Here is a 736,772-nt window from a genome sequence, read left to right as displayed (position 1 = left end):
GTGATGCTCCTGCAGGCCGCGACCCATCAGCAAGTTGAACTTCTGGTCAGTACCGCCCAGTTCGACGTCGGCCTTCAGCGCCACCGAGTCGTAGCCCTGCACCAGGGGATACAGGAACTCGTGGATGGCGATGGACTGCTGCGCGGCGTAGCGCTTGGCGAAGTCGTCACGCTCGAGCATGCGTGCCACCGTGTGCTGGCCGGCCAGGCGGATCATGCCGGCCGCGTCCATCTGTCCGAACCATTCGGAGTTGAAGCGCACTTCGGTGCGCTCGCGGTCCAGCACCTTGAACACCTGTTCCTCGTAGGTGCGCGCGTTGGCCAGCACGCCCTCGCGGGTCAACGGCTTGCGGGTGACGTTCTTGCCGGTCGGGTCGCCGATCATGCCGGTGAAGTCGCCGATCAGGAAGATGACTTGATGGCCCAGCTGCTGGAACTGGCGCATCTTGTTTAGCAGCACGGTATGACCGATGTGCAAATCCGGCGCGGTGGGATCGAAGCCAGCCTTGACGCGCAGCGGGCGGCCTGTGCGCAGGCGCGCTTCCAGTTCCTCGCGCTTGAGGATTTCGTCGGCGCCGCGGCCGATCAGGGCAAGAGACTCTTCAATCGTGGACAAAACGGAACTCCGGCGGATAAGCGTCCATGCAACATGAATGACGTTAAGTGTAGATTAACCGCGCGATGGCCGAAAACTCGTGTCGGCTCAATGGTTTGACGCGATGTTGCTCGGTGTTTATGGTAGCCGAGTTTTGAGCCCGCGCTTCGGGCTCACGAGGAAGCCTTGATGCAGCACAGCGAAAGCGATCAGAATCGCGCGCGTAAGCAGCGGTTCCAGCAACGTCTCCATGTCCTCCACGACACCGCGCTGCATCAGCGGCTGACCCAGCACCTCCCGGTCGGCCGCTGGACGCGCCGCCACTGGATCCACGCCAGCCTGTTCGCCACCATCGGTGCACTGGTGACCACGATCGTCCCCGGCTTCTCCAACGCCATCGACGTGCCGCTGCAGACCACCCACGCGACGCTCGCGCTGCCGTTGCCGCCGATCTCGCCGACGCAGCAGCAGGGCGTAGCCGGCGGCAGCTGGCAGGTGGTGCGCATCCAGCCCGGGCAGACCCTGGGCGCGGTATTCGAACAACTCGGCATCCCGGCCACTGTGATGCACCATGTGCTGGATCGCCCCGGCACCCGCGAGGCGTTGACCAGGCTGCGGCCCGGCGCCGAGATCGGCTTCGACCTGCCGGTGGCCGGCAGCCTGCGCGGGATCCGTTTCGACCGCGACGCCACCCACCGCGTGGAACTGTCCCTACTCGGCGACGACATCCACGAGAAGGTGACCCAGCGCGAGACCAGCACCCGCACGACGGTCGTCAGCGGCGAGATCAGCAGTTCGCTGTACGTGGCCGCGCGCAGGGCCGGGTTGTCGCCGTCGGCGATCGCCACGATGACCGACGAGATCTTCAAATACGACATCGACTTCGACAAGGACCTGCAGCCGGGCGATCGTTTCAGCGTGGTGATGGACGAGACCTGGCGCGAAGGCGAGCGGATCGACACCAGCAAGATCCTCGCCGCGACCTTCACCACCCGCGGCAAGACCTACAGCGGCTTCCGCTTCGAGCGCGGCGGCAAGCCGGCCGAATACTTCGACGTGAGCGGGCGACCGCTGAAAAAGAGCTTCATCCGCATGCCGGTGTCCTACAGCCGCATCAGTTCCACCTTCGGCGCGCGCAAGCATCCGGTGCTGGGCACCATGCGCATGCACAAGGGCATCGACTATGCGGCGCCGTCGGGCACACCGATCATGGCCGCCGGCGATGCGCGGGTGCAGTTCGTCGGCACCCAGCGCGGCTACGGCAACGTGGTGATCCTGGACCACGGCAAGGGCTACAGCACCCTGTACGGGCACATGTCGCGCTTCGGCGGCATCAAGGCCGGACAGCGCATCAACCAGGGCACGGTGATCGGCTTCGTCGGCATGACCGGCATGGCCACCGGCCCGCACCTGCACTACGAATTCCGCATCGACGGCGCGCAGCGCAACCCGGCGTCGGTGACGATGCCGCCGCCGACGCCGCTGGCCGGCGCGGAACTAGCCGCGTTCCGCGCGCAGACCTCGCCGGCGCTGGCGCGCATCCAGCGCGTGGAGAAGCTGATCTACGCCGATGCCGCACCGACGAAGAACGACGCAACGGCGAAGAAAAAAAGGGTCGTGGCCTCGGCCAGACCGGCGCACTCCAGCGACGCCGGCTGAGCCGCGCCGCGCTGCGGATGCCGCGGCGCGGATTGACGCGCCGCCATCCCTCGCCCACGCTGCGGCGCTGACCCCCGCCCGATGCCCTGCCATGCCCGATCCAACCACGCTCGACGACGAGGCCCTGTTCCTGGGCCTGATGTCCGGTACCAGCGCCGATGGCATCGACGCTGCCTTGGTGCGCTTCGGCGCGGATGGCCGGGCGCAGCTGCGCCTGGGTCGCAGCTATGCCTGGGCGCCGCGCCAGCGCGAGGTGCTGATCGCGCTGGGCGAAGGCGGCCAGATCAATTCGCTGGACACGTTGGGCCGGCTTGATGCGGAAGTGGCGATCGCCTTCGCCGAGGCCGCGCTGCATCTGCTCGAAGACGCCGGCGTCGCCCCTGCCGAGGTCCGCGCGATCGGCTCGCATGGGCAGACCGTGCGCCACCGACCGCTGGCCGACCCCGCCTTCACCTGGCAGTTGGGCGACGGCAATCGCATCGCCGAACTGACCGGCATCACCACGGTGTGCGATTTCCGCCGCCGCGACGTTGCCGCCGGCGGCCATGGCGCACCGCTGATGCCGGCCTTCCATGCGGCGATGCTCGGCGCCGCGCACGAAGACCGCGCAGTGCTGAATCTGGGCGGCATCGGCAATCTGACCCTGCTGCCGGCGCATGGCGACGTGCGCGGTTTCGACACCGGTCCAGCCAACGCGCTGCTCGACGCCTGGTGCCAGCGCCACCTGGGACAGCCCTACGACGCCGGCGGCGCCTTCGCCGCCAGCGGCCAGGTCGACGCCGGTCTGCTGCAGCGCTTGCTGGACGATCCCTGGTTCGCGCTGGGTCCGCCCAAGAGCACCGGGCGCGAGCAGTTCCACCTGCGTTGGGTCGATGCGCAGTTGCAGCCGGCCGCGCAGCCGGCCGCGGCGGTGCAGGCCACCTTGCTGGAGCTGAGCGCCGCCACCGTCGCCGACGCGCTGCTGGCGCAGCAGCCGGCGACCCGGCAACTGCTGGTCTGCGGCGGCGGCGTGCACAACCCGCTTTTGCTGGCGCGGGTGCTGGCGCGGCTGCCCGGCGTGCAGGTGCTGTCGACGCAGGCGCTGGGCCTGGACCCGGACTACGTGGAAGCGATGGGTTTCGCCTGGCTGGCGCGGCAGACCCTGGCCGGGCGGCCCGGCAACCTGCCTGCGGTCAGCGGCGCACGCGGGCCGCGCGTCCTCGGCGCGATCCATCTGGCCTGACCGCTGCAGCCCCCCCGGTGCCGGGCCGCGGGTGCCGGCGCGCGGCTCAGAAACCGGAGCCAGCAGGCAGTTCGCGCAAGGCAGCGATCGCTTCGGACAAGGCATCCACTTCCAGGTTTGCGAAGCCGCTGCGCACTTCGTGCTCGCTGGCGAACAAACTCTGCTCGATCAGGTTGAGCACGGTCTGGTGCTGGGTCCAGCCGCGGGCCACGGCGATGCGGCGGATCCGATCCACCAGGACGGGATCGATGTCGCGCAACAACAGGTCGGTCATACGCACTCCCGGGACATGCGGCGGCGCACCACGTGCGCCACGCCCATCATCCGCGACCGCTCGCAGGCTTTCAATCGGCCGGCGCCGCCGGTCGTTCGCGGATCCGCGGCCACAGCCAGGCCAGCAGCAGCAGAGTCGGGATCACCGTGAACGCGCTGAGCACAAAGAAGGTGCTGTAGGAGGTGGCCTCGACGATGTAGCCGGAGGCGCCGCCGACGAACTTTCCCGGCAGGTTGGCCAGCGACACTAGCAGCGCGTACTGGGTGGCGGTGAAGTTGCGATCGGTCAGCGACGACATGAACGCCACCAGCACGGTGCCGGCGAAGCCCTGGAACAGATTGTCGAAGCTGAGCGCGGCGTAGAACGACCAGAGCTGCCCTGGGTGCCTGGCCATCAACAGGAACGCCAGGTTGGACAGCGCCACGCCCAGCGCGGCGACGAACAGCATGCGCCGGAAGCCGAACGCGGCCACCGCCAGGCCGCCGGCGAAGGCGCCGACGATGCCCACCCAGACTCCGAACAGCTTGGAGACGGTCGCGATGTCGGCCTTGGTGAAGCCCGAATCCAGGTAGAACGGCCCGGACATCACCCCGATCACTTGGTCGGGGAACTTGAACAGGCCCACAAACAGCAGCAATCCCAGGCTCAGCGCGACGCCGTTGCTGGCGAAGAAGCTGGAGATCGGCTGCCAGAACGCACCGACGACGTCGATCTTGCGTACCACTGTGGCCACCGGCACCTCTGGCTCGCGGCACAGCAGCGTGGCGGCGATCGGCAGCAGCATCAGTCCGGCCATGACCAGGTAGGCCAGGGTCCAGTCGCCGAACTGGGCCAGGTACAGCGCGCCGGCGCCGGCCAGCATCAGACCGATGCGGTAGCCGAGGGTATACGTCGCGGCGAGCGCAGCCTGCGCCGATAGCGGCGCGATCTCGATCCGGTACGCATCCACCACCGAATCCTGGGTGGCGCCGGCGAACGAGGCGATGAGCACCCACAGTACCAGTCCGCCGATGCCCAGTTCCGGGCGCATCAACGCCAGCGCGGCCAAGCCGATCATGACCCCCAGCTGCGACACCAGCAGCCACGAGCGGCGCCGGCCGAGGAACGCGACCATCGGGAACGGGTAGCGGTCCAGCAGCGGCGCCCACAGGAACTTGAGCAGGTAGAAGAAGCTGGCCAGGCTGATCAGGCCGATGCTGCCCAGGTCCAGGCCGACGTCGCGCAGGCGCGTGGACAGGGTCTGCGAGGCGATCAGCAGGAACGGCAGGCCGCTGCCGAAGCCCAGCAGCGCCATCGTCGCCGCCGACGGCGTGGCGAAGGCGCGCTTGATGCCGGCCCACCCTTTGTAGGAGGCCGGCGTGGATGCGGTCGCGGTCATGCGCGGTAGTCCACCACGAACGGCGCATGGTCGGAGAAGCGCTGCGCGACATAGATCGCGCATTGCTGCAGGCGCTCGCGCAGCGACGGGGTGACCAACTGGTAGTCGATGCGCCAACCGACGTTGTTGGCGCGGGCGGCGCCGCGGTTGCTCCACCATGTGTAATCCTGGCCGTCCGGATGCAGCGCGCGGTAGGCGTCGACCCAGCCGCGGCCATTGCCCGGATCGGCGTCTTCGGCGCGATCGGCGCACAGGCCGTTGAGCCAGTCGCGCTCGGGCGGTAGGCAGCCGGAATTCTTCTGGTTGGACTTCCAGTTCCTGATGTCCAGCGCCGAGCGCACGATGTTCCAGTCGCCGCACAGCACGTAGTCGCGGCCGCTGCCCAGCCATTCCACCAGGATCGGCCGCAGCCAGTCCATGACCTGGAACTTGTAGCCCTGGCGCAGTTCGCCCGACGAGCCGGAGGGAATGTAGAACGAGACCACGCTCAGGTTGCCGAAGCGCGCCTCCAGGTAGCGGCCCTCTTCGTCGAACTCGGGCCAGCCCAGCGCGGTGCGCACCTCGTCGGGCTCGCGTTTGCTGTAGATGGCCACGCCGCTGTAGCCCTTCTTGGTGCTGGCGTCGCGGAACCAGGCGCGGTAGCCATCAGGCAGGAACGCCGGCCCGGCCAGTTGATGCTCCTGCGCCTTGGTTTCCTGCACGCACAGCACGTCGGCATGCTGGCTGGAGAACCATTCGAAGAAGCCCTTGGTGGCGGCCGAACGCAGGCCGTTGGCGTTGAAGCTGATGATGCGCATTGAACCACCCCGACTTTTCTTGGAGGCCGTTTGGTTTGAGTCAGGCCGCCTTGGCCTGAGCGGCTTGCTGCCGATGGTAAGCCGCTTGGGCTTCCGCTGGCCGGGCGTGCCCGATCGGCCCCAGCCGTGGTTTGCGGTTGAACCCGTGCACCCAGTCCAGCGTGGCCAGTTCCACCTGTTCGCGCTTGCGCCACGATCGGCGGTGGATCCCCTCGGCCTTGTACAGGCCATCGATCGTCTCGGCCAGCGCGGTGTGCCCCAAGGGCAGGCTTCGCGCTCATAGCAATCGCCCACGCGGCCCACCGACGGCTCGATCCCCGCCTCGGTCGGCCGCTCGCTGTCGCGGATGCTCACAGACTGCGAACCGCGGTCGCAGGGGTGGATCAGTACGCCCTCCCGCTGCCGCGCGTGCAGCGCCTGTTCCAGGGCGTCGAGTACGAGGTCCGTGGTCATCGAGCCCGACGCCTGCCAGCCCACGATCCGCCGCGCGGACACGTCGATCGCCAATGCCACGGACACCCTGCCCTGCCACGTCGAGACGTCGGTGAAGTCGCTGACCCACAGCGCGGTCGGCCTGGAACTGCCGGTTCCCCCGGTCCAGCGGACACGGCGGCGCCTTGTCGCTGTGCCTGGTCTTCACTGGCTTGCCACCGACCACACCACGCAGGCCCAGCCGGCGCATCCGCCGCGCCACCGTGCACCGCGCCATCTGCCGGCCTTCCCGCAGCAACTGCTTGCACACCTTGCGCACACCGTCGACCTGGCGATTCAGTCCGCCTGTGGGGCGCAGGCGCAAAGCGCCTGCGCAAACCCGGAGCCAAACAAAAGAAGAAAGGCCGATCAAAGATCGGCCTTTCTTCTTTTGTTTGGCTGCCCCGGATGGATTCGAACCACCGAATGCCTGAGTCAGAGTCAGGTGCCTTACCGCTTGGCGACGGGGCAATGTCGCGAACTGCAAGTATCGCACGCCTTCTGCGTGGGCACCAATGGTGGCTATGGGTGGACTCGAACCACCGACCCCAGCATTATGAGTGCTGTGCTCTAACCGGCTGAGCTACATAGCCTTGGTGAACCGCGGATTGTTATAGCAAATCGAACCGCTGTCAACGGATCTTTGCCGAGCTTGTGGGCCGGCCGCAGCCATGGCAGAGTCGGAGCCAGTAGATTTTTCAGGAGTCCGCATCGTGATCGATCCGGACGGCTATCGACCGAACGTGGGCATCGTGCTGATGCGACCGGACGGCCAGGTGTTCTGGGCACGTCGCGTGCGCCGGGACGGCTGGCAGTTCCCGCAAGGTGGCATGAATACCGACGAGACCCCGGTCGAGGCCATGTACCGCGAGTTGCGTGAAGAAACCGGGCTGTTGCCTGAGCATGTCGAAGTGCTCGGCGCGACTCCTGGCTGGCTGCGCTATCGGCTGCCCAACCGCGCCGTCCGCCGCAACGAACGCCAGGTGTGCATCGGCCAGAAGCAGGTCTGGTTCCTGCTGCAGATGCACTGCGACGAGAGCCAGCTGAACCTGGAGCTGACCGAGACCCCGGAGTTCGACCATTGGCGCTGGGTCGACTTCTGGTACCCGGTGGAGCATGTGGTGCTGTTCAAGCGCGGCGTCTATGCGCGTGCGCTGCGTCATCTGGCACCGCTGGCGCAGAACATCGCCGGGACCGGGATTCGCGCCATGCCGACCCTGGCACAGGAGGCATGGATGCCCGGCAACAACGCCGGCCACGAGCGTCCGCACAAGCGTCCGCGCAAGCGCGGCGGGCCCTGGGTGGTCCTTATTAGTAACGATTAACGCCTGGAATTGACAACCATTCTCGCTTTGGGTTGAATGGCGTCAGGCGCAGTCCGCGCCGCCCGCCGCCAACATCACCGTGTACGTCTGCATCTGCAATGGGGTCACCGATCGCCAGATCCGCGAAGCCGCCGCCGCCGGTTGCCGCACTGTGTCCGAGTTGGCCATGCGCACCGGCTGCGGCGCCACCTGCGGTTCCTGCCTGGACATGGCCGGCGATCTCCTGGACCGCGCGCTGTCGCGCGAGCTGCCGCTGCCGCTGCTGGGCGGATTGACCCGCGCCGCCTGAAACCACGACGCCGCGCGGATGTGCGGCGGGATGATCACGATTCGCGTTCCTTCATCGCTGTCCGCGATTCGCTAGAGTCTGCGCTTTCCGGTACTAGCGAGCAGTGCGATGAAGGGCGACAGCAAGGTCATCGAATTCCTCAACAAGGTTCTCTACAACGAACTGACCGCGATCAATCAGTACTTCCTGCACGCCAAGATGCTGAAGAACTGGGGGCTGAAGGAATTGGCCGAGCACGAGTACAAGGAATCGATCGACGAGATGAAGCACGCCGACAAGTTGGCGGACCGCATCCTGTTCCTCGAGGGGCTGCCCAACTTCCAGGCGCTGGGCAAGCTGCGCATCGGCGAAACCCCGAGGGAGATCCTCGAGTGCGACCTGGCCCTGGAGCAGGACGGCACCACTACCTTGCGCGACGGCATCGCCTACGCCGAATCGATCCAGGACTACGTCAGCCGCCAGCTGCTCGCCGACATCCTGGAGTCGGAGGAAGAACACATCGACTGGCTGGAAACCCAGCTCGATCTGATCGGCCGTATCGGCGAGCCGAACTACCTGCTGACCAAGCTCGAGGACTGAGCGTTGGCGCCGGCGCAGGGCACCGCCAGGTGCGGTCCGAGCAGCGGCTGCTGCAGCGGCATCCGTTGCTGAAGTGGCGGTTTCGGCCACGGAGGGCTCCCCGGTAGGACCGTCGCGGCTGATGGAGCCGCTCTTACAGGGCAGGGGATTGGGCTTGGGAGCGCGTGTGGGTGTGGCTGCTGCACTGGATGAGAGGCATCAGCCCGGTCCGCCGCAGTCGTGTCTGATGCGGCGCTTTCGCGCCCGAGGCGCCGCAGCCGCGGTTGCGGCGAGAACGCGCTACGACGCGGTGCGTTCGGCAGTGTCGCGCAAGGTGGTGCGGTAGCCGTTCAATGCCAGCCGCGCACGCGCGAATTCGGCGATCACCAGCGCCACCGCGGCGGCCGGACGCTCCAATTGGTGGGCGCGTACGCCGGCCTCGATGCGCAGGGCCGCCGCCGACAAGGCCAGCGCGCCGACGTTGGCGGCAGAGGACTTCAGCGTATGCGCGACCTCGCGCAGCGGCTTCAGTTGCGGAACCGCGGCGGCCTGCTCCAGGCGCTGGATCAGCTGCGGCGCATCGCTCAGGAACAGTTCGACGATCTGCGCGGTGGTCGCGCCGCCGGTGATCTCGCGCAATTCGTCGAGCACCGCGATGTCCAGCACCGGCGGCGGCATCGGCAACGGGTCGGCAACGCCAGCGGCAGGCGCAGGTAGGGCGGGCGCCGCCGGCGCCGGCGTGGTTTCTGCAGCCGCCGCGTCCGCAGGCATTGCGGCGGCGGCCGGCGCGGCAGCGGCGCCGCGCGGCGGCAGCCAGCGTCGCAGGCATTGCGCCAGGCGTTGGTGGCTGACCGGCTTGGACAGATAGTCGTCCATGCCGGCCTCCAAGCAGCGCTGGCGATCGCCGGCCATCGCATTGGCGGTCATCGCCACGATCGGCAGCCGCGGCCGCGCCGCCGCCGCCTCGGACTGGCGCCATTGGCGGGTGGCGGCATAGCCGTCCAGCACCGGCATCTGGCAGTCCATCAACACCAGGTCATAGGCCTGGGCCGAGAGCCGCGCCAATGCGGCGGCGCCGTCGGTGGCGATGTCGGCACGGTAGCCGAGCACGGCGAGCAGTTTCTGTGCGACCTGCAGGTTGACCGGGTTGTCCTCGACCAGCAGCAGGCGGTAGTCGGCAGGCGCCGAGGCTGCGCCGGCGGCCAGGTCCTCTTCCACCGCGGCGGCGGGCGCCGCGGCCGGCACTGGCACCGCGTCCGTGTCGCCTCCGGGGACGAAGGGGGGCGCCAGGGGAGGCGCCGCAGGCGCCAGCGCGAGCATTCCGCGCAGGTCCAGGTCCCCCGCCTGCCGCGACAGCAGCGCGCCGTAGGCACGGATTTCCTCCGGGATTTCCGCTTCGCCGTACAGCCAGAGCAGGCGCAGCCCGTGCGGTGCGGGCAACCGCATCACGGCGCGCTGCAGCACCCTGGCACTCTGGCGCAGGCCGTCGAGGTCGCCGATCAGGACATCGTAGGCCGGACGCGCGGGGTTGCCGGCACGCAGTCGCTCCAATGCTTCCTGGGTCGAGTCGACCTTGCTCAGCTGCACCCCCCAGTTCGGCAGCAGCAGCTTCAGGCGCTGGTACAGGCGCTGGTCGGCGCCGACCAGCAATGCGCGTAGCTGCGGCAGGCCGCCCTGCACCTGTGGCAGGTCGCCGATCACCTTCAGCAGCGGGATCTCGAACCAGAACGTGGCGCCCTGGCCGCTGCCGGATTCCACGCCGATGCGGCCACCCATCAGGTCGACGATGCGCTTGCAGATCGCTAGTCCCAGCCCGGTGCCGCCGTACAGGCGGGTGGTGGAGGCGTCGGCCTGGGTGAAGGAGCGGAACAGCCGTTGCTGCTGCTCGGCACTGATGCCGATGCCGGTGTCGCGCACCTCCAGACGCAGCAGGTGCTGTGCCGGGGTTTCGCCGAGGCGGCGCACGCGCAGCTCCACGCCGCCGCACGCGGTGAACTTGATCGCGTTGCCGATCAGGTTGCTCAGTACTTGCCGCAGCCGGACCGGGTCGCCGCGCACCGGCAGGCGCACCGCCGAATCCAACTCCAGCGCCAAGCGCAGGCCCTTGGCCTCGGCCGCGCGCTGCAGCATCTGCAGCACGTCGTCGAGCAGTTCGCGCAGGTTGAAGGTGATGATCTCCAGCTCCAGCCGGTTCGCTTCCAGCTTGGAGTAGTCGAGAACATCGTCGACGATGCGCAGCAGTTGCAGCGAGGAGGCGTTGGCCGTGCGCAGCATCTCGCGTTGATCCAGGTCGAGCTGGCCGCGCGCGATCAGCTCCAGCATCGGGATGATGCCGTTGAGCGGAGTGCGGATCTCGTGGCTCATCGTGGCCAGGAATTCGCCCTTGGCCATCGCCGCGGCCTCGGCCGCCTGCTTGGCCTGCACCAGTTCCCGTTCCAGCCGCTCGCGCAGGCGCACGTCGCGCTGCAGCGTCTCGCGTTCGGACTCGGCCAGCCCCGCGCGCGCCAGCGCCGCGTCCAATGCCGCGTCCTGCGCGCGTGCGCGCTGCCGCATGCGCGCGGCGGCGAACGCCGCCAGCAGCACGGCGGCGCCGATGCAGGCCGGTGCCAGCCGCCGCCATGGCGCCGGGGCCAGCTCCGGTACCGCCAGCAGCGCGCCGGCGAGCGCGATCGCCGCGCTCAGCGCGGCCAGCCATGGCAGGGGCCGGCGCCGGCGTGCGGGCATCGCTACAACACCGCGTTCTGGAAATCGAAGTTCAGCTCGTCGCCGACCGACTGCACCAGGTTGCCCTGAATGAAATCGACCCCGCCCATCCACATCGCGGCGGCGGCCTGTGCTTCCTCGATCTGCTGGCCGATGATCAGCAGCCCGGCGCGATGCGCCAGGTCGATCGCGGTGCGCAACTGGTCGCGCAGCCCGGCATCGGCATGCGCGCCGGCGAAGCGCGCGGACAGGCGCAGGTAGCCCAGCGGCAGCTGGCCAAACAGCGCCTCGGCTTCGGCCCCGGGTTCGAACTGGCTGAGGCAGAACTGCACGCCCAGCGGCATCAGTCGAGCGCAGAACTGCTGCAGCGTCACCGTGTGGATCAGCGCATCGTCCAGGCGCAGGTCGATCACCAGCGCGGTGCCGGCGACGCCGCGGCGGCCGATCGCCTCGACCAGCCAGTCGGCGAAGGCGCCGCGCGCCAGCGTGCGCGAGGACTGCGACACGAACAGACGCAGCGGCGGCGTCGCGTGCTGGTACAGGTGCAGCAGGCCGAGCGCATGGTCCAGCACCTGCTGGTCGAGGTCGGCGATGCGCCCGCCGGCTTCGGCCGCGGGCAGCACCTGCCCGGCCGACAGCAGTGTGCCGTCTCGCTGGCGCAGGCGCAGCAACACCTGGTACTGCGCGGTGTCGCCGCCGGCGACGGCGACGATCGGCTGGTAGGCCGGCTCCAGCTGGCCTTCGAACATCGCGATGCGGCCCAGGTCCTCTTCCTCGCGCGGCGGCGCGTACGCGGCCACGCCCTGCGGGTGCAGCCGCGCCTGCAATGCGGTGCGCTCGACCGCTTCCAGCGCGCTGCCGGCGTCCTCGAAGCCCTGTCCCAGGTCGGCGTAGCCGATCGCGCAGCGCAGGTGCACCGCCTCGTCCTCGCGCAGCGGGAAGGCGTGGCTGGCGAGGGCTTCGCGCAGCGCCTGCGCACGCTGCCGTAGCGCCTCCAGGCCGCTGTCCTGGGCCAGCAGCAGGAAGCTGTTGTCGTTGAGCCGTGCCAGCGGCTGCGGTGCGGTGACGCTGGCCAGGCGGCGCCCGGCGTGGGTCATCAGGCGTTCGAACGCGGCATAGCCGTAGCGCTCGCGCAGGCCCAGCGCGCTGGCGATCTCGATGAAGAACAGGCCGCCGCTGCGCGCGCGCAGCGCCTCGCCGAGCAGTTGCAACACGTGGGTACGGGTCGGCAGGCCGGTCTCGGGATTGTTCAGCGGCGGCGTGTCGCCCGCGCTCCGCTGCGCCTGCTGGCGCGCGCGGCGGATGCGGTTGGAAACCGCGGCGATCAGGTGCCGCGGCCGGATCGGCTTGGTCAGAAAATCGTCCGCGCCGCTGTCCAGCACATCGTACTGCAGTTCCGGATCCGGGTCGCCGGTCAGGAACACGATCGGCAGCAATCGGTGCTGCGGCTGCTGGCGGATCAGCGCGGTCAGGCGCATGCCGTCCAGGCCGGGCATGTGCAGGTCCATCAGGATCAAGTCGGGCCGGTATTCGGCGATCGCTTGCTGCACGCCGTCGCTCTGCATCTCCACCTGCGCCTGCATGCCGGCGCCGTGCAGCACGCTCTGCGCGAACAAGGCCTGCGAGCGGTCGTCCTCGACGATCAGGATGCGGTACGGCGCGTCCAGCGGCGGCGGCGCGGCGTCGCCGCTGGCGGTGCCCGGCCCGGCGGCGGGCGGCGCGTCGTCCGCCGCGCCGGACGCAAGCGCGGGCGCCGTCGGCGCGGTCATGTCGGGTGCTGCGTCGGCGGTCCAGCGCCGCCAGTAGTGCGGCGGCGGGGTCTCGGCACGGACGTTGCGCGGACGCGGTTCGTCGCGGCTGGAAAGCGGTGCGGTGTCTCTGGGGATCATCCTGTCTTTAATCCTACTTTTGCGCACGCAATTATGCGATGAAGTTCAGTAGGACAGGGCGCCATCGCGTTGCGGCCTGCCGGCGGGAGGTGCTAGCAGGCGGCGGACGCTGCGCCACAACGCGCGCCACACCCACCACACCAGCAACGCGCCCAGCGCGCTCGCTCCCAATAAGGCGATCAATGCCAGCCACGGATGCGCCAAGGCCAGCGCCAGCGTGGCGATCACCACCGAATCCTCGGCCAGCGAGGCGATCCAGTTGCTGACCGGTTCCGGCGAGGTGTTCAGCAAGGCGCGCGAACCGGCCTTCAGCACATGACTGGTGAGCGCGACGCCGGCGCCAGCGGCCAGCGCGCCGCCGCTCAGCTGGCCGTCCGGCGACAGCGTGGCCGCGGCCAGGAAGGCGCCGGCCGGGACCCGGGTCAGGGTCTGCAAGAAGTCCCAGACCGAATCCACGCCGGGAATCTTGTCGGCGCAGAACTCGGCCACGGCCAGCGCGCCGGAGGTGCCGAGCACCCAACACGACGCGGTCGCCTGCAGCGCCGGCGGCAGCTCCAGCCAGCCGAGCAGGCCGGCCATGCCGATCCCGAACACGGTCAGGTAGACGCGGATGCCCGCCAGCCAGGCCAGCAGGATGCCGATTACGAAGAGGTGGGCGTCGGTCATGGCAAGCGCTTCCGCATATGCGCGTATTGGCGGCCACTATCGGCCAAGCGTGCGGCGAAGGCCAGCGCGGGGCCGGCGCGTGCGCCGGGCGCTGGCGGCGGCTCGGTCCGGCGCCAGTCAGACGGGTGGCTTACACTAGCCGGCCGGCCGAACTCCGTGAGGATCGACGCCGCGGCCGCTTCGGTGGCGCGGCCTTGACGATGAACCGACCCATACCCCGATTCCAGATCGTGCCCAACGGCGCCGCGCCGCGCCGCGGACGCGGCCTGTGGCTGCTGATCGGCGCCGCCTGGCTGCTGTCGCTGGGCGCGGCCTGGGCGCTGGCCAGCCGCCAGGCCGCGCCGCAGCTGGGCGCGGTCAGCGCGCGGCTGCGCGAGTCCGAACGCCAGGTGCAGGCGCAGCAGCAGCAGATCGAGACGCTCAACCAGCGCCAGGCCACCCTGGCCCGCTCCGACCAGATCAGCCGCGCCGCCAACAACGAGGTGCAGAGTTCCCTGGCCGAACGCGACGAGGAGATCGCCGGGTTGCGCGCGGATGTGGCCTTCTACGAGCGCCTGGTCGGCGCGACCGGCCAGCGCAAGGGCCTGACCGTGCATTCGGTGGAGTTCTCGGCCGAAGCCGGCGGCACCTGGCACTACAACGTGGTGCTGACCCAGAACCTCAACCGCGGCGCGATCAGCCGGGGGCAGCTGCGCTTGGCGGTGGAAGGCGTGCGCGGAGGCAAGCTGGCCAGCGTGGGCTGGGACGAACTGCATCAGAAGAGCGGCGTGCCCGGCCAGGACTATTCGTTCCGTTACTTCCAGCAATTGCATGGCAGCGTGATCCTGCCCAAGGATTTCACCCCGCAACGGGTGCGAGTCTCGCTGTCGGGCGGCGGGGCGCCGGTCGCCCAGAGTTTCGATTGGACATTGGCCGGCAACGGCTAAAGGGGAATAGGCAGCATATGTTCGGAAGCAAGAACGGCCGCAGCAGCGGCCAGACCGTGGTCGATACTTTGATCGGCGCGCAGGTGGTGATCCGGGGCGACCTGGTGTTCAGCGGCGGCCTGTACGTGGAAGGGCGCATCCTGGGCAAGGTGCTGGCCGAGGACGGCGCGCCGGCGACGCTGACCCTGTCCGAGCACGGCAGCATCGAGGGCGAGGTACGTGCGCCGATCGTGGTCATCAACGGCCAGTTGATCGGCGACGTGCATGCCGCCGAGCGCGTGGAGCTGGCGCCGAAGGCGCGGGTGCAGGGCAACGTGCACTACCAGGTGGTGGAGATGAACGCCGGCGCGCAGCTGACCGGACGGCTGATCCACGCCGGCAGCCTGGCCGCCCTGGCCCCGCCGGAGCACCTGCACCAAGACCCGCAGGCCGAGCCGGCGCAGCGCGCGCTGACCCCCGCGGACGCTTGATTTGGGCGTCGGCCGCCCCCATTCTGTCGCCATGAGCACTCTCGTTTCCCTGCCCGGCCCCGCGCCCACGCCCGACTACCAGTCGCTGGAGCGGCCGCTCAACTTCACTCAGGCCGCTGCGGCCAAGGTGCGCGAGTTGATCGGCGAGGAAGGCAACGCGGCGCTGGCGTTGCGCGTGTACATCCAGGGCGGCGGTTGCTCCGGCTTCCAGTACGGCTTCGAGTTCGACGAGAACTGCGCCGAGGACGACCTGTCGGTGCGGACCGACGATGTGGCCCTGCTGGTCGACCCGCTGAGCCTGCAGTACCTGATGGGCGCGGAAGTGGACTACAGCGAGGGCCTGCACGGGGCGCAGTTCGTGATCCGCAATCCCAACGCCAAGACCACCTGCGGCTGCGGCAGCAGCTTCAGCGTGTAGACACGCTGCGGCTTGCCGGATGCGCGGTTTGCCTGGACCCTGCGCCGGATGTCCGACCTGACGCCCGCCCCCTTCGCCTTCGCCGGCGCTGCCATCGACCGCGCCGACGCGCTGCGCGACGATCGGGCGGCACTGCGCCGTGCCTGGACCGAGGCGCGCGTGCTGCTGGTCGATGCCGACGGCAATGCCCATGCCGATGCGGACGGCCATCCGTCGCCGCTGACCGGCGCGGCGCTGGGCGACGTCGTCGAGCAGGCGATCCTCCTTGGCCTGTATGGCGGCAGCGTCTGGTTCGCGCTGGCCGCGGCCGTGCTCGACGCGGACCTCGACCCGCCGCAACGCATGGACCTGCGCCGCGCCGCGAGCCAGTGGCCGGCCGCCGAGTCCGGCCTGTTCGCCTACGCCCGCGGCATGCTCCACTGGCAATCGCGCACCCGCTTCTGCGGCGTCTGCGGCGGCGCCGTCGTGTTTGGCCGGGGCGGCTTCCTCGGGCAGTGCACGCAATGCGCCAGCGAGCACTATCCGCGCGTGGACCCGGCGGTGATCGTCGCGGTCGGCGACGGCCGGCGGCTGCTGCTGGGCCGCCAGGCGAGCTGGCCGGCGCGGCGCTATTCGGTGATCGCCGGCTTCGTCGAGCCGGGCGAGTCGCTGGAGCAGACGGTGGCGCGCGAGGTGGCCGAGGAAGCCCGGGTGCGGGTGCGGCCCGGCAGCTGCCGCTATTTCGGCGCGCAGCCATGGCCGTTCCCCGGCGCGCTGATGCTCGGCTTCAGCGCGCTGGCCGAACCCGACGCGCCGCAGGTGGATGGCGAGCTGGAAGACGCACGCTGGTTCGAGCGCGACGAGGTCGGCGCCGCCCTGCAGCGTGCGGCGGCGCATGGCGACGGCGCCGACGACGGGCGCAGCCTGCGCCTGCCGCCGCACATCTCCATCGCGCGCGCGCTGATCGAGGACTGGCATCGCCGCGCCGGCGGTTGCGCGTAGAGCGCCGCGCCGGCGCGGCGGCGCAGCCACACATGGGCACACGCTTCAGAACCGGTCCCGGAGGATCTGCATGTTCACTACCCTGGTCGCTGTGATCGTTGCGCTGGTGCTGGGCCATGTCGCGCCCGGCATGGTGGCCTCGTTGCGCCGCTTCGACGCCTATGGCGACTGGCTGTCGTGGCTGGATGCGCGTGCCGGCGCGGGCAGCGGCTGGCGCGGCCGCTACGGCATCACGCTGGCGCTGCTGCCGGCGCTGTTGCTGGTCGGCCTGTTGCAGTGGCTGCTGGATGCGCCGCACCTGGGCCTGCTGACGCTGCTGTTCGGGGTGCTGGTGCTGGTCTTCAGCTGGGGACCGCGCGACCTGGACATCGACGTGGAAGCGGTGATCGAGGCCGACGACATCGCGGCGCGGCGCGGCGCGGTTGCGCAGCTGCAGGCCGATGGCGGGCCGCTGCGCGAGGACCCGGCAAGCCTGGTCGAGGCAGTGGCGTTCAGCGCGCTGCGGCGCTGGTTCGCGGTGCTGTTCTGGTTCCTGCTGCTGGGGCCGTTCGGCGCGCTCGGCTACCGCCTGTTGGCGCTGGCCGCAGTCGGCGCGTATGCGCCGCGGTTGCCGCTTGGCACCGCGCTCGGCGCGCGCACCGCGCTGGCGGCGCTGGAATGGCCGGTGGCACAGCTGATGACCTTCTCGCTGGCGCTGGTCGGCAATTTCGAGACCGTGTTCGGCGCCTGGCGCGCGACCGGCGGCCATCGCTGGCGGCTGGACACCGGCTTCCTCGGTCCGGTGGCCTGCGCCAGCGTGCGCGGCGAACTCGACGCCGAGGCGCACGATTACAGCGATGCCGGCATGGCGGTGCCGCTGATGCGGCGGCTGCCGGAGCTGCGCGATGCGATGAGCCAGATCTGGCGGATGCTGCTGTTGTGGCTGGGGGTGCTGGCGCTGCTGGTGATCGCTGGTTGGGTCGGCTGACGCAACCGGCGCGACCGTATGCCGCGTCCTAACCCGGCGCGAGCAGGGTGAAGGGGAACCACGGTAGGTTGCGCGCGATCCAGTAGCCCGGCAGCGCCAGCAGCCAGAAATTCGGCCGCGACACCACCGCGACCACCGGCGCGAACCATGCTGCGCGCCATCCGGCCTTCCACGCGACCAGGCACGGCAGCAGGGCCAGGCCCAGCATCGCCCCGGGATTCATCGCCAGGGCGCCGAGCGGGTCCAGGTGCAGCAGCGCGTGCAAGGCTCGGGTCATGCCGCAGCCGGGACAGTAGTAGCCGGTGAGCGCATGGAACAGGCACGGCGCGAACGGATTGTCCGCGGCGTTGGGATCGAACCGGTACAGCGCCACGCCGCCGGCCGCCGCGAGGGCGGTGGCGGCGCCGAGGCACGCCCGCTGTTGCCAGGCGCGCATGCGGTCAGTGCATCTGCTGCATCTGCTGCACGTACTCTATGTAGCGCTGCATGCCGCCGGTGGCGATCAAGCCGATGTTGATCAGCAGGCCGACGATGGCCAGCGCGGTGGTTACCCAGCACCAGGTCTTGGCGCTGTTGGAGGCGCGCCGCGCGCCTTCCAGGTCGCCCTGGTTGAGCAGCCCGTTGACCTTGCTGGAGAACACGATCGCGACGATGCCGGTGATGATCGATGGGCAGCACAGGCAGAAGCCGAGCACCGTGGCGATGATCGCCCAGGCCAGGTGATTGGGAATCGCGCCGGGCACGGGGGCGGGCGGGGGCGTGACGGGGCCGACGGTGCTCATGTGGATCTCCTTGGGTAGCTATGCGCTGGGCATGGGGCGAAGTCTAACGGTTGTGCCTGCGATCGGACATGCATCACCGCGCTCAACCGGGTGCCAGCGGGGTGAACGGATACCACGGCCGCTTGTTGCGCAATCCCGCGTGGCCGAGCAGCAGACCCGCGGCGGCTCGGCTAGGAGCTACAGCAGCGGCGCCGGCGGGCGCGGCCCGGCGGCATTGCGCACCATGACCACCGCCAGCAGCGGCAGGGCCGCGACCGGCAGCGGATTGCTCGCCAGGGCATGGGCCAGGTCCCGGTGCAGCAGCGCGTGCCGCCGCCGCCCGGGCAGTACAGGCCGGTGCGCGTAGGAACGGGCACGCCGGCGAGGGGTGCCGGGCAGCTCGGGGGCGACCCGGCGCAGCGCCAGCGCCGCCGCCATGCCGCTCAGCGCGGCAAGCGGCAGCCGCCAAGATGGACGCCGCTGCCGATGGCCGGAGAGTGCGGGCGCGCATGGCGTGTTCCCGGCGCTCAATCCACCCGAGGCGGCGCTTCCAGGCACCCTGGCGTTCAGGCCGCATCCCCGCGCAGCTGCCGCACCTGCGCTTCCAGCAGCTCGGCGCTGGCCTCGGCGGCCGCCACCGGCGCGCCGGCGATCACCTCCACGTGCGCGCGGAACCGGCGCGGCACGCGCATGCGCCGCAGCCGCGAATCGCGCTTGCTCCACATGCTGGTCCACATGTTGCGCAGCGCCATCGGCAGCACCGGCACCGCGCGGCGCTCGAGGATCTTCTCCATGCCGGACTTGAACGTGACGATGGCGCCGTCCTTGGTCAGCGCGCCCTCCGGGAAGATACACACCAGCTCGCCCTCGGCCAGCGCCGCGTCGATCTCGTCGAACGCGTGCTGCATCAGCGCCGGGTCCTCGCGCGCGCCGGCGATCGGGATCGCCTTGGCGGTGCGGAAGATCCAGCGCATCACCGGGATGTTGAAGATGCGGTAGTACATGACGAAGCGCACCGGGCGCGGGATCGCCGCGGCCAGCACCAGCGCGTCCATGTAACTGACGTGGTTGCACACGATCAGCGCTGCTCCCTCGTCGGGCACGTGCCGCTCGATGCCGTGCAGGCGCAGCCGGTACAGCGCGCGCACCATCACCCAGCTGAGGAAGCGCATCAGGAATTCGGGGACGATGCTGAAGATCCAGATCGCCACCACCGCGTTGGCGATGGCCAGCGCCAGGAACACCTGCGGAATGCTCAGCCCCGGCATCGGGATGCGCGTGCCGAACAGGGTCAGCTGCTGCATCTGCAGCGCGATGCCGACCATCGCGGCGATGACGATGAACATCGAGTTCTGGATGTTGAGCCCGGCGATGACGCGCGACAGTTCCGCCTTCGGCGTGCGGCTCTGGATCAGCGCGAACAACGGCACCACGAACAGGCCGGTGCACAGGCCGATGCCGACCAGGTCGAGCATGATCCGCCAGCTGCCGGCCTGGCGCACGAACTGGCCGATGTCCAGCCCGGCCTGCAGCGCGCCGCCGGGGCGTGCGAAATACAGGTCGAGCATGAACGCGCTGATGCCGAACGCGCCCAGCGGCACCAGGCCGATCTCCACGGTGCGCCCGGACAGCTTCTCGCACAGCAGCGAGCCGGTGCCGATGCCGATCGAGAACAGCGCCAGCGCGAAGATGTACAGGTCCTGCGCGCCACCGAGGTTGAGTTCGGCGTAGGTCGGCAGCTGCGCGGTGAGCACCGTGCCGACGAACCAGAACCAGGACACGCCGAGCACCGCGTTGCGCACCGCCAGCCGGCGCCGGGTCAGGCGCATGATCGCCAGCGACTCGGGCAGCGGGTTCCAGTTGATCTTCAGTTGCGGCGCGCCTGCGTCGACCCTGGGAATGGCGCGCGCGACCAAGTTGCCGGCGACCGCCAGCGCGATCACCGCGGTGGCCGCGGCGATCGGGCCGTGGCTGCCGGCGATCTGGAAGATCAGCCCGCCCAGGATCATGCCGCACAGGATCGAGATCGAGGTGCCCATCTCGACCAGGCCGTTGCCGCCGGTCAGTTCCTCCGGCTTCAGCACCGACGGCAGGATCGAGTACTTCACCGGGCCGAACAGCGTGGACTGCAGGCCGGTGCAGAACAGCGCGACCAGCAGCACCGCCATGTTCTCGGTCAAAAAGCCGACCGCGGCCAGCGACATGATCGCGATCTCCATCGTGGTGGTGATCACCACCAGCCGCGATTTCTCCAGCTTCTCGGCGATCTGCCCGGCCAGCGCGGAGAACAGGAAGTACGGCAGGATGAACAGCGCCGGCGCCAGGTTGGTGTACAGCGTGCGCTGTTCGGGGGTCACGCTCAGGTAGAACAACAGGCCGATGATCGCCTGCCGGTAGACGTTGTCGTTGAACGCGCCCAGCCCCTGGACCACGAAGAACGGCAGGAAGCGGCGCTGCTTCAGCAGGGCGAACTGACTATGGCCGGACATGCAGGCTCCTTTGCGAACGCGCGCAGCCTAGCAGGTTCGTTGCGGGCCGGACGGATGCCGCGTGTCCGCGGCACCGGCCTGGCCCGCCTCTGCGCCCGCATGCCGCTGCCGCAGCAGCGCGATGAGCGCGCGCGCGGCCGGGGTCGGGTCCGGCCGCCAGGTGGCGTAGGTCAGGAAGCGGAAGCGCTCGCGCAGCGCGATCACCGCCACGCCGTGCATCGCCGCGGCCATGGTCTGCGGCACGATCGCCAGGCCCAGGTCCTGGACCACCAGCTGGCGCTGCAGGTCGGCGTGGGTGACCTCGTACTGCAATCGTTGGCGCAGGCCGGCCTCGGCGAAGGCGCGGTCGATGATGCCGCGCACGCCGGCGCCGGCGGTCAGCCCGGCCATCGGCGCGTCCTCCAGTTCGTGCAGCGCCACCTCGGCGCGGGCGGCGAAGCGGTTGCCGCGCGCGGCGATCAGCGCCAGCGGTTCTTCGTGCAGCAGCAGGCGCTGTGCGGGCAGGACGACGTGCGGGCCGACCCCGACCAGGGCCACGTCCAGCCGGCCCTCGCCCAGTTCGAGCAGCAGCGCAGCGCTCATGCCGGTGCGCAGGTGCACGTCCACCGCGCTGTGCGCCTGGCCGAAGCGGCGCAGCAGGGCCGGCACCTGCACCGTGTTGAGCGAGGAGATCTGGCCGATGTGCAGGCGCCCGCGCACCGTGCCCAGCGCCTGCGCCATCTCCTCGTGCAGGCGTTCGGCCGCGCGCAGCGTGGCGCGGGCGTTGTGCAGGAACACCTCGCCGGCGGCGGTCGGCCGCACCTGCCGCGCGCCGCGCTCGAACAGGCGCGCGCCCAGCGCCTCTTCGGTCTTGGCGATCTGGTGGCTCAGCGCCGACTGCACCGTGTGGCAGCGGCGTGCGGCGGCGGTGAAGCTGCCTTCCTCGGCCACCGCGACGGCGAATTCGAGCTGGCGCAGGGTCAGCATGGGATCTCGAAAAAAGATGGATCGAGTGAAAACAATACATTGGAAAGATCGCTGACGCCGCCCCAGACTGACGCCCTTCCTGATCGCCCCGCAGTGGATTCCCCCATGCAAACCTCACCGCACCCCCCGATGCCGCGCGGCCTGGTGCTGCTGATGGCCGCCGCCACCGGCCTGGCGGTGGCCAGCAACTACTACGCGCAGCCGCTGCTGGAGGTGCTGGCGCAGACCTTCGCGATCGACGTGCGCAGCGCCGGCGCGGTGGTCACCACCGCGCAGCTGGCCTATGCCGCCGGCCTGCTGTTGCTGGTGCCGCTGGGCGACCGCTTCGAGCGCCGCAGCCTGATCGTCGGGCTGTACGCGCTCAGCGCGGTGGGCTTGCTGATCAGCGCGGCCTCGAACAGCTTCGCGCTGTTGCTGCTTGGCACCCTGGTCACAGGGCTCAGCTCGGTAGCCGCGCAGATCCTGGTGCCGTTCGCCGCCACCCTGGCCGCGCCGCACGAGCGCGGCCGGGTCATCGGCACGGTGATGAGCGGGCTGCTGCTGGGCATCCTGCTGGCGCGCACCGTGTCCGGGCTGCTGGCCGGCGCCGGCGGCTGGCATACCGTGTACTGGGTGGCGGCGGCGCTGATCCTGCTGGCGGCGGCGCTGCTGTGGAGCGCGCTGCCGCGGCATCCGGGCAATCCGCGGCTGTCGTACCCGCACCTGATCGGCTCGGTGCTGGCGCTGCTGCGCGACGAGCCGGTGCTGCGCGCGCGCGCGGTCCTGGGCGGGCTGATCTTCGCCGGCTTCAGCATGTTCTGGACCACGCTGGCGTTCCTGCTGTCCGGCCCGCACTACGGCTACGGCGCTGCGACGATCGGCCTGTTCGGACTGATCGGCGCCGCCGGCGCGTTCGCCGCCAACCTGTCGGGCAAGTTGTCCGACCGCGGCGCCGGGCACTGGGTGGGCTGGGGCGGGCTGGCCATGCTGCTGCTGGCGTGGCTGCTGCTGGCCGCCGCGCCGCATTCGCTGTGGTTGCTGATCGCCGGCGTGCTGCTGCTGGACGTGGCGGTGCAGGGCGTGCACATCGGCAACCAGAGCGTGATCTACCAACTGGATCCGAAGGCGCGCAACCGCATCACCTCGGCCTACGTCACCTGCTATTTCATCGGCGGCGCGATCGGCTCCAGCCTCGGCACCGCCGCCTACGCCTACGCCGGTTGGCGCGGGGTGGTGGTCGGCGGCGCGGCGCTGGCGGTGGCGGCGCTGCTGTGGATGGGCCTCAGCGTGCGAGCGGCAGCGCCGCCGGCGGCACTGGCGCCGACGCCGGAGCGGTGACCGCCTGCGCGGCGGCGCGCAGCTTGGGCAGCAGGCGCAGGGTCAGCGCCAGTTGGTTGCGCACCAGCCGCCGCTTGGCCTCGTCCACGCCGTCCTCCTGCTCCAGCGCATCGGCCAGCGCGGCCTCGGCCGTTTCGTCGGCCGGCGGCAGCGCGCGGCGCTGCGCCAGCGCGGCGGCGATCGCGCCCAGGGCGTCCTGCAGGCCGCCGCCGGCGCGGTCGATGGCCGGGTCGGCCTCGCCGGCCAGCGCGGCGCGGTGCGCGCCCAGCGCCGACAGGTACCCGAGCAAGGTGTTGGACAGCGCCAGGAAGCGGAAGCCCGCCTCCAGGTTGCGGCGGTAGCGGCCGGGCTCGCGCAGCATGTTGGACAGCGCCACCGACAATGCGGCGTCGGCGTTGTGCATGTCGCGCCGGGCGATGCGGTACGGCAGGTCGTCGCGCATGCCGCTGCGGTACTGCTCCAGCACCTGCGCCAGGTAGCGGGCGCAGCTGCTCAGCACCGTCGCCATCACCTGGTTGAGGCGGCGGCCCTGCCAGTCCGGCAGGATCAGGAACGAGGCGGCGGCGGCGATCGCGCAGCCGATCAGGGTGTCGACCAGACGCGGCCAGATCAGCACGAAGCCGTCGCCGAGCAGGTTGAAGCAGAACAGCGCCATCACCGTGATCGCCGCGGTCGCCAGCATGTAGCGGTCGGTGCGGGTAACGAAGAACAGCAGGGTGCCGAGCAGCGCGAACAGCAATTGCAGCTCGGTGCCGGGGAACAACTGCATCAGCGCCCAGCAGGCGCCCAGGCCGACCAGGGTGCCGGCGATGCGCTGCGCCAGGCGCAGCCGGGTGGCGCCGTAGTTGGGCCGGCACACGAAGGCAGTGGTGAGCATGATCCAGTAGCCGTTGCTGGTGTCGGCGAACTGCACGATGGCGTAGCCGAGCGCCAGCGCGATCGCCATGCGCAGGCCGTGCCGGAACAGCACCGAGCCGGGGGTGAGCTGCTGACCGATGCGCACCGCCATCTCGCGCAGGGTGTGCGGCGAGGAATCGCGCAGGCGGGTGTCGAGGGTGTCGCTGGTGGTGTCCGATTGCGCGGCGTCGGACAGCCGCCGCTCGATGCTCTGCAGATTGGTCACCAGCAGTTCCAGCGAACCGAGCAGGCGTGCCTGTTGCGGGTCGGCGCGGCCGTGCAGGAAGTCCAGCGACTGGCGCAGGTCGGTGGTGGCCTGCTGGGTCTGCTCGCCGTACTCGAACGGATGGCGCAGCCGGATCGCCTCGCCCAGCGCGGTGCAGGCCTGGCCCTGCAGCGCCAGCAGGCGCTGGCAGCGGTACAGCACGTCGCTGTGGAAAAACGCGTCGGTCAGCGCCTCGTAGGGATAGTGCGAGGAGCTGGCGCGCTCGTGGAAGTCCTGCGCCATGTAGTACAGGCGGAAATACAGGCCGGACTGCACGCCGGGGCGGCCGGAGCGGCCGAACCGGCTCATGATCGCGGTCTTGGCCGCATTCAATGCCGCCACCACCTGCGCGTTCTGCTCGGCCAGCGCCAGCCGCCGCGCGTGCAGATCGCTCTGCCGCACCGGCTCGAACAGTGCGGCCTTGAGCCGCAGGTAGCGGCCGAGTTCCAGGAACAGCCGCGCCAGCCGCTCGCGCACCGGCCGGTTGGCGAACAGGATGGTCCACAGGATCGACAGCAGGCCGTACCAGCTGGCGCCGAGCAGCAGCAGTGCGATGCCGTGCCAGGCCTCGCCGCCGACGTGGCCGACTTGGCCGCCATGGTCGATGCCGATCATCGCGTAGATCGCCAGCGCCACCGTGGCCTGGGCGATCGAGGCGTAGCGTTCGCCGAGCGCGCCGAGCAGGGTCATGGCGAAGGTGGACAGCGCCAGCCCGGCCACGAACGGCAGCGGATACGGGAACAGCAGCATGACCGCCGCGGCGGCAGCGGCGAAGCACAGCAGCGACAGCAGTACCGACTTGATCCGGCCCAGCCAGTTGTCGTCGGTCTCGGCGATGGCGCTGGCGATGGTGCCGAGGAAGATCGCCGGCAGCGCGGCCAGCTGCTGTTGCTGCCAGCACACGCCCATGGCCACGCTCAGGGCGATGAATACGCGCAGGCCGTAGCTGGCCTTCTCGTGGGCCCAGAGCTGGTTGAGGAAGCCTCGCAGGCGGGACATGTGGCAAACCGCGGCCGAAAGATCGATGCATTATCGCCGCTGGCGCGATCGAAGCGGTGAACGCCGCGGCCGTCGCCGAGCCCAGTGTTCTCGCCCAGCGCGGTCTCCGCGCCTGCCAGATTGCGCTGATGTTGGTATCCAGCCCCGCCGCCTGGGGCCAGGCGTCCGGCGTGCCGTCGCTGGCATAGTACGGCCATACCCAGCCACGCCCGACCGACAGCGCGAACGCGGCGAGGTCGCGCAGCGGATCGAGAGCAGCCTCGCGCAACGGCTGGCTGATCTCCAAGCGGGCGCTGTCCAGGGTGGCGGGGAACGCGCCGGACAGGCGGTCGAACGCGGCGCGGGCCTGCGCCACGTCGGAGCATCAGCAGCCGCGTGGAGCGTGCTGTCGGCGGCGACCAGCGGATCGGCGAAGGCCGATCGACGGCCTCGGCGATACCAGCCTGGTTGCGGGTCCGGGCGACGCGGGTGGCGCGCGCGGCTTGGCATTTCATCGATGTTCTTTTTTTTATAGCGTCCGCCGGCTTGGCAAGGCAAGTTGCTTATGCTCATTGAGCGTGATTCCGGCGATGCGCGGGTTGATTATCGCCGCGCTGTTGGCTTACGATCACATGAGCATGGCCCTCTCTCGTTGAAGTAAATATCCCCCGGCAAAGCCGGGGGCTTTAGAGATGTGAGCCGCTCAAAGCGGCTGCGGGAGCGCTACGCGCCTCCCTTGTTAGGGCCACCTGAAGGTGGCCGACTACCTCAGCAACTGCAATTGGTCCAAGCGCCGATCTTCCGCCTCTTGGTTCTGGATGTATGCCCCGATCAACCCTTCATCCCGACCTACCCTCGTAACGAAGTAACCTCGCGCCCAGAAGCTCTGCCCTACAAAGTTCCGCTTCCGCTCCACATACACCCGCGCTAGGTGGATGGCGCTCTTGCCCTTGATATAGCCCACCACCTGCGACACCGCCTACTTCGGCGGAATCTTCAACAGCATATGGACGTGATCTGGCATCAGATGGCCCTCCTCGACCCGGCTCTCCTTCTGCTCGGCCAATCGCCGGAACACCTCTCCTAGATGCTTCCTCAGACCCACATACAGTGTCTTACGGCGACACTTCGGTATGAACACAACGTGGTACAGACACTCCCACCTGGTGTGACTTAAGCTCTCAAACTCATCCATCTCGGTTTCTCCGTCTCGTGTGCTTGGCCGCTCACGTTGCGGAGTCTCCGGGATGGACTCCCGGATACGTCAAACTTCTACTGCCTCCCCGGCAGAGCCGGGGGAACTCTCAGGTTGGTTTAGTGTTAACAGGCCCTAGATGACGGTCAGGTTCGCGTACGCCATCACCAGCCACTTCGCGCCGACCTCGTCGAACTGCACCTGCACGCGCGCGTGCGCGCCGTTGCCTTCGTAGTCGATGACCACGCCGCCGCCGAACTTGGGGTGCTGCACGTTGGCGCCGAGCTTGATCGCAGGGGCTTCGATGGCGCTGTGGCCGACATGGCGCGGCGCGCCCAGCGAGGCGCGGCGCGAGACCTGTACCTTCGGCCGTACTTCGTGCAGCAGTTCGCGCGGGATCTCGCGCAGGAAGCGCGAGGGCACGTTGTCGTTGTCCTGGCCGTGGATGCGCCGCGACTCGGCATAGCTGAGCACCAGCTTGTGGCGCGCGCGGGTGATGCCGACGTAGGCCAGGCGCCGCTCCTCCTCCAGGCGCCCGCTCTCTTCCAGCGAACGCGCGCTGGGGAACAGGCCGTCTTCCATGCCGGCCAGGAACACCAGCGGGAACTCCAGGCCCTTGGCCGAGTGCAGCGTCATCAGTTGCACGCCGTCCTCGCCGGCCTGGGCCTGGCCTTCGCCGGCCTCCAGCGAGGCGTAGGCCAGGAACGCGACCAGTTCGGTCATCGCCTGGCGGCCCTCGTCGGCGTCCTCGTCGGCGTCGGCGCGGACGAAACGCGAGGCGACCGAGACCAATTCGTCGAGATTGTCGGTGCGCGATTCCGAATCCAGCCCGTCGCGGCTTTCCTTGCTCCAGTGCTCACGCAGCGCCGAGCGCGCCAGCACCTGGTCGATCTGCTCGGGGAGCGGCAGCCCGGCCGCTTCGGCGGCCAGCTGTTCGATCAGCCCCAGGAACTGCGCCAGCGCGTTGCGCGCGCGCGCGGCCAGGTCGCCGCCCGCTTGCGCGGCCTGCTGCGCCGCGGCCCACAGCGACAGCGACTGCGCGCGCGCCAGGCGCCGCACTTCGTCCAGGGTGCGGTCGCCGATGCCGCGCGCGGGGGTGTTCACCGCGCGCTCGAATGCCGCATCGTCGGCGCGGTTGGCGACCATGCGCAGGTAGGCCAGGGTGTCCTTGATCTCGGCGCGCTCGAAGAAACGCATGCCGCCGTAGACGCGGTACGGCACCTGCTCGGCGATCAGCGCTTCTTCGAACGCGCGCGACTGCGCGTTGCTGCGGTACAGCACCGCCGCCTCGCTGTAGCTGCCGCCGTCGCGCACCCATTGGCACACGCGATCGACCATGTGGCGCGCCTCGTCGATCTCGTTGTAGGCCGCGTACAGGTCGATCGGGTCGCCGTCGCCCGAATCGGTCCACAGCTGTTTGCCGATGCGGTCCGGGTTGTGCGCGATCACCGCGTTGGCGACATTGAGGATGTTGGCGCTGGAGCGGTAGTTCTGTTCCAGGCGGATGGTCTGCGCGTCCGGGAAGTCTTTCAGGAAGCGCTGCACGTTCTCGACCTTGGCGCCGCGCCAGCCGTAGATCGCCTGGTCGTCGTCGCCGACCACGAACACGCGCCCGCTGTCGCCGGCGAGCACGCGCACGAACGCGTACTGGATCGCGTTGGTGTCCTGGAACTCGTCGACCAGGATCTCGCCGAAGCGGTGGCGGTAGTGCGCCAGCAGCGCCGGGTTGTCGCGCAGCAGCTCGTGCGCGCGCAGCAGCAGCTCGGCGAAATCGACCAGGCCCGCCCGGTCGCAACGCTCCTGGTACAGCGCGTAGGCGCTGCGCAGGGTGCTGGTCCACACATCGCGCGGTTCGGGCTGGATGTGCTGCGCGCGCCGGCCCTCGTCCTTCTGCTGGTTGATCCACCACACGATCTGCTTGGGCGGGTACTTGCCCTCGTCCAGTTCCAACTGCTGCACCACCCGCTTGACCAGCCGCAGCTGGTCGTCCGAATCGAGCACCTGGAAGCTTTCCGGCAGTTTTGCGTCCTGCCAATGCAGGCGCAGCAGACGGTGCGCCAGGCCATGAAAGGTGCCGATCCACATGCCGCGGCTGCCGTTGCGCAGCTGCAGGTCGGTGCGGCGGCGCATCTCGCCGGCGGCCTTGTTGGTGAAGGTGACCGCGAAGATGCCGTGCGCCGGCACGCCGTGGACTTCGTTGAGCCAGGCGATGCGATGGGTGAGCACGCGCGTCTTGCCGGACCCGGCGCCGGCCAGGACCAGGTAATGGCCGGACGGCGCGGAGACGGCCTCGCGCTGGGCGGGGTTCAGATCATCGAGCAAATGGGAGACATCCACCCGGACATTTTACCGGTTGCGGCGGCGCATCGGCTGCGACCGGAGCGGCGGAATCGCGAAAAGCCGCGACTGCGCCGCGTTCACGGCGTTGGGAACAGCCGCTCGGCGACGAAATCCACGAGCGCGCGTAACTTCGGCGACAACTGCCGGCTGGACGGCCACAGCACGAAGAACTGGCCGCTATCACCCAGATAGCCGTCGAGCAGGCGCTGCAGGCGGCCATCGGCGAGCGCGTCGCGCGCCAGGAATTCGGGCATGCAGCCGATGCCCATGCCGCCGATCGCCGCGGCACGCAGCGCCTCCATGTTGTTGCAGGTCAACACCGCCGGCGGCAGCGGCGCCGTTTCGGACAAGGGCCACACGTGCAGCTTGCCGGTGGTGGGAAAGCGGAAGCGCACGGTGTCGTGCGCGGCCAGTTGCGCCGGCGCCTGCGGCACGCCACGGCGGCGCAGGTAGTCGGGCGCGGCGCAGATGCAGAAACGGAACGGTCCCAGGCGCCGCGACATCAGGCTGGAATCGGCCTGCGTGCCGCTGCGGATCACCGCATCCAGCCCGCGCTCGACCACGTCGACCAGGCGGTCGTCAAATTCCAGTTCTAATTCCACCTGCGGATAGCGCTGGCGGAATTCGGGCAGCAGCGGCAGCAGGAAGCGGTAGCCGATGGTCGGCAGGCCCACCCGCAGCAATCCGCGCGGCGCCTGCAGCGTCTGCGACAGCGCGCTCTCGGCCTCGCGCAGGTCCTCCAGCACACGCTGACACCGCTCGAAGAACAAGCGCCCTTCTGCGGTCAGCGCGATGCGGCGCGTGGTCCGCTGCAACAGGCGCACGCCCAGCTCGCGCTCCAGCGCGGCCACGCTCTTGCCCACCGCCGAGGCCGAGATGCCGAGCACGCGACCGGCACCGACGAAGCTCAGCTGCTCGGCGGCACGGACGAAGGCGACGATGCCGGTCAGACGATCCATGCGCGGATATTACGGAATTATTCTCCGGCATCTCTGGCGATCGCCGGTCTTTTTCGACCATTCCTGCCGCTTTATCTCTAGTGACGATCCCCACACCCGCCAACCGAGCCGTCCGCAATGACTCTCCGCACGTCCCAGCCTCTCCCGTCCACCCCGCCGGCACGACGCGGCGCCGCGCTCGCCGCAGTCTGCCTGGCGGCTTTGGCCTTGCCGTTGAACTTCTCCGGCGGCGCGGTCGCCACGCCGACGATCGGCGCTGCGCTCGGCGGCGACGCGCTGGCGCTGGCCTGGATCACCAATGCCTTCATGCTGAGCTTCGGCAGCTTGCTGCTCGCCGCCGGCGCGCTGGCCGACCGGCACGGACGCAAGCGCGTGTTCCTGGGCGGGCTTGGCCTGTTCGGCGCCGCGTCGCTGGGCGTCGGCCTGGCCGGCTCGGTGGCGGCGATCGACCTACTGCGCGCGCTGCAGGGCGTGGGCGCAGCCGCGGCGCTGGCCGCCGGCACCGCCGCGCTGGCGCAGCTGTACGACGGCGCGGCGCGGGCACGCGCGTTCAGCCTGCTCGGCACCACCTTCGGCACCGGCCTGGCGTTCGGCCCGCTGGCGGCCGGACTGCTGATCGAGCATCTGGGCTGGCACGCGATCTTCCTTGGGCTGGCCGCGCTGGCGGCACTGGCATGGGCTGTCGGCGCACGCTGCCTGGGCGAATCGCGCGATCCGGCGCCGGGACCGGCCGACCGCGCCGGCGCGCTGTGCTTCAGTGCGGCGCTGGCGGCATTCACCGCAGGCCTGATCCAGGGCCCGCACAGCGGCTGGCACAGCGCACCGACGCTGGGATTGCTGGGTGCCGCCCTGGCGCTGCTGATCGGCTTCGTGCGCATCGAGCGGCGCAGCCGGCGGCCGATGCTGGACCTGAGCCTGTTCCGCTACCGGCGCTTCGTCGGCGTGCAGTTGCTGCCGGTGGCCACCTGCTACAGCTACGTGGTGCTGCTGGTGTTGCTGCCGCTGCGGCTGATCGGGGTGGACGGCCAGGGCGCCAGCGAAGCCGGCCTGACCATGCTGGCGTTGTCGGCGCCGATGCTGCTGGTGCCGCGCCTGGCCGCCGCGCTGGCGCAGCGCATCGCCCCGGGCGCGCTGTCCGCGGCCGGGTTGGCAGTGGCCGCGGTCGGCCTGTGCTGGCTCAGCGCGCGTCCTCCGGCGCAGGCGCTGCCGGCCTTGTTGCTGATCGGCGCCGGCACCGCGTTGCCGTGGGGACTGATGGACGCGCTGTCGGTCAGCGTGGTGCCGAAGGAGCGTGCCGGCATGGCTGCCGGCATCTTCGGCACCCTGCGCGTGGCCGGCGAGGGCATCGCGCTGGCGAGCGTGGCCGGAGTGCTGGCCGGCCTGCTCCACGCGCGGCTGGCGGCACTGGCGCCGACCGCGGCCGGCGCGGTCGTCGCGGAGACCGCGCAACGCCTGGCCGCGGGCGATCTGGCGCAGGCGGTGCAGGCGGGCAGCGCCGCGTCCGTGGCGCAATTGCGGCACATCTACGCAGATGGCTTCGCGGTGCTGGCGCGGACGCTGGCGGCGATCACCGCGCTGTCGGCGCTCGCGATCTACGCGCTGCTCGGGCGCAACGCGCAGCGCGTTGCTGCTTCAGCGTAGGAGGCTTCGGCCACGACAGGCGTTCACGGTCGTGTCCGTCGCGGCTGACGCCGCTCCTGCACAGGGATCCCCGACGTCGCATCGCCATGGTGACGACAACCGCCCGGCGCGGTCTCAGCCTGCGTCGGCGCGCACCGGGAAGAGCTCGGACAGCAACGCCTGCGCCTGCTGCTGTGCCTGCACCCGCAGCTCCGGGATCGCCAGGCTTTCCCACAGGCTGCCGATGCGCAGGCTGCCGAGCACGCGCAGGCGCGGATCGGCCTGGCCGTCGGCGTCGAGCAGCGCGCCATCGGCCGCGGTGGCGATGCCGATGCCGTGTGGGCCGGGCGCGGCGTGGCCGCAACCCAGCAGCTGGTGCAACAGCGGGTTGCGCATGGTCTGCGCGCGCAGCTCCACGCCGGTGGCGTTGACCAGGTAGTGGGCGTCCAGCTGCAGCGCCAGGCCATCGGAACCGACCGCGTTGACCTGCACGCAGGCGCCGACCGGGAACACCGTGTCCAGCCGCGCGCGATGCACGCGCAGCTGGTCGGCCCGGCGCATCGCCTGCAGTCGTTCGAACACCGGCGCGGGGATACGGTGCCGGTGCACGTCCCAATAGCGCGCGGCGTGGCGCAGGAAGCGCCGCTGTTCGGTGGCCGACAGCGATTGCCACAGCGCCTGGCCCAGCGGCCGCACCCGCTCCATCGCGCTTTGCCAGGGCAGGCCGTGCGCCTGCGCCGTGGCCGCATGCCGGCGCAGCGCGCGCAAGCGCTGGCGCAGCGGCAGCGCCAACAATGGCTGCGGATCGAACTCGGCCTCGGCGTGGCCGACATGCTCGGCATGCGGCAGCGGCAGCACCGCGTGCCGCGAGATCACGTGCACCGGGCCGCGGTGTGCATTGGCGAGCAGGGTCAGCACGCTGTCGACCATGCTCAGGCCGGTGCCGACGATGCACACCGTGGCTTCGCGCCGGATCGCACGCAGCCGCTCGTAGTTCCAGGCGTCCACGCGCACGTGCGCGGGCAGACTGGCCCCGCCGCGTGCCGGCAGCGGGCGCAGGCTGTTGCCCAGCGCCAACACCGTCGCGCCAGCGCGCAGCGTCGCGCCGCCATGCAGCCGCAGCGTCTGGCCGCGCTCGGTGCGGTCCAGCGCCAGCACGCGGTCCTGCCGCCACTGCAGCCGTGCCGGGCTTGCGGCTTGCGCCTGCGTCAGGCGCGCGCGCAGGTAGCCGGCGTAGTGGCGGCGCTGCACGTAGGTCTGCGCCAGCGCGGCGCGGTCCAGCGCCGGATACAGCGCCTGCTGCTGCAGCCAGTCGAGGAAGTCGTCGGGCAACTCGGCGAAAGCGCTCATGCGTGCGGCCGCCACGTTCAGCAGGTGTTCCGCGCAGGGCGTGGCATAGGCCACGCCCTGCGCGAGCGCGGCCTGCGGCTCGATCAGCTGCAGCCGCAGCGCGCGCGTGGCCTGTCGCAGCAACTGCAGCGCGGCCAGCGTGCCGGCCGCGCCGCCGCCGACGATGGCGATATCGCAGTCGCAGTCGCCATCGGATGCGTTGGGCAAGGGTTCGCTCATGCCGGCAATTGTAAGGGATGCCTCCGCCGGCACCGCGCGCGGCTTAAGAACCATCGTTCATGTCGCGGCGAAGATCGCGCATGGCCGCGACATCATGCTGTCATGCCCGCGCGCTTTCACATCAATGCGTCGGCCAGGCGGGCGATGCCCTCGCGGCTGCGCCGCCATGCCGGCCGCCGGCGCCATGTCTGCAGCGACAGCACGCGGGCATCGGCCATGTAGTCCGCCTCGATCGCGCGCAGCCGCTGCACCACCTCGGCGCAGTAGCACAGCACACCGATCTCGGCATTCAGTGCGAAGGAGCGGATGTCCAGGTTGATCGAGCCGACCAGGGCGATGCCCTCGTCCACGCTCAGGTGCTTGGCATGCAGGAAGCACGGCCGGTACAGCGCGATCTTGACCCCGCTGCGCAGCAGTTCGTCGTAATACGCCTCCTGCGCCCAGGCGGTGAGCCGCTGGTTGCTGCTCTCCGACAGGATCAGTTGCACGTCCACGCCGGACAGCGCGGCGATGCGTAGCGCGCTGAGCGTGGCCTCGTCGGGGACGAAGTATGGCGTCACCATCACGATCCGCCGCCGCGCCAGGTGGATCAGTGCATTGACCGCATCGCGCGCGTTCTCGAACGGGTACGCCGGGCCGCTGGGCAGCAATTGCGTGGCGGTGTCGGCGCCGTGCACCACGGTGCCGGCCGCCACGCTCAGGCGCTGCCCGGTCTCGATGAACCAGTCGCTGGCGAACACCGCTTCCAGGTGTGCGACCACCGGCCCCTGTACCCGTGCCACCAGTTCGCGGTTGGGATGGCCGCGCACGAACCCGGCGGCGGCCAGGTTCTGCGAACCGATGTAGCCGACGCGGTTGTCGATCACCGCGATCTTGCGGTGATTGCGCAGGTCCATGCGCCCGCTGCTGCGCCAGCGCAGGCCGCCCGGCAGCAGCGCCTGCACCTCGACCCCGGCGGCGTACAGGCGCTTGCGGTAGCGGCGCAGCCCGCGCCGGCCGCCGCGCGCGTCGAGCAGCAGGCGGCAGCGTACGCCGCGCGCGGCGGCGCGCAGCAGCGCGGCCACGATCGCATCGCCGACCGCGTCGTCGAACATCAGGTAGTACAGCAGGTGCACGCGTTCGCCGGCCGCGTCGATGTCGCCGATCAGCGCCTGCAGTGAGACCGCATAGCGGTCGAGCAGCTCCACGGTGTTGCCATGGGTCGGCATGAAGTCGCCCTGGCGCTCGATCAGCGGCACCACTTCGGCGATCGCGGTATCGGCAGGCGGGCTCCAGCGCAGCGCGATCAGCGGCACCTGCTGTTCGCGGATCAGCTGCGAGGCCTGCGCCTGGCGCAGGATCCGCTGCCGCGACAGCCACGGATGCCCGAGCAGCAGATACAGCGGCAGTCCCAGCACCGGTACGAAGCCCACCAGCAGCAGCCAACTGCGCGCCGCCCCGGGCGTGGTACGCGCGGGAATCCACAACAACGCCACCAGCCGGATCAGCCAGTCCAGCGCCAGCAACCACGTGCCTTCCAACCAGAACGGCAGCATCGCGACCCTTCGCAAGCCAAGTCGCCCGATTCTGCGGGCTGCGTCGGCAAACGCAAGCGCCTCGGCGCACCGGCGCGGGAGGAGCGTCGAGCGCGAGAGAGCGGCGGGAGCGCGCCAGACACGCCAAACCCGCCTTGTGGCGGGTTTGGCGACGACCTCGAAGGACGATCCAGGCGATCAGGCGATCAGGCGATCACTTGATCTTGCCTTCCTTGTACAGCACGTGCTTACGCACGACCGGGTCGTACTTCATCATTTCCATCTTCCCCGGAGTGTTCTTCTTGTTCTTGTCCGTGGTGTAGAAATGGCCGGTGGCGGCCGAGGAAATCATACGGATCTTGTCACGCTTGCCTGCCATGATTGCTTGCTCCTCAGACCTTTTCGCCGCGCGCGCGCAGCTCAGCCAGAACCGAATCGATCCCGTTCTTGTCGATGGTGCGCAGCGCGTGCGCGGAAACCTTCAGCTTGACCCAGCGCTTCTCGCTGGCGACCCAGAAGCGGCGCTCGTGCAGGTTGGGCAGGAAGCGGCGACGGGTTCTGTTGTTGGCGTGGGAGACGTTGTTACCCGTCTGCACACGCTTGCCGGACACTTGGCATACGCGGGACATTACGCACCTCGATAAGTTGGGAAGTCCGGCGATGGATGGCCGGGCTCTTGCGGACGGATCCGCAATTGGTGTCGCCCATAGCCTGGGAGACGGCGGCCCCGGCAGCACTGGCTGCCACGCGACATTGGGAATCAAGCACTTACGCTGGAACAGGCCGATGCGACGTTCGCGCTTCCGCACCGCCGCCCGGGCGAACCAGGCACAGCGAGCCGCGCATTATGCAGGGCTTTCCCTTGCCTCGCAAGCACTTGCCGGCGCCGCCGCGCACCGCGGCGGGGCGACCGCCGGACAGGACGGCGGCCGAGCCGCCATCCTTCGGCGCATTCAAGGACAGGCGACGGCCCAGCCAGGTCCTGGCGCCGTCTCGAAAACACGCTGCGGCCATGGGCCAGACCCCGCGATGGATCCTGGATCATCCAAGGCGCCCTCCCGTCGCTGCGACGGCTATTCGGGCGCGGACGCGGCGGGCTTTCGGGCGGCGGCCCGATGCTGCTGCCTGCTCTCGGCGATGAACGCGCGCACCTGCTGCTGCAGCACCGGCAGCGGCACCGAGCCTTGCTTCAGCACCGCATCGTGGAAGGCCTTGATGTCGAAGTCCGCGCCCAGTTCGCGCTCGGCGTCGGCGCGCAGCTCGATGATGGCGATCTCGCCGAGCTTGTAGCTCAGCGCCTGCCCCGGCCAGGAGATGTAGCGGTCGACCTCGGTGCCGACCTCGTGCTCGCTGAGCGCGGTGCGCTCGCGCAGATAGGCCAGCGCCCGCTCGCGGCTCCAGCTTTTGTGGTGCACGCCGGTGTCGATCACCAGCCTGCAGGCGCGCCACATCTCATAGCTGAGCCGGCCGAAATCCTCGTACAGGGTCTGGTAGATGCCCATCTCCTTGCCCAGTTTCTCGGTGTACAGCGCCCAGCCCTCGCCGTAGGCGGAGATGTAGTTCCCGCGGCGGAACGCCGGCTGCGCGCCCTGCTCTTCGGCCAGCGCGCCCTGCAGCGAGTGGCCGGGCGAGGATTCGTGCAGGGTCAGCGCCGGCAGGTTGTACAGCGGGCGCGACGGCAGGTCGTAGGTGTTGAGCCAGTAGGTGCCCACGCCGCCGCGGCCGGCGGTCCAGAACGGCGCGATCTCCGGCGGCACCGGCACGATGGTGAAGCGTCCGCGTGGCAGTGTACCGATGAACTTGCCGACTTCCCCGTCCACCCGCTTGGCGATCCACGCAGCGCGGTCCAGCAATTCCTGCGGCGTCTTGACGTAGAACTGCGGGTCGCTGCGCAGGAACCGCAGGAACGCCGGGAAGGTCTGCTGCCCGGCCGGCGGCTTGAAGCCCACCTGCTGGATGATCGCGTCCATCTCCTTCTGGATCCGCGCCACTTCCTGCAGACCCAACTGGTGGATCTGCTCGGGGCGCATCTCCAGCGTGGTGTATTCGCGGATCTGCTGCTGGTAGTACACCTTGCCGTCGGGCAGCGCCTCGGCGGCCAGCGTGGTGCGCGCCTGCGGCACGTACTCTTGACGATAGAAGCGCAGCAGCCGTGCATAGGCCGGGATCACCTTGTCGCGGATCGCCGCCTGCGCCTGTTCGCGCAGCGCCTGCTGTTCGGCGGCAGGGATCTGTGCGGGCAGCTGCTTGAACGGCGCGTACAGCGCCGCGGCGGTGGGGTCCTTGAGTTCGGCGACGCCGGCGATCGAACCGTCGCGCCCTTCCAGCACCGCGCGCGGCACGCTGAAGCCGCGCGCGAGCCCGGCGCGCATGTTGTCGATCTGCTGCGCGAAATAGCGCGGCACGTCGTCGAGCCGTGCGATGTAGGCGCGGTACTCGGCCGGGGTGCGCAGCGTGCGGCGCGCCATGAAGCCCAGGTCCGACCAGAACGAGCTGTCGGAATTGAACGGCATCTCGTAGGCGCGCAAGCGCACCGCGGCGGCGAGGTTCTCGATCTGCGGGCGGTACACCGCCAGGTTGACCTGGTTGTCGGCCGACAACTGCGCCGGGTCGATCGCGTCCAGTTGGGCCAGCACGTCTTGCCAGACCTTCAACCGCGCGGCCTGCGCCGCCGTGCCGACATCGGGCAGCTGCGGGTTGTCGCCGCTGCTGTCGCTGTCCTCGTCGGCCTGCCCGAGTTGTGCCTGCCGCCATGCCCATTCCTTCTCGTAGATGGCCTGGAAGCGGGCGTCGGCGGCAGAAGCGGCGGCCGCAGGCGGCACAGCCGGCGATGCGGCCAGCGTTGGCGTGGACAGCGCCAGGGCCAGCAACAGGGAAGCGGCCAGCGGGGTCTTGGCGGTCGGCATGGGTGGCAACAGGCAGGTGGGAACGGGATCCCGATGATCGCACCCCGGCGGCGGCGCGGGGTGGGCCGGAAGTCCTGGCGCGATGCCGGCCGAAAGGTGGACACCGGCGGCAAGAGCAGGCGGCCCCTGCCTGCATCCCTCAAGCCGGAGCTGCCTCGAGCCCTGTGGGAGCGACTTCAGTGGCGACGAACGGGAGCAGAATGGCATGGCAACTCGTCCGAACGGCAACGTTCGCCTATCCCACAGATGGCACCGCCATACTGTCGACTCCCTGCGAACGCTTCTTCGCCGCATCCACCCAAACCGCATCCCAATACGGATACCCGCCAAGCCTGTCCACCAAGCCTGCACGCAACGGGTTGGCGACGATGTAGCGCGCACTGGGCAAGATGTCTCGCTCGTGGCGCAGCGCGTGGCCGTGAAAGCCCGGCATCCACACCGACCCGCCGCGGCCGCGCGCCAGATTCACCGCCCTGGCCACCCTGCCCTTGGCGTTTTGCATGACGGTGGACAGCGGACCGGCCCCATCGAGCAGGAGCAATCCGTGCCAGTGATCGGGCATCAATACCCAGCACAGCAACCGTGCGCAATCCCAGGTAGCGGGGTTGGAAAGACAGGCCGCGGCAGCCCAGGCGCAGCGCCAGTCCTCGAACAGACGCTGGCGGTCGCAGGTCACCGTGGTCACCAGATAGATGCGGCCGGCTTCGGTGCAACGCCCCGTCGTGCGCAGTGCGCGATAGCCTTTAGCAGGTTCCATATGCATGACACCAGCTTCGCGATGCCGGCATGGAGATGCTATCGGGGATCGTCTTGGCGTCGTGTCGGGAAATGCGCGAGACCGCGATGGCGGAAACTGCAAGGCGTCGGGACTGAAGTCCCTCCCACAACAAGCTCCACGCCAGGGCGCTTTCGTTTTTCCTCTAGTGTTATGAGTTCGAAGTTCGCAGACAAAACCTCTCGACGCTTGCGAGGATGTCGTCGGCGGTCTTGGACCAATTGAATGGCTTCGGGTCGGCGTTGTTGAGGTCGATGTGCTGGCCGATTGCCTTTTCGAGTTCTCGGGTGGAGCGGTGGGTGGCGCGGCGCATACAACGCTGGGTCAGCGTCGCGAACCAGCGCTCTACCTGGTTGAGCCGCGAGGCAGACGTCGGGGTGAAGTGGACGTGGAAGCGGGGATGACGGGTCAGCCAGTTCTTGATGGCATCCGTCTTATGGGTGCCGTAGTTGTCCATGACCAGGTGCACGTCGAGCACCGGAGGTACGTTGGCCTGGACGGTGCGCAAAAACTGCCGGAACTCGCTGCTGCGATGACGCCTGTGGGTCTGGCCGATGACGCGTCCGGTGGCCATGTCCAAGGCCGCGAACAACGTCGTCGTACCGTGCCGCTCGTCGTCATGGGTGCGCCGCTCGGGGATGCCAGGCGCCAAGGGCGGCATAGGCTGCGTGCGGTCGAGCGCCTGGATCTGGCTCTTCTCGTCCACGCAAAGCACCATCGCCCTCAGCGGCCGGTTCATGCAGAGGCCGACAATGTCGCCTACCTTGTCGACAAACATGGGATCGGTGGAGAGCTTGAAGGTCTCCTGGCGGCGCGGCTGCAATCGGAAGGCACGCCAGATGCGCGACACCACGGTCTGCGACAGCCCCATCGCGCGCGCCATGCTGCGCGTGCTCCAGTGCGTGGCGCCGACGGGGACGCTCTCCAGCGTCTTGGCGATCACGGCGTCGATGCGCGTGCGTCGATGGTTCTCGGAGCGCCCGACCGTGGGGCATCCAGCAGTGCCTCAAGTCGATGCTCAACCAAGCGCGCCCGCCACTTGCTGATCATCTGCGGCGTGACGCGCTGCCGTGCCGCGACGACCTTGTCGTCCAGCCCGTCAGCGCAGGCCAGTACGATCCGGGCGCGCTGCGCCAGCGCTTGCGCCGTCTTGCGGCGCAGTGTCAACGCCACCAGTTCCTCGCGCTGCGTCTCGGTCAAAACCAAAAGTGCCTTGGGTCGTCCGCTCATCGCTGCCGCGTCGAGTACGCCACGGACACAACGGACTTCAACGTCAAACAATAGTTCAACGAACTTCGAACTCATAACACTAGGGAAGGGGCGGTCTCAAGAATCAAGTGCAACACGTGATTTGAATGCCAGGATGTCCTTCTCCAAGGCCGCCGCCGGGGTCGCCCAGGCCAATGGCTGGCGCGGCCGTGCGTTCGTTCGCTTGGCCACGCGATCGAGGTACTCCTGACGGGCCTGCGACAGGTCCACCCCGTAGGGCAGGAACTGGCGCAGCAAGCCGTTGGTGTTCTCGTTGCTGCCGCGCTGCCACGGCGCATGCGGATCGGCGAACCGGACCTGGCTGTTCAACCGCTGCATCCGTTCCTCGTAGCAGGTCCGTTCCGCGGTCGTCGGTCGGGCTCTCACCCAGGAAGGCCGGCCGCTGCTTCATCTGCCGGGGAAACCCCTCGACCGCCGCCTGCGCCGTGCCACCGTCCATCCTGCACAGCACCACCAAGCGGGTCTTGCGTTCCACCAGTGCGCCCACGCATGAACGGTTGAACGCGCCTTCGATCAGGGCGCCCTCCCCATGCCCCGGCGCCAGGCGCCGCTCCACGGGGTCCGGGCCATGCACGATGCGCAGTTCCTCCGGCGCCCACGAGCGCACCGCCGCTGTCGTGCGCCTGCGACCTGGTGTGGGCTGGCCCCCTCTCCATGCATGGATCAGCGCCTTCTTCAGACCACCCCCCCCGCTGCGTGTCGATCGCCGCAGCGATCCTCTCGTGGCTGACCCGCTGGCTGGAAGCGTCCGGATGCCTGTCCCGCCGTGCGGCCGCGATCTGCTGTGGCGACCAGCGCTCGTACACCAGGCGCTCATCGACGCACGGGAACAACGACGAACCTTCCAGGGGCCGGCGAGGGCGCACGCAGCGCGAGCGGCGCGAGCGATAGGCCGCCGCCGCCGCGTGCGCACAGGACACCGGCCCTTGCAGACCACCGACCTGGCGGCTCGGCGTCGATGCACGGCGTCCCCACCGGCGACCGATCTTGCGCAAGCGCGTTCCTCGATCGCGCTCCACCTGCAGCACCGCGCGTTCCTCAACACGCAGATGACTGGACTGTTTGCCCAGCGCAACCTCCTGCGCTCTGTGAGGTGTTGCACTTCGGTGGTCGGCCCGCTCCTGGCTTGCGACCAGATACCCGGTCCGCCGCCAAGCGCAGCGGCATCAGCGGCTCAACCCGTTCCCAGACGTCATCCGTCACGACCCACGATTCGACGCGCTTAGCCAAGGTCCCGATCCGCCGCCGCGTTCTCTGCGGCTCGCATCAGAAGTTTAACAATTTACGGATAAGTTCTAGGCGCACAACGGGCTGGCGCCTTGTTCTTGCGCCATCGGCACGCGGATCATCAACAAGGCCGCTGTATCGCCTAGCAGCAGGTACGGCCACAACCGGTACGGCAGGAACAACAGCGTCGCCACCCGCAGTCCCGCCGGCAGGTACCATTGATCCACGGAGCAGCGCCAAGCCACGAGGAATGCGGCGCAGTAGGCCGCGCTCAGCAAGGCTCCCTTGGCGATGTGCTTTTGCAGCGGCCATTCGACCATCCGCGGCTCATGTCAGAACCACCGACTCTACGAGTCGTGCGCGCGGCGGGAATAGACATTTGGCCGCGCTAGACCAACGCGATTGACGCCCGGCACATCTGCAAGGCGTGGCGCCAGTCGTTTACTGCCGCCGGTTGCCTATGCGACAATCGGAAGCTGCGGGCCGTTAGCTCAGTTGGTTAGAGCAGAGGACTTAACGGGACGTTCCTGCCCCTGGCCGTTGGCTCAGGAATGGATCGTCCCAATGGGTTGCTCAAGGTAAGTTCACTCTGCCTTGAAGTAGAACTTCTCAAATTCGGTGAACGCTAAGGCGCTTCCAGTGCGCTATGCCAACGCCGAGCGAAGCCTTCCGCGAGGAAGGAACGTGTAGAGACTCGACGGGAAGGCCGAAAGGCAAGACAGAGTCCAGACCACGAACCGGAAACGGGCGGCGAAAGCCGAAGTGGCAAGCATAATCCTTTGGTCGTTGGTTCAAGTCCAACACGGCCCACCACCTACACAATGCTGTCCTTTTGTGACTCCATGGACGTTTGCGATGGTCCAAGTTTTGGTTCATCTCCCAACTGCGTGGAAGGCAGCGCGGATCTTGAGGAAGAAGTGGGCGTCATCGCGTTAGCCGTAGGCGATGGGCTTGATGACCTTGATCTTGTTGTGGATGCCTTCGAGCAAGCCGGTGTGCCTCGGCCAGCGTACCCGACGGAGGATGCCGCGCCAGTCGGGCCGCAGGCACCTGGCGAAGTGCATCAGGGCCGGGATCGCACTCTCCCGGGCGTGGCGTCGCCACTGCCTCCAGGCACGGCGCCAGGCCCAGGCCGTACTCGCGGCCGTCTTTGGCGATCACATGGAACAGGTCGTAGACCACGCGCGCGTTTGGGCGGTGCTGGCGCACTTCCATGTCCTAGGCGGCGTTCATGTCCATCGCCACCGCCTGGATGTCGGCACAGCGCTGGGGGCCTAGCAGTTCGAAGAAGGCTCTGACCTGGACCCGTGGGCGGCCCCGTCCCACCCACAGCACCGGCTTGCGCTCCACGTCCACCACGACGGTGGCGTAGCGATGGCCCTTGTGCACCGCGAACTGGTCCATCGCGATCGCGCGTACCCCGTCCAGCTCCAGCGGCCCCAGCGTGCGCTCCAGGGTCCTGAAAGCGTCGGCCACGGCCGAGCTTCAGTTGGTTGCCTAGACAACAGCAAGTCTGACCTGTCGGCCGTGTGCCTCTCCACTCAGTTGGGCGACGAACCCAAGTTTTTCGGGTCTTCGCGGATCGGTGTGGGTGCGAACGGGCGTTTTCGGGTAGCGGCGGCAGGACGCTGGCGATGATCGTGAGCCTGAGATCGTCCCGATCGCGGTCGCCATAGGCACTGTGCGGGATGACCCGGATCTTGTTGTTCAGGCCTTCTACCCGGCCGCGGCCGATCTTGTGATCGGGATGGCAGTAGGCGGCGATGCCGTCCCAGTGCCGCCCGATCCTCTTCACGAACCGCTGGGACGGCGCCAGCCGCTGCCGGCGCAGGCGCTGCTTGCAGGGCTCGAAGAAGGCCCGGGCACCGCGTTCGGTGCGATAGCTCCAGAGCTGGCCGAACGACGCCTTGAGCAAGGAGGCGGTGTTCAAGCGCTGGTCGGCGGCCAGCCGCTTTTCAGTGCCTGGCGGCCGTCCAGGGCCAGGTGCTGAGGGCAGGACGCCCTCCGGCACAGCGCAGAAAAGCGCTTGTTTCCAAGGACCAGGGCCAGTTCAACCCGGCAAAAGCACCCACACGAATCCACGATGAGCCAAAAAACATGAGGCCGCATCGCATGCCTCCACTTTCGCCGCGATGGACTGTGGCATGCGCGAACGCGCTGCGTGCGCCCGGCGACGCAGCAACAACCACGATCGCTAGCCGATCACCCGTTTGAACGGCGGCAGCGCATCGATGATGCGCTTGCCGTAGCGCTTGGTCAGCAAGCGCGAATCAAGAATGATGACCCGGCCGTGGTCGCTGGAACTGCGGATCAGGCGCCCGGCGAACTGGGTCAGCGTGCGCAGCGCGTGCGGAACCGCGATCAGGTTGAAGGCGTTGAGGCCGCGGCTTTCGAGCCACTCGCCGAGGGTGGCGGTCTGCGGATCGGTCGGTACCGCGAACGGCACCTGGGTGATGACCACGGTGGTGCAGGCCTCGCCCGGCAGGTCCAGGCCTTCGCCGAAGGAATTCAGGCCGAACAGCACCGAGCCTTCGCCGGCGCCGATGCGGCGCATGTGCTCGCCGATCATCTGCGACTTGGAACCCTCGCCCTGCACCAGCACCCGGTTGCGCTGCGCGATCGGCAACAGGTCGGCGACCTTGAGCATCTTCCAGCGCGAGGTGAACAGCACGATCGAACCCTTGCCCCAGTCCAGTTCCTTGACCAGGTAGCGCGCGACCTCGCGCGGATGGCCTTCGCGGTCGTCCGGCGCCACCGGGAATTTCGGCACGATCAGTTCGGCCTGGTTGGGCAGGTCGAACGGCGAGGACAGCGACACCATCTCGGCATGCGCCGGCAGGCCATTGTCGATCGCCAGCGCCTGGAAATCGCCGCCGCCGGTCAGCGTGGCCGAGGTCAGCACCGCCGAGTCCACTTCGCTCCACAGCAGCGCGCGCAGCACCTGCGCGGCCGACACCGGCGAGCAATGGCAGACCAAGTCGGCATCGTGCGAGGCGGTGATCCAGCGCGCCATCGGCGCCTGCCCGTCCTGGTCCTCGCGGCGCCAACCCAGCCACAGCGCGTACTGCTGCTCGACCATCTCCAGGGCCATACCCAAGCTGCGCTGCAGGCGCTCCTTGGCCGCATCCTCCTGCTTGGACTTGGCCACCAATTGATGCGCGGCTTGCACCCAGTTGAGCAGCGCGGCGGTGTCCTGCGCCTGCGCATCGATGAACGGCTTCCAGTCCTCCGGCAGGCGCCCGTTGGGCGCGCGCCACATCGGTTCCTCCTGGCCCGGCTCCGGCACCCAGGCGCGCTCGACCTCGGCGCGGAACGCCTTCAGCCCCTTGCTGACCTGGGTCGCCAGTTCGATCGCCTCGTTCGGCAGCTGATTGCCGATCGTGTCCTTGTCGGCCAGCCGATAGGCCGCGCCGACCAGCGCCTGCAGCCGACCGGTACGCCGCGCCATGTCGTCCAGCGCCAGGTTGGCCGCGCCCTGATCGATGGCGATGCCGGCGATGTGGTGGCCCTCGTCGAGCACCAGCAGCATGTCCGCCGGCGGCGCGATCAACGGCTGGCCGTTGTCGCTGTCGCCCAGCGCCAGCGCCGACAGCAACAGCGCGTGGTTGGTGACCACGATTTGCGCCTCGCGCACGTCGCTGCGCGCCTTCAGCACCGGGCACTGCACCGCGAACGAGCAGCGGCGCCCGGCACAGCCGGCGGCATTGGTGGTGATGCGCGCGCGCAGCGACGCCGGGATCGGCTCCAGCGCGGTATCCAGATCGCCGTTCCATGCCTTGTCGGCATAGGCCTTGGCCAGCGCGCGCGCCTGCTCGGCCTCGGCCGGGCTCAGCGGACGGTCGTACAGCGGCGCCTCGTCCTCGAACATGCTGTCCTGCGCGGCTTCGCCATGCAGCTCGGCGACGTTGCGCGCGCACAGGTAGCGGGTACGGCCCTTGGCCAGCGCCACCGTCGCCTCGATGCCGGTGGCCTTGAGGAAGGCGGGGATGTCGCGCTCCACCAGCTGCGATTGCAGCGCCACGGTACCGGTGCTGATCACCAGCTTCTTCTTGCTGGCCAGCGCGATCGGCACGCCGGCGGTGAGATAGCCTAGGCTCTTGCCGACGCCGGTCGGCGCCTCGGCCACGCCGACCCCGCCAGAGGTACCCAGCGCGCGCGACACCACGCCGATCATCTGGCTCTGCGCGCGGCGCACGCGGAAACCGGGGGTATTGGCCTGCAGCTTGGTGTAGGCGTCACGGATTGCCAGTTTCAACGGCTCGGTCAGCTGGCGCTGGGGCTTGTCGGCGGCGCGGGCCGCGGCCGCTGTGGCGTCATCGTTCATGCCGGCATTTTCTCATGTCCGGTCTCAGGAAACGAAACGCCGCCCGCGCCAGCGGATCGGGGCCGCGCGGCGGCCTGCTTGCGTGGCAATGTCAGGCGCAGGGCCTGCAGCAGTAGCGCCAGTCCTATCACAAGGAGGATATCCCGCAACAGATCGATCGCCGGGTCCGCCCACAGGTGCGCTTCGGGAGCGATGGCGTACAGCCGCAGCAATCCCATCGCCACTTCCAGCGCGCGCGGCAACAGCACGTTCGCCGTCAGCACGGCCAGCGCCCACAACGTCAGGCGGCGCGCGCGGCCGCCGGCGCTGCGCAGCACCAGCAGAAAGTCGAGCAGCAGGGACGCCGAACTTGCCAGCCAGGCCGATGCCGCCGGCCACCAGCGAAAACACCCTGAATTGGTCGCTGATCATCGCGCCGCCTGCGCGCGTGCCGCGCCGTGGCGCGGCGCTTCGGCCCGCGCCTGCCATCGAGGCGTTGCCGGATTGTGCGCTCGGTCGCAGCCGGGCCGATCCGACCTGCATGCCGCGCAGTGCGGCGCTACGCGGCCGGCGCAAGCATGGACATGCCGGTGCCATCTAGCGCGGCAAGGCCAGGCGCAAGGCCAGCACCACCAGCAGCATCGCCAGCGCATGCAGCAGGGTGAACGCCGCCTGCAGGATGCCGTACCACACCGCATAGCTCGAGAAGCTTCCGCCTTGCGCGATGACCCAGATCGGCAACAGCGAGGTCACCGTGCCGCACAGCCCGCCGAGCAGCAGCAGGCTCAATCCCCACAGGCCCAGCGTGCGGGCGCGGCCAGGGCGGCACGCGGCCAGCAGCACCAGGCCGGTACCGAGCACGATCAGGATCGGCAGCTGAAAGCCCACCGTGGTCAACAGCCGCATCACGAATCCATCGTCCATGGACATCTCCGTGGAGCTACGAAAAGAAGCGCCGGGGCGCCGGAGTCAGTCGGCGCTGACCAGCACCGCGTCTCGCGCGCGCAGCACAGCGTAGACCGGATCGGTGTCCGGGCGCACGCCGTGCCAGCGTTCGAAGCTCTCGGCCGCCTGCTCGACCAGCATGCCCAGGCCGTCCACGGTGTCGCGGCAGCGCGCCGCGCGCGCCCAGGCCAGGAACGGGATCGCGACCTCGCCATAGTTCAGGTCCACCGCCAGGGTCATGCTGTTGACCAGCGACAGCGGCAGCGAGAAACCCGCAGTGTCGTCGCGGCCGGCGGCGGTGGCGTTGACGATCAGTTCGAAGTCGCCCTGCTCGCGCAGGTCTTCCCAGTAGCGGGACACGGCGCGCGCCGGATCGCCCAGTGCATCTACCAGCGCATCGGCGCGCTCGGGCGAACGGTTGACGATCAGCAACTGCTGCACGCCAGCCTCCAGCAGCGCCGGCGCCACGCCGCGCGCGGCACCGCCGGCACCGAGCAGCAGCGCGCGGCGGCCGCGCAGATCCAGGCCGTTGCGTCCGGTCAGGTCTCGCACCAGGCCGGCGCCGTCGGTGTTGTCGCCGTGCCACTGCCCGTCCCGGAAACTGAGTGTATTGACCGCCCCGGCGCGCTGCGCCCGCTCGCTGTGGACCACGCTGAGCGCGTACGCGGCTTCCTTCAACGGCAGGGTCACGTTGGCGCCCACGCCGCCCGCGGCGGCAAACGCCGCCAGCGCCGCCGCCAAGCCGTCCGGCAAGGCGTCGATCGTGGCGTACTGCAGGGCGACGCCGGTCTGCTTGGCGAAGTCGGCATGGATGCGCGGCGACAGCGAGTGGGTGACGGGATGGCCGAACACGGCATAACGGGATGTGGGCATGGAACGCTCGTTGGTTGTTTTAGACTGGTCGCGACATCCGAAGGAATCCGACATGCGGCCCCCTGCCCTGCCGCTCGCGCTGGCCGCGAGTTTACTCTGCGCGCCGTCGGCGTTCGCGCTTTCCGAGTTCGGTATCGAGGGCATCATGGGAGTGGTCTCCACCAAGGCCGACGAGACCCGCGCCAGTGTTTCCGCGGACGAACAGCGTATCGTCTGGGCCAGCCCCGACCGTACCGGCGAGCCCGGCGGCGGCGACCTGTGCCAGGCTACACTGCGCGACGGACGCTGGGCCGACCCGCAGCCGTTGCCGGCGCCGCTCAACCCGCCAAGTGCCGAGACCGCCCCGTTCTTCAGCGCCGACGGGCACCGGCTGTACTTCGCCTCCGACCGGGCCGGCGGCCACGGCGGCAACGCCCTGTACCGCGCCGCGCTGCTGGCCGACAGCCGCTATGGCCCGCCACAGAACCTCGGCGCGGCGGTGAATTCGCGCGGCGGCGAGCGCGCGCCGACGCTGTCGCTGGACGCCACCCGGCTGCTGTTCGTCAGCGATGGCCACGGCGGTGCCAGCGGCCTGGACCTGTTCGTGGCGCGACTGCAAGGCCAGGTCTTCGGCCAGCGACAGGCGCTGGACGCGGTCAACAGCGCCGATGACGAAACCGATGCGGCCTGGCTGGGCGATGGCCGCGCGCTGCTGTTCGCGCGGGCGCGCAAGGTGCAAGGCACGCAGCTGTTGCTGGCACAGTGCGGCGACGGCCGCTACCTGCAGCCGCCGCCGCTGGCGCTGTCGTTCAACAGCGCCGACGGCGACACGCGCGGCGCGGTGCTGGACATGTCCAAGCCAACCGAACTGCTGCTCGACGGCAGCGCGCGCGCACCGAAGGCCGTCCAGCGCGACGCGTGCCGGATGAAGGCGCCGGTGGCGAGCGGCAGCGGCGATTGTGCGGGTGTGCGCTGATTGGCGATGACTTCGCTGCCGAAAAGTATGGTTGCCGAGGACCGGTTTGCCGCATCTCCGTATCCAATGCTGCCGGAACAGTCGCTGCAATGATCGCTGATGCATTTGGTCGCAGCTTCAGCCGCGACAAGCGCAGCGGTGGAAACAACGCGATCGGATGCGGTCCGGGCCAAGGAAAGGACTCCGTCCGAATCGTTCCAACCGTGCCAGACATCAGTACACATCGCGCCGATACCGCCCTTCGGCGCTGAGCGCATCCAGCGCCTCTTCGCCGAGGATCTCGCGCAAGGCCGCGTCCACGCCGCGGGCCATGCTGTCCAGGCTGCCGCAGACGTGGAGCGTGGCGCCACGCGCGAGCCAGGCGCGCACCTCGTCGGCGGCATCGCGCAGGCGATCCTGCACGTAGACCTTGCCTGGCTGGTCGCGCGAGAACGCCAGGTCCAGGCGCTGCAGGTGGCCGCTGTCCCGCCAGGCGCGCAGCTCCGCGCCGAACAGCGCGTCGTGCGCGGCGTTGCGTTCGCCGAACAGCAGCCAGTGGCCATGCACGCCGGCCTGCCTGGCTTCGCGCAGCAGGCTGCGCAGGCCGGCGATGCCGGTGCCGTTGCCGATCAACAGCAGCGGCGCATCGCCATGGCGGCGGAACCCGGGGTTGGCGCGCACCCGCGCCTGCACCGCCGTGCCTGGCGCTGCATGCAGGCACAACCAGCCCGAGCCCAGGCCGGCGCTGGCGTCGCTGCGCCGGGCCAGGCGCACCACCAGTTGCAACAGGCCGTCGGCCGGCACCGAGGCGATCGAGTATTCGCGCAGCGGCAGCTGCGGCAGCGCATCCAGCCAGGCCTGCAGCTCGGGCCCGGGCCCGAGCTGCGACAGCACGCGATCGGCCAGCGCCGCCTGCAGCGGCACCCGCGCGCCGCCGACGTGCACCGGCGTGTCGGCGGCCAGGCCATGCGCGACGAGCCAGGCCCGCACCGCGTCGGCGGCGTGGCAGGGTTGCACTTCCAGAATGTCGCCGGCCTGCCATCGCACCGGCGCCGGCGCGGCCAGGTCGATGCGCCACACCGGCGCGCCGGCACTGCCGGGATTGAGCAGCGCACGGGCCACTAGGCGCCACTCCAGCGACGGCGGCACCTCCAGCTCCGGCGCCGCCGCGGCCACGCCGGTGACCGCGGACAATTGCCGCTGCCACTGCGCCAGCGCCTGCGGATCGGCGTTGTCCACCTCCACCGACGGAAACAGCGCCTGCGCGCCCTGCGCGGCCAGCCACTGTTCCAGCCGGCGCGAGAAGCCACAGAAGCGCGCGTACTGGCGATCACCCAGCGCCAGCAGCGCATAGCCGAGCCCGGGCAGGGCCTGGATCTGGCGCAGCACTTTCTTCTCGAAGCCGCGCGCCGGGTCCGGCGCCTCGCCGTCGCCGAAGGTGCTGACCACGAACAGCGCACGCCGCACGCTGCCCAGCCGCGCCGCGTCCAACTGCGCCAACGACTGCACCTGCACCGGCACGCCGGCTGCCTGCAACTGGCCGGCGGCCTGCCAGGCCAGGCGTTCGGCGAATCCGCTCTGGCTGGCGAAGCCCACCAGCCACGGTTCGGCCGCGGCCGGCGCGACCGACCCCAGGCCGCGGCGCGCGCGGTGCAGCGCGCGCTTCTTGCGCCGCCGGTCCAGGTACAGCAGCCACCCGGTGACGAAGAACAGCGACATGCACAGGCTCGCCAGCATCACCACCACGCGCCCGGCCAGGCCGAAGAAACTGCCGCTGTGCAGGGCGAAGACGCTGCTCAGCAACTGCTGCGCCAGCGGCTGTTGCCGGTAGTCCTGGCGTACGGTGGCGCCGCTGTGCGGATCGATCTCCACGCTGTCGAAGGCACGACTGTGCACCGGATCCGGCGCCAGATAGCGCACGCTCAGCGGCTGGCCGGCGCGCCCGGGCAGGCGCACGTCCAGGTAGGCGCGGCGCACGCCGGGCAACGCGTCGAGCGTGGTCTGCAACCGCGCATAGTCCAGCGCCGGCGGCTTGCCGCCGCGGCCGCCGCCCTCGGCGTGCGCGCGCTCGCCGCCGAGCACCGTTTGCAGTCCGCGCCGGTACCAGTCGTAGGACCAGTACAGCCCGGTCAGCGCGATCAGCAGATAGAGCGCCAGACACCAGGTGCCGATCACCGAGTGCAGGCTCCACAGGAAACTGCGCCCCTGCCGCTTCCATTCCACCACCCACCACGCGCGCCAGCTCCACCACTGCCGCGGCCAGCGCAGGTACAGCCCGGACAGGCAGAAGAAGATCAGCGCGAGCGCGCAAGCGCCGGTGACTGCCTTGCCGCGCTTGCCGGACAGCAAGTTCCGATGCAGGTCCTCGGCGAACTCGAACAGCCCGGTCAGCCGCGGCTCCGGCATGGTCTGCCCGGTGTAGGGATCGAAATAGAGGCGCCCGCCGTCACGGCCGGCCAGACGCACGTGCGACGGGCGCGTGCCGGTGGGATCGATCAGCAAGCGCGTGGCGCGATGCGCGCCGCCCAGGTCCAGGCGCCGCGCCAGCTCGGCCAGCGGCAGCGGCGACTCGCCGGCGGCGTGGCGCGCGGCCGCTGCGGCCAGCGGCGGGTTGGCCCAGCGCACGATCTCGTCCTCGAAGGACAGCGTGGCACCGCTCAGCCCCATCACCGATAGCACCAGCCCGGCGCTGATGCCGAGCAGCCAGTGCAACTGGAACAGCAGCTTCTTGGTCACGGATCGGCAAGCCGGAAGACGGCTGCGCATTGTAGATCGGAATGCGTATCACACGCGTTAATCGACGCAACAGCGTCTACCTCCAGGCGTGATCGCCGGCGCCGTTGCCAGGCAGACGCCACCGGATGGTCATCGTTGCGACATCAACCCTGGCCGGTTTCTTCGGCCAGCCCCGGTCCGTTCCCGTCGATCGCCGCCGCGATGAAGGCCAACCCGATTGCGCTGACATTGCCGTAAGAGCCTGTTCAAAGTCTTTCCTGATTCCCCACCAGTCGCATCCCTTGATCCAGGCGTCTGCAAAGCTGCATCTGTCTGATCCACAACAGGCCGGCGCCATGGGGAGGAAAAAGCACCTGATCCGGTTCCAGGCGGGCCTGAGTCTGCCGGCGTTTCTGGAGCGCTACGGCCAGCAGGCGCCATGCCGACAGGCATTGTTCGCGCAACGATGGCCCCAGGGGCTGGTCTGCCCTGCCTGCGGGCATCGCCGTCATTGCCGCCGGCATGGCCGCGATGTGTTCCAGCGCCATCGCGGCAAGCACCCGACCTCGCCCCCCCCCCCCCCTGGCACGGTACTGGCCGACGCCAAACTGCCGCCGCGGACCTGATTCTTGGCCATGTCCCTGCTGCCTGTCCGAATTGTGCTGCCGCTTCAACCGGCCCTTGGACTTGGCCGCCATGGTGCGGCGATGGATCTTCGCGGCGGGGCCTACGCCACCGCTGCCGTATCCAAGGGTAGTGTTTGTTCAGAGGTTCCTTTAGCTTTTACCATTCCCGATCCCCCTCTCGATTCCCGGCCAACAATGACCCAGACCGCCCTGATCACCGGCGCCACCTCCGGTTTCGGCACCGCCGCTGTGCGCCGCTTCGTCGCTGCCGGCTGGCGCGTGATCGCCACCGGTCGCCGCGCCGAGCGCCTGCAGCCGCTGCTCGCCGAGTTCGGCGCCGAGCGCGTGCACGTGGCGGCGTTCGACATCCGCGACGCGGCCGCGCTCGATGCGATGCTGGCCGAGTTGCCGGAGGCGTTCCGCGGCATCGACCTGCTGGTCAACAACGCCGGCTTGGCGCAAGGTACCGCGCCGGCGCAGGCGGCGCTGCTGGACGACTGGCGCACGATGATCGACACCAACATCACCGCGCTGGCGACCCTGACCCATCGCCTGCTGCCGACGCTGATCCAGCGCCGCGGTGCGATCATCAACATCAGTTCGGTGGCCGCGCTGTACCCGTATCCGGGCGGCAATGCCTACGGCGGCACCAAGGCCTTCGTCAGCCAATTCTCGCTGGGCCTGCGTTCGGACCTGCACGGCACCGGCGTGCGCGTGACCGCGATCGAACCGGGCATGGCTGAGACCGAGTTCACCCTGGTCCGCACCCACGGCAACCAGGGCGCGTCGGACAAGCTGTACCACGGCGCGCAGCCGATGACCGCCGAGGACATCGCCGAGCAGATTTTCTGGGTCGCCACGCTGCCGCCGCACCTGAACGTCAATCGGCTGGAAATCATGCCGGTGACGCAGTCCTTCGCCGGCTTCCAGGTCGCGCGCCAGGACGCCTGATCGCAAAGGCCGGGAATGGGGAATGGCAGAAGCAGGCGGCGATGTGCTGCCCCTGCTGCAGGTCCCCAATCCGACGTCGGCGGTGCTCGCGCGACCGGGGCGGCACGTTCAACGACTGCCGGCCGGCAACCGGTCAAGGGGGCATGGGAGCAGTTGCTTTGCCCAATTGCCGTTTCCCGGTTCCCCACTCCCCGCCTTATTGCGCCTTGATCGCGATCGCCGGCACGCCGCTGCCGGTCAGCCTCTGCTTGGCCTCGGCCAGTTCGCTGGCGGTGCCGTATGGACCCATGCGCACGCGGTAGACGGTCTTGCGGCCGATCTGCACCGATTCCACGCGTGCCGACAGACCCAGCATCGCCAGTTTGGCCTTGGTCGACTCGGCGTCGCCGGAAGCGCCGAACGAACCGGCCTGCAGCATGTAGCGGGTGCTGTCCGGCGCTGTGGTCGCCGCCGCAGGCGCCACACCGGGCGTGGCCGGCGTCGTCATGGCCGGCGTGGCCGCTGCGGCCGCTGGGGTGCCGGGCACGCCCGCCGGCGCGGTTTCCGGCAACGGCGTCGGATTGGACGCCGCCGCCGTGGCGGCGGCCGCCTGCGGCGCGCGCGCCTGGCGGGCCGCTTCGGCGCGTGCGCTGGCCGCCAGTTCGGCATCGGACATCTGTACTTCCTTGCCGGGCAGCAAGGTGTAGAAATCGTACTGGGTCTGTGCGTTCTTCTTGGCTTCGGGCTTGGCGCTGCCGGTGGCCGCCGCCGGCCTGGGCAGTTCCGGCGCCGCGTCGGCGTCGGTGTCGGCCACCGGCGCCGGTTGCGCGTCGGGGTTGGCGCGCGGGCCGCCGACGCGCAGGAATCCGTCACCGTTCTTCTTGAACAGGCCAGGCGCCGCCATGAACACCACGGCCGCGATCGCCACGCCGGCGATCAGCCACACCCATCCGGGCGTGCCGTTGCCGCTATTGCGCCGCGCCTGCGTCTTACCGCGTCGTGCTGCCATTACCGCTTCTCCACTCACATCTTTTCCGGGGCAGAAACGCCCAGGAGGTTCAGGCCGTTCGCCAGGACTCGCTGCGCCGCCACCGCCAGGGTCAGTTTGGCGTTGCGTTCGCCCGCATCGTCCACCAGCACGGGGGTGCCGTGGTACCAGGTGTGGAATGCGGTCGCCAGTTCGCGCAGGTACTGCGCGATCAGGTGCGGCTCCAGGACATGCCCCGCATTCTCCACCACTTCCGGGTAGCGCGAGAGCTCCAGCATCAGGTCCAGCGAGGTCGCTTCGTTCAGCCGGTTCAGCTGGCTCAGCCCGTCGCCCTGGTCGTAGTCCAGCTGCTTCTCCTGTGCCTGGCGCAGCAAGCTGCAGACGCGGGCGTGCGCGTACTGCACATAGAACACCGGGTTGTCGTTGCTCTGCTGGCGCGCCAGGTCGATGTCGAAGATCAGCTGCGAATCGGGCTTGCGCGCGATCAGGAACCAGCGCGTGGCGTCGCGGCCGGCTTCCTCGATCAGGTCGCGCAGGGTCAGGTAGCTGCCGGCGCGCTTGGACAGTTTCACTTCGTCGCCGGCGCGCATCACCGTGACCATCTGGTGCAGCACGTATTCGGGCCAGCCCTTGGGGATGCCCAGGTCCAGTGCCTGCAACCCGGCGCGCACCCGCGCCAGCGAGCCGTGGTGGTCGGCGCCCAGTTCGGTGATCGCACGCACGTAGCCGCGCTGCCACTTGCTCAGGTGATAGGCCACGTCCGGCACGAAGTAGGTGTAGCTGCCGTCGGACTTGCGCATCACCCGGTCCTTGTCGTCGCCGAAATCGGTCGATTTCAGCCACAGCGCGCCACCCTCCTCGTAGGTGTGGCCGGACGCGACCAGCTTCTGCACCGCCTCCTCGACCTTGCCGTCGCGATACAGCGAGCTTTCCAGGAAGTAGATGTCGAAATCGACGCCGAACGCGGCCAAGTCGTGATTCTGCTCGTTGCGCAGATAGGCCACGGCGAAGCGGCGGATCGCCTCCAGGTCGTCCGCATCCCCGGCGCCGGTGACCAGATGGCCTTCCAGGTCCACCGAATCGCCGGCCAGGTAGGCAGTGGCCACGTCCTGGATGTAGTCGCCGCGATAGCCTTCCTCGGGCCAATCGGGGCTGCCCGGGGTCTTGCCCTGCGCGCGTGCCTGCACCGAGCGCGCCAGATTCTCGATCTGTCCGCCGCCGTCGTTGTAGTAGAACTCGCGCTTGGCGTTCCAGCCGTTGGCCTCGAGCAGCCGCGCCAGGCAGTCGCCGATCGCCGCGGCACGGCCGTGGCCCACGTGCAGCGGACCGGTCGGGTTGGCCGACACGTACTCCACGCCCACCGTGCTGCCGTTGCCGACCAGGCTGCGGCCGTAGTCCTCGCCCTGTTTGATCACCGCCAGCACTTCGCGCTGGTAGGCGCCGGGGCCGAGGTGGAAGTTGATGAAGCCGGGGCCGGCGATCTCGACCCGGGTCACGTCGTCGCTGGCCGGCAGCGCGGCGACCAGCTGCTGGGCCAGCGCGCGCGGATTGCCGCGCGCCGCCTTGGCCAGCAGCATCGCGGCGTTGGTGGCGAAGTCGCCATGTTCGCGGGTCTTGGGCCGTTCGACCACGAAGTCCGACGGCAGGGTATCGGCTGGCAGGGTGCCGTTGGCGCGCAAGGCTTCGATGCCTTGACCGATCAGGGCGCGGAGTTGGGATTTCACGTGTTGTCTGCTTGAAGCGCGGAACCGGCGATTTTACCCGACCCGTCGCTTCCCGGCCGGTGCCGGGTTCAGCCCGACCTCAGGCCGGCTGGCGGCGGCGGCATTCGGGATGGGCATTCGGGATTCGCACAGGCCCGGCGGCATCCATGGCCGCCACCGCCGGATCATGCCCAGCCGCGCGCCGCCATCGACACCGGCAAGCCGTCGCCGACGATGAAATGGTCCAGCAGGCGCACGTCCACCAGTCCCAGCGCCTGCTTCAGGCGATCGGTGACGGCGCGGTCGGCGGGCGAGGGCTCCGGATTCCCGGACGGGTGGTTGTGGCCGATGATCACCGCTGCCGCATTGTGCGCCAGCGCGCGCCGCACCACTTCGCGCGGATACACTTCGGCACTGTCGAGAGTGCCCTGGAACAGTTCCTCGAACGCCAGCGAGCGGTGCTTGGTGTCCAGGAACAGCACGGCGAACACCTCGTGCGGCCGTGCCCGCAACCGTTGCGAGAAGTAGCGGCCTGCCGCGTCCTGGTCGGTCAAGGTGGTGCCGCGTTCCAGGTCGGCCGCCAGGTGGCGTTGGCCCAGCTCCAGCGCGGCCGCCAGCTTGCACGCCCGTGCCGGACCCAGCCCCGGCAGGCCGATCAGGTCGCCGGGGGTGCGATCGAGCAGCGCGCGCAGCGGGCCGTGCCGCTGCAGCAGGTCGCGCGAGGTCCGCACCGCGTCGCTGCCGGGCAGGCCGGAGCCGAGGAAGATCGCCAGCAGTTCGGCATCGGAGAGGGCCCGGGCGCCGCGCGACAGCAGCTTTTCCCGGGGGCGTTCGTCGCAGGGCCAGTCGGATATGTGCATATCGCCAGATTGGCGGGCGATATGGCGCAACGGTATCAGGGCCGCCGAAGGCCATCGGGTAAGCTAATCGTCCTTGCATGGGTAGGACATTCCCGACGTGACCGGTACTTTCGAGGGCCCCCTGCAGGGGCGGCGTGTGTTGTTGTGCGTGGGCGGCGGGATCGCCGCCTACAAGACGCTGGAGCTGGTGCGGCGCCTGCGCGGCGCCGGCGCCGAGGTGCAGGTGGCGATGACCGCCGGCGCGCAGCGATTCGTGACGCCGCTGAGTTTCCAGGCGCTGTCTGCGCACCCGACCCGCACCAGCCTGTGGGACAGCGCCGCCGAGCAGGCGATGGGCCACCTGGAACTGGCGCGCTGGGCCGACCGCGTGGTGGTGGCGCCGGCCAGCGCCGACCTGCTGGCGCGGCTGGCCCATGGTCTGGCCGGCGATCTGGTGGCCACGCTGTGCCTGGCCACCACCGCGCCGCTGACCATCTGCCCGGCGATGAACCACCGTATGTGGCTGCATCCGGCCACCCAGGCCAATGTCGCCACGCTGCGCCAGCGCGGCGCCAGCGTGGTCGGGCCGAACGACGGCCCGCTGGCCGAGGGCGAGTCCGGGCCCGGGCGCCTGGCCGAGCCGGAGGACATCGTCGCGGCGCTGGCCGCCGGCCGCGCCGCGGCCACGCCTGTGCCCGTGGTGGCGGCGCCCGCGCCGGGCGGCGCCGGCGCGTTGCGCGGCCTGCGCCTGCTGATCAGTGCCGGCCCGACCTACGAAGACCTGGATCCGGTGCGCTACCTCGGCAACCGCAGCAGCGGCAAGATGGGCTACGCCCTGGCCGCCGCCGCCGCGCGGCAGGGCGCCGCGGTGGCGCTGGTCAGCGGCCCGGTGCACCTGCCCACGCCCGACGGCGTGCGCCGCATCGACGTGCGTTCGGCGGCGCAGATGCGCGAAGCGGTGCTCGGTGCGCTGCCGGCCGACATCTACATCGGCACCGCCGCGGTCGCCGATTACACGCCCAGGCAGGTTGCCGCGCAGAAGCTCAAGAAGAGCGGCGACGTGCTGACCCTGGAACTGGTGCGTACCCCGGACATCCTGGCCGAGGTCGCCGCCCAGACCCAGGCACTGAAGCTGGTGGTCGGCTTCGCCGCCGAGACCCACGACATCGAGCGCTACGCGCGTGGCAAACTCAACGACAAGCGCCTGGACCTGATCATCGCCAACCAGGTGGGGGTGGCCGGCAACGGCTTCGAGAGCGACGAGAACGCCGCCACCGCCTACTGGCAGGAGGGCGCGCGGAACTTCCCGGCCGTGTCCAAGGCACAACTGGCCGAACAATTGCTGGCCCTGATCGCGGAGAGACTGCAGGCATGACCACCCCGACGCCACACCCGCTGCAGGTCAAACTGCTCGACCCGCGCTTCGGCGACAGCTGGCCGCTGCCGGACTACGCCACCGAGGCCAGCGCCGGCCTCGACCTGCGCGCGGCCACCGAGGCGCCGCTGACCTTGGAACCGGGGGATACCGCGCTGATTCCCAGCGGGCTGGCCATCTACATCGCCGACCCGCAGCTGTGCGCGGTGATCCTGCCGCGCTCCGGGCTGGGCCATCGGCACGGCATCGTGCTCGGCAACGGCACCGGCCTGATCGACGCCGACTACCAGGGCCCGCTGCTGATCAGCGTCTGGAACCGCGGCCGCGAGCCGTTCAGCATCGCCCCCGGCGACCGCGTCGCGCAGCTGGTCGTGATGCCGGTCGTGCGCGTCGCCCTGCAGGTGGTGGATACTTTCGCCGACAGCGTCAGGGGAACGGGTGGATTCGGCCATACCGGAGTGCGCTGACGGGGGATCGTCTGCATGAGCGAGGCAACACAACGGCGGCCGGCGCCGGATGGTTTGCGCAAGGCGGTGCCGCTGCTGGCGCTGCTGGCCGTGCTGGCCACGTGGTTCGGCTGGAGCGGCGTGCGGCAATGGCGCGACGAGCACAGCGCGATCGCCCTGGAACAGGCGCGCGACGCCGCAGTGGCGCAGACCTCGCAGGCGCTGGCGGCGGCGACCCAGCGCTTCGCCGCGCAGCTGCGGCAGTCCGGGGTGCAGTCCGCCCTGGCGCGCGGCGACGCGGCGACGGCGGCGCAGGCGCTGCGTGAGGGCTGGAAGGATGCGGAAGACGCGCAAGTGCTGCCCGGCGACCTCGGTGCCGGCTATGCCGACGTGGACCGCTTCGGCTACGGCCGCCTGGCGCTGCTGGAAAAGGCGCTGCTGAGCGACGCCGTCGCCAGCGCGGTGGTGCGCGACGGCGGCGGGCCGCGGCTGGGACTGGCGGCGCCGGTGGCGCTGGACACCGGGGCGGGCGTCGCCTATCTGCGCCTGCCGCTGCGCGTCTTGACCGCGCCGGTGGCCCAGGCCGAGGTCCCGGCCAGCGGCTACCTGGCGCTGCGCCAGGGGAGCTACGACGTGATCGGTGCCGGCGACAACGGCCTGGCCGACCATGGCGACGCGCTGTCGCGCCCGGTCGGCGCGACCGGGCTGCGGATGGTCGCGGCGTTGCCCGATGCCGAGCTCGGCCCGTTCGGCCTGGGCGCGCTGCCGAGTCTGGTCGTCGCCGGCCTGCTCGGATTCCTGGCCCTGGCGGTGCTGATGGCCGCGCGCGGGCGCCTGCCGCGGCCGCGCCGCGCCGCGGTCGCCGTGCGCGCCGACGCGGAACCCACCCTGCGGCAGAGCCTGCAACACCAGGAACCGCCGCCGCGGCCGCCGCCGGAGGGCGAGGCCGCGCCGGCCAGACGGGTCACGGCACAGACGGTGCCGGCCGGCATCTTCCACGCTTACGACATCCGCGGCGTGGTCGGGCGCGACCTCAGTCCGCAGGTCGCCGCCCTGATCGGCCAGGCGATCGGCGCGGTGATGCAGGAGCAGGGGCTGACCGACGTGGTGGTCGGCCGCGACGGCCGCCTGTCCGGGCCGGAGCTGTCGGCGGGACTGATCGAGGGCCTGCGCCGCGCCGGCTGCCACGTCACCGACATCGGCCTGGCGCCGACGCCGCTGGTCTACTTCGCCAGCTTCCACCTGCGCGCCGGCAGCTGCTTGGCGGTGACCGGCAGCCACAACCCGCCGGACTACAACGGCTTCAAGATCGTGGTCGGCGGCCAGACGCTGTCCGGCGAGGCGATCGGCGACCTGTACGCGCGGATCAGCGAAGGCCGCCTGCCGACCGCGGCCGAACCGGGACGGCTGGAGCAGCGCGACGTCGGCGACGACTACATCCAGCGCATCGCCGACGACGTACAACTGGACCGCCCATTGAAGGTGGTGGCCGACGCCGGCAACGGCGCCGGCGGCGAACTGGCGCCGCGCTTGCTGCAGGCGATCGGCGCGGAGGTCATCCCGTTGTACTGCGACGTCGACGGCACCTTCCCCAACCATCACCCCGATCCCAGCGAGCCGCACAACCTGGAAGACCTGATCCAGACGGTGCAGCGCTTCGACGCCGACCTGGGCATCGCCTTCGACGGCGATGCCGACCGGCTCGGCGTGGTCAGCAAGGAAGGCACGGTGATCCGCCCCGATCGCCTGCTGATGCTGTTCGCCGCCGACGTGCTGCAGCGCAATCCCGGCGCGCTGGTGATCTACGACGTCAAATGCACCGGCAAACTGTCGGACTACGTGCTGCGCAACGGTGGCAGCCCGATGATGTGGAAGACCGGGCATTCGCTGATCAAGGCGAAGATGCGCGAGACCGACGCGGAACTGGCCGGGGAGATGAGCGGGCACTTCTTCTTCAAGGAGCGCTGGTACGGCTTCGACGACGGCCTGTACGCGGCGGCGCGGCTGCTGGAGATCCTGGCGCAGCGCCAGGAGAGCCCGTCGGCGATGCTGGCCGAGTTGCCCGACAGTGTGTCCACGCCCGAAATCAAGCTGCCCCTGGACGGGCAGGACGCGCATGCGCTGGTCGCGCAGCTGGTCGCTGCCGCGCAGCGGGAAGGCTCGCCGTTCGACGGCGCGCAACTGCTCACCCTCGACGGCCTGCGCGCCGACTTCGCCGATGGCTGGGGCCTGGTGCGCGCGTCCAACACCACGCCGGTGCTGGTGCTGCGGTTCGAGGCCGACACCGCGGCCGCGCTGGAGCGGATCAAGGATCTGTTCCGCCGCCAGTTGCAGGCGCTGCTGCCGGCGCTGGCGCCGGGGTTCTGATGCGCTCGCCGGCGCACTGCCGCACGCGGCGATCACCGCCGGTGCGCTGTCGCCAGTGCCCGGCTGGCATGCCCAATCCTGTGGTGGGGGGCTTTCAGCGCCGACTGTATCCGAGACCGGTAAGCATCTCGCTTCGTTGGGTGCGACGGAAGTCGCTCCTTAGCATCTGGACATAGAGTATCTGGACATGGCGTCTCTACGGCGTTGTGTCTTCCGACTGATCATCGCAGGAGGGGCGGGAAGTCCCGTCGCTCCTGAAGCTTCGAGCTTGTGCCGTAGATCGGCTCCCGCTCTACAGAAGGCAGAGGCGCCGGATCGCCGGCACCCGGCGCACATGCCGCCTTCGCGCTACGCGAACGCCTGGCTGCCGCGCATCACCGCCAGCACGTCGTGGCAGGCGCCCATGGTGTGGTAGTCGGTCTTGCCGGCCGGGCTCTTCTCGTCGCTGTAGCTGCGGTTGTCGCGGCTGAGGATGCGGAACCAGGCGCCGTAGCCGTGGTCGACCAGGTGTTCCCAGGAGTACGCCCACAGCCTGTCGTAGGCGGCGCGGTAGGATGCGTCGCCGGTCGCGGCCAGCAGCCGCGCGGCGGCGGCGATCGCCTCGGCCTGCACCCAGAAATACTTGTCGTCGTCGCAGAAGTAGGTCGGGCTCTTCGCCACATCGGGCACGCCGACCACCGGTTCGGCCTCGGTGCCGGAGGCGAAGCCGTAGACGATGCCGCCGTACTGCGCGTCCCAGCCGTGCGCCAGCGCGGTGTCGAACAGGTGCCGCGCGGTCGGCAGCAGCCACCCCGGCGCAGTGCCGGAAGCGGCCTGCAGGTGCCCGTGCAGCAGCACCAGCAGCTTCGACCATTCCACTTGGTGGCCGGGTTGGAAACCCCACGGGCGGAACAGATGCTTGGGATTGTCGCGGTTATAGTCCCAGTCCACCTGCCAATCGGCGTCGTAGTGCTCCCACACCAGGCCGCCGGCCAGCGCCGCCTGGCGGCGGGTGATGTGGTCGGCGAGCAGCAGCGCGCGCTGCACGTAGCGCGGTTCGGCGCTGGCCTCATAGGCGGCGATCAGCGCCTCGCACAGGTGCATGTTGGCGTTCTGCCCGCGGTAGTTGGAGAACTGCCAGTCCGGCGTGGCCTCGTCGCGGTACAGGCCGGCGGCGGCGTCCCAGTAGCGGGTTTCCAGCAGCTGCCAGGTCTCGTCCAGCCACGCGTCGGTGTCGATGCCGGCCTTCTTCGCGGTGGAATAGGCCACCAGCACGAACGCGGCGCCGTAGGCGTGCTGGGTGCGGTCCTCGGCGACGCCGTCGCGCAGGGTCCACACGTAGCCGCCGCTGGCGGCGTCGCGGTGCGCCTCGCGCAGGTAGCGCAGGCCGTGGCGCGCGGCGTCCAGGTACTCGGCGGCCAGCGGCGAATCGGCGAATTCGGCGGCCGCCATCGCGTAGTTGAAGACGAAGCGGGTGCTGCTGACCAGGTGGCGGTGGCCGGCGTCGTACACGCTGCCGTCGTCGCGGAAATAGTGGAAGAAGCCGCCGGCCGGATCGATCGCGCGCGGATGGTAGAAGGCCATGGTGTCGGCGATGTGCGCGCGCAGGACGGCGGCGTCGGCGAAGTCGGGCAGGGGCGTGGCGGGCAGGTTCATGCGGTCGAGGGGCGTCAGGTTGTGTGGGGGGAAGGGAAGAACGGCCGGAAGCGGGTGCGGTGCGGTGCGGCGCCGCGCCTTGACCGCGGATCAATGCCTCGCGCGCGCCACCGATGCGGCGCCCGGCAACGCGGCCGGCAAGTGGTTGGCCGACAGCCGCGAGCCGCGCAGGCCGTACCAGAGGATGTAGGCGTAGCACAGCAGCGGAATCACGAAGGCATGCTGGATGCCGATCACGTCGGCCAGCCCCCCCTGCGCCAGCGGCACGATCGCGCCGCCGACGATGCCCATGATCAGCAGGCTCGAGGCCTTGCCGGTCAGCGGGCCGAGGCGCTCGATGGACACGGTGAAGATGGTGGGGAACATGATCGAGTTGAACAGGCCGATCGCGATCACGCTCCACATCGCCACGTGGCCGCTGCTGATCATGGTGACGATCAGCAGCAGCGAAGCGACGCCGGCGAACGCGGCCAGCAGCCTGCGCGCCGGGATCACCTGCAGCAGCGCGGCGCCGGCGAAGCGGCCCACCATCGCGCCGCCCCAGTAGAATGCCAGGTAGCGGCTGGCGGTGGCCTCGCTCAGGCCGCCGGTGGTCGGGCCGGAGATGTAGTTGATCAGGAAGCTGCCGATCGACACTTCCGCACCCACGTACATGAAGATCGCGACCACGCCCCACCGCAGGTGCGACTGGCGCAGCGCGTCGCCGAAGCTGTGGTGCGACTCGACGCCGCTGCCGCTGTCCTCGCGCAGCGACGGGATGCGCATCACCAACACGAACACCGCCAGCAGCAGCAGGCCGCCGGCGAGCATCAGGTAGGGGACCTCCACCGAACGCGCCTGCTCGATGTGGTAGGCCGCCAGTTGCTCCGGGTTCAGCGCCGCCAGTTGGTCGGCGCCCAGCACTGCGGTGGCCAGGATCAGCGGACCGATCAGCAGCGGGAACACGGTGGTGCCCAGCGAGTTCAGCGCCTGCGCGAAGTTCAACCGGCTCGGCGCCTTGTCCGGGTCGCCGATCAGGCTGATGTACGGATTGGCCGCCACCTGCAGCAGGGTGATGCCGCTGGCCAGCACGAACAGCGCGGTCAGGAACAGCGGATACGACGGCAGCCGCGCGGCCGGATAGAACATCGCCGCGCCGATCGCCGCCGCCGCCAGGCCGATGACGATGCTGGCCTTGTAGCCGGCCCGCGCCACCACCGCCCCGGCCGGCAGCGACATCAGGAAGTACGCGCCGAAGAAGGTGAACTGGATCAGCATCGACTGCGCGTAGTTCATCTGGAATACCGCTTTCAGATGCGGGATCAGCACATCGTTGAGGCTGGTCAGGCCGCCCCAGGTGAAGAAGATCATGCTGACCACCGCGATGGCGGCGGTGTTGGACAGCGGACGACGGCTCATGCAGCGACTCCAGGGACGGGCGAGAGGGCGACGCGGCTGCTGGCACGCAGGCACAACCGGGCCGGGGCGATGGTAAGCGCAGGCAACGCCTGTCGCTGGCGCAATGCGTCCAGCACCAGCTGTGCGGCCTGCATGCCGCGTTCGCGCGGGGCGACGGCGATGGTGGACAGCGGAGGGGTGGCGACCGCGGCTTCGGGGATGTCGTCGAAGCCGATCAGCGCGTAGTCGTGGCCGGCGTGGCGGCCGCGCTCGGCCAGGCCGCTGGCCAGGCCGAGCGCGACCACGTCGTTGTAGCAGACCAGCGCGGTCGGCAGTGGCGCGCGCGCGCGCAGCGCGCCGGCCTGGCGCGCGGCGTCCAGCCGGGTCGGCGCGCATTCGATCAGCCAGGCCGGATCGGCGGCGATGCCGGCGGCGGCGAGCGCGTCGCGGTAGCCGGCGCGGCGCTCGGCGCAGGAACTGGACTGGCGACGCCCACCGAAGAACGCGATCGCCCGGTGTCCCTGCGCCAGCAGGTGCTCGGTGGCCAGGTGTGCGCCGCGGCGATTGTCCAGCGCCAGCAACGGCCAGTCGCCGTCCAGCGCACGGTTGAACAGCAGCACCGGCCGCTGCGCCCCCAGCAGTCGGCGCAGTTGCGCCGCATCGGTATTCTCGGTCGGCGCCAGGATCAGCGCCGCCGGCTGGTGCTCGATCAGCGAGGCGAGCACGGTCTGCTGGCGCTGCGGCGATTCGCCGGTGCTGCCCATCAACATCACGTAGCCGGCCTCGGCCAGCGCCGCGTCCACGCCGCCGGCGAATTCGGCGAAGAACGGATTGGCCAGGTCGTTGACCACCAGCGCCACCGCATTGGAGACGCGCCCGCGCAGGCCGGCCGCACCGCGGTGGTAGACGTAGCTCTGCCGCGCGATCTCCGCCGCCACCCGCGCGCGCGTGCCCGCATGCACCAGCGGGCTGTTGCGCAGCACCAGCGACACGGTCGCCCGCGACACGCCGCAGGCGGCGGCGATGTCGGAGACGGTGACGCGTTTGTCGGCAGGGGGCGGTGGCACGGCGATTAGACCGGTTTAAAAGGCCGCCCATCCTGCGCCGTTGTGATCCGCTACGCATTTTGCAGTGCAGCAATTCCGTTTCGGCTTTTGTGCTGTCCGTTGCGCCGGTGCGACCGGAGGAATGCGATGCGTAGCACCTGCACCAAGTGCGCCACCGCCGCACTACGGCTGCCGCGCTGTTGCCGGCGGCGAAGACACCCCCGGCAGGCCGCGGCCAGCCCCGGCGGGCGCGCGGGCGCCGCGGTGGGCCCGTTCATGGGCACCGGCAGCGCGGGCCACACCTATCCCGGCACCACGGTGCCGTTCGGCATGGTCCAGCTGAGCCCGGACACGCGCATCCAGCCGCGCAAGCAAGGATGCCGATGGCGGGGCTGCCGGCTACCGCTACGACGACCGCCGCCTGGTGGCTGCTCGCACACGCGTTTCTCCGGCACCGGCCATTCCGACCTGGGCGATATGCTGCTGATGCCGATCGGCGGCGCGGTGCGGCTCAGCGCGGCGATCCGGATACGCCCGGCAGCGGCGGCAGCTCGCGCTTGCGCCACGACGACGAACGCGCCGAGCCGGGGTACTCCGCGGCGACCCTGGACGACCACCATGTGCGCGCCGAGCTCACCGCCCGCGCCCGCGTACGCCGCCCCTCCTTCCCCAAGGGCCGGCCGGCGCACGTGCTGCTGGACCTGCGCACCAGCTGTACGACTACCCGGGCAAGATCAGCGGGTCGCGGCTGCGGCTGCGCGCCGACGGCACCGCCACCGGCTTCCGCGAACCGCTCGATCCCAGCGCCGGCGACGCCGGCAGCGACTACATCGAGGGCGACGCCTGGCAGTACTCCTGTACGTGCCGCAGCAGGAAGCGGCCGGCCTGGCCCGCGCGCACGGCGGCGAGGACAAGCTGCTGGCGCGGCTGGACCGGATGTTCGAGGCCAAGGTCGATCCCAAGGTGTTCGAGCACATGGAAGACATCGCCGGGCCGATCGGCTGGTCCGCGCACGGCGACGAGCCCAGCCACCACCTCGCCTGCCTGTACGCCTACGCCGGCCAGCCCTGGTGCACCAGGCACGGCTGCAGCAGATCATGCGCAGCCAGTACGCGGCGCGTCCCGACCACCTGGCCGGCAACGACGACCTGGGGCAGATGTCGGCCTGGTACGTGTCCACCGCGCTGGGCTGCTGCCGGCGCGCGCCGGCGCGGGCGCGTGAACGGGACGCATGGCGATGAGGCCAGGCGATGACGCCACGGCTCCGCGACCGTGACGGGCATGGTGATTAGCGCAAACGCGCGACGCCTGCATGCGCGGTGCCGGCCCGTGTCCGCCAGCCGCCGTATGCGCTTATTTAATGCCATGAACACATTTTATTGGCACCGGCTGTGGTCTCGTTCCCCCGTCGCATCGCAGCGAATCGGCCGCGGCGCCCGGCGCTGGAGCCGATGGCCGAGGCGGCGCATGGTGCAGGTGCATTCCATCTCCGTCTCGTGCGACGGCCGATCCGGGCTGCCGATGGCGATCGCTGCAGTCTGGATCGTGCACTCCTCAATTACGACGAACGGGATATCCGTATGCATGTCTGCCTGCTGTCCCCCTTGACCACCCACGACGCGGCCGCGCTGGAAGCGGCCATGGCCGCCGCGCACGCCAACGGCTGCGACCACGTGGTGTTGCCCAACCCGTTCGCGCAGGATCTGCAGGGGCGGCTGGCCGACCCTGCCGCCGACGATGCCGCCGGCGACGCGCAACTGCGGCAATGGCTGGCGCTGGCGCACAAGCACGAGCTGAAGCTGTTGGTCGACCTGCGCATCGACGAGATCGGCGGCGGCAGCCGCCTGCTGCAGGAGCATCCGCACTGGTTCCGCGCACGCACCACGGCGCTGCCGGATCCGCGCGCGCAGCGCGCCGCCGCGGAGATCGCCCAGGGCCGCTTCGCCTACGCCGAGGAAGGCGCCGGCCTGGCGCAGTGGTGGAGCGTGCGCCTGCGCGACTGGCTGCACGGCGGCCTGGCCGGGTTCCGCATCCTGCAGCCGCATCGCGTGCCCGCCAGATCGTGGCGCGCACTGATCGAGGGCGTGCAGGCGCAGGCGCCCTCGGCGCGTTTCCTGGCCTGGACCCCGGGCCTGGGACTGGAGGCGCTGCGTGGGCTGCACGGCGCCGGCTTCGACGCGGCGTTCTCGTCGCTGGCCTGGTGGGACGGGCACGGCAGCTGGTTCTTCGACGAGGACGTGGCGCTGCGCGGCCTGGCGCGTCGCGTCGTCGCCACCATCGACCCCGATGCGCCTTCCGACGCGCAACCGCCGCTGCAGCGCGCGCAACGCGCCCGGCTGGCGGCCGCCTTCGGCGAGGCATGGGCGATCGCCGCACCCATCGCAGTGCCGGCACCGGCCGACAGCGATGCCGATACCGACGCAGCGCCGACCATCCCGGTCGATGCCGCGCACGACCTGCGCCTGCGCCCACTGTTGCGCGACGGTGCCCTAACCGCGGTCGCGGTGGAGCCGCTCGGCGCCGCGCCATGGCTGGTACTGCTCAACAGCGACCGCGACCACCTGCTGCCGGTGCCGGGATCGGCGCTGCTGCGCCTGCTCGGCGACAGCGAATCCCTGCTCAGCGACCAGGGCGAGCCGATCCAGGGCGACCAGGGCGGCACCCTGGAAGCGGGCGAGGTGCGGGTCTACCGCAGCGTGCCGGCACGCCCGGCGCTGGCTGCTGCGCGTGCGCGCACGCCGGCCGAGGTCGCCGCCGGCGCGGCGCGGGTGTGCATCGAGGCGGTGACGCCGTCGGTGGACGACGGCCGCTTCCCGGTCAAGCGCACCGTCGGCGACCGCGTCTGCGTGGAAGCCGATGCGTTCTACGACGGCCACGACCGCATCGCGGTGGCGCTGCTGTGGCGGGCCGCCGATGCGCGCAGCTGGTCCAGCGCGCCGATGCGCGCGCTGGGCAACGACCGCTGGCGCGGCGAGTTCCCGCTGGAACGGCTGGGTCGCTACGAGTTCCGCATCGAGGCCTGGCGCGACCTCTTCGCCACCACCCACGCCGACCTGGAGAAGAAGCGCGGCGCCGGCACGTTGTTGCCGGTGGACGTGCAGGAAGCCCTGGTTCAGGTCGAGGCCGCGCGCGCGCGCAGCCGCGGCGCGCTGGGCGCGCGGCTGAAGGCGATCGTCGCGCGCATCGCGCGCAGCGACGATCCGGCCGCACGCGCCGAGATCCTGCTGGAACCGGGCACCGCCGAGGCCATGGCGCGCGCCGACGACAAGCCGTTCCGCACCGAATACCCGATGACCTTCCGCGTGGAGGCCGAGCGCCGCGCTGCGCATTTCGCCAGCTGGTACGAACTGTTCCCGCGTTCGCAGAGCGGCGATCCGACGCGCCACGGCAGCTTCGACGACGTGATCGCGCGCCTGCCGCACATCCGCGCGATGGGCTTCGACGTGCTGTACATGCCGCCGATCCATCCGATCGGCGAAAACAACCGCAAGGGCCGCAACAACGCGGTCAGCGCGCAACCGGGCGAACCCGGCAGCCCATACGCGATCGGCTCGGCCGCAGGCGGACACACCGACGTGCACGCCGAACTCGGCGGGCTGGAGGGCTTCCGCCGGCTGCGCGCCGCGGCCGCCGAACAGGGTCTGGAGCTGGCGCTGGATTTCGCGATCCAGTGCGCGCCGGACCATCCCTGGCTGCGCGAGCATCCGGACTGGTTCACCTGGCGCGCCGACGGCTCGATCCCCTACGCGGAGAATCCGCCGAAGAAGTACCAGGACATCGTCAACGTCGATTTCTACGCCAGCGGCGCGGTGCCCGCGCTGTGGAACGCGCTGCGCGACGCGGTGCTGTTCTGGGTCGCCGAGGGCGTGCGGCTGTTCCGCGTCGACAACCCGCACACCAAGCCGTTCCCGTTCTGGGAATGGCTGATCGCCGAGGTGCGCGGCCGCCATCCGCAGGTGGTGTTCCTGTCCGAGGCGTTCACCCGGCCCAAGCCGATGTACCGGCTGGCCAAGGTCGGTTTCTCGCAGTCCTACACCTATTTCACCTGGCGCGAGCACAAGGCCGAACTGCAGGCTTATGTCGAAGAACTCAACGCCGGCACGCCGCGCGAGTGCTTCCGCCCGCATTTCTTCGTCAACACCCCGGACATCAATCCGGTGTTCCTGCAGCAAAGCGGCCGTGGCGGCCATCTGATCCGCGCCGCGCTGGCGACCACGCTGTCTGGCCTGTGGGGCATGTACCAGGGCTTCGAACTGTGCCAGGCCACGCCGTTGGCGCCGGGCAAGGAGGAGTATCTGGATTCGGAGAAATACCAGCTGCGCGCCTGGCCCGAACGCGCGCCCGGCGACATCGTCGAGGAGATCACCCGGCTGAACCTGCTGCGGCGCCAGCATCCGGAACTGCAGTCGCACCTGGGCACGCGCTTCTACGTCGCGCACAACGACCAGGTGCTGTACTTCGGCAAGTTCCTCGACCAGGCGCACCTGGCGCGCAGCCGCAGTCTGGTGCTGGTGGCGATCAGCCTGGACCCGCACGCCGCGCAGGGCGCCCAGATCGAAGTGCCGCTGTGGGAACTGGGCCTGCCCGACCACGCCAGCGTCGCCGCCCGGGACCTGTGGGATGGCCATGAATTCGCCTGGCACGGCAAGCAGCAAACCATTCGCCTCGATCCGTCGCGGCCGTTTTCCCTATGGCGCATCCGCGCCGGAGCCACTCCATGAATGCTGCTGTTCCGTCGCCCGCCGACAGCGAGGCGCGTCCGCTCGCGCGCGACGCGCTCTGGTACAAGGACGCGATCATCTACCAGGTGCACGTGAAGTCGTTCTTCGATTCCAACGACGACGGCATCGGCGATTTTCCCGGGCTGATCTCCAAGCTCGACTACATCGCCGACCTCGGCGTGGACACCATCTGGCTGCTGCCGTTCTATCCCAGCCCGCGCCGCGACGATGGCTACGACATCGCCGAGTACATGGCGGTGCATCCGGACTACGGCAGCATCGCCGACTTCGAGCGGCTGGTGGCGCAGGCGCACGCGCGCGGCATCCGCGTCGTCACCGAATTGGTGATCAACCACACCTCCGACCAGCATCCTTGGTTCCAGCGCGCGCGCCAAGCGCCGGCCGGCTCGCCGGAGCGCGACTTCTACGTGTGGTCCGACAGCGACCAGGACTACGCCGGCACCCGCATCATCTTCTGCGATACCGAGAACGCCAACTGGACCTGGGACCCGGTGGCCGGCCAGTACTTCTGGCACCGCTTCTACTCGCACCAGCCGGACCTGAACTTCGACAACCCGGCGGTGCTGGAAGCGGTGCTGGAAGTGATGCGCTTCTGGCTGGACCTGGGTGTGGACGGACTGCGTCTGGACGCGGTGCCGTACCTGATCGAGCGTCCGGGCACCTCCAACGAGAACCTGCCCGAGACCCACGCGATCCTGCGCCGCATCCGCGCCACGTTGGACGCGGAGTATCCGGACCGCATGCTGCTGGCCGAGGCCAACATGTGGCCCGAGGACACCCAGCAATACTTCGGCGAGAACGCCGACGAATGCCACATGGCGTTCCACTTCCCGCTGATGCCGCGCATGTACATGGCCATCGCGCGCGAGGACCGCTTCCCGATCACCGACATCATGCGCCAGACCCCGGAAATCCCGCAGAGCTGCCAGTGGGCGATCTTCCTGCGCAACCACGACGAGCTGACCCTGGAGATGGTCACCGACTCGGAGCGCGACTACCTGTGGCAGACCTACGCCGCCGACCGCCGCGCGCGCATCAACCTGGGCATCCGCCGGCGCCTGGCGCCGCTGCTGGAGCGCGACCGCCGCCGCATCGAGCTGATGACCTCGCTGTTGCTGACCATGCCCGGCACGCCGGTGCTGTACTACGGCGACGAGATCGGCATGGGCGACAACATCCACCTCGGCGACCGCGACGGCGTGCGCACGCCGATGCAATGGTCGATCGACCGCAACGGCGGCTTCTCGCGCGCCGACCCCGCCGCGCTGGTGCTGCCGCCGATCATGGACCCGCTGTACGGCTTCCAGGCGGTCAACGTCGAGGCGCAGATGCGCGACCAGCATTCGCTGCTGACCTGGACCCGGCGCATCCTGTCGGTGCGCAAGCGCTACCGCGCCTTCGGCCGCGGCGCGTTGCGCTTCCTGTATCCGGGCAACCGCCGCCTGCTCGCCTACCTGCGCTGCCACGAGGACGAGACCGTGCTGTGCGTGGCCAACCTGTCGCACACGCTGCAGGCGGTGGAACTGGACCTGTCCGAATTCGAAGGCCGGGTGCCGGTGGACATCATCGGCGGCGGCAGCTTCCCGCCGATCGGGCGCCTGACCTATCTGCTCACCGTGCCGGCGTTCGGCTTCTACGCCTTCCAACTGGTCGGCAACGCCACCTTGCCGGACTGGCACGTGCCCGCGCCGATGCCGCTGCCCGACTACCAGACCCTGGTGCTGCGCGGCGCGGTCGATGCCGCCGCGCTGCTGCCGCACCTGGCCACGCTCGAGCGCGACGTGCTGCCGACCTGGCTGTCCACGCGGCGCTGGTTCGCGGCCAAGGATCGTGCGCTGCGCGGCGTGCGCATCGCCCGGCGCACGCCCCTGCCCGGCAGCGACGCGCTGACCCTGCTGGAGATCGAGGCGGAACTGGAGCACGGCGAACGCGAGCGCTACATCCTGCCGCTGGGCATCGTCTGGGACCGCGAGCAGCCCAGCGTACTGGCCGAGCAGCTGGCGCTGGCGCGGGTGCGGCATGGCCGCGAGGTCGGCTACCTGACCGACGGCTTCGCGCTGAAGTCGCTGACCCGTACCACGCTTGCCGCGTTGCGCGAGGGCACCGTGCTGGCGATCGACGGCGAGACCCATGCCGGCGCCGATGCCGCGCCCGAACAGATCCGTTTCTGCGCCGCGCCGGCGCTGGCCGCGGTGGAGATCACCGAGGACGCCGAGATCCGCTGGCTGTCGGCCGAGCAGAGCAACAGCTCGCTGATCGTCGGCGACAAGGCGGTGTTCAAGCTGCTGCGCCGCGTGTCCGCCGGCGCCAACCCCGAGATCGAGCTGGGCGCGCGGCTGACTGCGGTCGGCTACGCCAACGCCGCCCCGCTGTTCGGCCACGTGACCCGGGTCGACGCGCAGGGCGTGGAGACCACGCTGGCGCTGCTGCAGGGCTTCGTGCGCAACCAGGGCGATGCCTGGCGCTGGACCCTGGACCACCTGGCGCGCGGCGCCGAGGAATACGCGGCCGCGCAGGACGATGCCGCGCGGCACGAGAGCGTGGCCGGCTACGATGCCTTCGCCGAAGTGGTCGGGCGGCGCCTGGCGGAATTGCACGATGCGCTGGCCCAGCCCACCGGTGCCGCCGCATTCGCGCCGCAGCCGGTGGACGCGGCCGTGGCGCAACGGGTGGTCGCCGGCGTGGAGCAGCAGGTGCAGGCGACGTGGGACACGCTGGCCGCGCACCGCGGTGCTGGCGAGGACGGCGCCGAGCGCGCCGCGGTGGACGCCCTGCTGGCCGCACGCCCGCGCCTGGACGCGTGGTTGCGGCAAGCGCCGGCGTTGCTCGACGGCGCGCTGCTGACCCGCGTGCACGGCGATTTCCATCTCGGCCAGATCCTGGTCGCGTTCGACGACGTGGTGCTGATCGATTTCGAAGGCGAGCCGGCCAAGTCGCTGGCCGAACGCCGCGCCAAGGGCAGCCCCTTGCACGATGTGGCCGGCTTCCTGCGCTCGCTGGACTACGCCAGCGAAGTCTCCGCGCGCGGCGAGGAGGGCACCGCCGCACGCGTCGGCATCGGCCTGGACAGCGCGCGGGACGCGTTCCTGGCCGCCTTCCGCAGCCGCGCCAGCGCCGCTTTCCTGGCCGCCTACCGCACTGTGCTCGACGCCAGCCCGCATCCATGGGTGGCGCCGGCTGCGTTCGAGACCACCACCCTGTTGTTCCTGATCGAGAAGGCCAGCTATGAAATTCGCTACGAAGCCGCCAACCGTCCGGCCTGGATCATGGTGCCGATACAGGGACTGCTGCGCATACTCGAACGCTTTCCCGCGCCCGAGGAGGCGATTCGATGAGTGAGGTCGTCCACGTCTGGGACCAGGCGACGCTGCGCGCCTTCGCCAACGCCCGTCATGGCGATCCGTTCGCCGTGCTCGGCGCGCACCGCATCGACGACGCGCGCGTGCTGCGCACTCATCTCCCCGGTGCCGACGCCGTGGTCGCCGTGCTCGATGACGGCCGCGAGGTGCCGATGGAGCAAGGGCCGAGCGCCGGCTTCTTCGCCGCGCAGCTGCCTGACGAGGGCGACTACCGGCTGCGCATCCGCTGGCCCGGTGGCGAGCAGGAGACGCACGACGCCTACGCCTTCGGCCCGCAGCTCAGCGATTTCGACCTGCACCTGATCGGCGAAGGCCGCCACCTGCACCTGGCCGATGCGCTGGGCGCGAACGCGGTCGAGGTCGACGGCGTGCGCGGCACTCGCTTCGCGGTATGGGCGCCCAACGCCACCCGCGTGGCGGTGATCGGCGACTTCAACACCTGGGACGCGCGCCGCCACCCGATGCGCCTGCGCCACCAGGCCGGGGTGTGGGAGTTGTTCGTGCCCGGCGTCGGCCCCGGCGCGCACTACAAGTACGCGTTGCGCGGACCGCGCGGCGAAGACCTGCCAGCCAGGGCCGACCCGGTCGCGCGCCGCGCCGAACTGGCGCCCGGCACCGCCTCGATCGTGGCCGACCCTGCACCGTTCCATTGGCGCGACGATGCATGGATGGCCTCGCGCGCGCGCCGCCACGCGCCGCACGCGCCGCTGAGCGTGTACGAGATCCATGCCGGCTCGTGGATGCATGCCGACGACGGCAGCCTGCTCGACTGGGACGCGCTGGCCGACCGCCTGATCCCCTACGTCGCCGACATGGGCTTCACCCATATCGAACTGATGCCGGTCGCCGAACACCCGTTCGGCGGCTCCTGGGGCTACCAACCGCTGGGCCTGTTCGCGCCCACCGCGCGCTTCGGCTCGCCCGACGGCTTCGCCCGCTTCGTCGACCGCTGCCACCGCGAGGACATCGGCGTCATCGTCGATTGGGTGCCGGCGCATTTCCCCACCGACGCGCACGGCCTGGCCCATTTCGACGGCACCTCGCTGTACGAACACGCCGACCCGCGCGAAGGCTTCCACCGCGACTGGAACACGCTCATCTACAACCACGGCCGGCGCGAAGTCTCCGGCTTCCTGATCGCCAGCGCGCTGGAATTCCTGCAGCGCTACCACGTCGACGGCCTGCGCGTGGATGCGGTCGCCTCCATGCTGTACCGGGACTACAGCCGCAACGCCGGCGAGTGGGTGCCCAACATCCACGGCGGCCGCGAGAACTACGAGACCATCGCCTTCCTGCGCCGGCTCAACCAGGTCGTCGCCGAACAGGCGCCGGGCGCCATCACCATCGCCGAGGAATCCACCGCCTGGCCCGGCGTCACCGCCGACCTCGCGCACGGCGGCCTGGGCTTCGACTACAAGTGGAACATGGGCTGGATGCACGACAGCCTGCACTACATCGAGCTGGACCCGATCTACCGCCGCTACCACCACGGCGAGATGACCTTCAGCATGGTCTACGCGTATTCCGAGCGCTTCATGCTGCCGATCTCCCATGACGAAGTGGTGCACGGCAAGCGTTCCCTGCTCGGGCGCATGCCAGGCGACGACTGGCAGCGCTTCGCCAACCTGCGCGCCTACCTCGGCTACATGTACACCCACCCCGGGCGCAAACTGCTGTTCATGGGCTGCGAACTGGCCCAGCCGACCGAGTGGAACCACGACGCCGCGCTGCCCTGGCACCTGCTCGACGACCCGCGCCACCGCGGCGTCCAGCGCCTGGTCCGCGACCTCAACCGCCTGTACGCCGAACACCCCGCGCTGCACGCGCGCGACGACGCCCCCGACGGCTTCGCCTGGGTCATCGGCGACGACGCCGGCAACAGCCTGTTCGCCTACCTGCGCACCGCCCAGGGCAGCGACGCCCCGCTGCTGGTGGTGGCCAACCTCACCCCGCTGGTGCACCACGGCTACCGCATCGGCGTCCCCCGCGGCGGCCGCTGGCGCGAACTGCTGAACTCCGACGCCCAGATCTACGGCGGCAGCAATGTCGGCAACGGCGGGAGTGTGCTTGCCGAGAGCGTCGGTGCCCATGGCCACTCGGCCTCGCTGGTGCTGACGGTGCCGCCGTTGGGGGTGTTGGTGTTGGGGTTGGAAGATTGAGGGGAGGCAAAAGTGGACGAGCAAGAGGCGTCGGCGCGTTGCCTGAGAGCCTTTCGCCGCCGCCCACTCCGCAAAGTCGCTCGCCGCGTCTACCACGGCGGGGAGACCGCGCGCCGACGCCGACGCTAAACTCACGTCCGTCTCGGCGCCTTGCTCTGCATGCACGTCAGAGGCGCCAAGCCGGCGCCCATCGCATCGCCGCTCCGGATGCTTCCGGGCCTATAGCTCAACGGTTTCCGATCTCCGACGGTAAATCCAACAGGTCGGGACAACCGGGATTGCCCATGCCCCGCTACAAGCCGCAAGAGCGCAATGGCCTGTTTCTGGCGGTGGTGCTGTCCGAGCTGATCGTGCCGGGCAGCTTCGCCTTCGCACTGGACTACCTGGTCGATCACGAACGGGATTTGAGCGAAGTGGACGTCGCCTGACCCTGCGGTTCAGCGCGTCTGCGCCTGCAGATAGCCGTTCAGCCCCTGCGCGCGCAAGCGTTGCGCGCCGGGCAGGCGGTCGGCTGCCGCTGCGCCAGGCTCTCCAGGATCGCCACCACCCACCTCCACCTCCGGCAGCTGCGCGGCGTCGGCGAGCGTGCTGCGCTGCGCGATCGCCTCGAACAGCACCGCGTTGGCCTCGGTATAGTCGAGCGCCGCGGTGTCGCCATGGCGGGCGCGCCAGGCGGCGCTGTCCAGCACGCCGTTGCCGTGCGACTGGATCAGCCAGGTGGCGCGCCCGATCAGCTGCAGGTTGCCCGGCTGCACCGCGGTCCTGGTGTTGCCAACCACGCGCCCGAGCCTGGCCATCGCCGTGGTCGAATGCGCGTTGAGCAGCATCTTCAGCGCGGCGGTGCGGTTGAGCCCAAGCGGATCGGCCTGCGCCTGGGGCGCCGCGAGCAGCGGTCGTGCCTGCCGGCAACGCCTGCAGCACGTCGCCGCGCAGCGGCGCGGTCCCGACCGCGACTGCCACCGGTTCGACGCCGGCGTCGGCCGCTTCCTGCAGCCATTGCCGCTGCGCCGGCGACAGCGTCGCCTCGCCGAACAGCAGCAACGCGGCCAGGTCGCCGGTACGCGGCGCGTTCTGCGCCCGGTTGGCGGCGGAGAAGGCCAGGTCGTACAGCGCCTGCTGCTCGCTGCCGGCGCGTTACAGGCTGCGCCGCGCGGTGACGCGCAGCCACGGATCGTCGATACGCTGCTCGAACGCGGCGCGGTAGCGGTCGCCGCCCGCCTGCGCGGCCGCAGCTAGTACGGCGCCGATCAGCGCCGTGGTCTCGCCGCCTTCGGTGACCGCGAACACCAGCTCGCGCGCGCCGATGCCATGGTCCTGCAATTGCAGCTGCCGATCAGCGGCAGGTCCTCGAAGCCTTCCAGCGAGCTGATCGACGCGCGATCGACGCGTGATCGCCGCCGGTGATCGCGCCGCGCAGGCGCGCATCCAGTCCGGGCAGGCGCTGTTGCAGACGCGCCCAGGCCTGCGGCGCACGTTGCTGGGCGCGGCTGCGCAACGGCTGCTAAAGGCCGCTCTCCAGCGTCTCGGCAACGCGGCCGGTGGAGCCGGTGGCGTACACGTAGACGCGGTACCCGCCGCGCAGCGCGGTCTGCACCGCCTGCGATGGGTCCTGCAGCTGGCGCAGGCGCGCCGGGTCGTCGGCCAGCGCCTGCAATGCCTGGACGATGTCCTCGTCCACCGACAGCAGCGCGGCGCCGGTGTCGGCGGCGGCCGCGGCGCTCAGTTCGAAGGTGCGCCGATGGCGCTGTTCGGTGAGCAGCGTGTGCCGCTGGAACTGCTGTCGATGCTGCACGTAATCCTGCGCTTGCGGCGAGGCTTGCACGCCGAGCCGGGCGCCGGCCTGGAGCGGCGCGCAAATGCTCGACAGGCACAGGAGAAGCCGCATCGCCGCGCACCTGGAGCGCACGGGAGAGCGGCGGGTGGCGGGCATCGGACGGGCCCCTGCTGGGGAAGGCGACGGCGCGATCGGCTACGGCGCGTCCGGCTACGGCGCTGGGATCGGCTGCGGACGCGCCAGCGCCGGATGCGTCAACGCATGCAGGATGCGCAGGTCCTCGGCGTCGAACGCGGCGGCGTCGCTGCCGCGGTAATGATGGTGGAAGGCGCGCAGCGCGGCAGCGCGGTCGTCGATCGGATAGCCGATCAGCGCCAGCGCCTGCCACGGATCGAAGCCGGTCGGCGGCGGCAGCGTGTCGGCGGCGGGCCAGACGCCGAAGCCGGCGGCGGCCAGGCGTTTCCACGGGAACAGCGGGCCCGGATCGATCTTGCGCGTGGGCGCGAAGTCCTCGTGCCCGACCACCTGCGTGCGCGGGATGCGCAGCCGCATGCACAGGTCCTCGAGCAACAGCAGCAGGCTGTCGATCTGCGCCTGCGCGAACGGGGTCTTGCCGTCGTTGTCCAGTTCGATGCCGATCGAGGCGGAATTGATGTCGGTGATCGTGCCCCAGCGCCCGGCGCCGCCGTGCCAGGCGCGGCGCTCGTCGCCGACCAGTTGGTAGCGCTTACCGTCGCGGCCGATCAGGTAGTGCGCGCTGACCTTGCCCTTGCTGTTCTGCGAGCGCAGCATGTCCAGGCTCTGCTGCACGGAGTTCTGGGCGGTGTAGTGGATCACGATCAGGATCGGCCGGCGCAGGTTATGGTTCGGCGACGGCACCCATTCGGCCAGCGGATTGTGCGGCGGCGCGTGCGCGCAGGCGCCGAGCACGGCGGCGAGCGCCAGCGGCGCCAACCAGAGGATGCGAGGTGATGTGGGTGTGGGGAAGGGTCCGGTCATGGGGAAATCCTGGTCAGCTGAGTAGTAAGTTGCAATCGCATGGAAACGACGTTTGACCGATTCGAGGAACGCGTCAGTTCTTGCAGGAGGGGCTTCAGCCACGACGCTTTACCGGTAGGGCGTCGGGGCTGAAGCCCCTCCTGCACGAGCCACGGGCTCCAACCGGACATGGGTCCACGCGCACGAACTCCAGATCGGCATGGTCCTAGCCGAAATCCGCGTCGGAGTGGATATGCGCCAGGCGCAGCCAGCGCGCGCCATCGGCCGCGTGGGTGAAGTCCAGCCACGGCTCGGCATCGGCGCTGGGATCGTCCCAGTCCAGCAGCCAGCGCGCGCCGACCCGCACGAGACCTGTCCGCGCAACAGCGGTGACTTGCGCGCCGGCAAGCACAGCGCGCCGCACTGCGGGCGCAGCACGACCTCGCCGAACCAAGGATCGCGCCACACGCCCTGCCGGTCGCGCGACGCGGCCGCGGTCACCGGCACGCGTGCGGACGTGTCGGTCGCGCCGTGCACGGCGGCAGCAACCTGTACACGCTCGCGCTCGATCAGGCCGCAGAGTGCATCATGTCCAGCGCGGGCTCGGCGGGACGGGTCGGCGCTTCGCTCGGCATGGCGCGCATCGCGCTGCCGTCGCCGTTGCTGAGGACCGCGAAGCCACTGCGCCGATCCGGCGGCAGCGCCAGCGAGGAATGCATGCCCATCAAGCTGCCGGTGCGCGCGGCCGCCGCGAGCGCAGGCCGCGCCAGGCAGGCGGCGAGCAGCAGGCCGCATGCGCGCGGCGCCGGCGCCGGCGCCGCGCCGGGTCCGTGCACAGCGTGTGCCGCGTAGTCGCCTCGCCTCGCCTCGCACGCGCACCTCAGAAGGTGTAGGTGAAGTTGGCGTACAGCTGCCGCCCGATCGCGCTGTAGACGCGCGGGAAGTATGGCCACGCTGTGTAGGTGTCGTCGCGCGGATGGATCGTGTCGAACACGTTGAGCATGCTGATGCCGAGCGTGGCCTGGTCGGTGATCCGCTTGGCGACGTCCACATTCCAGACCACGTATGGCGCCACCCGCCCGGTCCCGGCGTAGTTGGGACGCGAGCCGTAGCGATAGCCGTACAGGCTGGTCGACCAGTCGCCGATGCTCCAGTTCAAACGCCAATTGCTGCGGGTGCGGAACGCCAGGTAATCGACGTCGTTCATCACGTCCACCGGCTTGGCCCCGGCGAACTGCGCCACCTCCATCTTCAGCACACGGGTATAGCCGGCCTGCACACCGAACGCGCCCCAGTCACCAAGGTCTAGGCTGTAGCGCAGGTTGGCGTCCACGCCGTCGGTGCGCATCAACGACTGGTTGATCGGGAAGGTCTCGAACGCGGTGATCCGGCCTTCGGCGGTGAGATCGGTGCCGGGGCTGCGGGTCACCGACTGGATGTAGAACTGGCATGCGGCCGACGCGGTATCGACCGCATTGCCGGCGCGGTCGCGGCCGAGCAGGCAGTTGGCGTTGTTCTCCAGCAAGGTCTCGCTGGAAATCGACTCGACCCGGCCCTCCAGCTCGATGCGGTAGTAGTCCGCGCTCAGCGACAGCCTCGGCAGCACGTCCCAGACGAGGCCCAGCGTGGTCGACCTGCCCTTCTCTTCCTCCAGCAGCGGATTGGACGACTGGGTGGAGAAGGTCTGGTACTCGTGCGCGGCCGAGCACGCGGCCGACAGCGGATCCAGGCCGTCGCGGCGGCACAGGTATTCGTCGGTGACGGTGGGATTGTTGGCGCTGGTGCCGGCATAGATCCACAGCAGGTCCGGCGCGCGGAAACTGGTGGCATGGCTGCCGCGCAGCAGCAGGCTGCCGAACGGTCGCCATTCCAGGCCGGCCTGCCAGGTGCTGGCGGCGTCGACCGCGGTGATGTCGTCGTACTTGTCGTAGCGCCCGGCCAGGGTGGCGCTGAGCCGGCTGAAGATCGGCACGCGCAGTTCCAGGCCGGCGGCGTAGCGGTCGCGCGGGCCGCCGCCCGGGGTCTGGGTCAGGTTGTAGATGCGCTCGCTGCCGGTGTAGTCCACGGTGATGCGCGGATCCGGATCCAGGTCGTACTTCTGCCGCGCCGCCTCCAGCACGGTGGCGACCTGCACCGCGCCAGCCGGCAGTTCGAACAGGTCGCCGCTGAACACGAACTGGGTCTGGTCGGTGCTGGACGCGCCGCGGCTCACCACCTCGGTGGTGAGCTGATCGTACAGCGCCGCACTGCCCGGCGCGAACAGCCTGTCGGCGTAGAACGCGCGGATCTCGGTGCCATCGGGCCGATAGCCCAGCAGCGGGCCCATGTAGTAGTCGCGCACCGCGTTGGTGAGGAAGCGCGGGCGCCGCGTGGTGATGTCGTAGCGCGACAGCGACACGCTCGCGTCCCAGTCGAAGCGGCCGTCCAACAGCTTGCCGCGCACGCCGGCATTGAGGTTCCAGGACTTCTCGTCGTACGCGATGTTCTTGATCCCGCCCACTTCCGACGGCAGGAAGATGCGCTGCGCGGTGACCAGGCCCAGGTCCGGGTCGTAGACGGTGAACGCGCCCTCGCCGATGTAGTAGTGGGTCTGGCTGGAGCTTTCGTCCTTGGCGCGATTGGCCAGCACCTGCGCGTAGCCGGCGACCGTGTCGCTGAAGTCGAAGCTGCCGGACAGGTAGGCGGAGGTCTTGCCGTAGCCGTTCTGCACCGAGCGGCCTTCGTAGTAGCCGAACGCGCCGCAGCGGTTGGGCGCGGGCAGGCTGTCGGCGGTCTTGTACGGCACGAACGCCGGGTTGGTCGCCGCGCAGGCCGCGGCCAGCGCGCTGGCCGAGGTCGACAGCGCGCCGCCGCTGGGCCACAGATAGGTGCTGCCGCGGCGCAGGTAGACGCCGGAGATCGAGACGTTGGGGCTGGACGGATCGGCCTTGTTGGCCGGATGGTCGTAGTACGAATCCATGAAGCCGCGCTGGCTGGCGACGATCGCCTCGCGGTCCAGCCGTTCGAACGCATAGGTCAGGCTCCAGCGGTCGCCGGTGCGCCCGCCGCTCCATTGCAACTGGCTGCTGTCGCCGCCGCCGCGGGTGGTGCCGCCGCCGCGCAGGCGCAGCGTGTGGCCGCTGAAATTGCGCTTGGTGATGATGTTGACCACGCCGGCCACCGCATCGGAGCCGTAGATCGCCGAGGCGCCGCCGCTCATCACCTCGATGCATTCCACCGCCGCGGCGGGAATGCTGCCCAGGCTCACCGCGGTGCCGTTGGCGCCGTAGGACTGCGGGTAGTCGGCCATGCGCTTGCCGTTGAGCAGGATCAGCTGATAGCCCGGCCCCAGGCCGCGCAGGTTGAGGTACTGGCCGTTGGGCGAGCTGCCGGTCTGGTCGCTTTCGTTGAAGGCGCTGCCGCTGAACTGGGTCAGCGTGCCGAGCGATTCCCACACCGTGCTGAAGCCCTGCTTCTGGATGTCCTGGGCGGTGATGACGGTCACCGGCGCCGGGCCCTCCACCTGCGCGCGCCCGATGCGCGAACCGGTGACGACGACCTTGTCCAGCTCATGCGTGGTGGTGGACGCATCCTGCGCCGCGGCGAGCGGCGGCTGCGACAACCCGGCCAGCAGCGCGAGCCCGAGGCGGGACGGGCGGACGGTGCAACGGGGACGATGGCTTCGGGCGGACACGCGGCTCTACTCCTGCAATCGACGACGCTTGATGACGCCGGCAACCAACCTGGGCATCCATACAGATTCTTTGGGCGCGTATGCCGAACAGCGGCGCCGCGACGTGCGCCCGCATTTCCAGACCGTCGATAGATTATTCTTGACGGTCAAAATAAAGAACAAGATTATTCTCAGACCGGCACGCCGCGTTCCGGCGCCTTTTCCACCGCCCGGGGTCCGATGAACACGATGCATGGCCTGTGCCTGCTGCTCGCCGCGGCGCTGAGCGGGCCCATCGCCGCGGCAAGCGCCACCGGCGAGAGACCGTTCCAGCCGCAAGCCGGCCAGCTGCACGCCGATTACTGGATCGCGCGCCTGCCCGATACGTCGCGTCCGTTGCTCGACGCGGCGCAGGTGCAGCGCTTCAATGCGCACCTGCTGCGCCACGGCGCCTCGATGCACGACCTGCAGGCGCTGCCCGACCGCTACACCGCCACGCAGGTGCGTGCACGGGTGCTGGCGCTGTCGGCGCCGCCGTCGCGCCCGCTCTACGACGCAAGCGACGCCGCGCTCGACGCCGCGCAACTGGCCGCTTTGCAGTCCGCGCTCGCCCTGGACGCGATTCCCGCGCAAGTGACGCCGCGCTACGCGCTGGTAGTGCGCCGCGCCGACCTGCGCACCTTTCCCACGCGGCAACGCGTGTTCAGCGGCCGCGACGACCACGACATCGACCGCTTCCAGGAATCGGCACTGTACCCCGGCACCGCGGTGGCGATCCTGCACGTCAGCCGCGACGGCCAGTGGTTGTTCGTGCTGGCGCCGAACTACGCGGCGTGGATCGAACGCGAGCGCGTGGCCGAAGGCGAACGCGCGGCGGTGCTGGGCTATGCGCAGCGCACGCCGCGGCTGGTGGTCACCGGCGCACGCGCGCTGACCGCGTTCACCCCGGAACTGCCGGCGGCCTCGCAACTGCCGCTGGACATGGGCAGCGCCCTGCCGCTGATCGAGGACTGGCCGCCGCAGCAGGCGGTCAACGGCCAGGCGCCGCTGGCCGCCTACGTGGTGCAGTTGCCGTTGCGCGACGCCGATGGCCGGCTGCGGCTGGCGCCGGCGCTGGTACCGCGCGGCGCCGACGTCGCCGCCGCGCCGCTGCCGGCGACGCCAGGCAACCTGCTGCGGCAGGCGTTCAAGTTCCTCGGCGAGCGCTACGGCTGGGGCAACGACTACGACGCGCGCGACTGCAGCGGCTTCGTCGCCGACGTCTACCGCAGCCTCGGCATCGTCCTGCCGCGCAATACCGGCGACCAGGCGCGCAGTCCCAGCCTTGCCGCCGTACCCTATTCCGCCGCTGCGCCGCCGGCGCAGCGGCGGCAGGCGCTGGCGCGGCTGCAGGTCGGCGACCTGGTCTACATCCCCGGCCACGTGATGATGGTGATCGGCCACGACCGCGGCCGCACCTGGGTGATCCACGACGTGTCCGGCGCCAGCTACCGCGACGCGTCGGGTCAGTTGCAGCGCGCGCCGCTCAACGGCGTGTCGGTGACGCCGCTGGAGCCGCTGCTGCTGAGCGACGGCACCCCCTTCATCGACCGCATCACCCGTATCCAGCGCATCCGTCCGATCGCCACCGAATGAAGATCACCGATATCCGGCTGGGCATGCTGCGCGTGCCGCTGAAGACGCCGTTCAAGACCGCGCTGCGCACCGTGGAAACGGTCGAGGACGTGGTGGTGCTGGTGCATACCGACAGCGGCCACATCGGCTATGGCGCAGCGCCTGCGACCGCGCCGATCACCGGCGATACCCATGGCTCGATCGTCGCGGCGATCGACGGTTTCATCAAGCCGCGCCTGGTCGGCGAGGACGTGGCCAATCTCAACCGGCTCAGCGGCCTGATCCAGGGCGCGCTGGAACGCAACGGCAGCGCCAAGGCCGCGGTGGAGATCGCGGTCTACGACCTGTGGGCGCAGCTGTACGGCGCGCCGCTGTACCAGATGCTCGGCGGCGGCGACCCGGTGATCACCACCGACATCACCATCAGCGTGGACGCCATCGACAAGATGGTGGCCGATGCGCTGTCGGCGCTCGGGCGCGGCTTCACTGCGCTGAAGATCAAGGTCGGCCAGGACCTCGGCCTGGACATCGAGCGGGTCAAGGCGATCCATGCCGCGGTCGAGGGCCGCGCGCTGCTGCGGCTGGACGCCAACCAGGGCTGGACGCCGAAGCAGGCGGTGTCCGCGGTGCGCACGCTGGAAGACGCCGGCGTGGCACTGGATCTGCTGGAGCAGCCGGTCAAGGCGTGGGACATCGACGGCCTGAAGTACGTGACCGAGCGGGTGAACACGCCGGTGATGGCCGACGAGAGCGTGTTCGCCCCGGCGCAGGCGTTCGACCTGATCCAGCGCCGCGCGGCGGACATCGTCAACATCAAGCTGATGAAGACCGGCAGCGTGTCGAATGCGATCCGCATCGCCGACATCGCGGCGCTGTACGGGGTGCAATGCATGATCGGCTGCATGCTCGAGTCGAGCATCGGCGTGGCGGCGGCGGTGCACCTGGCGGTGGCCAAGGCCGACATCATCACCAAGGTGGACCTGGACGGTCCGTCGCTGGGCCTGTTCGACCCGGTGGAGAGCGGGGTGATCTTCAACGACTCGCAAATCACCGTCACTGACGCGCCGGGGCTTGGCATCCGTGAGATTCGCGGCCTGGAGTTGCTGCCGCCGCGCGGGTAATCCATCTGTCCACAGCTACGTGCCAGGCTACCGCAGCGCGGTCGCTTCCATCGCAATCGTCGTTGCTGCTTAGACCCGTCACCACAGAGATCATTGCTGTTGCTGTTGCTGTTGCTGTTGCTGTTGCTGTTGCTGTTGCTGTTGCTGTTGCTGTTGCTGTTGCTGTTGCTGTTGCTGTTGCTGGTGCTGGTGCTGGTGCTGGTGCTGGTGCTGGTGCTGGTGCTGGTGCTGGTGCTGGTGCTGGTGCTGGTGCTGGTGCTGGTGCTGGTGCTGGTGCTGGTGCTGGTGCTGGTGCTGGTGCTGGTGCTGGTGCTGTTGCTGGTGCTGTTGCTGGTGCTCTGCTGTTGCTTTTGACTTACCGGAGTCCCTTCCGTAGCGGCGGATGGACGGGGAAAAACCCGAAGGGCGGCACACAGGGATGTGCGCCGTTCGCGGCAGGGGCAGGATGCCCATCAGCGCGAACTGAACGCTGCCATGCATGGCGGACTTTCGCCCTGCTGGAAGACAAGCAATCCGGGACCGCAGGTGAAGAGGACGGATGGGATCTGGGCACGCGGCCCGACGGCCTGCCGGAGTGGGCCGTGGTGGAGCGCCTGCTGCCTTCTGGTTGGCGCGCCGCGCCGCGGCCTGGCGATGAAAAGCAGGGGCGGCCGCAGCACCCGCGCGTCGGTGCTTTTGCGCATGTTGCCGATCCACCTGCTCCAGGGCGGCTCGCTGCGGGAAACGGCCCGACGCGCCGGGCAAGGTGGATTGGCCGATGTCTCGGACGTGGCCGTGCTCAAGCGCCTGCGCGGCAGCGGCCCGTGGTTGCGTTGGATGAGGCAGGCGATGATCGGGCGCCTGTCCGTGACGGCCAGGCCGGTGGCGGCGGGACGCGCCGTGAAGCGGGTCGACGCCGGTGTGGTCGGCGAGCCCGGGGCAACGGGCTCGACCTGGCGCCTGCACTCTGCCTTGGACCTGTCCCCCCTGCAGTGCGAGCAAGCCCGTGCGACTGCGCTCACATGGGCCAAGGCCCGGGGCACGTCGAGGTCGCGGCGGGCGACATCCCGATGGGGGATGGTGGTCCGGCGTACCGGTCGGGCATCGGCCACGTGCCCGATCATGGCGGCGATGTGGTGTTGCGCCTGAGCGCCATGGCGTTGGAGCACCCGGGCCCGACAGCAAGCCGCTGGACCGGCTGCCGCGCCTGCGGCGCTCGCCGGTGGGGCAGGCGCAGGGTTGGCTGGCGCAAGTGCGCGATGAACATGGCCGCATCCCGGTCCAGGTCTGCGCGCTGAAGACGTCGCCACGGCAGTGGCGCATCTGCGAAGAGAAGCTGCAGCGCACCGCCAAGCGCAAGGGATGCAAGCGGCGGGCCCGGACCATGGAGAGAGGGCCGGCGAGGTGGTCGTGGTCGCTCCATTGTGCGCTGAGTCGCCGCAACGTTTGCTGGAGTCGTCTCGGCATCGCTGGCAGATCGAACTGGCGTTCAAACGACTGAAGTGGCTCCTGCCGTTGGGGCATCCGAAGAAGACCGACCCGGAGGGTGCCAAGGCCTGGCTGCAGGGCGAGGCGTTCGTCTCGACCCTGATCGAAAGCGTGCTCGCGGTAGGCGAGCGTTCTCCCCCCTGGGGCCGCTTCCTGCCCCGTGCCGAAGACGCCACGACGATGCCGCCGGCGCGGGACCGCGCGGATGCGCCGCCTGCTGCTGCAGGTCATCGATCCGGTCCTGTCGCGACCGCATGGCCTGCGTGGCTGGAATGGGATTGCCGCCGATCTGCGCGAACGACCTGGACGCAGACAGTATCGGCAGCACGCGCTGTTCGATATTTTCAGTTGGCGCTTATGGGCGACAGCCCCGACTGGTTCCGAAGCCGGTAGGCATACCGGCCGCTCGTCGCGGTTGATGGCCCGAGGCCGCCCAGAGCCGCGCAGGTGAAGCCTGGCGTGCGACGCCGCTGCAGGCGCGCGCTCACGCCGCCTGCGGCAGGCGCAACACCCGCGGCGCCAAGGTCTGCAACACCTGACCGGTGTGCGCCAGCAACTGCAGCCGTCCCTGGTGATCCTCGCTCAGCGCGGTCAGGCTTTCGACCCAGTCGCCGTCGTTGGCGTAGACCAGGCCTTCGCGCTCGAACAAGCCGGCGCGGTGCACGTGACCGCAGACCACGCCGTCCAGGCCGCGGCGGCGCGCGTCGTCCAGCCCGGCGTCGACGAAGCGTTCGATGTAGCGTTCGGCGGCGCCGCTCTGCCGCTTGAGGTAGTCGGCCAGCGACCAGTAGCGCATGCCGAAACGGCGGCGCACGCGATTGGTCAGCTGGTTGCCGGTGAGGATGCGGTAGTACAGCCAGTCGCCGAACTTCTCCTGCAGGCCGCCGAACTGGGTCACCGCATCGTAGTCGTCGCCATGCACCACCAACAGGCGGCGCCCGTCGGCGGCCACGTGCACCGCGCGCCGGCGCACCTGCATCGCCGGCAGCGCCAGGCCGCAGAAGCGGCGGATCGGGCGGTCGTGGTTGCCGGGCACGTAGATCAGTTCGGTGCCGCCGCGCGCCAGCGCGTGCAGCGCGTCGACCACGCGCTGGTGCGCCGCGCCCCAGACCGCGCGGCGCTGCGCCATCCACCAGAAATCGACGATGTCGCCGACCATGTACAGCTGCCTGCAGTGCAGGCCGCCGAGGAAATCGGCCAGTTCGCGCGCATGGCAATGCGGCGCGCCGAGATGCACGTCGGAGACGAACACCGCGCGGCGCGGGGACAAGGTGCTCACCGGGTTCATGCCATTACCTCTGCTTCGCTGCGGGGCCCTTCCAGATAGCGCACGCGCTTCTTGCGGCGGATGCGCTGCAGATCCAGTTCGATCAGGCCATCGACCGTGTCGTTGAACGCCGGGTCGACGCCGAAGGCGAGAAAGCGCGCGCCGCCCGGCTCGCACAATTCGGTGTACTGCTTGTAGAGCATCGGCACCGCCGCGCCGAGCGCGTCCAGGTTGCCCTTGAGCACCTTGAACGCGGTCTCCGCGTCCAGCGCGTCGAAGGCCGGCGGCGCCTGCGGATAGTCGAACGGCCGCGCCGAGGCGGCCTCGCCCAGCGCATCGCCGTAGTAGCGCGCGTAGTAGGCCACGATCTGCTCGCGCGCCTGGCGCGGCAACGCCGCACTGATCGAGACCGCGCCAAACAGGTAGCGCACCTGCGGGTGGTCGCGCAGATAGGCGCCGATGCCCTGCCACAGGTAGTCGATGCTGCGGCTGCCCCAGTAATCGGGCACCACGAAGCTGCGCCCCAGCTCCATGCCGGCGGCGATGCGCGGCAGGATCGCCTCGCCATAGCAGAACAGCCCGGCGGTGTAGAAACCGGCCAGGCCGCGCTCGGCCAGCACCGGCGCGCCGCGGGCGACGCGGTAGGCGCCGGCCACGCGCGCGGCGGCGCCGTCCCACAGCACGATGTGCTCGTACCAGGTGTCGTAGTCGTCCAGGTCCAGGCGCCGGCCGGTGCCCTCGCCGACCGCGCGGAACGTCAGTTCGCGCAGGCGGCCGATCTCGCGCAACAGCGCCGAACCGGCGCGCAGCCGGCCGACCCGGATCTGCTTGCCGTCCACGGTCTGGCCCAGGCTGCGCAGCGCGGCGATCTCCGCCGCCAGCGCGGCCGGGTCCTGGGCGGCGACCAGCGCCTCCTCGGCCGGCGCGGCGCTGGCGCCGGCACGGCCCAGCGCATACAGCTCGCGGCGCAGGCCGCGCATCAGTTCGGGTTCCGACTGGTCCTGCGGCAGCGCGCGGGCGCGGCCCAGGCTCAGCGCGATGCGGCGCTCGCGGCGGGCGAACATCTCGCGCGCCAGCAGCGCGGTGCCGGCCGGCTTGAACAGCGCCGAGGCGCCGTAGAACAGCGCCGAGTTGCGCGCATGGATGCGCACCGGCAGCACCTGTGTGGCGGTGCGCAGCGCGAAGCGAATGAAGCCGCGGCGCCAGCGCCCGTCGGCCACCCCGCCCCAGCCCAGCCGCGACACTTCGCCGGCCGGGAACACGATCACGCATTGCTCCTGCGCCAGCGCCTGCTCGATCGCGCGCACGCTGGCCGGCGACGGCGCGCCGCCGAGGATGCGCACCGGCAGCAGCAACTCGCGCAGGCCCTCCAGCGCCCACAGAAAATCGTTGGCGACGATCTTCACGTCGCGCCGCACGCCGCCCACGCAATCCAGCAGCGCCAGCGCATCCAGCGCACCGGAGGGATGGTTGGCGACGATCAGCAGACGGCCGCGCGCCGGAATGCAGTCCGCGGCGATCGGCGCGACCGCGTAGCGCGCCTGCAGGAAATCCAGCCCGGCCTGGACCAGGGCGAAACCGCGCAGGTCGTGGCTGGCCTGCAGGAACGCGTCCAGCGCGTCCAGGCCCGACCATTTCTGCAAGCCGCGCAGCAGCGGCCGCACCAGCCGCGAGCGGCGACCGGCGAACCAATGCGGGTAGCGATCCTGCAGACGGCGTTCGAGTGCGAGCACGGCAAGCCCCCTTTGCTGACTGCGCACAGCTTCGGTGCCGGCGGCGACACCGATCTTGCAATATGACTACGGCAAGGTGACGCCGGCGCCCGGTTAACCTCGTCCAACGCCACCGGCGCACACGCTGCACGGCGCCGCGCGCCCGTGTATCATGCGCTTCCATCTTTTCATCCGAATACAAGGATATAGACGCGATGTCCAGCTATCTGTTCACTTCCGAGTCGGTCTCCGAAGGCCATCCGGACAAGATCGCCGATCAGATCTCCGATGCGGTGCTCGACGCGATCCTGACCCAGGACAAGCGCGCGCGCGTGGCCTGCGAGACGCTGGTCAAGACCGGCGTGGCGATCGTCGCCGGCGAGATCACCACCAGCGCCTGGATCGACCTGGAAGCGCTGACCCGCAAGGTGATCCTGGACATCGGCTACAACAGCTCCGAGGTCGGCTTCGACGGCGAGACCTGCGGCGTGCTCAACCTGATCGGCAAGCAGTCGCCGGACATCAACCAGGGCGTGGACCGCAAGAAGCCGGAGGAACAGGGCGCCGGCGACCAGGGCCTGATGTTCGGCTACGCCACCCGCGAGACCGACAGCTTCATGCCGGCGGCGATCCACCTGGCGCACCGCCTGGTCGAGCAGCAGGCCAAGATCCGCAAGAAGAAGAACTCGCCGCTGGCGTGGCTGCGCCCGGACGCCAAGAGCCAGGTCACCCTGCGCTACGAAGACGGCGTGGCCACCGCGATCGACGCGGTGGTGCTGTCCACCCAGCACGACCCGGACATCAAGCAGAAGCACCTGGTCGAAGCGGTGCGCGAGGAGATCCTCAAGCCGGTGCTGCCGGCCAAGTGGCTGCACAAGGGCACCAAGTTCCACATCAACCCGACCGGCAAGTTCGTGATCGGCGGGCCGGTCGGCGACTGCGGCCTGACCGGGCGCAAGATCATCGTCGACACCTACGGCGGCTGGGCGCGCCACGGCGGCGGTGCGTTCTCCGGCAAGGACCCGTCCAAGGTCGATCGTTCCGCGGCCTACGCGGCGCGCTACGTGGCCAAGAACGTGGTCGCCGCCGGCCTGGCCGACCGCTGCGAGGTGCAGGTCTCCTACGCCATCGGCGTGGCCGAGCCGACCTCGATCTCGGTCACCACCTTCGGCACCGGCAAGATCGCCGACGACAAGATCGAGACGCTGATCCGCAAGCACTTCGACCTGCGTCCGTTCGGCATCATCCAGATGCTCGACCTGATCCACCCGATGTACCAGCAGACCGCCTCGTACGGCCACTTCGGCCGCACCCCGAAGGCGTTCACCTACACCGACGGCAGCGGCGCCGAGCACCAGGCCACCGCGTTCTCGTGGGAGAAGACCGACCGCGCCGACGCGCTGCGCGCCGACGCCAAGCTGAAATAGGTCCGCGCACCAGCGCTGGCACGAAAACGGGTCGCATCGCGGCCCGTCTTCAGATCGTCTCGGTGCCTTTATCTATCACTATAGGAGCGGCTTCAGCCGCGACGAGCGGAGCACTCCAAATCGGCGCAGGGTGGCCTCAGCGCAGCAGGCGCTGCATGTGCAGCGCGATCGGCCGCGGCCGGTCAGTACCGGGCAGACCTGCGCCCCGGCGCCGGCCACCGCGCCGCCCGCCCCGACGCGGCACCTCCCTGGTATCGCCCTGGCCGTCGATGGCCATGCGCAGCGGCACGGTCGGGCACAGGCCCGGGGCGAGCAGATATGCCAAGGCACCACGTCGAACAGGGTCGGCGGGCGCTGGCCGGTCGGTGCCGCCCAGCGCGCCTGGCTGAAGGGAATGCTGCTGGCGGTCGCGTGGCCGATCGCCAGCGGGACGTCGCCGCGTCCGGCCTGCTGCAACAGCCACTGCGCAATCGCGCGCGCGGCCCGGTGTCGCCCCAGCCAGAGCGGGCGGCCGCGCATCGGCGATCAACGGCGTCGTCCAAGTCCTGTGTCCTGTGCACCGGCAGGACCTATCCCAGGCGCTGGACGACGGCAGCGGCATGACCTGCTGGCGACACGGCTACGCGATTGGCAGGCCAACGGTGTATGGCATCGCCTGCATCGGGTCTTGCCGACCGGACTGCGCCGGGCCAACAAACTGGACCTGAGCCGAGCCAGCCTGGACGCGGCCAGCGTGGCCTACCCCCCCCCCCCCCCCCGAGGGGACCTACACCGGGCGAACCCGACCGATCACGGCAAGCTCGGCGGCAAACGGCATCTGATCACCGACCGCAGCGGCGTTCCCCTGGGGGTTTGTGCGACCGGCGCCAAATGGCACGACTCGGTGGCGTTGGAGGCGTGGGGCGATGCCTTGCCGCCGATCGTCGGCAAGCCGGGACGCTGACCAGGCAAGCCGCATGCAGACAAGGCCGACGGCATCGACCGCTGCGCTACGCCCACCGCGCACAGGAAGGCGAGCGCCCGCCGGATTGCAAGGTCCTGCTACACGTCCCTTGCGGCGTTCTCCGGACGCCCGCTGCGCGTGCGCGTCTGGCATCAGCGCAGATTGGTCTTCATCAGGTCGATCACCTCGTCGCCGCGGCCGCTTATTACCGCTCGCAGCAGGTACAGGCCCATGCCCCTGGCCTGCTCCAGCTTGATCGCCGGCGGGATCACCAGTTCCTGAGTGCTCACACGCACGTCGATGAGCGCAGGCCCCGGATGTGCGAAAGCCTCGCGCAGCGCCGGCTCCAACTGCGCCGACTCGTTCACGCGCAGGCCGAAGATGCCCATCGCATTGCTCATTGCCGCGAAGTCCGGGTTGCTCAGGTCGGTGCCGCTGTCCAGGTAGCCGGCCGACTTCATCTCCATCGCCACGAAGCCGAGCGAGGCGTTGTTGTAGACCACCACCTTCACCGGCAGGCCCAGCTGCGCCAGGCTGATGAAGTCGCCCATCAGCATGCTGAAGCCGCCGTCGCCGGACAGCGAGATCACCTGCCGGCGCGGGAACTGCGCCTGCGCACCGAGCGCTTGCGGCATCGCATTGGCCATCGAGCCGTGATTAAACGAACCGAGCAGGCGGCGCTTGCCGTTCATGGTCAGGTAGCGCGCCGCCCACACCGTGGGGGTGCCGACGTCGCAGCTGAAGACCGCGTCGTCGTCGGCCAGCGCGTCGATCATCCGGGTCACGAACTGCGGGTGCAGCGGCTCGCCGGGCGCCGCCGCCACGGCCAGGTCGTCGAGCCCTTCGCGCGCCTTGCGATAGTGGGCCAGCGACTTGTCCAGGAACCGGCGCTGCTCGCGCCGCTGCAGCTTCGGCAGCAACGCGGCGATGGTCTCGCGCACGTCGGCGGCGATGCCCAGCTGCAGCGGCGTGCGCCGGCCCAGCGCGGCCGGATCGCGGTCGACCTGCACGATGGTCGCGTCCTTCGGATAGAACTGGCGGTACGGGAAGTCGGTGCCGAGCATCAGCAGCGTGTCGCAATCGAGCATGGCCTGGTAGCCGGAACTGAAGCCGATCAGGCCGGTCATGCCGACATCGAACGGGTTGTCCCATTCCACGTGCTCCTTGCCGCGCAGCGCGTGCACGATCGGCGCGCCGAGCAGGTCGGCCAGCGCCACCAGTTCGTCGTGCGCGCCGGCGCAGCCGCTGCCGCACAGTAGCGTGGTGGCCTCGCTCGCCTGCAGCAGTTCGACCAGGCGCTCCACATCGGCGTCGGCCGGCAGGATCCGTGGCGGCGCCAGCGCCGGCCAGGCCGTCGGGGTGCCCTTGGGCAGTTCCTGCAGCGCCACGTCGCCGGGGATCACCACCACCGCCACGCCCCGCTTCAGGATCGCGGTGCGCATGGCCCGGTGCAGCACTTCCGGCATCTGCGCCGGATTGCTGACCAGTTCCACGTAGTGGCTGCACTCGCGGAACAGTTCCTGCGGATGGGTTTCCTGGAAATAGCCCAGCCCGATCTCCGAGGAGGGGATGTGCGCGGCGATCGCCAGCACTGGCTGATGGCTGCGATGGCAGTCGAACAGGCCGTTGATCAGGTGCAGGTTGCCCGGGCCGCAGCTACCGGCACAGACCGCGAGCTTGCCGGTCAGCGCGGCCTCGGCGCCGGCGGCGAACGCGGCCACCTCCTCGTGGCGCACGTGCATCCACTCGATGCTGCCCATCTGCCGCAACGCATCGGTAAGCCCGTTGAGGCTGTCGCCGGTGACCCCCCAGATGCGTTCGACGCCTGCGCTTCCGAGGGTTTCGGCCAGATGCCGGGCGATGCTGATCTTCGACACGTGCGCTGATCCGCGGGAGGGGAGAGCGACACCATCCCATGGCCGGCGTAAGTCCTGCGTCACGGGCGCCGAGCGCAGCGCCTGCACGGCTGCGTGCATGGCCGCTTCCCCGGGGTTGCCAAACGCGTTGCGGCCATGCATGCCGGTACACGCCTTGCCGCCCGCGCCCAGCCGCGCGCTGCGGCCGCCTGGCGCGCGCGGATCTGCACCAGGCGCTTCGCGTCCTGCCGATTCAACACTGTTCCTCGGCCAGCGATCGGCGCGCGCGGCCACGGCCGGCCCGATCCGCAGCGCCCCGGTTCGGTGCGTTGCGCGGGCGACGACGTGCGCCAGCGTTCAGCCGGCCTGCTGCGCCGCTTGCTGGATCCGCCGCATCGGCCGCGGACGGCTCGGGAACGCATGCCGCACGATGCGCCACAGCACCTGTCCGAACTGGCGCGGCAGCGAGCCGGTGTTGTAGTGCTGGCCGTAGCGCGCGCAGATCTGCTTCACCTCCACCGCCAGCGCCGCGTAGCGGTTGGCCGGGATGTCCGGATAGAAGTGGTGCTCGATCTGGTGGCTCAGGTTGCCCGACAGCACGTTCAGCAGCTTGCCGCCAGCCAGGTTGGAGGAACCGCGCAACTGGCGCAGGTACCAGTGGCCGCGCGACTCGCCTTTGATCGACTCCTTGGGGAAGGTCTCGGCATCGGCGGTGAAGTGGCCGCAGAAGATGATCACGAAGGTCCAGATGCTGCGCAGCACGTTGGCGGCCAGGTTGCCCAGCAGCACGGTCAGGAAGAACGGGCCGGCCAGCGCCGGGAAGAGCACGTAGTCCTTCAGGATCTGCCGGCCCATCTTGCGCACGACCGGAGCGAAGCTGCGGCGCAGCTCGCCGCGCTTCATCTTGCCGGCGAACCAGCGGCCCAGGCGCAGGTCCTGGATCGCCACGCCCCATTCGAACAGCAGCGCGAACACCACCGCGATGAACGGCTGTGCCAGGTAGAACGGACGCCAGCGCTGCTCGGGGAAGATGCGCAGCAGGCCGTAGCCGATGTCGTCGTCCATGCCGCGCACGTTGGTGTAGGTGTGGTGCTTGAAGTTGTGCGTCTTGCGCCAGTTGTCGCCGGTGGCGACGATGTCCCACTCGTAGGTATTGCCGTCGAGCTGCGCATCGCCCATCCAGTCGTACTGGCCGTGCATCACGTTGTGGCCCAGCTCCATGTTCTCCAGGATCTTGGACAGCGTCAGCAGCGCCACGCCGGCGATCCACGCCGGCCACAGCACGCTGTGCACGAACGCGCCCAGGAACAGCAGCGCGCGCCCGGCCAGGCCGGTGTAGCGCACCGCCGCGACGATGCGGCGGATGTAGCGCGCGTCGGCCTCGCCCAGGGTGGCGACGGCGCGCGCGCGCAGCGCGTCGAGTTCGTCGCCGAAGGCTTGCAATTCGGCCGGGGTCAGTGCGCAGTTGCGGGGAGCGGCCATGGGGAAGTCCTTCAAAGGTCCAGGATCAGGTCGCTGCTGGCGCTGTTGATGCACAGCTTCAGCATCGAACCCGGTTCGGTGCCGTGCGCGCCGGTGAGCAGGTCGCGGGTCGCCCCGGACTGCTTGCCACAGGCGCAGCTGTTGCAGATGCCCATGCGGCAGCCGTGCTTGGGACGCAGGCCTTCGGCTTCCAGCGCGGCGAGCAGCGACTGCCCGCGCGGCAGCTGCAGCACCCGGCCGCTGCGCGCCAGGGTCACCGCGACCGTGCCGTGTGCGGCATCGGCCAGCAACGGCGCGCTGAATGCCTCGGCCTGGAAGCGCGCGACGCGGCCCTGCAGGCGCGCACGCGCGGCCTGCACGAAGCCGCCGGGGCCGCAGGCCAGCACCTGCGCCTGCTCCAACCCAGGCAGATGCGTCAGCGGCAGGGCGTCCACGCGCGATGCCGGCGCCGCGCCTTCGCCGGTGATCGCCAGTTGCAGGCGAAAACGCGGGTGCGCGGCGGCCAGCGCCTGCAGTTCGTCGACGAAGCACAGTTGCTCGCGGCGCCGCGCCCAATAGATCAGGTCCGCGTCGGCGGGCATACCGGCCGCGGCCAGCTGCCGCAGCAGCGCGCGCATCGGGGTGATGCCGCTGCCGGCGGCCAGCAGCAGCCAGCGTCCCTGCGGCGCGGCGGGCAGCACCATGTCGCCGAACGCCTGGCCCAGTTCGAAGGTCTCGCCGATCCGCGCCGCGCTGGCCAGGTACTGGCTGACGCGGCCGCCGTCGATCGCCTTGACCGTGATCGCCAGGCGCCCGCCCGGCAGCGGCGTGGGGCTGTAGCTGCGGCTCAGGCGGCGCCCGTCGATCTCCACGCCCAACTGCGCGTGCTGGCCGGCGCGCAGGCCGCGCCAGTGGCAGTTGGCCTTGAGGATCAGAGTCACCGCATCGCTGCTGGCGCGTTCGCGTTGCAGCAGCCGCGCGCGCGGGCGCTGCCAGGTCCACAGCGGATGGATGCGCGTGGACCAGAAATCGAACACCTCCGGCTGCACCCAGGCGCGCAGAGCGCGAGCGGTGGAGCGGGCGGAAGCGGGGCGACGGAGAGCGTTCATGCGTGCCACTATACAGGCGCAGATACATATGTCTATACAACTGTATATTTGGCGAAGGAGGTATGATCCGGCTCCTGCCTCGCCCAGCCCTCCATGACCGCCATGTCCCTGCTTCTGCCCGAGGACGCGCTGCCCGCGCGCAAGAGCGCGATCTCGCGCGAAGACCTGCTGGCGGCGGCGTTGAAGCTGATCGGGCCGCACCGCAGCGTGTCCACCCTGAGCCTGCGCGAGGTGACCCGCCAGGCCGGCATCGCGCCGAACAGCTTCTACCGCCAGTTCCGCGACATGGACGAACTGGCGGTGGCGCTGATCGACCTGGCCGGCAGTTCGCTGCGCACCATCATCGGCCAGGCGCGGCAGCGCGCCGCCGGCAGCCACCGCAGCGTCATCCTCGGTTCGGTGGAAACCTTCATGGAGCAGCTGCGCGCCGACGACAAGCTGCTGCACGTGCTGCTGCGCGAGGGCACGGTCGGCTCGGACGCGTTCAAGCGCGCGGTGGACCGCGAGCTGAACTACTTCGAGGAAGAGCTGCGCGTGGACCTGATCCGCTTGGCCGCGATCGACGACGCGCCGCTGCACGAGCCGGCGCTGGTGTCCAAGGCGATCACCCGGCTGGTGTTCGCGATGGGCGCCACCGCGATGGACCTGCCGCCGGAGAAGGACCCGGAGCTGATCCGGCAGATCAGCGCGATGCTGCGCATGATCATCCTCGGCTCGCGCACGATCGCCGCGCCCGCCTGAATTCGCGGCGCCGCGCCGCTGGCGGCGACGGCATCGCGCGGATCACGCTGCAGACCGGTTCGCGCTCCCCGGGCGCAGGCGACCGGCGTGCCCAGGCTCGACCAGGTACTGGGTGGAGGATTGCCCGAATTCTCGTTCAACTTCAACCTGACCGCCGGACCGATCGACTGCGGCAAGACCACGCTCGCGCACCACTGGCAGGCGGCCACGTTCCTGACCGGCGAGCACTTCATCGAGTCCGATCCCAATCAGGGGTTCACCGTGGCCGATGGGCCGACCCGGTTGCGCCAGAGCGTGCAGCGCACGGCCGATCCGCATCGCCGGGTCGATGCCGACGCTCTAGCGCCCGCCGAACTGGTGCGCATGCAACAGATCATCGAGTACGCGGTCGTGCACATGCACCGCCTGGTCGGCGATCCGCTCGGCCTGTCGCGGGTGCGCACCGGCAAACTGCGTCTGGTCGAACAAGCCATCGACCTGCGCGAGATCGTCCTGGAAGCGATCGATGCCTGCCGCCCGGCGATCAGCGCGCGCCTGCAGACCCGGGCGTTGCCCGCGCCGCCGGGGCCGCACACGCGACGACGACGCGGTCTTGGCCGGTTCTTTACGCACACGCAAGCTAAGGTGATCCACTTCCCCCGAAGCAGGATCATCACCATGCCGGCTCCGAACCATCCCCATCCTCCGTTCAAGCCGCAGCAGCAGTCGTTCCCAGGCCTGACCGAGAAGATGGACCCCAAGCCGGACCACGGCGAAGACAGCTACGTCGGCCACGGCCTGCTGCACGGCAAGCGCACGCTGATCACCGGCGGCGACAGCGGCATCGGCGCGGCGGTGGCCATCGCCTATGCGCGGGGTTCTACCCCGTTATCACGGACACTGACGAGAAGGCCGATGCGGCCGATGAGGAGTGTTCATGTCGAAGCGAAGAAAGTTCAGTGTGGAGTTCAAGCGTGGTGCGCTTGAACAAGCTAGCCAGCCGGGCGTCAGTTGTACACAGGTGGCTCGGGAGCTGGGTATCCGTGACAACCTGTTGACCCGCTGGAAGCGTGAGGCCACAAGCCGAGGCAACGGTGCCTTTGCTGGCGCGGGCACACCACGCGATGAGGAGCTGGTGCGTCTGAAGCGTGAACTGGCGCGGGTGAAGAAGGAACGGGATTTTTTGCGCGAAGCGGCGACGTTCTTTGCCAAGGGATCATCCTGAGGTATCAGGTGATCGAACGTTGCCGCCATGCGTTTCCGATCCGGCTGATGTGCCGTTGCCTGCGGGTGTCGGCCAGTGGTTATTACGGTTGGAGCCGGCGCTTGCCGAGTGCCCGCCAGCGCGAGAACGAGCGCCTATCATGCCGCATCCGTGAACTGCACGAGGATAGCCGGTGCACGCTAGGTGCTGGTCGAATGCACGAAGACCTGGCCGATGAAGGCCAGCGGGTCGGCTTGAACCGTGTGGCTCGGTTGATGGCCGTTGATGGCTTGCAAGGTTGGCCCGCCCGAAGCGTCGGGGGATGCGAGCCCGGCCGGCACTCACTCCGCCGGGCGTGCGCAACCGGCTGGAACGGGACTTCACCGCTCTGGAGCCGGATAGCAAATGGGTCACCGACATCACCGAGATCAAGACCGGGGAAGGCAAGCTCTATCTATGCGTTGTCTTGGACCTGTTCGACCATCGGGTGGTGGGCTGGTCCATGCATCATCGGCAAGATCGGCAGATGGTGATCCGGGCCGTGCAGACGGCTGTATGGCAGCGACAGGGCGACGAACCGGTGATCTTGCATTCGGATAGAGGCAGTCAGTTTCGAAGCGGTGACTATCAGACGTATTTGCTGACCAACACCCTGGTGTGCTCGATGAGCGCCGTGGGTCACTGCGCAGACAACGCCGCATGCGAGGGCTTCTTTGGCCTGCTCAAGCGCGAACGGATCTACCGCATGACCTATCCGACACTCGATGCGGCAAGAGCCGATGTGTTCCAATACATCGAGCGGCGCCACAACCCAAGGATGCGGCGAAGGATTGACAGAGAGGATTTGAAGTTTTCCACCCTTTCACGACCGGCCGTGATTTCGGGGTAGAACCCGATCCACGGTCCGTGGCTTGGTACGCTTGCGCGCCTGCTCCAGAATGGGGCGGATCTGCTCGAACCGCTCCCGGCTCATGTCACTCGGATACGTCTTTGTGCGCATCCGCAGAGTTTGCACTACCCGGGAAAGATCGTGAACAGGTTCTAAGACACAAGCGATTTCAGTTGCGACGGGCCTTCCCGATAAAGCCCCGTCGCGATTGAAGTCGCTCTCCCACAACCATTCCCCGCTGCCGAAGAAATGCCCTGCCGGGCACGGCTCAATGCAGCACCCGGAACCGCACCTGGGTCCAGGCGCCGTTATCGGCCAATGCGGTCAGGGTGTGCTCGCCGGCGTCGGCGAAATCGCGCTGGAAGTGGCGCACGCCCTCGGTGCGGGCGATCCAGCGCCCGTCCAGCAGCCAGTCCACCGGCGCGGTGGCGCCCAGTGCGCGTATCTGCAGGCGCACGCTGGCGCTGCCCGGCGCGCGCGCCAGGGTGGCGCGGTCGTTGAGCCCTTCGATGCGCAGCACCTCGTTGCCGCCGCGGCCGTCGTCGCGGCAGTCCGGCGCCAGCGCCGGCAATTGCCCGGCCTGGCGTTCGCTGGCATGCAGCCACGGCGTCAGCAACGCCGGCCAGCGCGCGATCTCGCGCTGCACCGCCGGGTGCTCGCGCGTGCAATCCGGCGACAGGCGCAGGCCGCTGCGCGCGTCCACCTGCAGCGTGTCGCGGCCGGCGCTCCACAGCCGTGCGTCGCGTTCGGCGAAGGTCGGCGGCACCGCGCCGTCCAGCGCGTAGGCGGAAAAGCGCCGCTGGCACAGCGCCGGCGGGGTCTGCGCGGCGGCAACGCCCAGCGGCCAGCACACGTCCAGCTGCTGCACGCTGCCGGGCCGTAGCCGCGGCGCGTTGTCGTCGCGCGCGCGCGGCAGGCTGTCGATGGTCTCCAACAGCAGCGGCAGCGCGGTCACCGCGCCGTACTGGCCGGGCAGCGGCGTGCCGTCCGGGCGCCCGACCCAGACGCCGACCGTGTAGCGGCGGGTGCTGCCGATCGCCCACGCATCGCGGTAGCCGTAGCTGGTGCCGGTCTTCCAGGCCACGCGCGGGCGGGTGCCGACGTCGAAGGTGCCGACGCCATAGCCGGGCCGCGGATTGGCCTCGAGGATCTCGCGCACGATCCAGGCCGCGCCGGGCGACATCAGCCGCCGCTCGATGCGCTTGTCGGTCGTGGTGTAGCGCACGTGCCCGGCGATGCCGTCGCGGTTCAGCGCGGCGAAGGCGCCGACCAGTTCTTCCAGTTGCGCGCTGGTGCCGCCGAGGATCAACGCCAGGTTCGGCGTACTGCCGCGCGGGAACTTCAGGCCGATCCCGGCATTGCCCAGGCGCGCGGCGAAGCGCGCCGGGCCGACCCGCTCGAGCAGGTCCACCGCCGGCACGTTCAGCGACAGGCGCAAGGCGCTGGCCGCGCCGACCGGGCCGTTGAACGCCTGGTCGAAGTTGCCCGGGCGGTAGTCGCCGAAGCTCTGCGGCGCGTCCACCAGCAGGCTCTCCGAATGGATCAGGCCATCGTCCAGGGCCATGCCGTACAGGAACGGCTTGAGCGTGGAGCCGGGCGAGCGCCAGGCCTGCACCATGTCCACGTCGCCGAGCCGCTTGCGGTCGCCGAACACCACCGAGCCGATGTAGGCGCGCGCCTGCAGGTCGCGGTTGTCGACCACCAGCAACGCCGCGGACGTGCGCTCGGGCAGCTGCGAGAAATACGCGCCGACCCGCTCCTCAAGGCTGCGCTGCAGGTCGGCGTCGATGCTGGAAACGATGCGCGCGGCGTGCGGCTGTTGCCGGCGCAGGCGCTCGGCCAGCAGCGCGGCATGCATCGGCGCCTGCAACGAGCGCGCCACCACCGGCTCGATGCGCGCGTCGTCCACCTGCGCGCGCGACCATATGTGCAGGTCGGCCATGCGCTCGAGCACCTTGTCGCGCGCGGCGCGCGCGGCCTCGGGATGTCGGTCCGGACGCAGCCGGCTCGGCGCCTGCGGCAGCACCGCCAGCAGCGCCGCCTCGGCCTGCGACAGGGCCGAGGCCGGCTTGCCCAGGTAGGCCCAGCTCGCCGCTTCCACGCCTTCGATGGTGCCGCCGTAGGGCGCGCGCTCCAGATACAGCTGCAGGATCTGGCGCTTGCTCAGGTGCGCTTCCAGTTGCAGCGCACGCAGCAGCTGCCGCAGCTTGCCCCACGGGCTGCGCGTGCCGGCGTTCTGCGGCGCCAGGATCCGCGCCACCTGCATGGTCAGGGTGGAACCGCCGGAGACGATGCGGCGCGAGAACAACCATTGCTTGCCGGCGCGCAGCAGCGCCCACGGATTGATCCCGGGATGCCGCCAGAACCAGCGGTCCTCGTAGTTCAACAGCGCTTGCAGGTACAGCGGCGAGACGCTCTGCGGCGTGGCCGGATAGCGCCATACGCCGTTGCCGTCGGCGAAGCCGCGCAGCGGGGTACCGTCGGCGGCCACCACCAGGGTGGAGCCGTCGCGCGATGCCGGCAGCGGCAGCGGGAACGCCAGATCCAGCAGCAGCATGGCCAGCAGCGCCACCGTGCCCCAGCGCAGCATGCCCAAATGCAGCCGGGGCAACAGGTGCGTCCAGCGTCGGGTGCGCCGCGCGGCGCGCGTGGCGGCGGTCTCGTCCTGCGGCATGCGGGCTCCCGATGGAAGCAACTATTTTGCCCGTTGCGGTGGCGTCGTGGCGAAGCGGCGAGCGTGTTTTCCCGAGGTGGCAAGCGTGTGGGAGCGGCTTCAAGGCGGTTCTGGGCCATCGGTCGCGACCGACCTTGCCGGCAAAGGCCCGTCGCGGCCGATGGCCCGAGGCCACCCGGAGCCGCTCCTACAGGGAGCGTGTAGGTTGGCGGGCGCGCTGCAGGGGCTTCCCACGACCCTGCCGATGCAGGTGCGGGCTTTCCTCAGCCGCCCAGGTACTGGCGCGGCGCGCGCTTGAGCCCGCACAGCAGACGGTAGGCGCTGGAGCCGCAGCGCGCGGCCAGGGTGTCGATGCGCGGCTGCGCGCCCCACAGCTGCACTTCGCTGCCGAGCCCGGCCCGCGGGTGCGCGGTCAGGTCCACGGTCAGCATGTCCATCGAGACCCGACCGATCAGTTCGCCGGGCGCCCCGTCGATCAGCACCGGCGTGCCGTTGGGCGCGAACTGCGGATAGCCGTCGGCGTAGCCGATCGCGACCACGCCGACCCGGGTCGGGCGCGGTGCGACGAAGCGCGCGCCGTAGCCGACCGGTTCGCCGGCGGCCAGCTCGCGCACCGCGATGATCCTGGACTGCAGGGTCATCACCGGCCGCAGTTGGCCAGGCAGGTCGGCGGCGGCGGCGAACGGATCGGCGCCGTACAACATCAATCCAGGACGTCCCCAGTCGCTGCGCAGCTGCGGCCAGCCCAGCAGCGCCGGCGAGTTGCACAGGCTGGTCTCCCCGGCCAGGCCGGCGCTGGCCTGCCGGAACACCTGGGCCTGTTCCAGGGTGCGGGCGCTGTCCAGTTCGTCGGCGCACGCGAAATGGCTCATCAGTACCAGTTGGGCGACCTGCGGCAGCGCACTCAGCCGGGCGTGCGCCGCACAAAACAGCGCCGGCGCCAGACCCAGCCGATGCATGCCGCTGTCCAGCTTCAGCCACAGGCACAGCGGCTGCGGCGCGGCATAGGCGGCGATCGCGTCCACCTGCCACGGCGAGGCCACCGCGCACCACAGCCGGTATTCGGCGATCAGCGGCAGTTCGTCGGCGTCGAAGAAACCTTCCAGCAGCAGGATCGGCGCGGCGATGCCGGCCTGGCGCAGTTCCAGCGCCTCCTCGATGCAGGCCACCGCAAAACCGTCGGCCTCGGCCTGCAGCGCGCGCGCGCAGGCTACCGCGCCGTGGCCGTAGGCATCGGCCTTGACCACCGCCAGCGCCTTGCCGCCACCCAGCTGCCGGGCCAGACGATAGTTGTGGCGCAACGCATCGAGATCGATCAGCGCACGGGCTGGACGCACAAACTGGCCTCGGCGACGGGCGCCGACGCGCCGCGCGAATAACGGAAGATGTCCAGGCCCTCGCCGCTGATCTGCGGCTGACGCGAGACGATCAGGTCGGCCAGGTAGCGACCGGAGCCGCAGGCCATGGTCCAGCCGAGCGTGCCATGGCCGGTGTTGAGGAACAGGTTGCGGTAGCCGGTGGCGCCGACCACCGGCGTGCCATCGGGGGTGGCCGGGCGCAGCCCGGTCCAGAATTCGGCGCGGGCCAGATCGCCGCCGCGCGGGTACAGATCGTTCACGACTTTTTCCAGGGTGGCGCGGCGCCGCGCCGGGCGCGACAGGTCGAAACCGGCCAATTCGGCGATGCCGCCGACGCGGATGCGCTGGTCGAACCGGGTGATGGCCACCTTGTAGGTTTCGTCGAGGATCGTGGACATCGGGGCCAGCGCCGCGTCGCGGATCGGCAAGGTCAGCGAATAGCCTTTCAACGGATACACCGGCAGGCGGATGCCCAGCGGCGCCAGCAACTGCGGAGAATAACTCCCCAGGGCGACCACGTAACGGTCGGCGCGCTCGAGGCCGCCGCCGCTGCGCACGCCGTCGATGCGGTCGCCATCGGCGAGCAGGCCCTCGATCGCCTCGCCGTAGCGGAACTGCACGCCGGCCGCGGCGGCCAGCGCGGCCAAGCGCTGGGTGAACAGGCGGCAGTCGCCGGTCTGGTCGTTGGGCAGGCGCAGCGCGCCGACCAACGTGGCCGGGGCGCTGGCCAGCGCCGGCTCGACCCGGACGATGCCGGCGCGGTCGAGCAGTTCGTAGGGCACGCCGTACGCGCGCAGCACTTCGATGTCCTTGGCCGCGCCGTCCAACTGCGCCTGGGTGCGGAACAGCTGGGTGGTGCCGAGCTGGCGCCCTTCGTATTCGATGCCGGTGTCGGCGCGCAACTGGTCCAGGCAATCGCGGCTGTATTCGGACAGCCGCACCATGCGCGCCTTGTTGACCGCATAGCGCTCGGCGGTGCAGTTGCGCAGCATCTGCGCCAGCCACAGGTACTGGTGGATGTCGGCGGTCGGGGCGACGGCCAGCGGCGCGTGCCGCTGGAACAGCCACTGCAGCGCCTTCAACGGCACGCCCGGCGCCGCCCACGGCGAGGCGTAGCCCGGCGACACCTGGCCGGCGTTGGCATAGCTGGTCTCCAGCCCGGCCGCGGGCTGGCGATCGATCACCGCGACGTCGCAGCCGGCGCGGGCCAGGTACCACGCCGTGGCCGTGCCGATCACACCGCTGCCGAGAACCAGAACCCGCATGCGCTCACCTCGTCGGATCAAATCCCTGGCTGGATGGCGCCACGGATGGGTTTAGGCGCAGTATATGCAGCACAACCCAGAATTTTCCCCTGATTTTCGCACGTCCTGCAGGCCAATGCCCTGTCCAAGTCTATCGAGACCTGCGCCATGGCCGCACGCCCCCGCGAACTGGACAAGATCGACCGCAAGATCCTGCGCATCCTGCAGCAGGACGGGCGCATCTCCTTCACCGAGCTCGGCGAGCGGGTCGGCCTGTCGACCACGCCGTGCACCGAACGGGTGCGCCGGCTGGAACGCGACGGCGCGATCACCGGCTACTACGCACGGCTGGACCCGCACTCTCTCAAGGCCAGCCTGCTGGTGTTCGTGGAGATCAGCCTGGCCTACAAGTCCGGCGGCATCTTCGAGGAATTCCGCCGCGCCGCGCTGAAACTGCCCAACGTGCTGGAATGCCACCTGGTCTCGGGCGACTTCGATTACCTGATCAAGGCAAGGATCAGCGAGATGGCCTCGTACCGCAAGCTGCTGGGCAGCACGCTGCTGACCCTGCCGCACGTGCGCGAATCCAAGAGCTACATCGTGATGGAAGAGGTGAAGGAAACGCTGAGCCTGCCGATCGCCGACTGACGCGGCCGCGGCGCACCGGGCGGCGTCGAAGCCGCAGGAGCGCACGCTGCCCCTGTGGCGCCGACCGGCGCGACGGGCGCGCTTATGCCAGCAACTTTTCCAGTTCGTCGCGCGGCGTGTGCGCGTGGTTCTTGGCCAGTTCCGACACTACCCGCTTCTGGACTTCCTTGTGCAGCAACGGCCGCAGCTGGCCCAGCGTCTGCGGGTCGGCGACCAGCACCAGGTGCTCGAAATCGCTGCGCAGCGCGCTCTGGTACAGGCGCTCGGCAAGCTGGCGGACGAAGCCGGCCTCGTCCATCGTCATCGGCCGGTCGCCGTCCTCGACGCCTTCGATCGGCGTGGGGGCCAGTACCTCGGTCTGCTCCAGCAGCAAGGTCTCGCCGGCCAGATTGGTGCGGAACAGGCGTGCGCTGGCGCGGTCGGCGACGACCACCAGGGTGTTGTCGGGAAGCTTGCTCATCGGTTCTCCTAGCGAAAGGGACGGCGCCGGCGCCGGCGGCGCCTGGGTCGGGGCAGTCTAGGAAGCGGTTCGTGAGGACCGCGGCCACGCAACGTTGGCCGCGCGTTCACGCCGCGCGGCCGCGCGGCGCCTACTCGTCGATGCGCTGGCCGTCGCCGCTGGGCACGGTGCTGTAATAGCGGCCGTTGCGGGTATCCAGCACGCGGTTGGGGCCGACCTGGACCGCGCCCGGCAGCAACTGCCCGCGTCGATCGTAGACCTTGGCCGGCACAGGCACCGCGCCCGGGGTCCCTGGAAGCGCGGCCGACGACGCGGTGTTGCCGGGCGCAGGTGCAGCAGGACGGGAGGGCCCCTGCTGCGCAATCGGCGCCGGCTGCGCACGCTGGCCCAGACTGCTGGGCAATGGCGAGGTCGTCGGCGCCGGCGCGGAGGCGGGTGCAGGCACCGGCTTCAGCGCGGTGGACTGGCGCGTGGCGGTGGGCGATTTCGGGGCGGCATCGAGGCTCTGCGCCGCAGCCAGACAGGGCATCAGCGCGCAGAGCGACAGCAACCACAGGCGGGGAAGCAACATGGCGGTTCCGCAATCCACTCGGGATCGCAGCCTAGCGCGCGGGGCCTGCGCGCGGGGTGAACGCGACGGCTTGATCGCGCACCTGCCGCCCTCATGTCCAACTGACTCTCTGCGCTGCGAAGAAGGCACCACTGCCATGAGCCGATTCGACCTCTCATCCCCCGCGTCCGCCGAACGCGAGCGCCTGATCGCCGGGCTCGACGGCGAGGAGCGCCGGGTGCTGCTGCAGCATGGCACCGAGGCGCCGTTCTGCGGCGTGTTCCTGGACAACAAGCTGGAGGGCGTCTACACCTGCCGGCTGTGCGGGCTGCCGCTGTTCCGTTCCGGCGCCAAGTTCGATTCGGGTACCGGCTGGCCCAGCTTCTTCGCACCCTACCACCCGGCCCACGTGCGCGAGATCCGCGATACCCGCTACGGCATGGTCCGCACCGAGATCGTCTGCGCGCGCTGCGACAGCCACCTCGGCCACGTGTTCCCGGACGGCCCGCCGCCCAGCGGCGAACGGCACTGCCTGAATTCGGTGTCGCTGCAGTTCACTGCGCAGGGCCAGGCGCTGCCGAACCCGCTGCGGCGCGACGGCGGCGACGCCGAACCCGCCTGACCGGTGCCGCGGCCTCGCCACGCGGAAACCAGCGCCACGCCACGTTGTCTACTGGTTCGTCCACGCCTGGCCGCGGCCGCCGCCAGGCGCCGCCGCAGCGGCGTTTGCACCTGTCTCCGGCCGCGCCGCGGCGCCGGCGCCGCGGCGGTACCGGCTTCAGAAAGCCACCGCCGGGCCGAAATGGAAGTATCCCCGCTCTCGGCTCGCAGGCTGTTCCCGCCATGCTCATCATTGTTGGCTTCCTCGTCGTCGTCGTCAGCGTCGTCGGCGGCTATGTGCTCTCGCACGGCAAGCTTGGTGCGCTGTGGCAGCCGTACGAGGTCGTCATCATCTGCGGCGCGGCGCTGGGCGCGTTCCTGGTCAGCACCCCCGGCAAGACGGTGAAGGAGACCCTGGCCGGCATCCTGGCCGTGTTCAAGGGCCCCAAGTACAAGGCCGAGGACTACAAGAACGTCCTGACGCTGATCTACGAACTGCTGAACAAGGCGCGGCGCGACGGCTTCATGGCACTGGAAGACCACGTCGAGAAGCCCACCGAGAGCGCGATCTTCGGCAACTACCCGAAGGTGCTGGCCGACCACCACCTGCTCGACTTCATGACCGACTGCCTGCGCCTGATGATCGGCAGCAACATCGAACCGCACGAGTTGGAGCCGCTGCTGGAGCTGGAACTGGAAAAGCATCACCACGAGGCGCTGGCGCCCTCGCATGCGCTGGCCAAGGTCTCCGACGGCCTGCCGGGCTTCGGCATCGTCGCCGCGGTGCTGGGCATCGTCATCACCATGGGCGCGATCGGCGGCCCGATCGAAGAGATCGGCCACCATGTCGCCGCCGCGCTGGTCGGGACCTTTCTCGGCATTTTGCTGGCCTACGGCTTCGTCGCCCCGCTGTCGGCGGCGATGGAAGCGCGCGCCGAGCAGGACAGCCGCATCTACGAATCGGTGAAGACCGCACTGCTGGCCTGCCTGCGCGGCTACAACCCGAAGATCGCGCTGGAATTCGCGCGCAAGACCCTGCCGTCGGACGTGCGCCCGGGCTTCTCCGAGTTCGAAACGCACCTGAAGACGGTCAAGTAGCGCCGTCATGCCCGAAGCCAAAGCCACCGTCGTCATCCGCCGGGTCAAGAAGGTCCAGGGCGGCGGCCACCATGGCGGCGCCTGGAAGGTGGCCTATGCCGACTTCGTGACCGCGATGATGGCGTTCTTTCTGGTGCTGTGGCTGGTCGCGGCGACCACCAAGGAACAGCGCGCGGCGATCTCCGAATACTTCCGCAATCCCAGCCCGCTGCAAGGCAAGAGCCCGGCGCCGAGTCCCGGCATGGCCGGCCCCGGCGGCGCCAGCACCTCGATGATCAAGCTCGGCGGCGCGGCGGACCCGCAGCGCGGCGACAACAAGGATCCGTTCGGCAGCAGGAGCATGAAGGGCGACGTGCAGAGCAAGACGGCCGAGCGCGAAAAGGAGAAGCAGCGCCTGGAGACGCTGATGCAGGAGCTGAAGCAAGCGATCGACAAGAGCCAGGCGCTGGAACCGTTCAAGGACCAGTTGCTGCTGGACCTGACTCCGGACGGCCTGCGCATCCAGATCGTGGACAAGGAGAACCGGCCGATGTTCGACATCGGCAGCGCGGTGCTCAAGCCCTACACCCGCAACATCCTGCACGAGCTGTCCGGCTTCATCAACGAAGCGCCCAACCACATCAGCATCACCGGCCACACCGATCTCACGCCCTACGGCAGCAAGAACGGCTACAGCAACTGGGAGCTGAGCGCGGACCGCGCCAACGCGGCGCGGCGCGAGCTGGTGGTCGGCGGCATGGGCGAGGAGAAGGTCTCGCGCGTGGTCGGCCTGTCCTCCTCGGTACTGTTCGACAAGCAGAACCCGGACAACCCGATCAACCGCCGCATCAGCATCGTGGTGATGACCAAGGACGCCGAGGACGCAGCGCTGACCAGCAGCGGCCATGCCGTGGCGCTGGGCGCGCCGCAGGCCGACGCCGACACCAAGGTGCCGTACCTGGGCGTGGCGGCGGCGGCCACGCCGGCGCCGGCGCCGGCCGCCATCCCGGTGGCCAAGGCCGCAGCCCCGGCGGCGAACGCGGCCACGCCGGCGGCCGTGCCGATCGTGGCGCCGCGCACCACCGCCCCGGAGGCCGCCGCCGACGCGGCACGCGAAGCGATCCGGGCGGCCAACGGCGCCGGCGCCGGCAAGCCGCGCGCGGCTGCGCCGGCGCCCACGTCATCGGCGGCGGTGGCCACGGGTCCGGCGCAACGCTAAGCCCCCCCCCCCCGCCCCCCCCGGCAAAGCCGGGGGCGTTAGATGTGTGAGCCGCTCAAAGCGGCTGGCGGGGGCGCTGTGCGCCTCCCCTGGAAGGGCCGCCTGAAGGCGGCGCCGGTTACCTCAATAGCTGCAACCGATCCAGTCGACGATCTTCTGCCTCTTGGTTCCGGATGTACGCCCTGATCACCGCTTCGTCCCGGCCTACCGTCGAAACGAAGTACCCTCCGGCACAGAAATTCTGCCCCACGAAGCTTTGCTTCCGCTCCCCGTATACCCGGGCAAAATGGATCGCGCTCTTGCCCCTTGATGTAACCCACTACCTGCGACACTGCGTACTTCGGCGGAATCTCCAGAAGCATATGGACGTGGTCGGGCATCGAATGCGGCGACGGCGACGGCCAGCGACAGCAATGTGCACCGCAGCGCCGGGAAGCGATGAGCGACTGCAGGATCTCCTGGTGGATATGGCGAATAGGCGGTGCAGCGACACCCGGCGCGGCAGGCGACGGTTCGGCGCACGCGCCGCGCCGGACGCAATGACTACACCTGTCGTCAGGTGAGCTTTGCCTGCAACATGTAGGCAAGCCTGCCGAAGGCCATGCCCGCTCGGCCCCGCTTACAATGGCGGCCACTCCGCGAGCGAGACGAACGTGTCCAAGCAATCCAAAGCCAAGCGCGACAAGCGCAAGAAGCAGCAACCCAAGCGCGGTTTCGTCCGGTTGGGCCGCGAGCAGCCCATCGCCAACCACGCCGTGCTGCAGGACGAGAGCGGCCGGGTGCTGGCCGCGATCGGCCTGCAGGGCAACGGATGGCTGCTGGCGGTCGGCGGCCAGACCATGGGCAACGCCGACGACCCGGTGCCGCTGCTGGCGATGCTCAAGCACCTGGCCAACACACAGGAGCAGGAAGGCAACACCATCACCCTGGACTACTCGCCGCAGCTGCAGCAGATGATCGACGACCTGGCCGCCGACGAAGGCAAGACCGCGGGCGAGTACCTGGACGCGCTGGTCGCCCAATTCGCCACGGACGATGACACCGGCGCCGCTGCCAGCGACGACGACAATGCCGGCGATACGCGCAAGGCCGACGCGGACGCCAGCGACAAGCCCGCGCAGGCCTGATCGGCGCGATGGCGGTGTACATCGACGATGCAGTGCATCCCTGGCGCGGTGAGCGCTGGGGCCACTTGCTCGCCGATACGCTCGACGAACTGCATGCGATGGCGGCGCGGCTGGGCATCCCCCGCCGCGCCTTCCAGAACAAGCCCAGCGGCGTGCACTACGACGTGCCCGCCGCCTTGCGCGACGAAGCGATCCGGCTGGGCGCGGTCCCGGTTTCCAGGCATACTGATCGCGACCTGATCAAGGCGCTGATCCGCCAGGCACGCGCGCAGGCGCGCGGCACGCCCGGCTGAGCGGGAACGGGTGGGGCCGGGGCGCAGGGGGCGCACGAGCGCCCGAGGGCGTGCCGGACCGACAGAACGGCGTCTCCTCGCCCGGCCGCAGGTCTGGCGAGCGATCGGATCGACCTGGGAGCCCGCACCGTGTCAGTCGTCGCATCGCCTTCCGACAATGTGCCCTTGCACGTCGCGGTCCTGGAGGACGACAGCGCCCTGCGCGAAGACATCCTGATTCCGGGGCTGCGCGAGTTCGGATTCGAGGCGCGCGGCGCCGGCAGCGCGGGCGCGCTGTACCGACTCATGCTGGAATGCCGCTTCGACATGATCGTGCTCGACCTCGGCCTTCCCGACGAGAGCGGCCTGAGCGTGGTCGCGCATCTGCGCACGCTGTTCAACGGCCTGGGCATCGTCGTGCTCACCGGCAACCTGCGCCGGTCCGACCACGTTCGCGCGCTGAGCGGTGGCGCCGACGCTTTCCTGCGCAAGCCGGCCGACGCGGAAATCCTGGCGCTGACGCTGCGCAACCTGGCGCGGCGGCTGCGCCCCGACGCTCCCGACGCTCCCGACGCGACGGCGGCCAAGCCGGGCTGGCGGCTGGAGTCCGACGGCTGGTGCCTGGTCGCGCCGGACAGCCGCATCGTCGTGCTGACCACGCTCGAACGCAGCCTGATGCGCTGCCTGGACGCGCGCCGCGGCCAGGCGGTCGGGCGTGAGGCGCTGATCTCGGCGCTGGACGCGGACGCCTGCGATTTCGACCTGCACCGGCTGGAGATGCTGGTCCACCGGCTGCGGCGCAAGGCGGCCAGGCTCAGCGCGCCGGAGGAGGCACCGTTCCCGCTGCTGTCCTCGCGCGGAATGGGCTACCTGTTTGCCGGATGATCCGACGTCGCGGCGGCGGGCAGGTGCAGGCGGATGACGGCGCCGCCGTCTGCACCGTTGCCGGCCTCCACGCGCCCGCCCGCCGCCGCGACGATGTCGTTGACCACCGACAGGCCCAGGCCGGTGCCCTTGCCAACCGGCTTGGTCGTGTAGAACGGCTCCAGGATGCGGGCCAGCAACGGCCCGGGGATCCCCGGACCGGTATCGGACAGCGCCAGCACCACGTGGCCGTCCCGCGATTCGCCGCGGATGCGGAACACGCCGCGGCCGTCCATCGCATCGCGCGCGTTGGCGGCGATGTTGAGCACCGCCAGCTCCAGGTCGTCGAGATCCATCTCCACCCATAGCGGAACGCCTGGCGCGATGCCTTCCAGCCTGATCTCGTGCCCGAACAGCTGCCCGAGCATCGGCTCGGCCTCGACGAGCGCCTTGCGCGCGTCGAACACGCTGGAAATACCAGGCTCGGCGCGGCCGAAGTTGAGGATCTTGCGGCTGACCGCCAGCGCGCGGCGCGAAGCCGTCTCGATGTTTTCCAGCGTCTTGACCAGTGGCGCCACACCGTAGTCCTTCAGCGAGTCGCGGCGCTGGGCGTAGCCGATGATGACGTTGATGATGTTGTCGAAATCGTGCACCACGCCGGAGGCCAGCCGCCCCAGCGCCTCCATCCTCTGCGCGTGCAGCAATTGCGCCTGGACGCGCTCGCGCTCGGCCATCTCGCGCACCAGGCGAAGGTTCACCTGCTCCAGTTCGCGCCTGCGCGCCTCCGATTCCACCAGGCTGTCGCGCAGCGCGGCGATGGTGCGATCCAGAACCAGGGTGAGCAGCAGATAGGCGCCGACCGCGCCCAGGGTCAGGCCGGCGTTGCCCCAGCCCGGGCGGGTCGCGACGTTCCAGAGCGCCTGGACGATCGAGGCCAGGACGCAGGTCGCCGCAAGCGCCAGGAACACCTGCCACAGGCGACGCCGTCCCAGCACCATGCCGGCCAGGGCCAGGGCGATCGCCGGCATCGGATCGGTCATCAGGCCGTAGATGTCCACTCTGGCGTAGGTCAGCAGCGTCCCGGCCAGGATCGCGGCGATGAACGCCCTGGTTGCGGCCGGACTGCGGCCGCACCGAATCAGCAGCACGCCGGCCAGCGCGCCCAGCGCAGCGAGCGCGTTGCCGCCCAGGGCGAAGGCCAGTTCAGGCCTGGCTAGCAATTCGTTCGGCCGCGCCACGTACAGGAAAAACGCAATGTCGCCCAGCACGTACAGCGCGATCGCGATCAGCAACGCCTGCAGGAAGGAGGCGTGCCGGCGATGGATCGGATCGTCGTTCCTGCTCGTCGCCAGCCAACGAAACGCGGACACGGATTTCATGACGGACGCGGTCGCGGGCCGGGATCATGGGAAATATCCGCATCCTCACATCCGGCGTGAGCGGATGCAATCGTTGTTTGGTGACACGCGGCAGCGCTGGCGACTAACGTGCCACACGCCCCTGCACACGGTCGACGAAACTCCCGGACGCCCCGGATTCGTCGCGCCCGGCGTGTGGCGGCCGCCCTCATTCCTACGCCAGGGACTTCCCAATGAACGAGACGCTTCACGGCATTCTCGAGCGGCTGCAGCGCCAGTACGCCGCCATGTCCGCTCCGCTCCACCGCCGGGCCGCAAACCGGCGCCTGCTGCATTGCGCGGTGCTGGCGGCGCTGACGCTGGCGAGCGGTGCCGCGTTCGCGCAGGCGGCCGACGCCGACGCCGACGCGGCCGGCGCCACCGCGGCCGACAGCGGCCAGGCAGAGGATGCGGCCGATACCGGCAAGCATTTCCAGATCGTCGGCGGGACCGACGCGACCGGTGATGTCGGCGCCTTCGCGGGCCAGCCCTACGCGATCGCGATCGGCGAGGCCAGCAATGCGCTCGGCGAAGGCGGGATCGCGCTCGGCGCCGGGGCCACGGTGACCGACACGTTCGCGCTGGCGGCAGGCTATGCGGCCAACGCCACCGCCAAGTCCGCCATGGCGGTGGGCGGCATCGCCACCGTGTTCGACTACGACGAGGCCGGCAACATCGTCGGCAGCCACCAGGAATCCACCGAGGCCACCGGCGTGGCCGCCACCGCGCTCGGCGGCGGCGCCAAGGCGACGCAAGCGCTGACCACCGCGGTCGGCACCGGCTCCGTGGCCAGCGGCGTGCAGGGCACCGCGCTCGGTTACCGCGCGCAGGCCACCCAGGACGGGACCACCGCGGCGGGCGGCCTGGCGCAGGCGACCGGCTACGTGTCGACGGCGCTGGGCTACACCGCGCGGGCCAGCGCCGACTTCGCCACGGCGGCGGGCTTCGGCGCGCGCGGCACCGCGGCCAGCACGGTGGCGATGGGCTACAACGCACTGGCCGGCGGCGTCGACAGCGTGGCGATCGGTGGAGTCAGCACCGCGGCCGCAAGCGCCGGCAACAGCGTCAGCATCGCCGCCGCCACCGGCGTCGGCGGCATCGCGCTCGGCGCCGGCGCGCAAAGCCAGTCCGACTACGCGATCGCGCTGGGCTACAACGCCAACGTGTTCCCGAACGCGCCGGGCAACACCGACGCGGTGGCGATCGGCCACAGTGCCGCCTCGTTCGGGGCCAACACGGTCGCGATCGGCGGCTATGCGGGAACTCTGGACGCCGACTCGGTGGCGATCGGCCACGGCGCCAAGACCCGTAACGTCAACAGCACGGCGCTCGGCAGCAACGCGTCCACCTCGACGTACCAGGGCAACAACACCGCGCTCGGCGCCGACACCCAGACCAACGGCGCCGATGCGACCGCGATCGGCTACGGCGCGCGGGTCGGCACCTGGGTCGACGATGCCTGGAACCGCTCCGCCGCCAACGCGGTGGCGCTGGGCGCGCATTCCTACGCCAAGCGCAGCAACACGGTCGCGGTCGGCGACGTGGACGCCGGGCTGACCCGGCAGATCACCAGCGTCGCCGCCGGGACCGAGGCCACCGACGCGGTCAATCTGGCGCAGCTGCGCGGCGTCGCCAGCGCCCTCGGCGCCGGCAGCTACCTGATCCAGGGCAAGGCCTACACCGACATCGGCCTGGGCATGAGCGCCATCGACGCGGCGCTGAACGTGTTCGACAGCCGCATCGGCCGCCTGCAGACCGGCTTCGCCGGCAACGGCGTGGCGGTCGGCGGCGGCCAGGCACCCGTCGTCGGCGCGGGCAGCAACGCCGTGGCGATCGGTTCGGCCGCCACCGCCAACGGCGAGAACGGGTTGGCCGTCGGCGCCAACGCGCTGGCCTACGGCCCGCAGGACACCGCGCTGGGCGCCAACGCCCGGGTCGCCGCCGACGGCAGTACCGCGGTCGGCGCCAACGCCCGCATCGCCGCCGCGGCCACCAACGCCGTCGCGCTCGGCGAGAGCGCCAGCGTCTCGGCCGCCTCCGGCACCGCCCTCGGCCAGGGCGCCAGCGTCACCGCCGACGACGCCGTGGCGCTCGGGCGCGGCGCGGTCGCCGACCGCGCCGGCAGCGTCTCCGTCGGCAGCGCCGGCAGCGAGCGCCAGATCACCCACGTCGCCGCCGCCAGCGCCGACACCGACGCCGCCAACCTCGCCCAGGTCAATGCCGGCGACAGCCGCACCCTGAGCGCGGCCAACCGCTACACCGACAGCAAGATCTCCGCGTTCGACGACAGCTTCACCCAATTGCGCGACGACACCGCGCGCCGCTTGCAGGGCATGGACCGCCGCCTCGAGCGCATGGGCGCGATGAGTTCGGCCATGCTCAACATGGCGGTCAACGCCGCCGGCAGCCAGAGTCCGCGCGGCCGCATCGCGGTCGGCAGCGGCTTCCAGGGCGGCGAGAAGGCGCTGTCGGTCGGCTACGCCAGAAAGATCGGCGAGCGCGGCTCGTTCAGCCTGGGCGGCGCCTTCAGCGGCAGCGAGCGCTCCGCCGGCGTCGGTTTCGGCGTGGACCTGTAGGCCTTGCCCGGCGCGCGGCGCCGTCCCTTCCCTCTGTTCGATCCCTCGCGAGACCTTTGCCATGAACACTGCTTCGCTGCCGACCGGGACCCTGCTGTTGAGCGCCATCCTCGCCACCGCCGCCTTCCAGGCCCATGCCGCGGACGCGGATCCCATGCTGCGCAAACCGCCGGCGGCCCGCACCGCCACCGTCCCGGGCACCAGCCGTCTGGTCGTCAAATACAACCGCGGCGTGCCTTCCGACGGCACCCGCGTAGCGATCCTGCGTTCGGCCGCGCGCCGCGCCGGCGTGATGCGGACCACGGCCGGCGCCGGCCGCTCGGCCCCGCTCGGCGCACGCGTGCTGCGCCGCACCGGGACCGGCGCCAGCCTGCTGGACGTGGCGCGCACCCTGAGCAGCGCCGAGCAGGCCACGCTGCTGGCCGAACTGCGCGCCGATCCGGACGTGCAGTACGCCGCCTTCGAGCGCATGCTGCGCCCGATCGACGACCTCCGCGGCGGCGTGGTCGAGGTGGCCGCGGCCACGGCCGACACGCGGCAGGCCGCCAGCGCTGCGGCGATCCCCAACGACAAGTTCTATGCTCAGCGCCAGTGGCACCTGCAGGGCGGCAGCGGGGGCATCCGCGCGCCCGGGGCCTGGGCCAGGTCCACCGGCAAGGGCGTGGTGGTCGCGGTGCTCGACACCGGGATCCTGCCCGACCATCCGGACCTGAAGAACAACGACCATCTGCTGCCGGGCTACGACTTCATCAGCAATCCGGTGGTCTCGCGCCGCGCCAGCGGCGCGCGCGTGCCGGGCGCGCTGGACTACGGCGACTGGACCGAGGACAACAACCCGTGCGGCCTGCCGGCGGAGGACAGCTCCTGGCACGGCACCCACACCGCCGGCACCATCGGCGAGCTGACCAACAACGCGATCGGCGGCGCCGGCGCGGCGTACGACGCGCAGATCCTGCCGATGCGCGTGCTCGGCCAGTGCGGCGGGTCCAGTTCCGACATCGCCGATGCGATCGTCTGGGCCTCCGGCGGCCACGTCGACGGCGTGCCGGACAACACCAACCCGGCCGAGGTCCTCAGCCTGAGCCTGGGCGCTCCGGGCACCTGCGACGACGAGATGCAGAGCGCGATCAATCAGGCGGTGGGCAACGGCAGCGTCGTGGTGATCGCGGCAGGCAACGATGCCACCAACGCGGCGCAGTTCAGCCCGGCGAGCTGCAAGAACGTCATCACCGTCGGCGCCACGCGCATCACCGGCGGCATCGCCTCCTACTCAAACTTCGGCGCGACCGTGGACCTGGCCGGTCCCGGCGGCGGCGGCGGCAGCGACACCGGCAACGGCGGCTGGGACGGCTTCGTGCTGTCCACCGGGTATACCGGCAAGACCACCCCTGGTTCCGGCGACTATGCCTACGTCGGCATGAGCGGCACCTCGATGGCCACGCCGCACGTGGCGGCGGTCGCCGCGCTGGTGCAGAGCGCGCTCGCCACGGCCGGCAAGAGCCCGCTGACGCCGGCGCAGATGGAGGACATGCTGCGCCGGACCGCACGTGCCTTCCCGGTCAGGCCACCGGCCTCCACCCCGATCGGCAGCGGCATCGTCGATGCCGAGGCGGCGGTCGCGTACGTGCAGGACAACTGCAACAGCGGCAGCTGCACCCCGGTCACCACCACGCTGACGAACCGGGTCGCGGCCGGCGGACAGAGCACCGGCGAAGGCGGTACGCTCATGTTCGCCTACACGGCCACCGCCGGCACCGCGCTGAACATCCTCAGCTACGGCGGCGGCGGCAATGTGGCGATGTACGTCAAGTACGGCGCCGAACCCAGCAGCAGCCGCTACGACCTGGTGTCGGCGCGGGTCGGCAGCGCGCAGACGCTGCGCGTGGCGGCGGCGAAAGCCGGCACCTACTACATCGCGCTGGTGGGCGGCAGCGGAGGCTATGGCAACGTCTCGGTGCTGGCGCGCCAGTAGCGCCTGCCGGTCCGGCCGGCCGGGAAGCGGCGCCGTGCGTCCCGGCGCGGGCCGGCATCCGGCCGCGACCGGCTCAGAACGGATCGCTGCCCGGGCGCAGGTCGATGCCCAGGATCGCCGCCAGCCGCTGCATGTCCTCGTCGTCGCGGCTCAGCGCCATCCAGCCGGCGCAGTCGCCGCCGCCGGTGTCCCAGCACCAGATGCTGTAGCCGTACTCGCGCAGGCGGTCGTAGGCCACCGCCAGCAGCGAGGCGGTGTCGTGGGCGCCGAGGAAGTCCTCGTCGTCGAGGTCGCCGCCCCAGTCGATGCGCAGGTTCCAGCGCGCGGCCAGTTCGTCGATCGCGCCGACCAGCGCTTCGGCGTCGGCGCCGCCCACGTAGAAGCCGGAGGTCCAGTCGATGGCGTCCTGCAGCGTCCGCAGCCAGTGGTCGCCCTCGTCCTCGGCCTCGCCCGCCGCTTCGCGGTAGGCGTCGAACTGGCGCAGCGCGGTTTCCTCGTCGCCGGGATTGATCAGCAGCAGCAGGTTCCAGATCAGTCCCTGCCGGGTGTCGGGATCGTCGTCGTCCGCGTCGCCGGGCAGGTCGTCGGGGTCGTCGTAGTCGGCGCTGTTGTCGGGCATGGCGGCGGATCGGTGCGGCGGGATGCGCAGTGTGCCGTGCCGGGCGAGGCGACGGAAGCGCGGCGGAATTCGTCGGCGACGCCGCCGCGGGCGTTTATCCTTCGCTCCCAGGAAGACGGCGCTGCCGCCCGCCGCCAAGCGAACCCACGACGATGCCCGACACCGCTCCCGATCACCTGCGATCAGCCAGCAGAACCCGTTCCACGACGCCGCGGCGCTCGCATGCGGCGTCGGCATCCGCTTCAACGGCGTGGAACGCGACAACGTGGACGAGTATTCGGTCAGCGCAGGCTGGATCCGCGTGCAGGTCGGCAAGGCCCGCGACCGCCGCGGCAATCCGACGACGATGACGGTCAACGGCAAGGTCCAAGCCTACTACCTGGAAACCGACTGAGCGCAGCGCCGCTGCCTTGCGCCTCCGGCTGGGCCGGCGCCGGCTCAGGACTTGAGCCGGTAGCCGCTGCGGAAGATCGCCCAGACCACGGCCAGGCACAGCGCCAGGAACACCACGGTCATGCTCGCGCTGACCGCGATGTGCACGTCGGCCTTGCCGAAGAACGCCCAGCGGAAGCCGCTGACCAGGTACACCACTGGATTGAACAGGCTGATCTTCTGCCACAGCGGCGGCAGCATGCCGATCGAGTAGAAACTGCCGCCGAGGAAGGTCAGCGGGGTGACCACCATCAGCGGGATCACCTGCAGCTTCTCGAAGCCGTCGGCCCAGATGCCGATGATGAAGCCGAACAGGCTGAAGGTCAGCGCGGTCAGCACCAGGAAGCCGAACATCCACAGCGGATGCGCGATCTGGTACGGCACGAACGCGCGCGCGGTGAGCAGGATCAACAGGCCCAGCAGCACCGACTTGCTGGCCGCCGCGCCGACGTAGCCGATCGCCACCTCCCACCACGCCACCGGCGCGGACAGCACCTCGTAGATGGTGCCGGCCCAGCGCGGCATGTAGATGCCGAAGGAGGCGTTGGAGATGCTCTCGTTGAGCAGCGACAGCATCACCAGCCCGGGGATGATGTAGGCGCCGTAGCCGATCCCGTCGATGGCGCCCATGCGCGAGCCGATCGCCGCGCCGAACACCACGAAGTACAGCGAGGTCGACAGCACCGGCGAGGCGATCGACTGGGTCAGGGTGCGGAAGGTGCGCGCCATCTCGAAACGGTAGATCGCCGCGATCGCATGCAGGTTCATGCGCGCGCCTCCGCGCCGGCGGCGGCTGGGCGCACGAGGTTGACGAAGATCTCTTCCAGCGAGCTTTCGCTGGAATGCAGGTCCTTGATCTCCACGCCGTGCTCCTCCAGTTGCCGCAGCAGGCGGCCGATGCCGGTTTGCTCGGCCTGCACGTCGTAGGTATAGGTCAGGGTGGCGCCGTCGGCGGACAGTTGCAGCGGCTGCGCTGCCAGCGCCGCGGGCAGTGCCGGCAGCGGCGCCTGCAGGGTCAGCGCCAGCTGCTTTTTGCCCAGCTTGCGCATCAGCGTGCGCTTGTCCTCCACCAGCACCAGTTCGCCGCGGGCGATCACGCCGACGCGGTCGGCCATGTCCTGCGCTTCCTCGATGTAGTGCGTGGTCAGGATGATGGTGGTGCCCTGCTCGCGCAGGCGCCGCACCATCTGCCACATGTCGTGGCGCAGCTCCACGTCCACGCCGGCGGTGGGTTCGTCCAGGAACAGGATGCTCGGCTCGTGCGCCAGCGCCTTGGCGATCAGCACGCGCCGCTTCATGCCGCCGGACAGCGTGGCTATCTTGCTGTCGCGCTTGTCCCACAGCGACAGCTCGCGCAGCACCTGCTCCAGGTAGGCCGGGTTCTTCGGCTTGCCGAACAGGCCGCGGCTGAAGCGCAGCGTCGCCCACACCGTCTCGAACGCATCGGTGGCCAGTTCCTGCGGCACCAGCCCGATCTTGGCGCGTGCGGCGCGGTAGTCGCGCACGATGTCGTGGCCATCGGCCAGCACCCGGCCGCTGCTGGGATTGACCAGGCCGCAGACCACGCCGATCAGCGTGGTCTTGCCTGCACCGTTGGGACCGAGCAGGGCGAAGATCTCGCCGCGCTGGATGTCCAGGTCGATGCCCTTCAGGGCCTGGAAGCCGCCGGCATAGGTCTTGGTGAGCTGTTGGATGGAAATGATCGGGGACACGCGGATTCCTTTGCGGGACTCGGGACTCGGGACTCGGGACTCGGGACTCGAAGAGCCTAGCAGCAGCGTCGTTGCGAGCATGGCACCGCCTCCGCCAGCCCGACCGGCATACGACCCCGCATATCCCTCGAGTCCCCAGTCCCGGCCCTCAACTCTTGCGCCGCGCCTCCAGCAAATCCAGGTTGCGGATCAGCCGGCGCGCGATCTCGTCGGAGATCTTGCGCTGACGGGTCAGCTTGAACAGCTCCTGGCGTTCGGCCTGCAGACCGGCATGGCGCAGCTGGCGCAACACATCGTCCAGCCGTCGCGCCTCCTCCGGGTCGCTCTCCATCGCCTCGCCATGGTCGAGGTGGCGCTGGTACAGGGCGCTTACCCGAGTCGCTGCCTCGTTGTAGAGATCGGCGTGTTCGCTGTCGTGCGCCAGCCGTTGGCGCAGTTTCTCCACCGCCGCCAGCGCCGCGCGCGAGGACTCGCGCCGCGCCAGGTCCTCCTCCAAACGGTCGCTGGGTTCCTCCGGCAGTTCCAGGCCGCGCAGCAGCCGCGGCAGCGCCACGCTGGCGACCAGCAGCGAGGTCACGATCACCGCGCTGGCCAGGAAGATCGCCAGGTCGCGCGCCGGGAACGCCGCGCCGGTGGGCAGGGCCAGCGGCAGGGTCAGCACGCCGGCCAGGGTGATCGCGCCGCGCACCCCGGCCAGCGACGTGGCCACGATGATCCGCCACGGCGGGCTGCGCCGGGCCTCGCCGCGGCGCCGCGCCTTGAGCAGGTTCCAGCGCAGCGACAGCCATACCCAGACGAAGCGCAGCAGCAACAGGCCAAGGTAGATCGCCAGCGCATACCCCAGCAGCCACCACGGATTGAGGTGCCCGGCTTCATCGATGTTGTGCACCGCGCCCTGCACGATCCCCGGCAACTGCTCGCCGAGCAGCACGAACATGATGCCGTTGAGGGTGAACTGAACCATGTCCCAGACCGCCGAGCGCTGCACGCGCATGCTGCCCGGGGCGCGGCCGCTCAGTTCCACGTAGCTCATGCTGATGCCGGCGGCGACCGCGGCGAGGATGCCGGAGGCGTCGATCGCCTCGGCCAGCAGGTAGGCGGCGAACGGCAGCAGCAGGTTGACCAGGATCGCCGCGCCGGGCTCCTCGCCGACCTGGCGCCAGATCCAGCGCTGCGCCAGGCTGGTGCCCACGGTGACCGCGACGCCGGCCGCGACGCCGACCAGCGCCACCCACAGGAAGGTCAGCGAGGCGTCGGCCAGCGAGAACATGCCGGTCATCACCGCGGCCACCGCGAACTGGAAGCAGACCAGGCCGGACGCGTCGTTGAGCAGCGACTCGCCTTCCAGGATGTGCATCAGGCGCTTGGGAATCGGCGCCCGCGACGCGATCGAGGACACCGCGACCGGATCGGTGGGCGAGACCACCGCGGCTAGCGCGAACGCCACCGCCAGCGGCATGGCCGGGATCATCCAGTGGATCAGGAAGCCGGCGCCGAGCACGGTGAACACCACCAGGCCCAGCGCCAGCTCCAGGATCGCGCCCTTGTCGCGGAACAGGCCCTGCTTGGGGATGCGCCAGCCATCCAGGAACAGCAGCGGCGGCAGGAACAGCAGGAAGAACAGTTCCGGCTCCAGCGTATAGCCCTTCTTGAACACCCCGGCGATGACCGCGCCGAGGCCGATCTGCACCAGCGGCAACGGCAGCGAGAACGGCAGCATTCGCACCAGATAACCGCTGGCCACCACCGCCAGCAGCATCGCCAACACCACTTCGATCGAATGCATCTTCTTCCGGACGCCAACGCCGCGCCGGCGCCGCATCATGAATGGGGGAAGCGGCAAGCAAAGCGCACCGCAGGCGCGATGTCCAGTAGCGCGAGCGCGCGGCGTTTATGCGCTGGCGCGGAACACCATGCGCGGTGCGCCGTTGTGGCGGAACCTGCGGGGCATGCGGCGGCGGACCGCCACGGGCGAACGCCGGGAGCCGCGAACGGCGGCGTGCAGCCTGGTGCCCTGCCACCGGTGGCCGCATGCCCCCTGCAGGCGCGCATCGCAGCGCGTTCGCGGGCGATCGGCGGCACGATCCCTACGCCCCGCCCTTATACTTTTTCCGGCCCCCGCAGAGTATCGATCCGCTACCCGCTCAGGCCCGAACCCAACGTGCCGTTGCCGTCGGAGACCCCATGCTTACCATCCAAGCCCTCAACAACTTCATCAGCGGCCAGGCGGCGAACGGCAGCGTGTCGCGGATCTGGCACCTGATCGGCGAGCATTTCGAACAGGCCCAGGCGACCCTGCCCACCGAACACGCGATGCAGCGGCGCGAGCTGTCGTTCCACGATCACGTCCGGCTGTTGGGATATCTGTGCCTGCTGCTCGAAGGCGTACCCGGCGACCTGGTGGAGATCGGCGTATGGAAGGGCAAGTCGCTGGCGCTGATGAACGAGGTCAGCAATCGCGAGCGCAGGGTGATCGGCCTGGATCCGTTCGCATTGCCGAACCAGTTCGAAGAATTCGACCACTACCGGCAACTCCTGCTGCCCAACGCGCTGTTCATCCGCGGCTTCTCGGAGTTCTGCGCCCAGCACTTCTACAACATGAAGCCGCAGGTCGCGCTGTTGCATATCGACGGCGGGCATACCGGGCGCAACGTGCTGCTGGATTTCCTGCTGCACTCGCCCAGCGTGGTGCCTGGCGGGTTCGTGGTGTTCGACGATTACGGCGACCACGAGCACTCCCCGGAAGTCGGCCCCGCGGTCAATCTTCTCAGAGCCACGGGCTGCTTCAATGGCTTCCATAGTCCTGGGCTGCGTGCATGGGTTCGAGAACAGCTACATGCTGCAGCGGCTGTGAGCCATCGGCCGGCGCCGTGGGCGCGATGGCCTTGGAACAACCATAGGCATCGCCAGGCGCGACGCCGCGATCAGCGGCGCTGTTCCGCATCCGCGCTGCACGGCGTTTCCGCGGCCATCGCCAGCGCGCGCAAGTCGTCGACGAAACCGCGGTAGGCTGCCTCGCCGGCCTGGTTCCCGCGCTGGCGCAGCAGCCACGACGGATGCACCGTGGCCATGGCGCGGGCGCCATCGACCAGCGTCCGCCACTGGCCGCGCTGCGCCATCAGCGCGAAGCCATTGCCCAGCACCGCGCGCGCCGCGGTCGCGCCCAGGCACAGCACGACGCGCGGGCGCACCCGCGCCAGCCCGGCGGCCAGCCAGAAGCGGCGGGCCGCGACCTGCGTGCGCTCGGGATTGCGGTGCAGCCGCACCTTGCCGCGCTGCTCGAAACGGAAATGCTTGACCGCATTGGTCACGTACAGCCCGGCGCGGGCGATGCCGAGCTCGTCCAGCGCACGATCGAACAGGCGCCCGGCCGGACCGACGAACGGCCGGTCCTCCTCGTCGCCGGGCTGCTCGCCCACCACCATCACCGCGGCGTCGTGCGGGCCCTCGCCGAACACGGTCTGCGTGGCCGGGCCACCGCACGCAGCGGCGGCAGTCGCGCGCGGCGGCGCGCAGCGCTTCGAGGCGATCGCGGCCGGCGGTGACGGCGCGGGAATAAGCCGGCGCAGCGGCTCCTGCACGCGCTCGGCCATCTCCCGCACGCGCTGCCCGGCATCGCGGATCAGGCCCGGCAGCAAGCGGGTTCCCGGCAGGTTCTTCCAGTACGTCTGCGGCATTTCCTGGCGCATCGGGATTGAGCCGCGCCGGATTGAAGATGTTGGCGTAGTAGGTCCGCCACAGCGCGTCCTGCGCATCCCCTCCCAGACCAGCGACGCCGACGCCGACGCCACCTGCGTACACCACGCCGCCCGCCACGCCTCCAGGCTCCACGCTGGCATCACCTCAGAAAGCGACTCGCGCCTACAGGCGCGAAAGCGCTTGATCTTGATCTTGCTTCAGCTGCTGCCTCCAGTTGCGGTTGCAGTCACCATCGCAACACCCCAGCCCCAACAGCACCACCCCATCGCGTCAATCAAACAACCCACCCTGTCCAGGCGCCGGCGCCAACTGCGCCCGCAACCACTGCGGATCGTCCAAGCGCCGCCGCGGATGATGATGATCCACCACACTGACGAACGGCAACACCTTCTTCATCGGCATGGGGATGGGACGGTCCAATGAATGGCGCTGCTTTTCTCGCCTATATCCAAAGGCGTCTGTGCCCGACCCTGTGCCCGGGCGACATCGTGGTCGCCGACAACCTGTCATGCCACGAAGCGGCCGGTGTCAGGGAAGCGATCGAAGCGCTCGGCGCCACCTTGCTCTACTTGCCACCGCATCCGCCCGCCCTCCATCCGATCGAGAAGATGTTCTCCAAGCGCAAGGCCCTTTTACGCAAAGACGCCAAGCGAACCGTGGATGCCTTGTGGACCGAGATCGGCACGCGACTGGATGTGTTGACGTCTCACCAATGCTCCAACGATTTCGCTTCATGCCGATACGTAAATAAATAAATCGAAAATCATCTAGTCGTCGTGCGGGACCGCCGGACTGGCGAGGATGCGCTGGTAGAAGGCCAGATCCAGCCAGCGCCCGAACTTGAAGCCGGCCTCGCGCACGGTGCCGGCGTGCACGAAGCCCAACTGCTCGTGCAGGGCGATGCTGCCGGCGTTGCTGGCGTCGATGCCACCCACCAGCACGTGCACGCCGCGCGCCTGCGCGGCCTCGACCAGCGCCAGCAGCAAGCGCCGGCCCAGACCCTTGCCGCGATGTTCGCAGTGCACGTAGACCGAATGCTCGACGCTGTACTTGAACGCCGGCCAGGCGCGGAAGGTGCCGTAGCTGGCGAAGCCGAGCAGGGTGCCGGCCGCGTCCTCGATCCCGATCACCGGGAAGCCGCCGGCGCGCTTGGTCGCGAACCAGCCCACCATGCTTTCGGGCGGGCGCGGCCGGTAATCGTAGAGGGCGGTCGAGCGGACGATGGCCTCGTTGAAGATCTCCAGGATCGCGGCGGCATGGCGCTGCTCGGTGCATTCGATGAGGCGCATGGGGGAGTCCTGGAAACCGGTTGCAGCGTAATGGAAACGAATCGGCCGCGGTTGCACATGCCCGGCGCCGCGCTGTTGCCGGCGCGCGCGGCCATGGCCGGGCGGGCGCACGCCCACGCTCGCCGGCGGCGCCGGCCGCGGCGGCGCACCATGCGTCGCATCGTCCCGATGCCCGTGGCGCCAAACCACGCGACAATGGCCGCCGCGGCGCAGCGTGCCGGCCGCGCTGCCGGCCGGCCTTGAAGTGGCGCGGCAGATCCCCCATCTGGAGTCGTGCATGAGCAGTCCCGCCCCCACCTCCGTGCATGCCTTCGGCGATCCCGCCGCGATCGGCAGCGAGCGCGCGGCCTCGGAGTTGCGCGCCGGCCGCCCGGTGGTCATCGCGGACCGCCATGGCCATGCGCGCGCGGTGATGGCGCTGGACAGCAGCACCGCACAGTCCTATCTGAGCTTCGTGCAGGCGGCGGCGCAACGGCACTACCTGTTCCTGACCCCCCCCCGGGCGCAGGTCCTGGGCCTGGCCGCGCCGCAGGGCGCACGCATCGCGCTCGCCGGCCTGTCCTACGACGCGCTGGCGGCGCTGGCCTATCTGCGCGACAGCCAGGCGCCGGCGCAATGGACCCCGGGCGATGCGCTCGATGCCGGCGCGGTGGAGATCGCGCGCCTGGGCCTGCTGCTGCCGGCGATGGTCGCGGTGGACCTGGGCGGCGACGCCAGCGCCTTCCAGGGTTGCCAGTCGCTGCAGCTGGAGGACCTGGAACACGGCTGCGCGATGGCCGCGGCCGGCGGCTACGAACTGGTGACCCGTACCCAGGTGCCGCTGCGCGACCTGGGCCCGAGCGAGTTCGTGGTGTTCCGCGGCGGCGTGGCGCAGCGCGACCAGGTCGCGATCGTGATCGGCCAGCCCGACCTGTCCGCCGCAGTGCCGGTGCGCGTGCACTCCTCCTGCCTCACCGGCGACCTGTTCGGCTCGCTCAAGTGCGACTGCGGCGACCAGTTGCGGCGTGGCCTGGCCAAGCTCAAGGAACTCGGCGGTGGCGTGCTGCTGTATCTGGACCAGGAGGGCCGCGGCACCGGCATCGCCACCAAGATGCGCGCCTATGGCTACCAGCACGACGGGCTCGACACCATCGACGCCGACGCGCAACTGGGGTTCGGCGCCGACGAGCGCCGCTACGGCAGCGCGGCGGCGATGCTGCGCGGACTCGGCATCCGGCGCGTGCGCCTGCTGACCAACAACCCGTCCAAGGCCGAGCGCCTGCGCGCCACCGGCATCGACGTGGTCGAGCGCATCCCGGTCACCGGCGCGATCACCGCCGAGAACGAGCGCTACCTGCGCACCAAGGCCGCCCGCGCCGGCCATGCGCTCGACGTGGACGCGCTGATTCACGCCGCGCGCTGACCGCCGCGGCGTCGCCGTCGGGCGTGGCGCCGATCGCGCCAGGCCCCGGCTCGGCCGTCGGCGGCGCACAGCGGGCGGCGCCCGCGTTACGATCGCAGCCCATGCGGCCCGCCGGCGCGCCCGCCCGCCCATCGTTCCGAGAGCCACCGTGACCGCAACGCCCTTCCCGGATCCCCCCACCGCCGAGCGCGGCGCCACGGCGCCGGCGGCGGCCGTCGACGCCACCGCGGTCGACACGGGAACAGCCGACTGCGCGCAGGACGGCTGGCAGCGACTGCCGGCGCGCGGCGCCTGGCTGGCCGCGTTCGGCAGCGGCTGCTTGCTCGGCATCGGCGTGCTGATCGGCGCGGCCATCGTCGGCGTCGCCCTGCGCAGCGGGCCGGCGCTGTCGTTCGGCGCCGCGTCCGCGGCGCTCGGCGCGTCCGGCGGGGCCTGGATGGCGTTCAAGCGCCATCGCCTGATCCGCTGGCGGCTCGACGCGCAGGGCCTGGCACTGCGCCGCGGGCGCTGGTGGCAGAGCGAAGTGCGCGTCCCGATCTCGCGCGTGCAGCACCTGGACCTGCGCCAGGGTCCGCTGGAGCGCGTCGTGCGCCTGTCCACGCTGGTCGTGCATACCGCCGGCACCCGGCTCAACGTGGTGGCGGTGCCGGGCCTGGACCAGGCCGACGCCGAACGCCTGCGCGAGCGCCTGGCGCATCAGCTCGACCACGACGACGACGCGCTGTGAGCGCGGCCCTGGACGAGGAGGGCGCGGTCCGCCGCCTGCATCCCTGGTCGTGGCTGTTCGTGCTGCTGCAGCACCTCAAGCAGTTCCTGCTGCCGCTGCTGGTGCTGGCGCTGTTCGGCGGTCGCGACGGCCGCAACGACCATGCCGACCAGTTGCTGATGCTGGCGGTGGGCAGCGCGCTGATCGCCGCCTCGCTGCTGCGTTACCTCACCTACCACTACCGGATCGGCCGCGACAGCCTGAGCATCCGCAGCGGCTGGCTGCGGCGCAGCCTGCGCGAGATCCCGTTTGCGCGCATCCACAACGTGGCGGTGCACCAGTCGTTGCTGCACCGCCTGTTCGGCGTGGCCGAGGTGCGCCTGGAGTCGGCCGGCGGGGCCAAGCCGGAAGCGGAGATGCGGGTGCTGCGGCTGGACCAGGCGCTGGCGCTGGAACGGCAGATCCGCCACCGCGCGCTGGCCGGGGCGGCACCCATGGACACCGCCCCGGCCAGCGACGTGCTGCTGGTGTTGCCCATCGCCGAGGTGCTGCGCCAGGGGCTGATCTCCAACCGCGGCATGGTGGTGGTGGTGGCCGCGTTCGGCGCCACCTACCAGTTGTTCCCCGATCGCATGGTCGCCAACGCGATCGAGCACTACGGGCGGCAGGTGTTCGGCTACGCCAGCCATCTGCAACTGGACTGGATGGCCGGCACGCTGACCCTGGCGCTGATGCTGGCGACACTGCTGCTGGGCATGCGCCTGCTGTCGGTGGCGCTGGCGCTGCTGCAGTACCACGGCTTCCGGCTGAGCGAGAGCGAGCGCCGCCTGACCGTGGAACGTGGCCTGCTGGCGCGATTGCGCAGCAGCGTGGCGCGGCGCCGCATCCAGGCCTGGACCCTGCACGAAGGCGTGCTGCACCGCCTGCTGCGCCGGCGCAGCCTGCACATCGACACCGCGGCGAGCGAATCGCAGGGCGAGCATGGCCGCGCGCTGAAGGCGCTGGCGCCGCTGGCGCCCCCGGCCGCTTGCGATGCGCTGCTGCAGCGGCTGCTGCCGCAGATCGCGTGGCCGCCAGCGCGGTGGCATGCGGTCGCCGCGCGCAACTGGTGGCGGCTGTGCCTGCCGGCGCTGTGCCTGGTCCCGCTCGCCTGTGCCGGACTGTGGCGGCCGTTCGGCGCCTGGGCCGCGCTGTCGCTGCTGTGGCTGCCGTGGTCGGCGTTCAAGGCATGGCGCCAGACGCAGCGCATGGGCTATGTGCTGGACACGCGCTACGTGGCGGTACGCGGCGGCTGGTGGACGCGCTGGTGGCGACTGGCGGAGATCGACAAGCTGCAGGCATTGCGGCTGACCCGCTCGCCGCTGGACCGCTGCTGCGGTACCGCCACGCTGTGGCTGGATACCGCCGGCGCCGATCCCGGTTCGCCAGCGCTGCGGCTGCGCCTGCTGCCCGCGGCCGAGGCGCAGGCGGTCTACCGGCAGTTGGGCCTGGCGCTGGCGCGGCGCCGGCTGCGTTGGTGACGGCCGCCCGCGGCGACGCTCAGCGGTGCGCGCCGCGGCCCCAGTAACCGATGCGCCGGCGTATCTTCAGCTTGCGCCAGACATTCCACGGCTTGCGCCGCCGATTGCGCGCGCCCTCGGCGACGAAGTCGTCGATCGCACGCAGCACGCGCTCGCTCGACCGGCCGTCGCGATAGGGATGCAGGCCGTCGGCGAAGTCGCGGATCGCCGCCATCAGCGCCGGCGGCCGCGCCAGCGCGCGGCGAATTGCCGGCTCGAACTGCGCCGGATCGTCGATGTCGATCAGTTGCGGGCCCGGGCGCCGGTTCTTGAACGTCACCACCGGCTTGTAGGTGAGCAGGAACTCGTTGAGCGCCGACGAGGTGTCCGAGCACATCATGTCCACCTGCGGGAACAGTTCCAGGATGTTGTCGTTGTCGGCAAAGCGCAGGTAGTCGTTTTCCAGCGCGCGGTAGCGCGCCACCACATCCGCATCCATCTTCGGATGGAAGGTCACGATCCAGCGCCACTCGCCGCTGCGCGACAGCCGCCGCACCTCGTCGTAGAGGATGCCGGCCGCGCTCCACGACGGCGAGAACGTCGAGTGGTACAGGATCACCGGCGGCTGCCGCAGCGGCGCCAGCCCGCCGCCGATCTCGCGCATGAACGGATCGATCTTCGGAAAGCCGGTTTCGCGCACCGCGAAGTGGCCGAGCCTGCGCGCCAGCGCGGCGAACGCGGCGGTATCGCGTGGGCCGGTCGTGCAATACAGATCGAAGAAACCGCGCACGTAGATGTGCCGCGGCTTGCCGGCGTCGAAGCCGTGGAAGGTCTCGACCTTCACCCCCGGGAAGAAATGCGGCACCGCGTTGCTGGAGGTGATCACCGCGTACGGATTCCACGCCAGCACCTCCTCGACCGTGGCCAGGTGGCGCTCGGCGGCGCTCAGATCGGCGGCGCCGGGGCCGTCGAAGAACCACGCCGCCTGGTCGCCGCGCGCGCGGATCGCGGCCTGCAGCGGGCGCAGGATCGCCAGCGCATAGCGTTCGGACCCGTACAGCAGGTAGTGCTTGCTCATCAGTGCTCCAGATCGTGCCGTTGCAGCTGCGTCCGCGCCTGTTCCACCGAGACGGGGTTGTACTGCATTTCGTAGTAGCGCATGCGCTTGTACAGCGCATAGCTGGCCGCGGTCTGCGCCACCACGAAACCCCGCCAACCATCGAAAAGCGCCAGGCGCAGCAGGTAGTCCTTGAGGAAGGCGCCGACGAAGACGAACGGGCTCTGCCACATTCTCAGCGGCTTGCGCCCGTCGCGCCAGCCGAGCGCCTTCAGTTCGGCGTAGCGCAGCACCTTCAGCTGCTTGTGCACCAGGGTTGGGTTGTGCAGGTGGTTGAAGGGCGGCGCGAACTCGGCGCTGGCGCCGTCGAAGCGCAGCGACTCGTGCACCGGCGCATCGCTCCAGCGCGCGCGGCCGCGGTGGTACAGCCGCGCCAGGCGTTCGCCGACCATCGGCCGGTACCAGCGCATCGGCGCACCCATGTACCAGGTGCTGCGGCGCAGCCACACCGCGTCCAGCCGGTCCTGGGCCAGCAACTGCGGCAGCCGCGCCAGGCATTCGTCGCGCAGCGCCTCGGACAGGAATTCGTCCGCGTCCAGCACCAGGATCCAATCGTGCGCGGCCTGGGTGGAGGCGAAGTTGCGCTGCGCGCCGAAGCCGAGCCAGGCCTGCTCGACCACGCGCGCGCCGTGCGCGCGGGCGATCGCCGCGGTGGCGTCGGTGCTGCCGCAGTCCACCACCAGCTTGTCGGCGGCGAATGGCACGCTGTCCAGGCAGCGCGCGATGTTGGCGGCTTCGTTGTAGGTCATCACCACCAGGCTGAGCGGCAGGGTGGTCGCGGCGGCATCGGCCATGGCGCTCGGTATCCGGAAGAGCGGAGCAAGACCGGCGGGCGGCGGGCGGCGCCGCGCCCGCCGGCAGTGCGGGATCGGCAGTCTACCGGCTTCCGGCAGCGCCTTCAGCGGCGCCGAGGCGCCAGCGCGGCGCCTCGGCATCGCAGGCCGCCAGCCCGATCAGCACGCCGACCAGGGACACGTAGAAGCCGGTGGTGACCTGGTGCGCGAACATCGACTGGGTCATGCCGCACAGGATGTAGACGGCCACGACCATGATCCCGGCCGCGGCCGGGCCATGGAACGCGCGGTGCGGGCGGCGCCGGTACAGGCGCACCAGCAGCCATAGCGGCACGCCGTAGATCATCACGATCAGCAGCGTGCCGGGCAGGCCCTGGGTCGCGCTCCATTCGGCCAGGTCGTTGTGCGCATGGCCGAGATGGCAGCGCTGCACCCAGGCGCCGCGGCAATCCGGCAGCCGCCGCATGGCGTTGTCGAAGCGGCCCACGCCGACCCCGACCAGCGGATGCTCGACGAAGGTCTCGGCCGCCACCTGCAGGCGCTCGATGCGCGCGCCGGCGGAGGAATCGCTGTCGCCGCGTTCGTACCGCTGCACGTCGTGATGCAGTTCGACCAGGCGGGTCTGCCGGGTCAGCGCCGGCACGCTCAGCACCAGCACCGCCGCCAGCGCGGCGAGCACGCCCAGGATCACCAGCCGCGCGCCGCCGCTGCGCCAGCGCAGGCACAGCGCAGTCACCACCAGCAGCAACAGCATGCCCGGCCACACGCCGCGGCTGCCGCTGAGCAGGATGGTCGCGCAGCCGGCGACGAGGGCGACGATCGTCCACGGCCGATGCCCGTGCGGCCGGCAGAACACCGCCACCACCATCAGCACCAGCACCACGTCGGCGAGCACGATCGCGTTGGTCCAGCCTTCGGCGCGCGGCAGGCCCTGCAGCACCTGCGCGATCGCCAACGCCAGGGTGACGACGATGCCCAGCAGCGCTCCCCACCACAGCAACTGCCGCGGCGGACGCAGCGCGTAGACCCATAGCGCGGCCCAGGGCAGCACCAGGAAGCGGGTGCGGTTGTCGATGTCCTTCGGCGCCTGGCCGAAGTACAGCAAGGAGCACACCGACAACCCGATCACCAGCAGCGCCAGCACGCCGAGCCAGCGCAGCGACGGTTGCAGCCCGGCCGCCGCGCGGCGCATGCGCTGCAACGCCAGCAGGCTGGTCGCCAGCAGCAGCAGGCCGAACGGCAGCAGCCCGCGCGGAATGCTGACCGCCAGCGCCGGCAGACACAGCAGGCCCAGCGCCGCGCCCCACTCGGCCAGCGTGTGGCGATGCAAGGCGGACAATAGCGGCGTAGCGCGGTGCGACGTGGCTTCTTCGCTCATCTGCGGGACGGACGGAGAGAGAGTGGTGGGCGATGATCCAAGGGCTCCCCCTAACCCGGCCTGACCTGCACGCGCTCGGCGCCGGCCGGCGCCGGCGCGGCCGGCGCCGGCGCGTCGCCGAGCAGGTCGGCCACCGCCGCCTGCAGGCGCTCGCCGAACTCGCGCTGGCGCATCTCGAAGAACGTCCGCGCCGCGGTGCCCAGCGCATCGCATTGCATCGGCGCCAGCGCCAGCGCCTTCGCCATCGCGCGCTCGATGCCGGCCACATCCACCTGGTAGCGCACGCCGAGGTTGTCCTCGCGCTCGCCGACCGGATCGATCAGCACGCCGCGCTCGGCGCTCACCAGTTCGTTCATCGGCGCACCGTCGGTGCTGATCACCACCGCGCCGACGCTCAAGGCTTCCATGATGTAGTGGCCGAACCCCTCGACCTCCGAGGGGCAAAGGTGGAAACGGTGCGCGTTCTGCAGCCGGCGCAGTTCGCGCTGCCCCAGGTAGCCGGTCAGGTAGCCGATGTTTTCGGCCTCGATCGGGCGCGATTTCTTCGTGCTCTGCACCACCGTCAACCGCGGCCATTCCGGGTGCCGCGCCCAGGCCCGCAGCAGCACCGCGGTGCCCTTGGCCGAACTGCGCCCGGCCACGTGCAGGCAGGCGCGCTCGCGCGGCACCTCCGGGCGGTAGCAGTCGTCGCTGCAGAAACCGATGAACGTCGCCGCCGGACCCAGTGCGGCAAAGCGCTGGTGGGCCTGGCCGGTCTTGCACAGCACCCGCTCGAAGCGCGGCAGCCAGCGCAGCCACTTGCTGAGGAACCATTCCGGATTGGGCACCAGCGCATTGCGGCGGCCGGCGCCCAGGCAGCGCGGATAGACCCGCTCCAGGAAGATCTGCAGGTCGGCGCGGCCGCGCAGCAGGCTGCGCAGGGCCAGGCCGAGTTCGTGCAGCCGGTTGACCACGCGCACGGTGCCGAAACCGAGCACTTCCACCCGGTAGCGGCCGCTGCTGCGCAGCGTCTCGGCGACCAGGTGCAGGTCGCGGCTCAGGCCGCCGCCATTGTCGCGGCTGATGACCCGGATCAGACGCATCGGCATGCTCCGCTTCCCGCCTGCGCGGCATTGGCACTGCCGCGGAAGGTGCAGCCGCGGCTCACTCGAAGCGATCCTTGTCCTGCTCGCGCAGGAGATCGCGGTCGCGGGTGGTGACCACGCATCGACCATGCACGGCACTGGCCGGCACCAGCCACCAGTTGCGGCGGTTGGACACCCCGGCCAGGGTACTGGCGCGGCGGTCGATGCAGCCGAGCATGGCCGCTTCCTGCACCAGCAGCCAGCGCCGCTGCGGCACCTGCGCCTGCCAGGCCACACCACGCCGCAACTGCTCGTCCCACGGCACCACGAAGCCGAAGGTGGCGGCGGCGCGATCGGCCATCAGCAGGTTCTGCTCCTTCCACGCGACCAGGCCCAGTTCCGCCTCCGGGCCGATGCGGCGGCCGACCGCCTCCATCACCCCGCGCGCGGAACTGGACATGTTGATCAGCGGGTACACCAGCAGCCCGGCCAGCGCCCACAGCATGGTCAGCAGGGACGCCAGCGCCAGTTCCGGACGGCGCCGCCCGAACGCCGCCAGGCTGGCCATGCCCCACAGGCCGATCGCCAGCAGGATCCAGGCCAGGGCCTGGATGGTCTGCAGATCGACCCCGCGCGCCTCCATCATCCGCGCGCGCAAGCCGTGTCCTGCCAGGATCGCCGCGCCCATGCCGCCCAGGGCAACGGTCAACACCACGGCCAACGCCAGCAGCAGCCGCTTGACCCCGGTCCTGCGCAGCAGCCCGGGGATCAGCGGCGCCATCGCCAGGCACAGCATCGGCAGCGCCGGCAGGATGTAGACGTCGCGCTTGCCGGTGGGAATCGAGAAGAACAGCACGACCAGCGCCGACCATGCCAGCGGCAGCAGGTAGCGCGGATCGCGCCGGCGCAGGCGCCGCATCCACGCCGGGACCGCCCACGGCAAGGCCAGCAGCAGCGGCAGCCACATGCTCGGCATCACCCCGAGGAAATACAGCGGTCCGTGCGGATGGTCCCAGGACTTGGCGTAGCGGCCGGCGGTCTGCCGCAACAGGATGTCGTTGAGATAGGCGCGGTACTCCGGCTCGTGCGCCGACAGCGCGGTGGTCACCATCGGCACCAGCCAGACCGACACCGCGCCCAGGAACGCCAGCGGCCCCAGCCAGAAACGCGGATCGCGCAGCCCGATCCTGGCGCCGCGCCAGTGCGCCAGCGACGCCGCCGCGGCCGGCAGCAGCATCAGCAGCGCCAGCACGCCCACGCCCTTGGTGATCGTGCCCAGGCCGGCGGCGAGCCACCCCAGCGCCCACATGCGCCAATCCGGCCCGCGCAGCAGGTGACGCAACAGGCCGTAATTGGCCAGGGTGATGTAGAACACCACCAACGGATCGATCTGCGCCTTCTTCGCCTGGTAGGTGAAGTGGAACGCGAACAGCAGCGCATACGCCGCATACATGCCGACCCGGCGGGTCCACAGGCGCCGTCCGAGGTCGTACACGCAGGCCAGCGTGCCCAGGCCGGCCAGCAGCGACGGCAGCAGGAACGCCACCCGCCAGTTGCCGAACAGGGTGTAGAACGCGGCCTGCAGCCACATCAGCATCGGCGGCTTGTCCGAGTACATCTCGGTGCCGCGGTGCGGGAACAGCCAGTTGCCGCTGTCCACCATCTGCTTGGCGACCAACGCGAACCGCGGCTCGTCGGCCGGATGCGGATCGCGCAGCCCCAGGCCGGCGCCGAGCACCAGCAACGCCAGGATGGCCAGCAACCAGAACTCTCGGGACGCGCGGGTCTTCAGCATGGGAGGGGATGATACCGGGGCCGCTTCACGCCGTCTTGCGCAACCGCGCATAGAAGAAGCCGTCGCGATCCTGCTCGCCGGGCAGGCGCTGGCGCCCGCCGCCGGCAAGGTGGCCGCAGGCGGCGCCGGGATCCTCGGCCGCCGCATCGGCGGTACGCGCCAGGAACGCCTGCAATTGCCGCTGGTTCTCGTCCTTGAGCAACGAACAGGTGGCGTAGACCAGTACGCCGCCGGGGCGCAGCACCCGCCAGCCGGCGTCCAGCAGCCGCGCCTGCAACGCCTGCAGCGCGGCCACGTCCTCGCTGCGCCGATGCAGCAGCACGTCGGGCTGGCGGCGCACGATCCCGGTCGCCGAGCACGGCGCGTCCAGCAGCACTGCATCGAACCCCACCCCGTCCCACCAGCCGTCCGGCTGCGCCGCATCGGCGACCTGCAGCAGCGCCTGCGCGCCGGCGCCGATCCGCTCGAAAGTCTCGCGCACCCGCGCCAGGCGGCGCGCGTCCACGTCCAGCGCGGTCAGGCGCAACGTCGGGTCGCGCTCGAGCAGGTGCGCGGACTTGCCGCCGGGCGCGGCGCAGGCGTCCAGCACGCGCGCGCCGAGCGTCGGCGCCAGCACGTCGGCGACCTGCTGGGCGGAACCGTCCTGCACCGACACCCAGCCATCGGCGAAGCCCGGCAAGGCGCTCATCGCCACCGAGTCGGCCAGGCGGATCGCATCGGCCAGGTCCGCCACCGCCTGCGCGGCGATCCCGGCCTCGGCCAGCCGCTGCAGGTAAGCATCGCGCGTGCCGCGCCGGCGGTTCGCGCGCAGCCACAGCGGGGCCGGCTGCTGGCTGGCGGCGAAGATCGCCTCGGCCTGTTCGGGCCAATCGGCGCGCACCGCCGTGCGCAGCCACAGCGGCCAGCCCGCGTCGGCGGCGACCGCCGGCAGCCCGTCGCGCTGCGCGCGGCGCAGCAGCGCGTTGACCATGCCGGCCTGGCGCGGCCGCTCCAGCGCCCGCGCCGCCTCCACCGTCGCCGACAGCGCCGCGTGCGGCGCCAGTCCCAGCACGTCGAGCTGGGCGAAGCCGGCCATCAGCAGCGCGCGCAGTTCGCCGTCGCGCTGCGGCAGCTGCTTCTGCAGCCACAGCCGCAGTGCGGCCTCGTAGGCCGGGCGCCGGCGCAGCACCGCAAAGCAGATCGCCTCGACCAGGGCGCGGTCGCGCGGGTCTGGCAGCGCCGGCAGCGCCATGCCCAGCTCGGCCTTCAGCGAACGCCCGCGGTCGATCACCGCAGCCAGCACGCGCGCCGCGGCCACCCGCGGCGCGACGCCGGGCGGCAGGGCGGCGGCAGGCGTCGTGGTCATCGCCGCCCGTCCCGGTTCAGGCCAGCATCGGCAGGTCGCGCCGGGCGTTGAGGTAGTCGGCGGCGGTGATCGCCTTGCCGCCTTCGCGCTGCAGCACGCGCAGGCGCAGCGCCCCCTGGCCGCAGGCGATATCGATGCCTTGCTTGGACGCAGCCAGCACCGTGCCTGGCGCATGCGCATGCGCCAGGTCCAGCGCCACCGCAGCGTGGATGCGCACCCGCTCGCCGGCCAGCACCGCTTCGGCGATCGGCCACGGATTGAACGCGCGCACCCGCCGCGCCAGCTGTGCCGCCGGCTGCTGCCAATCCAGCCGCGCCTGCGCCTTGTCCAGCTTGTGCGCGTAGGTGACGCCGGCGCCGGATTGCGGCTGCGGCACCGGGCGGATGCCGGCGCGCAGCAGGCCCAGGCCGTCGGCCAGCACCTGCGCGCCCAGCGCGGCCAGGCGGTCGTGCAGCTGCCCGCCGGTCTCGCTGTCGCTGATCGACGTGCGCTGCGACAGCAGCACCGGCCCGGTATCCAGGCCCGCCTCCATCTGCATCAGGCATACCCCGGTGTCGCCGTCGCCGGCCTCCATCGCGCGCTGGATCGGCGCCGCACCGCGCCAGCGCGGCAGCAGCGAAGCGTGCACGTTCCAGCAGCCATGGGTGGGGATCGCCAGCACCGCTCTGGGCAGGATCAGCCCGTAGGCCACCACCACCATCAGATCCGGCTGCAGCGCGCGCAGCGTCTGCAGCGCCTCCGGCGAGCGCAGCGTGTCCGGTTGCAGCACCGGGATGCCGCGCGCCACCGCCTCCAGCTTGACCGGCGACGGCGTCAGCCCGCGGCCACGGCCGGCGGGGCGGTCCGGCTGGGTATAGACGGCGGCCACTTCATGGCGTTGCGCGGCCGCGCGCAACGACGGCACAGCGAAGTCCGGCGTACCGGCGAAGACGATTTTCATTGGGCGGGGTTCGGGATTGGGCATTGGGGATTCGCAAGGCCGGGGGTCGACGACCGGGAGGAGAACCGGTCTTTCCAATCCCCAAGCCCCAATCCCCAAGCCCGGCCTTCAGGCCACGTGCTTGCGGGCCTTGGCCAGCTTCTTGCGCACCATCTCGCGCTTGAGCGGGGACAGGTAGTCGATGAACAGCTTGCCGTCCAGGTGGTCCATCTCGTGCTGCACACACACCGCCAGCAGGCCGTCGCTGGATAGTTCCTGCGGCTGGCCCTGGCGGTCCAGGTAGCGCACGGCGACGGTGCCGGCACGGGTCACGTCGGCATAGATGCCAGGCACCGACAGGCAGCCCTCCTGGCACACCTGCTCGCCGTCGCGCTGCACGATCTGCGGGTTGATGAACACCTGCGGGGTGTTCTTTTCCTCGCTGACGTCGATGACCATGAAGCGCTGGTGCACGTCCACCTGGGTGGCGGCCAGGCCGATGCCGGGAGCGTCGTACATGGTGTCGAACATGTCGTCGAGCAGACGCTGGAACGCCGCCGTGGTCACTTCGTTGGGGTCGACCTGCAGCGCCTTGGTGCGCAGGCGCGGATCGGGAAACTCAAGGATGGAGAGCAGGGCCATAGCGGTACCCAGAATGGGGGCGCCGGATCATTCGGCAAGGCCCAAGGATTCTACCGCGTTCTGGCGCGAACGCTTGCGCCGCGCCCTGGGTTGTGGACTATAGTGCGCCCACCTGTTGGGGAATCAGGCTCCGCCCTCATGTTCAATCGACTCCGTACGGTCGTCGTCGCGACGATGCTCACCGTGGCGACCTATGCCGCTTCCGCGAGCATGGCTGCCGAACATCCCGACACCTACGTGGTGCGCAAGGGCGACACCCTGTGGGACATCGCCGGGCGCTTCCTCGGCAAGCCGTGGCTCTGGCCGGAGATCTGGCAGGCCAACCCGCAGGTGCAGAACCCGCACCTGATCTATCCGGGCGACGTGCTCAGCCTGGCCTACCTGGACCGCGTGGCGCACGCCACGGTCGAGCCCGGCCCGCGCCAGGACGCGCCGATCGACGCGATCCCGCTGGCGGACGTCGAGCCGTTCCTGAAGAACCTGCGCGTGGTCGACAGCATCGACGGCCTGCCCTACGTGGTCGGCGTCGAGGACAACCGGATGCGCGCCACTGCCGGGCAGCTGGTCTACGTGACCGGCCTCAGCGCCCCGCAGACCGGGCAACGCTACGCGGTGGTCCGCCCGACCGTGCACTACGTGCTGCCCAAGCTCAGCGACGATCTCAACGCCGAGGGCCGCAGCACCCCGGGCGCCGGCAACCTGTGGCAGACCTTTGTGCCGCCGGACAAGCGCCGCGAGACGCTGGGCTACGAACTGGCCCAGGTCAACGTCGGCACCGTCACCCGCGTCGCCGCCGACGGCAGGCAGGCCACTGCGCTGCTGCTGCTGCAGGACAGCGCCCGCGAAGTGCGCGCCGGCGACCGGCTAGTCGCGGTCGAGGCGCAGCCGTACGATCTGCAGTTCGTCCCGCATCCACCGTCGGCGCAGGCGCTCGGGGCCGGGCTGCGGGTGCTGGCGGTGGCCGATGCGTTCAGCGCCGCCGGCCCGCGCGACGTGATCGCGATCTCCGGCGGCCGCCGCGAGGGCATCGACAACGGCACCGTGGTCTCGCTGTGGCGCCATGGCACCCGGGTCAACGACCGCATGCGCCAGCCCGACACTTCGCGCGCCGACGACAGCTTCGCCGGTGGCGCCGGCACCGTGGCCCTGCCCGACGAGTACGCTGCGCACGCGATGGTGTTCCGTACCTTCGAGAAGGTCAGCTATGCGCTGGTGATGAAGGGCGTCAAGCCGAGCCGGATCGGCTACGACGTCAAGCACCCGGACGCGCACTGACCCGCGCGCGCGGGCTAGCCCTACATCCGCAGTGGACGGCGCCCGAGGGCGCCGTCCGCGTTTGCGGCCTAGCCTGTGCCGATGTCCGCCTTGCCCAGCCCCGCCTGTTCCGGCACCGGCGCCGCCGATCCCGCCTTGCTGACGCTGGCGCTGGCCGGCGGCGCCAGCGCCCCGCGCAAGCGCCTGCTGGAACGCTGCGGCAGCCCCGCCGCCGTGCTCGCCGCCGGCCCGGCCGCCTGGCACGCCGCCGGGCTGGAACCGGCGCAAATCGCGGCGCTGCAGCGTCCGCAACGCGCCACGTTGGATGCCGCACTGGCCTGGCTGGCGCGGCCGCGCCGGTACCTGATCGGCTGCCACGATCCGGACTACCCGGCTCTGCTGCTGCGCACGCCCAACCCGCCGCTGGCGCTGTACCTGGAAGGCGACCCGGCGGCGCTGTGGCATCCGGCGGTGGCCGTGGTCGGCAGCCGCTCGCCCAGCGCGGGCGGCCGCGACAACGCGCACCACTTCGCCCTGGCCCTGGCCGCGGCCGGGCTTGCGGTGACCAGCGGCATGGCCGCCGGCGTCGATGCCGCCGCGCATGCGGCGGCGCTGTCGCGCCAGGACGGGCTCACCGTGGCGGTGGTCGGTACCGGCGCCGACCTGGCCTATCCGCGCCAGCATGCCGCCTTGCGCGAGCGCATCGCCGCACGCGGCGCGGTGGTCAGCGAGCATCCGCCCGGCACCCCGGCGCGGCCCGGCCACTTCCCGGCGCGCAACCGGATCATCGCCGGGCTGGCGCTGGCCACGCTGGTGATCGAGGCCGCCGCCCGCTCCGGCGCGCTGATCACCGCGCGTCTGGCGGCCGAGGCCGGGCGCGAGGTGTTCGCGGTGCCCGGCTCGATCCACAACCCGCTGGCGCGCGGTTGCCACCGCCTGATCCGCGACGGCGCCGGGCTGGTCGAGCGTGCCGAGGAGGTCCTGGCCGGGGTCGCCCCGCTGGCCGCGGAACTGGCCGACGCCTTGCGCGGGCGCCTTCGCGCCCCCATTGAAGGGACCGCCGACGGCATCGGCGCAGCCCCGCCACTCCCCGATCCCGACTACCAGCGCTTGTGGCAGGCGCTGGGCCACGACCCCATCTGTATGGATTCGTTGATCGCGCGCACCGGATTGACGGCCGCGGCACTGTCCTCCATGCTGCTGGCCATGGAACTGGATGGCGACGTGGCGGTCGAATGCGGTCGTTACACCCGCAAACCCTAGTTTCTTCACCTCCACAGCGTCTAGCGACGCAGGCCGAGGGGCAATGAAAGAGAGCATTCTGGATGTCCTGCTGTACCTGTTCGAACACTATTTCAGCGAAGACGCGGACCCGGTCCGCGATCGCGACTCCCTCCAGAATGGCCTGATCCAGGCCGGCTTCAGCCCCACCGAGATCAGCAAGGCGTTCGACTGGCTCGATGCCCTGGCCGACCAGCGCCCGGCCGTGGCGCAGCCGCGCATCGACGGCCCGATCCGCATCTACCATGGCCCGGAGCTGGACAAACTCGACGTGGAATGCCGCGGCTTCCTGCTGTTCCTGGAACAACACGGCATCCTCGACAGCGACCAGCGCGAGCTGGTGCTGGACCGGGCGATGGCGCTGGACCAGGACGAACTGGACCTGGACGACCTGAAATGGGTGGTACTGATGGTGCTGTTCAACCAACCCGGCGCCGAGGCGGCCTACGCGTGGATGGAAACGCAGATGTTCGTCGACGAACCGGAACCGGTGCACTGATGCACTGAAGGGCCATGCACGGATGCACGAACAAGACCCCGTCCTGAGCGCCTGGTATGACGCCGGCGCGGCCCGCGACCGGCACGGCCCGCTGAGCATGGCGGAGCTGCTGCAACGGCTACGCGACGGGTCCTGGACCTCAACACCCCGGTCTGGCGCGACGGTATGCCCGAATGGCAGCCGCTGCATGCGCTCGCCGACGAACTGGGGCTGGCCGCCACGCCGCCGCCATTGCCGCCACCGGCCGTTGCGCCCCAGCACGGCGACGGCGCGACCGCCGCGCAACGTCTTGTCCGGCTGCGGCATCAGCGCGATCGTCACGCTGGCGCTGGGCGTGGCGCTGCTGGCGGGTGGCCGGTCTCCTCGCCGCCATCGCGCCCACGTATCAGCCGTACGCACGGCGCACCAAGGTGGCGGCGGCGGTCGGGCAGCCTGGCGCCGCTGGAGGCGCAGATCGCCCGCTTCGCCGCGCGGCAGGGGCGTTGCCCGGTGAACGGCGACAGCGGCTTCGGCGACGGGCGCAGCTACGCCAGCCGATCCGTCGCGCAGGTGCGCGTCGGCCGATTCGACAATGGCCACTGCGGCCTGGAAGCCACGCTGCACGCGCCCGGGCAGGCCAAGCTGGATGGCAAGACGCTGTGGCTGGACTACGATGTGCAGGCTGCGGTCTGGACCTGCAGTTCCGAGCTGGAAGACCGCTATCTGCCTGCGCACTGCCGCGGCGGTTGAGCGGAAACGGATTTCGATCGCAACCCTGAGGAACAGGTCATGAGTGAGTGGTACTACGCCGACGCTGCGCAGCAGCGCCACGGACCGATGCCGGCCGGCGAACTGCAGCAACGCTTCCAGCGCGGCGAACTCGGCCTGACCACGCTGGTCTGGCGCGACGGCCTCAGCGAATGGCGTGCGCTGGCCGAGTTCGTCGACGAACTGGACCTGGCCCGGACGCCGGGCGCCGACCCCGCCGTCACGGCGCCGGTGCCGCCTGCGCCGGCATTGCCGGCGGCCTGGGCCGCACCGGCGGCGGACAGCGAGGCCTATTCGCCGTATACCGCCCCCAGTACCGTGCCGAGCGAGGCGCCGCGCCCGGTCGCCAGCGGCGAAGTGGTGCAGGCCGGCTTCTGGAAGCGCACCGCCGCTTACCTGATCGACGGCGTGCTGGTCGGCGTGGTGTCGCAGGTGATCCAGTTCGCGGCGATGCTGGGCTTCCTCGGCTTCGGCGGCCGCCGCCCCGATCCCAGCACCATCGGCGGCATCCTGATGCTGGTGCTGCTGTACATGATGCCGCTGGCGATGTCGGCGCTGTACTTCGGCCTGTTCCACGCCTCGACCAAGCAGGCCACGCTGGGCAAGATGGCGGTCGGCATCAAGGTGGTGCGCAGCGACGGCAGCCGGATCAGCGTCGGCCGCGGCATCGGCCGCTACTTCGGCTTCCTGCTGAGCAGCCTGACCATCTTCATCGGCTTCCTGATGGCCGCCTTCACCGAGCGCAAGCAGGCCCTGCACGACATGCTCTGCGACACCCTGGTGGTGGACAAGTGGGCCTATACCGACCACCCGGAATGGCAGCAGCGCAAGCTGGGCACGGTCACCGTGGTGATCCTGTCGCTGTTCGGGGTGCTGATGGTCGTGGTGTTGCTGGCGGTGCTGCTGCTGATCGGCGTGGCGGCCAGCGGCAACTGGCACTGAAGGCCGGGATTCGGGACCGGGGACCCGGGACCCGAAGAACGGAAGTCGGTAGGGCCTCGCAAGCATGCGCATTTTCCGGCATCGCGCGCAGCGGCGCTTGACAGCCGCCGCCGGACATGTCCACTAATAATAAAGAGACGCAGCCGAACGCCCGGGGTGCCTGCCCCGGGCGTCGGCTTCTCTGAACACCGCAACGCTTCACTAACCACAGCAATTGCGCCACCCTACCGCCCCCAGGGCGCCCGCCCCGCCCATCGAAGCCCAGCCCACCATGTCCAAGCACCTGCTCATCGTCGAATCGCCCGCCAAGGCCAAGACGATCAACAAATACCTCGGCAAGGACTTCCACGTCCTGGCCTCGTATGGGCACGTGCGCGACCTGATCCCGAAAGAGGGCGCGGTGGACCCGGACGACGGCTTCGCGATGCGCTACGCGCTGATCGAAAAGAACGAGCGGCACGTCGAAGCCATCGCCAAGGCCGCCAAGGCCGCCGACGACATCTATCTGGCGACCGACCCGGACCGCGAGGGCGAGGCGATCAGCTGGCACATCGCCGAGATCCTCAAGGAACGCGGACTGCTCAAGGGCAAGCCGCTGCACCGGGTGGTGTTCACCGAAATCACCCCGCGCGCGATCAAGGAGGCGATGGCCAATCCGCGGCAGATCGCCGTGGACCTGGTCGATGCGCAGCAGGCGCGGCGCGCGCTGGACTATCTGGTCGGCTTCAACCTGTCGCCGGTGCTGTGGCGCAAGGTGCAGCGCGGCCTGTCCGCCGGCCGCGTGCAGTCGCCGGCGCTGCGCATGATCGTCGAGCGCGAGGAGGAGATCGAAGCCTTCGTCGCCCGCGAATACTGGAGCATCGGCGCCGACTGCCTGCATCCGTCGCAGCCGTTCGCGGCCAAGCTGGTCAAGCTCGACGGGCAGAAGTTCGAGCAGTTCACCATCACCGACGGCGACACCGCCGAAGACGCGCGGATGCGCCTGCAGAAGGCCGCGCAAGGCGCGCTGCACGTCACCGACGTGGCCAGCAAGGAACGCAAGCGCCGCCCGGCGCCGCCGTTCACCACCTCCACCCTGCAGCAGGAGGCCTCGCGCAAGCTCGGCTTCACCACCAGCCGCACCATGCGCGTGGCGCAGAAGCTGTACGAAGGCGTGACCCTGGGCGAGGACGGCACGGTCGGCCTGATCAGCTACATGCGTACCGACTCGGTGAACCTGTCGCAGGACGCGCTGGCCGAGATCCGCGACGTGATCGCGCGCGACTTCGGCACCGGCGCGTTGCCGGACAAGCCGAACATGTACCAGACCAAGTCCAAGAACGCGCAGGAAGCGCACGAGGCGATCCGCCCGACCAGCGCGCTGCGCACCCCGGCGCAGATGGCCAGGTACCTGGACGACGACGGCCGCCGCCTGTACGAGCTGATCTGGAAGCGCGCGGTGGCCTGCCAGATGGTGCCGGCGACGATGAATACCGTCACCGTGGAGCTGGCCGCCGGCAACGCGCACAGCTTCCGCGCCAGCGGCACCACGGTGATCGACCCGGGTTTTCTGGCCGTGTACGAGGAAGGCAAGGACCAGAAGGCGGCCGAGGACGAGGACGAGGGCCGCAAGCTGCCGCCGATGCAGCCCGGCGACCGCATCCCGCTGGACCGCATCCACGCCGACCAGCATTTCACCGAGCCGCCGCCGCGCTATTCGGAAGCCTCGCTGGTCAAGACCCTCGAGGAGTACGGCATCGGCCGCCCGTCGACCTATGCCTCGATCATCCAGACCCTGCTGTTCCGCAAGTACGTGGAACTGGACGCGCGCCGCTTCCGCCCGGCGGACGTCGGCCGCGCGGTCAGCAAGTTCCTGTCCGGCCATTTCACCCGCTACGTCGACTACGACTTCACCGCCAGGCTCGAGGACGAGCTGGACGCGGTGTCGCGCGGCGAGGAGGAATGGCAGCCGCTGATGCAGAAGTTCTGGGGCCCGTTCAAGGAACTGGTCGAGGAGAAGAAGGAATCGGTGGACCGCTCCGAGGCCACCGGCGCGCGCGAACTCGGCACCGACCCGAAGACCGGCAAGCCGGTCAGCGTGCGCCTGGGCCGGTTCGGGCCGTACGCGGCGATCGGCAGCACCGCCGAGGATGCCGAGGACAAGCCCAGGTTCGCCTCGCTGCGGCCGGGCCAGAGCATGCACACCATCACCCTGGAAGATGCGCTGGAGCTGTTCCTGATGCCGCGCGCCCTGGGCCAGGACAAGGGCCAGGACGTCAGCGTCGGCATCGGCCGCTTCGGTCCGTTCGCCAAGCGCGGCAGCGTCTACGCCTCGCTGAAGAAGGAAGACGATCCGTACACCATCGACCTGGCGCGCGCGGTGTTCCTGATCGAAGAGAAGGAAGAGATCGCGCGCAACCGCATCATCAAGGAATTCTCCGGCAGCGACATCCAGGTGCTCAACGGCCGTTTCGGCCCGTACATCAGCGACGGCAAGCTCAACGGCAAGATCCCCAAGGATCGCGAACCGGCCACGCTGACCCTGGAAGAGGTGCAGAAGCTGCTGGAAGAGACCGGCAAGCCGGCGCGGCGCGGCTTCGGCGCCAAGAAGGCCGCCGCGAAGAAGGAAGCCGCGCCGAAGAAGAGCGCGGCCAAGAAGGCCGCCGCCCCGGCCAAGCCGGCGGCGAAGAAGGCGGTCAAGAAGGTCCCCAAGAAGACCGCGAAGAAAGCCGCCAAGAAAGTGGTCAAGAAGGCCGTGGCCAAGCGCGCCTGAGCCACCATCCCCGCTCCTGCGGAAGCGACAGCCGCAGGAGCGACGCCGAACGCCCTATTGGCCATCGCGCCAGGCGATGCGACCGCGCCTATCGCAATCGCCGTTCCACCCGTCGCTTCGGCCGCACCGCTGCAGGGCTGGATCAACCGCGGCCGCCGCGGCCTGCACGCCACGTTCGTCCTCGTACCCTCCGTGCCGCCCAACGGCAATCGAACCCGGGACAGGCGGGAACGCGCGCGCGGCTCCTGCCGCTCCGAATCACGATCCCCAACCCCGGCCCCCGGCGTTGCCGCAAAGCGACGGCCTGCCACATCATGCGAACATGACCGACCTGTCGCTCAGCCAAGCCGTCGCCGTCCTGCAGCAGGGCGGGGTCATCGCCTATCCGACCGAGGCGGTCTGGGGCCTGGGCTGCGATCCGTACGACGCGGCGGCGGTGAACCGGCTGCTGCGGATCAAGCAGCGGCCGGTGGAAAAAGGCCTGATCGTGGTCGCCGCCGAACTGGAGCCGCTGCGCCCGCTGCTCGCGCTGTCGGCGCTGCCGCCGGCGCGTCTGGCCGACGTGCTGGCCAGCTGGCCCGGGGCGCATACCTGGGTCCTGCCGGCCGCGGCGCTGGCCCCGTCCTGGGTCACCGGCGCACACCGCAGCATCGCCGTGCGAATCAGCGCGCATCCGCAGGTGGCCGCCCTGTGCCGCGCCTGGGGCGGCGCGCTGGTGTCGACCAGCGCCAACCGCGGCGGCGAGCCGCCGGCACGGCAGCGCGGCGAACTGGACCCGCAGCTGCTGGCGCTGCTCGATGGCGTGGTCGACGGGCAGACCGGCGACCTGACCCAGCCCACCCCGATCCGCGACGCGCTCAGCGGCGAGATCCTGCGCGCCTGAGCGCGTTGCCGTTGCCCGCCCGGTCCCGGCTTTCCCTGGCCGGCGAAGGCGCGCAAGATGCGCGCATGCCTGCCCTCGCCCGCCCCGCCTTGCTCCTGTCCGCGCTGCTGCCGCTGGCCGGCGCCGCCTGGGCGCAGCGTCCGCAGACCATCGGCAGCGATGGCGCGCAGGGGTCGGTCCGGATCTACCGCTGCATCGGCGATTCCGGCGCGGTCAGCCTGCAGAACGCCCCTTGCGAGAATGCGCGCCGGCAGCAGGTCCTGGACATGCAGCGCCCGCGCGATCCGCCGCCGCGCCCGACCACCACGCTCAGCACCGATCCGGCGCGCGCCGCGGCCTCGCCGGCGCCGCTGCCGCAGCGCGAGATCCGCATCGTCAGCGTGCAACCGCCGCAGCCGATGTACGAATGCGTCAGTAGCGAAGGCCAGCGCTATACCAGCGACGACAACGAAGGCAATCCGCGCTGGGTGCCGCTGTGGGCCATCGGCTATGCCGGCGGCGACGGCGACGGCTATCGCCACGGCAATGGGGGCGGCCGCCCGCGCCCGCCGCAACCGGCGTATCCCGGCGTCGGCGTGGTGGTCCCGGCCGGCAGCACCCTGATCCGCGACACCTGCAACGCCCTGCCGCCGCAGGAAGTGTGCGCACGCCTGGCCGACCGCCGCTGGGAGCTGATCCGCCGCTACAACAGCGCGCTGCAGAGCGAGCGCCGCGCGCTGGAAACCGAACAGCGCGGCATCGATGCGCGCCTCGGCCGCGACTGCGGCGGCAGCTGATGCGCCGCAGCGCCTGCCTCGCACTGCTGCTGGCCTGGGCCGGCGCCACGCAGGCCGAAGAGGTGGTGTTCTATCGCTGCACCGACGCGCACGACAACCTGACCGTGCAGAACCAGCCGTGCCCCAAGGGCATGCGCCAGGAAAAGAAGATCGTGCAGGGCGTCGGACGCGCGCCCGCGCAGGGGCCGGGGGCCGCGCCAGTCGCCCCAGCCGCAGCTGTCCCCCCGACAGCACCGGCCGCTGCGTCCCTCCCCGCAGCTGCGCCCGTCGCCGCCGCGCCCGATCCGCCGACAGCGCCGGCGCAGACCGCACCGCGCCTGCCACCGCCCGCGCTGTACGCCTGCACCCGCTACGACCAGCAGCGTTACCTCGGCGAAGTCGCCGAACCCGCGCCACGCTGCGTTCCCTTGCCTACCACGAGCCTGGACGGCAGCCCCGACAAGACCGGCGGCAGCGCCTGCGAAGTGCTGCGCGACCGCTGCGACGCGCTGCCCGAAGCCGGCGCCTGCGACGCGTGGCAGAACTACGTGGCTGAAGCCGAAACGCACTGGCGCTTCGCCGTGCCCGAGCACGCCGAGCCGTTGCGGCAGGAATTCCTGCGCCGCCAGCAGGTGCTGGAGGCGAGCAGCTGCGGCGCGCCGGATCAGAAGGTGCCTTGACGCATTTTCGATCCTGACCATGCCCCCCGTAGGAGCGACTTCAGCCGCGACCGGACTTTCCTGGTAACGCCAGGTCGCGGCTGAAGCCGCTCCTACAGGGGTTGCGGTGCGCGGCCAGGACCAGGCGAGGCGCTCCTGCAGCAATGAGCAGGCGAAAAGCGCCCTAGAACCCGTAGCGCAGGAACCCGCCGTCCACCGCGATGCATTCGCCGGTGATGTAGCTGGCCGCCGGCAGGCACAGAAAGCCGACCGCGGCGGCCACTTCCTCGGGCTCGCCGATCCGGCGCATCGGCGTGCGCTCGATCACCTGCTCGTAGTAGTCCGGATCCGACAACGGCCCCGAGGTGCGGCGGGTGCGGATGTACCACGGCGCCACCGCATTGACCCGGATCCCGTCCTCGGCCCATTCGGCGGCGAGGTTGCGGGTCAGCTGGTGCAGCGCGGCCTTGGTCATGCCGTACGGCGCGCCGCTGCGCACATGGGTCAACCCCGACACGCTGCCGACGTTGACGATCGCCGAGGCCGCGTGCTGCGCCAGCAACGGGTGCGCGTAGCGCGACAGTTCGAACGCCGAGAACAGGTTGCTCTCGAAGATGCCGCGCCACTCGTCCTCGGTGTAGTCCACCGCGGCCTTGCTCAGGTTGCCGCCGGCGTTGTTGATCAGCAGGTGCAGGCCGTCGGCGTGGTCCTCGACCCAGTCCAGGATCTCGCGCCGGTCCTCGTCGTCGGCGACGTCGGCGGCCAGCGCCAGGATGCGCCGCTCCGGATAGGCATCGGCCAGGTCGTCGCGCGCCGTTTCCAGCGCATCGATGTCGCGCGCCACCAGCAGCAGCTCGGCGCCGAAGCCGAGCAGCTCGCGCGCGATCGCCAGGCCGATGCCGGCGCTGGCACCGGTGATCAGCGCAGTCTGTCCGTCCAGCCGCCAACGTTGCTGCATCGCCTTGCCTGTCCGCATCGGGGTGGGCGTAGGATAACGCCCACGCTCAACGAGGTCGCTGCTATGTCGGGTTCACTGCGCTTGATGACGTTGGCACTACCGCTGCTGGCCGCGCTGGCCGCCTGCAAACCGACACCGCCGGCGCCGCCGGACACACCGCCCGAACCGCAGGCCGGCGCGCTGCGCGCGGCGATCGCGCAGCCGCTGGACCGCGCCAGGCAGGCGCAGGCCGGCACCGAGCAGGCCGCGACCGCGCAGAACGCGGCGATCGACACCGCCACCGGGCAATAATAAAGGTTCATCGCCCAACTGAGTGGAGAGGCGCACGGCCGACCGGTCGGACTTGCTGTTGTCCAGGCAACCCACTGAAGGTCGGCCGCGGCCGAGCAGGATTGTATGTCCCGGCTGGGCGGCTGGGAGGGGTGCGGTGTCCGCAAGCGGCGGCATGCGTCCCGTGGGCAGCAGCGTTGGGGAGTGATCGACCTGGAGCCGGCGCCGGGTGCGCAACGGCACTGCATGGGCTGCGGGCAGACGGTGACAGCGATTGATGACCGCACGATGCGGCGCATCGGCGAGTTGCCGGTATTCGGCGATCCGGTGGAGTTGCATGTGCCGTGTCTGCGCCTGGCTTGTCCGAGGGGCGGCCCCCGGCGGCAGCGGCTGGACTGGCTGGATCGGCATGGCCGGGCGACACGACGGCTGGCCGAGAGCGTGGCGCGGCCATGCGCGGCGACCTCGGTACTGCACGCCGCCCGTTGGCATGGGATCGACTGGAAGACGGCCAAGACAATCGCTTTCAGGACCCTGGAGCGCACGCTGGGGCCGCTGGAGCTGGACGGGGTACGCGCGATCGCGATGGACCAGTTCGCGGTGCACAAGGGCCATCGCTACGCCACCGTCGTGGTGGACGTGGAGCGCAAGCCGGTGCTGTGGGTGGGACGGGGCCGCCCACGGGTCCAGGTCAGAGCCTTCTTCGAACTGCTCGGCCCCCAGCGCTGTGCCGACATCCAGGCGGTGGCGATGGACATGAACGCCGCCTAGGACCTGGAAGTGCGCCAGCACCGCCCAAACGCGCGCGTGGTCTACGACCTGTTCCATGTCATCGCCGAAGACGGCCGCGAGGTCATCGGCCGGGGGCGGGTGGATGCGGCCAACCCCCTGCGCCACGACAAGCCGGCGCGCAAGGCGGTCGAGCGTGCGCACTGGCTCCTGTTGCGCAATCGGGCCAACCTGGCCGAGTCCGAACGGATCCAGCTGAGCGAGGTGCTGCAAGCCAACCAGACGTTGATGACGGTCTACGCGATGAAGGAACAACGCAAGGCGCTGTGGAATGCAGGTACGGCCCGGGCCTGGCGCCGTGCCTGGAGGCAGTGGCGACGCCACGCCCGGGAGAGTGCGATCCCGGCCCTGATGCACTTCGCCAGGTGCCTGCGGCCCGACTGGCGCGGCATCCTCCGTCGGGTACGCTGGCCGAGGCACACCGGCTTGCTCGAAGGCATCCACAACAAGATCAAGGTCATCAAGCCCATCGCCTACGGCTAACGCGATGACGCCCACTTCTTCCTCAAGATCGCGCTGCCTTCCACGCAGTTGGGAGATGAACCAATAAAAAACGCCGGCGTCGGGCCGGCGTCGTCTGGCATGCGGCACGCCCGCCGGGTGGCGGGCATGCCTGGCGCCTGCCTCAGAAGCCGCAGAAACAGTAGGCCAACGCCTTGACCGGCGCGCCGTTGCGCTTGCCGGTGGCGCCCTGCACGAAGCGCAGCTGGGTATCCAGTTCCGGCATGCTTGGCGCCAGCAGCGCATGCGCCAGCGCCGAATCGCCCAGCATCCACGCGCCCATGCGGCTGCCGGCGAAACCGCTGACGAACTGCGCGAACGGCGTGGCCGGCTTCTCGATGTAGCGCACGCGGTACTTGTCGCGATCGCCGAGCTTGGCGCGCGCGGCGGCATCGGCCACCGCGTCCTTGAAGCCGCCGAACGCGTCGACCAGGCCGCGTTCCTTGGCCTGCGCACCGCTCCACACGCGGCCGCGCGCGACCTGGTCGATCGCCTCGACCGGCTTGCTGCGCGCCTGCGCGACCTTGCCGGTGAAATCGGCGTAGCCCTTGTTGATCACCGACTGGATCACCTGCCCCACCGCCGGGTCCATCGGCCGGGTGACGTCGAACGCGCCGGCGAAGCGTGTGGTGCCGACGCCGTCGGTATGCACGCCGATCTTGTCCAGGCTGCGGGTCAGGTTGGGGATCATGCCGAAGATGCCGATCGAGCCGGTGATCGTCGACGGGTCGGCGTAGATGCGATCGGCGTTCATGCTGATCCAGTAACCGCCGGACGCGGCCAGGTCGCCCATCGACACCACCACCGGCTTGCCAGCCGCCTTCAGCGCCACCACCGCGCGGCGGATCTGCTCGGAGGCGAACACTTCGCCGCCCGGCGAGTCCACGCGCAGCACCACCGCCTTGACCGCCTCGTCGTCGCGCGCCTCGCGCAGCAGTTGCGCGGTCGATTCGCCGCCGATGCGCCCGGCCGGCTGCTCGCCGCCGCTGATCTCGCCGGCGGCGACCACCACCGCCACCTGCGGCCGCGAATCCACCGGCGAACGGCGCAGGTCCAACTGCTGCAGGTAACCGTCCAGACCGACGTTGCGGAAGCCGCTGTCGGCATCGTCGTCGGCGACGCCGCGCTGGGTCAGCAACTGCTCGACCTCCTCGCGCGTCTTCAGGCCGTCGACCAGTTTTTGCTGCAGCGCGAACTTGGCCATGTCGCCGCCGGCCGCGGCGATGCCCTCGGGCATCGTATCGATGCCGGCGGCGATCTGCTCGGGCGCCAGCTTGCGCGCCTTGGCAATATCGGCCACGTAGCGCTGCCACACGTCGTTCATCCAGAACAGGTCGGCTTCCTTGGACGCCGGCGACGCGGCATCGAGCACGTACGGCTCGGCCGCGGATTTGAACTCGCCGACCTTGAACAGGTGCACGTCGACACCGAGCTTGTCCTGCAGACCCTGGCGGAAGTACTGGCGGTAGCGGCCCAGGCCCTCCAGCACCACCGACCCCATCGGGTCCAGGTAGACCTCGTTGGCCTGTGCGGCCAGCAGGTATTGCGACTGGTTCAGGCTGTCGCTGTAGGCCACCACCTGCTTGCCGGAACGGCGCAGGTCCTGCAGCGCCGCGGCCACTTCGCGCATCGAGGCGAAGCCGCCCGGTTGCAGCTTGTCCAGGCGCAGCGCCACGCGCTCGATCTTCGCATCGGTCTTGGCCGCTTCCAGCGCGCGCAGCAGATCGCGCAGCTGGATCTCCTCGGCGCCCTTGTCGCCCATCGCCTTGGTCAGCGCGCGGCTGACCGGATCGGCGCTGAACTGTTCGACCACGGTGCCTTCCGGCGCGATCAGCAGCGTGGTGCGGTCGCGCAACGCCTTGGCGCCGTCGCCGCGCGCCATCGCGAACACGATCGCCAGCAGGACCAGCAGCAGGAGGCCGAAGAACACCAGGTTCAGGATCAGCCGGCGGGTGAAGTTCATCACATCCCATAGGCCAACGAAGAAGCTGGCGATGGGGCTGCGACGCACGGGTTGGTTCATGGAAAACTCCGGAAGGAAGACGTCTTGCGCGCGTGCAGCATACCGGCTGCACCGCCGCCGCACATGCGCCTGAAGTCAGGGGACGGCGGTGGCGAGCAGGCGCGCGCTGCTGAGCCGGAAGCGCGCGGCCATCGTCACCGCCGCCGCGCTCAGGCCCAGGATCAACCCGATCCACATGCCCTGGGGCCCCCAGCCCAGCCACAGGCCGAGCCCGGCGCCCAGCGGCATGCCCAGGCCCCAGTAGGAGCACAGTGCGAGCAGCATCGGCACGCGGGTGTCCTTGAGCCCGCGCAGCGCGCCGGCCGACAGCACCTGCACCCCGTCGGGGAACTGGAACGTGGCCGCGTACAGCAACAGCGTGGAGGCCAGCCCGGCCACCGCGATGTCGCGGGTGTAGACGCCGACGATGGCGTCGTGGCCGAGCAGCAACCCCAGCGCCGACAACGTCTGCGTGCCGAGCACGATCGCATAGCCGGCCTGCGCCGCGCCGCGCACCCCGGCCGCATCGCCGGCGCCGGCGGCGCGTCCCACCCGTACCGTGGTCGCCTCGGCCACACCCATCGGCACCATGAAGCACAGCTGCGCCACGTTGATCGCGATCTGGTGCGCCGCCGCCGGCACTTCGCCCTGCCGCGCGATCAGCAGCGCGGTGACGATGAACAGGCCGCCCTCCATCAGGATGGTGATGCCGATCGGCAGCCCGGTCTTCAGCAACCCGGCGAGCGCGCGCGGGTCCGGCGCCTCGAAGCTCGCGAACAGGCGCAGCGGCGCGAAGCGCCGCGAGCGCGCCAGGTAGACGGCAAAGCACAGCGCCTGCAGCCACATCATGATCGCCGAGGCCATGCCGAGCCCGCCGGCGCCGCGCTCGCGCAGCCCGAACAGGCCGAAGGTCAGCACGTAGCCCAGCGGCGCCAGCACCAGCAGCCCGCCGAAGCCGAGCAGCATGGTCGGCAGCGTCCAGTGCATGCCCTCGCTGAGATAGCGCATGCAGAAGTACAGCACCATCGCCGGCACGCCCCAGCGGATCGCATGCAGGAAATCGCGCGCGCCGGGCAAGATCTCCGCGGCGATCCCCAACTGCGGCAGCGCCATCGGCATCACGCTCAGGAACGCGAACATCAGCGCGCCCAGGCCCAGCGACAGCCACAGCGCCTGGCGGAACATCGGTCCGATCAGCGCATGGCGCCTGCCGCCGTCGAGCTGCGACACCGACGCGGTCAAGGCGATCAGGGTGCCGATCGGGATCATCATCGGCAGCCACAGCAGCGCGGTGCCGACCGTCACCGACGCCAGCGTGCGGGTGCCGTGGTGACCGGCGATCGCGTTGTCGACGAAGCTGATCAGGCCAGCGGACAGGTGCCCCAGAACCAGCGGCAGGGCGAGTCGCGCGGTGGTGCGCAACTCGCGGCCCCGGACCGGCGCCGGGGTGGAGGACGAAGACATTGCAAGACTCTGGCGATCCCGCCACTGCGGCCGCGCGGAAAGCGCCGGCACCGGGTGGCGGAGGGCCGGTATCTTACTCTGCGCGCCGGCGCCTTCGCAGGCGCGCAGGTTGCCGGAATCGGCACGACCGGCGGCCCGGGGCCAGGATGACCGGCCACCTTGTTGGTTGTGGAGAGCCGGGATCGGGGAGAACTGAAGCCGGGGCGGCGGCAAGCGCGGCGGACGCGGCGCGGCTCAGCGCGTGGTGCGCTGGCGCAGCCATGCCCCGCGCGCGTCCGCGTCTTGCGCCAGCAACGCGCGGCGCAGCGCCGCGCGTTGCTGCGGCGGAGTGCGTTGCGACAGCACCGCCAGGTGCTTGCGCTGTTCGACCGGCAACGTGCGCAGCAGGCCCAGCAGCGCTGGGCGCTGGGCGCTGGGCACATAGCCGAACAGCGGCTGCAGCGCCCAGAATTCGCTGCCCAGTTCCGGACCCAGCAACCAACCGTGGCGCTCCAGCGCATCCAACGCGGCGAATTGCGCGCGCAGCGTGCGCTGCTGCTCCACCGGCAGGCCGGCGAAGGCGCCGGCCACCTGGCGCAAGCGTGCCTGCACCGCGGCATCCAGCGCCGCCCAGGCGGCCTGCCGCTCGCGCAGCTGCGCCGGCGCCAGGGCCGGCGGCGCCGCGACCGCGCTGGCCTGGGACGGCAGCGGCGCGGCAGCGCCGGCCGGCGGCTGGGCGGCGGCAGCGGCGAGATCCTGCGCGCTCGGCGCGCTGCGTTCGATCCGCGCCGGCGGCGCACCGGCGGCGTACCACGCGTAGAAGTCCAGGTCGTAGACCGCCGGCTCCGGCAGCGACACCGGCGCTGCGGCCGGCAGCGGCGGCGCCGTGGCTGCATCGGACTCCGCCGGCAGTTCCTCCACCTGCACCGGCCCGGTATCGCCCAGCGCCAGGCGCGAGTCGGCGCCGGCCGGCGCCGGCCGCGAGGGCGCGCGGCCCCACCACAGTGTGCCCAGCAGGGCCAGGGCGACGACGACGCTCACCGCTGCCGCCAGGCGCCGCCGGGTCGGGCCGCACCCGTCACCGCTGCGCCGCGCACCGGCCGTCGCCGGCGCAGCGGCGTTCGCTGCGCCGGCGACGGCCGCGTCGCGCAACTGTGCCAGCGCCTGCAACCGTGCCGGCGGCAACGCGCGCAGATGCTGCTGGACGACGTCGGCCAGCGCGCGCCAGCCGGCGGCGTGTGGACGGCCACCGGCATCGCGCGGGCAGGCGCGCGCCAACGCCTGCCGGTAGTCCTGGGTGGACTGGTGCAATGCCTGCGCTGCGGTCGGCTCGTCCAGCCCGGCCACGATCCGCAGCAGCAACGCCAGACGGTCGGCTGCCTCCAACGTGCCCAGGTGGGCCAGCGGCGCGGGCCAGGCGCTGCCGGCCGCAGCAGCGGCCTGGCGCAGTGACGGCACCGCGGCGAGCAGTTTCCAGAAGCGCAGCGGCCAGTCGACCATCGGCAGGGTCGCAGCATGGCGGCGGAATGCGCGCATCGCCGCGGCCAGCGCCGGCGCGGCGCCCTCGACGCTGCCGCTCTGCAGTTCGGCCAGCACCGCGGCGCGGCGTTCGATGCCGCGCAGGAAGGCGGCCAGGGCGGGCAGGGCGATCGCACCGTCGGAGGGAGGCGCAGCGGTCATCGGAACTCCATCATCGGCGCGATGATAGCGATGCCGCCGTCGATCGGCTGCTTCAGGCGCCAGCGGGTCGCCGCAGGCGGCGGGTTGTGCACAGCGCCACCAAGTGACTATCGCGGCCTTCTGTCAAGCCCCCGTGGAATCGTATTGCAATCGTGTTTCACGGCTAACCCATTGTTATAAATGAAATTTATCCAAGTGGCGCTTTTTTGTCCAAGTCGTGGCAGAGGCTTGTGAACCCGTCTTCACGGCGTGGAGCATCGGTCTCATGCACAGCTTTATCCACAGCAGGTGTGGATAAATTCGATTCTCCAAGCGGACCAGCTATTTACGACTTGTTTATCGCCTTGGCGGCAGCTATCGCGCGCCACTTCCGGCTACCCGGAACGGCCGTGGCGCCCGCTAGACTAGGTGCCGATGCCCTTCCCCGCCGCCACCCTCCGCGTCGCCCTGCCGTTGCCGTTGCCGCAGTTGTTCGACTACCTGCCGCCGCCCGGCGACAGCGCCGTGGCCGGCGCCATCGGCCGCCGGCTGCGGGTGCCGTTCGGCAACCGCGAACTGAGCGGAGTGGTCGCCGAACTCGGCCAGGCCGAAGACGGCGCCGGCCTGCGCGAGGCGCTGGCCTGGCTGGACCCGGTCCCGCTGCTGCACGGCGAACTGGCCGATTCGCTGCACTGGCTGGCCCGCTACAGCCACGCGCCGCTGGGCGAGGTGCTGGCGGCCGCGCTGCCGGCGGCGCTGCGCCGCGGCGAGGCGCTGCCCGACACCCATGCCTGGGCCTGGCGCCTGACCGAAGCCGGCGCCAGCCACCGCACCCGTCCCGGCACCCGCCCGCACCGCTTTGCCGAACTGTTGGCGGCCGGACCGCTGGACGAAGACCATCTGGACCGGGCAATGGAAGACTGGCGCGGCCCCGCGCGCAGCCTGGCCAAGCGCGCGCATGCCGAACGCATCGCGGTGTCGGCCAGCACCGCGGCGCCGCAACCGCAACCCGGCCCCATTCCGAACCCGGAACAGCAGGCCGCGATCGACGCCGTCGTCGCCGCGCCGGGCTTCGCCCCGTTCCTGCTCGACGGGGTCACCGGCAGCGGCAAGACCGAGGTCTATCTGCAGGCCATCGCCGCGTGCCTGGCGCGCGGCCGCCAGGCGCTGGTGCTGGTGCCGGAGATCGGCCTGACCCCGCAGACCCTGGCGCGGTTCCGCGCGCGCCTGGGCGTGCCGGTGCACGCGTTGCATTCCGGACGCAACGACAGCGCGCGCGCGCGGGTCTGGGCCGCGGCCTGGCGCGGCGAGGCGCGGGTGGTGGTCGGCACCCGCTCGGCGGTGTTCGTGCCGCTGCCGCAGGCCGGGCTGATCGTGGTCGACGAGGAGCACGACGGCAGCTACAAGCAGCAGGACGCGATCCGCTACCACGCGCGCGATTTCGCCCTGGTGCGCGGCAAGGCGCTGGACGTGCCGGTGCTGCTGGGCAGCGCCACGCCGTCGCTGGAAAGCCTGCACAACGCCGCCGGCGGCCGCTACGCGCACCTGCGCCTGACCCGCCGCGCCGGCGCTGCGCGGCCGCCGACGGTACGCGTGCTCGACGTGCGCAAGCGCCCGCTGCAGGACGGGCTGTCGCCGGAGGTGCTGGCCGGCATCGGCAGCGCGCTGGCCGACGGCGGCCAGGTGCTGGTGTTCAAGAACCGCCGCGGCTACGCGCCGGTGCTGCTGTGCCACGACTGCGGCTGGACCGCGCCGTGCCAGCGCTGCAGCACCCCGCTGCACGCCACGCCGATGACCGTGCATGCCGGCGGCCGGCGCCTGCAATGCCACCATTGCGGCGCGCGGCAGCCGGCGCCGCTGGCCTGCCCGGACTGCGGCAGCCTGGCGCTGCAACCGCAGGGCATCGGCACCGAGCGCCTGGAAGAGCGCCTGCTGCAGGCCTTCCCCGACGTGCCGGTGCTGCGTATCGACCGCGGCACCACCCAGCGCCGCGACGCGCTGGAGACGCAACTGGCCACGCTCGGCACCGCGCCCGGGATCCTGGTCGGCACGCAGATCCTGGCCAAGGGCCACGACCTGCCGCAGCTGACCCGGGTGGTGGTGGTCGGCATCGACGAAGGCCTGTTCTCGGCCGACTTCCGCGCCAGCGAGAAACTGGCGCAGCAACTGATCCAGGTCGCCGGCCGCGCCGGCCGCGCCGCGCGCCCCGGCGAGGTCTGGCTACAGACCCACCATCCCGGCCACCCGCTGCTGGAAACCCTGGTGCACGGCGGCTACCACGCCTTCGCCGCCGCCGAACTGGCGCAGCGCCAGGCGGCCGGCTTCCCGCCGTTCGCGCATCTGGCGCTGCTGCGCGCCGAGGCCAAGCAGGTCGAACACGCCAACGCCTTCCTCGCCGCGGCGCGCGCGCTGCTGCCGGAACGGGACCAGGTGCAACGCTTCGGTCCGATGCCGGCGCCGATGCCGCGCCGTGCCGGTTTCCAGCGCACCCAATTGCTGCTGTCGGCACCGGCGCGACGCGCGCTGCACGCGGTGCTGGACGCGGCGGTCCCGGCGATCCATGCGCTGCCGCAGGCGCGGCGGGTGCGATGGTCGCTGGACGTGGATCCGCTCGATCTGTATTGAGCGGTCAGTTCGCCATGCATGCGTGGCGAACTGACCGCGGGGGCGGGCCGAAATGCCCCGCCCGTCGTCTTACGATGACGCGCCTCAGCGCGCGGCGTCGGTGTCCATCACCGCGTTGCGCTCGGTATCGTGGTACTGCGCTGGATAATTCATGCCGTCGACATGGCACTCACCGAACGTGTGACCGCGATTGATGCCGCCCGGCAACTGCCCGTTGACTTGCTCGGTGGTGCCGTCATTGGGATGGTGCAGGAACAACGACGCGCCCAAATTGCAGACGCCGCTGAAGGGCAGCCACGACACCGGCCTCTCGGCGGACGAGGTCGTGTAGTAATTGACCTTGGCGCGGGCCCAGGAGGGAATGCCTGCCAGCCACGCTTGCGCGCCATCGTAGGTCAGGTCGGTATTGGTACCGCAACCCACGCCCACCACCTTACCGATCGCGGCGAGAATGCCCGCCAGCGCTGTGCCCTGGTAAGGCGTGCCGACCGATTGCAACAACCGCTCGCCGCGTGCGTAGTCCAAGCCGCTGAAGTAATAGGCATACAGATGCAGCGCGGCGATGCCGCCTTGGCTGTGCGCCAACGTGCCGAACGACTGCCAGCGGCTGCCGAATTTGCCCAGCAACCGCGCGAACTGGTCGTTGCTGCGGCTCTGATTCGGATCGAGAAAGGTGGCCGCGTTGCTGAATTGCGCTTCCGGCCAGGTCGGGCCGGAACAATAACCGTGCACCAACAGCAGATGCGCATTCCTCGGGCTCGGCGGGGTCTGTGGCTTATGACCCATGCGCATGACGTCGTCGATGACGATACTGCTATCGGCGACCGGGCTCAGGCCGGCGAGAATCTTGGCCGGCATCACCATCGGCAACGACTTTACTTGCGCCAGCGGCACGAAGTTGTCGGGATCCTCGACGCGCAGGTTGTGCAGCGTGAACGGGGCGAGCGCGCCGGCGCGCGCGATCCAGCGCATATCCAGGCCCAGCGGCAGGTGTCCATCGTGCGGGAACGACATGCCGCCGACCCATGCCACCGGCACCGGCTTCCCGGCAGCGCTGGTGCCCCATACTTCGCCGAACACGCGGTAGTGCGTTGGAGTGTCCGCCCCCTGCGCGAAGATCGGCACGTTCAGCATCAGGCGTCCAGCGTAGCCCTCGCTTACCTGGACATCGCCGCGCACGCGCGTGACGGTATCGATCACCGGCAGCACGTGCTCGGTGGTGCGCACGAACTGCCGCCCATCGCGGTCGCGCCCGTGCACCACCACCTGCGCGATCCACGTACCGGAGCGATCCGGTACGAAACTGCTGCCATAGATCCCGTCGCCAGCCTCGCCATCGCCATGCATACCGTCGTCGGTCATCGCCACCGTCCTTTCCTCGCCGTCGGGGGCGATGATGCGCAGTTCCGCACGCTTGACACGCCCAACCTGGGCGCCAAGCAGCGCCCGACCCCTGGCGTCGCTGCCGCCGAGCACGGTATTGAGCGTCAACGGTTGCCCTACCAATTGATGGCGATTGCGCAGATATGAAGCCAACTCGGTGCGCTCATCGCCCTCCACCATCAGGTAACCCTGTTGCGGCTTCGATAAGTTCGAGCGTAATTGCAATGTCCACGCGCCGTCGGCCGCTTTGTCGACTGCATAGAAAACGCCTTTTGCGCCGGCAACCGATGCACCGAGCGTGGTCGCCTGGCCCTTCAACATGGCGGCGTTGGCCTGTAGCAGCTTGCCCGGAGCGGTGGCCGCAACCTGCCAGTCCGCGTCACCGGAGAAGACCATGAAACGCAGATGGCCGTTTTCCGCCGGTAGCGCGCCTTCCCAGCGCGCCCCGCCAGCCTGCGCGGTCAATTGCACTGGCAGTAGCGCGCTCTTGGACAAGGTCGCCGACTGCGCAGGATCGGGGGACTGCATCTGCGTGAATTCCTCGGGCGGGCCCGCCAATTGCTTGGGCACCAATTCCTCGGCCTGTGCGGCCATTGGCAATATCAAGGCGAATGACAACGAGACAATTGAAAAATAGAGTCTGGACATAGTTACTCATTCCGTAAGAATTGAAGGAAAGAAGGACGCCTGCGCGGTGCAGTTCATCGCATCTGGCGCCATGTTGTGGCGAGCACGTGCTTAGGGATAGTCTGATCAACGCGGTCGGAGGATGAGGCAAGCCATATCGACCACGCCCACGGCGCTCAGACCCTCGGTTTTTCGCCGTTTCCGGCGCATTTCCGGGGTATTTCCCGGATTACAGGCACACCCTCCCCACGACAGGCAGCAACTGCTTTCGCTTCAGCCACAGGTTCGACAGCGCAAACAGCGTCAGCACTTGCGCCGTGTTCTTCGCCAGGCCGCGATAGCGCACCTTGACGTAGCCAAACTGGCGCTTGATCACCCGGAACGGATGCTCCACCTTCGCCCTCAGGCTGGCCTTGGCGTGCTCCCAGCGCTGTGCCCACTTCAATTCGCGCTTGCTCTTGATCTGCTTCAGCTTCGAGGGCTTCTCCGCGATCAGATAGCGCAGCTTGCGCTTGCTCGCCATCTCCTCGCGCTTGGCCAGCCCGGTGTAGCCGCTGTCGCCGCATACCGTGTCTTCCTTGCCGTGCAGCAGCTTGTGCGCCTGGGTGATATCTGCGGCGTTGGCCGCCGTGCATTCCAAGTGGTGCACCAGCCCGGACTCATCGTCCACGCCGATGTGCGCTTTCATCCCGAAGTAGTACTGATTGCCCTTCTTGGTCTGGTGCATTTCCGGGTCGCGCTCGCCGTTCTTGTTCTTGGTCGAGCTGGGCGCGGCAATGATCGTGGCGTCCACGATGGTGCCGCCGCGCAGGCTCTGGCCCTTGCGCGATAGGTGCGCGTTGACCCGGTTGAACAGCGTGCGCGCCAGATCGTGCGTCTCCAGCAACCGGCGGAAGTTGAGGATCGTGGTCTCGTCCGGCACCTCATCCAACCCGCCGATCCTGGCGAAACGGCGCATCGACGCCGTGTCGTACAAGGCTTCTTCCGCGCCCGGGTCGCTCAGTGCGTACCACTGCTGCAGAAAGTGGATGCGCAGCATTGTCTCCAGCGGGTACGGCTGACGGCCCGGATGGCCCGACTTCGGATAGTGCGGCGCGATCAGCGCCAGCAGGTCTTTCCACGGCACCACCTGATCCATCTCGGCCAGCAACCTTTCGCGCCGCGTCTGCTTGCGCTTGCCGTTGTACTCCGCGTCGCCGAAAGACAATTGCATCGTCGTTGTCCTGTTGGGCTTTGTACGATTGTCGCAGGATCAGAGGGAGTTGTTCAGACCATCCTTAGAACGCGTTATGCACGTTTTGTGCAACTCCCCCCGCTTTTGTGGCGCCACGATGCGGCGTTGCTGGCCTTGCCAAGGCGGCCTTGGCCTTGCCTGCGGCCTGCGCCTTGCCTAGCGGCACAAAAGCGCCGATAACGCGCCCAAATGTACATAACACGCTGTAGCGGCATCATGCAGGCGCGCAGCGGCAGTTGGGCGCCGGCAAACAGCGTGCCTGCCATCAGACGGGTCCGATGCCGGCACGCGCTGCATTGGTCGTAGATCGCAGCACCACGCTTGAAACGCGACCGCACCCGCCCGGCACAGCAGGGACGGCGAAATCCCTTGCGGCCACCGCCATTTGTACAGAGTGCGGTAGCACTTGGCCTCGGCGCCGTAGGACGCGAAAAACTCGGGCATCGACAATCCCGCTTGGAACTGCACCGCATCGATGCTCATCACGCCACCTCGTTGTCTTCAGATGACGGCAGCATCAACTCAGGGCGGCGCAGATCCTGCGACGGCTGGCTGAAGGTCAGGGCTGATCAGGAAATTTCATGCGAGAAGGAATACTAGAATTCTCCATGTATTCAACGCTCGCAGGAACAAGAATTTTCTTGTTCCGCCCGCAAATTTCCACAGACGCAAGCTCCGATCGAACACCCACTGATCGTCACCAGCGGCGGCGCATGGACCGACAAGCTCTCACAGCCGAGCACCGCGCGGCCAGCGCCATCCATAGGCGCATCCGCTGCCGGTGGCACGCGTAGCCGTTCAGCGCCAGCGCCAGTGCCGAACATGCGCACGCCGACGCAGCGGCTTCCTGCGCGAACTGCTATCGTGCCTGCTGCTGGGCAGGGCGGCCTGCCGACACCATCTCTAGGTTCTTCCATTTCTATTTCTATGGTTCTTGCCCTGCGATGATCTCATCACTTCCCCACCTGATCGTGGTCGGTGGCGGTTTCGCCGGGCTGTGGGCCACGCGTGCGCTGGCCGGGGCGCCGCTGCGCATCACCTTGATCGACCGCCGCAATCATCACCTGTTCCAGCCGCTGCTGTACCAGGTCGCCACCGCCGGGCTGTCGTCGCCGGACATCGCCGCGCCGCTGCGGCAGATCCTGCGCAGGCAGGACAATGTGGAAGTGCGCCTGGGCGACGTCGTGCGCGTGGGCAAACAGGCACGGCAGGTGCATCTGGCCGACGGCCAGACGCTGCACTACGACTACCTGCTGGTCGCCACCGGCGCCACCCATGCCTACTTCGGCCACGACGAATGGGCCGCGCACGCGCCCGGCCTGAAGACGCTGGACAACGCGCTGTACCTGCGCCGCCACCTGCTGCTCGCGTTCGAGCGCGCCGAGGCCGAGAGCGACCCCGCCGCGCGCGCGGCCTGGCTCAGCTTCGCCATCGTCGGCGGCGGCCCGACCGGGGTGGAACTGGCCGGCACCCTGGCCGAGATCGCGCGGCATACGCTGAAGCACGAGTTCCGCTGCATCGACCCGGCCGAGGCCAGGGTGCGGCTGATCGAAGCCGGGCCGCGCGTGCTGGCCTCGTTCCCCGAGCGGCTGTCGGCCAAGGCGCAAAAGCAGTTGGAGAAGCTCGGCGTGGAGGTGCAGACCGGGGTGCCGGTCGCCGCCATCGACGCCAGCGGCTACCGGCTGGGTGGCGACTTCGTGCCCGCCCGCACCGTGGTCTGGGCCGCCGGCGTGGCGGCTTCGCCGCTGGGGCGGACGCTGGACGTGCCGCTGGACCGCAGCGGCCGCGTGCAGGTGCAGCCGGACCTGAGCGTGCCCGGCCATCCGGACGTGTTCGTCGCCGGCGACCTGGCCGCGGTGCAGCAGGTCGGCGGCAGGCCGGTGCCCGGGGTGGCGCCCGCCGCCAAGCAGATGGGCCGGCATGTGGCCGAAAACCTGCTGCAACGGTTGCGTGGCGCGCGCGGCGACGCGCCGTTCCGCTATGCCGACTACGGCAACCTGGCCACCATCGGGCGCATGGCCGCGATCGTGCATCTCGGCCGCCTGCAGCTGTCCGGCCTGCTGGCCTGGTGGTTCTGGCTGGCGGCGCACGTGTTCTTCCTGATCGGATTCCGCAACCGCCTGGTGGTGCTGCTGAACTGGGCCTGGGCCTACTGGAGCTACCAGCGCGCGGCGCGGATCATCCTCGGCGACGACGCGCACGACCCGAAGCCTGCGCCCGCCGCGCCGGAGCCGCCCGCGGCGGCGTGACAGCCTGCGCCGCGGCTGCGATGCTAGCGGCCCTTTGCCGCTGCACCGTGCCGTCTTGGCGACCTTTCTGTTTTTGCTCGACCTGCTCGGCACCTTCGTGTTCGCCACAGCGGCGCCACTGTCGGCGTGCGCCACCGCCTGGACCTGTTCGGCGTGCTGGTGCTGTCGTGTGCGGCCGCGGTGTCCGGCGGCATCGCCCGCAACGTGCTGATCGGCGCCACCCCGCCGGCCGCGCTCGGCGATGCGCGCTATCTCGGCGTCGCCTGCCTGGCCGGCCTGCTGACCTTCTACGGCCACGCCACAGTCGAACGCCTGCGCAACCCGGCGCAGATCTTCGACGCACTCGGCCTGGCGCTGTTCGCGGTCTACGGCACCAGCAAGGCCCTGGCGTTCGGCCTGGGCGCGCCCAGCGCAACCCTGCTCGGCATGCTCAGCGGGATCGGCGGCGGCATCGTCCGCGACCTGCTGGTGGCACGCACGCCGGTGGTGCTGCAGGCCGAGCTATACGCGGTGGCGGCGCTACTCGGCGGCGGCGTGGTCGCCGCGGCGCAGGCGCTGCACCTGCCGCAGCCGTGGGGACTGGCGATCGGCGCCGCGCTGTGTTACGGCCTGCGTTTCATGGCGATCCGCCACGGCTGGCATCTGCCGGTGGCGCGCCCGCGGGAGCCATGAGCGTCAAGAAAACCGCTGTGCCTGCCATGGCAGTCTCGGCGCCGTCCATGATTCGGTGATCCAAGCGCTGTCTTTTCATCCCGATGGAGTCGCAATTGGCGAGATCATCCAAACCGTCAACTCGTCCCTGGGGCCGACGCCTGCATCTTCGATCCGCTCCTATCTCAACCTTAATACTCCCAGGCTATTCGCTAGGGAAGGCCTGAACAAGCCACCGATCCAAGCGGCGTGATCGGATGCGGCTGATTGACCGGCAAATGGATACGCATATTTCACTCATTCAGGCCATTTCAGGCCGTAACCTGCGGAAACACCCCATCCTTTCCAGTTCGCAGGCACACCTTCCCCGTCATCGCCAACAACTGCCTGCGCGCCATCCATAGGTTCGACAACGCAAACAGCACGTTCAACTGCGCATCGTTCTTGGCCAGCCCCCGATAACGCACCTTCCGGTGACCGAACTGCCGCTTGATCACCCTGAACGGATGCTCCACCCGCGCCCGCACCTTGGCGATCAGGTGCTCGACGAGTTCGCTGAGAGTCTTCAACTCGCCCTCCGCCAGCGCCCTGATCCGGCTCCGCCGCTCGGCAATGTTCCAGCACACGCGCTTACCCTTCAGTTCCTCGCGCTTGTCCGCCCCGGTCTACCCCGCATCGGCGTAGACCTCGCGCTCCTTGCCGTGCAGCAACTTCTCCGACTGCGTCACATCGGCCACGTTCGCGGCGATCGACACCACCGTGTGCACCAGGCCCGAGTCCCGATCCACCCCGATGTGCGCCTTCATCCCGAAGAACCACTGCTGGCCTTTCTTGGTCTGGTGCATCGTCGGATCGCGCGTGCCGCTGCTGTTGTTCGTCGAACTCGGCGCCTCGATGATCGTGGCGTCCATGATCGTTCCCTGCCGCAGCAACAATCCCTTGCCTTGGAGATGCCGGTTCACCGCCTCCAGCAGCTTCGGCGCCAATCCATGCCGTTCCAGCAAATGCCGGAAATTGAGGATCGTCGTCTCATCCGGTATCGCCTCCAGCAACGACAGCCGTGCGAACTGACGCATCGAGGCGATCTCATACAGCGCCTCCTCCATCGCCGGATCGCTCAACGCATACCACTGCTGCAGGAAGTGAATGCGTAACATCGTCTCCAGCCCATACGGATGGCGGCCTCGACCGGCCTTCGGGTAGTGGGGCGCGATCTGCGACAGCAGCGCGCTCCACGGCACCACCTGTTCCATCTGCGCAAGGAACACCTCGCGGCGGGTCCGCTTGCGCTTACCGGCATGCTCGGCGTCGGAGAAGCTAAGCTGCGTCATGTATCGCGCCCTCGATCAGATCTTGATAGTGTCGCCGATATGGGAGGCTAGGGCCTGTTAACACTAATGGCCCGAGCGTTTAAACTATCGGGCATGGAGATCACGCCAGCACAATTTTCCCTAAACCAACCTGAGAGTTCCCCCGGCTCTGCCGGGGATGCAGTAGAAGTTTGACGTATCCGGGAGTCCATCCCGGAGACTCCGCAACGTGAGCGGCCAAGCACACGAGACGGAGAAACCGAGATGGATGAGTTTGAGAGCTTAAGTCACACCAGGTGGGAGTGTCTGTACCACGTTGTGTTCATACCGAAGTGTCGCCGTAAGACACTGTATGTGGGTCTGAGGAAGCATCTAGGAGAGGTGTTCCGGCGATTGGCCGAGCAGAAGGAGAGCCGGGTCGAGGAGGGCCATCTGATGCCAGATCACGTCCATATGCTGTTGAAGATTCCGCCGAAGTAGGCGGTGTCGCAGGTGGTGGGCTATATCAAGGGCAAGAGCGCCATCCACCTAGCGCGGGTGTATGTGGAGCGGAAGCGGAACTTTGTAGGGCAGAGCTTCTGGGCGCGAGGTTACTTCGTTACGAGGGTAGGTCGGGATGAAGGGTTGATCGGGGCATACATCCAGAACCAAGAGGCGGAAGATCGGCGCTTGGACCAATTGCAGTTGCCGAGGTAGTCGGCCACCTTCAGGTGGCCCTAACAAGGGAGGCGCGTAGCGCTCCCGCAGCCGCTTTGAGCGGCTCACATCTCTAAAGCCCCCGGCTTTGCCGGGGGATATTTACTCTGCGGATCACGTATCAGGCCACGAAAGTCCTTGCCAATGAACGTGATGTCGATGCTGTCATTGTCAACGGTCGGCACGGAGGAATTGATCTCCGCTTGCGCCGCCAATGCGCCGACAAAGGCCCGGTTGAATTGTTCTTTGCGCGCAGTGATATGCATCGACGTGGACACGCCCCCGTTACGCTTAGTGCCGATGACCGACAGCGAGCTATTCCGTAGCACCGCCGACGTCCCCCCGCTTTCAGTAGCGGGGCTCTTTAGAGTCCGGGTTTCATCGTAGCGGCTTTGGCCGCTAGCTGTTGGGCATAGGCGGCCGGGGTCAGGCCGCCCAAGATCTTCTTCGGTCGCTCCTCGTTATATTCCCGTCGCCAGGTCTCGATCTCGGTGCGGGCGTGCAGCAGCCTCGGGAACCAGTGCTCGTTGAGGCATTCGTCGCGCAGGCGGCCGTTGAAGCTCTCGATGTAGGCGTTCTGGTTCGGCTTGCCTGGCTGGATCAAGCGCAGCTGCACACCGCGCTCGTGGGCCCACGTCACCATCGTCTTGCCGCAGAACTCCTTGCCGTTGTCGGTGCGGATCACCTGCGGCAGACCCCGTGTCAGCGCCAGCCGATCCAGCACCCGGGCCACGCCGTGGCCGGAGATGGCCCGCTCCACCTCGATCGCCACCGCCTCGTGCGTGGCATCGTCGACGATGGTCAGGGCCTTGAGCACCCGGCCCTCGGCGGTGCGGTCGAACACGAAGTCCATCGACCAGACCTGGTTGGCGGTTCCAGGCCGAAGCAACGGTTGGCGCTCGCCCAGCAGCACCTTCTTCCGCTTGCGCCGGCGCACCTGCAACCTGGCCTCCTGATACAGCCGTTCCACCCGCTTGTAGTTCACCGGCCACTGCTCCTGCCGCAGCTTCAGATAGATCATCCCGACGCCGTAGCGCTTGTGCCGCTGCGCTAGCGCCAGGATCCGCTCGCGCAGCTCGACGTTGCGATCCGGACGTGGGACGTAGCGCAGCGCGCTGGCGCTCATCCGCACCACGGCCAGCGCCCGCCGCTCAGGGAGCCCGCGCTCCATCAGGTGCCGCACCAGCATCCTGCGCGCCGGTGCGGTCACCACTTTTTTCGCAGGGCGTCCTTGATGACGTCGTTCTCGAACAGCTGCTCGGCCAGCAGCTTCTTCAGCCGCGTGTTCTCCGCCTCCAGCTCCTTGAGCCGCTTGGCCTCCGGCACGCTCATGCCGCCGAACTTGCTGCGCCACAGGTAGTAGGAGGCCTCGCTGAACCCGTGCCGCCGGCACAGGTCCTTCACCGCCACGCCGGCTTCGGCCTCACGCAGGAAGCCGATGATCTGCTCTTCGGAAAAGCGCTTCTTCACGTCCAATCTCCGTCTCGTTGGGGATTGGACTCCAAATCGCCGTGCTACTCAAAACCGGGGGGACGTCGCCCCGACACCGGATGGTATGGCGCGATGAGGGCGAGCAGCTGCTTCCAAGGCACCACCTGCCCCATCTCCGCCAGGAACATCTCTCGGCGGGTCTGCTTGCGCTTGCCCAGCCCTTCCGCACCACCGAACGCCAGTGGCATGGATGACTCCTCACTCTGAGGCGATAGTGTCGCGTATCTGGAGGTGTTTGTTCAGAGGTTCCTTGGAGGTCGCGCCATACTGCCCAGCGCGGTGGCTCCTTAGACTCAACTTCCAAGCGCAACACCCTCTCAGCCAGTAGGGTGTATGCATGTCAAGAAGCTATCTCCACCTGAGCGCAGAAGAGCGCGCGGTACTCCAAATCGAAACGCGACGTGGTCAGAGCTTACGCTCGATATCCAGGCTGCTGGATAGAAGCCCGTCGACATCGAGCAGGGAGCTGGCCAGGCAGCAAGCCACGGTCTACCGTGCTCGAGAGGCGGCCATGCGTTACCGGACACGACGTCAGCACAGCGTTCGGCGGCGACGGCTGACACCGGGAACGGATTTATTCCAGATGGTGCGCGATCATCTGGTGCTGTGGCGCTGGTCGCCCCAGCAGATTGCTGCCAAGCTGCTCCTCATGTCCCCGGATGATCCTGCCCAGCGCGTCAGTCACGAAACCATCTACGCCACGATCTACGCGCACCCGCGCGGCGGCCTGAAAAAGGAGCTTGTGGAGGCGTTGCGCCAGCGCAGGCCGTCCCGGGGATCACGGCGCACGACCGCCGCCAAACGCAGCTGGGTGCCTGAGGAACCGCGGATCGTGCACCGACCCGAAGAGGTGCAACAGCGGTTGGTCCCAGGACATTGGGAAGGTGACTTGATCAAGGGAGCGTTCAATCGTTCCTGTGTTGGCACCCTGGTGGAGCGCAAGACGCGTTTTGTGGTGCTGTGCCGGATGGACGGCTGCACCGCCACAGACGCACTGGAAGGTTTCACCCGTCAGATGAAGAAGCTCCCCGCATCCATGCGAACCAGCTTGACCTATGACCGTGGCACCGAAATGACGCGCTATGCCGAGCTGATGGAACGGTTGAACATCGACCTGTGGTTTGCCGATCCGCACGCACCGTGGCAGCGCGGAAGCAATGAGAACACCAACGGTCTACTTCGCCAGTTCCTGCCCAAGGGGGCGGACCTATCCGCCGTCAGCCAGGAATACCTCAATCACATCGCGTTGCTGATGAACACTCGCCCTCGCCAGACACTTGGCTGGAAGACGCCTAGCGAGGCAATGGAAGCGGACATCGCAGCGTTCAAATCACGTGTTGCACTTGAATCTTGAGACCGCCCTGCGTCCCGCCGTCCTGGCGACCGGGGCGCACTATCGGGAACGGCCCTGTCGCGGCTGAAGCGGTTTCTACAGAGGGGCGTGCCGTGGCTCGCGGTGATGGGTGCGCTTACCCATGCACGCCGTCGATCTCCACCGCCAGTTCGTCGCGGCAGATCACCGCGTGCAGCAGCAGGCGCGGGACGCGGTCGCCGAAGCGGGCGTCGAGGGCGGCGGCGACCAGCGGCAGGTCGGTCGCTTCGCGGACGTAGACCTTCAGCCGGGTGCGGTCGCCGAACTGCGCCGGCAGGTCCGGCGCGTGGCGGCGCGCGGCGGCCAGCAGCGCATCGAAGTTGGCGAAGGTTTCTTCCAACTGCGCCAGCAGCTGGCCGCTGTGCATCGAGGCATGGCCGACCACGCTGGCGGTGCCGGACAGCAGCAGCGGCATGTCGCCGCCGGCCGGCGGCAGCATCGCGCGGGCGAAGCTCGGCGGCTGCGGACCGTATTGGCGCGGGTAGCGGTATGCGCTGACCTGGCGCGGGTTCTCCAGCGGCGTGCCGGCCTGCGCGGCGGCCAGCCAATAGATCTGCATCACCCGGGCGTGGTCGCAGCGGCCGACCGCGGTGGCGGCCGGCAGCAGGCTGGCGTCGAAATCGCCCAGTCCGCGCGCGCGGCCGACGCAGAACCGGCGGTAGCGCTCGCGGTCGCCGCTGCCCAGGGTGATCGCATCGAGATAGTTCCAGATGCGCATCAGGCGCGGCGTGGCGCCGCCGGCGACGAATGCGGTGATCTGCGCATAGGCCAGCGCCGAGGCGTCCGCGATATCCAGCGCCCGCTCGTCGATCTCGATCACGCCGAACTGCAGGCGATCATCGCCGGCCCAGGCGATGTCGCCGTGGCGCCCGCTGCGCACCGGCGCATCGGTGCGCCAGACCTCGAGCACGCGCGGGCCGTGCGGCTGCAGCGGTACGCGCAGGTAGCGCGGGTCGTGGTGGTGCGGGGCGTCGCCGCCGAAGCCGAACACCGCCAGTACCCGCTCGTCGCGCAGCAGCGCGTCAGGGTCGGTCTCGGCGACGTAGTCCACTTGCAGCTGCGGATGGCGCTGGTCGTGGTGCGGGGAATGCGGGTACGGCCGGCTCATGCATTGTCTCCGTGCAGGGTATCGCCGTGGAACGGTTCGCGTGCCTGGCGGCGGCGCTGGCGCCAGGACCGCCAGGCGCGCGACAGCATCGCGGCCGCGGACATGGCGTAGATCGCACGGAACACGCGCAGCCGTCGCCACACCGCGCGGTTGTCGAACACGTCGCCGGCCAGCATCGCCACCACGGCCTGTTCCACCTGCAGCACGTTGCGCGGCTGCGCGAACAGCTCGCGCATGGTGGGCGAGGTGAAGCGGTAGATGAACCACTTGAACTCGTTCAGGCCGCGGCGCAGGTGTTTTTCCAGGCCGCGTTGCAGCCGCGCCTCGCGCGCCGGATCGCGCAGCGCCGCGTCCACCATTGCCGCGCCGCGCTCGGCGCTGTGCATCGCCAGGTACACGCCGGAGGAGAACATCGGGTCGACGAACGCGTAGGCGTCGCCGAGCATCAGCCAGCGCGGTCCGCTCATGCGCGTGCATTCGTAGGCGTAGTTGCCGGTGGCGTGCACCGGCGCCACGCGCTGCGCGCCGGCCATGCGCGCGGCCACGTCCGGGTTCAGCGCCAGGGTGCGCAGCAGCAACGCCGCGCTGTCGCTGCCCTGGCGCGTCTTCATATACGCCGGGTAGCACACCGCGCCGACGCTCATCACGTCGTCGGGCAGCGGGATCAGCCACATCCAGCCGTGCGCGTGGCGGTAGATGCTGATGTTGCCGGCATCCTCGCCGGGGCGCCGCGCCACCCCGCGGAAATGGCTGAACAGCGCCGCCGACTGGTGCCTCGGGTTGGCGCGCTTGAGTTTGAGCCTGTTGCCGAGGAAGGCGTCGCGGCCGCTGGCGTCGATCAGATAGCGTGGGCGGAACGTACGCACGCCGTCGGCGCCGCATGCCTGCACCAGCGGCCGCTCGCCGTCCAACTGCACCGCCTGGACCCTGGTCTGCTCGCGCAGGTCGGCGCCGGCGGCGCGGGCGTGGGCGAACAGGATCCGGTCGAACGCGGCGCGCGGCACCTGGAACGCGTAATCGGACTGCGCGTCCAGGGCCTGCGCGAAGCGGAAGGTGTTGTAGCCGCCGGCGTCGTTGGGGAAATCGGCGCCGAGCTTGAGCACGCCGATCGCGCGCACCTGCTCGAGCACGCCCAGCCGCTGCAGGATGGGGATGTTCATCGGCAGCAGCGATTCGCCGATGTGGAAGCGCGGGTGGCGGTCCTTTTCCAGCAGGGTCACCTTCCAGCCCTTTTGCGCCAGCAGGGTCGCCGCGGTGCAGCCGGCCGGGCCGCCGCCGATCACCAGCACGTCGGGCGTCTCCGCCGCGGGGGCCTGCGGCGGGGCGGAGAAGGACCCGGAAGCGGCGGTGGAATTCATCCTGAAAAACCTGCGGCGGACATGCGAGACGAACGCCATGATAGCTTGCCTGCCAGGGTCGGACAGTTGCGTCGCTACGCCCGATGCACCATCGTGTCGCACCCATTCTCTAGCTTGGAAGCCCCTGAATGTCTTCGCAAACTGCCGCCGAACGTGAACTGGCCGAGTTGCTGGTCGAGAGCCTGAACCTGGAAGACGTGCAGCCCGGCGACATCGATCCGGAGGCGCCGCTGTTCAATACCGGGCTGGGACTGGACTCGATCGACGCGCTGGAGCTGGCGCTGGCGATCAGCAAGCGCTACGGCTTCCAACTGCGTTCGGACAACGACGAAAACCGTCGCATCTTCGCCTCGCTGCGCGCGCTGTCGGCGCATGTCGAAGTCAACAAGACCAGTTGACCCGGTCGGCGCCGCACCCTGGGCGCTGGCCCTGGGCGTGCTGCTGGCGCTGGCGTACTCGCCGCTGGCGCATTGGGCCAACGCCGCGCACCGTCCCGATCTGGCCGTGCTGGCCGCTGCGGCGCTGGTGCTGATGGTGCTGGTGGAGCCGATGGCGCGGCGGCGGCCGTGGGCTTGGGCGCTGGCGCTGCTGGCGCTGGCCGCGCTGGTGCCGTTGTGGCGCTCGCCGCATGCGCTGCTGCTGTTGGCCGTGCCGCCGGTGCTGTTCAGCGCCTGGGTGGCCTGGTTCTTCGGGCGCAGCCTGCAGCGCGGGCGCACGCCGCTGATCTCGCGCATCGTCGAGGCGCTGTACCGCCAGGCGCAGATGCCGATCACGCCCGCGCAGCTGCGCTATACGCGGCGGCTGACCCTGGCGTGGACGCTGCTGCTGGTTGCCATGACATTGCTGAACCTGTTGCTGGCGCTGTGCGCCGTGCCGAGCGGGGTGTTGGCGCAGCTGGGGCAGTCCTCGCCGCTGCCGATCGGCGACGCGCGCGCCTCGCTGATCGCCAACCTGCTCGGCTACGGGGTCATCGGCGGCTTCTTCGTCGGCGAATACCTGATGCGCGGGCGCTGGTTTCCGCAGCGTCCCTACCGTAATCTGCCTGACTTCCTGCACCGGTTGGCGCGGCTGGGGCCGGTTTTTTGGCGCGATCTGTTGCGCTGACGCGCGCATCTCGGGGGATGCAGAGGGTTGTGCAGATCATCAAGGACAAACTGAAGATGCCGCAGGCAGGGATGCCCTCGCGCATGGCCTGGGCCGTGTGGAATGCCTCGCAGCTGCTGTTCACCCTGGCGTTCACCGGGCTGGGCATCGTCGTGGCGCTGGTCCTGCTGCGGCTGGCCGGGCCGCGGCCGCCGCTGCGCATGGGCGCGCGGGTGTGGGCGCCGGTGCTGTTCTTCGGCGCCGGGGCGCGCCTGCGGGTGGAGGGCCAGGAGCGGGTGGACTGGTCGCGCAACCACCTGTTCGTCAGCAACCACCAGTCGATCATCGACATCTGCGCGCTGTTCGCGGCGCTGCCGGTGCCGCTGCGCTTCCTGCTCAAGAACGAAATGCTGCAGGTGCCGTTCGTGAGCTGGTACGCGCGCGCCACCGGCATGCTGTTCCTGGACCGCGACAGCCGCCGCGCCGGGGCCCTGGTTCGGCGCCAGGCCGCGGCGCTGCTGCGCCAGGGCCAGGACCTGTGCCTGTTCCCGGAAGGCACCCGCAGCCGCAACGGCGAACTGGCCCCGTTCAAGGCCGGGCTGCTGCAGGCCGCGATCGATGCCGGCGTGGACGTGGTGCCGGTGGCATTGGACGGGGCGGGCAAGGTGCTGCCGTCGACCAGCCTGTTCCGGGTGCGGCCCGGCGTGATCCGGGTGCGGATCGGCGCGCCGATCAACGTGAACGGCGTCGATGGCCCGCTGGACCGGCAACAGCTGACCCAGCGCGCGCAGCAGGCCGTCCGTGCCATGCTCGAACCCAGGATTTGATTGAGTCGCTAGCCTTATGGATTTCGTCGTGCCGCATGATCATCCCAGCCTGCCAGGGCATTTCCCGGGCCACCCGGTGGTGCCCGGCGTGGTGCTGTTGGACCACGTGCTGCAGGCCGTGGAAGCCGTGCACGGCGCGTGCGGGCCGCTGCGCCTGCCCCAGGTGAAGTTCCTGCAGCCGCTGCTGCCCGGGCAGCAGGCGCGCGTGGAGCTGGACGGCGCCGCGCCGCGCTGGCGCTTCCGCGTGCGCCGCGGCGAGGACCTGCTGGCCAGCGGCGACCTGGTCGCGGAGCACGCCGCATGAGCGCCAGCTGGAAACACCGCCCCGAAGGCGGCGGCCGCTTCGCGCTGTGGCTGATCCGCAGCATCGCCCGCTACGGCGGCCGCGCCGTCGGGCGCCTGCTGCTGTACCCGATCACCCTGTATTTCCTGCTGGTGCGCGGCCCGGAGCGGCGCGACTCGCGCCACTACCTGGGGCGCGTGTTCGACCGCCCGGCCTCGCTGCTGGACGTGGCCCGGCACATCCACACCTTCGCCTCGACCATCCTGGACCGGGTGTTCATGCTGTGCGGGCAGATGCACCGTTTCCGGATCGACATCCAGGGCCTGGAACAGTTGCATGCGCAGATGGACCGCGGCCGCGGCGTGCTGATCTTCGGCTCGCACCTGGGCAGCTTCGACGCGCTGCGGGTGCTGGCCACCGAGCGCCCCGACGTGCAGGTCAAGGTGTTGCTGGACAAGGCGCACAACCCGGCCATGACCGAACTGCTGGGCGCGCTGAACCCGCAGCTGGCGGCCAACATCATCGATGCCGGCATGGACAGCACCTCCATCGTCATGGCGATCAAGCAGGCCACCGACGAAGGCGCGCTGGTCGCGCTGCTGGTGGACCGCCCGCGCCCGGAGGACCCGGCGCTGCCGGCCGCGTTCATTGGCCAGGGCGCGCTGTTCCCGACCTCGCCGTGGCTGATCGCCGCGGCGCTGAAGGCGCCGGTGGTGCTGGCGTTCGGCCTGTACCGCGGCGGCAACCGCTACCAGCTGGTGTTCGAGACCTTCAGCGAAGGCCTGGACCTGCCGCGCCGGCAGCGCGCGCCGGCGCTGGCGGCGCTCATCCGCGATTACGCCGCCAGGCTGGAACATCACACGCGCTCCGCGCCGTACAACTGGTTCAACTTCTACGATTTCTGGAACAACCGTCATGCCGATGCGTCGCACCTTGCCGTGGATGCTGATACTGCTGTGCAGCGCCGCACCGCTGTGCGCCGCGTCGCCTGAGCCGCTGGATCCCGGCTGGATCCTGCAGAAGCTGGCGCGGCCGGTCCCGGTCAGCACCGAGTTCGTCGAACTGCGCGGCTCGGCGCTGCTGAAGGCGCCGCTGCGGGTGCAGGGCCAGTACCGCCGTCCCGATGCCGACACGCTGGTGCGCGAGGTCACCGCGCCGTACCGCGAGACCACCACCCTGCGCGGCGGCGAAGCCACGCTGGAGCGCGCCGGCAAGCCGCCGCGGCGCTTCTCGCTGGCGCGGGTGCCGGAACTGGCCGGCCTGCAGAACGGCTTCGGCGCGCTGCTGTCCGGCGACCGCGCGCAGCTGCAGCAGCACTACGCACTGAGCAGCCAGGGCACGCGCGAGCGCTGGCAGCTGCAGCTGCAGCCCAAGGACCCGGCACTGGCCGCGCAGGTGCGCAGCCTGCGCCTGTACGGCCGCGGCGCCGAACTGCGCTGCATCGAGACCACTCCGGCCAAGGGCGACGTGCAACGCACCCTGCTGGCCGGCGCCGCGCGCGACGCGGCCAGCCTCGTCGAGGCCGATGCGCTGACCGCGCTGTGCCACGGCGACGCGCGCTGATGGATGTCGGCGAGAGGCGAGGGCGGGCGGTGTCGTGTGCGACGCGTCGTATGGCCGTGCGGGCGGTCGCGTGGCCGCATCGATGAAACGCCCACTGAGTTCGAAGGCACGCATCGCGCTGGCGCTGCTGTGGCTGGCGCTGCTGACCGTCGCCGGCGTGTGGCTGGGCAACGCGCTGCAGGTGTCCGGGGACCTGCGCAAGTTCATGCCCGCCCGCGGTAGCAGGAGGCGGTTCGCATCGCCCGATGCCGCGCGCGCGGCCCCGGGTAAGAACGTGCTGGCTCTTGCGTGGTCGCAGCGATGAAACGCGAATTGAGTTCGAAGGCGCGCATCACCCTGGCGCTGTTGTGGCTGGCACTGTTGACCGTGGGCGGGGTATGGCTTGGCAATGTGCTGCAGGTCTCGGGGGATCTGCGCAAGTTCATGCCGGAAGCCCGCACCCCCGCGCAGAAACTGCTGCTCGACGAACTCGGCGAAGGCCCGGGCTCGCGCCTGCTGCTGATGTCGCTGTCCGGCGCCGACGCGGCCACGCTGGCGCGACAGTCGCAGGCGCTGCGCGTGCAGCTGGCCGCGCAGCGCGACACCTTCGAGCTGGTCGCCAACGGCGCCGATGCCGGCCTGGACGCGATTCCCGAGCGCCTGCTGGCCTACCGCTACCTGCTCAGCGACAGCTTCGACGCCCGACCGCTGGATGCGGCGACGCTGGCCGACGCCTTGCAGGCGCGGCTGCAGGATCTGGGCTCGCCGGCCGCGGCGATGGTCGAGCCGCTGCTGCCGCGCGACCCGACCCTGGAAGTGCTGCACCTGGCCGAGAGCCTGCAACCGGCCGGCGGCCCGCAGCAGCGCGACGGGGTCTGGTTCGACCGCGCCGGCAAGGACGCGCTGCTGGTCGCGCAGACCCGCGCCGCCGGTTTCGATCCGACCGGACAGCAGCAGGCGGTGGATGCGATCCACGCCGCCTTCGCCAAGGCCGGCGCCGGCAGCGCCAGTCGCCTGACCCTGACCGGCCCCGGCGCGTTCTCGGTGGAGATCGGCGGGCGCACCCAGGACGAGGCGCAATGGATCGGCATGCTGGATACGCTGGGTCTGGTCGTGCTGCTGCTGGCCGCCTACCGCAGCTGGAAGATCCCGGTGCTCGGCGTGCTGCCACTGGCCAGCGCCGGTCTGGCCGGGCTGGGCGCGGTGGCGCTGCTGTTCGACGGCGTGCATGGCATCACCGTGGCGTTCGGCTTCACCCTGATCGGCGTGGTCCAGGATTATCCGATCCACTTGTTCAGCCACCAGCGCCCGGGCCTGGATCCGCGCGCCAACGCGCGCCACCTGTGGCCGACGCTGGCCACCGGTGTGGTCTCCACCTGCATCGCCTACGTCACCTTCCTTTTCTCCGGCGTGGACGGCCTGCGCCAGCTGGCGGTGTTCACCATCGCCGGGCTGCTGGTGGCGGCGCTGACCACGCGCCTGCTGTTGCCGGCGCTGATCGATCCATCGCCGCGCGACCATGCCGATTCGCCGGCGCTGGCGCGGCTGTGGCGCGGCATCGCGCGGCTGCCGCGGCCGCGCTGGTCGCTGCTGGCGCTGGCGCTGGCCGCGGCGGCGGTGATCGCGTTCGCGCCGGGTCCGTTCTGGCAGAACGACCTGTCCAAGCTGACCCCGGTGCCGGCCGACGGCCTGGCCCGCGACGCGCACCTGCGCAAGGAACTGGGCGCGCCGGACGTGCGCTACGTGCTGGCGCTGCCGGCCGCATCCGCCGATGCCGCGCTGGCCGCGTCCGAGCGGCTGCGCCCGCGCCTGGACGCGCTGGTCGCACGCGGCGCGCTGGCCGGCTACGACATGGCCGCGCGCTACCTGCCCAGTGCGGCGACCCAGCAGCGGCGCCAGGCGGCGCTGCCAGACGCGACGCAGGCGCGCGCGCTGACCGCTGCGGCGGTCGCCGCCACGCCGTTCCGCGCCGACGCCTTCGCCCCGTTCCTGGCCGACCTGGCGCAGGCGCGCCGCGCGCCGCCGCTGACCGCGCGCGACCTGCACGGCACGCCGCTGGCGACCACCGTCGATGGCCTGTTGCTGGACCGCGGCGTCCACGCCACCGCCCTGGTGTCGCTGACCGGCCTGCGCGCCCCGGCGTTGCTGGCCGGCGCGGTGCAGGGCAGCGGCGCGCAACTGATGGACCTGAAGGAGGCCTCCGAATCGCTGGTCGCCGCCTACCGCGTCCGCGTGCTCGGCGCGCTTGGCATCGCCGCGCTGCTGCTGGCGTTGACCGTGGCGATCGCGCTGCGCACGCCGCGCCGGATCGTGCGCGTGCTGCTGCCGATGGCGCTGACCACGCTGCTGATCCTGGCGATCCTGCGCGGCTGCGGGGTCGAGCTGAACCTGTTCCACCTGATCGCGCTGATCCTGGCCGCCGGCCTGGGCCTGGACTACGCGCTGTTCTTCGACCACGCCGGCGACGACCGCGCCGGCCAGTTGCGTACCCTGCACGCCCTGATCGTGTGCAGCCTGATGACGCTGCTGGTGTTCGCGCTGCTGGCCGCCTCCAGCATCCCGGTGCTGCGCGCGATCGGCAGCACCGTGGCGCTGGGCGTGCTGTTCAATTTCGTGCTGGCGCTGCTGGTCTCGCGCGAGACCGCCAGCGGCGGCGCGCCGGCGCACCCGGGAGAGCGGCATGGCCGATGACCGGTACGGCCGCGAGGCGATCGCGGCGCTGGTGCCGCACCAGGGCACGATGTGCCTGTGGGAAGAAGTGGTCGCATGGGACGCGCAGCGCATCGTGCTGCGCAGCCTGGCCCATCGCGCGCCCGAGCATCCGCTGCGCAGCGGCGGCCGCCTGCGCGCGCTGCACCTGTGCGAATACGGCGCACAGGCGATGGCGGTGCACGGCGGCCTGCTCGGCCGCGCCAGCGGTAACCCGGTGCGTCCGGGCATGCTGGTCGCGCTGCGCGGCGTGCAGCTGCACGTGGCCGACCTGCACACGCTGCCGGATGCGATCGAGTGCGAGGCCGACGTGCTGCTGCAGGCAGAGGACAGTCAGCAGTACGGCTTCCGCATCGTGCATCGCGCGCAGCTGCTGGCCGAAGGCCGCGCCACGGTGATGCTGGGCGCGGCGTAGCGGCCAGCGGGCTTCTGTAGACACCGTCTTCCCCTCTGACATGCAAATGCCTTTTGAGGATCGCAGGGCGTGCGTGAGTCGAGCAGGCCGTCGGCGATGTGCCGTAGCTGACGCATGGCGGCGTGGACGATCTGCTTGCCGGCCTTGCCGCGTTCGCGCAAGCGCTGCTGGCGCGCACGCACGAGCGGGGGAGGTGTCATGGCGAGCAGGGCCGGCACGCAGGGTCCAGCGCGCAGGCGCGGTGAACCGGGGCGGGCGATGCAGACCTGGCCTGGCGGGGCGGGCGCCGCACTCCTGCAAGCGCCGGTTCAGTCCGGCGAAGGCGGTGGCCCGCCGAGGCAGGGGCGAAGCGCTCCACGTTGCCACGTTCGGCCAGCATCGATGCCGCGCTCGTGTCGGCGATCCGATCGATGCTCACCAGCCGTTCGCGCTGCCCGCGCAAGGGGGCTTGGTCGATCGGGTCGTCGATGGCCCGTTCGACCTGCGCGATCGGTACCTGCAATCGGTACCTGCAACTGGCCGATGCGCTCCAGGAGCCAGTCGCGCACCACGAGCGCAGCGACGTCCAGGCGGTTGCGCTCCCTGTGCCACATCTGCTGCAGGTCGTCCCGACGCCGCACCAGCGCCTTGAGCTGCTTGAGCACGGGCGGATCGGGCTGCCAGGACCGCAACTGCTCCGGGGACGCATGCCGTCGCTGGCGATCGGCTTGGCGTCATGGCCTGGTCCGCGCCACGGTGATGACCACCACGCCGGCCAGGATCACCGCCATCGCCCCCAGGTCGCTGGCGGTGAAGCGTTCGCCGCCGAGCCAGCTGCCCAGCGCCACCGCGATCACCGGGTTGACGTAGGCATAGCTCCCGGCCAGCACCGGACGCACGTTCTGCAGCAGCCACACGTAGGCGGTGAACGCCACGATCGAGCCGAACACGCACAGGTAGGCCACCGCCATCAGCCCGTGCGCGGTGGGCCATGCGTGCGGCCGCTCGCCGCCGAGCAGGCCCGCAGCGACCAGCAGCCCGCCACCGCACAGCATCTGCCCGGCCGCGGCCATGAACGGCGTCGGCAGGTCGCGCCCGCGCGACCACACCGAGCCGTAGGCCCACCCGATCGGTGCGATCAACAGCAACATCAGGCCCTTTGGACTGGCGCTGAGGCTGCTGCCCGCGTTGAGCCACAGCACGCCGGCGAACCCGACCACAATGCCCAGCCATTCGCCACGACGGGCGTGCTGTCCGCGCCACGCGCCGAACAGCGCCATCCACAGCGGCACCGAGGCCACCGCGACCGCGGCCAGGCCCGAGGACACCTCGCGCTCGGCCAGCACCACCATGCCGTTGCCGCACAGCAGCAGCAACGCGCCGAGCACCGCCAGCGAACGCCACTGCGCCCGCGTCGGCGGCGCCACGCCACGCCAGCGCAGCACCGCATACAGCAGCGTGCCGGCGACCACGAAGCGCAGTCCCGAGACCATGCTCAACGGCGGCGTCCCGCCCTGCAGGGCGAAGCGGATCGCCAGATAGGTCGACCCCCAGACGACGTAGACCAGCAACAGCGCGAAGACGACGGAACCGCCACGCGCGGGAACGGCAGCGGCGGGAGAAGACGGGGACGACATACGCAGACGGAGCGGGCGGTGTGGACAAGGATTCTAGGCCAGCGCCCACGACCGGCGACAGGATTGCAACGCGACACGAGCGGCATGCGGCAAAGTTCAAGTGGACAGCGATGTGCGGCAGGCCGACAGGCCGTAGCGTTCGAGCACGTGTAGGAGCCAGAGCGGCCGCGCATCGACCTCGTTGCCTAGCCCGAACAGTTGAACGCGCTTTCGCTCAAGCTCACAAGCCTGGGCAGCCGCCAGGCGGCTCTCTCCTGCAGCGCCTGTGCGACCACCGCGCCGGCCAGTGCGTCGGCAATGTCTTGCTGGAGGCCACCGGCGGCTACGAACGGGCGGTCATGATGGCCCTGGCGATGGCAGGCATCCCAGTGACCCGGATCAACCCGCGCCGGGCGCGCGCCTTCGCCACGGCCTTGGGCAAGACCACCAAGACCGACCCCCCTGCCTTGCTGGCGCGCATGGCCCAACGGGTGCAAGCGCCTGCGCCGGTTCCCGATCCCTTGCGCGAGCAATTGCGCATGCCGGTCCAGCGCCGCGAGCAACTGGTCCAGCAGCCCGATGACGAACGCCGCCGCCTACATCAGGCGACCCTGGTCTTGGTGCGCGAGAGCCTGATCGAGCAGATCGGCTCCGTGCGCCGCCAGCTCCAGTGGATGAACCAGGCGACCAAGCAGTTGCGGCCCCCGCTCGACGACGCGCTGGAACACCCACTGAGCGCAGTCCCCGGCATCGGCGAGGTCACCACCGCCAGCCTGAGGCCTACCTGCCCGAGTTGGGGACGCTGGATCGTCGCCAGATCGCGGCCCTGGCGGCCTGGCGCCCTACAACGTGGACAACGGGCAACACCGCGGCAAACGCCGCATCGGCGGTGGGCGCGCCCCGATCCGGCGCGTGCCGTACATGGCCTGCTGGAGCGTGGTGCGCACCCAAGCCCGCTTCAAGGACCGCTGGGCGCGCGGCAAACCAGCCGCGGACGCGGCCCGGACGCGAACATTCGCGCCAGTTGCAGCACGCTGGCCACCCCGGTGGCGTTGTCGAGCGCGCCGCGGCCGAACGCGTCCCAATGCGCCGAACAGATGCCGTCTCCTGCGGGTGCGTGGCCCGTTCCAGCTTGGCGACCACGCGCTCGCGCTTGAGCGCCAAGCGCACCGACAGCGCGGCATCGCCGAGCGCCTGCGGGCGGCGGTCGCTGCGCTGCGCGCACCCCTTCTCCGCCTCCAAATCCAGCCCGGCGCGCGGGAACAGCGACACCGCCAGTGCGCTGCATCCAGCCGTGGCCGTACAGCGTAGAGCGTGGCGCCGCCGGGAGACAGCGCGAAAGCGGGCCGGCGAAAGCGGGAACGCGGAAGCGCTGCTTTTCCCATTCCCGTTTCCCAGTTCCCGTTTCCCGGCACCCCGCGATCCAGCAGCAGGCCAGGCCCTGCGCATTGCGCTCGATGTCCATCCGCAGCGCCCGCTCCACCCCGGTGGCGTCGAGCGGGCAGCCATGCAGCCGCGCGCGCTCCAGGTACAGCGCGCTCAGTGCCGCGACCAGGCAGCGGTGGCGGTCGCAGCAGCCATCGCAGCCGCGCGCGATCGTCGCCATCGCATCGAGTTGCTCGAGCAGGTCCGCCGCCAGCCTGGCCGGCGCGCCGACCGCGCCGTAATGCGTCAGATAGACCGTTTCAGGCGCCTAGCCGAGCATGCGCTGGATCGAGGCGCGCATCGCCTCCGGCTCGAACTGCACCGGCAGGAGGTCGGGATCGCGAATGCGCCCTGCGCGCTGTCCAGCGCGCGGTACGGCAGGCCGAAGGCGTCGCCGCTGAACCAGCTGCGGCGGCGCGCGTCCCACACGCACAGGTGATGGCGCGCGTGGCCGGGCGTATCGATGCACAGCAACTCGCGCTCGCCCAGCCACAGCCGATGGCCATCTTCGGCGATGCCGACGCGCTCGGCCGGCACCGGCAGGATCGTGCCGGCGCGGCGCGCGATCTCGGCTTCGCCGTACACCGCGGTGGCGCCGACGATCAGCCGCGCCGGGTCGATCATGTGCGCCGCGCCGCGCGGATGCACCGGCAGGCGCGCGTTCGGCAGCCGCTGCAGCAGCGCCCCGGCGCCGCCGGCATGGTCCAGATGCACGTGGGTCAGGATCCGCCAGTCCACGTCGCCCGGCGCCAGGCCGGCGCCGTCGAGCGCAGCCAGCAGCGCCGGCAGCGAATGGCTGGCGCCGCAATCGACGAACGCGCCGCGTCCGTCTTCCACGATCCGGTGGGCCGCATCGAAGCGCGCGCTGGAAGCCGGTGTCGATGGGATGGATGTTGGGGTCGCGCGGCATGGCGCAGGGCGGTAGCAGGCGAAGCTCCATTCCAGGCCGTATGGACGGCGTTGCCAGCCTTGGTGGCGACAGCGGCAGCGGGTCATGGCCGGAGCGCGCCCAGTGCCGGAGTTCGCGCCCCGCCCGCGGCGATCGCGCGCTTCTTTGCAGGAGCGACTTCAGCCCCGAGCGGGGCTGAAGGGTAACGCCCGGCCGGGGCTGAAGCCGCTCCTGCAGGCGCGCGCGCCGCCCTCAGCCCGCCTCGCGCAACCGTTGCAACGCCGCCAACACCGTGCCGGCCGGCACCGCCAGGCGCAGTTCCGCGGCCTGCAGCGCATCGGCCTGCGCGGCCTGCTTGAGCGTGCCGATCACGCGCCCGGCGTCGCGCGGCGAATCGAAGCCGCCGCCCTGCAGCAGCAGCGCGCCCTCGCCGTCGAGCAGCTTGAAGTAGAAGCGGTTGTCGTCTTCGCGGTACTGCTTGAACGTCGGCGGCGCCTGCCTGGCCGCCGCCGCCGCATCGGTCGGTTCGGTCCGGCGCGACGACAGGTCACGCAGGCCCACCGCATGCCGCAGCTCGGCCAGGAACGGGATGGCATAGCGTTCGCGCAAGCGCTGCGCGTTGTCGCGCAGGATCGCCTCGATGTCGCCCGGACGCGCCATCAATGCCTCGTAGCGCGCGCGCATCGGCGCGATCTCGGCGTCGATGCGCTCCAACAGCTGCTGCTTGGCTTCGCCCCAGCCGATGCCGCCGGCGAAGGCCTGCGCGAACGCCGCGGTCTCCTTGCCGCTGGCGAACGCCTGGTACAGCTGGAATAGCGCCGAGCCCTCGGTGTCCTTCGGCACGCCCGGCGCGCGCGAATCGGTGACGATCGAGAACACCCGCTTCTTGAGCTCCTCGCGCGGGGCGAACAACGGGATCGTATTGTCGTAGCTCTTGCTCATCTTGCGCCCGTCCAGCCCGGGCAGCGTGGCTACGTTCTCGTCGATCAGCACTTCGGGCAGGGTGAAATGGTCGCGGCCGTAGACGTGGTTGAAGCGCTGGCCGAAATCGCGCGCCATCTCGATATGCTGGATCTGGTCGCGGCCCACCGGCACCTGCTGCGCCTTGAACAACAGGATGTCGGCGGCCATCAGCACCGGATACATGAAAAGTCCGGCGCTGATCCCGGCATCGTCGTCCTCGCCGTCGGCGCGGTTCTTGTCCACCGCCGCCTTGTAGGCGTGGGCGCGGTTGAGGATGCCCTTGCCCGCCACGCAGGTCAGGAACCAGGTCAGCTCGTTGGTTTCCGGCACGTCCGACTGGCGGTAGAACCATACCTTCGACGGATCCAGCCCGGCGGCCAGCCACGAGGCGGCGATCTCCAGGGTCGAGCGCTGGGTGCGCGCCGGATCCTGCGCCTTGATCAGGCTGTGCAGGTCGGCCAGGAAATAGAAGCTCTCGATGCCGGGGCGCAGGCTGGCCTGCAGCGCCGGGCGGATCGCGCCGACGTAGTTGCCCAGGTGCGGAGTGCCGGAGGTGGTGATGCCGGTGAGGACGCGGATGGTCATGCGGGGGGATCGACGGCCGGAAGACACCCGGCGAGTTTAACCGCTGCCCGGCGCCCCGTTCCGAGGCATGGGGCGTTCTGCCCCTGTGCCGCTGAAACGGACGCCAGGAAGCGATCCTTTCATCGTGCCCTGGAGGTTCCCATGCAACGTCTTTCCCGTCGTCGGTTCCCCGGCGATTTCAAGGCCCAGGCCGTTGCCTTGGCCGAGTCGGTCGGTCGGTCGGTCGGGCCAAGGCGGCCCGGCCGTTGGACATGTCCGTCAAGACGCTGGGCAACTGGCTGGATGCTTCGCGCGCCGGTCGCTCGCTGAGTTGGCCCAGCCGTTCGCCGGTCACCGACCTGGAGAGCGCACTGGCCCGCCGACGGGCCGGGAACGCCACGCTCAAGATGGGGCGCCAAATCCTACCCTCTGCCCGTCCACGCAGGGTCAGGGCGCGGCGCGCCTGCGCCCACGCGGTGGGTCATAAGCGCGTGGCCCGGTGGCGGCGCGCGGAAGGCTTGCGCGGCAGGCCAAGGGCCGCTCCACGCCCCGGACCACCGACAGCGGCATCGCCGGCCAGTGGCCGGGAACCGGCTCGATCGCCCGTTCGCCGTGGACAGCCCGGTGCCGGCCTGGGGGGAGGGCGACATCCCCGACCTGCCGACCCGCGAGGGCTGGCTGTACCTGGCCACCGTGCTCGACCTGCGCACCCGGCAGGCGCCCGGCGACAGCGTGTCCGAGGCATGCCCGACGACCCAGGGCGGCAGGCGTTCCGGAACGCCTGCCCGGCCGCGCCGGTCGGCGCTGGCGTGCTGTTCCGCTCCGATCGCGGCAGCCAGCACGCCAGCGGCGACGTCGGCAAGACGTTGTCTGCCCACGGCGTCGTGCCGGGGCATGCGCCGCCGGGGCAACTGCTGGGAGCGCGCAGCCCGCCCTCCGGGCACAGCGCGGTGGCCGAGCGCTTCTTCGCCTCGCTCAAAAACCAGCAGGCCACCGGCGTGTACGGTAAAGGCGGCGGCCCATGCTGCCATCGCCAGCTACATCCACGGCTTCTACAACTCCAACACGCCTGCACTCGGCACTGGGTCGCCTGTCGCCCAACGACTCTGCAAGCAGACGGAAGCAAGCCGCTTGACCCCGTGCTTCTTGGCGTCCGTTCCTGAGGGACGGATTCATCGCCGGCTACTGCCATCCGGACAACAGGGTCAGCCTCGGCCTGGTGGAAGGGCTCAACAACAAGATCCGGGTCATCCAGCGCAGTGGCTATGGCGACCGCGATGAGGACTATCTCAAGCTCAAGATCATCGCCGGCTTCCTGCCGCCTCTACCCGACCATGCTCCATTGCACCCACACCGATCCGCGAAGACCCCCAAAGAGGCCCCGCAACAGCGGGGCCTCTGCCAGAAGACACCAGGATCAACGCAAAGCCGTGTTCAGACGATCGAACTGGCGGCCAACAGTCTCACCTGTTGCGCGTCGACAGGCACCAGGGGCGCCGACGAAGAACTGCTGGTCGCCATCGCCGCGATCAGCGCAGCCACTTCGCTGGAAGCGACCGTCTTGTCCTTGAACTGCAGATACTCGACCTGACTGGAGCTGGAAGTGAACCAGCCCGATACCGTCAATTGATCGTCGCTGCCGCGAATGGCAATGGAAAGATCGTTCCCGGACCGGCTGAAGAAGGTATCGTCCACGGCAAGATCCTTGTCGAACACGATGCGATCCGCAGCCCCACTGTACGTCGAGGTCTCCACCACCGTGTCGTGGCCGTCGCCCTTGTTGAACAGGTAGGTGTCCGAATACCAGCTGCCCTTGAGCGTGTCGTTGCCGGTGCCGCCGGCCAGCACGCTGTCCTTGGCACCCCAGGACACGCTCAGCACGTCATCGCCCGCGCCGCCTTCCAGGCGGTCCGTGCCGCCGCCGCCGCTCAGGGTGTCGTTGCCATCGCCCCCCTCCAACACGTCGTGGTCGTTGCCGCCGGTGATCGTGTCGTGGCCGGCAAACCCCTGTATCCGGTTGGGACCGCTGAGATAGCCGGTCAGCGTGTCGTCGCCCGCCGTGCCCACCGTCAGGGTCTGCCGCTTGAGCTGCGCCTGATCCCACGTCACGCCATCGGCGAACTGGAGCTGGTTGATCTTGTACTCCCACCAGTTGTCGCTGTGGTAGTACCCGCTCAAGGTCAGCTGATCGCCACCGGCGAAGCGCATCACCAGGTCATTGCCCCGACGCTCGACCCCCTGCACCTCCGTGCTGTTCAAGTCCACGAACTTGACCACGTCCATGCGATTGGAGCTGTCGTCGTACTGCTTGATCACGTCCTGGCCAAACCCGCGCGCGAACACGAACGTGTCGTTGCCCACTCCGCCGTCGAGTGTGTCGTTGCCCACTCCGCCGGTCAGCGTGTCGTCGCCGGCACCGCCATTGAGCACGTCGTCGCCCGCGCCGCCTTCCAAGCGGTCCGTGCCGCCGCCGCCGCTCAGGGTGTCGTTGCCATCGCCCCCCTCCAACACGTCGTGGTCGTTGCCGCCGGTGATCGTGTCGTGGCCGGCAAACCCCTGTATCCGGTTGGGACCGCTGAGATAGCCGGTCAGCGTGTCGTCGCCCGCCGTGCCCACCGTCAGGGTCTGCCGCTTGAGCTGCGCCTGATCCCACGTCACGCCATCGGCGAACTGGAGCTGGTTGATCTTGTACTCCCACCAGTTGTCGCTGTGGTAGTACCCGCTCAAGGTCAGCTGATCGCCACCGGCGAAGCGCATCACCAGGTCATTGCCCCGACGCTCGACCCCCTGCACCTCCGTGCTGTTCAAGTCCACGAACTTGACCACGTCCATGCGATTGGAGCTGTCGTCGTACTGCTTGATCACGTCCTGGCCAAACCCGCGCGCGAACACGAACGTGTCGTTGCCCACTCCGCCGTCGAGTGTGTCGTTGCCGGTTCCGCCGGTCAGCGTGTCGTCGCCGGCACCGCCATTGAGCACGTCATCGCCCGCGCCGCCTTCCAGGCGGTCCGTGCCGCCGCCGCCGCTCAGGGTGTCGTTGCCATCGCCCCCCTCCAACACGTCGTGGTCGTTGCCACCGGTGATCGTGTCGTGGCCGGCAAACCCCTGTATCCGGTTGGGACCGCTGAGATAGCCGGTCAGCGTGTCGTCGCCCGCCGTGCCCACCGTCAGGGTCTGTCGCTTGAGCTGCGCCTGATCCCACGTCACGCCATCGGCGAACTGGAGCTGGTTGATCTTGTACTCCCACCAGTTGTCGCTGTGGTAGTACCCGCTCAAGGTCAGCTGATCGCCTCCGGCGAAGCGCATCACCAGGTCATTGCCCCGACGCTCGACCCACTGCACCTCCGTGCTGTTCAAGTCCACGAACTTGACCACGTCCATGCGATTGGAGCTGTCGTCGTACTGCTTGATCACGTCCTGGCCAAACCCGCGCGCGAACACGAACGTGTCGTTGCCCACTCCGCCGTCGAGTGTGTCGTTGCCCACTCCGCCGGTCAGCGTGTCGTCGCCGGCACCGCCATTGAGCACGTCATCGCCCGCGCCGCCTTCCAAGCGGTCCGTGCCGCCGCCGCCGCTCAGGGTGTCGTTGCCATCGCCCCCCTCCAACACGTCGTGGTCGTTGCCACCGGTGATCGTGTCGTGGCCGGCAAACCCCTGTATCCGGTTGGGACCGCTGAGATAGCCGGTCAGCGTGTCGTCGCCCGCCGTGCCCACCGTCAGGGTCTGTCGCTTGAGCTGCGCCTGATCCCACGTCACGCCATCGGCGAACTGGAGCTGGTTGATCTTGTACTCCCACCAGTTGTCGCTGTGGTAGTACCCGCTCAAGGTCAGCTGATCGCCTCCGGCGAAGCGCATCACCAGGTCATTGCCCCGACGCTCGACCCACTGCACCTCCGTGCTGTTCAAGTCCACGAACTTGACCACGTCCATGCGATTGGAGCTGTCGTCGTACTGCTTGATCACGTCCTGGCCAAACCCGCGCGCGAACACGAACGTGTCGTTGCCCACTCCGCCGTCGAGTGTGTCGTTGCCCACTCCGCCGGTCAGCGTGTCGTCGCCGGCACCGCCATTGAGCACGTCGTCGCCGCTGTTCCCGAATAGCTTGTCGTTACCTAGATCGCCTTCCAAGATATCGGAACCGGCGCCACCTCTAATCAGATCGTTACCCGCCCCTCCGTGGATGAAATTCTTACCTTCCCCACCCCATACAAGATCATCCGCAGATGTCCCTACGAAATTCTCTGACACCATCTTGATGCCGGCGAACGCGATGGCCTCGAGTCCCTTCGATGTCATGCTGGCGGTTTCGACCCAGTCGTTCAACGTCCTCGCGCCATCCCAGCCGGCCTCTGCGAGGAAATTGCCCGCATAGATATAAAGATCAGCAATATCCTGGAGCCCCCGCCCGAGATCGGCCTGGCGCTTGTTTTCCAGCATGGTGGTGAACGCGGACAGGTCGAACTTCAACTTGCCGTCAACGACGTGCATGGTCATGCCGTTCATATAGTCATGAAGCCGCGTACCCACCACCAGCCCAGCATAGACGGACTCTTTCAAATGGTTGTAGGCGCCCAGCAGGGCACTGATCTGCTCCGGCTGCAGCACCACGCTCATCGCCTGCTCGACGCCGCCATCGGCTCGCGCTACGTTTTTCCAGTTGTAGGTGTTGCCGCCAGTGGACACCTGGTTGTTCTGATAACCGATCAGGCTCGAGCCATTGAATTTTTCCAGAATCGCGATGATCGGCGCCAGTTGCGCGTGCTGCTGTTTGATCCATGCATCGACCGCAGCCGCCCCCTGTTCCATGACAGACGCGGGCACCGCGCCATGGTAATAGACGGTACGTGGCGTCGGTGCGGACGCTTCGAGCAGCTCCTCGCTGCTTTTCATGGTCGAGGTGCCCGCCCAATGCGCGAGGATGGTGTCGAGCCTGGCTCGCATTGCGTCGCGGGAGATGCCTGGGGTCAATGCCTTGATGTCCGCCAACAAATCTTGCGACAGGCTCGCGGCCTGTTCCAAATCGCGTACGGCGCCACTGCCTTTGAGATTGGGAAGCTGCCCCGCCTCGTCTGTGACGGTCACCGGTTCAAGCGAACCAGTGAAGTCGCGGAAGAAATTGTTCACTGCCAACTGGAGATCACCCGCCAAACCAGTCGTGCCGTCATTGCGGGTATAGGTGCCGCGATTATCAATGACGTTTCCATTGCCAAGGTCGAGATCGTCGGTGACAGCCGGTTTCAGCGCTATCGACGCGATACCAAGCTGGCCAAACGTGAACAACTCGTTCGACTGGGACACACCATCTTGGTTCAGATCACGCCATACACGGGCATTACTAAAATCGGCATCCAGACGATCAAATATTCCATCCTTATTGCTATCGAGATCAGCCAAAGCGGCGAACCCGGATGTACTGTTACTTCCGGAAGAAAGCTTGGTGTCAGCCCCAAATAGCTCAGATCCATTATCAATTCTTCCATTCCCATTCCTATCCATGACAACCAATCCGTCATCCGGACTGATCCAACCCGTACCATTCTTTACACCGTCACCGTCATGGTCAAAGAGAACGCCCCCGTTAGCAGGCGTGGTCTCAATGCCATCCCCATCGAGATCCAACACAAGTGGATCCCTTCGCGGCACAAAGTTTCTTGCACGATCAAACATCTCTCTTACTGAATCCCCCAGCTCATTGGCTCGATCCTTCCACCATCTAGCGGTGTCATGCCATGAGTCCTCGAACCAATCTGCAACATCAGTGAGCGCTTTCTTGCCCCAATCTCCGAGGCCACTCCACCAGCTTTCAGGAACCAGATCGGGAACAAATACTCCGACACCGACAGCAGCAAGACCAGCAATTGCCAAAGCGGGAGCTCCAACAAGCCCTGTTGCTGTTATGACTACAGTCGCTAACGCCCCAGCCACTGCGCCCAAGGCAGCGCCGACTACTGCCTTGGCAACGTCGCCCGGTGTACCAAACATTGCCGCGGCACCTATATCCACTACATCGCCTACAGGACCGCCATACTTAGCGGAAAATTTGAGAATGGGGTTCGCATTCATCAATGAAGAATATTTCAAAGTAGCGGCTGACGAATAGGAACTCAGCACTTCAGACACCGGTCCCTGCGCATCACTTAACGCTTGTGCTTGACGTGCGGCATCAAGCGCAGCCTCGGCATAAGCAGCCTTCCACCGCGGGTCGGCATTAGAACTCGCCGCAGCCGCATATTCCAAAAATATTTTTGACTGCCTGTTGTGTGCCTCTACCAGCGCCCGTTTTACCGCGATTTGAGTGTCGACCCCATCTGCAAGTGATTTTGTATATTGCCTTTCATATTCAGCCACGAAAGCAAATGCCCCCGATCGAAAAGCGCTGCCAAATTTATTGATATCATCTAGACTCAGAGGATCCGACGAAGGCTGCGGCTTTACTTGATTATCAGCATTATCATTCATTTTATTTCAACTCCTTTTCATGATTAGTGTTTGCAGAAAAATAATCGTTGATACGCACCCAACTACAACACAAGACATAATAAGCGCGCCATACATCATGCAGAACATTGTGTGCGACCTCCCTAAAATCAGAATCAATCTCATAGCCTTAGTCGGATCATCAATTGAATATATTGAAGGCCCTCTTAGAGCAATAAATAGTAAGAATAAAACCACAAAAATACTTCCAATAGCAGCCATGATTTCTTTTACGCTGTACTTCTCTTTAAGTGTTAGCTTTGGATATAGCCACGCAGCAACAAGAGGGGATAGAAATAAGTACGCCAACATGGCTGAACAGTATCCGTCAGCTTTACCCCATGCGCTTTCAAAAAAAAACTCCCAATTTTCACTCAAGCACAGTTCGTTAACTTCTGCCGCAACAACCAATTTACTTATCAAAACAGGAACAATAAAGAATCCTAATAGGAAATAACTACCTTTATCCTCCAGAAATTCTCTCAGCTTACTATTCAAATCACACCTCCTGTATTTCACCAGTATGGGAACGACCTTTTTTTTAAAAATCTGCATACATATTCCTGATTAGCACATAGCTTCAGTAGAGAAGGTCGGGAAGTCGCGCAGCACTCGAGGAACGCCACCAGCGAAAGTCCGACTTGGAACCGCACGCGCTTCATGGTCATCCGTCAGGTCTCAGGGGAACGATGGACTCTGATCCCGCCCAATGCGCGAGGATGGTGTCGAGCCTGGCTCGCATTGCGTCGCGGGAGATGCCTGGGGTCAATGCCTTGATGTCCGCCAACAAATCTTGCGACAGGCTCGCGGCCTGTTCCAAATCGCGTACGGCGCCACTGCCTTTGAGATTGGGAAGCTGACCCGCCTCGTCTGTGACGGTCACCGGTTCAAGCGAACCAGTGAAGTCGCGGAAGAAATTGTTCACTGCCAACTGGAGATCACCCGCCAAACCAGTCGTGCCGTCATTGCGGGTATAGGTGCCGCGATTATCAACAATATTACCATTGCCAAGATCAAGATCTACGGTGGTCGTAGGCGTCAGAGTAATCGAAGCAATCCCAAGATCAGAGAGCCGGAACAACTCGCTCGCTTGAGAGATACCATCTTGATTAAAATCACGCCAAATCCTGACATCCTTAAAGTGGGAGTCAGATTCGCTGAATACACCATCACGATTTTCATCTAAGGATAGTCTGATCAACGCGGTCGGAGGATGAGGCAAGCCATATCGACCACGCCCACGGCGCTCAGACCCTCGGTTTTTCGCCGTTTCCGGCGCATTTCCGGGGTATTTCCCGGATTACAGGCACACCCTCCCCACGACAGGCAGCAACTGCTTTCGCTTCAGCCACAGGTTCGACAGCGCAAACAGCGTCAGCACTTGCGCCGTGTTCTTCGCCAGGCCGCGATAGCGCACCTTGACGTAGCCAAACTGGCGCTTGATCACCCGGAACGGATGCTCCACCTTCGCCCTCAGGCTGGCCTTGGCGTGCTCCCAGCGCTGTGCCCACTTCAATTCGCGCTTGCTCTTGATCTGCTTCAGCTTCGAGGGCTTCTCCGCGATCAGATAGCGCAGCTTGCGCTTGCTCGCCATCTCCTCGCGCTTGGCCAGCCCGGTGTAGCCGCTGTCGCCGCATACCGTGTCTTCCTTGCCGTGCAGCAGCTTGTGCGCCTGGGTGATATCTGCGGCGTTGGCCGCCGTGCATTCCAAGTGGTGCACCAGCCCGGACTCATCGTCCACGCCGATGTGCGCTTTCATCCCGAAGTAGTACTGATTGCCCTTCTTGGTCTGGTGCATTTCCGGGTCGCGCTCGCCGTTCTTGTTCTTGGTCGAGCTGGGCGCGGCAATGATCGTGGCGTCCACGATGGTGCCGCCGCGCAGGCTCTGGCCCTTGCGCGATAGGTGCGCGTTGACCCGGTTGAACAGCGTGCGCGCCAGATCGTGCGTCTCCAGCAACCGGCGGAAGTTGAGGATCGTGGTCTCGTCCGGCACCTCATCCAACCCGCCGATCCTGGCGAAACGGCGCATCGACGCCGTGTCGTACAAGGCTTCTTCCGCGCCCGGGTCGCTCAGTGCGTACCACTGCTGCAGAAAGTGGATGCGCAGCATTGTCTCCAGCGGGTACGGCTGACGGCCCGGATGGCCCGACTTCGGATAGTGCGGCGCGATCAGCGCCAGCAGGTCTTTCCACGGCACCACCTGATCCATCTCGGCCAGCAACCTTTCGCGCCGCGTCTGCTTGCGCTTGCCGTTGTACTCCGCGTCGCCGAAAGACAATTGCATCGTCGTTGTCCTGTTGGGCTTTGTACGATTGTCGCAGGATCAGAGGGAGTTGTTCAGACCATCCCTAAATCGCGCAGAGCGTCAAAACCTGAAGCAGCCTTGCCTCCATTGGAAAGCATGGTATCGGCACCGAACAATTCCCCGCCATTATCTATAACTCCATTACCATTGCGATCCATGACGAGGAGTCCATCGTCTGCTGAAACCCACCCCGACCCACTTCTTACTCCGTCACCGTCATGGTCAAACATCACACCACGGTCCGCAGATATAGTTTCAATTCCGTCCCCGTCCAGATCGAGTGTCAAAGGATCGCGGCGCGGCAAGAAATTAGCGGCATCACGAAATTTCTCATTGACGTTGTTTGCGACTCCATTTGGAGAAGGATGCAGCAGATCATAAAGCTGAATTCCTAGCTCTCCCCCTAGGGATGGTCTGAACAACTCCCTCTGATCCTGCGACAATCGTACAAAGCCCAACAGGACAACGACGATGCAATTGTCTTTCGGCGACGCGGAGTACAACGGCAAGCGCAAGCAGACGCGGCGCGAAAGGTTGCTGGCCGAGATGGATCAGGTGGTGCCGTGGAAAGACCTGCTGGCGCTGATCGCGCCGCACTATCCGAAGTCGGGCCATCCGGGCCGTCAGCCGTACCCGCTGGAGACAATGCTGCGCATCCACTTTCTGCAGCAGTGGTACGCACTGAGCGACCCGGGCGCGGAAGAAGCCTTGTACGACACGGCGTCGATGCGCCGTTTCGCCAGGATCGGCGGGTTGGATGAGGTGCCGGACGAGACCACGATCCTCAACTTCCGCCGGTTGCTGGAGACGCACGATCTGGCGCGCACGCTGTTCAACCGGGTCAACGCGCACCTATCGCGCAAGGGCCAGAGCCTGCGCGGCGGCACCATCGTGGACGCCACGATCATTGCCGCGCCCAGCTCGACCAAGAACAAGAACGGCGAGCGCGACCCGGAAATGCACCAGACCAAGAAGGGCAATCAGTACTACTTCGGGATGAAAGCGCACATCGGCGTGGACGATGAGTCCGGGCTGGTGCACCACTTGGAATGCACGGCGGCCAACGCCGCAGATATCACCCAGGCGCACAAGCTGCTGCACGGCAAGGAAGACACGGTATGCGGCGACAGCGGCTACACCGGGCTGGCCAAGCGCGAGGAGATGGCGAGCAAGCGCAAGCTGCGCTATCTGATCGCGGAGAAGCCCTCGAAGCTGAAGCAGATCAAGAGCAAGCGCGAATTGAAGTGGGCACAGCGCTGGGAGCACGCCAAGGCCAGCCTGAGGGCGAAGGTGGAGCATCCGTTCCGGGTGATCAAGCGCCAGTTTGGCTACGTCAAGGTGCGCTATCGCGGCCTGGCGAAGAACACGGCGCAAGTGCTGACGCTGTTTGCGCTGTCGAACCTGTGGCTGAAGCGAAAGCAGTTGCTGCCTGTCGTGGGGAGGGTGTGCCTGTAATCCGGGAAATACCCCGGAAATGCGCCGGAAACGGCGAAAAACCGAGGGTCTGAGCGCCGTGGGCGTGGTCGATATGGCTTGCCTCATCCTCCGACCGCGTTGATCAGACTATCCCTAGAGCGTGTTATGAACTTTGAAGGATGGTAGCGGCGTTGCTGAGCATGAGCACGGTGAAGACGACGAAGTGCAAGCCAGCCAAGGTTTCCGGCAAGCGCTCATAGTCGCGTGCCAATCGTCGGAATCGGTTGACCCAGCCGAAGCTGCGTTCGACGACCCAGCGCCGAGGAAGCAAGACGAATCCTTTCTTGGCTTCGGGAAGTTTCACCACGTGCAGTTCGATTCCTTCTGCCTGCGCGGCTTGCGCCGGCTCCTGCCCGGTGTAGCCTTGATCCACGAACGCCAGTTTTACCGTATCGCCCGTGACATGTTGCACCTCTTGCGCCAGCGAGCGCACCTGAGCGCGTTCTTGCTCGTCGGCAGGTGTGACTTGCACTGCAAGCAAATATCCGAGCGTGTCCACCGCCATATGCACCTTGCTGCCCTTCTTGCGCTTATAGCCGTCGTAGCCTGCACGTGTGCCGCTCTCGCAGGTGGATTGCAGCGTCCGCCCGTCCAGGATGACAGCACTGGGTTGGCCATGTCTGCCTTGGGCAACACGCAGGATGGAACGCAGGTCGTTGACCATGGCTTCAAAGCAGCCCGCCTGCAGCCAGCGTTGTGTCTGTTGGTAGACCGCTTCCCATGGCGGGAAGTCCTTGGGCAAAAGGCGCCATGGCGCTCCAGCACGTGCCATCCAGCGCAGCGCATTGAACATTGCCCGCAGCTCGTACTTGCGCTGCGGAGCGTGCTCGGTCATCAGGCTCAGGTAAGGCGCTGCGAACGCCCACTCTTCGTCGGAAATGTCGGTCGGATATGGGCGTTTGCTCTGCATCCCGCTACGATAGCCGGATCGACTCAAAGTTCATAACACGCTCTAATTCACCGAGGCCTTGTATAAAAGCCCCCAGGCCATTATCCATTGCCTTTTGAATCAACCAGTTCAGACCGATTTTTTCGGTGAGCCCACTTTCGTAGGCCAATGTACCAATCTGCCCTCCCAAAAAGCCGGCAAGGATGACAGCTGCGCCAGATGCCATTCCTATGGCAGCTGCGCTTGCACCAGCCCCTGCCATATAAGTGGCTAAAATCGGCGTTACATAAGTCTGTATTAAAGCTCCAGCGGCCAAACCACCCAATATGTTTGCACCGCCCCCACCCACACCCTTAATCCCATCCTTGATACCACCCATCGCCAATCCGTAAAACGCAGATGCTGCGCCCAGTTTTGCACTTACTGCCTTGATCGCTTTAGGGATAGTCTGATCAACGCGGTCGGAGGATGAGGCAAGCCATATCGACCACGCCCACGGCGCTCAGACCCTCGGTTTTTCGCCGTTTCCGGCGCATTTCCGGGGTATTTCCCGGATTACAGGCACACCCTCCCCACGACAGGCAGCAACTGCTTTCGCTTCAGCCACAGGTTCGACAGCGCAAACAGCGTCAGCACTTGCGCCGTGTTCTTCGCCAGGCCGCGATAGCGCACCTTGACGTAGCCAAACTGGCGCTTGATCACCCGGAACGGATGCTCCACCTTCGCCCTCAGGCTGGCCTTGGCGTGCTCCCAGCGCTGTGCCCACTTCAATTCGCGCTTGCTCTTGATCTGCTTCAGCTTCGAGGGCTTCTCCGCGATCAGATAGCGCAGCTTGCGCTTGCTCGCCATCTCCTCGCGCTTGGCCAGCCCGGTGTAGCCGCTGTCGCCGCATACCGTGTCTTCCTTGCCGTGCAGCAGCTTGTGCGCCTGGGTGATATCTGCGGCGTTGGCCGCCGTGCATTCCAAGTGGTGCACCAGCCCGGACTCATCGTCCACGCCGATGTGCGCTTTCATCCCGAAGTAGTACTGATTGCCCTTCTTGGTCTGGTGCATTTCCGGGTCGCGCTCGCCGTTCTTGTTCTTGGTCGAGCTGGGCGCGGCAATGATCGTGGCGTCCACGATGGTGCCGCCGCGCAGGCTCTGGCCCTTGCGCGATAGGTGCGCGTTGACCCGGTTGAACAGCGTGCGCGCCAGATCGTGCGTCTCCAGCAACCGGCGGAAGTTGAGGATCGTGGTCTCGTCCGGCACCTCATCCAACCCGCCGATCCTGGCGAAACGGCGCATCGACGCCGTGTCGTACAAGGCTTCTTCCGCGCCCGGGTCGCTCAGTGCGTACCACTGCTGCAGAAAGTGGATGCGCAGCATTGTCTCCAGCGGGTACGGCTGACGGCCCGGATGGCCCGACTTCGGATAGTGCGGCGCGATCAGCGCCAGCAGGTCTTTCCACGGCACCACCTGATCCATCTCGGCCAGCAACCTTTCGCGCCGCGTCTGCTTGCGCTTGCCGTTGTACTCCGCGTCGCCGAAAGACAATTGCATCGTCGTTGTCCTGTTGGGCTTTGTACGATTGTCGCAGGATCAGAGGGAGTTGTTCAGACCATCCTTAGCAGATACACCACTATCCAATGCCTTGCCGATATAGCCATTTGCCTCAGCCAGCAAACTATCGGCTCGCCGGAGATTACTAATTATCATCGCTTCTTGTGCAGTAGAGGCGCCTCCGGATTGAGCAACGGCGTCCGACATCCTATTAGCAAGGCTGCGCATAAAAGCTGCCGACTTGCTGGTCTGAGCCGCCATTTCAGACCAACGAGCCTTTTCAGACGAAGCTGCCTGCTCCGGAGTTAACAACGCAGCTTGCGCCAGCGATGCTGCAGCATCGGAATATGCATCACTCATTTTATTTTTTATATATTCTCTAGCATCAACTGGTTTTTGTCCTGGCAACTTGTTCGGATCCTTCCCCGTACCCTCTTTATATTCAGCGATTATCGCAGCGTAGACCTGATCTCTGACTAAAGTATTGGATTCCATTATAATCTCCTGAGTTTTATATAAGCTACAATCCAGAATATTACGCACCCACTACAGATATAAGCCACAAAAAGCAATAAATTTTGTGCTGCGATAAATAACAAGGGATCCTTTGAAATACAAAAACCGCTGTAGCACATCAATGCCATATCCACCGGACCAAAAACAAACATTACAATGATCACCAACAAAAAAAATATAACAGCTATCAATGGGCCTAATTTATACGGCCGCCCATCCTTATGAATCGACAACATTGCTGTGTCTTTAAATATGGCAAGCCTATCGAGAGAAATTCGCAACGTACCAAAAGTAAGCGGCACGAGCGAAATCAACAACGAAAACAGTCCAAATAAAATAAACAGCGAAGCACTTTTCGGAAAATTTGTTTTCAATGCCCTGTCAAAAAATATCGAATTTATTAATTCATGCCCACCCATAATAGAAAGCAAGAAAATTATATTGGGTATTATAAGAATCATAGCAAGCCCATACATAAAACCTTGATTCATACCATTACTCTTCACCATGTCCACCTTACCCTTCTCGTCTACACTCAGATTAATTCACTCATCAGCTCTCTAGAGAAATAAATCTGAAGCAACCAGCCAATGCCTCTGCTCGAGTAAATTCAACTGCCACTTGATCCTTATCGCGAGCTATCCAATAAACACCTTTCTAATAAAAGAAAACCCACCTCCGGCTATTGCACCAGCGACAGCCAATGAAATCCAACCCTTCATTGCCATTGAATAAAAATTATTCGATATAGAAAGAAGCCTGGCGTCCTGCCCTCTGAACGAGAGCAAAAATAAAATCGTCATCGGTATCAAAATCACGAATAAAATGGCCCCATAGAACCTCTTTTTAAAATCCATAGGGTCTTTCATCCATTCACTGAGCCGCCAATCGTCTTCTTCGTACACAATCCACACATAGGAGACAATGAGCGAAATCGGGAACACAAACAAACAGCATAATAAACGTCGCCCACGCACCCAAGGCCAGACAGCTCCGAAAACTTTGTGAATTGAGAAACTCTTGAGAGCAGGAAAACCCACTCGCCCAATTTCTCTCCATGATTCAATTTGACGTATACAACTCCAGACAGCAACGCTGCCAATAATAAAATGCATACCGCAGCCAAGATAAGAACCCTACGAAATTTTTTCATTATGCTTCATCCCATCAAAAAAGATTACAACAGGCGCTCAAGATCAAATCACCGATCGACTCAATTGACCAAAATAAAACATTTGATATATCAAGAACAAAAATACAGACCCACGCTACCGTTCCCGCAACGCCTCCGAGGCATGCTGCCTCAAGGGACTCAGCAGATAATCAATGACCCGTCGCCGCCCCGTCTTGACCTCCACGCTCAAACTCATCCCCGCGCTCATCCGCACCTGCACCCCGTCGATGTCCAGGGTGCTGCTGTCGAGCTTGATCCGCGCCGGGAACACCAGCCCTAGTTTTTCGTCCTGCGCCGCATCGTGCGACACGCTGGCCACGGTGCCGGTCAGGTAGCCATAGCGCGTGTAGGGAAAACTCTCGATCTTCACCGTCACCGGCTGGCCCGGCCGCAGGAAGCCGATGTCCTTGTTCAACACCGTGGCCTCCACCTCCAGCGCCTCTTCGACCGGCACCACCACCAGCAGCGGCTGCGCCGGCGTCACCACGCCGCCCACGGTGTGCACCGCCAGTTGCTGGACCGTGCCGTCCACCGGGGCGCGCAATGCCATCTGTTCGTCGCGCCGCTCCGTCTTGGCCACGTCCTGCGCCAGCTGCCCCGCCTGCTCGCTCGCCTCGCGCACCGCGTCCAATGCCTGCCGCCGGGTCTCGGTCAGCAGCATGCGCCGTTCTTCCTGCGCCGCGCCCAGCGCCGAGCCGATCTCCTGCAGGCGGTTGCGCTGGGTGGCCAGCTGGCTTTCCGCCGCGATGCGCTCCTGTTCGCGCAGCAGGTATTCGTGGCGCCCCACGTACTTGCCTTCGACCAGGCGCCCGTAGTCGTCCGCGCGCACTTTGGCGATGCGGGCGGATTCTTCCAGCGGACCGATCGCCTCCTGCGTGGTGCGCAGTTCCGCCTGCCGTTGCGCGATGCTCGCCTGCAGGTGGTGGCGGTGGGCCTGGAAGGCGTCGTACTGGCTGACGACTAGTTGCTGCTCGGTTGCAATGCGCTCGGCGTCCAAATCAGGCGCTGGATCCAACCGCGGCGGCCGGCCATCGACGATCGCACGGGCAAGCGCCGACTGCCGCAGGACGGCCAGGCGCGCATTGACCAGGGCACCGCCGGCCTGCACGAACTCCGCGCCGGTTGCGGTCGCATCGAGCTCGATCAGCAGCTGGCCCCGCTTCACCGTCTGCCCATCGCGCACCAGAATCCTGCGCACCACCGCTGTCTCTGCCGTCTGCACCACCTTGGTCCTCGAATCGACCACGGTCTTGCCCGGCGCGACGGCGACGATGTCCAGCTGGCCCAGGCACGCCCACAGCAGCGCGGTGCAGAACAGCGCGATGATGATCCGCATGCTCCAGCGCGCCGTGGGCGAGGCCGGGGTTTCGGTCAGCTCCAGGTGCGCGGGCAGGAACGCGCGCTCGTCCGCCGTCCGGTGCGGCGCATCCAGTTGCTTGCGCAGGGACCAGGCCGACGTGAAGACGTCGACGTAGCGACGCAAGACGTCGCGCCATCCCTGCAGCCGATGCGTCATGGCGCCCCCTGCTGAAGCCGGAACAGGTGTGCGTAATGGCCGTCCGGGCGGGCCACCAGTTCCTCGTGCGAGCCGCTTTCCACGAGGCGCCCTTTTTCCACCACCACGATCCGGTCGGCCCGGCGCACCGTCGACAGGCGGTGGGCGATGATCAGCACCGTGCGCCCCTTGCAGATCGCCCGCATGTTGCGCATCACCGCATGCTCGGACGCGTAGTCCAGGGCGCTGGTGGCCTCGTCGAGGATCAGGATCCGGGGGTCGGTGATCAGCGCGCGGGCGATGGCGATGCGTTGCCGTTGCCCGCCGGACAGCCCCGCGCCGTGCTCGCCCACCTTGGTGTCGTAGCCTTCGGGCAGTTCCACGATGAACTCGTGCGCGCCGGCCAGCGTGGCGGCGTGGATCACGCGCTCCAGCGGCAGCCCCGGGTCGCACAGGGCGATGTTCTCGCGCACGCTGCGGTTGAACAGGAAGTTCTCCTGCAGCACCACGCCCAGTTGCCGCCGCAGCCAGGCCGGGTCGGCCAGTGCCAGATCCTGGCCGTCGATCAGCACCCGCCCGCGCTCGGGGGTGTAGAGCCGCTGCACCAGCTTGGTCAGCGTGCTCTTGCCCGAGCCGGAACGCCCCACGATGCCGAGTACCTCGCCAGCGCCGATCTCCAGGTCGATGCCGTTCAGCACTTCCGGCGCATCCGGACGGTAGCGGAAGCCGACCCGTTCGAACGTGACCTGGCCACGGATCGGCGGCAGCGCCAACCGGCTGCCGGGCACCTCGGTGCGGGTGTTCAGGATGTCCCCCAGCCGCTCCACCGAGATGCCGACCTGCTGGAAGTCCTGCCATAGCTGCGCCAGCCGGATGATCGGCGCGGTCACCTGCCCGGACAGCATGTTGAAGGCGATGAGCTGGCCGACCGACAGCGTGCCTTCGATCACCCGTTTCGCGCCCCAGAACAGCACCGCCACCGCCACCAGCTTCTGCACCAGCTGTACGCCCTGCTGGCCCAGCGTCGCGATCCGGGTGACGTTGAAGCCCGCGCTCACGTAGCCGGCCAGCTGGTTGTCCCAGGTCCGCGTGACCCGCCGGTCCACCGCCATCGCCTTGACCGTCCCGATGCCGCTGACGGTCTCGACCAGAAACGACTGGTTGTCCGCTCCCCGCGCGAACTGCTCGTTGAGGCGGCCGCGCAGCACCGGGGTGATGGCCGCCGAGATCAGCGCATACACCGGCAGCGACAGCACCACGATCAAGGTCAGCCAACCGCTGTACCAGCACATCACCGCAAGAAACACCACCGTGAACAACAGGTCCAGCACCGAGGTCAGGGCCTGCCCGGTCAGGAAGTTGCGGATGTTCTCCAGTTCGCGGACGCGGGCGATGGTGTCGCCCACCCGCCTGGACTCGAAGTAGGCCAGCGGCAGCCCCAGCACGTGCCGGAACAGCCGGGCCCCCAGCTCGACATCGATCTTGCTGGTGGTATGCGCGAACACGTAGGTGCGCAATCCCGACAGCACCACCTCGAACACCGCGATCGCCACCAGCCCGATGGCGATGACGTCCAGCGTGGTCAGGCCCTGATGCACCAGCACCTTGTCCATGACCACCTGGAAGAACAACGGGGTCACCAGCGCGAACAGCTGGATGAACAAGGACACCACGAATACTTCCAGCATCAGCCGCCGGTACTTGACCAGCGCCGGGATGAACCAGCTGACATCGAACTTGGCCAGCTCCCCCAGCACCGACGCGCGCGAGGCGACCTGGAGCAGCCTGCCCGCGTAGCGCGCCTGGAACTCGGCGCTCGAGAGCGTGCGCGGACGGCGCTCGGCCAGGTCGTGGATCAGGATCCGATCGTCCTGGGCCTGGGCGAGGATGAAAGGCGCGCCCTCCGGGACCAGCGCCAGCGCGGGCAGGGTCGCCAGCGCAAGGCGGTGCGCCGGCTGTGCCACCACCTTGGCCTTGAGCCCCAGCTTGCGGGCCGCCAGCAGCAGCGCCACCTCGTCGAAGGGCGCGCCGCCGCGGCCGCCGTCATGCGCCAGTTGCGCCGCATCGGCCGCGATCCCGTGGAACTGCGCCAGCAGGACCAAGCCCTGCAGGGCCAGATCGGGTGCCTCGGATGCGGACCGAGCGCCTTCCACCAACCCAGGCGCGGCATTTCCCCCTGACATTTCGCGTTCCTTGCGGGGCCCGTCGAGGCCGCTTCAGGCCAATATCTTGCGCGAGGAAGATGACTGTCAAGCGGTTTCCAGCCCGATTGCTTATGATTTTTCAGCATAAGACCTGCGCTCTTGCCTGAATACGCAGGCACCGTTGCGCGCGGCAGGCGCCCTGCCAGCAAGGGCGAACCGTCTGCCGCAATGCCGCATTTCCGCTACCATGCCGGCTCCACGCCCCGTCCCGGCCCGCCCGATGTCCACCGCTCCGCTGAAGCCGCTCGCCATCCGCGAACGCCTGTCCGAAGTCCGCTACGAGATCCGCGGCGAATTGGCGCGGCGCGCCCGGGAGCTGGAGGCGCAGGGACGCAAGCTGATCAAACTCAACATCGGCAATCCCGGCGCGTTCGGGTTCCGCGCGCCCGAGCACCTGCAACGCGCGATCGCCGACGACATGGGCCGCACCGATCCTTATACCCACCAGCAGGGCCTGCCGGAGGCGCGCGAGGCGATCGCCGCGGCCTATGCGCGGCGCCAGCACCCGGACGCGCACCCGGACCGGATCTTCATCGGCAACGGGGTCAGCGAGTTGATCGACCTGTCGCTGCGCGCCCTGCTCAATCCCGGCGACGAGGTGCTGGTGCCGTCGCCCGACTATCCGCTGTGGTCGGCCGCCACCATCCTCAACGACGGCCGCCCGGTGTACTACCGCTGCGCGCCGGAGAACGGCTTCCAGCCCGACCCGGTGGAGATCGAGACGCTGGTGTCCTCGCGCACCCGCGCGATCGTGCTGATCAATCCCAACAATCCCAGCGGCGCCAGCTATTCGTGCGCGCTGCTGGAGAAGATCGTGGCGATCGCGGCCAAGCACAACCTGCTGTTGATGGTCGACGAGATCTACGACCAGGTGCTCTACGACGGCGCCGGCTTCGTGCCGGTCGCGCCGCTGGCCGGCGAGCAGCCGTGCATCAGTTTCGGCGGCCTGAGCAAGGTGCACCGCGCCTGCGGCTGGCGGGTGGGCTGGGCGCTGCTGTCCGGCGCCGCCGAGCGCGTCACCGAGTTCCGCAACGCCATGGACCTGCTCGGCGCGCTGCGTCTGTGCGCGAACGTGCCGGGGCAGTACGCGATCGATGCCGCGGTCAACGGCCCGGACACGATCTCGCCGCTGTGCGCGCCGGGCGGGCGCCTGTACGAGACCCGCCGCGCGGTGATCGAAGCCTGCGCGGCCAGCGAGCACCTGGCGCTGGTGCCGCCGGCTGGCGCGCTGTACGCGTTCCCGGCGGTGGTCGGCGCGGCGGCGCGCAACGTCGACGACCACGATTTCGCCCTGGAGCTGATGAACGACGAGGGTGTGCTGGTGGTGCCCGGTTCCAGCTTCAACGTGCCCTACCGCCACCACTTCCGCGTGACCTTGCTGCCGGACGCATCGGTGATGCGCGAAGTGTTCGCGCGCATCGACCGGGTGCTGGCGCGCCGCGCCGAGGCCAATACCAAGATCGTGCCGCTCAAACGCAAGCAGTCGGCGGCATGAGTCCACGGCCCACGCCGTGCGCGCCGGCCGCGGGGCGTGTCATCGTTCCGGGCTGCGGCTTGCCAACGTCATCGCTGGCCTTGGAACGCCCTGATCGCGATCGCCTCGGCCACGCCCGCGCCCGCCGGGAACGGCCAATGTCCCGCCGCCTGCCTTTGCCTGTGAATCCCCAGCCTGTATGAGCGGCGGCGCGCAGCGAAGGGAGTTGTCCTGCCGTGCCGCGCCTGCCCACTTGCCATGACTGCGATGAAACGGCGCTACCTCGCCCTGGGCGACTCCTACACCATCGGCGAAGGCGTGCCGGCGTCCGGCCGCTGGCCGCTGCAACTGGCCCAGGCCCTGCGCGCCGAGGGCATGGCGCTGGACGACCCGCAGATCGTCGCCGCCACCGGCTGGACCACCGACGAACTGGACGCCGGCATCGACGCCGCGGCACCACGGCCTCCGTTCGATCTCGTGAGCCTGCTGATCGGCGTCAACGATCAATACCGCGGCAGGGCGCTGGGCGAGTATCGCGCGCGGTTTTCCGCACTGCTGGCGCGTGCCGTCGGCTTCGCCGGCGGGCGTGGCGGACGCGTACTGGTGTTGTCGATCCCGGACTGGGGCGTCACCCCGTTCGCCCGCGCGCAGGGCCGCGATCCGGTCCGCACCGGCAGCGAGATCGACGCCTTCAATGCCGTGGCGGCCAAGGCCTGCGCCGCGCTTGGCGTCGCCTTCGTCGACATCACGCCCTGCAGCCGCGCCCACGGCCACGACGCTGGGATGCTGGCGGGCGACGCGCTGCATCCGTCCAGCGCAATGTATGCCGGCTGGAGCGCATTGGCGTTGCCCGCAGCCCGCCGCGCCTTGCGTCCGCGCTGACGGCGCGTGTCGCGGCGCTGCCCCCGGCCCTGGGCAGCGGCCGGGTTTAGAGACGCCAATCCCGCTGTGTTTGTAGAGCGGCCAACAAAACGCCCCAGCCGCCTGTCAGGCGGGTACGTCTGGCGCACAGGAATCCGGGGTGCCTGAGTGGTCCATGGAGATGGCAAGCGCCGCACCCGCTCGCCCGGGAAGCGGCAGTAGTTTTGTTAGCCGATCCAAAGGTCGGTGCTATTCAATGGCCCGGAGATGCGTCGACCAGCTCATCCATTTTTCTATTCAAGTTCGACACTGTCTTTTCGAAAGTCATGGCCAGCGGAGTCACCACACTCCTGGAATTTTCAGGAAAAGCCCCCTGTTCGATGAACTCAGCAAAGTCCGAATTCAACTTTTCAAGCGCATCCTTCTTCTCACTTATCCATGGAAGTATTTTTTCACGCATCACATGTGGAGCAAGATCTTCTTTTATAACGTCATTACACCCCTGCAAATATTCCACGTCGCGCTTGAACTCCGCCACGTATCTCTCCAAACCGACTCCAATCTTCACTGCCGCATCGATTCTGGATCTGAACGCCTCTTTCAGCGCCACCATCTTCATGGCTTCCCGTACCGGCCTGGGAGACTTGAGGTCATTTCCATTTGCCGGATCAGGCGTCGCGAGCGCACCGACAACACCGGCAGCAGCGGGCTTTTTTGATGTTCCTTTCGTCTCTGGCATGAGGATTTCTTTTTTCTTCGTCGCCTCAAAAGCCTTCATGACCGCCATGACCAGCCCGGGCGACTTCAGGTCGTTTGCAATTGCCGGATCAGGCATCCAGAGCACACAGGCGACGCTGGCAGCAGGGGGGACTTTCAATTTTTCTTCCATCCCCGGCATACGGATTTTTCTTTCTTCCGTCGACCCGGTCGCCGCTCTAGTCAGCCGTCCGGACAACTGCTGGCGCTGTGGGTATAGCCTGGCGTCATTCGAGTCAGGTTTTTCGCCATCAGAATTCCCGAGGCCGTTCAACTTGACGAATGAGCTTTCGACGCCAGTGATCCTCTTGCCCAGCCGACCACCACGATCTCCTCCTGCTTGGCACGGAGTGATCACGTCCGGGCTCGAAATTCTCAAGATACCCCAATAATCGGATAACAAGCTCCCCGCTTTGAAAGTAAGCATACCTGGCCTCTACAATTCAACAATACCCCAAATAATATGACGCGATGCACGGGAAATGACTTGCATATTTCGGACATCATGATTTTTATCGGGGCTCGCCGTGAAATTTATTTAAGCGAATCAAGGTCCTCGACCTGGAGAAATTCCATCCCTATTGGCATGGCTTCGTCGGAACCGGGCCGATGCCTGCGGCGCGGTGCCGGGCAGGTGGTTGAGCACGGGGCGTACGGTCGGGCGCGGCGACACACCGTCAGGACCAACGCGGCATGCGAAGCGAGCAGCGCCGGCAGCCCGTTCAGTCAACTCCACGTGCAGCAGCTCGTCGTGAAAGGCCTGCCCGGCCAGCGACCGGGGCAGCCAGCGGCAGGGACGTCGCGGCGGGGCCGCGATGCAGCGTTTCCGGAACTGTCATGCCCCATGGGTCCACTCGGCGTAGAACGGCCGGTCCGACTCAGCGAGCGAAATCACTGCCATGTCCCTCGATCCCGCCTTGCGTTTCCGCATCGAACGTTGCTCGGCTGCAATCGCGTCGTGCTGTACATGAAAGACCAGCCGAGCATGCCGCAGTGCGGCTTCTCCGCCAAGGCGTCGACATCGCCGCATGCCTCGCCGCCGACGGCTTGCATCCTCCGCGGCGAGGCATGCGCGCTGGACCGGCCTGCTGTTGCCTGCGGCGCGCGATGCGTTAGCCTAGCGGGCATACGACGCCCCGCTGCCAAGGACCGACATTGCGCGACGCCCGCACCATCCAGCCCATGAGCCGGCCGCAAGCGCGGGCCATCGCCCGCGCCTTCCTGCCCGCGCATCCGCTCGGCAACCGCTACGACTACTACTACACCCGCACCAAGCTGCGCACCGATCCGCTGTACCCGGGCGTGCTCGCCGCGCTGCGCGGCGCCGGCACGGCGGTGCTGGACCTGGGCTGCGGCCTGGGCCTGCTCGCCCATGCGCTGCGCGCCGACGGCCAGCACCAGCGCTACCACGGCGTGGACATCGACGCGGCGAAGATCCGCCGCGCGACCCGCATCGCCACGCGCAGCGGCCTGCCCGGCACCCGCTTCGAGGTGACCGATCTGGGCCAGGGCTGGCCCGAGCACAGCGGCAGCGTCGCGATCCTGGACGTGCTGCAGTATCTCGACGCCGCCATGCAGGCCAGCCTGGTCCGCAGCGTGGCGAAGATGCTCACGCCCGGCGCCAGGCTGGTGATCCGCAGCGCCCTGGGCGACGCCAGCGGCCGCAGCCGCACCAGCCGCGTCGCCGACGTGCTCGCGCACCTGACCGGCTGGATGCAGGAAGTGCCCAAGTGCTATCCCACCCGCGACGGCCTGCACGCCCAGCTCGACGCGGCCGGGCTGCGCGCCACGTTCGCGCCGCTGTACGGCAATACGCCGTTCAACAACTGGCTGATCGTGGCCGAGCCGCGCTGACGCCGCCGCGGCGGCCTTGCCTCCCCCGCATCGCGCCACCGCGCACGCCGCATCGTCTTCACCGGAACCCGTCGCCACCGGAACCGCACCATGCGGATCGCTTCGGGAAAAAAGACTGGGGCCGCGGGATCGGCGCGTTCATGCTCGGCCTGATCGCGCTGGCCGCGTCCTGGTCAACCACATGCCAGGCAGCCTCGACGAAGACGCGCCCAGCCCGATGCTGATCGGGCTGCTGATGTTCGTGGCCATCATCGGCGTGCTGGCCGTGGCGGCGATGGCATCGGCAGCCTGTTCCAGCGCGACCGCAAGAAGCGGTAAGGCCGGCTCGGACTGGTGTTCTCGCCGGCCGGGCTGCTCGGCGGCTTGGTGTTGATCGCATTCGGCCCGAGCCGCGACATGCAGCGCGACGCCGCGCCGGCGCCCGCGTCAGTGCGGCAGCGTCGCGGCCAGGCCGCGCTCGTGCAACGCCCGCAGCACCCCCTCCACGATCGCCACGTTGTGGCCGTGCGCCGCACCCTCGTGCAGCAGCACGATCGCCCCGGGCGCGAGGCCGCGCACGATGCGCGCCACGCAGGCGCAGGGATCGCAGGCCACGCCGTCGAAGCCGCGCGCGCTCCAGGCGACCCGGGCCAGGCCATGGCGGCGCAATGGCGCGGCGACGAAGGGGTTGGTCATGCCCACCACCGAGCGGTACCAGCGCGGCGCGGTGCCGGCGATGGCCGCCAGCGTCTGCTGCGCCTGGCCGATCTCGCGGGCCATGCGCCACGGCCCCAGCGCCCAGAACCAGGCCTGCGGATGGGTCTGGCTGTGGTTGCCGATGCCGTGGCCGCGGCGCACGATCTCGCGTACCAGCGCCGGGCGCGCGGCGGCGCGCGCGCCGACCAGGAAGAAGCTGGCCTTGGCCCGGTGGCGGTCGAGCAGGTCCAGGATCGTCGCGGTGTCGTCTGAGGGGCCGTCGTCGATGGTCAGCCAGACCCGCGGCGCGGTGCCGGGCAGGCGGCTGAGCACCGGGGCGTACAGCCGCGCCCGCGGCAGGAACACCGGCAGCACGAAGGCGGCATGCGACATCAGCAACGCCGGCAGCCCGATCCGCCAGCCCCAGGCCCACCAGCACGCGGCGACCAGCGCCTGCGAAGCCAGTGCCCAGGGCAGCCAGCGGTACGGGTGGCGGGGGATGCGATGCAGCGTTGCCGGAACTGTCATGCCCCATGATGCCATGCGGCGTAGAATGGCCGGTCCGACTCAGCGACCGAAATCACCGCCATGTCCCTCGATCCCGCCCTGCGTTCCCGCATCGAAACGCTGCTCAGTTCCAACCGCGTCGTGCTGTTCATGAAAGGCCAGCCGGGCATGCCGCAGTGCGGTTTCTCCGCCAAGGCGGTGGGCGCGTTGAACGAACTGGGTGTCGACTTCGCCCACGTCAACGTGCTGGCCGACCAGGACATCCGCGAAGGCATCAAGATCTACGGCGACTGGCCGACGATCCCGCAGCTGTACGTGGACGGCGAACTGGTCGGCGGCAGCGACATCATCCTGCAGATGGCCGGCAGCGGCGAGCTGAGCGCGCTGCTCGGCGTGGAAGCGCCAGACCGCACGCCGCCGTCGATCACCATCACCGACGCCGCCGCGGACATGCTGCGCGGCGCGCTGGCCGACGCCCCGGGCGCGACCCTGGCGCTGGCGATCGACGCGCAGTTCCAGCCAAACTTCCAGCTGCTGCCGACCGACCCCAACGCCATCGCTGCCGAGTCCAACGGCCTGCGCGTGCAGTTCGACCCGGCCAGCGCGCGCCGCGCCGGCGGCATCACCATCGACTGGGTCGACGACCTGCGCGGCCGCGGCCTGGCGATCGACAATCCGAACGCGCCCAAGCCGGTGCAGGACCTCGGCCCACGCGACGCCGACGACCGGGTGCGCGCCGGCGGCTTGATCCTGGTGGACGTGCGCCCGCCGGAAGAGCGCGCGCGCGCCGCGGTGAACGTGCCGTTCCGCACCCTGGACGGCGACCAGCGCGCGCAGTTGGAAGCGCTGCCGAAGGACACTGCGCTGGCGTTCCTGTGCCACCACGGCGGGCGCAGCGCGCAGACGGCCGAGCAGTTCCGCGCGCTCGGCTTCACCCACGTGCACAACGTGGCCGGCGGCATCGACGCCTGGGCCGACGATGTGGACGGCAGCGTGCCGAAGTACTGAGCCGGCGCCGCATTGCGGCGTGGCGAGCGTGGTCACGCACCCCGTAGGAGCGGCCCTGGATGGCCTCGGGCCATCAGCCGCGACCGGGCGCACCGACAACACCGGTCGCGACTGAAAGCCGCTCCTACGAGGAACTGTGGGCCGCCGTCGCTCAGCCGGCGAAGCCATCGGCATCCAGGAACTCGCGTTCCTCCTGGGTGGTCTCGCGCCCCAGCGCCGGGCTGCGGTGCGGGAAGCGGCCGAAGCGCTGGATCGCGTCCTCGTGGCGCACCGCCCGATGCGTTGTGCACTGCCCTTGGTCATGCCGATCGTGAAGCAGGATTGCGCGGCGATTGCAGTGGGTTGATGCTGCCGCTGGAGCGCAAGAGCGTGGAGTCGTTGGCCGCGCATCTGGATCCGCTGCGGGTGCGCGCCCCCGGCATCGAGCCTTGTACAACTTCGTGTGGCCAAGTCGCAATGGTCCGATGAAGCCGTGTTGGCACGGGTACGGGAGTACGTGTCGTGGCGGATGGACTTGAAGGGCGAGGTGTACTGGATCGTGGACGACACCGGTTTTCGCAATGAAGGGGCGGCATTCGGTCGGGGTGGCCCGCCAGTAGTGCGGCGGTGAGCTTGGCAAGCAGGACAATTGCCAGGTGGCGGTGAGCGTGTCGCTGGCGAGGCCGGTGGCGAGGGCGCCCATCGCCTTCGGCCTGTACCTGCCCGAGACCTGGGCCGCCGCGACGGCCCGGCGGGAGAAGGCGGGAGTTCCCGAAGACGTGGCGTTTGCCACCAAGCCGGAGCTGGCGCTGGCGCAGATGAAAGCGGCCGATGCCGCCGGTGTGGCGCGGCACGGTGCCGGCCGATGCGGCTTATGGCAGCAACACCGCCTGGCGCGATGCGTTGGCAGCCTTGACGCTGGACGACGCGGTCGGCATCGTTTCGCGCGTGAAGGTCTGGCCACCGGGCATCACGCCCGAACCGCCGGCGCCATGGAAAGGCAAAGGCCGTCCTGCGGGGCGTCATCTGCGTACAGCCGATCGCCAGCCACTGTCGGTAGAGGCGTTGGCCGTGTCGTTGCCTTCTGGCGCCTTCAGAACGGTGTCGTGGCGGGAAGGCAGCAACGCGCCGTTGTCAGGCCATTTTGCGGCCGTGCGGGTGCGTGCGGCACAGGGCGATCGTTTGCGCCAGGAAGAATGGCGGTTGATCGAATGACCCAAGGGCGAAGCCAAACCGACCCGCTACTTCCTGTCCCATCCGCCAGCCAGCACGCCGCGCAAGGTGCTGGTGAACACGGTCAAGGCCCGCTGGCGGATCGAACGCGATGACCAGGAGTTGAAACAGGAGTTCGGTTTGGACCATGACGAGGGTCGTGGTTGGCGCGGCTTCCACCATCACGCCACGCTGTGCATCGCCGCCTATGGGTTTCTGGTGGCCGAACACTTGCGCGGAGCGCATCAAAAAAACCGCCACGATGCGCGCAACCTGCCTTATCCGAAAATGACCGCCCGCGCGGTGCGACTGTCACGCGCCCAGCGCCATGTGGCCGACTCGATCGCGACACTGCGCTGGATGATCGCCATCGAAATCGGAGCAACGCTGCTCGACGGCATGCATCCATATCTGCGGATTTAGTGACACAGTAAAACTAAGGCGACGCTGAAAAAGTCCCTGTTGGCTGCGAAGATTGGGACATCCCGGCTTTGTCGGGAGTGCTTCATGAAACAGCAGGCGTTGGCAATGGCGGCCGATCAAGGCAGCGGGTTCGAGCACTATCGCCGCCCGCCGCGTCGAGAGCTGTTTTTGCACACGAGGGAGCAGCTCGTCCCTTGGTCGGTGCTGTGTGCGGTGATCGAGCCGTCTTCCCCCAAGGCGGGCAAGGGCCGCCCGCCGGCGGGCTTGGAGCGGATGTTGCGGATGTCCTTGGCGCAGCCCTGGTTCAACCTGGCCGACCAGGCCTGCGAGGAAGCCCTGCTGGACGGCACGGGATGGCGTGGGTTGGTGGGGATCGACCTGGGCCGGGAGCGGGCGCCGGATGCGAGGACGCTGTTGAAGTTCGGAGGGCTGTGGGAGAAACACGAACTGGGCGCGGATCTGTTTGCCGAGGTCAATGCGCCGTTGCAGGCGCGTGGCGTGAAGGTGGGCACGGGCACGATCGTGGATGCGAGGATCATCGGCGCACCGAGTTGGACCAAGAACGCGGCCAAGGCAGCAGATCCGGACATGCATCGAACCGGCAAGGGTCAGCCGTGGTACTTCGGGATGAAGATGCACATCGGCGTGGACAGTCGCACGGGTCGGGTGCACGGCGCGGCGGTGACGGCAGCCAATGGGCACGCCAAACACCTGCTGGAGGACCTGTTGCACGGCCAGGAGCGACGGGTGTATGGGGACAGCGCCTATGCGAGCCAGAAGGCGTCGATCCGGGAGCCTGCCCCGCAGGCAGGTGACTTGACCAACCAGCGCATGGGCAAGGGGGCAGACGTGGAGGAAGGCGAACGCAGCCGGAACCGCAACCAGTCCAGGATCCGCGCCCGGGTCGAGCATGTGCTTGCCGTGGTCAAGCGGCTGTGGGGCTTTGCCAAGGTGCGCTATCGCGGGCTGGACGAGCATGCCAACCGCAGCGTTGTGCCCCTTGGGCCGGCGAACCTGTCCCTGGCGCCCGCCCGGTGGGCGGCATAGCGGCGCCCGGTGGGGCTGCCAAGCCAGCCCGGAGCGCCAAAACGGGGGCGGAGACTGCCAGAAATGGCCTCCCCAGGATCGGTTGAGCCATCTCGTCAGGCCGTCTGGCCGATGCAGGCGATTGGTCAGCGTTGCCTCAACAGGCGGCTGACCGGTCATCTACTCGCACAACCAGCCACACCCCCTAGACTGAATGCTCTTCTCGCCAACTGGAAGCACCGCAATGAACCTGCCTCTGCACTTCGGCCTGCTGGGCTCGCTCGAGGCCGGGCTGATCGCGCTCGCGGTCGGGTTCCTGACCTATGCGTTGTGGCACCGCCTGTGCCGTTGGTTGCAATGGTCCGAAGGCCATGCGCTGGGCTGGTCGTGCCTGATCGCGGTTGCGGTGTCCGCCGGGATCGATTGCTGGAACCTGTTTTACACCGGCATCGTGCGCCTGGAGTCGCCATTGTACGCGCGGTTGGCGCTGGCCAGCATCCACGATCCGAACGAACTGGGCAGTCGGACGGTGCTGGAAGTGTCCGGCGCGCTCGCCGGCGTGGCGATCGCGTGGGTCGCGTTCAGTTCGCGTTCAAGCGGAAAATCCGGCGACGACGAGCACGAAATCGTGTGAAACCCACGCTTTTTTTCCAGGTTCCGAACACCTCGAACGAACAGTTTACCGCATGCTCACCCAGCGCTAACAAAGCCTGTAGCGCCTGTTCTCGCTGCGGTGGTTAACGGAGCGTTGCGCACGCCTTTTCGCAAGGGAATGGATTCAGCCTGGCACCGGCACGGTGTGGCCATGCACCGGGTTCGACCGGGCATGCCTTAAACCGAGAGAGCACACTAAACTGGAGACCAGCCATGAACATTCGTCACCACACGCCGCTGATCGGTACCGCCGCCATTCTTGCCGCCGCGCTGGCCTTGCCGGCCTTCGCCCAGGACGCGCAGAGCGACGCCGCGACCCAGGCACAGTCGCCCACCAGCGCGACCGGCCAGCCTGCGCAACCGAGCGCTTCGGGCGGCGGCCAGACCTGGGCGGATGTCGACACCGATGGCGATGGCGCTATCAGCAAGCAGGAGGCGCAAGTCAACGCAGGCCTCAGTCAGATCTTTTCGCAGGCCGACGCCGATCACAACGGCAAGCTGACGCCCGACGAATACAAGGCGTATGTGGCCAAGCAGCAGGGCGGAGCGGCCGGCAGCAACGGCCAGTAACGCAGGAATCGGCAAATGCCTGCTGCGGGTTCTCGCGGGGTTACCGCAGTTGCGGTCGCCGCCGCGCCGATTCGGATCCGTAAGGAAGAGCGGCCTAGTGCCGCTCTTCCGCTATGTGCGGTCCAACCAAGATCGGCGCGACCGTAGCGGCGCTGCGCGGTGTAGGGTAGCGATTCGCTGTTCGATGGGGCCGTGCCATGATCGCTTCACGCCGCTCGTTGCGCCTGTGCCTGGTCTCGCTGTTGGCCGTGCTTGCCGCAACCGGCATGGCCGCGCCGCAGCAGGATGCTGCTGCACCCGTGTTGCCGACGCCCGCACCCACGCCGGCACCGGCGGCGCTGCCTCCTTTGCCTGCGCCGCCGGCATCGACCTTGCCGGCGCCTGCCAGCGACGCCGGCGCCGCGGCAGGCGCGCGCCGCTTCGCCGCGCTGGATCTGGACCGCAATGGCCGTGTCGGACGCGCCGAAGCCGCCGCGGATCCGGTGCTGGGCGCAACCTTCGACACGTTCGATGCCGATGCCGACGGCGCGCTGTCGCGCGAGGAGTACGCGCACTACCCGCCCGGCCCCGGCGACCCGGCAGCGCAATGAGCGCCGCTGCCATGCTTGCGCGATGCCTACCGCGACCGCTCTGCGCTCCTCCGCCATCGCCCTGGTCGGCTTCAACGGCGACGATACTTCGTGGAAAAGCAAAGGACTACTAGCGCGACGCCGCAGCCGCATTCGAGGCCCTCCTCGGCCAGTACCTCGATCTGCGCGACGCCGGCACGCTGCAGCATGTGCTGGCGGTGGAGCGGCGCAACCTGAAGGTGTTCGGCTACGGCGCCAAAGGCATGACCCTGTCGATGATCGAGGCGGCGATCGAGCTGACCGAGGCGCGCATTTCCGCGCGCGACCTGCAGCGTATCGTCGAGATCGGCCGCGCCACGCTGCAGCATCCGGTGGAGGTGATCGCCGGCGTGCGCGTGGCGGTGGCCGCGATCGCCGCCGAGTTCGAGGTCGTGCTGATCACCAAGGGCGACCTGTTCCACCAGGAGGCGAAGATCGCGCAATCCGGGCTGGGTGCGCTGTTCCCCCGCATCGAGATCGTGTCGGAGAAGGATCCCCGGACCTACGCCAAGGTCCTGGCCGAGTTCGGCATCGGCGCCGAACGTTTCGTGATGATCGGCAACTCGCTGCGTTCGGACGTGGAGCCGGTGATCGCGCTCGGCGGCTGGGGCATCCACACGCCGTATGCCACCACCTGGGCGCACGAGGCCGAGCATGGCCTGGCTGCCGACGCGCCGCGCCTGCGCGAGGTGGCCATGGCCGCGGACTGGCCGCAGGCAGTGGCCGACCTGAACCGGCATGCGGCCAGCCAGGGTCCGGCGGCTTCGGCGTACCTGATTACCCACATCACGCATCCAGCGTAGCAATCCGATAGGGCAGCGGTGGAGTGTGGAGGGAGGCGCAGATCAATCGTGGCACCAAGGCGGCCAGGTCGAAGCGTCGGTTGAAGCGATAGCAGAACTCGCTGAGGTAGCGCTGCAGGTACTTTGGGCGCAAGGCGTGATAGGTGCCATGCAAGGCGTTCTTGATGTTGCCCAGGAGGGTGTTGACCCAGATAAGCGCCGGCTCTGTGGGCACTCGCCGGCCGCGGTTGAAGATGGCGGTATGGTGGCATCCGGCCAGGGCCACGCCTGGGAAGCAGCTCAGGCCATCGGAAACAACGCGACTGCCTGGGGCGACATAGCGGCTTGCCCAGCGGGTCAGTTCGGCCTTGCGAAAACCGGCCACCACATCCAGGCGCATGGCGACAGGATGTCCCTGCGCAGAGCACTGAACGGCGGCCACAAACGGGGTCTTGCCCGGACTGCCACGGCCGGCCCCGCCGCCGTGGCGCTCTCCGCCCCAAAAGGCGTCGTCCACCTGTATATCCCCGCTCAACTGATGGGAGGCTTCGCGTTCGACCATGGCTTGCATCAATTTGTGTTTGATCAGCCAGGCGGTGTTGTAGCTCACTCCAAGTTGCCGGCGCAGCGCCAACGCCGAGATGCCGTTCTTGTGCTGGCTGAGGAGGTAGATCGCCAGGAACCAGGTGCGCAACGGCAGCTTGGTATCAGCGAACAAGGTGCCGCGCGTCAAGGAGGTCTGATGTTTGCAGCGATTGCATTGGAGCAGATCGCGGCTGTGCAACTGGCAAGACCGCCGATGTCCACACGCTGGGCAAAAGAAGCCTTGCGGCCACCGTTGTTCAAAGACGGCTTGCCGGCATTGCGCTTCGTTCCCATAGGACCGCAGGAACGCCGGCAGGCTCATGCCCGCCTGGAACTGGATCAGGTTCTTCTTGGCCATCGTCGCATCGCCTCTGTCGAATCAGCGGCTTGCAGCATTGACCAGCCCCGAATCAAGGGATGCGACTGATGGGTAATCAGGTCGGCGTAAGGCGGAGGAGGCGGCTCGCGCCGGCCATGCGCGCGGCGTTGCACGCGGTGGTGCGGCGGGCCTTCTTGCATCGGCGTTGCGATGCGCGTCGATCATCAGGCAACCGGCCAGCCCATGCGATCTTTCTGCCGCATCGGCGAGCGCCGTCCGGCCCTGCCTGACAGCGCTGCCCGCATCCGGCAGAATCGCCCCATGCCGCCCCGCCTGCGCTCCGTCTGCCTGATCCTGCCGCTGGCGCTGTGCGTGGCGGGCGTGGCCATGGCGCAGGATGCGCCGCCGCCCGCTGCCGCCGCAGCGCATGCCGAGGCACCCGGCAGCGGCGATGCCTGGATCGACCGGCAATTGCTGGACATCGACCGCTACGCCGCGCGCTACCCGGACAGCTTCCTCGACGAAGTGGCGCGCTACGCGCAGTTGCCGCGCGGCTATGCCGAGGCGCTGCTGCGCGAGCGCCGCTGGCCGCCGCGCGATATCTATTTCGCTTGCTTCCTGGCCAAGGCCGCGGGGCTGCCGTACCGCGAGGTGGTGCGCGCGCGGGCGGCGGCCGGCCCGACGGCGCGCTGGGCCGACGTGGCGAATGCGCTGCAGGTCGAGCCCGGTTCGCTGACCTACCGCGCGCTGCGCCACGCCATCGTCGCCAGCTACGACCACTGGGATCGGCCGATCGCGCTGGACGCGCTGTTGCGCCGCCAGCTCGGCGATCGCGCGCAGCGCGACCGGGCGGCGGCGCAGTAGGGGCGGCGGCGTACAGTGGGCCGGTCGGCAGGACGCGGATGATGGAAGCCCCGGGCTTGAATGCCCGAGGTGTCCAGCCGTCCCCGCGGTGCTTATGTGGGAACGACTTCAGTCGCGACGAGCGCAGCAGCGATGCCTGCCGGTCCCCGATATTGGCGTGGCCTCGGTGCGTCTACGACGAGATCCGCGCGTCGCGACTGAAGTCGCTCCCACAGGGGCTTGCGGCTAGCCGGCCAGCGCTGCAGTCCCGATAGCGCTTCCAGCTCGATTCGGTTCGGTCTATCTATCCCAGCCATGACTTCCGCGGCCGCCGCGCTCCCATTGCGCTCATCCCGGACGCTCGTCATGGCTGCGATCTGCCGCACGACTGGCCGCGCCGCCGCCGCGGCGCGAGAATGGGCGTTCTGCCGGACCCCTTGCCCGGCGCCACCGCCGCTCTGGATCGCCCGATGACCACTGCTTTCGTTTCGCCCGATGCCATCCGCAGCCTGTTCGCGCAGGCCATGTCCGACATGTATCGCGCCGAGGTGCCGTTGTACGGCACGCTGATGGAGCTGGTGGCGCAGGTCAACGCAGAGACCCTGGCCGCCGATCCGGCATTGGACGCGCAGTTGCAGCGCAACGACGAGCGCGCGCGGCTGGGCCAGGAGCGGCATGGCGCGATCCGCGTCGGCAGCGCCGGGGAGCTGGCCACGCTGCGCCGGCTGTTCGCGGTGATGGGCATGCATCCGGTCGGCTACTACGACCTGTCGGTGGCCGGCGTGCCGGTGCATTCCACCGCGTTCCGCCCGCTCGATGCGGCGGCGCTGGCGCGCAATCCGTTCCGCGTGTTCACCTCGCTGTTGCGGCTGGAGCTGATCGAGGACCCGGCGCTGCGTGCGCAGGCCGCGCGGATCCTCGCGCAGCGGCGCATCTTCACCGATGGTGCGCTGCAGCTGATCGAACGCTGCGAGCGCGACGGCGGCCTGGGCGAGGCCGACGCGCAGCGCTTCGTCGCCGAAGCGCTGGAGACCTTCCGCTGGCACAGCGATGCGACCGTGACGCTGCCGACCTACCGCGCGCTGAGCGATGCGCACAAGCTGATCGCCGACGTGGTCAGTTTCCACGGCCCGCACATCAACCACCTGACCCCGCGCACGCTGGACATCGATGCGGCGCAGGAGGAGATGCTGCGCCGGGGCATCGACGCCAAGGCGGTGATCGAAGGCCCGCCGCGCCGGCGCTGCCCGATCCTGCTGCGCCAGACCAGCTTCAAGGCGCTGGAGGAAACGGTGCGCTTCCCGGCCGGCGACGGCGCCGCCGAGGCCGGCACCCACAGCGCGCGCTTCGGCGAGATCGAGCAGCGCGGGCTGGCCCTCACCGCGAAGGGCCGCGCGTTGTACGACGCCCTGCTGGAGCGCGCGCGCGCCGCCGAGGGCAGCGCCGGCGGCGACTACGCGGCGCGCCTGCAGGCCGCGTTCGCCGATTTCCCCGACGACTACGCCACGCTGCGCCGCCAGGGCCTGGGCTATTTCCGCTATGCGTTGACCGATGCCGGCCGCGCGGCGGGCGCCGCGGCGCTGGCCGGCAAGCCTGCCGAGGCCTTGATCGCCGACGGCCTGGCCAGCGCCGACCCGATCGTCTACGAGGATTTCCTGCCGGTCAGCGCCGCAGGCATCTTCCAGTCCAACCTCGGCGGCGGCGAACAGCGTGCCTACGCCGCGCACGCCAACCGCGCCGCGTTCGAGCAGGCGCTGGGCGCCGCGGTACACGACGAGTTCGAACGCTATGCGCAGATCGAGCGTGGCGCGTTGGCCAGTCTGGCTGGCGGACTGGACGGATCCTGCGGGCGCTGATGGGGGATGCCAGCCGGCGCGGCGGTGCGCGGCCCGATCATGCGTCGGTGCCGCGCACCGCCCACTGACGCCGTGCGCGATGCAGTGGGCGGGCCCGCGTGGCGGACCTGACGCTTCGCCGAGCGCGACCGGCTGGCCCGGGTCTTCGTCATCGCAGCGACAGGCGCGGGGTGTTGTCCTTGTGCGCCTTGTGAACATACACGTCCGAGCGTGCGTCCTCTGCCATGGCGGCGTAGGCTTTCAGCGTCAGTTTGCCTTCCTTCTTTCTATCTTTGGGGTTGCCCTCGCTGAACCGCGCATATTCGCCGGACTTGAAGCGCTCGATCGTTTCTTCAGGGAGCGTCCCCCCCTTATGCTGAGCATAAAGAACCTGTGCGTTTTTGTTGGCATTTTCCTGGATAGTCACGTCGCGGTTCGTGGAAGACTTCGTGGCCTTTCCGCTACCGGAACTCTCTGCTGTACCACGCGCGAACCTGACCCTATGGTCCGGCGCCGGGCGATTCGCCACGGTCGGCCGTTCCAGCGACAGGCTCTCTAACCATGGATTCACGCGGTCTTGCCATGATGGCGCCGACTCGTGCGAACTGACGGATGCCGAAGCCTCGTGTTCGTCTCCATGCCAGCCACTTGGGTGGACGCTGTTGCTGCTGTTGCTGCTGCTGACGGAGCCTGATTTCATCGATTCAATCCTCTTTCATTCGTGACGCTGATACGCGTGGTGCGAGCGATAAGAAAGTGCAAATGGATCATTTTGTCTGCACGATGGAGAGAATGCGTTCTTGCGGCTCGGCCGACCCGTGGGGATGCCGAATTTTCATGTCGTATTGCGAATGCATCGCCGGAAAGCGGAAACGTCGTTTCGTTCCGCTCGGCCCAGCGCCCAGGGCATCGGATGGCGGACGGCCTTGCGTTCCCGCATCGCGACGCGGGCGCATGGCGGCCATCCACGACAAGGCGCTGGTCGGGCATCGCCGACGGCTGGCATGCAACCGCAAGTGGCGGCACCGACGCCGCGTGAAACGCGCCGCTCGGCGCAACCACAGGCGTGACGCCCGCCATGCCCGCGCATGCGTATCGCTGCCCCGCCCCCCATCTTCCCGATTCGGCGGATCGTGGGAACAAGGGAAACCAACGAGAGCATCCACACGGCTGCGCCGCTGCCAGAGGCTACAGCCGGCGGGCGCATCTCAGGTGTCGCCGCTGCGCGGCAGCGCCTGCGTGCCGCTCCGGCGAGCGCGCTATGTGCCGTTGGACACGCTCAGGGTGTGTGCGGCAAGGCGCGCGGCGGCGCGGCGGCGCGCCAGCGCTCGCGCAGGCAGGAGAAGATCACGTACAGCGCCGGGGTGCTGAGCAGGGTCAGGCTCTGCGAGATCAACAGGCCGCCGATCATCGCGATGCCCAGCGGGCGGCGCAGTTCCGAGCCTTCGCCCAGTCCCACCGCCAGCGGCACCGCTGCCAGGATCGCCACCATCGTGGTCATCATGATCGGGCGGAAGCGCACCACGCAGGCCTCGCGCACCGCGTCCAGCGGCGACTTGCCGTGTTGCCGTTCGGCAACCAGCGCGAAGTCGATCATCATGATCGCGTTCTTCTTGACGATGCCGATCAGCAACACCAGCGCGATCATCGAGATCACCGACAGTTCGGTGCCGGTGACCCACAGCGCGAGCAGCGCGCCCATGCCCGCTGCCGGCAACGTGGACAGGATCGTCACCGGGTGCACCAGGCTTTCGTACAGCATGCCCAGCACGATGTAGACCACCACGATCGCCGCCAGCACCAGGATCAGCATCGAGTTCGGCTGCAACTGCGTGTTGAAGCCGCCACCGTCGGCGATGCGGATGTCGCCGGGCATGCGCAGGCCGGCGACGGTGGCCTTGATGATCGCGTCGCCTTCGCCGGTGCTCACCCCGGGCGCCAGGTTGTAGCTCAGGTCCATCGTCGTGTACTGGTTCTGATGGGTGATCTGCGGCGGCGCCAGGCCCGGCACCTGGCGCGCCACGGCGGTCAGCGGCACCATCGCGCCGCTGCGCGTGGGGACGTTGATCCGGTCCAGCGCCGCCGGCGTGGCGGTCTGCTCGGGCAACGCGTTGACCACCACGCTGTACTGGTTGAGGTCCGAATAGATCGTGGAGATCTGGCGCTGGCCGAACGCGCCGTACAGCGCGCCGTCGATCGCGCCGATCGACACGCCCAGGCGCGCGGCCTGGGCGCGGTCGATGACGATGTTCTGGCGCAGGCCGGCGGTGTCCACGTCGGTGCCGACGTCGCGCAGTTTCGGGTTCTGTTTCAGCGCCGCCTGCAGCTTGGGCAGCCATTCCTGCAGCTGCGCGTTGTCGTTGCCCTGCAGCGAGACACGGTACTGCGCACCCTGGCTGGTGCCGCCGCCGCCGTCGCTGGGCAGGTCCTGGATCGCGCGCAGGCGCAGTTGCAGGTCCGGGTAGCGGTCGGCCTTGGCGCTGAGCCGCGACAGCACCTGCGCGGTGGTCTCGGTGCGGCCCTCGTCGTGGCGCTTGAGCTCGATGTTGAAGCTGGCGCTGGAGCCCTGGCGGCTGCTGCCCAGGCGCGCGCCGACGATCTTCACCGCCGGATCGGACATCAGCATGTCGGTGATGCGGCGCTGGCGGTTGACCATGTCGGCGAAGGACACCGTGGCGCTGGAACTGGCGCGGCCCCAGATCAGGCCGGTGTCCTGCGCCGGGAACGAGCCCTTCTTCACCGCGCCGGCCAGGAACACCGTGGCGGCGATCAGCAGCAGCGGGGTCAGCGCCAGCAGCAGCGCATGCCGCAGCGAGAAGTCCAGCGCCACCGTGTACACGCGCAGCATGCCGGCGTGCCCGCGCTCCAGCCATGCGCCGAAACGGCCGGGCCGCTCCGGTTCGGCATGCGCGGACAGGAAGCGGCTGCACAGCGCCGGGGTCAGGGTCAGCGAGACCACCGCCGAGACGCAGATCGCCGCGACCAGGGTCACGGTGAACTCGCGGAAGAACGCGCCGATCATGCCGCTGGCGAACAGGATCGGGATGAACACCGCCACCAGCGAGGCGGTGATCGAAACGATGGTGAAGCCGATCTCGCGCGCGCCGGACAGCGCCGCGTCCAGCCGCGACATGCCTTCGTCGAGGTGGCGCATGATGTTCTCGATCACCACGATCGCGTCGTCGACCACGAAGCCGATCGCGATCACCAGCGCCAGCAGGCTCAGGTTGTTGAGGGTGAAACCCATCACGTACATCGCCAGCGCCGCGCCGGCCAGCGACAGCGGCACGGTGGCCGCGGCGATCAGCGTCGGCGCCAGCCGGCGCAGGAACAGCGCCATGGTCAGCACCACCATCGCCAGGCTGATCAGCAGCGTGGCCTGCACCTCGTTCAACGAGGCGCGGATGGTGGGGGTGCGGTCGAAGTAGGCGGACATTCTGGTGCCCGGCTGCAGGTAGCCGCGCAGCATCGGGATCTGCGCCTTGACCCGGTCCACCGTCTCCACGATGTTGGCGCCGGCGCGGGTGAACACGTACATCACCACCGCCGGCTTGCCGCCGAACCAGGCCGCCTGGTAGGCGTCCTGCTGGCCATCGTAGACGTTGGCCACGTCGCGCAGGCGCACGGTGCGGCCCTGCTGCTGCGAGATCACCAACTGGCCGAAGTCGGCGGCCTTGGCCACCGCGTCGTTGGCGACGATGGCGGTGGTGGAACTGCCGTCGCTGAGGAAGCCGGTGGGCGAGGTCACGTTGGCCGCGCGCACCGCGTTGCGCAGGTCGTCCGGGGTCAGCCCCATCGCGTTGAGCGCACGCAGGTTCACGTCGACCCGCACCGCGGGCGTGGAGGCGCCGCCGATGTCGACCGAGGCCACGCCGGCGATCTGGCGCAGGCGCTGCGCCAGCAGCGAGTCGGCGACGTTGTACAGCTCGTCGGCCGATTGCGTGTCCGAGGTCAGCGCGATGGCGATGACCGGATCGTCGTTGGGATTGGCCTTCTGGTAGCGCGGCGTGGACAGGCCCGAGGGCAGGTCCGCCTGCGCGGCGTTGATCGCGGTCTGCACGTCCTGCGCCGCCGAGTCGATGTCGCGGTCGTTCTGGAACACCATGAAGACCTGGCTGTTGCCCTCCGAACTGGAGGAACGCATGTTGTCGATGCCGGGCAGCTGGCCCAGGTGCCGTTCCAGCGGCGCGGTGACCGTGGCCGCCATCGTCGAGGCATCGGCGCCGGCCTGGCTGGCCTGCACGAAGATCACCGGGATCGAAATGTTCGGCAGCGGCGCCACGCCGAGCCGCAGGTAGCACATCATGCCGATCACGAACAGGCCGATGGCCAACAGGGCGGTGCCGATCGGACGGCGGATGAAAGGGGCCGAGAGGTTCATGGGGTCGGGACCCGGGACTCGGGACCCCGGACCCGGAAAGCGGCGCCCCTCTGCGGCACTCGCTTGAGCGAGCCGTCCGGCGTTCTCGAAAGACTACAGGCGCCTTGCGAGTCCCCAGTCCCCAGTCCCCAGTCCCGACCACTCATGCCGGCCGCTCCGCCGCCGTTCCATGCCGCGCCGCGCGGCGCTCGCGATACGCCCGCAGCCGCTCGGAGAAGCGTTCCATGTACAGGTAGATCACCGGGGTGGTGTACAGCGTGACCAGCTGCGACAGCAGCAGGCCGCCGACGATGGCGATGCCCAGCGGCCGCCGCAGTTCCGAGCCGATGCCGCTGCCCAGCGCCAGCGGCAGCGCACCGAGCATCGCCGCAGCGGTGGTCATCATGATCGGGCGGAAGCGCAGCAGGCAGGCGCGGCGGATCGCCTGGTGCGCATCGGCGCCCTCGCGGCGCGCGTCGATCGCGAAGTCGATCATCATGATCGCGTTCTTCTTGACGATGCCGATCAGCAGCACGATGCCGACGATGCCGTCCACCGACAGGCTCAGCCCGCACAGCATCAGCGCCAGCAGCGCGCCGACGCCGGCCGGCGGCAGCGTGGAGATGATCGTCAGCGGATGGATGTAGCTCTCGTAGAGCACGCCGAGCACGATGTAGATCAGCACCACCGAGGCCAGCAGCAGCCACACCACGTCGGTCTGGCTGCCGGTGAATTCGGCGGCCTTGCCGATGAATTCGGCATGCAGCTGCGGCGGCAGCAGCAACTGCTCGCTGGTCCGCTCGATCGCCGCCACCGCCTGCGACAGCGAGTAGCCCGGCGCCAGGTTGAACGACACGGTCACCGCGGGCAGCTGCTGCTGGTGGCTGACCACCAGCGGCGTGGTCGCGACCCGGGCCGAGGCCAGCGCGGCCAGCGGCACGGTACCGCCGCCGCCGACGGCGATGCCGGTGTTCTGGTTGCCGATGCCGGTGGCGGTGGACGAGTTGCTGGAGGTGGTCTGGCCGAAACTGGTGGCGTTGCTGGCGGTCAGCGCGCCGCTGCCGTTGCTGGCCACCGCCAACTGGTGCAGCAGCGCGGTGCTGGTGCGGAACTGCGGCGCCACTTCCAGCACCACGCGGTACTGGTTGAGCTGGGTGAAGATGGTGGAGATCTGGCGTTGGCCGAAGGCGTCGTACAAGGTGTCGTCGATGGTCTGCATCGGCACGCCGAGCGCGCTGGCCTTGTCGCGGTCCACCGTCAGTTCCAGCGCGCGGCCCTGGTTGGCCAGGTTGTTGTCCACGTCGGCCAGTTCCGGGCGCTTGCGCAGTGCCTCGGTCAGGCGTGCGCCCTGCACCGCCAGCTCGGCGCTGTCCACGTCCGACAGCGAATACTGGTACTCGGTGGCGGCCACGCGCGTGTCCAGGGTCACGTCCTGCACCGGCTTCAGGTACAGCGCCACGCCCGGCAGCCCGGCCACCGCCTTCTGCAGCCGCGGCAGCACGTCGTCCAGGCCGTCGCGGTCGGCGCGGGTCTTCAGCACGATGCTCAGCTGGCCCTGGTTGAGGGTGGGATTCATCGAGCCGGCGCCGATGAACGCGGCCACCCCGGTCACCGCCGGATCCCGGCGCAGCGCCTCGGCCACGGCCTGGGTGCGTTGCTGCATCTGCGGGAACGCCACGTTCTGGTCGGCCTGCACCACGCCGGTGATCAGGCCGGTGTCCTGCTCGGGCAGCAGGCCCTTGGGGATCGCCACGTACAGCACCACGGTCAGCGCCACCGCCGCCACCGCCACCGCCAGCGTCAGCGGCTGGTGGCCCAGCACCCAGTCCAGGGTGCGTTCGTACAGCGCCACGGTGCGCGTCCACACGGTGGTCTTGCCGGCCGCGGCCGCGCGCTCGTGCGCGTCCTCGCCCTCGGGCAGCGCATCGGGCTTGAGCAGGTAGGCGCACATCATCGGCGTCAGCGTCAGCGACACCAGCATCGAGATCGTCACCGCGATCGACAGCACCCAGGCGAACTCGTGGAACAGGCGGCCGGTGACGCCAGGCATCAGCAGCAGCGGCAGGAACACCGCCACCAGCGACACGGTCAGCGACAGCACGGTGAAGCCGATCTGCTTGGCGCCGATCTCCGCCGCCTCGCGCCCGCTCTTGCCCTGCTCGATGTAGCGCACGATGTTCTCGATCATCACGATCGCATCGTCGACCACGAAACCGGTGGCCACCACCAGCGCCATCAGCGACAGGTTGTCCAGCGACATGCCGGCGAAGGCCATCACCGCGAAGGTGCCGGCCAGCGACAGCGGCACCGCCACCGACGGGATGATCGTGGCCCACAACCGACGCAGGAACACGAAGATCACCGCCACCACCAGGCCGATGGTCAGGATCAGGGTGAACTTGACCTCGTGCACCGAGGCGCGGATGGTCTCGGTGCGGTCGGAGAACACGTCCAGGCGCACGCCGCTGGGCAGCACCGCCTGCAACTGCGGCAGGATCGCGCGGATCTGCTCCACCGTCTGCACGATGTTGGCGCCGGGCTGGCGGCGCACCTCCAGCAGCACCGCCGGCTTGCCGTCGGCCCAGGCCGCCAGCTGGTCGTTCTCCACCCCGTCCACCACCTGCGCCACGTCCGCCAGCCGCACCGGCGCGCCGTTCTTGTAGCTGACGATGGTGTCGCGGTAGTCGGCGGCGCTGGACAGCTGGTCGTTGGTGCCGATGCTGTAGGACTGGGTCTTGCCGTTGAGCGAGCCCTTGGGCGCATTGACGTTGGTCTCGGTCAGCGCGCTGCGCAGCGCCTCCATGGTCAGGCCCATGTTCGACAGCTGCGCCGGGTTGACCTGGATGCGCACGGCCGGGCGCACGTTGCCGGCGATCGACACCAGGCCCACGCCGGGCACCTGCGACAGGCGCTGCGCCAGGATCGAGTCGGCGTAGTTGTTGACCTCGCGCAGCGGCAGCGTGTCGGAGCTGAGCTTGAGGGTCAGGATCGCCGCGTCGGCCGGGTTCACCCGGTTGTAGACCGGCTGGTAGGGCAGCGACGAGGGCAGTGTGGACTGGCGGATCGCCGCCTGCACGTCCTGCGCGGCGATGTCGATGTCGCAGTCCATCGCGAACTGCAGGACGATCGTGGACAGGCCCGCCGACGAGTCGGAGGTCATCATCTGCAGGCCGGAGATCTGTCCCAGCTGCCGCTCCAGCGGCGTGGTCACCAGCGAGGCCATGGTGCTGGCGTTGGCGCCGGGATACTGGGTGGTGACCACCAGGCTGGGCGCGTCGATCTCCGGCAGCGCCGACACCGGCAGTTGCCGGTAGCCGAGGATGCCGAGCAGCAGCACGCCGGCCATCAGCAAGGTGGTGGCGATCGGGCGGCGGATGAAGATCGTCGAAAAGCCCACGGGGGTGTCCTTGCTCGGAAGTCGGGAGGGAGCGGGTCGATCTGCAGCGGGCGCCGCGCTGAAGCCGCGGCGCGCCTGGCCTCAGCGCGGCCCGCCGCCGCCGCGGCTGCCGCGCTGCTTGCTCTCGGCCGCCTTCAGTTCGGCCTCGCTCGGCTGCGGCGGCGCCTCGCCCGGCTTCAGCGCGATGACCTTGCTGCCCGGCTTGAGCCGGAACTGGCCTTCGCTGACCACCCGCTCGCCAGCCTTCAGACCCTGCGCCAGCTGCACCTGGCTGTCGCCCACTTCCACGCCCTGCCTGACCGTCTGCATCTTGACCGTGTCGTCGCCCTGCACCACGTACACATAGTCGCCGTCGGGGCCGCGCTGCACCGCCTGGGTCGGCACCACCACGCCGCCGGCCAGCGTGCGCAGGGTCAGCCGCACGTTGACGAACTGGCCCGGCCACAGCGCATTGTCGCCGTTGGGGAACTCGGCGCGGACCTTGAAGGTGCCGGTATCGCTGCTGATCTGGTTGTCGACCACGTCGACCCGGCCGTCGCCGGCGATCACGTGCGCGTCGGTGCGGTCCAGCGCCGCGACCGTCAGCGGGCCGCTTGCCTGCGCCTCGCGCAGGCCCTGCAGTTCGCGCTCGGCCAGGTTGAACACCACGTAGATCGGATGGATCTGGGTGATGGTGACGATGCTGCTGCTGGCGCTGACGATGTTGCCCACGTCCACGCCGCGCAGGCCGGTGATGCCGTCGATCGGGGCAAGGATGCGGGTGTACTGCAGTTGCACCTGCGCCGCGCGCATCTGCGCGTCGTTGGCGGCAACCGCGGCCTCGTACTGCGCCACCTGGTTGCGCTGGGTGTCCAGGTCGGTCTTGGCCACGTACTGGCGGTAGGCCGGCGAATCGGAGCGCTGGAAGGTGGAGCGGGCGGTGGCCAGCAGCGCCTGGTTCTGGCGCTTGCTCGCCGCCGCCTGGTCGTAGCTGGCCTGCAGCGAGCGCGGGTCGATCTGCGCCAGCAGCTCGCCCTTCTTCACTTCCTGGCCTTCGCGGAAGTTCAGGCTCATCAGTTGGCCGCCGACCTGCGGGTTGACGGCGACCGTGTTCAGCGCGGTCACCGTACCGGTGGCGGTGGCGTAGATCGGCACCGCCTGGCTGGCGGCGGCGACCACGGTGACCGGGATCGGGGAATCGTCGGCCGCGCCGTCCTGTCCGTGCGCACTGCCGCCGCGCAGCAGACGCGCCCCCACCACCACGATGACCACCGCTGCGACGACCAGCAGCGCAATCTTCCAGAAACGCGACATCCGGGGGAACTCCTGTGGCGAGGCGGGGTGGGGGACCCTCCCGCAATGGCTGGTGCGACAAGCGGTGAAGCATATCGCCGGCGTGCTGCGATTGGAGCATGACTGAAGGGACAGAGCGCACGCCTGCCGCCTCCATCGCCGACAGCGCCAACGCACCGGCGCGGCGGCGGTTGACACGGATTGAAAAGGGATTTTCCACGGCGGCGGCTCCGGGCGCTGCCAGACCGGCGCCAATGCTGAAGACTGAACACCCCGCCAAACGTCACGAAGATCCGCCCATGCCGCGCCTGTCCCGCCTGCTGTCCGCGATGCTGCCCGCCGTGTCCGCGCTGGCCTGCGCCCAGTCTGCCGAACGCCCGGAAGTAGCCGCCGCGGCGGCCGAACTGCACGCCAAGCTGGTCCACTGGCGATGCGACTTCCACCAGCACCCGACACTGTCCAACTACGAGGCGGGTACCGCCGCCAAGGTCGCCGAGCGCGTGCGCGCGCTGGGCCTGAAGCCGCAGACCGGCATCGCCCGCCATGGCGTGGTGGCGATCATCAAGGGCGCGCTGCCGGGGCTCAGGATCGCCCTGCGGCGGACATGGACGCGCGGCCGGTCCGAGCAGACCGACCTGGCGTTCGCCTCCGAGGCCACCGGTGAGTACCGCGGCGAGACCGTCGGGGTCATGCACAGCTGCGGCCACGACGCCCATGCCAACAGCTTCGGCGCGTTCAAGGCCGGCATCCGCTACAACATCATTCCCGACGACGTGGCGATGGCCGGCACCATCGGCGCCTTCGAGGGCATGCGTCAGCAGATCTTCGCCGGCCTGAAGGCGGTCGCCGAACACGCCGCAGCCCAGCGCGCCAAGGCCGAGGCGCACGTGCCCGACCAGGACGGCAACCCGGCCACGGTCGACGACCCGGCGCTGACCGCCACGATGCTGCCCAGCCTGCAGGCGGTGGTCGGCGCCGACAACGTCGACGAGCCGCCGCTGCGGATGGGCGCGGAGGACGTCTCGTTCTATCCGCGGCAGGTGCCGTCGCTGTCCTTGTTCGTCGGCGCCATCGGTCCCGGCATCGATCCGGCGACCGCACCGAGCAACCACTCGCCGCAGTTCCTGCTCGACGAGTCGGCGCTGCACGTCGGCCTGCGTGCGCTGTTGCAGGTGTGGCTGGATTATTTGCATATGAAGCCGTGATCGGGGATTCGGAATTGGGGATTGACGGAGATGCCGGCGCCCGAGGTCGCCGCTTTTGCCAATCCCCAATTCCCGCGTTTCGTATATCTACCAGCCAGACCGTGCCCGTTAGACTGGCCGGCATGAACACCCCCCAGGATTCCAGTCTCGGCCGCGAGGTCGCATATCCCTCGCACTACGATCCCGCGCTGCTGTTCCCGATTCCGCGCGCCGGCGGCCGCGCCGAGATCGGCCTGGACGCCGCGCCGCTGCCGTTCTACGGCCTCGATCGCTGGCATGCCTACGAACTGGGTTGGCTGGACGCGCGCGGCAAGCCCTGCATCGCCACCGCCACCCTGCTGGTGCCGTGCAGCTCGCCGCAACTGATCGAATCCAAGTCGCTCAAGCTCTATCTCAATTCACTCAACGCGATGCGCTTCAACAGCGCCGAAGCGCTGCGCACCTGCATCGTCACCGACCTGTCGGCGCGCACCGGCGCCGACGCGACCATGGAATTCGGGCTGCCGCCGGTCGACCCGCTCGGCGAAGGCGACTCGCTGGACGCGCTGGACATCGCCATCGACTGCTACGGCCCGCCGCGGGCGCAGTTCCTGCTCGCCGCGGCGGAAGACATCGTCGAGGAGACGCTGCGCAGCGAACTGCTCAAGTCCAACTGCCCGGTCACCGGCCAGCCCGACTGGGCCACGCTGTACCTGCGCTACCGCGGCGGCCGCATCGACCGCGAGGGCCTGCTGCGCTACCTGGTCAGCTTCCGCGAACATGCCGGCTTCCACGAGCAGTGCGTGGAGCGGATCTTCCACGACCTGATGACGCGCTGCCGGCCGCAGTCGCTGCAGGTCGAGGCGCGCTACACGCGCCGCGGCGGCCTGGACATCAATCCTTGGCGCGCCACGCCCGACGTGGCCGGGCCGATCGCTTTCCACCGCGATCCGCGCCAGTAGCGCACCGCCTGAATCGCGGCAACGCCGTTCACGGCTGCGCGATCCGCTTTTAACAAATCATGTGCAACTGTGGCAGCGTCCCATCTACGCACGGAGCCACATGCGATGAACAGCGACAAGCGCGCCGATTTCTCGGCGGTCACCGTCAAAGTGGACAGCACCGCCGAGGTCGCGCCGAAGGCGGATTTTTCCGCGGTGCAAGTGCACGTGGACAGCACTGCCGAGCAGGTGCAGCAGGTCTACGTGGTCAAGCAGGGCGACTCCCTGTCCAAGATCGCCAAGCTGCATTACGGCGACGGCAACGCCTGGGTCCGCATCTTCGAGGCCAACCGCGACGTGCTCGACGACCCGGACAAGCTCTACCCCGGACAGACTCTGAAGCTGCCCGCCCGCGCCTAGCGCGCGCCGCGGCCGCAGCGTTCGCGATCCAGCCATTACCATCCAAGGAGCCCCACCCACATGAAGATCCATTCCAAGACGCTGACATCGCCGCTGCTGCTGGCCTTGGTCGGCACGCTAGCGCTGGCCGGTTGCAAGAAACAGGACCAGAACCAGAACGCGACGCAGGATCCGACCTCGTCCGCGCCGGCCGAGGCGATGCCGGGCCCGGCCGACGTCGGCAAGACACCCGAGCAGACTGCGCCCGCCGCCGCCAGCGCCGGCACCGCGACAGTCTCCGCGGTGACCGTGGGCAACACCGCCGGCGCCGACAAGACCGTGGCCCCGCTGACCACGCTGGCCAGCAAGGACAAGATCATCGTCTCGGTGAAGACCGAGGGCTCGTCCACCAACACCAGCATCGGCGCCAAGCTGCTGTTCCAGGACGGCCAGACCGCTGGCGAGCGTAGCGAGACGCTGACCACTGCCGGGGCGGAGACCACCAACTTCGAGTTCACCAATGCCAAGGGCTGGCCGGCCGGCACGTACAAGGCCGAAGTCACCGTGGACGGCAAGCCGGCCGGTACCCCGCAGCAATTCGAAGTCAAATGACGCGCATCGTGCATCAGTAAGCGATGCCGCAGTAACGGATCGCGCCTGCCGCCTCTCTCCCGGCCGGCGCGGCACGCTGGGCGCAGCCGCAAGGCTGCGTCCTTTTTTGAAAGAATGGATGGAAATTGGTTTCTCCATAGGCTTGTGCGGGCGCGGTTCGGAGACTGCGATCGCATGAGCATGAGCGCCTACTCCATCGTTTCGATCCATGCGCCGATGAGGACACGACCGGGCGGTTTTGATCAGGTCTGCGTTGGTCGTCGAGTTTCAATCCACGCGCCCGTTAGGACGCGACGCACGTGTGATCGGCTACGAGACGATGTCCGACGTGTTTCAATCCACGCGCCCGTGAGGACGCGACGTTTTGCAGGGATGGTGCCGTCGGCGTTGAGCGGGTTTCAATCCACGCGCCCGTGAGGACGCGACCCCAGCAAGGTCGAGCCTAGTGTCAATGCGGCAAAGGTTTCAATCCACGCGCCCGTGAGGACGCGACGGCCGGGGAACTCGAACAGCATGTCCTCGTTGCGGTTTCAATCCACGCGCCCGTGAGGACGCGACTCGCATACGTCAACGAGGGTGCGGCCTTGCACCAGTTTCAATCCACGCGCCCGTGAGGACGCGACGCGATGCCGCCGACCTCCTTGCTCCAGCCGGCGAAGTTTCAATCCACGCGCCCGTGAGGACGCGACGCAACGCACGTCAGCAGTGGGCAGGCATTCGTCGCGTTTCAATCCACGCGCCCGTGAGGACGCGACTGGGACGAGTGCGAAGCGTACAACCGGATCGACGTGTTTCAATCCACGCGCCCGTGAGGACGCGACAAGATGCGGCCGGCGCATAGCCGACGCGGACGATGTTTCAATCCACGCGCCCGTGAGGACGCGACCTGAGCGCCAACTTCTGTGCGGTCACGGCCGACCTGTTTCAATCCACGCGCCCGTGAGGACGCGACTGACCGTAATGCGTGGTCTTTCGCAGCCACTGCGTTTCAATCCACGCGCCCGTGAGGACGCGACCCCGCGGTGACTTTATGTTACGGCAGTCCAGACCGTTTCAATCCACGCGCCCGTGAGGACGCGACTTGTAACTTGCGGGCGGTGGTCCTGTACCGGTAGTTTCAATCCACGCGCCCGTGAGGACGCGACACGGACCCCGTGGGCGGCGGTGCGGCCGGTGCGGTTTCAATCCACGCGCCCGTGAGGACGCGACATCAGCGCGCTCTTGTGGATCCGGCTGTTCCAGTTGTTTCAATCCACGCGCCCGTGAGGACGCGACCCCCCTGAGCATAAGTGCTGATAGGTGTTGAGAAAAAGTCCGCACTTGTGCGGAACCCTTCGAAGACGCAATCGAATTGAGCTGCCGTGCACGTGAAATGAACGGAAGAGTTGATATATTTTACTTTAAAATCAAAGTGTTGTGATGATCCGCGAACCTACCAGGCTTTCCCCAGTCGCTTGCGGTTCGCGTCAGAAGATCAGCGGGCCTTTGAGGTCCAGGCTGGGCTTGGCGCCGACGTGCTCCACGCGGGCTTCCCATCTTGCACCGAGGTGGTAGAAGCGCAGGCTGTCGACATCCTGATCGATCAGGTCGCATAGACGCTGCCGCAATGCGGCCCATTGCGCAGGCTCTACTTCGATTTCGAAGACAGAGAACTGCACGCGCTGGCCAAGGTCACGGCACGCTTTGGCGACCTTGCGCAATCTTTTTTCGCCGCCGGGAGAGCTGGTGCTGACATCGTAGCTGACCAGAATCATCATGGCGTAGTGGCCTTTTCATTTCCAGAAAAAGGGGGGATAGCCATCCAGGTCGCCACGCAGGTGTCGGGCCAGCAACTGGGCCTGGACGAAAGGCAGCAAGCCGATATCCACCTTCTCGCCGAGGAAGGCGTGCTGGAGTTGTTCGCGCTTGCGTTCCTGGTAGGCCACCAGAACGGTCTTGCGGGCATCGTCCTTCAGCAGGACAGCGCCGTTGTCGAAGATCTGGAAGTCACGTTCGTTCAATTGACGGCGATTGATCAGCGACAACGCCAGGCGCTCGCCGAGCAATGGCCTGAATTCCTCCGCCAGGTCCAGGGCCAGGCTGGGCCGCCCCGGGCGGTCCCTGTGCAGGAACCCGACTGCCGGATCCAGGCCGACTGTCTCCAGGGCGGAACGGCAATCGTGGGTGAGCAAGGTGTAGAGAAACGAGAGCAGGGCATTGAATGCGTCGCGCGGCGGGCGGCGATTGCGGCCGCCGAAGCGCAGCACCGGCGCGTCGGCACGTATGAGTTGGTCGAACACGCCGAAATAGGATTGGGCGGCCTCGCCTTCCAGGCCGCGCAGCACGTCCACGCTGGTCTCGCCGAGGATGCGTTGCGGGATGCGCTTGAGCCGCTTGAGCGCGTGCTGAAAGGCGGTCACGTCGGTGAGCCGGTCGCCATGGTCACGCCAACCACGGGCCAGCACGGCGCGTTGATTGTGGACCTTTCCCGCCAGCAAGTTGCGGACGACGGCGGCGCAACGCGCAGGATCGTCGCTGCGCCGGTACTGTTCGCGGCGCAACAGCACGTTGCCGGAGACCGGGCCTTCGACACGCGCCAGGAAGCGGCCCTGCGGCGTCAGGTAGCAGATGCTGATGCCCTGTTCGGAACAGAAGCCCAGCAACTGCGGCGATACCGCGACCCGGCCGATGCAGACCATGCTTTCCAGCATGTGTACGGGCAGTCGGGCGCGTTCCTGGCGCTCGACCTCCATCACGACGTTGGCGCCGTCCTTGCGCAACCAGGCGCCGTCGGTGGTGGCGTAGAGGGTGTTGAGTTGGCGGCGCATCGTCACTCCTCCTCGGCTTCGAACTGCTGGCGCAACCAATCTTCGACGCTGCCGCGGCCGAGCAATCGCGGTTGGCACAGGTCGATCAGGGAACAGGCCTCGCAGCGCCGCGCGTCGTAGCGCGCGCTCGGCGTGGCGCCGGACGACAGCATTGCGCGGGTTTCGGCGACGGTGCGGAGGGTCAGCTCGCGCAGCGCTCGGTCGAAGGCGACATCCTTGCGCCGCCGCGTCTGTCCATAGAACAGGGCGCCGGCGGCGACGGGATGGCCCAGCATGTGCTCCAGGCACAAGGCCTGCGCGCACAATTGCACCTCGTCGGCCCGATGCGCCTTCGGCCGGCCGCGCTTGTACTCCACCGGGAAGGCGAATTCGCCGTCGCCATCGCGATGGAATTCGACCACATCGGCCTTGCCGGTGATGCCCAGTTCCAGCGCCAGCAGCGGCATTGCGGTGACCGTGCGCACGCCGCGCCTGCGCGCGGTCTGTGGCGCATCGGCGCGCTGGTGCAACAGCCGGCCCTCGGCGGTCAGCCGGTTCTCCGCCCATTGCCGTTCCACATGGATCAGCGCGCACTGGCGCGGGCAATACAAGTAGTGCTGGAGGGCGGAGAGCGGGATCAGGTCTTCGTCGTCCATGGTTCCCGCTCTCCTGCGGTTGTCAGAACATTTCAGAACATTTCGGCGACGGAGACACCGGTCGGCATGGTTCGGTCGATCTCGACCCTGTAATCGGCAAAGCTTCGCGCCGGGCTGTCGGCCTGGCCGTCCACGCGGGTCACCTTGACCTTGTCGAACAGCAGGTGTGCCGGTGCGTTGCCCATGGCGTTTTCGTGTTCGAATACGATCAGCTTGCGTGCGGCCATCTCGCCGCGCGCGGCGGAGCGGTCGTGCTCGAACAGATGGGTCAGCGCGCGCCACAGCAGTTGTAGGTCGTCCTCGGAGAAACCGGTGCGTTCGGCCAGTTTGGCCGAGACGAAGCCGTGGGTGCGATACAAGCCGTAGGGCAGGATGTGCTTGCGGCCCATGGTGCGCTCCTTCTCCAGATCCTTCTCGTTGGTCACTGCCACGCGGGTGATCGACACCTCCAGCGGCAGCACCGGTTCAACCGAGCTGGCGAAGGCCAATTGCACAGGACCGCGCACCTGGCCACTATTGACCTCGGTGGTCATCACCGCGCCGAAAGTGCGCACGTCGAAGAAGTTCTTGCACATCCAGGCGGTCAGTTCGCGCGCCTTGGCCTCGTCCTTGGGCGGCTTCTTGGCTTCATGTTCGATGCCGAGCGCGGCGTAGGCTTGCTTGTGCTGGTTGTTCAGCACCGACTTTTCCTGCATGTAGATCGTGTAGCCGGGCTCGCTCTCCTTCTCCAGCGCGACGTAGTTGCGGATCTTGCGCTTGAGCGCCACGTCGGTGACCAGCCCGCGGTTGGTCTCCGGGTCCAGGCGCGGCAGGTTGCCGGCGTCCGGATCGCCGTTGGGGTTGCCGTTGGTCACGTCGAACAGGTAGACGAACTCGTAGCGGTGGGCAATGGCGCTCATGCGTGATCTCCTTCGGAAGCGGTGTCGGGGGCGTCCTGGCCGTCGGTGCGGGCGAAGCGCGCCTGGGTCTGGTGGTAGTAGCCGATCGCGAAGCGGCCTTGCTCTTCGATCGGAAGCGCACGGGGGAAGCTGGTGGGAAGCGCGTCGATGATCTGGCCGATCTCTTTTTCCAGGTTCACAGACAGGCCGGCCTTGTCCTTGCGCAGCTTGCCGAAGTGGTTCTGCGCGCTGCGCAGCAGCACCGGGAAGATGCTGGCCGGGGCCGCCGAGGCGGCGCCGTAATAGCGATCGCGGATGGTGGCGTTGACCTGCCCACCCAGTGCGGCGCGTTGCAGATTCTCCAGCGACGAGAATAGCCGGCCCAGCAGATAGCCCGGATCGGTATTGGTGGTATCGAGACTCACGGGGGGTTCTCCTTTGGTGGATGACAGTCCTTGTTGCATATCCAAACGCGCCTCGCGCGCCAGTACGGCCCGGCACAACGCCACACGCAGCGGGTTGACCTGCCCGTCGGCGCGGAAGCGCATGACGATGGCGCCCAGCAGGCTGCGCGGATAGCGCGCGCCGGCGAGGATCGCCCGGGTCAGCTCACCGGCCAACAGCGGCGAGACGTCCTCGGCCTTGGGCTTGCCATGCTCTCCGTACACCGGGGCGGTCTGCAGGGCGAGGAATTGCGGCGTGGGCGGGCGCTTCCAGGCCGACGGCTGCAGGGCGAGGTCGTGGTAGTGGTCGGCCAGGCGCCGAGCGAAGCCGGCCAGCGTCTGCGTTTCCCAGAAGCGGATCGACAGGCGCGAGGCGTTCGGAGCCAGGCCGAGCACGAAGATGCGCGCCTCGTCGTCCAGCGTGGCATCCACTTCGCGCAAGGGGCGAGCCTGTTGCACCTGCTTCAGTGCGAGCTGCAGACGCTGAGTGACCTGGCCGTTGGCGATTAAGGGGTCTTCGGCTTCGCCGCCACGCAGGAAATCGGCGATCAGGTCCTCGGCGCCCCTGGCCTGCACGGTCGTCTTGGCCTGCGCCCAGAACACCACCGTGGAGTCGCCGATCTGCAGCCGCTGCCGATTGTGCGGGTCGCGCCTCAGCAGGTGGTTGAGTGCGGTGGTATAGGCGAAGGCGGCCTGCTCGGAGACCGGGGCGTTTTCGCCCTGGCTCTTGCCGTAGGAGGTGAAAGCGTCGAGATTGAACGAGACGATCGACGCGCCGGAACTTTGCGCACCGTTGACGCCCTTGATCGCCGGATGCAGCCGCGCCAGTGGTGCGTGTTCTCCGCTGACCAGGCAGATGCCGGATGCGCCGTCGGCGCCTTGGCCTTGCTGCCGTTCCCAGGCGGCGCGTGCGGCGACGCGCTGGTGCAGATAGCCGGTGTCGCCATCCAGGCGGAACACCACGTTGGCATCCGGCAGCGCCTCGCCGTGCCGTGCGAACTGCGGATGCTCCGCGAATTGCGCGGCCGCCCACGTGTCGAGGAACGCCAGCAGCGCTCGCAGGCCGGGATCGTCGCTGCCGCCCAACGCCTGCTGGTGCATTTCCTTGAATGCCGCGTGCTCCTGTTCGCTGCGCTTGCTGTTGGCGCTGACGCCGAGTGCGTAACTGGTCTTGTCCCACAGGAAGTTGGATTTGATGGCCACAGTCCGCTTTTCCGGCTGCGGCACGCTCAACGCCTTGGCGATCCGTTTCTTGCCGTCGTAGTCGTGTTCGTCCTCCACGGCCAGGACGCGGCCGTCGGCGGCCAGGACGATCGCGTAGCCGATCTTCTCCTGGCTGTAGCCGGGTGCGGCGATGCCCGATTCGGGATCGTCCAGCAAGCGCTGGTAATACTCGGTAAGGGCGGACAGGATCATGCGCGCACCTCGCCGTGGCCCGGTGGCGGCACTTCGACCCGGCCATCGACCATGCGTGCGCGGAAGAAGCGTGGCGTCATGCCGCCGGCGAAGTCGATGTCGTGCAGCATCCAGCCCAGGTCGCGTTCGCCGGCCAGCGCGGGGTCGGTGGCCGGCACGGCATCGGTGTCCTCGATCAACGCGAAGCTGGCCGGGAATTCGCGCGTGCCCAGGCACGGCGCCTGAAAGCACTGCCCGCGCCGCGCGCGGCGGTTGAAAATGTCCAGGTGCTTGCCGACGTTGTCGTCGGGGCCGGCCTTGTCGGTCAGCGCGAAGTGTGCGGCGATCACGTAACCCACCTCACGCAGGATGGTGGCAGCACGCTGTTGACGGTCCTCCTCGACGTAGCCGACCAGCGTCTCGGTGCGCCCGGCCTTGATGGCCTTGCTCACGCTGGCCGCCGACAGTTTGCTGCCGACCTCGTTGCGGCGGATCGATTCGAAGCGGATCGGCTTGAGTACCTGGATGCCGTCCACCACCCAGCGGATCGCCGGCTTCCAGTGGATGGCTTCCAGGATGCCGCGCGCCGCCGATGGCGTGATGATATCGTACGAGACCCGCTCTACTTTCATCTCCGGGCGCGTGAACAGCGCCCGCTCGCCCCAAACGTGGAGCCTGACTCCGTAACTCATCCTTGTTCCCCTCGCCCACAAGGGCGTGCTTTCACGGAATGCCCCTCTCCAAGATGGAGAGGGGCGTTTTCACTCCAGTCGCACTACATTAATTTCAATCCACGTTCTCTTAAGGATGGTCTGAACAACTCCCTCTGATCCTGCGACAATCGTACAAAGCCCAACAGGACAACGACGATGCAATTGTCTTTCGGCGACGCGGAGTACAACGGCAAGCGCAAGCAGACGCGGCGCGAAAGGTTGCTGGCCGAGATGGATCAGGTGGTGCCGTGGAAAGACCTGCTGGCGCTGATCGCGCCGCACTATCCGAAGTCGGGCCATCCGGGCCGTCAGCCGTACCCGCTGGAGACAATGCTGCGCATCCACTTTCTGCAGCAGTGGTACGCACTGAGCGACCCGGGCGCGGAAGAAGCCTTGTACGACACGGCGTCGATGCGCCGTTTCGCCAGGATCGGCGGGTTGGATGAGGTGCCGGACGAGACCACGATCCTCAACTTCCGCCGGTTGCTGGAGACGCACGATCTGGCGCGCACGCTGTTCAACCGGGTCAACGCGCACCTATCGCGCAAGGGCCAGAGCCTGCGCGGCGGCACCATCGTGGACGCCACGATCATTGCCGCGCCCAGCTCGACCAAGAACAAGAACGGCGAGCGCGACCCGGAAATGCACCAGACCAAGAAGGGCAATCAGTACTACTTCGGGATGAAAGCGCACATCGGCGTGGACGATGAGTCCGGGCTGGTGCACCACTTGGAATGCACGGCGGCCAACGCCGCAGATATCACCCAGGCGCACAAGCTGCTGCACGGCAAGGAAGACACGGTATGCGGCGACAGCGGCTACACCGGGCTGGCCAAGCGCGAGGAGATGGCGAGCAAGCGCAAGCTGCGCTATCTGATCGCGGAGAAGCCCTCGAAGCTGAAGCAGATCAAGAGCAAGCGCGAATTGAAGTGGGCACAGCGCTGGGAGCACGCCAAGGCCAGCCTGAGGGCGAAGGTGGAGCATCCGTTCCGGGTGATCAAGCGCCAGTTTGGCTACGTCAAGGTGCGCTATCGCGGCCTGGCGAAGAACACGGCGCAAGTGCTGACGCTGTTTGCGCTGTCGAACCTGTGGCTGAAGCGAAAGCAGTTGCTGCCTGTCGTGGGGAGGGTGTGCCTGTAATCCGGGAAATACCCCGGAAATGCGCCGGAAACGGCGAAAAACCGAGGGTCTGAGCGCCGTGGGCGTGGTCGATATGGCTTGCCTCATCCTCCGACCGCGTTGATCAGACTATCCTTAAGGATGGTCTGAACAACTCCCTCTGATCCTGCGACAATCGTACAAAGCCCAACAGGACAACGACGATGCAATTGTCTTTCGGCGACGCGGAGTACAACGGCAAGCGCAAGCAGACGCGGCGCGAAAGGTTGCTGGCCGAGATGGATCAGGTGGTGCCGTGGAAAGACCTGCTGGCGCTGATCGCGCCGCACTATCCGAAGTCGGGCCATCCGGGCCGTCAGCCGTACCCGCTGGAGACAATGCTGCGCATCCACTTTCTGCAGCAGTGGTACGCACTGAGCGACCCGGGCGCGGAAGAAGCCTTGTACGACACGGCGTCGATGCGCCGTTTCGCCAGGATCGGCGGGTTGGATGAGGTGCCGGACGAGACCACGATCCTCAACTTCCGCCGGTTGCTGGAGACGCACGATCTGGCGCGCACGCTGTTCAACCGGGTCAACGCGCACCTATCGCGCAAGGGCCAGAGCCTGCGCGGCGGCACCATCGTGGACGCCACGATCATTGCCGCGCCCAGCTCGACCAAGAACAAGAACGGCGAGCGCGACCCGGAAATGCACCAGACCAAGAAGGGCAATCAGTACTACTTCGGGATGAAAGCGCACATCGGCGTGGACGATGAGTCCGGGCTGGTGCACCACTTGGAATGCACGGCGGCCAACGCCGCAGATATCACCCAGGCGCACAAGCTGCTGCACGGCAAGGAAGACACGGTATGCGGCGACAGCGGCTACACCGGGCTGGCCAAGCGCGAGGAGATGGCGAGCAAGCGCAAGCTGCGCTATCTGATCGCGGAGAAGCCCTCGAAGCTGAAGCAGATCAAGAGCAAGCGCGAATTGAAGTGGGCACAGCGCTGGGAGCACGCCAAGGCCAGCCTGAGGGCGAAGGTGGAGCATCCGTTCCGGGTGATCAAGCGCCAGTTTGGCTACGTCAAGGTGCGCTATCGCGGCCTGGCGAAGAACACGGCGCAAGTGCTGACGCTGTTTGCGCTGTCGAACCTGTGGCTGAAGCGAAAGCAGTTGCTGCCTGTCGTGGGGAGGGTGTGCCTGTAATCCGGGAAATACCCCGGAAATGCGCCGGAAACGGCGAAAAACCGAGGGTCTGAGCGCCGTGGGCGTGGTCGATATGGCTTGCCTCATCCTCCGACCGCGTTGATCAGACTATCCTTAATAAGAACAGCTTATCAATAGTTGTCCTGTCCACGGTGATCCATCCACCAGAGCAGTGAGAACGACAATAGCCCATGGCCAAATCGCAGGTTTCTCGCTGCCTTTTATGTCCGAGCTCAAGTTGACCGAGTAATTTGATTCGGGTTTTTTCTTTTGCGATCTAGACATGGTTGGCCGCCTGCTTAGCGTGTTGAGCCAGGCAAGCCTACTCGGGCTTTTAATGCATTGTAACTGGAATAATTTTCATGGCAGCTACCAAACGCTCTTTTCCGCATCCAGGAACTGCGGGCTGTCCCAATGCAGCCCGAACCGCGCGTCGTACAGGCGCGGATCGACCAGCCGCACGAACTGCTCTCCATAGCGCGACGGCGCGACCGCGGCGATGGCATCGGCCTGCCACAGCGCCTTGTAGGCCTGTTCGGGCACCTGTACCAGCCACGGTTGCAGTCGGCGGGCGGCGCCGGCCACGCCCACTTGCTCGGCGTATTCGAGCTGGCGCAGGCTGTCGGCGACCTCAGGCACCTCCTCGTCGCTGCCTGGCGCGTAGGGCACGATCAGCGGCCGCATCGTGCTGCGGATCAGCTTGAACTTCCGCGCCAGCGTGTCCAGCGGCAGGCCGTCGATGCCGGCGTCGCGCAGCAGGCCGAGCAGGTCCTGGCGGTCGAGCCGGCCGTCGCCCAGGCGGCGATAAAGCTCCCCGAAGTAGGCGGCGACCGCCTCCATCGACAGCAGGTCGTCACGGTGCGCGCGCTCGACGCTGCGGAAGACCTCCGCGAACAGTTCCAGTTCTTTCGGCGGCGCCCAGTCGGGATTGGCCGGCGTGAAGACCAGCACCGGGCTGGCATCGGCCGCTCGCCGGCCCTCGCGGTTGCAGCGGCCGGCCGCCTGGGCGATGGAATCCAGGCCGGCCTCGGCACGCAGTACGGCCGGGAAGCTGATATCGACTCCGGCCTCGATCAGGCTCGATGCGGCCAGCCGGCACGGCCGGCCGGCCTTCAGGTCCTCGCGCAGGCCGGCCAGCACCGCGCTGCGGTGGCGTGCGTGCATCAACGTGGTCAAGTGGCGCGCACCCGGTTGGTCGGCGATCGCATCGAACAGGTTGCGGGCGTGGCGGCGGTTGTTGACGATGCACAGCACCTGTTCGCGCCGCCGAAGGTGGTCGGCCAGCGCGTCGTCGTCGAGCATGCCGACGTGGCGCACGTGGACGCGTCGCAGCTGTGCATACAGCGCCGGTGGATCGTCCACCAGTTCCTGTACGTGTTCCAGGCCGCCGGCGAAACCCTGGTCCTGGCGCAGCGCCGGCTGGGTCGCGGTGCACAGCACCGGGCTGACCCGGTAGTTGCGCGCCAGTTCGTCCAGCAGCGCCACGCAGGGGCGTAGCAGCGTGTGCGGCAGGGTCTGCGCCTCGTCCAGGACCACCACGCTGCCGGCGATGTTGTGCAGCTTGCGGCAGCGCGCGGGCCGGTCGGCGAACAGGCTCTCGAAGAACTGCACCGCGGTGGTGACCACGATCGGCGCATCCCAGTTCTCCATTGCCAGCCTGCGCTTGGCGATCGCCTGCGGGGCGGCAGACGGATCGTCGAAGAAGGCGCTATGGTGCTCCAGTACCACATCGTCGCGGTCCTGTACGCCCAGCGCATGGCGGAACACCTGCACGGTCTGTTCGACGATGCTGGTGAACGGAATCACGTAGATCACCCGGCGCAGGCCGTGGCGCTGCGCATGCGCGATGGCGTGGTCCAGTGCGAACGCCAGCGAGGCCAGAGTCTTGCCGCCGCCGGTGGGCACGGTGAGCGAGAACAGGCCGGGGCGCATGCCGGCCTTGGCGCGGACCTCGCGCAGGATCCGCGCGCGCAGCGGGTTGATGCCGCCTTCGTGGGGAAACCCGGCCAGGTGTGCATCCAGACGTTCGCGCAATTGTGCAAGCGTGGGCCGAGCACGGGTTTCCTGCGCGCGCGATGGACGACCTTCCAGGTGCCGGTAGAAGTCGTCGGTGTCGGCGAAATCGGCATCGACCAGGCAGGAGAACAGCATCCGGGCGAGCAGGGAGAGTTGGAAGGGACGACGCTCCAACTGCGGATGGCCAGCGAAACCCTCCGGGAATGTCAACTCGGCCGGCAGCGTCAATTCCCGTTTCCAGTCCGGCAGCAGCGGCGGCAGTTCGCGCTCGCGATAGTCCTCCGACAAGCGCTCGTGCAGCGAAGGGCGCGACTGCGCCGCGTGCCCAGGTCGTCCATCGGCCAGCCCGGCGTGGTGGCCGGCGATGCCGTAGGCGATCAGCGTACCCAGGCTTCCGTAGTGCGCGCAGGCAATTCGCGCGCCCCAGGTGGCATGGTCCACACGGGCAGGGTCGCCTTCCAGCCGGGCCTGGAACTTCTCGGTGTACTTGCCCACGTCGTGCAGCCGTCCGGCGACGCGGGCCAACAAGTGACCCCCGAAGGGCCGGGCATGCCCGGCGGCAAGTTCGCCGACGCCGAGAAGATGGTCGGCCAGCCGTTGCCAGTCGCTGCGATCCTGTCGTCCAGTCGAATGCGCGTAGAACCCCATGCGTCCCCTGTGTCCATTCCATGACGGCCGCGCCGGTGCAGCCGGCGATGCGGCAAGCCTACGCCGGCCACGCGCGCGTGGTGGAGACAAATGATGCTCTGGTCCGCCGACGTTTCTGCTGCCGCGGACGCCTGTCCGCCAACGACGGTTACTTGGCCGCCGGAAACCGCTTGTCCAGCAACTCGATGAAGCTGCGTTTGGCGCGATGGGTTTTCCGCAGTTGCACCAGGTAGCTGTCGAATGCGGCCAGGCTGTCCTGGCGCTGATGCAAACCTCGCATGGTAGGGAGCACGTCCAGCGCGATCAGGTAGTTCTGGCGATTGGTGCGCGCCACGTAGGCCTCGACCAAGGTGCGGCAGATGCGCAGGGCGGTTGGCGGATCCAGCGTCTCGGCTTCCGGCAGTAGCCGTTCCCAGGTGTGCAGCGCCAGTTTCAAGGTCGTGTCTTTGGCCAGATCCAGGGCGCGATGCGCCTGGCCTTCGGCCAGCAGCAAGTGGATGCGGGTGTCAGATGCGTCGACGAGAGAATGCGGCGATCCATCGTCCGCTGCCTGCAGTGCACGTTCGCGCCACCGCTCCCATTGGCCGAGCGCCAGTGCGGCCTTGCGCAGCGCCAGGTAGGTGGATTCCTCCGGTTGCAGCAGATAGGCCTTCCAGCTCAGTTCCAACGCATCTTCGGGGAAACCATCACGCGTGTAGGCCTGGGCCAGTTCGGTCAGGATGCGCGGATCCGTCGGATGCGCTTTGGCGCCGCGCTCCAGCCAGTCGAGTGCCTGCCGTTCGCGACCATGTTCGGCGCAGCGCCGCGTCATCTCCAGATGGTCCCAGCCGCTGCTGCAGCGGCTGGCAAACCATTGCAGCATCGACTCCACGCTGCCGCCGCAGCGTGCCGTGTCTTCGAGCAGGGACTCGGCCGCCAGGCGTTTTGCGCTGTCGGCCGTGTTCGCGTGCAGGGTCTGCAGCGCAGCGCGTTCCAGCAAGGCGATGCCGGCGCTGCCGAGCAGTGCGGCATATTCCTGCAGTGGCGGCAGCAAGCCCCATTCGTCGAGCATGTGCAACTCGAACACGCGCTTGCCAAGGTTCGTTGCGCCGGCGGCCTTGGCCGCTTCTGGGTGAGCCTGTGCGAGCGCGTGCAGGCGCTGGCCGATGTGACCGCCGGAATCGTCGCAGTCCTGGTAAATGCTCACCAGGCGCTTGAACGCGTATTCGTGCAGGTCCAGCGCCGCCACTGGATCGCGCTGCCGCGCCTGTTCGAGCAATGCGGGCAGCGATGCAAGCCGCTTGGCATATGCAATGCTGTCGTGATGGTCCATGAAACGTTTGCGCCCGATCAGGGTCGATACCGCCTTGCGCCAATCCTGCGGCGGTGCGCTGGATAACTGTGCGCGGCTCAGCAGCAGCCGGCGCACGTCGCGGTCGGTGTCGGCCAATTCCATCATCAGCGCCTGCATTTCTTGCGGCGATCGGGTTGCCAGCCAATGGCGCAGTCGCTGCTCGGAATTCTCGGCGGCGGACGTGGCCTTGCTGCGCCCGTCGTGAAGTGGTGCGCCGCCGTTGGCGACTGCGCGCGCCCAGGTCAGCGCAACGGCGACCTGATGCTTGCAGAATTCCTCCTGCTGGCCTATCGGGCAATCGCAACGGCCGTGCAGGGCGCAGTCGCGCCAGGCCAGCTGCACGCTGTAGGTTTCGCTGCCGCTGACCTGCGCGCTGACGCACAGCGGTTCCATGCTGCGAAGCGCCACGCGTTCTTCTTCGGCATAGGCCAAGCCTCGCTCGTAATAGCGACGCTCGGTGATGCCAAGCAGGAAGCGGCGGTCGATTTGCGCTGCGGAGAAGGCGGACGTCATCTTCCGCATTCTGGAGCAACCTCGGTCCTTGATGAAGGCCGTGCCGATAGGTTTTTGCCCGCAGGGATAAGAAACGCGACAATGGCGGGCCAATGCCGGGCCCGTCCCGGCGCCGAAAAATCCGTCGGCAACGTACTTGACCGTACTGTCGGCGGTTCCTCCCTTCCCAGAGGTCATCCAGCGCGCCATGTCGAACACGCCCAAGATCCTGTACACGCTCACCGACGAAGCCCCGTCCCTGGCGACGCAGTCGCTGCTGCCGATCGTCGCCGCCTTCGCCGGGACCGCCGGCATCGTCGTGGAAACCCGCGACATCTCGCTGGCCGGCCGCCTGATCGCGCAGTTCCCCGACTACTTGAACGACGACCAGAAAATCGCCGACGACCTGGCCGAGCTGGGCCAGCTGGCGACCACGCCGCAGGCCAATATCGTCAAGCTGCCCAACATCAGCGCCTCGGTGCCGCAGCTCAAGGCCGCGATCAAGGAATTGCAGCAGCAGGGCTACGCGCTGCCGGACTATGCGGACGAGCCGAAGGACGCCAAGGAGAAAGAGGCCAAGGCCCGCTACGACCGGGTCAAGGGCAGTGCGGTCAATCCGGTGCTGCGCGAAGGCAATTCCGACCGCCGCGCGCCGCTGTCGGTGAAGCGCTACGCGCGCAAACACCCGCATCGCATGGGGGCGTGGAGCGCGGATTCGAAGTCGCACGTGGCGCACATGGATGCCGGCGATTTCTACGGCAGCGAGCGCTCGGCGCTGATCGGACAAGCCGGCAGCGTCAGGATCGAACTGGTCGGCGACGACGGCACGGTCGCGGTGCTGAAGGAAGAGACCGCGGTGCAGGCCGGCGAGATCATCGACGCGGCGGTGATGAGCAAGCGCGCGCTGGCCGCTTTCGTGCAGGCGCAGATCGCCGATGCCAGGCAGCAGGGCGTGCTGTTCTCGCTGCACCTGAAGGCGACGATGATGAAGGTCTCCGACCCGATCATGTTCGGCGTGGTGGTCGGCGCGTTCTACCAGGACGTGCTGGACACGCATTCCGAGGCGCTGAAGCAGGTCGGTTTCGATCCGAACAACGGCATCGGCGACCTGTACGCGCGCATCGCCACGCTGCCGGCGCAGCAACGCGCGCAGATCGAGGCCGATCTGCAGGCGGTGTACGCGCAGCGCCCGGCGCTGGCGATGGTCGACTCCGACAAGGGCATCACCAACCTGCACGTGCCCAGCGACGTGATCGTCGATGCGTCGATGCCGGCGATGATCCGCGACTCGGGCAAGATGTGGAATGCCGACGGCAAGCTGCAGGACACCAAGGCGCTGATCCCGGACCGCTGCTACGCCGGCGTGTACCAGGCGGTGATCGAGGACTGCAAGCGGCACGGCGCGTTGGATCCGGCGACGATGGGCAGCGTGCCCAACGTCGGCCTGATGGCGCAGAAGGCCGAGGAATACGGCTCGCACGACAAGACCTTCCAGATCGCCGCCGCCGGCACGGTGCGGGTCTGCGACGCCGGCGGCAAGGTGCTGCTCGAGCATGCGGTCGAGGCCGGCGACCTCTGGCGCATGTGCCAGGTCAAGGACGCGCCGATCCAGGATTGGGTCAAGCTGGCGGTCAGCCGCGCGCGCCTGAGCGATACCCCGGCGGTGTTCTGGCTGGATCCGCAGCGCGCACACGATGCGCTGATGATCCAGAAGGTGGAGCGCTACCTGCAGGACCACGACACCAAGGGCCTGGACATCCGCATCCTGCCGCCGGTGGAGGCGACCGCGTTCTCGCTGCAGCGCATCCGCAAGGGCGAGGACACCATCTCGGTCACCGGCAACGTGCTGCGCGACTACCTGACCGACCTGTTCCCGATCATGGAGCTGGGCACCAGCGCCAAGATGCTGTCGATCGTGCCGCTGATGGCCGGCGGCGGCCTGTTCGAGACCGGCGCCGGCGGTTCGGCGCCCAAGCACGTGCAGCAGTTCGTCGCAGAGAACTACCTGCGCTGGGATTCGCTGGGCGAGTTCCTGGCCCTGGCCGCCTCGCTGGAGCATCTGGGCCAGCGCGAGCACAACGTCGGCATCGGCGTGCTGGCGCGGACCCTGGACCAGGCCAACGGCCAGTTCCTGGACAACGACAAGTCGCCCTCGCGCAAGGTCGGCGAACTGGACAACCGCGGCAGCCACTTCTATCTGGCTCTGTACTGGGCGCAGGCGCTGGCCGCGCAGGACGAGGCCCCGGCGCTGAAGGCGCGTTTCGCCCCGCTGGCCAAGCGGCTGGCCGAGCACGAGGCGACCATCGTCGCCGAGCTCAACGGCGTGCAGGGCAGGCCGGTCGACATCCAGGGCTACTACCGCCCGAACCTGGCCCTGGTCAGCGCGGCGATGCGGCCGAGCGCGACGTTCAACGCCGCGCTGGAGACGCTGTCGGCGTAATGCGCGCCGTCCCGCGCCCGCTGCCGCGCACATCGGCAGCGGGTGCGCTTCTTGGCCGGTACTGGCGAACGCAGACCAGCCGTCGCGCCGGCTCAGCCGGCGATGCTGCGCAGCGCCTGCGCGAAGCGGTCGATCTCCTCCATGCGGGTGAACAACGCCGGCGTCGCCCGCACGCAGGCGCCGCTGGCCGCACCGCTGCGCATCGTGGTCATCACCCCGAACTGCTGCAGCAGGCGTTGCGCCAGCGCCGCGTTCTGTTGTTCGCTGGTTTGCCCGCGCAGGCGCAACGAGGTCATCGCCCCGTAGAGCTGCGGGTCGTCGGGAGTGAGCACTTCCAGGCCGGATAGGTCGGCCACGGCATGCACCCAGCGGTCGCGCAGGTACTGCAGCCGCGCCTGCTTGTTGGCCGCGCCGATGCGTTCGTGCGCTTCCAGCGCCGCCGGCAGGCTAAGGAAGGCGGCGAAATCGACGGTGCCGGTATGCACGCGGGTATCGATGCTGTCGGCCGGGCCGGCCTGGCCCATGTGCGGGTCGATGTCGGCGATGCGCTCACGGCGGATGTAGAAGCCGCCCACGCCCAGCGGCGCGCCGATCCACTTGTGGAAATTGAAGCCGACGAAGTCCGCGCCCAGGTCGGGAATGCCGATGTCGCGCTGGCCGATCGCCTGGGTGGCATCGACGATCGTGTCCACGCCGCGCTGCCGCGCCAGCGCGACGATCTCGGTCACCGGCAGCGCCAGGCCGGTACGGTGGCCGATGCAGGTGACCAGCATCAGCTTCACCCGCGGATGCCGCTGCAGCGCCTGCGCATAGGCGTCGATCAAGGACTGCCGGGTCGCCGGCTGCGGCAGGTCGATGCCGATCGCCTCCACCCCGCGGCGCTGTCGCAGCCATTGCATCGCGGTGATCATCGCGTCGTAGTCCAGGTCGGCGTACAGCACCGCATCGCCCGGCTTGAGCCGGTTGTAGCCGCCGATCAGCAGTTGCAGCGACTCGGTGGCGTTGCGGGTCAGCGCCAGCTCGCGCGGATCGATGCGCAGCGCGCCAGCCGCACGCGCGCGCAGGTGGCGGTAGTCGTCGGGAAACTGCAGGCGCGCGTAGTGCGCGTTATCGTGGTTCACCTGCTGCACGCGCTGCAGGTAGGCCTTCAGCACCGGCCGCGACATCGTGCCCCAGTAGCCGTTTTCCAGCGCGACCGTGCGCCGGTCCACCGCGTAGGCGGCGGCGACCTGCGCCCAGTAGACCTCGTCGGTCGCCAGTTGCCGCGCCGGCACACCCGCCGGCGCGGCCGGCATGCCGGCAGCCGCTTGTGTCGCGTTGCTGCCGACCTGCCGCAGCATGTCCTGCAGCGACAGCATCGGCGTGGCGGCGAGCAGCGCGCGCCGGCGCGGGTCGGGACGATCAGAAGCGCAGGCGGAGTTGTGCATGGACGTTGCGTCCGTCGGTGTCGTAGGGCGCGTTGCGCGAATACACCAGGCCGCGGCTGGCCTGAAAGGTGGCCTTGTCGGGATAGGTGTTCAGGACGTTGTCGGCGCCCAGCCGCAGCGACAGGGTCTGGCTCAGCGCGTACGTCGCCGACATGTCGAGCAGCGCGATCGCGCCGAAGCGCTGGAAGATGTCGCCGCTGGCATTGCCGCTGCTGTCGGTCCACGCGCCGTAGTAGCGCATCCGCAGCAGCCCCTGCAGCGGCCCTTGTTCCCAGGTCAGGCCGAGGCTGCCCTTGTGCTGCGGCAGCAACTGTTCAAACAGGAGGCGCTGGGTCGGATTGGACGCCACGGCGGTGCTGCCGTCGTCGACCCGGGTGCGGTTGTAGTTGTAGGCCAGGGTGGCGCCGAAGCGGCCGGGGCCGAACGCATGCTGGTAGCCGAACACCAGGTCCGCGCCCTCGGTGGTGGTGTCGAAGTCGTTGGTGAAGTAGTTGACCGAGGTGTAGTGCATCGGATTGGGCAGGCTGGCCGGCACCGTAAAACTCCGCGAGGTGCTGAAGCGGTCGCTGAGCTCGATCCGGTACAGGTCCAGCGACCCGTAGAACCCGGCCGCGGCCTGCCAGGCCAGGCCCAGGCTCAGCGAATCGGATGCTTCCGGCTTCAACGCCTTGGCGCCGAGCGCGATGGCGATCGGATCCTGCGGCGACAGCCGGCCGGCGTTGAACACCTGCAGGCTGACCGTGTCCAGGCCCTGGGTGATCTGGGTCCCGTACACCTGCCCGGGCGTCGGCGCCCGGAAGCCATTGGACCAGGCGCCGCGCAGCGCCAGCCACGAGGTCAGTTCGACGCGCGCGGACAGCTTGCCGTTGAGGCGGCTGCCGACGCTGGAGAAGTCTTCGTAGCGCAGCGCGCCGCCGACGCTGAAGCGCGAGGTCAGCGGCACTTCCACGTCGGCATAGGCGGCGTAGCTGGTCTGGTCCCAGGAACCGGCCTGCTGCGGGCTGAAGCCGGGCGCGCCGTTGGCGTTCGGCGCCAGCCCGTCGCGCGCGCCGGCGCCGATGGCATAGGAGGCGGGATCGCCGGCGGCGATGGCGTAGGTTTCGTTGCGGCGCTCGGCGCCGAAGGCGATGTTCACCGGGTCCTGCAGCATCGCCAGCGGCAGCGAATAGACGAAGTCGGCGTTGAGGTTGACCTCGCGCTGCCGCAGGCGGCCCAGGTGGAACGCGGTCGGGCTGGTCGGACCCATCGAGGCGTTGATCGATTCATCCAGCGAATAGCCGATGTCGCTCAGCCCGTACGCGGCGCTGACGTCCCAACTGAAGCGCTCGTCGAATGCGCCCTTCAGCCCGCCCAGGGTCTGCGCGTCGCGGTAGTCGCTGCCGTAGCGCGGGGTGAAGCCGGCCGGGTAGAGCGTGCGCAGGTCGAAGCCGGGGAACGCCGGGGTGCGCTTGTAGATCGAGGCGTTGGTGTCGGGGTTGCGCCAGTTGAAGTCGGAGACGCCGCCGCCGTCGTTGAACAAGGCATAGCCGTACAGGCCGATGTCCTCGCCCAGCGGCAGGTCCAGGTTCATGCCCAGGTGGGTGCTGCGCTGTTCCGGCTGGCCCCAGCGCTGCACCGGATCGGGCACGGCGATCGCCGGATGCGCCGCCTGGAAGGCGATCGCGTCGGCGCGCTGCACGCCGCGGTCGGTTGGCTCGGACGCACTGTGCTCGGCGAAGGCGACCAGGCGACCTTCGCCCAGTTCCCAGCCGCGCTTGAGCGAGTAGGTGCGCGCGAGTCCGTCGCCCTCGCTGTACTTGGACACGTCCACGCCCAGCTCGGTGCCGACCCGGTCGTCGAGGATGATGTTGATCACCCCGGCGATGGCGTCCGACCCATACTGGGCGGCGGCGCCGTCGCGCAGCACTTCGATGCGCTTGATCGCCGTGGCCGGGATCTGCGCCAGGTCCGGCGCCTGCGCGCCGCGCGCGCCGAGCAGGGCGGAGCGGTGGAAGCGGTGGCCGTTGACCAGCACCAGGGTCTGGTCGGGCGACAGGCCGCGCAGCGTGGCCGGGCGCACGAAGATCTGGCCGTCTGCCAGCGGCAGGCGCTGTACCACGAACGAGGGCACCAGCGCCGCCAGCACGGTGTTGAGGTCGCTGCTGCCGACCGAGCGGATTTCCTCGGCGCTGATCACGTCCACCGGCGCCAGCGTGCCGAACTGGGTACGGTTGGCGCCGCGGGTGCCGGTGACCACGATGCGGTCGAGCGTGGTGCTGGTGTTGGCGTCGTCGGCATCCGGCGGCGACGCGGCCGCGGCGGGGCTGCCGGCGCTGCACACGGTGAAGATGGCGGCCGCCAGGCGGCGCTGCGCGTTGTGTTTCAAGTGCTCTCCCAACAGGCATGCAAAGGTGTCGAAGTGCCGGGCGGCCAGCGGCCGCACCGGCGAAGGCAGGCCAGTCTGGCGGCCGACGACGACGCGGCACTGACGTCTTCATTACACGTTGATGACGCGCCATGCGCCAAATCGTGGCGCGCGGCGCCGGGGTTTCTGGCAGCCCGCGCGCAAGAGCGGCGGCTGGCGGTCGTGCCGGCGCCGCCGCGCGCGCGGGTAGACTGCGGCCATGACCACCGCGCCCGATCCGCCCGTGCCCGCCGCGCCCCGCGCCGCCGCCGTGGCGCGCACCATCTGCGATGCGTTCGAGGACTACCACGCGCGCTTCGCGCGGATCAGCGGCCGCGCCCGCCGCCGCTTCGAGAGCCGTGACTGGAACGCCGCGCGCAACGACGCGGTCGAGCGCATCGCGCTGTACGACCGCTGCATCGGCGAGTGCATGCTGCGCCTGCGCACGCTGTTGCTTGGCCAGACCCACGACCGCGCGCTGTGGGCGCAGGTGCGCGACGGCTTCGCCGCGCAATTGCACGGGCTGATCGACCAGGAACTGTAAAAGAGCTTCTACAACACGCTGACACGGCGCTTCTTCCGTACCCAGGGCGTGGACACGCGGATCGAATTCGTCGCGCTGGACATCGAGCCCACCGACGCAATCACCCACCCGGTGGCGCGGCACAACTACGCCGTCTCGGAAACGCGGCCGGTGGACGCGTTCGTGCGCGTGCTCGGCGATTACCCGTTCGACCTGCCGTACGCGCACCGCACGCGCTGCGCCGCGGCCATCGCGGTGCGCCTGCAGGACGATCTGGCGCACTGGGGCGAGCAGCCGGTGCGCGGCATCGAATTGCTGGAGACGGTGTTCTACCGCGAGCGCCGCGCCTATCTGGTCGGCCGCGTGTTCGGCGAGCATCGCTTCTCGCCCTGCGTGATCGCGCTGGTCAACGACGGCGCCGGCCTGCGCGCCGAGGCGGTACTGACCAGGCGCAACGACGTGGCGCAGCTGTTCGGCATCTCGCGCAGCTATTTCCAGGCCGACCTGCCCACCGTCGGCGACGCGGTGGTGTTCCTGCGCAGCCTGCTGCCGCACAAGCCGATCGACGAGCTGTACACGATGCTCGGCCGCGCCAAGCAGGGCAAGACCGAGCGCTTCCGCACCTTCTTCCGGCACTTCCAGGCCCAGGCCAGCGAGCAACTGGTGCACGCCGAGGGCACGCCGGGCATGGTCATGTCGGTGTTCACCCTGCCCAGCTATCCGCTGGTGTTCAAGCTGATCCGCGACCGCCTCGCCTATCCGAAGACGATGAGCCGCGAGCAGGTCGAGGACAAGTACGCGCTGGTGTTCAACCTGGACCGGGTCGGCCGCCTGCTCGACGCGCAGCCATACCGCTCGCTGCGGTTCCCGCGCGCGCGCTTCGCCCCGGCGCTGCTCGCCGAGCTGCTGCAAGACTGCGTGCGCAGCCTGCGCGAGGACGGCGAGGACCTGATCTTCGAGCTGTGCTACGTGCAGCGGCGCCTGCGCCCGCTGAACCTGTACCTGCGCGAGCAGACCGCCGAGGCAGCGCGCGAGGCCGCGTTGGACTATGCGCAGGCGATCAAGGACATGGCGCGCAACAACATCTTCCCCGGCGACATGCTGCTGAAGAATTTCGGCGTGTCGCGGCAGGGACCGCGCGGTGTTCTACAACTACGACGAGCTGTGCCTGGTCGCCGACTGCACCTTCCGCGACTGGCCGCAGCCGCGCAACGAGGAGGAGGCGATGTCCGCCGAACCCTGGTTCCATGTCGCCGCGCGCGACGTGTTTCCGGAACGGTTCGCGCTGTTCATGGGCCTGCCCGCGGCCTCGCTGGAGGCGGTCAAGCGCGTCCACGGCGAGCTGTTCGATCCGCAGTGGTGGCGCGACCTGCAGGCCCGGCTGCGCGAAGACGACTATCCGGACGCGCCGCCGTATCCGTCGTCGCTGCGCCTGCCCTGAGTTGCCTGCGCCTGCCGGCTGCGCTGCGATCGGGGCTGCCTCCATGCAGGGATGGCGCGATGCATCGCAGATCAGGGCTCTCGACGCGGCAGTGGTACGGTCTGCCGTTGGCGCTGCCGGCGGCCGCCGCGTTCGCCGGCACCGGCCAGCTTCGCCGCCTAAGACCGCAGCGATCGCCGTGCGGTGATCCCGGGGAAAATGCCGCCGCCGCGCTACCCGGAAGCGGCGTATCGCGTCGGTGCCTCGGGGACGGCCTATCTGGCGCTCAAGGTCGCGCGCGACGGCCGCGTCGCGCCGCTGCCGCGGTCGAGCAGGTCGACCTGCAGAGCGTCGCCTCCGAGAACGACATGAAGAAGCTGCGCGACATCCTCGCCAGCGACGCGGACGTGGACCTTCCGCGTGCCAACCGAGGGCAAGGACGCCACGGCGCCGTATCGGACGGTGCGCGTACCTGCGCTATGCCAGACCGGGCCGCCGCTGGCGCGGCCGGCGACGATGGCCGCTGGGTCGGCTACGCGTCCGTCCCGCGCCAGCGCGCATCCTGGGCCACCGGCGCGGACGAGGCAGGGTGTTCTCCGAATACGCTGCCGGCCGGCGGCGTCTGCATGATCGACAGCAACGGCCCGCGCCAGCTGACGCCGCTGCAGGGCAGCCGAGCGCGAGCGCGGCGCGGGGGCACTTGCCTGTCGGGCGATCGCTACACGATCTCTACGCGGACGTACGCGGGATCGTGCGGTTGCGCGTGGTCGCATACAGCATCGCGACAAGGATGCCGGCCAGCACCAGCGACGCGCCCAGGGTGCCCAGATCCAATCCGCCCTTTGCCGTCGGCTTGGTCAGCAGGTCGCCGAACGTGGCGCCGAATGGACGGGTCAGCACGAAGGCGGCCCAGAACAGCAGCACACGGTCGATGCGGGTGAACGCGTAGGCCAGGACGATCGTGGCGAGCGCCCCCGCGATCAGCGCCGCGCCGCCGAGGAAACCCAGTCCCGAACTGTCGGCCAGGTAGTCCCCCAGCGCGGTGCCGAGCGTATTGGAGAACAGGATCGCCATCCAGTAGAAGACTTCCGCGCGGCCCCCGCCGATCCGGCTGACCGACAGGCTGCGTTCGCTCAGCCACCAGGCGCCCAGGGTCAACGCCAGGCCGCCGCTCAGCAGCAACGCACCTTGCGCGTAGCCCAGGCCCAGGCTGCGGTCCATGTAGTCCGACAGGGTGGTGCCAGCGGTGCTGGTGGTCAGGATCACCCACCAGTACAGCCACGGATGGAATCGGCGGGTGCGCAACTGCGCCCACAGCGACAACAGGAACACGCCGATCAGTAAGACGCTGCTCATCGCGTAGCCGACGTCCAGCGTCATCGACAGCAAATCGCCAGCGGTCTCGCCGAGCGTGGTCGCACAGATCTTCATCACCCAGAACCCCAGGGTGACCGGTGCGACTTTGGCGACAGTGGAGTCCATGGCGGCGGCGCGGCGGATGGGGGCCGGGTCAGCATCGCCGGCGCCATGTCGAAAACCGGTCGGATCCGGGCGCTGGCGGACGCAAGCGCCGAACCTGCGGGCTCCCGGCCCGGCATGCCGGGCCGGGAGCGTGGTGGCACGGCCGCGGGCCGGGACCGCGGCGCGATGCCCGCGCCAGTTGGGCCGCGGCCTGCCGGGAGCCTGCTCCCGGAACGCAGAACGCCCCGCCGAAGCGGGGCGTTCGCGGTCGTGCCGGCGCCTGGCCTCAGCGCTTCATCGAACCGAAGAACTCGTCGTTGGACTTGGTGTTCTTCATCTTGTCCAGCAGGAATTCCATTGCCGCGATCTCGTCCATCGGATGCAGCAGCTTGCGCAGGATCCAGATCTTCTGCAGCAGCTCCGGCTCGATCAACAGGTCTTCGCGGCGGGTGCCGGAACGGTTGATGTCGATCGCCGGGTACACGCGCTTCTCGGCGATACGGCGGTTCAGGTGCACTTCGCTGTTGCCGGTGCCCTTGAACTCCTCGTAGATCACCTCGTCCATCTTGCTGCCGGTCTCGACCAGGGCGGTGGCGATGATGGTCAGCGAGCCGCCTTCCTCCACGTTGCGCGCCGCGCCGAAGAAGCGCTTCGGGCGGTGCAGCGCGTTGGCGTCGACGCCGCCGCTGAGCACCTTGCCGGAGGACGGCACCACGTTGTTGTAGGCGCGGGCCAGGCGAGTGATCGAGTCGAGCAGGATCACCACGTCCTTCTTGTGCTCGACCAGGCGCTTGGCGCGCTCGATCACCATCTCGGCGACCTGCACGTGGCGCGCGGCCGGCTCGTCGAAGGTGGAGGAGATGACCTCGCCGCGCACGGTGCGCTGCATTTCGGTCACTTCTTCCGGCCGCTCGTCGATCAGCAGCACGATCATGTGCACGTCGGGATGGTTGGTGGTGATCGCCGTGGCCACCTGCTGCATCAGCATGGTCTTGCCGGCCTTGGGCGGGGACACGATCAGCGCGCGCTGGCCCTTGCCCTGCGGCGCCATCAGGTCGAGGATGCGCCCGGAGATGTCTTCCGAGGACCCGTTGCCGCGTTCCAGGGTGAAGCGCTTGCGCGGGAACAGCGCGGTCAGGTTCTCGAACAGCACCTTGTTCTTGCTCGCTTCCAGCGGCTCGCCGTTGATCGTGTCGACGATCGACAGCGCGAAGTAGCGTTCGCCGTCCTTGGGGAAGCGGATGCGGCCGGACAGGTGGTCGCCGGTACGCAGGTTGAAGCGGCGGATCTGGCTGGGCGAGATGTAGGTGTCGTCCGGGCCGGCCAGGTAGCTGGCCTCGGCCGCGCGCAGGAAGCCGAAGCCGTCCGGCAGGATCTCCAGCACGCCGTCGGCGGCGACGCCTTCGCCGTGGCGGGTCAGCACCTTCAGCAGCGCGAAGATCACGTCCTGCTTGCGCGCGCGGGCCACGCCGTCCTGGATGTTGAGCTGCTCGGCGATGTCCAGCAGCTTCTGCGCCGGCATCCGCTTCAGGTCGCTCAGCGAATAGATCGGGAAGCCTTCTGGCACGTTGGCGTGCGGGCGCGGCACGAACACTTCGTTGGCGCCGTTGTCGTTGGGCAGGCCGTTGTCCGGGAACCGCTCGCGGTTGCGGTCGCGGCGGTTGCGGAAGCGGTCGCGGCGATTGCCCTGCTGGCTGTTCTGGTTCTGCGGATTCTGGTTGTTGAAGCGCAGATTGCCGCCATCGCGCGGCTCGCGCGCTTCGCCGCCGTCGTTGGGGTTGCCGCCCTGGCCCTGGGCGGCGGCGGCGGAAGCCGGCTGGGACGGGGGCGGCGACGGTGCCTGCACGGCGGAGCGGGGCGCTTCGGCTTGGACCGGCGCCGGGTTCAGCGGCAGGTTCGGCTGTGCTGGCGCGCCGTGGTCGGCTCCGCCTTCAGCGTCGGCGACGGCCTTGCTGACGCGCGGCTTGCGCGCGCGCTTTTCGGCGGGGGCCTCGACGCTCCCGGGTTCGGTGGTGATGTTATCGGACAAAGTGGTGACTCCTCGCTATGAGTGCGAGCGCCCAGCGTGGGGGCAAACGGGTTGGGAAGGGGTCTAGAAGAGAATCTTCTAGAGGGGGTGCGGTGCGCGAGTGCCACCGGATGCGCCGACACTATCATCGCCTGGCAGCGACGGCAAGCAGGCGTTACCGGGCGATTCAGCCGGCCGGCCGCGGCACTACGGCTGCGGCCCGGGGGCGCAGCGCCGAACCCCGGAACGGCCGCAGGCAGGCGCCTCAGGCAGCGGCGCCGCCCAGGGTCTTGTCGATCATCTGGGTCAGCTGGCCCTTGCCGACCGCGCCGATCTGGGTGGCCTGGACCTGGCCATCCTTGAACAGCAGCAGCATCGGGATCGAGCGCACGTGGTACTTGATCGCGGTGGCGCGGTTCTCGTCCACGTTGACCTTGGCCACCTTGAGCTTGCCGTCGTAGGCGTCGGCCAGGTCGTCCAGCACTGGGGCGATCATCTTGCACGGACCGCACCATTCCGCCCAGAAGTCCACCAGGACCGGCTCGCCGGACTGCAGCACCGCGGTATCGAAATCGGCGTCGCCGACGTGTAGGACCTTATCGCTCACTTGGGGCATCTCCTGGGGCAAGGCGACCAACCGGACCGGGTGGCCACCGCATTGCGGTAAACTGGGGCATTGCGCGGCGAAATCAAGGGATTCCCCCTGTCGCGCGACCCGGCATGGCGGTCGCCAGTGTGCGGTGCTGCCGGGGACGATGCAAGCCGCGACCTTACGCTTCGGGCGGGGTGGCCTGACGAAGATGGAATGATGAGCGACAAACCGCTGACCGATGTGACTTTTTCCGCGTTCGAACTGCAGCCGGCGTTGCTGGCAGGACTCGAAGGCGCCGGCTTCACCCGCTGCACGCCGATCCAGGCGCTGACCCTGCCGGTGGCCCTGCCGGGCCGCGACGTGGCCGGCCAGGCCCAGACCGGCACCGGCAAGACCCTGGCGTTCCTGGTGACGGTGATGAATCGCCTGCTCAGCCGCCCGGCGCTGGCCGATCGCAAGCCGGAGGATCCGCGCGCGCTGATCCTGGCTCCGACCCGCGAGCTGGCGATCCAGATCCACAAGGACGCGGTCAAGTTCGGCGCCGACCTCGGCCTGCGCTTCGCGCTGGTCTATGGCGGCGTGGACTACGACAAGCAGCGCGAACTGCTGCAGCAGGGCGTGGACGTGATCATCGCCACCCCCGGCCGCCTGATCGACTATGTCAAGCAGCACAAGGTGGTCTCGCTGCACGCCTGCGAGATTTGCGTGCTGGACGAGGCCGACCGCATGTTCGACCTGGGCTTCATCAAGGACATCCGCTTCCTGCTGCGGCGCATGCCCGAGCGCGGCACCCGGCAGACGCTGCTGTTCTCGGCCACCCTCAGCCACCGCGTGCTGGAGCTGGCCTACGAGCACATGAACGAGCCGGAGAAGCTGGTCGTCGAGACCGAGAGCATCACCGCCGCGCGCGTGCGCCAGCGCATCTACTTCCCCTCCGACGAGGAGAAGCAGGCCCTGCTGCTGGGCCTGCTGTCGCGCAGCGAGGGCGCGCGCACCATGCTGTTCGTCAACACCAAGGCCTTCGTCGAGCGCGTGGCGCGCTCGCTGGAGCGCAACGGCTACCGGGTCGGCGTGCTGTCCGGCGACGTGCCGCAGAAGAAGCGCGAGACCCTGCTCAACCGCTTCCAGAAGGGCCAGCTGGAAATCCTGGTCGCCACCGACGTGGCCGCGCGCGGCCTGCACATCGACGGCGTCAAGTACGTCTACAACTACGACCTGCCGTTCGACGCCGAGGACTACGTGCACCGCATCGGCCGCACCGCGCGGTTGGGCGAGGAAGGCGACGCGATCAGCTTCGCCTGCGAGCGCTATGCGATGAGCCTGCCGGACATCGAAGCCTACATCGAGCAGAAGATCCCGGTCAAGCCGGTCACCGCCGGACTGCTGGTGGCGCTGCCGCGCACCCCGCGCGCGGCGGTCGAGGGCGAGCCGGCCGATGCCGACGAAAGCATCGGCGCCATCTTCCGCGAGGCGCGCGCGCAGCGCGAGGCCGACGAACAGCGCCGCGGCGGCGGTGGCCGCGGCAAGCCCGGCGCCGGCCACAGCGGAGCTGGCGGCGCTGCCGGCCGTGGCGAATCGCGCGGCGCCGACGGCAGGCCGCGCCGCCCGCGGACCCCGCGTCCGGCCGAGGCCGGCGCAACCGCCGGGGCCGCCGCAGACCCGGCGGCAGCGGCAGTCGCGACCGAGGCGGCGGCCGTGGCGTCGGTCGCCGCGGCCACCCCCAAGCCGCGCCGCGCGGTGGCCGACGGCGCGCCCGCGGTGGACGGCGAGCGCCCGCCGCGCAAGCGCCGGCGCCGTCGCGGCGGCCGTCCGCTGGACGGCGCCAAAGCGCCGGCCGCCGAAGCGCCGGCCAAGCCGGTGCAGGTCGCGGCCACGCCGATCAAGGACGCGCGCCAAGGCGGGCGTGCCGCCGCGCCGGGCGAGGCGGCGAACGATTCGTTCCTGACCCGTCTCGGCCGCAGGTTGCGTTCGCTGGTGTCCAACTCCTGAACCGGTGGTCCACCGTCGCCGCATGCGCACGGTGGACGAATACCCGGGCCGCTCCGGCATAATCGCCGGATGAGCGTCCTGCGGTTCGACAATGTCAGCAAACAGTACGCCGGTGGCCACGAGGCGCTGGTGGACGTCAGCTTCCAAGTGGAGGAGGGCGAGATGCTGTTCGTCACCGGCCATTCCGGCGCCGGCAAGAGCACCCTGCTCAAGTTGATCCATCTAGGCGAACGTCCGTCGCGCGGCGCGGTGCTGTTCGGCGAGCGCAACCTGCTGAAGGTGCGCGGGCGGCGCGTGCCGCTGCACCGGCGCGAAGTCGGCGCCGTCTACCAAGACCACCGCCTGCTGATGGACCGCAGCATCGCCGAGAACGTGGCGCTGCCCCTGATCCTGCGCGGCACCCGCCGCGCCGAGATCGGCAAGCGCGTGCGTTCGGTACTGGAGCGGATGGGGTTGAGCCATCGCGAGAAGGCGCTGCCGTCGCAGCTGTCGGCCGGCGAGCAGCAGCGCGTCGGCATCGCCCGGGCGATGGTTGGCGAACCACGCCTGCTGGTCGCCGACGAGCCGACCGGCAACCTCGACCCGACCCTGGCCGCCGAGATCATGCAACTGTTCGCCGAACTGCCGGCGCGCGGCACCAGCGTGCTGGTGGTCAGCCACGACTTGGCGCTGCTCAAGCAGATGCGCAAGCGCGTGCTGATCCTGGACCACGGCCGCCTGGTCGACGACATCTCCCCGCAGGACCTGGCCGAATGAGCGCACGCAATGCCGCCGGCGCCGCCGCGCCCTCGCGCCTGGGCGTGTGGTGGGACCACCACCTGCACAGCATCGCCTACAGCCTCGGCCGGGCCATGCGCAAGCCGTGGGCGACGCTGCTGACGATGGCGGTGATGGCCCTGGCCCTGGCGCTGCCGCTGGGACTGTCGATCGCGCTGGACAACCTCAAGCACTTCGCCGGCAGCGTGCAGCAGTCGCGCGACATCAATGTATTCCTGAAGACCGCGGTCGATGCCGCCGCGGCGAATGCGTTGGCCGCGACCTTGCGCGGCCGCGCCGACGTCGCCGCGGTGGCGCTGCGCACGCCCGCGCAGGGCATGGCCGAACTGCGCGACAGCGCCGGGCTCGGCGAGGCGCTGGACGCGCTCGACGACAACCCGCTGCCGACCCTGTTGGTGGTCACCCCGTCCAGCGCCGACGACGCGCCGCTGGCGGCGGCGCTGAGCGCGCTGCCGCAGGCCGACCTGGTCCAGCACGATGCGCTGTGGCGCAAGCGCCTGGACGGCTGGCTGCGTTTCGGCGAGCGCTTGGTGCAGGTGCTGTCGGTGCTGCTCGGCGCCGGCGCGGCGCTGGTGGTCGGCAATACCGTGCGACTGGACATCCAGTCGCGGCGCGAGGAGATCGGCGTGCTGCAGTTGCTCGGCGCCAGCGACGGCTTCATCCGCCGCCCGTTCCTGTACCTGGGCGCATGGTACGGCTTCGGCGCCGGGGTGCTGGCGCTGGGCCTGATCGCCGCCTCCGGGATGGCGCTGGGGCCGCCGCTGGCGGAACTGGCCGACAGCTACGGCAGCCATTTCGCGCTGCACGGCCTGGACGCGCTGCATGCCTCGCTGGTGCTGCTCGGCACGCTGTTGCTCGGCTGGCTCGGCGCCTGGCTGGTGACCGGCCACTTCCTGCGCCAGACGCGTCCCACCGACGCCTGAGGCGCGCATGTCCCGGCACGAACTCACGCACCTGATCAGCGACGCCCCGCGGGTGATGGTCGTCGACGGTTCCAAGCTGGTGCGCAAGCTGATCGCCGACGTGCTGCACCGCGAACTGCCGGGCGTGGAGGTGGTCGGCTGCGCCAGCATCGCCAAGGCGCGCGCCGCGCTGGCGGCCGGCCCGGTGAACCTGGTCACCACTTCGCTGGCGTTGCCCGACGGCGACGGCCTGACCCTGGCACGCAGCGTGCGCGAGGCCGTCGGCCAGGCCTATGTGCCGGTGATCGTGGTGTCCGGCGACGCCCAGCAGCACCTTGTCGAACGCCGCTTCACCGAATACGTGACCGACTACTTCGACAAGGCGCTGGGCCACGAGGCGCTGGCGACCTTCATCCGCGGCTACGTGCAACCGCAGCCGGTGGCCGGCGCCACCATCCTCTACGTCGAGGACAGCCGTGTGGTGGCCGAGGCGACCAAGCGCATGCTCGAGCGCCAGGAACTGCACGTGGTGCACGTGCTGGCGGCCGAGGACGCCTTCGCGCTGCTGACCGCCGAATCGCTGGGTCGCACCACCCGCCGCATCGACCTGGTGCTGACCGACGTCACCCTCAAGGGCGAGCTGAACGGGTGCGACGTGGTGCAGCGCATCCGCATCGACTTCGCCTACGGCAAGCGGCGCATGCCGGTGCTGGTGATGACCGGCGACAGCAATCCGCACAACCAGTCCGCGCTGCTGCGTGCCGGCGCCAACGACCTGGTGCAGAAACCGATCGAGGAGCGCCTGCTGGTCACCAAGGTGCTGTTCCAGCTGCGCCTGGCCAAGCTCGACGACAATGCCGTGACTTTCTGAGCGAGTGGCCGGACCTGCAATGAGTAGCGAAGATGAGACCCGGGTGCAACTGGAACCTTCGTGGAAGGCGCGGGTCGGCGACTGGCTGCTGCGCCCGCAGATGCGCGAACTGGCCACGTTGCTGCGTCAGCGCAAGGCCGCCGGCGCGCGCGTGTTCCCGCCCGGACGGCGCATCTTCGCCGCGTTCGAGGCGACCCCGTTCGATCGGGTCGAGGTGGTGATCCTCGGCCAGGACCCCTACCACGGCCTCGGCCAGGCGCACGGGCTGTGTTTCTCGGTGCTGCCCGGGGTGCCGGTGCCGCCGTCGCTGCTGAACATTTACAAGGAGATCGAGGACGACCTGGGCATCCGCCGTCCCGACCATGGCTGCCTGCTGCCCTGGGCGCAGCGCGGGGTGCTGTTGCTCAACGCAGTGCTGACGGTGGAGGAAGGCCGCGCCGGCGCACACCAGGGCAAGGGCTGGGAGGGTTTCACCGACCATGTCGTGGAGACCTTGAACCGCGAACGCGAGGGCCTGGTGTTCCTGTTGTGGGGCAGCTACGCCCAGGCCAAGGGCAAGGTCATCGACACCCGCCGCCACCGCGTGCTGAAGGCGCCGCATCCCTCGCCGCTGTCGGCGCACCGCGGCTTCCTGGGCTGCAAGCACTTCTCCGCCGCCAACGACTACCTGCGCCGCCGCGGCGCCCAGCCGATCGACTGGAGCCTGCCGCCGCGCGCGCTGCTGGACCCGGCCCTGGGTGGCGACTGAACCGCGGTTCGACGGCGGCCCCAGCGGCGCGGCGCGTGTACGAAAATTTCGCGGGGCCAATGTTAGGTTCGGCGTCCGTATCCGGTGATGCCGCCCACCGTTCCAGTGGCTTCCGTTGCAATCCATTTCCTGATGCGAATGTTCCATTAACGGAACACAGGAACTTTTTACTGTACCCAGCAGTCCAGTTAGTTGACTGCTAAGATGAGCCCCTATGACCCAGACCATCCCTGCCACCGCGCTGGTGGCCAACAACCTCCCGATCCCCAGTCCGCTCGGTTCGCTGGATGCCTACATCGGCGCCGTGCACCAGATTCCGGTGCTGACGTCCGACGAGGAACGCGAGCTGGCGATGCGCTACCGCGACCAGGAAGACCTGGATGCGGCCCGTGAACTGGTCCATTCCCACCTGCGCTTCGTGGTCCATGTCGCCCGCGGCTACAACGGCTACGGCCTGCCGCTGGGCGACCTGATCCAGGAAGGCAACATCGGCCTGATGAAGGCGGTCAAGCGCTTCGACCCGGAAATGGGCGTGCGTCTGGTCAGCTTTGCGGTGCACTGGATCCGTGCCGAGATGCACGAATACATCCTGAAGAACTGGCGCATCGTCAAGGTCGCCACGACCAAGGCGCAGCGCAAGCTGTTCTTCAACCTGCGCAAGTCCAAGACCCGCCTGGGCTGGATGAACGCGGCGGAGGTGAGCACGGTCGCCAAGGACCTCAACGTGTCCGAGCGCGAGGTGTTGGAGATGGAGTCGCGTCTGTCCGGGCGCGACATCGGCTTCGATGCGCCGTCCGACGAGGGCGACGATCATGCCCCGCCGTCGCCATCCGCCTACCTGATGGCCAACGAGGAAGACCCTTCGCAGGTCTATGAGCGCGCCGACAGCGAGGACAACCAGTTGCAGCTGCTGCGCGAAGGTCTGGCCGAACTCGATGCGCGGTCGCGCGACATCGTCAAGCGCCGCTGGCTGGACGCGGACAGCAAGATCACGCTGCAGGAGCTGGCCGACGAGTACGGCGTGTCCGCCGAACGCATTCGCCAGATCGAAGCCAGCGCGCTGAAGAAGATGAAGGCATTGTTCGTGGCGTGAGCAACTGCAGTACTGTTCTACTCGGTTGGGAGAAGAACCCTAAAAAAGGCCTTTATTGAAATAGGGGCCTTTTTTTGCAAGCGCGACTTGATGGGTTCTGGGGGAAAGGATGATCAATAGAAATAAGGGCGCCTGAACACCCCCACCCTTTGATGCGTCCTGATGAATTTTCGGCTCGCAACGCGGGTTGATTCGCCCCGGCACGGAACTTTCGGCAGCCATCGCCGCCTTGATCGGCGGTGGCAACCGCGATCTGGGCATGCCACGCGCTCATGCAGGCATGGCTCCGGCTTCCTGCAGCCGCGCCAGGCGCATCAGGTTGTGGCTGGCGACCTTCAAGCCGATCGCCCCCTTCGCCCGTGCCAACCCCATCGTGCGCAAACACTTGCCGCCTTGTTGCGCCAATCGTGCCAAGGCGTGCTCGACGAATGCCCGATCCTTCGCAATGCGATGGTTGCGACGCTGTCGCGCTTCGGACAGTGACTTGCCGCCAACCCCCTGTTGGTGGATGTCCACGCGATCGCCGGCGGCCTTCAGCCTGGCGTCGCGCTCCTTGTGAGCGTGCGCGCTGTCGGCTCGGATCCCCCGTGCCGTGTTGGCCTCCTCGATCAAATCCTCGAAGTGCTGGCTGTCGTGCACGTTCGCGCCGCTCACCTCATGCACACGGACCAAGCCCCAGCGCCGATTCGTGTTGGCGTGAGGCTTGTCGCCGTAAAACGACTTGCCGTGCCTGCTTGTCCAGCGCGCATCCACGTCTTTTTGCGTACGCCGGGCATCGCTCCAATCCTGCGGAACTTCACCCTGCTTGAGGCGCTCGTTCTCTTCGCGTGTGTCGCGCTGGATCGGCGCGCTAACGATGCTCGCGTCGATGACCTGACCGCCGCCGGCGATGTCACCGGCTCGTGCCAACTGCCCGCCAATCGCCGCGCTGCTGTCGCCCATCGCCGCCCTCTCCTTCAGGCGTTCGCGCCACACCCAGGTCGTCTTGGCGTCCGGCACCTTGCCGCTGTTCTCCAGGCCGATAAACCGCATGAAGCTGCGCCGATCAGCAACCGGCCCTCCAGCGCATCGTCGGAAAAACTTGTACAGCTGCTGCAGCAGCAATACCCTCATCATCCCTTCCGCCGGCCACGCCGGGCGACCGCCCTTGGCCTTCGCGCCAAGTCCCAATTTCGCATCCACCGCTCTGGCAATCCCGGTAAAGTCGATGTGCCGCGACAACAGCGCCATCGGGTCATTCATCTGCGCTCGCTTGGCATCGCGTTCCTCGGCTCAGGTGGATTTTGACAGGGGGCAGGGGTTTTTAGAGGTGCCCTAAAGTTGTTACAGGGACAGAACACTAGCGGTAGCAGCGCGTCGAAAGCGCTGCGGACCGCCCCACGCTCGACCATCGCGCCGTGCGCCGCCGCTCAGGCCGAGAGCTGGGCGATCCAGTCCTGCAGGTTGCATAGTTGCTGACCCGCACGATCTTGCCGTCGCGGATGTCGAAGAACGCCCCGCGCGGCGACACATAGGTCTGCCCGCGCGCCGGCGGCAGGCTGGTGCTCGCCGTGCACCGCATACTCGGCGGCGGCGCAGCCGCCCAGCATCGCGATGTCGCGCAGCTGCTCGCGGTGGCTGGCGTTCATCCGCTGCAGGAACGCGGGGAAGCTGTCCTTGCCGCCGATCGCGCGCGCCCTGGTTGAGGTCGTGCGCCACCGCGTCGCTGAGCTTGTCGAGCATGGCCGCCCAGTCGCCGCGGTCGAACGCATCGTAGTAGGACAGCACCAGTTCGATGGCACGGCCTTGCTCACCGGCCCCGTCGATCTTCATCGCCACCATCTCACGCCAGACGGGGCACCCATGATACGGCGCCCGCGCCGCTCAGGCGCCCGGCGCCACCAGGTCGCGGTGGAAGAAATAGATCTCCTGCAGCAGGAAGCGCCAGCGGGTCTGGAAGCTGCGGAAGCGGGTGCTGGGGGTCGAGGACGCCAGCCCGTCGATCCGCAGTTCCCGGCACAGCCGCAGCGCGCGCGCCATGTGCAGCGGATCACTGACCACGATCGCCCGGTGCAGGCCGTGGGCGCGCATCAGCCGGCGCGCCTCGATCAGGTTCTGGCGGGTGGTGCGCGAAACGGTCTCGACCAGGATCGCGTCGTCCGGCACGGCGTGGCGCAGCGCGTAGCGACGCGCCACCTGCGACTCGGCGAAACGCGCGCCGTTGCCGCCGAAGCCGCCGGTGAAGATCAGGGTCGGCGCGTAACCGCGCCGGTACAGGTCCAGGCCGTGGCGGATGCGCTCCTCGAACACCGGCGAGGGCTTGGCGTCGTAGGCGGCCGCGCCGAGCACGATGATCGCGTCGGCCGACGCCGCCTGGTCGCGGTCGCCGACCCAGACGATGTAGATCGTCACGCCCAGCAGCCACAGGCCCAGCACCGCGCCGAGCCAGCCCAGCCAGCCACGGCGTCGCCGCGGTGTCAAGCCGCACCCCACGGCAAGGCGTCGAGGTCGACGTTGCCGCCGGACAGGATCACCCCAACCCGGCGCCCGGCGACGCGCTCGGGCTGCGCCAGCACCGCCGCCAGCGCGATCGCCGAGGAGGGTTCCACCAGTTGCTTGAGCACCTGCCACAGCAGCCGCATCGCCGCCACGGTCGCGGCGTCGTCGACCACGATTGCCTCGGCGTGGCCATGCAGCAGCGCGAAATTGGGCGCGCCCAGGGTGCCGCGCAGACCATCGCACAGCGTGTCGGGGACGAACTCCAGGCGCCGCGCGCCGGCCGCCAGTGCGCACGCCGTATCGGCGGCGCCGGCCGGCTCGGCGAGCAGCAACTGCGCCTGCGGCGCCAGCGCCGACAGCGCCAGGCGGGTGCCGGCGGCCAGGCCGCCGCCGCCGACCGGCACCACCAGCAGGTCCAGCGACCCGCTGGCGCCGAGCAGTTCCAGCGCCGCGGTGCCCTGGCCGGCGATCACCGCCGGATCGGCATACGGATGCACCAGGGTCGCGCCGGTCTGCTGCTGCACCTGCGCGCACATCGCCTCGCGCGCCGCGATGCTGGCATCGCAACGCCACAGGGTGGCGCCATGGCGGACGATACTGGCCAGCTTGGGCGCGACCGCCCCTTCCGGGAGCACCACGTGGCAGCCGATGCCGCGGGTGCGCGCGGCCTGCGCCAGCGCAGCGCCGTGGTTGCCGGAGGAATGGGTGATCACGCCGCGCGCGGCCTGCGCCTCGCCCAGCGCCCACACCGCATTGCAGGCGCCGCGGAACTTGAACGCGCCGCCGCGCTGCAGGTGCTCGGCCTTGAAGTGCAGCGCCGCCCCGGACAATGCGTCCAGCACCTGCGAGCGCAGGACCGGGGTCGCCTGGGCGTGCGGCGCGATGCGCGCGGCCGCCGCCGTCACATCGGCGAAAACGGGCAGTGAAGATAGGGACATGCGTGAAAGGTTAACGTATCGTCCCAGGCGCACGCAGCCGCCGACCGCCGGCGCATCGCAGCCGTTGCGCGTCACTTAAGTGTTCAATCAACGACGAAACGAGTTAAGGGGGCATTCAATGCAATGCGCCGAACCTGTCGGTCAGCCTCCGGGAGAGGAATCGCCATGAACATGCGCCTGATCTGGGTCGCTGGACTGCTGGCCACACTGGGCGGCTGCGCCACCTACGACTATGCCGGCAGCGGTCAGGGTGGTTACTACCGCGGCTCGCCGTCGGTCGAGTACCGGTATCCGGCCGGCTACTACGCGCCTTACGGCGCCGTGCCCTACGGCTATGGCGCCGGCTACTATGGCTACGGCTATGGCGGCCCGTACTATCGTGACTACTACGCGCCGCCGCGCCCCCGTCCGCCGCCACGGCCACGGCCGGACGACAACGGCCGCCCGCCGGACCGCCCGCCGCCGCCAGTCATCGGTGACCGCGACCGGGTCAAGTCGCCGTGGCGCGACATGGACCGGTTGCGCCGTCCCGATGCTGCCAACGCCGGTCCGCGCCCGCAGTCGATGCAACCGCGCCCCGCCGCAACGCCGGGTCCAGCTGCGCCCCGGCCCGGCAATCTGGGGCGTGGCAATGCGACGAGGCGCACACTGGAACTCTAAGAAAGTGCTTGATTTTACGCAGGCACAAGACGCACTCTAGGTCGCACGGGATGACCGCCTGCGTCGCTTTATGACCAGAAAGGTTTTGCCCCACCCGTTTATGTCGATGTCCGACAGGGAAATCTGGATCCCCCCTGTTCCGGCCCTGTCGGGCGTCGGCGCCTAAAACGAAAAGCCCCGATTCGCCGGGGCTTTTCCCGTTTGGGCCCTGTGGTTGCTGGCGCGGGATCCGGATCGCGGGCATAAAAAAAAGGGCCGGCAGTCCCCCGACTACCGGCCCTCTGCTTCCCCAACGTGCGCGTGACTGGCCCCTGTTCCAATTCCAGTCATACGCCCCTGACGCAATGCCACGTTGGGTGCAGTAGGGATATCCGCAGATTGCATGCCAACTTGAGCGCGGGATCCGAAAACTGTGATACAAACCCTGAAATTAACGTTTTCCGGCGCGCGCGGCCCGCGCGCGCCCAGCTCGGTCCCCGCGGTCCGGTTGACGAGGACGCGATGAGCGATTCCTTCTACCGCTACGACGTCATCGTGATCGGCGGCGGCCATGCCGGCACCGAGGCGGCGCTGGCGTCCGCGCGCGCCGGTGCCCACACCCTGCTGCTGACCCACAACGTCGAGACGGTCGGCGCGATGAGCTGTAATCCGGCCATCGGCGGCATCGGCAAAGGCCACCTGGTCAAGGAGATCGATGCGCTGGGCGGGGCGATGGCGCATGCCGCCGATCTGGCCGGCATCCAGTGGCGTACGCTCAACGCGTCCAAGGGACCGGCGGTGCGCGCCACCCGCTGCCAGGCCGACCGCAGCCTGTACCGCAGCGCGATCCGCCGCCTGGTCGAGGCGCAGCCGGGCCTGAGCCTGTTCCAGGCCGCGGTCGACGACCTGATCGTGGACGGCGAGCGCGTGCGCGGCGTGGTCGCCCAGACCGGCCTGCGCTTCGAGGCGGCCGCGGTGGTGCTGACCGCCGGCACCTTCCTGGCCGGCAAGATCCACATCGGCCAGACCCAGTACGCCGGCGGCCGCGCCGGCGACCCGCCGGCCACCGCGCTGGCGCACACGCTGCGCGAAGGCCGCTTCGGCGTGGACCGGCTCAAGACCGGCACCCCGCCGCGCATCGACGGGCGCAGCCTGGACTACGCGGCGATGCAGCAGCAGCCCGGCGACGATCCGCTGCCGGTGATGTCCTTCCTCGGCGACCTCGCCGAGCATCCGCGCCAGGTCTCCTGCTGGATCACCCATACCACCGAGCGCACCCACGAGATCATCCGCGGCGCGCTGGACCGCTCGCCGCTGTACACCGGGCAGATCGAGGGCATCGGCCCGCGCTACTGCCCGTCGATCGAGGACAAGGTGGTGCGCTTCGCCGACAAGGCCAGCCACCAGATCTTCGTCGAGCCGGAAGGGCTGGATGTGGTCGAGATCTACCCCAACGGGATCTCCACCTCGCTGCCGTTCGACGTACAGCTGGCGCTGGTGCGCTCGATCCGCGGCTTCGAGCGGGCGCACATCACCCGCCCCGGCTACGCCATCGAGTACGACTTCTTCGACCCGCGCGGGCTCAAGGCCTCGCTGGAGACCAAGGCGATGGCCGGGCTGTTCTTCGCCGGCCAGATCAACGGCACCACCGGCTACGAGGAGGCCGCCGCGCAGGGCCTGGTCGCCGGGCTCAACGCCGCCCGCCAGGCGCGCGGTCTGGCGCCGTGGTCGCCGCGCCGCGACCAGGCCTACATCGGCGTGCTGATCGACGACCTGATCACCCACGGCACCACCGAGCCGTACCGCATGTTCACCAGCCGCGCCGAGTACCGGCTGCAGCTGCGCGAGGACAACGCCGACGCGCGCCTGACCGGCATCGGCCACGACCTGGGCCTGGTCGGCGAGGCGCGCTGGGCGCGGTTCCAGGCCAAGCAGGACGCGGTGGCGCGCGAAAACGAACGGCTGCGCGCGTTGTGGGCCACGCCGGGCAACGCGCTGGGCCGCGAGGTCGCGGCGACGCTGGGCGTGGCGGTCAGCCGCGAGACCAACGTGCTGGACCTGATCAAGCGCCCGGAACTGGACTATGCCGCGCTGATGCGGGTGCCGGCGCTGGGTCCGGGCGTGGACGACGCGCAGGTCGCCGAGCAGGTGGAGATCGGCATCAAGTACGCCGGCTACCTGGACCGCCAGCGCGAGGAGATCGCGCGCCAGCAACGCCACGAGGACACGCCGATCCCGAAGGCCTTCGACTACGCGCAGGTGCGCGGGCTGTCGGCCGAGGTGCAGCAGAAACTGCAACGGGTGCGCCCGCAGACCGTTGGCCAGGCGCAGCGCATCCCCGGCATGACCCCGGCGGCGATCTCGCTGCTGCTGGTGCACCTGGAACGCGCGCGGCGCAGCCGAGTGGCGTGAGCGGCGCCGCTACGGCATATCGGCCGACAGCGGTAGCCTTGCAGGCATTTGACGCGTTTTCTCGACAGCTGCTGCCCCACCTCCTCGGGCTGGGCCTTCCTATGATCTGGCCGCCATGGGCAATGAACCCGGCCTGCTGCAACTGCAGACTCACTGCTGCGCTGATGTCGCCCATCAGGTCCTTCGCCTTGAGCCGCTCACGCCACACCCAGACCGTCTTGGCGTCGGGAACCTTGCCGCTGTGTTCCAGCCCAAGGAACCGCTGGAAGCTACGCCGATCCGGCACCTGGTACTCCAGTGCATTGTCAGAGAGGTTGTACGACGGCTGCAACAGCAGCAGCTTGATCATCGCCACCGTCGGCCAGGCGGGACGGCCGCCACGCGAACCCGTCCCCCAGGATAGTTTCGCGTCCACCGCCTTGGCGGGCGCCGCACGATCGATATGGCACGACAGCAGCGCCGGCGGATCGCCCATCTGTTGGCGCTTGGACTCGCGCTCGTGTGCGGCCAACAGCTGATCATCGCAGGGTCTCGGCTGTCTTCTTAGAACCTGTTCACGATCTTTTGAGTAGTAGTGTCAGGCATGCCAGGTGGATGAACTGCAAGCTGGTGTTGAGCTTGCGCTCGCAGTTCTTCCATAGCCTTCGGTTCTTTTCCAGCCACGCAAAGCTGCGTTCGACGCTCCAGCGCTTGGGCATGACCTTGAAGGTGTGCAGTTCGCTGCGTTTGGCGATCTGCACCGTGACTTGCTTGCCCAGGATCTCTCGTACGCCTTCGGCGAACGGTTCTCCGGTATAGCCGCTATCGCACAACAGGCTTTGCACGTGTCCCAGGTTCGGCTTGCAACGATCCAGGGATTGGAGCGCGCCTTTGCGGTCGGTCACTTCCGCCGTCGTCACCGCGACCGCATGCGGCAGGCCTTGGGTATCGACGGCGATGCGACGCTTGATCCCCGAGACCTTCTTGCCCGCGTCATAACCCTTCTGGCCGGCCGTGTCCGTGTTCTTCACGCTCTGTGCGTCCACGATCAAGAACGTGCTGCAAGCGTTGCGCCCCTGTCCCTGGCGGGCCGCGCCAACCTGATTTCTTGAGCGCCCGCTCCAGCAGGCTCACTCCTTCATCGTCTGGTTCGCTCCACTTGGCAAAGTAGCAGTGCACGGTGCGCCACTTCGGGAAGTCGCTGGGCAGCGCTGGCCACTGACAGCCGGTGCGCAGCAGGTACAGCACCGCGCACCACACGTCCTACAGATCCACGGTCCGTGGCTTGGTACGCTTGCGCGCCTGCTCCAGAATGGGGCGGATCTGCTCGAACCGCTCCCGGCTCATGGCACTCGGATACGTCTTTGTGCGCATCCGCAGAGTTTGCACTACCCGGGAAAGATCGTGAACAGGTTCTTACACCCTATGACGCCAAAGCAGGGGGATTTTCAGCGTTGCCCTGAAGTCGCTCCCACAAGTGGCATCGGCTGGATCGAAGATGCGCCGGCACCTTCGCTGGGCCGACGCGCTGCGTTCAATGGTCGACGGCGGGACCTGCCGCGCCCGCATCCGCGCCGCCGCCGAGCGCCGTGTACAGCGCGACCCGGTTGCTGTCGTCCTGCAGCCGCAAGCCGATCAGATCCCGCTGCGCGGCGTACAGCGAACGCTGCGCGTCCAGCACCTGCAGGTAGTCGTCCACGCCGGCGCGGTAGCGCGCCTCGGCCAGCGTATGGCTGCGCCGCGTCGCCTCCACCAGCGCCTGTTGCGCGGTGAGCTGCGCGTCGATGTGATCGCGCTGCGCCAGCGCGTCGGCGACGTCGCCGAAGGCGCTCTGGATGGCCTTCTCGTATTGCGCCACGGCGATGTCCTTGCCGATCCTGGACACGTCCAGCGAGGCCTTCAGCGCACCGGCATGGAAGATCGGCGCGGTGAGGTTGGGCACGAACGACCAGGTCCGCGCGCCGGCCGAGAACAGCGTGGACAGCGCGTCGCTGCCGCGCCCGGTGGATGCGGTCAGGGTCAGGGCCGGGAAGAACGCCGCGCGCGCCGCACCGATGTCGGCGTTGGCCGCCTTCAGCGCATGCTCGGCGGCGAGCACGTCGGGGCGCTGCAGCAGCACCGTGGCATCCAGCTGCGCCGGCACCGGCGCCAGCGCCACGCTGCCGTCGACCGCATCGGCGCCGGCCAGCAAGGCCGCGTCCACCGGCGCGCCGACCACCAGTTGCAGCGCATCGCGGGCCTGGGCGAGCTGGGTCGCGTCGCGCGCCACATCGACCCGCGCCGCTTCCACGCTGCTCTGGATCTGCGCCAGGTCCAGGCCAGAGCCGATGCCGTTGTCGTGCTGGTCGCGGCTGCGGCGCAGCGTCTGCTCCTGGCTTTCCAGGGTCTGCTGCGCCAGGGCCAGCAGTTGCTGGTCGGCGCCGACCGCGAGCCAGTCGTCGGCGATCTCGCCGATCAGGCTCAGGCGCACGCCGCGTTGCGTCTCGCCGCTGGCCAGCCAGGTTTCCAGCGCTTCGTCCTTCAGGCTGCGCACGCGCCCGAACAGGTCCAGCTCCCAGCTGCTGATGCCGACCTGCAGCGTGTCGCTGCTGCCGATCTGCGCGGTGCCGGTGGCGCTGGCGCTGGCGCTGGTTCGCTGGCGGCTGCTGCTGGCGCCGGCATCCACCGACGGCGCCAGCGCCGCGCGCTGGATCCGGTACTGCGCGCGCGCCTTGTCGATGTCGAGCATGGCCACGCGCAGGTCGCGATTGTTGTCCAGGCCCAACGCGATGACCTGGCGCAGCCGCGGATCCAGGAACACCGCGTGCCAGTCCGGCAGCGCGTCGCCGGCGCCAGGCGTGGCGATGGCCGCGTTGCCGAACTTCTGCGGCACCGGCGCGGCCGGGCGCGCATAGCGCGGGGCCATGCTGCAGCCGGCCAGCGCCGCGCAGCAGGCCAAGGCAAGCGAGCGTTGCGAACGCGCGCTCATGAGTTGGCCTCCAACGGCGGGCGGGCGGGCCCAGGAAACAGCCTGCGCACGATGACATAGAACAAGGGCACGAAGAACAGGCCCAGGGTGATCGAGGCCAGCGTACCGCCGGTCACGCCGGTGCCCAGTGAGTGGCGCGCGGCCGAGCCGGCGCCGTGACTGAACACCAGCGGCAGCACGCCGAGCAGGAACGCCAGCGAGGTCATCAGGATCGGCCGCAGGCGCATCTGCATCGCGTGCAGGGTGGCGGCCAGCAGGCTTTCGCCACGGCGCTCCAGCTCGCGCGCGAACTCGACGATCAGGATGCCGTTCTTGGCCGCCAGGCCGACCGTGGTCAGCAGGCCGACCTGGAAATACACGTCGTTCTGCAGGCCGCGCAGGGTCATCAGCAATACCGCGCCGAACACGCCCACCGGCACCGCCAGCATCACCGCGAACGGGATCGCCCAGCTTTCGTACAGCGCCACCAGGCACAGGAACACGAACAGCAGCGAGATCGCGTACAGCGCCGGCGCCTGGTTGGCCGACAGCTTCTCCTGGTAGGCCATGTCCGACCATGCATAGCCGAAGCCATGCGGCAACTGCTTGCTCAGTTCGGCCATGGCGTCCATCGCCGCGCCGGAGCTGACGCCCGACACCGCCTGGCCGGTGAGCTCCATCGCCGACACGCCGTTGTAGCGCTCCAGCGCGGCCGGCGCGCTGGTCCAGTGCGAGGTGGTGAAGGCGGACATCGGCACCATGTTCCCGCTGGCGTTGCGCACCGTCCAGCGCTGCAGATCCTGCGGCACCATGCGCGCATCGGCGTCGCCCTGCACGTACACCTTCTTGATGCGGCCCTTGTAGATGAAGTTGTTGACGAAGTCGCCGCCGAGCGCACTGTTGAGCGTGGCGTTGATGTCGCCTGGCTCCACGCCCAGCGCCTGGGCTTTGTCGTCGTCGATCTTGACCGCGTAGACCGGCGCGTCCTCCAGGCTGGCGTAGCGCACGTCCCGGAGCTTGGGATCGTGCCCGGCCAGGCGCAGCAGCTTGTCGCGTGCGCCCACCAGAGCGGCGTGGCCGAGGCCTTCGTAATCCAACAGCTCGAAGGTGAAGCCGGAGGCGTCGCCCAAGCCGGTGATGGCCGGCGGCGAGGTCACGAACAGCTCTGCGTCGGGCACGTCGGCCAAGGCCTTGTTGAGATGCGCGGCGATGGCGTCGGCGTCGTCTTCGCGGTCGTCCCAGTCCTTGAGGCGGACGAAGGCCATGCCGACGTTCTGGCCAGCGCCGGTCACGCTGAAGCCGGCCGAGGACAGCACCGAGCGCACGCCCGGCTCGTGCAGCGCGGCTTTGGTCAGGCGGTCGGTCACCGCCAGGGTCTGCTCCAGGGTGGAGCCGGCCGGCAGCTTGACCAGCACGTTGAGCATGCCCTCGTCCTCGTCGGGCAGGAAGGCGCCGGGCAGGCGCCACAGCAGCACGCCGGTGACGCCCAGCAGCAGCGCGTAGGCGAGCAGGCCCAGCGCGCGCCGGCCCAGCACCCGCTCGACCAGCGCGCGGTAGCGTTCGGACAGGTGGTGGAAGCGCGTGTTGAACCAGATGAAGAACCAGCCGAGGCGACCGTGCGAACCGGTCGGCGCCTCGCCCCGGTGCAGCGGCTTGAGGATGGTCGCGCACAGCGCCGGGGTCAGGGTCATCGCCACCAGCACCGACAGGATCATCGAGGCGGCGATGGTGATGGAGAACTGCCGGTAGATCACTCCGGTGACGCCGTTGAAGAAGGCCATCGGCACGAACACCGCGGTCAGCACCAGCGCGATGCCGACCAGCGCGCCGCCGATCTGCTGCATCGAGCGCAGCGTCGCCTCCTTCGGCGGCAGCCCTTCCTGGCCCATGACCCGCTCCACGTTCTCCACCACCACGATGGCGTCGTCCACCAGCAGGCCGATCGCCAGCACCATCGCGAACATGGTCAGGGTGTTGATCGAGTAGCCGAACGCGGCCAGCACGCCGAAGGTACCCATCAGCACCACCGGCACCGCGATGGTCGGGACCAGCGTGGCGCGCCAGTTCTGCAGGAACAGGTACATCACCGCCACCACCAGCAGCACCGCTTCGATCAGGGTGATGACCACTTCCTTGATCGAGGTGGTCACGAACGGCGTGGTGCTGAAGGCGATGTGGTAGTTGTAGCCGTGCGGCCAGTATGGCTTGAGCTCCTGCAGGCGCGCGTCGATCGCTTTGGACGTTTCCACCGCGTTGGCGTCGGCGTTCAGCTCGATGCCGAGCGAGGCCGACGGCTTGCCGTTGAAGCGGGTGATGCTGTCGTAGGTTTCCGGGCCCAGGCCGATCTTGGCCACGTCGGACAGGTGCACCGCCGCGCCGCCGGGACCGCTCTTGAGCACGATCGCGCCAAACTGCGCCGGCGTATGCAGGCGGCTGCGCGTGGTCACGGTCGCATCCAGGCGCTGCCCGCGCAGAGCCGGCTGGCCGCCGATCTCGCCGGCCGACACGTCGGTGTTCTGCGACTGCAGCGCGTTCTCCACGTCCGAGGGCATCAGCGCGTACTTGCGCAACTTCTCCGGATCCAGCCAGATGCGCATGGCGTACTCGGACCCCATCGGCTGGATGTTGCCCACGCCGCTGACGCGGCTGATCTGGTCGTCGATGTTCGATTCCATGTAGTTGGCGACATCGAAGTTGTCCATGCCGTCGTCGTCGGAGGTGAACGCCACCACCTCGAACAGCGAGCCGCTGGACTTGGTGATGACCAGGCCGTTCTGCTGCACCGCCTGCGGCAGCAGCGACATCACCGACTGCAGCTGGTTCTGCACCTGCACCTGCGCGGTGTCGGCATTGGTGCCGGTCTCGAACACCAGGTTGACCTGCGCGGTACCGTCCGAGGCGCTGGTCGAGGTTATGTACAGCAGGTGATCCAGGCTCTGCTGCGACTGCTCGATCAGCTGGGTGACGGTGTTCTCCACGGTCTGCGCCGAGGCGCCGATGTAGGTGGCGCGCACGGTGATGGTCGGCGGCGCCATGTGCGGATAACGCTCGACCGGCAGCGCATGGATGGCCAGCATGCCGACCAGGACGACGGCGATGGCCATGACCCAGGCCACCACCGGGTGGTTGACGAAGAAACGCGACATGGCAGCTCCTCAGTCGGCCTGGGCGTCGCCCGGCACCGCCGACGCGGCCGCGAGCTGCGCTGCGCTGACCGCGTACGGCGTGACGGGCTTGCCGATCTCGGCGCGACTGCCGTTGACCACGATCAGCCGCTCGCCCGGCTTCAGTCCGGCCTCCACCACCCAATCGTGGCCCACGGTATCGCCGGTGCGGATACGGCGCTCCACGACCCGATTGTGCGCGTCGAGCAGCTTCACCAGCGGCTCGCCCTTGCTGTCGCGGGTCACCGCCTGCTGCGGCACCAGAATCGCGCTCGGGTCGCTGGCCACCGGCAGCAGCGCGCGCAGGTACATGCCGGGCAGCAGCAGGTGCTGCGGATTGGGAACGACCACGCGCAGGGTCACACCGCCGGTGCCGGGATCGACCGATGTTCCCACGAACTGCAGCGTGCCGGGATGCGGATAGACGCTGCCGTCCTCCAGCCGCACCCGCACCGCCACCTTGCCGTCGGTGGCCTGGATGCGGCCGGCGTCGAGCTGCTGGCGCAACGACAGCAGCTGCGTGCTGGACTGGGTCACGTCCAGGTAGATCGGGTCCAGGCGCTGGATCTTGGTCAGCGCCGCGTCCTGTTGCGCGGTCACCAGCGCACCGGCGGTGTAGGCCGAGGTGCCGATGGTGCCGGAGATCGGCGCCGTCACCCGGGTGTAGTCGAGATTGATGCGCGCCGCCTGCAACGACGCCTGTGCCGCCACCACGTTGGCCTCGGCTTCCTTCAAGGCGGCCATCGCGTCGTCGGCATCCTGTTTGCTGGCCGCATCCAGGCCGACCAGGGTGCGGTAGCGCTCGGCCTTGGGACGCGCGGCGAGCACCGCGGCCTGGGTCTGCGCGAGCTGTCCGCGGGCGGTGTCGTAGGCGGCCTGGTACGACGCCGGATCGATCTGGTAGAGCACCTGCCCGGCCGCGACCTCCTGGCCCTCGGTGAACAGTCGCTTGCGCACCAGACCGTTGACCTGCGGGCGAACGTCGGAGACCTCGTAGGCGACGATGCGCCCGGGCAAGGTCTGCTGCACCGGCAAGGCCTGCGCGCTCACCGCGATGGTGCCGACCTTGATCGGCGACGGCGCTTGCGCGGTGGGCGAACACCCTGTCGCCATCGCCAGAGAGACAACAATGGATCCACAGGGCATGAAACAACGAGGCGCGGCGAAGGCATCGAACATGAGCGTCGAAATCGAAGGGGGGCGGGAGGGAGGACCGACGTGCGCAACGCTACACGAAATGCATTACCGCGATACATTCGCACGAAAACGGCAGTCAGCTGCCACTTCAACTTTCGTTCGCGCGCAGAAAGATCGACGAAAGATTCGTATTGTCGCGATACGTTCGTATCGCGACAATACGAATATTCCAGATTGCGATGCGCGAGCGCTTGCCGATCGCGTGCCGGCGCTGCGTCATGCCGCGGTCATGGCCATCCCGTGGCCACAGCGGTCGGTAGCGACGATGGCGAGCATCCGCAGGCGCGGCTGCACGGACGCTACGGGCGCCACCGATGCGATCGGGCGCGCGCCGTGGCCATCGCTGCGCATCGGAGATGGAACTTTTCCGGCAGCGGCGTCCTGCACGACGCACTGTCGCGTGCGATCAGTCCTCGTCCGCCGCGGCCTCGCGGCCCTGCTGGCGGATGATCGCTTCCTGGCGCGCGTCCTCGATCGAATCGCGCACCGCGCGCACGTCGGCGCGGCGGGTGTCGAACACGAAGCGGCCAGTGAGCGCGCTGTCCGGGCGCAGCGCGCCCTGCTCGTACAGCGCCCACATCTCTTCGCCGTAGTGGGTGGCGTTGAGCTCGGGCGCGAAGCGGCCCAGGCAGTCGCGCAGGTTGTGCACGTCGCGCAGCAGCATGTCGCGCGCGGCGTTGTTGCCGGCAGCGCTGACTACCTGCGGGAAATCGATCACCACCGGGCCGGCGGCGGCGACCAGCACGTTGTATTCGGACAGGTCGCCATGCACCAGGCCTAGGCACAGCATCTTCACCACGTCGCCGATCAGTTGCGCATGGTAAGCGCGCGCCTGCTCCGGCTCCAGCTCCACTTCGCCCAGCCGCGGCGCGCTCCGCCCGCCGGCATCGGTGACCAGGTCCATCAGCAGCACGCCGTGGAAGTAGCCGCGCGGTTGCGGCACGTGCACACCGGCATCCACCAGTTGGTAAAGGGTGTTGGCCTCGGTGTCCTTCCACGCGGCCTCCTGCTCGCGGCGGCCGAACTTGGTCGCCTTGCCCATCGCCCGCGCCTGGCGGCTGCCGCGCACCTTGCGGCCCTCCTGGTATTGCACGCGCGCCTGGAAGCTGCGCTGCGCCATGTCCTTGTAGACCTTGGCGCACAGCACGTCGTTGCCGGCCTGGACCACGTACACGGCGGCCTCCTTGCCGCTCTTGAGCGGACGCAGCACGCTGTCGATGACGCCAACGTCGATCAGCGGCTGCAAGCCCTGGGGGGGTTTCATCGGGCGCGGGAACCTGGAAGGGAAAACCGGATTATGGCGCAATCGCACCTTTGCACCCGGCGACGGCAGCGCCGCTGTCTACTCTCTACGCTGGCGGAGTAGAGTAGCGGCGCGCGCGGGCGCATTCCACATATCAACACGGCAGAGGGTGTCATGAGCAAGGGCATGGACCAGAAGAAGAGCGACAAGAAGCAGCCGACCAAGACGCTGAAGGAAAAACGCGCGGCCAAGAAGGAAAAGAAGAAGTAGCAGGCGCATCCGGCGAGCTCGCGCCACGGGCTCGCCGGACCGCGGCCGCAGGCGGCGCGCAGCGCACTGCGATCCGGGGCATCCGCGGATCAGCCGGACGGCCGCACAAGCGCCACGGTCCGCGCATCCGCCGCAGGCACACGGACCCAGGCCAATCGCTGCCGCGTTCGCCGCTCGCCACACACCTTCTGGCGCCCGCGCGCAACGGATTCATCCATCCTGACAGAGCTCGCCTGGCCGGCCTGCGGGCGTGCCATCGTTTCCCGGGCAGGCCGTGGCATGCGCGACCGCGGCACGGGGCGTTGCGGCCAACACGGAAAATTCGCACGCTTGTGCGATAATCGACCCGACATTTTCGGGCTGTGTCCTCAGCCGGTGTCGCCTGCCTGGGGCGCCGTGCCGCCATCGCGTCTGCCGGCACGGGCGGCGGGCGGCAAGGCGCCTTTCGCTCGGTCAGGACCGGGCCGTTCCCCTTGCTGTCTCATGAGAACGCCCGAGCACATCGCCGTGCCGCGCATGCGGACGGCTTCGGATTCTCCGGAGGAACGCGCAACGTGAATACGCAATCGGACGTCACGGCCCTGGGCCGCGGACTGCTTTGGGTCGTGGGGCTGCTGCTGGCCGTGATAGGCGCCGTGCTGCTGGTCGGCGGCATCCGCCTGGCGACGGAGGGCGGTAGCGGCTACTTCCTGGCGATGGGCCTGGCCACGCTGGTGGCCGGCGTGCTGGTGCTCGCGCGCCGGCCGGCGGGCGCGCTGCTCTACGCCGCGGCCTTCGTTGCGACGATGGCCTGGGCGCTGTGGGAGGTGGGGCTGGCGTTCTGGCCGCTGGTCTCGCGCCTGGTGGCGCCGGCGGTGCTGGCGCTGCTGGTGGCCCTGCTGTGGCCGACGCTGCGCCGCAGCCGCCGGCAGCCGGCCGGCCGCGGCGCCTATGCGCTGTCGGCCCTGCTGCTGGCCGGCCTGGCCGCCACCGCGGCCTACGCGTTCGTGCCGCACCCGATCGTGGCCGCGCCCGGCGACGCGCCGGTCACGCCGGTGGCGCAGGGCGCCGCGCAGAAGGACTGGATGCACTGGGGCAACACCCCCGGCGGCACGCGCTTCGCCGCGCTGGACCAGATCAACCGCGACAACGTCGGCCAGCTGCAGGTGGCCTGGACCTACCGCACCGGCGATGTGCCCACCAGCAACGGCTTCGGCGCCGAGGACCAGGCCACGCCGCTGCAGGTCGGCGACACCGTGTTCGTCTGCACCCCGCACAACCAGGTGTTCGCGCTGGACGCCGACAGCGGCCGCAAGCGCTGGTCGTTCGATCCCAAGGCCAGCGCGCCGAACTGGCAGCGCTGCCGCGGCCTGGGCTACCACGATGCCGCCGCCGCGCCGGTCGCCGCGGTCCCGGCCGGCAGCGTGCCGCCCGCGCCGGTGGCGGCCGACGCGCTCTGCCGCCGCCGCATCGTCATGAACACCGTCGACGCCCATCTGTTCGCGCTCGACGCCGACACCGGCAAGCCATGCGCCGACTTCGGCCAGGACGGCGCGGTCGACCTCAAGGCCGGCATGGGCGAGGTCAAGCCAGGCTTCTACACGCTCACCGCCGCGCCGCTGATCGCCGGCGACCTGATCGTGGTCGGCGGCCGCGTCGCCGACAACATCGAGGTGGGCGAGCCGTCGGGCGTGATCCGCGCCTTCGACGTGCGCAGCGGCGCGCTGGTCTGGGTCTGGGACCTGGCCAGGGAGACCCCGGACACCCCGCTGGACCCGAACATCCACTACACCCGCGCCACGCCCAACGTGTGGACCTCGATGGCCTACGACCCCGCGCTGGGCCTGATCTACCTGCCCACCGGCAACACCACCCCGGACGCCTGGGGCGGCGAGCGCACGCCGCAGGACGACAAGTACAGCTCGTCGGTGGTGGCGCTGGAGGCCGCGACCGGACGCGTGCGCTGGCACTACCAGACCGTCCACCACGACCTGTGGGACTACGACGTGCCGGCGCAGCCGACCCTCGCCGACGTGCCCGACGGCACGGGCGGCACCGTGCCCGCGCTGCTGCAGGTGACCAAGGCCGGCCAGATCTTCATGCTCAACCGCGCCACCGGCCAGCCGATCGCCCCGGTGCAGAACGTGGCCGTGCCGCAGGGCAAGGCCGAGGGCGAGCGCTACGCGCCGACCCAGCCGCTGTCCACCGGGCTGCCGCAGATCGGCACCCAGACCCTGACCGAAGCCGACATGTGGGGCGCCACCCCGATCGACCAGATGCTGTGCCGCATCCACTTCCGGCAGATGCGCTACGACGGCATGTACACCCCGCCGGGCGAGGACCTCGCACTGCAGTGGCCTGGCTCGCTGGGCGGCATGAACTGGGGCAGCGCCTCGCTCGACCCGACCACCGGCTACCTGTTCGTCAACGACATGCGCATCGGCCTGTGGATGCGGCTGATCCCGCGCAAGGAGATGGAGAACCAGAAGGCCGGCGGCGTGGAGATGGGCGCGGCCTCGCAGACCGGCACGCCGTACGGCTCGCTGCGCGACCGCTTCGTCTCCAAGCTCGGCATCCCCTGCCAGAAGCCGCCCTACGGCACGCTGTCGGCGATCGACCTGGCCACGCGCAAGCTGGTGTGGCAGGTGCCGGTCGGCACGGTCCGGGACACCGGCCCGCTCGGCATCAAGATGGGGCTGCCGATCCCGATCGGCATGCCGACGCTGGGCGGCTCGCTGGCCACCCAGTCCGGCCTGCTGTTCTTCGCCGGCACCCAGGACTACTACCTGCGCGGCTTCGACAGCCATACCGGCAAGGAGATCTGGAAGGCGCGGCTGCCGGTGGGCAGCCAGGGCACGCCGATGACCTACGTCTCGCCCAGGACCGGCCGCCAGTACATCGTGGTGACCGCCGGCGGCGCGCGCCAGTCGCCGGACCGCGGCGACTACGTGATCGCCTACGCGCTGCCGGAGAAGCGCTGATCGCGGCACGGGAACCGGCCGTGCGCCGGTTCCCGCGGCGATGTGCAGGCCGCCGCCGCGCAGGCGGCCGTGCAGCGCTTACCATGGGGGTACCCGATGGATCGCAGCTTCCTCTGATGTCCGACACCCCCGCTTCCCCAGGCCGGCGCAAGGCCGCCCCCGGCACGCCGCCTGCCGAGCGCGGGCTCACCCACGAGCTGATGCGTCAGATCGACGGGCTGCAGGGCGACCCAGACTTCATGACCTCGCTGGCGCGCGGCCTGGCCGTGCTCAGTGTGTTCGCCCAGCATGCGCGCGAGGTCACGATGTCGCAGATCAGCACCGAGACCGGGATCTCGCGCGCGGCGGTGCGGCGCGTGCTCTACACCCTCGCCCGGCTCGGCTACGTCGGCGAGCAGGGCCGCGGCTACGTGCTGCTGCCGCGCGTGCTCGGCATCGGCGGCGCCTACGTGGCGTCCTCGTCGATGACCGCGGCCGCGCAGCCGGTGCTGGACGCGCTGCGCGACGAGGTGCGCGAGTCGTGTTCGCTCGGCGTGCTCGACGGCGACGACCTGCTCTACATCGCCCGCGCCGAGACCGTGCGCATCATGTCGATCGGGCTGCGCGCCGGCAGCCGGCTGCCGGCCTACTGCACCTCGATGGGCCGCGTGCTGCTGGCGGCGCTGCCGCACGACACCCTGGAGGGCTACCTGGAGCGCAACCCACTGCGCCCGCGCACCGAGCGCACCCTCACCGGCCCGCGCGAGTTCCTGGAGATGCTGGCGCGGGTGCGCCGCGAGGGCGCCTCGCTCACCGACCAGGAGCTGGAGATCGGCCTGCGCTCGATCGCGGTGCCGGTGCGCAACCGCCGCGGCGAAGTCATCGCCGCGCTCAACATCGGCACCCAGGCCGGGCGCGTGAGCCTACAGGCGGTGCAGACCCAGCTGCTGCCGCCGCTGAAGGACGCCGCGCAGCGGCTCGGCGCCCTGCTGAGCTGAGCGCCCGCACGCGCGGCGCCGCAGCTCGCGCCCATGGCCACGCGGCTAGCGCGGCCGGCGCAGGAACGCGACCACCGCCTCGACCCAGGCCGCATGCGTGTCCTCCACGTGCGCGACATGATCGGCGTGCGGCAGCGTGACCCACGTGCGATCCCCGCTGCGCAGGCGCGCGTACAGGTGCGCGTTCTCCGGCTGGGTGGCGAGCGGGTCGTCGACGCCGCGCAGCAGCAGTACCGGGACCTTGGCCACCTGCTCGGGACGGTAGGCGAACTGCTCCGGCGCGCGCCAGTCCGCGCGCACCGGATCGGCGGCCAGCGCCTGCGCCACATAGGCCGCCCGCACCGCCGGCGATGCCGCGCCGGGCGTGAGGAAATCCGAGCCGGCGGCCTCGGCGGTGGTGCGCACGCGCGGTGGCTCGGCCGGTGTCGCCTCCGGCGCGGGCGGCGCCTCGACATCGTCGGGAAACCCGTACAGCACCAGCGCCGACAGCGCCGGCGACGGCGCCTGCGCCACCAGCAGCGCGATCCGGGCGCCGTTGGAATAGCCGAGCAGCGCCGGCGGCGGCAGCCGCGGATGCCGTTGCGCGATCCAGCCCAGCGCCGCGCACACGTCCGCCGCCGCGCGATCCGGCGTGTTCCAGCCACTGCGGTCGCGCGCGCTCGCCCCGTAGCCGCGCAGGTCCAGCGCATAGGCCGCGTAACCGGCCCGTGCCAGCGCCGCCAGCACCGAACGCGTATCGGCGGGCTCGCCCGGCACCTGCAGGTCGAAGTTGGGCAGCGAACTCCAGGTCCGGCCATGCACCAGCAGCACGCTGCCGCGCGGCTGCGCCGGCACCCGCGACCACAGCGCCAGCCCCTGCCCGTCGTCGGCCCGCACCTGCGCCAGCGCGGTGCCCGGCCCGGGCTGCGGGCGGGCCTGCACGTGCGCGCACGGCAGCCACAACAGCCATGCGAGGCAGAGGAGGTGGTGGATCATCATGGCGCGGCTCCTGGACGGCGGGCCTGCCAGCCTAGCGCGCGCCGGCAGCGCGCGCCGTCCTTTCGCCGGTGGCGGCCAGGCCCGCCGCGCACTCGCCGGTCATGCCCCGGCCCGGCCGATCCGGGGCGCATGCATGGCCATCAGGGCCACGATCCAGTCGACGAACACCTGGCGCCGATGTGGCGGTGGGACGGAAACACCACGTACATCGGCATCGGATCCAGCCGCCAGTCCTCGAACAGCGCCACCAACTCCCCGCGCTCCCGGTGCGGCCGGGCCATGTACTCGGGCAGCCAGAGCGCGCCCAGCCCGGCCAGGCCGGCGGCGAGATAGGCATTGCCGTCGTCGACCGCGAGCACATGGCGGCCCTGCACATGCACGTGCTCGCCGTGGCGGCGCAGGGCGTAGGGCATCGGCTTGCCGCTGCGCGCCCACAGGAAACCCACCGTGCGGTGGTGGCCCTCCTCCAGCGCACGCGGGTGCAGGGGCGTGCCGGCCCGCTGCAGATAGTCCGGCGTGGCATAGACGCCGAGCCGCAGGTCGCCCACGTGGCGCGCCACCAGCGACGGGTCGGTGAGTTCGCCGCCGCGGACGACGCAGTCCACGTTTTCGTCGATCAGGTCCACCCGGCGGTCGCTGACCCCATGTCGAGCTGGATGTCGGGGTATTGCGCATGGAAGGCCGGCAGCGCCGGAATCAGGATCAGGCGCGCCAGCGGGCTGGGCACGTCCACCCGCAGGCGGCCACGGGCGACGCCGCCGCGCTGGACAGGCCGGCCTCGGCCTCGTCCAGGTCGGCCAGCAGGCGCACCACCCGCGCGTAGTAGGCGGCCCCGTCGGCGGTGACGTTGACCTTGCGCGTGGTGCGGTTGAGCAGCCTGACCCGCAGCCGCGTCTCCAGCTGCTGCACCAGCTGGCTCACCGTGCTGCGGCTCATCCGCAGCGTCTCGGCCGCCCGGGTGAAGCTGCCGGTCTCCACCACCCGCACGAATGCCTGGATCGCATCGAAACGGTCCGTCCGCTGCACTCCCGACCGGCCATTGTCCGGATTCTACGGACAGTGTTGACCGGATGGGCGCGTTTATCCGCCCGATCCGGACAACTAAGGTGGGTCTCCCCCATCGATCGCGATCCCTCTGACGGAGCGTCTTCATGACAGCACGTGATGTCGTCTTTCCCGCCGGCCGCCAGGCGCTCTACGCGCGCAACCGCTATTCGCCGGCGATCCACGCCAACGGATTCCTGTTCGTCTCCGGGCAGGTCGGCAACCGCGAGGACGGCTCGTCCAAACCGACGCTGGAGGCGGAGGTCCGGCGGGCGTTCGAGAATCTCGATGCCATCCTGGCGGCGGCCGGCTGCACGTTCGACGATGCGATCGACGCCACCGTGTTCCTGGTCGATCCCGAAGCCAACTTCGAGCGGGTGTGGACGGTGCTGTCGGCACACTGGGGCGATGCGCCTCACCCGACGCTGACCGGCATCGGGGTCACCTGGCTGTACGGCTTCCAGTTCGAGATCAAGGTGATCGCGAAGCTGCCGCAGACCATGGCGGCGTAAGAACCTGTTCACGATCTTTTGAGTAGTAGTGTCAGGCATGCCAGGTGGATGAACTGCAAGCTGGCGTTGAGCCTACGCTCGCAGTTCTTCCATAGCCTTCGGTTCTTTTCCAGCCACGCAAAGCTGCGTTCGACGCTCCAGCGCTTGGGCATGACCTTGAAGGTGTGCAGTTCGCTGCGTTTGGCGATCTGCACCGTGACTTGCTTGCCCAGGATCTCTCGTACGCCTTCGGCGAACGGTTCTGCGGTATAGCCGCTATCGCACAACAGGCTTTGCACGTGTCCCAGGTTCGGCTTGCAACGATCCAGGGATTGGAGCGCGCCTTTGCGGTCGGTCACTTCCGCCGTCGTCACCGCGACCGCATGCGGCAGGCCTTGGGTATCGACGGCGATGCGACGCTTGATCCCCGAGACCTTCTTGCCCGCGTCATAACCCTTCTGGCCGGCCGTGTCCGTGTTCTTCACGCTCTGTGCGTCCACGATCAAGAACGTGCTGCAAGCGTTGCGCCCCTGTCTCTGGCGGGCCGCGCCACCCTGATTTTTTGAGCGCCCGCTCCAGCAGGCTCACTCCTTCATCGTCTGGTTCGCTCCACTTGGCAAAGTAGCAGTGCACGGTGCGCCACTTCGGGAAGTCGCTGGGCAGCGCTGGCCACTGACAGCCGGTGCGCAGCAGGTACAGCACCGCGCACCACACGTCCTACAGATCCACGGTCCGTGGCTTGGTACGCTTGCGCGCCTGCTCCAGAATGGGGCGGATCTGCTCGAACCGCTCCCGGCTCATGGCACTCGGATACGTCTTTGTGCGCATCCGCAGAGTTTGCACTACCCGGGAAAGATCGTGAACAGGTTCTAAGAGCCAATCTGCATGGCCAGGACGGGACGCCCAGCGAAGATTCAAGCCGACTGCGGTGCATCTGGCGGCCCTGCGCACGCTGGGGGTTCGGCATGTTCCCAGCGCCCAGGCGGTGGTGGTCAGGCAGGCCGCGCCGGGACCACCTCGCTACGGCTACACCGATGCCCATCGCCGTCACGAGCCGGAGCAAACCTGTCCCCGTTGCCTGACCGATGCCGAGTGGGCGTTGGTGCAGGACGTGTTCGAGCAGGCGGGCAGCGGCGGACTGCCACCCGAGATCCGCCGCCGAACCTTGGTCGATGCGTGTTGCTACGGGGTGCGCGCCGGCGGTGCGTGGCGGATGCTGCCGACCCATTTCCCGCGCTGGCAGAACGTCCATCGCACCTTCCGGCGCTGGAGCGAGCAAGGCAATTTCGAGCGGATGCATGAGCGTCTTGGCGAGCAGTGGCGCCAGCGTCTGCGCCACGCACAACCGTCTTCATGCTGACACAATAGGGTGCTTCCTTCCCCGCTTGCGGTACCCTTGTCCGGATGAGCGAGTTCTCCCCACCCGCCACGCGCCAACACGGTGGGGCGCTGCGCTGGGTCCGTTACGGCTACCGTGTTCCGCTGCTGGCGCTGCATGTGTTCCTGTCGCTGCCGTTCCTGCTGGCGTGCATGGCGCTGTCGCCCGGCCGCGCCTGCACCGAATCGTTCGGCGACCGCGTGGTCTGCTGGTGGTCGACCCGGCTGCTGGGCATCTTCGGCCTGCGCGTGCGCCGCATCGGCACGCCGCTGCCCAATCCGGCCCTGTTCGTGGCCAACCACGTCAGCTGGATCGACATCGTGATGCTGCACAGCCAGCGCATGATGGGCTTCGTCGCCAAGCGCGAGATCGCCGGCTGGCCGCTGGTCGGTTGGCTGGCCACGCGCGGGCAGACCATCTACCACCAGCGCGGCAGCACCGCGTCGCTCGGCGGGGTGCTGCAGGCGATGCTGGAGCGGCTGCGCTCGGGGCGTTCGGTCGGCGTGTTCCCGGAAGGACGCACCCGCGGCGGCCATGACGTCGGCCCGTTCCATGCGCGCATCTTCCAGGCCGCGGTCCAAGCCGAGGTGGCGGTGCAGCCGGTGGCGCTGCGTTATGGCGCCGGCGGCGCGGCGCAGACGGTCGTCGCGTTTGCGCCGCACGAAAACTTCTTCGCCAATTTCCTGCGCCTGCTCGGCGAGCCGGGACGCGTCGCCGAGGTGCACTTCCTGGAGCCGATCCGGCTGCAGGACGTGGACGGGCGCCGGCGCATCGCCGAGACCGCGCGCGCGCGCATCATCGCGGCAATGGCGCAACGCTGAACCATGCAACACTGCGGCGCAGACGATTTGACCTATTGCTCCAATCGCCCGGCGCAAGCTCGCTGCCGATGATGAATGCCGCCGACTACCTGCCCCCGCGTTGGCTGCGCAACCCGCACCTGCAATCGGTGCTGGGCTCCAGTGCATTGCGCCTGCGCCGCGGCGAACAACTGCTCGCCGCCAGCGGCGCGACCACCACCTCGCACATCCTCGACGGCGGCGACGGCGTGCGCCTGCAGGGCTGGCTCAGCATACCGGCAGGCGCGGCGCCGCACGGCACCGTCCTGCTGCTGCACGGCTGGGAGGGCAGCGCCGACTCCAGCTACATGCGCCTGACCGCCGCGCAGCTGCTGGCGCGCGGCTATCAAGTGTTCCGGCTCAACTTCCGCGACCACGGCGGCACCCACCACCTCAACGTCGACCTGTTCCATTCCGAGCGCCTGGACGAAGTGGTCAACGCCGCCGGCGACCTGTGGCGGCGCTTCCCGGCGCCGGCGCTGCTGGCCGCCGGCTATTCGCTGGGCGGCAACTTCGCCCTGCGCCTGGCGCTGCGCGCGCCGGCCGCCGGCCTGCCGCTGCACCGCGTGGCGGCGGTATGCCCGCTGCTGGACCCGGCCACCACCATGCAGCGGATCGAGAACGGCCCGCAGTTCTACGACTGGTACTTCCGCCGCAAGTGGCGCGAATCGCTGCTGCGCAAGCGCGAGCTGTTCCCCGAGCGGCACGGCTACGACGATGCCACGCTGGCGCTGGACATGCGCGAGTTGATGGCCTGGCTGGCAAAGCGCCACGCCGGCTTCGCCAGCCTGGAAGACTACTTCGACAGCTACTCGATCGCCGGCGAGCGGCTGCTGGGCCTGCGCGTGCCGGCCGACATCCTGATCGCCGAGGACGACCCGGTGATCCCGCTGGACGATTTCCGCCGCTGGCGCCTGCCGCCGCCGGCGCGGCTGGAGGTCACGCGTTGGGGCGGACATTGCGGCTTCATCGAGAACGCGCGCGGCGACGGCTTCGCCGAGCGCTGGGTGGCCGAGCGCCTGACCGACGGCCTGGCCGGCTAGGGCCAGGCGGCGCGAGCGCGCCGTGCCTGCGCGCCGCCGCGGGCACGGCGGACGGTCCCAATGCCGGTTTGCCCCGAGCCGGACTCTCATGCAAGAGCAAATTCGCGACGCCCTGCGCCGCCAGGCCAACGCGGAGGCGCTGCGCATCGCCCAGGCCTGGGTGGCCGACGCCGCCGGCGACGCGCAGGCGCATCGCTGGCTGGCGCTGGCACAGCAGCAGAGCGGCGACGCCGCCGCCGCGGCGCTGCACAGCATCGGACAGGCGCTCGCGCTGGCGCCGGAAGACGCCGGCCTGCATCTGCTGCGCGCCGGCTTGCTGCTCAGCGGCAACGACCTGGCCCAGGCCGACGCCGCGTTGGCACGCACCGCCGCGTTGGATCCCAACCAGTTCCTGGCCTACGTGATGCGCGGCCACCTGGCGCTGGGCCGCGGCGACCTGGACGAGGTGGAGCGGCTCAGCCGCACCGCTGCGCGGCTGGAGCCCGACCATCCGCAGCTGCTGGGCCTGGACGGCATGCTGGCGCTGCGCCGCGGCGACGCCGACCAGGCATTGGCGCTGTTGTCGCGCGCCAGCAACGCACTGCCCGACGATCCGCGGCTGCTGTACGCGCTGGGTTTCGCCTACCTGGACAAGCAGCACCTGGCCTTCGCCGAGACCGCGTTCCGCCGCGTTGCTGCACTCGCCCGCGGCACCAGCGCGCTGATGGCGTTGGTCGCGCAGCTGGCGCACCGCCAGGGCCCCGCCTGGATGATGCGATCGCGGCGCTGGACGCGGTGCTGGCCGACCCGCTCAGCGACACCGCCGGCATGCGCCGGCTGGCCGGCGAATACGCCTTGCAGGCCGGACGCCCGGCCGACGCGCTGGAGCACCTGCAGCGCGCGCTGGCCGTCGCCCCGGCCGATCGCCGCACCCTGCATGCGGCGCTGATCGCCTGGCAGCGGCTGGGCGCGGTCGACGATGCCCGTGCCACCCTGGAAGCGGCGCTGGCCACCACCGCCGATGCGCACGACCTGTGGCTGGCGCGGCTGGCGCTGGAGCCGGTCGGCGGCGCCGAGGCGCAGGCGCTGATCGCGCGCTGGCAAGCGGCCATGCCGGGCCACGTGCCGGCGCTGGAGGCGCAGCTGCCGGTGCACGACATGGCCGGCCAACACGATCAGGGCGAGGCGGTGGCGCAGCGTATCGTGGCGCTGGAGCCGGGCCGCATCAGCGGCGAGGAACGCCTGGTCGAAGCGCTGCTCGAGCGCGGCGCGCACGACGCGGCCATCGCCCACGTACAGCAGTTGATACAGCGCATGCCCGAGCACGAACGGACCGCGCTGCGACCCTGGCTGGCGGCGGTGCAGGACGGTGCCGGGCGTCCGGCCGAGGCGCTGGTGAGCTGGCGGGCGTTCCAGCAGGCCCAACTGCCGCCGCGGCTACCGCTGCCGCCGCTGGGCACCGCCGCGGCGCCGTGGCCGGCGCTGGCCGAGATCGATCCCGCAGGCGCGCGCGGCCGCTGTTCTTGTGGGGTGCGCCCGGCAGCGGCGTGGAGCGGGTGATCACGGTAATGGACGCGGTCAGCCAGGTGCTGCACAGCGACCGTTTCGGCGCGCAGCCGCCGACCGACGGCTTCCAGCGCTACCGCACCATTTCCCAGCTCGACAGCGGCGAACTCGACGGCATCGCGCTGCTCGCCGACTGGCGCGCGCAGCTGCCGGCGCGCGGCATCGACGACGGCAACGTCGTCGACTGGCTGCTGTGGTGGGACAACGCTTTGCTGCACGCGCTGCGCCCGCTGCTGCCGGAAGGGCGGCGGCTGGTCGCGTTGCGCGATCCGCGCGACATGCTGCTGGACTGGCTGGCCAACGGCGCCCCGGCGCCGCTGGGGAAGGCCACCCCGGAGACCGGCGCACGCTGGCTGGCGGCGGTGCTGGGCCAGGTCGCCGGCCTGCACGAGAGCAGGACCTGTATCCGCATCGCCTGCTGCGCCTGGACGGCATCGAGGCCGATCCGGCCGGCATGGCCGCGGCGCTGGAGCAGGCTTTCGGCATCCCGTTCCCGAGCGTGCCCACGATCGGGCCGCCGCGCCTGCCGTCCAGCCACTGGCATGTCTATGCCACGCCGCTGGCGGACGCGTTCGCGCTGCTCACGCCGGTGGCCGTGCGCCGCGGCTACGCCGAAACCTGATTTCCCCACAGGAGTTTTCGCATGCGCCTGCGCAGTGACAGCATCCAACCCGGCCAGCCGATCGCGGCGCGCGACGCGATCGGCCGGGCCGACGGCTTCGCCGCCAACCGCAATCCGCACCTGGCCTGGGACGATGTCCCGGCCGGCACCGCTTCGTTCGTGCTGCTGTGCATCGATCCGGACGTGCCGACCATGGCCGCCGTGGTCGGCCGCGACGACGTGCAGATCCCGTTCGAACAGTTGCGCACCAATTTGGTGTGTTGGGCTGCCGTTGAGATTCCGGCCGAGGTCCGCGCGATCGCCGAAGGCAGCGCCAGCGACGGCGGCGTCGCCAAGGGCAAGCGGCAACCGCCCGGCGTGCCCGGCGCGCGGTAGGGCTTGAACGGCTATACCGGCTGGTTCGTCGGCGATGCCGAGATGGGCGGCGACTACGACGGCCCGTACCCGCCGGCCAACGACCTGCACCTGCACCGCTATTTTTTCCGCTTGTTTTCGCGCTGGACGTGGCCACGTTGGCATTACCGTGCGCTTCGCCGCCGCCGATGCGCTGCGCGCGATGCAGGGCCACGTGCTGGGCAAGGCCAGCCTGCACGGTACGTACAGCCTGAAACCCGCCCTCGCTCAGGCCCCACCCCCTCGGGAGAGCGGGGGGGGGGGGGGGGGGAAGGTTCTTCGATGCGAAACGTCTCACGGATTTGAGCGTGCCGTTCCCTCAGCCGCCCCTGCGGGCACCCTTGCCCGAAAAAGGGGAAGGTGCCCCGCTGGAAGCAGGGAGCAGCCGCTAGCCCGCTTCCGGTTGGGGGGACAAAGGGTCCGGCCGCCTCAGGCCGCCGGCAGCCACAGCAACAACGCCGCACCCAGCACGATGCGATACACAGCGAAGGCGGTGAAGCGGTGCGACTTGATGTAGCCCAGCAGCCACTTCACCACCGCGAAGCCGCTCAGCACCGCGGCGGCGAAGGCGATGGCCACCTCGCCCCAGTCCTCGCTGCCCAGCGCGCCGTCCTTGTACAGTTCCAGGAACGAGTAGCCGCTGGCCGCGAACATGGTCGGAATGCCGACCATGAAGGCGAAGTCGGCCGCGGCCGCGCGCTTGCTCAGGCCCAGCAGCATCGCCACGAAGATCGTCGCGGCCGAGCGCGAGGTGCCGGGGAACACGCCGGCCACCACCTGCGCCAGGCCCACCGCGATGGCGACCTTCCACGTGACCACGTCGCGCTCGGGCAACTTGCCGGCAAAGTGCTCGGCCACCAGCATCCACACACCGCCGATCACCAGTGCCCAGGCCACCGGCTGCACCGTTTCCGGCAGCTGCCAGCCGGCCCTGCGCACCGCCAGGCCGACCACCGCGGTGACCAGGAACGCGGTGCCCAGCTTGAACACATAGCCGCGATTGGCGCGGTCGCCAAGCCCGGTGGCCAGTGACCACAGCTTCTGCCGGAACACCAGGGTGGTGGCCAGGATCGCACCGGCCTGGATCACGATGTTGAAGAAGTCGGAGCGGCGGCCGAGCCATTGCTCGGCGATCAGCAGGTGGCCGGTGCTGGAGACCGGCAGGAATTCGGTCAGGCCTTCGAGGAGGCCCAGCAGCAGGGCGGAAAACATGTCGCTCATGGGAGGGGGGGCAGCTCGTGGGAAGGAGAACCGGGCAAGGATAGAACATTGCCTCAAGCACCACTCTGGTGCGGAAAGTAGCCAGTGAATCGATTTGGTGCATCGATCTCGCCCCGTTGACGTGCTGCCTTCACCAAAATCAAGGACTTGTGAATCCATCGCAGTTGGCACGCCGATTGCTCTTCACCGTGCAAGTCATTCACCACCCGAGGTTTCATCGATGTCTGCGGAAAATATTGAGAAACTCGTCAAGGACAACAAGGTCGAGTTCGTCGACCTGCGGTTCGTCGATATGCGCGGCGTGCAGCAGCATGTGACCTTCCCCGCCAGCATCATCGAGCCGGCGCTGTTCGAGGAGGGCAAGATGTTCGACGGCAGCTCGATCGCGGGCTGGAAGGGCATCAACGAATCGGACATGGTCCTGCTGCCCGACACCGACACCGCGTTCGTCGATCCGTTCATGGCCGATCCGACCCTGGTCCTGACCTGCGACATCCTCGACCCGGCCACCATGCAGAGCTACGACCGCGATCCGCGCGGCGTGGCCAAGCGCGCCGAGGCCTATCTCAAGTCCAGCGGCATCGCCGACCAGGCGTTCTTCGGCCCGGAGCCGGAATTCTTCATCTTCGACGGTGTGCGCTTCGGCAACGACATGGGCCATACCTTCTTCAAGATCGATTCGGAAGAAGCAGCGTGGAGCAGCGGCAGCAAGATCGAAGGCGGCAACAGCGGCTATCGCCCGGCGGTCAAGGGCGGCTACTTCCCGGTGCCGCCGACCGACTCGCTGCAGGACCTGCGCGCAGAAATGTGCAAGACCCTGGAGCAGGTCGGCATCGAGGTCGAGGTGCACCACCACGAAGTGGCCACCGCAGGCCAGTGCGAGATCGGCACCAAGTTCAACTCGCTGGTGAAGAAGGCCGACGAACTGATGATGATGAAGTACATCATCAAGAACGTGGCCTACCGCAACGGCAAGACCGCGACCTTCATGCCCAAGCCGATCGTCGGCGACAACGGCTCGGGCATGCACGTACACCAGTCGCTGGCCAAGGGCGGCACCAACCTGTTCTCCGGCGACGGCTACGGCGGCCTGTCGCAGCTGGCGCTGTGGTACATCGGCGGCATCTTCAAGCACGCCAAGGCGATCAACGCCTTCGCCAACTCCGGCACCAACAGCTACAAGCGCCTGGTCCCGGGCTTCGAGGCGCCGGTGATGCTGGCCTACTCGGCGCGCAACCGCTCGGCCTCGTGCCGCATTCCATGGGTGTCCAACCCCAAGGCGCGGCGCATCGAGATCCGTTTCCCGGATCCGTTGCAGTCCGGCTACCTGACCTTCGCGGCACTGATGATGGCCGGCCTGGACGGCATCAAGAACCAGATCGACCCGGGCGCGCCCAGCGACAAGGATCTGTACGATCTGCCGCCGGAAGAAGAGAAGAAGATCCCGCAGGTGTGCTCCAGCCTCGACCAGGCGCTGGAAGCGCTCGACGCCGACCGCGAGTTCCTGAAGGCCGGCGGTGTGTTCAGCGACGACTTCATCGACGGCTACATCGCGCTGAAGATGCAGGAAGTGACCAAATTCCGCGCCGCAACGCACCCGCTGGAGTACCAGCTGTATTACGCCAACTGAGTTCCACGGGCGGCGATGGCGAAGGTCTCCCCTCCCTCCTTCGCCATCGCCGCCACCTACTCGGCTGGGGAGCCGTGCAGGTGGTCCGCCTGGAACCGGACGCAGCTGCAGGCGCTTTTCCCAGGGGATGCACCACAGCAACACCGCGCTTGCGTGCCGTGGGCCACGCTCCCTCCCATGTCGCCGGTGCACGCCGCCCCCGGCGTGCGCCGCGCCACGGCGTGATCCGCCGGGACGCGCACCGCGCAGCAGGACGGCGCCATCGGCGCCGTGCACGACAAGCAAATCGCCGGTCGGCGTTCGGCGGCCGGTTCCTTCCACCAACGGGGTATGCGCATGAAACTGATCACCGCCATCATCCGGCCATTCAAGCTCGACGAGGTCCGCGAGGCTCTGTCGCAGACGGGCGTGTCCGGCATCACCGTCACCGAGGTCAAGGGCTTCGGCCGGCAGAAGGGCCACACCGAGCTGTACCGCGGCGCCGAGTACGTCGTCGACTTCCTGCCCAAGATCAAGATCGAGACCGTGGTGACCGACGAGCGCCTGGACGCCGTGGTCGAGGCGATCCAGACCGCGGCCGGGACCGGCAAGATCGGCGACGGCAAGATCTTCGTCACCGCGATCGAACAGGTCATCCGGATCCGCACCGGCGAGATCGGCGCAGATGCGCTCTAACCCCACCTTGGAGCCGTTCATGAAGACACGTCTTTTCTCCGGGTGGAAGGCCCGGTTCTACGTGGTATGCATGCTGATGCTGGTCGGCGCGATGGCGGTGGGCGTGCCTGCCACGGCCTTCGCCCAGGCCGAAGTGAGCCCGGCGCCGACCCCGGACGTGGTCACCGAACAACTGACCCCGCCGGCGCCGCCTGCCGCGGCGGCCCCCGCCGCGCCGGTCGTGGACAAGGGCGACGTCGCCTGGATGCTGACCTCCACGCTGCTGGTGCTGCTGATGGTGGTGCCGGGCCTGGCGCTGTTCTATGGCGGCATGGTGCGCGCCAAGAACGTGCTGTCGGTGCTGATCCAGGTCGGCGTGGTGTTCTCGCTGATCGCGGTGCTGTGGGTGCTGTACGGCTACAGCCTGGCATTCGCCGACGGCGGCCCGTTCGTCGGCACATTCGGCAAAGCGCTGCTGCACGGCGTGGACGCCACCACCCTGGCCGATACCTTCTCCAAAGGCTTCAAGCTGCCGGAGTACGTGTTCGTCGCCTTCCAGCTGACCTTCGCCGGGATCACCGGCGCGCTGATCGTCGGCGCCTTCGCCGAGCGCGTGAAGTTCGCCGCGGTGTTGCTGTTCGTCGTCATCTGGTTCACCTTCGGCTACCTGCCGCTGGCGCACATGGTGTGGTCGGCGCCGGGCTTCCTGTTCACCAAGGGCGCGCTGGACTTCGCGGGCGGCACCGTGGTGCACATCAATGCCGGTATCGCCGGCCTGGTCGGGTCCTACTTCGTCGGCAAGCGCATCGGCTTCGGCCAGACCGCGCTCAAGCCGCACAACGTGACCCTGACCTTCGTCGGCGCCTCGCTGCTGTGGGTGGGCTGGTTCGGCTTCAACGCCGGCTCGGCGCTGGAAGCCAACGCCACCGCGGCGCTGGCCTTCCTCAACACCTTGCTGGCCACCGCGGCCGCGGTGCTGGCCTGGTCGCTGGTCGAGAAGCTGGTCAAGGGCAAGTCCTCGGCGCTGGGCGTGGCCTCGGGCATGGTCGCCGGTCTGGTCGGCATCACCCCGGCCGCGGGCACCGTCGGTCCCTTCGGCGCGATCGCCATCGGCGTGGCGGTCGGCACGATCTGCGTGTGGGGCGTGACCGGGCTGAAGAAGCTGCTCAACGCCGACGACACGCTGGACGTGTTCGGCGTGCACGGCGTGGGCGGCATCGTCGGCGCGATCCTGACCGGCGTGTTCACCGACAAGGCCCTGGGCGGCGCCGGCTACGCCGAAGGCGTGACCATGGGCCACCAGGTGCTGGTGCAGGCCACCGGCGTGGGCGTGACCGTGGTCTGGATCGGCGTGGTCTCGGTCGTCGGCTTCCTGGTCGCCAAGCTGGTGTTCGGCCTGCGGGTGGCGGAAGACGCCGAGCGCGAGGGCCTGGACATCACCTCGCACGGCGAAGCCGCGTACGAGTCCTGAGCCTGACCGGCCCGCGACCTCGCGTCGCGGGCCGCTGCGGCAATCCCGCCCGCGTCCGGTGCCTGCCGGCCGTGGCGGTCAGAGGCCATCGCCGTCGCTCCTTGGGGCGGAACGACGGCAGTTTCCCAGCGATCGAGGTATCCCCGCGTGGCCGCTAGCCTCGCCCGACCCCCAATTCTTTTCTTCTCCGTTGCCCGCGGCGCCTCGTGCCCGCTGGCGGCGGTGGCCGCGACAGGCCGCGCCTCGGCGCCGGCCCGCGTGGCCGGCCTGTTCCGGCGTGCGTCCCACGCTGCCGGGCGTTCAACACTCCCCATCCGCCTTTGCACTACATTAGTGCAATGGGCATGACCTCGCCGCCGCTCGACGCTCTGGGCACCCCAGTGGCCTGGGCCGATGCCGACGGCCGCCTGCTCGGCGCCAATCCGGCGTTCGCGCGCTGGCTCGGGGTCAGCGTGCGGCGCCTGCTCGACCAGCCGCTGGCCTCGCTGGAGGTACAAGGCGATGCACTGGCGCGGTTCCTGCTCAACGACGGCCGCGACGTGCTGCGCCTGCACCGCATGGCGCTGGCCATTCCCGGCGAGGCGCCGCGCTTCGCCGAAGGCTGGCTGTCGCGGCTGGATGCCGACGGCTGGTTGCTGGAGGCCCACCCGGTCGATGAATTTCCCTCCCTGGACCCGGCCCAGGCGCTGCCCAACGCGCTCGGCGCGGCGCTGAAGGGGCTGGCCCACGAGCTGCGCAATCCGCTGGCCGGGCTCAAGGGCGCCGCGCAGTTGCTGGCGCGGCGCGCGCAGCACCGCGACGAGGACGAGCGCGAGCTGATCGAGCTGATCGGCGCGGAGATCGAGCGGCTTAACAGCTTGCTCGACCAGTTGCTGTCGCCGGCGCCGGCGCGGCCGCACGCCATGCTCAACATCCATGCGGTGCTGGAGCGGGTGTTGCGCCTGGCCGAGAACGAGGGCGGCTGGTCGGTGCGCCTGCAGCGCGATTACGACCCGAGCATCCCCGAATTCCTCGGCGATGCCGACCGCCTGACCCAGGCGGTGTGGAACCTGGTCCGCAACGCGATCCAGGCCGGCGCTGCGCAGGTGACCTTGCGCACCCGCGTCGAGCACGGTCAACGCATCCGCGACCGCGTGCATGCGCGCGGCCTGCGCCTGGAGATCGTCGACGACGGCCGCGGCGTGCCGGAGGAACTGGCCGAACACCTGTTTCTGCCGCTGGTCAGCGGCCGCGCCGACGGCAGCGGACTGGGCCTGGCGCTGGCGCAGCAGGTGGCGCGCGAGCACGCCGGGTCGCTGAGCTTCCGCTCCCGTCCCGGGCATACCGTCTTCACCCTGCTGCTGCCGCTGGCCGCGGTGGAACCCGCATAGGAACATCCCGATGGCTGAATCCCCGGAAGGACCGCAACGCATCTGGGTGGTCGACGACGACCGCTCGGTCCGCTTCGTGCTGTCCACCGCCTTGCGCGACGCCGGCTACAGCGTGGACGGCTTCGACAGCGCCGCCGCGGCGCTGCAGGCGCTGGCGCAGCGGCCGCTGCCGGACCTGCTGTTCACCGACGTGCGCATGCCCGGCGACGACGGCCTGGTGCTGCTGGACAAGCTCAAGGCCGCGCACCCACAGCTGCCGGTGATCGTGATGTCCGCCTACACCGATGTGGCCAGCACCGCCGGCGCGTTCCGCGGCGGCGCGCACGAGTTCCTGTCCAAGCCGTTCGACCTGGACGACGCGGTGGCGCTGGCCGCGCGCGCGCTGCCGGACACCGGCGGCGCTGCCGAGGCGGTACCGCCGGTGTCCGGCCACGGCAGCGCCGAACTGATCGGCGACACCCCGGCGATGCGCGCGCTGTTCCGCGCCATCGGCCGCCTGGCGCAGGCGCCGCTGTCGGTGCTGATCAACGGCGAGACCGGCACCGGCAAGGAGCTGGTCGCGCACGCGTTGCACACCGAGTCGCCGCGCGCGCGCAAGCCGTTCGTCGCGCTCAACACCGCGGCGATCCCGGCCGAACTGCTGGAAAGCGAACTGTTCGGCCACGAGGCCGGCGCCTTCACCAGCGCGCAGCGGCGCCACATCGGCCGTTTCGAACAGGCCGACGGCGGCACCCTGTTCCTCGATGAGATCGGCGACATGCCGCTGCCGCTGCAGACCCGGCTGCTGCGCGTGCTGGCCGAGAACGAATTCTTCCGCGTCGGCGGCCGCGAGCTGATCCGCGTCGACGTGCGAGTGATCGCCGCCACCCACCAGGACCTGGAAGCGCTGGTCGAGCAGGGCCGCTTCCGCGCCGACCTGCTGCACCGGCTGGACGTGGTGCGGCTGCAACTGCCGCCGCTGCGCGAGCGCCGCGCCGACGTGCCGCAGCTGGCCGAGAACTTCCTGGCGCTGGCCGCACGCAAGCTCGACACGCTGCCCAAACGGCTGTCGCCGGCGGCGCTGGACGCACTGCGCGGCTACGCCTGGCCGGGCAACGTGCGCGAACTGGAGAACGTGTGCTGGCGGCTGGTCGCCCTGGCTCCGGCGGAGGTCATCGACGCGCACGACGTGGACAGCGCATTGTCGCGCGGCAGCCGCCGCGAGCGCAGCGGCGAAGGCGGCGAATGGGATGCGCAGTTGTCGGCCTGGGCGCAGCAACGCCTGGCCGATGGCGCCGAGGGCCTGCATGCGGAAGCGCGCCACCGCTTCGACAAGGCGCTGCTGGAAGTGGCGCTGCGCTTCACCCAGGGCCGCCGCGCCGAAGCCGCCGCGCGCCTGGGCGTGGGCCGCAACACGGTCACCCGCAAACTCGGTCCGGGCCGGCGCCGGCGCTGAAGCCCGGTCGGGACTCGGGACTGGGGACTCGGAACAGCCGATTCCATCGCGCTGGCAGGAAGGCCAGCGCGGGATGCGTGCTGCGGCACGGCCTCAAAAGCCATCGCGGTGACGCGCATCGCGGATACGCTTATCCCGAATCCCGAATTCCGATCGCTACGGCGCCGGTGGCCGCAGCGCCAGGAACACCGTGCTCCACAACTGCGCGGCATTGGATTCGTCCGCGTCGCCGTGCGCCTGGCCGAACGCGCGCACCGCGTAGCGGCCATCGGCATAGGTCCACGTCCACAGCTCCGAGGTGCGCACCGCATGCGCCGCATCGATCGCCGTCCACAGCCGCTGGCGTGCGTCCAGCAGGCGCGTGCGGGTGGCCGCCGGCAGGTCGGGGCGCTGCAACTGGCGCTCCAGGCCCGCGGCCAGCACCGCCTGCTGCCACGACCAGACCACGGTGCCGTGATACGCGTCGGCACCAAACTGCGGCTGCAGCGCCGGGGCATAGGCGGGATTGGCGACCAGCAGCCCGATGTCGGTCATCAACCCTGCCGGGAACGGGCGCAGCAGCGTGGCCACCAACGCGTCGAGCTCGGCCGCCGAAGGGTCCAGCATCAGCAGCGCGAAGCCGCCGTCCGAATGCAGCACCGGCAACGGCCGCCCGTCGGCGTCCAGCGCCAGCGCGGCGAAGCGCAGCGGCGTGCGCGGCAAGGCCGCCAGCGCCGGCGCCGGATCCACGCCGGCCACGCGCGCGTAGTCGCCGACCGCGGCGCGCGCCTGCGCGGGCGGGCGTTCGACCGCGAACAGGACCGGCGCATGCCGCTGCCAGCGTTCGGCGAAGCCCGCGGCGCGCTGCAGGCGCTGCGCCTGCTCGGCGCCCAGGTAGGGCCGCAACAGGCCCTGCGCCTGCAGCCGCGCGATCGCCCGTAGCGCCGCCGGCACGAACACCGCGTTGACGTCGTAGGCATAGCGGCCGCCGCCCAGCCCGTGTTCGCTGTCGCGCCACTGCCCGGCGTCGTGGCCAGGCTGCAGGGCGATCAGTCGGTCCCAGCGCGGCGTCTCGGCGAACGCCGCGCTGCGTTCCACCACCCACGACAGGTTGCGCGCCAGCGCCGCGCCGTAGGACTCGCCGGCGGGCGTGGTGCGGGCCAGGAACGCGGCGGCGCGTGCGCGGCCATCGGCACTGTCCAGCAGCCACGCGGCCGCCACCGGCGCCAGCATGAAGTCGTCGTCGACCATGCCGTAGTCGTAGAGCGGCGTGGCATCGTCGCGCCCGTCGCGCTGCCGATGGCGCAGCACCGCGAATTCGCCGATGGCCTCCTCGTGCGCGACCTCGCCGTCGCCGTCCAGCCGCGCCAGCACCGCGCCCAGCCCGGCCTCCACCGCGTCCGGCGCCAGCGCCGGCAGCAGCAGCTGCAGCGACATCAGCGTGTCGCGGCCGAAATAGGTGTCGAAGCGCCAGGAGCCGGCCAGCAGCTTCTCGCGGTAGCTCAGGAAGGACAGCGCCTGGCGGCTGCGCGGATCGCTGCCGGCGCCCGCTGCGAACAGCTGCGCCGCGTCCAGCGGGGTCAGCGGCGTCTCTCCGGTCAGCGCGCTGAAGCGCACCCGCAACGGCTTGCCCGGCGGCGCATGCAGCACGACCGGCTGGCCGGCGGGCGCGTCGATGCGGCCGTCGAGCACCTCCAGTTCCAGCGCATAGCCGGGTGCGCCGTCGAGCCGGTCGCGCGCCCAGCGCAGGCGCCGGCCGTCGCGCAGCGGCGCGGCAGCCACCGCGTCCGGGCGCTTGCCCAGCGCCTGGAAGTCGCGCAGCACGCGGACGCTGCCCAGCACCGCCTCGCGCACCGTGAGCGTGGCCGCGTCGCTGCTGGCCTCCAGCGCGACGCCGCGCAAGGTGCGCCCGCGCGCGTCGGCGCGGACCAGTTCGCGCAGCTCGCTCTGGGCCTGCCACTGCACCGGCGTGGCGCTGGCCTCGAACCACAGCCCCGCGCCGCTGTTGCCGGCCGGGAACGCGGCCAGCAGCCGCGGTTGCGTGCCGGAGGTCAGCAGCGCATGCGCGGCGACCGGCCCGTGCCGGTAGAACAGGTTGTCGTTGTGGCCTTCGCGGATCTGGAAGCGCAGGATGTCGCTGGTGTCGCTGGCGGCCTGCACGGCGAGCGCAGGCCCGGCCGACGCCACGGACAGCGACAGCACGGCGGCGGCCACGCAGCGGAAAAGGACAGGCATGGACGCGGCTCCTCGCTCAGAAATCGTAGGTCAGGCTCAGCAGCAGGTTGCGGCCCAGGATCGGCCGCGCGTAGAACGCCCCGGACACGCCGCTGTTCTCGGCGAATCCCGAGCGCGGATTGCCTTCGGTCAGGCCGACTTCGTCGGTCAGGTTGTCCAGGTTGGCCTGCAACTGCCATTTCGGCGCGAGCCGGTACATCACGCCCGCGCTCCACACGCCGTAGCTCGGCAATTCCAGGCTGTTGGCGATGTCCGAATACATCTTGTCCAGGTAGTGGTAGGACACATAGACCTCGCCGCGCCCGTCCGGCAGCAGCAGACTCGGGGTCACGGTGACGTTGACCGGCGGCGTGCGCTCGGGCTTGTTGCCGTCGAACAGCCGCGCCAAGCCGGTGCCCTGGTCTTCGTTGACCTGGACCTTGGAGCGTTGCACCACGCCGGTGGCCTGCAGCTGGAAATAGCGCGCCGGCTTCCACAGCACGTCGAACTCCACGCCGTTGGAGACGATGTCCGAATAGAAGCGCACCTCGGTCGCCGCGCCCGGCGGCAGGCGCGAGAACAGGAAATCCTTGTAGGTGGTGCGGAAACCGGTCAGCGAGGCGGTCAGCGCGCGGCTCTGGTAGCGCAGGCCGACCTCGCCGAAGTCGATCTTGACCGGATCGAAGCGGCCGTTGGCCTGGAAGCCGCGCGCATAGCGCGCATACAGCGCGACGTTGTCGCTGAGCAGGTAGGTGCCGCCCAGCGTGGCCGCGGTCTCGGTGAAGCCGCTGTCGTAGTGGGTGTAGCGGCCGGTGAACGCGCCGCCGCCGAACTGCGCCAGGTAGTTGTTGGCGATGACGTCGTCGACGTCGTTGCCGTTGGCGTCGAACGCGCCTTCGATCGGCTGCATCGGCGTGGAGATGCCCTCGGAGAAGTCGATGTCGTAGCGCTCCACGCGCACGCCGCCGTCGATGCGCAGGCGCTCGGTGGCCTGGAACTCATCGTTGAGATACAGCGAGAACGAATCGGCGCTGTAGCGGTTGTTGCTGTCGCCCCAGTTGCTGTAGTTGAGCAGACCGCCCTCGGTCAGCGAACCGACCACGTTGCCGGCCGCGTCGAGCGCGACGATGTCCATGCGGTCGGGCTGGTTGCGCACCTCGCTGACGAAGGTCGAGGCGCCCATGTTGGAATCGTGCACCCGGCTGTGGACATACAGCAGGCCGGCGGTGAAGCTGTTGCGCTCGTCGTGCCAGGTCAGGCTGGCGTCGTTGACGAACTCCTCCACGTCGCGGCGGTTGTCGCCGGTGATGCTGTGGGTGACCAGGCCGTTGCCGTTGAGCGCGTTCAACGCGCCGGCGCCGGCGATCACCTCGCCGTTGCGGACGCGGCGCAGCCCGGCCGTCACCGCGCCCTGCGCGGCGAAACGGTCCAGCAGCACGCCGATGTCGCCGAAATTGGCGCGGTCCAGGCGGTAGGTGGCCGGCACCAGCGAGGCGTTGTCGGAACTGAACACCGAATTGAAGTCGCTCTTGAAGTCGGTGTAGCGGCCCTTGGAGCGGAAGCTCAGGCGGTCGTTGATGTCGTATTCGAAGTGGTAGCCGGGCGCGACCGCCGTGGCATGCACGCCGTCGCGCAGGTCGTGGCGCTGCCAGCTGCGCCCGGACGCCGGCGCGGTGCGCACGTCCATCACCGCGTTGTCGCGGCTGAGCATGGTGCCGGTGGTGGCATCCAGGCCGGGCACGCCGCGCGCATCGTCCGCGTCCCGCAGCGGGATCGGCAGCTGGAAGGTGTTGTGGTCGTCGACCAGCTTGAGGTTGAAGCCGAATTCGCCGCGCTCGAAGATGCGCCCGATCGCGGCGCGGAAGATGCCGCCGTGGTCGCCGGTGAAGCCGGGATCGCGCACCCCGTCGGACTGGCGGTAGAAACCGCCGACGCTGTACTGCCAGTTGGCGTCGATCGGCCCGCCCTGCCACAGGTCGATGCGGCGCGTGCCGAAGTCGGAGGTGGTCAGGCGCAGCGTGCCTTCCGGCTCGGCGCCGGGCTTGCGGGTCAGGAAGTTGACCGTGGCACCGGCGCCGTTGACGGTGAGGATGCCGGAGGTGCCGCCGCGCACCGCCTCCATGCGGTCGATGCTCACCTCCTGCTTGAAATCGTGTCGGCCAGTGCGTTGGTGTAGAACACCGGCAGCCCGTCCTCGGACAGTTGCACGAACTGCTGGCTGCCGCCGGGCATGCCGCGCACCGAGAAGTTGTTGGAGATCTCGCCGCCGGAGGCTTCCACGAACATGCCCGGGATCAGCTCCAGCGCCTGCGCGGTGCTGCGCGGCGCCTTGCGTTCCAGCGCCTGCTGGTCGGCCACGGTGATCGCCGAGGACGACTGCAGCACGGTTCGGTGCGCGGCGGTGGTGCCGGTGACGATCACCGCGTCCAGGGTCTGCGCGCCACCGCTGGCCGGCGGCGCCTCGATCGCCAGCACCGCGTTGCCGGCCGCGCGCACCGTCAGCCCGGTCCCGGCCAGCAGCAGGTCCAGGCCCTCCTCGGCGCCGTAGCTGCCGCTGAGCGCGCTGCTGCGCTTGCCGACGACCACCGTCCGCTCGTAGGCCAGCTGTTGCTGCGAGAGACGGCCGAAGGCGGCCAGCGCCGCGGCCAGGTCCTGCGCCGGGATGTCGAAGGCGATACGCGCCGCGGCCGGCGTCGGTGGCGGCATCTGCGCCAGCGCCGGCGCGCACAGCGCCAGGGCCAGGCCGAATTGCAGGCAGGCGTGCACGGCCTGGCAAAGCGAACGGGAACGCAACGGCAGCGACATGACGGGTTCTCTCCTCATGGCAGGGATGGCGCCGCAGGCATGGCGACGCTCTCGTTGGGAAGAACACGCACCAGTGGCACAAACCCACACTTGCGGGGACTTGGGACACGGGACTTGGGACTCGGACTCGAGAACCGCGACCAAGGCGTGGACGCGGCACCGCAGTTGGCGCGCGGCATGGCCGATGTGGCACGGATGTCGTGCCATCGGAATGCATCGCCGTGCCGTCCGTGGACGGATCGCATCCACCGGATGGCTCTTCTGCGAGTCCCGAGTCCCGAGTCCCGGCCGCTCAGCGCGCCTCGAGCACGATCGCCTCGGCGCCGCGCGCCTGCGCGCGCAACGGCAGCACCGCCGTCACCCCGGACACGAACGCGGCACTGTCGCCGGCCTTGAACATGCCGCTGATCCGCAATTGCCCGGCGGCGCGATCGCCCAGTTCCAGCCGTACCGGGCCGTAGCGGTTCACCCGCGCCAGCGCGGTGGCCAGCGGCTCGTCGTCGAACAGCAGCAGCCCGCTGCGCCAGACCTGGTCCTGCACCGGGTCCACGCGCACCACGCGCGCGCGCGCCGCGCCGGGTGCTGGCGAGGTCCAGGCCTGGCCGGCGGCCAGCCGCTGCGGCGCCGGCGCGGCCGCCGCCGCGGCGCGGGCCTGGTTCTCGATGCGGACGCTGCCCTCGTACAGCACCACCCGCACTTGGTCGCTGACCCGTTCGACGCTGAACACGGTGCCGGTGGCGACCACCCGGCTGGCGCCGGCCTCGACCACGAATGGGCGCTGGTGCTGCTTGGCCACGGTGAACGCGGCGCGGCCGCGGCGCAGCCGCAATTCGCGCAGTCGGCCGCTGTAGCGCACCTCCACGCGGCTGTCGGCGTCCAGCGCCACCTCCGAACCGTCGTCCAGCACGATCTGGCGCTGCTGTCCCAGCCCGGTCCGGTACGTGGTCGGCGCCAGCATCCACCAACTGCCCGCCGCCGCCAGCGCCAGTCCCGCCACCGCCGCCCAGACGGCGCCCGGCCGCCGCGCGCGCTGCGCATCGGCGCGCGCGGCACGGCGCAGCGCCTGCACGCGCGGGTGCGCGGCGGCGGTGCCGGTCATCTCCCAGGCCCGCTGCGCGCGTTCGAACAGGCGCCGATGCGCGGCGTCCTCCTGCAGCCAGCGCTGCAGCGCCTGCCGCTGCGCCGGCGCCAGCTCGCCGGCGGCCAGCAGCAGGCACCAGCGCGCGGCGGCTTCGGCACTGCGTTCGCCGCTCATGGCGGCTTCTCCATCAGCTCGGCCAATTCGGTCATCGCGCGCAGCAAATGCTTCTGCACCGCGCTGACCGAGATGCCGTAGCAGTGGGCGATCTGCGCCTGGCTCATGTTCTCCAGGCGGAACTGCAAGAAGACGGCGCGCGTGCGCGGCGGCAGCCGTTCCAGCGCATCTGCGACCTCGTCCAGCGCCTGGCGTCCGGCCAGCACCCGCGGCGGATCCAGCGTCTCGACCTGATGGTCGGCCACCGCGTCCTGCCGTTGCCGGTGCAGGGTGCGCACCTTCTCGCGGCGCGCGCGGTCGCGCAGCAGGTTGGCGGCGCTGCGGAACAGGTAGCCGTCGTCGCAGACCACGCCCGGCGAGGCGGCGAGGTTGACGAACACCTGATGGGTCAGGTCCTCCGCCTCGCTCGGATCGGCCACACGGCGGCGGAAGAACGACATCAGCGCCGGGCGGCAGCGTTGGTACAGCGCGGTCAGGGACCCGCCCTGCCAGCCGGCCGCCAGTGGGGTACGCAGTTTCCGGATCGTCATGGCGCCGGGACTATAGGCGCCGGGACGGCGCGAGGCTTGACACATTGCAGCAAAGCGAATGCGGACATGGCGGTTTAGACTTGCCGCCGGCCTTCATGAGACGTGAACGCCCACCCCTCTAGTTTTCCGCTGCACAAGGAGCCAAAGCCGATGCGTCACGGGTTGCATGCCAGCGTGGGGAGCCTGTTGCTGATCTTGGCCGGCTGCAGCACTGCGCCGCCCGCGGCGCCGCCGCCGCCGCCGCCGCCGCCGCCGCCGCAAGCGTCGCCGATGCCTGCGAACGGAACCGCGCAGCAAGCGCAGGCGATACTCGCGCCGGCCTCGGGCAGCCTGGTCAGCGGCAAGCTGTCGCTGGTCCCGGCGCTCGGCGGGGTGCGCATCACCGGCACGCTCGGCGGGCTGCAGCCGAACCGGACGTTCGCGTTCCACGTGCACGAACGCGGCGATTGCAGCGCTGCCGACGCCAGCAGCGCCGGCGGCCACTTCAACCCGCTGGGCGCCCCGCACGGCCGCGCCGGCAGCGGCCCGCACCATGCCGGCGACATGGACAACCTCGCCGCCAATGCTGACGGCATCGCCCGCGTGGACGTGCTGTTGCATGGCGTGGTGCTGGGCGGCGGCGCGGCCAACGACATCGCCGGCCGCGCGCTGGTCGTGCATGCCGATGCCGACGACTACCGCAGCCAGCCGGCCGGCAACGCCGGCGCGCGCGTGGCCTGCGGCGTGATCGGCGTGCTGCGCTAACCGAACATCCGTCCGGGCTTGCCCGAGGCGACCTTCCGCGCTCCGCGGCCCCCTGCTAGGAGAACCACATGCGTACGCTTCCCACCGCCCTGTTCCTGGCCACGACTCTCGCGCTCGGCGCCTGCAAGCGTGAAGAGCCTGCCGCCGACACCGCGCCCACCACGCCGGCGCCGGCCGCCGAGCCGACGCCGGGCACACCGCCGCCCAGCGCCGCCGCTGCCGACACCCAGGCTGCCGCCAGCGCCAGCGCCGCACTGAGCCCGACCCAGGGCAACCAGGTTGCAGGCGAGGTCAAGTTCGCCGTCGTCGACGGCGCCGTGCATGTCGCCGGAATCGTCACCGGGCTCAAACCCAACAGCGAGCACGGCTTCCACATCCACGAGTTCGGCGACTGCAGCGCACCCGACGGCAGCAGCGCCGGCGGCCACTTCAACCCCGCCAAGTCCGACCATGGCCAAGTCAGCGCCGACCCGCACCATGGTGGCGACATGCCGAATCTGAAGGCCGACGCCGAGGGCAAGGCCACGATCGACGCACCGGTGTCCAACAACGTCAACATCGGCAAGGGCGACGGCTTCGACATCCTCAACCATGCGGTGATCGTCCACGCCGACCCCGACGACTACAAGACCCAGCCCACCGGCAACGCCGGCGCTCGCCTGGCCTGCGGCGTCATCAAGGGCAATGCTGCCACCGCAACGCCACTTGCCGCGCAGTAAAGGCAACACATCCGGCGCCCGCGGGTACGAGCCGGCGGCTGTCCTAGTCAAGATGTTCCTGATTCCCCACATCATGCATCCGGCGTTGCCCTTGGATACGGCAGCGGTGGCGTAGGCCTCGCCGCGAAGATCCATCGCCGCACCATGGCGGCCAAGTCCAAGGGCCGGTTGAAGCGGCAGCACAATTCGGACAGGCAGCGCTGCAGGTCCTTGGGCCGCCGTGCATGATAGGTGCCATGCAAGGCGCTTTTGACGTTGCCCAGCTAAGGTATTGACCCAGGCCAAGGCCGGCTCGGTCGGCCCCCCGCTGCCGGTGACGATGGCCGTGCGCAGGCAGCCGGCCTGGGTAATCGCCGCAACGCTGCGCAGCCGGTCGGACGCCCCGCGGCTACCGGGCAGCAGCGCGCGATTGGCCCAAGCGGCCAGGTGGGTTGTGCGGAAACCGGCCAGCCGGTCCATGCGCATGGCGATCGGATGGCCTTCAGGGCTGCACTGCACGGCCGCCACGAAGGGCGTCTTGCCCGGACTGGCCCGGCCGCGGCCCTGTCCGCGACGCTCGCCGCCCCGGTAGGCGTGGTGCAACCGGATATCGCCTTGCAAGGGCCGGTCGGCATCGCGCTCGACCATAGACCTGCATCAGGTTGTGCTTGAGCAACCAGGCGGTGTTGTCGCCGCCGCCCAGTTGCCGGCGCAAGGCCAGGGCCGAGAGGCCCTTCTTGTGCTGGGCGAGCAGGGACATGGCCAAGAATCAGGTCCGCGGCGGCAGTTTGGCGTCGGCCAGTACCGTGCCAGGGGGGGAGCGAGGTCGGGTGCTTGCCGCGATGGCGCTGGAACACATCGCGGCCATGCCGGCGGCAATGACGGCGATGCCCGCAGGCAGGGCAGACCAGCCCCTGGGGCCATCGTTGCGCGAACAATGCCTGTCGGCATGGCGCCTGCTGGCCGTAGCGCTCCAGAAACGCCGGCAGACTCAGGCCCGCCTGGAACCGGATCAGGTGCTTTTTCCTCCCCATGGCGCCGGCCTGTTGTGGATCAGACAGATGCAGCTTTGCAGACGCCTGGATCAAGGGATGCGACTGGTGGGGAATCAAAGTCTTTTGAGCAGTACTGCCGGGAAAGCAAGATGGACGAACTGCAAGCTGGCGTTGCGTCTGCGCTCGCAGTTCTTCCACAGCCTTCGGTTTTTCTCTGGCCATGCAAAGCTGCGCTCGACGATCCAGCGCTTGGGCATCACCTTGAAGGCATGCAGTTCGTTGCGCTTTGCGATCTGCACTTCGACTTTCCTGCCAAACATCTCGCGCACTGCCCGTGCAAACGGAGCTCGGACATGGCCGCCATCGCAGAGCAGGTCTTCTACGCGCTTCAACCTCCGCTTGCTGCCCTGGAGCGCCGGCAGCGCACCCTTGCGATCGGTCGCCTCTGCCGTCGTCACCGCGATGGCATGCGGCAATCCTTCAGGCAACGCGCGGATCTGCTCGAACGGCTCGCCGCTGATGCCACTGGGATAACGGGCTCTGCTCTCCATAGGATCGGATAAGTCGAGCAGACTTTGAACAGGCTCTTATGCTCCGCCAATGCCGATCCGCATCCACAATGTTGGAACCTTCCGACGCGGATGCGCTTGCATCGCTGTTCCAGGCATCGGTCCGCGAAGCCGGCATCGGCGACTAGTGTCCCGAGCAAGTTGCCGCGTGGAGCCCGTCGACGCCCGATCCCGACGGGTATCGACGGTGCGCCGAGACGCGGACGCTCTTGCTCGCAACGGACGCGCAGGGTGTGGTCGTCGACTATGGCGACCGGCAGCCTGACGGTCACATCGACCATCTTTATTGCCACCCGGAGATGGTGGGGACTGGCGTGGGCTCAGCGATCTACGCCGAAATGGAAACCATCGCCCGCGCCGCGGGCATCGCCGTTCTGTTTGTCGAGGCGAGCGAGGGCGCACGGCGCCGGGTTGAGCGTCGCGGCTTCACGATGGACGCTCGTAACGACTTCTCCATCAATGGCGTCGCGAGCCACAACTACCGCATGTCGAAACGGATTGCCTGACGCCCGCGCCGGCTGTCGGGGATGGTCCTGCACCGCGCCGACCTCATCGCGCGATCGACGCGAAACGTCCCACGGACGGCGCGGACGCGTCACGGCACCCGCGCCACCACCCACGCGTCGATCCTGCCCACGCCGGCGCGGCGCAGCGCCTGCGCCGCGGCGTGCAGGGTCGCGCCGGTGGTCATCACGTCGTCGACCAGCGCCACGTGCGGCGGCAGCGGTGCCTGCACCGCGAACGCGTGACGCAGGTTGCGGCGGCGCGCGCGCGCATCGAGTTCGGACTGCGGTGCCGTCGCGCGCACGCGGTGCAGGCCGTCGCACAGCGGCAGGCCCAATCCGCGCGCCAGCGGCCGCGCCAGTTCCAGTGCCTGGTCGTAGCCGCGCCGGCGCAACCGCGCGCGATGCAGCGGCACCGGCAGCAGCGCCTGCGGGCGCGGCAACGCCGCGCAGCGCGCTTGCAGCAATGCCGCCAGCAGGCGCCCGGCGGCCAGGTCCTGGTGGAACTTGAAACGGCGCAGCAGGCCGTCGACCGGCGCAGCATAGACGCAGGCGCTGGCGACCAGGGCCAGCGGCGGCGGGGTGCGCTGGCACGCGCCGCAGATCCGCGCGGCGTCCGCCGCGGGCAGCGGCAACGCGCACGCCAGACAGGCGCGGCCGTTCCAGGGCAGCGCGTCGCGGCAAGCCGCGCACAGGTCCAGCCCGGCGACGCCGGGTTCGCTGCAAATCAGGCAACGCTCCGGCAGCACCCAGCGCTGCAGCCGCCGCCAGCATCCGTCAACCAGATGGCGTTGCGCAACGTTGACAGGGATCTCCATGCTCACCAGACTGCGCGCTTTCCCAGCCGCCTACCGTCAGGAAACTCCCATGTCCGCTGTCGTCCGACACGACTGGCAACGCCAGGACTTGCTCGCACTGTTCGCTCTGCCGTTCCCCGAACTGCTGCACCGCGCCGCCGCGGTCCACCGCGCGCACTTCGACCCTGCGCAGGTGCAGGTCTCCACGCTACTGTCGGTCAAGACCGGCGGCTGCCCGGAGGATTGCGCATACTGCCCGCAGGCGCAGCGCTACGACACCGGGGTGGACGCGCAGAAGCTGATGAGCACCGAGGCGGTGCTGGCCAAGGCGCGCCAGGCCAGGGCGGCCGGTGCCTCGCGATTCTGCATGGGCGCGGCGTGGCGCTCGCCCAAGGACCGCGACATCCCCAAGGTCGCGGCGATGATCCGCGAAGTGAAGGCGCTGGGCCTGGAGACCTGCGCCACCCTGGGCATGCTCGACGGCAGGCAGGCGCAAGCGCTGAAGGCGGCCGGTCTGGACTACTACAACCACAATCTCGACACCGCGCCGGACTTCTACGACACGGTCATCCATACCCGCCAGTACCAGGACCGCCTGGACACGCTCGCCCACGTGCGCGACGCCGGCCTGAAGACCTGCTGCGGCGGCATCGTCGGCATGGGCGAATCGCGCGAGCAGCGCGCCGGCCTGCTGCAGGCGCTGGCCAACCTGCCCGTGCACCCGGACTCGGTGCCGATCAACCGCCTGGTGCAGGTCGCCGGCACCCCGCTGCACGGCACGGTGGAACTGGACCCGTTCGAGTTCGTGCGCACCATCGCCGTGGCCCGCATCGCGATGCCGCACGCGATGGTGCGGCTGTCGGCCGGCCGCGAGAGCATGAGCGACGAGCTGCAGGCGCTGTGCTTCTGCGCCGGCGCCAACTCGATCTTCTATGGCGAGAAGCTGCTGACCACCGGCAACCCGGATACCGCGCGCGACCAGGCGCTGTTCGCGCGGCTGGGGCTGCGGCCGATGCAGGTACACGTGGACGCCGACGCGCACGACCATCCCGGCACCGTGCATGCGGACATCGCCGCACCGGCGCCGGGCCGGCCGGCGATCGCCGCGGCCCTGGTCTGACCCGCAGCCGCGGCCGCGCGTCCGTCCGCCGGAGCGGCCGTCCATCGCCAGCGGCGTCCGCCACGGCCGGCGACGCGCTACGCTAACCGGCCAGTCCCATGCCCCGCCGCCCATGGCCCGTCCCGATCTGCACGACCGCATCCAGTCCTTGCGTACGCAGCGCGAGGCGCAGGGCCGCATCCGCGTGCGCCGCAGCGCAAGCCGCCGCGACGGCGTGCGCCTGGAACTGGACGGGCGCTGGCTGACCGGTTTCTGCAGCAACGACTACCTGGGCCTGGCGCAGCAGTTCGAAGTGCTCGCCGCGCTGCAGGACGCCGCCGCGCGCGAAGGCGTCGGCGCTGCCGCCTCGCACCTGGTCTGCGGCCACCACGCCTTGCACGACAGCCTGGAACGCGAGGTCGCCGACTGGCTCGGCTATCCGCGCGCATTGCTGTTCGGCAGCGGTTTCCTCGCCAACCTGGCGGTGCAGCAGGCGCTGCTGACCGAAGAGGACGACCTGTGCGTGCAGGACCGGCTCAACCACGCCAGCCTGCTCGATGCCACCCGCCTGGCCGGCTGCCGCCTGCGCCGCTATCCACACCTGGATGCCGAGGGTGCGATGCGCCAGCTCAAGCACGCCACCGACGGCGCCGCGATGCTGGTCACCGACGGCGTGTTCAGCATGGATGGCGACATCGCCCCGCTGCGCTCGCTGACCCTGGTGGCGCGCATGCAGCAGGCGCTGATGTACGTGGACGACGCGCACGGCGTCGGCGTGCTCGGCCCGCATGGCCGCGGCTGCGTGGCCGAGGCCGGGCTTGGCGCGGCCGACGTGCCGCTGCAGCTGGTCACGCTGGGCAAGGCGCTAGGCGGCTACGGCGCGCTGGTGGTCGGCGACGACACGCTGATCCGGCACCTGGCCGAGACCGCGCGTCCTTATCTCTACACCACCGCGCTGCCGCCGGCGCAGGCCGCCGCCTCGCTGGCCGCGGTGAAGCTGGCACGGCGCGACCAGTGGCGGCGCGAGCGCCTGGCCGAGGCGATCGCGGCGTTCCGCGGTGGCGCGCGCCGCCACGGCCTGGAACTGATGGCCTCGGACACGCCGATCCAACCGCTGCTGTGCGGCGACGAGGCCAGCGCGCTGGCGCTGTCGGCGGCGCTGGAACAGGCCGGCTTCCTGGTCTCGGCGATCCGCCCGCCGACCGTGCCCGAAGGCAAGTCGCGGCTGCGGGTGACGCTGTCGGCGCTGCATACGCCCGCGCAGGTGCAGGCGCTGCTGGACGCGCTGGCGCTGGCGCGCGACCGCCTGGCGGTACACTCGGCCGGCCTGCCGGCGTGAGCGACCGCGCGCTGCGGTGCACGCTGCACTGAGCGTGCCGGCGCGCTTCCTTCCTTTCCTTCGGCACCCGATCGACGATGCATATCGACACAGTGGGGGACGGCCCCAATCTGGTCCTCGTGCACGGCTGGGCGCTGCACGGCGGCATCTTCGCGCCGCTGGTCGAGCGCCTGGCGGCGCAGTACCGCATGCATCTGGTGGACTTGCCGGGGCACGGCCACAGCCGCGGCGACGACACGCCGCTGGCGCTGCCGCACGTGGTCGCCGCGATCGCCGCGGCGACACCACCGGCGGTGTGGTTGGGCTGGTCGCTGGGCGGGCTGTTCGCGCTGCATGCCGCGGCGACCCAGCCACAGGTGCGCGGCCTGGCGATGCTCTCGGCGACGCCGCGCTTCGTGCGCGGCAGCCACTGGCCGCATGCGGTGGAGCCGCAGGTGTTCGCGCAGTTCGGCCGCGATCTGGCCGCGGACTACCGCGGCACGCTGGATCGGTTCCTGACCCTGGACACGCTGGGTTCGGCGCATGCGCGCGCCGAACTGGGCACGCTGCGCGAAACGCTGTACGCGCGCGGCGAACCCAGTCCGCAGGCACTGCAAGACGGGCTGGTGCTGCTCGAACGCACCGACCTGCGCCGCGCGTTGCCGGGCCTGCGCGTCCCCAGCCTCTGGCTCAGCGGCCAGCGCGATCGGCTGGTCGCGGCGGCCGGCATGCGCGACGCCGCGGCGCTGGCCCCGCATGCGCAGGCGCTGAGCATCGCCGGCGGCGGCCACGCACCGTTCCTCGGCCATGCCGATGAGGTGGCAGAGGCGTTGCGCGGGTTCCTCATCGGCTTGGGTTAGCGCACTACAGACATAGGCAAAACCCGCAGTTGAAACCGCCAAGCGACGTCGACCGTTTAGCGCCAGAGGGCAGACTCAACTTGCAAGTGCAGCACCCAACTGAATGCAAGGTGTTGCGATGGGCAAACGGTACAGTCGTTTGAGTTCAGGGGCGTGCGCGGTGCTGCAGGTCGAGCGCGATCGGGGAGACGCGCTTGCGCACCATCGGTCGGCGCCCTGGGCATAGCCCTTCGACGCCGAGCGGCGAGGTTCGGCGCTTGGCCGCTGCGGTGTATGGGGCGCACGCAGCCGCGGTGGGCGATCGGCGGCGGCGCCAGCGCAGCGGGCGGGCGCGCCGTTCGGCGGAAGGCACGGCCTTGTTTCAGCGCGTCCATGACCCCCTGGCGCATGAGCGCTGGTCTGCCCGGCAGATCGCGGCTAGACGGCGCGCCATGCATCCCGACGACGCCAACCAGCGTACCGGCCGCGAGACGATCTGCGCGGCCATCGACGCCCGGCTTGAAGCAGGCGCTGATCGAGACCTTGCGACAGGGCAAACCCATTGAGAATTACGTAATCCATGACAACCGATAACGCTGCTGGGCGTTATTTGATATCGCAAGGCCCGGCCTGCGCTCAAAAAAGTGTGGCGCCGAGCGACGGCTGATCGTCTTCATCGCCGAATCGGGCCTGTCGGAGCGGCCAACCCGGGTGCGTACCTGGGCTCCCAAGGGTTGCACACCAGTCATTCAACTCTACTTCAACTGGAAGCACGTCTGGGCCATTGCAGGTCTGACGCGCTCGAACTTCCTGTTCAGGCTCCTTGGACTCAAGTTCCAAGTGCAACACCTCACAGAGCGCAGGAGGTTGCGCTGGGCAAACAGTCCAGTCATCTGCGTGTTGAGGAACGCGCGGTGCTGCAGGTGGAGCGCGATCGAGGAACGCGCTTGCGCAAGATCGGTCGCCGGTGGGGATGCCGTGCATCGACGCCGAGCCGCCAGGTCGGTGGTCTGCAAGGGCCGGTGTCCTGTGCGCACGCGGCGGCGGCGGCCTATCGCTCGCGCCGCTCGCGCTGCGTGCGCCCTCGCCGGCCCCTGGAAGGTTCGTCGTTGTTCCCGTGCGTCGATGAGCGCCTGGTGTACGAGCGCTGGTCGCCACAGCAGATCGCGGCCGCACGGCGGGACAGGCATCCGGACGCTTCCAGCCAGCGGGTCAGCCACGAGAGGATCGCTGCGGCGATCGACACGCAGCGGGGGGGGGTGGTCTGAAGAAGGCGCTGATCCATGCATGGAGAGGGGGCCAGCCCACACCAGGTCGCAGGCGCACGACAGCGGCGGTGCGCTCGTGGGCGCCGGAGGAACTGCGCATCGTGCATGGCCCGGACCCCGTGGAGCGGCGCCTGGCGCCGGGGCATGGGGAGGGCGCCCTGATCGAAGGCGCGTTCAACCGTTCATGCGTGGGCGCACTGGTGGAACGCAAGACCCGCTTGGTGGTGCTGTGCAGGATGGACGGTGGCACGGCGCAGGCGGCGGTCGAGGGGTTTCCCCGGCAGATGAAGCAGCGGCCGGCCTTCCTGGGTGAGAGCCCGACCGACGACCGCGGAACGGACCTGCTACGAGGAACGGATGCAGCGGTTGAACAGCCAGGTCTGGTTCGCCGATCCGCACGCACCGTGGCAGCGCGGAAGCAATGAGAACACCAACGGTCTACTTCGCCAGTTCCTGCCCAAGGGGGCGGACCTATCCGCCGTCAGCCAGGAATACCTCAATCACATCGCGTTGCTGATGAACACTCGCCCTCGCCAGACACTTGGCTGGAAGACGCCTAGCGAGGCAATGGAAGCGGACATCGCAGCGTTCAAATCACGTGTTGCACTTGATTCTTGAGACCGCCCACCCCGGGATACTTGGAGGCTCCAACCTTTGAGAGGATGGCGTCATGAGCAAGCAGCCGGTGACGTATTGCCCGAACGTGCGGGAGCGGGCAGTTGGGCTGGCGCTGGAGCATCAAGGCGAGCACAGTTCGCCGTGGGCGGCGCTCGCGTCGATTGCCGGGAAGATCGGGTGCGCGGCCGAGACGTTGCGCTGGTGGGTTCGTCGGGCCGAGCGCGACCAAGGGTTGCGCCCAGGCCTGACGACGGAGGAGCGAGCGCGGATGAAGGCGTTGGAGCGGGAGAATCGGGAGCGGCGCCGGGCCAAGGAGATCCTGCGCACGGCCTCGGCGTCTTTCGCCCAGGCGGAGCTGGACCGCCGCTTCACGCCATGACCGGGTTCGTGGGCGAACACCGGAACGTCTACTGAGTCGAGCCGATCTGCCGGGTGTTGGAGATGGCTCGGTCGAGGGTCTACAGCCATGCGGCCCGGGAGGCCGATCCCGGCGCTCGCCCGGATCGCTGGTGGCGCGGCTGGGCGCTGGTGGCGCAGATCCGCCGTGTCCGGGACCAGAACCGCCAGGTCGACGGTGTGCGCAAGGTGTGCAAGCAGTTGTGCGGGAAGGCCCGCAGATGGCGCGGTGCACGGTGGCGCGGCGGATGCGCCGGCTGGGCCTGCGTGGCGTGGTCGGTGGCAAGCCAGTGAAGACCAGGCACAGCGACAAGGCGCCGCCGTGTCCGCTGGACCGGGTGAACCGGCAGTTCCAGGCCGACCGCGCTGTGGGTCAGCGACTTCACCGACGTCTCGACGTGGCAGGGCAGGGTGTCCGTGGCATTGGCGATCGACGTGTCCGCGCGGCGGATCGTGGGCTGGCAGGCGTCGGGCTCGATGACCACGGACCTCGCGCTCGACGCCCTGGAACAGGCGCTGCACGCGCGGCAGCGGGAGGGCGTACTGATCCACCCCTGCGACCGCGGTTCGCAGTCTGTGAGCATCCGCGACAGCGAGCGGCCGACCGAGGCGGATCGAGCCGTCGGTGGGCCGCGTGGGCGATTGCTATGAGCGCGAAGCCTGCCCTTGGGGCACACCGCGCTGGCCGAGACGATCGATGGCCTGTACAAGGCCGAGGGGATCCACCGCCGATCGTGGCGCAAGCGCGAACAGGTGGAACTGGCCACGCTGGACTGGGTGCACGGGTTCAACCACAAACCACGGCTGGGGCCGATCGGGCACGTCCGGCCAGCGGAAGCCCAAGCGCTTACCCTCGGCAGCAAGCCGGTCAGGCCAAGGCGGCCTGACTCAAACCAAACGGCCTCCAAGAAAGTCGGGGCGGTTCAGTTCAAATCTCGTGTTGCACTGGATTGTTGAGACCGCCCTGCCGATCGCCAAGTCCATCCGGTTCACCGCCGGTCGCGCGAAGCGGCCAAGCCGTAGCGACGCGGCAGCGACATCGGTCGCGACGGACGTGGCGGTGGGGACTGCAAGGCGATTGCCGCCGCCAGTGCAAACGCCAGCGGCTGGCCGTGGCGGGCGGCGCTGCCGCGCGACCGCCGCAGGCGTTGCGGGTCGCCCGCCCGCCGTTGTGTCCGCGGGGGTATGATCCGGTCGGACCAGTTTGCTTCGTGCCCATGATCATTGCACCCTATCCCCGGAACGAGGAAGCCCGGTTGCGCTTCCTGCGCGGCCTGGATCTGCTGGACACGCCGGCCGAGGCGGCGCTGGACGAGATGACGCGCGAACTGGCCGATGGCCTGCAGGTGCCGATCGCCCTGGTGACCTTGATGGACGCCGACCGGCAGTGGTTCAAGTCCCGGGTCGGGCTGGATGTCTGCCAGACCGCACGCGACGTCTCGTTCTGCTCCTACGCCCTCTACGCCGACGCGATGCTGGTCGTGGAGGATGCGCTGCGCGACGAACGCTTCCGGGACAGCCCCCTGGTGCAGGACGCGCCGCACGTGCGCTTCTACGCCGGGGTTCCCCTGCGCGGCCGGGAAGGATGGGTGGCGGGCACGCTGTGCGCGCTGGACACGCGGCCACGGCAACTGGATCCGCGCCAGGCGCAACTGCTGCAGGATCTGGCCGCGCGGGTGGAGCGCTACCTGTTCGGGCAGCGGCAGGGCACGGTCGCGCAGTCCCGCGGCGATGCGATGCGCAGCGCCTTCCAGGCGGCGCCGTTCGGTCTGGCGGCGATGGACCCGGAAGGGCGTCTGGCCGCGGCGAACCGCGCGCTGTGCGCGCTGCTGGGGCAGGAGGAGGCCGTGCTGCTGGGCAGTCACGCGCAGGCCCTGTGGCGCGGCGATCACGGCACGCCGCTGGACCTGGCGGCGTGCGCGCGCGATGGCGGCTTCCGCTCGGCGCTGCTGCAACGGCGCGACGGCGGCGATAGGCAGGTCTGGCTCAATGCCGTCGTGAGCGACGCGACCGACGCGCCGGGATCCATCGTGGTGACCCTGGTCGCACGCGACGAAGGCGCATCGCCTTGGCCAATGCAAGAGGCGTGATCGCGGCGCGACGGCGCCCGTGCGCGCGATGGCCGGCCTGTGCGCCGGGCATGACGGCGGGTGGGGCCTGCGCCCGCGGGTGCGGCGGTCGCGCCTGCGGAGGGCCGCCATGACGGCGCCGGGCGCGCGCCAGGACGTCGTACCGCGGCTGGTGTCGTATTTCGTCGCTGCGATGATCCTACTGTTGGTCGCGACCACCGCGTATCAGGCATGGATCGGCTATCGCCATGCCTTCGACCTGGCGCGCATCACCACGGAGAACGTCTCGCGTGCGATCGGCCAGCATGCCGACGACGCGATCAAGGAGGCCGACATCCTCTCGCTGGGCATCGTCGAGCGCATCGAGGGCGACGGCCTGGAGCGCATGGACCGGCATCGCCTGCATCGGCTGTTCCAGCGCCAGGTCAGGACCCTGCCGCAACTGCATGGCATCTTCGTCTACGACAGCCGCGGCAACTGGCTGGTGACCGACAAGGAAGCGACGCCAGCGAACGCCAACAACGCCGACTGCGCTTACTTCGTGTACCACCGGACGCATGCCGGGCGCGGGGTGCATGTCGGCGAGGTCATCACCAGCCGATCGACCGGCGAGTTGGTCATCCCGGTCTCCCGGCGCATCGACCGCGCGGACGGCAGTTTCGGCGGCGTGTTCCTGACGACGTTGAAGCTGAGCTACTTCTCGCGTTTCTACAGCGGTTTCCGGATGGATGCGCAAGGCGTCGTGGTGCTCGCCAACGATGCCGGCACCATCCTGGTGCGGCGGCCGTTCGACAAAGCGGTGATCGGCAGGAGCATCGCCAAGGGCGAGATCTTCCGCACCTATCTGCCGCGTGCGCCGCGCGGGGTGGCGACGATCGTGGCAATCACCGACAAGGTCGAGCGGATGTATGGCTACGAGCGCTTGGAACGCTATCCGCTGGCGGTCATGGCCGGCATCTCCAAGCGCTCCATCCTGGCGCCCTGGTATGCGGACCTGTACCGCTCGCTGGCGATGCTGGGCCTGGCGCTGCCGATCCCGGTCCTGTTCGGGTTCATCATGTCGCGGCAGATCCGGCGCACCCTGCGCGCGGAAGACGAGCTGCGGCTGGCCTATGTGGCGCTGGAGAAGATCGCGCTGCACGACAGCCTCACCGGCCTGGCAAACCGGCGGCAGTTGGATGCGGTGCTGCCGGCCGAGATCAGCCGGGCGCGGCGCACGTCCAGCCCGCTGGGGGTGATCATGCTCGATATCGATCACTTCAAGCGCTACAACGACCGCTATGGGCATCCGGCCGGCGACCTGTGCATCAAGGCGGTGGCCAACGCGGTGAAGAACCATGCGCGGCGGACTGGCGACCTGGCCGTGCGGTATGGCGGCGAGGAACTGACGGTGTTGCTGCCGTCCTCCGATGCGCACCAGACCGCGGCCACCGCCGAACGGATCGTGCAGGCGGTGCGCAGCCTGCGCATCGCGCACGCGGACAGTCCGTCGGGGCAGGTGACGGTCAGCGCCGGCGCCTACAGCTTCACTGCCTTCGCCAGCGTGATCGATGCCGGGGAGCTGCTCGACTGCGCCGACGCGGCCCTGTATACGGCGAAGGAGTCCGGCCGCGATCGCGTCCACGTCGCAACCAGCCAGTGCTGAGACCGGCGGCACGGGCGGGCGGCGCCGGCCTAGAGCACTTTCGATCCAAGTGATGCCACTTGTGGAAGCGACTCCGGGTGGCTGCAAATACCCGAGTCGAAAATGCTCTAGCGCGCGCCGCCGGCCTGCGTACCCAGCGCCGCCGCCACGATGCCGTGCAGCTGCGCGGCGAGCGCCTTGCGGTCGCCGCCGGGGGCCGGCGCGAGCGGGGCGTGGAAGGTCACCCGGACCACGGCGCCGGACAGGCGAAGGAAGCGCGCGACGTGGGCGCCGGCGTGCATCGCGCCGTAGAATGCGTAGGCATCGCGCTCGCCGCCGTGCGTCAGCGGGCGGCCGTCCACCGCCAGCAGGTCCAGGGTGAAGGGTTGCAGCGTCCAGGGCTGGGCATGCGCGGCCGTGCCAAGGAACAGCGAGAACAGGCTGGACTTGAACGGGGCGACCCGCTCGCCGCAAGAGGTGGTGCCCTCGGCGAACAGCACCAGGTCGTGGTCGGGGCGGATCTGCGCGGCGACCGTGGCCGCCACGCTGGCCGCGTCGAGCCGGCGACGGCTGATGAACAGGGTCTGGGCCAGGGCGCCGATGCGGCGCATGCCCGGCCAGCGCTCCATGTCGTTCTTGGCGATGAAGCGCGCGCGCAGCAGGCTGCCCAGCACCACGATGTCGAAATGCGAGATGTGGTTGCCGACGAACAGCGTGCCGCCGCCACGGCGCGGTGCGCCCACCAGGTCCACGCGGATGCCCAACGCCTTGCGCAGGCAGGCGAACCACAGCCGCGGCAGCACGAAGGCGGCGCGGCCGTGGGCAAAGCGCATCAGCAGCCATTGCAGCGGCATGAGCGGCACGCTGACCAGGACCATGGCGGCGAGCTTGGCGGCGGTGCGCAGGGAGGCGAAATGCATGACGTGGATCGGCGCGGTGCGTGGGAGGCAGCGCGCAGTCTACGCTGGCGTCGTCGCTGCCGGCGCACGTGCGCCGGCTCGTTTCCCGGGAATGGCGGCGAGCCAGGCCCACTGCGCTGGCCAATGCGGCGTTGCCGCCGAGCAGCGTGCTCCAGCGTAGCTGCAGCCCCTGGCGGCGGCCCTTCTCTGTGAGTTTCCGGCCGTACGGGTCCATGGTCGGCCTATAGGGCGTGCCGTCGATCACCGGTTCGCAGCGCAACAGCTTGTCGAGCGGGGTCATGCGGCGCCTGCGGGTTTCACCATGCGCCAAGCCTGGCTGGGGCAGGGGGATGGCCGGTTCAACGGCGCATGCGATGAAGACGCTCAAGATCGCCACCTGCAACGTCGCGGCAGACGCGGCGAACAGCGCCTAGCGCAGCAGCACGGTGAAGGCGCGGTCGGCCTCGATCACCTCCGGCAGCGTGGCGAACAGCGCGTCCAGGTCCACGTCCTCCAGCAGCGGCCCGCTGACCGCCTGCCGCGCGTCCGCCGTCGCGCCGCCATGGCGCTCCAGCGCATCGGCGACCAGCGCCGCCTGCGCCACCAGGCGCGGCATCGGCTCGGTTCCCGGGGCCTGCAGCGGCCGTGCCTGGTAGGCGATCGCGGTCTGGATCACCTGCGGCAGGTGCCAGCGCCGCGCCAGTTCGGCGCCGACCTCCGGATAGCCGAAACCCAGCTGCACCGTCTCCTCGGCGGCACGGCCGCTGGAGGACGCATCCGCATGCAGCCGCGCCGCGTAGTCGGGCGCGCCGGTCTGGATCAGCAGCTCGCCGATGTTGTGCATCATGCCGCAGGTGAAGGCGGTTTCCGGATCCAGGCCCTTCTGCCTGGCCAGCAGCCGGCAGACGCCGGCGACCTCGAAGCTGTGCAGCCAGAACCCGCGCAGGTCGAAATGGCTGGGCGCATGGAACGCGCCGGTCATCGCCGAGGCCAGCACCAGCGTGCGCAAGGTGTTGAAGCCCAGGCGCAGCGCCGCGTCCTCCACGCTGGTCGAGTCGCGCATGCCGCGGAAGCGCGCCGAGTTGGCCAGGCGCAGCACTTTGGCCGCGATCACCGGATCCAACTCGATATTGCGGGCCACGCTGTCCAGGCTGGTCTTGGGGTTGTCGAATTGCAGGATCAGGTCCTGCGCCACCTTGGGGATGGTCGGCAGGGTGTGCAATCGGTCGAACAGCACCTCTAGTTTCATGGGGACCTCGTGACCAGGGGCGGCGGGCGGCGCCAGTGCTGTCGGCGGCGCCTGCCGTGGGGCGAACCCGCGCATCGTAGACCGAATCGCGGCGCTCGGCGTACACGCTTGCGGTGTCGCGCGGCAGCGTGCGCGGCGCGGCCGGGATGCAGTGCATGTGCGCACGTCATCCCGCTGTCAACGGATTGACCCAGACTCGCCATGGCGGCGGCCCCAGCGGCACGCGGCCCTCTTAATCGGCGACGCGGCAGGACCGAACGATGAAAAACATGGCACTGGCGCTGGCATGCGCCCTGGCGGCACCAGCGGCGCTGGCGCAGTCCGAGTATGTGGAGATCGAGCGGCGGCTGAGCGTCGAGCAGCTGCGCGAGGCCGGGCTGACGCCGGCGCAGCTGGCCACGCTCAATCGCCTGCTGCGCGCGGCCGATGCCCGCGGCGCGGCGCAGGCTCCGGCGCGGCCGGCGGCGACGGTTCCGGCCGCCGCGGCCGGCGGCGTTGCGGCAGAGCAGGACATGATGGTCGGCCTGGACGACGGTCCGGTCAGCGCCCGCGTGCAGGGCGAAGTCGGCGGCTGGGCGCCGGGCACGGTGTTCGTGCTGGACAACGGCCAGCAGTGGAAGGTGCTCAAGGGCAGCATGACCCTGCGCACCGCGCTGGCCTCGCCGGCGATCAAGGTCGTGCCCGGCATCGCCGGGCGCTGGTTCCTGCAGGTCGACGAAGACCTGCCGAAGGCGCGGGTCTACCGGATCCGCTGACCGCCGCCTGCACGGGATCGACCCAGCCGCCGCGCACGCGCCTGTTCGGCATCGGCCGTCGCTTGCACATCGCGCTGGGTGCGCTCGGCTGCGTGCGCGGATCGCGCCCGCGCCGTGCGCGCTCGGGGCAGCGACTCAGGCCGCCGCGCGGATCCGCAAGGTCAGCCCCTTGAGGAAGTTGCGCAGCAGCTGGTCGCCGCACAGGCGGAAATTCTTGTGCTCCGGCTGCCGGAACAGCGCCGATAGCTCCGGCTTGGAAACCGGGAAGCCGGCCGCGTCGAAGATCTGGTGCATATCCACGTCCTTGAGCTGGAACGCCACGCGAAGCTTCTTCAGCACCACGTTGTTGGTGACCCGGGTCTCCACCGCGCGCGCCGGCAGTCGCTCGTCGCGGCCGCGGGAATGGACCACCAGTCCGTCGAGGACGTGCGCCAGGACCTGGTCGCTGCATTCGACGAAGCCGTCCTCGTCTTCCTTCTTCAGGTAGGCGGGCACCTGCGACTTGTCGATCGGCAAGGCGGGATCGGCGAGCTGTGCGATCTCCACGATTTTCTGGTCGCTCAGGTCGAGCATGTAGCGGATGGAGCGCAATACGTCGTTGTTGATCATGGCCGGTCCGGTGATGCGGCGCCGACGCGCCGGCAACTGCACAGTCTAGTCGCAGCGGCCGGCCGCTGCGGCGCAAGCGTTCACAACGCGTACGCCGCCACGTCTTGTTGGAAGCGCATCCGCCGATGCGGCCTCCACTCGACCCCAAGAGGAATGACATGACCATCGTTTTCGAAATGAGCACCGACGCCGATATCCTGGCCATCCCGCTCGCGCCGGGTTGGCCCGCGGCCACCGCACGCTACAACTGGGCGCAGGTGCAAGCCGGCGGCCAGGGCCTGGACCATACCGCGGTCATCGTGGTCATCGCGCATGGCAACGCGACGCACATCGGCAACGCGGACGATACGCTCGATATCGATCCGTCCTGGTTCCTGGTGCTGATCCAGGAAACCATGCAGGCAGGCCAATATCCTGCGGCCGTCTATATCTCGACCTGCGGCACCGGCTTGGCCGAGTTCGCCGCGGGCGTGCGCTTGCTGGCCGAGCAGAACGCGGTGTGGAACGGAACGCGGATCTACGGGCACGATTCGCCGATCGCCGGTGCCGTTCCTTTGCCGGGATCGCTCAGCTGGGTACAGATCTTCTGAGCCCCTGCCGCTCGGCGCGGCTGCCGCATGCCGGACGGCGGCATGCGGCGGCAGCCGGCCGTGCATGCCGCGCCGGCATGCGCCATCATCGACGCATGGACAACACGATCCCAAAGCCGAGCGCGGCGCCCGCGCTCAATCCGCGCCAGGAGCAACTGGTCGCGTCGGTGCGGCAGCAGGGCTATGCCGAGGTGGAAGGGCTGGCCACGCGTTTCGAGGTGACCCCGCAGACCATCCGCCGCGACCTGGCGCTGCTGTGCGAGGCCGGCCTGCTGCGCCGCTACCACGGCGGGGTCAGCCTGCCGTCGAGCGTGGAAAACCTGGCCTACGCCGCGCGCAAGTCGCTGCAGGCGCAGGAGAAGCGGCGCATCGCCACGCTGCTGGCGCAGCACATCCCCGACGACGCCTCGTTGTTCATCAACATCGGCACCACCAACGAGGACGTGGCGCGCGCGCTGATGGGGCACAGCGGGTTGCGGGTGATCACCAACAACCTCAACGTGGCGGTGATGATGAGCGCCAACCCGAGCTGCGAGGTGACGGTGGCCGGCGGGCGCGTGCGTGGCCGCGACCAGGGCGTGACCGGCGAGGCCACGCTCGAGCTGATCCGCCAGTTCAAGGTGGATTTCGGGGTGATCGGCATCTCCGGCATCGATCCGGACGGCACCTTGCTGGATTTCGATTTCCACGAGGTGCGGGTGGCGCAGGCGATCATCGAGCACTCGCGGCAGGTGTTCCTGGCTGCCGACCACAGCAAGCTCGGCCGCAACGCCATGGTCCGGCTGGGGCCGATCGCGCGGGTCCAGGCCTGGTTCACCGATCGCGCGCCGCCGCCGGAGCTGGCCGCGGTGCTGGCCGCCGCCGGCACCCGCGTATTCGTCGCCGAGGGCGACGATCGCGGCGAGGCCAAGGCGCACAGAGTGGCCGGCAGCCACGCCGATCCCGACTGAGCCGCGTCCGCACGCCCTGAGCGTTGCCGGCAAGGTCGCGGCCGTGCTGCGTATCGGCGAGCCGGCATTTCGTGTGCGTTTATGTTCTTATTATTTCGTTATTGTGGCCGTTCGACTCTGCCATTTATCGGCCCATGGGCTCGCAGGCGGCGGGGATCGGCCGATTCCGGCCCCTGAATTCCTCGCGTTCCACCGGCTCGCATCGGCGCCATGCTGCATTGCGGCGTGATATGTTCGAAATTATTCGTCTACGATCGTTTTGTGCTTCGTCGTTGATCCAGGCGCTTGCCGCCCGGGGACACGACGCTTCTGGAGTCAGGCAATGCGCGAGATCTACGATGTGCTGGTGGTCGGTGGCGGCATCAACGGCGTGGGCATCGCCCGCGATGCGGTGGGCCGTGGCCTGTCGGTGTGCCTGTGCGAGCGCGACGACCTCGCCTCGCATACCTCCAGCGCCAGCACCAAGCTGATCCACGGCGGGCTGCGCTACCTGGAGCAATACGAGTTCGCTCTGGTCGGCAAGGCGCTGGCCGAGCGCGAAGTGCTGCTGCGCCTGGCCCCGCACATCATCTGGCCGCTGCGCTTCCTGATGCCGCACCAGCCACATCTGCGCCCGGCGTGGATGATCCGCACCGGCCTGTTCCTGTACGACCATCTGGGCCGCGGCCGCCGCACCCTGCCGGGTTCCAGGCGCATGGCGCTGCGCTCGGATCCAGTCGGCGCGCCGTTGCGCGAGGAATTCCGCACCGGCTTCGTCTATTCCGACGCCTGGGTGCAGGACGCGCGGCTGGTGGCGCTCAATGCGATGGACGCGGCGCAGCGCGGGGCGCGGATCCTGACCCGCACCCGTTGCGTCGCCGCGCGCCGCGTCGGCGGCGTATGGCAGGTGGCGCTGCAGCACGCCGACGGCCGCCGCCAGGAGCTGCAGGCGCGCGCGCTGGTCAATGCCGCCGGGCCATGGGCGGTGCAGTTCCTGGACGACGTGGCGCAGGTCGGCCACGACCACGCGCTGCGCCTGGTCAAGGGCAGCCACATCGTGGTGCCGCGGCTGTTCGAGCACGACCATGCCTACATCTTCCAGCAGCCCGACCGGCGTATCGTGTTCGCGATTCCCTACGAGCACGACTTCACCTTGATCGGCACCACCGACGTGGACTACCGCGCCGATCCGTCCGCACCGAAGATCGATGCCGAGGAGACGCGCTACCTGTGCGAGGCGGCCAACCGCTACTTCCTCAAGCAGATCGCGCCCAGCGACGTGGCGTGGAGCTACAGCGGCGTGCGCCCGCTGCTCGACGACGAGGAGGACAATGCCGCCGAGGTCACCCGCGACTACCTGCTGGAACTGGACGCGGACGACGGCGCGGCGTTGCTCAACGTGTTCGGCGGCAAGCTCACCACCTACCGCAAGCTGGCCGAGGAGGCGGTGGACCGACTGGTCGCGCATGCCGGGCGCAAGGCGCCGGCGTGGACCGCGCGCGGCGCGCCGCTGCCCGGCGGCGAGCGCCGCGACATCCGCGCGCTGGCGCAGGAACTGCGTGCGGCGCGGCCGTGGCTGGCCGAGGCGACCGCCACGCGGCTGGCGCGCAACTACGGCACCCGCGCGGTGCAGTTGCTGGGCGATGCGGCCTCGCTGCAGCAACTGGGCGAACACTTCGGCGCCGACCTTTACCAGGCGGAAGTGGACTACCTGCGTGCGCACGAATGGGTGACCCAGGCCGACGACCTGCTGTGGCGCCGCAGCAAGCTCGGTCTGCGCATCGACGCCGCCGGCCGCCAGCGCCTGATCGACTATCTGCAGCAGGCGCCGGCCGCGGTGGCCGCCGCGCCCGCATGAGGCAAGCACCGCGGCCGGCGTGCCCGTTGCGGGCGCCGGCCGTGCGTGCGCAATCGCCGCGCGCATCGGCAACCGCCGCCGCGCGCGAACCTGGGAACGACCGTGGAGGGTGGCAGGCATGTGCAAGACGACGACCGGCACGACCGGCACGACCGGCAAGACGACGACAGCAGTGCGGGAGCAGCGCGCATGAACCGGCAACTGCTCGGCGAACTGATTTCCGAGGCGGTGGCGATGCTGATCATTATCGCCTTCGGCTGCTCGGTGGCGTGCATGTACGTGCTGTACGACCCCAGTCCGTACCAGAACGCCTACTGGGGCGTGTGCATCGCCTGGGGCCTGGGGGTGACGATCGCGATCTACGTCACCGGCTCGGTCTCCGGCACCCACGCCAACCCGGCGGTGACACTGGCGCTGGCGGTGTTCCGCGGCTTCGCCTGGAACAAGGTGCTGCCGTACTGGGCGGCGCAGGTGGTCGGCGCGTTCCTCGGCGCCGGCATCGTCTACCTGCTGTTCGCGCCGGTGATCGACCACTACAACCAGGCGCACCAGCTGACCCGCGAGGCGGGCGGCGCGGCCGGCGTGTTCTTCACCGCGCCGGGCCTGGCGATCACGCCGATGCACGCGCTGCGCGACCAGGTGATCCTGACCGCGTTCCTGATCTTCGGCATCTTCGCCATCACCGAGCGCTACAACGAGGCCGCGCCCACCGCCAATTCCGGTGCGTTGATCATCGGCCTGCTGGTGGCGACCATCGGCGCCTCGATGGGCTACCTGGAAGCGTGGGCGATCAATCCGGCGCGCGATTTCGGGCCGCGCCTGTTCGCCTACTTCGCCGGCTGGGGCTCCTCGGCGCTGCCGTCGGCCAACAGCTACTGGTGGATCCCGATCGTCGGCCCGCTGATCGGCGGCGTGGTCGGCGGCGGCGCCTATCAGCTGCTGATCTATCCGTTCCTGCCGGCGCGGGTGAAAGCGCTCGAGGAAGAAGCGGCCTCGCGCCGGGCCTGAGCCGGCGCGCGCCAACCGGTGCCGGCGCCGCCGGCACGCTCCCACCATTCCGGGCGCCGCCGCGGCGCGCCCCCCACGACCCCGCAGGAGTCACCGATGGAAAAGCAATTCATCTTGGCCATCGACCAGGGCACCACCAGTTCGCGCGCGATCCTGTTCGACCGCAAGGGCCACATCGTCGGCATGGCGCAGCGCGAGTTCGGGCAGATCTTCCCGCAGCCGGGCTGGGTGGAGCACAACCCGCGCGAGATCATGACCAGCGTCTACACCACGATCACCGAGCTGCTCAACAACCAGCAGGTGGACGCCAGCGCGATCGCCGGCATCGGCATCACCAACCAGCGCGAGACCGCGGTGGTGTGGGACCGCGCCACCGGGCAGCCGATCTACAACGCCATCGTCTGGCAGTCGCGGCAGACCAAAGACATCTGCGAGCAGCTCAAGGCGGCCGGCCACGAGGACATGGTGCGGGCCAAGACCGGCCTGTTGATCGACGCGTATTTCTCCGGCACCAAGGTCAAGTGGATCCTCGACCACGTCGAGGGCGCGCGCGAACGCGCGCAGCGCGGCGAACTGGCGTTCGGTACCATCGACAGCTGGCTGATCTGGAACCTCACCGCCGGCAAGGTGCACGTCACCGACTACACCAACGCCTCGCGCACGCTGCTGTACAACATCCACGAACTGCGCTGGGACGAGGAACTGCTGCAGATGCTCGACATCCCCGCCTCGATGCTGCCCGAGGTGCGATCCTCCAGCGAGATCTACGGCACCACCCAGGGCCAGTATTTCTACGGCCACGAAGTGCCGATCGCCGGCATCGCCGGCGACCAGCAGGCGGCGCTGTTCGGCCAGGCCTGCTTCGAACCGGGCATGGCCAAGAACACCTACGGCACCGGCTGTTTCATGCTGATGAACACCGGCGAGAAGGCGGTCGCCTCCAACACCGGCCTGCTCACCACCATCGCGTGGGGCGTGGACGGCAAGGTCGAGTACGCACTGGAAGGGGCGATCTTCGTCGCCGGGTCGGTGGTGCAGTGGCTGCGCGACGGCCTGCGCATGTTCGGCAAGGCCAGCGACTCGCAGGCCTACGCCGAGCGTGCCGGCGACAACGGCGGGGTGTACTTCGTGCCGGCCTTCGTCGGCCTGGGCGCGCCGTACTGGCGCAGCGACATCCGCGGCGCCGTGTTCGGCCTGACCCGCGGCACCACCAAGGAACACTTCGTGCGTGCCGCGATCGAGTCGATGGCCTACCAGACCCGCGACGTGCTGACCGCGATGCAGGTCGATTCGGGCATCGAACTGAAGGAACTGCGCGCCGACGGCGGCGCGATCAGCAACGACTTCATGGCCCAGTTCCAGAGCGACATTCTGGACGTGCCGGTGCTGCGCCCACAGGTGGCCGAGACCACCGCGCTGGGTGCGGCCTACCTGGCCGGCCTGGCCACCGGATTCTGGAAGGACCGCGCCGAGATTGCGCAGCAATGGGCGGTGGACCGCCGCTTCGAGCCGGCCATGCCGGCCGAACGCCGCGAGGAACTGTACGCCGGCTGGCAGCAGGCGGTGCAGGCGACGATGGGCTTCCGCATTCGCTGAAAAGGAAGATGCAGTCGACGCTCCCTGTAGGAATCAACTGTCATGCAGAAGCGAGGACAGGAGGGTCGTCAGGCGCTCGATCGCGAGCGATGGCATTGAGCCATCGCAGGTACGTGTGCATGCACGCGACGAGGGCGACTTTGGCGGGTTTGCCTGCGGCGGTCAGGCGGGCGTAGGTGTGCGGCAGCGGGGAGCCTGTATGGATCGAGGCCCAGGTGGCCATGGACAGCACCCGCCGCACGTCGGCGCGTGCGCCTTGGATGCGGCGTTGGCCGCGCCAGCGGCCGCTATCGCGATTGAACGGCGCCAGCCCGACCAGAGCGGCCATCTTGCGCGGGTGCACGGTGCCCAGCTCGTGAAGCCGGGCCGCCAGGGTCCAGTATCGGCGCAGTTTCCAGCAGTTCCTGGGGCTGGAACACACTGCGGCAAGGCGCCTGGCGCCAAGACGATCTGGGTGCGGCGCGAGCGGCTCAAGGCATAAAGAAAGGCAAAAGCGCTGATGGGCGAGATCAGCGCGGCGGTGAGCCAGCCGTTGCAGCGGGCCGGATTCATGCCGCGCGGCGGGCAGATCATCGATGCGAGCATCGTCACCGCCCCGATCCAGCGCAACACGCGCGAAGAGAACGCGCAGATCAAGCAGGGCGGCGAGGTGGGCCAGGACTGGAGCGATGCCAAGCCGGCGCAGCCGGATGTGCAGGCGCGCTGGACCGGCAAGCATGGCGTGGCGTTCTACGGCGACAAGCCGCACGCCAACACGGATCGTCGCTGGGCTTCATCGGCCGACACAAGGTGAGCGCAGCCAATGTGCACGACAGCCAACCCTTCGAGGCACTGCTGGCCCACCGCAACAGCCCCCGCACGGGGTGGGTCGACAGTGGCTATGCCGACCGGAGCCGGGAGGCCGACCTCGCCCGGCGCGGATATCGGGCCGCCATCCAGCACAAGGACCAGGCGAACAAGCCATTGAACGCAGCCGAGCACCGCCGCAACCACCGCCTCGCCAAGGATCGCGCCTTCGGCGAACACCCGTTGGCGCGATTGGCGCAGCAAGGCGGCAAATGCCTGCGCCGCATCGGCTTGGCGCGGGCCACGGGCGTGATCGGGTTGAAGGTCGCCAGCCACAACCGGATGCGGTTGGCGCGGCAGCACCGGGGCATGGTGCCCGCGCGATCGGGTGAAGCGGCCGAATGGCCGCCTCCCGCCTACATCGACGCCATCCAGCGACCGGCGATGCCCTCAGGCGGTCTGGCAGGACGCGGCAGCGGCGCCTTCGCCGCTCATCTCAATTCAATGAAATATATGAGTTGTTCGAGGTGCCCTTCAGTCGCGACGAGCTTTACAGGTAGAGCCCTTCGCGACGGATGGCCCGAGGCTGCCCGGAGTCGCTCCCACAACACTCCGCTGGCTGCAAATACCAGAGTCGGAAATGCTCTAGAACGAGCAGCAAGCGCTCCCTGACGCGTTTCCGATGAGGAAGCAGGCATTGCCAGCGTGGGGGCAACGACGACGCCAAGGGGGCGTTGCAGCGGCGCCGGACCCGGTGGAACTGCGCTAGCCGAGGCGGCGCAGCATCTTCCGGAGACAGTGCCGCGACCTGGTGCGGTTGCGCGCAGACGCGGCGCGCGGATCAGCGGGCGTCGGCCGGCGCGTCCTGCCGCGCCGCGGCGATCGCCTTGATCCGCGCCTTCGCCAGCGCCTCGCCGATCTGCGGGCCGCTCAAGCCCTGCGCGGCCAGGTCGCGCGCGTCGACCGCCAGCGCGGCGGCGTGCAGGCGCTGCAGTTCGCGGCCCTGCGGGTAGTCGGCGTCTTCGCTGTCGAGGCGGCCGCGCTTGTCGGCTTCGCACACCCGCGCCAGCTGCGCGATGCGTTCGGGCTTGCGAAAGCCGTCGCAGCGCTGCAGCAGTTCGTGCACGGTGCGGTCGCGCAGCTCGGCCAGGCGATGCACGTGCAAGTGCTCGCGGCAGGCGATCTCGGCCAGCCGGCGGTGTTCCTGCGGCAGCTTCAGGCGTTCGCACAGCGCGCGCAGCGGCGCCAGGCCACGCTGCTCGTGCAGCACGTGCCTGGGCCATTGCTCGGGTGGCGTCAGCGCCTTGCCCAGGTCGTGGGTCAGCGCGGCGAAGCCGACCAGCGCGTCGCCCGGCGCCAGCCGCGCGGCCATGTCGCTGACCAGTTCCTGGTGGCGGCCGGTATCGATCTCGGGATGGTATTCCGCGCGCTGCGGCACCCCGTACAGCGCGTCCAGCTCCGGCAGCACGCTGTGCAGCGCGCCGGCCTCGCGCAGCGTGCGCAGGAACGCCGACGGCTGCGCCGCCGCCAGGCTGCGCCGCAGCTCCTGCCACACGCGCTCGGGCACCAGCGTGTCCAGTTCGCCGCTGGCCGCCATCGTGCGCATCAGCGCCAGCGTCTCCGGCGCGAGGCTGAAACCGAGCGGGGCCAGCCGCGCCATGAAGCGCGCCGCACGCAGCACGCGCAGCGGGTCCTCGGCGAAGGCCGGGCCGACGTGGCGCAGCACACGCTGTCCGATGTCGCGCACGCCGCCGTACGGATCGATCAGCGCGCCACTGCCTGCGTCGCGCGCGATCGCGTTGATGGTGAAGTCGCGGCGCTGCAGGTCCTGTTCCAGCGTCACCGACGGATCGGCGTGGACCACGAAGCCGTGGTGGCCGCGTCCGGACTTGCGCTCGGTGCGCGCCAGCGCGTACTCCTCGCCGCTGTGCGGATGCAGGAACACCGGGAAATCGCGGCCGACCTGCTTGTAGCCCGAATCGCGCATCTGCTGCGGCGTGGCGCCGACCACCACCCAGTCGCGGTCGCCGGGCGGCAGCCCGAGCAGGCTGTCGCGGACTGCGCCGCCGACGAGGTAGGCCTTCATTCGGGACTCGGGACTCGGGACTCGGGACTCGCGGAGGCCGACGCGTGCAGCGTGGCGCGCGGGCGTGGCGTCGGCGCGCCTGCGCGATGGCTCACTGTCCGTTCCCGGCGTTGGCGCCGGTGGACGAACACACGAACTGCTTGCGCGGCGCGTCCAGCTTGCCGAGCATGCGGTCGCTGACCGGCAGCGCGTCGCCGTTGAGGCGCCAGTCGTAGATCACGCTGAAGGCCAGGACGCGCGCGACGTACTCGCGGGTTTCCTTGTAGCTGATCGTCTCGATCCAGAAATCGGCATCGTGGCCGGGGCGCTGGGTTCGCCAGCGCGCCGCCTGGCCGGGACCGGCGTTGTAGGCGGCGATGGTCAGGTACGGCAGGCCGTAGGTGTTCAGCAGTTGGCGCAGGTAGGCGGTGCCGATGGCGATGTTGGTGTCGGGGTCGTACAGGCTGGCGGCGCCGCCGTAGCCAGTCAGGCCGAGGTTGCGCGCGACGCTGGCGCCGGTGGCCGGCAGCACCTGCATCAGGCCCATCGCATTGGCCGGCGAACGCGCGTTCGGATTGAAGATGCTCTCGGCGCGGATCTCGGCCGCGACCCAGGCCGGATCGATCGCGTTCCTGCCCGCCTCGCGGCGGATGCTGGCGTCGTGGTGCAGCGGGAAGCGCAGCGCGTACAGGCGCTGCTCGTTGGGCAGCTTGCCCAGCGCGAACACCGCGCGGTCGAACCAGCCGTTGTCGCGCGCCACCTCCACCGCGATGCGCCGCTGGGTGTCGTCGAAGCGGCTCAGCGCGTCGTTCCATTCCGCCACCGCCCATGCCGGGCGGTCGATCTTGAACAGTTCCAGCGCCCGCACCAGCGCCGGATCGCGGGCCACGGCGGCCTGCGCCTGCGCGCTGTCGTTGGGTTCCCACGGGCACAGCGCATACGCTTGCTTGAGCCGGTCGGCGGCCATGAAGCCGTGGAAGGTGGCGGACTTGGCCGCTTCGCGGTACAGCCGCTGCGCCTCGCCGGCATTGCCGGTCTTCTCCGCCAGCCGCGCCTCGAAGTACTGCCAGCGCGAATCGCCGCGCTGCGCCGGCGCCATCTTGCGGATCGCCGCCAGCGCCGCCGGCCAGTCGCCGCGCGCCATCGCCTCGCGCGCCCGCCATTCATGCAGGCGTTCGTCGTAGGCGCTGTCGGGCACGGCGTTGAGCCGGCGCGCCGAATCCACCCCGTACGAAGCCACCGTCCACAACGCGATCTGGTACAGCACCTGACCGCGCTGCGCCGCGCTCAGTTGCAGCGCCTGGGCGAACTGCGGCAACTGCCGCTCGGCGGCGTCCGGATCGGCCTTGGCCAGTTTCTCCAGGCCGTCCACCGCCACCTTGCGGCTGCGCTCGGTCTGCGGCCAGGACCGCGCGCGCGCATGCACCGCATCCAGGAATGCCGCGTAGTCGTGGGCCAGGGCCAGCTCGGCGGCGGGCAGGCCGCGCGCGGCGCTGCGCATCACCGCCGGCTGCTGCGCGTCGGCGGCCGCTTCCACACGCGCCCAGCGCAGCGCATCGCTCAGGCCGCCGCGCGCCTGCAGCACCGCGAACACCGCATCGCAGGCGTCCGGCAGCGGCTTGCCGCTGCTGCGCCACAGCGCCTGCGCCTCGTCGATCCACTGCGCATCGGCACGGCCGGTGGCCTGCCGCGCATTGAGCTGGGCGCAGCGCAGGCCGGTGTTGTCGGTGGGCTTCCAGTTGGCCAGCAGCGCCGGCCAGTCCTGGCGCCGCGCCAGCGCCGGCAGCCACAGCGCGCGGAAGCTCTCCGCCACCGGCTGCCCGGCGTAGCGCTTCAGGAAGCCCTGCGCCTGCGCATCGGAGACGCGGTCGATGTTGCGGCGCAGGTTGGCGTATTCGAGCCAGCCGTACAGCGGGTGCTGCTTGAATGCGGCCGCCTGCGCGGGATCGAACTGGCCGCGCTCGGCGGCGTCGATCGCCGCGCGCAGCGCAGGACGCTGGGCGTCCAGGTTCTGGGCGAGGGCAGGAGCGGTGCCGCACAGCGCGGCGGCGAGCAGCAGGAGGAACGTGCGCAATTTCATGCGCGGGACTATACCGAACGCCGATGAATCGCCGCGGCAAGGGCGCTGCGGCGCAACGCAGCAGGCAGCGCCGTGCAGGCGCTTGCGCAGTGGCGCGCGGCGCTCCGCGCAGCGATGTCGGCGCTGCTGTGGGCGCTGGCTGGATCCCGACAGGGCCGCCGCCAGGCGTGCTTGCCGCGGCGGTGCAGACGGTCGCCTGCGTATCGGAGCGACGCCATGCGTGTCGCTCCGATGCGCGCTGTACCGAGCCGTGCCCGCCACGCATTGCGAGAGGACGTGTTGCGGCGCGCGCCCCGGCGCACTGCCGCGCTGGGTGTCGGCGTGTCGCCGGCGCCGGCCTTGCCGACGAGAGCGCCGCGTCCCTGTCTCCCGCACGTCGCCGAACCGGACCGCACGTGCCGCGTGCCGCTGGCTTCTGCCATGTCCGGGCGATCGCCTGACTGGCGTGCGCTGTCTTGTGCTGGCCGGGATGCGAGTCCGGATGGACTGCCACTATGTCTACGAAATCGTCCAGTCGGTCCGGGACTGTCCGAATCCCGGCCCGATTGCTTGCTTAGGGTTTACGTTTTGTTTACAAGGTAGGCCACGCCGTCGCGGTGCAGGGGGTCGCAGCGGCCGACCCACATCCTTTCTGGAGAGAGAGACGGATGAATTGCCTGCACCGCCATCCTTTGGTTTTCGCGGTTTCCTTGTCCTTGCTGGCCGGTTCGCCCGCGCTGGCCATCGCCCAGCAGGCCGCGCCCGCTGCCCCCGAGTCCGCCACCACCCTGGACAGCGTCCAGGTCACCGGCACGCGCATCCGCAAGGCCGAGCTGGAGGGCCAGGTGCCGGTGCAGACGCTCAGCCGCGCCGACATCGAGCGCACCGGCCTGACCTCGATCGGCGACGTGCTGCAGGAGCTGACCGCCTCCGGCTCGGCGTTGAACACCAAGTTCAACTCCTCCGGCAACTTCGGTTTCCCGCCCGACGGCAGCGGCGTCGGTGCCGGTTCCGCGCAGGTGGACCTGCGCCATCTCGGCGCCAAGCGCGTCCTGGTGCTGGTCGACGGCATGCGCTGGGTCAACGAATCCTCCGCGTCCGGCGTGGGCGCGGCCACCGACCTCAACACCATCCCGCTGGCGATCGTCGAGCGCATCGAGGTGCTGGAGGACGGCGCCTCGTCGCTGTACGGCTCCGACGCGATCGCCGGCGTGGTCAACATCATCACCCGGCGCACCTTCGACGGCGGCCAGGTCACGCTGAACTACGGCCAGTACGACAAGGGCGACGGCGCCAGCAAGGGCGTGGACCTGGCCTGGGGCCACAGCACCGAGCGCACCAGCCTGTTCCTGGGCGCCAACTACACCAAGCAGGATCCGATCTACGCGCGCGACCGCAAGCAGTCGCTGTATCCGGTGCCTGGCACCGGGCTCAGCTTCGGCAGCTCGGCCACGCCGGACGGCCGCTTCATCTTCGTCGATCCGGTCACCGGCGCCGAGCAGGACCTGACCCCGAACAGCGGCGCCAGCACCCCGAGCTACGACGGCAGCGCCGGCTGCACGCGCAGCGACGACTATCACTGCTTCAGCACTGCCGACCGCTACAACTTCGCCGCCTCCAACCTGTTGCTGACCCCGTCCGAGCGCAAGGGCGTGTTCGGCCAGTTCCGCTACTTCTTCAACGACGACGTGCAGTGGTACCTGAAGCTGCTCGGCAACCGACGCGAGTCGACCAACCAGGCCGCGCCGGAACCGATCTTCCTCGGCCCCGATGCCGGCACCGGCAATCCGCTGGCCGACAACATCGTCATTTCCGCGGCCAACCCGTACAACCCGTTCGGCTTCGACCTGGATTCGTCCAGCAACCTGATCATGATCGGGCGGCGGCCGGTGGAAGGCGGCGCGCGCGTGTTCGAGCAGCGCGTGGACACCCAGTACGTCGGCACCGGCTTCATCGGCAGTTTCGAGAGCGCCGACCGCACCTGGTTCTGGGACGTCAACGGCGCCTACAGCAAGAACAAGGCCGAGCAGACCAACTACGGCAGCTACAACATCTACAACATCAACCTGGCGCTGGGCGACCCGGCCGCCTGCGCGGCGGTGGCCGGCTGCGTGCCGCTGAACATCTTCGGCGGCGCCGGCAGCATCACCCCGGAGATGTTGCGCTGGATCCAGCCGGTGGTGCACGACCGCAGCCAGAACGAGCTGACCCAGTTCACCGCCAACCTCAGCAGCGACCTGTTCACCCTGCCGGCCGGCGCGGTGTCCTTCGCCACCGGCGTGGAGTACCGCAAGTACGAAGGCTGGTACCAGCCTGATCCGCTGACCGTGATCGGCCACTACAACGGCGTGCCGTCGCTGCCGACCGAAGGCAGCTACAACGTCAAGGAGGCCTTCCTCGAACTGAGCGTGCCGATCTTCGCCGACTCGCCGCTGGGCGAGAAACTGGACCTGAGCCTGGCCGGGCGCTACTCCGACTACTCCACCTTCGGCGGCGAGTTCACCCCCAAGTACGGCCTGCGCTGGCAGGTGTCGCCGGACTTCGTGCTGCGCACCAGCTATGCCGAAGGCTTCCGCGCGCCGACCATCGGCGAGCTATACGGCTCGGCCGCGCGCGCCGACCTGACCCTGTCCGATCCGTGCTCGATCGGCCTGGGCGGCACCGCGCCGCGCGGCAGCGCCGCCAACTGCGCCGCGCTCGGCGTGCCGGCCGGCTACCAGCAGGCCAACTCGCAGATCTCGGTGACCACCGGCGGCAATCGCGCGCTGGAGCCGGAGAAGGCGCGCAGCGTCAGCGCCGGCTTCGTGTGGAGCCCGTGGTTCGCCAGCAACGTGCCGTGGTCGGACCGCTTCGACGTCGAGGTGACGTTCTACCGCCACGACATCAACGGCGCGATCCAGGCGATCAACGCGCAGACCCAGCTCGACCTGTGCGTGGACACCCTGGATGCGACCTATTGCGACGGCATCACCCGCGCCTCCACCGGCGGCATCAACAGCTTCAACAACCGCCTGACCAACCTGGGGTCGATCAAGACCGACGGCTGGGACGTGGACCTGTTCTGGACCTCGCCGGAGACCGCGGCCGGGCGCTTCAAGCTGGGCTGGCAGAACACCTTCGTCACCCGCTACGTCGCCACCGGCGCCGCCGGCCAGGTGCAGCCGCAGGAGCCAGGTGTGGAAGTGGTGGACAGCGCGATCCCGGAGTGGACCAGCAACCTGACCCTGGATTGGTCGTTGAATCGCTGGAACGCCTCGTGGACGGTGCGGCACATTTCCGAACTGACCGAGCAGTGCGGCGACGCGGTGGCGTTCCCGGTGTGCAGCGACCAGACGGCCGGCACCAACACGCTGGATGCGATTACCTACCACGACGTGCAGTTGGGCTACCGCTTCGATTGGCTGAAGGGCCTGACCGTCAGCGGCGGCGTCAACAACGTGTTCGACAAGGATCCGCCGATCTGCCTGTCGTGCTCGCTCAACGGCTACGACGCGTCCACGTACGACGTCCCCGGCGGCCGCTACCTGTACGTGCGCGCGGACCTGAAGTTCTAGCCGGGGGTGCAGGAGCGACTTCGGCCGCGACGGATCTTGCTGGTACTGCCTGTCGCGGCTGATGGCTCTAAAGCACTTTCGATCGACACCCCGCTGTCTGCAAATACCCGAGTCGAAAATGCGCTGGTCCACCCGGAGCCGCTTCTACAGGAAGCGCACTCAGCGCAGCATCGCCTGCGGCACGTCGATCTCGGTCGCCACTGCCAGGTGGTCGGAGAACGCGGCGGGCAGTGCGCGCTGAGCGTTGCAGCGCAGGCCGTCGCTGACCAGGATGTGGTCGATGGCGCGCTGCGGGCGCCAGCTGGGGAAGGTCGGCACCACGCAGCCCGGCGGTTGCAGCCGGGTGCGTCTGTACAGGAACTGCATCTCGGGCCGGTCGGCGACGCAGTTGAAGTCGCCCATCAGCACCGCGTTGGGATGGTCGGCCAGCAGTTCGGCGATGAACGCCAGTTGCGCCGCGCGCGAATTGGCGCCCAGCGACAGGTGCGCCACTGCGATCGCCAGGCCCTCGGCGCCGTCGCCGAACTTGGCCAGCAGCACGCCGCGCCCGCCGAGCCGGCCGGGCAGCGGGTGGTCCTGCACTTCGACCGGCTCCAGCCGGCTGAGCAGGCCGTTGGCGCTGGAGGCCACGCCGCCCATGCGCCGGTTCGGCTGGTGGCTCCAGTAGTTGAAGCCGGCACGCTCGGCCAGGTAGTGGGTCTGGTTGGTGAAGCCCGAGCGCAGGCTGCCCGGATCGCTCTCCTGCAGGCCGACGATGTCGTGTTCGCTGGCCAGCTGCGCGATCGCGTCCAGGCTGCTGCGCTTGCGCCCCGCCGGCAGTGCGTGCGACCAGCTGCGGGTCACGTAGTCGCTGTAGCGGCGCGTGCTGGAGCCGGCCTGGATGTTGGCGGTGAGCACGCGCAGCGTGCGGGTGGCGGGGGCGGTCACGGCGGGACGGTCTGTTGCGGGCGGGACGCTACTTGGCCAGCGCCGCGCGTTCGCGCGCGATCAGGTGGTCGGCGATGCGCAGTACGTCGTCGTAGCTGTTGCCCTTGACCAGGTACTTGCCGTTGATGATCAGCGACGGCGTGCCGGTGATGCCGCTGCGCATGGCGAACTGCTTGGCGCGGTTGGTCTGGGTGCTGACCGCGAAGCTGCCCATGGTGTCGGCGAACTGTTTGGGATCCACGCCGTACTTGGCGTAGAAGCCGGCGATGTCCTGCACCGAGTCCTTGCCGCGCTCGCCCTTCAGGGTCTCGTCGACGTGGATCGCCTTGTACAGCGCCCCATGGGTCTTCTCCTGCACGCCCAGCGCCTCGGCGGCGTAGAACGCGCGCGCATAGTCGTCCCAGGGGCCGCCGAACATCGCCGGCACGTACACGAAGCGCACGTCCGACGGCAGGCCGGCCTTCCACGGGCCGATCAGCGATTGGAAGCGCGCGCAGGCCGGGCACACGTAGCCGAACACCTCGGCCACCTCGATCTTGCCGTTGGTCGGCTGGAACGGCTGGCCGCCTGCGATGTCGACATAGTCGGTGCCGGCGACCGGCTCCGGACCGTTCGGCGCCTTCGCCGCGACCGGCGCAGCGGCCGCGCGCTCGGCCGGCGGCGGGATCGCAGCGTCGGCGGCGGGGGGGCTGCCGACGGCGGGTGCGGCCGGCGCCGCGTCGCTCGGCCCGGTTGCGGGCGCTGCCGCGGCGGGCGCGCCGGCGGCCGGGGCGACGGTGTCGGCGGTGCCGTCCTGGGCCTTGCAGGCCACCAGGATCGGCAGCAGGGCCATCAGGGTCAGGGCGAAGCGTGTCTTCATCGGCGGCATCTCCAGCAGGATGGGGGCAATGCCCACTGCGCCGGAAGCGCGGTAGGCAACCCGCTCATGATGCCATGGCCTGGATGAAGCGCCGTGCTGCGGTGGGCGGCGGCGGCTTACTTGCCCGCGCGCGCGCGGGCGACCAGCGCGTCGGCGATGCGTAGCATGTCCGGGAAGTTCTTGCCCTTGATCAGGTACTTGCCGTTGACCACCAGCGCCGGGGTGCCGGGGATTTCGGTACGCGCGGCGAAGTCGCGCGCGGCCTTGACCTGCGCGGCCACCTGCGGGCTCTTGTAGGCGGCGACGAAGTCTTGCGGCTTGACCCCGTACGCGGCATAGAACGCGGCCAGTTCCTCCGGCGCGACGTTCTGCACCGGCACGCTGCGCTTTTCGTGGATGGCATCGAACAGGGCGCGATGGCTGCGGACCTGCACGCCCAGCGCCTGCGCGGCGTAGAAGGCGCTGGCGAAGCTGTCCCAGAAGCCGCCGAATGCGCCTGGCACCAAGGTCAGGCGCACGTCCTTGGCCTGCTTGGCCGACCAGTCCTCGAGGATCGGCTCGAAGTGCGCGCAATGCGAGCAGGTGTAGCCGAACACTTCCACCACCTCGATCTTGCCGGCCAGCGGCGCGAACGGCCGCGGGTTGGCGATCAGCGTGTAGTCCTGGCCTTCGACCGCAGCGGCGGCCTTGGGTTGCGCGCAGGCGCTCAGCGGCAGCAGGGTCGACAGGCACAGCAGCAGGCGGGGCAGACGGTTCATGCGATCTCCATGGCAAAAAACGAACGCCGGTCGTGGCGACCGGCGTGGGGGAAGCGGTCCGACGCCGCGAGCGCGGCGTACGCTCACGATTGTTGCGCAGGCGCCGCCTGCTGTGGCGCGGCTTGCGGCGGCGCGGCCTGCGCTCCCGGGTCGTCGGCGCGATCGTGCAGGCCCTGCAGATAGCTGGCCAGGGCCTTGATCTCCTGTTCGGTCAACGGCTTGGCCACTTGCGCCATGATCTTGAACAGGGCCGGGTCGCGTTCCTGGGTGGTGCCGGCCTGGTACTCCTGCAGGCGCCGCGCGACGTAGTCGGCGTGCTGCCCGCCCAGGTGCGGATACGCGGGGCCGGGATTGCCGGCGCCGGTGGGGCCGTGGCAGGCCATGCACGCCGGGATCCCGCGCGCCGCATCGCCGCCGCGGTACAACTGCTGCCCGACTTCGTAGAATTTCATGCCGGCGTAAGGGCCTTCGCCGACCACCGCGTCGTCGGCGATGCCGGCGCCGGCCTTCTGCGTGGCGAAGTAGGCGCCGATGTCGCGCATGTCCTGCGCGCTCAGCGGCTGCACGAACGGCAGCATCGCCGCGACCGCGCCGGAGGTGCGCTCGCCGTGCGCGATCAGCGCCATCTGCCGGGCGCTGTAGCGCTCGCTCTGGCCAGCGATGCGCGGGTACATCGCGATCGTCGGGTTGCCGTCGGCGCCGTGGCAGGCGGCGCAGGCGGCCGCCTTGGCCTGGCCGGCCTTGGCATCGCCCCAGGCGGCCTTGCCGACGTCGCTTTCCAGCGGCGCGATGCGCACCGGCGCGTTGTCGGGAATCGGGACCACCGCGGTCTGCGCGAACGCGACCGCAGCGGCGGCGGAAACGGCTAGACCGGCAAAGGCAAGAACGCGAGCGTGGCGCATTGCTGAAGCTCCGTATGACCCGACCCGCGGCTGCCAGGCCGGCGACCGCACTCGCGCGATTATCCGCGCGCCGCGCCCTGCCGGTCAACGAACCCGCCTTTACCGGCGGACGTGCGATCCTAGCGCCATGTCGCTCCTCATTGAACGTGCCCAGTATCTACTCTCCGCCCACAATCCCCGGCAGTTGCCGGAGGACGGGGGCTGGGAGGTGGCCTTCGCCGGTCGCTCCAACGCCGGCAAATCCAGCGCGCTGAACGCGCTCACCCGGCACAACGCGCTGGCCCGCGTGTCCAAGACCCCCGGCCGCACCCAGCAGTTGGTGTTCTTCCAGATCCAGCCCGAACGCTGTCTGGTCGACCTGCCCGGCTACGGCTACGCCAAGGTGCCGCTGGAGCTGCAGGCGCACTGGCAGTCGTTCATCGACAGGTATTTCCGCACCCGCGAGGCCCTGCGCGGCCTGGTGGTGGTGATGGACATCCGCCATCCGCTGAAGGACTACGACAGGCAGATGCTCGGCTACGCGGTGCAGCGCGGGTTGCCGGCGCACGCGCTGCTGACCAAGGCCGACAAGCTCGGCCGCGGCCAGCAGGCGCAGGCGTTGCAGCAGGTGCGCAAGGACCTGGCCAGCGCATTCGGCGACACGGTCGGCGTGCAGACCTTCTCCGGCGAGACCCGCCAGGGCGTGGACGCAGCGCGCGCCATCGTCGGCGGCTGGCTGGGCCTGGACCCTGAGCCGCCCGCCGCGTAGCGGGCGCGGCGTCGCCGGATTCGCCATCGGCGCTGCGCGCTGGCGCGGCTCGGTCGCGCGAACCGCCGTTTGAATGAAGGCCGGGCGGGCCGCGCTCGGCGTTGCCGCGTGTCGCTGTGCGCCTGCTCAGGGCGCCGCCGGGAACGGCGCGAACTCGGTCGCGACCCAGGCGAACGCGTCGCCGGCGCAGCGCACGTGGCCCAGGCCCGGGAACGGCAGGTGCGCGCCGGCGACCCACCAGCCGCCATCGGCCGCCTGCGCCATCGCCTTTTTGCGCGCCGCGATCGCCGCGTCGCGGTCGCTGTCGGTCTCGAAGGACGCCTGCGGCTGCGCGAACTGCACCGCGTGGTAGTGCACCAGGTCGCCCCACACCAGCAGGCGCTGGCCAGCGCCGCCGTCGAAGCGGCAGGACACGTGGCCGGGCGTATGCCCATGCGTCTCCAGCGCCACCGCGCCGCGGGGCAGCGTTTCGCCAGGGCCGAAACGGCGCAGCCGGTCGTTGGCCTGGTACGGCGCCGCCGCCGTGCGCGCCAGCGCAAACGCGAATTTCAGCATCGGCGGCGCGCTCGCCTCGCTGGCCGGATCCAGCCAGTACGCGGCATCGACTGCGCTCAGCCACACCGTGGCGTTGGGATAGGCCGCCTGTCCCTGCGCATCGAGCAGGCCGCACATGTGGTCCGGGTGGGCGTGGGTCAGCAGCACGCCGTCGACCTGCGTCGGCGCATAGCCGGCCGTGCGCAGGTTCGCCAGCACCTGGCCCAGGCCGGGGCCGAAGCAACCGGCGGTGCCGGTGTCGACCAGGGTCAGGTGCGTGCCGTCCTGGACCAAGTAGGCGTTGACCGCGGTCTGCAGCCCCTTCGCGGTCTCCGGCACGTAGCGATGGTCGAGCAGGCGCGCGATCGCGCCCGCATCCAGGTTCGACAATTGCGCGCGCGGCAACGGCACCGTGCCGTCGAACAGCGCGGTGACGCGCAGCGTGCCGATCGCCGGCGGTAGACGCCGGGGACTTGGCTGGCAGGTGCGGCCGGCGCGGCTGCCTGGGCAGGTGCTGGCAGCGACAGCGCGGCGGAGACGGACAGCGCCAGCAGCACCAGCGGGCGCGAGACGGAAACGGGCATGGGCGTTCCAGCGGAAGCGGCAGTCGCCGCGGTGCCTGCATGCTGGGCGGCCGGCGCTGCGCGATTCGCTCATTCGGCTGCGCGCGGCGCTCACCGCAGTGCGCCTAGCGCACTTTCGGTCCAAGTGATGCCACTTGTGGGAGCGACTCCGGGTGGCCTCGGGCCATCAGTCGCGACGAACTTCACAGGTAGAGCCCTTCGCGACTGAGGTCGCTCCCACAACACTGCGCTGGCTGCAAATACCCGAGTCGAAAATGCGCTAGGCGTTGCCGATGCTCGCCGGATCCAGGCCGTAGCGCTGCCGGAAGCGCTGGCTGAAGCTGCGCGTGGAGCGATAGCCGGCGCGCGCGGCCACCGTCTTCAGCGGCCAGCGCGTGGTGTAGAGCAGTTCCATCGCATGCGCCAGGCGCGCATCGGTGATCAGTGCGCGCAGCGATGCGCGCTCGCCGGCCAGGTACCGGCGCAAGGTCACGCCGCTCAGGCCGAGGCTGTCCTCGACATCGCGCGCACGCCATGCGCGCTGCGGTTGGGCCGCGATCAACGCGCGCACCTGTGCGGCGACGCTGGGCGCGGGCGGCAGCAGCAATCCGCCATGGCCGCGGCGGCAGAACGCGACCACCAGCGCCGCCAGCGCCAGTCGCGCCTCGGTGTAGTGGCCGTGCTCCAGCGCCTGGCGCCACTGCAGCAACGCGGCGCCGAATTCGATCGCGCGCAGCTGCGCGAGTTCCTCGCCGGACGCGGGCAGCGCTTCGTTCCACAGCATGCGCGCCGCGGTCAGCACTTCCTCGCACAGTGGGATCAGCGCGCTCAGGTACAGGCCGCTGTGCGGGTCGGGCACATTGAGCACGTCGATGCGGCAGCACCGGGTCACCAGGAACAGGTCGCCCGGCGCGAACTCCAGCGCCTGCGTCGCGGTGCGCACCTGCTTGCGGCCCTGCAGCAGGATCGCCAGCTGCGGCCGCGGAATGTCGACCGAGCGCGCGCCGTGTTCGCGGCGCGCGGTGATGCAGGCGTAGCCTTCGGCGCGTTCGCAATCCACCAGCGTCGCCAGTTGCGCGAGCAGCAGGAATTCGGCGGCGGTGGTGTCGGCCATCGCCGGCGATGCTACAGCAGCAGCGCGGCGCGGCGTGCGCGGTGTCCGGGCGTCGTGGTGTTGCCGGGAACCTTGCGCCCGGCCGGCGCGCAACGCGGCCCGGCCGATCGCCGTCGACGGTGCGATGCGTGGGCGCGTCAGACCTGCACGCCGAACAGGCGCCCGACCGCGCCGGTGGCGAGCATCGCCGCCGCGCCCCAGAACACCACGCGCGCCGCGCCGCGCCCGCCCGAGGCGCCGCCGGCGCGCGCCGCCAACGCGCCGGTCAGCGACAGCCCGGCCAGCGCCGCCGCGCCGGTCACCCATGGCTGCGTGCCCACCGGCGCCAGCTGCGCGGCCAGGATCGGCAGCGCTGCGCCGCTGCAGAACGCGGCGGCCGATGCCGCCGCGGCCTGCAGCGGGCGCGCGCGCAGGGTTTCGGTGATGCCGAGTTCGTCGCGCGCATGCGCGGCCAAGGCATCGTGGGCGCTCAGCTGCTCGGCGACCTGGCGTGCGAGCGCCGCGTCCAGCCCGCGCTGGCGGTAGATCGCGGTGAGTTCGTCGAGTTCGCTGTGCGGGTCGTCGCGCAGCTCCCGGCGTTCGATCGCCAGGTCGGCGCGTTCGGTGTCCACCTGCGAGTGCACCGAGATGTATTCGCCCGCCGCCATCGACATCGCACCGGCGACCAACCCGGCGACGCCGGTGACCAGCACCGCCGGCGCGGAAGCGCCGCTGCTGGCCACGCCGACCACCAGGCCGGCCACCGAGAGGATGCCGTCGTTGGCGCCGAGCACCGCGGCGCGCAGCCAGCCTGCGCGATCGCCGCGATGGCGTTCGGAATGGGTCGGGCGCATCGGACGCCTGCATGGCCGGGAACGGGTTGGTAGCCTAGCCGAGCGCGGCGCTGCCAGCGGTGCTGCGTCTCACTCGCGCCGGCGGCGACCGTGCCGATCGTGGAATGCTGCGGCACTGCCGTTAGCGATGCGGGCTTCGCACCCGGCAGGCTATAGTGCCGCCCTTGCGATGGCGGCGGGCGGTCCCCACATCGCCCCATCTTCTGTGCGAGCCTGCCCTTGTCGAGCCCCAGTCACGTTGCCGAGACGCCGATCACCGACCGCAGCGCGTTGGTCGAGGTGTTGGCCTCCGGAGAAAAGCCCGAAGCGCAGTGGCGCATCGGCACCGAGCACGAGAAGTTCGGCTTCCGCCTGGACGATCTGCGCCCGCCGGCGTTCGATGGCGAGCGCGGCATCGAGGCGCTGCTCAACGGCTTGACCCGCTTCGGCTGGGAGCCGGTGCAGGAGGGGGGCCGCACCATCGCGCTACTGCGCGACGGCGCCTCGGTGACGCTGGAGCCGGCCGGGCAGCTGGAACTGTCGGGCGCGCCGCTGCAGACCATCCACGACACCTGCGTGGAAGTGGGCAGCCACCTCAATGAGGTCAAGCAGGTCGCCGACGAACTGCGCCTGGGCTTCCTCGGCATGGGCTTCCAGCCCAAGTGGCGCCGCGACCAGATGCCGTGGATGCCGAAGGGCCGCTACCAGATCATGAAGCGCTACATGCCCAAGGTCGGCACGCTCGGCCTGGACATGATGACCCGCACCTGCACGGTGCAGGTCAACCTGGACTACGCCAGCGAAGCGGACATGATCAAGAAGTTCCGCGTGTCGCTGGCGCTGCAGCCGATCGCCACCGCGTTGTTCGCCGACTCGCCGTTCGCCGAGGGCAAGCCCAACGGCTATCTCAGCTACCGCTCGCACATCTGGACCGATACCGACGCCGACCGCACCGGCATGCTCGACTTCGTGTTCGAGGACGGCTTCGGCTACGAGCGCTACGTCGACTACCTGCTCGACGTGCCGATGTACTTCTCCTACCGCGACGGCGGCTACGTCGATGCCAGCGGGCAGAGCTTCCGCGATTTCATGCAAGGCCGGCTGCCGGCGCTGCCGGGCGCACTGCCGACGCTGCGCGACTGGTCCGACCACATGACCACCGCGTTCCCGGAAGTGCGGCTGAAGAAATACCTGGAGATGCGCGGCGCCGATGCCGGTCCCTGGGGCCGGCTGTGCGCGCTGTCGGCGTACTGGGTCGGTCTGCTGTACGACGACGCGGCGCTGGACGCGGCCTGGGACCTGGTCAACGACTTCAGCCTGTCCGAACGCCACGCGCTGCGCGACGGCGTGCCCAGGCAGGCGCTGAAACTGCCGTTCCGCAACGGCACGGTGCGGGACCTGGCCGCCGAGTCGGTGAAGATCGCGCTGGACGGACTGCGCCGCCGCGCGCGCCTGAACGGCGATGGCCAGGACGAATCGCGCTTCCTGGAGCCGCTGGTGGAGGTGCTGCACGCCGGCGAGACCGCGGCCGAGCGCAAGCTGGCGCTGTACCACGGCGCCTGGCGGGGGGAGATCGATCCGGTGTTCGCTGAGTTCGCCTACTGAGCGGCAATGCTGTCTGACAATCCATTCGAGCCGGCTTCACCTCGCGACGTGGTCGAATTTTCTAGAGGTTAGGGGTCGCTCTCGTGCACTGGGGTAAATGACAGTGGAATATGACGACAAGAAGATCTCGGAAATGGTCCTGGCGCTTCTGGGTGTATTCGAGTTCGAAAACGGCAGGGTCTGAAAAAAGATGGATTTTTCTGTGATGGATGCATTGTTTGAAAAGGGCTGCATCACCGATCCCAAGAACAGGGCGGAGTCGGTTTACTTGACGGAGGAGGGTTTGCGCTTGGCCCAGGAGCTCGCTGAAGAGCACTTTGTGGCGCGCGATTGATGGGAGGGCGACGCTTGCAGGCACGCATGCGCTGGGCCGGGGCCACCTTCAGGCGGCCCATCCAAGGGGAAGCGCGAATCGTCCCCGCCAGCCGCTTTGAACGGCTTACAGATCTAAGAACCTGTTCACGATCTTTCCCGGGTAGTGCAAACTCTGCGGACGCGAACAAAGACGTATCCGAGTGACATGAGCCGGGAGCGGTTCGAGCAGATCCGCCCCATTCTGGAGCAGGCGCGCAAGCGTACCAAGCCACGGACCGTGGATCTGTAGGACGTGTGGTGCGCGGTGCTGTACCTGCTGCGCACCGGCTGTCAGTGGCCAGCGCTGCCCAGCGACTTCCCGAAGTGGCGCACCGTGCACTGCTACTTTGCCAAGTGGAGCGAACCAGACGATGAAGGAGTGAGCCTGCTGGAGCGGGCGCTCAAGAAATCAGGGTGGCGCGGCCCGCCAGGGACAGGGGCGCAACGCTTGCAGCACGTTCTTGATCGTGGACGCACAGAGCGTGAAGAACACGGACACGGCCGGCCAGAAGGGTTATGACGCGGGCAAGAAGGTCTCGGGGATCAAGCGTCGCATCGCCGTCGATACCCAAGGCCTGCCGCATGCGGTCGCGGTGACGAGGGCGGAAGTGACCGACCGCAAAGGCGCGCTCCAATCCCTGGATCGTTGCAAGCCGAACCTGGGACACGTGCAAAGCCTGTTGTGCGATAGCGGCTATACCGCAGAACCATTCGCCGAAGGCGTACGAGAGATCCTGGGCAAGCAAGTCACGGTGCAGATCGCCAAACGCAGCGAACTGCACACCTTCAAGGTCATGCCCAAGCGCTGGAGCGTCGAACGCAGCTTTGCGTGGCTGGAAAAGAACCGAAGGCTATGGAAGAACTGCGAGCGTAGGCTCAACACCAGCTTGCAGTTCATCCACCTGGCATGCCTGACACTACTACTCAAAAGATCGTGAACAGGTTCTAAGAGCGGCTAACAAAAAGGTTCTTCACCCAACCGAGTGAAGAGGCGCACAGCCGACCGTCAGCATTGTCGTTGTCGAGGCAACAAAATGGTGATCGGCCGTGGCCGACGGGGTCGGCACTGGGAGTACATCGTCCCCTTACGCCGGAAGCGCGAACGCGCCTGGCAGTCGCATGCCGGGCACCGGAATCCCTTCGGCCAGCGCCATCGATACAGCGCCCGGTAGCACTTGGCTTCGGTCCCGTAGCGCTCCATGAATTGGCTCATCGACAACCCCGGCTGAAATTGCACGGCATTGATACCCCCCATGTCCTGCCTCCATTGCGCTCGGAGGCGGCCAGTCTCCGAACCACGCCTTCGCAAATCCTGCGACTGGCGGCTGAGGAATAGGGCTAATCAGGAAGGCATTTGCATGTTAGAGGGGAAGACGGTATCTGCAGGAACCTGCATGCGGCGGACTGGGTGCACTGAGGGGACATCCCTGCCATCGCGACGGTCTTGCCGCCCGGACCCGCTTCCTGAAGGGCAAGCCACCGCCGCGCGCGCCGCGCTCAGCCCTCGGCCGTCGTCGCGGCCGGTGCGCGCCCGGCCGCTTCGCCGCGCGGTAGCGCTGCAGCGTGTCGTCGATTTCCTGGTCCAGGCCGAGCCGTTGCTGCTCGAAGGTCTTTTGCATGCGCAGTTGCCACAGCAGTGCGCGATGCCGCTGCTGCACGTCCTCGACGATCTTCCCGCTCACCTCGTGCCCGGCCAGCTCGCGCGCGCCGGCGTTGGCGAGCAGCCCGACCAGGCCCTCGCGCAGGCTGCTGACGTTGTAGCGCGCGGTATGGATGTTGTTGTCGACGATGCCGATGCGTTCGGAGAACACCCGGCGCAGTTCCTCTTCGGTCCGGAACGACAGCAGCATCGCCTGATCGGTGCGCTTGCGTGTCTCCAGCGCGGCCTGGTCGGCGCGCTGCTGGGCGGCATCGGCGGCGGCGGCGGCACGTTCCTCGGCGGTCAGCGCGCGACCGACCGCGCCGCTGCGCAGCCCGCTCTGGGCACTGAATTCGTCGCGGGCCTGGTTCACCGCTTCCGGCGGCAGCGCATCGCTGCACATGCGCTGCCCGCCCTGGTTCCAGCAGTACAGCTTCTTGGACGGCGCCGGCTGCGCCGCGGCCGGCAGCGCGAGCAGGGCGAGCAGGGCCGATAAGGCGCGTTCCCATGGTCGTTGGATCGACATCGCGGCAGCCCCCTGCTGTCAGCCTGACGGATCGCAGCCGTAGCGTGCCCGGTAGGCCAGCAGCGGTTCGCGGAAGCCGACAAGTTCCGCGTTTCCATCGATGAATGCAAGCAGGTCGCCCAGGTGCGCGATCGACACCACGGGAATGCCGGCTTCGGCGGCCACCGCCTGCGCCGCCGAGCGCCGGTCGTGGTCGGCGGCGATCTCCTGGCGGTCCAGCGCCACCAGGATCGCCGCCGGGATGCCGCCGGCTCCGCGGATGACCGCGAGCGCCTCGCGGATCGCAGTGCCGGCGGTGATCACGTCGTCGGTGATCAGCACCCGGCGCCCGGTCAGCGATGCGCCGATCAGGCTGCCGCCTTCGCCATGGGCCTTGGCTTCCTTGCGGTTGAACGCCAGCGGCAGTTCGCGGTCGCGCTGTGCGTACTCGCAGGCCAGCGCGGTCGCCAGCGGGATGCCCTTGTAGGCGGGGCCGAACAGCAGGTCGAAGTCGAGCCCGGCGGCATCGGCGGCATCGGCGTAGCACGCCGCCAGGCGCACCATTGCGGTCCCGGAGTCGAAGCGTCCGGCGTTGAAGAAGTAGGGGCTCAGACGCCCGGACTTCAGCGTGAACTCGCCGAAGCGCAGGGCCTCCGCATCCAGCGCCAGCTGCAGGAAGCGTTGCCGGTAGTCGGTCATTGAGGGGGCCTTGATTCGGGATGGGAGATTGGAATTCGCGAAAGCGTAACCCATGCACGGACACTGCGGCCGCCACCATCATATATTGTCCTGATTATCCCCAACGATCAGTGATCAGCCGCAGGATCTGAGCCTTGAATGACCCACGCTATGACCGCCTGGAGCCGAGGAGGCCGGTCATGAGCATCAACGCCGCGCAATTCCAGCCGGGCGTGTCGATGGCCGAGTTCATCGAACGCTATGGCGCCCAAGGCAAGTGCTACCGCGCCCTGTCCCGATGGCGTTGGCCGCACGGTTTTCGCTGTCCGGCCTGGCAGGGCCGCCGGTGTTTGCGCTTCGGCCGCGCCCGGGTGCGCTGCTACGCGTGCCAAGCTTGTCATCACCAGACCAGCCTGACCGCCGGCACGCTGCTGGAGAACACCAAGCTGCCGTTGCGCACGCGGATCGCAGAACAGGCCGCCGTTGGTGATCGCCGTGCAGACCGACGCGCCTGACCAACATCCCACGTTTGCGGTGATCGAACCGGTACGCGGCTTGGACGATGCCTCGCTCAAGGACTGGATTGCGCGCCGCTTGGCGCCGGAGTGCGAGGTCGACCGCGATGGCCTGGCGTGTTTCGGTCGGCTCGAAGAGGCCGGGCATGCCCACACCACGCTGCAGGCCGGGGGGCCTGCGGCCACCGAAGCGCCCGGGGCGCGGTGGGTCGACGTGGTGCTGGCCAATCTCAAGCGCGATCCGCGGGGTCTATCACCCGATCCGGCAGGCCCAGTATGCCCGGCGCTACCTGGCCGAGGCCGCCGACCGCTTCAACCGACGGTTCCGGCTGCGCGAGTTGCTGCCGCCATTGGCCATCGCCGTGTTGCGCTGCAAGCCCTGCCCGGAGCCACTTCTGCATGCGGCGAGCAATTTCCATTACTGAAAGTCAGGGATAATCAGGTTTCGAAATGAAGAATCTACTCGCCCGGCTCCGCATCGAACCGTTCACCCTCGCCCTGCTCGCCACCGTGCTGCTGGCCTCGCTGCTGCCGGTGCAGGGGCGGGCCGCGGCGATCATGGACGACGTCACCGACATCGCCATCGCCGCGCTGTTCTTCCTGCACGGCGCGCGCCTATCGCGCGAGGCGATCGTCGCCGGCGCGCTGCACTGGCGCCTGCACCTGACCATCCTCGCTGCCACCTTCGTGCTGTTCCCGCTGCTGGGACTGCTGCTGAAGCCGCTGTCGCACTGGCTGCTGACCCCGGAGCTGTACATCGGCGTGTTGTTCCTGTGCGCGCTGCCGTCCACGGTGCAGTCGTCGATCGCGTTCACCTCGATGGCCGGCGGCAACGTGCCGGCGGCGGTATGCAGCGCGTCGCTGTCGAGCTTGCTCGGGGTGTTGCTGACCCCCCTGCTGATGGGCCTGCTGGCCGGCGCGCAGAGCGCGATGGCCAACCCGCTGGAGGCGATGGGCAAGATCATGCTGCAGCTGCTGGTGCCGTTCGTCGCCGGCCACCTGCTGCGGCCCTGGGTCGGCGCCTGGGTCGAACGGCGCCGCGCAGTGCTGCGCTATACCGACCAGGGCGTGATCCTGCTGGTGGTGTACACCGCCTTCAGCGCTGCGGTGATCGAAGGCCTGTGGCGCAAGACGCCGTTGCCGGCGCTGCTCGGCGTGGCGGCGGTGGCCGCGCTGCTGCTGGCGTTGGCGCTGGGGCTGATCACCTTCGCCGCGCGGCGGCTGGGCTTCAGCCGCCACGACGAGATCCCGATCGTATTCTGCGGCTCGAAGAAGAGCCTGGCCACCGGCGTGCCGATGGCCAAGGTGCTGTTCGCCAGCGGCAGCCTGGGCGCGATCGTGCTGCCGGTGATGCTCTACCACCAGATCCAGCTGATCGTCTGCGCCTTCGTTGCGCAGCGCTATGCGCGCGCCGCACAGGCGGCGAAGCGCAGCTAGCGGTCGCGGCGGCGAGGACCGGCGGCGGAACCGAGAAACTGCGCCATGCCGCCTGCCGCGCCGCGCTCTCCGCGTGCGGCGCACGCAGCGCGCGCCGCTGCTGAATCGCAGCATATGCAGATGTGCAACCAGCATGTCCGACAGCTGCCCACGACAGGGGTCGCTCGGTAGAGTGCGCGATTGGCGCCGTGGCCTGCACGGCATGCGCCGCTGCCTCCTCCCCTCTTCGCCCGGTGACCGGCACATGAACCGCACGCTCCGCCTTTCCATGATGACGTCCGCCAGCGTGGCCGCAGCGCTGGCGCTGGGCGGCTGCGACAAGCCGCCCGCGGCGCTCGCCAAGTCCCAAGCCACCGCCCCGGCCAAGGCGCCTGACGGCGCCGGCATCGCCTGGCGCGAGGGCGACGTCGACGACGCCTTCGCCGAAGCGCGCGAGCAGAACAAGCCGGTGCTGCTGTACTGGGGCGCGGCCTGGTGCCCGCCGTGCAACCGGCTCAAGGCCACCCTGTTCAAGGACCCGGCCTTCATCGCCCGCACCCGCGCGTTCGTCGCGGTGCACCTGGACGGCGATTCGGAAGGCGCGCAGGGCTGGGGCGAACGCTTCGGCATCAAGGGCTATCCAACCATCGTCGTGCTGCGCCCGGATCGCAGCGAGGTCACCCGCCTGGCCGGCGACAGCGACACCGGGCGCCTGGCCGAAGCCTTGCGCGTGGCCGCGACCCGCACCACGACCTCGGCACAGCTGCTGCAGAAGGCGCTGCACGCGCCGGCCACGCTCGGCGCCGACGACTGGACCCTGCTCGGCGAGTACGGCTGGGCGGTGGACGCCAGCCGGCTGGTCAAGCCGGAGCAGGCCGCCGGCGTGCTCGCGCAACTGGTCGCCGCCGCGCCGCAACCGACGCTGAAGCGTCGCTTCGCACTGCTGGCGCTGGCGGCGCAGCATGCGGACAAGGCCGACGCCGCGCCGGATGGCAAGCGCCACGCGGCGAACCGCAACCTGCTGCAGGCGGTGCTCGCCGATCCGGCCGAGGTGCGCGCCAATCGCAGCACCCTGACCTATGCGGCCCCGGAACTGGTGCAGGCCGCGGCCAGCGACGCCGCCGAACGCGCCAGGCTGTCGAGCGCGATCACCCAGGCGCTGGACCGGGTCTACGCCGACAGCAGCCTGCCGATCAGCGATCGCCTGGACACCGCATACGCCGACATCCAGCTGGCGCGGCTGGCGCAGGGTCAGCCGGCCGATGCAGGCGACGGCCCGCATCCGCCGCTGCCGGCCGCGGTGGTCGCCAAGGTGCAGCAGCGCGTGCAGTGGGCCGAGCAGGCTGCCAAGACCGACGACGAACGCCAGTCCACGATCAGCAATGCCGCCGGCCTGCTCGACGACGCCGGCGACAGCACGGGCGCCGAACAGTTGCTGCTGGCCGAGCTGGGGCGCAGCAAGACGCCCTACTACTACATGCCGGAACTGGCCAGGCTGGCCGAGGCGCGCGGCGACAAGCAGACCGCGCTGTACTGGCTGAAGAAGGCCTACGAGCGCGCCGAAGGCCCCGCCACCCGGGTGCAGTGGGGCGTGCTCTACGTCGACGGCCTGATCCGGCTGCAGCCGGACGATCCGGCCGCGATCGAGGCCGCCGCCGTCCAGGTCATCGGCGAGCTGGACGGGCAGCCCGGCGGCTACCACCAACGCACCCGGCAGCGCTTCGATACGCTGGCCAAGACCCTGCAGGACTGGAGCAAGGGCCATGGCGGCGGCACAGTGCTCAAGCGCCTGCGAGCGAAGATGCAGCAGAACTGCGGCAGCCAGGATCGCGATGGCTGCGGGCATTGGCTGGGTTGAGCGATGATTCCGAAGCAGAGAAACCTGCGGCCGTGCGAGCCGCGGCTGATCGTCCGCGGCGTCCGCTGCTGACAGGTCCATCGCTTCGCTCGTCGCGACTGAAGTGGCTTCCGCAAGGACTTGCGGACAGCCTGCTGCGCGCACAGTAAGGAGGCGCTTCAGCCCCACGGCCGCCGCAGCCGCACCCATCCGGCTGCACACGCCACCGCTGCAACCGCTGTAGACGGACTCCCCGGACCGCTCAGCCCGGCAGCAGCCAGTGATCGACCAGCAGGAACGCGAACAGCGCCATCAGGTACATGATCGAGTAGCCGAACATGCGCATCGAAAACATTTCGTCCGGCGGATCGAGCATGCGCCAGGCGTACCAGACGAATACCGCGTCGAGCACCAGCGTGCCGCCCAGGTAGAACACCCCGCTCATGCCCACCGCCACCGGCAGCAGCGTCGCCACCACCAGCAGCAGCGTGTACACCAGGATCTGCTTGCGCGTATGCGCCACGCCGTGGGTGACCGGCAGCATCGGGATCGAGGCCTTGGCGTAGTCGGCGCGGCGGAAGATCGCCAGCGCCCAGAAATGCGGCGGCGTCCACACGAAGATGATCAGCACCAACAGCGAGGCGTAGGCCCAGTCCCACTGGCCCTGCATGCCGGTGATCGCCGCCCAGCCCAGCAGCGGCGGCGCCGCGCCGGCCAGGCCGCCGATGACGATGTTCTGCGGCGTGGTGCGTTTCAGGAACACGGTGTAGATCACCGCATAGCCGATCAGCGAGCCGAAGGTCAGCACCGCGGTGATGGCGTTGACCCAGATCACCAGGATCGCCATCGACACTGCGGTCAGCGCCGTGGCGAACAGCAGCACCTGCCACGGCAGCACCTTGCCGACCACCAACGGCCGCCACGAGGTGCGCGCCATCTGCGCGTCGATGCGCGCATCCAGCAACTGGTTGATCGCCGCCGCGGCCGACGCCGCCAGCCAGATGCCGAAGAAGCCGATCAGCCCGGTGCGCACCTGCACCCAGGTCGGCAGGCCAGGAATCGCCAGGCACATGCCGACCAGCGCGGTGAACACGATCAGCGCCACCACCTTGGGCTTGGTCAGGTCCCAGTAGTCGCGCCAGTGGAGGCCCTTGGCGCTCATTGCGGCGCCCGCAGCCGCGCCAACAACGACACCAGCACGAACAGCAGCGCCACCGCGCCGGCGTTGTGCAGCACCGCCACCGGCAACGGCAGCGCCAGCTTGACGTTGAGGATGCCCAGGCCGACCTGCGCCACCAGCAGCAGCACCAGCGCCGCCGCCCAGCCGCGCATGCCCGGCGAGCGGCTCAGCCGCCATCCCAGCCACAACAGGTAGGCGGCCACCACCATCGCCATCATCCGGTGCGCCATCTGGATCGCAATGCGCGCCGCGCCGTCGAGCACGCCACCTTCGTAGTCCACGCCGATGCCGCGCCACAGGGTGAAGCCTTCGCGGAAATCGTGCGGCGGCCACCACTGGCTGACGCAGCGCGGGAAGTTGTCGGCCGACCAGCCGCCGCCGCCGCAGGCCAGCGCCGCGTAGTTGGCGCTGACCCAGCCGCCGAGCGCGATCTGCAGCACAAGCAGCGCCACGCCCAGCCGCAACAGCCACTTCAGCCGCGCCGCATCGGCCAGGGTGATCGGCAGGTGGGTGGCGCGCCAGGCCATCCACACCAGCAGCGAGAACATCAGCAGGCCGCCGAGCAGATGCCCCATCACCACGATCGGCTTGAGCAGCAGGGTCACCGTCCACATGCCCAGCAACGCCTGGAAGATCACCACCGCCAGGGTCAGCACCGCCGCGCGCGCCAGGTCGGCATTGGACCAGCGCAGCGCCGCCAGCAGCAGGATCGCTTCGCCGGCGCCCGCCAGCGCCATCGCCAGCGTCGGCCAGCCGGACATGTACAGCGGGATCGACAGCGCCACCAGCAGCGCGGCGCCGACGATCTGCGCGATGCCGAGCCGGCGCCGGCGCGCGGCCAGCAGCGACAGCACCAGCACTTCCACGCCCAGCGCCCCAGCCAGGAAGCGGTGCACCTGCTCGCGCCAGGCCTTGTGCGTCTCCAGCGGGCGGATCCTGCTGGCCGCGTGCGCGTTGGCCTCGGCGCTGCTCTGCGGCCAGGTCGCCCGGCCGTAGCAGGTCGGCCAGTCCGGACAGCTCATCCCCGCGTCGGACAGGCGCACGAACGAACCGAACATGATCGTGCTGGCGGTGAACAGCGCCGCCAGCCAGGCCATGCGGTGGAAGTGCCGAAACAGCGCCGGTGGCGCGAACAGGTTCATCGGAGACGGCTCACAGGAGTTTCAGCAGCTTCGACAGGTCCGCGCGCAGCCCGGCCGGGTCGAAGCCCGGCGCGTAGCGCAGCACCACGAAGCCGTTCGGATCGATCACGTAGACCGGCACCCCGGCCGCATCGCGCACGCGTGGCAGGCCGGCCAGCAGCGCCGCGTCGGCGCGCAGCACGCGCACCTGCGGCAGCACGCGCGCCGCTGCCGGCGGCGTGCCGATCCACAGGATTTGCACGTGGTCGGCGTCGTGGCCGAACAGCTGCCAGACCTTGTCCAGGTCGCGCGCCAGCGCCTCGCAAGCGGTGGTGCAGTCGCGCGGCGGCGCCAGCGCGATGCGCCACAGCCGCTGCTGCGGTTGCCAGGCGTAGACATCGCCGTCGTCCAACCGCGGCTGCAGCGCGCGCAGGTCGGCCGGCGGCTGCAGCAGTTCGCCGTGGTTGCGGTTGCCCGGCGGCTGCCAGCCGGAGAAGCGCAAGGCGCCGGCGACCAGCATCGAGCCGAAGAACAGGGCGAACAGGGCGATCAACGTCCAGCGGCCGCGCGGGGCCGCCTGGCGCTGGGCCGGGGGGGAGGCATTCATGCCGGGGATTTTCTCATGCGCGCGCGCTCAGCGCCCGCCTCGTCCCTTGCGCGCGCGCCAGCTGAACAGCCCCGCGGTGATCAACACCGCCAGCGCCAGGCCGAACCATTGCACCGCGTAACCCAGGTGGCGCTCGGGCGGCAGCGTGTTCGGCAGTATGTCCAGGTCGCGCGGATAGCCCAGCGGCAGGATCGGATCCAGGCGCAGCACCTGCGACAAAATGTCGCGGCGTCCGAGCGCCTGGCCGATCGCCGCCGGCTCGATGCGCATCGCCAGCCACAGCTGCGGCGCCGGCGCGGCGACCAGCGCCGGCCCCAGCGCCAGCCCGTGCGACGGCGCCGGCGCGAGCAGGCCGACCAGCGTGTACTGCCCCTGCAACGGCACCGGCGTGGGCAGCGCGCGATCGGCCGGCAGCGGCAGCCAGCCCAGTTCGACCAGCAGCGGCGCGCACGCGCCATCGGCCAGGAAAGGCTGGTACACCTTGACCCCGCTGCGGCCCTCGCGCAGCTGGTTGTCGAGCAGGATCTGCCCGGGCAGGAAACGGCCGCTGCCGTGCACCCAGGCCAGTTGCGCCGGCCGTCCGGCGCGCAGGGCATCGGCCAGCGCCTGCGGGCGATCGCGGATGTGCGCGGCCTGCGCGAGCAGCACTTGTTTCTCGTGCATGCGCAGCAATTGCCAGCGGCCGAGCGCACAGAATCCCAGCGCCACCGCCAGCGCGACGCTCCAGCCCAGCCACAGCGGCATGCGCGCGCGCGCAGCGCCGCGCGAGGACGCGGCCAGGGTCATAATGCGGCGATACCGTGCACCGAGACGCCCATGAACGACTCGCTGAAAACCCTGCTGATCGTCGCGTTCCTGCTGGTCATTCTGTGGAACCTCGGCGCCGGCCTGTACTACCTGTTGGTGGACCGCGGCCAGAGCAAGCGCACGGTGAACGCATTGACCTGGCGCATCGGCCTATCGGTGTGCCTGATCCTGCTGGTGATCCTGGGCATCTATACCGGGGTGATCAAGCCGCATGGGTTGGGGCGGTAGCTCGGGACTCGGGACGGCAGTGATGCTGTCCCGGCGCAAGTCGCTGTCAAGCGATTTGATGAAAAAGTGCATTTTTTAGGGGAGAAAGCGGATTTTTCTGCACGCCGGCCGCGTTTCCACCGAGTCCCCGGTCCCGAGTCCCGCCCTCACAACACATAGACGAACAAGAACAACGCCAACCACACCACGTCGACGAAGTGCCAGTACCACGCCGCCGCTTCGAAGGCGAAGTGGTTGTCGCGGCTGAAATGCCCGCGCGCCGAGCGCAGCCACATCACCAGCAGCATGATCGTGCCCAGCAGCACGTGCGCGCCGTGGAAGCCGGTGAGCATGAAGAAGGTCGAGCCGTAGATGCCCGAGCCCAGGGTCAGGTTGAGCTCCTTGTAGGCGTGGATGTATTCCTCGGCCTGGAAGTACAGGAAGGTGCAGCCCAGCAGCACGGTCAGCCCCTGGAACACCAGCAGCCGGGTGCGCTGGCCGGCCTTCAGCGCGTGGTGGGCGATGGTCAGGGTCACGCCGGAGCTGAGCAGGATCAGCGTGTTGATCAGCGGCAGGCCCCATGCCGGGATGGTCTGGAACTGGCCGCCGATCGCGGCCGGGCCGTTGGTCGGCCACGCCGCCGAATAGCCGTCCCACAGCAGCGCGTTGGTCATCACCCCGTCGCCGTCGCCGCCCAGCCACGGCAGGATGAAGGTGCGGGTGTAGAACAGCGCGCCGAAGAACGCGCCGAAGAACATCACTTCGGAAAAGATGAACCAGACCATGCCCATGCGGAACGACACGTCGACCTGGCGGTTGTAGTGCCCGGCGATCGACTCGCGGATCACATCGCCGAACCACATGAACAAGGTCGCCACCAGCATCGCGATGCCGGCGAAGAAGGTCCACTTGCCCCAGGCCGCGTCGTTGAGCCAGCTGGCCACGCCGATCATGGTCACGAACATCGCGATCGAGCCGATGAACGGCCAGCGGCTGTGGCTGGGCACGTAATAGGCGGTGGCGTCGGTGCTGGGCTGGGCCATGGCGGGCGTTCCGGGTCGGGTCAGGGGGCCGCGCGCGCGGAACCGGCCAGTTTCGGCGATCCCAGTTCCGCGCTCAGCGCATCGTTCTTGAAGAAGGTGTAGGACAGGGTGATGGTGGTGATGTCGCCGGGCAGGTTCGGATCGACGATGAAGCGCACCGGCATGTCGCGCTTCTCGCCGGCCTGCAGGGTCTGCGCGGTGAAGCAGAAGCACTCGGTCTTGGTGAAGTAGCCGGAGGCGCGCGCCGGCGCCACCGACGGCACCGCGCTGCCGACGATCGCGCGTTCGCCGTCGTTGCGCGCGTAGTACAGCGCTTCGTTGAGTTCGCCGGGCACCACCTGCATGGTCATCTGCTCGGGATGGAACGACCACGGCAGCTTGGAATTCACCCCGCCGTCGAACTCGACCTTGACCGTGCGCTTGCCGAGCAGCGGCTTGCCCGCCTGCGGGCCTTCGCCCGGGCCGCGCTCCAGACGCACGCCGAACACCTTCTCGCAGGCGATGCGGTACAGCGGCACCAGCGAGAAGGTCAGCACGAACACCGCCAGCGCCACGCCGACCAGCTTGAACAGCCCGGCGCTGCTGTGCACGCGCGGCGCCGGTGCGTTCATCGGCCCAGCACCCCGGACAGGATGAAGCCGGCGTAGATCAGCACCGCGATCGCGCCGACCACCCGCGCGGTGCGCGCGGCGCGCTTGCGGCGCAGGACCAGGTCGTCGAGCGGCGGCGGCGCGCTCATCAGTGGCCGATGTCGTCGTGGGCCAGGTCGCCGGGCTTGAGCACCGGCGGCAGGGTGAAGGTATGCGCCGGCGCCGGCGACGGCACGGTCCACTCCAGGCCGCGCGCGCCTTCCCAGGCCCGCGCCTCGGCGCGCGCGCCGCTGCGCAGCGACGCCAGCAGGATGCCGGCCATCAGGAACGGGGTGACGAACATGCCGAACGCGCCGATCGAGCTGACCAGGTTCCAGTCGGCGAACACCACGTTGTAGTCGGGGATGCGCCGCGGCATGCCGGCCAGGCCGAGGAAGTGCTGCGGGAAGAACAGCAGGTTGACGAACAGCATCGTCCACCAGAAGTGGAACTTGGCCCATGCCTCGTTGTACATGCGTCCGCTCCACTTCGGCCACCAGTAGTACACCGCGGCGATCAGCCCGAACACCGCGCCGGTGACCAACACATAGTGGAAGTGCGCGACCACGAAATAGGTATCGTGGTACTGGAAATCGGCCGGCACGATCGCCAGCATCAGCCCGGAGAAGCCGCCGATGGTGAACAGGATGACGAACGACACCGCCCACAGCATCGGCGCCTCGAAGGTCAACGAACCCTGCCACATGGTGCTGACCCAGTTGAACACCTTCACCCCGGTGGGGATGGAGATCAGCATCGTGGCGAACATGAAGTAGATTTCGCCGCCCAGCGGCATGCCCACGGTGAACATGTGGTGGGCCCAGACGATGAAGCTCAGGAACGCGATCGCCGCGATCGCGTACACCATCGCCTGGTAGCCGAACAGCGGCTTGCGGCTGAAGGTCGGAATGATCTCGCTGACCACGCCGAACGCCGGCAGGATCATGATGTAGACCTCGGGATGGCCGAAGAACCAGAAGATGTGCTGGTACATCACCGGGTCGCCGCCGCCGGCGGCGTTGAAGAAGCTGGTGCCGAAGAACTTGTCGGTCAGCAGCATGGTCACCGCGCCGGCCAGCACCGGCATCACCGCGATCAGCAGGAACGCGGTGATCAGCCACGCCCAGCAGAAGATCGGCATCTTCAGCAGGTCGATGCCGGGTGCGCGCATGTTCAGCACGGTGGCGATGATGTTGATCGCGCCCATGATCGAACTGATGCCGGCGACGTGGATCGCGAACACGCTGAAGGCCACGTTGTAGCCGCCCTGCAGCGACAGCGGCGGGTACAGGGTCCAGCCGCTGGCCGGCGCGCCGCCGGGCAGGAACAGGGTCAGCAACAACAGGGTGAAGGCCACCGGCAACAGCCAGAACGACCAGTTGTTCATCCGCGGCAGGGCCATGTCCGGTGCGCCGATCTGCAGCGGGATCATCCAGTTGGCCAGGCCGACGAAGGCCGGCATCACCCCGCCGAAGATCATCACCAGCGCGTGCACGGTGGTCATCTGGTTGAAGAACTCGGGCTTGACGAACTGCAGCCCCGGCTGCGCCAGTTCCGCACGGATCACCACGCTCATCGCCGCGCCGATGATGAACATGGTGAAGCTGAAAAGCAGGTACAGCGTGCCGATGTCCTTGTGGTTGGTGGAGAAGAACCACCGTTCCACGAAGCTCTGCTGATGCCCGTGCTCGTCGTGGTGATCGACTGCGGAATGGGCCATGGCGGCTACCTCGAAAAGGAATGCAGGAGATCAGGCGGCTTGCACGGTCGGGTGCGAGCCGGAACGAAGACGGGGTAGCGCGGCCTGCGGCGGCGCGGCCGGCGCAGTCGCCTCGGGTGCAGGCGCATCCGCGGGCGCCGGCGCGGCGGCCGGTGCGGCAGCGGCAGGCGCGGCCGGCTTGCGCGACGCCAGCCATTTCTGGAAGTCCTGCTTGGACACCGCCTCGACCACGATCGGCATGAAGCCGTGGTCCTTGCCGCACAGCTCGGCGCACTGGCCGCGGTACACGCCAGGGGTGTCGATGTCGGTCCAGGCTTCGTTGATGATGCCGGGGATGGCGTCCTGCTTCCAGCCCAGCGCCGGCACCCACCAGGCGTGGATCACGTCGTCGGAGGTGATCACGAAGCGCACCTTGGTGTTCACCGGCAGCACCAGCCGGTTGTCCACGTCGAGCAGGTAGTGCGGATCGCGCTCCAGGGTCGGCACCTGGCCGCTCTGGCGCATGCGGTCCGAGTCGCGCGCCAGGCGGCTGGTGAAGGAGACGTTCTCGCCCAGGTATTCGTAGCGCCACATCCACTGGTAGCCGGTGACCTTGACCGTCAGTTCGGCGTCGCGGGTGTCGTACATGGCGATCAGCTTGGCCGTGGCCGGCCAGGCCATCGCGATCAGGATCAGCACCGGGATCACCGTCCAGATCACCTCGGCCTTGGTGTTGTGGCTGAACTGCGCCGCGACCGCGCCCTTGGACTTGCGGAACTTGAACATCGCATAGCCCATCGCGCCGAACACCAGCACGCCGATGACCGCGCAGATCCACAGCGACAGCATGTTCGAATCGTAGGCGTTGCGCGCGCTCTGGGTGACGCCGCGGCCCATGTTCAACTGCCAGGGTTTCGGATCGGCCGATTGTGCCCACGCCATCGGTGCGGCCAGCGCCGCCGCCAATGCCGTCCCGCCCCTGACCGCCTGTTGCTTCCATCCGCCGCATTGCTTCATTGCCTAGACCCCTTGGAGCGTCATCGGTTGCGGCCGGTCGCGGCCGCCAGCAAGCCTTCCAGGGTTTGCGCCAGCGCGCGGCGCTCGTCCGGGCCAAGGAACTCGCCGACCCGGACCTGCTTGCCGCTGCACGCCAGCACCACCCTGTCGTCGCCTTCGATCCGCAACCGCACCCAATGCGGGTGGGCGCGGAACGCCGGCGTTCCTGCATTCGTGCGGGTCACTTCCACGCAGCCCGGACCCACCCGGATGTCCTCTTCGCGATCGCCGCTGCGCCATGACCAGCGCAGCGCGAGCGCCACCACGACGCTGTGCAACAAGGCGAACACAGGCGCGAACACGTTGCCGGCGAACCACCCCAACACCGCCACTGCCCACATCGCCCCGGCCAGCGCCGCGAACAACATCACGAATTGCCGGGCACTGAGCGCCCGCGGCGGCCGCAGCCGCAGCTGCGTCCCCGCTCCCTCCGCAGAAAACGGACACATTTCGATCATGTCGAACCGCGCTTCCGAGCCGCCGCGCTGTGCGAGCCGCGAGCAACGATTCGATGGTAGCCCCGCGCCTGCGCGCCGGCAAGCGCGGGTTCATCATAAAAAATGCTGCATTGCAACCAGATTCTCGCCGCGGGCGTTCAGGCATCCCTGCGCGGCGTGCGCCAGCGGACGCGTCGCCGCCGCGCTGCGCGAGCGGGCGCTGACATAAAATGCGCTCACCTTTCCTGGTCCTCCCTGCATGAACGCTTTGTCTGGCGCCGGTTCCTCACCGGCGATGCCGTCCGCGTCTCCCTCGCCGCTGCTTGCCCCCGAACTGCCCCCCGCCTCCAACGCGCTGCGCGCCGCGATCACCGCCGCGTGGCTGAAGGACGAGGCCGAACACGTGCGCGAACTGCTCGAGCAGGCGCGCCTGCCCGCCGCCGACCAGGCCAAGGTGCAGGCGCTGGCCGCCGACCTGGTCACCCGGGTGCGCGCCCGCGCCCAGGACCAGGGCGCGATCGAGGCCTTCATGCGCCAGTACGACCTGGGCAGCGAGGAAGGCGTGCTGCTGATGTGCGTGGCCGAAGCGCTGCTGCGCATTCCCGACCAGGAAACCGCCGACAAGCTGATCCGCGACAAGCTCGGCGACGCGGACTGGAAGAAGCACATGGGCGAGAGCGACTCGGTGCTGGTCAACGCCTCCACCTGGGGCCTGATGCTCACCGGCAAGCTGGTGCAGATCAACGACCTGACCCGCGCCGACGTGGCCGGCGCGTTCAAGCGCCTGATCGGCCGCGTCGGCGAGCCGGTGATCCGCCTGGCGGTGCGCCAGGCGATGAAGATCATGGGCCACCAGTTCGTCATGGGCCGCACCATCGGCGAGGCGCTGTCGCGCTCGAAGAAGGGCGACAACGCGCATTACCGCTATTCGTTCGACATGCTCGGCGAAGGCGCGCTGACCATGAAGGACGCGCACCGCTACCTCGACGCCTACCGCCAGGCGATCCACGCGATCGGGCGCAGCGGCCCCAACGGCTCGTACACCGGCAGCGACGTGTTCGCCGCGCCCAGCATCTCGATCAAGCTGTCGGCGCTGTACCCGCGCTACGAGCACGCCAAGCGCGCGCGGGTGATGGCCGAACTGGTGCCGGGCGTGCTGGAACTGGCGCAGCTGGCCAGGTCCTACGGCATCGGCTACACGGTGGACGCCGAAGAGGCCGACCGCCTGGAACTGTCGCTGGACATCATCGAGGCCACCTTCTGCGATCCGTCGCTGGACGGCTGGGAAGGCTACGGCCTGGCGGTGCAGGCGTACCAGAAGCGCACCCCGTACACGATCGACTTCCTCGCCGACCTGGCGCGCCGCGTCGGCCGCCGCATCCCGGTGCGCCTGGTCAAGGGCGCGTACTGGGACGCGGAGATCAAGCGCGCGCAGGTCGATGGCCATCCGGGCTACCCTGTGTTCACCCGCAAGCAGAACACCGACGTGTCCTACCTGGCCTGCGCCAAGCGCATGTTCGCGCACAGCGACGCGCTGTACCCGATGTTCGCCACCCACAACGCGCAGACCATCGCCGCGGTGCGCGCCATCGCCGGCAGCAAGGACTACGAACACCAGAAGCTGCACGGCATGGGCGACGACCTCTACGCCGAGGTGATTCCCGCCGACCGCCTGGGCGTGCCGTGCCGCGTGTACGCGCCGGTCGGCTCGCACGAGGACCTGCTGCCGTACCTGGTGCGGCGCCTGCTCGAGAACGGCGCCAACTCCAGCTTCGTCAACCGCATCACCGACGAGGACGTGGCCATCGAGGACCTGATCCGCGACCCGGTCGAAGCCGTGTCCGCGTTCGCCTCCATCCCGCATCCGAAGATCCCGCTGCCGGCCGACCTGCTGCGCAGCCAGAACCAGAACAGGAAGAATTCCATGGGCGCCAACCTCGCCAACGACAACGACCTGCGCGCGCTGGCCGACCAGCTCAACGCCGCGATCAAGCCCTGGCAGGCCGCGCCGCTGGTGCCGGGCGCGGTGATCGCCGGCGAAGCGCTGCCGGTGACCAACCCCGCCGACCGCCGCCAGGTGGTGGGCCGCTGGCAGCCGGCCGACGCCGCCACCGTGGAGAAGGCGCTGGCCAACGCGGTGGCCGCGCAGCCGGGCTGGAACCGCACCCCGGCCGCCAGCCGCGCCACCATCCTCGAGCACGCCGCCGACCTGCTGGAAGCGCGCATGCCCGAGTTCATCGCGCTGTGCGTCAAGGAAGCCGGCAAGACCCTGCCCGACGGCGTGGCCGAAGTGCGCGAGGCGGTGGATTTCCTGCGCTACTACGCCGGCCAGGCGCGCGCCCAGTTCGGCGCGCCCGAGCGCCTGCCCGGGCCCACCGGCGAATCCAACGAACTGCAGTTGCACGGCCGCGGCGTGTTCGTGTGCATCAGCCCGTGGAACTTCCCGCTGGCGATCTTCCTCGGCCAGGTCGCCGCGGCGCTGGCCGCCGGCAACAGCGTCATCGCCAAGCCGGCCGAGCAGACCAACCTGGTCGGCCATGCCGCGGTGAAGCTGCTGCACGAGGCCGGCGTGCCGCAGGCGGCGGTGCAGTTCCTGCCCGGCGACGGCGCCACCGTCGGCGCGGCGCTGACCGGCGATGCGCGCGTGGCCGGCGTCGCCTTCACCGGCTCCACCGAGACCGCGCGCGCGATCAACCGCGCGCTGGCCGCGCGCGATGCCGCGATCGGCGTGCTGATCGCCGAGACCGGCGGCCAGAACCCGTTCATCGCCGACTCCTCGTCGCTGCCCGAGGCGGTGGTCAAGGACGCGATCGCCAGCGCCTTCATCTCCGCCGGCCAGCGCTGCTCGGCCGCGCGCGTGCTGTTCGTGCAGGACGACATCGCCGACAAGGTGATGACCATGCTCGCCGGCGCGATGGCCGAGCTGAAGATCGGCGACCCGGGCCTGCTGTCCACCGACGTCGGCCCGGTGATCGATGCCGACGCGCTGCAGATCCTCGACGACCACGCCGCGCGCATGGACCGCGAAGCGCGCCTGATCGCGGTGGCGGCCAGCGACGACGGCACCGCGCACGGCAGCTTCTTCGCGCCGCGCGCCTACGAACTGCAGTCGCTGGCGCAGCTGCAGCGCGAGGTGTTCGGCCCGGTGCTGCACGTGATCCGCTGGAAGGCCGACCAGCTCGACGCGGTGATCGAGCAGATCAACGCCACCGGCTACGGCCTGACCCTGGGCGTGCATTCGCGCATCGACGAGACCATCGAGCGCATCGCCGCGCGCGTGCAGGTCGGCAACGTCTACGTCAACCGCAACCAGATCGGCGCGGTGGTCGGGGTGCAGCCGTTCGGCGGCCAGGGCCTGTCCGGCACCGGCCCCAAGGCCGGCGGCCCGCACTACCTGCTGCGCTTCGCCACCGAGAAGGTGGTCACCGTCAACACCACCGCGGCCGGCGGCAATGCCTCGCTGCTGACCCTGGGCGACTGAGCGGCGCGGCATCCCTCCCCGGCCGGGGAGGGCCGCGCGCTTGCGCCACCCGGCCACGGCTCGCTGGATGGAGCCGGTGTCCCCGCATGCGCGGCGTGGAGCGCTTCATTGCCCTGGGCGAACTGGGCCAGGCGCGCGGCGGAACCGACGCGAGCCAGGGTCTGTTGCGATACGGTGCCGCCGCGCTTGGCAAGAGACCCGCCGACGCGATTGTGGGCGACTGGGGCAAGGGGCTGGCGGTCTATTTGTCCGTGGACCTCAGCGTGCCGATGCCAGGCTATGCCAAGCCGGGAGCTTGCCGGCCCGTCCACGGGCTGGCTTTGCACGAACTGAAAACGCTGATCGTCGCGCTTGGCGCGGCGCACCGGATCGTCGCCATCGATCTGGTCGAGTCCGGGGCATCTGAACTGAAGACCGCGATGGCCTGTCACCTTGCATTGATCGCAATGAGCGCGGCCCACATCCCGGGCAAGAGCGATGCTGACCCGGCAGCATGAAGACGGCGGGCTGTACGGTTGGCCTCGCAGGCCCGATGCGCCTTCCGACAAAGGCCGTCCGTGCGTCATCGGTGCGCCTTCGGATCATGGCAATGTCGTTTCGCGCGGCGCCGCTCTCGGTCCGGCAGCCGTCCGCTACGCCAGCCAGCGCTTGCAGCCACCCCGTTTGCGCGGATACGACTGGGGCGATGTCGAGCGCAGCGGCGCCGCCGATCCTGCCGCCTACATGGCGCGCGTCTCCGGCGTCACCGCCGACATTCGTGGGCAAGGCCTGTGTCCGCTGCTGCCGGGTGGAGATCACTCGCTGACGTATGCGCAGGTATCGGCGCTGCAACGCGAGCAGGATCTCTGCCTGCTGTGGTTCGACGCGCACACCGATTTTAGAGCGGCTGACAAAAGCCCTTGAACTCGGCGGTTGAGCCCTCGCAGTCCGGTGCATGGCGCATCGCAAGGAAATCAGCGCAGCGCTGTGGAAGCGCCTGCAACCCTTGATCCCGGAAGTGCCAGCTTCGCCCAAGGGAGGCAGACCGCGCATGGACGACCCTAGCGCCCTCAACGGCATTGTCTATGTCCTGCGCACCGGCATCCCCTGGGAGGATCTGCCGCAGGAACTGGGTTATGCAACGGCATGACCTGCTGGCGGCGTTTGCACCACTGGCAGGGCGCTGGCGTCTAGCATCGTCTGCCCCACGGATTGCGGCCGCATCCAGGCTGGCTCGGCTCAGGTCCAGCGTGTCGGCCCGGCGCAGTTCGGCCAACAGGACCTGATGCAGGCGATGCCAGACGCCGGCAGAAGGTGGTGGAAACACGATCCCAATAGGCAGGCTATCGGTCGGGCACGGCCGCCTGCGCAGCAATCAACCGCCGCGCAAGCCGATCCCGATTCCTGGCCTCACTGCTGCGACGACTGGTCTTCCGGGTCGCGCCGCGCCGGCACGCGGCGCGGCGGCAACGGCGGCAGGGCACCACGGTTGTCGGTTTCGCTTTCGCCGGTCAGCGCCGGTTCCCACGAGAAACGCGGCAGGGTGCGCACCGCGTTCTCCAGCTTGCGCGACCAAGTGTCGTGGATTTCCGAGTACAGCGGCGTGTCGGCTTCCAGGCGCAGGCGCTCGGTCGCACGCAGATCGTTGCGGCGGATCAGGGCAAGATCGATCGGCATGCCCACCGACAGGTTGGAGCGGATGGTGGAGTCCAGCGATACCAGCGCGGTGCGCGCGGCGTCCTCCAGCTGCATCTCCGGGCGGATGATGCGGTCCAGGATCGGCTTGCCGTACTTGGATTCGCCGATCTGCAGGTACGGCGTCTCCGGCGAGGTGGCGATGGCGTTGCCCAGCGGGTAGATCATGTACAGCCCGGGCCGCTCGCCGGCGATCTGCCCGCCCAGGATCAGCGTGGACTGCACGCTGACGCCGCTGTGCTGGGACTGCGCCGACAGCTTGACCTGGCTGGACACCAGGACCTCGCCGACATACTCGGCGACCTCGAACAGGTGCCGGAACGAGCGCAGGCTGCGCGGCGCATCCGGATCGTCCGCATCGCGCTGCAGCCTGGCGATCGCCAGTTGAGTGGTGGCCAGGTTGCCGGCCGACATCAGCACGAACACCGCCTGTCCCGAATACTCGAACACCTGCAGCTTGCGATGCACGCGGACGTCGTCCAGCGAGGCGTTGGTGCGCGTGTCTGCGGCGAAGACCAGGCCTTCGTCCACTTCGATGCCTACGCAATAAGTCATGTCGCTGCCGGAAACCAGTGCGTTTCGATTCTATGCGCGCGGCGGCGGGCTTGGCTACCCGTTGACGGCCGCGGCCGCGGCATGCGCGAATATCCCATGACCACCGTGCTCCTCAGCCTGGGCAGCAATCAACGTCCGCGACATCACCTGCACGCCGCGATAGGTGCGCTGCGACAGCGTTTTGGCCGGATTGCGGTGTCCCCGGCCTACCGCACCCCGGCGGTCGGATTCGACGGTCCACCGTTCCTGAACAATGCGGTATCGCTGCAGACCGACTGGGAGCTGGAGCCGCTGGATGCCTGGCTGCATGTGTTGGAAGACGCGCATGGGCGCGACCGCGGCGGCCCGCGCTTCAGCGACCGGACCCTGGACATCGACGTGGTGTTCTACGGTGATCGCATCGTCGAGGGTCCGGGCCACCTGCGCATCCCGCGCCCCGAACTGCGCCACGCGTTCGTGCTCAAGCCGCTGGCCGACATCGCCGCCGGTTTCGTCGACCCGGTCAGCGGGCGCAGCCTGGGTGCGCTGTGGCAGGCGCATCCGCAGTTCGGCGATGCGTTCGAGGTGGTGGAGCTCGATGAAGCCGGGACCCGGGACTGGGGACTGGGGACTCGATAAAGGCGGCATTTGTGGGACGGGGCGGTCTTGGGGACGGCTTCCTGACCCCGAGCGTGCGCTGTGCGAGGCACTGCCAGCCTTCATGACCACCGAGTCCCCAGTCCCCAGTCCCGGCTCCTCAGGTAAGCCCCCTCCCCCCGTCCACCCGCAACGTCTGCCCAGTGACGAAGCCGGCATCGTCGAGCAGCCAGCGCACTGCTTCGGCGATCTCTTCGACCTGGCCGATCCGCGCCAGCGGCGTGCGCGCCAGCAGCTCCTGCTGCGCGGCGCCGTCCTTGCCGGCGTCCGGCCACAGGATCGCGCCCGGGGCGATGGCATTGACCCGCACCTGCGGCGCCAGTTCCAGCGCCAGCGCGCGGGTCAGCATCGTCAGTGCCGCCTTCGCTGCGCTGTACAGCGGGTGCGCGCGCAGCGGTTGCTCGGCGTGCAGGTCGGTGATGTTGACGATCGTGCCACGGTGCTCGCGCAACTGCGCGGCCGCGGCCTGAGCCAGGAACAGCGGCGCGCGCGCGTTGACCGCGAACAGGTCGTCCCATTGCGTCGGCGTGGCCTCGGCCAGCGGGGTGGGGTAGAAGTTGGAGGCGTTGTTGACCAACGCATCGAGCCGACCGAAACGCTGCACGCACTGCGCCACCAGCGCCGGCAGCTGCGCGGCGTCGCGCAGGTCGGCATGCAGGGCCAGCGTGCTGCCGGGGCGGCGCGCTTCCAGTCCCTGCGCCAGCGCCTGCAGTTCGGCCTGCGAGGTATGCGCATGCAGGGCCACGCGATAGCCGACCGCGTGCAGGCGCTGCGCGATACCGGCGCCGATGCGGCGCGCGCTGCCGGTGATCAGGGCGACTTTGGTCTCGATCATGTGTGCATTCCACGCTCGGCTATGCTGTGCATTGTCCACGCAATCCAGCGCCGCATGCCTATCGACTTTCCCACGCCCGACGCCGACGCGCTCGCCCACAGTGCGCGCCTGGCCGCGCACCTGCGCGCCGAGATCGCCGGCGGCGGCGGGGCAATCCCGTTCTCGCGCTTCATGGAGCTGGCGCTGTACGCGCCGGGCCTGGGCTACTACAGCGCCGGCAGCAGCAAGTTCGGCGAGGAGGGCGACTTCGTCACCGCGCCGGAACTGGGGCCGCTGTTCGCCGCCACCGTCTCCAACGCGCTGGCGCCGGTGCTGCAGCAGCTCGGGCCGCAGGCGCGGATGCTGGAGGTGGGCGGCGGCAGCGGCGCGTTCGCCGAGGTCATGCTCAAGCGTCTGCTGGCGCTGGATGCGCTGCCCGAGCGCTACGCGATCCTGGAGCCCAGCGCCGACCTGCGCGCGCGCCAGCGCGAACGCCTGCAACGCGCCCTGATCCCGCCGGTGTTCGAGCTGGTGGAGTGGCTGGAGCGGCCGTTCGAGGACGACTGGAACGGGGTGCTGTTCGCCAACGAGGTGATCGATGCGCTGCCGACGCCGCGCTTCGTGCTGCGCGAGGGCGAGGTGTTCGAGGAAACCGTGACGCTGGACGGCGAAGGCCGCTTCCGCCGCGGCGAGCAGCCGGCCGATCCGCTGCTGGCGGCGGCGGTGCGGCACATCGAACGCGATCTGCAGGCGCCGTTCGTCGACGGTTACCGCTCCGAACTGCTGCCGCAGCTGCCGTACTGGGTCCAGGCGGTGGCCGGCGGCCTGCGCCGCGGCGCGCTGCTGTTCGTCGACTACGGCTATCCGCGCGGCGAGTTCTACCTGCCGCAGCGCGACGACGGCACGCTGCGCGCGTTCTACCGGCATCGCACCCATGCCGACCCCTACCTGTGGCCGGGCCTGCAGGACCTGACCGCGTCGGTGGATTTCACCGCACTGGCCGAGGCCGGCACCGGCGCCGGCTTCGCGCTGGGCGGCTACTGCACCCAGGCCAGCTTCCTGCTCGGCAACGGCCTGGATGGGCTGCTGGCCGAGGCCGAGGCGCGCAGCGACGAGCGTGGCCGCCTGCGCCTGCGCGAGCAGGTGAAACGGCTGACCCTGCCCAGCGAGATGGGCGAGCGCTTCCAGGTGATGGGCTTCGAGCGCGACGTGTCGCTGGCGCCGGCGTTCCTGGCCGGCAACCTGACCTGGCGGCTGTGATGGCGGCGGTGCGTGCGTTCCGCCGGCCCTGGCTGTGGCTGGGGCTGTGGTGGCTGGGCGTGCTGGTGCTGATCTACGTCTGCCTGATGCCGCAGCCGCCGCAGCTGTCGGACGTGCCGGACAGCGACAAGGCCGAGCATTTCATCGCCTACCTGCTGCTGGCGGCCGGCGCGGTGCAGGTCTATGCCGGGCCGCGCGCCTGGCGTCGGGCGGCGCTGGGCCTGGTGCTGCTCGGCATCGGCATCGAGTTCGCGCAGGGCGCCTGGACCACCACGCGCTCGGCCGATCCGTTCGACGCGCTGGCCGGTGCGCTGGGCGTGGCGGCGGGGATGGCCACGGCGCTGACGCCGCTACGCGACTGGCTGTGGCGGCTGGAGAGCGGCACGGCGCGCGGCCGCCGTTGATGGTCGCCGCGTACCGCGCGCGCCGTGCTGCCGGACCGCGGCCGCGGTCTACGCCATCGGCCAAGATGCGGTTTCCCCGGTAGTGGTGCCGGTGCGCCCGTCGTGCCTGGCATAGCGTGCGCCGGCCCGCGTCGTGCCCGGGCCGGCGCGCGGCGTTCCGCGCGTGCTGCGGCGCGGCCAACTGTTCGCCGAGGAGAATCCGCATGCCGACACGCCGCGCCCCGCGCGCGCTGCGCCTTGCGCATCATCCCCCGTTCGCCGCGCTGTGCCTGGCCGCCATCGCCGCACCCGCCGTCGCGGCCTGGAACGGGATCTGCAACGGCACCGCGACCTGTACCGGCTCGGGTTGTTCCGACGGCGCCTGTTGCTGGATCCGATTCCGGCCGATGCGCAGATCACCGCGCTGAACCCGACACAGATGAACTACGGCGGAATCTGCGCCGCGCTGGCCGGCGCTTGTTTGCAGGTGCAAGGTCCGCGCGGCACTGCCGCGGTGTATGTCACCGGCCTGATGTCTGGTGGATGGACCGGCGGCGGCCGTCCCTGTGGCGCTGACCCGGCGTGCATGCGCCATGGATTGGTACTATATTGGACATGATGAATCCATGCGGTCTGGAGCGAGCGCGATGACCAAGCCCAAGCCGGAGGCCGATCCCAGACTGGCGGGCCTGGCCGTGGACCCGAGCGCGCCGACCCCGTTGTACCTGCAGTTGGCCAGCAAGCTGGTGGAGGCGATCAAGGGGGGGCAATGGCAACCGGGCGAGGCCTTGCCGGCCGAACGCCAGCTGTGCGAGCAGCTGCAGGTGTCGCGGGTGACCCTGCGCCAGGCGGTGGATGCGCTGGTCGAACAGGGCCTGGTCTCGCGCCGGCAGGGCGCCGGCACGTTCATCACCTCGCAGATCCAGCACCAGCTCAGTGGTCTGGCCAGCTTCAGCGAGACCCTGCGCATGAAGGGCCTGGAGCCGGGCACGCGCTGGCTGGAACGGCGCGTGCGCCCAGCGCACGGCGAGGAGATCCTGCGCCTGGGCCTGTCGCCGGACACCGTGGTGGCGTCGCTGACCCGCCTGCGCAGCGCCGACGGCCGGGTGATGGCCTACGAGAAGGCGGTGCTGCCGCAGCGCACCGTGCCCGATCCGCAGGCGATCGGCGATTCGTTGTACGCCTACCTGGACGAGCAGGGCACGCCGGTGGTGCGCGCGCTGCAGTACTTCCGCGCGATCAACCTGCCGGCGCGGCTGGCCGGGCATCTGGGCATGAAGGAAGGCGAGGCGATCCTGCACGTGGTGCGGGTCGGCTACACCCGCGACGGCAGCGCGATCGAACTGACCGACACCTATTGCCACAACGACTACTACGACTTCGTCGCCGAACTGCGACGGTAATCCGCGCCAATCCACGCGCCCTCCCGGAGCCCGCCCGCCCATGACCACCGCACGGCCTGTCAGTCCCTTCGCCTCGATCGCCATCGTCGGCTTGCTGTTCTTCATCATCGGCTTCTTCACCTGGATCAACGGCCCGCTGATCACCTTCGTGCGGCTGGCGTTCGACCTCGACGAGGTCAACGCGTTCCTGGTGCTGATGGTGTTCTACCTGTCGTACTTCTTCCTGGCGTTGCCGTCGTCGTGGATCCTCAAGCGCACCGGCATGAAGAAGGGCCTGGCGTTGAGCCTGGTGGTGATGGCCGCCGGCGCGGCGGCGTTCGGCCAGTTCGCCACGCAGCGCTTCTATCCCGGCGCGCTGGCCGGCCTGTTCGTGATCGGCAGCGGCCTGGCCCTGCTGCAGACCGCGATCAACCCGTACATCAGCATTCTCGGCCCCATCGAGAGCGCGGCGCGGCGCATCGCGGTGATGGGCATCTGCAACAAGATCGCCGGCATCCTGGCGCCGTTCCTGATCGGCACTCTGGTGCTGCACGGCGTCGGCGACCTGGCCGCGCAGGTGCAGGCCGCCGACCCGGCGGCCAAGCAAGCGCTGCTCACCGCGTTCGCCGCCAAGATCCACGCGCCATACCTGGCGATGGCCGGGGTGCTGGTACTGGTGGCGATCGGCGTGCTGTTCTCGCCGCTGCCGGAACTGAAAGCCTCGGAAGTCAACGCCGCGCCGGTCGGCGCCGGCAGCCCTGCGCAGAAGACCAGCATCTTCCAGTTCCCGCACCTGTGGCTGGGCGTGCTGTGCCTGTTCGTGTACGTGGGCGTGGAAGTGATGGCCGGCGACGCGATCGGCACCTACGGCAACGGTTTCCATCTACCGCTGGACCAGACCAAGCTGTTCACCTCGTTCACCCTGGCGGCGATGCTGGCCGGCTACGTGGCCGGCCTGCTGCTGATCCCGGCGCTGATCTCGCAGGCGCGCTACCTCAGCGTCTCGGCGCTGCTGGGCGTGCTGTTCTCGGCCGGCGCCTACCTCACCCACGGCTACGTGTCGGTGGGCTTCGTCGCCGCGCTAGGCTTCGCCAACGCGATGATGTGGCCGGCGATCTTCCCGCTGGCGATCAAGGGCCTGGGCCGCCACACCGAGATCGGCTCGGCGCTGCTGGTGATGGGCATCGCCGGCGGCGCGATCATCCCGCAGCTGTTCGCGGTGCTGAAGCAGCACTTCGATTTCCAGCTGGTGTTCATGCTGCTGATGGTGCCCTGCTACCTGTACATCCTGTTCTATTCCCTGGTCGGCCACCGCGCCGGGCAGGCCACCGTCCGCGGCTGATCCCGCATCATGGGCGCACTTCCCGACATGCAGGGCCGCAGCATGCGCAGACCCACCATCAAAGATGTCGCCGAGCGGGCGCGGGTGTCGCTGAAGACCGTGTCGCGGGTCATCAACAACGAACCGTCGGTGATGCAGGCCACGCGCGCGCGCGTGCTGCACGCCATCGCCGAGCTGGACTACGAACCGGACCCGTCGGCGCGCAACCTGCGCAGCGGCACGCCGTTCGTGATCGGGCTGCTGTACGACAACCCCAATCCGTACCACATCATCGGCATGCAGAACGGCGTGCTGGCGGCGTGCCGCGAGACCGGCTTCGGCCTGCAGATCCATCCCTGCGACTCGACCTCGCCGATGCTGGCCGAGGAGCTGGCCGAGTGGGCCCAGCGCTCGCGCCTGGCCGGGCTGGTACTGACCGCGCCGATGTCCGAGCGGGTGGAACTGGTCGCGGCGCTGACCGTGCGCGGCATCAAGACCGTGCGCATCATCGCCGCCACCGAGGATCCCAAGGACGGCCCCTGCGTCTACGTCGACGACCGCGACGCCGCCTACGAGGTCACCGAGCACCTGATCCAGCTCGGCCACCAGCGCATCGGTTTCCTGTGGGGCGGCACCTCGCACCGCTCCAGCGGCGAGCGCTACGCCGGCTACGAGGCGGCGCTGAAGGACTACGGCATCACCCTGGACAAGCACCTGGTGGTGCCCGGCGACTACACCTTCGACGACGGTTTCCGCGGCGCGCGGCGGCTGCTGGCGCTGCGCGAGCCGCCGACCGCGATCTTCGGGTCCAACGACGAGATCGCCGCCGGCGTGCTCGCCGCGGCCAAGTCGGCGGGCATGAACGTGCCCTACGACCTGTCCATCGCCGGCTTCGAGGACAGCCCGTTCTCGCGCCAGTCGTGGCCGGCGCTGACCACCGCCAAGCAGGCCACCGAGGACATTGCGCGCCACGCCGCACGGCTGCTGATCAGCCAGCTGCGCAGCGACGCCTACGAAGACCATCCGGCCCCGGTGCACAACCAGGGCTTCGTCCCGCAGCTGGTGGTGCGCGGCTCGACCGCGCCGATGCAGCCGCATTCCCGCCGCTCTCCCTCCCCCGATCCCACATGACCTTGCCCATGGCGCTGCCTTCCGAAACCGAAACCCTGATGTTCCGCGAGGCCGCGGACACCGCCGCCGTCGTCGCCGCGCAGTTCGCGCGCAACCAGGCGGTGGTGAGCGCGCTGGCCGCCGCGCTGCGCGCCGATCCGCCGCCATTCGTGGTCACCTGCGCGCGCGGCAGTTCCGACCACGCCGCGACTTACGCCAAGTACCTGTTCGAGACCCAACTCGGCGTGGTCACCGCCTCGGCCTCGCCGTCGGTGGGTTCGGTGTACTCCACCCCATTGCAGTTGCGCGGCGCGCTGTACCTGGTGATCTCGCAGTCCGGCAAGAGCCCGGACCTGCTGCGCAACGCCGAGGCGGCCAAGGCCGCCGGCGCGCGCGTGATGGCGCTGGTCAACGTCGAGGATTCGCCGCTGGCGCAGCTGGCCGACACCGTGATCGCGCTCGGCGCCGGCCCGGAGAAGAGCGTGGCGGCGACCAAGAGCTACCTGGCCTCGCTGGCGGCGATCCTGCAGCTTGGCGCGCACTGGAAGCACGACCCGGCGCTGCTCGCCGCACTGGACGCGTTGCCGCAGGCGCTGCGCGCGGCCTGGCAGGCCGACTGGCGCCCGCTCACCGACGGCCTGGTCGACGCGCACAACCTGTTCGTGCTCGGCCGGGGCCTGGGCCTGGCCGCCGCGCAGGAAGCGGCGCTGAAGTTCAAGGAAACCTGCGGCCTGCATGCCGAGGCCTACAGCTCGGCGGAAGTGAAGCACGGGCCGATGGCGCTGGTCGGCCCCGGTTTCCCGGTGCTGGCCTTCGCCCAGCCGGACGAGACCGGCGCCGGCACCCGCCGCCTGGCCGAGGAGTTCCGCGGCCGCGGCGCGCAGGTCTGGCTGGCCAGCGCCGACGGCGACCTGCCGTTGGTCGCCGCGCCGCACCCGGCGTGCGCGCCGCTGCTGACCATCCAGAGCTTCTACCGCGCGATCAATGCGCTGGCGCTGCGCCGCGGCTACAACCCGGACCTGCCGCCGCATCTGAACAAAGTGACGGAGACGGTGTAATGACGACGACGACGGCGCTGCGCAATGCGCGCGTGCTCGGCGAGGACGGATTCCTCGATGGCGTGGGCGTGCTGCTGGACGGTGGGCGCATCGCCGCCGTGCTCGACGACGGCGACGCGCGCGTGGCCGCGGCGCCGGTACAGCTGGACCTGGGCGGCGGCACGCTGCTGCCGGGCTTCATCGACCTGCAGGTCAACGGCGGCGGCGGCGTGCTGTTCAACAACCGCACCGACGTCGCCGCGCTGCGCCGCATCGGCCAGGCGCACCGCCGCTACGGCACCACCGGCTACCTGCCGACGCTGATCAGCGACGACGTCGAAGTGATGCGCGCAGCGATCGCCGCGACCCGCCAGGCCATCGCCGAGGGCGTGCCGGGCGTGCTCGGCATCCACCTGGAAGGGCCGTACCTGGCGCCGGCCCGCAAGGGCACCCACAACGTGGACAAGTTGCGCGTGCCCGATGCGCAGGAACTGGCGCTGGCCACCTCGCTGGACAACGGCGCCACCTTGATCACGCTGGCGCCGGAGCGGCTGCCGGCCGCGAGCATCCGCACCCTGGCCGCGGCCGGCGCGCGCGTGTTCGCCGGCCACACCGCCGGCAGCTACGACGAGATCCGCGCCGGCGTGGATGCCGGGGTGTGCGGTTTCACCCATCTGTACAACGCGATGTCGCCGCTGCAGGGACGCGATCCCGGCGCGGTCGGCGCCGCGCTGGAGGACCACAACGCCTGGTGCGGCTTGATCGTCGACGGCGTGCACGTGCATCCGGCCAGCCTGCGCGTGGCGCTGGCGGCCAAGCCGCGCGGCACGCTGTTCCTGGTCACCGACGCGATGCCGATGGTCGGCGCCGACAGCCCCAGCTTCGACCTGTACGGCGAAACCATCACCGCGGTGGACGGCGTGGTGCGCAACGCCGCCGGCGCGCTGGCCGGCTCGGCGCTGGACATGGCCAGCGCGGTGCGCAACAGCGTGCAGTGGCTGGGCGTGGGCCTGGACGAGGCGGCACGCATGGCCTCGCTGTATCCGGCGCAATGCCTGCGCCTGGCCGACCGCTACGGCCGCATCGCGCCCGGCTACCAGGCCGATCTGGTGCTGCTCGACGATGCGCTGCAGGTGCGGCATACCTGGATCGCAGGGACGATGGCGTAGCGGCAGCGCACGCGCACGATGCCGGCTGAGCCAGGTGTGTGCACTCAGTCCTTGGACTGGAACAGTTCGATCAGCATGCCTTCGTTGTCGCGGATGAAGGCGAACCGATCGCCACCGTCGCCCGGCGCCTCACTGGGCGGCCAGGCGATCTCGACGCCGGTTGGTGCGCAACTCCTCGACGGTGCGGTCGAGATCCTCCGCGGCGATGGCCAGGTGGTTGATGTCGCCGAGCCTCGGATTGGTGCGGTTGTGTCGGCGTTCCGCCGCCATCGGTGCGGCGCCTGCGGACTGGATCCGTTCGATCCGCAGGCGTCCCTGGCCGACGAAGACGGCCTCGGCGCCGGGAAACGCGAAAGCGCGCATTCGCTGCAAGCCGAGGCGCTTCGCGTACCAGTCTGCGCTCGCCTGCAGGTCCTGCACCGCGACGCCAACGTGATGAATGCCGGTCATGCCCTTGGTCTTGGTCATGGGTGTGCTCACTTGCGTTGATGGAGATGTCGTTCGGTTCGGAAGTCGGGCCGCGTTGTTGGCGCCCTTGCGATCAAGGCGAAGCCGCACTACCAGCGTTGATGACCGGCCCAAACGCGCATCGCCTGATCGGCATGCCGAACAATGACGACCTGCCGCGGTTGGACGATCTGTCGGTCTTTCTGGTCGTCCTCGACGCCGGCGGATTCCGAGCGGCGTCGAAACGGCTGGGCCTGTCGCCCTCGACCGTCAGCAACCGCGCGCCCAGCTGGAAGCGCAGTTGGGCGCGCCGTTGCTGATTCGTACCACCCGCAGCGTCATGCCGACCGAGGTCGGCCGCACGCTCGCGCGCCGGCTCTCCCCGCTGTTTTCCGAAGCGCGCGCGGTACTGCAGAATGTTCCCGCTTCGCACCGGGACGTGCGCGGACTGTTGAAGTTGAATGTCACTGGCGCGGTGATGGTCGACTGGCTGCATCCGCACCTGCACGCTGGTGCGCTGCTCCCGGTCCTGCCGGAGTGGTGGCCGTAGTTCGAAGGGCCGAAGCTGTACTTCTCCAGTCGGCTGATGACCGCGCCTTCGTCGACTTCGTCCGCAACCGGGCGGTCGGCACCTAGTCTTACTGTGTCACTAGGTGTTCAGTCCCGGCATTGGATGGATCGGGTCGACCTCGAACCGGGCGGGTTCGGATGTCCACTGTTTGCGAATGAATTCGTACGGCGTCAGCCCCTTCAGGGTCTTGAGCCTGCGGCCGAAGGTGTAGGCATCGATGTCGGCTAGGTGCTGGCGCAACTGCGCGCGATCGCCGTCGTGGAAGCGTTTGAGGGTGGCTTCCTCGATGGTCCGGTGCATCCGCTCGAGCTGCCCGTTGGTCCACCGATGTTTGACCTTGGTCAATCGGTGTTGGATGCCGTGCTCCTGGCAAAGGCGACCGAACATGTGCTGGAAGGCGTATCGGTCCGTGCGATGGCGGGTGAACTGGATGCCGTTGTCGGTGAGCACCGTGTGCAGGGCGTAGGGCGCCGCCTCGATCACATTGCGCAGGAACTGCGCTGCCGTCAGCTTGTCGGCTCAGGGATGGAGTTCGGTGAGCGCGAACTTGCACGTTCGGTCGATGGCCACGAACGGATAGAGCTTGCCCTCGGCTGTCTGCACCTGTGCGATGCCGATAGGGAAGCAGCCGATGGGGCCGCTCTTGAACCGCTGCTTGGCAGGCTTGTCGCCCTCGATCTCGGGCAGCGGGCAGACGCCATGGCGCTGCAAGCAGCGATGCAGCGAGGAGCCAGTTTGGCGACCGCCTTCCGATGGATCCCGTCGCGCTTGGAAAGCGCTCTCAGGCTCTCTTGACTCTATTGCATCGCTCGACCGATCGCCTCTGTCGTGGCGGCGCTCCCGTGCAGAACCTGGCCCATCGTGCTTGCTTCCAGTCGAGGGGAAGGAGTGCACCATCAAAGCCTGGGGTCAAACACCATGACGATCCCATTGCTTCGTGGGTTGTCGAAAGGATGCTTTACTTATGACACAGTAGAACTAGGACGGCATCGCCGCCTACTGCCATCCGGATCACGAGGTCGGCCGCGGCCGGGTGGAAGGCCTGAACAACAAGATCCGGGTCATCCCGCGCAGTGCCTATGACTACCGCGATCAGGACTCTCAGGCTCAAGATCATCGCCAGCTTCCTGCCGCCGCTATCCGAAAACGCCCGTTTGCACCCACACTGATCCGCGAAGACCCGTTTTTTTACGGCCTCAACCCTTGCAGCGCGGTTGCGGCGACAGGTCGTCGGTGCGGCCCGCCTGGATGTTGGCGCGCACCGAGGGCTGCATCAGCCGCGGCTCGGCCAGCGTCGCGTCGCGCGCCTGCCGCAGCGCGATGAACTCGGCTTCGCCGACCCCGTCGCGCACATGGATGTTGTCGCGCCGCTGCGCGCCGATGCTGGTCTCGCAGGCGACTGCGCGGCCGCCGGCGCCGTAGTCGTGGCAGACGAACACGCGGGTGGATTCCGGCAGCGCGTACAGCTTCTGGATCGAGCGGAACAGCGTCGCCGCGTCGCCACCGGGGAAATCGCAGCGCGCGGTGCCGCTGTCGGGCATGAACAGCGAGTCGCCGGGAAACAGGGCATCGCCGATCAGGTAGGCGACGCTGTCGCCGGTATGCCCGGGCACCGCGATCACCTGCGCGGGCAGCGCGCCGATCGTGAAGCGTTCGCCGTCGGCGAACAGGTGGTCGAATCCGCAGCGCGTGTCGCGGCCGTCCGCGGCCAGGCCGAAGTGTGTCGCGAACCGTGCGCGCACCTGGACGATGCCGGCGCCGATCGCCAGCGTCGCCTGCGGCCAGCGCCGCTTGCACCACTGCGCGGCGGAAACATGGTCGGCATGGGCGTGGGTTTCCAGGATCCAGCGCAGTTGCAGGCCGCGCGCCGACAGCCGCTCGGCCAGGCCGCGCACCGGCGCATCGCGCAGCGCGGCGGTGTCCGGGTCGAACTCCAGCACCGGGTCGATCAGCGCGGCGTCGCGGCCGTCCTCGACGAGATAGCTCCAGGTGCCGGAACCCGCATGGTGGAACGGGTGGACGTGCGGGACATGGTTCATGGGCTTGCCTCGACAGGGAGCGCGGGGGCGACGCTGCAGTGGATGCCGCGCAAGGTGCCGAGAAGGCGCTGTGCCGGGTCCGGGACCAGCGAAAACGAACAGTGGATGGTCCGCCCGGCGCGGCGGGCCGGCGCCGGGTGCTGCGCCGGCGCCGGCTGGCGCGGTCGCGCGCGCGCGTCGGACGCGCCCACGGGATGTCCGCGGTCCGCCCGCCGGCATGGCCGCCGCCGCCGCTCGTGGCCGCACGCCTGTAGCCGGCGCGTGGCCACGCCGGCATGCGCAAGCTGCCGACCATTCTCAATGCCGCTGTCCGCTCCAACGCTGCTTGGGACGATTGCCTTCATCGCGCTTGACTTCAGAGACGGTGACTCAGAAGGCGACCGGCCCGCCGGCGGCGGTCCAGCCGAGGAAACCGCCGCTCAGCGGGTGTACCGCGCTGTAGCCCAGTTGCTGCAGGCTGAGCGCGGCCAGCGTGGCGCGGCCGCCGCTGGCGCAGTACAGCAGGATCGGCTGGTCGCGGCGAGCCAGCGCCGGATCGGCGTCGAGGCGGAATTCGAGGATGCCGCGCGGGATGTTGATCGCGTCGGGCAGGTGGCCGGTGGCGAACTCGCCGGGCTCGCGCACGTCGATGATCCATTCGCCGGGCAACGGCGTGGCGGCGGCGTCGGTGGCGACTGGGTGGCGCTGCGGGCACGCCCGCTCGACCAGGGCTTGGGCGGAGGACTGGGGCATGGGGACTCCGGTGGATAGACGCCAGTTATGATATCCGTTCGCGCCAATGCGACATTCGAGATGCCTCGCGCGGCCGGCGCTGGTCCCGAGCGGGGCCGGTGGCCTGCCGCCCGGACGCGTCCCGGAGCACTGCACGAAGGCGGCGTTCCGGGCGATCGTGTCCGCCGCGCGTGACGCCCGCCGCGACTGGGTGCCACCCGCCACCTGCCGGCATGGCGCATCCACGCGGCCTTTGTGGTGCAGGCGTGGAGTCGGCGTTCCTGGTGGCGGCTTCCTGGAGACCTGCATGGGCATCGGCGACCCGATCCGGGTCACCCCGGGCTGGACGCGGATGTCGCATTCCGCCTCCAGGTCGGCGCAACCGCTCCGGCGCCCTGATCGGGCGACACGGCCGTGCCGCCGTGCCGCCCGCGCGCCCGATCCCTCGCGCGGTGTCGCCGACGGCTCGGCGGCCGGCCTGCTGCGCGGGTGCAGGCGGCGCGGTCGCGCGCAGCGCCGCCACGCCGATGCGCCACGCGGGCGGCTTGCGGCGCATTCCGCGGACAGCAGTCGCACGGCAGCGGCCCGGCGGCGACCGGGTCGGGCGGTGCCGCGTGGCCACCCGGGGCGCGCGCCAGGACATCGGCATGCGGCGCGCGGCCAGGGACGCGCAGCGCTACGCGCCGCCCGGCGGCAGCGCATCGGGGGCCGGTGCGTGAGCGAGCCGCTGCGCATCGCCTGCCCGCACTGCCAGGCGCTGAACCGGGTGCCAGGCGCGCTGGCGCCGGCGCCGCACTGCGGGCGCTGCCATCGCGCGCTGTCCGGCGGCGCGCCGCTGGCCTTGACCGCGGACACCTTCGCCGCCCACGCCGAACGCAGCGACATTCCGTTGCCGGTGGATTTCTGGGCGCCGTGGTGCGGCCCATGCCGGACCATGGCCCCACCGTTCGACGCTGCCGCCGTGCCGCTGGAGCCGCACATGCGCCTGGGCAAGCGGGACACGCAGGCGCCGCCGGCACTGGCGGCGGGCTTGGGCATCCGCAACATCCCGACGTTGGCCTTGCTGCGGCAGGGCCGCGAACCTGACCCTGGTGACGGCGCAGAGCACCCACAGCGAGGAGCGCGACAAGCAGGTCAAGAAAAACGGCCTGTATAGCGGCGGCGGTTTCAGCGTGACGTTGGGTACGAGCAAGCAGACCGACACGCTCCACGCCACCGAAGTGAGCCACAGCGGCAGCCTGGTCGGCAGCACCGACGGCGCGGTGACGATGACCGCCGGCAACATGGTGGCCATCACCGACAGCGACGTGCTCGGCAAGACCGGCGCCGCCATCGTCGGCAAGGACGTGACCATCGCCGCGGCCGAGAACCGATGGGCGCGTTGGTGTCGCTGGGCGGCTGCATCGCCAGCGTCGTGTCGCCGCAGGGCCTGGCGGTGACCAACCACCACGGCGCCCATGGCGCGATCCAGCTGAACTCCACGCCGCAGAAGGACCTGATCGGCGACGGCTTCAGCGCGGCGAGCGCCGGCGCGGAACGCAGTGCCGTTCCGAACGCGCGCATCTACGTAGTCAGCCCTGAAGAACCCAGCAGCGCCCTACATGGCAAGCATTGGCGCCTCCGGAAGGCATGTCTGGATTGCCAGTTTTGGTTAGGCTGAGCGCGGTTTTCTTGCACTTTCCGAGCATGCGCACACCTCGTCCGGCCGTTGAAGTTCGTCTTGCCAAGGACCTGTTCCGTTCCCGTCTGGAGAACCAGATCGATCTGCGTCATCCGCTGGCGTAGTAGGCCAGGAAGCTGCCCTGGCCGGCCCAGCAAGCCTTGTTGGCGAGCCTTCCGGCCGATCCGGTGCGGGTGGCCGTCCGGCCCTGCCGATCCGGCTGATCGCCGGGCTGCTCTACCTCAAGCACGCCGACGACCTGTCCGACGGACAGGTGTGCGGGCGCTGGCTGGAGAACCCGTCCTGGCAGTTCTTCACCGGCGAGGTGCTCTTCCAGACCCGGCTGCCGTGCGATCCCAGTGCGCTGGTGCGCTGGCGCCAGCGCCTGGGTGAGACGGGAATGGAGGAACTGCCAGCACAGGCGATCAATGCAACCAAGGCCATGAAGGCGGTCGATGCGCGCCAATTGTCGCGGGTGATCGTGGACAGCACGGTGCAGGAGAAGGCCATCGCCCATCCCACCGACAGTGGCCTGCTGGAAGTGGTCCGCCGCAAGCGGGTGCTGCTGTGCAAGCGGCATGGGTTAAGCGGCGGCAGAGCGATGAGCGCGAAGGGCCCGGGCTGAGCCGGCAGGCTGGCCGCTACGCACACGCCAAGCAGTTCAAGCGGAGGCGGCGGAGCCTGCGCCGGCAGCGCACGGTGCTGGGTCGGGTGATCCGGGACATCGGGCGGAAGCGGGAGACGCTGGAGAACACCGCCCAACAACAGATGACGACATGGCTGGAGCGTGCCGAGCGGATCTGGCGCCAGCATCCCAAGGACAAGCACAAACTTGTACGCCCTGCATGCCCCTGAAGTGGAGTGCATCGGCAAGGGCAAGGTGCGCAAGCCGTACGAGTTCGGGGTGAAGGTGGGCATCGCGGTGACGGCGACCCAGGGCTTGATCGTGGGTGCGCGCAGCTTCCCGGGCACTCCCTACGACGGCGACACACTGACCGAGCAGATCGAGCAGGCGCGCACGCTGATGCAGGACGCCGGCGCGCGCGCCAAAGTAGCGATCACAGATTCATCGATTCATCCTGAGTCAGGATTTCTTATCTTGGTCTTCGAGGCCGGCGCTACTTCTTATTGCCGCTGCGTATTGATCTGCGCATTCTGCGTCTGGGCCATCATCTGCGCCTGCTGCTGGTCGTATTGCTGGATTTGCTGAATGGATTGCTCTGGTTGAGGCGGCCGGGCATTTAAGTCGACGAGCACCGGAGTTGACAGGAGGCTCAACCCAGCGAAGCCGATCTTCATGTTCGCCTCGTCCAAATAGACTGTGGAGAGATTGTCGGCGGTGATTCTATTCGAATGACAGGCGGCGGTGAACTGCAACAGACGGTTTTCGGATGTGTCGGGGATGCGCCGATGCAGTTCGCAGTACAGCGCGTGATTCGGATTGTCTGGATTGCGCGGATCGTTGTCTGAGGACGCAGGTGCTGGGTTGGCCGACTGTGATGCCGGAGATTCGATGGCCTGCCCATGACGTTGCCGTTGGACGGCTTTCAGGGTGGTAGGCCCAGCGATCCCATCCTGTTCCAAGCCGTGATCATGTTGGAAGGCTCTCAATGCAGCGTCGGTATCACGGCCAAAATCTTTGTCCGGATGCAAAGGACGGCCGCGACTGTCGGTATAGCCAAGGGCGGCCAAGTCAGCCTGCAATGTGCCGACGGCCTCGCCGTGGGAACCTAGCTTAAGCACGCCATTAGCGGGGTGATTTTGATCATGTGTACGAGTGGATTGGTTTACCGCTTTTAAAGCCTCCTTAATGTCCGAGTCGTTACTTTCTTTAGAAGGATCGTAGGTCAAGCTACTTACTTTAACGTGAGCCCTGTCTAAAATTTCCTTCTTGCTCGGGTCGTTGTATATGTTTTCGTATTTCTCAGCCAAAGCGGCCGCCTTGGGGGCATCATAGTAACTATGTCTTTTTTTAATATCATTGGCGGTGTTTAATACGTCCTGATAATCCCCTCCTTTATCCATGATATCTTTGTATTTTTCTAATTGCGATGGCATTTGATTGGCCGTTTTCGCAAGAATGTTGATTGTTTCAAAATGGCGATCTGTTTCAATATTTTTCCCGTGCTTCTCAAGAATGGACATCGCCGTTTCTGTCGCAGCCTTGATTTGCGGGTAATCAATGTTTTTATGAACCCATTGCTTACCCTCTGGTGAAGCGGCCCATGCATTAATGCTGTCGCGGGTATCTTCATCGATGAAAGAAATTTTAGATCTGCCACTTTTCCCATTGCCGTGACTAAGCAAATCGCTACGAAGTTGGGGGAGATCGCCAGTAAATTTCAAGTCATGTTTTTTTGCATAAGTGTTGGACTGGTCGATGATCGCATCAACATACGTTTTCTCGCCCTGCTTTAAAGAAGTGTTTTCGACGGCACCGACAGGCCATGTTCCGCGCTGACCCAAATCTACCTGAATCGCTCCGAAGGTGTAACCGCTGTTTGCTATAACATTGTTGGCATCGCCCCATCCGGGATCGGATGCGCCAGAGGTAACGCCGGCAATCGATAAACGATAAGAGGATGGCCCTCCTTCAGTGCCGCGGCCCACGACAAAATAAACTGACCCTGCTAAAGAATTATGGTCGCTAGTATTAATATTCGGCATGATAATTCTTCCTATGGCGCGGAAACGTTAGTTTTTTCCCGCCAGATCCAGGTATTTTTCCAAGGTATTGGCTCTTTCACAAATGCGGAAAATATCATTCTCGCCTTGTTGTAGATTGTCAATTTGCTCGTCGCCATATAATAAATTTTCAAGGGTTTCATCTTTGGTCTTTGAATCCAGCCATGCTCTTTCGGCTTCCACTAATCGCATTTTGGTTTTCCCATCTAGTACATTGAGCAGAGCCTTGTATGATTTATTCAATCGTGCATCTTGATATTTTCTTTCGCTGGTCATGCATGCGGCAATCTCAATATTGTCTGAATTTGCTTTGTCAACGCATGAAAAAAAATTGGACGTAATCCCTGGAGGCGAGTGATTCCTTATGGATTGACTGTTCGATGCATTACATGCCAAAGACAGAAAAAACAATGCGAATACGGAGGTGGATTTGTTGATTTTCATAGACATTGTGCCCATCATATTGAAAAATGCGCCTGCCCTTGGGGCTTGAATTTTTCCGTTCGTCATATATGCTGTCTTCGAAAATTTTTCGGACTTCCTGCTAGCCATGAAATTTTTATTTATTGCTCCATGAATATCGTAATTTGCGTAGCGCGATGCATTATCTTGATGGTTTTTCGCTCATTCCCGCAGTGCGGCAACGACTTTCTCGTTCCGTGCTCGTATAATATCTTTCTGGGTTTCAACTTGCCGTGAACTTTGCACCACCTTTATCTTGGCCGGCGGAAACGCTGCGCGCGCTTTGAACTCCTTGTCTTTGAAAAACCAGTTCTTCTGTGCCAGGATCGGCTTGCTCCCTTCGTAGAAGATCAATTCGTCGTCGCTGGGCAGTTCCTTGATTTCCTGAGGCAGGAACAGCGCCCGCTTCTCCTCTGTATAGCTGATGGAGACCTGGCTCGTACCCCGGCCGCTGCTACGACTGCGTTGCTGCTTGCGGATCGTCTTGTAGCCCAGCATTTCGCTGTACTCGTTAGCGTCGCTCTGCTCTCGCGGTGCGAACACAACCTGCGCACCATGATTGGTGATGAAGTTCTGCGCGTCGTTGTCGCCATAGGTGGAACGTAGCTGCGCGCGGCTTTGCACGATGCACAGGTCGCGCACGCCATAGCTGGCCGAAATGGAGATGCGCTTGGACCACACGTCCACCCGGCCCATCGCCGTGAACTCGTCCATCAGCATCAGCATCTGGTACTTCAGGTCCGGCTCCTCACCCAACTGCTTGCCGAGGTTGTTGCCAATCAGGCTGCTGAAGAAAATGTTCAACAGTTTGCTGCTCTCGTCCAGCTTGTTGGTCGGAATGATCACATATAGCGTGGTTGGCCGCTTGCGCAGGCTCAGAATGTCGATGTCCGTGGCGTTGCTCGCCGCCGCCAGCGTCGGGCTGAGGAACTGCTGCAGCGGCGCCTGCATGGTGGCAATGACCGAACTGAATGTCTGCTCAGCCAGCCCCGCGAGGTTGCCGAACACGGTGCGCGTCTGCGGGCTGATGTAGGTGTATTTGGGACTTTTGAGGATGTCTTGCAGCATATCCAGGGTGCTTTTGCCGTTCTCGCCGCTGGAAAAGCGGAGGATGCGTTCAAGACTGGGGAACTTCGGCGAGGCATTGATGTGGGGGAATAGCTCTTCCGGTGCCTTCCAAGCAATGAGTTCGTTGATGTTGTGATCCCATACTTCAAACATGTAGGACGCAAAGGCGCTAAACGCGGCCCGACTTTGGCTTGTCCAGAACGGATCCTTGCCTTGTTCGTCCGGATACAAGATCGCGGCGATGGTCTGGATTTCGCCAAGCCGCTTGCCGGGCGTCATCCACGCCAGCAGGGTCATGGGATTGAAGCGGTGGGTCATGCCCGCGTCGTCGTACGGCGCCCATACCCGAATGCGATGCCCCTGTGCTTGGCGCCATCCGCTGGTGGCTTTGTGCAGTTCCCCCTTCAAGTCCAGCACCACCATCGAGTGCATATATGACAGCAACACCGGGATGGCGATACTGGTGGTCTTACCGGAGCGGGTCGGGCTGATGGCGATCACATGCTGGGCGCCACCGAGCCACAAGTAGCGGCCTTTGTATTTGCCGATTAGGATACTTTGCGGGGTTTGCTTGAGCAGACCGGCTTTTTTCAGGTCGCGCATATCCGCAAACCGCGCATCGCCATGCGTAGACTGGGGCTGGGACTTGAACAGCTGCGCCAACAGGATGCACCAGACCAATAGAGGTGCGCCAAACCCGACGGCGCCGGCCAGCTTGATCTTGCCGGAAAAGGGCATGAACTGCGGTGTATCCATGACTTGGACGTATTGCCACCATGTGTCCCATGCCAGTGGCGCACTTTTCAGGCCCAGCAGTCGCAAGACGAGCCAGTCTGAAAAATAAAGGCCGCCGATAAGGGCTGCCAGAAGTAACATTAATGCAACACCAAGCTTGCGTTCGCTCATTCCTTTGGTCTCCATGTGCGTGGTCAACTCGGTGCTGGTAAGCCTCCAGCCCAAGGCCGACCTCCGTTTGTGAAACTGTAGACTTAGCGGCCGTGCCTCAACGCCGATTCGTCTCATTGTTCCTGTCGAATGTAATCGCTCTGTTCTTGTTCGGTCAATTCGGGGCGATGCTGGAATAGGCAGTGTTCGCTTCCTGACTTTGCGAATACTGCAGCCAAGGCCCATTGGGGCATCGCCTAGCGCGGCAGCCGCGCGGCCAGCCTGCCCAGCCGCCGCATTGCCCGCTCCAAGGTCTCGCTCCATGGCTGGCCGCAGCTCAGGCGCAGGTGGTCGGCGTAGTCGCCGCGGCTGGAGTACAGCTGCCCGGGCGAGGTGCCGATGCCGTCGGCCAGCGCCGCCGCGAACAACGCCTGGCCGCTGCCGCCGTCGGCCAGCTGCAGCCACAGCGACAGCCCGCCGGCGGGGTCGCCGACCCGAGTGCCGGCCGGCCAGTGCCGCATGATCGCCGCGCGCAGGCGCTGGCCGTTGTCGGCAAGGGTGCGGCGCAGCTTGCGCAGGTGCCGTTCCAGGTCGTGCCGGGCCAGGTAATCGGCCAGCGCCAGCTGCGGCAGGCTGGCGCCGCCGACGGTGGAGAAATACTTGGCGCGGACCAGGGCGTCGGTCCACCCGCCGCCGAGCAGCCAGCCCACGCGCAGGCCGGGCGCCAGCACCTTGGAGAACGAGCCGCAGGTGATCACGTTGCCGTGGGTGTCGAAGTGACGCAGCGGGCGCGGCCGCTGCCCGGACCAGTTCAGTTCGCCGTAGATGTCGTCCTCGATCACCACGGTGCCGTGGCGTGCGCAGCTGTCGAGCAGGGCGCGCTTGGCACTGTCCGGGGTGAGGCTGCCGAGCGGGTTGTTGAAATTGGGGATCAGCACCGCCGCGCGCGCCGGGGTGCGCTGCAGCAGCGCATCCAGGCGCACGGCGTCGATGCCGTGGCCGGCGCGGTTGGGCACCTCCAGCACCTTCAGCCGCAGCGCCGCGACCGCCTGCAGGATGCCGTGGTAGGTCGGCGTTTCCACCAGCACCACGTCGCCGGGTGCGGTCAGCGTGCGCAGCGCCAGACTGATCGCTTCCATCGCGCCGGCGGTCACCACGACTTCGTCCGCCGCCACCGTGGTTGCGCAATGCGCGTAGCGCTGCGCGATCTGCCGGCGCAACGCGGCGTGGCCTTGCGGCGGCGCGTAGTCCAGTGCGATGCCGCGCTGGCGGCGCAGTTGCCGCGACAGCGCCGCCGCCAGTTGCGCGGCCGGCAGCAGCGCCGGCGCCGGCGTGGCGGTGTGCAGCGGCACCAGATCCGAGCGTGCGAGCATGTCGAGCACGCCCTGCAACGCCGGGTTGTCGACCATGCCGGGCGTACGCCGCCGCGCAGGTACCGCGGCCGCCGGCAGCGGCGCCGCGGCGGAACGCACGAAGTAGCCCGAGCGCGGCCGCGCCTGCACCCGTCCCTCGCGTTCCAGCTGCAGACAGGCCTGCACCGCGGTGGCAGTGCTGATGCCGCGGCTGGCGGCCAGCTGCCGGATCGACGGCAGGCGCTCGCCGGCGCGCAGCGTGCCGCGCTCGATCTGCTGGCGCAGCTGCGCGGCGAGCGATTCGTACAAGAGCATGCGTGGTGCCTTATCTGTATCGGTCCATTTACAGCGTATCTGAATCTGTAACGGTCGCGCGCCGCGCCGCACACTGCGTCCCGCGCCGGCCGTCGCGGCGGCGTTTTTCTTGTCCGCTGCGAGGCCGGTCATGCCGCTTTCCGTGTTCGTCGTCGATGCCTTCACCTCGGTCCGTTGCAAGGGCAATCCGGCTGCGGTGGTGCCGTTGCAGGCGTGGTTGCCGGAAGCGCTGATGCAGGCCATCGCCAGCGAGAACGACCTGTCGGAGACCGCTTTCTTCGTGCGCGCCGCCTGCGGCGCGTTCGATATCCGCTGGTTCTCGCCGCTGAAGGAAGTCGGCTTCTGCGGCCACGCGACGCTGGCCAGCGCATTCGTGATCGCCTCCCAGCGGCTGGCGCCGTTCCCGCTGCGCTTGCGTGCGGCCGCGGTCGGCGAACTCGCGGTGGCGATGCTCGCTGACGGCAGCTTCGAGATGCGTTTTCCGAATCAGGCGCCGCTGCTGCTGGAGGTGGTGCCGCAGGCCGTGTACGACGCCTTGTCGATCGCGCCGCAGGCGGTCTACGCCAACCGGCAGGCGTACATCGCGATGTACGTCGACGAGCGCCAGGTGCGCGACGTGGTGCCAGACCTGGCGCGGATGCTGGCGCTGGCGCCCCGCGATGTCGCGGTCACCGCGCCCGCCGCGCCCGCCGCGCCCGGCAGCGACCACGATTTCGTGTCGCGCTATTTCTGGCCGGCCAACGGCGGCACCGAGGACCCGGTCACCGGTTCCATCCATGCCGCGCTGGCGCCGCTGTGGGCGCAGACGCTGGGCAAGCCGCAGCTGACCGCGCTGCAGGCATCGGCGCGCGGCGGCGAACTCGGCTGCCGGGTCGAGGCCCAGCACGTCTACGTTCGCGGCAGTGCGGTGCAGTCCCGGCACGGGACGATTGCGTCGTGAGCGCGGCCGCCGCCGTTCCCGCCGGCGTCGTGCGGCACGCGCTGTGGCAATTGCTGGTGGCGGAAATGCTGATCGGCTCGGTTGGCGTGTTCGTCCACGAGAGCGGGCAGGATCCGGTGACCGCGGTGTTCTACCGCTGCCTGTTCGGCGCGCTGTTCCTCACCGTCTGCGGCCTGCTCGGCGGCCAGCTGCGCGGGCTGTGGCGCGCGCGCAGGTTGCTGCGCGACGCTGCGCTCAGCGGCGTGCTGCTGGTGTTCAACTGGGTGGCGCTGTTCGCCGGCATGGCACGCTCGTCGATCGGCGTGGCGACGATGGTCTACCACGTGTTCCCGTTCGTGATGTTGATCCTGGCCGCGGTGCTGCAGGGCGAGCGCACGCGCCGCACCGACCTGGCCTGGACGCTGCTGGCCTTCGTCGGCGTGGCCTGCTCGGCGGACCCGGCCAGGCTCTGGCACACCGCCGACCGCGGCTATCTGCTCGGCATCGCGCTGACCCTGCTGGCGGCGTTGTTGTGCGGTGCGTCGCTGTTGATGTCGCGGCGGATCAGCCGCGAGCAGCCGCTGGCGGTGGTGACGGTGCAGTGCTGGGTCGGCGCGCTGCTGCTTGGCGGCTTTTCCAGCAGAGCCGCACTGCATGCGGGCCCGCACTGGCTGTGGCTGGCGGGACTGGGAGTGATCCACAGCGGCATCGTCTACGTGTTGTTCTATTCGGCGTACCGGCACCTGCAGGTGGCGACGATCGCAGTGCTGGCCTTCGTGTACCCGCTGGTCACGTTGCTACTGGACTACCTGCTGTACGGCCACCGGCTGGTGCCGGTGCAATGGCTGGGCCTGGCCCTGATCGTGCTCGGCACGCTGGCGGTGAACCTGAAATGGCGCTGGCCGCGCCCTGCCGCGGCCGGCAATGCGGCGACCTAGGCGCTACGCGGCGGGGGGACGGTCAACGCACGTTGCGCAGTTCCCAGCCGCTGCCGGCCAGCAGGCGCATGCGCTGCTTGAGGATGTCGCCGGGAATGCTGGTGGTGGCGAGCAGGTCGATGCGCAGGTCGTCCTGCTTGCCGGCGACGCTGGCGGCCGGATCGACGATGCCCAGCGCCGGGTCCACTTCGTCCGGTTCCGGCTGCAGCGCGCGCCAGCGCTCGAACCAGGCGGGGCTGCTCAAGGCCTGCCGCAGCTGTTCGGCGAAGGCGTCGGCACCGTGGGCACTGAAGCTGAGCGTCGGTTCGCTGCCGCGCGCGTGGGCAGGGTCGGGCAGGCTGATCGAATAGGTCACGGCCATGATGGTCTCTGTGTCGGACGGTGCGGCGCAGCCTAGCAAGGGGCACCGTGAGTGGGCCGTCCACGGCGCCGCGACGGCAGGCGCCCGTCGCGACCTGGGGCCGTCCGCCGCACGCGCGATCGCGACCCTGCCGGTGCGCCGCCCGGCGACGCCGCCAGAACGCCAGGAGCGCGAGGAGCGCCGCGGCCTCAGCGACCGGCGGCAGCGATATAGTCCGGCACGTTCCAGCAGAAAGCGCGCGCTTCGAAGATGCGGTCGTCCTTCATGGTCGTGACTTGGACCATCGGGTGCGTCATCACCGAGCCGTTCGCCCATGAGTGCGTGGTCATCTTGCAGCAGATCACGACCGCATCGTCCTTCTCGAAGGGGCGGATGTCGACGATTTGCAGCCTGGTGAAGGCGTCGATCATCTTCGAGAAGACGTCCTTCCAGCCGGAGTGGCCGTGATGGGTGCCGCCCCAGGGGAGATCGGGGCTTTCGTAAGGCGTGACGTCCGGATGCAGCCTGGCCGCGACTCGTCAAAGCTCGGGCCCACGGCGACACCGCCGCCCTGGACGCAGGGAGCTTCGGCGGCGTAGAACTTCGCCATGATCTGCATGGGCTTCAGCGTGTTTGCCGAGCCGGCGGTGGGCGTGGTCATTGTTTTCGTTCCTGTCGTTGGCCCTCCCATCGCGCCGGTGCGGGAGAGGCATGGCGGCCGTTCGTCCGGCGTACCGACACTGTATCGGTTCCACCTCGGCGGATTCGGGCTGGAATTCCGAACACCGCGGAACACGACGACGCCATGCGGACGAGGGACGGGCATCGTGGCATCACGGCTCCTCCAGGAGTTTGGGCGCGTGTGTGGAAAGGAAGTGCGCGAACGCGCGGACGTTGGGAAGCGGATGCCTGTGCGATGGCCACAGCAGGCGCAGCACGCTTGACTGCGCCTGCCGTCCGCCGAGCACCTCCTCGAGCGCGCCGCTGCGCAGGTGCGCTCGCGCGATGAACGAGGGAAGCGCGGCGCTGCCGCGTCCCGCCAGGGCGATGTCGAGCAGGGGCTCGAGCATGGTCGCGAAGGTGACCGGCACGACGATTCCGCCGCTGTCCTCTTCCATCGTCAGCGGCCAGGGCGCGAGCTTGCCGGTCTGCGGATAGCGGTGGCGCAGGCGGTCATGGTCGGCGGATCGGTGACGCAGGCGGGGCGGCCGCGCCGGGCGAGAAGCCCGGCGACGCGACCAGCCGGTAGGTGAACGCGCAGGGCCTGCGGTGACGGAGCCGGCTGTCCTGCGGCTCTCCCGAGCCGATGACGACATCGAAACCCTCGTCGATCACCTCGACGAAGCGGTCGTTGACGTCGAGGTCGAGCCTGGGTGCGCGGCCATGAAGTCCGCCATCAGGGGGGCGAACAGCGTGTTCGCGACGGGAAGGCGGACCCGCAGGCGGCCTTGCGGCGCGGCCGTTGCCTGCGCCAGTTCGGCCTGCGCCAATTCCAGCTCGATCAGGATCCTGCGACAACGCGTCAGGAACAGGCTCCCTGCCGCGGTCAGGACGACGGCGCGGGTCGAACGGTGGAAGAGCCGGACGCGGAGCTGGCCTTCCAGGCGCTGAATAGCCTTGCCGATCGCCGAAGGCGACAGGCCCATCTGCTGGCCCGCGGCCTTGAACCTGCGCAGGTCGGCCGCGTGCACGAATGCTCGTATCGCACCGATGTCCTCGATCATCGCCGGCATGGAGAAGTTTCCTTGCGGAAATGAGCGGGACTTGAACCCGTTTACCCCGATTTGGTCAAGTGCCCGATGGGAGAACGTGGCCCAGTGGCGAACAGATGCCGCGTGCCGACCGTCCGCCGTGGCGAACGCGCGCGGCACCCAGGCGATCGGCGCATCCTCGGCCGCGCTTGCGGCGTTTGCCGATGCAGAAGGGCAGCGGCGCGGCCCGGCGCGGGATCACCGACCGGCATCCGGCCGGACGCAGGCCCAGCCGGAGACGGATGAGGCGACTGCGGCAGGCCATGCCGCCCACTGCGCAACGCGTCGGCCATGCGTGCCGTGACCGCAGCGCCGGACGCGGCGGCGCACATTACGCCGCCGTCCATCCCGTTGGCCGCTGCAAGCTGGGGAGCCATGCGCATCGCTGTCTACCATCTGTCGCCACAGGGCGCCACAAGGCATGGCCGCCTAAGCTACCGTGGCTCCCGCTGCGTTCGCTTCGTAATCTTGGCGCTGGCAGCGAACCGGCATCATGCCCCCCTCCTCCCGTCCCCCACTTTCCCGGAAAAACCCCCGATGCACGGCTATACTGCCTCGAATGCAACGTCTCACCCGCAAGGATGCCTCGCGCCACGCGCGGCGCCGCCGCTACTGCGGATCCTGCTTGCATTTTTCTGCGTGGCCGTCGCGCCGCTGGCGTTGGCCGGACCCTACAAGGCCTTCGGCGAATACTATGCATGGGTCAACAATTTCAATGATCCCAACAACGTCATGTGTGGCACGTTTGGTAATGGCAGGACGCCGGAGTTGAAGGCGACCTTCAATTTTTCCAGCAACAATCTGTACGGCTATCCGGCCATCGTGCGCGGCTGGCACTACGGCTGGAACCCGACCGGCGACAGGTTGTTCCCGCACCAGATATCCTCGCTGCGTACGATCCCGGTCAAGTTCAACTACGCCGCCGGTGGCGGCAACCTGGCCGGCGACTTCGCCTACGACATGTTCTTTCGCCACGACACCAGCATGGGCACGCCGCAACTGGAAGTGATGATCTGGGGCGGGAACAACTCCTGGCCGATGGGCATCCTCAGCGGCAGCAACGTCATCACCGCCGGCGGCCATAGCTTCGACCTATGGGAAGGCTACAACAGCGCTGCGGGCTATTACGTGTACACCTTCATCCCGCACGGTACCGCCGGTCAGGCCCAGTTGCCCACCAGTGGCAAGCTCGACCTCGATGTCAAGCCGTTCTTCAACTGGCTGCAAGCCAATCGCAGCAAGGACGGCCGCTACAGCGACGCGATGTACCTGCATGTCGTCGAGGCCGGCTTCGAGGTGGTGCGCGGCAACGGCTGGGCCAAGATCAGCGCGACCATCGACGCCAGCTGACAGGCCCGAATCGGTGGCTGTCGTCCAGGAGCATAGGCATCGGCTGCATTGCCTGCCACGTTGGGTATCGTTGCGGCTGATCTCGACTAAGAGCCTGTTCACGATCTTCTGAGCAGCAGCGTCAGGAATGCCAGATGGAAGAACTGCAAGCTGGTGTTGCGTTTGCGCTCGCAGTTCTTCCACAGCCTGCGTTTCTTCTACAACCACGCAAAGCTGCGTTCGACGCTCCAGCGCTTGGGCATGACCTGAAGGTGTGCAGTTCGCTGCGTTTGGCGATCTGCACCGTGACCTGCTCGCCCAGGAGCTCTCGCACGCCTTCGGCGAACGGTTCTGCGGCGTAGCCGCTATCGCATAACAGGCTTTGCACTTGTCCCAGGCTCGGCTTGCAGCGATCCAGGCATTGGAGCGCGCCTTTGCGGTCGGTCACTTCCGCCGTCCTCACCGCGACCGCCTGCGGCAGGCCTTGAGTATCGACGGCGTTGTGACGCGTGAATCCGAGACCTTCGTGCGTGCCTGGTCGACAGTCAGTTCCCCGTACTGGCCCAAGGCGGGCTTGCAGCGCTCGCCGGCCTTCGTGCGGTACTGAAGCATGAACACCTTGCGGCCCGCCGGGGTGATCTTGCACAGGAAGCCCGGCGCCACAGTGTCCCGCAGTTCGATGGCCTTGGAGTGAGGTTGTGCCGCATCGACTGCGGACTTGGCGAGCTCGATCTTCGCCGTGATGACTCCTCGGAAAGCTCGGTTTCCAAGAGCCGCATGGGAGCCATGCGAGGGAAAGCCGGGTCAAGTTCCGGAAAGCACCGGCCTATGATGGACGCGCCTAAGTGATTGATGAAAATGCCGTATCGAGTCGAGGCGCGTACCAGCGCACTGCGGTAGTTGAGTCATCGTGAAGAAAAACGGGCCGGCAAGCCGGCCCGTCTTCGTCGCCGAGCGCTGGGCTCAGTTCTTGGCGGCGTCTTCGACCTTCTCGCCGGCACTCTTCACGTCCTTGCCGGCACCGGCAACTGTGTTGCAGCCGGACAGCAGGCCCACCGAAAACATCGCCAGCAGCATCCACGCGAAAGTACGTTTCATAGGTTCACTCCTTCTTGGTCATGGGAAACGCGGCACGCGGCCGCGTGAGGGTTACGCATCAAGGTGTTTAACAGAACGCGAAGCCACTGCGAACGATCGATCAGCACTTGCCGTCGCTGCAATCGCCAGCCTTGTCTTCCACCTTCTCGCCTGCCTTCTGCATGTCTTTGCCAGCACCGGCCATGGTATTGCAGCCGGTCAGCATGCCCGCGCAGAACAGGGTCAGCAGCATTGAGGTGAGCAGTCGCTTCATTGTGGGTTCCTCGCAGTGGATCGGATCTGGGACAGCGGCGATAGCCGTTGCCGAGCTACCGTCTGGCGGTGAATCTGACTTCACGACTGTGGATTTCACGTGAATGAAGCGCTACGGCATTCAGCTTTGTGCCGAAAAGCTGCGTCAGTCACGCATCCGCGCGGCCTTGCCGAACAGGCTCTCGATCAGGTCCACCGCCAGTTCGGCGGTCAGATTGCGATGGTCTGCACCGGATTGAATCGACGATGTCCAGCAAGCCCATGCGCCCGCTGTCGGCGATCATTTCCATCACCAGCTGCGCTTCGCGATAGTTGGGGCCGCCGGGCACGACGGTGCCGACCCCGGGCGCGATGCTGGGGCCGAGGAAGTCCACGTCGAAGCTGAGGTGCGGGGGGTGTCGGCATCGAGCCCGTCCAGCGCCGCCTCCATGGTCCGCTTCATGCCCATCTCGTCGATGTAGCGCATGTCGTACACGTCGATGCCGTGCTGCTTGATCAGCCGTTTCTCTCCGGATTCACCGAGCGGATGCCGATCTGGTGGACCTGCTCCGGACGCAGCGCCGGCGCGGCGCTGCCCAGTTCGGTCAGCGCCGGCGGCCCCAGCCGGCACAGGCAGGCCACCGGCATGCCGTGCACGTTGCCCGACGGGTCCAGATGCGCAGCCAACGGCTCCACACCAAGCTTGCGCTCCAGCGACAGCATCAGTCCACTGCAATCGCCGCGCAATCCCGCCTCGCGATCGGCTCATGACCGAGAACCGAGCAAAGTTCATCCAGATATGCTGAAAAACGCGTCTCGCTACTGCTTGCGGCCATGCTGTGGAAGCGCATCGGACCGTTGATTCCGCCAGTGAAACCCTCGCCCAAGGCAGGGCGACCGCGCATAGGTGATCAACAGGCCCTCAACGGCATCGTCCATGTCCTGCGCACCGGCATTGCCTGGGAAGCACTCCCGCTGGAGTTTGGCTACGGCAGCGGCATGACCTGCTGGCGGGCGATGGCGGGCGATGGCGGGATTGGCGGACTACCGGCGTCTGGCATCGCCTGCATCGGGTCCTGTCGGCCGAACTGCGCCGGGCCGACAAGCTGGACCTGGTCCGAGCCAGCCTGGATGCGGCCAGCGTATCGGCGCGGCTCAGGCCGATGCTCGATTGCATCACCATCAACGCCAGCTGTTCCAACCCGCCCTGTGGCGTGTCGGCATGGTTCGCCGAGCCGGATGCGGTCCGGGCGCAACCGCAGCGTCCAGATCGCCGCGCAGACGCCGATGCTCAGCGGCGACACCAGCAACGGCATACCGGCACCATCACCATCGGCCTGTCGGCGTAGCCGGGCGGCGTGGCGCGTCCGAACCCGCCAGGCGCGCCGCGCAGGCGCTCAGCCCTGCAGCGCGCGCGCGTGGTGGGCGATATGCTCGCCGATGAAGCTGCCGATGAAGTAGTAGCTGTGATCGTAGCCGGGCTGCACGCGCAGGATCAGCGGATAGCCGGCGGTCGCAGCGGCGGCCTGCAGCAGCTGCGGCTGCAACTGCCTGTCGAGGAACTCGTCGGCGCCGCCCTGGTCGATCAGCAGCGGCAGGCGCTCATCGGCCATGGCGATCAGCGCCGTGGCGTCGTAGGCCTTCCAACTGGCGCGATCCTCGCCCAGATAGGCGGAAAACGCCTTTTCGCCCCACGGCACCTGCGACGGCGCCACGATCGGCGAGAACGCCGACACGCTGCGATAGCGGCCGGGATTCTTCAACGCGATCACCAGCGCACCGTGGCCGCCCATCGAGTGGCCGCTGATCGCGCGCCGGCCGTTGTGCGCAACCTGTGCCTCGATCAGCGCGGGCAGTTCCTGCACGACGTAGTCGTACATGCGGTAGTGCGCGGCCCACGGCGCGCGGGTGGCGTTGACGTAGAAGCCGGCGCCCTTGCCTAGGTCGTAGCCTTCGGCATCGGCGACATCTGCGCCGCGCGGGCTGGTGTCCGGCGCGACCAGGATCACCCCGTGCTCGGCGGCATAGCGCTGCGCGCCGGCCTTGGCGATGAAGTTCTGCTCGGTGCAAGTCAGCCCGCTGAGCCAGTACAGCACCGGCAGCGCGGTGTGCTCGGCCTGTGGCGGCAGGTAGACGGCCACGTTCATCGTGCAGCCGAGCACGGCCGATGCGTGGCGATAGACGTCCTGCCAGCCGCCGAAGCAGGCATGATGTTCGATACGTTCCATTGGATGGCTCCCAGAGTGGGGAATGCGGCCGGGTGCACGCCGGCCGTGGCCGCAGACGCTGCGCGCCGCGCGGCGGGGTTCAGTGCAACACACCGTTGTTGCGCGCGATGTGGGGGGAGAGCGGGTCCATCGACGGCGGCGACAGGCAGTCGCAGGGCTTCCGCTTCAGCTCGCGCAGACGGCTGCGGATACCGTCCATCGCTTCCGGACGGGTGCCGTTCTCGATGATCCAGGACACGAACGCGGCGAATTCCAGCGCCGAACAGCCCTGCTGCAACGACAGTTCGGTATCGATGAAGTCCAGCCCGTAGAACGCATGCTCGGTGTTCTCGATGCGGCCGTACATGTGCACGCCGCAGCCGGTACAGGCGTGGCGCCGGATCGGCGCGCGCTCGTCGACCACCTCCAGCTTCTCCTCATGCGCGGCGACCTTGACCCTGTCGCGGCCCACCACCGCCACCGCCGAGAAGGCCGCCTCTTCCGGCTTCCAGCACATGGTGCAACCGCAGGCGCGGTTGTGCGCGCGCTGCGCCGCCCCGTCCACGGCCACCTTGTCGCTGGCGCAGTGGCATTCCAGGGCGCTGCCCTGGAAGTGCTCCGCACCTGCGCGCACGCCGCCGTCCACCGGCGGATGAATCGTTACGGTACTCATCATGCCCCTCCCGGGTTCGTTGCGTACCCGCATGCGCGGAATCGGCCGCGCGCCGCGCCGACCGCCAGGTCAGAAATGGATCACGGTACGGATCGACTTGCCCTCGTGCATCAAGTGGAACGCTTCGTTGATCTCTTCCAGCGGCAAGCTGTGAGTGATGAACGGATCCAGATCAATCTCGCCATGCATCGCCTGTTCCACCATGCCCGGCAACTGGGTGCGGCCCTTGACGCCGCCGAACGCGCTGCCGCGCCACACCCGGCCAGTGACCAGCTGGAACGGGCGCGTGCTGATCTCCTGACCGGCGCCGGCTACGCCGATGATGACGCTCTCGCCCCAGCCCTTGTGGCAGCACTCCAGCGCCGAGCGCATCACGTGCACGTTGCCGATGCACTCGAAGCTGAAATCCACGCCGCCATCGGTCAGCTCGACGATGACGTCCTGGATCGGCCTGTCGTGGTCCTTCGGGTCGACGCAGTCGGTGGCGCCCATGCTGCGCGCCAACTCGAACTTGCCGGGATTGGTGTCGATGGCGAGGATGCGCCCGGCCTTGGCCTGCACCGCGCCCTGGATCACCGCCAGGCCGATACCGCCCAGGCCGAACACGGCCACCGTGTCGCCTGGCTTGACCTTGGCAGTGTTGTGCACCGCGCCGATGCCGGTGGTGACGCCGCAGCCGAGCAGGCACACCTTCTCCAGCGGCGCTTCGGGGTTGACCACCGCCAACGAGATTTCCGGCACCACGGTGTATTCGCTGAAGGTGCTGCAGCCCATGTAGTGGAAGATCGGCTGGCCGTTGTAGGAAAAGCGGGTGCTGCCGTCGGGCATCAGGCCCTTGCCCTGGGTGGCACGTACGGCCTGGCACAGATTGGTCTTGCCCGACAGGCAGAACTTGCACTTGCGGCATTCGGCGGTGTACAGCGGAATCACGTGGTCGCCGACCTTGACGCTGGTCACGCCCTCGCCGATCGCCTCGACGATGCCGCCGCCTTCATGGCCGAGCACCGCCGGGAAGATGCCTTCCGGGTCGTCGCCGGACAAAGTGAACGCATCGGTGTGGCAGACGCCGGTGTGGGTGATCCGGACCAGCACTTCGCCCTGCCGCGGCGGCTCGACGTCGATCTCCACGATCTGCAGCGGCTGGCCGGCTTCGAAAGCGACGGCGGCACGGGATTTCATGCGGTTTCTCCTGGAACAACGGGTTGGGTCGCGCGGGGTTCGGGTCGCTTGAGATAGGAATGGACCAGCGTGCCCATCTGGCGTACGCGCATGGCGCGCTGCGCATCCGAGCCGGCGGCATGGCCGAATTCTTCGCGGAGATGCGCCTGCATCACTTCCGACATCAGGCCGTTGACCGCACCGCCGATCGCGGCGATCTGCTGCGGCACCGCCGCGCAGTCGGCACCGCCCTCCAGCGCCCGCTCCAGCGCTTCGGCTTGGCCGTGCACCCGGTGGTGGATGCGGGCCAGGACGCGTTTCTTCTCGTGGGACGTATGCGGCATGCGAACGGGGCCTGGAACTATACTGAGGGACAGTATATTGCTCCGCAGGTTGGGGGTCTGGATGGCGGCATCGAGCTTGGCCGGGTCGGTCTGCTCCTTTGCTCTTGTCCCTGAGTCGATTGGAGATGGTGCCGCGCACGGACTTCTCGCGGATCTGCACCGGCTGCCAGGTGCTTGCGTCGCGGCGACCGCTCCAACTGCCGGCGCATGGTGGGACTCCTTGTCGTGGTGGGCGTTCAATTGAAGTGTAGTCCGGTATGCCAGCATCGGTCGCGGGGTGGTAGTCGTTGCGGCAGCGCGGCATCGGGTTGGCTGTCGGCGTACCAGAGCAATCGTTGCGGGGAGTGCAGCCGGTGCGGGCTGAGCCATTCGCCGGCCGAGTAGAGGCTTTCGACGACCTGATTCCCCATCCGTCGCCTCCGCTGGGCCGGAGAGGGTCGATGCGGCAAGCCGCTGATTCGACAGAGGCGGTGCGACGATGGCCAAGAAGCACCCGATCCGGTTCCAAGCGGGCATGGGCCTGCCGGCGTTCTTGCGGTCCTAGGGGAGCCAGGCCCCATGCCGGCAAGCCGTACTTGAACAACGATGGCCGCAAGGTTTCTTTTGCCCAGCGTGTGGACATCGGCGGTCTTGCCCGTTGCACAGCCGCGACCTGCTCCAATGCAATCGCTGCCAACAGCAGGCCTGCTCGACGCGCGGCACCTTGTTCGCCGATGCCACATCGCCGTTGCGCAGCTGGTTCCTGGCGATCTACTCGCTCAGCCAGCACAAGAACGGCATCCGCCCTGGCGCTGCGCCGGCAGCTCGGAGTGAGCGAGGACACCGCGGGGCCGGCCACTGCCAACAGAGCCGGCGCTCATCCGGGTCGACACCCTGCTGGGCACCATCCAGAATGCTTGGCATGGCACCTATCACGCCTTGCCCCCGAAGTCCCTACAGCGCTACCTGAGCGCGTTCTGCCATCGCTTCAACCGACGCGTGGACCTGGCGGCCTGGGTCCCACGATCGATCTGCGCCGTCCTCCACCCTCCACCGCGGCCCTATCGGCTCGCAGCGTTGGATGCGCGATGGGGGGAATCAGGTACTTTTTTGCCGCGAATCCCAGCAAAGGGTGATACCGCCACCCTTGCTTGCTCTCGGGCACCTCCACCGTCGCCAGCCGTTCGGCGCAGTGCTGCAGAGAAGGGTCGAGGTGCTCGGCGTGCTCGGCGACAAAGCCATCAGGTCGAACTCGCCCCATGGCACGGTGCGCGGGCCGGGATCGTGCCGGACGTCATGGCGCTGGCTGCGATCGACGGCGGTATAGAGCGTCTCGCCGCGGCGGACGTCGCTTTCCTCGATGCGGTGCAGCACGAACTGTTCTTCTTCATCGTCGGGTAGCAGGACCAGGGTGGCGGCGGGGAGCGGGTCGTCGCGAAATGGTTGTTGCTGCGGCAATACGCCGGTCAGCGGGCCTGCGGGTATGCGCGGCGGCAGATGGGCGCCTTCGTCGAGTTGCAGGAGGCCGAGTTCACCGCCGCCGAGGGCGGCTTCACCGCGGTCAAGCACCAGCGCGAGGTCGGCACCGGCTACTTCGACGCGGCGACCCAGGCGATCCAGCAGGGCCAGTCGTCGACCACCGTGCTGAAGGGGTCGACCGAGGAGGAGCAGTTCCACGGCGACAAGGCTGCCTGAGCTGCGGCCGCGCATGCGGCGTTCGCCGATTCCCCGTGGGAGGGGGCAAGCCCGGCTTCGGCTGGGCTTTTTTCATTTCACCATGACTTCAGTGCCGCATTTCGCTGGACTACGCCGGAGCTAGATACAGCAGTTTTATCAATAGCTTAGGAGATTTCACCATATGCCGGTGTTTTCCGAAACCTGACCCGTCTAGCCCACCGTAGGCTCCTATGAGGCTCCCGGGAATCGGGCCGTTCCGAGAGTCATCATGGCAAAGATCAAGCTCACCAAGTCCGTAGTTGATGCGGCAAAGCCCCAGGCGCAGGCCGTCGAACTCCGGCACACGCTGGTGCCCGGCTTCTTGTGCAAGATTACCCAAGCGGGCCGTAAGGTGTTCATGCTCCAGTACCGCACGAACGCGGGCGAGCGCCGCAAGCCTGCCTTGGGCCAGTACGGGGAATTGACGGTCGAACAGGCCCCGCTCGCTGGCGCAGGAATGGCTGGCCCAGGTGCGCCGGGGCGCCGACCCTGCCGCAGACAAGGCGGCAGCGCGCAAGGCACCCACCGTCAAGGAACGGTGCGTGAAGTTCATGGAGGACTACTCCACGGTACGCAACAAGCCCAGCACGCAGGAAGGCTACCAAGGCACCATCGACCGCTACATCATCCCGATGCTGGGCCGCATGAAGGTTCAGGACGTGAAGCGCCCGGGCGTGGCCGCGATGATGAAGAAGGTGGCCCACAAACCCACCGATGCCAACCGGACGTTCAGCGTCATGCGCCGCGTGTTCAATCTGGCCGACGTGTGGGGCTATCGTCCCGACGGCACCAATCCGTGCCGCCATGTCCCCATGTTCCTCAACGGCAAGGCCACTCACCTCATCAGCGACGAGGACATGGGCAAGCGGTTCCGGCAGATCGACAAGATCGAAGCCGAGGGGTTGGAGAACTACGTCGTCCCGTTGGCAATTCGCCTGCAATTCGCGTTCGCCGGCCGGCGCGGTGAAATCGTCGCGCCGACGTCCCCCCGCCCTGAGTAGCGGCCGGGTTTAGAGTCCGGTGCTCATGATATGGGTGTCGGCAAGATGTTCGGCATAAGCGGACGGCATCATGCCGCCGATCGCTTTCTTAGGTCGGTCCTCGTTCTATCCGCGTCGCCAGCGTTCGATCTCAGTGCGCGCACGCAGCAGGGTTGGGAACCAGTGCTCGTTGAGACATTCGTCGCGTAGTCGGCCGTTGAACGATTCGACGTAGGCGTTCTGGTTCGGTTTGACGGGTTGGATCAGCCGTAACTGCACGCCACGGGCATGCGCCCAGGCGACCATGGCTTTGCCGCAGAACGCCTTGCCGTTGTCGGTGCGGATCACTTGCGGCAAGCCGCGACTGTGCGCCAGCCAGTCCAGCACACGCGCAACGCCGTGTCCCGAGATCGCGCGCTCCACGTCGATGGCGATCGCTTCGTGCGTGGCGTCGTCCACGATCACCAAACACTTGAATACCCGACCTTCGGCAGTGCGGTCGAACACGAAGTCCATCGACCACACCTGGTTGGCCTGCGATGGCCGCAACAGCGGCTGACGCTCGCCCACTGGCACCTTTTTGCGTCTGCGGCGTCGGACCTGCAGCTGCTGCTCGCGATACAACCGCTCCCGCCGGCGCCATGCCCGATCCACTCGCGCACCAGCGCACGACGCGCCGGTGCGCTCACCACTTTTTTTTCGCAGCGCATCCTCGATCAGGTCGTTCTCGAACACCTGCTCGGCCAGCAACTTCTTCAGCCGGGCGTTCTCTGCCTCCAGGTCCTTGAGCCGCTTGGCATCGGGCACGCTCATCCCGCCGAACTTGCTGCGCCACAGATAGTAGGAGGCCTCACTGAAGCCATGGCGCCGGCACAGGTCCTTGATCGCCACGCCCGCTTCGGCCTCACGCAGGAAACCAATGATCTGTTCTTCGGTAAATCGCTTCTTCACGTCCAATCTCCTTGGGGTAGGGAATTGGACTCCGAACTGGGTGGCTACTCAAGATTGGGTGGACCTCGGACGCGACATGCCGTGCGGGCGTTGATCCGACCGCGATGCGGTTTGACGCTGACATGGCAGGGTGTCGGCCTGTATCCGGCGCGCTGGGGCTTCACACCGCAAAAGCCGATGAGGCGGGCCTGCGAGCAGCGACCGGAAGCGGTGCAGGCATGGCGGAACGAGACGTCCCCGGAGATGGCGCGCCGGGCAAAAACCGAAGGCGCGCAAATCCAGTGGGGCGAGGAAACGCGGCTGGGCTCGGACCATGTACGAGGCCGCTCCTACGCACCGACGGGCAAGACGCCCGAGCGGCGCGTGGCGAGCCGACGCGAAGGCCTGTCGGTGACGTCGATGGCGACCAATCGCGGCCAGGTGCGCTGGAAAGTCTTCGAGGATGCGATGAACGCCGATATCCCGCTCGATTTCCTGAAGCGGCCGATCGAAGACATGCGCAGCAAGAAGGTGTTTCTGATTCTCGACAACCTGAAGGTTCATCATGCCAAGCCGGTCGAGGCGTGGCTGGCCGAGCACTTCCAGGAGATCGACGTGTTCTACCTGCCGTCGTACAGCCCGGAGCCGAACCCCGACGAGATGCTCAACGCCGATCCGAAGGCGAACGCGACGAAACAAGTTCCGGCGCGGACCAAGGGACAGTTCAAGAAAGCGGTCATCAGCCATCTGCGTGGTCTCCAGAAATCGCCACAGCGTGTCGCTCGCTATTTCATGCATAAACCGATCCGCTATGCAGCTGGATTCAAGATCATGTATTTCTGATCAATAATCAGGTTGCTGAAATCGTGGTTCGTCAGAACTTCCAGGAAAGTCCCGCCTTGAAGCCGTTTTCGACGCTGGTGGCCGCGAACTGACCTTGGTAGGCGACATCGAACGACAGGTTGCCGTCGATCGCGGTGCTGGCACCCAGCTCCACGACGAGGGTGTCGCGAGCGATCGGCGTGCCAGCGACTGCGAAGGTAGGACCGCCTGCGGCAAAACCGAGGGACGCGTCGGGCGTCGCGCCGCCATGGGCGTGCCGCCAGCCGAGCGTGCTCCTGGCCGTCACGGTCGACCCGGCGAGGTCGAATGCTTTCGTCAACCGCACGCCCAGTGTCGACAGCAGGAGGTCGTTGGCAAATCCGCCGGAGCGAAGGGCTGCCGAGCCACCGTCTTCGGTGAAGCCGCCATCGTGCAGGGCGACATAAGCGATATTGGCGAACGGCTCGATCAAAGCCTCGTCACTTCCGAAGCGCCAGCCCGCCTCACCGAACACCTGCCCCAGATCGGCGCCGTATTTTGCGGACAGGTTCTCATCACCGATCTCCGACGTGAAGAGTGCGCGCGTCGTCTTAATCTCGGAATGGCTATAGCCGGCCCCGGCGCGCAGCGTCAGGCCGTTCTCGAAGTGCCGTCCAGCATAAAGTCCAAGCGCGTAGCTATCGGCATGGCCGGAACCCAAACCATCGGCCAGGCTCAACCCTGTATGCCCATAGGCAACGAGCCCGCCGATCCGCCAATCATTGTCGAGCACGCCGTCGGCGCCGGCGAGGAAGCCATCGGCCGAGCGATCGGAGGCCGCATTGCCGTCCTGGCCATCGCTCCGGTCCCAGGACCCGAAGCCGTGCATATAGACGATCGATGCCCCGGATGCGTCACGCGCGAGGATTGCCGCATTGCCCGAAGGTGCCCCATCGATACCTGCTCCTGCGCGGTCCAGCGCCTGCGCGCGCAGGAACCGGCTGTCTTCGAGCAGCGACGCGGCCATGCCGGCATGGATCTGGCCAGAGAGCTGATCGAACAGCGGCGGCAGCGCACTCGGAGCGGAGTTGGCGAGCACCGTTTCGTAGATAGGGGTTCCGGATGCCATCCCGTCGAGTGCGGTCGCGACAGATCGGCCGCTCTCGGACGAGGCAAGCGATGCGAAATGGACCCCATTGCGCTTCAGACTCAGATCGACCCGGTCGGCCGAATAGGAGAGATCGACATCGATGAAGGTGAAACCGCTGTTGATGACGGGTCCGAACCGGCCGGTCACACCGCCCGCCGCGCTGAGAATGGTGGAGCGGGAGCCAAGCAGGCCCCCAGCCTTGCCCGGCGATAGCCAGTCGCTGGTATTTTCTTTCCGCAATTCAAGCGAAGCGCCGTTCAGATCGGCGCCACCGCCGACCAGGAGGCTGTCCATGCGCGCGTCCGGCACGACCTCGACCCGGTAGACGCCGCCCGGCGCGAAGCGGACGTTGCCGGTCACGTTCAGCGTTCCGACCGAGTTGCCGGGCGCGACCGTTCCCCCGGAGGCGACATCCAGCGAGGCGATCCGTCCATTGCCGCCAAGCGTTGCCCCGGACGCCACCGTCACGTTTGATGCGAGCGACCCATTCACCGAAAGCAGACCGCCTATCACGCGCGTATCGCCGACAAATGTGTTCGTGCCGGTCAGATTGAGCTGACCGGCGCCCAGTTTGGTGAGGCCGCTATGGCCTGAGATTGAACCGTCATAGGTGCTTGATCGATTGTCCGCTCCCACCGACAGGCGTGAGGCACCGAGGTCCACCGATCCCGATCCCGAAAGACCGCCGATCGTCTCGTCCGACAGCAACGCCAACCGGCCCGCCTTATCAATCGCCAACATCCCCGCATTCGGAAGAGCCGCCCCACCTGCCGCGATCAGCGTGCCACCTGCGATCGTGGTGCCCCCCGAATAAGTATTGGTGCCGGTGAGGGCCAAGACGCCGGTGCCGAGTTTGGTGAGCGAGCCGGCGCCCCCGATATCGTTGGCGAAGTTGTCGAACGCGGAGAAACCGCCCTTGGCCGCATCCATGGTCACAGTAACCGGGCCATTGAAAGCACCGTAGCCGTCGGCCGCCGCGTAGAGATTCAGGCGGGCCCAGAAACCGAGTTTGCCGCTGTCGAAGGGAACGCCGCCGACGACCTGCGTGGTGAACAGAACGTCGGTACGCTGTTCCGGTGTCAGGTAGGGAAAGCGGGTCGCCAAGAGGGCTTGTGCCGCCGGATCCGTGATGGCCAGAAGAGTGCCGTTGGTGGCGCTCGTCCCGGGCATTCCGTAGGTGAGACGATAGTTATAGTCCGCCTTGTTCTTCGCCTTGTCGGCAAAACGGTCACCCATCGCATTGATGGCGCTGGCGGCACACACTTGTATGCTGCTGCCGCAATCTGCGGACAGAGCGGTGCGCAGGTCGACGCTAGCCTTGGCCAGTTGGGCCTGGAAGTCCGGAATGGTTAAGCCGGCGCGGGTGCCGACATAGTCCGGATCGTTCGCGAGCAGGTGGGCGAGATCGTGCGTGGCGAGGATACGTCCGGCAATCACGTCAAGCGGATAATGTGCGCCCAGAACAATGCGGCTGTTCCCGAATTCCGACGCTTGGGTCAAGGCCTCCTTGTAACGTTCCGGAACCATCGACGCGAACAACAGCGAGTAGGCGTAGCCGGCGGTCGTATGTCCGCTCGGGAAGGAAGGGCTGTTACGGGCGTCCGACGCGGGCCCCACCAGATAAGAGAAGCTGTTAACCTTGTTCCCGAAGAAGTCGACCGCCTCCCAGCCTTGTATCGAGCCGTACTCTCCCCTGGCGCTCTGGAACAGGCGCGGGTTGCCGTACTTGTCGCCCCCGGGCGCGCCGGCCGGCAGGCCGTATGCTTTTCCGAGCACGTCGAACTGCGCGCCGGCCGGCAGGGCCGCGAGCGTCGCGGCGCTAATGGGGGTCTTTCCGTCAATCGTACCGTTGCTGAAGATGTATTTGATTACACCGGAGTTGCCGCCCGCGGTGCCAGTGCCGAAATTGAGGAGATCCTTGACGTTCTGGGAAAGGTAGAAAGTGCCCGCCTTATCGTTTCTGGCTTTATAGATGGCTGACATCCGGTTGCCGAGCGCCTCGGAAAAGCTCCAGTCGCTGCCGACGGCATCGTAGACGGACCGCGCTCTGCTCGCGGCGTCGGCCTGATTGTTGATTTGCACTCCCAGTCTGATGTTTTTGTCCAGCAGCGAGCGGCCAGCCACGGTATTGTTCAGCGTCGAGAATTCACCCAGAAGTTCAGTCCCCCGAATGTTGATGGCGCTCTCAGCGAGCGCAGTCCTGTGTGTCAAACAGCAAGCAATCAAGGTTGCAGCAGATACCGTCATATTTAGTTTCATCGAAATATCCCCACCATTTAAAATATCACTGAAGATTCAAAATATGAAAGAACCGCCAGTCCGTCATTTTCGTTGCGGCTTCAGATTCCAGGATCTGCGCGTGCGATATCATTATCACGATCTGTTACTCTCTCATGATGGCGATCTATAATTTCGGGGCGAGTGGAACCGGGCGGCGTCAAGCAGGGCACGCGGGATGCACAGCTGCGCCCCTGGGGTTATATGGCGCCTCCCTGAATCCGACTCATGGGCTTCCCAAAACGCGGCGACTCTGAATCGATAGCGCAAACTGGAGGCGTTTGCGGCCGATCTTCTGGCACATGGCGGCCAGGACGACGCGATCGGCGACCTGCGCCTGGACATGTCCAGGGCGTTCGAGGCCGGTGCGGCCACCATTGCCCGCATGCGCGGCTGCCCTTTGATCCGTTCCATGGAGTGGCGCTGGCCAGTCGTGCGCTGGACCAGGTGCGGCGAACGCAGGTCAAGACCGAGCCGGACCTGAAGGGCCGCCGCTGGGCGTTGCTCAAGGATGTCGAACGCTGGAGCGACAAGCAGGTCTGGACCCTGCACTGGCTGCAGCGAAGTGGGCTGAAGCCGGCCCGGGCATGGCGCTTGAAGGAAGCGCTGCGCAGCCTGGACACCGTGCCGCACACGCCCGAGGAGGCTGGACACAAGCTGGACCGCTGGATCAGTGGGGCGCGTGGCTGCCGGCTGCCGGCGTTCAAGCGTCTTGGCGCCACCTTGGGTGAGCACAGGGACGGGGTCATCGAACACTTCCGCAGTGGACTGGGCAACGGCGGCGTCGAGGCGATGAACGCGCAGATCCAGGCCGCCAAGGCACGGGCGAAAGGCGACGCCACTGACGACAACCTGGTCACGATCGGCTAGCCGCTCCAGCGCGCTGCCCCAGAAGCCGGACGCGACCATCGCGCCACAGCCGAGCGTGAAGCGAGTCACTAAAAATTCATGATCTTGTGGAAAAGTCTCGCGTCTCGCCGAATCCGCAATCGCGGATTTCTAGGTGCCGCGGACGTTTTGGGATTTTGGGAGCGGAACGGATGCATCCGCCATCACTGCGTTGAACCAGGAGTGTGTTGTGCGATTGAAGTCGTCCTTGCGTGACCCAGCCAAACGCCCGATGCGTAAGCCGTTGTCCATCGCCATCTGTGCTGCAGTGGCCTTCGCACCACCGCACCTGCATGCGCAGCAAGCAGATCCGATGCAGGACGACCGCCGCGAGATGACCGGGCTGAAATATCTCAGCAATACCACGTATCCCACCGGCTACCGCAACGCCAGCAAGTGGCTCGTCGCCGGACTTTCCGGCATCGACTTCGATCCCAAGAGCAACCGGTTCGTGGTGGTGCGCGACAATGTGATGCCGGGTGCGCTGCCGAACGGCTCGGGTTCTCCCAATGTCTTCTACCTGACCGCGTCGAGCCGGCCGGGCGAGCAGGGCTACCGGCTCACCTTCACCGACGACAGCCTGCTCGACGGCAATCCGCGGATCGATACCCCCGAATCGGTGCGCTTCGATCCGGCCGGCAACGGCCTGTGGTTCGCCAACGAGGGGACGGGGAGCCTGTTCCACTGGCGCGAGGACAACAGCCGGACCCAGTTCGTGCTCCCTCAGAACGCGCAGGGCAACGCTTCTGGAAACAAGGGCCTGGAAGGCATGACCTTCACCCCCTCCGGCGATCTGTGGATCGGCACCGAGCGCAACAAGCCCGGCGATCCGGTGCGGCTGACCCGGTTGAGCCAGGTCGATCGGCAGGGCAATGTCCTCAAACAGTACGTCTACCGGCTCGACGACCTCAGCGGCAGGAATGGCAGGCTGGACCAGGAAAACGGCGTCAGCGAGATCCTGGCCGTCGACGACAAGACCCTGCTGGTGATGGAGCGCGCCTGGGATGGCACCTCCGCCACCGCGCAGCCCAGGGGGTGTCGCACAATTCCATCCGCATCTACCGGGTCGACCTGGGCGCCGGCCAGGACGTCAAGGACAGCGGCAACCTCGCCGGAGGCGTCGCCACGCTGCCCAAGACGCTGGTGTTCGATTCGGCATCGCTCAATGGCGTGCTCAACACCTACGAGAACAAGATCGACAATATCGAGGGCATGACCTTCGGTCCCCGGCTGCCCAACGGCCATGCCTCGATGGTGCTGGTGTCCGACAACAACAACAGCAACAGCCAGGGCAAGACCCAGTTCGTCGTGTTCGCGGTGAACTCTCCCATTCCCGAGGTCCAGTTCTGGGACGGCGATGGCCAGCATATGGCCGACGGCGCCGTCGGCGGCGACGGCGTCTGGCGCGCCGGCGGGACGCTGGAGAACTGGACACGCGAGGGCGGCTGGGTCAATGACGCCTGGGGCGGCAAGCAGGCGGTCTTCGCCGGCTCGCCGGGCACGGTGACGGTCGATGGGAAGGATGGCGAGATCGCCCCGAGCGGCCTGCGCTTCCTCAGCGACGGCTATCGCCTGCAGGGCGATGCGCTACGCCTGAAGCAGCCGGATACCGGCATCCTCGTCGACGGCAAGGCCACCCTGGCCACCATCGCGGCCCCGCTGCGCGGCGAAGGCGGCCTGCGCAAGACCGGGGCGGGCACCCTGGTCCTCGCCGGCGACAGCGACTACAGCGGGCCGACCCGCGTCGATGCCGGCACGCTCAGCGTGGAAGGTGCGCTCGCCAGCGCGGTGAGCGTCGCCGATCAAGCCCGGCTCAGCGGGCGCGGCAGGGTCGGTGCGGCCACCATCGCCTCCGGCGGCATCCTCGATCCGGCCGGCAGCGCGATCGGCACGCTGACGGTCGACGGCAAGCTGACCATGGCCGCCGGCGCCCGGCTCGACGTCGATCTCGACGCCACCCGCGCCGACCGCCTGCAGGCGGGCAGCATCGCGCTCGCCGGCGGCGAGGTTTTCCTGCGCGCCCAGGGCGTGGACGCCGGCAGCGCCGCGTTCCGGCCCGCCGACCGCTATCAGATCCTCGCGGCCAAGGGTGGACTCAGCGGCCGGCTTGGCGGCGTCCACGAAAACTTCGCCTACTTGACCGCGCTGCTCAGCTACGACGCGAACTCGGTTTGGCTCTCGTTCGATCGCACGCCGCAGAAGCTCGCGCCAGTCGCCTACACCCGCTCGCTGGTGGAGCAGTACGACGCCCTGCGCAAGGAGCATCCGCAGATCGCCGGCCCGCTGTATCCCGGCTACAACGGCGGCGGCGTCGCCGGCACCACGCCGCGGCGCGACGACCACAACATGCAGGTGGTCCGGGATTATCGTCGGACGAGTCAGGCGCGCAGGGATCTGGCGATCGGCGACAACAGCAACTACAACATGGGAGGCATGACCGATCGCGCCCGCGGTCGTCTGGACAGCTGGCCCTTCAACGCGATCGGCGGCGAGCACGGCAACCCCTTCATGAACATGGGGAGCGAATCGCCTGGAAAGCTGCATGAAGTCGGCAAGGATCTTTCGCATTCACCGCGGCCCACCAATATTCCCTTGGCGGCGGGCGGGGTTGCCCCGATCAACGGCATCAACTCCGGCAGCTCCTCCTTTCCCAGCGGCCACACCGCCAAGGGCAGCGGCGCCAACCTGCTCGCCGCCTACATCTATCCGGAACGCTTCCAGGCCTACGTCAACCGCGCCCAGGAGTACGGGGAAAGCCGCGTGGTCCTGGGCGTGCACTATCCGCTGGACGTCATGGCCTCGCGGGCGATGGCCTACCAGGCGGTGGCGGAACAGCTCGCGCAGCAGGTGCCGGTCCCCGGCAGTTGGCTCAATGCCACCGCCAACCCGAAGGGCATCCGCCAGGGCCAGCGCGACCGTTGCAAGGCGAGCGGCTTCGGCACGATCGCCGAATGCGCGTCCGCCCGCGGCGGCGGCGCCCACGACGTCTCGTTCGATACCTGGGAGGAGTACCAGCAGCAGCTCGCCTACTACAACAAGACCAAGGACTATGGCTTCGACGCCTTCCTCAAGGAAAACAACATCACCCTGGGGCGCACCGACCTGCCGATGCAGGTCCCCGAAAACGCCGAGTACCTAATCCTCACCCGCTACCCCTATCTGGACCGCCAGCAGTTGCGCGACATCATCCGCACCACCGCCGACCCCTCCGGCCGCGTGCTCGACGACCCCTGGAGCCGCATCAACCTGTTCCGCGCCGCCGAAGGCTACGGCACCTTCGACAAGGACGTGACCGTGACCATGGAGACGGCCAATGCCCAGGACGACACCACGCCGGGCGCGCACTTCAATGCCGCGGATCGCTGGCGCAACGACATCGGCGGCCCCGGCGCGCTGATCAAGCGCGGCGACGGCGTGCTGACCCTGGGTGGCGACAACCGCTTCGGCGGCGTCTCGCTCGAGGGCGGCGGGCTGACCTTCACCCGCAGCAATGCGCTCGGCGGCGATATCCATGCCAGCGCCGGCCGGCTCGAGGTGAACGGCGGCACGCTGCGGACCACGGGCGCCTTCCGGTTGGACAAGGGCGCCACGCTGCGACTGGACAACGCGACGCTCGGCGCGGAAAAGGCGCTCGCCATCGACGGCGCCGCCACCCTCAGCGGCGCCAACGTCATCGAGGTGGCCGCCACCGGCAGCGCCGTCGTCGCCGGCGCCCTCGGCGGTACCGGCACGCTCGACAAACGCGGCTCGGGAAAACTCGTGTTCGGCGGCGACACCGGCTATCAGGGCGACACCACGGTCAGCGCCGGCCTGCTGCAGCTCGCCACCGGCACCCGGCTGGGCGGGACGGTGAACGTGGCCAAGGATGCCGGCCTGGGTGGGACCGGCAGCGTCGGCGACATCCGGGTCGCCGCGGGCGGGCGCCTGGCGCCGGGCGATGCGCTCGGCATCCTGCGGGCCAAGGACGCGACCCTGGACGCCAACGCCTTCTATGCCGTCGGCGTCGATGCCGCGGGCCAGTCCGGCCGTCTGCAGGCCAGCGGCAAGGTGACGATCGGGAACAACGTCGACGTCCTCGTCACCCCGCAGTCCAGCGGCGAGGACGGTTCCACCTACCGCGCCTCGACCCGCTACACCATCCTCACCGCCGGCCAGGGCGTCGTTGGCCGATTCGCGAAGGTGCAGGAAAACTTCGCCTTCCTCGACGCCAGCCTGGATCAGGACGGCGGCAATGTCTATCTCATCCTAGACCGCACTGGTGGCGGTGGAGGCGGTGGAGGCGGTGGAGGCGGTGGAGGCGGTGGAGGCGGTGGAGGCGGTGGAGGCGGTGGAGGTGGCGGTGGAGGTGGAGGCAGTGGCAGTGGCGGCACTGGCAACGGCAACGGCGATGTGCTGGTGTTGACGCCCGTCCAGGGTCCGCAGGTCGTCACCTCCGCCAGCCAACTCGGCCAACGCCCGCTGCGCTTCGAAGGCGGCACCCTGGCCGCCGGCGTCTCGTTGCAACTGGGCAATGCCATGACGCTCGCTGCGGCGGGCGGCACCTTCGAAACCGCCAGCGGCACCACCCTGATCCTGAGTGGCGACATCGCCGGCGCGGGCGGGCTGACCAAGACCGGTCGCGGCGTCCTGACGCTGGCCGGTGCCACCGGCTATGCCGGGGAGACCCGCGTCGTCGCCGGACGGCTGGCGGTCAATGGCCGCGTGGCCGGCGGCGTAACCGTGGCCGACGGTGCGACGCTGGGCGGCAGCGGACGGGTCGGCAGCGCCACGGTGAGCGGCCACCTGGCGCCGGGCAACTCGATCGGCACCCTGACCGTGGACGGCACCCTGACCTTCGCGGCCAGGTCCACCTACGATGTCGAGGTCAATGCCGCGGGCGCGGCGGATCGCACCGACGTCGGCGGCATGGTTGTCATCGGCCAGAACGTCAAGGTCGCGGTCGGTCCGCAGGATCGCAGCGAGGACGGCTCGACCTACCGGGCCCTGACCCGCTACCAGATCCTCGATGCCAAGGCCGGGATCAGCGGGACGTTCGCTGGCGTCACCGACAGCTTCGCCCTGCTCGACGCCGCGCTGGAGCAGCGGGCCAATGGCGTCGGCCTGGTCCTGACGCGCAATCAGTCGGCCGGTTCCGGGGGGGTGCTGCACTTCGCCGACGTGGTCGACACTCCCAACCAGAAGGCGACGGCGGCGTCGGTCGAGTCGCTGGGAGATGGCAACAGGCTCTACGACGCGGTGCTCTATCTGCCCGATGGCGCCCCGGCCAACGCCTTCGACCAGCTTTCCGGCGAGTTGCACCCGGCGGTGGCGAGCCTGCTGACCGACCAGGCCCGCCAGGGGCGCCGCATTCTCGGCCAGCGGCTGCGCGGTGCCTGGAGCGGTGCCGCGGCGGCCTCGCTGCCGCAGGGCGCGATGCAACGGCCGCTGGCGCAGGACGGCCAGGCGGAGGCCTGGTTCGACGCGTTCGGCGGCCGCGCCGACTACGACGCTGACGGCAACGGCCACGGCCTGTCGATCAGCGACGGCCGCGGCATCTTCGTCGGCGTCGATGGCAGCGTCGCGGCCGACTGGCGCCTGGGTGTCGCCGCCGGCTACAACACCGCGACGATCGGCGTCGACGGCATGCAGGCTTCGGCATCGGTGCACAGCTACCATCTCGGCGTCTATGCCGGCACCCAGCGCGGTGCCGTCGACTTCAGCCTGGGGGCGCTCTACAGCGGACACCGCATCGACAGCGAACGGACACTGGCCATCCCGCGCTTCTCCGATCGACTCACCGCCAACTACGATGCCCGCACCGCGCAACTGTTCGCCGAAGCCGCGCTCGACCTGGAGAGCGGCCGCGTCCGCTGGCAACCATACCTGGGGCTCGCCCAGGTCGATGTCGGCAGGGACCGGCTCCGCGAGCATGGCGGCAGCGCTGCGCTCACCGGTTCGGATGTCCGCCAGCGCCAGACCTACGGCACGCTGGGCCTGCGTGCCGCCAGCGGATTCGGCCTCGGTGGCAGCCGCGGCTCCCTGTCGGTCGGCGCCGGTTGGCAGCATGCCTTCGAGCCGAGCCGGGTCACCCAGTCGCTCGCCTTCGCCGACAGCCAACCGTTCCGGGTCTCCAGCGCCGCCTTCGACCAGAACAGCCTGGGGCTGGAGTTGCAGGCCAGCCTCGACCTCTCCGAACGTACCCGGCTGGGGGTCCGCTACGACGGCAGCGTCGCCAAGGACCGGCACGACGAAAGCGTGGATGTGGTCCTGAACGTGGCGTTTTGAGTCCGCCCGCCAGCGGACGCGCGCGGCCCGCTGCGCACCGCGGCGGCGCCCCGCGAGGCGGCACGGGGTGGCGTGGCGCCGGCGCTCCCGGCGCAGACTGCCGGGGGCTTGGCCCAATCCCGTTCTGAGCGCCGGGCGCTGTTCGGCGCGGCGCCCGCGCGGCATGTCCAGGATTGCAATGCGCGACAGGTCGATGTGCCACCCGGTCGTGCGGCGAGTGCGGGCGACCGATTCCAGGAGGCTCGGCAATCTCTTCCGATTGCGAGACTGGCCGTGACCGCATCGTCAGGGCCTGGTTCGGATGCTATGCTCCCCGCAGATGGCGAGCAACGCCAGGAGCAGTGGGGCTCGGATGACCTGCGACAGCGCCGCGTCCAACGCACGCGAGACAACTTCGACCGTTGGCGCGGTGGCCCCGAAGCCCAGTGAGCCGGCGGTGCTGACCGCGGTGGAATTGGACCTGTTTTCCGAGTTCGGCCGCGCGCGGCCGGTGCGCGCCGGCGAGGTGCTGTTCCGGCGCGGCACTGGCGGCAGCGCCATGTTCGTGATCGGCAGCGGCGTGATCGACCTGGATTTCGGCGAGGACCTGGTGGTCAAGCATCTCGGGCACGGCGAGTTCTTCGGCGAACTCGGGCTGTTGATCGGCAACCATATGCGCAGTGCCGATGCGATCGCCGCCAGCGACGGCGTGCTGGTCGAACTGGACCACGACGACTTTCAGCGCCTGGTGGAGCGCGACCCGGGCGTGGTCGCCTACTTCCTGCGCCGCACCATCGTGCGCGTGGTGATGAACGAGCAGACCCTGATCCGCCAGCTGCGCCGCCGCAACCACGATCTGGAAGCGGCGCTGGACAATCTCTACGCCACCACCCACCAGCTCAGCAAGACCGAAGAGCTGGTGCGCACCGACGAACTGACCGGCCTGCACAATCGCCGCGGCCTGGTCCTGCGCCTGCAGGAGTGCCGGCGCGCCGGCCGCTCGCCGGGACCGGGCCTGCTGCTGATCGACTGCGACCGCTTCAAGCGCATCAACGACGAGCACGGCCACCTGGTCGGCGACCGCGTGCTGCAGAACGTCGCCAACATCCTGCGGTCCGTCGCCAGCCAGGACGATATCGCCTGCCGCCTGGGCGGCGACGAATTCTGCCTGCTGGTCGCCGCCGGCAACGCCGAAGACCTGCGCCGCATCGGCGAGTTCGTGATCGCCACCGTGCAGAACCTGCTCGGCGTGCCGCATCCGTTGCCGCATATCTGCCCGGTCAGCATCGGCATCAGCCGGGTCGATCCGCAGTCGGACTGGAACGACTGGTACGCCAACGCCGACGCCGCGTTGTACGAGGCCAAGCGCCTCGGCGGCAACCGCTTGTACTGGCACGATCTCGCCGCCGCGCCCTACTGATCCGCCGCGCGCCGGCCGAGCCGCCCATGAACGACGCTCACCAGTTCCAGCCGGAGGTCCCGCAGTTGCGCACGCTGCTGCTGACCGACCTGTGCGATTCGATGGCGCTGGTGGAACGGCTCGGCGATGCCAGCGCCGCCGAACTGTTCAAGCTGCACGACGCGCTGGTGCTGGAACTGCAGCAGCGCTGGCGCGGGCGCCTGATCGACCGGTCCGACGGTCTGCTGCTGTTGTTCGAGCGCCCGATCGACGGCCTGGGCTTCGCCCTGGACTACAGCCGCGGCCTGCGCGCGCTGGGCACGCAGCGCATGCTGGAACTGAAGGTGCGCGCCGGCCTGCACGTCGGCGAGGTGCTGACCTGGCGCAACAGCGACGCGGCGGTGCAGGTCGGCGCCAAACCGCTGGAGGTGGAGGGCCTGGCCAAACCGACCGCGGCGCGGCTGATGACGTTGGCGCGGCCCGGGCAGCTCCTGCTGTCGGCGGTGGCCGAGTCGCTGACCCACCGCGCCGCGCGCGAACTGGGCGAGCGTGGCGAGCGCCTGCTGTGGGAATCGCACGGGCGCTGGCGCTTCAAGGGCGTACCGACCGCGCAGGAGATCTACGAAGTCGGCGAGATCGGCCACACCCCGTTGCGCGCGCCCAAGTCCACGCCGAAGGCATGGCGCGACTCGCCGCTGTGGCGCAGGCCGGTCGCGCTGGCGGCAGAGGCGGCGCTGATCGTCGCGATGGTGGTCGGCGGCTGGTTCGTGACCCGCCCGCAGCCGGCGATCGCGTTCGCCGAGCGCGACTGGGTGGTGGTGGGGGACTTGCGCAACCTGACCGGCGAAACGGTCCTGGACGACTCGCTGCAGCAGGCGTTCCGGATCAGCCTGGAACAGTCGCGCTACGTGAATCTGCTGTCGGATATCAAGACCCGCGATGCGCTGCTGCGCATGCGGCGCAATCCCCAGGCCCTGCTGGACAGGGCGGTGGCGTCGGAGATCGCGATCCGCGATGGCGCACGCGCGGTGATCCTGCCCACTGTTTCGGAAGTCGGCGGCCGTGTCCGCGTCAGCGCGGAGGTCATCGATCCGCAGACGCAGACCACGGTCTACGCCGAATCCGCGGACGGCTATGGCATCCACTCGGTGCTCGGCTCCATCGACAAGGTGACCGCCGGTCTGCGCGGCAAGCTCGGTGAGGCGTTTGCCTCCATCGAGCGGAATTCCGCCCCGTTGCCGCACGTCACCACCAAGGACTTGGATGCGCTGCGTTCGTATGCCTTGGGGCAGAACGCCTACGATCGCAGCGAGTACGGCAAGGCGCAAGCGTTCTATGCGCATGCGGTGGAGCTCGATCCGAGTTTTGCGCTCGCCTACATCGGCCAGCTGCGCGCGCGCAATGCGGTGAACGATCTCAAGGGCGGGGAACAATACCTGCGCAAGGCCTTGCAGTTGCGTTCCAACCTCGCCCCGCGCGACCGGATGTATCTGGACGCCTGGGCGGCGGAAATGGACGCCCCCCAGCAGGCGCTGGAGAAGTGGCAGCAGATGGCTGCGATGTATCCGGGTTTCTTCCAGGCCTCGGCCAACGTCGGCTACGCCCTGTACGCGCGCAACCGTTTCGCGCAGGGGCTGGAGTCGGCAGCGGCTTCGCTGTCGCCGCGGTACGAATTCGCCGGCCTGTCCTGGGAACTGATGGGACGCATGTATCTGGCGCTGGATCGCTATGCCGAGGCCAGGGCGGCGTTGTTGAAGGCCGGCGCGCGGCAGGGCACGTCCGCGCGCATCCGGCTGGCGAACACCAGCGCCGCGCAGCGCGATTTCCAGGAAGCGACGTCGCTGCTGGACGGCATGGGAGAGCGCAACAGCGTACCGTTCGACAAGGTCACGCTGCTGCTCGACCAGGGGCGGTGGCAGGAGGCGCAATCGGCGGCCGAACGCATTGCCGGCGCAGTGGCGCCGGACTCGTTGCGCGGGCGTGCCGCGCTGTATCCGCTTGCGGTAGCGAAATGGATGGCCGGCGATGAGCGCGCCGCACTGCGGGTTCTGGGCGATCTATCGTCGCGTGCGACCGATGCCGCCTTGGCCGCGGAGGTGACGGCGGACGCCGTGGACGATGTCTATGCGGCGATTTCCGCAGGGATCCTGGCCCAGCGCCTGGGCGATCGGCGCCTTGCGCAAGGCGTCGTGCACGCGCTGCGGGGCAGGGCGGACCTGACGGGCAACGTTCTCGTTGCGCCCGTGTACGCGATCCTGCAGGCGGGCCAGGCGCTGTCGGCGGGAGACCACGGCCAGGCCATCCGGATCCTGGAAGCGCATCGCGATGGCAATGAGCCGTTCCGGCTCCACGAGGTACTGGCGCAGGCCTACGCCCGGCAAGGCGACAGCGCCAAGGCGCTGAAGGAATCGCTTTGGCTCACCCGCCATCGGGGGTTGGCCTACAGCGAGCTCGGCTGCGGCTGGTGCCAACAAGCGCTCAACGTGGTCGACACCACGCTCGGGCACCTGCTGGCAGCGGAACTGCTCGCCTCCTCGGGGCAGCAACGGCTCGCACAGGCGCAGTTGCGTGCGTTCGACGCCCAGTGGACGCCGTCCGCGCTTCCTCAGCGCCTGCGGGTGCGGCGCGACGCGTTGCTTTCGACGTTCAAATGAATCGGGTTCTGCGACATGCCCGATGTCATCATTTCGAGCAGGGCCTCCCTCGACCTGGCGATGTCCTGCTTGGGAGCGATTCGCTGCACGCAGAGGCATTTCGACAGCTGGGCGAGCCCTTCGGCATCCGCCGCATGGCCGACGTTGACGAGCGCGGCGCGCGGATCCTTCTTGAACAGCCTGCGAAAGTCGTTGTCCGTTGCCAGCAGGTCCAACAGTCTGCTCGCGACCTTCAGCTCCAGCTGCGCCGCGGCTCCACCGCCTGTCTTTCTCATCGCTATGTCGTCCCCCCGTCAACCGGCCCGAACCAGGCCCTCGGTCCCCAATCTAGCTGGCTGCATCGCGTCAAACAATCGGTTTCTCCCCCGCCCAGGAAATGGTGATGCATATCCGGCGCTGCAAGGTGCTGTACCTGGAGCCCCGCGAGGACACCCGGTTCGATCTGCATGATCTTTTGGCAGGCGGCGACGGCTTGCGCCGTACGCTGCACTGGATCGCGTTGGCGCCGCACCTTCGCGCCGAGGTCGGCGTGGATGCCGAGGAGCGGGAGCTGTTGGGGCGGCTGAGCCCCGACAAGTGGGTGCGGACGAAGGCGCTCGCCGACGCCGCGCGCAAGCCGCTGAAGCGGCTGTTGCGGAAGGGGCTGGTGGTGGCCGGCGGTCGCCGCCATGCCGAGAACCGCGCTCGCGACGACGCCTTGCGCTCGGTGCATTGGCACCCGTTGGCGGCCGCCTTCCATGCCTTCACCCGGTGGAGCGGCACGGACGCGGTGCAAGCCATGAAGGAGACCGGTACGGAAACGGCGCAGGAACTGCGCCTGGTGCTGGGAGCGCCGCCGGTGGAAGCCGGCGCGTGCGCAAGCGCGTCGTCGCGCTTGCCCTTGCCTCGCGCGGAGCAGGCGCAGTTCGATACGCTGCTGGCCCGGCGCGCAACGTGCCGCAACTTCGACGCGGAGCTGCCGCTGCCTTACCGGTTGTTCGCCCAGCTGATGCAGCGCGTGTTCGCCGCGCAGGGACAGGTGCGGGTCACGGAGGACATGGTCTTCCTGAAAAAGACCAGCCCCTCCGGCGGAGGCCTGCATCCGGTCGAGGCGTATCTGATCGTCCAGAACGTCGAAGGCGTCTCGCCGGGCCTGTATCACTACCACTGCATCGAGCATGCACTCGAGCCCCTGGGGCGATCGCCCGGGCCTCTGCCTGCGTTCGCGCTGGACGCGGTCGCGCAGCAGCAATGGTTCGCCGACGCGCATGTCATGGTGCTGCTTGTTCCTCGCTACGACCGCAGCTTCTGGAAGTACCGCCGCCATGCCAAGGGCTATCGCGCCATCGTCCTGGAGGCCGGCCATCTTTCGCAGACCCTGTATCTCTGCGCAACCGAAGCAGGACTGGGCGCGTACGTCACGGCAGCGATCAACGAAGCAAGCCTGGAGCGGGCGTTCGGGCTGGAGCCGGCCAGCCAGGGCGTGCTGGCGATCTGCGGGTTCGGCTGGCGCGCCGCCGAAATGGCGACGATGGAGTTGGACCCATGCAGCAAGGTCTGGGCCTGATCCGTCGGCGGCGCGGCGAGGAAGACGACGGCGCGGCGATGGCGCCGCTGGCGGCGCCAGGCCGAGAGAACGTGCGCACGGCGATCTGCGGGCGCATGGCGGCGCATCCCTTCGAGCGCGGCCTCCGCATCGCGGTCGGGCCGCGCCGTCTGCGGGAGACCGGGGTGCTGGACGCCCTGCCCGACCGCGCCGGATCAACCGGGCATCCGCCAATGCTGCAGCAGCGGGCCGTGCGCGCCGGCGACCGGGTCGCGGGGCGGGAACGGCAACTGCGCGATGCGCCGGAGCGCGGCGGCGCTGGGCGCCTGCCTGCAGATGTCCCAGTCCTGCCCGGCCGGATAGGCGCCGACCACCAGGACGTCCGCGCTGGACGCGATGCAGCAATGGCCAGTGCCGGCCGGCAGCAGCAACGCGTCGCCGGCCGCCAGCATGGTCTCGGGCCCGCCCGGGCCGCCGACCACCAGCCGCGCGTTGCTGCGGGCCGCACCAAGCACCTCGTGCGCGCTGGAATGGTAGTGGTGGTAGGCGTCGATGCCGTCGCGCCATTGCGCCGGCCAGCCATGCCTGGCGAAGCGGCGCTCGAAGCCGGCGGCGCCGCCATCCCGCTCGGCCCCGCGATGCAGCAGGACCGGCAGGAACGGATGGTTGCGCACCCCCATGCGTGCGGCGGCCGCAGCCAATGTTGCAGGTGCATCGGCGGATCCTCATGGGCGTGGCATGGCGGGCGGCGGCATCCGCCCTCGCCGGATCATGCCGGCCACGCCGTGTGGTCGCGGCGGCGGCGCCCGCCGCCCCGCGCCAACGCAGCGGCGCCGCGGTCCCGCGCGTGCGTGTGCCCGGACCGAGACGATGCAGCGTGGCGGCACCGGAACAGGACCCGGCTCACGACCCCATCACTATTTGCGCGCAGAATGGAACGATCAGATTGCGCGACGTGGAGCGCAGACGAATGAACGATTTACGCATCGACGATGTCGACGTTGCCCTGTCGGCGCTGGACCAGGCCGATCCGCAGTTGAAGGCGGCGCTGTGGCAGTGGGCGTATCTGGAAATGCTGCACGAGACCCTGAGCGCGATGCATCAACTGTCGCACCGGGTCGGCGTGGCCGAACTGGTCGCCGATGCCTGGCTGGCGCCGGTGGACGTGATCGCGCCGCCACAGCCGTTCCTGGACCGCGCCACGCTCGCGGACACGCGCGTGCAGGCGTTCGCGGTGGCGCTGGGCGAGGCGTCCTCGCGCCAGTCGCGCGCCCAGTTGTGGCGCAGCGGCTATGCCAGCGTGATCCAAGCCACGCTGCAGGGCATGCAAGCGCTGGCCGGCAAGCACCGGATCGACGCGCAGGTCGCCGCGCGGATGCCGCCCGCCTGATCGCAGCGGTGCCGCTGCGTCGGCGCGTTCGCGACATGGCCAGCACCGGTCCCGGCTGCGGCGCTGCGCTGCGCCGCTGACGCGCCGGGCATGCCGCGTTCACCACGGCGCAACGCGGTTGCCGACAGCCTTGGTCGCATGGCCGACCCCCACCGCCATCCGTCTTCGCGATCGATCACCGTGCAGCAGGCCGCGTCGGCGCGCACCCGCCCGGCGATGCGCCCGGCACCTCGGAAGCGGGCGCTTGGTGGCGCCCCCGGCGCAGGCCGTTGCGCGCGCCGGGGGCGCTGGCGTTGGCGGTGCTGCCGATCCTGGTTCTGCTGTTCCGGCATGCTTGATGTCCAGTCCTTCCCGAGTGGAGTGCCGCGCATGGCCCGACCTGCCAGACACGACCATGTCCGCTGCCACAGCGTCCGCATGCATCCGGCCGACGGGCACGAGGCCGCCACGCATGCCTGGATCGCCGCCGAAGTGGCGCGGCTGATGGGCGTGCCGGTACGCGATGGCGCCGCCGCCGGGAGCGGCTTCTACGTGCCGGACGACACCCTGACCGCGGCACAGGCGCAACCACTGGGCGTGTGCGCCGCCGCCGATCTACTCGGCGGGGTGGTGCCGCATGCGTTCGTCGCCACCAAGGCGATCAGCCATCCGCTGGTCGAACGCGGCGCGGCCGCGCCGGAGGGCTGGCAGCATGCGCTGGGCGCCGCACTGGCCGAGGCCACGCTGCCCGGCTACACCGCGTTCGCCGCTGCCGATGCGCGCGCGGCCTACGCGCGGCTGTGCCGCGGCGGCCAGGTGCGGTTGAAACTGCCCCACGGCATCGGCGGACAGGGCCAGTTGCTGCTGGGCGACGCGCCCGCGCTCGACACGGCGCTGGACGCGGTGGCCCCGGCGGATCTGGCGCAGCAGGGCGTCGTGCTCGAACGGCAGCTGGATCGCTCGACCACCTTCAGTGTCGGCGAAGTGGACTGCGCCGGGATGACCATCGCGTACTACGGAACGCAATCGGTCACCGGCGACGGCAGCGGCCGCCAGACCTACGGTGGCTCGCAACTGTTCGTGATCCGCGGCACGCTGGATGCCTTGCTGGAGGGCGAGCTGCCGCCGCCGCAGCGCGAGGCGGTGCTGAAGGCGCGCCACTACGACCGCTGCATCGCCGAAGCCTATCCGGCGTTCTATGCATCGCGCCGCAACTACGATGTGATCGAGGGCGTCGCCGAGGACGGCACCGGCATCGGCGGCGTGCTCGAGCAGTCCTGGCGCGTCGGCGGCGCAACGCCGGCGGAACTGGCCGCGGTCGACGCCTTCCAGCGCCAGCCGGGACTGCGCGCGGTGGTCGCGGCCACCGTCGAGCGCTACGGCGAGCAGGACTTGCCTGTCGGCGCGCAGGTTTACTACAGGGACGAGGATCCGCGCGTGGGCCGCCTGACCAAGTACCGGTACCTGAGCGTCGTGGACTAACGATGGAAACCAAACTCTCCAGCATCGACATCGCGGTGGACGGCGATGCGTTGAGCGGCACCCTGCTCACGCCCACCAACGGCATGCCCGGCGTCCTGTTCGTGCATGGCTGGGGCGGCAACCAGCACCACAACCTGGTGCGTGCGCGCGAAGCGGTCGGCCTGGGCTGCGTGTGCCTGACCTTCGACCTGCGCGGCCACGAAGGACTGGCCTGGATGCGCGAGACGGTGACGCGCGCGCAGAACCTGGACGACATCAAGGCCGCCTACGACCGCCTGGCGTCGTCGCCGCAGGTGGACCGGGAATCGATCGCGGTGGTGGGCCTGAGCTATGGCGGCTACCTCGCCTCGCTGCTGACCCTGGAGCGGCCGGTGGAATGGCTGGCGCTGCGGTCGCCGGCGCTGTACAAGGACGCGCACTGGGACGGCCCGAAGGTGGCGCTGAACCGGGATCCGGACCTGATGCCGTACCGGCACCGCGCGGTAGCGCCGGCCGACAATGTCGCGCTGGCGGCCTGCCAGCGTTTCCGCGGCGATGCGCTGCTGGTCGAAGCCGAGCAGGACGTGATCGTGCCGGGCCAGGTGATCCGCAACTACGCCGCGGCATTCTCCAACGCGCGGTCGCTGACCGCGCGGGTGATCCAGGGCGCCGACCACGCGCTGACCCGCAAAGAGCACCAACTCGAATACACCCGTTACCTGATCGCCTGGCTCACCGAGATGGTGGCCGGGCGCCGCGTGGCGCTGGCCAAGAACGTGGTCGAGCGGCGCAAGCAGAGTCTCAGGCACACGCAAGGCGACGCGGCGACCTCGCCCGGACAGGGCTCCAGGCAGTTCCAGGGCCACCTCGAGGCCAACGAACGCAGTTCCGGCGCGGCGCGGTGACCCACCGCACCGCGCCGTGCGGCAGCGCGGCGCAACCCGTCCGCGAGCGTCCTCAGTGGCTGCGGCCGGATTGCTCCAGGCGGTGCCAGGCATGGCGTACCAGCCAGCGCGCTTCGTCCCACGACACCGACAGCGCCGGCGCCAGCCGGTGGTAGGAATCCTGCAGCACGCGGTACAACTGCGCCTCGGTGGCGCGCGGATACGCCAGATACACGTCGTAGCCCACCTTCAGCAGCAGCGAGTAATGGGAAAAGCCATGGCGACCCAGGCGTCCGCTGGCATGGGCATCCTGCCAGTAGGCCATTTCGGCAGCCAGATCGATGGCGGGACGAGCGCGGGCAGGACGGGCGGGAGCGAGAACGGTCTGCATGGGTAGGACTCCTCGTGAGGCTACCCCCTGTCGCTCCGATCCTAGCCGATATTGGGGTTTGAGGCGCGGTGGAAGGGGAAGCGCAGTTGCGCCGTTCAGCCCTCGTCTCCAAGGCTTTCCGGATAGAGCGCGGTGATGGCGGACAAGAAGGTGGCTTAGAAACTATCCGTAAATAACGTTGACGGTCAGTTTGACCTTGCGGAACGCAATGATCGCTGCCGCAATGCGGTTGAGGGCCACGAAGCTGCGCTCAAGCTTCTCGTAGTGCACCAGAAGTTTGCGGAACCGGTTGAACCAACTGCGGCAGACCTCGACAACCCACCGTTTCGCCTTCTTGGTGGGGTTGCGCCGTTTGGCGCTTGCCTCCTTGTGGCGGCTGACGGAACCGCCCCGGGATACTTGGAGGCTCCAACTGTTGAGAGGATGGCGTCATGAGCAAGCAGGCAGTGACGTATTGCCCGGACGTGCGGGAGCGGGCAGTTGGGATGGTGCCGGAGCATCAAGGCGAGCACAGTTCGCCGTGGGCGGCGCTCGCGTCGATTGCCGGGAAGATCGGGTGTGCGGCCGAGACGTTGCGCTGGTGGGTGCGCCGGGCCGAGCGCGACCAAGGGTTGCGCCCAGACCTGACGACGGAGGAGCGAGCGCGGATGAAGGCGCTGGAGCGGGAGAATCGGGAGCGGCGCCAGGCCAAGGAGATTCTGCGCAAGGCCTCGGCGTCCTTCGCCCAGGCCGGGCTGGACCGCCGTTTCACGCCATGACGGGGTTGGTTGCGGCGCATCGCGCCGCCGACGCAGTCGAGCCGATCTGCCGGGTGTTGGAGATGGCTCGGTCGAGGGTCTACAGCCATGCGGCCCGGGAGGCCGATCCCGGCGCTCGCCCGGATCGCTGGTGGCGCGGCTGGGCGCTGGTGGCGCAGATCCGCCGTGTCCGGGACCAGAACCGCCAGGTCGACGGTGTGCGCAAGGTGTGCAAGCAGTTGTGCGGGAAGGCCGGCAGGTGGCGCGGTGCACGGTGGCGCGGCGGATGCGCCGGCTGGGCCTGCGTGGCGTGGTCGGTGGCAAGCCAGTGAAGACCACGCACAGCGAAGGCGCCGCCGTGTCCGCTGGACCGGGGGAAACGGCAGTTCCAGGCCGACCGGCCGACCGCGCTGTGGGTGAGCGACTTCACCTAGGTCTCGACGTGGCAGGGCAGGGTGTCCGTGGCGTTGGCGCTCGACGTGTCCGCGCGGCGGATCGTGGGCTGGCAGGCGTCGGGCTCGATGACCACGGACCTCGCGCTCGACGCCCTGGAACAGGCGCTGCACGCGCGGCAGCGGGAGGGCGTACTGATCCACCCCTGCGACCGCGGTTCGCAGTCTGTGAGCATCCGCGACAGCGAGCGGCCGACCGAGGCGGATCGAGCCGTCGGTGGGCCGCGTGGGCGATTGCTATGAGCGCGAAGCCTGCCCTTGGGGCACACCGCGCTGGCCGAGACGATCGATGGCCTGTACAAGGCCGAGGGGATCCACCGCCGATCGTGGCGCAAGCGCGAACAGGTGGAACTGGCCACGCTGGACTGGGTGCACGGGTTCAACCACAAACCACGGCTGGGGCCGATCGGGCACGTCCGGCCAGCGGAAGCCCAAGCGCTTACCCTCGGCAGCAAGCCGGTCAGGCCAAGGCGGCCTGACTCAAACCAAACGGCCTCCTGGAATCCCGGGGCGATTCAAGGTTCACAATGTGCCGGCCGGGCTACGGCCCGCAGCGGCCGTCGACGCGGCCATGCCGAGGCTCGACGATGGGCTTGCTTCCTGCAACGCTGCTGAGTGTCCCCATGAAACGCTGGTTGCTGTTGTCGCTGCTGACCCTGGTTCCGCTGGCCCACGCGCTGGAGCCGCCCTACGATGCCGCCGCCGATGCCGGCGCGCAGGTGCAGCGGGTGCTGGCCGCCTGCAAGAAGGCGCACAGGCCGACCCTGCGGAGCTTCGGTGCCAACTGGTGCGGCGACTGCCGCGCGCTCGATGTCTCGCTGCACACGGCCAAGAACCCCGCGCTGGTGAACGCGCACTTCGAGGTGGTCAAGATCGATGTGGGCAACTTCGACCACAACCTGGAGCCGAGCCGCGCCGACGGCGATCCGATCGAGAAGGGCATCCCGGCCGCGGTGGTGGTCGGCGCCGACGGCAGGTGCGCTACACCACCAAGGCCGGCGAACTGACCAATGCACGCAAGATGAACGATCAGGGCAGCGACGACTTCTTCGCCAAGGCGGCAGGCGCCGCGGTGGGGCACTGAGCTTCGCCGCGGCCGCCGGCCACCGTGCCGACGCGCTACAGTAACTGGATGCCGAAACGGCGCACGCCAAGCGCCAACGCGCCGAAGCAGGCCATGGTCAGCAGTGCGCACGCCGCCAGCGTCCACCAGAAGCCGAGCCGCGGCAACAGCAGCGGGAACGCCAGGAACATCGGCAGCGTCGGCAGCACGTACCAGAAGGTGTACCAGGCATGGTTGGCGATCTTGGCCTGCGGCTGTCGCTCCAGTTGCAGCCAGACCAGGGTCAGCACGGTCACCAGCGGCAGCGCGGCGATCAGCCCGCCGAGCCGGTCGCTGCGCCGGGCCACTTCGGAGATCGCCACCACCAGCGCGGCGGTGATCAGGTACTTGGCGACAAGCCAGGGCATGGGCCGCTCCTAGAGCATTTCCGATTCTGGTATTTACCGCCAGCGAAGTGTCGTGGGAGCGGCTTCAGCCGCGAAGTGCCCTATCTGTAAAGTTCGTCGCGACTGATGGCCCGAGGCCACCCGGAGTCGCTCCCACAAGTGGCATCACTTGGATCGAAAGTGCTCTAGGGTGGAGAACCACGCGGCGCCGATCCGAACCGTGCGGGCAGGACGTGGGCAGCGGCCGTGGCGCCCCGCCGTGGCGCGGCATCGATCGCATGGCCCGCGCTAGGGCCGCCACCACGCCGAGAGCAGGCTGAGCGCACCGATGCCGCCGGCGATCCATGCCCATAGCGACACCCGGCCCAGGTGCGGGCCGCCGGCGTCGAGCGCGTACAGCAGCGTGCCGACGGTGAGCAGGCCCACGCCGGTGATCGCGGTGACCACGCGGCGCTGCATGCGCAGCAGGATCGCGTTGAGCTCGAACAGGTCGCGCGAGCGCATCGACAGTTCATGGCGGCCTTCCACCTGCTGGCGCAGCCAGCCGTGCACCAGGCGCGGCATGTCCGGCGCGTGGGTCATGATTTCCGGCAGCCGCTTGCGCAGCTCGTGCAGCGCGCGCTGCGGGCTGTAGCGCTCGATCAGGATGCGCTCGAGCACCGGCCGCGCCACCGCCCAGATGTCCAGTTCCGGATCCAGCTGGCGGCCCACGCCCTCGATGTTGAGCAGGGTCTTCTGCAGCAGGATCAGCTGCGGCTGCAGGGTCAGCTGGTAGCGCTGGGCGACCCGGAACAGCTTGATCAGCACCTCGGCCAGCGAGATCTGCGACAGCGGCCGGGTGAAGTACGGCTCGCACACCGAACGCGCCGCCGCTTCCAGTTCGTCGATGCGCACATTGGCCGGCATCCAGCCCGCCTCCACGTGCAGTTCGGCCATGCGCCGGTAATCCTTGTTGAAGATGGCCATGAAATTCTCGGCCAGGTAGTACTGATCTTCCTGCGACAACTGGCCCATGATGCCGAAGTCCAGCGCGATGAAGCGCGGGTTGATCCGCCGCGCCGGATCGCTGTCGACCCAGATGTTGCCGGCATGCGCATCGGCATGGAAGAAGTTGTCGCGGAACACCTGCGTGTAGAACACGCGCACGCCCTTGGCCGCCAGCGCCTTGCGGTCGATGCCGGCGGCGTCGAGCGAGGCGATGTCGTCGGAGGGGATGCCGCGCATCCGCTCCAGGGTCAGCGCGCGCTCGACGGTGTGGCTCCAGATCACCTCCGGTACGTACAGGTCGTCCGAATGCAGCCAGAAGCGGCGCAGCACGCTGGCGTTGGCGCCTTCGCGCTGCAGGTCCAGTTCCGCGGCCAGCGTGGTCTCGATCTCGGCGACCACTTCGCGCGGGCGGATCTTGTCGGCGCGCGGGTGGGCGCGCTCGACCAGCGCGGCTGCGGACCTCAGCAGCGCGATGTCGGCGCCGATCTGCCGCTCGATGTCCGGACGCAGCACCTTGACCACCACCTCGCGGCCGCCGTGCAGCGTCGCCGCGTGCACTTGCGCGATCGAGGCCGAGGCCAGCGGGGTGGTGTCGAAACTGGCGAAGGCCACGCCGATCGGCTGCCCCAGCGCCTGCTCGACGATGCGCCGCGCGGCCTGGCCGTCGAACGGGCGCACCCGGTCCTGCAGCAGGGTCAGTTCCTCGGCCACGTCCGGCGGCATCAGGTCGCGGCGGGTGGACAGGATCTGCCCGAACTTGACGAAGATCGGGCCCAGGTCCTGCAGCGCCAGGCGCAGCCGCGCACCGCGCGACTGCGCGGCGATGTCCGGGCTGGCGCGCGGCACGAACGGCTTGGCCAGACGCAGCCAGCGCTCGGCCGCGGTGCCGTCGAGCAGGTCGTCCAGGCGGTAGCGCAGGATCACCCGGCCGATGCGGCTGGCACGGAACATCGCCTTCATGCGCCACGCCCCGGCGACAGCCTACCCATGCGCGCGGCCAGGCGTTCGACGTCGTCGCGCACCGCGTCGACGTCGTCGTAGAACGCGTCCAGTTCGGCGCGTGGCACCACGTCGCGCGATTCCTCGGTGACGTACTCCGCTGCGCTCTGCGCCAGGTCCTGCGCGCTGCGCCGGGCCTGCTGCAACGCCGCGCGCGCGGCGTTGGCCAGCTGCACCCCGAGCACATCGCCGAACACCTGGGCGAACGGGCGTTGCCAGTCCGGATCGAAGCGTGCCGTCAATTGCTGCAGGCGCCGCGCCAGATCGGCATCGCCGGCGACCCGCACCCGTCCGCCCGGGCTGGCGCCGCGCCGGGCCTGCGCCAGGAACGGCAACTGCGCGAACAGCCCGCCGAGGGTGCTGCGCACCGCCAGGTCCGGCTCCTGCGCCGCGTCCACCGGGCCGACCTGCAGGCGCGTGCCGTCCACACGGATCTGCAGCGCCAGCGCCGGCGCATCCAGGGTCAACGCCACGCGCTGGCCGTCCAGGCCGCGCAGCGCCTCGCGGGTATCCGGGTCCAGCGCCAGCGCGCGGTTGAGCGCCGCTTCCAGCGCGCGGCCAGCCAGGGGCTTGAGGGCATCGAAGGGAGAAGGCGACATCCGCGCATTCTACAAGGCCGCGACGCGCTGCCATGCGACAGCGCTCCGGGCTGGGTCGCGGCGGCGAAAACAGGCATTCTATACCCCCCACAGCGGCGCCCCTGCGGCGAGGACATGCATGCGCAAGATCCGGGTCGGCATCATCTTCGGCGGCAGGTCGGCCGAGCACGAGGTCTCGCTGCAGTCCGCGCACAACATCGTCGATGCGCTGGACCCGCAGCGCTTCGACGCCACCCTGATCGGCATCGACAAGCATGGCCGCTGGCATGCCAGCGAGCGCGACGGATTCCTGCTGCATGCCGACGATCCGGTGCGGATCGCGCTGCAGCGCAGCGGCCGCGGCGTGGCGGTGATCCCCGGCGACGACGCGCAGCCCTTGCGCGCGCTGCAACCGGCGCAGGCGCTGGAGCAGATCGACGTGGCGTTCCCGATCGTGCACGGTACGCTTGGCGAGGACGGCTCGCTGCAAGGCCTGCTGCGTATGGCCGGGCTGCCGTTCGTCGGCTCCGGCGTGCTCGGCTCGGCGCTGGCGATGGACAAGGACGTGGCCAAGCGCCTGTTGCGCGACGCCGGGCTGGACGTCGCCGCGTTCGCCTGCATCCGCCGCACCGATGCGGCGCAGGCCGATTTCACCGCGCTGGCCGCGCAATTCGGGCTACCGTTGTTCGTCAAGCCGGCCAACCAGGGTTCGTCGGTGGGCGTGAGCAAGGTGCACGATGCCGCCGGCTTCGCCGTGGCGCTGACGCTGGCCCTGGCCTACGACCACAAGGCGCTGGTGGAAGCGGCGATCGACGGGCGCGAGATCGAATGCGCGGTGCTCGGCAACGACGTGCCGCTGGCCAGCGTGTGCGGCGAAGTGGTAGTGCACGACGCGTTCTATTCCTACGAAACCAAATACATCAGCGAGACCGGCGCCGACGTGGTGGTGCCGGCGGCGATCGACGGCGCCACCCAGGAACGCATCCGCGCCGTCGCGCTGCGCGCCTACCAAGTGCTGGAGTGCGCCGGTCTGGCGCGGGTCGACGTGTTCCTGACCGGCGACGGCCGCATCGTGGTCAACGAACTCAACACGCTGCCGGGTTTCACCCGCATCAGCATGTATCCGAAGCTGTGGCAGGCCAGCGGGCTGAGTTACCGCGATCTGATCACGCGGCTGATCGAACTGGCGCAGGAACGCCATGCACAGGATGCAACGCTGCGTAGCGCAGTGGATGTTCCTGGAAACGGCCAATAGTCGCGCCTCTTCCTGCAACGCTCCACCGCGCGCCAGCGCAGGCATCGCCACCGCCGGTATCGTTTTCCGCATCGCGGCTTTGGTCGACGCGTAGCGTGCGTGCCCGAACCGACGGCCGAGGCATGCCCATCCTGCAATCGGCAGCGGCGGCAATCGATCGCCCGGAACGCGAAAGCGGCCCGCGGCCGCGGGCCGCTTTCGCGCCTGACGGCAGGGCTGGATCTAGACCTTGCCGCGGCGGAACATCGAGATCACCGCCAGGATCAGGAACACCACGAACAGGATCCAGGCGATGTTGGTCGCCGCACCGGCAATGCCGCTGAAACCCAGCACGGCGGCGATGATGGCGATGACGAAGAAGATGATGGCGTAATGCAACATGGCAATGCCCAGTAAGGTGTCGTGCCGAATCGGCGCACAACCATGTTCGGCAACCGGCGGTCGTCAGGAAGTGACGGCAGCGTCGTGGCGCCATGACCACGCCAGACGCTGCACACCCTCCTCGATCGACACCCGCGGCACGTAGCCGAAGTCGCGGCGCGCCGGTTCCATGCTGTACCAATGCGGCGTGCACAGCTGCTCGGCCAGGAAGCGGGTCAGCGGCGGCTCGCCGCGCAGGCGCAGCAGCGGCCACAGCGTTTCGCAGGTGGCGCCGATCCGGTAGGCGGTCTTGAACGACAGGGTCTTGCTCACCGGCGGCGCGCCGACCGCGGCGAGCAGTTTGTTCAGCAGCTCGCGCATCGGCAGCGGCTCGCCGTTGGAAATGAAATACGCCTTGCCGGCGCAGGCCGCGCCGATCGCCAGGTGGTCGAACGCATCGAAATGCGCCTGCGCGGCATTGTCGATGTAGGTGCAGTCCACCAGGTTGTCGCCGCCGCCGACCAGGCGCACGCGCCCGGCGCGCGCGCGCGCGGCCAGCTTCGGCAACAGCTGGTTGTCGCCCGGCCCCCAGATCAGCCGCGGCCGCAACGCCACCACCGCCAGCTGCGCGTCGTTGGCGGCGAGCACCGCGCGCTCGGCGAGTGCCTTGGTCGCGGCATAGGGCGCCTGGAAGTCCTCGCCATACGGCACCTGGTCCGCGCCCAGGCCCTCGACCGGATGGGTGGCGCGATGGGTCACGCTCGGCGTGGAGGTATAGACCAGGCGGCCTACGCCATGCGCGCGGCAGGCGGCCAGCACGTGCTCGGTGCCGACCACGTTGGGCTGGTAATAGCTGTCGTAGCTGCCCCAGGCGCCGGCCTTGGCCGCGTTGTGGAACACCGCCGCGGCGCCCGCGACGGCGTGGTGCAGCGCCTGCTTATCGGTCAGGTCGCCGCGCACCTGGGCCACGCCCAGCGCCTGCAGTTGCGGAGAGTGGCCGCGGTTGTAGCTGATCACCTCGTGCCCGCGCGCGACCAGGCCGCGGCACAGCGCCTGGCCCAGGAATCCACCACCGCCCGTCACCACAATCTTCATCGCGCCGCATCGATCGAACCAGGGCGCACACGATAGCCGGGAAGCGCCGAAGAAGGCGATCGGCGCGCGTGCAGGCGGCGCCACCCGGCGCGCAAGCCATCGAAGGTGCGGGTCGGCGCAAGTCTGCAGCGTGGCGGCAGGCGCTCCTGCCACGGCGCTGGCGCAGCGCACGGACCGCGTCCTTGCGGAACGGCCGCCTGCCGCGCCTTGCGTTCCTGCTGCCCCGTGCCAGCCGCGCCGCGCCTCCCGCCCACGCCGCCGGCGCTCGACCACGGCTGCAAGCTCGCCCACGCCGAGGCCGCCAGCATGGCACCTGGCCATGCTCGCCGCGCTGCAACCGGCCAGCGCCGACGGCCAGGCGGCGGCCGGCAGCGGGCCGGTCGGTGGCCTCAGCGCACGCGGTCCTTGGCCCACAGCGCCAGCTTCTCGCGGCCGACCTTGGCATTGTGGCGGATGTCCACCGGGAAGCGGGGGTGGCACAGGAAATCGACGATGCCGGCGGTGTGCGGATGCGCCTGCGCCAGCGCGCGCAACTCGGCCGGCGCCGGCGCCGGCGCCGGCGCGCCCGGTTGCAGTTCGTAGCACAGCACCGGCCGCTGCGCGCCCGCCGCGCCGATCCCGACCAGCGCGCTGCGGCGCAGCCACGGCAAGGTGTTGAAGATCGGCTCGACCTGCTCGGTGTACAGCGGCCCGTGCGCGGTCTCCACCCGCTGGGTCTTGCGCCCGCAGAACCACAGTCGGCCCTGCGCGTCGAAATAGCCGACGTCGCCCATGCGATGCACGATGCGCTCGCCGCCGTCGTCCAGGCGCTCGCGGATCTTGGCGATGCGGGTGGCCGCGTCGCGATTGAAATAGGTATCGGTGGTGGTCGGCCCGGCCACGGTGATCTCGCCGACCGTGCCCACCGGCAGCTCGCGCACGCCCGACCAGTCCGGAATCGCCGCGTCGTCGACGGCAATGATGCGCACCACGTTCGGCGCCACCACCGCTCCGACGCAGGTGCCGGCGCCGGTTTCGGTGGCCGCGCGCGTGCCCTGCAGTTCGCGGCCCTCGATCGCCGCCACCGGCAGGCACTCGGTGGCGCCGTACGGCGTCCACAGCTTGCCGTCCTCCGGCAGCAGGCTGCAGATCCTGGCCACGATCTCCGGCGGCACCGGCGCGCCGGCCGAGGTCGCGCGGCGCACGTCCGGCAACGGCCGGCCGTAGTCGGCCAGCACCCGCATCAGCGCCGGCGAGCCGAACAGCTGGGTCACCCCGAAGCGCTCGATCGCAGCGTGCAGCCGGCGCGGATCGGCGCTGGCCGGGCGCGTCGGGTCCATGTCCGGGATTACCGAGGTCAGCCCCAGCGCCGGGTCGAACAGGGCGAACGGCGGGAAGGTCGGCAGGTCGATGCCGCCGGGCTGCATGCCGAAGGCGTTGCGCAGCAGTTCGATCTGCCCGACGAAATGGCGGTGCCGGTAGACCACGCCCTTGGGCACGCCGGTGGAGCCGCTGGTGAACAGGATCGCGGCGATGTCGTCGGGCGCGGTCGCCGCCAGCTGGCTGCCGGCGCCGCGGCCGGCGCGCTCGATCCGCGCCAGCGTGGTGCCGCCCCAGGCCCAGCGCCGGCCGACGGTGACGATGCGCCGCGCCGAACGCGCCCAGCGCAGCAGCCGTCGCGCCAGCTGCGCCAGCGCGATGCCGATGAACGCCTGCGGCTGCGCCTCGTCCAGGCACTGCCTGAGCGCGCGCCTGTCGATGCCCGGGTCCACCAGCACCGGCACCGCACCGGCCTTGAACAGCGCGAACATCAGCAGGAAGAACTCCGGCGACGGCCGCACCATCACCACCGTGCGGGTACCGCGGCCGATGCCGTAGCCGCCCAGGCCGGCGGCGATCGCATCGCTGCGCGCATCCAGCTGCGCATAGCTCAAGGTCGCGTCGTAGGCGGCCAGGCCGTCGGCGCCGCGGCGGCCGGGGCAGCGGATGGCGATCTGCTCGGGACGCTCGCGCGCCAGCCGCGGCAGGGCCGCGGCGATGTTGCAGGTCGTGGTCGTGGTCATCGGCCGATTATCGCCGATGGCGTCGGCCATGCCGCCAGGGCGGGTCATCCATTCCCGAGTGGGTCGCGTTGGGTTTCGCAGGGCCGCTCTTGCGCGTGCGCGGCGCGCGTCATGGTTCGGGCCTGCACACGTATCCGCTTCTCTCTTTGCTTGCCCGTTCGCGCGCAAGAGGGACGCGCCCTGTTCGGGAATGGATGACACGCTCTAGGTGACCCGGAACACGCGCCCGCTCTGGATCCCGGCCACGCGGCGCCGGTAGGCCAGCGCCGCGCGCGCCGCGCTCACACGCTTTCGAACCCCGGGAAGAACGCCGCGTAGCGTTCGACCGATTCGCTCAGCACGGTCGGGCTGACCACGTTGATGCGCCGGCCGCCACGCAGTTCGCACGCGGCCGCGCGCACGAAGCCCTCCAGCGCGGTATTGACCGTGGTGGCGTTGCTGCCGCCGCGGATCGGCTCGTTGGCGACGATGCCGCCGGTCAGCGTGATCGAGCCGCCGTCGCGGAGATGGTGCTGGCCGATCAGCGCCAGCCGCACCTGACCCAGCAACTTGTGCTGCAGGCCCTGCGCGAACTGCGCCGGCTGCAGCGTGGCGAGCTCGCCGAAGTGCAGCTCGCCGCTGGCCGAGACGATCGCGTCCACCGGCCCCAGCGCGGCGAACAGCGCCTGCACGCTGGCGTCGTCGGTGATGTCCACGGTGTGCGCGCCACGCGTGTGGACGACCGCGACCACCTCGTGGTCGCGCGCCAGTTCCTGCACCACGGCGCGGCCCAGGGTGCCGGTCCCGCCGATGACGATCGCCTTCATGCCACTGCTCCTGCGGTTGTGAGGCAGGCAGTCTGGCCATGTACCGGACGGCGAAAAATGGCGCAGAATTTCCGGCACTGCAAACCCAAGGTTCGCAATCGTGGACAAGCTGCGCAGCATCGAGGTCTTCGTCGCCGCCGTGGAGGCCGGCAGCTTCAGCGCCGCCGCGCGCCGGTTGCACATCAGTGCGGTGATGATCGGCAAGCTGGTCCGGCAGCTCGGACCCATCTGGGCGCACGGCTGTTGGAACGCAGCACCCGCCGCCAGGGCCTGACCAAGGCCGGCCGCCGCTTCCACGAGGAGGGCAAGCGCGTGCTCGAACAGCTGCGCTGGGCCGAGGATTCGGTGGAGCGCCTGGCCGCTGCGCCCAGCGGCCTGCTGCGGATCAGCGCCGCCACCACGCTGGGCGAATGCGTGATCGCCGCGGCGGTGGCCGAATACCAGGCACGGTTCCCACAGGTGCGCATCGAACTGGAACTGAGCAACAGCGTGGTCGACCTGATCGAGGACGGCATCGACCTGGCGATCCGGGTCGGCACGCTCGATCCCGCCCTGAACCTGGTGGCACGCCCGCTAGGCCACTACCGCATGGCGATCTGTGCCGCGCCGGCCGACCTGGCGCGCCACGGCGTGCCGGCCACGCCCGCCGACCTGGCCGCGCACCGCTGTCTCGGCCACGCCGCCTGGAACCCGCGCTCGGCCTGGCGGCTGGCCTCGCCAGGCACGAGTGCAAGCTGGCCCACCGAGACCGCCCTGCGCTGCAACAGCAGCGCCGCGCTACGCCAGGCCGCGCTGCATGGCGCCGGACTGCTGTTGCAGCCGCAGGTGCTGGTGGCCGAGGACCTGGCCGCCGGACGCCTGGTCGCCGTGCTCGACGCCTACCTGCCGGCCAGCCGGCCGGTACACGCGCTGTACCGGCAGGACCGCCAGCCGCTGCCCAAGCTCGCCAGCTTTCTGGCCTTCCTGCAGCAGTACGCATCGCCGCGATGGGCCTGATCCGACGCAACATGCTGAACGCCGGCGTGCTTGCGGCGCGCGCCAGTTCGGTCAGAATGCCGCGCCCCCCCAACGCTGTTTGCCGCGCAAGGCCCGGCCTCCCATGGCACATCCCTGCCTCACCTGCGGCGCGTGCTGCGCCTACTTCCGCGTCAGCTTCCACTGGAGCGAGGCCGATCCCGCGCTCGGCGGCAGGGTCCCCTGCGGCCTCACCGAACCGCTGCGCAGCCACGAGCGGGCGATGCGTGGCACCTCGCAGGCGCAGCCGCGCTGCGTGGCGCTGGATGCGCAGATCGGCCGCTACAGCCGCTGCACGATCCACGACCGGCGCCCGTCGGTGTGCGCGGCGGTGCCCGCGTCGCTGGAGTTCGGCGAGCGCAGCGCCCAGTGCGACAAGGCGCGGCTGGCGCACGGCTTGCCGCTGCTGACCGCGAGCCACTGGGAAGACGTGACCCAGATCGAGCGCAATCCGCTGCCCGGTCTCTGACCCGGGAGTTCACGGCGCCGCCAGCGCGGCGAGCCGGATCATGGCACGCGACAGGCTGGGCGAGACCCGCGATGCTTCCGAAGGGCGCCAGTGACGCGCGGCGAAGTCGCACAGGTGCACGTTGTAGCCGACACCCGGCTTGTTGCGATCCCGTTCGGAAATCAGCTCTTGCCGGAGCAAGCGCTTGGACGAACGCGCGGCCAACGCCAGTATTTGGCGCTTGGGATCGACAAGCCCGTCCGGATTGTCCGGCACCTTCGCTCGAGAAACATGCAGGAAGTCTGCCAGTGCCTGGCTGTCCGCCAACAGCCAACTTTCAGCTTCCGTCACGGCAAAGCGGAGAGAAAATCCGCGCGGAGCCCCCTGGGGCAACCAACGCGCGAGCAGATCCTTGACGCAGGCGCCGTCGGTATCGGCCACGCACAAGACCAGTCCCATGTTGGCAAGTCCGAAGTAACGGCGCAGGTTCGACTGCAACCTGGTGACGCCCTTGGTATCGATGGCCGGCATCGCTGGCGGGATCCCGGTTGCCTCGACCACCATCCGGGTTCCCAGCGCACACGTCAGCGCATCCTCGCCGATGACATGCACCTGCCGCATCAGAACAGCCCCATCTGTTCGATCCGCTCAGGGCGCGTTTTGGGAAGCAGGACTTCGGCCGGGTTCAGGCCGCTTTCCATGGCCGATTCTTCTTCTTCGCTGGGCCCGCGAACGGTGGTGCCGTTGTCGCCGGGTTCCAGCAGGACGACCGAGCCGGGATCGTTGACCGCGGCGATCAGGTTATCGCTGTGCGTGGTGACCAGCACCTGGCGGGCCGCTTTTTTCCTGCTTCTCAGCACCCGATCGATCATCAGGGGGATGTATTCCACAATCGCATCGTTCAACGAAAGCTCCGGCTCCTCCAACAGCAGCAGCCCGTCCCCCTCCTGCAGGGCCCAGAGCAGGCCGATCAGGCGCAAGGTGCCGTCGGAGAAATGCTCTTCGCGTTGCCACGCGCCATTGACGCGCCAATGATCGAAGCGCGCCTCCAGATGTGGGGCGCCGGTCACTTCGTCCTTTCTGAACTGCAGTTCGGAGAACTGCGGTACCGCGACCTGCAACGCTTTGGCGATGCGCTTGAGCCGCGCCACCTGGGTCTTCTGCCCGGTGCGTGCGATCCGCTGCAAAAGTCCCTGCCCGAAAGGATCGCTCTCGATCAGCCTGCCACTGATCTCGTCGCTGAACTTCAGGAGTTGGGGCACCAGATGCAGGTAGGTGGTGGCCGAGAAGAACTCGACCAATTCACGGAATTCGGCATTGTTGTTGATCTGCTCCAGATGCGTCTGGGTCAGACGCATCTCGTCCGCTTGGTCGCCCGTATCGGGGCGCGCCAGGAGCTGCTCGCCGTTGCGGGTCACGATCTCCTTGGTAATGAACACCCGCTGCGCGCCCTTGCCCTCCGCCTTGAAAGACAGCGCGTAGCTCCAGCGCGTCGCGTCTTCGCCCAGCGAGTTGGTCAATTCGACCTCGATGCTGACCTCCGGGTCGCGCCGGGCGTGCAGGCTGCGCAGCTTGGACATGAAGCCACGATCCTTGAGCGCCTTCTGCAGACCGCCGCCGTCGGGCTGGGCGATGGTGCGCAGGAAACGGAAGACGTCCAGGAGATTCGATTTCCCAGATGCATTGGCGCCGATCAGGTAGACGCGCGATATCAGGCCGATGTCCGCCTCGCGAAAGTTGCGCCAGTTCTTCAACCTGAGCCGAGAGATCAGCATGGGTTTCTCCAATCGGGAATGCTAGTGAAGCGCCTGCGCGGCGTCCGCGCATGGTACTGCCGGACCGTCCAAAGCGGCATGCGGCTCGAGGCCGGCCCGGCGGTCACAGTGGATGCATCTCCAGGAACCTGCGGATCGCCGGCACCAGCACCTCGTGCTTGTCTTCGAGCACGTAATGGTTGGCGTCCTCGAACGCCATGACCTCGGCCTGCGGCAGCGCCTGGCGGAAACCGGCCAGAAAATGGTGGTCGAAGCAGAGGTCGCGCAGGCCCCAGCCGATGAAGGTCGGGTGGTCGGCGAACGACGGCAGCGCCTGCGCCGAGCGTTCCAGCAGCGGCCATGCCTTGTCGGCCGGCGACAGCGGGATGTCCTGCATGAAGCGGATCGTGGCGATGCGGTTGGCCCAGCTGTCGTAGGGCGCCACGTAGGCGCGGCGCACGGCGGCGGGCATGCGCCGCGACACGCCCAGCCACGAGGCCCCGGCGGAGAACGCATTGAAGGTGCGGATGAACCACTCGCCGGGGCGCCAGTGCCGCCCCATGGCGATCTGCCACGGCATCGGCTTGGCCGCCGGCAGCGGGAACGCGGCGGTGTTGGTGATCACCAGCCGCTTGACCTGCGCGTGGTGCGACAGCGCCCAGCCGAAGCCAATCATGCCGCCCCAGTCGTGCACCGCCAGCGTCGCCGGCCCGTCGATGCCCAGATGCCGCAGCAGCGCATCGAGATCGTCCACCCGCGACTGCAGCGTGTAGTCGTAGCCCGGCCGCGCGCCCGGCGCGTCGTCCGGCTTGTCCGACAGGCCCATGCCGATGTGGTCGGGCACGATACAGCGGTAGCGGTCCGACAGGCCGGCCACCAGATGGCGCCACAGGTAGCTCCACGACGGATTGCCGTGCAGCATCAGCACCACCTCGCCGTCGCGCGGGCCTTCGTCGAGGTAGGACATCGCCAGCCCGGGGCGGACCTGGAAGCGCTGCGGGGTGAAGGGGTAGCCGGGGTAGTTCATGCAAATCGCATCCGATCGAGATCGAAGGAGCCTGCACTTCGTAGGCGTCCGCCCAACTCGCGCAGGTAGAAGAAATCACGCTCGCCGCGCTCACGTCCCACCATGACGACTGCGCCATCGTCTCGATGGATCGCACCGTGCTTGCCGATCACGCCACCGATTCCTCGTCAGGCGCAGCCACGCGGTAGGCGGGCAGCCGATGATCGTCGTTGGAGAGCAGGCGCAGGAATGCCGGGTGCAGGAACAGCTTTTCCTTGCCCAGGCGCTGCTCCTGCAACACGCCAATCTCCACCAACTCCTTCAACTGACGCGCAGCGGTCTGCCGGGTCACGCCCACCAGTTCCACGACGTTCTGGATGCGACAGTAGGGCTGGTTGAAGATCACCTCCACCAGCTCTCGGCTATAGGCCTTGGGCGCATGGTTGCGGATGTGGTCGCGGGCCTGCGCCTCCAACCCGCGGATCGCCTGGATCTTGGCTGTAGTCCACGTCGCCGTCTCGGCCACGGCGCTGAGCATGTACTGGATCCATTCGGCCCAGCGGCCATGCCGGGTCACGTCCAGCAGCAGGCGGTAGTAGTCGCTGCGGTGGCGGATGATGTAGCGCGACAGAGACAGCACTGGCAGGTCGAGCAATCCGTGCTCGATCAGCATCAGCAGGTTCAGCACACGCCCGGTGCGGCCATTGCCGTCGGTGAAGGGATGGATGGCTTCGAACTGATAATGCGCGACCGCCATGCGAATCAGCGGGTCGATGTCGGTGTGCTCGTGGATGAAGCGCTCCCAGTTGGCCAGTTTGTCGCGCAACAGCGTTCCGCCCACGGGCGGGGTATAGATGACCTGCTGGGTCCGGTCGTTGGCCAAGGCCGTACCGGGGACGCGGCGGATCTGCATCTGCACCGCCTTGATCCTGCTGCAGACGACGACCGCGGTCTCCGTGCAGAGGGGGCCCTGCTGCAACGACTGGAAACCTTCGTAGAGCGCACTGCGGTAGCGCAATGCCTCCTTGGTGGCAGGCTTCCGTGCCTTGTCCTGATCGTCGGCGTAGCGGAACAGCTCGTCCGTCGTGGTGACGATGTTCTCGATCTCCGAACTGGCCTGAGCCTCGAGGATCGGAATCGTGTTGATCAGCACAGCAGGGTCGGGCAGCAAGGCGGTGGCCTGTTTCAGCTCGGCCAACGCGGTGCGGGCATTGATGCAGGCTTTGAGCAGACTCCGTGTCTCGATATCTCTGGTTGGCGGAAGCAACGGGAGATCGTTGTACGGGAACTTGGCCTTGAACTTCGACACGTCTTCCATGGCGGCGTCAATCATGTTCGGAAAGCGAACATGATGCAATAACATGTACTAAAAATCCACTTTTTTTAACGCGTTCTGCGCTTCACCAAGCCCGTTTCCCCTACCAGACCACCTCGGCCATCGAGCAGTTCAGGCCCGAGCCGATGCCCATCAGCGCGATCCGGTCGCCCTTCTTCAGGCGCCCCAGCTCGCGCAGCTTGCTCAGCACGATCGGCACGCTGGCCGGGCCGATGTTGCCGTGCTCGCCGAAGATGGTCATCACCTTCTTCGGGTCGATGCCGAAGTTCTTGATGAAGGCCTGGGTGTGCGGCAGGCTGACCTGGTGGATCACGAACTGGTCCAGTTCGTCCACCGCCCAGCCCAGTGCCTGCCTGGCGGCGATGAAGGTCTTCTGCGCCAGCTTGATGCCCTCGATCAGCAGCAGGCGGGTATCGGTGACCATGCGGTCCAGATTGCCCCGGCACAGCCGGTTCCACTCGGTGGCCGAGCGGGTCACGCCGCCGCGGTAGCGCGGTGCGTCCGGGACCAGCTCGGCACGCGCCATCACCATCGCCGCGGCGCCGCAGCCCAGGGTCAGCGCGGCCAGCTCGTCGCGGAATTCCTGCGCGGTCACGTCCGGGGAGGTCATCCGCTCCAGGGTCTTCTCGTAGACCAGGTTGGCGGTCTCGCCGTCCACCACCAGCGCGTAGTCGATCTCGCCGCGCTCGATCATCCGCGCCGCGATGTCCATGCCGTTGATGAACGCCAGGCAGGCATTGGCGACGTCGAAGGTCATGCACTGCTCGGCCACGCCCAGGTTGCCGGAGACGATGCTGGCGGTGGACGGTTCCAGGTAGTCGCGGCTGACCGAGGTATTGACCAGCAGTCCGACCTGGGCGGGGTCGATGCCGGCGTCCGCCAGCGCCTTGCGGGCCGCCAGCGTGGCCGCGTCCGACGCCTGCATGTCCGCATCCCACATGCGCCGCGCGTGGATGCCGGCGATGTCGCCGAGCACGTCGGTGCGGATGCCGAGGCGGTCGTAGGTCGGTTGCAGGCGTTCGTTGATCTGCTTGGAGGTCAGCGTGTGCGGCGCATCGATGTGCGCCAGTCCCGCGATGGAGACGTTGTTGAAGAGCATCGAGATATACGCCAGGGGTAACGCGAGGGGGCGCCAATTCTAGCGGTTGCCCGGTTTTACCGCATCTTTAACAAATCCAGGCGAAGCGCATGACTTAACCTGTTCAGCGCACGCCGCACTGATAGGCCGCGTAACGTTGGTCGCCGCCGGCCGGCTCGCCCATCGCCTGCACCGTATTGGCGCCGACGCCCGGCGCCTCGTTGCGGGCCAGGGTCTCCAACTCCTCGCGCACCCGCAGCGGGTTGCGCTGGTAGAAGCCCACGCTGCTCTTCACCGACACCACCACTTCGCCGCGCTTCTCGCAGCCGGCCGGCGCCTGGCCTGGCGGCAGCACGCGCACGGCCTTGCCTTCCGGCGCCATCGGCACCCAGGTGCAGGCGGCGAGACTGGCAAGCAGGAACAAGGCGATCGGTAGGCGCATGGACAGGGACCGCAGGCCGAGGAACCCGGATTGTGCCGCAGATCGCTGAATTGGCAATGACGCCACGCGATCCGGGTGCCGCCGCGGGTACGGGAGCCGGCCATGGCCGGCTCCCGCGATGCCGCTTCAGCGCGACTTGCCGTCGGCGTCGATCACCGTCACCTCGCCCAGCTTCAGCGCGCGCACCGGGCGTTCGATCTGCTTCAGGTCGCCCACCACCACCCAGGTCAACGCATGGGCGTCGAGCGTCGACGCCGCCGCGCGCACCTGCGCCGGGGTCATCGCCTCGATCTCGGCCTTGCGCGTGAACACGTAGTCGTCGGGACGCCCGTTGCGGACGATGCCGCTGATCGTGCCGAGCACCGCGCTGGCGGTCTCGTAGGCCCCGGGCAGGCTCAGGGTCTGGACGTTGCGGATGCGCGCCACCTCCTCCGGCGACGGCGGCGTCCTGCCGCTGGCGAAGGCGTCGATCTCCTTGTACATCTCCTGCAGCGCCGGCGCGGTCTTGTCGATCTGCACCGGTGCCATCGCCATCCACGGACGCTGCCCGAGCGCGGCGGACGCGCTGCTGCGCGCGCCGTAGGACCAGTGTTTGTTCTCGCGCAGGTTCATGTTCAGCCGCGAGGTGAAGTCGCCGCCGAGCACGCCGTTGGCGATGTCCAAGCGGGTCGAGGCCGGATCGGTGGACGGCGGGACCAGTTCGGCGGCGAACAGGTTGGCCTGCACCGCGCCGGGTTGGTCGATCAGGTACACCCGCGGCTTGCTCGGGCGTGCCACCGGCGCCGGCGCCGGCAGCGACGGTGCGGCGCCCTCGCCCTTCCAGTCGCCGAACTGCGCGTCCAGCAGCGGCACGATCTCGGCCAGGGTGGTGTCGCCGACGACGATCAGGGCGGCCTGCTCGGGACGGATCCAGTCGCGCTGGAAGCCGACCAGGTCGGCGCGCTCCAGCGCGGCGATCGCCGGCTCGGTGCCGCTGCCGCTGAACGGGATCGCGTACGGATGGCCGGCGCCGTACAGCAGCGGCGGCAGCACCCGCATCGCCACCGCATTGGGCCGCGCCTTCTCCTGGCGGATGCCGGCGATCCAGCTCGCCTTGATCCGCTCGATCTCCTTCTGCTCGAAGCGCGGCCGTCGCAGCATGTCGGCGTACAGCGCCAGCGACGGCGCCAGGTTCTCCTTCAATGCCGACAGGTACGCGCTGCCGCCGTCCAGCGAGGCGCCGGCGCCGAGCGTGGCGCCGAGCGTGGCGGCGGCATCGGCGAAGCCGAGCGCGTCGCGCTCGCCGGCGCCTTCGTCGAGCATGCCCATGGTGAAGTTGGCGGTGCCCGACTTGCGTCCCTGGTCGGCGCTGAAGCCGCCCGGGAATTCGTAGCTGAACTGCACCACCGGCACGTCGTGGCGCTCGGCCAGGATCAGCCGGGTGCCGTTCTTCAGCGTGGCGCGCTGCAGCGCCGGGAACTTCAGCTGCGGGAACTGGCTGGTCTTGGGCGGACCGGCGCTGCGGTCGACCACGCTGGGCAGCGTGCGGTACTTCGGATCGGCCGGCGGCGGGTTCAGCGGCGTCGGCTGCACCGCCGGCTCCTCGGCCAGCGCCACGCGCTCGCCCGGCTCCACCACCAGGGTGTGGTCGCCCTTGCCCAGCCACTTGCGACCCACCGTCTTCAGGTCGCGCGCGCGGGTCGACTCGATCGTGGCCAGCGAGGTGCGGAAGCAACCGGGGTCGCCGGTGAACACCGCGCACTCGGCCAGCGCATCGGCCTTGCCGCCGAAGCCGCCGATGCGCTCGATGCCGCGCACGAAGCCGGCGCGGAACGCGGTCTTGGCGCGCAGCAGTTCGTCCTTGTCCGGGCCCTTGTCGAGCAGCCGGCGCAGTTCCTCGTCGATCACCGCCTCGACCCGGGCCGGATCCGCACCCTGCTTCACCGTGGCGACGATGCCGAAGCTGGAGCCCAACTGCGACGGCCATACGCTGGCGCTGATCTGGTCGACCAGTCGGTCCGCGTGCACCAGGCGCCGGTCCAGCCGCGACGACTTGGCCCCGCCCAGCACCTGCGCCAGCAGCTGCAGGCGGTCGATGTCCTCGGTGCCGGTCTGGGCCACGTTCCAGACGCGGTAGATGCGCGCCTGCGGCACCTTGTCGGTCAGCGTCTCGCGGCTGGATTGTGCGCGCCGGGCCACGTCGACCTGCGGCTGCGCCATGCTCGGGCCGGCCGGGATGTCGCCGAAGTAGCGCGCCACCTTCTCCTTCGCGGTGGCCACGTCGATGTCGCCGGCCAGCACCAGCACCGCATTGTTCGGGCCGTACCAGGTGCGGAACCACTGCTTGACGTCGGCCAGCGAGGCGGCGTTGAGATCGTTCATCGAGCCGATCACGCTGTGGTGGTATGGGTGGCCTTGCGGGTACAGCGCGCGGCTCAGCCTGTCCCAGGCCTGGCCGTAGGGCTGGTTCTCCCCCTGGCGCTTCTCGTTCTGGACCACGCCCCGCTGCTCGTCGAGCGCGGCCTGGTCGATGGCGCCGAGCAGGTGGCCCATGCGGTCCGACTCCATCCATAGCGCCATGTCCAGCGCAGTGGTCGGCACGTTCTCGAAATAGTTGGTGCGGTCGCTGTTGGTGGTGCCGTTCTGGTCGGTGGCGCCGGCCTGCTTGAACGGTTCGAAGAATTCGCCGGGATGATTCTCGCTGCCCTGGAACATCAGGTGCTCGAACAGGTGCGCGAAGCCGGTGCGCCCGGCCGGCTCGTCCTTGGCGCCGACGTGGTACCAGAGGTTGACCGCCACGATCGGCGCCTTGCGGTCGGTATGCACCACCACGCGCAGGCCGTTGGGCAGGGTGAACTGCTCGAATGCGATGTCCACCTTCGCGGCGGCCGGCTGCTTGGCCGCACTCGAGGGCGGGGCGTAGCTCAGCGCGCCGAGCGCGGTGGACAGGGCGATGGCCAGCAGCGCCCCACGCGGGCGGATCGACACGGTCATGCAAGTTCCTTTGGCAATGGGCGGAAAGACGGCGGATGTCGATCGTAACGGCCAGGCCCGCCGCGGCGTATCCCGTCGACGCGGTACCGGGCCTTCGCGGGCGCCCTCGGCCCCGGGCCGCAATGCGCCGCGCAGGGCCGGACCATCCGGGTGCGGACGTACGCCGGCGACCGGAGTGTCCGCGGACGGACAGGTTTTCCATGGAATTTCCCTGTTGAAACAATGCACTGGCATTGGCATGCGCTCTGCTTGCCAGACCCGCCTGCATGATCGGCTCGGAAAAATTTGAACAAAAGATGAACGAATAGAAGTGAACAAAAAAATAACTTGCGCCACAAGTATTAGTGTACTACATTACCAGTACACCACATATCAATAACACTAACGAGACCCGCCATGAAAACGCCTTCTTTCGCCCTGGCCTTCGCCATCGCCGCCCTGCTCGCTCCCCCTGCGATCGCCGCGCCGGCCATTGCGACCCTGGACACCGTCCAGGTCCGTCCCTCTGCCGAGCAGGTCGCCCAGCGCGTGGTCGAGCGCGACAGCGGCATCGCCACCCTGGCCGCGGTGCAGGTGCGCCCCTCCGCCGCGCAGCTGGCGCAGCGCGACGCCGAACTGGCCGGCCGCATCGCCACGCTGGCTGCGGTGCAGGTGCGTCCGTCCGCCGACCAGGTCGCCCAGCGCGATGCGGAGCGGGCGACGGGCCGGCGCGTGGTCACCCTGGTCACCGTGCAGGTCCGCCCGAGCGCCGATACGCAGCGCGCCTTGGCGATCGGCAGCGTGGTCGACGGCGCCCTGGACGGCACGATGCTGCAACTGCAGCCGAGCCTGCAGCGCCTCGGCCAGGACCTGGCCACGCGCATGGCGCGCTGAGCCGACGCAGGCCGGAGCCGGCGCGTAAACTGCGCCGATGACCGCCACGCCCACGCTGCACGTCCTGCTGTGGCAACCCGAAATACCGCCTAACACGGGCAATGCCATCCGCCTTTGCGCCAATACCGGCGCGCAGCTGCACCTGATCGAACCGCTCGGCTTCGACCTCGGCGACAAGCAGCTCAAACGCGCCGGCCTAGATTACCATGAGTATGCCCGCCTGCAGGTCCATGCATCGCTGGAGGCCGCCCTGCAGCGCATCGCCCCACGCCGCCTGTTCGCTCTGAGCACCCGCGGCAGTACCCGCTACGACACGCCCGCCTTCGCCGACGGCGATGCGTTCCTGTTCGGTCCGGAAACCCGCGGCCTGCCCGCCGACGTGCTCGACCGGGTTCCTCCCGGGCAGCGCCTGCGCCTGCCGATGCGCCCGCACAACCGCAGCCTCAACCTGTCCAACGCCGTGGCGGTGGTGGTGTTCGAAGCCTGGCGGCAACTCGGCTTCCCCGCCGCCGGTTGAGCCCGCGGCTCCCGTCGCCTGCGCCGCCCGGCAGGCGATTCCAACGCCTGCGTCCACTGGCTCCCGCCCGCCATGGCCCCGCCGCGGGCCATGCACCCGGGGCATCGTTCGCCGTGGCAGCGGCGCGGCGCAGCGCCTTGCTGCCGGGTTCGCACGCAGGGCGCAGCAGGGTGGCGATCCTGCGGACCGTTCGCGTCCGCCGGCAGGTTTCCGGAAGGCGACCTGCCGGCCTGGCACGGCATCGTCTGCGGCAAGCGGAAAGCCGGCAGGCGTCGTCTCCCGCTCCCGCAGCGGCACTCCAACCAGGACGAGGCGCTATGAATTTCCGGCACATGGTCACCGTCAACTTCCAGGGCATTGCCATCGCATTCGTACGCGGCGATCTGCCGACCGGCGATGCCGGCGCAGGCATGCTGGCGACGGACATCTACTTCAACATTCTGGCGCTGAGCGTCGACTCGCAGCACGACGCGATGGACTGGACCGGGTTCCAGCCCCTGTCCTTGCCCGATGCGGTGCGCCCAGCCGGCATGAGCCTGGTGAACGTCCCGGTGACGTACCGCCACGACCAAGCGATCGAGGGCTTGCAGGACGCCGGACAGCCGTTCCGGGTGGTCACCGATCAGCAATATCTCTATCTGTTCCGCCAGGCCAAGAAGGGGACGCTGCTGCTCAACCGGCTACGCCTGATCCGGCAGACGGCCAGCGGCAACGACCACTAGGTCGCCTATGCATTGGAAGCTGCCTGGGAAACGCGCTTCCAGCGCAGCACCAAGGCCGACATCCCCGCCGACCGACGCGACAGGCAGTCCTACCTGTCGATGGAACGCATGCCCTTCCTGAAACCGGCGTTCGAACTGTTCATGATCGATGGGCTGAGCGTCGGCAACTTCGATGTCCAGTTCCTGCCGCGTGCGGCCGGTACCCCTGCTCACCTGCGCGGTGTTCGTCAGCCTGCGCGACCGCGCGGCCTCGCTCAACGCGAGCGCGGAACTGGAACTCGGCGCCAGCCAGATCCAGGCGGCGGACGGCCTGTTGCATGACGCGATCGGCGTGCTTGCCTCGCTGCCCAACAAGGCGCCGCCGCCAGCGAGCGAAAGCGGCGGCGGCGGCGCACCCATGCGAATCTGGCGGCGCTGGCACAACGGATCGGCGACGCAGAAGAGGGCGCACGGCAACTACGCGCCGCGCAAGCCAACGCCGAACCGTTGGCCACCATCGCAAGGCAGGGCCGGCTCGGCGAGCGGATCCAGTATGCCGAGCTGCTCATGCTCCAGGCGCAGCTGAGCGGCGACGCCGCACAAGCGCAGCGGCATCGACGGAGCGCCGCCGAGCTTCTGCTTCCTTATGTCAAGACGCACCATGAGCGCAGGCTCCAGAATGCATGGCAGCGCGCCGTGCACTGGCAGGGCATGCCTACGCTGCAGGCCGCGGACGCGGCGCCTTCCATAAAAGATCCCGCTGCGCCCGATCGAGCCTCCGCTCCAGCGCCCGATCCGCCGGCGGCGGCGGCCATCGCGTCGCTCGCCTCGCCGCCGCCCCCGGGCGTGGCGCATTGCGCATCCGTCTCCCCTCCCGGAGCGACGACCGCGTCGATCGACTGCAGATCGTCAAGCCGGCGGGATGCCCCCGTCGGCACGGCACGATGACCCACCACCCCAAACAGGAACCATCGATGGACACAGCCATTTACCCGGTGGAGTTGACAGTCGTGCGGGTGCTGTCGGGCGGCAACGCGGGAAACGGGCGTTACTTCTACAATTTCTCGCCCGACATCCTACTTTGCGAAAGCAAGGGCACCCTCGAGTACACGCTCAGCTCCGACAGTTCCGACGGGTTGAGCATCCGCACGCTGGTTCACAGCGCTTCGGAAAAGCAATTCGAAGCACCGGTCTACGCGCCGGACCGGCGTAGCGTGACCATCGCCAACATGGTGACGCGCTCCGAACTGATCAACGTCGCCGTGATCATCGTCGACATCGAGGAACCGCGCCTGTTCGTCAAGTGCGATCCGCAGGTCCTGAACATTCCCGACTGAGACGGGCACGGCGTGCCTGGCGCGCGAAGCTGCCGCGGGCGCCGGTGCCCGCCGGTGCCCGCGGCGCGGTGGGCAGGTGCAGCCATTGGATCGGAACGCTTGCACCGCTCGCGCCGCAGCGGGGTCGGCGGCAGGCCAACGGCATCCCTGTACCGGCTACCCCATGCGCCCAGCAGGCGCAGCGGTACCCGCCGCTACCGCACCGCCTTCGCCGGCGGCGACGCGTTCCTGTTCGGTCCGGAAACCCGCGGCCTGCCCGCCGACATGCTCGACCGGGTTCCGCCCGGGCGGCGCCGGCGCCTGCCGATGCCCCGCACGACCAGGCTCAACCTGTCCGACGCCCTGGTGGTGGTGTTCGCAGCCTGGCGGTCAGTTCGGCTTCCCCGGCGCGGACTGAGCACGGCGGGCGGGTCGCCTGCGCGCAGGATTGTGGCGCCTGGCGATGGGCAGTGGCGATGCGATCTGCAATCCAGCACACCTCGCGCCTGATACATGTCTGCCGATCGGCGACGCTGGCAGGCCCGGATCGGCATACCGAACGACCGCGCGGGCGGCGTGGGTGCGTCAAGCGACTGCAACCCCAAAGTTCCTGAATATCAAATCAAATTTATGTACCGGTCAGTTTTATATTCAGGAAGGAGTCGGGGTGGCTAACGGATAATTTACATATCGGCAGCGAACGGCCTCCGCCTCAGCGTCGACCAAACCAATAACAAAGGTATCCCGATCATGAAGACCTCCCTGCTCGCTCTCGGCCTCCTGGCCACCCTGCCGTTCGCTGCTTCCGCTGCCGAAGGCCTGTCCTACAACTACGTCGAAGGCGGCTACATCAAGACCGACGCCAGCGGTGGCGATGCGGATGGCTGGGCCGTCAAGGGCTCCTACGCGATCCACCCGAACTTCACCGTGTTCGGCGACTTCGACCGTCAGAAGACCGACCTGGCTGACGTCAAGGTCGACCAGTGGCGCATCGGCTTGGGCTACAACCATGAGATCGCGACCAGCACCGACCTGGTGACCCGCGTCGCCTACCAGCGCTTCGATCCCGAGTTCGGCACCACGCTCAACGGCTACAGCGCCGAAGTCGGCGTGCGCACCGCGTTCAACCCGTACTTCGAGGTCTACGCGCTGGGCGGCTACGAGGACTACGCCAAGAAGAACGGCATCAACCGGGAAGGCGAGTTCTACGGCCGCCTCGGCGCCCAGGCCAAGCTCAATCAGAACTGGGGCCTGAGCGCGGACGTGAAGATGAACCGCGACGGCGACAAGACATGGTTCGTCGGCCCGCGCTTCAGCTGGTAAGCGCTGCAACGCACGCGCGGCGCCGCGCGCGCTCCCGTTGCGCGCGGTTGCAAGCCCGGTCCCAGGACCGGGCTTCTTTTTGCGCTCCACACCGCGGCAGGCAAGCAAAATCCGGCCCGGCGCCGGTTTCCCGGCCGGGAAAGCGCAGCTCAGCTGAACAGCGTGGTCGGGTACTCCGGCTTCTGCTCGCGCGACAGCAACTGCTGCAGGCCCACCGCCGGGGTCAGTTCGCCGTGCAGCACCGCGCGTACTGCGCTGGAGATCGGCAGATCGATGCCATGGCGCGCGGCCTGGCGTATCACTTCGTCGGCGGTCTGCACCGATTCGACCACCTGGCCGATCGCGCGAATTGCGTCCTGCAGGGGCTGTCCCCGGCCCAGCGCCAGGCCCAGGCGCCGGTTGCGCGACAGGTCGCCGGTACAGGTCAGCACCAGGTCGCCGAGTCCGGCCAGGCCCATCAGCGTCTCCGGCTTGGCCCCGATTGCCGCGGCCAGCCGCAGCATCTCGTTGAGGCCGCGGGTAATCAGGCCGGCGCGGGCGTTCAGGCCCAACGCCATGCCGTCGGCTACGCCGGTGGCCACGGCGAGCACGTTCTTCATCGCCCCGCCCAGCTCGGCGCCGACCATGTCGTCGCCGGTATAGGCGCGGAACGTGGGACCGTGCATGGCATCGGCGACCTGCTGCGCGAATGCGGCATCGCCGTGCACGGTCACCGCGGTCGGCAGGTCCAGCGCCACTTCCTTGGCGAACGACGGCCCGGTCACCACCGCCAACGGTACGTCCTCGCCCAGGATTTCCTGCGCGACTTCGTGCAGGAAGCGCCCGGAACCGGGCTCGAAGCCCTTGGTCGCCCAGGCCACGCCAGCCTGCGGCGGGCGCAGCGGCGCCAACTGGTGCAGGGTCTCGGTGAACGCGTGCGAGGGCACCGCCACCAGGATCCAGTCGGCACCGTGCACGGCCGCCGCCAGATCGGTGGTGGCCTGCAGGGCCGTCGGCAACGGGATCTGCGGCAGGTAGCGCGGGTTCTCGTGGCGTTGCCCGATCGCCTCGGCGACGGCCGCGTCGCGGCCCCACAGCAAGGTCGGGAAATCATGCCGGGCGACGAGCGCGGCCAGTGCCGTGCCCCAGGAGCCTGCGCCGAGCACGGCGATCTTCTTCGCGGCGTTATCGCGCATGCGCAACGGCGGACACGCTCAGGCGTTGCCGGCCGGCTCCGAGTCGGCCAGCGACTGGGTCTCGTCCTGCTGCGCGCGCTGGCGCAGGGTCTCGGCGTACAGCGCTTCGAAGTTGATCGGCTGCAGGAAGAACGGTGGGAAACCGCCGGCCTGGATCAGTTCGCTGACCAGCGCGCGCACGTACGGGAACAGGATGTTCGGGCACTGCGTGCCGAGCAGCACGTCCACCGCCTGCGGGTCCAGGCCGACCAGGCCGAACACGCCGGCCTGCTGCACTTCGGCCACATAGGCGGTCTTGCCGGCGGCGGTACAGGTCAGGGTCACCGCGAGCACCACTTCGAAAGCCTGCTCGTTCAGGCGCTGCACGCGCTGGTTGAGGTTGAGCTGCAGCTCCGGCTGCACGTTGTCGTTGAACACGGCCGGCGCGTTCGGCGACTCGAAGGAAACGTCCTTGACGTAGATCTTCTCGATGGTGAAAGCGGGGCCGGACGCGGCTTCGGCCGGCGCCGCGGCGCCGTTGTTGGTGACGTCGGACATTTCTTGACTCCGGTGGATTCAGGGAACAGAAAGAATCGGGATTATCACATGCCGGCCGCAGCCTGCAGCCCGCGCGGCCGCAGGCACGGTCAGCGGCCCTTGACCAGCGGCAGTTCGGCCTGCTGCCAGGCGGCGATGCCGCCGTCGAGCACGTAGACCTGTTCGAAACCGGCCTTCTTCAGCCGCTTGGCGGCGGCTTCGGCGGTGTTGCCGGTGCGGCACACCAGCACCACCGGCGTGGACTTGGCGTTGGCCACCAGCTTGTGCTCGGCACCGAACTGGCTCGGGGTCGCGTTGCGGCTGCCGGCGATGTGGCCCTTCTCGAAGTCGGCCGAGGCCGACAGGTCGACCAGCACCGCGTCTCCGGCATTGATCAGGCGGGTCAGTTCGGCCGGGCGCAGGGTCTTGAAGCCGCGGAACAGGCGCGCGATTTCGGTGACAATCAGAGCGATGGTCAGGCCGATCAGGGCCAGGGCCAGCATCGGATTGTGGCCGGCGAAGGCCAGCAGTTCTTCGAAGTTCACAAAGGATAGGGGGGCTGGAAGCGGGCGCCGATTGTCGCACAGCCGGCCGGCGGCGCTACTGGCCGTTCCACAAGTCCGGCAAGCCGTCCAGCAGCCACCAGGTCTTGGCCTGCGCATCCCAGTGCCAGCGCTCGCGGTAGCGCACGATGCGCTCGGCCTGGGTATTGCGGTTGATCACGCCCAGTTCGATGTCGCGCACCACGTCGCCCTCCAGCGCCCCGACCCGCCCCACCTTGTAGGAGGACACCTGCACCTGGCGGTAGCGCTCCCGTTCCAGGTCGGTCAGCGGGTGCGCTTGCCGGTAGGCCGGGTCCACCACTTCCCAGGCCGTCTCGAACTCGCTCCAGCGCAGCGCTGCGCCGTAGGCGGTCTGCAGGGCATCGAGCTTGTTCTGCTGGCTGCGGCTGCCGGCCAGCGCGGTGCCGGCGACACCCAGCACCAGCAGCAGCGCGACGGTGCGGAACATCGAATGCATGGCGAGTCCCTGGATCGGCGCGAGTGGTGCGCGCATTTTACCTTTTCGCGATGGCGACGAAGCGGCCGCTCAGCGTCGCGGACGCGCCGGCGTCGGCCGGCCCGACCTGCGCGCGGATGCCGATGCGGGCGCGGCCGCGCTGGCGGAAGGTCCGCAAGAACGCGCTCCAGTCCGCGTCCACGTCGGCGCTGGCATGCGCGTGCAGGTCGGCGTACAACGGCGTCAGGTAGCGCACCTGGGTATCGGCGACGTAGATATCGGCCTGCAGCCCGGCACGGTGCAGTTCGCAATTGACCAGCGCCCAGCCGGCGAGGGTCATCACCGAGCCGAGGCTGCCGCCGAAGGCATTGCCCTTGTCGTTGCGATTGGCCGCCAGCGGCGCAGCCACGCGCAGGCGCTGCTCGGCATAGCCCTGCAGCGCGACCTGCAGCGCCGCCACCGGCGGCATCGCGTCGAACTGTCGCTGCAACTGCCGCAGGAACGCATCGAAAGGAAGATCCGCTGCCATGGTGCGATTGTGCTGCCGGGAGGGGCTCGCATAATGCCTGGCATGAGCGCACATGCAACCGCCGCACGCACGGCCTGGAACCTGATCTCGCTGCGCCCGCAGGGCGAGCACGCACCGCTGCGGCGCGCGGCGGCGCGGGTCGGCGCACGCCTGCTGGCGGTGTCGCCATGGCGCCTGCAAGCCTGTCGCGACGAGGCCACGCGCGCAGCGCTGGCCGTGGCGCTGGCCGCGCCGCGGGTGATCTTCAGCAGCCCGGCGGCGGTGTGCGCGGCGGCGGCGCTGCAGCCGCTGGCGGCGGCGCCCGGGCAATGCTGGCTGGCGGTCGGCGCGGGTACTGCGCGCGCGCTGCGGCACCATGGGATCGGCGAGGTCGCGATGCCGGCGCGGATGGACAGCGAGGGCCTGCTCGCCCTGCCACAGCTGGCTGCCGGCAGCGGTGCCGTCGGCCTGATCACCGCGCCCGGCGGCCGGGGCCTGCTCGCCGCGCAGTTGCAGGCGCGCAACACGCCGCTACAGCGGGCCGATGTCTACCATCGGGTGCCGTTGCGGTTGCCCGCAGCGCGCATCGCCCGGCTGCGCGCTGCGGCGCCGGGCGTGCTGGCGCTGAGCAGCGGCGAAGCGCTGCGGCTGGTGCTGGCGCAGCTTCCCGACGACCTGGCCGCGGCGTGGCGCGCGCAACCGCTGGTCGCCGCCAGCGCGCGACTGGCCGCGCAGGCGGCCGAATTCGGCTTCGTCGACGTGGCCCGCGCCGGCGGTCCGCTGCCGCAGCAGCTGGCCGCGGCCGCAGCTGCGGCCATGACGCGCTCGCCACCTCGCTGAACGCGCGCCAGCTGCCGGCTTGCGGCCGCGGTGCCGCTCACGCCATGCTCCCGCGGTGCCGTGCGTCCGGCCGTCGCCATCGTCGCGACGGGGCGTGCAGCCGACAAGGATGCTGCCGATGACCGAAATCCCCCCGTCGACGCCTCGCCGCTCCACGCGCTGGATCTGGCTGCTGCTGGTGCTGGCCATGCTGGCTGCGCTCGCGCTGGCCAGCTGGCGCGGCTGGGAGTGGTGGCAGGCGCGCAACGCGCGCGCATTGGCCGAGCAGTCCCAGCTCCAGCAGCAACTGCAGGCCATGCAACAGTCCCAGGAAACGCTGCGCCGCGACCAGCGCGCCACCGTGCAGCGGGTGCAGGACGCGGCCAGCACCAACCGCGTGCTGCGCGACGAGATGCTCGGCCTGAGCCAGCGCAGCGCGCTGCTCGAAGCCAACATGGCCAAGCTCGCCGATTCCAACCGTCATGGCGCGCAGGCGCTGCGCCTGGACGAGGTGGAACTGCTGCTGAACCAGGGCCAGCAGCGCCTGTCCGTGGCCGGCGACGCGCCGGGTGCGCGCCGCGCCTATGCGTTGGCCAGCGGCGTGCTGGAGGGCGTGAGCGATCCGCAGTACCTCAACCTGCGTCAGGCGCTGCTGCAGGAACGCACTGCACTGGACGCGCTCGGCGACGGGCCGCAGGCGCGGCTGTCGGCCCAGCTGGACGCCTTCGCCGACAGCCTGGACGCGTTGCCCACGCAACTGCCCGAGCACGCGCAGCCGCCGCTGTGGCAACGGCTGCTGTCGCCTCTGGTCAGGATCCGCCCGGCGCAGAGCGGCGTGCTGGCCGCACGCTCGGAACGGGTGGCCGCGCGCGCCGCGCTGCAGCTGGACCTGAGTCTGGCGCACGCCGCGCTGGAGCGTGGCGACGCGCGCGGCTACCGCAGCACGCTGGCCCGCGCAGGGACCTGGCTGCAACGCCTGTGGCCGGAGTCGGCACCCCTGCGCGAACGCCGCGCCGCGCTGCAGACCCTGCGCAATGCCGCCCTGCGCCCGGCCATCCCTGAGCTGGGCACCACCCTGCAGCAGTTGCGCAGCATGCGCGACACAAGGAGCCAACCATGAAACCCCTCCGTTCCGTGATCGTGCTGCTGGTCGTGATCGCCCTGGGCGTGATCGGCGCGCAATGGCTAGCGCAGGACAACCTGCGCGACCTCGGCGAAGTGATCGTGCGCACCGGCGGCAACGACTACATCTCGCCGCTGCCGCAGGCGCTGCTGCTGCTGGTGATCGCCTTCCTGGCGCTGTGGCTGCTATGGAACCTGCTCAGCTTCCCGTTCCGTGCCTGGGGCCGGCATCGCCGCATGCAGTCGCGCGTGCGCCTGAGCGACGGCCTGGGCGCGCTGCACAACGGCCAATGGACGCGCGCCGAGAAACAGCTGAACGCCGCCGCAGAAGATCCGGAGGTCAGCGCCATCGCCCTGGTCGCCGCGGTGCGCGTGGCCGATGCGCGCGCCGATGCGCAGGCCGCCGACCGCTACCTGCAACGCCTGGCCGAGCGCGACGCCGGCGTGCACGCGCTGCTGCAGGCCGAACGCCACCTGGCCCGACACCACCCGGTCGAGGCGATCAATGCGCTGGACGTGGCCGCAGCGCAGCCGCTGCCGCCGCGCGGGCTGCTGCTGCGCACCGAGGCACTGGCCAGCATCGGTCGCGCCGGCGAGGCCTATGGGCAGCTCGGCGCGATCCGCCAGCAGCAGGCCTTGCCGCTGGATGCGATCGGCGCGCTGGAATCGCGCCTGGCGGCGGCGGCGCTGCAGCAGGCGACCGATGCCAACGCGCTGGCCGAACGCTGGGAAATCCTGCCAAAGTCGCTGCGCAGCGAGCCGCCCGTGGTCGAGGCTTATGCGGTCCGCGCCGCCGCCCTGCACTGGGACGATGCGGCGTTGCGCAGCGTCGAACAGGCGCTGGAGACGCGCTGGGACGAGGGCCTGGCGGCGCTGTACGGGCGCCTGCCGGTGGAGAAGTACGACGCGCGCCGCGCCAGCGCGCAGCGCTGGCTGCAGAGCCATCCGGACAGCCCGGGCCTGCTGCTGACCCTGGCGCGCCTGGCCCGCCAACAGCAGCAGTGGCCGCAGTCGGAGGAGTTCCTGCAGCGTGCGCTGGCGCTGGGTGCCGGCGCCGAGGCCTGGGAGGCGTTCGGCGACGGCTATGCCGAGACCGGCGACGCGCTCATGGCGCAACGCTGCTACGCCAACGCCTTGCGCGCGCAGCGCGGCGAGGCCGTGCCGCCGCTGACCGACCCTGGCGCGCCCATGTTCCTGCCGGATCCCGATCCGGCCGGCGCCGAGCGCCGCGACGATCACGGGTTCCCGCGCCTGCACGAGTGAGGCCGCCGGCAAGGCGCGCAACCGCGCCCCGGCCACCGCCGATGGCGCCGCCGGCAGTGGCGCGGCGGGGTGCGCTCGCGGCTAGCGCTCGACGATCGCCACCACGCCCATGCCGCCGGCGGTGCAGATCGAGATCAGCGCGCGGCCGCCGCCGCGCTCCACCAGTTGCTTGGCCACGGTGGCGACGATGCGTGCGCCGGTCGCGGCGAACGGGTGGCCGGTGGCCAGCGACGAACCCAGCGGATTGATCTTGGCCGGGTCGATCTGCCCCAGCGGCGCATCCAGGCCCAGCCGGGTCCGGCAGTAGTCCTCGCTCTCCCAGGCGCGCAGCGTGCACAGCACCTGCGCGGCGAAAGCCTCGTGGATTTCGTAGATGTCGAAATCCTGCAGGTTCAAGCCGTGGCGCTTGAGCATGTCCGGCACGGCGATGGTCGGGGCCATCAACAGGCCCTCGCCGTGCACGAAGTCCACCGCGGCGACCTGCGCGTCGCGCAGGTAGGCCATCGGCACATGTCCATGCGCCTGCGCCCATTCCTCCGAGGCCAGCAGCACCGCCGCCGCGCCGTCGGTCAGCGGGGTGGAATTGGCCGCGGTCAGGGTGCCGCGGCCGCTGACCTTGTCGAACGCCGGCTTCAGCGTGGCGAGCTTCTCCAGCGAGGTGTCGGCACGCAGGATGTTGTCGCGCTCCACGCCGCGGAACGGCGCGATCAGGTTGGCGAAGAAGCCGCGCTCGTAGGCCGCGGCCAGCTTTTTGTGAGAGGACACCGCCCAGGCATCCTGCGAGTCGCGCGAGATGTTCCACTGCTTGGCCATGTCCTCGCAATGGTCGCCCATGCTCTTGCCGGTGCGCGGCTCGGCCACGCCGGGGAACTCCGGCTTGAGCTCGGCGAACTTGAAGCCGCGGGCCAGCGCGCGGACCTTGACGCCGGTGGTCTTGGCACGATTGGCGGCCAGCAGCCGCGCGCGCAACTTCTTGGCGTAGACGATCGGCACCTCGGAAGTGGTGTCAGAACCGCCGCCGATGCCCGACGCGATCTGCCCCAGCGCGATCTTGTTGGCCACGGTGACGATGCTGTCCAGGCTGGTGCCGCAGGCGCGCTGCAGGGTGATGCCCGGGGTCAGCGCCGACAGCCCCGACGACAGCGCCGCCTCGCGGCCCAGGTTCCAGTCGCTGGAGTGCTTGATCACCGCCCCCATCGCCACCTCGCCCAGCTGCTGGCCGTGCAGGCCGTAGCGTTCAACCAGCGCGCCCAGCGTGCGCACCGACATGCCAAGATTCCCGACATCCGCATACGCCGTGTTCTGGCGGCAAAACGGAATGCGGACGCCGCCAAGAATGGCGACGGGACGGGCTGCTGGCATGGGATTACCTCGCGCGAGGGGAGTCGGGGACATGGCCTGTACGTTAGCGCAGGCATAATGAAGCGAGTGTAGCTTTGCGCCCGCGACGGGCCAACCGCCAAGCCATGAGCCAAGCCATCGCCAACATGAATGCCCGCGGCGTGATCGCCCTGGAACTGTCTGCCGGGCGCGCCCCGGCGCATGCGGCGCTGCCGCACGCCGTGGCCGCGGAACTGGCCGAAAAGGTCGGCCGCGACCTGGCGCAGCTGGTGCCGGCGGTGCGCGAACTGGAACTGAGCCTGGCCGGCGCGCATTTCGACCCGGCCGAGGTGCTGCGCACGGGCTGGCCGATGCACCGGCGCCTGGATGAACTGAGCGCGCGCGCACCCGGCCGCAAGGCCGGCCCGCGCCTGCTGGCGTTCGGCGCCGATGCCGATGGCAGCGTACCGCTGCCGTTCCAGGCCGACGCCGCGCTGCTCGGCGGCGCGCTGCGGGTGGTGCCGTTCCTGCTCAGCGGACCGGCGCAGACGCTGGCGCCGGTCGCCGAGGCGCTGGAGGACGTGCTGCTGGCGCAAGGCATGGCGCAGCCGGATACCGCGCTGCTGGTGCAGCAGGCGTTCGCCGCGCAGATCGAGCATGCGCGCTACCTGACGGCCAACGACCTGGCGGCGATGATGTCGATGCAGTACGACAATCAGGGGCTGGCGCCGCTGTGGCCGCTGATCGAGACCGCGCTGCTGGCACCGGACGAGGAAGAGTGGCTGGCCAGCCCGCCCGAGCCGCTGCTGCGCTACCGTGGCGGCGAGGTGCGCATGGCGTTGTTCGACCCGGCCGGCTGGTGCGCGCACTACGCCCACGACCGGAAGGACTGCGACCGTCTGCAGCGGATCTACGAACATTATCTGGCGCGGCAGCGGCAACTGGCCGCGGTGCTGGAAGCGCACGGCATGCCGGTGCTGTACGTGCATTGCGAAGCCGGGCAGGACGCGCAGCGGGCGCTGCAGGCGGCGTGAATCCCGCTGTACCGCACGGCCGGCGACGCAGCCATCGCGGCTTGGATCGCGGCAGGTCGCGCTCCGCGTCGCGGCCGATGCGCAGCGCGCTCGTCGCATCGGCCGGTGCGCTGTAGGAGGGGCTTCGGCCCTGACCGGGCGCCGAAGCCGGACAATTGGCGGCTGCGTTCGTCGCGATTGAAACCGCTCCTACAGGGGCGCGCCGCGAACGGACCGGTGCACTGTAAGAACCTGTTCACGATCTTTTGAGTAGTAGTAGTGTCAGGCATGCCAGGTGGATGAACTGCAAGCTGGTGTTGAGCTTGCGCTCGCAGTTCTTCCATAGCCTTCGGTTCTTTTCCAGCCACGCAAAGCTGCGTTCGACGCTCCAGCGCTTGGGCATGACCTTGAAGGTGTGCAGTTCGCTGCGTTTGGCGATCTGCACCGTGACTTGCTTGCCCAGGATCTCTCGTACGCCTTCGGCGAACGGTTCTGCGGTATAGCCGCTATCGCACAACAGGCTTTGCACGTGTCCCAGGTTCGGCTTGCAACGATCCAGGGATTGGAGCGCGCCTTTGCGGTCGGTCACTTCCGCCGTCGTCACCGCGACCGCATGCGGCAGGCCTTGGGTATCGACGGCGATGCGACGCTTGATCCCCGAGACCTTCTTGCCCGCGTCATAACCCTTCTGGCCGGCCGTGTCCGTGTTCTTCACGCTCTGTGCGTCCACGATCAAGAACGTGCTGCAAGCGTTGCGCCCCTGTCTCTGGCGGGCCGCGCCAACCTGATTTTTTGAGCGCCCGCTCCAGCAGGCTCACTCCTTCATCGTCTGGTTCGCTCCACTTGGCAAAGTAGCAGTGCACGGTGCGCCACTTCGGGAAGTCGCTGGGCAGCGCTCGCCACTGACAGCCGGTGCGCAGCAGGTACAGCACCGCGCACCACACGTCCTACAGATCCACGATCCGTGGCTTGGTACGCTTGCGCGCCTGCTCCAGAATGGGGCGGATCTGCTCGAACCGCTCCCGGCTCATGGCACTCGGATACGTCTTTGTTCGCGTCCGCAGAGTTTGCACTACCCGGGAAAGATCGTGAACAGGTTCTTATGGAGAGCGTCGACTCATCCGCGTGCACGACGGCGTGAACGGCGGCACATGCGGGTCGTTGTCCGTATTGCCCACGCCGTAAAGCATTCAGATGGATGCCGTGGTCGATGCGATGATCGCCACCTTCGATACCGTTTGCGAGGGCGCGATGCGCAGCGAGAAGGGCAAGATGCTTGCCGGCGTATCGCCCCGGCGACGCGCAACTGCAGGCCGATCAGCCCGCTGCCAAGGCATGGATGGTGCGTTACAACGCGGCACTGGCCGAATCACCGGCGCGGAGGCACGCGTTACCGGGCGAGCGGTTGGGCATGGCCGGCCGCGGGGCGGTGGTGCGGCCGCCGTTCCATTGCGACTACGGCTACAACATCCACCTGGGCGAGGAGGTGTTGCTCAACATCAGTTGCGAGATCCTGGACGTGGCGCCGGTGCGGATCGGCGTCGGCATGCAGATCGGGCCGGTGGTGCAGCTGTATGCGGCCGATCGTCCGCGCGACGCGGCGCAGCGCGCGGCCGGGCTCCAATTCGGCCGGCCGCTGACGATCGGCCGCAATGCGTGGATCGGCAGCGGGGCGGTCGTGCTGCCCCGGGGTCGCCCGGCGACGATGCGGTGATCGGCGCCGGCAGCGTGGCCGCCCGCGACGTGGCCGCCGGCACGCGCGTGGCCGGCAATCCGGCGCGGCCGCTAGCGGCGCAATCCTCCGGGATTTGATCCCGGTCAAGGCACGACGTCCACGCCGGGTATGCAATGGTGCCCGTGCCGCCGCGGGCGGCGTTACCGGAGTAAGCCGATGTATCAGCGCATCCTGATTGCGACCGATGGTTCCGAGCTGTCTGACAAGGGCGTGCAGCAAGGCTTGGCGCTGGCCGCCAGGCTTGGCGCGGAAGTGGACATCGTCACGGTGTCCGAGCCCTGGGCAATGGGCATGTACGACGCGATGGGCTGGAGCGTGGGCTACGAGGCCACGCCCGAGTACCGGCAGGACCGCGAAGAGGCGGCGCAGAAGGTGCTGGCGCCGGCGCTCGCGGCGGCGGCGGCGGCCGGCGTGGTCGCGCATGGCTGCCATGTGCTGGATCGCTACGCGGCCGAGGGCATCAACGACATCGCGACCTCGCGCCGCAGCGATCTGATCGTGATGACCTCGCACGGGCGCCGCGGCATGAGCCGGGTGTTGCTCGGCAGCCAGACGGCCGAGGTGCTGGCGCGCAGCCAGGTGCCGGTGCTGGTGATCCGCTGAGACGGGGTTTCCCAGGGGAGCGGTGTGTCGGGACTGCGCACGCGGCGGCGGCAGGCGCGACGGCACGGACTGGACCTGCCCGGGAGCGGCTCCGGGCAGGTCCGGTGAACCGCGGCGCATGGCCGGCGTCGCGGCGTGCACGCGTAGGCACGGCGGCGGCCGGCGACATCGGAAAGTTCCTGGCTTCGCCGGCCGCGGCGGATGCCGTGTCAGCGAGGGGGCGCTGGCGCAGACCGCGATCGCCGATCCCAGGACCGCGATCGCCGCCTCACCAGCCGTACAGCTTCCAGTACACCGGCGACACGTTGTCCTTGTTGCCGTCTAGGTGGCCGTCGCCATTCTGGTCGTACAGGTAATAGGCCGGGGCGTTGGCCGGGGTCACCTTGACCATGCGCAACTGGCCGGACACCCGGTACTCGTCCACGGTGTCGCCGTTGTCCATCTTGCGCTGGATCACGTCCGCGCCGCGCATGTCCATCGGCGCGCCGTCCGGGCCGAGGCCGGTCGAGGCGCAACCGGCCAGCAGCAACAGCGGAACCAGCATCAGGGCTTTCATCGCAACGTTCTCCTCGGTCAACATCGTCGCCACGGATTATGCGCCGCACGCCCGCGTTCGGCGCGCGAAGGACGGCAGCGTAGAATCGGCCAATGAGCCGATTAGTCCTGATCGACGGGTCCAGTTACCTGTACCGCGCGTTCCACGCGCTCCCTCCGCTGACCAACGCCGCCGGCGAGTCCACCGGCGCGCTGTTCGGCGTGGTCAACATGCTGCGCGCCACCCTGAAGGAGCGCCCGGAGTACGTCGCCTTCGTGGTCGACGCGCCGGGCAAGACCTTCCGCGACGACCTGTACGCGCAGTACAAGGCCAACCGCCCGCCGATGCCTGACGAACTGCGCGCGCAGGTCGAGCCGATGTGCCGGATCGTGCACGCGCTGGGCATCGCCATTCTGCGCGAGGGCGGCGTGGAGGCCGACGACGTGATCGGCACGCTGGCCCTGCAGGGCGCCGGCGACGGCCTGGAGGTGACCATCTCCACCGGCGACAAGGACTTCGCCCAGCTGGTGCGCCCCGGCGTGCAGCTGGTCAACACCATGAGCGGCAGCCGCATGGATTCGGACGCGGCGGTGATGGAGAAGTTCGGCGTGTGGCCGAACCAGATCGTGGACCTGCTGGCGCTGATGGGCGACGCCATCGACAACGTGCCGGGCGTGGACAAGTGCGGCCCCAAGACCGCGGCCAAGTGGCTGGCCGAGTACGGCTCGCTGGACGCAGTGATGGCCAACGCCGATGCGATCAAGGGCAAGATCGGCGAGCACCTGCGCGCGGCGCTGGCGCGGCTGCCGCTGAACCGCGAACTGGTCACGATCAAGACCGACGTGGCCTTGCCCGGCGGTCCGCGCACGCTGGGCCTGCGCGAGCAGGACCTGGAGCAACTGCGCGGCCTGTACCAGCGCTACGGCTTCACCCAGGCGCTGCGCGACCTGGACGGCGGCGTGGCGGCCCCGACCGGCGCCGTCCTGGCCGTCGAGGCCTTACCCAGCCTGCGCGGCACCGCCGCCGGCTATGCCCGCGCTGCCGCGCCTGCCGACGAAACGCTGGACCCGGCGCTGGCCGCCAAGGGCGAGTACGCCGCGGTCACGACCCCGGAACAGTTCGAGGACCTGCTCGCGCGCCTGCGCGCGGCCGACGGCTTCGCCTTCGACACCGAGACCGATGCGCTGGACGCGATGCGCGCCAACCTGGTCGGGCTCAGCTTCGCGATCGAGCCCGGCCGTGCCGACTACCTGCCGCTGGGCCACGATTACCCGGGTGCACCGGTGCAACTGGACCGGGCGCCGGTGCTGGCCGCACTGAAGCCGCTGCTCGAGGACCCGGCCACGTCCAAGGTCGGCCAGCACGGCAAGTACGACCTGCACGTGCTGCGCCGCCACGGCGTGGACGTGCGCGGCTACGCCGACGACACCATGCTGGAGAGCTTCGTGCTCAACTCCACCGCCGGCCGCCACGACATGGACTCGCTGGCGCGGCGCTACCTGGGCTATGAGACGGTCAAGTACGAGGACGTGGCCGGCAAGGGCGCCAAGCAGATCGCGTTCTCGCAGGTGGCCATCGACGACGCCACCGGCTATGCCGCCGAGGACGCCGACATCACCCTGCGTCTGCACCGCGCGCTGTCCGCGCGGCTGGACGCCGCGCCGGCGCTGGCCCGGGTCTACCGCGAGATCGAGATGCCGTTGGTGCCGGTGCTGGCGCGGATCGAGGCCAACGGCGTCAGCGTGGACATGGCCGAACTGCGCAGGCAGAGCCAGGACCTGAGCCAGCGCATGCTGGCCGCCCAGCAGAAGGCCACCGCGCTGGCCGGGCGTACCTTCAACCTGGATTCGCCCAAGCAGCTGCAGGCGGTGCTGTTCGACGAACTGAAGCTGCCGGCGCTGCTGAAGACCCCCAAGGGCCAGCCCAGCACCAACGAAGAGGCGCTGGAGGCGATCGCCGAGCAGCACGAACTGCCGCGGGTGATCCTGGAGTACCGCGGTCTGGCCAAGCTGCGCAGCACCTATACCGACAAGCTGCCGGAGATGATCAACCCCGACACCGGCCGCGTGCACACCAGCTACCACCAGGCCGGCGCCGCCACCGGGCGGCTGTCCTCGGCCGACCCGAACCTGCAGAACATCCCGATCCGTACCGACGATGGCCGCCGCATCCGCCGCGCCTTCGTCGCCCCGCCCGGGCGCAAGCTGATCGCCTGCGACTACTCGCAGATCGAACTGCGGATCATGGCCCACCTGTCCGAGGACCCGGGCCTGCTGCGCGCCTTCGGCGCCGGCATGGACGTGCACCGCGCCACCGCCGCCGAGGTGTTCGGGCGCCGGCTCGAGGAGGTCACCGGCAACGAACGCCGCGCCGCCAAGGCAATCAACTTCGGCCTGATGTACGGCATGAGCGCGTTCGGGCTGGCCCGCAACCTCGGCATCGGCCGCGGCGAGGCGCAGGACTACGTGGCGCTGTACTTCAGCCGCTACCCCGGGGTGCGCGACTTCATGGAGCGCATGCGCGAGCAGGCGCGCACCCAGGGCTACGTGGAGACCCTGTTCGGCCGCCGCCTGTACTTGAACGACATCAACGCCAGGCAGCAGGGCCTGCGCGCCGGCGCCGAGCGCGCCGCGATCAACGCGCCGATGCAGGGCACCGCCGCGGACATCATCAAGCGCGCCATGGCAAGCGTGGACGCCTGGCTGGAGCAGCACCGCGAACGCGCGCTGATGATCTTGCAGGTGCACGACGAACTGGTGTTCGAGGCCGACGTCGATTTCGTCGACACGCTGCTGCCCGAGGTGACGCGGCGGATGGCCGGCGCCGCGGAACTGAAGGTGCCGCTGGTGGTGGACAGCGGCGCCGGCGACAACTGGGACGAGGCGCACTAGTCCACTGCGTCATTGACTTGGCACCCCATCTGTGTCGGCAGTATGAGCCATGGGCAAGATGCATCTAAGGCAACGCTGATCAATCGCCTGCATCGGCCAGACGGCCTGACGAGATGGCTCAACCGATCCTGGGGAGGCCATTTCTGGCAGTCTCCGCCCCCGTTTTGGCGCTCCGGGCTGGCTTGGCAGCCCCACCGGGCGCCGCTATGCCGCCCACCGGGCGGGCGCCAGGGACAGGTTCGCCGGCCCAAGGGGCACAACGCTGCGGTTGGCATGCTCGTCCAGCCCGCGATAGCGCACCTTGGCAAAGCCCCACAGCCGCTTGACCACGGCAAGCACATGCTCGACCCGGGCGCAGATCCTGGACTGGTTGCGGTTCCGGCTGCGGTCGCCCTCCTCCACGTCTCCCCCCTTCAGATACAGCCCGATCACGTCGGCTGCCTGGGTCTCCAACGCCGGATCGTTGGAGACCATGCGCCGCTCCAACCGCTGCGGCTTGACGCCGTGCTTACGCCAGATGCGCTGCACGGCCCAGACCGACGCATTGCCCAGTTCTGCCGCGAGCGTGTAGCTGCTCCAGTGTGTCGAGCCGTCGGCTGGTTCGTGCTTGAGGGTGCGGTTCGGGACACGCGCTTCCAACTCGGCAGGCGGCTGCACAGGAGCGCGCCCGGGGTGGCCAGCGTACAGGCGGGCCAGTCGCTCGCTGAGAAAGCGTCCCGACCAATGCGCGATGAAACGCCAGTCGCAACCCAATGCGCTCAGGATCCCCTCGCGCGATTCACCGTCCCCGAGCAGCAAGATCAATTTTGCGCGTCGCACGTCCGCCGCGCGAACCGTACGGCGGCGTGCCGCTGAAAGCAGTTGCTCGCGTTCGGTATCGGTTAGAGGCATCTTGCCCATGGCGCATCTGTCAACACAGATGGGTGCCAAGTCAATGACGCAGTGGACTAGTGTTGTTCTGTCCCTCGAGAAACTTATCATCAATCTGCTGGTCTTGGAGATAGCCTCATGGCGACAGGAAATCTCATGGCCCGCCCCGGCATCCGCATAGCGCCTTCCGAAGAGGAACGCGCCCAACTGCAATCGATGCGCCGCTCGCGCTCGCTGCCGCATTCCCTGGTACGGCGCGCGCATCAGCTTGCTGGCCGCCGAGGGAGCGACCAACGCGCAGATCGCGCAACAGTGCGGCATCAGCCTGCCCATGATCATGCACTGGAAGAAACGCTTCGCCGAGCATAAGCTGGCAGGCTTGCATGATCAGGCCAAATCTGGACGGCCTCGCACGCATGGCGATGAAGCCGTGGCGGCTTTGCTCAACCAGGTGCTGAGCAGTCTGCCCGAGACGGCCACGCATTGGAGCGTGCGTGCCGCCTCACGCGTCAGCGGTATTTCCAAGAGCCAGGTGGCGCGCTACTTCAACCTCTTTGGCCTGCAGCCGTATTGCAGCAAGCGTTTCAAGCTCTCCAACGATCCGTACTTCGTGGCCCTCTCGCGATCGGTGTGGAACGGAGCTGATCATGCCGCCGTCGGGCGCAGCCATGGATTGCGGGGCGGATGCCTGAGTTTGGCGCATACCAGATAGCCGATCGTGACCAGGTTGTCGTCAGTGGCGTCGCCTTTCGCCCGCGCCTTGGCGGCCCGAACCCGGCCGCGCCCACGGCGGTTGGACCTGGCCGGTCTTGCCGCACGGCGTCCACGCCACCGGCGGCAGCCGGGCATGGAGGAAGGCCCGGAACGGGAAGAAGTGCAGGGGCTGCCAACGCCGCTCGATCCGGTCGTGGATCGGCGGGTCCGCGGCCCCGCGGCCCCGCAGACCGGACACGCCAAGCGCTGCGTCGGGCACTGGACCGTCAAGTGAATCGCGCCCTCAGGCTGGCGGAAATCGACCGTGGCGACTGTCCACGGCGGGCTCATGCCCAGTGCTTGTGTGAAGAGTTGTTCGATCCGGACGCACTGCCGGGCGCACGCAGCTCAAGCAAGAGCCATCCGCATGGATCGCGATTGATCCCTTTTGCCACCGCGCCTGCGGATCGGAGCGCATCGAGACCGGCGCAGCGATGCGCCACTTGCCGGCAGCAATTGGTTTCGGGATCCAGTGCGCATCACAGGCGTCGCGCTTTAGCGTTATTGCAAAGCGTCCTGAAAGCAGATGCGTTCGGCATTACTGCGCCGCAGCGGATTTTCGAATGAATCTGTCCTTAATTCGACAAATTTTTAACTGGAATCTTCACGAACTGGCAAGGTGCACAATGTTTTCATAGCCTTCGACAGGCGCAATACCTGTCGCAGATCTCCTCCCATCCCCTGGAGCAGATCTCGGAACGGAGACTCCTCCCCAAGTCTCCGTTCCCTGGCCCCGCCGATCTCCCCCTGGTCCGCGGGGCTTTTTATTGTCTGCAAATCCCCAGCGCTATCGCCGCCGGCGCGTGCCGACATCAGGCTGCGCTGCAATCAACCCTGCGAGGCGAGCGATGTCCGATCTTTTCCAACTGTCGATGCCGTGGTGGGAATTCATCTTGCGCGCGGTGTTGGTGTACGTGGCGGTGCTGACCATGGTGCGGGTGTCCGGCAAGCGCGCCATGGGCCAGCTGACCCCGTTCGACATGCTGCTGATCGTGCTGCTCGGCAATGCGGTGCAGAACGCCCTGCTGGGCAAAGACACCTCGCTGGGCGGCGGCTTGTTGCTGGCGGCAACGCTGATCGCGCTGAACTTCGGGGTCGGCCTGGTCGCCTCGCGCAGCAGACGCATCGAGCGGCTGATCGAAGGCGAGCCGGTGGTGCTGGCGCGCGACGGCCACGTGTTCGGCCAGGTGCTGCGCCGCGAACTGGTCAGCAACGCCGATTTCGAGGCGGCGATGCGCCAGCAGGGCTGCCCCGGCATCGACAACCTGCGCCTGGCGCTGCTGGAGACCAACGGCCACATCACTATCCTCACCAGCAAGGACGATTGAGCGGGCGACTTCCGGCGGCGCCGAGGCGCTGGCGCCCGCAGTCGCCGCAATCCCTATAGGGGCGACTTCAGTCGCGACGGGCCTTCCCGGGAATGCCCCGTCGCGGCTGATGGCCCGAGGCCGCCCAGAGCCACTTCTACACGAAGCGACAGCAACGGGGCCTAGGCGCGGCTCGGTCGGTCGCAGATCGCGTCGTCCAGGCGGCGCTCCGCGCCTTCTCGTCGTGCGCCACTACGCTCGATGGCAGTGGCGCGCCGCGCGGCCCGGTCATGCCAGCCAGTCGCGCGGGACCAGGTACTCGGCCAGGCGCGCCTCGGCGCTGCCGGGCTCGGGCTGAAAGCCGTATTCCCAGCGTACCCGCGGCGGCAGGCTCATCAGGATGCTCTCGCTGCGGCCGCCGCTCTGCAGGCCGAACAGGGTGCCGCGGTCGTAGACCAGGTTGAACTCGACGTAGCGGCCGCGCCGGTACAGTTGGAACTCGCGCTCGCGCTCGCCCCACGACATGCCGCGGCGGCGCTCGACGATCGGCACATAGGCGCTCAGGAAACCGTCGCCGACCGCGCGCTGATAGGCGAAGTCGCGCTCGAAGTCGGCGTGCAGGTCGTCGAAGAACAGCCCGCCCACGCCGCGGGTCTCGTTGCGGTGCTTGAGGAAGAAATACTCGTCGCACCAGCGCTTGTGCGCGGCATAGCGGTCCTCGCCGAACGGCGCGCACAGCGCCTGCGCGGTCTGGTGCCAGTGGCGCACGTCCTCGTCGAACGGATAGTACGGGGTCAGGTCGAAGCCGCCGCCGAACCACCAGGCGACGGTCTGGCCGTCGCGCTCGGCGCGGAAGAAGCGCACGTTGGCATGGGTGGTGGGCAGGTAGGGGCTGTGCGGGTGGAACACCAGCGATACGCCGGTGGCGCGCCACGACGCGCCGGCCAGCTCCGGGCGATTGACGCTGGCCGAGGGCGGCAGGCGCGTGCCGGACACGTCGGAGAAGCCGATCCCGGCCTGCTCGAACACCGCGCCATCGCGCAGGATGCGGGTGCGGCCGCCGCCGCCTTCGGCGCGCTGCCACAGGTCCTCGGCGAAGCGGGCGCGGCCGTCGGCGGCCTCGATGGCGGCGCAGATGCGATCCTGCAGGCCGGTGAGATAGGCGCGGACATGATCGAAATGAGGCATGCGTGCATTCTAGACCGTCATCGACGGGGCGTCTGCCGCCGCGCCTCAGGCCACCGCGCCGAGGCATGCGCACAGCGCCTCGACACAGCGCTCCATGTCCGCTGCGGTGGACATGCTCACGCGCAGGCAGCCCGTGCAGCCGAACAAGCCCAGGTCGCGGACCAGGATGCCGTGTTCGCGCAGCAGCGCACTGGCAACCGCGGCACTGTCGCCGATGGGCAGCAGCATCACGAAGTTGGCGGCCGAGGGCAGGAAGCCGATGTCTACCGCATACAGTTGGCGGCAGAACGCGTCGCGCACGTTGCGGTTGTTCTCGCGTACCCACTGCAGATGCGCCTGCGCCTGCAATGCGTGCGGCATTGCGCGCTGCGCGCACCGGTTCACGTTGAACGGCAGGGCCTGGCGCATCGCCCACATCCGCGCGATCAGTTGCGGATGGCCGGCGGCGTAGCCGATGCGCCGCGCCGCCATGCCCCATGCCTTGGAAAACGTGCGCAGCACCACCAGGCGCCGGCCCGCGCGCGCCAGCGCCAATGCCGAGGCGGCCGGGTCCTCCACGTAGTCCATATAGGCTTCGTCCACGATCAGGGTCGCGCCATGACGCTCGCTCTGGTCGAGGATGCGCTCGATCGAGGGCGGCGACAGCAGGCTGCCGGTGGGATTGTGCGGATTGCATACGAAGATCAGCTTGGCGCCGTCGCCGATCGGCACTGCGCGCGGCTGCGCGCCGACCACGCGCGTGGCGGTCAGGTAGCCGGGAAATGTGCATTCGGTGACGGCGACCGCATGCCCGGCACCGCCCAGCCCCAGCGTGGCCAGCAGCACCAGTTCGTCCGCGCCATTGCCTACGGCGACCATCGCGGGCGCGACGCCGAGGGCGGCGGCCAAGTGCGCGCGCAGCGGCTCGCAGCTGCTTTCGGGATAGCGTCCGGCATAGGCTTCCAGCTCCTGCCGCAACAGCGCGGTGATGCCGGGGGCGGGCCGTAGGGCGATTCGTTCAGATGCAGGGGCAGCAGGTTCTCGCCTGCGGCGAAGCCGCCGTTGTCGTCGACGAAGGGGCTGGTGGTGGACACCATGGCGGGAATCCTCGGAAGAGGTGCTTAGCTGTCAGGCAGCGACGGCGTTCAGTGCCGGTATCACCTGTTCTCCGAACAGGCGGTAGGAGGTGTGTATCGCGTCGCGGTCCTGGCGATGGCCGGTGAAGAAGCCGACGATGTTGCCGGCGCCGCTGACGTGCAGCTGGGCCGGGATATGGCGGCCGACGTCGTCGGGAGTGCCGGCGATGATGTCGTCGTCCAGGATCGACGGCATCTGCGCCTGCGCGGCCTGCGCGTGCGCCAGCGCACGCGCGCCGCTGTCGGCGACGAAAATGCAGCGGCGGATCGCCAGCTGCTCGCCCGGCCTGCGCCGCGGCCTGCCGGTAGGCATCGAACAGCCGCACGACCTGCGGTGTGGGCAGGAAGCCGGTGCAGGCCTTGTGGCCGCGGCGGGCCGCCGCCTCGGGGCTGCGCACCGTGGCCCAGATGGGGGGCGCCGGCCGTTGCAGCGGGCGAGGCGCGATGAGCAGATTGTCGAACGACCAGTACCGCCCGCGATGCGACAAGTGCGGGCTGTGCAGCGACTGCTCGATGATGTCGAGAGCTTCGTGGTACATCGGCAGGATATCGTCCTCGCCGATGCCGACCGCAACTGCCTCGCGCGGGTTGGAGCCGCGTGCCACGCCGATCTCCAGCCGGCCCTGGCTGAGTTGGTCGAGGACGCCGATTTCCTCGAGCAGGCGCCATGGGCGCCACATCGGCAATACCCAGCCCAGGAGGCCGATGTGCAGGCGACGGGTGCGCGCCGCGACGCTGGCCGCCAGCAGTCCCGTCGCAGGACAGGCGCGCACGCCGCTGAAGTGGTGTTCGCTGAAGAAGATGCCGTGGAAGCCTTGCGATTCGGCTTGCGTCCACATCTCGCTGCGCCAGGCGTATTCGTCACTGCAGACCGAGGCATCGAAATGCAGCGGGTTCTCGTCGGAAGAGATGTTCAGTTGTTCGAAAATCCACGACTTGATCATGCCTGCCTTTCCGAAAGAAAGGGGGACGGCCGGAGAAGACCGCACGCACGACCACTCCTTGCCGCGTGGCGAACCAAGAGTCTTCGAGGGACCGAGGCGCCAGCGGACGGGGGAGCGCGGGGCGTTCTCAATGAGCCATCACTTTGCACGCGGCGCGGCGCAGGCGGGGCGCGACAAGTCGCACTTGGCCTGCGCAGGCGGATTTGTCTCGTTATTATGTCGGCGCTGCATCCGCCGGCGTCCGGTACGCCGATGCGCGCGCCGTGGCGTATCGGCGCGGCGTTGCGGTCAGACGCGGCTGTCGTCGGAGCGGACGCGATGTCGCGCCGAAGTCGCGTGGGATCGGCGGGAGCAGCTTCCGCTTCATGCCGCGATCGAACGCAGCCGATCCCGCCTGCAAGGCACAAGTTCGTTGCAGCATCTTCGTTGCGGCATCACCGGCAGGCGCGCGCCCGATGCTGCCTGCAGCGGGGCGCCGGCGCGCGCTCAGTGGCGGAATTCGGCGCGGATCGCCGGCCGGCACAGCTGGTAGACGATCCAGCCGTGCAGTGCGGCGAAGATCAGGGCGGTCATCGTGGCGGTGGCCATGCTGACCATCCGCCCGGTCTGCAGCTGCGCGTGAAACTGCGCTCCTTCGGCGGTATGCCGCATCGCCTCGGGCAGCAACTGGTGCATGGCGCCGAAGAATTGCCACAGCACTGGCAGGCTGGCGAAGTTGGCGAGGCCGGTGACGACCAGGAAGAGCACGAAGCCCAGGCGCGCCCATTCCCGCCGCCGCCTCAGTCCCCAGGCAGCGGCGCTGAACAGCAGCGCCAGCAGTGCCGACAGCAGCGAAAGGGCAAGCACATGGTCCACGCACCATTGCAGAAGCGCCGGCAGTGCCGGTTGTGCCAAGCCGGTGCGCCGCAGTATCCGCTCGATCGCGCCAGCAGGCAGTAGCGCCACCAGCGCCAGCTGGCCCAGCGCGTACATCGACCAGACCACGCCCGCCAGCAGTGAGATCTTCGCCATCGAGTCGATCATCGAGTTGCGCGCGGCGGGCAGGGGCGGGGGCGGCATCGGCGATCCTTTGGTGGAATGGCGGCGCCGGGGCGCCGCGCAGAGTCCGGCAAGGATAGGGCGCGCTACCGCCGACGCAAGCCGTGTGCCCGACGTGCCAGATTCATGGCTTCGTCCGTCGGCCATCATCGGCAGCCGGGAACCCCATCGCTGCTTCGTCGTCGCTGCAGGGAGCAGGGTGGCTGGGTGCACTGCAGGAGAGGGTTTTCAGCCCCGACGGTGCCCGCCGCCAGCGAACCCATTGCCGTGTTGGCCGCTCCCTTAGCGCTCCTGCAGTGCGCGGGCACGCTTGCCGCAGGCAGGCCTATTTCAGCTGCCGCTCGAACAGCCTCAGCACCCGCTTGTATTCGTCCAGCCACGAGTCGGCGCGGGTGAAGCCGTGCCGTTCCAGCGGATATGGGGCGATCTCCCAGTTGTCCTTGTGCAGTTCGATCAGCTTCTGGCTCATGCTCACCGAATCGCGGAAGAACACGTTGTCGTCGATCATGCCGTGGGCGATCAGCAGGTGGTCGCGCAGACCGGCGGCATATTCGATCGGTGAGGAGGTGCGGTAGGCCTCCGGGTCCAGTTCCGGGGTGTTGAGGATGTTGGCGGTGTACTCGTGGTTGTACTGGGTCCAGTCGCCGACCGGACGCAGCGCGGCGCCGGCCTTGAACGTACCGGGGCTGCGGAACAGCGCCATGTAGGTCATGAAGCCGCCGTAGGAGCCGCCGTAGATGCCGGCGCGGTCGCGGTCGCCCTGCTTGTCGGCGACCAGCCAGTCCAGGCCGTCCAGGTAGTCCTCCAGTTCCGGATGGCCCATGTTGCGGTAGATCGCGGTGCGCCAGTCGCGGCCGTAGCCGGCGCTGGCGCGGTAGTCCAGGTCGAGCACGACGTAGCCCTGCTGCACCAGCAGGTTGTGGAACATCTGCTCGCGGAAGTACGGCGTGTAGCGCGCCGACACGTTCTGCAGGTAGCCGGCGCCGTGCACGAACATCACGATCGGGTAGCGCTTGCCGGGCTCGGGCCGCTGCGGGCCGTAGTACTTGCCCCAGACCACGCCGGCGCCGTGCTGGGACGGCACCTGCACGTACTGCGGCTGGATCCACGCACGCGCCTTGAATGCGGCGCTGCGCGTGTCGGTGAGGATGCGCGCGGCGCCGCCGGCCGCCGGCAGCACCGCCAGCTGCGGCGGCAGGTAGCTGCCCGAGTAGCGCACCAGCAGTTGCCCGCCGTCCGGCGACAGCGCGAAGTCCTCCACGCCGTCGAGCGCGGTCAGCTCGCTGACGCTGTCGTCGCGCAGGTCGAGCCTGCACACTTCGTAGTCGCCCGGCCATTTGCGGTTGCACAGGAACAGGAAGCCCTGGCCATCGGCGGTGACGACTGGCGCGGACACCTCCCATTCGCCGGAGGTACGCTGCCGCGGCTTGTCGCCGCCGCGCTGGGTGTACAGGTGGGAATAGCCGGACTGCTCGGACAGCAGCCACAGCGTCTGGTTGTCCGCCAGCCAGCCGAAATCGTTGAAGTTCCAGCCGATCCAAGCCGCATCGGTGAGGCGGTGGCGGTTCTGCAGGATGGCCTTGTCCAGGTCGACGCTGGCGATCCAGCGGTCCTTGTTGTCCACCGCGCGCAGCAGCACCGCGGCATTGCGGCCGTCGGCGCTCCAGTGGATCGCCGGGCCGTCGCCGTCGCCGTCGGTCTCCACGCGGATCGCGCGCGCTCCCTTCAGCGGTTCCTGCTTGGCCGCCTTGCGCAGCGCGGCCAGCGGGTCGCGGTCGATACCGGGCAGGGCCTCGACGCCGAGCTTGCGCGCGCTGCCGGCGACCATGTCGACCAGCCACAGCGTTTGCGCCAGCGGCGCGATGCGGCCGACGCGGGTGCGGGTTTCCTGGAATTCCTCATAGCCCGATTCGGTCACGTACTTGGGCATCTTGCCTGCTTGGCCCGCGTCGCCGCTCTTGGCGTGGGTCACCACCAGCAGGTGGCGGCCGTCAGGCGACAGCGCGCTGTCGTCGATGGCCGCGTCTTCGCCCAGGTACACCGGCGCCGGCGCACGGCTGCCGTCGGCGCGACGCCAGGCCCGTTCCTGTTGTCGCGCCAGGTCGCGTTGCGCGCGATCGCGGGCCAGGGTCTCCAGGGTGCGCAGCTGCTGTTCGCGCAGCGCGTCGGGCTTGGGCGCGGCGTCGGGGTCGCGCTCGGCCTTGAGCACCGCGGCTTGCAGCGTGCCGCCGGCGGCGCTCCAGCGGTACCAGTCGTTGCCGACCCGCCACAGTGCACCGCCGTCGGTGCTGAACTGCGGGCGCGAGGCGGCCTCGTTGCTGCGGGTCAGCTGGGTCAGCGCGCCGCTGCGCAGGTCGCGCAGGAACACGTCGCCGTTGCGCACCAACAGCATGCGCTGGCGGCGCGCGTCGTAGACCGGATTGGCCGCGTCCAGCGTGCTGCGCTGGGTGTCCTCGACGCGCTGCGCGGCCGCGCCATCGATGCCCTGGCGGTAGGTGTCGCGCACCGGGCTGCCGGCACGCTTGAGCCGGTATTGCACCTGGCCCCCGTCCCAGGCCCACCATGCATCCTCGACCGGCGGCCCGATCCAGTCCGGATCGGCCATCGCCTGCTCGATCGTCAACGGCGCCGCCTCCTGCGCGATCGCCGGCGGCGCCAGGCAGGACAGGGACAGCAACACAACGCACAGGGGGACGCGACGCATCTGGGTTCCGGACGAACGGGAAGCGGCGAGGGTAGCAGCCGCGGCGCCGCGGCGTCATGTGAAGAGCCGCGATTGGGGATTCGGGATTGGGGGGCGCGTGCTCCTGGCTCCTGCGAATCCCAATCCCCAATCCCCAATCCCCTGCGACAACACGTCACACGCAATTTCGCGCGGCGCGACTAACAATGGCGCTCAGTTACGGTTTCACGAGCGATGTCCATGGACGCAGTACTGCTTTCGCGGATCCAGTTCGGATTCGTCATCAGCTTCCACGTATTGTTCCCGGCTTTCACCATCGGCCTGTCGAGCTGGCTGGTGTTCCTGGAATGGCGCTGGCTGCGCACGCGCGACACCCTGTGGCGCGACCTGTACTTCTTCTGGCTGAAGATCTTCGCGGTGTCGTTCGGCATGGGCGTGGTCAGCGGCATCGTGATGAGCTTCCAGTTCGGCACCAACTGGTCGGTGCTCAGCGAGCGCGCCGGCAACATCCTCGGCCCGCTGCTCAGCTATGAGGTGCTGACCGCGTTCTTCCTGGAAGCCTCGCTCCTGGGGGTGATGCTGTTCGGCTGGCGCAAGGTGCCGGAGAAACTGCATTTTCTGTCCACCTGCCTGGTCGCGGTCGGCACGCTGATCTCCACGTTCTGGATCCTGTCGGCCAACAGCTGGCTGCACACGCCGGCCGGCTACGCCATCGTCGACGGCGTGTTCCAGCCGGCACAGTGGCGCGAGGTGATCTTCAATCCGTCGTTTCCGTACCGGCTCACGCACATGGTGCTGGCCGCGTTCATCACCACCTGCTTCGTGATCGGTGGGGTCAGCGGCTGGTACCTGCGCCGGGGCGTGCACGCGCAGGTGGCGGGGCGGATGCTGAAGCTGGCGGTGGCGTTCGCCGCGATCGCGGTGCCGCTGCAGATCGCCGCCGGCGACGCGCATGGCCTGAACACGCTCGAGCACCAGCCGATCAAGGTGGCGGCGATGGAGGCGCATTGGCACCGCCAGGCGCCAGGCGTCGGCGTGCCGCTGGTGCTGTTCGCCGTGCCCAACGAGCAGGCCGAACGCAACGACTACGAGGTCAGTATCCCGCGCGTGGGCAGCCTGATCCTGACCCATACCCTGGACGGCGAGATCGCGCCGCTGACCTCGGTGCGCGCCGACGAGCGGCCGCCGGTGAAGCCGGTGTTCTACGCGTTCCGGATCATGGTCGGGCTGGGCATGGCGATGCTGCTGCTGGCGTTCGTGTCGCTGTGGTTCTGGTGGCGCGGCACGCTGTTGCGGCGGCGCTGGCTGCACCTGGCCTGGAACGCGATGCTGCCGGCCGGCTTCGTGGCCTTGCTGGCGGGCTGGTTCGTCACCGAGATCGGGCGCCAGCCGTACGTGATCTACGGGCTGCTGCGCACCGGCGATGCGGTCAGCGCGATCGGCCCGGCGATGGTGTGGGTGTCGCTGGGCGTGTACGTGGCCGCGTACGCCTTCGTGTTCGGCTTCGGCGGCTGGTACATCCTGAAGATGCTGCGCAAGGGGCCGTTGCCGTACGAGCCGGATCCGCAGCTGTACGAGGGCGAGCACACGCCGGCGCGGCCACTGTCGGCCGCCGACGAACCGTTGGAGGGCACCCGCTGATGGACATGACGACTGTCTTGCCGGTGATCTGGTTCGGGGTGATCGGCTTCGGCGTGCTGATGTACGTGCTGCTGGACGGCTTCGTGCTCGGCCTGGGCATCCTCGCGCCGTTCGCCGACGACGACGGCCAGCTCGACCTGATGATGAACACCGCCGCGCCGATCTGGGACGGCAACGAGACCTGGCTGGTGCTCGGCGGCGCCGGCCTGCTGGCCGCGTTCCCCAGGGCCTATGCGCTGATCCTGTCGGCGCTGTACCTGCCGGTGTTGCTGATGCTGATCGCGCTGGTGTTCCGCGGCGTGGCGTTCGAGTTCCGCTTCAAGGCGCACCGTTCCAAGTACCTGTGGGGCTGGGCGTTCGCGCTGGGCTCGCTGTGCGCGGCGTTCTGGCAGGGCGTGATCCTCGGTGCGCTGGTCGAGGGCATGCCGCTGCAGGGCGGCAAGTACCTGGGCGGCGTGCTCGGCTGGTTCAGCCCGTTCTCGATGCTGACCGGCGCGGCAGTGGTGTCCGGCTATGCGCTGCTCGGCGGCAGCTGGCTGATCCTGAAGACCGAGGGACCGATGCAGCGCGTCGCGCGTTCGCTGACCCGGCCGCTGGTGCTGGTGGTGGTGGTGTTCATGGGCCTGGTCAGCGCATGGCTGCCGTTCCTGGACTCGCGGATCATGGCGCGCTGGTTCCACGACGGCAATTTCTGGTGGCTGTCGCCAGTGCCGCTGCTGGTGCTGGTCAATGCGTTCGCGCTGTGGCGCGCGGCGATGGCGCAGGGCCGCGATGCGCGCCCGTTCGTGCTGACCCTGTGCTTCTTCGTGCTCGGCTTCTTCGGCCTGGTGCTGGGCATCTGGCCGAACATCGTGCCGCCGGGGCTGAGCATCTGGGACGCGGCGTCGCCGCCGTCCTCGCAGGGCTTCGTGCTGGCCGGGCTGGTCGTGCTGCTGCCGGTGATCCTGGGCTACACGGCATGGTCGTACCGGGTATTCCGCGGCAAGATCACCGCCGACAGCGGCTACCACCACTGAGCTTGCGCCGCGGCCGGCTTGCCAGCCGCGGCGGCGGCGGCCAAGCTACGCGGCCCCGCGCTCCGCGCGGGCCAATCGCCCGCCGAGCCTCGCCACGCATGCCTGCCGTTTCTTCCGCTGTTTCCGCGTCCCTCCTGCATCCGCTCGCCGTGGGCCACGCGCACCGCGCGCTGGCCTATGCCGACGGCCGGCGCATCGATCTGGCCACCTTCCTCGGCCATGTGCGCGGCCTGGCAGCGGCGCTGCCGCCGGGCCGGCATGCGCTGAACCTGTGCGAGGACCGCTACCGCTTCATGGTCGCGTTCTGCGCGGTGGCGCTGCGCGGGCAGACGTCGCTGCTGCCGTCCTCGCGCGCGCCGGCGGTGGTCGCCGAGGCGCAACGCAGCCATGCCGACAGCTATTGCCTGGGCGATCTGGCGCTGGCCGACCCGCCGCCATGCTACTGGCGGCTGCCCGAGCCGTTGCCGGCCCTGGACGGCGCCATGCCGCGCCTGGCGGACGATGCGTTGGTCGCGATCGGTTTCACCTCCGGCAGCACCGGCGCGCCCAAGCCCAACCCCAAGACCTGGGGCAGCTTCCTGACCAGTACCCGCCAGGACCTGCTGGCGTTGGCCGGGCTGTGGGAGGCCGGGGTGGTGCCGCAGGTAGTGGCGACGGTGCCGCCGCAGCACATGTACGGCATGGAGCTGTCGGTGCTGCTGCCGCTGGTGACGCCGCTGGCGGTGCATGCCGGGCGGCCGTTCTTCCCCGAGGACGTGGCGCGCGCGCTGGCGCAGGTGCCGGCGCCGCGGCTGCTGGTGACCACGCCGGTGCACCTGCGCGCGCTGGTCGGATCCGGCGTCGCCTTGCCGCCGCTGGCCGGCATCGTCTCGGCCACCGCGCCGCTGGCGCAGGAACTGGCCGCGGCCGCCGAGGCGTGCTTCGGCGGCGAAGTGCGCGAGATGTTCGGCTCCACCGAGACCTGCGTGTTCGCCAGCCGCCGCACCGCGCGCCAGACGCAGTGGACGCCGCTGCCCGGCGTGCGCGTGCTGCCGCAGCCCGACGGCACACTGGTGCATGCACCGCACCTGGTGCAGCCGGTGCTGCTGGCCGACCTGATGGAGGTGGACGCCGACGGCCGCTTCCAGGTGCGTGGGCGCCAGGCCGACCTGCTGGAGATCGCCGGCAAGCGCGCCTCGCTGGCCGACCTGACCCGGCGCCTGCTGGCGTTGCCGGGCGTGGTGGACGGGGCGATGCTGCAGCTGGAGCCCGAGCCCGGCCACGCGTTCGGCCGCATCGCTGCGGTGGTGGTGGCGCCGAGCCTGGACGAAGCCGCGATCCTGGCCGCGCTGCGCCGCGAACTGGACCCGGTGTTCCTGCCGCGTCGCCTGCGCAAGCTCGACGCGTTGCCGCGCAACGAAACCGGCAAGCTGCCGCGCGATCGCTTGCTGGCGTTGTTGGCGGGCGAACGCGAGGGCTGAGTTGCGGCTTGATGCGCTGCTGCGCCCATGGCGCGGCGCCGATGCCTGCCGCGTCCGCGTCAGGGTGGGCCGTGCATGCCCCGACGGCCCGGCGCCAATGGATTTAGGTGTAAGGCATCGCCCCATTCCTCGAACACCACCGCGTCGTGCCGGTTGGCTCCGGTGACGCAAAACGCCAAGGGAACGCCCTTGCGATCGACGATCAGGTGCCGCTTGCTGCCGAGTTTGCCGCGATCGGTCGGGTTCGGCCCGGTGTCGGCGCCCCCCGGGGGGAGGCCACACTGGCCGCGTCCAGACTGGCTCGGCTCAGGTCCAGCTTGTCGGCTCGCCGCAATTTTGCCAGCAGGACCTGATGCAGGCGATGCCAGAGGCCGGCGGCCTGCCAGTCTCGCAACCGCCGCCAGCAGGTCATGCCGCTGCCGTAGCCCCGTGCCTGCGGCAGTTCCTCCCAGGCAATCCCGGTGCGAAGCACATGGACAATGCCGTTGAGGGCTTGTTGATCGCTGACGCGCGGCCGCCCTCCTTTGGGCGAGCGCTTCGCCGGCGGAAACAAGGATTCGATGCGCTTCCACAGCGCTGCGGGGATCTCCTTGCGACGAGCCATGCAAACAATCTTGCCACCACCGATACAGCTTTCAAGTGGGTTTTGTTAGACGTTCTAAGAACCTGTTCACGATCTTTTGAGTAGTAGTGTCAGGCATGCCAGGTGGATGAACTGCAAGCTGGTGTTGAGCTTGCGCTCGCAGTTCTTCCATAGCCTTCGGTTCTTTTCCAGCCACGCAAAGCTGCGTTCGACGATCCAGCGCTTGGGCATGACCTTGAAGATGTGCAGTTCGCTGCGTTTGGCGATCTGCACCGTGACTTGCTTGCCCAGGATCTCTCGTACGCCTTCGGCGAACGGTTCTGCGGTATAGCCGCTATCGCACAACAGGCTTTGCACGTGTCCCAGGTTCGGCTTGCAACGATCCAGGGATTGGAGCGCGCCTTTGCGGTCGGTCACTTCCGCCGTCGTCACCGCGACCGCATGCGGCAGGCCTTGGGTATCGACGGCGATGCGACGCTTGATCCCCGAGACCTTCTTGCCCGCGTCATAACCCTTCTGGCCGGCCGTGTCCGTGTTCTTCACGCTCTGTGCGTCCACGATCAAGAACGTGCTGCAAGCGTTGCGCCCCTGTCTCTGGCGGGCCGCGCCAACCTGATTTCTTGAGCGCCCGCTCCAGCAGGCTCACTCCTTCATCGTCTGGTTCGCTCCACTTGGCAAAGTAGCAGTGCACGGTGCGCCACTTCGGGAAGTCGCTGGGCAGCGCTGGCCACTGACAGCCGGTGCGCAGCAGGTACAGCACCGCGCACCACACGTCCTACAGATCCACGGTCCGTGGCTTGCTACGCTTGCGCGCCTGCTCCAGAATGGGGCGGATCTGCTCGAACCGCTCCCGGCTCATAGCACTCGGATACGTCTTTGTGCGCATCCGCAGAGTTTGCACTACCCGGGAAAGATCGTGAACAGGCTCTTAGACACTGGAGGATCTATTAGCAACAAATGGAATCTCTTCTGCAGCGCAAATTTGAATGAGCGCCTTCTCGAGTTGCTCATAGTTATCTTTTGTCGCCAGCAGGATTTCAATTCCTTCAGTGACACCTAGCTTTTTTTGCGCCTCAACAGAAAGCAGAAATTCAACAATATTCCCATTAAATGAGACCTTTTCTAATCCCCCATAACATGGTTCAAGCCCACCGCCAATCTCAATATGTGCATGATCCATGCCTAAGTTTCTATCCTGCTGGTCATATGTCTTCGCATTCTGCAGAATTAGATAGCGAGATGGGTCAACTTCACCATCAGCCAATCCAATCACAATGCAATAGCCGTCCTCTCTTACCGAGACATTTTTAGCACTAAATTTATACACAAGTTAATCCTTTTTATTGTCCGCCAGCAGTCCAGCGCCTCGTCTGGCCGCCTTCCCGCCACTGGTATCTTATCATTGCACCTGTCTCCTGAGCAGCTCTGTTCATATAGCCCTTGCATGAGGGACAAGGAGGACGCTCTCCAGTAATGGTCATTGTATCCCATCTTCTAAGAGGTGTATTATTCACGGCTCGTGCTTCGGTGTGGGATGCCAGTGTATTTTGCGGGAACCCCAAAGCTTTTTCTGCAGGCAGCATATTGCCACTTACGATTCTTTCGTGACTAATGATTTGGCCATCTGCCTCTCTTACCATCACGTTTGCATTGTGATGGCCTTGTACTACGCCTTTGGGCCCTAGCCTTTTGATGGCACTCTTTCCAGCAGCACCATAACCCCCGCCAGGCACAATGAAGCCAATACCGAATCCTGCAACTGCAGCTACCTTGGCTTGGGTGGTTTCGCAGGGATCGACTTGTAGGTGCTGCCGATCCGCACGTCGGGGCGTTCGATGCGCTCGTGCATGTGGATGATGTTGTCCACCGGCGCTTCGGCCTCGGCCTCGGCGGTGGCGCGGTCGATCGACGCGGCGGGCACGGGCGGCGCCGCGCCGTGCGCCTTGTCCTCGGCGGTGACGACGGCGTAGCCCACGATTTTCTTGTCGATCTTGACGGCCATGGTGCGTTGCTGGGGTGCGTGCCGTGTGGGCGCGCGTCCCCGCGCTGCCTCCCTCCCGCGCACGGGAGAGAGGGCGCAGTGTGGGACGGCTTACTTCTTGGCGCGGGTGCCCGCGGCCTGCTTGCCGGCGCTCTTGCGCACGGCGGTCTTCTTCGCCGCGGCGCTCTTGCTGGCGACCTTGGCGGTGCTCTTCTTGACGGCCTTGGCGACCTTCTTCACTGCCTTCTTGGCCGATGCCTTCTTGGCCCCGACGCTCTTCTTGAGCGCGGCCTTCTTGGTGGCGACCGTCGTCTTGGCCACGGCCTTCTTCACGGCGACCTTCCTGGCCGCTTTCTTCGGCGCGGCCTTCTTGACCGGAGCCTTCTTCACTGCGGTCTTCTTGCCGACAGCCTTCTTGATCGCCGTGGTCTTGGCGGCGGTCTTGGCGGCGGCCTTCTTGGCGGTCTTGCCCAGTGCGGCGGCTTCGGACTGGGCGCTGGCCTTGGCCGCTTCCAGCTTCTTGCGCGCGTTGGCGACGGTCTTCTTGACCGACTTGCCGGCCTTCTCGGCACGCTTGGCGACCGCCTTCTCGGCCTGTTCGACCACCTTGCGGGTCTTGGCGACCTGGTCCTGCACGCGCTTTTGCACGTTCTCGGCGGTCTGCTTGACGCTGGCGACGGCGTCGCTGGCGGTGGCGGCGACCGCCTCGCCCACGTTGCTGGCGGTTTCTTTCACGTTCTCGACGACCTGCGTCAGCGTCGCCGTCACACCATTACCGTTGCTCATAAAACCCTCCTCGGGGCGTCAGTGTTCATGTAACGCTGGCGATGCTATACCGATTGGAGCGAAGCGTGGAGCCGGAGGCGGCGGCACACGGCAGGCGGTGGGGAAGCGTTCGGGGAAGAGGGCGCGCCGCCTCCCCGGTCTCCCCGCCGCCGCCCCTGCCCCCATCGCCGCGTTGGGAAGCAAGACGCGGACTCAGAACTTACCGCAGTACCCTTCTTTCAGTGCGTCGAACAGGTTGGCGGCGGTGTGCATTTCGCCGTCGTATTCGATCTGGTCGTTGCCTTTGGCTTCCACCACGCTGTCGTCTTCCAGTTCGAAGCGGTAGGTGGTGTTCTCCAGGTCCGCGTCCTTGACCAGCACGCCCTGGAAGGCGGCCGGGTTGAAGCGGAACGTGGTGCAGCCCTTCAGCCCCTGCTGGTGGGCGTAGCGGTAGATGTCCTTGAACTGCTCGTAGGGGTAGTCGGTGGGGACGTTGGCGGTCTTGGAGATGGAGCTGTCCACCCACTTCTGCGCCGCGGCCTGCACGTCCACGTGCTCCTTGGGGTGGATGTCGTCGGCGCCGATGAAGTAGTCCGGCAGCTGTGCGTCGGTGGCCTCGGCGAACAGCATCGCCTTGGGGTTGACCAGGTGACGGTAGGCCAGCAGCTCGAAGGAGAATACGTCCACCATCTCCTTGGATTTCTTGCCCTCGCGGATCACGTTGCGGCTGTAGTGGTGGGCGAAACTGGGCTCGATGCCGTTGGAGGCGTTGTTGGCCAGGCTCAGCGAGATGGTGCCGGTGCGGGCGATGGAGCTGTGGTGGGTGAAGCGCGCGCCCACTTCGGCCAGTTCGTCCACCAGCGCCGGCGCCGGCGCCACCTCGGCGATGCGCTGCATGTAGCGGCTGTACCTGGCGTGCAGCAGCTTGCCCTCGATCCGCTGGCCCACGCGCCAGCCGTCCTTGGCCATTTCCGGGCGCTGGCGCAGCATCGCGGCGGTGACTTCGAAGGTCTCCTGCATGATCGGCGCCGGGCCTTTTTCCTTGGTCAGGGTCAGCGCGGTTTCCCAGCCGGCCACGGCCATCTCGCGGGCGATGGCTTCGGTGAATTCGCAGGAGGCGGCGCTGCCGTACTTCATCTGCAGCATGGTCATGGTCGAGCCCAGGCCGAGGAAGCCCATGCCGTGGCGGCGCTTGCGCAGGATCTCGTCGCGCTGCTGTTGCAGCGGCAGGCCGTTGACCTCGACCACGTTGTCGAGCATGCGGGTGAACACGCGCGCCACTTCCTTGTATTCCTCCCAGTCGAAGCGCGCCTGCGCGGTGATCCGACTGCGCCAGGCACACGCTGACGCCCTTCTCCTGGCTGCCCTGCACCGAGTCGTCGGTGTCGAACAGGCCGCACAGGAAACCGCTGGAGGTTTTCTCGACGGCCGGCGTGATCGCCTTGTCCCCCGCGCGCAGGCCCAGTTCCAGCGCCAGGTCGTGCAGCGCCGCCGACGTCAGGCGGTATTCGCCGCGATCGCACACGTCGGTCCAGCCGGCGAAGTCGACGCGATGCGGCAGGCTGCGCGCGCAGCGCAGGGCTTCGTCCATCAGCGCCACCGGCGCCGGCGCCGCATTGACAGCGGCGGCCTGGGACCAGACCGACAACAGCGCGGCATCCTGCTTGAGCATGCCGTCGCCCACCAGCATGCCGAGCAGGAAACCTTCTTCGTAGCTGCGCACGCCGCGCCACTGGGCGCCGGCACGGTGATCGTTGAGCAGCACGCGATCGCCGGCCACCAGTTGGCCCGCCTGGCACCATTGCGTTTCCAGCGACCAGCGGGTCTGCCGCACGACGCGACGCACGCGGTGGTCCTCGGTCAGGCGCAGGGCGTAACCTTCCTCCGTCTGCAGCCGCATCACGTCCTTGCGGGCGGTCTTGAAGAAACCCTGGTCCCCGCTGGCATGGTCGCTGCCATCCACTCGGGCCAGGAACGGCGCGCCCAGCAGGTCGGCGACCTGGCGTGGACCCTCGGCGGTCTGCACCCAGGTATCGGCGGTCACGCAAGGGTTGGTGGCGCGGATGTTCTCGCACCACCAGTTGTTGTTCATCTCGTTGACGCGGTCGATCAGGAGGAAGCCCGGCTCGGCGTAGTCGTAGGTGGAGACCATGATCATGTCCCACAGGTGGCGGGCGCGGATCTGCCCGTACACCTTGCACGCGACCAGGCCGTCGTCGCAGACGATGCAGTCGCTGTGGGTCGGCCAGTCGCGCCAGACCACGTCGGTGGCACTGGCCAGGTCGATGTCGACCTGCTCATTGCGGTTCACCGGGAACAGCAGCGGCCAGTCGGCGTCGCGCTCCACCGCCTGCATGAAGCCATCGGTGATCAGCAGCGACAGGTTGAACTGGCGCAGGCGCCCGTCCTCGCGCTTGGCGTGGATGAAGTCCTTCACGTCCGGGTGCGACACGTCGAAGGCGCCCATCTGCGCGCCGCGGCGGCCGCCGGCCGAGGACACGGTGAAGCACATCTTGTCGAAGATGTCCATGAACGACATCGGCCCGGAGGTGTAGGCGCCGGCGCCGGCCACGAACGCGCCGCGCGGGCGCAGCGTGCTGAACTCATAGCCGATGCCGCAACCGGCCTTGAGGGTCAGGCCGGCCTCGTGGACCTTCTGCAGGATGCCGTCCATCGAATCGGTGATGGTGCTCGACACGGTGCAGTTGATGGTGCTGGTGGCCGGCTTGTGTTCCTGCGCGCCGGCGTTGGAGAGGATGCGCCCGGCCGGGATCGCGCCGCGGCGCAGCGCCCAGGCGAAGCGCTCGAACCAGTAGGCGCGCTTTTCCCCGGTGGCCTCGGCATCGGCCAGCGCGCGCGCCATGCGCTGGTAGGTGCCGTCGATGTCGGTATCCAGCGGGTCGCCCTGCTTGGTCTTCAGGCGGTACTTCTTGTCCCAGATGTCCTGCGACGCCGGCTGCATCGGGGTGGGGTTCTGCTTGGACTCGGTCTGGACGACTTCCAGGCACACCGTGCTCATTCGTTTCTGTTCTCCTCGAACCTGTCCCGATGGGGCGGATGGGGGTCACCCGCCGTGTCTCTTTCATCTGTATGCCACTTGCGCTGCGCCACGACGACAGCCGTGGCGGCGCGCGCGCCGCCGCCCTTGGACCGGATGGGAATGCGTCGGGCGTTCGAAGGCCCGTTTCATGTTCACGCCATGCGTCACTGCGCGCCCCTGGGATGTGAAAACCCCTATTTGTTGTGTCGATCTGCCATTGTACCGCTACATATAGTGGCAAGACGAAGTGCAACCTAACCTTGGGCCAGCCCGCTGTCAACGTGGCAACCGGGGGCGATCGGCGTCGCCGTACGGCGCAGCGGATTTGGCCCGGCGCCGGGCTTTCACTGGTGGTTAAACGCCACGCGTTCATCTTGATTTATGCGCCCAGGCGCCCATCTGCTCTGCGTCCCCGCCGTGCCATCCGGAACCCGACCCATGCGACCGCTGCCCACGCTGCTGACCCTGACCGCCGCCGCTGCCTTCGGCGGTTTCGCCGCCACCGCGATCAACGCGCACCTGGACAACCGCGCCGACGCGGCACCGGCGCCGCCGGTGCCGCAGACCCTGGCCGGCAGCGCGGCATTGCCGGCCTCGGTCGCCGGCCAGCCGCTGCCGTCGCTGGCGCCGATGCTGCAACAGACCATGCCGGCGGTGGTCAGCATCAACACCAAGCAGGTGGTGCGGGTACGCAACCCGTACTTCAGCGACCCGTTCTTCCGCCGCCTGTTCCCGGACATCCCGCAGGAACGCATCAACGAGTCGCTGGGTTCGGGCGTCATCATCGACGCCAGGAACGGCTACGTGCTGACCAACCACCACGTGGTGGAGAACGCCGACGACGTGCAGGTGACGCTGGCCGACGGGCGCAGCTTCAAGGCCGAGTTCATGGGCTCGGACGCGGACACCGACGTGGCGCTGATCCGGATCAAGGCCGACAAGCTCACCGAGATCCGCCTGGGCGACAGCAACAAGCTGCGCGTGGGCGATTTCGTGGTGGCGATCGGCAACCCATTCGGCTTCACCCAGACGGTGACTTCGGGCATCGTCTCGGCGATGGGCCGCAACGGCATCCGCGGCCTGGGCTACCAGAACTTCATCCAGACCGACGCCTCGATCAACCCGGGCAACTCCGGCGGCGCGCTGGTCGACCTGCACGGCGAACTGGTCGGCATCAACACCGCCAGCTTCAATCCGCAGGGCAGCATGGCCGGCAACATCGGCCTGGGCCTGGCGATCCCGTCGAACCTGGCGCGCGCGGTGGTGGATCAGTTGTTGAAGAACAACGGGGTGATGATCCGCGGCACCTTCGGCATCGAGACCCAGAACCTGACCGCGCAGATGGCGCAGGGGCTGGGCTTGGACGCGCCGCGCGGCGCGCTGGTGACGCGGGTGCTGACCGGCTCGGCCGCGGCGGGCACGGGCCTGCAACCCGGCGACGTGGTGGTCGGCGCCAACGGCGAGCGCCTGGACAGCGCCGAGGCGCTGCACAACTACGAAGGGCTGCAGCCGGTGGGCAGCACGGTGACGCTGGACGTGCGCCGCGACGGCAAGCCGCTGCAGATCAAGGCGACGCTGAAGGAGCAGCCGCGCGCGGTCAGCGGCGAGTCGCTGGACCCGCGGCTGGGCGGCGCCAGCTTCACCGACCTACCCGAGTCGCTGCGCCAGTCCGGGATCAACGGGGTGCTGGTCGGGACCGTGGCGCGTGGCAGCCGCGCGGCGCGCAACGGCCTGGCCGGCGGCGACATCGTGATGGCCGCGTCCATCGGCGAATTCGCCGACCTGGCCAGCTTCCGCGCCAACTTCGCGCGCAAGCCGGCGCCACTGGTGCTGCGCGTGGTCCGCGGCGGCGCGCAGGCGGACTTGTTGATGCATTGAGGCAAGCCCGCCTCTGGTCGGCGCGCTATGCGCCCTGCAGCCGATCGGCCAGGCCGCCCATGCGCAGCACGGACGTAACAAGCTCTACACCGCGTCGATGCTATTCCTCTGCATCGCGATCCGCGAACCGCCTGCCGCGCGCAGGCGCGCCCCCTACCCCCGTCAGGAGACACGCGATGAATACCAGCCCCACCAATACCGAAAACCTCAAGGACAACCTCGGCGAAGCCGGTGCGCACCTGAAGTCGGCCGCCACCTATGCCGGCGAAGCGATCAAGGGCGCGGCCGGCGCCGCGGGCGAGGAGCTGAAGCTGGGCAAGGCCAACGTCAAGGCCGAGCTGTCCGACAGCGCGCTGTCCGGCCTGGCCGCTGCCGAGTTCGGCGGGGCCGCGGCCAAGGAGCAGATCGATGTGCTGATGGACAAGGGCCGCGACCTGATCGACAGCGCCGCCGAGCTGATCCTCGAGCGCCCGCTGGCCTCGTTCGGCGTGGCCTTCGCCACCGGTTGGATCGTCGCCAAGCTGGCGCGCAGCAGCGACAAGTAAGCCTCGTGAGCGACGAACAGGCCCACGACGGCGGCGCCGCTCCCGCGCCCGATCCGGAGGCGGCCGCACGGCCGTCGCTGGAAGCGTCGCTCCGCGAGTTCGGCACTGCTGGCCGCCTGGGCCTGGCCCACACGCTGGAGGCCGGCCGCGCGCTGCACCGGCTGGTGACGGCAGACCTGGCGCTGGCGCGCGCGGCCCTGGCACGCGCGCTGGTGTGGCTGACCATCTCGGTGGCGTTCGGTGCCTCGGCCTGGATGCTGCTGATGGGCGCGCTGATCGCGGTGCTGCAGCGGCTGGGCTGGTCGTGGCTGACATCGATCTCGGCGACCGCGGCGTTCAGCCTGGTGGTCACCGCGCTGGGCGCCTGGCAGGCACTGCGCTATTTCGACATGAGCACCCTCGACGCCACCCGCCGCCAGTTGGCGAAGCTGGGCATCGGCGGCGAGGGCGAAGACGAGGACCACGCCGACGGCAACACGGCGGCGGCGGCAAAGGCCGGCCAATGAAATTCCACCAACTGCAGCACCGCATCGCGCGTGCCGAGACCGTCCTGGACGGGCGCCAGCAACGGATGCAGGCGCAATGGACCACGCTGCAGCGGGTCTGGCGCGAAGGCTGGACCCCGCTGCGCATCGTTGTGGTGGGACTGGGCGCCGGGTTCCTGGCCGGGCGCGCCGAACCGGCCGCGGCGATCGGCAAGCTCGGCGGCGCGCGCTGGCTGCAGATGCTCAGCGCCCTCTCCAGCCTGGTCACCGCAACCAAGGCCAAGCAGACGTCGGACCATGCCGAACGCGCCGCGGAGACGACGCAGGAGACGGCCGCTGTCGTCGATCCGGCGGCGGTCGCTGCGGTGCGGTGCCAGGCGGCGACCGGCCATGCCGTGTCGGCAGCGCCTGCCGACCAAGTGCCGCCGCGCGCGGCGGAAGCGGCCACCGAGTTGTCCGAGCGCTGAGCCGGCGGCCGCTGCGGCCGCCACGCCGTCTTCATACCGCGCGGGCCAGGATCGGCCTACACTTGCCCCCCCCCCCCCCCTTTTTTTTGCCAACGGTGCGCGTCCGCAGGACGCGTGCCCGTACCATCGTCCGCAGCGCAGGTCTGATGAGCACTCTCTCCGATTCCGTGGCCGTCGACGTGGCCGCGCCTCCCGAGCACGCGTTGCCGCCGGCGCCGCGCCCGCGCGGCCCGGTGTCGCTGGTGATGCTGGCGACGCTGGCGGTCGGCTACACCCTGTGGGCGGCGCAGGACGTGATCCTGCCGGTGCTGCTGGCGGCGTTCTTCGCCCTGGTCGGCAATCCGATCCTGCGCGGGCTGCAGCGGCTGTACGTGCCGCGCTTCTTCGGCGCCCTGCTGGTGCTGCTGTCGGGCATGGCGGTGGCGACGACGTTGGCGATGCAGCTGGCCGGCCCGGCCGCCGAGTGGGTGCAACAGGCGCCCCGGCAGATGCGCCACATCGCCAGCGAGGTGCGCGACCTGACCAAGCCGATGCAGCAGGCCAACCAGGCCGCGGAGAATTTCGCGCGCGCCGCCGGCGGCGACAACGGACGCCGCGTACAGGTGATCCGCACGCAGCTGGACGATCCGTACAAGGCGCTGGTGCGCACTCCGCGGCTGGCCGCCTCGGCGCTGGCGGTGGTGCTGCTGACGTTCTTCTTCATGGTGTTCGGCGAGAACCTGCAACGGCATGCGATCGCGCTGCTGCCGAACCGGCAGCAGCAGAAGTTCACCACCGACATCCTGCGCTCGATCGAGCGCGAGGTGTCGCGCTACGTGCTGACCATCAGCATCATCAACACCTTGGTCGGGCTGATCTTCGCCGGCATCCTGATATTGCTGCGGATCCCGCTGCAGGAAGCGCTGCTGTGGGGCACGGTGGTGGCGCTGCTGAACTTCGCTCCGTACGTGGGTCCGCTGATCGGCGCGATCCTGATGCTGCTGATGGGCTTCGTCGAGTTCCGCGATCCGCTGACCGCCGCGCTGCCGGCGCTCGTGTACCTGACGCTGCACGCGCTCGAGAGCCAGGTGGTGACGCCGATCGTGCTCGGCCGGCGCATGGCGATCTCGCCGCTGATGCTGATCCTGGCACTGATGCTGTTCGGTTGGCTGTGGGGCATGATCGGGCTGCTGCTGGCGGTGCCGCTGCTGGTATGCATCAAGTTGGTGCTGGCCCGGGTGGACGGCATGCAGCGCTGGGCCAGGCTGCTGGAATGACGCTGGACCCGGGAGCGCATGGTCCGGCCCCCGTCACGGCGCCGGCGCGCATGTCTCACCGCTGGGCAGCGGCCGCGGCGGCCGGTTGGCGTAAAATGCAACGGGTGACTCCTTTCCCTTCTTTCCCCGTTCGTGCGATCACGCTGGACCTGGACGACACGTTGTGGCCGTTCGCGCCGATCGGCGCGCGCATCGAACAGGTGTTGCACGACTGGCTGCTGCAGCACAGTCCGCGCACCGCCGAACGGTTCCCGATCGCAGCGATGCGGCAGCTGCGCGAAGAGGTCTTCGTCGCGCATCCGCACCTGGTGCACGACCTGAGCGAGATGCGGCGCCTGACCCTGCGCCGCGCGCTGCGCGACAGCGGCGCCGACGAGGCGCTGGCGGAGCCGGCGTTCGCGGTGTTCCACGCCGCGCGCAACCAGGTGGAGTGCTATCCGGACAGCATCGCGGCGCTGACGCGGATCGCCGCGCGGTTGCCGGTGGTGGCGCTGAGCAACGGCAACGCCGACCTGGCCACGATCGGCCTGGCAGCGCATTTCGCGTTCCAGCTCAACGCGCGCGAGCACGGCGCGGCCAAGCCGGACCCGAGCATCTTCCACGCCGCCTGCGCGCGTCTGGGCCTGCCCTGTGCGCAGGTACTGCACGTCGGCGACCACATCGAGATGGACGTGGTCGGCGCGATGCAGGCGGGCCTTCGCGGCTGCTGGATCAACCGCGACGCGCAGGCCTGGCATCCGCCGACGCCGCCGGACCTGCACTTCGCCACCCTGACTGGCCTGGCCGACTGGCTGGATGCCACCCAGCCGGCGTCCGGAGTGCGCGCATGAGCGTCGCCCGGGCGGCCGCCTGCCGCCGCCTGTTCGTCCAGGCCGCGCCCGCCACTGCCCGTGCCCGTCCCACAAGGATCTGCTGATGTCCCTGCCTTCCGGCTTCACCGACGCCTCGACCCACGCGCTGCCGCTGTACGTTCTGGACCGCGAACGCCTGGCCGAATGGCGCGCGGCGCAGGTGCCGGCCTGGGTGGCGTGGCTGGACGCGCAGCAGTTCCTGGCCGCGCCGGGCACCGCGCTGCTGCTGCCGGGCGCGGACGGCGTGGCCGCGGCGGTGCTGGGCGTCGGCGACCGCGGCGATGCCTACGCCTACGCGCACGCGCCGCTCGCCCTGCCGGCCGGCAGCAATTGGCAGCTGGCCAGCGCGCTGAGCGCCGACGAGCAGGCCGCGCTGCAACTGGGCTGGGGCCTGGGCAGCTACCACTACGCCCGCTACAAGCAGCCGACGCGGCAGCCAGCGCGGCTGCTGGCCACCCCGGACACGGACGTGCGCGACCTGCTGGAGGCTTGCGTGCGCGTGCGCGACTGGGTCAACACGCCCACCGAGCACATGGGCCCGGACCAGTTGGAAGCGGCCGCGCGCGCGATCGCGCAAGCGCATGGCGCACAGTGCGAGAGCATCGTCGGCGCGGCGTTGCTGAGCGGCAATTTCCCGGCGATCCATGCCGTCGGCCGCGCCTCGCACCGCGCGCCGCGGCTGATCGTGCTGCGCTGGGGCGAGGCGGCGCATCCGCACGTGGCGCTGGTCGGCAAGGGCGTGTGCTTCGATACCGGCGGCCTGGACCTGAAACCGGCCGATGGCATGCGCCACATGAAGAAGGACATGGGCGGCGCGGCGCACGCGCTGGCCCTGGCCGGGCTGGTGATGGCGCAACGGCTGCCGTTGCGGTTGACCGTGCTGATCCCGGCGGTGGAGAACGCGGTCGGCCCGGACGCGTTCCGCCCCGGCGAGGTCATCGCCACGCGCCAGGGCGTCAGCGTGGAGGTCGACAACACCGACGCCGAAGGCCGGCTGGTGCTGTGCGACGCGCTGACCTATGCCAGCGAACAGGCGCCGGACGCGATCCTGGATTTCGCCACGCTGACCGGCGCGGCGCGGATCGCGCTGGGCCCGGACCTGCCGGCGCTGTTCTGCAACGACGACGCGCTGGCACAGGCCTGGATCGCCGCCGGCGAGCGCAGCCGCGACCCGGTCTGGCGCATGCCGCTGTGGCGCCCGTATCTGCGCTACCTGACCAGCCCGATCGCCGACCTGGCCAACGCCGGCTCGCGCATGGCCGGCGCGATCACCGCGGCGCTGTACCTGGAGCGCTTCGTGCCGGCGCGGCAGCCCTGGGCGCACCTGGACGTGTATGCCTGGAACGACAGCGACCGCCCCGGCCGTCCGGCCGGCGGCGAAGCGCTGGCGCTGCGCTCGGCCTACGCCATGCTCAAGGCGCGCTACGCCGGCTGAGGCAACGCGTTGGCGGCGGCGAGAGACCGCTCCAGCCGGCCCTTGGGCGGCATTGGGCGAGCATGCAGGACGTTGCATGCGCGGTCGCGGCCGCACTCGCACGCGCGACAGCGGTCGGGGGCACTATCACAGGCAGGACGCACGGCCAGGCGGATGATTCCCGGACCGGGGGCGGATGCCCGTCTGCGCCGGTCGCGGAACGCCGCGCCGCACGCCACGCTCTCCATCGCCGCCGCCACAGGAGTTGCCACATGTCCCATCCCGATCCGACCCCGCCGCCGACCCCCCCGCCACACCGTCCGCGGCCCTGGCTGGCGCTGGCCGGCATCGCCGCGATCGCCGCCGCGATCGCCGCCGCCTTCGCCTGGAGCGCCGGCTGGCTGGGCGGGCCGCAGCGGCTGACCGCGCAGCGCATGACCGACACCATCGAGGCCGGCGGCCCGCCGCATCCGGGCTTCCGCCGCGCGCACAGCAAGGGCATGTGCGTGAGCGGCCATTTCGAGGGCAACGGCCAGGCGCGCGCGCTGTCCTCGGCACGGGTGTTCACCCAGGCGGCGGTGCCGGTGCTGGGACGGATGTCGATCGGTGGCGGCGATCCGCACGGCGCCGACGCCGCCGGGCGGGTACGCAGCATGGCGCTGCTGCTGCGCAGCGACGACGGCCAGCAGTGGCGCACGGCGATGAACAGCTTCCCGTTCTTCGCGGTGGCCACCCCGGAGGGTTTCATGGCGCAGACCCTGGCCGCGCAGCCGGACCCGGCCACCGGCAAGCCGGACCCGGCGAAGATGGTCGCGTTCCTGCAGCGCTACCCGGAAGCCAAGAAATTCCAGCAATGGGCCAAGACCGCGCCCTGGTCGGACAGCTGGGCCAATACCCAGTACAACGGCGTCAATGCGTTCCGCTTCACCGCCGCCGACGGCAGCCGCCGTTTCGTGCGCTGGTCGATGCGGCCGCAGACCGCGTTCAAGGAACTGTCGGCGGCGCAGCGCGCGCAGGCCGATGCCGATTTCCTGGGCGAGGACCTGCAGGCGCGGCTGGCGCGCGGCCCGCTGCGCTGGGACCTGGTGCTGACCGTGGCCGCGCCCGGCGACCCGATCGACGACCCGTCGCAACCCTGGCCGCAGCAGCGGCACCAGGTGGTCGCCGGCACCCTGGTGCTCGACCACGCCGAGCCACAGGCCACCGGCCCGTGCCGCGACCTCAACTACGATCCACTGATCCTGCCGCGCGGCATCGCCGGTTCCGACGATCCGATCCTGGCCGCGCGCTCGGCGGTGTACGCGCAATCGTTCGACCGCCGCGAGCGCGAGATCGGCCGCGGCCAGGCGGCGGACGCCACCGGCCAGGCGCATGGGGGTGGGCAATGAGCCGCGCCAACGCCTCCGGGCACTTCAACCCGACCGCACGCGTGCTGCACTGGCTGATGGCGGCGATGATCCTGACCATGCTGTTCGTCGGCGTGGGCATGGTCGCCTCGGTGTCGCAGCGGCCGTGGCTGCTCGACCTGCACCGCCCGCTGGGCATCGCGATCTTGCTGCTGGCGATCGTGCGCCTGGGCAACCGCCTGCGCCACCAGCCGCCGCCGCTGCCGGCGGACCTGCCGTGGTGGCAGAAGACCGCGGCGCTGGCCTCGCACTGGCTGCTGTACGCACTGATGCTGGCGATGCCGCTGCTGGGCGGGTCGATGCTGTCGGCCGGCGGCTATCCGATCGTGCTGTGGCCGGGCGTGCAGTTGCCGCCGATCGCGCCGCACGGTCCTGCACTCTACGCCTGGCTGCGCAGCGCGCACGGCTGGCTGGGGTACCTGTTGTTCGCCACGGTGCTCGGGCACCTGTGCGCGGCGCTGTTCCATGCCTGGGTGCGCCGCGACGGTGTGTTCTCGAGCATGGCGCGGGGCGCTGCGGTGCCGGTGGCCGCGCCGGCGCCGCAGCGGGAGCAGCGCTAGCGGCTGTTGCGCTGCGCCGGTGGCCGCCCAGTAGATGCCGCCATACAGGTGCTCGAGATAACGCGGATCGTTGTCGGCCTCGGCCTGGTGGCCGAGCGCGGTGGCGAATACGTGGGCGCCTTCGAAATGGTGGTACCAGGCCACGGGATGCTTCTTGCCCATGCCCTTGGCGATCTGGCCGGGCCGGATCAGTGTGGGATCGTGGCTGGACTCGTCCACCGTCGTCAGCGTGACCAGGTGGTCGCAGTAGGCGATCGTACTTGTACCACCCGTTTGATCACTTCCACGCTGCGCCAGGCTGGCGGAGGCGCGGAAGTTGCGCTCGACCACGTCGACCATCGCGGTCTGCGGATACGGATGGGGACGGAATGCGCGGCCGAACCACCCCGCTCGACGCCAGCGGTAGCGCGCGGGTGATCGGCAGCGACCTGGACACCGATTCGTACGTGTGTTCAGTTCCGGCATTAGGTGGATCGGGTCACCTGATTAGCCCTGACCCTCAAGCCGCTGCAATGGCGAGCCCCTCGCAGAACAGGCCACAGTCCAGGCTGGAAGCGCATCACGGCTGCGGAAAGTCGCGCCAGCACTTCGCGCAGGCAAAGCCTGAGGTTGAGGTTGAAACGATAGGAAGCTTCGGACGAGTCGCACCGCAAGCGGCCCATGCCTGAAAGCTGGCTGAGAATCAGGGCTAATCAGGTTGATCTTTCGTTTGACGTGCGTCATTTTGGGCGGGAAAAGTATCAAATTCACCCCGGAAATAAGTATTTCAGCAGCCTGCTAAAGGGGCCTGCGGCCGTTGCACCGCGTGGCAGGTCGCGACCGCGCCGGACCGTTGCATGGCTGCTGGCGGACCTTCGCATGGAGACGTGGCCTTCGAGTGGCGATGGCGTTGCCCGTGTCCGTTGCCAATCGCGCGATTGCCGGCGTCAGGATGTCGTCGCGCGCAGCGCCTGCGCCGCGGCGATGCCGGCGAAGATCGCCAGGCCGACCCAATTGTTGTGCAGAAAGGCGCGGAAGCAGGGCGCACGTTCGCGGGTCCGCACGATGCGGAATTCGTAGGCGACCAGCAGCGCGGCCACGCCCAGCCCAGCCCAGTACCAGGGCCCCAGTGCGCCGCGGAGGCCGACGAAGGCCAGAGCAACGAACATCAGCGCGTACAGGATGCCCTGCGCGACCAGGTCCAGGTCGCCGAACAGGATCGCGGTGGACCTGGCGCCGGCGCGCAGGTCGTCCTCGCGATCGACCATCGCATACCAGGTGTCGTAGGCGGTGGCCCACAGGATGTTGGCCGCGTACAGCAGCCAGCCCAGCGCCGGCACCTCGCCGCGGATCGCCGCGAACGCCATCGGGATGCCCCAGCCGAAGGCCATGCCGAGATAGACCTGCGGCAGGTAGGTGTAGCGCTTCAGATAGGGGTAGCTGGCGGCCAGGAACAGCCCGACCACGCTCAGGCCGATGGTCAGCGGGTTCATAGTCGCCACCAGCGCGAAGGCGGCGAGCATCAGCAGCGTGAACACCGCCAGCGCCTCGCGGCCGCTGACCGCGCCGGTGACCAGCGGCCGCCCGCGGGTGCGTTCAACCTGCGGGTCCAGCCAGCGGTCGGCATAGTCGTTGATCACGCAGCCGGCTGAGCGGGTCAGCCAGACCCCGGCGGTGAACACGAGCAGGGTCCACAGCGGCGGGACGCCGTCGGCGGCCAGCCACAGTGCCCACCAAGTCGGCCACAGCAGCAGCAGCGCACCGATCGGACGGTCGCCGCGCAGCAATTTCCAGTACTGGCCCAGGCGCGCGGGCAGCGGCAGCACGGCAGGCGTCTCGTAGCGTTCGTCACCCATCGGGCAAGGGTAGCAGCCGGGCCTGCCCGGCGGCAGCGCGGCGTGGCCGGCATGCCCGTGGCACCACGCTGCCGGCATGGGGGAGACGCGGCGCGCGGTTTGCAGTTAGACTGCGCGTCCGTTGCGCCCGTAGCTCAGCCGGATAGAGTAGTGGCTTCCGAAGCCATTGGTCGGGGGTTCGAATCCCTCCGGGCGCACCAATTCAAGTTCCAGGCTTGTCCCGGGATGTCCAAGAACCCTCGAGAAATCTGGGGTTTTTCGTTGTTGGCATCCGCTGAAGTCCGGGGCGACCCATTGAAATCCAGCACTGTTGGGGCATAGATGGGGGCATTCCACGTGCGCCGAAGTCGAGATGCCCCCATGCCCCTAAGAACCTGTTCACGATCTTTTGAGTAGTAGTGTCAGGCATGCCAGGTGGATGAACTGCAAGCTGGTGTTGAGCTTACGCTCGCAGTTCTTCCATAACCTTCGGTTCTTTTCCAGCCACGCAAAGCTGCGTTCGACGATCCAGCCCTTGGGCATGACCTTGAAGGTGTGCAGTTCGCTGCGTTTGGCGATCTGCACCGTGACTTGCTTGCCCAGGATCTCTCGTACGCCTTCGGCGAATGGTTCTGCGGTATAGCCGCTATCGCACAACAGGCTTTGCACGTGTCCCAGGTTCGGCTTGCAACGATCCAGGGATTGGAGCGCGCCTTTGCGGTCGGTCACTTCCGCCCTCGTCACCGCGACCGCATGCGGCAGGCCTTGGGTATCGACGGCGATGCGACGCTTGATCCCCAAGACCTTCTTGCCCGCGTCATAACCCTTCTGGCCGGCCGTGTCCGTGTTCTTCACGCTCTGTGCGTCCACGATCAAGAACGTGCTGCAAGCGTTGCGCCCCTGTCTCTGGCGGGCCGCGCCAACCTGATTTTTTGAGCGCCCGCTCCACCAGGCTCACTCCTTCATCGTCTGGTTCGCTCCACTTGGCAAAGTAGCAGTGCACGGTGCGCCACTTCGGGAAGTCGCTGGGCAGCGCTGGCCACTGACAGCCGGTGCGCAGCAGGTACAGCACCGCGCACCACACGTCGTACAGATCCACGGTCCGTGGCTTGGTACGCTTGCACGCCTGCTCCAGAATGGGGCGGATCTGCTCGAACCGCTCCCGGCTCATGTCACTCGGATACGTCTTTGTGCGCATCCGCAGAGTTTGCACTACCCGGGAAAGATCGTGAACAGGTTCTAAGGAAGGTCTGAACAACACACCGCAGATGAGCGACACTATTCGCTCACGTAGAGGGATGGGCCACGCAACTGACGTTTGGTGATGCTGAGGGCCTGGGCAAGCGTAAGCGGGGGCGCCGTGAGATCTTCCTTGCCGAGATGGAGCAGGTCGTCCCATGGAAGCAATTGCTGGGGCTGATCGCACCGCACTATCCGGTGTCGGGGCGTCCAGGTCGGCCGCCGTACGCATTGGCGACGATGTTGCGGATTCATCTGTTGCAGCAGTGGTATGCGTTGAGCGATCCGGCGATGGAAGAAGCGTTGCACGAGATCCCGAGCTTGCGTCGTTTTGCCCAGCTCGGTGGCTTGGACAACGTTCCCGAGGAGACCACGATTCTTAACTTTCGCCGCCTGCTGGAAACCGATGGCCTCGCCGCGCGGATGTTGGCAGCGGTCAACGCGCATCTGGCGCGCAAGGGCCAGAGCCTGCGGTCGGGCACGATTGTCGATGCGACGCTGATCGCCGCACCCAGTTCGACCAAGAATGCCGACCATGCGCGTGACCCTGAGATGCATCAGACCAAGAAGGGCAATCAGTGGTATTTCGGGATGAAGGCGCACATCGGCGTGGATGCGTTTTCCGGGTTGGTGCACCAGGTCCGTTGCACGGCCGCCAATGTCGCCGATGTCACGGTGACGCACGCCTTGCTGCATGGCAAAGAAGACAGCGTGTTCGGCGATAGCGGCGATAGCGGTGCGGACAAACGCGACGAACTGCAAAACTGCAAGGCAGCATTCTTCATTGCCGCCAGACCCTCGACGATCCAAGCCATCGGCAATCAACGCGAGCGTGCCCGGCAAACGCGTTGGGAACACTTCAAGGCCAGCGTACGCGCGAAGGTGGAGCATCCATTCCGGGTGATCAAACGCCAGTTCGGTTACACCAAGGTCCGCTATCGGGGCCTAGCCAAGAACACGGCGCAGGTGCTGACGTTGTTTGCGCTCTCCAATCGATGGATGGCGCGCCGGCAGTTGCTGCCGGCCAGGGGGGAATGCTGCCTGGCGCGGGATACGTCGCCAGAAAAGCGCAAAACCTCGTCCGACAAACCCGCTTTACGCGTTCCTGGCGTTCAAGATGCCGGAATGTATGTGGTCTGGAACGTTGTTCAGACCTTCCCTAGGCAAGTACAGTTGGGCCTCCTCGCAAACGATCACGATGGGGTGCCGCGCATCGCCGTCTTCACCCGGACTGCTCCAGAACTGGATCTGGTAGATCAATCGCCCGACCAAGCCCACAACTACCGGCAAGATGTCGGAGGGAACCTCGGAGAAGTCGATGATCTTGATGCCGGGATTGACGCCGTCCTTGACATTGCCCGTGCCGAGCAGTTTCTGAAAGAGATCGATGCGTCAGTGCCTGCCGACATGCCGATTCACCTCATCATGGACAATTACGCGACGCACAAGACCGACAAGGTCAGGGCGTGGCTCGCCGCTCGGCCGCGCTACAACATTCATTTCACGCCGACTTCGGCGTCTTGGTTGAATTTGGTGGAGTGCTTTTTCGCAACGTTGAGCGAGAAGTGGATAAAGCGGCAAGCGCACATCAGCGTCAAGGACCTGGAAGCGTCGATTGAGCACTATTTGGAAACGTACAACCAGAACCCCAAGCCATTTCGGTGGCATAAGAAAGCCGAAAATATCCTCACCTCGGTCGCCCGTGCAGCACGGGCATTAGAGGATTAATTTTAGATGGTACTTGTGAAACCCTACGCTAGGGCAGGCGCTCCTTCTGCTTCCTTCGCCAATGGGCATGCATTGGTGCTCCAGCCCTCATGGCACGAAATGTCCATGGCGCCGGGTGCCTGCACCCACTTGGCTCTTCGGCGGATCAGCGCGTTCATACGCGCACCTGCCAACGCCCGACACCATGATGCTCATCCCCGCGCGTCACTCCGCCGCGGCGCTCGCGCTGTAGATCGCGCCATCGCGGCGCACCCGCACCGGACCGCCGAACACCGCCGACAGCGGCGCATCGGCCAGCAGCTCCGCACGTCCGCCGTCGGCGTACACGTGGCCGCCACGCAGCAGGATCACCCGCTCGATCTCGGGCACGATCTCCTCGATGTGGTGGGTCGCCAGCACCAGGGTGATGCCCTGGCGGGCGAGTCCGCGCATCGTGGTCAGCAGGTGCTGGCGCGCGATCAGGTCCAGCCCGGTGCTTGGTTCGTCCAGCAGCAGCGCCTGCGGCCGGTTGACCAGCGCACGTGCGATCAGCACGCGCCGGGTCTCGCCTGCGGACAGCTCGGCATAGGGCCGCTGCAGCAGCGGCAACGCCTGCGCCAGCTGCAGCGCCTCGCGCGCGCGATCGCGCATGGCTTCGCTCACCTCGCGATGCGGCGGCACCACATAGCTGGCGAAGAAGCCGGACAGCACCGCGCGCTCCACGTCCAGCCCGGGCATGTCGGCGAGATTGACGCTGAGGTCTCCGGTGACGATGCCCAGCTGGTTGCGCAGCCGGTCCACCTGCCAGCGGCTGTGTCCCAGCACCCGCACCGGGGCCTCTTCGCCGGCGCGCGCCAGCGGATACAGCTCGCGCGTGATCAGCTTGATGAACGAGGACTTGCCGCAGCCGTTCGGGCCGAGGATCGCGGTGTGCTGGCCGAGCGCGATGCGCAGGCTCAGTTCGTGCAGCACGCGCACCTGGCTGCGCACCACGCTGGCGCGGTCCAGTTCGATCAGCGGCGCGTCCGCTGGCACGGAGGTTGCATCGGGTACGGCGACGGACATGGAAGTGAAACCGTTTTGTGATCGAGAGCGCGCAGCGGCTGAATACCGTGCGCAGGCGATGGGTGAAGTTTGCCGCCACTGCCCCCATCATGTCTTCCCGTACAAATTGGCGCACGCCTTTACCGGCCCGGAGTTCTGGCAATGTCCGACGCGATCCTCGATTTCCTCCGCTTCGGCCTGCTCGACGTCGGCTGGTGGGGCATGGTGGCGGTGCTGCTGGTGTTCACCCAGCTGACCATCTTCGCAGTGACCCTGTACCTGCACCGCAGCCAGGCGCACCGCGGTGTCGATTTCCATCCGTTGCTGTCGCACTTCTTTCGCTTCTGGACCTGGTTCACCACCTCGATGATCACCAAGGAGTGGGTGGCGATCCATCGCAAGCACCACGCCAAGGTGGAGACCGAGGACGACCCGCACAGCCCGCAGACCAAGGGCATCGGCCGCGTGTTCTGGCGCGGCGTGGAGCTGTACCGCGAGGCGCGCGCCGTGCGCGGCGACATCGAGCAGTACGGCAAGGGCGCTCCGGACGACTGGATCGAGCGGCGCCTGTACACCCCGCACGCGAACTGGGGTCCGGCAACGCTGCTGGCGGTCGATTTCCTGCTGTTCGGCTTGCCCGGCATCGCGCTGTGGGCGCTGCAGATGGCCTGGATCCCGTTCTGGGCTGCCGGCGTGGTCAACGGCCTCGGCCACTGGTGGGGCTACCGTAACTTCGAGTCGGCCGACACCTCGACCAACCTGACCCCCTGGGCGCTGTGGATCGGCGGCGAAGAACTGCACAACAACCACCACGCTTTTCCCAGTTCGGCGCGCTTCTCGATGCGGCGCTGGGAGCTGGACGTCGGCTGGGTGGCGATCCGTGGGCTGGCCGCGCTGCGCCTGGCCAAGGTCCTGCGCGTGGCGCCGACCCTGGACGTGCGCCCGAACATCGCCGTGCCCGATGCCGACACCCTGCGCGCGCTGCTCTCGCACCGCTTTCAGGCGATGACCGACTACCAGCGCAACGTGTTCGCCCCGGCGCTGAAGGAAGAAGCCGCGCAGGCCGGCGCCAAGCTGCGCAAGCGGCTGCCGCGGCGCCTGCGCAAGGGCCTGGTGGACGACGGCCGCTGGCTCAAGCCGGATGCGCGCGAACAGCTGCAGCACTGGGTCGCGCAGCGCCCGCGCCTGCGCACCCTGGTCGAGCACCGCGCGCGCCTGGCCGCACTGCTGGAAGCGCGCAGCCACGACGCCAGCGAACGCATGAAGCAACTGCAGGCCTGGTGCCACGACGCCGAGGCCAGCGGCATCGCCGCCCTGCAGGCCTACGCCGCGCGCCTGAAGGGCTACGCCCTGGCATGACCTGCGGCTTCCCGCAGCCGCTTCGCGAACGCCGCCTCGTGCGGCGTTCGGCGTTCATGGCAGCGCTGGTCATGCTGGCCGCGCCGAGCGGCGCGATCGCCGCGGCCAGTGTGCAAGTCGTCGATACCGCGGGGAGCTATCTGCAACGCATGGACCGCGACGGCGACGGCCGCGTCGGCCTGGACGAATACTTGGCGTGGATGAGCTACGCCTTCGACGCCCGCGACGCCGATCATGACGGCGTGCTCAGCGCTGCCGAGCTCCCGGGCGGCCGCGGCAAGCCGATCACCCGCGCGCAGCACCAGGCCGCCTTGACCGCGCGTTTCCGCAAGCAGGACAGCGATGGCGACGGCTACCTCAGCGCCAAAGAATTGGCGGCGCCGCCGCGGTGAAGCCGCAAACCGATTCCCGATTGGCGCGCGACTTCCGCCCGGTCGCAGGAACATGCGCCTGCGACGCTGCGCCTTGGCGGCAAGTTCCCGTGCACAGGCCGGATCATGGCAATGAATTGCGTCCAGTTCCAACCCGATCGTTCGCGATCGGCCCTCCTGGCCCCTGGCCGACGATGGCAGCGAGCGGCGATGCGAGCGCGCATGAGAACCGCGCAACCACCCATTGCCGCAGTCGGCGCTGGGCAGCAAAACGCCTGTGCAGGCCATGAAGAACGGGTACCAGGAGCATCCAATCCTGTTCCATAAGCGGCCAGATGATCGGCCGGGATGCGACAAGGCTCTTAGTCCCGTTGCTTTCTCCACCGCGCGCCGCCAGCGGCAGTTATTCGAAAATTTGGAGCAACTGAAGCGGAGGAAGCGTCTTCGCTCCGGCCATCGCCGCCCATTCAAGCGTCGGGGCTGTCTTGCCGTAGGTGCTCCCATCATCGCGCCGGTTGGGCTTCATCAGAACAGCGAACCCTGGACCGGCACGACCACTTCGGCAGGCTGCATCGCCTCTGCCCCCAGCCGCCACGCCAACCCCGAAATCCGCGCCGCATGCCGCGCCAGCGCGGCGCGCAGCACCGCCTCGCTGCCGGCCAGGTGCAGGGTGCAGCGGGCGCGGGTGAGGCCGGTATAGACCAGCTCGCGGCTGAGCACGCGGGCGTGGCGGGTGGGCAGTTGCAGCCAAACCTCGTCGAACTCGCTGCCCTGGGCCTTGTGCACGGTCATGGCGAAGGCGCTCTCGTGCGCGGGCAGTGCGGCGGGGTGGAAGCCGCGGACCTGGCCGTCGCCCTCGCCTTCGAACCAGGCGACGAGGGCGCCGTATCCGTCGCGCCCCGAAGCGGGGCTCGCTTCGCTGCGCAGGCAGATGCCGACATCGCCGTTGAACAGGCCGTGGCGGTAGCTGTTCTCGGTAATCAGCAGCAGACGGCCGTGGAACCAGGGCGAGGCGGCGCCGAGGCGGCACGCGCCGCTGCCGCTCTCGGTCAGCAGTTGCTCGATGCGGGCGTTGAGGCCGCGCGCGCCCTGTGGGCCGGCGCGCACGGCGGTGAGCAGGCGCACGCGGCCGGCGTCGCGCAGGGCGGCGGCCGGGTCGGCGGCGCCGGCCAGGGCGCGCCAGTGCGCGAGCAGGGGGTCGCGGTGGGCCTGCAGGGGGTCGTCGCTGTCTTCGTGGAAGTGCACGCCGGCCAGCGCGCCGCCGCGCAGCAGGGCCAGGCTGCGTTCGACATCGCCGGCGCGCACGGCGTCGGCCAGCGGGGCGAGCGCGAAACCCTGGGCCTGGCGGTAGCCGCGCAGCAGGTGCACGCGGTGGCCGGCCAGGCCGCCGCTGCGGGTGTCGGGGGGCCGGCTGCCGCTGGGCGCGCTGCCGAGCAGCGGCTGCAGGGCCTGGGCGTCGTCCGGCTGCAGGGCATCGCCCGCGCCGGCCGCCTGCAGGATGGCGGCGAGCACGTCGCCGGCCTCGACCGAGGGCAGCTGGTCGGCGTCGCCGAGCAGGATCAACTGGGTGCCGTCGGCGACGGCCTCGACCAGCCTGCACATCAGGGGGAGGTCCACCATCGAGGCTTCGTCGACGACGATCAGGTCCAGCGCCAGTGGGTTGTCCGCATCGTGACGGAAGCGTGGCAGGTCGGGGATGACGCCGAGCAGGCGATGCAGGGTGCTGGCGCCGGGCGGCAGGGCCTCGGCCAGGGCCGGGTCCACGCCGTCGTCGAGCGCGCGCGCCACGGCGCTGCGCAGGCTCCCGGCCATGCGCTCGGCGGCGCGGCCGGTGGGCGCGGCCAGGGCGATGCGCGGCGCGGGAGTGCCGGCCGACTGCGCCTGAGCGATGCGCAGCAGCAGCAGACGCGCGATGGTGGTGGTCTTGCCGGTGCCGGGACCGCCGGTGACCAGCAGCAGCGCGCGGCGCAGGGCCAGCGCGGCAGCCTGGGCCTGGCGGTCGTGGCCGGCGGCGGCGTGCGGGAACAGCCGGGCGAACAGCGGCGCCAGCGGCGCGGCGTCGGCGGCCGGCAGCGGCTGGGCGGCGAGCCGGCGCAGGCCCTGCGCCAGGCGGCGCTCGTATTCGCGGTAGCGGCGCAGGTAGAGCAGGCCGTGTTCCAGCACCAACGGGCAGGCGGCGGCGGGATCTTCCGGCGCGGGCTGGGCGACCCAGCGCGAGGCGGCCAGCGCGCGCTGCCAGTCGGCCGGGTCGGGCAGGGCCGGGGCGGGGCCGTCGCGGGTGTCCAGCAGCACGCCGGCGCGGGCCGGGTCCAGGCCGGCATGGCCGCTGGCCACGGCCAGCGAGGCCAGCGCGGCGCCGGCCAGCACCTCGGCGCCGGTGTCCGGGGCCAGCCGCTGCAGGGTCTGGGCGAAGGCGAGGTCGAGACTGCGCAGGGCGCCGCTGCGCTGCAGGGTATCGAACACGGTCATGCCGCCGCCTCCGGCAGCGCGCGGCCGGCGAACAGGGCGTCCACGCCGTCCACCAGCGCCGGGTCGAAGCGCCAGGCGTGCATGCCCGGCGAGGGCGAGCGGGTGGCGTCCAGGCCGCGGCAGAACAGGTAGCGCACGCCGCCGACGTCGCGGGCGTAGTCGTAGCCCGCGCCCAGGCGCAAGCGCAGCCAGCGGTGCAGCGCCACGGTGTAGATCAGCGCCTGCAGGTCGTACTCGCTGTGCGCCATCGCGCGGGCCAGCGCAGCGGGGTCGTAGCCGGGCAGGCGGTTGGACTTGTAGTCGAGCAGGTACCAGCGCCCGTCGTGGCGGTAGGTGAGATCGATCAGGCCGGTCATCAGGCCCTCCAGGCGCTGGCGCGCGCCGAACGCCTGGCGCGCGCCGACCAGCCCGAAGCGGTGCAGCAGCGCCAGCAGCGCGTCGACGCGGGTGGGCCGCATTGCGAAGTGGAACTCCATCTCGTTGCGGCGCTGCGGCTCGGGCACCGCGGCCAGGCAGGTGCCTTCGGGCAGCGCCACGGTGAGGGTGTGGCCGACCAGGCCGGTGAGCATGGCGGTGCCGTCGTCCAGTTCGTCCTGGGCGTAGCCGCCGCGCTGCAGCGCGTCGACGATCGCCGCGGCCTGCCCGCCCGGCGCCGGCTGGCCGGGGCGCCAGTCGCGCCAGGCGGCGAAATCGCAGCGCTCCAACACCTCGTGCATCGCCACGCCAAAGCGGTTGCCGGCGAAGCGCCGGTCGAACGCTTCGATATCCACCGCTGCCGCCATCGTTTCGCTGGCGGAGGGCTCGTCGCTGCCGCCGCTGCCGGCGACGGTGGCGCTGGCCATCGCGGCGGCGCCGCTGCCGGCATCGGCGTTGGCCAGTTGGGTGAAGCTGTACACCCACCACTCCGCCGCCACGTGGCGCTGCGCCACGCGCGCCGGCGGCACCTGGATGGCGTCGGCCAACGGCAGGCGCGGCAGGTCGGCCGGCGGCGGGGTGGTGTCGATGACGATCGCGCCTTCCGCCGCCGCGGCCTGCAACGTATCCAGGTCCCCGACCATGGCCGCCAGCGCGCTGCGCGCGTGCTGGTGGAACGGCCCGGCGGCGATCCACAGCGCATGCTCGGCGCGGGTCAAGCCGACGTAGAGCAGGCGCGCGTCCTCGGCGCGCCGTTCCTGTTGCCATGTCGTCTCGGCGGCGCTCCAGGCCGGATCGTCGTTGCCTCCGCTCCACTTCGAAGTGTTCCAGTGCAGTTGCCGGCCGCGCGGCGGCGCATGCACGACGCAGTGGCGGCCGGCGCCGCGCTCGCTGCGGCCGATGCCGACGTAGGGCAGGAACACCAGCGGATACTCCAGGCCCTTGCTCTTGTGCAGGGTGACGATCTGCACGCGGCGCGCATCCGATTCCAGGCGCAGTTGCTGGGTCTCGTCGTCCTGGTCGGCGCCTGCGATCCGGCGCGCCAGCCAGTCGACCAGCCCATGCGGTCCCAAGGCGCGGGTATCGGCCTCTTGCAGCAGTTCGGCCAATTGCAGGTAGTTGGTCAGGCGGCGCTCGCCGTCGGCCAGGGCGAGCAGGCGTTGCGCGTGCGCGGCGCCGAGGTCGCCGACCAGCGCCAGCGGCCCGCCGCGCTGCCAGCGCTCGCGCCAGTCCAGGGCCTGCTGCTGCCAGCGCCGGTGGCGCTCGCCGTCGTGTTCGAGCGCGGCGAGCGCGGCGGCGTCTTCGCCGATCAGCAGCGTCGCCAGTGCCGCGCGCAGGCGGCTGTCGTCGCCGGGGTCGAGCAGCGCCTGCAGCAGGGTCGAAAGTTCCAGCGCCTGGTCGGTCGCAAATATGCTCTGTTTGCCGGCAGCCACCGCGGGAATGCCGACCGCGCCCAGCGCCTGTTGGATACGGGCGGCCTGTTTGTGATCGCGCACCAGCACCGCAATGTCGCCGGCCTGTACGGGACGCCCCAGAACAGTCGCCTCGCCGGCACCGCCGGCGGCCAACCACCCATGGATCGCAGCAACACAGGCGTCGGTGCAGATCGCATGCGAGCGCCCCGAGTTCCAACCGGGTTTGCCGGGAGAGGTCTTCTTGATTGCCGACGCGGCCGGCGGAGAAGCCGGCGGTTCCGGCGCGCGCCACAGGGTCAGCGCCGGTGCGGCGGCGCCGGCGCGCTGCAGGTCGGCGTCCGCGCGCTTGGCGCCCGGCTGCACCGGGTGGAAGGCGATGCCATCGGTGAGGAAGGCCTCGGCATAGCCGGCCTGCGCGTACAGCGCATCGATCGCCGCCAGCACGCCGGGGCGCGAGCGGAAGTTGTGGCCCAGCGGCGGCGCCCGCTCGGCAGTGGCCGCCGCGGCCAGATAAGTGCGCACGTCGCCGCCGCGGAAACCGTAGATCGCCTGTTTGGGATCGCCGATCAGGGCCAGCAAGCGCGCCGGCGCGTCGCCGCCGGACGACGGGTCCAGTGCGCCGCCCCGGTCTGCGGCGTCGGCGCCGAACACGGTGGAGAAGATCGACCACTGCCGCTCGTCGGTGTCCTGGAACTCGTCCACCAGCGCGATCGCGTACTGCGCGCGCAGGCGCTGCGCCAGCGCCCCGCCCTGCGGGCCCTGCAGCGCACGGGCCACGCCGTCGACCAGGTCGTCGTAGGTCTGCACGCGACGCCGGCGCTTGAGCGAGGCCAGCCGCGCCACTGCATCGTCGCGCAGCGCATGCAGCAGGCGAATGCGGCGCTGCAGCTGCCACTGCCGCACCTGCAGGTCGGTCTGCCGCCAGGTCTCCAATGCGTCGAACAGCGGCGAGCACGGCACGCGGTCGTGCGCGCCGTCCTTGCAGAACGCGCGCAGGCGCGACGGCAGCAGCTTGTCGAGGTGGCCGCCGCCGTCCAGCACCCAATGCGCCTCGGCGCTGCCTTGCCACAGCTGCTCGAATGCCTTGTCGAAACTGGGGCGGCGCGCGCGGCGGCCGTCGAACACCTTTTCGTCGAATGCGGCGGCGATGGCCCCGTAGGCCTGGTCGCCGTGCTCGCGCAGCGCCGCGACCAGCGCCTGCGCGGCGGCCTGGCGCGCCGCGGACGGGTCGGGCGACGGCGCCGCAGCCGCAGGCAACAACGGCGGATGCCGCACCAGTTCGCGCAGGTCGCCGGCCAAGGTCGCCGGCCCACCCGGCCACAGTGCGAGCAGATCCTCGGCCAGCGCCGCATCGGCCCCGCGCGCGCGCCATAGGTCGGCGGCGACTTCGCCCAACAGGTCGCGGTCGTTGCCCAGCAATTCGGGCGCGGCGAAGGTCTGGCCGCTCTCCAGCGCGTGTTCGCGCAGCACCCGCGCGCAGAAGCCGTGGATGGTGGAGATGGCGGCGAGGTCGATTTCCTCCACCGCCTGCTGCAGGCGCCGGCGCAGGGCGGCGGGGGTGTCTTCGCTGGCGGCCAGATGCGCGTGGAGGATGGCGCGGGTGAGTGCGGCGTCCGGCGCTTCCTGTAGGAGCGGCTTCAGCCGCGACGAGGCGTCGGCGATCCCGGTGGGCGACGGGTCGTCCATGCTCTCTGTCGCGGCTGAAGCCGCTCCTACAGAAGCAGCGGTAGGCACCAGCGTCGCCGCCAACGCCAGGCGCTCGCGGATGCGCCGGCGCAGTTCCTGGGTGGCGGCCTCGGTGAAGGTGACCGCGAGGATCTGGCCGACGCGCAGTCCGCGCTCCACCACCAGCCGGGTGAACAGGGTGGCCAGGGTGAAGGTCTTGCCGGTGCCGGCGCTGGCCTCGATCAGGCGCACGCCGTGCAGCGGCAGGGTCAGGTACGGGTCGTCGGTGCGCGCAGCGTTCATTCGGCCTCCTCCTGCGCGCCGCGCCAGTGGCGCCAGCTCTCGGCCAGTCGCGCCGGATCGAGCACGCTGTCGGCGCTGCCGCGTTCGAGCAGGCAATACAGCCGGTGGCTGGTGGCGGCGAAGTCGGCGAAGCGCTGCGCATCGGCAAACGGATCGCGGCCGCGGTGGACCAGGCGCAGTTCAGGCGACGCCGCTTCGCTCCAGCCGAAGCTGGCCCGCCACTGCGTGGCGGCGTCCTTGATCGCCTTGTCGAGATCGTCGTCGCGCGCGGCCTGGTAGTACTTCCAGCTGCTGTACGGGGCGAACGCCAGCGGCGCCTGCAGGCCCTGCCGGTACAGCCGCAACAGCTCGGCCAGCGCCGCCTGCGCTTGCGCCTGCGGCAGCGGTTGCAACGCGTCGCCGTCCATCGGATGCGGGCCGAGGCCGTCGTCGTGCTCGAAGAAGCGCACGTACGGCACGCGTTCTCCGGCGGCGCGCAACAGCAGCCATTCCAGGCCGTGGCGGATCGCTGCGCGGCCACCGGGGGCACCGACCTGCAACCGCCCCACGCCGTTCGGGTAGCGGCCGGGCAGCCGGCCGTGCACGTCGATGCCGTCGATCCGCACCTGCAACCGCGGCGACTGCGCCGATGCGTCGCCGCGCCACTGCGCGAACGCCTGCGCATACGGGCGCAGCTGGCGTAGGCGCTCGTCGAGCAGGTGCCGGCCCAGCGGGCCGGACGGCAGCAGCGCGCGCGCGCGCAGGCGGGCGTACAGCGCGTCGGTGGCGCCGCTCAGCACCGCTTCCAACACCTGTTGCTGCAAGTCGTGCTGTTCCAGCCCGCTGCCCGGCGCCAGCAGCGGCTCCAGGTCGCTGTCCTCGCCGGCCGGGTCGGGCAGGCGCATGCCCAGGCGATGGTGCAGGAACTGCCCGGCCGGGTCGGCGAACAGGCGGCGCAGGTCGTCGATCGCCAGGCTCGTCGGCACCGCCATGTCGTCCGCGGGCAAGGCCGCGGCCACCCACGGCGCCAGCGCCTGGCGCTGCCCGGCCAGGCTGTCCACCGCCGGCCGCCACTGCCGGCGATAGCTGAAGCGGCGCGGGTCGGCGCCGTCCTCGCCGAGCGCGCCGAACGCGGCGGCGGCGAACGGTTGCGACGGATGCCGCACCACGAGCGTGTCGATGGCCTTGGGATCGGCGTGGTACTGCGCGGCGCTGGCCAGCAGTTCGCTGACCAGCAGCGACGGCTCGCGCACGCTGCCGTCGCGCGCATCGGCGCCGAGGTAGCTGAGGTAGAACACGTCCTGCGCCGAAGCGAACAGCTGCAGGAACAGGAAGCGGTCGTCCTCGCGGGTGGAGCGGTCGCCGTGGCGGCGGCGTTCGCTGCCCAGTTCGGCGGTGAGGCGGTTGAGTCCGGCGGCCGGGTCGCGGCGCGGGAAGTCGCCGTCGTTCATGCCGAGCAGGCAGATCGCGCGGAACGGCAGCAGCCGCATCGGCACCATGCGGCCGAAGCTGATGCCGCCGGTGAGCAGCGGCGCGCGTGCGTCCGATTCGCCCAGCACCGCGGCGAAATGCGCGCGCACCACCTCGGCCGGGACCTTGCCGGCGTAGTCGGCGCGCGCCGCGTCGCGGGCGAACTGGTCGATCAGGGTGCGCAACCGCTCCAGCGCGCGTTGCGCGCGCGGCGCCGACGGCGCCTGCGGGATCAGCGCATCGAGCAGGCCGAGCAGGCATTCGCGCCAGTCCGCCGGGGCCGTCGGCTCGGCCAGCGCGGCTTGGTGATGGTCCAGCACGCGCAACAACCGCAGCAGCGTGTCCAGCGCCAGCAGCGCGCTGCCTTCCAGCTGCGGCCATGGCGCCACGCCGGCGATGTCGTCCTCGGCGCCGCTGGCGTGGCCGAGCAGCAGCCGGTCCAGCGCGAAGCGCCAGGTGTAGGCGTCGTCGGCGGGCGCCTGGTGCTGGCGGCGGTGCGCCGCGTCCAGGCCCCAGCGCGCGCCGGCGGCGTGCAGCCAGCCGCGCAGGCGGTCCAGCGCGGCCTCATCCAGGCCGGCGGCCTCGGCGATCGGCGCGCTGGCCAGCAGGTCGAGGATCTCGTGCAGGCCGAAGCGCGACAGCGGCAGGCCGAGCAGGGTCAGGAACACCTCGGCCAGCGGCTCGCTGGCCAGCGGGCTGGCGTCGGCCAGGGCGTAGGGCAGCGCGTCGTCGCTGCCGTGGCCGCCGAACACCGCATCCAGGTACGGCACGTACGGGTCGATGTCCGGCGCCAGCACCGCGATCTCGCGCGGCTGCAGCGGCGGTTCGAAGCGCGGGTCCTCCAGCAGCGCGCGCAGCTGGTCGTGCAGCACCTGCAATTCGCGCAACCGGGTATGGCAGGCATGCACCTGCAGGCTCGGGTCGGCCAGGTCCACGGCCGGCAGCGGCGCCGGCATGGCGGGCGCACGCCGCTGGAACAGGTCGCTCTGCATGCGCCGCAGCAGGCTGTCGCCGAGACCATCGTCGGCGAGCGGGCGGGCGCCGGACGCCAGCGGATCGGCATAGACCGCGATCTCGGCCAGCGGGTGCACCACCTCGTAGTCGCCGACCAGGGCCATGAAGTCGCGCCCGGCCGCGCCCCAGGCCTGCAGCAGCGGGTTTTCCTGTACCTGCGCGGCGAACAGGTCGGTCGCCCCGTTCTGCTGGCGGCGCTGCCACAGCGTCTGCAGGTCGCCCCAGTAGCCCTGGGTCGGGGTGGGCAGGTAGAAGTGCAGCGTGCCCACCCGCGCCTGGGTGGCGAGCACGCGCAGCACGTCCGGGGACACGTTGAGCACGGCGAAGGCGAACAGCCGCCGTGGCAGTCCCTGCGGCAGCGGGCCGTCGGGCCGCGCGAAGCGGTCCAGGTACTGGCCGATGCGGCGCGCGCGGTACTGGCGGCCGCCGGCGATGCGGCGCCACAGCCGCGCCTGCGGATCGTCCGCGTCGGCGCCGCCTTCCCAGCGCAGCAGCCAGTCGCGGCGCCAGGCCTGGTACTTCTCGAACACTCCGCCCAACTCGCCGGCCAGCGCCCACGGCTTGAGCGCATCGCCGTCGGCCAGATAGCCGGCCAGCGGCGCCAGCGCCGGGTCGCTGCCGAGATCGGCCTGCAGTGCCTGGTACAGCCGCCACTGGGTGGTGGCCAGGTCGAGATCGTCGTCGGCCGGACCCAGATTGGCCTGCAGCGCGCGCGCGACGAACTCGCCGGGGGTGAGGAATTCCAGGTTGGCGGCCACGCCATGCGCGGCGGCCAGCGTGGACTGCAGCCAGCGGCGCATCGCCACCTGCGGGATCAACACCACCTCCGGCGCCAGCAGCGGCTGCTCCGGCGCCGGCCGGCGCAGTTCCTCGGCGAGCAGGGCGGCCAGGGTGTCCAGCGCATTGGACGGATACAGGCGGAAGTCGGACGTGGGAGGGGCGTGCATACGGCCGGCATTGTGCCCGCATGCAGCCGCAGGCGACATCGCGGCTCGGCCGGATCCGGGCCGCGCACAGGGCGGCGGGCGGGCGCCCGATGCCGGATCGTCCATGCGCCGAGGCCGGCCTGTTGGCCGTGCCGCGGCATGCTCCGCGTCGCGTCGCGCCAGGGGTTCGGCCCGGGTTCGCCAGGCGCGCAGCCGGGATCACCGCGGCCATCCGCAGGATTAGAGCGTGTTCACGATCTTCCCCAATCAGTGCAGACTCGGCGGATGCGTAGGAAAACGTATCCAAGCGACATGAGCCGACCGGTTCGAGCAGATCCTCCCGAGCCTGCAACAGGCGCGCAAGCGCACCAAGCCCCGTCGCGTAGACCTGTATGAGGTGTGGTGTGCGGTGCTGTACCGGTTACGCACCGGATGCCCATGGCGCGCCTTGCCCAGCGACTTTCCGAAAGAAGGGATCGGGCATCAAGCGTCATAGTGCGGTCGATACCCAAGGCCTGCTCAGGCGGTCGCGGTGACGACGGCGGAAGCGACTGACCGCAAAGAAGCATTGCAACGTCTGGATCGCGGCAAGCCGAGCCTGGGGCAAGTACAAAAGCCGGTTGTGCGATAGCGGCTACACCGCAGAACCGTTCGCCGAAGGCGTGCGAGAGCTCCTGGGCGAGAGGTTGCGGTGCGGATCGCCAAGCGCAGCGAGCTGCACACCTTCAAGGTCATGCCCAAGCGCTGGAGCGTCGAGCGCAGCTTCGCCTGGCTGGAGAAGAACAGGCGGCTGTGGAAGCACTGCGAACGCAAGCTCAACACCAGCTTGCAGTCCTTAGACTCAACTTCCAAGCGCGACACCCTCTCAGCCAGTAGGGTGTATGCATGTCAAGAAGCTATCTCCACCTGAGCGCAGAAGAGCGCGCGGTACTCCAAATCGAAACGCGACGTGGTCAGAGCTTACGCTCGATATCCAGGCTGCTGGATAGAAGCCCGTCGACATCGAGCAGGGAGCTGGCCAGGCAGCAAGCCACGGTCTACCGTGCTCGAGAGGCGGCCATGCGTTACCGGACACGACGTCAGCACAGCGTTCGGCGGCGACGGCTGACACCGGGAACGGATTTATTCCAGATGGTGCGCGATCATCTGGTGCTGTGGCGCTGGTCGCCCCAGCAGATTGCTGCCAAGCTGCTCCTCATGTCCCCGGATGATCCTGCCCAGCGCGTCAGTCACGAAACCATCTACGCCACGATCTACGCGCACCCGCGCGGCGGCCTGAAAAAGGAGCTTGTGGAGGCGTTGCGCCAGCGCAGGCCGTCCCGGGGATCACGGCGCACGACCGCCGCCAAACGCAGCTGGGTGCCTGAGGAACCGCGGATCGTGCACCGACCCGAAGAGGTGCAACAGCGGTTGGTCCCAGGACATTGGGAAGGTGACTTGATCAAGGGAGCGTTCAATCGTTCCTGTGTTGGCACCCTGGTGGAGCGCAAGACGCGTTTTGTGGTGCTGTGCCGGATGGACGGCTGCACCGCCACAGACGCACTGGAAGGTTTCACCCGTCAGATGAAGAAGCTCCCCGCATCCATGCGAACCAGCTTGACCTATGACCGTGGCACCGAAATGACGCGCTATGCCGAGCTGATGGAACGGTTGAACATCGACCTGTGGTTTGCCGATCCGCACGCACCGTGGCAGCGCGGAAGCAATGAGAACACCAACGGTCTACTTCGCCAGTTCCTGCCCAAGGGGGCGGACCTATCCGCCGTCAGCCAGGAATACCTCAATCACATCGCGTTGCTGATGAACACTCGCCCTCGCCAGACACTTGGCTGGAAGACGCCTAGCGAGGCAATGGAAGCGGACATCGCAGCGTTCAAATCACGTGTTGCACTTGAATCTTGAGACCGCCGTTCATCCATCCGACATTCCTGGCGCTGCTGCTCAGAAGATCGTGAACGGGTTCCTAGAGCGGTCGGCCCGCCCTGCGGCGCCCGGCAGGCACCGGCGCCGCGGCGGCGAGCATCTTCGACGCCACTCGACCGGAGATCCGCCCGCCGTCGCGCTCGCCGGTCGATCCGGCCTCGGCCAGCGGGGCGAAGGCGGCCATGCGCACACTGGCGCCACGAATGCGATAATACTGCACGGCGCAGTTCGGTTAAGTTCAGCCGTCTGGCTCAATGCTGTGTTGATTTTCCGTTAAAGGCGGCCATGGCGTCTTCCGAACCCAATCTGGTGCAGTTGGCGGGCGTCCGCATCGACCGTGGCGGACGCGCGATCCTGCGCGACGTTTCGCTGGCGGTGCCGCGTGGCAGCATCACCGCCGTGCTCGGCCCTTCGGGTAGCGGCAAGTCGACCCTGCTGGCGGCGCTGACCGGCGAACTGGTGCCGGTCGCGGGCACCGTCGAGGTGTTCGGTCAGTCGCTGCCGCGCGGCAGCCGCGCGCTGCGCGAGACGCGCAAGAGCATCGGCGTGCTGCTGCAGGGCAACGGCCTGCTCACCGACCTGAGCGTGGCCGAGAACGTGGCGCTGCCGCTGCGCGCGCATACCCGCCTGCCCGAGCCGGTGCTGCAGCGGCTGGTGGCGCTGAAGCTGCACGCGGTCGGCCTGCGCGCCGTCGCCGAGGCCTGGCCGCGCGAGCTGTCCGGCGGCATGGCGCGGCGCGTGGCGCTGGCCCGCGCGCTGGCCCTGGACCCGCCGTTGATGATCTACGACGAACCGCTGACCGGGCTGGACCCGATCGCCTCCGGGGTGATCATGAGCCTGATCCATCGCCTCAACGACACTCTCGGCCTGACCAGCATCATCGTCAGCCACCACGTCCACGAGACCCTGCCGATCTGCGACCAGGCGGTGGCCATCGCCAATGGCGGGGTGGTCTTCGCCGGCGCCCCGGACGCGCTGCAGGCCAGCGCCGATCCGCTGCTGCAGCAGTTCCTGCACGGCCGCCCAGACGGCCCGATTCCGTTCGATGCGCCGCCGCGCGCGCGGAGCGCCGCCTGATGGCCGCCGTCGAATCGATCCGCGCGCTGGGCCGCGCCGGGCTGTTCTCGGTCACGGTACTGCGCGGCTCGCTGCCGACCCACGATTTCCTGGCCGAGCTGGTCCGCGAGATCTACAAGGTCGGCGCTCGCTCGCTGCCGATCATCGCCGTCGGCGGCGCCTTCGTCGGCCTGGTGCTGACCCTGCAGGGCTACCGCACGCTGCAGACCTACGGTGCCTCCGATGCGCTGTCCACGCTGCTGGGGCTGTCGCTGTACCGCGAGCTGGCGCCGGTGCTGACCGCGCTGCTGTTCATCGGCCGCGCCGGCAGTTCGATCGCCGCCGAACTGGGGCTGATGCGCGCCACCGACCAGATCAAGGCGCTGGAGCTGATGGCGATCGACCCGGTGGCCAAGGCGGTGGCGCCGCGCTTCTGGGCGGCGGTGCTGACGGTGCCGCTGCTGACCGGCATCTTCTGCTCGCTGGCGATCAGCGCCAGCTACTTCGAGGCGGTGCACGTACTCGGCCTGGATCGCGGCACGTTCTGGTCGGCGCTGTCGAGCAGCGTGGATTTCTGGGACGACTTCGGCGTGGCGATGCTGAAGTCGGCGGTGTTCGGCGGCACCGCGGCGCTGGTCGCCTCGTATGTCGGCTTCCATGCCGAGCCGACCATCGAGGGCACCTCGGTGGCCACCACCCGCGCGGTGGTGAACGCCTCGCTGCTGGTGCTGATGTTCAATTTCGTGTTGTCGGCGCTGCTGTTCCAGTAAGGGAACGCGCCGCGCCACCGCTTTAACGGCCGCGACACTGTCGCCGCGGCCCCGATGAATCAACAAGGTAGGCACGTCATGGCTATCCGTGGTCCCCGTCTCGAGTTCGCCGTCGGCGCTTTCCTGCTGCTGGGGCTGGCATCGCTGTTGGTGCTGGCGCTCGCCTCGACCAACCGCCAGTGGGGTTTCGACGGCGGGCGCTATGCGCTGACTGCCCGCTTCTCGCAGATCGGCCAGTTGCGCCAGCAGGCGCCGGTGAAGATCGGCGGGGTGATCATCGGCCAGGTCGCCAGCATCGAGCTGGACCCGGCCAAGTTCGATTCGGTCGTGACCCTGGCCATCGACGACCGCTACAAGGACCTGCCGGCGGACACCTCGGCCGGTATCCTGACCAGCGGCCTGCTCGGCGAGAGCTACGTCGGCCTGCAGCCCGGCGGCGACCCGGAGACGCTCAAGCCCGGCGGGGAGATCGCCTTCACCCAGCCGGCGGTGGACCTGATCCAGCTGGTTGGAAAGTACATGTTCGGCGGCGGCGGCGGCACCGCCGGCACCACATCCCATGCCGCATCCTCCCCGAACACCGCCACACCCTCTACGGAAACGGAACCCAAGCCATGACCATGACCAACACACTGCTCTCCGCCGCCCTCGCCACCGTGCTGGCCGTGGCCGCGCCCGCCACCGCGCTGGCCCAGGCTGCGCCTGCCGCCGCCGCCCAGCAGGGCTCGGCCAGCAAGGTCGTGCTCGACAACAGCACCCGCATCCTGGCCACGCTGGAACAGCGCCGCGCCGAGTTCAAGGCCGACAACACCGCGCTCAGGCAGTTCATCGACAGCGAGATGAACAAGTCCTTCGACCGCGACTACGCGGCGCGCCTGGTGCTCGGGGTGCACGGCCGCGGCGCCTCCGAGGCCGACGTCAAGCTGTTCGCCGACGCGATGGCCGACAACCTGATGCAGCGCTACGGCACCGCGCTGTTGACCTTCGAAGGCAAGCCGCAGGTACGGGTGAAGTCGGAAACCCCGCTGCCCGGCGGCCGCGGCGCCAAGGTCTCCACCGAACTGCTGCGCAGCGGCGGCGACCCGGTCCCGGTCGACTACCTGGTGCGCAATGCCGGCGGCAGCTGGAAGATCTTCGACGTGATGGTCGAAGGCGTGTCCTACGTGCAGACGTTCCGCAACCAGTTCGACACCCCGCTGCGCACCAGGTCGATTCCCGAAGTGGCGGCCGAGCTGCGCAACGGTTCGCTGCAGGCCGCACCGGCGAGCGGCAGTGGCAAGTGAGCCGCGCCTGCGTCGCGACGGCGATACGCTCGCGCTGAGCGGCGTGCTCGACCGCGCCGCGGCCACCGCGCTGTGGCCGGCGGCGCTGCCGCTGCTGGCCGGCGCGCGCGCGCTGGACCTGCGCGAGGTGCGGCGGGTGGACAGCGCCGGTCTGGCGCTGCTCGCGGAACTGGCCGCGCGCGCGCGCGGACCAGCCGGGCTCGCCATCCACGGCGCCCCGGCCGGCCTGACCGAATTGAGCGCCGCCTACCGGCTGGCCTCGACCCTGGATTTCCAATCTCCCCCGGCGGCGAGTTGACCCATGAACGTGCTGCGTATTCTCACTTCCCTTGCCCTGGCCGGCACCCTTGGCGCCTGTGCCGGCGCCCCCAAGCGCCCGCCGCCGCCAGCGGTCGCCGCCACAAACGAGGCGACGGCACAGGCCGCCGATGCCCAGGCGGTGCCTGCCCAGGTGCCGCTCGCCGGCGGCGCGATGGCCGTGCCGGCGAGTACGCCGCCGACCGGCGGCGCGGTCACTGCGGCCGAGGACGACTACGCCGCGCTGTACGGCGGCGACCCGTACAACCCGGTCGCCGATCCGGCCCTGCCGGCCGCTATCGCGGTGCCGCAGAGCTACGACCCGTGGGAGAAGTTCAACCGCAAGGTGCACACGTTCAACAACGCCGTCGACCGCACCGTGGCGCGGCCACTGGCTCGCACCTACGTCAAGGTGGTGCCGCGGCCAGCGCGCCTGGGCGTGACCAACTTCTTCGACAACCTCAGCTCGCCGCTGACCATGGTCAACCAGTTGCTGCAGGGCCGCCCATTGCAGGCCGGGCAGACCCTGGGCCGGTTCCTGATGAACAGCACGCTGGGCATCGTCGGCATCTTCGACCCGGCCAGCGACGCCAAGCTGCCGCGACGCAGCGAGGACTTCGGCCAGACCCTGGGCGCCTGGGGCTGGCGCCGTTCGCGCTACCTGGAACTGCCGCTGTTCGGGCCGCGCACGGTGCGCGACGTGTTCGGCCTGGTCGGCGACGCGCCGTTGTCGCCATTGCGGCAGGTCGAGGAAGACACCGTGCGCGTGGGCCTGCAGGGTCTGCAGCTGGTCGATACGCGCGCGCAACTGCTGTCGCTGGACAGCCTGCGCGACGACGCGCCGGACGAGTACCAGCTGACCCGCGATGCGTGGATGCAGCGTCGCAACTACCAGATCGAAGGCGACCTGCGCGGCCACAAGCGCCAGGACAACGACCTGCCCGACTACCTGCGCGAGGAGGAGACCAATCCGACCGTGCCGGTGGACGCGATGCCAATGCCGGAATGGCGCGGCGGCCGCTAGCCGGGCGCGGGTTCCGAGACGCAGCAAGAACCCGCGGCGGCGGATGGAGCGCGGGCGCGCGGCGGCGCTCACGGCGCAGGATCGGTTTCGTCGCCGGCGATCTCGCCCAGCAGGCGCCGCGCGTCGCCGCCGGGCAGCGATTCGACGCCGCGCAGACGGCGCTCGATCGCGCGGGTGCGCACGCCGGTGTTGTCGATCTGCTTGGCCGCCTGGTCCAGCTTCTGCTTCACCGAATCCAGCACGTCGCCGAACTTGCCGAACTCGGTCTTGGCCGCGCCCAGGATTTGCCAGACCTCGGCCGAGCGCCGCTCGATCGCCACGGTGCGGAACCCCACCTGCAGGCTGGTCAGCAGCGCCAGCAGCGTGGTCGGCCCGGCCAGGGTGATGCGGTGGTCGCGCTGCGTGGCCTCGAAAAGGCCGGGACGGCGCAACACTTCCGCGTACAGGCCCTCGGTGGGCAGGAACAGCACCCCGAACTCGGTGGTGTGCGGGGCGGAGATGTACTTGCCTCGGATCCGCCGCGCCTCCTCCCGCACGCGCCGCTCCAGCGCCTCGCCGGCGGCGCGCGCCGCGTCCAGGTCGGCGCGCTCCTGCGCATCGAGCAGGCGCTCGTAGTCCTCGCGCGGAAACTTGGCGTCGATCGGCAGCCACACCGCGCCGTCGGCGCTGGACCCGGGGAAGCGCACCGCGAATTCGACCCGCTCGGCGCTGCCCGGCACAGTGGCGACGTTGGCCGCGTACTGGTCTGGCGCGAACACCTGCTCCAGCAGCCCTGCCAACTGCACTTCGCCGAACACACCGCGCGACTTGACGTTGGTCAGCACCCGCTGCAGGCCGCCGACATCGGCGGCCAGCTTGGTCATGTCGCCCAGGCCCTGGTGCACCTGCGCGAGCATCGTGGTCACGTTGCCGAAGCTCTCGGCCAGGCGCGTGTTGAGGGTGTCGTGCAGCTTTTCGTCCACGGTGCGGCGCATCTGCTCGAGCCTGGCCGCGTTGTCGGCCTGCAGTTCCTTCAGCCGCTGTTCCAGCGTGCCACGCATCTCGCCGATGCGCTGCTCGTTGCGCTGGGTCAGTTCGTTGAGCCGCTGGCCGAGCACATCGGCCAGGCGCTGCTGCGACTCGGCGCCCTCCAGCCGGCCACGGCGCGCGTCCTCGCTCAGCGCTTCGCGCAGCAGGTCCAGGCGCTGGTCGGTGCGGGTGGACAGGTCGGCAAGATGGCGGGCGAAGCCTTCGCTGCGCGCATCCTGCTGCCGCGCCAGACTGTCCAGTTGCTCGCGCAGTTCGCCGCGGCCGTTGCGCTGCTCCTCGCGCACGGCCTGTTCCAGCGCCGCCGGATCGTTGCGACGCAGCAGCAGCGCCAGCAACAGGATGACGACCGCGCACAGAAGGCCGGCCAAGATCAGGAAATGGAGATCGCTTTGCATGTCGCCAGTGTAGCCGGCTGCGTCGCAGGCGCTGCGCCGCAGCGGAGCAGCGCTTGGCGTTGCGGGGCGTTGCTGGGAGCATTGTTCAGGGGCGACTATGTAGCTTGAGGCGAGTGCGAAGCCGCCTGGAGCGCGTTGAGACAAGGCGCGTGCCGCCCGCCCACGCGGCGGCATGGGCCAGCGGCACAACGCCGGCGCCGTGCCGCTGACGGCCGACGCATCTCATCGTAAAGCGCACAACATGCTCTAACGCCCACGCTTCTAGCAGCGAATCACTGCCACGTCAGCCAACGCGCGGCGGATATCCATATGGCGGCAGAAACGACTTGCAGTCAGGGCTGTTCACGATTTCCCTGAATTCTCTTTCTTCTTTGGCATTTTCCGTCCCATTGACGAGCAAGCCCCTGGCTCTGAGACAGGTATGATGGTTGAAAGTGCCATAAGGTGGAAATGGGGCCGAGGCAGTGGCTTCGTCCTTTCTGCTCGGGTAGTTGAAAAGATTTGCCTGGAATACGCGCTTTTGTACGAACGGGTTTTCCCTGGAGTCCGGGCCTTGCCAAGTCGCTACCTCGCCGCTCGAATCCTCTGCCGCCTCAGTGTGCAATGCGTTGGCCGAGGCGCCGCCCACACTCCGCTCGACTCGCTTCCATGCCCGGGCTGAATCTTCCCCAGGGCTTTTGGCCGGCGAATTCCCGCGTTCAGCGATATATCCATGGAAAGCAAGATCACTGCCGCCAGTCAAATCGACCCCAGGCTTCAAAATGATGCGATTGATTATTTCGTTGGCGCGCCCTTTTACACTCCGCACCTTGACCCCCGAAACTCTTCCCGCCAGGCGTCAACTCCCCCCTGAAAATCGAACCGGCGGGACTCATGTTGACCAAATCCCTGTGCGCCGGCGTGGTGGAATGAATCGACGCCCATGCAAGTCTCGCCGACCGCGCAAAGCCCGACTGGCTGAGGTCGGTATGAGCAACACCGGCATCGGAGGACGACATGGCCGCGGATGAAAAAAAGCCGATTTGATTCATGGCTAAAGCCTGTTACAGCGTGTCGGACATTCTCCGATAATACTGAGTCGGCGGCAAGGCGATCAAAAAACGCACATTCGTTGATCTGATTGGAGCGTGTTATGAACTTCACCTCGGTCCGGCTGGTATATGCGATGAGATCTCGCCGCCCGTACGCGATCGACATTTCCGATGAAGAATGGGCTTTCGCCGCGCCCTGCCTGACGTTGATGGATGAGTAGGCGCCATAGCGCAGATAGGCGTTGCGCGCGATGTTCGATGCGCAGCGCTGGGGTGGCCCGCGCCGGGGCGCCCTGGCGCCTGCTGCGCAATGACTTCCCGCCCTGAGAAGCGGTCCATCCACACACCCAGCGCTGGTTGCAGGCCAGATGCTTCGTCGTCGTATTCGCCACCCTCATGCTCGGCAATGCCGCAACGATCCTTCGAAGTTCACAACACGCTCCAGTGGTCGGATACGCGACCTGGGTCAGCCGGTTCGGCGCGTCGTAGCGATATAGGCGATCTTGATGTTGCGCGCATCGACTTGCGCGGCGCTGTTGCCGGCGCTGTCGTGGGTGTCGCTGGTGACGCCGGTATCCGCGCTGGTCAGCTTGGTCGGGTTTCCCAGGCCATCGTCGGCGCAGGTCGTGTCAGGACCTTGGGATCGGCGACCTGGGTCAGGCGATCCAGTGCGTCGCAGGCGTAGGTGGTTTGCGCGGCGATCCCGCCCACGTCCCGCAGGGTGCCTGCCAGGCGGTCGCGCTGCTCGCGCAGTTCGCCGCGGCCGCCGCGCTGTTCCTCGCGCCGCGCGTGTTCCAGCGCCGCCGGGTCGTTCCGGCGCAGCAGCAGCGCGATGACCGCGCCCAGCAGGCCGGCCAGGAGCAGGAAATGGGGATCGTTTTGCATACCGCCCGTATAGCTGGCCGCGTCGCAGCCGCTGCGCCACGCGAGCCGGCATCCGCCTGGACGCGAGGTTGCGCCGGGCGGCACGCCAGTGCACGCTGCATCGCGCGCGGCCGATCCGGATGCCATGCTTACCCTCTACGGCAAGTCGTCCTCGATCAACGTGCGCAAGGTGCTGTGGCTGTGCGCGGAACTGGACCTGGCGATCGACCAGCGGCCGTCTCGGGCGCCGGCTTCGCCGCCGTGGACACGCCGCCGTTCCGCGCGCTCAATCCCAACGCCCTGGTGCCGGTGCTGCGCGACGGCGACTTCGTGCTCGGCCTGTCCACCCGGCGCTGGATGGCCACGCCGATGCAACGCCCGCGCTGCCGGCGGTGGAGGCTTGCTACGCGCGGCTGTCGGCGCGGCCGGGCTTCCTGGCCCACTTCCTGGCCCACGGGCGCACGGGCTTGCATGACCGGCGCCGTCGCGCGCCTGGCGTTGCTGCCCCGCGTTCGGCGACACTCGCAGGCGGCCCCCTGTTCCGCCCTCCCCCCCCTGGAGAGGCCCGCATGTCGTTCCTGTTCCGGCGCAAGTCGCTCGATCTGGTCACCGTCCACGAGGCCGGGCGCCGGTTGCTGCTCACGCTGATCTGGAGCGCCTTCGTCCGCCAGGCGGCGCTGGCCGCTCTTGATCGGGCCGACACGCCGGTGCGCATCGCGCGCGGCCGCAAACGCCGCCGCGCCGCGCCGCGGCTCAGTCCAGCACGCGGCAGAACACCGCTTTCAGATAGCGCGATTCCTGCACGTGGGCCATGAACGGGTGGTCGGCGCCGGCGCCGGCCACCTTCAGGATCTGGAGGGTGCGGCCGGAGAAGTACGCGGCGCGGCGCAGCATGTCCAGGAACTCGTGCTCGGCGACCAGGCCGGTGCAGGAGAACGTGGCGAACAGGCCGCCGGGGGCGACCACGCCCAGCGCCAGCTTGTTCATGTCCAGGTATTTCTTCAGCGCCGGGATCACCTGGTCGCGGTCGCGGGTCATCTTCGCCGGGTCCAGGATCACCACGTCGTAGCGGTCGCCGCGCGCGGCGGCGTCGCGCAGGTAGGGGAAGATGTCGGCCTGCACGAACTTCAGCCGCACATCGTTGAGCCTGGCGTTGCCCTTGGCGATCTCGATCACGTCCTCGTCGATGTCCACTCCGACCACCTCCCCGGCGCCGCGCACCTTGGCGTAGACGGCGAAACCGCCGGTGTTGCAGCACAGGTCGAGCACGCGCTTGCCGCCCACCTGCTGGCTCAGCCACTGGCGGTTCTCGCGCTGGTCGGCGAAGAAGCCGGTCTTGTGCGCGCCGGCCGGGTCGGCGCGGAAGCGCACGCCGTATTCGCTGATGATCGCCGGCTCCGGGCGCTCGCCGCTGCTGGACACCGGGCGGTAGTCGAAGCTTTCCTGCTTCTGCACGTGCTCCTCGGCGAAGCTGTAGAAGCGCGCGCCGGGGAACTGCGCGCGCAGCGCGGCGTAGATCCACTCGCGGTGGCGGAACATGCCGGCGCTGAAGAATTCCACTACCAGCAGGTCGCCGTAACGGTCCACCACCAGCCCGGATAGGCCGTCGCCCTCGGCGTGGACCACGCGCCAAGCGTCGGACACCGCGTCCAGCTGCAGCACGTCGCGGCGCAGCGACACCGCCTCGGCGACCTTGCGCGCGAACCAGACTGCATCGACCGCGGCCGCGGGATCGGCCTCGAGGATGCGCACGGCGATGCGCGAATGGCCGTTGTAGAAACCGCGGCCGATCCACTCGCCGTCCACGCCGACCACATCGACGAGCGCGCCCGGCTTGGGCTTGGCGGCGGGCTTTTCGACCAGTTTCTGGAAGATCCACGGATGGCTGGAGCGCCAGGCGTTCTTGAGGCGGACTATGGGCAAGGGGGTGTGCATGAACGCCATTGTATCCGCCCCGATTGACGCCACCGCCGGCAGCCGCAAGAATGCGCGCAGAAGGGGAGTAGCTCCCAATGTTGTCGCCGTCAATTCGAGCCCGCAGGCTCCGGTGCAACGGCAGCCGGTCATCGGCTGCGAGCGAGACCTTCGCCGCAGTGGCGAAGGGCACCCCCTTGGAACGATCCCATCGTCTCCGTCCGGGACACCTCGCCGCAACGGCCCGAGGTTCAATGTCCACTGACGGGAGTTCCCCATGCAAACGATAGGCAACGTGTGGTTGTGGAGCGGTTTCGCGGTCGTGGTGATCGCGGCGCTGCTGGCGGACCTGGTGCTGATGCGCCACGGCGGTCCGCACAAGGTCACCTTCAAGGAAGCGCTGTGGTGGAGCCTGGGCTGGATCGGGCTGGCGCTGGCGTTCAACGCCGGGCTGTGGTGGTACCTGCGTGAGACCATCGACGTGGCCACCGGCAACCAGTACGGGCTGGAGTTCCTGACCGGCTACCTGGTGGAGAAGTCGCTGGCGGTCGACAACATCTTCGTGTTCCTGATGATCATGAGCTACTTCGCGGTGCCGGAGGAGCAGCGCCAGCGCGTGCTGGTGATCGGCGTGCTCGGCGCGATCGTGCTGCGCGCGATCATGATCTTCGCCGGCTCGGTGCTGCTGACCAAGTTCCACTGGCTGCTGTACGTGTTCGGCGCGTTCCTGCTGCTGACCGGCATCAAGATGTGGTTCTCCGCCGGCAAGGAGCCGGACTTGGAAGCCAACCCGGTACTGCGCTTCATGCGCAAGCACCTGCGCCTGACCCCGCAGTACCACGGCAACGTGCTGAGCGTGACCCAGGAAGGCAAGCGCTGGTTCACCCCGCTGTTCGCGGTGCTGATCCTGATCGCCATCACCGACGTGATCTTCGCGGTGGACAGCATCCCGGCGATCTTCGCGATCACCACCGACCCGTTCCTGGTGCTGACCTCCAACGTGTTCGCGGTGCTGGGCCTGCGCGCGATGTTCTTCCTGCTGGCGGGCATGGCCGACCGCTTCCACCTGCTGCCGTACGGGCTGGCGATCGTGCTGGTGTTCATCGGCACCAAGATGCTGATCATCGACCTGTACAAGATCCCGGTGCTGGTGTCGCTGCTGGCGGTGGCGCTGGTGATCGGTGCGACGGTGGCGCTGAGCCTGCTACGTCCGGCCAAGCCGGCGCACTAGGGCGGCGTGGCCGCGGGATTGTCCCGCGCCCGCGGCCAGTCTCTCCCGGCGCCGCCGCCTTGCCCCGGGCGCCCGGCGTCGCCATCCAGGGAAAATGGACACCTTTGCGCTTGCTTCGCCCCCGGCCGACGACGATGCGCAGGCGCAGGGCCGTTTCGACCGGGCGCGGATCCTGCGCGCCTTCAACGCCAGCCTGGCGCTGGTCGCGGTGCTGGTGGCGGTGTTCGCCAGCCAGGGCCTGTTCGACTGGCGGCCCTGGTCGGTGGGGCCGCTACAGGCCAGCGGCCTGCGCGGGTTGCTGACCGCGCCGCTGCTGCACGGCTCGCTGCAACACCTGGCGGCCAATGCCGGCGCGCTGCTGATCCTGGGCACGCTGGCCGGCAGCGTATATCCCCGCGCCAGCTTGGCGGCGTTGCCGTTGCTGTGGCTGGGCTCGGGCCTGGGCGCGTGGCTGCTCGGCGAGCCCGGCAGCCATCATCTGGGCGCCAGCGGCATCAGCCACGGCCTGCTGTTCCTGGTGTTCGCGCTCGGGCTGCTGCGCCGCGACCGCGCCGCGCTCGCCGCCAGCATGATCGCGTTCCTGTTCTACGGCGGCATGCTGGTGACGGTGCTGCCGCACGAAGCCGGCGTGTCCTGGCAGTCGCACCTGGGCGGCGCGCTGGGCGGCATCGTCGCGGCGCTACTGCTGCGCCACCGCGACCCGCTGCCGCCGCGCAAGCGCTACAGCTGGGAGGATGAGGGCGAGGAGACGCCGGTGGCCCTGGACGAAACGCTGGAACCCCCGCCACCGGCGCAGGTGCCGGTGTTATGGCATCCGCCGCCGGCCCCGCCGCACGGCGGGGTGCTGCGCTTTCCGCCGCGGCCGCAACGCGACGACGGCTGACACGCCGCGTTCGCCCCCGCGCCGATCCCGCCCCGGGCGGCGCACGCCGTACCCTGGCAGGGCCGCCGTCGCCCGCCCGAGATCGCATGCCTGCGTCCCACGCCCTCCGTCTCCGTCCTGCCGCCCTTGCCCTGCTGGTGCTCGTACTCGCCGCGTGCGGCACGCCGGCCGCACGCGCTCCGACGGCACCGGCAATGGCCGCCGCCAAGCCCGGCAAGGCGGTCGGCTACCTCGCCGCCAACGCGGTCCCGGCCAGCCTGCAATTGGTACCGCCACCGCCGGCCGAGGGCACGCCCGGCCAGGCGCTGGATCAGGCGGTCAACCGCGCGGCGCTGGCGCTGCGCGGCAGCGCGCGCTGGCAGCAGGCCGCACGCGATGCCGACCTGCACTTCCCGGCCGGCGCCAGCCAGTTCGCCTGTGCGTTGGGCGTCGCCATCGAGGCGCAACGCACCCCGCGTCTGTACACGCTGCTGGAGCGCAGCCGCCTCGATGTCAGCGCCGCGACCAAGGCGGCCAAGAACCACTACCTGCGGCCGCGCCCCTTCATGCTCAACCGGCAGCCGACCTGCACCCCGGAGGAAGAAGACGGGCTGCGCCGCAACGGCTCCTACCCCTCCGGGCACAGCGCGATCGGCTGGGCCTGGGCGCTGATCCTCAGCGAGATCGCCCCCGACCGCGCGACCGCCTTGGTCGCGCGCGGCCGCAGCTACGGCGAGAGCCGGCTGGTGTGCAACGTGCACTGGCAGAGCGACGTGCTGGCCGGGCGCTTCATGGGTGCGGCCACGGTGGCGCGGCTGCATGCCGCGCCGACGTTCCGCGCCGACCTGGAGGCCGCGCGCGGCGAGATCGCACGCGCCCGGGCACAGCGCGCCACGCCGGAGCAGGACTGCGCGGCGCAGGCGCAGGCGCTGCAGGCGCGGCCGCCCAACGCGCTGTAGGGCAGGCCGGCCCGCGCGTGCGGCCCCGCCCTGGGCAGCGACGTGCGGCGGCCGCCACGTCTGCGGCGCCGGGGCGAAGACCGCGCCGGCATTGCCTGACGCCAGCTGTACGGCGATCGCAAAGGCGCCACCCACTGTCATGTCTGTGCCTTCAGATGGCCGGTCTCCTCCCAGTGGATCCCGCCATGGTTCGTCGTTCCTCCCGTTTCCCCCTGCACGCCGGGCTCGGTCTGGCCCTGGCCGCCGCGCTCGCCGCGCCGTCCCTGCTGGCTGCGGCGGCCAAACCGATGGCCGCCGCCAAGATCGCCGGCTATTTGTCCCCATCGCAGTTGCCCGACAGCCTGCTGCTGGTGCCGCCGCCCCCGGCCAAGGGCTCGCCCGGCCGCGCCCTGGACGAGGCGATGAACCAGCAAGCGCTCGCGCTGCGCGGCTCGCCGCGCTTCGCGCTGGCGGCGCAGGATGCTGAACTGCACTTCCCCGGCGCTGCCAACCACTTCAGTTGTCCGCTCGGCATCGAGGTCAGCGCCCAGCACACCCCGCACCTGTACCGGCTGCTGCAGCGCGTGGCCATGGACGCCGGCGACGCCGCCGAGAAGGCCAAGGCCTACTACCATGTGCCGCGCCCGTTCATCGACAACGGCGAGCCCAGCTGCACTCCCGCCGCCGAGCCCGAACTGCGGCCGAACGGCTCCTACCCATCGGGCCACACCTCGATCGGCTGGGCCTGGGCGCAGGTACTCAGCCAAGCCGATCCGGCGCGCACCGACGCGCTGATGGTGCGCGGCCGCAGCTACGGCGAGAGCCGTATCGTCTGCAACGTGCACTGGCAGAGCGACGTGCTGGCCAGCCGCATCGTCGGCGCCGCCACGGTCGCCAGGTTGCAGGACAACCCGCAGTTCCGCGCCGACCTGCAGGCCGCGCGCAAGGAGATCGCCGCCGCGCGCACGCAGGGCCTGAAACCGGCCAAGGACTGCGCTGCGGAAGCCGAGACGCTGCAGGTGCGGCCGGCGAGCGCGCTGTAGGACGACGCGCCGTCGCCGGCATGCCCGTCGGCGACGGCAGCGGCAAGTCGCGGCGGCCGGGCATGCTGGAGCGTTCATGCCCATGCCTTTGGACAGAGACGGAACGGCCCGGGTGGCAGGCTAGACTCGCCAGCGATTCCCGCAAGGACCTGCAGACATGACCCAGTGGTATTTCCTGACCGGCAGCGAGCAGACCCGTTCCGGCCCGTTCGACGCCGCCGCCGCCGCCGCGTTCGCCCGAGACCATCCCGGCGCATTGGCCTGGCGCCAGGGCCAGAGCGGCTGGAAACCGGCCAACCAGATCGACGAGCTGCGCGGCGCGAGCGCGGCCGGCCTGGCGCCGGGCCTGCCGCCCCCGCCCGGCAGCAGCCGCGCCGACGACATCGACTACCGCATCGTCGGCCACGAGATGCAGTTCGTGGAGATCGAACTGGACCCGGGCGAGAGCGCGGTGGCCGAGGCCGGCGCGCTGATGTTCAAGGACGCGACTGTGCAGATGGACACCGTGTTCGGCGACGGCTCCAGCGGCGCGCAGGGCAGCGGCCTGATGGGCAAGCTGTTCTCGGCCGGCAAGCGCCTGGTCACTGGTGAGAGCCTGTTCACCACCGTGTTCACCCAGCGCGGCCAGGGCAAGGCCAAGGTCGCCTTCGCCGCGCCCTACCCGGGCACGGTGCTGGCGATGAAGCTGGACCAGCACGGCGGCCGCCTGATCTGCCAGAAGGACAGCTTCCTGGCCGGCGCACGCGGGGTGTCGCTGGGCATCCACTTCCAGCGCAAGATCATGACCGGCCTGTTCGGCGGCGAAGGCTTCATCCTGCAGAAGCTGGAAGGCGACGGCTGGGTGTTCGTGCATGCCGGCGGCTGCGTGGTCGAGCGCGAACTGGCCGCCGGCGAGCGCCTGGACGTGGATACCGGCTGCGTGGTCGCGTTCCATTCCACGGTGGACATGGACGTGCGTCCGGTCAGCGGCATCAAGAGCATGTTTTTCGGCGGCGAAGGCATGTTCCTGGCCACGCTGACCGGCCCGGGCAAGGTCTGGCTGCAGTCGCTGCCGTTTTCGCGCCTGGCCGGGCGCATGTTCGCCGCGGCGCCGCAGGGCGGCGGGCAGAACCGCGGCGAAGGCTCGGTGCTCGGCGGCCTGGGCCGTGTGCTGGACGGCGACAACAACGTCTGAGGCGGTTGCGGTTGCCGTTGCCGCCGTCGTCACGACGGCGGCTGGCGGGACGCGCGATGCGTCGTGCGTCCGTCCCCTCGCCGAGCCCTGGGTACCACGTCCTCCCGAAAAGTGGACCATGGACCGGATGGGGGAAGGCAACAGCCGCAACGCGCCTTGGCCCCTCGCCCCTCGGGAGAGGGGTGAGATCCGGCGCGAAGCGTCTCGCAGAACGGGGAGCGCAAGGTGCCGCGCCGCCCGCCGCACCATGACCACGTTGCGCCAGCCGCGTGGCGTTCGCCAGCCGCGGTGCGCTGTGCCGGGGCAGGCCACGGCATGACCTTCGGTCGTGGGCGGTGCAGGCCGATCCCAGTATGCTCGCGCCGGCTCCGCCCTCTCCTTCCACGACGCCGCATCCATGACCGCCTCCCGTTCCCCGCGCCTGCTTCTGTCCCTGTCCCTGTTCGGCCTGCTCGCGGCGTGCGGCGGCGAGCCCAAGCCGGCGCCGCCGGCACCGGTGGTGGTGGCGCCGGCACCGACTGCCGCGGCCAGGCCGCCGCGCATCGGCATCGCCCTGGGCGGCGGCGCGGCCAAGGGCTTCGCCCATATCGGCGTGATCAAGATGCTGCAGGCCAACGGGCTGGAGCCGGCGGTGGTGGCCGGGACCAGCGCCGGCAGCGTGGTCGGCGCGCTGTACGCCAGCGGCATGGACGCATTCCAGATGCAGCAGGCCGCGGTGGCGCTGGACGAGAGCAGCATCCGCGACATGCGCCTGTTCTCCGGCGGCCTGGTGCAGGGCCAGGCACTGCAGGACTACGTCAACGGCCAGCTCAAGAACCGCCCGATCGAGAAGCTGGGCAAGCCCTTCGCCGCGGTGTCCACGCGCCTGGAGGACGGCGAGCGCACCGTGTTCGTGCGCGGCAACGCCGGCCAGGCGGTGCGCGCGTCCAGCAGCATCCCCGGTGTGTTCGAACCGGTCGCCATCGGCAGGTTCCACTACGTCGACGGCGGCGTGGTCAGCCCGGTGCCGGTGGACGCCGCGCGCCAGCTCGGCGCCGACTTCGTGGTCGCGGTGGACATCTCCAGCCAGGCCAGCGGCAAGAACCCGGGCGGCATGCTCGGCATCGTCAACCAGTCGATCGCGATCATGGGCCAGCGCCTGGGCCAGCAGGAACTGGCGCGCGCGGACATCGTGATCCGGCCCAAGGTCAACGACATCGGCGCCGCCGATTTCGCTCAGCGCAACGCCGCCATCCTGGAGGGCGAGAAGGCCGCACTGGCGGCGATGCCGCAGATCAAGGCCAAGCTGGCGCAACTGCAGCAGCAGCGCGCGGCCGCGGCGGCCGCGGCAAAGGCCGCGCAACCGGCGCCGCCGCCGTGCGCGCCGCGCTCGCGGCTGCGGCGCATGCTCGGCCGCGCCGATCCGTGCCAGAAGCAGGACTGAACCGGCATAGGCAAACCGGCGCGGCCGCGGCGGAGCCGGCGGCCGGTCACGGCATCGGCGTCGCCACGGCCCGGTCGCCTCGGCAAGGCGAGGGGCGGGTCGATACCAGCGCCGGCCATCGTCCTGCGAACCGGCCGTGGCGGCGTCCGCGCATTCCCATCGCGATTTGGACAGGGCGGCGCGCCTGGCGTGTTGGCGCGATCGATTCGCCCCAGCGCCTTGCCGGCGCGGGGATCAGATCCGCTGCGCTGTGGCGTGCTGGCGCTGCGCGTCTTGCTGCTGCACGTCCTGCTGCACGCTGGCCTGCCGCGCCTGCTCGACCGTCTGTTGCCGATCGAACGCGTCCAAGCGTTCGAAAGACTGCGCCACCGGCGTGCGCACCGCCTGGTCGGTGGGCATCTGCGCGCGCAGGTGCGCCGGGTCATTGGGGTCGCCCTGCACCACCAACACCAGCTGTCCCGCCTGCACTTGGCGCCCAGGCTCGCTCAACAGCACACGATCCACCCGATGTAGACCGTGGCGCGCGGCCAGATCGGTCAAGCTGGCGGCCATGCAGGCGCTGTCGGCATCGGGACTGCGCCCGAGTTGCCGATCCAGCGCATGCGTTGCGGCCACGCATTGCCGATAAAGCGCATGGCGCGGGTGGCCTGGCTGCGCGGGATCGGCCGCGCGCGCCGCCAGCGACCCGCCGCCAAGCGCAGGCGGCGTCGGATCGGCCTCGGCCAGGGTCTGTGGGCTGCGCATGACCGGCTGCTGCCGGTACGGATCGTCCGGATGGAACTGCTGCCGCAACTGCTGGCGCTCCAGCCGCAGCGCGCGGGTGTCGTCGAGTTCGCGGATCTGCTGCGGATCGCGCACCGGCTGTATCACCATTGGCTTGCCGTTGCCGGCCCAACTGTTCCAGCTGCCGCTCTGCCGGTCGTACACGTAGGAAAAGTTCGGCGCGCCGATCCGGTCCGGATCGGTGCTGGGCAGGGTATGGCTGGCTTGGAGACGCGCGCCCGTCATCCGCGCCACATACGAGATCGCATCCAGCTGTGCGTCGTCGTACTTGCGGACGTCGTCCATGGTCTTTCCGGCCCGGTTCAGTCCGAGTGCGGAGTTGTCGAGCATCATCGACCAGACCTTCTCCGCCTCGGCCTCGCCGCCATGGCGGCGCGCGGCCTCCAGCAGTTGGCGCGGGGTCCAGGCGTCGGGGTTGATGTGCCGTTTCTGGAAGGTGGCGTCGTGGACGTCTTCGACGTCTCTTACCGGCAGATTGAGGGCGAGGTCGGGGCGGCCGCTTCTTCGATAGTGCTGTCGCCGTTCGAGATCATATTGCATCAAATCAACACCGAAACCGTTCCACTCGCGCTCGCTCATTCTTACGCCATCGCGCCGCGCCTGATTGTCGGCAAACACGTTGGCGGTCGCACCTGGCGCATTGTCGTTGCGAACCACGCCGAGCGCCAGCAGGCCATAGCCGTCGTTGCCCTGCTTGTGGGCCAGATAGTTCCAGTAGAGTTCACGGTTGCCATTGCCTGCGTAGTGACGCAGCACCGCGATGTCTTGTTGGGTGATGCCAGCCATTCGAAGCCTCCCTGTCGTTGCGTTACTTGCCTACCGTCACTGGCTTCTCAAGCATGAACCGATGCACCGCACTGCGCGCCCTGTCCTCGATCCGCTTCCAGTCCGGAAGCGCGAAACGCACGTAGCGGATGTCCACGGCAACCTTCATCTCGGGAATAATGAAGAAGTGCTTGCAAACGGGTAGAGCGTCTTCTTTGCTGCGGACGAGCTTGCCATCGACATAGGCTACCCCTGCCTGCCTCACCTCGCGAGAGGTGCACTTGATCAGCGTTTCAATCTCACCGTTGCCATCTCGCCTTACATACCAATCCTCGTAGTGCTCGGCCTGCATCACGGGCGCCGATTCCCTGTATCCCCTGGTTCTGTAGTACTCCATGAACGTCGGCAGATCCGCGTAGAACGGCATCAAGCCGTAAGCCGGTTCGCCCTGGATGCGATGTTCCAGTCGTTCTTCTGGATTGTCCTCTTCACCCGGATCGGGCGTGTACTGCCTGCGCAGATATTCATGCGTGTCCACCCGATCCAGATAGTGGTAACCGATATTGACCGTGCGCGTGGCCACGTCCAGGCGCAGGTGGCTGCGTTCACCCGGCGCGAACGGCGCGAGCGTCGGGTACTCCAGATACAGGCCGAAGCTGCCGTCGAAGTTCGGCCCCATCTGGTCGCCGAAATAGTTGGCCGGAATCCGCAGCGTGTACGGACCCAGGCACGTGTCCATCAGCGGCGGCGGTGTCTTGAACGGATCCTGCGGGCCATCGTGGTGCTTCATGACGCATCCCTGTTCGTTGGTGGTGGTCCGCGGCGGCGCGGCGGCGGGCTTGGCGCAGCCGGCCATCGGCAAGGCGCCGGCCAGCAGCAGCCACTGGGCCAGGCACGGGGCATGTCTCATCTGCATCCTCCGGTGATGCGCAGGCGGCGATTATAGGCCGCCTGCGGATGCGCCGGCCCGCGCGCCGCCGCCGTGCCGCGATGCCGATGGACGGTGTGCGCGGCAGGCGGACCCAGCGCCACCATGCCGACGCCGCGCAGGGCGCCGTCGCCCAAGCGCGGCGCGCCGCAGCGCTGCACACGGTCGCCGCTGCCGGCGGCGGCTCAGCCGCGCGGCAGCGGCAATCCGGCGAAGTCCTTGACCGTGCGCAACACGAAGCTGGAGTTGACGTCGGCCACGCCGGCGGCGTTGAGCAGCTTGTCCAGCAGGAACGCGGAGAAGTGCGCCAGGTCGCGCACATATACGTGCAGCAGGTAGTCCATGTCGCCGGTCAGCGCGTGGCAGGCGACGACCTCGTCCCAGCCCTGCACGCTGTCGGCGAAATGGGCGATGCCGCGTGGCCCATGCTTTTCCAGCTGCACGCGGACGAAGGCCTGCAGGCCGAGGCCGATCGCGCCGGGCACCAGGCGCGCCGCATAGCCGGCGAGGACGCCGTCGGTCTCCAGCCGCTGCACCCGGCGCAGGCAGGCCGACGGCGACAGGTTCACCTGCGCGGCCAGTTCGGCATTGCTGGCCCGGCCCTGCCGCTGCAGCAACGCCAGCAGGCGCAGGTCGGTGCGGTCGAACACGGTCGATTCGGTCATTTATTGCTCTGCAACATGGATTTTCTGCAATAATCTTGCGCGCAGCTGCTGGAATCGCGCAACTTCGCAAGCCCATTGCGTGGCCGGGCGCCTAACATCGTGAATAGTCCTTCCGGAGCGCCGACCATGACGGATACCGCACCGCGCCGCATCGAACACCAGCAGACCGACAAGGGCTACGTGCCGGTCTACGCCACCGCGGTGGTCGCGCAGCCCTGGGAGGGCTACAGCGCCGACGACCATGCCACCTGGGGCACGCTGTACCAGCGCCAGCGCGAACTGCTGGTCGGCCGCGCCTGCGTCGAGTTCCTGCAGGCGCAGGACGCGATGGGCATGAATCCGCAGGCGATCCCGCGCTTCGACCAGCTCAACGAGGTGTTGGGCGCGGCCACCGGCTGGACCCTGGTCGGGGTCGAAGGCCTGCTGCCGGAACTGGATTTCTTCGACCACCTGGCCAACCGGCGCTTCCCGGTGACGTGGTGGATCCGCCGTCCCGAGCAGATCGACTACATCGCCGAGCCGGACCTGTTCCACGACCTGTTCGGCCACGTGCCGCTGCTGATGAATCCGCTGTTCGCCGACTACATGCAGGCTTATGGTCGTGGCGGGGTGAAAGCGCACGGCATCGGCGCGGACGCGCTGCAGAACCTCACGCGCCTGTACTGGTACACGGTGGAATTCGGCCTGATCGCCAGCGCCGACGGGCTGCGCATCTTCGGTGCCGGCATCGTCTCGTCGAAGGGCGAATCGCTGTACGCGCTCGAAGCGGACGCGCCCAACCGCATCGGCTTCGACCTGGCGCGGATCATGCGCACCCGCTACCGCATCGACAGCTACCAGAAGACCTACTTCGTCATCGACAGCTTCGCGCAGCTGATGCAGGCGACGGCGCCGGATTTCACGCCGATCTATGCGGCGCTGGCCGACCAGACGCCCCTGCCGGCCGGCGAGGTGCAGGCGCACGACCGCGTGTTCCACAAGGGCAGCGGCGCAGGCTGGGCCGACGGCGGCGACGTCTGAACCGGCCGCACCGCATCGCCACGCGCCGGGGCACAGCCGCGCGGCGCGTCTGTGCCATGGTCGAGCGCCTGCGGCGACGGGTTTCGCTGCGTGTCACCGACGGACGGTGCGATGGCGGCCGCATCCTGCCGACGCTCGCTGCCGGATCGGGCCGCCGCGGCGTCCGGCTTGCCCAGCACGCCGGCGACGAAGCGGCGGATGTCCGCGTCCTGCGCGTTGTCGAAGAAGCACGGCTGGAAGCGTGCGCCGCCGACCGCCTGCTTGACCGGCTCCGGGTCGATCGCCCGCAGGCCGTGCAGATAGGACTTGGCGGTGGTCGTCGTTGCCTTCTCAGCCCGGCGTTGTCGACTAGGATGTCGAGCCGACCGAGCGCGGCCAGGGTCTCGTCGAGCACGCGCGGCACCGGCTCGGTGCTGACCAGGTTGGCCTCGATCGCGACGAAGCGGCGGCCCAGCGCCTTGACCTTGTCCTCGGTCTTGGTGGGCGCGGCGATGTCGGCGCCGGCCCACGCCAGCGCCAGGGCGACGCCCTGGCCGAGGCCGAGGCCGGTGTCGGCGCCGGTCACCAGTGCGATCTCCGAACGGGTTCGTCATTGCGGGCGCCCTCTAGGGAAGGTGCGGATAACGATCCGGGCAACGTCGCGCTGAGCTGGGGCACGCTACCGGCCAAGCTGGAGCAGGAGTGGTACATGGACCTGCTGCCGCAGGCGGTGAGCGCCGAATACTGGCGGCGGTATCCGCACTGCACGCCGAGCCAGGTATTCTTCGCCGCGACCGCTGCCGGGTGTTCGTGGCGCGACGCAATCGAGGAAGGAGGCGCGCGCGACAGGGTGCGCCGACCTGGGCCTAGGATCTGTCATCAATTGCTAGAATAGTGGATGCTTGTCGCCCCTTTACTCTCCGGCCCTGCAATGGCACGTCGCTACGCCCTGCGAGACGATCAGTGGGATCGCATCCGCGATCTGCTTCCCGGCCGAGCCGGCCATCTCGGCGTGACTGCCAAAGACAACCGGCTGTTCGTCGAAGCCGTGCTGTACCGCTACCGAGCCGGCATCCCCTGGCGCGATCTGCCTGAGCGCTTCGGCGATTTTCGCGTGATCCACCTGCGACATAGCCGCTGGAGCCGGTCCGGCATCTGGCACCAGGTGTTCCAGGCCTTGTCGAAAGACGCGGACAACGAGTACGCAATGATCGACAGCACCATCGTCCGGGCCCATCAGCACAGCGCCGGGGCAAAAGGGGGGAGCGGCAAGCCATCGGACGCAGCCGCGGCGGACTGAGCAGCAAGATCCACGCGGTGGTCGATGCACTGGGCAATCCGCTGGCGTTTCATCTGACCGCAGGCCAGGCGTCGGATCTGGAAGGTGCAGATGCCTTGTTGCCGCCCTTGTCGGTGGGCGCCTTGCTCGCTGACCGAGCCTACGACGCCAGCGCGCGCGTCATCGAGCCGATGCAGCGACAGGGGACCCAGATCGTCATCCCCTCCCACCCAACACGCAACATGCAACGTGACTACGACCGGGTGCTGTACAGGGATCGACACTTGATCGAGAACTTCTTTGCCAAACTCAAGCAGTACCGAGCCATTGCGACCCGATACGACAAGACCGCCTGCAACTTCCTCGGCGCCATCTACTGGGCCGCCTCCGTCATTTTACTTAATTGATGACACGCCCTAGGCCATGGGTTTCCAGCAGGCGGCGAAAGTTAAGAATCGTGGTCTCGTCGGGAACGTTGTCCAAGCCACCGAGCTGGGCAAAACGACGCAAGCTCGGGATCTCGTGCAATGCTTCTTCCATCGCCGGATCGCTCAACGCAGGCAGATTCAACCGGTCGTCGCAACACCAGATTGTTGAACAGATTTCAGATACGCGTCCAGTGCTCCGGCCGGTGTCTTCCAACCAAGCGTTTTTCGAGGCCTGGAGTTGAGTGTATTGGCAACGGCCTGAATCTCTCGAGCGCTCCACCGAGACAAGTCTGTACCCTTTGGGAAGTATTGTCGCAGAAGGCCGTTCGTGTTTCCGTTTGTGCCACGCTGCCATGGACTGTACGGGTCAGCAAAAAACACCTTTACCCCGGATTCGACCGTGAAGCGGGCGTGATCAGACAGTTCTTTGTCACGATCCCAAGTCAATGATTGCCACAAAAGAGCAGGCATGTCAGTCACGGTATTTCTGAGCGCATTAGCCATCGTAACAGCTCCGTAGCCAGCCAGCGCAGGACCATTTTTCGTCCTTGGCATCAATCCGTAGCCTTCCTCGCGCGGTAGGTGGACAAGCATGGTGAATCGGCTTGATCGCTCGACCAGCGTCCCGATCGCAGACCGGTTCAGGCCGATGATCAGATCCCCTTCCCAATGCCCTGGTACGGCACGATCTTGGGCTTCTGCAGAACGGTTAGTGATCATCACATCCTCGCTAACGTGCGCCCAAGCTTTGGCTTGTGCTCTAGCCCTTGGCACGCGCAACGCCCGACCAGTGCGTAGACAGCTAACTAGCTCTCGCTTGAGAGCTCCTCGACCCTGGATATAAAGTGCTTGGTAAATGGCTTCGTGAGAGATTCGCATGGACTTGTCATCCGGAAAGTCGATTTGCAGCCGGTTGGAAATCTGCTCAGGCGACCAACCATTGACCCATTTACGGTCACCGCGATGCGGCTTGTTTCTGCCTATGAACGGCGCTTGCCGAGGCCCAGAAACGTCACGGCCGTCAGCACCGCGAACCTTGCCCTCCAGACGGTCTTGGACGTAATCGTGCAACCGTGGAGTAAATATCCCCCGGCAAAGCCGGGGGCTTTAGAGATGTGAGCCGCTCAAAGCGGCTGCGGGAGCGCTACGCGCCTCCCTTGTTAGGGCCACCTGAAGGTGGCCGACTACCTCAGCAACTGCAATTGGTCCAAGCGCCGATCTTCCGCCTCTTGGTTCTGGATGTATGCCCCGATCAACCCTTCATCCCGACCTACCCTCGTAACGAAGTAACCTCGCGCCCAGAAGCTCTGCCCTACAAAGTTCCGCTTCCGCTCCACATACACCCGCGCTAGGTGGATGGTGCTCTTGCCCTTGATATAGCCCACCACCTGCGACACCGCCTACTTCGGCGGAATCTTCAACAGCATATGGACGTGATCTGGCATCAGATGGCCCTCCTCGACCCGGCTCTCCTTCTGCTCGGCCAATCGCCGGAACACCTCTCCTAGATGCTTCCTCAGACCCACATACAGTGTCTTACGGCGACACTTCGGTATGAACACAACGTGGTACAGACACTCCCACCTGGTGTGACTTAAGCTCTCAAACTCATCCATCTCGGTTTCTCCGTCTCGTGTGCTTGGCCGCTCACGTTGCGGAGTCTCCGGGATGGACTCCCGGATACGTCAAACTTCTACTGCCTCCCCGGCAGAGCCGGGGGAACTCTCAGGTTGGTTTAGTGTTAACAGGCCCTAAGAACCTGTTCACGATCTTTTGAGTAGTAGTGTCAGGCATGCCAGGTGGATGAACTGCAAGCTGGTGTTGAGCTTACGCTCGCAGTTCTTCCATAGCCTTCGGTTCTTTTCCAGCCACGCAAAGCTGCGTTCGACGCTCCAGCGCTTAGGCATGACCTTGAAGGTGTGCAGTTCGCTGCGTTTGGCGATCTGCACCGTGACTTGCTTGCCCAGGATCTCTCGTACGCCTTCGGCGAATGGTTCTCCGGTATAGCCGCTATCGCACAACAGGCTTTGCACGTGTCCCAGGTTCGGCTTGCAACGATCCAGGGATTGGAGCGCGCCTTTGCGGTCGGTCACTTCCGCCGTCGTCACCGCGACCGCATGCGGCAGGCCTTGGGTATCGACGGCGATGCGACGCTTGATCCCCGAGACCTTCTTGCCCGCGTCATAACCCTTCTGGCCGGCCGTGTCCGTGTTCTTCACGCTCTGTGCGTCCACGATCAAGAACGTGCTGCAAGCGTTGCGCCCCTGTCTCTGGCGGGCCGCGCCACCCTGATTTTTTGAGCGCCCGCTCCAGCAGGCTCACTCCTTCATCGTCTGGTTCGCTCCACTTGGCAAAGTAGCAGTGCACGGTGCGCCACTTCGGGAAGTCGCTGGGCAGCGCTGGCCACTGACAGCCGGTGCGCAGCAGGTACAGCACCGCGCACCACACGTCCTACAGATCCACGGTCCGTGGCTTGCTACGCTTGCGCGCCTGCTCCAGAATGGGGCGGATCTGCTCGAACCGCTCCCGGCTCATGGCACTCGGATACGTCTTTGTGCGCATCCGCAGAGTTTGCACTACCCGGGAAAGATCGTGAACAGGTTCTAATGCCTGTTGCGATTTGCTCCCAGAATCGCCGCTCGGTTTCCCGGCGATGCGACGGCGCACCTGGTAATCGCATCGCTCCTCGCCCTGTCAACTTGGACATCCATCCCGCTGGTCGTCCCATACACACCTCCTTGATTAAAAGTGTTGCAACGACCGATTGAATCTGCCGCTTTGACTGTACCACCGAATCACTCGGTAGATAGAAATCCCTTTATTTACGCGGATTACAGACACTTAAGCAAATTTCAGTAGACGTCCCTGGACCCCACCTCACTTCCCGATGCAGAAGTGGCGACTCCTCTACAGGCCATTGATTTTCAATTGAATTTTTGAAGCCCATCGACGCGCTTGGATCTATTCTTGGATCCAAAGCATCACTGTGTCCTTCGGTGGACGTGCATGGTTCGGCTTGGACGTTGTGGGCATGACCGGCACCCGTGAGATGAGCGGAACGATACCTCGACCAAGAGCGACGAACATGGCCATCGGCTTCCAGTGACGGCTGCAGCGACTGCGACAGGATCCTTCTTGCACTTCCTGCTTCAGCATCCCGAGGATGATGTGCCCTATTTCAGCCTGAAAAAGCGAGCCTAGCGCGATTCGGATTGTTGGCTGCGGCAGCGGTGATACCAAGGTGACATGACGGCTCCTTCGGCCATCCGGCCGATCCCGATGGAGCATCGCCATGTCTCACGAACCGTCCGACATCATCACCCCGAAAGCCCTGTTGCTCGATGAGCGGCTGACGCCGCTGGAGCGCAACGCCTGGCTGACCTTCCGTTCTCTGGCCGGCAGCGACCGCACCGTGGTCATCAGCTACGACGCACTACGCGGATACCTGCCCAGTGCGCCGGGTAGCAAGCGCGCCGCCCTCGAAACCGTGTCCAGGGCCGTGCTGTGCCTGCGGCTGTCCACGTGGATTGCACTGGTCGAGTACCGCCGCAACCCCATGACCGGCTTCTCCATGGCCAGCCGTTATGCCGTGCGGAATCAACCGCTGGCCTTCGTTGAAGCCTGCCTGGAAGACGACGATTACCTGCCGTTGCTCGAACGGGCGCTCGGCCATGCTAGTGCGACGATCCGCAAGTTGGCGAGGTCCATCCTCAACGAGGCCATGCGTTCTCCCGACAAGCTGCAGATGTTACCTGCGGCGGTGCGTGAGCGGTTCGAGCGGCTGCGGCGCAATGATGATGACCACGATCCTGGTAGCCCGGGTAGGCCAATTCCACGCGACGGTCGCCAGACCATCCAGAACGGGCACGTCGAAGCCGGAGAGGACATTCCGAAGTCCGCATCGGCATCCACTGCAGCAGTACGTACTGTAGAAAAAGAAGTATTAAAAGAAGTACATACGTACCTGCCACAGTCCGAAGTGCAGGCATGCAGGTCGGATTTGCCAACTCGCTTTCGGCAACTGCCGCAAGATCAGCAACAGATCCTCTTGGCCCGCCTCAAGGGCCTGCCTCTGGAGCAACGCCAGGCCGTGCTGGCTGAGTGGGACGTGCGTTGCGAAACGGGTTGTGTGCATAACGCCATCGCCTACCTTTATGGGCTGATCAAGAAGGCGGTAAACGGTGCGTTCAAGTTGTGGGCGGCGCGCAAGCCTGCCCCACACCAGGCCCCTGCACAGGCGGTCGCCAGCGGATTGCCCGCCTCGGCGCCTACTGCTCCTTCACCGCCCGTCGTCCAACCAGCCAAACCCGCGTCTCGCGAGGTAGTGCAGCGACACATGGAACAGATTCGGCGCATCCTGCAGACGCCACCCAAATCGGTCGGGCAGATCATCGAGGACCTGGCTTGCAACGGAATGCAGCCTACACGGACCAAGGGTTTGTGCGTCACTGGAAAGCTCGGATCACTTGGCACAACGTAAGGCATGACCTTACACTGAGAACATGGTGAAACCGGCGTTTTGGCCGGTTCCTGTCACGGGAGAGTTCACGCCATGCCCATGTACGATCCACCGCATCCTGGCGAGTCCCTGCGCGAGGACGTGTTGCCTGCCATCGGCCTGAACATCACCGCCCTGGCCGAACATCTTGGCTATTCACGGGGCCAGCTCTCCACTGTATTGAACGGCCGCGCGGCCATCAGCGCCGACTTGGCCCATCGGCTGGAACTGGCGGGGCTGGGCAGTGCGAGCCAATACTTGAGGGAGCAGATCGCCTACGACCTGTGGCAGGCCAGACAGCGGCCCCATCCGCTGATCAAGCGCCTGCGCGCCAAGTGAAATCGCTGGCTGCGCCAACCGATTCGGTTGAAGGTCTGCTGCAGCTGGCGACTTCCGCTTTGGGGCCGTCACTGCCCGCCGCAGTGACGGCCCGGCGAACTGCAGCAGAAATGCGGGTTGGCGCAGCACCATATTGATGGCTGCGCACATGACGATGCCCCGGCACACTGGCCCAGCAATGACCTGCCGGTGGGTATGAACACCGGAACCCTCTGGCGCAGGTTCGTTCAAGCGCCGACCCGGCTCGCCGGACGGAACCATCCCAGACACACCTCGGCTCGCTCGGTGTGTCGTCCTACCCATGGGCAGAGCCTTCCTCATCCCCGGCGTGGTTCGTCCCGCCATCGACGCAACACACGTCCGCCGTTCTAGCATTCGTCGCTGGTCGCCGTTCTCGCTCGGCCTGCCGACACATCTTCCATCACTGAACAACAGGAGGTACCCATCCCAGCACATTGCGTTGTCGTCCCTTGCCATTCCTCTGCCCAGTCTTCCCACAGGAAGCAAGGCGGACGCCTCATTCGAGGCCACAGGTGAACTGAGCATCTGGCCCTTGCCCTTCGGGGATCTCGCCTTGGCGAGTTGGCAAAAACACTGACCAGCTTGCTTCTCAGCCCCGACAACCGACGAAACAACACTACGATGGATGACCTGACCTACACCCTGCGCCAACTTTGTCAGCGCAACCGCGACGGCAGCCATGCCACCCAGGCTGACCGGCAACGGTCGCTGAGCCTGGCCGCTCGCCAACTGCGCGAAGCGGGCTTCCGCCAGATGCGGGCCACCTCGCTCAAGGGCAAGCATGTCGAAACCCTGTTGCAGCGCTGGCAGGCCGAAGGCCTGTCGGCTGGCACGCTCAAGAACCGCATGGCCTACCTGCGCTGGTGGGCAGAGAAGGTCGGCAAGGCAGGCATCCTGCCAACGGACAACACCAAGTTGGGCATCCCTGACCGCCGATATGTGACCAACGAAAGCAAGGCCAAGGAACTGGGCGATGGGCTGGACAGAATCACCGATCCATACGTCCGCATGAGCCTGCGCCTGCAAGCGGCCTTTGGCCTGCGGCGGGAAGAGTCCATCAAATTCCAGTCCCGCTATGCCGACCGTGGCGACCACATCGCCATCAAGGGATCATGGGCCAAGGGCGGGCGCGACCGGACGGCGCCGATCACGACGCCGGAACAGCGTGCGGTGCTGGACGAAGCACACCGTCTGGCAGGTATGGGCTCGCTGATCCCCGCGAACAAGACCTACATCCAGCAACGGCATGTCTACGACGGGCAATGCAAGGCAGCGGGCCTGAGCAACATGCACGGTCTGCGGCATGGCTATGCCCAAGCGCGCTATCTGGTGATGACAGGCTGGAAGGCTCCGGCGGCAGGCGGTCTTTCGACACAGCAACTGACACCTGCACAACAGGACCAGGACCACGTTGCGCGACAGACGATCAGCCGTGAATTGGGACATGAGCGACTGCAAATCACGACGGTGTACTTGGGTCGATGAATTGATTCTCTTGACGCCAGCCTTGCGGCTGGAGCGCGAGCTATTGGCTCGGATGTCTTCGATGAGAAAAATGCTCTTTAAGCATTAATATTGATGTACAATGCTTATTAAGCATATTTACGCCACCAAGATACCCTATGGTCAACAGCGTCGCTGATCTCATTCGGGCCGCCCGCAATGGGCGAACCCAGGCGGAGTTCGCCACTGTTCTGGGCGTTTCGCAGTCCCAGTTGAGCCGGTATGAGCGGGGGGAGTACGACCCACCCGCCAAGGTGATCAATGCCTGTATGCGGGAGGCGCATATTGGCAATGGGGTATCGGCGCCATCGGCTGACGACTTGGCCCAGAAGGTGCGCACGATGTTGGCCAGCCCAGATAAGGAGCAGGTACGCTCCGCCATCGCCGGCCTGTTAGCGGTGCTTGCTCATGAATAGCGATGGCAAAAAATTTCTGGTCGTACTGAACGGTCCGGCACGCACATAGGACAGGAAACAATGGCACAGAACGACAACAACGGTGGCAACCTCGGCTTCGAGGCGGAGCTGTTCAAAGCCGCCGACAAGCTTCGCGGCAACATGGAACCCAGTGACTACAAACATGTCGCGCTGGGCCTGATCTTCCTCAAGTACATCTCTGATGCCTTCGAGGCCCGTCACGCCGAACTGCTGGCCGAAGATGCCGCTGCCGCCGAGGACAAGGACGAATACCTGGCCGACAACATCTTCTGGGTGCCTAAGGAGGCGCGCTGGTCACATCTACAAGCCAACGCCAAGCAGAGCAGCATTGGCACACTAATCGATGATGCTATGCGCGCCATCGAGAAGGACAATGAATCGCTCAAAGGCGTACTACCCAAGGACTATGCCCGCCCCGCGCTCAACAAGGTGATGCTGGGCGAGTTGATCGACCTGATTTCCGGCATTGCCCTGCATGATGGCAGTGACAAATCCCGTGACGTGCTAGGCCGTGTCTATGAATACTTTCTCGGCCAGTTCGCGGGTGCGGAAGGCAAGCGTGGCGGCGAGTTCTACACGCCGCGCTCTGTAGTACGAACACTAGTGGAAATGCTGGAACCGTACAACGGGCGCGTGTATGACCCTTGCTGCGGCAGCGGCGGCATGTTCGTGCAGAGCGAAAGGTTCGTCACTGAACATGGCGGTCGAATCGGCGACATCGCCATCTATGGACAGGAGAGCAACTACACCACTTGGCGGCTGTGCAAGATGAACTTGGCCGTGCGCGGTATTGATTCCAAGATCTTCTGGAATAACGAAGGCAGCTTCCACAAGGACGAGCTCGCTGCTCAGCGCGGCAATGATGGCGCACCGATGAAAGCCGACTTCATCCTCGCCAATCCTCCGTTCAATATTTCCGACTGGGGCGGCGAGCGCCTGCGTGAAGACGTGCGCTGGCAATTCGGCACTCCGCCAGTGGGCAACGCCAACTATGCGTGGTTACAGCACATCTTCCATCACCTTGCACCGCATGGTGTCGCGGGCGTGGTGCTGGCCAATGGCTCGATGAGCTCGCAGCAGAGCGGCGAAGGCGAGATCCGAAAGGCCATGCTTGAAGCCGCTAAAGGCGCAGGCGTGGTGGACTGCATGGTCGCTATGCCCGGCCAACTGTTCTATTCCACGCAGATTCCGGCTTGTCTATGGATTTTGGCGAAGGGTCGTAGCAATGGTTTGGTAAAGAAGACCAAGCTGCGCGACCGTCGCGGTGAAGTACTGTTCATCGACGCCCGCAAAATGGGCGTATTGGTGGACCGCACGCGGCGAGAACTGACCGATGTCGAAATCAAGCGCATCGCCTCCACCTACCACGCGTGGCGTGGTGAAGCCGATGCGGGTGAATATTCAGATATTCCCGGTTTCTGTAAATCCGCCACTCTCGAAGAAATCCACAAACATAACTATGTGTTGACACCTGGCCGCTACGTCGGCACAGAAGCGCAGGATGCGGACGACGAGGCATTCGCGGGCAAGATGCAACGCTTGACCACGCAGTTGTTTGAACAGACGAAGCGTGGCGCGGAACTGGATGCCGTCATCCATGAGAAGTTGGAGGCGCTGGGTTATGGCGTCTAGCGCGTATCAAGCCGAACTTGAGGCGATCTGCCCCGAAGATTGGAAAGTTGTTCCGCTGACTGATGTCGCATTCTTTCAGGAAGGGCCTGGTATTCTTGCAAAGGACTTTCACGATAGGGGCGTACCGCTGATTCGTCTGAAAGGCGTCGAAGGTGACTTCGTCACGCTTGAAGGCTGCAACTTCCTAGCGCCAGAAAAAGTTGCGAACAAGTGGAATCACTTTCGTCTTGAACGCGGCGACTTGGTTATCAGCACCAGTGCATCCTTTGGTCGCATAAGCGTAGTCACCGAAGAAGCCGAGGGCGCGGTTCCATACACAGGCTTGATTCGCTTTCGGCCAAAGAACAGAGATATTGATTCGGGTTTTCTGCGGGCGTTTCTTGGCTCTTCTGCCTTTATGCAGCAAGTCGAGGCAATGGCATCTGGCAGCGTCATCCGGCATTTTGGCCCAATGCACCTCAAACAAATGGCGCTGCCGTTGCCGCCTATTCACGAGCAACGCGCCATTGGCGAAATGGCAACACTTCTTGCCGTCCGCATCAACAACCTGCGTCAGACCAACGCCACGCTGGAAGCCATTGCTGCTGCGCTGTTCAAGTCGTGGTTCGTGGATTTCGACGGCGTGCCACCTGAGGACATGCAGGAATCGGAGTTGGGCTCGATTCCGAATGGGTGGCGAGTGGGGATATTGGGCGACTTGTGCGAACTCAACGCCGCGAAGTGGACGGACAAGAAACATCCACCGACCGTGCGCTACATAGACCTCAGCAGCGTTTCGGCCAACCGCATTGAAGCGGTGAATGAGTTTGCGTTCGACGCAGCACCCAGCCGCGCACGGATGCAACTGCGCGAAGGCGACACCATCGTCGGAACGGTGCGTCCCGGCAATCGTGCATTCGCCTACATCCATGCACCAACCCCGAACCTCACTGGCAGCACTGGTTTTGCCGTACTGTCGCCTAAGCAGCCTCACCACGCCAGCTTCATCTACTTGTCCGCCACGCGCGACGAAGCGATTCAGCGCCTCGCCAACCTCGCCGATGGCGCGGCGTATCCCGCCGTGCGCTCCAATGTCGTCGCCGAAACGCCGTGTGCCATCGCGCCCGATGAAGTCATCGCCGAGTTTTCCATCGTCACGAAGCCGATGCTCGAACGCATCGAGCAAAACAACCAGCAAGCCGCTACTCTCGCCAATCTGCGTGACGCACTGCTGCCACGCCTTCTGTCCGGCCAATTGAGGGTGAACCAATGAGTCTGGATTGGTGCCCCGGTATCCGCGAAGCCTGCGGGCATTGGCGCGACGCGCCGATGTTGCAGCAGACCTTTGAGGCGCTGGAGCGCACCCTGGAGCAGGACAACGATGCGTGCATCGACTGCGCGAAATCCATCGTCGAAGTGTTCTGCCGCATCATTGTCGATGAACTGGATTCGCCCGCTCAGCCCGTCAAGCCGACAGATGCGGCCCCGAGTTTTAGCGTATGGGTCAGCGCGGCAGTGCGCGTGCTCAAGCTTGGCGAGAACCAGAACAACAAGTTCCTCAAGCTGGTGTCGCAGCACCACAAATTGACGACGGCACTGAGTGATCTTCGGAATGAATCGGGGCCAGTCAGCCACGGTCGGGACGGATTCCTCGCCAAGCTGTCTGTCCATCATCGGCGCTCAGCGGTCTTGTCGGCAGACGCGCTGGTGATGTTTCTGCACCAAGCCTATCTGGAAGCGCAGCGCGATCCAGTCAGTTCGCGTGAGCCATGGGAACGATTCGAGGCGTTCAATCAACTGATCGACGCAAACGTAGGACTGGAGTTGGTGACGGATGATGACGGCAACCCGGAACTTCGGGTTCTGCTGCCCGGCGGCGAGTATCTTTCCCTCAATGTTCCCGTCAGTCGCCTGCTCTATCAGCTCGACCGGGATGCCTACATCGAAGCCCTGAACGCCGCGCGTGGCGTTCCCGCGGCCATCGTGGAACAAAACGAAGAACAAGGGGAAGCCTGATGGCCTTTCTGTCCGAAGCCGCCATCGAACAAGCGCTGCTCGATCAGTTGCGCGAGCTGGGCTATGCCATTGCCTCGGACGACACCATCGGCCCGGACGGCAGCGCGCCGGAACGCGACAGTCACGATGTTGTAATCCTGCAAAAGCGGCTGGAGGATGCCGCGCTGCGGCTCAATCCGCAGCTTCCACCGGAAGCGCGGGCGGATGCCATCCGCAAGCTCACGCAATCCGTCTTTCCCGCTCTGTTGGAAGAAAACCGTCGCATCCACGCGCTGCTGACCGAAGGCGCAGATGTTGAATACTACGGCGACGATGGCGTGCTGACGGCGGGCAAGGTTCAGCTTCTGGACTTTGATTCGCCCGAACGCAACGACTGGCTGGCGGTGCAACAGTTCGTGGTCATCAACGGTCAGGTCAACCGCAGGCCGGACGTGGTGCTGTTCGTCAACGGCCTGCCGCTGGCGGTGATCGAACTGAAAGCGCCGGGCAGCGCGGGCGGGCATCTGGCCGGCGCGTTCAATCAGTTGCAGACTTATAAGCAGCAGATTCCAGCACTGTTTCAAACCAATGCGCTGCTGGTCACGTCTGACGGCATCGCGGCGCGCGTGGGGTCGCTGTCGGCCGATCTGGAACGCTTCATGCCGTGGCGCACGACGGATGGTAAGGCTATTTTGGAAAAAGGCTTGCCGGAACTTCCGACGCTGATCGAGGGCTTGTTCGAGAAGCAGCGGTTCCTCGATCTGCTGCGCCACTTTACCGTTTTCGGCGAAACCGGCAGCGGCCTGGCGAAGATCGTGGCGGGCTATCACCAGTACCACGCGGTCAACCGCGCCATCGAGTCCACGATTCGCGCCTCCGACCCACGGCACGGCGTAGCCGAGGAACCGGCATCCTACGGGCTGCCCAGCGTGGCGACGCAGCTCCAGGGCGACAGGCGCGCGGGGGTGATCTGGCATACGCAAGGTTCCGGCAAGAGTCTGCTGATGGCCTTCTACGCCGGGCGACTGGTGAAACACCCCGCGATGGAGAACCCGACGCTTGTCGTGCTGACCGACCGCAACGACCTGGACGACCAGTTGTTCGCCACCTTTTCCATGTGCCGCGACCTGATCCGCCAGACACCGGTGCAGGCCGAAAGCCGCGAGCATTTGCAGCAACTGCTGGCTCGGGCTTCGGGCGGCGTAATCTTCACCACCTTGCAGAAGTTTGGAGAAGTGAATGAGCCGCTGACCACACGCCGCAACGTGGTGGTCATCGCCGACGAAGCGCATCGTTCGCAATATGGCTTTCGCGCCAAAGTGGATGCCAAGACCGGCGAAGTCTCCTACGGGTTCGCCAAGTACATGCGCGATGCGCTGCCCAATGCCTCCTTCATCGGCTTCACGGGCACGCCTATCGAGGCCACCGACGTGAACACCCCGGCGGTGTTCGGCAATTACATCGACATCTACGACATCAGCCGCGCGGTGGAGGACGGTGCGACGGTGCCGATCTACTACGAATCGCGGCTGGCGCGCATTGAACTGGATGAGGACGAGAAGCCCAAGCTCGATGCTGAGGTGGAAGCGCTGACTGAGGACGAGGCGGTCCCCGAACAGGAAAAGCTGAAGGCGAAATGGGCGACAGTCGAGCAACTGGTCGGCAGCGAAAAGCGCGTCGCGCTAGTGGCGAAGGACTTAGTGGCGCACTTCGAGGACAGGCTGGCCGCGCTGGATGGCAAGGCGATGGTGGTGTGCATGAGCCGCCGCATCTGCGTGGCGCTGTATAACGAGATCGTCAAGTTGCGCCCGGACTGGCACAGCTCCGATGACAATGCCGGAGCCATCAAAATCGTGATGACGGGCGCGGCCAGCGACCCACCCGAATGGCAGCAGCACATCGGCAACAAAACGCGACGCGATCTGCTCGCCAAGCGCGCCCGCGATGCCAAAGATCCGCTCAAGCTGGTCATCGTGCGCGACATGTGGCTGACCGGCTTCGACGCCCCGTGCATGCACACGATGTATGTGGACAAGCCGATGCAGGGCCACGGACTGATGCAGGCCATTGCTCGCGTCAATCGTGTGTTCCGCGACAAGCCTGCGGGTCTGATCGTGGACTACATCGGCATTGCTCAGAGTTTGAAGTCGGCACTGGCGCAGTATTCGGCGCGCGACCAGGAAACCACGGGCGTCGATGAAGCGCAGGCTGTGGCCGTACTGCTGGAAAAGTACGAAGTGGTGCGTGACATGTACCACGGCTTCGACTACGCCACAGCCTTGAGCGGCACGCCGCAACAGCGGCTGGCGATGATGGCCGGAGCCATCGAGTGCATTCTGGACAGGCAGCAACAATGGGCGGCGGCGGAGACCACGGAGGGAGGCAGGAAGAACGCTCAGCGGCGTTATCAGGACGCAGTGCTGGCCTTGTCGAAGGCGTATTCGCTGGCGTCAGCCTCCGACGAGGCGCGCGGCATCCGCGAGGAAGTCGGCTTCTTCCAAGCTATTCGCGCCGCGCTGGTCAAATCGAGCACTGGCTCTGGCGTGACCTCGCAAGAGCGTGACTTCGCCATCCAGCAGATTGTCAGCCGTGCGGTGGTCAGCACCGAGATCGTGGACATCTTGAAAGCGGCAGGCATCCGGTCACCGGACATTTCCATCCTGTCTGACGAATTTCTGGCCGAAGTGCAGCAGATGCAGAAGAAGAACCTTGCGCTGGAAGCCCTGCGCAAGCTCATCAACGATGGCATCCGCTCGCGCAGCAAGGCCAATATCGTCGAGACGCGGGCGTTTTCCGAACGGCTGGAAGATGCCGTGGCCCGCTACCACGCCAACGCTATCACCACCGCCGAGGTGTTGCAGCAACTCATCCAGTTGGCGAAGGACATTCGAGCGGCGCGACAGCGTGGGGAGGAGTCCGGGCTCAGCGACGAAGAAATCGCCTTTTATGACGCGCTGGCTGAAAACGAATCGGCAGTGCAAATAATTGGCGATGACAATCTCAAGGTGATTGCCCATGAATTGCTAGTCAGCCTGAAAAGCAATGTCTCGGTTGACTGGGCACATCGCGATTCGGCGCGTGCCCGGATGCGCGTGTTGGTTAAGCGTATCTTGCGCAAATACGGCTATCCGCCTGATTTGCAGGATGCCGCTGTCCAGACAGTGTTGCAGCAGGCGGAAGCACTGTCGGCCGGGTGGGTTTAGGGGGCAGATGGATGACGGATCTTCCTGCTCTCCTGCAAATTTCGCGCGGGTACTGCTCATGACCGACCAACTTCAGCCTCTACCCGGCGAATTCCTGCTCTACGAAACCGAGGACGGACGTACCCGCGTCGAATGCCGCTTCGTGGCCGATACGCTGTGGCTGCCGCAGGCAGGCATGGCCGAACTATTCCAGACCAGCAAGCAGAACGTCGCCAAGCACCTGAAGGCGATCTTTGCCGAGGGGGAGTTGCGGCCCGAGGCAGTTGTCAACCATTGGTTGACAACTGCCTCTGATGGCAAGAACTACCGGGTGGCCTACTACAGCTTGGAAGCGATTCTGGCGGTTGGCTACCGGGTGCGCTCGCCACGGGGCACACAATTCCGCCGCTGGGCCACGGAGCGCTTGGCGGAGTACCTGGTCAAGGGCTTCACGCTGGACGACGAACGCCTGAAGAACCCGCCCGTCGCCGGTTCCGCCGTTCCCGACCGCTTCGATGAGCTGCTCGAACGTATCCGCGACATTCGGGGCAGCGAACGCCGGATGTACCTGCGGGTGCGCGAGATTTTCTCGATGGCGGCGGACTACTCGCCCACGTTGCCGGAAACCACCCAGTTCTTCCGCTTCATTCAAAACAAGCTGCACTTCGCCGTCACCGGCAAGACCGCCGCCGAACTGATTACCGAGCGTGCCGACAGCCGCCTGCCCAACATGGGGCTGACGACCTGGAAATCCGGCAGCGTACAGAAGGCCGATGTGACCGTTGCCAAGAACTACCTGCGGGAATCGGAAATTAGCGAACTCAACCGCATTGTCACGATGTGGCTGGACTTCGCCGAGGATCAGGCTCGCCGGCGTAAGGAAGTGTTCCTGAAGAACTGGGCGGAGCGGCTCGATGCCTTCCTGACCTTCAACGAACGCGATGTACTCACCGACGCAGGCCGTATCTCCAAGAAGCAGGCCGACGCCCACGCTGAGAACCAATATGAGCAGTTCGCCGTCCAGCGGCGGGCCTTGTTGGAGGCCGAAGGTGCAGATGCCAATGTGCGGATGCTGGAGGACGCTGCCAGGGCGCTGCCCAAGCCGGGAAAAAGCAGCAATAAGCGAAAATGAATTGCCGGGCTTTTGGCCCGCCAAAGGGAAGAGGGAAAAGCAACAAGAGAATGGCACGCAAGGGACAACGGCCCTACCCAGAAAAGGAAAAGGCCGCCGTCACGCCGAGCCGGCACCGATCACCAGATTTCCCGACGGCACCAGCCCGTCGATGTAGTCCGACCACGCCTGCAACATCTCTCGCCTTTGCTCGGCGTATTCCGCCCGGTTGTAGACGCCCCGCACGCCGCCGATGGTGTGGTTCAGCGCCTTCTCCACCACATCCGAAGGCCAGCCCTGCTCGTGCAACAGGGTCGAAGCAGTGCGCCGCAGGTCATGGATGGTGAAGGCGGGGATCTCCTGCCCCTGCAATGACACCTTCAGCGCCTGGTTCAGCGCGTTGTTGGCAAAGGGCTTGGCCAGGGTACCGCGCCCCGGCAACACCCAGACGCTGCTGCTGGCCAGCGGCTTGAGTTCCTTGAACAGGGTCTGTGCCTGCGTGGACAAGTAGACGATGTGCGGCTTGCCGGTCTTGGAGTTCTCGACCGGGATGTGCCATTCGCCTTCGTCCAGATGCACGTCCTTCCACTGTGCCAGCATCAGCTCGGACTTGCGCACCAGGGTCATCAGGATCAATTGGAAGGCGATCTTGAACTGGCGGCGGATGTTGGAGGTCTGCATGGTGCGCAGGAACTGCCGGATTTCGTCCGGCGTCAGTGCCCGGTCGCGGGCGGCGGCGCGGTAGACGTGCCGCATCGGCAGGGCCATGACCGGGTTAGCCTGGATCAGGCCGCAGGTCAGTGCGTAGTCGAACATGCGTTTGAGCAGCCCGCGCACCTGGCCGGCGGCGGCGTCGAAACCTTGCGCCTTCTTGCGCCAGATGACGCTGCGCACGTCCTCGGCGGTGATGTCCCTGATCCGCTTGCTGCCGATGTGCGGCAGGATGTCCTTTTCCAGGTAGCGGCGAGGCATGGTCATGTCCTTGCGGTCGCGTGACTGGATGTCCTTGAAGAAGCGCTCGGTAAATTCGGCCAAGGTAGCGTCTTCTGCTCCAGCCACTTTCTCCTGCTGCTTCTTCTTTGCCGGCGACTCTCCCATCGCCACTTGCTGGGCTGCCTCGTCCCGCTTCAAGCGCGCATTCTTCAGCGTCAACGCGGGGTATTTGCCCAGCGTCAGCTTCTCGTACTTGCCGTTTAGCCGGTAGCGGTATCGCCAGACAACACCCCCGGTCGGGAAGACCTCCACATACAGCCCCCGGTCGTCGGTGACCGTATAGGTCTTGTCCCTGGACCTGAGTGCCTTGAGCGCAGTGTCGGTCAGTGCCATCTCATCCTCCGCATGTCCAAGTAGAAGGATGAAAGTGAAAAATCTAGCTACTTGGTGCCAAATTTGGACATAAAAACGAGTGGCTATGACTGTATCACCGAATCACTCAGTAGACAAAAATCCCTTTATTTATGGGGATTACAGGCACATCAGCAGACTTCAGTGGACATCCATAGACCCCATCTCACTTCCCGATGCAGAAGCTCGAGAAGATCCGCCCTAGTAACTCATCGGCGCTGAGTTGGCCGACGATCTCGCCGAGCGCGGCGTGCGTCAGGCGCAGTTCCTCGGCGGCCAGTTCCAGCCGCTCGTGGCCGAGTTCGATCGCCGCCGCGGCTGCATGCGCCGCGGCGCGCTGCAATGCGTCCACGTGCCGCGCGCGCGCGGAGAATTCGCCCTCGCTGCCGTCGCCGGCGGCGGCGACGACGATCGCGCGCAGCTGCGCGTGCAGTTGGTCGAGACCGCCGCCGGTCGCGGCGGAGACATGCACGCGGTCGGGCTCGGGCTCGGGCTCAGCGTCGAGCAGGTCGCTCTTGTTGTGGATCCACAGCCGCTGCGGCACGTCAGCGACGGCGGCGGCGATCGCCGCAAGGCCGGCATCGGTGTCGGTGTCGCGCGCATCGAGCACGATCAGCGCCAGGTCCGCGCGCTGCAATTCCAGCCGCGTGCGGCGCATGCCTTCGCGCTCAATCGCATCGCCGCCCTCGCGCAAGCCCGCGGTATCCACCAGGGTCAGCTCCACCCCGTCCAGGCGCACGGTCTCGCGTAAGGTGTCGCGGGTGGTGCCGGCGATGTCGGTGACGATGGCGCGCTCGCTGCCGGCCAGGGCGTTGAGCAGCGAGCTCTTGCCGGCGTTCGGCGGCCCCACCAGCACGGTGTGCAGGCCGTCGCGCAGGCGCCGGCCGCGCTCGGCGTCCAGCAGCAGTTGCGCCAGCACGGCGCGGGCCTGCTCTAGGCCGGCGCGGACTTGTGCGCCGCCGAGCGTGTTCAGCGATTCGTCGGCGAAATCGATCGCCGCCTCGATATGGATGCGCAATCGCGCCAGTTGCTCGGCAAGGGCCTGGATCCGGTGCGAAAATACCCCGTCCAGCGACCTGCGCGCCGCGCGCGCCGCGCGCAGGTCGCCAGCCGTGATCAGGTCGGCGATCGCCTCGACCTGGGCCAGGTCCAGCTTGCGGTTGAGGAAGGCGCGCTCGCTGAATTCGCCCGGCCGCGCAGGGCGCGCGCCGAGTTCGCAGCAACGCGCCACCAGTTGCCGCAGCAGCACCGGGCTGCCGTGCGCCTGCAGTTCCAGCACGTCCTCGCCGGTGAAACTGTGCGGGGCCGGGAACCACAGCGCGATACCGTCGTCCAGCGTATCGCCTTGCGCATCGCGGAAGCGTGCATAGCGCGCCGTGCGCGGGGCCAGCGTGCCCAGCCCGAGGCCGGCGCCGATCGCCGCGGCCAGGCGCCCGGACACGCGCACCACGCCGACGCCGCCCGCACCCGGGGCGGTGGCAATGGCGGCGATGGTGTCGACAGCGGCAGGTGGCATGGCGAAGCTCTCGGCGGCGGCGCTGCAGCCTACAACGTCTGCAGCCAAGTCCGGAATATAGATCTGGTCTTGGCGGCGTTACCGGTCGTCGCCCGTCTGCCGGTACGTGTCGTCGCGGTCGAGGCGAGCCATTGCGCGCGAGGAATGGATCTTCAGCGATGGTCTCCAGCCACTGTGCCGCCTACGCGTGCGTGCCTGGCGGTGGTGGATCCGGCGGACACGCAGCTATCGCAACGCCAACGCCCGCAAGGGCTGGCGTGCGCTGGCAACCCGGTAGCGGACCGCAGGCAGACGCAACGATGGTCGCACATGTTCGGTGACGCACGGGAACGAAGGCAGGACGCGCGGCGTTGCGCATGCACAACGCCTGCCTGGCGGCGGGCGTTGTCGGACTTAGAACCTGTTCACGATCTTTCCCGGGTAGTGCAAACTCTGCGGATGCGCACAAAGACGTATCCGAGTGCCATGAGCCGGGAGCGGTTCGAGCAGATCCGCCCCATTCTGGAGCAGGCGCGCAAGCGTACCAAGCCACGGACCGTGGATCTGTAGGACGTGTGGTGCGCGGTGCTGTACCTGCTGCGCACCGGCTGTCAGTGGCCAGCGCTGCCCAGCGACTTCCCGAAGTGGCGCACCGTGCACTGCTACTTTGCCAAGTGGAGCGAACCAGACGATGAAGGAGTGAGCCTGCTGGAGCGGGCGCTCAAAAAATCAGGGTGGCGCGGCCCGCCAGAGACAGGGGCGCAACGCTTGCAGCACGTTCTTGATCGTGGACGCACAGAGCGTGAAGAACACGGACACGGCCGGCCAGAAGGGTTATGACGCGGGCAAGAAGGTCTCGGGGATCAAGCGTCGCATCGCCGTCGATACCCAAGGCCTGCCGCATGCGGTCGCGGTGACGACGGCGGAAGTGACCGACCGCAAAGGCGCGCTCCAATCCCTGGATCGTTGCAAGCCGAACCTGGGACACGTGCAAAGCCTGTTGTGCGATAGCGGCTATACCGCAGAACCGTTCGCCGAAGGCGTACGAGAGATCCTGGGCAAGCAAGTCACGGTGCAGATCGCCAAACGCAGCGAACTGCACACCTTCAAGGTCATGCCCAAGCGCTGGAGCGTCGAACGCAGCTTTGCGTGGCTGGAAAAGAACCGAAGGCTATGGAAGAACTGCGAGCGCAAGCTCAACACCAGCTTGCAGTTCATCCACCTGGCATGCCTGACACTACTACTCAAAAGATGTGAACAGGTTCTTACTTCTTGGTCTTGGCCGGCGGTTTGGCCGTGGCGGCGACGACGGCCTCGCCGTGACGCTTGGTCATCCACCACTGCTGCAGCAGTCCCAGCGAGCCGTTGGTGACCCAGTACAGCACCAGGCCCGACGGCACGAAGGCCATCATCACGCCGAACACCAGCGGCATGAATTGCATCATCCGCGCCTGCATCGGGTCCATGCCCGGCGACGGCGTCAGCTTCTGCGTCAGCCACATCACCGCCACGTTGATCACCGGCAGGATGAAGTAGGGATCGCGCGCGGTCAGGTCCTGGATCCAGGCGAACCACGGCGCCTGACGCAGTTCCACCGATTCCACCAGCACCCAGTACAGGGCGAAGAAGATCGGCATCTGCACCAGCACCGGCAGGCAGCCGCCCATCGGATTGATCTTCTCCTTCTTGTACAACTCCATCATCGCGGTCTGGAACTTCTGCTTGTCGTCGCCGTAGCGTTCCTTGAGCTGCTGGATGCGCGGCTGGAACTTGCGCATCCTGGCCATGCTCTTGTACTGCGCCGCCGACAGCGGATACAGCACCAGCTTCAGCAGCACCACCAGGCCGACGATCGACCAGCCCCAGTTGCCAAGCAGGGTGTGCAGGTGGCTGAGCACCCAGAACAGGCCCTGGCCCAGGATCGCCATCAGCGAGAAGCGGCTGTAGTCGACCACGCGGTCCAGGCCGCGCACGTTTTCCTTGGCGATCTGGTTGACCAACTTCGGCCCGATCCACAAGCGCGCTTGGCTGCTGGCGCGCCCGCCCGGCGCGACGGTGAAGGCCGGGCCGCGCGCTTCGATCACGTGGCGCGGGCCGTCGTTGGACAGCACATACAGCGCATCCTGGTCGGCCTGCGGAATCCAGCCGGTGAAGAAATGGTGCTGCAGCAGCGCGATCCAGCCGCCCTTGATGGTCTGGTTCACCGGGCCGTCTTCCAGGAAGTCCTTGAAGGCGCGGCGCTGGTAGCCGTCCTGCGCGCTGAACCATGTGGCGCCGTTGAAGCTGAAGGAATCCGGGTTGGTCATGCCGCGGCTGACGATGGTCGGCACCCGGCTCAGCTTGCGGAACACGTAGCCCTGCCAGGGCTTGCTGCCCTGGTTGACGATCTCGTCCTTGATCTGCACGGCATAGTGGCCGCGCTGCACGGTGTAGACGCGGCGGATGCTGATCCCGTCCGGGCCGTTCCACACGAACGGCACCTGCAATGCGTCCTGGCCCTTGGCCAGCACGTAGTCCTTGCCCGGCTGCTCCGGGCGGAAGCCGCCGGGACCCGGCGACGGCGCGTTGCGCTCGCCGACCCAGCCGCTGGTCGCGGTATACGGGTGCGCCGCGTCCTCGGTCAGCAGCGCGACCGGCGGGCTGCCCGGCTGCTTGGTCTGCGGGAACATCAGCAGATCCGCATCGAACACGCTGCGCCCGTCCAGCGTCAGGTGCAGCACGTCGGTGGTGATGGTGACCCGCGATGCGACGCCGGCGGCCACCGGCGCGGCGCTCGTCTCGGAGGGTGCGCCCGGCACATCGGCCGCACCCGGCACGGCGGCGCGCGGCACGGCGGGAGCGGCACTGCCGCCGGCATCGACGTCCTGCGCGGGCGGCAGCGTGGTCGCGGCCGCAACGGCCGCCGCATCGGCCGCAGGCGCGGCGTGCTCCCTGTTCCACTCCATCCACAACAGGCCCGCGACCATCAGCCAGGCAAAGATCAGGAAAAGGCGGGTCTGGTTCATCGGACAGGCGGGCTCGGCTCAGCCAGAAACGGGTTCTGACTTGGAAGGGGGGAAGGACGAAGGAGAAAGAGGCGGCGGCATTGTGCCGTCCGCAGCCGGGGCCGGCAATGCGCCGGCACGGCGCAGCAGGCGCAGGTAGGCCTGGCGCAGCTGTTCGCCGCTGGCCTGGGCGGCGGCGCCGCGCGCCACCACCACATAGTCGCCCGGCGCCAGCCATGGCAGCAGCTGCCGGGTGGCCTCGCGCAGTACGCGCTTGATGCGGTTGCGTACCACCGCGCGCTTGTCGACCTTGCGCGACACGGCCAGGCCGAGCCGTGCAGGATGTGCTGCGCTGCGCCAGTGCAGGCTCATCAGCGGTTCGGAGCAACGGCGCGCGGCATCGAACACGACGCGGTATTCCGCAGACGTACGAACCCGCGCAGAGCGAGGAAATCGCCTACGCGGGTTGGGATGATTCACGGTCCGGATTGCAGGCGCCGCCTGGGGCGGCGAAGCAATCAAGCGCTCAGGCGCTTGCGGCCCTTGGCGCGGCGACGGGCCAGGATCTTGCGGCCGTCGGCGGTGGCCATACGGGCACGGAAGCCGTGGTCGCGCTTGCGCTTGAGGTTGCTGGGCTGGAAGGTGCGCTTGGTGGCCATCGGGGCGCTCTGTTTGAATGAGGTGGAAAGAACCGGCGATTTTATAGGCCGGACCAGGCCGCGGTCAACTGCGGGCTGTCCGGCGCCGCCACGGCCGCCGCGCCCGGTCTGTGGATGGATCTGTGAATAGATGCGGGAAAACCATTCCCGACTCTGCGTGCCGATGGTAGTCTGGCCCATCCGCTTCTCTCTTTTCACCGGCCGAGTGCGCCGCGACCTTTCGCGCCTCACGCCTGGTCTCTCAATGAATCACATCTGATGGATGCTTGGCCCCGTTGCCTGGAACGCCTGGAAGCTGAATTTCCAGCCGAGGACGTTCACACCTGGTTGAAACCGCTGCAAGCCGAACAGCGCCATGACAACAGCATGGTCCTGTACGCCCCGAACGCCTTCATCGTCGAGCAGGTGCGCGACCGCTACCTGGCGCGGATCCGCGAGCTGCTGACCTACTTCGCCGGCAACGGCGAGGTGGCGCTGCAGGTCGGCTCGCGGCCGCGCGCGCCGGAACCGGTCCCCGCCGGCGGCGACACGCTCGCCCCGCGCGCGCCGCCGCCGGCGTTGCTGGAGCCGTTCGCCGGCAACCTCGACTCGCACTACACCTTCGCCAACTTCGTCGAGGGCCGCAGCAACCAGCTCGGCTTGGCTGCGGCGGTGCAGGCGGCACAGAAGCCCGGTGAACGCGCACACAATCCGTTGCTGCTGTACGGCGGCACCGGCTTGGGTAAGACCCATCTGATGTTCGCCGCCGGCAACGCGATGCGCGAGCAGAACCCCAACGCACGGGTCATGTACCTGCGCTCGGAACAGTTCTTCAGCGCGATGATCCGCGCGCTGCAGGACAAGGCCATGGACCAGTTCAAGCGCCAGTTCCAGCAGGTGGACGCGCTGCTGATCGACGACATCCAGTTCTTCGCCGGCAAGGACCGCACCCAGGAAGAGTTCTTCCATACCTTCAACGCGCTGTTCGATGGCCGCCAGCAGATCATCCTGACCTGCGACCGCTACCCGCGCGAGGTCGAAGGCCTGGAGCCGCGGCTGAAGTCGCGCCTGGCCTGGGGCCTGTCGGTGGCGATTGACCCGCCCGACTTCGAGACCCGTGCGGCGATCGTGCTGGCCAAGGCGCGCGAGCGCGGCGCCGAGATCCCCGACGACGTGGCGTTCCTGATCGCCAAGAAGATGCGCTCGAACGTGCGCGACCTGGAAGGCGCGCTCAACACGCTGGCCGCCCGCGCCAACTTCACCGGCCGCGCGATCACCACCGAGTTCGCCCAGGAAACCCTACGCGACCTGCTGCGCGCGCAGCAGCAGGCGATCGGCATTCCCAACATCCAGAAGACCGTGGCCGACTATTACGGCCTACAGATCAAGGATCTGCTGTCCAAGCGCCGCACGCGCTCGCTGGCGCGGCCGCGGCAAGTGGCGATGGCGCTGACCAAGGAGCTGACCGAACACAGCCTGCCGGAGATCGGCGACGCCTTCGCCGGCCGCGACCACACCACCGTGCTGCACGCCTGCCGCCAGATCAAGCACCTGATGGACACCGACGGCAAGCTGCGCGAAGACTGGGACAAGCTGATCCGCAAACTGAGCGAGTAATGCAGTGGAGGGGCAAGGCGATGGGTCAATCCGCGTTCACAGGCCTGGTCTACGGGGAGACGCGCGCGTTTGATAAATCGGTGCATGACTTGGCGACAAATCCGGGAGAAACTGTGGATAAAGTGCAGGATGACGAAAGCGGGAAAAATACCCACAGGTTTCCCCACGCCTTCAGGGGCAGTAGTACAAGACATTGAAGTGACAGAAAAGCCTTTTATTACAATTAGTTGAGCAATCTTTCCACCGAAATCCGCTCTACCATCACCACCAAGCTTTTGATTTATTCCACATTTTTTAAAGCATAGGGGCACGGAACCACATGCGTTTCACACTGCAGCGCGAAGCCTTCCTGAAGCCATTGGCGCAAGTCGTCAATGTGGTCGAACGCCGCCAGACCTTGCCGGTCCTGGCCAACTTCCTGGTCCAGGTCCACGACGGGCAACTGTCACTGACCGGTACCGACCTGGAAGTGGAAATGGTGTCGCGCATTGCGGTCGACGACGCCCAGAACGGCGAAACCACGATCCCGGCACGTAAGCTCTTCGAGATCATTCGGGCCTTGCCCGACGGCAGCAAGATCACCCTATCGCAGACCGGCGACAAGATCACAGTGCAGGCCGGGCGTAGCCGGTTCACGCTTGCCACACTGCCGGCCAACGATTTCCCTTCGGTCGACGAAGTGGAGGCCACAGAGCGCCTCTTGGTACCGGAAGCGGCACTGAAGGAGTTGATCGAACGCACCGCTTTCGCGATGGCGCAGCAGGACGTGCGCTACTACCTTAATGGTCTGTTGTTCGATCTACGCGACCAGACCCTATGCTGCGTGGCCACTGATGGCCACCGGCTGGCGCTGTGCGAGATCGCGTTGGAGAATGCCGGCGGCGCCAAGCGCCAGATCATCGTGCCGCGCAAGGGCGTGACAGAACTGCAACGTCTGCTGGAAGGCGGCGACCGCGAGGTCGAACTGGAAGTCGGCCGCAGCCACGTACGGGTCAAGCGCGACGATGTCACCTTCACCTCGAAGCTGATCGACGGCCGGTTCCCGGATTATGAAGCAGTGATTCCGATCGGCGCCGATCACGAAGTCAAGCTGGACCGCGAGGTGCTGCGCGCCGCGCTGCAGCGTGCAGCGATCCTATCAAACGAGAAGTACCGCGGCGTGCGCGTGGAAGTCTCACCAGGACAGCTGAAGATCAGCGCGCACAACCCCGAGCAGGAAGAAGCGCAAGAAGAGATCGAGGCCGACACCAAGGTCAACGATCTTGCGATCGGCTTCAATGTGAACTACCTGCTCGACGCATTGTCGGCACTGCGCGAGGAGTTCATCGTGATCCAACTGCGCGACGCCAACTCCTCCGCATTGGTGCGCGAGGCCAGCAGCGCGCGTTCGCGCCACGTGGTGATGCCGCTGCGGCTGTGACCGCAGTGGAAGGGATCTTGTTCCACGTGGAACAGAAGCAGAAAACCCGGACGCGCGCCGGTTTCCTGTTTCTGCGCGTGTAGCATGGGCCAACGCGATTCGGCCGGAAGGTCGGAATGCGCCGCGTCAGACTGTACCTTCGATGCATTGCACTGCGGCGGCACGACAGGTCGATCCAGTGCCGCTGGGAACCGGTCGCACGCAGAGACAGTACGTTCGCGGCCGCTTTGGGTATGCTGCCGCCCTGCCCCCATGAGCCGACTCCGCGTGCGCCCGGCGCGAGCGCCTTTGCTCCCATCCCCGCATGCATGTTTCCCGTCTCGATCTCCATCACCTGCGCCGCTTTGCCGCGCTCGAACTGGCGCCTGCGCCGGGCCTGAACCTCATCACTGGCGACAACGGCACTGGCAAGACCACGATCCTGGAAGCCATCCACCTAATGGCTTATGGACGCAGTTTCCGCGGCAGGGTCCGCGATGGATTGGTCAGGCAGGGCCAGGACGCGCTTGAAGTGTTCGTCGAATGGCAGGAGCGTGGCCCGGATCCGCAGCAGCCGCGGAGGCGTCGCGCCGGGTTGCGGCACAGCGGTCAGGCGTGGCGTGGCCGGCTCGACGGCGAAGACGTGGTCTATCTGGGCACGCTGTGCGCCGCGTTGGCGGTCGTCAGTTTCGAGCCGGGTAGCCATGCCTTGGTCAGTGGCGGCGGCGAACCGCGGCGGCGCTTCGTCGACTGGGGCTTGTTCCACGTGGAACCAGACTTTTTGGGTATGTGGCGCCGCTACGCGCGTGCGCTGAAGCAGCGCAACGCCCTATTGAAGAGCGGCGGCGACGGCGCGGCCCTGGACGCCTGGGATTACGAACTGGCAGAGGCCGGCGAACCCTTGACCTCGCGCCGCGAGCACTACCTGGAACGACTGCTGCAACGCTTGCTGGCGCTCGGGCCGGAACTGGCGCCCGCCCTGGGTATCCAGCATTTGCAGTTCGCGCCCGGCTGGCGCCGCAACGAAGTGCCGCTGGTCGATGCGTTGTTGCTCAATCGCGAGCGCGACCGTTTGCATGGTTACACCTCGGTCGGCCCACACCGCGCCGACTGGAGCCTGGAGTTCGTATCGATCCCCGGCCGTGACGCATTATCGCGCGGCCAGGCCAAACTCACCGCGTTGGCCTGCCTGTTGGCCCAGGCAGAAGATTACGCCGAGCAGCGCGGGGAGTGGCCGGTCATCGCGCTGGATGATCTGGCCTCGGAACTGGACCAGCACCATCAGCGGCGGGTGCTGCAGCGGTTGCAAAGGGGGGCGGCACAGGTCTTCGTGACCGCGACCGAAACCCCGCAGGCGCTGGCCGATATCGCGCTGCCGATCGCGCGGTTCCACGTGGAACATGGGCAGGCCCAGGCCCGTTCCTAGCCGTCGCGGGGCTGGAGAGCCGGGGCTGCTATAATTTGCCGCAATCCCCTATCCATCGGCGCGACCGGGCTCCTGCTCGCCGTCGTCCGACTCGTGGAGCCTACGGCAAGCGCATGACCGAACGACAGAATCCGCCAGCCTCACCCGCCAACACCAACTACGACTCCAGCAAAATCACCGTACTGCGTGGGCTGGAAGCGGTCCGCAAGCGTCCCGGCATGTACATCGGCGACGTGCATGACGGCACCGGCCTGCACCACATGGTGTTCGAGGTCGTCGACAACTCCATCGACGAAGCGCTGGCCGGCCACGCCGACAACGTGTTGGTGAAGATCCTCGCGGACGGTTCGGTGGCGGTATCGGACAACGGCCGCGGCATCCCGGTCGACATCCACAAGGAAGAAGGCGTCTCCGCGGCCGAGGTGATCCTCACCGTGTTGCATGCCGGTGGCAAGTTCGACGACAACAGCTACAAAGTGTCCGGCGGCCTGCACGGCGTCGGCGTGTCGGTAGTCAACGCCCTGTCCGAGCACCTGTGGCTGGAGGTCTGGCGCGACGGCCACCACTATCAGCAGGAGTACAAACTGGGCGAACCGCAATACCCGCTCAAGCAGTTGGAAGCATCCGACAAGCGCGGCACCACGTTGCGTTTCAAGCCAGCGGTGGAGATATTCAGCGACGTCGAGTTCCACTACGACATTCTCGCGCGGCGCCTGCGCGAGCTGTCCTTCCTCAACTCCGGGGTCAAGATCACCCTGCAGGACGAGCGCGGCGAAGGCCGCCACGACGTGTTCGAGTACGAGGGCGGCATCCGCAGCTTCGTCGAGCACCTGGCGCAACTGAAGACCCCCCTGCATCCGAACGTGATCTCGGTGACCGGCGAGCACAACGGCATTGTCGTGGACGTTGCCCTGCAGTGGACCGACGCCTACCAGGAAACCATGTTCTGCTTCACCAACAACATCCCGCAAAAGGACGGCGGCACCCATCTGGCCGGCTTTCGCGCCGCGCTGACCCGGACCCTGTCCAGCTACATCGAACAAAACGGCATCGCCAAGCAAGCCAAGATCGCTTTCTCCGGCGACGACATGCGCGAAGGCATGATTGCGGTGCTGTCGGTCAAGGTGCCCGATCCCAGCTTCTCCTCGCAAACCAAGGAAAAACTGGTCAGTTCCGACGTGAAGCCGGCGGTTGAGGCCACGTTCGGCGCGCGATTGGAGGAATTCCTGCAGGAAAACCCTAACGAGGCCAAGGCCATCGCCGGCAAGATCGTCGATGCCGCGCGCGCGCGCGAGGCCGCGCGCAAGGCGCGCGACCTGACCCGTCGCAAGGGCGCGCTGGACATCGCCGGCCTGCCCGGCAAGCTGGCCGACTGCCAGGAAAAGGATCCAGCGCTGTCGGAACTGTTCATCGTCGAGGGCGACTCGGCAGGTGGTTCGGCCAAGCAGGGCCGCAACCGCAAGAACCAGGCGGTGCTGCCGCTGCGGGGCAAGATCCTCAACGTGGAGCGTGCGCGCTTCGACCGCATGCTGGCCTCCGACCAGGTCGGCACGCTGATCACCGCGCTGGGCACCGGCATCGGCCGCGACGAATACAACCCGGACAAGCTGCGCTACCACCGCATCATCATCATGACCGACGCCGACGTCGACGGCGCGCATATCCGCACCCTGCTGTTGACGTTCTTCTACCGGCAGATGCCGGAACTGATCGAGCGCGGCTACGTCTACATCGGCCTGCCGCCGCTGTACCGGCTCAAGCAGGGCAAGCAGGAGCTGTACCTGAAGGACGACAACGCGCTCAACGCCTACCTGGCCAACAGCGCGGTCGAGGGCGCGGCGCTGATCCCGGCGAGCGACGAGCCGCCGATCACCAGCAGCGCGCTGGAGAAGCTGCTGTTGCTGTTCGCCAGCGCCAACGATGCGGTGGCGCGCAACGCGCATCGCTACGACCCGGCGCTGCTGACCGCGCTGATCGACCTGCCGCCACTGGACGTGGCGCAACTGGAGACCGAGGGCGACCAGCACCCGAGCCTGGAAGCGCTGCAGGCCGTGCTCAACCGCGGCAGCCTGGGCACCGCCCGCTACCAGCTGCGCTTCGAGCCGGGCACCGAACACCGCCCGGCCACCCTGCTCGCGGTCCGCCGCCACATGGGCGAAGAGTTGACCCAGGTCCTGCCGATGGCGGTGTTCGAGAGCGGCGAACTGCGCCCGCTGCGCGAGGTCGCACTGGCGCTGCACGGGCTGGTCCGCGCAGGCGCGCAGATCGTGCGCGGCAACAAGACCCAGCAGGTCGGCAGCTTTGCGCAGGCCCACGCCTGGCTGTTCGACGAGGCGAAGAAGGGCCGGCAGATCCAGCGCTTCAAGGGCCTGGGCGAAATGAACGCCGAGCAGCTGTGGGAAACCACAGTGAACCCGGACACGCGCCGGCTACTGCAGGTGCGCATCGAGGATGCGGTGGCGGCCGACCAGATTTTCAGCACCTTGATGGGCGACGTGGTCGAACCGCGCCGCGATTTCATCGAGGAAAACGCGCTGAAAGTCGCCAACCTCGACATCTGACCACGCGGTCGCGCTCGCGTGGGCAGGCGGGCGGGCGCCGCCACGCTCTTCCTAGTGTTCCGTCTCAAAAATAACGTTTCCTAAAAATTGTCTATGCTTCCCCTGTCAGCAACAGACCGGAGACGGGCAGATGAACTCGCAGAACATTACCCTGACACCCGAAGAGCACAGCCCACTCGCTACGTTTGGAACGCCAAAGGGGAAGACATCTTGAACAAAATTCAGCGAGCCCGCGAAGCAATGGCATCGCAAGCGTGAGGGATATTATTTCTGAGACGGCACACTAGCTGCTCTCGCCCAGAATCACGATGACCTCGCTGCCGTCGCCCATGCCCGCTCTGCCGCAGCCGCTGATCCCCCGTTCCGCGCCGCCGTCCGGCTGGCGCGGGCCGCTGCTCGGCTTCGTCCTCGACGTGCTGCTGGCCGCAGTCGTGCTGCTGGCCGTCAGCGTGCTATGCGGCATGGCTTGGAGCGTGGTCCGCGCGGCCCAGGTGACCCTGGAGCTGCGTGCGCAGGGCATTGCCGGCGATCGGCTCGGCTCCTCCGTCGCCGCCCATCTCGGCCAGCCTGGTACGCTGGCGCAGCTATTGATCGCGTTGTTCAGCACGCTTGCGGCGGCGTTGCTGCTGTACTTCCTGCGCCGTCCCGCCAGCGCCGCCGAACGCCGCTGCTCCTGGCAGGCCGCGCGCTCGCGCTCGACCTGGGGCTGGGTGCTGCTGGTCGCCGCGGCGGTGTTCGTGGGCAGTACCGTGCTCTCGGCCGTCGGCGCGCAGCTGGGGAGCACGCCGGTCCCGACCAATCTGCCGCTGATGCGCGAGGCGATGGCGCAGATGCCGCTGTTCCTGCTCGTGTTCGCGGTGCTGATCGCGCCGGCCTACGAAGAACTGCTGTTCCGCCGGGTCCTGTTCGGCCGCCTGTGGGACGCCGGCCGGCCGCGGCTGGGCATGGCGCTCAGCGGCGTCGCATTCGCGTTGGTGCACGAACTGCCCGGCACCACCGGCAACGGCGTGGCCGCGACCGCGCAGCTGTGGCTGATCTACGGCGGCATGGGGGCGGCGTTCGCATGGCTGTACAAGCGCACCGGCACGCTGTGGGCACCGATCACGGCGCATGGACTGAATAACGCCGTCGCGGTCGCCGGCTTATGGTTTGGCACAACCTGAAGCTTTGTTTGACGAAAAGTTAAGACCCGTCCCACCACACTGCGACGCGTGTGATAGGGGGATCCGTATGAAGAGTATCGTACTGGCGGCATCGGTCGCGGTGCTGCTGGCAGCATGTGCGACGACGACATCGCCGACCGGGCGCACCCAGGTCGTGGGTGGCATTTCGCAGCAGGAGCTCGATCAGCTCGGCCGCACCGCCTTCGACGAGACCAAGGCCGAGGAGCCGCTCGACACCGATCCCAGGCGCAACGCCTACGTACGCTGCGTGGTCGATGCCCTGGCCGCGCAGTTGCCGGCGCAGTGGCGCGGCACCGCGTGGGAGACGGCCGTGTTCGCGGACAAGGAACCCAACGCGTTCGCCCTGCCCGGCGGCAAGGTCGGCGTCAACAGCGGCATCTTCGCCGTCGCCAAGAATCAGGACCAACTGGCGGCAGTGCTCGGCCACGAGATCGGCCATGTCGTTTCGCGCCATCATGAAGAGCGCATCACCCGCCAACTCGGCGCCCAGACCGGGCTGAGCCTGGTCGGTGCCCTGGCTGGCGCTTACTACGGCAGTGCCGCCGCCGACACGGTCGGCCAGATCGGCGGGATGACCGCGCAGGCCGCGTTCCTGCTGCCCGGCTCGCGTACCCAGGAGAGCGAAGCGGACGTAGTCGGCCAGCGCTTGATGGCGCAGGCCGGCTTCGATCCGGCGCAGGCGGTGGACCTGTGGAAGAACATGATGTCCGCCGGCGGTCAGCACCCGCCGCAGTGGCTGTCTACCCACCCCGATCCCAGCGCCCGCATCGGCGAGCTGCAGCGCGATGTCGCCGTGCTCGAGCCGGTGTATGCGCAGGCGCGCAGCACCGGGCGCACGCCGAAGTGCGGCTGAATGCGCCGCCGCCGCGGGCGCGCCGGTCATGTCTCTGGAATTGCGTCCCAAAAACGTTTTCACAGCGTATGGGTTTCTGTTAGTTTTGCTGGCTCGGCCGTGGATGGCCGCTCCGTCTTCCCGTGCCGCTCCGGGCGGTCCCACCGAGGTGATCCATGAAATCCAGTATCCGCAAGCACGCGTTGTTGTCCCTGGTGGTCGCTGCCGCCCTCGGTGGTGCGGTGGTGACCGACGCCGTCGCGCAGGCCGACCGCTCCGAGCTGCGCCAGTCGCGCAAGTCCAAGAACGAAAAGGCCGCGGTGATGTTCCCCAACGCCACCCGCAAGGAACCGACCGGCAAGCCGTCGTCCAAGCTCGGCAGCAAGCTGCAGAAACTGATCGACACCTACAACAAGGGCGAGGACTTCGCCGGCGTGCGCACCCAGGCCAATGAGATCCTGGCCAGCAGCGGCGCCAACGAGTATGACAAGTCGGTCGCCGCGCAGCTGGCTGCCCAGGCCGCCTACAACCTCGACGACACCAACGCGGCTAAGCAGTACCTGCAGCAGGCGATCCAGTTCAACGGCCTGGACAATAACGGCCACTTCCAGTCGATGCTGATGCTGGCGCAGCTGCAGCTGCAGGACGACCAGAGCGCCGAAGGCCTGGCCTCGCTGGACAAGTACCTCGCCGAATCCAAGTCGACCCGCCCGGAGGACCTGATCCTCAAGGGCCAGGCGCTGTACCAGGCGCAGCGCTACCAGGAGGCCATCCCGGTGCTGCAGCAGGCCATCGCCGCCTCGCCAGCGGCCAAGGACAACTGGAACCAGCTGCTGATGGCGTCCTATGCCGAAGCTGGCCAGACCGGCGAAGCGGTCAAAGTCGCGGAGGCGCTGGCGGCCAAGATGCCGAACGACAAGAAAGCCCAACTCAACCTGGCCAGCATGTACATGCAGGCCGACCAGATGGACAAGGCCGCCGCGGTGATGGAGAGGTTGCGCGCCGCCGGGCAGTTGACCGACGAGAAGGAGTACAAGCAGCTGTACTCGATCTACGCCAACACCGACAAAAAGGAAAAGGACGTCATCGCGATCATCAACGAAGGCATGCAGAAAGGCATCCTCAAGCCCGACTACCAGACCTATCTGGCGTTGGCGCAGTCGTACTACTACACCGACCAGGCGCCGCAGGCGATCGAGAACTGGCAGAAGGCCGCGCCGCTGTCCAAGGACGGCGAGACCTACCTGAACCTGGCCAAGGTGCTGCATTCGGAGGGCCGGCTCGCGGAAGCCAAGCAGGCCGCGCAGCAGGCGCTCGCCAAGGGCGTCAAGAAGCCGGAAGACGCCAAGAAGATCATCAACTTGAAGTAACAGCAAAAAAAGCCCCCGAAAACCAGTGCTTAAAGTAGTGCAGGTCGCAGGGATTGGTATAAGCTTGGAGGTTCATGCGGTGCCACGCCGCGTGAACTGGGATTCAGATTCGTCGTGAATCCCTGCCCCCTAAACGAGTCATTGGCGCATGACGGAACAACTGGTCATCAATCGGCATTACGACAGAGATGAAGCTTCCGGCCTCAGCTGGCCGCGCATCATCGGTATTGCCTTCGTAATCGCACTGCACCTGGCAGCGTTGATGTTGCTGCTGATCCCAGCCGTTGCGCCGAAGGCGCCAGCGGAGAAGGAGCGCAACATCGTCGTCACCCTGGTCGACGTCCCGCCCCCACCGCCGCCGCCGCCGCCGCCGCCGCCGAAGCCGCCGGAGACGCCGCCGCCGCCGGTCAAGAACCTGGCGCCCCCGAAGCCGAGCCCGCTGCCGCCGCCGCCGGAAGCCCCGGTGATCGACGTGCCGGAGCCACGCCCGAACGACATCGCCACGCCACCGTCCCCGCCGTCGCCGCCTGCCCAGCCAACTCAGATGAGTGCTAGCGTCGACATCTCGTCGAAGAACATGAACCCGCCGAAGTATCCGCCGGCTGCATTCCGGTCGGGCGCCCAGGGAGAAGTGGTCCTGATCATCGACGTTGATGCAAGTGGTAACGTGGTCAACGTCGCCGTCGAGAAATCCAGCCGCAACCGCGACTTGGACCGTGCCGCCATGGAGGCAGCGCGCAAGTGGCGTTTCAATGCTGCGGTTGGTTCCGATGGACAGAAGACCGCCGGCCGTGTCCGCGTCCCGGTCAACTTCGCGCTGAACTGATGCAAAGCCCGCAGGGCCGGCGCACCACCGGCCTGCAGGCCCTGTCTACTCTTTGCACCACCCACATCACCACACACAACAAAGGTAAGCGTCATGCTGCAGGAAATTTTCATCGCCGCTGCTGCGGGGGGCAACAACGCATCGAACGCCCTGTCGCAGATGGGCTTCGAGCACCTGATCACCGAGATGACCTCCAAGCCGGGTGACTTCGCCGTCTCCTGGGTGGTGCTCATCACCCTTATCCTGATGTCGACGGCGTCCTGGTACTGGACCGTCATCAACATCTTCCGCGCCACCCGCCTGAAGAGCCAGGCCGACCGCGTCACCAGCCTATTTTGGGATACACCGAACGCGCAGGACGCCATCCGTGCGATGGAAGAGCAGCCAGCCAGCGAGCCGTTCTCGAAGATCGCGCTCGACGCCGCCCAGGCCGCCGCGCACCACCAGCGTGCCGAAGCCGGCACCGGCACCGGCCTGGGCGAGACCCTGAGCCGTTCGGAGTTCGTCGACCGCGCCCTGCGTCAGGCCGTGACCCGCGAAAGCACCAAGCTGCAGTCGGGCATGACCCTGCTGGCCACCGTCGGTGCGACCGCGCCGTTCGTCGGTTTGCTGGGCACGGTGTGGGGCATCTACGGCGCGCTGATCAAGATCGGCGCCACCGGCTCCGCCTCGATCGACGCCGTCGCCGGCCCGGTGGGCGAAGCGCTGATCATGACCGCGATCGGTCTATTCGTCGCGATCCCCGCCGTGTTCGCGTTCAACTTCTTCAGCAAGGTCAACAGCTCGACGATCGCCAAGTTCGATACGTTCGCCCACGACCTGCACGACTTCTTCGCCACTGGTTCGCGCGTTCGCTGATCCGCGGTCGAGTCGTCCACGCAACGATTAACGGAGCCCGTTATGGCTTTCAGTAGTGGTAACAGCGGCGGTCCCATGGCCGACATCAACGTCACGCCCCTCGTGGACGTGATGCTGGTGCTGCTGATCATCTTCATCATCACGGCGCCGCTGATGTCCCACAAGGTCAAGGTAGAGTTGCCCCAGGCCAACCTGAAGCAGGATCCGGACAAGGACGAAAAACGTCCGAGTCCGATTACGCTGGCGGTCAAGGAAGACGGGTCGCTGTACTGGAACGACCAGCCGATCTCCAAGGAAGCTCTGGAATCGCGCTTCTCCACCGCTGCCCAGCAGACCCCGCAGCCGCCGCTCAACCTGCGTGGCGACCGCACGACCAAGATGCGCACGATCAACGAGATCACCAAGATCGCGCAGGGGCAGGGCATGTTGGACGTTGGCTTCGTTGCGACCAAAGAGAAGGGGAACTGAGCCATGGCATTCAGTTCAGGAGGTGGCCGCGGTCCCATGGCCGACATCAACGTCACGCCGCTGGTCGACGTGATGCTGGTGCTGTTGATCATCTTCATCGTGACCGCGCCGATCATGACCTACCCGATCGACGTGGATCTGCCGCAGCGGGTGATCAATCCGCCGCCGCAGTTGCGCGACCCGCCGCCGCCGATCGATCTGCGCATCGACGCGTCGAACCAGATCTTCTGGAACAACAGCCCGGTGGCGGTCGCTGCGCTTCAGCAGATGATGGAAAACGAAGTACAGCGCGATCCGACCAACCAGCCGGAACTGCGCATCGATGCCAATCCGGATGCCGAGTACGAAGTGATGGCCAAGGTGCTGGCCGCTGCGAAGAACTCGGACATGAAAAAGATCGGCTTCGTGCAGCAATAAGCTTCACCGCGCACCTCAGTCATGACGCGACTGCGAACGCCACCGGCAACGGTGGCGTTTTTTGAGCGCCCGCTCCAGCAGGCTCACTCCTTCATCGTCTGGTTCGCTCCACTTGGCAAAGTAGCAGTGCACGGTGCGCCACTTCGGGAAGTCGCTGGGCAGCGCTGGCCACTGACAGCCGGTGCGCAGCAGGTACAGCACCGCGCACCACACGTCCTACAGATCCACGGTCCGTGGCTTGGTACGCTTGCGCGCCTGCTCCAGAATGGGGCGGATCTGCTCGAACCGCTCCCGGCTCATGGCACTCGGATACGTCTTTGTGCGCATCCGCAGAGTTTGCACTACCCGGGAAAGATCGTGAACAGGTTCTTAGATGCCAGCACGCCTGGACTTTCTGCTGCAACGCTCTTATGTGGCTCCTAGCCCACAAAGCCGCAACCCTGCGAAACGGCCATAAGTATATATAAGCAATTGTATTGATTAGAATTTTTAGCCATTTTCGATTTTTACAAAGGGCTTGACGCAAGCAATTTTTATTGCCTCCACCTCCGCCAACGGCCCTCTCTCACCACGCCGCCACCGCGACGGCGCCCGATCGGCGACCTCAATGGCCGGCAGCCAGCAGCCAGATCTCCACTCGCTCGTTGCGCTCCTTGGCCGGCGTGTCTTCGCCACCGAGCAGTGGCCGCCAAGCGCCCAATCCGCGCACGCGCTTGACCACGATGCCGCGCTGGGTCAGGTAGGCGGCAACCACGTCGGCGCGGTCGTTGCTGGCGATGGTCGGATACAGGCGATTGGCCGTATCCGGCGTGGCAAAGCCGATCACGCCCAGCGCCCGCCCGCGCATCGCCGGCTGCCGCATGAAGGCGAGCAGCCGGTCCAGGTCCTGGACGCTGCGCGCCTCGAACATCGAATTCAGCGATTGCAGGCTGAAGCGCAAGGTGGTGGTCAGGCGCTGCGCATCGGCGCCCGCCTGCACATAGGCATCGGTCTGGCGCGTGCCGGCCTGGACCTGCGGGACCGGGTCGGGGGCGATGCGCATCGGCACCGGTCCGATCCGGTGCACGACCTGCTGCGCCTGCGTGCCGATCGCGTACAGGGCCAGGCTGCGGCCAAGCGCGGACATCATCTGCCCGCCGTACAGGCTGTAGCGCTGCACCAGCGGATAGTCCTCGCCGCGGACGCTGGCCAGCGTCGGCGTGACGGCGATGCCGCCGTCGGCGATGGCCAGCGCGCGGGTGCCGGCCGGCAGCGGCGTGGTCAGACCGACGACCGCCAGCGCATCCGCCCGGCCGGCCACGGCCTGCGCGGCATCGGTCAGGTTGGGGTGGATGCGCTGCGCAGCGGCTTGCGCCGCTGCGGGCAACTGCAGGCGCTCGCGCAGAAAATCGCCCAGCCCGCTGTGAGCCGCGTTGCGCTGTACCTCGATCGGCAGGTCGGCGCCGCCGAGCTGCGACCAGCGCGTCAGCCGGCCGCTCAGGATGGCGCGCAGTTGCGCGATGCTGAGCGATGTCAGCGGGTTGTCGGCGGCGACCAGCACGCGTGCGCCGTCCAGGGCGATGACGAAGTTCTGGTCCGGCGAGGACAGGTCGCCCAGCTGCCAGGCGGCATCGCGCTCGCGTGCGTCCGGTGCGCGCGCCAGCATCGCCAGCTCGCTGTCGCCGCGGACCAGATCGGCGAAGCCGGCGGCCGCGCCGGCAGTGCCGATCTCGACCACTAGCGGTACGTCGTCACGCAGCGCAGCGATCTCGAGCGTGGTCGCATTGACGCGGTGGCGCTGGACCTGCCGATAGCCCATGCTCTGCAGCCAGGATTCGACCAGCGCCGGCATCAGCCGCACGCCAATGGTGTTGGAGCCATGCACGCGCAGGCGTTCGCCCTGCTGCGCGGTGGCGGACGGAATGACGCACAGTGCCACGGCCCCTGCGAACAGCAGGCGTAAGATGAAACGCGGCATGGGATCCCCCCTGGACTTGGACAAGCGCGGCAGTGTTGGCGATGGGCGTGACATGGCGGTGACGGAGTGCACGGCCAGAGATGCGATTCGAGACGCACGCGCCTCCGCGGGCGGGCGTCCGGCGCGAGGGCGGACGTGGCCGCCGGCGACGCGTGCGGCGTCGTGCCGAGCGCGTGGCACTGGCGAAGGTCGTCGCGATGGCGTGCGGCCGAGAACACGCTGCGTCCGCACGGCACGTCGGCGGGCAAGCGCTGCTGCGGCAACCGCGGGGGCGCAAGGCCGCTGCGCTTGGCTCAGAACCTGTTCACGATCTTTCCCGGGTAGTGCAAACTCTGCGGATGCGCACAAAGACGTATCCGAGTGCCATGAGCCGGGAGCGGTTCGAGCAGATCCGCCCCATTCTGGAGCAGGCGCGCAAGCGTAGCAAGCCACGGACCGTGGATCTGTAGGACGTGTGGTGCGCGGTGCTGTACCTGCTGCGCACCGGCTGTCAGTGGCCAGCGCTGCCCAGCGACTTCCCGAAGTGGCGCACCGTGCACTGCTACTTTGCCAAGTGGAGCGAACCAGACGATGAAGGAGTGAGCCTGCTGGAGCGGGCGCTCAAAAAATCAGGTTGGCGCGGCCCGCCAGAGACAGGGCGGTCTCAAGATTCAAGTGCAACACGTGATTTGAACGCTGCGATGTCCGCTTCCATTGCCTCGCTAGGCGTCTTCCAGCCAAGTGTCTGGCGAGGGCGAGTGTTCATCAGCAACGCGATGTGATTGAGGTATTCCTGGCTGACGGCGGATAGGTCCGCCCCCTTGGGCAGGAACTGGCGAAGTAGACCGTTGGTGTTCTCATTGCTTCCGCGCTGCCACGGTGCGTGCGGATCGGCAAACCACAGGTCGATGTTCAACCGTTCCATCAGCTCGGCATAGCGCGTCATTTCGGTGCCACGGTCATAGGTCAAGCTGGTTCGCATGGATGCGGGGAGCTTCTTCATCTGACGGGTGAAACCTTCCAGTGCGTCTGTGGCGGTGCAGCCGTCCATCCGGCACAGCACCACAAAACGCGTCTTGCGCTCCACCAGGGTGCCAACACAGGAACGATTGAACGCTCCCTTGATCAAGTCACCTTCCCAATGTCCTGGGACCAACCGCTGTTGCACCTCTTCGGGTCGGTGCACGATCCGCGGTTCCTCAGGCACCCAGCTGCGTTTGGCGGCGGTCGTGCGCCGTGATCCCCGGGACGGCCTGCGCTGGCGCAACGCCTCCACAAGCTCCTTTTTCAGGCCGCCGCGCGGGTGCGCGTAGATCGTGGCGTAGATGGTTTCGTGACTGACGCGCTGGGCAGGATCATCCGGGGACATGAGGAGCAGCTTGGCAGCAATCTGCTGGGGCGACCAGCGCCACAGCACCAGATGATCGCGCACCATCTGGAATAAATCCGTTCCCGGTGTCAGCCGTCGCCGCCGAACGCTGTGCTGACGTCGTGTCCGGTAACGCATGGCCGCCTCTCGAGCACGGTAGACCGTGGCTTGCTGCCTGGCCAGCTCCCTGCTCGATGTCGACGGGCTTCTATCCAGCAGCCTGGATATCGAGCGTAAGCTCTGACCACGTCGCGTTTCGATTTGGAGTACCGCGCGCTCTTCTGCGCTCAGGTGGAGATAGCTTCTTGACATGCATACACCCTACTGGCTGAGAGGGTGTTGCGCTTGGAAGTTGAGTCTAAGCAGGTTCACAATGACGCAAGCGCGCACTTAGCCCCTCTCCCATCGGGAGAGGGGTTGGGGTGAGGCTACGGGCGCAGCCTGGCGCTGCTTCAAATTGCACGAGGTTCCGCGCGTACCTTCATTTGCCTCGATGGGGTGCGTGTGAGGCAATCCCACTCTGGCCGGTCGCGCGGCGCACGCTCACAGTGCGTCGGCGCGGTAGCCGGTGTCGATGCTGATGCTGCCGCCCAGGGCGCGGGAGACGCAGGCGCAGAGTTTGCGGTTCTCGCGGCGCTGTTCGTCGCTGAAGAAGACGTCGCGGTGGTCCAGGCCGGCGTCGGCGTCGAGCACGTCCACCTGGCACAGGCCGCATTCGCCGCGGCGGCATTCGGCCATCATCTCCACGCCGGCCGCCTGCAGGGCGTCGAGCATCGATTCGTTCTCGGCCACCGGGACCTCCAGGCCCAGCGCCGGCAGCCGCACCACGAACGGTTGCGCCGCGGCGCTGCCGCTGTTGCCGAAGGTCTCGAAGTGCAGCCGCGCGCGCGAACGTCCGGCGGCGTGCCAGTGGCGGCGCACCGCGTCGAGCATGCCCAGCGGGCCGCAGACGTAGATCTCCGCGGTCGCGGACAGCTTGGCGATCTCGGTCTGCAAGTCGGGCGCGCCGTGTTCGTCGTCGCAATGCAGCTGCAGGCGCTCGCCCAGGGTGGCCTGCAGCTGCGGCAGGTAGGCCATCGCGCTGCGCGCGCGGCCCACGTAGAGCAGGCGGAACGCCGGATGCCGCTGCGCCAGCCGCTGCGCCATGCCCAGGATCGGGGTGATGCCGATGCCGCCGGCCACAAGCAGGATCTCCGCAGCGCGCTCGTCGAGCGCGAAGTTGTTGCTGGGGACGGAGGTCTCGAGGCTGTCGCCGGGCGCCAGCGTCCACATGTGGCGCGAGCCGCCGCGGCTGTCGGGCATCGCGCGTACCGCGATCAGGTAGCGGCCGTCGGCGCGCGGCTCGCCGACCAGCGAGTAGGAGCGGATGTCCTCGCGCCCGTTCAGGCGCAGGCGGAAGTCGAGGTGGCTGCCGACCGCGAACGGACGCGTGTGCGCGCCGGGGTCGAGCAGAATCTCGCGCACGCCGTCGCAGGCATCGGCGATCGCGACCACGCGGGTGGGGTACCACTGGGTTTCCTTGCGCATGGCGGGGGTCCAGGTGTGGAGGAAGAAGAACGGTCTGCTGAGAACGCGAGCGGTGCGCGCCGCGGCCGGCACGCTGTCGGCTCAAGGCGTTCCGTCGCTGCCGCGCGCCCGCGCGCCAGGCGCCTTGCGCCGGATCAGCGCGCCGCCGTGGACGCGGCCGATCGCGTGCTGGTCGCGCAGGGCGTAGCGGAAGTTGCGTTGCGCCAGGTGCGCGTGCTCGCGCATCAGCGCCTCGGCGCGTGCGCCCTGGCGCTGCTCGATCGCCTCGACCACCTGCCGGTGTTGGTCCTGCGCCAGGGTCAGGATCAGCCGCGCTTCCGGTACCGCCGCCTGCGCCATCACGAAGCCGTTGGGCGAGGCGAACGGCACCTGCACCGTGCGCGCGAACTCGCGCGCGAGCAGGTCGCTGCCGGCCATCCCGATCAGCAAGGCATGCAGCCGTTCGTTGTATTGCACGTAGTCGGCGAAATCGTCCTCGGCCAGGTCCGAGGCGAGTACCGCGTCCAGCCGTTCCAGCAGTACGCGCGCCTGCTGCAGGTCCGTGGCGCTGGCGCCGCGTTCGGCGGCCAGGCGCGCGGCCAGCCCCTCCAGGGTGCCGCGCAGTTCGATCGCGTCGTGCACGTCGCGATCGCTGAAGGACTTCACCGCGTAGCCGCCGCCGGGCAGGGCGGTGGTCAGGCCTTCCTCGCACAGGCGTTGCAGCGCCGCGCGCACCGGCGTGCGCGACACGCCAAGGCGTTCCACCACCGCCAGTTCGGACAGGCGCTCGCCCGCCGCCAGCGCGCCGCCGAGGATGAGGCCGCGCAGTTCGAGCAGCGCGCGGGTGGTCTGGGCGGCGCTGGAACGGAAGGGAGGGGCGGCGTTCATGGGACTCCGGCGGTGGGCGGGATCAGACGACCATGCGCAGGTCCAGGTCGCGGCTGCGCCGTTCGCGCGCGATCATGCGCTCGATCAGCCGCCGCGCCCACATCCCGCCGGCATCGACGTTGAGGTTGTAGAACGCATGGTCCGGGTGCGCGTCGATCGCGCGCTGCTGCGCTTCCAGCACCGCCTCGTCCTCGCCGAACACGCCGGTCACGCCCTCGCGTAGCAGCGTGGTCATCGACTGCTCGTGCAGCGAGTGGTTGCGCATGAACGCCCAGAAGTAGTGGCAGCTGGTGGCGGTCTCGGGGGTGATGGTGTTGAGCACGTAGCCGTTGACGCCCTGGCTGCGGTCGCCCTCGGGCGCGCCGGTACCGGCGATCGCCACGCCCACGTCGATGGCGATGGTGCACGGCGCCTCGAAGCGGATGATCTGCCAGCGGTCGACCTTGCCGCGGTAGCCCAGCGCGTGCTCGATCTGCCGCGCCCAGAACGGCGGCGCGTCGATGTCGCGCATCCAGCGCGACACGCTGACCGTGCGCTCGCCGTGGACCACGTCGAACGGGGCCTCGGCCACCGCCGCCTGGCCGATGCTGGAGCCGTGCACGAAGGTCTCGTGGGTCAGGTCCATCAGGTTGTCCAGCACCAGCCGGTAGTCGCAGGCCACGCGGATGGTGCGGCCGTCGCCGGCCCAGGCCGGGTCGCTGTTCCAGTGCAGGTCCGGGATCAGCGCGGGGTCGGCCAGCGCCGCGTCGCCCGGCCAGAACCAAACATAGCGGTGTTTCTCGGCGACCGGGAAGCTGCGCACGCAGGCCGAGGGGTTGATGGTCTCCTGCGAGGGCATGTGCACGCAGCGGCCGTGCGCGTCGTAGACCAGGCCGTGGTAGCCGCAGACCACGTCGTCGCCACGCAGCTTGCCCATCGACAGCGGCACCAGCCGGTGCCAGCAGGCGTCTTCCAGCGCCACCAGTGCGCCAGCGCCGGTGCGGTAGAGCACGATGCCGAGATGGCAGGCCTTGCGCGGCAGTAGCGCATGCCGGACCTCGTGGTCCCAGGCGATGGCGTACCAGGCGTTGAGTGGGAAGCGGTGCAGTGGGTCGGACATGGCAGGGCAATGTATACATCTGGCAGGTGCTGTTAAGCACAAATGCGCTTTTATGCGTTTTATCTGGGTTAAAAAATACGATTTTTTTCATTTTGTATACAAATGCCACTCTGCTCCGCGCTGCGCTGCAGCATCGAAAATGTTCGATTATCGATTATTATGACCGATAATCGAATTGACACCGGTGGATGCCGGGCCTAACGTGTCGCTGTCCGGCGCGGAGACGGCCGCCTCGCAAGGTGGCTCCCCGGCGCCGGCGCTTATCAACCAGGCACAACGGCGCCCGGCGCCGCTGCGCACCAGCGGGAGACATCACGACATGCCGGCAAACGTTCACCGCCTCGGCGCTGGCCTGCATCCGACCAGCGCGCGCGGCCTCGGAAGGGCACGATGATCGACAAGACCGCCCGCTCGTTCGAGGCGGCCGTGGCCGACATCGGCGACGGCGCGACGGTGATGATCGGCGGTTTCGGCACCGCCGGCATGCCCGACCCGCTGATCGACGCGCTGATCGCCCAGGGCGCGCGCGGGCTCACCATCGTCAACAACAACGCCGGCAACGGCGAGACCGGGCTGGCGGCGCTGATCAAGCACAAGCGCGTGCGCCGCATCGTGTGCTCGTTCCCGCGGCAGAGCGATTCGCAGCACTTCGACGCGGCCTACCGCGCCGGCGAAATCGAACTGGAACTGGTGCCGCAGGGCAACCTGGCCGCGCGCATCCACGCCGCCGGCGCCGGGCTGGGCGCGATCTTCACCCCGACCGGCTACGGCACCGAACTGGCCGCGGGCAAGGAGACGCGCGAGATCGACGGCCGCCACTACGTGCTCGAGTACCCGATCCATGCCGACTTCGCGCTGATCAAGGCGCACCGCGGCGACCGCTGGGGCAACCTGGTCTACCGCAAGACCGCGCGCAACTTCGGCCCGCTGATGGCGATGGCCGCGCGCTGCACCATCGCCCAGGTCGGCGCGGTGGTCGCGCTCGGCGAACTCGACCCCGAAGCCGTGGTGACGCCGGGCATCTTCGTCCAGCGCGTGGTCGCCGCACCCGCGAAGGAGGCCGCATGAACGACCCGAGCCGCCACCGCCTGGACCGCGACGCGATGGCCACGCGCGTGGCCCGCGACATCCCCGAGGGCGCCTACGTCAACCTGGGCATCGGCCTGCCGACCACGGTGGCCAACTTCCTGCCGGCCGACAAGGAGATCTTCCTGCAGAGCGAGAACGGCCTGCTCGGCATGGGCCCGGCCCCGGCCCCGGGCGCGGAGGATCCAGACCTGATCAACGCCGGCAAGCAGCCGGTGACCCTGCTCACCGGCGGCTGCTATTTCCACCACGCCGACTCGTTCGCGATGATGCGCGGCGGCCACCTGGACGTGTGCGTGCTCGGCGCCTTCCAGGTCTCGGTGCACGGCGACCTGGCCAACTGGAGCACCGGCGCGGCCGACGCGATCCCCGCGGTGGGCGGCGCCATGGACCTGGCGATCGGCGCCAAGCAGACCTACGTGATGATGGAGCTGCTGACCAAGCGCGGCGAGAGCAAGCTGGTGGCAGAGTGCAGCTACCCGCTGACCGGGCTGCGCTGCGTGTCGCGGGTGTATACCGACCTGGGCGTGTTCGCGCTCGGCGCGGAGGGCGCGCGGGTGATCGAGGCCGTCGACGGCGTGTCGCTGGACGACCTGCGGCGCCTGACCGGCCTGCCGCTGGCGATGGCCTGACTAGGGAGAGTGCAATGAACGACGTCTACCTCATCGATGGCCTGCGCACCCCGATCGGCCGCTACGGCGGCGCGCTGGCAGGTGTGCGCGCCGACGACCTTGGCGCGGTGCCGCTGAAGGCGCTGCTGGCGCGTCACCCGGGCCTGGATCCGGCGCGCATCGAGGACGTGTCCCTGGGCTGCGCCAACCAGGCCGGCGAGGACAACCGCAACGTCGCGCGCATGAGCCTGCTGCTGGCGGGCCTGCCCTTCAGCGTGCCCGGCAGCACGGTCAACCGCCTGTGCGGCTCCGGCCTGGATGCGGTCGGCACGGTGGCCCGCGGCATCGCCGCCGGCGAGCTGGGGCTGGCCATCGCCGGCGGGGTGGAGTCGATGTCGCGCGCACCGTGGGTGATGGGCAAGGCCGAGAGCGCGTTCGCGCGCAACCAGCGCCTGGAGGACACCACGATGGGCTGGCGCTTCGTCAATCCGCGGCTGGAGGCCGAGTACGGGGTCGAGCTGATGGGCGAGACCGCCGAGAACGTGGCCGAGCGCTACGGCGTCTCGCGCCAGGACCAGGACGCGTTCGCGCTGCGCAGCCAGCAGCGCACCGCCGCCGCGCAGGCGGCCGGCTTCTTCGACGGCGAGATCGTCGCGGTGGACGCGCCCGGCCGCAAGCGCGGCGAGACCGTCGCGGTCGCGCGCGACGAGCATCCGCGCGCCGACACCAGCGCCGAGGCGCTGGCGCGCCTGAAGCCGATCTTCCGCCAGCCCGGCACCGTCACCGCCGGCAATGCGTCCGGGCTCAACGACGGCGCCGCCGCGCTGCTGCTGGCCTCCGGCGCGCAGGCGCAGGCGCTGGGCCTGACCCCGCGCGCGCGCGTGCTCGGCTTGGCCGCGGCCGGCGTGGAGCCGGCCTACATGGGCATCGGCCCGGTGCCGGCCACGCGCAAGCTGCTGGCCCGGCTCGGGCTGGGCATCGGCGACTTCGACGCGATCGAACTCAACGAGGCCTTCGCCGCGCAGGGGCTGGCCTGCCTGCGCGAGCTCGGGCTGCCCGACGATGCCGCCCACGTCAACGCCAACGGCGGCGCGATCGCGCTCGGCCACCCGCTGGGCATGAGCGGCGCGCGGCTGGCGCTGACGCTGTTGCGCCAGCTGGAGGCCGGCGGCGGCCGCCGCGGCCTGGCGACGATGTGCATCGGCGTCGGCCAGGGCGTGGCGCTGGCGATCGAGCGCGTCTAGGTGCGCGCCGTCGCGCGCGTGCATTTCACCCATCCGCAGACAACCATCCGTAGACAACAGGCTCCCGCGCGGAGCCACCGGGAGGAGCAAGATGAGCGATTCCACCGTCGACCCGCTGCTCGGCTACCGCCGACCGTACCCGGGCACGCAGCCGGCCTTCATCCAGCCCGGCTATGCCTCGACCGTGCGCCGCGGCCCCAGCCGCGACCCGATCGCGATCCCGGCCACGCTGTCGGAGGTCACCGGCCCCACGCTGGACCGCATCACCCTGGGCGAGCATGCCGCCGACCTCACCGCCGGCTTCCCCGGCGAGCCGCTGGGCGAACGCATCATCGTCTCCGGCCGGGTGCTCGACGAGAACGGCCGCCCGGTGCGCAACAGCGTGGTCGAGGTCTGGCAGTGCAACGCCGCCGGCCGCTACCTGCACGCCGGCGACCAGCACGGCGCGCCGCTGGACCCGAACTTCACCGGCACCGGCCAGGTGCTCACCGACGCGCACGGCCGCTACCGCTTCAAGACCGTCAAGCCCGGCGCCTACCCGTGGCGCAATCACTACAACGCCTGGCGTCCGGCGCACATCCACTTCTCGCTGCACGGCGACGGCATCGGCCAGCGCCTGGTCACGCAGATGTACTTCCCGGGCGATCCGCTGCTGGCCTACGACCCGATCTACAACTGCGTGGACGACGACAAGGCCAAGGCGCGCATGGTGTCGGCGTTCGACTGGGAGAACGCGATCAGCGAATACGCGCTGGCCTACCGCTTCGACATCGTGCTGCGCGGCCGCAAGCAGACCGTCTGGGAGTGACACCATGAGCTTTCACGCAACCCCTTCGCAGACGGTGGGCCCGTACTACCGCCTGGGCCTGGAGCCGCTGTACCGCACCGAGATCGCGCCGGCCACGGCCCGTGGCGAGCGCGTGCAGGTCAGCGGCAGCGTGTTCGACGGCGCCGGCGTGCCGGTGGGCGACGCGGTGCTGGAGATCTGGCAGGCCGACGCCGCCGGCATCTACGCCCATCGCGACGATCCGCGCCACGACGACCACGATCCGGCCTTCCACGGCTGGGGCCGCGTGCCCACCGACGCGGACGGCCGTTTCGCCTTCACCACGGTCAAGCCGGGCGCGGTGGCCGGTCCCCAGGGCAGGCCGCAGACGCCGCATCTGGTGGTGCTGGTGTTCATGCGTGGACTGCTGCGCGCCGCGCCCACGCGGCTGTACTTCTCCGACGAAGCCGGCAACGGCGACGACCCGATCCTGGGGCGGGTGCCAGCCGAGCGCCGCGGCACGCTGGTGGCCCACCGCACCGCGCCCGGCCAGTACGCCTGGAACGTGCGCATGCAGGGCGAGGCCGAGACCGTGTTCTTCGCCTATTGAACGGCCGCGGGCGCGCGGCCGGACGCACGCGGCCGCGCAGGGCATCGGCCCCCCGGCGGCGGCCTGCCGGGGGGCCGGCCACTCCGTTGCGGGCCGCACCGGTGCCGATAACCGGAACGGCGAAGCCCGCCGCACCCACGCAGCGGATTGACGCTACCCTTGGGCCCATGCCGCACCGCACCGCACCGCTCCACAAAACAGAGACATCCCCGATGAGTTCCCGCCTTTCCCTGCTCGATCCGCTGTTCGGCGATGCCGAGGTCGACGCGCTGTTCGAGGATGCCGCGCGGCTGCAGGCGATGCTCGACGTCGAGGCCGCGCTGGCGCAGGCCGAGGCCGGCTGCGGCGTGATCCCCGAGACGGCGGTCGCGCCGATCCGCGCCGCCTGCCGCGCCGAGCGCTACGACCTGGCCGCGCTCGGCCAGGCCACCGCGCTGGCGGGCAACCCGGCGATCCCGCTGGTCAAGGCGCTGACCGCGCAAGTCAAGGCGGCCGATCCGGCGGCCGCGCGCTGGGTGCACTGGGGGGCCACCAGCCAGGACGTGATCGACACCGGCAGCGTGCTGCAGCTGCGCGCCGCGCTGGATGCGGTGCAGCCGAAACTGGCCGCGCTGTGCGAGGCGCTGCGCACGCTCGCGCAGGCCGAGCGCGACACCGGCCTGCCCGGCCGCACCCTGCTGCAGCAGGCGGTGCCGGTGACGTTCGGGCTCAAGGCCGCCGGCTGGCTCGACGCGCTGCAGCGCGCGCAGCGCCGGCTGCAGGCCCTGCGCGAGGACGCGCTGGTGCTGCAGTTCGGCGGCGCCGCCGGCACCCTGGCCTCGCTGCAGGCGCAGGGTCTGGCGGTGGCGCAGGCGCTGGCGCTGGCGCTACGCTTGCCGCTGCCGGCGTTGCCGTGGCACGCCGCGCGCGACCGCAGCGTCGAGGTCGGCAGCGCGTTCGCGCTGCTGGCCGGCACCCTGGGCAAGATCGCCACCGACGTGGTGCTGCTGATGCAGTCCGAGGTCGCCGAGGTGTTCGAGCCGGCCGGCGCCGGCAAGGGCGGCTCCTCGGCGATGCCGCACAAGCGCAACCCGGTGGGCTGCGTGGCCGCCATCGCCGCGGCCACGCGCGTGCCCGGGCTGGTGTCCACGCTGTTCGCCGCGCTGCCGCAGCCGCACGAGCGCGCCGCCGGGCAGTGGCATGCCGAGTGGGAGACGGTGCCGGAGATCGTGCGGCTGTGCGCCGGTAGCCTGGCGCAGATGACGTCGGTGTTGCAGGGTCTGGAACTGGACCGCCCGCGCATGCGCGCCCACCTGGATAGCCACGGCGGGCTACTCTACGCCGAGGCGGTGACGGTCACCCTGGCTGCGACCCTCGGCAAGGCCGCCGCGCATGCGCTGGTGGAGGACGCGTCCTGGCGCGCGCTGGGGCAGGGGCGCCACCTGCGCGAGGTGCTCGCCGCGGACGCGCGCGTGACCGATGTGCTGGACGACGCACGGCTGCGCGCGCTGTTCGCGGCCGACAGCTGGCGCGGCATGGCCGACACCTGGATCGACCGCGTCCTCGACCGCGCCTGACCCCCTTCCTCGATCCGCAATAGCCCGACATGCCCTTCCTCGACCTCCCCACCCACCGCGTGCACTACCGCCTCGACGGCGCCGAGGGCAAGCCGTGGCTGACTTTCTGCAACTCGCTGGGCGCCGACCTGCACATGTGGGACGAGCAGGTCCAGGCGCTGGCGCCGCACGTCCGCCTGCTGCGCTACGACCGCCGCGGGCATGGCGAGTCTGGGATGCCGGCCGGCCCCTACCGGGTGGATGACCTCGGCGCCGACGTGCTGGCGTTGTGGGAGGCGCTCGGCGTGGCGCGCAGCCACTTCTGCGGGCTCTCGATCGGCGGGCTGACCGGGCAGTGGCTGGGCGTGCACGCCGGCGCGCGTCTGGACCGCCTGGTGGTCAGCGCCACCGCGCAGAAGATCGGCAGCGCCGAGCGCTGGCAGGCGCGCATCGCGCAGGTGCAGGCCGAGGGCCTGACCGCGCCGGCCGAGGCGACGGTGCAGCGCTGGTTCACCTCGGGCTTCGCCGAGCGGCACCCGCAGCGGCTGGACATCATCGTCGCCGAGTTCGTCTCCACCGCGCCGGACGGCTACGTGGCGTGCTGCCAGGCCGTGGCCGCGGCCGACTTCCGCGGCCGGCTGGGCGCGCTGGCGGCGCCGCTACTGGCGATCGCCGGCGAGGACGATCCGGTCTGCGCGCCCGGCGAGCTGCGCGACATCGCCTACGCGGTCGAGGACGGGCAGTACGTGCACGTGCCCGGCCGCCACATCTGCAACGTGGAGTCGGCGCAGGCGTTCAACCGCCACCTGCTCGGCTTCCTGCAGGCGGCCTAGCGCACCGCAGGCCGATCCCCTCCTTCCCTTCATCGACAGGAACACTGCAATGGACGAGAACGAACGCTACGAAGCCGGGCTGCAGGTCCGCAAGGCCGTGCTCGGCGAGGCGCATGTCGCGCGCGCGCTGGCCGCACGCACCGACTTCACCACCGAGTTCCAGGACTTCATCACCCGCACCGCGTGGGGTACGGTGTGGACCCGCGACGGCCTGCCGCGCCACACCCGTTCGCTGCTGACCCTGGCGATGCTGGTCGCGCTCGGCCACGACGAGGAGTTCAAGCTGCACGTGCGCGCCGCGCGCAACAACGGCGTGACCCCCGAGGAGATCAAGGAGGTGCTGCTGCAGGCCGCCATCTATTGCGGCGTGACCGGGGCCAACCAGGCCTTCGCCCTGGCCGCGCCGATCCTGGCGGAACAGGCGGCCGAGGGCTGAGGCCGCAGGCGCTCGCGCTCGGTGGACCGCGACAGCGTCCGACGCCATCGGCGACCGCCGTGCGCGGGCCCGGCGTTCTCCCATCCGGGCGACGCCCTATTCCAGCGGCTTTCCATCCGAAAGACCTTCAAATTCTTTGTGAGATTTGGACAGACCCCACACTGAAATCAGTTAGTCGGCCCTGAAGAACTCAGCATAGCCTTGTGGTTCAAGCGTTGGACGCGTCGTGAGGCGTGCCAGGATGACCAGTTTTCGTTACGCCAGGGGGCGGTTTCCTCGACATCCCCCCGATTTTGAGTAGCGCCCCGGTTTGGAGTCCAATTCCCTACCCCAAGGAGATTGGACGTGAAGAAGCGATTTACCGAAGAGCAGATCATTGGCTTCCTGCGTGAGGCCGAAGCCGGCGTGGCGATCAAGGACCTGTGCCGGCGGCATGGCTTCAATGAGGCCTCGTACTACCTGTGGCGCAGCAAGTTCGGCGGGATGAGCGTGCCCGATGCCAAGCGGCTCAAGGACCTGGAGGCAGAGAACGCACGGCTGAAGAAATTGCTGGCCGAGCAGGTGTTCGAGAACGAGCTGATCAAGGATGCGCTGCGAAAAAAGTAAAGTGAGTGGTGAGTGCACCGGCGCGTCGTACGCTGGTGCGCGAGTGGATTGGGTGCGGTGCCAGCGAGCGCCGGGCCTTGGCAGTGGAGCGGCTGTACCGCAAGCAGCAGCTGCAAGTCCGCCGCCGCAAGCGAAAAAAGGTTCCAGTGGGCGAGCGTCAGCCGCTGCTACGGCCATCGCAGGCCAACCAGGTGTGGTCGATGGACTTCGTGTTCGACCGCACTGCCGAAGGTCGGGTACTCAAGTGTTTGGTGATCGTGGACGACGCCACGCACGAAGCGATCGCCATCGACGTGGAGCGCGCAATCTCGGGCCATGGCGTGGTGCGCGTGCTGGACCGGCTGGCGCACAGTCACGGCTTGCCGCAAGTGATCCGCACTGACAACGGCAAGGAATGTTGCGGAAAGGCGATGGTCGCCTGGGCGCATGCCCGTGGTGTGCAGCTACGGCTGATCCAGCCAGGCAAACCAAACCAGAACGCCTACGTCGAATCGTTCAACGGCCGGCGACGCGAGGAATGCCTCAACGAACACGGGTTCCCGACACTGCTGCATGCGCGCACCCAGATCGAGCGCTGGCGACGCGAATACAACGAGGGCCGACCCAAGAACGCAATCGGGGCATGACACCGGCTGCTTATGCCCAGTATCTGGCCAACACCGATATCATCAACCCCGGACTCTAAACCCGGCCGCTACTCAAGGCGGGGGGACGTCGGGGCCAACCCCAGGATGCGTTCGCGCAGGCGGCATTGTGGTCCGGACGTGGCGTGTAGCGAACTGCGCTGGCGCTCATCCGCACCACCGCCAACGCTCGGCGTTCGCTCAATCCCTTGCCCACCATAGAGCGCACCTGCTCCCGACGAGCCGGTGCGCTCACCACTTTTTTCGCAGGACGTCCTTGATCACCTCGTTCTCGAGCACCTGCTCGGCCAGCAGTTTCTTCAACCGGCCGTTCTCGGTCTCCAGTTCCTTGAGCCGCTTGGCGTCGGGCACGCTCATGCCGCCGAACTTGCTCCGCCACAGGTAGTACGACGCCTCGCTGAAGCCGTGCTTGCGGCACAACTGCTTGACTGGCAATCCAGCCTCCGCCTCGTGGAACGCACTCACGCCTGGTTCGCAGGCATGGGCAAGCTGCGCATCCGATTCGAACGTTGAATCGATATCCATCTGGCTTGGCTGTCGCTTGCCTGCTCGATCATCTGCCTACGACTTCTTCCAGAGTTTTGTTAGCCACTCTAAATAGGGGGGACGTTGGTCCTTCATGAAGATATGGCAATACTCCTTCATGGTCGGCGCCTTGCGCGCGGCAATCTTGGCCGCGCGCAAGGCGCCCCGGCGAACCTCGGCCAGCCACTCCTGCGCCATTGTGCGCGCCTGATCGACGGTCAGTTCCCCGTACTTTCCCAGGATTTGTCTTGGGGTTGCGGCGCATCGACTGCGGACTTGGTGCGCTTGATCTTCGCCATGATGACTCCTCGGAAAGCCCGGTTTCCAAGAGCCGCATGGGAGCCACGCGAGGGGAAGCCGGGTCAAGTTTCGGAAAGCACCGGCATCTGTTGAATTTTCCTAAGCTATTGATAAAACTGATTTATCTGGCCTTGGCGTAGTCCAGCGAATTGCGGTGCTGGAGTCATCGTGAAACAAAAAATCAGGTTGGCGCGGCCCGCCAGAGACAGGGGCGCAACGCTTGCAGCACGTTCTTGATCGTGGACGCACAGAGCGTGAAGAACACGGACACGGCCGGCCAGAAGGGTTATGACGCGGGCAAGAAGGTCTCGGGGATCAAGCGTCGCATCGCCGTCGATACCCAAGGCCTGCCGCATGCGGTCGCGGTGACGACGGCGGAAGTGACCGACCGCAAAGGCGCGCTCCAATCCCTGGATCGTTGCAAGCCGAACCTGGGACACGTGCAAAGCCTGTTGTGCGATAGCGTCTATACCGGAGAACCATTCGCCGAAGGCGTACGAGAGATCCTGGGCAAGCAAGTCACGGTGCAGATCGCCAAACGCAGCGAACTGCACACCTTCAAGGTCATGCCCAAGCGCTGGAGCGTCGAACGCAGCTTTGCGTGGCTGGAAAAGAACCGAAGGCTATGGAAGAACTGCGAGCGCAAGCTCAACACCAGCTTGCAGTTCATCCACCTGGCATGCCTGACACTACTACTCAAAAGATCGTGAACAGGTTCTAAGGAAATCATGCGATATCGGCGACCCACCCTGCGCTTCGCCGGGCACGCCAGCCGTCCTCGCGGGCGCAATGGCCACGCCGGCGGCCGCGATCGTGGGACAGGAGCAGGCACGACATGACCAGCCCTCTCGGCACAGTCCACGCACTCGGCCACCGTGGTGCAGACGTCGGATGCAGCCGATGCGTGGCGGCCATGCGCGGCTCAAGACGTTGCTTGCCGAGCGAAACCTCGACATCGAGGCGCTCAAGGAGATCGACGCAAAAAAGTGAGGCCGCCGTCACGGCAGCGACAGGCCCAATTCGCGGGCGAGCGAGGCCTGTCGCCACGTCGTCCGTCTGGACGTCGCGGCAGTTGCACGAATGCCGCGCATGCAGGGCGATCATGCAACGGCGCATGAAACGTTCCGGCAGGCGGCGTCGCACGGCGCGGTGGCGGGCGGCATAAGCGACATTGCCTGCAGGTGCAAGCCAACCTGCGCCTGACGGCGTGCGAGCGTCCAGTTAACAGTTTCACACGGGGTGTCGGTATTCTGACGCCCATGCGATCTATCCCCCACCTCGTCATCCTTCTGTCCCTGCTGTCGTTGGCCGGCCTCGCCGAGGCCAGCGGCACGATCCAGAAAGTGCAGATCCAGGGCCTGGACGAGGACCACGACGCGGCGATGATCGAGAACATCCAGGTCTCGCTGTCGCTGTACGAGTCGATCGGCAAAGTCCAGGGCGAATCGCGCCTGGAATACCTGCTGAGCCAGGCCGAGCGGCAGACCCGGCGGGCGCTGGAGCCGTTCGGCTACTACACTCCCACCATCGCCGTCGATGCGCCGCGCAACGACGACAAGATCAATGTCGTGGTGCACGTGGACAAGGGCGAGCCGGTCCGGGTGCGCGATTTCCAGGTGGCCATCACCGGTCCGGCCGAAGACGATCGGTATCTGGGCCAGGACCTGAAGAACTTCCGTCCCAAGAAGGACCAGATCTTCGACCAGACCGTGTACGAGACCAGCAAGGTGGCCATCACCCGGCGCCTGGCCGAGCGCGGCTATTTCGATGCCGACTTCACCCAGCGCAAGGTCGAGGTGACCCGCGCCGACCATGCCGCCGACATCGACCTGAGCTGGGACAGCGGCCGCCGCTACAACATGGGTGCGGTCCGCTTCCACCAGGACTATTTCAACCAGACCCTGTTCGACCCGCTGGTGTACTGGGAGCAGGGCAGCTACTACCACGAAGGCAAGCTCGACCGGCTGCGCGAGTCGCTGGTCAAGCTCGACTATTTCAGCGCCGTCGACATCCAGTCCAAACCCGAGGAAGCCGACGCCGACGGCAACGTGCCGGTCGACGTGAACCTGACCCGTGCCAAGCGCAGCATCTACACCAGCGGCTTGAGCTACGGCAGCGAGAGCGGCGCCGGCGTGCGCCTGAGCATGGACCGTCGCTACGTCAACACGCGCGGGCACAAGTTCAGCACCCAGCTGTACTTTGCGCAGAAGCGCAAGAGCCTGATCACCAGCTACCGCGTGCCGGCGTTCCGCTGGCTCGACGGCTGGTACACCGCCTCGCTGCGCGCCTACGACGAGCAGACCGACTACATCGACCTGCGCAACCTCAAGCTCACCGGCAGCCGCAGCGGCGAGATCAACGAGCACTGGACCGCGATCGCCTCGCTCAACGCGCTGCGCGAGCGCTGGCGCTACACCACCGACGGCGCGCTGTACCAGTATTCGACCCTGGTCTATCCGCAGATCGAGGCCGACTACGTGGGCGTGGACGACAGGGTGTTCCCGCGCAAGGGCTTCAGCGGCAACGTCGGCCTGCGCGCCGGCGCGCAGGGGCTGGGATCGGACGCCAGCTTCACCCAGGCGCACATGCGCCTGAACTGGTTCCAGGGCCTGGGCGACAACAGCCGCCTGATCCTGCGCGGCGAAGCCGGCAGCACCTGGACCAACGCGCTGGTGGCGATGCCGCCGAGCCTGCGCTTCTTCGCCGGCGGCGACAACAGCATCCGCGGCTACGCGTTCCGCGAGGTCGGCCCGCGCACCGCCAAGCCGGACCGCTTTGCGCTCGGCGCCAAGCACGTGCTCACCGGCAGCGCCGAATACGAGCATTACTTCAAGGGCGGCCCGTGGGGCGGCGCGGTGTTCGTCGACAGCGGCAGCGCCTTCGACGACACCCCCGACTGGCACACCGGCGTCGGCGTCGGCGTGCGCTGGCGCTCGCCGGTGGGACCGGTGCGGGTGGACATCGCGCATGGCCTGAACGATCCGGATTCGCAGTTCCAGCTCTATCTCAACATCGGAGCCAACCTGTGAGCACGACCGGTCCTGCCACGCCCGCACCGCCGCCGCCGCGCCCGCGCTTCTACCGGCGCAAGCGCTTCTGGTGGGGTTCGGCGCTGACCGTCGCCGGACTCGGCTTGCTGGCCTTGCTGGCCGTGTATTGGCTGCTGCAGACGGTGGCCGGGCGCGACGTGCTGCTGGCGCAGGTGGTGGCGCGGTTGCCGGCCGGTTCCTCGCTGACCTGGGAGCGCGCCGAAGGCCCGCTGGCCGGCCCGCTGACCCTGTACAACCTGGATTTCCGCTACGACCAGCTCCACTTCACCGCCGAGCGCGCCTACCTGGATCCGGACATCCGCCCGCTGCTCGGGCGCAAGCTGCAGCTCGATGCGCTGCAGTTGAAGAACGCCACGCTCAACCTGGCCAAGAGCGATGAGCCGTTCGAACTGCCGAGCTGGCCGCAATCGCTGCCGCAGATCCAGGTGCCGCTGGCGCTGCAGGCCGATCGCATCGCCATCGACGGGCTGCGCATCACCCAGGCGCAGCAGCCGATGATCGACATCCGCACGCTGCGCGGCGGCATCGAAGTGGCCAACGGCGAATTCCGCGCCAGGCAGTTGGTCGTGACCAGCGACCGCGGCGATTTCCGTGTCGATGGCGACTACGTGCCGGCACAGGACTACAAGGCCGATCTCACCGCCAGCGCGGTGTTGCCGGCCGCGCGCGGGCGCACGCCGGCGCGGCTGGGCCTGGTCGCGCGCGGCAACCTGGACAAGATGGAAGTGGCGATCGCCGGCAACGCGCCGGCGCCGCTGCGCACCACGCTGGTGTTCACCGGCCGCACCGATCCCACCTGGCAGTTCGCGGCCAGCAGCAAGGCGCTGGATCCGTCGCTGTTCGTGCCGCCCGGCGATGCCGCGGCCAGCGCCAGCGAGCCGATCGCGTTCGACCTGAGTGCGTCGGGCAAGGGCGGCGATGCCAAGCTGCAAGGCCAGCTCGCGTATGGCGAGCAGAGGGTGACGCTGGACCCGTCCAACGTGCGCCTGGACAATCAGGTCCTCATCGTCGCGCCGCTGCAGCTGCGCGCCTTCGACGGCCAGGCGCGGCTGCGCGGCAGCGCCGACTTCCGCGACCCGGACAACGCCACCTTCCGTTTCTCGGTCAACGCCAGCGGGTTGAAGTTCGCCACCGCGCCGGATCCGGCCACGCCGGGTGCGCCGGCCGTGCCGATCGAACTGGTCGACGCCAACCTCGGCCTGGCCGGCACGCTGAAACAGTGGGCCACCTACGGCGAAGCCACCGTATCGCGCGGCAAGGACAGCGCCGCGCTGCACCTCGACGTGCGCGGCAATGACCGGCGCGCGCAGCTGGCGCAAGTGCAGGCGAAGATGCCCAGCGGCGCGCTCGACCTCGGCGGCGAAGTGGTCTGGGTACCGCAGCTGAGCTGGGATGTGAAGGCCAAGCTGGCCGGCTTCGATCCGGGCTATTTCGCACCCGGCTGGGACGGCAACCTGTCCGGCCGGTTGACCTCCAAGGGCAAGCAGCTGCCGGCGCATCCGGACGGCAGTGCCGCCGGCTACCAGGCCAGCGTCGACGTGCCGCGCCTGAACGGGAAATTGCGCAGCCGTGCGCTCGACGCCAGCGGCGCGTTCGCGCTGCAGGGCGAACAGGGCGAGGGCCGGTTGCAGCTTTCCTTGGGCGACAGCCGCGTGCAGGCGCAGGGCAAGGTCGGCGACCAGCTCGACATCGCCGCGCAACTGCAACCGCTGCAGCTGGCCGACCTGCTGCCCGGCGCCGCCGGCAGCCTGCGTGGCAGCGTGCAGGTCAAGGGCCGCCGCGATGCGCCCGACCTCATCGCCGATCTCAGCGGCAACGGTCTGAAGTGGGACGGCTACGGCGCCGACGGCATCAGCCTGCGCGGCCGCCTGCCGTGGCGCGGCAACGGCGGCGAGCTGGCGCTGCGCGGCAACGCGATCAGCGCCGGACTGGCGCTGCAGACCCTGCGCGTGGATGCGCGCGGCGCGGTGGAGAACCTGCAGCTGGACGCCGACACTCACAACGACATGGGTGCGCTCGCTTTCGCCGGGCAATTGCGCCGCGACGGCGCGCGCTGGCAGGGCGGTCTGAACACGCTGCGGGTGGCGCCGGCCAAGGGCGAGCCGTGGCAATTGCGGCAGCCGGCCGCCTTCGCCATCGCCGGCAGCGCCTTCACCCTGTCCGATGCCTGCCTCGGCGCCGACGGTGGCGGCGCGCTGTGCGTGGCCGCGAACTGGCCCAGGCAAGGCATGACCCTGCGCGGCGACGCGTTGCCGCTGGCGCTGGCGCAACCGTGGCTGCCGCCCAGCAACGGCCGCGGGATCTACTTGCGCGGCGACCTCACCGTCGACGGCAGCTTCAAGCCCGCCGGCAACGCCTGGCAGGGATCGCTGCGCCTGGCCTCGCGCGAAGGCGGCCTGCGCCTGGGCGACAACGCGCGCGGCGAACTGGTGCGCTACGAGCAGTTCAGCTTCGTCACCGACTTCACCGCGCAGCACATCCACTCCAAGCTCGGCGTCGGCTTCCAGGGCGACGGCTTCATCGACGCCACCGTGGACACCGGCTGGGACGCATATGCGCCGCTGACCGGCGAGATCTACATGAACATGGCGCGGCTGTACTGGATGGAGTTGTTCTCGCCCGATCTGGTGCGGCCCAAGGGCCTGGTCGAAGGCCACGTCAGCCTGCGCGGCACGCGCTCGCAGCCGTCGATGGGTGGCGACGCCGCGCTCAGCGGCTTCACCGGCGAACTGCCGGCGCTGGGCCTGACCCTGAGCGAGGGCAGCGGCCGCTTCGACGCGCAGCCGGATGGCTCGGCGCGCATCGTCGCCTCGGTGAAATCCGGCGAAGGCACACTCAACGTCGACGGCGGCCTGTCCTGGTACGGCGACAGCACCCCGCTGCAGCTGAACATCCGCGGCAGCAACGTCCTGGTCTCCAACACCGCCGAACTGCGCGCCGTGGCCAACCCCGACCTGCAGTTCGGCATCGCCGACAAGACCATGAAATTGAACGGCCAGGTCGCCGTGCCGTCGGCCGACATCGACCTGGAACGGCTGGACCGCGGCACCTCGGTGTCCGAGGACGTGGTGGTGCTGGACCCGGCCGACCCGGAAGAAGCGCCGAGCGCGCCGCTGGAGATGGACCTGCGCGTGGTGCTCGGCGACCAGGTCAAGATGGCCGGCTTCGGCCTGAAGGGCGCCCTGACCGGCGCCATGCAGGTGCGCTCGCGCCAGGGCCGCGAGATGACCGCCACCGGCGGCCTGGACGTCGGCGGTCAGTACAAGGCCTATGGCCAGGACCTGACCATCACCCGCGGCCAACTGACCTGGAGCAACAACGTCGTCTCCGACCCACGCATCAACATACGCGCGCAGCGCAAGATCGGCGACGTCACCGCCGGCATCGACGTCACCGGCCACGCCACCGCCCCGCGCGCCGACGTCTGGTCGGACCCGTCGATGTCGCAATCCGAAGCGATGTCCTATCTGGTGCTGGGCCGCAGCCTCAGCAACACCAGCAGCGACGAAGCCGACCAGGTCACCGCCGCGGCCACCGCCCTGTCCGCTGGCAGCGGCATCCTCGCCTCGCAACTCGGCGGCAAGCTCGGCTTCGACGACGCCGGCGTCAGCCAATCACGTGCCCTCGGCGGTTCGGTGGTCGGTTTCGGCAAATATCTATCGCCGAAACTCTACGTCAGCTACGGCGTGTCGTTGATCGGCAGCGGTTCGGTGCTGACCCTGAAATACCTGCTCGGCCGCGGCTTCGACGCGGAAGTGGAATCGAGCACGGTGGAGAATCGCGGGTCGGTCAATTGGCGGAAGGAGAAGTAGACAGGAATCGGCATCGATCGCATCGAAGGCCATCTTGGCAAGTCCTTCACGTCTTTGAGAGAGCGAAGCGCTCCGCCGGCGCAACGCTGGTATGCGGTAGTGAACGTCATGGCGCGCAACGCGGCGTACCACAATGTTTTCTGAGCTGCCTATCAGGCCGATGAAATGGCGGTTTCAAGCTCCAACAGCAACACATGACTCGACGCAGCCGGCAGCGAGCCACTGCGTGCAAAGGACTCAAGCGGCGAACGCTCGTGGTCCGACAGCACCAACTCCGCCTTCGGTCTGCCTGTCCTCATCGCGGTATCTGCGTTCCAAAGATCCCGCGAAGACATGCACAAGCAATGCCAGGCATCCGAGGGACAGGACACTAGGGCCTGTTAACACTAATGGCCCGAGCGTTTAAACTATCGGGCATGGAGATCACGCCAGCACAATTTTCCCTAATCGAACACTGCCTGCCGGCACAGCGCGGCAATGTCAGCATGACCAACCTGCAAGTGGTCAACGCCATCCTTTACGTTGCCGAGCATGGCTGCAAATGGCGCGGCCTGCCCAAGCGCTTTGGCAACTGGCACACGGTGTACACACGCATGAACCGCTGGGCCAAGGCGGGTGTGCTGGACCGGATGTTGGCCCAATTGCAGAAGTCCCAGATCGTGCGCATCAAAATCGAAGCAATCTCGCTGGACTCCACCAGCATCAAGGTGCATCCCGATGGCACGGGCGCATTAAAAAAAACGGTCCGCAGGCCGTCGGCAAGTCCCGCGGTGGATGGAACACCAAGATTCATATGGTTGCCGCAGATGCTCGAACAGCCATCACCTTTGGATTGACGCCTGGTAACGTGCATGACGCACCTGCAGGCCGCACGTTGCTTGAACACCTGGGGCCAGTGGAGCGGCCGATTCATTTGTTGATGGACCGTGCCTACGAAGGCAACCAAACCCGCCAGTTGGCGCTCGATCTTGGCTTCGTGCCGGTGGTCCCGCCGAAATCCAATCGGGTCGAGCCTTGGGAATACAACCGGGAGATGTACAAGCGGCGCAACGAGGTGGAGAGACTGTTCCGTCGCCTGAAAGGCTACCGCCGGATTTTCTCGCGCTTCGAGAAGCTGGATGCCATGTTCCTTGGATTCCTCAGCTTCGTCCTGGTCGTTGATGGGCTTCGGATGTGTTAAGGATGGTCTGAACAACTCCCTCTGATCCTGCGACAATCGTACAAAGCCCAACAGGACAACGACGATGCAATTGTCTTTCGGCGACGCGGAGTACAACGGCAAGCGCAAGCAGACGCGGCGCGAAAGGTTGCTGGCCGAGATGGATCAGGTGGTGCCGTGGAAAGACCTGCTGGCGCTGATCGCGCCGCACTATCCGAAGTCGGGCCATCCGGGCCGTCAGCCGTACCCGCTGGAGACAATGCTGCGCATCCACTTTCTGCAGCAGTGGTACGCACTGAGCGACCCGGGCGCGGAAGAAGCCTTGTACGACACGGCGTCGATGCGCCGTTTCGCCAGGATCGGCGGGTTGGATGAGGTGCCGGACGAGACCACGATCCTCAACTTCCGCCGGTTGCTGGAGACGCACGATCTGGCGCGCACGCTGTTCAACCGGGTCAACGCGCACCTATCGCGCAAGGGCCAGAGCCTGCGCGGCGGCACCATCGTGGACGCCACGATCATTGCCGCGCCCAGCTCGACCAAGAACAAGAACGGCGAGCGCGACCCGGAAATGCACCAGACCAAGAAGGGCAATCAGTACTACTTCGGGATGAAAGCGCACATCGGCGTGGACGATGAGTCCGGGCTGGTGCACCACTTGGAATGCACGGCGGCCAACGCCGCAGATATCACCCAGGCGCACAAGCTGCTGCACGGCAAGGAAGACACGGTATGCGGCGACAGCGGCTACACCGGGCTGGCCAAGCGCGAGGAGATGGCGAGCAAGCGCAAGCTGCGCTATCTGATCGCGGAGAAGCCCTCGAAGCTGAAGCAGATCAAGAGCAAGCGCGAATTGAAGTGGGCACAGCGCTGGGAGCACGCCAAGGCCAGCCTGAGGGCGAAGGTGGAGCATCCGTTCCGGGTGATCAAGCGCCAGTTTGGCTACGTCAAGGTGCGCTATCGCGGCCTGGCGAAGAACACGGCGCAAGTGCTGACGCTGTTTGCGCTGTCGAACCTGTGGCTGAAGCGAAAGCAGTTGCTGCCTGTCGTGGGGAGGGTGTGCCTGTAATCCGGGAAATACCCCGGAAATGCGCCGGAAACGGCGAAAAACCGAGGGTCTGAGCGCCGTGGGCGTGGTCGATATGGCTTGCCTCATCCTCCGACCGCGTTGATCAGACTATCCTTAACAGGCCCTAGCTGATCTCGGCAAGGTCGCTGGCACTTGCAGGAGTTTCCGGACCATCGGCCGCGACAAGGCAACGGTGGACCTGACAGCTTCGGACTGAAGTCCATCCTACGGTGCATCCGATCGGCCTGCCGCGTGCCCTTGTAGAAGCGGCTTCAGCCGCGACAGGCAGCCTGTCGCGGCCGATGACCTGAAGCGCTCCTACCGTGTGTAGAACACTGGAAGAAAGGCTCCAACGCGCCATTTTCACACCGAAGCGGCGATATGCTCGCGCAACCAGCGATGCGCCGGATCGCGGTGCACGCGCTCGTGCCAGAGCATGGCCATCTTGTAGCCCGCCACCGCCAGCGGCGGCGCGCAGATCCGCAAGCCCGGATGGTGGCGCACCAACCGTTCCGGCAGCATCGCCACCAGATCGGCGCGCATCAGCGCGTCGATGACGAACAGAAAATGCGGCACCGACAGCACCACCCGACGCTGCAGCCCGCGCTCGCGCAAGGCCTGATCGGTGACGCCGCTGAAACCGCCGCCGTCCGGCGACACGATCACGTGCTCGAGCTTGCAGAACTACGCCAGCGTCGGCCGCCGCTGCAGGCGCGGATGTCCGGCGCGGCCGGCCAGCACGTAGCGTTCGGCGAACAGGGTACGTTGGCGCAGGTTGGGCGGCGCGCCGTCGCGGGTGTGCAGCGCCAGGTTGATTTCGCCCTGCTCGGCCTGGCGCGCGATCTGCAGCGGCGACAGTTCCAGCACCGCCAGCCGCGTGCCCGGCGCCGCGCTGCGCCGGCAGCAGGATGGTCGATTCCCCATAATCGGTCGCGGCCACGCGCCAACTGTGGCCAGCCTGCGCGGGATCGAACGGCGCATCCGCCGCCACCGCGCGCTGCAGCGCCTCCAGCGCCTGCCGCAGCGGCGCGCGCAAGGCCTCGGCACGCGCGGCCGGGCGCATGCCGCGCGGCCCGGGCAGCAGCAGCGGGTCGTCCAGCGCCTCGCGCAGCTTGGCCAGGCGCACGCTGACCGAGGGTTGCGACAGATGCAGGCGCTCGGCGGCGCGGGTCACGTTGCGCTCGGCGAGCAATGCATCCAGGGTCAGCAGCAGATTCAGGTCCAGGCGTCCGAAATTAAGCATGGCAATAGCTGGAATATCCATAATTAGTTTTCAGCTATAGCGAGCCCTGGCCTACCTTGCCCATCTCCTCATCTCCTCATCGCCGAGCTCGCCCATGAACGTCCTGCTGGTCTACGCCCATCCCGAACCGATGTCGCTCAACGGCGCGCTCAAGGACTTCGCCGTGCAGCGCCTGCAGGGCGTCGGGCACCATGTGCAGGTGTCGGACCTGTATGCGATGCAATGGAAATCGACGCTCGATGCGCAGGACAGCCTGGACGGCGCCGGCGGCGATCGTTTCGATCCGTCTGCGGACTCCAAACGCGCCTTCGCCAGCGGCCGCCAGCGCGCGGACATCGCCGCCGAGCAGGACAAGCTGCGCTGGGCCGATGCCGTGCTGCTGCAGTTCCCGCTGTGGTGGTTCTCGATGCCTGCGATCCTGAAAGGCTGGGTGGACCGCGTCTATGCCGACGGCTTCGCCTACGGCGTCGGCGAACACTCCGATGCGCGCTGGGGCGACCGCTACGGCGAGGGCAGCATGGCCGGCAAGCGCGCGATGCTGATCGTCACCACCGGGGGCTGGGAGTCGCATTACGCGCCGCGCGGCATCAACGGCCCGATCGACGAGGTGCTGTTCCCAATCCAGCACGGCATCCTCACTACCCCGGTTTCGACGTGCTGCCGCCATTTGGTGGTCTATCGCGCCGGCCGCATGGATGCCGATCGTTTCGCGCAGATCCGCGATGCGCTCGGCCAGCGCCTGGACATGCTGTGGAGCGCGGCGCCGATCGCGTTCCGCAATCAGAACGGCGGCGACTACCTCATTCCGGCGTTGACGCTGTGCGCGAATGTCGCCGCGGGACGAAGCGGGTTCGCGGTGCACGTGATGGCGCCTGGCGAGAGTGCGGCGGCGGCCCAGCCTGCGTCGCGCGTGGCGCGCGCCGAACAAAGGGACGCTCGCATAGCGCAGCGGCCGGTGCGACCGGAACGACGCGAGCCCGAGTCACAGCGGCGCCCGAACCCTGCGCGCCGCTCGGCGTCCAGACGCGGCGGCAGCAGGCATGCGCTGCCCTGCGAAAGGCGCACGCCATGGCGCGCCGCGCACGGCGATGGCGACGGATCCGGCATCCGCAGCATGGGCGCAGGCACCGCGCTGTAGGATGGCGCGGGCGACATGGCTGTCGCGCTTGTCATCGGATCCATACCGCACTCGAGCCCATTCCTGCCTACCCGCCTGTTCGTCGCGTGCGCCACCGTGTTGCTGGGCGCAGGCGCCACGCGCGCCCGAGCGCACGCCGAAGCAGATCAAGGCCGACATCGCGCGGCGCATCCCGGCGGGGATCCCGGACCGCGGCGGCTGGGCCGGCGACGTGTACGTGGCCCTGGCCTCGCAGCGGCTGGCGACCAGCGCCGACAACATCTGCACGGTGCTGGCGGTGATCGAGCAGGAGTCCACCGACCAGGCCGATCCGTCGATGCCCGGACTCGTAAGATCGCGCGCCGAACTCGCCCGCCGCGGCGCGGCGCTGCATGTGTCGGCATTCGTGCTCGAGGCGGCGCTGGGCTTGGCTTCGCCGAATGGCCGCAGCTACGGCGAGCGCATCGCCAGCGCGCGCACCGAGCAGGAACTGAGCGGTATCTTCGAGGACTACGCCGGCAGCGTGCCGCTGGGCCAGCGCCTGTTCGGCGGGTTGAATCCGGTGCACACCGGCGCGCCGGTGCAGGTGAGCATCGCCTTCGCCGAGGCGCATACCGAGGGGTATCCGTATCCGCTGCAGACACGGTGCTCCGCGAGGTGTTCGGCCGCGGCCGCGGGGTCTGGTTCGGCATCCGGCATCTGCTCGGCTACTCGAGTGACTGCGACGCCCTGCTGTACCGCTTCGCCGACGTCAACGCCGGCTGGTACGCCAGCCGCAACGCGGCGTTCCAGGCCGCACTGGCGAAAGCCAGCGGCACTGCGCTGGCCCTGGACGGGGACCTGCTGATCCCCGGCAGCGCCATCGACCAACCCGGCACCACCGAGCGCGCCGCACGCCGCCTGGGCACATGTCTGGCGCTGGACGACAAGGAGATCCGCCGCGTCCTACAGCGCGGCAACGCCGCCGATTTCGGCGATACCGGACTCTACCGCAAGGTCTTCGCGCTGGCCGCGCGCGGTTCTGCCGGGCATCAAGCTGGAAAGCCCGAAGATCACCCGCAACCTCGTTCCGGGTACCAGGCCACGCCCAGCAGCAAGGAAGGGCACGGCGTCGGCATAGTGCGTGGCCTGCGTCCGCGCCTGCGGGGCCAGGACGGTCGCCAGCGCGAGGGTGGCGCCGCACAGCAGTGCAGCCACGCGAGGCGGGAATCGCAGTTGGGAGGGAATGCGCGGGCGCACCGGTGACGGAAGGACGCACGCGCCCCCGAGCATGGCGCCGCCCTGGCTGCATTGCGCATGCCCGCAGCGGGCGCGCACGCGTGCAACTTGGCCCGCCCGGATGCGCAAAAGCGCACAAAGCGGCGGCGAGCGCGATCCGCTTGGCCGCGTGCCGGAGCAGCGGCGGCCGGCCGCTCCGCCGGCGCCGCGCCGTGGCGCGTCATCATCCCTGGTCGCCTGGTCGCCTGGTCGGCGGACGCGGCCCCGTGCGCCTGCGAATCCGCGCGCGCTGGGCCGCAGATTCAGGACCGCCTTGCGCCCCCCGCTGCGTGCCCCGCCGCTTTCCACCGGATCGCAACGCCGGTCGCCGCATGCGCGCGCAACCGGCCGATGACGCGGGACGGCCTGCTCAGTCCAGCTTGGCCAGGAACGCCAGCAACGCACGGTTGAAGTCCGCCGCGTGGCTGGTGTTGCAACCGTGCGGCGCGTCCTTCAGCACCACTGCCTCGCTGCCGGCGATGGCGCGATGGGTACGCTGTCCAGACCCCTCGAACGGGACGGTCGCGTCGGCATCGCCATGCAGCACCAACGTCGGCACATCGACCTTCGCCAGGTCCTGGCGGAAGTCGGTGGCGCCGAAGGCCTGCATGCAGCCCAGCGCAGCGGTCTGGTCGCACTGCCGGCACAGCGCGATCGCCTCCTGCCGCTGCGCCTCGCTGACCTTCAGTTCGCCGTGGGCGCTGAAGAACTGGCGGGTGAACTGGTCGAAGAACGTATCGCGCGAGGCCTTCAGGCCCTGCTCCATTTCCTGCGCCTTGTCCTTGCTCAGCGGGCCTTCCGGGTTGTCCTCGGTCATGAGCATGTACGGCGGCACCGCCGAGGCGAACACCACGCCGGCCAGGCGGGCGCTGCCGTGCCTGGCCACATAGCGCGCGACCTCGCCACCGCCCATCGAGAAACCGACCAGCACCGCATCGTGCAGGTCCTTGTCCTCGAGCACGCCGGCCAGATCGTCGGCCAGCGTGTCGTACTCGTAGCCGTCGGACGGTTTGTCCGAGCGGCCGAAACCGCGGCGATCGTAGGCGACGACGCGATAGCCGGCGTCCTTGAGCGGACCCACCTGCTCCGTCCACGCCGCGGCCGACAACGGCCAACCGTGGATCAACACCACCGGCCGGCCGCCGCCGCCGGTGTCTTCTACATGCAGACGGACGCGCGATTGTGCTGCAGTCATGGCAAACCCTCATGGGAGAAGAAGCCGGCAGCTTCCACACCGGCACGTCCGCTAGGCGTGAGCGGAACGTTGCGGCAGCGTCAATGCTGCGCGTCGCCGGGGTCAACCGATGCGCTGCGCGGCCTGGGAAAGCTGCTGGTGTGCGATCCGGGCCAATGCCTGGAAGCCGGTGGAAATCGCGGCGGCCCGCGCGACGCGTTCCCAGAAATCTAGGGCCATGGAGGGCGGCAGTGCGCCAGTCGTCGCGATACTCCGGCGTCGGCAGCGTGAGCGCGTCGGCGCGCTGCACCACTGCGCCGCTGCCGGCGGGCCGGTCATCGCCATGGTGCAGCAAGCCCAGCACGATATCGTCGGGCTGCCAGCGCAGCAGGTCGGGCGAGGCGCCACGCGGCGTGCGAATGCGCGTCCGAGGAAACCTTGCGGTTGCTGATCGTCGAGGAACCAGGGCAACCCCGGGAACATGCCGTTCGCCAATTCGCCAATTCGCCAATTCGCCAATTCGCCATGCGCCGTGGCAGCGGGGCAGCAACGCGAACCCCCATGGCCTGCTGCGCCCGTTCCTGCCCAAGGCAGTGGACCTGTCGCAAGCGAGCCAGGAATCCCTGCATCGCCTCGCCAGGCTGATGAATGGGCGTCCTCGCCAGACAGTGAACTGGGCCACGCCGGCGGCGGCCATGGAGAAGGACATTCCCGCTGTCAAATCACGGGGTGCACTTGATTCTTGAGACCGCCCTTCGGCAGCCTGGACCGGCTGCTGCAGTCGGTCGCAGGCGTTGGTCCAGTGGCCAGCGCCACGATGATTGCCCAGTTGCCCGAACTCGGCCGGCTCAACCGGCGCGAGATCGCCGCTTTGGTAGGCGTGGCGCCCATGACCAACGACTCCGGAAGCAGCAAGGGCAGGCGACGGGTGCAGGGCGGCACTTCGAGAGACGGCATGTGCTGTACATGGCAACGCTGACTGCCACTCGCTACAACCCGGCCATCAAGGCCTTCTACGAACGACTCAAGGCTGCCGGCAAGCTGCCCAAGGTTGCCTTGGTGGCCTGCATGCGCAAGCTGCTGGCCACCCTCAATGCCATGGTCAGGACCGGTAAACCTTGGAATAAATCCATGCACCGCGCTTGACTCGGAAGACGGTTACTCAGTCCTTCAGGCCGCGGTTCTCCAGCAGCGGCTCGACGCTGGGGTCCTTGCCGCGGAAATCGCGGTACAGGGTGGCCAGGTCGACGGTGTTGCCGCGCGAGAGGATCTTGCCGCGGAAGATGTCGCCGTTCTTGCGCGACAGGCCGCCGTTCTGCTTGAACCATTCGAACGCATCGTCGTCCAGCACCTCGGCCCAGAAGTAGGCGTAGTAGCTGGCCGAGTAGCCGCCGCCCCAGATGTGGTCGAAATAGGTGGTGCGGTAGCGCGGCGGCACTTCGGCCAGGTCCACCTTGAACTTCTTCAGCGCGTCGGCTTCGAACTTGTCCACGTCCTGCAGCGGCGCGTCGGCTGGCTGGGTGTGCCAGGCCAGGTCGAGCAGCGCCGCCGACAAGTATTCGGTGGTCGCATAGCCCTGGTTGAAGGTGCGCGCCTGCTTGATCTTCTCCACCAGCTCGACCGGCATCGCCGCTCCGGTCTGGTAGTGCCTGGCGTAGTGCGCGAACACCTTCGGATCGGAGGCCCAGTGCTCGTTGAACTGCGACGGGAACTCGACGAAGTCGCGCGAGGTGCTGGTGCCGGCGATCGACGGGTACTTCACCTTGGAGAACATGCCGTGCAGCGCATGGCCGAACTCGTGGAACAGGGTGGTGACGTCGTCGAAGCTGAGCAGCGCCGGCTGGCCGGGCGCGGGCTTGGTGAAGTTGCAGACGTTGTAGACCACCGGCTTGGCGCCGGTCAGGCCGTTCTGACCGACGAACTCGTCCATCCACGCGCCGCCGGACTTGCTGTCGCGCTTGAAGTAATCGGTGTAGAACAGCGCCAGCGAGCTGCCGTCCTGGTCGAACACCTCGTAGACCTTCATGTCCGCGTGGTAGGTCGGGATGTCGGTGCGTTCCTTGAAGGTGATGCCGTACAACTGGGTGGCGGCGTAGAACACGCCGTTCTTGAGCACGTTGTCCAGTTCGAAGTACGGCTTGATCTGCGACTGGTCCAGGTCGTACTTGGCCTTGCGTACCTGCTCGGCGTAGAAATCCCAGTCCGCGGCGGCGAGCTTGAAGCCGCCCGTCTTTGAACCAGCGTGCTGCGCATCGATCACCTTCTGCATCTCGGCGACTTCGCTGCGCGCCTTGGCGGTGGCGGCCGGCACGGTGTCGGTGAGCAGCTTCAGCGCCGCGGCCGGGGTCTTGGCCATCTGGTCGCCTAGGCTGTAGGCGGCGTAGCTGTCGAAGCCGAGCAGCTTGGCCTTCTGCGCGCGCAACTGGGCCAGGCGCTGCACGGTCTGGCGGGTGTCGTTGGCGTCGCCCTTCTCGGCGCGCGACTGCGAGGCGGCCATCACCTGGGCGCGCAGGTCGCGATCCTTCAGCGAGGCCAGCACCGGCTGCTGGGTGGTGTTCTGCAGCGCGAGCAGGTACTTGCCGTCGAGCTTGCGCGCCGCGGCGTCCTGCGCGGCCGAGGCGATGTCGCCCGCGGACAGGCCATCGAGCCTGGCCTTGTCGTCCACCACCACCGCACCGGCGGCACTGGCTGCGACCAGTTTGGTATGGAACTGGGTGGCCAGCGTGGTTTCCTCGACGTTGAGCTTGCGCAGGGTCGCCTTGTCGGCATCGGACAGCTGCGCGCCGGCGCGCACGAATTCCTCGTAGTCGCGTTCGACCAGGCGCTTCTGCTCCGGCTCCAGGTTCAGCGTGTCGCGCTGGTCGTACACCGACTTGATCCGCGCGAACAGCGTCGGGTCCAGGCTGATCTCGTCCTGGTGCGCGGCCAGCTTCGGCGCCACCGTTTCCTGGACCTTCTGGCGCGCGTCGTTGGTGTCGGCCTGGACCAGGCCGAAGAAGATGCGGTTGACCCGGTTCAAGGTCTCGCCGCTGCGCTCCATCGCCTCGATCGTGTTGGCGAAGCTGGCCGGCTCGGCGTTGTCGGCGATCTTGCGGATCTCGGCCAGGTGCTGCTTCATGCCCTCTTCGAACGCGGGCAGGTAGTCGGCGTCCTTGATCCTGTCGAACGGCGGCGCCTGGAACGGCAGCGTGCTGGCGCTCAACAGCGGATTGGCGGGGGCGGGGCTCTGCGAGGCGGCGGGGGCGGCGGGCACGGGGGTGGACTCCTTACCGGAACAGGCGGCCAGCGCCAGGCTGACGGCGGCGGCCAGAACGACGGTACGCGACATGGGGTGGAACTCCTGACGGGGACATGGTGGCGGGGCAGCAGCGCACGCTACGCGCTTTGCGCGGCGTGGGCATGTGCCATTGGATCTGGGCGGCGCGCGATCCCCCCCCGGCTGCGGCCCGGCCTGCGGAAAGATGGCCGGGCGACCGCCGCCCCTGCAGGCACGGCATCCGGATCGATGCGGCATCCTCAGCGTCTCACAGCGTATCGCGGTGCTTGCCGCGCCACGGCCGGTACCAGCTGCGGATCGCGGCGATGTCGGCGTGCATGTCGGCGCTGGTTTGGAACAGCGGACCAAGGCCGACGATGCGGCTGGGATAGTCGAAGTAGACCGGGAAGATCGGGATCTCGGCGTCGTGGGCGATCTTCCAGAAACCGGCCTTCCACTTCTCCACGCGCTTGCGCGTGCCTTCGGGGGTGATCACGTACCACATGCGCGGCGCGGCGCGGATCAGCGCCACCGCCTGTTCGACCACGCCGCGCGGCGATTTGCGGTCCAGCGGGATGCCGCCGAGCTTGCGCAGCAGCGGACCCAGCGGCCACCAGAACAGTTGGGCCTTGCCGAGCACGCGGACCTCGAAGCCGACGGCGAACTTGACCGCAAAGCCCAGGAAACCGTCCCAGTTGGACGAGTGCGGGGCGACGATCATCACCAGCTTCGGCTCGTCCGGAAACTGGCCCACCACCCGCCAGCCGGTCAGGCGCAGTGCGGTACGGCCGAGCCAGCGGCCCAAGCGGCTGGGCTTGACCATCGGCATGTTCGGGGTCGGGGGCGGCAACGAGAAATCGCGTTCGGTCAAAAGTCACTCCCAGCGGCCGGGCGAGCGGCCACGCTTGATCCGGCTGCGCTCGCGCTTGGCGTCCAGGCGCCGCAGCTTGGCGCCGTGCGAGGGCTTGGTGGCAATGCGCCGCTTCGGCACCGACAGCCCGGTGGCGATGAACTCGGCCAGACGCTGGCGCGCATCGTCGCGGTTGCGGTCCTGGGTGCGGAAGCGTTGCGCATCGATCACCAGCACGCCCTCGGCGGTGATGCGGCGGTCGCGCCGCGCCAGCAAGCGCGCACGCAACGACTCCGGCAGCGACGGCGAGCCGGCCAGGTCGAAACGCAGTTCCACCGCGCTGGAGACCTTGTTGACGTTCTGCCCACCGGCGCCGCTGGCGCGCACGAAGCGCTCGACGATTTCGCTCTGCGGAATCGCCAGGCTGCTCGAGATGTGGATGGCCCCATGACGCATCCGCCGATTGTAGGGCATCCGCAATACGGCTTGGTTTCCCATGGCACGCGGCGTGAACGGGCGGCCGCGCGCGGCGCCGGCCCACCCGACCGGCACCACGGCGGGGCCGCGGCGATTCCCGCATCCTGGCCGCCGGCCACCGCCCTGCAGGACGCTCGAGGACACCGACCCCGTTGCTTTTCGCTCCTAGCGCAGCGCCTGCCACTGGCGCTGCGGCTGGCCCTGGCCGCGGCGCCGTTGCTGGTCGAGCCACCCAGCGACCGCGCCTGCACATCCTTCTGCGCCCGCTCGGCATCGCTCCAATCCTGGCCCACCTCGCCGCCCTGCTTGAGTTGTACAACTGCTGCAAAAGCAGCAGCTTGACCATTCCCCCGTCGGCCAGGCCGAACGGCCCCACGCCGACCCGTTCCCAAGGTCAGCTTCGCGTCCACCGCCTGGGCGATCGCCGCAAAGTCGATATGGCGCGACAACAGCCGCGTGCCGGCTTGCCCTGTCGCAAGGCATCGACCAGCGCCTTCTTCAGCCCACCTCGCGGGTGTGCGTAGATCGTCTCATGGCCGGCCCGCTGACGGGCGTCATCAAGAGGCATGGTTCACAGGGTGGCCGCGATCTGCTGCGCAGACCAGCGATCGAACACCAGCCGGTCATGGACGAACCGGAACAACGGCGATCCCTCGGCCAGCCGGTGCGGCCGCACGCAGCGCGATCGGCGCGAGCGATAGGCCGCCGCCGCCGCGTGCGCACAGGACACCGGCCCTTGCAGACCACCGACCTGGCGGCCCAGCGTCGATGCACGGCGTCCCCACCGGCGACCGATCTTGCGCAAGCGCGTTCCTCGATCGCGCTCCACCTGCAGCACCGCGCGTTCCTCAACACGCAGATGACTGGACTGTTTGCCCAGCGCAACCTCCTGCGCTCTGTGAGGTGTTGCACTGGGAACTTGAGTCTAAGCTGTGTCACCGGCGCCAATCGGCACGACGCGGTCGTGTTTGAGGAGCTGGTTGATGCCTTGCCTCCCATCTCCGGAAAATCGGGGCGCCCGCGACGCTGGCCAGACAAACTGCACGCCGACAAGGCCGATGACATGCCGTTGCCGCAACTCCCTCAAGCAGCGCGGCGTCATTGCGCGGATCGCGCGCAAGGGCATCGAACGCCACGATCGCCTGGGCCGTCATCGCGGGGTCGTCGAGCGCGCCCATGCCTGGTTTGCAGGGAGGGGCAAGTTGCGCATTCGCTTTGAACGCCGCATTGATAGCCACTTGGCGCTGCTCTCACTTGCTTGCTCCATCATTTGCTTACGGCATCTTTCCGGGTTTTTGTGGCGGCTCTTAGCAGGCTGCTGAAATACTGGTCGACAGCCCTCGAAAGTCAATGACTTGCCATGCAAGTCATTGAACTTTCATTTGGCGTGCGTCATTTTGGGCGGGAAACGTATCAAAATTCACCCCGGAAATAAGTATTTCAGCAGCCCGTTAGGGATAGTCTGATCAACGCGGTCGGAGGATGAGGCAAGCCATATCGACCACGCCCACGGCGCTCAGACCCTCGGTTTTTCGCCGTTTCCGGCGCATTTCCGGGGTATTTCCCGGATTACAGGCACACCCTCCCCACGACAGGCAGCAACTGCTTTCGCTTCAGCCACAGGTTCGACAGCGCAAACAGCGTCAGCACTTGCGCCGTGTTCTTCGCCAGGCCGCGATAGCGCACCTTGACGTAGCCAAACTGGCGCTTGATCACCCGGAACGGATGCTCCACCTTCGCCCTCAGGCTGGCCTTGGCGTGCTCCCAGCGCTGTGCCCACTTCAATTCGCGCTTGCTCTTGATCTGCTTCAGCTTCGAGGGCTTCTCCGCGATCAGATAGCGCAGCTTGCGCTTGCTCGCCATCTCCTCGCGCTTGGCCAGCCCGGTGTAGCCGCTGTCGCCGCATACCGTGTCTTCCTTGCCGTGCAGCAGCTTGTGCGCCTGGGTGATATCTGCGGCGTTGGCCGCCGTGCATTCCAAGTGGTGCACCAGCCCGGACTCATCGTCCACGCCGATGTGCGCTTTCATCCCGAAGTAGTACTGATTGCCCTTCTTGGTCTGGTGCATTTCCGGGTCGCGCTCGCCGTTCTTGTTCTTGGTCGAGCTGGGCGCGGCAATGATCGTGGCGTCCACGATGGTGCCGCCGCGCAGGCTCTGGCCCTTGCGCGATAGGTGCGCGTTGACCCGGTTGAACAGCGTGCGCGCCAGATCGTGCGTCTCCAGCAACCGGCGGAAGTTGAGGATCGTGGTCTCGTCCGGCACCTCATCCAACCCGCCGATCCTGGCGAAACGGCGCATCGACGCCGTGTCGTACAAGGCTTCTTCCGCGCCCGGGTCGCTCAGTGCGTACCACTGCTGCAGAAAGTGGATGCGCAGCATTGTCTCCAGCGGGTACGGCTGACGGCCCGGATGGCCCGACTTCGGATAGTGCGGCGCGATCAGCGCCAGCAGGTCTTTCCACGGCACCACCTGATCCATCTCGGCCAGCAACCTTTCGCGCCGCGTCTGCTTGCGCTTGCCGTTGTACTCCGCGTCGCCGAAAGACAATTGCATCGTCGTTGTCCTGTTGGGCTTTGTACGATTGTCGCAGGATCAGAGGGAGTTGTTCAGACCATCCTTAGTGGAGGCAGAACGCTTTGACAACCACGCCGCATAATAGTTCAATCTTCTATTGGGAAACCACACTAGAGATATTATCCGGCAGAAAGATGATAAGGTCTCTCCTTCACCACATCGACGGGGGCGCGTGTGTTGACCTTGCCCCTGGCAAGTTTTATGTTTTTACTGACGGTAACAAAAGCCTTGGCAGGCGTGTGTTTCATCAGAGAGATGCCTTGGTTGAAATTCAGGAATGTCTTTCCTTTGAATCCGACGGAAAAATTTACCAACCTCTGCATATTGTTTCTCACGCCTTGTCTCTTGAGCAGAGCGGGAAAGTCGGTGATGGTCACCTCGATCACCCCCCCCCCCCCCTTTCTCTGCAGGTAACTCCGGACGTTTCTAGCCATATCCTTTCCAGACAAAGCGGCTTTGATTTTCTTTGCCCCAACGGGATGCATATCTTTGTCGAAAATCCTTACATTGCCATTGAAGGTGGACTTATCGCCGGTCCCTGCATAGTGGTAGGCCTCGATGTATCTGTTTCGCCACGGGAAAAAAGTCGGACTGCCCGGAGAGTGTTGGTACATGTCGGCAGAAAATCTCCATAGTGTCCTTCCTCGCTTGTGCGTGATGACCTCGTTCCACTCCAGGCGCGGCATTTCCACATAATTTTTCATGTTCCCGGGATGGGTATAGGATAGCGTGAATGTCACATCAATTTTTGAACGTGCGGATTCTGCGTCGTTGAAGTTCGAATTCTTCAGTTTTACCTTCAGCAGAGTCCATGCGTCATTCAGGGGGGGTATTGGTTTCCTGTTCGAAACCTTGTTTGTAGTTGATTAATCTATCCGTCCTCATTTGCTGCACGCTCGACGTCAATAGACCTCGATGGCTTGTGATCTTGACTGGATGGAATTCGCCGCCTTTGAATTGGATATGGATCAGATTGCCATTCTTTTTCTCGATGAAGAAGAGGCGATTCCGACGATGCATTTTTAAGAATCCGGCATCGCATCTTATATAGTTATTGTCGCCGGCGTCACGTCTTATGCCCATGCCGTCCGCGGCGGAAAGCGTCCTGGCGTCCACTGTTGCAATGTCTTTGCGGTTAAGTAGAACGCGTAGCCCTCTCGATACGTAAATCCTGTTGTCTCTATCGAAATCCTCTACGGCAGACCTGAAGTCGGAGATTCTTGGTTTTCCGTTATCGACGACCAAGTTTTCTAATCGATCTTCCATTGTTTCTTTGGCGCTTCTCATCCTTTCTATTTTATTCGGGTATTTCGCAAGTCTGTCGATCAAAAGGACAATGAAATCCTGCTTGATTTTGCTATGGAGAGACCGGTACATATCCTTGTAGTGCGCGTCAGTCACAGCGTATGAAATTTCTGAATAATCAAAATCGATCAAGTTGAATCGCTTGGTCACGGGATCGAACATCGTATTCCCGACGTTCAAGTCCTCGGCCTTTATGCGGACATCTTGAAGTTTGGAGATCAATTACCCAACGATATCTTTTTTTATTATCTCATCGGCAACAGCCACGATGAGTCCGACATCGCCGGTCGCTCGTATGCCGGAGAGAGAGATTCCCTTGATTTTTGGCATTTCAACAGCGTAGTACAATCGCTGATCGACACCTTCCAAGGTGATCAATTTGACATCGGCATCGTTATAGATGCGTTTGAACGATTCGGCGTTATTTTGGGCGTATCTCTTGCTCTCCGCCCCTGCCTTTCTGTAAAACTTCATCAATCTGCCATGAGCGGTAGAGCGTGTTATGAACTTTGAGTCGATCCGGCTATCGTAGCGGGATGCAGAGCAAACGCCCATATCCGACCGACATTTCCGACGAAGAGTGGGCGTTCGCAGCGCCTTACCTGAGCCTGATGACCGAGCACGCTCCGCAGCGCAAGTACGAGCTGCGGGCAATGTTCAATGCGCTGCGCTGGATGGCACGTGCTGGAGCGCCATGGCGCCTTTTGCCCAAGGACTTCCCGCCATGGGAAGCGGTCTACCAACAGACACAACGCTGGCTGCAGGCGGGCTGCTTTGAAGCCATGGTCAACGACCTGCGTTCCATCCTGCGTGTTGCCCAAGGCAGACATGGCCAACCCAGTGCTGTCATCCTGGACGGGCGGACGCTGCAATCCACCTGCGAGAGCGGCACACGTGCAGGCTACGACGGCTATAAGCGCAAGAAGGGCAGCAAGGTGCATATGGCGGTGGACACGCTCGGATATTTGCTTGCAGTGCAAGTCACACCTGCCGACGAGCAAGAACGCGCTCAGGTGCGCTCGCTGGCGCAAGAGGTGCAACATGTCACGGGCGATACGGTAAAACTGGCGTTCGTGGATCAAGGCTACACCGGGCAGGAGCCGGCGCAAGCCGCGCAGGCAGAAGGAATCGAACTGCACGTGGTGAAACTTCCCGAAGCCAAGAAAGGATTCGTCTTGCTTCCTCGGCGCTGGGTCGTCGAACGCAGCTTCGGCTGGGTCAACCGATTCCGACGATTGGCACGCGACTATGAGCGCTTGCCGGAAACCTTGGCTGGCTTGCACTTCGTCGTCTTCACCGTGCTCATGCTCAGCAACGCCGCTACCATCCTTCAAAGTTCATAACACGCTCTAGGATCCTCGAATATCATCCCCTCGGCAGTCCGCTCGGTGCTCGCAATGTTTTCCCTTTTGTACCAGGCCGGGGGGCAACCAATTCTTCGAGTTTCTCCTAAGAATTGCTGGCATCCTGATTGGCGACTCCAGCGCACGGCAAATGCTTGCTTGAAGCTATGCCTCGCTTCCTTCTGTTACAGCCAATCACCGTGCCGTCCGCTGCTGCTTCCTTGCCAGTCTCGGCGGCGAGATCACCGTCGACAACCTCAAATTTTTCGCTGGGTACGGTCTCCATGCTTTCGAGTCCATTTTTTACTTTTTTTATGAAGTCATATCCTTCGACGTCAGGAAATTTCATCGCATTTTCAAGAGCGATCATCGCAATGAGGTTGGCCACATCGGCTTTTATGTGCTGGATCTCCTGCATCTTTTCAGGATAGGTATCGGCCTCTATCGCGTGTTCCAAGTGCATTGCCAGCGATAGAAACGGGGATAAGGGGTTGGGTATGATATTCGACGCATCTATCAGTCTCTCACACGTGTCGCGTCTGACTTCGGCGTCCGATTTTATCAGCGAGTCGAGGTCGGAGAATTCCTTACTCTTGACATTGTCGAACAAGCTGTCGAAGAAATGCTCCGACGGTACCTCGGTGGGATTCATTGCGATCTTGTCGTAATAACCGATATCCTGACCTATTGAGTCCAACCAGGCGTCCACCCCATAGTAAAACACGCCATCCTGCCTGTCCGCGATAGTGAAATGCGATGCAATCATGTCGCGACGAACGTTTGATAAGCAGGCATCGCTTACCCATGACTGCATTTCAAAACACCCTCTGAAGGACATCAACTTGAAATCGCTTCGGGGCAGATAAAGAGTGACCCTGCCACTGTCCTTGTGCTTGAAGACGAAGGCATTCGCGGCACTGTAACCGTTGATATCGAAAAGAGACACGCCGACGTTGTTTTCTTGCAATAAGCCGACCCCGCTCAGAATGTCTCTGGCTGTGACTCGATTGATAATGCCAATGTTCAGATGCTTGATAAAGTCGAGGAAATATCGTTTGACGTGGATGTCTCGATGGCCGAAATTTTCCGCCATGATTCCTTTTGCACGATTATAGAAATCGATATCCCATACCATCTGAACGAAGTCGGTGGGCTTTACCGGTACCTGATTACCCACATCACGCATCCAGCGTAGCAATCCGATAGGGCAGCGGTGGAGTGTGGAGGGAGGCGCAGATCAATCGTGGCACCAAGGCGGCCAGGTCGAAGCGTCGGTTGAAGCGATAGCAGAACTCGCTGAGGTAGCGCTGCAGGTACTTTGGGCGCAAGGCGTGATAGGTGCCATGCAAGGCGTTCTTGATGTTGCCCAGGAGGGTGTTGACCCAGATAAGCGCCGGCTCTGTGGGCACTCGCCGGCCGCGGTTGAAGATGGCGGTATGGTGGCATCCGGCCAGGGCCACGCCTGGGAAGCAGCTCAGGCCATCGGAAACAACGCGACTGCCTGGGGCGACATAGCGGCTTGCCCAGCGGGTCAGTTCGGCCTTGCGAAAACCGGCCACCACATCCAGGCGCATGGCGACAGGATGTCCCTGCGCAGAGCACTGAACGGCGGCCACAAACGGGGTCTTGCCCGGACTGCCACGGCCGGCCCCGCCGCCGTGGCGCTCTCCGCCCCAAAAGGCGTCGTCCACCTGTATATCCCCGCTCAACTGATGGGAGGCTTCGCGTTCGACCATGGCTTGCATCAATTTGTGTTTGATCAGCCAGGCGGTGTTGTAGCTCACTCCAAGTTGCCGGCGCAGCGCCAACGCCGAGATGCCGTTCTTGTGCTGGCTGAGGAGGTAGATCGCCAGGAACCAGGTGCGCAACGGCAGCTTGGTATCAGCGAACAAGGTGCCGCGCGTCAAGGAGGTCTGATGTTTGCAGCGATTGCATTGGAGCAGATCGCGGCTGTGCAACTGGCAAGACCGCCGATGTCCACACGCTGGGCAAAAGAAGCCTTGCGGCCACCGTTGTTCAAAGACGGCTTGCCGGCATTGCGCTTCGTTCCCATAGGACCGCAGGAACGCCGGCAGGCTCATGCCCGCCTGGAACTGGATCAGGTTCTTCTTGGCCATCGTCGCATCGCCTCTGTCGAATCAGCGGCTTGCAGCATTGACCAGCCCCGAATCAAGGGATGCGACTGATGGGTAATCAGGTACCGGTATTGCGTCGGTGGAACGATACTCCTTGCGCCCATCCAGTGAAATGTCATAGATGCCGCACATCGCATCCACATCCTGTAGATTCATCTGCGTCGAGGCGTCGAAATTCGAGAAAAGCCACTCCGTGAGTGTTTTCTTTGTCGCTCTATCGGAGTATTGAATCTTCTCAAAGACGGTATACAAAATCCAGTGGAAGTGTATGAATTGGGTCTTGTCCGGATCGATATCCAAATGAAAGTGCCGCCTGATTTCTTCTTTCAGGATGGATCGGGCAAGCGATTTCAATCCCAGGTATTTGGAGTTGTAGTCTTCATAGAATCCAGCCAGCGCCTTCAATCCCGTTCTCACGAAATGGTAAGGCTCCGTCAGGTTCGCCGAAGGATAATAGTCCCGGCTTAGATCGACAACTTTCCCATAGACGTCCCTGATTATGATGAGTTCATCTCCTTGTTTTCCGGTGTAGTGATGCCCGCCCGCGGGAAGTGCTTGTGCGCCTGGCAGGGTCAGCGGATCATACCGGCGGACAAACTGGCCAGCCTGATGCAACGCGGCGATGACGCTTTTCAGTCCCGAGGTCAAGCCGCCGGTGACAGCACCCGCGATTGCGGCAACGTCCAATCCGACCGACGGCGTGTCGCGGCGCGCCATTTGCATGGCACTGGCGGCATAGCATTGGGCAATTCCCTTGGCGCAGCGCGTGTCTTCTCCCAGACTGTAGGCGTCTGTGCGAATATTTTCCTTCATCCGTTCTTCCGTTGCCCGGAAGTTCGTTCCGAGCGATTGCCTGCAAATTTCCTGCTCGACTCCCTGCTGTCGATGCAAGGCATCGGCCCAGTGAATGCGACGATCCGTGGCGGGTTCAGCGGCTCGGCCGGAGGATGTTACGGCACGACTATTGCTGCTGCGTACGGCACTTAGCATGGCGAGCAGTCGTACCGCCGCATGAGCCAAATCTTGCCGTTTCATATTATCTGGATGAAATCCCGGTCGGCTGGCCAGCCGGCGAGCGCGGTCATCCTGGATTTTCTGCTTTCCCTGCTTCCAGTCCTGCTGGTTCGTATGAATTCCTATGGCCTGCCGGTGCTGCTGATAAGGCGAAAAATTGATTGGCACGTCCTACGTCGGTGGCTGAATCTATCGGGTGATACGCTGTCGAACGTCCGCGCTGCTCGTCGGCCGGCTTCAGCGCCTGGGACATGCCCGCCAGTCATTGGCACCGCTATCGGCACCGGCTCGCGCCACGGGGCATACTGGCCCAGGCCAGAACGACATAGTCGTCGGCGTTACCCATGCGCTCTTAGAACCTGTTCACGATCTTTTGAGTAGTAGTGTCAGGCATGCCAGGTGGATGAACTGCAAGCTGGTGTTGAGCTTGCGCTCGCAGTTCTTCCATAGCCTTCGGTTCTTTTCCAGCCACGCAAAGCTGCGTTCGACGCTCCAGCGCTTGGGCATGACCTTGAAGGTGTGCAGTTCGCTGCGTTTGGCGATCTGCACCGTGACTTGCTTGCCCAGGATCTCTCGTACGCCTTCGGCGAATGGTTCTGCGGTATAGCCGCTATCGCACAACAGGCTTTGCACGTGTCCCAGGTTCGGCTTGCAACGATCCAGGGATTGGAGCGCGCCTTTGCGGTCGGTCACTTCCGCCCTCGTCACCGCGACCGCATGCGGCAGGCCTTGGGTATCGACGGCGATGCGACGCTTGATCCCCGAGACCTTCTTGCCCGCGTCATAACCCTTCTGGCCGGCCGTGTCCGTGTTCTTCACGCTCTGTGCGTCCACGATCAAGAACGTGCTGCAAGCGTTGCGCCCCTGTCTCTGGCGGGCCGCGCCACCCTGATTTTTTGAGCGCCCGCTCCAGCAGGCTCACTCCTTCATCGTCTGGTTCGCTCCACTTGGCAAAGTAGCAGTGCACGGTGCGCCACTTCGGGAAGTCGCTGGGCAGCGCTGGCCACTGACAGCCGGTGTGCAGCAGGTACAGCACCGCGCACCACACGTCCTACAGATCCACGGTCCGTGGCTTGCTACGCTTGCGCGCCTGCTCCAGAATGGGGCGGATCTGCTCGAACCGCTCCCGGCTCATGGCACTCGGATACGTCTTTGTGCGCATCCGCAGAGTTTGCACTACCCGGGAAAGATCGTGAACAGGTTCTTAGCGAGAACCTTATGCGGGATAGCGGGCATGCTGGGTATGGTCGTGCCGTCGATCTGCGGCTGGGCTACCTGGAATGATGCAGGCGGCAAGGTTAGCGGCGGCGAACGGAGGCCTGTCGACACTTTCAGGTGAATTGAAGGGGAAGTCTATCGAGGCCAGCCTGTGAGAGGCATGAATGCCGGCAGGCCGCCGGCCGCACAATTGCGCTGGGAATGAGTGGCATCGCGGTCCCGCGACCGATCGGAGCGATTCACTGATCGCCTCGGTCAATTCCGCTTGATTGATGCTGGCTTGCCCTTGCCGCGGCGAACCGCGTTACCGGGCTTCCACCAACGGCAGCACTTCGCGCTCTTCGGCCTCGGCGGCGACCAGGCGCTGCAGCAGCAGCGCCAGCGTCACCACGTCCTGGTGGTTGTGCGCGGCGACGCGGCGCAGGTTGCGCGCACTGCCGCCGCGCAGGTAGTTCAGCCAGACGGCCGGCGCTTCGGAACCGGGCAGGTCGTCCTCGCGCACGATGCGCAGCAGTTGCCGCTCGATAGTGGCCAGGCGGCAGTTCTCCCAGGCGCCGCGGTAGCGGCGGCGGGTGGGATGCAGCAGGTCGACGTGGTCCAGCGCCGATAGCGGATCGGGGCTGCGCGCCAACCGATAGCGGGTCTTCAGCAGCGGCGCGTCGTAGCAGCGGCCGTTGTAGCTGGACAGCACCGTGGTCGGCGCCAGCCAGGCGCGGAATGCTTCGAGCATGGCCTTCTCCGCACCCATCGTCGCCATCAACAACTGGCGGATGCGCAGGCCGGGGCCGTCGCCGGGATGCACAGACCAGTCGGCCGCGCCGATCATGAAGGCGCGGGTGCCGGTGCCGCCGGCCAGGCCGGTGGTCTCGGTGTCGAAGAACAACAGGTCCGACGGCTGTACCGCGTCCTCGCGCCGGGCGAAGGCCAGCGACAGTGCCGCGGCGGGAATCGTCTGTGGCAGGAACGCCTCGATCAGGTGCAGGCCGGGCGCGATCTCCACGCCAGGCAGATGGCGGTCGGCCGACTGCGGCCTGCGCGGCGCCGCGGCCGGCGCCACCGCCCGTTCGCGTAGGCCGAGCAGGCGCCGCAGCGCGGCGACGTCGGCGCCGCGCCGGTCGAACGGTTCGATCGCGATCGGTGGCGCCACCGCGACCGCGGCGGCGCCGGGGCGCGCAGGCGTCGGCGTGCGCGGCGCCGGGTGGGGCACCGCATCGGCGTCGCGTGGTGGCTTGCGCAGTAACGTCGACCTGCTTGCGGGCGCGGCGCCCCTCGCGGGCACGTGCATCGACGCGTTGGCAGCGCCGGCGCCGGCATTGCTGGCCGGCCGCACGCCCGGCGCCAATGGACGCGGCGCGTCCGCGCGTGCATCGCCGGCCTGCTTGCGCAGCGCGCGCAGGCGTTCGAGGCTGATGCTCATGCGTTCCGCTCCGACGCTGCGCCGGGATCCGTATCGAACACCGCCGATGCGGCGTCCGGCAGCGCGGCCTTCAGCAGACGCAGCATCGGCAAGCGCTCCGGACCGAGGCTCATGCACGCCGCTCCAGCAGCGCATCGAGCTCGCTGTCGATCGCGGTCGGTTCGTCGTCCAGCGCCGCGCCTTCCAGCAGCAGGCGCAGCACGTGCAGCGCCAGCGCCTTCGGCGCGGCCACACTTTCCTCCTGCGCGGCCAGCACCGGGCCGACGCAGGCCGGGCAACCGGCCACGCAGTCGCAGCGCTGTACCAGTTCGCGCGCGCGCTGTACCAACTCGGCCTGGCGCTGCCACAGCGGTTCGCTCAGGCCCACGCCGCCGGGGAAGTTGTCGTACAGGTACACGGTGGGCACGAACTGCTGCAGTTCCACGCCGACCGGCTCGCCGGTGTCGCCGCCGCGCAGCTGGCCGCGGCCCTTGGCGTCGGCCATCGCGAACCAGGCGCCGTCGCCGTCGCCCACCGCCTGCTGCAGGTCGCGCGCGTCGGCCATCACCGCCACCGTCGCCACCACGTGCAGCGCGTAGGCCGCGCCGAGGAAGCCGTCCAGCGCATCCTGCTTGGAAGCGAAGGCCTTCAGCAGCGTGGCCTGCGGCAGCTGCCACCATACCGCGGTGGTGTGCAGCTCCTGGTCGGGCAGGGTGACCGGGCCGTAGCCGATGTTCTCGTGGGTGTAGTAGCGGATCTTCTTGTAGCCGGCCACGCGTCGCACCACGTGCACCTCGCCGTGATGGCTGTCGCCGCGCCCGGCCGCGCCGCCGTCGAAGCGGTCGAGCACCTTGAGCCTGGTGAAGTCGATGCTGTCGGTGTAGTAGTCCACGTGGGTGCGGGTGACGTAGGCTTTGCGCCCCTCCCAGTCCAGCTTCTCCACCTGGTACGGCGCGCTCTGCACCATGTGGATCGCGCCTTCGTACAGGGTCAGCGCGGCGGCGGAATAGTCCACCTCGGCGATGATCTGCTGCTTGCCATCGGTTTTGTCGACGACCACGAAGTTGCCGTCGGCCACCGAACGCAGGCTCACCGCGTTGGCCGGATAGCTGTCGGCGATCCATTCCCAGCGGTCGCCTTCCTGGTGCACCACCTCGCTTTCGGCCAGCGCTTCCAGGAACACCGCCGGGTCGACCGGACCGAATGTCTCGCCGGCGACGAAGGTCAGCTCGAACGCGGCGCAGCGGATGTGGTCGAACAGGATCAGCGGCTGGTCCGGGGCGATGCGCGCGTGTTCGGGCGAGGCGTCGGCGAAGAAGTCCGGATGCCGCACCACGTACTGGTCCAGCGGCTGCGAACTGGCCACCAGCACCCCCAGCGACGGCTGCTGGCGGCGTCCGGCGCGGCCGAAGCGCTGCCAGGTCGCGGCCACGCTGCCGGGGTAGCCGTTGAGCACCACCACGTCCAGCGCGCCGATGTCCACGCCCAGTTCCAGCGCCGAGGTGGAGACGATGCCGTCGATGCTGCCGGCACGCATCGCCCGCTCGGCCTGGCGGCGCTCGTTCGGCAGGTAGCCGCCGCGGTAGGCACGGATGCGCGGCGGTTTGCGCGGATCGTGGTCGAAGATGTCCTTCAGGTACTTGGTCAACACTTCCACCATCAGCCGGGTCTGTGCGAAAACGAGCGTTTTCAGTCCGGAACGAATCGCGATGCGCGCGATGCGGTTGCTCTGCGAACGCGCCGACGCGCGCAGGCCCAGGTCGGCGTTGACCATCGGCGGGTTCCACAGCAGCACGTGCTTGTCGCCGGACGGCGCGCCGGACTCGGTGATCGCACGCACGGGCTGCTCGATCAGCGCCTCGGCGTGCGCGCGCGGATTGCCGATGGTGGCCGAGCACAGGATGAACTGCGGGTTCACCCCGTAGAACGCGCAGATGCGCTTGAGCCGGCGCAGCACGTTGGCGACGTGGCTGCCGAACACGCCGCGGTAGGTGTGGATCTCGTCGATCACCACGTAGCGCAGGTTCTCGAAGAACTGCGCCCATTTGGTGTGATGCGGCAGGATCGCCTGGTGTAGCATGTCCGGATTGCTCACCACGATGTCGCCGTGCAGGCGGATCGCCTGGCGCGCGTCGCCCGGCGTGTCGCCGTCGAAGGTGAAGGCCTTCACCCCGAGGTTGCCGGCGCGGTTGAGCTCCAGCAACTCGGCCACCTGGTCCTGCGCCAGCGCCTTGGTCGGGAACAGGTACAGTGCCTTGGCCTGCGCGGTCATCGCCGCGGCCAGCACCGGCAGCGTGTAGCACAGCGACTTGCCCGACGCGGTCGGGGTGACGATGGCCACGTGCTCGCCGCGCTGCGCCGCGTCCCAGGCCTCGGCCTGGTGGCTGTACAGCTGCTCGATGCCGCGCGCCTTCAGCGCCGCGGACAGCGCCGCCGGCACGTCGCCCGGGATCGGCGCATAGCGGCCTTCGCGCCCGGGGAGCATGAAGCTGCCGGTGATGCGGTCGTGGTAGCGCCGCTCCAGCCGTTCAGTCAGCAGCGCGCCGTCGCGCGAGGGCGCGCCGCCGGTGGTGGACAGGGCGCGCTCGGCGTCCTCGGTGCGGCGGGCTAGGGCGTGGGCGGGCATCGGCACGGCTCTCAAAGCGGGACAGGGAAGCGGAAACGCGTCTCAGGGTATGAGACGGCGCCCGACTGGGCGAGGGCAACTGGCTGAGCGGATTCAGCCAGGGCGGCGAAACATACTCCTTGATCTCTATGACGGGTTGCGTCATATGGCGGATGGCGTTATGGTTGCTGCGTGATCCGGAACTTCGTCGACAAGGAAGCCGAAAAGATTTGGCAGAGAACGCCTTCCCGGCGATGGCCGGCCGAGATCCAGGCCGTGGCTCGGCGCAAGCTGCGCATGCTCAACAGTGCGGCCACGCTGGACGACTTGCGTGTTCCGCCGGCCAACCGCCTGGAAGCGTTGGAGGGGAATCGCAAGGGCCGATACGGCATCCGGATCAACGATCAATGGCGCGTGTGCTTCCAATGGAAGGACGGCGATGCGCTGGACGTGAAAACCGTCGACTACCACTGACCCATCGAGCCGCCATGAAGACGCTGCCCAACATCCACCCCGGCGAAGTCCTGCTTGAGGAATTCCTGACCCCGTTGGACATCAGCCAGAACGCATTGGCGCGCGCCGCCGGCGTGCCGCCGCGCCGCATCAACGAAATCGTGCTGGGCAAGCGCAGCGTCACCGCCGATACCGCGATCCGGCTGGCCGCCGCACTGGGCACCAGCGAGCGCTTCTGGCTCGGCCTGCAGGCGGACTACGACCTGGAACAGGCGCGGCGCGCGCTGGGCGCGCAGGCGCGGAAGATCGCGCGCATCGCGGCGTAGGCGCAGGCAAGCGCGTGCCTGCCGTGGCAATGCCGAGCGACGCCGGCAGCCACCGGCCGAGAAAGCGGACCTGATCGTCGCGATCAGCGCGTATCCTGTGCTCCCCCCTCGCGCAGCGGCGCCGTCCCCCGACGCGCCGAAGACTCGCCTTGTCCGTGTCCGTTCCCCCTATCGCCCCACATTACAAAACCGCCCGCGCGCGCCGCGCCGACCTGATCGTGCATGCTGCCGGGTTGCTGCTGGCCATCGTCGGCGGCGCGCTGCTGGTCTGGCGCGCCCACGCCAACCGGGCGCTGATCCTGGCCACCTGCGTCTACGCGCTGGGGATGCTGGCGATGTTCGCCTGCTCGGCCGCCTACAACTTCGCCCCGCCGCAGCGCCGGCCGATCCTGCGCAGGCTCGACCACGCCGGCATCTTCGTGATGATCGCCGGTTCCTACACGCCGCTGTTCGTGTTGACCCTGTCCGGCGCCTGGGTCTGGTCGATGACCCTGGCGGTGTGGGGCGTGGCGCTGTTCGGCGTGTTCGCCAAGCTGTTCCTGCCGGGCATCAGCAAGGGCTTCTGGGTCGCGATCTACCTGCTGCTGGGCTGGGCCGGCATCGTGGCGATCGAGCCGATCATGGCCGGCCTGGACAGCGCCGTGCTCTGGCTGATCGCCGCCGGCGGCGCGTGCTATACCGTGGGCGTGGGCTTCTACGTGCGCAAGTCGATGGTCTACAACCGTGTCATCTGGCATGCGCACGTACTGGGCGGCGCGCTGTCGCACTGGTGCGCCATCTGGCTGTGCCTGCGGCCGCTGCCGCCGGCATGAACCGGCCCCGCACGCATGGTCGGCGGCGCGCTGGCGAGGGCCTGCCGTCGACCGTAAGCTCGGCGCCCGCCATGGCTGCCGCCAACGCAATGACCGTCCCGATGTGCAATGCCGCGCGCGTCCTCGTCGCCGCCACGTTGCTGGGCGTGTTCGCGCAGGCGTGCGCCCAGCAGGCCGATGCCGCGCCCGCCGCGCCGCAGCAGGACATCCAGACCCTCGACGAGGTGCGCGCGCTGCCGCCGGACGAGGAGCCGCCGCTGGACCTGTACCGCTTCAAGAATCCGGTCGCTCTCCAGCCCAACCGCTTCGACAAGGACTGGCGGCCACCGCCCTCGGTGGAACAGGTCGGCCAGGGCGGCGGCTACTTCGCGCTCGGCATCTATTACCTCGCCGGCAAGACCGCCAAGGGCCTGCACACCCTCAGCGGCGCGCCGGACCAGGTCCAGTCGGCCATCGCCCGCCCACCGCCATTGAGCGAGGCGCAGATGCGTCGCGCCGCGGCGCTCTGCGCCGAGCAGGCGCCGGACTGTGCCGGACAGCAGTGACCGGTCCCGAAGGGCGCGGCTGCGGCGTGCCGCGCGCCGGAGCGTGGCGCCGATCCGGTAGACGAATCCGCCGCAGCGCTGCCAGGACCCGTCCCGCAGGGTATCGTCGGTGCAGCGAGGGGGGGTAGCATGGGACGCAGACCGGGACGCCGCGGGTTCTGCTGGATCGAAGGCACTGCCTTGGCCGCTGGGTCTCGCCCTGGGCGTCGCCGGCTTCGTCGCCGTGCGCCATGGCCTGGCCTGGTGGATTTCCCAACACAACGCAAATGCGCTGGCGCAAGAAGTCGTGGAGGGCATCGCGCCGTTGCTCGCGCCACTGGCGTGGCTGCTGTTGGCCGTGTGCTGGCTGGGTGCCCTCGCGTCCTTCCTCGGCGCCCGCCAGCGGCGCAAACTGCTCGATACGCGCACCACCCTGGAAAGCCTGGCGGCGAACGGCTGGCGCCAATTCGGACTGTTGGTCGGCCAAGCCTTCCGTCGCAGGGCTATGCCGTGGAAGAGACCGGCCCGGGCGGCGCCGATGGCGGCATCGACCTGATCCTGCGCAAGCAGGGCTGCCGCACTTTGGTGCAATGCAAGCAATGGAAACGACGCCAGGTGGGCGTGAGTATCGTGCGCGAGATGGATGGATTGCTGACGCATCATCAGGCTGATGCAGTGAAGATCGTTTGCGTGGGGTGCTATACCCGCGATGCCGAGCGGTTTGCGGACGGCAAGCCGATTGAGCTGATTGGGGGCGAGCGGTTGCTGACGATGATCCGGGCGGTACAACGAGAGCCGGCGGCGCAGGCGGCGCCTGCGCCGCGGGTCGACCCCACGCTGGTGCCTGCCGCCGTGCGAGTTGAATTGTCAGCGCGCGCGTGCCCGCGTTGCGGAAGCGAGTTGGTGGAACGGAAGAATCGGAAGACGGGCAAAGGATTCTTGGGGTGTACACAGTTCCCGCGATGCAGGGGAAGCGGATGAGCGCACCTGCCCACAGCCCGCCTGGACTGGCTGAGTGCGGGCGGCTGCACGCCACAGGCGCTAGGGTCCTGTCCCTCGGATGCCTGGCATTGCTTGTGCATGTCTTTGCGGGATCTTTGGAACGCAGATACCGCGATGAGGACAGGCAGACCGAAGGCGGAGTTGGTGTTGTCGGACCACGAGCGTTCGCCGTTTGAGTCCTTTGCACGCAGCTTAGACTCAACTTCCAAGCGCGACACCCTCTCAGCCAGTAGGGTGTATGCATGTCAAGAAGCTATCTCCACCTGAGCGCAGAAGAGCGCGCGGTACTCCAAATCGAAACGCGACGTGGTCAGAGCTTACGCTCGATATCCAGGCTGCTGGATAGAAGCCCGTCGACATCGAGCAGGGAGCTGGCCAGGCAGCAAGCCACGGTCTACCGTGCTCGAGAGGCGGCCATGCGTTACCGGACAGGACGTCAGCACAGCGTTCGGCGGCGACGGCTGACACCGGGAACGGATTTATTCCAGATGGTGCGCGATCATCTGGTGCTGTGGCGCTGGTCGCCCCAGCAGATTGCTGCCAAGCTGCTCCTCATGTCCCCGGATGATCCTGCCCAGCGCGTCAGTCACGAAACCATCTACGCCACGATCTACGCGCACCCGCGCGGCGGCCTGAAAAAGGAGCTTGTGGAGGCGTTGCGCCAGCGCAGGCCGCCCCGGGGATCACGGCGCACGACCGCCGCCAAACGCAGCTGGGTGCCTGAGGAACCGCGGATCGTGCACCGACCCGAAGAGGTGCAACAGCGGTTGGTCCCAGGACATTGGGAAGGTGACTTGATCAAGGGAGCGTTCAATCGTTCCTGTGCTGGCACCCTGGTGGAGCGCAAGACGCGTTTTGTGGTGCTGTGCCGGATGGACGGCTGCACCGCCACAGACGCACTGGAAGGTTTCACCCGTCAGATGAAGAAGCTCCCCGCATCCATGCGAACCAGCTTGACCTATGACCGTGGCACCGAAATGACGCGCTATGCCGAGCTGATGGAACGGTTGAACATCGACCTGTGGTTTGCCGATCCGCACGCACCGTGGCAGCGCGGAAGCAATGAGAACACCAACGGTCTACTTCGCCAGTTCCTGCCCAAGGGGGCGGACCTATCCGCCGTCAGCCAGGAATACCTCAATCACATCGCGTTGCTGATGAACACTCGCCCTCGCCAGACACTTGGCTGGAAGACGCCTAGCGAGGCAATGGAAGCGGACATCGCAGCGTTCAAATCACGTGTTGCACTTGAATCTTGAGACCGCCCTGTCTCTTTGGCCGGCCGCCCCATCGCACCGGGGGCTTCAAGCTGTCCACCGCCCCGTTCTCCATCGAGAAGCTGCGCGAGGTGGTGGGCCTGTACCTGAGCCCGCCGGATAACGCGCTCTGCCTGCCGTTCAAGTGGACCGCACCTGCAGATTCGATCCTCCAGGAGCTGCATCGACTTTGCTCACGTATCAGCGGGACAGGACGCTAGCCGCTCATGCTCCAACGCTGCGGCCGGCAGCGCGCGTCCGCTCGTCCTGGCATTGGGCCGATGTCTGCTGCGCCTGCACGTTGGCTTGGCAAATGCCGGCGGTCGGATCACGGCGCTGCAACGGTGTCGCCCAAGGCGGACACCCCGCGCTCGTCGAAGGCTTCGACCGCGAACACATAGGCCTGGTCGACATCCAGGGCGCGAATGTCCAGCGCGGTGCCGCGGTCGGCGAACACCTGGTAGGCGAGGTTCAGCCGATCGGCGCGGATGCCCCAGCGCACGTTGTAGCCCACCGCGCCGGGCACCGCGCGCCATCGCACGGTGGCGTTGCGCCGGTCGCGGTCGCGGCTGACGCCGGTCGCGGTCGGCGCCGGCGGCGGCGCGCCGTCCGCATTGCCGAACACGCGCAGGTCGCTGATCGCCAGGTGCGCGGCACCGACATGGCCATGCACATAGCGCACGTAGCGGGCGCGCTGCGGCGCGTCCAGTTGCACGTAGGCGTTGGGACGGTCGCGGCGCTCGCTGCCGTTGCCGATCTCGGCCAACGGTCGCCAGTGGCGGCCATCCAGCGAGCGCTGCAGCCGGAATGCGGTGTAGACGTCCGCTGCATCACCGTAGCGGTCCGAGCGGTAGTCGGCATAGTTGACCTGCACCGCGCGCACCGTCCGCTCCGCACCCAGGTCGACGCTGAGGGTCTCGCCGGCCACGTTGCGCGCGGCGACCCAGTAGCTGCGCGGATCCTCGTCGGTGGCGCGCGCGGCGGCGAACTCGCCCAGCGTGGACGAGGCGGTTGCCGGCTTGCGGTAGGACAGCAGCATCCAGCCGGCGAACAGACTGTCCGGGTCGTCGACCGCCGTGTCCGGCATCCAGTGCGGGAAGTCGCCGAAGCGGGTGGAGACGCGCATCTGCCCGTCCGCCGCGAACGCCGCGGGAAACAGCACGATGCGCCGCTCGAAGGTCCAGTTGGCGCCGATCCACGCGGTGCCGCTGTTCCACCAGTTGCCGTGTGCATCCTGGAACGTGGAGCCGTGCCCGGCGCCTTGCGCGAAGCCGCCGGGCTTGTAAGCCACCGGATTGTAGGCGGCATAGGCGAACGGTCCCAGCGGACGATCGCCGACGTACACGCCGTTGGCGTAGGCGTTGTATTCGCTGCCGGGGGCGGCGTACTGCAGGTAGTAGCGGCCGCCGACCTTGGTCATCCAGGCGCCTTCCAGGTAACTGCCGATCGGCGTGCCATCGGCGAAGCGCGCGCCGCGATGGTCCGGACCGAAGCGCTCCCAGCCGTGCTTGGCTAGGTCCAGCGCGACCAGCGGGGTGGGCTCGCCGCGGAAGGCGACGCCCCGCGCCGCGGACTCCATTGCGATGCCGTACAGCGGATAGCGGTCGGACGAGCCCCAGTACAGATACCACTGCCCGTCGTCGTCGATGAACAGGTCCGGGTCCCATGGCCCCGGCGGCACGTTGTCCAACGGCATGCGTTTCATCTCGGTACCGATCGGCTCGGCGCGCGGGAGCTTGGGCAGCAACCGGGTCAGGAACTCGAGCCGTCCGCTGGCCGGGTCGCGGGTCTGCAGCAGCGGGCGCGGCTCGAACGCCGATTGCATGATGACCAGGCGCTCGCCGTCGGCGACCACTGCGGGCGCGACGATGCTCTCGAACGGCCAGCGGCTAGGCGCAACGAACCGCCAGTCGAGCAGGTCGGTGGAACGCCAGTAGCCGTCGGCCAGGGTCTGGAACAGATAGTAGGCATCGCCGAAACGCACGAACACCGGGTCGGCGCCGGTGCGGTAGGAGATGCCCTCGTTCACCTGTTCGAAGTTGTAGCGGTAATCCAGGTCGATGGGATTGGCGTAGGTGCGGCGTCCGGGCGCCTGCACCTGCGCCTGCGCCACGCCGAGCCACACCAGCAATGCCAGCAAGGCGATACGTCTGTCCATGGTGGCGGTCCCCCTTGCCGCGTTCGGCGCTCGCACCACCCTAGCAGAGCATCCAGCCGCACCGCGACCGGCGGGCGCCTGCGCGCGGCTGCGACCGGCCCGCGTGCGGCCGCGATGGCGCCGTCGCCGCGTCCGCGGCGTGATGGAGCGCACCGCCGCGCCGCGGGCGGGCACCGGGTGCTCGCCGGCAGCGACGCGGTACTCGCGCCGAACCGTTCGGCGCGGCGCCAGACCGATCCGCGCAGGGCCATAGGCGGCCAATGAACACGAAACGGCCGCCGCTGGTGCCGGCCACGTCGGCCAGGCGCAGACGGTGCCCGCGCCGGTCGGCGCGCGCGCACCCGGATGGCGCGGATACGCCGCTGGCCAGGTCCGCGGCCGGGCCGTTGCCGCGCAGCGCCGCTTGAGCGGTGTCGTGCTGGCCGGCCCGGCCGTGCCGGTCCTGCGCCAGCAGCCGTCATCTGTCCTCGACAGCATCACAGCGCGGTCCGGTGCATGCTGTGGGTTCCCACGCCACCCGTTCCGGCCATGACCTCCCATCTCCCCATTCCCGCCATGGATGCCATCGACCATCGCGACCTGGCCCAGGCCCACGCGTTGCTCGAACATCCCGGGCTGGCGGCGAAGATCGCCAATGCCGTCGGCGCGCCGATCGAGAACCTGCTGAGCAAGCGCCTGCCGCGCTCGCTGTCCTCGCGCATCGACGCGGTCAGCCAGCGCGCGCTGCGCATCGCCCTGCGCTCGGCGCTGCTGACCTTGCGCACCCGGGCGCCGGGCGCGGCGCGGCCGCGCCTGCATGGCGCGGCGGTGGCGGCGACCGGCGCGGCCGGCGGTTTTTTCGGCCTGCCCGGGCTGCTGGTGGAACTGCCGCTGACCACCACGCTGATGCTGCGGTCGATCGCCGATATCGCCTGCGCCGAGGGCGAACGGCTGGACGATCCGGCCACCACCCTGGCCTGCCTGGAGGTGCTGGCGCACGGTGGGCGCAGCACCCGCGACGACGGCAGCGAGTCGGGCTATTTCGCGGTGCGCACCGCGATGGCGCAGCAACTCAGCGCCGCCGCGCAGTACATCGCCGCGCACGGGCTGGGCAGCAAGGGTGCGCCGGCGCTGGTGTCGCTGATGTCGCGGATCGCGGCGAAGTTCTCGATCACGGTCAGCGAAAAGCTGGCGGCGCAGGCGGTGCCCTTGGTCGGCGCGGCCAGCGGCGCGCTGCTCAACACGGTGTTCATCGCGCACTTCCAGGCGATGGCGCGCGGCCATTTCATCGTGCGCCGGCTGGAGCGGCGCTACGGCGAGGCCGCGGTGCGGCAGGCCTACGAGGCGTTGCCGGCGTCACGCTGACGCGTGGCCGCGCGCCCAGGCGTGCGGTTCGGTGCGCGACGTGCCGCGGTCTGCATGCCGCTGGCGCTTAGCCCAGTTCCCGCATCACCTCGATGAATGCCTGCAGCGCCGCCGGCACATGGCGGTGGCCGGAGTAGTACAGGAACAGTCCCGGCAGCGGCGGGCACCATTCGTCGAGCACGCGCACCAGCGCGCCGCTGTCCAGTTGCGCTTGCACGGCCATCTCGGACAGGTAGGCGATGCCCATGCCGGCGATCGCGGCGTCGGCCATCAGCCCGAGATGATCGAGCGTGAGCGGACCGCCGACGTCCACCGCCAGTTCCTGGCCGTGGCGTGCGAATTCCCAGCGATAGGGCTTGCCGCTGGGCAGGCGGAAGCCGATGCAGGTGTGCTGCGCGAGTTCGTCGGGCGTGCGCGGCGGCGGGTGCTGCGCGAGGTAGGCGGGCGATGCGGCGGCGATGAAGCGCTGTGGGCCGCCGAACGGGACCGCGATCATGTCCTGCGGCAGCGCTTCGCCCAGGCGCATGCCGGCGTCGAAGCCGGCGGCGACGATGTCGACCAGGCGGCCTTCGCTGACCAGGTCCAGCGCCATCGCCGGATAGCGCTGCAGGAAGCGCGGCACCACGCGCTGCAGCAGCAGGCGCACGGCGGTCTCGTTGGCGTTGATGCGCAGCGTGCCGCTGGGGCCGTGCGCGAGGCTGCCGACGTCGTCCAGCGCCTGGTCCAGTTCGCGCAGCAGCGGCTGCAGCCGCGCGACCAGCCGCTCGCCGGCCTCGGTGGGGGCGACGCTGCGCGTGGTCCGGTGCAGCAGGCGCACGCCCATGCGCGTCTCCAGCGTGCGCATCGTGTGGCTGAGCGTGGACGGCGACAGCCCGAGTTCGTCGGCGGCCTTGCGGAAGCTGCGATGCGCCACGATCGCGGCGAAGGCGCTGAGATCGGTCAGGGCAGGCCGCTGATTCATGGGCGATTTTCACTGGCGCATGCGGAATTGGACGGATAGTAACAGCGGTGCGCGAGGCCTAGTCTGATCCCGACCGCCACGTTCCCGTGGCTTTTGCGAGAGGGCAAGCGCATGAACCGCACGCATTTCATCACCGGGACCTCGTCCGGCTTCGGCCGCCTGTTGACCGAGCAACTGCTGGCGCGCGGCGATCGCGTCGCCGCCACGCTGCGCCGGCCCGAGGCGCTGGACGACCTGAAGGCCGAATACGGCCAGCGCCTGTGGGTGGCGGCGCTGGACGTGACCGACGCCGCCGCGCTGCGCGCCGTGGTCGGCCGCGCCTTCGCCGAGTTGGGGCGCATCGACGCGGTGGTCAGCAATGCCGGCTACGCGGTGTTCGGCGCCGCCGAGGAGGCCAGCGATGCGCAACTGCGCCGGCAACTGGACACCAACCTGATCGGCGCGATCCAGCTGATCCGTGCGGTCCTGCCGCACCTGCGCGCGCAGCGCGGCGGCCGCATCGTGCAGGTCTCGTCGGAAGGCGGGCAGATCGCCTATCCGGGCTTCAGCCTGTACCACGCCAGCAAGTGGGGCATCGAAGGCTTCGTGGAGGCGGTGGCGCAGGAAGTGGCACCGTTCGGCATCGCGTTCACCCTGGTCGAACCCGGCCCGGCGGCGACCGATTTCGGCCGCGGCCTGGATCGTACCGTGCCCAGCCCGGCGTATGCGGGTACGCCGGCCGATGCGTTGCGCCGCGCGCTGGACGAAGGCCGCTTCGCCGCGTTCGGCGATCCGCGCAAGATGGTGCGCGAGATGCTGGCTGCGCTCGATGTGTCCCCGGCGCCGCGGCGCCTGTTGCTCGGCGCGCAGGCGTATACGCGGGTGCGCGCGGCGCTGCAGCAGCGCCTGGCCGAGCTGGACGCGCAGCAGGCGATCGCGCTGTCCACGGAGAGGGATGCGGCATGATGTGCGGCCTGCGCCGACCGGCGTCGCAGGCGCCTGCGACGCGACGCGTGCAGGCTGCGATGAACCCCCGTTCCCGATCCGGGGACTGACGCAAGCGGTTGGCGGGATCGTGCACGCCATGGCTGCACGTATCCTTTGCATTCGACCGCCATCGGCCAGAACTAAGCACGTGAGCGGAGACTTGCGGCAAGTGAAAGTGGGCTCGATCGCGCTGGCTGCATGCTGGCGGCACCATGCGCGATCGCGGCCGATGCCCGGGCGCACCCCGGCATTGGACCTGCCGTTGTCGTCGTTCCCGAGCGCGCCGGCATGGCCCATGGCGATCCGCTGGCGAAGATGGGCAACGCCATGCTTGCGCGCGACCTGCCGCGTATCCACGCCGAGACCGAGGCATGGGCGAAAGGGGCGGCGGAACCGCTGCGCGAACCTTACGGAGTGCGGATCGAACCGAGCAATGTCGTCCATACCCATTCGCGCCTGGTCGAGCTGGGGCGCGAGGCGGACCTGCCTGTGTGGGACGGCATGGGCCATGCGTGCCAGCTCGACGACACGCTGCCGGAAAGCCGGCAGGGCTGCGGGCGATCGCACGCGTCTTCCGCAAGCGTCCGGATCTGCCGCCCGCGCCCGCCGCGGCGCCCCGACCGGCATCGCCGCTGGCCTCCGCCGGCGCGCAGTGGCACAGTGGTGCCCCGCACCGGGCGGCTCGGCGCCGCCACGCCGCGGCCGCCGCGGCCGCTTCCGTTGCCACGCAGGTCCTGGCCATGAAAACCCGTTCCAGATCCGAGACCGACGACGACCAGCCGCGCCTGGCGGTGCTGATCGACGCCGACAACGCGCAACCTTCGGTGATCGAAGGCTTGCTGGCCGAAGTGGCCAAGTACGGTGTGGCCAGCGTCAAGCGCATCTACGGCGACTTCACCAGCACGCGCATGACCCAGTGGAAACAGGCGCTGCTGAAGCACTCGATCAGTCCGGTACAGCAGTTCGCCTACACCAGCGGCAAGAACGCCACCGACAGCTCGCTGATCATCGACGCGATGGACCTGCTGTACACCGGCCGCTTTGACGGTTTCTGCCTGGTCTCCAGCGACAGCGACTTCACCCGCCTGGCGCAGCGCTTGCGCGAGGAGGGGCCGACGGTGTACGGCTTCGGCGAGCGCAAGACCCCGGATGCCTTCGTGCAGGCCTGCGACAAGTTCATCTACACCCAGGTGCTGCGCAGCGAGGCGGCCAGTGCCGAACCGTCCAAGCCGACCGCCACCGCGGCGGCGGCCAGGCCGGCGGGCAGGGGACGCAAGACGCCGCAGGCCGCGGCCGCCGCCAGATCCGAGCCGGCCGCGGCCACCGCCGCGACCATGGCGGCGCCGACGGCGCCCAGCGACGCCAAGGCCGCGCCACTGTCGGCGCCGCTGACGCTGTTGCGGCAGGCGATCGAGGAAGCGTCCGATGACCAGGGCTGGGCCGCGCTCGGCGGCGTCGGCAGCTATCTCAACAAGGTGCGCCCGGATTTCGATCCGCGCCTGTACGGGCACAAGAAACTCAGCGACCTGCTGCGCCGGCTGTCGGCGCAGTTCGAGATCGAGGAGCGCGGCAACGAAGGCGGCGGCAAGCGTATCTTCGTGCGCTCGCGCAGTTGAGCCGCCAGCTGCCGGTCGGGCCGTTGTGCGTCGATCCGGCGCGGTGTGGCGCTGCAGCGAGCACAGCGGAGAAACGGCGATGACCGAGAGACCGTACGCCCCTTCCTGCGACCGCAATCGCGACCCGATCCTGCAGGTGTTGCGGCGGCATTTCGCCGACCGCTGCCATGTGCTGGAGATCGGCAGCGGCACCGGCCAGCATGCGGTGCACTTCGCCGTCGCGCTGCCGCAGCTGGTCTGGCAATGCAGCGAGCGCGCCGAGCAGCTGCCGGGCATCGCGCAATGGCTGCAGGCGGCGGCATTGGCGAACACACCGCCGGCGCTGGCGCTGGACGTGCGCGGGGGGCCGTGGCCGGCCGCCGGCTACGATGCGGTGTTCACCGCCAATACGCTGCACATCATGGACTGGCCTGCCGTGCAGGCGTTCTTCGCCGGCGTCGGCCGGCTGCTGGCCGACAGCGACGGCGGAACGCTGGCGGTGTACGGGCCGTTCAACCACCGCGGCGCGTTCGGCAGCGACAGCAACCGTGCGTTCGATGCCTGGCTGAAGGCACGCGACGCGAGCAGCGGCATCCGCGATGCCGAGGCGGTCGCGGCGCTGGCGCAGGCGCAGGGACTGGCGTTGCAGGAGGATGCGGCGATGCCGGCCAACAACCGCTGCCTGGTCTGGCGGCGCGCTCGCCGTCAGCGCTTTGCCGGCGCGTGAGGACAACGGCGCGCAGCCGCATCATGCGATCACTCCGGTGGCACAACGGATTAACCGGACGGTTGCCACTGTGCTCCCACCACGGGCCGGGAACAGGCGGCCGATGATCCCCATCACTGCGACGGAGCGTTCCCATGAGCAGCAACAACGCACCCCGCGATCTCAATCGCGACCCCATTTCCGACACCCCGGGTTCGCACCCGGTCGGCGACGGCATCGGCGGCGCCGCGGGCGGCGTGGCTGCCGGCGCGCTGGCCGGCGCCGTGTTCGGGCCGCTCGGCACCCTGATCGGCGCGGCGGTCGGCGTGGTCGCCGGCGCCGCAGCGGGCAAGGGCGTCGCAGAACACATCGACCCGACCGGAGAAGCCGAGTACTGGCGTGAGCAATACCGCAACCGCGACTACGTGAAGTCCGACTACGACGATGAGCGCGACTACGCTGTCGCCTACGGCCTCGGCCTGCAGGCGCGCGAGCGGCATCCGAGCCGCAGCTGGGACGAGACCGAAACCGAGTTGTCGCGCGACTGGGGCACCCATCGCGGCGAGTCGCGCCTGGAGTGGGGCGACGCGCGCCTGGCGGCGCGCGATTCCTCGCAGCGTGCCGACACCACCTACCGCACCTACGCGGACAGCGACCGCTACTACGCCGCGCGCTTCGACAGCGTGGACTACCGCGATGCCGACGCCGACTACGACGACTATCGTCCGGCCTACCGCTACGGCGCGCAGCGCGCAGCCGCTATCGCGACCGTGACTGGGACGAGCGCCTGGAAACGGATCTGGAAAGCGGCTGGGAGCGCGCCAAGGACCGCTCGCGGCTGACCTGGGCGCAGGCCAAGGCGGCCGTGCGCGAGGCCTTCGACTCGGATCGCTACGCCGGCGCGGAGCGCGGCACGCCGCCGGATCCGCGGCTGTGACGGCTCGCTGAGCCGAGAGCCGGAGCCGAACGCATGCGACCGCGATCGCGCCTGCGTCGATACGGGCCTCGATCCGTCCTCTGCAAACGCTGCCGGCCTGCATGCCGGCCGCTTTTTTGTGGCGAGCCGGAATGCTGGCCCGCTGCACTGTAGGAGCGGTTCTGGGTGGCCTTGGGCCATCAGCCGCGACCGCTCTTACGCCTGTCGCGAGCTTTGCCCACGAGCGCACCGCAGGTCGCGGTTGAAACCACTCCTGCAAGGAGCCTGCCGGCCGTCGTTGCGGCGCCTGGGCGAGCGCTCGCGGCGTTGCGTCGCCGCAGCCGCAGCTCAGGCCGCCTGCACGATATGCAGCGCCTTCGGATTGCGCCAGGTCGCCAGCAGCCGCGCTTCGCGCTGCTTGGCCTCGTGCAGGTGCGCTTCCTTGACGTGGCCGTAGCCGCGGATGTGTTCCGGCACGCTGGCGATCTCCACCGCCAACGCCAGGTTGTCCGCGGCCAGGCGCTCCAGCAGCTCGCCCACGGTGCGTTCGTAGTCGGCGATCAGCTGCCGCTCGCCGCGGCGCTCGGCGTTGTAGCCGAAGACGTCGAACCTGCCGCCGCGCAGCACGCGCAGCCTGGCCAGCCACTTGAACGCGGTGAACATCCACGGCCCGTACTCGCGCTTGAGCGCGCGGCCCTGCGCATCCTTCCTGGCCAGCAGCGGCGGCGCCAGGTGGAAGCGCAGCGCATAGTCGCCGTCGAACTGCCGCTGCAGCTGGCGCTGGAAATCGCCGCTGGTGTACAGCCGCGCCACTTCGTATTCGTCTTTGTACGCCATCAGCTTGAAGGCATAGCGCGCCACCGCCTCGGTCAACGCAGTCGAGCCTGCGGCGCTGCGTTGCTCGGCCTCGCGCACGCGCTCCACCAGCGCGGCGTAGCGCGCGGCGTAGGCGGCGTCCTGGTAATCGACCAGGAACGCACGGCGGCGTACGACCAGTTCGTGCAGCGAGCGCGACAGGCGCGCGTCGTCCAGCGGCGCATGGCCGGTGTCGGCGGCATCGCCGGCCGCCGGCAGGTCGCGCGCCTGGCGCGCGTTGTGCGGATTGCGCGGCGCGGCGCTGGCGCCGGCCTCGTGGCCTTCCCACTCGCCCGGCGGCAATTGCTGCAGCCGCTGCGCGCCGGGTTCGGCCTCGGCCCCGACGCTGCCGGCCATGCCCGCGGCGCGCTGTACGGCGGCCAGGTCCAGGGCCGCCAGGCGGCCCCAGGCGAAAGCCTGCTGGTTCATCGCGACCGCCGCGCCGTTGAGTTCGATCGCGCGCATCAGCGCGGCATGCGACAGCGGCACCAGTCCCTGCTGCCAGGCGTAGCCGAGCATGAACAGGTTGCTGGCGATGGCGTCGCCGAGCAGCGCGGTGGCCAGCTGCGTGGCGTCCAGCAGCAGCGGCTCGCGCCCACCCAGCGCCAGGCGCACGCCGGCGATGATGTCGGCGGCGGGAAACTGCATGTCCGGATGGGTGGTGAAGGTGCCGGGCATCGCCTCGTAGCTGTTGAGCACCACCTGCGAGCGGTCGCCGCGGACCTTGGACAGCGCCCAGTAGTCGTTGACCACGACCATGTCGCAACCCAGCACCAGGTCGGCCTCGCCGGCGGCGATGCGCACCGCGTGCAGCTCCTCGGGCTGGCGCGCCAGGCGGATGTGGGTGGTGACCGCGCCGCCCTTCTGCGCCAGCCCGGTCTGGTCGAGCACGCTGGCGCCCTTGCCCTCCAGGTGCCCGGCCATGCCCAGCAGTGCGCCGATGGTGACCACGCCGGTGCCGCCGACGCCGGTGATCAGGATGTTCCAGGGCTGCGCCAGGTCGCTGCGGAACTGCGGCGCCGGCAGGTCCTGCAGCAGCATCGCCGCATCCGCCTTGGGGCTCTTGTGCAGCTGCCCGCCGTGCACGGTCACGAAGCTGGGACAGAACCCGGAGACGCAGGAATAGTCCTTGTTGCAACCGGACTGGTCGATCTGCCGCTTGCGCCCGTACTCGGTTTCCTTGGGCAGCACCGACACGCAGAAACTCTTCTCGCCGCAGTCGCCGCAGCCCTCGCAGACCAGCGAGTTGACAAGCACGCGTTTGGCCGGGTCGGGCAGCTTGCCGCGCTTGCGCCGGCGCCGCTTCTCGGTGGCGCAGGTCTGCTCGTAGATCAGGATGCTGGTGCCCTTGACCTCGCGCAGGCGCTTTTGCACCGCGTCCAGCTCGCTGCGGTCGTGGAACTCCACGTCGCTGGGGAACCGCTCGCGGCGCCGCGTCCACTTGCCGATGTCGTCGCTGACCAGGACGATGCTGTGCACGCCCTCGGCGCGCATCTGCCGGGCGATGTCGGGCACGCTCAGGCTGCCGTCCACCGGTTGCCCGCCGGTCATCGCCACCGCGTCGTTGTAGAGGATCTTGTAGGTGATGTTGACGCCGGCGGCGATCGACTGGCGGATCGCCAGCGAGCCGCTGTGGAAGTAGGTGCCGTCGCCCAGGTTCTGGAACACGTGCGGGGTGTCGGTGAACGGCGCCTGCCCGGCCCAGGTCACGCCTTCGCCGCCCATGTGGGTGAAGGTGTCGGTGGCGCGGTCCATCCAGGTGACCATGTAGTGGCAGCCGATCCCGCCCAGCGCGCGCGAGCCCTGCGGCACCACCGTGGAGGTGTTGTGCGGGCAGCCGGAGCAGTAGTGCGGCACCCGCGGGAAATTGGCGCGCGGCAAGGCCATTTCCACTTCCTTGGCCTCCATCCAGCGCAGCCGCTGCTCGATCGACTCGGTATTGATCGCGCTCGATGGGAGCAGGCGCTGGATGCGCTTGCCGATTACCGCCGCGATGGTCGCCGGGGTCAGTTCGCCGGTGGACGGCAGCATCCACGCGCCGGCCTCGTCGTACTTGCCGACGATGCTCGGGCGCGGACCGGCGCCGGCCGGCCAGTTGTAGAACTGCTCCTTCATCTGCCGCTCGATGAAGGCCTTCTTCTCCTCCACCACCACGATGTCGTCCAGGCCGTGCGCGAACGCGGCGATGCCGAGCGGCTCCAAGGGCCAGGTCATGCCGACCTTGTACACGCGGATGCCGATGTCGCGGCAGGCGCGTGCGTCCAGGCCCAGGTATTCCAGCGCCTGCAGCACGTCCAGGTAGCTCTTGCCGGTGGTGACGATGCCCAGCCGCGGCTGCGGCGAATCCATCACCGTGCGGTCCACCCCGTTGGCGCGGGCGAAGGCCTGCGCGGCCTGCACCGCGTAGCGATGCAGGCGCATCTCCTGGTCCAGCGGCGGATCCGGCCAGCGGATGTTGAGCCCGCCCGGCGGCAAGTCGAAATCCTCCGGCAGCACGATCTGCCGCGCGAACGGATCCACCTGCACCGAGGCCGAGGATTCCACCGTCTCGGCGATGGTCTTGAAGCCGATCCAGCGCCCGGTGTAGCGGCTCATCGCCCAGCCGACCAGGCCCAGGTCGAGGATGTCCTGCACTCCGGCCGGATTGAGCACCGGCATCATCGCGCTGACGAATTCCTCTTCCGAGCCGTGCGGCAGGGTCGAACTGCGGCAGGCGTGGTCGTCGGCGGCCAGCGCCAGCACGCCGCCGTGGCGCGCGGTGCCGGCGGCGTTGCCGTGCTTGAACACGTCGCCGCAGCGGTCCACGCCCGGGCCCTTGCCGTACCACATCGCGTACACGCCATCCACGCGTGCGCCGGGGAACAGGTTGGTCTGCTGCGTGCCCCACACCATGGTCGCGCCCAGGTCCTCGTTGAGGCCGGGCTGGAACGTCACGTTGGCCGCGTCCAGGTGCTTGCGCGCGCGCCACAGCTCCAGGTCGAAGCCGCCCAGCGGGCTGCCGCGGTAACCGCTGACGAAGCCGCCGGTGTTCAGCCCGGCGGCGCGGTCGCGCAGCTGCTGCATCAGCGGCAGGCGCACCAGCGCCTGCACGCCGGACAGGTAGATGCGGCCGTCGGTGCGGGTGTACTTGTGCTCCAGGGTGTAGCCGGCGTCCATGCCGTCGGCGGCCGGCACGGCGAGGGAAGACGGCGGACGCGGATCGGCGATGCGGTTCATGGCTTGCCCGGGAATGGAAGGCTGGCGCGCGCGGCGCGGCGCGGACACCGGCGATTGTATCAGCGGCACTTTTGCGCTCCCGCCGCTCGCCCCCGGCGGCCGATGCGGTTACGATGCGGCCGGGGGAGGGAACCATCTCCAAGGGGTCGTCAGCAGTGAATGCACACAACTACGCATTGGCCGCGATGTTGGCTTGGGTGGGCGTGGCCGCGGTCGATGCGCGCGCGCAGGCCGTGCCGCCACCGAAGGAGTTCTACTTCGACCAGGACCGCGGCACCGCGCGCCCGGTGACGGCGCTCGCCGGCAGCGGCGATGCGCTGGTCGACCGTCTCGCCAGCCTGGTGCAGCGCGATCCGGACGCCGCCGAGGCGCGCGCGCAGCTGGCGGCGATCGCCATGGCCGGCGGCCGCCGCGCACTGGGCGAAGAGCTGTACCAGCGCGCGCTGCAAACGCTGGGGTCCGGCGCGCAGCGCCGCCAGATCCAGTGGAACTACGGCTGGGACCTGCTGCGTGCCGGCGATCCGGAGCGCGCGCTGGCGCAGTGGAGCGGCCTGCTCAACGGCCGCCCGGCGGCGCCGGGTTGGGTGCCGCCGACACTGGCGCTGGTGCTGTGGCGGCTGGAGCGCAAGGACGAGGCGGTGAAGTGGTATGCCGCCGCGGTGCGCACCTGGCCGGACCAGTGGGGTCCCGGCGCCGATTTCGCCAAGCTGCTGCCGGCCTGGCGCGACGACGAACGCGCCACCCTGGCCGCCGTGCAGGCGGCCTGGCAGGCCAAGCCGCCCGCCTGGCCCTGAGGCGTCTGTCCTCGCGGCGCGGCGGCGCTCGCGGCTGAAGCCGCTCCTGCAGGAAAGCGCGCCGCTCAGTCCGCCGGTACCGTGCGTTCGCGCGCCCATTCGCGCAGCGCCTGGACCTGTTCGGCCATCACCACCGACAGCGGCCGCGTGCCGCGGATCTCCTGCATCAGCAGCTCGGTGTCCAGCGGCCGGCGCTCGGCGTGCGCCGCGTACAGGCCGGAGACGACGGCCTGCTCGATCTCGGCGCCGGAAAACCCGTTCGCCGCGGCCGCCAGCGCCGGCACGGCGAAGTCCTCCGCGCGCAGCTGGCGCCGCGCCAGGTGCAGGTGCAGCAATTCCACCCGCGTGTCCGCATCCGGCAGGTCGACGAAGAAGATCTCGTCGAAGCGGCCCTTGCGCAGCAGTTCGGCCGGCAGTTCGTGCACCTGGTTGGCGGTGGCGACGATGAACACCGCGCCGGCACCGGCCCGCGTGCCGCGCTCGGCCATCCAGGTCAGCAGGTAGCCGAGCACGCGCCGCGACACGCCGCCGTCCTCGCCGCCGCTGGCCAGGCCCTTTTCGATCTCGTCGATCCACAACACGCACGGCGCCAGCTGCTCGGCCGCGGCCAGCGCGCCGCGCAGGTTCTTCTCGGTCTCGCCGTGGTACTTGTCGTACAGCGAGCCGACGTCCAGGCGCAGCAGCGGCACGCCGAAGCCGGCGGCGGCGGCCTTGGCCAGCATCGACTTGCCGCAGCCCTGCACGCCCAGCAGCAGCACGCCCTTGGGCGGGTCCAGCCCGGGCGGCGCGCTGCCGGCGAACACCGCGCGGCGCTGCTCGATCCAGCGCTTGAGCCGGCGCGCGCCGGCCACGTCGGCCAGGCGGGTGGCGTCGTACTCGTAGTGCAGGTGGCCGCTGCGGTTGAGCAGTTCGAACTTGAGCCGGGCCAGCTGCGGCAGATCGGCGGCATTGAGCGCGCCGTCGGCGTAGATCAGCTGGCGGGCGATGCGGCGCGCGTCGATCAGGCTCAGTCCCTGCAGGTTGCGCAGGATCTGCTTGATCGCCTCGCCGTCCACCTCGGCTCGGCGCCCGCCGAACTCGCGCGCGTAGCCGGCGGCCTCCTCCTGCACCATCTTCAGCAGCGCGTTGGCGTCGGGCAGGCGCGGGTTGAAGCGCGTGGCCAGCGCCTCCAGCTCGGCCGGCAGCTCGATCCTGGCGCCGATCAGCACCAGCACGTGCGGCTGGCAGTGGCGGCGCTCGACGATGTCGCGCAGCAGGCGCTGGTGGTTGGCGTAGCCCAGGTACGGCACCACGTCCAGCAGCAGGTAGATGCCGCGCTGGTCGGCCTGCTTGATCGCCTGCAGTACCGCGCTGGCGTCGGGCGGGCCGGACGGCGCGTCCTCGCGGTCCAGGTCGAGGCGGCGCAGGCCCTCGGTGATCGACCAGCGGTGCAGCGCACGCCAGACCTGCATCAGCGCCTGCCGGAACAGCGCGACGATGCGCGCCTCTTCCTGAGTCTCGATGACGATCAGCGGGGTGTTGGCGCGGATCAGCGCGGTCAGATCTTGCAGCTCGCTCATGGGCGATACGTTGCCGTGGAGGGGCCACGATAGCAACGCGCCGGCCCGCGTGCCACGTGTTGACTACCGGCCAACCAGGGGGCGGTGTACGCTGCGACCTCTTCTTCCGGAAGCGAGGCGCGCATGAAGACGATCCTGGTGGCCGGCTCCAAGGGCGGCGTGGGCAAGACCACGATCGCCACGCACCTGGCCGCGTACTACGCGCTGGCCGGCAAGCGCACGGTGCTCGCCGATGCCGATCCCCAGGGCTCCTCGACCCGCTGGGCGGAGCGCCGCGCCGGCTTGGACAGCGCGGTGCTGCCGATCGACGCCAGCCGCCGGCGCAACTGGCGCGCGGCGCTGCCGGACCACGCGCAGCGGGTGATCATCGACGGCGCCGCCGGCGCCATGGCCGAGGATCTGGCCCCGTTCCTGGACGAGGCCGATGCGGTGGTGGTGCCGGTGATGCCGTCGGCGCTGGACATCGAGGCCACCGTCGGCTTCCTCAACACCCTGGCCAAGGTGCCGCGGGTGCACCAGCGCAAGTTGCCGGTGGGGCTGGTGATCAATCGCAGCAAGCCGTGGACCCACGCCGCGCAGCAGGCCCTGGAAATGCTCGGCGGTTGGCCCTACCCGGTGCTGGCGCAGCTGCGCGACAGCCAGGCCTACGTGGTCCTGGTCGGCCTCGGGCGCAGCCTGTTCGACTACCGCTCCGCCCAGGTCCGCGATCACCAGCAGGACTGGGAACCCCTGCTCAAGTGGCTCAAGAAGGCCTGACCGATGACCACCGTCCTGCGTGAAGTGATCCTGCTGCGCCATGCCCATGCCGAACCGGCCGATACCGGCCAGGCCGATTTCGACCGGCCGCTGTCGCCGCACGGCCTGGCCGAGGCCGAGGCGGCCGGGCGCTGGCTGCTGGAGCAGCGGCTGGTGCCCGACCGCGTGCTGTGCTCGCCGGCGCGGCGCGCGCGCGAGACCTTGGAGGCGGTGCTGGCGCTGACCGGCTACGTCGAGCAGCGCCTGGAGCCGCAGATCTACGAGGCCACCTCCGGCACTCTGGCCGGCCTGCTGGACGGCCACGGCGAGGTCGAACGCCTGCTGCTGGTCGGCCACAACCCGGGCCTGGAACAGTTGGCGGCGCTGATGCACAGCGGCCAGTCCGGCGACTACCGCGGCATGCCCACCGCCAGCGTGGTGGTGCTGGGGGTGCCGCAGGACGCGGCGATCGAGCCGGGGGCGGCCCGCTTGACCGCCTTCTGGTGGCCCTGAACGTACCGCGCCGGCGCCTGTGCGCTGCGCTGCTGTCGCTGTGCCTGCTGCCGGGCTGGGGCTTGGCGCAGGCGCCGCCGCTGTCGTCGGGGGAGCATGTCTTCGATCCGGCCCAGTCGCGCTTCGGCTTCGAGATCCGCACCCGTTTCGGGCAGCGTATCGAGGGCTTCTTCCCGCGTTTCGAGGGCACCGTGGAGATGCTGCCCGACGGCCGCCACCAGGTCCGCCTGCGCTTGTTCACCGCCTACGTGCTGATCCCCGGCAAGCCGCGCTACACCAGCTGGATGCGCGGCGAGGATTTCTTCGACGCGGCGCGCTTCCCGACCGTGTCCTTCGACTCGCAGCCGTTCTCTCCGGACCTGCTGGCCAGCGGCGGTCCGCTGCTCGGCACGTTGAGCATCCGCGGGGTCCGCCATGCCGAGACCCTGACCATGCTGCCGTCCGCATGCCCCCGCCCGGGCTATGATTGCGACGTGATCAGCCGTGGTACGGTGCTGCGTGGACGTTATGGAATGGACAAGTGGGATCTGGCCTTGAGCGATCGGGTCACCTTCGTGCTGCGCGCACGGCTGGCGGGAGCGGACGCTCGGTGACATCGCTGCTGCGGGTCCTGGTGCTGGCGGCGCTGCTGCTCGGCAGCGGCTGCGCGAGCCTGTCGCAGGCCCAGCACGGCCGTGCCGTGGCGATCGCCGAGGCGGCCAAGGACACCCGCGTCGACTGTGCACAGAGCAACCGCTGCGCACTGGCCTCGCCGCTGCGCGCGCTGGCTGGCAAGGCCTTCGCCCAGTCCGGCGACACGCCGCACCACTACGCCGCTATCCTGGACCACGGCGAGGAAGCGCTGGTGGCGCGGATCAACCTGATCCGCAGCGCCAGCCGCAGCATCGACCTGCAGACCTACATCTTCGACAAGGACGACAGCGCGCGGCTGGTGATCGACGAACTGCTGGCGGCGGCGCGGCGCGGCGTGCGCGTGCGCGTGCTGATCGACCAGCTCTCGGCGATCTCCGACCTGCAGATCCTCGGCGCGCTGGCCGGCGCGCACCAGAACTTCTCGCTGCGCATCTACAACCCCACCTTCGGCCTGGCCAAGCCCAACTACATGCACTACGCCGCCAGCGTGCTGTGCTGTTTCCGCCGCTTCAACCAGCGCATGCACAACAAGCTGCTGGTGGTGGACGACGCGATCGGCGTGGTCGGCGGGCGCAACTACCAGGACGACTACTACGACTGGGACAGCGAGTACAACTTCCGCGACCGCGACGTGCTGGTGGCCGGGCCGGTGGCGCGCGCCATGGCCGCCAACTTCGACGCCTACTGGGCGGCGCGGCGCAGCGTGCCGGTGGCGCGGCTCAACGACGTCGGCAAGCTGCTGTTGCGCGACGGCGTGCCGCCGATGCCGCCGGCGCAGTTCCTGCGCCCGGAGCGGGTGCAGCGGGTGAGCGAGGAAGCCGCCGATCCGGCCTTCGTCGAGGACGCCTTCGTGCTGCCTGCGCTGCCGGTCAGGCACGTGGACTACGTCGCCGACCTGCCGCAGAAGCATCGCCGCGAGCACGGCCCCAAGGCGATCTCGACCGCGCCCAGGCTCGACCGCCTGATCGTCGAGGCGCAGCAGGAAATCATCCTGCAGACGCCGTACCTGGTGCTGTCGGATCCGGCGCAGGCGATCTTCCGCGACCTGCGCAAGCGCCCGCAGCCGCCGAAGGTGACCGTGGCCACCAACAGCCTGGCCGCCACCGACAACCCGGTGGTCTATGCCCTGTCGTACAAGTACAAGCGCCGCAACCTGCGCGAGATGGGCTTTGACATCTACGAGTACAAACCGTTTCCGCTGGACGCGCCGGTGGACTACGCCAATCTGCTGCCGTCGCCGCTGCAGGAGCGGCCCGCCGCGGCCGCCGGCCGCAATCCGCTGATCGGCGGCAGCGCCGCAGGCAGCAATGCGCGCAGCGGCCGCAGTGCGGTGCTCGGCAGCGGCAGCGGCCGCCGCAGCGACGGCCGCCAGGTCGATCGCCGCGTGCTGCGCACCGAGACCCGGCCGTCCTTCCTCAGCCGCCGCGCCGCCAACCGGCCGCTGCCGGTGACCCGCGAAGGCGCGCGCATGGGCCTGCACGCCAAGTCGCTGGTGGTGGACCGGCGCATCGGCGTGATCGGCACCCACAACTTCGATCCGCGCAGCGAGACCTACAACACCGAGGGCGCGGTGATCATCGACGACCCGGCCTTCGCGCAGGCGCTGGCGGCGAGCATCGGCCGCGACATCGAGCCGCAGAATTCGTGGACGGTGGCCCCGCGCGTCAAGCCGCCGCTGCTGTCGGGGCTGAACTACAGCATGGGCAAGGCCTCCGAGGCGTTGCCGGTGCTGGATTTCTGGCCATGGCGCTATGCCACCGACTACGAGTTCCAGCCCGGCCCGGATTGCCCGGCGCCGCTGACCCGGCGCGATCCCGGCTTCCACCGCTGCTATGTCGCGGTCGGCGACTTCCCCGAGGTCGACGTCGGCCCCAAGTGGCTGCTGGTGCGGATGCTGACCGCGTTCGGCTCGGGGCTGGTGCCGATTCTCTGAGGGGCCGGGATTGGGGATTGGAGATGACCAGCCATTGGACTGTCGAAAAGCCGCGATTGGCAGACGCGGTAATGTTGGCAGGGACGCTGTGCATCCCAATCCCCAATCCCGGAGACACCATGGCCTTCCGCGAACCCGTCGATCTCGCTGCCCTCAATGCCTCTGCCGGCGACACCCTGATCGCGCATCTGGGCATCGTCTTCACCGCGGCCGGGCCGGACTGGCTGCGCGCCACGATGCCGGTCGACGCGCGCACGCGGCAGCCCTACGGGCTGCTGCACGGCGGCGCCTCAGTGGTGCTGGCCGAGACCCTCGGCAGCAGCGCCGGCAACCTGTGCGTGGAACCGGACCAGATCTGCGTGGGCCTGGAGATCAACGCCAACCACCTGCGCGCCGCGCGCGCCGGCATGGTCGCCGGCACCGCGCGGCCGCTGCACGTGGGCCGCACCATCCAGGTCTGGGAGATCCGCATCGAGGACGCGGCGGCCAAGCCGGTGTGCGTTTCGCGGCTGACCCTGGCGGTGATCGCGCGCCCACAAGCGCCAACCAGATAATTCACAGAGACCATCATGCTGGTATGTTCTGTGCCGAGGCGGCTCACGCAGGCTGGCTGCGATCTGCCTGCACCGCCGCAGGCTGCCAAGCAACGACAACACCGGGTTGACCCGCCTGCATCAGCAGGTGGCGCATCAGCGAGGTCTCGCGCCAGCGGCAGCGCCGTTCGTCCAGACCCGGCGAAGTAGCCCCAGGGGGAAAAATGCTCGCCCACCACGAGCACGCTGTCGATCAGGGTCGCGGTGAAGACCTTGCCCTGCAGCCAGGGGTTGTCGCCTTGGGATCGGTCTTCTTCAAATGGTTGATCCCAGGCTTTGATGGTGCACTTTTCCCCTCGACTGGAAGCAAGCACGATGGGCCAGGTTCTGCACGGGAGTGCCGCCACGACAGAGGCGATCGGTCGAGCGATGCAACAGGGTCAAGAGAGTCTGAGAGCGCTTTCCAAGCGCGACGGGATCCATCGGAAGACGGTCGCCAAACTGGCTCCTCGCTGCATCGCTGCTTGCAGCGCCAGCCGATCGCCCCTCTGCTGGCGCTTGGACTCGCGTTCGCGTCCGGCAAACAAGCGGATCATCGCACGGCCTCGGCTGTCTTTTTTTGGCCTTTTTACGATGCCAAAAAAAAGGGGTTTTTAGAGGTGCCCTTCAGTCGCGGCCCGGCTTCATCGGCAATGCGTCGCGACCGACGTCGCTCCCGCAGCTGGGGCTGCCGACATGGGCACTGCGCCTCTTCGCGCGCCGCTGACGCCCGCCACGCCTATGCTCGCCGACCTGACCACGGCAAGCGGCGATGAAGTGCATGGAAAAGATATTCCGCGGCGGCCATTTCGTCATCATCCTGATGTTCCTGCTGTGCGCCGCCGGCCTGGTGACGATGGCGGTGCTGGAGCTGTGGCACGGCCTCACTCCCGGCGGCGACCTGGTCGTGCGCGACCGCTTCAACGTGGTACTGGAAGCGATCGGCCTGCTCACCGTGGCGCTGGTGACGCTGGAGCTGGGCCAGACCATCTTCGAGGAAGAGGTGCAGCGCGACGTCAAGATCAGCGGTCCAACGCGCGTGCGCCGCTACCTGTCACGGTTCTTCGTGGTCATCGTCATCGCCCTGGCGATCGAGACGCTGGTGTCGATCTTCGAACTGATGCACGAGGACCCGGCCAAGTTGCCCTACGCCACCGCGGTCGGCCTGTGCGCGGCGGTGCTGCTGATCGCCTGGGGCGTGTTCGTCAAGCTCAACCGCAGTGCCGAGGAGTTGGAGCCGGAAGCGATGGCCGAGGCCAAGCGCGAGGACGCGCAGATCGAATGACGCGGGCCGCGCGCCGGCTCAGGGCCGGCGCTTGCGTCGCGACGGGCCATGCAACCTGTACAGGGGTTGCCGGTAACGCCCGTCGCGGCTGAAGACGGTATCTACAGGAACGTGCCTGCGCCCTCATGCACCGTCGGGCAAGCGGAAGAACCCGCGCGCGGTGGCGGTGGTCGCCGCCGCGGTCGCCGCCGCGTCCTCGCCACGGTCGCGCGCCAGCTCCTCGACGATGTGCGCCAGAAACGCCGGCTCGTTGCGCCGATCCTTCGGCAACGGCTCGAGCGTGCGCGGCAGCAGGTACGGCGCGTCGCTCTCGATCATCAACCGCGTGGCGGGGATGTGGCCGACCAGTTCGCGCAGATGCGCGCCGCGGCGTTCGTCGCACAGCCAGCCGGTGATGCCGATGTACCAGTCGCGGTCCAGGTAGTCGAACAACGCCTCGCGCGTGCCGGTGAAGCAATGCACCACCGCCGGACCGAGCCTGCCGTCGAACTGGCGCATCAGCGCCAGGAAGTCCGCATGCGCATCGCGCTGGTGCAGGAACAGCGGCTTGCCGGTTTCGGCCGCCAGCTGCAGCTGGCGCTCGAAGGCGCGGTGCTGCGCCGGGCGCGGCGCAAGGTCGCGGAAGTAATCCAGCCCGCACTCGCCCACCGCCACCACTTCGGCATGCGCATGCAGCGCGCGCAGTTCGGCGTCGCATTCGGCGGTGTATTCGAGCGCATGGTGCGGATGCACGCCGGCGGTGGCGTACAGGAAACCGGGATGGCGCTGCGCAAGCTGCAGCGCCAGCGGCGAGTGCGCGCGGCTGGCGCCGGTGACCACCAACTGCGCGACGCCGGCATCGCGTGCGCGCTGCAGCACCGCGCCGCGGTCGCGATCGAAGGACTCGTGGGTGAGGTTGGCGCCGATATCGATCAGGGTCATGCGGGTACGCCGAGGAAGCCAGGCAGGGAAACCCGGGGATTGTACGGGCGCCGGCACCGGGCGGGCGGCGGCCGCGCTCTACAGCCGCGCGGGCGATCCGTATCCTGGACCGATGGCCTCTCCCGTTTTCCCGATCGACCCGCTGCTGCCGCAGATCCGCGACAGCCTCGCCGCGCATCCGCGGCTGGTGCTGGAGGCTCCGCCGGGCGCCGGCAAGACCACCCAGGTGCCCCCGGCGCTGCTGGCTGCGCCATGGCTGCACGGCCGCCGCATCGTGATGCTGGAGCCACGCCGGGTCGCCGCGCGCAGCGCCGCCACGTTCATGGCGCGACAACGCGGCGAGGCGCCGGGCGAGACCGTGGGCTACCGCATCCGCTTCGAGAACAAGGTGTCCGCGCGCACCCGCATCGAGGTGGTCACCGAGGGCATCCTGACCCGGATGCTCCAGGACGATCCGATGCTCGACGGCGTCGGCGCGCTGCTGTTCGACGAGTTCCACGAACGCCACCTGGTTGCCGACCTCGGCCTGGCGCTGGCGCTGGACGTGCAGGCGCAGGTGCGTGAGGACCTGCGCATCGTGGTGATGTCGGCGACGCTGGATGGCGAACGCCTGGCGCGGTTCCTAGATGCACCGCGCCTGTCCAGTACCGGCCGCAGCCATCCGGTGGAGATCGCGCATTTCCCGGCGCGGCGCGAGGAATCGCTGGAAGCGCAGACCCGCCGCGCCGCCGAGCACGCGCTGCAGCAGCATCCCGGCGACGTGCTGGTGTTCCTGCCCGGGCAGCGCGAGATCGCGCGGGTGCAGGCGGCGCTGGAGGCAACTGCTGGGGCGTCGGCCGAGTCCTCCTCTGGCATCGCCTTGGGCGTCCCCTCGTCCGGCGCTGCGCGCCACCTTGTCCCAGGAGCAGAAGGGAACGGGGTCGATGTGTTGCCGTTGCATGGCGAGCTGCCGGTCGCGCAGCAAACCAAGGTGCTGCAACCCGCACCGGATGGTCGCCGCCGCGTAGTGCTGGCGACCAACGTGGCCGAATCCTCGGTCACCCTGCCCGGCGTGCGCGTGGTGATCGATGCCGGCCTGGCGCGCGAGCCGCGTTACGACCCCAACAGCGGTTTCTCGCGGCTGGACGTGACCGCCATCGCGCAGGCTTCGGCCGACCAGCGCGCCGGCCGCGCCGGTCGCCTCGCCGCGGGCTGGGCGTACCGGCTGTGGCCGCAATCGCAGCGCCTGGAGGCGCAGCGCCGCGCAGAAATCCTACAGGTGGAACTGGCCGGGCTGGCGCTGGAGCTGGCCGCCTGGGGCAGCGACGCGCTGCGTTTCGTCGATCCGCCGCCGACTGGGGCGCTGGCGGCCGCACGCGAACTGCTGCAGCGGCTGGGCGCGCTGAGCGAGAACTACGCCATCACCGCGGCCGGCCGGCGCATGCTCGCGCTGGGCACCCATCCGCGGCTGGCGGCGATGCTGCTTGCCGCGCCGGATGCACGTGCGCAGGCGCTGGCCTGCGACCTGGCCGCGCTGGTCGAGGCGCGCGACCCGCTGCGCCATGGCGGCGATGCGCTGGCCGCGCGCTGGCGCGCGCTGGCCGCGTTTCGCCGCGGCCGCGCCCCGCACGACGCCAACCGTGGCGGCCTGGCCGCGATCGATGCGGCCGCCAGGCAGTGGCGGCGGCGCCTGCGCCGCGCCGCCGCGCCGCCGCACAGCGTGGACGCGCACGAACTCGGCGACCTGCTCGCCCACGCCTTCCCCGACCGCATCGCCACCCGCCACCCCGCCGATCCGCTGCGCTACCTGCTGGCCAACGGCCGCAGCGCGCGCCTGTTCGACCACAGCGACCTGCGTGGCGAACCGTGGCTGGTCGCCACCGAACTGCGCGACGAGGCCAAGGACGCACTGCTGCTGCGTGCCGCGCCACTGGATGAGGCGCGCCTGCGCGCCGATTTTCCCCAGCGCTTCGTGCAGCAGGACGTGGTGCGCTGGGACGCCGAGCGGCGCGCGTTGCATGCGTTGCGCGAAACCCGCTTCGACCGCATCGTGCTCGACAGCCGTCCCGCCGGCCGCGTCGATCCGGCGCATGCGGCGGCGGCGCTGACCGAGGCGGTGCGCGAGCTCGGCCTGGCGGTGCTGCCCTGGAGCCAGACACTGGTGCAGTGGCGCGCGCGCGTGGCCGGGCTGCGCGCATGGATGCCCGAACTGGCGCTGCCCGATTTCGGCGACGCGGCATTGCTGGGCGGCCTCGAGCACTGGCTGCGCCCGGCCTTCGCCGGCAAGACCCGGCTCGATGCGCTCGGCGAAGACGGCCTCGGCCAAGCGCTGCAGTCGCTGCTGCCGTGGGACCGGCGGCAGGCGCTCGATCGCCACGCGCCGACCAGGATCACCGTGCCGTCGGGCATGGCGCGGCGCATCGACTACACGCGCGACCACGACGGCCAACCGCTGCCGCCGGTGCTGGCGGTGAAGCTGCAGGAACTGTTCGGCCTGGCCGATACTCCGCGCATCGCCGACGGCCGCGTGCCGCTGGTGCTGCACCTGCTCTCCCCCGGCGGACACCCGCTGCAGGTGACCCAGGATCTGCGCAATTTCTGGTCCAGCACCTATCCGGAAGTGAAGAAGGAAATGAAGGGCCGCTATCCGCGGCATCCGTGGCCAGACGATCCATGGACCGCCACCGCCAGCCATCGGGCCAAGCCGCGCGGCACCTGAACACGCTGCCAGCGCGCCAGGCCAAAGATGGCGAAAACGGAAATCCCGCGTGCAGGCCGCGACGCCGCCGGCCGCAACCGGGCCTTGGCGGGCAGGCCAGCGCCGGGTCTCGCGCGGCGTGCGCCGGCGGCAATTGCAACGTCCGCCGCCAGGCCGGCTTGGCGGCCGCAGGCACCGATCCGACGCCGCGGCCGATGCCGCATATTCAGCCGCCGGACGACTGCGCGCTAACACGGTCTATACGGCAACCAGGGGACACTCACATTCTTATTCCTGCCACTAGGGGCGCCCATGAGCAAGCTGACCATCATCACCGACCGTGCCGTCGACCGCGCGTTGGATCTCGCCAGCCATGCCGGTGACAGCCTCAGGCACATCGGGCCTCAGGCGAACAAGTGGTTGCAGTCGAGCGCGGCGATGGGCGCACTCAAGACCGGTGCGGCGATGGGCGCGGTGAAGACCGGCTCCAAGGTCGCGCGCAGCGTGGTACGGCGCAATCCGGTCATCGCGATCGCCGCGGTCGCGCTGGGCGCCGGCCTGCTCGGCTACGCGGTGTACCGCAAGCGCCAGCGCAACAAGAACGCGCCGATCGAAGGCGATTCGCGGCGCATCGAGGCCAGCAAGCGCGGCAATGCCGGCGCACGCCGTTCGGCGACGCGGGTTTCCCGCCGCGCCGCGGCCGCGCAGGAAGCCACCGAGGAATAAGGGTGGCAGGATCGTCGCTGGCGACAGCGACGACAGCAGCGCCATTGAAAACAGCGACCGGATAACGCATCCGATCGCTTTTTTGTGCCGACCGCAGGCGTGCGCATTCTTGATGCATGCGTTCTACCCCTTGTAGATACCGTCTTCCCCTCCAAGAACTTATCCGTAAATTGTATCGACCCGGACCGGTCCCTTGCGGAACGCGATAATGGCCGCGGCGAGCGGGACTCGGGACCGGGGACCCGGAAAAGCGGGGGGGGGGGGGCCGTTGGTCCGGGTTGTGCGGGTCCTTGATGGGCAGGCGCTATCATCGGCGCGCGCGGCGATCTGGCGCATGCCCCGCCCGCCCGCCATGGCAGACCTCGCCCCCCGCCGTCGGGCCTTTTTCTTCGGGTCACCCCGCTTGTCATCGGCCGCTTTGCGGCGATCGAGGACATGGGGAATGTCGCCGTGGCGCTCGATGGTGCGCAGATGCGGCACGCCGCGGTCGCCCGCGTCGGCGCACGGATGCTTGTTTGGCCGATGCGGCCGATCCTTGCGCCTGACGGCGATGGCGCCGAGGACGCCATCAAGCGCCTTGCCGTCATGAACGTTGGCCCCGCTCACCACGAGCGACAACCCGACGCCACGCCCGGCCACCCGCAGCTGTCGCTTGCTGCCCGTTTTTCCCCCGATCCATCCGATTCGGGCCGACGGTTTCTTGAGCCAATGGCGCCTTCATCATCGCGCCGTCGACGCCCTGCCAGCGCCAGGCAATGCCCGCCATCTGGTCGTACTCGGCCAGCCCTTTCCACAACGCGTCGAAGAAGCCCGCCGCCGCCCACTCCAGGAAGCGTTGGTGGATGGCACTTGCGCTAGCCAAGCGCTCCTTGGGCAGCGCCTTCCACTGGCCGCCGGTGCGCAGCCCATGGACGACGGCCTCCAACACCTGCCGCGCCGGCTTCGGTGGTCGGCCCGCTCCTGGCTTGCGACCAGATACCCGGTGCGCCGCCAAGCGCAGCGGCATCAGCGGCTCAACCCGTTCCCAGACGTCATCGGCCACGACCCACGATTCGACGCGCTTAGCCATGGTCCCGATCCGCCGCCGCGTTCTCTGCGGTTCGGATCAGAAGTTTAATAACTTACGGATAAGTTCTGATATGCAAATGCCTTTTGAGGATCGCAGGGCGTGCGTGAGTCGAGCAGGCCGTCGGCGATGTGCCGTAGCTGACGCATGGCGGCGTGGGCGATCTGCTTGCCGGCCTTGCCGCGTTCGAGCAGGCGCTACTGGCGCGCACGGACGAGCGGGGGAGGCGTCATGGCGAGCAGGGCCGGCATGCAGGGTCCGGCGCGCAGGCGCGGTGAACCGGTGCGGGCGATGCAGACCTGGCCTGGCGGGGCGGGCGCCGCACTCCTGCAAGCGCCGGTTCAGTCCGGCGAAGGCGGTGGCCGCCGAGGCAGGGGCGAAGCGCTCCACGTTGCCACGTTCGGCCAGCATCGATGCCGCGCTCGTGAACACCGTAGAGACGCCATGTCCAGATACAAGGGGCGGCTCTGGGGGCCTCAGGCCAATGGGTGGCCTCGGGCCATCAGCCGCGACGCTTTCCGGTGCAGTCTGGTCGCGGCTGAAGCCGCTCCTACAGCAGCCGCGCTACAGCAGCCGCCACGCGCCCGGCCGCAATCCGTCCAGGCGGTGCGCGCCGATCGCCGCGCGCACCAGGCGCAAGGTCGGCAGGCCGACCGCGGCGGTCATGCGCCGGACCTGCCGGTTGCGGCCTTCGCGCAGCACGATCTGCAGCCACGCATCGGGCAGCGTCCTGCGGAAGCGCACCGGCGGATGGCGCGGCCACAGCGCCGGCGCCGCCTGCAGCACGCTCGCCTGCGTCGGCGCGGTGGGCCCGTCGTTCAAGACCACGCCATCGCGCAGGCGCTGCAACTGCTCCGGTTGCGGCGTGCCCTCCACCTGCACCCAGTACTTCTTCGGCTGCTTGTGCCGCGGATCGGTCACGCGGTGCGCCAGCGCGCCGTCATCGGTCAGCAGCAGCAGGCCCTCGCTGTCGTAGTCCAGCCGCCCTGCCGGATACACCCCGGCGGGAAGGCCGAAGCCGGCCAGCGTGCGCCGCGGCGGATCGCTGCGGTCGGTGAACTGGCACAGCACATTGAACGGCTTGTTGAACGCGATCAGCATGAAGACGGCAACTGGAACACCAGGAATCCGGGATTGGCGCAGCGGCGCGTGCCACATGCTGCCACGCCTGCGCCGCGTTTCCGACACCCGCGCCGTCGCTCAGGGCTTGACGAACTTCAGCGTCATCCGGTCGCTCTCGCCGATCGCCTGGTACTTGGCGTCGTCGGCCGCTGCGTGCTTGTTGCTCGGCGGCAGCGTCCACACGCCACCCGGGTAGTCCTTGGTGTCGCGCAGATTGGCGTTGACCTCGCTTTTGCCGGCCAGCCTGAAGCCGGCGGCCTCGGCCATCGCGATCGCCTGCGCTTGGCCCACGTAGCCGCTCTTGTCGTCGGCCGGCACGTCGGCCTTGGCGCGGTGTTCGACCACGCCGAGCACGCCGCCGGGCTTGAGCACCTGGTAGAAGCCCTTGAACATGCCCTCGACCTGGCCGGCCATGCGCCAGTTGTGCACGTTGCGGAAGGTCAGCACCAGGTCGGCCGAATCGGCCGGGCCGAACACCGGTGCGGCCGGCGAGAAGGCCACCAACCTGGCACGTGCATACTGCGCCGGCGCCGCCTCGAACTTCTGCTGCAGCTGGCTGCGCGCCGTCTGCTGGTACTCGCGGCCGCGCCCCTCCGGCACCGCCGCCGGATCGACCAACGCGGCGATGTAATGGCCGTGCTCGCGCAGGTACGGCGCCAGGATTTCCGAGTACCAGCCGCCGCCGGGAGTGATTTCGATCACCGTCTGCGTCGGCGCGATGCCGAAGAACGCCAGGGTCCGCCCAGGGTGCCGGTAGGCGTCGCGCGCGACATGGACGCGGTCGCACCAGCTGCCGTCGATCGCGGCCTGCAGCGCCGCATCCGGCGCCGGCAGCGTGGCGCTATCGGCAGGCTCGATCGCCTGCGCCGTCGGGATCGCCAGCGCCGCGGCGATGGCCAGGGTACAGGCGCAGGCAAGCGTCGTTCGAAGCGTCATGGGCGTACGTCCGCTGGAGATGTGGCGCGAGCCTAGCATGCATGCGCGCGAGCCTGGATGTTGTCGCCGCGTTAGCGCGGATCACGCAGACGCAACGCTGTTTTCGCGACCATTGCCGCGATATCGAAACCTCGGGCGACTATCATGTCGCGCTTCATCACAGCGGAGTGTTTCCATGTTGCGCACGCGCGAACTCGGCCGTTCCGGCCTGCACGCGATGCCGCTTGCATTCGGCGGCAATGTGTTCGGCTGGAGTGCCGATGCCAAGACCTCGTTCGAATTGCTCGACGCCTTCGTCGACGCCGGCTTCAACCTGATCGACACCGCCGATGCCTATTCGGCGTGGGCACCCGGCCACCGCGGCGGCGAGTCGGAAACCATCATCGGCCAGTGGCTCAAGCGCAGCGGCAAGCGCGACAAGGTGCTGATCGCGACCAAGGTCGGCAAGTGGGACGAGCGCCCGGGCCTGTCCGCCGACAACATCGCCGCGGCGGTGGAGGAATCGCTGCAGCGCCTGCAGACCGACGCGATCGATCTGTACCAGGCGCACGAGGACGACGAAGCGGTGCCGCTGGAAGCGACGCTGGCCGCGTTGGGGCGGCTGATCGAGCAAGGCAAGGTGCGCGCGATCGGTGCTTCCAACTACAGCGCCCAACGCCTGACCGAGGCGCTGAAGGTCTCGGCGCAGTACGGCCTGCCGCGCTACGAAACGCTGCAGCCCGAGTACAACCTGTACGACCGTAGCGGCTACGAGGCCGGCCTGGAACCGTTGGTGCGCGAGCAGGGCCTGGGCGTGATCTGCTATTACGCCCTGGCCCGCGGTTTCCTCAGCGGCAAGTACCGCAGCGCCGGCGATGCCGCCAAGAGCCCGGCGCGCGGCGCAGCCGTGGTCGCGCGCTATCTCAATGCGCACGGCCTGCGCATCCTGGCCGCGCTCGACGACGTCGCCGGCAAGCATTCGGCTACGCCGACGCAGGTGGCGCTGGCGTGGCTGATCGCGCGCCCCGGCATCACCGCTCCGATCGCCAGCGCGACCAGCATCGCGCAACTGCAGGACCTGTTGGCCGCTGCGCACCTGGACCTGTCGGCCGACGAGGTCGCGCAGCTGGATGCGGCCAGCAAGGAAGACGCATGAGTACCACTGTCCACAACACCACCCGCGTGGTCCTCGCATCGCGCCCGCAGGGCGCGCCGACGGTGCAGGATTTCCGTATCGAGCAGGCGTCGCTGGCGCCGCCCGGCCCCGGTCAGGTGCTGTTGCGCAACCGCTGGTTGTCGCTGGATCCGTACATGCGCGGACGCATGAGCGATGCGCCGTCGTACGCGCCGCCGGTGCAGCTGGACGAGGCGATGGTCGGCAGCACCGTCGCCGAAGTGCTGGAATCGCACCATGCCGACCTCAAGCCCGGCGACCTGGTGCTGGCGCAGAACGGCGGCTGGCAGACGCATGTCGTGGCCGATGGCGGCGGCCTGCGGCGCAAGCTCGACCCGCAGTCGCCGCTGCCGCCGAGCACCGCGCTCGGCGTCTACGGCATGCCCGGTTTCACCGCCTATGCCGGCCTGCACGAGATCGGCAAGCCGCAGAGCGGCGAGACCGTGGCGGTCGCTGCCGCCACCGGCCCGGTCGGCGCCAGCGTCGCGCAGATCGCCAGGTTGCGCGGCGCGAAGGTGATCGCCATCGCCGGCGGCGCCAAGAAATGCCGCTACCTGCGCGAGGACCTGGGGTTGGGCGTGGCGCTGGATCATCGCGCCGCCGATTTCGCCGAACAGCTGCGCGATGCGGCGCGCGACGGCATCGACGTCTACTTCGAGAACGTCGGCGGCCACGTGTTCGACGCGGTGCTGCCGCTGCTCAACGACTTCGCGCGGGTGCCGGTGTGCGGCGCCGTCGCCACCTACAACAGCAAGGGCGTGCCGCCGCCGGGGCCGGACCGCCTGCCGGCGCTGATGGGCCAGGTGTTGCGCCAGCGGCTGATCCTGCGCGGCTTCATCGTCGGCGATTTCGTCAAGCTCTATCCGGAGTTCCTGCGCGAGATGGGCGCATGGCTGGCCGACGGCCGCGTGCGCTATCGCGAGCATGTCGTGCATGGGCTGGACAACGCCCCGCAGGCCTTCATCGACATGCTCGGCGGCGGCAACTTCGGCAAGCTGGTGGTGCGGCTGGACGATTGAGCGATGGCCGGATCGGAGAATGGGCAGAGCGATGGTGCGATGCGACCCGCGTCGCGGCCACGCATCCTCTCCCCCTTTCCTGCGTCCGGGACTACTGCAGCAGGAAGCGCAGCAGCGCGTCGTTGAAGGCGTGCGGCGATTCCAGGTTGCACAGGTGGCGGCCATGCACCTGGGCGAAGCTGCCGCGCGCGGCCTGCGCGGCGATCGCCTGCAGGCCCTCGGCCGGGCACACCGGATCGTCGTGCCCGGCCAGCGCCAGCAGCGGCGTGGCGATCGCGCCCAGCGCGCCGCGGAAATCGGCGCTGGCCACCGCCTCGCAGCAGGCCACGTAGGCCTGCGCATCGGTGGCCAGGAAGGTGGCCAGGATCGCCTCGACCGCCGCCGGCTGCATGTCGACGAAGGCCGGCGTGAACCAGCGCTCGCGGGTGCCGGCGAGCAACCCCGCCAGCCCCTCGGCCCGAACCTGGGCGATACGCGCCTGCCAGCCGTCCTCGGTCCCGATCTTGGCGGCGGTCGCGCATACGCTCAATGTGTGCAGGCGCGCGCCGGCGTGCATGCCCAGCCATTGCCCGGTCAGCCCACCGATCGACAGGCCGCAGAAATGGGTGCGCTGCACCGACAGTGCGTCGAGCAAGGCCAGCACATCGCCGGCCAGGTCCGCGATCCGGTACGGCCCCGGCGCCGCGCTCGAGGCGCCGTGGCCGCGGCGGTCGTAGCGCAGCACGCGGTAGTACGGCGCCAACGCCTCGATCTGCGCGTCCCACATGTGCAGGTCGGTGCCGAGCGAATTGCAGAAGGTCAGCCATGGACGGCCGTCGCTGCCGTCGATGCGGTAGTGCAGGCGATGTGTGGGAAGTTCGAGCAAGGGCATGGCGGCGATGTCGGCAAGCAGGAGAGGCGCGCGACCATCGGCCGCAACCAGAGTCTAGCGCCCTTGCCGGCCACCGGAATTCGACAGCTACGCATGACTGGACCGTCATCGCAGGAACTGGCCCGCGCCGCCCCCTGGCGGCGCGGGCCAGTCTTGCTCATGCGTGCGCTACACCGCAGTCCCTGGGTTGGCATAGCGCGCCAGCGGCAGGTGGGCGCGCCAGCGGCACGCGCCGGCCACTGCAGCGGCGCACCCAGCTGTGTGCCGCATGGCGAAGCATTGCCGTGGCTTGCGCCCGGGCCGCCGTCATTTGGTCGCCGGATCCCAATGCTCCTGGATCTTGCCGTTCTGGATGCGGAACATGTCGAACCAGGTGGTCGTATAGGTCTTGGTCGTATCCTTCGGATCGGGCAAGGTGCGGACCGATACCAGGGTCACGTCGTCGCCCTGAGCAAGGATCGCCACCAGCGGCAGTCGCACGCGCGGCTGGATCGGCTGCGGTTCGACGAACGCGGTCAGGAACTGCAGGAACGCATCGCGGCCATTGGCGACGGTGGGATTGTGCTGGATATAGTCCTTGGCCATGTACATCGGCGCGTATTCGGTATGCCCGGCTTCGAACACGATGCGCCAGAAGTCGTAGACCAGGCGCTTGTTCGCCGTGGTCCGCCGATCCGACCCCTGCAGCAGTTGCTGGTGGTTGGGATTGGCGACGACCGCAGTTTGCGCGAACGCGGAAGCGGCCGGGAGCGCGAGTAGCAAGGCGAACAGGCACACATGCAGGCGGATTTTCATTTCGATGGCTCCAGTGGGGGGAAGTGGATTCGTCGCAGGCGCCTTTCGCTTACCGAAAGGTGATTCGTCTCGTGGCTGGTACGCTGGTTGGCGTCGTCGGGATGCATGGCGCGCCGTCTGGCCGCGATCTGCCGGGCAGACCGGCGCGCATACGCCAGGGGGTCATGGACCCGCTGAAACAAGGCCGTGCCACGGCGCGCCCGCACGCTGCGCTGGCGCCGCCGCCGATCGCCCACCGCGGCTGCGTGCGCCCCGTACACCGCAGCGGCCAAGCGCCGAACCGCGGCTCGGCGTCGAAGGACTACGCCCAGGGCGCCGACCGATGGTGCGCAAGCGCGTCTCCCCGATCGCGCTCGACCTGCAGCACCGCGCGTGCTTCTGAACAAACGACTGTACCGTTTGCCCATCGCAACACCTTGCATTCAGTTGGGTGCTGCACTTGCGAGTTGAGTCTGCCCTTTTACTTCGGCGCTGACATATGCAGCGGCAAGCTGCGCGCCGATGGCAGCTTGGCGAGTTACGTTTTCGCCGGGCAGAACCAGCTCGTGGCGGAAAGGGAATCGTCGTCCAGCTGGAGCGACTATCTGCGGTTCGGGGCGACGGGTGGGCATGGTGCGTGCGGACAAGGTCTGCCATGTCCGTACCGACCGTCTTGGTCGCCCGTCATCGACGACCAACGACGCTGGCCAGGTCGTGCGGCGTGCCTGCAACGAGGCCTATAGAAGAACTGTAACGACCCACCGGTTTCTACACAGGTCATGCGGTCAGTGCAGCGGCATCCGCCGCGCATCCGGGGTCGTCATCTTCAGCGCCTGGCGTGGACGTTGCCGGTTGTAGAGGCCGATCCAATCGCCGCTCACCCCTCCAGCATCGCCTTGTCGCGCACCGCGCCCTTGTCCGCGCTGGTGGCCAGCAACGCATACGCCTTCAACGCGGTGCTGACCTTGCGCGCGCGCGGCTGCGCGGGCTTCCAGCCCCTGGCGTCCTGTTCGGCGCGGCGGGCGTCCAGTTCTTCGTCGGCAACCAGTAGGCTGATCGCGCGCTTGGGGATGTCGATCAAAATCCGGTCGCCGTCGCGGATCAGGCCGATGGCGCCGCCGGCGGCCGCTTCCGGGGAGGCGTGGCCGATCGACAGGCCGGAGGTGCCGCCGGAGAAGCGGCCGTCGGTCAGCAGCGCGCAGTGCTTGCCCAGGCCCTTGGACTTGAGGTAACTGGTGGGGTACAGCATCTCCTGCATGCCGGGGCCGCCCTTGGGGCCTTCGTAGCGGATCACCACGACGTCGCCGGGCTCCACGTCGTCGGCGAGAATGCCCTTGACCGCCGCATCCTGGCTCTCGAACACCTTGGCGCTGCCCTCGAACACGTGGATCGCCGCGTCCACGCCGGCGGTCTTAACCACGCAGCCGTCGAGCGCGATGTTGCCGTACAGCACCGCCAGGCCGCCCTCGGCCGAGTAGGCGTGGGCGACGTCGCGGATGCATCCGCCGCTGCGGTCGGTGTCCAGGCTCGGCCAGCGCGTGGCCTGGCTGAACGCGACCTGGGTGGGGATGCCGGCCGGGCCGGCCTTGTAGAAGGTATGCACGGCGGCGTCGCCGGTGCGGGTGATGTCCCACTGCGCGATGGCGTCGGCCAGGCGGCGGCTGTGCACGGTGGGCTGGTCGGTGTGCAACAGGCCGCCGCGCGCCAGTTCGCCGAGGATGGCGAGGATGCCGCCGGCGCGGTGCACGTCCTCGATGTGGTACTTCTGGATGTTGGGCGCGACCTTGCACAGCTGCGGCACGCGCCGCGACAGGCGGTCGACGTCGCGCAGGGTGAACGGTACCTCGGCTTCCTGCGCGGCGGCGAGCAGGTGCAAGATGGTGTTGGTGGAACCGCCCATCGCGATGTCCAGGGTCATCGCGTTCTCGAACGCTTCGAAGGTGGCGATGCCGCGCGGCAGCGCGGTCGGGTCCTCGGCGCCGTACCAGCGGTGGCACAGTTCCACCGCGGTGCGTCCGGCCTGCAGGAACAGCTGTTCGCGGTCGGCATGGGTGGCCACCACGGTGCCGTTGCCGGGCAACGCCAGGCCCAGCGCCTCGGTCAGGCAGTTCATCGAGTTGGCGGTGAACATGCCCGAGCACGAGCCGCAGGTGGGGCAGGCGCTGCGCTCGAACGCGGCGACCTTGTCGTCGGAGGCGTTGGGGTCGGCGGCGATCACCATCGCGTCGATCAGGTCCAGGTTGTGGTCGGCGAGCTTGGTCTTGCCCGCTTCCATCGGCCCGCCGGACACGAACACGGTGGGGATGTCGAGGCGCAGCGCGGCCATCAGCATGCCGGGGGTGATCTTGTCGCAGTTGGAGATGCACACCAGCGCGTCGGCGCAATGCGCGTTGACCATGTACTCCACCGAGTCGGCGATGATCTCGCGGCTGGGCAGCGAGTACAGCATGCCGTCGTGGCCCATGGCGATGCCGTCGTCCACGGCGATGGTGTCGAATTCCTTGGCCACGCCGCCGACGCGTTCGATCTCGCGCGCCACCAGTTGGCCGAGGTCCTTCAGGTGCACGTGGCCGGGCACGAATTGGGTGAAGGAGTTGGCGATGGCGACGATCGGCTTGTGGAAGTCGGCGTCCTGCATGCCGGTGGCGCGCCACAGCGCGCGCGCGCCGGCCATGTTGCGGCCGTGGGTGGAGGTCTTGGAGCGGTAGTCGGGCATGGGGGCGTGGACGGCTGGAAGGCGGCGGGGAACTGGCGGGAGACATCGGCGCGGCGGGCGCGAAAGGGTTGCAGTTGCAACCTTCTTGCCCATGGTGGAGGGCCGCCCGTCACGGTATCACGCTGCCTGCGCGGCTGCCCCCGTCGCCGATGAACCGGCGCCTTGCGCATGCCGCCCGGCAGCACCAGGCCGGCCGGCGCCGCGGCGCGATCCGGGCCGCCGCCTGTCCAGGCCTCGGGCCCGTCATGGCCGACTCCACCCGGGAGCCGCGCCTTGGACCGCCATTCGATCGCGCAACGATTGCAGGCGCTGAACGACGAGCGCTGTGCCGGCCACGCCCGGTTGCAGGAGATGGAGGCCCGGCAGCGCGAACTGCAGAACATGCTGTCGCGCATCGATGGCGCGATCCAGGCGCTGGAAGAGCTGCTGGGCGAGTACGAGCAGCTGCCGGCGCCCACGGCGTAGCGGGTGCCGGGCGTACCGCGGGCCAGGCGTGGCCGTAGTGCCGGCGATCCGGCGCGGCGGCGCGCCCGCCGCCGCGTTCCCGCCATTGACCGACGCCAGCCGATTGCGCCCGCGCGCTCGGCAGCGGCGATCGGCCGGTGCCGCGCTGCGCCAGGTCGTGCGCTCGGCGCGGGGGCGCCGCCGCGAACGCGCATCCAGTGCACCGCCGTGCAGGCGTGCCGGCCGCGCCGTCGGCCGGCGCCGCGCTACAGCAAACCGTCGCGCTTGACCGCGAGGTAGCGCTCCACCAGCGCGCCGGGCAGTTCCTCGCCGGTGACGTCGAGCACCATCACGCCGTGGCTGCGCAGCGCGTCGTGGGCGTCGCCGCGTTGTTGCAGGTAGCGCGCCACCGCGCCGGCCTGCAGCGCCTGCGGCAGGTCGCGCACGTCCTGCGCCAGCGCCTGATCCAGCGCGCGCTCGCGCAGGCTGGCCACGCACACCAGGTGCCGGCGTCGCAGCAGCCGCACCGCGGCGAGCAGGTCTTCGATGTCCTCGTCGCGCACGTTGCTGACCAGCATCACCAACGAACGGCGGCGCTGGCGCAGCGACAGTTCCGTCGCCGCGGCCAGGTAGTCGGTGGCCACCGCCCGCGGTTGCAGGTCGTAGCTGGCGCGCAGCAGCGCATCGACGGCGCCCATGCCGCGCTGGGGCGCGACCCAGCGCGCGTCGCCGCCGCTGGCCATCAGCCCGACCGCATCGCCCTGGCGCAGTGCCAGGTACGACACCACCAGCGCGGCGTTGAGCACGTGGTCGAAGTGCGACAGACCGCGTTCGCTGGCCATCATCCGCCGCCCGGTGTCGATCAGCAGCAGCAGTTGCTGGTTCTTCTGGTCCTGGTACTCGCGCGAGATCAACTTGCGCGCGCGCGAGGTGGCCTTCCAGTCGATCTGGCGCAGGCTGTCGCCGAGGCGGTACTCGCGCATCTGGTGGAAGTCGGTGCCTTCGCCGCGGCGCCGCTTCAGGTGCGCGCCGATCAGCCGCGAGGCCTGTTCGGCGCTGAACAGGGCGAAGCGGGTCAGCGGGGCGAAGTTCGGATACACGCGCACCGTCTGCGCCAGGCCGGCCACGCGCCGCTGCCGCCACAGGCGCCAGGCCGAATGCAGGCGCAGGTGCGTGCCGGGGAAGTCGAAGCGGCCGCGCGCGGTCGGGCGCAGCCGGTAGGTCAGGTGGGTTTGGCTGGCGGTGGGCAGGGTCAGCCGCCGCGGCAGGCCCTGCTGCTGCCAGCCGCTGGGGACGAGGTCGAACACGTCCAGCGTCAGCCGCCGCGCGCTGTCGATGCGCAGCCCGGCCTCGCGTTCCACGCCCAGCGGCAGCGCCTCGGGCAGTTCGCGGTGCAGCTGCGGCGTGGGCCGGCGCCACAGCCGCCATGCATCCAGCGCGGCGCCGGCGGCAATTGCCGCACCCAGCGCCTGCCACGGCCACAGCGGCAGCAGGTCCAGCGCCGTGGCCACGCCGCACAGCGCCCACAGGCCGAGCAAGGCCAGCAGTGGCGGGGCGGGTCTCATCGGGAACTGGCCGGGACTGGGGACTGGGGACTGGGGACTCGGCGCCGGGTCGTGGCGGATGGAGTGCGGGCATGGCATGCGTCATGGGACGCGTGGCGCAGCGAGGTTCCTCGCACCGCCGTGCTGTTCCGAGTCCCCAGTCCCGAGTCCCGAGTCCCGATGCAGATCATTTTCTCGGCGCCTCCACCTTCGCCAGCAGCGCGCCCAGCGCGTCGTCGGCGCGCTGGCCTTCGATCTGCAGTTCCGGGGCCAGGGTGATGCGGTGGCGCAGCGCCGGCTTGGCGATGTCGCGGATGTCGTCGGGGGTGACGAAGTCGCGGCCGGACAGCACCGCCTGCGCGCGCGCGGCGCGGATCAGCGCGATGCTGCCGCGCGGGCCGGCGCCGAGCGCGATGCCCGGCCAGCTGCGGGTGGCGGCGACGATGCGCACCGCGTAGTCGATCACCTGCGGGTCCACCGCGATCGCCGCGGTGCCCAGCTGCATCGCCACCACGTCGGCGGCGCTGAGCACGCGCGGCACCTGCGACAGGTCGAAGTCGCCGGCGCTGCGCCCGGTGGTGACCGCTTCCACCATCCGCTTCTCGTCCTCCAGCTGCGGGTAGTCGATCAGGATCTTCAGCAGGAAGCGGTCCAGCTGCGCTTCCGGCAGCGGATAGGTGCCTTCCTGCTCGACCGGGTTCTGCGTGGCCAGGGCCAGGAACGGCGGCGCCAGCGGGAAGGGCTTGCCCTCGATGGTGACCTGGCCTTCCTGCATCACTTCCAGCAGCGCCGACTGGGTCTTGGCCGGGGCGCGGTTGATCTCGTCGGCGAGCAGCAGGTGGGTGAACACCGGGCCGCGGCGGATCTTGAAGCTCTCGGTCTTGGGGTCGTACACGGCGTGGCCGCTGACGTCGCTGGGCATCAGGTCCGGGGTGAACTGCACGCGCGCGTAGTTCAGTTCCAGCGCCTGCGCCAGCGCGCGCACCAGCAGGGTCTTGCCCAGCCCGGGCACGCCTTCGATCAGCACGTGGCCGCCGGCCAGCAGCGCGGTCAGGATCTGCTCGAGCACCTCCGGCTGGCCGATGAAGGCCTGGCCGACCGCGTCGCGGATCGCCTCGACGCGTTCGATCAGGGCGGGGCCGGCGAGCGGCGCGACGGAATCGGCGGGTGCGGTGGTCATAACTGGTTTCTCATCTGGACGAGGAGGCGAATGCGATCGCGGAAGGCGGCGTGTTGCTTGGGCGCTGGCGGCTGCAGCGCCTGTTCGATCTGCGCCGCCGGCAGGTTCAGGCGTTCGGCGATGGCGGCGGCCTGGGCCGGGCCCTGCAGCGCGGCGGCGAGCGGCGCGCGCCGCCGCAGCCGCGCCAGGAACGCCTGCCGCATCGCCGCGTACAGCAGCGACGCCTTGCCGTAGCGGAACAGGTGCTCGCCGCTGGCGCGCACGTGTTCCAGCAGCGAGCGGCGGTCGCCGGCCGGCGAGGCCAGCAGCGGGCCGAAGCGCTGCATGCGCGACCACAGCCAGGCCAGCAGCATCAGCAGCGCCGGCAGCCAGGCCGGCCAGCCGCGGGTGAACAGCGTGCGCCACAGCGACGGCAGTTCCGCGGCGTAGACCAGGTACACGGTGCCATGGCCGTAGTTGGGCGCCAGGATCTGCCGCGCCAGCAGGCGGTGCGGCACGTCGCGCATGCCGCCGCTGGGCGGGGCGGGCGCGGCATCCAGCGCGTCGTCGCGCACGCGGTTGCCGCTGCCGCCGTTCTGCAGGAAATCCATCTCCGCCAGCACGTCGACGTTGCCGTCGCCGTGCGGCAGGCGCGCGTAGGCGTAGTCCTCGTTGCCGCCCCACCAGTTGCTGGCCGCGTCCTCGTCGATCTGGAAGCGCCGGCCGTTGCAGAACTCGCTGTGCTCCGGCTGCCCGGGAATGGCCAGCTTCAGGCAGTCGTCCGGCCTGCCGTCCTCGAGGCCGACATCGAGCGCATCGAAGATCGGCAGCGTGGTCTTGTCGTCGCCGTCGGCCGCCGGCGTGCGCAGGATCAGGTGCCCGCCGCGCGCGACCCAGGCCAGCAGCGCCTGGCTGTCGGGCTTGCTCAGCGTGCGCGGGTCGCCCAGCAGCAGCACGCTGTCGTGCGGCTGCAGGCGCATCGCCGCCAGGTCCAGCCGCTGCCGCGACTCGGCGCGCACGCCATCGGCGCGCAAGGTCTGGCGCAGCGCGTACAGCGGGTTGTACGCGGCCTCGCCGCGCGGCGGCAGCGCCAGTTCGCGTTCGGCGCGTTCGTAGCGGCCCAGGAACCAGGCGGCGAGCACGCTCGTCACCAGCAGCCCGACCAGGAAGATCAGCGCATTGCGGGTGCCGCTGTTCACGCGCGCCACCGGTACTGTCGCTGCAGTTCATCGAGCAGGCCGGCGAAGTCGTCGTCGTCGGGCAGGCGCCCGGCGTAGGCGGCGTATTGCCAGGTGCGCACCATGCGCGCGAACAGGCTGCGGTCCGCTTCCTCCGCCAGGCGTTTGGAGGCGCGCAGGCACTGCGCCTCGGTGGCGCCGGGCGGCAGCACCAGATTGGCCCGTTCGCACACGGTCTGCACGCTGGCGCGGTACAGCAGCGCCAGCGCGTTGCGGTGCTGGCCCTCGGCCCACAGGCGACGCGCGATGGTCGCCACGTCGTCCGGCAGCGGCTCGGTCGGCAGCACCGGCGCCTGCGCCACCGGCGCCTCGGCCGGGGCGCGGCGGCGCACGCTGCCGCGCATCCACGGCAGCCAGTGCTTCATGGTCAGCAGCAGCACCAGCAGCAGGATGCCGGCCAGCAGCCACATGCCCCATTCGCCGGCGAACGCGAACACCCGCGCCACGCTGGCGAACAGCGCCTGGCCGAAGCGCGGATCGGTCTTGTCGGCGTCGGGCGGCTTCTCGTCCTCGTTGCGGTCGCGCTTCTTCCAGTAGCCGATGCTGCGCTTGCCCGACAGCAGCGGGTCTTCGTAGGCGCGGTCGGCGGCGCGGTCGAAGCGCGCGTCGGCGGCGGGCACGGTGTCGAAGACGTCGTCGAGCGCGACCGGCGCGTTCGCGTCGTCCTCGCTGGCGTCTTGCTCCTTCTCGGGGGCCTTGATGGCGTCGCCGTCGCCGGCGGCCCGCTGCGCCTGTCGCGTCGTCGGGTCGGGATGCGCATGCGGCTCGGCCGCGACCGCGTCGTTGGCGGCGCCCGGCGACGCGGTTTGCGCGCGCAGCGCAGCGCCCGGCGCAGCGAGCAGGGCCACGGCCAGCACCAGCAGCGGCGCGGCCCCGGCCAGCCGCTCGCGCAATCGGCGCAGCGCCATTTCCACGTCCCATGCCTCGATCTCGGTGCGCCGGTTGAGATACAGGCCGAAGCCGGCGCCGACGAAGAACGGTTCGATCAGCGTCATCGCCAGCCAGCCGAAGACGTTCAGGCCGATGTCGGCCCACAGCGGATTCTCCTCGCCGACCAGCGCCCAGGCTGCGCGCACCGTTTCCGGCAGCAGGTCCACCGGCACGAACATCAGGATCGCGGCGATGCAGGCCAGGCACAGCATCGCCTCGAAATGCCAGCACACGCCGGCCAGCAGCAGCGCGTGCCCGTACACCGCCCCGCCCAGGCTGCGGCGGCGCTGCCGCTGCTGCTCGGCGCTGGCGCCTTCGAGCAGCTCCAGCGGCATGAACACGCTGCGCGCCGGACTCAGCCGGCGCCAGGTCAGGTAGCCGAACAGCGTGCCCCAGCCCCAGCCCCATTGCGCGCGCAGCGTGTCGCGCACGCGCGGCACGTCGCCGAACACGCCGCGCGAGATCACGAACAGCGGGATCCGGTCCAGCACCGGCTTCAGCCACCACAGCAGCAGGCCGGCCAGCCACAGTTGGTCGATCGCCCAGGCGCCGAGATTGAGCAGCGCGAACAGCGGCACGGTGAGCAGCAGCCACGGTTTCCAGATCGCGCCGGCATGGCGGCGCACCAGCGCGCTGCCCAACTCCATCGCCTCCCACGCCGAGCGCGCGCGCAGCACCACGTCCAGCCGCTCAATCCGCATCGCCGGCCTCCGCCGCGCCGCGTCCGCCGCGCCACAGCCACACCAGCACCAGCGTCCACAGCAGGCCGGACACGCCGTACTTCACCCACGCCGGCAGCGTACCGATCGAGGACCAGAACGCCTCGATGAAGGCGGCGACCAGCAGCATGAAGGCCACGCCCAGGCACAGCTTGGCGCCGATGGTGCCGCCTTCGACCAGCGCATCGATGCGCCGGCGCCGGCCTGGCGCCAGCAGCTTCAGGCCCAGCTGCAGGCCGGCGCCGCCGGCGATCACGATCGCGGTCAGCTCGAACGGCGCATGCCCGGCGACGAAGCGCCAGAACGTGACCCCGTAGCCGATCTGGTGCAGGTGCCCGGCCACCGCGCCGATGGTGACGCCGTTGAACAGCAGCACCAGCACCGTGCCGAGCCCGGCCAGCAGGCCGCTGGCGAAGGTGCGCAGGCCGATGCTGATGTTGTTCATGATGTAGTGGCCGAACATCTGCCAGTCGTCACCGCTGTCGCGGCCGAGCTTGTGCGCGGTCGCGGCCGGGTCGTACATCCGCTCCATCTGCGCGACCTGCATCGGATCCAGCAGCCCGTGGATCAGTTCCGGCCGGTACTGCAGCAGCACGAAGATCGTCACCAGCGGTACCAGGAACAGCGCGGTGGCCGCGGCCATGCAGCCGGCCTGGCTGCGCACCAGCTGCGGGAAATCGGCGAACAGGAACTCGGCCGCGCGCCGCCAGCGCGGCCGCGGCGGCCGGTACAGCGTGGTGTGGCCCTGCTGCATCAGCTGTTGCAGGCGCGTGGTGACCAGCGCGCTGTAGCCGCGCTTGCGGGCCAGCGCCAGCTGCTGGCACAGCCGCCGGTAGCGTGCCGGCACGTCCTCGTCGGCGAGCCGCGCCGGGTCCGCGGCGCCGTCCGCCGCGGACCCGGCGGCCTTGCGTCCATGCGTCTGCAGCCAGGTTTCGAAGGCCTGCCACTCGTGCTGGTGGCGGGCGATGAACTGCTCCTGCCTCATCGCCGCCCCAGCAACCAGTTGGCCATCGCGTACAGCCGCAGTACGCCGGCCTGGCCGGGCGTCTGCGTCAACGGCAGCGCCAGCGTCGCCAGTTCCAGCTGCCGTGCCGGGGCCAGCCGCGGCGCGCGCTCGGCGAAGGCGATCAACGCCGCCTGCTCGGCCGGCAGCAGGCGGCGCGGCGGCGCCACCGCGCTGGCGATCGGCGGCAGCGCCGCCTCGTGGCGCGGCGCCTGGTGGATCACCAGGGTGCCGGCGACCATGTCGCCCAGGCGCCGCGCATGCGCGTCGAACAGGCAGGCGATCAGGCCGATGGCGTAGCCGAACGGCAGCATGTCCACGGTGCGCAGCAGGTTGCGGGTGATCGCCGCCATCCACCCGGCCGGCGCGCCGTCGCGCGAGACCACGCGCAGGCCCAGCGCCTTCTTGCCCAGGGTCTGCCCGAACCAGCCTTCGAGCACGATCGGGTAGGCCCAGAACACCAGGAACATCGCCACCAGGTAAAGACCCTGGCCGAAGCCGCCGAGCATGCCGAGCAGCATGCCCATCAGGGTCAGCACGCCGAACCGCACCGCCAGGTCGATCAGCCAGGCCAGCGCGCGCGGCACCGCGCCGGCGGCCGGCAGATGCAGCGGCACGCCTTCGGGCGTGATCACTTCACGGTAGGTGTCGAGCATGCCGCTCATCGCCGGGTTGCGGCGCGGCGCGCCTGTGCGCCTGCGATGTAGGGAGGCCGTCCTTCCGTCCGGCCGGCTGCCTGTGGCGGCATGCGTGATCTCGACTGCGTCCTGCTCCGAACCGCGACTTTAGCCGGCGCGGCGCCAATTGCCCAGCCGGCCGCCGCCGCCGCGCCGGCGGCGGATGCTGCTCGCGATGACCACCGCGGCGCGGCGGGCACGCCGCGCGGGCGGCTCAGCGCACCGTGCCGCCGTCGCGCCTGCGGCCGGAGAACAGCTTGCCGATGCCGCCGGCCAGCGCCATCAGCCCCAGCGCCACCAGCTTCCATGCTTTGGCCAGGACCAGGCCGGCCTTGGCCGCTAGGCCGCCGCCGATCAGCGTGGCCAGGCCATGGCGATCTTGTCGGTGGACGGGTTGTGGTCGGCGTAGCGCGCGCGGCTGTCGAATTCGGCCATCGGCAGCAACTGCCGCATGCCGGCGCGCACCTGCGGCAGTGCGTCCATGCCGGCGATCGCGTTGAGGCTCAGGTCGCCGTGGCGGCCGATTACGCGGATGTCGTAGTTGAGGGTGTGGCCTTGGTTGCCCTGGAACGCCAGATCGCGCGCCCAGTACAGCTTCTTGCTCGCAGCGTCGTAGCGCGGCGGCACCGCCCAGCCGATCAGGTCCACGCTCCCGTAGCCGGCTTCCTTGCGTTGCGTGTTTTCCTCGCGGGTCTCCTTCTGCATGTCCGCGAGCATGTCCTTGTAGTCGATCTTGCTGGCGTCCTCGTCGGACACGTAGCCGTCGTCGGCGCAGGTGACCACCACCGCCCAGCTGCCCTTCTCGTCGAGCGCGGGCTGGCGCGGCACGATCAGGCCGAGAACGGTGTCGTCGGGCGGGTTGCCCCAAGGGCCTATCCCCATTGCGTCAACAGGCCCTTGCCTCCAGCACCTGCCGCGCGTCGGCCTGGCCCAGATAGCGGAAGTCGTGGTTGAGGTCGAAATGCACCTTGGCCTGCGGCATGGCGATGTGCCCGTCCTGGAAATGCAGCGAGGCGACGAACTGTTCGGCGGTCATGCCGTCTGCGGCCACGGCCGGTCCGGCGCTGGCGCCCAGCGCAAGCAGGAAAGCGGCCAGCAGGCCGCGCAGCGGACGTGTCTTGGTCATCGCGAATCCATTCGGTGGCGTCCTCGCGCCAGAGGCGCGCAGTGTCGCGCAAAGCGCCATGCCGCGCCAGTCGTGCGGCCGCCCACCGTGTCGCGCGCGGCTGGCGCCGGCGCGTGCACCGTTGCGGTCTACTGCGGCGCCGGCGCCGCCATGCCCAGGTAGCGATCCTTCAGCCGCACGTAGTGCTGCGCGGAGTAGTGCAGGCTTTCCACTTCCTTGTCGCTGAGCGTGCGTGCCAGCCGCGCCGGATTGCCCAGCCACAGCTCGCGCTCGCCGACCGTCTTGCCCGGCCCGACCACCGCGCCGGCGCCGACGAAGCCGTATTGCTTCACCGTGGCGCCGTCGAGGATGCACGCGCCCATGCCGATCAGGCACAGGTCTTCGATGGTGCAGGCGTGGATGATGCAGCCGTGGCCCACGGTCACGTCGGCGCCGATCAGGGTCGGGCAGCCGGCCTTGTTGAACGGGCTGTGGTGGCTGACGTGGATGATGGTGCCGTCCTGGATGTTGCTGCGCGCGCCGATGCGCACGTGGTTGACGTCGCCGCGGATCACCGTGCCCGGCCACACCGACACGTCCTCGTCCAGCACCACGTCGCCGATGACGGTGCAGGCCGGATCCACGTAGACGCGTGCGCCCAGCTGCGGCGTCTTGTCCAGGAACGGGCGGATCGGGTTCACGGCAGTCTCCGGCGATCGGGCGGGGCATGCGCCAGATCGCAGCGCGCGCCGATGATAGCGCCTGCCCATCAAGGACCCGCACAACCCGGACCAACGGCTCCCCCCCTTTTCCGGGTCCCCGGTCCCCGATCCCGAGTCCCGACAACAGCAAGCATCCCCCCCCGCAACGACCACTTTATCCGATTACCGCACACAAAATCGATATTCGCACTTGAATGATGCAGTGCGATAAAACTAGCTTTGCCTCTCGTTCCAGCGTTCCATCCCCGACGTGGCGAGGGCGGCACTTGCGTGCCGAGGTCGGGTGCAGGGGATGACCGCCGGGAGTGCGCGCCGCGTGGCGGCGCCGATCAACGTCCTTGTGCGGAGATGTGCCCATGCGTCGTATGTTGTCCGGGTGTGCGCTGCTGGCCGCAGCGGTGTTGCCGCCGTGCGTGTCCGCCTACCAGGCCGAGCCGGCGCCGGCGGCGTTGAGCGTGCTCACGGTGGACCGCTATGCCGACGACGGCGCCCCGGGCTCGTTGCGCTGGGCGATCGCCACCGCCAACCAGGCGCCGGGCCGCCATCGCATCGAGATCGCCGCGGTGGGGCGGCCGCCGTACGTGATCCGGCCGGCGTCGCCGCTGCCGGAGATCAAGGGCCCGGTGCAGATCGTGGGCAGCGCGCGCGACGTGGACGGGCAGTACATCGTCATCGACGGTTCGGCCTACGTGCGCGGCAAGGGCACCGACGCCTGCCCCGGCGCGGAGAAAGGCCAGTTCGGCGCCAACGTGCGCGCCACCACGCTGCCCGGGCTGGTGCTGCGCGACACCCAGGGCGTGGAACTGAGCGGCCTGGAGATCCGCAACTTCTGCATCGGCGTGCTGATCAATCGCGCCAGGGGCAACGAGATTCACGACAACCGCATCGTCGCCAACAAGGGCGGCGCCGGGGTGATGCTGACCGGCGACGACGGCAGCGGCCAGTCCACCGCCACCACCACGGTGCACAACCGCATCGTGCGCAACGAGTTCATCGACAACGGCGACGGTCTGGAACTGACCCGTGGCGCGGCCTGGAACCTGGTGGCCGACAACCTGTTCCGCTCCACCGACGCCAATCACGAGCCGTCGCAAGGCATCGAGATCCTGTGGGGCAACGACAACAGCGTGCTGCGCAACCGCTTCGAGAACTACTCCGACGGGCTGCAGATCAACTGGGGCAACCGCAACACCATCGCCGCCAATACCTTCACCGGCAACTCGATCGGGGTCAGCATCAGCGGCCGCGACAACGTGGTCGACGGCAACACCCTCAGCGGCAACGGCATCGGCATCGCGGTGCGCCCGCAGCCACGCAGCGAGGCCAACCGCTTCACCGCCAACCTGCTGACCGGCAACGGCCTGAAGATCGAGCGTTGCCAAGCCGGTGGCGCCTGCGTGCCGGGGCAGCCGCGCGGCGCGATCGTGTTCGGCGTGCCGGGGCTGGAGCATGCCAGCTTCGTCGGCTCGCACGGGCTCGGCGTGGACACCGATCCGTCCAGGTGCGCCAGGATCTGCGCCGCCGGCGAGACCACGGACTGCCAGCCGGCGCCCAACCACGGCCAGGCGCCGCCGCGGTTGCTGGGGCTGCGCGGCGGCGACGGCCAGCGCGAGCTGCAGGGCGAGTTCGCCGGTACCCCGCGCAGCCGCTACACGGTGGAGGTATTCGGCAACCGCGCCGCCGGCAGCGACGAGGCCGAGCGCTACCTCGGCCGCCTCGACGCGGTGGTGGATGGCGACGGCCATGCACGCTTCCGCTATTGCCTGCCGCCGGACAGCGCCGAGCTGGCCAACCTCACCGCCACCGTCACCAGCGCCGACGGCGCGACCTCGCCACTGAGCGCGCCGCTGGCGCTGCTGCGTTGATCGCCATGACCCTGCTTCCGCCCAGCAAGCGTTTCCGCATGTCCGCATCGCCGCGTCCATCCCGCCTGCTGCTCGTCGCCGTGCCGCTGGCGCTGCCCGCCGCGGCCGCCGCGCAGTCCGCGGCCAACGCCAACGCCTACGCCGGCAACACTCTCACCGGCGACTGGGGCGGCACGCGCAGCGCCTGGGCTGCGAACGGAGTGAGCGTCCGCGGCGACTACGTCGGCGAAGCGCTGGGCGTGACCGACGGCGGCTACGGCCGCACGGGCGCGCGCTATGCGCAACAGCTGCGGCTGGGGCTGGACCTGGACATGGGCAAGCTCGCCGGCTGGGATGGCGGCGCCTTCCGTTTCACCCTCAACGACCGCCGCGGCCGCAGCGCCTCGGTGGACCTGATCGGCAACCGCTTCCCGGTGCAGGAAGCCTATGGCGGCCAGTACACGCGCCTGTCCGAGTTCAGCTACGACCAGACGTTCGCCGGCGGCACCTACTTCAAGCTCGGCTACTACGCGATGGGCAACCAGTTCGGCCTGCTCGGCGCCGGCACCAGCGTCGTCAATGCCGCGTTCTGTGCGCATCCGCTGGCGATGTCCGGCAACAGCGGCTGGTACAACTACCCGGTGGCGCGCTGGGGCGGCGAAGTCGCGCAGCAGGTGAGTCCGGCGCTGAACCTGCGCGTGGGCTGGTTCCAGGTCAACCCGAACCTGGCCGGCGACAACGTGCACAACGCGTTCCGCCCGTTCGTCGGCGGCACCACCGGCGGGCTGTTCCCGGTCGAGCTGACCTGGACCCCGGGCAAGGGCACGCGCCACGCCGGCATGTACACGTTCGGTGGCTATTACGACGCCTCGCGCGTGCCGCGCAAGGGCCTGGACAGCCGCGACGCCACCGGCCGCCACGGCGCCTACCTGTTGGCCGAGCAGAAGCTGTACAGCGAGACGGCCGATCCGGCGCGCGGCTTCAGCGTGTTCGGCGAATACATGCAGTCCGACCGCGCCACCGCGCAGATCCGCCGCTGGTACGCGCTGGGCGGCATCTACCAGGGCATCGGCGCGCGCAGCCAGGACCGCATCGCGCTGGGCTATGTCGGCGGCGACATCAACCGCACGCTGGTCGATGCGCGCCGCGCCTGGCTGGTCGAGGTCGGGGTGCCGGCGGACTCGCCGCTGTACGCGCTGAGCGGGGCGGAGGAACTGTACGAACTGTCCTACAGCTTCCAGGCCACGCCCTGGCTGATGCTGCGGCCGGATGTGCAGTACATGGTCAATCCCGGCACCTTCGCCTACCGCCAGACCGACGACGCCTGGGTGGTCGGCCTGCAGGCCAAGGTCACGTTCTGATGCAGGCCGCCGCGTCCCGGCGCGCTGCGCTGCGCCCTCCATCGCTTCCACGAGGTGTTCCGATGACCCTGTTCCCGTCGCGCGTTTGCGCCGCCGCCCTGGCCGGGCTGCTGATCCTGGCCGCGGCGCCGGCGTCGGCGCAGTCCGCTGCGGCGGCAACGACATTGCCGCCGACCAAGGTGCTCGACGTGCGCGGGGTGCGCATCGGCGAAGGCGCGCCCAAGACCATCGTGCCGATCACCGCCGCCACCGCCGACGAGGCGCTGGCGCAGGCCGCGCGCATCGCCGCCAATGCCGATACCGACATCGCCGAATGGCGCATCGACTATCTGGACATCGCTCTCGACCGCAAGGCGCTGGCGCGGCTGGGGCCGCAAGTGGCCAAGGCCCTGCACGGCAAGCCGCTGCTGCTGACCTTCCGCACCAAGGCCGAGGGCGGCGCCAAGCCGATCGCCGACGCCGACTATGGCAAGCTCTATGCGACGCTGCTGAAGACGCGCTTCGCCGACCTGCTGGACGTGGAGATGTTCCGCGATGCGGCAGTGGTGCAGGCGCTGGTCGCGCAGGCGCACGCCGCCGGCGTGGCCGTGGTCATGTCCAGCCACGACTTCGAGCGCACCCCCGACACCGCCGAGATCGTCGCGCGCCTGCAGCGCCAGCAGGCGCTGGGCGCGGACGTGCTGAAGATCGCGGTGATGCCGCACGATGCCGGCGACGTGCTCAAGCTGCTCGACGCCACCTGGCAGCTGCGCCGCCGCAACGACCGCCCGCTGCTGACCATGGCGATGGGCGGCACCGGCGTGGTCTCGCGCCTGTCCGGCGAGACCTTCGGCCAGGTGCTGACCTTCGGCATGCTCGGCAAGGCCTCGGCGCCGGGGCAGGTCGAGGTCGGCCGGCTGCGCGAAGTGCTCGACACGATCCACCAGGCCGCCAGCGCCGCGCGCTGAGCCGATCCCGCCACCCAGGAGTTCCGCCATGAGCCACGCCGCCGCCGCGCCATCCTCCGTCGTGCTCGAGCGCATGAGCGGCTTCCAGTGGATCGCGATCGCGATCTGCGTGCTGCTCAACATGCTCGACGGCTTCGACGTGATGGTGATGGCGTTCACCGCGCCGCATATCTCCGGCGACTGGCAGCTGTCGGGCAAGGTGTTGGGGCTGATGCTCAGCGCCGGCCTGGTCGGGATGGCGATCGGTTCGCTGTTCCTGGCGCCGCTGGCCGACCGCATCGGGCGGCGCGCGGTGATCCTGTGGTGCCTGGGCATCCTGACCGTGGGCATGGCGCTGTCGGCGCTGGCGCAGGATGCGTGGCAGCTCGGGCTGCTGCGGGTGTTCACCGGCGTCGGCATCGGCGGCATGCTGGCCAGCGTCGGCGTGATCACCGCCGAGTACGCCGATGCCAAGTGGCGCAGCACCGCGGTGGCGCTGCAGGCGACCGGCTATCCGGTCGGCGCCACCCTGGGCGGGCTGATCGCCGCGTTCGTGCTCGAGCGCTGGAGCTGGCATGCGGTGTTCCTGCTGGGCGCGGCGGCCTCGCTGCTGTGCGTGCCGCTGGTGCTGCGCTGGCTGCCGGAGTCGCTGGACTTCCTGGTCGCGCGGCGCCCGCCCGGCGCGCTGGCGCGGCTCAACGCGCTGCTGGCGCGGATGCGGATGGCGCCGCTGGCCGAACTGCCGCCGCTGCCGGTGCGCGCCATCGGCGACAGGCAGGGCTACGCGGCGCTGTTCGTCGGCACCCTGCGCAGGCCGGCGCTGCTGATCGCGCTGGCGTTCTTCCTGCACATGTTCGCGTTCTACTTCGTGCTCAGCTGGACCCCCAAGCTGCTGGTCGCCGCCGGCGTCTCGGCGCAGCAGGGCATCACCGGCGGGGTGCTGCTGAACCTGGGCGGCATCGTCGGCGGCAGCCTGTTCGGCTGGCTGGCCTCGCGCCTGCCGCTGTCGCGCCTGACCGTCGTCAGCCTGCTGCTGGCCGGGCTGGGCATGGCGCTGTTCGCCGGCTTCAACACCCGGCTCGGCATCGCCTTCCCGGTGGCGTTGGTGATCGGCGCGGCGCTGTTCGCGGCGATGGCCGGCCTGTACGCGACCGCGCCGGCGGTGTTCGCGCCGCAGGTGCGCAGCACCGGGCTGGGCTGGGCGATCGGCATCGGCCGGCTCGGCGCGATCCTGTCGCCGCTGACGGTGGGCCTGCTGGTGGACCGCGGCTGGACGCCGTCGACGCTGTACGTGGTCTGCGCGGTGCCGCTGCTGCTGGCCGCCGCGGTCTGTCTGCTGTTGCAACGCAGCGCGCGCTGAGCCCGGGCGCCGGCCTGGCGGCGGCGCCAGGACAGGTTGCCGAATGCTGCAGTGCAGCTTTCCATAATGATTATGATAAATAACTATTATTTCAAGTAACGGAAGCGTGCGGCGCCCGGTCCGGGTTGCCGGCGCGGGACGGATCGGACCATAGCGGTTGCGCACCAGTCCGAAGCCGCGGTGTCCATGGCGTGTGGTCGGATCCGGGAGGATGCGGATGCAGCAGCGAGGCAGTGCGTCGTTCTTGCCGGCCATGCCGGCGCCCGCGGTGCGTGCGGCGGCGGCGCCATGCCGCCGCGCGCCGCTGGCGGCGGGGACCGGCGAACGCCTGCGCTATGCTGTGTGCACCGCTTCCCGCACATGGCACACCGCCCTTGAGCAACACGGAACTCCCCGACAGCAGCGCGCCGGCCGAATCGATCGACCAGGCCCGGCTGACCCGGCTGCTCGGCTTCCGGCTGACCCGCAGCGAGCTGCAGATCCGGCGGATGTTCCTGGACTGCGTGCGCGCCTACGAACTCAAGCCGGTCGACTTCTCGGTGCTGGTGCTGGTGGATGCGAACAGCGGCGCCAACCAGCGCCAGCTCGCCGAGGTGCTCGACGTCTCCCCGCCCAGCCTGGCGATCGTGATCGCGCGGCTGATCAAGCGCCGGCTGCTGCGTCAGGTGCGCGGACGCCAGGACCGGCGCATGCAGCATCTGCATCTGACCGCGGCCGGCAAGGCGCTGCTGGACGAGGCCGAGGCCGCGGTGCAGCAGATGGAGGCGCGATTGCTGCAGGCCCTGGGGCCGTCCGCACGGCGCTCGCTGCTGCGCCTGCTCGACCTGCTGGACAGGATCGAACCGACCTGATTCCCGCGGCGCCTGCGCGCCGCCCCGCCGCGTCCCGCTCCACGCTGCCGTGTGCCCCGGCCGGCGCGTGCAGCGCGTGCGGCGTTCTTCTCCCCCCCGCGCTCGGCCGTTCCATCCTGTCCAGGAGAACCCTCGCCGTGAGTCGCATGTCCGCCGCCGTCCCCGCAACGCCGCGTCCGCGGCATCTCGCCTTCGCCCTCCTGCTCTCGCTTGCCGGCGCCCCGGCCTGGGCGCAGAGCGTGCCGCAGACGGTGCAGCTGCCGAACGGGCTGAACACCGGCGGCACCAGCTTCCTGGATGGCTTCACCCGCACCGAGCCAGGCTGGGGAATCGTGCAATACGCACGCTACACGCACCTGGACGCGATCGAGGACGCGCGCGGCAACGACGTGCCGGCGTTCCGCGGCACCGACATCGGCTCCACGCTGCTGCTGACCCAGTTCGCCTACGCCACGCCGTACAAGCTGTTCGGCGGCGTGCTCGGCCTCAACGCGCTGGCGCCGCTGGTCGACCTCCACGCCTCGTTCGCCAGCGACAGCCCGGCGCGGCTGCGCGACAACGGCGTCGGCCTGGGCGACATCACTTTCGGCCCGTATCTGCAGATGCTGCCGACGATGCGCGACGGGCGTCCGGTGTTCATCCAGCGCTTCGAGTTCGACGCGATCGCGCCGGTCGGCAAGTTCGATCGCCACCGCGATCTCAACCAGAGCTCGGGCTACTGGTCGCTGATCCCGAGCTGGGCGTTCACCGTGTTGCCCACGCCGCAGTGGGAGCTCAGCGCACGCCTGAACTACCTCTACAACTTCCGCGCCGACAAGGCCGCCAACGCGCCGCAGCTGGCCGGCTTCGCGTTCCGCAACGGCCGGGCCGGCGATGCGTTCTGGGTCAATTTCACCGGCTCCTACGCGCTGACCCCGGCGTTCCGGCTGGGCGTGAACGGCTACTACCTCAAGCAGCTGCGCGACAACCGCAGCAACGGCGAGCGCGTGGCCGACACCAAGCAGAGCCAGTTCTATCTCGGCCCCGGCGCGTCGTGGCGGATCGATGCGCACAACATCCTCAATGCCAATGTGTACCTGCCGGTGGAGGTGAAGAACGCCGCCTCCGGCAACAACGTCAACTTCCAGTACATCCACGTGTTCTGAACCGGATTTCCTTCTCATGACCCTGCTCAACAAGACTCTCGTGGTGACCGGCGTGGCCTCGGGCATCGGCGGCGAGGTGGCGCGGCTGGCGCGCTTCCATGGCGCGCGCGTGATCGGCGTGGACCGCAACCCGGTCAACATGACGCTGGACGGTTTCCACCAGGCCGACCTCGGCGATCCGGCCGCGATCGATGCGCTGGTGGCGCAATTGCCCGAGCGCATCGACGCGCTGGCCAACATCGCCGGCGTGCCCGGCACCGCGCCGGTGGCGCTGGTGGCGAAGGTGAATTATCTCGGCCTGCGCCATCTCAGCCAGGCGCTGCTGCCGCGGATCACGCGCGGCGGCGGCATCGTCAACGTCGCCTCGATCCTCGGCGCGGAATGGCCGCAACGGCTGGATGTGCATCGCGAACTGGCGCAGACCCCCGACTACGCCGCCGGCGAACGCTGGCTGCAGGCGCATCCGGTGGCGCAGGCCGCCTGTTACCAGTACTTCAAGGAAGCGCTGATCGTGTGGAGCGCGCTGCGCTCGCAGGACTGGTTCGCCGGCCACGACGTGCGCGTCAACAGCGTCGCGCCCGGCCCGGTGTTCACGCCGATCCTCGGCGATTTCGTGACCATGCTCGGGCCGCAGCGCATCCAGGCCGACGCCGGCAAGATGAAGCGCCCGGCCTATGCCGACGAGGTCGCCGAGGCGATCGTGTTCCTCGCCTCCGATGCCGCGCGCTGGATCAACGGCGTCAACCTGCCGGTGGATGGCGGCCTGGCCGCCACCGCGATCTGACCCTTCGTTCTCCCGTCCATTTTCCGAGACCACGCGCCATGAATGTCACCCGCACTCCCCTGGCCCATGCCGCGACCTGGCAGGGCACGCTGTTCGACGGCGACTGGATCGCCGCGGCGCAGACCCTCGAGGTGATCGAACCGGGCTCCGGCCAGCCGCTGTACTCGGTCGGCAAGGCCGGGCCGGCCAAGGTTGGCGCCGCGGTGGCGAAGGCGCGCGCCGCGTAGCGCGCCTGGGCCGCGACGCCGCCGCGCGAGCGCGCCGCGGTGTTGCATCGCGCCGCGGCGATCCTGCAGGAACAGGCGCCCGCCGCCGCGGCGCTGATCGCGCGCGAGACCGGCGGCATCCTGGCCAAGGGCGAACACGAGGTGCGCGAGGCGATCGTGGTGCTGCATCGCGCCGCGGCGATGCCGCTGCATGCCAGCGGTCAGGTGCTGCCGAGCGTGCCGGGCCGCCTGAGCCTGGCGCGGCAGTTGCCGCTGGGCGTGATCGGCGTGATCTCGCCGTTCAACTTCCCGCTGGTGCTGTCGCTGCGCTCGGTGGCGCCGGCGCTGGCGGTCGGCAATGCGGTGGTGCTCAAGCCCGATCCGCGCACCCCGTATGCCGGCGGCTTCGTCATCGCCGAGGTGCTGGCCGCCGCCGGCCTGCCCAAGGGCCTGCTGCACGTGCTGCCTGGCGGCGCCGATGCCGGCCAGGCGCTGGTCGAGGCGCCCGGCGTGCCGATGATCGCCTTCACCGGCTCCACCGCGGCCGGCCGCAAGATTGGCGAGTTGGCCGGCAGGCACCTGAAGAAGGTCGCGCTGGAATTGGGCGGCAAGAACGCGCTGATCGTGCTGGAGGACGCGGACCTGGACCGTGCGGTCTCGGCGATCGCCTTCGGCGCCTACTTCCACCAGGGCCAGATCTGCATGGCCACCGGCCGCGTGCTGGTCCAGCGCGGCATCGCCGCCGAGCTGACCCGGCGCCTGGCCGAGAAGGCGCGGCACCTGCCGGTCGGCGACCCGGCCAGCGGCCAGGTCGCGCTGGGGCCGATCATCGACCAGCGCCAGTTGCAGAACATCGCGGACATCGTCGCCGCCTCGGTCGCGGCCGGCGCGGTGGTCGCGGCCGGCGACAGCTTTGATGGCCTGTTCTACGCGCCGACGGTGCTGTCCAACGTACAGCCGGGCATGCGCGCGTTCGAGGAAGAGGTGTTCGGGCCGGTCGCCAACATCATCGTCTTCGACAGCGACGACGAGGCGGTGGAACTGGCCAACCGCACCGAGTACGGCCTGTCGGCGGGCGTGATCTCGGCCTCGGTGGGCCGTGCGCTGGCGATCGGCGAACGCCTGTACACCGGGTTGCTGCACATCAACGACCAGACCGTAGCCGACGAGGTGGTCAACCCGTTCGGCGGCACCGGCGCCTCCGGCAACGGCACCAGCGTCGGCGGCCCGGCCGACTGGGAGCAGTACACCCAATGGCAGTGGGTCACGATCAAGGATGCGGTGCCGCAGTACCCGTTTTGATTTGGAAAAAGCCCCTCTCCCGTCGGGAGAAGGGAGTCCCCATTCTTCCCCCGCTGAAGGTGATCCACACATGAGCAGCAACACCGAACAAGACACCGTCGCCTATGCCGTCGAGGACGGCGTGGCCTGGGTGAAATTCAACCGCCCGGAGAAGCGCAACGCGATGAGTCCGGCGCTCAACCGCAGGATGATGGAGGTGCTGGACGCGCTCGAGTTCCGCGACGATGTGCGCGTGCTGGTGCTGAGCGGCGAGGGCAGCGCCTGGACCGCCGGCATGGACCTGCAGGAATACTTCCGCGACACCGAGGCGCATGGCCTGGCCGGCACGCGCAAGGCGCAGCGCGAGAGCTATGGCTGGTGGCGGCGCCTGCGCTGGTACCAGAAGCCGACCATCGCGATGGTCAACGGCTGGTGCTTCGGCGGCGGCTACGGCCCGCTGTTCGCCTGCGACCTGGCCTTCGCCGCCGAGGAGGCCAAGTTCGGCCTGTCCGAGATCAACTGGGGCATCCTGCCCGGTGGCGGCGCTTCCAAGGTGGCGGCGGAATTGCTGTCGTTCCGGCGCGCGATGTACCACGCCATGCTCGGCGAACCGATCGACGGCCGCACCGCCGCCGAGTGGGGCCTGGTCAACGAGGCGTTGCCGGGCCAGCGCCTGCGCGCGCGCGTGGCGGAGGTGGCGCGGGCCTTGTCGAAGAAGAATCCGGTGGCGCTGAAGGCGACCAAGGACGTGGTCCGCCGCGTGCGCGAGATGACCTACGAGAACGCCGAGGACTACCTGGTGCGCGCGCAGGAGGCGGCCAACAGCTACGACAACGACGGCCGCAAGGAAGGCCTGAAGCAGTTCCTGGACGAGAAGACCTACAAGCCCGGCCTGGGCGCCTACGACCTGTCCCGGCAACGCCGCGACGCCTGACCACAGCGAGGCCGCGATGGACATGAGCACGACTTCCGCCGCGCCGCCGCTGGGCGCGGCGCGGACCCCGGTGCAGCGCCTGCTGGAGCCGGCCTCGATCGCCATCGTCGGTGCCTCGCCGACGCCCGGCGCGCTCGGCGCCTCGGTGCTGGGCAATCTCGAACGCAACGGCTATGCCGGGCGGATCCACCTGATCAACCCCAAGCGCGAGGAGATCGGCGGGCGCCCGTGCCTGGCGTCGATCGAACAGCTGCCCGACGGCGTGGACGTGGCGGTGCTGGCGATCCCGCAGCCGGCGGTGCTCGACGCGGTGCGCGCGCTGGCCGCGCGCGGCGTGGGCGCGGCGGTGATCTTCTCGGCCGGTTTCGCCGAGGCCGGCGAGGCCGGGCAGGCGCAGCAGCGCGAGATCGCGCGCATCGCCGCGGCGGCCGGCATGCTGGTCGAAGGCCCCAACTGCCTGGGCTGCATCAACTACCTGGCGCGCATCCCGTTGACCTTCATCGAGGCCGAGGTGAGCGCCGAACAGGCCGCGCGCAACCGCGCCGCGCCGGCGATCGGCATCCTCTCGCAGAGCGGGGCGATGATGACGGTGCTCAACACCACCCTGGCCAGCCGCGAGCTGCCGCTGTCCTACGCGATCTCCACCGGCAACGAGGCCGCCAGCCACATCGAGGACTACATCGCGTTCCTGCTCGATCATCCGGGCACGCGGGTGATCGCGATGATCGCCGAGCAGTTCCGCCAGCCGCAGCGGCTGCTGGTGCTGGCGCGGCGCGCGCGCGCCGCCGGCACCCGCCTGGTGCTGCTGCATCCGGGCAAGAGCAGCGCCGCGCGCGAATCGGCCGCCACCCACACCGGCGCGCTCGCCGGCGACCATCAGGTGATGCGCACGCTGGTCGAACGCGCCGGCGTGGTGCTGGCCGACACCCTGGAAGAACTGGGCGACATCGCCGAGATCGCGCTGCGCTGCCAGTTCCTGCCGGCGGCGGGCACCGCGATCCTGGGCGAGTCCGGCGCGTTCAAGGCGCTGTGCCTGGACCTGTGCGAGGACCTGGGCCTGGCCCTGCCGCCCTTGCACGATGCCGATTCGCCGGCGCTGCGCGCGGCGCTGCCGCCGTTCGTCGCGGTCAGCAATCCGCTCGATCTCACCGCGCAGGGACTGGTCGATCCGGACCTGTACCAGCGCACGCTGGCGGCGCTGTTCGACGACCCGCGCTGCGCCTCGATCGTGGTCGGCCTGATCCAGACCGATCCGGTGACCTGCGCGATCAAGCTGCCGCCGGTGCTGCGCGCGGTGCGCGAACTGCGCCCGCGCAAGGCGGTGATCTTCGCCGGCCTGGACGAGGGCGCGGCGTTGCCGGCCGACTATCTCGCCCAGCTGCGCGAACTGGGCGTGCCGTACTTCCCCAGCACCGAGCGCGCGTTGCGTGCGCTCGCACGCCTGGCGGCGCTGGCCGCGCGTGACTTCGACGAAGCCGCGGCGGTGCCGGTGCAGCTCGCCTTGCCGGCGCAGGGCGGGGTGATTCCCGAGCACCGCGCCAAGGCGCTGCTGGCGCCGCTCGGGCTGCCGTTCGCGCCCGGCGAACTGGCCGGCACGCTGCAGCAGGCGCAGGCGGCCGCGGCGCGGATCGGCTATCCGGTGGCGCTGAAGGTGCAATCGGTGCAGCTGGGCCACAAGAGCGACGTCGGCGGCGTGATCCTCGGCCTCGGCGATGCGGCGGCGCTGGCGCAGGGCTGGGAGCGATTGCACGCCAACCTGGCCCGGCATGCGCCGGATGCGCCGCTGGAGGGCGTGCTGGTCGAGGCGATGGCCGAGCGCGGCATGGAGATGATCGTCGGCGCGCGCCACGATCCGCAGTGGGGGCCGGTGGTCCTGGTCGGCTTCGGCGGCGTCGCCGCCGAAGTGATCCGCGACGTGCGCCTGCTCGCGCCGGACCTGCCGGCGGCCTCGGTGATCCGCGAACTGGAACGGCTCAAGGGCGCGGCGCTGCTGCACGGCCATCGCGGCGCGCCGGCGCTGGACGTGGTCGCGCTGGCCGAACTGGTGGTGCGGCTGGGCGCGGTGCTGCGCGCGCAACCGCGCATCCGCGAGATCGACCTCAATCCGGTGGTCGTCTACCCGCAGGGACGCGGCGTGCTCGCGCTGGATGCGCTGATGCTGATCGACTGATCCGGCCGCGCGGCCGGCGTTCCTCCTATGCGACGCAACACGGAGCGCCCCATGCAAGCAGATCCGTTCGACCCGGCGCGCCTGGCGCCCGACGTACTGCGGGCGCTGGCGACCATGGCGGCGGCCGCGGCCGGCGCACCGCCGCTGCATACCTTGCCGATGCCGGCGATGCGTAAGGCCTACCGCCAGGTCACCACGCTGCTCGGCGGCGACGCGTGGCCGATGCAGGCGGTGCACGATCTGCAGGCCGACGGCCCGCTGGGGCCGATCCGGCTGCGGCGCTACCTGCCCGCCGATGCCGTGGCGCCGGCGGCGGCCACCGTCTACCTGCACGGCGGCGTCTGGATCCTGGGCGACCTGGACAGCCACGACCGGGTCTGCCGGCGCCTGGCGCAGGCCGCCGGCTGTACGGTGATCGCGGTGGATTACCGGCTGGCCCCGGAGCATCCGGCGCCGGCCGGTCCGGACGACGTGCTCGGCCGCGCTGCGCTGGCTGGCCGCGCACGCCGCCGAGCTCGGCCTGGACCCGGCGCGCATCGCGGTGGCCGGCGACAGCGCCGACGGCGGGCTGGCGGCGATGGCCTGCCAGCTGTTGCGCGGCAGCGCGGTCGCCTTGCGCGCGCAGGTGCTGTTCTATCCGGGCACCGACCTGTCGCCGGCCGGCAATGCCTTGCCGGCGCGTCGCAGCCATGGCGCGGTCCCGCCATTGACGCTGGAACTGATGCAGGCCATGTCCGCTCCGTTCCTGTCCTCGGGCCTGGATCCGCGCGATCCGCGCCTGTCGCCGCTGCAGGCCGCGGATTTTTCCGGCCTGCCGCCGGCGCTGGTGTTCACCGCCGACTGCGACGCGCTGCTCGACGACGGCCGCCTGTACGCCGAGGCGCTGCGGGCGGCGGGCGTGCCGGTGGAGTACGTCGAACGGCGGTCTCAAGATTCAAGTGCAACACGTGATTTGAACGCTGCGATGTCCGCTTCCATTGCCTCGCTAGGCGTCTTCCAGCCAAGTGTCTGGCGAGGGCGAGTGTTCATCAGCAACGCGATGTGATTGAGGTATTCCTGGCTGACGGCGGATAGGTCCGCCCCCTTGGGCAGGAACTGGCGAAGTAGACCGTTGGTGTTCTCATTGCTTCCGCGCTGCCACGGTGCGTGCGGATCGGCAAACCACAGGTCGATGTTCAACCGTTCCATCAGCTCGGCATAGCGCGTCATTTCGGTGCCACGGTCATAGGTCAAGCTGGTTCGCATGGATGCGGGGAGCTTCTTCATCTGACGGGTGAAACCTTCCAGTGCGTCTGTGGCGGTGCAGCCGTCCATCCGGCACAGCACCACAAAACGCGTCTTGCGCTCCACCAGGGTGCCAACACAGGAACGATTGAACGCTCCCTTGATCAAGTCACCTTCCCAATGTCCTGGGACCAACCGCTGTTGCACCTCTTCGGGTCGGTGCACGATCCGCGGTTCCTCAGGCACCCAGCTGCGTTTGGCGGCGGTCGTGCGCCGTGATCCCCGGGACGGCCTGCGCTGGCGCAACGCCTCCACAAGCTCCTTTTTCAGGCCGCCGCGCGGGTGCGCGTAGATCGTGGCGTAGATGGTTTCGTGACTGACGCGCTGGGCAGGATCATCCGGGGACATGAGGAGCAGCTTGGCAGCAATCTGCTGGGGCGACCAGCGCCACAGCACCAGATGATCGCGCACCATCTGGAATAAATCCGTTCCCGGTGTCAGCCGTCGCCGCCGAACGCTGTGCTGACGTCGTGTCCGGTAACGCATGGCCGCCTCTCGAGCACGGTAGACCGTGGCTTGCTGCCTGGCCAGCTCCCTGCTCGATGTCGACGGGCTTCTATCCAGCAGCCTGGATATCGAGCGTAAGCTCTGACCACGTCGCGTTTCGATTTGGAGTACCGCGCGCTCTTCTGCGCTCAGGTGGAGATAGCTTCTTGACATGCATACACCCTACTGGCTGAGAGGGTGTCGCGCTTGGAAGTTGAGTCTAAGCAGGGGCGCAACGCTTGCAGCACGTTCTTGATCGTGGACGCACAGAGCGTGAAGAACACGGACACGGCCGGCCAGAAGGGTTATGACGCGGGCAAGAAGGTCTTGGGGATCAAGCGTCGCATCGCCGTCGATACCCAAGGCCTGCCGCATGCGGTCGCGGTGACGAGGGCGGAAGTGACCGACCGCAAAGGCGCGCTCCAATCCCTGGATCGTTGCAAGCCGAACCTGGGACACGTGCAAAGCCTGTTGTGCGATAGCGGCTATACCGCAGAACCATTCGCCGAAGGCGTACGAGAGATCCTGGGCAAGCAAGTCACGGTGCAGATCGCCAAACGCAGCGAACTGCACACCTTCAAGGTCATGCCCAAGCGCTGGAGCGTCGAACGCAGCTTTGCGTGGCTGGAAAAGAACCGAAGGCTATGGAAGAACTGCGAGCGTAAGCTCAACACCAGCTTGCAGTTCATCCACCTGGCATGCCTGACACTACTACTCAAAAGATCGTGAACAGGTTCTAAGTGGCGGAAATTTCGGCGGTTCCGGCGTAGAACCCCAACACTTGAAACAGCGTTGGACCGCATTGCGCAACGGAGATGGCCGCGGCCGCGTTCCTGGCCGGGCCAGCATGCGCTTCGGCGCGGTGCAGGCGACCGCGGGCGACGGGATCGCGCAGGACGCGTCGTGCAGCGCCTGGGCATGTCGGTCAGGAATGCGCGCCGTTCGGGGGCGAATTGGGGCCGGGCGGTCCCGGCGAGCCGCTGGTCCGCGACTGCTGCGGCTGAGTGGGCGCCGGCCGCGGCCGGCGCCGGCTCGCGCGCCAACCGCCGCCAGGGTGGTTTCGAGACGCGCGCTGCGGCATCCTGACGGCACATGCGCCGCTACGACCTGGTCATCTTCGATTTCGACGGCACCCTGGCCGATTCCTTCGGCTGGTTCCTGGACACCATCAACGGCGTTGCCGAAGAATTCGGCTTCCACCGTTTCGAAGTGGAGCGGCTGCAGGAAATCCGCAGCCTGAGCGCGCGCGAGCTGATGGCGCACAGCGGCATTCGCTGGTGGCAGGTGCCGGCGGTGGCGCGGCGCATGTGCGCGCTGATGGCGGCGCAGATCGAGCGCATCGCCGTGTTCGACGGCGTGGCCGAACTGCTGGACGCGCTCGCGCGCGCCGGCGTGCGGCTGGCCCTGGTGACCTCCAACAGCCGTGGCAACGTCGAGCGCGTGCTCGGCGCCGAACTGGTCGCGCGCTTGGACCACATCGGCTGCGGCGCCGCGCTGCTGGGCAAGCACCGCAAACTGCGCGCGGCCCTGCAGGCATGCCGGATCCCGGCCGCGCGCGCCCTGTACGTGGGCGACGAGATTCGCGACGCCGACGCCGCGCGCCAGGCCGGCATCGCCTTCGCCGGCGTGGGCTGGGGCTACACCTTGCCGGCGGCGTTGCAGCCGCACACGCCGCTGCCGCTGCTGCAACGCCCGGCCGACCTGTGGGCCAGACTGGGCCTGACGCCCCCGGCCTGAGCCGGCCGCGCCGCTCCAGCTACGAGCCGGCGCCGCGGCCGCCACGCCAGGACTGCCGCTGTCGATGGTCCGTTCCCACTTTCGTCCCGCGTCCTTGCTGCATCGCAGCGTGATGTTCACTTATGATTGCTATATTCATATGCGAACAGTCGCAACGCAGCGCCGGCTGTGGCGGCGCGTTGCGGCGCCATTCCGATCTAGCCCCACCCTGGCGGAGGTGTGCCATGCGCAATCGCAGCAACAAATGGTCCTGGCGCGTGTGCCTGCCGTCCTCGGCGGCCACCGGCGCAGGCGGACGCCGGTGGCGTTGAATGCCGCCGCCCGCGCCGCGTGCGATGCCGTCGCGCAGCGCCCGCTGGGCCGCAGCGGCGTGCGCGTCGCCACGCTCGGCTTCGGCGCGGCGCCGATCGGCAACCTGTACGCGGAGGTGGACGATGCGGCCGCGGAGGCGGCCGTCGCCGCCGCCCACGCCGCTGGCATCCGCCATTTCGACACGGCCCCCTATTACGGCTACGGACTCAGCGAAAGCCGGCTCGGCCGGGGCCTGCGCGGGCTGCCGCGCGTCAGCTATACGCTGTCGACCAAGGTCGGGCGCCGCGTCTACGACGATGCCGATGCTGTGCCCGGCCGCGACGGCTTTGCCGTGGTCGGGCGCGGTGCGGCGTTCGACTACAGCCGCGACGGCGTGCTGCGCGCGTTCGAGGCCAGCCTGCAGCGGCTCGGTACCGACCACGTGGACGTGCTGCTGTTACACGACATCGGCCGCCTCACCCATGGCGAGCGTCACCCGGCGATGCTGCGCCAGGCGCTGGATGAAGCCTTGCCGGCGATGGCCGAGCTGAAGGCCGGCGGCGCCTGCCGCGCGATCGGCATCGGCGTCAACGAGGAAGACATCGCGCTGGAACTGATGCCGCTGTTCCCGCTGGACTGCGTGATGCTGGCCGGCCGCTACACCTTGCTCGAGCAGCACGCGGCGCAGCGGATCATGGCGCAGGCGTTGCAGCAGCAGGTCGGCATCCTGGTCGCCGGCCCGTACAGTTCGGGCCTGCTCGGCGATGCGCGCGGCCCCGGCCAGACCTACAACTATGCGCCGGTGGATCCGCTCACCTTGGTGCATGCGCAGCGCCTGTTCGCCGCCTGCGCGGCGCAGGGCGTGGACGTGGGCGCGGCGGCGCTGCAATTCCCGCTTGCGCACCCGGCGGTCGCCGCCGTGGTCGCCGGCATGCGCACACCGGCCGAGGTGGCCAGCGCCGCCGCCCGCCTGCGCGCGTCGATCCCGCCAACGCTGTGGCAAGCGTTGCGCGAACATGGCCTGCTGCAGGCGCAGGTGCCGACGCCATGAACGTGGTCGATGCGCACGTGCACTTCTGGCAGCTGGCGCGCGGCGACTACGACTGGCTGGCGCCCGATTTCGCCGCGCTGTACCGCGACTTCGTGCCCGATGATCTGATCGCCGCGCTCGATGCGCACGGCGTGGGCGCGGTCATCGCGGTGCAGGCGGCGCAGACCGAAGCGGAAAGCCGCTACCTGTTGCAACTGGCACGCGCGCAGCCGCGCATCGCCGGCGTAGTCGGCTGGGTCGATTTCGAGGCCGGCGACGTCGCCGCGCGCATCGCTGCGCTGTGCGCCGAGGGCGACGGTTTGCTCAAGGGCCTGCGGCCGATGGTGCAGGACCTGGCCGATCCACAGTGGCTGGCGCGGCCGCGGCTGGATTCCGCGTTCGACGCGATGCTGCGGTACGACCTGGCGTTCGACGCGCTGGTCAGGCCGCTGCAGCTGCCGGCGCTGCAGGTGCGGCTGCAGCGCCACCCGCAGCTGCGCGTGGTGCTCGACCATGCTGCCAAGCCGGTGATCGGCGGCGCCGGTTTCGCTGCCTGGGCCGATGGCCTGGCGCAGCTGGCGCAATACCAGAACGTGCTGTGCAAGTTGTCCGGCCTGCTCACCGAACTGCCCGCGGACGCCGACGTTGCCGCGATCGAACCATACGTGGCGCAGGTGTTCGCCAGCTTCGGCCCGCGCCGGGTGATGTGGGGCAGCGACTGGCCGGTGCTGACCCAGCGCGCCGGCTACCGCGACTGGTTCGCGCAGGCGCAGGCGCTGGTCGCGCGCCATGCCGCCGGCGCCGCCGCCGACGTGTTCGCCGGCACCGCACGCCGCTTCTACCGCTTGCCCGACCCGCCCCCTTTTACTGACCGGACACCGCCACGATGACCACGCCAGGGTTTCACTCCGGGAGCCGCTCATGAGCGGCCGGCTGCAAGGCAAGCGCTGCCTGATCACCGCCGCCGGCGCCGGCATCGGCCGCGAGAGCGCGCTGGCCTGCGCGCGCGAAGGCGCGCAGGTGCTGGCCACCGACATCGATGCGGCGTCGCTGCAGACGCTGGCCGCCGAATCGGCCGCGATCGCCACGCAGACGCTGGACGTCACCGATGCAGGCGCGATCCAGGCGCTGGTCGCGGCGAATCCGCCGTTCGACGTGCTGTTCAACTGCGCCGGCTACGTGCACCAGGGCAGCATTCTGGACTGCGACGCGCCGGCGTGGCGGCGCTCGTTCGCGATTAACGTCGACGCGATGTACTACCTGTGCCAGGCGGTGCTGCCGGGCATGCTGGAACAGGGCCGCGGCAGCATCGTCAACATGTCCTCGGTGGCCTCCAGCATCAAAGGCGTGCCGAACCGCTTCGCCTACGGCGTGACCAAGGCCGCGGTGATCGGGCTGAGCAAGGCCATCGCCGCCGACTACGTGGCCAAGGGCATCCGCTGCAACGCGATCTGCCCGGGCACGATCAAGACCCCGTCGCTGGCGCAGCGCGTGCAGGCGCTGGGCGGCGACGAGCAGGCGGTGTGGAAGAGCTTCACCGACCGCCAGCCGATGGGCCGCCTCGGCGACCCGCGCGAGATCGCGCAGCTGGTGGTGTACCTGGCCTCGGACGCCGCGTCCTTCACCACCGGCCAGACCCACATCATCGACGGCGGCTGGTCGAACTGACCGCCTGCCTTCCCCTTCACAGAGGACGCCCCATGAAACTGCTGCGCTATGGCGAACCCGGCCACGAACGCCCGGCCCTGCTCGACGCCGACGGCCGCCTGCGCGACCTGTCCGCGCTCATCGACGATGTCGCCGGCGAGCACCTCACCGCCGCCGGCCTGGACAAGCTGCGTGCGCTCGATCCGGCCACACTGCCCAAGGTGGACGGCGAGGTGCGCTACGGGCCGGCCGTGGGCCGGGTCGGCAAGTTCATCTGCGTCGGGCTCAACTACGCCGACCATGCCGCCGAGTCGGGCATGGCGGTGCCGGCGATGCCGGTGCTGTTCATGAAGGCCACCACCGCGATCAGCGGTCCCAACGACACCGTGACGATCCCGCGCGGTTCCAGGAAGAGCGACTGGGAAGTGGAACTGGGCGTGGTGATCGGCGACGTCGCCCGCGATGTGCCGCGGGAGGACGCGCTCCAGCACGTCGCCGGCTATGCGGTGGTCAACGACCTGTCCGAACGCGAGTTCCAGCTCGAGCACGGCGGACAGTGGGTCAAGGGCAAGAGTTGCGACGGCTTCGGCCCGCTCGGCCCGTGGCTGGTCACCGCCGACGAGGTGCCGGACCCGCAGAACCTGTCGATGTGGCTGGAGGTCAACGGCCATCGCTACCAGGACGGCAGCACGCGCACGATGGTGTTCGGCGTGGCCGAGCTGGTCAGCTACATCAGCCGCTACATGACGCTGCTGCCGGGCGACGTGATCAGCACCGGCACGCCGCCGGGCGTGGGCCTGGGGCAGAAGCCGCCGGTCTACCTGCAGCCGGGCGACGTGATGGCGCTGGGCATCGAAGGCCTCGGCGAGCAGCGCCAGACCGTGGTCGCGCACCCGCGCGACGCGCAGTAACCCCCTGTCCCTTGGCGGGAAAGGGGACAGGGCGCGCGGGGCGACGTCACCGCGCATCCTCACCTATGTGGCTTCGGCTGCAGCCCGCCGGCGCCTTCTTCCCCCCTGTGGCAACGGCTGCGTGCCGATGCCCGTTTGTGCCTTTGGTGGCGAAGGCGCTGGCGCACCGCACCTTCGCCGCAAGCTCCTCCCGGGCGCGCGCGGCCAGTGGAGTGGCTCGCATGTTTCCTTTTTCCTTTCCGCCTCACCGATCAGGATGCCTATGAGCAAAATCGTTGCCCTCGAGACCTTCGACGTGCGTTTCCCCACGTCGCGCGAACTGGACGGTTCCGATGCGATGAACCCGGATCCGGACTACTCGGCCGCCTACCTGCGCCTGCGCACCGATGCCGACGACGGCCTGGCCGGCTACGGCCTGGTGTTCACCATCGGCCGCGGCAACGACGTGCAGAGCGCGGCGAGCGCGGCGCTGTCACACCACGTGGTCGGACGCGAGGTGGAGGAGGTCATCGGCGACCTGGGCGGCTTCGCGCGCACCCTCACCGACGATTCGCAGCTGCGCTGGCTGGGCCCGGAGAAGGGTGTGATGCACATGGCCATCGGCGGCGTCATCAACGCCGCCTGGGACATGGCCGCGCGCCGCGCCGGCAAGCCGCTGTGGCGCTACATCGCCGAGCTGTCGCCGGAACAGCTGGTGACCACCATCGACTTCCGCTACCTCACCGACGCGCTGACCCCCGACGACGCGCTGGCGCTGCTGCGCGCGGCCGAACCGCTGCGCGCCGAGCGCCTGCAGACGCTGCTCGAACAGGGCTATCCGGCCTACACCACCTCGCCCGGCTGGCTCGGCTACTCCGACGAGAAGCTGGTGCGCCTGGCCAAGCAGGCGGTGGCCGACGGCTTCCGCACCATCAAGCTCAAGGTCGGCGCCAACGTGCAGGACGACATCCGCCGCTGCCGCCTGGCGCGCGCCGCGATCGGTCCGGACATCGCGCTGGCGGTGGACGCCAACCAGCGCTGGGACGTGGGCCCGGCGATCGCCTGGATGCGCCAGCTGGCCGAGTTCGACATCGCCTGGATCGAGGAGCCGACCAGCCCCGACGATGTACTCGGCCACGCCGCGATCCGCCAGGGCATCGCGCCGGTGCCGGTGTCCACCGGCGAGCACACCCAGAACCGGGTGGTGTTCAAGCAGCTGCTGCAGGCCGGCGCGGTGGACCTGATCCAGATCGACGCCGCGCGCGTGGGTGGGGTCAACGAGAATCTGGCGATCCTGCTGCTGGCGGCGAAGTTCGGCGTGCGCGTGTTCCCGCATGCCGGCGGCGTCGGCCTGTGCGAACTGGTGCAGCACCTGGCGATGGCCGATTTCGTCGCCATCACCGGCAAGATGGAGGACCGCGCGATCGAATTCGTCGACCACCTGCACCAGCACTTCGTCGATCCGGTGCGGATCGCGCACGGCCGCTATCTGGCGCCGACCCTGCCCGGCTTCTCGGCCGAGATGCACGCGCAGTCGGTCGCCCAGTACCTGTATCCGGACGGCCCGTTCTGGAGCGCGGACCTGGCCGCGCAGCAGGCATAGCGCGGCCCTGCAGGACGGCTCCGGGCGGCTTCGGGCCATCAGCCGCGACGAGCGAAGCGGCAGGCTCGACGGCTCGGGAAGTCGTCGGGGCTGAAGTCCCTCCTACAGTGCACGCGGAGCGCTCGTCGCAAGTCCCTGTAGGCGCGGCTCCGGGTTGGCGCCAACTGCGCTCGGGCGGGGCGAAGGCCAGCAGGTTGTCGAATGCGGCGTCCAAGTATGGCGCATAGCTGGCCTGCTCGACATAGCCCAGATGTGGCGTCGCCAGCACGCGCGGGTGGCGCAGTAGGCCGTGGCGCATGATCTGATGCCGGGTCGCCGCCCAACAGGCGCCGGTGCTGGCTCAGCACGTCGCTGTCGGCGGACAGCGAGGCCTCCTGCGCGCAGCAGGCCTCGCCGCCCCATACCTGCACATGCATCCCGAACGCGCGCGCATAGGCGGCCACGCGCGTAGCTCCACACGCCCAGGGTCAGGCCATGCAGGCTGCGGCCCAGCCGCGGATCGCCGGTGGCCTGCCAGCGTCCGCCGTACAGGGCATCGCGGTAGGCCGGTAGGCGCAGCAGCAGCGCCCAGGTCAACTCCGCAGGCGCCACCGGCGAGCCGACGCCTTCGGCCACCGCGATCCCGTGCGCGGTGCACGCGGTCAGGTGCAGGTAGCTCGCCGATCCTGCCGATCCTGCCGATCAGGCGCAGTCGCCGCAGGCGCGCGAGCAGCGCGGCATCGACGCGGGTGCGTTCGCGGATCAGCACCAGCGCGTCGGCATCGGCGGCACGCCGCACGAAGGCAGCGCAGCCGGGCAGCGGCGCGGTCAGCACCCCGCCGGCGTGCGCCTGCAGCCGCCCATGGCAGGGCAAGTGCCCGACCGCGTCCTGGTGGTCATCCGCGATCGGGATCCGCATCGGTTCAGCGCGGTTTGCTCGGCATCGGAAACGGCGTGATCACCTTTTCGCCAGTGGCCGCGTCGCGGATCGCGGACTGGCCCTTCTTTTCCACTTCCTCGATGCGCACGATGCTCTGCATCGGCAGGTGCAGCATCTTGGTGCCGCCGAATTCCTCGCGCAGGCGCTCTTCGGTGGGATCGATGACCAGGCCGTCGCGCAGATCGAACAGCAGCGCGCCGATCTCGCTGAAGCCCCACAGGTGGCTGCTGCCCACATGCTGCGCGTACAGTTCGTACACCTTGCCGTGGTTGAGGAACGTCACCTTGTACAGGGGCTTGGCCATGCGCGGAGTATAAGGCGCGGCAGCTCAGAAACCCTTGCGCTTGCGCAGGCGCCGCGCGATCGCCGCGCGCACGTACAGCCCGTACGCCATGCCGAAGCCGAAGCCGGTCAGGTGCGCCGACCAGGCGACCATGCCGAACGCCGGACCGATGTAGGCGAACACCACCTGCAGCGCCGCCCAGGTGCCGATCAGCAGCGAGGCCGGTGCGCGCACGAATTCCAGGAACAGCCCCAACGGCAGCACCACGCCGAGCTTGGCGCGCGGGAACAACGCCAGGTAGGTGCCGATCAGCGCCGAGACCGCGCCGCTGGCGCCGATGATGACCCGGTCCGGGGCGCCGATCGCGAACACCGCGGCCAGGTTGGAGATGGCGCCGCCGCCGAGGAACAGCAGCAGGAAGCGCCACGGCCCGAGCACGCGCTCGGCGGGCAGGCCGAAGATCAGCAGAAACACCAGGTTGCCGAGCAGGTGCGACCAGTCCGCGTGCAGGAACAGCGCGGTGAACAGGCGCAGCACGCTGCCGTCCTGCACCGTCGCCAGCCAGTCGCGCGGGCTGGCGACCCCAGCCGAGAGCGCGCCCCAGTCCAGCCACAGCGTCGCCCGCGCCTCGTCGGGGCGGCTGATCGACCACAGGAAGGCCAGCCACATCGCGGCGAACAGCAGCGGCATGGCCCAGCGCAACGTGGTCCGATCGCGGGAAGGGATGGAGACGAACATGCCAGTACCGGGTCACTCGGCCTGTCACGATACCGGCTTCATCCGGCTGAACGCACGCCTACTCCGCGCCAAGCTGAACGACAGGTATTGTTATCGTTGGGTTAACGCCGGTGGTTATACTGCGTACGGCGTCGTACGTCGGGAGGGGAATCCGGCGCGCGTCCCGGCATGCTCAGCTGGGGATGCGCAGGCGCGTACACAGGCACTTACCGTCTTCCGGAGAGTTACAAGCCATGCAAACCGCAACCCAGTTCGCCCGTTTCACCGCCCTGGCCGTCGGCATCGTCGGCGCCCTGGCCATTGGCCAGGCGCACAGCGCCGCGTTCCAGCTCAAGGAAAACAGCGCCAAGGGCCTGGGCCGCGCCTTCGCCGGCTCCGGCAGCGCCGCCGGTGACGCCTCGATCATCGCCGCCAACCCGGCCGGCATGCGCCAGCTCGACGGCAACACGTTCCAGGCCGACCTCAGCGCCATCCAGTTCTCGGCCAAGTATCGGGGCGGCGGCACCTACGCCACCGGCACACCGATCTCCGGCGGCGACGGCGGCGACGCCGGTATGATCGCGCCGGTCCCGGCGGTCTACTTCCACGTGCCGTTCGGCGAGAACAACAACATGCACTTCGGCACCTCGCTGACCGTGCCGTTCGGCTTCAAGACCGAATACGACCGCAATTGGGTCGGCCGCTACAACGGCGTCAAGACCGAGTTGCAGGCGATCGACCTGAATCTGGCGTTCTCCTACGACGTGAACCCGTACGTGTCGTTCGGCGCGTCGGTGTTCGCCGAGCGCCTGGACATCGACCTGTCCAACGCCGTCGATTTCGGCACCATCCTGGCCGCGCGTCGGGTGCCGGGCTTCGCGCCGGGCAGCGCCGACGGCTACTCGCGGATCAAGGGCAACAGCACCGATGTCGGCTTCACCCTCGGCGGCCTGTTCAGTGTCGACGAGAACACCCATATCGGCTTCAGCTACCGTTCGCAGGTCGAGCACAAGATCACCGACGGCGACGCCGACTTCACCACCCCGTCCAATGCTGCCACCGTGCTCGGCATCGCCGCGCCGGGTACCTTCGTCGACACCAAGGGCCGCGCCACGGTCAAGCTGCCGGCCAGCGCGACCGCCAGCTTCACCCACAACGTCAACGAGCAGTGGACGGTGATGGCCGATGTCAGCCGCACCGCCTGGAGCAAGTTCGACCGGGTCACGGTGGACTTCGCGTCCAACCAGCCCGACAGCGTGCTGGACTTCTCCTACCGCGACACCACCTTCGTCTCGGTCGGCGCCGATTACCGCATGAGCGATACGCTGACCCTGCGCGGCGGCCTGGCCTACGACCAGACCCCGACCACCGACGCGCACCGCGACGTGCGCGTGCCCGATGCGAGCCGCAAATGGGTTTCGCTGGGCCTGAGCTGGCGTCCGTCCGAACAGGCCGAGTACAGTTTCGGCTATACCCACCTGTTCACCAGCGATCCGCGCATCGCCTCCACCAGCGCCACCGGCAACACGCTGGTCGGTCGCTACGATGTGAGCGGCAACGTGCTGGCCGCCGCGGTCAACTACAAGTTCTGATCGCCGCTTGCGCGGCGCCGCTGCGGCGCAGGCCGCGCGCACCCAAAGCCCCGCTTCGGCGGGGCTTTTTTCGGCCTATCGCGCTGTGTGTCGGTCTTGATCTCGTAAAACGATTGTCCTACAGCCGGGAGAACAATCGTTCTCCGAATGGATGGCCTGCGCAATGGTCACGTTATCCGATCTGTCTCCTGCGCAATCGGCATTGCTCGACGCGACCGAGCGCCTCGTCTACGCGGGTGGCATCCACGCCACCGGCATGGACGCGATCGTCAACGCGTCTGGGGTGGCTCGCAAGACGCTCTACCGCCATTACTCGACGAAGGAAGCCCTGGTCGAGGCCGCGCTGTTGCGTCGCGACGCGCGTTGGATGCGGTGGTTCGTCGCTGCCACGTCGGCGAGCGACGATCCCGTCGAACGCCTGCTGTCGTGTTTCGATGCGCTGCGCGATTGGTTCGGATCCAGCGACTTCCATGGCTGTGCGTTTCTGAATGCGGCTGGCGAGATCGGCGACCCGGGCAGCCGCATTCGCGCGGTTTCGCACGGACACAAGCGTTGCCTGCGCGACTACCTGCTCGAACTCGTCACCGCCACCGGCCACCCGGATTCGAGCGAGTTGGCAGAACAATTCCTGATCCTGATCGACGGCGCAATCTCTGTTGTGCTGGTCCTCGGCGGCGCCAACGCCGCAGGCAGTGCCAAGCATGCCGCCCGTCGATTCCTGGGACTGCCCTCTCTCGACACCAAACCATGAGATCGCCGTCATGTCGTCCGCCATCGAATCACGCCCGCCGTTGCCGCCGTTCACCCGCCAAACCGCCCTGGAGAAAGTCCGCCTGGCCGAAGACGGCTGGAACAGCCGCGATCCGGCCAAGGTGGTGCTCGCCTATCGCCCGGATGCACGCTGGCGTAATCGCGCCGAGTTCGTCGATGGCCGCGACGAGGCGCGCGCATTCCTCGAACGCAAGTGGGCGAAGGAACTGGACTATCGCTTGATATAAAGAGTTGTGGGCGTTCACCGACCACCGTATCGCCGTTCGCTACGCATACGAATGGCACGACGATTCGGGCAACTGGTTCCGCTCATATGGGAACGAAAATTGGGAATTCGGCCCGGACGGTCTGATGGTGGATCGCTATTCGTCCATCAACGACTTGCCGATCGAGGAGTCCGAACGCAAGTTCCACTGGCCGCCCGGTCGTCGGCCGGACGATCATCCTGGATTGTCCGACCTGGGCCTTTGAATGGCATGTCCGGGTGGCGGGAGCATTTTTTCCACGGGCATCTACATTTGTGCAGATACGAGGAGCCGCTGCGGCCGCGGCAGGCGCTACAGGGAATGCCCGTCGCGGCTGCCGTCTCTCCAATCGCATCGTCCAAGCCAAGAACCGGCCTGTCGCCGACCCCGCTCAGGCATGGGGGGCGCGTGCAGGACGCAAGGCGTGCGCCTTCAGCAGTTGCGGGCTGTTGCCGTCCGCGGCGACCACGTACACATGCGAGCCGATGAACAGCAGCAGGCCAAGGAGCAGTGCCGGCCGTGCGAACATGAATCCCGGGCGCTCGGCGACCGGATCGACCACGCCCGGCTTGATGATCGGCAACTTGATGAACAGGAAGGCGCGCCGCGGCTGCGCGCTGACCGCTACCCGCCCGGGATCCTGCTGTGCATGCACAAGAATGCCCTTGGGCAGCAGCGATTGCTGCACCAGGCGACATGACCAATCCCTTGCGTAGATGCCTGGGTGGCGCTCGCAGAACGCGTCTACGGCTTCATTGAGGCTGCGCGCTCCGTCGAACTCGCCTACCAGTTCCATGTAGATGGACGGAATCGCGAACCGTACAGGTTCTCGCGCGCTGGGAACGACGCACAGCTTCATCGGCCTGCCGGAAGCCGAATCGAAATCCGAGACCTCCAGCAGCGGATTGGCGAAGAGTGCAGAGGAGTCGTTCATGGCGTCTATCCTGGCGTTCTCCGCACCGTGATCGGATCGAGCGGCATCGACACGAGCAGACTGCGAAGTGCAGAAATATGCTGACGGCTGCGGCGGAACAGACGTCAGGTGGGCGCCGATCCCGTCGCAGTTTTTCAGTGTCGTCCGTCGATCAACCCACCGTGAGTTCGCTGTCCGAATCACAGCGACCGTTGCAGCGACTGGCCAGTTCCAGGCGATCTTCCAGCTCGATGATCTCGAACTCGTCGATCAGCAGAATCTCGGTATTTTCGATCGTTTTGTTGTTCATGCCTACTTTCCCACTCTATGCACTGAGATGTAAAGGAATGGATCGAAGTGCGTTTCCATTCCCACGATTGATGCACTTCCTTGCCACGCACACTGTTCATCCCGTGCACCAGAGACGAACAAACACGATAATCCACGCCAGGCCTCTGCCCCAAGCTATACGCAAGAACGAATCGCTTCGCGCGATGCCAGCTGGCACATGAGGCGCCGCATGCGCGATCGTTGCGTCTCGTCGTGTCGTGCCAACCATTTCATGTCGACCCCCCGATCGCTTGCCGATAGCCGGTCCAGCAGCGGCATCATCTCGGCAGGCAGCTTGTAGCAGCGCCGGGTCATGACGTCGGTCCAGACCGTGTCCGCTTCGCCGGGCAGCTCGATGATGCGGCGCAGATTGATGACGCAGCGACCGCCCGCTCGCAATACCTGAGTCAGGCGGCGCTCGACTTCATCGATTTCATGCTGGACCTGCGCGGCGGGAACGCGCCACCGATGGAACAGGTCGCCGCCGCACCATTCATCCGCAAAGCGCAGCAGGTCGTCGCCGAGGCGGCGTCGCGCAGCTCGGCCTGCCGAATCCGGCGCTGGCCGCCTGGGCTGGCCTCAGCGCGGCGCAGCAGCGAGAGGAACACCATTGTCCCCAGCGCCAGGCCGGCGAGATATCCGGCGGCGGCGCCGAATGAGGTGTAGGTGCCGTCCTCGTCCGCGCCTCCCCAGGAACCCGGCGCCCACGCCAGCATGTCGGCCGTACCGAGCCCGGCGACCAGCACGATGCCGGCCCAGGCCAGGGCGAGGATAGCCGGAGCCGGCGCAGCGCCGGAACCGGGATGCCGTGGGAAACGGATGCGCGGCGGTGGCCACCCATAGGTGGGTGCCGACGACGAAATGCCCGGCCGGCAGCAGCACGGCTAGGCTGCATGCCGCGGCGATTACCTGTCCGGTCTGGCCCATGGCCCTCTCCCTGGCCTGGTCGAGGTCCAAGTCTAAACCGGGTCGCCCGGCCTTCGGCTCCCGGTACAGCGATTCCGGCGCCAGGTTCGTGTAGCGCTTGAGCGACTTCCAGTCGCGGTGGCCGGTGACGATGGCGACTTCCGGGATGTCGTAGCCCTGTTCGAACAGCCGCGATGCACCCTCGTGCCGCAGGTCGTGGAAGTGCAGATCCTCGATCTGCAGCGATCTGCAGGCGCGTGCATGCACGCCGAAACGCAGCGCCGATGCTGTCTGGCTTGTAGGGAAAGATCAGCGGCCCCGCGCGCTCCTGGCGCTCGATGATCTCGACCGTGCGCCCCAGCAGCGGCACCCACTGGTTGTTCCCGCGTTTCTCCTGCCGATCCTTGCGGTCGCGGATCAGGATCGTCGGCTTGTCGCCCGGCCGGTAGTCCTCCCACCGTAGGGCGACGATCTCGCTCATGCGCATCGCCGAGTCGATCGCAAAGGGGATCAGGTCGCGCATCGGGATGGCGCCCAAGTTGAATCGGAAGAACGCGGCTAGGTTGTCCAGCTCCTTCGCCGACGGCCACCGGTTGCGCTCACGGGTTTGGCGATGGCGCCGGCGCGGCGCAGCACCGGCCGCGTGGCAGTCGCCACGTCCGGGATCGTCATGCTCCATAGGGAGCGGCCCGCCGCCAGCACCTCGTCCAAGAAGCCGAGTTCGATTGTCACGGTGGCCGGGCCGGCTTTGCGCTGGCCGATATGGGTGAGAATGTCCTGGCCGGTCAGGGTCGTCACCTCACGCTCGCCGAGCGATTCCTCGCAGCGCTTGAGGTTCCCGCGTGTCGCAGACATGGGGCGGAACTTGCCCAGATCCTTCACGTAGCGGTCGATCAGCGCCGAGAGCGTCATGCTCTCCTGTGGCGGCGCGGTGCTGCCCCGAATGGCGTTCTCCGTGAGGCGTGCCCAGTCCTCCGCGGCTTTCTTACCGTTGGTTGAACGTCTTGGCGGTAGGATGTCCCTTGATGCGCGCCATGGCGCGCCACTTCATTCCCCCCGTTTCTCGATCAGCCACCTGGTGCAACCCCATCTGCTTGGTGCAGTGCGGGTACATTACCCCGGGAATGAGGGTGAAAAACAGGGACTTAGCGGGAGTTTGGATGCACCAGCACCGCACCAATATCGAAGCAACATGTTGAATAGTAAGGAAATCCGTCTTTCCGTGGCGCCCATGATGGATTGGACAGACCGCCATTGCCGTGTGTTCCACCGGCTGCTGGCGCCGTCGGCGCGGCTGTACACCGAGATGGTCCACGCCAATGCGGTGGTCCTGGGCGATCGCGCGCGGCTGCTGGGCTTCGATGCGGTCGAGCATCCGCTGGCGCTGCAACTGGGCGGCAGCGACCCGGCGCTGTTGGCGCAGGCCGCGCGGATCGGCCAGGAATGGGGCTACGACGAGGTCAATCTCAACTGCGGCTGCCCGTCCGACCGGGTCCAGGCCGGACGCTTCGGCGCCTGCCTGATGCGCGAGCCGGCATTGGTTGCCGACTGCGTGGCGGCGATGGTGCAGGCGGTGGACCTCCCGGTCACGGTGAAGTGCCGGCTCGGCGTGGACCAGGACGACGACTACGCGGTGTTCCTGCGCTTCGTCGACCAGGTTGCCGGCGCTGGCTGCGGGCTGTTCGTGGTACATGCGCGCAATGCGTGGCTGCAGGGACTGTCCCCGAAGGAGAACCGCGAGGTGCCGCCGCTGCGCTACGACTGGGCCTATCGGCTCAAGCGCGAACGCCCGCCGCTGCGCATCGTGCTCAACGGCGGGCTGGCCGACGCGCAGACGGCGCAGGCGCAGCTGGAGGCGGTCGACGGGGTGATGCTGGGCCGTGCGGCCTATCACGATCCCTATCTGCTGCACCAACTGGACGCGGCCCTGACCGGCGCCGCGCCGCGGCCGCGGGCCGAACTGCTGCGCGCGCTGCGGCCCTATGTCGAGGCGCGGCTGGCCGACGGCGTGGCGCTCAAGCACATCGCCCGCCATCTGCTCGGCCTGTTCCACGGCCAACCGGGTGGCCGTGCGTTCCGCCAGGCGCTCAGCGAGGGGGCACACCGGCCGGACATGGACTGGACGCTGCTGGAGCAGGCGCTGCGGCTGACCGAGGGGGCGCCGCGCGCCGCCGCGTGACGGCGCGGCGGCGGGGATGCAGCGATCCAGTGCTGTGCAGGCGGGCGCCGTGCGTGCGTTCCGGCAGGCGTTCATTTGGTTCAGCGTGCCGCGGCGGTCGCGGCCGCTGCGCGCGGGCCGGCAGGCCCCGTCGAGGCGCTGCCAGGCACCTGCTGGTCACCGCCAGGCAGCGCAAGGCGGAGTTCATTTGACTGAACATCGGCAGTCGCGGTGGGGAAAGTTCAGATCGGATTCACTCCGAAAAATCAAGAATTTGGCTCAAACTTTGCGAAAACAAGGGCAGCGTCGCCAGACGCGCCGTTTCACAAGTTTTGAACGTTTCCGATCAGTCCGCTAGGATGCCAAATCGTGACCTTCACCATGCTCCGCCGCTGCCGCACCGCCGCCATGATCGCCATCGCGCTCGTGGCCGTCGGTCATGGCCGGGCACAGCAGCCGCGTCCGGGGGCTGCGATGGTGCAGGCCCGCGAGCCGTCCCGGGGCCGCGACTACTCCGCTAGCTCGCTGTCCGATGCGGTACGCCGGGTGCAGCGGTCCACCGGTGGACAGATCCTCGGCGCCGAGCGCGTGCCGTTCGACGGACGCGACATCAACCGGGTCAAGTACATGGACGATCGCGGCCGTGTGCGCTACATGGACGATCCGCAGCCGGGCCGCGCGACGCCGCGGGTTCCCCACCCGACCGGCGCGGACGAGCCACCACGCGACGATAACCCTTGAGCCTGGATAGTTCGGTTCCGCTTGCGATCCACACTGCCCCGGCCGCCGGCCATTCTGTAAGTCACTAGGGAGAGTTCATGCGTATCCTTCTGGTCGAAGACGAAGCACCGCTGCGAGAGACCCTGGCTGCTCGCCTGAAACGAGAGGGGTTTGCAGTGGATGCGGCGCAGGACGGCGAGGAAGGCCTGTACATGGGCCGCGAAGTGCCCTTCGACGTAGGCATCATCGATCTCGGCCTGCCGAAGATGTCGGGAATGGAGCTGATCAAGGCGCTGCGCGACGAAGGCAAGAAATTCCCGGTGCTCATCCTCACCGCGCGCTCCAGCTGGCAGGACAAGGTGGAGGGCCTCAAGCAGGGCGCCGACGACTATCTGGTCAAGCCGTTCCACGTCGAGGAACTGCTGGCACGGGTCAACGCGCTGCTGCGGCGTGCCGCGGGCTGGAGCAAGCCGACCCTGGAATGCGGCCCGGTGGCGCTGGACCTGGCGGCGCAGACGGTCAGCGTCAGCGGCAGCAATGTCGACCTGACCAGCTACGAATACAAAGTGCTCGAGTACCTGATGATGCATGCCGGCGAACTGGTCTCCAAGGCCGACCTCACCGAGCACATCTACCAGCAGGACTTCGACCGCGACTCCAACGTGCTGGAAGTGTTCATCGGGCGCCTGCGCAAGAAGCTGGACCCGGACGGCGAACTGAAGCCGATCGAGACCGTGCGCGGCCGCGGCTACCGGTTCGCGATCCCGCGCACCGAAGGCTGATCCCACGCGCCCGCGGCGAGCAACCGAAGGACGCGAAGGCGTGGCGGCGCGGCCCAAGTGGTACAAGCGTTGGCGCCCGCGTTCGCTGCAGGCACGCCAGTTGCTGGCCGCCAGCCTGAGCCTGGTGGCGTTCCTGGCCGCGGCCGGCTATGCGCTGGACCAGGCCTTCGCCGACACCGCGCTGAGCAATCTGCGCGAGCGCTTGAAGAGCTACGCCACCGCCTACGCCAACAACGTCGACGTGGCGCGCGACGGCTCGCTGTACATCAACAACGACAAGCCGCCGCCGGACCCGCATTTCGACCGGCCGGGCAGCGGCCTGTACGCGCAGATCGTGATGCCCAACGAACGCTGGATCTCGATGTCCAGCGAAGGCCCGCTGCCGCCCAGGGGCGGCATGCTCGAACCGCGCCAGGAAACCTTCGACGGTCCCTGGCCGATGACCCAGATCGACGGCAGCGAAGGCGAAGTCTACCGTTACGGCATCGGCTTGGCCTACGTGCGCCGCGACAAGGAAACCCCGGTCACCATCTACATCATGGAAGACACCCGCGCCCTGGGCGCGCAGCTGCGCGTGTTCCGTGGCCGGGTGTGGTTCAACCTCGGCGGCGCCGGCCTGATCCTGCTGTTGCTGCAGGCCTTCATCCTGCAATGGAGCCTGCGCCCGCTGCGACGGGTGATCAACGAGCTGACCAAGGTGCAGCGCGGCGAAGCGGTGCGCATGGGCGATCGCCATCCGCGCGAACTGGAACCGCTGACCGACAGCATCAACGCCTTCATCGAGAGCGAGCGCGAGAACCTGGACCGCCAGCGCAACACCCTGGCCGACCTGGCGCACAGCCTGAAGACGCCGCTGGCGGTGCTGCGCACCCAGATCGACAGCGGCACCCAGGGCCCGGAGTTGCGCAAGGAACTGGACGCGCAGTTGCGGCGCATGAACAATCTGGTCTCCTACCAGCTGACCCGCGCTGCTTCCAGCGGCCACAAGCTGTTCGCCGCGCCGCTGCCGATCGAGCCCAACGCCGAGGAGATCGTGCGCGGCCTGGAGAAGGTGTATGCGAGCAAGGGCGTGCTGTGCGAGTTCGACATCGAGCCGAGCGCGCGCTTCCATGGCGAGCCCGGCGACCTGCAGGAACTGCTCGGCAACCTGCTCGAGAACGCGTTCAAGTGGGCGCGGCGGCGGGTGCTGCTGAGCGTGCGACCGACCCCGGCCGCCGGCAGCCGCCGGGCCGGGCTGGTGATGGCGGTGGAGGACGACGGCCCCGGCATCGCCCCCGACGAGGTCGCGCACATCTTGCAACGCGGCGTACGCGGCGACGAGCGCGTGCAAGGCCACGGCATCGGCCTGGCGATCGTGCAGGATCTGGTGAAGGGCTATCGCGGCGAACTGCAGGTGACCCGTTCCGAGGAACTGGGCGGCGCGCGGTTCCTGGTGAGCATGCCGCCCGGGCTCTGAGCCCACGAGCGCCAACGCGGCAGGCCAGGGCCGACCAAGGCGCGCCGGCGGCCGGCATGGTCGGCAAGTGAATCCCGCGCAAACGCCGCACCGGGTTCCGACATCGGCTTAACGCGGGCCGAGGCCATGCGCGGATACTGCGCGGATTCGCCACGCCCGGTTTCCGGTCCAAGGAGCGCCGCATGCCCGAACCCCGGCATCGTCCCGCATCGCGTCTGCGCGTGCATGGGCGGCGTGCGCTGCGCAACGCGCAGCGGCTGCTGCTGTCGTTGCTGCTGGTGCTGTTCACCGTGGCCGCCATCGCCGGCAGCCAGAAGGTGCTTGAGCGCGACGACGCGCGCTGGCTGCAATCGATGGCCGCCGGTCTGGACAGCGCCAGCGTGTCGCAGCTGCAGCGCGACGGGCGCAGTGGCTTCCTGCGCGGCCAGTTGCAACAGGCCTCTGCCGGCGCCGGTGCAGCAACTGCTCAGGCAACTGGAGCCGCGCCAGCGGTACATCAAGGCGATGCCCGGCGGCGAGGCCAAAATCGCGGCGAAGAAGGCGTTGCAGCAGCACGCCTGTGGAGCTTCGATAGGTTGCCTCGGCTGAGCAGCAGTCGAGAGACCGGTGGAAGTCCGTCCAGGGCGATGTGTGGTCTATGCCAGTTGTAGTCGTGATGCAGCCAGTCGCGTAGCGCCTCTCGGCGCCGCCCCGCCGATCAGCCAGCCGCGAAGGGGGAGCGGCCGTAGAAGCGATCCAGGTGCGCGGCGACCTCCGGCATCTCGCGCTGCAATCGCTGCGGCGCGGAAAAGTGGTATTCGCTGACCACCGCGAAGAATTCTTCCGGCGCCTCGGCGGCGTAGGCATCGATCTCGGTGGCGCGGCCGCGGTCCACCCGCTGGCAGAAGACGTCGTAGCTGCGCTGGAAGTCGGTGGCCCAGCGCCGCTGCCAGTCGCGCGGCAGCGGCGGCGTGCCGTCCAGCGCGCCGTCGAGCACGTCGAGCTTGTGCGCCATCTCGTGCACCGCCACGCAGTAGCCGGTGCGGGGGGCGTCCAGGTCGGCCTGCACGTCGGCCCAGGACAGGATCAGCGGGCCGCCGTCCCAGGATTCGCCGATCAGTTCGTCATCCCATTCGTGCAGCACGCCGGCCGCATCGACATGACTGCGCTGCACGCGGAACGCGTCCGGATACACCAGCAGCTGCGACCAGCCGCGCAGGCCGGCCGCGCCGAATTCCAGCAGCGGCAGGCAGCACAGCGCGGCCAGCAAGGTGCGCTGCACTGCATCCAGGGTCAGGCCGGCCAGCGGCGAGATGGTCTTGCGCTGCAGGAATTGCGCCGCCAGCGCGCGCAGCGTCCATTCGCGCGCCGGATCCAGCGCCGCCACCCAGGCGCAGCGCTGCCGTATCAGATGCCAGGTCGCATCGTCGATCGGGGCAGGCGCCGGCGACAGCCAACGCAACCAGCGTGGGATCAGCGGAACATCCCCGGCAGGAAGCTGTGCCACTTGGGCATGCGCAGGCGCGGCACCAGGTCGCTGTCGCTGCCGCCGCCGTTCGGGGCAGCGCCGGGGGGCTTGGCCGCGGCGGCGGGCCGGCGCCCCGCCGGAGCCGGGTGTGCCTGCGCGTCGGCCGCATCGGTGTACACACAGTCGTTGCGCTGCTTGCTCGCCAGCGCATCGGACGCGTGGGCGGCCGCCAGCGGGAGCAGCAAGATCAGGCACGGCAGGAAGCGGCGCATCGTCGGCATCCAGGGCGAGCGGCGGTGAATGCCCATTCTAACGCGGTTTCCTCCCGCTGCAGGGCCGCTGGGCGCGGACAGGCGCTTACCGCATAATTTTCCGATTCGAGGCGATGGAAGCGGCGTGGACGATCGCGAACTATTGGTCCGGCTCAGCCAGGGCCGACTTTCCGGCGACACCCTGGCGCGCGCGTTCGGGCTGACCCGGGCCGCCGTGTGGAAGCGCATCCAGGGCCTGCGTGCGGCCGGGGTGGAGATCGACGGTCGCGTCGGCGAGGGCTACGGACTGGCGCGGCCGCTGGAACTGCTCGATGCCGAGCGCATCCGCACCGCACTGGCGCCGGCGGCGCACACGGAACTGGGCGCGCTGGAGATCGCCTGGAGCCTGGCCTCCAGCAACAGCACCCTGCTGGCGCGGCCGGCGCCGGCGCGCGGCAGCGAGGTGTTGCTGGCCGAGCGTCAGACCGGTGGCCGCGGCCGCCGTGGCCGGGTCTGGGCCTCGCCGCTGGCGGCGCACCTGTATCTGTCGGTGGCGCGCGGCTTCGATGGCGGACTGGGGCGGCTGGGCGGGCTGAGCCTGGCGGCCGGCGTCGCCGTGGCCGAGGCGCTGCGCGCGGCCGGCTTCGCCACGGTCGGGCTGAAATGGCCGAACGATCTGCTCGCCGAGGGGCGCAAGCTGGGCGGATTGCTGGTCGAGGGCGGCGGCGAGTTCGCCGGGCCAGCGCGCGCGGTGATCGGCCTGGGCCTCAACGTGCGCATGCCGGCGGCCAGCGCCGCGGCGATCGGGCAGCCGTGGACCGACCTGGCCACGCTGGCCGGCGCCGCCGTCTCGCGCAACGCGATCGCCGCCGCCGTGCTGTCGCAACTGCTGCCGGCGCTGGCGCTGTTCGACGCCCAGGGCCTGGCGCCGTTCCTGCCGCGCTATGCCGCGCTGGACCTGCTCGCCGGGCGTGCGGTGCGCATCGACGATGGCGGCGGCGCGCGCGAGGGCGTGGCGCTGGGCCTGGCCGACGACGGCGCACTGCGGGTGGCGTTCGCCGATGGCGAGCGGTCGCTGCATGCCGGCGAAGTCAGCGTGAGGCCGGCATGAGCGACTGGCTGTTCGACCTGGGCAATTCGCGCTTCAAGTTCGCCGCGCTGGAACGTGGTCGCACCGGCGCGGTGCAGGCCTGGGCGCATGGCGGCGACGCGATGGATGCGGCGGCGGCGGCGGCGCTGCCGCGCGGCCAGACCGCCCATGTCGCCAGCGTCGCGGCACCGGCGTCGACCGCGGCGGTGCTGGACGCGCTGCGCACCCGCTTCGCGCAGGTGCAGGTGGTGCGTACCGAGGCCGCCTGCGCCGGCGTGCGCATCGCCTACGCGCAGCCGCACAGGTTCGGGGTGGACCGCTTCCTGGCGCTGCTCGCCGCGCACGGCGGCGGCGGCGACGTGCTGGTGGTCGGGGTCGGCACCGCGCTGACCCTGGACCTGCTCGACCGCGACGGCCTGCACCACGGCGGGCGCATCGCGCCGTCACCGACCACGATGCGCCAGGCCCTGCAGCAGCGCGCCGCGCAACTGCCGGCCGAAGGCGGCGACTACCACGAGTTCGCCGCCGACACCGCCGATGCGCTCGCCTCCGGCTGCGACGGCGCGGCGCTGGCGCTGATCGAGCGCAGCCTGCGGCACGGCGCAGCGCTGCTGGCGCGGCGGCCGCGCCTGCTGTTGCATGGCGGCGGCGCGCCGGCGTTGCTGCACGCGTTGCCGGCCGCCGAGCAGCGCCCGTCGCTGGTGCTCGACGGGCTGGCGCTGTGGGCGCAGGCGCATGCCGCGGCCGCGCGCGCCGGGTAGAATCCGCGCATGCCCGTCCGCGCCCTGCTCGTCGTCCTGGCCATCCTCAATCTCGGCGTCGCGCTGTGGTGGGCGTCGCAGCCGCAGACGCCGGACCCGGCGCCGATGCCGGCACTCCCCGCCGGGGTGGCGACGCTGCAATTGGTGCAGGCGTCGGCGGCCGCGCCACAGGCATCCCCTCCAGCGCCGACAGCCTCCATTGCGGCACCGAGCGACCGCGCAGCCAGCGCGCCGACCGCCGTCGCCGCGATCCCTGGCACGCCCGCTGCGGCCGCGTCTGCGACCACTGCGGCGCCCATCACCGCAGCCCAGGCCATCGCTGCGCCGCCGCCCGAACCGTCCAGTGTCGCACCCGTCGCTGCGGCCGCGCCTGCCGCCGCCTGCCTGAGCCTGGGCCCGTATCCGGACCGTGCCGCCGCGGAGGCGGCGATTGCCGCCGCGGGCGCCAGCATGCCGCGCCCGCGCCTGCGCGAGGTCGGCGATGGCGACGCCACCCGTTTCCGCGTACTGCTGCCGACCATCGGCGGCCGGGACGGGATCAAGGCCGCGGTCGAGCGCATCGCCGCCGCTGGCATCCGCGACTACTATCCGATCCACCAGGGCGATGCGGGCGACGCCATCGCCCTGGGCCAATACCGCAGCCGTGAAGGCGCCGAACGCCGCCAGGCCGAACTGGCCCGTGCCGGCTTCAACGTCGACCTGATTCCCAGCGGCGGCCGCGGCCAGTCGCGCTGGTGGCTGGACCTGCGCGCGGACTCCGCGGCGCAGGCCGGGTTGCTGCGCCGGCAGTTCGGCGCACAGCGGCAGCGCGTGCTGGACTGCGTCACGCTGCGCTAGAATGGAGCGCAGCGCCGCAGGCGTGCCACGGCCGCCGCCAAGTAGACCGCGACAGCCCGAGCGCGGGCACTGCCGTCGTTCTTGCCGCTTTAGCTCAGTCGGTAGAGCAACTGATTTGTAATCAGTAGGTCGTCCGTTCGATTCGGACAAGCGGCACCATCCTACGCAGTCAGCGTTCCAGCCGCTGCAAGCGCCAGCGGGAATGGTTTTTTCAGGTCGAGGCGTGGCCCAAGCGAAGTAGGGGCGGCCTTAGCTCGCAGCCTTGCGCTGGGCTGACAAGAAGGCGAAGGTCGCCAGGAAGTGGATCACTGGGAACAGGGCCACGTAGATGTCGAACCCTGGGCCAAGGCGCAGGCGATGAGGAACGAACCCAAAGCCGAAAGCGGCTATACCGGAAAGAAGGATGATGCCCGTGGTCGTGGTCCTGACTTGGACGCTGAACGCATTGAGGTACATAGCCAAGAACCACAGCGCGCCGAACACACCGTACACGATGATTTCTTGATCCTTCGTGTAAAGGAAAATCTGCGCGAGGTAGAGTGCCAGTGATGCCAGCAAGGCGATGGGAGCTAGCGCTTTCATGGCTGCTGGGCCCGCCGTGTGATCTCTTCGGCGCTCTGCGACCACACTCCCCTGGACTGGTTGTTCTGGGGGTCAAAGGCGCGCTGCAGGAAGGAGCTTAGACTCAACTTCCAAGCGCGACACCCTCTCAGCCAGTAGGGTGTATGCATGTCAAGAAGCTATCTCCACCTGAGCGCAGAAGAGCGCGCGGTACTCCAAATCGAAACGCGACGTGGTCAGAGCTTACGCTCGATATCCAGGCTGCTGGATAGAAGCCCGTCGACATCGAGCAGGGAGCTGGCCAGGCAGCAAGCCACGGTCTACCGTGCTCGAGAGGCGGCCATGCGTTACCGGACACGACGTCAGCACAGCGTTCGGCGGCGACGGCTGACACCGGGAACGGATTTATTCCAGATGGTGCGCGATCATCTGGTGCTGTGGCGCTGGTCGCCCCAGCAGATTGCTGCCAAGCTGCTCCTCATGTCCCCGGATGATCCTGCCCAGCGCGTCAGTCACGAAACCATCTACGCCACGATCTACGCGCACCCGCGCGGCGGCCTGAAAAAGGAGCTTGTGGAGGCGTTGCGCCAGCGCAGGCCGTCCCGGGGATCACGGCGCACGACCGCCGCCAAACGCAGCTGGGTGCCTGAGGAACCGCGGATCGTGCACCGACCCGAAGAGGTGCAACAGCGGTTGGTCCCAGGACATTGGGAAGGTGACTTGATCAAGGGAGCGTTCAATCGTTCCTGTGTTGGCACCCTGGTGGAGCGCAAGACGCGTTTTGTGGTGCTGTGCCGGATGGACGGCTGCACCGCCACAGACGCACTGGAAGGTTTCACCCGTCAGATGAAGAAGCTCCCCGCATCCATGCGAACCAGCTTGACCTATGACCGTGGCACCGAAATGACGCGCTATGCCGAGCTGATGGAACGGTTGAACATCGAGGGTTCTACCCCGAAATCACGGCCGGTCGTGAAAGGGTGGAAAACTTCAAATCCTCTCTGTCAATCCTTCGCCGCATCCTTGGGTTGTGGCGCCGCTCGATGTATTGGAACACATCGGCTCTTGCCGCATCGAGTGTCGGATAGGTCATGCGGTAGATCCGTTCGCGCTTGAGCAGGCCAAAGAAGCCCTCGCATGCGGCGTTGTCTGCGCAGTGACCCACGGCGCTCATCGAGCACACCAGGGTGTTGGTCAGCAAATACGTCTGATAGTCACCGCTTCGAAACTGACTGCCTCTATCCGAATGCAAGATCACCGGTTCGTCGCCCTGTCGCTGCCATACAGCCGTCTGCACGGCCCGGATCACCATCTGCCGATCTTGCCGATGATGCATGGACCAGCCCACCACCCGATGGTCGAACAGGTCCAAGACAACGCATAGATAGAGCTTGCCTTCCCCGGTCTTGATCTCGGTGATGTCGGTGACCCATTTGCTATCCGGCTCCAGAGCGGTGAAGTCCCGTTCCAGCCGGTTGCGCACGCCCGGCGGAGTGAGTGCCGGCCGGGCTCGCATCCCCCGACGCTTCGGGCGGGGCCAACCTTGCAAGCCATCAACGGCCATCAACCGAGCCACACGGTTCAAGCCGACCCGCTGGCCTTCATCGGCCAGGTCTTCGTGCATTCGACCAGCACCTAGCGTGCACCGGCTATCCTCGTGCAGTTCACGGATGCGGCATGATAGGCGCTCGTTCTCGCGCTGGCGGGCACTCGGCAAGCGCCGGCTCCAACCGTAATAACCACTGGCCGACACCCGCAGGCAACGGCATATCAGCCGGATCGGAAACGCATGGCGGCAACGTTCGATCACCTGATACCTCAGGATGATCCCTTGGCAAAGAACGTCGCCGCTTCGCGCAAAAAATCCCGTTCCTTCTTCACCCGCGCCAGTTCACGCTTCAGACGCCCCAGCTCCTCATCGCGTGGTGTGCCCGCGCCAGCAAAGGCACCGTTGCCTCGGCTTGTGGCCTCACGCTTCCAGCGGGTCAACAGGTTGTCACGGATACCCACCTCCCGAGCCACCTGTGCACAACTGACGCCCGGCTGGCTAGCTTGTTCAAGCGCACCACGCTTGAACTCCACACTGAACTTTCTTCGCTTCGACATGAACACTCCTCATCGGCCGCATCGGCCTTCTCGTCAGTGTCCGTGATAACGGGGTAGAACCCGATCAAAGTATCGCTTCCTGGCGTACGTTCCTGCGGGGCAGGTTCAAGTCACTTGCTGCCAGCATGCGTTCGGCCTGCTTCCTCTCCCGGTAGTGGGGCAATAGGGAAGCTGTTGCGAACAGGGCCACCGTTTCCCGTTGCGAGAAAGGGCGTAGAAACGTGTCGTTGCGCGTCGCCTCGGGCGGAATGCTTATGGCCTGTTCGTCGCCACTATCCGGATGGAACAAGGCGCTGGTGGCCTCGAAATTCGTCCACTGGCCCTGTTCTTCGTCGCCGTATTTGACGATCAAGTGATACGGTGCCGTGGTCATGGTCAACGGCAAGCCCAGCCGCTGGCCGATGACCAAGAAGGCGATTGGCATGATGACGCACTGGCCCTTGCGCGTGGCGAAGTAATGCGACAGCAGACCTTTCTTGATGTCGTGGCCGAACGGGTCGGTGTAGTCGTATCCGAACAGCCGATGGTCATTCCACAGGCCTGGCTCGTAGAGCGTCGAAATGAGCAGATCCATCTTGACCTTGTTCGACGCACCGGCTGGGAAGCCCGCGCCTTCGCTGCCCACTGATCGACCTCGCGCAACGTGGCGTCAGAGTCGATGGAAGGATCAATCATTCGGTCGATCGCGACCTTGGCGCTTGCCAAATCGATGGAACCTTCTGGCTGCAGCAGCAGGAGACGTGGTGTTGTTTCCTGGGGAGCGGACGTGGCCGCCCAGGCAGAAGCAGCCATGAGCGCCAAGCACAGGCCTAGCACCCCTACGAATCGCCAGCAGACATTTCGCCCCATCTCCCCTCCTTGACGAACTCACTGTATCCCTAGTCACTGGCTCGTTCTAGAGAGCGCCACCGCTTGCCGTGGCTGTAAGTAGCCGTTGTTCCTGACTTGTCCGGCCTTAATAAGTTCATCAGGTAGCCCGTGTCGCGTCCAGGCGCATCGGCCTAGGCGCTGAGCTGCCCGGACCTGACCGGACCTCCTGGACTCACCGGGGCGACCGCACAAACGTTGGCATATTCGCGCGCCGGCTTGTTGCATCATGTGTCGTGTCGGCGGCACCAGCTGCCGACGCCGCCAGGTTTTCGGTGGCCCAAACAGCCGAGGCCCGCCCCGCCGACTGAGGGGAATAACGGGTCCATCTCTGCGACGCACAGCAGGCAGTCCCGACGCGGCACTTCGCCGCGCCGGGAGCCTGCCCGGAGTCACAAGAGATGGAAACAAACCTGCTCGCGGAACTGCACTCGCTGCCCGACGAAGCCCTGCTCACCGCCGACGAGGCCGCGCAGTTCCTGTGCCTCAAGTACACGACGCTCGCCTGGTACCGCTGCCAGGGCGTCGGCCCGAAGTTCTCCCGCGTCGGCCCGAAGCTGAGGCGCGCGTGCGCGGCGGCAACTTGGGCGCGCGCCTCGGCTTGACGGACCTGGTCGTGGACGTGGACTCCCGCAAAAACGACCACGCGTTCTTCGACGCGCTGAACCGCCAGCTCGACAATGGAGGGCGGGCCGCCTTCCTGCACGACATGCTCGCTCGCGACAGCCGCCGGGAGTTCAGGTGCAGGTCCAGCCCTTCCCGCAGGGTGATGCCGCGCGCCCGGGCCTTGCGACGCTCCTCGTTTGGATTGAGTTTCAGTCGGCCGACGCCGAACAGTGCACCGATGTGATCCAGATTGGTGCCGGTGGCGTATCCGACTGCGCGCGGCTGTTGAAGGATGGCGCGCCCGTGTTGTTATTCACCGACTGGCGGCAGCTGCCGCTGACCACCGACGCGCTGCAGATTGCCGGATTCACCTGGCGCGGCATCACGGTGTGGGACAAGACTCAGGGCGTGCGACCGCAGCTGGGTCGCTTCCGAAACCAGGCCGAGTACATCGTGTGGGGCAGCAAGGGCCACATGCCGCTGCAACGCCGCTCGCCCGCGCTGCCTGGCGTCATCCGCGAGCCGGTGTGCAAGGCCGACAAGCACCACCTCACTGGCAAGCCCACGGCGCTCATGCGGCAGCTGGTGCGGATCTGCGAGCAGGGTGGACGGATCCTCGATCCCTTTGCCGGCAGTGGCACGACGCTGGCGGCGGCGGCGCTGGAAGGTTACGGCTGCACCGGTGTCGAGATGACTGCGCATTACGCCGACGTGGCGCGCGAGCGCCTGGCAAACGAGGCCTGACCGGCAGGGACCACATTCAGGTGCGGCCCCAACTTTCGTTTGTGTAAACGTGTGTGCTTCCGTTGTAGTGTGTGTATCCTTACACACATGGACAGCCGCACCCTACTGAAGCAGCTTCAGGCTGAGGGATTCGAGATCGTCTCAGTGCGCGGCAGCCACCACAAGCTCCGGAAGGGTGATCGGACGGTCATCGTTCCGCACCCGAAGAAAGACCTGCCGGCGGGTACGGTCGCCAGCATTTTCCGGCAAGCCGGTTGGAGGAAGTGATGCTCTATCCCGTGTACGTCCATAAGGACGAGAACAGCGCCTACGGTGCGATCGTGCCGGACATGCCCGGAGTGCATAGCGCGGTGGACAGCCTGGAGGATCTTCCGGCCGCGCTGCAGGAGGCGGTCGAGCTGATGTACGAAGACGAGGAACGCGCGCCGCCGCGAGCGAACATCGTGGACAAGTACCGCCGGCAGCGGGAGTTCAAGAGCGGGTTCTGGATGCTGGTCGACATCGACCTGACGAAGATCAACACGCGCGCGGTGCGGCTCAACATCAGCCTGCCGGAGAACCTGCTCGGCAAGATCGACGCCGCCGCTGCTACCCGGCGCATGAGCCGCTCGGCGTTCCTCGCCCTGGCCGCCGAGCATGAGTTGCGCGGCGAGGGTCGGAAGCCCTCGACCGAGTAAGTCAGGCCCCCCAGCGCTAGACCGTACAGGAGCCGCCCCACGGGGCGGCTTTTTCGTGGGCAGCCCGCACGGTCGAAGATCAGGGCGGGCCGCAGGCACGCGCAGGCGGCGCCGACGCGGCTCAGATAGGTGGGGCGCCCGGTCGGCGCGGGTTGGCAGGGGGCATCCCCCGGCGCGCGCAGTTGTCGCCCCGCCACACCTGCGGTCTTCATGCACCGGTTTTTCTGCGCCCCTGCGGCCCACTTGCGAGCGCGCCGCTGCTGGCGCTCAGGGCGGTTTCCGTGGGTTGCCGACCCCTGCCGATCCCTGCCGCGCGTGGCCCATCTGTAGCGCCTCCTGCCCAGCGTGTTTGCGCAGCCGAGCGCGCGCTATCGCTCAGGCCGCGGCCTGGGCGGTCACCGGCAGGCGGTTGCCGATCCATTCGGCGATGCTGGCGGCGGCGTCGCGGCCTTCGGCCACCGCGGTCACCACCAGGTCCGCGCCGCGGACCGCGTCGCCGCCGGCGAACAGCTTCGGGTTGGTGGTCTGGTACGGCAGGCGGCCGCTGCCGTGGGGATCGCCGCCGCCGGCCAGGATGCGGCCGTTGGCGGTGCCTTCCACGCCCTGCGCGGCCAGCCATTCCGGCACGCTCGGCGAGAAGCCGAAGGCGATGATGACCACGTCCGCATCCAGCAGCGATTCGCTGCCCGCGATCGGCACCGCGGCCTGGCGGCCGCGCGCGTCGGGTTCGCCGAGGCGGGTCTCCACCACGCGCACGCCGGCCAGGTTGCCGGCGGCATCGGCTTCCACCGCCAGCGGCTGGCGGTTGAACAGGAAGCGCACGCCTTCCTCGCGCGCGTTGGCCACTTCGCGCGCCGAGCCGGGCATGTTGGCCTCGTCGCGGCGATAGGCGCAGGTGACCTTGGCCGCGCCCAGGCGGATGGCGCTGCGCACGCAGTCCATGCCGGTGTCGCCGCCGCCGAGCACCACCACGCGCTTGCCGCTCAGGTCGGGCAGCGCGATCTTGTCTTCCCAGCCGGCGATCGGCCGGCCCCACGGGTCGTTGCCGCCGACGATGCGGCTGTTCTGCACCAGGAACGGCAGCGCCGGCAGCACCCCGGGCAGGTCCTGGCCGGCCAGGCCGCCGTCGGTGTAGCGGTAGGCGCCGGTGCCGAGGAACACCGCGTCGTATTCGCCGAGCAATTGTTCCAGGCTCACGTCGCGGCCGATCTCCACGCCCAGGCGGAACGCCACGCCCATGTCTTCGAGCACCTCGCGGCGCTTGTCGATCACGCGCTTGTCGAGCTTGAAGCTGGGGATGCCGAACTGCAGCAGGCCGCCGATCTGCTCGTAGCGGTCGTACACCACCGCATGGATGCCGGCGCGCACCAGCCGGTCGGCGCAGCTGAGCCCGGCCGGGCCGGCGCCGACCACCGCCACGCGCTTGCCGGTGGCCTGGACCTGGCTCAGGTCGGGGCGCCAGCCGTTGTTGAGCGCGGTGTCGACGATGTACTTCTCCACCGCGCCGATGGTGACCGCGCCGAATTCCTCCAGCGTGCAGCTGCCTTCGCACAGGCGGTCCTGCGGGCACACCCGGCCGCACACTTCCGGCAGCGGATTGGTGCTGTGGCACAGCGCCGCCGCTTCCTCGATGCGGTTCTCCTGCACCAGCTGCAGCCACTGCGGGATCGCGTTGTGCACCGGGCATTTCCAGCTGCAGTACGGATTGCCGCAATCCAGGCAGCGCCCAGCCTGGTACTGCGCGTCGGCCTTGTCGAATTTGCCGTACAGCTCGTTCCAGTCGCCGGACGTGCGCAGCTCCACCGGGATGCGCTGCGGCATCTGCCGGGGCAGGTCGAGGAACTGGAAGGCTTGCTTGCGGCTCATAAAAAGATTCCGTGGCGAAATCCCTTCTCCCCCCGGAAGAAGGTGCCCCGAAGGGGCGGATGAGGGTACGGGGCGCGCAGCGCCTGCGTGATCCCCTCTCCCGAACGCAGGAGAGGGGATGCATCGATCAGGCGGCGCGCCGCAACGACTCGGTCAGCGACTCGATGCTCGCCGCCTTCGGCTTGACCAGCCAGAACTTGCCGACGTAGTCGCGGAACTCGTCGAGGAGCTGCTGCGCCCAGATGCTGCCGGTCAGTTCGCGGTGGCGGCCAACCAGCTTGTGCAGGTGCTGGCGATGGCTCTCGAAGCCTTCGGCGGAAATGCGATGGATGTCGATCAGCTCGTGGTTGTAGCGGTCGACGAAGTCGCGGTCCACGTCGAGCACATAGGCCAGCCCGCCGGTGAAGCCGGCGCCGAAGTTGAGCCCGACCTTGCCCAGCACCAGCACGATGCCGTCGGTCATGTACTCGCAGCAATGGTCGCCGGCGCCCTCGATCACCGCCAGCGCGCCGGAGTTGCGCACGCCGAAGCGCTCGCCGGCGCGGCCGGCGGCGTACAGTTCGCCGCCGGTGGCGCCGTACAGGCAGGTGTTGCCGAGGATCGCGGTGCTGCGCGCCTCGAAGCGCGCGCCGCGCGGCGGACGCACCACCAGGCGGCCGCCGGCCATACCCTTGCCGACGTAGTCGTTGGCCTCGCCTTCCAACTCCAGCTGCAGGCCGCCGGCGTTGAACGCGCCGAAGCTCTGCCCGGCCACGCCGCGGAAGCGCAGGGTCAGCGGTGCTTCGTCCATGCCGTGGTTGCCATGCGCGCGAGCGATGGCGCCGGACAGGCGCGCGCCGATCGAGCGGTCGGTGTTGTGGATCAGGAAGCGATGCTCGCCGCCGGTCTTGTCGGCGATCGCGTCGGCGAGCAGGCCGTCCATTTGCGTGGCTAGGCTGTCCGGCGATTCGTACAGGCGTTGCGCCACGCAATGGCTACCGTCGTAGCGGACATCCTGGAGCAGCCGCGACAGATCCACGCGCACGCCTTCGCGCGGCGACACGTCCAACTGCTGCAGCAACTCGGTGCGGCCGACGATCTCGTCCAGCGAGCGTGCGCCCAGGTACGACAGCCACTGCCGCACTTCTTCGGACAGCAGCCTGAAGAAGTTCTCCACGCGCTCGGGCAGGCCGGTGAACTGGTTCGCGCGCAGGCGCTCGTCCTGCGTGGCCACGCCGGTGGCGCAGTTGTTGAGGTGGCAGATGCGCAGGTACTTGCAGCCGAGCACGATCATCGGAGCGGTGCCGAAGCCGAAGCTGTCGGCGCCCAGGATCGCGGCCTTGACCACGTCCAGGCCGGTTTTCAGGCCGCCGTCGGTCTGCAGGATGGTGCGGTCGCGCAGGTCGTTGGCGACCAGCGCCTGGTGCGACTCGGCCAGGCCCAGTTCCCACGGTACGCCGGCATAGCGGATCGAGCTGAGCGGGCTGGCGCCGGTGCCGCCGTCGTGGCCGGACACGGTGATCAGGTCGGCGCCGGCCTTGACCACGCCGGCGGCGATGGTGCCCACGCCGGCATGGCTGACCAGCTTCACCGACACCAGCGCCTGCGGATTGACCTGCTTGAGGTCGTAGATCAGCTGCGCCAGGTCCTCGATCGAATAGATGTCGTGGTGCGGCGGCGGCGAGATCAGGCCGATGCCGGGCCTGGCGTAGCGCAGCCGCGCGATCAGCTCGTTGACCTTGTGCCCGGGCAGCTGGCCGCCTTCGCCGGGCTTGGCGCCCTGTGCGACCTTGATCTGCAGCACCTCGGCGTTGACCAGGTACGCGGGGGTGACGCCGAAGCGGCCGGAGGCCACCTGCTTGATCTTGGAGCGCTTCTCGGTGCCGTAGCGGGCCGGATCTTCGCCGCCTTCGCCGGAGTTGCTGCGCCCGCCGAGGCGGTTCATCGCCACCGCCAGCGCCTCGTGCGCCTCGGGCGACAGCGCGCCCAGGCTGATCGCGGCGGTGTCGAAGCGGCGCAGCAGGTCCGCGGCCGGGGCGACCTGGTCGAGCGGGGTCGGCACCTCGGCCTGGCGCAGCTGCAGCAGGTCGCGCAGCGCCGAGGGCGGGCGCGCATGCACTGCGTCGGCGTACGCCGCCCAGTCGGCCTGGTCGCCGCTGCGCGTGGCGCGCTGCAGGGTCATGACCACGTCCGGGTTGTACATGTGGTACTCGCCGCCGTGCACGTACTTCAGCAGCCCGCCCACTTCCGGCTTGAGCAGGTCGTTCCAGGCGCGCGCGCCCAGCTGCCGCGCCTCGTGGTCCAGCCGCGCCAGGCCCACGCCGCCGATGCGCGCGGCGGTGTCGGGGAAGCACAGCTGCACCACGTCCGGGTCCAGCCCGACGATCTCGAACAGCTGCGCGCCGCGGTAGCTGGCGATGGTGCAGATGCCCATCTTGGAGATGATCTTGGACAGGCCCTTGTAGATGCCTTTGCGGTACTTGCGGCCGATCTGCGCCTGTTCGCCGCCCTTCTTCAGCAGCAGGATGCCGCGCCGGCCCAGGTCGAACAGGGTCTGGTAGGCCAGGTACGGATACACCGCGGTGGCGCCGAAGCCGAGCAGGCAGGCCATGTGGTGCGGATCGCGCGCGGTGCCGGTCTCGATGATCAGGTTGACGTCGCAGCGCAGGCCCACCCGCGACAGGTGGTGGTGCACCGCGCCGGTGGCCAGCAGCGCATGCGCCATCGGCCGTTCCGGCACCGGGTAGCGGTCGGTCAGCAGCAGCATGACCTTGCCGTCGCGCGCGGCCTGCTCGGCCTCGGCGCAGATCCGCTCCAGGCCGGCCTTGAGGCCTTCCTCGACGCTGTAGGACAGGTCGATCTGCGCGTTGCGGGTCTGGTACTGCTCCATCTTCAGCAGCTGGCGCAGCTTGCGCTGGCTGAGCACCGGCGAATTGAGGATGACGTGGTTCACCGTCTCCGGGCCGGCATGGAAGATGTTGGTCTCCTTGCCGAGCTGGGTGGTCAGCGACATCACGCAGTCTTCGCGCAGCGGGTCGATCGGCGGGTTGGTGACCTGCGCGAAGGCCTGGCGGAAATAGTCGTACAGCGGCCGGGTATGGCGGCTGAGCACCGCCATCGGGGTGTCGTCGCCCATCGAGCCGGTGGCTTCCTGCTCGGTCTCGGCCAGCGGCCGCAGCACCTGCTCCACTTCCTCGGTGCTGAGCTGGAACAGCTTGTGGTAGCTGCGCAGGGTGCGCTCGTCGAACGGCTCCTCGACCAGCGACGGGTCGATCAGTTCGGTCTGCAGGTAGGTCACGCCCTGCTGCAGCCACTGCTTGTACGGGGCGCGGCCGCGGTTGATGCGGTCGATCGCGTCCGAGTCGAGCAGGTCGCCGCGCTTGAGGTCGATGGCCATCATCTCGCCCGGGCCGAGCTTGCCCTTGCGGGTCACGCGCTCGGCCGGCAGTTCCCACACGCCCGCTTCGGAGGCGACCAGGAAATGGCGGTCGGAGGTCAGCATCCAGCGCGCCGGGCGCAGCCCGTTGCGATCCAGCATGCACGCCGCGTAGCGGCCGTCGCAGGCGACGATGCCGGCCGGGCCGTCCCACGGCTCGGTGTTGAGCCCGTAGAACTCGTAGAACGCGGCCAGGTCGGCGTCCTTGAATTCCAGCGACTGGGTGGCCGGCGGCACCAGGATGCGCAGCGCCTGCAGCAGGTCCATGCCGCCGGCGACCAGCAGCTCGAGCATGTTGTCCAGGCTCTGCGAGTCCGAGCCGTGCATCGAGATCACCGGGTCGAACTCGGCGATGTCGAAGCGCGGGGTCTTCCACACCTTGCTGCGCGCCTGCGCCCAGTGCCGGTTGCCCTCGATGGTGTTGATCTCGCCGTTGTGCGCGAGCAGCCGGAACGGATGCGCCAGCGGCCAGCGCGGCAGCGTGTTGGTCGAGAAGCGCTGGTGGAAGACGATGGCGCTGGAGGCCAGGTCGTTGCGCTGCAGGTCCGGGTAGAAGGTGCTGAGCTTGTCCGGCAGCACCATGCCCTTGTAGCTGATGCCGTTGGGTGAGAGCGTGGTGACGTAGAAGTCGGCGATGTCGCGCAGGCGCTGCTCGGCGCGGCGGCGCGCCAGGAACAGGGCCAGGGCGAAGGCGTCCTCGCCCTGCTCGGGGCCGGCATCGACGAACACCTGCTCGATGTGCGGCAAGGTGTCCTTGGCCAGCTGCCCGCACACCGCATCGTCGGTGGGGGTGACGCGCCAGCCGCGCGGCTGCGCGCCGGCGCGGACCAGTTCCTCTTCCAGCGCCTGGCGGCAGCGCGCGGCGGCGTCCGCGTCCTCGCGCGGCATGAACACCTGGCTGGCGGCGAAGCGCGCGCCCACCGCGATGCCGGCGTCGCGCGCCAGCGCGCGCAGGAACGCATCGGGTTTGCGGATCAGCAGGCCGCAGCCGTCGCCGGTCAGGCCGTCGGCGGCGACGCCGCCGCGGTGGGTCATCCGCGACAACGCGGCAATGGCAGTATCCACCAAGGCCCGCGAGGGTTGGTCATCGAGTTGCGCGACCATGCCGAAACCACAGGCATCGCGCTCGTCTTGGGGGTCGTAGAGCCCGTGGCGGTGGCGGGGGGCCATGTCTGCCTCTGAAAAGCGATCCGAAGGAACGCGGCGACACTCGCCCCCGCTCTATCCTGGAGCGCATCTTGAGGTCACCGGTACATCGACTAAAGCACATGTTGGTGCGGTGCCGCAATACATGGTTGCAGCTGCAACCGTAGCCGCGGCAACCGCCTTGCCGCCGCGGCCGGATTCGCCGCCCATCGGCGGCGGCGGACGGACCTCAGCCGCAGCGCACGCCGGTGATCTGGTTCTTGGCATCGACTTCGATATTGAGCCGTTCGCCGTCGAACTCCATGGTCACGGCCTGGTTCGGCTTGAGCACGCGCACGCGCTTGGCGCCGGTGTCGGTGCGCGCCTGATCCAACAGCGCCTGTTCGGCCGCCTGGCCGACCAGGCCCTGCGCCTGCGAGGCGTCGCACGTGCCCACCGGCGGCGGCTCGGGGGCGCTGGCCGGATCCGGCGCGGCGGCCCGTTGCGCGGCGGCCTGGGCCTTGGCCGCCACCTGTTCCTGCTCGTCCGGCGGTGGCGCGGTGCACGCGGCCAATGCCAGCGCCAGGCAGGCCGTGCCGAGCAGGCCGGCACGCGCGGACGCACGAGAAGAAAGGAAAGTGCTCATCGGGGCTCCTGGTGGGTGGAGGGTGGACGGGTCCAGCATAAGTGCAGAAGAATCGGACAAGTCGCGTTCGCCGCACGTTAACCGGTGCGCCGTTGACGCGGCCTAGGCAGCGCGCTGCCGACAATCCCGGCTCCTCCATCGCTGGCATCCCGATGTCCAACGCGTCCCGCACCACCGCCGCCGAGGCGGCACACGCGCAGCAGGCCAGGCAGGCCGCCAGCAGCGCCGGCCTGGTCTACGTCAGCGACGACCAGCCCGGCATCGCCCGCCGCCGCGCCGGCAAGGGCTTCGGCTACCGCCTGCCCGACGGCAGCGCGGTGCGCGACGCGCCGACCCTGCAGCGCATCCGCCAGCTGGCCATCCCGCCAGCCTATACCGAGGTGTGGATCTGCACCCGGGCCAACGGCCATGTGCAGGCTACCGGCCGCGATGCGCGGCGGCGCAAGCAGTACCGCTACCACGCCGACTGGGCGCAGGTGCGCGGCGACGGCAAGTTCGAACGGATCATGGCCTTCGGCCAGACCCTGCCGCGGCTGCGCCGGCGCCTGCGCCGCGACCTGGCGCTGCCCGGCTACCCGCGCGACAAGGTGCTGGCGATGGTGGTGGCGCTGATGGCTGAGACCCTGGTGCGCGTCGGCAACGCCGAATACGCGCGCAGCAACCGTTCCTACGGCCTGACCACGCTGCGCAACCGCCACCTGGAATTCGTCAAGGGCGGCCGCGCGCGGCTGAAGTTCCGTGGCAAGGGCGGGCAGGAACACGACATCGAGGTCGACGACGTGCGCCTGGTCAAGCTGATCCGCGGCTGCCAGCAATTGCCTGGGCAAGCACTGTTCCAGTACCGCGACGACGACGGCCAGCTGCAGCCGGTGGACTCGGGCGAAGTCAACAACTACCTGCGCAAGGCGATGGGCGAGAGATTCACCGCCAAGGACTTCCGCACCTGGGGCGGCACCCGCGCCGCGCTGCAGCGCCTGGCGCAGCTGCCTTTACCCGAACCCAGCAGCGAGCGCGCGCTGAAGCTGGCGCAGAATGCGGTGATCCGCAAGGTGGCCGATGCGCTGGGCAATACCCCGGCGGTGTGCCGCAAGGCCTACATCGACCCGTGCGTGTTCGCCGGCTGGCGCGGCGGCGCGTTGCACGGGCTGAGCGAGCGCGTGCGCGGCGAGCGGCAGTGGGACCTGGCCATGTTGAAGTACCTGGCGCAGGCGCGCGCGGCGGCGCGCAAGGTGGCCAAGGCCGCGGGCGCGAGGAAACCGGGTGCGAAGGCGGCAGGCGCCAGATCGGCCGCGCCGGCAGCATCGCGCCTGGCCGGCCGCAGCGCGGCCGCAAGAGCGGCGCGTCCACGCAAACGCACGTGAGCGACCCGCAGGCGCGGCCGCTCGGTCGCGTGTAGCGCCACCACGGTGCAACGCGAACGCGGCGCAACGGCTTTGTCCGCGCCGCTCACCCGGCGCCGCACGCCCTCAGCCTCAACCGCAATACAGCGTGGTGATGTTGTTGTACGGGCCGACCTCGATGGTCAGGCGTTCGCCGCCGCTCTCGCCGGCGCCGCGGGTTGCGCTGTCCACGCCGCTGGAGGTGGCGCCGCTGTGGCCGACGCTGCTGTTCGCCACCTGCACCTTCAGGCTGTCGCTGTCGACGCGGGCGCGCTCGACGGTGGTCTGCGTGGCGGCCAGGCCGATCGCGCCGCGGACCTTGTCGATGTGGCACTGGCCGGAGATGACGCCGTCGATCGGCTGCACCTGGGCGACCTGCGTGGTGCTGCAGGCGCCCAGCAGCAGGCAGGCGGCGAGCGGGGCGAGGCGGGCGGACGTGTGGCGAACCATGGCGATCTCCGAGGATGAATGCGCCAAGCCTGTCGCGGCCGATGTTTGCGCGATATGAAGGCCTCGGCGCCAGGCTTGCATCCGGTGTGGCCTGCGGGCGGCCGACCCGCCACGCCATGGACCATCGGCCCACCGATTGTCGCCAACGCGCCAGGTGCCGCACTCGAATTCATGCGCCATCTTGGCGTGAACGACAAGACCGCGTGGCGGGTGAAGCACAAGGCCAGGCTGGCCAGGCGCGAACGCGAGCAGCGCCGGAAACAGCAAGACATCGCGCAGATCGAAGATGCCCACCAGGGTGGGAAGCGCAATCGCGGAATGTACATGACGTGGTCCAGAACAATCACGCCTTTGCGATGGTCGTACAGATCGATGAAGACCACCAACATCCGGACAGGCGGAAGACGCGCGGCTCTGCCTGGCAAGTTGGTCGTTGCAACCGTCGATTATCCGCCCCGGGCGCTGACGCGACGGGCGACGGCGATGATGCGCTGCCAGCCTTGTCCAGCGCCGATTCCGCGTGCGAGCGATTTCCTCGGCGGAGGATGAGGGCTAATCAACGCCGACCAACCACAACGTCGGTCGCTGGATCGCCGAACGCCAGTCGGACCTGTTCTGTGTGCAAGCCGATGCCAATGAATTCCTGGTGCTGGCCAAGCGCTGGGCGACCGAATGCGCGTCTGTTTGGAACGAAAGCGCCCGCCGCTTTGTTATCTGCCATGATCATGATGACACACTAGTGTTATGAGTTCGAAGTTCGTTGAACTATTGTTTGACGTTGAAGTCCGTTGTGTCCGTGGCGTACTCGACGCGGCAGCGATGAGCGGACGACCCAAGGCACTTTTGGTTTTGACCGAGACGCAGCGCGAGGAACTGGTGGCGTTGACACTGCGCCGCAAGACGGCGCAAGCGCTGGCGCAGCGCGCCCGGATCGTACTGGCCTGCGCTGACGGGCTGGACGACAAGGTCGTCGCGGCACGGCAGCGCGTCACGCCGCAGATGATCAGCAAGTGGCGGGCGCGCTTGGTTGAGCATCGACTTGAGGCACTGCTGGATGCCCCACGGTCGGGCGCTCCGAGAACCATCGACGCACGCGCATCGACGCCGTGATCGCCAAGACGCTGGAGAGCGTCCCCGTCGGCGCCACGCACTGGAGCACGCGCAGCATGGCGCGCGCGATGGGGCTGTCGCAGACCGTGGTGTCGCGCATCTGGCGTGCCTTCCGATTGCAGCCGCGCCGCCAGGAGACCTTCAAGCTCTCCACCGATCCCATGTTTGTCGACAAGGTAGGCGACATTGTCGGCCTCTGCATGAACCGGCCGCTGAGGGCGATGGTGCTTTGCGTGGACGAGAAGAGCCAGATCCAGGCGCTCGACCGCACGCAGCCTATGCCGCCCTTGGCGCCTGGCATCCCCGAGCGGCGCACCCATGACGACGAGCGGCACGGTACGACGACGTTGTTCGCGGCCTTGGACATGGCCACCGGACGCGTCATCGGCCAGACCCACAGGCGTCATCGCAGCAGCGAGTTCCGGCAGTTTTTGCGCACCGTCCAGGCCAACGTACCTCCGGTGCTCGACGTGCACCTGGTCATGGACAACTACGGCACCCATAAGACGGATGCCATCAAGAACTGGCTGACCCGTCATCCCCGCTTCCACGTCCACTTCACCCCGACGTCTGCCTCGCGGCTCAACCAGGTAGAGCGCTGGTTCGCGACGCTGACCCAGCGTTGTATGCGCCGCGCCAACCACCGCTCCACCCGAGAACTCGAAAAGGCAATCGGCCAGCACATCGACCTCAACAACGCCGACCCGAAGCCATTCAATTGGTCCAAGACCGCCGACGACATCCTCGCAAGCGTCGAGAGGTTCTGTCTGCGAACTTCGAACTCATAACACTAGCTTCCCGGCGTGACCGGCGCGGCCGCGACGTCGCCGCCGCGATCGCGGCAACCCCAGTTCAGGATCGGCGTGCCGGACGGCAACTCGCGATGGAAGCGGGCCACGGCCGAGACCTTGGGATTGACCACCACCGGTACGGCCGCGGCCTGCAGCAGCGGCAGGTCGGCGGTGCTGTCGGAGTAGGCGGTGGCGATCCGCGCATAGCCCAGCTCGCGCAACATGCGCATCTTTTCTTCGTTGTGGCAGTGGCGGGTGGCGGTGACTGCACCCAGCCGCGGGCCGATCAGGCTGCCGACCACCGGCACGTCCTGCTGCGCGACGAAGCCGAGGATGGCGCGCGCCAGTTCCGGCGGCGCGCCGGTGGCGACCACCACCCGGTCGCCGGCGGCGCGGTGCCGGGCGAACACTTCCAGCGCCTGCGGCAATAGCCGCTGGCGGATCTGCGCCTCGTGGCGTAGCACGTATTGGTCGATCACCCGGTTGAACTCGCGGGCGCGGTGCAGGCCGAAACTGGCGATCCACACGTAACCGGAGATGCCGCTGCGCCGGGTCGGCAGCATCGCCACCAGCGGCCCCAGCAGCGGCGTGGCCAGCAGCGCGGCGGCCAGGCGCAACGGGTTGCGCCGGATCAGCCAGGCGAACAGGTGGCTGCCCGAATCGCCGTCGTACAGCGTGTGGTCGAAATCGAACACCACCAGAGGCGCGTCGGCGCGCGGGATGGGATAGGTCGCGGTCATGGCCCGAAGAACAGCTGGCGCAGCGCCTCGCCGGGTTCCTCGGCGCGCATGAAGGTCTCGCCGACCAGGAACGCGTGCACCCCGGCCGCGCGCATCGTCGCCACGTCGTCCGCGCCGAGGATGCCGCTCTCGGTGACCAGCAGGCGGTCGCGTGGCACTGCGTCGCGCATCGCCAGCGTGGTCTGCAGCGACACGTCGAAGGTGCGCAGGTTGCGGTTGTTGATGCCGATCAGCGGCACCGGCACCTGGATCGCGCGCTCCAGTTCGTCGATGTCGTGCACTTCGGCCAGCACGTCCATGCCCAGCTGCAGCGCCAGCGCCGACAGCTCGGCCAGCTGCAGGTCGTCCAGCGCGGCGACGATCAGCAGGATGCAGTCGGCGCCGAGCACGCGCGCCTCGACCACCTGGTACGGGTCGATCGTGAAGTCCTTGCGCAGCACCGGCAGCGTGCACGCCTCGCGCGCCTGTTGCAAGTAGCGGTCGTGACCCTGGAAGAAGTCCACGTCGGTCAGCACCGACAGGCACGCGGCGCCGCCGAATTCGTAGCTGACCGCGATGTCGGCCGGATGGAAATCGGGCCGGATCACGCCCTTGGAGGGACTGGCCTTCTTGACCTCGGCGATCACCGCCGGCGCGCCGTCGTCGATCGCGGCCTGTAGCGCGCGGGCGAAACCGCGCACCGGCGCCGCCGCGGCGGCGCGCGCGACCAGCTCGGCCAGCGGCACGCGCGCGCTGCGCTCGGCGATCTCTGCGGCCTTGCGGGCGAGAATGGTGCGGAGGATGTCGCTGCTCATGCGGTTCGGATTCTGGGGGCTGAGTATTATCGGGCAAGTTGAGCGGAGCGGTCGTGATTGTCGGGACTCGGGACTCGGCAACAGCGTAGGTGCGGTTTTGTCGGCGGCAAGCACGGCGGACGCGAGCGTGGCACGGATTTGCGCGCATGCCCTTCAGGTGGAGGGGTCCTCCGCGTCCCGCGTCCCGCGTCCCGCGTCCCGAACGGCCACCAACCGCCGCGTGCACGCCACGTACGCCTCCAGCTTGGCGCGCGCGCGGCCGTCGGCGATCGCGCTGCGCGCCAGCGCGATGCCGGCGCCGATGTCGGCGGCCACGCCGGCCACGTACAGGGCCGCGCCGGCATTGAAGGCGACGATGTCCAGCGCGGGGCCGGGCGCGTTGTCGAGCACGCCGAGCAGCATCGCCATCGATTCGGCGGCGTCGGCCACCTTGAGGTTGCGGCTGGCGGACATGGCGATGCCGAAATCCTCCGGGTGCACTTCGTACTCGCGCACCTGGCCGTCGCGCAGTTCGCCGACCAGGGTGCCGGCGCCGAGCGACAACTCGTCCATGCCGTCGCGGCCCCACACCACCAGTCCCCGTTCGGCACCCAGTTCCCGCAGCACGCGCGCCTGGATGCCGACCAGGTCGGGATGGAACACGCCCATCAGGATGTTCGGGGCGCCGGCCGGATTGGTCAGCGGCCCGAGGATGTTGAAGATGGTGCGCACCCCCATCTCGCGCCGCACCGGCGCCACCACCTTCATCGCCGGGTGGTGCACCGGCGCATACATGAAGCCGATGCCGGTGGCGGCCAGCGCCTGTGCCACCAGCTCGGGCTGCAGCTCGATCGCCGCGCCCAGCGCTTCCAGCGCATCGGCGCTGCCGGACTTGGACGAGACGCTGCGGTTGCCGTGCTTGGCCACCTTGGCGCCGGCCGCCGCGGCGACGAACATCGCGCAGGTGGAAATGTTGAAGGTATGCGAACCGTCGCCGCCGGTGCCAACGATATCGACCATGTGAGTGCGGTCGGCGACGGCGACGGTACGCGAGAACTCGCGCATCGCCGTCGCCGCGCCGGCGATCTCGCCGATCGTCTCCTTCTTCACCCGCAGGCCGGTGAGGATCGCCGCGGTCATCATCGGCGACACTTCGCCGCGCATGATCTGTCGCATCAGCCCGACCATCTCGTCGTGGAAGATCTCGCGGTGCTCGATGGTGCGCTGCAGGGCTTGCTGGGGGGTCAGCGTCATTGCGGTTCCTGGAAGGGTCGAAGACTGGCGTGCTCGAGGATTTCCTGGCCCACCAGCACGCGGTCGCCGCCGCCCATGGGGTAGTGGAGCAGGCGCATGCGGTACTCGCCCTTGCAGAGGCAGCCCCACACCTGCAGCCCGTCCAGGCGCTGCTCGGGATTGGCTGGACTGGCGATGGACGGCAAGCCGCTCGATCCTGTCGCCGACCTCGGCGCGCCGGTCGTTGCCGGAATGGAACGCGAGCAGCTTGCGCGCCTGCTTCTGCGCTGCCGCCGGTACGGCGATGACGGCGCCGGCCGCAGCGGCGCGATCGCGCCGGGCGTCGCATGCCGATGGAGAGGCATGTTCAGCGCTCCAGGAAATTCTTCAGCAAGGCGTGGCCGTGCTCGGTGAGGATGGACTCGGGATGGAACTGCACGCCCTCGACCGGGAACTGGCGGTGGCGCAGACCCATGATCTCCTCCACCGTGCCGTCGTCGTGCTCGGTCCACGCGGTGACCTCCAGGCAGTCCGGCAGCGTGGCCTTCTCCACCACCAGCGAGTGGTAGCGGGTGGCCTCGTAGCGGTCCGGCAGCCCGGCGAACACGCCGCGGCCCTCGTGGCGGATGCGCGAGGTCTTGCCGTGCATGATGGTGCCGGCACGGACCACGTCGCCGCCGTAGGCCTGGCCGATGCTCTGGTGGCCCAGGCACACGCCCAGGATCGGCGTGCGCTGGCCGAGCCGCTCGATCAACTGCAGCGACACGCCGGCCTCGTTCGGCGTGCACGGGCCGGGCGAGATCACGATGCGCTGCGGCGCCAGGCGCTCGATCTCGTCCACGCCGAGCGCGTCGTTGCGCACCACCTTGACCTCGGCGCCGAGCGCCTGCAGGTACTGCACGAGGTTGTAGGTGAAGCTGTCGTAGTTGTCGACCATCAGGATTCTCATGATCATAAGTCCTTGTTTTATATATATAAATTAATCAAAAATCTCCCCCGTTACATACGCAATTACACACATGCGCACTGGATCACAGTGGAAAATGGCTGAAAGCACCCGCTTGTGGTGTGTGCGTGATGAACGAGGACGGGGTGAGTCGCAGCCAATGGGCGCGGTTCGAAGCTGCTGCCCAGTGCCCGCGTGCCATCGCCAGGAACGCGGGCGACCCGGCCGAGCGACAACACGCGAAGCAAGCGGTTGCATTGCTGAGGTGCGGGAAGTCGATGGCAGCAAAGCAGTCTCCTGTGTCGTGGGAGCCGCCGTGCCGGAAGAGCGATCTGAATTAGCCTTGCTGTGCCGGTTCGGCGGCAAGGCGCGGCGCATGGCCGCAGCGACGTGCCGCTTCTAAGAGAAGCGCCACCACCAACGGAGGCTGGACGTCGCGGAACAAATCATCTGTATGAAATCCTGAAGTCTGCCTGCAGGCGGCCTGATGGCGTTCATTAGACATGTAGCCTCAGCTTTTTATCATACTGGGACGGAGTACTTGCTGTCGACAGCGAGTAACGGCGGATGCCTTTGCCAGACGCACGCAAGTCACGCGCCCCTTGAGCGAGCCAACTCTGGCCGCCTGATCCGATAGTCCTCGGCCAAAGCGGGCATGGCCGCCTGGCCACGCCCTCCGGCACGCCACCGTGTTCAAATCTCCTTCGCGTTTGACGTCGCGCGCGCCCGGCCTCCTGCTTACACGACTGCCTCATCACCGACCGCACAGAGACCACCTATCCGAACATCGTCGGAGGGATGCTGTACCTGAGTACCTGATGCTCGGACAGTCGCCCTCCGGCACACCATGCCCAGCTTCAGGACGCAGGAGTCCATTGTTTCGCCTTGATTGCCCATTACGACGGCACCATGATCACCGAGTGGACGTTGAACGGCAAAGTTCTCAGCGGCCAAAGTCGGCTTCACAACACACAACACTAGAGAATTCCACCTTGCATGTGCAGTCACGGAAACCGCATTTGCAATGTACTTCGCCGGCCATGTCTATTGAATAGTGAACCGCCCCGGCTTTCCTGGAGGCCTTTTGGTTTGAGTCAGGCCGCCTCGGCCTGACCGGCTTGCTGCGCGACCAGATCAAAAGTGCATCGCCCCGCAGGACACGCACGGAAAGGATGGCGCGCGATCAGTGCGTCGCTGGCTCCTGACCGCTCACGCTATCGGTGTGGGATTGAGGGCATGGTTTTGAACTCCATCTTTGAGGCACAGATATGGGTTATTTGGCGCAAGACGATCGAACAAACATCCGGATTCTTTCAAAAGGTATCCATGCAGTCGCCGAGATTTCCGAGGGCCAGTCACTTCGCAGGTCCAGATGTCTGAACCTGCCCCATAGCTCTCAGCATTGAAGCGGACTAACTATCTGGCGGTGTCCAGCACCGCCAGATAGGCCTTCACCGTGGCATCCAGGCCGGCGTACAGCGCCTCGCCGATCAGCGCGTGGCCGATCGACACCTCCAGTACTTGCGGCACCTGCGCCAGGAACGTGCCGAGGTTGGCTCCGGCCAGGTCGTGGCCGGCATTGACGCCGAGTCCGGCGGCCTGCGCACGGCGCGCGGCCGCGGCGAACGGCGCGGCCGCGTGGATCTCGCCGCGCTCGAAGGCGGCGGCATAGGGACCGGTGTACAGCTCGACCCGGTCGGCGCCGAGGTCGGCCGCCACCGCCAGGTCCGGGTTGTCGGCATCGACGAACAGACTGACCCGGCAACCCAGCGCCTTCAGCTTCGCGATCAGTGGCCGCAGGCGGGCGCTGTCGCGGCCGAAGTCGAAGCCATGGTCGGAGGTCAACTGCCCATCGCCGTCCGGCACCAGCGTCGCCTGCGCCGGCCGCGTCTGCGCGCACAGTGCGATCAGACCCGGATAACCGGGCCGCGGCGGCGCGAACGGATTGCCCTCGATGTTGAATTCGACGCTGCGCGCGCTGGTCAGCGCGGCCAGGGCCAGCACGTCCTCGGCATGAATATGGCGCCGGTCCGGGCGCGGATGCACGGTGATGCCGTGCGCGCCGGCGTCTAGGCAGGCACGCACCGCCTCGAGCACGCTTGGCAGCTCGCCGCCGCGCGAATTGCGCAGCACCGCGATCTTGTTGACGTTGACGCTGAGCTGGGTCATCGGCGGGCGACGCTCACGACGAGGTCGCGTCGTCGCTGGAGGCGGTCGCCGCGGCGCGGCGCGCCTCGGCCTGTTCGCGCAGCCGGCGCAGTTCAGCTGGATCGATCATCGGCGCCGCGTCGCGCTGGCTGGCGTCGCCGATCTTGGCCACGTACCAGCCGCGTGCCCAGGCCAGCAGGAAACCCAGCGCCGCCAACAGGGCCAGCACCAGCAACGACATGTGCGGCGTGGAGAACGCCAGGACGAAGGCACCGAGCGCGAGCGGCAGAAACAGCCAGTACATGACGACCTCCCCAAGGATGGGCGCAGTGTAGCGCTGCCCGGGTGGCCGGTTCCACAGTGAACCGGCAGTGCGGCGCCCTACGGCGTGGCCCGGCCGGACCCGCTCCAGCGGTCGCCGGCCAGCCCTACAGCAGCGGCGAGGTCAGCCGCGCCACCGCCTCGGGCAGCCGGTTGCGCCACAGCGAGCGCTTGCGGTCGTCGCGCACCTGTACCGCGTCGGCGATCTCGCCGGCGATCAGCGTGGCCAGTTCCTGGGTCAGGCGGCGGTCGCGGAACATCGCCGACACCTCGAAGTTGAGGCGGAAGCTGCGGTTGTCGAAGTTGGCGCTGCCGACGATGCACAGGTCCTCGTCTACGATCATCGCCTTGCTGTGCAGCATGCGCGGCCCGTACTCGTAGATCCTGACCCCCGCCTGCAGCAGTTCGTCGAAATACGAGCGCGCCGCCAGCGTCACCAGCCGCGAATCGCTGTGCTTGGGCACCAGCAGGCGCACGTCGAGTCCGCCCAGCGCGGCGGAGGTCAGCGCCATGCGCGCGGCCTCGCCCGGCACGAAGTACGGCGTCACCAGCCAGACCCGGCGCTGCGCTTCGTAGATCGCCGCCACCTGCGTGCGGTGGATGCTTTCCCACGACGAATCCGGACCGGACGCCAGCACCTGCGCGGTGATCGCGCCCGCGGCGCGGTCGGGCATGTCGTGCGGCCAGATCTGCGCAATGTCGAAGGTGTCGCGGCCCTGGCGGGTGGCGTACAGCCAGTCCTCGACGAACACCAGTTGCAGGCTGCGTACCACATGGCCCTCGCAGCGCACGTGCAGGTCGCGGTAGGCGTCCGGGCGCAGCGCCTCGTTCTCCTCGTCGGTGACGTTGATGCCGCCGGTGAAGCCGATGCGGCCGTCGATCACCACGATCTTGCGGTGGGTGCGCAGGTTCACCCACGGCCGCTTGAACCTGAACGGGCGCAGCAGCTGGGGGGGATGGAACCAGGCCGCCTCGCCGCCGGCGTCCAGCAACGGCTTGAGGAAGCGCCGGCGCACCTGCGAAGAGCCCACCGCGTCGAGCAGCAGGCGCACCTTGACCCCGGCGCGGGCGCGCTCGACCAGCGCGTCGCGGATGCGCGTGCCGCTGCGGTCGGGATTGAGGATGTAGTACTCCAGGTGCACGTGGTGTTGCGCGGCGGCGATGTCGCGCACGATCGCAGCGTAGGTCGCCGCACCATCCACCAGCCATTGCGCCTTGGTCGCCGAACTCGGCGGCAGCCCGGTGGTGGCCTGGGCGATCTTGGCCAGCTCGGTGCAGTCGGCATCGGGCGGGCAGACGCTGCTGTAGTGTTCCATGCCCGAGCGCGAGCGGCCACGGCGCAGGCGCTGCCGCTTCACCTTCTGCGGGCCGAGCAGGTAGTAGACGACGAAGCCCAGGTACGGCAGCGCCGCCAGCGACAGCACCCAGCTCAGCGTCGCCGCCGGCTCGCGCTTCTGCAGCACGATCCAGCCGCTCAGCCACAGGATGTACAGCAGATAGGCGGCGGTGACGTAGGCGCCGAAGTGGGGGATGCCGGTGAGCCAGTCCCAGGTGTTTTGCAGGGTCGCGATGACGAACATCGGCGGATTCTACGGGGTGGAAGCGGCTCCTGCGCGTCGCGCTGAAAGATTCAGCGCCGCCCGGGCGCCGTCGCAGCGGCTGAGACGCGCGCGGCGTATCCCGCGTCAACGAGCACGGCCATCAAGGGACGCGGCGCCGGCAGCCATCTGCCCGGGCGGTTCGAGCGCACCATCAGCCAGGTCGAGGACGATGGTCGGCATCCCGACGACAGCGAAGAATTCGCCGCGCCGCGGTTGCGCACGCAAGTGCGCGAGGAGACTGCGCGCAGCATCATCAGCCGCAACCAGCCCCCGACGTGGGCTTCTCGCAGTCGGTCAATCCGTACCACGGCTGTGAGCACGGTATGGTCGCGTGGTAAAAGAAACATGCTTCATTGCGTGACATGGCAGGTGCCGGCTATCAGGCTCGTGTACGCCATGGGGTACCGCGAGATCCGGGCACTTCGTCCCGAGCAGCGAGGCCGCTGCCCGTTGGCTTTCATTTTCTTGTCGCGAAGCCGACCGGGAAGATGGTGCAGCCGTGTTTCGACCATCTGGTCACCAAGCACCTGATCGACCGGAAAGAGCGCCGGCTCAAGGGCAGCTCGAATTCATCCGAAGCAGCTGCCTACGATCTAGGTCCTGTCCCTCGGATGCCTGGCATTGCTTGTGCATGTCTTTGCGGGATCTTTGGAACGCAGATACCGCGATGAGGACAGGCAGACCGAAGGCGGAGTTGGTGCTGTCGGACCACGAGCGTTCGCCGTTTGAGTCCTTTGCACGCAGTCTCTTTGGCCGGCCGCGCCATCGCACCGGGGGCTTCAAGCTGTCCACCGCCCCGTTCTCCATCGAGAAGCTGCGCGAGGTGGTGGGCCTGTACCTGAGCCCGCCGGATAACGCGCTCTGCCTGCCGTTCAAGTGGACCGCACCTGCAGATTCGATCCTCCAGGAGCTGCATCGACTTTGCTCACGTATCAGCGGGGCAGGGGCACTAGCGGCGCGTCGCCAATATCCCGTCCAGCATCAGCTGCGCGCGGAAGCCTGCCTTTTCCAGGCGCTTGGCCACCTCGCGCGGTACATCGCGGCCGCTGGTCAGCCTGTTCGGGCGGCCGGTATAGTGGAACAGCCGCCCGCCGCGGCGCAGCACCCGTGCCAACTGGTCGTAGAACGCTTGCGAGTACAGCTCGCCGGCGATGCCGAAACGCGGCGGGTCGTGCAGCAGCGCATCCACCGAATCGCTGGCGGTGGCGACGATGGCCTGGGCGACGTCGGCATGCGCCAGCCGCAGACGTCCGCCGCTGGCGGCCGGATCCGGCGACCATGGATTGAGTGTGCGCAGCCACAACACGTTGGTGTTCTTCTCGAACGAGTGCAGTTGCGCCACGCCGGCCTCCAGCGCGCAGGCGGCGAAATAGCCCAGCCCGCCGCAGGTGTCGAGCACGTGCTTGCCGAGCGGTTCGATCAGCGCGACCTTGCGCCGCGCGTCCTCGAACGGCGACAGCTGCGCGCTGGGCAGCATCTTGATGCCGTCGATCTCGAACGTCGGCGCGCCCCATTCGGTCGGCACCAGCTTGATCAGCGCGCCGCCGAACCGCGATGCCGGCGCGAACGCCTCGCCGTCCCAGTAGTAGATCGTGCGGTCCTTGAGCCTGGACGCATACGGATAGGTCCGCGCTCCCCACTGCCAGCCGTCCGCGCCGAGCCGCGCCTGTGCTTCGCTGCGCTGCAGGTCCAGCGATCCGGACCAACTGGCGGCGCCGCCATCGCGTGCGGCAAGCAGTGCGGCGGCGAGCGCGCGGGTCAGCAGAGGGCCGGAATAGGGAGTCACGTGATCAGCGGGTTATCGCTGGCCGCCAGATCCGGCGGTTCAGCTGAAGAAGCGATGCGGCGCGGCGCATCGTAACCGACGCGGCCAAGCGGGGGTATCGCTGTCATTGAACCGCTACGCGCCCGTAAGGTGCGTGCCGGTCGTTTCCTCGGTCGAGCCGCGGTGCGCCGTCGAAGGGCGATGGCGGGAGGGTGGTGGATTCTCCTGCGAACCTCGGCATGAACGTCGAAGGCCCCGCCGGAGCGGGGCCTTGCACGAACGCCGCGGCCCCCTGCGTCAGGGTGCCATTGCGCCCCGTGCCTGCGTAGGTTCCTGCCGGCGATTTTGCTGCTGCAGCGCCTGATTGTGCAGATCGACCTGGCGTGTGCTCTCCTGCAACGTCGGTGTCTGGTCCAGGTCGACGCGTGCCCGGAAGCCGGGCGTGGTGCCGGCGACGAAGGCAACGTTATCGTGCACCGTGACTGCCTGGATCTGCCGCGGGCCATTGATGCCTTCGGCCTTGGCCGCTTGCAGGGTATGCGCGACCCGGGCGTCGGTGGCGCCGGGCATGCGTCCGCGCAGATCCGCGAAGAACGCATTGTCGGCATGCGTGGCCTCCGAGACCAGCGGCGCTTGCTTGGCCTCGGCCAGCGCCTCTCGCGTCTTATGTCCGATCACCGCATCGTCGTCCAGCCCGTGCGCGCGCTGGAAGTCCTGCAGGGCGTGGCGGGTGTTGCGGCCGAAATCGCCATCCGGGTTCAGCGGCTTGCCGTCGGCGGCGCGGTAACCAAGTTCGGCCAGCTGTTCCTGCAGTGCCCGGGTCTGCTGGCTGTGCTCGTCTCCGCCGATGCTGGCCAACTGCTGCAGCGAGACCTTGCCGCTCTGGATGTCGGCGACCAGTTCGGGGGTGATGGTTCGGGCCCATTGGCCAGCAGCCCGCACGCGCTCGTCGGCGCCGTTGTCGCCGCCATTGATGATGCGTCCGGCTGCGCGCGCGTCGTCATGCCGGTTCTGCGGCACGCGGTCCTGCCAGTAGGCCACTGCAAGCTTGGCCGCGGTCCGCGGTTCGGCAGCCAGGTCTGGATTGTTGGCAAGGTCGACATTGAAGCGCTCGCCGTAGCGCGCGTAGTTGTCGCGCCCTGTGTACGGCAGGTAGCCGCGGCCATGGAAGCGTCAGCCGTCGCCAGGTTCGGTGTTGCCGAGATCGACGCGGTTTTCGTACATCACGGCGGCGATGCGCTGTGGGTCGCGACTGGCGACGGCTTCCTCCACCTGCTGGCGCGTGAAGCGATCGTCGGCCGAGGAGACGGCAGTTGTTCCGCATCGATCTGCGCGATGGGCGTCCAGGCGATGTCCGCCGGATAGCGCGCGGTTCCGCGAAACACGTCCATCTTGCCGCTCTGCGGATTCTCGACCGGCGTGGTGCTGCTCGTCTCGGCGAGGTACCACGCCTTCTTGGCCGTGTCGTACTTCAGCGTGTAGGCGACATTGCGGCGCGCCTGTTGGTTGACGTAGACGATTTGCTGGGATTTCAGGGTCAGGTTGTCGTCCAGGCGCTTGGCGTTGCGTGCCACGTCGTTGTAGAGGCAGTCGACCGCTTGCGGGCTGCGATCGGACACGCTCCATGCCTTGTTCGCTCGTTGCAGGACCAGCAGTTCGCAGGGATTGCCCGAGGCGTCGGCGTTGGCATGGCGGACGATGGCCACCGCATGGTCCTGGCCGTCGCCGGTCAGGTCATGCCGCTTGATGAAGGCGAGGATCTGGTCGTCCGGCTTGAGCAAGGGCTGCAGCGACGCCTCTCCGCCGGGGGCGCCGGTCGCCTCCGGGGGCGGCGTCTGGCGCGTTCCGCCTTCGGCGGCGGCATCAGGGTTCGGCGGGTGGCGGTGTGGTTTGCCCGGTGCCGTCGGCGGACGGCTGGCAGCCGGCCAGGCCCACGGCCAGGAGGAAGGGCGGCAACGTGGCAGTGATGGCATCGAACAGGCCTTTGGGTCTGCATGCGCGTCACGCGCATCGCGACCGGGCTTGAGCAGCAACAACAGGGAGGCCGACGAGGCGGAATGGGATGCGCGTCTTCCTAACGCTAGCGCGGTATCCCTCTTCCCTGGACGCAACCGCGGGCGCCGTCTGCGATAATGCCCAGGGGTATAGCAACGCGTTGCTTAAAAATTCGTTGACCCCGGGGCGGGATCTTCTCGGCAGCACGCGGCCGTTCCGCCCGCATAATGCGTCCATTCTCCCCGCTCGTTCCGCGTGGGGCGCCGTTCGATCGCAAGAGGCTCGCGATGCTCAAAGGTGTGCTGCTCGGTTTCGCCTGCTATGCCGCCTATTCGATCAGCGATGCGTTCGTGAAGGACCTGGAGGGCAGCCTGCCGGCCTATGAAGTGGTGTTCTTCGGCGCGTTGCTGATGCTCACCGCCCTGCCGTTCCTGAAGAAACGCGGCGACCGCTGGCGCGAGGTGGTGGTGGCGCAGCGTCCCAGCATCTGGCTGCTGCGCGCGTTCACCGGGGCGGTCGGCAATCTGTCCGCGGTCACCGCCTTCACCCTGTTGCCGATGGCCGAGGCGTTCGCGCTGATCTTCCTGATGCCGATCTTCGTCACCGTGCTGTCGGTGCTGTTGCTCAAGGAGGAGGTGCGCTGGCGGCGCTGGCTGGCGGTGATCATCGGTTTCGTCGGCGTGCTGATCGTGTTGCGGCCGGGATTCCGGCACCTGGGCGAGGGTCATGTCGCGGCCATCGTCTGCGGGCTGGTCGGGGCGGTGTCGGTGATCAGCCTGCGCATGGCCGGGCCAGGCGAGAAACGGCTGACCCTGTACGGGGCCGGTGTGCTCGGCCCGTTGCTGATGGGCGCGCTGCTGATGCTGCCCAGCTTCGTGTGGCCGACCTGGCAGCAGTGGGTGTTGCTGGCCGGGTACGGCCTGCTCGCGGGCCTGGCCGCGATCCTGCTGATGTACGCGTCGCGCGCCGCGCCGGTCAGCGCGGTGGCGCCGACCCAGTACAGCCAGATGCTGTGGGCGATCGGCTTCGGTTACTGGCTGTTCCACGACCGCCTGGACTGGCCGATGGCGGTGGGCATCGCGCTGATCCTGGGCGCCGGACTGTTCACCCTGGTGCGCGAGGAGCAGGTCGCGCAGTGGTGGCGGCGCACCAAACTCGTGTGAGCGGCCTTGGCGGTGGGCCGCCGCGCTGTCGGCGGGCAGGCCGCTGCTCCGCCACTGTGCGGAAATCCGCGCCCGGAACCGGCGCAATGCCCTGGCGCAGGCGACCCGCATCTTCTATGTTATGCGCCTATCCCATGCCGGTGGCCGCGCCATGCCCGAACCGTCCGTCCAGCCCGACCACCTGCAGCGCAGCCTGTCCAACCGCCACCTGCAACTGATCGCGATCGGCGGCGCCATCGGTACCGGCCTGTTCATGGGTTCGGGCAAGACCATCAGCCTGGCCGGGCCGTCGATCCTGTTCGTGTACCTGATCATCGGCGCGATGCTGTTCTTCGTGATGCGCGCGATGGGCGAGCTGCTGCTGTCGAACCTGGAGTACAAGTCGTTCATCGACTTCTCCACCGACCTGCTCGGCCCGTGGGCCGGGTTCTTCTGCGGCTGGACCTACTGGTTCTGCTGGATCATCACCGCCATCGCCGACGTGATCGCGATCGCCGCCTATGCGCAGTTCTGGTTCCCCGGCCTGGCGCCGTGGATCCCGGCGATGCTGTGCGTGCTGTTGCTGCTGGGCCTGAACCTGGCGACGGTGAAGCTGTTCGGCGAAATGGAATTCTGGTTCGCGCTGATCAAGATCGTCGCCATCTGTGCGCTGATCCTCACCGGCGCCGGGCTGGTGGCCTGGGGCTTCCAGTCGCCGTCCGGGCACGTGGCCTCGCTGGCCAACCTGTGGAACGACGGCGGCATGTTCCCGATGGGCATCGGCGGTTTCTTCGCCGGCTTCCAGATCGCCGTGTTCGCCTTCGTCGGCATCGAGCTGGTCGGCACCACCGCCGCCGAGACCGCCGATCCGCGCCGCAACCTGCCCAAGGCGATCAACTCGATCCCGGTGCGCATCCTGGTGTTCTACGTGCTGGCGCTGGTCGCGATCATGGCGGTGACGCCGTGGCGCGAGGTGGTGCCGGGCAAGAGCCCGTTCGTGGAGCTGTTCGTGCTGGCCGGGGTGCCGGCCGCGGCCAGCCTGATCAACTTCGTGGTGCTGACCTCGGCCACCTCGTCGGCCAACAGCGGCATCTTCTCCACCGCCCGCATGCTGTACGGCCTGGCCGAGGAGCGGCATGCGCCGCGCGGCTTGGCCCGGCTGTCGCGCGCGGCGGTGCCGGCGCGCGGGTTGCTGTTCTCCTGCGCCTGCCTGCTCGGCGGCACGCTGCTGGTGTACCTGATCCCGAACCTGGTCACCGCGTTCACCCTGGTCACCACGCTGGCCGCGGTGCTGTTCATGTTCGTCTGGTCGCTGATCCTGTGCGCGTACATCGCCTACCGGCGCAAGCGCCCGCAGCTGCACGCTGCATCCGCGTTCAAGATGCCCGGCGGCGTGGCGATGTGCTACGCGTGCCTGGCGTTCTTCGCCTTCGTGCTGGTCCTGCTGGCCCTGCAGGCCGACACCCGGCAGGCGTTGCTGGCCAGCCCGGCGTGGTTCCTGATCCTGGCGTTGGGCTATGCGGTCAAGCGCCGCGGCGCTGCCGGCGCCTGAGCGGCCGCGCCGCGGCGCTTGGCTGCCGATGGGGGGTGATGCGCCAACGGCGCGACAGGTTCAGGTGGCGCCGTTGACGCTCCACCGCTGGCAGAGGATGCTCGCCGCCTCTTCGCACGCGAGCCGCTCCCGATGATCACGATCCACCGCATTGCCGGAACGTCCGCCACGCCGGTCTGCTGGGTGGACCTGTGCCAGCCCAGCGGCGAGGAGCTGGCCGAGGCCGACCAGCGCGTGGGTTTCGCCTTGCCCACGCGCGCGGCGATCGGCGAGATCGAGTTCAGCAGCCGGGTGCGGGTCGAAGGCGAGGTGCTGTTCCTCAACGTGCCGCGTTTCCAGGACGACGACGGCCCCACCGCGCCGCTGGGCTTCGCGGTGGGGCCGCAGGTGCTGGTGACCCAGCGCGAGCAGCGCATGGGCTCGCTGGATGCGGTGATCGCGCGATTGCGGCACGCCCCTTGCCACAGCAGCGACGACCTGTTGCTGCGCCTGCTCGACCAACTGGTCGGGCGCCTGGCGGACCGCTTGGAGGCACTGGAGGCGGAAATCACCGACATCACCTGCGCGGCCTTCGCCGCGCCGCGCAGGCGGCACAAGTCGCGCGACCTGGAGCGGATGCTGCATGCAGTCGGCGGCATGGGCCGGCGCCTCGGCGGCCTGCACAGCGCCGGCCAGGGCCTGCTGCGCCTGGCGACCTATCTGGACGACAGCGCGCCGGGCTGGTTCGGCGACGGCGCGGGCAAACGGATCGGCCTGCTGCACAAGGATCTGGTCACCCTCAGCGAGTTCGAGCAGCACCTCGACGACCGCATCCAGTTCCTGCTCGACAGCGTGCTGGGCATGATCAACATCGACCAGAACAACGTGATGAAGGTGATGGCGGTGGCCTCGGTGGTCGGCATCCCGCCGATGGTGCTGGTCGGCATCTGGGGCATGAACTTCGCGCACATGCCCGAGCTGAAGTGGCACGGCGCCTATTTCTGGGCGCTGGGGGTGATCGCGCTGAGCATGCTGCTGCCGCTGGCATGGTTCCGCCGCCGCGGTTGGGTGTGAGCGCCGGCGGACGTGGCGGGCGGCGCCGTGCCTGCCGGCAGGCGCCGCGCGCTAGAGCACTTTCGATCCAAGTGATGCCATTTGTGGGAGCGACTTCAGTCGCGACGAGCCTTACAGGTAGAGCCATTCGTGACTGAAGTCGCTCCCACAACACTCCGCTGACTGCAAATACCAGAGTCGAAAACGCGCTAGGCGGCGAGACTGTCGGTTTCGGTTTCAGCGTCGGCCTCGCGGCCGTCGCGCGCCTCGCCGCTGACGTGCTGCACCGGCGCGATGTCCCAGGACACCGTGTTCGGGTCGATCAGCGCGTGGATCGCGGCGCCGCGCAGTTCGCGCATCAGGCGCCGCGCCGCGGCGGTGCCGTGGGCGACGCTGTCCCACAGCAGCATGTCGACCACGGTGCCGTCGCGGCGCCGCGCGATGCGGCGCCAGCGGAAGCCGGGCTGGCGCCGCAGCCACGCGTCGACCTCGGCGTTGGCGCGCAGGAAGGTGCGCCAGGTGCAGTCCTGCAGGCGGAAGGTGGTGATCTCCAGGGCTTCGGTATGCGCTTGCATCGGCTCAGCCCTGCGCCCTGCGCCGCGCGGCGCGGTGGTGGCAAGGCCGCTGGCACGGCGCTGCGGCGGCGATCGGTGGATGGGGAGCGGAGGGAGGAGACAGGGCGGGCATGGCAGCACTCCGGTAGGCGCGGCGGGGGATCCGGCCTGCACAGGATGCGAGCGCCGCGCCGCGCCGCGTTATCGCGATCCCGCGGGATTCTTGTACGATCCTGCAAACCGTGCCGCGGCGGCGACCACGCCGCCGCGGCATCGGGCAAGTTGTACGTCCCCATCGCCCGCCACCGCGCCATACGCCGATGACCGCGCTCGCCGACCGCTACCGAGAAATGGCCGCGCTGCTTGCCCGATTGGCAGTGCCCGACGGCGATGGCGCCACCGCCATCGACGGCTTTTTCTGTTCGCACCGTTCGGCGCCGTCGCCCAAGACCCACATCGCGCAGTGGCCGTGCTTCGCCTTGGTGGTGCAGGGCGAGAAGTGCCTGAGCATGGGCTCGGAGGAGTACCGCTACGGCGTCGGCAATTACCTGCTGGTGGCCCTCGACCTGCCGGTGGTGTCGCGGATCACCCAGGCCAGTCCGGAGCGGCCGCTGCTGGGCGTGGCCCTGTCGATCCGCCCGGACCGGCTGCGCGACCTATTGGAGCGCATCCGGTTGCCGGCACAGGCCAGCGCGGAGTGCGTGCGCGGGGTCTCGGTCAACACCGCGTGCCCTGCGTTGCTGGACGCGACGCTGCGCATGCTCAGGCTGCTCGAACGGCCCGAGGACATCGCGGCGATGGCGCCGCTGATCGAGCAGGAAATCCTGTACCGCCTGCTGACCGGCCCGTGCGGTCCGAACCTGCTGCGCATCGCGCAGGAGGACAGCCCTGGCAACCGCATCGCCAAGGCGATCGCGTGGCTGCGCCAGCACTACGCCGAACCGCTGCGGATCGAGGATCTGGCGCGGCAGGTGAACATGAGTGCGTCCTCGCTGCATCACCATTTCAACGCGGTGACCGCGATGACCCCGCTGCAGTACCAGAAACAGCTGCGCCTGCGCGAGGCGCGGCGGCTGATGGTGGTGGAGCGGATGGACGTGGGCGCGGCCGGCTACCGCGTCGGCTACCAGAGCCCGTCTCAGTTCAGCCGCGAGTACAGCCGCCTGTACGGCCGTTCGCCGCGCAACGACCTGGCCGAGCAACTCGGCCTGGGCGGCTGATCGCCCCCGCCCGGCCGCCCGCGCATGTCGAGGCCGCTGCGATGACCTGTCCGAGGAGGCCGCGAGCAAGTTCCCGAGCCGGGTGCTGCGCCACCAGCCGCAGGCGATCGGGCCGCAGCTCGATGCGCAGGGCTGGGCGTCGATCGATGCCCTGCTGCAGCGTGCCCAGTCGACGCACCCGCTGACCCGCGCGCAACTGCAGCGGAGGCCGCCGCCGCGCCGGCGGTGACCGGGCCTGCTGCCGCGCAGCCATTGCCGGCCACGCACGGCCGCTGGCCGCTGCGTCCGCAGGATGGCTGGCACGAGGGGGTCGGCACGCTCGGCGAGGTGCGCGGCAACCACCAGGGCGAAAGCCGCGACCACCTGCATGCGGGCCTGGATATCCGCGGCGACGTCGGGCAGACCGTTTACGCCATCGTCATCGCCAACGCCAACGCCAAGGATGCGGACGCGGCGGAGGTCGCATGCCGCCGACAGCGGCACTGCCGCGCACGGCAGCGCGCATACCCGCTTCCGCTACCTGGCGACCAACAAGGTGCGCGACGGCCGCATCGCCAAGGCCGGTGGCCACCGGGCGCGCTGCCCGCCGGCGACTACCTGATCCGCATCGCCGCGCGCGATTACCGCGGCAACCAGGCCACGGCCAATGGCGATCTGCCGGTGACGCTGGAATAGCGGACATGCAGCACCGGCGGCATACCGGCACATCGGCGCGCCGCGGGTTCAACCGCGTTGCGGCCGCTCGCGCCGCGCATGCCGGCGCTTGGCCAGGTGCTGGCGCGCCAGCCGGAGCGCACGCAGGCCGGGGTACGCCCAGTGCAGGTGGCCCGGCAGCGCCACTGCGCTGCGGTCGTCCTGGGTGGGCGCCAGCAGGAACGGGATCAGCTGCAGCCGGCCGCGCCAGGTCGATTGCAGCGACAGCAGGCGCAGGGCGTAGCGGACCATGCCCAGGCGTGCAGCGAGGTCGGCACCGCGATCGGAACCGAGCGCGTCCAGATGCGGCAGCAGGGCGTCGGCGGCGCGACGCGCGCTGCGCAGCAATGGCGCCTGCGCGCGCAGCGCGGGCGGCAACGCCGCGCCAAGCGTCGCCTCGGCGAGCAGGACGCCCATCGCCAGTTGCCGCTCGATCCCCAAGCCGCGCGCCAGCGCCAGCGCCGCGCCCCAGTCCAGCGTCGCGCTGCGCATCGCCTGGGCCATATCCACCAGCCAGAACGCGCGATGCCAGTTGTGCTTGGTGCCATGGAACGCGGCATAGACCACGGCCGCGGGGGGCGCCAGCGTGGTCACCTGCAGACCCGCCAGCGTCACTGTGGTGGTGTGCTCGTTCCACAGCGCCGGACCTGTCAGGCGGAACTGGCCTGGCTGGTTGGCCAGGCGCAGGTGCAACTCCAGCACCACGCCGGTCGTGGCATGGCGCAGCGGCAACGCATGGTTGTCGTTGGCGTAGCGCTCCGGGTCGGCGGCAGCGGCCGGATCCGGCACATAGCCCAGCTCCCGCAGCAGCGGCAAGGCGCGGCCGCATTCCTCGCGCACGACGAGCAGGTCGATGTCGCAGGCCTCGCGTTGCCGGGCGTCGAACAGCGCGGCGTAGCCCTGGCCCTTCAGCAGGCAGTGGCGCAGGCCTGCCGCGCGCAGCGATGCGACGATCCCGCGCAACGCGGCGGTCTGCCGCAGCGCGTGCATGGTCATGCGGCGTTGCCGGGTCCGCAATGCGGCGCGCAGCGCCTCGGGCACGCCGGCGTCCAGCGTATCGGCCGCCGGCAAGGCCAGGGCCAGCCGGTGCTGCGCCAGTGTGCGCGCGAACGCTGATGCGTCGATCGCCGCCGCCGCCGCCGCGTCCGCATCCCGCCGCCACAGGCGCAATGCGTAACCGAAGGCGGGCGACCATGCGGTGGAGGCGTCGTTCACGCGACGGTGCGCCCGCGGCTCAGGGACACGGACGGCAGGCGCCACGGCCTGCGAACGCGGGATGCGCAACATTCCGCCGATGTATCTGACGGTAGACAAAAGTGTTCGATCCAGCGCCCGCCGCGTTCTCTGGAATCGACGCTAAGTAATTAAGTCCACGCATGATTCCCTCCCCCCCGAGTGACGGTGGCGCCCGCCGTGCCGGCCTGGCATCGACGCGTCGGATGCACGCGTGCTGTGTAGCATAACGCCCGAAGTGCAGTGCGACGGTCGGCGCCGTTGCGGAATTTGCGGTCTCGCGCACGGTCGCGGATGCGGCCCGCCGCTCGATGCCGCTCACATCAAGTGAGGTGATGCATGACGGATCCGTATCTTGGCGAACTCCGCCTGTTCCCGATGGACTGGGTGCCGCAGGGGTGGCTGCCGTGCGACGGCCGCTCGCTGACCATCCAGGGCAACCAGGCGCTGGCGTCGTTGCTCGGCAGCCAGTTCGGCGGCGACGGTCGGACCACGTTCAACCTGCCCGATCTGCGCGGCCGCGTGCCGGTCGGCCAGGGCGTCAATCCGCTTACCACGCCGCCGGCGACGTATGCCGTCGGCAGCTACGGCGGGCTGGAAGCGGTGGCGCTGACCGCCACCCAGATTCCGCCGCATACCCATGCGGTACAGGCGACCGCCGCGGCGGGGACCACCGGCGCGGTACTCAACGCCTACCTGGCCGCGCCTCCGGTCACGCACAACCTGTATGCGGCGTCGGGGACGCCGGTCGGGCTGGCAGCCGATTCGGTGAGCCAGGAGGGTGCGGGCGCCGCGCACCCCAACATGCAGCCGTCGCTGGTGCTGAATTTCTGCATCTGCACGTCCGGCCTGTATCCGCAGCGCCCCTGACGCCTGTCACGAAGGAAACGACACCATGGATGCCTATGTAGGCCAGATCATTTTGTTCGCCGGCAACTACGCGCCGCAAGACTGGGCCTTTTGCGACGGACGCCAACTGCAGATCCAGAACTACCAAGCCCTGTTCGCCCTGATCGGCACCACGTACGGCGGGTCGATGGCCGGCGGCAACTTCAACCTGCCGGACCTGCGCGGGCGCGTGCCGCTCGGGCAAGGCCAGGGCATCCCCCGCGCCCCGGCCCCGCAGTTGACCCAGCGCGTGCTGGCGCAGCAGTTCGGTACCGAGACGGTCGCGCTGCAGGTGGCGGAGATGCCGCCGCACCGGCACACGCTGCAGGCCAGCAACACCGCGGCCACGGCGCTGACCCCGGTCGCCAACCAGCTCGCCGCGCCGCAGGGCGGGGACGTGGCGTACTTCACCCCTGCCTCCGGGTCTTCTCCCGGCGTGTCGACCCTGGCCAAGAACACCGTG

Annotated in this window: 599 protein-coding genes, 4 tRNA genes, 117 pseudogenes, 1 CRISPR repeat array and 2 other annotated features (2 of these 723 running past the window's edge); of the genes and pseudogenes, 364 read left to right on the top strand and 356 right to left on the bottom strand. The window is 68.6% G+C overall.

Features of this window, described 5'->3' with window-relative positions; genetic code table 11:
* On the bottom strand, nt 1-615 hold the 5' portion of the coding sequence (tyrS, locus tag G4Q83_RS20910; RefSeq protein WP_128420636.1) for a tyrosine--tRNA ligase. It extends 597 nt beyond the left edge of the window; only the first 615 of its 1,212 coding nucleotides appear in the window; it begins with the start codon at nt 613-615; the stop codon falls past the left edge of the window.
* 168 nt (nt 616-783) lie between these two features.
* On the opposite strand from tyrS, the gene G4Q83_RS20905 reads away from it, so the two are divergent.
* Nucleotides 784-2,253, top strand: a complete 1,470-nt coding sequence (locus G4Q83_RS20905; protein WP_128420637.1) for a M23 family metallopeptidase — start codon at nt 784-786, stop codon at nt 2,251-2,253.
* A gap of 91 nt (nt 2,254-2,344) precedes the next feature.
* The gene (locus G4Q83_RS20900; protein WP_128420638.1) at nt 2,345-3,475 is read left to right on the top strand and encodes an anhydro-N-acetylmuramic acid kinase; all 1,131 of its coding nucleotides are present in this window, start codon (nt 2,345-2,347) and stop codon (nt 3,473-3,475) included.
* A gap of 46 nt (nt 3,476-3,521) precedes the next feature.
* Here G4Q83_RS20900 and G4Q83_RS20895 read toward each other — a convergent pair whose 3' ends face one another.
* The 6 genes and pseudogenes from G4Q83_RS20895 to G4Q83_RS20865 form a co-directional block, all read right to left on the bottom strand.
* Nucleotides 3,522-3,749, bottom strand: a complete 228-nt coding sequence (locus G4Q83_RS20895) for a hypothetical protein (RefSeq protein ID WP_128420639.1) — start codon at nt 3,747-3,749, stop codon at nt 3,522-3,524.
* A 70-nt stretch (nt 3,750-3,819) separates the two neighbouring features.
* On the bottom strand, nt 3,820-5,127 hold the full coding sequence (locus tag G4Q83_RS20890; RefSeq protein ID WP_128420640.1) for an AmpG family muropeptide MFS transporter: 1,308 nt from the start codon (nt 5,125-5,127) through the stop codon (nt 3,820-3,822).
* Nucleotides 5,124-5,924 carry an exodeoxyribonuclease III gene (locus tag G4Q83_RS20885; protein ID WP_128420641.1) on the bottom strand — a complete coding sequence of 267 codons (801 nt, stop codon included), beginning with the start codon at nt 5,922-5,924 and terminating at the stop codon, nt 5,124-5,126. The genes G4Q83_RS20890 and G4Q83_RS20885 overlap by 4 nt, the downstream gene beginning before the upstream one ends.
* Nucleotides 5,925-5,964: 40 nt before the next feature.
* Nucleotides 5,965-6,693, bottom strand: a pseudogene (locus G4Q83_RS23845) (DDE-type integrase/transposase/recombinase); the annotation flags it as partial.
* Nucleotides 6,694-6,791: 98 nt separating this feature from the next.
* Nucleotides 6,792-6,866, bottom strand: a tRNA-Gln gene (locus G4Q83_RS20870).
* Between the two features lie 45 nt (nt 6,867-6,911).
* Nucleotides 6,912-6,988 (bottom strand) — tRNA-Met (locus tag G4Q83_RS20865).
* 120 nt (nt 6,989-7,108) lie between these two features.
* Between G4Q83_RS20865 and G4Q83_RS20860 the strand changes: the two genes are divergently transcribed.
* The 3 genes from G4Q83_RS20860 to bfr all read left to right on the top strand — a co-directional run bounded on the left by G4Q83_RS20860 (nt 7,109) and on the right by bfr (nt 8,588).
* Nucleotides 7,109-7,720 carry an RNA pyrophosphohydrolase gene (locus G4Q83_RS20860; protein WP_128420642.1) on the top strand — a complete coding sequence of 204 codons (612 nt, stop codon included), beginning with the start codon at nt 7,109-7,111 and terminating at the stop codon, nt 7,718-7,720.
* A gap of 79 nt (nt 7,721-7,799) precedes the next feature.
* Nucleotides 7,800-8,009 (top strand): (2Fe-2S)-binding protein, encoded by a 210-nt coding sequence (locus tag G4Q83_RS20855; RefSeq protein ID WP_128420643.1) that lies wholly within the window; start codon nt 7,800-7,802, stop codon nt 8,007-8,009.
* 108 nt (nt 8,010-8,117) lie between these two features.
* On the top strand, nt 8,118-8,588 hold the full coding sequence (gene bfr / locus G4Q83_RS20850) for a bacterioferritin (RefSeq protein ID WP_128420644.1): 471 nt from the start codon (nt 8,118-8,120) through the stop codon (nt 8,586-8,588).
* A 279-nt stretch (nt 8,589-8,867) separates the two neighbouring features.
* Here the strand turns inward: bfr and G4Q83_RS20845 are convergent, their stop codons facing one another.
* The 3 genes from G4Q83_RS20845 to G4Q83_RS20835 are packed head-to-tail and all read right to left on the bottom strand — an operon-like array spanning nt 8,868 to nt 13,825.
* Nucleotides 8,868-11,258, bottom strand: a complete 2,391-nt coding sequence (locus G4Q83_RS20845) for a hybrid sensor histidine kinase/response regulator (protein ID WP_425480298.1) — start codon at nt 11,256-11,258, stop codon at nt 8,868-8,870.
* Nucleotides 11,259-11,293: 35 nt separating this feature from the next.
* Nucleotides 11,294-13,159, bottom strand: coding sequence for an EAL domain-containing protein (locus G4Q83_RS20840; RefSeq protein WP_128420645.1), 1,866 nt, complete (start codon nt 13,157-13,159; stop codon nt 11,294-11,296).
* A 45-nt stretch (nt 13,160-13,204) separates the two neighbouring features.
* A complete protein-coding gene (locus G4Q83_RS20835; RefSeq protein ID WP_128420646.1) occupies nt 13,205-13,825 on the bottom strand; it encodes a DUF4126 domain-containing protein in 621 nt (206 codons plus the stop codon).
* A 200-nt stretch (nt 13,826-14,025) separates the two neighbouring features.
* Between G4Q83_RS20835 and G4Q83_RS20830 the strand changes: the two genes are divergently transcribed.
* The 5 genes from G4Q83_RS20830 to G4Q83_RS20810 all read left to right on the top strand — a co-directional run bounded on the left by G4Q83_RS20830 (nt 14,026) and on the right by G4Q83_RS20810 (nt 17,587).
* Nucleotides 14,026-14,751: a DUF6776 family protein gene (locus tag G4Q83_RS20830; protein WP_128420647.1), complete on the top strand. Its 726-nt coding sequence runs from the start codon at nt 14,026-14,028 to the stop codon at nt 14,749-14,751.
* A 17-nt stretch (nt 14,752-14,768) separates the two neighbouring features.
* A complete protein-coding gene (locus G4Q83_RS20825) occupies nt 14,769-15,221 on the top strand; it encodes a bactofilin family protein (RefSeq protein WP_128420648.1) in 453 nt (150 codons plus the stop codon).
* A 31-nt stretch (nt 15,222-15,252) separates the two neighbouring features.
* A complete protein-coding gene (erpA, locus tag G4Q83_RS20820) occupies nt 15,253-15,639 on the top strand; it encodes an iron-sulfur cluster insertion protein ErpA (protein ID WP_128420649.1) in 387 nt (128 codons plus the stop codon).
* Nucleotides 15,640-15,687: 48 nt separating this feature from the next.
* Nucleotides 15,688-16,620: an NAD(+) diphosphatase gene (nudC, locus tag G4Q83_RS20815; protein ID WP_128420650.1), complete on the top strand. Its 933-nt coding sequence runs from the start codon at nt 15,688-15,690 to the stop codon at nt 16,618-16,620.
* Nucleotides 16,621-16,690: 70 nt separating this feature from the next.
* Entirely contained in the window at nt 16,691-17,587 is an 897-nt protein-coding gene (locus G4Q83_RS20810; RefSeq protein ID WP_128420651.1) for a hypothetical protein, read from the top strand.
* A 28-nt stretch (nt 17,588-17,615) separates the two neighbouring features.
* On the opposite strand, the gene G4Q83_RS20805 is transcribed toward G4Q83_RS20810, so the two are convergent.
* The 5 genes from G4Q83_RS20805 to G4Q83_RS20785 form a co-directional block, all read right to left on the bottom strand.
* Complete coding sequence (locus tag G4Q83_RS20805) at nt 17,616-18,023, bottom strand: DUF2752 domain-containing protein (RefSeq protein ID WP_128420652.1); 408 nt, start codon at nt 18,021-18,023, stop codon at nt 17,616-17,618.
* A 4-nt stretch (nt 18,024-18,027) separates the two neighbouring features.
* A complete protein-coding gene (locus G4Q83_RS20800; RefSeq protein ID WP_128420653.1) occupies nt 18,028-18,369 on the bottom strand; it encodes a CD225/dispanin family protein in 342 nt (113 codons plus the stop codon).
* A gap of 177 nt (nt 18,370-18,546) precedes the next feature.
* Nucleotides 18,547-18,786 carry a hypothetical protein gene (locus G4Q83_RS23840; RefSeq protein ID WP_246432188.1) on the bottom strand — a complete coding sequence of 80 codons (240 nt, stop codon included), beginning with the start codon at nt 18,784-18,786 and terminating at the stop codon, nt 18,547-18,549.
* A 128-nt stretch (nt 18,787-18,914) separates the two neighbouring features.
* Nucleotides 18,915-20,837 (bottom strand): MFS transporter, encoded by a 1,923-nt coding sequence (locus tag G4Q83_RS20790; RefSeq protein WP_128420654.1) that lies wholly within the window; start codon nt 20,835-20,837, stop codon nt 18,915-18,917.
* A gap of 27 nt (nt 20,838-20,864) precedes the next feature.
* Complete coding sequence (locus tag G4Q83_RS20785; RefSeq protein WP_128420655.1) at nt 20,865-21,803, bottom strand: LysR family transcriptional regulator; 939 nt, start codon at nt 21,801-21,803, stop codon at nt 20,865-20,867.
* 105 nt (nt 21,804-21,908) lie between these two features.
* Between G4Q83_RS20785 and G4Q83_RS20780 the strand changes: the two genes are divergently transcribed.
* A complete protein-coding gene (locus tag G4Q83_RS20780) occupies nt 21,909-23,120 on the top strand; it encodes an MFS transporter (protein WP_128420656.1) in 1,212 nt (403 codons plus the stop codon).
* Here the strand turns inward: G4Q83_RS20780 and yccS are convergent.
* The 4 genes and pseudogenes from yccS to G4Q83_RS20760 form a co-directional block, all read right to left on the bottom strand.
* On the bottom strand, nt 23,065-25,281 hold the full coding sequence (yccS, locus tag G4Q83_RS20775; RefSeq protein ID WP_128420657.1) for a YccS family putative transporter: 2,217 nt from the start codon (nt 25,279-25,281) through the stop codon (nt 23,065-23,067). The two genes, G4Q83_RS20780 and yccS, sit on opposite strands and share 56 nt — an antisense overlap.
* 742 nt (nt 25,282-26,023) lie before the next feature.
* Nucleotides 26,024-26,455, bottom strand: a pseudogene (tnpA, locus tag G4Q83_RS20770) (IS200/IS605 family transposase).
* 135 nt (nt 26,456-26,590) lie between these two features.
* Nucleotides 26,591-28,792, bottom strand: a complete 2,202-nt coding sequence (uvrD, locus tag G4Q83_RS20765) for a DNA helicase II (protein ID WP_128421470.1) — start codon at nt 28,790-28,792, stop codon at nt 26,591-26,593.
* Between the two features lie 80 nt (nt 28,793-28,872).
* Nucleotides 28,873-29,754 (bottom strand): LysR family transcriptional regulator, encoded by an 882-nt coding sequence (locus tag G4Q83_RS20760; protein WP_128421469.1) that lies wholly within the window; start codon nt 29,752-29,754, stop codon nt 28,873-28,875.
* Nucleotides 29,755-29,871: 117 nt separating this feature from the next.
* Between G4Q83_RS20760 and G4Q83_RS20755 the strand changes: the two genes are divergently transcribed.
* Nucleotides 29,872-31,395: an MFS transporter gene (locus G4Q83_RS20755; protein ID WP_128421468.1), complete on the top strand. Its 1,524-nt coding sequence runs from the start codon at nt 29,872-29,874 to the stop codon at nt 31,393-31,395.
* A gap of 114 nt (nt 31,396-31,509) precedes the next feature.
* On the opposite strand, the gene G4Q83_RS20750 is transcribed toward G4Q83_RS20755, so the two are convergent.
* The 17 genes and pseudogenes from G4Q83_RS20750 to aroE all read right to left on the bottom strand — a co-directional run bounded on the left by G4Q83_RS20750 (nt 31,510) and on the right by aroE (nt 46,755).
* On the bottom strand, nt 31,510-32,943 hold the full coding sequence (locus G4Q83_RS20750; RefSeq protein WP_128421467.1) for an FAD/NAD(P)-binding protein: 1,434 nt from the start codon (nt 32,941-32,943) through the stop codon (nt 31,510-31,512).
* Between the two features lie 116 nt (nt 32,944-33,059).
* The gene (gene cls / locus G4Q83_RS20745; protein ID WP_128421466.1) at nt 33,060-34,478 is read right to left on the bottom strand and encodes a cardiolipin synthase; all 1,419 of its coding nucleotides are present in this window, start codon (nt 34,476-34,478) and stop codon (nt 33,060-33,062) included.
* A gap of 193 nt (nt 34,479-34,671) precedes the next feature.
* Nucleotides 34,672-34,839 carry a 50S ribosomal protein L33 gene (gene rpmG / locus G4Q83_RS20740; protein WP_170867542.1) on the bottom strand — a complete coding sequence of 56 codons (168 nt, stop codon included), beginning with the start codon at nt 34,837-34,839 and terminating at the stop codon, nt 34,672-34,674.
* A gap of 10 nt (nt 34,840-34,849) precedes the next feature.
* Entirely contained in the window at nt 34,850-35,086 is a 237-nt protein-coding gene (gene rpmB, locus G4Q83_RS20735; protein ID WP_128421465.1) for a 50S ribosomal protein L28, read from the bottom strand.
* 444 nt (nt 35,087-35,530) lie between these two features.
* Complete coding sequence (locus G4Q83_RS20730; protein WP_128421464.1) at nt 35,531-37,363, bottom strand: DUF885 domain-containing protein; 1,833 nt, start codon at nt 37,361-37,363, stop codon at nt 35,531-35,533.
* 235 nt (nt 37,364-37,598) lie between these two features.
* Entirely contained in the window at nt 37,599-38,126 is a 528-nt protein-coding gene (locus G4Q83_RS20725; protein ID WP_343068379.1) for an REP-associated tyrosine transposase, read from the bottom strand.
* Nucleotides 38,127-38,289: 163 nt separating this feature from the next.
* Nucleotides 38,290-39,368: pseudogene (locus G4Q83_RS20720) on the bottom strand (IS630 family transposase).
* A 96-nt stretch (nt 39,369-39,464) separates the two neighbouring features.
* Nucleotides 39,465-40,477 (bottom strand): annotated as a pseudogene (locus G4Q83_RS24910) (IS30 family transposase).
* Between the two features lie 31 nt (nt 40,478-40,508).
* Nucleotides 40,509-40,637, bottom strand: a pseudogene (locus tag G4Q83_RS24905) (IS5/IS1182 family transposase); the annotation flags it as partial.
* A 65-nt stretch (nt 40,638-40,702) separates the two neighbouring features.
* Nucleotides 40,703-40,954, bottom strand: coding sequence for an MASE1 domain-containing protein (locus tag G4Q83_RS20710; RefSeq protein ID WP_211288375.1), 252 nt, complete (start codon nt 40,952-40,954; stop codon nt 40,703-40,705).
* A gap of 612 nt (nt 40,955-41,566) precedes the next feature.
* Entirely contained in the window at nt 41,567-41,701 is a 135-nt protein-coding gene (locus tag G4Q83_RS20705) for a transposase (RefSeq protein WP_246432412.1), read from the bottom strand.
* A gap of 151 nt (nt 41,702-41,852) precedes the next feature.
* A complete protein-coding gene (locus G4Q83_RS20700; RefSeq protein ID WP_128421643.1) occupies nt 41,853-42,110 on the bottom strand; it encodes a transposase in 258 nt (85 codons plus the stop codon).
* A 220-nt stretch (nt 42,111-42,330) separates the two neighbouring features.
* Nucleotides 42,331-42,645, bottom strand: a pseudogene (locus G4Q83_RS24900) (transposase); the annotation flags it as partial.
* Between the two features lie 183 nt (nt 42,646-42,828).
* Nucleotides 42,829-44,958 carry an ATP-dependent DNA helicase DinG gene (gene dinG / locus G4Q83_RS20690; RefSeq protein WP_128421642.1) on the bottom strand — a complete coding sequence of 710 codons (2,130 nt, stop codon included), beginning with the start codon at nt 44,956-44,958 and terminating at the stop codon, nt 42,829-42,831.
* A complete protein-coding gene (locus G4Q83_RS20685; RefSeq protein ID WP_128421641.1) occupies nt 44,955-45,275 on the bottom strand; it encodes a hypothetical protein in 321 nt (106 codons plus the stop codon). Before G4Q83_RS20685 ends, dinG begins: the two co-directional genes overlap by 4 nt.
* Before the next feature lie 259 nt (nt 45,276-45,534).
* On the bottom strand, nt 45,535-45,861 hold the full coding sequence (locus G4Q83_RS20680; protein WP_128421640.1) for a hypothetical protein: 327 nt from the start codon (nt 45,859-45,861) through the stop codon (nt 45,535-45,537).
* A gap of 45 nt (nt 45,862-45,906) precedes the next feature.
* Nucleotides 45,907-46,755, bottom strand: coding sequence for a shikimate dehydrogenase (aroE, locus tag G4Q83_RS20675; RefSeq protein WP_128421639.1), 849 nt, complete (start codon nt 46,753-46,755; stop codon nt 45,907-45,909).
* Between the two features lie 52 nt (nt 46,756-46,807).
* Between aroE and G4Q83_RS20670 the strand changes: the two genes are divergently transcribed.
* Nucleotides 46,808-47,710, top strand: a complete 903-nt coding sequence (locus G4Q83_RS20670) for a TolB family protein (protein WP_128421638.1) — start codon at nt 46,808-46,810, stop codon at nt 47,708-47,710.
* Between the two features lie 213 nt (nt 47,711-47,923).
* Here G4Q83_RS20670 and G4Q83_RS20665 read toward each other — a convergent pair whose 3' ends face one another.
* Nucleotides 47,924-50,425 (bottom strand): PepSY domain-containing protein, encoded by a 2,502-nt coding sequence (locus tag G4Q83_RS20665; RefSeq protein ID WP_128421637.1) that lies wholly within the window; start codon nt 50,423-50,425, stop codon nt 47,924-47,926.
* A 125-nt stretch (nt 50,426-50,550) separates the two neighbouring features.
* Here G4Q83_RS20665 and G4Q83_RS24895 point away from each other — a divergent pair, with 125 nt between their 5' ends.
* Together G4Q83_RS24895 and G4Q83_RS20655 are read left to right on the top strand one after the other, a co-directional pair.
* Complete coding sequence (locus tag G4Q83_RS24895) at nt 50,551-51,030, top strand: transposase (RefSeq protein ID WP_185817282.1); 480 nt, start codon at nt 50,551-50,553, stop codon at nt 51,028-51,030.
* Nucleotides 51,031-51,225: 195 nt separating this feature from the next.
* A complete protein-coding gene (locus G4Q83_RS20655; protein ID WP_128420342.1) occupies nt 51,226-51,981 on the top strand; it encodes an SDR family NAD(P)-dependent oxidoreductase in 756 nt (251 codons plus the stop codon).
* Between the two features lie 196 nt (nt 51,982-52,177).
* On the opposite strand, the gene G4Q83_RS20650 is transcribed toward G4Q83_RS20655, so the two are convergent.
* The 3 genes from G4Q83_RS20650 to radC form a co-directional block, all read right to left on the bottom strand.
* Nucleotides 52,178-52,969 (bottom strand): SPOR domain-containing protein, encoded by a 792-nt coding sequence (locus G4Q83_RS20650; protein WP_128420341.1) that lies wholly within the window; start codon nt 52,967-52,969, stop codon nt 52,178-52,180.
* 14 nt (nt 52,970-52,983) lie between these two features.
* On the bottom strand, nt 52,984-54,672 hold the full coding sequence (gene argS / locus G4Q83_RS20645) for an arginine--tRNA ligase (RefSeq protein ID WP_128420340.1): 1,689 nt from the start codon (nt 54,670-54,672) through the stop codon (nt 52,984-52,986).
* A 164-nt stretch (nt 54,673-54,836) separates the two neighbouring features.
* The gene (gene radC / locus G4Q83_RS20640; RefSeq protein WP_128420339.1) at nt 54,837-55,511 is read right to left on the bottom strand and encodes a RadC family protein; all 675 of its coding nucleotides are present in this window, start codon (nt 55,509-55,511) and stop codon (nt 54,837-54,839) included.
* Nucleotides 55,512-55,608: 97 nt separating this feature from the next.
* Here radC and coaBC point away from each other — a divergent pair, with 97 nt between their 5' ends.
* Genes coaBC through G4Q83_RS20625 form a run of 3 tightly spaced genes read left to right on the top strand, consistent with a single transcriptional unit; the run spans nt 55,609 to nt 59,678 of the window.
* Nucleotides 55,609-56,865 (top strand): bifunctional phosphopantothenoylcysteine decarboxylase/phosphopantothenate--cysteine ligase CoaBC, encoded by a 1,257-nt coding sequence (gene coaBC, locus G4Q83_RS20635; RefSeq protein WP_128420338.1) that lies wholly within the window; start codon nt 55,609-55,611, stop codon nt 56,863-56,865.
* Nucleotides 56,862-57,332 (top strand): dUTP diphosphatase, encoded by a 471-nt coding sequence (dut, locus tag G4Q83_RS20630; protein WP_128420337.1) that lies wholly within the window; start codon nt 56,862-56,864, stop codon nt 57,330-57,332. The genes coaBC and dut overlap by 4 nt, the downstream gene beginning before the upstream one ends.
* 15 nt (nt 57,333-57,347) lie before the next feature.
* Nucleotides 57,348-59,678: a phosphomannomutase/phosphoglucomutase gene (locus tag G4Q83_RS20625; protein WP_128420336.1), complete on the top strand. Its 2,331-nt coding sequence runs from the start codon at nt 57,348-57,350 to the stop codon at nt 59,676-59,678.
* Nucleotides 59,679-60,026: 348 nt separating this feature from the next.
* Here G4Q83_RS20625 and G4Q83_RS20620 read toward each other — a convergent pair whose 3' ends face one another.
* The 3 genes from G4Q83_RS20620 to G4Q83_RS20610 form a co-directional block, all read right to left on the bottom strand.
* Nucleotides 60,027-61,313, bottom strand: a complete 1,287-nt coding sequence (locus tag G4Q83_RS20620) for an AGE family epimerase/isomerase (protein WP_128420335.1) — start codon at nt 61,311-61,313, stop codon at nt 60,027-60,029.
* Between the two features lie 90 nt (nt 61,314-61,403).
* Nucleotides 61,404-62,711 carry a sugar MFS transporter gene (locus G4Q83_RS20615; protein ID WP_128420334.1) on the bottom strand — a complete coding sequence of 436 codons (1,308 nt, stop codon included), beginning with the start codon at nt 62,709-62,711 and terminating at the stop codon, nt 61,404-61,406.
* Complete coding sequence (locus tag G4Q83_RS20610) at nt 62,708-63,757, bottom strand: LacI family DNA-binding transcriptional regulator (RefSeq protein ID WP_128420333.1); 1,050 nt, start codon at nt 63,755-63,757, stop codon at nt 62,708-62,710. Before G4Q83_RS20610 ends, G4Q83_RS20615 begins: the two co-directional genes overlap by 4 nt.
* Before the next feature lie 126 nt (nt 63,758-63,883).
* On the opposite strand from G4Q83_RS20610, the pseudogene G4Q83_RS24890 reads away from it, so the two are divergent.
* The 6 genes and pseudogenes from G4Q83_RS24890 to G4Q83_RS20585 form a co-directional block, all read left to right on the top strand.
* Nucleotides 63,884-64,401 (top strand): annotated as a pseudogene (locus G4Q83_RS24890) (glycoside hydrolase family 92 protein); the annotation flags it as partial.
* A 107-nt stretch (nt 64,402-64,508) separates the two neighbouring features.
* Nucleotides 64,509-64,944: pseudogene (locus tag G4Q83_RS24885) on the top strand (glycoside hydrolase domain-containing protein); the annotation flags it as partial.
* Nucleotides 64,945-65,316: 372 nt separating this feature from the next.
* A complete protein-coding gene (locus G4Q83_RS20600) occupies nt 65,317-68,457 on the top strand; it encodes an alpha-1,4-glucan--maltose-1-phosphate maltosyltransferase (RefSeq protein ID WP_128420332.1) in 3,141 nt (1,046 codons plus the stop codon).
* Entirely contained in the window at nt 68,454-71,813 is a 3,360-nt protein-coding gene (treS, locus tag G4Q83_RS20595) for a maltose alpha-D-glucosyltransferase (RefSeq protein WP_128420331.1), read from the top strand. Before G4Q83_RS20600 ends, treS begins: the two co-directional genes overlap by 4 nt.
* Nucleotides 71,810-73,996 (top strand): 1,4-alpha-glucan branching protein GlgB, encoded by a 2,187-nt coding sequence (gene glgB, locus G4Q83_RS20590; RefSeq protein ID WP_128420330.1) that lies wholly within the window; start codon nt 71,810-71,812, stop codon nt 73,994-73,996. The genes treS and glgB overlap by 4 nt, the downstream gene beginning before the upstream one ends.
* A gap of 284 nt (nt 73,997-74,280) precedes the next feature.
* Nucleotides 74,281-74,424 carry a hypothetical protein gene (locus G4Q83_RS20585; RefSeq protein ID WP_158255018.1) on the top strand — a complete coding sequence of 48 codons (144 nt, stop codon included), beginning with the start codon at nt 74,281-74,283 and terminating at the stop codon, nt 74,422-74,424.
* 9 nt (nt 74,425-74,433) lie between these two features.
* Here G4Q83_RS20585 and G4Q83_RS20580 read toward each other — a convergent pair whose 3' ends face one another.
* From G4Q83_RS20580 to G4Q83_RS20550, 7 genes and pseudogenes are all read right to left on the bottom strand, one after another.
* Nucleotides 74,434-74,823 (bottom strand): phosphoheptose isomerase family protein, encoded by a 390-nt coding sequence (locus G4Q83_RS20580; protein WP_128420329.1) that lies wholly within the window; start codon nt 74,821-74,823, stop codon nt 74,434-74,436.
* A 307-nt stretch (nt 74,824-75,130) separates the two neighbouring features.
* The gene (locus tag G4Q83_RS22710; RefSeq protein WP_221893096.1) at nt 75,131-75,421 is read right to left on the bottom strand and encodes a hypothetical protein; all 291 of its coding nucleotides are present in this window, start codon (nt 75,419-75,421) and stop codon (nt 75,131-75,133) included.
* Nucleotides 75,422-75,497: 76 nt separating this feature from the next.
* The gene (locus tag G4Q83_RS20570; RefSeq protein WP_128420327.1) at nt 75,498-75,881 is read right to left on the bottom strand and encodes a hypothetical protein; all 384 of its coding nucleotides are present in this window, start codon (nt 75,879-75,881) and stop codon (nt 75,498-75,500) included.
* 102 nt (nt 75,882-75,983) lie between these two features.
* A pseudogene (locus tag G4Q83_RS20565) lies at nt 75,984-76,769 on the bottom strand (N-acetylmuramoyl-L-alanine amidase); the annotation flags it as partial.
* Between the two features lie 205 nt (nt 76,770-76,974).
* The gene (locus G4Q83_RS20560) at nt 76,975-77,115 is read right to left on the bottom strand and encodes a hypothetical protein (RefSeq protein ID WP_158255017.1); all 141 of its coding nucleotides are present in this window, start codon (nt 77,113-77,115) and stop codon (nt 76,975-76,977) included.
* 202 nt (nt 77,116-77,317) lie between these two features.
* Nucleotides 77,318-77,584 (bottom strand): hypothetical protein, encoded by a 267-nt coding sequence (locus G4Q83_RS20555; RefSeq protein WP_128420325.1) that lies wholly within the window; start codon nt 77,582-77,584, stop codon nt 77,318-77,320.
* Between the two features lie 44 nt (nt 77,585-77,628).
* Nucleotides 77,629-80,421, bottom strand: a complete 2,793-nt coding sequence (locus tag G4Q83_RS20550; RefSeq protein WP_128420324.1) for a TonB-dependent receptor plug domain-containing protein — start codon at nt 80,419-80,421, stop codon at nt 77,629-77,631.
* A gap of 219 nt (nt 80,422-80,640) precedes the next feature.
* On the opposite strand from G4Q83_RS20550, the gene G4Q83_RS20545 reads away from it, so the two are divergent.
* The 4 genes from G4Q83_RS20545 (at nt 80,641) to G4Q83_RS20530 (ending at nt 84,995) form a co-directional block, all read left to right on the top strand.
* Entirely contained in the window at nt 80,641-82,035 is a 1,395-nt protein-coding gene (locus tag G4Q83_RS20545) for a C40 family peptidase (RefSeq protein ID WP_128420323.1), read from the top strand.
* Nucleotides 82,032-83,135, top strand: coding sequence for a dipeptide epimerase (locus G4Q83_RS20540; RefSeq protein WP_128420322.1), 1,104 nt, complete (start codon nt 82,032-82,034; stop codon nt 83,133-83,135). Before G4Q83_RS20545 ends, G4Q83_RS20540 begins: the two co-directional genes overlap by 4 nt.
* Before the next feature lie 99 nt (nt 83,136-83,234).
* A complete protein-coding gene (locus G4Q83_RS20535; protein ID WP_185817280.1) occupies nt 83,235-83,489 on the top strand; it encodes a hypothetical protein in 255 nt (84 codons plus the stop codon).
* A 1,029-nt stretch (nt 83,490-84,518) separates the two neighbouring features.
* Nucleotides 84,519-84,995, top strand: a complete 477-nt coding sequence (locus G4Q83_RS20530) for a hypothetical protein (RefSeq protein WP_221893095.1) — start codon at nt 84,519-84,521, stop codon at nt 84,993-84,995.
* Between the two features lie 91 nt (nt 84,996-85,086).
* Here the strand turns inward: G4Q83_RS20530 and G4Q83_RS20525 are convergent, their stop codons facing one another.
* On the bottom strand, nt 85,087-85,890 hold the full coding sequence (locus G4Q83_RS20525) for a UDP-2,3-diacylglucosamine diphosphatase (RefSeq protein ID WP_128421865.1): 804 nt from the start codon (nt 85,888-85,890) through the stop codon (nt 85,087-85,089).
* Nucleotides 85,887-87,602 (bottom strand): bifunctional ornithine lipid synthase OlsF, encoded by a 1,716-nt coding sequence (olsF, locus tag G4Q83_RS20520; protein ID WP_185817278.1) that lies wholly within the window; start codon nt 87,600-87,602, stop codon nt 85,887-85,889. The genes G4Q83_RS20525 and olsF overlap by 4 nt, the downstream gene beginning before the upstream one ends.
* Before the next feature lie 194 nt (nt 87,603-87,796).
* Here olsF and metK point away from each other — a divergent pair, with 194 nt between their 5' ends.
* Nucleotides 87,797-89,008 (top strand): methionine adenosyltransferase, encoded by a 1,212-nt coding sequence (gene metK, locus G4Q83_RS20515; protein ID WP_128421866.1) that lies wholly within the window; start codon nt 87,797-87,799, stop codon nt 89,006-89,008.
* Nucleotides 89,009-89,144: 136 nt separating this feature from the next.
* Here metK and G4Q83_RS20510 read toward each other — a convergent pair whose 3' ends face one another.
* Both G4Q83_RS20510 and G4Q83_RS23825 read right to left on the bottom strand, forming a co-directional pair.
* Nucleotides 89,145-89,333, bottom strand: coding sequence for a hypothetical protein (locus G4Q83_RS20510; protein WP_158255081.1), 189 nt, complete (start codon nt 89,331-89,333; stop codon nt 89,145-89,147).
* 8 nt (nt 89,334-89,341) lie between these two features.
* Nucleotides 89,342-89,511: pseudogene (locus G4Q83_RS23825) on the bottom strand (nucleoside hydrolase); the annotation flags it as partial.
* Nucleotides 89,512-89,675: 164 nt separating this feature from the next.
* Here G4Q83_RS23825 and G4Q83_RS20505 point away from each other — a divergent pair.
* The gene (locus G4Q83_RS20505; RefSeq protein WP_185817277.1) at nt 89,676-89,951 is read left to right on the top strand and encodes a hypothetical protein; all 276 of its coding nucleotides are present in this window, start codon (nt 89,676-89,678) and stop codon (nt 89,949-89,951) included.
* Nucleotides 89,952-90,103: 152 nt separating this feature from the next.
* Here the strand turns inward: G4Q83_RS20505 and poxB are convergent, their stop codons facing one another.
* The 3 genes from poxB to G4Q83_RS20490 all read right to left on the bottom strand — a co-directional run bounded on the left by poxB (nt 90,104) and on the right by G4Q83_RS20490 (nt 94,377).
* Nucleotides 90,104-91,813: a ubiquinone-dependent pyruvate dehydrogenase gene (poxB, locus tag G4Q83_RS20500; RefSeq protein WP_185817452.1), complete on the bottom strand. Its 1,710-nt coding sequence runs from the start codon at nt 91,811-91,813 to the stop codon at nt 90,104-90,106.
* 351 nt (nt 91,814-92,164) lie between these two features.
* Entirely contained in the window at nt 92,165-93,289 is a 1,125-nt protein-coding gene (locus tag G4Q83_RS20495) for a fatty acid desaturase family protein (protein WP_128421802.1), read from the bottom strand.
* Between the two features lie 11 nt (nt 93,290-93,300).
* A complete protein-coding gene (locus G4Q83_RS20490; protein WP_128421803.1) occupies nt 93,301-94,377 on the bottom strand; it encodes a ferredoxin reductase in 1,077 nt (358 codons plus the stop codon).
* Between the two features lie 102 nt (nt 94,378-94,479).
* Between G4Q83_RS20490 and fabR the strand changes: the two genes are divergently transcribed.
* From fabR to G4Q83_RS20470, 3 genes and pseudogenes are all read left to right on the top strand, one after another.
* Nucleotides 94,480-95,118 carry an HTH-type transcriptional repressor FabR gene (gene fabR, locus G4Q83_RS20485; RefSeq protein ID WP_386272727.1) on the top strand — a complete coding sequence of 213 codons (639 nt, stop codon included), beginning with the start codon at nt 94,480-94,482 and terminating at the stop codon, nt 95,116-95,118.
* Between the two features lie 657 nt (nt 95,119-95,775).
* Nucleotides 95,776-95,973: pseudogene (locus G4Q83_RS20475) on the top strand (dehydrogenase); the annotation flags it as partial.
* Between the two features lie 61 nt (nt 95,974-96,034).
* A pseudogene (locus G4Q83_RS20470) lies at nt 96,035-97,190 on the top strand (IS3 family transposase).
* Between the two features lie 6 nt (nt 97,191-97,196).
* Here the strand turns inward: G4Q83_RS20470 and G4Q83_RS20465 are convergent.
* The 4 genes and pseudogenes from G4Q83_RS20465 to G4Q83_RS20450 form a co-directional block, all read right to left on the bottom strand.
* Nucleotides 97,197-97,301 (bottom strand): annotated as a pseudogene (locus G4Q83_RS20465) (IS5/IS1182 family transposase); the annotation flags it as partial.
* Nucleotides 97,302-97,458: 157 nt separating this feature from the next.
* Complete coding sequence (gene pbpC, locus G4Q83_RS20460; protein WP_128421598.1) at nt 97,459-99,864, bottom strand: penicillin-binding protein 1C; 2,406 nt, start codon at nt 99,862-99,864, stop codon at nt 97,459-97,461.
* A gap of 263 nt (nt 99,865-100,127) precedes the next feature.
* Complete coding sequence (gene alr / locus G4Q83_RS20455; RefSeq protein WP_128421599.1) at nt 100,128-101,201, bottom strand: alanine racemase; 1,074 nt, start codon at nt 101,199-101,201, stop codon at nt 100,128-100,130.
* Nucleotides 101,180-102,487, bottom strand: coding sequence for a D-amino acid dehydrogenase (locus G4Q83_RS20450; protein ID WP_128421600.1), 1,308 nt, complete (start codon nt 102,485-102,487; stop codon nt 101,180-101,182). Before G4Q83_RS20450 ends, alr begins: the two co-directional genes overlap by 22 nt.
* Before the next feature lie 147 nt (nt 102,488-102,634).
* On the opposite strand from G4Q83_RS20450, the gene G4Q83_RS20445 reads away from it, so the two are divergent.
* Nucleotides 102,635-103,114: an AsnC family transcriptional regulator gene (locus tag G4Q83_RS20445; RefSeq protein ID WP_128421601.1), complete on the top strand. Its 480-nt coding sequence runs from the start codon at nt 102,635-102,637 to the stop codon at nt 103,112-103,114.
* Between the two features lie 82 nt (nt 103,115-103,196).
* Here G4Q83_RS20445 and G4Q83_RS20440 read toward each other — a convergent pair whose 3' ends face one another.
* Together G4Q83_RS20440 and G4Q83_RS20435 are read right to left on the bottom strand one after the other, a co-directional pair.
* Nucleotides 103,197-103,574, bottom strand: a complete 378-nt coding sequence (locus tag G4Q83_RS20440) for a baeRF12 domain-containing protein (protein ID WP_128421602.1) — start codon at nt 103,572-103,574, stop codon at nt 103,197-103,199.
* A gap of 130 nt (nt 103,575-103,704) precedes the next feature.
* Nucleotides 103,705-104,145 carry a hypothetical protein gene (locus G4Q83_RS20435; protein WP_128421603.1) on the bottom strand — a complete coding sequence of 147 codons (441 nt, stop codon included), beginning with the start codon at nt 104,143-104,145 and terminating at the stop codon, nt 103,705-103,707.
* Between the two features lie 136 nt (nt 104,146-104,281).
* Here G4Q83_RS20435 and msrB point away from each other — a divergent pair, with 136 nt between their 5' ends.
* From msrB to motB, 3 genes are all read left to right on the top strand, one after another.
* A complete protein-coding gene (gene msrB / locus G4Q83_RS20430; protein ID WP_128421604.1) occupies nt 104,282-104,746 on the top strand; it encodes a peptide-methionine (R)-S-oxide reductase MsrB in 465 nt (154 codons plus the stop codon).
* 221 nt (nt 104,747-104,967) lie between these two features.
* Nucleotides 104,968-105,822 carry a flagellar motor stator protein MotA gene (gene motA, locus G4Q83_RS20425; RefSeq protein WP_128421605.1) on the top strand — a complete coding sequence of 285 codons (855 nt, stop codon included), beginning with the start codon at nt 104,968-104,970 and terminating at the stop codon, nt 105,820-105,822.
* Between the two features lie 7 nt (nt 105,823-105,829).
* Nucleotides 105,830-107,020: a flagellar motor protein MotB gene (motB, locus tag G4Q83_RS20420; protein WP_185817276.1), complete on the top strand. Its 1,191-nt coding sequence runs from the start codon at nt 105,830-105,832 to the stop codon at nt 107,018-107,020.
* A gap of 118 nt (nt 107,021-107,138) precedes the next feature.
* Here motB and tnpA (G4Q83_RS20415) read toward each other — a convergent pair.
* A pseudogene (tnpA, locus tag G4Q83_RS20415) lies at nt 107,139-107,406 on the bottom strand (IS200/IS605 family transposase); the annotation flags it as partial.
* Between the two features lie 267 nt (nt 107,407-107,673).
* Here tnpA (G4Q83_RS20415) and G4Q83_RS20410 point away from each other — a divergent pair.
* The 3 genes from G4Q83_RS20410 (at nt 107,674) to G4Q83_RS20400 (ending at nt 109,304) form a co-directional block, all read left to right on the top strand.
* Complete coding sequence (locus G4Q83_RS20410; protein ID WP_128419944.1) at nt 107,674-108,147, top strand: hypothetical protein; 474 nt, start codon at nt 107,674-107,676, stop codon at nt 108,145-108,147.
* Nucleotides 108,148-108,155: 8 nt separating this feature from the next.
* Complete coding sequence (locus tag G4Q83_RS20405; protein ID WP_128419945.1) at nt 108,156-108,440, top strand: DUF4031 domain-containing protein; 285 nt, start codon at nt 108,156-108,158, stop codon at nt 108,438-108,440.
* Between the two features lie 165 nt (nt 108,441-108,605).
* On the top strand, nt 108,606-109,304 hold the full coding sequence (locus G4Q83_RS20400; protein ID WP_128419946.1) for a response regulator transcription factor: 699 nt from the start codon (nt 108,606-108,608) through the stop codon (nt 109,302-109,304).
* On the opposite strand, the gene G4Q83_RS20395 is transcribed toward G4Q83_RS20400, so the two are convergent.
* Nucleotides 109,286-110,662, bottom strand: coding sequence for a sensor histidine kinase (locus tag G4Q83_RS20395; protein WP_128419947.1), 1,377 nt, complete (start codon nt 110,660-110,662; stop codon nt 109,286-109,288). The two genes, G4Q83_RS20400 and G4Q83_RS20395, sit on opposite strands and share 19 nt — an antisense overlap.
* A 212-nt stretch (nt 110,663-110,874) precedes the next feature.
* Between G4Q83_RS20395 and G4Q83_RS20390 the strand changes: the two genes are divergently transcribed.
* Both G4Q83_RS20390 and G4Q83_RS20385 read left to right on the top strand, forming a co-directional pair.
* Nucleotides 110,875-113,256, top strand: a complete 2,382-nt coding sequence (locus G4Q83_RS20390; protein ID WP_128419948.1) for a YadA family autotransporter adhesin — start codon at nt 110,875-110,877, stop codon at nt 113,254-113,256.
* A 61-nt stretch (nt 113,257-113,317) separates the two neighbouring features.
* Entirely contained in the window at nt 113,318-115,228 is a 1,911-nt protein-coding gene (locus G4Q83_RS20385) for a S8 family peptidase (RefSeq protein ID WP_128419949.1), read from the top strand.
* A gap of 73 nt (nt 115,229-115,301) precedes the next feature.
* On the opposite strand, the gene G4Q83_RS20380 is transcribed toward G4Q83_RS20385, so the two are convergent.
* Nucleotides 115,302-115,847 (bottom strand): DUF6630 family protein, encoded by a 546-nt coding sequence (locus G4Q83_RS20380; protein ID WP_128419950.1) that lies wholly within the window; start codon nt 115,845-115,847, stop codon nt 115,302-115,304.
* A gap of 152 nt (nt 115,848-115,999) precedes the next feature.
* Between G4Q83_RS20380 and G4Q83_RS20375 the strand changes: the two are divergent.
* Nucleotides 116,000-116,241, top strand: a pseudogene (locus tag G4Q83_RS20375) (DUF3297 family protein).
* A gap of 44 nt (nt 116,242-116,285) precedes the next feature.
* On the opposite strand, the gene G4Q83_RS20370 reads toward G4Q83_RS20375, so the two are convergent.
* The 3 genes from G4Q83_RS20370 to G4Q83_RS20360 form a co-directional block, all read right to left on the bottom strand.
* Nucleotides 116,286-117,047 (bottom strand): ABC transporter permease, encoded by a 762-nt coding sequence (locus tag G4Q83_RS20370; RefSeq protein WP_128419951.1) that lies wholly within the window; start codon nt 117,045-117,047, stop codon nt 116,286-116,288.
* A complete protein-coding gene (locus G4Q83_RS20365; protein ID WP_128419952.1) occupies nt 117,044-117,991 on the bottom strand; it encodes an ABC transporter ATP-binding protein in 948 nt (315 codons plus the stop codon). Before G4Q83_RS20365 ends, G4Q83_RS20370 begins: the two co-directional genes overlap by 4 nt.
* A 148-nt stretch (nt 117,992-118,139) precedes the next feature.
* A complete protein-coding gene (locus G4Q83_RS20360; RefSeq protein ID WP_128419953.1) occupies nt 118,140-119,777 on the bottom strand; it encodes a Na+/H+ antiporter in 1,638 nt (545 codons plus the stop codon).
* Between the two features lie 245 nt (nt 119,778-120,022).
* Here G4Q83_RS20360 and G4Q83_RS20355 point away from each other — a divergent pair, with 245 nt between their 5' ends.
* Complete coding sequence (locus tag G4Q83_RS20355; protein WP_246432186.1) at nt 120,023-121,000, top strand: class I SAM-dependent methyltransferase; 978 nt, start codon at nt 120,023-120,025, stop codon at nt 120,998-121,000.
* Here the strand turns inward: G4Q83_RS20355 and G4Q83_RS20350 are convergent.
* Nucleotides 120,916-121,668 carry a UdgX family uracil-DNA binding protein gene (locus G4Q83_RS20350; protein WP_246432185.1) on the bottom strand — a complete coding sequence of 251 codons (753 nt, stop codon included), beginning with the start codon at nt 121,666-121,668 and terminating at the stop codon, nt 120,916-120,918. The two genes, G4Q83_RS20355 and G4Q83_RS20350, sit on opposite strands and share 85 nt — an antisense overlap.
* 292 nt (nt 121,669-121,960) lie before the next feature.
* Nucleotides 121,961-122,092, bottom strand: a pseudogene (locus tag G4Q83_RS20345) (putative DNA modification/repair radical SAM protein); the annotation flags it as partial.
* Between the two features lie 17 nt (nt 122,093-122,109).
* Here G4Q83_RS20345 and G4Q83_RS20340 point away from each other — a divergent pair.
* Entirely contained in the window at nt 122,110-122,445 is a 336-nt protein-coding gene (locus tag G4Q83_RS20340; RefSeq protein WP_128419954.1) for a transposase, read from the top strand.
* A 12-nt stretch (nt 122,446-122,457) separates the two neighbouring features.
* On the opposite strand, the gene G4Q83_RS20335 is transcribed toward G4Q83_RS20340, so the two are convergent.
* Nucleotides 122,458-122,979, bottom strand: coding sequence for a GNAT family N-acetyltransferase (locus G4Q83_RS20335; RefSeq protein WP_128419955.1), 522 nt, complete (start codon nt 122,977-122,979; stop codon nt 122,458-122,460).
* 277 nt (nt 122,980-123,256) lie between these two features.
* On the opposite strand from G4Q83_RS20335, the gene ribA reads away from it, so the two are divergent.
* From ribA to G4Q83_RS20320, 3 genes are all read left to right on the top strand, one after another.
* Nucleotides 123,257-124,381: a GTP cyclohydrolase II RibA gene (ribA, locus tag G4Q83_RS20330; RefSeq protein ID WP_128419956.1), complete on the top strand. Its 1,125-nt coding sequence runs from the start codon at nt 123,257-123,259 to the stop codon at nt 124,379-124,381.
* 148 nt (nt 124,382-124,529) lie between these two features.
* Nucleotides 124,530-125,108, top strand: a complete 579-nt coding sequence (locus tag G4Q83_RS23820) for a PH domain-containing protein (RefSeq protein ID WP_246432184.1) — start codon at nt 124,530-124,532, stop codon at nt 125,106-125,108.
* A complete protein-coding gene (locus G4Q83_RS20320; protein ID WP_128419957.1) occupies nt 125,105-126,607 on the top strand; it encodes a PH domain-containing protein in 1,503 nt (500 codons plus the stop codon). The genes G4Q83_RS23820 and G4Q83_RS20320 overlap by 4 nt, the downstream gene beginning before the upstream one ends.
* Nucleotides 126,608-126,626: 19 nt before the next feature.
* On the opposite strand, the gene G4Q83_RS20315 is transcribed toward G4Q83_RS20320, so the two are convergent.
* From G4Q83_RS20315 to def, 8 genes are all read right to left on the bottom strand, one after another.
* Entirely contained in the window at nt 126,627-127,664 is a 1,038-nt protein-coding gene (locus G4Q83_RS20315) for a CDP-glycerol glycerophosphotransferase family protein (RefSeq protein WP_128419958.1), read from the bottom strand.
* Complete coding sequence (locus G4Q83_RS20310) at nt 127,664-128,497, bottom strand: glycosyltransferase family 2 protein (protein WP_128419959.1); 834 nt, start codon at nt 128,495-128,497, stop codon at nt 127,664-127,666. The genes G4Q83_RS20315 and G4Q83_RS20310 overlap by 1 nt, the downstream gene beginning before the upstream one ends.
* 82 nt (nt 128,498-128,579) lie before the next feature.
* A complete protein-coding gene (locus G4Q83_RS20305; RefSeq protein WP_128419960.1) occupies nt 128,580-129,875 on the bottom strand; it encodes an O-antigen ligase family protein in 1,296 nt (431 codons plus the stop codon).
* Nucleotides 129,876-129,925: 50 nt separating this feature from the next.
* Nucleotides 129,926-130,963 carry a glycosyltransferase gene (locus G4Q83_RS20300; protein ID WP_128419961.1) on the bottom strand — a complete coding sequence of 346 codons (1,038 nt, stop codon included), beginning with the start codon at nt 130,961-130,963 and terminating at the stop codon, nt 129,926-129,928.
* A gap of 55 nt (nt 130,964-131,018) precedes the next feature.
* Nucleotides 131,019-132,734, bottom strand: a complete 1,716-nt coding sequence (locus G4Q83_RS20295) for an ArnT family glycosyltransferase (protein ID WP_128419962.1) — start codon at nt 132,732-132,734, stop codon at nt 131,019-131,021.
* 25 nt (nt 132,735-132,759) lie between these two features.
* A complete protein-coding gene (gene rsmB / locus G4Q83_RS20290; RefSeq protein ID WP_128419963.1) occupies nt 132,760-134,079 on the bottom strand; it encodes a 16S rRNA (cytosine(967)-C(5))-methyltransferase RsmB in 1,320 nt (439 codons plus the stop codon).
* Nucleotides 134,080-134,095: 16 nt separating this feature from the next.
* Complete coding sequence (gene fmt / locus G4Q83_RS20285; protein WP_128419964.1) at nt 134,096-135,019, bottom strand: methionyl-tRNA formyltransferase; 924 nt, start codon at nt 135,017-135,019, stop codon at nt 134,096-134,098.
* A gap of 108 nt (nt 135,020-135,127) precedes the next feature.
* A complete protein-coding gene (gene def, locus G4Q83_RS20280) occupies nt 135,128-135,640 on the bottom strand; it encodes a peptide deformylase (RefSeq protein ID WP_128419965.1) in 513 nt (170 codons plus the stop codon).
* Nucleotides 135,641-135,778: 138 nt separating this feature from the next.
* Here def and G4Q83_RS20275 point away from each other — a divergent pair, with 138 nt between their 5' ends.
* The 9 genes from G4Q83_RS20275 to G4Q83_RS20235 all read left to right on the top strand — a co-directional run bounded on the left by G4Q83_RS20275 (nt 135,779) and on the right by G4Q83_RS20235 (nt 145,433).
* Entirely contained in the window at nt 135,779-136,915 is a 1,137-nt protein-coding gene (locus tag G4Q83_RS20275) for a LysM peptidoglycan-binding domain-containing protein (protein ID WP_128419966.1), read from the top strand.
* Nucleotides 136,916-136,996: 81 nt separating this feature from the next.
* Nucleotides 136,997-138,157, top strand: a complete 1,161-nt coding sequence (gene dprA / locus G4Q83_RS20270) for a DNA-processing protein DprA (protein WP_128419967.1) — start codon at nt 136,997-136,999, stop codon at nt 138,155-138,157.
* Between the two features lie 43 nt (nt 138,158-138,200).
* Nucleotides 138,201-138,674, top strand: a complete 474-nt coding sequence (locus tag G4Q83_RS20265) for a DUF494 family protein (RefSeq protein WP_010340686.1) — start codon at nt 138,201-138,203, stop codon at nt 138,672-138,674.
* Nucleotides 138,675-138,839: 165 nt separating this feature from the next.
* Complete coding sequence (locus tag G4Q83_RS20260) at nt 138,840-139,403, top strand: pilin (protein ID WP_246432183.1); 564 nt, start codon at nt 138,840-138,842, stop codon at nt 139,401-139,403.
* A gap of 39 nt (nt 139,404-139,442) precedes the next feature.
* Entirely contained in the window at nt 139,443-140,363 is a 921-nt protein-coding gene (locus tag G4Q83_RS20255) for an RDD family protein (protein WP_128419968.1), read from the top strand.
* Between the two features lie 271 nt (nt 140,364-140,634).
* Complete coding sequence (locus G4Q83_RS20250; protein ID WP_128419969.1) at nt 140,635-143,115, top strand: DNA topoisomerase I; 2,481 nt, start codon at nt 140,635-140,637, stop codon at nt 143,113-143,115.
* 322 nt (nt 143,116-143,437) lie between these two features.
* Nucleotides 143,438-143,998: an L-threonylcarbamoyladenylate synthase type 1 TsaC gene (gene tsaC, locus G4Q83_RS20245; protein ID WP_128419970.1), complete on the top strand. Its 561-nt coding sequence runs from the start codon at nt 143,438-143,440 to the stop codon at nt 143,996-143,998.
* A 65-nt stretch (nt 143,999-144,063) separates the two neighbouring features.
* On the top strand, nt 144,064-144,774 hold the full coding sequence (locus G4Q83_RS20240) for a DUF4124 domain-containing protein (RefSeq protein ID WP_128419971.1): 711 nt from the start codon (nt 144,064-144,066) through the stop codon (nt 144,772-144,774).
* Nucleotides 144,774-145,433: a DUF4124 domain-containing protein gene (locus G4Q83_RS20235; RefSeq protein WP_128419972.1), complete on the top strand. Its 660-nt coding sequence runs from the start codon at nt 144,774-144,776 to the stop codon at nt 145,431-145,433. The genes G4Q83_RS20240 and G4Q83_RS20235 overlap by 1 nt, the downstream gene beginning before the upstream one ends.
* Nucleotides 145,434-145,596: 163 nt before the next feature.
* Here G4Q83_RS20235 and G4Q83_RS20230 read toward each other — a convergent pair whose 3' ends face one another.
* Nucleotides 145,597-146,370, bottom strand: a complete 774-nt coding sequence (locus G4Q83_RS20230) for an SDR family oxidoreductase (RefSeq protein ID WP_128419973.1) — start codon at nt 146,368-146,370, stop codon at nt 145,597-145,599.
* A gap of 63 nt (nt 146,371-146,433) precedes the next feature.
* Between G4Q83_RS20230 and G4Q83_RS20225 the strand changes: the two genes are divergently transcribed.
* Nucleotides 146,434-146,661, top strand: a complete 228-nt coding sequence (locus G4Q83_RS20225; RefSeq protein ID WP_128419974.1) for a hypothetical protein — start codon at nt 146,434-146,436, stop codon at nt 146,659-146,661.
* 105 nt (nt 146,662-146,766) lie between these two features.
* Nucleotides 146,767-147,912 (top strand): annotated as a pseudogene (locus G4Q83_RS23815) (ISL3 family transposase).
* A 142-nt stretch (nt 147,913-148,054) separates the two neighbouring features.
* On the opposite strand, the gene sppA reads toward G4Q83_RS23815, so the two are convergent.
* The 3 genes and pseudogenes from sppA to G4Q83_RS23810 all read right to left on the bottom strand — a co-directional run.
* A complete protein-coding gene (sppA, locus tag G4Q83_RS20215) occupies nt 148,055-149,953 on the bottom strand; it encodes a signal peptide peptidase SppA (RefSeq protein WP_128421568.1) in 1,899 nt (632 codons plus the stop codon).
* Nucleotides 149,954-150,028: 75 nt separating this feature from the next.
* Nucleotides 150,029-151,396, bottom strand: a complete 1,368-nt coding sequence (locus G4Q83_RS20210; RefSeq protein ID WP_128421567.1) for an MATE family efflux transporter — start codon at nt 151,394-151,396, stop codon at nt 150,029-150,031.
* A gap of 702 nt (nt 151,397-152,098) precedes the next feature.
* Nucleotides 152,099-153,055, bottom strand: a pseudogene (locus G4Q83_RS23810) (hypothetical protein); the annotation flags it as partial.
* A 414-nt stretch (nt 153,056-153,469) separates the two neighbouring features.
* Between G4Q83_RS23810 and G4Q83_RS20200 the strand changes: the two are divergent.
* On the top strand, nt 153,470-155,659 hold the full coding sequence (locus tag G4Q83_RS20200; RefSeq protein WP_128421566.1) for a primosomal protein N': 2,190 nt from the start codon (nt 153,470-153,472) through the stop codon (nt 155,657-155,659).
* 84 nt (nt 155,660-155,743) lie between these two features.
* Here G4Q83_RS20200 and G4Q83_RS20195 read toward each other — a convergent pair whose 3' ends face one another.
* The 3 genes and pseudogenes from G4Q83_RS20195 to G4Q83_RS20185 all read right to left on the bottom strand — a co-directional run.
* The gene (locus G4Q83_RS20195; RefSeq protein WP_128421565.1) at nt 155,744-157,690 is read right to left on the bottom strand and encodes a choice-of-anchor X domain-containing protein; all 1,947 of its coding nucleotides are present in this window, start codon (nt 157,688-157,690) and stop codon (nt 155,744-155,746) included.
* Nucleotides 157,691-157,898: 208 nt separating this feature from the next.
* Complete coding sequence (locus G4Q83_RS20190) at nt 157,899-158,882, bottom strand: IS5 family transposase (RefSeq protein ID WP_185817191.1); 984 nt, start codon at nt 158,880-158,882, stop codon at nt 157,899-157,901.
* A gap of 227 nt (nt 158,883-159,109) precedes the next feature.
* Nucleotides 159,110-159,386, bottom strand: a pseudogene (locus G4Q83_RS20185) (transposase); the annotation flags it as partial.
* 461 nt (nt 159,387-159,847) lie between these two features.
* Between G4Q83_RS20185 and G4Q83_RS20180 the strand changes: the two are divergent.
* Nucleotides 159,848-161,152 (top strand): NAD(P)/FAD-dependent oxidoreductase, encoded by a 1,305-nt coding sequence (locus G4Q83_RS20180; protein WP_128421913.1) that lies wholly within the window; start codon nt 159,848-159,850, stop codon nt 161,150-161,152.
* 55 nt (nt 161,153-161,207) lie between these two features.
* Nucleotides 161,208-161,824 (top strand): annotated as a pseudogene (locus G4Q83_RS20175) (trimeric intracellular cation channel family protein).
* Nucleotides 161,825-162,114: 290 nt separating this feature from the next.
* Here the strand turns inward: G4Q83_RS20175 and G4Q83_RS20170 are convergent.
* A pseudogene (locus G4Q83_RS20170) lies at nt 162,115-163,134 on the bottom strand (IS5 family transposase).
* Between the two features lie 243 nt (nt 163,135-163,377).
* On the opposite strand from G4Q83_RS20170, the pseudogene tnpA (G4Q83_RS20165) reads away from it, so the two are divergent.
* Nucleotides 163,378-163,809: pseudogene (tnpA, locus tag G4Q83_RS20165) on the top strand (IS200/IS605 family transposase).
* 65 nt (nt 163,810-163,874) lie between these two features.
* Here the strand turns inward: tnpA (G4Q83_RS20165) and G4Q83_RS20160 are convergent.
* The 3 genes from G4Q83_RS20160 to G4Q83_RS20150 form a co-directional block, all read right to left on the bottom strand.
* On the bottom strand, nt 163,875-164,075 hold the full coding sequence (locus tag G4Q83_RS20160) for a hypothetical protein (RefSeq protein ID WP_185817275.1): 201 nt from the start codon (nt 164,073-164,075) through the stop codon (nt 163,875-163,877).
* Between the two features lie 98 nt (nt 164,076-164,173).
* A protein-coding gene (locus G4Q83_RS20155) for an IS3 family transposase (protein WP_185817403.1) occupies nt 164,174-165,279 on the bottom strand; the annotation gives its coding sequence in 2 pieces (ribosomal slippage) (nt 164,174-165,021 and nt 165,021-165,279; 1,107 coding nt in all).
* 44 nt (nt 165,280-165,323) lie between these two features.
* Complete coding sequence (locus tag G4Q83_RS20150) at nt 165,324-165,488, bottom strand: hypothetical protein (RefSeq protein ID WP_425480359.1); 165 nt, start codon at nt 165,486-165,488, stop codon at nt 165,324-165,326.
* Nucleotides 165,489-165,637: 149 nt separating this feature from the next.
* On the opposite strand from G4Q83_RS20150, the gene G4Q83_RS20145 reads away from it, so the two are divergent.
* Nucleotides 165,638-166,654: an IS30 family transposase gene (locus G4Q83_RS20145; RefSeq protein WP_185817247.1), complete on the top strand. Its 1,017-nt coding sequence runs from the start codon at nt 165,638-165,640 to the stop codon at nt 166,652-166,654.
* Nucleotides 166,655-166,769: 115 nt separating this feature from the next.
* On the opposite strand, the gene G4Q83_RS20140 is transcribed toward G4Q83_RS20145, so the two are convergent.
* Together G4Q83_RS20140 and G4Q83_RS20135 are read right to left on the bottom strand one after the other, a co-directional pair.
* A complete protein-coding gene (locus G4Q83_RS20140; protein ID WP_170069189.1) occupies nt 166,770-167,780 on the bottom strand; it encodes a chorismate transformation FkbO/Hyg5 family protein in 1,011 nt (336 codons plus the stop codon).
* Nucleotides 167,777-169,138, bottom strand: a complete 1,362-nt coding sequence (locus G4Q83_RS20135; RefSeq protein ID WP_128421161.1) for an NAD(P)/FAD-dependent oxidoreductase — start codon at nt 169,136-169,138, stop codon at nt 167,777-167,779. Before G4Q83_RS20135 ends, G4Q83_RS20140 begins: the two co-directional genes overlap by 4 nt.
* 128 nt (nt 169,139-169,266) lie before the next feature.
* Between G4Q83_RS20135 and xanC the strand changes: the two genes are divergently transcribed.
* From xanC to G4Q83_RS20090, 9 genes are all read left to right on the top strand, one after another.
* Nucleotides 169,267-169,536 carry a xanthomonadin biosynthesis acyl carrier protein XanC gene (gene xanC, locus G4Q83_RS20130; RefSeq protein ID WP_128421162.1) on the top strand — a complete coding sequence of 90 codons (270 nt, stop codon included), beginning with the start codon at nt 169,267-169,269 and terminating at the stop codon, nt 169,534-169,536.
* The gene (locus G4Q83_RS20125) at nt 169,511-170,242 is read left to right on the top strand and encodes a COG4648 family protein (protein WP_128421163.1); all 732 of its coding nucleotides are present in this window, start codon (nt 169,511-169,513) and stop codon (nt 170,240-170,242) included. The genes xanC and G4Q83_RS20125 overlap by 26 nt, the downstream gene beginning before the upstream one ends.
* A gap of 56 nt (nt 170,243-170,298) precedes the next feature.
* The gene (locus G4Q83_RS20120; RefSeq protein ID WP_128421173.1) at nt 170,299-171,048 is read left to right on the top strand and encodes a lysophospholipid acyltransferase family protein; all 750 of its coding nucleotides are present in this window, start codon (nt 170,299-170,301) and stop codon (nt 171,046-171,048) included.
* Between the two features lie 16 nt (nt 171,049-171,064).
* Nucleotides 171,065-171,352 carry an ApeI family dehydratase gene (locus tag G4Q83_RS20115; protein WP_128421164.1) on the top strand — a complete coding sequence of 96 codons (288 nt, stop codon included), beginning with the start codon at nt 171,065-171,067 and terminating at the stop codon, nt 171,350-171,352.
* Complete coding sequence (locus G4Q83_RS20110; protein ID WP_128421165.1) at nt 171,349-172,323, top strand: lysophospholipid acyltransferase family protein; 975 nt, start codon at nt 171,349-171,351, stop codon at nt 172,321-172,323. Before G4Q83_RS20115 ends, G4Q83_RS20110 begins: the two co-directional genes overlap by 4 nt.
* Nucleotides 172,247-172,894, top strand: coding sequence for a LolA-related protein (locus tag G4Q83_RS20105; protein WP_128421166.1), 648 nt, complete (start codon nt 172,247-172,249; stop codon nt 172,892-172,894). The genes G4Q83_RS20110 and G4Q83_RS20105 overlap by 77 nt, the downstream gene beginning before the upstream one ends.
* 82 nt (nt 172,895-172,976) lie before the next feature.
* Nucleotides 172,977-173,198 (top strand): hypothetical protein, encoded by a 222-nt coding sequence (locus G4Q83_RS20100; RefSeq protein ID WP_128421167.1) that lies wholly within the window; start codon nt 172,977-172,979, stop codon nt 173,196-173,198.
* 8 nt (nt 173,199-173,206) lie between these two features.
* Complete coding sequence (locus G4Q83_RS20095; RefSeq protein WP_386272750.1) at nt 173,207-175,564, top strand: MMPL family transporter; 2,358 nt, start codon at nt 173,207-173,209, stop codon at nt 175,562-175,564.
* On the top strand, nt 175,554-175,997 hold the full coding sequence (locus G4Q83_RS20090; RefSeq protein WP_128421169.1) for a hotdog family protein: 444 nt from the start codon (nt 175,554-175,556) through the stop codon (nt 175,995-175,997). Before G4Q83_RS20095 ends, G4Q83_RS20090 begins: the two co-directional genes overlap by 11 nt.
* Nucleotides 175,998-176,710: 713 nt before the next feature.
* Here the strand turns inward: G4Q83_RS20090 and yedA are convergent.
* The gene (yedA, locus tag G4Q83_RS20085) at nt 176,711-177,613 is read right to left on the bottom strand and encodes a drug/metabolite exporter YedA (protein WP_128421170.1); all 903 of its coding nucleotides are present in this window, start codon (nt 177,611-177,613) and stop codon (nt 176,711-176,713) included.
* Nucleotides 177,614-177,723: 110 nt separating this feature from the next.
* Between yedA and G4Q83_RS24305 the strand changes: the two are divergent.
* Nucleotides 177,724-178,185 (top strand): annotated as a pseudogene (locus tag G4Q83_RS24305) (IS110 family transposase); the annotation flags it as partial.
* A gap of 365 nt (nt 178,186-178,550) precedes the next feature.
* Here the strand turns inward: G4Q83_RS24305 and G4Q83_RS20070 are convergent.
* The 3 genes and pseudogenes from G4Q83_RS20070 to G4Q83_RS20060 all read right to left on the bottom strand — a co-directional run bounded on the left by G4Q83_RS20070 (nt 178,551) and on the right by G4Q83_RS20060 (nt 181,454).
* The gene (locus G4Q83_RS20070; protein ID WP_417893314.1) at nt 178,551-178,880 is read right to left on the bottom strand and encodes a M28 family peptidase; all 330 of its coding nucleotides are present in this window, start codon (nt 178,878-178,880) and stop codon (nt 178,551-178,553) included.
* Nucleotides 178,881-179,012: 132 nt separating this feature from the next.
* Nucleotides 179,013-179,927, bottom strand: a pseudogene (locus tag G4Q83_RS20065) (MBL fold metallo-hydrolase); the annotation flags it as partial.
* A 231-nt stretch (nt 179,928-180,158) separates the two neighbouring features.
* Nucleotides 180,159-181,454: a tryptophan--tRNA ligase gene (locus tag G4Q83_RS20060; protein ID WP_128421171.1), complete on the bottom strand. Its 1,296-nt coding sequence runs from the start codon at nt 181,452-181,454 to the stop codon at nt 180,159-180,161.
* 722 nt (nt 181,455-182,176) lie between these two features.
* Between G4Q83_RS20060 and G4Q83_RS20055 the strand changes: the two genes are divergently transcribed.
* Together G4Q83_RS20055 and G4Q83_RS24880 are read left to right on the top strand one after the other, a co-directional pair.
* Entirely contained in the window at nt 182,177-182,596 is a 420-nt protein-coding gene (locus G4Q83_RS20055; RefSeq protein ID WP_158255054.1) for a hypothetical protein, read from the top strand.
* A pseudogene (locus G4Q83_RS24880) lies at nt 182,593-182,724 on the top strand (transposase); the annotation flags it as partial. The gene G4Q83_RS20055 and the pseudogene G4Q83_RS24880, both read left to right, overlap by 4 nt.
* Before the next feature lie 143 nt (nt 182,725-182,867).
* On the opposite strand, the gene G4Q83_RS24130 reads toward G4Q83_RS24880, so the two are convergent.
* The 5 genes and pseudogenes from G4Q83_RS24130 to G4Q83_RS20030 all read right to left on the bottom strand — a co-directional run.
* Nucleotides 182,868-187,892 carry a calcium-binding protein gene (locus tag G4Q83_RS24130; RefSeq protein ID WP_185817274.1) on the bottom strand — a complete coding sequence of 1,675 codons (5,025 nt, stop codon included), beginning with the start codon at nt 187,890-187,892 and terminating at the stop codon, nt 182,868-182,870.
* A gap of 6 nt (nt 187,893-187,898) precedes the next feature.
* Nucleotides 187,899-188,408, bottom strand: a complete 510-nt coding sequence (locus G4Q83_RS20045; RefSeq protein WP_128421903.1) for a hypothetical protein — start codon at nt 188,406-188,408, stop codon at nt 187,899-187,901.
* Nucleotides 188,409-188,574: 166 nt separating this feature from the next.
* Nucleotides 188,575-189,111: a hypothetical protein gene (locus G4Q83_RS20040; protein ID WP_185817273.1), complete on the bottom strand. Its 537-nt coding sequence runs from the start codon at nt 189,109-189,111 to the stop codon at nt 188,575-188,577.
* 99 nt (nt 189,112-189,210) lie between these two features.
* On the bottom strand, nt 189,211-190,194 hold the full coding sequence (locus tag G4Q83_RS20035) for an IS5 family transposase (RefSeq protein ID WP_185817191.1): 984 nt from the start codon (nt 190,192-190,194) through the stop codon (nt 189,211-189,213).
* A 65-nt stretch (nt 190,195-190,259) separates the two neighbouring features.
* Nucleotides 190,260-190,514 (bottom strand): annotated as a pseudogene (locus G4Q83_RS20030) (calcium-binding protein); the annotation flags it as partial.
* A gap of 172 nt (nt 190,515-190,686) precedes the next feature.
* Between G4Q83_RS20030 and G4Q83_RS20025 the strand changes: the two are divergent.
* Nucleotides 190,687-191,670, top strand: coding sequence for an IS5 family transposase (locus G4Q83_RS20025; RefSeq protein WP_185817191.1), 984 nt, complete (start codon nt 190,687-190,689; stop codon nt 191,668-191,670).
* A gap of 124 nt (nt 191,671-191,794) precedes the next feature.
* Here G4Q83_RS20025 and G4Q83_RS20020 read toward each other — a convergent pair whose 3' ends face one another.
* The 8 genes from G4Q83_RS20020 to G4Q83_RS19985 form a co-directional block, all read right to left on the bottom strand.
* Complete coding sequence (locus tag G4Q83_RS20020; protein ID WP_185817193.1) at nt 191,795-192,601, bottom strand: IS5 family transposase; 807 nt, start codon at nt 192,599-192,601, stop codon at nt 191,795-191,797.
* A gap of 4 nt (nt 192,602-192,605) precedes the next feature.
* Complete coding sequence (locus G4Q83_RS20015) at nt 192,606-192,959, bottom strand: hypothetical protein (RefSeq protein WP_128422018.1); 354 nt, start codon at nt 192,957-192,959, stop codon at nt 192,606-192,608.
* Nucleotides 192,960-193,135: 176 nt separating this feature from the next.
* Nucleotides 193,136-194,119, bottom strand: coding sequence for an IS5 family transposase (locus G4Q83_RS20010; protein WP_185817191.1), 984 nt, complete (start codon nt 194,117-194,119; stop codon nt 193,136-193,138).
* Between the two features lie 39 nt (nt 194,120-194,158).
* Nucleotides 194,159-194,614, bottom strand: a complete 456-nt coding sequence (locus G4Q83_RS20005; protein ID WP_128421955.1) for a hypothetical protein — start codon at nt 194,612-194,614, stop codon at nt 194,159-194,161.
* Complete coding sequence (locus G4Q83_RS20000) at nt 194,614-195,150, bottom strand: hypothetical protein (protein WP_128421954.1); 537 nt, start codon at nt 195,148-195,150, stop codon at nt 194,614-194,616. Before G4Q83_RS20000 ends, G4Q83_RS20005 begins: the two co-directional genes overlap by 1 nt.
* A 123-nt stretch (nt 195,151-195,273) precedes the next feature.
* The gene (locus G4Q83_RS19995) at nt 195,274-195,750 is read right to left on the bottom strand and encodes a hypothetical protein (protein ID WP_128421953.1); all 477 of its coding nucleotides are present in this window, start codon (nt 195,748-195,750) and stop codon (nt 195,274-195,276) included.
* A gap of 153 nt (nt 195,751-195,903) precedes the next feature.
* Nucleotides 195,904-197,325: an HlyD family type I secretion periplasmic adaptor subunit gene (locus tag G4Q83_RS19990; RefSeq protein WP_185817272.1), complete on the bottom strand. Its 1,422-nt coding sequence runs from the start codon at nt 197,323-197,325 to the stop codon at nt 195,904-195,906.
* On the bottom strand, nt 197,322-199,487 hold the full coding sequence (locus G4Q83_RS19985; RefSeq protein ID WP_128421906.1) for a type I secretion system permease/ATPase: 2,166 nt from the start codon (nt 199,485-199,487) through the stop codon (nt 197,322-197,324). Before G4Q83_RS19985 ends, G4Q83_RS19990 begins: the two co-directional genes overlap by 4 nt.
* A 241-nt stretch (nt 199,488-199,728) precedes the next feature.
* Between G4Q83_RS19985 and G4Q83_RS19980 the strand changes: the two genes are divergently transcribed.
* Complete coding sequence (locus tag G4Q83_RS19980; RefSeq protein WP_128421742.1) at nt 199,729-201,003, top strand: aminotransferase class I/II-fold pyridoxal phosphate-dependent enzyme; 1,275 nt, start codon at nt 199,729-199,731, stop codon at nt 201,001-201,003.
* Between the two features lie 237 nt (nt 201,004-201,240).
* Nucleotides 201,241-201,864, top strand: a complete 624-nt coding sequence (locus G4Q83_RS19975; RefSeq protein WP_386272762.1) for an SGNH/GDSL hydrolase family protein — start codon at nt 201,241-201,243, stop codon at nt 201,862-201,864.
* Between the two features lie 232 nt (nt 201,865-202,096).
* Here G4Q83_RS19975 and G4Q83_RS19970 read toward each other — a convergent pair whose 3' ends face one another.
* Nucleotides 202,097-203,026, bottom strand: coding sequence for a hypothetical protein (locus tag G4Q83_RS19970; protein WP_128421744.1), 930 nt, complete (start codon nt 203,024-203,026; stop codon nt 202,097-202,099).
* A gap of 472 nt (nt 203,027-203,498) precedes the next feature.
* Here G4Q83_RS19970 and G4Q83_RS19965 point away from each other — a divergent pair.
* The 3 genes and pseudogenes from G4Q83_RS19965 to G4Q83_RS19955 all read left to right on the top strand — a co-directional run.
* Nucleotides 203,499-203,614 (top strand): annotated as a pseudogene (locus G4Q83_RS19965) (Grx4 family monothiol glutaredoxin); the annotation flags it as partial.
* Nucleotides 203,615-203,781: 167 nt separating this feature from the next.
* A complete protein-coding gene (locus G4Q83_RS19960) occupies nt 203,782-204,453 on the top strand; it encodes a methyltransferase domain-containing protein (RefSeq protein WP_128421745.1) in 672 nt (223 codons plus the stop codon).
* Between the two features lie 181 nt (nt 204,454-204,634).
* Nucleotides 204,635-204,826 carry a hypothetical protein gene (locus tag G4Q83_RS19955; RefSeq protein ID WP_128421746.1) on the top strand — a complete coding sequence of 64 codons (192 nt, stop codon included), beginning with the start codon at nt 204,635-204,637 and terminating at the stop codon, nt 204,824-204,826.
* 53 nt (nt 204,827-204,879) lie between these two features.
* On the opposite strand, the gene G4Q83_RS19950 is transcribed toward G4Q83_RS19955, so the two are convergent.
* Nucleotides 204,880-205,671, bottom strand: a complete 792-nt coding sequence (locus tag G4Q83_RS19950) for a polysaccharide deacetylase family protein (RefSeq protein WP_185817270.1) — start codon at nt 205,669-205,671, stop codon at nt 204,880-204,882.
* A 45-nt stretch (nt 205,672-205,716) separates the two neighbouring features.
* Between G4Q83_RS19950 and grxD the strand changes: the two genes are divergently transcribed.
* Nucleotides 205,717-206,643, top strand: a complete 927-nt coding sequence (grxD, locus tag G4Q83_RS19945) for a Grx4 family monothiol glutaredoxin (protein WP_128421748.1) — start codon at nt 205,717-205,719, stop codon at nt 206,641-206,643.
* A 151-nt stretch (nt 206,644-206,794) separates the two neighbouring features.
* Here the strand turns inward: grxD and G4Q83_RS19940 are convergent.
* Nucleotides 206,795-206,929, bottom strand: a pseudogene (locus G4Q83_RS19940) (DUF924 family protein); the annotation flags it as partial.
* Here G4Q83_RS19940 and G4Q83_RS19935 point away from each other — a divergent pair.
* From G4Q83_RS19935 to G4Q83_RS19910, 6 genes and pseudogenes are all read left to right on the top strand, one after another.
* Nucleotides 206,926-208,268 (top strand): annotated as a pseudogene (locus tag G4Q83_RS19935) (IS701 family transposase). The pseudogenes G4Q83_RS19940 and G4Q83_RS19935 sit on opposite strands and share 4 nt — an antisense overlap.
* A 73-nt stretch (nt 208,269-208,341) precedes the next feature.
* On the top strand, nt 208,342-209,304 hold the full coding sequence (locus G4Q83_RS19930; RefSeq protein ID WP_128421884.1) for an IS5 family transposase: 963 nt from the start codon (nt 208,342-208,344) through the stop codon (nt 209,302-209,304).
* 223 nt (nt 209,305-209,527) lie between these two features.
* Nucleotides 209,528-209,917 carry a hypothetical protein gene (locus tag G4Q83_RS19925; protein ID WP_128421885.1) on the top strand — a complete coding sequence of 130 codons (390 nt, stop codon included), beginning with the start codon at nt 209,528-209,530 and terminating at the stop codon, nt 209,915-209,917.
* 233 nt (nt 209,918-210,150) lie between these two features.
* A complete protein-coding gene (locus G4Q83_RS19920) occupies nt 210,151-210,507 on the top strand; it encodes an EF-hand domain-containing protein (RefSeq protein ID WP_128421886.1) in 357 nt (118 codons plus the stop codon).
* A 197-nt stretch (nt 210,508-210,704) separates the two neighbouring features.
* On the top strand, nt 210,705-211,097 hold the full coding sequence (locus G4Q83_RS19915) for an EF-hand domain-containing protein (RefSeq protein WP_128421887.1): 393 nt from the start codon (nt 210,705-210,707) through the stop codon (nt 211,095-211,097).
* 22 nt (nt 211,098-211,119) lie between these two features.
* A pseudogene (locus tag G4Q83_RS19910) lies at nt 211,120-211,918 on the top strand (HAD family hydrolase).
* Here G4Q83_RS19910 and G4Q83_RS19905 read toward each other — a convergent pair.
* A complete protein-coding gene (locus G4Q83_RS19905) occupies nt 211,902-212,840 on the bottom strand; it encodes an IS1595 family transposase (RefSeq protein ID WP_128422000.1) in 939 nt (312 codons plus the stop codon). The pseudogene G4Q83_RS19910 and the gene G4Q83_RS19905 overlap by 17 nt on opposite strands.
* Before the next feature lie 282 nt (nt 212,841-213,122).
* Between G4Q83_RS19905 and G4Q83_RS19900 the strand changes: the two genes are divergently transcribed.
* Both G4Q83_RS19900 and hglS read left to right on the top strand, forming a co-directional pair.
* Entirely contained in the window at nt 213,123-213,665 is a 543-nt protein-coding gene (locus G4Q83_RS19900; RefSeq protein ID WP_128420933.1) for a hypothetical protein, read from the top strand.
* Between the two features lie 449 nt (nt 213,666-214,114).
* On the top strand, nt 214,115-215,500 hold the full coding sequence (gene hglS, locus G4Q83_RS19895; RefSeq protein ID WP_128420934.1) for a 2-oxoadipate dioxygenase/decarboxylase HglS: 1,386 nt from the start codon (nt 214,115-214,117) through the stop codon (nt 215,498-215,500).
* Between the two features lie 148 nt (nt 215,501-215,648).
* Here the strand turns inward: hglS and G4Q83_RS22690 are convergent, their stop codons facing one another.
* From G4Q83_RS22690 to G4Q83_RS19875, 4 genes are all read right to left on the bottom strand, one after another.
* Entirely contained in the window at nt 215,649-216,179 is a 531-nt protein-coding gene (locus G4Q83_RS22690) for a hypothetical protein (protein ID WP_211288317.1), read from the bottom strand.
* Between the two features lie 579 nt (nt 216,180-216,758).
* Nucleotides 216,759-219,860 carry an efflux RND transporter permease subunit gene (locus G4Q83_RS19885; RefSeq protein WP_128420935.1) on the bottom strand — a complete coding sequence of 1,034 codons (3,102 nt, stop codon included), beginning with the start codon at nt 219,858-219,860 and terminating at the stop codon, nt 216,759-216,761.
* A 142-nt stretch (nt 219,861-220,002) separates the two neighbouring features.
* Nucleotides 220,003-223,236: an efflux RND transporter permease subunit gene (locus G4Q83_RS19880; RefSeq protein ID WP_128420936.1), complete on the bottom strand. Its 3,234-nt coding sequence runs from the start codon at nt 223,234-223,236 to the stop codon at nt 220,003-220,005.
* Nucleotides 223,237-223,317: 81 nt separating this feature from the next.
* Nucleotides 223,318-224,529, bottom strand: coding sequence for an efflux RND transporter periplasmic adaptor subunit (locus tag G4Q83_RS19875; RefSeq protein WP_128420937.1), 1,212 nt, complete (start codon nt 224,527-224,529; stop codon nt 223,318-223,320).
* A 278-nt stretch (nt 224,530-224,807) separates the two neighbouring features.
* Here G4Q83_RS19875 and G4Q83_RS19870 point away from each other — a divergent pair.
* The 4 genes and pseudogenes from G4Q83_RS19870 to G4Q83_RS19855 all read left to right on the top strand — a co-directional run bounded on the left by G4Q83_RS19870 (nt 224,808) and on the right by G4Q83_RS19855 (nt 227,644).
* A pseudogene (locus G4Q83_RS19870) lies at nt 224,808-225,713 on the top strand (M20/M25/M40 family metallo-hydrolase).
* Between the two features lie 122 nt (nt 225,714-225,835).
* The gene (gene queF / locus G4Q83_RS19865) at nt 225,836-226,654 is read left to right on the top strand and encodes an NADPH-dependent 7-cyano-7-deazaguanine reductase QueF (RefSeq protein WP_128420939.1); all 819 of its coding nucleotides are present in this window, start codon (nt 225,836-225,838) and stop codon (nt 226,652-226,654) included.
* Nucleotides 226,655-226,759: 105 nt separating this feature from the next.
* Nucleotides 226,760-227,053 (top strand): LysM peptidoglycan-binding domain-containing protein, encoded by a 294-nt coding sequence (locus tag G4Q83_RS19860; RefSeq protein ID WP_128420940.1) that lies wholly within the window; start codon nt 226,760-226,762, stop codon nt 227,051-227,053.
* 60 nt (nt 227,054-227,113) lie between these two features.
* Nucleotides 227,114-227,644 (top strand): hypothetical protein, encoded by a 531-nt coding sequence (locus G4Q83_RS19855; protein WP_128420941.1) that lies wholly within the window; start codon nt 227,114-227,116, stop codon nt 227,642-227,644.
* Nucleotides 227,645-227,842: 198 nt separating this feature from the next.
* Nucleotides 227,843-228,919: a CRISPR direct-repeat array (repeat unit 31 nt; unit sequence GTTTCAATCCACGCGCCCGTGAGGACGCGAC).
* A 191-nt stretch (nt 228,920-229,110) separates the two neighbouring features.
* Here G4Q83_RS19855 and cas2 read toward each other — a convergent pair.
* The 6 genes from cas2 to cas5c are packed head-to-tail and all read right to left on the bottom strand — an operon-like array spanning nt 229,111 to nt 234,494.
* Entirely contained in the window at nt 229,111-229,401 is a 291-nt protein-coding gene (gene cas2 / locus G4Q83_RS19850; protein ID WP_128420942.1) for a CRISPR-associated endonuclease Cas2, read from the bottom strand.
* A 15-nt stretch (nt 229,402-229,416) separates the two neighbouring features.
* Nucleotides 229,417-230,451, bottom strand: a complete 1,035-nt coding sequence (gene cas1c, locus G4Q83_RS19845; protein WP_128420943.1) for a type I-C CRISPR-associated endonuclease Cas1c — start codon at nt 230,449-230,451, stop codon at nt 229,417-229,419.
* A gap of 2 nt (nt 230,452-230,453) precedes the next feature.
* Nucleotides 230,454-231,086, bottom strand: a complete 633-nt coding sequence (cas4, locus tag G4Q83_RS19840; RefSeq protein ID WP_128420944.1) for a CRISPR-associated protein Cas4 — start codon at nt 231,084-231,086, stop codon at nt 230,454-230,456.
* A gap of 32 nt (nt 231,087-231,118) precedes the next feature.
* Entirely contained in the window at nt 231,119-231,985 is an 867-nt protein-coding gene (gene cas7c / locus G4Q83_RS19835) for a type I-C CRISPR-associated protein Cas7/Csd2 (RefSeq protein WP_128420945.1), read from the bottom strand.
* Entirely contained in the window at nt 231,982-233,823 is a 1,842-nt protein-coding gene (gene cas8c, locus G4Q83_RS19830) for a type I-C CRISPR-associated protein Cas8c/Csd1 (protein WP_128420946.1), read from the bottom strand. Before cas8c ends, cas7c begins: the two co-directional genes overlap by 4 nt.
* Nucleotides 233,820-234,494, bottom strand: coding sequence for a type I-C CRISPR-associated protein Cas5c (gene cas5c / locus G4Q83_RS19825; protein ID WP_128420947.1), 675 nt, complete (start codon nt 234,492-234,494; stop codon nt 233,820-233,822). The genes cas8c and cas5c overlap by 4 nt, the downstream gene beginning before the upstream one ends.
* A 177-nt stretch (nt 234,495-234,671) precedes the next feature.
* Between cas5c and G4Q83_RS19820 the strand changes: the two genes are divergently transcribed.
* Together G4Q83_RS19820 and G4Q83_RS19815 are read left to right on the top strand one after the other, a co-directional pair.
* Nucleotides 234,672-235,655 (top strand): IS5 family transposase, encoded by a 984-nt coding sequence (locus G4Q83_RS19820; RefSeq protein WP_185817191.1) that lies wholly within the window; start codon nt 234,672-234,674, stop codon nt 235,653-235,655.
* Between the two features lie 182 nt (nt 235,656-235,837).
* Nucleotides 235,838-236,821: an IS5 family transposase gene (locus G4Q83_RS19815; protein WP_185817191.1), complete on the top strand. Its 984-nt coding sequence runs from the start codon at nt 235,838-235,840 to the stop codon at nt 236,819-236,821.
* A gap of 369 nt (nt 236,822-237,190) precedes the next feature.
* On the opposite strand, the gene G4Q83_RS19810 is transcribed toward G4Q83_RS19815, so the two are convergent.
* Both G4Q83_RS19810 and G4Q83_RS19805 read right to left on the bottom strand, forming a co-directional pair.
* Nucleotides 237,191-239,485: a CRISPR-associated endonuclease Cas3'' gene (locus G4Q83_RS19810; RefSeq protein ID WP_128420439.1), complete on the bottom strand. Its 2,295-nt coding sequence runs from the start codon at nt 239,483-239,485 to the stop codon at nt 237,191-237,193.
* Between the two features lie 148 nt (nt 239,486-239,633).
* The gene (locus G4Q83_RS19805) at nt 239,634-241,331 is read right to left on the bottom strand and encodes an SWIM zinc finger family protein (RefSeq protein WP_128420456.1); all 1,698 of its coding nucleotides are present in this window, start codon (nt 241,329-241,331) and stop codon (nt 239,634-239,636) included.
* 187 nt (nt 241,332-241,518) lie between these two features.
* Between G4Q83_RS19805 and G4Q83_RS19800 the strand changes: the two genes are divergently transcribed.
* Nucleotides 241,519-243,750: an NADP-dependent isocitrate dehydrogenase gene (locus G4Q83_RS19800; protein WP_128420440.1), complete on the top strand. Its 2,232-nt coding sequence runs from the start codon at nt 241,519-241,521 to the stop codon at nt 243,748-243,750.
* A 92-nt stretch (nt 243,751-243,842) separates the two neighbouring features.
* On the opposite strand, the gene G4Q83_RS19795 is transcribed toward G4Q83_RS19800, so the two are convergent.
* Nucleotides 243,843-245,177, bottom strand: a complete 1,335-nt coding sequence (locus tag G4Q83_RS19795) for an aminotransferase class V-fold PLP-dependent enzyme (protein WP_128420441.1) — start codon at nt 245,175-245,177, stop codon at nt 243,843-243,845.
* Nucleotides 245,152-247,542, bottom strand: coding sequence for a TonB-dependent receptor plug domain-containing protein (locus G4Q83_RS19790; RefSeq protein WP_128420442.1), 2,391 nt, complete (start codon nt 247,540-247,542; stop codon nt 245,152-245,154). The genes G4Q83_RS19795 and G4Q83_RS19790 overlap by 26 nt, the downstream gene beginning before the upstream one ends.
* A gap of 238 nt (nt 247,543-247,780) precedes the next feature.
* Here G4Q83_RS19790 and aceK point away from each other — a divergent pair.
* Nucleotides 247,781-249,524: pseudogene (gene aceK / locus G4Q83_RS19785) on the top strand (bifunctional isocitrate dehydrogenase kinase/phosphatase).
* A 708-nt stretch (nt 249,525-250,232) separates the two neighbouring features.
* Here aceK and G4Q83_RS19780 read toward each other — a convergent pair.
* The 3 genes from G4Q83_RS19780 to trxA form a co-directional block, all read right to left on the bottom strand.
* Nucleotides 250,233-250,985: a COG4705 family protein gene (locus G4Q83_RS19780; protein WP_128420443.1), complete on the bottom strand. Its 753-nt coding sequence runs from the start codon at nt 250,983-250,985 to the stop codon at nt 250,233-250,235.
* A 265-nt stretch (nt 250,986-251,250) separates the two neighbouring features.
* Entirely contained in the window at nt 251,251-252,993 is a 1,743-nt protein-coding gene (rho, locus tag G4Q83_RS19775) for a transcription termination factor Rho (RefSeq protein WP_128420444.1), read from the bottom strand.
* 244 nt (nt 252,994-253,237) lie between these two features.
* Nucleotides 253,238-253,579, bottom strand: coding sequence for a thioredoxin TrxA (gene trxA / locus G4Q83_RS19770; protein ID WP_128420445.1), 342 nt, complete (start codon nt 253,577-253,579; stop codon nt 253,238-253,240).
* Nucleotides 253,580-253,780: 201 nt separating this feature from the next.
* Between trxA and rhlB the strand changes: the two genes are divergently transcribed.
* The 6 genes from rhlB (at nt 253,781) to rpoH (ending at nt 259,944) form a co-directional block, all read left to right on the top strand.
* On the top strand, nt 253,781-255,553 hold the full coding sequence (gene rhlB, locus G4Q83_RS19765; RefSeq protein WP_128420446.1) for an ATP-dependent RNA helicase RhlB: 1,773 nt from the start codon (nt 253,781-253,783) through the stop codon (nt 255,551-255,553).
* Between the two features lie 69 nt (nt 255,554-255,622).
* Nucleotides 255,623-256,309: a cell division ATP-binding protein FtsE gene (gene ftsE / locus G4Q83_RS19760; protein WP_128420447.1), complete on the top strand. Its 687-nt coding sequence runs from the start codon at nt 255,623-255,625 to the stop codon at nt 256,307-256,309.
* A complete protein-coding gene (ftsX, locus tag G4Q83_RS19755; RefSeq protein ID WP_128420448.1) occupies nt 256,306-257,253 on the top strand; it encodes a permease-like cell division protein FtsX in 948 nt (315 codons plus the stop codon). The genes ftsE and ftsX overlap by 4 nt, the downstream gene beginning before the upstream one ends.
* Before the next feature lie 7 nt (nt 257,254-257,260).
* Nucleotides 257,261-258,103 (top strand): response regulator, encoded by an 843-nt coding sequence (locus G4Q83_RS19750; RefSeq protein WP_170069167.1) that lies wholly within the window; start codon nt 257,261-257,263, stop codon nt 258,101-258,103.
* A 19-nt stretch (nt 258,104-258,122) separates the two neighbouring features.
* On the top strand, nt 258,123-258,851 hold the full coding sequence (gene ung, locus G4Q83_RS19745) for a uracil-DNA glycosylase (RefSeq protein ID WP_128420449.1): 729 nt from the start codon (nt 258,123-258,125) through the stop codon (nt 258,849-258,851).
* Nucleotides 258,852-259,065: 214 nt separating this feature from the next.
* Nucleotides 259,066-259,944, top strand: a complete 879-nt coding sequence (gene rpoH / locus G4Q83_RS19740) for an RNA polymerase sigma factor RpoH (RefSeq protein ID WP_128420450.1) — start codon at nt 259,066-259,068, stop codon at nt 259,942-259,944.
* A gap of 270 nt (nt 259,945-260,214) precedes the next feature.
* Here the strand turns inward: rpoH and G4Q83_RS19735 are convergent, their stop codons facing one another.
* The 4 genes and pseudogenes from G4Q83_RS19735 to G4Q83_RS19720 all read right to left on the bottom strand — a co-directional run bounded on the left by G4Q83_RS19735 (nt 260,215) and on the right by G4Q83_RS19720 (nt 263,360).
* Nucleotides 260,215-261,174 (bottom strand): IS5 family transposase, encoded by a 960-nt coding sequence (locus G4Q83_RS19735; RefSeq protein WP_246432180.1) that lies wholly within the window; start codon nt 261,172-261,174, stop codon nt 260,215-260,217.
* A gap of 179 nt (nt 261,175-261,353) precedes the next feature.
* Nucleotides 261,354-261,756: pseudogene (locus G4Q83_RS19730) on the bottom strand (nuclear transport factor 2 family protein).
* Between the two features lie 51 nt (nt 261,757-261,807).
* Nucleotides 261,808-262,404 (bottom strand): YdcF family protein, encoded by a 597-nt coding sequence (locus tag G4Q83_RS19725; protein ID WP_246432179.1) that lies wholly within the window; start codon nt 262,402-262,404, stop codon nt 261,808-261,810.
* On the bottom strand, nt 262,401-263,360 hold the full coding sequence (locus G4Q83_RS19720) for a pyridoxal-phosphate dependent enzyme (protein ID WP_128420453.1): 960 nt from the start codon (nt 263,358-263,360) through the stop codon (nt 262,401-262,403). Before G4Q83_RS19720 ends, G4Q83_RS19725 begins: the two co-directional genes overlap by 4 nt.
* A gap of 165 nt (nt 263,361-263,525) precedes the next feature.
* On the opposite strand from G4Q83_RS19720, the gene G4Q83_RS19715 reads away from it, so the two are divergent.
* Together G4Q83_RS19715 and mnmG are read left to right on the top strand one after the other, a co-directional pair.
* On the top strand, nt 263,526-264,020 hold the full coding sequence (locus tag G4Q83_RS19715; protein WP_128420454.1) for a hypothetical protein: 495 nt from the start codon (nt 263,526-263,528) through the stop codon (nt 264,018-264,020).
* A gap of 501 nt (nt 264,021-264,521) precedes the next feature.
* Nucleotides 264,522-266,411, top strand: a complete 1,890-nt coding sequence (gene mnmG / locus G4Q83_RS19710; protein WP_128420455.1) for a tRNA uridine-5-carboxymethylaminomethyl(34) synthesis enzyme MnmG — start codon at nt 264,522-264,524, stop codon at nt 266,409-266,411.
* A gap of 253 nt (nt 266,412-266,664) precedes the next feature.
* On the opposite strand, the pseudogene G4Q83_RS24985 reads toward mnmG, so the two are convergent.
* The 7 genes and pseudogenes from G4Q83_RS24985 to G4Q83_RS19680 form a co-directional block, all read right to left on the bottom strand.
* Nucleotides 266,665-266,886, bottom strand: a pseudogene (locus G4Q83_RS24985) (transposase); the annotation flags it as partial.
* Between the two features lie 79 nt (nt 266,887-266,965).
* A pseudogene (locus G4Q83_RS19700) lies at nt 266,966-267,764 on the bottom strand (IS5 family transposase).
* Between the two features lie 160 nt (nt 267,765-267,924).
* Complete coding sequence (locus G4Q83_RS19695) at nt 267,925-269,358, bottom strand: efflux transporter outer membrane subunit (RefSeq protein ID WP_128421363.1); 1,434 nt, start codon at nt 269,356-269,358, stop codon at nt 267,925-267,927.
* Entirely contained in the window at nt 269,355-272,483 is a 3,129-nt protein-coding gene (locus G4Q83_RS19690) for an efflux RND transporter permease subunit (RefSeq protein WP_128421362.1), read from the bottom strand. The genes G4Q83_RS19695 and G4Q83_RS19690 overlap by 4 nt, the downstream gene beginning before the upstream one ends.
* Nucleotides 272,484-272,492: 9 nt before the next feature.
* Nucleotides 272,493-273,680, bottom strand: coding sequence for an efflux RND transporter periplasmic adaptor subunit (locus G4Q83_RS19685; protein ID WP_484621045.1), 1,188 nt, complete (start codon nt 273,678-273,680; stop codon nt 272,493-272,495).
* A 106-nt stretch (nt 273,681-273,786) separates the two neighbouring features.
* Nucleotides 273,787-273,918 carry a hypothetical protein gene (locus G4Q83_RS24125; protein WP_281401983.1) on the bottom strand — a complete coding sequence of 44 codons (132 nt, stop codon included), beginning with the start codon at nt 273,916-273,918 and terminating at the stop codon, nt 273,787-273,789.
* A 186-nt stretch (nt 273,919-274,104) separates the two neighbouring features.
* Complete coding sequence (locus G4Q83_RS19680; protein ID WP_128421360.1) at nt 274,105-274,962, bottom strand: PA4780 family RIO1-like protein kinase; 858 nt, start codon at nt 274,960-274,962, stop codon at nt 274,105-274,107.
* Between the two features lie 803 nt (nt 274,963-275,765).
* Here G4Q83_RS19680 and G4Q83_RS19675 point away from each other — a divergent pair.
* Together G4Q83_RS19675 and G4Q83_RS19670 are read left to right on the top strand one after the other, a co-directional pair.
* Nucleotides 275,766-278,171 (top strand): membrane-bound PQQ-dependent dehydrogenase, glucose/quinate/shikimate family, encoded by a 2,406-nt coding sequence (locus tag G4Q83_RS19675; protein ID WP_128421359.1) that lies wholly within the window; start codon nt 275,766-275,768, stop codon nt 278,169-278,171.
* 116 nt (nt 278,172-278,287) lie between these two features.
* Nucleotides 278,288-279,148, top strand: coding sequence for an IclR family transcriptional regulator domain-containing protein (locus G4Q83_RS19670; RefSeq protein ID WP_128421358.1), 861 nt, complete (start codon nt 278,288-278,290; stop codon nt 279,146-279,148).
* 45 nt (nt 279,149-279,193) lie between these two features.
* On the opposite strand, the gene G4Q83_RS19665 is transcribed toward G4Q83_RS19670, so the two are convergent.
* Both G4Q83_RS19665 and G4Q83_RS19660 read right to left on the bottom strand, forming a co-directional pair.
* Nucleotides 279,194-280,123: an alpha/beta hydrolase gene (locus G4Q83_RS19665; protein WP_170069197.1), complete on the bottom strand. Its 930-nt coding sequence runs from the start codon at nt 280,121-280,123 to the stop codon at nt 279,194-279,196.
* A 102-nt stretch (nt 280,124-280,225) separates the two neighbouring features.
* Nucleotides 280,226-281,166: pseudogene (locus tag G4Q83_RS19660) on the bottom strand (LysR family transcriptional regulator).
* A gap of 111 nt (nt 281,167-281,277) precedes the next feature.
* Between G4Q83_RS19660 and G4Q83_RS19655 the strand changes: the two are divergent.
* A complete protein-coding gene (locus tag G4Q83_RS19655) occupies nt 281,278-281,682 on the top strand; it encodes a RidA family protein (protein WP_128421357.1) in 405 nt (134 codons plus the stop codon).
* Between the two features lie 8 nt (nt 281,683-281,690).
* Here G4Q83_RS19655 and G4Q83_RS19650 read toward each other — a convergent pair.
* Nucleotides 281,691-282,489: pseudogene (locus tag G4Q83_RS19650) on the bottom strand (IS5 family transposase).
* A 274-nt stretch (nt 282,490-282,763) separates the two neighbouring features.
* Between G4Q83_RS19650 and G4Q83_RS19645 the strand changes: the two are divergent.
* The 5 genes and pseudogenes from G4Q83_RS19645 to G4Q83_RS19625 form a co-directional block, all read left to right on the top strand.
* On the top strand, nt 282,764-283,021 hold the full coding sequence (locus tag G4Q83_RS19645; protein WP_425509777.1) for a transposase: 258 nt from the start codon (nt 282,764-282,766) through the stop codon (nt 283,019-283,021).
* Nucleotides 283,022-283,065: 44 nt separating this feature from the next.
* On the top strand, nt 283,066-283,860 hold the full coding sequence (locus G4Q83_RS19640; RefSeq protein WP_128421857.1) for a lysophospholipid acyltransferase family protein: 795 nt from the start codon (nt 283,066-283,068) through the stop codon (nt 283,858-283,860).
* A 71-nt stretch (nt 283,861-283,931) separates the two neighbouring features.
* Nucleotides 283,932-284,921, top strand: a complete 990-nt coding sequence (locus G4Q83_RS19635; RefSeq protein ID WP_128421858.1) for a YheT family hydrolase — start codon at nt 283,932-283,934, stop codon at nt 284,919-284,921.
* Between the two features lie 88 nt (nt 284,922-285,009).
* A pseudogene (locus G4Q83_RS24120) lies at nt 285,010-287,088 on the top strand (tetratricopeptide repeat protein).
* 21 nt (nt 287,089-287,109) lie between these two features.
* Nucleotides 287,110-287,707 (top strand): annotated as a pseudogene (locus G4Q83_RS19625) (YbhB/YbcL family Raf kinase inhibitor-like protein); the annotation flags it as partial.
* Between the two features lie 203 nt (nt 287,708-287,910).
* Here G4Q83_RS19625 and G4Q83_RS19620 read toward each other — a convergent pair.
* The gene (locus tag G4Q83_RS19620) at nt 287,911-288,702 is read right to left on the bottom strand and encodes an undecaprenyl-diphosphate phosphatase (protein ID WP_128421140.1); all 792 of its coding nucleotides are present in this window, start codon (nt 288,700-288,702) and stop codon (nt 287,911-287,913) included.
* Nucleotides 288,703-288,922: 220 nt separating this feature from the next.
* On the opposite strand from G4Q83_RS19620, the gene glnA reads away from it, so the two are divergent.
* From glnA to ntrC, 5 genes are all read left to right on the top strand, one after another.
* Nucleotides 288,923-290,332: a type I glutamate--ammonia ligase gene (gene glnA, locus G4Q83_RS19615; RefSeq protein WP_128421141.1), complete on the top strand. Its 1,410-nt coding sequence runs from the start codon at nt 288,923-288,925 to the stop codon at nt 290,330-290,332.
* A 336-nt stretch (nt 290,333-290,668) separates the two neighbouring features.
* Complete coding sequence (locus G4Q83_RS19610) at nt 290,669-291,007, top strand: P-II family nitrogen regulator (protein ID WP_128421142.1); 339 nt, start codon at nt 290,669-290,671, stop codon at nt 291,005-291,007.
* Nucleotides 291,008-291,026: 19 nt separating this feature from the next.
* Nucleotides 291,027-292,457 (top strand): ammonium transporter, encoded by a 1,431-nt coding sequence (amt, locus tag G4Q83_RS19605; RefSeq protein WP_170069188.1) that lies wholly within the window; start codon nt 291,027-291,029, stop codon nt 292,455-292,457.
* A gap of 338 nt (nt 292,458-292,795) precedes the next feature.
* A complete protein-coding gene (locus tag G4Q83_RS19600) occupies nt 292,796-293,827 on the top strand; it encodes a two-component system sensor histidine kinase NtrB (protein WP_128421144.1) in 1,032 nt (343 codons plus the stop codon).
* A 10-nt stretch (nt 293,828-293,837) separates the two neighbouring features.
* Entirely contained in the window at nt 293,838-295,262 is a 1,425-nt protein-coding gene (gene ntrC / locus G4Q83_RS19595) for a nitrogen regulation protein NR(I) (RefSeq protein ID WP_128421145.1), read from the top strand.
* Nucleotides 295,263-295,418: 156 nt separating this feature from the next.
* On the opposite strand, the gene G4Q83_RS19590 is transcribed toward ntrC, so the two are convergent.
* The 5 genes from G4Q83_RS19590 to G4Q83_RS19570 form a co-directional block, all read right to left on the bottom strand.
* On the bottom strand, nt 295,419-297,476 hold the full coding sequence (locus G4Q83_RS19590; RefSeq protein WP_128421146.1) for a glucosidase family protein: 2,058 nt from the start codon (nt 297,474-297,476) through the stop codon (nt 295,419-295,421).
* Between the two features lie 16 nt (nt 297,477-297,492).
* Nucleotides 297,493-299,592, bottom strand: coding sequence for a TonB-dependent receptor domain-containing protein (locus G4Q83_RS19585; protein ID WP_128421147.1), 2,100 nt, complete (start codon nt 299,590-299,592; stop codon nt 297,493-297,495).
* A complete protein-coding gene (locus tag G4Q83_RS19580) occupies nt 299,589-300,260 on the bottom strand; it encodes an STN domain-containing protein (protein ID WP_128421148.1) in 672 nt (223 codons plus the stop codon). Before G4Q83_RS19580 ends, G4Q83_RS19585 begins: the two co-directional genes overlap by 4 nt.
* Before the next feature lie 292 nt (nt 300,261-300,552).
* On the bottom strand, nt 300,553-301,515 hold the full coding sequence (locus tag G4Q83_RS19575; RefSeq protein ID WP_128421149.1) for a FecR family protein: 963 nt from the start codon (nt 301,513-301,515) through the stop codon (nt 300,553-300,555).
* Nucleotides 301,512-302,045 (bottom strand): RNA polymerase sigma factor, encoded by a 534-nt coding sequence (locus G4Q83_RS19570; RefSeq protein WP_128421150.1) that lies wholly within the window; start codon nt 302,043-302,045, stop codon nt 301,512-301,514. The genes G4Q83_RS19575 and G4Q83_RS19570 overlap by 4 nt, the downstream gene beginning before the upstream one ends.
* A gap of 150 nt (nt 302,046-302,195) precedes the next feature.
* Here G4Q83_RS19570 and G4Q83_RS19565 point away from each other — a divergent pair, with 150 nt between their 5' ends.
* On the top strand, nt 302,196-302,789 hold the full coding sequence (locus G4Q83_RS19565; protein ID WP_246432175.1) for a superoxide dismutase family protein: 594 nt from the start codon (nt 302,196-302,198) through the stop codon (nt 302,787-302,789).
* A 68-nt stretch (nt 302,790-302,857) separates the two neighbouring features.
* A complete protein-coding gene (locus G4Q83_RS19560) occupies nt 302,858-303,508 on the top strand; it encodes a superoxide dismutase family protein (RefSeq protein ID WP_128421151.1) in 651 nt (216 codons plus the stop codon).
* A gap of 71 nt (nt 303,509-303,579) precedes the next feature.
* On the opposite strand, the pseudogene G4Q83_RS19555 reads toward G4Q83_RS19560, so the two are convergent.
* Both G4Q83_RS19555 and G4Q83_RS19550 read right to left on the bottom strand, forming a co-directional pair.
* Nucleotides 303,580-304,521, bottom strand: a pseudogene (locus G4Q83_RS19555) (IS1595 family transposase).
* A gap of 74 nt (nt 304,522-304,595) precedes the next feature.
* Nucleotides 304,596-304,964: pseudogene (locus G4Q83_RS19550) on the bottom strand (transposase); the annotation flags it as partial.
* A 278-nt stretch (nt 304,965-305,242) separates the two neighbouring features.
* On the opposite strand from G4Q83_RS19550, the pseudogene G4Q83_RS19545 reads away from it, so the two are divergent.
* Nucleotides 305,243-305,557: pseudogene (locus G4Q83_RS19545) on the top strand (GNAT family N-acetyltransferase); the annotation flags it as partial.
* Between the two features lie 89 nt (nt 305,558-305,646).
* Here G4Q83_RS19545 and G4Q83_RS19540 read toward each other — a convergent pair.
* Nucleotides 305,647-306,372: a ComF family protein gene (locus G4Q83_RS19540; RefSeq protein ID WP_128421831.1), complete on the bottom strand. Its 726-nt coding sequence runs from the start codon at nt 306,370-306,372 to the stop codon at nt 305,647-305,649.
* 49 nt (nt 306,373-306,421) lie between these two features.
* Here G4Q83_RS19540 and bioB point away from each other — a divergent pair, with 49 nt between their 5' ends.
* From bioB to G4Q83_RS19495, 9 genes and pseudogenes are all read left to right on the top strand, one after another.
* Entirely contained in the window at nt 306,422-307,471 is a 1,050-nt protein-coding gene (gene bioB, locus G4Q83_RS19535) for a biotin synthase BioB (RefSeq protein ID WP_128421830.1), read from the top strand.
* A 112-nt stretch (nt 307,472-307,583) separates the two neighbouring features.
* Nucleotides 307,584-308,789, top strand: a complete 1,206-nt coding sequence (gene bioF / locus G4Q83_RS19530) for an 8-amino-7-oxononanoate synthase (RefSeq protein ID WP_128421829.1) — start codon at nt 307,584-307,586, stop codon at nt 308,787-308,789.
* Between the two features lie 77 nt (nt 308,790-308,866).
* The gene (gene bioH, locus G4Q83_RS19525) at nt 308,867-309,628 is read left to right on the top strand and encodes a pimeloyl-ACP methyl ester esterase BioH (RefSeq protein ID WP_128421828.1); all 762 of its coding nucleotides are present in this window, start codon (nt 308,867-308,869) and stop codon (nt 309,626-309,628) included.
* A gap of 257 nt (nt 309,629-309,885) precedes the next feature.
* Complete coding sequence (locus G4Q83_RS19520; RefSeq protein ID WP_128421827.1) at nt 309,886-310,173, top strand: hypothetical protein; 288 nt, start codon at nt 309,886-309,888, stop codon at nt 310,171-310,173.
* 51 nt (nt 310,174-310,224) lie between these two features.
* A pseudogene (locus G4Q83_RS19515) lies at nt 310,225-310,429 on the top strand (IS630-like element ISCARN39 family transposase); the annotation flags it as partial.
* A gap of 50 nt (nt 310,430-310,479) precedes the next feature.
* Nucleotides 310,480-311,493, top strand: a pseudogene (locus tag G4Q83_RS24875) (IS30 family transposase).
* Between the two features lie 52 nt (nt 311,494-311,545).
* A pseudogene (locus G4Q83_RS19505) lies at nt 311,546-312,735 on the top strand (IS3 family transposase); the annotation flags it as partial.
* Nucleotides 311,827-311,943 (top strand) — a sequence feature (AL1L pseudoknot). It overlaps the preceding pseudogene by 117 nt.
* Nucleotides 312,736-313,106: 371 nt before the next feature.
* Nucleotides 313,107-313,979, top strand: a complete 873-nt coding sequence (locus tag G4Q83_RS19500) for a GAF domain-containing protein (RefSeq protein WP_128420458.1) — start codon at nt 313,107-313,109, stop codon at nt 313,977-313,979.
* Nucleotides 313,980-314,088: 109 nt separating this feature from the next.
* Nucleotides 314,089-315,603: a sensor domain-containing diguanylate cyclase gene (locus tag G4Q83_RS19495; protein WP_128420459.1), complete on the top strand. Its 1,515-nt coding sequence runs from the start codon at nt 314,089-314,091 to the stop codon at nt 315,601-315,603.
* A 107-nt stretch (nt 315,604-315,710) separates the two neighbouring features.
* Here G4Q83_RS19495 and G4Q83_RS19490 read toward each other — a convergent pair whose 3' ends face one another.
* Nucleotides 315,711-316,502 carry a lysophospholipid acyltransferase family protein gene (locus tag G4Q83_RS19490; protein ID WP_128420460.1) on the bottom strand — a complete coding sequence of 264 codons (792 nt, stop codon included), beginning with the start codon at nt 316,500-316,502 and terminating at the stop codon, nt 315,711-315,713.
* Nucleotides 316,503-316,732: 230 nt separating this feature from the next.
* Here G4Q83_RS19490 and G4Q83_RS19485 point away from each other — a divergent pair, with 230 nt between their 5' ends.
* On the top strand, nt 316,733-316,915 hold the full coding sequence (locus G4Q83_RS19485) for a hypothetical protein (RefSeq protein WP_128420461.1): 183 nt from the start codon (nt 316,733-316,735) through the stop codon (nt 316,913-316,915).
* On the opposite strand, the gene G4Q83_RS19480 is transcribed toward G4Q83_RS19485, so the two are convergent.
* Entirely contained in the window at nt 316,912-317,730 is an 819-nt protein-coding gene (locus G4Q83_RS19480) for an HDOD domain-containing protein (RefSeq protein WP_128420462.1), read from the bottom strand. The two genes, G4Q83_RS19485 and G4Q83_RS19480, sit on opposite strands and share 4 nt — an antisense overlap.
* Before the next feature lie 260 nt (nt 317,731-317,990).
* Between G4Q83_RS19480 and G4Q83_RS19475 the strand changes: the two genes are divergently transcribed.
* On the top strand, nt 317,991-318,485 hold the full coding sequence (locus tag G4Q83_RS19475) for a hypothetical protein (protein ID WP_128420463.1): 495 nt from the start codon (nt 317,991-317,993) through the stop codon (nt 318,483-318,485).
* A 135-nt stretch (nt 318,486-318,620) separates the two neighbouring features.
* Here G4Q83_RS19475 and G4Q83_RS19470 read toward each other — a convergent pair whose 3' ends face one another.
* Nucleotides 318,621-319,094: a YehS family protein gene (locus G4Q83_RS19470; RefSeq protein ID WP_128420464.1), complete on the bottom strand. Its 474-nt coding sequence runs from the start codon at nt 319,092-319,094 to the stop codon at nt 318,621-318,623.
* Between the two features lie 176 nt (nt 319,095-319,270).
* On the opposite strand from G4Q83_RS19470, the gene G4Q83_RS19465 reads away from it, so the two are divergent.
* The 5 genes from G4Q83_RS19465 (at nt 319,271) to glpK (ending at nt 325,075) form a co-directional block, all read left to right on the top strand.
* Nucleotides 319,271-319,684: a hypothetical protein gene (locus tag G4Q83_RS19465; protein ID WP_211288306.1), complete on the top strand. Its 414-nt coding sequence runs from the start codon at nt 319,271-319,273 to the stop codon at nt 319,682-319,684.
* A 77-nt stretch (nt 319,685-319,761) separates the two neighbouring features.
* Nucleotides 319,762-320,634, top strand: a complete 873-nt coding sequence (locus G4Q83_RS19460; RefSeq protein WP_185817268.1) for a DeoR/GlpR family DNA-binding transcription regulator — start codon at nt 319,762-319,764, stop codon at nt 320,632-320,634.
* 322 nt (nt 320,635-320,956) lie between these two features.
* Nucleotides 320,957-322,471, top strand: a complete 1,515-nt coding sequence (gene glpD, locus G4Q83_RS19455; protein ID WP_128420466.1) for a glycerol-3-phosphate dehydrogenase — start codon at nt 320,957-320,959, stop codon at nt 322,469-322,471.
* Nucleotides 322,472-322,660: 189 nt separating this feature from the next.
* Nucleotides 322,661-323,479 carry an MIP/aquaporin family protein gene (locus G4Q83_RS19450; RefSeq protein WP_128420467.1) on the top strand — a complete coding sequence of 273 codons (819 nt, stop codon included), beginning with the start codon at nt 322,661-322,663 and terminating at the stop codon, nt 323,477-323,479.
* A gap of 96 nt (nt 323,480-323,575) precedes the next feature.
* On the top strand, nt 323,576-325,075 hold the full coding sequence (glpK, locus tag G4Q83_RS19445; protein ID WP_128420468.1) for a glycerol kinase GlpK: 1,500 nt from the start codon (nt 323,576-323,578) through the stop codon (nt 325,073-325,075).
* 40 nt (nt 325,076-325,115) lie between these two features.
* Here glpK and G4Q83_RS19440 read toward each other — a convergent pair.
* Nucleotides 325,116-325,451 (bottom strand): annotated as a pseudogene (locus G4Q83_RS19440) (transposase); the annotation flags it as partial.
* A gap of 123 nt (nt 325,452-325,574) precedes the next feature.
* Here G4Q83_RS19440 and G4Q83_RS19435 point away from each other — a divergent pair.
* Both G4Q83_RS19435 and G4Q83_RS19430 read left to right on the top strand, forming a co-directional pair.
* Nucleotides 325,575-325,868: a hypothetical protein gene (locus G4Q83_RS19435; protein WP_158255024.1), complete on the top strand. Its 294-nt coding sequence runs from the start codon at nt 325,575-325,577 to the stop codon at nt 325,866-325,868.
* Entirely contained in the window at nt 325,865-326,533 is a 669-nt protein-coding gene (locus tag G4Q83_RS19430) for a transposase (protein WP_185817267.1), read from the top strand. Before G4Q83_RS19435 ends, G4Q83_RS19430 begins: the two co-directional genes overlap by 4 nt.
* 169 nt (nt 326,534-326,702) lie before the next feature.
* On the opposite strand, the gene G4Q83_RS19425 is transcribed toward G4Q83_RS19430, so the two are convergent.
* A complete protein-coding gene (locus tag G4Q83_RS19425) occupies nt 326,703-327,947 on the bottom strand; it encodes a multifunctional CCA addition/repair protein (RefSeq protein ID WP_128420471.1) in 1,245 nt (414 codons plus the stop codon).
* A 91-nt stretch (nt 327,948-328,038) separates the two neighbouring features.
* The gene (locus G4Q83_RS19420; RefSeq protein ID WP_128420472.1) at nt 328,039-330,006 is read right to left on the bottom strand and encodes a transglycosylase SLT domain-containing protein; all 1,968 of its coding nucleotides are present in this window, start codon (nt 330,004-330,006) and stop codon (nt 328,039-328,041) included.
* Nucleotides 330,007-330,653: 647 nt separating this feature from the next.
* On the opposite strand from G4Q83_RS19420, the gene G4Q83_RS19415 reads away from it, so the two are divergent.
* Nucleotides 330,654-333,539, top strand: a complete 2,886-nt coding sequence (locus G4Q83_RS19415; protein WP_128420473.1) for a TonB-dependent receptor — start codon at nt 330,654-330,656, stop codon at nt 333,537-333,539.
* Between the two features lie 159 nt (nt 333,540-333,698).
* Here the strand turns inward: G4Q83_RS19415 and G4Q83_RS19410 are convergent, their stop codons facing one another.
* From G4Q83_RS19410 to G4Q83_RS19395, 4 genes are all read right to left on the bottom strand, one after another.
* Nucleotides 333,699-334,466 carry an endonuclease/exonuclease/phosphatase family protein gene (locus G4Q83_RS19410; protein WP_128420474.1) on the bottom strand — a complete coding sequence of 256 codons (768 nt, stop codon included), beginning with the start codon at nt 334,464-334,466 and terminating at the stop codon, nt 333,699-333,701.
* Nucleotides 334,467-334,494: 28 nt separating this feature from the next.
* Nucleotides 334,495-335,325 (bottom strand): thiol:disulfide interchange protein DsbA/DsbL, encoded by an 831-nt coding sequence (locus tag G4Q83_RS19405; RefSeq protein WP_128420475.1) that lies wholly within the window; start codon nt 335,323-335,325, stop codon nt 334,495-334,497.
* Between the two features lie 116 nt (nt 335,326-335,441).
* Nucleotides 335,442-336,083: a thiol:disulfide interchange protein DsbA/DsbL gene (locus tag G4Q83_RS19400; protein WP_128420476.1), complete on the bottom strand. Its 642-nt coding sequence runs from the start codon at nt 336,081-336,083 to the stop codon at nt 335,442-335,444.
* 83 nt (nt 336,084-336,166) lie between these two features.
* The gene (locus G4Q83_RS19395; RefSeq protein ID WP_128420477.1) at nt 336,167-336,985 is read right to left on the bottom strand and encodes a c-type cytochrome; all 819 of its coding nucleotides are present in this window, start codon (nt 336,983-336,985) and stop codon (nt 336,167-336,169) included.
* A 127-nt stretch (nt 336,986-337,112) separates the two neighbouring features.
* On the opposite strand from G4Q83_RS19395, the gene yihA reads away from it, so the two are divergent.
* Complete coding sequence (yihA, locus tag G4Q83_RS19390) at nt 337,113-337,733, top strand: ribosome biogenesis GTP-binding protein YihA/YsxC (RefSeq protein ID WP_128420478.1); 621 nt, start codon at nt 337,113-337,115, stop codon at nt 337,731-337,733.
* Between the two features lie 126 nt (nt 337,734-337,859).
* Here yihA and G4Q83_RS19385 read toward each other — a convergent pair.
* The 3 genes and pseudogenes from G4Q83_RS19385 to G4Q83_RS19375 all read right to left on the bottom strand — a co-directional run bounded on the left by G4Q83_RS19385 (nt 337,860) and on the right by G4Q83_RS19375 (nt 340,777).
* A pseudogene (locus G4Q83_RS19385) lies at nt 337,860-338,851 on the bottom strand (MBL fold metallo-hydrolase).
* A 259-nt stretch (nt 338,852-339,110) separates the two neighbouring features.
* On the bottom strand, nt 339,111-339,944 hold the full coding sequence (locus G4Q83_RS19380; RefSeq protein ID WP_128420479.1) for a helix-turn-helix transcriptional regulator: 834 nt from the start codon (nt 339,942-339,944) through the stop codon (nt 339,111-339,113).
* 137 nt (nt 339,945-340,081) lie between these two features.
* Nucleotides 340,082-340,777, bottom strand: coding sequence for a VIT1/CCC1 transporter family protein (locus G4Q83_RS19375; protein ID WP_128420480.1), 696 nt, complete (start codon nt 340,775-340,777; stop codon nt 340,082-340,084).
* Nucleotides 340,778-340,996: 219 nt separating this feature from the next.
* Between G4Q83_RS19375 and G4Q83_RS19370 the strand changes: the two genes are divergently transcribed.
* The 3 genes and pseudogenes from G4Q83_RS19370 (at nt 340,997) to G4Q83_RS19360 (ending at nt 343,653) form a co-directional block, all read left to right on the top strand.
* Nucleotides 340,997-342,361 (top strand): glutamate--cysteine ligase, encoded by a 1,365-nt coding sequence (locus G4Q83_RS19370; protein WP_128420481.1) that lies wholly within the window; start codon nt 340,997-340,999, stop codon nt 342,359-342,361.
* A 190-nt stretch (nt 342,362-342,551) separates the two neighbouring features.
* Nucleotides 342,552-342,695: a DUF6429 family protein gene (locus tag G4Q83_RS22685; RefSeq protein WP_211288308.1), complete on the top strand. Its 144-nt coding sequence runs from the start codon at nt 342,552-342,554 to the stop codon at nt 342,693-342,695.
* A gap of 186 nt (nt 342,696-342,881) precedes the next feature.
* Nucleotides 342,882-343,653 (top strand): annotated as a pseudogene (locus G4Q83_RS19360) (IS5 family transposase).
* Between the two features lie 125 nt (nt 343,654-343,778).
* On the opposite strand, the pseudogene G4Q83_RS19355 reads toward G4Q83_RS19360, so the two are convergent.
* From G4Q83_RS19355 to pyrE, 3 genes and pseudogenes are all read right to left on the bottom strand, one after another.
* A pseudogene (locus tag G4Q83_RS19355) lies at nt 343,779-343,970 on the bottom strand (transposase); the annotation flags it as partial.
* 106 nt (nt 343,971-344,076) lie between these two features.
* Nucleotides 344,077-344,880 carry a hypothetical protein gene (locus tag G4Q83_RS19350; protein ID WP_386272797.1) on the bottom strand — a complete coding sequence of 268 codons (804 nt, stop codon included), beginning with the start codon at nt 344,878-344,880 and terminating at the stop codon, nt 344,077-344,079.
* A gap of 18 nt (nt 344,881-344,898) precedes the next feature.
* Nucleotides 344,899-345,558, bottom strand: coding sequence for an orotate phosphoribosyltransferase (gene pyrE, locus G4Q83_RS19345; protein ID WP_128421936.1), 660 nt, complete (start codon nt 345,556-345,558; stop codon nt 344,899-344,901).
* A gap of 179 nt (nt 345,559-345,737) precedes the next feature.
* Here pyrE and G4Q83_RS19340 point away from each other — a divergent pair.
* The 3 genes and pseudogenes from G4Q83_RS19340 to G4Q83_RS19330 all read left to right on the top strand — a co-directional run bounded on the left by G4Q83_RS19340 (nt 345,738) and on the right by G4Q83_RS19330 (nt 349,326).
* Nucleotides 345,738-346,477, top strand: a pseudogene (locus tag G4Q83_RS19340) (transposase).
* Between the two features lie 25 nt (nt 346,478-346,502).
* Nucleotides 346,503-347,489: a bile acid:sodium symporter family protein gene (locus tag G4Q83_RS19335; protein WP_128419232.1), complete on the top strand. Its 987-nt coding sequence runs from the start codon at nt 346,503-346,505 to the stop codon at nt 347,487-347,489.
* Between the two features lie 244 nt (nt 347,490-347,733).
* Complete coding sequence (locus tag G4Q83_RS19330; RefSeq protein WP_128419231.1) at nt 347,734-349,326, top strand: thioredoxin family protein; 1,593 nt, start codon at nt 347,734-347,736, stop codon at nt 349,324-349,326.
* A gap of 241 nt (nt 349,327-349,567) precedes the next feature.
* Here G4Q83_RS19330 and G4Q83_RS19325 read toward each other — a convergent pair whose 3' ends face one another.
* From G4Q83_RS19325 to G4Q83_RS19310, 4 genes are read right to left on the bottom strand one after another with little or no spacing between them, the layout of a single operon-like run.
* Nucleotides 349,568-350,467 carry a heme o synthase gene (locus G4Q83_RS19325; RefSeq protein ID WP_128419230.1) on the bottom strand — a complete coding sequence of 300 codons (900 nt, stop codon included), beginning with the start codon at nt 350,465-350,467 and terminating at the stop codon, nt 349,568-349,570.
* Nucleotides 350,464-351,627: a COX15/CtaA family protein gene (locus G4Q83_RS19320; protein ID WP_128419229.1), complete on the bottom strand. Its 1,164-nt coding sequence runs from the start codon at nt 351,625-351,627 to the stop codon at nt 350,464-350,466. The genes G4Q83_RS19325 and G4Q83_RS19320 overlap by 4 nt, the downstream gene beginning before the upstream one ends.
* A 10-nt stretch (nt 351,628-351,637) precedes the next feature.
* Nucleotides 351,638-352,213: a hypothetical protein gene (locus G4Q83_RS19315; protein WP_128419228.1), complete on the bottom strand. Its 576-nt coding sequence runs from the start codon at nt 352,211-352,213 to the stop codon at nt 351,638-351,640.
* Nucleotides 352,214-352,240: 27 nt separating this feature from the next.
* On the bottom strand, nt 352,241-352,999 hold the full coding sequence (locus G4Q83_RS19310; protein ID WP_128419227.1) for an SURF1 family protein: 759 nt from the start codon (nt 352,997-352,999) through the stop codon (nt 352,241-352,243).
* Between the two features lie 30 nt (nt 353,000-353,029).
* Between G4Q83_RS19310 and G4Q83_RS19305 the strand changes: the two genes are divergently transcribed.
* The gene (locus tag G4Q83_RS19305; protein WP_003480622.1) at nt 353,030-353,248 is read left to right on the top strand and encodes a twin transmembrane helix small protein; all 219 of its coding nucleotides are present in this window, start codon (nt 353,030-353,032) and stop codon (nt 353,246-353,248) included.
* 146 nt (nt 353,249-353,394) lie between these two features.
* Here G4Q83_RS19305 and G4Q83_RS19300 read toward each other — a convergent pair whose 3' ends face one another.
* From G4Q83_RS19300 to G4Q83_RS19280, 6 genes are read right to left on the bottom strand one after another with little or no spacing between them, the layout of a single operon-like run.
* A complete protein-coding gene (locus G4Q83_RS19300) occupies nt 353,395-354,270 on the bottom strand; it encodes a cytochrome c oxidase subunit 3 (protein ID WP_128419226.1) in 876 nt (291 codons plus the stop codon).
* 20 nt (nt 354,271-354,290) lie between these two features.
* On the bottom strand, nt 354,291-354,881 hold the full coding sequence (locus G4Q83_RS19295) for a cytochrome c oxidase assembly protein (RefSeq protein WP_128419225.1): 591 nt from the start codon (nt 354,879-354,881) through the stop codon (nt 354,291-354,293).
* Nucleotides 354,878-355,009, bottom strand: coding sequence for a hypothetical protein (locus G4Q83_RS24115; RefSeq protein WP_281401982.1), 132 nt, complete (start codon nt 355,007-355,009; stop codon nt 354,878-354,880). The genes G4Q83_RS19295 and G4Q83_RS24115 overlap by 4 nt, the downstream gene beginning before the upstream one ends.
* The gene (gene ctaD, locus G4Q83_RS19290) at nt 355,009-356,619 is read right to left on the bottom strand and encodes a cytochrome c oxidase subunit I (protein WP_128419224.1); all 1,611 of its coding nucleotides are present in this window, start codon (nt 356,617-356,619) and stop codon (nt 355,009-355,011) included. The genes G4Q83_RS24115 and ctaD overlap by 1 nt, the downstream gene beginning before the upstream one ends.
* Before the next feature lie 30 nt (nt 356,620-356,649).
* Nucleotides 356,650-357,615 carry a cytochrome c oxidase subunit II gene (gene coxB / locus G4Q83_RS19285; protein WP_128419223.1) on the bottom strand — a complete coding sequence of 322 codons (966 nt, stop codon included), beginning with the start codon at nt 357,613-357,615 and terminating at the stop codon, nt 356,650-356,652.
* 20 nt (nt 357,616-357,635) lie between these two features.
* Nucleotides 357,636-358,112, bottom strand: a complete 477-nt coding sequence (locus G4Q83_RS19280) for a DUF2244 domain-containing protein (protein WP_128419222.1) — start codon at nt 358,110-358,112, stop codon at nt 357,636-357,638.
* 274 nt (nt 358,113-358,386) lie between these two features.
* Between G4Q83_RS19280 and putA the strand changes: the two genes are divergently transcribed.
* The 4 genes and pseudogenes from putA to G4Q83_RS19260 all read left to right on the top strand — a co-directional run.
* A complete protein-coding gene (gene putA, locus G4Q83_RS19275; protein WP_128419235.1) occupies nt 358,387-361,572 on the top strand; it encodes a bifunctional proline dehydrogenase/L-glutamate gamma-semialdehyde dehydrogenase PutA in 3,186 nt (1,061 codons plus the stop codon).
* Nucleotides 361,573-361,658: 86 nt separating this feature from the next.
* Nucleotides 361,659-362,069: an arginase family protein gene (locus G4Q83_RS19270; protein WP_128419221.1), complete on the top strand. Its 411-nt coding sequence runs from the start codon at nt 361,659-361,661 to the stop codon at nt 362,067-362,069.
* Nucleotides 362,050-362,475 (top strand): arginase family protein, encoded by a 426-nt coding sequence (locus G4Q83_RS19265; RefSeq protein WP_128419220.1) that lies wholly within the window; start codon nt 362,050-362,052, stop codon nt 362,473-362,475. Before G4Q83_RS19270 ends, G4Q83_RS19265 begins: the two co-directional genes overlap by 20 nt.
* 31 nt (nt 362,476-362,506) lie before the next feature.
* Nucleotides 362,507-362,742: pseudogene (locus tag G4Q83_RS19260) on the top strand (transposase); the annotation flags it as partial.
* 21 nt (nt 362,743-362,763) lie between these two features.
* Here G4Q83_RS19260 and G4Q83_RS19255 read toward each other — a convergent pair.
* Together G4Q83_RS19255 and G4Q83_RS19250 are read right to left on the bottom strand one after the other, a co-directional pair.
* Nucleotides 362,764-362,863: pseudogene (locus G4Q83_RS19255) on the bottom strand (IS5/IS1182 family transposase); the annotation flags it as partial.
* A 98-nt stretch (nt 362,864-362,961) separates the two neighbouring features.
* Entirely contained in the window at nt 362,962-363,801 is an 840-nt protein-coding gene (locus G4Q83_RS19250) for a proteasome-type protease (RefSeq protein WP_128419219.1), read from the bottom strand.
* A gap of 96 nt (nt 363,802-363,897) precedes the next feature.
* Between G4Q83_RS19250 and folK the strand changes: the two genes are divergently transcribed.
* Nucleotides 363,898-364,419: a 2-amino-4-hydroxy-6-hydroxymethyldihydropteridine diphosphokinase gene (folK, locus tag G4Q83_RS19245; RefSeq protein WP_128419218.1), complete on the top strand. Its 522-nt coding sequence runs from the start codon at nt 363,898-363,900 to the stop codon at nt 364,417-364,419.
* A 118-nt stretch (nt 364,420-364,537) separates the two neighbouring features.
* Here folK and G4Q83_RS19240 read toward each other — a convergent pair whose 3' ends face one another.
* On the bottom strand, nt 364,538-365,272 hold the full coding sequence (locus tag G4Q83_RS19240; RefSeq protein WP_128419217.1) for a pteridine reductase: 735 nt from the start codon (nt 365,270-365,272) through the stop codon (nt 364,538-364,540).
* A 54-nt stretch (nt 365,273-365,326) separates the two neighbouring features.
* On the opposite strand from G4Q83_RS19240, the gene G4Q83_RS19235 reads away from it, so the two are divergent.
* The 8 genes from G4Q83_RS19235 to nagA all read left to right on the top strand — a co-directional run bounded on the left by G4Q83_RS19235 (nt 365,327) and on the right by nagA (nt 372,913).
* Nucleotides 365,327-366,511: a class I SAM-dependent methyltransferase gene (locus G4Q83_RS19235; RefSeq protein WP_128419216.1), complete on the top strand. Its 1,185-nt coding sequence runs from the start codon at nt 365,327-365,329 to the stop codon at nt 366,509-366,511.
* The gene (locus G4Q83_RS19230; RefSeq protein WP_185817450.1) at nt 366,499-366,915 is read left to right on the top strand and encodes a VanZ family protein; all 417 of its coding nucleotides are present in this window, start codon (nt 366,499-366,501) and stop codon (nt 366,913-366,915) included. Before G4Q83_RS19235 ends, G4Q83_RS19230 begins: the two co-directional genes overlap by 13 nt.
* Before the next feature lie 163 nt (nt 366,916-367,078).
* Complete coding sequence (locus G4Q83_RS24870) at nt 367,079-367,513, top strand: hypothetical protein (RefSeq protein ID WP_425480279.1); 435 nt, start codon at nt 367,079-367,081, stop codon at nt 367,511-367,513.
* A 61-nt stretch (nt 367,514-367,574) separates the two neighbouring features.
* The gene (locus G4Q83_RS19220; RefSeq protein WP_185817449.1) at nt 367,575-368,297 is read left to right on the top strand and encodes a GntR family transcriptional regulator; all 723 of its coding nucleotides are present in this window, start codon (nt 367,575-367,577) and stop codon (nt 368,295-368,297) included.
* 40 nt (nt 368,298-368,337) lie between these two features.
* Nucleotides 368,338-369,618 carry a sugar MFS transporter gene (locus G4Q83_RS19215; protein ID WP_128419213.1) on the top strand — a complete coding sequence of 427 codons (1,281 nt, stop codon included), beginning with the start codon at nt 368,338-368,340 and terminating at the stop codon, nt 369,616-369,618.
* Between the two features lie 42 nt (nt 369,619-369,660).
* Entirely contained in the window at nt 369,661-370,728 is a 1,068-nt protein-coding gene (locus G4Q83_RS19210) for a LacI family DNA-binding transcriptional regulator (protein ID WP_128419212.1), read from the top strand.
* 8 nt (nt 370,729-370,736) lie between these two features.
* On the top strand, nt 370,737-371,765 hold the full coding sequence (locus G4Q83_RS19205; RefSeq protein WP_128419211.1) for an SIS domain-containing protein: 1,029 nt from the start codon (nt 370,737-370,739) through the stop codon (nt 371,763-371,765).
* A complete protein-coding gene (gene nagA, locus G4Q83_RS19200; protein ID WP_128419210.1) occupies nt 371,765-372,913 on the top strand; it encodes an N-acetylglucosamine-6-phosphate deacetylase in 1,149 nt (382 codons plus the stop codon). The genes G4Q83_RS19205 and nagA overlap by 1 nt, the downstream gene beginning before the upstream one ends.
* A gap of 129 nt (nt 372,914-373,042) precedes the next feature.
* Here the strand turns inward: nagA and G4Q83_RS19195 are convergent, their stop codons facing one another.
* On the bottom strand, nt 373,043-373,381 hold the full coding sequence (locus tag G4Q83_RS19195; RefSeq protein ID WP_211288261.1) for a VOC family protein: 339 nt from the start codon (nt 373,379-373,381) through the stop codon (nt 373,043-373,045).
* Nucleotides 373,382-373,401: 20 nt separating this feature from the next.
* Here G4Q83_RS19195 and G4Q83_RS19190 point away from each other — a divergent pair, with 20 nt between their 5' ends.
* Complete coding sequence (locus tag G4Q83_RS19190) at nt 373,402-373,680, top strand: helix-turn-helix domain-containing protein (RefSeq protein ID WP_128419209.1); 279 nt, start codon at nt 373,402-373,404, stop codon at nt 373,678-373,680.
* On the top strand, nt 373,674-373,910 hold the full coding sequence (locus G4Q83_RS19185; RefSeq protein ID WP_158254968.1) for a hypothetical protein: 237 nt from the start codon (nt 373,674-373,676) through the stop codon (nt 373,908-373,910). Before G4Q83_RS19190 ends, G4Q83_RS19185 begins: the two co-directional genes overlap by 7 nt.
* 99 nt (nt 373,911-374,009) lie before the next feature.
* On the opposite strand, the pseudogene G4Q83_RS19180 reads toward G4Q83_RS19185, so the two are convergent.
* The 3 genes and pseudogenes from G4Q83_RS19180 to G4Q83_RS19170 form a co-directional block, all read right to left on the bottom strand.
* Nucleotides 374,010-374,791 (bottom strand): annotated as a pseudogene (locus tag G4Q83_RS19180) (DDE-type integrase/transposase/recombinase).
* A gap of 336 nt (nt 374,792-375,127) precedes the next feature.
* On the bottom strand, nt 375,128-375,970 hold the full coding sequence (locus G4Q83_RS19175) for an MBL fold metallo-hydrolase (protein WP_128419207.1): 843 nt from the start codon (nt 375,968-375,970) through the stop codon (nt 375,128-375,130).
* Between the two features lie 369 nt (nt 375,971-376,339).
* Nucleotides 376,340-376,702: a rhodanese-like domain-containing protein gene (locus tag G4Q83_RS19170; RefSeq protein WP_128419206.1), complete on the bottom strand. Its 363-nt coding sequence runs from the start codon at nt 376,700-376,702 to the stop codon at nt 376,340-376,342.
* A gap of 694 nt (nt 376,703-377,396) precedes the next feature.
* Between G4Q83_RS19170 and G4Q83_RS24865 the strand changes: the two genes are divergently transcribed.
* The 4 genes and pseudogenes from G4Q83_RS24865 to G4Q83_RS19150 all read left to right on the top strand — a co-directional run.
* Entirely contained in the window at nt 377,397-377,837 is a 441-nt protein-coding gene (locus tag G4Q83_RS24865) for a thioredoxin domain-containing protein (RefSeq protein WP_128419205.1), read from the top strand.
* A pseudogene (locus G4Q83_RS19160) lies at nt 377,761-378,051 on the top strand (hypothetical protein); the annotation flags it as partial. The gene G4Q83_RS24865 and the pseudogene G4Q83_RS19160, both read left to right, overlap by 77 nt.
* A pseudogene (locus G4Q83_RS19155) lies at nt 378,048-378,254 on the top strand (S46 family peptidase); the annotation flags it as partial. The pseudogenes G4Q83_RS19160 and G4Q83_RS19155, both read left to right, overlap by 4 nt.
* Before the next feature lie 113 nt (nt 378,255-378,367).
* A pseudogene (locus G4Q83_RS19150) lies at nt 378,368-379,407 on the top strand (IS5 family transposase); the annotation flags it as partial.
* 59 nt (nt 379,408-379,466) lie between these two features.
* Here the strand turns inward: G4Q83_RS19150 and G4Q83_RS19145 are convergent.
* The 4 genes from G4Q83_RS19145 to G4Q83_RS19130 all read right to left on the bottom strand — a co-directional run bounded on the left by G4Q83_RS19145 (nt 379,467) and on the right by G4Q83_RS19130 (nt 385,108).
* Nucleotides 379,467-381,008 (bottom strand): peptidoglycan-binding domain-containing protein, encoded by a 1,542-nt coding sequence (locus G4Q83_RS19145; protein WP_128419203.1) that lies wholly within the window; start codon nt 381,006-381,008, stop codon nt 379,467-379,469.
* Between the two features lie 27 nt (nt 381,009-381,035).
* Nucleotides 381,036-381,536, bottom strand: a complete 501-nt coding sequence (locus G4Q83_RS19140; RefSeq protein WP_185817265.1) for a lysozyme inhibitor LprI family protein — start codon at nt 381,534-381,536, stop codon at nt 381,036-381,038.
* A 114-nt stretch (nt 381,537-381,650) separates the two neighbouring features.
* Complete coding sequence (locus G4Q83_RS19135; protein ID WP_128419201.1) at nt 381,651-383,462, bottom strand: type IV secretory system conjugative DNA transfer family protein; 1,812 nt, start codon at nt 383,460-383,462, stop codon at nt 381,651-381,653.
* A gap of 236 nt (nt 383,463-383,698) precedes the next feature.
* Nucleotides 383,699-385,108: an aminotransferase-like domain-containing protein gene (locus G4Q83_RS19130; RefSeq protein WP_128419200.1), complete on the bottom strand. Its 1,410-nt coding sequence runs from the start codon at nt 385,106-385,108 to the stop codon at nt 383,699-383,701.
* Nucleotides 385,109-385,238: 130 nt separating this feature from the next.
* Between G4Q83_RS19130 and G4Q83_RS19125 the strand changes: the two genes are divergently transcribed.
* On the top strand, nt 385,239-386,048 hold the full coding sequence (locus G4Q83_RS19125; protein ID WP_128419199.1) for a PhzF family phenazine biosynthesis protein: 810 nt from the start codon (nt 385,239-385,241) through the stop codon (nt 386,046-386,048).
* Complete coding sequence (locus tag G4Q83_RS19120; protein WP_128419198.1) at nt 386,045-386,965, top strand: DMT family transporter; 921 nt, start codon at nt 386,045-386,047, stop codon at nt 386,963-386,965. Before G4Q83_RS19125 ends, G4Q83_RS19120 begins: the two co-directional genes overlap by 4 nt.
* A gap of 22 nt (nt 386,966-386,987) precedes the next feature.
* Here the strand turns inward: G4Q83_RS19120 and G4Q83_RS19115 are convergent, their stop codons facing one another.
* The 4 genes from G4Q83_RS19115 to G4Q83_RS19100 form a co-directional block, all read right to left on the bottom strand.
* Nucleotides 386,988-387,326, bottom strand: coding sequence for a hypothetical protein (locus tag G4Q83_RS19115; protein WP_128419197.1), 339 nt, complete (start codon nt 387,324-387,326; stop codon nt 386,988-386,990).
* A gap of 188 nt (nt 387,327-387,514) precedes the next feature.
* Complete coding sequence (locus G4Q83_RS19110) at nt 387,515-387,829, bottom strand: nuclear transport factor 2 family protein (protein WP_128419196.1); 315 nt, start codon at nt 387,827-387,829, stop codon at nt 387,515-387,517.
* Nucleotides 387,830-388,138: 309 nt separating this feature from the next.
* The gene (locus tag G4Q83_RS19105; RefSeq protein ID WP_158254966.1) at nt 388,139-388,423 is read right to left on the bottom strand and encodes a LysR substrate-binding domain-containing protein; all 285 of its coding nucleotides are present in this window, start codon (nt 388,421-388,423) and stop codon (nt 388,139-388,141) included.
* Nucleotides 388,424-388,636: 213 nt separating this feature from the next.
* The gene (locus G4Q83_RS19100; RefSeq protein WP_128419194.1) at nt 388,637-389,038 is read right to left on the bottom strand and encodes a LysR family transcriptional regulator; all 402 of its coding nucleotides are present in this window, start codon (nt 389,036-389,038) and stop codon (nt 388,637-388,639) included.
* A gap of 555 nt (nt 389,039-389,593) precedes the next feature.
* On the opposite strand from G4Q83_RS19100, the gene G4Q83_RS19095 reads away from it, so the two are divergent.
* Nucleotides 389,594-390,406, top strand: coding sequence for a GH12 family glycosyl hydrolase domain-containing protein (locus G4Q83_RS19095; protein ID WP_128419233.1), 813 nt, complete (start codon nt 389,594-389,596; stop codon nt 390,404-390,406).
* A 98-nt stretch (nt 390,407-390,504) separates the two neighbouring features.
* On the opposite strand, the pseudogene G4Q83_RS19090 reads toward G4Q83_RS19095, so the two are convergent.
* From G4Q83_RS19090 to G4Q83_RS23745, 6 genes and pseudogenes are all read right to left on the bottom strand, one after another.
* Nucleotides 390,505-390,902: pseudogene (locus G4Q83_RS19090) on the bottom strand (IS5 family transposase); the annotation flags it as partial.
* Nucleotides 390,845-391,060 carry an Arm DNA-binding domain-containing protein gene (locus G4Q83_RS19085; protein ID WP_425480282.1) on the bottom strand — a complete coding sequence of 72 codons (216 nt, stop codon included), beginning with the start codon at nt 391,058-391,060 and terminating at the stop codon, nt 390,845-390,847. The gene G4Q83_RS19085 and the pseudogene G4Q83_RS19090, both read right to left, overlap by 58 nt.
* 288 nt (nt 391,061-391,348) lie before the next feature.
* The gene (locus G4Q83_RS19080) at nt 391,349-391,483 is read right to left on the bottom strand and encodes an entericidin A/B family lipoprotein (RefSeq protein WP_003469322.1); all 135 of its coding nucleotides are present in this window, start codon (nt 391,481-391,483) and stop codon (nt 391,349-391,351) included.
* A gap of 100 nt (nt 391,484-391,583) precedes the next feature.
* Nucleotides 391,584-391,736, bottom strand: a complete 153-nt coding sequence (locus G4Q83_RS19075) for an entericidin A/B family lipoprotein (RefSeq protein WP_128419193.1) — start codon at nt 391,734-391,736, stop codon at nt 391,584-391,586.
* Between the two features lie 148 nt (nt 391,737-391,884).
* Nucleotides 391,885-392,109 carry an arginase family protein gene (locus G4Q83_RS24860; protein WP_170069132.1) on the bottom strand — a complete coding sequence of 75 codons (225 nt, stop codon included), beginning with the start codon at nt 392,107-392,109 and terminating at the stop codon, nt 391,885-391,887.
* 271 nt (nt 392,110-392,380) lie between these two features.
* Nucleotides 392,381-392,550, bottom strand: a pseudogene (locus G4Q83_RS23745) (IS701 family transposase); the annotation flags it as partial.
* Here G4Q83_RS23745 and G4Q83_RS19065 point away from each other — a divergent pair.
* Nucleotides 392,549-392,865: pseudogene (locus G4Q83_RS19065) on the top strand (transposase); the annotation flags it as partial. The pseudogenes G4Q83_RS23745 and G4Q83_RS19065 overlap by 2 nt on opposite strands.
* Before the next feature lie 12 nt (nt 392,866-392,877).
* Nucleotides 392,878-393,063 carry a hypothetical protein gene (locus tag G4Q83_RS19060; protein ID WP_170069131.1) on the top strand — a complete coding sequence of 62 codons (186 nt, stop codon included), beginning with the start codon at nt 392,878-392,880 and terminating at the stop codon, nt 393,061-393,063.
* Between the two features lie 48 nt (nt 393,064-393,111).
* Here G4Q83_RS19060 and fghA read toward each other — a convergent pair whose 3' ends face one another.
* The 6 genes and pseudogenes from fghA to G4Q83_RS19035 all read right to left on the bottom strand — a co-directional run bounded on the left by fghA (nt 393,112) and on the right by G4Q83_RS19035 (nt 396,506).
* Nucleotides 393,112-393,942, bottom strand: a complete 831-nt coding sequence (gene fghA / locus G4Q83_RS19055; RefSeq protein ID WP_128419192.1) for an S-formylglutathione hydrolase — start codon at nt 393,940-393,942, stop codon at nt 393,112-393,114.
* Nucleotides 393,943-394,021: 79 nt separating this feature from the next.
* The gene (gene gfa / locus G4Q83_RS19050) at nt 394,022-394,594 is read right to left on the bottom strand and encodes an S-(hydroxymethyl)glutathione synthase (RefSeq protein ID WP_128419191.1); all 573 of its coding nucleotides are present in this window, start codon (nt 394,592-394,594) and stop codon (nt 394,022-394,024) included.
* Nucleotides 394,595-394,663: 69 nt separating this feature from the next.
* On the bottom strand, nt 394,664-395,773 hold the full coding sequence (locus tag G4Q83_RS19045; protein WP_128419190.1) for an S-(hydroxymethyl)glutathione dehydrogenase/class III alcohol dehydrogenase: 1,110 nt from the start codon (nt 395,771-395,773) through the stop codon (nt 394,664-394,666).
* Nucleotides 395,770-396,096 (bottom strand): metal/formaldehyde-sensitive transcriptional repressor, encoded by a 327-nt coding sequence (locus G4Q83_RS19040; RefSeq protein ID WP_128419189.1) that lies wholly within the window; start codon nt 396,094-396,096, stop codon nt 395,770-395,772. Before G4Q83_RS19040 ends, G4Q83_RS19045 begins: the two co-directional genes overlap by 4 nt.
* Before the next feature lie 133 nt (nt 396,097-396,229).
* Nucleotides 396,230-396,400, bottom strand: a pseudogene (locus tag G4Q83_RS24855) (hypothetical protein); the annotation flags it as partial.
* Nucleotides 396,333-396,506 (bottom strand): type I-F CRISPR-associated protein Csy2, encoded by a 174-nt coding sequence (locus G4Q83_RS19035; RefSeq protein WP_128419188.1) that lies wholly within the window; start codon nt 396,504-396,506, stop codon nt 396,333-396,335. The gene G4Q83_RS19035 and the pseudogene G4Q83_RS24855, both read right to left, overlap by 68 nt.
* A 68-nt stretch (nt 396,507-396,574) precedes the next feature.
* Here G4Q83_RS19035 and G4Q83_RS19030 point away from each other — a divergent pair.
* Nucleotides 396,575-397,155, top strand: a pseudogene (locus G4Q83_RS19030) (transposase); the annotation flags it as partial.
* Here G4Q83_RS19030 and G4Q83_RS24850 read toward each other — a convergent pair.
* Both G4Q83_RS24850 and G4Q83_RS19025 read right to left on the bottom strand, forming a co-directional pair.
* Nucleotides 397,064-397,255, bottom strand: coding sequence for a hypothetical protein (locus G4Q83_RS24850; RefSeq protein ID WP_425480281.1), 192 nt, complete (start codon nt 397,253-397,255; stop codon nt 397,064-397,066). The pseudogene G4Q83_RS19030 and the gene G4Q83_RS24850 sit on opposite strands and share 92 nt — an antisense overlap.
* Nucleotides 397,174-397,533 carry a hypothetical protein gene (locus G4Q83_RS19025; protein ID WP_170069130.1) on the bottom strand — a complete coding sequence of 120 codons (360 nt, stop codon included), beginning with the start codon at nt 397,531-397,533 and terminating at the stop codon, nt 397,174-397,176. The genes G4Q83_RS24850 and G4Q83_RS19025 overlap by 82 nt, the downstream gene beginning before the upstream one ends.
* Before the next feature lie 15 nt (nt 397,534-397,548).
* Between G4Q83_RS19025 and G4Q83_RS19020 the strand changes: the two are divergent.
* The 3 genes and pseudogenes from G4Q83_RS19020 to G4Q83_RS24840 form a co-directional block, all read left to right on the top strand.
* Nucleotides 397,549-397,770 (top strand): annotated as a pseudogene (locus G4Q83_RS19020) (isocitrate lyase); the annotation flags it as partial.
* Nucleotides 397,771-398,020: 250 nt separating this feature from the next.
* Nucleotides 398,021-398,170: pseudogene (locus G4Q83_RS24845) on the top strand (integrase); the annotation flags it as partial.
* 172 nt (nt 398,171-398,342) lie between these two features.
* Complete coding sequence (locus G4Q83_RS24840) at nt 398,343-398,792, top strand: phage integrase central domain-containing protein (protein ID WP_425480280.1); 450 nt, start codon at nt 398,343-398,345, stop codon at nt 398,790-398,792.
* A 9-nt stretch (nt 398,793-398,801) separates the two neighbouring features.
* On the opposite strand, the pseudogene G4Q83_RS19010 reads toward G4Q83_RS24840, so the two are convergent.
* Nucleotides 398,802-399,722: pseudogene (locus G4Q83_RS19010) on the bottom strand (IS3 family transposase).
* 81 nt (nt 399,723-399,803) lie between these two features.
* On the opposite strand from G4Q83_RS19010, the gene G4Q83_RS19005 reads away from it, so the two are divergent.
* Nucleotides 399,804-400,544 (top strand): IS630 family transposase, encoded by a 741-nt coding sequence (locus G4Q83_RS19005; protein WP_158254965.1) that lies wholly within the window; start codon nt 399,804-399,806, stop codon nt 400,542-400,544.
* A 31-nt stretch (nt 400,545-400,575) separates the two neighbouring features.
* Here the strand turns inward: G4Q83_RS19005 and G4Q83_RS19000 are convergent, their stop codons facing one another.
* The gene (locus tag G4Q83_RS19000) at nt 400,576-403,911 is read right to left on the bottom strand and encodes an autotransporter domain-containing protein (protein WP_128419186.1); all 3,336 of its coding nucleotides are present in this window, start codon (nt 403,909-403,911) and stop codon (nt 400,576-400,578) included.
* A gap of 246 nt (nt 403,912-404,157) precedes the next feature.
* Between G4Q83_RS19000 and G4Q83_RS18995 the strand changes: the two genes are divergently transcribed.
* The 5 genes and pseudogenes from G4Q83_RS18995 (at nt 404,158) to G4Q83_RS18980 (ending at nt 415,113) form a co-directional block, all read left to right on the top strand.
* On the top strand, nt 404,158-404,799 hold the full coding sequence (locus G4Q83_RS18995; protein ID WP_128419185.1) for a transposase: 642 nt from the start codon (nt 404,158-404,160) through the stop codon (nt 404,797-404,799).
* A 250-nt stretch (nt 404,800-405,049) separates the two neighbouring features.
* Nucleotides 405,050-405,769, top strand: a pseudogene (locus G4Q83_RS23740) (esterase-like activity of phytase family protein); the annotation flags it as partial.
* An 83-nt stretch (nt 405,770-405,852) separates the two neighbouring features.
* Nucleotides 405,853-411,081, top strand: a complete 5,229-nt coding sequence (locus G4Q83_RS18990; RefSeq protein WP_185817264.1) for an autotransporter domain-containing protein — start codon at nt 405,853-405,855, stop codon at nt 411,079-411,081.
* A 352-nt stretch (nt 411,082-411,433) separates the two neighbouring features.
* Entirely contained in the window at nt 411,434-412,480 is a 1,047-nt protein-coding gene (locus tag G4Q83_RS18985) for a GGDEF domain-containing protein (RefSeq protein ID WP_128421419.1), read from the top strand.
* Between the two features lie 26 nt (nt 412,481-412,506).
* The gene (locus G4Q83_RS18980) at nt 412,507-415,113 is read left to right on the top strand and encodes a putative peptide modification system cyclase (RefSeq protein ID WP_128421418.1); all 2,607 of its coding nucleotides are present in this window, start codon (nt 412,507-412,509) and stop codon (nt 415,111-415,113) included.
* Here the strand turns inward: G4Q83_RS18980 and G4Q83_RS18975 are convergent.
* A complete protein-coding gene (locus G4Q83_RS18975; RefSeq protein WP_128421417.1) occupies nt 415,065-415,388 on the bottom strand; it encodes an NHLP-related RiPP peptide in 324 nt (107 codons plus the stop codon). The two genes, G4Q83_RS18980 and G4Q83_RS18975, sit on opposite strands and share 49 nt — an antisense overlap.
* A gap of 101 nt (nt 415,389-415,489) precedes the next feature.
* Between G4Q83_RS18975 and G4Q83_RS18970 the strand changes: the two genes are divergently transcribed.
* Nucleotides 415,490-416,659 (top strand): putative peptide maturation dehydrogenase, encoded by a 1,170-nt coding sequence (locus tag G4Q83_RS18970; protein WP_343068360.1) that lies wholly within the window; start codon nt 415,490-415,492, stop codon nt 416,657-416,659.
* Between the two features lie 194 nt (nt 416,660-416,853).
* Here the strand turns inward: G4Q83_RS18970 and G4Q83_RS18965 are convergent, their stop codons facing one another.
* Entirely contained in the window at nt 416,854-417,318 is a 465-nt protein-coding gene (locus G4Q83_RS18965) for a cupin (protein WP_246432172.1), read from the bottom strand.
* A gap of 290 nt (nt 417,319-417,608) precedes the next feature.
* Here G4Q83_RS18965 and G4Q83_RS18960 point away from each other — a divergent pair, with 290 nt between their 5' ends.
* The 3 genes from G4Q83_RS18960 (at nt 417,609) to G4Q83_RS18950 (ending at nt 420,373) form a co-directional block, all read left to right on the top strand.
* Nucleotides 417,609-418,028: a hypothetical protein gene (locus tag G4Q83_RS18960; RefSeq protein WP_128421415.1), complete on the top strand. Its 420-nt coding sequence runs from the start codon at nt 417,609-417,611 to the stop codon at nt 418,026-418,028.
* Between the two features lie 369 nt (nt 418,029-418,397).
* Nucleotides 418,398-419,489 carry a DUF3182 family protein gene (locus tag G4Q83_RS18955; protein ID WP_128421414.1) on the top strand — a complete coding sequence of 364 codons (1,092 nt, stop codon included), beginning with the start codon at nt 418,398-418,400 and terminating at the stop codon, nt 419,487-419,489.
* A gap of 2 nt (nt 419,490-419,491) precedes the next feature.
* Nucleotides 419,492-420,373, top strand: coding sequence for an alpha/beta hydrolase family protein (locus G4Q83_RS18950; protein ID WP_128421413.1), 882 nt, complete (start codon nt 419,492-419,494; stop codon nt 420,371-420,373).
* Nucleotides 420,374-420,425: 52 nt separating this feature from the next.
* Here the strand turns inward: G4Q83_RS18950 and G4Q83_RS18945 are convergent, their stop codons facing one another.
* The gene (locus tag G4Q83_RS18945) at nt 420,426-420,677 is read right to left on the bottom strand and encodes a hypothetical protein (RefSeq protein ID WP_246432171.1); all 252 of its coding nucleotides are present in this window, start codon (nt 420,675-420,677) and stop codon (nt 420,426-420,428) included.
* Between the two features lie 228 nt (nt 420,678-420,905).
* A pseudogene (locus G4Q83_RS18940) lies at nt 420,906-421,124 on the bottom strand (transposase); the annotation flags it as partial.
* Nucleotides 421,125-421,174: 50 nt separating this feature from the next.
* Between G4Q83_RS18940 and G4Q83_RS18935 the strand changes: the two are divergent.
* Nucleotides 421,175-422,411: pseudogene (locus tag G4Q83_RS18935) on the top strand (IS3 family transposase).
* Nucleotides 421,456-421,571 (top strand) — a sequence feature (AL1L pseudoknot). Its footprint overlaps the pseudogene before it by 116 nt.
* Before the next feature lie 144 nt (nt 422,412-422,555).
* Nucleotides 422,556-422,939 carry a thioredoxin family protein gene (locus tag G4Q83_RS18930; protein WP_246432170.1) on the top strand — a complete coding sequence of 128 codons (384 nt, stop codon included), beginning with the start codon at nt 422,556-422,558 and terminating at the stop codon, nt 422,937-422,939.
* 112 nt (nt 422,940-423,051) lie between these two features.
* Here the strand turns inward: G4Q83_RS18930 and G4Q83_RS18925 are convergent, their stop codons facing one another.
* The 3 genes from G4Q83_RS18925 to G4Q83_RS18915 all read right to left on the bottom strand — a co-directional run bounded on the left by G4Q83_RS18925 (nt 423,052) and on the right by G4Q83_RS18915 (nt 425,966).
* Nucleotides 423,052-423,402: a DUF3147 family protein gene (locus G4Q83_RS18925; RefSeq protein ID WP_128420268.1), complete on the bottom strand. Its 351-nt coding sequence runs from the start codon at nt 423,400-423,402 to the stop codon at nt 423,052-423,054.
* A 267-nt stretch (nt 423,403-423,669) separates the two neighbouring features.
* The gene (gene ubiB, locus G4Q83_RS18920; protein WP_128420267.1) at nt 423,670-425,328 is read right to left on the bottom strand and encodes a ubiquinone biosynthesis regulatory protein kinase UbiB; all 1,659 of its coding nucleotides are present in this window, start codon (nt 425,326-425,328) and stop codon (nt 423,670-423,672) included.
* Nucleotides 425,325-425,966: a ubiquinone biosynthesis accessory factor UbiJ gene (locus G4Q83_RS18915; RefSeq protein ID WP_185817263.1), complete on the bottom strand. Its 642-nt coding sequence runs from the start codon at nt 425,964-425,966 to the stop codon at nt 425,325-425,327. The genes ubiB and G4Q83_RS18915 overlap by 4 nt, the downstream gene beginning before the upstream one ends.
* A gap of 118 nt (nt 425,967-426,084) precedes the next feature.
* Between G4Q83_RS18915 and ddlA the strand changes: the two genes are divergently transcribed.
* Entirely contained in the window at nt 426,085-427,200 is a 1,116-nt protein-coding gene (gene ddlA / locus G4Q83_RS18910; protein WP_128420265.1) for a D-alanine--D-alanine ligase, read from the top strand.
* Nucleotides 427,201-427,422: 222 nt separating this feature from the next.
* On the opposite strand, the gene G4Q83_RS18905 is transcribed toward ddlA, so the two are convergent.
* From G4Q83_RS18905 to G4Q83_RS18890, 4 genes are all read right to left on the bottom strand, one after another.
* Nucleotides 427,423-427,581: a DUF1328 domain-containing protein gene (locus G4Q83_RS18905; RefSeq protein ID WP_003468167.1), complete on the bottom strand. Its 159-nt coding sequence runs from the start codon at nt 427,579-427,581 to the stop codon at nt 427,423-427,425.
* A 63-nt stretch (nt 427,582-427,644) separates the two neighbouring features.
* Entirely contained in the window at nt 427,645-428,655 is a 1,011-nt protein-coding gene (gene oleD, locus G4Q83_RS18900) for a 2-alkyl-3-oxoalkanoate reductase (protein ID WP_128420264.1), read from the bottom strand.
* A gap of 389 nt (nt 428,656-429,044) precedes the next feature.
* Nucleotides 429,045-430,697 carry an olefin beta-lactone synthetase gene (gene oleC / locus G4Q83_RS18895; protein WP_128420263.1) on the bottom strand — a complete coding sequence of 551 codons (1,653 nt, stop codon included), beginning with the start codon at nt 430,695-430,697 and terminating at the stop codon, nt 429,045-429,047.
* A 281-nt stretch (nt 430,698-430,978) separates the two neighbouring features.
* A complete protein-coding gene (locus G4Q83_RS18890; protein WP_246432169.1) occupies nt 430,979-431,503 on the bottom strand; it encodes a short chain dehydrogenase in 525 nt (174 codons plus the stop codon).
* Nucleotides 431,504-431,603: 100 nt separating this feature from the next.
* Here G4Q83_RS18890 and G4Q83_RS24110 point away from each other — a divergent pair, with 100 nt between their 5' ends.
* From G4Q83_RS24110 to G4Q83_RS18880, 3 genes are all read left to right on the top strand, one after another.
* Nucleotides 431,604-431,777 (top strand): helix-turn-helix domain-containing protein, encoded by a 174-nt coding sequence (locus G4Q83_RS24110; protein ID WP_281401981.1) that lies wholly within the window; start codon nt 431,604-431,606, stop codon nt 431,775-431,777.
* The gene (locus G4Q83_RS18885; RefSeq protein ID WP_281401980.1) at nt 431,747-432,499 is read left to right on the top strand and encodes a LysR substrate-binding domain-containing protein; all 753 of its coding nucleotides are present in this window, start codon (nt 431,747-431,749) and stop codon (nt 432,497-432,499) included. The genes G4Q83_RS24110 and G4Q83_RS18885 overlap by 31 nt, the downstream gene beginning before the upstream one ends.
* 103 nt (nt 432,500-432,602) lie before the next feature.
* Entirely contained in the window at nt 432,603-432,986 is a 384-nt protein-coding gene (locus G4Q83_RS18880; RefSeq protein WP_128420262.1) for a YkgJ family cysteine cluster protein, read from the top strand.
* A 9-nt stretch (nt 432,987-432,995) separates the two neighbouring features.
* Here G4Q83_RS18880 and G4Q83_RS18875 read toward each other — a convergent pair whose 3' ends face one another.
* The 8 genes from G4Q83_RS18875 to G4Q83_RS18840 all read right to left on the bottom strand — a co-directional run bounded on the left by G4Q83_RS18875 (nt 432,996) and on the right by G4Q83_RS18840 (nt 441,554).
* Nucleotides 432,996-433,586 carry a hypothetical protein gene (locus G4Q83_RS18875; RefSeq protein ID WP_128420261.1) on the bottom strand — a complete coding sequence of 197 codons (591 nt, stop codon included), beginning with the start codon at nt 433,584-433,586 and terminating at the stop codon, nt 432,996-432,998.
* Nucleotides 433,586-434,740 (bottom strand): AAA family ATPase, encoded by a 1,155-nt coding sequence (locus G4Q83_RS18870; RefSeq protein WP_128420260.1) that lies wholly within the window; start codon nt 434,738-434,740, stop codon nt 433,586-433,588. The genes G4Q83_RS18875 and G4Q83_RS18870 overlap by 1 nt, the downstream gene beginning before the upstream one ends.
* Before the next feature lie 103 nt (nt 434,741-434,843).
* On the bottom strand, nt 434,844-435,746 hold the full coding sequence (locus G4Q83_RS18865) for an alpha/beta fold hydrolase (protein WP_128420259.1): 903 nt from the start codon (nt 435,744-435,746) through the stop codon (nt 434,844-434,846).
* Nucleotides 435,743-435,898, bottom strand: a complete 156-nt coding sequence (locus G4Q83_RS18860; protein WP_158255012.1) for a hypothetical protein — start codon at nt 435,896-435,898, stop codon at nt 435,743-435,745. The genes G4Q83_RS18865 and G4Q83_RS18860 overlap by 4 nt, the downstream gene beginning before the upstream one ends.
* The gene (fic, locus tag G4Q83_RS18855) at nt 435,895-437,058 is read right to left on the bottom strand and encodes a protein adenylyltransferase Fic (protein ID WP_128420258.1); all 1,164 of its coding nucleotides are present in this window, start codon (nt 437,056-437,058) and stop codon (nt 435,895-435,897) included. The genes G4Q83_RS18860 and fic overlap by 4 nt, the downstream gene beginning before the upstream one ends.
* An 85-nt stretch (nt 437,059-437,143) precedes the next feature.
* A complete protein-coding gene (locus G4Q83_RS18850; protein WP_128420257.1) occupies nt 437,144-438,160 on the bottom strand; it encodes a 3-oxoacyl-ACP synthase III in 1,017 nt (338 codons plus the stop codon).
* 103 nt (nt 438,161-438,263) lie between these two features.
* A complete protein-coding gene (locus G4Q83_RS18845) occupies nt 438,264-438,581 on the bottom strand; it encodes a DUF4156 domain-containing protein (protein ID WP_128420256.1) in 318 nt (105 codons plus the stop codon).
* Between the two features lie 126 nt (nt 438,582-438,707).
* On the bottom strand, nt 438,708-441,554 hold the full coding sequence (locus G4Q83_RS18840; protein ID WP_128420255.1) for a M16 family metallopeptidase: 2,847 nt from the start codon (nt 441,552-441,554) through the stop codon (nt 438,708-438,710).
* 396 nt (nt 441,555-441,950) lie between these two features.
* On the opposite strand from G4Q83_RS18840, the gene G4Q83_RS18835 reads away from it, so the two are divergent.
* The 7 genes from G4Q83_RS18835 (at nt 441,951) to G4Q83_RS18805 (ending at nt 446,284) form a co-directional block, all read left to right on the top strand.
* Entirely contained in the window at nt 441,951-442,427 is a 477-nt protein-coding gene (locus G4Q83_RS18835) for a hypothetical protein (RefSeq protein WP_128420254.1), read from the top strand.
* Between the two features lie 37 nt (nt 442,428-442,464).
* Nucleotides 442,465-442,944: a tRNA (cytidine(34)-2'-O)-methyltransferase gene (locus tag G4Q83_RS18830; protein ID WP_128420253.1), complete on the top strand. Its 480-nt coding sequence runs from the start codon at nt 442,465-442,467 to the stop codon at nt 442,942-442,944.
* Nucleotides 442,945-443,261: 317 nt separating this feature from the next.
* On the top strand, nt 443,262-443,666 hold the full coding sequence (locus tag G4Q83_RS18825) for a hypothetical protein (protein ID WP_128420252.1): 405 nt from the start codon (nt 443,262-443,264) through the stop codon (nt 443,664-443,666).
* A gap of 172 nt (nt 443,667-443,838) precedes the next feature.
* A complete protein-coding gene (locus G4Q83_RS18820) occupies nt 443,839-444,231 on the top strand; it encodes a hypothetical protein (RefSeq protein ID WP_128420251.1) in 393 nt (130 codons plus the stop codon).
* Nucleotides 444,232-444,328: 97 nt separating this feature from the next.
* Nucleotides 444,329-444,982 carry a hypothetical protein gene (locus tag G4Q83_RS18815; protein ID WP_185817262.1) on the top strand — a complete coding sequence of 218 codons (654 nt, stop codon included), beginning with the start codon at nt 444,329-444,331 and terminating at the stop codon, nt 444,980-444,982.
* A 99-nt stretch (nt 444,983-445,081) separates the two neighbouring features.
* Nucleotides 445,082-445,471: a hypothetical protein gene (locus tag G4Q83_RS24835; RefSeq protein WP_425480294.1), complete on the top strand. Its 390-nt coding sequence runs from the start codon at nt 445,082-445,084 to the stop codon at nt 445,469-445,471.
* Nucleotides 445,472-445,711: 240 nt separating this feature from the next.
* Complete coding sequence (locus G4Q83_RS18805) at nt 445,712-446,284, top strand: OmpO family porin (RefSeq protein WP_128420249.1); 573 nt, start codon at nt 445,712-445,714, stop codon at nt 446,282-446,284.
* 149 nt (nt 446,285-446,433) lie between these two features.
* Here the strand turns inward: G4Q83_RS18805 and G4Q83_RS18800 are convergent, their stop codons facing one another.
* The 5 genes from G4Q83_RS18800 to G4Q83_RS18780 all read right to left on the bottom strand — a co-directional run bounded on the left by G4Q83_RS18800 (nt 446,434) and on the right by G4Q83_RS18780 (nt 449,503).
* Nucleotides 446,434-447,459, bottom strand: a complete 1,026-nt coding sequence (locus G4Q83_RS18800) for an NAD(P)H-dependent glycerol-3-phosphate dehydrogenase (RefSeq protein ID WP_128420248.1) — start codon at nt 447,457-447,459, stop codon at nt 446,434-446,436.
* A gap of 18 nt (nt 447,460-447,477) precedes the next feature.
* Nucleotides 447,478-447,996 (bottom strand): protein-export chaperone SecB, encoded by a 519-nt coding sequence (gene secB / locus G4Q83_RS18795; RefSeq protein ID WP_128420247.1) that lies wholly within the window; start codon nt 447,994-447,996, stop codon nt 447,478-447,480.
* A gap of 89 nt (nt 447,997-448,085) precedes the next feature.
* Nucleotides 448,086-448,520 carry a rhodanese-like domain-containing protein gene (locus G4Q83_RS18790; RefSeq protein ID WP_128420246.1) on the bottom strand — a complete coding sequence of 145 codons (435 nt, stop codon included), beginning with the start codon at nt 448,518-448,520 and terminating at the stop codon, nt 448,086-448,088.
* A 55-nt stretch (nt 448,521-448,575) separates the two neighbouring features.
* Nucleotides 448,576-448,995, bottom strand: a complete 420-nt coding sequence (locus G4Q83_RS18785) for a hypothetical protein (protein WP_128420245.1) — start codon at nt 448,993-448,995, stop codon at nt 448,576-448,578.
* A 37-nt stretch (nt 448,996-449,032) separates the two neighbouring features.
* A complete protein-coding gene (locus G4Q83_RS18780; RefSeq protein WP_128420244.1) occupies nt 449,033-449,503 on the bottom strand; it encodes a YiiD C-terminal domain-containing protein in 471 nt (156 codons plus the stop codon).
* Between the two features lie 42 nt (nt 449,504-449,545).
* Here G4Q83_RS18780 and G4Q83_RS18775 point away from each other — a divergent pair, with 42 nt between their 5' ends.
* From G4Q83_RS18775 to G4Q83_RS18765, 3 genes are all read left to right on the top strand, one after another.
* Nucleotides 449,546-450,322 carry a uroporphyrinogen-III synthase gene (locus G4Q83_RS18775; RefSeq protein WP_128420243.1) on the top strand — a complete coding sequence of 259 codons (777 nt, stop codon included), beginning with the start codon at nt 449,546-449,548 and terminating at the stop codon, nt 450,320-450,322.
* Nucleotides 450,323-450,440: 118 nt separating this feature from the next.
* Nucleotides 450,441-451,421, top strand: coding sequence for a uroporphyrinogen-III C-methyltransferase (locus tag G4Q83_RS18770; protein ID WP_128420242.1), 981 nt, complete (start codon nt 450,441-450,443; stop codon nt 451,419-451,421).
* Nucleotides 451,418-452,686: a heme biosynthesis HemY N-terminal domain-containing protein gene (locus G4Q83_RS18765; RefSeq protein ID WP_128420241.1), complete on the top strand. Its 1,269-nt coding sequence runs from the start codon at nt 451,418-451,420 to the stop codon at nt 452,684-452,686. Before G4Q83_RS18770 ends, G4Q83_RS18765 begins: the two co-directional genes overlap by 4 nt.
* Before the next feature lie 81 nt (nt 452,687-452,767).
* Here the strand turns inward: G4Q83_RS18765 and G4Q83_RS18760 are convergent, their stop codons facing one another.
* The gene (locus tag G4Q83_RS18760; RefSeq protein ID WP_128420240.1) at nt 452,768-454,048 is read right to left on the bottom strand and encodes an acetyl-CoA C-acetyltransferase; all 1,281 of its coding nucleotides are present in this window, start codon (nt 454,046-454,048) and stop codon (nt 452,768-452,770) included.
* Nucleotides 454,049-454,152: 104 nt separating this feature from the next.
* Between G4Q83_RS18760 and G4Q83_RS18755 the strand changes: the two genes are divergently transcribed.
* Nucleotides 454,153-455,040, top strand: a complete 888-nt coding sequence (locus G4Q83_RS18755; RefSeq protein WP_128420239.1) for a hypothetical protein — start codon at nt 454,153-454,155, stop codon at nt 455,038-455,040.
* Nucleotides 455,041-455,275: 235 nt separating this feature from the next.
* Here G4Q83_RS18755 and G4Q83_RS18750 read toward each other — a convergent pair.
* Nucleotides 455,276-456,050: pseudogene (locus G4Q83_RS18750) on the bottom strand (IS5 family transposase).
* A gap of 220 nt (nt 456,051-456,270) precedes the next feature.
* Between G4Q83_RS18750 and G4Q83_RS18745 the strand changes: the two are divergent.
* A pseudogene (locus G4Q83_RS18745) lies at nt 456,271-456,831 on the top strand (sugar O-acetyltransferase).
* Between the two features lie 79 nt (nt 456,832-456,910).
* Nucleotides 456,911-457,357, top strand: a complete 447-nt coding sequence (locus G4Q83_RS18740; RefSeq protein ID WP_128421844.1) for a universal stress protein — start codon at nt 456,911-456,913, stop codon at nt 457,355-457,357.
* Nucleotides 457,358-457,625: 268 nt separating this feature from the next.
* Here the strand turns inward: G4Q83_RS18740 and G4Q83_RS18735 are convergent, their stop codons facing one another.
* Nucleotides 457,626-457,913, bottom strand: a complete 288-nt coding sequence (locus G4Q83_RS18735; protein ID WP_128421843.1) for a DUF2782 domain-containing protein — start codon at nt 457,911-457,913, stop codon at nt 457,626-457,628.
* 92 nt (nt 457,914-458,005) lie between these two features.
* Here G4Q83_RS18735 and polA point away from each other — a divergent pair, with 92 nt between their 5' ends.
* Nucleotides 458,006-460,783: a DNA polymerase I gene (polA, locus tag G4Q83_RS18730; protein ID WP_128421842.1), complete on the top strand. Its 2,778-nt coding sequence runs from the start codon at nt 458,006-458,008 to the stop codon at nt 460,781-460,783.
* A 204-nt stretch (nt 460,784-460,987) separates the two neighbouring features.
* On the opposite strand, the pseudogene G4Q83_RS23725 reads toward polA, so the two are convergent.
* A pseudogene (locus tag G4Q83_RS23725) lies at nt 460,988-461,197 on the bottom strand (IS5/IS1182 family transposase); the annotation flags it as partial.
* 724 nt (nt 461,198-461,921) lie between these two features.
* Here G4Q83_RS23725 and G4Q83_RS18720 point away from each other — a divergent pair.
* Both G4Q83_RS18720 and G4Q83_RS18715 read left to right on the top strand, forming a co-directional pair.
* A complete protein-coding gene (locus G4Q83_RS18720; RefSeq protein WP_158255065.1) occupies nt 461,922-462,365 on the top strand; it encodes a helix-turn-helix domain-containing protein in 444 nt (147 codons plus the stop codon).
* Between the two features lie 889 nt (nt 462,366-463,254).
* The gene (locus tag G4Q83_RS18715) at nt 463,255-463,734 is read left to right on the top strand and encodes a DUF421 domain-containing protein (protein WP_128421372.1); all 480 of its coding nucleotides are present in this window, start codon (nt 463,255-463,257) and stop codon (nt 463,732-463,734) included.
* Nucleotides 463,735-464,001: 267 nt separating this feature from the next.
* Here G4Q83_RS18715 and hemF read toward each other — a convergent pair whose 3' ends face one another.
* The 5 genes from hemF to G4Q83_RS18690 all read right to left on the bottom strand — a co-directional run bounded on the left by hemF (nt 464,002) and on the right by G4Q83_RS18690 (nt 470,702).
* Nucleotides 464,002-464,901 (bottom strand): oxygen-dependent coproporphyrinogen oxidase, encoded by a 900-nt coding sequence (gene hemF, locus G4Q83_RS18710; RefSeq protein ID WP_128421371.1) that lies wholly within the window; start codon nt 464,899-464,901, stop codon nt 464,002-464,004.
* Between the two features lie 45 nt (nt 464,902-464,946).
* A complete protein-coding gene (locus G4Q83_RS18705; protein ID WP_128421370.1) occupies nt 464,947-465,858 on the bottom strand; it encodes a pyridoxal phosphate-dependent aminotransferase in 912 nt (303 codons plus the stop codon).
* 40 nt (nt 465,859-465,898) lie between these two features.
* The gene (locus tag G4Q83_RS18700) at nt 465,899-466,960 is read right to left on the bottom strand and encodes an LLM class flavin-dependent oxidoreductase (RefSeq protein WP_128421369.1); all 1,062 of its coding nucleotides are present in this window, start codon (nt 466,958-466,960) and stop codon (nt 465,899-465,901) included.
* Between the two features lie 486 nt (nt 466,961-467,446).
* The gene (locus tag G4Q83_RS18695; protein WP_246432168.1) at nt 467,447-468,148 is read right to left on the bottom strand and encodes a hypothetical protein; all 702 of its coding nucleotides are present in this window, start codon (nt 468,146-468,148) and stop codon (nt 467,447-467,449) included.
* Between the two features lie 175 nt (nt 468,149-468,323).
* The gene (locus tag G4Q83_RS18690) at nt 468,324-470,702 is read right to left on the bottom strand and encodes a S9 family peptidase (RefSeq protein WP_128421368.1); all 2,379 of its coding nucleotides are present in this window, start codon (nt 470,700-470,702) and stop codon (nt 468,324-468,326) included.
* A gap of 219 nt (nt 470,703-470,921) precedes the next feature.
* Between G4Q83_RS18690 and G4Q83_RS18685 the strand changes: the two genes are divergently transcribed.
* From G4Q83_RS18685 to G4Q83_RS18675, 3 genes are all read left to right on the top strand, one after another.
* Complete coding sequence (locus tag G4Q83_RS18685; protein WP_128421367.1) at nt 470,922-472,322, top strand: cytochrome ubiquinol oxidase subunit I; 1,401 nt, start codon at nt 470,922-470,924, stop codon at nt 472,320-472,322.
* Nucleotides 472,322-473,338, top strand: coding sequence for a cytochrome d ubiquinol oxidase subunit II (cydB, locus tag G4Q83_RS18680; protein ID WP_128421366.1), 1,017 nt, complete (start codon nt 472,322-472,324; stop codon nt 473,336-473,338). Before G4Q83_RS18685 ends, cydB begins: the two co-directional genes overlap by 1 nt.
* A gap of 98 nt (nt 473,339-473,436) precedes the next feature.
* Complete coding sequence (locus tag G4Q83_RS18675; protein ID WP_128421365.1) at nt 473,437-474,798, top strand: AMP-binding protein; 1,362 nt, start codon at nt 473,437-473,439, stop codon at nt 474,796-474,798.
* 83 nt (nt 474,799-474,881) lie between these two features.
* Here the strand turns inward: G4Q83_RS18675 and G4Q83_RS18670 are convergent.
* From G4Q83_RS18670 to G4Q83_RS18640, 7 genes and pseudogenes are all read right to left on the bottom strand, one after another.
* A pseudogene (locus G4Q83_RS18670) lies at nt 474,882-475,402 on the bottom strand (IS5 family transposase); the annotation flags it as partial.
* Nucleotides 475,403-475,468: 66 nt separating this feature from the next.
* Nucleotides 475,469-476,267 (bottom strand): annotated as a pseudogene (locus G4Q83_RS18665) (IS5 family transposase).
* A gap of 42 nt (nt 476,268-476,309) precedes the next feature.
* Entirely contained in the window at nt 476,310-476,708 is a 399-nt protein-coding gene (locus G4Q83_RS18660) for an Imm10 family immunity protein (protein WP_128421697.1), read from the bottom strand.
* 13 nt (nt 476,709-476,721) lie between these two features.
* On the bottom strand, nt 476,722-477,021 hold the full coding sequence (locus tag G4Q83_RS24830) for a hypothetical protein (protein ID WP_185817261.1): 300 nt from the start codon (nt 477,019-477,021) through the stop codon (nt 476,722-476,724).
* 158 nt (nt 477,022-477,179) lie between these two features.
* Nucleotides 477,180-477,383 (bottom strand): annotated as a pseudogene (locus tag G4Q83_RS18650) (TSCPD domain-containing protein); the annotation flags it as partial.
* 90 nt (nt 477,384-477,473) lie between these two features.
* A complete protein-coding gene (locus G4Q83_RS18645) occupies nt 477,474-478,148 on the bottom strand; it encodes a hypothetical protein (RefSeq protein ID WP_128421695.1) in 675 nt (224 codons plus the stop codon).
* A gap of 192 nt (nt 478,149-478,340) precedes the next feature.
* Nucleotides 478,341-481,146, bottom strand: a pseudogene (locus G4Q83_RS18640) (ribonucleotide reductase N-terminal alpha domain-containing protein).
* Between the two features lie 459 nt (nt 481,147-481,605).
* Between G4Q83_RS18640 and G4Q83_RS18635 the strand changes: the two are divergent.
* The 9 genes from G4Q83_RS18635 (at nt 481,606) to G4Q83_RS18595 (ending at nt 490,029) form a co-directional block, all read left to right on the top strand.
* A complete protein-coding gene (locus G4Q83_RS18635; RefSeq protein WP_128421694.1) occupies nt 481,606-483,045 on the top strand; it encodes a Do family serine endopeptidase in 1,440 nt (479 codons plus the stop codon).
* Nucleotides 483,046-483,221: 176 nt separating this feature from the next.
* On the top strand, nt 483,222-483,590 hold the full coding sequence (locus G4Q83_RS18630) for a hypothetical protein (protein ID WP_128421693.1): 369 nt from the start codon (nt 483,222-483,224) through the stop codon (nt 483,588-483,590).
* A 5-nt stretch (nt 483,591-483,595) separates the two neighbouring features.
* Nucleotides 483,596-484,096 (top strand): phage holin family protein, encoded by a 501-nt coding sequence (locus tag G4Q83_RS18625; protein WP_128421692.1) that lies wholly within the window; start codon nt 483,596-483,598, stop codon nt 484,094-484,096.
* Nucleotides 484,093-484,542, top strand: a complete 450-nt coding sequence (locus tag G4Q83_RS18620) for a hypothetical protein (RefSeq protein ID WP_128421691.1) — start codon at nt 484,093-484,095, stop codon at nt 484,540-484,542. Before G4Q83_RS18625 ends, G4Q83_RS18620 begins: the two co-directional genes overlap by 4 nt.
* Nucleotides 484,543-484,688: 146 nt before the next feature.
* The gene (locus G4Q83_RS18615) at nt 484,689-485,798 is read left to right on the top strand and encodes an AI-2E family transporter (RefSeq protein ID WP_128421727.1); all 1,110 of its coding nucleotides are present in this window, start codon (nt 484,689-484,691) and stop codon (nt 485,796-485,798) included.
* Nucleotides 485,799-485,902: 104 nt separating this feature from the next.
* Nucleotides 485,903-486,628: an HAD family hydrolase gene (locus G4Q83_RS18610; protein WP_246432167.1), complete on the top strand. Its 726-nt coding sequence runs from the start codon at nt 485,903-485,905 to the stop codon at nt 486,626-486,628.
* Between the two features lie 85 nt (nt 486,629-486,713).
* Nucleotides 486,714-488,084 (top strand): leucyl aminopeptidase family protein, encoded by a 1,371-nt coding sequence (locus G4Q83_RS18605; protein ID WP_128421729.1) that lies wholly within the window; start codon nt 486,714-486,716, stop codon nt 488,082-488,084.
* A gap of 251 nt (nt 488,085-488,335) precedes the next feature.
* Nucleotides 488,336-489,451 (top strand): catalase family peroxidase, encoded by a 1,116-nt coding sequence (locus G4Q83_RS18600; protein ID WP_128421730.1) that lies wholly within the window; start codon nt 488,336-488,338, stop codon nt 489,449-489,451.
* Nucleotides 489,448-490,029: a cytochrome b gene (locus G4Q83_RS18595; RefSeq protein ID WP_128421731.1), complete on the top strand. Its 582-nt coding sequence runs from the start codon at nt 489,448-489,450 to the stop codon at nt 490,027-490,029. The genes G4Q83_RS18600 and G4Q83_RS18595 overlap by 4 nt, the downstream gene beginning before the upstream one ends.
* Before the next feature lie 84 nt (nt 490,030-490,113).
* Here G4Q83_RS18595 and G4Q83_RS18590 read toward each other — a convergent pair.
* Nucleotides 490,114-490,494 (bottom strand): annotated as a pseudogene (locus G4Q83_RS18590) (ThuA domain-containing protein); the annotation flags it as partial.
* 461 nt (nt 490,495-490,955) lie between these two features.
* Nucleotides 490,956-491,864, bottom strand: coding sequence for a 4-hydroxybenzoate octaprenyltransferase (gene ubiA, locus G4Q83_RS18585; RefSeq protein WP_128421732.1), 909 nt, complete (start codon nt 491,862-491,864; stop codon nt 490,956-490,958).
* A gap of 123 nt (nt 491,865-491,987) precedes the next feature.
* On the opposite strand from ubiA, the gene G4Q83_RS18580 reads away from it, so the two are divergent.
* Nucleotides 491,988-492,064: transfer RNA gene (locus G4Q83_RS18580), tRNA-Arg, on the top strand.
* A 178-nt stretch (nt 492,065-492,242) separates the two neighbouring features.
* Here the strand turns inward: G4Q83_RS18580 and G4Q83_RS18575 are convergent.
* Nucleotides 492,243-493,041 (bottom strand): IS5 family transposase gene (locus tag G4Q83_RS18575; protein ID WP_185817260.1). Its coding sequence is split into 2 segments (ribosomal slippage): nt 492,243-492,771 and nt 492,770-493,041, totalling 801 coding nucleotides; the frame shifts between segments, so codons are not numbered across the junction.
* A gap of 113 nt (nt 493,042-493,154) precedes the next feature.
* On the opposite strand from G4Q83_RS18575, the pseudogene G4Q83_RS18570 reads away from it, so the two are divergent.
* Nucleotides 493,155-494,114, top strand: a pseudogene (locus tag G4Q83_RS18570) (IS5 family transposase); the annotation flags it as partial.
* A 93-nt stretch (nt 494,115-494,207) separates the two neighbouring features.
* Nucleotides 494,208-494,810: a transposase gene (locus G4Q83_RS24300; RefSeq protein ID WP_425509776.1), complete on the top strand. Its 603-nt coding sequence runs from the start codon at nt 494,208-494,210 to the stop codon at nt 494,808-494,810.
* Nucleotides 494,811-495,014: 204 nt separating this feature from the next.
* On the opposite strand, the gene G4Q83_RS18565 is transcribed toward G4Q83_RS24300, so the two are convergent.
* Nucleotides 495,015-495,854, bottom strand: a complete 840-nt coding sequence (locus G4Q83_RS18565) for an ABC transporter ATP-binding protein (protein WP_128421390.1) — start codon at nt 495,852-495,854, stop codon at nt 495,015-495,017.
* A gap of 141 nt (nt 495,855-495,995) precedes the next feature.
* On the opposite strand from G4Q83_RS18565, the gene G4Q83_RS18560 reads away from it, so the two are divergent.
* From G4Q83_RS18560 to G4Q83_RS18550, 3 genes and pseudogenes are all read left to right on the top strand, one after another.
* Nucleotides 495,996-497,192: a DesA family fatty acid desaturase gene (locus G4Q83_RS18560; protein WP_128421389.1), complete on the top strand. Its 1,197-nt coding sequence runs from the start codon at nt 495,996-495,998 to the stop codon at nt 497,190-497,192.
* 56 nt (nt 497,193-497,248) lie between these two features.
* Nucleotides 497,249-497,584: an EF-hand domain-containing protein gene (locus tag G4Q83_RS18555; RefSeq protein ID WP_185817259.1), complete on the top strand. Its 336-nt coding sequence runs from the start codon at nt 497,249-497,251 to the stop codon at nt 497,582-497,584.
* A gap of 214 nt (nt 497,585-497,798) precedes the next feature.
* A pseudogene (locus tag G4Q83_RS18550) lies at nt 497,799-497,918 on the top strand (IS481 family transposase); the annotation flags it as partial.
* Nucleotides 497,919-498,088: 170 nt separating this feature from the next.
* Here G4Q83_RS18550 and recD read toward each other — a convergent pair.
* From recD to recC, 3 genes are read right to left on the bottom strand one after another with little or no spacing between them, the layout of a single operon-like run.
* Entirely contained in the window at nt 498,089-500,032 is a 1,944-nt protein-coding gene (recD, locus tag G4Q83_RS18545) for an exodeoxyribonuclease V subunit alpha (protein ID WP_128421387.1), read from the bottom strand.
* The gene (gene recB / locus G4Q83_RS18540) at nt 500,029-503,829 is read right to left on the bottom strand and encodes an exodeoxyribonuclease V subunit beta (RefSeq protein ID WP_128421386.1); all 3,801 of its coding nucleotides are present in this window, start codon (nt 503,827-503,829) and stop codon (nt 500,029-500,031) included. The genes recD and recB overlap by 4 nt, the downstream gene beginning before the upstream one ends.
* A complete protein-coding gene (gene recC / locus G4Q83_RS18535; RefSeq protein WP_185817258.1) occupies nt 503,826-507,239 on the bottom strand; it encodes an exodeoxyribonuclease V subunit gamma in 3,414 nt (1,137 codons plus the stop codon). The genes recB and recC overlap by 4 nt, the downstream gene beginning before the upstream one ends.
* Before the next feature lie 264 nt (nt 507,240-507,503).
* Between recC and G4Q83_RS18530 the strand changes: the two are divergent.
* Together G4Q83_RS18530 and G4Q83_RS18525 are read left to right on the top strand one after the other, a co-directional pair.
* A pseudogene (locus G4Q83_RS18530) lies at nt 507,504-508,128 on the top strand (transposase).
* On the top strand, nt 508,104-509,120 hold the full coding sequence (locus G4Q83_RS18525; protein ID WP_185817247.1) for an IS30 family transposase: 1,017 nt from the start codon (nt 508,104-508,106) through the stop codon (nt 509,118-509,120). The pseudogene G4Q83_RS18530 and the gene G4Q83_RS18525 overlap by 25 nt, the downstream one beginning before the upstream one ends.
* A gap of 61 nt (nt 509,121-509,181) precedes the next feature.
* On the opposite strand, the gene G4Q83_RS18520 is transcribed toward G4Q83_RS18525, so the two are convergent.
* Nucleotides 509,182-509,325 carry a hypothetical protein gene (locus G4Q83_RS18520; RefSeq protein WP_158255042.1) on the bottom strand — a complete coding sequence of 48 codons (144 nt, stop codon included), beginning with the start codon at nt 509,323-509,325 and terminating at the stop codon, nt 509,182-509,184.
* 101 nt (nt 509,326-509,426) lie between these two features.
* Here G4Q83_RS18520 and G4Q83_RS18515 point away from each other — a divergent pair, with 101 nt between their 5' ends.
* The 6 genes from G4Q83_RS18515 to G4Q83_RS18490 all read left to right on the top strand — a co-directional run bounded on the left by G4Q83_RS18515 (nt 509,427) and on the right by G4Q83_RS18490 (nt 513,571).
* Complete coding sequence (locus G4Q83_RS18515; protein ID WP_128420914.1) at nt 509,427-510,218, top strand: ABC transporter ATP-binding protein; 792 nt, start codon at nt 509,427-509,429, stop codon at nt 510,216-510,218.
* Complete coding sequence (locus tag G4Q83_RS18510; protein WP_128420915.1) at nt 510,218-510,967, top strand: MlaE family lipid ABC transporter permease subunit; 750 nt, start codon at nt 510,218-510,220, stop codon at nt 510,965-510,967. Before G4Q83_RS18515 ends, G4Q83_RS18510 begins: the two co-directional genes overlap by 1 nt.
* Nucleotides 510,968-511,045: 78 nt before the next feature.
* Nucleotides 511,046-511,585, top strand: a complete 540-nt coding sequence (gene mlaD / locus G4Q83_RS18505) for an outer membrane lipid asymmetry maintenance protein MlaD (protein WP_128420916.1) — start codon at nt 511,046-511,048, stop codon at nt 511,583-511,585.
* 2 nt (nt 511,586-511,587) lie between these two features.
* Nucleotides 511,588-512,250 (top strand): MlaC/ttg2D family ABC transporter substrate-binding protein, encoded by a 663-nt coding sequence (locus tag G4Q83_RS18500; RefSeq protein ID WP_128420932.1) that lies wholly within the window; start codon nt 511,588-511,590, stop codon nt 512,248-512,250.
* Complete coding sequence (locus G4Q83_RS18495) at nt 512,240-512,548, top strand: STAS domain-containing protein (RefSeq protein ID WP_128420917.1); 309 nt, start codon at nt 512,240-512,242, stop codon at nt 512,546-512,548. The genes G4Q83_RS18500 and G4Q83_RS18495 overlap by 11 nt, the downstream gene beginning before the upstream one ends.
* 3 nt (nt 512,549-512,551) lie before the next feature.
* Entirely contained in the window at nt 512,552-513,571 is a 1,020-nt protein-coding gene (locus G4Q83_RS18490) for an MlaA family lipoprotein (RefSeq protein ID WP_128420918.1), read from the top strand.
* Between the two features lie 68 nt (nt 513,572-513,639).
* On the opposite strand, the gene G4Q83_RS18485 is transcribed toward G4Q83_RS18490, so the two are convergent.
* The 3 genes from G4Q83_RS18485 to G4Q83_RS23715 all read right to left on the bottom strand — a co-directional run bounded on the left by G4Q83_RS18485 (nt 513,640) and on the right by G4Q83_RS23715 (nt 516,911).
* Complete coding sequence (locus G4Q83_RS18485; protein ID WP_128420919.1) at nt 513,640-514,995, bottom strand: DNA recombination protein RmuC; 1,356 nt, start codon at nt 514,993-514,995, stop codon at nt 513,640-513,642.
* A gap of 725 nt (nt 514,996-515,720) precedes the next feature.
* The gene (locus tag G4Q83_RS18480; RefSeq protein WP_128420920.1) at nt 515,721-516,026 is read right to left on the bottom strand and encodes a hypothetical protein; all 306 of its coding nucleotides are present in this window, start codon (nt 516,024-516,026) and stop codon (nt 515,721-515,723) included.
* Nucleotides 516,027-516,611: 585 nt separating this feature from the next.
* Nucleotides 516,612-516,911 (bottom strand): hypothetical protein, encoded by a 300-nt coding sequence (locus G4Q83_RS23715; protein WP_246432423.1) that lies wholly within the window; start codon nt 516,909-516,911, stop codon nt 516,612-516,614.
* Between the two features lie 548 nt (nt 516,912-517,459).
* Between G4Q83_RS23715 and G4Q83_RS18465 the strand changes: the two genes are divergently transcribed.
* Nucleotides 517,460-517,705: a hypothetical protein gene (locus tag G4Q83_RS18465; RefSeq protein ID WP_158255043.1), complete on the top strand. Its 246-nt coding sequence runs from the start codon at nt 517,460-517,462 to the stop codon at nt 517,703-517,705.
* Here G4Q83_RS18465 and G4Q83_RS18460 read toward each other — a convergent pair.
* Complete coding sequence (locus tag G4Q83_RS18460; protein WP_128420921.1) at nt 517,644-518,825, bottom strand: class I SAM-dependent rRNA methyltransferase; 1,182 nt, start codon at nt 518,823-518,825, stop codon at nt 517,644-517,646. The two genes, G4Q83_RS18465 and G4Q83_RS18460, sit on opposite strands and share 62 nt — an antisense overlap.
* Before the next feature lie 256 nt (nt 518,826-519,081).
* Here G4Q83_RS18460 and G4Q83_RS18455 point away from each other — a divergent pair, with 256 nt between their 5' ends.
* The 6 genes from G4Q83_RS18455 (at nt 519,082) to G4Q83_RS18430 (ending at nt 525,475) form a co-directional block, all read left to right on the top strand.
* Nucleotides 519,082-520,035 carry a TerC family protein gene (locus G4Q83_RS18455; RefSeq protein ID WP_128420922.1) on the top strand — a complete coding sequence of 318 codons (954 nt, stop codon included), beginning with the start codon at nt 519,082-519,084 and terminating at the stop codon, nt 520,033-520,035.
* Between the two features lie 94 nt (nt 520,036-520,129).
* A complete protein-coding gene (locus G4Q83_RS18450; RefSeq protein WP_128420923.1) occupies nt 520,130-520,918 on the top strand; it encodes a rhomboid family intramembrane serine protease in 789 nt (262 codons plus the stop codon).
* 86 nt (nt 520,919-521,004) lie between these two features.
* The gene (locus G4Q83_RS18445) at nt 521,005-521,856 is read left to right on the top strand and encodes an acid phosphatase (RefSeq protein WP_128420924.1); all 852 of its coding nucleotides are present in this window, start codon (nt 521,005-521,007) and stop codon (nt 521,854-521,856) included.
* Between the two features lie 185 nt (nt 521,857-522,041).
* Nucleotides 522,042-522,878, top strand: a complete 837-nt coding sequence (locus tag G4Q83_RS18440; protein ID WP_128420925.1) for an acid phosphatase — start codon at nt 522,042-522,044, stop codon at nt 522,876-522,878.
* 157 nt (nt 522,879-523,035) lie between these two features.
* Nucleotides 523,036-524,052, top strand: a complete 1,017-nt coding sequence (locus G4Q83_RS18435) for a TIGR00266 family protein (protein ID WP_128420926.1) — start codon at nt 523,036-523,038, stop codon at nt 524,050-524,052.
* A gap of 397 nt (nt 524,053-524,449) precedes the next feature.
* The gene (locus G4Q83_RS18430; RefSeq protein WP_128420927.1) at nt 524,450-525,475 is read left to right on the top strand and encodes a patatin-like phospholipase family protein; all 1,026 of its coding nucleotides are present in this window, start codon (nt 524,450-524,452) and stop codon (nt 525,473-525,475) included.
* Between the two features lie 234 nt (nt 525,476-525,709).
* Here the strand turns inward: G4Q83_RS18430 and G4Q83_RS18425 are convergent, their stop codons facing one another.
* From G4Q83_RS18425 to G4Q83_RS18410, 4 genes are read right to left on the bottom strand one after another with little or no spacing between them, the layout of a single operon-like run.
* Nucleotides 525,710-527,044 (bottom strand): XVIPCD domain-containing protein, encoded by a 1,335-nt coding sequence (locus G4Q83_RS18425; protein WP_128420928.1) that lies wholly within the window; start codon nt 527,042-527,044, stop codon nt 525,710-525,712.
* Between the two features lie 22 nt (nt 527,045-527,066).
* Entirely contained in the window at nt 527,067-527,933 is an 867-nt protein-coding gene (locus G4Q83_RS18420; protein WP_128420929.1) for a hypothetical protein, read from the bottom strand.
* Nucleotides 527,930-528,088: a hypothetical protein gene (locus tag G4Q83_RS18415; RefSeq protein WP_185817257.1), complete on the bottom strand. Its 159-nt coding sequence runs from the start codon at nt 528,086-528,088 to the stop codon at nt 527,930-527,932. Before G4Q83_RS18415 ends, G4Q83_RS18420 begins: the two co-directional genes overlap by 4 nt.
* 48 nt (nt 528,089-528,136) lie before the next feature.
* Nucleotides 528,137-528,616: an Lrp/AsnC family transcriptional regulator gene (locus tag G4Q83_RS18410; RefSeq protein WP_128420930.1), complete on the bottom strand. Its 480-nt coding sequence runs from the start codon at nt 528,614-528,616 to the stop codon at nt 528,137-528,139.
* Between the two features lie 126 nt (nt 528,617-528,742).
* Here G4Q83_RS18410 and phhA point away from each other — a divergent pair, with 126 nt between their 5' ends.
* Nucleotides 528,743-529,636 carry a phenylalanine 4-monooxygenase gene (gene phhA, locus G4Q83_RS18405; RefSeq protein WP_128420931.1) on the top strand — a complete coding sequence of 298 codons (894 nt, stop codon included), beginning with the start codon at nt 528,743-528,745 and terminating at the stop codon, nt 529,634-529,636.
* Between the two features lie 149 nt (nt 529,637-529,785).
* Here the strand turns inward: phhA and G4Q83_RS18400 are convergent.
* A pseudogene (locus G4Q83_RS18400) lies at nt 529,786-529,953 on the bottom strand (hypothetical protein); the annotation flags it as partial.
* 5 nt (nt 529,954-529,958) lie between these two features.
* Nucleotides 529,959-530,210, bottom strand: a pseudogene (locus G4Q83_RS18395) (SDR family NAD(P)-dependent oxidoreductase); the annotation flags it as partial.
* 114 nt (nt 530,211-530,324) lie between these two features.
* On the opposite strand from G4Q83_RS18395, the gene G4Q83_RS18390 reads away from it, so the two are divergent.
* Together G4Q83_RS18390 and G4Q83_RS18385 are read left to right on the top strand one after the other, a co-directional pair.
* The gene (locus G4Q83_RS18390; protein WP_386272859.1) at nt 530,325-530,510 is read left to right on the top strand and encodes a hypothetical protein; all 186 of its coding nucleotides are present in this window, start codon (nt 530,325-530,327) and stop codon (nt 530,508-530,510) included.
* 3 nt (nt 530,511-530,513) lie between these two features.
* Nucleotides 530,514-531,301, top strand: a pseudogene (locus tag G4Q83_RS18385) (IS5 family transposase).
* Nucleotides 531,302-531,311: 10 nt separating this feature from the next.
* Here the strand turns inward: G4Q83_RS18385 and G4Q83_RS18380 are convergent.
* From G4Q83_RS18380 to G4Q83_RS18365, 4 pseudogenes are all read right to left on the bottom strand, one after another.
* Nucleotides 531,312-531,452 (bottom strand): annotated as a pseudogene (locus G4Q83_RS18380) (transposase); the annotation flags it as partial.
* Nucleotides 531,453-531,460: 8 nt separating this feature from the next.
* A pseudogene (locus G4Q83_RS18375) lies at nt 531,461-532,393 on the bottom strand (IS30 family transposase); the annotation flags it as partial.
* A gap of 113 nt (nt 532,394-532,506) precedes the next feature.
* Nucleotides 532,507-532,938: pseudogene (tnpA, locus tag G4Q83_RS18370) on the bottom strand (IS200/IS605 family transposase).
* A 147-nt stretch (nt 532,939-533,085) separates the two neighbouring features.
* A pseudogene (locus tag G4Q83_RS18365) lies at nt 533,086-533,884 on the bottom strand (IS5 family transposase).
* Nucleotides 533,885-534,614: 730 nt separating this feature from the next.
* Here G4Q83_RS18365 and G4Q83_RS18360 point away from each other — a divergent pair.
* The 9 genes from G4Q83_RS18360 (at nt 534,615) to G4Q83_RS18320 (ending at nt 546,040) form a co-directional block, all read left to right on the top strand.
* The gene (locus tag G4Q83_RS18360; protein WP_128421244.1) at nt 534,615-535,802 is read left to right on the top strand and encodes an STY4528 family pathogenicity island replication protein; all 1,188 of its coding nucleotides are present in this window, start codon (nt 534,615-534,617) and stop codon (nt 535,800-535,802) included.
* A gap of 72 nt (nt 535,803-535,874) precedes the next feature.
* The gene (locus tag G4Q83_RS18355; protein WP_128421243.1) at nt 535,875-536,159 is read left to right on the top strand and encodes a HigA family addiction module antitoxin; all 285 of its coding nucleotides are present in this window, start codon (nt 535,875-535,877) and stop codon (nt 536,157-536,159) included.
* Nucleotides 536,160-536,801: 642 nt separating this feature from the next.
* Nucleotides 536,802-537,665, top strand: a complete 864-nt coding sequence (locus G4Q83_RS18350) for a phage integrase N-terminal domain-containing protein (protein ID WP_128421242.1) — start codon at nt 536,802-536,804, stop codon at nt 537,663-537,665.
* A 137-nt stretch (nt 537,666-537,802) separates the two neighbouring features.
* Nucleotides 537,803-538,099, top strand: a complete 297-nt coding sequence (locus G4Q83_RS18345) for a helix-turn-helix transcriptional regulator (protein ID WP_128421241.1) — start codon at nt 537,803-537,805, stop codon at nt 538,097-538,099.
* Nucleotides 538,100-538,159: 60 nt separating this feature from the next.
* Complete coding sequence (locus tag G4Q83_RS18340) at nt 538,160-539,752, top strand: class I SAM-dependent DNA methyltransferase (protein WP_128421240.1); 1,593 nt, start codon at nt 538,160-538,162, stop codon at nt 539,750-539,752.
* The gene (locus tag G4Q83_RS18335) at nt 539,742-541,004 is read left to right on the top strand and encodes a restriction endonuclease subunit S (RefSeq protein ID WP_211288333.1); all 1,263 of its coding nucleotides are present in this window, start codon (nt 539,742-539,744) and stop codon (nt 541,002-541,004) included. The genes G4Q83_RS18340 and G4Q83_RS18335 overlap by 11 nt, the downstream gene beginning before the upstream one ends.
* Nucleotides 541,001-541,747 carry an abortive infection family protein gene (locus tag G4Q83_RS18330; RefSeq protein WP_128421238.1) on the top strand — a complete coding sequence of 249 codons (747 nt, stop codon included), beginning with the start codon at nt 541,001-541,003 and terminating at the stop codon, nt 541,745-541,747. Before G4Q83_RS18335 ends, G4Q83_RS18330 begins: the two co-directional genes overlap by 4 nt.
* Nucleotides 541,747-544,929, top strand: coding sequence for a type I restriction endonuclease subunit R (locus G4Q83_RS18325; RefSeq protein ID WP_128421237.1), 3,183 nt, complete (start codon nt 541,747-541,749; stop codon nt 544,927-544,929). The genes G4Q83_RS18330 and G4Q83_RS18325 overlap by 1 nt, the downstream gene beginning before the upstream one ends.
* A gap of 58 nt (nt 544,930-544,987) precedes the next feature.
* The gene (locus G4Q83_RS18320; protein ID WP_128421236.1) at nt 544,988-546,040 is read left to right on the top strand and encodes a virulence RhuM family protein; all 1,053 of its coding nucleotides are present in this window, start codon (nt 544,988-544,990) and stop codon (nt 546,038-546,040) included.
* A gap of 99 nt (nt 546,041-546,139) precedes the next feature.
* On the opposite strand, the gene G4Q83_RS18315 is transcribed toward G4Q83_RS18320, so the two are convergent.
* Nucleotides 546,140-547,345, bottom strand: coding sequence for a tyrosine-type recombinase/integrase (locus tag G4Q83_RS18315; protein ID WP_128421235.1), 1,206 nt, complete (start codon nt 547,343-547,345; stop codon nt 546,140-546,142).
* 184 nt (nt 547,346-547,529) lie between these two features.
* A complete protein-coding gene (mnmE, locus tag G4Q83_RS18310; protein WP_128421234.1) occupies nt 547,530-548,879 on the bottom strand; it encodes a tRNA uridine-5-carboxymethylaminomethyl(34) synthesis GTPase MnmE in 1,350 nt (449 codons plus the stop codon).
* 438 nt (nt 548,880-549,317) lie between these two features.
* Between mnmE and G4Q83_RS18305 the strand changes: the two are divergent.
* A pseudogene (locus G4Q83_RS18305) lies at nt 549,318-550,110 on the top strand (IS5 family transposase); the annotation flags it as partial.
* A 13-nt stretch (nt 550,111-550,123) separates the two neighbouring features.
* Here G4Q83_RS18305 and yidC read toward each other — a convergent pair.
* Genes yidC through rpmH form a run of 3 tightly spaced genes read right to left on the bottom strand, consistent with a single transcriptional unit; the run spans nt 550,124 to nt 552,501 of the window.
* Nucleotides 550,124-551,863, bottom strand: coding sequence for a membrane protein insertase YidC (gene yidC / locus G4Q83_RS18300; protein ID WP_128421900.1), 1,740 nt, complete (start codon nt 551,861-551,863; stop codon nt 550,124-550,126).
* An 18-nt stretch (nt 551,864-551,881) separates the two neighbouring features.
* Nucleotides 551,882-552,322, bottom strand: coding sequence for a ribonuclease P protein component (rnpA, locus tag G4Q83_RS18295; RefSeq protein ID WP_128421901.1), 441 nt, complete (start codon nt 552,320-552,322; stop codon nt 551,882-551,884).
* A 38-nt stretch (nt 552,323-552,360) separates the two neighbouring features.
* A complete protein-coding gene (rpmH, locus tag G4Q83_RS18290; protein ID WP_003469983.1) occupies nt 552,361-552,501 on the bottom strand; it encodes a 50S ribosomal protein L34 in 141 nt (46 codons plus the stop codon).
* Nucleotides 552,502-552,759: 258 nt separating this feature from the next.
* Between rpmH and dnaA the strand changes: the two genes are divergently transcribed.
* Nucleotides 552,760-554,097 carry a chromosomal replication initiator protein DnaA gene (gene dnaA, locus G4Q83_RS18285; protein ID WP_185817255.1) on the top strand — a complete coding sequence of 446 codons (1,338 nt, stop codon included), beginning with the start codon at nt 552,760-552,762 and terminating at the stop codon, nt 554,095-554,097.
* Between the two features lie 280 nt (nt 554,098-554,377).
* On the opposite strand, the gene G4Q83_RS23710 is transcribed toward dnaA, so the two are convergent.
* On the bottom strand, nt 554,378-554,530 hold the full coding sequence (locus tag G4Q83_RS23710; protein ID WP_246432422.1) for a hypothetical protein: 153 nt from the start codon (nt 554,528-554,530) through the stop codon (nt 554,378-554,380).
* Here G4Q83_RS23710 and dnaN point away from each other — a divergent pair.
* From dnaN to G4Q83_RS18235, 10 genes are all read left to right on the top strand, one after another.
* The gene (gene dnaN, locus G4Q83_RS18280; protein ID WP_246432404.1) at nt 554,474-555,517 is read left to right on the top strand and encodes a DNA polymerase III subunit beta; all 1,044 of its coding nucleotides are present in this window, start codon (nt 554,474-554,476) and stop codon (nt 555,515-555,517) included. The genes G4Q83_RS23710 and dnaN overlap by 57 nt on opposite strands.
* Before the next feature lie 304 nt (nt 555,518-555,821).
* Complete coding sequence (gene recF / locus G4Q83_RS18275; protein WP_128421878.1) at nt 555,822-556,922, top strand: DNA replication/repair protein RecF; 1,101 nt, start codon at nt 555,822-555,824, stop codon at nt 556,920-556,922.
* A 113-nt stretch (nt 556,923-557,035) separates the two neighbouring features.
* Nucleotides 557,036-559,483, top strand: a complete 2,448-nt coding sequence (gene gyrB, locus G4Q83_RS18270) for a DNA topoisomerase (ATP-hydrolyzing) subunit B (RefSeq protein ID WP_185817254.1) — start codon at nt 557,036-557,038, stop codon at nt 559,481-559,483.
* 308 nt (nt 559,484-559,791) lie between these two features.
* The gene (locus G4Q83_RS18265) at nt 559,792-560,646 is read left to right on the top strand and encodes a CPBP family intramembrane glutamic endopeptidase (protein WP_128421564.1); all 855 of its coding nucleotides are present in this window, start codon (nt 559,792-559,794) and stop codon (nt 560,644-560,646) included.
* A 67-nt stretch (nt 560,647-560,713) separates the two neighbouring features.
* Nucleotides 560,714-561,520 (top strand): M48 family metallopeptidase, encoded by an 807-nt coding sequence (locus G4Q83_RS18260; protein ID WP_128421563.1) that lies wholly within the window; start codon nt 560,714-560,716, stop codon nt 561,518-561,520.
* A gap of 155 nt (nt 561,521-561,675) precedes the next feature.
* Nucleotides 561,676-562,869 carry a tetratricopeptide repeat protein gene (locus G4Q83_RS18255; protein WP_128421562.1) on the top strand — a complete coding sequence of 398 codons (1,194 nt, stop codon included), beginning with the start codon at nt 561,676-561,678 and terminating at the stop codon, nt 562,867-562,869.
* A 148-nt stretch (nt 562,870-563,017) separates the two neighbouring features.
* Entirely contained in the window at nt 563,018-563,695 is a 678-nt protein-coding gene (locus G4Q83_RS18250; protein WP_128421561.1) for an energy transducer TonB, read from the top strand.
* A 93-nt stretch (nt 563,696-563,788) separates the two neighbouring features.
* Nucleotides 563,789-564,553 carry a TonB-system energizer ExbB gene (exbB, locus tag G4Q83_RS18245; protein WP_128421560.1) on the top strand — a complete coding sequence of 255 codons (765 nt, stop codon included), beginning with the start codon at nt 563,789-563,791 and terminating at the stop codon, nt 564,551-564,553.
* Nucleotides 564,554-564,595: 42 nt separating this feature from the next.
* Nucleotides 564,596-565,021 (top strand): ExbD/TolR family protein, encoded by a 426-nt coding sequence (locus G4Q83_RS18240; protein ID WP_128421559.1) that lies wholly within the window; start codon nt 564,596-564,598, stop codon nt 565,019-565,021.
* A gap of 3 nt (nt 565,022-565,024) precedes the next feature.
* Nucleotides 565,025-565,438, top strand: a complete 414-nt coding sequence (locus G4Q83_RS18235; RefSeq protein WP_128421558.1) for an ExbD/TolR family protein — start codon at nt 565,025-565,027, stop codon at nt 565,436-565,438.
* 57 nt (nt 565,439-565,495) lie between these two features.
* On the opposite strand, the pseudogene G4Q83_RS18230 reads toward G4Q83_RS18235, so the two are convergent.
* Together G4Q83_RS18230 and G4Q83_RS18225 are read right to left on the bottom strand one after the other, a co-directional pair.
* Nucleotides 565,496-565,765: pseudogene (locus tag G4Q83_RS18230) on the bottom strand (transposase); the annotation flags it as partial.
* Nucleotides 565,766-566,042: 277 nt separating this feature from the next.
* Nucleotides 566,043-567,395 carry a substrate-binding domain-containing protein gene (locus G4Q83_RS18225; protein ID WP_128421557.1) on the bottom strand — a complete coding sequence of 451 codons (1,353 nt, stop codon included), beginning with the start codon at nt 567,393-567,395 and terminating at the stop codon, nt 566,043-566,045.
* Between the two features lie 338 nt (nt 567,396-567,733).
* On the opposite strand from G4Q83_RS18225, the pseudogene G4Q83_RS18220 reads away from it, so the two are divergent.
* Nucleotides 567,734-568,034, top strand: a pseudogene (locus G4Q83_RS18220) (transposase); the annotation flags it as partial.
* 4 nt (nt 568,035-568,038) lie between these two features.
* Here the strand turns inward: G4Q83_RS18220 and G4Q83_RS18215 are convergent.
* The 4 genes from G4Q83_RS18215 to G4Q83_RS18200 all read right to left on the bottom strand — a co-directional run bounded on the left by G4Q83_RS18215 (nt 568,039) and on the right by G4Q83_RS18200 (nt 572,236).
* The gene (locus G4Q83_RS18215; protein ID WP_185817247.1) at nt 568,039-569,055 is read right to left on the bottom strand and encodes an IS30 family transposase; all 1,017 of its coding nucleotides are present in this window, start codon (nt 569,053-569,055) and stop codon (nt 568,039-568,041) included.
* 231 nt (nt 569,056-569,286) lie between these two features.
* The gene (locus tag G4Q83_RS18210) at nt 569,287-570,270 is read right to left on the bottom strand and encodes a PDR/VanB family oxidoreductase (protein WP_128421497.1); all 984 of its coding nucleotides are present in this window, start codon (nt 570,268-570,270) and stop codon (nt 569,287-569,289) included.
* A gap of 81 nt (nt 570,271-570,351) precedes the next feature.
* On the bottom strand, nt 570,352-571,137 hold the full coding sequence (locus G4Q83_RS18205) for a GntR family transcriptional regulator (RefSeq protein WP_128421498.1): 786 nt from the start codon (nt 571,135-571,137) through the stop codon (nt 570,352-570,354).
* Between the two features lie 22 nt (nt 571,138-571,159).
* Nucleotides 571,160-572,236, bottom strand: coding sequence for an aromatic ring-hydroxylating dioxygenase subunit alpha (locus tag G4Q83_RS18200; RefSeq protein ID WP_128421499.1), 1,077 nt, complete (start codon nt 572,234-572,236; stop codon nt 571,160-571,162).
* A gap of 390 nt (nt 572,237-572,626) precedes the next feature.
* Here G4Q83_RS18200 and G4Q83_RS18195 point away from each other — a divergent pair, with 390 nt between their 5' ends.
* The 9 genes and pseudogenes from G4Q83_RS18195 (at nt 572,627) to G4Q83_RS18155 (ending at nt 580,648) form a co-directional block, all read left to right on the top strand.
* A complete protein-coding gene (locus tag G4Q83_RS18195) occupies nt 572,627-573,304 on the top strand; it encodes a 3-oxoacid CoA-transferase subunit A (protein WP_128421500.1) in 678 nt (225 codons plus the stop codon).
* Nucleotides 573,301-573,954 (top strand): 3-oxoacid CoA-transferase subunit B, encoded by a 654-nt coding sequence (locus tag G4Q83_RS18190; RefSeq protein WP_128421501.1) that lies wholly within the window; start codon nt 573,301-573,303, stop codon nt 573,952-573,954. The genes G4Q83_RS18195 and G4Q83_RS18190 overlap by 4 nt, the downstream gene beginning before the upstream one ends.
* A 14-nt stretch (nt 573,955-573,968) precedes the next feature.
* On the top strand, nt 573,969-575,177 hold the full coding sequence (pcaF, locus tag G4Q83_RS18185) for a 3-oxoadipyl-CoA thiolase (RefSeq protein WP_128421502.1): 1,209 nt from the start codon (nt 573,969-573,971) through the stop codon (nt 575,175-575,177).
* A gap of 91 nt (nt 575,178-575,268) precedes the next feature.
* Entirely contained in the window at nt 575,269-575,985 is a 717-nt protein-coding gene (gene pcaH / locus G4Q83_RS18180) for a protocatechuate 3,4-dioxygenase subunit beta (RefSeq protein WP_128421503.1), read from the top strand.
* Nucleotides 575,986-575,989: 4 nt separating this feature from the next.
* Entirely contained in the window at nt 575,990-576,553 is a 564-nt protein-coding gene (gene pcaG / locus G4Q83_RS18175; protein WP_128421504.1) for a protocatechuate 3,4-dioxygenase subunit alpha, read from the top strand.
* A 212-nt stretch (nt 576,554-576,765) separates the two neighbouring features.
* Nucleotides 576,766-578,109, top strand: a complete 1,344-nt coding sequence (locus tag G4Q83_RS18170; protein WP_128421505.1) for a 3-carboxy-cis,cis-muconate cycloisomerase — start codon at nt 576,766-576,768, stop codon at nt 578,107-578,109.
* A 29-nt stretch (nt 578,110-578,138) separates the two neighbouring features.
* The gene (gene pcaD, locus G4Q83_RS18165; protein ID WP_128421506.1) at nt 578,139-578,921 is read left to right on the top strand and encodes a 3-oxoadipate enol-lactonase; all 783 of its coding nucleotides are present in this window, start codon (nt 578,139-578,141) and stop codon (nt 578,919-578,921) included.
* A 49-nt stretch (nt 578,922-578,970) separates the two neighbouring features.
* Nucleotides 578,971-579,357 carry a 4-carboxymuconolactone decarboxylase gene (gene pcaC / locus G4Q83_RS18160; protein ID WP_128421507.1) on the top strand — a complete coding sequence of 129 codons (387 nt, stop codon included), beginning with the start codon at nt 578,971-578,973 and terminating at the stop codon, nt 579,355-579,357.
* 345 nt (nt 579,358-579,702) lie between these two features.
* Nucleotides 579,703-580,648 (top strand): annotated as a pseudogene (locus G4Q83_RS18155) (IS3 family transposase).
* Nucleotides 580,649-580,681: 33 nt separating this feature from the next.
* Here G4Q83_RS18155 and G4Q83_RS18150 read toward each other — a convergent pair.
* Nucleotides 580,682-581,072, bottom strand: a pseudogene (locus G4Q83_RS18150) (transposase); the annotation flags it as partial.
* Between G4Q83_RS18150 and G4Q83_RS18145 the strand changes: the two are divergent.
* Nucleotides 581,055-581,195 (top strand): annotated as a pseudogene (locus G4Q83_RS18145) (IS5/IS1182 family transposase); the annotation flags it as partial. The pseudogenes G4Q83_RS18150 and G4Q83_RS18145 sit on opposite strands and share 18 nt — an antisense overlap.
* On the opposite strand, the gene G4Q83_RS24825 reads toward G4Q83_RS18145, so the two are convergent.
* Nucleotides 581,169-581,330, bottom strand: a complete 162-nt coding sequence (locus tag G4Q83_RS24825) for a hypothetical protein (RefSeq protein ID WP_425480348.1) — start codon at nt 581,328-581,330, stop codon at nt 581,169-581,171. The pseudogene G4Q83_RS18145 and the gene G4Q83_RS24825 sit on opposite strands and share 27 nt — an antisense overlap.
* Before the next feature lie 278 nt (nt 581,331-581,608).
* Between G4Q83_RS24825 and G4Q83_RS18135 the strand changes: the two are divergent.
* The 5 genes and pseudogenes from G4Q83_RS18135 to G4Q83_RS18115 all read left to right on the top strand — a co-directional run.
* Nucleotides 581,609-582,142 (top strand): annotated as a pseudogene (locus G4Q83_RS18135) (IS5 family transposase); the annotation flags it as partial.
* Between the two features lie 549 nt (nt 582,143-582,691).
* Complete coding sequence (locus G4Q83_RS18130) at nt 582,692-584,461, top strand: autotransporter assembly complex protein TamA (protein WP_185817253.1); 1,770 nt, start codon at nt 582,692-582,694, stop codon at nt 584,459-584,461.
* Nucleotides 584,458-588,294 carry a translocation/assembly module TamB domain-containing protein gene (locus G4Q83_RS18125; RefSeq protein WP_128421872.1) on the top strand — a complete coding sequence of 1,279 codons (3,837 nt, stop codon included), beginning with the start codon at nt 584,458-584,460 and terminating at the stop codon, nt 588,292-588,294. The genes G4Q83_RS18130 and G4Q83_RS18125 overlap by 4 nt, the downstream gene beginning before the upstream one ends.
* Before the next feature lie 416 nt (nt 588,295-588,710).
* Nucleotides 588,711-589,474, top strand: a protein-coding gene (locus G4Q83_RS18120; protein ID WP_246432165.1) for an IS5 family transposase whose coding sequence is annotated in 2 segments (ribosomal slippage) — nt 588,711-589,026 and nt 589,026-589,474 — 765 coding nt in all. Because the reading frame shifts where the segments join, the coding sequence is not laid out codon by codon here.
* A gap of 64 nt (nt 589,475-589,538) precedes the next feature.
* Nucleotides 589,539-590,522 carry an IS5 family transposase gene (locus tag G4Q83_RS18115; protein ID WP_185817191.1) on the top strand — a complete coding sequence of 328 codons (984 nt, stop codon included), beginning with the start codon at nt 589,539-589,541 and terminating at the stop codon, nt 590,520-590,522.
* 363 nt (nt 590,523-590,885) lie between these two features.
* Here the strand turns inward: G4Q83_RS18115 and G4Q83_RS23705 are convergent.
* Nucleotides 590,886-591,446, bottom strand: a pseudogene (locus G4Q83_RS23705) (LysR substrate-binding domain-containing protein).
* Nucleotides 591,447-591,624: 178 nt separating this feature from the next.
* A pseudogene (locus G4Q83_RS23700) lies at nt 591,625-591,765 on the bottom strand (helix-turn-helix domain-containing protein); the annotation flags it as partial.
* A gap of 94 nt (nt 591,766-591,859) precedes the next feature.
* On the opposite strand from G4Q83_RS23700, the gene G4Q83_RS18105 reads away from it, so the two are divergent.
* Entirely contained in the window at nt 591,860-592,903 is a 1,044-nt protein-coding gene (locus G4Q83_RS18105) for an NAD(P)H-dependent oxidoreductase (protein WP_246432164.1), read from the top strand.
* A 28-nt stretch (nt 592,904-592,931) separates the two neighbouring features.
* Nucleotides 592,932-594,002: pseudogene (locus G4Q83_RS18100) on the top strand (DUF1615 family protein).
* A gap of 507 nt (nt 594,003-594,509) precedes the next feature.
* Here the strand turns inward: G4Q83_RS18100 and G4Q83_RS18095 are convergent.
* On the bottom strand, nt 594,510-595,334 hold the full coding sequence (locus G4Q83_RS18095; protein WP_128421720.1) for an alpha/beta fold hydrolase: 825 nt from the start codon (nt 595,332-595,334) through the stop codon (nt 594,510-594,512).
* A gap of 721 nt (nt 595,335-596,055) precedes the next feature.
* Between G4Q83_RS18095 and G4Q83_RS18090 the strand changes: the two are divergent.
* Nucleotides 596,056-596,459, top strand: a pseudogene (locus G4Q83_RS18090) (transposase); the annotation flags it as partial.
* A gap of 16 nt (nt 596,460-596,475) precedes the next feature.
* On the opposite strand, the gene dcp reads toward G4Q83_RS18090, so the two are convergent.
* From dcp to G4Q83_RS18070, 4 genes are all read right to left on the bottom strand, one after another.
* Nucleotides 596,476-598,641, bottom strand: coding sequence for a peptidyl-dipeptidase Dcp (gene dcp, locus G4Q83_RS18085; RefSeq protein ID WP_185817252.1), 2,166 nt, complete (start codon nt 598,639-598,641; stop codon nt 596,476-596,478).
* Between the two features lie 196 nt (nt 598,642-598,837).
* On the bottom strand, nt 598,838-599,392 hold the full coding sequence (locus G4Q83_RS18080; protein WP_170069211.1) for a lysophospholipid acyltransferase family protein: 555 nt from the start codon (nt 599,390-599,392) through the stop codon (nt 598,838-598,840).
* Nucleotides 599,393-599,443: 51 nt separating this feature from the next.
* Entirely contained in the window at nt 599,444-599,875 is a 432-nt protein-coding gene (gene arfB / locus G4Q83_RS18075; RefSeq protein WP_128421961.1) for an alternative ribosome rescue aminoacyl-tRNA hydrolase ArfB, read from the bottom strand.
* 592 nt (nt 599,876-600,467) lie between these two features.
* Nucleotides 600,468-600,734, bottom strand: a complete 267-nt coding sequence (locus tag G4Q83_RS18070; RefSeq protein WP_185817456.1) for a hypothetical protein — start codon at nt 600,732-600,734, stop codon at nt 600,468-600,470.
* Nucleotides 600,735-600,827: 93 nt separating this feature from the next.
* Here G4Q83_RS18070 and G4Q83_RS18065 point away from each other — a divergent pair.
* A pseudogene (locus G4Q83_RS18065) lies at nt 600,828-601,218 on the top strand (transposase); the annotation flags it as partial.
* 247 nt (nt 601,219-601,465) lie between these two features.
* Here the strand turns inward: G4Q83_RS18065 and G4Q83_RS18060 are convergent.
* From G4Q83_RS18060 to G4Q83_RS18050, 3 genes are all read right to left on the bottom strand, one after another.
* Nucleotides 601,466-602,449, bottom strand: coding sequence for an IS5 family transposase (locus tag G4Q83_RS18060; RefSeq protein WP_185817191.1), 984 nt, complete (start codon nt 602,447-602,449; stop codon nt 601,466-601,468).
* A gap of 140 nt (nt 602,450-602,589) precedes the next feature.
* Nucleotides 602,590-603,174, bottom strand: coding sequence for a hypothetical protein (locus G4Q83_RS18055; RefSeq protein WP_185817251.1), 585 nt, complete (start codon nt 603,172-603,174; stop codon nt 602,590-602,592).
* A gap of 112 nt (nt 603,175-603,286) precedes the next feature.
* The gene (locus G4Q83_RS18050) at nt 603,287-603,925 is read right to left on the bottom strand and encodes a hypothetical protein (protein ID WP_221893093.1); all 639 of its coding nucleotides are present in this window, start codon (nt 603,923-603,925) and stop codon (nt 603,287-603,289) included.
* 54 nt (nt 603,926-603,979) lie between these two features.
* Here G4Q83_RS18050 and G4Q83_RS18045 point away from each other — a divergent pair, with 54 nt between their 5' ends.
* Together G4Q83_RS18045 and G4Q83_RS18040 are read left to right on the top strand one after the other, a co-directional pair.
* Nucleotides 603,980-604,288, top strand: coding sequence for a hypothetical protein (locus tag G4Q83_RS18045; protein ID WP_128421971.1), 309 nt, complete (start codon nt 603,980-603,982; stop codon nt 604,286-604,288).
* A 23-nt stretch (nt 604,289-604,311) separates the two neighbouring features.
* Nucleotides 604,312-605,118 carry an IS5 family transposase gene (locus G4Q83_RS18040; RefSeq protein WP_185817193.1) on the top strand — a complete coding sequence of 269 codons (807 nt, stop codon included), beginning with the start codon at nt 604,312-604,314 and terminating at the stop codon, nt 605,116-605,118.
* A gap of 106 nt (nt 605,119-605,224) precedes the next feature.
* On the opposite strand, the gene G4Q83_RS18035 is transcribed toward G4Q83_RS18040, so the two are convergent.
* The 6 genes and pseudogenes from G4Q83_RS18035 to G4Q83_RS18010 all read right to left on the bottom strand — a co-directional run bounded on the left by G4Q83_RS18035 (nt 605,225) and on the right by G4Q83_RS18010 (nt 613,507).
* The gene (locus G4Q83_RS18035) at nt 605,225-606,304 is read right to left on the bottom strand and encodes a dermonecrotic toxin domain-containing protein (RefSeq protein ID WP_128421990.1); all 1,080 of its coding nucleotides are present in this window, start codon (nt 606,302-606,304) and stop codon (nt 605,225-605,227) included.
* Entirely contained in the window at nt 606,297-607,235 is a 939-nt protein-coding gene (locus G4Q83_RS18030) for an IS1595 family transposase (RefSeq protein ID WP_128422000.1), read from the bottom strand. Before G4Q83_RS18030 ends, G4Q83_RS18035 begins: the two co-directional genes overlap by 8 nt.
* Nucleotides 607,236-607,256: 21 nt before the next feature.
* Nucleotides 607,257-608,435 carry a dermonecrotic toxin domain-containing protein gene (locus G4Q83_RS18025; protein WP_128421984.1) on the bottom strand — a complete coding sequence of 393 codons (1,179 nt, stop codon included), beginning with the start codon at nt 608,433-608,435 and terminating at the stop codon, nt 607,257-607,259.
* A 195-nt stretch (nt 608,436-608,630) separates the two neighbouring features.
* Nucleotides 608,631-609,429 (bottom strand): annotated as a pseudogene (locus G4Q83_RS18020) (IS5 family transposase).
* 360 nt (nt 609,430-609,789) lie between these two features.
* Complete coding sequence (locus G4Q83_RS24820; protein ID WP_386272876.1) at nt 609,790-611,037, bottom strand: ribonuclease H-like domain-containing protein; 1,248 nt, start codon at nt 611,035-611,037, stop codon at nt 609,790-609,792.
* On the bottom strand, nt 611,012-613,507 hold the full coding sequence (locus G4Q83_RS18010) for a DEAD/DEAH box helicase (protein ID WP_128421762.1): 2,496 nt from the start codon (nt 613,505-613,507) through the stop codon (nt 611,012-611,014). Before G4Q83_RS18010 ends, G4Q83_RS24820 begins: the two co-directional genes overlap by 26 nt.
* Nucleotides 613,508-613,678: 171 nt before the next feature.
* On the opposite strand from G4Q83_RS18010, the gene G4Q83_RS18005 reads away from it, so the two are divergent.
* From G4Q83_RS18005 to G4Q83_RS17975, 7 genes and pseudogenes are all read left to right on the top strand, one after another.
* Nucleotides 613,679-613,960, top strand: coding sequence for a type II toxin-antitoxin system RelE/ParE family toxin (locus G4Q83_RS18005; protein ID WP_128421763.1), 282 nt, complete (start codon nt 613,679-613,681; stop codon nt 613,958-613,960).
* A 14-nt stretch (nt 613,961-613,974) separates the two neighbouring features.
* Entirely contained in the window at nt 613,975-614,265 is a 291-nt protein-coding gene (locus G4Q83_RS18000; protein ID WP_128421764.1) for a HigA family addiction module antitoxin, read from the top strand.
* A gap of 155 nt (nt 614,266-614,420) precedes the next feature.
* Nucleotides 614,421-615,077, top strand: coding sequence for a PAQR family membrane homeostasis protein TrhA (gene trhA / locus G4Q83_RS17995; RefSeq protein WP_386272879.1), 657 nt, complete (start codon nt 614,421-614,423; stop codon nt 615,075-615,077).
* Between the two features lie 101 nt (nt 615,078-615,178).
* The gene (locus tag G4Q83_RS17990; RefSeq protein WP_128421767.1) at nt 615,179-615,622 is read left to right on the top strand and encodes a hypothetical protein; all 444 of its coding nucleotides are present in this window, start codon (nt 615,179-615,181) and stop codon (nt 615,620-615,622) included.
* Between the two features lie 129 nt (nt 615,623-615,751).
* Nucleotides 615,752-616,582 (top strand): annotated as a pseudogene (locus tag G4Q83_RS17985) (restriction endonuclease).
* A 263-nt stretch (nt 616,583-616,845) separates the two neighbouring features.
* Entirely contained in the window at nt 616,846-617,862 is a 1,017-nt protein-coding gene (locus G4Q83_RS17980; RefSeq protein WP_185817250.1) for an IS30 family transposase, read from the top strand.
* Nucleotides 617,863-617,873: 11 nt separating this feature from the next.
* A pseudogene (locus G4Q83_RS17975) lies at nt 617,874-617,996 on the top strand (IS630 family transposase); the annotation flags it as partial.
* A gap of 191 nt (nt 617,997-618,187) precedes the next feature.
* On the opposite strand, the gene G4Q83_RS17970 reads toward G4Q83_RS17975, so the two are convergent.
* Complete coding sequence (locus G4Q83_RS17970; RefSeq protein ID WP_128420799.1) at nt 618,188-620,017, bottom strand: family 43 glycosylhydrolase; 1,830 nt, start codon at nt 620,015-620,017, stop codon at nt 618,188-618,190.
* Nucleotides 620,018-620,545: 528 nt separating this feature from the next.
* Between G4Q83_RS17970 and G4Q83_RS17965 the strand changes: the two genes are divergently transcribed.
* Nucleotides 620,546-621,361, top strand: a complete 816-nt coding sequence (locus G4Q83_RS17965; protein WP_185817249.1) for an EcsC family protein — start codon at nt 620,546-620,548, stop codon at nt 621,359-621,361.
* 67 nt (nt 621,362-621,428) lie between these two features.
* Here the strand turns inward: G4Q83_RS17965 and G4Q83_RS17960 are convergent, their stop codons facing one another.
* A complete protein-coding gene (locus tag G4Q83_RS17960; protein WP_128420798.1) occupies nt 621,429-622,322 on the bottom strand; it encodes a LysR family transcriptional regulator in 894 nt (297 codons plus the stop codon).
* A 111-nt stretch (nt 622,323-622,433) separates the two neighbouring features.
* On the opposite strand from G4Q83_RS17960, the gene G4Q83_RS17955 reads away from it, so the two are divergent.
* The 5 genes and pseudogenes from G4Q83_RS17955 (at nt 622,434) to G4Q83_RS17935 (ending at nt 626,526) form a co-directional block, all read left to right on the top strand.
* A complete protein-coding gene (locus G4Q83_RS17955) occupies nt 622,434-623,267 on the top strand; it encodes an SDR family oxidoreductase (RefSeq protein ID WP_128420797.1) in 834 nt (277 codons plus the stop codon).
* 219 nt (nt 623,268-623,486) lie between these two features.
* Nucleotides 623,487-624,032, top strand: a complete 546-nt coding sequence (locus G4Q83_RS24295) for a hypothetical protein (RefSeq protein WP_343068358.1) — start codon at nt 623,487-623,489, stop codon at nt 624,030-624,032.
* Entirely contained in the window at nt 624,029-624,904 is an 876-nt protein-coding gene (locus tag G4Q83_RS17945) for an NYN domain-containing protein (RefSeq protein WP_128420801.1), read from the top strand. Before G4Q83_RS24295 ends, G4Q83_RS17945 begins: the two co-directional genes overlap by 4 nt.
* A gap of 79 nt (nt 624,905-624,983) precedes the next feature.
* Nucleotides 624,984-625,610, top strand: a complete 627-nt coding sequence (locus G4Q83_RS17940) for a DUF938 domain-containing protein (RefSeq protein WP_128420796.1) — start codon at nt 624,984-624,986, stop codon at nt 625,608-625,610.
* 134 nt (nt 625,611-625,744) lie between these two features.
* Nucleotides 625,745-626,526, top strand: a pseudogene (locus G4Q83_RS17935) (hypothetical protein).
* A gap of 327 nt (nt 626,527-626,853) precedes the next feature.
* Here the strand turns inward: G4Q83_RS17935 and G4Q83_RS17930 are convergent.
* Nucleotides 626,854-630,576, bottom strand: coding sequence for an indolepyruvate ferredoxin oxidoreductase family protein (locus G4Q83_RS17930; protein WP_128420795.1), 3,723 nt, complete (start codon nt 630,574-630,576; stop codon nt 626,854-626,856).
* 185 nt (nt 630,577-630,761) lie between these two features.
* On the opposite strand from G4Q83_RS17930, the gene G4Q83_RS17925 reads away from it, so the two are divergent.
* Nucleotides 630,762-631,370: a tetratricopeptide repeat protein gene (locus tag G4Q83_RS17925; RefSeq protein WP_170069176.1), complete on the top strand. Its 609-nt coding sequence runs from the start codon at nt 630,762-630,764 to the stop codon at nt 631,368-631,370.
* Between the two features lie 65 nt (nt 631,371-631,435).
* Here the strand turns inward: G4Q83_RS17925 and G4Q83_RS17920 are convergent, their stop codons facing one another.
* Entirely contained in the window at nt 631,436-632,929 is a 1,494-nt protein-coding gene (locus G4Q83_RS17920; RefSeq protein WP_128420793.1) for an AAA family ATPase, read from the bottom strand.
* 123 nt (nt 632,930-633,052) lie between these two features.
* On the opposite strand from G4Q83_RS17920, the gene G4Q83_RS17915 reads away from it, so the two are divergent.
* The 7 genes and pseudogenes from G4Q83_RS17915 to G4Q83_RS17885 all read left to right on the top strand — a co-directional run bounded on the left by G4Q83_RS17915 (nt 633,053) and on the right by G4Q83_RS17885 (nt 638,600).
* Nucleotides 633,053-633,685 carry a ParA family protein gene (locus G4Q83_RS17915; RefSeq protein ID WP_128420792.1) on the top strand — a complete coding sequence of 211 codons (633 nt, stop codon included), beginning with the start codon at nt 633,053-633,055 and terminating at the stop codon, nt 633,683-633,685.
* Between the two features lie 15 nt (nt 633,686-633,700).
* Nucleotides 633,701-634,177 (top strand): SixA phosphatase family protein, encoded by a 477-nt coding sequence (locus G4Q83_RS17910; RefSeq protein WP_128420800.1) that lies wholly within the window; start codon nt 633,701-633,703, stop codon nt 634,175-634,177.
* A gap of 44 nt (nt 634,178-634,221) precedes the next feature.
* Nucleotides 634,222-634,770 (top strand): YceI family protein, encoded by a 549-nt coding sequence (locus tag G4Q83_RS17905; RefSeq protein ID WP_386273588.1) that lies wholly within the window; start codon nt 634,222-634,224, stop codon nt 634,768-634,770.
* Nucleotides 634,767-636,743, top strand: coding sequence for a phospholipase D family protein (locus G4Q83_RS17900; protein WP_128420790.1), 1,977 nt, complete (start codon nt 634,767-634,769; stop codon nt 636,741-636,743). The genes G4Q83_RS17905 and G4Q83_RS17900 overlap by 4 nt, the downstream gene beginning before the upstream one ends.
* Nucleotides 636,744-636,862: 119 nt before the next feature.
* Complete coding sequence (locus tag G4Q83_RS17895) at nt 636,863-637,297, top strand: hotdog fold thioesterase (RefSeq protein WP_128420789.1); 435 nt, start codon at nt 636,863-636,865, stop codon at nt 637,295-637,297.
* Nucleotides 637,298-637,651: 354 nt separating this feature from the next.
* A pseudogene (locus G4Q83_RS17890) lies at nt 637,652-637,789 on the top strand (IS481 family transposase); the annotation flags it as partial.
* 298 nt (nt 637,790-638,087) lie between these two features.
* Complete coding sequence (locus G4Q83_RS17885; RefSeq protein WP_128420788.1) at nt 638,088-638,600, top strand: hypothetical protein; 513 nt, start codon at nt 638,088-638,090, stop codon at nt 638,598-638,600.
* Between the two features lie 123 nt (nt 638,601-638,723).
* Here the strand turns inward: G4Q83_RS17885 and G4Q83_RS17880 are convergent, their stop codons facing one another.
* A complete protein-coding gene (locus tag G4Q83_RS17880) occupies nt 638,724-639,521 on the bottom strand; it encodes a TatD family hydrolase (protein WP_128420787.1) in 798 nt (265 codons plus the stop codon).
* Nucleotides 639,522-639,633: 112 nt separating this feature from the next.
* On the opposite strand from G4Q83_RS17880, the gene hrpB reads away from it, so the two are divergent.
* Nucleotides 639,634-642,219: an ATP-dependent helicase HrpB gene (hrpB, locus tag G4Q83_RS17875; RefSeq protein WP_128420786.1), complete on the top strand. Its 2,586-nt coding sequence runs from the start codon at nt 639,634-639,636 to the stop codon at nt 642,217-642,219.
* Nucleotides 642,220-642,510: 291 nt separating this feature from the next.
* The gene (locus tag G4Q83_RS17870; RefSeq protein WP_128420785.1) at nt 642,511-642,924 is read left to right on the top strand and encodes a hypothetical protein; all 414 of its coding nucleotides are present in this window, start codon (nt 642,511-642,513) and stop codon (nt 642,922-642,924) included.
* Nucleotides 642,925-643,083: 159 nt separating this feature from the next.
* Here the strand turns inward: G4Q83_RS17870 and G4Q83_RS17865 are convergent.
* The 3 genes from G4Q83_RS17865 to G4Q83_RS17855 all read right to left on the bottom strand — a co-directional run bounded on the left by G4Q83_RS17865 (nt 643,084) and on the right by G4Q83_RS17855 (nt 646,048).
* A protein-coding gene (locus G4Q83_RS17865; protein ID WP_185817248.1) for an IS5 family transposase occupies nt 643,084-643,993 on the bottom strand; the annotation gives its coding sequence in 2 pieces (ribosomal slippage) (nt 643,084-643,591 and nt 643,590-643,993; 912 coding nt in all).
* 561 nt (nt 643,994-644,554) lie between these two features.
* Nucleotides 644,555-645,091 carry a pseudouridine synthase gene (locus G4Q83_RS17860; RefSeq protein WP_128420343.1) on the bottom strand — a complete coding sequence of 179 codons (537 nt, stop codon included), beginning with the start codon at nt 645,089-645,091 and terminating at the stop codon, nt 644,555-644,557.
* Between the two features lie 99 nt (nt 645,092-645,190).
* Complete coding sequence (locus G4Q83_RS17855) at nt 645,191-646,048, bottom strand: class I SAM-dependent methyltransferase (RefSeq protein ID WP_128420344.1); 858 nt, start codon at nt 646,046-646,048, stop codon at nt 645,191-645,193.
* Between the two features lie 175 nt (nt 646,049-646,223).
* Between G4Q83_RS17855 and G4Q83_RS17850 the strand changes: the two genes are divergently transcribed.
* Together G4Q83_RS17850 and G4Q83_RS17845 are read left to right on the top strand one after the other, a co-directional pair.
* Nucleotides 646,224-647,183, top strand: a complete 960-nt coding sequence (locus G4Q83_RS17850; protein WP_128420345.1) for an aldo/keto reductase — start codon at nt 646,224-646,226, stop codon at nt 647,181-647,183.
* Nucleotides 647,180-648,220 carry an NADP-dependent oxidoreductase gene (locus G4Q83_RS17845; RefSeq protein WP_128420346.1) on the top strand — a complete coding sequence of 347 codons (1,041 nt, stop codon included), beginning with the start codon at nt 647,180-647,182 and terminating at the stop codon, nt 648,218-648,220. Before G4Q83_RS17850 ends, G4Q83_RS17845 begins: the two co-directional genes overlap by 4 nt.
* A 91-nt stretch (nt 648,221-648,311) precedes the next feature.
* On the opposite strand, the gene pcaD (G4Q83_RS17840) is transcribed toward G4Q83_RS17845, so the two are convergent.
* The 3 genes from pcaD (G4Q83_RS17840) to ilvD all read right to left on the bottom strand — a co-directional run bounded on the left by pcaD (G4Q83_RS17840) (nt 648,312) and on the right by ilvD (nt 652,581).
* Complete coding sequence (gene pcaD, locus G4Q83_RS17840) at nt 648,312-649,091, bottom strand: 3-oxoadipate enol-lactonase (protein WP_128420347.1); 780 nt, start codon at nt 649,089-649,091, stop codon at nt 648,312-648,314.
* A 306-nt stretch (nt 649,092-649,397) separates the two neighbouring features.
* Nucleotides 649,398-649,886, bottom strand: coding sequence for a nuclear transport factor 2 family protein (locus G4Q83_RS17835; protein WP_128420348.1), 489 nt, complete (start codon nt 649,884-649,886; stop codon nt 649,398-649,400).
* An 856-nt stretch (nt 649,887-650,742) separates the two neighbouring features.
* Complete coding sequence (gene ilvD / locus G4Q83_RS17830; protein ID WP_128420349.1) at nt 650,743-652,581, bottom strand: dihydroxy-acid dehydratase; 1,839 nt, start codon at nt 652,579-652,581, stop codon at nt 650,743-650,745.
* 273 nt (nt 652,582-652,854) lie between these two features.
* Between ilvD and G4Q83_RS17825 the strand changes: the two genes are divergently transcribed.
* A complete protein-coding gene (locus G4Q83_RS17825) occupies nt 652,855-653,046 on the top strand; it encodes a hypothetical protein (RefSeq protein WP_128420350.1) in 192 nt (63 codons plus the stop codon).
* Between the two features lie 245 nt (nt 653,047-653,291).
* Here the strand turns inward: G4Q83_RS17825 and G4Q83_RS17820 are convergent, their stop codons facing one another.
* From G4Q83_RS17820 to G4Q83_RS17785, 8 genes and pseudogenes are all read right to left on the bottom strand, one after another.
* Complete coding sequence (locus G4Q83_RS17820) at nt 653,292-654,590, bottom strand: DUF58 domain-containing protein (RefSeq protein WP_128420351.1); 1,299 nt, start codon at nt 654,588-654,590, stop codon at nt 653,292-653,294.
* Between the two features lie 166 nt (nt 654,591-654,756).
* A complete protein-coding gene (locus G4Q83_RS17815; RefSeq protein ID WP_128420352.1) occupies nt 654,757-655,749 on the bottom strand; it encodes an AAA family ATPase in 993 nt (330 codons plus the stop codon).
* Complete coding sequence (locus G4Q83_RS17810) at nt 655,746-656,927, bottom strand: DUF4350 domain-containing protein (protein ID WP_128420353.1); 1,182 nt, start codon at nt 656,925-656,927, stop codon at nt 655,746-655,748. The genes G4Q83_RS17815 and G4Q83_RS17810 overlap by 4 nt, the downstream gene beginning before the upstream one ends.
* Nucleotides 656,924-658,597, bottom strand: coding sequence for a DUF4129 domain-containing protein (locus tag G4Q83_RS17805; protein ID WP_128420354.1), 1,674 nt, complete (start codon nt 658,595-658,597; stop codon nt 656,924-656,926). Before G4Q83_RS17805 ends, G4Q83_RS17810 begins: the two co-directional genes overlap by 4 nt.
* Nucleotides 658,587-659,600, bottom strand: a complete 1,014-nt coding sequence (locus tag G4Q83_RS17800) for a stage II sporulation protein M (RefSeq protein WP_128420355.1) — start codon at nt 659,598-659,600, stop codon at nt 658,587-658,589. The genes G4Q83_RS17805 and G4Q83_RS17800 overlap by 11 nt, the downstream gene beginning before the upstream one ends.
* Nucleotides 659,597-660,283: an RDD family protein gene (locus G4Q83_RS17795; protein ID WP_128420356.1), complete on the bottom strand. Its 687-nt coding sequence runs from the start codon at nt 660,281-660,283 to the stop codon at nt 659,597-659,599. The genes G4Q83_RS17800 and G4Q83_RS17795 overlap by 4 nt, the downstream gene beginning before the upstream one ends.
* Nucleotides 660,284-660,509: 226 nt before the next feature.
* Nucleotides 660,510-661,421 (bottom strand): annotated as a pseudogene (locus G4Q83_RS24290) (DUF2167 domain-containing protein).
* A 128-nt stretch (nt 661,422-661,549) separates the two neighbouring features.
* On the bottom strand, nt 661,550-662,101 hold the full coding sequence (locus G4Q83_RS17785; RefSeq protein ID WP_128420357.1) for a gamma carbonic anhydrase family protein: 552 nt from the start codon (nt 662,099-662,101) through the stop codon (nt 661,550-661,552).
* A gap of 377 nt (nt 662,102-662,478) precedes the next feature.
* Here G4Q83_RS17785 and G4Q83_RS17780 point away from each other — a divergent pair, with 377 nt between their 5' ends.
* The 12 genes and pseudogenes from G4Q83_RS17780 to G4Q83_RS23670 all read left to right on the top strand — a co-directional run bounded on the left by G4Q83_RS17780 (nt 662,479) and on the right by G4Q83_RS23670 (nt 676,029).
* Nucleotides 662,479-663,987: a right-handed parallel beta-helix repeat-containing protein gene (locus tag G4Q83_RS17780; RefSeq protein WP_128420358.1), complete on the top strand. Its 1,509-nt coding sequence runs from the start codon at nt 662,479-662,481 to the stop codon at nt 663,985-663,987.
* A gap of 5 nt (nt 663,988-663,992) precedes the next feature.
* Nucleotides 663,993-665,327 (top strand): carbohydrate porin, encoded by a 1,335-nt coding sequence (locus G4Q83_RS17775; RefSeq protein ID WP_246432159.1) that lies wholly within the window; start codon nt 663,993-663,995, stop codon nt 665,325-665,327.
* A gap of 62 nt (nt 665,328-665,389) precedes the next feature.
* Nucleotides 665,390-666,274 (top strand): type I 3-dehydroquinate dehydratase, encoded by an 885-nt coding sequence (gene aroD, locus G4Q83_RS17770; RefSeq protein ID WP_128420359.1) that lies wholly within the window; start codon nt 665,390-665,392, stop codon nt 666,272-666,274.
* 28 nt (nt 666,275-666,302) lie between these two features.
* Nucleotides 666,303-667,613 carry an MFS transporter gene (locus tag G4Q83_RS17765; protein ID WP_128420360.1) on the top strand — a complete coding sequence of 437 codons (1,311 nt, stop codon included), beginning with the start codon at nt 666,303-666,305 and terminating at the stop codon, nt 667,611-667,613.
* A 335-nt stretch (nt 667,614-667,948) separates the two neighbouring features.
* On the top strand, nt 667,949-668,464 hold the full coding sequence (locus tag G4Q83_RS17760) for a MarR family winged helix-turn-helix transcriptional regulator (RefSeq protein WP_128420361.1): 516 nt from the start codon (nt 667,949-667,951) through the stop codon (nt 668,462-668,464).
* A gap of 146 nt (nt 668,465-668,610) precedes the next feature.
* A complete protein-coding gene (locus G4Q83_RS17755) occupies nt 668,611-669,609 on the top strand; it encodes a SphA family protein (RefSeq protein ID WP_128420366.1) in 999 nt (332 codons plus the stop codon).
* A gap of 16 nt (nt 669,610-669,625) precedes the next feature.
* Nucleotides 669,626-670,393 carry a coniferyl-alcohol dehydrogenase gene (locus tag G4Q83_RS17750; protein WP_128420362.1) on the top strand — a complete coding sequence of 256 codons (768 nt, stop codon included), beginning with the start codon at nt 669,626-669,628 and terminating at the stop codon, nt 670,391-670,393.
* Between the two features lie 38 nt (nt 670,394-670,431).
* Nucleotides 670,432-671,901 (top strand): annotated as a pseudogene (locus G4Q83_RS17745) (benzaldehyde dehydrogenase).
* 70 nt (nt 671,902-671,971) lie between these two features.
* On the top strand, nt 671,972-672,814 hold the full coding sequence (locus tag G4Q83_RS17740) for a p-hydroxycinnamoyl CoA hydratase/lyase (RefSeq protein WP_128420363.1): 843 nt from the start codon (nt 671,972-671,974) through the stop codon (nt 672,812-672,814).
* A gap of 22 nt (nt 672,815-672,836) precedes the next feature.
* The gene (locus G4Q83_RS17735; RefSeq protein ID WP_128420364.1) at nt 672,837-674,984 is read left to right on the top strand and encodes an acetate--CoA ligase family protein; all 2,148 of its coding nucleotides are present in this window, start codon (nt 672,837-672,839) and stop codon (nt 674,982-674,984) included.
* 27 nt (nt 674,985-675,011) lie between these two features.
* A pseudogene (locus G4Q83_RS24285) lies at nt 675,012-675,401 on the top strand (alpha/beta hydrolase fold domain-containing protein); the annotation flags it as partial.
* A gap of 7 nt (nt 675,402-675,408) precedes the next feature.
* Nucleotides 675,409-676,029 (top strand): alpha/beta hydrolase fold domain-containing protein, encoded by a 621-nt coding sequence (locus G4Q83_RS23670; protein ID WP_343068496.1) that lies wholly within the window; start codon nt 675,409-675,411, stop codon nt 676,027-676,029.
* On the opposite strand, the gene G4Q83_RS17725 is transcribed toward G4Q83_RS23670, so the two are convergent.
* Nucleotides 675,912-676,928 carry an IS30 family transposase gene (locus tag G4Q83_RS17725; RefSeq protein WP_185817247.1) on the bottom strand — a complete coding sequence of 339 codons (1,017 nt, stop codon included), beginning with the start codon at nt 676,926-676,928 and terminating at the stop codon, nt 675,912-675,914. The genes G4Q83_RS23670 and G4Q83_RS17725 overlap by 118 nt on opposite strands.
* A 48-nt stretch (nt 676,929-676,976) precedes the next feature.
* Here G4Q83_RS17725 and G4Q83_RS17720 point away from each other — a divergent pair.
* The 7 genes and pseudogenes from G4Q83_RS17720 to G4Q83_RS17690 form a co-directional block, all read left to right on the top strand.
* A pseudogene (locus tag G4Q83_RS17720) lies at nt 676,977-677,483 on the top strand (IS5 family transposase); the annotation flags it as partial.
* Nucleotides 677,484-677,846: 363 nt separating this feature from the next.
* Nucleotides 677,847-678,491 (top strand): HAD hydrolase-like protein, encoded by a 645-nt coding sequence (locus G4Q83_RS17715; RefSeq protein WP_128420842.1) that lies wholly within the window; start codon nt 677,847-677,849, stop codon nt 678,489-678,491.
* 301 nt (nt 678,492-678,792) lie between these two features.
* Nucleotides 678,793-679,833: an aldo/keto reductase gene (locus tag G4Q83_RS17710; protein ID WP_128420843.1), complete on the top strand. Its 1,041-nt coding sequence runs from the start codon at nt 678,793-678,795 to the stop codon at nt 679,831-679,833.
* Nucleotides 679,830-680,702 (top strand): amidohydrolase family protein, encoded by an 873-nt coding sequence (locus G4Q83_RS17705; RefSeq protein ID WP_128420844.1) that lies wholly within the window; start codon nt 679,830-679,832, stop codon nt 680,700-680,702. The genes G4Q83_RS17710 and G4Q83_RS17705 overlap by 4 nt, the downstream gene beginning before the upstream one ends.
* A gap of 31 nt (nt 680,703-680,733) precedes the next feature.
* Nucleotides 680,734-681,480 carry an SDR family oxidoreductase gene (locus tag G4Q83_RS17700; protein ID WP_128420845.1) on the top strand — a complete coding sequence of 249 codons (747 nt, stop codon included), beginning with the start codon at nt 680,734-680,736 and terminating at the stop codon, nt 681,478-681,480.
* A gap of 32 nt (nt 681,481-681,512) precedes the next feature.
* Nucleotides 681,513-682,370, top strand: coding sequence for a fumarylacetoacetate hydrolase family protein (locus tag G4Q83_RS17695; RefSeq protein WP_128420846.1), 858 nt, complete (start codon nt 681,513-681,515; stop codon nt 682,368-682,370).
* 262 nt (nt 682,371-682,632) lie between these two features.
* Nucleotides 682,633-683,952, top strand: coding sequence for an L-fuconate dehydratase (locus tag G4Q83_RS17690; RefSeq protein ID WP_128420847.1), 1,320 nt, complete (start codon nt 682,633-682,635; stop codon nt 683,950-683,952).
* A 178-nt stretch (nt 683,953-684,130) separates the two neighbouring features.
* Here the strand turns inward: G4Q83_RS17690 and G4Q83_RS23665 are convergent.
* From G4Q83_RS23665 to G4Q83_RS17680, 3 genes and pseudogenes are all read right to left on the bottom strand, one after another.
* Nucleotides 684,131-684,850 (bottom strand): annotated as a pseudogene (locus G4Q83_RS23665) (Rossmann-fold NAD(P)-binding domain-containing protein); the annotation flags it as partial.
* Nucleotides 684,851-684,854: 4 nt separating this feature from the next.
* A complete protein-coding gene (locus tag G4Q83_RS17685) occupies nt 684,855-685,175 on the bottom strand; it encodes a DUF1820 family protein (RefSeq protein WP_128420848.1) in 321 nt (106 codons plus the stop codon).
* A 24-nt stretch (nt 685,176-685,199) separates the two neighbouring features.
* Nucleotides 685,200-685,892 (bottom strand): rhomboid family intramembrane serine protease, encoded by a 693-nt coding sequence (locus G4Q83_RS17680; RefSeq protein WP_128420849.1) that lies wholly within the window; start codon nt 685,890-685,892, stop codon nt 685,200-685,202.
* 233 nt (nt 685,893-686,125) lie between these two features.
* On the opposite strand from G4Q83_RS17680, the gene G4Q83_RS17675 reads away from it, so the two are divergent.
* The 3 genes and pseudogenes from G4Q83_RS17675 (at nt 686,126) to G4Q83_RS17665 (ending at nt 688,705) form a co-directional block, all read left to right on the top strand.
* Nucleotides 686,126-687,463, top strand: coding sequence for an outer membrane protein transport protein (locus tag G4Q83_RS17675; RefSeq protein ID WP_128420850.1), 1,338 nt, complete (start codon nt 686,126-686,128; stop codon nt 687,461-687,463).
* Between the two features lie 163 nt (nt 687,464-687,626).
* Complete coding sequence (locus G4Q83_RS17670) at nt 687,627-688,214, top strand: TetR/AcrR family transcriptional regulator (protein ID WP_128420851.1); 588 nt, start codon at nt 687,627-687,629, stop codon at nt 688,212-688,214.
* A gap of 10 nt (nt 688,215-688,224) precedes the next feature.
* Nucleotides 688,225-688,705 (top strand): annotated as a pseudogene (locus tag G4Q83_RS17665) (nuclear transport factor 2 family protein).
* Nucleotides 688,706-688,870: 165 nt separating this feature from the next.
* Here G4Q83_RS17665 and G4Q83_RS17660 read toward each other — a convergent pair.
* The 6 genes and pseudogenes from G4Q83_RS17660 to G4Q83_RS17635 form a co-directional block, all read right to left on the bottom strand.
* Complete coding sequence (locus tag G4Q83_RS17660; RefSeq protein ID WP_221893092.1) at nt 688,871-689,596, bottom strand: hypothetical protein; 726 nt, start codon at nt 689,594-689,596, stop codon at nt 688,871-688,873.
* A complete protein-coding gene (locus G4Q83_RS17655) occupies nt 689,565-689,702 on the bottom strand; it encodes a hypothetical protein (protein ID WP_158255039.1) in 138 nt (45 codons plus the stop codon). The genes G4Q83_RS17660 and G4Q83_RS17655 overlap by 32 nt, the downstream gene beginning before the upstream one ends.
* 155 nt (nt 689,703-689,857) lie before the next feature.
* Nucleotides 689,858-690,121 (bottom strand): hypothetical protein, encoded by a 264-nt coding sequence (locus G4Q83_RS17650; protein WP_128420853.1) that lies wholly within the window; start codon nt 690,119-690,121, stop codon nt 689,858-689,860.
* 8 nt (nt 690,122-690,129) lie between these two features.
* Entirely contained in the window at nt 690,130-690,468 is a 339-nt protein-coding gene (locus G4Q83_RS23660; protein ID WP_246432157.1) for a hypothetical protein, read from the bottom strand.
* A gap of 316 nt (nt 690,469-690,784) precedes the next feature.
* Nucleotides 690,785-690,895 (bottom strand): annotated as a pseudogene (locus G4Q83_RS24815) (tyrosine-type recombinase/integrase); the annotation flags it as partial.
* Between the two features lie 291 nt (nt 690,896-691,186).
* Nucleotides 691,187-691,540, bottom strand: a complete 354-nt coding sequence (locus tag G4Q83_RS17635) for a hypothetical protein (RefSeq protein ID WP_128420854.1) — start codon at nt 691,538-691,540, stop codon at nt 691,187-691,189.
* A gap of 280 nt (nt 691,541-691,820) precedes the next feature.
* On the opposite strand from G4Q83_RS17635, the gene dusA reads away from it, so the two are divergent.
* The 5 genes from dusA to G4Q83_RS24810 all read left to right on the top strand — a co-directional run bounded on the left by dusA (nt 691,821) and on the right by G4Q83_RS24810 (nt 696,394).
* Nucleotides 691,821-692,807, top strand: coding sequence for a tRNA dihydrouridine(20/20a) synthase DusA (gene dusA, locus G4Q83_RS17630; RefSeq protein ID WP_128420855.1), 987 nt, complete (start codon nt 691,821-691,823; stop codon nt 692,805-692,807).
* Nucleotides 692,808-693,167: 360 nt separating this feature from the next.
* Nucleotides 693,168-693,527 carry a hypothetical protein gene (locus G4Q83_RS17625; protein WP_386273589.1) on the top strand — a complete coding sequence of 120 codons (360 nt, stop codon included), beginning with the start codon at nt 693,168-693,170 and terminating at the stop codon, nt 693,525-693,527.
* Nucleotides 693,528-693,604: 77 nt separating this feature from the next.
* Nucleotides 693,605-694,288, top strand: coding sequence for a response regulator transcription factor (locus G4Q83_RS17620; protein WP_003469280.1), 684 nt, complete (start codon nt 693,605-693,607; stop codon nt 694,286-694,288).
* An 85-nt stretch (nt 694,289-694,373) separates the two neighbouring features.
* Nucleotides 694,374-695,744, top strand: coding sequence for an ATP-binding protein (locus G4Q83_RS17615; protein WP_185817447.1), 1,371 nt, complete (start codon nt 694,374-694,376; stop codon nt 695,742-695,744).
* A gap of 182 nt (nt 695,745-695,926) precedes the next feature.
* Nucleotides 695,927-696,394 carry a hypothetical protein gene (locus G4Q83_RS24810; protein WP_386272901.1) on the top strand — a complete coding sequence of 156 codons (468 nt, stop codon included), beginning with the start codon at nt 695,927-695,929 and terminating at the stop codon, nt 696,392-696,394.
* Between the two features lie 47 nt (nt 696,395-696,441).
* Here G4Q83_RS24810 and G4Q83_RS17605 read toward each other — a convergent pair whose 3' ends face one another.
* Entirely contained in the window at nt 696,442-697,230 is a 789-nt protein-coding gene (locus G4Q83_RS17605; RefSeq protein WP_170069178.1) for a M90 family metallopeptidase, read from the bottom strand.
* Nucleotides 697,197-697,463: a hypothetical protein gene (locus tag G4Q83_RS17600; protein ID WP_246432156.1), complete on the bottom strand. Its 267-nt coding sequence runs from the start codon at nt 697,461-697,463 to the stop codon at nt 697,197-697,199. Before G4Q83_RS17600 ends, G4Q83_RS17605 begins: the two co-directional genes overlap by 34 nt.
* Before the next feature lie 28 nt (nt 697,464-697,491).
* Here G4Q83_RS17600 and birA point away from each other — a divergent pair, with 28 nt between their 5' ends.
* The 4 genes from birA to G4Q83_RS17580 all read left to right on the top strand — a co-directional run bounded on the left by birA (nt 697,492) and on the right by G4Q83_RS17580 (nt 700,289).
* The gene (gene birA / locus G4Q83_RS17595) at nt 697,492-698,553 is read left to right on the top strand and encodes a bifunctional biotin--[acetyl-CoA-carboxylase] ligase/biotin operon repressor BirA (RefSeq protein ID WP_386272903.1); all 1,062 of its coding nucleotides are present in this window, start codon (nt 697,492-697,494) and stop codon (nt 698,551-698,553) included.
* A complete protein-coding gene (locus G4Q83_RS17590; protein WP_128420860.1) occupies nt 698,550-699,293 on the top strand; it encodes a type III pantothenate kinase in 744 nt (247 codons plus the stop codon). Before birA ends, G4Q83_RS17590 begins: the two co-directional genes overlap by 4 nt.
* A gap of 9 nt (nt 699,294-699,302) precedes the next feature.
* The gene (locus G4Q83_RS17585; RefSeq protein WP_170069179.1) at nt 699,303-700,130 is read left to right on the top strand and encodes an SPOR domain-containing protein; all 828 of its coding nucleotides are present in this window, start codon (nt 699,303-699,305) and stop codon (nt 700,128-700,130) included.
* 83 nt (nt 700,131-700,213) lie between these two features.
* Nucleotides 700,214-700,289 (top strand) — tRNA-Thr (locus G4Q83_RS17580).
* Nucleotides 700,290-700,379: 90 nt separating this feature from the next.
* Here G4Q83_RS17580 and G4Q83_RS17575 read toward each other — a convergent pair.
* On the bottom strand, nt 700,380-700,688 hold the full coding sequence (locus G4Q83_RS17575; RefSeq protein ID WP_246432155.1) for a hypothetical protein: 309 nt from the start codon (nt 700,686-700,688) through the stop codon (nt 700,380-700,382).
* Between the two features lie 171 nt (nt 700,689-700,859).
* On the opposite strand from G4Q83_RS17575, the pseudogene G4Q83_RS17570 reads away from it, so the two are divergent.
* A pseudogene (locus G4Q83_RS17570) lies at nt 700,860-701,636 on the top strand (IS30 family transposase); the annotation flags it as partial.
* A 4-nt stretch (nt 701,637-701,640) separates the two neighbouring features.
* Here the strand turns inward: G4Q83_RS17570 and G4Q83_RS17565 are convergent.
* Nucleotides 701,641-702,797, bottom strand: a protein-coding gene (locus tag G4Q83_RS17565; RefSeq protein WP_185817245.1) for an IS3 family transposase whose coding sequence is annotated in 2 segments (ribosomal slippage) — nt 701,641-702,557 and nt 702,557-702,797 — 1,158 coding nt in all. Because the reading frame shifts where the segments join, the coding sequence is not laid out codon by codon here.
* A gap of 64 nt (nt 702,798-702,861) precedes the next feature.
* The gene (locus G4Q83_RS17560; RefSeq protein WP_246432154.1) at nt 702,862-703,422 is read right to left on the bottom strand and encodes a transglutaminase-like domain-containing protein; all 561 of its coding nucleotides are present in this window, start codon (nt 703,420-703,422) and stop codon (nt 702,862-702,864) included.
* Nucleotides 703,423-704,065: 643 nt separating this feature from the next.
* Between G4Q83_RS17560 and G4Q83_RS17555 the strand changes: the two genes are divergently transcribed.
* Complete coding sequence (locus G4Q83_RS17555) at nt 704,066-704,269, top strand: helix-turn-helix transcriptional regulator (RefSeq protein WP_128421421.1); 204 nt, start codon at nt 704,066-704,068, stop codon at nt 704,267-704,269.
* 100 nt (nt 704,270-704,369) lie between these two features.
* On the opposite strand, the pseudogene G4Q83_RS24280 reads toward G4Q83_RS17555, so the two are convergent.
* Nucleotides 704,370-704,474 (bottom strand): annotated as a pseudogene (locus tag G4Q83_RS24280) (integrase arm-type DNA-binding domain-containing protein); the annotation flags it as partial.
* A gap of 60 nt (nt 704,475-704,534) precedes the next feature.
* Between G4Q83_RS24280 and G4Q83_RS17545 the strand changes: the two are divergent.
* From G4Q83_RS17545 to G4Q83_RS17535, 3 genes and pseudogenes are all read left to right on the top strand, one after another.
* A pseudogene (locus G4Q83_RS17545) lies at nt 704,535-705,014 on the top strand (DNA-methyltransferase); the annotation flags it as partial.
* A gap of 87 nt (nt 705,015-705,101) precedes the next feature.
* Complete coding sequence (locus G4Q83_RS17540; protein ID WP_128421422.1) at nt 705,102-705,281, top strand: type II toxin-antitoxin system HicA family toxin; 180 nt, start codon at nt 705,102-705,104, stop codon at nt 705,279-705,281.
* A complete protein-coding gene (locus tag G4Q83_RS17535; RefSeq protein WP_128421423.1) occupies nt 705,281-705,691 on the top strand; it encodes a type II toxin-antitoxin system HicB family antitoxin in 411 nt (136 codons plus the stop codon). Before G4Q83_RS17540 ends, G4Q83_RS17535 begins: the two co-directional genes overlap by 1 nt.
* Before the next feature lie 375 nt (nt 705,692-706,066).
* Here G4Q83_RS17535 and G4Q83_RS17530 read toward each other — a convergent pair whose 3' ends face one another.
* The 3 genes from G4Q83_RS17530 to G4Q83_RS17520 all read right to left on the bottom strand — a co-directional run bounded on the left by G4Q83_RS17530 (nt 706,067) and on the right by G4Q83_RS17520 (nt 712,743).
* A complete protein-coding gene (locus G4Q83_RS17530; RefSeq protein ID WP_128421424.1) occupies nt 706,067-707,557 on the bottom strand; it encodes an FAD-dependent oxidoreductase in 1,491 nt (496 codons plus the stop codon).
* 127 nt (nt 707,558-707,684) lie between these two features.
* Entirely contained in the window at nt 707,685-712,142 is a 4,458-nt protein-coding gene (gltB, locus tag G4Q83_RS17525; RefSeq protein WP_128421425.1) for a glutamate synthase large subunit, read from the bottom strand.
* Between the two features lie 205 nt (nt 712,143-712,347).
* Complete coding sequence (locus tag G4Q83_RS17520; RefSeq protein WP_128421426.1) at nt 712,348-712,743, bottom strand: I78 family peptidase inhibitor; 396 nt, start codon at nt 712,741-712,743, stop codon at nt 712,348-712,350.
* A gap of 152 nt (nt 712,744-712,895) precedes the next feature.
* On the opposite strand from G4Q83_RS17520, the gene G4Q83_RS17515 reads away from it, so the two are divergent.
* The gene (locus tag G4Q83_RS17515) at nt 712,896-714,104 is read left to right on the top strand and encodes a DNA topoisomerase IB (RefSeq protein ID WP_128421427.1); all 1,209 of its coding nucleotides are present in this window, start codon (nt 712,896-712,898) and stop codon (nt 714,102-714,104) included.
* A 111-nt stretch (nt 714,105-714,215) separates the two neighbouring features.
* Here the strand turns inward: G4Q83_RS17515 and G4Q83_RS17510 are convergent, their stop codons facing one another.
* Nucleotides 714,216-714,572: a hypothetical protein gene (locus tag G4Q83_RS17510; protein WP_128421428.1), complete on the bottom strand. Its 357-nt coding sequence runs from the start codon at nt 714,570-714,572 to the stop codon at nt 714,216-714,218.
* A gap of 186 nt (nt 714,573-714,758) precedes the next feature.
* Here G4Q83_RS17510 and G4Q83_RS24805 point away from each other — a divergent pair, with 186 nt between their 5' ends.
* Together G4Q83_RS24805 and G4Q83_RS17500 are read left to right on the top strand one after the other, a co-directional pair.
* Complete coding sequence (locus G4Q83_RS24805) at nt 714,759-715,121, top strand: hypothetical protein (protein WP_128421429.1); 363 nt, start codon at nt 714,759-714,761, stop codon at nt 715,119-715,121.
* 270 nt (nt 715,122-715,391) lie between these two features.
* Nucleotides 715,392-716,470 (top strand): annotated as a pseudogene (locus G4Q83_RS17500) (IS630 family transposase).
* Between the two features lie 2 nt (nt 716,471-716,472).
* On the opposite strand, the gene G4Q83_RS17495 reads toward G4Q83_RS17500, so the two are convergent.
* From G4Q83_RS17495 to cls (G4Q83_RS17455), 9 genes and pseudogenes are all read right to left on the bottom strand, one after another.
* Nucleotides 716,473-717,213: a haloacid dehalogenase-like hydrolase gene (locus G4Q83_RS17495; protein WP_128419052.1), complete on the bottom strand. Its 741-nt coding sequence runs from the start codon at nt 717,211-717,213 to the stop codon at nt 716,473-716,475.
* The gene (trpC, locus tag G4Q83_RS17490; protein WP_128419053.1) at nt 717,210-718,007 is read right to left on the bottom strand and encodes an indole-3-glycerol phosphate synthase TrpC; all 798 of its coding nucleotides are present in this window, start codon (nt 718,005-718,007) and stop codon (nt 717,210-717,212) included. Before trpC ends, G4Q83_RS17495 begins: the two co-directional genes overlap by 4 nt.
* A 153-nt stretch (nt 718,008-718,160) precedes the next feature.
* A complete protein-coding gene (gene trpD, locus G4Q83_RS17485) occupies nt 718,161-719,240 on the bottom strand; it encodes an anthranilate phosphoribosyltransferase (RefSeq protein WP_128419054.1) in 1,080 nt (359 codons plus the stop codon).
* Nucleotides 719,237-719,425 carry a hypothetical protein gene (locus G4Q83_RS17480; RefSeq protein ID WP_128419055.1) on the bottom strand — a complete coding sequence of 63 codons (189 nt, stop codon included), beginning with the start codon at nt 719,423-719,425 and terminating at the stop codon, nt 719,237-719,239. Before G4Q83_RS17480 ends, trpD begins: the two co-directional genes overlap by 4 nt.
* A 161-nt stretch (nt 719,426-719,586) precedes the next feature.
* Entirely contained in the window at nt 719,587-720,168 is a 582-nt protein-coding gene (locus G4Q83_RS17475) for an anthranilate synthase component II (RefSeq protein ID WP_128419056.1), read from the bottom strand.
* A gap of 1,206 nt (nt 720,169-721,374) precedes the next feature.
* Nucleotides 721,375-721,548: pseudogene (locus G4Q83_RS17470) on the bottom strand (conjugal transfer nickase/helicase domain-containing protein); the annotation flags it as partial.
* Between the two features lie 33 nt (nt 721,549-721,581).
* Nucleotides 721,582-722,334: a pyridoxine 5'-phosphate synthase gene (locus G4Q83_RS17465; protein WP_128419057.1), complete on the bottom strand. Its 753-nt coding sequence runs from the start codon at nt 722,332-722,334 to the stop codon at nt 721,582-721,584.
* 13 nt (nt 722,335-722,347) lie between these two features.
* Nucleotides 722,348-722,617, bottom strand: coding sequence for a hypothetical protein (locus tag G4Q83_RS17460; RefSeq protein WP_128419058.1), 270 nt, complete (start codon nt 722,615-722,617; stop codon nt 722,348-722,350).
* Between the two features lie 124 nt (nt 722,618-722,741).
* Nucleotides 722,742-724,214, bottom strand: coding sequence for a cardiolipin synthase (gene cls / locus G4Q83_RS17455; RefSeq protein WP_128419059.1), 1,473 nt, complete (start codon nt 724,212-724,214; stop codon nt 722,742-722,744).
* Nucleotides 724,215-724,334: 120 nt separating this feature from the next.
* Between cls (G4Q83_RS17455) and G4Q83_RS22680 the strand changes: the two are divergent.
* Both G4Q83_RS22680 and G4Q83_RS22675 read left to right on the top strand, forming a co-directional pair.
* A pseudogene (locus G4Q83_RS22680) lies at nt 724,335-724,558 on the top strand (PA0069 family radical SAM protein); the annotation flags it as partial.
* 422 nt (nt 724,559-724,980) lie between these two features.
* Nucleotides 724,981-725,103 (top strand): annotated as a pseudogene (locus G4Q83_RS22675) (IS630 family transposase); the annotation flags it as partial.
* A gap of 81 nt (nt 725,104-725,184) precedes the next feature.
* Here the strand turns inward: G4Q83_RS22675 and G4Q83_RS17450 are convergent.
* The 3 genes from G4Q83_RS17450 to G4Q83_RS23645 all read right to left on the bottom strand — a co-directional run bounded on the left by G4Q83_RS17450 (nt 725,185) and on the right by G4Q83_RS23645 (nt 728,036).
* Nucleotides 725,185-726,021 carry a class I SAM-dependent methyltransferase gene (locus G4Q83_RS17450; RefSeq protein ID WP_128419060.1) on the bottom strand — a complete coding sequence of 279 codons (837 nt, stop codon included), beginning with the start codon at nt 726,019-726,021 and terminating at the stop codon, nt 725,185-725,187.
* 276 nt (nt 726,022-726,297) lie between these two features.
* On the bottom strand, nt 726,298-727,041 hold the full coding sequence (locus G4Q83_RS17445; protein ID WP_158254961.1) for a peptidoglycan-binding protein: 744 nt from the start codon (nt 727,039-727,041) through the stop codon (nt 726,298-726,300).
* Nucleotides 727,042-727,223: 182 nt separating this feature from the next.
* Nucleotides 727,224-728,036 carry a hypothetical protein gene (locus tag G4Q83_RS23645; RefSeq protein WP_246432152.1) on the bottom strand — a complete coding sequence of 271 codons (813 nt, stop codon included), beginning with the start codon at nt 728,034-728,036 and terminating at the stop codon, nt 727,224-727,226.
* A 246-nt stretch (nt 728,037-728,282) separates the two neighbouring features.
* Between G4Q83_RS23645 and G4Q83_RS17435 the strand changes: the two genes are divergently transcribed.
* From G4Q83_RS17435 to G4Q83_RS17425, 3 genes are all read left to right on the top strand, one after another.
* Nucleotides 728,283-729,158 carry a DMT family transporter gene (locus G4Q83_RS17435; RefSeq protein WP_128419062.1) on the top strand — a complete coding sequence of 292 codons (876 nt, stop codon included), beginning with the start codon at nt 728,283-728,285 and terminating at the stop codon, nt 729,156-729,158.
* Between the two features lie 151 nt (nt 729,159-729,309).
* Complete coding sequence (gene cycA / locus G4Q83_RS17430; protein ID WP_128419063.1) at nt 729,310-730,689, top strand: D-serine/D-alanine/glycine transporter; 1,380 nt, start codon at nt 729,310-729,312, stop codon at nt 730,687-730,689.
* 132 nt (nt 730,690-730,821) lie between these two features.
* Nucleotides 730,822-731,742: a CorA family divalent cation transporter gene (locus tag G4Q83_RS17425; RefSeq protein WP_128419064.1), complete on the top strand. Its 921-nt coding sequence runs from the start codon at nt 730,822-730,824 to the stop codon at nt 731,740-731,742.
* Nucleotides 731,743-731,930: 188 nt separating this feature from the next.
* Here G4Q83_RS17425 and G4Q83_RS17420 read toward each other — a convergent pair whose 3' ends face one another.
* Nucleotides 731,931-732,296 (bottom strand): hypothetical protein, encoded by a 366-nt coding sequence (locus G4Q83_RS17420; RefSeq protein WP_128419065.1) that lies wholly within the window; start codon nt 732,294-732,296, stop codon nt 731,931-731,933.
* A gap of 299 nt (nt 732,297-732,595) precedes the next feature.
* Between G4Q83_RS17420 and G4Q83_RS17415 the strand changes: the two genes are divergently transcribed.
* The 3 genes and pseudogenes from G4Q83_RS17415 to G4Q83_RS24795 form a co-directional block, all read left to right on the top strand.
* Nucleotides 732,596-733,495: an AraC family transcriptional regulator gene (locus G4Q83_RS17415; protein WP_128419066.1), complete on the top strand. Its 900-nt coding sequence runs from the start codon at nt 732,596-732,598 to the stop codon at nt 733,493-733,495.
* Nucleotides 733,496-733,577: 82 nt separating this feature from the next.
* Nucleotides 733,578-733,724 carry an RNA 2'-phosphotransferase gene (locus G4Q83_RS24800; RefSeq protein WP_386272916.1) on the top strand — a complete coding sequence of 49 codons (147 nt, stop codon included), beginning with the start codon at nt 733,578-733,580 and terminating at the stop codon, nt 733,722-733,724.
* Nucleotides 733,712-733,912, top strand: a pseudogene (locus tag G4Q83_RS24795) (gluconolaconase); the annotation flags it as partial. The gene G4Q83_RS24800 and the pseudogene G4Q83_RS24795, both read left to right, overlap by 13 nt.
* Nucleotides 733,913-734,218: 306 nt before the next feature.
* Here the strand turns inward: G4Q83_RS24795 and G4Q83_RS17400 are convergent.
* A complete protein-coding gene (locus G4Q83_RS17400; protein ID WP_246432150.1) occupies nt 734,219-735,403 on the bottom strand; it encodes a nucleotidyltransferase family protein in 1,185 nt (394 codons plus the stop codon).
* Nucleotides 735,404-735,760: 357 nt separating this feature from the next.
* Between G4Q83_RS17400 and G4Q83_RS17395 the strand changes: the two genes are divergently transcribed.
* Complete coding sequence (locus G4Q83_RS17395; RefSeq protein WP_128419068.1) at nt 735,761-736,291, top strand: phage tail protein; 531 nt, start codon at nt 735,761-735,763, stop codon at nt 736,289-736,291.
* A gap of 25 nt (nt 736,292-736,316) precedes the next feature.
* Nucleotides 736,317-736,772: the 5' portion of a phage tail protein gene (locus tag G4Q83_RS17390; protein WP_128419069.1), read on the top strand. The gene runs 99 nt beyond the window's last position; only the first 456 of its 555 coding nucleotides appear in the window; the start codon lies at nt 736,317-736,319; the stop codon falls past the right edge of the window.

The organism is Xanthomonas theicola, from assembly GCF_014236795.1.
GTDB lineage: Bacteria > Pseudomonadota > Gammaproteobacteria > Xanthomonadales > Xanthomonadaceae > Xanthomonas_A > Xanthomonas_A theicola.
The sequence above is the reverse complement of the archived record's forward strand: the minus strand, read 5'-3'. Positions and strand labels throughout refer to the sequence as shown.

Coding starts and splice junctions, on each gene's coding strand:
- G4Q83_RS20905 (WP_128420637.1), top strand. CDS start 784: ATGCAGCACAGCGAAAGCGATCAGAATCGCGCGCGTAAGCAGCGGTTC.
- G4Q83_RS20900 (WP_128420638.1), top strand. CDS start 2,345: ATGCCCGATCCAACCACGCTCGACGACGAGGCCCTGTTCCTGGGCCTG.
- G4Q83_RS20895 (WP_128420639.1), bottom strand. CDS start 3,749: ATGACCGACCTGTTGTTGCGCGACATCGATCCCGTCCTGGTGGATCGG.
- G4Q83_RS20890 (WP_128420640.1), bottom strand. CDS start 5,127: ATGACCGCGACCGCATCCACGCCGGCCTCCTACAAAGGGTGGGCCGGC.
- G4Q83_RS20885 (WP_128420641.1), bottom strand. CDS start 5,924: ATGCGCATCATCAGCTTCAACGCCAACGGCCTGCGTTCGGCCGCCACC.
- bfr (WP_128420644.1), top strand. CDS start 8,118: ATGAAGGGCGACAGCAAGGTCATCGAATTCCTCAACAAGGTTCTCTAC.
- G4Q83_RS20840 (WP_128420645.1), bottom strand. CDS start 13,159: ATGATCCCCAGAGACACCGCACCGCTTTCCAGCCGCGACGAACCGCGT.
- G4Q83_RS20835 (WP_128420646.1), bottom strand. CDS start 13,825: ATGACCGACGCCCACCTCTTCGTAATCGGCATCCTGCTGGCCTGGCTG.
- G4Q83_RS20830 (WP_128420647.1), top strand. CDS start 14,026: ATGAACCGACCCATACCCCGATTCCAGATCGTGCCCAACGGCGCCGCG.
- G4Q83_RS20825 (WP_128420648.1), top strand. CDS start 14,769: ATGTTCGGAAGCAAGAACGGCCGCAGCAGCGGCCAGACCGTGGTCGAT.
- erpA (WP_128420649.1), top strand. CDS start 15,253: ATGAGCACTCTCGTTTCCCTGCCCGGCCCCGCGCCCACGCCCGACTAC.
- nudC (WP_128420650.1), top strand. CDS start 15,688: ATGTCCGACCTGACGCCCGCCCCCTTCGCCTTCGCCGGCGCTGCCATC.
- G4Q83_RS20810 (WP_128420651.1), top strand. CDS start 16,691: ATGTTCACTACCCTGGTCGCTGTGATCGTTGCGCTGGTGCTGGGCCAT.
- G4Q83_RS20805 (WP_128420652.1), bottom strand. CDS start 18,023: ATGCGCGCCTGGCAACAGCGGGCGTGCCTCGGCGCCGCCACCGCCCTC.
- G4Q83_RS20800 (WP_128420653.1), bottom strand. CDS start 18,369: ATGAGCACCGTCGGCCCCGTCACGCCCCCGCCCGCCCCCGTGCCCGGC.
- G4Q83_RS23840 (WP_246432188.1), bottom strand. CDS start 18,786: ATGGCGGCGGCGCTGGCGCTGCGCCGGGTCGCCCCCGAGCTGCCCGGC.
- G4Q83_RS20790 (WP_128420654.1), bottom strand. CDS start 20,837: ATGTCCGGCCATAGTCAGTTCGCCCTGCTGAAGCAGCGCCGCTTCCTG.
- G4Q83_RS20785 (WP_128420655.1), bottom strand. CDS start 21,803: ATGCTGACCCTGCGCCAGCTCGAATTCGCCGTCGCGGTGGCCGAGGAA.
- G4Q83_RS20780 (WP_128420656.1), top strand. CDS start 21,909: ATGCAAACCTCACCGCACCCCCCGATGCCGCGCGGCCTGGTGCTGCTG.
- yccS (WP_128420657.1), bottom strand. CDS start 25,281: ATGTCCCGCCTGCGAGGCTTCCTCAACCAGCTCTGGGCCCACGAGAAG.
- G4Q83_RS20760 (WP_128421469.1), bottom strand. CDS start 29,754: ATGGATCGTCTGACCGGCATCGTCGCCTTCGTCCGTGCCGCCGAGCAG.
- G4Q83_RS20755 (WP_128421468.1), top strand. CDS start 29,872: ATGACTCTCCGCACGTCCCAGCCTCTCCCGTCCACCCCGCCGGCACGA.
- G4Q83_RS20750 (WP_128421467.1), bottom strand. CDS start 32,943: ATGAGCGAACCCTTGCCCAACGCATCCGATGGCGACTGCGACTGCGAT.
- cls (WP_128421466.1), bottom strand. CDS start 34,478: ATGCTGCCGTTCTGGTTGGAAGGCACGTGGTTGCTGGCGCTGGACTGG.
- rpmB (WP_128421465.1), bottom strand. CDS start 35,086: ATGTCCCGCGTATGCCAAGTGTCCGGCAAGCGTGTGCAGACGGGTAAC.
- G4Q83_RS20730 (WP_128421464.1), bottom strand. CDS start 37,363: ATGCCGACCGCCAAGACCCCGCTGGCCGCTTCCCTGTTGCTGGCCCTG.
- G4Q83_RS20725 (WP_343068379.1), bottom strand. CDS start 38,126: ATGCATATGGAACCTGCTAAAGGCTATCGCGCACTGCGCACGACGGGG.
- G4Q83_RS20710 (WP_211288375.1), bottom strand. CDS start 40,954: ATGGTCGAATGGCCGCTGCAAAAGCACATCGCCAAGGGAGCCTTGCTG.
- dinG (WP_128421642.1), bottom strand. CDS start 44,958: ATGAACGATGACGCCACAGCGGCCGCGGCCCGCGCCGCCGACAAGCCC.
- G4Q83_RS20680 (WP_128421640.1), bottom strand. CDS start 45,861: ATGGACGATGGATTCGTGATGCGGCTGTTGACCACGGTGGGCTTTCAG.
- aroE (WP_128421639.1), bottom strand. CDS start 46,755: ATGCCCACATCCCGTTATGCCGTGTTCGGCCATCCCGTCACCCACTCG.
- G4Q83_RS20670 (WP_128421638.1), top strand. CDS start 46,808: ATGCGGCCCCCTGCCCTGCCGCTCGCGCTGGCCGCGAGTTTACTCTGC.
- G4Q83_RS24895 (WP_185817282.1), top strand. CDS start 50,551: ATGGTCATCGTTGCGACATCAACCCTGGCCGGTTTCTTCGGCCAGCCC.
- G4Q83_RS20655 (WP_128420342.1), top strand. CDS start 51,226: ATGACCCAGACCGCCCTGATCACCGGCGCCACCTCCGGTTTCGGCACC.
- G4Q83_RS20650 (WP_128420341.1), bottom strand. CDS start 52,969: ATGGCAGCACGACGCGGTAAGACGCAGGCGCGGCGCAATAGCGGCAAC.
- radC (WP_128420339.1), bottom strand. CDS start 55,511: ATGCACATATCCGACTGGCCCTGCGACGAACGCCCCCGGGAAAAGCTG.
- dut (WP_128420337.1), top strand. CDS start 56,862: ATGACCACCCCGACGCCACACCCGCTGCAGGTCAAACTGCTCGACCCG.
- G4Q83_RS20625 (WP_128420336.1), top strand. CDS start 57,348: ATGAGCGAGGCAACACAACGGCGGCCGGCGCCGGATGGTTTGCGCAAG.
- G4Q83_RS20620 (WP_128420335.1), bottom strand. CDS start 61,313: ATGAACCTGCCCGCCACGCCCCTGCCCGACTTCGCCGACGCCGCCGTC.
- G4Q83_RS20615 (WP_128420334.1), bottom strand. CDS start 62,711: ATGAGCCGTCGTCCGCTGTCCAACACCGCCGCCATCGCGGTGGTCAGC.
- G4Q83_RS20600 (WP_128420332.1), top strand. CDS start 65,317: ATGCATGTCTGCCTGCTGTCCCCCTTGACCACCCACGACGCGGCCGCG.
- treS (WP_128420331.1), top strand. CDS start 68,454: ATGAATGCTGCTGTTCCGTCGCCCGCCGACAGCGAGGCGCGTCCGCTC.
- glgB (WP_128420330.1), top strand. CDS start 71,810: ATGAGTGAGGTCGTCCACGTCTGGGACCAGGCGACGCTGCGCGCCTTC.
- G4Q83_RS20585 (WP_158255018.1), top strand. CDS start 74,281: ATGCCCCGCTACAAGCCGCAAGAGCGCAATGGCCTGTTTCTGGCGGTG.
- G4Q83_RS20580 (WP_128420329.1), bottom strand. CDS start 74,823: ATGCTGCTCAACGCGCATTCGACCACGGCGATGGCCAGGCTCGGGCGC.
- G4Q83_RS22710 (WP_221893096.1), bottom strand. CDS start 75,421: ATGCGCGCCTGCGCGGCGCGATCACCGGCGGCGATCACGCGTCGATCG.
- G4Q83_RS20570 (WP_128420327.1), bottom strand. CDS start 75,881: ATGCGGCTTCTCCTGTGCCTGTCGAGCATTTGCGCGCCGCTCCAGGCC.
- G4Q83_RS20545 (WP_128420323.1), top strand. CDS start 80,641: ATGAACACGATGCATGGCCTGTGCCTGCTGCTCGCCGCGGCGCTGAGC.
- G4Q83_RS20540 (WP_128420322.1), top strand. CDS start 82,032: ATGAAGATCACCGATATCCGGCTGGGCATGCTGCGCGTGCCGCTGAAG.
- G4Q83_RS20525 (WP_128421865.1), bottom strand. CDS start 85,890: ATGAACCCGGTGAGCACCTTGTCCCCGCGCCGCGCGGTGTTCGTCTCC.
- metK (WP_128421866.1), top strand. CDS start 87,797: ATGTCCAGCTATCTGTTCACTTCCGAGTCGGTCTCCGAAGGCCATCCG.
- G4Q83_RS20495 (WP_128421802.1), bottom strand. CDS start 93,289: ATGGCCGCTCCCCGCAACTGCGCACTGACCCCGGCCGAATTGCAAGCC.
- G4Q83_RS20490 (WP_128421803.1), bottom strand. CDS start 94,377: ATGAACGCTCTCCGTCGCCCCGCTTCCGCCCGCTCCACCGCTCGCGCT.
- fabR (WP_386272727.1), top strand. CDS start 94,480: ATGTCCCTGCTTCTGCCCGAGGACGCGCTGCCCGCGCGCAAGAGCGCG.
- pbpC (WP_128421598.1), bottom strand. CDS start 99,864: ATGCCGCAGGACGAGACCGCCGCCACGCGCGCCGCGCGGCGCACCCGA.
- G4Q83_RS20450 (WP_128421600.1), bottom strand. CDS start 102,487: ATGCGGGTTCTGGTTCTCGGCAGCGGTGTGATCGGCACGGCCACGGCG.
- G4Q83_RS20445 (WP_128421601.1), top strand. CDS start 102,635: ATGGCCGCACGCCCCCGCGAACTGGACAAGATCGACCGCAAGATCCTG.
- G4Q83_RS20440 (WP_128421602.1), bottom strand. CDS start 103,574: ATGAGCAAGCTTCCCGACAACACCCTGGTGGTCGTCGCCGACCGCGCC.
- G4Q83_RS20435 (WP_128421603.1), bottom strand. CDS start 104,145: ATGTTGCTTCCCCGCCTGTGGTTGCTGTCGCTCTGCGCGCTGATGCCC.
- msrB (WP_128421604.1), top strand. CDS start 104,282: ATGAGCCGATTCGACCTCTCATCCCCCGCGTCCGCCGAACGCGAGCGC.
- motA (WP_128421605.1), top strand. CDS start 104,968: ATGCTCATCATTGTTGGCTTCCTCGTCGTCGTCGTCAGCGTCGTCGGC.
- motB (WP_185817276.1), top strand. CDS start 105,830: ATGCCCGAAGCCAAAGCCACCGTCGTCATCCGCCGGGTCAAGAAGGTC.
- G4Q83_RS20405 (WP_128419945.1), top strand. CDS start 108,156: ATGGCGGTGTACATCGACGATGCAGTGCATCCCTGGCGCGGTGAGCGC.
- G4Q83_RS20395 (WP_128419947.1), bottom strand. CDS start 110,662: ATGAAATCCGTGTCCGCGTTTCGTTGGCTGGCGACGAGCAGGAACGAC.
- G4Q83_RS20390 (WP_128419948.1), top strand. CDS start 110,875: ATGAACGAGACGCTTCACGGCATTCTCGAGCGGCTGCAGCGCCAGTAC.
- G4Q83_RS20385 (WP_128419949.1), top strand. CDS start 113,318: ATGAACACTGCTTCGCTGCCGACCGGGACCCTGCTGTTGAGCGCCATC.
- G4Q83_RS20380 (WP_128419950.1), bottom strand. CDS start 115,847: ATGCCCGACAACAGCGCCGACTACGACGACCCCGACGACCTGCCCGGC.
- G4Q83_RS20370 (WP_128419951.1), bottom strand. CDS start 117,047: ATGAACCTGCATGCGATCGCGGCGATCTACCGTTTCGAGATGGCGCGC.
- G4Q83_RS20360 (WP_128419953.1), bottom strand. CDS start 119,777: ATGCATTCGATCGAAGTGGTGTTGGCGATGCTGCTGGCGGTGGTGGCC.
- G4Q83_RS20355 (WP_246432186.1), top strand. CDS start 120,023: ATGCCCCCTGCAGGCGCGCATCGCAGCGCGTTCGCGGGCGATCGGCGG.
- G4Q83_RS20350 (WP_246432185.1), bottom strand. CDS start 121,668: ATGCCGCAGACGTACTGGAAGAACCTGCCGGGAACCCGCTTGCTGCCG.
- G4Q83_RS20340 (WP_128419954.1), top strand. CDS start 122,110: ATGAATGGCGCTGCTTTTCTCGCCTATATCCAAAGGCGTCTGTGCCCG.
- G4Q83_RS20335 (WP_128419955.1), bottom strand. CDS start 122,979: ATGCGCCTCATCGAATGCACCGAGCAGCGCCATGCCGCCGCGATCCTG.
- ribA (WP_128419956.1), top strand. CDS start 123,257: ATGAGCAGTCCCGCCCCCACCTCCGTGCATGCCTTCGGCGATCCCGCC.
- G4Q83_RS20315 (WP_128419958.1), bottom strand. CDS start 127,664: ATGAGCAAGCACTACCTGCTGTACGGGTCCGAACGCTATGCGCTGGCG.
- G4Q83_RS20310 (WP_128419959.1), bottom strand. CDS start 128,497: ATGGCCGATGCCGCCGCGACCACCCTGCCGCTCAGCCTGGTGGTGATG.
- G4Q83_RS20305 (WP_128419960.1), bottom strand. CDS start 129,875: ATGAGCGAAGAAGCCACGTCGCACCGCGCTACGCCGCTATTGTCCGCC.
- G4Q83_RS20300 (WP_128419961.1), bottom strand. CDS start 130,963: ATGCCGATGCGTCTGATCCGGGTCATCAGCCGCGACAATGGCGGCGGC.
- G4Q83_RS20295 (WP_128419962.1), bottom strand. CDS start 132,734: ATGCTGAAGACCCGCGCGTCCCGAGAGTTCTGGTTGCTGGCCATCCTG.
- rsmB (WP_128419963.1), bottom strand. CDS start 134,079: ATGACCACGACGCCTGCCGCCGCCCTGCCGCCCGGCGTCGCGCCGCGG.
- fmt (WP_128419964.1), bottom strand. CDS start 135,019: ATGAAAATCGTCTTCGCCGGTACGCCGGACTTCGCTGTGCCGTCGTTG.
- def (WP_128419965.1), bottom strand. CDS start 135,640: ATGGCCCTGCTCTCCATCCTTGAGTTTCCCGATCCGCGCCTGCGCACC.
- G4Q83_RS20275 (WP_128419966.1), top strand. CDS start 135,779: ATGTTCAATCGACTCCGTACGGTCGTCGTCGCGACGATGCTCACCGTG.
- dprA (WP_128419967.1), top strand. CDS start 136,997: ATGTCCGCCTTGCCCAGCCCCGCCTGTTCCGGCACCGGCGCCGCCGAT.
- G4Q83_RS20265 (WP_010340686.1), top strand. CDS start 138,201: ATGAAAGAGAGCATTCTGGATGTCCTGCTGTACCTGTTCGAACACTAT.
- G4Q83_RS20260 (WP_246432183.1), top strand. CDS start 138,840: ATGCCCGAATGGCAGCCGCTGCATGCGCTCGCCGACGAACTGGGGCTG.
- G4Q83_RS20255 (WP_128419968.1), top strand. CDS start 139,443: ATGAGTGAGTGGTACTACGCCGACGCTGCGCAGCAGCGCCACGGACCG.
- G4Q83_RS20250 (WP_128419969.1), top strand. CDS start 140,635: ATGTCCAAGCACCTGCTCATCGTCGAATCGCCCGCCAAGGCCAAGACG.
- tsaC (WP_128419970.1), top strand. CDS start 143,438: ATGACCGACCTGTCGCTCAGCCAAGCCGTCGCCGTCCTGCAGCAGGGC.
- G4Q83_RS20240 (WP_128419971.1), top strand. CDS start 144,064: ATGCCTGCCCTCGCCCGCCCCGCCTTGCTCCTGTCCGCGCTGCTGCCG.
- G4Q83_RS20235 (WP_128419972.1), top strand. CDS start 144,774: ATGCGCCGCAGCGCCTGCCTCGCACTGCTGCTGGCCTGGGCCGGCGCC.
- G4Q83_RS20230 (WP_128419973.1), bottom strand. CDS start 146,370: ATGCAGCAACGTTGGCGGCTGGACGGACAGACTGCGCTGATCACCGGT.
- G4Q83_RS20225 (WP_128419974.1), top strand. CDS start 146,434: ATGTCGGGTTCACTGCGCTTGATGACGTTGGCACTACCGCTGCTGGCC.
- sppA (WP_128421568.1), bottom strand. CDS start 149,953: ATGAACCAACCCGTGCGTCGCAGCCCCATCGCCAGCTTCTTCGTTGGC.
- G4Q83_RS20210 (WP_128421567.1), bottom strand. CDS start 151,396: ATGTCTTCGTCCTCCACCCCGGCGCCGGTCCGGGGCCGCGAGTTGCGC.
- G4Q83_RS20200 (WP_128421566.1), top strand. CDS start 153,470: ATGCCCTTCCCCGCCGCCACCCTCCGCGTCGCCCTGCCGTTGCCGTTG.
- G4Q83_RS20195 (WP_128421565.1), bottom strand. CDS start 157,690: ATGTCCAGACTCTATTTTTCAATTGTCTCGTTGTCATTCGCCTTGATA.
- G4Q83_RS20190 (WP_185817191.1), bottom strand. CDS start 158,882: ATGCAATTGTCTTTCGGCGACGCGGAGTACAACGGCAAGCGCAAGCAG.
- G4Q83_RS20180 (WP_128421913.1), top strand. CDS start 159,848: ATGATCTCATCACTTCCCCACCTGATCGTGGTCGGTGGCGGTTTCGCC.
- G4Q83_RS20160 (WP_185817275.1), bottom strand. CDS start 164,075: ATGCATATCACTGCGCGCAAAGAACAATTCAACCGGGCCTTTGTCGGC.
- G4Q83_RS20150 (WP_425480359.1), bottom strand. CDS start 165,488: ATGCCACTGGCGTTCGGTGGTGCGGAAGGGCTGGGCAAGCGCAAGCAG.
- G4Q83_RS20145 (WP_185817247.1), top strand. CDS start 165,638: ATGTCAAGAAGCTATCTCCACCTGAGCGCAGAAGAGCGCGCGGTACTC.
- G4Q83_RS20140 (WP_170069189.1), bottom strand. CDS start 167,780: ATGAGCCGGCCGTACCCGCATTCCCCGCACCACGACCAGCGCCATCCG.
- G4Q83_RS20135 (WP_128421161.1), bottom strand. CDS start 169,138: ATGAATTCCACCGCCGCTTCCGGGTCCTTCTCCGCCCCGCCGCAGGCC.
- xanC (WP_128421162.1), top strand. CDS start 169,267: ATGTCTTCGCAAACTGCCGCCGAACGTGAACTGGCCGAGTTGCTGGTC.
- G4Q83_RS20125 (WP_128421163.1), top strand. CDS start 169,511: ATGTCGAAGTCAACAAGACCAGTTGACCCGGTCGGCGCCGCACCCTGG.
- G4Q83_RS20120 (WP_128421173.1), top strand. CDS start 170,299: ATGCCGCAGGCAGGGATGCCCTCGCGCATGGCCTGGGCCGTGTGGAAT.
- G4Q83_RS20115 (WP_128421164.1), top strand. CDS start 171,065: ATGGATTTCGTCGTGCCGCATGATCATCCCAGCCTGCCAGGGCATTTC.
- G4Q83_RS20110 (WP_128421165.1), top strand. CDS start 171,349: ATGAGCGCCAGCTGGAAACACCGCCCCGAAGGCGGCGGCCGCTTCGCG.
- G4Q83_RS20105 (WP_128421166.1), top strand. CDS start 172,247: ATGCCGATGCGTCGCACCTTGCCGTGGATGCTGATACTGCTGTGCAGC.
- G4Q83_RS20100 (WP_128421167.1), top strand. CDS start 172,977: ATGAAACGCCCACTGAGTTCGAAGGCACGCATCGCGCTGGCGCTGCTG.
- G4Q83_RS20090 (WP_128421169.1), top strand. CDS start 175,554: ATGGCCGATGACCGGTACGGCCGCGAGGCGATCGCGGCGCTGGTGCCG.
- yedA (WP_128421170.1), bottom strand. CDS start 177,613: ATGTCGTCCCCGTCTTCTCCCGCCGCTGCCGTTCCCGCGCGTGGCGGT.
- G4Q83_RS20070 (WP_417893314.1), bottom strand. CDS start 178,880: ATGCAGCGCACTGGCGGTGTCGCTGTTCCCGCGCGCCGGGCTGGATTT.
- G4Q83_RS20060 (WP_128421171.1), bottom strand. CDS start 181,454: ATGACCATCCGCGTCCTCACCGGCATCACCACCTCCGGCACTCCGCAC.
- G4Q83_RS20055 (WP_158255054.1), top strand. CDS start 182,177: ATGCCCGACGACCCAGGGCGGCAGGCGTTCCGGAACGCCTGCCCGGCC.
- G4Q83_RS24130 (WP_185817274.1), bottom strand. CDS start 187,892: ATGAATGATAATGCTGATAATCAAGTAAAGCCGCAGCCTTCGTCGGAT.
- G4Q83_RS20035 (WP_185817191.1), bottom strand. CDS start 190,194: ATGCAATTGTCTTTCGGCGACGCGGAGTACAACGGCAAGCGCAAGCAG.
- G4Q83_RS20025 (WP_185817191.1), top strand. CDS start 190,687: ATGCAATTGTCTTTCGGCGACGCGGAGTACAACGGCAAGCGCAAGCAG.
- G4Q83_RS20020 (WP_185817193.1), bottom strand. CDS start 192,601: ATGCAGAGCAAACGCCCATATCCGACCGACATTTCCGACGAAGAGTGG.
- G4Q83_RS20015 (WP_128422018.1), bottom strand. CDS start 192,959: ATGGGTGGTATCAAGGATGGGATTAAGGGTGTGGGTGGGGGCGGTGCA.
- G4Q83_RS20010 (WP_185817191.1), bottom strand. CDS start 194,119: ATGCAATTGTCTTTCGGCGACGCGGAGTACAACGGCAAGCGCAAGCAG.
- G4Q83_RS20005 (WP_128421955.1), bottom strand. CDS start 194,614: ATGGAATCCAATACTTTAGTCAGAGATCAGGTCTACGCTGCGATAATC.
- G4Q83_RS19995 (WP_128421953.1), bottom strand. CDS start 195,750: ATGCATTTTATTATTGGCAGCGTTGCTGTCTGGAGTTGTATACGTCAA.
- G4Q83_RS19990 (WP_185817272.1), bottom strand. CDS start 197,325: ATGACGCATCGGCTGCAGGGATGGCGCGACGTCTTGCGTCGCTACGTC.
- G4Q83_RS19985 (WP_128421906.1), bottom strand. CDS start 199,487: ATGTCAGGGGGAAATGCCGCGCCTGGGTTGGTGGAAGGCGCTCGGTCC.
- G4Q83_RS19980 (WP_128421742.1), top strand. CDS start 199,729: ATGTCCACCGCTCCGCTGAAGCCGCTCGCCATCCGCGAACGCCTGTCC.
- G4Q83_RS19975 (WP_386272762.1), top strand. CDS start 201,241: ATGACTGCGATGAAACGGCGCTACCTCGCCCTGGGCGACTCCTACACC.
- G4Q83_RS19970 (WP_128421744.1), bottom strand. CDS start 203,026: ATGCTTACTTTCAAAGCGGGGAGCTTGTTATCCGATTATTGGGGTATC.
- G4Q83_RS19960 (WP_128421745.1), top strand. CDS start 203,782: ATGAGCCGGCCGCAAGCGCGGGCCATCGCCCGCGCCTTCCTGCCCGCG.
- G4Q83_RS19955 (WP_128421746.1), top strand. CDS start 204,635: ATGCCAGGCAGCCTCGACGAAGACGCGCCCAGCCCGATGCTGATCGGG.
- G4Q83_RS19950 (WP_185817270.1), bottom strand. CDS start 205,671: ATGGCATCATGGGGCATGACAGTTCCGGCAACGCTGCATCGCATCCCC.
- grxD (WP_128421748.1), top strand. CDS start 205,717: ATGTCCCTCGATCCCGCCCTGCGTTCCCGCATCGAAACGCTGCTCAGT.
- G4Q83_RS19930 (WP_128421884.1), top strand. CDS start 208,342: ATGAAACAGCAGGCGTTGGCAATGGCGGCCGATCAAGGCAGCGGGTTC.
- G4Q83_RS19925 (WP_128421885.1), top strand. CDS start 209,528: ATGAACCTGCCTCTGCACTTCGGCCTGCTGGGCTCGCTCGAGGCCGGG.
- G4Q83_RS19920 (WP_128421886.1), top strand. CDS start 210,151: ATGAACATTCGTCACCACACGCCGCTGATCGGTACCGCCGCCATTCTT.
- G4Q83_RS19915 (WP_128421887.1), top strand. CDS start 210,705: ATGATCGCTTCACGCCGCTCGTTGCGCCTGTGCCTGGTCTCGCTGTTG.
- G4Q83_RS19905 (WP_128422000.1), bottom strand. CDS start 212,840: ATGGCCAAGAAGAACCTGATCCAGTTCCAGGCGGGCATGAGCCTGCCG.
- G4Q83_RS19900 (WP_128420933.1), top strand. CDS start 213,123: ATGCCGCCCCGCCTGCGCTCCGTCTGCCTGATCCTGCCGCTGGCGCTG.
- hglS (WP_128420934.1), top strand. CDS start 214,115: ATGACCACTGCTTTCGTTTCGCCCGATGCCATCCGCAGCCTGTTCGCG.
- G4Q83_RS22690 (WP_211288317.1), bottom strand. CDS start 216,179: ATGAAATCAGGCTCCGTCAGCAGCAGCAACAGCAGCAACAGCGTCCAC.
- G4Q83_RS19885 (WP_128420935.1), bottom strand. CDS start 219,860: ATGAACCTCTCGGCCCCTTTCATCCGCCGTCCGATCGGCACCGCCCTG.
- G4Q83_RS19875 (WP_128420937.1), bottom strand. CDS start 224,529: ATGTCGCGTTTCTGGAAGATTGCGCTGCTGGTCGTCGCAGCGGTGGTC.
- queF (WP_128420939.1), top strand. CDS start 225,836: ATGAACACCCCCCAGGATTCCAGTCTCGGCCGCGAGGTCGCATATCCC.
- G4Q83_RS19860 (WP_128420940.1), top strand. CDS start 226,760: ATGAACAGCGACAAGCGCGCCGATTTCTCGGCGGTCACCGTCAAAGTG.
- G4Q83_RS19855 (WP_128420941.1), top strand. CDS start 227,114: ATGAAGATCCATTCCAAGACGCTGACATCGCCGCTGCTGCTGGCCTTG.
- cas2 (WP_128420942.1), bottom strand. CDS start 229,401: ATGATGATTCTGGTCAGCTACGATGTCAGCACCAGCTCTCCCGGCGGC.
- cas1c (WP_128420943.1), bottom strand. CDS start 230,451: ATGCGCCGCCAACTCAACACCCTCTACGCCACCACCGACGGCGCCTGG.
- cas4 (WP_128420944.1), bottom strand. CDS start 231,086: ATGGACGACGAAGACCTGATCCCGCTCTCCGCCCTCCAGCACTACTTG.
- cas7c (WP_128420945.1), bottom strand. CDS start 231,985: ATGAGCGCCATTGCCCACCGCTACGAGTTCGTCTACCTGTTCGACGTG.
- cas8c (WP_128420946.1), bottom strand. CDS start 233,823: ATGATCCTGTCCGCCCTTACCGAGTATTACCAGCGCTTGCTGGACGAT.
- cas5c (WP_128420947.1), bottom strand. CDS start 234,494: ATGAGTTACGGAGTCAGGCTCCACGTTTGGGGCGAGCGGGCGCTGTTC.
- G4Q83_RS19820 (WP_185817191.1), top strand. CDS start 234,672: ATGCAATTGTCTTTCGGCGACGCGGAGTACAACGGCAAGCGCAAGCAG.
- G4Q83_RS19815 (WP_185817191.1), top strand. CDS start 235,838: ATGCAATTGTCTTTCGGCGACGCGGAGTACAACGGCAAGCGCAAGCAG.
- G4Q83_RS19810 (WP_128420439.1), bottom strand. CDS start 239,485: ATGGGGTTCTACGCGCATTCGACTGGACGACAGGATCGCAGCGACTGG.
- G4Q83_RS19805 (WP_128420456.1), bottom strand. CDS start 241,331: ATGACGTCCGCCTTCTCCGCAGCGCAAATCGACCGCCGCTTCCTGCTT.
- G4Q83_RS19800 (WP_128420440.1), top strand. CDS start 241,519: ATGTCGAACACGCCCAAGATCCTGTACACGCTCACCGACGAAGCCCCG.
- G4Q83_RS19795 (WP_128420441.1), bottom strand. CDS start 245,177: ATGCACAACTCCGCCTGCGCTTCTGATCGTCCCGACCCGCGCCGGCGC.
- G4Q83_RS19780 (WP_128420443.1), bottom strand. CDS start 250,985: ATGGACTCCACTGTCGCCAAAGTCGCACCGGTCACCCTGGGGTTCTGG.
- rhlB (WP_128420446.1), top strand. CDS start 253,781: ATGAGCGACAAACCGCTGACCGATGTGACTTTTTCCGCGTTCGAACTG.
- ftsE (WP_128420447.1), top strand. CDS start 255,623: ATGAGCGTCCTGCGGTTCGACAATGTCAGCAAACAGTACGCCGGTGGC.
- ftsX (WP_128420448.1), top strand. CDS start 256,306: ATGAGCGCACGCAATGCCGCCGGCGCCGCCGCGCCCTCGCGCCTGGGC.
- G4Q83_RS19750 (WP_170069167.1), top strand. CDS start 257,261: ATGTCCCGGCACGAACTCACGCACCTGATCAGCGACGCCCCGCGGGTG.
- ung (WP_128420449.1), top strand. CDS start 258,123: ATGAGTAGCGAAGATGAGACCCGGGTGCAACTGGAACCTTCGTGGAAG.
- rpoH (WP_128420450.1), top strand. CDS start 259,066: ATGACCCAGACCATCCCTGCCACCGCGCTGGTGGCCAACAACCTCCCG.
- G4Q83_RS19735 (WP_246432180.1), bottom strand. CDS start 261,174: ATGGCGCTGTTGTCGCGGCACATCGACTTTACCGGGATTGCCAGAGCG.
- G4Q83_RS19720 (WP_128420453.1), bottom strand. CDS start 263,360: ATGTCCCTATCTTCACTGCCCGTTTTCGCCGATGTGACGGCGGCGGCC.
- G4Q83_RS19715 (WP_128420454.1), top strand. CDS start 263,526: ATGAACATGCGCCTGATCTGGGTCGCTGGACTGCTGGCCACACTGGGC.
- mnmG (WP_128420455.1), top strand. CDS start 264,522: ATGAGCGATTCCTTCTACCGCTACGACGTCATCGTGATCGGCGGCGGC.
- G4Q83_RS19695 (WP_128421363.1), bottom strand. CDS start 269,358: ATGAGCGCGCGTTCGCAACGCTCGCTTGCCTTGGCCTGCTGCGCGGCG.
- G4Q83_RS19690 (WP_128421362.1), bottom strand. CDS start 272,483: ATGTCGCGTTTCTTCGTCAACCACCCGGTGGTGGCCTGGGTCATGGCC.
- G4Q83_RS19685 (WP_484621045.1), bottom strand. CDS start 273,680: ATGTTCGATGCCTTCGCCGCGCCTCGTTGTTTCATGCCCTGTGGATCC.
- G4Q83_RS24125 (WP_281401983.1), bottom strand. CDS start 273,918: ATGACGCAGCGCCGGCACGCGATCGGCAAGCGCTCGCGCATCGCAATC.
- G4Q83_RS19680 (WP_128421360.1), bottom strand. CDS start 274,962: ATGAAACCCCCCCAGGGCTTGCAGCCGCTGATCGACGTTGGCGTCATC.
- G4Q83_RS19670 (WP_128421358.1), top strand. CDS start 278,288: ATGTCCGACACCCCCGCTTCCCCAGGCCGGCGCAAGGCCGCCCCCGGC.
- G4Q83_RS19665 (WP_170069197.1), bottom strand. CDS start 280,123: ATGATCCACCACCTCCTCTGCCTCGCATGGCTGTTGTGGCTGCCGTGC.
- G4Q83_RS19655 (WP_128421357.1), top strand. CDS start 281,278: ATGACAGCACGTGATGTCGTCTTTCCCGCCGGCCGCCAGGCGCTCTAC.
- G4Q83_RS19640 (WP_128421857.1), top strand. CDS start 283,066: ATGAGCGAGTTCTCCCCACCCGCCACGCGCCAACACGGTGGGGCGCTG.
- G4Q83_RS19635 (WP_128421858.1), top strand. CDS start 283,932: ATGAATGCCGCCGACTACCTGCCCCCGCGTTGGCTGCGCAACCCGCAC.
- G4Q83_RS19620 (WP_128421140.1), bottom strand. CDS start 288,702: ATGAGCGACATGTTTTCCGCCCTGCTGCTGGGCCTCCTCGAAGGCCTG.
- glnA (WP_128421141.1), top strand. CDS start 288,923: ATGTCTGCGGAAAATATTGAGAAACTCGTCAAGGACAACAAGGTCGAG.
- G4Q83_RS19610 (WP_128421142.1), top strand. CDS start 290,669: ATGAAACTGATCACCGCCATCATCCGGCCATTCAAGCTCGACGAGGTC.
- amt (WP_170069188.1), top strand. CDS start 291,027: ATGAAGACACGTCTTTTCTCCGGGTGGAAGGCCCGGTTCTACGTGGTA.
- G4Q83_RS19600 (WP_128421144.1), top strand. CDS start 292,796: ATGGGCATGACCTCGCCGCCGCTCGACGCTCTGGGCACCCCAGTGGCC.
- ntrC (WP_128421145.1), top strand. CDS start 293,838: ATGGCTGAATCCCCGGAAGGACCGCAACGCATCTGGGTGGTCGACGAC.
- G4Q83_RS19590 (WP_128421146.1), bottom strand. CDS start 297,476: ATGCCTGTCCTTTTCCGCTGCGTGGCCGCCGCCGTGCTGTCGCTGTCC.
- G4Q83_RS19580 (WP_128421148.1), bottom strand. CDS start 300,260: ATGTCGCTGCCGTTGCGTTCCCGTTCGCTTTGCCAGGCCGTGCACGCC.
- G4Q83_RS19575 (WP_128421149.1), bottom strand. CDS start 301,515: ATGAGCGGCGAACGCAGTGCCGAAGCCGCCGCGCGCTGGTGCCTGCTG.
- G4Q83_RS19570 (WP_128421150.1), bottom strand. CDS start 302,045: ATGACGATCCGGAAACTGCGTACCCCACTGGCGGCCGGCTGGCAGGGC.
- G4Q83_RS19565 (WP_246432175.1), top strand. CDS start 302,196: ATGCGTCACGGGTTGCATGCCAGCGTGGGGAGCCTGTTGCTGATCTTG.
- G4Q83_RS19560 (WP_128421151.1), top strand. CDS start 302,858: ATGCGTACGCTTCCCACCGCCCTGTTCCTGGCCACGACTCTCGCGCTC.
- G4Q83_RS19540 (WP_128421831.1), bottom strand. CDS start 306,372: ATGGAGATCCCTGTCAACGTTGCGCAACGCCATCTGGTTGACGGATGC.
- bioB (WP_128421830.1), top strand. CDS start 306,422: ATGTCCGCTGTCGTCCGACACGACTGGCAACGCCAGGACTTGCTCGCA.
- bioF (WP_128421829.1), top strand. CDS start 307,584: ATGGCCCGTCCCGATCTGCACGACCGCATCCAGTCCTTGCGTACGCAG.
- bioH (WP_128421828.1), top strand. CDS start 308,867: ATGCATATCGACACAGTGGGGGACGGCCCCAATCTGGTCCTCGTGCAC.
- G4Q83_RS19500 (WP_128420458.1), top strand. CDS start 313,107: ATGATCATTGCACCCTATCCCCGGAACGAGGAAGCCCGGTTGCGCTTC.
- G4Q83_RS19495 (WP_128420459.1), top strand. CDS start 314,089: ATGACGGCGCCGGGCGCGCGCCAGGACGTCGTACCGCGGCTGGTGTCG.
- G4Q83_RS19490 (WP_128420460.1), bottom strand. CDS start 316,502: ATGCATTTCGCCTCCCTGCGCACCGCCGCCAAGCTCGCCGCCATGGTC.
- G4Q83_RS19480 (WP_128420462.1), bottom strand. CDS start 317,730: ATGAAACTAGAGGTGCTGTTCGACCGATTGCACACCCTGCCGACCATC.
- G4Q83_RS19475 (WP_128420463.1), top strand. CDS start 317,991: ATGAAAAACATGGCACTGGCGCTGGCATGCGCCCTGGCGGCACCAGCG.
- G4Q83_RS19470 (WP_128420464.1), bottom strand. CDS start 319,094: ATGATCAACAACGACGTATTGCGCTCCATCCGCTACATGCTCGACCTG.
- G4Q83_RS19465 (WP_211288306.1), top strand. CDS start 319,271: ATGAGCACCGACGCCGATATCCTGGCCATCCCGCTCGCGCCGGGTTGG.
- G4Q83_RS19460 (WP_185817268.1), top strand. CDS start 319,762: ATGCGCCATCATCGACGCATGGACAACACGATCCCAAAGCCGAGCGCG.
- glpD (WP_128420466.1), top strand. CDS start 320,957: ATGCGCGAGATCTACGATGTGCTGGTGGTCGGTGGCGGCATCAACGGC.
- G4Q83_RS19450 (WP_128420467.1), top strand. CDS start 322,661: ATGAACCGGCAACTGCTCGGCGAACTGATTTCCGAGGCGGTGGCGATG.
- glpK (WP_128420468.1), top strand. CDS start 323,576: ATGGAAAAGCAATTCATCTTGGCCATCGACCAGGGCACCACCAGTTCG.
- G4Q83_RS19435 (WP_158255024.1), top strand. CDS start 325,575: ATGGGCGAGATCAGCGCGGCGGTGAGCCAGCCGTTGCAGCGGGCCGGA.
- G4Q83_RS19425 (WP_128420471.1), bottom strand. CDS start 327,947: ATGAAGGCCTACCTCGTCGGCGGCGCAGTCCGCGACAGCCTGCTCGGG.
- G4Q83_RS19420 (WP_128420472.1), bottom strand. CDS start 330,006: ATGAAATTGCGCACGTTCCTCCTGCTGCTCGCCGCCGCGCTGTGCGGC.
- G4Q83_RS19415 (WP_128420473.1), top strand. CDS start 330,654: ATGAATTGCCTGCACCGCCATCCTTTGGTTTTCGCGGTTTCCTTGTCC.
- G4Q83_RS19405 (WP_128420475.1), bottom strand. CDS start 335,325: ATGAAGACACGCTTCGCCCTGACCCTGATGGCCCTGCTGCCGATCCTG.
- G4Q83_RS19400 (WP_128420476.1), bottom strand. CDS start 336,083: ATGAACCGTCTGCCCCGCCTGCTGCTGTGCCTGTCGACCCTGCTGCCG.
- G4Q83_RS19395 (WP_128420477.1), bottom strand. CDS start 336,985: ATGCGCCACGCTCGCGTTCTTGCCTTTGCCGGTCTAGCCGTTTCCGCC.
- yihA (WP_128420478.1), top strand. CDS start 337,113: ATGTCGCTCCTCATTGAACGTGCCCAGTATCTACTCTCCGCCCACAAT.
- G4Q83_RS19380 (WP_128420479.1), bottom strand. CDS start 339,944: ATGGCCGACACCACCGCCGCCGAATTCCTGCTGCTCGCGCAACTGGCG.
- G4Q83_RS19375 (WP_128420480.1), bottom strand. CDS start 340,777: ATGCGCCCGACCCATTCCGAACGCCATCGCGGCGATCGCGCAGGCTGG.
- G4Q83_RS22685 (WP_211288308.1), top strand. CDS start 342,552: ATGGATTTTTCTGTGATGGATGCATTGTTTGAAAAGGGCTGCATCACC.
- G4Q83_RS19350 (WP_386272797.1), bottom strand. CDS start 344,880: ATGTCGATCCAACGACCATGGGAACGCGCCTTATCGGCCCTGCTCGCC.
- pyrE (WP_128421936.1), bottom strand. CDS start 345,558: ATGACCGACTACCGGCAACGCTTCCTGCAGCTGGCGCTGGATGCGGAG.
- G4Q83_RS19335 (WP_128419232.1), top strand. CDS start 346,503: ATGAAGAATCTACTCGCCCGGCTCCGCATCGAACCGTTCACCCTCGCC.
- G4Q83_RS19330 (WP_128419231.1), top strand. CDS start 347,734: ATGAACCGCACGCTCCGCCTTTCCATGATGACGTCCGCCAGCGTGGCC.
- G4Q83_RS19325 (WP_128419230.1), bottom strand. CDS start 350,467: ATGAGCGCCAAGGGCCTCCACTGGCGCGACTACTGGGACCTGACCAAG.
- G4Q83_RS19320 (WP_128419229.1), bottom strand. CDS start 351,627: ATGAACCTGTTCGCGCCACCGGCGCTGTTTCGGCACTTCCACCGCATG.
- G4Q83_RS19315 (WP_128419228.1), bottom strand. CDS start 352,213: ATGAATGCCTCCCCCCCGGCCCAGCGCCAGGCGGCCCCGCGCGGCCGC.
- G4Q83_RS19310 (WP_128419227.1), bottom strand. CDS start 352,999: ATGACCCTGGCCGCGTCCTCGCGCGGCGCTGCGCGCGCGCGCATGCCG.
- G4Q83_RS19305 (WP_003480622.1), top strand. CDS start 353,030: ATGAACGACTCGCTGAAAACCCTGCTGATCGTCGCGTTCCTGCTGGTC.
- G4Q83_RS19300 (WP_128419226.1), bottom strand. CDS start 354,270: ATGGCCCAGCCCAGCACCGACGCCACCGCCTATTACGTGCCCAGCCAC.
- G4Q83_RS19295 (WP_128419225.1), bottom strand. CDS start 354,881: ATGAACGCACCGGCGCCGCGCGTGCACAGCAGCGCCGGGCTGTTCAAG.
- G4Q83_RS24115 (WP_281401982.1), bottom strand. CDS start 355,009: ATGAGCGCGCCGCCGCCGCTCGACGACCTGGTCCTGCGCCGCAAGCGC.
- ctaD (WP_128419224.1), bottom strand. CDS start 356,619: ATGGCCCATTCCGCAGTCGATCACCACGACGAGCACGGGCATCAGCAG.
- coxB (WP_128419223.1), bottom strand. CDS start 357,615: ATGAAGCAATGCGGCGGATGGAAGCAACAGGCGGTCAGGGGCGGGACG.
- G4Q83_RS19280 (WP_128419222.1), bottom strand. CDS start 358,112: ATGATCGAAATGTGTCCGTTTTCTGCGGAGGGAGCGGGGACGCAGCTG.
- putA (WP_128419235.1), top strand. CDS start 358,387: ATGCCGTCCGCGTCTCCCTCGCCGCTGCTTGCCCCCGAACTGCCCCCC.
- G4Q83_RS19270 (WP_128419221.1), top strand. CDS start 361,659: ATGCGCGGCGTGGAGCGCTTCATTGCCCTGGGCGAACTGGGCCAGGCG.
- G4Q83_RS19265 (WP_128419220.1), top strand. CDS start 362,050: ATGCTGACCCGGCAGCATGAAGACGGCGGGCTGTACGGTTGGCCTCGC.
- G4Q83_RS19250 (WP_128419219.1), bottom strand. CDS start 363,801: ATGACTTATTGCGTAGGCATCGAAGTGGACGAAGGCCTGGTCTTCGCC.
- folK (WP_128419218.1), top strand. CDS start 363,898: ATGACCACCGTGCTCCTCAGCCTGGGCAGCAATCAACGTCCGCGACAT.
- G4Q83_RS19240 (WP_128419217.1), bottom strand. CDS start 365,272: ATGATCGAGACCAAAGTCGCCCTGATCACCGGCAGCGCGCGCCGCATC.
- G4Q83_RS19235 (WP_128419216.1), top strand. CDS start 365,327: ATGCCTATCGACTTTCCCACGCCCGACGCCGACGCGCTCGCCCACAGT.
- G4Q83_RS19215 (WP_128419213.1), top strand. CDS start 368,338: ATGACCACCGCACGGCCTGTCAGTCCCTTCGCCTCGATCGCCATCGTC.
- G4Q83_RS19210 (WP_128419212.1), top strand. CDS start 369,661: ATGCGCAGACCCACCATCAAAGATGTCGCCGAGCGGGCGCGGGTGTCG.
- G4Q83_RS19205 (WP_128419211.1), top strand. CDS start 370,737: ATGGCGCTGCCTTCCGAAACCGAAACCCTGATGTTCCGCGAGGCCGCG.
- nagA (WP_128419210.1), top strand. CDS start 371,765: ATGACGACGACGACGGCGCTGCGCAATGCGCGCGTGCTCGGCGAGGAC.
- G4Q83_RS19195 (WP_211288261.1), bottom strand. CDS start 373,381: ATGACCAAGACCAAGGGCATGACCGGCATTCATCACGTTGGCGTCGCG.
- G4Q83_RS19190 (WP_128419209.1), top strand. CDS start 373,402: ATGGAGATGTCGTTCGGTTCGGAAGTCGGGCCGCGTTGTTGGCGCCCT.
- G4Q83_RS19175 (WP_128419207.1), bottom strand. CDS start 375,970: ATGAACCATGTCCCGCACGTCCACCCGTTCCACCATGCGGGTTCCGGC.
- G4Q83_RS19170 (WP_128419206.1), bottom strand. CDS start 376,702: ATGCCCCAGTCCTCCGCCCAAGCCCTGGTCGAGCGGGCGTGCCCGCAG.
- G4Q83_RS19145 (WP_128419203.1), bottom strand. CDS start 381,008: ATGCCGAATATTAATACTAGCGACCATAATTCTTTAGCAGGGTCAGTT.
- G4Q83_RS19140 (WP_185817265.1), bottom strand. CDS start 381,536: ATGACGAACGGAAAAATTCAAGCCCCAAGGGCAGGCGCATTTTTCAAT.
- G4Q83_RS19135 (WP_128419201.1), bottom strand. CDS start 383,462: ATGAGCGAACGCAAGCTTGGTGTTGCATTAATGTTACTTCTGGCAGCC.
- G4Q83_RS19130 (WP_128419200.1), bottom strand. CDS start 385,108: ATGCTCTTGTACGAATCGCTCGCCGCGCAGCTGCGCCAGCAGATCGAG.
- G4Q83_RS19125 (WP_128419199.1), top strand. CDS start 385,239: ATGCCGCTTTCCGTGTTCGTCGTCGATGCCTTCACCTCGGTCCGTTGC.
- G4Q83_RS19115 (WP_128419197.1), bottom strand. CDS start 387,326: ATGGCCGTGACCTATTCGATCAGCCTGCCCGACCCTGCCCACGCGCGC.
- G4Q83_RS19105 (WP_158254966.1), bottom strand. CDS start 388,423: ATGGAAGAGGACAGCGGCGGAATCGTCGTGCCGGTCACCTTCGCGACC.
- G4Q83_RS19100 (WP_128419194.1), bottom strand. CDS start 389,038: ATGCCGGCGATGATCGAGGACATCGGTGCGATACGAGCATTCGTGCAC.
- G4Q83_RS19095 (WP_128419233.1), top strand. CDS start 389,594: ATGCACGGCTATACTGCCTCGAATGCAACGTCTCACCCGCAAGGATGC.
- G4Q83_RS19080 (WP_003469322.1), bottom strand. CDS start 391,483: ATGAAACGTACTTTCGCGTGGATGCTGCTGGCGATGTTTTCGGTGGGC.
- G4Q83_RS19075 (WP_128419193.1), bottom strand. CDS start 391,736: ATGAAGCGACTGCTCACCTCAATGCTGCTGACCCTGTTCTGCGCGGGC.
- G4Q83_RS19060 (WP_170069131.1), top strand. CDS start 392,878: ATGCTCGATTGCATCACCATCAACGCCAGCTGTTCCAACCCGCCCTGT.
- fghA (WP_128419192.1), bottom strand. CDS start 393,942: ATGGAACGTATCGAACATCATGCCTGCTTCGGCGGCTGGCAGGACGTC.
- gfa (WP_128419191.1), bottom strand. CDS start 394,594: ATGAGTACCGTAACGATTCATCCGCCGGTGGACGGCGGCGTGCGCGCA.
- G4Q83_RS19045 (WP_128419190.1), bottom strand. CDS start 395,773: ATGAAATCCCGTGCCGCCGTCGCTTTCGAAGCCGGCCAGCCGCTGCAG.
- G4Q83_RS19040 (WP_128419189.1), bottom strand. CDS start 396,096: ATGCCGCATACGTCCCACGAGAAGAAACGCGTCCTGGCCCGCATCCAC.
- G4Q83_RS19035 (WP_128419188.1), bottom strand. CDS start 396,506: ATGGGGAATCAGGTCGTCGAAAGCCTCTACTCGGCCGGCGAATGGCTC.
- G4Q83_RS24840 (WP_425480280.1), top strand. CDS start 398,343: ATGGAGGACTACTCCACGGTACGCAACAAGCCCAGCACGCAGGAAGGC.
- G4Q83_RS19000 (WP_128419186.1), bottom strand. CDS start 403,911: ATGAAACTAAATATGACGGTATCTGCTGCAACCTTGATTGCTTGCTGT.
- G4Q83_RS18995 (WP_128419185.1), top strand. CDS start 404,158: ATGGGCTTCCCAAAACGCGGCGACTCTGAATCGATAGCGCAAACTGGA.
- G4Q83_RS18985 (WP_128421419.1), top strand. CDS start 411,434: ATGACCTGCGACAGCGCCGCGTCCAACGCACGCGAGACAACTTCGACC.
- G4Q83_RS18980 (WP_128421418.1), top strand. CDS start 412,507: ATGAACGACGCTCACCAGTTCCAGCCGGAGGTCCCGCAGTTGCGCACG.
- G4Q83_RS18975 (WP_128421417.1), bottom strand. CDS start 415,388: ATGAGAAAGACAGGCGGTGGAGCCGCGGCGCAGCTGGAGCTGAAGGTC.
- G4Q83_RS18970 (WP_343068360.1), top strand. CDS start 415,490: ATGGTGATGCATATCCGGCGCTGCAAGGTGCTGTACCTGGAGCCCCGC.
- G4Q83_RS18965 (WP_246432172.1), bottom strand. CDS start 417,318: ATGGGGGTGCGCAACCATCCGTTCCTGCCGGTCCTGCTGCATCGCGGG.
- G4Q83_RS18960 (WP_128421415.1), top strand. CDS start 417,609: ATGAACGATTTACGCATCGACGATGTCGACGTTGCCCTGTCGGCGCTG.
- G4Q83_RS18955 (WP_128421414.1), top strand. CDS start 418,398: ATGGCCCGACCTGCCAGACACGACCATGTCCGCTGCCACAGCGTCCGC.
- G4Q83_RS18950 (WP_128421413.1), top strand. CDS start 419,492: ATGGAAACCAAACTCTCCAGCATCGACATCGCGGTGGACGGCGATGCG.
- G4Q83_RS18945 (WP_246432171.1), bottom strand. CDS start 420,677: ATGGCCTACTGGCAGGATGCCCATGCCAGCGGACGCCTGGGTCGCCAT.
- G4Q83_RS18930 (WP_246432170.1), top strand. CDS start 422,556: ATGAAACGCTGGTTGCTGTTGTCGCTGCTGACCCTGGTTCCGCTGGCC.
- G4Q83_RS18925 (WP_128420268.1), bottom strand. CDS start 423,402: ATGCCCTGGCTTGTCGCCAAGTACCTGATCACCGCCGCGCTGGTGGTG.
- ubiB (WP_128420267.1), bottom strand. CDS start 425,328: ATGAAGGCGATGTTCCGTGCCAGCCGCATCGGCCGGGTGATCCTGCGC.
- G4Q83_RS18915 (WP_185817263.1), bottom strand. CDS start 425,966: ATGTCGCCTTCTCCCTTCGATGCCCTCAAGCCCCTGGCTGGCCGCGCG.
- ddlA (WP_128420265.1), top strand. CDS start 426,085: ATGCGCAAGATCCGGGTCGGCATCATCTTCGGCGGCAGGTCGGCCGAG.
- G4Q83_RS18905 (WP_003468167.1), bottom strand. CDS start 427,581: ATGTTGCATTACGCCATCATCTTCTTCGTCATCGCCATCATCGCCGCC.
- oleD (WP_128420264.1), bottom strand. CDS start 428,655: ATGAAGATTGTGGTGACGGGCGGTGGTGGATTCCTGGGCCAGGCGCTG.
- oleC (WP_128420263.1), bottom strand. CDS start 430,697: ATGACCACGACCACGACCTGCAACATCGCCGCGGCCCTGCCGCGGCTG.
- G4Q83_RS18890 (WP_246432169.1), bottom strand. CDS start 431,503: ATGAAGGCGATCGTCATCGGCGGGACCGGCACCCTGGGCCGCGCCGTG.
- G4Q83_RS18880 (WP_128420262.1), top strand. CDS start 432,603: ATGGCACATCCCTGCCTCACCTGCGGCGCGTGCTGCGCCTACTTCCGC.
- G4Q83_RS18875 (WP_128420261.1), bottom strand. CDS start 433,586: ATGCGGCAGGTGCATGTCATCGGCGAGGATGCGCTGACGTGTGCGCTG.
- G4Q83_RS18870 (WP_128420260.1), bottom strand. CDS start 434,740: ATGCTGATCTCTCGGCTCAGGTTGAAGAACTGGCGCAACTTTCGCGAG.
- G4Q83_RS18865 (WP_128420259.1), bottom strand. CDS start 435,746: ATGAACTACCCCGGCTACCCCTTCACCCCGCAGCGCTTCCAGGTCCGC.
- fic (WP_128420258.1), bottom strand. CDS start 437,058: ATGATTGACGCCGCCATGGAAGACGTGTCGAAGTTCAAGGCCAAGTTC.
- G4Q83_RS18850 (WP_128420257.1), bottom strand. CDS start 438,160: ATGCTCTTCAACAACGTCTCCATCGCGGGACTGGCGCACATCGATGCG.
- G4Q83_RS18845 (WP_128420256.1), bottom strand. CDS start 438,581: ATGCGCCTACCGATCGCCTTGTTCCTGCTTGCCAGTCTCGCCGCCTGC.
- G4Q83_RS18840 (WP_128420255.1), bottom strand. CDS start 441,554: ATGACCGTGTCGATCCGCCCGCGTGGGGCGCTGCTGGCCATCGCCCTG.
- G4Q83_RS18835 (WP_128420254.1), top strand. CDS start 441,951: ATGAAAACGCCTTCTTTCGCCCTGGCCTTCGCCATCGCCGCCCTGCTC.
- G4Q83_RS18830 (WP_128420253.1), top strand. CDS start 442,465: ATGACCGCCACGCCCACGCTGCACGTCCTGCTGTGGCAACCCGAAATA.
- G4Q83_RS18825 (WP_128420252.1), top strand. CDS start 443,262: ATGAATTTCCGGCACATGGTCACCGTCAACTTCCAGGGCATTGCCATC.
- G4Q83_RS18820 (WP_128420251.1), top strand. CDS start 443,839: ATGTCCAGTTCCTGCCGCGTGCGGCCGGTACCCCTGCTCACCTGCGCG.
- G4Q83_RS18815 (WP_185817262.1), top strand. CDS start 444,329: ATGGCAGCGCGCCGTGCACTGGCAGGGCATGCCTACGCTGCAGGCCGC.
- G4Q83_RS18805 (WP_128420249.1), top strand. CDS start 445,712: ATGAAGACCTCCCTGCTCGCTCTCGGCCTCCTGGCCACCCTGCCGTTC.
- G4Q83_RS18800 (WP_128420248.1), bottom strand. CDS start 447,459: ATGCGCGATAACGCCGCGAAGAAGATCGCCGTGCTCGGCGCAGGCTCC.
- secB (WP_128420247.1), bottom strand. CDS start 447,996: ATGTCCGACGTCACCAACAACGGCGCCGCGGCGCCGGCCGAAGCCGCG.
- G4Q83_RS18785 (WP_128420245.1), bottom strand. CDS start 448,995: ATGCATTCGATGTTCCGCACCGTCGCGCTGCTGCTGGTGCTGGGTGTC.
- G4Q83_RS18780 (WP_128420244.1), bottom strand. CDS start 449,503: ATGGCAGCGGATCTTCCTTTCGATGCGTTCCTGCGGCAGTTGCAGCGA.
- G4Q83_RS18775 (WP_128420243.1), top strand. CDS start 449,546: ATGAGCGCACATGCAACCGCCGCACGCACGGCCTGGAACCTGATCTCG.
- G4Q83_RS18770 (WP_128420242.1), top strand. CDS start 450,441: ATGACCGAAATCCCCCCGTCGACGCCTCGCCGCTCCACGCGCTGGATC.
- G4Q83_RS18765 (WP_128420241.1), top strand. CDS start 451,418: ATGAAACCCCTCCGTTCCGTGATCGTGCTGCTGGTCGTGATCGCCCTG.
- G4Q83_RS18760 (WP_128420240.1), bottom strand. CDS start 454,048: ATGCCAGCAGCCCGTCCCGTCGCCATTCTTGGCGGCGTCCGCATTCCG.
- G4Q83_RS18755 (WP_128420239.1), top strand. CDS start 454,153: ATGAGCCAAGCCATCGCCAACATGAATGCCCGCGGCGTGATCGCCCTG.
- G4Q83_RS18740 (WP_128421844.1), top strand. CDS start 456,911: ATGTATCAGCGCATCCTGATTGCGACCGATGGTTCCGAGCTGTCTGAC.
- G4Q83_RS18735 (WP_128421843.1), bottom strand. CDS start 457,913: ATGAAAGCCCTGATGCTGGTTCCGCTGTTGCTGCTGGCCGGTTGCGCC.
- polA (WP_128421842.1), top strand. CDS start 458,006: ATGAGCCGATTAGTCCTGATCGACGGGTCCAGTTACCTGTACCGCGCG.
- G4Q83_RS18715 (WP_128421372.1), top strand. CDS start 463,255: ATGTCCGATCTTTTCCAACTGTCGATGCCGTGGTGGGAATTCATCTTG.
- hemF (WP_128421371.1), bottom strand. CDS start 464,901: ATGCCTCATTTCGATCATGTCCGCGCCTATCTCACCGGCCTGCAGGAT.
- G4Q83_RS18700 (WP_128421369.1), bottom strand. CDS start 466,960: ATGATCAAGTCGTGGATTTTCGAACAACTGAACATCTCTTCCGACGAG.
- G4Q83_RS18695 (WP_246432168.1), bottom strand. CDS start 468,148: ATGATGGCCGACGGACGAAGCCATGAATCTGGCACGTCGGGCACACGG.
- G4Q83_RS18690 (WP_128421368.1), bottom strand. CDS start 470,702: ATGCGTCGCGTCCCCCTGTGCGTTGTGTTGCTGTCCCTGTCCTGCCTG.
- G4Q83_RS18685 (WP_128421367.1), top strand. CDS start 470,922: ATGGACGCAGTACTGCTTTCGCGGATCCAGTTCGGATTCGTCATCAGC.
- cydB (WP_128421366.1), top strand. CDS start 472,322: ATGGACATGACGACTGTCTTGCCGGTGATCTGGTTCGGGGTGATCGGC.
- G4Q83_RS18675 (WP_128421365.1), top strand. CDS start 473,437: ATGCCTGCCGTTTCTTCCGCTGTTTCCGCGTCCCTCCTGCATCCGCTC.
- G4Q83_RS24830 (WP_185817261.1), bottom strand. CDS start 477,021: ATGGTAAGAGAGGCAGATGGCCAAATCATTAGTCACGAAAGAATCGTA.
- G4Q83_RS18645 (WP_128421695.1), bottom strand. CDS start 478,148: ATGAGCAACGGTAATGGTGTGACGGCGACGCTGACGCAGGTCGTCGAG.
- G4Q83_RS18635 (WP_128421694.1), top strand. CDS start 481,606: ATGCGACCGCTGCCCACGCTGCTGACCCTGACCGCCGCCGCTGCCTTC.
- G4Q83_RS18630 (WP_128421693.1), top strand. CDS start 483,222: ATGAATACCAGCCCCACCAATACCGAAAACCTCAAGGACAACCTCGGC.
- G4Q83_RS18620 (WP_128421691.1), top strand. CDS start 484,093: ATGAAATTCCACCAACTGCAGCACCGCATCGCGCGTGCCGAGACCGTC.
- G4Q83_RS18615 (WP_128421727.1), top strand. CDS start 484,689: ATGAGCACTCTCTCCGATTCCGTGGCCGTCGACGTGGCCGCGCCTCCC.
- G4Q83_RS18605 (WP_128421729.1), top strand. CDS start 486,714: ATGTCCCTGCCTTCCGGCTTCACCGACGCCTCGACCCACGCGCTGCCG.
- G4Q83_RS18600 (WP_128421730.1), top strand. CDS start 488,336: ATGTCCCATCCCGATCCGACCCCGCCGCCGACCCCCCCGCCACACCGT.
- G4Q83_RS18595 (WP_128421731.1), top strand. CDS start 489,448: ATGAGCCGCGCCAACGCCTCCGGGCACTTCAACCCGACCGCACGCGTG.
- ubiA (WP_128421732.1), bottom strand. CDS start 491,864: ATGGGTGACGAACGCTACGAGACGCCTGCCGTGCTGCCGCTGCCCGCG.
- G4Q83_RS24300 (WP_425509776.1), top strand. CDS start 494,208: ATGTATGTGGTCTGGAACGTTGTTCAGACCTTCCCTAGGCAAGTACAG.
- G4Q83_RS18565 (WP_128421390.1), bottom strand. CDS start 495,854: ATGTCCGTCGCCGTACCCGATGCAACCTCCGTGCCAGCGGACGCGCCG.
- G4Q83_RS18560 (WP_128421389.1), top strand. CDS start 495,996: ATGTCCGACGCGATCCTCGATTTCCTCCGCTTCGGCCTGCTCGACGTC.
- G4Q83_RS18555 (WP_185817259.1), top strand. CDS start 497,249: ATGGCAGCGCTGGTCATGCTGGCCGCGCCGAGCGGCGCGATCGCCGCG.
- recD (WP_128421387.1), bottom strand. CDS start 500,032: ATGACCGTGTTCGATACCCTGCAGCGCAGCGGCGCCCTGCGCAGTCTC.
- recB (WP_128421386.1), bottom strand. CDS start 503,829: ATGAACGCTGCGCGCACCGACGACCCGTACCTGACCCTGCCGCTGCAC.
- recC (WP_185817258.1), bottom strand. CDS start 507,239: ATGCACGCCCCTCCCACGTCCGACTTCCGCCTGTATCCGTCCAATGCG.
- G4Q83_RS18525 (WP_185817247.1), top strand. CDS start 508,104: ATGTCAAGAAGCTATCTCCACCTGAGCGCAGAAGAGCGCGCGGTACTC.
- G4Q83_RS18520 (WP_158255042.1), bottom strand. CDS start 509,325: ATGGCCGCCTTCGCCCCGCTGGCCGAGGCCGGATCGACCGGCGAGCGC.
- G4Q83_RS18515 (WP_128420914.1), top strand. CDS start 509,427: ATGGCGTCTTCCGAACCCAATCTGGTGCAGTTGGCGGGCGTCCGCATC.
- G4Q83_RS18510 (WP_128420915.1), top strand. CDS start 510,218: ATGGCCGCCGTCGAATCGATCCGCGCGCTGGGCCGCGCCGGGCTGTTC.
- mlaD (WP_128420916.1), top strand. CDS start 511,046: ATGGCTATCCGTGGTCCCCGTCTCGAGTTCGCCGTCGGCGCTTTCCTG.
- G4Q83_RS18500 (WP_128420932.1), top strand. CDS start 511,588: ATGACCAACACACTGCTCTCCGCCGCCCTCGCCACCGTGCTGGCCGTG.
- G4Q83_RS18490 (WP_128420918.1), top strand. CDS start 512,552: ATGAACGTGCTGCGTATTCTCACTTCCCTTGCCCTGGCCGGCACCCTT.
- G4Q83_RS18485 (WP_128420919.1), bottom strand. CDS start 514,995: ATGCAAAGCGATCTCCATTTCCTGATCTTGGCCGGCCTTCTGTGCGCG.
- G4Q83_RS18480 (WP_128420920.1), bottom strand. CDS start 516,026: ATGAATCAAATCGGCTTTTTTTCATCCGCGGCCATGTCGTCCTCCGAT.
- G4Q83_RS23715 (WP_246432423.1), bottom strand. CDS start 516,911: ATGCAAAACGATCCCCATTTCCTGCTCCTGGCCGGCCTGCTGGGCGCG.
- G4Q83_RS18465 (WP_158255043.1), top strand. CDS start 517,460: ATGTCGTTCCTGTTCCGGCGCAAGTCGCTCGATCTGGTCACCGTCCAC.
- G4Q83_RS18460 (WP_128420921.1), bottom strand. CDS start 518,825: ATGCACACCCCCTTGCCCATAGTCCGCCTCAAGAACGCCTGGCGCTCC.
- G4Q83_RS18455 (WP_128420922.1), top strand. CDS start 519,082: ATGCAAACGATAGGCAACGTGTGGTTGTGGAGCGGTTTCGCGGTCGTG.
- G4Q83_RS18450 (WP_128420923.1), top strand. CDS start 520,130: ATGGACACCTTTGCGCTTGCTTCGCCCCCGGCCGACGACGATGCGCAG.
- G4Q83_RS18445 (WP_128420924.1), top strand. CDS start 521,005: ATGCCTGCGTCCCACGCCCTCCGTCTCCGTCCTGCCGCCCTTGCCCTG.
- G4Q83_RS18440 (WP_128420925.1), top strand. CDS start 522,042: ATGGTTCGTCGTTCCTCCCGTTTCCCCCTGCACGCCGGGCTCGGTCTG.
- G4Q83_RS18435 (WP_128420926.1), top strand. CDS start 523,036: ATGACCCAGTGGTATTTCCTGACCGGCAGCGAGCAGACCCGTTCCGGC.
- G4Q83_RS18430 (WP_128420927.1), top strand. CDS start 524,450: ATGACCGCCTCCCGTTCCCCGCGCCTGCTTCTGTCCCTGTCCCTGTTC.
- G4Q83_RS18425 (WP_128420928.1), bottom strand. CDS start 527,044: ATGGCTGGCATCACCCAACAAGACATCGCGGTGCTGCGTCACTACGCA.
- G4Q83_RS18420 (WP_128420929.1), bottom strand. CDS start 527,933: ATGAGACATGCCCCGTGCCTGGCCCAGTGGCTGCTGCTGGCCGGCGCC.
- G4Q83_RS18410 (WP_128420930.1), bottom strand. CDS start 528,616: ATGACCGAATCGACCGTGTTCGACCGCACCGACCTGCGCCTGCTGGCG.
- phhA (WP_128420931.1), top strand. CDS start 528,743: ATGACGGATACCGCACCGCGCCGCATCGAACACCAGCAGACCGACAAG.
- G4Q83_RS18390 (WP_386272859.1), top strand. CDS start 530,325: ATGGACCTGCTGCCGCAGGCGGTGAGCGCCGAATACTGGCGGCGGTAT.
- G4Q83_RS18360 (WP_128421244.1), top strand. CDS start 534,615: ATGTCTCACGAACCGTCCGACATCATCACCCCGAAAGCCCTGTTGCTC.
- G4Q83_RS18355 (WP_128421243.1), top strand. CDS start 535,875: ATGCCCATGTACGATCCACCGCATCCTGGCGAGTCCCTGCGCGAGGAC.
- G4Q83_RS18350 (WP_128421242.1), top strand. CDS start 536,802: ATGGATGACCTGACCTACACCCTGCGCCAACTTTGTCAGCGCAACCGC.
- G4Q83_RS18345 (WP_128421241.1), top strand. CDS start 537,803: ATGGTCAACAGCGTCGCTGATCTCATTCGGGCCGCCCGCAATGGGCGA.
- G4Q83_RS18340 (WP_128421240.1), top strand. CDS start 538,160: ATGGCACAGAACGACAACAACGGTGGCAACCTCGGCTTCGAGGCGGAG.
- G4Q83_RS18335 (WP_211288333.1), top strand. CDS start 539,742: ATGGCGTCTAGCGCGTATCAAGCCGAACTTGAGGCGATCTGCCCCGAA.
- G4Q83_RS18330 (WP_128421238.1), top strand. CDS start 541,001: ATGAGTCTGGATTGGTGCCCCGGTATCCGCGAAGCCTGCGGGCATTGG.
- G4Q83_RS18325 (WP_128421237.1), top strand. CDS start 541,747: ATGGCCTTTCTGTCCGAAGCCGCCATCGAACAAGCGCTGCTCGATCAG.
- G4Q83_RS18320 (WP_128421236.1), top strand. CDS start 544,988: ATGACCGACCAACTTCAGCCTCTACCCGGCGAATTCCTGCTCTACGAA.
- G4Q83_RS18315 (WP_128421235.1), bottom strand. CDS start 547,345: ATGGCACTGACCGACACTGCGCTCAAGGCACTCAGGTCCAGGGACAAG.
- mnmE (WP_128421234.1), bottom strand. CDS start 548,879: ATGCCACCTGCCGCTGTCGACACCATCGCCGCCATTGCCACCGCCCCG.
- yidC (WP_128421900.1), bottom strand. CDS start 551,863: ATGAACCAGACCCGCCTTTTCCTGATCTTTGCCTGGCTGATGGTCGCG.
- rpmH (WP_003469983.1), bottom strand. CDS start 552,501: ATGGCCACCAAGCGCACCTTCCAGCCCAGCAACCTCAAGCGCAAGCGC.
- dnaA (WP_185817255.1), top strand. CDS start 552,760: ATGGATGCTTGGCCCCGTTGCCTGGAACGCCTGGAAGCTGAATTTCCA.
- recF (WP_128421878.1), top strand. CDS start 555,822: ATGCATGTTTCCCGTCTCGATCTCCATCACCTGCGCCGCTTTGCCGCG.
- gyrB (WP_185817254.1), top strand. CDS start 557,036: ATGACCGAACGACAGAATCCGCCAGCCTCACCCGCCAACACCAACTAC.
- G4Q83_RS18265 (WP_128421564.1), top strand. CDS start 559,792: ATGACCTCGCTGCCGTCGCCCATGCCCGCTCTGCCGCAGCCGCTGATC.
- G4Q83_RS18260 (WP_128421563.1), top strand. CDS start 560,714: ATGAAGAGTATCGTACTGGCGGCATCGGTCGCGGTGCTGCTGGCAGCA.
- G4Q83_RS18255 (WP_128421562.1), top strand. CDS start 561,676: ATGAAATCCAGTATCCGCAAGCACGCGTTGTTGTCCCTGGTGGTCGCT.
- G4Q83_RS18250 (WP_128421561.1), top strand. CDS start 563,018: ATGACGGAACAACTGGTCATCAATCGGCATTACGACAGAGATGAAGCT.
- exbB (WP_128421560.1), top strand. CDS start 563,789: ATGCTGCAGGAAATTTTCATCGCCGCTGCTGCGGGGGGCAACAACGCA.
- G4Q83_RS18240 (WP_128421559.1), top strand. CDS start 564,596: ATGGCTTTCAGTAGTGGTAACAGCGGCGGTCCCATGGCCGACATCAAC.
- G4Q83_RS18235 (WP_128421558.1), top strand. CDS start 565,025: ATGGCATTCAGTTCAGGAGGTGGCCGCGGTCCCATGGCCGACATCAAC.
- G4Q83_RS18225 (WP_128421557.1), bottom strand. CDS start 567,395: ATGCCGCGTTTCATCTTACGCCTGCTGTTCGCAGGGGCCGTGGCACTG.
- G4Q83_RS18215 (WP_185817247.1), bottom strand. CDS start 569,055: ATGTCAAGAAGCTATCTCCACCTGAGCGCAGAAGAGCGCGCGGTACTC.
- G4Q83_RS18210 (WP_128421497.1), bottom strand. CDS start 570,270: ATGCGCAAGGAAACCCAGTGGTACCCCACCCGCGTGGTCGCGATCGCC.
- G4Q83_RS18205 (WP_128421498.1), bottom strand. CDS start 571,137: ATGAACGCCGCCCCTCCCTTCCGTTCCAGCGCCGCCCAGACCACCCGC.
- G4Q83_RS18200 (WP_128421499.1), bottom strand. CDS start 572,236: ATGTCCGACCCACTGCACCGCTTCCCACTCAACGCCTGGTACGCCATC.
- G4Q83_RS18195 (WP_128421500.1), top strand. CDS start 572,627: ATGATCGACAAGACCGCCCGCTCGTTCGAGGCGGCCGTGGCCGACATC.
- G4Q83_RS18190 (WP_128421501.1), top strand. CDS start 573,301: ATGAACGACCCGAGCCGCCACCGCCTGGACCGCGACGCGATGGCCACG.
- pcaF (WP_128421502.1), top strand. CDS start 573,969: ATGAACGACGTCTACCTCATCGATGGCCTGCGCACCCCGATCGGCCGC.
- pcaH (WP_128421503.1), top strand. CDS start 575,269: ATGAGCGATTCCACCGTCGACCCGCTGCTCGGCTACCGCCGACCGTAC.
- pcaG (WP_128421504.1), top strand. CDS start 575,990: ATGAGCTTTCACGCAACCCCTTCGCAGACGGTGGGCCCGTACTACCGC.
- G4Q83_RS18170 (WP_128421505.1), top strand. CDS start 576,766: ATGAGTTCCCGCCTTTCCCTGCTCGATCCGCTGTTCGGCGATGCCGAG.
- pcaD (WP_128421506.1), top strand. CDS start 578,139: ATGCCCTTCCTCGACCTCCCCACCCACCGCGTGCACTACCGCCTCGAC.
- pcaC (WP_128421507.1), top strand. CDS start 578,971: ATGGACGAGAACGAACGCTACGAAGCCGGGCTGCAGGTCCGCAAGGCC.
- G4Q83_RS24825 (WP_425480348.1), bottom strand. CDS start 581,330: ATGGCGCAGGAGTGGCTGGCCGAGGTTCGCCGGGGCGCCTTGCGCGCG.
- G4Q83_RS18130 (WP_185817253.1), top strand. CDS start 582,692: ATGCGATCTATCCCCCACCTCGTCATCCTTCTGTCCCTGCTGTCGTTG.
- G4Q83_RS18115 (WP_185817191.1), top strand. CDS start 589,539: ATGCAATTGTCTTTCGGCGACGCGGAGTACAACGGCAAGCGCAAGCAG.
- G4Q83_RS18105 (WP_246432164.1), top strand. CDS start 591,860: ATGAACGTCCTGCTGGTCTACGCCCATCCCGAACCGATGTCGCTCAAC.
- G4Q83_RS18095 (WP_128421720.1), bottom strand. CDS start 595,334: ATGACTGCAGCACAATCGCGCGTCCGTCTGCATGTAGAAGACACCGGC.
- dcp (WP_185817252.1), bottom strand. CDS start 598,641: ATGTCGCGTACCGTCGTTCTGGCCGCCGCCGTCAGCCTGGCGCTGGCC.
- G4Q83_RS18080 (WP_170069211.1), bottom strand. CDS start 599,392: ATGGTCAAGCCCAGCCGCTTGGGCCGCTGGCTCGGCCGTACCGCACTG.
- arfB (WP_128421961.1), bottom strand. CDS start 599,875: ATGCGTCATGGGGCCATCCACATCTCGAGCAGCCTGGCGATTCCGCAG.
- G4Q83_RS18060 (WP_185817191.1), bottom strand. CDS start 602,449: ATGCAATTGTCTTTCGGCGACGCGGAGTACAACGGCAAGCGCAAGCAG.
- G4Q83_RS18055 (WP_185817251.1), bottom strand. CDS start 603,174: ATGAAAAATTATGTGGAAATGCCGCGCCTGGAGTGGAACGAGGTCATC.
- G4Q83_RS18040 (WP_185817193.1), top strand. CDS start 604,312: ATGCAGAGCAAACGCCCATATCCGACCGACATTTCCGACGAAGAGTGG.
- G4Q83_RS18035 (WP_128421990.1), bottom strand. CDS start 606,304: ATGCGTGATGTGGGTAATCAGGTACCGGTAAAGCCCACCGACTTCGTT.
- G4Q83_RS18030 (WP_128422000.1), bottom strand. CDS start 607,235: ATGGCCAAGAAGAACCTGATCCAGTTCCAGGCGGGCATGAGCCTGCCG.
- G4Q83_RS24820 (WP_386272876.1), bottom strand. CDS start 611,037: ATGCGCTGCTGGAGCGGCGTGCATGAGCCTCGGTCCGGAGCGCTTGCC.
- G4Q83_RS18010 (WP_128421762.1), bottom strand. CDS start 613,507: ATGCCCGCCCACGCCCTAGCCCGCCGCACCGAGGACGCCGAGCGCGCC.
- G4Q83_RS18000 (WP_128421764.1), top strand. CDS start 613,975: ATGAAGACGCTGCCCAACATCCACCCCGGCGAAGTCCTGCTTGAGGAA.
- G4Q83_RS17990 (WP_128421767.1), top strand. CDS start 615,179: ATGTGCAATGCCGCGCGCGTCCTCGTCGCCGCCACGTTGCTGGGCGTG.
- G4Q83_RS17980 (WP_185817250.1), top strand. CDS start 616,846: ATGTCAAGAAGCTATCTCCACCTGAGCGCAGAAGAGCGCGCGGTACTC.
- G4Q83_RS17970 (WP_128420799.1), bottom strand. CDS start 620,017: ATGGACAGACGTATCGCCTTGCTGGCATTGCTGGTGTGGCTCGGCGTG.
- G4Q83_RS17965 (WP_185817249.1), top strand. CDS start 620,546: ATGACCTCCCATCTCCCCATTCCCGCCATGGATGCCATCGACCATCGC.
- G4Q83_RS17960 (WP_128420798.1), bottom strand. CDS start 622,322: ATGAATCAGCGGCCTGCCCTGACCGATCTCAGCGCCTTCGCCGCGATC.
- G4Q83_RS17955 (WP_128420797.1), top strand. CDS start 622,434: ATGAACCGCACGCATTTCATCACCGGGACCTCGTCCGGCTTCGGCCGC.
- G4Q83_RS24295 (WP_343068358.1), top strand. CDS start 623,487: ATGCTGGCGGCACCATGCGCGATCGCGGCCGATGCCCGGGCGCACCCC.
- G4Q83_RS17945 (WP_128420801.1), top strand. CDS start 624,029: ATGAAAACCCGTTCCAGATCCGAGACCGACGACGACCAGCCGCGCCTG.
- G4Q83_RS17940 (WP_128420796.1), top strand. CDS start 624,984: ATGACCGAGAGACCGTACGCCCCTTCCTGCGACCGCAATCGCGACCCG.
- G4Q83_RS17930 (WP_128420795.1), bottom strand. CDS start 630,576: ATGAACCGCATCGCCGATCCGCGTCCGCCGTCTTCCCTCGCCGTGCCG.
- G4Q83_RS17925 (WP_170069176.1), top strand. CDS start 630,762: ATGTTGGCTTGGGTGGGCGTGGCCGCGGTCGATGCGCGCGCGCAGGCC.
- G4Q83_RS17920 (WP_128420793.1), bottom strand. CDS start 632,929: ATGAGCGAGCTGCAAGATCTGACCGCGCTGATCCGCGCCAACACCCCG.
- G4Q83_RS17915 (WP_128420792.1), top strand. CDS start 633,053: ATGAAGACGATCCTGGTGGCCGGCTCCAAGGGCGGCGTGGGCAAGACC.
- G4Q83_RS17895 (WP_128420789.1), top strand. CDS start 636,863: ATGGCCTTCCGCGAACCCGTCGATCTCGCTGCCCTCAATGCCTCTGCC.
- G4Q83_RS17885 (WP_128420788.1), top strand. CDS start 638,088: ATGAAGTGCATGGAAAAGATATTCCGCGGCGGCCATTTCGTCATCATC.
- G4Q83_RS17880 (WP_128420787.1), bottom strand. CDS start 639,521: ATGACCCTGATCGATATCGGCGCCAACCTCACCCACGAGTCCTTCGAT.
- hrpB (WP_128420786.1), top strand. CDS start 639,634: ATGGCCTCTCCCGTTTTCCCGATCGACCCGCTGCTGCCGCAGATCCGC.
- G4Q83_RS17870 (WP_128420785.1), top strand. CDS start 642,511: ATGAGCAAGCTGACCATCATCACCGACCGTGCCGTCGACCGCGCGTTG.
- G4Q83_RS17860 (WP_128420343.1), bottom strand. CDS start 645,091: ATGCTGATCGCGTTCAACAAGCCGTTCAATGTGCTGTGCCAGTTCACC.
- G4Q83_RS17855 (WP_128420344.1), bottom strand. CDS start 646,048: ATGACGCTTCGAACGACGCTTGCCTGCGCCTGTACCCTGGCCATCGCC.
- G4Q83_RS17850 (WP_128420345.1), top strand. CDS start 646,224: ATGTTGCGCACGCGCGAACTCGGCCGTTCCGGCCTGCACGCGATGCCG.
- G4Q83_RS17845 (WP_128420346.1), top strand. CDS start 647,180: ATGAGTACCACTGTCCACAACACCACCCGCGTGGTCCTCGCATCGCGC.
- pcaD (WP_128420347.1), bottom strand. CDS start 649,091: ATGCCCTTGCTCGAACTTCCCACACATCGCCTGCACTACCGCATCGAC.
- G4Q83_RS17835 (WP_128420348.1), bottom strand. CDS start 649,886: ATGAAAATCCGCCTGCATGTGTGCCTGTTCGCCTTGCTACTCGCGCTC.
- ilvD (WP_128420349.1), bottom strand. CDS start 652,581: ATGCCCGACTACCGCTCCAAGACCTCCACCCACGGCCGCAACATGGCC.
- G4Q83_RS17820 (WP_128420351.1), bottom strand. CDS start 654,590: ATGAGACCCGCCCCGCCACTGCTGGCCTTGCTCGGCCTGTGGGCGCTG.
- G4Q83_RS17815 (WP_128420352.1), bottom strand. CDS start 655,749: ATGACCACCGCACCCGCCGATTCCGTCGCGCCGCTCGCCGGCCCCGCC.
- G4Q83_RS17805 (WP_128420354.1), bottom strand. CDS start 658,597: ATGCGGATTGAGCGGCTGGACGTGGTGCTGCGCGCGCGCTCGGCGTGG.
- G4Q83_RS17800 (WP_128420355.1), bottom strand. CDS start 659,600: ATGAGGCAGGAGCAGTTCATCGCCCGCCACCAGCACGAGTGGCAGGCC.
- G4Q83_RS17795 (WP_128420356.1), bottom strand. CDS start 660,283: ATGAGCGGCATGCTCGACACCTACCGTGAAGTGATCACGCCCGAAGGC.
- G4Q83_RS17780 (WP_128420358.1), top strand. CDS start 662,479: ATGCGTCGTATGTTGTCCGGGTGTGCGCTGCTGGCCGCAGCGGTGTTG.
- G4Q83_RS17775 (WP_246432159.1), top strand. CDS start 663,993: ATGACCCTGCTTCCGCCCAGCAAGCGTTTCCGCATGTCCGCATCGCCG.
- aroD (WP_128420359.1), top strand. CDS start 665,390: ATGACCCTGTTCCCGTCGCGCGTTTGCGCCGCCGCCCTGGCCGGGCTG.
- G4Q83_RS17765 (WP_128420360.1), top strand. CDS start 666,303: ATGAGCCACGCCGCCGCCGCGCCATCCTCCGTCGTGCTCGAGCGCATG.
- G4Q83_RS17760 (WP_128420361.1), top strand. CDS start 667,949: ATGCTGTGTGCACCGCTTCCCGCACATGGCACACCGCCCTTGAGCAAC.
- G4Q83_RS17755 (WP_128420366.1), top strand. CDS start 668,611: ATGTCCGCCGCCGTCCCCGCAACGCCGCGTCCGCGGCATCTCGCCTTC.
- G4Q83_RS17750 (WP_128420362.1), top strand. CDS start 669,626: ATGACCCTGCTCAACAAGACTCTCGTGGTGACCGGCGTGGCCTCGGGC.
- G4Q83_RS17740 (WP_128420363.1), top strand. CDS start 671,972: ATGAGCAGCAACACCGAACAAGACACCGTCGCCTATGCCGTCGAGGAC.
- G4Q83_RS17735 (WP_128420364.1), top strand. CDS start 672,837: ATGAGCACGACTTCCGCCGCGCCGCCGCTGGGCGCGGCGCGGACCCCG.
- G4Q83_RS17725 (WP_185817247.1), bottom strand. CDS start 676,928: ATGTCAAGAAGCTATCTCCACCTGAGCGCAGAAGAGCGCGCGGTACTC.
- G4Q83_RS17715 (WP_128420842.1), top strand. CDS start 677,847: ATGCGCCGCTACGACCTGGTCATCTTCGATTTCGACGGCACCCTGGCC.
- G4Q83_RS17705 (WP_128420844.1), top strand. CDS start 679,830: ATGAACGTGGTCGATGCGCACGTGCACTTCTGGCAGCTGGCGCGCGGC.
- G4Q83_RS17700 (WP_128420845.1), top strand. CDS start 680,734: ATGAGCGGCCGGCTGCAAGGCAAGCGCTGCCTGATCACCGCCGCCGGC.
- G4Q83_RS17695 (WP_128420846.1), top strand. CDS start 681,513: ATGAAACTGCTGCGCTATGGCGAACCCGGCCACGAACGCCCGGCCCTG.
- G4Q83_RS17690 (WP_128420847.1), top strand. CDS start 682,633: ATGAGCAAAATCGTTGCCCTCGAGACCTTCGACGTGCGTTTCCCCACG.
- G4Q83_RS17685 (WP_128420848.1), bottom strand. CDS start 685,175: ATGGCCAAGCCCCTGTACAAGGTGACGTTCCTCAACCACGGCAAGGTG.
- G4Q83_RS17680 (WP_128420849.1), bottom strand. CDS start 685,892: ATGTTCGTCTCCATCCCTTCCCGCGATCGGACCACGTTGCGCTGGGCC.
- G4Q83_RS17675 (WP_128420850.1), top strand. CDS start 686,126: ATGCAAACCGCAACCCAGTTCGCCCGTTTCACCGCCCTGGCCGTCGGC.
- G4Q83_RS17670 (WP_128420851.1), top strand. CDS start 687,627: ATGGTCACGTTATCCGATCTGTCTCCTGCGCAATCGGCATTGCTCGAC.
- G4Q83_RS17655 (WP_158255039.1), bottom strand. CDS start 689,702: ATGAACAACAAAACGATCGAAAATACCGAGATTCTGCTGATCGACGAG.
- G4Q83_RS17635 (WP_128420854.1), bottom strand. CDS start 691,540: ATGACGCTCTCGGCGCTGATCGACCGCTACGTGAAGGATCTGGGCAAG.
- dusA (WP_128420855.1), top strand. CDS start 691,821: ATGTTGAATAGTAAGGAAATCCGTCTTTCCGTGGCGCCCATGATGGAT.
- G4Q83_RS17625 (WP_386273589.1), top strand. CDS start 693,168: ATGCTCCGCCGCTGCCGCACCGCCGCCATGATCGCCATCGCGCTCGTG.
- G4Q83_RS17620 (WP_003469280.1), top strand. CDS start 693,605: ATGCGTATCCTTCTGGTCGAAGACGAAGCACCGCTGCGAGAGACCCTG.
- G4Q83_RS24810 (WP_386272901.1), top strand. CDS start 695,927: ATGCCCGAACCCCGGCATCGTCCCGCATCGCGTCTGCGCGTGCATGGG.
- G4Q83_RS17600 (WP_246432156.1), bottom strand. CDS start 697,463: ATGCGCCGCTTCCTGCCGTGCCTGATCTTGCTGCTCCCGCTGGCGGCC.
- birA (WP_386272903.1), top strand. CDS start 697,492: ATGCCCATTCTAACGCGGTTTCCTCCCGCTGCAGGGCCGCTGGGCGCG.
- G4Q83_RS17590 (WP_128420860.1), top strand. CDS start 698,550: ATGAGCGACTGGCTGTTCGACCTGGGCAATTCGCGCTTCAAGTTCGCC.
- G4Q83_RS17585 (WP_170069179.1), top strand. CDS start 699,303: ATGCCCGTCCGCGCCCTGCTCGTCGTCCTGGCCATCCTCAATCTCGGC.
- G4Q83_RS17555 (WP_128421421.1), top strand. CDS start 704,066: ATGGAAACAAACCTGCTCGCGGAACTGCACTCGCTGCCCGACGAAGCC.
- G4Q83_RS17540 (WP_128421422.1), top strand. CDS start 705,102: ATGGACAGCCGCACCCTACTGAAGCAGCTTCAGGCTGAGGGATTCGAG.
- G4Q83_RS17535 (WP_128421423.1), top strand. CDS start 705,281: ATGCTCTATCCCGTGTACGTCCATAAGGACGAGAACAGCGCCTACGGT.
- G4Q83_RS17530 (WP_128421424.1), bottom strand. CDS start 707,557: ATGAGCCGCAAGCAAGCCTTCCAGTTCCTCGACCTGCCCCGGCAGATG.
- gltB (WP_128421425.1), bottom strand. CDS start 712,142: ATGGCCCCCCGCCACCGCCACGGGCTCTACGACCCCCAAGACGAGCGC.
- G4Q83_RS17520 (WP_128421426.1), bottom strand. CDS start 712,743: ATGAGCACTTTCCTTTCTTCTCGTGCGTCCGCGCGTGCCGGCCTGCTC.
- G4Q83_RS17515 (WP_128421427.1), top strand. CDS start 712,896: ATGTCCAACGCGTCCCGCACCACCGCCGCCGAGGCGGCACACGCGCAG.
- G4Q83_RS17510 (WP_128421428.1), bottom strand. CDS start 714,572: ATGGTTCGCCACACGTCCGCCCGCCTCGCCCCGCTCGCCGCCTGCCTG.
- G4Q83_RS17495 (WP_128419052.1), bottom strand. CDS start 717,213: ATGACCGCGACCTATCCCATCCCGCGCGCCGACGCGCCTCTGGTGGTG.
- trpC (WP_128419053.1), bottom strand. CDS start 718,007: ATGAGCAGCGACATCCTCCGCACCATTCTCGCCCGCAAGGCCGCAGAG.
- trpD (WP_128419054.1), bottom strand. CDS start 719,240: ATGACGCTGACCCCCCAGCAAGCCCTGCAGCGCACCATCGAGCACCGC.
- G4Q83_RS17475 (WP_128419056.1), bottom strand. CDS start 720,168: ATGAGAATCCTGATGGTCGACAACTACGACAGCTTCACCTACAACCTC.
- G4Q83_RS17465 (WP_128419057.1), bottom strand. CDS start 722,334: ATGACCCAGCTCAGCGTCAACGTCAACAAGATCGCGGTGCTGCGCAAT.
- G4Q83_RS17460 (WP_128419058.1), bottom strand. CDS start 722,617: ATGTACTGGCTGTTTCTGCCGCTCGCGCTCGGTGCCTTCGTCCTGGCG.
- cls (WP_128419059.1), bottom strand. CDS start 724,214: ATGTTCGTCATCGCGACCCTGCAAAACACCTGGGACTGGCTCACCGGC.
- G4Q83_RS17435 (WP_128419062.1), top strand. CDS start 728,283: ATGCTCAAAGGTGTGCTGCTCGGTTTCGCCTGCTATGCCGCCTATTCG.
- cycA (WP_128419063.1), top strand. CDS start 729,310: ATGCCCGAACCGTCCGTCCAGCCCGACCACCTGCAGCGCAGCCTGTCC.
- G4Q83_RS17425 (WP_128419064.1), top strand. CDS start 730,822: ATGATCACGATCCACCGCATTGCCGGAACGTCCGCCACGCCGGTCTGC.
- G4Q83_RS17420 (WP_128419065.1), bottom strand. CDS start 732,296: ATGCAAGCGCATACCGAAGCCCTGGAGATCACCACCTTCCGCCTGCAG.
- G4Q83_RS17415 (WP_128419066.1), top strand. CDS start 732,596: ATGACCGCGCTCGCCGACCGCTACCGAGAAATGGCCGCGCTGCTTGCC.
- G4Q83_RS17395 (WP_128419068.1), top strand. CDS start 735,761: ATGACGGATCCGTATCTTGGCGAACTCCGCCTGTTCCCGATGGACTGG.